Here is a 922,746-nt window from a genome sequence, read left to right on the forward strand (position 1 = left end):
CTAAAATTAAGCGTGCAGGCAAAGTCTGATCAGAAATATCGAGATTCCAAACCGCTGCGGAAGGGGTTGGTTCTGGTAAAACCGCTGCACAAAGAGCCGGACTAAAAAATTTACCGCGTTTTCAGATTTAACAAATCTTTCAGAACGGAAAAAGCGGTCGGTCTGCCTCCGGCGCCGAGTCCTTTGAAGGTGAGGGTGCCCGCATTGCTGCAATGGATGATAACCGCATTTTCTCCGTTTACCAGACTTCCGAGCACGGTGCCGGCGGGAACGGGCACCGGTTTTACCGATGCCCGAATGTCTTCCGGCGTTTTATGCGCTTCGGCGATAAGTTTGAGTTTAAGCCCTTCCGCTTTACGCGTGAGGACTTCTTCGCTGCCGACAGCTCGGATGCCCTCTACCGCAATATCTTGTTCGCGCACCGGAATACCGAAAGCAAGGCTTGCAAGGATTCGCAGTTTTCGCATAGTATCGAGTCCGTCAATGTCGGCTGAAGGGTCGGCTTCGGCAAAGCCTTGCGCCTGCGCTTTTTCTAAAGCCTCGGCAAAGCTTAACTTGTTTTCCATTGCGGTGAGAATATAGTTGCAGGTTCCGTTCAGCACTGCTTGAATGCCGGTGATTTCGTTTAAGCATTTGATGTCGGCTATTTTCTCGATAACGGGAATTGCCCCGCCGACGCTTGCCTCGTATTTGAGCTCTACGCGGTGTTCGTCTGCAAGCCGATGCAGCTCTTCCATATGCGCGGAAACAAGCGCCTTGTTTGCGGTGATAATGTCTTTTCCGTTTATCATTGCTTGCTTAATTGCGGGGAAAATTGCACCGCCGGTAACTTCGATAACCGTGTTAATTTCAGGGTCTTCGATAACTTCGTTTATATCCTGTGTAAAAAGATTGAGCTGCGAATTTTCCCTTCGGTGTTTTTCGATATCGCGTACCAGTATTTTTTTTACTGCCGCCGGAGAGCCGAGTGCTTTTTCAACACTTGTTTTTTGCTCATTAAAAATATCATACACGCTTTTCCCAACGGTTCCAAATCCAAGTATGCCGATTGTTCTCATAGCCCTGCCTTATTCAGATACTCGCCGATTTGTACAGCGTTTAAGGCGGCTCCCTTTCGGATATTATCCGCGACTGTCCAAAGGTTTAAGCCGAACTCAAGACTTTCGTCCCGCCTGATTCTGCCGACATATATGGCATCGTTTCCTTCTGCCATGGAAGAAACCGGATACCTGTTTTGCATCGGGTTATCAACCAAAATCATACCGAGTTTATTATCCATCAAAGATTTTACTTCCGCAATATCAAAGTCCTTGGTTGTTTCGACGTTGACGGACACACTGTGAGAAAACCGAATCGGCACGCGCACGGTTGTTGCCGTTATTTTCAACGAATCTTGATGAAGTATTTTTTTTGTTTCCATAATCATTTTGATTTCTTCTTTGGTGTAGCCGTTTTCCAAAAATGAGTCTATGTGCGGAATGATGTTTTTTGTAATAGGGTAGGGGTAGAACTCTTGAATATTTTCATCAAGGTCACGCAGTCCCTTCATGCCCGAGCCGGAAACGGATTGATAGGTTGAGTATACAATTCGTTTTAATCCGTAGTGCTGTTGAATTTGAAAAAGCGGCGCCATACATTGTATGGTTGAGCAATTAGGATTGGCAATAATGTAATTGTCTTTGGTAATTGCTTGCGGATTAACTTCGGGGACAACCAGCGGCACGTTCTTATCCATTCTGAAACAGCTGCTATTATCAATAACGCGTAAGCCCTTGTTTGCGGCAATCGGCACAAACCGGCGGCTTAAATCGGATGAGACGGCAAAGAACGCAATATCAAATCCGTCAAAAGCGTTTTCGTCCAAAACTTCGATGCGGTGTTTTTTACCTCGAAAGGTAATTTCTTTGCCGGCTGATTTTTCCGACGCTAAGAAACGTATGTCCGCAATCGGGAAGTTCCGCTCTTCCAAAATGCTACAAATGGTTGAGCCAACCAATCCGGTGGCTCCCGCAATAATTATTTTTTTCATTTTTCCTTCCTTTCCTGTGTATCACAAGTATTACTTGTATAGTGTTTTTTTTAATAACTCGAACCGTTTTTTTAATACATCTTACAAAAACCATAAAAAGTTTTATAAAAAGATTTCGACACGGCGCAACGGTGAGCAATTTACCATAGTAATGCGTAAATCCGCAGTCCCTTATTGTTGATACCCCGATTTGTATAACAGGAAGTTAATTACAAAACGCTCCACTAGTTATCCCGAATTTCCGTACCTTCGGAATCGGGTGCATTTGTGTTAAGTATTTTCAGCGTAATGTTTTTTTCTTTTACCGGCTCAATTGCTTCCCGTTGGTAAATCTGTGCACCGCCTTCAATAATCTGCGTGAGCTCGGTGTAGTTAAGGTGCGGTATTTTTTCCACATTGGGATTTTTCATCGGGTCGCCGGTCATCACACCGTCTACATCGGTCCAGTTTTCATATACGGCGGAGTTTAATGCGCGCGCTAAAATTGAGCCGGTATAATCGGAGCCGCCCCGTTCAAAAATTCTGATAGCCCCCGATTCATCGCTGCCGTAAAAACCGGGTATAACAACTTTTTGCCCCTTCTCGATTTTTTGCCGTATGTTACGATAACTTTTTTCAAGGTCTACCGTTCCCTTTCGGTCAAAGCTGATAAGGTCTTTTGCATCAATAAATTGATAATCCAAATAAGCTGCCATTATTTTTGCATTTAAGTATTCACCGCGGCTTAACACAAAGTCTTTTGATGTTGATTTTTCAATTTCAGAGAATACGGAATCTATTTCCTGCTCAAAATGAGAATCCAAATCTAAATCGTTGACAATTTCCAAAAAGCGATTTTTGCTCATGGTGAGTTTAATTTGCAACTCATCTTTTTTTGTGCTTAAATCCTCTTGCAGCCTTTGTATAACATCGGCAAGCGTGCGTACTTCTTCTTTTAACCGATGTATTTCTATTAAACGATCGGTTATCTTTGTGTCGGAGGGATGCCGTTTCCCCGGAGCTGAAACCACCACAATATCGCGGTCTTCTTTTGCAAGGATAATTTCTTTTACCTTGGCAAACTGTTTTGCATCACTAAGCGATGAGCCGCCGAATTTTGACACACTCTTTTTTTGAATTTCGTTTAAGTCGTAGGGCGTTTCCTGATACACGCAGTAGTTAAGCCAGTTTGAAAAAAAGAGATTACCTGCGGTGCGCCAACGGACTCTGATTGAATTGCCGGGATCGTCTTTATGATAATAGTTTTTCGGAATATCAATCGGGGCTTTTTTATACAGGTCACGAAGATATTCTTTGTGCAAGGTTTCCGCATCATATTCCCAGTGCCCGAATGAGAAGATAAACCGCTGGTCGGTGGTAGCCGCCAAACTGACACCGGTATCCGTTCTATGTGCTAAAACCTGCACATCGGGATGGGCGGCAAAACTTTCCGGATTGACATAACTGTATCGAGACTGCGGCATAAAAAATTCATCGTCAAAGCCTCGTAATAAATTATGCTCTTGCAGTTTTTCGTACCTGAATACTCCGAATATTTTTTTTTCGATGACGGTGCTCGGTATATTGTAGTAATAGTACAAAGCGGCTTGCGCAGACCAACAAATAAACATGGTGGAAAATACATTTGCTTTTGCAAAATCAAAAATCCGCTTTAACTCCTCCCAGTATTTAATGCTATCGTATTCCAATCGTTCAACCGGCGCACCGGTAATAATCATCGCATCGTATTTGTTGTTTTTTATCTCATCATATGTTTTATAAAATTTTTGCAAATGCTCCGCGTCCGCATTTTTTGAGCGGTAACTGTCCATCCGTACTAAATCAATTTTAATCTGTAAGGCGGAGTTGGATAACATTCTCAAAAGTTGAATTTCGGTTTCTTCCTTTTTGGGCATGAGGTTTACAATCGCAATTTGAATTGGACGAATATCCTGCCGCTCAGCCTCTTTTTCACTTTTAAGAAATATTTTTTCTCTTTCTAAAACACTCTTTTCAATGAGATTTTTTGGAATAATTAGCGGCATGTATCAGCTCCTACCCACTACGGAAAAAGCTTGGTCTAAGTCTTTGATAATATCGTCTGCGGATTCAATGCCGACTGAAAGTCTGACCATGTTCGGCAAAATGCCCGCTGCTTTTTGTGCTTCATCGCTTAATTGACGATGCGTCATGCTTGCCGGATGCAAAACATGCGTGCGAAGGTCGCCGACGTGGACAACAAGGGATGCAAGCTCCAACCGGTTAATCCATTTTTTTGTTTCTTCAAGCCCGCCTCGAACGCCGAAAGAAATAACACCGCTTGCGCCATTCGGAAGATATTTTTGCGCAAGCTGATACTCAGGATTGCTTTTTAACAGCGGATAATGCACCCATTCTACCTTCGGATGCGCTTCTAAAAACTCTGCAATTTTTAATGCGTTAGATGAATGCTTTTCCATTCGTAATGCCAATGTTTCCGTCCCGAGATTGGTTAAAAATGCGTTAAACGGGCTCATCGTTGCGCCGAGATCGCGCAAAAACACCACGCGTGCTTTTACAATAAAAGCGGAATTGCCGAACTGCTCCGTATAGCTTAGCCCGTGGTAATTCGGATCGGGATCGGTTAAGCATGAAAATTTCCCATTATTCCACGGGAACTTTCCGCTGTCTACTATTATACCGCCAACGCTTGTCGCGTGTCCGTCCAAATACTTTGTTGACGAATGAGTAATAATGTCCGCACCGAATTCTATCGGCTTGCATAAACAAGGCGTTGCAAAAGTATTGTCTATAAATAAAGGAATATCATGCTCGTGTGCGATTTTTGCAAGCTTTTCAATATCGGCAACTTCCACGCCGGGGTTCCCGATTGTTTCGGCAAACACCAGTTTTGTATTCGGTTTGATAGCCTTTTTTACGGCGTCAAAATCATTTAAAGGAACAAAACTTGCTTCAATACCGAATTTTTTTATCGTAGAGCTGAGGAGCGTATATGTACCGCCGTATAAATTATTCATTGCCACCACGTGCTCCCCGCAGTTACATATGGTTAAAATAGACAAAAGCGTAGCAGCCTGTCCAGAGGAAGTTGTCAAAGCTGCAACGCCGCCTTCAAGCAGCGCAATTTTTTCCTCCAAAGCAGTAAGTGTTGGATTTGATATTCGCGAATACATGTGCCCGTCTTTGGACAAATCAAAAAGAGCCGCCACCTCATCAGCGGTATCATACTTGAACGTTGTGGATTGAAAAATCGGCACAATTCTCGGTTCCCCGTTTTTCGGCGCATAACCGCCCTGCACGCACAAAGTCTCGGTTTTTAATTTTTGTGTTATTGACATATTTCCTCCCGCTTTTACAAAAATAAAATCTTAGAGTATTCATGCCTTGACCATATAGATGCTCGTACTATTTTGCAAATACTTTTGAAATTATTTTTATAAATTATACTATAAGCTCGCATTATACGCTATGAAATTTTAAAATACAAGTAAGCCTGAGGCGCTTTCCGGGAAAACATTCTTTTGATAACTCAATGAGTGCGACACAACGCAACGGTGAGCAATTTACCATACTAATGTGTATTGTACAGGCTTGGGGCAGCCCTTAGACCTGGCGGTTTATGCTTCGCCGAGATTCAGATGACCGGGTGGGTAGTTTGTTTTTTCTATTTTCCATAAAGAATGAATTCTTTTGTTGCGAAAATCTTCAGGGATTGAGGCGGCGCTTTTGTCGGTGATTTTTAAGGGGTACGGGCTTGCGTTGCTTAGGCTTTGTGCGGAAAATGCAAGTCTGCGTGAATTTGAGGAAAAATAAAGGACGCCATTTTTGTGCAGCACTTGCAAACAGCTCAAACAAAGATTTAGCCAATCTCTATTTATATCAAAAAAATCGCTGCTCCGTTTTGAATTTGAAAAGGTTGGCGGATCGCAAATGATAATATCCCATTTTTTTCTGTCTTCCGCCGCTTTTTGTAAAAACTGTATCACATCCGCATGAATAAAAGAATATCGTTTTGTATCGGTAAATCCGTTTAGCTGCATGTTTTTTTGCGCACGGCTTAAATATGTTTTTGATAAATCTACCGAATCAATTGCGGCAGCTCCACCCGAGGCTGCATGTACGGTAAAAGCACCGGTATAACAGAATAAATTTAATATTTTTTTGTTGGCGGCAATTTGTGAAAGATGCAAGCGCAAGGGGCGATGATCTAAAAAAAGTCCGGTATCAAGATAGTCAGAAAGATTAATAATAAATTTGCAGGCGCCCTCAGGAACAATGATCTCTGTATGTAATTCTTTTATCTTTTCGTATTGAGCGAGTCCGGATTGTCGTTTTCGCAGTTTTATAAAAATATTATGCACAGGAGTTTCAAGAATATCGGCAGCTGTTTTTGCCATTATATCAAGCCAACGTTCTTCTTCTTTTGGGTTCTTTACATAAGGGCGTTCATACAAAGCCAACACTGCAAAACGCGCTTCCGGCTCTTGCTGTATATATACATCAACGGCAAGAGGGATTTCGGGGATATCTTTATCATATAAACGATAGGCAAATATCTTATTTTTCTCTGCCCATTTTCGCAGTATTTTATACCGCTTAATGAGGCGGTTTGAAAAAAATATTATTTGTTGTTGCTCTTTTTCCGTACCATGCTCCGAAACGTTTATTGTGCATCGCGCGTGTTCATCATTACACCGAGCATTGCATATCCTGAAGTTAGATCTTCTTTTTCGACGAGGACATGCGGCGGTACTTTAATTTTTACGTTGGTAAAATTCCAAAAGACATCGATACCGGCTTTGACAATATTGTCGGCAACCGCTTGAGCTTCGGAGGAGGGAAGGGTTAATAGTGCAATAACTGGGTTAAGTTCTTTTATTTTTTCGGCAATGAAGTCTATTGAAAAAACCGGCACATCGTGAATGGTTTTGCCTATTTTTCCGGGATCGGAATCAAAGGCGGCAACAATTGAAAGTCCGTGGCTTTTAAATTCCTGATATCCTGCAAGAGCTGTTCCCAAACTGCCTGCACCGACTATAATTGCTTTTCTGACGGTATTCCAGCCGAGGAAATTTTCTATGGCATCAATAAGAGCCTTAATGGGATAACCTTTTTTCGGTTTACCGATAATGCCGGTAATAGCTAAATCTTTTCGTACTTGAATTGCTTCAAGATGAAGCTCTTCGGCAATAACGGTTCCGGAGATAAATTCCTGGCCTTCGGCTTCCGCCTGACGAATAATATACATGTATGACGGTAACCGTCGAATAGACGGAACCGCAGGGATTTTCAGCTTATTCATTGTTTTACCTCTATATTTAGGAAACATCGAATGTAAGCGTACCATAAAAAGCCCTCATGGTCAAGGAGAGTCAGTATATAAAAAAAGGGCGAAATAATAAAAAAAAGCACACGTAGTTTAAAAATAGCGATAAAAGAGCGCTTACGGTATATTTTATGTACATAAACTAACGTAATAATAGCAAACATAAAAAAAACATAAAAAACACTTGACATTTTAATTCCACGATGTATACTGATGCTATCTTAACTATAACAAAGCATACGAATGCTTAGAAGGAGTGTGTCTATGAAGAAGACAAATTTTTTGGTATCGGCAGCATTGCTGATGGTAATTGGTTTAACCTTTGTTGGTTGCGGAAGCAACATTGACGCAGGCTTAAGAAAGCATGAAATGTGGCAGGCGCAGCATAATCATAATTTAGAAGCTGAGCAAACGCTGAACGGCATCATTGATGGGATCTTAGCTAAGTTAGAGGCTGGTGAGAATGTAGTTTCCAAAGCGGCTATTGATGCAAAAGTTCAAAAGGCGAATGAGGCGCTTAAACGTAAGGAAGGTGGCTTCTATACTAAAGTTAAAGCAGCTGTAATTAGCTATAAAGGCGACGAGATTAAAAAAAGTGATTATTGGCATGCTGTAAAGGGTGAAGTAATAATGGATGAAGATGCGCATGCAAGAATTGCGAAATTATTCAGCTTGAAAATAGGCAAATAAGCTGCTGGTTGCAGTCTAAAAATCAAATAAATTTATTTGGAAAAACACAGCGGGTTTGTAAAAACCGCTGTGTTTTTTTATATCCGTGGCAAAATTGTTTTTTACGTTGGAAGGTTTACCTTCTTTGTTTTGCCCGCAAGTTAAAAAACACCGCGTAAGGTGCGGCAGTTTTAAAATCGTTTAAAATCAGTACGGGCGAAGTTTTCCTTCGCCTAAAAGCGGGGTTCAAGGGGTAGCTACCCCTTGTTCATGCGTGCCCTGACAAACGCAACCGCTTACTTGACAAAAGAGTCGATTTGCCGCATAATTACCACATTCTTTATCCTGTGAAGCTTTTTGGAAAGCGCGGCTTGTTTTTTAAAAGGCTTTTAACAGTTTTTGCATAAGCGTTCCCGTAAATTGTGCAAAAACGGGGTAGGGGTATCAAGCTTATTTTAAGCAAATAAAACTACATGTATATGAGGTATACGATGGCAGTAAAACAGCCTAAGGGTAAAATTGTACGAAGACTTGGCGTGAATATTTTCGGGAATCCGAAATACAGTAAGCTTTTAGACAAGAAGCCGAACGGTCCCGGAAAGGTGCGCGGGGCAAAATCACGCGGTAAGATGTCCGTTTACGGGGAACAGTTAAAAGAAAAGCAGAAATTCCGCTTTGCCTATGGAATGTCGGAGCGGCAATTCAGAAATTTGTTTGCCAAGGCGCAGCAAATGAAGGGCGTAACCGGCGACAACATGCTTTCTCTTATGGAGCAGCGGCTTGATAATACTATCTACAGAATGGGTTTTGCAATAAGCCGTGCACAAGCTCGCCAGATGGTTTCTCATGCGTATTTCTTAATTAACGGAAAACCTGCAAATATTCCTTCAATGCGAATAAAAGCAAATGATGTAATAACATCAAAGGACAAAAAGGGAATCCAAAATCTTATTCGCCATAACTTAAGTCTTTCTCACGGATCACGGGGAAGCTGGCTTGCGGTTGACGAAGAAAATCTTTCGGCTACCGTTTCAATTCTTCCCTCGGCAACGGATATTCAGCCGGTAGGCAATATCCAGTACGTTGTTGAATACTATTCGCGATAATTCGTACTGTATAAAAAAAGACCGATGCAACGCATCGGTCTTTTTTTATCTCTCCGTAAAAAATAATTTAACTTTGTAATTCCTTTGCACGAATGCAGGCGTGATAATGCCCGTTGCCTATGTCGACAAATTCCGGTTCGGGACCCGCCTTACACGCATCAATTGCATAGGGGCAGCGGGTGTGAAAGCGGCAGCCGGGCGGGATATCCGCTGGCGAAGGAATTTCTCCGGAAATAGGGAGCGTCTTAATCTGACTTAACCGATCGGGGTCAGGTTCGGGAACCGCCGCAATTAAGGCCTTTGTGTACGGGTGCTGCGGATTTTCAATAACATCGTTTGCCTCGCCCAGTTCAATAATTTTGCCTAAATACATGACGGCAATTCTGTCGGTAAAATAACAGGCGGTTGAAAGGTCGTGCGTTATATACAAATAGGTCAGTCCCAAAGAACGCTGTACATCTTTCATCATATGCAGAATTTCCGCGCGGGTGGAAAGGTCAATCATGGAAACAGGCTCATCGGCAACAATGAGTTCGGGGTTAAGGATCAGCGTTCTTGCCGTTGCAATACGCTGACGCTGCCCTCCTGAAAGCATGTGCGGATACCGATACATAAATTCTTCCGGAGGATTCAGTTTTACCTCTTTTAAAGCCTGAATGATTTTTTCTTCCGTTTCTTGATGGTTCCCGCGAAGTTTATGAATAATAAGCGGCTCTTCCAAAACATCTTTTACCTTAAATCGGGGGTTCATTGACGCATAGGGATCCTGAAAAATCATTTGAACCTGCCTGCGATACAGTTCTGTTCTGTTTTTATCGGTGTTTGTAACATTTTCACCGTTAAAGAAAATATCCCCCTCAGTTACCGAATGGAGCTTCATAACAATTTTTCCGATTGTTGTTTTGCCTGAGCCGGACTCTCCGATAAGTCCGAATATTTCCCCGCGCCGCAACTGTAAGCTTATATTGTCAACCGCTTTGACCGGATTACTTGCTTTTCCTCTGAGGGCTTGGGTAAACCCCTGATGAGGCGCAAAGTATTTTTTAACATTTTTCAGCTCAAGGATGATATCATTCGGATCAATTTTTTTCTCAGCACTCATTTTATACACCTCCAACATGCAACGTGATGACTGGGCTCAATTTCAATGAGCGGCGGTTCTTCTTCTTTACACTTGTCCATCACGCAATGACAGCGCGGATGGAATCTGCAGCCGGTAGGCGGACTGATAAGATCCGGCGGCGTTCCGGGAATATATGAAAGTTCATCTGTTTTTTTATGCAGCAAGGGGGTTGCCTGCAAAAGTTTTTGCGTATACGGATGCATCGGGCCTTGCGCACCGTAAATTTGCGCATTGGTGCCGAGCTCCGCTATTTTACCCGCATACATAACGCAGATTCTGTCGGATATTTCAGCTTCAAGCGCAAGGTCGTGCGTTATAAAAATAAAGGATAAGTTAAACTGTTGTTTTAATGTTTTTAAAAGATTCATAATTTGAGCCTGCATAATAACATCCAAGGCGGTGGTAGGCTCATCAAGTATAACAACCTTTGGCTGCAAAAAGAGTCCCGATGCAATAACAACACGCTGCTTCATCCCGCCCGATAATTCATGCGGGTATCGGTTTAAAACTTCAGGCGATAAGCCGACATGCGTCAAATACTGTTCCATGAGTTCTAAGGCTTGTTTTTCGTCCATCGGTTTGTGTTCTCGCAGGGTCTCAAGCATTTGCTTTTTGATGGTGTACACCGGTGTCAGACTATTCATCGCTCCTTGGAATACCATGGCAATTTGTTCCCAGCGTACATTCTTTCGTGTTTCTTTGTCGGAAAGTTCTACAATATTTCTGCCGCCGATAATAATTTCAGAACCCGGCTCTATTCTTCCGGGAGGTGTGGGCATGTTTAACAGGGCAGTGCCGGTAGTGGTTTTTCCACAGCCTGATTCTCCTACCAGCCCAAGCGTTTCGCCCTCGTGTAAATCAAAGGAAATATTATCAAGAGCTTTTACCACACCCTTTGAAGTGTAGTAATACAAGCGTAAATTCTTAACTTTGAGTATAGGTTCCCGTTCGGTTTTTTCCATAAGATAACTCCCTTAGCGTGTTCGTAATTTTGGATGCAAGATTTTATCCATTGCGAAGCCTAAGAACGCAAAGGTCATTCCCATAAGCGCAATGAATAGTCCCGGAGGAATAATCCACCACCAAAGGCCGTTTAAGGTTGCGCCCGAAACTTGTGCATCGTGTAATATCTGTCCCCAGGTAACAATTGTCGGGTCTCCTAATCCAAGCAAGGAAAGAGAGGCTTCAAAAACAATTGTGCCCGGTACATTCAACGCCATACTCGCAAAGGAGTAGGGTAACAAAAGCGGCATCATGTGTTTAAAAATAATTCTCCATTTACCGCTGCCGAGCGCTTTAGCCGCCTCAATATAGGTTTCTTCTTTTATTTGTAATGCCATTGAGCGCACTGTTTTTACCGGCCCGACCCAACTGAAAATAATCAAGGCAAGCACAATAACCCAGATGCTCGGTTTAAATGCGGCGGAAACAACAATTAACACCGGCAATATCGGAATCGAAACAAAGATTTCAAAAATAAAGGAGAGCATTGTGTCGACAAACCCTCCGAAATACGCACTAACAATGCCGTACAGTACTCCGATAAGTACCGATATCATGCTGGTAATAATTCCGATAAAAAGTGCCCATTTAAGACCTGCAATAATCCCTGAAAAAACATCCCGTTTTTGAATATCCGTACCGAGCACACCCGATACTTTTCCGGCAATAATGATTTTCGGATTCGTAAAACCGTTGTCCGCATTTGCGGCAATGCTTTCCGGTATTGATACTTTAAAGGTATAAACACCTTTTAAGGCTTCTTTTTTGCGCAGCATATCCCGTTCCGCTTTTGAAAACAGTATTTCTGTGGGACGGGCGTTTCCCGAGGCAGAGCTTGCACCGTGACTTTGGGCAAACTGGCGGGTTGCAGATCGTCCGTCAGCCTGTGTGGAAAAACGGATTGATTCATGTACCGCATTTTGTTTTTGAAACTGTCCGAGGTGCAGCTCCTCTCCGTCCGGTCTTATAACCTCTATATTGAAAAAGACCTTCTTGTTGCCCTGCACTCGGAATATAATATCAGCCGGTGCAAGGTCTGCGGTATAATTATATTCAAAATTATAAGTTTTAACCGCTCCGTAATGCGGATTGATTTCGTCTTTTTCAGAAAAATCGGTAATTTCCATTGTTTTTGCTGATTTTTTTGAAGAAAACCAATTTGTCCATGCGGGAGCCGCACCGGCGGGGTTGTCCTGCCAATAATCAATACTGCGCCATTTGGTATTTGCCTCTCGATAGGGAAGGAAAAAAGGCTCAAAGATAACTACCAGCAGCGAAAACAAAAGTATTCCAAGTCCGATAAGACCTGTTTTTTCTTTTTTAAAATCATTCCAGAATTCTTTTAATTTCCATGTAAAATCATTTAGCGTCATGCTTTTCCGCCTACCTTAATACGAGGATCCAAAAAACCGTAAATTAAATCAAGAATAACCAAACCTGCCTGATACACGCCCGTTGTGATTGCAAGGTTTCCCATCAAAACGGGAATATCGTTTTGTTGCACGGCAATCCAATAAAGGTTTCCAAGTCCCGGCCATGAGAAAATACCTTCAAAAATAATAGCCCCCGAAATAGAGGCGAGCAGGGAAAGCAACACCATGGTAACAAGTGGCGGGGCCGCAGAGCGCAAGGTATGTCCGTACAAAACTTTTTTCTCGGGGATTCCGCGCGCACGGGCGCTCATAATAAAGTCTTCCTGTAAGGTACCGAGCACAAGGTTTCTAATCATAAATGAAGTACCCCAAAATCCGAGCAGAACAAGGGTCATAATCGGAAGAATCATATGCCAGATTCTGTCTAAAACAAAGAAAATTCCCGTGGGAGTCGGTACGGAATTGACTCCGCCTGAAGGAAATAAGCGTAAGATATAGACAAAAAACAGTATTAAAATCATGCCGAACCACCATGAGGGCATGCCGTAAATAATCATGGTCATTAAACTGGTAGTTTTATCCAGTTTGCCGCCCGGTTTTTGCGCTTTTTTTAAACCGAGCCAAAATCCTAAAAAGATTTGCAAAATAATCGCAGTGGTAAACAGAAGCATAGTGCGTGGCAATGCTTCCATTACGATAGTAAAAACATCCTGACTTCCTTTTGCCGATCGAATAATAGTTGATTTGCCGAATCTGAATGTTAAAATATTGATTGCATTAAAAACAACTCGTTCCGCAAGCGGTTTGTCAAGCTTATACAATTGGATTAAGTCTTTCTCTCGTAACTTGCGCCAATGAAACATTTGTTCAGCAGTCATGTTTCGTAGTGACTGACTTTCCATTTTGATTTGTTCGCTGATTAATGCGCGCTGGGTACGTTCGGTTATTTGGTTAAATAAGAAAGAAAAAACAAAAATGAGCAGGGCATACATGAGCAAGCCGCGCAGTATACGTTTAATCGCATACTTTTTATACATACTGAACCAGCCTCCAAGAAATGCGTAAACAGAAGTTGCCGGATAAACACCTTATATTTACGAAAAAAATACAAGATAGAGCTGCAAACGCAGCTCTATCTATTTTTGTTTTAACTATTTAAAAATAAAAGCAGTGACCATTTATAAAAATTATAAAAGGTTTAATTTTACCGATGTAACCGATGGAGCATCTTTATCTTTCTCGATGAAAGAGATAACTACCACGGTATAATCTATTCCTTTTTGAAGTTTTGCCATGTCGGCTGCGGGAATAGCCGCAACAAACTTGCCGTCACTTTTCTTGGAAGCAGGATAAACATTTTCTGTGCCGTCTGTTTGCTGCAAGTGAATTTCCACTGTGCCGCCTGAAAGCGGTTTGTAATCAATTTCAGGATATACGAATTCCGAAACGTTAATTTCAAATTCCGCGTCTTTATCAGCACTCGGGGCAGATGGCAGTTTTACATGCTCGATTGCCGTTGCTTTTTGCGAAAACTGTGCCGGCCAGTAGCGGCTGTCATAAGGATAGTCCCTAAACGCATCGGCAATAACCGAGTTTGTGGTTGTGTCAATTTTGGTAAGCATTATCGGACCGTTTGAAATATAGGCATGACCGTATTTTTCGATAAAGGCGATGCTTGCCTTATATCGCTCAAGGGCTTCTTCTTCAGTTATTAAACCTTTAAGAGAAACGGGGATATGTTTTTGCTCTACAAATTCGGCAAGCTTTGCTTTAATGTCGGCAACATGTGCGGGAGTTAATATATCAACCTCTGTTCCGGTGTCTTTTGCAAAAGAGTAGGCGGTACCGCTTGCCGATCCGTGCACCACCATTTCCGCAAGTGCTTCATAAATTTCCCAAGGGCAAACAATTCTCCTTCCGGGAGCTCCCGCTTGTACCCCTACAGCGCCAACGTTTGAAACAGTTCTGTTCATATCGGGGGCAAAAAAGTAATTAACATACGAAACGATAGAACCGTCATCACTAAAGACCACTCCCTTGATGTTTTTCAAGGCGTCCAGGGTACTTTCCGAAAGAGCGGAGTCATAGTATTTATCATCATCGCCGTCTTTTATTGCCCATTCACGCGAAAACGCATGTGCATAGCGGGCATCGATATTGGTAACCGGCAGTCCGGTATGCCAGCGATATCCGTCATAAAGTTTTCCCGATGCTGCTACCGAAACGGTAAAGCCGCTGCCTACTTTTTTCCATTCTTTTGTTTTTGTATCGTATAATACCGCATCGGCAGGAACCTCAACATCACCACCCATAGAACCGTCGGGTAAGAGTTTCGGCGCTACTTTTGCCGAGTCAACATCATAGGTTGAAAGAAGGGGAATATCGATAGCACTGTTCGGTGCTTCATCGGTTTTGGTGTCTGAGCAGGGATTTGCAACCATAGTGGAGAATACATCGGCAAAGCCGCCTTTCCCTACCGGATCCCAAGGAGACATAAACAAACCGCCTCGTGATGAATAGCTTACCACGCGTAAAACTTTTTGCCCTTTAAAAGCACCGTCGGTGTCGGGTTTTACATCAGCCGAATTGATAGACCAGTTGTTTAATCCGTCGCCAAGTCCGTAGAGCATACGCTTGTTAAAGCGAGCCTTGTTTGCAACAAAGCTGTCAAGGTTTGAGCAAACGTAGATTCGAACAGCTTCTTCAAGTCCGATTTTTTGAGCCTCAAGGTTGTCGCGCCAATATTCTTCGGTGGTAAGGAATTGACCGTTCAAGCCTTTTTTACCAAGCTCATCAAGTTTTTTATGAGTGTAATTCCAGTTGCCTTCTTCAGCACCTCCGGGCATGTATCCGTAGTACGGTGCATACATCTGCGAAAGCGAAATATCCCACCAACGGCGGGTTGCGCCTGCGCCCCAGCCTTCGGTATACAGGGTCCACGCATAATCGGCGGGATTTCCCTGATATACGGTACCATTAGCCTTTACGCGGTCCCACTCAAGCTGTTCAACGGCAAAGCCCGCTTTTTCAAGCTGAGCTGCAATATATCTTCCTTCAAGCAGACGTCCGTTCGGGTCATCTACGCGGATAACAAATTTAACTGTAACATCTTTTCCATTGTACTGCCAAAATTTCGGCCCCTTTACCAGTTTTCCCTTGTTTTGGGGAAGAGCTGCAGCTGCCTGCATTGCCGCATCAATATCGGCAATAGCCTTTGTTTCATCGCCTGTTTCGGTCATACCGAGTTTTGCGGGGATAAGATTATACTGATATGTCCCCGGCTGGCCGACTGTCATGGAAGTCATCTGCGGCATGCCTTCGCCTAAAAGGATTTCATCAACAATTTTTTTGCGGTCAATAAGCCAGTTCAGCGCATAGCGTACTTCCCGTACCGCAAGAGGATTGAACACTGTCTCTCCGCTTGGAATTTTTACGGTATACGGAGCCTTATTCGGAATAGGATTGGTAATCAATGACCATGCTCCTGAAGGTACCCTGTATACATCAAGTTTGTCGCGGTCGGTATCGCTTAAAGCACTCATAATCGATGGCGGAACCGCCTGGAAAAACACATCAGAGCGTCCCTCCACTACATCTTTAACCGCAAGCGATTCGTCCATGCTGACAGTAAAAATAACCTTATCGACAATGGAACCGTTCCCGCTCTCTTTACCTTCTGTTGCTCCTTCTGATTTTGCACAGGCGGCAAAGCCTATCGCAAATACCGAAAGGGCAAGCAGCGAAAACCGAATTACCCTAGATTTCTTCATAAATCCTCCTCGCGTGCATAACGCACATTTGTATTGATTTTTGCATAAATAGATTATACAGAATACCATGAAAACATAATTTTTTCTTTCTGTCAAGAAAAGGAGTAAAAATATGCATAAATCTTGTATATATTTGTAATATTTATGCAAAAATAAGAAAATTTTAAAAAGTTTGAGTTTTTTTGAGCAAAAGCATTTTTTGCCTTAGGCAGCAATTGTTTTTCTCATGATTTTAACGAAAATCTATTTGTTTTGTAAAAAGAATTCTAACTTGCATATAAAAATCTTATTCGGTATACTTGCAGAATATTGCTAAATGTATGCAAGTTTTATTTTTCCTTATTCAAAAAATAAAGAAAAATGAATTGTGGAATATTTTGCTGTGCATAGCGGCTTTTTTATAGGATGCGCTGCTCATCTTGACCACAAAGAGGCAGCATTGTTTGCAGCGGACAAGTTTTAACGCACTCAAAAAAAAGCGCAGTGCTTTCAGATATTGCTGATTGTATGTAGGTTGTACGGCTTGGTTTTGAGCTTACCGTACAACCTACGGGCTAAAAACTTTTTTCGGAATTTTATAATTCCTCAAAAACTTTTTATAGGAGTAAAGACTCCCCAAGCCGTCTGAAATAGCGCCGGCTCGGGGAGTCGACGAGTTTCGGCTTTGCCGTATGGTGTCGAAACGTCGCGGATTGTATGTAAATTGTAAGACTTGGTATAAAAGCTGTGTCTTACAATTTACGGGCTAAAAACTTTTTTCGGAATTTTATAATTCCTCAAAAACTTTTTATAGGAGTAAAGACTCCCCAAGCCGTCTGAAATAGCGCCGGCTTGGGAGTCGACGAGTTTCGGCTTTGCCGTATGGTGCCGAAACGTCGCGGATTGTATGTAAATTGTAAGACTTGGTATAAAAGCTGTGTCTTACAATTTACGGGCTAAAAACTTTTTTCGGAATTTTATAATTCCTCAAAAACTTTTTATAGGAGTATATATGATACAAGATTCTACCATATTGGAACGGCGGGCTTTGTTTAATGAGCACGGGGATGTTGAGCTTCATAAGCGAAGGATGATCGGGGGAAATACTACGAACCTGAATGATTTTAATAATTTAAAATATCCATGGGTGAGTGAGTGGTACCGGCAGGCGATGAATAATTTCTGGATACCCGAAGAAATCAATATGAATACCGATGTACAGGATTATCGCAAACTGTCAAAGGCGGAAAAAACCGCATACGATAAAATCCTTTCGTTTTTAATTTTTTTAGATAGCATTCAAACGGCGAATCTTCCCAATGTCGGACAGTATATTACCGCAAATGAGGTAAACTTGTGCTTAACCATACAAGCGTTTCAAGAGGCGGTACACTCGCAAAGTTACAGCTACATGCTCGACACTATCTGTTCCCCCGAAGAGCGCAACGATATTCTTTATCAATGGAAAGATGATGAACACCTGCTTGCCCGCAATAAATTTATCGGGAATCTTTACAATGAGTTTGTTAATGACAAAAGTGCGCTTGCGCTGGTGAAAGTTGCGGTTGCAAATTACATCCTTGAAGGAGTGTATTTTTATTCGGGCTTTATGTTTTTTTACAACCTTGGGCGAAATAACAAAATGCCCGGTTCTGTACAGGAAATCCGCTATATCAACCGCGATGAAAACACGCATCTTTGGCTTTTCCGCTCAATTATTCAAGAGCTTCAAAAAGAAGAGCCGCAGCTTTTTACCCCCGAAAACATCGAAATGTTCCGCGCAATGATAAAAGAAGGCTGCGAGCAAGAAATAAAATGGGGGCATTATGTTATCGGTGATGATATTCCCGGCTTAAATAAACAAATGATAACCGATTATATTCAATATTTGGGAAATCTCCGCTGCGAAAACCTTGGCTTTGAGCCCTTGTATGAAGGTCATCGCGAAGAGCCCGCCTCGATGAGTTGGGTAAGCCAATACAGCAATGCGAACCTCATCAAAACCGACTTTTTTGAGGCAAAATCAACGGCATACGCAAAATCTTCCGCAATGGTTGATGACCTGTAAACTTGAGCAATTATAGGGCTTTTTTACAAACTCGTGTAATGTTCTATGATTAACGTACGGGTACGCTGATAGAAGCATTAACAGACGGCTTACGGTTCAGCATTCCTCTGGTAAGTTTGCCCACCCGTGCGAATTCCAAACGATGTTTAAAAGCATCAACACTGTTTTGTAAAATTGAAGCTTTTAAACTCGTAGGCGAAGCGAAGGCAAATTATTAACGCTTTGCCCTATGGTAAGTTTGCCCACCGTTGTTAAAATCAGAACGGGCACGGGCGCCCGTGGTTCCAAACAGAAATGAGTTTTGTCCGTACAAAAATGTAAAAGGGCAAAACTCATTGTGAAGCATTGTACACGGACGTCAAAATCAGAACTGCCACGGATGGCAAAATGAAACCGTTGTGTCAAGCTCCTTTTTATAATAGGGAGTTAATAGAAGTTTTCAAGCTCATGGGTTTGGTTGACATGGGCGGCAAAAACTAAACTGTTGTGATACGGCAACTCGCTTAAATTACGCCGGCGGAATTAAGGAGATGGAAATGCAAAAAGTATTTGATTCGCTTAGAAAAGCTGATATCGAATCGGCGGAACGGCACGATATGCGGGACGGCTTTTTAATGGAAAATGCGGCGCGCGGCACTGCCGAAAAAATAAAAGCCCTTATCGAAAGCGGTTTTTGCCGGACGCATAAGCCGCTTATACAAATTGTCTGCGGTTCGGGCGATAACGGCGGGGACGGTTTGGCTCTTGCGCGTATGCTTGCGGATTACGCAAAGCTTATCGTTGTGCAGGTTAAAGAGCCGAAATCTCCGTTATGCAAGCTGCAAGCAAAGAGGCTGTGCTCAGTCGGGATTGAGGTTGCGGATACTATTGCGCCGGTGTCGGATATCCTCATTGATGCGCTTATCGGTACGGGCTTGGAAACTCAGCTGAATGAAGAGACAATCCAAATTATCGAAAAAATGAATGCGGTAAAAACCGCTGCGGGCACCGATGCGTATGGAATTGCCATTGATATGCCGAGCGGGCTCAACATGCAGGGCATTCCGTCTCCGGTATGTTTTCAGGCGGAGTGTACCTATTCGATGGGCGCATTGAAAACGGCGTTTTACTCCGATTATGCAAAAGATTTTGTTAAACGGATTGAGTGTATTGACCTCGGTATTCCGCGCAGTGTTTATGAAAGCGCTGCGGAGCAAAGCGATACAACTGCGGTGCTTGAACCGCAGGATCTGTGTTTGCCCGTGCGAAAAAAGCAGAATACGTATAAAACATCTTATGGGCACGCACTCTTTTTTTGCGGAGAAAAAGAAGGTGCCTGCTGTTTAGCTGCTTCCGCCGCCCTGCATTTCGGCTCGGGGCTTGTGAGCCTTTGCGGCAATAAGCCGGTGCCGCTTCCCTTTGATTTTATGTTTAACGAATACGCTTTGACTCAACCTTTGCAAGCTTATTCCGCTATTGCACTCGGTTCCGGCTTGGGGGAACAATATACGGAAAACGCCTTGGCTTTTTTGCAGCGGGAAGAACTGCAAAACATGCCGCTTGTCCTTGATGCGGATATTCTTCATCAGCCTGAGTTGGTGCGGCTTTTGCCGAATTTCCGAAAAACCGTGCTGACGCCGCATCCGAAAGAGTTTGCAAGTTTATTACGCAGCGCCGGTGCAGCTGATGCCGATGTTCAAACTGTGCAGGAAAACAGGTTTGCGCTTTTGCGGAATTTGAGCAAAGAATTCCCGCAGACGGTGATTATCCTTAAAGGAGCAAATCCGCTTATTGCGCAAAACGGTACGATCATGATAAATCCGCTCGGCACAAACGCCCTTTCAAAGGCGGGTACCGGGGACGTGCTTGCCGGTTTGGTAACCGCCCTCCTTGCGCAAGGCTTAGCCCCGTTTGAGGCGGCAGTACAGGCAAGTCTTGCCCACGCAACAGCTTCCCGTTTTGCGGTCAGCTCCTATGCGCTTACCGCAACCAAACTTATCGAGCTTTGCGCACAGCTGCCCGAGCTTATAATAAAAGAAGCTGATTGAACCACTGTTATAAAACATGAGGTTGAAAACTTGGAAGTTCTAATTTAAACAGGAACATCAAAAATTGCGGTACAGCAGTGGTTCCATACCTAAGCTGTTTTTTATTATCTTATCCTAACACTTTTTTGCTTATTTCCATTCTCATCGTATGTTGCGGATTAACCGCTTGGCAGGCAATTAAGTTTCCTTGAAGGGACAAAAACATTGTTGCTTCATTTAGTGTAAATCCGTTTTTATCCATAACAAGTTCCGCCAGATTTTTAATTGCCTTATCCGCTGCGGCGGGCATATCATCTGCCGAAGCTACTGCGATCCATTTGTCTTCGGTTTCGATCATGGGTAAGCTGTATTGAAAATTTTTGATAACTTCTATTTTGACTTTTACCCTTCCGCTGATTTCAAGCCCGGCTCCGCTGATTTCTCCGTCACCCATTGCCGCATGTAAATCGCCCATCGCAAGCAAGGCTCCGTCAACGTTGACGGGAAGATAAATGTTTGCTCCTTCTTTTACTTGTGTGCAGTCCATGTTTCCGCCATGTGTTCCCGGTGTGCCTGTGTTTATTTCTTCTTCTGCCGGAGCTGTGCCGATAACCCCGATCATTTTATTGAGGGGGAATCTCTTTCCTTTGAATATTCCTTCATCACCATCAATTTTAACAACAGCGACTTCACCGGTTTTTATCTCTTTTCCCAGTCTTCCGAAACCGGGTTCCACAACTGCCGTGCCTTGCTCTTCCACTTCAATTGATAAAATCGTAACTTTCAGCGTATCGCCGACTTTTGCATCTTCCACATAAAGAGGTCCCGTGGCGGGATTTACTTTATCAAAATTGATTCCGGCTAATTTATCATTTTCCGACTTTATTTCACAGGAAAAACAATCCATAGTTTCAAAGACAATAGTATCCTGCGATTTTGCTTTTAAAACAGGCTTGTTGTGTTTTGACATTTTATAAATCACTTGGTCTTTTTTGATTATCATTTTTTTCTGCTCCTTATCGTTTTTATTAAGTTATTGTACCATAAAGAAGCATAATGAGTCAAAAGAGATTAAAGACACAAAAGAGATGAAGGACTTGACAGAATTTTTAGATTTTATATGGTTTATCGCAATTTATTGGGCAATTAGTACAGCGTTTTATAATTAACTACTGTTATGCAGAGCGAAGCATCGGTAGGAGATTTGTGGATTAACATCACCATGCTAACCTCCACGGATGGCTGCTGATACGAAAATATGATATAGCGCAAGCCGTTTATTGTAATAAAAAAAATACTTTTGTACTTATCAGAGAGCTTACCGTTGAAGAAATGCTCAAAGGTATAACTTCTAAAAGTCAATCTCAACTTGCCTGCGAAAAATTGGGCATTGAAGGTATACTGGCTCACCAAAAACATGTTTGGAATACTTGTTTTTCAATTAAGAAAATAATATAGTAAAATGCTGAACTTCTTGCCGGTTGTTTTAAAACGCACAGGAATTTTGAGTTTACAGCGAATGTCGAAAAATATAAGAACACCCCTATTTTCGGGGTGGAGCTGCTCTTATTTCGACTTTTTAAAAATTTTGTATCCGCAAAGAAAAATCTTTCGGAGAAGGAGAACTAAAATGAGAAAAAATAAAGTATGTTTAGCGTTTGGAATACTTGCGTTAATAATGAGTATGGCGGTATTTACCGGGTGTACTACTACCCAACCGATTGAAAACCATGCACAGTTTCCTGCTGACGGATCAAAATATGTGATTTTAGGTAGGGTAACAGTACAAGTTGATCTTGCAAAAGCCGGTGGCGGTTATATGAAATTGCTTGATGCGGCAAAAGAAATGTATCCGAATGCGGATGATGTTGTAAATGTTGTAATGGATGCAAAAGCAAAACGTAAAGATAAAATATTTCGATATGTAACACTGTCAGGTATTGCAATAGATTATGTGGAAGTGAAAAACTAATTTATATTTTTAGTCTGCATACTCGTCGGCTCCGCAAGAAGTATGCAGACTCTTTTAATTTGATTTGTGGCAACAGATATAAAATTGCCGCGTATTACAACCGCCAAGTGTTTAAACCAATGAGACGGAAAAGGATTCCTAAAAAACTAAAGCTCGACACGGCGCAAGGGCAAACCCTTGGAATTTCTACCTTCGCTTCGCCTACGAGTTTTAAAGCTTCAATTTTACAGTTTTGTGTTGATGCTTTAAAACATCGTTCGGAATTGAGCAACGGTGAGCAAACTTACCATAGGAATGCTGAACCGCAGGACTGTTACTGCCCCATTAGCACCACAGCAGGTTAATTACAAAACGCTAGCAGCCCGATGCATATCAAGCGCAAGCCCCGAACCTACTCCCTAAACAATATTTTAAGCGAATCCTTTTGCAAGTTTTTTCCGATGACGATAGCCTTTGCTTCGTCCATTGCGTGGCAGGTTTCAATTTTGTATTGCTTGTCCACAACGTCAAAGCGCGCCCACTGTCCGTTTATCGGGGCGTAGCCTTTTACACGGTAGACGGTGCCGAATCGGTTTTGCATAAGTGCGGAAAGGCGCGCAACAAGCCCTTCGATGGATTCAATGCGGATGTCGGTAATGCCGACGTTTTCTAAATCGGGGATTTGATTTCCTTCATCAAAGATAAGTTTTTTTGCTCTGTCATCGGAAGATGCAAGCAGCGCATCCCACCACTCAATCGGCTGACTTTTATACGAATCGATAATCGGTGCCTGAGGGTTTAAATTGTGCAAAACCGCCCGCAGCCCGATAAGCTCTTCTGGGGCAGCCTCTTCGGTTTTTGACAAAATAATTTGAGAAGCATTCCGTATTTGGTCTTTGTAAAAGTCTCCGAAGGTTTTAAGATATTCTTCCATACAATGGATGTCAACAATGGTAACGGGAGCTAAAACTTGGATGTGTTCGTATTCGATTTTGCGGATATTATTGATTACCGCACTGAGCATTCCGACGCCGGTAGGCTCCACGATCAAATATTCCGGATTGAGAGAATTTGCAATCGTTAAAATCGAAGAAGCAAAATCTGATTTTAGCGAACAACAAATGCATCCCTCTGTCAGCTCCCAAACTTTGAGCCTGTCCTTTTCTAAAAGACTGCCGTCTATTCCGGTTTCTCCGTATTCATTTTCCATAATAACAAATTGCTTTTTTGTTTTTTCGGAGAGGGCTTGAATAAAAGTTGTTTTGCCGGCACCGAGAAAGCCGGAGACAATAAATATTTTCATGTGTACAAACTTAACGATGCAAAGATATCCCCGAGAATTATCCTTCCCGGGGATACTGTTAGAATAGAAAAAATTAGATAACAACCACAGGTTTAATTAAATCAGCGGGTTTATCCTTCATGAGATACAACGCATCTTCAACTTTTTCAAAGCCCTTAAACGTATGGGTTATTAACTTGGAAAGATCGAGTTTTCCAATCGCAACCAAGCTGCCGAGTTTTTCCATTCTGAGCCGTCCGCCGGGCATAAGTCCGCCGTTAATTTGCTTGTGTCCCATTCCTACACCCCATTCAACACGCGGTATTTTAACGTATGTTCCCGAGCCGAGGTAGTTTACGTTTCCGATTTTTCCGCCGGCTTTTAAAGCTTTAATCGCTTCTTCAAATGTATCAACGTCGCCGCCTGCGATGATAACCTTATCAACGCCCTTTCCGTGGGTTAAATCAAGCACTTGCTTATCAATCGGCCCGTTTTTGTAGCTGATAATATCTGTTGCGCCGTAAAACTTTGCAGCTTCAATACACTTCGGTCTTGTGCCGACTGCATAAATTCGGGATGCTCCGCGCAAGTTTGCACCGGCAACCGACATAAGTCCTACAGGCCCGATACCGATAACCAATACCGTATCTCCGTATTGAACATCGGCAAGCTCCGCCCCGTGGAATCCCGTGGGAACCATATCCGAAAGCATCGGAGCGTGCTCAACTTTAATTCCATCGGGAATAAGGGCGAGGTTTCCGTCCGCATCGTTTACATGGAAAAATTCGCTGAAAACTCCGTCTTTAAAGTTGGAAAACTTCCAGCCGGCAAGCATTCCGCCTGAGTGCATTGAATACCCTGCCTGCGCTTCAAGCGAGTTCCAGTCCGGGGTAATTGCCGGTATCAAAACTTTGTCACCGGGCTTAAAATCTTTTACGAGAGAGCCGACTTCTACAACCTCTCCGCAGGATTCATGTCCTAAAATCATATTGTGGCGCTCACCAATTGCGCCTTCCCATACGGTATGAATGTCAGATGTACACGGAGCAAGAGCAAGCGGTTTACAGATTGCATCAAGCGGCCCGCACTTTGGCGTCTCTTTTTCAATCCAGCCGGTCTCTCCGATTTTTATCATCGCAAAACCTTTCATAGTATCCTCCAAAAATATAGAATCTCAATAGAGAGCACTCTATTGACGCTTTATAATACCTAATATTTGCGAAAAAGGCAAGCAGATAAAAAACAATAGATAGATAATTATTTTATTAAAGAAAAGAGCAGATAAAAGAGAAATGTTCCACATAATAAAAATACGGAAGGGGGAAATTCCCCCTGTACTACTCCTGCCTTCTAATAAAAGAGTGCAAATTCCCAAATGCAAAGTTGTGTTACAGCAACACTCAAAATTCGGCGGTTTCGTCTTTTGTCTTTCGTGTTATGTCAACATAGTTTTGTTTAAGTGTTTTGAGCAGGGCTCCGGTAGGAGGTTTGTCCGTAATAAGCCGGTCAATGTCGGCGAACTCCGCATACGTAACCATAGAAACCTGATTGAATTTGCTGCTGTCAACCAACAAGAATACCTGTTGCGAGCGGGAAATAACCAGTTGTTTTATTGCCGATTCCGCGGGTACGGTATTTGTGACGCCCGCCTTTGCACTAATGCCGGTTGCTGCCATAAAAGCCTTTGCTATATTATACTCTTTTAAAATATTCAGCGTATGAATGCCGGTAAAAGAAAGCGTATTTCTATTTAATTCTCCCGATAAACTGAACACCCGTATTTTTGGATACGACACGGATTGTACAAGAAATTCAAGATTATTGGTAATTACCGTAATTTCTTTATCTTGCAGCCATTCAATCATGTGACAGGTTGTGGTTCCGGAATCTATAAAAATAATATCCTTATCCTTTACATAGTCGCAAGCAACCTGAGCAATTTGTTTTTTAACCGCAAGGTTTTTTACGTTTCTGTCGGTAAAGGGGAGCAGCGGAATGTTTTCTTTGATTAACCGTACTCCGCCATAAATCTTTTCTATTTTTCCTGACTTTACGATTTCGTCAATGTCTCTGCGAATAGTATTTTTTGAAACTGAAAACTCTTCGCAGAGACGATCAAGACTAACCGTTCGATTGGCATAAATAAAATTCTCAATATCTTCTAACCGTGTTGTCCGCATAGGAGTCTCCTTAGTGTAACCGAAAAAAATGAGCAATCTTTTATCCGATGATTTAAAATACCCAATCACATAAAAGATAACAAGTACCTCATCTAATATGAATCGTAAAAAATTTTATAAAAAAAGAGCTCGGGCGAAGTTTTGAAAATTTACTGCAACTTCGCCTACGAGTTTTAAAGCTTCAATTTTACAGTTTTGTGTTGATGCTTTAAAACATCGGTTGGATTTTTGCAACGGTGGGTAATTTACCATAGGAATGCTTACATCCGCAAGGCTCCTGTCGATGCTCTGACACATACAGGCAGTTAATTACAAAACTTCAGTAACCGATGCTGCCGAATTCGTCTACAATCCATTGATGCTCGGGCGCGTCCACCCTGCTTGTCCAAGGGTTCCCGTCAAAATGGCGAATCATCCAAACATAGGTCATTTTATACGCAGGAGCGGCTACTTGCGGGTGCGTCAGTCCGCCCGGAATAGCAGCAAAGCTTTCGTGTTTAATTTTGAAAACATCATCGCCGATAAAACATGCGCCGAATCCTTGCGGTTTATCAAAGCGGTAGTAATATACTTCGGGCTGTTCATGGCTGTGCGGAATATAGCTTGACCATAATCCCGCATGGTTAAATATTTCTCCAAGCACCATATTGGAATAAGGCGCAGTATGGTAATCAAAAATAGTGGTTACTTCACGCACCGCAGTGTTTCCCGGAATATTTGTACCGAATGTGTTTATGGCGATTGTTTCGGGAGTATAAAAAACCGATTTAAATGTTCCGCTGTTTTCGGTTTGCTGCACCAATACCAGCGATTCTTTTTCTGCGATAATTTCCGCCCGAATGCCTTTGCAAATATGCAAACAAAAGCCGGTATTTGACCATGTTGTTTCCCGTACCGCCTTTTCGGAATTGCCTTCCCATTTAAAACAGACCGCTCCCTCCAAGAGTAAAAACGCCGTCTCTTGTTTTTCATCAAAGACTGAAAGCGTTTTTCCCGGTGCAAGCCGATGTACGGCAATATTCATCATCGTGTCTTTATAGCGGCCTGTTGTATCTGTCAGCCGTTGCACACCGTTTTCGTCAAATTGCGGATAACCGAACATAGAATCTCTTGATTTCATTTTTTACTCCTCATATTTTTTTTGTGCGATAACCAAAGGCATAGGTTTTACAAAACACTTACACTCGGTACTGTTTTGCAAGAGCGCAACGCAAAACTTAAACGGATAAAACAAGTTGTTTCAAACCGGCAGTTTTTACTTACCCTTTTGCAACCATTTCGCCGTATTGCGTTTTGCACTCTTTGATAAACTCTTTGATCTTTTGTTCGGTCGGCATGTCGGCGGAACAACCGTGACTTGCAACAAGTAATGAAGCGGAAGCACTGCCAAACTCAAGGCAATCGATAATATTCCAGCCGTTAAAAATTCCGAACAAAAAGGCGGATGCGTACCCGTCTCCGCCTCCAAAGGATTTCAGTGCTTTAATCGGAAATGGTTTTATCGAAAAATCTTTACCGTCATCGGTGTATGCGGTGGAACCTTTTTTGCCGTGTTTGATAACCACGATTTTTGCTTTTTGCCCATGCCAATACTGTGCGGTTTGGATATCCGTTCTTTTCGGCTCAATGAGACGCTCGGTAAGATTATACTCTTCCCGTGAACCGAGAATAATACTGCTTTCCCGCGCAACAGCCGAATAATAAATGGCAATTTCATCTTCGTTTTTCCAATTATACGCGCGGTAATCAATATCGAAGATAATCGGGGTGTTAGTTTTTTTTGCAAGTGCAACCGCTTTTAACACCGCCTCGCGGGAAGGGCTTTGCGCCAGTGCGGTACCTGAAATAAGAATAGCCTTTGCCTGTTTGATATACTCTTCATGAATATCTTCCACACTCAAAGACAGATCCGCCGCCATATTCCGATACATGAGAATGCTGCTTTCGTTCTCGTTTAATATTTCGGTAAAGGTGAGTCCGAGGTTTTCACCGTTTTTTGTGCGGATAATATTTTCGGTATCGACTCCTTCTTTGGTAAAGGTATCGATTATGTAGGTGCCGAATTGATCATCCGATACCCGCCCGACAAAGCCAACCTTTTTGCCGAGCCGCGCAAGCCCCACCGCAATATTTGCAGGAGATCCTCCCAAGTACTTTTTAAAAGTAACACAATCCTGCAAAGGATGAAAATAATCTATCGGGTTTAAATCAATAGCAGCTCTGCCGAAAAGAATTAAATCAAAATCTCTTGTTGTATCAAAGTTAATATACATATACACCCCCTGCGATTTTTACGATTTATTATTAAACACATTTATATGATGCAACACCGTCTCGTATACGCCGGCAACCATTGCCTCATTTAATTCAAAATAATTCGGCGTATTGCTGTCTTTTAAATACTCTTTTGCGTTTTTTGTCAAAGAGTCAAAGCTCGCCGTTGCGATGTTTATTTTTCGGATTCCGCCTCGTATACATGCCTGAAAATCCTCATCGCTAATTCCTGAACCGCCATGGAGCACAAGCGGCACGGAACTCAACGCTTGTATCTCTTTTAAAATCGGAAAGGAAAGCCGAGGTTTTCCCTTATAATGCCCGTGTGCATTTCCTATTGCAACCGCCAAAGCATCGGCATGGCTGTGCTCAATAAACCTCGGCACTATTTTCGGATCCGTTGTAATAATTTCCTGTTGAGTGCTTTCGCCCTCACTGCCGCCGATAGTCCCAAGCTCGGCTTCAAGCCCGGCGCCGTATGTTTTTGCAAGCCGAACAAACTGCGCTGTTTTTTCCATATTTTCCTCAAGCGGCAAAGACGAACCGTCAAACATAACGGAGGTAAATCCATAATCCAATGCCGCCCGTATTGCCGTTTCGGTTCGTCCGTGATCAAAATGAACCGCAATATTTACGGAAGAATGTTTTGCTGCGCTTACCATCATCGGCGCTATGAGGTGAAAGGGAGAATGTTTCAACCGCATTTCCGCTATCTGAATAATGATCGGGGTGTTTGAACTTTCCGCCGCTTTTACCGCCCCGATGAGCATTTCCATATTGGCAACATTGAATGCGCCGACCGCCTTTTCTTTTTTTTCAGCCTCTTCTAATAAATCTTTCATATACGCAAGTGGCATTGAGAACCTCTATTCTTTACGGCTAAAAACCGGTTTATTGTATTTCGGATAATAAAACGGGTCTTCGTTCTTGTAACGATTTTAATGCCGCCGTTGCAATCAAAACAGGTTGTAAACCGTCATTAATATCAACCGGAACGGCGGAGTTTTCTTCTATTGCTTTTACAAAGAGACTCACCTCTTTTGTAAAGGAAGCCATGTATCGTTCAAGGAAAAAGTATAAGGGTTTTTCGCCTGTAACGCCGTTTTCAGTACTGAGAACCAATGTTGATTCGCTGTCATTTGTAACCGCAGCCTGTCCTTTTGATCCGAACACTTCGGCGCGCTGATCATAACCGTAGGCGGCTTTCCGCGAGTTGTCAATAACCGCCAAAGCGCCGTTTGACATTTTTAGCGTTATGATAGCCGTGTCAATGTCTCCTGCCTTCCCGATTGCGGGGTCTACCAAAACAGCACCGTTTGCAAAAACCTCAACGACGTCCGCACCGGTTAGGTAGCGCACCATATCAAAATCATGAATGGTCATATCAAGGAACATGCCGCCGGAAACTTTTACATACTCTGCGGGCGGCGGAGCGGGATCCCGCGAAGTGATTTTTACAATATGCACATCGCCGATTAAGCCGTCCCGCACCGATTTTCGAACCGCTTCAAAATTATGATCAAATCTTCTATTAAACCCTACCTGATATTTCAGTCCGCTTCCTTCAAGCGCTTTCATAACCTCTTTTATTTTTGCAATATCTTGCGATATGGGCTTTTCGCAGAATACGTGTTTTTTTGCCTTAATTGCCTCAATGGAAATATCGGCGTGCGTATCCGTCGATGAACAAATCATTACCGCATCAATTTCAGGGTTTGCAAGAATGTCTTTATAGTCCTTATAACAATGCTCAATTCCCAAATCGTGCGCCCAGCGCTCCGTTTCGGCATTCATAAAAGGATCCGCAACCGCAAGTACTTTTGCGTTTGTGATACCGCGGGTAATGCTTTGCGCATGCACCTTCCCAATTCTTCCGACACCGATAATTCCGATTTTAATCATATAAATCTCCCATAAAAAGTTTTTACCCCTGCGTTAGCAAGGCATAGCCGTAAAAAAGCACAATAATAAGCGAGTTTTGGCAAACGCATTTGCAAAAGACAAAACTCATCGATAAAAAAAGCCGGCGGTATTGCAGACTGCTTTTTATCACATCTCCTTATCCCAAGAGATACACATAGGAGCGGGTGTATATATAATTCTATCCAAATTCACTCTTTTGATATCTCTTTATGTATTCTAGCATGAGTTTTGGGTATTTTCAAGTTAAAACTTTGATATATTTTGAGTATATTTTCAAAATTTTTTGTTGACTTATGGGAATTTCAATGATGTACCTGATACTGAATAATTTATTGTAAGCCGCATATAAAGAATCTTGGCAGTCTGTTATCATAAGAGTAGATTATCCCACTTTAACAATTTAATTTCTTTATGCGGGCGCAGATTTATCGTGTGCTCCTGTTACGGCGACGATCATAATACTGCAAATCCTTCGTATAAAGCTGAAAATACCTATCGAAGATTTCATACACGGTAACAGGTTTTGCATTAAAGGCTAAAACATTTTTGCTTGTATTGCTTGCAAATATTACTATAACGTTTTTTTGATAACTCGATTATTTTTCTTAATGCATCTTATACAGTTCGTATAAAATATATCAAAAATCAAAAACGGATAGAGCTATCAAAAAACGCTGTATTATTTTTATACAAGTTGCCGATCTTTTACCGCAAGAGAACCTTTTATGTATACCTCTTTTGCAAGGTTGGTGGCAAAAAAGTACAAAACATAATCCAGTGTCTTTGCATCAAAAACGGTGATATTGGCATCTTTTCCTGTATGGAAAGATCCCATGGTTTTTGCCCGGTCAACCGAGTAGGCGGCATTTATGGTAACCGCATTGAAAACCTCAATCGGGGTAAGGCGCATCATCAGACAGCCGAGTTGCATAATAAACTGTAAATTTGCCGTTGGGCACGAGCCGGGGTTGGAGTCAGTGCAAAGGGTGATTGCCATGCCCGCATCAAGCATTTTCCGCGCGGGCGCATAGGTATCTTTCATAAGTGAAAAGGTGGTGCCGGGTAAAAGATTCCCGATTACATTTGCTTCCGCAAGCAGACGGATTTCCTCGTCATCGACAACCATCAGATGTTCGGCGGAAACCGCTTGTAAATCGTGGGCAACCTGTACGCCGCCGATGTTTTTTATTTCATCCGAGTGAATCCTTAGTTTAAATCCGTGTTTTTTTGCTTCGGTTAAAATCCTGAACGATTGCTCCGCAGTAAATACTCCCGACTCGCAAAACACATCGCAGAATTCCGCAAGTTTTTTTTGTGCAATGGTCGGCATCATTTCGATAACCTCATCTACGTATGTATCGGGATTGTTCTCATAGCCTTTGGGGATTACATGCGCTGCCATAAATGTTTTTATTAATTCAACCGGCATATCTTTGCCGAGTTTATCTAAAACTTCAAGTTCTTTTACTTCTGTTTCGAGGTCAGTGCCGTAACCCGATTTTGCTTCAACGGCGGTAACTCCGTGCACTACCATGTGTTCAAGAAGCCCGCGAGTTTTTGCATACAGTTCATCAAAGCTCGCTTTTTTGGTGGCTTTCAGGGTAGAAAGAATACCGCCGCCGGCTGCAAGTATTTCAAGATACTCCATGCCGTTCAGCTTCATCGAGAATTCATTTTCGCGGGAACCGCCGTACACCAAATGAGTGTGTGCGTCAATCAGCCCAGGCGTCGCCACAAAGCCTTTTAAGTCAACCAACTCGGTTGCAGCATTCGTCAGCCGTTTATATGCATCTCCTTCTCCAACCTCAAGGATTTTTCCGTCTTTAATTGCAATATAAGCATTTTTTAAAATCTTTGCCTTGCTCATCTCGGCACCGCGCAAAGCTCTGCCTAAGTCTTCGGGGCAAAAAACTTCTTCCAAATGTGCCAGTATCTTATCTGCTGTCATACAAGCCTCCAAAAATAATTATATACCGATTTCCATCATATCCGATTATCTGTAAAAATCAATAAGTATTTTAAAATGTTTTGATGTAATAGTATAGCGTTTTGTAATTAACTACTGTTATGCAGCGCGAACCAAAGGTAACACTTCCAAGGTTTCGCCCTTGTTCAATTCCAAACGATGTTTTAAAGCATCAACACAAAACTGTAACATTGAAGCTTTAAAACTCGCATCCACTATAAACAAGAATGCCAAAACTACATTCAGAACGGGCACGGACGCCCGTGGTTCTACGCAGCAGCGATGGTTTTCCCGTCTTATCAAAATGGGAGATAAAATTGGAGAGTTGCATTACGCCTATGGTAAATTACTCACCGTTGTCAAAAACTCAGAACCGCCACGGACGGCGGTGGTTCTAAACAGAATTGAGTTTGAAAACTACCACAGCGTACTCGGAGTTTTCAAACTCATAGGTTTGGTTTTGACATGGACGTCAAAACCAAACCGTTGTGTCGGACTCTTTTTTATAAAATTGTTTATGATTTGTATAAAATACATTAAAAACGGATTGAATTATAAAAAACGCTATATTTGTTCCGAATTGTTGAGGTTTGTCTGCTGCCCCGTGTTATCGGAATTCTTTGTTTTTCGTTTTTTCCATTTGGCTTTTACAATAACAAAAAGGATAATCGCTATTAGAATAAAAACCCACGCCTGAAGCATTCCCAGAACAAATTGGAAAAACCCGCTCAAACCATCGGAGAGGGCGGTTTTAATTCTGAAAAATATTGAAGAACCTTCACCTGCCAAATCAGTTAGCTGATACATTGAGATAGTAACGGTGCTGAAGTTAACTGATTTTTCTAAATATTTTAAACGCCCCTCAAGCGATTCTATTTCAGAACGTAAGGCTTGAATCTGATCTTGAATATCAAGAATGTCCTTTACCGATGCTGCCTTATTAAGCAATTTCAAATACGTATTTTCGGTTTCTTTTTTTACGCGCAGCCGAGCACTTATATCGATAAAATCTTCGGTAACATCTTGCACGTCAATATTTTTAGAGTCAAATCTTTCTACGCCGGCAGCGAGCTCGGTTATAAAAAGATCAAAGTTTTCTTTTGGAATTCGTATAATCAGCGTTTGCATAATGCGATAGCGGGAAGAATGCCCGTTTTCTTGTGAAACATAGGCTTTGTATTTTTGTATCAGCTTTTCAATATTCGCCTGTGTTTTCTCGATATCTTCGGTTTTAAATTCAATGTTCGCAGTTTTGATAAGCTTCCGCTCAAAATCCGCCGTTTCTAAATTCTCATTCTGAGCCATAGCCGATTGATTAGGCTTTCCTTCCATCTTTGCCTCAGACTTTCTTCCAAAAGCCCGGTTTTCAGAAAACTCGGAATCACTCACGGCTTCCGCCGCCATGACGACGTTTTTCCTCATATTTGCCGAACACGCAGAAAAAAAGATGCTCATTCCGCATAAAAACAAAAAAAGAATTTTTTTCATGCTTCACCTCCACCTGCATGAAGTATACCGCTATTTTTCTTCATCAGCAAGCGTCATCCGATGGGCATAGGACAAGAGCATGAAAGTTTTCCCATCCGCAGCGGATAATCAGTCGATACCGGCTTCTCATTCTTTAATTGACAGGATGTCAAACGGTGTTAAAAGCTTTAACAGTGAATTGCAAGATTGAAGTTTTTAAACCTCATAGGTTAAGTTTTTGACATAGACCGCAAAATAACAACAGTGCAAAACGATGTTTAAAAGCATCAACAGTAAATTATAAAATTGAAGCTTTTAAACTCGTTGGCGAAGTTACAGTGAATTTTCAAAACTTCGCCCTATGGTAAGTTTACTCACCGTTGCGCCGTGTCGAACTCCTTTTATAAAATTTTATTGTAAAATGCATAAGAATTCTCTAACTTTAGCATTTCTTGACATTTTGCTTTGTTTTTTTACTGACTTTTTTTTCTTTTTCGTTTACAATCTTCGTATGAATGTAAGAGAATCAATTAAAAGTACGGCAATATCGGTTCTTCCGATATGTGTAATTGTGTTGCTTTTGCACGTAACAGTTACCCCCTTGCCCGCATCCGAAGCTATCGCTTTTACGGTTGGATCGGCTTTGGTTATTTTAGGGCTCGGGCTTTTTTTGCTCGGAATGAATTTAGCTATTATGCCTGTCGGCTCATTTTTGGGAGCAGCGCTAACCCGCACAAGAAAGATTTTTTTCATTCTTGGTGCGGGAGCTGTTGTAGGTTTTATTATTACGGTAGCGGAACCTAATCTTTTAATCCTTGCCAGACAAGCAGAATCGGTTACGGGAGCAATCACTACTCCAGTGATGATTCTTGTGGTTGCAATCGGCGTAGCTCTTTCAGTAGTAATCGGACTTGCAAGAAGCATTTTCCAAATTTCCTACCGCCTAATTATGCTTATAATGTACGGGCTTGCTTTTTTGCTTGCAATAAAAGTGCACCCCACATTTGTAGCAATGGCCTTTGACTCAGGCGGAGCTACCACAGGGCCGCTTACGGTTCCTTTTATAATTGCTTTGGGAATAGGAGCTGCAAGTGTCCGCGGAGATAAAGAAGCTCATGACGACAGCTTCGGCTACACAGGTTTGACTGTTGCAGGCCCCGTTCTAGTTGTTATTGCATACGCCTTTATTTTAGCCCTGCAAGGACGCGGCGGATTGCCGGAGCAATTGCCGGAAACAATTATACCGCCTGAAATGAATTTATCAATAATGGGAACCTATGTACCGGTTTTATTGCAGAGCTTTAAAAATGTTGCGTTTTCAGTTTCACCGTTTGTGTTGATTCTTCTTTTTTTTAACGTAACACTTTTAAAATTACCGCCGAAGCAAATGCGCAGAATTATTATCGGTATTATTTATTCTTATTTCGGTTTGGTTATTTTCTTTACAGGCACCGATACGGGATTTATTCCTGCAGCGTTTAGACTCGGAACACTTTTAGGGCAACTTTCCTACCATTGGATTTTAGTCCCTATTGGTTGTGTTGCGGGAGCTGTAGTTGTTTGCGCAGAGCCTTCAACATGGGCGCTTGTAGAACAAGTTGAAGATTTATCGGGCGGAAACATCCGAAAGAGCGTTATGCTTGTTTCATTGGCAATCGGTGTATCCCTTTTTATAGGGCTTGCAATGTTACGCATTATACTAGGCTTTAGTGTATGGGTCTTTTTAATTCCCAGTTTTATAATAACATTTATTCTAACTCTCTTTGCGCCGCCGCTGTTTATTGCAATTGCATTTGACTCAGGAAGCGTCGCATCGGGACCTATGTCTAGCACCTTTGTTCTTTCTCTTGCACTGGGGGCTTCCACAGGTTTACAGGGGAACCCCGCAATTGATGCCTTCGGTCTTATTGCAATGACTTCTCTATCCCCATTAATAAGTATTCAAATACTTGGAATTCTTTTTAAAAAGAAGCAAGAGAAACTTGAAAAAAAAGGAGAAAAATAATGAAAGAATTTACAAAAATGATTCTTCTATTTACACCGCACAATAAAGCGGAAAAAATATTTGCCTCGGCGTACGAAGCAGGAGCAAGGGGCGGAACAATTTTAGTCGGGAGCACTCCAAGTTTTTCAAAACTCGGATCCTTTTTTGCCGTTGGTGATACGCTCACCGACATTTTACAAATTCTTACGACGGAAAAAGAGCATGATGCTATTATCAACTCAATTACCGCAAGCCCGGTGTGGTCAAAAAAAACACACGGGAAATTATGCATATTATCTGCTGGAGGAGAAAAAAATATGGCAGGCGAAAGTCAATTAATTACTGTTATTGTTAATAGAGGTTTTGCAAATGATGTTATGGACGCAGCTCGAAAAGCGGGAGCTACGGGCGGTACTATTTTACATGCACGTGGAACAGGAAAACCGGAAGACGAAAAGTTTTTCGGCATAACAATTGTTCCCGAAAAAGAGCAACTTCTTATCATAGCCGATAACGCAACCGCTGAAAAAATAAAAACGGCAATTTCAAACTTAGATATTTTAAAAGAACCCGGAATCGGAATTATTTTTTCATTACCCATTATTGAAATGAAAACCCTCGGAGAGTAAAAACTTTAACTTTCGATCAGTTTGGGGTTTCGGAAAATACAGGCAGCCCAAAAGCAAATGAAAAACCTGAACGGTTCTTGGTTAATAAGATCAAGATCAACTGCGACGCCTATAAGCAAGGCTGCCCGAACCCCAAGCCTTTTATCTCCATATTCAATAAGCCAATTTACAAATTCGGTATCATACTGATAATCTTGGATAAACTGCAATACAATATTTTTCAGCTTCTCATCATGTTTCTTTCGTAATGAAAAACTTTCATCCAAGGCATCAATTAATAGAATATTCGGTGCCTTTTGTTTGTTTTTATATCGCTCAAAGGCATAATAGAACGCATTTTGAATACCCATTAAAGAAGAAAGCGCAAGCAGTGCTTCATCTTCTACGTGAAGAGGCAAATTCTCTTGTCTGAGCAGATCAAGAATAAGCGGCAGAGAACTGATTGACCCGAATGTTTCCAGCGCTTGTATTCCGCGCAATAATAAAAAAGGATTGTCGGTATTAGCAATCATATTTCCGATTTTAATTTGACTATAGGTATCATTAAGATTTGCAAGCGCTAACATTGCTTCTCCTGCTAATGCATAATCTTCACTGTCCAGCGCAGTCCGTAAAGCGGGAATTGCCTGTTGCACTTTAAATTTTCCCAAAATTCGAGCGGCGCTTGAGGCTGTAGTAAAAGCTCCGCTTTTTAACTCAAGTAAAAGATCCTCACGGTTTTTGCTGCTCAAAGCCTCAATAGAATATAATGCCTGCAATGCCCCATAGCGAATGCTAAAACGAGGAGATTCCAAATACGAACCGAGTTGGTCGGCAGATACCGAAGAAGCAATCTCTCCGAGCTCTTTTAAAATATTTTGCTCCGCTTCAAGATTCTGATTGGAATCAAGCTTATGCAAAAGATTTAATGCTTTCATGTCGCGCGGTGAAAAAAGCACCGCAAGGGTTTCAAACACCCGATAACTGCCAAGATTAAGCAACTTCGCTTGGAACAGTAAACCGATTGCAATAATCACAATAATACCGATAAAAAAAATTCGGTACGATTCAAGATTTGAAAACCCCAGTGATTTAAAAAAGTCTAATATCGTTCCGCCTAAGATAGCACCGCCGCCGCCTGTAATACCTAAGACAAAATAATACAGCATGCTGAGATCCATAATGGCTTCTTCCGGCACCATAGCAAAAAAATATGCTTGCGCGGCATTATCCTGTCCTACAAACCCCATATTCGTAATCATGGAAATAAGACATAAAACAACAATTGCAAGCGAAACCGTGCCTAATCCCGGTGCAATAATTGCGGGGATCAGCGTAACAAGCGCTAAACTTGAAAAAATAATATACATCGGTTTTGCTCCGATTCTGTCAATAACCAGTCGCATTATCAAACCGACAATTAATGCTCCAAATGAAGAGCAAACAGTGAAAATTGTTGCAAGGCTATCACTTGTTCCATATACTTCTTTTGCAAAAACGATAATAAAAGGACGAGCCATTCCAATTCCAAAACCAACAATAAAAAAGGCGGTAATAAAAAGGCGGAAATTTGCATCTTTGAAAGCATTTCGTGCATGAGTAAAAAACGAATGTTGTTCTGCCGGTTCTTGTAAAGGAGTTTGAGCTTCTCCCCCCTTTTCAGCTTCCTTTTCAGGATCGGGAAGTTTTAAAAGCAAAGCCGAAGCTATGAACCCGGAAATCATACCGATAATAGTTGCAATATTATAAGTTGTTACAGAAATATTTATCCAAAGCATACCGGCAAGCAACAGGGTCGCAATAAGCGTCGCTGCATTATTAGTCAAAGAAATTCGCACAATATAAGAACTTCTATCCTTGCCGGGAGCCAAGATTTTTATAACCGGATTATTTGCAATCATGCCCGCACCGCGAAAAATATTAAAACATGCAACAGAAAGTACTAAAAGATTTAAAGCTACAAAATTATTTCCGGCAAAAAAGAACAGCGGAATAACAAGCATTGGCAGCAAACTGAGGTTTCGCATAAACCATGCATACGCAAAGGTTCTTATAAGCGTATATTTTCGCACCATCAATTTACCAAGCGGGATCGCAAAATAGCAAAAATACATAAAAGCATTTAATAAACCGACAATCGTACTATTTGCACCCAAAGAAAGGGCATACAGCGTAATAGTATTGCCGGTAACAAGTGCAAACGACAGAGAATTTATAATATTGTAAATATCATATACTCGCCTTCCTTGCTTGATCCTAAAGGCAGATAGTTCTTCGCTCATTATTTCGTATTCTATACTGATTAAGAGAAAAAAACAATATAACAAAGTGGTTTTCTTCCATCTATGATCCCGCTTTATTTCGACTCCCAATGAAAAACAGCAACACGCGCACCGGCATCAAAAACCGGAGATAGCGTTTTTAAGAATTCGATCTGTTCTTAATACATTTTATTTGCATCATAAAAAATTTTTAAAAAGAGTTCGACACAACGGTTTGGTTTTGACGTCCTTGTCAAAACCAAACCTGCGAGTTTTAAAGCTTTGTAAATAATTTTGCTTTAAAACTCGCTGCTGCGTGGAACCACTGCCATCCGTGGCAGTTCTGATTTTGACACGGCGCAACGGTGGGCAATTTACCATAGTGATGCTGAATCTATAAGCTGCTATGATTAACACTCCAATTACTAGCAGCAACCTAATTAACAAAACGCTATACGATCATCAGTAATAGCGGGGACATTTTTATAGTGGCGTGACAAGATAAAAATTTATCCTTGACGGGCAGTGTTATTGGTGCTATACTGCAATTATCTAAAAGATCTTTTTTTCGTAAGTACTAAAAGTTTTATTCTTATCAAACGAGGATCCAATAGATTCAATTCTGTATGGAATTGAATATTGAAATGCCGTACACGGCAAAGGTTCTTATATGTCACAAAAAATTTATGTAGGCAACTTAAATTATGCTACCACAGGAGAAGGTCTTAAAGACCTTTTCGGCAATTATGGAGAAGTTGTTTCCGCTATTGTCATTAAAGACAGACTCACACATCGCTCAAAGGGGTTCGGTTTTGTCGAGATGGAAGATGAAGCTGCCGTAAAAAAAGCTATTGAAGAATTAAACGAAACCGATTTTGAGGGTAGAAAAATTCGCGTTAACTATGCGGAAGAGCGGCAGCAACCGCCTCAGCATTAATGACATATACATTCTCTGTCAGTACTAAGGCGGAGGAGCTTGTCGATATCACCGGTTTTGTACAGTCGGCAATTCGAGAAACCGGAGTAAAAAGCGGCACCGCTCTTATCTTTTGTCCACACACCACTGCTGCGATTACTATCAACGAAAATGCAGATCCCGATGTAAAAGCTGATTTATTAAAAGGCTTAGCATACATATCTCCCGATAGACCGGTATATATGCATGCGGAAGGAAATAGCCCTGCGCATATAAAAGCAAGTCTTGTAGGTAGTTCTGTTTCGGTTATTATCGAAAACGGAGCCCTGTTGCTTGGCACATGGCAGGGAATTTATTTTTGTGAATTTGACGGCCCCCGCAAACGATATTTTCATGTAAAAATACAAAAAGATTAAAAGAACCTGTTTTCTTTTAGTATTGTATTTTTAAAAATGTTTTATTCTATTATGAAAAAACGGTAGAAAAGCTCTTATCTCTTTTTGTATAAAAAGAGATAAGAATGACTTGACTGTTATACTTTAAAATTAAATCCGATACTCAATCCGAAATCCAGTGAATTCATATAAAATGATTTTATCTGATCTCTTTCAAAGTTAACATCAATTTTAGGGGTGGCGTTCTGACCATTTTCTATTGCTGCCTCCATTATCTTTTTAGGCATGGTAACATATTTTGGTCTATACACGGTGTACGAAAGGAAGGTTCCGAGTACCAGCTCCATTGTGGGAATAACCGGTTGGTTATATTCTATTGTTCCTTTAAAAACTACGCCTAAGGGGTTTATTTTTTTCATTTGTTCGGGAGAAACCACCAGCGTTCCTGTTTCGGGATGAAAATCTATCTTTCCCTTGGTTTCTTTAAATATGTTAGCTGTGTCTTCTTCGGTCAGGTTGGTATACATTTCATAAACCGGCTGCGGGTCAACCGGCATTCTGCCGTTCACATAAAAGTTAATACTCATCCTGTTGCGAAACAAATAGGTACGTAAACCGGTACCGAAGGTGATGACGGGCGTCATATATACTCGGGCATACACCCGTATATCTTTTTTTAATCTTTCATTATATTGTCCGGATATTTGCCCGGAAAATCCTTGCCCGACTCCAAGATCAAAACTCAAGCCAAGTCCGCCGAAATACTTATTGTCTTGCAGCTTAAAATACTTTACCGCATCAAAAATATAGGTAATGTCCACTTCACCGTTCATTATAAAACCTACCATACCTTCCATAAAAGCTGCTCCGAGATATTTTTTATCTGCCTCGTTGATATGCGGATCGGTGTATGAACCCAGAAAATTTGCCCGAAGTCCAAGCACAAAGCCTTTTTCAAAAGCAAAAGATGTGCTCATGGTTGCACACATAATTCCGATGCATAGAAGTTTTTTTCCAATAATCATATAGCCTCCAAATAAACATGCGTATCAAATTCCTGTTTTTAACGAGCAAAAGAATAACAGAGTTTCATATTATCGTCAACAGGTTCGAAAAGTCTAATAATTAAGAAATCGGTAATTTAATTAGATCCGATACACATGAAAACCAAAAAACCATAGCATAATTTGGAATTCAAAACAATATCTTGATTATGTGGTATCTTAACTTGGCGATGTTTTAAAAGCACAACCGCTTTCAAGTGCTTTTAAAACTCGCAAGGTATTATTTTGACACGGACAGCAAAATCAGAACGGGTATGGACACCCGTGTTTCCACGTAAAAAACAGGGGGTCAGTACAAGTCGCCCTGCTCTGCGCGCAGAGGCTGTCGGGGGATGGTTTTTGGCGTGCGGAACTTTGGGGTTTTTCTTGGCGTTAGCGAGGGGTAGGCATTCCGATGGTAAACTTACCCACCGTTGCGTTGTGTCGGGCTCTTTTTATAAAATTGTTTATGATTCGGATGTCAAAACTCAGAACGGGCACTGACGCCCGTGGGTTCATTCAGAAATGAGTTTGAAAACTACCGAGCCATATTCGGAGTTTTCAAACTCGCAAGGTTTAATTTTTATAAAATTCGACTCTCATTAAACAAATTAAAAATCTAATTAAAAAAGAACGTTACACAAGAGAAAAGCTCTCAGCGTTTTTTATAGGCGGATGCTTTTGCGGTTGAGGGGCTGCGTTTTTTCTTTGCTGTTTTTTCCTTGACAAATGTTTCCATGCGGCGCTCTTCCCGTTGCTTCCTTCCCGATTTTTTTCTTGCAGGAAAACTTTCCCGTTCTTCGCTTTCTTTTTTGTCAAGGCGCAGGGGAAGGTCTTTTCTTTTTTTTGCAAGGCTGAGTGCTGTTGCGGCAGCTTGTCGCGGTAAACTTACCAATGAAAACTTTTCCATCACTTCGATTCGATCAACCTTATGTTCGGGGATGGAAAGCAAAGAAGAAAAAAGCTGAGATATCTTTCGTTTTGTCATGCCTTCTTTTCTGCCTAAGGCAAGATATAAGCGGCATTGGTCTGAATCTTTTTGTTTTTTTCCGCCGTCAAAACGCACCGGCTTTATATTTTTATACCGAGATGGTGAAAGCTGCGCGCCGAATTGTAGTTGCAGCAAACCGGCAAGAATTTGGATAATCTGTTTTTCAGTTTTGTCATTATAACGTTTTTCAAAATCATGTTCAGAATTTTGCATATCGGTTATTTCTTCACTGATATTTTCATCGGCAAGGGAAACATCGTTTTCTGATTTTTCAGCGGTGCCGGCTAAAAGTTTTTCTGAAAACCGTATGAACGATTCGTTGAAGTCATCGGTTTCAAGTTTTGCAAGCTTTTCGCCCAATTCGGAAAGGATACGCGTTTCTTTGTATGCAAGAACTTTTTCTATTGAAGGAATTTTTCCTTCTTTGAATTCGCCGCGGGCATGACGGGCAAGATAGTCGATTTTTCTGCTTTCATTCGGACGAATAAAACTTACCGCTGTTCCTGTCGAGCCTGCGCGTCCGGTTCTGCCTATTCTGTGTGTATAGGTCGGGCCGTCATAGGGAATTGCATAATTGACCACGTGGGTAATTCCTTCGATGTCAATTCCGCGTGCGGCAACATCGGTTGCAACAAGCGTGCGTATTTTTTTTGATCTGAATCGGGAAAGAATTTTTTCCCGCTGATTTTGCGGAATGTCGCCGTGCAAGGCAGCCGCTTCATATCCGCGCTCTTCCAATTCTTTTGCAACCGAATCCGCATCAAGTTTTGTTTGGCAAAATACCAAGCCGTAAAAATCCGGTGTAATATCGATGAGCCGTATAAGTGCTTCGATTTTATCTTCTTCGCGCACAAACCAATAAAACTGCTCGGTGAGCGAAACAGGCTCTTCGGATAATTCTTCCGCAACAATTTCATAATCTCCCATAAAATCCGAGGCTATCGAAAGAATAGGTTTGGGCATGGTGGCGGAAAACATTAAAATGCGCGCATTGGAATTTGCTTTTGAAAATATAGTTTCTATATCGCTGATAAATCCCATATTAAGCATTTCATCCGCTTCGTCCAAAATAAAATATTCAATTTGCGTAAGATCAAGCGAGCCGCGCTCAATGTGGTCAATAATTCGTCCCGGTGTTCCTACGATAATTTCAGCCCCTTTTTTCAAAGCACGTAATTGTTCGCTCATTGAAGAACCGCCATAGACAACAGCGATTCGGGGATAGGTTTCAATTCTAAAGGATTCTATTTCTGCCGCAACCTGCATGGCAAGTTCACGAGTCGGCACAAGTACGAGAGCGCGCGGATGTCCTAAATCTGCACGCAATTCCTGAATAAGTGGTAAGCCAAAAGCGCCTGTTTTTCCGGTACCGGTGCGCGCCTTTGCAATAATATTTGTCTCTCCCGAAAGCAATCGGGGAATTGCCAAAATCTGAATGGGAGTTGGGGTTTCAAAACCCTTTGCTTCAATTGCTTGGAGAACGATGTCCTCTAAGCCGATGTCTTTAAAAGATAATTCCATAAGAAATGGAGTATACCAAAAATAACTGATTTGTGATAGGGCAATGTTGAAACTTATACAACAAGAGCGTGCGGGCATTACCGTTTGAGATTTCCAAAAAAACATTCGCGTCCTCAGTAGCGGTTCTGATTACTGTTCCGTATTATGTTTTAAGCAAAACAGCTTGACCTTTATGAAAAATTTTTTACGCAATACAAACTAAGCAATGGTACGCCTTAAAAAATATGGAAAAGCTTTTCTATAATTTTTCCGTTGACCAAAACTTAAACACGCTTATAATAGATAAGAGATGGCAGTTTTTTATTCGGCAAGATTTTTATCAAGGAAGGAAATTTGAAACAAGCTTTTTTTTGGGCAGAGGAAGAAAAGCGATGTCTGCTTTGTCCGCATCGCTGCATTGTTCCTGAAGGAAAAATTTCTCGGTGCGGTGTGCGCAAAAATATTGGCGGCGTTTTATATTCGCTTAATTACGGAAAGGTGCTTGCGGCGGCGCTTGACCCGATTGAGAAAAAACCTTTGTATCGATTTTATCCTGGAAGTAAAATTTTTTCAGTCGGAACCTTCGGTTGCAATTTTGATTGCGCCTTTTGTCAAAATCATTCTTTGGTACATGCCATGCAAGAAAACGCGGCACTTTTGTTTCCCAAAACCTCTCCTGAGCAGCTTGTGTCGCAGGCGCTGCAAACCAATTCAATCGGAATTGCTTTTACTTATAATGAACCGACTGTCTGGTATGAGTACATTGCCGATACGGCGCCGCTTGCAAAGCAGGCAGGATTAAAGACTGTGCTGGTAACCAACGGCTTTATCGAAGAAGTGCCGCTCACAAAAATTCTTCCTGTTATTGATGCGATGAACATAGACCTCAAAGCTTTTTCGCAAGACTATTACGCAAAGCTTTGCAAGGGAAGTGTTGAACCTGTCCTGCGCAGTATTCGCCTTGCCGCAAAACACTGTCATGTCGAAGTTACCTGTCTTGTTATCGAAGGAAAAAACAGCGAAGCAAATCAGATGGAGCAGCTCGCATCCGAACTTGCAAATATTTCCACTGATATTCCTTTGCACATTTCCGCCTTTTATCCTGCATATAAAATGCAAGATACGCCGCCGACCGCTCCCGCGCGTATTCTGCAACTTTGCAAAATCGCAAAGAAGCAGCTTACTTTTGTTTTTCCGGGAAATATTTAATTGTTAAAATCACAACTGCTTTCGTTTATACAGGATGTTTCTTATGTGTAACACTTTATATAGGATTTTTACCTTTGGGCAAATTCTATTTTGCCTTGAGCTCGGTTAATTTTTGAAAAGTACATCCCGATTGTAAAATACAAGATGAGGAATAAAAAAAGCATTCCGATGTTAGCCCAATCAACTTTTAACAAGTTTTGAGTAAACTCGTTTGCCTGTACAAAATAATACAGGGGAAAGAATTTCGCAATGGTTAAAATCGCATTAGGAAGAAATTCCTGTGGCATAAAGACGCCTGAAATAAATGCTAAAGCCATCGGTAAAATTGAACCTAAAACGTTGATAATTTTTTCTTTTGTTGACATTGCGTTTAGCATAAAAGTCATGCTTAAAACTACAGCACCGTAAACAAAAGCGGTAAAAACATAAGCGGCAATCGGTACGCCTGCGAGCTTGTTGCTGTAAACTACAACAGGAAAGCCGATAATAATTGCCATCAGTAAAAAAAGCACCGTCAATTGTGCGGCAAAATTTTCAAGAGCAAAGCGAAGGGTTGATACAGGAGAAACGTTGTTCCGCATTTTTAATGCAGGGTCATTCAAAATAGCTGTTGTCCGCCCGACAGAGTGCAGCACCAACGAAAAAAGTATCCATGCAAAAAAAATAAAAAAGTGTTTAAACCAAATATTGAGTGAAAAGTTTTTACCGACTTGAATTTTATGCACAGGAGTGCTTTCTTTTAAGGCGGTTTGTATTTTTGCAAAATTAAATTCGCCTTCCGCTTTTTTTACAGAATCCGTAAACAGCAAAAATTTTTGTATTTGCATATCAATGTAAAAGGAGCTTGTTTTTCGCTCATCCTTAAAACTTAAAACACAAGACTTTGCATCTTTTAAATTTTTTTCAAGATTAGGATTGATTATAATTCCCGCATTGATAAGGCTAAGCGAAATATCTTTTTTTATTTCCTTTACAATTTCCTCTTCCGATTTATTTTGCAAATCTTCCGGTTTTATAACAGTAACATTGTTTTTTGTTTTTAAATACTCAATTAAATTTTGAGAAAGTATTGAGTTGTCGTTGTCAATAACTTTTAAATCAAACGAAGATTCTGAAAAATCCGAATGACCACCTGATGAATTTACTCTTGCCATAGCAAACGACATAAGAAGAAAAATTACCGTCGAAATAATTATCGGGATTTTTTTTGTGTATACAAGCCGTAAAAAATTTTTATAAACTGTCATATTGCCCCTTCCTTGAATTAAAGAATGTTACTGTTAGAAACAACAGTATAAAACTACAGTAGACAATACAAAAAGGTAAAACAAGATTGTACTCTTGTAAAATATTTACGTTATAAAAATTATCTGTTAAAAGCCCCAGAGGATTTATTCTATTTAAGATTGGAATTTTTTCATCGAGAATGAGTTTTATCTCAGGGCTCATTAAGCCTGTTAAAAAGCCGAGAAAGAGCATAGTAAAAACGCCTGCAAGCGTTTTTGAATTTTCCGTTCCAAATGGAATTGAGCCGATGCAAAGCCCCAAACTTACGCCGAAAATATTTGCAAGGCCAAGAAGAGCAAGCGTTGTTTTAATGTCTCCGATAAAAGGCACTTTTAATACGAAGACAACAAAGACTATGTATAAAAAGTTTGCAGCAAAATTGAATAAAGCAAAAAAGATAAGCCCTGCAAGGTAGGCGTTAAATCTTTTAAGAGGCGTTGCGGAAATTCTTGCACCGAGTTTTGAAATGTTTGCCTGCATTTCAGCCGGTATGGAAAGAGCACCGAAAAGTCCGTAGGTTGCTACCATTGCCAATAGCGAATAAAATAAAATCATTATTGAGTTTTGTTTTTCATTTATGCTTTTTACATATTCTTTGCCATAATCAAAGGGGCTAATCGGAACATTTAAAGCCTTTGTTTGTTTTAGCTGATCCAGCACACCCTTTGTAATTGTTTGAGCAATTCCGTCGGAAGAAACTTTTAAGCTGCCGTCATTTTCGATAAACCCTTCTATTGTTTTATTCCGCAGAGCTTGCTGCGCTTTCTCTGAATCCATGGTGATAATATTAAACATTCCGGTAAAGCGAATTTCATTTATAATCGGATTTTTTTCTTCAATGCCGACGTTTATTTTATTAACTGAAAGGTTAATAATGTTTGAAACGGCCGCAAAAAAAAGTGATGACAAAAGTATCGGATATAGGATTGTCCAAAACAGGCCCTCGTTTGAGCGTATCATTGAAATTGCGGTGTATTTAAATTGCCTTAAAAAACTCATTTGTCTCGCAGCTCCTTTCCGGTCAGTTCAAGGAAGATGTCGTTTAAACTCGGCTGCTCCGAGTAAAGTTTTGTGTACGAAAGTTTTTCCGCATTAATAAACGAAATTAATTCATTTAAGTTATTAAGCGAATTTTCAAACACAATTGTAAAATCACTTCCTTTTTTTGTAATGTCCAACACATGTTTAATATTGCGCAAGCGGCTTTCCAAATTATCAGGCTCGCTTACAAACTCAACAATAATTTTTTCGCGTGTTTTAATTAAATTTTTTAATTCATCCAAAGTGCCGTTTGCAATATCTTTTCCGTTATCCATAATAACAACCCTATCGCAAAGCGTTTCTGCCTCTTCAAGATAATGTGTTGTGTACACAATTGTGCTTCCGTTCTTTGCCAAGTCTTTTATTCCTGAAAGAATAAAGTTACGGCTTTGCGCATCAACCGCAACTGTCGGCTCGTCCATAAAAATAAGGCGCGGCTTATGCGCAATTCCGCACGCAATGTTTAACCTGCGCAGTAAGCCTCCTGAAAGTTTTTTTGCTTTGTAGTTTTTATAATTTGATAAGCCGACAAAATCAATTGCTTCATCGACAAGAGCTTTTCGTTTTGCAGCATCGTTTACATAAAGCCCGCAAAAATAGTCAACATTTTCTTTTACGGTAAACACATTAAAAAGCGAAACCTCTTGCGGCACTAAGCCGATGTCTTGCTTAATATCCGGTGCATTCGGCGTCATCGGTTTCCCGAAAATTTCAATCTCACCCTTGCTGTATGTTAAAAGCGAAAGAATGCAGTTAATTGCGGTTGTTTTACCGCAACCGTTCGGTCCCAAAAGCCCGAGCACTTCCCCTTCCCTTACTTCCAAATTAAAGTGATCCAAAGCGGTTTTTTCCTTATACCGCTTTACTAAATTTTTTACTGTTAAAATCATGCTTTTCTCCCTATTTTCCATATATCTAATTTAAAAACTCAAACATTATCCTGCGGCTTTCAATTGCGGCTTTTGTGTTTTCTTCCTGAGTTCCGCCTAATTTTACTCCTCCCGCTATGGGCGGAGCTCCGAAGGCGTGTCCCGCTTTTGGAAAAATATGCAGGTCTACGTTGTCGGGGTTTTGATTTTTAAAAGCTTGTGCAGCAAAATCTCCCGGCCACAAACAATCATCACCGCCTGCAAATATTAAAACTTTTCCTTTAAATTGCGATAAATCGATCTCAGCTTTTTTTCTTAGTTCTTCCGCAGCCTCGTTTACAGCCGCCTCGTATAAGGGGCGCAACACAATAGCATTTTCTTCATAGCTGATTTTTTCGATCACCTCTTGGGTAAAAGTAATAAATGGAAGAGCCTCTTTTTTTCTAGTCCAAGATGATTTGGAGCTTGTATAATCAAGTCCTTGAAAAACACAACTCGCAGGTGCGAACAAAATAAGATTATCAATTTGCGGATAATACCTTGTAAGAAGTGCCGTCAGTTCCGCACCCTTCGATGCACCCAAAAGAGTTATAGGTTTTTTGTTGCTACCTCTTTTTTTAATATAGTCCAAAACGTTTTCAAAAAATTCAATTGGTACTTCCGAAAGAATCTGCGGAAGATTTTCTTTCCCAAAATAATAAACAGCTAAAACCTCATAGCCCTCATTTGCGATATCCGCAGCATACCATTCGCCCGCACTTCCCTCCGAACCGCCGAAACAAACTACAAGCCCCTTATGCTTAATTTCTTTCGGTATATAATGAAATCCGTTTATACTTCCCTTAATTGAAAAAACCTGCACATCGCTGTTAGTATTTTTATCTTCGATTTTTTCCACCGTAAATTTTGAGCAAGAGATAAAAAGCAAACCCAAACCCAAAACCGCTAAAAATCTTTTTATATAATAAGTTGTCATAAGCCCTCCTAAAAAAGTTTAATTGTAGTATATAAATTTTAAAAAAGAATGGTAGTTTAAAATGTCATAATTTTTGGGATTTTGAGATGACAAATGTCATATAAAAAGTTGTGAAATTCAGTATCTGAAAATGTTGATTTTAATCACTTTCTATTGTATTGTTTTGTAATTAAGTTCCTGTTATAAAAATCGGAGTATCAAGAAAAAGGGAGTGCGGATTTAAGCATTCCTATGGTAAGTTTACTCACCGTTGTTAAAATCAGAACGGGCACGGACGCCCGTGGTTCCAAACAGAAGCGACGTTTTAAAGCAAAACTATTTGCAAAGCTTTAAAACTCGCAGGTTTCATTTTGCCACGGACGGCAAAACTCAGAACGGGCACGGACGCCCGTGGTTCCAAGCAGAAACGATGTTTTAAAGCAGAGTAGTTTGTAAAGCTTTAAAACTCGTGGTTTAGTTTTTGCCATGGACGGCAAAAACTAAACCGAGGCTCTTTTTTATAAATTTTTTTACGATTTGTATAAAATGCATTAAGAAAAATAATCGAGTTATAAAAAAACGGTATACTATACGTAAAAACTTTCTTGTATTTTTTTAAAGCTTATGATATTATCGAGCGTATTTTTGAATTACAAAAGGGTATTGATGAAAAAACAAACTAAGCTATTTATACTGCTTACACTTTGCTTTGAATCAGCTGCATTACATATCCATGCACGTCCTTTCGAAGAATACGTGCTTGCCCCGAAACTTGGCGGTTCGTGGGTAATGGCTTATGAGGCTAATCCCCGTTATAGAGAATCTGATGATAAACATGTTTTGCATATGGGTGGAATAACCATTGATTTTGATGCTTTGTTTAATCATAAATCGGGATTTTCTTTTTTAATTACCAATAACATTTATCTACTGATTAATCCGATGGCGATCAACAACCCGCCCGCAATACCGCTAATCCCCCTGTATTCGCTTAACTTCTTATTTGGATATACACACGGGCTTGGAACAAATTTTGAATTTACCGCAGCAGCCGGAATTGGGATAAGTACATTCGTTCTGTCGGCTTTTGCAATTTCCATTCCGATACAATTAAACTTTGTACCCTATTTTACGGAAAAATACGGTCTTTATATCTCCGTTGCGGAAAATCTTGCTTACATAATAGAAAGCGAAGGGATTTTTATTAATACGCTTAATTTTTCAATCGGGCCGAGCTTTCGGTTATAGGACGGTATTTATTAAATTACTGTGTGGACAAATCAACTTCCCTAAAAACTATAGAAAATAAAAACACATAACAGGTACAACCTATCATGTGTTTTTATTTTTGTAATTCATTTCATAGAGATGTTTTTTGCTTATGCAACATATGCATCTAATTTATATTTATAACTTGTAGCTTTAAGTTGCTCAAGTGATTTTTTTTCAATTTGCCGAATTCTTTCTTTTGTTAAGTTAAATATTTTTCCTACATCCTTAAGCGAAAGTTGTTTATATCCGTTTAATCCAAATCGATATCGTAATATTTCCGCCTCACGCTTAGGAAGTGTATTAATTACTTTATCAATACTTTCTTTTAAGCTGACATCAAGCATATACGCTTCCGGTTGTTCATATTGGGCATCTTCAATAAAGTCTCCCATTTTTCCATTAGCCGCATCATCAAAAAGAGGCGCATCAAGTGAAACCGGCTCCCTGCCGATATTTACAATCATTTTTACGGTATCATGATCAAGAGCAAGAATATCGGCAACCTCTTTCAACTCTTCTTCTTCCGACGCTGTAGAGCGAATTTCTTTTCTGGTTTTTTCTATTTGAATAAGTTCACCAACCCGATTAAGCGGTAATCGAATCATTCTGGATTTTTCACAAATAGCTTTAAGTATTGACTGACGAATCCACCATACCGCATAGGAGATAAACTTATATCCCTTGGTTACATCAAAACGGTCAGCTGCATTCATTAAGCCGATATTTCCTTCACTGATAAGATCCATTAAGGGCAAGCCCTGATTTTGATACTTTTTTGCAACATTCACTACAAAGCGTAAATTAGCTTGTATCAGCTTATCTTTTGCAGCCTTATCTCCTTCAGCGGCGCGGGTTGCAAGCTCAACTTCTTCCTCAAGCGTCAAAAGAGGAATCTTATTTATATCTCGAAGATATCCGGCTAAAACATTATCAGTTGCTATATTCTTTTTTTTCATTTTAAACTCCTTCAATAAAAAATATCTATTTATAATAACGTTACATTAATGTTTACTTGCTATATAATTAAAAGCAAATTACATGCCAAAAATGATAAAAACAATGTTTATATTTTTTTGATAAAAAATATTCTCTAAGTCGCTAGTTGTCAATGATTTAAACGGATTAGAATACAAAATAATAATATTACTTGCCTTTTGTAATCTTTCTTTGTATATTATATCCATAAGCTTTATGTATAGTATTGACACAACAGCTTAAATAGCTTGAATAACTGTATCATTTTTACACAGTTGTAAGCATCACAATTATTCATAGGAGGGTCTTAGCGATGAAGGTAACGCCATTAGCAGACCGCGTATTAGTTAAAGAAGATAAGGTTGAAACAAAAACCGCTTCGGGAATCATTATTCCCGATTCTGCCCAAGAAAAAACACAGACCGCAGTAGTTGTTGCCATTGGTGATGACAAAGAAAAAATCAAGGTCTCTGTCGGACAAAAGGTGTTACATGATAAGTATGCCGGCACACAAATAAAAATTGACGGAGAGGATCACTTAATCCTCAAGGCGGCAGATATTCTTGCGGTAATCGGTTAAATAAAAAAGGCAGGGCTTCCTGCCTTTTTTATTTAAGTTACCTTAATTAATTTAAAAACGGTTTTTTAACCATACATGAAAGCCGCCAACAACAAAGCCCCCCCCCATTCCATCATTACTTATATCCTTTAATATAATAAAACGGAGTATACCATGGCTGATAACATAGTTTTAATCATCACAGTCTCTATTATTGTACTTCTAATTCTGCCTCGATTTTTTAAATACTATTGGATTCGCTTTCTGCTTAAAAAAGGCGGAGACACAAAAGGCAGGATGCAAAACATTTCCGGCAGCGATGCAAAAGAGCTTATTAAAAACAGCTCGGCGGTAATTATCGATGTGCGAACTGCCGGAGAATTCTCAGCCGGACATATTCCAAATGCAATACATATTCCTGTCTCTCTTCTTTCTTCAAAAGCAGAGGACTCGCTCCCCGATAAAAGTCAAAAAATTATTCTATACTGCCAAACCGGCATGCGCTCAATGCAGGCACTTTATACCTTACACTCAAAAGGTTATACCGACTTATATAATCTTGGAAGTATACACTCATGGGCAGGAGATTTTGAAAAGTAAAAACCGGTAAAACTATTATAACGGTTTTTTAATAAGTCGATTCATTTTTAATACATCTTACCTAAAACATAAACAATTTTATAAAAGGAGTTTGACACAACGGTATAATTTTGCCGTCCGTGGCAAAATTATACCTATGAGTTTGAAAACTCCGAGTACGCTGTGGTAGTTTTCAAACTCAATTCTGCTTGGAACCACGGGCGTCCGTGCCCGTTCTGAATGTAATGTTTGCTATTCCTGTTTACAGTGCCTGCGAGTTTAAAACTCCTATTTATATAGCTGTGGTAGTTTTTAAACATCGTTTGGAATTTAGTGCAGAGTAACTTTGTTTGCAGTGTGCAATTAAAGCGCTTTTGGGAAGCACAATCCGCAAACGCGGGGATGCATGGGTTTTGGCAAGGGGAATATCATTTTTATCTTATAGTCAGCGAAAATTTTTTCTTTCTTTTTCAAAATTTCTGCGTTATAATTAAGCTTATCGAATACTGGAAGTCTTATGACAAGCAGGATATACGCATGAAATTTTTTGCATCTTTAGGGCAAAGCTTTGCAAATTGTCTTGCTTTAAAACATCGATTCTGGTAGGCCGTCGTTCATGGCGGTTTCAATTTACGCAGTGTTGTATATCGGCTGGCTTCAGGGCAAGGGTGGAAGGGATGTTAAGGGATTAAAGGGGTGCAAACCACTTTACTGCAAAGCATAAGCGAATAAATTCTACAAGACCTTGAACTTTGTGGTGCGCCGCACGGACGAAGTTTTAGTAATATACTTTTACTTCGCCTACGAGTTTAAAAACTTCAAGTAAGCCCTGTTATGATAAGGAGGTACGTATTGCATGCTGATACGGATTTAGTTGAGATGAGCGGCATTTATAAGTCATTCCCCGGAGTGCTTGCCCTCGATGATGTGTCATTTCATCTTAAAAAGGGTGAAGTTATGGCATTATTGGGCGAGAACGGTGCGGGGAAGTCGACTCTTGTAAAAATAATCTCAGGCGTGCATACGCGCGATCAGGGCTCATTCAAGTTATTCGGAAAAAATATCGAACAACGGTTTACACCGAAGAAAGCTTCGGAGCTTGGAGTCAGTATTATTCACCAAGAATTAAACATGTGTGCGCATCTTACGGTTGCGCAAAATATTTTTTTGGGAAAAGAGCTTTGCAAGGCAGGCATTCTCGATAACAAAGAAATGAATTTACAAACGCAAAAAGTTCTTGATGCTCTTAAAATTACCGATATTCATCCGCACACAATAGTAGGAAACTTGCCGATTTCAAAACAACAAATGGTTGAAATTGCAAAGGCTATTCATTCTCAGGCAAAAGTGCTGATTATGGACGAGCCGACTTCCGCCCTTACCAATAAAGAAATTGACGAATTATTTGAGATCATCTTACAACTGCGAGCAGAGGGAGTGGGCATTATTTATATTTCCCATCGACTTGATGAGTTACATCATATTGTAGATCGAGTAACTATTATGCGGGACGGAAAGCTTATTACCGAAGCAAATTTTTCAGAACTTAGTATGGATAAAATTATTACGCATATGGTAGGAAGAGAAATAAAAGAGCAGTTTCCGCGTGTGCAGGTGCAAAAAGGAAAGAAGATTTTTTCAGCTAAAGGATTAAATTCGGGGAAGATGGTGCAAAATGTTTCCTTTGAAGCATACGAAGGAGAGATTTTAGGTATTGCGGGTTTGATGGGCGCAGGACGCACCGAGCTAACTCGGGCAATTTTTGGAGCGGATCCGCTTGACAGCGGAAGTCTTGAGCTTGACGGTAAACCTGTTACCATACATCGACCGCAGGATGCAATAGGGCTGGGGATTGTACTTGCTCCCGAAGACAGAAAAAAAGACGGACTTTGCATAAAACTTTCAATTAAAGAGAATCTTTCTTTACCGAATTTAGATTTTTTATCAAATAAATTCGGTGTAATAAATCGTAAAAAAGAAAAAAAACTGCTTGCAAACTCGGTGCAAAAACTCTCGATAAAAATGGTAAGCGGCAATAAAGATGCTGCATCTCTTTCCGGAGGGAATCAGCAAAAGCTGGTAGTAGCAAAATGGCTTGCCCGTGAAAGCAGAGTGGTTATTTTTGATGAGCCGACACGCGGTATTGATATTGCCGCAAAAGTGGAAATTTATAATTTAATGAATCAATTAAAAGAAAGCGGCAAGGCGGTTATTTTTGTTTCAAGTGAATTACCGGAAATCTTAGGTATTGCAGACAGAATTTTGGTTATGAGCGAAGGAAGAATTACAGCTGAATTTCAGGCGGAAGAAGCAACGCAAGAAAAAATACTTGCAGCGGCTATGCTAAGCCACGAATATATATAAAAGGCGGAAAGAGAAGGTGAATAATACTCCTGGTTTAAAAAAGATTATGGAAATACGCGGTATGAGACAAGTACTTACCGTAACGGCAGGACTTATTGTCCTGTGTATTGTATTCGGCATTATGAATCCGGTGTTTTTTAGTGCACGGAATATAGCAAATCTTTTGCGGCAAATCGCGCCGATTTTACTGGTTGGAATAGGGCAGTCGTTTGTACTTTTGACCGGCAATATTGACCTTTCCATTGGTTCGGTAGTAGGGATGAGTTGTATGATTAGCGCAACGCTGATGAGTAAGGGGGTAAATCCGCTGACCGCTATTCTTATTACCGTTTTTTGCTGTCTTTTAATCGGCGCCTTGAACGGCTTACTGGTTTCTTTTTGTAAACTTCCTCCCTTTATTGCCACACTCGGTACCATGACAATCGCACGGGGAATTGCTCAAATTGTAAACGGCAATTATAACACCGACTCAATAGGAGAACATGCGGAAAATTTCCGTGATTTCTTTTATTACGGCAAAACTCTCGGCCTGTATAATCCCATCTGGATTGCCTTTATTCTCTGGTTTATTCTCAACTTTTATCTTATGCGGACAAAAAACGGCAGACATATTTACGCAATAGGTTCAAACTATGAGGCGGCGAGACTTTCAGGTGTTAATGTAATTGCAACAACCTTAAAAGCATATCTCATATCCGCCTTTGTTTCCTGCGTTGTCGGTTTAATTACCTGTGCAACAAGCGGTATGGGAACCATGGATAGCGGCAATATGTATGAGTTGTATGCGGTTGCCGCCTCGGTTATCGGCGGAATATCAACGCTTGGTGGACAGGGCTTGTTACTTGGAACCATTGTCGGGGCATCCATTTGGGCAGTGTTACAAAACGGGCTGCAGTTCGCCGGTGCTCCGGTTGCAATCAGAAATATCGTTATCGGAATCATTGTTATTGTCTCCGTGTTGCTGGATATTATTGTAAGAAAGGGGAGTTTGGGAGGAAAACACAAAAAAAACCTCAGCGTAAAAAGGATGAGGTAACCACTGTGCTTAGGTTTGTGTTATACAAAACGAAAGCTGCCGTTCATAGTATAATGCTTAATTCGGTAAGGCGGCAGTTTTTGACATTATGAAATGATAAAAAAGGGGATTATGCGTAGGTGTTATTTACAACTCGGTTTCACTTTTACCCTACATAAAATTAGTTCGTCCCTTATTTTTACAAGCGATTATCGTTTTGCATTTCGCGACGAAGTATCGCTTATGAGTTTGTGCTTTTGTATGATCTTGTTTTAGCGCTTTATCCTACAAAACACAAATAACTTTTTTGGGAATCTTATGATTCCTTAAAAACTTTTTAAGGAGGAAGGTATGAAAAAATGTGTAGCCTTCATTATCGGATTGTGTTTGGTGTTGCCTGTTTTTGCTCAAAAAACAAAAAAGGCGCCTTACAGAATTTATCTTATCACAATGGATCAAATGGATCAGCATTGGGTAAACGTGAACAAGGGTTGTGAAAAAGCAGTCAAAGAGCTTGGTAAAATTACTTATCAGTGGCTTGCCCCCGATATTAAAGATGACAACAAGCAGATTGAGTGTGTAAACAATGCGATCGCCGGAGGTGCGGATGCCATTCTGATTGCAGCAAACGGTCCGACTGCTATTACCTCTGCGCTGAAAGAAGCAAGTGCTGCCGGCATTAAAATCATTTATGTAGACAGTGCGGCAAATTTCCCCGCAGCTCAAACGCTTGCAACGGATAATGTCGCTGCCGGTAAAACCGCTGGAGAGCAAATGCTCAAAGCCCTAAAAGCGCAAGGAAAAAAGAACGGAAAAATCGGTGTTATTTCAGTAAACAGCGCAACCAGTTCAACTGTCAGCAGGGAAGAAGGATTCCGCTCCGCATTTAAAGGGACAAAATTCACCATTCTTCAAACACAGTATTGCGACGGAGACGCAGCCCGTGCAAAAGACATGGCGGCAAACTTTATCACCCAAGGAAGCATCGGCATATTCGGAGCAAACGAGGGCTCAACAGTCGGTATCGGTAATGCGATTGCCGAAGCGGGCGGCGGCGTGATCGGCGTCGGTTTTGACAAATCAAACATGATTTTGAACCTTATCAAAAAAGGAAACCTCCTTGCAACCATGGCGCAAAACCCCGATGTCATGGGCTATGAAGGAATCAAAAGCGCTGTAAAAGCGATTGAAAACAAAAAAATCTCTCCGGCTTACTTTGATACCGGTGTATCGGTTTTAACAAAAGATAAACTTTAAAAAAAACTTCGTGCATGTTTTTTTAAACATGCACGATAGCTTCCATCCTTCGCCATGCAGACTGGAGAGAGAAGTTGCCCGTGGTGATATAATTTTACTCCACTAATATAAGGTTTTGTAATTAGCTTCCAGTGTACTTAATCCGATGTATTAATCGAAGCATCGGCAATGATAAGTGCGGATTTTAGTATTTCCTATGGTAAACAGCCACGGATGGCGCCGGTTCCATGTAGAATGATGTTTTAAAAGCACAATACTTTTCACGTGCTTTTAAAACGTGTGTAGTGTTCCGTAATTAACCTGACCGATATAGTAATTGGAGCATTACCCAGCAGCTTGCAGATTCAGCATTACTATGGTAAATTACTCACCGTTGCTCAATTCCAACCGATGTTTTAAAGCATCAACACAAAATTGTAGAATTGAAGCTTTAAAACTCGTAGGCGAACCAACGGTAGCAATTCCAAGGGTTCGCCCTTGCGCCGTGTCGAACTTTTTTTTATAAAATTTTTTACAATCCGTATTAAATGAATTAAAAACAGAACGAGTTATCACAAAAACGCTATATATAGTAGTTTATTTTAAAACAGAAAATTCGACTTCCCTGCTGTTATCCCTACTCTTCCGATTTATTTGATAAAGCTTTTTTCTTGGCGGTTGGTGAGCTTTTTGCATGGACTCCTCTTAGCTGAGAAGTTTTTCCGACTTGGCCTTTTTGAGTTCTTGTTCTAAGACGTTTTACCGGTGTTGTTTTAGGCTGCAAAGGTCGTGGAGGGCGTATTTTTAAGCCTCCTTTATATAGACAATAGCGGACTGCATATTCAAGCTCTATTCGTTGAGGATTCATCGGTAAAACAAAATGTCTGCATTCTTGATAAACAAATGCGTATACTTCTCCCGGAGATCCTTCCCAATCGGTAATGAGATTGATAAAATCTCGTAACAAAAACACTAAGGCTTGTCCTTGGCGCTGAATTTTTCCTTCGTTTGTAAGAGAATCAAGTTCTTCAAAACCGGACAAAAAGCATTCGGCGAATTTTGCATTATCTTGAATAAAACTGTATGCGGATGGTTGTAAATATAAAAACAGCTCATAATGCAAAAGCCGCTCAATAATCGGTTTGGAATATCCGGAATGAAAAATTTTATTAAGCTCCTCCGTTAATCGAGAAGGTGAACAATATTCGAGTAAAGAGGTGTCGCGATGCAGGCGGCAACTAAGTAGAAAAGGGATTTTTGCCTTAGCAAGAATGGAATATTTTATGGCTCGCAACATTCGCACCGGATCTTCAGAAAAAATATTTTTTAACGGAATAATAGCCCGAAGTCTGTTTTTACGCAGATCGTGCAATCCTCCCACATAATCAATAATCAGATTTTTAATCGGATCATAGTAGAGGGCGTTAATCGTAAAATCTCTGCGTTGTACATCTTCTTCAATGGTTCCGAATTTATTTCCTACAGCTCCGTCTTCTATAGAACGAAAGGTTGATATTTCGTAAATTTTCGGACCGTAAAAAATATGCACTAAACGAAATCGCTTACCGATAATTCTTGAATTTCTAAAAAGTTTTTTAATCTTTGAAGGCTCGGCAGAAGTAGCAATATCAAAATCTTTTGGAATTCTTCCAAGAAGTAAATCTCGAACTGCACCGCCTACAATAAAACCTTCATAACCGGCACTGTGCAAGGTTTGAATTATTTTTAAAGCTTCCGCATCGATATTTTTCGGTGAAATAGTATGTTCCGATGCAGTGTAAACCAAAGCCCGTTTTATTTTATTTCCTTGCGCATCTTGACTGTAACGAACTCTCATAACAACTGAAATCTATTTTGTACATAAAAGCGCTTTCTGTCAAGCACGCGGCAGTGTTGTTAATAAGGCATACGCACGAAGAATAAAAACTGTATATGCATATGGCGTTGCGGTTTGAAGCCTCCCGAAAACCGGCTTTGGCTTACGCCTTGCCGGAACAAAACACTTGCAAACCGCCGGCGTACTACGGGCTCCGCTGTCGCTGCGGCTGTTTTTGCGCTATTTTGAGCGCGCAAAAACGATCCGGCTTCGCATTTTTGAAAAAATGCTTCGCCGCCCTCCGTCCGCCTAACGCAATTTTCTGTATATTTGAATAATTTTTACTCTCTCCATGTGGTTATTTTTTTCATGCGTATGCCCTGGCGTTGCTAATAAGGCGTACGCACGAACCAGGGGCTGCTATTCCTTGAATTTACTTTGATGTGCTGATTATAAACGGTGTTTAAAAACTGCCGTTTTTTTAGGGGCATTCTTCTATCCTGTTTAAAAATTGATTTTTTGCCTGACATAATTTACAAACACTCCGCAATTACTTGCTGTTATACCGACTCAAAGCAACACTAATAGCGGAGCGCCCGTAATTCCATATAGAAGCAATGTTTTAACGCAAGCGCCCCGATTCGTATATTCACATCAAACGAATTAAAAACGCATCGCCGTATCAAAAGTCCTACACTGATTTTAAAACAAGTATAAAAAAGCTTTTATTTTTTTGTTTCGGAATTAGAAAACATAAATCCGCCGACAGGGTATTGAAAAACTCTTAATTCAAACTCATGCACGGCTGCAAACAAGTGATCAAAAATATCTGCTTGAATGTTTTCGTATTCCGCCCATTTTGTTGTTGCCGTAAAAACATAGATTTCAAGCGGAATACCGGTTGGACCGGGCTCCAATTGCCGCACTAAAAATGTAAGATCTTTTCTAAGCATATCTAAACTTTGTAAATAGCGGGTTACATAAACTCTGAATGTACCGAGATTGGTCAGGCGGTTATCATTAAGTAAATGATCCGTATTGTCTTTATAGCAAGCATCAATTTTACTTTCGATTTCTTCAAAATATGATTTTAATAATGCAATTTTTCCTGTTTTTTCGCGGAGCTGCTCATCCATGAATTTAACTGACGCAACGTCTAAATAAATTGAACGTTTAATTCTTCGCCCGCCTGTTTCCTGCATACCGCGCCAGTTTTTAAAGCCGCTTTGCATTAAATCATTGGTGGGAACAACCGAAATTGTTTTATCCCAGTTTTGAATTTTAATTGTATGTAAGGCTACTTCTTTTACATCGCCGTCCGCATCGTATTTGGGAACAGAGATCCAATCGCCGCGCCGCACTAAATCATACGATGAAATTTGCAGACTTGCCACAAATGACAAAATTGTCTCGCGAAAAACTAACAACAGCACCGCAGTCATTGCGCCAATTCCGCTGAGGAGTGCCCACGGAGATTTGCCGCTGACAGTTCCGGCGGCAATTATAAAAGCGGCGATGTACATGATCAATATAAAAACTTGGATATACCCGCGATACGGTTTACCTTGAAACCTCGGCTCATTTTCCGTATAACTTGCAAGTCCATCCAAAGTACCGTGCAATAACTTTGCTATGATCCAAATTATAATCAGGTTTGAAATTTTTTCCAGGATAGATGCTCCGTTATGCAGTCTGGTGGATAAGTATGTAAAACCGATGACATAGATAATTAAAGAAACTTTTTCAAAATGGATAAATTTAAAAATATACGCAGCAAGTTTATTTTTTGATATAAACGGTGATATAACTTTGACCATCATGCTTAGTAATAGTTTTTTTATAACTTTATGCAAGATAAATAAAACACATACGATAATTACAAACCAAAAAATATCTTCTCGTAAGGGATCAACACGAAGCCAGGGTTGAATGATATCTGTCCAAATTCTCATAATACAATCCTCATCAGGTAAAAATCAACGGTTTTATTCAATCGGCATAATTAAAACAGGCGCCGGCAGAAAAACCGCTCTTTGCATAAAGATACCATAACCTTCAGATTATTACCACTTATTGTAAAGATATCTTAGTAAAAAAATATTGTTTTTTTACCGATAAAAACTTTATTTTCAGCGTTTAGAAACTTTGCGGCTATAATTAAGAATTAAGGTACCGCTTTTTAAACTTTTTTAAACCGAGTCTGTGGAGCAATGTTTAAAACTAAAAAATACTTTCAGATGTATGGTTTATGCTTGCAGGCTTAATTTTGACGTCCTTGTCAAAATTACACCTGCGAGTTTTAAAGCTTTGTAAATAATTTTGCTTTAAAACTCGCTGCTGCGTGGAACCACTGCCATCCGTGGCAGTTCTGAATGTAATGTTTGCTATTCCTGTTTACAGTAGCTGCGAGTTTAAAAGCTTCAATTTTACAAAACAGTGTTGATGCTTTTAAACATCGTTTGGAATGGAGCAAGGGTGGGCAATGTACCATAGGAATGCTTAAATCCGCAAACCGTTATTATTAATACCGCGATTACTAACAACAACTTAATTACAAAACGCTGTACTACAGCTCGTGTCCAACTTTTTTTTGGGGGGTACACATTATAGGGGTGAAATTATCACAGATTAAAGACAAATGTTTTCCGAAATATTGACAAAAAGAAAAAATAATGATATTGTTTCTTCTCTTTCCCCGGTTGTGTAACGGTAGCACCGCAGATTCTGGTTCTGCTTGTGGGGGTTCGAATCCTCCCTGGGGAATTTTTTTTAAATACCGATAGGTCCCTTCGTCTATCGGTTAGGACGTGAGATTCTCAATCTCAAAAGACGGGTTCGATTCCCGTAGGGACCGTTTCAAAATTCAAAACTAAATAAAGTCTAGTTTTTTTTTGCAATTCAGTACATAATAGTAACTATGAAACAGCACCTTTCAACCTTTGATAAACTGGTAGAAACTCTTTCCGGCGAAGAAGCGCAGCAAATGCTTGCAAAAATTAAACAAGCAATAAATACCAATGAAGAGCTGCAAATAGCGCCGTCGAGTACAAAATCGGAAATACTGAAGTCTGATTTTACGGAAAGTCGTTTGGAAAATGAGCCTTTTCTGTTTAGACTCTGGCTGACCCTTAAAGCTTTTTTTAAGTCTCTTCCTGTCGAATCCTTATATGAAACATCTCTTTTAAATAGACTGGGAAGAGCCCTACATGCAAAATATAAAGATTATATTAACATACGCGAAAACAGTTTTAAAAAAGGTTTTTACGACGGGTTAAAATCTTTGCGAAAAACTCAAGTTTTTTTTGATTCTTTGCTGACAGCCTATGATAACGACAAAGGAGATTTTTACTTATTATTAAGTTCTTTTATAGCGCCCGAAGCGCATAAAAAACTGATGGAAGAGAGTGATCCTTTTACCGTGCAAATAGGAACCGAATCCTCTGCCAATTTACGGTCTGATTTTTTAAGACGTATTGATAATGCTTTTTCCGTTTTAACAGATGATAACAAAAGCCAATTATATCGGGCTGCGCAGGCAATTGAGTGGATGAAATCATTTTGCGATATTCCGATAGAAAAAATGCTTTTGCACTTTACTATTAGCTCCGATACGGAAGCGGTGTGTCCTGTTACACTTGTACAATCAGAGTTGGAAAAATTAGCTTGTGTTTTATGTTATTTAAAACAGATACCGGAGCCTGTCTTGCAAGGATTGTTCTTCTTAAAAGCTCAAAATAAATTTGAAAACGGTACATCCGATAACAGCAATGCAGCAGTTGAATTTCTTGAACAAGCGGCAATCGCCTTATCCGCAGTAAAAAAATTTGCAGAAGCAATTCCGATCGTAGATTTTACGCGTTTTTGTTTAAAAGATCTCCACTGGCATCCTTATTCAGTTGCCGGCGCGGAAGAGTGGTTTATACTTTTTAAAAATGCGTGGAAAAAACGCTTTAATGAAAAATGGTCATTATGGACTGCTGAGCAAAAACGATTTGCTTTGAAAGGGCAAATGCTTGCCCTCTTAAAAAAAGACCATTTTGAAGAAATGCAATATAAACCTTGGGAAGATATCTGGTATCCCTTAGTGTTTAAACGAGAGTTATCTTTTGTATTTTTAAAAAATTTTTTCAATAGTTTATATCCCTCTTCAATTCAGCCTCCACTAAAAATCATTTTAGTAGAAGGAAGTTTTTATCGCAGAGAAAATCTTGCCGAATTTTCCGAAGCTTTTAACGCGTTGGGGCAAATGAAACTTAAGATTGCAGGATTTGAGGAAAAACTTGCGCCGGCGGGAGAGATCGGCGGAGGTTTTAATGCGCAAAAAAAAGAGCCGGTTGCAACAATAAAAAATAAAGAGACGCTGGAAACGCTTATCCGAACGGTTGACTCGGAAGCATCAATATTAATAGAATCGGCGTTAAATGCGTTTAAATCAATTGATACGATTTTAACGGGAATTGTCGGAGGGAGTAAAGCAAGCATTTATGCTACTCTTGTAAACTGGGGGGCTATTCAAGGAAATAGCAATTCCGCATTCAGAAAAAACGTTGAAGAAGCAAAACGGAGATTACAAACAGCTGCGGGACTATTAATCGAAACTGAAAATATGGAATTGCATAATGGATGATCCTTTTATTCTCTTCCATTTTCCCAATCTGCCAAATAATACGTTGGCTCCCGTTTGCGGAATATCTTTGTTAAGTGAAGGAAGCATGCGGGCAAGCGTTAATGAAGAAAATCGACAGATTTTTTATCAAAAAGCCGGCTTGGATCCCTTAATGATTTTAGCGGTACGGCAAAAACATACAAAAACCGTATATGCGGTGCACACGACGGCGGAGCTTAAAGACATCCCGACCGGAGACGGAATTATTACAATCGAAAAAAACTTAATACCGACCGTTACTGTTGCGGATTGTATGCCTATTTTTTTATTTGATCCGGAAACTTCCTGTTTTGGCGTAGTCCACTCGGGCTGGGAAGGAACAGGAATCGTCGGAAAAGCGATAAAAAAAGCAGAAATTCTTTATCAAGCAAAAGCGGAAAATTTCAAAGTGATTCTTGGACCGCATATTCATTCTTGCTGTTATACGGTAACAGCGGAACGTGCCCGTTTTTTTAGCGATTATTTTACAGCCGACTGTGTTGCGCTTGATAAAGATAAAGTACAAACGCACTGGCCGTATAGACTTTCTCTATTAAAAGCAAATACCCACGTTCTCACACAGCTTGGCGTAAAAAAAGAAAATATTCTGGACAGCGGATTCTGCACACAATGCGCGGTTTCGCAGGGCAAGCATTTATTTGGCTCCAGCCGCAGGCAAGGTGATAACAATTATGATAACATGCTTGCCTTTATTTATTTTCCGAAAAATGACCAGCTAGCGTAGCGTTCATGTAATACCTCAATGAGTTTTTAATTCATTCATATAAAGGAGCTCGACACGGCGCAACGGTGGGCAGTTTACCATAGGGCGAAGTTTTGAAAATTTACTGTAACTTCGCCAACGAGTTTTAAAGCTTCAATTTTACAGTTTTGTGTTGATGCTTTAAAACATCGTTTGGAATTTAGCAACGGTGAGTAAACTTACCATAGGAATGCTTGCACCACGCTGACGCCAAGCAAATTCCCAAAGCCTCGCACGCCAAAAACCCTCCCTCCGACAGTCTGCGCCCAGAGCAGGATGATTATCATTATAATGCTGGACTGTTCCCCCTTTTTTTTCTGTGGAACCACGGGAGTCCGTACCCGTTCTGATTTTGACATATGCGGCAATTTACCATGGGAATGCCGAATCCATACGCCATTATTATTGATGCTCAGATTAATATAGTGCAAGCTTGTTCTTCTTCTTGTCAATCCGGAGAAAATGAGCGGGCTTTTGACAAGTATTTTTCTCCCTTGCTTTTTTAAAAGCTTAAGGGTAAAATATGACCATGGAGTTTTTTATGTTTTATAATAATTACCCGATAAATACAAGCACTTATACATCGCCGAAGTTTTTTAAAGGCAGTGATGAGGCGGTACTTTTAATTCACGGATATACCGGAAGTCCGCGGGAAATGACTTGGCTTGGCGAGCAGATTCATAAGGCGGGTTATACGGTATATATTCCGCGTTTGCCGGGACACGGCACTTGCAAAGAGGATTTTTTAAGTTCTTCATGGAAGGATTGGCTGCGCTGCGTTTGTGATGCATATATTAATCTTGCTGCCGAATATAAAAAAGTTTTTGTCGGCGGGCTTTCGATGGGGGGCGTTTTAACCGCCCTAATTGCCGCAAAGTTTAATCCTGAAAAAATCTTTTTATGCGCACCCGCCTTTATTGCCGCCGATGCAAGATTAAAGCTGACTCCTTTTTTAAAATTTTTTATAAAAGAAGTAAAAACGGAAGTAGGTTTTTTTTATCCCGAGCCTGATTATCAAGAAGCAGTGAAAGATTATACCGGAGCGGAATATGTACCAACGGCAGCAGACCTGTACAAGCTGCAAAAACTGGCAATTAAACAACTTCCGTCAATACGATCAAAAACTCTTACGGTTATTTCTCACGGAGACGTAACTGTCCCTTTTTCCGTAAAAGAAGTAATTGATGCGCATTTGCAAGCACCCAATGAGTATCTTATTTTAGAAAAAAGCTGTCATATTGTTGTCGATGATGTGGAAAGAGAGCAAGTTGCTGAGGGGATTATTCGTTTTTTGAATTCATAGAGCGATAAAGCTAATCGAATACCGGTACAAAATTTTCAGCTCTGAAAAACATTCGTAGCATAAAAAAAGACTCTTCTTGAAAGAGTCTTTTTTTATGTATAAAAGTATTATTTAAAAGGAGGTTTTATTGTTTTTCTCTCAAATGCTTTCTCAATTCTCTATCAAACTTTAGAAGCATTGTTTTTCCGTTAATATTCGGTACATTCACGTCTTCAATACAAAAGAGGAACAGCGTTGCATCAAGGATTTTCTCAATAGGTAAAAAATACGAAACGAATTCCCGCTCAATCTTTCCTCCTTCTATATAGCGTTTAAAGACATGCTCAAGATACGGAGGAATAGCTACTGCCGTTGTTTTTCTAAAGGCGGGAAAACCTTCTATTCCGTAATAATATATATTTTGCATTTCCTGACCGGATAAAATGTTTAAAGCTTTTTTAATTGAAAGAGGCGCAATGGTTTTTTTATTTACAAAAAGCGCCCTTGTTTTGCCGTCGCCCGTGATAAAGTTTCCTTTACCGTCCACAGAAACACTAAACATACCGATGTTTGCAGCAGTATTTGCCTGTAATATTTGTCTCACCGTTGTGTTTTTTCCAAAATACATGGCGGCTCGTCCTTCCGCCATTGCTTTTATTGCCTCTTCTTTTGTTGCCGTTCCAAAATTTCTGTTTACAAAACCTCGTTTAAAGATTTGTAAGTAAAGATCGATTCCTTCTTCAAGGCTTTTGTTTTCAGCCCAAGAGATTTTGCCACTCAGTGTTTGATCGGCAAAAAAATTCAAATCCTGTCCTTCAAGTTTTTTGGTGAAAATATCGGAAACCAGTGCTTTCGGAGAGTCGGTATCTTTTCCGATAAAAATCGGTATTATTGACGGATTGCGCTTTATCAATGCATCACAGGCAGTTAAAAGTTCTGCCCAACTTGTTGGAACCGAGATTTTATATTTATTAAAAATGTCTTTATTATATATAAATCCGTATACGCAATCGGTTGAAGCAAAAGGAAACCCATAGATTTTTTCATTTGTGTATTGAACCGCCTTCGGTGTTATTAAATTTTGCACCCACTCTTCTTGTGACAAGTCAAAAAAATGAGCGGTAGGATTAAATGTTCGATATATGTCATAAACGTTCGCTTCAATCAAATCAGGCGCATTTCCGGCGGCAAAGCGTAAGTTTAATATATTTATAAGTTGAGAATCGGGAACGGGTTCAACACTGATAATAATATTGTCATTTTTGAGTTTTTCAACCATTTGTTGCACGCCAATCGTATAACTGCTTTCTCTGATAAGAGCACTTAGATATACAATTTCCCCTTCATTTTCCGATACGCCCGCGGCAAAACTCAAGGGAAGGCAAAAGATTGAAAAGATAAAAAAGATAAGTAATTTTTTTTTCAGTGTCATAACGTCCTCTCAATTTTGAATGATAACGATAGATGAAACGACTATCCTTATTTATGCAAAAACCCATACGGCAATTTTTTTATGCCGTATAATTTCAAAAACAGTTCGACTGATGTGCGAACTGTTTTTGAAGAATGAATGTGTTTGTTTGCGCTTACCAAGCTTCCTGCCGAATAATGTAATCGTAAATTCTGCCTGCACGCAAGGCGGTTTTTACCGTATTCAAGTCGGAAGGTCGAATACCGGGAAGCACTACTCTGACGCTTTCGTCGGTTTTTTCATATGCAGGTTCAAAGCCGAGTTTTCGCAGCTCAACAACCAAGCGTAGTGCATTTTCTTCACGGGAAAAAGCACCTAACTGAATTCTCCACAATATTCCGGGTGTTTCCCTACTGTTGGTAGGAGTGTATACTTTCGGAACAGAATACTTCGGTATTGTTTGAGATACCGGCTCATACGAATATGTAGGCTCTCCGTAATACACAGGAGAATTCCCGCTTTGAACAGCCGGGGCGCTTTGCTCCGGCGCACTATACGGATACACCGGTGTCGGTTCGCTTTGATACTGAGGAGCCGGCTGCTGCACTTGCGGCTGATGGGATTGAGCCGGATCTTGATGTTGTTCATAGGATTGCGGAGCAGACGGAGCAGACTCAGTTGTATACGAGGGAGTCGGCACATTCTGATATGTCGGCGCAGGCTGCGGCTGTGTTTGCTGATATGCAAGCGCGGGGCCTTGATTGCCGTTCGGAGTATAGGTAAATGTTTTTACCGGTCGATCTTCAGATATGGTGCCTCCTTCAGAGGGAACAAATTGGTACATCGGTGCATTTGATGAGGATCCCGAATCGGTTTGTGAAGGAACAAATTTATAAATGGGCGCAGAAGGTTGTACAGGTTTGCTTTCTCCCGCAGCCATTAAAGCGGCTTTGTCCGAAGGATCGATTTTTTTAAGCGAAACACGCGCAATGCCTCTGTCAGTCATACCGATTGCAATTGCGGCGGCTTTGGATAAATCAATTTCTCTATCACCTACAAAGGGACCGCGATCATTTACCCGAACTAAAACCTTTTTTCCGTTATCAAGATTCGTTACTTCAACAAGTGTGCCGAAAGGAAGCGTTTTATGAGCTGCAGTATATGCATTCATGTTAAAAAGCTCGCCGCTTGCAGTCGGTTTTCCGTTAAAAGCCTCTCCATAATACGATGCAAAACACTCTGCCGAAATAAGTTGCGGTTCGGCAAAGACGGGAAGAACCAAAGATATAATCCCGATTATCAGAAAAATATGTTTTTTCATATTCAAAACTCCTTTAAAACTTTAGGCATAAACATACACTTCAATTTTTCTTTGTAAGTAGTAATCAGAGTATCGGAATATAAAAAAAAAGATTAAGAAAATTTAAAAGAGAGGGTAATTTTTATTTCTGCCGGAGACGAGACTTGAACTCGTACGACCGTTTCCAGTCAAGGGATTTTAAGTCCCTGGTGTCTACCGATTCCACCACTCCGGCAAATGTGTTATAATGGGGTTATCATACCAAAAAAGAAAAAGGTGGTCAAGATTGTATAGTGATTCTCATTGCCATTTATTCTATATTTTACAAAAAAACATAGATCTTTCGATGCTCATTGCCGAAATGAAAAAAGAAAATTTCCGTTTTGTAATGGATATCGGTATCGCTGCAGGTGATTATACAAAACGATTTGCAGCGGTTGCAGATGCTTGCGGAGGAAAACAAAACATTCCCGATTTTATCTTTTTTTCTGCGGGGCTTTGGCCTGCTCCTGAACCAATACAAAATCCTCAAGCAAATCTTGCCCTTTTGGAAAAGGACTTGCAATCCATACTTGCTGGAAATCAAAAATATACTGCTTTGGGCGAGTGCGGCATTGACCGCTATTGGAACGGAGAAGCGGCTAAAAAACGGAACAATTCCGGCACCGAAGACACCGAAGCGGAAGAGCAGCTTTTTATCGAACAGCTCATTATGGCAAAAAAATACAAGCTTCCGGTGATAATCCATTCGCGCGATGGATTTGAACCGACAATTCGCTGTATTGACCAAGTCGGCTGGCATAAGGGCGTTATTCATTGTTATTCATACGGCATACAGGAAGCGCAGCAATTCATTGAGCGGGGATGGTATATCTCATTTCCCGGGAACATTACTTTTGCTAAAAAGGAAGAAGACCGGCGCTTTATCGCAAGCCTTGTTCAAAGTATTCCGCGGCATCGGCTCCTTTTGGAAACCGATTCTCCGTATCTTTCCCCTGCTCCTTTACGCGGTAAAACAAACACCCCTTTGCACATTCGCCATACCTATGCCAAAGCTGCGGAAATCTTGCAAATAAGTGAACCTGAACTTGCTAATCTCATATTTGAAAATTGCCAAACACTTTTTAAAAGAGCGTGAAAAAAGCATAGCGAGTGCGGCTATTTTATACGAGGTAATCTGCGAGAATAGAGTATAATAAATATATAGAGAAAATTATAAAAAAGAGCCCGACACAACGCAAGGGCGAACCCTTGGAATTTCTACCTTTGGTTCGCCTACGAGTTTTGCTTGGCTTACGCAGGAGTATCAGGCAAAACATCGTTTGGAATTGAGCAACGGCGAGCAATTTACCATAGTGATGCTGAATTTGCAGATTTATTATTGCTAATACTCCGACTTAGTATAGCAGCAACATAATTATAAAACGCTACACCAGGCAGACGGACGGTAAAATTTTGCAAACTTTTATAAGAATTTTTTAGACTCGGCAAAGTTATACTCCTTATTGAAAAGCAAAACTTAGAAATCTTTCTTAAAAAAAGCGCCTTCTATTCTTGCGGATATTTTACCGTATTAGCAATAAAAAAAACAGTTTGACTTTTTTTGAAATATGGAAGATACTGAGGCATGAGACTTTCCAATTTTTTTACGGTTTTGCGGCTGATATTGGCTCCGCTTTTTTTTATACTTTATTTTTTGCCGGTACAGTTCGGGCTTGACAGGCGGTTTTTTCTGGTAGTTATTATTCCGCTTTTTGTTTTTATGGAATTAACCGACTTTTTTGACGGCTATTATGCCCGAAAGAGGAATCAGGTTTCTAATTTCGGTAAACTGTTTGACCCCTTTGCCGATGTGCTTGCAAATTTAACGGTTATGTTTTGTTTTACACTTGACGGCTTTTTGCCAAGTCTTCTTTTTTTGATTATTTTGTACCGCGAGCTTTCTATTATGTTTTTACGCATGCTTGCAAGAGGGGAGGGGATTACCATTGCCGCTAAAATGGGCGGTAAGTTGAAAACGGTTTCGTATATCGTTGCGTCCGGTTTTTCACTTTTTATTCTTATTTTAATTGCATTCTTTTCTCTTCCGGAGTCTATTGTCCGGTATTTTATTATTGTAAATTATTGCCTTTATGGACTTGCATCGGTGCTTTCAGTACTTTCCTTCCTTTCATACTATAACGGATACAAGGAAGCCCTCAAACATCAGGCAGAATTGTAAAATAGATTTTTTATTGCTTTTATTGAAAAAATAGCGGTGGGATTTTAGAAAGCGTTGTAAAACCATAAAGATGCATCCGCATCTTTATGGTTTTACAGGATTTTATGCGTGTTTTTCAATTAAACTGACAATTTTTGATTTATCGATAAAACCTACCGAGCGGTCAACTTCTTTTCCGTTTTTAAACACGACAATAGTCGGGATGCTTGCAACTCCGTATTGTGCAGCCAAATCCTGCTGCTTATCAACATCTATTTTTGCAATAACACCCTTATTGCCGATTTCTTTTCCTACTTCTTCAATTACGGGTCCGAGCATTTTACAGGGACCGCACCATTGCGCAAAGAAATCTACTAAAACAGGAACATCCGTATTTAATGTTTCGTTGAAATTGTCTTTCGTTAAATGTAATACTGCCATAATATCACTCCTTATCTAATAATAGTTATCGCTACTATAATATACACAAAAAAAAGCGGATCGCATAGTGTTTGCCAATAAAAATACCAACTTAATGGAAATCAAGCACTTTTTAAGCTAAAAATGCGGAAAAAACTGGCTATTAAACAAGAAAACCGATGTTCTTAAAAAAGATCAAGTTTAAAATTTAATGAATTTCTCCCTTTTTTAAGTAATATACAGGCTGTGCTCTTTAGAGCGGCGTGTATTTACATAGCGGGTTAAATCTGTCATGTTTTTTACAATTATTTTATCAGTATAGAGTTCCAGCCTACCTTGGTCGGAAAACTTTCTCAGTGCATCTTCGGTTTCTTCATTTGCAAGTCCTGCCCAACGCGAAACCTCTTCTATAGTTATTTCAAAGGTTCTCATTTCCGTTGAACGGTCAATATCGGGCTGCGTTTCATCAAGCATCAAAAAAACATCGCCGATTCGCGCCGATTTATCCTGTATTGTAAGAATCATGAATCTCCGCTTTTGAGTATAAATTCTGCGCACAAAGGTTTTTAAAAGGCGCATAGCTATTGCTGGGTTTCCAGTCATTAAAACTTCAAAGTTTTCTTTGTTAAATTCAAGCACTACAGTGTCGTCATAGGCGATTGCCGAAGCGGAGCGGGGAGAGTTATCAAGAATTGCCATCTCTCCGAAAATTTCACCCGGCTGTAAAATATCAAGATTTTTTTCGAATCCGTTAATTATTTTTATTAACTGCACTCTGCCGCTTTGAATAAGATAAAAACAATTTCCCGGTTCAAATTCCGCAAAGATAACTGAGCCTCGCGGGAATTTTTTTGCAAAGCGCGAAAACGAAGCAAATAGATCAGTCATTTACAACTCCTTCACATGCTGCCTGTAATTCTTTTATTTTGGGGACAAGAAGCGGCCCCGCCATCAGCAAGGCTTTATCAAAAAATTGTAAAGCCTTGTCAGGACGTTTCATATCCCGATAACAAAGTCCGATATACATAAGAGCTTCCGCAAGTTTAAGAGACTTCGGATGCTGCGTAATGAAATTTGTAAGCAGTTGTAAACAACGAACATATTCTCTTTGTTCATACAAACAATGTCCTGCACCTATATATGAGGCTTCTATATTTTCGTCAGTCCCTGTTTCAATAACGGAGTGATATTGGATATACGCATCTTTCCAGTTTTTTTGTGCGGCAAGATCTTCTGCAAGTTTAAAGGTGAGACTGGCAGTACTGTCACTTGATGCAGGTCGATTTTGAAAGTTTTGAGGCAGGACATCGGATTTTGCTTCGGCTTCTGCGCCACCGAAGGATCTGCCTACCATTTCACGGGAACTTTTCAGTATTTGTGCAATATCCTGAGAATGTTTTCCGTGTGGATATAATTCCTGATATCTTTTTGCAACTTGCCCTGCAGCCTGATAATGATGTGAATTATAAAAAGCGCTTGCAACGGTAAAAAGCCCTTCTATACTATCTGTTTCTTCTTCACTGTCCAGCAAGGTTTCAAGCTGGCGGTGAATAGTTCGCAATTGCCGAGAAAAAACTTTAATCATCTTCATAATGATTCGGGTATTTGTTTGTGCAAAGGCTTCAAATTCTTGTCCGGTAAAGGTATATACGATGGAATCTGTTAAAACCATGGCGCTTTCTTCTCGAGGATAATTTCCCAATGCGGATTTTACGCCAAAAAATTCTCCGGTTTTAATATATTCGGTAACTTGGGCTCCAGTTTCTATATTAATAGAAGTTAAGGCAATATGTCCCTTATTCAATAAAAAAACCCTGTCATCAAAATCTCCTGAGAAATAAATAACCGAATTTGCCTTGTATTGAACAGCTTTTGGCATACTGCCCTCCGAATTTTTGAGTTTTGATTAAACATCGTTTCAGAGTATATCACAAATTCAATTAAAAACCTAGTACTAAACCGGCTTTTTTGATAATATAAATTTATGGTAGACTTACATACTCATTCAACCGCCTCGGACGGAACTTTTACGCCGACAGAGCTTGCTTTCCTTGCAAAGGAGGCCGGGCTTACCGCGTGGGCGTTAACCGATCATGATACGATGTCCGGTATTGAAGAGGCAAAAAAGGCAGCTGATTTACTTGGTATTGAGTTTATCAACGGCGTTGAGTTAAGCATTAGATGGAGTCCCGGAGAATTTCATCTTTTGGGCTTAGGAGTTTCTCCGGACTCTTCTGGTTTAAGAAATTTATTACATAAAATGAAAAAAGGCAGAATAAACAGAAGCAGACAAATGGCGGAAAAACTTAATAAGGCGGGAATTTCTATTGATTTTGACAGATTGATGGCTGTAACAAAACATTCTTCTATCGGAAGACCTCATTTTGCCCGTTATTTAGTACAGGAAAAACAGGTAAAAACAATTCAGGAAGCTTTCGATAAGTATTTTGCAAAAGGGCGTCCCTTCTTTATTGAAAAAGAATGTATCGATTTTGATGAAGCAATACATGCAATTAAAGATGCAAAAGGTGTTCCTGTTTTAGCGCATCCTATGTCTTTATATCTTTCATGGGCAAAACTGCCCACTGTAATACAAGACTTAAAGGAGCGGGGGTTAATGGGGCTTGAAGCGTGGCATCCGTCTGCTCGCTATGCCGAGTGCGCCCGCTTGGACAAACTTGCAAAAAAGTTTGGGTTAATTATTACGGCTGGCAGTGATTTTCACGGAACAAATAGAAGTGATCGATTTTTAGGGAAAACCGTGAAGGATATGCCGATTGCAGAGTCTTTTTATACGGAAAATTTACTGCCTGCCATACGGCAAGCACATAATCAATGATATTTTTTAAGAAAGGAATTGATAGATTTGAGAACAATATTAATTTTAGGCGCAGGCTTTATGCAGACTCCTGCTTTGAAAATCGCAAAAAATTTAGGTTTAAGAGTGTGCGCCGTGGACGGAAATCCTGAAGCTTGCGGAAAGGATTTAGCGGATGAGTTTTTACCGATAGATTTAAAAGATACCGATTCTCTTATTAAGTACGCACTTGGGCTTAAAGCCGATTCAAGGCTTGATGCGGTGTTTACGGCTGCAACGGACTTTTCCGCATCTGTGGCAGCAATTGCGGAAGCCTGCCATTTGCCGGGGCATTCGCTCGAGGCAGCGCTAAATGCAACAGATAAGGGGCGGATGCGCAGCTGTTTTAAAGCAGCCGGCATAGCCTCTCCTCTTTTTGCGGAAATCCATGAATCTGAAAAAGAGTCTGCCTTGGCTATTTACACCGGAAACGGTGCATCCTTTCCCGCGGTGGTAAAGCCAGTGGATAACATGGGTGCGCGCGGGTGTAAATTAGTAACCTGTGCGGAAGAGCTGGCATTTGCTCTTGATGATGCGCTTCGGTATTCGCGCACGCGGCGGGCAGTTGTTGAAGAATTTATTCAAGGACCGGAATTTTCACTGGAAGGGCTGGTATTTAACGGAAAAACTTGCATTACGGCGGTAGCTGACAGGCATATTTTTTTCCCTCCGTATTTTATTGAACTCGGGCATACTATCCCTTCTCAGTATGAAAAAAAAGATACTGATGAGCTTATTGCGGTGTTTACGGAAGGGGCGAGGGCTTTAGGACTTAGGCACGGCGCAATAAAAGGAGATATCTTTTTAAAAGAGGGTAAAGCGGTTGTCGGAGAGATCGCCGCAAGGCTTTCAGGCGGTTATATGTCGGGGTGGACGGTGCCGTACTCTTCGGGGCTAAATATTACTAAAGCCGCAATACAGCTTGCGCTTGGAGAAGAGCCCGAAGACTTTGCAAGCGCTTCACCGTTTTTACGCACGCCGACAAAGCATTATTGTTCGCATGTGAGTGCCGAGCGGGCATGGATTTCTATTCCGGGTACTGTTAAATCTATCAGCGGTTTGGAAGACGCATTTGCAGTTCCCTTTGTGCAAAATGTTTTTCCGAGAGCCGGAGTAGGGGATGAGGTGGTATTTCCCCAGAATAATGTAGAAAAATGCGGCAATGTTATAAGTCGGGCGGAGAGCAGAGCGGCGGCGGTGCAAGCAAGTGAAAATGCCTGCAAACTCATTGTACTGCGGTTGACTCCTCACAATACACAAACTGATATATTTATAAAAACAATACATAACTCAACCGAAACGCAGCAAGAATATCCGCCGAATTTTTTGCAGATACAGGGAGTTCATATAGGCAGTATTGCAGAGCAATTAAAAAACTGTCGGTTTGTATGTTCCAAAGGTTTTTATATTCCCGATTTCCTTGTGGAAGCAAAAAGCGTCCGTGATCTGCAAGGAAGAGAGCTCATCGAAATTTGCGAACAGGTTCTTGCGGCGGAAAAAGGCTTAAAAGAAATACTCTGCAGTTTTTCCGATAAGGCTGCGCAAGGGAAAAAACGGGAATGCTTATGGGTATCTTGTATTCGGGCGGGGATACAAGGCATCCTCTATATGTATGATTGCGGTTTGCTATGAATACCCTGAATATTTTTTTAAGTGCGCTAAAGTTTTTCAATATTCCGTCCGATAATAAAAAAGGAAGATTGCAAGCTACAGTGATGAACGGAGATAAAAGAATAAAGACAGTATTATATGCTATCATATTTTTTGTTTTTACCTCCGCAATCTTTGCCGAAGGAGATTATGTTTCCGCATTGGATACGGCAGAAAAGCTGAATACCTTTTTAAGCTGGGATCCGCTTTCAGAAGATTTTTATTTTTCTAAAAGCGGGCATCGTGCACAGTGCAGGGTTGGATTGCCAATGATGCTTTTGAGCGGAAAAGAGCTGGTTTTTATTGCTCCGCCTAAAATCATCAACTCGGTTTTAAGTATTAGCAAAGAAACCGCTATTCGCCTGGAAAGCTTTTTCGGGTATTCTCTTGAGCAGCCGATTTATCGAATTGGAGCTATTTTAATTGATCCCGGGCACGGAGGAAAGGATCCGGGAACACACGGCTCGTATACGGAAAATGGCAAAACGATTGTTGTAAAGGAAAAAGATATAACGCTTAAAACATCAAAAGAGCTGTATGAACTTTTGAAAGTGCGGTACCCCGATAAAAAAATTTTGATGACGAGGTATGATGACTCTTTTCCTACATTGGATGAGCGGGTAGAAATGGCAAACAGCGTGAAGCTTAATAAGTATGAGGCAATACTGTATATTTCTGTCCATGCAAACTATTCATGGAATAGCAAGGCGTCCGGGTTTGAAGTTTGGTATCTGCCGCCTGAGTATCGGAGAGAAGTGATAAGCAAAGACGCTGTTTCAAAAGAGATTTTCCCCATTGTGAACTCTATGCTTGAAGAGGAATTTACGATGGAAAGCATTATGATTGCCCAAAGCATACTTGACGGGTTAGATGCAAGTATTGGCAAGCAAAGTAAAAAAAGAGGCATAATGGAGCAAGCATGGTTCGTTGTGCGGAATGCAAAAATGCCAAGTGTTTTAATAGAGCTTGGGTTTGTCAGCAATCCTACAGAGGTGCGTTTGTTAAATACTCCCTCGTACTTGAAAAAATGCGCGGAAGGTATATATAATGGCTTAGTGTCATTTATAACCCATTTTGAAGGTTCGGGAGGTTTTACCGGTGAAGGCCGGAAAAAATTATGATTTTTTTTAATAAAACGCGGATAATTTGCTGGAGCATTCTCGGAATACTGATAATTGTGCTGAGTCTCGGATATGTTACGGGAACGAAGAGGGTGCGGTACCTTCTTTTTTTCCAAAATTTAAGAAACGGAAACATTTCTTGTGAACAAAGATATGTGCCTGTACAGAAATTTGAAGATCCGGTAACCGCACTGGTTTCCGAATTATTACTTGGACCGCAAAATCATGATTTTTTGAGATTTGCGGATCCTGAAACACAAGCGAACAGCTGCTTTGTACGAGGATCGGATTTGTACCTTGATTTACCTGCATCAATTCTTGCACCGAAGATCAAAACACCCGATTTTCATACCGTGTACGAATTGCTGAAAAAAAACATTTTTCTTAATTGCAAAAATGTCAAACAGCTTTACCTTTATATTGACGGTAGGGCTGCGTATGAAACTGCCTATAATACGGAAGAGTAAAAATATAAAAAAGTATGTTGACAAAATGGTATTCTTCCGTATACTGTATATAGGGCTAACTTAAGTGCGAAAAGGAGCATTTAGAATGAAAAGAACATTTATACTTGGTGCAATCGCATTATTATTTTCAGGTGCAATTGCTGTCGCAGAACAGGCAACTCTTATTGACTTCGGGAAACTGAATGCCGATATTGTTCCGGACAAAAATGGTAACATGACTCAGAACCGCCGAACTATTATGGACTACGGTGCTGTTGCAGGAGCTTCGTATACCGATGAGCAGAAAGCAGCGATGAGATCATCGTTAGCAATCGGTCAGTGGGAAGTTATATTAAACTCTTCCTCGAAGAATCCTGTTTCCGTAGCGGTATCGCATGCGGTAGAGGCTCCGGTAAGTGAAGAAGCTAAAAGCTTTGCCGGAGAAAGGTTGCTTGGTGTGCGCGTTGAATTTCCGACTTGGAATAATAATGCAAATGCTGTGATTAAACCTGCCTTCCTGATTCCTGCCTATGAAACGATGACACAGGTTGATGATGAAGGAAATCTTCAGGAACCCAGTGAAGAAGATAAAGCTTCCGGAAAGGGTCGGTTTGAAGACGGCTACGGGGCTGTAAATAACGTTGGTGTAATTAAATCCATTGCCGTTAATACTTATGGATTGAATTTCCCGCACGGTTTATTTGTTTTGCTCAGAGATCAAAACAACGAAGTTCACCGCCATTTTATGGGATATCTTCTCTTTGACGGTTGGAAAGAACTTGTGTGGAACAACCCGCAATACATTACCGATGTAAAGAGCAGAGAAGTTCGTTTATATCCTGTATATCCGCTGGCTATGCCGCGAGTAACCTTTGACGGTTTCTTAATCACCAGAGATGCAGCGCATGATGGAGGTCCGTATATCGGTTATTTTAAAGACGTCAAAGTTATTTATGACAAAGCAGTATTAAATACCGCTCGCGACTTTGCAGATGAGGATATCTGGGGAATTCAGACTGCTCGCGAAATGGAGCGTAAAAAGATTGAAGTTGCTCGTTTTGGACAAAAACAAGTGCTTAACTATCTTGAGCAGCAAAAAATGGCTACCGAAACAGGTTTTGCTCCTTCCGAGGGATCAGAAGCAGCTCGTGAACAGGGTGGACAAGCAGAAGCTGCAGCAGCAGAGTAACTGAGTTGCACATATCGTAATTTATTATTATGACAATGTTTAAAACCGAGCCGTACAAACCAGTATAGCTCGGTTTTAATTTTTATTTAGGAAGTGCTATTATAAATTATGAGCAATACAAATCCACCTGATCTTCCTCCAAAGAAAGAGCTTAAAAAGTTATATACCGGTTATATACCACATTTCAGTATTTTATTGGACCGTTTGGAAGAACATCTAAAAGTATTGGTGAAAATCTCTACTACACCCTCATATAAAACAAGAATTAAGACCTTTGAAAGCTATTATCGTAAACTTCTGAAATTTCCTCAGTATGCAGAAAATACAAATTTTCCCGTATTGACAGATTTACTTGGAATACGGATTATTTGCTCATTTTTGCAAAATTTAACAGAAGTTGAAGAAATCTTACGGCAGTATTTCAGTATTATTGAAGTTGAGCGAAAGGGTGCGGACAGAACGTTTAGAGAATTCGGATATGAATCAACCCATATTCTTATAGAAATACCTGCAGAGTTTCGAGTCGGTTTAACTTTGCCAAAACGACTTATCCTTGAGGTACAAATAAGAACTATTTTGCAAGATGCATGGGCTGAAGTTGAACACGAACTTGTTTATAAATCGGAATTTTCACCTTTTGATTTACCCTTAAAGCGAAAGCTTGCTTCAATAAATGCGAGTCTAAGCCTTGCGGATATCATTTTTCAGGAAATTCGAGACTATCAGAATAAACTGAACGCCGAACTTGACAAACGAAGAGAGGACTTTTATCACAAGGCGGATGTTTTCACACAGAGTATTGTTTTGCCTACTGTAAAAACGGATTCTTTAAGCCAAATAACAGATACGGATATTAACAATGGGGATCTTAATCGTCTGGAAACTATTGATGACTTGATTTTATCCGCAATTGAAGCACATAATAAAATGAATTTTGAAAAAGCTACCGCTATTTATACAAAAATCTTAGAGAAAACTCCAAACGACATAGTTATGGCGGTTGTATATAAGCATCGAGGAATGGCTTTCTTTGCTCAAGGAGATTATCAAAGAGCATATAGTGATTTTATGGAAAGCATTGCACATAATCCTGATAATTTCCGGATTTATTATTATACGGGGATTGTTTTAAGTATTATGGGGGAGGATGCAAAAGCCATTGATTTTTTTGATCAATCAATATCTTTAAATCAATATCAGTCTCATGTGTATTTTCGAAGAGCTTTAGCGAAATATCGATTAAATCGATACGAAGCAGCTTTAAAAGATCTTGATATTTCGGTTTCGCGCGGATTTAGTGCCGATGAAGAAAAAAAATTACGTGCGGCTATTGCAAAAAAGCTTGATATGGAGTAATGTATACAACAACTTATAATTTCAAGTTACATAAATCATCGTATGGATAACTAAAGATTATCCATTCAATTAAATTTAACAAAGCGATACAAACAGTTTTATTTTTAAGTAAATTTGGAGGTTAGTGTGAGTAACAGTGCATCTGCAACAAAGCGACATAAGCAAAGCGAAGTTCGGCGCATTAAAAATAGGGCGGTAAAATCTGCCGCACGAACGTGCGCAAAAAAATATCTTGTGGCTGTCGGAGAAAAAGACGCGGAAAAAGCTCAAGGGCTATTACGAGATTTAACAAAGCAGCTTGATACCGCAGCACGAAAAGGCATCATTAGCAAAAATGCTGCTGCAAGAAAAAAATCCCGCATGCAAAAATTTTATAACATTTCTTTTGCATAATAATTAAGAGATTTTAAGAAACCGTTTTTGACTAAAAACGGTTTCAGATCCTGCCTCTTGTATGAAAAAACAAAAACAAACCCGAGCATCATTAACGGATTTAATATATAGAAAATTCGGCTATGATTACCGTATTACCGCAACAATTGTTGATAGTTTGATTGAAGAAATGGCTTCCGCCTTAAAACGGGGAGAAACCATTGAATTAAGGAATTTCGGTGTGTTTGAGCTGCAGCATAGAAAATCTTCTATAGGAAGAAATATTTCCGCAGGTACAGCTGTAAAAATTCCTGAAAGATATGTTGTTGCGTTTCGTCCCGGAAAAAATTTGCGTGAAGCGGTTAAAGACTATCAACCGGATTCAGATAAATGAAAACTAGTATAGCGTTTTCTAATTAAGTTACTGTTAGTAATCGGAGCGATAGTAGTTTGCAGATTCAGCATTACTATGGTAAGTTGCTCACTGTTGCTCAATTCCAAACGATGTTTTGCCCGATACTCCTGCGTAAGCAGGCAAAACTCGTAGGCGAACCAAAGATAGAACTTCCAAGGGTTCGCCCTTGCGCCGTGTCGAGCTCTTTTTATGGAACTTTTTATGGTTTTTGTAAGGTGTATTAAAAAAATATGATCGAGTTATTAAAAAAACGCTGTGCGAGGAAAGACGCACTTTCAGTTTTTGCAATAAATTTTCTTTTTTTAATTATAGCTGCTCTTTTGTTTGCAGTTGCACATCCGAATCCGCTTTTTTCGCACGGCTTCCCGCCGGCTGCATACATTGCTTTTTTACCTGTTTTTTTGCTTATTCAACGAACAACCCTTATCTTTTCGTTTTTTTGGGGCGCGTTGTACGGCATTGCAAGTTATAGTTTATTTGCCTATTGGCTGGCGGTTTTTCATCCGGTTGCCTTATATGTTGTTATCATAATTTATGCGTTTTTTTTGAGTATTGTTTTTTTTCTTTTAAAACTTGCGGATCGCTATTTTCCGAAATATGGGTTTATCCTCCAATGGCTTATTTGGCTTGGATATGAGTACTGTAAAACAGTTGGATTTTTAGGTTTTCCTTATGGCATCATCGGGTATTCTCAATGGCGCGTTGTTTTTTTATTGCAGATTGCCGCAATTTTCGGTGTTTGGGCAGTTTCAGCTATTGTGGTATTTCCGTCAGCCTGGCTTGCTGCAAGCTTGAAAGGTTCTCATGGGCTCAAAGGTGCCGGAAAAAACGTATCGGCATTGTTTATTGAACATAAACTTTCTGCCTGCATATGGGTTGTTGCTTTTTTTCTGGTAAGTATTTTCGGCTTTTTTTCTCAAAAAGATTATTCAGCCGAAAAAAAAATGAGGTTGGCACTTATTCAACCGAACTCGGATCCATGGCAGGGAAATATTGAGACTTATAAACAAGATTTTCAGATTCTCGCCAAGCTTTCGGATGAAGCCCTTTTACATGAACCGGAAACCGAGCTTGTTGTGTGGCCTGAAACAGCTTTTATACCGAGGATTGATTGGCACTATCGGTACCGTGAAGATAGGGCTGCTTTTAATCTTGTGTCCGATTTGCTTACTTATATCGATTCAAAAAATACAGCCTTTTTGATTGGAAATGATGATGCGATAAAAGCAAATGTGAATGGATTTCCGGAAAGGCTTGATTATAATGCGGCTCTTTTATTTATTCCCCAAAAAAATACAATACCGCCGCAACCTGCAAAATACTGGAAAAAGCATCTGGTGCCTTTTACTGAACATTTTCCGTATAAAAGTATTTTTCCGAATATCCATCAATTGCTGATAGAACATGATACTCATTTTTGGGAAAAGGGGGCTGAATTTTCCGTTTTTAATGTAAATGCTGTTAAATTTTCCGTTCCGATCTGTTTTGAGGATAGTTTCGGGTATATCTCGCGGGAGTTTATAAAACGCGGTGCTCAGGTATTAATAAATATTTCAAATGATGCTTGGGCAAAAAGCTTGCCGTGCCAAAATCAACATTTAAGCATGGCGGTATTTCGAGCAGTGGAAAACCGCGTTTCAATGGTGCGTGCAACCGCTTCAGGGCAGACGGTTGCTATTGATCCGAACGGTAGAATTATTGCAGAGGCAGAGCCCTTTGTGCAAACTTTTTTATCCGCTGAAATTCCCGTAATAGCGAAGCCTTCTTCTTTGTATCTTTTTTTTGGGGATGGTTTGGGAGTATTTTTTTTGATTGCTGGCTTGGGACTCTTGATTAATGGTTTGATACAAAATATAGTTAGTAAAAAGGATGAATAATTTAAGAAGAGATAAAGTGTTGCCGGTAAAATCCGTAATAACGGAAGTCTCTTATATATTTTACTTTGTTGTTGAGGAAAAAATGAAAAGCTTTGAGAAAGGAAAAGATAAAAACATTACAATTTTGGGACGAGAAACCATTTTTGACGGTATTATGAAATTTACCGAAAATCTTTCAATCCGAGGAAAATTTACGGGAATTATTGATGCTCAAGGAGCATTAATAGTGGAAAAAGATGCGGCGTGTAAAGTACAATATGCTCGAGTTGTTTCTGCTGCAATAGACGGAAAATTTGAAGGTAATATAACTGCGGTCGATAGGGTAGAAATGCGTACAGGCTCCGTTGTTTCAGGCAATGTTACCTCCTCAAGAATTAGAATAGCCGATGATGTTGATTTTGAAGGTTCTGTACAAATGTTGCAAGATACGATAAACCAAAATCCGGATATTTTTTCGATTCAGTCGGAACAATTAAAAGAAAAATTTAGGCGATAGTCTTGTGATGACTAATGCGGAAAAAGTTTTTAAAGCGCTGAAACGACAGAATAAAATGCTGATTACTGCGGAATCTCTTACCGGAGGTTTGATAGCGGAGAAAATAACTGAAATTTCAGGTGCATCCGATGTGCTTTGGGGGGCCTTTGTGGTATATAATCCTGAGGCGAAACAAAAGCTTTTGGGAATTTCTAGCTCATTTTTAAAAACTTATGGTATTGTGAGCGAAGAAACCGCAAAGAAAATGGCGGAAAACGCTTTGAAAAAAATTGGAGACTGTAACAAAAAACTGGCTTATGCAATCGGCATTACGGGAATCGCAGGCCCTACCGGGGGTACTCCCGATACTCCTGTCGGAACGGTATGTATCGGTATTGCAGAAAAAGCAGGTGATACTATAATTGTAAAAACAAAAATTGAGGTTTTTTCAGGGTCGCGAAATGAAATTCGGGAGAAAGCAGCTGAAACCGCTTTGAGCTTACTTTCTAAGTACTTGACAGAAAAAAAATAAAAGAGTTATAATAGAGAAGCTTCCCTATTATAAAAGAAAATCAGGCATTATTATATATTCTGCAAACTAGTGATTTATATATACATTTACTATACATTTTAACAATGGAGAATTCCAATGACAGTAATTAAAGTCCGTCGTTCATCTGAGGCTGCTGAAAATTCCGGTGATATTACCGGTGGACAAGGAGAATTGAATTTAGAGGCTGAAACTTTGCAAGAACAAACGGAAATGAAGGTTGACGAACAAGAAGCGCAGGAAGAGACTGAAAAAAAACCTGCACAAAAACCGCGTATTCGTAAACGCGCCGCGCAAGGTGCGTCTGCCAGAAGCTCTGCGGCGGGTAGATCGCGAAAAACAGCCGCTGCAAAAGCGCTAACAGAAAGTGCCGCAGATTCTTCAGAGAGTGCTGAAAATATCGAAAATAAACCGAAACTTGTTATCAATGATTTAACCATGATGGGATTACACGCATTGCGCGATATTGCATCGCAATACGGTATTCCGCACGAAGACATGGTTGCAATGAAAAAACAGGAAATTATTTTTTATATTCTTAAGAATCACACTGCTGCCGGCGGCATTATTTTTGCCTCCGGCTCTCTTGAAACTTTGCCGGACGGGTACGGGTTTTTGCGGTCTCCTCAAAACAATTATTTGCCCGGTTCGGATGATATTTATATCTCTCCCAGTCAAATCCGGCTATTCAATCTTAAAACCGGGGATACGGTATATGGGCAAATACGTTCTCCAAAAGAGGGTGAGCGATTTTTTGCGCTTTTACGGGTAGAGTCGGTAAACTTTGAAGATGTTTCAAAATCACAAACAAGGATCCCTTTTGATAACTTAACGCCGCTTTATCCGAAAGAGAAGTTGAATCTCGAAACGACCACGGAAGAGATTTCGACAAGGATTATGAACCTGTTTTGTCCTATTGGAAAAGGTCAGCGAGCGTTAATTGTTGCACCTCCCAGAACCGGTAAAACAATCCTTATGCAGAAAATTGCGAATGCAATCACTGAAAATCATCCCGAAGTGTATCTGATCGTCTTGCTTATCGACGAGCGTCCTGAAGAAGTTACCGATATGGAGCGAACGGTAAAAGCGGAGGTTATTTCTTCAACTTTTGATGAGCAGGCAACACTTCATGTGCAGGTTGCAGAGATGGTGTTAGAAAAAGCAAAGCGGCTTGTGGAGCATAAAAAAGATGTGGTTATTCTTCTTGACTCAATTACTCGTCTTGCCCGCGCCTATAACCAAACAGTACCCACGTCGGGTAAAGTGCTTTCTGGCGGTGTTGACTCTAATGCCTTGCACAGACCTAAACGATTTTTCGGTGCGGCACGTAATATTCAGGAAGGGGGAAGCTTAACTATTATTGCAACCGCTTTGATAGAAACCGGAAGTCGTATGGATGAGGTTATTTTTGAGGAATTCAAGGGAACCGGAAATATGGAAATAAGTCTTGATCGAAGATTATCCGATCGCAGACTTTTTCCTGCAATTAATATTAAAAAATCGGGCACAAGAAAAGAAGAGCTTTTGCTTACCGAGGAAGAGTTGCAGCGTATTTGGGTTTTGCGCAAGGTTATCAATCCAATGGATGATGCGGAAATCATAGAATTGCTTATTGATAAAATGAAAAAAACAAAAGATAATAAAGCTTTCCTCAACTCAATGAATACAGGAGCCCTTGTCTAAAATTATAAAAAGAAGTATATTAGTGTCAAAACCAAACAATGTTTTTAGCTATTGAAAACCATCAGTCAAAATGAATCGCAAAAAATTTTGATAAACAGGCAAGTTTACGTTAATGCTTGCGCTTATCCGATGTGTTTTTGTTTTATAGTAAAACATCACGTATAAAACTGTGTTTTTTAGGTTTGATCTTGAAAAACATATAAAAATTTTTATGGGAGCGGATTATGCAAAAGGATATTCATCCTCGTTATGAAGAAACAAAGATTACCTGCGCATGCGGGAACGTTATTGAAACAAAATCTACGGTAAAAGATCTGAAGGTGGAAATTTGTTCAGCCTGCCATCCCTTTTTTACCGGAAAACAAAAGCTTGTTGATACGGCAGGACGTATCGATCGGTTCAAAAAGCGATATAGCATTAAAGATTAAAAATATAATGCAAAGTAGTTATGCTACTTTGCATTATATTTTTTGACTTTGGACAGGTACTTATGGAATGGTATATTTGGCTTATCATCGGAATCGCCTGTATAGGACTTGAATTAGTAATACCCGGCTTGGTAATAATCTTTTTCGGGTTCGGTGCCGTAGGGGTAGGGTTGTTAACCTTTATTCCGTTTGTTGATCATTATCTATGGGTACAAATCTTTCTTTTTATTATATTTTCTTTTTCATCTCTCTTTTTTCTTCGGAAACGATTTACCGGGGTTTTTACCGGCACAGTTTTCGGTGAGGATATCAAAAAAGATGCAGCGAATGAATTTGCGGAAGTGATTGAAGAAATAACTCCGCATAAAGAGGGTCGTATAAAATATGCCGGAACAACGTGGAATGCCCGCTCGTTATCGGAAGAACTTATTCCGCCAGGGACTTCGGTTCGGGTTTTACGTCGCGAGGGCATGGCCTATGTGGTAGATGTATAGACGATCAGTGCCTTCGCCAACGACAATTATTATAAAACAAAACTTTAGTTAATTTTTAATAGCATAATTTACATGTTATATTCATAAATTCGGTATGTAATATACTGTTTTGCGCCGAATTTTTCTATGTCTTTTGCCATAAATTGATTATATTCCCATACTTGTGAGCCTTCCAAATGAATAAAACCTTTTGCAATCGCATTTTGATGGGACTGTAAATAAATTGCAGGAGCGACCCCTTTGCTTCGATATGCAGGGTCAACAAACAATACCAGCATCCTCACTGATGTGAGTCGCTTTTTATACCACAGAAATTTTAAAAACCCAAAGGGGAAAATTCTGCCCTTCATTTTGCGCAAAATCTCATTATAATTGGGAATAGTAATATTAAATCCGATCGGCTCGTCTTTATCGTTTCTTGCAATAAAAATTAAATCAGGATCAGCAAAAGGCGCTAGCTGCTTTACAATCATGTCAACATCGCCTTTAGTTATCGGCATAAAATCTTCCCACTCATCCGGTAAGGAATTTTGTAAAACTTTTAGAATATCTGCTGAATCCCGCTCTAAACCTTCTTTTAAATTTATTTTATCAAGGCGAAAGTGAAAGCGTTCCATGAGCTTTGGGATAAGAGCCTGATAGCGGCTTACATCAATTTTTCTTAAATCCGCATAATATGCGTAACAATCGCAGTATTTTTGAAAGCCATATTGGGTAAAAAGGTCGTTATAATATTGATGATTATAAATATTCATAATAAAAGCCGGCGTATCAAAATTATCGATAATCATTCCTCGTGTATCATCCCCTGCCGGCAAAGACATCGGCCCCTTGATTCTGTTCATTCCTCGTTCTTTAAGCCAATCCTTTGCATAATCGAACATGGCTTTTGCAACCTCAAAATCATTGATACATTCAAACTGAGACAGATAACCGGTATGCATATTTCGATATGCATTAAGGTGTTCGTCGATTCCTATTAAAAGTCTGCCAACTGTTTCACCGTTTTTTTGAGCTATTATTTTTACGTGTGGACCTACATCTAAAAGCATATTATTAACACCGCAAACATATTTTTTATATTCGCTTATTAAAGGCGGGCACCAGTTTGGATTATTTTTATAAATTTTAAATGGAAGCATCGTAAATTCATGCAACCTTTTACCTTTTTCTATGTTTAAAATAGTAACGTTACTCATATTGAATCCTTAAATAGTAAATCCGTCGTTTCAAAAGGCATTTTGAATCGACAGTGATAGTTTTCTTGTTACAGCTATATGCGCAACAAAACACAATAACCATACGCAAGTGGTTAAATATCGACTAGATAATGTTTGCGGTAGGCTATTAAGGTCACTGCTTGAATTTTACAGGTATCAATTTTCAAGGTATAACTCGATAAATACAATTAAATTCAGAAGCCGCTTATTCTAACTTTCACCACATTAAATGTCAATAGTTTTGTGTTCAGTCTTTTTATTAGGGGTTTTGCTCACTTTACTTTATTCAAATGAATAGAATTTTTTTTTTATATACACTATACTATAGTTCTTATATAAATAAAGATTCAAATACGTAAATAGGAGACTTTTATGAAAAAAACAAAGGTTGTTTGTACAATCGGTCCCGCATCGGAATCCGAAGAGACGCTTAGAAAAATGTTTAAAGCGGGTTGTAATGTGTGCCGTCTTAACTTTTCACACGGTTCGCATGAAGAGCATCAAATAAAGATTGACAGAATTAAAAAGCTCCGCACGGAAATGAATTTGCCTATTGCAATTATGCTTGATACAAAAGGTCCTGAAATTCGATTAAAAACATTTGCAAATGGACCTGTGGACTTAAAACAGAATCAACTGTTTACGCTCACAACGCGCGATATAATTGGAGATGAGACAATATGCAGTATTACTTACGCAAATCTTCCGGCAGAATTGACTGCAGGAGATAGAATTTTAATTGATGACGGTTTAGTAGAGATGAACGTGCTTAAAATAAAAGACGGCACCGACATTATCTGCACGGTTATCAACGATGGAGAAATCAGTAATCATAAAGGTTTGAATATGCCCGGAGTAAAAGTGCGATTGCCTTTTTTATCTGAAAAAGACATTTCCGACATTCGTTTTGGCGTCAAAAATCGAGTTGACTTCATTGCCGCCTCTTTTACTCGGACAGCGGATGATGTACTGGAAATACGGCGCGTGCTGGAAGAAGAAAACGGTAACGGAATTAATATCATTGCAAAAATAGAAAACCAGGAAGGGCTTGATAATATTGATAAAATATTGGAAGTTGCAGACGGCATTATGGTTGCACGCGGAGATCTTGGAATTGAAATTCCGCCGGAACAAATTCCTTTAGCACAAAAACGTCTTATTCAAAAAGCCAATATTGCGGGAAAACCGGTTATCACCGCTACGCAAATGCTTGAATCTATGACAAGAAATTTACGTCCCACGCGAGCGGAAGTTACCGATATTGCCAATGCAATTTTGGACGGCACTTCGGCAATCATGCTTTCAGGAGAAACCGCTGCAGGGCAGTATCCGGTGCAAGCGGTAAAAATGATGTATTCAATTGCGGAAACTACCGAAGCTTCATTAGACTACGAAAAGCTCCTTTTGAACAGTTTTTCAAAACACGCGCTTACCACCACCAATGCTATTGCGCGGGCTACCTGTTCGACCGCCTTGGACTTGGAAGCGCATGCAATTATTGCCGCAACCTCATCGGGCGACACCGCACGGGCAATTTCTAAATTCAAGCCCAAAGCACCGATCATTGCGGTTACCTATTCGGAAGAGGTAATGCAGCGCCTTTCGCTCAACTGGGGGGTATATCCGCTTCTTACAGAAAAATTTACTTCTACTGATGAACTTTTTGAAAGTTGTATAAAAAAAGCGAAAGATGCGGGCTTCTTAACAGACGGAGATCTTGCCATCCTTACCGCCGGAATTCCGATCGGTTTGGCGGGCTCTACCAATATTCTTAAAATTGAAACCGTAGGAAAAATTCTTTTGAAAGGGAAGGGTGCAGGATTAAAAAAAATTATAACCGGCAGAGTCTGTATTGCCAAAGATTCTAAACAACTGCTGGCAGACTTTAAAGACGGAGATATTATTGTTGCAAAAGAAACAACTGATGAGATAAATCTTGTCATTGATCGGGCTTCCGCGATTATTACCGAAAACGGAAATCTTGCAGGTCATGCGGCAATTATGGGGATGCTGCTTGCAAAACCGACCGTCATTGATGCAAAGAATGCTTGCGATATTCTTACAAACGGAGAAATTATCACTCTCAACGGGAGCACCGGAGTTGTGTTAAAAGGTATTGCGAAAATGTACTAATATCAGCAATACCCGCTTGCGAGTTCAGCATTTTTATGGTGAACCGCCGCAGCTGGTGCCGAGTTCATGCAGAAACGACGATTTAAACGCATAAACTTTTTCACCGGTTTTTAAAACTCACGGAGTTATTTTGATAATGTAGCCTATGTATGTAGGAGCAAATTGCGTTAGCGAACGAAGATGGTTTTGCACTTTTTCAAGTGCGAAACCGTTTTTTTTGAATGCCAAGAGAGCACTAAACGAGTGTAGCGTTTTTTTAATAACTCGATCCGCTTTTAATGCATCTTACAAGAATCAAGACAATTTTATAAACAAGAGTCAGACACAACGGTTTAGTTTTTGCCGTCCGTGGCAAAAACTAAACTGCGAGTTTTAAAGCTTTGCAAACAGTCTTGCTTTAAAACATCGCTTCTGTTTGGAACCACCGCCGTCCATGGCGGTTCTGATTTTGACTTCCGTGTCAAAATGAAACCTTGTGAGTTTGAAAACTTCGATTTAAAATTTGTTGTAGGAGTTTTCAAACATCGCTTCTGCATGGAACTACGGGCGTCCGTGCCCGTTCTGAGTTTTGACGTCCTTGTCAAAATTAGGTCTGCAAGTTTTAAAGCTTTACAAATAGTCTTGCTTTAAAACATCGTTTAGAATTTAGCAACGGTGAGTAATTTACCATAGTAATGTTTAATTCGGTAAGCTTTATTGTCGATACATTCTCGAATATGACTTAATTACAAAGCATTATACAGAGGACATTTTTATAGTGGCTTGATAATTGGAGATTACTCTCTTGAAGTAATTTTTTATTCGTGTTATATTAGCGGAAATTATTACGGCAGAACTGCCACCGGGTAGAAGTGCAAGATTTCGTTAGGTCATTGAAGAAATCTTTGCACTTTTTTTTTGCTGTAAAAAAATTTGATAAAGATAAAGCAGTTTTTGGAAGATGATCCTTCCGGTTTATCAATGAGGCTCGGTTTTAAAATCAATTGCGGAAATACTATTGATTTAAAGAGTTTGGCAGAGGGGGATATGTTAAAAACATTTTTTAAGTACACAATTTTGAGTATTTTGAGGATGGTGGGCATAAGTGCGTTTGTGTTTGCGGATACCTATTTTGTATCAAAAGCATTCGGTGCGATAGGACTTGCAGCACTTAATATTTCAATTCCGATTGTAAATATTGTCAACGGAGTTGCTTTGATGATTAGTATTGGCGGAGGAAGTGCGTTTTCTATTTTGCGGGCTCAACAGGATATTGAAGGTGCCAATAAAATATTTTCACTCACTGTCAATACAGCCTTGGTAATCGGAATTGTATTTATGAGTATTGGGATTTTATTTTCTGAAAACCTTGCAAAAATTTTTGGTGCTGATACTGATACGCTCGCGATGAGCCTTACGTATATCCGGACAATTTTACTTTGCGCTCCGGTAAATATGATAAACAGTATTCTAATTTCTTTTTCAAGAAACGACCATAAACCTGCTCTTGCCATGGTTGGAGTTATGGCAGGCGGGCTTACCAATATTTTATTTGACTATCTTTTAATGTTTCCGCTGCAAATGGGAATGTTCGGCGCAGCTATTGCAACCGGCCTTTCTCCTCTTGTCGGAATAGCTATTATACTGTTAAATAGATTTAAAGATACCAGCAATTATCGCTATATAAAAACCGCGGAGGTTAAACCGCTTGGAAGAATTATAAAACTCGGTACACCCTCATTTATTACGGAGCTGAGCGGTGCTTTTGTTTTGATACTCTTTAATCTTATAATTCTCAGCATAAGCGGGAATATCGGTGTTGCAAGTTACGGTATTATTGCCAACATCTCATTTATTGTAATTGCAATTTTTACAGGACTCGGGCAAGGCCTTCAGCCGATTGCTTCAGCAGCGTATGGCGTAAAAGATATGTTTCGTTTACAGCAATATTTGAAATTCGGCATCATAGCTGCCCTTTTTATCTCTGCGATTATGTACGCCGTTCTTTTTATGTTCACAAAAGATGTTGTCACAATTTTTAATGCAGAAAAACTAATCGAGCTTGAACAAATTGCATCCAGGGGAATCAGAATATATTTTTTAGGTTTCTTTTTTGCCGGAATGAATATTGTTGTCTTATTATATCAAGCGGCAATTGAGCGGGTGCACTCATCGTTTTTAATTTCTACGTTACGCGGCTTTGTAGTAATCTTTTTCGTTGTCCTTCTGACCAGTAAGCTATGGCAGCTTGATGGTGTGTGGATAAGTTTTGTTATTACCGAAGGAATTGTTTTTATTACCTCATTGATTATATTGCAAGTTGAAAAAAGAAACATAGAAAGAGCATAAAGAAAAATTGGTTAAAAATTTTTAAACCTATTGTAAAAATGATCTTTATGAATAAGTTTATCATTGAACTTGACAATGTTTACAAAGCAAGGATGAACGGTCGGGATAATAACTTCTGAAGAGTAAAATAAAAAGCTGTGATTATACGGTGGAGTATTGTTCCGCAATCAATTTAAATTTATATCCGATCTGAGTATCAATAATGCCGATGTGCCGGATGGCAGATTTTGCAATCATTAAATAACACAAAATTATAAAATTGAAGCTTTTAAACTCGCAGCTGTGATTTAATAAAAATACTAAAAATCACAGCGAGGCGGTGGTTCCAAGCAGACAGGTTAGTTTTTGCCACAGACGGCAAAAACTGAACTTACCCCAAAAATTGGAGAGGTGGCGGGTAAGTTTTTTAAAACTTGCCCGCCGGTACCGTGCTCATAATTTCTGCGGCATAATACCGTCAGACTCGGAAAACCCGGCGGTTTGTAGGTGCTGAGTTCCGGCTACCGAAGAGTAAAACCGGACTTTGCGTATACGCTTCAAACCGCAACGCCCTAAAAATAAATTTTTCAGTATTCGTACACCAGATAGGCGGAGACAAGCCAGTGGTTATATTTGTCTTCGTAAAGGGGCTGAGCTCCCGGAATGGAAACCGAGAGCTTGTGCTGCCCAGAGTCTATGTTCAGCGGAATAATAACGGGCGGGACATCGCTTCCCGGACACCAGTTTGAGCGGGAAAGATCGGAAGAGGCAAGCGGTTCTTCAATTTCTTTTTCTATGCGCTGCCCCGACTCGCTGAACACCTTTGCGGTGCGCTTTTGCATCCACACTCCCGATGAGGGATTAAAGCGGCGATAGGCGGCACAGTAATTTTTCCATGGTGTAAACCGGTGCACTTCTTTCTCATCGATTGAGATACTATTTTCCCGCTTAACAAATTCATCTCCGCCCGAATGTCCGCCATGTCCTGTTGTAATGTAATGAAGACGAACGTTCTTCGCTCCTCTCGGAATGGTAAAGGGTACGCTCACCGTTTTTCTGCAAAAGATGTCGGGGATTTTTTGTCCCAAATAATACACCGTATTCATAAGCGGCAGCACTTTTTCATTTCGGATAGTATCGCCGGCTGCGGTGCTTTCCGTGATGTTTATATCAGCGGAAACCTTATAGCCTTCCTTTGTCCAAGTATCAACCCAAATGCCGATGTAGGTTTCGCCTTTTAGCAAAGAATATAATTGCGTAATGTCTTCAGACCATTCAACCTGTTCTTCCCAGCTGTCTACATACACCGGTTTGTTTGTTGTATCATTACTGAAAAAGCCGACACCGAAGGGCGTCATAAACCGCATTGCTTCCACAACGGGCAGATAGTCTTTTCCGGGAACAATGCCGACAAAGTTTTCATATTTTTCAGAATCAATTTCGGGAAAGCTATGCTGCTCTTTTGCAATCGTCAAAAAGTTAATAAGCGAATCTTTTGGAATAATAAAACAGGAACCGCTTTTATCCCAAGGGTCTCCCGCCGATTTTAATTTAATCGTAAGCGTAACCGAAACATTCCGCTCATATTCGGGTACATTTATTTTTTTTAAAATGATTCTGCCGTTTCCGAGCTTAATCAAAGAATCTTTTTCATAACAGCCGTTCGGCACAATATCGGGATTAAAAAAAACAGGTTCCCAATCAAAAATTGTCATAACAGTACTTCCTTTTGAAACGGCAAAAGCCGATTGTTTGTTTTTTGGGGTGCAATTTACTAAAAGAAAAAACACCGCAATCAAAGTAAAAATTTTTTTCATCATACTCCTAACCTACCAACCCGGAGCGTTCAACTCCTTGTACAAATTTCTTTTGTATAATTAAAAAGAAAATAATCAACGGTAAAAATACCAGCAGCGCAGCCACCCGTGAGATTGCATCTTCATACACGGGATTTTTTAATAAGAATGCAAAATTCGGCGGGATTTGCGTACTGATCGCTGCAATTGCTTCATCAATCGAGGCGGCAGCTTTGGTAAAGGCTAACATTAAATGATTGGTATTCCGTTGGTCAAACAGCTTGATAAAATATGCATCATTCCAATTCCATGCAAAGGACAGTACGCAGACTGTCAGGATTGCCGTTACCGAAGAAGGAATAACAATCTTGGTAAATGTTTGTATAAAACCTGCTCCGTCAATATACGCAGCTTCTTCCAGAGCTTTTGGTAAGCCGCGAAACGATTGCCTGAAAATATATACGAATAAGCCGCCTTTTAATCCCATGCCGAACGCCGCCATAATATAAATGGAAGTAGAAGAGTTTAAAAGGTTCAAAGGTGCTCCGGTAATAAGCCGAAATATTCCGAGAATATCAAACTCTTTAAAATACAGATACTGCGGAAGCATAAATATTTTTACCGGTACAATGATTGTCAGCAGCACACAGACAAAGAAAAAGTCTCTAAACCGAAAATGTAATCGTGCAAAAGAATACCCCGCCATTGCAGCGCAGACTGTTTGCAGTACGGTAATAATTGCGGTGTGTAAAATTGTATACGGCAATGAGGTTTTATAATGCAGCACCAAATAGGCAACATACCAGTTTTCGACAGACAATCGTGTCGGCACCCATACCGCGGTTGATAACCCTAAGTCTAAAGGATACGTAAAGGCTACTACTATATTTTTTAACAGCGGCGCTAAGATTAAATAGCAGAGACAAATAATTAAGACAGTTCTGATGAGTGTAACAAAAAAATTATTTATTCTTTTTTTAAGTACAAACGGATTGATTTTTTTTGTAAAAATATTTTTGTCATTCATAATAGAACACCCTTTTGCGTAATAAAAAAATAGTGAGGCTTACAATAACAACCACCGTTATCAAATACACGGCGCTCATCGCCGCACTTAAACCGTATTTTGATTGCCCGAATGCAAGTGTGTAAAATCGATCCATCAGTTCGGAGCGCATAAACAGGTCTGCAAGCGTATACACTGTGCAGGTAAGAATCATCGGAGAAACCATCGCAATTGTTATTTTCCAAAATGTTTCATAGCCGGTAGCACCTTCTATTTCCGCAACCTCATAGAGTGCGGGCGGGATGCTTTGCAAAGCGGAAAGAAAAATCAGTATTTGTATTCCGCTTAATGAAACAATCTCAAAAATATCTCCAACCGCTTTTAAGATGTACCGCAAAAACGGAGCACCCGCTTCAAAACTTGAAAATATATTGACAAGAATTTGCAGATTATATATTTGTTCTCCTTGATCAAGATTCCCAAGCTGCAATGCGGAAGTGTCGGCAATGCGCTGTGAGAAAAGCCCCGCAGCTAATACAATCGGAATTAAAAATATTGCACGCACAATTGAGCGTCCGAAAAAATGTTTGTTTAATAAGACCGCACAGAGTAACGAAAACAAAATAACTAATGGAGTCATTGCTAAAACCTGTAAAAGGGTTGCAGCCAATTCCTTATTAAAAGTAGGGTCAACACCGAAGGCATAAAAATAATTTTTTAATCCCAGAAAAGTCATATCAAGACCGCCGAGGGGTTTTATGCTCACTTCATGGAAACTATAGATAAACACTTGTACAAGAGGAACTACAAAAAATAAGAAAAATCCGAGAAGCCACGGCAATAAAAACATAAATCCCCAAAACGCGGTTTTTTTCTTAAATGAGAGTTTATCATACCATGAACGTTTTTTTATTTTTTCCGTCATACGGGCGCCCCTCCTTTTATAATTGTATAATTTTGAGCCTGTACTTCAACAGATCCGTTTGTCCAGTTTTTATTTCCGTAATTTACATACACGGTTACGCCGTTGCTGTAATCAATTTTTTTAACGTCCTTTGTAATCACCGTATGTAAAATAATATTCGCATTTTTTACCTCTTGATAAAATACATTGTAAGAATGATACAACCGGATTGCATCCTGTATCATATCCCGATAGTACACGGAAAATTCTTTTGTAAGCTCGGAGTCTTGAATATTATGGAATACGGTTTCTTTTTTGTATGAAAAACAAAACCGCGGAGCAGAGCGGGTTTCAATCGCATACAAAAAAGAATTTTGAATACCGAGACTTGCATTGCTATTCCATGAATCCGAAGAATACGGAATACATCCGTCCAATACCAACTGCACAAAAGGAACCGCAGTATCCGTTACCTCAAGCTTATTGCTGTTTGAAGGAAGGCGGTTAATATACCGCGCGGCAAACAGTGCGTAACTATTCGGATTATCCAAAACCAAGTCATAAGAATTTTTTAAAATTGATAATGCGTTTTGATATTCAGGCCGCGCATGTATGCGAGAGATGTTTTTTTTGCGATTATAATCGGGAATAAGATTGGTCGCCAAATCTTTGATATGCAGCATCGAAGGTTTAAAACTATTCATTGCCGTGACAGTTGTTTCGGCATACGAGCTGATAACATGCGGAGAAATATAATAGGTTGAATATGGCAGAGTTTTTTTAAACATAGTATTTTTTTCAAAATATACAATATCGGCATAATCTCCGTCATGTTTTCTTGCCGCCATTTTAATCGGTTTAAATTTTTTTGACGTATACACTCTTCCCATGTTGATCGAAGGAGCAAAAAGATTTGAATCGGCTGCTATTGTATTTTGTAAATCAAGATAATTTTTTTTACTGCCGATTCCCGATACAAAACTGATCTTTGAAAGAGCGGAGTGATTAACACCGCTGTTAAACAACCCGTCAAATAAAACCGTGATGTTTTTTATTCCGGCATTTTTAAGCGCTTCATAAATTTCTTTTCCCTGCGATAAGGTTGTCGCTGTTACTGTTGACGTATAGGGAATTCCCAAAAAGAATTTTGTTTTACGCAAGGCGCCAATCAGTTCAAGAAAGAACGGCGAATCGTTTTCTTTTGGATATACGGAGATTGCATTTTGCTCAATAAGATATTTTTGATATTCTTTTGCCATCGCCGTATAGTTTGCATCCTTTCCGGATAAAAATCGATAACGCACAACAATGTCTCCCTTGTATACATCGCTTGGGATACGAGGTGTTGTAACGGTTTGATTCCCGAATAAGGCAACATTTTCAACATCAAGGAGAGTGAAGCGGCTGCTAATCCTGTTAAACTCATTACTCCTGCCGCTGATATCAGCAACGATCTCCGCAATTTCCGCACCCTTTTCAATAATAGCAAAAACTGCAAAATCATTTTTTTTCATTCCGTACACCGGCAAGGTAACCGGATAATTATTTTGGCGGAACCGCTCGGCATATTTTAACGGGTCTCGTCCGAACACGGTATCCTGATAGGATAAGGCATTTGTTTTTCCGTTATTAAAATAAATTAAAGCACCTGAACCGTCGGGCACCAAAAAATAACCGCTGTCTTTTTCTTCCGCCGATAAAAGATAGGGCGTGAACTCAATCATTTGCACCGGGTTATCCGTGGTTGTTTTGATTTTCTCTACCGGTACGCGCACAAGAATATCTTTTCCATCTAAAACGTACTCCACCGTTATCTTAACGGAAGGATTTACATACTGTGTTTTATATCCGTACTCCGCATTATCTTCCGCCATGTCATCTTTAGTGTACTCGCTTTTTTCAAAGATAAGAGAATGCAGGCGATTGATCGCAAGAGTTCCCATAGTATCCGTTGCGCGAACCCAATATTTGTTTTGTACCACGCGGTAATTATCTCTGAATAATTTATCATCACGGCTGGAAAGTTTTGGAAGTAAAAGCTTTGTGTATTTTTCAACCGGTATCATTTTCGGTAAATCATCAACCGTCAGAGAATCATCTCCCAATGTCATTTGTAAAGAAACACCGTTACTAATCGGAGTAATTTCAAAGCGATTAAAACTTGTGCTATAAGAAAAGCTGTCCATTGAATTAACGGTTCCCTGTCTGAGGTTCGACATATAGGTAACAATGATATTTGATTTTTGCACATTTTTTGTAGCGGCACTTCCTTCTATGCCGTCAAACCTGATAGATTGCAAAACCTGATTTGTTTGTTTATGCATAAAAGAAACTTGCATATTTGTTTTATCAATGGATATTTTCCAGTACTCATTTTCCGCAAGCGGTTGTATTGTTTCATCGGAAAAAAGAGCGGTAATTTGCGCAAAGAAAAAAAGCAGAAAAAAACCAAGGCGAAGTGTAAAAAATTGATATCGTATATTTTTCATTCTCATGCTTTCCTCTTTAAAAATATTTTAATAAAATTTCTTTTACCAGCGTGGTGATAAAAAACACCACATCTCCCGCAAGCGACATCATAATCATTAGAATAAATGTAATCACCATCATAGAAACAATGGTCAATAAAACAGCGGCAAGCGATTTTGAAAAAGAATAGTCATGGATGACCACTAAGCCGATGAATAAATAAAACACAAACATCACCGCTCCGATTACGCTTATGGTTGTTGCAATGCTGATTTCATCCATGATAAGAACATTGCTTAAACCTAAGGAAATAAGCCGCAAAACTGAGAACGGAAAGAGCGCATACATAGTTACCAAAAAGATTTCTTTAAAATGCCCTTTGCCGTCAAGTAAGGTTGTAACGCTCCAGTTTGCAACAATAAAAAGTGCAACAGGGAATATAGTTATTGCCGCCAGAAAAAGACTGTTTACTTTATACGGATCATTATTGTTAATTAAAAATCCCGTATACACATATTCCATAATATTGAGTAAGGCGGAAAAGCATAATACAAAAAATGCAAAGCCGTAACTGCCTGCCCCCTCATGTTTAATTTCTCCGAATGTTTTAAAGGGGCTTCCCAAAATACGCATTGGAAATTTCCACGCCGTGTATATAAACCTTTTAACTCTTTGATTAGTGATTTGTATAATCGGCGGATGTTTTTTTCTGTATATCGCATAAACCGCTTTGACTAATGCAATGGCAATAAGCGCTTTAAAAAAAACAGGAAACCATATTTGCAATTTTTGATTTCTCACCTTTGCAAACGATTTACTGTAGGGCACCTCTAAAAACCCCCTTTAAAAAAGATTAAAAAGATGATAAAATGAGGTATGAAACAAAAAGGATTATTTGATGAAGAAGATCGTTTAAGAGTATTAAGTAAGCTAGGAGATAGTCTTGAAAAATTAAACGAAAAAATAAATTGGGAAATATTCAAGCCCCTATTAAAAAAAGCATTAACTAAAGAGCCAAAAGGTTTAGGCGGAAGACCTGCATACGATTATGTAATGATGTTTAAAATAATAATTTTACAAAAATTATACAACATAAGTGATGACCAAACGGAATATCAAATAAACGATCGGCTATCCTTTATGAGATTTTTAGGATTGGAATTAAAAGATAAAGTACCCGATGCAAAAACAATATGGCTTTTTAAAGAAAAACTCATTGAAGCGAGAGTATCAAAAAAATTATTTGAAAAGTTTGGAAAAGAATTAGCTAAAAATAACTTAATAGGAAAAGAGGGAACGATAATAGATGCGACAATAGTAGAAGCACCGATACAGCATAACAGCAAAGATGAAAATGAACAAATCAAAAACGGAAAAATTCCTGAACAATGGCAAGAAAAACAAAATAAGGCAAAATTATCGCAAAAAGACTGTGATGCGAGGTGGACAAAGAAGCATAAACGTAATTATTACGGTTATAAAGATCATATAAAAATAGATAAAAAAAGTAAGCTTATATTGAAAGCAACGGTAACAGCAGCCAATGTTCATGATAGTAGAGAGTTAAAAAATTTAGTTGAAAGGAAAGATGAAAGATTATACGCAGATAGTGCCTATATAGGAGAAGAAATAGAGGGGATTTTAAAAGCGAAAGGGATAGAAGGACAAATTTGTGAAAGAGGAGCAAGAGGGAAACCTCTTACTAAAAAACAAAAAATCGGTAACAGAAAAAAATCAAAAATACGGGCAAGAGTTGAACATGTATTTGGCTTTATGACAAACTCAATGAAAGGTATCTATGTAAGAACGATAGGACTAGCTCGTGCAACATTTTCGATAATAATGATGAACTTAACATACAACTTATGCCGATATTGCTATCTAAAGAAGTAAAATGAGAGAGCATATAGGTAATAAAATGGAAAAGTAAGAGAACTAAGATAAAGAATCCAAGTTTTACACTAGACAATTTATAAAAAAGCTACTAAAATAATAAATAGGTACACTAAAAAATAGGTTTTTAGAGGTGCCCTGTAATACACTCTGTCTCCGCCAAGCTGCAAATATTCAAGGGATTGCGCATAGGCTCCTTGCCGTAAATACGCTCTGCCCATTCCCGAATAGGCAAGCGGAAAGTTATGATTATAATGCAGCACTTCCTGCCATTTTTTCATTGACTCGGTGTGATTAAAATTGTATTGATGAAACACCGCCTCGTTTAAAACCTTGCCGTACTCGGTTGGTTCAAATACTTCGATTGATTGCGAAAGAGCATCAAGCACAATAATTTTATCTCCGTCAAAACTGAGGTCAACCGGATTTTGAAAATAACCTGCTTGATCTCCAAGTCCTCCGAAAATAAATAAAAGAGTTCCGTCTTCGTTATATGCAAACACACGCGAGCGAATAGAATCTAATAGAATAAAAACTCCGCTTTCGTTTGAATCGACTGCAATGAATTCAGTTTTGCCGGTGGGGATTCCGTATGCCTGCCGATTAACTCGTATATCAAGGTCGCCTTCGGGATATTGCTTACTTGTTATGCGTAAAATATTTTCACCCTTTGCATTCAGTTTTTTAACTCTCTGCTTTTCATCTTTTCCTTGAATGGTTGCAAATATAAATCCTTCATGGCTGATGCAAAGGTTTGAAAAATCAGTCGGCAGCCACAGCGATTGCCGCCTGCGCTGTTCGGCTGTTGCCAGTCTCCGCCAAATCAACTCAACCGGAGAAAACGAAACCTTATTCACACCGAAAAATTTAGAAAAGCTTCCGTCTGAATTCAGCTCGACAATACCTTCGTACATGCCCTTTGCAACAACATAGATTCTTCCCGAGTTATCAACAACAAGTTTTGAAGGGCGGTACAGCACATTTTCAAATCCGTAAATTTTCGGGCGCGCAAGAATTCTTTTTAAAGAACCGTCGGCGTTAAAATGCAGTATTCTGCCTTCTTCCGCTTGCGCAATATAATAGTCTTCCGCTTTTGTTACAAACATTCCGGAGCAGTGCCGTAGCGGCTGTACTGCTCCGTCAACATCCGTATACTCGATTATTCGTTTTTGAAACTCAAAATTTTTATTAAAAATAATTAACTGTTCTGCGCAAAGCACATAGATTGCGGAATCCGAAACACAGACATTGCATAAGTGAGCAAGGTTCTCAGTTTGCGGGATATCTTTTGCGGTGATGGAATTGCGATGCACATAAGCGGGAGGAGCGGGAAGCACTTGCCGAAACTCTGAATAAATATAATTTGAGGAGCCTTCCCGTATCGGATCTGCAAAACAAAAACCGCTCAATAATAAAATCGGAATACATAAAAAACGGAATCTTTTCACAAGCTTAATCCTTTATCCCCGATGTTACCATTGTCTGCAATACGTTTGACTGCGAAATAATAAAAACAGTAACCGGTATAATAAACATTAAAAGAGAAGCCGCCGCAAGTGCACCCGCTCTGGCTATTGCACTTCCGCTTGCCGCAATTTGAGATAGCATTGCCGCAATCGGTTTTATACTCTCTTTGTAAATATAATTGGTGCCCGTTGTTCCCCAAAGCCCTTGAAATGAAATAATAAACAAGGTAATCCATGCGGGCTTTACGGCGGGCATTACAATTGTCCAAAGCATTTTCATATAGCCTGCTCCGTCAACCTTTGCCGCATCAATAAGTGCGTTTGGAACCTGACTCATAAAGTTACTCATTAAAAAGAGTCCGAGCGGAAGCGCAAAGGCAGGAAAAATAATCGACCAATAGGTATCGATGAAGCCGAGCTTTGCCATAATAACATAACTCGGTACCGCCGTTACCGAAGGAGAAAACATTAATGCCATCACAATGATTTTTGAAATAAGTGCGTTGCCGGGGAACTGAAATTTTGCAAGCGGGAATGCTGCCATTGAGGCAAGAAAAATATACCCAAAGGAGCCGACAAGCACAATAAAAAGCGTGTTAAAAAAATACCGTAAAAGAGGCACCAGCGAATTGGCAAATATTTCAAAAAGGTCGGCAAAGTTTCCAAGCGTGGGCTGCATGACAAAAAGTTTCGGCGGAAAAATAAAAAGCTCATTGATGGGCTTAAAGGCATTGTTAATCATAAACAAAACAGGAAATAAAGAGAGTAATGCAAAGAGTACTAAAAAAAGCAAAAGCAGCACACTGCCTGCAACACTGCGATTGCTATGCTTGTTTGTAAAAAAATTAACTATCGATGCTTTCAGCATTCGCCGCCGTGCGGTTGCGGAAAGCACCGGTTTTTCTTTTGACTGTCTCATGTTCCAACCTTCCTCAGCATTTTCTGTACTAAATTATTTAAGCCGAGCATTAAGAAAAATAACAACACCGCTATCGCCGATGCGTAGCCCATCTCAAGGCGGATAATTCCGTAATCATTAAGATGGTTGATAATTGTATGCGTTGCATAATTCGGCGACGGAAAGCCCGTAAGCGCAACAGTTACATCGGCAACCGCAAGCGATCCGGTAACGGACATAACAGCTCCGAACAAAAGCTGCGGCTTCATATTCGGCAGCGTAATAAACCAAAGTTCTTGCCAGCGGTTGCGCACACCGTCAATTTCGGCAGCCTCGTATTGCGATCTATCAACCCCTTGCAGCCCCGCTATAAACGAAAGAAAGCCGACTCCCAAACTCATCCACAGAGAAACCAGAATCACAATGCTCATCATGTATTTTTCATTTTGCAACCAAAGCATCGGCTCTTTAAGAATGCCCCAGCTAAGCAGCTTCGCATTTAAATATCCATACGCATCGCCTGAAAAGATAAGCAAAAAAATCATATACGCATTGCCCGATATTGAGGGTGCATAAAAAATTACCGTGAACACTGTCCTGAGCCCACGCGGTAATTCATTGATTAGCCATGCCATTAAAAACGAAAAAATATATCCGAAGGGGCCGATGATAAGCGCCATAATAAACGTGTTCTTTACCGCTTTTAAAAATATCGGGTCAGAGAGAAAAAGTTTGGTATAATTATCAACGCCGATAAATTTAGGCGGCTGCAATACATTGAATTGCGTAAAACTGAAATATACCGAAATTACAATCGGGATAATTGTAAAAAGCAAAAAGAAAAACAAAAAGGGAAACATCATTGCATACAAGGTCTTATGTTCTTGCACTGCTTTTTTTAATCGTTGCAATCTACTCATGTTCGGTTCCTTTCTGCGGAGAATCCAAACCGAACTCTTCCCGTTTTATTTGAATCTCCTCATTGATTAACTGTATGTTTTCAAAAAGCACATCGGCAGGATTTTCATAATTGGTAACCACCGTTAAAAACGCATTCCGCACATATCTGCCGGTAATGTATCCGCCGGGAACCTGCGGTATGCCGCGCAAATCTTTCAGCATTGCATTAAGCGCCTTTGTAACTTCAATCGGCCAAGGAATTGCGTGAAATGCTTTTAAGCTTGCAACAGGATACCTTCCCGCCGGCCCTAAAATAGATTCCATTGAACGCGCAAACTTTTGCTGCGTGTCTCCGTTTGTCCACCAACGCAAAAACTGCCAAGCTTCCTGCACTGTATCTTTTGCAAGCACCGTACGCTTTAAAATCATGCCGGCGCCGGTTACGCAGGGTGTGTCCCGTCTAATGCTGCCGTCTTTTTGCCGCGTGCCGGGTACCGGTGCAATTGACCAATCGCCGCGAATCTCCGGAGCGGATACACTGAGCCGTGTATATGTCGAAAGGTCTACCATACCGATCGGCACTTCGCCAAGCCGGAAGCGGGTAACAAAATCAGCTTCCACCGGAAAGTTATGCCACGTATAAAACTGCGTCCACCACTTAAAAGCTTCGTATGCCGTCTTTGTGTCAAAACTGCATGCGGTACTGTCAGGCGTATAAATATCGCCGCCGGTTTGGTACAACCGCGATAAAAAAATACTATTGATTGCCGCACCTGTTCCCATACTCACCGCAGCGCCCAAGGATAAGGGAGAGGCGGTATCCAAATAAACCTCCATATAGTTTCTTTGTAAATCGGGAATCAGGGCAAGCAAGTCTTCCCATGTTTCGGGCACTGAAAGATTCAATGAATTGAAAATATCCTTGCGATAATACATGACGGGAAAACTCATCTGGTCGGGCAAGGCATAACAGCCTCCGTTAAAATAAAATGAGTCCAGTGCTGCGGGCAAAAAGTCTTGTATTGTTTCGGCAAAATCGGGAAAGTTTGTTAAATCATATGCGGCATCGCGGAAAGCAAAATTGACCGGCGCCGTATTTGAAATCTGAATGGCAACATCGGGCCCGTTTCCGGTAAAGGTTGAGGGCAAAAGCATATCCGGATTGATAAGCTTTAAATTTACCTTTACGCCGTACACCGGCTCAAAACTTTCATTGATAAGCCTTCTGATAATTTCCAGTTGATCCCTGCCGGTACTGAGCCAAACATCAATGCTCTTTCCTTTAATGCCGGTATTTCCGCTTGCCACCGTATAATCATTGGTAAAAGAGCCAAAAAAGGCTCGAACCTTATGCACCAAAAACTGGAAAAAATTACCTTCCGCTTGAATGGGCGGCGCATTTTTTCCGGACACAATAATATAATCAAGCACAAGCGGCTGCTTGGTTAAATCCATTACCGCCTTTCCCATTGCGGTAATGCTTTCCTTAAACGAAACCAAAAACTGCACCACCTGCGATTCATTTTCGTCAAAATTTTTAAGCACGGAGAGCATGCGCACAATCCCCGCGGTGCGCTCATTCTCTTGTCCCATCTCCGCAATAAAGTCAGCCAAAATCGACTGTAAATTACCGGTCGAAGTTTGCACCGTTTCCCGCAAGTCGCTCACTCTTGTGTACAACTGATAATCGCGGTACACATCGGGGGAAGAGCCGGTAATAGAAATTATCTTTCGATACAGCTCATTTAAAACCGCTGTTTCCCGCTCCAAACGCTGCAAAATAGAGCCCAGCTTTCCAAGCGAAACTTCTAAGGTCAGAGTATTATCGCCTTCTTGCAGCAAAAGCCAGTATTCGTGCGGCTCGGCACCGCCGCTGCCCAAATACGCAAACTGAAACGAGGTATCATAATAAAAACGCAAATCGTCCGCTTCGGTAAACGGAATATGTCCGTTCACTCGCAGCCGCCGGGTTGCATACAAACCGCGCAAAAAGGACTGCTTAAAACGGAAGCCCACCCGATACAAACCCGTCTTCGGCACTTGCAGTTTCCAACTGATAAAGTCCCCGACCTCGCTCCACGATTCTCCGCCTACAGTATTTAAAATAATATACGAGGGATCATACGGTTCGGAAAGAGGCGACGTTCTGTCGTTAATCGGATATATGCCCTGACTTGACTTTGCCGCCGTATCCTCCGCCTGTATTTTTATCGGCTCAATATCCGCCGGCTGAAATCCCGCCTTTACCGCTTCATCGTAATACGCCGCGTATAATGGAAGCTTTTCCGCCGCCTCTATGCGCAATTCTTCCAGCAACATCCCTTCGCGCAGCGCATTCAGTCTGATCGTATTTTCGCCTTTCTGAAAATAAAACATAAAAGGCTCAAGCGTATAGCCAAGCGGATCGCAGCAAACCACTGTTTGGCGTTGGAACAGTTCCTTCTGTGAGGGAAACGGCTGATTACCCTTTACCTGCTTATAATCCCTGCTCACATCATTCCAAAGACGCGGAAAGCGCAACGTTCCCGCCTCCTTAAACGGAACAGCCCCGTTAATCAAAACGGATCGCTGCAAAGCTCCGCCCGTACCTGCGCCCGCAACATAGGTAAGCGCAATAGTATACCCGCCTTCTTTGGGCAAATACACCCGATACTCCGCCCAACTGTCCTCGTCCATCTGCAAAACGCCGCCCGCCTTTTGCGCGGTACCGCTTTCCGACACCTGCGCATACTGAGCCGCACTAATTGTAATACTTTGTCCGCTTTTTTCATTACCGGGAGAAGAAAAACTTTCTCCCGATGCAAAATTCTGTATGTAGTAGGTACTATAAGGAATAGACTCTTGCGCCAATGCGCCCAAACTCGCATAAAAAAGAAAAAAGGCGAACAGCATCCGTCTGCTCTGCTTCACACCGTCACCTGCATAAATTAAAAATATTCTATATTATTTAAACACGGAAATCATCAAAATGCAAGGAAAAATTTTTGCTAATCGGAAAAGCGATACAATACCCCTGTTTACCAAAACAAAATTTTTACATTTGCTCTATTTATAACTTTACCGGCAGCCTACTGTTTCTTTAATTCATCTAATTATGAAACATAAAAAATTTATATAAAAAGAGCCCGACACGGCGCAAGGGCGAAGTTTTAGAAATTCGCTTTACTTCGCCTACGAGTTTAAAAGCTTCAATTTTACAGTTTTGTGTTGATGCTTTTAAACATCGTGTGGAATTTTGCAAGGGCGAAGTTTTAGAAATTCGCTTTACTTCGCCTACGAGTTTAAAAGCTTCAATTTTATAGTTTTGTGTTGATGCTTTTAAACATCGTGTGGAATTTTGCAAGGGCGAAGTTTTAGAAATTCGCTTTAACTTCACCAATGAGTTTTGCAACGGTGGGTAAGTTTACCATAGGCAAAATGCCCCGCCGCCATAAAAATCGATTATAAAACTCTGTACTGACCCCCGACACTCCACATACGGGCAGGTCGGGGAAGAAAAATTGTTTTGCAATCTTTACGCTTCAATTTCGCGAATGAGGTTGACCATTTCAATTGCACCTAAAGCGCAGTCGTATCCTTTGTTGCCCGCTTTGGTGCCGGCGCGTTCGATTGCTTGCTCAATGTTTTCCGTGGTGAGGACTCCGAACATGACAGGTGTTCCGGTTGCCAAAGAGATTGAAGCAATCCCTTTTGACACTTCATTGCATACGTAATCATAATGCGTGGTGCTGCCGCGGATAACCGCCCCGAGGCAAATGATCGCATCATACTTTCCGCTTTTTGCCATCTTTGATGCAATGATCGGGATTTCAAAAGCGCCGGGCACCCAAGCTACCGAAATGTCATCTTCCCGTACTTCGTGGCGGATAAGTCCGTCCATCGCTCCGCTTAATAATTTTGCGGTAATAAATTCGTTAAAGCGTGCGGCGACGATTCCCACCCTGATTTTTTTTGATACTAATTTTCCTTCAAATGTTTTCATCGTAAAATCTCCTCGTAATTAAAAACTTAAAATATGTCCCATGCGCTCCTGCTTTGTTTTAAGATAGCGCAAAGAATATTGAGTTGTCCCAACCTGAATCGGTACGCGTTCCGCAATCTCCATACCGAACTCGGAAAGTTGATACACTTTATCCGGATTGTTTGTCAGCAATCGTATACTTTTTACACCTAAATCTCTTAAGATTTGCGCGCCGATATAATATTCTCGTTGGTCTCCCGCGAAGCCGAGTGCGAGGTTTGCTTCCAAGGTATCCATGCCTTGCTCTTGCAGTTCGTAGGCTTTTAATTTATTGATGAGTCCGATACCGCGCCCTTCCTGCCGCATGTAAAGTAAAATACCGCGCCCCTCTTCTTCAATTTGAGACATGGCGGAGGCAAGCTGTTCTCCGCAATCACAGCGAAGGGAACCGAAGGTGTCGCCGGTTAAGCATTCGGAATGGACTCGGGTAAGGACATTTTTGCCGTCTCCGAGTGTTCCCTTTACCAATGCGACGTGATGTTCTCCGTTCAGCAAATTAACATAGCCGTATGCAACAAAGTTTCCGTAACGCGTCGGCATTTTTGTTACGGTTACCCGGTTTACCAGTTTCTCATGGCATTTGCGATAATTCTGTAAATCTTTTATTGTGATACATTTGATATTCCATTTTTTTGCGAGCTCCATAAGTTCAGGCTGGCGCATCATTGTGCCGTCTTCGCGCATAATTTCGCAGCAAAGGCCGCATTCTTTTAATCCTGCCAAACGACACAGGTCAACAGTTGCTTCGGTATGTCCGTTGCGCTCAAGCACGCCGTTCTTTTTTGCAAGCAGGGGAAACATATGACCTGGTCTGCGAAAGTCTTCCGGCTTTGCATTATCCGCAACACAGTGCAGTGCCGTTACGGATCGCTCTGCGGCGGAAATTCCCGTTCTGGTAGATACGTGATCAATCGAAACGGTAAAAGCTGTTTCGTGATTGTCAGTATTATGCCGTACCATTTGCGGAATCTGTAATTTATGCACCAGCGCTTCAGACATGGGCATACAGATAAGTCCTTTGCCGTGAGTTGCCATAAAATTAATATTTTCGGTTGTGGCAAATTCAGCTGCACAAATAAAGTCGCCTTCGTTTTCGCGATCAGGATCATCGGTTACCAAAATGATTTTACCCTTTCGCAACTCATCAAGCGATTCTTCCACCGTGTTAAATTCAAACATCATTCACTCCTATATAAAAATTTTTGAGGAATCATCAGAGGCATTCGCCTCTGTTCTGCAAGGAAATTGATCGTGCTATCCGCTACCGCGGAATGCGGATCAGATTCCGAAAAAAGTTTTTAGCCCGTAGTTTGTAAGACAAAGAAAACTTTCAAGTCTTACAAACTACATACAATCAGCGATGTTTTAAAACACAAGTTTTTCCAAGTGTTTTAAAACTCGTCAAATACATAGGCCGGCGCTATTTTAGACGGCCTGTGTATTTTTTTTCTCCTGTAGCGTTTTGTAATTAACTTACTGGTATGCTGTTCATAACGGCTTGCGGATTCAGAACCACTATGGTAAATTGCCCACCCTTGTGCCGTGTTGAACTCTTTTTTATAAAATTTTTTACAATTTATATAAAACGCATTAAAAACAGATCGAGTTATCAAAAAATGTTTCCCTCCTATATAAAAATTTTTTCATACTAAAAATCCGTACCGAGACAAAAAATCTTTTGTCAGTTTGGTTTCCGTTTTTTCCGCTGCGGCAGGAAAAAGCAGTTTTTCAACATATTTTCCGATGATATCAGTTTCCAAATTCACCGAATCTCCTATGTGCCGCTCCGATAGGGTGGTTACTGCTATCGTGTGCGGAATTGCGGAAATGGAAAAGGAATCGGCTGAGGTGCTCGCAACCGTTAAACTGATTCCGTCAATGGTGATAGAGCCTTTTTCCACAATATACCGCAGGATGGATGGAGCGGTTTGGATGCTATACCAAGCTGCCGTATCATCGCGTGTGATTTGCAGAATTTTTCCCACACCGTCAACATGTCCCGAAACAATATGCCCGCCGAATCGTCCGTTTGCCGGCATCGCCCGCTCCAAATTAATGCGTGAACCCTGCCGTAATCCCGCTAAGGCAGACCGATTGAGCGTTTCGTGCATTACATCGGCGGTAAAACCCTGTGGGCTGCAAGCAGTTGCCGTTAAACAAATTCCGTTTACCGCCACACTATCGCCGATTTTTAAATCATCTAAAACAAGTTTTGCTTCTATGGTCAGCACCGCAGAATGCGTCCCGCGTGTAATTTGTTTTATTGTTCCAACCTCTTCAACAATTCCTGTAAACATGTTTGTCAACCTCACTTTCAATTAAAAAATCTTCTCCTAATTGAGTTATGCTGCTGTTTATTAAACGTACCGAAGAGTCCGGAGAATGGAATCCGATTCCTTCAACCGGTGTTTTAGCAGATTGTCCGCCAAGTAATTTTGGGGCTATGTATGCGTGGACTTTTTGCACAATGCCGCTTTCCAATGCTGCCCAGTTTAAGGTGCCGCCGCCTTCCAGCAGCAAACTGTCAATTTTTTCTTCTCCCAGCATGGGCATCAGGTTTTGCAAATCAACCCGCCCGTTTTTTTCTGGTACAGTTAAAATCCTGCACCCTGCATGCAGATAGGCAAGCTGTTTTTCTTTTTCGGTGCAACAGGTTGCAATAATGGTCGGCACTTTTTTTGCGGTTCTAATTATTTGAGCGGATAAAGGTGTGCGGAGGTTCGTATCGCAGATGATGCGGATAGGATTTTTTCCGTCTTTTATTCGGCAGGTTAGTAAAGGGTCATCGGCAAGCACCGTTCCTACGCCGACCATAATCGCCGTGTAGCGATGCCTTTGCAGGTGTACGTGCTCCCTTGCTTTTTCTTCTGTGATCCACTTGGAGTTTCCGGTAACCGCTGCGATTTTTCCGTCCATTGTCATTGCGTATTTCATAACCACAAAGGGACGTTTGGTTTGAATATAATGGAAAAACACCTCGTTTAAACGGTCGCACTCTTCTTTCAGAATGTTTTCCGAAACTTCTATGCCGCTTTCTTTTAAACGGCGAACACCCTTCCCGCCGACAAGCGGATTAGGATCGGCAGACCCGATTACCACTCGCGTGATGCCTGATTCCAAAACCGCATCAACACAGGGCGGCTGTTTTCCGTGATGGCAGCAGGGTTCAAGTGTTACATACAGTGTTGCGCCGGCGGGAGTTTCTGTACAAGATCGTAGTGCATTCCGTTCGGCATGAGGCTCCCCGTATCTTTCATGGAATCCGGAGCCGATGATTTTGCCGTTTTTAACAATGACTGCGCCTACCATCGGATTTGGACTTGTCCAACCTGCGCCCTTTTTTGCAAACTGCAAAGCGGTGCGCATATATTCACAATCATTCAATTTTTTTACCTCCAAAAAAAAGCCCCGAACAAAATGTTCAGGGCAAAAAAGGAGTATGAAAAAACATCAGCATAATAAAAAAACTCTGAAATGCAAACACATTCCAGAGCATCTTTATACAAAACAAGTCTATTTTGTATCATACGATCTTCTTTCATCCAGACTATACTGTCGGCTTCGGAGTTTCACCGAATCATACCTTGCGGCTCGTGGGCTTTACCACCGGTAGGGACTTACACCCTGCCCTGAAGATTTTATTCAACTAACTGAAAGTAGTATACATCATGAGCTTAGATTTTGTCAATGAAAAAAATGAGAATTTGTCTTTAATCTGTGATAATTTCACCCCTATAAGTTTTCAATGAATATTTCGCCCCTATATTTTACCGAGGTGAAATTATTGACTTGTTACACTAAACTGGAGGAATGAAATTATTTATGAGCATTGATCAAATTACACGAGGACATGTTATTGCCAACTGCCTAGAGGGGAGATGTACGGTACAACAGGCTGCGCTTCGATTAAACCTTTCACGAAGACGCGTACAGCAATTAAAAAAGGCGTTCAAAGAAAAGGGTGCAGTCGCAATGCTGCATGGCAACAGTCAGCGTCCCTCTGCAAAGAAGACCTCGAAAGAAATTGAGCAGCGATTACTTGCGCTGCGAAGCGATCCCGCATTGTCAAAAAGCAATTTTTTGCATTTTCATGAAATAGTAACTGAAGAATATCAATTGCAGCTGTCATATTCGACTCTGCGCCGTATTCTGTTATCACATGGAATTTGTTCACCAAAGAAAAGACGAACACGAAAGAAGGTGCATAAAACGCGCGAGAGAAGAGCTTGCTTCGGAGAGCTGTTGCAAGTGGACGCAACCCCGTTTCCTTGGTTCGGCGGGAAAGAAAAATCCGCATTACATGCTTTTATTGATGATGCACGCGGAATGATTACCGGTCTTTATTTATGCAAAAACGAGTGCCTGCTCGGATATTTAGAAGTTCTGCGGCAGACACTCGAAAATTACGGACTCCCTGCCGCTCTTTATCCGGATAAGTGTAGCGTTTTTTTTTGTTAATGCAAAAAAACAGTTATCCATTGAGGAGCAATTACAAGGAACCAAGGAACAAGTAACACAATTCGGCAAAATTATCAAGTACTTAGGAATCGATATGTTCCCGGCTCATTCATCACAAGCAAAAGGACGTGTTGAGCGATTATGGCAAACTTTACAAAGCCGACTCCCTGTTGAATTTGCACGACGCGGAATTACAACCATAGAGCAAGCAAATCAATTCTTAAAAGAGTATATCGGTATTTTCAACAAACAGTTTGGTGTTCCTGCCTGCGATTCATATTCAATGTTTGTACCGACGCCAAAAACACTCGATCTTGATAAACTGTTGTCATCGGTTATTACGCGCAAACTTTCAAGCGGCTCTACCATCTCAATCAAAAACCATTTGTTTAAAATTGAGCAGAATAAATTCGGCGCAGGCACAATGGTAAATGTATTGATTTCCCAAAAGCATGGTATACGCGCTTTAATACATGATGAATTCTATCCGATTGTACCGCTCGATGATATATACCGAACCGATACGGTTGGACGAACCGGAGACCTGCCTCAAGTAGTTATTGACTTGATTTATGAATTCTTACTTAAAGATGCAAAAGCAGGATAACTCGATGTGTTAAGGGGTGCAATTTTCATTGCAAAATTAACCCCCTTTAGGGGTGAAATATTCACTGGTTATTGACATGAAAAAAATGAGAATAACTACGACAAAAGCTGAGAAAACGTTTTTCAGCTTTTGAACCGGCATGCACGTGCTGCAAAAGGAGCTGCTCAGGCTGTAAACAAATTATCAACACCGAAAAAAGATGAAGAGTAATTAATAAACTGTGTAATGCCTCATGGTTCCTGTTCACAGATTACATATGAATGAGGCTTTACAGCTTTTTTATAACAGGAGTTTTCAAATTTGAAGCCCTCGTGTAGCGTTTTGTAATTAAGGTTCTGTTATAAAAATCGGAGTATCAACAATAAGGGACTGTGGATTTAAGCATTCCTATGGTAAACTTACTCACCGTTGCAAAACTCATTGGCGAAGTTAAAGCGAATTTCTAAAACTTCGCCCTTGCAAAATTCCACACGATGTTTAAAAGCATCAACACAAAACTGTAAAATTGAAGCTTTTAAACTCGTAGGCGAAGTAAAGCGAATTTCTAAAACTTCGCCCTTGCGCCGTGTCGGGCTCTTTTATAATAGGAAGTTTTCAAACTCAATAGGTTTCATTTTGCCACGGACGGCAAAACTCAGAACAATGTAAAACGATGTTTAAAAACTACTACACCGACATAAATAGGAGTTTTTAAACTCGTAGCACTGATTTAATCAAGAATACTAAAAATCAGGGCGTGGACGCCCGTGGTTCCACACAGAAGCGACGTTTTAAAGCAAAATAGTTTGCAAAGCTTTAAAACTCGCAGGTTTGGTTTTGACATGGACGTCAAAACCAAACCGTCGGGTCAAACTCTTTTTTATAAAATTGTCTTGATTCGTAGTAGAATGAATTAAATGTTCAAAATAATATCAGCTCGTAAGTTTCAATGCGCGTAGTATATTATTCTTGAGTTTCAAGTTTGCGGGCGGCTTCTTCCCATTGGGTTAAAAGATCGGCAACCGTATTTTGCAGCTCTGTAATTTTTTCCTGCACTTTGCGGCTTTGCTCATGGTCTGAATATACGGAAGGGTTTTCAAGAAGTTTTTCTTGTGCAGCAATTTCCTTTTCGGTTTCTTCGATTTTAGATAAGAGTTTTTGTTCCTCCCGTTCTGATTTGCGCCGTTCAGCTCGCTGCTTTTTTTGCTCTTCATAGGAAAGGATGGCTTCACTTTTTGCCGCAGAAATGTTTGGAGTAGCGTTTTCTTTTTCATCAGCATCTTCTTTATCTTTGCGGTAAAGATAATAATCATAGCTGCCGGGGAAATTCCGTATACGGGATGCTTGCAGGGCATGTTCTTTATCGGGCGCTTGCAATTCTAGCACTCTCGTTGCAAGGTTTTGAATAAAATCTTTATCATGCGATACAAAAAGAATTGTCGCATCAAAGTGCTGCAAAGCATTCAGCAACACATCTTTTGAATGCAAGTCCAAATGGTTGGTTGGTTCATCCAAGATAAGCAGATTGAGCGGCTTTAATAAAAGACGCAAAAGGGCTAGTCTGCTTTTTTCTCCGCCCGATAAAACGGAAATGCTTTTATAAATATCATCTCCGCGAAATAAAAAGGCGGCAAGCATGTCGCGCAGTTTTGGTATAAAGTCTGTCGGCGCTTCTTTTTCAAGTAAGTCGATAATGCTTTCGGTTCCGGTCATTTTTTCGGATTCATCTTGAGAGAAAAAACCAACCCGCACACCAGAGCCGTACAGAACTTCTCCGCTAAACTCAGGATCTTCGCCCGCCAGTATTTTAAGCAGGGTGGTTTTTCCTGCACCGTTTTTTCCCGCAAAGACTACACGCTCTCCCTTTTCGATTATCAGGTCTAAGTTTTGAATAACCTGATGTTCTCCGTAGGCTTTTGAAACCTGTTGTGCTTGAATGATAAGCTTTCCCGAATGCGGTGCCGGGGGAAAACGAAACTGTATTTTTTTTAACTGCTCAGGGATTTCTATGCGTTCTGTTTTTTCAAGCCGCTTTATTCTGTCCTGCACCAAAGCGGCCTTGCTTGCGTTGTATCTGAACTTTCTGATAAAGTCTTCGGTCTTTGCAATTTCTTCCTGCTGCTGCTCGTATGCTTTTATCAGCGTTTCAAGTTCTACAGCGCGAATCTTTTCGTATTGAGAATACGTGCCGACATAGCGTTTAAGCGTGCCGTTGAAAAGCTCATATATTTCATTTACTGTTGAGTCCAAAAAAAATCGGTCGTGGCTGACCAATAAAAAGCCGCCCTTATAATTTTTCAGCCAAGACTCAAGCCATGTGCGCGCTTCAATATCTAAATAGTTGGTAGGCTCGTCTAAAATAATAATATCGGCGCCGCTTAAAAGAATTTTTGCAAGCGCAATACGCATTTGCCAACCGCCTGAAAATTCTTTGCAGGGACGATTAAAATCGTAATCGGTAAAACTTAACCCGCGGAGAACCTCATCGATTAAACCTTTGCGCCGATACCAACCGCTTTCTTCCAATTCAATTTGCAAGTTATGGTACTCATCGGCAAGGTGCAAACTTTTTTCTTCGGATTCGTTTTCTGCAAGTTCGCTTCCCTTTACCTCAAGAAGCCTTAAAAGTTCCTTACTGTGCGCAAATGCTTTTTCCGCTTCCTCAACCAGGGTGTCTTCCTTATGGACAATCCCGGACTGCGGCAAATACGCAATTCGCGTTGATTTTTCTGAAGAAACAGTCCCCGAATCAGGTTGCTGCAATCCCGCAATAATTTTCATTAACGTTGATTTTCCGCAGCCATTTGCGCCGGTTAAAGCAGCCTTTGTGCCTTTGGTTAAAACAAGGGTTATGTCTTTCAGTAAATCCCTTGCACCGAATGCAAGGGATATTTGGGAAAGCTGTACAAAAGACATTAGTGCTTTTCGCCTTCGGATTGAAAAAAGAGAATCACCGGATTTAAATTTCTTCTTACGACAACTCCGTCTTGTATATTTGCGGAATCGATGTATTCAAGTTTTAAGCTGTCTCCGGAAAGCACATATAAAAAGTTGACCCACTCGGAGGCGCCGTCAAAGTCAAAGGAAAGCACTCCCTTATATTCAGATTTTACCGAAGAGTCAATGAAAAATCGTACTGCAATATAACCTGAGTATCCGGAATTCTTGGGAATAATTGCCGGAGATAAAGCCTTTGCACCGTTCCAAATAAATTTATTGTTATCCTGAAATTCCAATTTACCATAATTTTTTGAGCGGAACACAGGTCCCGCAAGATAGAGATTTTTTAAAATTGCTGCTCGCCGCTCTTGTTCTTCGGTAATAATTTCTTCAGGAGTTTTTTCTAAAGTGATAAAAGTTTCGGTTCTGGGTTTTCCGTTGTTATCAATAAACTGCAAGACTACCGTATTTTCATCTCTGATTTGCATAGAAAGAGAAGAGCCTTCAAATAAATAAGTGTTGGTATTTGTTTTGGTAAGTTTTGAGTATGGAAAAGAAAAACGATCATTTTTTATCTCTACTTTTGCAACACCTTTTTTTTCTCCGGGAGCAAATCCCCAATCAGTTGCCATCTCTTCAATATTTATTTGTTTTTTTAAAATCATTTTTCGGTAACTTTCAGGGTACCAATTTTTTGTAAAAACAGCTTGCAAAGCAGGATCGTTAGCTGAATCGTCATGAGTTTCCTGTCCGACAGCAGACTCTCTTTCATCAAATATTTGTAAATTATACGAGAAACACCAGCCGGTTGTACCGTCATTGGTCATTACTTCGAACCACTCGCCTTCCAACTGTTTATCGCGTGCAATAACAGGCTCTCCGGCGCCTTTCCATAGAATTTTAACCGTTTGCCCCTGTCGCAATCGATATACCTGCTTGGCGGTGTTTTCGGCCTTTGCGCGCAAAGGGAGACCGTCAATTTTTGCATTTGCATACGTATAACGATATTCATTTGTTTTATCAACATAGGCTTGAGCTTCTTTCATGGAAGTAAAAAAACTGAGTTGCCATAAAGGAACTTCTAGTTTTTGTTTTTCTATGCCGATAATATATACTTTTGAAATATTCGAGCGCACATACACAGGCACTATATCGCCGGCCGTTAACGGAGGTTCCAGGGAAGACCAGTTTACAACACCATAACCAATTCTATCCGAGCAGGAAGTAAGACCAAAAAGAAAAAATCCGATTATACAAATAAAAGATAGTTTATAAAAGAATTTATTAGCTTGCATATATCGCCAGTATATCCAAAAAAAATAGAAAACGCAAGAACACGACATGCTTGTAGATTTGCGCATGAGTCAGTATAAAAATAAGAAGTAGTATAAATTGAAGTTTTTTGCGGAGCGTTTTATTTTAAATGCTCGGAATTGAATGCTTACAAATCGCAGGTTTGGTTTTGCCGCGTATGTTAAAATCAGAATAATGCAAAGCACATTTAAAAGCATCAACACAGAATTATGAAATTGATTATTTTTTTTAATGCATTTTATAAAAAGAGTCCGACACGGCGCAACGGTGGGCAATTTACCATAGGAATGCTTAAATCCGCAGCCCCTTATTGTTGATACTCCGATTTTTATAACAGGAAGTTAATTACAAAACGCTATACTAACGGTGAACCGGGTGTTTCAGGATACAGACAAAACTGTTGTAGAAAGATCCTGTGCTCTTGTACAGGGGACGGCTGTTTACTTGGATAAAATATATCAACTCGCGGAATACAGACAACGCTATCTCCACACAAATAAAGATGAGTAAAACTACAGTGTGCCTGTGGTGCCCACACAGAAAAGATGTTTTACGGCGGGGCTATTTATAAAGCTTTAAAACTCGCAGGGTGCTTTTCCAACACGTAAAAAATAACTTGTATAAGAGAAAAATTTCAAACTGCAATGCGCGTTAATATAATTTTTATTTTTATGCTCCAACCTTATTTCTGTGCGCATGGGATATTGCATAAAAATACAAAAACATTGTATAATCTTACAAGAGGTTATTATGGATTTTATACATCAGAAAAACAGGATTTATGCAACCGATAGCGAAGGGAAAACAATCGCAGAGGTTACTTTTCCCGATATTTCCGAAAGGGAAGTTATGATCGACCATACCTTTGTAGATTCTTCACTGCGAGGACAAGGTATTGCCGATAAGTTAATACGCGAAGTTATCGCAGTCGCAACAAAGCAAAATAAAAAAATTGAGCCTGTGTGCTCATATGCAAAAACGTGGTTTGAAAATAATCCTGATTATAAAAACATTTGTACCGAGTAAACCGGCACCGCCGATACAAACATTCCGTATGTAGTATCAAAGCTGAAAATTTCGGCAATTGTACAATGAGTAATTCCAAAAAGAATTACTCATTGTTTTTTATAGCAAACTGCTTTTTAAGGATATGGCTTATATTCGTTTACCATACTGATGCTTGAGCGAACCGGTTTCCCTTTTGCCATATCGTTTGCAACAACAAGTGCTTGTTCAATAAGTGATGCAGAATCAGCCACTCCGTGTAAGACAATTTCAGTCTCCGAAACCTCTGCATCCAAAAAATAAATGGGAAGCTTTAGGTCAAAAGCAATATGATTGATAATTTTTTGCCCGTGCAAAAGATCTGCAATATGCTCCCCCCCCTTCTCTTCTTCCTTCGCAGAAACGGTTTGTGAGCAGGCATACTTAATAATGTTCGCGGCTGTTTTATGATCAACAAAGTCGGTATTGATTACAATATGATGAACGGCGGGATCATCATGTACTACATTAAAAAAGCATTTATGAAACCCTTCTCTATTGGTATCACTTTCGATCATGAGTTCTTTTGCTTTTTTTTCAGGCCAATTAAATTCATTCATCAATCGCTCTACTCGCGTATGCTCGGAGGCTACCAGACGAACCGAATAACAACCGGGAATACCTCGAAGAAGGGCAAAGCCGCCCCTGCCGATGAAAATTGTATTTCCCTTTTGTGCATGCTCATAAACTGCCTCGCGCAAATAATCAAAATATTCATCGCGGTCGCGCAAAAGCGAAGCCCAAAACGTCGGCTTTTTCTCATCGTATTTTTGTAAGCTTGATTCCGGGACACCGAGCTTTATCAAATCCGCTTCAAGGGATTTTCTATCTACAAATTCATAACCCAATAATTTTGCAAGTTCTGCTGCGGTTTCGTCCCCGTACGATGCTATTTGTCGAGAGATTGTAATAATTGCCATAAACGCCTCCTTAGTATAGAATAAGCGGTAAATTCAATTCTGTCAAAGGAAGGTTTTAAAAAAATGAAAAATATTCATGACTTGTGTTGGGCTCCCCAAGGAAGTAAAGAAATCTGTGAAACAAGGGTTTTTACCGTGAAAGAAATTGAAAGTCTTTCTCCCAAAAATGAGAAAAAGACATTTGTATCAATTTTTGCACCCGAATGGGTAATTGTTATCCCGAGGATTGTAGATTCAACAGGGACTGCATATTTTTTGATGGTAACTCAATGGAGACACGGCTCTGCCGCTTTAAGTACGGAATTTCCCGGCGGTGTGGTGGATAAGGGGGAAACGCCTGAGCAGGCAGGACTGCGGGAGCTTTTAGAAGAAACCGGGAAAGAAGCTGTTCATATTGAACCGCTGGGAATTCTGTATCCTAATCCCGCAATTATGCAAAATCGCTCCCATGTTTTTTTAGCCGATTGCGGAGAAAAAACCGTTGCCAAGCATTTGGATCCGGATGAGTTTTTAGAAAGCGAAGCGTTCCCTGTGCATGAAATTCTAAAAAAACTCGGACAACCGCCTTTTGATCATGCGCTTATGTGTTCCGCAATGTTTTTATATTTGCAAAAATACGGAAAACTAAGCTGACGGTATAACGTTCTTTTGATAATTCAATCCATTTTTATGCATTTTATACAAATCGTAAAAAATTTTATAAGAAAGAGCCCGACACAACGGTTTAGTTTTTGACGTCCTTGTCAAAAACTAAACCACGAGTTTTAAAGCTTTGCAAATAGTTTTGCTTTAAAACATCGTTTGGAATTTCGCAAGGGTGAGTAAACTTACCATAGGAATGCTGAAATCCGGTATGCCGGTATTGACGGGAACTCCACACGCAGCAAGGAGTTGTGTCCATACAAAAAAGTAACCGGACAAAACTCATTGTTCAGCATTGTACACGGACAGCAAAAACCAATTGTCAACGATGTTTTAAAAGCATAAACTTTTTTAAAGTGCTTTTAAAACTCGAAGGTCAAGATGTTTTTGCAACATTTGCCAAGCAAAAACATCTTGACCCGTGTTAGGCGGACGGAGGGCGGCGAGCACTTTTTCAAAAGTGCGAAGCCGGATCCTTTTTGCGCGCCCAAAATAGCGCAAAAAGAGCCGGAGCGATAGCGGAGCCCGCAGTACGCCGGCGGTTTGCAACTGCTCCGCTCCGGCACGCTTAATGGAAAGCCGGCTTTCTGCAAAGTTCAAACCGCAACACCCGTATGCCAATAATAAAAACATGCGGTCTTTTATTTTTTTTAGCGTTTAGCCTTGCCTTGTTCAAGCTGTAATGTTTTTGAAGCGGCATCGCAAACTTCCGTCGGGCCGTAATACTGAATGGCTCCGGGATACAGGTAGCTTGTGGTAATTGCCCACTTGTCCCGATTTTTTGCAAACTCTTGAAAGGGTTTGCCGTCAAGTTCGACCAGTGCCTTTTTGATAACGGGTTTTTTGCTGCCGTGCCGCTGCTCCATGTTCATCATCATGGTGAGCGGAACGCCGCCTGCCTGCCACTCGTCTGCGGGAGCGGTCAGGTTGCGAACCGAAGAAAGATAGCCGGTCAATCCTTGCGCAATCAGCAGGAAGGCAGTAAAGCCAAGCGAGTAGCAGTAGTCCGCATCAAAGTTTGACGGAAAGGCGCAGCGTCCTTCATAGCCGAAAAAGTGTGTGTAGCCCGAAAAGGAGCCTTTATAGGTACCTGCATTTTTTCTTGCCGCAAGTTCTTTTTGCACAAGCCCAAGCAAAAGTTTTTCCGTTTCTATACGAGAAACTTGTACGTTTCCGTGCGGGTCTCTGTCCATTAATAACTGCTTTGAAATTTCTTCAGGTAAGGATGCAAAAACCTGCACTGAAGTTTTGGAGAGAGTTTTTTCAACCCATGCGTATTCTTCGGCAAAAGTTTTTAAACGCGTAAATTCATCCGCATGTTTTGCCATTGCATCATTCAGTTCCGAAATGAGGGTTTTCATTTCCGGAATAAATTCAATTAACCCTTCAGGAATCAAGACAATTCCGAAGTTTTCTTCGTTTTCGGCACGCTTTGCAATGATGTCACAAAGGTACTGCGTAATTTGACCGAGAGTTTTCTTTTCGTTTTCAATCTCTTCCGATATGAGACAGACATTCGGCTGCGTGCTGAGTGCGCATTCAAGTGCAATATGGCTTGCAGATCTTCCCATCAGTTTAATAAAATGCCAGTATTTTTTTGCGGAGTTAGCATCGCGTGCAATATTTCCGATAAGCTCCGAGTAGGTTTTTGTTGCGGTATCAAACCCGAATGAGGTTTCTATCATGTCATTTTTTAAGTCGCCGTCAATGGTTTTCGGCACACCGATAACCTGTGTTTTTAAGTCCGCCTTTATAAAATGTTCGGCAAGCAGGGCTGCATTGGTATTTGAATCATCTCCGCCGATAATCACAACCGCATCAAGTTTCATTTTTTTTGCAACTTCCAAAGATGATGCGACTTGTGCATCGGTTTCAATTTTTGTTCTGCCTGATCCGATAATGTCAAAGCCTCCCGTATTTCGATATTCATCGATAAATGCGGCATCAATTTCTTTGTATTTTCCATCAATTAAACCTGCCGGACCGTTTAAGAAGCCAAAGAGTTTTGAATCGGCATTCCCTTTTTTGAGTCCGTCAAATAAGCCGGCAATAACATTATGACCGCCGGGAGCTTGTCCGCCTGAAAGAATTACGCCGACGCGTAAAGGATTCCTGTTTGGGGAACTTGCTCCTGAACGGAAGGTAACAAGCGGCCTCCCATATGTTGCAGGAAAAAGCGCCTTTACCTCTTCCTGATCCGCAACGGACTTAGTTGCTTCGCCTATTTTCATTGAGATTAAATCCAATGCTTGTTTTAAAGCAGCCGGAAGTTTTGGCTGATACTCATACCGAGCTTTTTGTAATACTGATAATTTCATTTGTTTCTCCTTAATAAAATTATTTCTACAATTTTCGCAATGTAAAAATCTTAAGGGCGGCTCTAAAAACTGATATTTTTAAAAGCTTCCTAAGTCTTTTCTCAAGTATACCAAAAAAATAAAAAATAAGAAAGCTTCTATTTATAAAAAGAGCTCGACACGGCACAACGGTGAGCAAACTTACCACGGTAATGGTTTAGGGAGGGATTTGTCGACGCCCTTGGTCGTGGGTTTATCGTCCCTATTTTTTGGAAAGATTCGAACAATGTTGTAGTACGCCGGCGCTTTGTAAGCATTCAGCTCTGAGTAAGTCGGATAAGAGAAAAATTTCAAACTGTAATGCCCATGAATGTATGATGTTTATTCTTCATGCGTACTCCCCAGATATGCGTGAATTTTTATTGACTATTTTTCTTAAATCTATGGCATTTTGATTTTTTGTTTCAATAATAGTATTTAAGAATAAAAGAAGTTCGGTACCGCCTTTTATTTTTAGATTTTATTTTTGGAGGATATATGAGTTCACTTAATTCGCTTATTATTGAAGGAAATGTTGTACGGGATCCTGTAGTAAAAACAAGTCCGAAAGGAACCGCTATTTGCAATTTTTCGATTGCCGCAAATCGTTATTATCGAACTAATGATAAAACTTCACAGGAAACATCATATTTCGATATTGAAACATGGGCAAAACTTGCCGAGCTTTGCGGAGAAAATTGTGTAAAAGGTTGCGGCGTGCGTGTGGTTGGAAGACTCAAGCAAGATCGATGGGTTGGCACGGACGGCAAAAATTACAGCAAGATAAAAGTAATTGCCGAACATGTTGAGTTTAAACCTCGGTTTAAAAATGCTGAGGTACCGCGACACGCGCAGGAAGAACTTTCGCCTGCAGAGGAGGTTACATTTTAACAGCCGGTTTCGGGCAAAACTACTTTTGCCCGAAACCGGCATGTATGATATTGAAAGCAGACTTACTGTTTTCCTATCGGCGTAAACAAAACCGTCATTCCGATAATTCAATTTATGCAGTGTAACTCTTGCGGGAGCGGATTTTTCAGGGTATACTTGCGATGAAAAATTTTATAACTGTTTTAACTCGGGAGGTTACATGAGAGAGGATTTATACCGGCTTTTGGCTGCGGCACACAAGGCTGCACCGCAAGCGGAGTGGATTGGCTTGCGCAGGCATAAAACATATATGGATTATTATGCAGCGGTTGACGGAAAGTTTTCCAATATGGCTTGCGATTCCGATGAAGGAATTATGGTTGAAGTTTTGTATAAGGGGCATTTCAGTTATGCCGCCACGCAGAATATGACCACGGAAGGAATTGCTGCGGCTGCGGCGCAAGCCTTTGCAAACGTAGAGCGGGCGGCGCCTTTTGGAATTTTTTCCTTTACCGATTCTGTGCGTCCGCCGACAAAAGCACGATACGCAAGTACAAGAAAGCAGTTAAGCGGCAAACCCGGAAATGAAGTTTTCGATACATTAATTAGTGCATGCGATGCATTACATATAAGCGATGAGATTATTCAAACCGCCGCCACGTTTGAAAAAGGTTTGTCTGAAATAGAAATTCTATCAACAAATGGGGCGGAAATTGCGCAAGCGTTATACTTTGGCGGGCTTAGTCTTGGAGCTGTCGGCCGCAGAGGGGACATTGTTCAGCAGCGCACGGCGAACGGGCCCCGCGGCAGAACATTTCAAGGCGGCTGGGAGTTATTTAATCCAGAACAAATATTGACGCAGGCAAAACAGGTGGGCGCTGAAGTTATTGAACTTTTGTCGGCGGAGCCTTGTCCGAATGATACGCGCACGCTGGTGCTTATGCCCGACCAGCTTATGCTGCAAATCCACGAAAGTATCGGGCATGCTTTGGAAATCGACCGCATTCTCGGAGACGAGCGGAATTTTGCCGGCGGAAGTTTTATCAAAATAGAAGATGTGGGCAATTTTCAGTACGGCTCAAAACTGATGAATGTGAGTTTTAATCCCGGCATTGCGCACGAGCTTGCAAGTTACGCCGCTGATGAAATCGGCAATATTGCGCAAAAAGAATACCTCATTAAGGACGGCATCTTAGTGCGGGCGCTCGGCAGTTTGGAAAGCCAACAGCGCTCAAAGCTGAAAGGCGTTGCAAATCAACGGGCAACTTCATGGAACAGACCGCCGATAGACCGAATGGCAAACATCAACCTTGAGCCGGGCACAAGCAGTTTTGAAGATATTATCTCTTCAATAGAAAAAGGAATTCTCATGCGTGCAAACCGATCATGGACAATCGATGATTACCGCAATAAATTTCAGTTCGGCTGCGAATACGGGCAGCTGATCGAAAACGGGAAGCTTACCAAAACTGTACGCGATCCGAATTACCGCGGCATTTCCCGCTATTTTTGGAACAACCTTTGTGCGGTTGGCGATGAAAGCACTTTTGACGTATTCGGCACGCCGAACTGCGGGAAGGGTGAACCGAATCAGGTTATTTTTGTCGGGCATGCAAGCCCCGTATGCGCATTTTCAAATGTTGAGGTTTTCGGAGGCGGTAAATGAAACATAATTTTAAACAACACTTTGAATCGATATCTTCCTTTATACTGAAAGAGTTGCAAAATGATGAAAAGGCATCAATCAGTTACCGTGCGGAACAAAGTTATTTTTTACGTTTTAATCAGGCGAAGGTGCGCCAAAACGGTTCGGTAGAACAAATACATGCCGGCGTAACCCTATGGAAAAATACAAAAACAATTTCTTTCGGTTTAGGGTTAAGCGGAGAGCTTTCTCAAGACTTTATTCTTATTGCGAAAGAGCTCGAAAAAGCAAGAATAACTGCAAGCCTTTTGCCCGATGACCCGTACCAATCTATTCCGACGGCAAACGAAAAATCAAACACAGTGTATGCGGGAAAGCTTTTGCCGACAGCTACAATAGAAAAAACCCTGCTTGATCCCGTGCGGGACCTAGATTTTGCGGGTTTGTTTTCTCAAGGAATAATTTGCCGCGGCTCGATGAACTGGGCAGGTGCCCATCATTGGTTTGAAACCGAAAACTTTTTGCTTGACTATTCGGTTTGGCTTCCGAACGGGCGGGCGGTAAAATCCGTATATTCCGGGCGCGAGTGGAGCGATGATGAATACAAAAAAAAGATTGCACAAGCGCGGGAAGGGCTTTCCGTCCTTTCATGCGAACCTAAAAAAATAGAGCCGGGACGATACCGCATGTTTATTACCGCTGATGCCCTCGTTGAAGTTGTTGATTTCTTTTCTTGGAACGGTTTTGGCGAGCGGTGCATGCAGCAAGGCGAAAGCGCGTATCTTGCGTTAAAAGAAAAACGGGAAAGCTTTGCCGACAGTTTTTCTCTGACGCAGGATTTTTCGCTCGGGCTTGAGCCTGCCTTTAACGAAGACGGAGAGCTTGCCCCCGAGCAATTGCCGATTGTGCAAAACGGTACATTGGTCAACACGCTTGTCAGCTCCCGCTCCGAAAAACAGTACGGGGTAAAATCAAACGGCGCTCCAAGCGGAGAATGGATGCGCTCAGTTGTGATCGGCGCAGGCGATTTATGCGAAGAGGACGCGCTAAAAGAATTAGGAACCGGTATTTATGTTTCCAACTTCCATTACCTCAACTGGAGCGACCCCGCCTTTGCCCGCGTTACCGGTATGACTCGATTTGCCTGCCTTTGGGTTGAAGACGGCAAGGTTGTTGCGCCCATCGCCGATATGCGCTGGGACGAATCACTGTATAATATGTTCGGTGCAAACCTTTTGGCAATTACAAAAGAGCGGCACATGTTTACGAACACCGCAACCTACGAAGAGCGAGCAGTGGGTGGCTGCCTTTTGCCGGGAATATTGGTAAAAGATTTTAACTGCACATTGTAATATAAGATGAAACAACGGCAGCGTTTAGTTCAGCAGCAGCGCCTTGTATTAAATCAGCAGCTGGTTCAAGGCTTTTCTCTAATTAAATTATCCGCAAACGATTTACGGGAGGAGGTACTTAAACAGGTAGAAAGCAACCCCGCCCTGACAATCGTTTCCGACCCTTTACGAAAAGAAGGCGAAACAGCCGCTGCCGAATCAATCAGAAAACTGCAAAACCAACCTTCCGTTTTGCGGTATACAAGCGAAGCGGAAGGAAAACTTGCAAGCGATAATTTTCAAAACTTTTTGGAAAACCGTGCGGAAGAACAACGGGAAACTATTCGAGACGTGCTTAACGAACAGCTTTTGTATCAAAAAAAAGATCCCGATATCCTTACAACCGCACGCATTCTTGTACAGGATTTAGACTTGCAAGGGTTTTTTATCCTCCCGCCCGAAAGATTTATTCAATCCGCTCCGGAAGAATTGAAAAGTGTTTTACAAAAAAACCTGACTGCCGCAATATCTTTGCTGCAAAAACTGGAACCGCAGGGCTGCGCGGTTTTCAATTTTAAAGAATCCCTTGCGGTGCAGGCGGAGCTGCGCTTTTCAGGCTTTTCCGATCCGCTCTATGACTACACCATTAGGCTTTTAAAAAATCACAGCGAGCTGCTTTTCTCTTCAGAAAAAGATTTACAACGCAAGCTTACTCCGAGCGTACTTTCAAAACGAATAAATGAAGCAAAGATTTTTCCCCGTCCGATAGACGCAGAAGATGCGGAAGATATTTTATCGCTTATTCAAGAACTTCACCCGTACCCTGGACGCAGTGTGCTGGAAGAACAGCCGCCCGAGTCCGACAGTTTTTTTGCACCCGATGTCATTGTCAAAAAAACGGACACCGGCTTCACGGCGGAAATTAACAACCAAACAATTCCCGTTATTGCAATACGGGAAGACTACGCAAAAAATCTTAGCGGTGCGCAAAACAAAAATAAGTCCGCCGCAAAAGAACAACTGCGGGACGCACAAACGCTGATCGATTTACTTGCATACCGGGATCAAACCTTATTAAAAATTACCGAAGCACTACTGAACTTCCAACAGGATTTTTTCCGATACGGCCCCGCAAAACACAGCCCTTTGCGAATGCTCGATGTTGCCGAAGCAGTCGGCATACATGTCTCCACCGTATCGCGGGCGGTAAATAACAAGTATCTGCAATATGAACATAAAAACTATCCGCTGCGATACTTTTTTTCAAGCAGACTCATGTCGGTAGCGGAAGCAAAATCGGGCATAAAAAAAACATACACTTCATCTCAATATTCAAAAGAGTCGGTAAAACATCGCATTAAAAAAATTGTGGAGCAATGGCGAAAAAACAACCCAAATAAAAAAATATCCGACCAAACTGTTTCGGACATACTTAAGCAAGAAGGCATCCAATGCGCCCGCCGCACCGTCAACAAATATCGAACAGAGCTGCGCACCGAACCCGCTTTCTAAAACCTCTTCGATTCAACATCAATTATAAAAATTTAAAAAGATTCCGACACGGCGCAAGGGCGAGACCTTGGAATTGCTATCTTTGGTTCGCCTACGAGTTTAAAAGCTTCAACTTTACAAAACAGTGTTGATGTTTTTAAACATCGTTTAGAATTGAGCAGCGGTGAGCAAACTTACCATAGTTTTAATTACCTGCCGTACCAAAACGAACTCTTTAAAAACTAATCGGTTTTTAGAGAGTCCTCTTATAATGTTTAAAATCGCAGAAGCACCCCGACAGGATTTTTCCCGTATTAAGTTGCTCTGTGATTTGTATCGATAATTACGCTTATGAAGGACTCTCACTTTAGATGCAGGACAGGCCATCATGTCTAAAAAATAAAAAAAATATAATATTTAGAAAAAAGATTATATTTACTTTTTTTAAATATAGTGTATAATTTATTGAAAGCCAATATAGGAGGAGCTTTTATATGACATCTACAATAGAATACACCCCATCAAGAAAATATATAGGAAATAAAAAACGATTTTCTATTCGCCGAAAACTTCTGATCGTTTTCGGAGTTCTTTCTGCCGGTTCTCTTTTTATGCTTAGTTTTTTAGCATTAAAGTTTGCACAAAAAGCCGTATCCGAAAAAATTGAAGACCATCTTATCGATAAAGCAAATGACACTGCCGAAATTATTGATAGCAGAATAAATGCTTTTTTCCAATTGCTTAATAGCATTGCCCGAGAGAAGGAATTAACCTCTGCATCATCAAGCGATGCGGAAAAACTGGAATATTTAGATTCCGAACTTGCATTGCATAATGAGTTAGTGCAATTAAATTTTTATAATACATACGGATTCCGATATACACGCGAGGGTAAGAAAATAACAGTCAGTGATCGTGATTGGTTTCAATCCGCTTTAAAAGGAAAGCCCTTTGCTTCCGAGCCGCTTATTTCCCGTTCACTCAATAAGCTTCTCATTATATTTGCAGTACCCGTATACAGCAACGGAAATATTGTCGGCGTGCTTAATTCAACTGTTGACGGGCTCTGGCTTTGCGATCAGATTGCTGACATCGTTGTAGGTAAAACAGGTGCCTGCTATATTGTAGGACTTAGTGGTACAACAATTGCCGCTGAGGAAACTGAAATTGTAAAAAAACAAGAAAACAGCAGAGAAAATGCAAAAACCGATCCGGAATTTGAATCAATAGCAATGCTTGAAAAAAAAGCGATGGAATCAAAAGAAAGTTCTGTTGATTATTTTCATTGGAAAGGAGAATGGGAAATTGCTTCCTTTGCTAAACTGAAAAGTACAGGTTGGACGGTTATTATATCTGCTCCTATTTACGAATTTATGGGAACAGTACAAAGACTCAGAATATCCCTCTATCTTACCGGTTTCATTATCTTAATTACAGCTCTTGTTGTCGTTTTTATTACCGCACACAGAATAGTAAAACCACTAACGGTTACTGTTAATGCGCTGCAAAACATTGCACAAGGAGATGGTGATTTAACGGTTAAACTTCCCGTTACAGGTAATGATGAAATAACAGATCTTTGTGACTACTTTAATAAAACAATTGAAAAGATAGGAACATCTGTTAAACAAGTCGCAGAAAATACAAATATTATGCAAGATATCGGCACTGAACTTTCCAGTAATATGACCGAAACAGCAAGTGCAGTACATCAAATCAGTGCTAACATCGATGGCGTAAAACAGCAAGCCCTCACGCAGGCTGCAAGTGTTACGGAAACAGCCGCAGCTATGGAAGAAATTATCCGCACAATAAAGCAACTTGATACAAATATTGAAACTCAAGCAACAAATGTTGCAGAATCTTCCTCGGCAATAGAACAAATGGTTGCAAATATAGACTCTATCACCCAAATGCTTGAAAAAGCAAACGCAACAATTCAAGAGCTGGCCTCTTCGACAGCAGACGGAAAAGACAAAGTTGCCGTTGCTATTAACATCATGCAAAAAATATCGGAAGAGTCAGGCGGGCTTATGGAAGCAAGCTCCGTTATTCAGCACATTGCAAGTCAAACAAACCTTTTAGCAATGAATGCGGCCATCGAAGCTGCTCACGCCGGCGAAGCGGGAAAAGGCTTTGCAGTTGTTGCAGACGAAATCCGAAAGCTTGCAGAAGATTCAAGCACACAAGGAAGAGCTATAACGACAACATTAAAAACACTTTCAGTAGAAATTGATGATCTTTCCTCGTCGGCACAAGCGGTAGGAGAAAAATTCAATGTAATTTTCGATTTATCCGGAGAAGTAAAAAATACGAGTAACCGTCTAATGGAGGCAATGCAAGAACAAGAACGCGGAAGCCGCGAAGTACTCATCGCAATAAAAGATATTAACAATATTACCGCAGAAGTTAATAGCGGCTCAACAGAAATGCGCAAAGGCGGAGAAGGTGTTGCAAAGGAAATGCAAAAACTGGATAGCCTGACACGGATTATCACGGACAGCATGAACGAAATGGCTTCGGGAGCAGTGCAAATCAGCAATGCGGTACAGGAAGTAAACGAAATTACACAAAAGAATAAGGAAAGCATTGAAAAATTAGCTAACGAGGTGCAAAAATTTAAGGTGTAGTAAAACTCATTGCTATGGTCTTTAACGTTGCAATTAATCACCGCATAGGTTTTGCGGAACAAAATCTATGCGGTTTTATGAACCCTGAATTGTCACGTTACACTAGTATAACATTTTTTTGATAACTCGATTATTTTTCTTAATGCATTTTATACAAATCCTAAAAAAATTTATAAAAAAGAGTTCGACACAACGGTTTAGTTTTTGACGTCCATATCAAAAACTAAACCACGAGTTTTAAAGCTTTGTAAACAATCTTGCTTTAAAACATCGTTTCTGTTTGGAACCATCGCCACGCCCTGATTTTTAGTATTCTTGATTAAATCAGTGCTGCGAGTTTAAAAACTCCTATTTATGTCGGTGTGGTAGTTTTTAAACATCGTTTTACATTGTTCTGAGTTCGACACGGCGCAACGGTGAGCAAACTTACCACAGTTTTAATTACCCGCCGTACCAAAAGTGAATACAAAGCAAAAGCAGCTGTAGCCACCACGCAAACTCGCTTTTGGCGCAGATTTCGCGCGCTGGATGTAAACCGTAGAGCCCGTCTCTTTCGTTATGCAAACGTAATTTGATTAAGTTTTTGCGTTGAGCGGTTTTTATTTGCAGTATTTTTGGCGGTATAAACCTTCCGCAATTTTAAGTAGGCTGTCTTTGGTGTTTTGCGCAGGGTCGTCAAGCACGGTTTGAAAGAGTTCTTGTAAAATAGCGCCGAGCATCGGACCTGCGGGAATGCCGAGTGCGATAAGTTCTTTGCCGTTGACTGCAAGATTTTTAATGCTTAAAGCGGAATCTTCTTTAAGGATCTTATCGATATGCGCAGTAAATTCCGCAAGATGAAAAGGTTGCACCTTTTGCCCGGCAAGCCCGAAGGTGTCCGCCTGCCGCAAATCAAAAAGGTCATCAATATGTTCTTTTCCTACCCGCACAATAAAACGGCGCACCGCCGCATCTGTCCAGTTCTCCTCATAATGAAACATATGATTGCCGATAAGGTGGTAAACCTGTTCAATAATTTTATTCGGATACCGCAATCGGCGCAAAATTTTTTCGGTAAGCTCAACTGAAACCGCTTCGTGCCGATAAAAAGTATAATCTCCGTGCGCTGTCTTTTTTCTCATTGCGGGTTTTCCGATATCATGAAAAAGTCCCGCAAGGCGAACTTGTAATTTTTCTTTCGGGCAAGCATCGCACACTAAAAGAGAATGTGTAAAAACGTCAAAACGGTGAAAACCTTTTTGCTCAACGCCGGCACATGCGCTCAACTCAGGAATAAATTCTTGTAATATTCCGCTTTCGTGCATAAGTCGAATAGCGACACTCGGCTTGTCGGTTTGAAGTATTTTACTGAATTCATCTTGAAAACGTTCAACGGAAATAATTTTAATTTTTGCAATGCTGAGCGGGATTGCTTTCAGTGTTTCGGGCTCTATCGAAAAATCAAGTTGTGCCGCAAAACGGATTGCCCGTATCGGGCGCAAACCGTCCTCGGAAAAACGCTCAAGCGGATTACCGACCGTTCGGATAATTTTTTTCCGCAGGTCTCGCATACCGTTAAAGAGGTCGGTTATGCGTCCTTCGGGGAGTTTAACTGCGAAGGCATTAATAGTAAAATCCCTGCGGGACAAATCTTCTTCAATGCTGCGCGCATAATGTACCGCATCGGGGTGCCGAGAATCCGTATAATCCGCTTCGGTGCGAAAGGTTGTACATTCGATGGACTTGCCCTTATATAGAATCGTTATCGTGCCGTGTTTAATGCCGGTGGGAATGGTATGCTTAAATAATTTTCGCACCTTTTCAGGCGATGCATCGGTTGCGAGATCCCAATCATGGGCTGCTTTTTTTAAAAGATAGTCCCGCACGGAGCCGCCAACCAAATACACTTGAAAGCCGGCGTTTGTGAACACTGCGGCTATTTCCGCTAAAAGAGGCGGTACCGGATACTGCATTTTATTCATAATTCTCTAAACGTTCCTCACTTTTGTGAATACATTTTTTAAAAATTTGCTTTTCGCTGACATGCTTTTTCGCCTCTTTCGGTAAAACAGGCGGTGTGTTTATTTTTTGAGCAGGGCTGTTACCAAAGCGGCAACCGCTTCGCTTGCACCAATCGCGCCGAGTCCTTCCGCAGTTTTTGCTTTCACAAATACGCAATCGGATTGTATTGTAAGTATATCCGCAATTGATTCTATGATTTTTTTTCTAAAGGGAAGAATTTTCGGTTTTTCAATCACAATAACGCAGTCGATGTTTTCAATCACCCAGCCTTCAGCAAGAATTTTTTGCCATGCAATTTGCAAAAGTTTTTTAGAGTCCGCATCTTTCCATTTATTGTCGGAGGGCGGAAAAAGCTCTCCGATGTCTCCGAGTGCAGCTGCTCCGAGCAAAGCGTCGGTTATGGCGTGCAATAAAACATCTCCGTCTGAATGCGCCTTTTCTCCTTTTTCAAAAGGAATATGAACTCCGCCAAGTAAGAGCTTTTTGCCTGCTTCCAATACATGCAAATCATAGCCAAGCCCGATTCGTATCATCAGTATCCTAAGTCCTCAGGGAAGGTAACTTTTTTATTTTCGCGCTCACCCTCACAGATATACACATCGCCTGCAAACAATGCATAAATCTCGCTGTCATCAGTATAAGCTTTATCATCTCCGGCGGCAGAGGCATGCGCTGCAAGTAATTTTAAAAAGGGAAACCCCTGCGGGGTTTGTACTGCTTTTATTGTTTTGCGCTCAAGGTGTTTAATAATTTTTCCTGTTTCATCAATTTCTTTTTGCGTGTCTATAACGGGAATTGCGGGAACGACTGCTCCAAGTTCGTGGGTTTTTTCTACGATTGTTTTGAGTAGCGCTTGAGAAATCCAAGGACGCGCGCCGTCATGCACAAAAACAAAGTCGGGGTTTTCGGCAGTTAATGCCTGTAATCCTTTGAATACGGATTCTTTTCGTGTGGCGCCGCCTTCGGCAAAGATAATTTTTAAAGCCTTGTTTTCAAAAAACGGCACTACCCGCAAATCTTTTTTTACCATTTGCTCCGCTTTTTCTTCGTCGCCTGAAGGAACGGTTATAAGAATAACTGAAAAAAGTTTTGATTGTGCAAACCGGAACACAACTTCCGACAGTACGGACTGTTCAGAATCGGATGAACTAAAAGGAAGATATTCTTTTTTCCCTATTTGCATGCGTTGAGATGTTCCCGCCGCAGTAATCAAAACCGCATCACTCATTCGTCGTCAAAATCCTCTTCATCATCGGCATCGAGACTATCAAAAGGGTCTTCGTCATCAAGATCATCATCAAAATCATCTTGAAGATTTTCTTCCGACAGTTCCGATTTTTCTTCCGAGAATTTCTCAAGATAGGTATGAATAAGGCTTTTTATTTCATTTTGCGGCAATCCCAATGCGGCGGAAATTTCATCTTCAAAAATTCTATATGCGGAATCATAAAGCTTTCGTTCTTGAATGGGAAGTTCTTTTATCTTGCTTCGATGATACAAAGATCGAACAATTGTCGCATTATCTAAAACTCCTCCGCTTTTAAATAAGTCAAGATTCATTTGATAGCGCATCTTCCAATCCAGTGGTCCCTGTTCTACTTCTTTTGAAAGAAAATCAAGGGCGCTTTCGGCATCTTTTTTGGATACAATGGTTCTGATGCCCAACTCTTCAGCTCGCATAACCGGCACCATCATGGTCATATCGGAATCTTCAAGATAAATTACGTAGTATTGCAGCATTTCTTCTTTAAACTCTTTTTTGCAAATTTCAGTAATTTCTCCTACACCCTGTCCGGGATACACAACCTTTTGATTTACGGCAAATGTAAATTTCTTACTCATATAGCTGCTATTATAACAGGATTTCTATTTTTAGTCAAAAGGATGGCAGTTTGTAGAAAAATTACACAAGGAATTTTCCATCGGAGCAAGGTGCTTTTGTTCATAAATTTTGCGTACAAAATCGTTGAGTTTCCCGCATCTTCATTGATAAACCCTTACGCATGATAAAAACAATCCGCCGGAAGAGTCCGCCTAGACAGCGCAAAACCGAACGTCCTCATCTCCGAAGTTGGCAACATCGGTTTAAAAGAAAAAAGCGAATTCATCAGCGAAAGACCGGGAGAACCAGTGTAAGCTTCAGATTCAAAGGACGGTAGCCCCCAGTATAACGTTTTGTAATTAACTTCCTGTTATACAAATCAGAGTAACAACAATAAGGGACTGCGGATTTAAGCATTCCTATGGTAAATTGCTCACCGTTGCGCCGTGTCGAACTCAGAACCGCCATGGACGACGGTGGTTCCAAACAGAAACGATGTTTTAAAGCATCAACACAAAACTGTAAAATTGAAGCTTTAAAACTCGTGGTTTAGTTTTTGACACGGACGTCAAAAACTAAACCGTGGCTCCTTTTTATAAAATTGTCTTGATTTGTATAAATGTATTAAAAACGGATCGACTTATCAAAAAAATGCTATACTTGTCCATTCGTATGCACTGATCAAAAGAAAAAACGGCTTGTACAATATTTAATATACGGATATTCTAAAGCGTTATGATTGATGCAAATACTTTAAAAAAAGAAACTGAAAAAAGACTTACCTTTGCAATTATTTCACACCCCGATGCGGGTAAAACAACAATTACCGAAAAGCTTTTATTATTCGGCGGGGCGATTCATACGGCGGGGGCGGTAAAAAGCAGTAAAAACACCAAGGCGACTACGTCTGATTTTATGAAAATGGAACAAGAGCGCGGAATTTCCATCAGTACTTCGGTTATGGGTTTTGATTACGGCGGCAGGCGGTTTAACTTGCTGGATACTCCGGGGCACGCCGATTTTTCGGAAGATACGTATCGCGGGCTTTCCGCGGTTGACAGCTCTTTGATGGTAATTGATTCGGTAAAGGGAGTTGAGGAGCGCACACGGCAGCTCTGTGCGGTGTGTAAGATGCGTAAAACGCCCATTGTTACTTTTGTGAACAAACTTGACCGAGAAGGCAAGGAGCCTATTGAGCTTTTAGATGAGATTGAAAAAGAGCTTGCAATTACGGTTACGCCGTTGACATGGCCGATAGGGCAGGGGAAAGATTTTAAAGGCGTGTACCATGTAGCGGATAAAACCTTACATCTTTTTAAAGGCGGGCAGACAAAATTACCGGTTGAAGTAATTGACATTCCTTCGATTATGTCCGATGAGCTTGACTCTTATGTGGGGTCGACTTTTGCCGCAAAACTGCGGGAAGAAGTGGAAATGATTTCTGCGGTATATCCGCCCTTTGAACTTGATTCGTATCTTGCGGGGACGGTAAGTCCGGTTTGTTTCGGCTCCGCATTAAACAACTTCGGCGTGGGAGAACTTTTAGACACGCTTATCAAAATAGCCCCTTCACCGTTGATAAAAGAAGCTGACACACGTGTAGTACATCCGGATGAAGAACAGTTTAGCGGGTTTGTGTTTAAGATTCATGCAAACATGAATCCGCGGCATCATGACCGCATTGCGTTTTTGCGCGTTTGCTCGGGAGTATTTGAGCGCAATAAATTATACAAACATGTGCGCAGCGGTAAAACATTCAGGTCATCAAATCCGACGGCGTTTATGTCTCAGGATAGGGAAATTATCGATCAGGCTTGGCCGGGGGATATTATCGGTTTGCACGATACCGGCAATCTTAAAATCGGCGATACCTTAACGGAGGGCGAAGATATTCAGTTTAAAGGTATTCCAAATTTCGCGCCGCAAATATTCAGAACTATTTTGAACGCAGACCCTTTAAAAGAAAAACAATTTCACAAAGGATTAAATCAGCTTGCGGAAGAGGGGGTTATTCAAATATTTACCAAACTGCACCAACCGAATGTGCGAATACTCGGTGTGGTAGGGCAATTGCAGCTTGAAGTGCTCCAATCCCGATTGGAAACCGAATACAATGCGGAGTGCCGCTACGAGCCGATTGATGTAAGCCTTGCCCGCTGGATAAACTGCGAAGACAAAAAAAAGCTCAAAGCATTTGTAACCGCAAACGAGCGTAAAATACTGCAAGACGTTGCGGGAAACTATGTGTTTATCACCGATTCCGCATGGGCTTTAAATCGCATCCAAGAGCTAAATAAAGAGATATCATTTTATATCACTTCCGAGATGAGAAATTGAATTTAATCATGCCTAACTATTTTTTACGTTTTGATTTTACAAAAAATATACTCGGTGTTAAATCCGTGTTTTTTATTTTCTGTCTCTTTTTTTTGTGTTGTGCGGAAATGTCGGTGTTCAGTAAAACAATGGGTAAAGATATTGCGTTGTTTAAACTGGGAGGTGAACAAAATGATCTGCCGCCGAAGATATCCGAGCAAATTGACAATGCGATACTGCAAACTTTTCAGAAGGTACCGGGCTTTCACGTTATTCCAATGCATCAGAAATTTTCCGCAATCAATCCCGAAACGTTTAACAGAGAAATCCTTAAAATAAAAGAGGAAAAATCTTCTCCGCTGGATGAGATACGCATGGGCGGGCAAACGTTTAAAAAAAGAGATTGGGAAGACCTGATAAAATCTTATATGGCTGTGGTGCCTTTTATTGCCGAGTGCAAACTGCTCAGCGAACAAACTGAAGATAAAGCAGCCTCTTTTACTGTTGTACTGAAAATACAGTTTTATCTTATTGGCGTGCAAAAAAATAAAACCATTGCATCATTTCAAATTGCGACAGAGGGCAGCGGCAGCAGCAGCGAAACTGCATTTTTTGATGCAGTTGAAATAATTCCTTTTTACCTTGAGAACATGGTGCGAGCACGGCTTGACCTTCGCTCAAAAACCGTTGCTGCAAAAATTGACGGAAGAACTGCTGTTCTGGAAACAAGCACAAATCTCAATATAAAAAAAGGAGATGAATATGCCGTTATTGAACGGGAACTAAAAAATGGAAGTTTAAGATCAAAAGAAACAGGATTATTATTAATTAAAGAGGTGCGGGAAGAAAACAGTCTTGCCGAAATTCTATATGCCTCGCCTTCGCTTGCTGAAGGCAGTGAGCTGAAAGCAATCTCCCGTTTGCCCATTGTTTTTAAACCGTTTTTTGAGTTAGCTATTCCAATTCCGTATAAAAAAGAGAAGGGCGCCGATTATTCAATCGGTTTGCAAATTATTCACTCACGCGGCTTTTATCGTGTTCGTCCAATGTACGGGGTTGCCTTTATTTTTCCCAAACGCAGCAAAGATGAAATTCCTGAAAAAACGGATAATGGTGAGACCGGCGTTATTGTTCCGATACAATTTTTTGCCGGTGCCGAGTTATACAACAGTTATTTCGGCAGAACAAAAATAACTCCGCAAGCTGCGGCATTTATTACTTTTAATCAGCAAGGAAAAGGCTTTCGGCATATTCGTACCGGTGAGCTCTGGCTCAAACTTGATGTGGATACAAGCTGGTTAGTAAGCAGAGATATGCTTTTCGGTTTTTCCGTAGGAGGGCGGGGGGCTTACCGTTTTGGAAATGAAAAACCGTTCAGCTTTTCGATTACTTTCCAATTAGGGCTTACATTTAAAATCTGAATCCGGTGATTTATAAACAGGACAAGAGTACGAAAAACTTATTTTGAAATTTATCTTGATTTACTGAAATTTAAAACAATGTACATCAAATTCTGATAGCGTTACGCTGTAATGTTCCGCAGCCTATACAATTGAAACAATACTTTCCGCCGGTATACCATTCTGTAATTAACTTGCAGTGATACTAATCGAAGTATCAACAGGTTGCTTTGCTGCTTCGGCATTCCGATGGTAAATTGCCACGGATGGCAAAACTCAGAACCGCCACGGACGGCGGTGGTTCTAAACAGAATCGATGTTTTAAAGCAAAGTAGTTTGCAAAGCTTTAAAACTCGCAGGTTTGGTTTTGACATGGACGTCAAAATGAAACCGTCGTGTCGGACTTTTTTCTATAAAATTTTCTACAATTCATATTAAATGAATTAAAGGATATATTCGAGTTATCAAAAAAAACGTTATATCAGCCGCTTATCTCAAAAATTCTTACATTTGACAAGGTTTTTTAAAATTTACAGCGTAGTGTTTACAATCAAAATTATGTGATTTATAATTGTTCATAGTGGAGGCATTAAACGTGATTAATAATAAAACGATTAAAAGCGCGATGAAGATACGCTTGGACTATCTTCCCGAAAAAAAGGAATTCCAGCCGGGAATTAGAAGGGCTCCCGATAGGGGTTTTCGGCTCACAAAGGAGCAAACAAAAATAGCGCTGCGAAATGCGCTGCGGTATATTCCGGAAGAATACCATGAACAGCTAATCCCCGAATTCTTGGAGGAGCTTACAACCCGAGGTAGAATTTACGGCTATCGATTTAGACCGGAAGGGCGAATCTACGGAAAGCCCATTGACGAATACAAGGGAAATTGCATTGAAGGAAAAGCTTTTCAGGTTATGATCGACAACAACCTTGATTTTGATGTAGCTCTTTATCCGTATGAATTGGTTACCTACGGCGAAACGGGATCGGTTTGCCATGACTGGATGCAGTATTGTCTTATTATGAAATACTTGGAAGTCTTGCACGACGATGAAACCCTTGTTGTTGAATCAGGGCATCCTTTAGGAATTTTTAAATCGAGGAAAAATGCGCCGCGCGTTATTATTACAAACGGCTTAATGGTCGGCTTATATGATAATCTTGAAGACTGGGAAATTGCCGAAGAAATGGGTGTTGCCAATTACGGGCAAATGACTGCAGGCGGCTGGATGTATATCGGTCCGCAGGGAATTGTGCACGGCACCTATAACACCATTTTAAATGCCGGCAGACTTAAGCTCGGCTTAAAAGAAAAAGATAACCTTGCCGGTAAGCTCTTTATTTCGTCAGGTTTAGGCGGAATGAGCGGTGCTCAAGGAAAGGCCGGCGACATTGCAGGAGCGGTTTCAATTATTGCCGAAGTTGATATTTCCAGAATCGAGACAAGGCTTGAGCAGGGCTGGATTAAAAAACTTTCCAAAACTCCGGAGGAAGCGGTAACACTTGCTCAAGATGCTCTTAAAAAGAAAGAAGCTTTGAGTATTGCTTTCCACGGAAACATTGTAGATCTTCTTGAGTATATAGAAGAAAACAATATTCATATTGATTTATTGTCGGATCAAACCTCTTGCCATAACGTATACAACGGCGGATATTGTCCTGTCGGAATAAGCTTTGAAGAGCGCACCCGTTTGCTTGCCGAAGATAAAAAAACTTTTGAAGCTCTGGTTGATAAAACTTTAAAGCGGCATTTTACGGTTATTAAAAAGTTAACCGAAAAGGGAACTTACTTTTTTGATTACGGCAATTCGTTTTTAAAAGCAATTTACGATTCGGGAGTTAAGGAAGTTTCCAAAAACGGCATCGACGATAAAGACGGTTTTATTTGGCCGAGTTATGTTGAAGATATTATGGGACCTCTTTTATTTGATTACGGATACGGTCCCTTTAGATGGGTTTGCTTAAGCGGTAAGGAAAGTGATCTTATTGCAACCGACCATGCAGCAATGGAATGTATCGATCCGAATAGAAGATACCAAGACCTTGATAATTACAACTGGATTAAAGAAGCAGAAAACAATAAACTCGTTGTAGGAACCCAGGCGCGAATTCTTTATCAAGATGCAAAGGGCAGAGTTAAAATCGCTCTTAAATTTAACGAGCTTGTCCGCGAGGGAAAAATCGGTCCTGTAATGATGGGACGAGACCATCACGATGTTTCCGGTACTGACTCTCCGTTTAGAGAAACCTCAAACATTAAAGACGGCTCAAATGTTATGGCGGATATGGCGGTGCAATGTTTTGCCGGCAATGCCGCTCGCGGAATGAGTCTTATCGCTTTGCATAACGGCGGCGGTGTTGGAATCGGGAAGTCAATCAACGGCGGCTTCGGGCTTGTCCTTGACGGCTCCGAGCGGGTTGATGAAATTATCAACCTCTCGCTTACTTGGGACGTAATGGGCGGAGTTGCCCGCCGCAACTGGGCTCGTAACGAACACGCTATAGAAGTTTCAATGGAGTTCAATGGCGATAATGAGTTTGGACATATCACCCTCCCGTACCTTGTCGATGATGCCTTAATTGAAAACGCTGTTAAAAATATAAAGTAATTTCGTTAAAAAGAAAGGCACCGCCCCTGAAGCGGTGCCTTTCTTTGGATCACTACTGTCCAAAATAATTTTATACGAACCTCCATTCTGCTTGTAAACTATGAGGTGGAGGCTTCGGGATTGGCACACTCAGTTTATAAAACTTTAAAATATTTTAGTAAAACATAGTTCGAATCGCGGTTTATTTTACCAGATTTGCAAACAAGGCGGGTACCGCGATAAAATTTCCGATGGCACCGCCTAAGCTTGATAAAAAGAAGATAAGCAGCACATGCGCAATTTTATTTTTATACCACCCCCGTATATGGGCAACATTATCGGTAAGTGTTTCCATATCAACAACTTGCGGCTTTCGAAGCCAAGCTTGTGTAAGGCCGGTAAATAATCCGACACCGAGAACCGGGCTGAGCGTTGCAATTGGAGCGGTAATAAATCCGATGATGATGCTGAGCGGATGTCCTAAAGCGATAAGTGTCCCGAGTGCCGTAAGGCTGCCGTTCCATAAAAACCAGCGGGTAAGCATTGCGGCTGAAGCTCCTATTCCTCCGCGCCAAAAGCCAAGCAGTAGTAAAACAATAATAAGAGCCGGAATAATCCAACCTGCAATTTTTCTGGATAGTGTTTTAGGCGGTATTACAGAAATGTCCGAAACATCGGCAGTCATTTCTCCGGAATCCAGTCGATGTAAATAGGTTTCGGTACCGGGAAGGTGTCCCGCGCCAAGCACGGCGATTATTTTTTTACTTTTGGTCTCCCAAATTTTTGAAGCGAGGTAGCGGTCGCGCTCATCAATCAACACCTCTTTGATTGTAGGCATATATTCCGCAACCTCATTCATCATACTGTCCATCGCGCTTTTTTCTTTTAATGCTTCTATTTCTTCTTCTGTCAGTTTTTCATCAGAGAATGCACTTGCAAGCAATGTTGCTAAAAGTTTTGCTTTTCCGAAAAAGCCGTTTTTTCCCCAAGCTCTTTTTAAGGTAAGATGAATGGGTCTGTCCACCAATTCTACCGAAGCATTTATTTCTTCTGCAGTTTTTATTGCCGCTTTCATTTCATCGCCCGGCTTTACCCCGAGTTCTGCGCCCATCTTTTTTTGGAAAGAAGCAAGGATAAGATTGGTTAACAGTAAAAAGCCCTTTCCTTCTTTTAGCACTTTTGTAATATCAAGCTCCTGCCATTTTTTTTCATCGGTAAGAGATTTATATCGATCTTGATCAAGCTCAACACATACACAATCGGGCTTCTCTTCTTTAAGAAGATTTTGTACTTCTGTAATACTTTCTTTTGAAATATGTGCGGTTCCGAGTAAGATTATTTCTTTATCCTTTAATTGAATTCGTTTGATTGTTTGACTCATAGGTTGTTGTTACTCCGGTAAAAATTCTTTTTTATTGCAGCTTTAAGGTTCTCAGTTTTTGAGTTTAAAACTTGTCTGCAAAGTGTTAATCAAAATATTCCATCGGGAATCGTGCAAGTCTGCAAGTCCGAACTCTGCAAGCACATCCCCGCGCTCTCTAAAAAACCAGTGGTACAGATTTCGCCGTATTTCCGATGCATCTTCTTCGGCATGCACAATGCGCACCATATCCAAAATTTCATCGTCATTAAATACTTTGTACTTTCCTCCGGATATAATATGGTAAACTTGCCTGTCCTTGCCTGCCTCTATCCTAAAAGGAGAGCCGCCGGTTTTTTCCGCCGCCTCAAGTTTTTGACGCGAAAGCTTTTGCTCCGCCGCGGTAAGTTCTGTTTGAATACTGATTACTTCCATATTATAAAGATGTACCCGCGCCTGTTCTATTAAAAATCGCAAACCTACTTCGTCCATTTCTGAAAGAAGTTCTGTCAGTTCTTTTACCAGTTTTTTTTCTGCGGCTGTTTGCTTACGAACTGTACTCTTTTTAGTTTCGTTTTTTTTCACCGCAGGCTTTTTTTCAGACTCCGTTTTTTTTGCGGCAGCCTTTTTCGGTGCTGTTTTTTTTACCGTGTCCTTTTTTGCAGAAGTCTTTTCCGCCTTTGTTTTGCTTTGTACTTTTGTGTCGTTTTTTTTTGCCATAGTCTCCCCTAAAAAAGTTTTTTGTATTTTGCAAGACCAGTATAATTTATGTCTGACAAAATACACTACTACTATAACGTTTTTATAACTAACTTCCATAAATGTGCTAATCAAACCATCAACAGGCGGCTTGAGAATTCAGCATCACTATGGTAAATTGCTCACCGTTGTCAAATCCCAAACGATGTTTCGCAAAGCAACATGCAAAGCAAAACGTGCCGGCTAAACAGGCAAGCATTGTTTTAGACTCGTTGTTTAACACACTCTTATAAATTAGTCGTTAGTATTCCACTGTAATTTTACCGGTGTATATACGTAAACGCCCCGTTTAGAACGCAAAGAAAGCAGCTCATATAAAATCCTAAAGTCATTTGAAGAAATATTCATTTCCGCCTTAGCTTCCATCAAGGATTTTAGCAATTCTTCTTTATACGAAAGAGGGCGTTTAATAACCTTAGTTGAATAACCGTCGCAATCAGCTAGTTTTGCGGCATACGCAATAGCATCGGATAAATTTCCAAGCTCGTCAACCAAACCGAGGTTTTTTGCCGTAGCTCCTGAATACACTTTACCTCCCGCAATATCGGAAACTTTATCAAACGAAAGTTTTCTTCCGGTAGAAACCTTGGTAATAAAATTTTTATAGATACTCATTATCTCAAATTGCAACAGACTCTTATCAGTCTCACTCATATTCTTCACTCCGGTGTAAGGACGAAACTTGTGCAAATATACTCCGTCAACGGTAATACCCAAATATTTTTGCAGCGCAGCTTCAAAAGTCGGCATCACCGCAAGCACACCGATTGAGCCGGTAATCGTATACGGAGAGGCGAAAATATAATCCGCAGATGAAGCAATCCAGTATGCGCCGGAAGCGGCAACTGCTCCCATCGAAACAACCACCGGTTTTTTTGCCCTTACAATGCAGCGTTCTACTGCACGGCGTATTTCCTCAGAGGCAAAAACTTCTCCGCCGCCTGAATCAATGCGTAACACAATAGCTTTAACGTCAGGATCATTGACTGCAAGATCAAAAAGATCAAGCATGTAACCGCTTGTTACCGCATCATTCTGCCGTGTTCCATACGAAGAAATAGCTCCTTTCAAATAAATAATTCCTATCTTATTTGTAGACTCCGAGTGTGAATAATAAAAATTATAATCATCGAGACTGATAAAATTTTTATTCTCAAAGAATGTATCCTTATCAACAAGTCCCAAATCAACTTCAGCGTCCTCATAAGAGGCTATCTTTGTAACAAGTTTTGCGGACAAGGCTGTTTCGGCAGGATCTCCGTTATGGTTTTTTAGCAAATCGAGATAATTATCAACATAATGGAGTATGACATCTGTAGGTAAATTTCTATTTGTCGCTACCTCCTTAATATAATTTTCCCAAATATTTGTAAACAATGCACGATGATTTTCTTTTACTCCCTCAGACATTTCTTTTTGTGAATAGGTTTCCGCCATGCTTTTATACGCACCTGCCTGTACAACATTCCAGTGAATATCAAACTTTTCTTCCATGCCACCAAAAAAAAGACTTTCGTTGTAAAAACCCGATAAGTCAACACTTCCAAGCGGATCCAAAATAATCTCATCAGCAAAAGATGCAAGATAATACTTTGCAAGGCTATAAGAATTTGAAAACACATAAAGTTTTTTACCTGATTTTTTGTACTCCTGAAGAGCCGCCGCAAAATCAGAAAAATATCCCGAGCTCCACCCGCTCAAACCGGAAAGATCAAAAAAAACACAATCTATTCTTCTATCGTATGCAGCCTGCTTTAAAGCCCGTATAATACTTGAAACAGAAACAATCTGTTTTTCATCACGAAAAACCAATTTTGCAAAATCAAAATCGCGTTCTTCTTCCGAAAGAAACCCCGAAGGATTTATCAATAAAACCGAATTTTGTTCAAGTTTTTTAACCGGCTGTTTTTTGTTTCCGCCCTCCTGCAGCGCCGCTAAAAACAGAAAGAAAAAGAAGAAAAAAACAATATTGATGATAACAAGGCGCAGCACATTAATGCTTCTGAATAAACTGCGAAAAAAACCTTTTTTTTGACTCATAAGGACCTCTACTATCTAAACATATCAAAAAAAGAATACTAAATCAACAGAGCGGACACCACGACTTAATTTTGACGTCCTTGTCAAAATTAAGTCTGCGAGTTTTAAAGCTTTGTAAACTATTTTGCTTTAAAACATCGCTGCTGCGTGGAACCACGGGCGTCCGTGCCCGTTCTGAGTTTTGCCGTCCGAGGCAAAAACTAAACCACGAGTTTTAAAGCTTTACGAATAGTCTTGCTTTAAAAAACATCGTTTTGCATTGTTCTGATTTTGCCATCCGTGGCGGTTCTCAGTTTGACAACGGTGCGCAATTTACCATAGTAATCCTGAATCTGCAAGCCATTATGGTTAATACTCCAATTACTCACAGGAGTGGGTGCGGACAAGTTTTTAAAAACTTGTCCCCATACTTTTTTGCGCACTATGAATAACAAAATAAAAAATCAAAGTCGAGTTTCAAACCGCAGAAGAAACTTCACTCATACTTCTTTTATTCAAATAGCCGATGTTTTCACTTGATTATTTATACGGAAGAAACTATGATATTCATTATGTTAGACTATAGATTTATTAAAGAAAATTTAGCTGCGGTAAAAAAGAATATCACCGATAGAAATATGCACGCCGATGCCGATGCGGTGGTAACCCTTTTTGATGCCCGTACGGAACTTGTAACTGAATTGCAAGGTTTACAAGCAAAGCGAAATGAAAACGCACAAAAGATGAAGCAAAAGCTTGAGCCGGAAGAACGAAATCAGCTGGTGGAAGCAGGAAAGGTATTAAAAACCGAAATCGCCGAGGTTGAAGCAAAACTCGGCGAAACCGAAAAAAAACTTGAAGAAGCTGCCCGCTTGATTCCGAACATGGCGCATCCCGATGCACCGGTAGGCAAAGAAGACAAAGACAACACCGAAGTAAAACGGGTAGGGGTGGTGCCTTCATTTGACTTTGAGCCGAAAGATCATGTGCAGCTCGGCGAAGCTTTGGACATTGTCGACTTTGATGCAGGAACCAAAGTTTCGGGCGTAAAGTTTTATTATTTGAAAAATGAAGGAGTATTCCTTGAACAGGCGCTTATCTTGTATGGGCTTAATGTTTTAAGAAAACACGGATTTACGCCGTTTATCACTCCAGACATTGCAAAAGAAGAAATCTTGCAAGGAATCGGCTTTATTCCTCGCGGCGAAGAATCAAACGTGTATACGCTTGAAGGGGAGGGCACCTGCCTAGTTGCAACTGCTGAAATTACACTCGGCGGCTATCATGCCGATGAAATTCTTTCGCAAACAAAATTGCCGCTTCTATATTGCGGACTCTCTCATTGTTTCAGAAGAGAGGCGGGCGCCGCGGGGCAATTTTCAAAAGGGTTATATCGGGTACATCAGTTTACCAAGCTTGAAATGTTTGTGTACTGCCTGCCCGAAGAATCCGACAGCTGGCATGAAAAACTGCGCGCGATCGAAGAAGAACTCTTTATCGGGCTTGACATTCCTTTCCGCGTTGTTGATACCTGCACCGGAGACTTGGGAGCGCCCGCATACCGCAAGTGGGACCTTGAAGCGTGGATGCCGGGCAGAAACGGCGGCGAATGGGGAGAAATTACTTCCACCTCTAACTGCACCGATTATCAGGCACGCCGGCTAAATGTCCGCTACAAAGACACCGACGGAAAAAACAAATTCGTACACATGCTAAACGGAACCGCCATCGCCGTCTCCCGCGCCCTTGTCGCAATCATAGAAAATTACCAGCAAAAAGACGGCAGCATCAAAGTTCCCGCAGCCCTTATCCCTTACTGCGGCTTCGATACCATTAAAGCAAAAAAATAAAAAGTACGGATTCCTTAAACCGAGCCCGACACGGCGCAACGGCGAGTAAACTTGCCATAGTAGTATAAGTTTTGCTCGCTTATGCTTCGCATTAAGGGCTTGGGCAGCCCTTAGACCTGCCTGTTTTCAGCGGCTGCTGGCGCAGAGCCTTTTTCGCTTATGCTTCGCCGCGATCTGTACTGTCCCCTTAGACCCCTGGAAAATTCCAAGCGATGTTTTGCCTGAGGCTGCGCTTTAGTTTGAATTTCTTGATTGCTATGATGGTATTAAGAGGTTATCAACACAAGGTTTTTTTTAAACCTTGTGTTGATGTTGTTTTTTATCGCGGCACACCGATTCTGCTCAGGGGCCAGAAGCGGAAGTTTGTGGTGCCGAGTATTTTTTCAGCGGGGATTACTTTAGGCTCAACATTTGAGCTGAATAAAATGGACGAAGGATCGTGTGTATCAGCCGGTTCTAAATGATTTACGTATGAATGGCGCATATCGGTTGAGTTAAGGCGGTTATCCCCCATCATAAAATAACAGTTTTCGGGAATATAATTTCCTTCACCTGTGGGAAATTCATCCATGTTACGCGCACGGGCGATATCCAAGAATGCGGCATACAAGGCGGCTTCGTTTAAAAGCTCGTTTCTTTGACTATCCGATTCAAAGGTTTCTTCCGTTGCGGCGCTGTTGATAAGCTCAATATTGCGTAAAATAAGCTTTCCGAAGCAAAGCTTGACCAGCGCGTTCATTTGTGCAAATCGCTGTCGATACAAGGTTTCTTCCGTTGCGTGCTCTTTCCAATACGGCGCCCAATCCAGCATGAATTTTTTAAACCATGCAAGCCCTCCGTTTGTCGTTAAAATCTTTCTGCTGATATCGCTTGAAGTTCCGAAGAGCGTGTTTATTTCATGCTGATTTCTGGTGATAAATTCAGATGCGTCTGCCACATCTCTGCCTTCTTTTAAATAGGCAAGCCGTGCTACAATAGAATTTGCTTCTTTTTCAGCTTCTGCAAAATTAAGTTTTGCGCGTTTTGATTCTATAGAATTGACAAGCTCCATTTCTTGCGGAGAAAGCACAATTCTATGTACCAACCGTAACTCCGATTGAGAGAGCGTATTTAAGTCCCACGTAGCATAGGTTTTATCTGCCTCTACCGGCATAAAATCTTTACTGTCCTTTGTTTTTGAGTACAGTACCCCGTCAACAAGCATGAGCTTTTCTCCGGGAATTCCGGTAATGCGTTTTACCAGCGGATCTGCTTTCGGCTGCTTGGTAACCGGATCAACATTGATGTTTTTTTGTGTAAAGGTGAGCATGTATACAAGCTGCGATAAAAAGGTTTTTAGACGAGTTTCCGGAGTATCGGGATAATTCGGATTGGAAAAAACAACAATATCGCCTCGCGCATACTGTTTCCACTGCGGCAGTCGAAAAGATGAAAGCGGAAAATATGGACCCGCTGAAGTTTTGAAAACCAACAATCGGTCTCCGATCATAAATCCGGGTACCATCGATTCCGAAGGAATTGCATACAGTTGAAAAACAAAAATATTTATCAGCAATACTAAACAGGCAGCTTGTACAAAGGCATCAATCCATTCAAGGGTTCCCAGCAAAAGAGATTTTTTTGTTTTTTCAATCTCCGGCAATTGAGGAAAAATTTTATAAACTCTTTTTTTTCCGATTAAAAATAATGAAACGATTGATAAAGCAGTAGCAATAAACCAGATACTCCCTAAAATAACATCAAACGTATGAGGCGTATTTTCCCTTCCAATTCTGGAAAGAATAAAACAGGTCATTAAAACAAAAGGAAAGTATTCAAGCAGTTTTCGTGTAATGATAAAATCTTTTAAAAGTTGTTTTTTTATTAGGCGAAATAAAAAAAATATAAAGCAAGCGGTAAAAATAAGACTTGCCACTGTTGCAAAAAAAGCAAGTCCGTGCATGTTTTGCACGGGATATAAAAAAGAAAAAATCAACGCGCAAATTGCTGTAAGCATTAAAACAGGCATTAAAGGCCCTCCACATATAAACAAATCTGAATTAAGGTGGAAGTATAGCAGTTTTTTTTTATTTAGGCTATAGTAAATAAATCGGAGTTAGATGTCTATGGATAAAAGTACAGTTTTAAATGCTTCTTTGGCGCTTGAACGTTTAGGCGGAGATACGGAAATATACGATTCATTACGAAAAACTTTTTTGGAAGTATATGCGAACGATATCGAAAAAAGTTTAAAACCGGTTTTCTCTTTACCAGTGTCGGAGCTTTTTTCCGATGCCGAAGCTGCACATGTTACGCACCAACTAAAAGGAGCTGCTCTCTCGATCGGTGCGGAAAAGCTCGGGAACTTGGCATCGGAGATAAATAATCTCTTACGGGAACAGCATACATCAACGGAACAACTGATAGAGCAGCTAACCGCTATGTTGAATGATTTGCGCAAATATTATGCGCAAACTCGCGCAGCATTACAAGCATAAATTAACAATACTTTTAGTGTATTATTTTGTAAATTAAGTTACCGGTGTACTAATCGGAGTATCAACAATAACAGCTTGTAGATTCAGCATCACTATGGAAAATTGCTCACCGTTGCTAAATTCCAAACGATGTTTTAAAGCATCACCACAAAATTATAAAATTGAAGCTTTAAAACTCGTTGGCAAAGCGGAGGCAAATTATTAACGCTTTGCCCTATGGTAAGTTTGCTCACCGTTGCGCCGTGTCGAACTCAGAACAAATTCAAACGATGTTTAAAAGCATCAGTACAAAATTGTAAAATTGAAGCTTTAAAACTCGCAAGGCATAATTTTGACAAGGACGTCAAAACTCAGAACGGGCACGGATTCCCGTGGTTCCAAACAGCAGCGATGTTTTAAAGCAAAATAGTTTATAAAAGCTTTAAAACTCGCAAGGTATAATTTTGCCATGGACGGCAAAATTATACCGAGGTATCAAAAAACGTTATATTAAATATCAGTCTCTTTTAATCTTATTGTTTTTATAAACCGCTTGCCGTTTTGTGAGTACCATGACAGAGAGCCGTCGGTATTTAGGCTAATGAGAAAGGATTTGATTATACAAGATTTTTTCGGTAAAGCATAATCGCGGGGAAGCCGGTATGTTTCTCGTATTCGCTTATTTTGTGCAACAAGAGAATTCTTGCCAAGATTGGTAAGTATTACATATTTTCGAAGATATAAGGATGGGTCAATGTCTTCATCTTTATATGAAAGAAGTACGGTAAAGGTGCTCTCTGAAATCTTGTTTTGATTTATGCGCATTCCTATCAGATCGGTTTTGACGTTTTCTGGCTTTTGCTGTAACAAAAAGAATGCAAGGTAATTCGGTTGGTCGGCATCAATAGAAAGTCCGAAAGCAAAATCTCCTTGAATTGTAAAAGGAAATATTTCTTCTGTTTGTATATTGATTAAAAAGAGGGGAGAGCTTAGCCCGTCGGATGCACTTTTAGAGACTAAAACAGAATCGTCGTTAATTTGTAAAGCTTCTTGTATCCCCACTGCTTTGTAAAAGAAAGTTCTTTTTGCGGTAATAATATTAATGAGAGAAACCCCGCTGAAAGGTTCGGCGAAGGCAATGGTATCTTTATAAACCGAAAGCGTAGTTATTGCAGACCGAGGACGGAAGATAATTTTTTCAGTTTGCAAATCCTGTGAATAATAATAGATTGGTGCGGTTTTTTTGCTTGACCAAATAATAAAGCCGTTTTCATATAGTAGGAAGCGATCTCCTTTTGCCTTTGCATAAATAAGGGCAGGTTCCGCCTCCGGCTCGGTAAGAGAATAAATTTTTCCCTCAGATAAAAAATAAAGCAGAGAACCTGCAGATTGCACGTCGCTTACTGGAGAATAATATTCAGGAGTTAATTCTGTAAGGGTAACAGAGCCGTCAGGCTTTTGCTGCATTTTATATAACACGCCTTTGTCTGTTCCCAGAATGATGCTCGATTGAATATGGCGTGCGGAAGTAATAACCGCCTTATTCGGTAAGGCAAAGTCGCCTGAGGTTTTATTTCCCTGTCTTAAATGCCAGTAGTTTCTTTTTGATGAGCGTTCAATCCATATCGGCAGGGAGTCAGTTATTTTCGAGGCAAAAATCGCATTTTTTGCCGGATATTCAGCAAGAACTTCTCCTCCATCCGCTTTTACAACATATACTTTATTATTTTTATATCCAATAATCTGCGTGTAATTTTTGATTAAAGCCGGCGTTTCCAGTTTGCTTTCGGTAATAAATTGAGTAAGAATTTTTTTCTTTTTAACATTTGTATACACCAAGCGTCCGGTTTCTCCGTATGTTACAATGTTTTTTTCGTTTAATCCCGTTGCAGCAAGCAAGACAATACCGGGCGGCGCGTCGAAAAGTTTTTGCGGATTACCGTGCAAATCAAAAACCGTGATGCCTTCAAGAGAGGCGGTGCCAACGAACAGAAAACTTCCCTGTGCAGACCATGAAAGAGAGACAACGGCGCCGGTGAACCGCTTTACAAAAACCTGTTTTTTTTCTTCCCAGTCCCAAAGGCTAACCCGATGCAGTCCAAAACCGTCGCTTTCATATGCGGCAATATATTTGCCCTTCGGATGAATCGCAAGGTATTTTATGGGGAATCGGGAAATCTGCCATGTGTCAGGCTCAAGGTTTGGATAAGAATATTTAGTGAGAAAGCCGTCTTTTCCCCCCGCAAAAAATGAGGTGCTAAAATGAGCGGCGATTGCGGTAACTCCGCCCTCAAAAAGATGCGGTATTTTTGTGCGTTCTTTTAGAAGTTTTTTTGCATCGGCAATTGATTGTTCCTGTTTTTTCTTTTCCGCTTCTAATCGCTCAATTTCTTCCTGCTCAGGCGTTTTTGATTCCTCGTTTTTATTTGGAAGTGTTTTGTCTTTTTGACTACTCTCTGTATCTTCCGGTGAAGCATCTTTTTGTTCATCGGGTTCTTCTTTTTTTTCATCAGCAGGATGCGCGGTTTTTTCCGCCTCAGGGGTTTCAGTTGCTTGATCGGTGCTGTCGGTAGGCTGTTCATCAGCAGAGGTTTTTCCTGTCTCAGATTCGGTTGCCGTCTCCGTTTGAGATTCGTTTTTTTCAGTTGTTTTGTTTATTTTTTGCTCCGGCTGCGCATTACTGTTTTCTGTCGGCTTATCTGCATCAATTTTTGTCTCGGTATCGTGCTTTTGTGAATCGGGATGTTGTGGAATGCTTTCTGTTGGTTCCGGATTCTCTGCGGGTTTTGTTTCTTGCTCTTCTACGGAAGTTTCAGGCTCCTGTCCGAGAATATCGGTATACGGTTGTTGAGCTTCTTGAGGAAATATATTCAACGAAAGAAAAAGAAAAAATACAATTGAGGTTTTTATTTTCATATTATTTTTCTCCGATAAAAATATTTTTATACGATAGATATGAGCCAAGATATAGGGCGGCAAAAATTTCTGTATGCTTTTTTTTATCTTTTTCAATTTGTGTGTAGAGTGTTTTGGGGATAGGCATAATTGCCGTTTCATCTTTTTTTATGCCGTGTACATGAAATTCAAGTTTTTCATCAGGCAGTATTTTTTCAAAGTAAATGCTTGCTTTTTTTACATCAAGATTTTTTGCACCTTCAAGAATGAAAAATTTCACCGCTTCGATTGTTTCAGGATTGAGATTATTGCGTAAAGCGCTGAGCCGATCGACAAGTTCGGGATAGCCGATAACCGGCGTTTGATCTTTTTTTACATAGGTGTTTTCTATTTCTTTATCGGTTTTACTGTCAATCATTTTTTCTCCCGCACAAGAGGAAAGGCATTCAATTCTATCCTGTTCGGGGGCAAATAAGAGTTTTGTTTTTTTTGCCTTCCAGATAAATTCTGTTTTTAATTCCATATTGATTTTTGAACGGCAGGAAGGACAAATAAAAGATAAGAATTTACCGTTTATAATATCATCGATGAGCTGAGGATTATCATCAAGGGAAAGAGTTTTTTTATACTCAATTTCAAAACTATAATCACATTTACATTTAATTTTCATATCTACCTCATTTTTTTAAGAAAAAACTCATATCGCTCCAGAGTGCAAAAATAAAAACAGTTGCAATAAAGGCAAAGCCGATAAATTGCACATAGTATAGTATGCGTGGATGAATTTGTCTTCGCGCAATGAGCTCAATTATTGCAAAAAATATCAAGCCTCCGTCTAAAACGGGAATAGGCAAGAGATTCATTAAAAATAAGGATACGCAAATTATGGCAATAAATTCGGAAAGGCTTGAAAGGCCGGTGAGAAAGCTTTCTTTAAATCCGTATTCTGCAATATCTCCTATCATATGGGTTATTCGTAAAGGTCCTGAAACCGCTTCGCGCAATTCCACTCCTTTAAAAAGTAATGAAAGACTTTGCAAAGTTAAAAAAAACATTTCTCCGGTTGACTTTGCTCCATCGATGATACTTGAGGGAAAACTTTTACCGGGAACCGTAACTGTTTGCGATTCCCAGAAGATTCCTAAATCAATAGAGCCGTTTTCGGTACGAATTATCGAAAGCGTTTTTTCTTCTTTTTTGTTATCTCTTACAATAGTGAAAACCGCTGTTTTATTTTTAACATCTTGGAGGAGGTAGGAAAGTTGTATAAGATGTGCAACTTCTTGTCCGTTAAGTGCAACTATTCTGTCTCCGGCTTGTAATCCTGCCCGATCCGCAGCTCCGTCTTCTCGGATTTTAGCTATTTTTAAGGGCACATAATAAAAAATTCCCAACTGACCTGCACCGGTTTTTGTGTTTAATTCCGGAGTAATCTTTTTGTGTATAATTTCTCCGTCGCGGCGTATGGTAAAGTCCAATTGTTTTTGAGGATTTATCATAATCTCTTTTTGTATGTCAGTGAAAGTATCTGTTTTTTTATCGCCTATTTGAATAATTTCATCACCGTCTTTAAGTTCGGCAGTTTTTGCGGGGGAGGTATTTGTCTGTCGGTAAAGATACACCGGGGCAATTTTATTACTGAATGTTTGATAATTTGTTCCTATGGAAGAAACAATAGCGAGGGCTAGAACTGCCATAAGAAGATTTGCAAAAGGGCCCGCGAAAGCAATGATAATCCGTTTTAAAGGGCCAACCGAATACAGTGAGCCTTCTTCCGCCGGAATTGTAGAAAGCTTTTGATCAAGGGCTTGCTGAAATGCTTTTTCTCCCTTCATGCCGCAATATCCGCCCAACGGAATGGCGGAAATTCTATACTCGGTTATACCTTTTTTTTTGCGAAACAGTACCGGTCCCATGCCGATGGAAAAAGTTTCCACCACCACACCGCAAAGTCGGGCTGCAATAAAATGCCCCAGCTCATGAAAAAAAACTACAACACTGAGAACCACTAAACCGATTAGAATCTTTATCATCTTGTATATTACCTTTGTATGTTTTGCAGTATTTTTTGTGCACGACTGCGTGCTTTCGCATCTGCCTGCATTACTGTTTGAAAATCAGCCGGTATGGCAGACCAATCATCAGATAAAACTTTTTCAGTTATATATGATATGTCAATAAAAGAAATTGCTCCTTTTATAAAAGCGGCTACAGCTTCTTCGTTTGCTGCATTAAAGGCAATAGGGTAGGCTGCCATTTTTTTTGCCGCTTCAAAACCGAGTTCAAGCATCGGAAAATCTTTAAGCCGAGGCGGTTCAAAATGAAGCGCAAAAGTTTTTGTAAAATCAAGCGGCTGCAAATACTGCGGAGCCGCTTGGGGATCGCTCAGTGCGTTAAAAATAGGATTTCTCATATTCGGCGGAGAAAGTTGCGCATATATTTCGCCGCTTATTGTTTGTATAAGAGAATGTACAATGCTTTCAGGATGTACGGTTACGGTAATGCGATCCGCCGGCATTGAAAAAAGATTTACCGCTTCAATTACTTCCAATGCCTTATTTGCCAATGAGGCGGAATCAATTGTAATCTTGGTTCCCATATTCCATGTCGGATGTTTTAAAGCATCTTCCAAAGTGATGTTTTTCAGCTCCTCTTTTGTGCGGGTTCTAAAAGGTCCCCCCGATGCGGTAATAATAAGACGGTCAACGATTTGTTTTCCATGTGCTTGTATAAGCTGATAGAGGGCAGAATGCTCAGAGTCAACGGGAATGATTTTTGTTTTTTCTTTTTCGGCAAGTTTTTGCAATAGCGCACCGGCCATTACAATACTTTCTTTATTTGCAAGAGCCAGTTTTCGGTGTGTTTTAATTGCTTCTACCGAGGCAAAAAGCCCCGCCGCCCCCGAAATGCCGTTTACAACAATATCAGCTTCGGTGGACTCAAGCATTTTACGCAGCTGTTCTCTGCCTTCTTCTTCGGTATCTTTGAATGTTATTGCCCAGCTTTTTAAATCAAATTCTTTTTTCAGTAATTCAAGATATTGTATATTACGGTGAACCGACACTCCTGCAAGTTCAAAAAGATCCGGAAAGTGTCGAATAATGTCAATTGTTGAAGTTCCGATAGAGCCGGCGCAACCAAGTACAATAACTTTTTTTCTCATATACTATCTCATAAACAATAAAAACGAAAAATAAAACACGGGCACTCCGAGCGTGATAGAATCAATACTATCCATAATGCCGCCTCTTCCTAAAATTGCCTTTCCCGAATCTTTTACGTTTGCCGAGCGCTTTATAATGGATTCAATAAGATCTCCGATAATTGCGGCTATGGCGGTTAAAAATGAGGTGGTGATAATACCGATAAACGATATCTGTAATTTATGCTTAAAAACAGTGTAGGCAAGGATCCCGACTAAAACAGAGCTGAGAATACCGCCGACAAAGCCGGCAATACTCTTTTTAGGACTCGCGGGAATAAACCCTCTGTTGTTTTTTCCTAAGGCCATGCCGAACACCCATGCAAGAGAATCGCAGGCAAAGATTAAAAGTAAAAATAAGCATAAAACGATTTTTGCATTATTCCAACGCGCAATAAGAGAAAAGAAAATGCTGAACGAGCTCGGATAAAGTGCGAGAAAAAAAGCGGTAGATATTCTTTCTATTGAAAAACTAAAATCACCGGAGAACGAGATAAAAAATTCAATGAGCAGAATAGTGATAAAAACAGAAAAAACAATAAAAAGTAATAGCGGGCCGGGTACTAATTTCCATGTAAAAAGATAACTCAAAATCGGAATAATGAGTCCTAAAATGATGGAAATAAGAGGCGGATACGTTTTTAATTTTTGAGATACAATCTTTTGCATTTCCGATACCGCAATAATAAGCACAATGAAAAGTTCAACATGAAAAACTAAAAAATGGTTGTGCGGGAAAAGATAAATTGAACCGACTATGAGCGGTACGCCGATAAGAAAAACAGTAAGGCGTTCAAGAATCTTTTTCATGTAATACCTCCAAATCTGCGGTCTCTATGTTTATAGCTTTGTAATGCTTGGTGTAGATCATCTTCTGTAAAATCAGGCCAAAGCGTATCGGTAAAATATAACTCCGCATAGGCGGTCTGCCAAAGCAAAAAATTACTGATCCGTTTTTCTCCGCCGGTGCGTATTAAAAGGTCAACATCCGGAAGCGGGTAATCAAGATATTCTGAAAAGGAACTCTCGGTTATTGAATTAATTTTATCGGCAGGAATTTTTTGCAACGCTCTAATGATCTCATCTTTTCCACCGTAGTTGATTGCAAAAACCACTGCAGTTCCCGCATGATGTTTTGTTTTTTCGGTAACATCGCTTATTTCTTTTTGGATATCTTTTGGCAAAGCTGAGAGGTTCCCAATGTGAATCATGCGAATATTGTTTTCCACATAAAATTGAAATTCCGCTCTAAGATGTTTTTTGATTAGTCTCATCAAAAAACCGACTTCTTCGGTGGTACGTTTCCAGTTTTCGGTAGAAAATGCATATAGGGTTATATAAGGAATCTTAAGAGCGGAAACCGCTTTTACAATTTTTTTTGCGGTTTCATAACCTTCCTGGTGTCCCCGAGATCTGTATAGTCCCCGCTGTTGTGCCCACCTGCCGTTTCCGTCCATAATAATTGCTATATGCTCAATTGTTTTCAATCGTCCAGAATTTCCTTTTCTTTTTCCGCTAAGATCGTATTGATTTCCGATATGTGCGCATCGGTTGCTTTTTGAAACTTTTCTTCCGCAGTTTTTAAATCATCTTCACTTAAAGAACCTTCTTTTTGCAATTTTTTTGCTTCTTCAATGCCGTCCCGTCGGATGTTTCTAATAGCGATTCTGCTTTGTTCTGCAATATTTTTCGCTTGTTTTGCAAGTTCCTTTCTTCGATCTTCGGTAAGCGGCGGAATTGCAATTCTGATAATTTTTCCGTCATTTGAAGGATTAAGCGAAAGTTCTGATTTTAAGATTGCTTTCTCAATATTCGGAAGCAAAGATTTATCCCATGGCTGGATAACAACCAGTCGTGCTTCCGGAATAGAAATACTTGCCACCTGATTTAAGGGGCTTAATTCTCCATAGCATTCAACTCTGATTTTTTCAAAAAGAGAGGCGGATGCACGTCCTGTCCGCAACGTGTTAAAATCATCCTTTAAAGCGGCAATAGATTTTTTCATTTTTTCTTCATAACTTGTATGAATATCGTTCATGGTTTTTCCTCCACTGCTTGTATATGATTATAGCAATTCAATCGGTTTAGGGTAAAAAAGTTTGAACCTTGTCCCTGTTTATGTAAGCTTTATTTTAAACGTTGAATAATAGCTAAATATAAATAGAAGGATTTCCCAAGCAATGCTTAGAAAATCCTTTTTACGCAAGTTATTTTACACCTAAATGATAAATGATAAGTTTTGACAGGGAGAGCTTTGCTCCTGCCTGCTTTCCTATTTCTTCCATCTTTTTTGCTACAGAAACCTTATCATCCTTTACAAAAGGTTGCTCTAAAAAACAAATCTCAGCCAAGTGTTTTTTAAGTTTTCCCTGCACAATCCCCGTTTTCACTTTTTCGGGCTTGTCCAACTCCGCAACCTGTCCGTTGAATATTTCAAGTTGTTCATCAATATATGTTTGATCAACATCTTCGGGTTTAATATAAAGTGAAGGAAAGGCTACCGCATGAAGACAACAATCATGCGCAAAGGTTTGCACATCCTCATTTGAAAAAATTTCAGGTTTATCCGCTTTTAGAACAGCAATAACGCCGCTTTTTTTGTCAAAGTGCACATAGGTTGAAATATATTCATCCGCGGCCGCTTTTACTAATGTTACGCGGGAAAGAGTCATGTTTTCTCGAACTCTTGTAGCAAGATCGAGAATTTTATCATTTAATTCGGGGGTTACTTCGGTAAGCTCATTTGTAAAAGCGGTATTTGCGATATCTTCACCGACAGCGATAAAGTCGGCATTTTTTGCAACAAAGTCGGTTTCGCAGGTAAGTTCAACCATCGCCGCTTTTTTAGCATCGTGTTTAATAACGATGATCCCTTCCGAAGTTGCCCGGTCGGCGCGTTTTTCTACCGCAGCCAAACCTTTTTCTTTTAGGTATTTTTCCGCTTCATGCGCATCTCCGTTGCAGGCTTGCAATGCTTTTTTGCATTCCATCATTCCTGCCCCCGTTTTTTCACGGAGCGCTTTTACATCCGCTGCTTTAATATCCATTAGTATACTCCTATAAAAAATTTTGAGGAATTATTACATTCCGAAAAAAGTTTTGTATTTGCTTGTGTAAGACAAAAACTTTTAGCCCTAAAAGTCTTACAAAACGACGATCATTCGCATGTAAAAACAAATGCGAATCCGCCCGATGCACAAGCGAATTATATAACGCAATTGCCTGTACATCTTCTTAATTTAATTATTAAGCTTAAGAAAACTTGCGGAAGCGTGTAAAAAGTATTTACACCTGTCCGCAACAACAAAAAGTGTAAAAACCTTATTTATCCTCGTATAATTCGTCTTCGTCAAAAGGATCCGCATCTTCGGACTCTTCTTCGGAAGCTTTTGTTTCTTCCGTCGGGGTATAATTGGAATAGTCTGTTATTTCCTCTTCTCTATCCTGATAGGGATTAATTTCTGAATCGGAAAATCCTTCTTCATCATCTTGGAGATTTTCAATTATTTTGAGTCCCGTTTCGTTGTCCGCTTCGATAACCGCATTTGCGATAATTTGAGTAAAAAGGGAAATAGCTCTGATGGCATCATCGTTGCCGGGGATAGGGTAGTCAATACCTTCGGGATTGCAGTTTGTGTCTACTACCGCAATAATCGGTATATTCATTTTACGTGCTTCGTTGATGGCAATTGTTTCTTTTCGGGTATCAATAATAAAAATGATTCCGGGTAAATCCTTCATCTCTTTGATGCCGCCGAGGTTTTTTTCAAGTTTTGCCTTTTCTTTTTGCAGCGATGCGATCTCTTTTTTTGTGAGACTGTCAAAAGTTCCGTCAACTTCCATCTTTTCAATTCTTTTTAAGCGGCCGAGGCTCTTTTTAATAGTGCTGAAGTTTGTCAGCATACCGCCGAGCCAGCGATTGTTTACATAAAACATGCCGCAGCGCTCCGCTTCTTTTGCGATTGTTTGCTGTGCCTGTTTTTTTGTGCCTACAAAAAGAACCGATTTACCGTCAGCCATTGTTTTGCGCACTGCATCGTAGGCTTCGCGAATTGCGGTGATGGTTTTTTGTAAATCAATAATATGGATCCCGTTGCGTTCCGCAAAAATATACTTTTTCATACGGGGATCCCACCGTCTTACCTGATGTCCGAAATGAACGCCGGATTCAAGCAGGTTTTTCATGGTTACTACTGCCATGTATTACTCCTTCACGAGTTTATACTAAACTCATCCTTCTCTATTTCACCAAAGTGCAATGCACCCGGGAGATTTGCTCAAGAGTATACATAATTTTCGCTTAAGTGTATAGAGCTAAGAAAAAAAATCAGAGTACATGTTGTGAAAAATAAAAATCGTATATTCACGAGCGTTGCGGTTTGAAGCTCACGGAAAATCGGCTTTTCCATCGCCGGCAGGAACTACGAACACTGTACAGCGTTTTGTAATTAACTTCCTGTTATACAAATCAGAGTAACAACAATAAGGGACTGCGGATTTAAGCATTCCTATGGTAAATTGCCCACCGTTGCGCCGTGTCGGGCTCTTTTTTATAATTTATAATAGGGAGTTTTTAAACTCGTAGCACTGATTTAATCAAGAATACTAAAAATCAAGGCGTGGCGGTGGTTCCACGCAAAAACTAACCTGGAATTTTTTTACGATTTAACTGTGTTAAAAAACGAATCGACTTATTAAAAAAACGTATACTCGCTGAAGTATCCGTACTGAAATGCGTGTGCGAAACTATACATAAAAACTAACTCTATATCCTTATTTTTTTTCTATAGTTTTATAGCTGAATAAGGTACTAATTACTTGACATGTTATAAAACATACGGTATTATCAGTCTATATGACAGAGACGATAAGGAGAATCGCTGTGATAAGGAGAATCGCTGTATGAAGAAACCATTTCTTTTCCTTTGTCTGTTTGGAATAGCTTTTGCTTTCGCAGCGGAAGAAAATTTATATGATGCGCTGTTGCAGTATCGGCTGGAAAATGGCGCCGTATATAAAGAAATACAAATGCAGTCGGATATTGCATCAAATGAATATCAAAAAACAAAGCTTAATTCGCTGATTGTTACTGAAATCGGCTCGGGGAACACTTCCATCAACTTAGGCAGAAAAGATGGGGCATCGTACACGACTGAACCGAATGCGCGTATTTTGCTTCCTTCATATAATAATACCGGCGTAAGTGTTTCGGTTCCGCTTTCAAAAACAGAAGCGACTTCTTCCGTCGGCGCAAATGTGAAAGTAAGTACAGACATTTATTCTAAAAACAGAAAGGCGCAACAGCTGAAAAGAACGGCGGCAAAGCAGCAGGCTGACGAGGCGCTGCAAAAAAAACTTGACGGTAAAAGGATTGCGGAACAAAGTTTTTTAAAAGAGATAAAAGACTTGTACGGCTCGTATCTGAACTACCTTTCAAAAAAGCTTGCCAAAGTAGATGCCGACATTAAGTTTGAGCAGATAAAGGTGCAAAAATATGGTGCGAATTCTACAATCTACCGAACGGCGCAGTTGCGTCAAATGGATGCCCAGCGGGATTTGCAGGCAGCAGAATTTTCTTTTCAAACAGCGTTTGCGTATTTCGCTGAAAGTTGTGGACGAAGCAATGCTGATGTCGATAAATTTTTGACAGAGCTTGCACTTACTATTCCGCAAGAAAAAATTGCCGATGTTAAAAATCTTTCAATAGAGAATTCAAGAGATTTTTTACGTGCGCAAAACGAGTATCGGCAAAAGCTTTTGCAGCGCGAGGTTGAACATTCGCCGTTTACACTTTCGGCAGAGGCAGGCTATGCTTGGAAAAAAACAGAAGGTTCCGCCGGAGGCAGTACTATTTCTGAAACAACCAATGCAATACTCGGGGGGCTTTCGATGAAATTTCCCGGCGGCTCTCTTTATACGGGCGTGTCGGTTCCGATCAACGAGCCGAATAAGCCGGCGATAAATCTTTCCTTTGCATGGAATCCTTTTTTTATTACATATCGGCAATTAGATAAGCAAACGGTACAGCTTCAAAATGCGATTGATTTACTGAAAGTGCAGGAACAGCAAAAAAATGCAGAGCAAAAAATTAAAAACACTCAAAATCTTTCAAGCACACTCGCATGGAATCAGCAATCAGCTATTGATGAGCTTGGCATTTACAATCAGAACGCAAAGGACCATGCGCAATGGTTTGAAAGAGGCTTAATAAGCAAGTTTGAAAATCTTCAAGCTCAGCTTGAGTATACAAAGGCTGTTGCCCGAACGGCACAGGCAAAGGCGGATGTTATTATTTTTAACATTGCCGCAACTCAGGATTTTAACACTCAATCGGTACAAGGAGACAAATAAAATGGTAGACATGAAAACCAGAAACGCAGCAAAACGAAAAAAACGCATAAAGAGAAGTATCATTTTTATTATCGTGATTCTCATTATTTTTGTTCCCATTTTTGTTTTTAAGAAGGAAAAAACAGGGAAACAGGATTTGCCGCCGTTAGCGGTAAAAAAGGAAAAATCACATAATAGAATAGAAATTTCCGGCTATATTGAGGCGGCGCAGCAGCAAATCCTTGAATCTCCCGGAGAGGGCATTATTCAAAAGGTTTCGGTAAAAGAGGGTGATACGGTAAAAGCCGGACAGCTTATTTTTACCCTTGACAGCACAAAAGAGCAGTACAATCTTGCAAATCAGGAATTTGCCATGAATCAGGAAAAGATCAACGGCGCATCGCAAAAGTTAAAACTTATGCAGCAGCAATACGAAATGCTGAAAAAACAACTTGATGACCGCTCCGTTGTTGCCCAGTTTAGCGGCATTGTTGTTAGATTAAAAATTTCACAAGGGCAATACGCAAAACCGAAAGATAATTTCGGCACGCTTATTGACCGCACGTATTTAAAGGCAACCGTGCAAATATCAGAAAGCGATGCGTCCCGGTTGCAAGTAGGACAGAAGGTTCGGCTCACCTTTCCCGCAGAGCCCGACCTTGAGGTTGAAGGAAAAGTAACTTCCTACCCCGCAATTGCCCGTGTTACCGATAGGGGAAGAACAATCGTAGACACAAATATCCGCGTTGATAATCCGCCTGAAAAAATTCTTCCCGGCTATTCGTTTAACGGTACCATTGTTGCCGGTGAAGACACGGAATCTTTGGTGCTTAGTCAAGACGGAATCCGCTACGAAAAAGGGGAACCCTTTGCCGATAAAATCCTTGAAGGCGGAAAAACGGAAGCAGTTGCGGTTACGGTTGCGCCCTATACGCACGGCTTTGTTAAAATACTCTCAGGTTTACAAGAGGGTGACCAAGTAGCAAATCAGGGTGCGCAAAATAAAAACAAACAGTTTTAAAGGCTAAACCTATGAGTGTTATATCTTTACAAGATGTTGTAAAAACTTTTACCTTGGGCGAGATTGAGGTACATGCGTTACGCGGCGTTTCATTTGAAGTTCCCGAAGCGGGCTTTGTTTCGATACTTGGCCCCTCTGGTTCGGGGAAAACAACCTGCATGAATATGATCGGCTGCCTTGACCGCCCGACTTCAGGAGCGATTTTTGTTGACGGTGAAAACACGGCGGAAATGAAGGACAGCGATTTGGCATACTTGCGCAATAAAACCATCGGCTTTGTTTTTCAGCAGTATTTTCTATTGCCCGGGCTCACCATTTTAGAAAATGTAATGCTTCCCTTACGGTATCAGGGAGTACCCTATGCCGAGCGCAAGCGTTTGGCAGCGGAAGAGCTTGATCGAGTGGGTTTGAGCGACAGATTGCAGCACCGTCCGAATGAACTTTCGGGTGGGCAAAAACAGCGTGTTGCCATTGCCCGTGCTCTTGTTACACGCCCTAAAATTATTTTAGCCGATGAGCCTACCGGCGCCCTTGATACCGAAACGGGCTTATCTGTACTTGATCTCTTTGTTGATATTAATAAAAAAGGAACCGCCATTGTTATTGTTACGCATAACCTTGAAATCGGCGCAATGGCTCCCCGTTCAATTCATTTAAAAGACGGACTTATTACCGAAGATGTACTAAATCCGCACGAGGGACAGATACAAGGTGTTTGAAGATTTTATTACCGCACTGCAAAATTTCAAATTGAATAAGGACAGAACCTTTCTTTCTCTTCTAGGCATTATCATCGGCGTTGCATCGGTTATTATTACCACAAGCTTAGGTTCTTCTTGGCAAGGTAGCATGGAAAAATTTTTTAGTGCCTTTACCCCGAATGTTATTAATGTGATAGCGGGAAGAGGAGGCGGAAGGCAGCATCTTATTGAATTTACAGAGTCATTCAGAGCGGATGTAAAGCGGCAGATTCCAAATGTAAAGCGGGTTTTTTATACAAACACGTTCAATTCAGAGGTTACGCGGAAGAATTTAACTGCCGGCAATAAGGAGATTTTCAGTATTGAGTACGGCTGGCTAGATGCTCAGAAAATGGAATTGGTGTACGGCTCTGATTTTTCAATCGGAGACTATGCGGAAGGTACGCGCAAAGCTATTATCGGCGAAACCATTGCTAAGGGGCTTTTTCCTGAAGGACATGTGGTCGGTAAAATAATAACCCTTTATGCCTCTAACGACAAAAATAAAAAAATTCCGATAAGCTTTGAAGTAACGGGCGTTCTAAAAGATAAGGCGACCGTTTTTGGACGAGCTAAAAACTATGTGCTTATTCCGAGGGCGGTAGCGATATGGGAATTTGGTGTTCGTAACGGAGGAATTATGGAAATAGAAGCTTACTTCGCCGATACGGTTCCCGATATAGAAAAGGATCTTGAAGCCTTTGCTCGCGAGCGCGCCGGAACACCTGACAGTCTGTACATCTTTTCAATGAAAACAATACTTGAAGAACAGAGCAAAATCCTCGGCATGGTAAACCTTGTGCTTTCAGGGATTGCCGCTATCTCATTGTTGGTGGGAGGCATCGGCATAATGAATATTATGCTGGTTACGGTTGCAGAGCGCAGGCAGGAAATCGGTATACGAAAAGCGATCGGCGCATCAAACCGCAATATTTTAAGCCAGTTCCTGCTTGAATCGGCGGCACTTACCATATCGGGAGCGGCATTCGGTATTTGTTTCGGATTGCTTATCTGTTTTTTACTTGTAACAAAGGTTTTCCCTGCCGATGCCGAAATGATTTTTGTTCCGAGCAGGTCGGGAGCAATTATTTCCGTTAGCGTTTCAATCTTTATCGGAATTTTTTTCGGGCTTTATCCGGCAGTGCAGGCGGCTCGCCTTGACCCGGTAAAGGCTTTGGAAGAAACATAACAGCTATGAAAAGGAACTATATAAAATGATTGAGGATTTTATCAATGCCTTACAAAGTTTAAAACACAATAAACTGCGCACTGTGCTTTCTCTGCTCGGTATTGCAATAGGCGTAACGGCGGTTGTTGTTATTACCACTATGGGAAGTTCCCTTTACGGCTCAATGCAAAAACTCTTCGGGCCGGGAAAAATGGATATAATGCATTTATATCCAGGATGGGATTATAACACACGCAAGCAGACGATTGAGCTTACCGAAAAATATCGGAGTGAGTTAAAAAAATCAGTGCACGGAATTAAAACCGTGTATTATACGGATGGAAACAGCTCAAAAGTTTTTTCTCAGTTTTCCGATGGTGCGGCACGCGATATTACCGGCGTAGAATACGGAAACATGGAAGCAAATAATATTAAGCTTGCCTATGGCAGCTATTTTTCTATCTCGGATTTTGCAAACCACAGAAATAAGGTAATTATCGGAGAAAAACTTGCTCAAGAACTTTTCCCGCAGGGGCATCCGATCGGGCAAACCCTCAAGACAGTGATCGACCATTGGGGCTATACCGAGTCTGGACGCTCAGGCATAACATACCGAGAGCTTTTTGCCTTTGAGGTTATCGGCGTGTTGGAGCCTACAAACAACCCCTTTGTGCGGCAGACAGACTATGCAATTTACATGCCTCGCTCTTCCTTACTACAAATGGGCGGCAGCGGAGACAGAGCGGACTCTGCTGAAGTGCAAGTATATTTTGAAGAGAAAATGGATAAGGTTATGGAGGACATACGCGCGTTTTCAAATGAGTGGGCAAAAAACGAGAACTCGGTGGAGCTGTATTCCAAAAAACAGGAGTATGAACGAATCGCAAAAATTCTCAGCATGGTTAGCCTCATTCTTTCCGCGGTTGCGGCAATTTCCCTGCTTGTCGGCGGAATCAATATTATGAACATTATGTTTGTAACCGTTACCGAGCGAAAAAAAGAAATCGGCATTCGAAAGGCGCTCGGTGGGGGGCGCAGCAATATTATCATGCAGTTTTTAATCGAAACCGCAACGCTCACCTTGTCGGGCGGTATTTTCGGCGTGGTTTTCGGCATGGCGTTAAGCTTTGCTATTCTGCAATTTATTCCGATGAAATTTGAATTAGTTTTTATTCCGAGCCTTTCGGGCACAATTATTGCCTTTACGGTTTCGGTGGCAATCGGTATTTTTTTCGGCTTAAAGCCGGCAATCAATGCCGCAAAGCTTGATCCGGTTATTGCCCTTGCGGGGTAATTTGCGAATACTTGGACAGAAAGGGCTTGGGCAGCCCTTAGACCTGCCGTTTTTATGCTTCGCAGCCAATGGGCGATGGCGCGGCTTTATTATTTTCCAAAAAGGGATCTGAAAAAGCTTTTTAACTTGCCGCCTTGCTGTTTCCCTTCTTCAATAATTTTTTCTTCTAAAGCATAGAGATTCGCTGTTTTTTTCGGCACATCGGCTTGAGTTTTTTGCTTTGCCCGCTGCTTTTTCGGCGGCGTTTCAAGCGTCTGCTTTTTCTTTGAGGCGGATTTTCTCTTTTGTGTTTTTTGATTTTCTTTATTCCGCGTATTTTCCGCCCCTTCGTTTTTTGCATACTTTGACTGATAATACTTCATGCGGTCTTCAAAAGCCATCTGCTCTAAAAGCTCCTGCTCATTCTTGTTTTTACCCTTTGGCTGCTTTGTCGGCCGCTCTTTTTTGCCTTCGGAAAAAGGCTTTTTCTTTTTATCTTTTCTTCCTTTTCGTGGGCGCAATTCCGCAACGTTATTTTTGCGGGGACGATGAGGTTTTTCTGTTCCTAAACGAATATACATACTGCTGCTTTTATCCTCTATAAAAAGACTTGCTTCAGGAACCTCTGCCGGTATTTGAGCCTCTATAAATTTTTCAATTTCCGGAAGATTATACGCGTCTTTTTCGCTGCAAAGACTGTATGCCTTGCCTGATTTCCCCGCTCGTGCTGTTCTTCCGATTCGGTGCACATAGTTTTCACTTTCATTTGGAAGATCATAGTTGATCACCATTTCAAGATTATTTATATCAATACCGCGAGCAGCCACATCGGTTGCCACCACACAGTTAATTTTACCGGTTTTGAATTTGTTGATAATCGCCTGCCGCGTATGCTGCGGTAGATCTCCGTTGAGGAATTCACATATATGATTATTAACTCCAAGCCGTTTAGCAACAATCTCCACCGACTTTTTGGTGTTACAAAAAATAATAAGATTCTCGGGCTTCTCCCGTGCTAAAATTCCAAGTAAAAGCTGCATTTTTGCATCGCTTGAAACATGGAACACTTTTTGGTCAATCTCTTCAACCGTAATCACATCGCTGTCGATACTGATTTCTTGCGCATTCTCGGTGTACTCCCAAGCAAGATTTTTAACCCAGGTATTCAGCGTTGCGCTGAAAAGCATTGTTTGCCGCTCCTCCGCCTTTGGCAAAACCTGCAACAAAGTTCGCAAATCCGGATAAAACCCCATATCAAACATTCTATCGGCTTCGTCAACAACCAAAAAACCTACCGTATCAAGCTTCATAGTACCGGATTTTTGCAAATCAATTACTCTGCCGGGGGTGCCGATCAGAATCTGCGCTCCCTCTTTTAAACTCTTTGTTTGCTTTTCATACCCGACCCCGCCGTAAAAACTTGCTGCCGTGATGCCGGTATGCTTCGCGAGTTTTGCGCACTCTTCTTCTATTTGCACGGCAAGCTCCCGAGTAGGAACCATAATCAACGCTGTTTTCTTTTGCGCCGCCGGCTCACTGAGCATTCGTTGTAAAATAGGAATCAGGTATGCGGCCGTTTTTCCCGTTCCTGTCTGAGATTGGACATAAAGATCGGCATTGCTAAAAGCTTTTTCTAATACTTCCTTCTGTACCGGTGTACACTCTTCATATCCCGCATCATTTATCCCTTGCTGCAAGGAATGATCAAGATTTAATTCTGTAAATTTCATTGGTATGCAGTATACCAGAAAACTTCTTTTCACTCAAGCTTGAGAAAAAAATCGGGCAGCACTGTTTGAAATTTGAACCGACGTTGACTTTACTCGGAACCTTGCGGAGTTGTGCACTTTCATAACTCAATTAGTTTTTCAATACAAATCAAGATAATTTTATAAAAAAGAGTCCGACACGGCGCAAGGGCGAACCCTTGGAATTGCTACCTTTGGTTCGCCTACGAGTTTAAAAGCTTCAATTTTACAGTTTTGTGTTGATGCTTTTAAACATCGTTTGGAATTGAGCACGGGCGAACCTTGGAACTTCTACCTCTGGTTCGCCTACGAGTTTAAAAGCTTCAATTTTACAAAACAGTGTTGATGCTTTTAAACATCGTTTAGAATTGAGCACGGGCGAGACCTTGGAACTTCTACCTTTGGTTCGCTTATGAGTTTAAAAGCTTCAATTTTACAAAACAGTGTTGATGCTTTTAAACATCGTTTGGAATTTGGCAAGGGCGATAATAAAGCATTTTCAGTAGCAGACAACATTACTATTTTCCCTCCAAAAAATGACTTTCGGCACTGGAAATATGTTATAGAACTCTTAAAATAGTGCACAGTACGGAGGACTACAGTATATGAAAATTTTAGAAGTAAACGGAATTTCAAAAAAATACGATAAAAAGCAAGTGCTTTTTGATGTCAGTTTTGATATTGAAGAGGGCGATGTTTTCGGACTTATAGGTCCGAACGGAGCGGGGAAGTCTACTTTAATAAATATTATCACAGGTCTTTTGCAGCCACTTTCCGGAGAGGTTTCTATTGTCGGGAATAATATTAAAACAAAACCCATTGAAGCTAAAAAAAATATTGGGCTTGTACCGCAGGAGTTGGCTCTGAGCAATGAGATTTCCGTAATCGATAATCTTATTTTTTTCGGAGGTCTTTACGGTCTTTCCGGAAGTAAATTAAAAAATGCTGTTGCCGAAGCCTTGGATCTTGCAGGCTTAACTGACAAGAAAAAAGAAAAGGTTAGTAAGTTTTCAGGCGGAATGAAGCGGCGGCTTAATCTTGCCGCTGCTGTTATGCACAAACCGAAGCTGTTAATTTTGGATGAGCCTACGGTCGGTGTCGATCCTCAATCGAGAAATAATATTTTTGAATATTTGCGAAAAATTAATCGCGAAGATAAAACGACTATTTTATATACGTCTCACTATATGGAAGAAGTTGAAGAGCTTTGCAAAAATATTTTTATAATCGATGAGGGTCGAGAAATTGCATACGGTTCTTTAAATTCTATAAAAGAAAAAACAAGCGGAACCGTAACGCTGGAAATTAAAATTGCCGGATCGTCTTCGGAAGTTTTAAATAAGCTGAGTTTGCTTGACGGGGCGTTAAACATCAAAGAGGAAAACGGTTTTATAAAAATATTATACGAACGCAATAAAATGAATTTAGATGAAGTTATAAAAACGCTTCAATCTTGTAATGCTTCGATTAAATCATTGAATATAACCGAACTTAACCTCGGAGAAGTTTTTTTACAGCTTACAGGTAAAAATTTAAGAGAATAAGGGGGGATAAAAAAGCCGTCTAAAATGGCGCCGGCTTTTTTATCTGTCGAGTTTCGGCTTTGAATTTAAGGTGCCGAAACATCTCGTGTTGTATGTGTTTTTGCACTGCAAAAACACTTGAAAAAAGTTTTTTCGAAATCTGAAGATTCCTGCAAAACTTTTTATAGAGGAGAAAAATAAATGAAGGCTTTTTTGCGATATACGTTTATTACCATTAAAAATAATGTAATAAGTTTTTTGTTTTTAAATTTAGGGCTGACCCTACTCATGGTTGGAATTTTCGGGTTTATGAATGCTGATGAGAATAAGCCTAAAAGTGAAGCAAACTCAAGCATTATAAAAATTACCGATGAAGATAAAAGTCTTTTGTCTCAACGGCTCGTTGCTGTCTTGTCATCCGACAATTTAAAAGAACTGATTAAAATAAATGAAAAGGAAAAAGCGGATTTTACAATTATAATTCCAAAAGGCTATCAAACATCTGCTGAAACAAATAAGGATTTGCATATTGACATAGTCGGTTCAAAAAATTCAAGCAGTTTTAAATCTGAAATTATTGCATCAGTAGTAAAAAATATTGCTAATTCTATTATAACAAATTATACTATTAATCAAACCGTAGAGGATGTGCTAAAGTCAAACACTGATGACGGTTCTGAACTTAAGTTAAAACAGGCAAGGCTTGAAGCGGAATTGGGGAAACCGCTTGCGGATTTTAAATTTGAAAGTATTGAAAATAATCTTTCGTCGTATGCTTTTTTTTCAATTACATTTATTATCTTTATATTTTTTACATTTATAATGGCGCCGATTCATCAATCCTATAAGAAAGAAAATTTAGGAATGGAAATACGTCTTAACTCAATGCCTTTAAAGCCTGAAAAACTTTTTACAGCGAGTGTTCTTTCAATATCAGTTCAAGTTTTTATTATCATAACGGCATATTTTTTAATTTTTAGAATTGCGCATATTTCGTTTACACAAAACCCTATATTACTTTTGCTGTATGCAATAAGTTTTTCATTTCTTTGCGGAAGCGTCGCAAATTTTTTAGTTTTATTTTCAAATAAAGAATTTATATATGGGATAACAATGATTGTATTTATGGTGTTCGGTGTTTTAAGTAATGTTTTTGATGCATCTTTAACTGAAAAATATAAAATATTATCTTTGCTTTTTAAAGATTTTAATATCACAAATATTTTATCTCGCCCGCTGATGGACATCGCTTTGCAAAATTCTTTTTTAGGAATGGCAAAAAACTTTTTTATATTGAGCGGCTTTGCTCTTGCAATTTATTTGGCAGGCATCTGCATTGCAAAATATAAAAAAGATAAAATCTAAATAATATTGGAGGCATGTTGTATGAAGAATTTTTTAATTTTACTATTTGCGCAAGTTAGAAGAATTTTTAAAAACAAAAATATACTGGGGTTTTTTGTGCTGATGCCCGCTTTTATGTTTGGCTTTATCCTGCTGGCAGGATACCTTTCAAGTAAGGGTGAGGATAGCGAAGATTCTTCCGGTAAATATTCAGGAAAATATGCTGTTAATATAAACGAGGTAAGCTATTTTGTAAAAGACAGCGGCGACTTATGGAAGTTGTTTATTAAAAACGGAGAAAAAGAAAAAACTATAACCGAGGCTAAAGATAAACTAAAAAAATCAAAGACTTCCGGAATAATCATAATCCCCGAGGATTTTTCAAAAAAATAAGTAAAGGTCTTAAACCGCAACTGGAAATTTTAACAGGAGAAAATAATCAGGCTTTATCAAATCTAATACACCTCATCGATATAAACATAAATAAATATCTCATCGATGAATTTATTGAATATACTAATTCGTTGAGCACTGCAAAAAAAATAAGGGATGCAGATGTTAAAATAAATTTATTGCGTGAAGATAATAATTCTAAATTAGATAATAATTCAAAATTAAAAGAAGCAAAATCATTACCACTCAATATGATTACTTTGTTTATTTTATATGTGATTGTTTTCGGTTCCAGTGCTATTGCTACCGATTTAATAAAATTCAGAGAATCAAAAATGCTTACTCGTGCAATTGCAAGTCCGAATAGCGAATTTGCAATTATGGCAGCTCTTCTTTTATCCTATGTGTTTTTGCAGGTACTTATAAATACCGGTCTCTTTTTTATAGCGGTAAAAGTAATAAATCTTATTGTTATAGATTTTTGGCGTGTCTTCTTAGTTATCCTATCGGGAAGTTTTTTTGCCTTGTCTTTTGCTATTGTGGTAGTAAGAATATTTAAAAAAACAAGTCAGCTTAATATCGTAACATCGATAACTGCAATATTAACGATAATACTTTTCTTTTTCGCTTTTATTGCGGTAATGGATGGGATTATAGAAGTTCCGCTTATAATAAAAAAACTTGCCGTCATTTCGCCTCTGTATTGGCTTATTCAAACGCTCGATACCGGAAAAGTATTCCCGAATTTATTAATAGTTTGGCTTACAATAGCGGTACTGTTTACATCCGGAAGCTGGAGGCTAAAAGAATTTAACGCCGGTGCATATTAAGTGTTGATATATATGAAAAACAACAGGTGTTGAAAATGATTAACCGTTTCGTTATAATCAGCAGTGTGGAAATATCCCGCGATGATTATAACGATGGAATGTAGCTATGAAGCCTAAATTTTTTATTTTAATGCATTATCTTTTGATTGCTTATATTATTTTTATTAGTATAATAAAAGTAAATTCTAATCATGTTGTGTATCTAAGTATATATTTAGGCTTCACGCTTTTATTTAATATAAGATTTTTTGCCGTTAAAATAAACGAATTCGTTTTTTTTATTTTATGCTTGTGCGATTGGGCTTTATGCTTTTTGTTTTATATATTTACAGGCTCTGTATCGATTTTAATTTTTACAATTCCTATTGTAGATAGTTTTTACTATAATGACGGAATAAAAAAATATATTCTTGTCGGTACCGGGCTTTTTGTATATGTATACAGCCTTAAAGATTTTCCTTTGGAGAGTATAGCAAATAATTTAATAATATTTATTTTAATTTGCGGATTTTTGCAGTATTTAAAATATACACAAAACGAAATTCTTCGGCTTGAAGAACAAGCCGAAGAAGAAAAGCACAAAGCCTCTGCACTTCTTGAATCGGTGCGCAACTTGGAAATGTATAATGAGTCTATTGAAGATTTAATTATGCTAAAAGAGCGCAATCGGATTTCGAGGGAAATACATGATAGTGTTGGGCACGGGCTTTCTACAATTATAATTCAGCTGAATGCACTTTTTGCACTTGCTAAAGCTAAAAGTGATTTGCTTCCGGAAAAAATCACCGACTTAAATAATTTTGCAAAAAAAAATTTAGAGGAAGTACGCTTTGCTTTGCGGGAATTAAAACCGGCGGACTATAATAAATACGAGTCGGTACTCTTAATTCACAATCTTATAAACGAATTTAAAAAAATGACAAACATAAACGTGCAGCTTACCTTTTCAAAAACTATTTGGTCCTTAAGCGATGCTCAAAACCATGTTCTTTATAAATCCGTTCAAGAATTTTTATCAAACTCAGCTAAGCACGGGTCTCCTACAAAAATTACAATTCATCTTTCTTTTGCAGAGACTGTTCTCATTCTTACAATGAGCGATAACGGAGCGGGTTGCATGGAAATAAAAAAAGGTATAGGCTTAAAAGCAATTGAAGAAAGAATAGCTGAAGTAGGCGGAGCTATTCAGTATAAAAGTTTGCCGTCAGTAGAAGGTTTTTTTATGCGCTTAAGTTTTCCGCGTGTAGAAAAAAATATTTTATAAAAACTATTTTGAGGATTAAACATGTCGAGTTTTCGTTATAAACTAATGTCGTTTGGCTTTAAACTATTGGGAATAAAAAAAATTTGCACTTTCGGAAGAAAAGCTTTTAAAAACAGTAAAAAAAATAAACAAGCATCGAGATTTTTTTTTACCCAATAAAAAAGATGCAATTTACGGAGATCGAATAATATTAGATAAATATCACTGCCTAACTATTCAAAAACGGGAGCAGCTGGCAAAAAAAGCAATTCTTTTTATTTATGGCGGAGGAATGATAATCGGTCCTGACCGCGGAGATCTTCGCTTTGCAGTTGAGCTTGCACAAGCATGCGATTCCGATGTTTGGTTTCCGTATTATCCGCTTTGCATTGAACATACAATCGATGAAAGTTATAAGATGGTTTTCCAATGCTATCGTGAAATGACGGAGCTATATAATGCAAACGAAATATCTTTATTCGGGTTTTCTTCAGGTGCGGCTCTTGCTCTCGGTATTGGCTTTCATAACAATGCCTTAGGAAGAATTCTTCCGATGCCTCGCCAAATTATTGCAGTTTCTCCCGGCTCTGTGCCTGCTTCCGATGAAGAAATAAAAAAGATGGAAGCTCTTAATGAGAGGGATTTTATGGCTGATGCAAAATTTATGAGTACTGTAAAATCAATTATGAGCAAAGGAAAAAATATTCCTGAATATATGCTGAGCGGAACTCGTGGAGATTTTTCCGGCCTGCCGCCAATTCACTTTTATTACGGCGGAGACGAAGTGCTTTCCGCCTGTGCCAAATCTTTTGCATCCGCTTGTGATAAGAAAAATGTTCCGTACACTATGACCATCGCAGCCGGTATGTGCCATTGCTATGCTATTGTAAACTTTTTCCTGGAAGGAAAAGCTGCAAGAGCGGAAATTACCGAGAGGCTGAAATAAGAAAATCCAATTATAGCATAGCATGTAATTAAGCCACAGGTTGGTTTTTGATAAGGACGTCAAAATCAGAACAAAGTTAAACGATGTTTTAAAGCATCAAATGATTCGCCCTCGCGAAATTCCAAACGATGTTTTGACTGACACGCCAGCGTAAACAGGCAAAACTCGTAGGCGAACCAAAGGTAGAAAATCAAAGGGTTCGCCTGCTTCGTCTGAAACGGATTAAAAACTCATTTTAGATATCAAAAGGAACTATAGGAAAAAAACACGTATTCGCACTTGCGGCTGTTTTGGTGTAAGAATAACCGACGACAAGAGCTAAGAAGATTTTTATTCTTTCCTTTGCAGTAAAAATAATCTTTTTTATAAGTTTTTCGTGAAGAATTAGATTGATAATGCTTGTGCTAAACTGCCGAACGGGTCTAAACTCATTACGTAGCGCTTAGCTTTCACCTGAATATTTTTGCACTGGATATGTTCTACCCGTTTAAGAATTGCAAGTCCCCATTTACGAATAATGGTTTGGTTCATTGCGGCATTCTTGTCTATTGTGGTGTTCGCATCTTCTTTGAACGTAACATCCAAATGCCAATGCATACTTTCTATCGCCCAATGTCCGCGCACCGCTTTCATAAATAAGTCGATATCAGGCAGCAAAGAGCTGATCTAATACCGCCGTTCGATGGTAGTTTTATCTCCCTTTATGATAATGGTTTCTACCATGCCGATAGTTTTTATGCCTTCCCACTTACCATTAATTGCAAGCCATGCAATGTCATCAGTTATATAAAACTTTCTTGTTTCAAATTGCCCGTGTGCTTTTCAGATTCGCTTCGGTAATTTTCGCACGCTTTAAGGTTTTCTCTTATCTCGGCAATTCAGGCCGATAGAACCCGTTACCACTAAAAGCCTCAATACAAATTTTCGATCATGCCAGCGGTTTTAATTTCTTTTATAGCCGACAGGTATAAAACTAAAACCGTGCATGCCAAACATAATACATAGAAGAAAAAAAACAGCCAATTAAAATGAGCGATAAAATTACCGACAAAAATAATGTCAAAGCGAAGAATAACCAACGCTGCAATAATTACACAAACCGGAAGAGCTTTTAGTAAGGGGCTGATTATAAAGTATTTTGCTTCATCAAAAAATATTCCCTCAATTGTTTTTCCATCCGCACCTACCGAGCGCAAAATTGCAAATTCTCTGCGCCGCATATTTAAATTTGTTTTTATTGTCGAGTAACTGTTTATGCAGCCGGCAAAAAGAACGAGTAGCATAAAAGACAGAAAAACAGTATTTAAAAAATGGGCACCTATTTCGGCAAACACTTTTTCCTGAATGATATCCGTAGTCCAATATTCATTGCGCCCGCGTAATTGCGGTTTTATAATTTCGTCAATCTCGTTTCGTAATTGCAAAACGTTTTTTTCGTCAGTGCGCAAACAAAATCTATACACTTCTCCGTCTTGGAAAAATTCATTATTTTCTTTATCGTATTTAATTTGTGCTTTTCGCAAAGCTTGTGCTTTTTCAATCGGCATCAACAATAAAACCGAATAAACAGGAATCTTTGTTTCAATTTTATCGGTGTCAAAAATTAACTTTCCGATTTTAATTTCAGTTTTATCGCCTGTAAGTTTATTTGAAAGATAACAATCAATTTTAGTTATATCCGAATTCAAAAACGGAATAAACTCCGAATTTCGATATGGTATACGCAAATCCTTTTGTATTTTATTTACAAGAATTGCTTTATACGAATTTTTTTGATAATACGAATTTACATCTTCGCCTTCCGCCTCTAAGAGTTTTTTAAAATTTACATCGTCAATTCCGTAAATTTCAAGTGTTAAACGCCTTTCTTCCGGATTTAAATTTAAAAAATATCTGCCGTTATGTTTTAACTCAAACCAAGATTCTTTTTTAAAAGTATCTGAGAGCATTTTATCGGAACATTTAAACCATGCCTCAAAATTCAAATAATAATAGAAGGAAGAAATTTCTCGTAACTCCGTGAGCGGCTTAAACACAGCTTTTGCCGAGCAGTCAAATTGGTCATCATTATCTACAAGGCAATAAGTTACTTTTATTTCATCCGAACTTCTATAATAATTAAAATCTCCTTCCACAACGTATATCGTTATCATTGTAAGTAAGGCAAAAAGAAGAATATAGCTTATAAAAATTGCATTGCTTGTTCCGCGAAATGTTCTAAAATTATTTTTGCGCATCTCCCCCTTCCAATCATTGTTTTTTAAAATCCTCTTTTTAAAAGATTTTGTTTTTTCAATATTGCCTTTTAATGAATCTATGATATTCATCTTTGAAAGACGGCGAGCCGGAATTAAGGATGCAATTAAAACAGTTATAAACGAAAAAACAATAACAGCAATAAAAGGAATTACACCAAAATGATATTGCGGAAAATACACCCCGTCCCTAGTGGAATACTTATTAATTGATGCAAAAAGCATTTTATTAAAAATTAAACCTATAAGCGAACCGCATAAAATCGGAAGAGCTCCGATATAAATTGACTCAAGCATAATGCTTTCAAATACTTGCAATTTGCTTACTCCAATGCTTTTTAACATCCCGATTTGTTTTATTCTTTTGTTAGACCACACCTCAAAAACATTGTATATTAAATAAATAAAAAACGAAGCCAATATAATTAAGCCGCACAAACTCTTTAAAATGCTTTTTTGTAAATAAGACAAACCCTTTGATTGCGGATTTTTTATACCGTAGAAACTCAATAACGATTCATTAATAAAAATTTTATATGTGCCGTCTTTATTTTTTTGAAAGCCTAAGTTTTCAGAAATATCAAATAATTTTTTATACGCATTTATTTTGCTGTTTAAATATATGTTTATACAAACAGTCTCATCAGGATTTAATTTTTCAGGGTTAAAACAATACATACCGCAAACAGCGCTTGCGGGTACGCCCGGCATTTCCGAAAATATTCCCGTTATTTTAAACACGCGCTTCGATTTTTGAACAAAGGTTTCGCCTGATATAAAATTATCCGATGCAAGAATTTCTTCTCCGTTATAAAATCTTTCTCCGAGCTTAAACTCTATCTCATCTCCTATTTTATATTGAGGGTTTTGTTTAAAAAACATCTTGTTGAAAATAATTTCGTTATCTCTTTCGGGAAATCTGCCGCTTAAAAGCATTTGCTTATTTTCAATAGTTTGCCAAAACCTTACATCGCCGCTTTCCATTAAAACGAAACCCGCAACGCTGTCCCCCTTACCGGTGAGTGAAAGCTGTTGAAGTGCTACCGATTTCACATGCTGATTTTGTTCCACAATCGGCACTTTTGATATTGGCACTGCATAGCTTTGCCCGTCCCAACTCATAAATTTTTTGATCCTAATAAGCTCATCAATAAAAACACTGTAAATAAAAAACACATAAGCGTTTATCAATACAACCGATATCATAATTGAAAGAAAAAGCGGTAAGCGATTTTTCTTATTTGCTTTAATATAATTTGCCGTATATTCTCGTATAATGCTCATACAATTTCTCCGTCTTCAATTTTTACAATGCGGTCTGCTTCCAACGCAATTCTTTCATCATGCGTTATCATTATAATTGTTTGGTTATAATTTTTATTTGAAATTTTTAACAGAGCAATTATTTCATCGCTGTTTTTTTTATCCAAGTTTCCGGTAGGTTCATCTGCCAAAAGAATTGCAGGCCTGTAAATAAGGCTGCGCGCAATTGCCGCTCTTTGCTGCTGTCCGCCTGAAAGCTCGCTCGGAAAAGATTTAAGTTTATCTTCTATTCCAAGAGTTGTAACTATTTCTTTAAAATAGTTTTTATCAGCTTCTTTTTTATCAAGCAATATCGGAAGTAAAATATTTTTTTCAATCGAAAGATTAGGAATTAAATTAAAGAATTGGTATACAAGCCCTATTTTCCGCCGCCGAAACAGTGCGAGCTCTTTTTCGTTTAAAGCAGAGACAAGCTCTTCTTCAATATACACATTTCCCGATGTCGGCTTATCAACTCCGCCAAGAATATGCAAGAGGGTTGATTTACCTGATCCGCTTGACCCCATTATCGCAATAAATTCGCCTTGTTGCACAGAAAGGCTAAGCCCGTTCAATGCGGTAACGGTATTTTCTCCTGTGCCGTAAACCTTTGTTAAATTTTCCGCACGTACAATAACCATGTAAAACCTCCATCTAAAAAGAAACTAAGTTTAAATCTTTTTAGCATTTACATTCTACGATAAATTTGTGATAAAATTGTGACAATTTAAAAAAAATTTTAGGAATAGAATTTAATTATAAAAGCGACTCCGTCGCTTTTATTTTCCGCACGGATTTCCGCATTATTTTTTTCCAAAATTATTTTTGTAATCGAAAGACCGATCCCGAACCCTGCGGTGTTATTTTTTGTTTTATAAAATCTTTTAAAAATATTTTTTAAGTCCGCATCGCTTATTTGCGGCCCCTTGTTTTCAAACCGAATTTCGGTGTACACCGAATTTTCAACTGCGGAAACGGAAATTGAATTTACTGCAGGATAAAGATCCGAAAAGTTTTTTAAAATATTTAAAAAGGCTTCCGCAATCCAATAAAAGTCGCCTTGTATTCTTATCCCGTCTGCTTTAATTGAAGGCATAAGTTTTTTTTCAAGTAAATCTTCTTCGATTATTTCTACAGCACTCATAAGGCATTCTTCCAATAAAAATTCTTCCTGCGTCATTTTTATTGCGCCGGAATCTAATTTAGAAAGCGTAAGAAGAATTTCCGTTAAGCGTTCAAGCCGCTCAAGCTGCACTTGCATTTTTTGTATAAATTCATTTTTGGCAATTTTTTTGTATAATTCCGGATTGGAATCTTCAAAAAGCTCAAACATAATATTTATAGAAGTGATTGGAATTTTTAATTGGTGAGAAATGTTTTCCAAGTTTTTTTTATAATTTTCTTTTTCCTGTTGTGCATAAACCTTTGTTTCACGCAGCAAAACCAAAGTTTTATAAATTTCATCATCCAAAATTGAAAATGGATCTTCTTTTATTGCAAGCTTATAATTTCCTGTTTCAAGGGTTTTTATAAATTTTATAGTTTGCTCAATTCGCTTTTTTTGTTTGTTTTTAATATAAAAATTTGCAATACAAAAAAATAAAATCGTAATTGCGGAAACAAAAAAACAGCAGAGCACAATATACAAACTTTGATTTTTAAAAATAATTATCTCATCTACATAACCGTATTGTTTTAAAATCTTTGAACCGTCTTTTTCTAAGTTTTTATTTTCCGATTTTAATGCGCCAATAAATTTTTCGGTATTGTTTGCTTCCAATGATGAAGCAATGCGGCAAAGTTTTGCATAAATTTTTCTTTCGTTTATTTTATAAATACCAAATACAAAGATATTTACAAAAAATAAAACTGCAATTAAAAAAAGCAATGATGTTTTATTTAGCGCTTTCATATTTCCAGCCTATACCCAATTCCGTGAATAGTTTTTAAAAGAGGCTCATCAAGCTTTTGACGCAGCCTGCGAACCGTAGCGGTAAGCGTGTTATCATTTACAAAATTATTTTTTGAATCCCAAACTAAGTCAAGCAATTTTAAACGCGTTAAAGTTTGATTATGATTTTCCATAAAAATCTTCATCAAATTATATTCTTGCGCAGTTAATTCAATTTCGGCTTTATTTTTAAAAAGCCTTTTTTGCTCCGTATCAAGCTCGTATTCATTGAGAATTATTACGCTGTTTATTTTTGCATTTAATTCAGCCTTACTTGTTCGGCGAAGTACAGCATTAATTCGAGAATGTAAAACAGCTAATCTAAAAGGCTTTGTGATATAATCTTCCGCACCGAGGTCCAAACCTTCGACAATACTTTTTTCATCGTTTTTTACTGTCAAAAAAATTATCGGGATGTCTTTTAAAGATTTTGCATAGCGAAAAAAATCTTGCCCGTTTCCGTCGGGCAAGTTTATATCGAGTATAATTAAATCAAATTTCGTATTAAAATTTTTTTTAGCTTCGTTTATTGCGCAGGCACAAAACACCGAAAAATCCCGCTTTTCCAAATAGTGTTTTATGCCTAAAGAAATATCATCACTGTCTTCCAGTAAAAAAATTCGCGCCTTAGTCCTGCTTTTCATCCTGATTTAAAGAATCTAAATTGTGCTCGGCTGCAATTATCGCTTCAAATTCTTCGCTTTCAATTGTTTCTTTTTCTAAAAGCCTTTTTGAAATAAACTCCAAAAGCGGCTTTTTTTCAGAAAGCAACTTAACAACCGCCTGATATCGCTCATCGATGATTTTTGCAATTTCTTCGTCAATATACTGCTGCGTTGTTTCCGCATATTCGCGAACCAGCTGAGGCTCATTATGTCCGAGATATCCGGCACCGCGTTTACTCAACGCTACGTTTTTAAACTTATCGCTCATTCCGTAATCGCTTATAATACTTCGAGCAATGTCCGTAACGCGGGCTAAATCATTAGCAGCACCTGTGGAAACCATATTAAAGGCAACTTGCTCCGCAGCGCGTCCTCCAAGAAGAACATCAATTTCCGCAAGCAATTGTTTTTTATGTATGAACTGAGCTTTCATCAAAATAAATTCCGCTCCGCCTTATCTAATTAAAAATAGAGTATCTTACGCTCTTATTTTTCATAAGTATAGCAAATAGTATTCAATTTGTTAAGCTCCGGTTTTTTAAGCAAAACAGGATTTAAGCATTCCTATGGTAAATTGCTCGCCATTGCGAAATTCTAAACGATGTTTTAAAGCAGAATAGTTTGCAAAGCTTTAAAACTCGTTGGCGAAGTTACAGTAAATTTTCAAAACTTCGCCCTATGGTAAGTTTGCTCACCGTTGCACCGTGTCGAGCTCTTTCTATAATAGAATAGGGAGTTTTTAAACTCGCGGTTTAGTTTTTGACACGGATGTCAAAAATCAGAACGGGCATGGACGCCCGTGGTTCCATGCAGAAACGATGTTTTAAACCAAGCGTATTCGCACTTGCGGCTGTCTTGGTGTAAAAATAACCGACGGGCGATTGATTTTCTTTTTAATTAGGTTTATATTTAATTAATCAAATAAATTTTTTAGATAAATCAAATTTCTATTCAAGGGGAGATGAAAATGGCGAACAATATCAGTTTAAGTACATTGCATGCCGGAGAAAAAGGAACGGTTGTCTCTATTTCGCAAGACAGCAGATTGCGCCGCAGGTTTTTTGATTTAGGGATTATTCCCGGAACTGTTATTGAATGTATACAACAAAGTGCCCTAGGCGACCCGACCGCATATTTGATTCGCGAGGCTGTTATTGCAATTCGTTCAGAAGATGCCGATTGCATCCAAGTCGATCTCGTTTAATTTTTAAAAAGAACAGTTTGTTTTACGGGTGTATCATAACCGATGTAATAAACTGTTTTTAATTTTTATCAAAATAAAAATTAGGGGGAACAGGTGTTACAACTTTTAACGATTAACAAAAAAAATGAAAGTGATTTAGTGGTCGGACTTGCCGGTAATCCAAATGTCGGCAAGAGTACGGTGTTTAACGCATTAACCGGACTTAATCAGCATACGGGGAACTGGCCCGGAAAAACCGTAGTCAGTGCTACCGGTTATTTTGAACAAGCGGGGCAAGGCTATACTATGGTTGATTTACCGGGTTGCTATTCGCTGATGGTGAACTCGACAGAAGAAGAAGCCGCGCGTGATTTTATTTGTTTTCAGCACCCCGATGCGGTTGTGGTTATTTGCGATGCAACCTGCCTTGAGCGAAATTTAAATTTAGCCTTGCAAGTTCAGGAGCTAACTCCTCATGTTGTGGTTTGTGTTAATTTAATGGACGAAGCTGCCAAAAAGAAAATCGAGATTGATTTGCAAGGCATTGAAGCAAAATTCGGTATTCCGATAATCGGCGTAACCGCGCGCAGCAATAAAGGGCTTGAACAAATACATACCGCAGTAGATCGTGCGATAAAATCGGAAACCAAACCTGTCGTCAGATACCCCTCATTTATTGAGCAAGGCATTGATGTATTGAGCGAAAAACTACAGTCATTATCTACACAAAATCTTAATACGCGATGGCTTGCGGCAAGACTTCTGGATGCCAATACTAATTTCTATCATTCATTAACCGCCTTTTTAGGCTATGATTTACGGGAGCAGACAGAGGTTAAGCAGGTATTACATGAATTATTTGCCCAATGGCAAAGCTTGGGGCATAGCAAGACGGATATAGCCGATATGATGGCTGCCTGTTTTGTAGTAAAAGCCGAAGAGCTTTGTAAAAATCATGTAAAATACCGAAACGAAAATTATTCTTCGCATGACAGAAAACTTGATAAATTATTTACCAGCAAGATAACCGGCTTTCCGATTATGATTGCGGTTTTGCTGATTGCGTTATGGCTGACCATCAGTGGTGCCAACGTACCCTCTGAAATGTTAGCAAATTTACTTTTCGGTTTGGAAGAAAAATTGGCAAATCTTTTACTGCGTATCGGCGCACCGACACTGATTGTTGATGTGCTTGTTCATAACGTTTACAACGTTTTAGCATGGGTAGTATCGGTTATGCTTCCGCCGATGGCGATTTTCTTTCCGCTTTTTACCTTGCTGGAAGATTTCGGGTATCTGCCGCGTGTAGCCTTTAATTTAGACCGATTCTTTAAACGCTGCGATGCCTGCGGCAAACAAGCGCTGACCATGTGTATGGGCTTCGGCTGTAACGCTGCCGGAGTTGTCGGCTGCCGCATTATTGATTCGCCGCGTGAACGGCTCATTGCCATCATAACTAATAACTTTGTTATTTGTAACGGCAGGTTCCCAACGATTTTATCAATTATTGCGATTTTCATGGTGGGCTCCGCGGCGGGCTTAGCGGGCTCTATGATTTCGGCGGGCATTTTAACCTTGGTTGTTATTCTTGGCGTAATAATGACCGTTATATCCTCTAAAATGCTCAGCCGCACCGTGCTGCAAGGCATCCCTTCCTCGTTTACGTTGGAGCTGCCCTCCTATCGAAGACCGCAGGTAGGCAGGGTAATTGTGCGCTCGCTGTTTGACAGAACGCTTAAAGTTTTAGGAAGAGCCATTATTTGCGCTGCTCCGGCGGGATTGATTATTTGGATTTTGAATACAATCACGGTTAATAACCTTTCTCTGCTGATGCACTTTGTAAACTTTTTGCAGCCGATGGGAGCTTTGATGGGACTTGACGGAGTAATTTTAGCCGCATTTATTTTGGGCATTCCGGCAAACGAAATTGTGGTGCCGATTATGATCATGATTTACATGGCAACGGGCAATTTACTTGAGCTTGATAGCATGGAAGAATTCCGCGCTCTATTGCTCTCTCACGGCTGGACTATAAAAACCGCTATCAGCATGATTCTTTTTTCGGCATTGCACTGGCCTTGCGCAACAACCTTATTTACTATTCAAAAAGAATCGCAAAGCACTAAGTGGACGGTGCTCTCCTTTTTATTACCAACGGCTTGCGGAATACTCTTTTGCATTCTGTTTAACCTGATAATGAAACTATTCGGAATGTGATTCTTTTTATTTTGAGCGTGCCCATAGTACAGCATTTTTTGATAACCCTAACAAGGGTTGATATTTTTATATGAACTTTAAAAGATTTTTATAAAAAGAGTCCAAACCTGCGAGTTTTAAAACCCCCTGTTATAAAAAGGAGTCCGACACTACGGTATAATTTTGCCGTCCGTGGCAAAATTATACCTATGAGTTTGAAAACTCCGAGTACGCTGTGGTAGTTTTCAAACTCAATTCTGCTTGGAACCACGGGCATCCGTGCCCGTTCTGATTTTGCCGTCCGTGGCAAAATGAAACCTGCGAGTTTTGCCTGTTTGCAATAAAGTGTAGGTAAAACATCGGTTGAATTTTTCCTTCTCCTAATGCGTGGGTTGAGGGAAGGCAAGCTACTCTAATGCGAAGCATAAGCGAATAAATTTTACAAAACTTTGAACTTGGTGATGCGCAGCACGGGCGAAGCTTTGTCATTTTTCTTTACTTCGCCTAAAAGCGGGGTTCAAGAGGCGGCAGCCCCTTGTTCATGCGTAAGTTCTGTACTGACATCCAATGCCATACTTAAAGCTTTATTTTTGGTAAAATTCGTGTAAAAAATTCTGGTCTTTTAAATCTCATTCCATAAGCGTATCAATAAGCATTCTTGCCTGTTTTCGCACATCGCTGTTCGGAGTTTCTTCCGCAATTCTAAAAAGCTCTCCGCCGGCTTTTTGCACAATATCCTTCGGCGCTGTTTTTATGATAGAAAACAGCGCTTGACAGGCAGCTGCCATAACAGCGGTATTGCTGCCCTTAAACCTGTTTATTATCATTTGGATTGTTTCAAATGTTTTACCGTCAAAATCATATTCAATGGTTGCAAGCGCACGTAAAATTCCTTCAGCGAGACGGCTATCGGAAGTCTTTTGCAATTCAAAAATTAAGATATCACGGTATTCATACGAACCGAGCTTTCCAAGCAATAATGCAGCTTGTGCCCGTTCATCAACAGTAAAGGTTTTTGGATAATATTCCGCCACAGAAGCATTTTTTAAAATCGTACACAACTGTTTTGCATACTGCGCTTCTTTAACACCGACCGTTCCCGACTGTAAAGCTTTTTCTATCTCTTCAAAAAATTCTTTTGTAGAAAAATACTGTGCGGAAAAAGGAATAAGAGAATTATATTTTGTAAGAATAGAAAAATTTCCAAGCGGCATAAACTTTTGCGCTTTTTGAGAAATAATCTTTGCTTCCGCACGATACGCATTTATGATCCAGCCTCCGGCAGAAACAACTAATCCGTTTTCTGTAATCACCGGTGTAAAAGCGGTATCATACATATGCTGCATCCATTTTATTTTTCCGTCTTTAGTGATTGTAAACGCTATCCCCGTATCAGAGACCAAAAGTTCATCTCCCTGCACCTTACAAAAAACAGATTGTGTAAATTGAGTTGCGGCAACAAAACTGTAAATTTGTTTATATCCTTCCGCAGACCTACAGGTAATTCTGCCATCTTTAGAAAGATAATAAATAAAATTACCGACAGCAAGAATTGCGGTACAAGGAGTTTCCGTGATTTTCCAAACAGGAGCGGACTCATTATATTTATAGCGGGCAAGCACACCATCTTTTGTAGAAATAATAAAACCGTCTGCAATGCTTGCAAGAGCCGATACCCTTCCTTTTATCTTTTGCTTGTGTAGGATTTCTCCAAAAATACTTATTCGATATGCGTATCCGTTTTTTGTAATGAGAAGAAAATCATCGCCGCCCATGATTGCCGGCACAAAAATCGGCGGTGAAGACAGTGAAAGAGTCCAAAGAGTATTTCCCTGTGCGGTAACACAAAATAATTTATTTTTTGCAATGAAAAGCACCCGTCCATCTTTAGTGCACACCGGCGGAAAAAAAATATCGCTCCGTAAAACATAGCTGTGTAAAGGCAGCCCCTGAGCGGAAAAACTATGTACGGTTCCGCCTTTTTTTTCGATAAGATAGACAATGCCTGCAGGAGATACGTGTAAAAATACCTTCGATGAGATTTTTACATTTCGTCTCCAAAGAAAAGAACCGTTTGTACTAAAACAGTTAAGTGCTTTGTCTGCGCTGAATGTATATATTTGCTGCCCATGTAAAACCGGATTGGTAAGATTTTCACCGGCAAGCACCAATGTCCAAAAAGCGGTGTTTTCTTGCGCATGAGAAAAGCAAGAAAAGAGAAAAAATATGAGAAAAAATATCTGTTTTAATCCTTGTTTTTTCTTCATACGGTAATGTCCTCTATGTTCAATATGATTTAATTGCGCATAAAAATCAAAGTTAACCGCTTGAAAAAGCACGCTTCCTGTATCAGCTTTACCACATCTCGTACCATTATTTTTAGAGGCTGCATTCGCTATAAATTTCAAAAAAACGCATTTGAACGCTACTCAATATTTTGACAGCTCAAAGATTCTTTCAATCGTTACTTCGGTACGGCGTATTTTTTTGTAATAGGCATATTCAGCTTTTCCTACGGAAGCAGATAAAAAGAATCGTTTTTCCGTTTAGATGAGTAATGCACTTGCCGCCAGACACGTTTTTCTGTTATAACCGACATTGCGAGAGTATAACAAAAAAAACTTGAAGAGAAAAGATAAAAAAAGTCAAACGATGTTTAAAAGCATCAACAGTAAATTATAAAATTGAAGCTTTTAAACTCGCAGCACTGATTTAATCAAGAATACTAAAAATCAGTGCGTGGCGGTGGTCTCACTATGGTAAACTATCCACCGTTGCGCCGTGTCGGGCTCCTTTTTATAACAGGAGTTTTCAAACTCGCAGGTTTCATTTTGCCACGGACGGCAAAACTCAGAACGGGCACGGACGCCCGTGGTTCAAAACAGAAACGATGTTTTAAAGCAAAATAAATTGCAAAGCTTTAAAACTCGCAGGTTTCATTTTGCCACGGACGGCAAAACCAAACCTGTGCTCTTTTTTATAAAACTTTTTACGATTTGTATAAAATGCATTAAGAAAAATAATCGGGTTATCAAAAAACCGTTATACGAGTTCCTTCCGGCAGTTTGTAAGTATTTGACTCCGAGAAGTAAAAAACAAGTCGGATAAGAAAAAAATTCAAATCCGCAACGCCCATGAATGTATGATTTTTATTCTTCATGCGCACGCTCTGTAGAACTTCCAATGCATTCTTGTCTTTGCTTGTTATTTTAAGTATACTTTATACATGATAAATAATTTTCATACTCATACCTTTTTATGTAAGCATGCCGATGGTAAAGCTATCGATTATGCTTTACAAGCTGCCGAGGACGGTTGTTCGGCTCTCGGGTTTTCCGATCACTGTCCTTATCCTGATGGCGTTTGGCCGGATAGCAGAATGGAAGTGGACGAGATTCCGTTTTATAAAGAAATGGTAGAAGAAGCCCGCCGCGCAGTTGATTTTCCGGTATATTTCGGTTTTGAATGCGAATGGGATCCTCGATACTATTCTTGGTACAAAGACTATTTAATTGATGAAGTCGGTGCCGAATATCTTGTTTTCGGTTCTCATTGGTATCCTATGGACGGGAAATTTCTCTATATTAACAATATCAGGGATAAAAAAATTATCGGGAAATATATTGATTTTACAATTCAAGGAATGCAAAGCGGTTTGTATAAGTTTCTTGCGCATCCCGATCTGTTTTTAGCTTCTGTGGAGGACGTAGATAAAGATTATCAAGCTTGCGCCGAAGCGCTTATTGATGCTGCGATTGATTTGCATATGCCTCTCGAAATAAACGGATATGGCTTATTAAAAAATACGGTTCAAAGAACGTATGGAGAAGATTACGGTTATCCGGTGAAGCCTTTTTGGGAGATGGCGCGTGATAAAGGAGCAATCATTATTTGTAACTCGGATGCTCACTTTCCGTCACATACAATAAGTTCATGCAAAAAAGCTTTTGACTACGCGGAGCATTTGCACATACAACCGCATGATGCCGCTCAAGTGCTTAATTTCAGTTATGCCTGAAAAAACTTTTAAAGCAGTTCATGCTTTTGTATACGGGAGGGTACAGGGTGTAGGATTTCGCTATACAACGCTTAATCTTGCGCGAAAAATGGGAGTTACCGGCTGGGTGCGCAATAAAGCCGATTATTCAGTAGAAATATTTGCTGAAGCTCCTCAACCAATTCTTGCGGATTTTTTTATGGCTCTTCAAAGCGAACATCCTTATGCCCGTGTAGAAAATATTGATATTCATGTCGTTCCTCCGCAAGGATTTAAGAGCTTTACAGTACGTTGATTTTTTCGCAAAGGCAAGTGATTAAATTTACGTGAAATCTCGGAGTTTTTATCGAATAATCCTTTCCAAGCGTTTGGTTTTGCAATCGCCATGCGGGAAGAGTTTTTACAAGATTGCGGAACGGGAGGTACTATAACGTTTTGTTATTAGCTGCCGGCATGCCTATGGGAACAATCAACAGGAGCCTTGCAGTTGTTGTGAGAAAAAATACCAAAATTACATTCAGTACTGCCACGGGCGGCAAAATTATGCTGTGCGGTGGTTCCAAGCAGATAAGTTTGGTTTTGCATGGACGACAAAATCAGAAGCGACCACGTGCGCCCGTGGTTCAACATAAAAAAATGGGGGTCAGTACAGACACCTTATCCTCCTGCTCTGTGCGCAGACTGTCAGCGGGAGAGTTTTTGGCGTGCGGGGCTTCGGGAGTTTTCTTGGCGTCAGCGCGGTGTAGGCATTCCTATGGTAAACTTACCCACCGTTGTGTTGTTCCCGGCTCTTTTTTATAAAATTGTGTACAGTTCGGATAAATGTATAAAAAACGGAGTGAGTTACCAAAAAAGCGCTGCACTACTCTGTGCTTTGGGTAGAGCTTTTCTTTTCTGCTTTCACAAGTATTAGCAGCTATAAAAATCTAATTAAAACTCATTCGTATAAGCAGGACAAAATTGTATATTTTTTTATATGCATCGGTGAGCCATTCCTTTACCGGTCGATCCGAATGCTGCTCAATTTCTTTCCAGTTCTGAATAAGGGTTCTGTGCGGTTTATCATAATCGGCAATAATATCCTTAAAATTATTTCCAATCACGATGAGATGCTTTACACTGATTTTAAGCAGTTTATAGGCGGTATCATTGACCTTTTCTGAAAGATTCATAGCTTGCTTTGCAGCGCCGGGCTCTCGCTCACTTCTGGATAAAAGCGTTCGAAATTTTACACCGAGATCGGAGCCTTCCGAGAGGTTTTCATCAAATTCCAATACTTTATCACATATCTGCATGAGTGTATGATAACTTTCGGAATAATTTTTAGAAAGCTCTTGTTGCCCCCAATTACCGCGCACTAAAAATAAATCGGATAAGGCTCTAATATCAGCTTTGAAAAAATCAAGTAAAAATATTTTTAAGTAATCCATCTCCGTTGTATGGGTAAAACCTTTTAAGCCTCTTCGTTTAAAAGCATTGTTTGCAGCACTCGTGTAGTTTTTCATACCGGAAGCCGACATATCCGAGAAAATATTTTTCGCCGCGTATTCCATTTTTGCTTTCTTTTGTTCTTGTTGTAATTTTCGTATTGTAGCTTCGGATGTTTGTTTTAACCGCGTAAAATATGCTTCCGCAATTTTTTCATTGAAAGGAACGGATTCTATTTTATACGTCGGATCTTTTGATATATGCTGAATAATTTTTTCAAAAATATTTGATCTTCGAATATCAGATAAAAGTTTTATAAGTCGAGCCCACTGAGTTTCATTAACAGGTCTGATATTTTTATACACTGTAATGATTTCAAATAATTTTGACCAGTTTATTTCTAGCGGCAATGAGTATAGAATTACGGCAAAGTCTTTTAAGTCTTCAAGTAAAAAAAGTGCATTAGTTGGCTCGAATTGTGGAACATAGGAAAAATCCCCTTCAGGTAAGGTAGGGTCAAGTTTTTTCAATAAAAAATAGTAGTCATATAAAACAAAATGAATAAAGGAGTCCATATGTTCATACACTAAATCAATTTCCTGTATTTTATCTGCGGTAAATTCCGCAGAAATGATCGCAAGCTTTTTTTTTGCCTCTGCTTCTATAGCGGCAACTGAAAGCGTTTTTGACTGTTCTAAAAGGAATTCTTGGTCAAGTTGATCTTTTAACTTATGAGCTTTATCGGAAAGAAAATATTCAACGGTTATCGTTTTAAAAACTTGAGAGGAAAGTGTAGTCATTAAGAATGAGCGTGCTGGACCGACAATTTTATAAATTTCATACATTACTTTTCCGAATGCGGGAAGCAAATCGCTTGTATTCTGTTTATACCAGCGACTGTATCTATTTTTTGATATTTCTTTTGCAATATTTTTTAGCATCCTTCGCTTAAATGCTTCATCATCATCTTGAGGAAAAAATTTATCAATAAGCCACTGAAAAAAGTTTAGTTTTTTTTGCCGCATATTCTATATAATGATAAAAAACATTAAGACTGTCAATGTGAATTGAACAAAAAATATTAGCCAACGGGTTTGTTTTGACGTCCTTGTCAAAACAAACCCTGCGAGTTTAAAAGCTTTGCAAACAGTCTTGCTTTAAAACATCGTTTCTGCATGGAACCACCGCCGTCCGTGGCGGTTCTGATTTTGCCATCCGTGGCAAAACAAACCCTGCGAGTTTAAAAGCTTTGCAAACAGTCTTGCTTTAAAACATCGTTTCTGCATGGAACCACCGCCGTCCGTGGCGGTTCTGATTTTGCCATCCGTGGCAAAACAAACCCTGCGAGTTTTAAAGCTTTGCAAATAGTCTTGCTTTAAAACATCGCTGCTGCGTGGAACCACGGGCGTCCGTGCCCGTTCTGAGTTTTGACGTCCTTGTCAAAACAAAACCCTATCTGCGTGGAACCACCGCCACGCACTGATTTTTAGTATTCTTGATTAAATCAGTGCTGCGAGTTTTAAAGCTTCCTGTTATAAAAAGAGCCCGACACGGCGCAAGGGTGAGTAAACTTACCATAGGGCGAAGTTTTGAAAATTTACTGTAACTTCGCCTACGAGTTTTGCAACGGTGGGCAATTTACCATAGACAAAATGCAACTCCCGAGTTTTGTCTAGTTACGCTGGAATATCAGGCAAAACATCGTTTGAAATCAGCACTCACAAGCAGGGTTCAAGGGGCGGCTGCCCCTTTTTCATGCGTACACCTTGATCTAAAAGAGGCATCCTCTTGACTTTCTTTTTGTTTCGCTCATACTTATAAAAATATGAGAAGAAACATAGTTTTTGTCTTCGGCCTGCTATTATCTGTTTTTGTTTTTTCGTGCAAAAATGCTGAAGATTCCATCGCAGTCATCTGGACAAATAATATTGATTTTGTGCTTTATTGTGAGCTTTTTAACCAAAGTCAAAAAAACTATAAGATTGTTGTACAGTATAAAACTAATCCCGCCCAAGCAGTTATAGAAAAGACTGAAACTTTTCCGGATGTCGTCATCGGTCCTTGGCTAAAAGGAGGTGCTGCACGAACGGAATTTACTAAAATAGCAAGTGTGCTCGGTGAGGACAAAATACCTGAAGATTCATTTTACCCCGAATTATTGCAGCTTGGAAATATTAACGGGAATCAATATCTTTTACCGGTCAGTTTTAATCTTCCTACCATTATCTTTAGCCAAAAACAGGCAAATCGCATTGACAGTGATTTTTCCCTTTCTCTTGACGAAATTAGAGCTTTATCAAAGGAATATAATAAAATACAAAACGGAATCTACACACGAATGGGGTTTTCTCCGCGTTGGGAAGATTCATTTTTATATTTAACGGCTGAAGGGTTCAAAGCTTCTTTTGAAGAAAAAGAAAATTTTTTTACATGGAATACGCAGGCCTTAAGCGAGACAGTTACGTATATTCGAAACTGGTCTGCAGAGGTGAATACGAGTGCCGCATCGGAAGATGATTTTAAATTTAGATATTTATATGATCCTCCATACATGCTTATCACGGGCGGAAGGTGCCTTTTTTGGTATCTACCGAGCGATAATTTGTTTGCAATGTCTCAGGACAAACTCAATAATATTGATTTTCGATGGATCACATACAAAGGAAAAACCCCTTTGCAGGAGGATATTGTGTATGCGGGGATTCATAAAAAAGCGCGCAACACTGCGGCGGCAAAAGCTTTTCTTATATGGTTTTTTTCAGTAGATACACAAAAGGAGTTGATGGAAAAAATACAAGAAGAACATTTAATTGCACAGTCGTTCGGAATTGCCGGAGGTTTTTCCGCTCTTAAAAACGTAACTGAAAATGTTTTTCCGAATTATTATCCGCTTTTGCTGAAGCATTTGCCGCAAACAAATACATTTGAGACTCCGAAGATTCTGCCAAGCAATTGGACTCAATTGAAAAAAGCAATTGTACTTCCTTACTTGAAAGAAGCAGGAGCTTTGCCGCTCGGTAAATCCGAAGAAAATATCCAATCGCTTAATAAACGCAGCTCGGAATGGTATAAAAATCAACAGCAATAATTCTCGGTTTAAGCAAAAATACTTTTCTAAAAAACCTGTTTTTATTTTAGCCGATAGTAAAATTAAGCTCGTATAACGTTTTTTTAATAAATCGATTCGTTTTTTAATGCATCGTACCCAAAACATAAAAAATTGTATAAAAAAGAGTTCGACACAACGGTTTCATTTTGCCGTCCGTGTCAAAACTAAACCTGCGAGTTTTAAAGCTTTGCAAACTATTTTGCTTTAAAACATCGCTGCTGCTTGGAACCACGGGCGTCCGTGCCCGTTCTGATTTTGTCGTCCGTGGCAAAATGAAACCTGCTAATTTTGCCTGTTTGCAATAAAGTGTAGGTAAAACATCGTTTGAAATTGAGCCAGATGAGCTGTTTACCATAGGAATGCTTAAATCCGCTGCGGCAAGCCGGTAGTGTTACTATCTCTGACAACATGTGTTTACGTTAATTACGGAGTGCTGTATAGGTACAATTTTTACATGAGTGGCAAAACTATACTTGCGTTAGCGGCTTGGAGGGAGCGGGCTCATTGTTTCAACAATGAGCTCGCTGCTCATTTTGCGGCGGTAATGTTCCGACGCAAAATAGCCGCAGCGTAAGCGGAGCCCGGAATGACGCGGCGGTTTGTACGTGCTTTTTTCCGGCAGTGCCCATGGTAAAGCCGCTTGTGTTACGCTCAAACCGCAACGCCCATGAATGTATGGTGTATTCCTTCATGTGTAAGCCCTGACGGAAGCCGTCTTTTTCCTTTACTTTTTTCCGTATAAAGGGTATAATGGCACCTCTACTGAAATCTGATTACTATTTATTTTTAAGGAAAAACAATGACAAATTCAACATATTCGGCAAGTAATATTACTGTTTTGGAAGGTTTGGAGGCGGTTCGTAAGCGTCCGGGCATGTATATCGGTTCAACGGGGCCGAACGGGTTACATCATTTAGTGTATGAGGTTGTGGATAACTGTATTGATGAGGCGATGGCCGGCTTTTGCGATAGGATTACCGTTGTGCTGGAAAAAAATGATATTGTCCGTGTTGAAGATAACGGGCGCGGTATTCCGGTGGATATTCATCCGCAAGAGGGAATCAGCGCGTTGGAAATTGTTTTAACCAAACTGCACGCGGGCGGAAAGTTTGATAAGGGCTCGTATAAGGTTTCAGGCGGTTTGCACGGCGTCGGCGTTTCTGTAGTGAATGCCCTGTCCACTTGGATGGAAGCTACCGTGTATAAAGACGGCGCGGAGCATTATCAAAAATTTGAGATTGGAGTACCGCTTGATTCGGTAAAAAAAATCGGCACTACCGACAAGCACGGCACTACTATTCGTTGGGCGGCAGATCCGGCAATTTTCAAGGAAACTACCACCTATGATTTTGATGTGCTTGCAACAAGATTACGGGAACTTGCATTTTTAAACAGCAATATAACGATTGTGATGCGAGATGAGCGGCTTTCCACACCAAAAGAAGCAACTTTTGCATTTGAAGGCGGGATAAGCCACTTTGTGCAATATTTACATGGAACTAAGCAGGTTCTTCCTGCAGAACCTATTTATATTGAGGCTGAAAAAAATGATATCATTATGGAAATTGCATTACAATATAATGACGGTTATAACGAAAATCTTTTATCATTTGTAAATGATATTAATACCCGAGAGGGCGGAACGCATCTTGAAGGCTTTAAGTCAGCCCTCACTCGTGTAATGAATGAATTCTTAAAAAAGAATTCTAAGCTTATAAAAAAACTGGACAAAGAAGAAAAGCTTACCGGAGAAGATGTGCGCGCGGGACTTACCGCCGTTATTTCGATAAAAGTTCCCGAACCTCAATTTGAAGGGCAGACAAAAACAAAACTTGGTAATAGTGATGTGCGTGGCATTGTAGATTCTTTTGTAAATGAAAAACTCACCCTCTTTTTTGAGCAAAATCCCGCTATCATCGATAAAATACTGGAAAAAACAGTATCTGAGGCAACCGCAAGAATTGCCGCACGCCGCGCAAAAGAGGCAACACGGAGAAAAAGTGGTTTGGATAGTTTTGGATTGCCGGGAAAACTTGCCGATTGTTCATTAAAGGATCCGAAGCTTTGCGAAGTATATATAGTAGAAGGTGATTCGGCAGGCGGATCGGCAAAAAAGGGGAGAGACAGCAAAACTCAGGCAATTCTTCCGCTTTGGGGCAAAATGCTGAATGTGGAAAAAACACGGATTGATAAAGTAATGAATAACGAGAAATTGCAGCCTATTATCGCAAGTCTCGGAACCGGAATCGGTAAAGATTTTAATATAGATAAAATTCGTTATCATAAAATCATTATTATGGCGGATGCCGATGTCGACGGTTCGCATATCAGAACGCTTCTTTTAACATTTTTCTTCCGTTATATGCCTCAAATTATCGAGGAAGGATATGTATATCTTGCAATGCCTCCGTTGTATAAAATTTCCTATAATAAAAAAGAGTGGTACGTATACAATGATGAGGAGCGGGATCAGGTTTTAAAAGAAATAGGCAAGGAAAATAATGTTGCCGTGCAGCGCTATAAAGGTTTGGGCGAAATGGATGGGACACAGCTTTGGGAAACTACCATGGATCCTGCACGCAGAAAAATGATGCGCGTTACCTTGCCCGATGCAATAGAAGCGGATCGAATATTCAGCACGCTTATGGGAGAGGAAGTAGAGCCCCGTCGTCAATTTATTGAGGAAAATGCCGTATACGCTAATCTTGATGTATAAAACCCGTCTATATTTTTAACACTCAATTTCTATTCTTTTTAACATACCGGATTATAAAAAATGAAAGGCTCTCATAAAGAGAGCCTTTCAAGTTTCATAAGGAGAAAAGAAGAGCTGCCCGAAAGGAGGAGAACGGTCAGCTCCATAAAACAGTATCTTCTGTGTAAGTCTAATATAGTAAAACGCTTAACTTTTGTCAATAGTTTTTATGAAACTTTTACGTTTTTTTGATGTTTTTTGTAATTTTATGTAAAACAAACTCCTTTTCTGTCATTGAATCTATTTTGTTGTAGAAAATCACAGTATTTTCTATTTAGCTGAAATATGTTGTATAACAAAATTAATTTTTTTGTATTTTACTTGCCGTTTTCTGTTTGTATGCTTATATTAACATTACGGCTTGTCTCTGGATTTAATGTATTATTAAAAAATCTAAATTATGGAAAGTCGAAAAGGATTATTTTTATGAAAAAAACAGGTATTTTTTATGCAACTAAAGGTGGTACCGCCGAGGCTTTTGCAAAACAAATTGCAGAAAAATTGGACGCCGATATTTTTAACATGAAAGACACAAAGATTGAGGAAATCGCAAATTATAAAAATGTTGTTCTTATGTCTTCTAATTATGCATTCGGGGCTTTGGCGGACGATTGGGGTGGAAAGGTGAAAAACCTACATACGATAGATTTTTGCTGCAAGAATGTTGCAATTGTCGGTGTAGGCAGCCAAGAGCGACATCCAGACAGCTTTTGCTCCGGAGCAGCGGACTTCTACGATAAACTCCGCTTTAGCGGTGCTCGTTTTGTCGGAGCGGTTAATGCCTGCAATTACAAGTTTGATTTTTCACGCTTGCAGCGCGGCAATAAAATGCTCGGTCTTTGCCTTGATAAAGGTGATGATAAATCCGCTTCTCACATTGATTCCTGGGTTCAGCAAGTAAAACCAATTTTTGACAAAGCATAAAAATAAATTAAAAAACGCTCAGGGTTTTCGCCCGAGCGTTTTTTTTGCTATAACACTCATGCTTCTTGTCTAAAGTAAACCTCTTGATAGGCGCAATTGATAAATTGCATTTTGATACATAATTGCTAACTCAAACCTTGGTAGGTGAGCCTTTCGAATTTATGCGAGCGGGTGGTACAGTCAAACGATGTTTAAAAACTGCCACAGCATACTTGGAGTTTTAAAACTTGCAGCCACTGTAAACAAGAATGCCAAAACTACATTCAGAACGGGCACGGACGCCCGTGGTTCCAAGCAGAAGCGATGTTTTAAAACAGAGTAGTTTACAAAGCTTTAAAACTCGCAGACTTAATTTTGACAAGGATGTCAAAATTAAGTCGTGGTGGTTCCAAACAGTAGCGATGTTTGAAAACTCCTACAATAAATTTTAAATCGAAGTTTTCAAACTCGTAAGGTATAATTTTGCCACGGACGGCAAAATTATACCGTGTTGATTGCAAAACATTATACCGATATCACAAATGCACCGATTTAAAAACTTTCAAAAAACATTGTTCGTTTTTTTACAATCTACTTGACATATCGTAGTAGTTGCCTTATTCTATAACTACTACGATGGATGGAATAGTATGGCAATAGTTTCAACCGATATAATGCGCGGGGTGCATGATATTTTAATTTTATCACTTCTCGTTAAAGCAGACAGTTACGGATACGAAATTTCTCAAAACATAACTAATTATTCGGCAGGTGCCTATACTATTAAAGAAACGACTCTATATTCGGCGTTGGGGCGGCTGGAAAAAAGCGGCTATATTGTCTCCTATGACGGAGATAAAACGCTGGGGCCGCCTCGTACGTACTTCAAACTTACCAATTTTGGCAAGCAATACCTCATGGATAAAATTGCGGAATGGAAATCAATAACAAAATTACTTGATACCTTTATCAAGCTTGCAGAATAAGGAGGAAAGACTTTTATGGAAAAGATTGTTCGGTATATTGATAATGTCTTCAGCTCTTGTCCAAGAACCGAAGAAGCGGCTCGGCTAAAAATGCAGCTTATTGATAATCTAATTGAAAAGTACAATGCCTTGCTCGCCGTGGGTAAAAATGAAGATGAAGCCTTCGGTATAGTCATCACCGGTTTCGGCGATATCGAAGAAATCAAAAAAACGCTCAAACAAGATGAACCGGAAATTCCGGAGCAAGCAGAAGAACGCGATAGTTTCGCTATGAACTCGGAAGAGATTATCGCAATATACAGAGAAGTGCAAAATTCATTAAAAAAGACTACACGGTGGGAATTTTTCTACTGCGTGGCAGGGTTGGTAATAGTGATGAGTACATTCATTGTCAGCAGAAGATACGGCTGGCGTATGCTTGATGTTACCGTTCCCATAGCATTGCTCATGTTTTTTGTTTGTATCGGTTTGGCAAGTGCCCGTTTTATATTGTACGCAGTCAGAATATTAAATATAGAACGAAATCTCTTTGACTTAGCAAAAAGAAAAGATTTAGGTACGGAAAATACAAAAATGAAATTTACAGATATCATTGATGATTTAAAAGCTGAAGGAAAACTGCCGGTAAAAAAATTGCAAGCTACCATAATTTTAATTACCGCTGCATTTTTTTTACTGTACCTTAATACCGGCGGGCGTTTTGGAATTTTGTTTTTTATTATTCTGCTTGGCTTTGTGTCTTTGTTCTTAGTTCATATATGGTTAAAATAAAAAGGGGGAAATACGATGAAAAATAATTGTAAACACAGGGTAATAGTTTTTATCTTGGGTATTTTTGCAGTGAGTCTTTGTTTAGGTGCTTGTTTTCATAAATGCAACGCAAAACTCACAATTGATTGGGGTAATCATTCCAGAGTAATGATAAACGAAGAATGGGAACATTACCGCATAACAAAAGAAATGATACCGAAGCAATTTCTTCGCTTGAGTTCACTCATGAACGTTCTCCTGCAATAATTTTAAAAACCGGTACTGCAAAAAAAATCATTATACATACCGTAGGACTTCCTGATGAAGTAATGAGTTTTGATCTCGTAAATAAAAAATTAATAATAATTGAAAAAGATATCTGGAGCCGGAAAGCACGCGAAATGGTTAGCATCAAAAATAATGACTGGTATACAAAATCAAAAATAGAAATAGAAATTCCTGAAGGCTTTCGATTTAATGATATGAGAATCATTTCAAATGCTCCTTTAAAATTGCAGAAAATTGAATCCGACAATCTGTATATTGATGCGCAAAGCGGAGATATTGAGCTTGTAAAATGCAATTTTACCAACCCGCTTTTACAAGCTTCAAACGGAAATATTGCTATTGACAGTTGTGCTATTAAGCGGAACCTTACCTTAAGCACAAAAAACGGCAATATAACAATAGATAACACGGAGACAGAAAACGATATTTTACTGAATAGTAAAAACGGAAATACCGACATGAATAATTTCAAAGCAGCAAATTTAAAGATAGAAACAAAAAACGGTTTCTTTAACGGTGAAGCCTCATCCTTTGATACAATTACCTGTAATACCCATAACGGAAATTTTAATTTTGAAGGCACTGTAAAAAAAGAAATTGCCGTAACCTCTCGTGCAGGAAATATTTCTGTTGAGCTATTAGGCAAGGATACGCTAAACAAAGTGCAATTCAAATCAACAAACGGTAACTTAACGCTGAAAAATATTTCCGCCATTGAAGCAAAAACGGAAAGCGATACGGGCTTTGTTACGGCTTAAGATGTTTCCTTTGATTCATTTTTATGTAAAACAGAAGCAGGTTATGTTGACTTTGAAGGTGCTATAAAAAAAGAAATCACCGTAACCACTGACGTTGGAAATATTTCTATTCAATTATTAGGCGGGAATACACTAAGCAAAGCGCAATTCAAATCAACAAACGGTAATTTAACGATGAAAAATATCTCCGCCATTGAAGCAAAAGCGGAAAGCGATACGGGTTTTATCATAGCGGAAAAGGTTTCTTTTAATTCACTTGCCTGTGAAACCGACACCGGATTTGTTGACTTTAAAGGCAGCATTAAAAAAGAAGCAGATATTCAGACCAAATTTGGAAATATTAATTTAGAACTTGAAAAACCTCTTGATGATTATGCCATCTTCACGGATAGTGATAATCCGTTAATAAAAATCAATCATAATTCGCAAAAAAATCAAAAGGGTAAGAACAAACAAATAATTTCCGGCTCTCCCGATGCTGCAAGAAAAATTTTTCTTTCGACCAAAAGCGGAATGATAACAATAAACGAAAAGTAAGCAAACTAAAAAAGGCTTCCCTCAAATGAGGAAAGCCTTTTGCCAATAAAATCTTTTATGGTTATTCTAAGACAGGCACTTCATCTTCTGCCGGAACAACATCAGTTTCCTCCTCTTCAGGAGTAACTTCAACAGCTTCTTCTGCAGGAGCTGTTTCAATGTCGCTTTCTACAGGAGTAACTTCCGCAGAACCTTCCGCAGGAATAGTTCCATCGGGAGTTATTGTGTCAAGCTTGTTTCCGGATCTATCTATCATTTCAACCGAAGATGCAGGGTTAATCTTGTCAACATAGAATGTATACGTAACAGGCTCTGATACATTGCCTACATTATCAATTGCCTTTACTTCAATAGTATATACATCTTCCGTATTAAACTTAATAGGTTCAACATATTTGGTATATTCAGCGTCGTTAATTTTGATGTAAATAGCATCAAGTCCTGACAGTTCATCTTTTGCACCGAACGCAATTGCTTCACTTGTTGAAATAATAATCCGCCCCTCTGCATCAACAACCGAATCGCTTGGGAATACCGTGTACACGGCTTCTTTATTGATAAGGCGATCACTATTTTCGAGATAAATCACGGGGGGAGTCATATCAACAATAACGGAAGTTAATGCTATCGGTGTAAGGTTTCCGACATTATCAAGCGCTGTATAATAAAGTTTTGCCGGACCTTCTGATTCAAATGAAAAATACGCATCTTCCGCTTCCTTACCCTTACCGCGCAATTCAAGTGCCTGCAAGTTGGTACCGATGTAGGTACCCGCAACACCTGCTCCGGTTAAGTTATCCGATGCCGAAACATACCATTTTGTATTTGCAGAGCAATAAGTTGTAAGTCCTTTACGATATACCGGTTCGGTGGTTTCAATCTCGGCCTTAGGCGGTGTGTTGTCTACAACAACAGAAAGTGTTTTCGGAACCTCGAGGTTGCGACTATTATCAAGTCCGCGATACGAAATATCAAATGCACCCTCTTCAAGAATTTGGAAGGGATTCTTATATCTCATAAATTTTGTACCGTCCAAAGAAAACTCAACAAAATCAAGTCCTGTTTCTTTATCCGATGCGTTTAATTTAAAAAACACATCACTGTTTACAAACTCTTTTTTGCCATCTGAGTAATGAGTTGCGACCCTTTGGTAATCGGTACCGATAGTTTGCGGAGCCTGTGCCCACGCGGAAAAAAAGAAGACTGCACAAGCAGTTCCCAACAATGTTTTTTTTATCATTCTTTACCTCCAAAATGATTATGCAGTTATACTGCGTTTGCCTGCAAATTATACCAATCTCATAATTCCTAATTGGCTACAGGCGCTCATAAAAACTCTTGTGTATTTAACCGTACAAGAGTTTCATTTAATTTCTACTCTACGATTATAGTGGCGCTTAGTAATCTCGGCATGTGAACCTGCCGGTTCATTTGCACCAAGACCTTCCAGCTCCATACTATCTGCATCGAAGAGACCAATTGAGCGAAAATACTCTGCAACAGCTACAGCGCGCTGTAACGAGAGTTTGTTTTCAGCTTTTGCGGTGTCCAGTTTTGCGCTGTGTCCGGTAATTTTCACATGCGTAATATTTTGCGCTTTTAACTGCTCTGCAATTACATCCAGCTTATGAGCAGTAAAACTGTCAATAACGTATGTATCGGGCGCAAAATAAACTGTAAAACCGTCTGTTTCCGGCTCTTTTTCTTCTACCGGAGCCTCTTGCGGTTCAGCAATAGGCTGCTCTTGCACTACCGGCTGCGGCTTTTTCTTCACAGGTTCCGGCTTTGGTTCCGGTTGTGATTTACACGCAAAAAAAACTGGTAAAACAAGCAGTAGAAGCAATATTCTCAGTTGATTCAAATTTACCTCCTCATTAAGAACTGAAACTAATTCTATCTGTTTTTAGTCCGGTAGTCAACATTGTGTATCTATATTTTTTCACAATGGATTTTGAATTTTACGGGGAATCGGTTAGATAAAGAGATTGAGTTATTGAAAAACTTTTCCGAAAGGGTATTTTATATATACCATTTCTTTTGATTTTTTAGAAAAAAGAGAGAAAATGCAATTGCTGTATCAGAACTTAGGATTCTTACTCGGATGACAAAGAAGGTCGATTTAGCTACAATAGTGAATTGCCCGATTTGCGGCAAAATCAAAAATAGAGTTACGAGCGGTTGTATGCAAAGAAATTTAACACAGGGGCCGATTGCCCGCTACATTGTTTTATTCAGTCTTCCGATGATTGCCGGAAATATTTTTCAGCAGCTTTATAATGTTTGCGATACACTGATCGTGGGCAGACTTATCGGAGCGACGGCGTTATCGGCAGTGGGCTCAAGTTACGCCGTTATGGTTTTGCTAACTTCAATTATTTTGGGTTTTGCAATGGGAAGCGGTGTGGTATTTTCTCATGCATACGGCGCCGGCGATTTTGAAAAAATGAAAATTGCAATTGCAAATGCGTTTGTATTTATACTCGGCGTTACACTCATTCTAAATATTTGCGCATTTATTTTTTAAAAAAAACTAATTGTGTGGATTCAAATTCCGCCCGAAGCAGTCGAGATGACAGAAGAATATTTGTTTGTTATTTTTACCGGAATTATTTTTGTGTTCATCTATAATTTTTTTGCAGCGGTTTTGCGAAGTGTCGGAAATACTTTAATGCCGCTTATATTTTTAATTGTTGCTTGTGCGGTAAACATTGCGCTCGATATTTTTTTTATTGCTTCGCTCAATATGGGAGTGATGGGGGCGGCACTTGCAACAGTAATTGCGCAAGCAATCAGTGCGATTTTAATTGTTCTGTATTACTATAAACGCGAACGAAATTTGAGTCCCGCAAAAAAACACTTTGTGTATCACAAAAAAATAATAAGCGCGATTATACATAATTCAACACTAACCGCCGTGCAGCAATCAATTATGAATTTGGGAATACTTGCAGTACAAGGTTTAGTAAATTCGTTTGGACTTGTTGTAAGTGCGGCCTTTGCTGCTGTTGTAAAAATAGACGCATTCGCGTACATGCCGGCACAAGACTTTGGAAATGTTTTTTCAATATATACTGCACAAAATTACGGCGCAAAAAATGCCGAAAGAATCCGAAAGGGGCTTACAATATCTTTAATGATTACAAGCGCGTTTTGTCTTGCCGCATCCGCTGTCGTGTATATTTTTGCGGAGCCGCTTATGCAGTTTTTTGTAAAAGCAACCGAAACCGAAGTTATACGAATAAGCATTCAGTATTTGCGAATTGAAGGGGCATTTTATGTCGGCATCGGAATTCTTTTTATTTGGTACGGTTACTTCCGCGGTATTAGCAAAGCGGGACACTCAATTATACTCACAATTACCTCATTGGGTATTCGCGTAGTTTTAGCGTTTATACTTGCGCGCACGCCGCTCGGTTTAATCGGAATATGGATAAGCGTTCCGATTGGTTGGTTTATTGCGGACATTCTCGGTGCGCTATTGTATTGGCAAGGGACAAAAAAACGGAGCCTGATTTTCGCTGAGTAAAAACATATGACTTTTATGTTCAAAATTAGTGTGGAGCGGAAGATAAGGATAAAGGGCACCGTATTTGCTCCTATACTTTTATACATTTTATACAATAGAAACTTTTAAACCAACATGTTTGATATCTTCAATTAGTTTTTACTCCACACTCAATATAAATCTTAAAAAATTTTATAAATAGAGCTCGACACGGCGCAACGGCGAGCAATTTACCATAGGGCGAAGCATTAGTATTTACCCTCTGCTTCGCCAACGAGTTTTGCCTGTGTACAACAAAGTATCAGGCAAAACGTCGTTTGAAATTTAGTAAGAGCTTTGCAGCAGCCCTTACCTCTGACTAGGGTTTATGCCTCGCATACGATCACCCGGAAAGATCCAAACGATGTTTAAAAGCATCAAAAAGACGCTAGCGTAGAAAAAACTCTGTTATAAAATATATATTATATTTAAAAGTCTTGTGTTTTTCCTTTTTTTGCATTATCCTATAAAAATAGTAAAGCTAAAATTTATAAAAAGGAAAAAAATGTGTGTAAAATAGCAGCTCATGAAATTCACGTTTTTATTTCATTTTTAAAAATGACGGTATCAAAAAATCGATTCTTTAAAAGAAATTCTCTTTTTTGTCTTTTTATCGGTTCTTTCAGCAAGTGAAAATTTTTCGGTAAAAAACGGAGTTCTTGATCTGAGGAGAAAGAATTTATCAGATCCTGTGCCGCTGCAAATTCCCGGAGAATATGGTTTTTTTTGGAACAAACTTCTTGATACGTACGAGGAGCCGACAGAATTTATCTCAATGCCTTCAGGAATGTGGACAAATAAAAAAGAGACGGGAGGAAAGGAGTATCCTCACTACGGCTATGCAACTTATACGTTAAAAATTCTTCTTCCTGAAAATTATCACGATATTTCTCTTTGCCTTGAGCAGCCTCAAACTTCTATGAAAGTTATTGTGAACGGTGAAGAAGTCTGCGAAATCGGAAAGGTAGGGAAAACAAAGGAAACATATGCAAATGCGACTAAAATAAAAAATATTCCCTTACCGAATAATCAAAGTGAACTTAAAATTATGTTTCAGGTTGCTAATTTTTCCAGTCTAAGACCTTGTCTTGCGTATAATAATTTGAATATCGAGAAACGGGAAGTGCTTGACTTGTACATGTATCGTCAAGCAATTTTAGATGCCTTGGTAATCGGAATTGCGTTTGCAATAGGTATTTATCATTTCTTGCTTTTTTTATTTGATAGAAAAGAAAAAGCCTTTTTAGCGCTTACTGCTTTTGTAATGCTTGTTACAATTCGAATTTTTGTGGGTGGCGGCTGTGTCGGAGCAAGCGCGTTCGGCCTTTCTTGGGCAGCTTGTACCAGGATGGACTATTTAACCTTTGCAGTAGGCCCCTGTTTAATCTCTTTATACTTAAGAGCCGTATATCCGACTTCGATGCCTAAGTTAGTAGTAATGGCTTGTGTTGGCGAAGGATTGCTTTACGGACTGATAGTACTTATAACGCCCGCAACTATTTTTATGCGCTTTCTCGGGTTTCACCAAGCCGTGCTTGCATTACAATCGTTATATATTATATGGACTGTTATTAATTTATTGAGAAAAAAAGAAAGAGGAGCCATATTTATTGCATTTGGACTTATAGTACTTGTTATTACCGGTATTGTTGATATTCTGCGATCAATGTCGCTTTTGTATATAAATACAATGGTTCCTGTCGGTATTACGCTCTTTCTTTTTATGCAATCAATAGTGCTTGCGTTACGGGCAAATCTTGAAAAACTCAGAACCAATAAAACAAATCAAAAACTGGAAGTTTTTTCCGAGAAATTGAAGGTTATGTTTTCTGAAATTCAAAATGCTGCAGTTGCTTTATCAAAGGATGAGGAAATCTTAACGGGAAGTATGCAAAATGCAAATAAATCCGTACAAAAAATTTCGGATTCTATTGATCTTGTTCTAAAAGAAATTAAAAATCAGGAAACAGAGCTTGGAGAATCTGAAAAAAATACAAAAGAGCTCGATGTATTTTTAGGAAATTTGGATGAACAAATTATTAGGCAAAGTGATAAATCAAAAGCCGCGGTCAACAATTTATCTAATCTCGTTGAAAACACAAAGAATCTTACAAAAGAATTCCGCAGTATTGACGAAAGTTTTAACCATATCTCATCTGCGAGCGAGACCGGAAAGATTAATCTCAATATGATGACGGAGGCAATAACCGGCATTACAACCCGCTCCGAAGTTTTGCTTGAAACAAGTGAGCTTATCAGTCAAATTGCGGAACAAACAAATTTGCTTGCAATGAATGCAGCCATAGAAGCAGCACATGCGGGCGATGCGGGAAAAGGATTCGCTGTTGTAGCTGAAGAAATACGAACTCTTGCGGAAAAAGTTTCGGCAGAATCGTATTCTACCGGTAAAATTATAAAAGAAATAAGCATTGCGATTTCTGATTCTGAGACAGCTTCTTCCGCTTTATCTCAAAGTTTTGAAAATATAAGTGAAAAGGTGCATAATTTCCAAAAAGTATTAGTGCGTATTTCTGAATTCATTGATCAAAATCATGCGCAAAGTGCGGATATGGAAGAGGCAATGCAAATGGTTTTATCAGAGATGGATCAGTTGCAGGAGGAAAACAGTACCTTGGTAAAAACCAGATACAATGTATTATCCAGCTATGAGCTTTTAAAAAAGGCAACTGAACAGGTAAATGAAGAAATCGATCTTATGATAAGTTCAATTACGGATCTGATTTATGCGTTAAACCAAACAACGAAGGCTCAAGACGATACAAGAAAAACAGTTATACTTTTAAATAATCTTACGCAAGATGCGGTCGGCATTGAATAAGATTATTCCATTGTATAAAAGACAGCGCTTACGCGTAAACAAGGGGCTGCCGCCCCTTAAACCCCCGCCGTCCGTGGCGGTTCTGAATGTAATGTTTGCTATTCCTGCTTACAGTAGCTGCGAGTTTAAAAGCTTCAATTTTACAAAACAGTGTTAATGCTTTTAAACATCGTTTGGAATTGAGCAACGGTGGGCAATGTACCATAGGAATACTTAAATCCGCACGCCGTTATTGTTAATGCCACGATTACTAACAACTTAATTACAAAACGCTGTACTATTGGAGCCTTTTTTCGCTTATTGAAAATAATTTACACGCTTCTGATTACTGCTTGTTAAGTGCCTGCCCATGCGGACAAAAAATAAGCAGGGCAATTTCTTGCCCTGCTTATGGGGTTAGGTTATAAGACTGTTAGTTTGTTTTTACAACTTCAACAGTACATGAACTGGAATACCATTCCGTCACAGGCGGTGTAGAGGTGTTTTCGTATTCATACACAACGGTAACGATGTATTTCTTGGTGAAATCTGTAATGCCGTCTTTATCAAAAAGAAGCTTAAGTTCAGATTTGCCTACAGGGTGGGTATTACTAGGAGCGGTGTAGATACCTCGAGCTGGGTCGTCAACCTTAGTGCCTCCGACGAACCATGTTGCAGATAGAAGTTTTCCTTCGGTGGGCTTCAGTTCTATTGCGTCTTGGTCGACTATTTCGTATGTGGGGGGAGTAGTAGAAGGTTGTTTCTCTTTGATCCTAAGTTTCTTAATATTTTTATAATCGGTAATCTGCGGACCTTCAGTGTATATTGGGAATGTAAAATTGAATGAATTCATAACGACATTCCACCGAGCTGAATATACCATATTCTCTGTTTTCTGAGCTAGAATTTCCAGTACCTTGGTCTTATTCGGAACTGTCACAACTGGCGGATTTCCGTTTAATGTGGACAACTCAGGTTCTCCATCATACCAGCCCCAAAGTTTATAGGAATATCCTGCATCGGTTTGAGCCTTTCTTCCAGCCCATGCTTCCGGTCGTAAGGGGGTTGGTGCCAGTTCGGCAGTTGCTAACGGAATTGCTTTTGTGGAATAATGGTAAAAGTCTACCACTTGGTTATCCATACCGGGATTTTCGGGATCAACAGGTGTTGCTGTTCCTTTTTTTGTACCGTATTGTTCTGCCATAGTACCTGACTGCACGTCTTGCTTTCTGTTCTTCATATAGCCGCCTACCAGGTTATAGGTAATAGCAGCCATGTGTATTTTGTTATCGCTGTCTTTATTTTCATACTTGCAGGGGGCAGACTCACCAAAGTCATTGAAGGCAACAATTTCTACCGTATATAATTCGTTCATGCTTAGCTCTATTTCCTCGGATTTATTTACCTCCGCGTCAAAGTTTTTTTCTGCTTGAGGAGTTCCCTTTATTGTAAGTTTAAAACCATCTTCATTGTAGGATGAATCTGTCCAAGTAAATTTTACCTTGTATTTGAGGGGTGAGGGAGTGGGGGGAGTGGGGGGAGGTATAAGCGCATTTGCTGTTATATCTTTAGGATATACATACTCCACTTTGAGGTTTCGTGGTGCACGCGGTGCCACGCCGAAGATATTACCCATGTCAAGGGTTTCCGTTGTTTTATTACCCGGATCAATTACCAGCACAGCTGTTGTGGTATTAAGTGGTATCGCAGTCGTAGGCGGATTAAGTTCTTTATAAAACTCCATTGTAAGATTATACCTTCCTGCGGGAATATTCTCTTTTGTGTAGGTAAACTTCATGCGGCGATCACTCCAGTTGTTTGCATCGTTTTGTACTGGGTCAAAAGTCTTTACCTATTCATCATCAATTTCAGGTGGGGGTGTGGGTACAACTGCGGGTGTGACAGGCGAAGCCTTAACTTTCACGAATTTTATTACACCATTTGCAGGAGCACCAGCGGCAGCAGCGGGATCAAGGGGATTTACAAAAACCACCGTTATCGCTGCTTCTCCTAGTCCCTTAGACGGGATTACAGGCTTCATAATAAAATTATTACCTTTTACCATTGTACTGGTAACTACAATAGTTGTCTCTCCTTTCAAAGCTTCTATTTTCCTATCTTCATCAGTATACGCGGTCATAGTAAACGCATGTGAACCTTCTTCCAGTTCAACGGTCGCCCTGCTTTCTCGCAATTCTTTATAGCTATAGTTGATTCCGCCGGCTGGAAGAACAGTACTGGTCAACGTAAAATAAAGCTTGTCCTTAAGGTCCTCTGTCCATGGGTCGGGCAAAAGGGTTCTTGCGGTGGTTTTAAAGTTTTTGCCGCTGATGGTTATTGGGACGAGGATTTTTCCGCTTGCCAATACAATCGGTTTTTTGTCCAAAACACCGGATCCGCCTTTACAGCCTGCAATAAGGGCTATCAGCCCTATTAGCAAGGCAGCCATTGTCATTTTTCTTGATGCTTTCATATAGCACCTCCTTGTAAATTTTTACTGCCAATGGCAGTTTTATTGCACAATTATTGTGCATGTATCGCTAAAAAAACTTCCGTTTTTTTTAACAACTAGTTTTAATTCATATTCACCTTTCTCTACGCCTTCATTTATGCCAAAGTTCGGGTCTTTATGAATAGGCAGCTCTAAACACATCTCTCTTCCTACGATTACTTCGATAGAAGAGGGCATGTTTTTGTCGCTCAGCGTCCATGTATAGATTTCGCAATTAAGTGGGGCACCGATAATAAAAAGCCCGCAATCCTTTGATACCGTATATGTTTTGCTGCGAAAGATTTTACCGTTTTCGGGCTCTTTTGCATTTTCGTTTGCTTTTTTCCAAATATATTCTTCAGGGGTGGTAAATCTATTATTGTAGTCTTGAATTAAGGTATCCGTATTGTGTTTGCAGGCAAAGGAGAAAGCACAGAATATACTTATAACTAGTATAACGTTTTCTAATTAAGTTCATATTTGAGAGCGTCGGTTATAACCGCTTCAGAAACATCGAGATCATCAAGATTGTATTTCCAATGGAATACGACTGGCTCTTCATTAATCTCGTCAAAGTATTTATACAGTCGATTAACTAACTCTGTTTTTGATTTTACTCTCATGCCCCGCAACAGTTGTCTTGTTAGTTTGCTGAAAAATCCTTCAATCATATTTAACCAAGAACCATGCTTTGGCGTAAACACAAACTCAAATCTTCCCGGTACCGTTGAAAGATATCGAATGGTTTCTTTGGAGGTATGTACTTTTAAGTTATCCAAAATGATTCTAATTTTATCTTCTTGCGGGTATCGTTCATCAAGTATTTTAAGAAATTGCACATAATCTTTACTGGTGTGACTGTCGCTTACAAGAGGAATGGCATCCCCCGTCTGTAAATCAATGCCTGCTAAAAGTGAGAGCGTGCCAAGCCGTTTGTATTCATAATCACGGCGAATGCATTGATGGGTTTCATCAGCAGGTAAATCATCGCTTGTCGTCGCGATAGCTTGTATGCCGGGCTTCTCATCATACGAAACAACATGGATATTCTTCCCTTCTTCTGTCTGTAATGGCTTATTTTCCTCAAAATAAAGTTCAAGTTGCTTATAAACGAGCAAAACATTGTGCATTTTTCTATCAAAGTCAGGGTCTCTGTTTTCACAGTAATATTCTATTTTGTAAGGTTTAATGTCTGCTTCAGTTAGTATTTTAAATACCGTTGTTTTATGGATAGTAGCGAGCCGTAGGTATCCTGCACTTTCAGCGGTGGTGTTAATATGCTTTGTTAACAGTGCGTAAGTCCATGTTTCTGCAGCATACCCAAAAGTAGTCGGTTTTTGACAAGCGAGATTTATAATCCACGATTTCTCTTCATCGGTAATTTCCGGATTGTTTCCGCGTCCGGGTGCATCGGTGAGAGCATGCTCTACGCCGCCCTGCTTATATTTCTTAAGGCAGAGCGCAACGCTTCTATACGTATAGCCTACCTTGTCGGCTGTTTCCTTAATGGACAGCCCCTTGCTTTTAAGCAAAAGTATTCGTGCACGCGTGCGCGTTTGTGCTTGGATTGTTCGTAAACGAACAAGTGATTCAAGGTACGTGAGCTCTTCAGGATTTAGTTCAAGTTTACTCGGCGGTTTGGGCATGCAATACTCCTTAGTGATAAAAAGCTGTTGAGATAGTATCACAAACCAAAGAAAAATACAATATACTTTTCAGAAAAACGCTACACTAGCATACTTTTTATTTTCATTTTGTCCTCGCTTTTTTATATGTAATATCAATGCGATAACAAAGAGAAAATGAAAACGAAAATTTTGTTATCGAATCATACAAAAAACCGGCATGCCCGTTTATGCCCTTCCAGCCAACGCCCGCAACAAGGTTCAGAACAAACGAATAATACGACTTGGTTGCAATGTTCTGTTTAAAGCTGCCGTTCCACAATGATTGTATTGCAAAACTGGGGGCTGCTTCAATATAGATCCTGAAATTATTTTGAAAAGGTTTTACGGTAAAGCCGAGCGGCGCATATAATACAAATGTAGGAATATAGGGGCCGCGCATTTTTTTGCCGGTTTCTTCATAGTAATAATTATGCGGAAAGTTTTTGCGCGGAAAGCCGACATCAAAACCAACCACGCCGCCGAAATAAAAGGGCGCAATAAAGGCTGTTGCAAAGATACGCAACTTCCGTGTTAAAGCTCAGCAAAAAGGGCTTCGGCAGGGTGTTCAGCCCCAGCCGTATTTCAAGTCCGTCCGTTGTATGGAAAAAAGCTTTTTTGTTGTAAGCCGTTCCGACCGCAGAATACGGGGCTGTTTGTTCCGGCTCTTTTTCGGTAACCGCAGCTGTTTCCGTAGATGGCTGTGCTGCCGGCTCTTCTTTGGTAATCGCAGCTATTTCCGCAGGCGGCTGCGCTGCCGGCTCTTCTTCGCTAAGAATCTGACGTATTGTTTTTTCTATCGCCTGCTGAATCAATACCTCTATTTTTTCTGATGCGGCCTGCACCGCTTTTTCGGCAATCCCGTCAATGCTCATATGTGAGCCAGTCTCTTTTGCCGAAGCTTGCGCCGCTTCAAGCGCTGCTTGCTGCGCAGCCTTTTCCGCTGCGGCCTTAGCCTCTTCTGTCTGTTGCTTGGTAATACCGGCAAGCGCTTCTCTCTCTGCTTGCGCCTTTTTCGCCGCTTGCGCTGCCGCTTTTTGCACTGAATCCCAAATAGCTTGTTCAGCCGCATCTTCCGCCGCTTTTTGGGCGGTTTCAATTGCAGTTTGCTGGGCTGTTGCTAACGCGGCAGCTTTATCGCCTGTAAAATGCTCAACACTTATTCGGTATATTTTTCCGTTTTTGCAAATCGCTAAAAGCTTTTTTCCGTCATTACTTATTCGGAAAGCTTTTACAGGAGATTTCCCGAAGCTGTCTATTGTATCCGTTAATACGCCGCTTTGTACAGAACAAAACTGTAAAGCGCCCTTTTTATCCGCAATTATTAAAAATCGTCCGTCAGAACTGAAGTCAAAGGTTTCTATTCCTTTTTCTTCTATTATGTCCTTTTGAACCACGCCTTTAAAATCTCGTATTGAAATCCGGTTTGCATCAGTGCAACTTGCAAAACTTTTACCCGACGGCGAGAATACTACCGGAAGTTTTGCTTTTCCGTAATGGTCAAACTCTTTTTCAACAGCAAAATTATTTGTATTCCACAATTTGATCACATCACCAGAGACGGAAAACAAATGCTGTCCATCCTTACTAAACGCAAGGCTTTGAACTGAATTTGTATGCCCCGCAAAAAATATTTTTACCTCGTGTGAGGAAAGTTTTAAGGTATTGCTAATAAAAATTTTTCCGTCATTGAGCCCTCCCGCAATTAAATTACCTTCAGAGCTATATGCAAGCGAGGTCAATTGTACATACGAAGGGACAGTATATTTTGAAAGCGGTTTATTTTGGGTAATTGCTCGTTTTATAATTGTATTGTCTTTTCCTGCGGAAACAAAATTTGCGGTTTGAGAAGAAAAACCTAAAAAAATAAGTTCATTATTGTGATCTTTTAATGTGCGAATACGTTCTAAGCTCGTATCATCGACAAGAAAAACCGAGTTTTTGGACGCATAGGCAAAAACCGAACCGTCCGCAGACCAAGAAGGATAGCGGTACGCATCGCTTTCTTTTCCGTTTACAACAAGCTCGGCATAGATCGATAAATTTATGCAAAAAAAGAACAAAAATATGAAAAAAGGCTTTATTTTCTGTTGAGCAACACCCTTGCGCAAGCCCATTGTTTTGTATACTCCTTTTATACCATTATAACGTTTTTTTTAATAGCTCAATCTATTCTTCACTTACAAAGTTAATTACAAAATGCTGCACCGGAACTAAGTATATCACTGAAATTAAAAAAATCCACTATTAACCTTTATTAATGTATTTTTTTTGCAATTATTGCAAAAGAAGAGAAATATTTCTTTTTTAAACGCAGAATTTTGAATTTGATACATATTAAAGATACAACGTCAAAAACTGAAAAAACAGGTTTTAGGTGTTGACAGAATATCAATCTCTTTACTATTATACAACCACTAATTTCTATAATAAGCAGAGGAAGGCAGTATGAGTTATAGCGTTGATTTTAGCGAAAACAAGTTAGATGATATGTATTTTTTCGAAGATGATTTTGATGATACATATGATGATGACGATTTCGACGATGATGATTTCGATGATGATGACTTTGACGATGATGATTTCGATGACGATGACTTTGATGACGATGATTTCGACGACGATGATTTCGACGACGATGACGACTATGACGACTATGACTATGATCACGAAGATGATCCCGATTTTGATATCTAATCCTGCTTTGATTACACCTGTTTTTGTAACTTGTCGGGAATAGATACAACCTTTACACTGATTGCGGAGTGCCCGTTTCCGCAATCAGTTTTTTCATAAATGAATAACATAGGCTTTCGTATCCGTCCATTCCCCTTTTTTCAATTCTTTTCCAATTATCTACAATGTATCCTGCTGATTTCTGGCATAACGTTTTCTTTGATAACGCTATTCGTGCTTGTTCTGATTTTACCGTCCGTGACAAAAACTTAACCTATCTGTTTGGAACTGATGCGAGAATGTCTTCTATATTATGGACTCTTTTTCAAAAGTCGCAAGCTATGCGAATCTTTTTATAAGTTCTAATCGGAGTTGAAAAAGCCCGTAGCCGTGATTCGGTTTTTGTTTTCGTTTAAAACCAAGTTGGACATTTTTCGCTTTATGCTAATTTACGGCATCCGATTTTTCGCTTAAATTGTAATATTCAAAAGATAAAGGCCGGTGTTTATCCATGTATGGAAATAATATCTGTATTTTTTCGTAAAGATTCAATAAAAGGCGAAATTTTTATATTTTGAGGAATTTTGCACAGGAGCTTCAGCGTATATACTGCGCTGTCATCACAATGAACCTTAAATCTTAATAAGGAGATATTATGCTCGGCGCAAGTGGTAAGTATAAATTGAATAATTTCCGCTTCCGCATTTACTTTTAATGAGATTGAGCGAATAGTATTAAATCTTCCATGATAAAAACGAGAATGAGAAATAATTTGTGCAATAAATACAACTATGGTGGTAAAAAAGCCTTCAATATACATTCCGGTAGCCATTGCCATTCCGATTCCGGCTGTTGCCCAAACGCCTGCTGCCGTGGTAAGTCCGGTTATAGATTTTTTTCGCATAAAAATAGTTCCCGCACCTAAAAAGCCCACTCCGGATACAATTGCCGCTGCAACTCGAGAAGGGTCAAGGTCTATTCCCTTTGTTTGCAGTACATCATAAAAGCCATATTTTGAAATCGTCATCATAAGGCAGGATGCTGCCGCCACAATAATATGGGTACGTAAGCCTGCCGCTTTTAAACTATGTTCGCGTTCGTATCCGATAAGTGTTCCACAAAGCACAGCAAACATAATTCTCATAAGGAGGACATAAGGCGGTAAATAATCAGGATATTGAAGCATAGAAACTCCGGGATTTTGTTAAAAACTCTTACAGTCTTGACATAAGACAATATATTATACATGATGTTTTTGATGGTGTAAAGAATGAAATTAACAAAATCTTATTTGGAATCAATATCTACGGAAGAATTATTTCAGTTGGCAAATGAAATGGATCTTTACCTGCCTTATGAGCTGAACCGACAATTAATTATCGGAGAAATCCTTGAATTTTCTATGGATCAGAAAGATGAGCCTTCTTTTCTTTTTGAAGGAGAAATTACTGAAACGCCGTCTATGCCACAATTGTATAATATAACGGAAATTCATGCTCTTTTCCGCGATCCTATTTGGCTCTTTGTTTTTTGGGATATTTATGGGCAGCTTTTTAAAACAATTAAAGAAAGCAGCGATTTTATCAGTTTTTTCTTGCGTGTCCATTCTTTTGACAAAGAAGATTTACTAAAACCCGTTGATTTCTTTGATATTGATGTTCCGCCAAATGACAGAAAGCGGTATATACATCTTCCTTTAACGGAGGCGGCAAACAGAATAGATCTTTGCTGTAGAATGATAAATCAAGAGCAAATTCTTGCACAATCCGAAGTAATTGCGGTACCGCGCTTTCTTATTGAGCAAAGACTCTGCGTATCCGAAAACACAAGCGAAAAGATAATCAGTTTATCCGGACTGAAAACATTAAAAAAATCTCATTTTAATACGTATCGGCAGGCTTTCCGATGAATAAAAAAAACACCCGTTCAATTATTTTTGTTTTTGACCTTAGACTTCCTTATTGCCGAGATAGTACTGAAAGCGGCAGTATCGCCGAAACCTGGCTTTTTCAAGAAGTTTTTTACAACTATCTGCCGCTTTTACGCATGTGCCGTAACTTGGAAAAAGAGGCAATACCGTTTCATTTTGCAATGGCAATTAGCCCGGTCATCTGTGAAATGCTTGCCGACAGTAAAATTGCAACCCGCTGCATGCAAAAACTTGAATTACTGATTGACTTAGGTAAAAGAGAGTTAGTGCGGCTTGAGAATTTTCCGCTTGAGCGTGCACAGGCCGAAGCTGTTTTACATTGCCTTTTACAAAATAAGGAAGATATTGAAAACGGGTATACAATATTAAAAAGCATTGATTACTTTGCTTCCAGGGGGAACATAGAGTTGCTTGCAACAACTGCAACGAATTGTTTTTTACCCTTTTATCAAACCATGCCGGAAGCAATTGCCGCTCAAATAGAGATGGGGCTTATTAATTATCGCAAGCATTTTTCCACTATTCCTACCGGCTTCTGGCTGCCCGAATTGGGGTATAACAGCGGCTTGGAAAAAATGATAAAAGCCTACGGGTTTACCTATACTGTCTTGGAAACGCATAGTTTTTTATTTAGCGATCGCTTACCGCGTCGAGGTGTTTTTGAACCCTCAATGGCGGAAAACGGTTTAATTTTTCTTGGAAGGGACAGGATAGCCTCTGAAGAAATATGCGGTACAAGGACTTCTTATGCCAACTCTGCGGATTTTGCCGATAAAGAACAGGATATCGGATTTATTCTCTCCGAAGAGTATTTACAACCGCTGCTTTGTTTAAATAAAGAGAGAAGGGTAACCGGTTTTTTTTATCGAACCAAGTCGGGGCAAACCTATGATCGGGAAAAAGCTTTGCGTTTGGCAGAAAACCAAGCGGCAGCCTTTGTTGCTGCTCGAAAAAAAATTTTTGATGAGGTAGAAGATATTGCGCAAATTCCGCATATTGCATCGGTTTGCACGTTTCCGATTTCGATTTCCGGTTTTACATGGGCGGAGGGACTACATTGGTTGCAAACTGTTTTTATGCTGGCTGCAAAGGATGAAGAAGTACAGACCGCTCTGCCTGATGCATTTGCCGGAGCAACAAGGCGGCTTTCCGTTATTTATCCGTTTTACGGCTCTTTACTTGATGACGGATACGCGGGCTCACTGATATCTAATGAAAATGACTGGATGTACCCGTATATTCGCAAAGCGACTGAACGAATGATTGATATAACCGAACGCTTTCCCGATGACGGCGGCTTTAAGGAGCGTTTGTTGAACATGGCTGCACGGGATGTTTTGCTCTCTCAATCGTTATTTTGGCCATTGCTATCCGGTACGGGAATTTACCCCGAGTATGCAACGCAAGAATGTAAAGATCATATACAGGCTTTCACCGTAGTCTATGAATCGCTTGGCTCCGGCATCGTAAGCTCTGAATGGCTTACAAAAAGAGAAAAAGAGCTTCCTCTTTTTGCGGAAATAAATTATCGTTTTTTCAGTAAGAAAAAATAAAAATATTTTAAATTCTATACTTTTTTTCTAAATTATTTTATACTGTCAAAAATATTCTAAATGTAGAATTTTTACCAGTGTATCAATATGAACGAATATTTTATATATATAATGGAGTAGTTTTAAAAACTCAGTTATTAAAATTGCCGAGGAGCTGTTATTTGCAGTTTTGCGGTAATAATTTACAGAAAAGCATCGCAAAAAAGCTTAAAGAAAAACTCTAAAAATATTAATTTTAGAGTTTTCCCTACAGTTTTTTTAATCAATGTGGGTGAGAAACAGTAAATGAGTGGTAATAAAAATATAAAACAATTTGTTTAAGGGAAAACTATAGGACGCAATGAAACACATACTGACCCCGAATTTTTTCTTTATAGTGATGAGTGTTCTTTTTATTTTTGTACTGATCATTTTTTCATTACTTGGTAGTTTGCATTTTATAAAAGAAACTATCACCGCAAAAAAACAGGCCGCCGCCGTATTAAATAATGAACTCATGCCTTCAAAAAGCAAACAAAAAAAAGCGGATGCAAGGCTGGTAGGGCACGGACTAAGAACAAAATTTATTTTATTTGCACTTATTTTGGCGATCTCTATTATTCTGATTATCGGAATCCCTTTACAAATTAAATTTTCACAAGCACAAAAAAAGCTACTGGCGGATAATTTATTATCTCGTCTTAACATTTTATTGGAAAACACTGCTTTTTTAGGGCAACAGTATATTCCCGAAAAAAAAATACTCGAACTTGATCTTTTACTCAATCAAATTATTCTTATGAAAGAAGCTGAATACGTAATTATTACCGGAGAAAATCCTTCTGCAAACGAAAATGAAAAAGGTTTGGATTTTATCCTTGCAACAAATACCGAAGAAATTAAAAACGAAATAAATACCCCATATTACATACAGGGGAAGTCCCGTTTTATTCATAAGGGAGTTCCTGAAATCATAAAAAAAATAACAAAGGTTAATATCAAAGCACAAAATGCGGCAGAATATATTGATACCGGACTAAAATATTTAGCGGAAGAGCAAGAGGTTTCAAAATTCCCTACAAATTCTGAAGAGTTAAAACGATATTCCGAAGTTTATGATATGTTCATACAAATAGAAGCGCAGCTGTATAGAAAATTTTCCGAAATAGCCGATGAGGCAGTTGGTTCATATCCTGCGTATGATGCGACCGATATTTCCCCAAAAAATACCGAATACCTATTTTATAAACCGATTTTATATCGACAAGGTCAGGAAACAAAAAACTTTGTGCACGGGATTGTGTTTATTAAAGTTTCAACTAAGACATTGTTAGAAAAAATTATTTCAGAGAAAAACAAACTTATCAAAATTATATTTTTTATTTCTTTTATAGCCTTCGCGGTGGGGATTATCGGAGCGTATATTCTTGCCTCAATTATCATAACTCCGATACGACAGCTTGTATCGCATGTTGCAATGATTCGCGATACGGAAAAAAAGGAAACCCTTGCAGAGAAATTGATACAAATAAAGGGTAAGAACGAAATTGCTATGCTTGGAAGTACCATCAATGATTTAACAGAAGCTTTGGCACAGGCGGCAATAGTATCAAAAGATTTGATCGTAGGAAAAGAAATCCAAAAAATGTTTATTCCCTTGGAAAAAAATTCTGATGGAAGAAAACTTACTTCCGGCTATACGTCCGATACCCATGTTGAGTTTTTCGGATATTATGAGGGGGCGGTTGGAGTTTCCGGAGATTATTTTGATTATATCAAACTTGATGAAAAATATTATGCAATTATCAAATGCGATGTTGCCGGGAAGGGCGTGCCTGCCGCTCTTATAATGGTAGAAATCGCAACGCTTTTTCAAAACTTTTTTAAAGACTGGAGCTTTGAAAAACACGGTATTAATTTAGATTCGATTGTCTTTCGCATAAACGATCTTATCGAAGCTCGGGGTTTTAAAGGTCGCTTTGCCGCATTTACGCTTTGTGTTTTTAACGCCGAGTCGGGCGAAGCTTTTTTTTGCAATGCGGGAGATAATATTATTCATATATATGATGCGCAGGCAAAAAAAATGAAGCAAATTACCTTGCATCAAAGTGCTGCCGCAGGAGTCTTTGAATCCGAAGAATTAAAAAAGAGAGGCGGTTTTAAAATTGAAAAAATTACTATGGGAAAAGGCGATGTACTGTTTTTATTTACCGACGGCATTGAAGAGGCAAAGCGTTTTTTCAGAAATGAGCAGTTCAAGCGTACCGATTATGATAATGCTGAATTTGCTTCCGATAATAAACGGATAATGCATCAGGTGGGAGTGGACAGTGAAGAGCTTGGGACGGATCGAGTACATAAAATTATAGAATCGGTTTTTAATAATAAAAAATTCAGTTTGAAAAAATTGCATGATCCTATTCCGTGTGAGCGATTTGATTTTGACTTTAGCGCTTGCAGAGGCACGGTTACGGAAGTCGTCCTCGCGCTTATTTCTGTTGAACAAGTTTTCCGTATGTATAAACCGGATACTGCAACAGCCTTTGATAAAATACGGGTGGATAAAAAGGTGGATATGTTTTTATCCAAATATTTTTTACAATATCCTCAATACTGTAGCTACAAACAAAAAAATACTGAGTTCGAAGAATACCTGTATTATTCTTATGTAAAAGAGGATGAGCAATATGATGACTTAACTATTTTGGGCATTATGAAAAAATAATAGTTTGAAAACTCCGAGTACGCTGTGGTAGTTTTCAAACTCAATTCTGTGTGGAACCACGGGCATCCGTGCCCGTTCTGAGTTTGACAACGGTGGGCAATTTACCATAGGAATGCTTAAATCCGCAGGCCATTATTGTTGATACTCCGATTTTTATAACTGGAAGTTAATTACAAAACGCTACACTACATATAAAATAGACTATTTTATATAAAGTCCTTGACCAGTCCGCCATTGTTGCATACACTACAGACAAACGTGTTTATATCCGTTAAATTGAAAGAGATAACATGTCGATATTTTGTTTAGCAGTTTGAAGTTTCCGCATGCAAAACCGGAAACTTAAAAACAAATAAAAGAAAATAAAAACAATGCGTAAACTGCAGGACATAAATCGGACGTATCAGTTTATTGCTTGTTTAAGCGACTGTAGAATAAGGGCAAAATCCGGTCTATAAATGGACAACGTGAATGAATGAAGGGAGTAAAAAATGCAGATAATACCCATTGCCAGCGGAAAAGGCGGTGTAGGAAAAAGCTTACTTGCCGCTAACTTGGCAATAACACTCGGACAAGCAGGAAAAAAAGTGGTTATTGCCGATTTAGATTTGGGGGCATCAAATTTACATTTAGTAATCGGAGAGCAAGCACATAAACGAGGAATAGGCACTTTTTTAAGCGGCAGTTCAAGCTTTAAAGATATACTGATTCAGACAAATTATGCGAATGTTACGTTTATTCCCGGAGATTCAGAAATCCCGGGCTTTGCCGCTTTACGAGCGTCTCAAAAAAATATGCTTACGCGTAACCTTCTTAAACTTGAAGCTGATTATCTTATTCTTGACCTTGGGGCCGGCACGCATCTTGGCATACTTGATTTCTTTTTACTGTCGTCGCAGGGAATTGTGGTAACGGAGCCGGCAGTTACCGCAACGCTTAATGCGTATCTTTTTTTAAAAAATATTGTATTTAGAATGCTGTATACCTCATTTAAAAAAGGTTCAAAGGGAGCTGCCTTTCTGGAAAACTTAAAAAACAATACCGACACCATGCAGCGTATGTATATTCCGAAAATAATTGAGGAATTAAAAACAGTTGATCCTGTAAATGTCGAAGTTTTTTTGAAGCGGATAAATCACTTTAAGCCTCGTTTAATAATGAATTTAATTGATGATCCAAAAGATGCGGATAAAGCATTAAAAATACGCCGTTCGTGTAAAGAATACTTAAACATTGATCTTGAACACCTGGGTGTTATTTACCGTGATTCTCAGCAGGATATTGCGCTTGCATCCCGATTACCGATAGTACTTTATAAACCACAATCAATTATTTCTCAGGCAATTTATCGCATTGCGGATAAAATTCTGCAATCGGAAGGCGAAAATTTTGCTGCTATACAAAACTATGAAGAATTCGTTGATGAAAGTTTTTCTTCTGCCGAACTTGAGGCTGAAATAGACTATCGTTCCAGAATGACCTACCTTGAAGAACTTTTGGGAACCGATGCACTTACTCCTGCGGATTTAATCGAGATGATAAAATCTCAGCAATATGAAATTTCAGTGCTAAAAAAACAAAATACGCTTTTTCAACATAAAATAAAAAAAGCACTTGACCAAGGCTGCATACTATAGGATTCTGCCGATATGAGTGAAAAAATATGGCATATACAAAAAAATCAGAAAAGCAATCGTTGGTATCTTTCATTTGATAGCATACCCGATGGCGATTTTCCTCATCCAAAAGATATTTTGCAGGAAGCCGAAAAAACAGGTTTATCTCCGTTGCAGCTTATCAGAGAAGAAAGCATTCAAAAGTATTTTGATAAAATTCAGGAAACAGGAAATTTAGAACCGCTTGAAATAGAACTTAATCCTAAATTTGATGCAAGAATTATTGTTTCGCAAGATAAATTGCAGGCGGAGCTCTATGTACGCAAGGCAAGAGAAAATCCGAACTCTCTGAACACAGCACTTATTATGAATATACTCAACTCTTCAGGTATTAAATCGATTAATACAGCCGCTATTCAAAAAGAGTTAGAGAGTTTTGTCGCCTCTGAAAAAATGGAATTTTTTTATGTGATTGCCGAAGGAGAACCGCCGACACGGGGAAAAAATCGCGAATTAATTTCTCATCTTCCTGCCGAGCCGCATAAAAATCTTCAGGCGGTTATAGCGCGTTTAAAAAATCCGGACGCTTATACCGACCAAAAAGATAATCCCGTAACGGATTCCGAATTTCCTTTAAGTGAAGCGGATGCATTGTATCTTGTATCCTCTGAAGAGGTGCTCTATGATTTTTCAGAGCCAACCGAAGGAACAAGCGGCCTCGATATTTACGGAGAAGTTATAGAAAGCCTTCCGGGGAATGATCCATTTGTATCGGATCTAAGAAATATTATTCAAAATTCTGATTCCCTTATTGCGGAGAAAACCGGTGTTCTTTTACACGCAAATACGGAAGGTGGCGTTAAGCTGCGGATTATTCCCTATAAAAATGCTTCCGCCCGCGCTGCCGTAAGTAGAGATCAAACCGAGGTAAGTCTTTTTTTGGAAGAAGGCAAAGGTGCAGGCATAAAACTTTCAAAAGAAATAATTATGAATGCTTTGCAAAAAATCAACATCACAGAAAATATTCCTGATGAAAGTATTCACGAGGCGATAACACACGCCCAAAAGGCGGAAAAAGAAACCGAGTATATTATTCTTACCGGAGAACATGCGGTTCTGCCGAACTCTTACGAATTTTCATGGATTGCCGATTTAAGTGCCTCTCACGCGGTTACGGTAGAAAAAGATTCGGTAATTTTAAAAGCTCGATTTATGCCTGAGGGGAAGGCAGGAAAAACAGTTTTCGGGGAGAACATTCTTCCGGAAAAAGGTGTTTCTGAAAAACTTCCCGATTGCGATCAATCAATCAGCGTCCAAACGGAAGGAACTGATAAAATCTACACCGCAAATATTTCCGGTGAATTGACCAGAGTAAATAACTGTCTTTCTATCTCGGTTCTTAAAACAATAAATACCGCTATTGACGAGATTGCAAATGAAATTTATTTTCCGGGGAATTTATTAATTACCGGAAATATTCCGAATGAAAAAACAATTAAGGTTGCAGGCTCTATTCAGGTAAAGGGCAATGTCGGTATTGATTTTTTATCGGCACAAAATGCGCTTGTTATCGAAGGCGGAATACAAGGAAAAAAAAGAGGCATTCTTTGGGCGAAGAATACCATAGAAATAAAATTTGCGGAATCCGCGCGCCTGTATGCGGGTAAAAGAATACATATACAAGATCACTGCTTTGGATGTATTGTAAAAACAAACGATATGCTCATACTGACAGGGAATCCCGGAGTGTTAATCGGCGGAAACATTCATGCAGCGCGAGGAATAGAAGCAAAAGAAATAGGCGCAAAAAAACGAATACAAACGCTTATTTCTTTTGGGCAGGATTATTTAATTAAAGATGAAATTGAAGTGCATGAAAAAGAAATGAGAGAAAATAATGCGCGTCTTGCAATTCTGGAATCCTCAATCGAAGCAAAAAAAGAAGCGGAAACATTACAGCAGGCATTGACTGATGAAAAAGTAAAACTTTTAAAACGTAATAAAGAGTTAGGGCTGAGGATCTTTAAATTAAAAGAAAATTTTGAAACGCATATAGAATCTGAAATTAGGGTTCTTGGAACCGTGTATCCGGGAACCGTATTTGAAAGTCATGGCAGATTTTTTGAAGTAACGGAAGAACTTATGCATGTAATTTTTTATTTTGATAAAGAATGCGGCTTGATTCAATATAAAGATATTATTGATGAAGTATAATTAATATTCATAAAATATAAACTTACTACTGGGAGCATGTATGTTATTAGCAATTCAGTACCCATCATGGATACACCCCGAAATTATTCCAGGATTTCCGGTGCGGTGGTACGGACTTATGTATATAGTGGCCTTTGCGATCGCTTATTTTTTATTCAGTTATCAGGTAAAGCACGGAGAGCTTAATAAAGCAATACAATCCGAAGTGAAAATTACCGACGATGATGTTGTCAGTTTTTTTACATGGGGAATTATCGGGCTTTTGCTCGGCGCTCGGATTTTTTCAACTATCATTTATGAGCCGGGGAGTAGGTATCTTTTTAAGCCGTGGCTTATTTTTTGGCCATTTTCCGAGGACTGGGAGTGGGTAGGCTTGCAAGGCATGTCTTATCACGGCGGTTTTATCGGCGGCTTTCTTGGGGCGCTTTTTTGGACAATAAAACATAAACAGCCTTTCTTGGCATGGGCTGATTCTTTGGCTATATCAATTCCGCTCGGGTATACATTCGGGCGGTTGGGGAATTTTTTTAACGGAGAATTGTACGGGCGAATTACCGACAGCCCTATCGGCATGATTTTTCCGCATGTGCCCTTAAACGACTGCTTCCCCGCATCGGAAGCTTGGGTACAAGAGTTTGCCGCGCGTGTCGGAATCCCCGTGGTTGAAGGAGCGCAGTTTGTCAATTTACCGCGTCATCCGAGCCAATTATACGAAGCTTTTTTTGAAGGCATTGTCCTTTGGCTCTTCCTTTGGCTACTACGAAAAAAGAAACCCTTCAACGGATTTCTTACCTGTTTGTATACAATCGGATACGGAACCGTCAGATTCTTTATTGAGTATTTCAGACAACCCGATGCGGATCTCGGATACCGTTTTTCGCCGACAAACTCTGGTAATATTTATCTCTATGAATCATGGAAAAATATTTCTACCGGACAGGTACTCTGTTTTATCATGATTGCCGGCGGCTTAGCTGCAATGGCGGTTTTATGGTTTTTCCAAAAGAAGAAAAACGCCGGTGTTCAAAAGCAGCCCCTTAAAGATTCTTCGAACCGACAATGAGCTTGTACGTTTTTACCAAACAACGCTCTTTAGAATAAATACTCTTTTTTAGGATGCTTTTATCATGGATTATATTGAATCGCTTTTTAATAAAAACTTTTTAGAGTACGCAAGTTATGTTATCCGCGACCGCGCCATTCCCGATTTGGAAGACGGATTAAAACCGGTGCAGCGCCGTATTCTTCATTCACTGTTTGAGATGGATGACGGGAAGTTTCACAAGGTTGCAAATGTTGTCGGCCATTGCATGAAATATCACCCGCACGGGGATGCGTCAATCGGGAATGCTTTGGTAGTGCTTGCGAACAAAGAATTGTTTATCAGCAAGCAGGGAAACTTCGGTAATATTTACACCGGCGATGAAGCGTCCGCCGCTCGATACATTGAATGCCGCATAACCGAATTCGGAAAAAGTCTTTTGTATAATCCTAATATTACACAGTACGTGCCGTCATACGACGGACGGAATAAAGAGCCGCTTGTTTTCAGAGCAAAGATTCCGGTGGTGCTGGTAATCGGTGCGGAAGGAATTGCGGTCGGAATGTCTACCAAAATTCTTCCGCACAATATCAAAGAAATACTCGAAGCGGAAATACAGTGCATTGAAGGCAAACCTTTTGCGCTTTATCCCGACTTTCCTACCGGCGGACTCATTGATGTTTCAGAATATGGGGACGGACTCGGCAAGGTATTGGTGCGGGCAAAGCTTGATACAAGCGACGAAAAACGCATTGTGATTAAAGAGCTTCCGTTCGGCAGCACCACCGAAAGCATGATTACCTCAATCGAAAACGCAAGTAAATCGGGAAAGGTAAAAGTTTCTGAAATAAACGACTACACCGCCGAAACAGTTGAGATAGAATTAAAACTTCCGCGCGGTGTGTACAGTCAGGACGTGGTTGATTCTCTGTATGCCTTCACCGAATGCGAGCAATCCATATCCTGTAATTTACTGGTTATTAAAAACAACCTTCCGCAGCAAATGACGGTAACCGATGTAATTAAAAACCATGTGAAGCAGCTTCTTCAGATTTTAAAAGATGAGCTTGAGTATGAGCGGGCTATGCTGCAAGAGCGGCTGCACATGCGCACCCTTGAGCGTATTTTTATTGAAGAGCGGATTTATAAAAAAATAGAGACCATGAAAACGGCAAGCGGTGTTATTACGGCGGTACTCAAAGGGTTTGAGCCCTTCCGTGCCGAGCTTATCCGCGATATTACCGAAGACGATGTTGACAAGCTGCTGAAAATACCTATCCGAAGAATTTCACTTTATGATATCAATAAGAATAGGCAGGAAACCGAAGAAATACAAAAGCGTTTAAAAGAGATTGCCAAACTTTTAAAAAACTTAAAAGGATATGCGCGCTCCGTGCTTGAAGGCATTCTTGCCAAACTTGATTCGGAAACGGTAAAACGAAAAACGGAAATTACCGGCTTTACCAAAATCGATGTAAAAGAAGCGGTGAGCCGTGACATCTCCCTGCGCTATGATGAGGAGACCGGCTATCTCGGCACATCGGTTACAACCGGAAAAGAAATTTTAAAAGTAACGCCCTATGACCGCATTTTTATTTTGCGCAAAAGCGGCGTATACACGGTAACCGATGTACCCGATCGGCTCTTTGTTGACACCGGCATGTGGTACTGCGGCTTTGCGGAAAAGGAAGAACTTTCGCAAGTGCTTTTTACGCTCATCTACAAAGATGCCAAAACAGGCTGTCCTTACATCAAACGCTGCCGAGTTGAAGGATATATTTTAAACAGAGACTATCTGATTGTCCCCGACGATGCGACGCTGCTTTTTGTGCACACCGCCGAAAAGTTTGACTTCACCGTACAGTACGAACCGAAACCCCGAGTCAAAAAACTTGAAGAAAACTTTAAGGCGCAAGACTATCAGGAAAAAGGCTTACGCACCCTCGGCATAAAACTTTCAAACCGAATCGCAACTTCCGCAAACCTCGCCGTAAAAAAACAAGCAACAAAAAAATCTTCTCAATAAAAATTGAAATGTCGAGGGAGGAGCTTACTAAAAAGGCTCCGCCTGAAATACAAGGGCGGGTATTACGTATAGGGTTTTTAGTTGTCAGAAAACCGGAAACGGATTTTTAGTCTCATGTTGTGTAATTAATTTCCTGTTACTAATTGAAACACCACAATACTCTTGCAGATTTCAGCATACTATGGAAGATACTCGCCCTTGCTCAATTCCAAACGATGTTTTAAAGCATCACCACAAAACTGTAAAATTGAAGCGTTAAAACTCGCAAAGTTTCATTTTGCCACGGATGCCAAAATGAAACCGTTGTATAAAATGAATTGAAAACTAATTGAACCATCAAAAAACCGCTGTAGTAGTTCAATTTAAATGGCGTATACGCGTATTAACAAACAATATTGTAAAAATTTTTACTTAAAAATACTTGTCTTTTTTATATGGTAAGTGTATTGGCGAACAGATTAGAGTTTATAAAGGTATTTTATTCAAAATGCAGGATGTGCAGGAGCGTTTGCAAGGGCGGTATGTTGCGGCTTTTTTGTACCCAAATGCTCCGCGCTGATACTCCGTTCTCACTTGTGCTTTGAATTGCTCATTGTGCTGTTTTCTTTCCATTTGTTTTTCTCCTACTGTTCGTGTCAAACTTTTGGAGGGGAGGTACACGTTACCATAAGAGTGCGAATTATTGTCCCGCATCAAACCACGCATGGCGGAATCGCTTGAGGCGTAAATCAAATTATGTCAGGCGTAAATCAAATTATGCCAGGCGTAAATCAAATTATGCCAGGCGTAAATCAAATTATGCCTGGCGTAAATCAAATTATGCCTGGCGTAAATCAAATTATGCCAGGCGTAAATCAAATTATGCCAGGCGTAAATCAAATTATGCCAGGCGTAAATCAAATTATGCCAGGCGTAAATCAAATTATGCCTGGCATAAATCAAATTATGTCAGGCATAAATCAAATTATGTCAGGCATAAATCAAATTATGTCAGGCATAAATCAAATTATGTCAGGCATAAATCAAATTATGTCAGGCATAAATCAAATTATGTCAGGCATAAATCAAATTATGTCAGGCATAAATCCTTAGAATGCAAGGCACGGGCGATGGTTTAGTAATATACTTTTACTTCGCCCAAAAGCGGGGAGATTTTTATAGTAGTTTGACACAGTTATTATAGTTTTGTCGAAAATAGGCTGGTACTAACCGAGAAAATCTTAGAAAAGAAAAAAAGCGTATTAAAGAAAAAAACTGTTTGTATTGATAAAAGCGTTTTCCGCCTCTTCAGTGCTTTGTAACAGCTCGCTTAAGAACATATCGATTAAGCAAAGTCTCTTTTTTGTTTTTATTTGAGCCTTCAAAAAGAATTGAATCGGGACTGAGAGCTCTATATAATTCAATGCGATTGTTATTAAATTGCGCCCGTATATATCCGGCGGAATTTATAGACCATATCCCCGTGTCTATAACAGGAAAATTTTCTCTGTCTACATAAAGGCTTGTTTTTTCGACCGTTTTATCTGTTCTGAAAATAATGCTTATTTCAACACCGGCTCCTTCAAGGTCGGGGTACTTCGCCTTAAAGATGCCGTCAAGTATTTTTTCCGGTGCAGTCGGGGTAATCGGCACTTGTGTAGGTTTTTTGTTTTTTGATGCGCAGTTAAATATCAAGAGGGCGCCTGTTAAAAACAAACAAAAAATAAAAAGTCTCTTTATCATAAGAAAACCCCGCAACGATTATTCGGACTCTTTTTTATAATTAAGATATGAGGATTAAATATAGCAAACCGTACATGAGAAACGTAAACGCCGGTTACGTTATGCGGTTTTTTCGGATAATAGCCGGATTTTCGGCTTTTCCGATTCTGTTATCATTTCCTCGGTAATTCTCAGCTCTTTTTTCCCTTTGATGGAAGGCGCTTCAAACATTGCATCAAGCATGAGTTTTTCTACAATTGAGCGAAGTCCGCGCGCACCGGTATTTTGATCAATAGCAAGTTGTGCAATTGCATTTAAAGCGGAATTTTCAAAGATGAGTTTCACATCGTCTTGTTTGAATGATGCTTCAAACTGTTTGATAATTGCGTTTTTCGGTTCAGTAAGGATTTTTCGTAAATCATCTTTTGTAAGTTCATTCAAAGCAACCGTTATGGGAAGACGACCGATTATTTCAGGGATTAAACCGAATTTTACCAGATCATCGGGAGAAAGATTATCGTATAACTCATCTAAGCGCTTATCTTTTATTGTTTTTATATCTGCTCCGAATCCAATCGGATGTTGGGAAATTCGAGCTTCAACAATCTTGTCCAAGCCGACAAAAGCCCCGCCGCAAATAAAGAGGATATTTGATGTGTCAATTTTAAGCATGTCCTGGTTAGGATGCTTTCTTCCGCCTTGGGGAGGAACAGATGCAACCGTCCCCTCAATTATTTTGAGCAGCGCTTGCTGAACTCCTTCACCTGAAACATCTCGTGTGATGGATACGTTTTCGCTTTTGCGGGATATTTTGTCGATTTCATCAATAAAAATAATACCGCGTTCTGCGGCATTTATATCTCCGCCCGCATTCTGAATAAGCTTTAAGAGTATGTTTTCTACATCTTCTCCGACATAGCCTGCTTCAGTAAGTGTGGTAGCATCGGCAATGGCAAAAGGTACTTTCATTTTTTGAGCGAGTGTTTTTGCCAGTAAGGTTTTTCCCGATCCTGTTGGACCGACCAAAAGAACATTTGATTTTTCAATAACAACATCATCTTTTTCTTTTGGTTTATTGATGATTCTTTTATAATGATTATACACGGCAACGGAAAGTACTCTTTTTGCCTTATCCTGCCCGATAATATACTGATCCAAGTATTCTTTAAATTCAGCCGGCGTAGGTATTTCACTTTTAAGTGCAAGCGGATACACTGATTTAAAATCTTTTAGATATTCAATACAGAGTTCAACACAATGATCACAGATTGAAACGCCCGGGCCGGGGATAATTCTACGCGTAGAGTCTTCACGTTTTCCGCAAAAAGAACAGGTCAACGATGAATCTCCCTTAAACTTCGCCATTTTTTCTCCTATTCATTACGGTATCAACAATACCGTAGGCTTTTGCTTCTTCGGCAGACATAAAGAAATCTCTTTCCATATCATCTGCTACTTCTTTTTCCGACTTACCGGTATGTTCGGCAAAATACTTTATGGTGAGTTTTTTGAGTCTGATGATTTCTTTTGCTTGAATACTGATATCGCTTGCCTGTCCCTGCACGCCGCCCCACGGCTGATGGATCATTACACGGGAAGAGGGAAGGGCAAAGCGTTTTCCTGCACTGCCTCCTGCTAAAAGTACGGCTGCCATACTTGCTGCCTGACCGAGACAGATGGTTTGTATTTTCGGGCGGATATGCTGCATGGTATCGTAAATTGCAAGACCTGCAGTAACGGAGCCGCCGGGGCTGTTTATATACAAACTGATATCTTTATCGGGGTTTTGAGATTCCAAAAAAAGCAACTGTGCAACAATAAGATCGGCAACGGTATCGTTTATCTCTCCATCGACGAATATAATTCTGTCTTTCAGAAGACGGGAAAAAATATCATAGCTACGCTCTCCGTTCCCGGTTTGTTCAATAACATAAGGAACGAGGGTGTGCATTTTTTCATTCATGCGTATGTCCTTTTTCAAAGAATTCTTTTGCTGAAAGCTTTTTGCTTGTAGTAAAGGTGCATTTTTCAAAGAGCTGATCATATAGTTTGGTTTCTTTCAGATCTTCAATTAAAAGTTCTTTTTCACGAAGATCGCTTTCATAATGTGCCTTTACCTCTTCTTCTTTTATGCTCGCGTTCTCAGCAATTTTTTTATATTCTGCTTCAATCTCTTCAGGCGTAATACTGATATTGCGATCTTTTAGTAATGTTTCGACAATGATGCGTGCTTTCAATCGCTCTTCAGCTTCCGGGCGCCAGGCAGACATGGTAGATGCTTTTGTGTTTTCGGTAGCGCCCATAAGTTTTTCAAGTTGGGCAGGATCCATTCCGAATTGGCGCGCGGTCATTATCCAACGGGATTCAAGTTCCGTCAGCACCATGGATTCCGGTAAATCAAAGCTATTTTCTTTTACCGCTTCTTTTAGAAAAGCTTCTATTTTTGTCTGGTTAAGTTTGTTCTCAACACTCTTTTCCAAATTCTTTTTGATGTCATCTTTCATATCTTGGAGTGTGCTGAATTTTTCATTTACATCTTGTGCTAAATCATCGTCGATTGCAGGGAGATCTCGTCGTTTGAGAGCTGCCAGTTTTACCCGTATTTTTTTTGTTTTGCCGGCAAGCTCTTTATTCGGATCATCTTCGGGATAGGTTTTAGTAACATCTTTTGATTCGCCTTTTTTCATACCGATAACATCATCATCAAGCTTAAATAAATTCTGTTCGGTTCCGATTGTGAACGTAAAACTTTGCCGCTCGCTGCCTTCAATGACAGTATCTTCTTCATCAAGTTCTGAATAATCAATTGTAGCAATATTATCTTTTTCTGCGAGATCGGTATCTGCACGGTCAATGACAAGTGCATTCCGTTGTTGGATATCTTTTAACTCTTCTTGAATATCTTCTTCTGATATTGTTACCTCAGGGATTGTAAAGCTAAATCCATCTATTTTTTTGATTTCAATTTTAGGAAGAACATCATAGGTAACGGCAAACTGAAAATCTTTTTCGGTATTGAATTCGGGAACTTCCTTCATGTCAGGATAGGAGTAGGGGAGTGGACGTTCGTACTCATTTGCATCACGAAATATTTCTTCAAGAACTTTTTCGATTAAATCGGAAGAGGCTTCTGCTCGCAAGGCTTCTCCATATTTTTGTTCCAATACCTGTACCGGAACTTTGCCTTTTCTAAATCCCGGAATTTGCAGTTCTTTTACATATTTAGTAATAATGCCGTCATAATGGGTACGGACATCGTCTTTATTCACTGTAACTTCCAACTCAACTTGAGATTTCGGAAGCGATTTAAAAGTCTTTTGAAATTCCATTTGAATACATCCTTCCATGCACTGATTTTCCGTGCCGTTTTTTAAGTTTATATGTATATTTTTAAATATACTATTTTTTCCTTTATAAGGAAAGCATAAAAAAAAGCGATTCGGATTTTACCGAATCGCTTTTCTAAGAGCGGGAAACGGGGATCGAACCCGCGACATCCACCTTGGCAAGGTGGCGCTCTACCACTGAGCTATTCCCGCAAAATCTTTCTGGCACTCGTGAAGCGATTGGATCTGTGCGAGAGGAGGGACTTGAACCCTCACGCCGAAGCACTAGATCCTAAGTCTAGCGTGTCTGCCAATTCCACCACTCTCGCTTATACAAGTGAGTTCGACAGAAGCATATAAGAAAATTCAAAAAAAGTCAATACACGAGAATTTTCTTATTGAGCCATGCAGGCTTCGAACCTGCGACCCACAGATTAAGAGTCTGTTGCTCTACCAACTGAGCTAATGGCCCGTTCTCATTATGTTATAAAATAACGGTGCTCAGTATGATGAAAAACAGTAAAAAAGTCAAGCGATATTTATAATGTTTTTTTGATATTTTCTTTATTTGTATCAAGCATATCATCTAAGTTTGGATGGAACAAACTCATCATCATCGCAAGGTCTTCTGAAGAAAATATAAGATTTTTTTCCTCCACCAGCTCTTCGTTTGTTTCTCTCAGTTTTTGTAACAACCCGAATACGATGTAAGTCATTATGACAAGTCCCGCTTTAGGATAATTATTAATGTACTGAATAAATTGTTCACGGGAAATAATTAATACAATAGATGTTTCTGCTGCACGGACGGTTGCTGTACTCAGTTCGTTTGTCAATAAAGCGGACTCACCGACGGTTGCATGATCCTTTAATACTGCGAGCTGGACTTCTTCATTCCATTTTCCTTTTTTTATGATGTCAAGTTTTCCAGTCATTAACACAAAAAAGTCCGTACTTGCACTGCCTTCGGGAATTAGAATCTCATCTTTTTCAAATGAGCAAATTTTGGAAAACAGCGTAAGAGGTTTTAAATCTTCCTTTGGAATGCAAGAAAAGATCGGAATTGTGGAAAGCTCGCTGTATAAAAGCTCTGAAGACATGTCTACAATATTCATAGTAATACTCCAAGTTTAAATATGTTAAAATCCTTTTAATTAAGTATAGCACAAAAAAAAGAAAACAACGAAAAAAAAAGATATTTTTTGCTTCCGTTATTTTTTTGAACTCTTATAACAGCAAATTTTAAAGCCTTCCCTTAGATGTTTTTGTGAACGCTCGGTTACGTTCATTGAAAATTAAAAAATCGTATATGGAATGATTTCTTTTATATAAATATTTACTCTGATTTCTGCGGTAAATTTACCGGAATCTACAAAGAGGCGCGGATTTTCTCTGATAATCATTTCACCGATAATTTCTTTCGGTTTGTTTTTTTCTCTTTTTCGAACATAGTTACGTACTGCCTGTAATGCGGCGTTTTTATATGCATCATACACGCCGGAAAGTTCTTTTTTTCGCTCTCCGTTGCCGCTTCCCTGCACCGTTGCAAAGCTGATACTCATCCAATGTTCTCTGCGTCTTGCCTCGTCTTCAAAGAGCGTATATTCTGACCAACAATATAAATACGGATATCGCACCTGCGGCTCCATGAGTCTAAGTCTTTTTGTTTTAGGCGAAACAGCCGATATCGGAACTAATTCGAAATTTTCTGTAACATTCCTTTTTTTGTCATAGGGGGTATATGAAAATTGCCAGCCATAGCTCATTCCGCTCATAATAAAAGCGGCAAGCTCTCTGAGCGCCTGAACGGGGGGAAGGAATTTTTCTCCTTCACCTTCTTTCATTGTTCCGGGCTGTGCTTCCAAAAAAACCCAAACGGGAGCACGCAAAACAAGGAACTCTGTTTTAGAAGCGCCAGAGTAGGAATCGGCATATACAAGAGATGAGAAAAGTATACAAGTAAAAAGGAACAGTCCTTTCTTCATACTTTTCTTATCGGACAATATTCCATACTTTCAAGGGTTTTATGCCAAAACGGATGCGCATATATAGCCATGCAAAAAAGAATCCAAGCAGGTGAACCAGATGTGCAACATTATCGCTTGAGAAAAGCAAATCAAAAATTTCAAAGAGTTCGAAGCCGATAATCAAAATTGGCGCAGGTATAGGAATAATTCCCCAAAGAAAAATTTGAGCATTCGGAAACATGACGGCAAATAAGAATAAAACGGCAAAAATTGCTCCCGATGCACCTACTAATGCAATCATCTGAAAACCGACAAATGAGTAGATAAAATATGAAGAAAGCCCGCAAAGAGTTCCGGTTAAAAGATAAAATAGTAAAAACTCTTTTGAGCCCATTTGTTTTTCGACGGTAACGCCGAAAAACAAAATGCCCAACATATTAAAAAGCAAATGCCAAAAACCGCCATGTACAAACTGATACGTAAAAATTTGCCAATACATATGTCCATGCGTTACATATAATGGGATAAGAGCAAGATACGGCGTAAGTGTTTTAAAAAGAGAGGTTAGGGCAAACACTATTGTGTTAATAAGGATAAGCGTAAATCCTGCATTCCAGTACACATATTTAAAAGGCTTTCTTAAAAACTTCATATAAATAAATATCGGAAAATTTCAAGGCTAAGGCAAGTTTTCAGCTGAAATGCTTACTCTGTTTCTGCCGTTTTCTTTCGATTGATATAAGGCAATGTCGGCTCGCTCCAATAAATTTTTTAAGCTTTCCATTTTTTGCAAAAATGTTGCTACGCCGATCGAAATAGTAACTCGTACCTCAAATTCATTGTATTGAATGGAAAGGTCTTGTATGAGCGTCCTAATCCGTTCCGCAATTTTTTGAGCTTCTTTTGAGTTTGTATTATAAAGCATGACAATGAATTCTTCTCCGCCGTATCGAGCTGCCATATCACCGGTTCTTGTGCACGATTGAATAATTTTTGCAACTTGCTGCAACACAAGATCGCCGCAGGCATGTCCGTACGTGTCATTTATTTTTTTGAAAAAATCAATATCAAGCATCAAAATGGAAAGCGGTGTGTCGTCGGGGAGCGTATCCGCTTTTTCATTAAGAACAGTATAAAAATAATGCTTAAGTTTAAGGTGTGTCATCATATCAGTTGTAGAGCGTTCAAGCAACAGCGCATTGTTTATTGCAATAGCGGCAAGGGATGCAATACTCATAATAAATTCTTTTTCATACGGGGTGTAATCTTCTCCGGCATTGATTTGTTCTCCGAGAAGTAAAAAACCAACTAAACGATTTTTTGCTTTAAAAGGAATAAAAAGCGATGGATGCAGCGCAAGAAGCGTTTCCAAAATCTCATCGTGGGGGACAAGCTGTTTCAGCTGAGCCGGTGTAAGACAATAGTTTTCTTCGTCTAGGAGTTCTAAAATAGCGTGATTTTTTTCAATTGAATATGTTCTGTCGGGATCTGTTTCAAACCCGTAATAATTTCTATTTAAAATAAAACCGTCGGAATCAAAAGTTTTTTTTGTAAAAAGAGCTGCTCCAAGCGTTTTCATTTGTGCCATTGAAGTATATAAAATTGCTTCAACCAGACGATCAAATTCCATCATGGAATTTAAACTTTTGGAAATTTCCAACAGCTGTTTTAAATCATAAATCTGCTTTTCTTGCGGAACCTTTTCAAAACTTAAATCCTCTGGTTCAAATTTTTCGTTATACTGCATGAGTTTGTTTTGCTCGTTCATTTTTTCGTCCATGTTTTCACTTTTCCTTCTATCAATTTAACTTGCAGAAGGTTCTATACTTCCAAGTATAGCGTAATTTTTCATAATTTCAAGGAAATTTCTACAACATTCAATCTCTTCTTCAAAAGATTTATAAGAGTCTTTATTTTTTTGAGAAGTTACCAATGCTTTTATATTGCTGATATACTCAGGTAAGATTTTTTTTGTGTCATCTAAAATCATTATTGATGCATTAAATAACTCCGTATACTGTGTAACAATTTTTTGCATAAGGTATTTTGCTTGTGCATTTGCCGTATTAATAATTTTTTGTAAGGCTTTTTCAAAGTCTCCGCCGTTTTCAAGCTCGCTAATATACCCTTGTATAATTCGTACACTACAGCTGCCGTTTTCTTTAAAAAGAGATTCAAATGCGGAAAGTTTTTCGTTAATACTTTCGCAAAAATAATACGAAGAAGAAAGTCTCATTTGAAATTGTTTATCAAGAAAAAATCCTTCTATTAATAATTCACGCAGAAAAGGCTTGCAATAAATCTCAAAATGATTCTGAGTAAAGGTGTGAATAATTTCCAAAGGACGCACCCAATCAAGTGAAAGAGTGGTTGTCGCTTGCAGAGCCTCATTGATGCTGTCGGTATACCCTTCAAGGGGTATAAGAGATGCGGTTCCGAATGTTTTTATGACAAGATCCGTGATTTTATTTTCCTGTTGAATACGCAAAAGTTTTTTAGAATCCGCATTAAACTGCGATATTTGCCGCTGCACATATTCTTCTAAATAATTTACGCTGATATCGGGAGTTTTATCGGTAAAGTCCGGATCGTTTTTAATGTGTTTAAGAATGTTTGCTATTGTATGCACGCCAAGTTTTTTTTCAAAAAAATTCTTTATCGTCGTTAAATTTTTAGAAATAGACGATTGTATATTTTCAATTGATTCCTTTGTATTTTTCTTTGCTAAAAGAGCGAGCGAGTAAACGAGGGCATCATCAAAAATGAGATTTTTAAAAAGATAATTAAAATCTAAAAGCTGTTGTACTATTGTATCAGCTTTAACTTCTCTAAATCTTGGCGTTATCGGAAGTTTTTTTTCATTGATGTTTAGAAATTGAGGATCGAAGGCTGCAAAAAGAGTAATAAAGTCAAAGTTGCAAAAATCGGAAAAAACACTGAGGTTTTTAACTTGCATATTTTTTTGCTTATATTTTTCATTCTCGAAAAGCTGCATAAATTGCTTAAAAGTTTTTGACTGATCCTGCAGTTTTTTTTCAAAACTTTCTCCGGTAAGTCCTTCAAATTCGAGCGCTCTATTTTTAATTGCAAAAGATTGCTGTAGTTCATTTTCAGTCGGGCTTAGCAGTTCGTCAAATAAGAGATCATAGCTTTTTGTTGCTATCCTAATATCTTTTGAATGTATTGTTTTTTCAAGAATTTCTTTTAACGGCTGTATGAAACCGAAAAGTTGAAATAAGCCGGATGCAAAACCGGGCAGTAAAGTTTTATCCGCTCGATACACTTGCGGTTGAATTTGCCGTATCTCATGCATAATAAGTCTGAGATTTCTTATTACCTGGTATTCAGGCGATGAGGAAAAAAAGATCGCTTCTATAAAATCGCGAATGCTTTCAATTATTGTTGAAATCAGTTTCATACAAGTATATTTTCACCTTATTAAAATAACAAAACATAAAGGTACTACCTTTAAAGGTTTTTACAGAGCCATAGATAAAATGCTTTTATATTCTTCTATAGTAGAAGCTTTAACAAAATCTTTTCTCAATTCGGCGCCTCCTTCTAAACCTTTTGTATACGCGGCAAATCGTTTGCGCATTTCTTTGCACGCCCGCTCTTCGCCGAGTTCTTGTGTTAAAATGAGTAATTCATCCCATCCTGTTTTGAGTTTTCTTTCAAAAGAAATATCGGCATATGAGCCGTGTAACAAAAGTTCCTTTGTTCGCTTAAAGATAAAAGGGTTTCCCATTGCTCCGCGGGCGAACATGACCGCATCACAATCTGTTTGTTCAAGCATCGCTTTTGCATCCTCGGGAGTAAACAAATCCCCCGAACCGAAAACTGAAATGCCTTGAGGATGCAGCATTTGCGCTAATTGTGCAAGAATAGTCCAATCCGCTTTTCCTCCATAACATTGTGATGCCGTTCGAGGGTGAATGGTAATGGCTGCAGCTCCTGCATCAACGGCGGCTTGAGCAGCATCTTTCCATGTAAGGTGTTCAGTGTTCCAGCCTGATCTGATTTTTACTGTTACGGGAACTGAGATGTTAACTGTATCAATAGCATCACGAACCGCTTTTGTAACGGTATATAGATTTTGCGGATTACGCATTAACGCCGAGCCTGCGCCTGTTTTGGTAATTTTCGGCATCGGACAACCGGCATTAATATCAATACAGGAAGGACTTGCTTTTTCCAGTATTTTTTTTGCGGTTTCCGCCATGTGGTTCGGGTTTGATCCGAAAATTTGTACTGCATACGCTTGCTCATTCGGCGCTCGCTTAAAAAGATTTTCCGTTTTTTGAGAATCTCTTACCATTGCTTCGGATGAAACCATTTCGGTATAAGTGAAATCCGCTCCCCACTCAACCGCAACGGATCTAAATGTTACATCTGAATATCCTGCTGCAGGGGCAAGAAAGAGATTTCCCTTTAGTTGCAGTTTTCCGATTCTGACCGGACGGTACAATGTCTTTGTATACATACAATTATTCCGGTATATTGAATATTGTGCAGCTGTTTTTCCATAACTGAGCTGCAAGTTCTTCCATATCCATGTCTAAAAGCTCCGCCATGAATTCCACTGTTTTTACCGTGTTTGCCGGTTTATTTCGTTTATTTCGATAAACTGCGGGCGGCATAAAAGGACTTTCGGATTCTACCAAGATTCTATCCAAGGGAAGGGTAAGAACGGTTTCATGTAAATTTCTTGCACTCCGATAGGTTAAATTTCCCGCAAACGAAAAATATACGGGCAAGTCAAGCGCAAGACGGGCATATTCGGCATCTTCAGAATAACAATGCATAATTCCTCCCTGATCGGGAATTCGTTCAGCAAGAATATCTAAAACATCCTTTCCCGCTTCTCTATTATGAATGACAACCGGCACCTTTGCCTTTGAAGCAATGTCAAGCTGTGTAATAAAAAGCTCAATTTGAGATCGCTTATCGCCGTATTTTTTACAATAATCCAAGCCTGTTTCCCCTACCGCAACGACATTGGGTAATGAAAGCCCTTTTTCAATGGTTTGAATCCAATCTTTCCCGGGAGCGGTTACCTCTGAAGGGGAAACTCCTATCGCATGATATACCGATGAAGATACTTGAAGAGTCTCATACACAATAGCAAAATCGTGGAGACTATTACAAATACTTAAAATTCTGGTTACAGAAGCACGTCTGGCTTCCTGAACAACTCGAAGTTGTTCTATCGGATCTGAATGGATTAAGCCGATATGCGCGTGAGTATCAAAAATTTGCATAGCATCTCCTTACTTTTATTAAAATTCGGCAATAACAAGCCGTTAAATCTGAAAGCTGCATGAGCTTAATTCCGCAGCTTATATGGTAAAAGAGTAATTTTCAATTACCAAAATACTTGAAGGATATCCCGTCATTAAACTAAAAAACTAACAGGGAATCCGTTAAATTTATAAGCGTTAAAAATCCTAAAATTTTTGTGGAATTATTAATGCTTTTATCTAAGCGTTAATTCTTTTTCAAAAGTCTCTAGTATTTATAAAATAAGAATAGCACAGGAATGTGCAAAGGTCTATATTATTTTTTTCTTTTTTCAGATTATATACGCTCAGTATACAAAAAATAAGATGTTTTTGCAAGTTTATACTGTTTTTATTTTTCTGAATTGTCAAGTTACACTAGAATAACGTTTTTTTAATAAGTCGATTCGTTTTTTAATACATCTTACCCAAAACGTAAAAAATTTTATAAAAAAGAGTCCGACACTACGGTTTCATTTTGCCATCCGTGGCAAAATGAAACCTGCGAGTTTTAAAGCTTTACAAACTGCCTTGCTTTAAAACGTCGCTTCTGTGTGGAACCACGGGCATCCGTGCCCGTTCTGAGTTTTGCCGTCCGTGGCAAAAACTAAACCACGAGTTTTAAAAGCACTTGGGAAAAGTTTGTGCTTTTAAAACGTCGCTTCTGTTTGGAACCACCGCCACGCCCTGATTTTTAGTATTCTTGATTAAATCAGTGCTGCGAGTTTAAAAACTCCGAGTACGCTGTGGTAGTTTTTAAACATCGTTTTACATTGTTCTGAGTTTTGACGTCCTTGTCAAAACCAAACCTGCTAATCTTGACCCTAAAACAGGAAAACACTCTAAGTTGTTGTAAATCAATAACTTACCACTTCTTTTACAAAAAATCAAAATGAAAATCTATACTGTAGTAATTTTTGTAACAAAAATGAACTGCAGAACATGCAGATAAGTCGTTTGAACTCTGTTTCGGCGAGGCAATTCGGTTATCTGTTCAATAAGTCAAGGCATCGTAAAAGATAGTTTAGCATAAACTCATCTTTTAGGTTGCTTTGTGCAATCTAAGCACAACGAAATATCGGCTAGGGATGAGTCGTTGTGCTGCTATTTGAGGAAAGACGAAATAATTTTTCGGGTCAATTATTTCGTCTTTTCATAGACGAATCCTTTTAAGCACGTGAGACGACCCGATTTTAGTCTTGCGTGCTTTTTTTTATCGGTTTTGGAAAAATTGAAGTCGGAAGATGAGCTAATGCATTTTAAAGATTGCATTGAGGCAAGTTTAATGTAGGAGAAGTATGAAAAATGAATATTGAGGAAATTAAAAAATTATCTTTAAACAGAAGGAAGACAATAGCGAAAAGTGAAAAGACGCCGCAAAACATTTTATTATCTCTTGCCGCAAGCGATCCTCATCGTTATGTACGGGGTGCGGTTGCAGAAAACATAAACGTAACAGCAGATATTTTAGAAATCTTATTAGAGGATGATGACCTATATGTACGGAATAAAGCACGTGAGCGGCTGGGACTTTTTAAGCTCCGTTTATCAGAAGAGCGAGAAAAAACGATTGAGGAAAAAGCGGAAGATATAGAAGATGAATGCGACTGCTTGGCTGATTTTGAAGCAAGAAAAAAAGAACAAGAAAGATGGGCAAAGGGAGCGGAAATATGTATTCCTTTCAAGTAACGAAAGATGGATTTGAATTAACAGACAGAAGTACAGGGCTAATTGTTAAAACGGGAACTTTCAAAGAATGTTGCAGATACATCATCGAAAGTGAAAATAAAAAATCTATAAACCACAAGAAGGAGTAAAAAGATGAGCGAACCTATTACCAAAGTATCCGAAACAATCAGCTTTGAAGATGATTGCACTTTTGGGAATGTTGAAACAAAGCTTTCTAATGGCTGGACTGTTACGCAAAAATTTAGCTGGAGCTTTGATAGTTATTATGAACCTGAAATTGACTATCAATGCGAAGACGTCGGGGATTTATCCATTTTTGACAAAAACATGGAGCCTTATTCTAACGAGCTGACCAGCGAGGAAGAAAAAGCGCTTGCGCGGTTATGTATAAAAGACGCTGATGAATTGACAGACGCCGTATATCAACAAACGGACTGGAAATCACTAGCGGAAGAAGTGCGGGAATACAACAAAAACCCTTATTCATACTATGGAGTAACTCCACTTGATTTTATTTAAAAGGTAAAACGGATGACAAAAGAGCAAGTAATTAAAAGTATGACATTTTTTAGGCACGATAAGTACATGTATATCTTTTGGCGGAATGTATATAACCGTCAATATAGCAACGTATCCGGAAGCAATAAATGCTCCGGCGCATGTGAAAATTGCAAATGCAAAAACAAGAAACAAGGAGTAACAAATGGAAAACTTAGTTAAACAACTTTTAGGGAAAGACACAAACTATGTGTTTACGAAGAGCATGGCAAAGGATGAGTGGCGCAACGCACGCCGCTCAAGTATCGGCGGCAGTGATGCCGGTGCAATCATGGGACTTAACAAATGGGCAAGTCCATTGACGGTATACCTTGATAAAAAAGGCTTACACTCATTTGAAGGGAACATGTTCACCGAACGCGGATCATGGCTTGAAGACCCGATCCGCCAGCGATGTAGAGAAGAGTTCGGCGTACTCATCGAAGAAGTGCCGTACATGTTTTACAGCGGCGAACAAAAATTCATGAGTGCAAATATTGACGGACTCATCTATGTTCAAGAGCCGAAAACAATTTCCGGCATTGAAGTATCAGGTCTTGGCGGCCATGAGATTAAAACATCTCAGCGTGGAGACGGCTTTGGAGAAAATGAAATCCCCGATAGCTACTTTGCGCAAGTGCAGCACTACATGTCCGTGCTCAATCTTGATTGGTTTGTTTTGTCGGCGTACATCATTGATAAAAATGAATTAAGACATTATGCCATTAATAGAGATGAAGCGTTTATTACTCGCCTTGTGAAAGCAGAGAAAACTTTTTGGGAAGACTTTATTGAAGAAAACATAATGCCTGCTCCTTCCGGAGTGGATGCCGAAGATGAAGCTATCGCAAAAATGTTTGAGGGTGCAGAAAACACAATCATCCTTGATGGTGAAGCTGAAAGCATGTCGGCAGAATATCTTTTAATTAATGCACAGATAAAAGAGCTTGAAGAAAAAAAATCAAAGCTTTCATCATCTCTCAAATTAAAGATCATCGAACAACAAACCAACAGCGAAGAGAAAAAAGCAAAAGCTGTTGCCGGTAAGTACAACCTCTCATTTTCAAAATCAATACGAAGAACAGTTGACTCGGAAAAATTAAAAAAAGACGGATTGTATGAGCAGTATTTGAAAGAGAGCGAAGTTGCAATGCTGCGCATTACGGAACCAAAAGCAAAATAAAGTAAGGAGCATTTTATGTTATTGAAAAATATTGAAATTAGAAACGTGCGAAAAATCAAACAAGCCGAGATTGAATTTCACGGTGCCGGTGTACAGGTAATTCAAGGACTTAACAAGTCAGGCAAAACAACAATTGCGCAATCAATTGCATTAACGCTTGGCGGCAGTAAAGATTTTGTGCCGGGAATGATAAGTGTAGGAGAAGAACAAGCGGAAATTATCGCGTATACAGACGATGAATTAAAAATCCGCACACTCATCGGCGAGAAGGTAACGCAAGATGTTTCGCGGCTTGATGAGCTAACAGGTCGCTATGCAAAAGTTTCAGGCGGCGTGCGCGCTTTTCTTGATTCAATTCGCTCAGGTCTTGAAATGCCGTTTGCAATTAAAGATTGGACAGACGAATCAATTATCGAGCTTTTAAAAGAGAGAACAGGGACAAGCGAAAAAATTGCATTGATTGATGAAGAATTAAAAAGACTTGAAGAGGCACGAACACAAACAGGACGGGATAAAAAACGGCTTGGCACGCCTACTCCTGTTCCGAAAGTAGAACATGCAAAACCGATTGATGAACTGCAGGCGGAAAAAGAAAAAGCGCAAAACTTTTTATCAACTCTTAAAAATGCCTTTTCTAACATCAATCAGGAAATGCACACGCTAAATATTGAATCGGAAAGCGATATTGATGCTGCAATTCAGCGGCTTGAACTTGCAAAAGAGAATTTGCATAAATGGCTTTCAAAAAATCATAAGCAATATTCAAAAGAGGATATCGCCGAAATTGACGCTGCAATTCTTGAGTGGAATAAAAATGAAACAGCTGCAAACGCATACGATGCCTACATTGCCGCTTGCGATGAAATTAAAAAGCTTGAAGATGAATATAACGGACTGACAAAAAAAATCGAAGCAAAGCGGCAAGAGCGAAAAGACACACTTGCAAGTATGGACTTAGGTGTGTCCGGATTGGAAATAAACGAAGACAATCAGCTTGTTCATAATGGTGCAATTCGCGGAATTACAAAAACGAACACAATCGGCAACTGGTCGACAGCGCAAAGCATACAAGTATTTTTTTCTCTTGGTGTACGGTTTTCCGGCGAAATGAAAGTGATGGTTGTTGATAACGCTGAAAGTCTTGACGAGGCGCACACTGCAATTATCTCAGAGTGGGCTGAAAAATCGGGCTTCCTTGTAATCATGCTCAAAGTTGGCGATGTTCCGGAAGAATTAGAAGAGGGAATCATCTATTTGAAAAACGGAGAGGTTGTAGCAAATGAGTACAGAATTTAACAATGAAATAAAAATGCGAACAACCGCAATCTGGGTTGGGTTCAGGGTTACAACAAAAGATGGCAGCCCGTGTGAAGTATGGAACGGTGGTAAGAAAATAGCGGAGCTGCAAAGCGACAACTGGGAAAACATTGCTGTCCCGAATAACGCAGAAGAGATAATCATTAAGGGGTATGACATACAAGAGTTGTACTGTTGTGGTAGTAAACTCACCGCATTAGATATAAGCGGCTTAACAAGTTTGAAAGAGCTGTACTGCAACAACAATCAGCTAACCACATTGAACGTAAGCGGCTTAACAAGTTTGCAATGGCTGGACTGCTCCGACAATCAGCTAACCGAGTTAGACGTAAACGGTTGTACAAGCCTGCGACTGCTGGACTGCTACGACAATCAGCTAACCGAGTTAGACGTAAGCGGTTTAGTGAATTTAGAAGATATTGACTGTTCCGAGAATGACCTAACCGAATTAAATGTAAGGAATTGTAGGGCTTTACAAAGACTGAACTGCTCTTTCAACCGACTAACTGAATTAGATGTAAGCGGCTTAACAAGCTTGCAGTATCTGAAATGCTACGGCAATCAACTTACCACATTAAATTTAAGTGGTTGTGCGAGTTTGGAGGAGCTGGAATGCTACCGCAATCGACTGACCGAATTAGATATAAGCGGATGTACGAGTTTGCAATGGCTGTACTGCTACAACAACAAACTAAGTGCCGAAGCATTCAAAAAACTTTTTGAAGATTTTCCTGAAAATAAAGGTGTGTATTGCGAAGCGGTTTTATACGCAGATTTAGAAGAAGAGAACAACTACCATTATTTTACGCACCCGACTGAATTAGCAGCTGCTTTTAAAGCAGCAGAAGGTAAAGGCTGGCGGTTCTATAAAGATTTTGCAACATCTGAAAACAGATTATAAAAAAGGAGTAACAATATGAACACGATTTGGTGCGATACGGAAACAACCGGATTAGAGCCTGAGAATTCGGGAGCCTTTGAAATTGCATTTATTTTTGCGGGCAAGGGAAAGGTACCTTGCGAGCGTCTATTTAAATTGAATCCGTTAAATGAAACTATTCTTTATCACGAAGAAGCTGCAAAAACACACGGTGTAAGTGAAGAAGAAATCAGGTCTTTCCCGCCTGCCGAAGAAATAGTGCCGAATATTGCGAATTTTTTTCAACAAGCAATTCACGTATTCGGAGACGGAGAGAAGCTCACCTTTGCTGGGTATAACTGTAATTTTGACTATCGGCATTTAGAAGCATTGTTTAATCGCTGCGGGCTTACACTTGCCGATTATTTTTCCAAACAGTTTGACGCATTGAAGTTTGTAAAAAAAGCAACAAGACAAAAAGCTATTCCGCGTCTTGAGAATTTAAAACTCGGAACGGTTTGTAAATCTCTTGGGGTTAATCTTGAAAATGCTCACACGGCGTTGGCAGACATTCAAGCGACACAGGCTCTTTGTATCGAGCTTTTTAAGCGCGGTGTAAAAGTAGAATAAGAAAAGCACATTTGTGCTTTAACAAAAACAGAACTGAAGGAGTAATGTATGAACGTAAACAACACAAACAAAAATCAAGTTACCGCTAAAACAAAAGGCGGCGACTTGCGGTCGATGATTATGGCAAACATGGATATGTTTAAGATGGCATTGCCGAAGGCGATAACGCCTGAACGAATGACTCGTATTGCAATGACAGCGGTTACACGGAACCCGAAGCTTGCTCTTTGTAATCAAAATTCTTTTTTTGGAGCTCTTTTAACGGCAGCTCAATTAGGATTAGAAGTAAACACGCCGCTCGGGCAAGCGTATCTTTTGCCTTATGATAGTAAAAATGGATTGCAATGTCAGTTTCAACTCGGTTATCAGGGCATGCTTGAACTTGCCTACCGCAGCGGACAATTCAAACGCATTAAAGCGGTAGTAGTCCACGAAGGAGATGAGTTCACCTACTCATATGGCTTAAATGCAATTCTTGAGCACACGCCAAGCGGCAACGGAAATCCTACCCACGTATATGCTTTATACGAACTTACTAACGGCGGTGTTGATTTTGAGGTTTGGACTTGGGAAAAAGTTATGCAGCATGGAATGACTTTTTCAAAAAGTTTTGGAAACGGACCGTGGCAAACTGCCCCTGAAGAGATGGCAAAGAAAACCGTTTTAAAAGCTCTTTTAAAATATGCACCAAAGGCGGTAGAACTTGCGGAAGCGGCAAATCTTGATGAAGGCATCATCGATAAAAAACTTGTGCGTAATGACGGAATAGCAGAAATTGTAACAAATATTGAATATACGGAACCGGTGCAACAACAAACAGCGGTACAATATGCAGAACAGGATCCGGTAAACGCGAATGGAAAAACGCGCAGTTCCGAAAGACAAAAATCCGGAGCTGCTGCACAGATGAGCAAAGAACAACAAATGGCAAACGAAGATGAGCAAGCAATTGAAAAGTTTGAGCTGCAGCAAAATGCGATGTTTGACATTGCTCCTGAATTCCCCATGTGATGAGGTAAAAGTCAGATGAAGGTTACAGGGCAGTACTTAGCGCGTAAAGTTTATTCAAACAATGTTCATTTTGTCATGCTCAAAATCGATGATAAAAAACAAGCTGACTTACTGGACACGCTATTCAAACGAAAAGCGGAACGAGACGCAAGAGCTGGACACGAATCCCTCTTGAATGTTTCGTTTAATTTGCAATATCGAGAAAAGTCTTATAAACAATTGCGCACGGTTTTTGCCCTTGTAACTGCAATCTTTATTTCGATGGATGGGCGGCTTCCGACTGAGGAAGAAAAATACGCATTGTATTTGGATTTGCTTGATGTGTATGCACTTAAAACGCCGAGCAAAATAAAACCTGATACTCTGCGAACAATTCATCTATCTGAATCAAACACCTTTGAAGCCGCTCATTTTATTAACGGACTTATGCTGCACCTTGCAACCGAATGCGATTTAGATTTGGATTTGCAATCCGATGTAAAAAATCTTTTATGGGAATGGGAACTGCACAGAGGCGGTGAAGAAAAAGACCCGCTTGATTATTACGATACGGAATGCACGCAACTTATTTCTGAGGCGGACTGGCGGGAACTTCATCAGTACAGTGAAGCAAGCGGACTGCATGAGGCAATTCATCTTCATCATATCGTAACGCGTGGAGCGAATGCGGCGGCAATCGATAAAGCGTGGAATTGGTGCGCCTTAACTTCTGACGAACATGAGCAGCTGCATCATTACGGCGAAAAAGCATTTTTAAAAAAATACCCGCACCTTGAAGGCAAGTTTAAACGAGCCCACAGAATGGCGGGAAAACTATAACCGATGAGGAGGTTTATATGGATAAGGTAACATTAGAAACCTTAAACAGCGGAGCAGCTATCGACCTTTTCAATGTTGAGCTTGAAAAAGTTTTAAAAAACATGGAATTATAAAAAAAACCTGACAGGGAGAAAAACAAATGGATAAAATACGAATGAGAACAAATGCGGGTAGCATTAAGCTGCGTGTTACAACAAAAGATGGCAGCCCGTGTGAACTGTGGAACGGTGGTAAGAAAATAGCGGAGCTGCAAAGCGACAACTGGGAAAACATTGCTGTCCCGAATAACGCAGAAGAGATAATCATTAAGGGGTATGACATACAAGAGCTGGGCTGCGACAACAATCAGCTAACCGCATTAAACGCAAGCGGTTGTACAAGATTGCAAGTGCTGTACTGCTCCTACAATCAGCTAACCACATTAAACGTAAACGGTTGTACAAGCCTGCAATGGCTGGACTGCTCCAACAATCAGCTAACCACATTAAACGCAAGCGGTTGTACAAGCCTGCAATGGCTGTACTGCGACAACAACAAACTAATCTCATTAGACGTAAGTGGTTGTACAAGCCTGCAAGAGTTGTACTGCAACAACAATCAGCTAACCACATTAAACGTAAACGGTTGTACAAGCCTGCAATGGCTGGACTGCTCCAACAATCAGCTAACCACATTAAACGCAAGCGGTTGTACAAGCCTGCAAAAGCTGTACTGCAACAACAATAAACTAAGTGCCGAAGTTTTCAAAAAGATTTTTGAAGATTTGCCTGAACGCAAAGAGAAATGCGGAAGGGTATTGTTATATAAAGACGGCGATAGCAACTACAAGGATTTTACGCAGCCTCCCGAACTTGCAGCCGCCTTTAAAGCTGCAAAAGCGAAGGGTTGGAGATTATATAAAATTAATAATGATGATTTGATGGAATTATAGAAAAAACCTGACAGGGAGGAAAACAAATGGATGGAATAAAAAGAGAACAACCGCAAAAAAGGGGTAACATATGAAATCAAATTTTAAAAGCTGTATTTTTTCAGAAACAACCAAAAAACAAATTGATGCAATGACGGATATCAACATGAAATTACGCTTTTATGAAGCAGTTACTAATTACGGAATTTACGGTATAGATCCGGATTTTGAAGGGATTGATTTACTTATTTGGATTCCAATGAAGGATATCATCGATAACGCAACAAACAAACGAGGAGCTCCTGTAGGAAATGCTAATGCCAAAAAAGCTAATAATAAAACTAGCGATAGCGATACAGAACAAGAAAAACAAATAAAATATAATGAAACAAAAAAACTGCCTAAAAATATAGAAAGCAATTCAGAGCAGAAAAAACAAATGGATTTAATTGAAAACAAAGAAAACAATTCAAAACAAGAAAAACAAATAAAACAATTGAATTCAATAAAAACAAATAAAACAATTCGCCCTAATGATAATGATAATGTTAATGTTAATGTTAATGATAATGTTAATGATAATGTGAATCATCCTCCTCCTGAAGATACAGCAGGACAAGATATATATACATGTTCTGACAAACAGGAGGATGAGGAGGTTTTCTCTGACTTTTCAGAAAACGAAAATTTAATCCAGCTTGCAAAAGACATATACGGGGTTTTTGTTGAGGCGGGAATAAACAAACCAAATACCTTTTTGCTCTTCTTGCAGCGAGACTTTCAGCTTGGACTTGATAAATTACGGGAGCAGGCAATTCCTGTTACCCCTGACATTCTTGCGGCATGCAAAAACTACGCAAAGGTTTTGGCGTTAAAAAAACAACAAGCAACCTGGTGGAACTTTACCGGCGGGTTTGACGGTTTTTGCGGGAAAAACATAATCCTTAAGTTTTTGCCAGAGCGATTTACTCTCACGCAGTTTGAAAAAAATAACCGCTCCCCGCAGGCGGAGAAGGATTATTCAAAACAGGATTTTTCGCAAAGCAGCATTGATGAGTTTTTCGGTAAGCCACAACCGCCGCCACAGGTGGTGAGTGCTGACGTCGGCGATGAACTAGAGGGCGTTATGTTTTAGGGGGTAAAAGACTATGAGAGTTTTAAAACAAGGGAAATGGCAACAGGTAAATATTACGCAATCTTTTTTGCCGGACTATTTGCGGCAATCAAAAGCTTTATGTAAAACACACGGTGAATACAAATGCCTCATTGACACAAGAACAAACGAAACATCCCCTTGCCCTCTTTGTGAACAAGAGCGGAAGCGGGCGGAACTCGAAACGCAAAAAGAGCTTGAGCAGTTTGAAGCACGCTTAAAAAAAATAGACGGGCTGCCCAAGCGGTACCGCAATGCCGGCTTTAAAAATTTTGTCGTTGACGAAAAAAACAAAACCGCACGGGATAGCGTTTTGTCGTTTGCGAAAAATCCGAATAACAAATGGCTTTTGCTGCTCGGCAAAAACGGCACCGGTAAAACTCATCTCGCGCATGCTGTGCTAAAACTAACGGGCGGCATCTTCCGAGATTTTGACGACGTCTCAACCGACTTACTGGACGCACAAGCGGGATACGGCGAAGGCTTAAACAAAACGCTTGATAAATACGCTAATGCGCCCATGTTGGTGATTGACGAAATTGACAAGGTGAAAAACACCGAAGGGCGCATAACTTGGCTTAATACAATCTTGCGCCGCCGTTACAACGAAATGCTGCCGGTTGTGCTTGTTGGAAACATTGACCTTGAACGTCTATGTCAAATTATAGACTTGCACGGAGGAGAGGCAATGCGGGACAGAATTAAGGAGTTGGGTATAGTTGTCAATTTTAATTTTGAAAGTTATAGACCCGTTTTAAGAAATGAGAAGGAGTAAAAAAATGAAACAGATTTATTTAAGTGGGGCAATAAGCAATAATCCAAACTACAAACAGGATTTTGAAACAGCCTATAACAAACTTCACAAAGCGGGATATTCGGCAATACTTAATCCTGTTAAGTTTTGCGAAGGGTTAAAAACTTGGGACGACTGTATGCGGAAGTGTCTATTTATTTTAAGCCGACATAAAAACTTAGGTATTGCAAAAATAGAAACGCCGTATGCTTCAAATGGCGCAGAATTAGAATTACAAATTGCGGAAGCGTTAGGCTATGAAATTTATGAAAGAAAGGAGAATTAAAAAATGATTTTTGGGGAATCTTATAACTTAATTCAACAGGCAATAGCATCACATTCTGAAAACAAATTAAACAAATGTGTGTTGTGTGATTGCTATCAAGCATACGCACTTATGAAGACGCATATTGATGAGGCGAATAAACATGTCAACAGAGCCAACATGGAGTTTGATTATTATTGGGAAAAGGTGAAGGAGATGAAAACAAATGAGCAAAAACGCTTCTTAAAAGATGTAAAAGATAATGCTGAAATAATAATCAACGAACTTGTATGTGTTATTGCTTTAATCGAAAAATCAGAAAAGCAAATATACGGGGGCGAAAATGAGTAAAAACAAAATTATAGATATTTTGTCGTTTTTTGAAACAAAAAAGAAAGTTTTTGCTTATGAAGACTTCATTATCATTCCAAGTTTAGCTTGTAAGGGAGAGAGTATATAAAATGTCAATGAGTTTTGTTTTTTATGAAACATTTACAAAACAATTAAAATGCCTTGACGCTCAAGTCGGTTTTGGTGAAGGCGCAAAACGCCGTACTTAACAAGTATTCTTTTTGCCCAATGCTTGTAGTAGACGAAGTTGACAAAGCGAAAAAAACAGAAGGCCGTATTGGTTGGCTTAATATAATTTTACGCCGCAGATACAACGAGAGGCTGCCTGTTATTCTTTGCGGTAATATCGACCTAGAAACATTATGCAGGCATATAGACCTTAACGAAGGCAAGGCTATGCGGGATAGAATTGAAGAAGCCGGAGAAGTAGTACTTTTTAACTGGGAAAGCTCCCGTCCCGAAAAGCGGAGCGTGTGAACCGGCAATTAAAGGTTGATGGTTTTAAAAGTGGCTATCAACTAAAAGTTTACAGCCATAAGGGAGAACTTGAAGCAGTTGATTGCGGCGACTAAAAAACACGGGGAAACTGTGAAATCGATAGCAGGACAAAAAGAAAGTACTATTGTTGGCATGACACTTAATAATCGTGTTATTATTGATAAATCTTTTTCACAATCTTTTGGACAACCTTATGGGGATAAAGTATCTTGTACTACAGAAGAGCTTTTAGATAATTTTGTATTTTTATCTGATAATAGCCCCTGCGGGGAATTGGTGGAGTCGTAATGACCTACTTATCTGTATGCAGCGGTATTGAAGCTGCAACAGTCGCATGGGAACCGCTAGGATTTAAACCTGTTGCATTTGCGGAAGTTGAAGAATTCCCGTGCGAAGTTTTAAAACAACGTTTTCCGCAAGTGCCTAACTGGGGAGATATCACTAAATATGAGGGGTGGGAAAATGAAGCAGTTGACATTGTGGTCGGGGGAACTCCTTGCCAATCTTTCTCAATCGCAGGAAAACGAGGAGGCACAAACGATCTTCGAGGACAGCTCATGTATTGCTATTTGGAAATTGTGGGAAAATATAAACCGAAATGGGTCGTTTGGGAGAATGTGCCCGGAGTATTATCATCGGGTAACGGACTTGATTTTGCAAGCTTCCTCGCTGGTTTGGAAAAACTCGGGTATGGGTGGGCGTACAGGGTGCTTGACGCTCAATATTTCGGAGCGCCCCAAAGACGCCGTAGAGTCTTCGTTATCGGACATTCTGATAATAGGACAGACCTTGCCGCAAAAGTATTATTTGAGCCAGAAAAACCTAGAACTTCTTTTGAAGCGAGCGAAGATAAGAAAAAAGAAATTACCGGAACGCTTACGACAGGCTTTGGAGCAAGAGTCTTTGACTGCGATACAATCTTAAACAATCAATTCGCCGTTGAAAGCTATACACTATCTTCTTTTGCTCAATATAAAGAGGGCGTGGGGACATTGAAAGCAAGCGGCGGAGACTTCGGCGGTGGGAGTGAAACGATAATTAAAGAAGGGAACAGTATACGCCGTCTTACCCCGCTTGAATGTGAACGATTACAGGGCTTTCCTGATAATTACACTCAAATTGAATGGAACGGCAAGCCTAAAGACCAATGCCCCGATAGTCATCGTTATAAAGCAATCGGCAACAGTATGGCTGTGCCGGTAATGCGGTGGATTGGAGAAAGGATTAAAAGGATAGAGGGAGCATAAAGCCAATGTCTAATCCAAAAGACCAACGCCGCTGTGCACTTGCAACAAGCGGCGGAGTTTGCGAAGTATGCGGGCGGCCTTTGAACGAAGGACAGCCGCAAGGGGCACACCGAATAGGCAACACTAAAGCTAATCGGGCTAAGTACGGAGATTTTGTAATCGACCACCGCCTGAATATGGGAATGACCTGCTCGCTAAAATGCAATGGCTTATTAGATATAAGCAAAGACACGGGCGAGGTTGTGAAACTTTGTAAAAAAATATATGAAATAGAATTACAAAAATACGAGGGGCAAAAATGAGAGAATCGTTTGTTTTTCACAGTGAATACATCGCAGATTTACCGGAAGAATACAAGGCGAATTTTGCAATGTATACAATAAGCTATGCTTTAAGTGGAGAAAAACCGCCAATCAGGGAAGGCTCGCTTGAATGGGCTTTATGGGTAAAAATCGCACGCAGGATAGACCAAGAAAGCGAGAAGTACGAATCGATAAAAGCAAAGCGAGCGGCGGCTTTGGCAAAAGCAAAATTGCTTATGGAAACATATAACTTAACAACAGCAGATTGTGAATTTGTTTTTGCGGATGTAGTTCGTCCATCAACCCCTCCACATTGGCTAGTTGCAATAACTAATATTATTGAAAAAATAAATAGTTGTATTGTTGTCTATATAAGCTATGGGAAAGCGGACAAGAATTTACAGATAATTTGGAGGTAATCAATGAAGAATGAATTTGACATTAAAACTTTTATCGATTTAGTAAAAGACATGCGGCGGTTACAAAAACAGCATACTCTTCAAAAGATGTAATGGTCTTATTTCAGGCAAAAGAGATTGAAAAAAAAGTAGACGCCATGTTGACAGGGGCTGATAAATTCTATAAAAATTATGAAGCCCCTAAAAATGAATTATAAAAGGAGTAATAGATGAGTGCTTTTAATAATGAAATAAGGATGAGAACAGAAGCGGAGAGCATTAGGCTTTTAATTAAAACAAAAGACGAAAGCCCATTTGTGCACAGCAAACAAAAATTGAATGGACAGACACAACATGGAATCCCGTTTTTTTAAACAACGTGGCGGCGTGAATAAAAAGAAAAACGGGCGGGAACTAAACGGGCAGACGTATTCCGAAATGCCGCAATATGTGCTATAATCTGCTGTAAAACAAACGGTAAAAAGAGGAAATAGAAAAAAAATCTTCCTTTATAAAATATATGACCACTACTTCTAGTATTTTTTCAAAACTAGTATAACGTTTTTTTAATAAGTCGATTAAATTTTTTTAATACATCTTATCAAAAACGTAAAAAGTTTTATAAAAAAGAGCTCGACACGGCGCAACGGTGAGCAATTTACCATAGTAATGCTTAAATCCGCAGCCTCTTATTGTTGATACTCCAATTTTTATAACAGGAAGTTAATTACAAAACGCTATACTAGTATATAATATGTTTTGGGACGTAATAGATATGGCAAACAACAAAGCATTGCACGCTGCCAATAGAGCAAAAAATGATGAGTTTTATACGCAGCTTTCTGATATTGAAAATGAACTGCGGCACTACGTAGAACACTTTAAAGGCAAAATAATTTATTGCAATTGTGATGATCCGCGTATCAGCAACTTCTTCAAGTATTTTTATTTGAACTTTGAACATTTCGGGTTGAAAAGTCTTATAACCACTTGTTATAAAAACCAAGACATTGACCTGTTTTCGCAGAATGCGGCAGAAAAAGCTGTATGGATAGAATACAAAGGTGGTGGTAATATCAACAACTTTGACAATATAGAAGTAAAAAAACTGCAAGGAGACGGCGATTTTAGAAGTTCTGAATGTGTAGAGCTTTTAAAAAAAGCCGATATTGTAATTACCAACCCCCCATTTAGCCTGTTCAGGGAATATGTTGCCCAACTCGTGGAATACAAAAAAAAATTTGTCATCATCGGAAATAAAAATGCTATTACCTACAAGGAGATTTTTCCGCTTATCGCGGGAAATAAGTTGTGGATGGGTGTAATGCCTATGGGCTTTGATATACTTTTTGATGTTCCTCAAGAGAAACAAGCAGAACTTCTTGAAGGGAAACCAGGCAGTAAATATAAAATTGTTAATGGGGTGGTTAAAGCTAGATCTACCGGATGTTGGTTTACTAACCTTGACCACAAAAAACGGCACGAGGAACTTGTTTTGTACAGAAACTATAGCCCAGAAGTCTACCCGACATACGATAACTACGATGCAATCAACGTAGATAAAGTAGCCGACATCCCCTGCGACTACTACGGCGTTATGGGGGTACCGATCACGTTTTTAGATAAATATAATCCTGAACAATTTGAGATAGTTGCTTTTAGAAAAGGAAATGATGGCAAAGACCTTATCTATTCTTTAACCAGAAATGAAGGAGAGGTAAGAGAAGAGAAGAGAAGAGAAGAGAAGAGAAGAGAAGAGAAGAGAAGAGAAGAGAAGAGAAGAGAAGACAGCCTTACTTCAGGATACTCGTACAACGAATTACGAAACCAATTCTCGGGAAATGACCGAGCGACCGTTAGTGGAAAACTTGTATATGCAAGAATATTTATCAGGCGAGTCTGCTACAGCAATTCAGGGAATGATTAAAAATGCGGAGGGAAAAATAAACGGCAAAATAACGTATGCAAGAATTACTATCCGTAAAATAAAAAAGAATGAAAAATAGACTTATAAACAACCATAAAAATATAAGGAGTTTTATTTATGACAGACTTAAACAAAGTAATGTTAGTTGGGCGGCTTGTCCGAGACATTGAGCTACGCTATACGGCTTCAGGAGCAGCCGTAGGGAATATCAGTCTTGCGGTTAATCAAAGCCGCAAGGTTGGCAATGAGTGGCAAAACGAAGTAAGCTTTTTTGATTGCCGGTTATGGGGTAAAACGGCAGAAAGCCTTCAGCAGTATTTAACGAAGGGCAAACAGATTGCAATTGAAGGCTCACTGAAACAAGAGCGATGGGAAAAGGACGGGAAGACACAAAGCCGCGTAATCATTGATGTTCAGTTTGTGCAGCTATTGGGAGGCAATGAGAGAGCAAGCGGAAACTCGGGCGGGGTGTTAGGTAATTACAATGCGGCTGATGAAGAGGCTATACCATTTTAGTTTTTAGGAGGAATGAAAATGGATTTAACAAAAAAGATTGACGATTTAATCGCGGCAAATGATGAGTCGGGATTGGATGCGATTATCAAAGAACATGGCGGATATATTTTTAAAACGGAGTACCTTGGTTTTACGAGTAATCACGGACTTATGGGAGAGTATTTTTACAGCAATTCTTTTGAAGAAGCCGTGGGAAAAACAAAGGAATATTTAAGTATTCCCTTACAAAAAAAAGAAGATGGACTTTCAATATCTCTTGAATTAATAACTAAGTTTTTAAATGGCGGATTAGAATACGGCGCAAATATCTTTTCTAAAAAACAAACAGGGAAGGGAATCACCTCAACTTGCAACTTAAGCGATTGCAGTAATTTTGAAGAAATTAAACGAGGAGCTGAAATGCTATCAGAAAATGATTTGCTGCGTTTTAAAAACCGCATTGAGGAAGTTTTAATGTAGGAGAAGGAGGCAAGATGTTACATCAAAGACCGGAATATACGAGTACTTAATTGACGGCAAAGAAAAGCACCTAAGTATTCGCATCTTTAGCGACAATATGAAACGAGAAGCCTATGAGCGACAGCAAGGGACTTGCTCTGCCTGTAACCAACATTTTGAACTGCACGAAATGGAAGCTGACCACATTACGCCATGGAGCAGTGGTGGTAAAACCATTTCAGAAAATTGCCAAATGCTTTGCAAACATTGCAACAGAGTAAAAAGCGGAAAGTAGCAAGGTTTTAATGCCCAGTGATAAATTTTGTCAATATAATTATAACTAATGCTATTTACATTTCATCCGCTTGCAATTATTTTTAATTTGTCTATACTATAAAAAGTATTATTTAAATTCTTGAGAGTAACCTAGCCGTGCCCTCAATGAACATTCTTAAGCGTCTTGTCTTTTTTTAATAAGGACAAGGTTTGTTCATTTTTTGGGAAGTATGCTGGGGGAGAAACAAGAACACTGTTCAAATTTACAACACGCCAAAAACGCCAAATGCGAATCTGAAATCCACGACTTTATTGACTCCCTTTGTAAAGAGAGCTTTTACGGGGAACTCATCTTTTATTTTCAAAAAGGAAATATTGAATATTGCCGCACGGTTTCACGTATTCCAAAAAATGAAATAATAAAAAAAGTACAATCTCAACAAAAGAAAAAGACCTCCACTTGCAAGGAGGTGAATAAATGATTGTCTGCCCTTCATGCAAGAAGCCTGTCAAATATATTGCCTCAAAAGATAACACTATTCTCATCGTAAACGCCGAATTAAAAACGCTAGTCAATGAGCGCGGGCGATTTATTCAAGGATATGAACTGCATGAATGTCCTTGTGAAGTTGCAGCAAAAACAATACCGACAGCGGAGGCGCAAGCATGAAAAAAGAAAAAGAAACTCCACCTGAAAAAAAGCCGAAAGAAAAACTAAAAAAGACAACCGCTGCAAAAACAAGCGCCGCAAAAAAGAGCGTAAAAAAAGAAGCATCGCTTTCGAAAAACGACGTGCTTATCAGTATGGAAACGTTTGATGTCGGCGATGCAAAAATAACCGAAAAAGAAAAGCGGTTTGTGTTCTGGTATACCTATCCCGGAAGCGATGCCTTTATGGTGCAAGCCCGCGCTGCAGAGCTGGCGGGTTATAAAAGCCCAACGAGTGAAGGCTATCGCTTGCGCAAAAAAGATACTGTTGCAAAGGCAATCCGGTATGTATTAGACACCAACATAAAAAAAGACCTCGATGAAGAATATTATAAAATACTCGAACTAAAAAAAAGGCGTATTCATTATGACTTAGCTGATTATGTAAAGAAAGAACAAAAGACAATTATAACCAAAGAGGGTATCGAAAAAATAATTGAAATTGAAGAGCTGAAAGATTTACAAGACCTTACCCCGCAGCAGCGGCAGGTAATTGACGGACTGGACCTTAAGGGCGGCAACAATACATGGGTGTATATTTTCGCCGATCGGGATAAAGCAATGGCGGATATTATTCGCATCCGTGAAAAGCTTTTTGAGCGAGAGCAAGGCGATGAAGGGGATAATATTGAGTTTGTTGCGGAGATTATCAAAGAGGGCTTGGCGTTAAAAGTTTCCGCACGTAATAAAAAGCGCGCAATAAGCGAATCGGCCGACTTTCTCGAGCTGAGCAATGAGGGCAGCGAGGAGTTTTAAAATGATGAAAAGAGCCTATTTACGCCTATATTCGCCTATATTTTTGCCGTTTTTTACCCTCTTTTTTCTGTTTTGTGCCGCACAATTGCAGGCGGCGGAGGTATAAAAATGGGGGCATTGTTTACACCGGATGAGCGGCTTAACTATACAGACGCCTTTATAAAAGTAGATGAAAAACCGATTGACCTGGACTTTTGGCAAGAGCGGTTTTTAATGGATGCACAGCGGCATAGTATTGTTTTAAAAAGCCGCCGTACTGGGTTTTCATTTATCACCGCCCTTAAAGGCTTGGTAAAAGCGATGGATGGTAACCGCACAAAATACGTAAGGCAGTTTGTAAGTTATAACGAAGAAGACGCAAAAGAAAAAATACAATACGCACAAGAGTTTTATGCATCCATTCATCCGAAGGCAAAAAAGAAACTGCGCTCCTGTACAAAAACTGCAATGGAGTTTTACGACAAAAGCGGTAAAACAGTAAGCCGCCTTATTTCAATAGCGTGCCGTCCGCCGAGAGGGCGCGGAGGCGATATAGTCTTTGATGAGATGGCTATATACCCTGAGAACAAGGCGGAAGTTATTTACACGGCAGGCATCCCTGTAACAGCGCGCGGCGGGTGCGTGGAAATAGGCTCCACTCCTCTTGGTAAAATCGGGCGGTTCTACGATGTGTTTGTCGACAAGAAAAAATACAGAACCTATAACCGCTACACTATTCCCTGGTGGTTTTCTGCAGCACTCTGTACAAACGTTGAAGAGGCGGTGCGCAACGCTCCCGCAATGGATACAGAAGAGCGGGTGTATCGCTATGGAACGCCTCCTGTTATTGAAGCCTTCGAGGCAATGCTTTTAGAAGACTTCCAACAAGAATTTGAATGCACCTTTATTGATTCAGCGTTGAGTTTTATTACCCTTGATTTAATCTATGCAAACACGCCGGGTATGAGAGCGGAAGACCGCACTGAAGAAATTAGAGGCGGCAATATTGAAGACGCAGACATTGAGGATGAAAAAGACCTTGAAATAAAAATCTTTCGTACAAGCGATGAGCTTTGTGCAGGTTATTCTCGCGAAGAACATGGAGCCCTTTATTTAGGCTATGACGTAGCCCGTTATCGGGACGCCGCCGTTATTTATGTTTTGGGCGTGGTTGACGGGAAAAAAAAATGCGTTGCGGAAATAGAAATGAAAAATAAAAAATTTGAATATCAGCGCGATGAAATCAGAAAGATAATGAGGCAGTTACCTGTTGTACGCGGCTGCATTGACCGCACAGGGCAAGGCTTAGACACAACAGAAACATTGCAAAAAGAATTTGGAGAATCAAAACTTGAAGGTATTGATTTTACGACACCGGCAAAAGAAGTGCTTGCGATGGGTGTCCGTACCGGTTTGGAAAAAAGGGAATTTTTATTGCCCAACGACCAAAAATTTCGCAAGCAAATTCACTCAATTAAAAGAATACCGAGTGCAGGCGGGAGCTTCCGCTATGATTCAACGCGGGATAAAGACGGACACGCCGACAGCTTTTGGGCGTTTGCCCTTGCCAATCATGCGATTATTGGGAATACGGCGCAGGCGACAACAGGCTTTTATCAACAGGTAAAACAACGGAATGAAGCCGGAAAAAAAGAAACAAAAAAAAGCTCAAGCAGGCGGACTAGAGGAAAGACCCTTGCGCAAATTGATAAAAAGATAAAATAACCATGATGAGATGAGGGGGAGGAAAATACGTCATGAGAAAACAGAATAAAAAGAACAAACGGAAAGACAAGATTAAAAAAGCAGTAAACACCGGGCTTGCTTCAAATGAAGTGCAGGTTGTAGAAAAGGCTGTTGCGCCAAATCAAATAAGAACTGAAGAAATCGACGTTGATAAAATGGTGCGAAAACAAGTTGCTCGCCGTACGGCATTTTCACAGCAGAGTGCCCTCTTCGGCACAGTAGACAAACAAAAAGGCTTGCAGTCGCTTTTTTACGACCCGTTACAAATGAATACGAACGCATGGGGAAGAGTGCGGACTCTATCCCCGTATTACGGCAGGCAAATATCCTACCGCATTTTGCGCCGAGTATCAGAGAAGGCATGGGTTCTTAATCTTTGTATTAGTAACCTCATTAGAAAAGTGCGCCCCTTCTTAAAAGTGTCTACCGATGAAAACACGCGCGGGTTTAGAATTATTGCAAAAAGCGCGAAAGACAAAAAAGAAGGTATGAATGAAAGAGAGCGGAAAACCGCCGAAGTGCTTGCCGATTTTATGCTTAAGACAGGAGATATTCAAGACAATAACCGCGAAGATGATTTGGATGCGTACGCCTCCAAAATAATCCGGGACATCTGCCAGCTTGACCAAATATCAACCGAATTACAGCGGACACGCTCGGGAGAACTCGGAGCCTTTTGGGCAGTAGACCCCGCAACGATTGAAATGTCATTACCGCAAAGCGAAGAAGAAACCGGCATAAAATACGTGCAGGTTATTAACAATATTCCGTATGCGTTTTACAGCCGAAGCGATTTTATATTCACTTGCATGAACCCGAGAACCGATGTTGAGCGTTCCGGATACGGATATTCAATTGTGGAACAAGCAATCGATTTAATCACCTCCTCGATAAATACTTTCATGTTTAACGCAGGTTTCTTTGTCGAAAACAAATTGCCGAGAGGAATGCTCTTGCTTAACGGCGATGCCGATCTCGATGAGGTTGAAGAGATTGAAGACTACATTGTCAATCTTATGTCGGGCGCACCGTCCAGCCAGTGGCGGGTGCCGATTATCCCGAGCGGTAAAAGCGCAGGCGGCGAAAGCAATCGACGCTTTGAGTGGATAAACTTACAAGGCAGCAATAAGGATATGGAGTTTCAATCATGGTTTGACTTGCAGCTTTCCGGCATTGTCGGGCTTTTCGGCTTCAGTATGGAAGACCTAGGGCTTCACTCCCAAAAGTCAGCACCGCTTATCGGAGCCGATGTAAGCCCTAAACTCGAGGCAAGTAAAAGTCTTGTGCTTGGAGACATGCTCAGCTTCTTACAAAAGCACCTTAATAAAATCTTGCAGGAAAAGAACCCCGATTATGAATTTGAGTTTGTCGGTTACGAAAAAAGCGATTCCCGCCTTGTCTTAGAAATTGATAGAAGCGAGGTAGAAACGTTTAAAACAATCGATGAAAAGCGCATTGAAAAAGGCTTAGAACCATTTAATGAGTCATGGTCTACCGTACCGCTTAATCCGCAAGTTGTACAGATTCTTCAATCAGAAAAGCAGCAAGATGCAGGCGGTATGTTCGGCGGCATGGGCGGTATAATCGATGATGAAGAACATAACGAAGGTGATGATGAACAAAATGAAGGCGATAACGATGGGCAGCAAGCCAATTCGGAAATCGAACAAGCGGAACAGGATGCGCCGCATGGAGGAGATAAAAACAACAATGAAAATAAACAATGGAATAATCTATCAAAATCTTTCGGCATTAAAAGAGAAGCAATACGCATAGCAATATAAAGGAGTTAAAATTATGGATGGGAGGAACAATATGAAAATTACACGAATTTTTATTTTAATTGTAGGCCTTGTTTTGGCAGGCGTATTATTTATGAATTACGGACAAACCGTTCCGATTGATTGTGTCGGGGCAGCTATTGTTTTAACAGGAGGAGGATTAGCTGTTTATGACAGCGTGAAGGCAAAACGAAAAGCTGCATTAATTCCCCTTGCAGTAGGACTCATAACTTTGATTATAACGGGCTTTATTCAGTTTAATGGCGTTATTGTTGTTGCCGCATTTGGGTTTATTGCTCTCGGCATATATTTATATTTACGGTTTCATAATCAAAAAAAAAACTGATACTCATTGCCTTTCAGAAAGCACGTGCGTTTTTTTTACTCCTTTTACGCAAGATGTTTTTCTGAAAGGCGTTTTTTAACGGGAGAAAAAAAAGATGAACGAGATAACAAAAAATAAAACGACGACGACATCTGTACCGCCTAACCTTACATTTCAAAGTAAGGTTGAAAACGCCGGAACAGAGTTTGAGCAAAATGAAATATTGAAAATTGATACCGTAGAAAACCGGCAATATGTAAATGCGCGGGAGCTGCATATGCAATTACAAGTTGGGAAAATTTTTGCGGCATGGATAAAAGAGCGTATTGAGAAATACAGCTTGATTGAGGGAAAAGACTATAAAACTTGCTTTCCAAATCAGGAAAGCGAGATTCACGGCGGGCAAAACAAAAAAGATTATTTACTAACCGTCCAAGCCGCCAAAGAATTGGCGATGGTAGAAAACAATGAGCAGGGGCGGAAAATAAGGCAATATCTTATTAAGGTTGAGGAAGCGTGGAACACTCCCGAGATGATAATGGCAAGAGCCTTGCAGGTTTCCCAAAACACAATCAATTCATTAAATGAAAGATTAACCATAGCGGAAAAAACAATCGAAGCGCAAAAACCAAGAGTAGAGCTTGCCGATGCCCTCACCTCAAGCAAAGGGGCTATCAGTATGGCGGAAGCGGTAAAGGTCTTACACCTACCGTTCGGGCGCAATACCGCTTTTAAAATGCTGCGGAATGCAAAAGTCCTCAATGCAGATAATATCCCATACCAAGAATATATCAATCGGGGCTATTTTAGAGTGCGGGAAAGTAGCTGGAGGAATGCAAAGGGCGAAACAAAAATATCACTTGTAACAGAAGTTTTCCAAAAGGGCATGGATTATTTACGCTCATTTTTTATTAAGAAAGAGGTACTATCGGCATGAGACCACCATTAAGCTATTACGGCGGCAAACAGCAGCTTGCAAAAAAGATTGTATCACTTATTCCTGAACATAAAATCTACTGCGAACCCTTCTGCGGAGGTGCTGCTGTTCTGTTCGCGAAAGAACCCTCACAAGCTGAAGTCATCAACGATACAAATGCGGAAATCATCAACTTTTACCACGTTGTACAAGAAGACTTCCCTGCACTCCAAAAAGAAATTATGAAAACGCTGCATAGCCGTGAAATGCACCGACATGCCAAAATAATTTACGAAAACCCTGACATGTTTGATACGGTAAAAAGAGCATGGGCTGTATGGGTGCAAGCTAATATGTCATTTGGAAATTGTCTTAATAGTGGTTTCGCATATGCAAAAAAGAATGAGAGTATAACAAAGACGATTGTAAATAAAATAGATGAGTTTACGGATAAAATATCAAATAGAATTAGAATGCTGCAAATTGAAAATTGCGATGCCTTAAAGGTTATTGCTTCCCGCGATACAGCCGATACATTCCACTATATTGACCCGCCCTATGTAGGTACAGATCAAGGACATTATGACGGTTATACGCAACAAGATTTTGATAACCTTTTAGGAATGCTGCAAAATATACAGGGGAAATTCTTGCTTAGTTCTTTTAGAAATAAGAAGCTATCCGAATACACAAAAAATAATAAATGGTATCAAATCGAATTTAAAATGGTAAACACAATGACACAAAACGGAAACAAAAAAAATCAAAAAATAGAGGTTTTAACCGCAAACTATCCTATTAGCCTTGATAAGGGGCAAGAGGCAAAAAAAGAAGATAGCAGCATAGGGCAATCAGAATTAATCTTCGAAAAAGAATTAAGCGAGGAGCGTGCATGAAACTCTATATTTCGGGCGGAATAACGAATGTTCCGGATTATAAAACACAGTTTAAAGCAGCAGAAAGGAAGCTAACGGAAAGCGGCTATACGGTTATCAATCCCGCCGATTTTGAATTTACCGAAGGGGCAACTTACGATGAAAAGATGCGCTTTGATTTAATGCAATTGTTAGGATGTGATGGAGTAGCTCTTTTAGGCGGCTGGGAAAAATCAAAGGGAGCGAACATTGAGGCTTCGACCGCATTGAAAGTCGGCATCCCTGTTTACGATGTTGATTATTGGTTGGTAAATGGTAAAAAAGAACGAGACGAGGTAGGTGCATGAAAGACTCTATGAGAAAAACACGCCTATACGTATTTAATCGAGACGGTTTTAAATGTACCGTTTGCGGTAAAAAAATAGATTGGACAACAGGACAGATGGCGCACAGAATACCAAAAACAAAACTAAACATAAAAAAGTACGGGATAGGCATTATAGACCATGCTTTTAATTTGCGAACAACATGCTCATTAAAATGTAATTCAGCCGTTTTAATTGACAACAATCCGGCAGAAAAAGAACAGCTCATTGAGGCGATACGGAGGCAGGGGAAGAGGTGAGCTATAGTCATTGGCATAAATATAAAACAGCCCCTAAAGAGCAGCGCACGGCAGACGGCATAGTTTTTGCAAGCAAGGCGGAAATGTTACGATACAAGGAGTTAAGACTTTTAGAAAAATCAGGCGTGATAAAAAACCTTGAATTACAACCTAAATTCTTAATTATCCCTGCAACGGAAAAAGGCGGAAGGGCAGTCCATTATGTCGCCGATTTTCGCTACACAACAAAAGGCGGGGGAGAAATAGTCGAGGATGTGAAGGGTGTTAAGACGGAAGTGTATAAGCTAAAGAAAAAGCTTTTATTATGGCAATATCCGGAAATCAATTTTTACGAGAACAAAGTATAAAAAAGTATACATGATGAGAATAAAACGAGGAGAAAAATGAAAATAAAAAATATAGAAATTGCAATTAGCGGCATAACCGAAGAAAACAAAAAAGAAAAACTAAAAAACCTTGTGCGGGTGCTTTCCGCCTTCCTTAATGTGCCCTGTGAGTTAAACGGAGAACTGTTGGAAAAGGCAAAAACCCATAAGTACATTAAAAAAGAGTTTAAAAACGGGCAATGGGTGTATACATACGAAACCGACCGCAAAACCGCACGGGCAAAGGTTGAGGTTTGCACAGCCAAGCCGCTTGCGGTTATACCTGAAAATGCAAAAAAAATAGGAAATAAATTTATCAAAGAGTGGCAGAAAGATTGGCAGCGTAACCCTGAAAAAAGAAAATGTCCCGCATTGAATTATACTAAGATAAGCTTTGGTAATATCAGCTTTAAGCATATAAGTCTTAAAGGTGGAAATAAGCCGAGAGGAAAAGATAAGACTGCGGAACGTGTAAGCTTGCTCCCTTTTGCCAAAGAAATATTGGAAGGCGAAAATAAGGGGGTTTGCCATTCAGTACGGGTTGAAAAAGACCTTGTCTATTATGAAATTATCGGAAGGGCAAACATAAACGGAAAAGAAGAAGCAATCAGTGTTATTGTTTCAAAATTCAAATCAGATGCTAAAAAATATATTTCAGTAATAAAAAAAGCCGTCTCCAAAATACTTCACAGAGACGGTTCAAATAATAATCATGCCATGGACGGCGGCACGTGCCACATCAACCCTTTGCAGGGGCAGGCCTTACATAGAGATAGTGAAGCGTATCTCCGTAAGTTCGAGTCGTCATTATCCAACACGGCAAGCGTGAATACATCACGTCCTACAACTGAAAGTAGTATATCACATTCAGATAAAAAAATCAATTCAGTAATAAAAAAAGCTATCTCTATATTGCTTCACAGAGATAGCCCCTCGAGTGTTACGGGCGGCGGAGTGGCTGCCAGAGACTTTCGTCCTGAAACTATCTTTCAAAGAAAGACTACCCACAATGGCGGTGAAGCTATCAACCAAAGCTTATTCCTGCCGCCTTACCCCAACGTATCACGTCCTACAACCGAGGATATTGTACCACAGACAGCGGAAAAAAACAAGTCATATCCTGATATTATTTTAGAAATAAAAAATCCCACACCGGCAAACAGTCAAGAAAAGTTTTTAAAAGCAATTAGAGCCGTATCAAAACAGCTTGATATACCGATAGGTATTGATAAAGAGCCAAGCGAAAGCGGGGAAAAGCATATTTTTCCGATTAAGCAGGAGCTTGCCGAGTATTGGTATAATTTATACCCGCTCATTCTTCAATCACTCTATGAAGATATTGCCTCTGTTTTAGGTTTGCCGATTATGAATATTGAAATCGTGCGTAAGGCTCTTTTTTCAAGTACAATTGAAAACTTGAGAAGCTTTTTAATAAGGTTTTTTAATCTTAAAAATACAAAATTACGTTATAACGGAAAAATCATATTTAACCCTGAAACGGGGGAGCCGCTTAAAAAAAAGGATTTTGACGCACTCATTAAGGCAATTGAAAACGTGCTCAATATGAACACAAAAGAGGCAGCCAAAAAAATAACGCTTGATGCGGTTACCACAGAAAAACTCTTAAAAAGAATAGCAAAGCTTTCATCCGTTAAAGATATGGAGAAGCTGTCAATCGGTGAATTAAAATACAAAGGAAAAACATTTGAGTGGATACGCGAAGATTATCGCAACCTCGAAAGCGTTTTAGGAGAGCCATTATCACGAGCGGAAAAAGCCCGCTATCAAGTATGCGAAGACTATGCTACTCATTTAATCACGAGGGCAAATGATGAGATAAAAAATGGGATTAAAGAAACATTGCTTGACGGAATTAGAGGGCGAAAATCAAAGTCGGAGATATCGCAGGAGCTGTATAATAAATTTGCACAAGAAAATCGCAGCTGGAAAAGAATAGTTGATACCGAAACGGTAAACACGGCAAACCTCGCGCGGGTTCTTAATGAGGTGCAGGAGGCGAAGCAAAGCGGCAATGCTGAAGGCGGAAAAATATATTTTAAGCGTTTCGAAATGGCGAACTGTTGCGAAACCTGTAAAAAGTTTAACGGCGTAATAGCCCTGTGGTCAGATGTTCCGCTTGCAAGTGATAAAATAAAAGACCCGTATGCGAGTGTTGCAATTTGGGAGGGGAAAGAACCTGATGCAAAAAACAAAACCTTAGTGGTCGGTGCTATTCATCCGCATTGCAGGGGCGGTTGGACGCGGTGGGGAACTGATGAAATGAACGCAATAATCGCAAAACAAAACGGCAAAGAAAAAGAATGGGATGCTGCTGTTGCAGCGGTAGAAAAAGAATACAAAGCAAGCGGAAAAAAGAAGGTGCCGATAATTTACGAAATGCAGCTTGCCGAAAAATACAAGCAAATGTACGGAGAAAAAAAATAAGCACTAATATTTTTATACTTGCAAAAAATAAAAAAAACAGTTATACTGCCGGCGGTTGATACAAGAGTATCAATAACTGATATTTTACAATTTTAGCTGTCTGCCGTTGTATGGTTCGTGCTTTAAGAACGCAGCGGGTAAAACGGATAGGTGAAAGCGGCACTTTTAAAAGAAGGCTGTGAATTTATTTACAAAATCTAATTTTAAGGGATACAGAGCACCCTTTTTAGATTGACGGGGATAGTATGCCCTTGTAAGTAAGTTCACAGCCTTTTTTTATTTTTTTTTGATTTTAGGAGGTGTTACATGGAAAAAGCAGCGGGGATACCGCCTATCGGGTGGGGCGTTATTTTAGTTATAGCCTTCCTTATTTTTATCGTGATTATGATGAAGGGCATCCGCTTTGGGATGGGCGATAAAAGCCTTTCTATCGGGAAGATGGACGAGAAAATAGAGGACATAAAACAAGATATTGAGTTAAAAGAAAAAGAGGCGGAGCGGAAAACGGCAATGGTGATGCACGACGAAGAATTGCGGAAAAGTCTTTTTAAAAAAAGCATGGATATTGATGCACACTTAACCGCCGATTTGCGGCGATCGGTGCGGCGTATGGATGAAAAGATAACGACAATATTTGAACCGTTTATCCATTGCCCTTTCCCGTCAATATCTACAATCAACATTATTAAAGATGAATTGAACGAGCGGCTTGACTACAACAACATGCGGGAGAAGTTAAGCGGCGATGAGCGCAGGGCGTATCTAAACGATATCCTCAAAGATATTAGAGATGCCTACTCAACATTTTTATTGCGTATATCAAAAGTTTCGTGTGGGGAAAAATACCCTGAATGGGCGGAGATAAAAAAGCCCCTAGAGCAGCTTATATCAGAATGGGAGGACGAAGTTATTGGCCTTTTCATAAAACACATTGAAGAAAAAATCCGCATGTATGAAATGTCAAAGCGATATTTTAAAACAGATGAATACATAGAAAACAGTATCTCATATCCAATCGAAAAAAATAAAAAATACTTATCAAAATTGAAAAATGTCAGTGTCAAAGGAAGTGAAGGGGGAGTAAATGAGCTTAGATGAGTTTGTAAAAAAATATCTCGGGAAAAAAGTAGACTATGACGGGCATTACGGCGCACAGTGCGTTGACCTTTTCCGGCAGTACTGTAAGGACGTGCTTAAAATCCCACACACAGGCGGAGTAATCGGCGCAAGCGAGTTATATACAAAATATGAAAAGCTGCCGCTAGAGATGAAGTATTTCGAGCGAATATCGCGTACAAAAGGAAAGCCGCAAGCAGGGGACGTTGCAGTTTTTATGCCGACAAAAGGGAATAAATACGGGCACGTGGCAATTGTTATTTCGGCAGACAATAAAAGTATGCGCGTATTTGAACAGGATGGCTTTGCACAAACGGGGACGTATATTGTTATCCGATCGTATACCTATATTTTAGGTTTTTTGCGAAAAAAGGAAGGGATTGGATGATTGTCGGTAGATGTTTTGTATTATTTCTTTTATTCGGTTTTGCATTTGCTGCGATATTTTTAAACCTGTTTTCAGGAGAGGAACATGAAAAATGAAAAGATTATTTTTTTGCTTGCTTGTCTGTTTTTGTTTTCCGGCTGCTGCACACGAGGCGGAATACACAATCTCGGAGACGGAGTTAATAAGGTTAGAGACAATCTGTCAAAACTTGGAGACGAGCAAACAAGCGCAGCAATTACTAATACAGAGCTTGAGGGAAAAATTGAACAAAGCGGCGAGCTTGCAAGCGAGCTTGAAAAATCAATTACAGACGGAGCGGGAGACATTACAGAGTTTAAAAAAATCCTACAGCGCATACGAGAGCGAGGCACAGAAGCGAGTAAATGAGTTGACTATAGACAATCACAGCAAGGCATTGAAAATTGAAAAACAGCGAAAAACAATTACCGAGTTATTCTCGGTAGTTGCGATAATGGCAGGCGCTATTGCGGTGATGGTGTTTTTGAAGGTAAAAAAACTATTTTAGCAGGAGGTACGAGAAACCTTGAATATTGATAACAGAGTTCTTGCAGTTTTGCGAGTATGCAAAAACGAAGCGGAAATAGAGGATAGTTTTAAGCGCTTTCACATTAAAAATTTAAAAGACAAGCAAATCTATCTTTTAACTGCAATGCTTAATAATGATTATAGCATGACGGATGGAAAAACAACACAAAAAGAATTGTATAAAATGACAACTGCCTTGTTTTTCAATGTAAGACGGTTGTCAAATGTTCTTAATAAGCTAGATATGCTGGGGCTTGTGTTAAAAACAGAAGAGGAGACGCCGCCTCTTTTCAAACAATTAAAAGCATGTAAAAGCAAAGAAGACATTGACTCCGTTTTTTCTCATGCGGGTATTTATGAGGCGAGCGAGCGCATAGAGAGCATCCGCAACTGAGCGTACAAGAGGAATACGAATTTGAATGCGAAGTATTACTTCATAACGGGCAATTACACTAATTATAGTAAGGAGAAATAAATAAATGATATTGACAATTAGACAAGATGAGCATTTTCGCATAATGAAAACACTGAGCGGTTTTATAGAACTTGATACTGGAAGCGAGCGGATTGAAAGAGTGTTGGAAAAAGCGGTAGGACATAAATATATCCGAAAGGTGCCGAAAAAAAGCGGTAAGGGATTTTATTATATGTATGCTGAAACGTTTAAAAAGCCTTTTACTTTCTTAAAAACAATGTTTAATATTCACTCAAAAAAAATAGATGATGAGTTTGAAAAAGAAAGCATTGCGAAAAATTACGGTGTGGATAAACAAACATACGCAGCGCATGTTCTTGAGTACCTAACCAATAGGCTTAAATGGGATGGGATTTTCAGTAAAAAAGAATCACGAGAAAAATATAAGACAGCTGTTAAAAAGCCTGTAAGCGGCACAGCCGAGGCTGCAGGTAAAAAGCAACCGACAAGCAGCACCAAGCAAAGCGGCGGTGAAAAAACAGATAATAAAAAAGAAGCAACCGAGCAAACCGAAAAGAAGGCGCAACCGGTACTGAAAATAAACCGCAGCCTTATGTATAAGGTGTGGAGCCTGTATAATAAGCAAGAAAAAACAGCGGACAGCAAAGATGACGACGGAAACAAAATAGGCGGAGCAACAGTAAAAGAAGATTTAAAAAAACTTACCGCAGTGCTTGAGACGGGCAAGTCTTCAAGTGTTCGGCATAAGGACTTAGGGGAAATAATCGTTGATGTGGGAAATACCGGAAAGTCCGGCTATGGGCTAAAACATATTATTGAACAGCGATATAGCAAGGACGGAAAAAATGAAGATGAAATTACGGCGTTGTTGCAATTAGTTATTGATGCAACAAAGAATGGAACAGTAACACGAACCAATGAAAGAACTATTGAAGTGTCAAAAAATGGTATTGTGGCGATTTTGCGAAGAGAAAATGAGGAGCGTAATACAAAATGGATTTTAACAGGTTTTGCCGATTGGAATAAAGATAAAGAGGCAACAGATGCTATACAGACGGTTATCGCCCAATATAGCTACACTCCTGAATTCTCTTCCTTCCGAAAACAGGTGGGAGCTGTTACCGCCTCTCTACAGACCAGTATACCACAATCCGGCACAAATAGCAATCGCTCTGAAGCAATGAAAGGAAATCAAAACGCAAAAAAAGATTTTGCGGCGCAAGAAAAAGAGCGGGCAAAAAAGAATGAAGCACGCAAAAAAGAAGGCTTACCGCAAACAGAGCTTTTCGAACGGGAGAGCGCACTCAAAGACGCAACATGGGACCCGAACAGTGAGCAATACCGTTATCGCGACACCGGCTATATTGCAGGCAGCCGCAAAGAGCTTGCTCAAAACTATATTAAGCAAATGGCAAAAGCCGAAGAGCAAATACTTGAACATGAAATCGACTGGGAAGGGTTAGAGGAAAACCCTCGAATGGCAAAAGAGCTTATAAAAAAATCAAACGTGTTCGGCAAGGTTAATTTTAATACGCTGATAAAAAACGGCATGGCAAGAGGAGCGGCTTTTTTAATCGACAGAGTCTATGCTTCTGTTGCAACAGAAGCTTTCGACAATCCCGAAGGAAGGCATAATTATGTTATCGCAATAAACGGTTTACGTGGGCGGTTGGAAGATTGTAAAACAGTACAAGATGTAATAGATACTATTAATGAAATAAACGATGAAAGACAGGGAGTGTTTTTATCAGTTCGACAACAACAAAAATACTTAGATTTAAAAAAAGAATACGATGAAGTGCATAAAAAAAAGCATGATATTGAAATGAAAGAAACTGCTTTAATGGATAAGTTACGACGGGAGAAATACGGAGCTAAAATAAGTTTTACTGAGCTTGAAAAAACTCCCGAAATACAGGCGTTTCAAAAAGCAAATGGATGGGATTCAAATGTTGATGTAGGGGATGGAAAAACTCGATCCGGATATTTTGAAAAAGAAAGGGTGGCAGCACGGGAAAGGCTTCAAGCTTTTGAAAAAGAAGCAAATGAAAAAGCCATTGCCTCAAATTCACTTTATGCGGCGTGGAACTCGTTAGGAAATAAATTTATCGCCACGATAAACTACAGCGGTTTTGGCGGGTCTGCAACTTTTGAAAAGCACATACAACAAGCAAAACACGGAAATTATGATAATTGGGAATGGAAAGAAACAGGAACACTAAAAGGGAAACGTTCTGCAAAGGGAAAAGGACGGGCAATTTTTCAATTGATTGTTGCTTCAAAATTCAGTAGAAAAGGCGGGCGAAATGTAAAAGCACATTCTACCGAAGAGCTTAAGAAAATGTTTAACTTGCGAGACATTCAGTCCGGGAATTGGGTATTGAAAGACCCGATGAGCGCAAAGTTTCATGTTGATCATGCGTGCGAGGCTTTTGCAGATTTGGCGGATATTACCGGCATTCCAGATAGTCTTATTTCACTAAACGGACGGCTCGCTCTTGCAATTGGAGCGAGAGGAGAGTCAAAGGCTGAGGCACATTATGAACATGTGGAGCGTGTTATCAACCTCACAAAAATGAAAGGAGGCGGAAACCTCGCACATGAATGGTTTCACGCTTTCGACAACCTCATTTCAGAGGCTATGGTAGGTGGAAAAATCGATGTTTTCTTAACAAACCCTATGAATCATTTAAGCAAAAAACAGCAAGACCTACTTACTGAGTATATGAGGATAAAAAACAATACTTCATATTCACAAAAGTATAAGGATTTCCTACTTGACACCCAAAGAGATAAACTGAAAAAAGCAGGAATTACTCCTCCCGTAGAAAACAGTCAAGAAGAACACGTACTGCAAGTGCGGACAGCTTTTGACAATCTTGTAAAAGCTATGACAGAAGGGAATACACCGATTAAACAAGAAGTTGAATATTCAAGTGCAGACTATAAGCTTGCAAAGTTCAATTTTGATAAATCAACAGGCGGACTCGCAGAGAAAATACGGTATGCAGGCAGCCTAGAAAAAGCAATTGAGCTTGCACACAAGTTCTGGGGAATACCAATTACAAAGAATGAGGTAAAACAGAAAAACGAATGGATTAGAATGATTTGCGCATACTACGGAAACGCTGAAGGCGGACGGGCAACAATTGATAGCGGCAAAAAGGGGTCTGCTTTTCATGAAGATGCAAAAGCTCTTGACAGGGGGAAAGCAAAACCGTATTGGTCAGCTCCACATGAAATGGCAGCACGGGCGTTTTCTGCATATATTGACGATATGCTAAAAGCAAGCGGAAGAAAAAATGATTATCTTGCATATGCTACCGAAAATGATGATTATGACAGTGGGGATGACGAAAATGTAGCGAAGCCTTACCCCGAAGGCGAAGAGCGAAAAAAAATCAATGCCGCCTTTAAGCAGCTTTTTGACGTTGTAAAACAAACAGGCGCGATCCGGAAAGCGATAGCGGTTGAACAAAAGAACACAGTTAAAAAAAACATAAAGGAAAAGATACGATATATTTTAACGGTAAAAGTTCCTGTCAGCAAAATGAAAAAATCATTTGAAGAAGGCGAACACCCTCGAGGCGAGAACGGAAAGTTCACGGATAAGGGGGATAAACAATCTATTAGCAAAATAAAAAAAGAATGTCAAGCAACACTAATGTCTTGGGCTACCGCTAAAATTTTTAATGAGGCAAAAGGTCTACCACGTGAAGAAATCTTTAAAAAATATGGCACTACGCCTGAGCCGGTGGGAATTCTTCCGGAAGAAACGCTAGAGGTTTTCGCTCCAATAAAAGACAACACTGTCTATTGCAGTAAAGGATATTTTATCGATCACATGGTAAACCATCATACGGAGTTGGAACTTGAGGATTATAAGCACGTTCAAGAAATATTAGATAATCCTGAAAACATGTATTTAGACACTCAAACTGAGTCTATTGTGTTTGAAAAAGGATACAGAAATCGAAAGGAATTTGTAGTGTTAAAAAAAGATGAAAACGATAAAATAGTTTTATATAAGACTTTTTATTACGGTAAAAAAACGCCTAAGAAATTCCAAAAAATAAGCCCTGTAACGAAATTATCTCCATTACAGGGCGAAAAATCATCTGTGGACGGGCTCCCCACAATCAGCCGTTTGGATAAGTCCAAACCCGGCAGCCCCCGACTTTCTGCTCGTGATGATACCTTATTATCGTCTAATACTGCTGAAAAGTCAAGCATGCAAAAAGCGATGGAAAAAGCCTTTATAAAAGTATTTGCAAAAAAGGTAGCGGAAAATATCTATAAATCGCTTACGTATTCAGGATACCCGTTACAGGGCAGAACAAAAATACACGGCATGGATATTTCAATCGAAAATAAAAAAGGCAGCGTGCGAAGCGGCGTTGATAAAGACGGGCACGAATGGGCTATTAAGATGGCGTATGATTATGGTTACATTCGCGGCACTGTCGGCAAAGATAAAGACCATGTAGACGCTTACATCGGGAACAATCCCGAAAGCGAACAAGTATTTATTGTGCACCAAAACGACCCGACAACCGGTACGTATGATGAAGACAAGGTTATGCTTGGGTTCAATTCCGCAGCGGAAGCAAAAGCCGCCTACTTGCGCCAATACGATAGACCTGGTTTTTTCGGCAGCATGGATGAAATGAGTATTGAGGAGTTTAAGGAAAAAGCATTTGATAAGAAAAACAAGGGAAAGATGATTGCGTAATGTGGCGATGATTTGTCAAAGATAAGGTGTCATCAGCTAATGTAGTATTCTCATTTTTTTGAGGCAATTTTTTTTGTGATATACTGCAAAAAAGGAGGTGAGAAAATTGAAGGAGGCAATATTAAGAGTAGCGGAATGTGGGAGTGGCTATAAATTTCAAGGCTCAAGATTTATTCACTTAAGCCCCGATTCCGGAGAAGAATTCAGAGATGAATTTTTAATACCGTTTCTTAAAAAAAATAAAACCGCGTGCCGGTTGTGTGTTGACTTTGCCGGCACTGTTGTGTTTACTCCGGGATTTTTGGAAGAAAGTTTTGGCGGAGCAATTCGGCGCGGGTTTCAAAAAGAGGTACAGAAAATTCAATTTAAAAATATTCCGCCTGAAATAAAAAAAGAACTTTTACGGTGGATAAGAAAAACAAGGGAAAGATGATTGCGTAGAGGCAAACTCATTACTTGACGTACAAGGAAAAATAGTATATATTGATAAAAGCTGCTTTTATTGGCAGCATTTTAATAAACCTGTATAGTACGGCCTCCCACTTATCCGGGATAGGTCGGAGTTACGGGTTTTTTTTTACCTATGGAAAAAAACAGCTATTTTAGTTGATGGTGGCTTTTATCGAAAGCAAGCCTTACATCATTTTGGAAAAAAATCGGCACATGAGCGTGTAGATGAGCTTATAAAATATTGCCGTATGCACCTTAAAGAGCGTTCTCAATTTGATATTATAAGTGATAGCGATGGAAAACAAAAACGGATATATGAATGGAATAGTTTATATCGAATATTTTATTATGATTGCCCTCCAATCAGTAAAGCATTATATCACCCAGTTTTAGAAAAGAGTATTGATTTTTCAAAGACTGAAACCTATACATGGATGAAGGAATTTATCGAAAACTTAATACATCAACGAAAAGTTGCCTTACGAATGGGCGTATTAGCTGATAATACCGCCTATTATGGCTTAAAAAATGAAATAGCAAAGAAACTTTTCTCCGGTCGTTTGCAAGTTACCGATATAACCGAAACCGATTTTGATTTAGTTTTACGGCAAAAAGGCGTTGATATGAAGATAGGGATAGATATAGCCACACTTGCCTATAAAAAACTGGCTGATCAAATTGTTCTTATAACAGGTGATAGTGATTTTGTCTCTGCTGCAAAACTTGCACGGCGGGAAGGTATCGATTTTATAGTTGATCCAATGGGGCATAAAATTTTACCTGATTTAATGGAACATATTGACGGCTTACGATCATATTATAGGCATAAGCAGCTCAAAGGCTCATTTGGACAGAAAGAACAAGATGTTACATTATTTCCTTATTAACTTAACTGACTGTTGAAGAAATGTTTTCAATAATGAAAGAAATTGCGGAAACTGCGCTTCGATATTACATTTATTGAATTCCCCTCTTGATTATTTTTAAAAAAAATATATAATAGGTATAACAGATTAAACATAAAAATCTGTAATTGATATTTTACATTTTTAGCTGCTTGCCGTTGTATGGCTCTTTTACGGGCGCGGCGGAATAACGGGCAGGAGAAAGCGGCACTTTTAAAAGAAGGCTGTGAATTTATTTACAAGGTCTGAAAATGAGCAAGGACTCTCATTTTTTACGACTGACGGGCGAGGTACGCTCTTGTAAGTGAGTTCACAGCCTTTTTTTTTGCTTTTTTTTTAAAAAAGCTAAGGGCAGTTTTTGGAAGTTTTAAACTCCTTGCACTCTGTTTCGGCGAGGCGAGGGTTTAAGCTTCCGTTATCAAAGCATGAGGAGGGGAACAAGAGAAAACGATGGACGAAAAAGAGAAGCGTATTTATCTACAGATGGAATTAAAAAAAGGCTCTTTTTCAAAAGATGAATCGGGGGATTTTATTTTTGATGTTGAGGCAAGTAATGAAAACTTAGACCTTGAACAGCAAAAAGTTTTACAACAAGCCCTTCTTGATTCAAAAGACTACTTTTTAAAAAACGGGGTTATCAGCAAAGACCATTTGCACCAGTCAAGAATTCTTGAGGGCGGAAATGCAAAAATGGTTTTTGATGAAGACTACGTTATCGGAGAGCCATTGAGCGTGTACACAGACGGCAGCTCTACTCGTGTTCGCGGCAAGCTCTACAAAAACAATAAATACGCAAAGAAGTTTATCGAGCTATTGGAAAACGGCTCAACACGAGTTAAGGCAAGTGTCGGCGGCATTTCTCCAATTGTAGAAAGAATCCAAGAAGGCGGGACGGATTTAGGGCGCATTGTTTCGGTGTTATGGAATGACTTGGCTCTGACGATTGCTCCGGTTAATCCGACTGTCGCTCCTGCATATGTAGTTAAGTCTTTAAGCAGCTTAGAATTTGTGAAGGCACTGTCAGCGGGCTACGGCACCGATTCGGAAGCCTTTACCGGCGGGAGGACTTTAATTCCCGAAGATATCGAAGGAAATAAGAGAGGGAAAAACGAAGATGGAAAAAACATTTTAACTGCATTAGTTGAAAAAGTGGTTGATGGGACTATTACGGATGAAAGGGAGGCAAGAGCCTATTTATCCGGATTAGGCATTGAAGAGGATACAGCTGAAAAATATATCCAAGCTGTACTGCAAAATCAAGAAAATATTTTGGAGGATTTTTTAATGAGTAAAGGAAATTACTGGGATGATGTTATGACCAAAATGCAAAAAGCATTTGGTAAGTCAAAAGGGAAAGAGGATGACGAAAAAAAAGAAGACGAAAAGCCTGAATTAGATGATAAGGACCTTATCGATGATGATGAGGAACTTGAGGGTGTTAGCGATGACGATGACGATGACAAAGATAGCGAAGAGTTTGTTACAAAAAGCCTTGATGCAACAGTAGCCTTAGGCGAAATAACAAAGAATATTGCAGAACTTAAAGAACAACTCGCTACGCTTACTAAGTCTTTTCAGCATAGCCGCGAAAAACAAGAAGTCATGGGAGAAGGTTTAACCGCTGCAATGAAGCGGGTTGAACAACTTTCAAATGAGCCCTTGCCGCGCAGTGCTGTTATTTCAACACGCGGACAACAGCCGATGGCAAAAGGCGGTGCTGCTGCAATGGTGCGGCATGGGCAATTTACACAAGCCGACAAGGAGACCGCAATGGAGGTGCTTTCAAAAGCAATCGAAAACGGCGAGATAACTTTACACGAATTCGGAAAAATTGAAGCACAAATCAATAAGTCCCTGCAGAATCCCGCATTCCAGCTTGACCAAAAGTATGTGCGGTTTTTGCAGGAAAAGTTAACAAAATAAGGATGAGGAGGAAAAAAGATTATGGGTTTTTTTACAACAGTAGAAACAGCTTCTGTGAGTGAGGCAGAACTTTTAAAATCATTGCAAGCCGGTTACCAAACCGACTCTGCACAGATGGTAGGCGGACGAACTTTAATACCTGAGGATATTGAAGGAACAATGGTTAATGCTATGCGCGAGCAAAAGGAAGATTGTAAGTTTGTAAATAGTGTTAAGAAAAAATCAGTGAACTCGACTATTCATGAGTATAATCGCCGCACCGGTGTAGGTAATTATAAGTACCTGACAACGGAAGAAGGCGGAGGCTCTGAAACAAGTGATCAAGAGCTTGAGCGAAAAACTGTAAAGATTAAATATCTGCAAGACCGCAGAGCTGTTACCGACCAAATGGCATTAGTTGACGGTTTTGAAGATGCGTACACAAGTGAAAAGATAGCAGGTACTCTTAATGTTTTAAAAGCTGCTGAATACTTTTGTTTTCATGGTGATGAAACTGTCGTGCCTACACAGTTTGACGGTGTTTTGCGTCAGATTGAAAAGTCGAAAAATGCAAACATTTACGATGTCCGCGGCAAGAGCATTGCAACGGTGGGCGAAAGAATAATTACCGATCCTGTAGGAATGATTTTTGAAGCGGGCGGAGATGCCAATAAACTTTTCTTTCCGCCAATTTTGGCGCAAGATATTCAAGACCTTATAAGGGACCGAATCCGCTTTGGTACTTCAGGAAGCGGTGCAATGAACCTTGTCGTTGACCAGTACCCGACGCCGTACGGTTCCACTATATATTTTGGGCAGGAAGCCGGTGCAGATAAGTTTTTCCATGTAAAAGGCTTAGTTACTGCTGACGGTTCGCCTCTGAAACGCCCGAAAGCTCCTACTGAAGTAACGACAACAAGTGCAGCCGATGGAAAATCAAAGTTTGCGGCAGCCGATGCCGGAAATTATAAATACACCGTTCACTCAGTCAATAAATACGGAATATCGGACGGCAAGGAAATAGACGCTTCTGTTGCGGTAAGTGCAGGACATAAGGTTACTCTTAAAATAAAAGCAAGTGCCGAAAACACAGAATCAGGCTATGTTATTTGCCGCTCTGCAAAAGACGGGGATGTAGTAATGGAGATGGTGAGAATAGGAAAAGATGAAAGCGGAACAACCGAGTTCAATGACTTCAACATCGAATTGCCGGGTACTGCTCAAATGGTTTTCTTAACTGAGAAAAAAATTCAGGAAGTAATTAACTGGGATCAGTTCTGTCCATTGCGTTCACGTCCATTGTACGAAAGTAACAGAGCCGAGATACCTTTCCTCATTCAGCTTTTTGCAGCTTTGGATGTTAAGGCTCCCGAGTGGTGCGCTATTGCAAAAAATATCGCATACAGAGGCGGCTTATATTACTAGGTAAAAGCAAAAAGAGCTAGGAGTGCTTAAGTCGTGAAATCTTAAGCACTTTGAAGCTCTTTTAAAAAAAACAGGGGTTTATTATGTCAAAAAAAGAAACTGAAAATAAAAAACTTGATGCAGCACAAAACAATCAAGAAACCGAAGGAGGAAATAAATTAACCGAAAACACTTCCGGTGAAAATCAAAATCCTTCAAACGAAAATACGAGTGTTCAAAATGAGGAGGCTCTGAAAACCGAAACGCAAAATAACAAAGATGCTGCGGGCGGAGAAACTCAGAAAGAGAACACAGACGTAAAAGAGGAAAATAAAAAACCTCAAAAGTCAACCGGCAGTAAAAGACGTATTAAAAATGAACAACTCAAAAAGAAAAAAATCATTGTCTTTGACGGTTCTACAGTTTCGTTCGATGAAAAAGGAATAGCGGAGCTTGAAGAGAAATACGCTGAATATCTTTTGACTATTCCTACTTACTCTGAAGTATAAGCTAAGGAGTGTATAAATGCTTGAAGTGGTTAGTGCTAAAAATTATTGCATTATCAAAATGCCAAACTCTACACAGGAATACAGGCTTGAAAGGAAAGCAGGTATTGACGGCGAGTGGGAAACGCTGACCGCTTCAGGCTTTATAAAAACAACAACGGAGCCTCCCGTTCCGGTTAAAGATGTTTACTTAGATAAAAATGTCAAGGACGGCGTCTACGGGTATCGGGTGCAGGATGTAACAAACGCCGCAGCGGATTGGGAGTATTCAGTTTGGGTAAAGTGCGGCGCGGGAAAACCTGTCGGCTATACATTCGGCAATTATAAAGCACCTGAAGGACAGTGGGGCGAAATTGTTACGCCGGATGATTTACATTACACCTATCTTTGGGGTGTTGATTTTAGGGCAAGTAACGGAATGCCTTATACTGATGAACAGGTGCGCTTTCATATCAACTCTTCGCTGCGTGAAATGGAGCGAAGGCTCAATATTACAATTGAAAAAAAACGCATCGCTTGTGAGCCGCAACGGCGGGGATTAAAAAAAGGCGTTGACTATGACGAAGAAGAATCGTTTTATAGTTTTCATCAATCCCGCATTCAGCGGCAGGGATTTATTCCTACGCGGAAAAGACCTGTTATAAAAGTTTCAAAGCTTGATTTATTGAGCCGCACCGAAAAGGTGCGAAGTCTTATGGATTGTTACACGCTTGATAAAACAAAGGGCTTAATCAAATTTTTTAATCGTCCTTTTAGAATGAGCGACACACGAAAAGCAATACACACTTCTATTTCTCCTTATGGAGCTGCGACATGGGAGAGCAATCTTTTTTACAGTATTGATTATGTTGCAGGTTATGAAAGCTCTGACGATGTGCCGGCGGATTTGCGGGCAGTAATCGCAAAGCTCTGCGCTGTTGAGTTATTGAATATCATTGGAGACGGACTTATCTCGGGCTTTTCATCTTCAAGCCTTTCTATGGATGGAGTAAGTGAAAGCTTTAGCTCCACTCAATCTGCAACCAGTGCGTACTATGGCGCACGCATTAAGGTGTATGAAGATGAATTAAAAAATTATATCGAAGAAAACAAAATGAAGTTCGGGCATGTGGTGATGGGAGCGTTATGAGAACAGTTTTACTATTGAGAAAATCAGCTGAAAGTGAAAAGTTTATTTTTAACGCAATAAAGAAAAAAATACTTGACTATTTAGCAAGCTTAGAAAAAAAAGAAAAAGCGGCAATTGAAAAAGCTTTTTCAAAAATGCTTATGCTTGCAAAAGGTGGCAAGGGTTTGCCTGTCGGCACGGTACGAGATTGGAAGGGAAAAAAGTTTATTAAAACTGCACCCGGAAAATGGAAGCCGAAATATGAAAGCCATTCACGCGGTGCAAAATTAGCGATTAGTGCGTTAAAGAAAAAGATTGCCGCTTGCGATAACGCAAAAGACATGATGAATATTATTCTTGAAAATAGAGATAGGTTCAGTGATAAAAACGGAAACCCGCTGCCTTTTGTTCAAGAGTTAAGCAAGTTTATTGATGAAACGCAGGAAAACCATGTACGATTTACAGACAATGGAGCTGAAAAGAAATGGTATGAAAAGCCTCCAGCAACAGAAAAAGAGTTACTCGATTTTGCAAAAAGGGCAATAGAGGAAAACGCAAACGAAAGGCTTTTTGTAGGATATGTAAGCAGTGAAGCACAAAAAAGAATAAAAGAGGTAACAGGCTTAGATGCAAAAAGTATTATTCTTGATAGCAATTCTGTTCGACATGTGATGAACAAAGAAGCTCATAATTTGGAACTTGAGGATTTGAAATATATGCAAGAAGTTATAAATGATCCATCGAGTATAAAATTATCAGAGCAAAAATATTACCATAATGCTGTAATTGAGTTTCGAAAAGATATTAGCGGAGAAATAACATTTGTTGAAGAGTTTAGAGCTAAAAGGGGGCAGCTTGAATTAGTTACGTGTTATCGAAAAAAAAGAAAATCTGCCGCCAACGCCTCAATGCTACGTAAAAGTACGTCCCCTGAGACTAACGTCCTAAGCCGTAATGACGGTCAGATTAATACAAGTATACCACAATCAGACGAAAAGTCAAGTATCAGAAAGGCAGGATAATTTATATGCTGTATTTTTTAAATAGACCGCTCATTTTAGAGCACGTAATAGTAAAAGCTTTTGATGATTATTTTAAGGCATTGCGCACACAGGAGTATTACCGGAACTGGAGTATTCACGTTACGAATGAACACCCCTTTTCTTTGATGATACCTGATTTTACTTATAACGCAAGTATATTCCCTTGTGTTGTGGTGTCAACCGAAAGCGATGAAAAACCTTCGGAGTTGATGAACCTTGTAGAAAGCAGTTTTTTTATTCTTGAAAAAACGGATATCCCGTTACTTGAAGAAGAAGGCTATGCACTTTGCGATGAGTTAAAAAAAGATTTAGAAAATGAGTTTGCAAAAAAAGAAAAGCTCTGCGGAGTATCACGGGTAATACGGCGGCAAGAGCGGATAAGTATAGAAATATGGAGCGAGAATATTCAGCTGAAAAATGAACTGTATGAAATGTGCCGCTTGTTTCTTGCGGGCGGCATAAAGGATGCGCTTGCCGAATATCGCAAGAAAAATAATGTAGTCATTTTTGACAACACCATACAGGGGGATCGAAGCGGGAATTTTAATTATGACTTCGGGGTAAAACTTGCAGGCAGCCGCTTAAGTTTTAACGCTGATTATTTTATTGAGCAATCAATAATCGATACAAAAATCGATGGAAATAAAAACATTATTTGGGAGGTGATTGATAATGTCAAAGGAAGTAAGTGAAAAACAAATAGGTATTACTACATTTTTTCAAAACCGCAAGGGTGAGTATGATGATGAGGTAATTTTTGTTTTGCAGAAAATGTATGCGGATGTGGCATTCACAGAAGCGCAGTGGGTTTTAAAAGTGAAAGAGTTTTTAGAACAAAAAATTGTGTAAGGATTTGGGAGGAATAACAATGGGAGTAAGACCAAGAATTTTCGAAAGTGCGGGACGGAGGACAAGTCATCTTCAGCCGGGAGTGTTTTCTCGATCCGCGTCAATTAAAGGGAAAGGCGGCGGGGTTTCCGCAAGTAATCTTGTAGTTTTAGGTTATGCAATTGCGGGAAAGCCGAATACATTATATGAGTTTGGCTCTCTTGAAGAGGCGCAAGCGGTATTAAAGGGAGGCGAATTGCTGGAGGGAATAGCACACGCCTTTAGTCCGGCAAAGGGCTATACACCGCAGAGCGTTTTTGCAATGCGTGTCGGAAATGCGGAGCAAGCAACCCGAACACTTAAAGCGGGCGGAACGGATGTATTAAAACTTTTTTCTAAAGAATACGGAGTTGGAGCAAACAGCTTACAATTAAAGCTTACCAATGATTCAGGTGCGCACACAGTAACTCTTGTGTTGAAAAACGGCACAAAGACTGAAACTATCGGACCGATTAAAAATGAGCTATTAAAAATAAAATATACCGGCACGGGGGCAGCCTGCAAAGTTTCGGTACACACCGATGCGTTAAAAATTGAAGTGCCCGATAAAACGGTAGACGGCATAGAAATTCTTTTTGAGGAATATCCGACTATTGAAGCTGTGGCAAATAGGCTTATTGCAAAGGGCTGTTATGTTGCGTCAATAAATACAAATGCGGAGCCTACCACTTCATCGAGGGAATTAGATTTTATTGCAAAAGAAACAGCAAAAAAAGATGAAGACTTTTTTATGTTCGGCAATCTTTATGCAATGATTAAAAAACTTACCGAAAGCGATTTTATCGACAAGGTAGAATTACTTTCGCATGATAATAATCTTCCTGAAACCGATTCAGATTTTGTCAATTTTGCGGGAGGTGTCGGCGCGAGTGAAATAGCTCTTGAGTGGGTTGCAGCATTGCAAGCTTTAAAAGCGGAACAAATCAATATCATTACAACACCTTGTCAAGATGAGATGATACACAATCTCATTGTCGGACATTGTGAACTGATGAGCAGTGTTGATAACCGCAAGGAGCGAACTTGTATTTTAGGCGGCGGCGTAAACGAGACAAATGAAAAATCAATTGAAAAAGCGAAAATGTTTAATAGCCGTTTATGTTCTTACACAGGTGATTCAATTAAAGCAGTCAACCCGATGACGGGGCGCATTGAAACCTTCCCCGCTTCATATTTTGCCTGTAAGCTTGCAGGCTTGGAAAGTTGTCTTGCAATTAACGAGCCGCTTACAAATAAGGTTGTTGATGTTGTTGAGTTTACTAAAAAACATTCGCCTACCGATTTTAAAAAACTTATTCAAGCAGGCGTATTGGCAGGCGGTAAAAATGATGACGGAGCACTTGTTACAATTAGAGCTATGACAACCTATCAGGGAGACACCTTACAAGATGTTGAGCGCAGTATGGTACGGGAATCAATATACATGAGCATGGATTTACGCCAACGGCTTGGAGCTGCAATCGGCACACCGGGAATATCCGGAAGTTTAGAAGATGATTTAGCAACTCTTTTGCAGGCGGCTAATGATTGGTTTAGCGCAGGCTTAATTTTAAAAAGTGATGACGGGGAGCTTATTTGGGGCATATCAACTCGAGAAGAGGGGGATACAACATTTATCACGTTTAGTAGATATTTGGTAGCTCCAAGAAACTTTATTTTTATTACGGAAAACAATCATGTGTATTCCGGATCGGCTGTTACGGTCGCTATATAATTTTTTTAGGAGGATAGGAAATGCCATTACCGAGAGTAAGTGAAAAAATATTAACCGAAGGATACCGCTGTTATGTTAGATCCGGGAAAAATGCGAGTACCGCAAAAGTTATAGGCTTTGTAGAAAGCTTTCGCGCTTCTTTATCGTACATGACACAAGAGGCACGAGTACTGGGAGAATTAGTTCCTGTGTCGATTGATGCTCAAGGAGTTTCATGCTCAATAAGCATGTCAGGGTTTTTACCATCGAAGGATGTAATAAAAAACGGTATATCGATAAGTAAAACAAATGATGTAAAGATATCGCTTTACACCTTTTTCCCCAGTCCGAAATCAATCCGCGATGATAAGGTTGTTACGAAAATTCCATACATGGACTTCAAGGATGAAGACAATGGAAATATAGTAGCAACGTTTGAAGGTATTATCGTTGATTCAGGAACTATAAGCGGACAAGGTTCAAGTTATGTAAAAGGCGATGTAAGCATGAAAGCTCTTGATTGGAGCGTACAAGAACACAACAATTCATTTTTGAAATAACATAAAAAGGAGCAATAAAAAAAATGGAAATAAAGGTAGTTGAAAATGCGGTGCCTGTAACGGGCACGGATATTGAAAATAAATCTTTAAGCGATTCAAAGCGCGAAGATTTATTTATACAGCTTTTGCTTGGGCAGGATGCAACAGGCGAAATAGAAACTTCGCGCGGAAGTTTTACGGTAAAGTTTCCGAAAGAAAAAGACCGCCTGCAAATTGGGCGTCTTATGGGTATAAACAGATGCGGTATTCCTGCCACAAGTTTTGATATTGATACGGAAACCAGGAATCTTGTTTGTTCAACGTTGAACGTGGTTATCGTTAAAGGACCTGAATGGCTTGAGGCGGTAAAGAAAAAGCAAAACGGTTTTAGATTTGAGGAGGTGCCTTGCGATGAGTTTTTAATCGAACTCTACCAAAAGGCATGTGAGTTTCGTGATCAGGTGCAAGAACGCCTTAAGGCGGGGACAGAAGAGCTTACAGGAGTATCTACCGGAGAAAGTGCTGCTCCTATTGTGGACAATGGTATTTTTGACGGGCTTGAAGGAAGTGCCGACTGATGAATGGACGTTAAAAATACTGTATGAGTTTTCGCTTGAGTATGATAGAGATGAATTTAGAATGCTTAGGCAAATGGAAAAAATGGAAGAGCAAAAAGTTGCGGCTCCTAAAAAAGCCGTAATGAAAAATCTTGGGTATTCTGAAATGGATTTGTTAAAAGAATAGGAGGAATATAGTGGCAATGACAATGCCCGCGCTTGGCAAGGCGCTTGAAGATTTAACAAAAGCTTATAATGATTTAAAAAAAGAGCTTAAAGATAACGGCGGTATGCATAATGCGTCATTTCTTGCTGTAGAAAAATCATTAAAAGCTGTACAAGCGGCAGTAAGTGTAGATGATTTTATAACAAGACAAAAAGAAAAGGTTCTTACCGACAGTACTCCTGTAAGTTTACAAGGATTTGTGCAAACGGTAAAAGATGAAGACGGTTTTATTCTTGTTGCAAATGGGCTTGATGTTTTTAAAACCGGAACGAGGTATGGTATCTCCTCTGATTTTAGAGCAACGACTTATGTTATACCCAATTATGCGCAAATTGTTTGCATGAGCAATAAACGCGGCGTATTATCTGAATCTGATAAGATACAAGCTATGGCAAACGGGAGCATAAGCCTTGAGTTTTTATATGAGCCTGATGCTCCCGATGAAGAAATATCTTTAAATTTTGTCGTAGGAAATAATGAGGGCGAGTATAAGGGCGAAGTTGAGTGGAGCAATATAAAAATTGAGACTATCAGTTTTGAGTTTTCACAAAACCAAAAAGAGATGGCACAAAAAGCTTTAGATGCGCACGTTGAAAAAACGGAACACTACCATAATGTAATTCGGAATAAGAACGGCTCAATTGCGGTGCCCAATCCTCAAGGCGATAATGAAGCTGCAAACATGAAGTTTGTAAAAGAGGAAATAAAGGCGCATCTTGCGGAGCTTGTCGACAATGCGCCTGAAGAGCTCGATACACTCAAAGAATTGGCGGACGCTTTAAAAGCAAATGAAGATGGAATGGCGGCAATAAACGCAGCCTTAACAAATAGGTATACAAAGACAGAGGCTGACGAAGCCTTTATAAAGAAGGCTGCGTTTGCGTTAAGCGGTACGACACTGGAAATCACCTTATAAACAGAAGGAAATTGATATGGCGTACGGTTTAGGCAAAAATTCACCTGTTACTCTTGCACTTGGGAAAGAAAGTTATGAGGCGATGATTGAAAGGCACGGGCAGTATGTACGCTGGAGAGTTGCTAAAAAATGCCCCTGTGTTTCTACGGGAAACCAACCGGATATTCATTGTAAAAAATGCGGGGGCTCTGGCGAGCTGTATTCGTATCAAAAAAAGTATACGGATAACGTGAGGCTTTCTGTTTTTGACGGGCTTATCGAATTACCGGAAGACATAGCGGATTGTGTTATAAAAAGTATTTACAACTATGCAGGCGTTTTGTTCGAGTTTAAAAAAGAAGATCGTTTTATTCAGCTTCAAGACAAGGAGCATACGCTTACGCAAGGAGAGACGGTAGATATAATTTTTGAGCAAGAATTAGTTTGCATTTTAAAAGAAACAAAGGCAGAGCGTATATGTAAAGGCTTTTATCGTATCCCTGATTTACGCATGCCAAAATCGACTATCGAGGGAGTATATTACAGCCCCTGTTGCGACATTCTAAAAATAGAAAACTTAAAAAGCGAAGATGGTGCCGATGTTGAAATTCTAAACTATTATAAAGATTGCATTGAAGTTCTTAGCGAAGAAGATTATCCGTATTTGATTGCAAAAAATATTGAATACATAAAACCTGTAAAGTTTATTGTCTTATCGCAAAACTTACACAAAGAAAATCTAGCCTTAATTCAAAAACACAATGGGGATGCGGTTTGCACCTTCCCGTATAAGTTTGATGTTTCCGAAGGAGATATTATTACAATTATTTCAGGAACAATGACTAACAAGGTTATTGTAAAACGAGGGAGAGAAACTGCAGATGATATTATCCCTGAATTTTTTGTTGACTCAATTGATTTAATTGAAACTAAAACAAGTGTTTTTAAAGAAGGAGAAGATTTTATTTTGATTGGGACAAACCGTATTCATTGGCTTGGAGCTGCAAAGCCTGAAGCAAATGAGAGCATGTCAATAACGTATCGGTATAATCCGACATATCGGGTTTGTCAAAATATTCCTTCCTTGCGAACAAGTGAGGATCAGCGCATACCGCGCAAAGTGGTGCTCAAACTATTTGCAAGTTATCAAAATGCTCGGAGGGTACACACGAATGGTTAAGATTAAAATAACAGCGGATAATCCTGCATTACAAGAACTTGCGGCTGCGGTAAAAAAAATAGGACGATCCGATATTCTTCCTGCAACCGATGCAACGTTTCAAGGTTGTGCAAAAATGGTAGCGGACTCTTGGAGAGCCTACGGTCAGGGACAAAAAGATATTCCGGGAGTGCCGCCGATGAAAAAGCCTTCAAGCAATTATTCAGGCGGTGTAAAGGTAAAAAAAAGCGCACCGCTTGAATACACAATATCGAATGAATCTAAGGCAGCCCCCTTACTTGAATACGGCACCGATGGTTATGATATGAAAACAACGCATCCATACGGGAAAAAAAGCAGGGTAAGTAAACAAAAAAATCCTAAAACAAAAATGATAGAACTCATTCCGTATTTGATTGTGCCCTTTAGTTGGGGAACGCCGGGAACCGTAACGTTTCAAAACACAATGACAGAAGACATTTATGCAATTGCAGAGCGCATGAAAAAAAGTGTTGTAATGGAAGAAACGCATTTTGAGGAAAACTGGGCAGGAGAAGCTATTGAGCGGCATGAATATACGTGGGCAGATAGATTAAACGAAAATGACTTAGGCAATGCAGACGGTATGGTAAGAATGTCTGACACTCCGACAGGTAAGTCAACCTATTGGACGTTTAGAATTATTTCCGCTAAGTCTCCGAAGAACAGCTGGATAAATAAGGGCATTCCCGCCCGCAATGTAACGGAAGGTTTAAAGGCTTTGCATGAAAAAGAAATAGCCGATGCAATCCAAAATGCCCTTGCAACCGATTTAGGGTAGCAATAGAGGAATAGACGCGTATGGGAATGAAAGAAGTTGCGATTAAGCTTAATTTAGAAACAGGTAGTTTCTCATCATCTGCACAAACGATATCCGATGCTTTTGATAAAATGCTTGGCAAGATGAAAGAAGCACAAGAAGTCGGCAATTTTGATTTAGCAGCACAGTATGCAAAATCGGCACAACAAATGCAGCAAGTGTATAACGGCATGGCAAACGGGAATCAAGCCGGAGGCGGAGGAATTGCAGGGTTTAATAATACAGTAGGGGGCATTTCTAATACTGCACAATCGGTTATCGGACAAATTGGTGCGGGCGATGCTGCGGGCGGTGGATTAACACTTTTAGGGAAAGGAGCCGGTTTACTTGGTAAATTAGGAACAGGCGGAGCAATTGCAGGAGCAGGACTTCTTGCGGCAGTTGGCGCCGGTTGGGGGGTAAAAAAACTTTCAGACCTTTATACATCGCATGATGATGCGGCAGAAGCATTAAATGCAAGCCTTAATAACACCATGCGCACTCGCTTTGATTTAAGTACTAAGGAAGGACGTGGAGAGTGGCGGCAATTTGCAAAAGATTATCCCGAACGAAAAAATGATTTTGAGATAAGTAAAGACGGTAAAACCATGATTGAAACATTGGAAAGCCGTTATAAGGTGAACACAAAAAATATAGAAGATGCGTTTACAAAAGCAAGTGCTGCCGCAAACAGTTTCAGCTACTCAATGGAAGACGGGTTGAGTATGGTTAAACACCTTACGCAATACGGACTTTCTTCGGGCAGTTATGATGTTGCCCGTAATGTTTTCGGCTGGTCAAGAATGATGGGAATCCAAAAAGAGGAGGCAGCAGATTTTAAAGGTACTTTTTCCCGTTACGGAAATAAGGACGCGGACAGTTTAGCGCAAGCATATCGAGCGAGCTCTTTTATGGGAATGAAGGAAGGCCAGTACAGTGAAACACTTGGTTTATTACAAAATATTTTTACTGATGGTATATCAAAAGGGTTTACAAAGTCGATTGCTGAAATAGGCAGCACAATGACTTTTTTAAAAAATGCAAGCGGCAATAATCCGTTATGGATGGGAGAACAAGGCGCAAGTCGATATCAGCAATTAAATGAAAGCGGGCGCAGTGCAACATCTCTTTCTTCGGTTTCGGATATCTTAACGTACCGAGCTATTGCAAGTTTATCGGATGCAGAAAAGGCACGCATATTAAAAGAGCACGGATTAGAATCGCAAGGCGGATATCTTGATAATATGCAAATTGCGGAACTTGGATTTTTACCGGAAATATACAAGAAAAAAATGGGTCTTTTTGAACAAATGTCGGGAAAAGGTAATAAAGCAGGGATGATCGAAATGATTAGAAAAGATACCGGCTTTGACTATATACAGGCGGCGCAGTTTTATGAGTTGATGAACAACGGGGAAATAAATAAAGACGCATATGAATCAATAACAAATGCAAGTATACGCCCTGAATATACCTCACGTGTCGGAGCATCTACCGGTTCTGCCGAATTGTGGAGGACTTGGACAGCTGAATTGGGAAAAGGTCCGGCGGAACTGACAAAATTTCTCTCGGTATTTTTATCCGGCACTCGCCAAGAAGAGTTTAATACGGGTAAGCTACCGGGCATGGGCGAAGGAAGTGTAAATAATGTTACACTAATAAAAGAATTACAACAAAGAAAACAAGATTTAGCATTTGAACTCCAGACTCTGTATAATACCTTTTTCCCCGACCAAGAAAAAATTAAGGAAAATACGGAAGAGTTAAAAAAGATAAACGCGCAACTTGAGTTATTATTGAACGGGGAAATAAAGGTTGAAAGTCGATGATGATCACCATTCACAAAAGCCCGCAGCCAAAAATAGAAATCTTTGATTATAATGCGCCAACAGTGCCTGCTTTTACATTATCGGCACAAACCCATGAGTATACGCAACTTTTAAGCTATTCGTTTACCGAAAGCACAATGGATTTAAAGGGGCGTTTTCAGTTTAGCATTGCAGGCGGAGACAATAATCTTTTTAATGAAATACAGCCGCTTCAAATTGTAAAGATTTACGAGGGGGCAAATACTCCTGTGTTTATTGGTGTAATTGCAAATAAAGATTTAAGTTGCACAATGAGTCAAGGTGGCGTGCAACGACAAATCAATTTTTCCGGGATGAGTATTACGGGGTTAATTGCAAACTTTCAGCTCATTCTTGATATTAAGTTTTTATCATTAACACAAATAATGAGTGCGGAAACGATAAACAAGGATATGGTGTTACGCATAAATGAACTGCAAACTAAGGAACCTTTAAAAATAAAAAAGTTTTTAGAGCTTACATGGGATACATATTTAGGCTATGTAGGTGTTAGATATTTAAAACCTACCGCAGATAAAGCTCCGGTAAAAGGAAAGGCGGGAGAATCAAATAAAATAGTCTATGACATAATTAAAAACTTTATGGGGAATGATTTTTTTGAAGTAGGAGAAGCAGAAAGTATTCCTGTGCCGATTGCTAATACCTTTTTTAATCAAGGAATAAATACGGTACAACAAATATGGCAAACGATTTTAGCGCCTCCTGTGTATGAAATGTTTTCTCGGGTGAATGAAAAAGGAAAAACAAAAATAGTTGTTCGTGAACTTCCATTTAGTTTTAGGGAAAACGGAATAGTGCATAACCGTTGGGGCAAACTACCAATAAGAAAAATAAAATCACCGCACCTCGTCGATTATTCATTGCGTTTAAGTATTGATGAAGTGTACACAACTTTTTTTGCCTATATCGAGGGTTCTTCTCTTTCGGCTGATCAGTACATTGTAATTGAGCAAACTGACGGCGACAAAATAGAAAAAAAGATTTTACAAGTTGATGAAAAAAAACTTAAAACATACGGCATGAAAATGTTACAGGTTGCTTTCAGAGGCTATAAAAAACAAACGGAAAAAACGGAAACAATTACCAATGCAATGCACAAACTTTCTTTGCGCCTTCGCTCTTGGTTCGGGCGACTTGACGAAATGTACACAGGAAGCATTCGCATTATCAACGATTTTTCTGAAAAACAAATACGCTGCGGAGAGCGAGTAAGCTTTTTAGGCGGGGAGTTTTATGTTAGAAGTTGCGACCATTCATGGTCCTACGGAGGGACTCCCACAATCAGCCTACAAGTAATACGAGGCGGAAAGTATAACAAGGGAGGAGAGTTTGTAAAAGTAATGCCTGAAATGGGAACAAGCAATATCGAACTTAAATTTGACGGGGAAGAAACGAATAGTTTAGTAGATATAAGTTGGGCGAGGTAAAAAGCTATGAGAATTGTAATACGAGAGCGAAGCGGACAGGTTACCGGGCAAGTGCCGCTACAAAATACAGTGCCGAGAATAGGCATGTGGGGAACAGTAACCGATGTTGACTCTACAAGAAATGCGGTGAATGTTCGACTTACCGGCGGTGTGTTATTGGAAGATGTGCCGGTTGCCAGCTTGGATGAATGGATTTGTGAATTTAAAGACGGGGGCTATATGTCGGGAAGCAGGAACTTGCCGCCTGAAAATGCACGGGTTTTTGTGCTGATGCCTACAGGCACCTTTGAAGGCGCTTTTGTTTTATGCTCAAGCCTTTCGATGTTTGAAAAAGAACACCAAAAAAAATTTATGAGCACAAAGGAACAACGAGCTGAAAAAAATGTTGAGCGGCTTCGGGTGCGACCGGGAAAATGGATTGAAAAATACAATTATAAAACGGGACAGCTTGAGCTTACCTCTTCGAATGAAAATGTAAAGATTGCAATTGCTGATGATAACAATAAAAAGGAAGTGAGTGTAAACGCTTTCGGTGCAAACATTACAATTGACAAAGACGGCAATATTGCCGTGAAGGCTGCAACGGATAAAAAAATAAGCCTTAACGGCGAAAACTTAAGCGGTATAGTAAAAGCCGATGAACTAAAAACGCAGCTTGATAAGATGAGCGATCGTATTGATAAAATGGTAAATACTTTTAACGGGTGGGTTGTTCTTCCTAATGATGGAGGTGCTGCTTTAGCTACCGCAATGAAAACCGTAATAGGCACTATGGTAAAAGAAGATTTTTCAAATATAAAAAATGACAAGGTAGTGCACGGAGGTTAAGCAGTGAGACAAGGATATTTACGAGAGGGATTATGGCAGAATGTATACCTCATTGAATTTTATGTTGACAATAATACTTCCCCGTCCGAGTCTTTTGCCTTCGGGGTACCGCCTGAAAGTGAAGAGTTTGTTTTAACGCAACGGAAAACCGAAACTAAAACTTTCGGTGGACTTGTCATTGATGACTATGGACATGATGCGCTTAAAATAACGCTTTCAGGCAGTACGGTAAATAATGAGCTTAGGCGAATGTACCATACAACCGGATCGAGTGAGTATGTTACCGGCGAAGAAGAAATATTTAGGCTCAAAACATTGCTTGAAAAATACAAAGGTAATATAAACACGCTTGGAAAAAAAATCCTTTTATATGATTTATCAAAACATACAAATAGGAGCAGACGAAAAAAAACGATTGACAGTTTTTGCTGGCAAGTGTATCCGGGCGAATTTAAAATAAAGCGAACAAAAGAAAAGCCTAATGTATATACGTATTCAATTGAGTTTACCGCCATTCCGGCCAAAGATACCTTTGTGTTTTATAATACAATCTTCGGAGTTGATTTTAATAAGGCCTTTGATGCAATTGAACAGTATTTACAAAAGTTAGAAAAAAGTTTGAGTTTTTTTAAATCCGTCTTAGAAAAAATCAACGAGGCGAGGCGTTTTGCCGCCGCCTGTAAAGAAGTTGCCCTGTATGCGATAAGCGGTACTATTAACGCCTTTAGGATACTGCTTGACGACACTTTTCAACTTGGCCATTCAGCTATTGCCTTATACCGAGAAACAGTCGGAGCAGAAGGAATACCTGCACTTATTTTTGAAACGGGTGATTTTGTTGCGGCAATGCTTATTGATTTTATGACCAACATAAACGTATTGGCAAACAACATACATGCAATGAGTAAAAAAGAATTTTATATTCCTGCTGGCGTTTTTGAAGATTGGGAAGTTACTATAGAAGAACTTGACGCCTTAAGTCAGCTGCAGTGTAGCGGCATTTACAATGAACTATGTGCCTTATCTGTCTCTGCTCAAATGGAACGACCGAAAGAATACACATTACCGGTTGCACGTGGCGCTGCAATAACCACGTATGGAATGCAAATAGGTTTAATTACCGATGGCATGAGTTTTGAAAGCATCGCCCAAAATCATTACGGAGACAGTAGCAAAGCGTATATTATTGCTTCTGCAAACAGCGCTGGCAGTATTGATGATTTAAGCGCACGCGGACAAAAGAATGTGCTAATCCCAGTGCTGGAGCGAAGCGCTTCTAATTATCAAAATAGGATAATCGGTTTAAGCGGACAGCGCGATAATTACGGGGTCGATATTGCGTTAGACGAAAACGGGAATATTTTACTCAACGAGCTGCAAACAGATTTTAAATTTGTTACCGGCAGAAGAAACATATCGCAAGCGGTACTTATGCGCTTGCGTGAAAATATTAATAAACGAGTGATGCTGCAGCTTTATGGAATTAAAACAACAATTCCCGACAGTGAAAGTGCAGGCTCGGCTTATATTTTATCAAGCATAATTCAAACACTCAAACAAGAATCGCGTATTAAAGAATTGTTGAGCGTTTCTTTTAAAGGAGATGGGGACGCTTTGCGAATTGATATAGAATACACCGATATTGGCGGACAGCGGCGCTCTTTAAGCGAGCTTATATAACGGAAGATGAACAGGAGATAAAAAAGAATGGATTTTGATTATAAAATAAAAACCTTTGATGAGATTTACACCGAAATGCAGCTAAAGGTATTCGGTAAAATACTTACCGCAACGGACGCTAACTCAGGCAGTGTGCTTTGCTCTTTATTAGAGGCAACTGCACGGCTAATTGCTGAAGCGTATTTGCATTGCCAAATAGGGTATGCAAAATACTTACAAGATTTAGTGGAAGGGGCTTTTGGCGTAAAAAGGCTTTTAGGAACTAAGGCAAAGGGGAAGGTTGTTTTTTTTACCGAAAAAGGAAAACCTGCAGCCAGTCATCTTTATATAGCGGTAGGAACCGAAATTGCCTGCGGTGATACTGTTTTTGTTACCACAGAATCGGGAATGATAGATAAGGGGACGGAACAGTCAAAGCCTATTTTTGCTGAAGCAAAAGAAATAGGAGAAAAAGGAAATGTGCCATCTGAAAGCGTTGACACTATTTTAAGCGGCTTACATTCAAGTATTGCGGGAGTAAAAAATATACGGCCGTTTGAAAACGGTACTTCCGCCGAAACCGATCCGGAGCTGCGAAAGCGATTTGTAAATTATTTACGAGGCTTACAACGGACAAACTTTTACGGGGTAAAAGAAGCGGCTCTTAGCACAAAAGCATATCACGTGAACGTGGTATTATGTGCGCCGCCAAAAGATATTCCCACCCGAGATTTTGACGGAAACCCCATAACAGAGCATAATGTAAATTGTGCGGTGTATGTTTGCGACAAAGAAGGAGAGTGTTCAGGGGCATTACTTGATGAGGTGCGCAAAACATTACGCGGAGACGGCACGTATAACAATCCCGGATACACACCTGCGGGTGTTCATCTTGCTGTCGCTCCCATTGTTGCAGACAGACGGTTTCAAGGGGAAGGCAATAAATTAAATCTTGAAATATTTTCTGTTCTTCCTGATAAAGAAGAGGCAAAGGAACGAGTACGAAAAAAGGTTATAGAGTTTTTTCAAGGCTTTGAAGTAGGTCAATCTCTTATTATCACTGATTTAATTCTTGCCGTCAGACAGTTTGATTGGGTTACCGATGTAATCATTAAAGATATGAACCTTCCGCAAGGCAGCGCAAACCCTTCCGCAACTGAGTCGCATAAACTCTTGGTTGTAAAAGAAGAAGATGTGCTTATCACAATAAAACAACAGGGGTAGTAAATGACAATACAAGATTTTTTTTCAACTGTTAAAACAAATCCGTTTGAAATTGTAAAAGCAAGCGATATGGACGTAGGGTTCCAATCGATTGTCGATAATGCAAGCTTTCTTGTACGCTTAGCGGTACAGGCAGAACATGATTTTATCATAGGCGGACAGGTTACACCGATAAAAGATAGCTTAAGCGTACGGGTTTCCCCCTTTATTGCGTTTAACAAAAAAACACAACGGCTTTTGTGTAAGGGCACGGAAACGATTGTAGAACTTAAAGCCGCCCACGCAACGAAAAATAGAAGAGACGTACTTTTTATTACCGAAAAAGGTTGGGTTGATTTTAAAAAAGAAAACAGAGCCCGTTGGTTTGTTGCAAGAGGAAATGCGGGACAGACAGGGCAAGAAAACTCAGGGTTTGCAAAGGTAGAACCGCTTAATAAGCGGCAAGCGTTTAAGGTTGCACTTGCCGTTATAAGCGGAGAAAACAATTCAGGGACTGCAAAGTACTGCGATGAAGAATGTGTAAAACTAGGTGAAATATCGGTAAAAGCATCTCAGACAAAGTTCGGCAAAGAAGATATTTTTGCGGTAAGTGCCTTAGCTGAGAATGAAGAAAATGCAGGCTGGACAAATGAAACAATGAGAACCTTCTCACTTGCACCGATGAGCAAAGCGGCAATGCGCTTTTTTAAAATCCATAAACCGGACGGAACACTAAAAGATGGTGTTGTCGGAAAATCAAACCTTGCGCTTTCAGGCGGCGACATGTTAACCGGTGATGATATTGTGATTGGAAAAAAGATTGCAGTAAAAGCGGGCAGCATAAATCCCGCAACAGGAGCATTTGAGTATACTATTCCATTTGTCGGTACCGAGCGCCTAGAGTTTACTATTTTCGAGTCTGCAAAAATAAAAGAAGTTTTTGATGTTGTTTTTAATGCCTTTGCGTATGTGTGGAAAACATTTATCGCAAATGATGCCGCCGTGTATCGATATGCGCAAGGATATACCGATTTGGGGATTGCTGATTTAAATAAAGTTTTTTTTGAGGCTTTGCAAAAAGAAATACAGGAACGCATTGCCGCAATTGATAAGGAAGCAAAGGAGCGTAAAGAAGCGGATGCGGCAATTAAGACATTTGCAGAAGAAGCAATTGCACAGGAAGCACAAGAGCGCAAAGAAGCTGATGAGAAGGAAACAAAAGAGCGCAAAGAGGCGGATGCAGAAATTAAGACGTTTACAGAAGAAGCAATTGCACAGGAAGCACAAGAGCGCAAAGAAGCTGATGAGAAGGAAGCAAAAGAGCGCAAAGAGGCGGATGCAGAAATTAAGACGTTTGCAGAAAAGGCAATCGCACAGGAAGCGAAGGAGCGTAAAGAAGCAGATGAAATAGAAGCTACAGCGCGCATTGAAGGCGATAAACAAATTAAAGAGTTGGCAGAAGAAGCTATCAGCTTATCGGTTCCGGAAGGTTCAACACTCGGTATATATGATGATGAGGAGCACAAAACATTTTTAAAGCTTGACGGTAAAAGTTTTGAGCCCGCCGAATATCCGCGCTTTTACGAATACTGGAAAGAGCATTTAGCTTTTTTAGGTGAAGACAATGAAAAAAAGCCTTTTTTGCCTTATGTAGAAACAGCAGACTATAGCCGCTTAGGCGAGGTTGTCAGCTTTATCGGAACGGATTACCACCATGAATTTTTGTTGTGCGATGGGGGACCTTTTAGCCCTGATGTATACGCCGAGTTTTACGAGCAGTACTGGAAAAAACATTTAAGCCACTTAGGCAAAGATAGTATCGGGTGGCCATTGCGCCCTAAACTGAAAGGCAGCATTGCAGGCAGCAATGTATACATTAAAGCCTTGCCGCATGTTGAACATGAGTTTATTACGCCTGTTATTAAAACAGGAAAATAAGAGGTACAGGGAGGAAGGTGAATAATGATAACGATAAACGGAACGGAAATAACAGAACTAACATATAATGGTGTAGAGATAGAAAAGGCTCTCTGTAACGGCGTGGTTGTATTCGAAAAAACGAGAGAAAACATTATAAGAATGAAAACGTCTGCGGATAGTATTAAGCTGCGTGTTACAACAAAAGACGGCAGCCCGTGTGAAGTATGGAACGACGGTAAGAAAATTGCAGAGCTGCAAAGCGACAACAAGGAAAATATTGCTGTCCAGAATAACGCAGAAGAGATAATCATTAAGGGGTATGACATACAAGAGCTGGACTGCGACAACAATCGACTGACCACATTAAACGCAAGCGGTTGTACAAGCCTGCAATGGCTGTACTGCTCCTACAATCAACTGACCACATTAAACGCAAGCGGTTGTACAAGCCTGCAATGGCTGTACTGCTCCAACAATCAGCTAACCACATTAAACGTAAGCGGCTTAACGAGCTTGGAAGTGCTGTCCTGCTACTACAATCAACTAACCGCATTAGATGTAAGCGGTTGTACAAGCCTGCAACATCTGGACTGCGACAACAATCGACTGACCACATTAAACGCAAGCGGTTGTACAAGATTGCAAGGGCTGTACTGCTACAACAATCACCTAACTGAATTAGATGTAAGCGGCTTAACAAGTTTGCAAACGCTGGACTGCTACAACAATCAACTAACCGCCGAAGCTTTAAAAAAGATTTTCGAAGGCTTGCCGGAGCGGGCAAATAAAGATGGAAAGGCTGCCCTCTATAAAGACGGCGATAGCAACTACAAGGATTTTACGCAGCCTCCCGAACTTGCAGCCGCCTTTAAAGCCGCGAAAGAGAAAGGTTGGAAGTTCTATAAAAATAACTGGAGTACAGAAATATAAGGCAGCGGTATGAGAATAGTAATAGACGCTGATGTTTCAAAACAGATTATACATACTCTCAAAAGCTTATCAGAGCAGCAGCAGTTTCATGAAGTGTTAAAGCTTATGCAGAAGACTTTTGTAGAAGGCAAACACCCGCGCGATGAAGAGGGAAGGTTTGCTTCAAAGGGCGGTTATGTGCGGGCAAAGCGGCTTAAATTAAAAGAGAAGTTAAAAGACTATGTTGGAAAGGATATTAAAAATGAAAAAACAGGAATACCGGCGTATATATCAAATGAAAGTATAAATAAAATTTCAAGTGAAAAAGCAATAGAAAAAACAAAAGCAAACGGCTTTACTGTTGATGACCATTTTTATGCGGCAAGTAACATAGTTCCATTATTTAAAAAAGCTGATTTAAGGGGAGTGTATAAAGATAAAAATAACAGCAAGGATATTGTTTCAATAAAGCGGTTTAATTGCAGGTTTAGATTGCCGAGTGGTGTGGCAGCAAATGCTTATATTACTGTAAAGGAAGCTAGGATAAGTGGACATAAAATATATTCACTTGAAGTAATGGAATTAGAAAAAGCCCTCAAAAACGAGGGCTTGGGTATGGCGGTTAGAAAATCTAACGCAACATGTATCCCTGAGAATACACCACCACGCACTTTTAGTATACCAGATTCACAAAAAAAAGCAAGAGAGCGAGAGACCCATCAAACAGATGAGCAGCAGCAGTTTCATGAAATATTAGAGCGAATGCAGAAGACTTTTAATGAGGCGGAACACCCGCGAGACGAGGCGGGACGGTTTACGGATAAGGGACCCGTAAGCAAGGAAGTGCATAAAACACGGCAGCGTTTACGAGCGGTATTTACGGATAAAGCGGTTCCAATGCCGGATATTCCGTTTACCCGAGAAAATTATAATAAACTGTTTCCGAGAAATAGAATTGATACGCCTTTAGGATCAGTAAAACTTGGAGAACATCAATTTGAAAAACTGCAAGCACTTGGGCGTAATTATTTATTGGGTGCGGTTGCCACAACGTTAAAAAATCCTGTAGCGATTATTCGAGAAGAGCGGGACGGGAGAAAATCAAACCTATATGTAAAATCGTTTATAAAGGACAAAAAAAATAAAATAGTGCAGTCGGTTGTAATTGATATTGACGGACAGCATATTTCAATATCAACACATGAAAAGGATGTAAGTAACGTTTTAAACAAAATAGAAACGGTCGGTCAGCTTATCTATATAGACAGCCAACCCGACCGAATGGCTGAGCAGCATCATCTAAGCGATGAGTCGGTGGTCAACCCAACCAGGAAGCAAGAGAAAGCTCTCAAGTCCTGCACTACAAGTATACCACATTCGAAAAAAAAAGCAAGGGCGCAAAATGCAGCCTTGCCGAAGGATTTTGTATCGAGGTGTAACATGGTAAGCATTCAGCTTATGCTTTTGAAGTGGGATATAGCCGCAATACAGGAAGAAATAGACCGCCGTAATAATATGTATGACTTGGTTTTAAAGTCTTTTAACGGAATTGTGCAGGAATTAAAAAAAACACAAGGTAGTAAACAAAGGAGGTTATGAAATGAAAAAAAACCCGATAGGGAAACGATTAAAAGAGTATACCGCAAGCGCCATCAACACCGGAGGCGAAGTGTATGAAAAGATTATGGCAAGTGGAAAAGAGCACGCGGAAGAGCAAGGGGCAATTGAAAATGCGCTTTGTCAGCTATTTGATTTTATCGATTATTATCGGCAACCTGAAATCTTTAACCATCAGGGAACGCATTTATTAAAAGGGCTGAATTTTTTTTCAGGGCTTAAAAAAAGCCGGCAAGAACCATACTCATCAACAAAACATAAATACAAAGCGATGATGATACGGGTTGATGACGATGCGCCGCTTGATACGGTATGGGGCACCAAATGGAATGCGGAGCATGCGCTGCGGTATTACTTTAACAATGATGATTGCTTTGTGATGGAGTTTACCAACGAACAAGAAAAAAACCTTTTAAAAAATCAATTTATTTCTGACGGGTGGCAGGTTGACGGATTGCCGGTAGAAAAAAGCCCGCATTTAAATGATCAGGCAAGCTTGGTAAACGTGAACGGCATTCGCATGATAAACAACACCGTATTACAAACCGCTCAGGCGGTACGCATAGCGAAAGGCATTTACTCACTGCATTTTTTTATTCGAGGAGCAATGCGAAACAGCAAAGGCGTATGGCAGGGAAAACTCAATCTAAAAATTGTGCGGAAAGACGGTGCGGCAATTTTTACGAAAACCTACCGTTGCGGCATGCATTGGGAAAACATACAGGAACACCTGTATTTTGAGCAAGACGGGGAATACGATTGTATCTTTACGTGCGAAAAAAACGTTGACATTGATTTTATCAACTTATTTCCGGAAGTACCGTATCCATCACTTTCAATACTGATTGGGCACGGCGGCATGCGGGATTTATTTTCAATCTTTTTTGCGCCGCACGTAGCGGACCCGAGAGATAAAGACGATGAAAAAAACTTTAAGGACAATGAGTTTATTGTCTTTGATTTACTGGACAAATACAAATTTTGGTTTCCGTTTGCAGATGACTCGGAAAGCAAAAGAGAACGGCTGCGGCTTAAAATTGATTTTAACGACAAACACTGGGGCTACTGGACGGAGGACATCCGCTGGCTTGATTTATTATACGTGTCGGCACTGCTTGACTCCTTACTACCGGTTGGTGTTAAAGTATTTACGATTATTTCCTCACGGAGGGGAAGTTAAAAGATGCAAAACAAATCGTAAAAAAAAATTATAAAAAAGAGAGCGACACGGCGCACGGGCGAACCCTTAGAATTTTTACCTATGGTTCGCCAACGAGTTTAAAAGCTTCAATTTTATAAAACAGTGTTGATGCTTTTAAACATCATTTAGAATTGAGCACGGGCGAACCCTTAGAATTTTTACCTATGGTTCGCCAACGAGTTTAAAAGCTTCAATTTTATAAAACAGTGTTGATGCTTTTAAACATCGTTTAGAATTGAGCACGGGCGAACCCTTAGAATTTTTACCTATGGTTCGCCTACGAGTTTTAAGGCTTTAATTTTACAGTTTTGTAAGGAATTCAGTACAAAACAGTATACGAAAAATACAAAGAACAAAACAAACGGGAGGTTGTTATGGCGTTCAAAGGCAGAAAGGTACCAACAACGGTAAAGGTTAATCCATATGAGATTGCAAAAGCAAGCGATATGGAATTCGGATTTAGGAGTATTCTCGACAATTTCAGCATGCTGCTTAATGCTATCGGGGCAACACACACGCCGCTTGTCGATGAGGCGGGATTTAATAATAGTAACGAGCTTAAGTATGTCGGGAAAAAAGAAAAAGATTTTATTATCGGCGGCGGCTTAGTTGATGCGGGCAATAAACAGCTGCGCCTTTTGCCGATCTTGGCATTTAATAATAAAATCGGGCTTTTAATCAGTGATGGACTTGATAAAGATAATAAGCCCATCGAGATAGAAATAGGCAGCGGCTCAGGCAGTTTTATTCTCACGCATAAAGAAGATTATTTGTACCGAATTGAAAGTGTGTATATCGGCAATGCCAATACGGGAGAAGAGACAAGCGGCACAACGGCGAATATAAAAAAGAGCGATCCGATATGGGATGAGTTTCAAACGGAATGGCGGGGAAGTTACCGTGTCGGCGAAAACGATACTATGCAGGTAAGTACCTTTAACAAGCGGCAAAGCCAAGCGGTACGCTTATTTGTTGATTTTGGTGCACTGGTACCCCGCGCAGCTGATGCCAGCGCGAATATACCCGACGAGCGCAGCATTTGGAGCGAACGGGTAAAAATTGCCGAAGTGCTGGTATGTTTTAAACGGAACGAAACAAATTGGATTTATGAAATGCAGCCCATAACAAAAGACGATGTGCGCTTTGTAACCGCCCGCTGCTATTTTGACTGGAGAGTGCAAGAAGAAGTCATAGAAAAAGCAAAGGCGGCGGATTCGGTTTGGGTACAACATGCAAAGGTGGCAAAACCAAACCAGAATGCACAAAACCAGAAAGCCGAAGAAAAACGGATTGCAGGCATAAACCTTGACAACAAAGCATGGCGGGCGGAGCATTATAACTACCGCTGGACGGCGGAACACACCCGCACCTACCGGCTTGGCAGCATTGCCGAAATCAATGAGCAGCTCTACAAAATGCACAAGTCTGACGGCGACATAAAAGAACGAGTAATACGGCTTGACCATATCAACCTACGCCCGGAAGATCCAAACGCATTGCGCGCCGAAAAAATCCCGATTGACCTTGTCGGCAATGCGGATATTCCGCTGCCGTATAACAAGGAAATAAAATCCTACGATGATGTCAAAAAAGGCTTACGTGCCATTGCCGAAACATTGCGGGGAGATTTGATACCGGTCGGACCTGATGACGGAAGCGGAAACAGTGATATCTCCTTGCCGCATAATAAAAAAATAGAATCAAAAGAGAATATAAAAAAAGGCTTACGTGTCATTGCCGAAACACTTATTGCGGCGGATGAAAAAACTAATACGGTTAACACAACACTCAACAAAAAAATTGATACAGTTAACACAACGCTCAACAGCAAGATTAACGGAGTCGGCGAAGTTTTAACCAAACACATAAAAGCTACCGACGTCCACAGCGCAACCAGCGACCCAACCGCCTACCGCATTGCCATGCGCGACGGTAATGGCAGAATGCAGGTTGCAAGCACCGACAAAAACTCAGGCGAAAGCATTGTAAACGTCAACTTCCTTACCCGCGAATGGAGCCCCGATTTTATCATGAAAGTACTGCGTACCAAACTCATCACCAACCAACAGGAATTCGACCTCTGGGTAGGACAAGAAAACCCGAACGAAATGTATACTTTTGTCTACTTAAAAGGAGAATTTAGATCAAAACAAACGATCAACCTGGTAAAAATAGGAACAATGGAAGTAACAGGATATCCGGCGGCAAAGATATCAGCATATCCTGAACGTTATGGGCACAGTTTTTATACAGGAATGAAAGGAGATGGCAGTAATCGGAAAGTAATGAATATTAATCTATTATCGAATGACAGTCAGAATCTCTACTACAACTGTAATCTCGGCATTGAGAAATGCACCTGTATTAACTGTATGGTTGATATATACAGTAGCGGAGGGGCTTCTGATAAAGTTACCGGATTTTCTGAAAGCACTTGTATAAATTGTACGGCTGATGTGAGCGGAGCAAGTGGCTATGATGGAGATGAGAAATACCGTAACGGACTTGATGGTACTGGTGCTATCGGTTTTTACAAATGCGACAGTGAAAACTGCACCGCAACCGTACAAGGTGGATACGGCGGCAAGGGTTTTGGAGGCAATGAAACATGGAGTGACGGCGGCAATGGTGGAAACGGTGGCCATGCAATCGGGTTTAGCTATGGTTCTGTTAGCAACTGTTCTGTAGAAGCAAGAGGCGGATCGGGTGGAGACGGTGGAAGGGGTAGCCGTTTTTCAGAAATAAATCCTATTCATTACAGTGGATGGGATGGTGGGCATGGTGGCTCTGGAGGAGATGCGAAAAGTTATTATGAATGCACAGTAAAATCAATATTGAAAAAAGAACAGGTCTACGGGGGAAATGGAGGAAACGGAGGCTTCGGAGGTGAGTTAAAAACTCTGGGAAGTGGTGCTGGTTCCAACTATTGCAAGGATGGAGATGGCGGCAATGGCGGCAATGGCGGCAGTGTATGGGGCACAGTAAGAGGGGATTTAAAAGCGGGCTCTTATGGAAAATACGGAAACACTAACGGTCGCTACGCAACAGAACATGGGCGTCCCCCAAGCTCTGGAGAATATGGTGCATCTGGCTCTATATATTATTTAAATTAATGTTGTAAAATAAAGTAATTTATATTACTATTGATACAAGGAGTAAACGTATGAAAAGAAAAATTTTATCGGTAATGGTTGCAGGCTTATTTTTAAGCATGCTGATTATGAATTGCGATTCTAACGGGAAGAAAAAAATGGAAGGGCAACAAAACAAAGAGAAGCAGAGAATAGAGGAGGAACAATTGAAAAAAGAAGAAGAACGAAAAAAAGAGCAACAACTTAATAAAGAAGTGTATGCTATTTTGGATTTTAAAGGACAAAAAAACGCAAATTCTGAACTTAAAGGGAGCTCTTGGGAAGGTTTAATTAATGGGCGACCTCGGTTAATAGAGTTTGCAACTGATTCTAATAAGGCTACTTTTTTAGGTGATGATGCCGAATATACGCTAGAATCCGGTACTTTAACAATGGATTTTTCTCAAATAATAGCAATATATGAACATTGGACGCTGGATCATTCAGTGAGAAAAATGCATATTTTAATGCAAAGAGAAATTGCCGATGCAAAAAAAGAACTACAATCTTCTTTAATAACTCCTAAGAGAAAAGAAGAATTGGAAAAATTAATCAAAGAGGATGAAAAAGCTCTGCCTTTCTATACTTCTGCTGAAGCCCTTGTAAATTCTCAGTTTGAATGGTTGAAGAAAGAGCAGCCGGCGGGATCAAGCGTGACAGACGAGGAGCTCAAAAAACAAGCGTATGAAGGGGTAGAAAGGGAGCTTGGTTCATCAGACATAATAAGAAAAGAAGCCGCCGCCCTAAAAACCGTCAACCCTGTAACAGGCACTCTCTCGGCGGACAAGCAAACTATTACGATTAAGAAGATGGTAACAGATGTAAAAGAAGACGGTACACCGGTGTATGCTGAAAATGCAGTGTTTACGAAAAAGTAGCAAAAACTAAGGGGCAGGCTGATGAGGTCTGCCTTTTTTATTTATTGTCATGTTTTTTTTCGATTATTTCCAAGTTCAATGATCCTGCCATCTTTTGAATATTGACAAGAGGGAGGATAGCACTTCCGAAACCGGCTGATGCGAGTATGTTAGTAACAGCGGCACGTAAATACGGGAATAAAATAGCCGGTATTTGTTCTTTGACAAGTCTTTGTTCAATATCTTGTGAAAATTCTCCTGTTGTTTTAAACAAGCCTGATATCGAGAATGTGCCATTTGCCATAACTTCTTCATTGACTAAGACTTTTAGAAGCATCTGTATACCGTTTACGTAATATGTTTCTTCGTTATCTATAAATTTTTGAGGGTCTCTAAACATAAATTCAATATCGAATAGCTTATTTCCGTGATCCTCTGCAAGAAATTGAGTTTCCGGCGTGAGAGAAAAATTTATTTGATCAATTTTATAGTCTATAAGTTGAAAACTTGATTTTATGCTGCTAGACTGATCCATTCGTTTTCTCCTTTTTTATAAGTATCTTGCTTTATGGGTATATTCGTTTTGTATTCATGCGTTTTATATTTATGCTGGATACATGTATCTAAATTTTCTTGCACTATTAGTTTCTGAGGTATTGATTTTTGTGGTATTGATAATGTGAAATAAACGCCATAAATATTATTATCCCATAATTTTTTCTTTAGTTCGAATACGAAAGATGCAAATTCCTTTGAATGGTAGCGGTTTTTATCAAAAATTGTTATTTCATACTCATTATATTTATTAAGACGGCGCAACTCAACCATGATATTGAATTCTTTTGCTAGTTGCTCCCTGATATCATAAATAATTTTTTTATTATTACTCATAAAACTTCTTCCTTACTTAAAATATCGCTAATACAAACTGTAAATCGCTAAGAATTTTATCAAAGTTATCTTCCGTAATTAACTGTTCATCATAATCAGCAACTATACGTTGTTTGTATAGATTATCCCAACAAAGAAATAACGTAGACCAATCGATTTTATTATTCTTTGTGCTTTTTACAGTGTATAAGACCTTTTGAATAGACCCATGCGAATACGCCCGCTCTTTTTTATTTTTCACCATTTGTTTATATTTTTGTTTCGATATGCCATTAGCTATAAGATAGTCTTTTGCCTTTAAGAAGGCACAATAATATGCACGAGAAGCTCCAACATTAAAAGCCTTGAGCTTTTTACATTCCTGTGCTATTCGTTCATTTTCATTTATTTTTTGTTGAAATGACATGACAATCCTTTTAAAACGATATATCCCAAAAGCTGTTAGAGTACTGACACTGATAATATGATACGCAATTTACCGCTTATTGTCAATTATAAAAGTATACGACTTTATCGGCAGTTGTCAACGAATAGAAAATAATTTTCCTATAATGGATTCTGTTTATCCGTTAAGGATAAAAATACTTGAAAAAACCGTTTTTATGCCGTATTAATTATAAGATAGATGTAAAACAAAGCGTTACACTACTCTTGTGCGGTTGTTATTATTGTGTTAATATTTGGTACATTAAAAGGCTACAGTGATGGGATTGAAGAAGCACGACACTGGGCTTTATATGTCAAAAAAGAAAAGGAAATTTCAGTACTTTCCGCAGAAATTGAAAGCAATGATTTTTTAGATTTATGTAACTGTGTAGAACATCGAAAGTTATATGATAAGGTACTAAAAATCGCACGTGCGTTGCATTCCGCATCAAAATATAAAGATGAGGATTTTAATGATTGGCACGTATTTATACGAATAAAGGAAAATAATTCAATTGATTTTATACGGGCGTTCGTAAATGCTGCTAAGGATACTGGGCATATAGTACGAAGACCGCAAATTCAGATTTGTGTTATAAACAAGAGTTGTATTAAAAACATGCAGCTTGTTTGTGAGGAAAGGAGCTGATTATGGATGCAGGAACAAAATATTTAAAGCAATTGATACAGACATTTAGTGATATGACTGTTGAAGAGTATGAAAAGCTTTATAAAGAAACTATGGTGCAAACTGATAGCTTTCCTAAGATTCTCACTGAGGGGGTACCTCTGATTGATGAATATTTAAAGGAAAAAGAACATAAAGCTCTTGGTATTGTCTATATGTATATGTATCAGGACATTAAAAAAGAACGTATAAACATGAGTGAAACAACTTTAAAAATAAACGAGATTCTATCAAGTATTAAGGAAAACACCGGGAGAAAAAAAACAAAACCATCTATTTTTCAAAAGCCGGTTGCGCTTGTTAAAAAATCTATGACAAGTCTCCCTAATGATTTTTACAAAACAATGAAGGATGTATACAATGAAAATACTGAATATCTTTTTAATACAAGCAGGATTTAGTAGCTATGGATTACCTAAAAAAGATTTAAGCATTACAAAAGAAGTTGCGACTGAAATGAAAGATAAAGAACACGATAAAGCTCTTGCTGTTCAGTCAATAGTATTTACAATAACCGAAGATGAAGAAACGCTGGCGGAAATGGCTTTAAAATATATGGTTATATTTTGTGATTTTGAAAATGAAAGTAACAAAGAACTGGAAGACAGCATTTTTAAGGAAATGCAGCAGGTATATATAGATAAGGCAAATGAATTCCTTGTTCCGGCACATTTACCAGCCTTATACCGTCCTCATTTGCAAGATATGATCAACTCTGAAGATTAAGCTTTTCGGAATATATTGAAAATGCAGTATTTACACGTCAATAAATGGTGGTATAATTTATAGCGGGGCGGAGTCTAGTAGCTTGTATGTAAATACTGTAGAGCTTTGTATATTTCTTTTATTTCTTGGATTGGTATGTATTTTTTCATGTAGTCGTAATCAGGTTTTCCTTCGATAGTTACAGGGAGCATTATTTTTAAATTTTCCACTTTATCTGTCGCATTAAATCCATAAGAAAATCTAACTTTCTGTTTATTTATCATTTGGCTGATAAACATTAAAACATCTTTATTAAGATTATCTGCGGTATATTCTAGGGCTTTCACTCTTGTTCCAATATAAAAATTATGCGGTTGTACAAATGAATGAAAATTACCCCTATCTGCCAATGATATTGTATTATCATGCTTGAACAGTCTTCTGTTTTCTAAATTTTTAGTAAAGAAATTTATTCCATTATTTTCTATTGTGTGAGATACAACAGGATATATACCTTTTTCTAATTTTGAAATTATTATATCTCTTCCCGTGTAAACATTAAATAATTGGCTTATAGAAAATTCCGACCAAGTTTTTTGCTCGAGCGGTATCATTTTTTCTTTATATTGCATTGCTAACCTATATATATATATATATATATGGAAGGAAATTGCTTATTTTTTCCACTTCCAGCTTCTGCATAAACTTACTCATATACTCCCAATGAGGATTGCCGTTTTTATCTGCTGGAAGTGTTAAAATTTCATTTTCTAAACGAGATTGATTTCTCTTATACCCAAAATTATACTTACCTCTGACTCTATCAGCAACGGTAGTAATAAACATGCCATTATATTGATTTAAATTCTCATTATATCCTACTGAGATATCCTGAGTTGCCATAAAGTTTTCTTTCTTGTATACAGAATATCCCATTGAACCTTCTCCATTTCGAATGAAGGCAATACAATTACCTCTATATACTAAGTTAGAAATTGGATCTACAAATTCTAAAACTCCATTATTTTTATTTGTTGCTCCTAAATAACTAATGCCTCTATTTTTGTCTGTATCCAAGTGATTTAATCCTTTAGACGGTTTTCTTTCAAACGTAAATAATGACCCAAGTTTAAAATTCTTCCACTCAACGTCTTCTAGACCTACAAAATCAAAAGCAGTCTCAAGCATTTTTTGTTCATAGTAATCGATGACTTTATGAGCTATTATCTTTTGCTCCTGCTTGATGTAATCTTCCATAAATTGCCAGTTAGGTTTTAGATTTTCATCAGAAGGTAATAATAACGAGTTTCGTATAACTCTTTTAAGTCCTACTGGATATCCATATCCGTATCCCTTTTTTATCAGATACTGATCAATTATGGAGCATAAAAATGTTGCATTATATCTATTTAAACTTTCATCATTTTGCAATATCAGAATATTTTGGCTACAGGTAAAATCATAGTGCTGATAAAAAGCTTTTGGCTCTCCAACCATTGAAACTGTTATTGAATTTCCTTTTACTACTTTTTCTTTTTCTACATCATAATCCCCTTGGTAACCATTATTTATAGAACTTCTTCCTATAAAGGGGACTTTTCCTTTTTGCAGTTTGTTTGAATCTGAGGATTTTGCAATAAAAATATCACTAAAAATCTCAGTAAAGTTAAACTCTCCCCACTCCACATCATTTAAAGACAACCTTTTATTCACTATAATCACCATCCTCTTTGGCAACTTTAAGGCTTAAGTGATTTTTATATTTTGGATACTCCTCTTTTACTTCTTTTTCATCAAAACCAAATAGATAACCTCTGCCATGAGTAATCATATTTACTTCAAAGGTAATATAGTCGGCGATTGTATTTCTAAAATCTTCTTCGGAAGGAATTTCATCATTAAAATAGTAAAAGGAATGTAGCCATTCATCATCTGGCTCAATCGTTGTTTTTACGCAGAACTTTGTCGGTGCGTCTGTTCTGTCGAACCAGACATCAAGTAAATGTTGTTTTTTATCTTTTGCACTTCCATTATCAACTAAACCGATATGTTTTGCAACCTCATATCCGTCATCTTCAAAGTTGATAAATTTACATACTTTATTTTCTGAATGCGGAATGTGTGCTGTAAATATTGCAATGCACGGATTTGTGCCGACACCGTAAAAAGTATTTTTGTTTAAGGTAATTACGCCTTCCAGTGTGTGTTTTTTTAGGATATTTGTTTTTATGTTTTTTTCTTCTGTCGTTTTGCCTGTCATTGAGCTTTGCGGAACAATAACAATTACTTTTCCTCCTTCGGTAACGGAATTGAGTAGGTGTTCCGTAAAAGCTATTTCATATAAATCAGGATTTTGTTTTGAGCCTTGAGAATACGGCGGGTTCATCATACCGACAGTATAGCCTTCTTTTTGCAGATCAAAAGGATTTTCGTTTAAAAAATCTTTGTTGTATAGATTGCTTTTTCCGTCTCCTCGTAAAATCATATTCGTAGTAGCTATGGTAAACATATAGCTCTGTATTTCTATACCAAATAGCTGCTTTTTTTTGATGTCATTTTTTTCATCAAGTGTTTTTGCCTTTAAAAGCATATTGTGCATAGCTGCAATTAAAAAACTTGCGGTTCCGCAACAGGGGTCAAAAACTTTATCATTAGGTTTTAAGTCGGCTAAATTGCAAAATAATTCTGTTATATGACGGGGAGTTAAAATAATTCCGAGTGCTTGTCCGTCTCCGCCAGAATAGGACGTGAACTCCCCGTAAAATCTTCCTAAAAAATCTTCAGCAGATGTGTTATATCTAATGTTTTGATAAATGCTCTTGTATAAAAACTCGGTATAATGTTTTAATGGTGTTTTCCCAAGTCCCACATTCACTTCGTTTATTTTAGCGGTATCTTTAATAACCGCAAATTGAGTAAGCAGTTTGTCTTTTTTTACTTCAGGCGAAACATTAGCCCTTGCTAAGTTGTCCTTTATTGCGTTATAGATTTTTTGCCCGTCTGTTTTCTTTTTATCACCGATAAGATTGTTTATATCAAAATTGCGATACTCAATTTCACGCAAAGCAAGTAAAATACCGGAGACAACTAGTGGCTTGTCTTTATCTTGAATGCTGCCGTAATTTCGCAAGTCTTCATGCAGGCTTTGAGCTTCCCTTAATATCTCTGCGGTTGTTTTTTCAAAATCTGTTCTTTCTTTTAATATTTCTTTAATATAATATTCGTCAATATTTTGTTCGTTAAATGATATAAGAGTTTCAATTTCAGGCAGTTTTGTATGATATCCTCTTTCATCAATAAAAAAGGGAGATATTTTATGTCGTTTTTCATCTCCGGAAATTCCGATTGATAGTATTTTTTTATAATTTGTATGAGCGGCAAGGTGTTTACCGTAGAAGATTGCTCCGTTTACCGCATAATTGACTACTGCATCTTTGTCATCGGCAAGTGTGTTGTTTTTTGTTTTTTTTTCGTGCTTTGCAATATCCGCTTTGTCCTCAATGACAAGTAAAAAATCTTTTATTACTGCCGTATATTCAGGAAAGCCTGATTTGCCGGTGCCGCTTTTAGATGCTGTTTTTAAAGCGGTTGCTATTTCTTTTATATTGCTACCCTGCGGATAAAATGGTATGCGCGCTTCTTCTAATAATTTGCTTACCCATAAATCAGTTACTGCCTCTTTTCTTGCCATTTTGTCTCCAAAAAAAATAATGCTACAATTATGTTATCGAAAATTGTTTTTATTTGCTTAAAGTTTATTGATATTCTATATAAAGTCAATTACTCAAGATATTTACAAAAAATTTCCTTTAATAATCTTATGTAAAAGGTTATTATATATGCAAATGGGAAGCTTTGTTTACATGGTGTTGACAAAATTGATAAAAGGTTGATATGCTGTCAATATTAAATAGGAGGCTGTAGATGAAAGATTTATCTATTAATTATAAGGAAAAGGCGTGAAAATTTTTAATCCGGCGCGGCTAACGCAGGCTAGAAATTGGAATAATTATACGCTTGATTATTTAGCCGGAATGCTTGGCGTTACAAAGGCTTCTGTCAGTTTGTATGAAAAAGGAGCGCGCAATCCTGATGCCTTTGTTCAAATACGGCTTGCCGAAGCTTTAGGTTTTCCAATTGAATTTTTTTATAAACCATCATTTGATACCTCTAATGCCCGCATTTCATATCGAAAAAATAGCTCAACTAAAAAAAAGGAGAAGCAGAGGGCGGAACTTTTAAAGCAGTTTTCAATTGAGTTTATTGCTATGCTTTCAGGTTATGTTTCCTTTAAAGAAAGTACTATCAAGCCGATTGATATTTCTTGTGAAGAATTATCAAGCGAAGATATTGAAGATGTCGCAGTAACATTACGAAAAACGTTTAATGCCGGCTTAGGGCCTATACAAAATTTGATGATTTTTCTTGAAAATAGAGGTGCTATTATTTTTTTGTACGATAATTCAATTATCGAAATAGATGGTTTTTCCTGTATGTATGCATCGCAACCGTTTATATATATTAATACTGACTACCCATGGGACAGAATGCGCTTCACGCTTGCCCATGAATTAGGACACATCATATTACATTCGGGTATTGATGAGACAAAAACTCAAAGCTTTGACTTTTATAAAATGATAGAAAGGCAAGCAAATGTATTTGCAGGGGCTTTTTTATTTCCTAAAGAATCTTTTAGAAGAGAATTCAGGGGAATTGATAACAGATTTTTACTTGAAACAAAAAAAAAGTGGGGCCTTTCCAAAGCCGCCATTGTTAAGAGAGCTCATTCATTAAAACTCATTGGAGATACTCAAAAGATATCCTTTTTTACCGGGCAAAGCCGGCGAAAAGAGCGTAAAGAGGAAGAAGGTTCAAAAATCCGAGAAAAGGAAGCCCCTTTTTTAGTTAAGACGGTAGTCAATACCTTACTCGAGCAGCACATTGACAGTTATTCATTAATAAGCCGCTGTGGGTTTCCCGATGAACTTTTACAAATAATTTCCGCAAATACACTTGTTGCAAAGGATGAAGAAAAACAAACTTTACCGTTTAAACTCAATTTCTAAAACAAAACATGAGAGCAATTTTATCTGTTTAAAAGCCAATGAGTTGATTTTTGCTGAAATCGCTAAAGACTCAAGTTTCTGAATAGTCATGACGATATACAGATTAGGGTGGGTATACTTTTTTCACGGAGGAAAAAATGAGGAAGGAATGGTATACGTATCTACGCAATGGATTTATCTATGTACAATTCATTAATAAAATAACCGGTAAAAAGATGACGGCAAAAAGTACCCGAACGCGAGACCCTGCTAAAGCTGAGAAGATAATACATCAATGGTACTACAATCAAGACAGTTTTTTTAATATCAAGCAAAAAGACGATAAAATCGGTATAATAGAACTTGCCGTTGAAAATGCAACGCATCGAGCATTGCAAAAAGCGGTGCCTATCGGTATTCAACATGATGAAAAACTTATTGCTTCTCTTTCGCAAACAATTGATCAAACAGTGAGCGAAACATTGAGCAAGTTTTTTGTTGATGCTGCAATAAAGGGAGAAGATAAAAAATCGATACAAAACCAAATACGCGCAATAGAAAGCATTGAAGAAAAAAGCGCAGAAATGAGAGAGCCCGGTGAGAAGTTTGATGGGGTTACTTTTAAGGACTATCTGTTTAATTTTTTTGATTACGACAAAAGTCCGTATATTACGCAATTACAACAACGTGGCAAGTCTCTGCCGATGCGGCCGCGATTTAGAAATATGTTTTTGACATTCAGGCTCTATGAGCGTTTTTTTAGTAACACACTGCTTGCAGATATTGAAGCGGATGAGATTAATAGTATTTTAGGAGCGATAAAAAATACCGGAAATCTTGCGGATTCTTCAATGTGCGCTTTGGTTAGCAGTATTTGTCAAGCACTCAAGTTTGCGTACGAAAATGATGTCATTTCGCATTTGATAACCAGCAAAATTACGCGGTTCTCAAAGAAAAATAAGAAAAAAGAAATTTTTACTAATTCTGAACTTAAAAGAATTTTTGATGAGCGTGAGAATGTTTTTAATAATGAGCGGTATGCGCTTATTAATGAGCTTTTGTTTAAAACCGGCTGCCGCATTGGCGAAATTCTTGCATTACAAATAAAAGATTTCCGCCAAACCTTAAACGGATATGAGCTTTTTATCGGCAGCAATTATGACTTTAGAGAGCATGCGTTAGGGCCGACAAAAACAAAGCGGGAAGATGTTGTGCCGATAACAAAGAAACTTGGTGAAAAGCTTATACACTGTATTGAACAAAGTCCGTTCAAGGATGACCCCGAAGCGTTTATTTTTTATTCGCCGAAATTCGGTAAAAGCAAACCGCTGTCTTATGCAATCGTCAATCGTGATTTTCAAATTGCTATGAAAAAACTTGGAATTACGCGTAAGAATCTTACACTTCACAGTTACAGGCATACGTATGCGTCCATGTTGCGCGATGCCGGTTATTCCGATTCTGAATTGCAGTATCTAACTCGGCACGATAGCATTGACTTAGTATACCATTATGCCAATCATGTAACGCCGGCAATGCAACGAAAAAAAATAGCGGCTGCCGAGTTGATAGACGAGCTTGCGTAAAGCCCAGTAAAAAATTAAATACTATTCTCTTTCTTATTTCTTCCAAAAAAGGACAGAAAAGGGAACTTATGTTCTTTGCAGTAAAAAAAGATGCAAAAAACCGTATAAAATCTGTTTTTTCCAAAGTTTTTTTATTTTTTCGCTTGACAAAAACACATTAAGTGGTATTATGAGTATAGATTTTCATTGAAACAGTAGCGATTATTTTTATAATCAAACTGTAGTAAAAATTGTAGTAAAAGAACACAAAAACAAGTGCTAAAAAACGCTTGTTCTCTAAAATCTCTTCCTTTTTAGTAGTCAAAACTAAACCTGCGAGTTTTAAAACTTTGCAAATACCCTGTTTTAAAACATCGTTTCTGTTTGAACCACGGGCGTCCGTGCCCGTTCTGAGTTTGACACGGCGCACGGGCGAAGCGTTAATAATTTGTCTCCGCTTCGCCAACGAGTTTAAAAGCTTCAATTTTACAAAACAGTGTTGATGCTTTTAAACATCGTTTGGAATTTGGCAACGGCGAGCAATTTACCATAGGAATGCTTAAATCCGCACTCCCTCATTGTTAGTGCTCCAATTTGTATAACCGGAAGTTAATTACAAAACGTTACATTAGACGAGGATACACAAAAACCGTTATGCCGGAAGCGAACATAGTTTCCACCGTAAAGGGGTGCGTCCTTTTGCCAATCGAAGATGAAAGAGCTTTGTTTTATGAGAAAAGCCGTTCTTTTTAACGAGATAAAAACAGCGGTTTTTGCAAGAGTCCAAGATTTTTTTGTAATCACTTTTAATTTTTGCGTTGATTGTGTATACTTGAAACTCAAGACAGTGAGGGGCAATGAAACGTATGCAAAAAGAACAAGATGAATTAGACAAAGAATTAGAAGTTTCCTATGATTACCGTATTCGGTATGAAAACACGCCGCTCATCGTTATTGTCGGAAGACCGAATGTGGGAAAGTCAACCCTGTTTAACCGGTTTTTGCGCAAGCGCAGAGCGATCACCGATTCCGTGCCGGGCGTTACGCGCGATCCGATTGAGGAGCAGGCAATTGTCAACGGTTTGCCGGTGCGGCTGATGGACACGGGCGGTTTTAAGCTTACCCGAAGCGGTTTGCAGGACGAGGATGTAATGGACAGCCTTGTGGTGGAAAAAACGATTGAGGCGCTTGAGCGTGCGGACAGGATTCTTTTGCTGCTTGATGCGGGACATGTCTTGCCTGAAGATGAGGAGTTTATTCAGTTTTTGCGTCCCTATTGGTCAAAGCTTATTGCGGCGGTGAATAAAACCGAAGGCGGCAGACTTGAGGCGGAAGCGTATAATTATTTTAAATACGGCTTTGAGCATCTTGTGTTTATCAGTGCGGAGCACGGAGATAATATCAGCGAACTCGGGGAGCTTATGACCGAAGGGCTCGATTTTTCCGACGTGCGGGAAGCCGCCGCAAAGGAGAACACCATTCGGCTTGCCCTGCTCGGAAAACCGAATACGGGGAAATCCACGTTGGCAAATTATTTAACGAAATCCTCCGCATCGATTGTCTCGGATATTGCCGGCACAACACGAGATGTGGTGCACGGGAATTTTTCTTACAAGGGAATGCACTTTGTACTTGCCGACACGGCGGGAATCAGAAAAAAGAATAAAGTAACGGCGGATATTGAGTATTATTCCGTATTGCGGGCAATCAAAAGCCTTGACTCTACCGATATTGTGTTTTATTTAATTGATGCACAGGAAGGTTTAAGCGAGCAGGATAAAAAAATAATTGTGCAAGCTTCAAAACGGGGGCTCGGTATTATTTTTCTTTTGAACAAATGGGATATGATGGCGCAAGATCCAAAAACCTTCCAAGAGGCGGAGCGGCAGATAAAGATTATGTTTGCAAAAATGGAGTATGTGCCCGTGTTGCCCATCTGCGCGCAAACGGGAAAGGGTGTAAAAAAAGCACTCGATACCGCATTAAAAATTTTTTCGCAGCTAAACACTAAAATCGAAACATCTGCCCTCAATCTTGCCCTTAAAGATTGGACAACCGTCTACCCGCCGCCCGCGGGAAAAACCGATTCTTTTTCGCTTAAATATCTGGTGCAAACCTCTACCTGTCCGGTTGAGTTTTTGGTATTTGCAAACAAGCCCGATGCGGTAACCGAAGGCTATATCCGCTATTTGCAAAACCGAATTCGGCTTGACCTCGGGTTTGATTTTATTCCCGTTACCGTAAAGGTAAAGGGCAGCAGAAAACGTTGGGAGGATAGAATCAGATAACATGGCCTTACTTTTTATCGGAGAAGTTGAAAAACTTACAGGCATAAAAGCGCATGTACTTCGGTATTGGGAAACAGTGCTCCCCTTTATGAAACCGCAAAAAGACCTTCAGGGCAGAAGGACGTACACCCAGCGTGACATAGACCTCATTTTCCGTATCAAGTATTTAACCGAAGAAAAAAACATGCCGCTTGAGGCTGCCGGCGAGCAGCTTTTAAATGAACTTTCCTCAAAAGGCGGCAGCAGCGAATCGGTTCGAGTGTCTCAAATGAGAGATGAACTGGTAAAAATTTACAAAACCGTGCAAGACACGCAGGATAAAATAAAATGAACACAGCTTTTTACGAACGCTTTATCAAAAAAGAAAAACCGAAAAAGAAAACGGAACAAAAAGAGAAAAGCAAAAAAAGCCGGGCACATACTGAGCCGCGGCTAAAACAAAGAGAAACAAAAAAAACGCCGCAGCTTTCCAAAGCGCCGACTGCCGGCTTTCGGCAGCTGCGGGACAACTCGATTTTTTCAGCCCTTCGTTCGGATACTAAAAAACTTTTGGTGGATATTCCGCAGATTATCGAATCGGTTATTCCCTTAGAGCAAAAACACCGCCGAAAACTTCCGCAGGAAATACATCAGCTTTTTTATGAACTGACTTCCGAACGCTCTTCGCGCAAAATAGACTATATGAATAATCCGGTAAAACTTTCCGCCTATATTCATTATTATTTTTGGTGGAATCTGGTGCGCTTAACCAAACTTTTATATGCCTTGCCCCTTTCACTTGCCGACAATGCCGTTGCCGCGGATTTCGGCTCGGGGCCTTTAACCTTAGTTTGCGCCCTGTGGATTGCCCGCCCCGAACTTCGGCACAAAAAAATCATCTGGTATTGCGCGGACATTTCCGCAAAAGCACTGAGCATCGGCGAAGAGATATTCCTTTCTCTTTGCGCCCACACCGAGCGCGGCAAAACACCGGCGGCGGAACCTTGGAAAATTATCAAAGTAAATGACCGGTTCGGCTGCTCATTAAAAACCAAACTCGATTTATTTTGCGCAGCGAACATGTTTAACGAAATATTTTGGAACACACAAGACATGGAAGCGGAAGCGCAAAAAACAGCCCGTACAATTTCCGCCCTGCTTAAAAAAGAAGCGGACATCCTGATTATTGAGCCCGGCATTCCCCTTGCCGGAGAATTTATTTCATGCCTGCGAGGCGAATTACTCGAAAAAAACTTCCTCCCCGTATCGCCTTGCCCACACAACTCGGACTGCGTATTGCCGGGGCAGCCTGCACTGCGAGAGCGAAGCGCAAAACCAATAGCCTTTGACAAATGGTGCCACTTTACCTTTACCACCGAAGACTCACCGGCAAACCTTCTGTTTCTTTCGGAACAAGCAAACCTCGGCAAAGAGCGGGCAAGCCTCTCCTTCCTTTTTTGCACAAACAAAAAACAGCCCGCCGCAGCGCACACCATTACCGCCCGCATTTGCTCCGAGCAAATCAAACTTCCCAACAACCGATACGGCAGATACGCCTGCAGCGAAAAAGGCTTCCTGCTCATTCTCTACGAAAAAAAAGAACCGCCGGCACACAAAATCCCCTCAGGCTCGCTCATACAAATCCCCGCGGAAGCCTTTACCAAACCCCCTCGAGACAAAAAAACCGGCGCCTTCATAATCCGCGAATAAACCTCCCGCAGACAATTAACTCAAAGAGTTTTAACGCTTTGCAAATTACTTTGCTTTAAAACGTCGCTGCTGCGTGGAACCACGGGCGTCCACGCCCTGATTTTTAGTATTCTTGATTAAATTAGTGCTGCGAGTTTAAAAACTCCTATTTATGTCAGTGTGGTAGTTTTTAAACATCGTTTGAAATTGTTCTGATTTTTGTCGTCCGTCACATAGCAGCATTTGAATTCAATTGAACCCGCACTATTTCATTGTGTACCGGGTAAGCGCAAAAACAAAAACCTTGACTTTTCGCCGAAAAAGGGTGATACTATATCCGGGAAATGACCCAAGGGAATGCAAAACGTTCTCAGTTCAGGTTACCCTGCGAAGCGTTTATTTTGTAAACGTTTACCTTGTAAACCTGGACCTCCGTTAAAAGCCGAGTTTACTGCTCGGCTTTTTTTATTATTTGCGGTGCCAAGTCAATCTGTACAATTATCTTTAATCTATAATTGTACACCCTTTACTATGTAACATGGCAAAATATGCTTTACAGAATCCCGCAACTCTTTAGTTATGAATCAAAACTTAATTGCGAACCCAAAGCACCGGTTCTTCAATGTATGAGATATCCGTGATGCTGTCGTTTGCGTAGGTAATGATTGGTTTTATTTTTATACCGGATAGTTTTTTGTTGTCGGTGTTGATTAAAAAGTTCCATTCAAGCGGTTTTGCTTTTTCTACTGCAAGCTTTGCAATTGAATCGGGAATATCTAAAAACTGACGAGGGAAAAGATTGCCTTTTTGGATAACTTTAATACCGGTTGAATCTGAAAAGCTCAGTGTAAGAGGAATGGATACTCCGCTTGAAAGAATTGCAATACCGCGACCTCCGCGCATGATTACAATTTTATTTATTTCTTTTTCTCCGCTCCAAGAACCGGCAAGCGTATCTAATGAAAACTTTGTTTGAACGCTTTGTTTTTCAGGCGGAGGTTTTGATTCGGCAATAGGCAGGCTTGCAGATTGATCAAAAAGATTGCGGACAATCATGCGGGAATCTAAGAGAATTTTATTAGCCGTTTCATATGTCCTGGTAAGAAATCTGCTTATATCTCCTTCTTTGCTTTTAAGAACCATATCCAGTTTCAGCTCTCCTCCGGCTGAAGAAATATATCCGTAAAAAATATAGTCTAATCCGGCGGATTGAGGAAAGTCGCGAGGAATCGGTTGGTCTCTGCAATCAACAATTTCATAATCTTTCAGTTCCTTCACAAAGGAGAACACTAAATCATTTATTCCGCTCTCTATTTGCGGATCGATATCTTTTATTTCTATTTTATAAATACCCACACGAGGGATTGCAAAGCCTTGCTTTACACTGATAAGAAAAATGAGGAAAAATAAAATTGTTATTTGTTTATTTTTTCCGTGCATCTTATCTGTTTCGCTCCCGAAGCTCTCGCTGAGTTTCTCGATGGATATCACGTTCTTTTATATCCGCTCGTTTATCAAACAATTTTTTACCTTTACAGATACCAAGTTGTACTTTAATAATGCCGTTTTTTAAATAAAATTCAAGAGGAATAAGGGTATAGCCTTTTTCCTCAGTTTTTCTTTGCAGCCGTTTTATTTCATCTTTGTGTAAAAGCAACTTTTTCGGTCTGTTAGGATCATGATTAAAAATCGATGAAAACGGATACTCGGCAATAGAAAAATTTTTAAGCCATACTTCAAGGTTAATAATTTCGGCAAAGGAATCGGGAAAAGAGATTCTTCCTTCACGCACGGATTTTACTTCTGTTCCTTCTAAAACAAGCCCGCACTCAATAGAATCTTCTACGGTATAATTAAAGAATGCTTTTTTATTTTTTGCAATTATTTTTCTTCCTTGCCCCTTCATGGTTTGATTATATTCAGCAAAAAAATACTTGTCAACGGTCAGTTAAAATGTTAAAGTACGGTTTTAGCAGATAGATTTCTTAAAGATATAAAAACATAGAAGTTTTTTGCTTTGTTTTGTAAAAAACAATTTTCATCTCTTAAAAAACAAGGTGTTTGTTTTGTATCAAGATATGAAAATTCCTAAAAACCTAAGGATCGTATGATGGCAACAAACTGGAAAAAATATTCATATACGGCACGAAAAGAAGCACGTCATAATATTTTAATTATTTCGTTCATTATTATAGCCGTTTTTGTTCTCTATATTCTTATTACCTCTTATCTTATTACCGCATACAAAGTTCAGGCGGATACCATGCAACCGACTTTTCAATCAGGTGATTTTATTCTTTCATCTCCGCTTTCAAAACTTGGCACTATAAAACGAGGTGAACTTGTGTTGGTTGTTCCTCAATCGGATTTTGAGCAAAGTGCTTTTAAAAAGATTTTGAATGAGATAATCGGGTTTGTAACCTTCCAGTATTACCGCCCTATGGACCCTGCACGCACTCTTGCTAATCGCACTGAAATACGGCGAATCATAGGAATGCCGGGAGACAGTATCTATATGGAAGATTTTATTTTACATATTAAACCGAATGGGCAAGAGCATTTTTTAACCGAATTTGAAGTTACCGAATCAAATTATAACGTAAAAATAGAAAATTTACCTGAAGGGTGGACAAAAGATCTGCCTTTCTCCGGCTCTATGCAAGAAATAAAATTAGCTCAAAATGAATATTTTGTCCTTTGTGATAACCGAATAGCATCAACCGATTCTCGATTTTGGGGCGCAATAGACGGGAAAAAAGCAATAAAAGGAAAGATATTGCTGCGCTATTGGCCTTTTAATCGATTCGGCAGACCTTAATGCCCGCTCTTTATATCCATATTCCTTTTTGTATTCAGCGCTGCACATACTGCGATTTTTTTTCTCTCGCACATTTTAATGCGTTTATCCCGTATAAGCCTTTTCCGGCATTTATTGCGCGGCTTTTAGAAGATGCGGAGTTGGAAAAAAAGCGTTTTTCCGCAACGGGCTGGGATACCGTATATATCGGAGGAGGGACACCTTCCCTACTTGCTCCGCAAGATATTGCCGCATTAGGAAAACACATAAGCGAATCCCAGCAATTTCCGATAAAAGAGTTCACAATTGAGGCAAATCCAGAAGATATTACCGATGCCTTTCTTGCCGCCTGCGCTGAAGGCGGTATAAATAGAATTTCCGTTGGAATACAAAGTTTGGAGCAGCAGGTGCTTTCAGCGGAACGCCGGCGCGGCAGCCCCGAAAAAACACAAGAAGCTCTCAGAAAAATTAATAATTCTTTTAGTATTTTCCCAAAAGGTTTAAGCCTTTCTTGCGACTTTATTGCAGGTTTACAAGCACAAACGCAAGCGATGCTTCTCCGAGATTTACAAGCAGTCTTGGCGTTTAATCCAAAGCATATTTCTCTTTACGGACTTTGCACCGCTCGCCCTCTATCTGAAGAAAGGGAAGAAAAAATAGCGTCCATGCTTTATGCAGGGAAAGCCTTCTTAGAAAAAAACGGGTTTTTTCACTATGAAATATCAAATTTTGCAAAAAATGCCGCAAGTGAAAGTCTTCACAATAAGACTTATTGGAAAATGGAAAATTATGCGGGTATCGGTCCGGGAGCATCGGGAACTTTAATTAATAGCGACAAACCTTCAGGGATCAGAAGTTGCGCAAAAAAAAACATTAAACTTTGGCTTTCAGAAAATAACCGCAGCAATGTATACGATTATGAAATACTGGGAGAAAAAGAATTAATTGAAGAAGTGCTCTTAATGGGATTGCGCCTTACCGAAGGAATTGAGCGGCAAGGCTTCATCAAAAAATTCGACAACGACATTACAAGATATATTCCGGAAACGCTGTGTATTTGGGAAAAACGCGGAGACTGTATTATCGATAAAAAACATATTCGACTTACCGAAACCGGCATAAATTTTTTGGATATATTTCTTAGACAAGCTTTCACAGAGCTTGATAAGTTTTTTAGATGAAAAAACGAGCTCTTATCAAACCCTGGTTTAACGTTTTTTAATAATTCAATCTGTTCTTACCCGTATTTAAATTGCAAAAAATTTTATAAAAAAGAGCACAGGTTGGTTTTTGACATCCGTGTTAAAAACTTAACCCGTCAGGCGGATTCTTAAAAAAATGGTGAGTTTTTAACCACAGGGGCAGGGTAGGGCATTGTTTGTATAGGATTACCTTTCACTCAACAATGATGTGCCTTTGAAATATTTTTGTAAAAATTGTTTTTGCCACTAAAAATCGAGCAGTTCGCTTAATTCATTTTGAGATACAATTTGATATGAATCTGAGGAGGTGTTGGTTTCCTGTATATGGGTGGCAATTTGATTTTGAACATCGCTATTTCTTTTGTGTATTGTTTTCAGCTTTTGAATAATTTCATTGTTTTTTTTATTGCTGATGTTCACCTTTTGCATGTAAAAATTTAATAAATTGGTGTAACGGGTGATGCATGAGAATAAACAGTGCATGGTTGTAAGATAGTCTGGTAAATGCGATTGATGTTCAATTTGCGTTACCAGTTTTTGAATGGCAAAATCAAAAAAGGTAATATCATTAATAATTTTATTAAAAAACAGTTCATCTGCAAGGTCTAATTGTAAGCCTTCATACACAACATCAATTGAACGAACAAGTTGGTAAATATTATCCTGAAACACAAAATTTTGCATATATAACCCCTTAAAATTTTACGTTAAAACTCTTTAGTTCTTGTACTGTAAGCTTCGGAATAAAAAAGAAAAGTCTTGACTATTCTTTTTTTTTAAACTAAAATCCCCTATTGCTCTTAAGTTTAGGAAGGGCGAAAACTCCGCCTCATAGAGAATATGAGGCCATATGTGTCCATAGGAGGGAACATGAGAAAATATGAGTTAATGACTGTTTTTCCCGTTGAGGAAGAGCAGTTCAAGCAGGGAATCGAGGCTTTGCGCTCGGTTCTTGGAAGTTTTGATGTGCAAATTGAATCCGAAGAGCCCTTTGGCGATCGGGATCTTGCGTATGAAATTAAAAAGAAAAAAAAGGCAAAATATGTGCTTTTTACCATTCAGGCGGGCCCTGAAAAAATTTTAGCAATTGACAAGCAATTCAAATTAAATCAAAATCTTTTAACATATCTTTTTATTCGTATTGACGAGTAAAAAAGGAGTATTCTATGGCAGATATAAACCGTGTAATTTTAGTCGGACGGCTTACCCGTGATGCGGAGCTTAAGTATACGCAAGGAGGGGCAGCTGTTTGTAAGTTTGCCGTAGCAATAAATCGCCGAAGAAAAAACGGTGAAGAATGGGTTGATGAAGTCAGTTTTTTTGATATTGTTCTTTGGGGCCGTCAAGGTGAAGCTCTTAATCAGTATTTGGTAAAAGGAAAGCAAGTCGGTATAGAAGGCGAATTGCGGCAAAACAGATGGGAGCAGGACGGACAACAACGCAGCAAGGTTGAAATTATCGCAACAAATATTCAATTACTGGGCAGCAACCCGGGCACACAATCAGGCGGAGCGCAACCGCAAGGGGGAGGGGCTCAACAAGCTCCCGCACAGTCGGCATATCAGCAGCGGCAACAGCCTCCCGCACAGGATTACGGCGTGCCCGATTTTGACAATTCGGATTTTGATAACTTACCGTTTTAGGGTAAGACGGTCCGATAAACAATCAGCCTAAATGCCGGTTGTTTATTAGGTGAGTTTGCCTTGTGTTTTCACAATGGAAACTCGGTTTATATGATGTTTTATACAACGCATTAAAAAACTTTGTTGTATAACGCATTAAGAAACTTTTTCGGAAAAACAAAATAATTTCCGTAAAAACTTTTAATTAGGAGATAATATATGTCAGACGAAATAATGAATGATGTAGATGTGGAAGCAAATATTCAGGAAAATATGCGCGAAGAAGAGCAGGGCGCCGGCGGAAGAAAAAACAAGCTTTTTTATCGAAAAAAAGTTTGCCGATTTTGCTCTCAAAAAATAAAAATCGACTATAAAGATCCAGATGCTTTACGCCGATTCATTACTGAGCGTGGAAAAATTCTTCCGCGTCGAATAACCGGAACTTGTGCAAAGCACCAGCGCAAGCTTGCAACCGAAATTAAGCGCGCACGAGCTTTGGCGCTGCTTCCCTTTGTTGTAAACGAATAGTTTTAGCAATTTTCCCGTCGTATTCTTACTCCATGAATAGACGGTGTCTCGTAAAGACTTTAAGGTCTTTACTTATTTTACTCAAGGAGCTTGAAATGAAAGTAATTTTAAATCAGGATGTAAAACATCTCGGAGAAGAAGGTGATATAAAAGATGTGGCAACAGGGTACTTCCGTAATTATCTCTTTCCCAGAAATTTAGCGGTTCCCTGTAATGCGGTAACGCTTGCGCATTTTGAAAGCCGCAAGGAAGAAATCGAAGCTAAAAAGGCTTTAAAACGAACCGATGCGGCAAGCTTAAAAGAAAGACTGGAGGCGCTTTCCATTACCATTGTAATGCCCGCAGGTGCTAACGGAAAACTATACGGAGCGGTTACAAACCAAACTCTTTCCGATGAACTTGCAAAGCAGGGCTTTGACATTGAGCGAAAGCGTATTGAAATTCCGGGTTTAACGTTTAAGAGTGTTGGAAATTATCATGCAACGGTTAAATTGTATGAAAATACGCAGGCAAATCTTTCGGTAACGGTTGAAGCACACGTAGAAGCTGAAAGCAAAACCGCGCAAAAGACTGAGCGTAATGCACGAAAACCGAGAGCGGAAAAAAAGGCTGAAGAACAACAAGAGACTGTATCGCAGGATGTTGTTTCAGATCCTGTAGCTGAAGAAAACGCGGAAAACTAAGCGCTAGTTTTATTATTACGCAATGGTAAACGGAGCTGAACGGCTCCGTTTATTTTTATTTGTATCAGATTTTTTACCAAATCATATCTTTAACATACAGAGAAAGGGGTGGCATATGTCGGATTCTTTGTATCGATTTTCATCAAACTTAAAAGATAAAATCCCTCCGCATAATATTGAAGCGGAACAAGCGGTCTTAGGGGCTCTTTTACTTGACAGCAATGTGCTTGGCACGGTTATTGAACTTCTTACCACAGAATCCTTTTACTCAATTCATCATCAAAAAATATTTCAGGCAATTATTGACTTATCCAACCAGGGGCAGCAAATCGATATTCTAGTTCTGACGGATTATTTACGAACTCAAAATATCCTCGATTCTGTCGGAGGTGGAGCATATATCGCTTCGTTAACGGACTTGGTACCGACTACCGCCAACGTCGAGTATTATTCCAAAATTGTAGCAGATGCAGCAATACGGCGGGCTTTACTGCGAGTTTCTCACACTATTTCCGCAAAAGCATATGATGAAACATCCGGCAGCGGCTCGATTATTGAATCGGCGCAAAAAGAAATCTATGACCTTACCAATGTGAGTAAAACCGCCTCGTTCAAACTCTTAAAAGAGCTTATTCCGGAACTTATCGCTGTAATTGAATCGCGGTACCACCAGCAGAATGAATACACCGGCATTGCAACCGGCTTAACTGCCCTTGACGATTTAACAGGCGGCTTTCAAGATTCCGAGTTGATTATTATCGGCGCCCGTCCGTCAATGGGTAAAACCGCCCTTGCAATGACAATGGCTTCAAATATTGCGATAAAACAAAAGATACCTACCGCGTTCTTTTCATTGGAAATGTCGGATATGCTTTTAATGCAGCGCTTACTTGCCGCAGAGTCGGGGATATCGGCGACAAGTCTCAGAAAGGGATTATTACAATTATCGGATTTCGGGCGTATTCAAAATGCGGCGGGAGAAATGTACGATGCTCCGTTATATATTTCGGATATTCCGAACATGAAAATGCTTGATCTTCGAGCAGCCGCTCGCCGGCTCTGTGCACAGGAAGGAGTAAAAATCATCTTTGTGGATTACCTCGGACTGATAGTTTCGGACAATCCCTTAATTCCCCGCTATGAGCAATTTGCTGAAATCTCGCAATCTTTAAAAGGACTTGCGCGAGAGTTGAATATTCCGATTGTTGCACTTTCACAGGTCGGACGCCCTGCGGAAGGCTCTCCGCCCAGCCTTGCCGACATACGCGGCTCGGGAGCGATTGAGCAAGATGCTGACGTAGTCATGTTCCTGCACCGCGAGCGCGGGGAAGCCGACACCCAGCTCATCCTTGCAAAACAGCGAAACGGCCCAATCGGAACAATCACCCTTGAGTTCCAGGCAAGCTACACCCGATTTATCTGTAAAGAGCAAACCGCATAAAATAATCCATAAATTGCCTTGCTTTAAACCATTGTTGCTGCATGGAACCTCTGTAGCGTTTTTTTGATAACTCGTTCCGATTTTAATACATTTATACGAATCGCAAAAAATTATAAAAAAGAGTCCGACACGGCGCAACGGCGAAGTTTTGAAAATTTACTGTAACTTCGCCAACGAGTTTTGCAACGGTGAGCAATTTACCATAGGAATGCTTAAATCCGCAGTCCCTCATTGTTGGTGCTCCGATTTTTATAACAGGAGGTTAATTACAAAACGTTGCTAGGGAGTATAATATTCAATCCTCCCAGTCTTCCAAGTCGGATATGAAGCATCATGTAACTTTCTTTCTATCGCTGTAGCTCCTTTTGGAATAAAAATCTTGAAGCACAACGTCCTATCATCAGTTGTATATCCGAAAGCCCCGTCACCTATAGTTTCGATGCCTGCAGGCAGCTTAAACATTGCCATCACGCAGCGGGAAAAAGCAAACTCGCCGATGGTTTTAAGTTGTTTTGGCAGGACAAGCGGTTCCGGTATGTCCTTGCCTATCTTAATGCAACCCGAAAAAGCGCTCATCTCAATGATTGTTAAATTTTGGCAGCTAGTAAAATCAATATTCGTTATATTTTGGCAATCGTAAAAAGCCTTTTTACCGATGGTTTTAAGCTGTTGTGGCAGAACAAGCTCTTCCATTATTCTAATACAACCCTTAAAAGCGTTTTCACCGATCTCTTTTAAATTCTGACAGTTAGTAAAATCAATCTTCTTTATATTTTCGCGACCGGAAAAAGCATCTTTGCCGATTTTCGTAACCAGTTTTCCGTCTATTTCTTTGGGAAATACAAGCGAAACAGGCGGTTCTCCCCTATAGCCTGTAATGGTACCATTCCCGTCTGTTGTAAACTTACTTTGCGCAACCGCATATACAATTGTATCGGCAATAAAAGGTTCGGTATACTCTTCAAGCTTTTTACCGTTTGCATCGGTCAGGTGCCATGCCTTAAGCTCGTAGTAGTCGGCAAATTGTACATCCTTTATTTCCGTTTTTTCTTTTAGTTCCGACCATGTACTGCCCTTATCAACCATAACAGTTTTATTTGCCGGCAGGTTCACGTTCGCATTACCGGCAATAGTTACTGTAACTTGACTGCGCTTTGCTACGGCAAAAATAGTTTCGCCGCCGTTAAACGCATAGGAATCTGCAATAGCGTCACTTGAACCTGAAAGCACCCACTTATCAAGCTCGTAGTTATCTTTAAAGGTCAGTGTAGGCAGTTTAGTTTTTACTGTTGCCCACTTCTCGCCCTTGTCCGCCTCAATACTCGTCTTTGTCAATGCCGTTACATTGGGGTCTCCTTTTACCGCGATCGTAATTTTATCCGGTGCAGGCGGCGGGGGTGTTCCTTTTGCCTTTGAAACCGCATACAGAATTTCTTCGCCGTTAAACGCATAGGAATCTACAATAGCGTCACTTGAACCTGAAAGCACCCATTTGTCAAGCTCGTAATTTTCTTGAAAGCCAAGAGTAGGTAGCTTAGTTTTTACTGTTGCCCACTTTTCGCCCTTATCCGCCTCAATACTCGTCTTTGTCAATGCCGTTACATTGGGGTCTCCTTTTACCGCGATCGTAATTTTACCCGGTGCAGGCGGCGGTGTTCCTTTTGCCTTTGAAACCGCATACAGAATTTCTTCGCCGTTAAACGCATAGGAATCTGCAATAGCGTCATTTGAACCTGAAAGCACCCACTTATCAAGCTCGTAGTTATCTTTAAAGGTCAGTGTAGGCAGTTTAGTTTTTACTGTTGCCCACTTCTCGCCCTTGTCCGCCTCAATACTCGTCTTTGTCAATGCCGTTACATTCCCAGTCTCCGGATTTGTCGGCATAATGGATAACCGTTTGTTCTCCACTGTATATGCCAAAGTGTTTGTATATACCGCGGTCAATCATTAAGATGTCGCCCTTTTCGGGCATGGTGTTTTTCCGTGCGAGTTCGTTCATCGTTATTCCTTTTAATGCATTGCTATTTCAATTGTTTTGCGGCTACCGCATTTCGGGCATTTGGGTGTTCCGCCAAGAGGGGAGAAAATTCCCGTGGCTTTTGCGGTTGCAATAAAGCCATGCCCGCAGGCAGTGCAATGAAACACGGATTGCCGGTCGCCGGAAAGTCCCTGTCCCATAATATTGTTTGTAAGCTTGTGCATATAATTCTCCTTATTGTAAAACTATCATAACGTTCCGTAATTAACACCGATTATATTAATCTGATTGTCAACAATAACAGATTACAGATTCAGCATTCCGATAGTATACCGCCACGGATGGCGGTGGTTCCACTCAGAAACGATGTTTTAAAAGCACAGCCCTTTTTAAATGCTTTTAAAACTCGTAGGTGTTATTTTAATACGGATGTTAAAATAACACCGTTGCCCCGTGTCGGGCTCTTTTGTATAAGATGTATTAAAAATCAATCAAGTTATCAAAAGAGCGCTACACTACACATCAAAATTGATAGAGTTATTCTTTTTATAAGAAGTCCAGTCGACATTGGTGCCGGCAGTATCGGCTTTTGGTTTTGTATCATCGGCAGTGCGATACGTGATTTCTTCCGTGCCTTGAGCGGTTTTGATGGTCACAGAGTTTTTTTGCTTTTTGTAAAAATCGTGCTCGTTGATAAAATCCTTGAGCTTTGTATTTTCCGCAACTATCGCATCGTACTCTTTTTGCATTTCAGTCGATACAAATTCGTTTAATGCCAAACCGAAAATCTCACCGAGAGTATCAAAAATATCATCTTTCATTGTTCCCTCCTCATAAAGGCTTTTGCAAAGAATTATGCAATTCCGAAAAGTTTTCAGCTGTGTATGTTTTTATTGCAACACGTGCTTACCCGTCGGCGAAGCAGAACAGCGTTCCCCGAAAGATGTTGTAAGCCGAGAGCCGACAGTTTTTGTTTCTCTTCCGCAATACACACACCGAATTCCGTCCGTCAAAAGAACATGCTTTTTGGTAGGACTGGGATCGCAGCGTTGTCCAAAAGAACTTGATAAAATACTACCGACGGTTTTTACGTCTTTTCCGCAATAACGGCATTTCATTGGAATACCCTCCTTATAAAACAGTTGATTTGAGTGTGCGAATTGCCGCAGATTTTTGTTACTCAATCCAAAATGGTTAGCATACAAATAACCGCCTTGAAAAATACAGACGGTATTTGAGGCTAAATCTTACTCATCATTATTATCGTCCGCTTCTTCTTCTTCTTCTTCTTCTTCGCAGGCTTCACTGATAGCTTCATCAAGATCATTTAAAGCCTCTTCGATTTCTTCATTCAACTCATCGATAGCATCATTAATTTCATCAATGATTTTGTCAACAACCGCCTCGTCATCATCGATTAAATCATCATTGTTGTTGAAACACTCATCCTCTTGCGAACTCTGCGAAAATTGTAATTTCTCATCGTTTTCCATACTCTTCACTCCTTCATCTTGTGCAAGCTTTTCACCTGCAAAATAAAAAATACATAAGCGACACAACTGCGTTGATTATCGCCCGGAACTATAGTAATAATATAACACACCGACTACGACAAAGAGCGTCGCAGGTAATAAAAAAGTGAAAAGATTTTTTAGAATTTTAACCATTGAAAAACTCTCGTGATTTACTGCCTATTAGTTTCATTTCTTCAGCAGCCGTTTTTGCACTTACAACCGAACCCTTAGCAAAAAATGTAGTAGTAAAAGAACTGCTAATTTCTTGTACCATATCAAAAAAACTAAACCGGAGATCTTCCTCATAAAACAATGCTATTTTTTCATCTGCGGATTCTCTACTCAGTTTTTGTCCGCTTAACACTGCTATAAACATTACTAACAGAACTCGCAGTGATGAAAGAATATCAGCCGCAGACATAGGTGATAAAGCGAGATGGCTAGACACGTCTGCAAAAATTTCAGTAATTTTTTCTGCTAAACTTTCTCTTACACGCAGAAACATAGAAAAGCTAATTTTAGAGGATTCGCTTTGTAAAGAATCCATAATCATTTCGCGCAGTAAATCAATATTATAACGATAATCTATTTTAAGATATTGCATTTGTTCCTTTTTTGATAAACCAATGAGTTTCTCCGATTTCAACGACCATTCAACTAATGCAGAGGTAGAAAGTATCGTTTTTACATTTAATGAATGTTCCCTAAAGAGTTTTTCTAATTGATTCTCCCTTTCTTTTATATTTGCCATTTTCCGTTTATTCTTTGTATATATTTTTGGATCACAAATAGAGGATGGTGTAAGTTTATCACATTGACTGCTAACTACAATAATGCTCGGTAATACTTTTTTAGTTTCGTACATTTTTTCAGTAATGTTTTTTAAAAATGCTAACTTGCTATCAATATTGGTTCTATCATCTGCCTTTCTCACATAAACTATTGCATCGGGAGACATAGTATTAATGTCGTTGATTAGCTGATCTTCGGCTTTTGTTACAGGGGTTTTACTTTGCTCGGAAACTCCTCGCGTATCAAGAAATTCCCACAAAGTTTTTCCATCCTCATCTTTTATGTGGATATGCTCAGCATTTTTCGTACCGGCATGCACATCCGATTCTTGTACCGCATAATATCCCGCTATAGCATTTATTAAAGTACTTTTTCCTGCTCCGGAATCACCAATCAATACAAACCTTGGCGCTCTTTTATTTTTTACTTTTTGTATTAGCGTTTTTAACTCGGGAATATTAAATACTTTTCTTTTTATTTCTTCTAAGATTTCCTGAGGTAAAAAGTCAACACTATAGAAAAGATTTGTCATATTCTTATAGATGTCTTCAAAACTGCAGCTATTACCCACCACTATTCCTTTTTGCGAGTATATCCAATTGAAAAGAAATCCCTGTATGTTGGTTCTATACATAAATTAATTTTCTTTACAAGTTTATGGATTAGGCAAGATCTTGCCTAATCCACATAATTATTGGTTACTCAGTTCTTTGATTTTAATTCCTTCAATGTAATACCGTCGAGCTGCTTCACCTATCATTTCAGTTCCGGCAGTGGCTATCGCAGCACTTACTCCTGAGCCGGCACCGGGGAATACCAAGTTTAAAAATTTACTTGCCTGTTGCGCTGCAGTTCGTAACCCAAAGCCTATAGCACCTACTCCGCCAAGTGAAGTTACTACTTCAGCAGCAGATTGCATACTCAGTTTTCTGCCACTCAATGCCGCAATTATCATTACTAATACAGCTTGCAACGTACAAAGGATAACAATATCGCTCACAGGAATAGGCGTTAGGGCAACTGTAGCAGAAACAGCTGCAAAAGAATGTGTAAATTTCTTCGCTAATCCGTTTAAAACAGATTTCACATTACGAGCTACCGCAAGCCCAATTTTTGCATTTTCATCTTCCAAAGAATCCATAATCACATCCATTAACTGATCAATATTATACCTGTAATCAGTAATACAGTGCTGCATATGTTCTTCTATTGGCAACTGTTTTAATTCTTCATAGGGTAAATCCCATTCCATCGATGAAGAAACGGACAGAATTGCTTTGAATTTGAGTTGATGCTTTTCAAATAGCTCTTTTAACTGAATTTCTCTCTCACGAATATTTGCCATTTTCCGTTCATTTTTTGTATATGCTTTAGGATCTACTTGAGATGATGGAGCAAGTTTATCACATTGACTGCTCACCACAAAAATGCTTGGCGGTACTTTTCTGTTTTTTTTCATTTCTTCAGTAGTCTTTTTTAAAAACTCCAATTTACTATCAATTTCAGTTCTGTCATCTGCTTTTCTTACATAAATTACTGCATCAGGAGACATGGAATTAATTTCATCAATGAGCTGATCCTCTGCACTTTTTTCACTGCATTCGCTCTGTTCCGAAACACCGCGGGTATCAAGAAATTCCCAGATTATATTTCCGGTTTCGTCTTTTATCGGAATATACTCAGCACTCTTTGTTCCCCTATAAACATCTGATTCATCTACGGCATAGTGTCCCACAATTGCATTTATCAAAGTACTTTTTCCTGCGCCGGAATCTCCGATCAATACAAAACGCGGCGGCCTCCGGTCCCTTACTCCCTCCATCAATTTTTTTAACTCTTGATCATTTAGTATTGCATCTTTTAATTTTTTTGTTATCGGCTCAGGTAATACATTAATAGAATCAAAAATGCTTGATATATTTTCGTAAATTTTAAATATATCATCTAGATTGTTGTTAATCCTTTTTATTGGTAGATTATCCATCTTTCATCTCCTATAAAAACTTTTAAGGAATTATGAAATTCCGAAAAAGTTTGATCCATGCTTTTACAAACAACCGCCTGAAAATGTAGACGGTTGTTTGAAATTTACTGACCGTCATTAATTGTTTTAATTATAACGCATGCGCTACCTACAGCACCGCCAATGCCGGCACCTATTACAGAACCGATACCGGGAGCAATTGCGCTCCCTATAAACGCACCGGCTGCAGCACTGCCTCCAATTACTCCGACAGCCTTTGCCCCTTCACTATCAATTGGCGGAAGGTTGCTACCTCCACCATTATCCGGCAAATTTTCAGACATAATTTTACCTCCTGGTAATTTTTTTGCAGCAAATATGTATTAAAGAACTTCTAAAAGAATTTTTAGAGGTTCCCCTAAAATATATTTCTGTAAACCGCCGCTGCTTACCGACTTACAGAAATATTTGGCATAAATCTTTTAAAAACTAATCGGGTTTATATAATTATTTGAATGGTATTGCTATTCTTTACTTTTTTTAGCAAAATCATTTGCAATAACCCAACCGATTGTTTCCGTAACACCTGCCGCAGTTGAAGCATTTATCACATTACCTATACCGGGTATCCAACCCACTAAAACCTGTGATATTCCGCGCCCTATAGTAGCTGCAGTTGCAGTACCCAAAGTAGATTTTGCTGCACTTTCTGACAGTTCAATTCCAAAAACGCCCCCCAACGATATAATCATTCCAACTTGAATCAGAATTATTGCCAGATGATCTGCAACGGGTAGTTGGGCAAGTCCCGCTCCTACCCCGGCAGCCGCAGCTGCTGCAGCATGAATAATTGCGTGGCACTTTACAGCTTCTTCATCGGTCATGCCTTTTGCTCCTTTTTCTTCTGCCATCTTCCTCATCTCCTTCTCGCAAGCTTTCCACGCTTGCAAAATAAAATATATTTAATCGCCGCATGCGCGTTGATTACAAAATTGTTGTGATACCCCATTTATAGTTTATTAGTATCGTTATCACATTCTTGTCCGATCTTCTTCCCGCTAAAATCTTTAGCAATCTCCCATCCAATCATCTCCGTAATGCCGGCAGCGGTTACGGCATTCATTATATTCCCAATGCCCGGAAGCCAGCCTACCAAAACCTGAGATATTCCGCGCCCTACGAAGGTTGCGATTGCAGCTGCTAAAAGAGCCATTGCGGCAGATTTTGTCAGCTCAATATCAAAAGCTTTGCCTAAAGCCATAATCATCCCCAGCTGAATCGGAACTATTACCGCATTATCCGAACTGGAAGGATATAATAAAAGTACAGTCAAAAAAGCCCCTAAGGTATATAATAGGGAATAGTAGGAGGATACTATGCGACGTTATAGTCAAGAATTTAAACAGCAGGCATTACAAATGTCTGATGAAATCGGCACAAGAGAAGCAGCGAAGAATCTCGGTATTTCATACGGGACGCTGACCGATTGGCGAAAAACGAAAAATCGCTATAAAGCAAGCGACGGAGCTGCAACGGCAAAAGCTATCGTTTTGGATGAGCGAGAGAGACAGCTCCAACGCGAAATCAAAGAGCTCAAAGAAGCCAACGAAATCTTGCAAGGCGCACTCGCTTTTTTCGTGAAGGGCTGGAAGAAGTGAAAAAAAGCACTATCTTTGCATATATTTTTTACACGTATGAAAATGCCGACGGCAAAAAAAGCCATCCGGTTTTGTCGATATGCAAAGCGTTAGGCGTCAGCGAAAGAGGCTATTACAAATGGAAACAAAATCGTAATAAACCGAAACGCTGGCAGCTTCTTCTGGCCGAAATACATAAGATTATCGAGGAAGATTATTACAATGATAATTATGGCGTTGTGCGAATGGTGAGCGCTCTTAAGCAGCGAGGCAATCCCAAGTCGTATGCGACGGTACGAAATGCCATGAAAAAGGGAAATCTCCTGCATGAAAGCCGCAGAAGTCCTGACGGACTTACCAAAGCGGATAAAAAAGCGCAACGACCTGAAAATTTAGTAAAGCGAAACTTTTATGCATCAGAACCGGATACACTCTACTTCACGGACATAACAGAAGTTCCCTGCGCTGACGGAAAATTATACATCTGTCCGATGTTCGATGCCTGCGGCGGAGAGATTGTCTCGCTTGCGATGGATAGTAATATGAAAAAAGAGTTGTGCATACGAGCACTAACCGAAGCGTTTGAAATGAGGCAGCCTGGAGCCGGAGTCATAGTTCACAGTGATGCCGGAAGCCAATTTACAAGCATAGCGTATAAACAAACGCTTGGAAAATTCAAAGCTATCCAAAGCATGAGTGATGTTGGAAAATGTTATGACAATGCGCGCATGGAAAGTTTTTTTGCAACACTAAAGAAAGAACTTTTATATAGAATAGATACAACAAAGATGATGCGGGAACAAGTGAAAACGCTTGTATGGCAATACACCATGGTCTATTACAACCGGAAAAGAATCAGTACGGTTAATGAGGATGGCTTACCGCCGACATTGTATCGGCTGAAAGTCACAAAGAAAAAGAATGTAGTGGCTTGAACATACATTTAGGGGATAAAAATACTGAACTGATATTGACATTTCCATATAATGTCCTCATCTTCTCAAGCTCCGCCCGCACCTCGTCAATCAGCTCCTGCGGCTCCAGTACTTGCACGGTTGCACCTTGCCCTAAGACAAAGCGTTTTATTTCTTCAAGCTGGGTAGTTTTAAAACTTACTTCAACTGTTTTATCATCGTGCACGGTTACTGTTTGCTCCTTGCTCCACATGCGCTCTTCGGCAAAAACGCCTACCTCATTCGAAAATAAAAGCCGCACGGTAAAGGGTTCGCGCTTGGTAAGCCACACGCCGATATTTTTGTCAATGTATTTTTCGGGATTAAAATCAGCAGGCATTTCAAATTGCTCTGTTTCAAAAAGATGTAAATCTTTTATTCGACTAAAAGAAAAAATGCGCAGGTCGTTTTTATTGCGGCAAAAGCCCATAACATACCACGCTCCTCTTTGGCAAATAATGTGATAGGGATTTATCTTGCGCTTTTCATACGAGTCCGTTTTTAAGCTGCGATATGAAAAGCCTATCGGCATACGCAGCTTGACCGCAGTGAACACGGAAGAAAAGGTTTGATGATTAATATCCGGAGCGGGGTCTGCAATAAAGGTAACGGAATTATCAAGCCAACAAGAATCAATCAGAACAGACTTCTCTGGCAATGTTGCAAATATCTTTTCAAACACGCCTTGCAATCGGAGCCTTATACATATACCGCATAAATTCAATATCGCGTTGTATTGTCCGCGTGCTTACATCAAGCTCTTCAGCCAGCGTTGTAATTTCAGGATATGTCTTTGTACGGAGTGCTTCATCGATTTGCAAAAGCCGCCAAAAACGCATTCTTCCTTCTTTCCTATCCATACTCATACTATACCACACCCGCAACGACAACCTGATTCGTTGCAACAAAAAAGATACGGAAAATTCGAATTTTTACAGCTTTTTTTATTTGAGAGATACTTATTTTTGCTTCGTTGAGTTTTTTCGAGAGTAAAGCTATTTTTAAATAACGAGATACTGTGTGTGTTTGTGTGTTTGTGTAGCAACAACTGTGCCAAACCTAAAACACCGTCGACAATAACGCGGTAAAAAGAAAATTTGATTAGGTCCGTTCGATTAGTTCTCATTCACCATTTCCTCATCGATATACACTATCTAGTATAATTATTTCTTTAAAAAGTGCAAGATGTATATTCCGAAATTCAAACACTTTTTATCGTATTATGATACAAATCTTGAGCACTTTTTTCACACAAATATTTTATAATAAAAAGAGCTCAGGTTTGATTTTGCCGTCCGTGGTAAAATCAAACCCACGCGTTTTAAAGCTTCTATTATAAAAAGACATAAAAAGAGCCCGACACGGCACAACGGCAGGCAAACTTACCATAGGCAAAATGTAGCGCTCGAATTTTGCCTGCCAAATTTTGATACGGCAGGCAAAACATCATTTCCGTGCGAGTTTTAAAGCCTTGTAAATAGTCTTACTTTAAAACATCGCTGCGCGTGGAACCACGGGCGTCAAGCCTTCATTTCTGCCATAAAAGCTGCCTTTGACCAATAAAATCTGTCTTTTTTATTGTATATATCGTTTTTTCTGATGTTTTATGAGCATTAACGATATAAAAATTTCTGCGTAAGTTCTGTAAAAAACCGGTTGCAAAAAAACAAATTCATTACCGGAATTGATTTACAGTATCACGGAAACACAAGATTTTAGAAAAAAAAACTTGACATTTCTATAAAAGCACCGTAAACTAGAGTCATGAACTTGAAAACTGTATTAACACCCGAAACTGTAAATCTTCATTTAAAGGGTACTTCTAAAGAAGAAATTATTGATGAATTGCTTGAAATGCTCGTTCAAGCAAACTTAGTAACGGATAAGGCTGCCGCTCGAGCGTGCGTTCTTGACAGAGAACGAAAAATGTCTACAGGTATGAAGCACGGAATTGCGATTCCGCATGGAAAAACTGATTCTGTAAAAGATTTAGTTGCCTGTATCGGTATTTCTGATAATCCGGTAGATTTTGATTCGCTGGATCAAGAACCTTGCCGTATTTTTATCATGACGTTGTCTCCTATTGATAAAACCGGACCACACCTGCAATTTTTAGCGGAAGTCAGCCTCTTATTTAAGAGTGCGGAAAAACGCGAGGAAATACTTAAAGCAACAGATAAGGCTGAAGTAATTAGAATTTTAACGGAGTAATTAAACTATGCAGTTTTTAGATAAGCAGAATGTATAACTTTTCGTTAAAAATCTCACTGCGGTATCTTAATTGTATTTAAACCATTGCCTGTGTTTTAAATACAAACTTGATTTTTAAAAAGTAAAAAATATTTTATACTAGATATAAGGAGCTGAAAATGATTGTTAAGGCGGTAATTGGTTCAGACGCATTAAGCGGTCAAATAAAAGACTATTGTAGCGGACTTCCCGATGTAGAAAAAGTAATAGCTGATGCAGACTCTGCGGACGGAAAAAAAATAAAAGATGATTTTAAAGTAAGTTCCGTTCCAATGGTTATAGTTCTTGATGAGGACTCAAAAGTATTATTTCAAACAGCAGATATGAAAGAACTTGAAAAATTCTTTGCTTAAGAATTCTTTTATCTTAATTGAGAGAGAAAATCTCGCTCCAATCCGGCACTGTAATCAAGCACTTTTGATATATAGGTAAGTGTGATATACGGTGTCCGGTTGTTTCTTACCTTTCCTGTTCCCGCATTATACATCGCAAGAGCGGAAACTTTATTTCCCGATAAGTCAAGACAATATCTTAAATATGTTAAGCCATAATATGCATTAGTTTCAGGGTCAAAAAAATCTTTTTCACCTAGTTTTGGGAAAGTCAAATTATTAAGCTGAAAAAGCCCGCGGTCAATACTGCCTCCGGCATTAATATTAACAGCTCTTGGTTTAAATTTACTTTCTTCCCGAGCAACAGCAAAGGCTAAAGCTGGCGGAATATCATTTTTATCGGCGTTTCTCAATATAATCTGCGCAACAGAGGAACTTCCGGTTACTTTGGAAAAGAAAGCAATCACCTCTTCTCTTTTTGCAGAATTACGGTACAGATTAAGCAAAACATCCTCTCCGGTTTTTCCCAAATTGTCCGTGCTCATCGGCATCGGAGCAACCCCTGCAAGCTCAATTTCCTCAGAAGCATTTTTGATTGTATCTGAAACCGTTAAAAAATCGGAAAAAATTATTTTTGCACAAAGTAAAACAAAGCCAAAAATAAAAAGGCTTAAAAATATCTTTTTTGGATAAAATTTAAAATTTGTCATTATATGCGAATAACCTCACTATTTTCTTGATTATGTAAAACTATACATATATTTATTATTTTTTGCAATAGCTTCAAAATAGCAAATTCAATATCTTTTTTCTCATATTTTTATACCTAAATATTGTAACCATCTGTCCGGTGTCGTTATTTAATACATACATTTATTCAGTATGATTTCTTCTTACATTAAAGCCGACCTGCAAATTTATTACTCCTTTCCTTGCAAGGTTGGCTTTTTCATACAGCAAAATGCTATAGTATACGCGGTTTCAAATAGCCCTTTTGCATACACCCGGCATTTTACGTATTGAAGTATCTGCTTGAATATTTTGTAAGATTTATTTTTAAGAACAGTGGTGTAAAAATATAAAGCAACCGGTTTTTCAGAATTTTATTTATAGTTTGAATACTAGCCAATAATTTCCGAATTTTTTATGAGGAGCAAAAAAGAGGAGGCAAAAAAAATGAAAGATTTATTTATCACAAAAAAACATATCGGATTATCGATTCTATTTGTAAGTTTATTTATTTTTTCATCTTGCACAAAGCCTGAGTCCGTACCACGGACAATCTCTGTTTCGGGGTCTGCGACCGTGTATGCGGAGCCTGATGAGGCAACCATTTCTTTCAGCTTATATACGAAGGAGCAGAACCTTGCAGCGGCAAAAGAAAAAAACGATGCGTTATTAGCAAATGCACATAAGGTTTTTAGCACATATGCGATTGTCCCCAAAGATATCAGGCTTGATCACGTGAATATCCGTCCTGACTACCGCTATGACCGAGACGGGGTTCGTATTTTTTTAGGCTATGCGGTAGAACAAAATATTTCCGTTACCTTAAAAGCACTTAAAAACTATGAAGCTCTTCTAACTGATATTTTAAAGGTTGGCGTTGACAGAATTAATAATGTCAGCTTTTCAGTTCAGGACAGCCGCAAATATAAGGATGAGGCACGAATAAACGCAATACAAACTGCGGAAGAAAAAGCAGAACTTTTTTGCAGCGCCCCGAAAAACAACGGCGTAAAGCTGTCGCTCGGCAAAGTGCTTTCCATTAACGAAACAGCATCCAATATGTATTCGTCCGGAATTTCCAATGTGTATTCCCAACGGCAGGTATTATATAAAACGGAAGAAGGCGCCGACGCCTCAGCCGGCGGAATAACTCCGATGGGACAAATTCCGATACGAGCGGAAGTATTTGTAACTTTTGAATTAAAGTAACAGCTTATAAAACTGTTTTTAATTCTTCGATAATACTGATATCCGCGGGAAGCCATTGTACTGAATTGATTTCGGTTGTATCAAGCCAGCGTGCATCTTGGTGCACGCAAAGCTCATAGGCAGGCGTTTTAAGGCTGCATAAAAAACAATCCATGCTCAAAATAAATTCGGGATATTCCCAACGCACTCTTTTAAAAAAGGATTGGATACTGATTTCGGCATTTAGCTCTTCTCTTACCTCGCGGATAAGAGCCTGTTCCGCCGTTTCCCCTGATTCAATTTTTCCTCCGGGAAACTCCCAGAATCCATCGTATGTACCGCCTTTGCGCCGAGCGGCAAAAACCTTTCCGTCTTTGCAGATAATGGCAGCTGCAACTCTAATCTTCTTCATGGTTCTAATATAGCATTTTTTTTGATAACTTGATTCATTTTTAATACATTTTATGCAAAACGTAAAAAATTTTATAAAAAAGAGCTCCGGTTTAGTTTTTGCCGTCCATGGCAAAAACTAAACCATGAGTTTAAAAACTCCTATTATAGAAGTGTGGTAGTTTTTAAACTCATTTTTGCGTGGAACCACCGCCGTCCATGGTAAAAACCAAACCTGCGAGTTTTAAAGCTTCTATTATAGAAAGAGTCCGACACGGCGCAACGGTGAGCAATTTACCATAGGAATGCTTAAATCCGGTTTTAACGTCCGTGCCCGTTCTGAATGTAATGTTTGCTATTTTTGTTTACAGTGGCTGCGAGTTTTAAAGCTTCAATTTTATAGTTTTGTGTTGATGCTTTAAAACATCGTTTGGAATTTTGCAAGGGCGAGCAATTTACATAGTGATACTGAATCCACAAATCATTATTGTTGATGTGCCGATTAAGAATAACAGCAGCTTAATTGCAAAACACGGGCACGAGTCTTTTGGACTTTGGTGCAAAAACAAAAACTGAGCAGCCGTTTCATTGAAAAGTCGCTGTTATGTTTTATTAGAGCTATAACCGCCGCTCATAAACTCGAAAGTGAAATAAGATCGGGTGATTCATTCTCACCTTCAATTTTAGCAACTTCTTCAAGCAATGCTTTTGCCCTGGACGAGAGTCTGGACGGAATCCGAATCAGTATTTTGATATAGAGGTCTCCTGCTCTACGTTGGGCAGGAACACCCTGTCCTTTTTCCCGTATAAGGGCTCCGTGTTGTGTTCCGGCAGGAATCTTTACTTTGATTTTTTTCTTATCGAGCGTGGTAACCGTAATATCCGCACCGAGCGCCGCCTGTGTCATGGAAATCGGTACCGCACAGTACAAATCATTACCCTCGCGCTCAAAATACGCATGTTTTCGTATAAAAATAAACACATACAGGTCGCCGTACTCGCCGCCGGCTCTGCCGGCATTTCCCTGCTTGGGAATGGTAATACGTTTTCCTTCTTCAACGCCGGCAGGAATAGTAATAATAATTTTTTGCTTTTTACGCTCTACGCCGCTTCCGTGACAGCGTGTGCAAGGGTTTTCAATAACAGTGCCTTCGCCGCCGCAGCGGGGACAAGCTTGCGCTATCGAAAAAAAGCCGGTATTTCTACGTATTTGTCCGGTACCTTTACAGTCGGGGCACATTTTACGTCCGCCGCTTTTGCTGCCGGATCCTTTACATTCAGAACAAGTTTCATCGCGCGAATAGTTCAACTCGGCCTTTTTACCGTATACCGCTTCTTCAAATGAAATTTCCAAATCATACCGTAAATTAGCGCCGCGTCCGGAGCGTGTTCCGGATTGGCGGGAAGAGCTCCCAAAACCGCCAAAAGCACCGCCGAAAAGATTTTCAAAGATGTCTGAAAAACCTCCGCCGAAAATATCTTCAAAGCCTTGAAATGCCGAAGGATCAAAACCTCCCGCGCCGCCCATGCCGTTTAAGCCTTCCGCTCCGTATTGGTCATAGATACTGCGCTTTTTTTCATCAATAAGCACTTCGTATGCCTTGGTTGCTTCTTTAAATTTTTCTTCCGCTTCTTTATTTCCCGGATTTTTATCGGGATGGTATTGAATTGCCAGTTTTCGGTATGCTTTTTTTATTTCGTCATTTGTTGCCGTTTTTGAAACGCCGAGAACTTCATAATAATCTCTTTCCGCCACAATTACTCCGCCTTATAAGACCGTCTAATTTTTCTTTTTTATTCTCTGATTTTTGCAGTATCGGAAAGCCTCGCCTTAACGGCGGCACCGATACTTACATGGCCGTACTCAAAACGAGCCGTGCTGAATTACTATATATCTTTTTGCGTATTTATAAAAGGTATGTCAAGAATCAATCGGTACAAAATTTTTGCAGCGGAAAAGTTTCCGCTGCAAAAATAGTTTCTTTTTATTTGTCGTCGTTGTCTTTTACTACTTCGTAGTCAACATCGTCTGCGGTGCCGTGCGTTGGGCCTGCATCGGTATGGCCGCCGTCTTGAGTCTGTCCCGCTCCGGCTGCTCCTTGTTGTTTGTACATTTCTTCCGCAATCTTATATGCAGCTTGCTGCAAAGCTTCGGTTTTTGCCTTTATCGCATCGGTGTTATCGTCTTCAAGCTCTTTTTTCAAATCCGCAATTGCTTCTTCGATATGTTGTTTATCCGCACCGTTTATTTTATCTCCCATTTCTTTGAGGGTTTTTTCGGTTTGATAAATCATTGAATCCGCATTATTACGTGTTTCAACCTTTTCGCGCTCTTTTTTGTCGCTTTCGGCATTTGCTTCGGCTTCTTTTACCATGCGGTCAATTTCACTTTCGCTTAAACCGCTTGAGCTTTCAATTCTGATATGCTGCTCTTTTCCGGTGCCGAGATCTTTTGCGGAAACGTGGACAATGCCGTTTGCATCAATATCGAAGGTAACCTCAATTTGCGGTACACCGCGCGGCGCAGGCGGAATTCCCACAAGGTCAAAATTCCCGAGCGTTCTGTTTTGGCTTGCCATTCCGCGCTCTCCTTGCAGAACGTGAATGGAAACTGCCGTTTGTCCGTCCGCTGCGGTAGAGAACACCTGACTCTTCCTTGTCGGAATAGTGGTGTTTCGATTGATAAGCGGCGTAAACACGCCTCCCATAGTTTCGATACCGAGCGAAAGCGGTGTTACGTCAAGCAAGAGTACGTCTTTTACATCTCCGCCTAAAATACCGCCTTGTATTGCGGCACCGATTGCAACCGCTTCATCGGGGTTGACCCCTTTTGAACCTTCTTTTCCAAAAATCTCTTTGATAATTTGCAGAACTTTCGGCATTCTGGTTGAACCGCCTACCAGCAAAATTTCGTCTATTTTATCGGGGCTTATGCCTGCGTCATTCAATGCTTTGCGGCAAGGCTCCTTGGTTCGTTCAAAAAGGTCATCGGTCATTTTTTCAAATTCCGCCCGTGTTAACGTTCGCTCCAAATGGCGGGGACCGTTTGCATCCGCGGTAATAAACGGCAAGTTGATTTCGGTTGAAGCTGAAGAAGAAAGCGCTATTTTTGCCTTTTCAGCCGCCTCTCTTAAGCGCTGCAATGCCATACGGTCTTTACCCAAATCGATTCCGGTTTCATTCTTAAAACCTTCCTCAAGCCAGTTTACAATGCGCGCGTCAAAATCATCGCCGCCGAGGTGCGTATCTCCGTTTGTGGATTTTACTTCAAATACGCCGTCGCCCAATTCCAAGATTGAAATATCGAATGTACCGCCGCCAAGGTCATACACAGCGATGGTTTTTTCTTTTTTTGAATCTTTATTAAACCCGAACGCAAGAGAAGCTGCGGTAGGTTCGTTAATAATACGCTTTACTTCCAAACCGGCAATTTTTCCCGCATCCTTTGTTGCCTGGCGCTGTGCGTCGTTAAAATAAGCGGGAACCGTAATAACTGCTTCGGTAACCGTTTCGCCGAGATAGTCTTCGGCGGTTTTTTTCATTTTTTGCAAAACAAATGCGGAAATTTCCTGTGTGGAATACAATTTGCCGTCAATATCAATGCGGACATCTTCCCCTTGCGGAACAATTTTATACGGCACCCGTTTTAACTCATCGGTGAGTTCATTATACCTGTGCCCGATAAAACGCTTTACCGAGTATACCGTGCGTGCGGGGTTTGTTACCATCTGGTTTTTTGCAGGCTGACCGACAATGCGCTCATCCTTCGAAGTAAAACCGACAATAGAGGGTGTTGTTCTGCCGCCCTCCGCATTTTGAATAACAACCGGCTCTCCGCCTTCCATTACCGCAACACATGAGTTTGTTGTTCCTAAATCGATTCCAATAATCTTTCCCATAATAAAACTCCTATTTTGTATCTTTCTCTGTTGTTTCAGCGGGTTTTTCCGCCTCTGCCCCTTCTTTTTCCTCCGGCATAAAAACCATAACCTTTGCATGCCTGAGTATTCTATCTTTTAATTTATAGCCTTTTTGAAGTTCGGCTCCGACTTTCTGCTCCTGCACATCCTTGGACGGTGTCATTGCAACCGCTTCATGCAGGTTCGGGTCAAAGGGACAATCAAGCGAGGGATAATAGCTCAGCCCGTACTTTGATTCCAACATAGAGCTGAACTCGTTGCGAATCATTGTAACGCCTTCCGCAAAAGCTGCGACCGATCCACCTTCCGATTGCTTTGTTCCCGCTTCGATAGCGCGGTCAAAATTATCCAGTATTGGCAGAATATCGTTCAGCAGATTGGCATTTGCGTAGTCAATCGCTTCCTGTTTTTCCTTGATCATTCGCTTGCGATAATTGTCAAAATCGGCAGCTTTGCGCAAATACTGATTCTGCAATTCCTTGTTTTGAGCTTCAAGTTCCGCAACCTTCGCCTCTAAAGGATTTGCCTCAGTCTTCGGCACCTCCGCAGAAGTTTCCGCTGCCTTTTCCGCCTCCGCTGAGGCGGCAGTCTCCGGTTGCCGAGCTTCCGCAGGTTTTGTGGTGTGCTCATTCTTTTTTTCTTTTTTGCTCATGAAATCCTCAATCTCTAAATGTTTTTTAGTTAATAATCAGAATCGCTGTATAATGTGCAGATCCACCATTAATAAGTGTATCTGCATCTCTTTAAAGATACTAAGAGAAAACCACAGGGTCAAGAAAAAAAAGAGAAAAATCTATAAACAAAAAGGATTTAAACGTTGCGCTTTAAAGTTTCTTCAAACCTGATTTTGCTTTTGCCGTGCCGAAGTTTTTCTTATTAAACTCTTGTGGTTATCTAAAAATAGGAAGAGGTGGCGAAACCTTTCTTTGCTCTTTCGAGCATTTATTCGATCATTTGTTTTAATCCATGGAATACAAATTATAAAAAAGAGTCCGACACAACAGGTTAGTTTTTAACATCTGTGCCAAAAACTAACCTGTCTGCTTGGAACCACTGTCATCCGTGGTAGTTCTGAATGTAGTTTTAGTTTTTTTGTTTACAGTGGCTGCGAGTTTAAAAGCTTCAATTTTATAATTCAGTATTGATGCTTTTAAACATCGATTGATTTTATGCTGATGTTGATATCTATAGCATTTTAGCATAGAGGTGATCACGCATATGCCCTGTAACATATTTGATTTTGATTAAGAATTTTTAAGGATTTTCCTGCATGGCGTCGATTAAAGCTTCAATTTCATGCCGTAGGGCAGCGCTTACGTTCTCTTTTGCCTGTTCCATATATTTTTCTTTAAGTTGCGGGCTTAATCGATATAATTCATTTTGAGGAAGCACTGAAAGAAGCGCCCATGCAATGTCAAGCGTTTGCTCAATACTGCGGTTTTCATATTCATCTTGCCCTAAAAAGTACCGCTCAAATAATTCCCCGAAATGCAAGTATTGCTTATCCTCTTTAGAAAGCTCTTCTTCACCGATAATTGCTGCAAGGTTTCTGACCGTATGCACTTTTGAGTAGGCTGCAAAAGCCTGGCTGGAAACTGCCTGATGATCATCTCTTGTCATCCCTTCACCAATACCGTCTTTCATGAGACGGGAAAGACTTGGTAGAACAGAAATAGGCGGATATATTCCTTTTTGAAATAATTCCCGATCAAGAACGATTTGTCCTTCGGTAATATATCCGGTAAGGTCGGGAATCGGATGGCTTATATCATCGCTCGGCATGCTTAGAATGGGAATCTGCGTAATAGAACCCTCCGAGCCTTTAATTCTTCCGGCTCGCTCATATAACTCTGCCAAGTCAGAGTATAAATATCCGGGATAGCCTTTTCTGCCCGGTACTTCGCTTAAGGTTGCCGAAATCTCTCTTAATGCTTCACAGTAGTTTGTCATATCGGTGAGGACTACCAAAACATGCTTGCCTTTTTCAAACGCAAGATATTCCGCAGCAGTTAAGGCACAGCGAGGGGTAATAATACGCTCAATGGAAGGGGCATCCGCAAGAGACAAAAACATTACTACACGAGAAAGTACTCCTGTTTTTTCAAAGTTTTCGATAAAGAAACGAGCAACATCATACTTGATTCCCATGCCGGCAAACACCATCACAAATTCTTCATCGCCTGAAAGTATTTTTGCCTGACGGATTATTTGTGCGGTAAGTTTATTATGCGATAATCCGTTCCCTGAAAAAATGGGTAGTTTTTGTCCGCGAATAAGGGTATTCATACCGTCGATTGATGAGATTCCTGTTTGAATAAAATCTCTTGGGTAAATTCGAGCATAGGGATTAATAGGATATCCGTTCACATTTCGTAGCTCTGAAGAAAAAACTTCCGGATAACCGTCAATCGGTTTCCCGAGTCCGTCAAAAACTCTTCCCATAAGTCCTTCAGAAACACGAAGTTCCATCGGAGCTTCCAAAAATTCAATTGAAGTATGATCAAGACTTAATCCTGAAGTTGAACCGAAAATTTGTACAACGCAGTATTCAGAAGAAAGATCTATAATTCTTCCCGTTCGCACTCCTCTGGATCTATCCCGCACTGCAGTAATTTCTCCGAAAAAAGCATTTTCGCGCCGTTTTGTAATGACAATCGGTCCGTCTACCGAAGACAACCCTCTATATTCCACACCTCTCATAATAGTAATCCCCCGATTTAGTATGATGTTGCCTTATATACTGAATCAAGCTCCTCAAATTCTTTACGCATTTGTTCACCTACTGCTTGAATACCGGCAATATCTTCATTCTCATAGGTTGTTTTTATTCGAATAATTTTTTCTACGCAATTTAATGCGGTAATTTGTATTAGCGGCGCCCCGCGTTTTATTGATACCATTGCCCGCTCATAAAATTCCATGATAATCACAAGAATTAATACCTGTTTTTCAGGAACCGAAAAAACGTCAATTGAATCAAAAGCATTTTGTTGTAAAAAGCCGTTTTTGATCATATCGGAAACAACCAGAATAATTCTTTCCGTATCGGGCAAGGCATCAGGGCCAATCAGCCGCACGATTTGCTGAAGCCGCTGTTCCCGTTTCAATAAGTCCAATGCAGCAGCACGGACTGTTCCCCAGCGCGGATCAAACTTATCCCACCATTCGTGGATTTCATCAACATATTCAGAATAAGATTCAATCCATCCGATTGCAGGGTAGTGGCGTGCATTTGCAAGCTCGCGATCAAGCGCCCAAAAACAGCGAATAAAACGTTTTGTATGCTGGGTTACCGGTTCCGAAAAATCACCTCCAGGAGGAGATACTGCGCCGATAATGCTGATTGAGCCTTCGGAGTTTGAAAGCGTTTTTATTCTTCCCGCTCGTTCATAAAATTCAGCCAACCGAGTTGGAAGATAGGCAGGAAAACCTTCTTCCGCAGGCATTTCTTCCATTCTGCCTGAAAGCTCTCGCAGGGCTTCAGCCCAGCGACTTGTTGAGTCCGCCATAATTGCAACGTGCATGCCCATATCCCGATAGTATTCGGCAAGAGTTATACCGGAATACAGTGAAACTTCCCGTGCCGCAACCGGCATGTTTGACGTATTGGCAATCAGAATCGTACGTTCCATCAATGATCTATTTGTTCGCGGGTCTATGAGTTGAGGAAATTCAGTCAAGACATCGGTCATTTCGTTTCCTCGCTCCCCGCACCCGATATACACAATGATATCCGCATCACACCATTTCGCAATAGCGTGCTGAGTCATGGTTTTTCCGGTACCGAAACCGCCGGGTATTGCTGCAGTTCCTCCTTTTGATAAAGGAAAAAACACATCAATAACTCGCTGTCCCGTTACCAAGGGCTCGGAGACTGTCAGCTTCTGTGTAAATGGACGGGGATTCCGCACCGGCCAGTAATGCGCCAAGTATATGTTTTCATCAAACTCTGTTTTTGCAATAATTTCATCAATAGTGTAATCACCTTCGCCGGAAAAAGAAACAAAGGTTCTTCCGCGGATATTCGGTGGAACCATAATTTTATGCGCAACGGAATCCGTTTCCTGCACGGTACCAATTATCATCCCCGGGGCGATAGGACTTCCTACGCTAAACGGTTTTCCTTCACAGTCAAGAGCAGGCTGAAAGTGCCATTTTTTTTGCGTATCCAGCGGATCTATTCGCGCACCGGGATGTAAAAAGCTTCCCGTTTCGTCAAAAAGCTTTTCAAGCGGGCGCTGTATACCATCATAGATAGTTCCGATCAGCCCCGGCCCTAACCGTACGGATAGCGGACGCCTATGAGAGACAACCTTTTCACCGATTTTCATTCCGGTAACATCTTCATATATCTGAATAGTTGTACTTTCTTTATCCAATCGGATAATTTCCCCGATAAGATTTTCTTCTCCCACACTTACCACGTCATATAATCCGCAGGAGGATAATCCTTCAGCATATAAAATAGGTCCTGATATTCGTGTTATTTTTCCTGTAATTACCTCACTCATGTTATTACCCCGCTTCCGAAGAGAACTTCTGCAAGCTCCTGCCTCTTTTTGTGTAATAGGTCATTCATTATTTCTTGAATGCTTGCACGACACATAAGAGATTTATCAACTGTCTCAATATATACTCTATCGTCAAAATGTAGGGCACTTGCTTCGGCATCTGAGAGTTTTTTTAAAGCTTGAATATGAGTTTTCGGCAAGGCACCCGTAATCAGTTTTTTTATTTGTGCGTCAGAGTATCCTTTGTAATAAACTTCTATTTTTTTCTCTTTCAAAACAGTACTATAGGTTTTCAGAAGTTTAAAAATAATTTGCAAACGTTTTTCTTCTCCGATTTGATCAAAATACAATTGTAAGGCATTTGCAATTTCTTTGTCTACAAAGGAAATATATCTCCGTTGTCTTTCAAGAGGGATTGCAGCCTCGGCATCTTGCGTATAGTTTTTTATTAGACGAGCATAATACTCTTCTTTTTGTTTTTTTGTTTTATCACGATACTCAGTGATTTCCTCTTGAATTTTCTCAATTTCCGCCTCAGCGTTTTTTAATACACGTTCAGCTTTTTTCCGTGCATCCGCTTTAATCTCTTTATCGAGAATAACTGTTGAACGAAGTTCTTCCATAATGCTTATACCTTAATTCCTATCGCCTCTCTGATAGCTTCCGTTAAAGATTTTCGCCCCTCGATATGCCCTTGCAAAGGAGGAATTTCCACAATGAGCGGGTAGGTTCCTTTCATTTGCCATTCCTGAATTTCTTCCTGCAAATAGTCTGCAACGAGTTCGGTTATAATTAAAACCTTAGGACGAGAAGTTTGAAGGTGAGCTCTGGGGGCAGTTATTTGCCTAAAGGCATCTAATGCCTGTTCTCTGGAGTTTGCAACACAGCCGTCAACCCCGACAAGAGAAAAGCCCACAACAAGTTCACGCTCTCCGATAATATAGTATGTCACTAACAGAGCCTTATAACAAGATGATTAACAAGGCAACAAGGAATCCCCACAGACAAATACCTTCAGCAAGGCCGATAAAAGGAAGGGCCTTTCCTGAAAGCTCTGAATCTTCACTTATTGCCCCCATTGCTGCGGCACCAATTCTGCCGACCGCAATTCCGCCGCCAAGGCAAGCGAGTCCTACTGCAAGCGCTGCGGAGATATACTTAATTCCCTCGCCCATGGACATTCCTGTTTGCGAATCCGCAAAAATTGCTGCTGTTGTGAGTAAAAAAAACAGTCCGAAAAATAATACCTTACGATTCATTTAAATCTCCTATAAAAAGTTTTTGAGGAATTGTAAAATTCCGAAAAATTTTTTAGTGTTTTTATAAGGGAAAACCCTCTAAAACACAGTCGTACAAAATAATTGCTCGGCGATGTTTCGTTCCTGCAAAACACAAAAGCGAAACGTGTCAAATAAACAAATAGGTCTGTCTTTAGACCGTTTGTTTATTCCCGCACCTCTGCTACCCTTCCTTATATTTAAACCTGAAGGGCGTAAACACTCTGCCGTTTTCCGTAAAAAACTTTGAAAAGAATTCATAGTATTGCAAACGAACAACCTGAATTCCTACAATTAAACCTTCAAGACAGATAATAATTAAATTGCCGATAACGGTAATTAAAATTCCTTGTACCGTCAGGTATCCGCCGACAAAATCGGTCATGGTAAATACTACAAAACTTAAGACCGCATGTGCAAGCGCAAAAGCTCCTACCCGCAGAAAACTCATTGAGTTTGAAAAAAAGCCCGAGACTACATCCATGATTTCAATGACTCCCTGCATAATATACATTCCGATACCTTCGGGAAAAATCGGTTTTTTATGTTCGCTTATTCGCACAAACATTTCCTTAAAAAATATACCAACCAGAGGAATAACCATACCGAGAATATCAAACCATTGAAAAGGAATGTGGAAAAAAGCAATTCGCAGCGCCATGGCAACAACATACCAAAAGAAAAGAAGTCCACAAAGTCCTGTTTGAGAAAAAACAGCTTCTGCGGAATGTTTCCTTCTAAACTGGTTAATGATATTGATAATTATTCCAAGAGAGTTGATAATAAAACCAAGTCCCAGGGTAAAGCCAAAAAACATAAGAAGTTTTTCAATTGAGCCTTTTGAGGGCATTAAATGCAAAACCCTGTCTGCGGGAGTGCCAAATAAACCGGTAAGCCAACGGCCGAAAGGAACAAGCAACTGATCATTTGCAAAAAACTCTCCGGTAAGCAATCCCATAATCATACTGGATAATCCAATAGAGATAAAAACAAAATCAAAATGTTGCCATTTATGTAAAGCGCGTATTTTTTTGCTGTACATAAAGAGTCCCAGTAAAAAAAAGACTAAGCCCTGCCCCAGATCTCCAAACATAATTCCAAACAAAATTGTATAAGAAATCGCTACAATCGGAGTAGGATCAATGGTTCCGTAAAGCGGCGCTCCGTAACTGAAAACCATACGTTCATAACTGCGTACAAAAGCTCCGTGCTTGTATCGCACCGGTACTTTTTCTTTACCGCTTTTTATTGTTGGCACTTCTTCGGGAGAAAACAGGCGAATAGCTATTCTGCCTGCCGTCAAGTTATCAAGCTCCGAAACAAAACCTGCCGATTCATCTTCAGGCAACCAGCCAACCACTCGGTATACCAGTTGTGTTGCTTCAAGGCTTTGCCGCACTTGTTGTATCTGAGCTCCCAGTGAAAAATTCTGCAATAAATTCATTAACATCTCCTGATAATGAATGCCGAATTGCTTTTTTTCTGAAAGAATGTTTTTCACTTTTTCTTCTGCTCGCTCTTTTTCTTCCTTAAGATGTGCAAGGATTTCTTTAGGAATACCCTGATAATCAAGCGGCAAGTTCATAGGAACAAAATTATATTTTTTTAATTCACTATCGAGTCCGAATCTTCCTTTTTTTGATGAAGCGGCAAGAATTCGTGTTTGCTCATTGTTTAACGGCACAACCACCGCTCTTTCCCCGAGATTTAATTTTAGTGTTTCAAAAGTATCGGGATCAATAGCGCCTATTCTGATAGTAAGGAACGAGAGATTATCAAATTCAGAATACGCAATATTCAGGTTTGCAAAAGAGGAGGTTTCTTCGTATGCATTTAAACATTGTTTATACGCTTCTGTTAAGCTTTGCTCTCTTTCTTTAATATCATCAGTCAAGCTGAGAAGTTTTTCAGCATTTGCTACATCATCGGGTGAGGGCAAGCTCACGTGGTCAACAAAACTCAGTCTGTCAATAATTCCTAAATAGGAACGACATGCATCCAATTTATCATAATACTCTTTATATTGATTGTTCGGCGGCACATCATTAAAAGAAGATCTTTGCTGAAATTGAAAATTTGCTTTTTTACCGAGATATTCCAAAACCTTATCGATATCTTGCGCTAAAATCATCAATTCCGCAAGTTTCATTTTTTGAGATCTAAACATACATTTCCTCTCCTACGAATTCATTCTTTAGAGAATCGGAAGCTCCGAGTCGTAAACTTTCAACAGCAACACGGATCATATATTCTTCAAGCTGTTTAATCTTAAAAAAGGCTACTAAAAGCCCCGGTGTAAAAAACTGCTTATGAAATTCTCTTTCTGCGGTTCGATATAGGAATTTATCTCCGGCCAACTGCGCCCAGCGAGGATCCAATTCCCAAGGAACGCCTTCCTCATGAGGATTTAAAATCCAAGAATATTTCCATCCTTCCCATGCATTCCATGAATCAAGCGGTTTATCTAAAGCAAAAAAAGCATCTTTGCAAAGCATATTTTCGCCTTTTCCCCCATCCGAACCCACAAGCATCGGGATAATATCTTTTCCGTCAAAGTCATAATATACCCGTAATCGCATCACCCATACAATGTTTTGCAAAATAATTTCTTCTTTAATAAGCCGCTCACAAGATGCGCGTTCGTTTTCCGGCAACCTCAAAAGCGTATCCCAAAGCTGCGCATAATAGGTTTTATCAAGTTTAATTTCCCAATCAAGTCTGTTTGAATCATCGGGGATGCGATTATACCAACCGACAGGACTTTTAGCAGTGATCGCGTTTATATCCGGCCATTTTTTCCATCGAAAAATTGAGAATTGCCCCAGATCAATAATCGGCGGCTCTTTTATATCATGCAAAGACGGCAGTGAAGAAACTGCCCGCAAATTCGCATAATCAAATTGAGAGATTAAGGTAAAAAAAATAGGATTCGGTTTTTTATATACGGATACCAGTTCAAGAAAATCATCGATAAGACGTCTTGAAATTTTCTGTTCTAAAAGTGCAATTAGTTGACCTTCAGTAAGAGCCGGCAAATCATCGGTAAACAATAGTGTCCATAATTCTTGAAGACGCTGTACTTCAAAAAGTCTTTTTGCCCTTTCACCTATATATAATTTTGAATACAGTCCCGAAACTTTTGCACATAAATATGAATCGGCAGTGATTTTATCCATACTACACACTCTTATCCTAAAAAATAGGAATCAAGAAAGGCGGTAAAAGCTGCCGTATCTCGCTTTAATGAAGTAAGATCGCTGTGTATCTTATCATATGCATGTTGTTTTTTTTCATCAATTATTTTTTTTTGTGCTTCAAATTGCGCTTCCTGCTCAGCTACTATTTCATTGTAAATCTTTTTTTTCTCTTCTTCGGCGGCAAATTTTGCCGTAGCGAGTTTTTTTTCAGCTTCAGTCTCAGAATCAGAAAGCAAAGAAGCCGCTTGCTTCTCAATATCAATTAAATGAGAGAGAATTTCATTATCCATAATACTGCCTCCTGAAAATTATAGGTGTAATAAACAAACTTTTATAATTATAACATACCTACAAGCGTTTTTTCGAATCTGCATAATGTTTGATACACATCTTCATTGCTTGTTTGTATAAATAACTCATTTAAAAATGAGGGATCGTTTAGTAAAAGGGAAAGCCGCTTGAGAATTCTCAAATGAATATCATAATCCGTCTCTGTAGAAAGAAGCATAAAAACGATATGCACCGGTGATCCGTCAAGGGATTCGTATTCAATTCCCTCTTTAGACAAACCAATTACCCCTGCAGGATGCTGTAAACCTTGAATTTTTGCATGCGGCAGGCCTAAACCTTTTTTTATGCCGGTAGAAAGCTTGTTTTCACGTTCATGCAAAGCTTCCAGTATAGCGGTGCGCGGAGGGGATCCCGGAGTGTTTGAAACAAAAAGATCGACCATTTCTTCAAAGAGCTCATCTTTATCCTCACTTTCGAGACCTACTTTAATATTAAGAGGGGAAAATATATTTGAAAGAAGCATATAGCATACCTCCTATTTTCCGGCACCTGCTTCGCTTTCAGCTTTCGGGGTAGTTTGTTCCGCTGGTTTTGCCGCATCGGGTTGGTTGGTATCATTATCTTTCCACCATTCTGTGGCAGTTTCCGTTTGCTGCTGTTGCGCAGCTTTTTGCAAGTCGTCTATAGCAGGGCTTTTATTCAACCAGGCAAGAAAGAATGTTGTAACAAAAAACAATGCTAATAAAACATAAGTGGTCTTTGTCAAAATATTCCCCGACCGAGAGCCGAAGGCGGAATTTGAACCACCGGCAAAAAGACCGCCTAGTGAATCCCCTTCCTCATTTTGCAAAAGGACTAATCCAACCAGTAAAAAACAAATGATAACAAAAAAAACTAGTAATACAATGCTTATTGCACTCATAAAAACTCCAGCTTAAAAAACATGAGATATCTATTTTATAAAAAATAGATTTGGTATAAGACCCTCTACTATTAAAATTCTTACCTCAAATAGGTTTATTAATTGAAGTATATACTACTCTAATTCAAAATGTTTTGCAAGTAGCAAAAAGCATGAAACAAGGGCTTACGCACGAACAAGGGGCGGGTAGCCCCTTGAACTCCGCTTTTGGGTGGTACGCACCACAAAGTTCAAAGTCTTGTAAAATTTATTCGCTTATGCTTTGCATTAAAGGGGTTTTGCACCCCTTTAATGGCCGCATTAGGCGAAGCAAAAGAATAATATCAAAACTCCGCCCTTGCGTCGTGTCGGACTCTTTTTTATAAAACTTTTTACAGTTCGTATAAAAAATATCAAATATTTTGATAGAGTTATCAAAAAAACGTTATATTAGTTTGAATTTTAACGCTTGTTTACATTTCTGAAAACCACTCTCTTTTCCATAGAAGTAAGTTTTTCGCCAAAGGAGCTTCCCTTTAGGTCTTCCACTTCTATCGTTGAATACCCGTGCTCTCTTTTGTAATTTGCAAAGTATTCATAAAGAAATTTTTCAGTTTCCGCTTCATCATAGGTGTTTTTATCTTCTTCATACTTGAAGTAGTACTCAGCCCAATTATTTGTTTTATAGATTTCAGTCATATACAGATAGGCATTTTTTCGCCCTTCAACTTTAATTTTTGTTGTTTTTGGCTGAACAACCTGTGCAGTAAGAATGCAGGTGAATCCTAATAAAACGGATAAAACAATAAGCTTCTTTTTCATAACAACCTCCAAAGTTTTGTTTCTTTACTATGATACATAATAAAGAAAAAAGCAAGAGGACAGAAAACTATTTTTTTTAATTTATCGACCTGCCATCGGACGCGCCCAAACTTCTTTGGAGAAGTTGCCGATATGCTCAGCACCCGACTCATCGTATGCCGCAATGGTGAAAAAATATAATCGTCCGTTTTTAAGGCCTTGGATGGTATACGTCAATGCATTCCCGACATCGACCGGCGAACCGTCTGAAAAATACTCGCCTTTACAATCGCCAAAATAGATATAGTAACCTTTTACATCAAAGTCGACTGATGGAGACCAGTAAAGCGTTACCGTTCCGTCCTTTCCCTCCGCCCAAATTTTTGACGGCGGCAACGGAAGCCCGTCTTTTTCATACTCAACTTTGATTGAATGTATTAAAGGGGTTTTTTGCCCGGAAGAGTCCGGGTATAAATTTGCAGCAATTTGGAAGTATTTTCCACTAGTGTTTTTTATTTCTTCCCCCGGAAAAACGGCCCGCCATTCAGGATAGGTTTCTGTCCAGTTATACCGATTGTTTGCCGATCGAATAAAAAAAGCCGCATCGGTTTGCTCCGGCAAAGTCAAATCCGCCCCCAATTTTTTAATTTGCGAAGATTCTCCCCCTGTATCAATGATTGTTGACTCAAACCTTCCGCCGTTTTTATCAAACTTATCAAAAAGATCTGCGATTTCACATATTTTTGCAGGAGGCGAAAAATCATTTGTCACGCACAGTTCATCAATTAATCCTGCATATTTTTCACCGATATGCAAATCCGCCGCTTCTCCCAACATTGAATAAAAAACCTCTCCACCCTCTCTACCTGTGTCGGTTACATATAACAAAGCTTCTATCCTTTCATTTATGCGGTACTCAAGCAACCCTATTGACTCATCATACGAAAGCGTGTGCTTGCTCCACTGTCCGGGAATAAGATTAGCCCTTGAAGCAGTTTTCACTGTTAAGCGTTTTCCGCTTTGATCGCGCCAAATTCCGTCAAGCTTCCACTCAAGTTTGTTTTGAAAAATAGCTGCAGTAATGTTTTGATAAAAACTTTGGCGGTTCTCAGTAATTGAAGACAACCATCGCAAAATAACGCTGCCGCTTTCACTTACCTTCGGGCAAAGCCAAAATTCTATAGAAAAAGAGCCGACAGGTTTTCCTCCGTAGAAAAACGATTTCGGATTAGGTCGTAATATCAGCCCTTGAGAAGAATTTAAAGTATTAAAAAGCCCGGCCCCATTTCCCCGTTTTGCCTGTTTAGCGCCCGAAGGCAACACGGATGAATCTACTGTAGTATAATTACCTCGTTCATCCATAAAAACAGTGTCATCAAAACTCAAATACAAGTCCGTAGATTTATGTATTTTCCTTTCCGAAGAATGCAGACCGATCGCCGGATTCCCGTATTTTCCGGGCACTTCTTTTATGTTTTCTTTATAAAAAAGGGCATCCCATCCCTGCTTACCGCCTAAGTGTACAACGGCTTTTTCAGCCTCGAGCATACTGAAAAAGAGAAAAAGCGCATATATGGAAACAAGCTTTTTTTTCATTATTTAAATTCTTCCTTAAATTTTTATTCTACTTAGTATATTCAGATATCGGCTTTTAGGAATAAAAATCAACTGTTTCTTTATAAGATTCCTAATAGATTTATCATACCCTGAATAGTCAAGTAAGCTGGGGCGGATGTACATAATCCAAAAAACTTCTTTTAAAACATTGTTGCTGCATGTATTCGGGCTGTTTTTTTTGCCTTTGTTTTAGCACTTCACATACTCGCAGGCAATTTGTGCTGCAAGTTTTGCATTGTTGAGCACAAGTTGAATGTTTGCCTCAAGACTTTTGCCGCCGGTGATTTCTTTTATTTCGTTTAAAAGATAGGGCGTGGTGTCTTTGCCGTGGATGCCCGCTTCTTTTGCCTTTTTTACGGCATTATTGATGGCATCGTTTATCAGGCGGCTGTCGATTGCGTGAGCTTCCGGAATAGGATTTGCGACAACCATGCCGGAGCCGAAGTCAAGTTTTTGCTGGACATAAAAGCTTTCTGCAATTTCTTTCGGAGTGTTGAGCGTGGTGTTCAGCATAAAGCCGCTTTGACGGGTAAAGAAGGCGGGCAGCTCTTTTGTTTGGTAGCCGATAACCGGTACTCCCTTTGTTTCAAGATATTCGAGGGTAAGCCCGAGGTCAAGAATTGATTTTGCGCCCGCACAAATAACCATCACGGGAGTTTTTGCAAGCTCTTCAAGGTCGGCGGAAATATCCATGGTAACCTCTGCGCCGCGGTGAACTCCGCCGATGCCGCCGGTGGCAAATATGCCGATTCCGGCAAGGTGGGCGATAATCATAGTGGTGGCAACGGTTGCCGCCCCGTCCTGCTTTGTTGCGACAATGGTCGGTATGTCCCGGCGGCTTGCCTTGGTAATTGCAAGTCCCTTTTTGCCGAAATAATCGATTTCTTCCGCAGAGATTCCCGCTTTTAATCTGCCTTTGATAATCGCAATAGTTGCGGGAATTGCGCCGTTTTCCCGCACACAGGACTCAACCTTGAGGGCGGTATCAACATTTTGCGGATACGGCATGCCGTGAGAAATAATAGTTGATTCCAATGCCACAACCGGTTTTCCCTTTGCTAAGGCTTCTTGAACCTCATCCGAAATATCGAGGTATTCATTGTAATTTTTCATAACTCTACTCCTTCAATGTTTTTCCGTATTTTATAACGTATCTATGTTTGCACGCCGGCGGAGTAACGAAAGACTCATCGCTTCGCTGACCGTTTTTTCGCTTTCAACACAAATGCTTGCACATGCCGTTGCCGCTTCTCCGGACTCTTTTAAACCGAGTCCGTGTAAAAACGCCCATGCAAGTCCTGCCATCGCACTGTCTCCCGCTCCAGTGGTGCTGACTGCCTGCACCTGTTTCGGCGGGATTAAAACCTTTTCCGTTTTGTCGGCACAAAAAAGCCCCCGCATGCCGAGCGAAATAAAAACCTGCCGGACTCCTTTTTGCAACAGATTGTCCGCCACTCGATGTAAATCCTCATCGTCGGCGATTGGTATGCCGGTTAAAAATTCCGCCTCAAGCTTATTCGGCTTTATGGTGTGAATAGAGCGCAAGCCGGCTTTTATTTTTTCCGCCTTGGTAACCGAAACCGCATCAACAAAAAGTGGCACCGTGCAATGCCGAAAAAGAAAGTGCAGGCTTTCCTCCGGAATATTGGTGTCGGCAACACAGAGCGCCGACTGATTGATATGCGGAAGTTTTGATTGTAGGAACTCCGGACTAATCGTATCAAAAATGCCCATGTCGGCAATTGCAAGCTGCATTTCTCCCCGTTCATCGGTAATAAAAAGATAGGTTGAGCCCGACCTGCCTGCCGGCATATTTGAATCGGAAATATCAATGCCCGTCTGTATGCAGAAGTTTTTCATGCTTTCCGCTTGCAGATCATCACCGAAGGCGGTGATTAGTTTTACCTGCGTGCCAAGGCGGACAAGGTTTTCCGCGATATTTCTGCCGACGCCGCCAAAACTTACCCGCACGCGGCCGGGGTTTGAATCGGCGGCTATCAACTTCCGCTGCGGAGTTCCCGCAATATCAATGTTCGCACCGCCGACAACGGTTATATACGAAGGTTTCATACGCTTATTTACTATTATACTTATATTTCTCTTTTCTGGGAAGACACTTGTACTAAGTAAACTGGGCAAGAGCAGAAAAAGCGTATTTTTGGAATTTATCTTAGATTTGCCGGATACAATAAATTCTAAGGACGTTATGCTAAAATTTACCGCACCTATAGAATTTACCTCATACATTCCTCGGTATAGCGCTCTATAAGTAATTTGCTGTGATACTCATTGGAGCCATTAATGCAGCATTATAAAATTGTCTTGATTTGCATTGTTAAAAAGTGTTGCTCGTGTCGTTACTGAGTAAATGAGGCATGCGGGGAAAATGTTTTCGTAACACAATGTGCTCAATAGCCAAATTATAAAATATGTTTCAAAGGTTTGCCGTAAAACGCAAAAATTAAGACTATTAATTAAGACTATTATTATAGAAGAAAAACTTAAATTTTTTATTAAAAATTATAGATTTCAGAAGGGAAGACCTCAATCGGTGGCGTTATTTTATAGATTATTGTATCAAATTTTTGTACCGATAAAAGGTTATTGTTGAGAAAATTGTGAACTAATCCGATTTCAATCATTTTTGTCCGAAAAAATAATTTTATTATTTTTTATTTTTGTTAGCGGCAAGCATTGACATTTCATTTTTTTGTGATAGAATGTCTCAAAGTGGGTAAAAGTGGGAGAAGGTAGAATAAAGTGGAAAATGATGTGATAACGGGGGAATATAAAAACTCGCTTGATGAAAAAGGGCGGCTCATGTTTCCTGTTAAACTGCGTTCCGAATTATCTGAAATGAGGCTTGTAATCACTCGGGGGATAGACCGCTGTTTATGGGTGTTTCCTCTTGCGGAATGGAAAGCGTTATCGGATAAAGTTATGGAATCCGCATCATTATTTCAATCAGGCTCAAGATCCGTGTTGCGCAGGCTTATTGCCCCCGCTCAGGAGATTGAGATCGATAAATCAGGCCGTATATCTATTCCCCAAAGTCTGCGCGAATATGCGGGTCTTGAAAAAGACTGTATTATTCTCGGTATTAACCGATATTTTGAGCTCTGGGATGCCGGAGCATATGAAACTTATTTGGAGGAAAGTGAGGCAGAATTTCAACAAGCAACCGAAGGGCTTGGAAATATTTGTCTTTAACGGCTTATGGATGTTGTACACAAATCTGTATTACTGCAAGAATGTCTTTCACTTTTAAAACCTGCGTCCGAAGATACGCTTTTTGTTGACGGAACACTCGGAGAAGGCGGACATACGGAGGCGTTTTTAAAAACCTATCCACAGCTTTCAGCGATAGGTATTGATGCGGATCCGACTATTCAGGCAAAGGCAAAACTGCGTTTGCAGCCTTTTGCATCTCGTGTGCAATATTTTTCAGGTTGGTCTGACGATTTTTTCAAAAACTACTCGACAGAATATCCTAAACCGAACATTATTCTTTTTGATTTAGGCATTTCAATGTTTCATTATATAGAGTCGGGGAGGGGGTTTTCCTTTCAGGCGGAAGAACCGCTTGATATGCGTATAAATCCCGCCACATCTCTTTCCGCTGCGGAAATTATAAACACATACAAAGAAGAAGAGCTTGCCTCAATTTTTTATACGTACGGCGAAGAGCGGTTTTCGCGTAAAATTGCGGGGGCTATTTGTCTGCGCAGAAAAGAACAAGAGTTTAAAACGGCGGGAGACCTCGCAGAGGTGATTTTTAAAGCGGTTCCGCCTGCGTACCGACACGGAAGAATTCACCCCGCAACGCGAAGTTTTCAAGCATTACGGATAAAGGTTAACGGCGAGTTGGATAGGCTTCCCGATTTATTGAAATTAGCTTTTCAAAGGCTTGCGTTAAACGGCAAGCTCGGTGTTATTAGCTTTCATTCTCTTGAAGACAGGATTGTTAAGCGATATTTCCGCGATCTTGCAAAAAACTGTAGGTGTCCGCCGGAAATGCCGATATGTAAGTGCGGAGGGCGGCCGCTTGCGCAGCTATTAACCGGAAAGCCGGTTATACCAACTGATGAAGAAATACGGGTAAACCCCGCTTCTCGGAGTGCTAAGTTGCGAGCGGTAAAGAAAATCCTCACGGAAGAAGGTGCGGCATGAGGCGATTTTTAATATTTTTTTTCACAGTGAGTATTCCTTTACTACTTTTTTTAGGTGTTTGGCAGGCATCCAGATACAATGCAATTGAAAGAGAAATTAACGATTACAAAAAAGAGCAAGAAAGGCTCATAACTGAAAACAAACAGAGAATTTCCGCCATCTCCATTTTGTCGCGCCCTGAACGAATTGAAAAAATAGCGATAGAAAATTTAGATATGCGTAAAGCAAAGCCGTCCGAAATTATGCGGATAGAGTTGAAAACTGCAAAGGAGAAAAAAGAAAGTTGAAAAATCTCTTAAGCTTTGATGAAACTTCTATCGCCGTTCAAGGCATGCTTCTCAAAAACCATACAAAAGCGCGTGGGTTTTCATCCGTGTCGATTGACAGTAGAACAGTCAAAGACGGATCTCTTTTTGTTCCCCTTCGCGGAGAAAAACAAGACGGGCATCGGTATATACGGAGTGCTCTTGAAAAAGGAGCGGTATTGTTTTTTGCCGATGAAAAATTTCTTTCCGTTGACTCAAATAAAATAAAAACTGAAAAACTTTGCGATGAGTTTTCCGCTTCCTGTATTCAAGTTAAAAATACTCTAGCTGCATTACAGGCAGCTGCCCGTTTTTATTTGAAAAAATTTCCGAATCTTATAAAAGTTGGCATTACCGGATCAAGCGGAAAAACAACGACAAAAGAAATTGCCGGTGCGGTTTTAAGTCAAAAATTTTCTGTGGTAATGAATAAAGGAAATCTTAATTCCGAAACAGGTTTGCCGCTTTCCGTTTTTGAGGTGCGAGACGAACATGAGGTGGGAATCTTTGAGCTGGGGATGAACAGAAAAGGGGAAATGAAAGAAATTACTTCGGTGCTTTGTCCTCAGTTTGGAATTATCACAAATATCGGCTCTGCCCATATCGGTATTCTCGGCTCACAGCAGGCAATAGCTGAAGAAAAAAAACAGATTTTTTCTTTTTTTGATAAAGATTGTATGGGCTTTGTTCCCGATTGTCCTTTCACTGATTTTTTGCAGGCTGTTCCTTTGGGTAAGGTAGTGTGTTATGAAAATACGACACTGAAAAACATTAAAAAAATAGAGAGTAAGGGAATGTACGGCTCTACGATTTTTTATAAAGATGAGGAAATTTGCTTTCCGCTGGCAGGAAACCATAATATAAAAAATGCTCAGGCGGTTATTGCGCTTGCCGAAGAACTCGGTCTGAGCGTAAAAGAAATCAAGCGCGGATTGGAATCTGTGCAGCCGATTTTCGGCAGATCACAGTTTATGCAAGGCGATGTTGACTGCCTTTTTGATTGCTATAATGCAAATCCCGACTCAATGTCTGCCGCCTTAGCGGTATTTTCAGAAACAAAAGTGCAAGGGAAAAAAGCGGCGGTTTTAGGCTCCATGCTTGAACTCGGAAAAGAATCGGCTGCGGCACATAAAAAAATATGTGCACAGGCTGCAGCAAGCGATATAGATTTTATATACTTATTCGGAAAAGAGATTGGCGATTCCGGAAAAAACATAAACTGGAATGGTAAAACAGTTTTTTATTTTGATGAATCGGAAATGGATGCATTAGGAAAAGCACTTGATGAGAATCTTCATCGAGGGGATTTTGTTCTTTTAAAAGCTTCTCGCGGTTTGGCGCTTGAACGCTTGGAGCCGGTGTTAAGGAGGGCACGATGAATACAGCTATCAGTATTGAAAGAAATATTTATTATGAAAAGTATAGCTTTGTTTTTGTTATGCTTACTATTTTATTAACCGGACTCGGACTTGCAACGCTTTATTCCGGATCGGTACATTATGCACAACGGTTTTTTGATAACCCGCTCTATTTTTTAACCAAACAGACTATAAGTCTCGGTATAGCATTTTTATGTTTTTTGTTTTTTATGCTTATTGATTTAGCTGCTTTACGAAAACTTATTCCGTTTATGCTTATTGCCTCATTTCTGCTTTGCGTTTTAGTTTTTATTCCGGGGTTGGGTATATCAAAGAACGGAGCAACACGATGGTTAAATCTTTTTTACCTGAAATTTCAGCCATCGGAATTTGTAAAATTGGTGTTGGTTATTTTTTTGGCGAATTTTTTTGATAAAAATAAAGAGCATTTTGATATGCCGATGAAATCAATACTTCCTCCTTTTTTCGTAAGTGCGATATTTGTTTTATTGGTTTATTTTCAAAATGATTTTTCAACTTCCATGTTTTTATTATTTATTGTGCTCGTAATGTTTTTTATTGCGGGTGCATCTATTTTATGGTTTATAAAAGGTTCGCTTGTATTATTGCCAATGGCTGTTCTTATGGTGATAACTTCAACACATCGAATGCGGAGGGTGCTTTCATTCTTGTACCCCGACCATGATCCGCTGGGAGCGGGATATCAGGTAAATGCGGCATCGGAAGCACTCACCGGCGGAGGCTTATGGGGAATGGGAATAGGTAACGGAATTAGAAAGATTGCCAGCGTTCCCGAAGTGTATTCCGATTTTATCTTTGTGGTGCTTGGAGAAGAAATGGGATTTATCGGAGTTTGTGCGTATCTTTTGCTTTTGCTTGCAACATCCATTACAGGTATTATTATTGCACTGAGGTCTTCCAGCAGGTTCGGGACATTTCTTGCGTTTGGAGCAACTGCTGCAATTGTTTTTCAATCTATTTTGAATTTAGCTGTCGTGGTGCGTCTTGTGCCTGCCACCGGCATGCCGCTTCCTTTTTTCTCTTTCGGCGGCTCATCGTTGATTATCACACTCTCTTTTTGCGGGATAATAATAAATGTTTCAGGATTAAAAAAAGGTGGTGCCTATGTCTGATACTCCTTTATACGGTTTTGACAAAAGAGTTTCATATGTTGAAAATAATAAAAAAAAGGCAATAAAAAAAGATACGTTTAAATCGTTACTTTTAAAAATTATTATTATTATACTATTGCTTTGTCTTTTAGCGGAAGCTGTTTTTTATTTGTTTATTGTTCCTGCAGTTTCGGTTGCACAAGTAAATTTTTCAGGAAACAGAGAATTGACTGCTATTCATTTGGAAAAAATTGCAGGCTTGAGCGGAAAAGAAAAATGGAGTCAAATAAATACGTTGGAAATATCAAAACGCTTGGCAGCCTTTCCGCTTATTGAAGAGGCGCGTGTTTCAAAACGTTTCCCCGACAAGGTTTTTATTGAAGTAAAAGAAAGGTCGCCGGTTGCGATTAGTTTTGCGCAAGTGAAAGGGCGAACAATCGTAATGGAAATCGATAAAACAGGAACTATCTTTAGAATAGGAAGCAGTATGACGGCAGGAAAACTGCCGGTTATTGGCGGATTGGAATTTGAAAATCCGCGTGCGGGAATGAAAGTACATAGACAACTGATACCGCTATTTAATAAACTCAGTATTTTAAAAGAAAAAAATCCGGCTCTTTTGAGTGAAATATCCGAATTGGTAATTAAACAAAAGAAATACGGAGGCTATGATTTATTAATATATCCGATGAGCGTTTCCATTAAAGTTTGTACCGATAATATTTTGAATGAAGATAAGTTACGGTATATGATGCTCTTGCTTGATGTTATGCGTAAAACGTATGATGAGAATCGGATACTTGAATTAGATATTCGAGGTGATACAGCCGTTTGCAGAATGAGAGAGGAAGAACATGAGTGAGATATTTGTAGGATTGGATATTGGGACGAGTACTATACGTGTGGTTGTTGCCGAACGTGTTGAAACCGGTGTGCTTCAAGTTATCGGTGTCGGGGTAGGGGAATCAAATGGCTTACGTAAAGGTGCTGTTGTAAATATTGAAAATACTGTTTCAGGAATTCATCAGGCAATAGAAGCTGCAGAGATGATGTCCGGTGTTGAAATTACTCACTGCGTGGTAGGCATAGGCGGCACACATATTGAAGGAATAAATTCGAAAGGCATTGTAGCGGTAACCGACAAAGGAAAGGGTAACAGAGAAATCGATGAAAAAGATATTGAGCGTGTTGTAGATGCGGCCCGAGCGGTTGCCATTCCTATTGACAGAAGGGTATTGCATGTTATCCCTAAAAGCTACAAAGTAGATGATCAGCCGGGAATAAAAGATCCGCGCAATATGATCGGTGTAAGAATTGAAGGAGAGGTTCATATTGTTACCGGATCGGTTACCTGCATGAAAAATATTGTTGATTGCGTCAAGCGATCTAATATTCAAGTTGATGACTTGATGTATCATGGACTTGCGGCGGTAAAGTCTGTTTTAAATGAAGAAGAGCGAAACTTAGGTTCTGTTTTAATTGATATCGGCGGAGGGACTACAGACTTTGTGGTTATGCATGAGGGGGCGCCGGTGTTTGTCGGTTCAATTCCTGTCGGCGGAATACAGGTAAGCTCCGACCTCGCCCAGATAAAAAATCTTTCATTTGAAACAGCTGAAAACATAAAAATAAAAGACGGTTGTTGCTGGGTACCGTTAATTGAGGATGACGGAAAGATTTTAATTTCCGGACAGGCAAGCCGAGCTCCTATAGAAATTGAAAAACGGGAAATTGCCGAAATAATGGAAGCGCGTATGTCGGAGGTTTTTACCATTGTGTATGATAAAATAAAAAGAGGGAGCTCGGGCTTGCGCACCGCCGACAGTATTATTCTTTGCGGAGGTGGTTCCCTGTTGCCAGGAGTTGTGGAGCTTGCATCGGCAATTTTCGGTACACCTGCGGTACATCTTGGGATGCCCGGAACCCTTGGCGGTTTAACCGGTGAGTATAGGAGTCCCGAATTTGCAGTAGTGCTGGGGCTGCTTTTAGAGCAAGTTCAAAAAAGAGGAGCAAGCGCAGCTCAAGGAAAAACTCAACCGAATCAAAACGGATTGTTTACAAAAGCAAAAGATTTATGGAAAAGTCTTTTTTAATGCTGTAACAATATATAAAACTATCATTTTTTGTGGGAGGAAAATGTATGGATATTCAAGTTATACCAAATAACGCAGCCTTACCTGTTAGCCCGACAGTTATTAAAGTGGTCGGGGCGGGCGGCGGAGGATCAAATGCGGTGAACCGAATGATGAGCGATGGACTGCGTTCGGTTGATTTTATTGTCGCAAACACCGACGTACAAGCACTCAATTATTCCGAGGCACCGTTAAAACTTGCGATCGGATCAAAACTTACCGGCGGACTCGGTGCGGGGGGAAACCCCGAAGTGGGAGAGAAGGCTGCTATTGAAGATTCCGAAGCAATTGCAAATGCGGTAAAAGGCGCCGACATGGTTTTTATCACCGCGGGGATGGGCGGAGGAACGGGAACGGGATCTGCTCCTATTATTGCAAAAATTGCAAAAGAGCAAGGGGCTCTCACTGTTGCGGTGGTAACAAAGCCTTTTTCATTTGAAGGCAGAGCAAAGATGCAGCTTGCGGAGCAAGGAATTGAAAAACTCCGCGCATATGCAGATACAGTAATTGTAATCCCAAACCAACATCTTTTAAAGCAGGTTCAAAAAGACACTCCTATTCGTGCAGCATTTTCTCTTGCAGATAATGTATTAAAAAAATCGGTGCAGGGGATTTCCGATCTTATTACTATTCCCGGAGAAGTGAATGCGGACTTCTCCGATGTAAAAAACACGATGGAAGGACAAGGTTATGCCGTTATCGGTGTTGGTGTAGGGAAGGGAGAGAATAGGGCGGTTGATGCAGCAACAAACGCGATTAACAATCCTTTGCTTGAAGACACTTGTATTGAAGGTGCTACAAGAGTACTGGTTGGAATTAGCGGATCGGAAAACTTAAGCTTAATGGAAGTAGATGAAATTATGTCAATTGTAACCGCAAATGTTGATCCCGATGCAAAAATAAAGCACGGTACCGCAATTGATCCGAGAATGGATGACAGCATTAGTGTAACGGTTATTGCAACCGGAGTCCCTATGGACGATTTTTCTAAAATGAAAAGCGGCAGTCTGTATACGCAAGGAAGTGTGCAAAAAAAATATGATGCACGTAATGACGGAGAGTATGTTTCTTCTGAAGAATGGAATAAGACGGTAACGGCAAAGCAACCTTCGTTGCCCGGATTGGCAACTCGTAATAGTCCGCACATGTCCGAGCCTGAAAAACCGCAGCCTGCGCCTCATTCATATCGAGTTCCGCTTCCTTCAGAAAATACAAACCTGGATACTCCGACATTTCTAAGAAATAAATTAAAAGAAATGAGCTGAGTGTTTTAATACAACCGGAGTTACATTAGGTATGCTACTTACATTATACCCTAATAGGAGGTAGTTCTGACACGGATACAGTTACGGGCATTTTACGGATATCTTATTTCCGCAGAAGCTCACGCATCATTAACGGCAAAAACATATATAGGCACCCTAAAACTTTTTCAGGATTGGCTTGGTAACGCTAAGCTTATTGAAAATGCAAGTGAAGAAGATTGTATGCATTTTATTATCAGCCGAAGCGAAGCCGGCATTATGGGAAAAACTACTGCAAAAGATATTGCCGCATTGAATTCTTTTTATCGGTTTTTAATATTGGAAAATGTACGACAGGATAATCCTGCAGAAAACATTGAAGCACCGAGACGAGAAAAAAACTTGCCGCGTGTTCTTTCTCCCGAAGAAGTAGATCTGCTGCTTGATTCAATTCCTCTGAATTCTCCGAACGGCATACGAGACCGAGCATTGTTTGAACTTATTTATTCGGCAGGATTGCGCGTAAGTGAGGTTGTCGGGCTTTCATTGGAAGATATTTTTTTTGATGAACAGCTTCTAAAAGTTACCGGAAAAGGCAGCAAAGAACGAATTGTTCCGTTTGGGAAACAGGCAAAACAGCAGTTGCAAAATTATATTGACGGGGCTCGTAAAGCATTTATAAAACCGCAATACACGGAAAACACGGAGACACGAGGGGCGGTGTTTTTAAATAAGAACGGGAAGCGGCTGAGCAGAAAAGGTATTTGGAAACGCTTACAGGAAATTGAAGTAATTTCTGGTATTAACACAAAAGTTCACACACTGCGTCATTCGTATGCAACGCATCTGCTTGCAGGAGGTGCGGATTTACGCTCCGTGCAATGTTTATTGGGACATGCGGATATTTCAACGACTCAAATTTATACCCATATAGAAACCGATGAGCTTGAAATGTATCATAAAGAATTTTTTACGGAAAAAGAAAAAACAAATGAGGTATTACATGATTAAAAAAATTCGTTATATTTTTTTAGCAGCACTCGTAATTATTTTTTGTAATTCGTGCGGGAATCGTGAAGTAATAAAACGTATGCAGGAATTTGAAGAGGGTGTCCATAATCCTACAAGTGTTGAAGAACTGGAAACCGCAATTAAAAAATATCAAAGACGAGTCAATGATATAATGATTGCACAAGAACGTATCGGAATTTGGTATAAGATGCTTGCTTCACGATACATGGATAGAAAAATGTATGCAAAGGCATTGGAAGTACTTGAGCAGGCTGTAACCTATTATCCTGAAAACCAAACTCTTTTTTTCTCCATCGGCGTTTGTGCGGCAAATATGGCAAAAAGATCTTTAAACTTTTCAGCCGGCTCTATTAACACTCAAAAGAATCATTATAATGACTTAGCGGTTTCTGCGTATAAGCGTGCGATAGAAATAGATCCGAAATACATCAATGCACTGTACGGGCTTTCAGTACTATATGTATTTGAGTTGGATCAAAATGAAAAAGCCATTCCCTTATTAGAGCGAATTCTTGAAGTGGAAAAAAAGCCTTTTGATGTACTGTTTGTTTTGGGCAGAGCATATTATGCGACAGGAAAAAACGATCAGGCAATACAATGTTATGATAAAATAATATCTTTGAGTGCAAGTGAAGAGCAAAGGATGGAGGCTGAAAAAAATAAAAGACTTATTGAAGGAACCATGCAATAAAAATGTTGACAAAAGTGTTTACGGAAAAAGAAAAAATAAACATTGCGCTTTCTCATTGTTATTTTTTAAAAGGAAAAGAACGCTTGTTTTTAAATTCCGTACTTGACACTTTACAAGAGCTTGCAGTACTTTCTATTGATGACTTGGCACAACTAATTAAGCGGCCATTGCGTATCCAGAACTTTCAACTTTCAGATTTGCCGATGTTGGTTGCAAAAGATATGAAGCTTATGCAAGCGTATAATATTTCGTTACTCTCAATTGAGGATGAAGCATTTCCGGTATCGCTTAAGGAAATTTTTGATGCACCGCCGGTTATTTTTTATCGAGGAACTTTTCCGAAAGATGCGGCTCAGTCTGTGGGAATGGTGGGAACTCGCTCTCCTACCGGAGCGGGGATTAAAACCGCTTTGGATTTTGCAAAAGAATTTGGCGAAGCAAGGGTTCCCGTTATCTCGGGGCTTGCACGCGGTATTGATGCTTTTTCGCATAAAGGAGCAATTGAAGGCGGCGGGTGTACGGTTGCAGTGCTGGCGTGTGGTGTTGACCGAATTTATCCGCGCTCCAATGCGCGGCTTGCGGCAAAAATTATTGAGACGGGCGGTTGTATTTTAAGCGAATATCCTCCGGGAGAAGATGTTATGAAATACCGTTTTCCGCAACGAAATAGGATTATTTCAGGTATATCCCGTGCAGTGGTTATTGTCGAAGCTCCTGAAAAATCCGGTGCGCTAATTACGGCAGACTTTGCACTTGAGCAAGGAAAGGATGTGTTCGTTTGCGCTTCCGTACTCGAAAGTGTACAAAATGCAGGTGGAGAAAAATTATATAAAGACGGGGCATTTGCAGTAAATTCCGCGAAGGAAGTTTTGAATGATTGGCAGCGTGCGACAAAAAAAAGATACATCAAGGATTATCAGCCATCGTTATTTAATACGTATAAAAATAATGGTTGAGGCTATAAGGGGTTTTTAATGGCAAAAAAAATGACAACAAAAAAAGAGAAACAACCAAAATGGAATTTAGTGATTGTAGAATCTCCTGCAAAAGCAAAAACAATTGAAAAATATCTAGGGAAAAACTATGTGGTAAAAGCTTCAATGGGGCATTTAATAGATTTGCCAAAATCTCGGATTGCAATTGATGTTGAAAATAATTTTGAACCTGAATATATAACCGTGCGCGGGCGCGCAAAAATATTAAAAGAATTACAAAAGGATGCAAAAAAAGCTAAGCAGGTTTTACTTGCAAGTGATAATGACCGCGAAGGAGAAGCTATTGCCTATCATCTTGCAAATTCTATCCACAACTTTTGTGATACTCCGGTGAGTAGGATTGTCTTTAACGAAATTACTCCGCAAGCAATTAAAGATGCCGTGCAAGAGCCGATGGATATTGACGAAGCAAAAGTAGAAGCACAAAGGGCTCGGCGAGTGCTTGATCGTCTTGTAGGATATAATCTTTCGCCTTTATTATGGAAGAAAGTTAAAAACGGGTTATCTGCCGGACGTGTACAATCTGTTGCGTTGCGGCTTATTTGCGATCGGGAAGTTGAAGTTGAAAATTTTCTTCCCGAAGAATATTGGAGCCTTGAGGGCAGTTTTAAAAAAGGAAAAAGTTCTTTCAGTGCACAATTAGTGCGGTTTCAGGATAGTAAGCCTGAATTAAAAAATGAAAAACAGGTTCTCAATATTATCGAGACTCTAAAAAATTCAGAATCTAAGATTACCGATATTAAAATAACTGAAAAAGCCATTCGTCCAAAACCGCCGTTTACCACGTCGACCCTTCAGCAAGTTGCGGCAAACAGACTTGGCTTTACTTCTCGGAAAACAATGCAGCTGGCGCAGCAGTTGTATGAAGGTATTGCTGTCGGCTCAAGCAGAGTCGGTTTAATTACCTACATGCGTACTGACTCGGTGCGTATTTCTCAAGTTGCATTGGATGAAGCGCGAAAATGGCTTTCAGAAAATTCGCCGAATGAATTGCCTGAAAAACCTAATCATTATGCGGTGGGACAAAAAGCACAAGATGCACACGAAGGCATTAGACCTACCTATATTCAATACACACCGGATTATTTAAAAGAGTATCTTAATAGAGATCAACATAAATTATATTCATTAATTTGGGAGCGTTTTATTGCAAGTCAAATGACCAATGCAAAAACGCAAAGTACTTCGATTGAAATTACCGTCGGCGATGCGGTATTTCGGGCAACGGCAACTAAACTTGCCGAAAAAGGTTTTTATAAATTTTTAAAGCTGCTTATTTCTAAAGAAGAAAAAGGTTCATCCTTACCAACGGTAAAAATCGGGGATATCGTTATTGCTGAAAATTTTAAACCCGAGCAGCATTTTACTCAAGGTCCTGCCCGATACACGGATGCAAGTATTGTTAAAATGCTTGAAGAAAAAGGCATTGGCAGACCTTCAACCTATGCGCCGATTATTTCTGTTTTGTTAGACAGATACTATATAATCAGAAACAACAAGCAACTTGTTCCAACCGAGCTTGGAAGAATTATCAATGATATTCTTGTTGCGAATTTTAATGACATTATTGATGTTAATTTTACCGCAGATATGGAAACTAAACTGGATGAGGTTGAAGAGAAAAAAATAGAGTGGCAAAAACTCATGGAAAATTTTTACTCACCGTTCATTGAAAAAGTTGATACAGTGATGGAAAATCTTGACAGTATGAAAGGTCGTCTCGATGAAAAAACTGATTTTGTATGTGAAAAATGTGGAAAAAAGATGGTAAAAAAATTGGGACGATTCGGATTTTTTCTTGCATGCGAGGGCTTTCCCGAATGCAGGAACACAAAGTCAATTCCGCTTGCAAAATGTCCGCGCGAAGGCTGCGGCGGCGATATCATAGCCCGAAAGGCAAAGAAACGAGGTCGAGAATTTTACGGATGTACAAACTATCCGAAATGCGATTTTATTTCTTACTTTAAACCGATCAATGCAACATGCCCGAAATGCGGATGGTTTTTAGTTGAAAAATATGACAAAAAAAACGGGAATTACAATGCTTGCATCAATCCCGATTGTGAGTATTTGCACAGCGTTGTAGAGGGCGTAGAAGATACTGTAATAGAGCGTGATGAAAATGAATGAGACTTTTGAAAAATACCTTGACTATATTGCTGGAATAAAACACTTTTCCAAACAAACCGTTATCTCATATAGAAATGATTTACTTTTGTTTGATTCATGGCTTACTGATTCTGAGCTTAAATTTACAGAACTCGGTGTTTCCGATATTCGGATTTTTGTTGCCGACTTGAGAGAAAAAAAATTCGCACCCGCAAGTATTAACCGAATGCTCGCAACGGTGCGCGGACTGTATCGTTATGCGGTCAGGCTCAATCTTTGTCAAACTAATCCTGCGCTTGCGGTGAAAAATTTAAAACTTCCGAAAAAATTACCGCGGTTTTTGTTTCCTGAACAAGCAAAAGAGTTTTATAATCTGCCGGTAAATAAAGGTCTTTTATGGGAAGCGCGCGATGCCGCCTTATTTTCGGTTTTATATTCTACCGGTTGCCGTGTTTCCGAAATTGCGAGTTTAGACATGAAAAACATTGATTCAAAACTAAACTCTGCAATTGTGCTGGGAAAGGGAAGTAAAGAACGAAAAGTATTCTTTGCGGATTTTGCAAAAGAGTATTTGCAAATTTATTTGGCAGAGCGAAACGAATTACTTAAAAAACATACAGGCGAAATTCAACGGGATAAAACAGGCAGAAAACGCGATGCACTTTTTATCAATCAGCGCGGCATGCCTCTTTCGGTGCAGGGAATACAGTATATTATCGATCGATATGCGGCTGTTTCACCGGATTTGAAAAAAATCTCGCCGCATGTGTTCAGACATAGTTTTGCCTCAACACTGATAAGCAGAGGTGCGGATATTCGCGTTGTGCAGGAAATGCTTGGACACGAAAATATTTCCACAACGCAAAAATATACGCATGTAACACCGGAGCTTTTGCAAATGCTCTATCACAGGGCACATCCGCATGGATAATTTTAAGGATACGAGGAAGGAGTTTGCTACAATGAAAACAAAAAATAAAGTCAGAAGTACAACAGTTATTGCCGTGCGCAAAAACGGAAAAATTGCGATGGCGGGGGATGGACAGGTTACAATGGGTAACACGGTAATGAAAGGCAATGCGCGAAAGGTACGAAAAATTTACGATGGTAAAATCATTACCGGATTTGCCGGAGCTACTGCGGATGCTTTTACCCTGCTTGAAAAATTTGATGGAAAACTTAAAACATATAACGGAGATCTTACCAGAGCTGCCGTTGAGCTTGCAAAAGAATGGCGTACCGATAAAATGCTTAAAAATTTGGAAGCGCTTTTACTGGTTGCCGACAAAGATACGATTTTACTTATTTCAGGAAACGGGGATATTATTGAGCCTCAGGAAGATACAATTGCAATAGGATCCGGCGGAAACTATGCGTATGCGGCTGCTTTAGCTCTTTTAAGAAACACGGAACTTACGGCAAAAGAGATTGCGGAAAAAAGTTTGGAAATTGCAGGGCAAATATGTATTTATACAAATCACACTATCCAGCTGGAGGAACTATAATGATTGAAGAATTGGAAGCCTTAACACCGAAGCAAATTGTTTCAGAGCTTGATAAATATATTATCGGACAGAACAAAGCAAAACGGGCGGTGGCAATCGCATTGCGGAACAGAACACGGCGGCTTAAACTGCCCGAAGAAATACGGGAAGAGATTGCGCCGAAAAACATTCTTATGATCGGACCTACCGGCGTGGGAAAAACCGAAATTGCCCGCCGCCTTGCAAAGCTTTCCAAAGCTCCCTTTTTAAAAGTGGAGGCGACAAAATATACCGAAGTAGGCTATGTAGGCCGAGACGTTGAATCTATGATCAGAGATTTAATGATGGTAGGCTATGCAATGGTAAAAACCGAAATGCAGGAAAGCCTAAAAGAAAAAGCCGAAAAAAATGTTGAAGACCGATTGCTTGATGTTTTGCTGCCGGGCTCACAAAAGCCAAAAGAAAAAAAGTCCGCAGAAAAGCCTGCGCCGATTATGATTCCGTCAATGGTAAAAGAAACAACTCTTAATGAAAGTGAAACATACACCATGCCTGATACGCGTGAAAAATTTTGCCAAATGCTGCGCGATGGAAAATTGGAAGAAAAAACCGTCGAAGTTACCGTGCAGCCACAAGGAAGTGCGGGATTCGAAATTTTTGCAGGCTCATCAAACATGGAAGATATTGAAATGACTATGAACAATATCACCAGTATGATCATGGGCGGAAATCGGGCAAAGCGAAAAAAAGTAACGGTAAAAGAAGCGCGCGACATCTTACTTGCGGAAGAACTTGACAAACTGGTTGACCACGATAAGATCACCGATGAGGCAAAACGCAGAGTGCAGCAAATGGGAATTATTTTTATTGATGAAATCGACAAGGTTGCTTCCAAATCGGAGCGCGGAAGTGCCGATGTTTCGCGTGAAGGCGTGCAGCGCGATATTTTACCGATTGTTGAAGGCTCAAATGTGAATACCAAATTCGGCGTCATTGATACGCGGCATATTTTGTTTATTGCAGCGGGGGCATTCAATATATCAAAGCCGAGCGATTTAATTCCGGAATTTCAGGGACGGTTCCCCTTGCGTGTAGAATTGGAATCGCTGCATCAGGAAAATTTTAAACGGATTCTCTTGGAGCCTAAAAATGCGCTGACAAAACAGTATAGCGAATTATTAAAAACCGAGAACGTAACAATTGAGTTTACCGACGAGGCAATCGATCGAATGAGCTTTTTAGCTGCCGATGTAAATGCCCGTATGGAAAACATCGGAGCAAGAAGACTTCATACTATTATGGAAATGCTCCTTGAAGATATATCGTTTAATGCCAGCGATATGTCGGGACAAACTGTTACTATCGATGTTGCCTATGTTGATGAAAGACTGAAAGATATTGTGCAGGATCAAGACCTTTCGCGCTATATTTTATAAAAAGAGCTCGACACAACGGTTTGGTTTTGACGTCCGTGTCAAAACCAAACCTGTCTGTATGGAACCACTGCCATCCGTGGCAGTACTGATTTTGACATCTGTGGCAATTTACCACAGGAATGCTAAAACCGCTCATGCGGGGCAGTCTTTACGCGTGAGGGATTGGAGCAATAGCCGCCCGTGTTTGTCAAAACCGGCGGCTAAACAAAATTGCGGCGCTCAAAATAGCCGCAATTTTGGTCGGAGCGTAAGCGGAGTTGCGGAAAGCCCGACCCGCAGCGCAGTGGTTTGAAGGAGTATAGGAAAAAAACACTGCGCGGAGGGGCACGCCCTGACGGAAAAAATTAGTATGCGGAAAACGTTCTGTGAAAGGCGGAACCGTACACAAAGGAAAAAAGATATAAAGGTCTTTTTTTATCTGCCGAAAATAAAAGTATCATACTGGAAGCGAAAAACTTGCGGGTATGGTTCAGTTTTAAACGTTTTGTGTTTGTAGAAAGGAGAATGTATGAATAGTTTTATTAAAACAACGGATTTGCTGCACCGGGCGCTGGATGTAAATGCCTTACGGTATACGGTTACCGCAAATAACCTTGCAAATGCAGAGGTGCCTGAATTTAAAAGAACCGAGGTAAGTTTTGAATCCGAATTAAAGCGTGCCCTTGATTCGGAGAAAAATAAAGACGGTTTTTTTGAACAAGCAACAAAGGGAAGTAATCTCCTTTCCGATGAAGTTATCGATTACCGCAGTGTGGAGCCGAGGAGGGTGCTTGATTATATCTCAACGGTGAAGGCAAACGGTAATAATGTTGATGCGGAAGAAGAAGCGATGAACATATTGAAGATTCAGATGCAATATCAGCTTTTAAGCCAAATGGCGGGATTTCAATATAGCCAAGTGCAATCGGTATTGCGCTAGCACATACAAGGAGCAGTGAAAGATGGGAATGTTTAGCAGTATAAATATAGCGGCAACGGGCATGAGTGCGGAGCGGCTTCGCACCGATGTTATTTCAGACAATATCGCCAATGCTTCTTCTACGAGGACTCAGGAAGGGGAGGGGCCTTTTAAAAGAAGCAGAGTTATTCTTTCGGAGAAAAATCCGGAAGTAACATGGCGCACGCCCTTTGTGCCCGATACTATTGATAAGGGGGTTGGCACCGGCGTTCGGGTTGTCAGCATCGAAAAAGATAATGCGCCGTCCCGATTGGTGTATGACCCGAATCATCCTGATGCGATTAAGTCGGGGCCGAATGCGGGATATGTGGAATATCCGAATGTTAATATTGTAACCGAGATGGTTGATCTTATTTCCGCTTCACGAGCCTATGAAGCAAATGCCTCGGTTATTTTGGGATCGAAAGAAATGTTTCAGCGGGCGCTTGAAATCGGCCGTTAAAATTTTAATACAGGGTAGGGAGTAAAAGATGATTGGAACAATAACAAATGTAGCAAATGTGTATAAGGTGCCTTCATTGGAAAAAGTGCCTGAAATTGAAGATGTGAGTATGGACAATTTCAGAAGTAAAATGAAAAGTACCACCGATTCCGTTGATTTGGCGGTTAATAAAAAAGCAATGAGCTTTGAGCAAACGCTTCTTAAAGCCTTTGATAGCGTTAATGCAAAACAGCAAAAAACAACGGAGTTAACCGAACAAATGATTGTCAATCCCGATTCTGTTGATGTGCATGATGTTACTATTGCAATGGCCGAAGCGGGGATGTCATTAAAGATTGCACAAACAGTTATAGACAAAGTTATAAAAAGTTGGAATGATATTACCACAACTCGGTAATGGAATAAAAAGAGTTTGTAAAACTGTCTGCAAACTCTTATAAATCAAAGAATCGTTATAAGTATTTGTAACGGATTCGTTCTGTTAATGGAGGGGACCATGAACGAATGGATTAAAAAAACAGGAACAAAACTCAAAGAACTTTGGGGCAAGTGGTCGGTTGTACAAAAGCTTGTACTTGCAGGTGTTATTCTTGCAGCGATTATCGGTATGGCGGTGCTATTTACTTGGTCATCTGCACCAACAACGGTGCCGCTTATTGATGTGCCGATTTCCGATGAGGCTGCGCGCGAAAAAATTATCTTACGGTTAAATGAAGAAAATATTTCCGCAAGCGTTTCCGCAACCGGTCTTATTTCGGTGCCGGATGAGAAAACCGCACGCAGAATGCGCAGTATTCTTATTCGCGAAGATTTAATTCCTAAAAATGTAGATCCTTGGGCAATCTTTGATGTTGAACGCTGGACTCGTACCGATTTTGAGCGAAAGGTTGATGTGCGCCGTGCTATTAATAAAATGGTAACCGATCACATTAAAGCGCTTGATGATGTTGATGATGCAAATGTTATTATCAATGTTCCGGAAGATACCTTATTCAAAGCGGATCAAAAGCCGATTACCGCAAGTGTTGTCTTGTTCACAAAACCGGGAAGCGACATAGAAACCGACAGAAAGAAAATTCAGGGAATTCAAAAACTCTTAAAACTTGCCGTGCCCGGCTTATTGGATGAAAACATTACGATTGCCGACAGCAATGCAAAAATTCTCAATGATTTTGAAGGAATGAAAGATATGGATCGTCTAACGCTGATTGAAAAACAGCAAAAGATGATCGCAAAGCTTGAAACTCAATATGAAATTAAAATCTTAACCTTGTTGCAAAAAACGTACGGTAAAGACAGGGTTCGCGATTTAAACATAAAAATCGATATGGATATGTCGGAAAAAACGGCACAAACGACGAAGTATCTGCCTACGGAAATACGCCCCGATAATCCCGAAACTCCTTGGGATGATTCCGAAATAGTTCCTTCAATAACCGCTATTTCAGAAACCGCAACTACAACATGGCAGGGTACCGGCTTAACTCCCGAAGGTCCTGCAGGCGTTGAAGGACAAACTCCTCCCGCATATAAAGATATGACAAATCAATTGGGCATGTCCAATCAGTCAATCGTAAAGCGTCAGGAAGCAATTAGTAAGAGTGAGATCAGCGAAGTAATAAGCCCGGTGCTTGGCCGCAGAACCGTATCGGTAAACATAGATGGAGAGTGGAGAAAAAAGCGGGATGATAAAGGCAATCTGGTAATTAGCGAAGGACGTATTGAACGAGAATATATTCCGATTTCTCCGGAAGAATTACAAGAAGCAACCCGTGCAGTACAGAATGCAATCGGATATGATGCAAACAGAAAAGATTCCATCAGTGTGTTGAATATCCGTTTTGATCGAGTAGCGGAATTTGAGGCGGAAGATGCCGCATACTTCAGAGCGCAGCAGAGAAATATGATCATACTGATTTCGCTCGGCGGATTTGCAATCCTCTTGTTAATCTTTATTCTTTATAGGATTATCAGCAGAGAGCTTGAACGCCGCCGCCGCTTGCGTGAAGAAGATGAGTTGCGCAAAGCACAGATGGCGCGGGAAGCCGCTTTACGCGCAGCTGAAATGAATAATATTGATGTTGCCATGTCCGTTGAAGAGCGGAAACGTCTTGAGCTGCAAGAGAATGTTATCAATATGGCGCGTGAACATCCTGAAGACGTTGCATTACTTATCAGAACATGGTTAATGGAGGAATAAAATGGCTGTATCTCCGGTTAAAGAAAAGTCATCCGTTGTGGGCGGAAAAAAACATAAAGATATAAAATCTCTGAATGGACGACAGAAGGCTGCAATATTTCTTGTTTCGGTTGGGGAAGAAATTTCTTCAAAAATTATGGAACAGCTGCGTGAAGATGAAATAGAAAAACTTGTTTTTGAAATTGCAAGAACCGAAACAATTGACTCCGAATTAAAGGATGCCGTGTTGCAGGAATTTCAAGACTTGATGGTTGCGCAAAACTTTATTACAACCGGCGGTATTGATTATGCACGCGGATTGCTGGAAAAATCTTTGGGTAGTCAAAAAGCGATTGAAATTATCAACCGCTTAACAAGCTCTTTGCAGGTTCGCCCCTTTGACTTTATCAGACGGACAGATCCTTCTCACTTATTGAACTTTATCCAGCAAGAGCATCCGCAAACTATTGCGCTTATTTTGGCGTATCTGGAAGCAAATAAGGCATCGATAATATTGCAAAATCTCCCCGATGAGATTCAAAGCGATGTTGCTCGCCGTATTGCAACTATGGATAGAACATCTCCGGATGTTTTGCGTGAAGTTGAGCGGGTGCTTGAGAAAAAACTTTCGACTCTTTCAAGTGAAGATTACACAGCTGCAGGCGGTGTTGAAAGTATTGTTGATATTCTTAACCTCGTTGATCGCTCTTCCGAAAAATCAATTATCGAAGCGCTTGAAGATGAAGATCCGGATCTTGCAGAAGAAATTAAAAAGAGAATGTTTGTATTCGAAGATATTGTTATGCTTGATGACCGTGCTATTCAGAAAGTTTTGCGCGAAGTTAATATGGAAGAGCTTGCAAAAGCACTCAAGATTGTTGATACCGAAGTACAGGATAAGATATTCAGGAACATGTCTAAGCGTGCGGCAAGTATGTTAAAAGAAGAAATGGAATACATGGGGCCGACTCGATTAAAGGATGTGGAAGAGGCTCAGCAAAAAATTGTTTCAATTATCAGACATCTCGAAGACAACGGTGATATTGTTATTGCCCGCTCTGAAGAAGATGAAATGATTGTATAAAAGTCTGTCAAGCGGCTTGAATCGACTTTTGTAATTTGAGGAGAATGTTATGGCTAAAATGATCTTTCGCGGTTATGAAGTTAAAAATCTTGATAACTCATATGTGCTTGAATTAACAAAATCTTTTGAGCAAAAAGAAGAGGAAAAAGAGGTTGAGGTTGAGCCGATTGATGAAGGACCTTCAAAAGAAGATTTAGAATACGAAATTGAACAGTATCGTAGTGATTGGGAAAAAGAAAAGGCACAGCTTCAGGCAAGAGCTCAAGCAGAGGCTGATCAGATAATTAAGAATGCGGAAAAAGCTGCCTTTAATGAAGTAAAACGTCAGAACGATCAAGCGCAGGAAGCTTTGCATGAAGCCGAAATAAAAGCAAAAGCAATTTTAGATGAGGCAAAAGAAAAAGCTGAAAAAATACTGGAAGAAGCGGAGCAAAATAAAGAAAACGTTACAAAGCAAGGTTATGATGAAGGTTTTGAATCAGGACGGGAAGAAGGTTTTGAAAAAGGACAACTTGAAGTAAATCGACTTATTGAACGACTGCATAAAATAATTGAAACATCTATGAATCGCCGTCAAGAGATTCTTGCGGAAACAGAGCAACAGATTATCGATCTTGTTATTCTTATGACAAGAAAAATCGTTAAGGTTATTTCTGAAAATCAGCGCAATGTTATCAGTAATAATATTGTGCACGCATTGCGACGAGTAAAGGGCAGGGCGGATGTCGTTATCCGAGTAAATCTTGCGGACTTTGATATGACAACAAAACATAAAGAGCAGTTTATTGCTGCGGCAGAGAATATCAAAGGCATTACTATATTGGAAGACACTTCGGTTGATCCGGGCGGATGTATTGTTGAAACCGATTTCGGATCGGTTGATGCGCGCATTGCAAGTCAACTCCATGAATTGGAGCAGCGCATATTGGAAATATCGCCGATAAGAACTAATCCGAAAAAACCCGGCACAAAAGAATAAGAGCGGTAAAGCGTATGATAGATATGTTGGAAAAATACGAAGCCGTAATTCAAAATACTGAGCCGATAAAATTTACCGGAACGGTAACAGCGGTACGGGGCATGCTGGTTGAAAGCCGCGGGCCGCAAGCGGTTGTTGGAGAGCTTTGTAAAATAAAAGCAAACAACTCCTCGGATCCGATCATGGCTGAAGTTGTCGGTTTAGATGAAGGCACCGTTAAGCTTATGAGTTATTCCGACTTACAAGGAATTGAACTTGGCAGTGAAGTTATTGCGGAAGGGGAAATCCTTTCAGTGCCGGTTGGCGATGCGCTTCTTGGCAGGGTTATAAATGCACTTGGTAAAGCAATTGACGGTAAGCAGGAAGTATATTCTTCAAAACGGTATCCGGTACTGCAAACACCTCCAAATCCGATGGACAGAAAACCGATACGACAGCGCATTGTTACCGGTGTTCGGGCAATTGATTCTTTACTTGCGGTAGGGTGCGGGCAACGTCTCGGTATTTTTTCAGGTTCAGGAGTAGGCAAGTCAACCTTGATGGGGATGATTGCGCGCAATACCAATGCGGATGTCAATGTTATTGCATTGATAGGCGAGCGCGGACGCGAAGTAATGGATTTTATCGAACATGATTTAGGGCCTGAAGGATTAAAAAAATCGGTTGTAGTAACCGCGACCTCTGACGAAAGTCCATTGGCAAGAATACGTGGCGCATATACGGCAACGGCAATTGCGGAATACTTTCGAGATCAGGGAAAAGATGTTATGCTCCTCTTTGATTCGGTAACACGGTTTGCAAAAGCTCAACGCGAAATCGGACTTGCCGCCGGCGAGCCTGCCGCGACACGGGGATACACGCCGAGTGTTTTTGAAACGCTTCCAAAATTGCTGGAGCGAAGTGGTACTTCGTCAAAAGGAAGCATCACCGGTTTTTATACAGTGCTTGTAGACGGCGATGATCTTGATGAGCCGATATCCGATGCGGTTCGCGGAATTATAGACGGACACATTGTATTAAGCAGAAAGCTTGCACAACGCAGCCATTATCCTGCGATTGATATTCTTAACAGCATTTCCCGTCTTGCGCACCGCGTATCCGGCCGCTTTACCAACCAGGCGGTGCTTGCGATGCGTAAATCAATTGCTATATATGAAGAATCCGCCGACATGATCCAAGTTGGTGCTTATCAAAAAGGAAGTAGTGAAGAGGTTGATAAAGCAATCGCCTTGCATCAACCGATTAAAGAATTCCTTATGCAGGAAGTAACCGATCCCGCTCCGCTTGAAAGCACCATTGCATCATTGTCAAAAATAACCGGCATTGAAATTCCGGTAGAAGAAATACACGCTATTGGTGCAGGAGCGCCTAAAAAATATATCCCAACGGTTCCCGCTTCTGAAACTGCAGAGCTTTATGCAGAAAATAATCCCGATAGTAAAAAAGAGTAAAAGCTTATGAAGCGTTTTGTTTTTTCGCTTGAAAAACTTTTACATTTTCGCATCTTTAAAGAAAAACAAGCGGAAATTCTTCTTGGGAAAAAAACAGCGGAATGCGAACGCATTGATATTGCATTAAAAGCTTTGGCGGAGAAATATAAAAACAGCTTATATGATTTACAACCTGAAAAGGTGAATCTTCATTCAGCGTCATATTTTATTGATGCACAAAATTATTTAACCGCACTCAATACGAAAAAAGAACAACTCCTTACCGAACGTGTACACGCTGAAATGGAACGAGAGGAAGCTCGGCAGGTGTATATTGCCGCGCATCGGGAGAAAGAAATTATTTCAAAACTAAAAGAAAAAAAGCACCGGGAATGGAAAAAACTGCAACAGCGCGAAGAAGATAACAATCTTGATGACTTTGTAAATACCAAATATAACGTTGAGGAATAGGCTATAACTCTTTTACGTTTCGAAATTGTCAAACAATAAAACCAGCCAGACACGTTGCTGATACCTTTCTAACATTAAAACCCGAGGCGATGTTTTGCCCGATACTTCAGCACAAGCAGGCAAAACTCGTGTAGCGTTTTGTAATTAAGTTTCTGTTATACAAATCGGAGTATCAACAATAAGGGACTGCGGATTTAAGCATTCCTATGGTAAATTGTCCACCGTTGCGCCGTGTCGGACTCAGAATGGGCATGGACGCCAGTGGTTCCATACAGAATTGAGTTTGAAAACTACCACATTTGTATAATAGGAGTTTTCAAACTCATAGGTATAATTTTGCCACGGACGTCAAAACTCAGAACGGGCACGGACGGCGGTGGTTCCAAGCAGAAACGATGTTTTAAAGCAGGGTAGTTTGTAAGGCTTTAAAACTCGCAGGTTTAGTTTTTGCCACGGACGGCAAAAACTAAACCGTTGTGTCGAACTCTTTTTAAATAATGTGTAAAATAAATAGACGTTTTTTTGAGTACCTATTGACATATAAAATCAATATGATTATGGTACTTTCATTTTAGAAGTCCTTTATCGAAAGAATGTGTGGCACGTTTCAATAGAGAGCGGTGTGATATTATTAGTCGGAGAAGTCTATGCATATAACGGATTACATGAGTGAAAAAAATTGGAAAAAAGTACTGGATTTTTCCGAAAAACTGCAAACGCCCTGTGTTATTATTAATCTTGAAAAAATTAAGAAAAATTATCTTGAGTTGAAACAGTTGTTTCCCGATGCGGATATTTACTATGCAATGAAAGCGAATCCGCATGAAGAAATTCTTAAGCTGCTTATTGGACTTGGCGCTAATTTTGATATTGCTTCACGCTATGAGTTGGATAAAATACTTTCGCTCGGTGTTCCCCCCGAATGTTTAAGTTATGGGAATACTATTAAAAAGGCAAAAGATATTGCGTACTTTTATGAAAAGGGTGTGCGGCTTTTTGCAACTGACAGTAAAGAGGATTTAAAAAATTTGGCAAAATACGCGCCTCAATCTCGTGTTTTTGTCAGAATTTTGGTTGAAAATACTAACAGTGCGGATTGGCCGCTTTCACGTAAATTCGGCTGTCATCCCGATATGGCGTATGACCTTTGCGTTTTAGCGAAGGAAATGGGACTTATTCCCTACGGTATTTCTTTTCATGTCGGAAGTCAGCAGCGGGATATCGGGCAATGGGATGATGCAATCGCAAAAACAAAATATCTTATGCGTTCTCTTGAGGAAGAGGAAGATATTAAGCTTGAAATGATAAATATGGGTGGAGGTTTTCCCGCTCCGTATATAACGCCGACTAATAAGCTTTCCGAGTATGCACGCGAGATTACTCGGTATCTTGATGATGATTTCGGAAATGAAAAACCTCATATTATTTTGGAGCCCGGGCGTTCGCTTGTGGGAGATTCAGGAGTGCTTGTTACCGAGATAATCACGATATCCCGAAAAAATAATACCGCTTTGCATCGCTGGGTGTATGTTGATGCGGGAGTTTTTAACGGATTAACCGAAACGTTAAATGAAAATATTAAATACCCGATTTTTACCTCAAAAGACGAAAGTGCGGGAAAGTGGGGAGAGGTTGTGTTGGCGGGACCTACTTGTGACAGTATGGATATTATGTATGAAGATTATAAATACACAATGCCTATCAGTCTAAAATCCGGTGATCGCCTTTATTTTCTGAGTGCCGGAGCCTATACGGCAAGTTATGCTTCGGTAGAGTTTAACGGATTTCCTCCTATACAAACATATATTATGGAATAAACAGGCGGATATTGTTGGCAGACTGTCCGTCCGGTTTGTAATAGACAGAGCGCAATAAAGCTTATACCGGAGGAAAAATGAAAAAAAACTTTTTATAGGATGTATCCTGTGAAGAATACAAAAAAATAATGCCGGTTTGCTTGTTATTACGTATATGTGTTGCTTTCATTTTTATAGGCTGCTTTTCGCAAGAAATACGAAATGCTGCCGAACAAGAGTGACTTCAATATAATTGAAGAATCTGAAATTATTTCGGTAGCTAATTACAGAAACAACATTCCACGGAAATCCCTGGGATACAAAACACTGATAGAAGTTTTTATAGATTTTGTGTATCCACATCTAGTGTAACATTTTTTTAATAAGTCAATTATATTTTTTTAATACATCTTACCCAAAACGTAAAAAATTTTATAAAAAAGAGAGTTCGACACGACGGTTTGGTTTTGCCATCCATGGCAAAACCAAACCTATGAGTTTGAAAACTCCTATTATACAAATGAGGTAGTTTTCAAACTCAATTCTGTTTGGAACCACCGCCACGCACTGATTTTTAGTATTCTTGATTAAATCAGTGCTGCGAGTTTAAAAGCTTCAATTTTATAATTTTGTATTGATGCTTTTAAACATCGTTTGAATTTGTTCTGAGTTCGACACGGCGCAACGGCGAGACCTTGGAATTGCTACCTTTGGTTCGCCTACGAGTTTAAAAGCTTCAATTTTACAAAACAGTGTTGATGCTTTTAAACATCGTTTAGAATTGAGCAACGGTGAGCAATTTACCATAGTAATGCTTAAATCCGCACTCCCGCATTGTTAGTGCTCCAATTTGTATAACTGGAAGTTAATTACAAAACGCTACACTACTGTAACGTGACAATTCAGGTAATGTTGATTAAGTGATACAAAATCCTCTATCCGGCACGTCGGTATTGTTGATGCCTCTGCTTCGGACATAACTTCAAGTCCTTAGGGTCTAAGGTTCTGTTTAAATTTCAAGTTTTTGAGCTTCTTTTTCCTTTTTTTGCTTTGCGGCTTTCTAAATAAACCCGTAAGGCTAGTGCACTTATCACACCGATGCTGTCCGCAGCCAAGTCCGCTAATGAACACTCTCTGCCGGGAACAAAATATTGATGCACTTCGTCAACTACTCCCCAGAAGATGGAGAGCAAAAAACTGATAAACACTGTTTTTCGGAAAGGCGGAAAAATCCAGTTTTTGGCCGGGAACCAATAGCTGAGCGTGAATGCAAGACAGGTAAATGCTATTGCATGGTGTAACTTGTCCCAACCAAGGATGATGTTTTTCGGAGTCGGTAATGTTGAAAATGAAGATAAGATCCATATACTGATAAAACCGATAATGGATAAAATCCTCATTACGTGAGTAATTGTTTTATCTTTCAATTTTTTTCCCTTATTTGTACACTTTTTCAATATACGCGAGGGTTTGCTCGGCGGTTGTTTTCCAGCTATATTGCTTTACCCATTCTATGCTGCCGGCAATAAGCGTGTTGCGCAACTCATCATTTTCTCCGTCAGGTTTTTTAACGAGTTTTTCTATGATTGCAGCAATTTCTTCAGGATCTTCTTGATTAAAATAACAGGTATGTTCTCCGGCAATTTCAGGTAAGGCTCCCGCTCGTGCACAGGCTGTCGGGATGCCGCACGCCATTGCTTCTATAACCGACAAACCGACACCTTCCACCGATGACGGAAAAACACAGAGATCCGCCGCAGAATATAGTGCAGGCAGATTTTCATGCGGAAAGTATCCGGTAAGTAAAATATCGGAAGATACCGGAGAGCGTATCACTTCCTGATGCACAAGTTCTGAATTCACCCCTTCTGCCCCCGCAATCACCAGCCGATGAGGCGCTTGTGTTTTTTGCTTAAAAAGCGAAAATGCTTTTACTAATTCAACATGACGCTTCGCAGGATATTCAATTCTTGATGCATAAATAATATAGGGGCGGCGAATGGCAAACGGCTGCATAAGCACAGACTCATTATCATCAATTTTTCTGGGATAAAAAAGGTCGGTATCTATACCGTTATGGATAACCTGAATTTTAGAAGGAGTAATACCAAGTCGAATCAAATCATTTTTAATATAATTACTTGGGCTGATAATGCCTGCTGATTGGTTAAGCATTCTTTTACTATTTATATTACCGAAAAAAGATAAAAAATTATTTGATTTTATTCCGATAATATCCTGAATTACTAAAATGCTCGGCACTGTAAAGTTTGTCGGCAACATTTTAATTCCCGAAGGATACACTACCAAATCATATTTTTGCTTTTGTATAAATTTATTGCATGAAAAAGAATGCCATAATTTTTCCGCTCTTTCATTGTCTGCAATCGCTATACCTGTATAGGTCGCCGTATCTATACCCGAAGTATACGTGTACTTATCCAGTTCCGGCCCGAAAAGATCAATACTATATGGTGATTTAGGCAGGTTTTTTACTAATGAGAGAATGTATGAACCCACACCTGAGCGGCTGTGATCACAGCCAAAGGTGTTTATACCGATATTCAAAAAAGCCTCCTTAAATTAGAAAATCTGCATCAGTTGCAAGCGTAACGCAAATTATAGCAATTCTTTTCGTTTTATGCTATCCTAAAACGATGATAGATTTTTCTAAACTAAACATTGAAGATGCCTTCATTGAAAAATTGCAAAATATTCATATTACAATTCCCAGTAAAGTACAGCAGGAAGTTATTCCGCTTCTTATGCAGGGAAAATCGCTTTTTTTTGAATCGGAAACCGGTACTGGAAAAACATTTGCTTTTCTATTACCGCTCTTACATCGTTATATTTTGCATAATAAAGAAGACAAACAACAGCCAAAAATCATTATCCTTACGCCTACTGTGGAGCTTGCCGCTCAAATAAAGGAAGAGATTCAAAAACTGCAATTATCTCAGCAAAAAATACGCAGTTTGCTCTGTATCGGCGGAGCGTCAATGAAGTACCAAATTGAGGCACTGAAAGCAAAGCCGCATATTATTATCGGCACTCCCGCAAGAATTGCCGATCTTATCAATTTAAAAAAACTCAAAACAAATTTTGTACACGCTGTGGTTATCGATGAAGCGGACAGACTGTTATCAAAAGAGTTAGGCAAAGATTTACAGCGCGTTATTACGGAGCTGAGTGAAGCAAGTCAGTGGATTGCCTGCTCCGCAACATTAAAAAAGAAAGAGCGGGAAGAGTTATTGGCTTTAATAAATCCGAATGCTTCGGCAAAAATTGAATTTATACAAATGGAAGAGGAAGGAGTGCTGAAAGAAAACATTGAACATTGGGCTCTGTTTTCCGAGCGTAGGAACAAAATCGATACGCTTCGCAGTTTTATAAAAGCAAGAGAACCGGCAAAGTTTTTGGTATTTACATCTCCCGCTGCACAAGTTGAAAATATTGTTTCGAAGCTTAATTTTAAAAAACTGCATGCCACCCCTCTTTATTCCAACCTTGACGGCAAAGAGCGGAAAAAAATGCTTGCGGATTTTAAGGCGGATAGAATACGCATTTTGGTAACAAGCGATCTTGCCGCTCGTGGTTTAGATATTCCCGACATTGAGTATGTTATTCAAATGACTCTCCCTGCCGATAAGGATTTTTTTATTCATCGTGCGGGGAGAACAGGCAGAGCGGGAAAAAAAGGCATCAACCTTGTTATCGGTGATGCCTATGAATTAAAGCGATTAAAACATTTTGAGCAAGAGCTCGGACTTATTATCTATCCGAAGGTATTACGGTTCGGAAAAGTAGAAAACCCCGAAACTTAGTATGCAAACTCCGCACTCAGTCTAATATGCTGAGTAACATCCTTTCCTTTGGCATTCTTCCTCCATTCCGCAAGCTGCTGATCCGCGGCAGCTTGTATTTCTTCAGATTTAATGTGTGGCATTTTTTTGTAAATGTTTTGCCTTACCCTCGGATTGATATTTACCTCAACTAAATAATTGAATTTAAATGCCGCATATCCGCCCGATCTCTTAATCGGGAAGCGATATCCAAGCTCAAGCCCTGTTTGATTAACATACTGAATTGTTTTTTGCTTCATAAAGGGGGTTTCCTCTAAGAATGCATGTGCGCTTGGAACAGTTGCATGATTAAAGGTTGACCCGTCGGTTGTATAATTCTGTGAAAGATACTGAGTTAAAATTGACATATCGGTAATGCTTTCGGTAATGTTTGCATGTCGGATAAAGTTATTAACAAAGGTAATGTCAAAATCTTGCAAAGGGCGGAATTGCAATTTCAGTTGCAGCCTATCGGAGTTCGGATCAAGGTTTGTGCCAAGCGGTACGCCATTATGGGTATAATTCTGATAGTTTGCGGCGTTACTGTCAAATCCTGCATAATGAGTATAGGTATACGGCATGATAAAGGTATAATTGAGATCGGCAAGCCTAAACCAATGAGAATGCGGCATGGTGTAAGAAACACCGAATTCTCCCGACATTCGCCATTTTGCATCTTTTTTGAATTTAACAATTTCATTAAACCCTATATCATCGGCATAGACAGCGCCATCTATTCGTAAACCTTTAATTGGTTTTACCGTAAAAAAGAGTCCGATCAAACTATTATCGGGAAAAGCATAGAGTCCTTGGCTCATAAAAAATGCGGAAAAAGGTAACAGGTAAATAGGTTCAAATCTTCCGCCGTATACAACAGAATCGACAATACCGAATGAAAGCCACGGAAGAGGACGCCCCATTAACGCATGCAAAGACAGGAATTTACCGGGATTTCGGGTGCCCCCAAAATCATTTGTTGCGGTGAGCATCAATACGGAATGGGTAAAAGCCCAGTGTTTTTTGTTAATAGTAAAATTGAATGTTCCTTGATGCGGAGCTTGCTCGGTTAGAAAAATTCCCGTATCAAAAAAAGGGGCGAAACTGTTGCGCTGAATACCTGCGGTAAAATAGTATTCAGTATTACCCACTGAAATATTAGAATTAAAAACAGGCAAAATCGATAACTTTCCCGCTTTTACATTATCAGGCATTAAATCTCTTTTGGAATATTGGAAAAGGGGAAGCGGTTCTTCTTGCGCCTCCTTATTGGTTAGATGTACTAAAAATTTTCCGGAAATACTTAGAATATTATTGAGTCCGTAGTTGATATCAAGTGTCGGAATAATATCTATGAATGTTTCCCGTTTTTGTTTTTTATGCGGAATCTTAGCACCGAATTCCGTCTTTGCCCCCACATGTACCGGACGATTAAAAAAACGTTTATAATAGTCCATTGCAAGCTTTTGTTGCGTTGCATCCCCTTTTTCAATAACCGTTTGCAAAATATCCTTAATTGTTTGCAAAGGATAGGGGCGCATCAGGGGGGTATCGGAGATCAACCCCGTATTTTCCCAGATACTGGCATCATCATAAAACGGATCAAAAATATCAGTCGCAACTTGAGCGGAAAGACAGACCATGGTACAAAAAAACAGTAGGAATCCTAATTTTTTTTTCATTGCAGCCTCTTATCGTATACTATAATTTATCGATGCGGAAATATCAACGCTGTTTCCGTAGGTACTTCCGTGCATAATTGTCCAAGAAATTTCAGATACAAGACTCAGTCCCTTTAAAATAGCATAATTAGTGCCGAGAGAAACCGTATGAAAATAGCGAGGTTTCATTGACGGAGTTTTAATACTCGCCTCTTCTTCAATCGACGGATAATACTGCTCCTTATCAAAAAACAATATTCCATTATGCCCTTGCGCAACAAAACGGTATTTTAAAAAGGCTGAGTATGAATCAATATTACTCAGTGCAAAGTTAATAAATGCAGTAGCGGTATCGGGCCCGTAAGGATTTCCGAGCCAAAAGAAAAGCTCTTTATCGGTGTTCAAAGAAACGAGGTCTTTTCTGCTGTAATAAAAACTTATTGCTTTATTATCCATTACATAAGCCCATGGATTAGTATATGAACATTCCGCCGTAACGGTAAAATAGCCGATCGGAAATACATGGTGATACTCAATTCCCGCAAGGCCGCCAAGAGAGTTCGGGATTTTCCGCGCTTCAGGGTAATGCTTTTTTTCAAAACTTGTCTGAAATTGATTCATTACAAATTGCCCGTAAAGCCGCATTCCCTTATACGGAATTGCATCAACCGACAGCCCAAGTTGTGTACCAATCCGGTGCCCGTTTTCCGCCGATTCTCCGGGTTTTGGATAGAGATCTTTCCATGCGGCATAGTTATGCAGTATCATCATAGGGTTTAAAAACCGGGGGTCAAACGAAGAGTTGACCGACATGGCTTCCTGAAAACCAATTGCAAGCTGTTTTACAGGTTTAAAAGTTATTTCGTGGTAAAAAACAAAACGGGTAGGTTTTAATTCTATGACTCTTACTACGGTACGAACGCTTTTTGCAAAAAAAGAAAGTTCCGCATAATCCAAGCGGTCTACCGTATCGGATAAAAGCATACTGCCTGCAAGCGTTTTTCCTTTTTTGATTGCTCCTCTGCCGATATGAAAGTTTATAAATTTATATCCGATACTGAGTCCCGCACGGTGCGGAAACTGAGAATCAAAAGCGGTGTCTTTTAACACCATATTGGTATAGGGATATGAATCTAAAAAAGCAAGATAATTTTTCTTCAGATCTATGTCCGCATACAAATGTACATATTTTGAAAAAGCCATTTGTATCGGTATTTTAATAAGCTCAGGCTGCTTATTATACCACAGTGCATTATCGCCTGACGGAAGATTTTGATATTTATACCGATACTGCGCTTGCAAGGCAAAAACAGCGTTTATATCAAAGCCGAACCAATCTTTTTGCACAAGAAAATTATTTGTGTTTAAAAAGGTTTCAGCTTTTCTATAAAGTTTTTGTCCGTACTCCGATAAATTTTCAAAATTGATAGTGGAAAAATACGCCGATAATGCCGCAACAGACTGAGGTCTTTCAATAGCAAGACTTGTTTGCCAATCCTCCAATGCAAGTGCGTACAAGGCATCATATATCCAGTGGTCATGCGGGATTATTTTTGCCATATTTTCTTGCGCCGGAAGTATTTGAAACATAAATATAAAAACACAAAGAAGTATTTTTTTCATACCGAACTCACTCATAATGATAAATAAATTCGCAAATTTCCGTTAACCCATTGCGTATTTCAAGATTTTTTATTCTATCTTGCAAGTCTTTTCGCAAGCTTGCGTTGGAAAGTATTTCGGTTGTTTTATTGACAATGTCTTTCGGTTTTGTTAAATACCAGCCGACATTATGTTTGCATACATAGAGCATATTCCCCAATTCCTGTCCTCTGACATAAGAAGAAATAATAAGCGGTTTCCTAACGCTTAAAACCTCCATAATAGTAGCAGGACCGCTTTTTCCGATAACGCAGTCTGAGATATTGATAAGATCCGGCATAAAAGAAATAAAGCCGAATATTTTTATATTAGTATTTTTTGTTTTACTTACAAGGCGCTCAAGATTTGCTTTTAAAATCTTATTTTTACCGCAAACAATCAAAAGATGGTGCTGAAAATTGTTTTTGATAAAGGCTTTTACAATCGGAATTGCTTTTTTTAAGCCTTCTCCTCCGCCTGCGATTAAGACGACTTTTGCATTTTTCGGAATTTGCAATCGTTCCCTGACCTCGTTTTTTTGCTGTTCCGTATACGGCTTATCGAATTTTTCCGATAAAATCAAAGGAAAGCGATAAACCCTATCGGGAGAAAAACCGCGCCGTATTGCTTCTTGTCTGATTTTTTCCGAGAACACAATAAGTTCCGTTTGTTTTTCATAAAACCAAATAGGATGAGCGGTAAACGGATCCATTACAATGGAGATCAATGGAATGCGCGGATTTACAACATCAATGGCTTTTCGTAACAGCGGGATCAGTATTTCATGTAAACATACAACTTTTGTTATTTTTTCTTTACGCAAAAAAGAACGCAAATAAGGGGAAATAAAAGACTTAATAATTGCTTCTGAGAGCCTTAAAACAAAAGGGTTTGAGGTTAACTGATAGAAAAACACAAAACCAAGTTCAAAATAATTGGAAGAAAGTGAGTATCCCTTTTCAAAAAAGAATCTAATCGGCGGAATCACGTCATCAAAGCCATCCTGTTTTATACAAACGCAGTCGTCCGGATAGGTTTGCTCTATTTTTTGCAGTAAGGCAGTCGCTCCTGAAACATGCCCTCCACCGGTTCGTAAGTAAAAAAATGCAATTCGCTGTTCCATAATGGCAACTATAACAGATTTTATCCCTCATCACAAGTGTACTTTTTTATCTTTCCCTACAGAAAAAAAGGCGGTCACCTCCAGCGGAGCTTACGCATGAACAGGGTGCGGCCGACCCTCCAACCGACTTTTGAGTACTGATTCCAACCTATGTTTAAAAACTTCCTGTTATAAAAAGGAGCTTGACACGGCGCAACGGTGAACAAACTTACCATAGGGATGCTGAATCGCATGCCGCTTGTTGATGCTTCGATAGAAAAAACTACAAACGGTTTTTTATTTTTCTTTACAAACCGTAACTTCCGTAGTATGCTGATTCTGGTGGTAATACCACAGACATTGTGGAGAAAATATGCAAAAAAAACAAGAAGAATTTAAAAAGGATACTCTTGCGTCCATGATTCAAGATATGATTTTAAGCGGAGCTATTTTGCCGGGTGAACGGCTTGCACCCGAGAGGGAGTTGGCTGAAACCTTCGGAGTTTCCCGTCCCGCTATTCACGAAGCTTTGCTGCAATTGCAGGCAAAGGGCTTTATTGTAATTCGCCCGCGGCACGGCTGTGTTGTAAATGATTTTTCCACACCTGCCTCAATCAGTCTTATGACAGAGTTGTATCTTAACAATAGAATGGAGTCGCCTGAAAAAATAGAAGCGGGTCTTGTGGAATTTCGGCAAATTATTTTAACCGAGGTTATAAAAAAGATTATTGCAAAAACCGCAAAACTTTCTGTAAAAGCACGCGATAAATTTTTCCTTCCTTTAGAAAATTTAATTGAGTTTTCCGAAACTGAAAACAGCGAAAAAATATCTCATGAAGATTTTGAATTTTATAAAGTACTGATTGGTTTATCTGCCCAGCCGATTTTTTTGCTTGTTATTGAAGCTGCACGGGAAATTTACATCTATCAATTTAGGCAGTTTTTGTATAAAAATGCAGAAAGCATTTACCGTATACCGGAATACAAAGCTAATTTTATCGAAGCCTTAAAATCGAGAAATGAAGAAAAGGCTGTTGAAATAATGCGGAAGCTCACAGAGCCGAAAACCTATCGCTCTAAAAAAACTTCCGCAAAAAAAAGAAGGAATTGAGTATGAACGAAACAGCTGCTCTCGAAACAAAACTAAAAAAATTAAAAAAAGCACTGCGCAAGCTCGGACTTGAGGAAAAAGTAAACGTTACTTTGGATGTCCGCTCCGTCGTGGTTACAGGAGATGTTTCTTCAATGGAAGAAAGAATGAGTGCAGGTTACACCGCTGCCCGCTTCGGATTTAAGGGCGTTGTAAACGATGTAACAATTAACGGAAAAGGCGAAGCTCCGATGCGCGTGCCGACAATACGGGATTCACTTTTAGAAGGGCGTGAGTTTGATGTGGTTATTATCGGTGGCGGCGTTATCGGCTGTGCTATTGCGAGGGAACTTTCGCGGTACGATTTGCGCATTGCCTTATTTGAAAAAGAAAGCGATGTTGCAATGCAGGCCTCCGGCCGAAACGACGGCATGATTCATCTGGGCTTTGCCGATAATCCTAAAAAGAAAAAGGGCAAATTTAACACGCGCGGGAACAGAATGTATACGGAGGTGGCGCAGCAACTGGACTTTGCAATAAACCGCTTTCAACACCGCTTTTAAAATTACTTGTTCCGTATTTTAAGCACCGCTGCAAACTAAACGGAGTTGACGGCGAGTACGGCTACCTATCGCCGAAGCAGGTAAAAGAACTTGAGCCGAATATAAATAAAAAAAATTACGGCGGCTTTTGGCAGCCCTCAGCCGGTGTCGCTTCTCCAATGCAGGTAACAATAGCCTATGCGGAAAATGCGGCGCAAAACGGTGTAGAGTTTTTTCTGAATACCGCCGCAACCGGCATGATTAAAAACGGGAATGCAATTTCTCAGATTATAACAAACCGCGGCACTTGCAATGCAAGCTTGGTAATTAATGCGGCGGGAGTTTGGGCTGATGTGGTTGCGGGTTTTGCGGGCGATCGTTTTTTTTCAATTCACGGAAGAAAGGGCACCGACGCTATTTTGGATAAGCGTTTAAACGGAGCGCAAAAAACAAGTGCGGCAATGCCCGATCTTTTAAAGCTGAGAAAAGGGCATTCAAAGGGCGGCTGTTCTCAGATTGTGCAGCCGATAACCGAGAGCGACGTTTTTTCGGGAGGTGCAAAATGAAAAAATCTACAACAGAGCATTATGATGTTGCGGTTATCGGCGGCTGTCCCGCAGGAATGGCTGCAGCCCTTGCCACCTCGGAAAAAAATCCGAATAGCCGCATCGCCTTAATTGAACGCGAACAGCAAATTGGCGGCATATTAAAGCAATGCATTCACGACGGCTTCGGGCTCATTCGTTTTAAGGAGCGGCTTACCGGCCCCGAGTACGCATGGCGGTATAAAGAGATGGTAGAACAATCGAAAAATATTGATATTTTTTGCTTTACCTTTTTAACAAAACTGGAAAAAGTTTTTGACGAGGAGGTCGATTCTGCCGGCAATGCCGCAGTCAATGCTGCCGGAAATACAGCGGGCAACGCAACTTTTAAAATGGAATTTACAAACCCCGACTACGGTATTTTTACACTGACCGCAAAAGCTTTGGTTGCAGCTATGGGCTGCCGCGAACGCACCGACCGGCAAGTAAATATCCATGGGGACAGACCCGCAGGCATTTTTACCGCAGGACAAGCACAAGCCTTTATCAATATGTTCGGATACCTTCACGGAAAAAAATGTGTTATACTCGGCTCTGGCGATATCGGCCTCATCATGGCGCGCAGGCTTACGCTTGAAGGGGCGGCAGTCGAGGACGTGTACGAAATTAAACCGACCCCCTCAGGACTCACCCGCAACATTGTGCAGTGTTTAGACGATTATCAAATCTCCTTGCATTTATCTGCAACGGTAACTTCTATTGAAGGGAGAGAGCGGGTTGAAGCTGTAAAGGTTGCGCGCGTAGATAAAAACATGAATCCTATTGCAGGCACTGAAAAACGAATCCCCTGCGATTGCTTAATTGTCAGTGTCGGGCTCATTCCCGAAAATGATATTCTTTCGGGGCTCAATGTTCCGATGGATAAAAGAACAAAGGACCGATTGTAGATCAGTTTATGCAAACAAAAATTGAAGGCTTGTTTTCGTGCGGCAATGCACTGCATGTAAACGACTTAGTTGACTATGTTTCGGAATCGGGAAAGATTGCAGGCGAAGCCACAGCGGATTTTGCCGCAGGAAAACCGCAAAGCCGAGCCGCTCAAAACCTACCAGCGCAAAGTCGAACCACTCAAAACCTAGCAGCGCAAACCGGAGCCGAGCAAAACCCATCCGCAAGCGGGCTTAAAAAAACCATACAGATCACGGGAAAAATTCTGTATGCGGTTCCGCAAGAAATCACCGAAACTGAAAGCGGGGAAGTTATTTTTTATTTCCGCTCCTCGGAAGAGCTTGAACAGGCGCGCCTCACCTTGCGAGACGGAGACACCATCCTTTTTGATAAAAAATACGCAATCTTAAAGCCGCCCGAAATGGAACGCTTTAAACTGCCTGCGGAAAAAATGCTCGAAGCAAAAAAATTAGAGCTCGTGTTAACAACAGAAACGGAGGAAAAATAAAAATGGCGGAAACAAAAAATATTATTTGCACAGCATGCCCGCGCGGCTGCCGCTTAGTCGTTGAAATTGAAAACTTAGATGCGCAGGGAATTTCAGTTTCCGGAAACAAGTGCCCGAAGGGAGAAGCTTACGGAAAACAGGAAGCTGTATGTCCTATGCGCATGCTGACAACAACCGTTGCTTCGTCAGTGAAAGATAAGCCGCGACTTTCGGTAAAAACAAGCGATGTGGTTCCGCTAAAAAATTTTGCGGAATACATGCGGCGTATTCGAAGTGTAAACGTTTCAAAAGCGTGTAAACCCGGCGACATTATCGTAAAAGATTTTGCCGGAGCGGGAATAGATTTACTTGCAACGGGAGGTACAGTATGAAAACAATTTTAACGGTTGACTGCGGAACCCAGAGTTTGCGCGCAATGATATTTGATACAGCGGGCAATGTTCTCGCCGGAGAACGAATTGCATACAAGCCCCACACAACACCGCAGCCCGGCTGGGCAGAGCAAGACGTTTCAGTTTATTGGGAAGCACTAAAAACCGGCATTGCCCGCATAAAGAATGCAAACCCTGAAGCCTTTGCGCAGCTTGCGGGTATCGGTGTTACCACCATACGCGCCTCAACAGTTTTAGTTGACAAAAACGGTAAGGTGCTGCGCCCCGCTATTATTTGGCTTGATAACAGAACAGCTCGCGGCTCGTATCATCCGAACCGCTTGGTGCGCGCAGCCTTTCATGCGGCGGGCGTATACGATTCGATTGTTTCAGTTCAATCTCGATGCACAATAAACTGGCTGAGAGAAAATGAGCCTGAAACATGGAACAAAACATGGAAGATGTTTTTTCTTTCGGGCTGGTTTATTTATCAGCTTACAGGCGAAGTCTGCGACACTGTTTCTTCTATGGTCGGATATATTCCCTTTGTTAATAAAAAACGCAATTGGGCAAAACCGAATTCCATCGAATCAAAACTCATGCCTTTGGAGGAAGAAAAACGCCACGCCCTTGTAGAAAGCGGGAGCATCATAGGGAGCATAACAAAAAAAGCTGCGGAGGAACTCGGCATTCCTGAGGGCTTACCGCTCGTAGGCTGCGGCAGCGACAAGGCTTGCGAAACAGTCGGAGCCGGTGTTGTAGATTCTTCCCTTGCATCATTGAGTTTCGGCACAACCGCAACAATCGAGGTTTTATCGTCAAAATACTTTGAATATAAAAAACTTTTTCCGGCATACTGCGGAATTATTCCGAACACATGGTTATCGGAATTGGAAATTTACCGCGGCTATTGGATGATAAGCTGGTTTAAAGAAGAACTCTGCCAGCTTGAATGCAAGCAAGCGGAAGAACTCGGAGTAATCCCCGAAAAAATTTTGGATAAGTTTTTACATGCAAGTCCCGCAGGCGGACGCGGACTCATGCTGCAACCCTATTGGGGTGCAAGCATTTTTGACCGCTATGCAAAGGGAAGCATTATCGGCTTCGGCGATGTACACGAGCGTGATGATTTATACCGCGCTATTATTGAAGGCTTAGCCTATTCATTGCGCGAAGGCTTGGAGTTAATTGAAGCGAAAGGAAAACTGCAATGCGAAAAAGTTGCAGCTTCGGGCGGAGCTTCGCAAAGTGATGCGATTTGTCAAATTACCGCAGATATTTTAAATAGAAATTTAGTGCGCGGTAAAACGCTCGAAGCTTCTTCGCTGGGGGCTGCAATTATCACTGCTGCGGGAATCGGAGAATATCCTTCAATTCAGGCGGCGGTAAAACAAATGGTAACTCAGGAAAAAGAATTTATTCCAAATCCTGAAAACCGCGCAATTTATGACGGACTGTTTGAAGTTTATAAAAAAATTTATCCGTCATTAAAAAACATTTACAACGGTTTGCAGAGGGTAACCAATTATCCGGAAGCAAAAAAATTAAATAGCTAACAAGAGATATTATCCTATACATTGATAAAACATACGGAGGTTTATTATGGGAAAGCGATATGAATACAAAGGTTTTAAACCTGTTTGGGAACAGGTACCGCCACCTGCCGGCAGTTTTCGTTCAGTATTAAAATGGGGCAGCCCGCAAGAATTTAAGGAACCGAATGAGAGGCTGTATCGATACATGAAAAATGTTTTTGGAATCGGCGATGAAGTTTTTAAAGAAAAAAAACACGAGGGCTTGGAGCCCATGCCCGAAGAATTGCCGGTTAATCTTGCGAGCGAACACATTGAAAAGCTAAAAGAAATTTTCGGAGAAGCTGAGGTGAGCACTCGCGCAGCTGACAGAATTGCCGTTGCCTACGGAAAAACAATGTATGATGCGTACCGCCTGCGAGAGGGCATACTGGAAAACATTCCCGATGTTGTTGTCTTCCCTTCGGATCATAAGCAAATTGTTGCCCTCGTGGAATACTGCAACACGCATAAAATCCCCGTATATGTATACGGCGGCGGCTCATCAGTTACGCGCGGCGTTGAGGCGGTCAAGGGCGGCATCACGCTGGACATGCGAAAAAATTTTAACAAGGTTTTAAACTTTAACGAAACAAATCAAACCATCACCGTTCAAGCAGGAATGTCAGGTCCGCAACTTGAAGCTCACTTAAACAATGCGCAAAAAGAATTCAATGCAAAGCGTGCATACACATGCAGACATTTTCCTCAATCATTTGAATATTCGTCCGTAGGCGGCTGGATAGTAACCAGAGGCGCAGGACAAAATTCAACCTATTACGGAAACATAAAAGACATTGTTTTTCAGCAAACCTATGTTACGCCTGCAGGCATTGTAAAAAGCTACGGGCTTCCCGCCCATGCAGTCGGTCCCGACATCGATGAGATTATGATGGGCAGCGAAGGAGCTTTCGGAATTCTTACCGATGTTACCTTGCGCTTTTTCCGCTACATGCCTGAGAACCGAAAAAAATTCAGCTTTATTTTTAAGAGCTGGCAAGACGGAATGAATGCATGCCGAGAAATTATGCAAAACGAATCGGGTTTTCCTTCTGTGTTTAGACTTTCCGATGCGGAAGAAACCGACATGGCTTTAAAGCTCTACGGGGTTGAAGGCACTATTGCGGAAAAGCTTATGAACTTTTTTGGCTACGAGCCGATGCAGCGTTGCCTTTTTTTAGGCTGGACAGAAGGAGAAAAAGCATTTTCCAAGCAGCTGTATAAAAAAGTAAAACGCATTTGCAAAAAACACGGTGGCTTTTTTTTAACGGGAAAACCCGTTGACGGCTGGGAACACGGCCGCTTTACCGACCATTACTTGCGCGAATCCTTGCAGGACTACGGCATTATAATCGATACGATGGAATGCAGTGTAACATGGGAGATGATGCCGCACGTCCACGAAGAAGTCCGCAAATTTACAAAATCGCGGCCGCACACTGTCTGCATGACGCATTTATCGCACGCCTATCCTCAGGGCGCAAACCTCTACTTTATTTTTATCGGACTTTTTAAAGACAAGGAAGAATATGTAGAATATCAGTACGGCATCTTCGACAACATACAGAAAGCAGGTGCCGCCATGAGTCACCACCACGGCGTCGGAAAAATGACCGCCGCATGGGTTGAACAATCGATAGGCCAAACTAATTTTGAAATCTTTAAAGCACTCAAAGCACACTTTGATCCGAATAATATTATGAACCCCGGCGGCACCCTCGGCCTCGACATGACCGAAGCGCAAAAACGCAAACCGAAATTTGCAGGGAAAACCTGGGATAGTCCTGAGTATTAGCATGACATTTTATTGTGCTTACGGATTTAAGCATTCCTATGGAAAATTGCTCGCTCTTGCCAAATTCCAAACGATGTTTTACCTGACACTCCGGCGTAAGCAGGCAAAACTCGTTGGCGAAGCGGAGGCAAATTGTTAACGCTTCGCCCTATGGTAAATTACCCACCGTTGTCAAAACTCAGAACCGCCACGGATGGTAGTGGTTCCAAACAGAAGCGACGTTTTAAAGCAAGACTATTTGTAGAGCTTTAAAATTCGCAGGTTTGGTTTTGACAAGGATGTCAAAACTCAGAACAAATTCAAACGATGTTTAAAAGCATCAATACAAAATTATAAAATTGAAGCTTTTAAACTCGCAGCACTGATTTAATCAAGAATACTAAAAATCAGTGCGTGGCGGTGGTTCTAAACAGAATTGAGTTTGAAAACTACCACAGCATACTCGGAGTTTTCAAACTCATAGGTTTGGTTTTGCCACGGAAGTCAAAACTCAGAACGGGCACGGACGCCCGTGGTTTCAAACAGAAGCGAGTTTTAAAGCAGGACAGATTGCAAAGCTTTAAAACTCGCAGGTTTGGTTTTGACAAGGACGTCAAAACCAAACCGTTGGACTCTTTTTTTATAAAATGCCGAAATTATTTTCGTGCAGGTTCAAAGCGGTAATGAGGGTGCTTCGGAAAATAATGGGGGATTTTGTCTTGAAATTATCGACATAAAGAATTTTTCTTTATATAATACATCTAAAAATTTTACATAAAAGAGGCGAAATATGCGAGCAGTTATTCAGCGAGTTACAAGCGGTGCAATTGCCATCGATAAAAAAGAGCGCGGGAGAATAGGGCAGGGGTTTGTGATTTTGCTTGGTATTGCACCGAGCGATACCGATGCGGATATTGACTGGTTGGTAAAGAAAATTTCTGCTTTGCGGGTTTTTGATGATGCTGAGGGAAAAATGAATCTTTCAATACAGGATATAACCGGTGAGATTTTACTTGTCAGCCAGTTTACTCTCTTTGCAAGCTCTAAAAAAGGGAATCGCCCTTCGTTTAATTTTGCCGCTGACCCTTCAATCGCGATTCCTCTGTATGAAAAAATGATTTCCGCATTGGAAAAAGCTTTAGGAAAACCGATACAAACAGGAGTATTCGGCGCAAACATGCAGATTGAGATTCATAATGACGGGCCGGTAACAATTTTGTTAGACAGTAAGGTGCGGGAATGATTAAGCTTATCGCCTTTTTAGGTAATCATGGCAGAGAGTATGCAAGAACTCGGCATAATGCCGCATGGATTATCAGCGAGAAAATTGCCGTCTCAAAAAATGTCTCGTGGCAGCATAAGTTTTCAGGCAATTATGCCCAGGCTCCTTTTTCTTGCACCGGCGGAGAAGTTGTGCACTTACTAAAGCCTGAAACGTATATGAATCTTTCGGGAGTGAGTGTGAAAGCTTTGGTGAGCTTTTATAAATTAAAACCGGAAGAAATTTTAGTTGTTCATGATGAACTTGAGCTTGCGCCTGCGGCAATTAGTTTTAAGTGGGCGGGCGGTTTAGGCGGCCATAACGGGTTGCGCTCGATAAAAGCACAACTCGGTACTGCGGATTTTTGGCGTCTTCGTATCGGTATCGGCAGGCCTGATTTTTCCGCACAAGGCGGGAATGCACATCCTGATATTGCAGGCTATGTGCTTTCTCTTTTTTCGCAACACGAACTTGAAGACATCGAAAAAATTATTCCGTCATTGGATGAGCTTTTTGCCGCTCTTTTACCGCCTACCGAAAATTTATCGGCATTACTGAAAACATGGGGGAAAAAGCCGCTGACAACATAAATACTGCTTTTTGAATAAAACCCTTTGTTATTTTACACAAACTGTAAAAAATTTTATAAAAAAGAGTTTGACACGGCGCAACGGCGAACCCTTGGAATTGCTACCTTTGCTTCGCCTACGAGTTTTAAAGCTTCAATTTTACGGTTTTGTGTTGATGCTTTAAAACATCGTTTGGAATTTCGCAACGGTAGGCAATTTACCATAGTGATGCTTAAATCCGCAGTCCCTTATTGTTAGTGCTCCAATTTGTATAACCGGAAGTTAATTACAAAACGCTACACTAGCAACGGTAAGTAATTTACCATAGCAATGTTAAATCTGCAAACCGTTATGGTTAATGCTCAAAATAATATACCAGCACAATTACAAAACGGTATACCGGCGTTAAAATACTGCATAATGCCGACCTTTATATTGCTGATTCTTTAAAATCGGCAATTTTGTAGTAAGATTATTATCCGGTAAAAAATAATTGGTTAGCTTTGGCTTTCGTAAATTTTCTTTTCGAAGGTAAACTGAATATAATAATCTTCAAGCGTGCGTTTCGGTCCTTCTATTGTAAGTCGAAGGCGGGCATCGGCATTTGTTTTTCTTTTTATAAAAGACGCATAAAAAGATTTCGGATCATCTGCCTCCATGTATGCGCTTTTACCGATCAGTCGATAAACTTCATCTCTTCCAATTGCGGATACACCGTTTTTTTTAAGTTCTTTACGAATAAAATTTATTTCTTCATATGAGATGCCGAATAAGAATTCTTCCAATGCTTGTCCAACCTCCGGATCGGGAAGTTTTTGGATCATAAACTCTTCCCATAACTCATCAAGCTCCATAGAAAGCAAAAATAATTCACTTGCACCGAGCATTGAACCAAAATTCGGGGCAATTTTGTTTCTTGCAAGCCAAACTTTGTTTAAAACCGGCGTAAAATCTGCCGCGCGATCATCTAAACGGTGCTCCCAAAGCTCGGTCAGCGATTCCGCTACTTCTTTTTTAATTGCGGTATCAAGTTTTTGATTGTCAAGCAGGGCGGTGTATACATCTTCCGCCATCAAAACAAAGACAATATGTAAAATTGCCTGTCGTAATTCAATTATGTCTTTTTCTTCAAGATAGGCATTCATTGCCATTTTTGTGATAGCAGAAAACGTGTGTAACTTTGCCACAAGAAAACCTTTGCCAAGCACCGCTTTTGTTGGCATGGATAAAAGCCGTTCATCGGGAGAAAGCGTGCAAAGCGTATCTATCAGCGTTTGTGCCGATCGCGCCTCACCTGCCAGAACACTTCGCTCGTCAATAGGCGGATAGCGGGATATTGAGACGGCAAGCCTTTCAAGATCCATAATCCTTGTTGCGATTCCCATGACACTTTCCGACGAATATGCGCGTAAATCTGTAAAGATTTTATCTATTAAACGATGTTCTTTCGGATTTAAAACAACAATGTCGGATGACGCCTTTTTCATATTTTGCTCGAGATTGTTTTTAAGACTAAACGATGATGAAGCAGTATCCATAGATTATCATTATACATTTGAATCCTATAATTTACCAGCTTTTTTCATAATTTCTTTACACAGGTAAAACCACTTTTTTACTTATGTACACAAAAAATACCATGACACGCAGGCGAGCCCGCCTCGCAGCGGCGCTGCGTAGATTTTGCGGGTCTATTAATTGTATGGAAGTTAATTACAAAGCGTTACAACGATATAGAAGAAAATAAACTAGTATAACGTTTTTTTAATACATCTTACCAAAAACGTAAAAAATTTTATAAAAAAGAGTTCGACACGGCACAAGGGCGAACCCTTAGAATTCCTACCGTTGGTTCGCCTACGAGTTTTAAAGCTTCAATGTTACAAAACAGTGTTGATGCTTTAAAACATCGTTTGAAATTTAGTAACGGTGAGCAATTTACCATAGGAATACTTAAATTCGCAGTCCTCATTGTTAATACTCCGATTTTTATAACAGGAACTTAATTACAAAACGCTACACTAGCCGATAATAAATTGAATTTTTTTGATAATAAATCTCTTTTATTTTTTGTTATTGTTATATATACTGAGAAATCAGGAGTACGGAATGATTGGAATTTTTATTATTATCATGATTATAGTTTCTCTTTCTGGCTATATGTTTGCAAATTCTTTTTGTTATGCGTTTTATCGTACAGGTTGTACAACAATAAATAAATTAATTACCACAAAAGCTATACGTCATATTTTTTCGATTTTATCGGTATATGCCGGCTTTAAATTTAAAGGAGATTATCAGTTTGTGCCGGAACTTCCGCCTCAGTACATGATTTTATCGAATCATCAAAGTATTATCGATATCCCTTTATTTATGCGATATCTCGATGGTTCACGCTTGCGTTTTATGTCAAAAAAAGAACTTGGGAACAATGTTCCGCTTGTTTCAGTTATGCTAAAAAGCGGAAAGCATTGTTTGGTTGATCGAAACGGACAATCCATATCTGTGATACGAACTATAGATAAATTTGCAGAGAATATAAAAAAAGAAAACCTGATACCGGTTGTTTTTCCGGAAGGGACTCGGTCCCGTGACGGAAAATTGCGTACATTTCATGCAGCCGGTTTTAGACGGCTTATTTCGCAAGCACCCATGCCGGTTGCAGTGTGTGCGCTTGATGGGGGGTGGAATATTGCCTCCATAAAAACAATCGCTCAGAATCTTAAAGGAGGTGCATATAAGGTTAAAGTACTTAAAATTTATCCTGCGCCTCAAACAAAAGACGAACAGGTTCATATTCTTGAAGAAGGAAAAAAACTTATTCAAAAACAGCTTGATGAATGGCGTGAAAAAAATTGAGATTCAGGCGATGTCCGGTATAAAAACAAAAGGCTTTCTAAAGATGAAAATCTTTGAAAGCCTTCTTTAAGACAACAGGCATAATAAAATTCATATGCCGGTTTTTTACATGGATAAAATTATTTAAAATCCTTCGGTCTGCGCTCTACACGCTTACACTTCGGGCATTCCGCTATGTTTTTAATTTTTCCATTGTCTACAATTGTTTTTAACACAACCTCTCCGCCGCAGGGGCAGCTAAAATGCTGTGTAGCCGTTGCGGTACGGGAGTTTTTACTTGCTCCAGCCATATTAAACCTCCTCAACCAAAAATAATACACTATAATGTAGTAAAAAGGCTTTTTTCTGTCAAGGGGCGAATAAAATTACTCACGACAAGAGCAGGACTTTCTGATAATACGCCCGTAAAAAATTTTATAAAAAAGAGTTCGACATGGCACAAGGGCGAAGCCTTGGAGTTTCTACCTTTGGTTCGCCCAGTTACCCTGGAATATCAGGCAAAACATCGCTTGAAAATTGGTTTTGACGTCCGTGTGAAACCTTCATTCACGAGTTTACAAACAAAACTTTACTATTTGAGGTTTTGTTTGTAAACATCGATTCTGCGCAGAACCATCGCCGTCCATGGCGGTTACATGTTCGCTTATTGCGTAAAATATTTTAACGGGTTATAGTGCTAGCGGAGATGCGGTAAACAAACAAGCTTGTTTTTAATATGCCGGCGTATAAAAACAGAGAAGTTTTTTGCAGGGAGGTAAGGATGGATTTTTTAAAAAGAGCAAAAGAAATTGAAGATGAAATTATTCACAACAGGCGGGAGCTGCATAAGATACCGGAGTTGGAACTTAACTTGCCTAAAACAGTTCAATATGTGTGCGCTCAATTACATGAGATGGATATTAAGCATCGGCTTTTAGTAAACGGAAATGCGATTGTTGCGGAGGTCGGCGGAAAAAATTCGGGGAAGTGTATTGCAATACGAGCCGACATGGACGCTCTGCCTATTTTGGAAGAAACGGGTTTGCCGTTTGCATCAACCCATTCGGGAAAAATGCACGCTTGCGGACATGACGGGCATACCGCAATGGCGCTCGGAGCCGCAAAGCTGCTAAAAGAAAAAGAAAATGAACTAAAAGGCTACGTTAAATTTTTCTTTCAGCCCGGTGAGGAAATTCCGGGCGGAGCTAAACCGATGATAGATGAAGGCTGTATGGAAAATCCAAAAGTTGATGCCGTTGTTGGATTGCACGAAGGTGCCGTTTTCGGAAACTTTCCAACGGGTACTATCGCATATAAAAAAGGGGCGATGATGGCATCAATGGACAGGTTTAAAATCACAGTTAAGGGTAGGGGAGGGCACGGTGCGCGCCCTACGGATTTTATCGACCCCATTGCAACTATTTCAGAAATCAATATGGGTATTCAAAAGATTATCAGCCGCGAGATTGATCCGACAACTGCGGCTCTTATTTCCGTTTGTCAAATCCACGGAGGCACAAGTCAAAATATTATTCCCGAAACAGTTTGGGAAGAAGGGACGGTAAGAACGCTTGATGAAAAAACAAGAGACTTTGTTGAAAAACGGCTTACAGAAATTTCTCAGAATATTGCCCGTGCGTATAATGCTGAAGCTGAAGTTTTGTATGAACGATTTTATCCTGTTGTTGTAAATGATTTTGCATTTACCGAATTTGCAAAAAACATTGCAATAGATTTATTCGGTGAAGAAAAAGTACTGGAGCTTCCTGTTCCGACAATGGGAGGAGAAGACATTGCTTTCTTTTTACAAAAAGCTCCGGGTACCTATTTCGGTTTAAATAATTTAAAAAAAGATAAAACAGGAGTAGCGCATCCTCATCACAGCTCAAAGTTTGATGTTGAAGAAAACACCTTTTATCTTGGAACCGCTTTGCTTGCAGCGGTTGCATATAGATTTCTTAGCGAGGAGGAAGTATGAAAAATATTAAACTGCATTTAATCGCTTTTGGCATTGTTATTATTGCGGAACTGATCGGAAAACATAGTTTCAATATTGGAATAGGAACGATTGTTTTATTGCCTATGCTCTTTTCTCTTGTAATCGGAGTTTTGACCACCCCGAAATTTTTAAATATTGCAAAACAAAAAGAGATGGACGATGCCGGAAAATTAATTACTGTAACACTTATGTTGTTGATGGCAAAATACGGTACAACAATCGGGCCTACAATAAGCACAATTATTAAATCATCGCCTGCGCTTATTTTGCAAGAATTCGGAAATCTTGGAACCGTGCTCTTAGGAGTTCCGCTCGGTATATTGTTAGGGCTCAAGCGCGAGGTTATAGGGGGCGCCCACTCAATTTCAAGAGAGCCGAATGTCGCTCTTATTGCCGAAAGATACGGGCTTGATTCTAAAGAAGGAGAAGGTGTTTTAGGTGTGTACATAATCGGCACCGTATTTGGAACAATCTTTATGGGAGTAATTGCATCTCTGATGGCATCAGCAAAATTATTTCACCCATACTCGCTTGCAATGGCATCGGGCGTCGGATCGGCATCAATGATGACCGCATCGGTTGGAGCTTTGGTGGCACTGTTCCCCGAAATGACAAATGAAATTACCGCCTTTGGTGCAGCTTCAAATCTTCTTTCCGGACTCGACGGCATCTATATGTCAATATTTCTTGCGCTGCCTTTATCGGAAAAATTGTATAAGATTTTTTATAAGCTGAAATACAAAACAGCTCCTGAAGAGGCAGCGACAGAAAAATCAAAGGAGGAAAACAATGAAGTTTAAAGATCAGATTATAGTACTTTTGATTACCTCTGTGATTTCGGTTATTGCAAATTGGATCGGTCCGAAGATAAGTCCCTTGCTGGGAATCCCCGGTGTTGTAATTCTTGCGCTTCTTTGTGTTGCAGGAATCCTTCTTGCTAAAGTAATACCGGGAAAAATTCCCGCAGTTGCGTATATCGTAACAATTGCAACAATAATGACCATCCCCGGCGTGCCCTTTTCTGAACACATAAGTTATTACACTTCAAAAGTAAACTTCACAACGCTGTGCACACCGATACTCGCTTATGCAGGCATATACACCGGAGCTAACCTTGAGGGGCTCAAAAAAACAGGCCCTCGAATTGTGCTCCTTGCAGTATTGGTAATATTAGGAACATATGTCGGTTCAGCCCTCATTGCGGAAGTAATACTTAAAATGCTTGGGCAAATTTGAGGGAGCAGATGACAGAGAACAGTAAATCACTGTTCTCTGTCTGAAGTGTTTATAGTGTAAAATTCTTTTGATACGTCAATTAGCTTTTAATCTATTGAATACGAATCAGAAAAAATTTTTTATAAAAAAGAGCCCCGGTTTGGTTTTGACATCCTTGTCAAAAACTAAACCACGAGTTTAAAAACTCCTATTATAGAAGTGTGGTAGTTTTTAAACTCAATTCTATGTGGAACCACGGGCGTCCATGCCCGTTCTGAGTTTTGACGTCCATGTCAAAAACTAAACCGTCTGCTTGGAACCACCGCCACGCACTGATTTTTAGTATTCTTGATTAAATCAGTGCTGCGAGTTTAAAAGCTTCAATTTTATAATTTGCTGTTGATGCTTTTAAACATCGTTTTGCATTGTTCTGATTTTGCCATCCGTGGCAAAAACTAACCTGCGAGTTTTAAAGCCTCTATTTATAAAAGGAGCTTGACACGGCGCAACGGTGGGCAATTTACCATAGTGATGCTTAAATCCGGTAAGCTTTACAAATACTTTTGCTTTAAAACGTCGCTTCTGCTTGGAACCATACGACCTAATTTTGACGTCCTTGTCAAAATTAGGTCTTGCGAGTTTTAAAGCTTTGTGAATAGTTTTGCTTTAAAACATCGCTTCTGATTGGAACCACGGGCGTCCGTGCCTGTTCTGATTGTTGTTTTAGTGTTCTTGTTTACAGTGGCTGCGAGTTTTAAAGCTTCAATTTTACAGTTTTGTGTTGATGCTTTAAAACATCGTTCGGAATTTTGCAGGGGAGAGTAAACTTATCATAGGAATGCTAAATCCGCTAAGCCGGTATCGTTAATACTTCGATTCGCCTATAAAAGGAATTTAAAAAAAATTGCTGTTGTAAGGTTTCAAAAATTTCCTTTAGAAAGCATTTTATAACTTCATTTCTTTTGGAAATGCTTCCTTTCGTAAAAGCCCCCACATTTTATCGATGTAAGCGAATGTGTAAAAGTTTTCATAGTAATGATAATAGAACGCACCTTTTAAAGTCATAGAATAAATGCCGTTTTCTTCTTTAAAAAATCCCAACAGTTTTGCAATACCAAATTCAAGTCCGTACATTTTTTTTAATGATACACCGAAGAATTTTTTAAAATCGTTTGATGAAACTTTTGTACTGTATGCAGTCCAAAATAAATAATAAATCATTCTTTGACGTAGAGAAAATTTAAGCGTTAAGGAAGTTGGGATTTCTCCCGCATTAATTTTTTTACAATATTCTTCTACAGAAAAAGTATTGATTTTAAATTGATCTTTTAAAAGCGTTGTGGCGGAGCAGCCGAAACCAAGAAAATTATCCCGCGTCATGGAAGAATAGCATGCATGCTTTTCGCTTGCAAATGTCCAAATAGAAGTGCGTAGTAATTCTTTTCCTAAACAATAAACAGTGATTTCATCTAAGAGTTTTTGTTTTTCATTTTTGCGCATTGCCGGAACCTTAGTCTCGGTAAAAGAAAAATCAATAAACGGATATATTGCAACATGATTTGCTCCGTTTGCAAAGGCTGTATCAATATCATTTTTTAAATCGTCGTATGTTTGCAAGGGCAGCGCAAATATAAAATCCATAGACACAGTTTCAAAAGGCACCGCAGCTAAGGCTTGCGCCATTGCAACTGCATTAATAGCTTCGCGTCCTAACATCGACTGATATTTTGTTTGAAATGATTGAATGCCGATGCTGATTTTTGTTATTCCCGAATCCTTTAGTGTTTGCAAAGTAGAAATCGTTACATTTTCAGGATGTAATTCTATACCCATACCGTCGGTGATAATAAAATATTTTTCAAGTGCCTTAATAATATCTTTAATTCGATTCGCTGCGAGTGCCGGTGTACCGCCGCCGAAGTACAAACTCGTAACTTCTTTTTTTTCAGTGCTTTGTTTTCCAACATAGTGTATTTCCTGCAAAAGCGATTCAATATAGCTTTCGCATTTTTCTTCGTTATACACGGTTTTGCAATACGGACAAAAATTACAAATGTTTTTACAAAAGGGGATATGCACATACAAACCTAAATTCTCACAGTCCGTGTATAAAAGTTTTTCGCTTGTATTTTTAAACTGAAATGGTTTTATGGAACGGGTAAGCCACATTCGTGTTAAATTTGTAATTACGCTCATAATTTTCCTTTCTCATATATTTGGGCATCTCTAAAAACTCTGTTAGTTTTTAGAGGTTCCCATTTAAATATATTTTAAATACGTTCTCAGCATTTCAAAGATGATTTTAATATTTCCTTGAAAGATGAGTGTATATTCAGCAACAAAAAAATATCCGCAAGTTTTGCATAAACCGGGAATATGAATACAGCGGCCGCAAGTACTTAACTCGCCGTTTTCAATAACCACGCATTGATGACAGGGTGTCGGAAAAGTATTATTGATTAAATACGGAAATGCGCCTTTAAGATTAAACACAGGCGCACCCTTATTCATCATTTGCAAAATTTCATTACAGCAATTTGCTTTTTCTTCTTTTGACAATGCTAAGTCTTTTGTGTCGGGATATGGCGTATGAAAATTAAAAGACACAGCCCGAACATTTTTTATATTGCGCGCGGCAATGCAAACATCTTTGATTGTATTCTTATTGATTTTATTAATTGCCATATAAAAGCAAATATTATCCGCACTTGCATTTTTAATATTTTCCATAATCATATCGTAGGTGTCGCCGCGTATAGCATTGTGCCTCTCCTTATCTCCGTCAAGGCTGAGAAGAATAAGATTCGCTTCCGGCAAGTCAATTGGAAAAGTTCCGTTTGTTACAACATTAACAATTAAAAAGCCTATACGCTTTGCTTGAATTACAAGATCGCGCAAAGTCATCTCTCCGTCTCTCCACAAAAAAGTTTCACCGCCGCAAAAGAAAAGAATCCGAATCCCCATCGCATAAAGCTTTTCCATCTCGTTTTTAATTTGCGCGTACGGATGAATTACCGCAGTAATATTATTAACCGAACAATGTTTACATTGCAAATTGCATTTATCGGTTACGATGACAGTCCCGAGAATAGGATCTTTCTTTTTTAATAAAACAGTTTTTATACCGAATTTTAAAAAATATAAAAACGATGAAACCTTCATGTTTTAATCAACCTCGTGTTGTTGCAATTTATTTTACTTCCCAATATCCGGATTTATTAGATCCGACTCTTTTGATATAGCCGTTCTCCCAATCCCGATAATAACCATTAACTGATCAAGAGTAACATTTGGATTTTTTCCATCTCCTGCAAAATACTTTGCCGTGTTTTATTCAAAGGAACTTTATACCCCACGCGCATTATACTACATTAAAGCGATAAAATGCGAGTAATGCATTCTTAGAACAATCGTATCTGTAAAATACACACACACACACACACTAATCCAATCTGCATTACTTGAATTACCCTGTTGAGACGAAGATGAAATATTCATTGAAAACTTATAGGGGTGAAATTATCACAGATTAAAGACAAAGGCAGTCTCATGACTTGACTTTTTCCTTTCATCCCTGTATCTTGTACCGTCTTAACTTTGGTATAGATAGTATGCTAAACAAGTTTTTTAATAATAAGAGCTTGTTTAATATGAGTTTCGCTTAGTGTTTTACTGACTGGAAATCGCATATTATCGCGTTTTGTAAGAATTGTTTTGAACGATTTGCTTTACAAAACATAAGAAAAAGTTGAAATTTTATAACTCATCAAAAATTTTATAGGAGTATTTTGTTATGAAAAAACATTTTTTGCATTTTTTTGCCGTCTTAACGGTATTGCTTCTGGCTTTTTCGGTCAGCGGTTGTAAGAAAAACGAAAAAAAAACGGAATCAGATAATAAGACTTTGACAGCCGACAAACTTGATCCTGCGAAGCAGGAAGAGCTGCCTCCTCCGACAAAAAAAGAAATCGGGTATGCTTTCGGCGTATTAATGGGTGATACCCTTAAAAATCTTCAATTGGAAATTGATACAAACCAACTTATGAAGGGATTTAAGGCAGGAACCGCAACCGGCAATACCAAAGAGAAACTTGCGGATGCTCAAAAGGTTTTAGAGCGCGCCATGCAGGAAATGCACAAGAAGCTTGCAAAAGAAAACGAGGAAGCTGAGAAAAAGTTTTTGGAAGAAAATGCAAAAAAAACTGATATTCACACTACCGAATCCGGATTACAGTATCAGATAATAAAAGAAGGAACGGGGAAAAAACCTGTTGCTACGGATATGGTAAAAGTACATTATACCGGGAAACTTCTTAACGGCGATGTTTTTGACTCTTCATATGATAGAGGACAGCCGATTGAAATTCCTTTAAGCGCGGTTGTTAAAGGTTGGACCGAAGGGCTTGCATTAATGCCTGTAGGTTCAATTTACAAGCTTTTTATTCCTGCAAAGCTCGGATACGGTGAGCAGGGGGTTCCTCAGTTAATCCCGCCCAATTCTCTCATTATTTTTGAAGTAGAATTGCTTGAAATCCTTCCCAAACAGGATGAGGCAAAGCCAGATAATAAATAAGGTATTCGGATTAAAAAAGCCGTCTTTTATGACATATAAAAGACGGCTTTTTTTATTTCTCATTCTCCGATAATTTTTACCAATACACGCTTTTTCCGGCAGCCGTCAAACTCTCCGTAAAAGATTTGCTCCCAAGGGCCAAAATGCAGAGCGCCGTTCGTGATAGCGACAACAACTTCTCTGCCCATAATCTGCCTTTTCATATGCGCATCCGCATTGTCTTCTCCGACATTATGATGATAAGATGATACCGGCTCATGCGGTGCAAGTTTTTCAAGCCATGTTTCAAAGTCTTGATGTAAGCCATTTTCATCATCATTAATAAATATGCTTGAAGTTATATGCATAGCATTTACCAAACATAGTCCCTCTTTAACGCCCGATTTTTTAACAAGCGATTCAACTTCGGGAGTAATATTAATAAACTGATGTTTCTTTTTTGTATTAAACCAAAGCTCTTGTGTTAGTGTTTTCATAGTAATTCCTCCTTAGGTACGATTTATGTATAGTAGTTCTTTCAGTGATAGATACAAAAACTATTCACTCATCCAATCGTATCCAACTCCGTTTACTTCAATATAGTCGCGTATTTGACTTGCAAGTTGGCTTTTCTCCGACTCTGTTTTGCATACCGCTTCTTTCAATGAGGGCAGTGCCAAGTTTGCGCTTGCAACTCGATACCGGGCGGAAGATGCTCTTGCATCGACGGTTTGCGCAGCTAAAGAAGCGGGAGCAAGAGATGCATTTTTTGCAAAATCGGTTTGCGTTTCATTTGCTGCAAAAAATGCTAAAAGTTTTTCTGTTTGCGGTAAAGACTGTTGCATTTCTGCGATGACAAATAATTCAGTCGGATAATTTCGTTTAATGAGTTCAAATGATAAAGGCACTGAGCTTGTTTCAAAATCAGCTAAGGTATTTGAATCTAATTCTTCAAGATTCGCAAGATCCATACAAACCGTTGCCGTATGTTTTGTTTGCATAAAGATAGAAATATCCATGTCTTGCAAACGGAACCACTCGGGATGCAGATAGCCTTTTTTTCGCCAATTAACGAGGGTTTTCAAAGCACGCTGTAAAGGCGGCGGGCAATAGGCATGTAAATCAAAAGGAGCGGTAAACTCTGTTGTAAATTCCTTAAGCGTATCTCCTTGTGCCGCCATAACGGAATCTATCATATAAAAAAGATTGGTATCGTTTGTTCCGGCGACAATCAGCGGATAATCCACTTTGGCTTTCAGTTCACCGAGCATATTTTCCCACGCCTGTACATTTTCCGGATGCTTTGTTGTAAGCTGATTAAACATCGGCTGATAACATAAAAGCGCGAGAGGGTTTAACGCAAGCGGTAAAAAAAGAGGTTCGGTTTCATTTTCTTGCGGAAAATATATATTCTGAAAAGTTGAAGGGAAAGCATTAAACAATTCTTTATCTAAAGATTTTAGCTGCGTATATGAATCAGCCAAAGCTTTTGAATTTTGTGTAATTATGATGCTGATTTTTTTATTCTTTGTAAGCTGTTCTTGCAGTTCCCTCGATTTATCAAGTTGTACGTATTTTACTGTAAGACGGTCATCTTGAAAACATGCTTGCACCGAAGCTTGTACTGCGGACTGTACCTTTTCGGGCACATTGTAATAAGCGATAACAAAAGGTTTATCAGTGATTTTTTTGATAACCATAAAAAAGGTAATAACTGTTATTGCTAATAAAATTGAGGTAATAACTATAATCTTTTTCCTGTTCATACAAACAAGTATATCACGTTCTTTTTTTTTAATCCAGCAGGAAAAAAAATAACGAGTACTGAAACGTATGAAACAAATCCAAAACATTCGGATGTCCCCTTTGCACTGTCCTGTTTTAAACTCGTAGGTATTGTTTTTGCCACGGACGTCAAAATCAGAATGGGCATGGACGCCCGTGGTTCCACGCAGTAAAGCAGAGTAGTATAGCGTTTTGTAATTAACTTCCTGTTATAAAAATCGGAGTATCAACAATAAGGGACTGCGGATTTAAGCATCACTATGGTAAATTGCTCACCGTTGGCGAAGCGGAGACAAATTATTAACGCTTCGCCCGTGCGCCGTGTCGAGCTCTTTTTTATAAAACTTTTTATGATTTACAAGTACAGCTGCACCAATTTTAAAATATACAATTCAATATAATTGCGTAATGCGGCTTTGTTTTTTATGGAGCGCAAGCTTGGAGTATCCGCTAATGTTTGCGCAAGATTTCGTATTCGTTCTGCATTAAAAGTTGAATTGGTTAAGGTTTTTTGTATTCCCCGAATATAATCTCGGATAAAGGCATTTACATCCTGTGTAATTGTGTTTCTTGTTTCTTCATTGATGTTATGATTCCATAAATCCAATTGTTTTATCAAGGCCTCATCAATGGAAAGCCCTGCAGGAATAAATTCCGGCCCTAATGAAACGGCAATATCTTTTATGGTTGCCTTTACTTCAGTAGTTTTTTCTTCGGGTTTTTGAGTTTGTGGTGTTTTTTTCGGTTTTCGTATCCGTTTAAAAAATGCGACAATTGCGGAAAAAAAGGGGAGTGTGTACCAGAAAGGCAAAAGGATTCTGGTATCGGTAAGAAGTTTTGCACGTTTAAGCGCAAAAAGATCCTGGTATAAAGCAAGTTTTCCTTCGGGGAAAATTCTGTTTAGTTCTACACTTTGCGTGTCTACAAGCTTTGGCTCAATAACAAGCGGTGGGATAAAAGAAGAATTTAAAAGTGCATATAGATGTGGCACCTGTTCTTTGCAAATCTCTTTCAAAAAGATTTCAAATGCTTCATCACTTTTCATTGACTCTGTTTGGATAAATTTAAGCATTTGATCATACCAGTATTGCATACATTGCTCTTTTATTATTTTTCTGTTTTCAGTTGTTAATGAAATAATTAACGGAATTACTTTTTCTAATAATACATAATAACGATCTTTATCAAAGGTTTGAAAACTGAGAAGATGAGGGAGTGATCCTGAAGTTATTTCAGTTGTTTGATTTTCCATATACGTTTTTAAATCATCCTCAGAGTATTGTCCTAAAAGTGGTACCCCTCTGGTGTCTTTAAAATTTGTTATCATATTCATGTTAAAATAATAAGGTTGCTTTTGAAGATTTAACTCAAGATTTTTGAGTGCTGTCTCTCGCTGCAAATTTTGTTGAGCCTTATTCCGATAATAATTATTTAAATATTCGGTGATAAAAACTCCCTGAATAAGCGCAACCTCATCCGGCAATTTTTCAGTTTTTTTTGCAAACTCCTGACGAATAAAAGAGCAGAGGTAACTCCACAATAAATAAATATCGCCGGATTGTTTTAATGTATCGACAATAGCGGCAGGGCGTGCTCGCATCTTTGATAAAAAGCTTCGTACTGATATTTCTTTGCCGGGATTTGCCATTAAAAGTTTCTTTTGTATAAAATCATGAGATTCGTCCTCATGCAAAAACATGCGTATTTTATCAACCGCAAATAAAAGCATGTTTTCCGCTGTAAAATTCGCAGGAAAGATTAACGATGGGGTGTCATCTGAAAAACCAAGCTCATATAAAAAAAAGCTTCCTGTAGGATTTTCCGAAAGTTCAGCAAACTCTTTTTCCAGTGATATTTTTTTTAAAAATCGAGTAGAAAAGTTTCTTGGCGTATCGCGTGTCAAAGGAAAGGGAATTTCCGGTTTTTCCTGAATCTCTTTATACCGCCTGGTAACCTTATTGATAAAATAGTGAGGGATAAAAATAACTTGTTTTTTTGCTTTATCTTCGGTAATTTCTATTTTTCCTTCGGTTTGTAAAGCCTTTAATTCTTCAAGAAGTGTATCTTCGGTTATCTCTAAATATACAATGAGTTCAGGCTTTTCCTGTAAAAATCTGCGTGAATACTTATGTAAATAACCGCAAAATTCAGAAAGACTGACATAAGAACTGTCCGCTCTTAACGCAAAGGATTTTAATAGATTTAAGAGTTCGCTACCGTTTTCCATAGTGTCAGTATAGATGAAAATATCTTTTCTTTCAAGGAGAAAAACATTTTCATCTATATCTTTTTATCTCTTTTGAGCTTGAAAAGAGCTTTTTGTTGTACAAAAGCTTTAATTTTCGCTACAAGTTTTACAGCGCTTCATATCCCGCATCGGTGATTGCCTTTTTCAGGGAATCAATGCCGATACTTTCGGGGTATTGCACTGTTGCTTCTTTTTTTTCAAGGTTTACCGTTGCCGTAACTCCTTCTAAGGCATTTAAGGCTTTTTCAACTCTTGCGCTGCAATGACCGCAGCTCATTCCTTCAATTTTGATAGTTGTAGATTCCATTTTTTCCTCCATGGATTTGTGTTCCGGCTTTTGTGTATTGTCTGCCGGTTTGTCAAACATAGTGTTATTAACATGAGCGCTTAAACGTTTCGGCTTAAACGCGTTCAACCTGATTGCATTTGCCACCACCGATACCGAGCTGAAACTCATTGCGGCTGCGGCAAACATCGGACTGAGTGTGAGCCCGAATATCGGATATAAGGCCCCTGCCGCCAGCGGAATGCCGAGCGTGTTATAAAAAAGCGCCCAAAAAAGATTTTCTTTTATATTGCGCAGCACCGCTTTGCTGAGCTTAATCGCATTGACCGCCCCGAAAAGGCTTTCCTGTATTAAGACAATATCCGCGCTTTCAATTGCGATTTCGGTACCGGATCCGATTGCGATGCCGATATCGGCGGCGGTAATGGCCGGCGCATCATTGATTCCGTCTCCAACCATCGCCGTAATTTTTCCGCCTGCCTTAATCTCATCAATTGCGGTTTTCTTATCTTGCGGCAAAAGTTCGGCAACATAGGAATCCACGCCCGATGTTTTTTTGATTGCCTGTGCGGTTTGTGCATTATCACCTGTCAGCATGACGGTTCGTATGCCCATTTGCCGTAACTCCGCAATCGCTTCGGCGCTGTCCGCTTTTATTGGATCCGAAACCGCAAGCACGCCGATAAGCGTTTTGTCAAGCGCAATATAAAGAGGCGTGCCGCCTTTCATGCCGATGGCCTCAATCTCCGTCTGAAATGAGTCATGGGCAATTTGCCGGTCGGCGAGCAATTTTAGATTCCCCGCAAAAACTTTTTTTTCGTGAAAGGGGAGGGAAGGCGCATCAATTACGCCTGAAATTCCCTTCCCGTGCTCCGCAAGAAAATTCGTAATTCGGAAAGCTTGTAAGTTTTCCGCCTCCGCAGCTTTAATAATTGCCGTTGCCAGCGGATGCTCGGAAAGCAACTCCAAACTATAGGCAAGCTGCAAAACATCTTTTTTAGAATAAGAGTCTTGCATGCACAGTATTTCGGTGAGCTGCGGGTTTCCCTGCGTGATGGTGCCGGTTTTATCAAGCACCACAACCTCGGTTTTTTGCGCAGCTTCAAAAGCTTCCGCCGATTTAATTAAAATACCTAATCGCGCTCCTCTGCCGACTCCGGCCATAATAGCTGTCGGCGTTGCAAGTCCCAATGCGCAGGGGCAGGAAATAACCAACACGGAAATTGAGCGGGCGAGGGCAAACTCAAAACCTGCACCGGCTGCCATCCATACAATAAAAGAGAGAACGGAAATGCCGATTACGGCGGGAACAAAGTAATTACTTATCTTATCCGCCAATTGGGAAACTTGCGCCTTTGACGAAGAGGCTTCTTCCACCAATGCAATAATCTGCGCCAAAGCGGTATCGTTTCCAACCCGCTCCGCCCTGAACCGTATCGTACCGGAGATATTTGCCGAAGCACTTATCACCGTATCGCCCACTGTTTTTTCAACCGGAATGCTTTCTCCGGTAATTGCAGACTCATCGATGGAAGTGTCGCCTTCTATTATGATGCCGTCAACGGGAATAGTGCTTCCCGGCTTAATCAAAATAATATCGCCCTTTACAATTTCTTCCACCGGTATTTCGTGCTCGGTTTCTTCTCTGATAACCGTTGCCGTTTTAGGACTAAGCTGTATCAGTTTGGTTATGGCGGCGGAGGTTTTGCCCTTTGCTTTTGTTTCGAGCATTTTTCCGAGCGTAATGAGCGTTAAAATCATCGCTGCCGATTCAAAATACACATCCATCATATAGCGATGTACCAGTTCAGGATCATTATGCCCGAGTCCATAGGCAATGCGATACAGTGCAAACACGCCGTATACAAGTGCCGCCGCCGAGCCTATTGCAATAAGAGAATCCATTGTCGGCGCTTTTCTGACAAGCGCTTTAAACCCCGAAACAAAAAACTGCCGGTTAATAACGATAATCGGAATTGTAAAAAGAAATTGTGTAAACACATTGATGAGTGCGTTTTCGGCGCCTTTTAAAAATGCGGGAGTCGGCAGTCCGATCATCGATCCCATGCTTACGTACATTAACGGCAGCAAAAAACACAAGGATGCTATAAACCGATGCTGCATTTCTTGTATTTCTTTTTGCACGATATCGACCGCTGTTTTTTCCGGTTGATTTTTTTCTTTATGACTGACGGAAGCTGAGTATCCTGCTTGCTCCACCGCAGCAATAATTTCTTTTTCTGAAACCGCATTTTGGTCAAACTCAACCTTCATGCTGTTTGTTAAAAGATTTACGCTTACGGATTGCACGCCGGCTTGTTCTTCCACCGCTTTTTGCACATGCGCGGAACAGGCGGAACAGGTCATGCCTCCGACTAAAAATTTTTCTTGTATCATCATCACCTCTTGTATATGAAATTATGTAAGTGCCGGTTAAAATATACTAATGAAAGGACATGCACGGCAAGGGAATTATCGGTCAGACATGCAGCAGAAAAAACAAAGCCTTTGACGGACTGAACGTTTTTATATTCATAGACGGTATAATAACGAGGTATCAACAGGCAGCTTGCCGGATTTAGCATTCCTATGGTAAAACTCAGAACGGGCACGGACGCCCGTGGTTCCAAGCAGATGGGTCAGTTTTTGACGATGGTAAATTGCCCACCCTTGCGAAATTCCAAACGATGTTTTAAAGCATCAACACAAAACTGTAAAATTGAAGCTTTAAAACTCGTAGGCGAAGTTACAGTGACTTTTCAAAACTTCGCCCTATGGTAAATTACTCGCCCTTGCGAAATTCCAAACGATGTTTTAAAGCATCAACACAAAACTGTAAAATTGAAGCTTTAAAACTCGTAGGCGAAGTTACAGTGACTTTTCAAAACTTCGCCCTATGGTAAATTACTCGCCCTTGCGAAATTCCAAACGATGTTTTAAAGCATCAACACAAAACTGTAAAATTGAAGCTTTAAAACTCGTAGGCGAAGTTATAGTAAATTTTCAAAACTTCGCCCTTGCGCCGTGTCGAGCTCTTTTTTATAAAATTTTTATGTTCTGGGTCTCAGAATCAGAACGGGCACGGACGCCCGTGGTTCCAAACAGAAACGATGTTTTAAAGCAAGACAATTTGCAAAGCTTTAAAACTCGTTGTTTAGTTTTTGACACGGACGTCAAAAATCAGAACGGGCACGGACGCCCGTGGTTCCAAGCAGAAACGATGTTTTAAAGCAAGACAATTTGCAAAGCTTTAAAACTCGTTGTTTAGTTTTTGACACGGATGTCAAAAACTAAACCGGGGCTCTTTTTTATAAAGCATCGAACACACAAGCGGATCTGCGGAATAAGTCAAAATAACTTGCACCGGCAGCAATCAATATCAAAGGAATTAAAAAGGCGACAACCTCTTGTTCACTTCCGTTTTTTCTTTCTCTTGATATACATAATGCTTTCATGATACACCTTTGCACAAGGATTTAAAATTAATAGGTTTTTTAAAACCTTAAAAACTCATTGAGACGGAGAAAAACATGCAAAAAAACATTTTACTGATTGGAAGTATGAATATGGATTTGGTTGTGCAGTGTAATACGGTTCCTGTGCGTGGAGAAACCCTTTTAGGGCAGCAATTCCATACCACGCCGGGCGGGAAGGGAGCTAATCAGGCATACGCGCTTGCCTGCCAAGGAAGCGAAGTGTATTTTTGCGGAGCCATCGGGAAGGATGAGTTCGGCACGCGCCTTGTAAAAAATCTGCAATCGGTTGGCGTACACTGCGAGCAGATAAAAACGCTTGACGGCATTTCATCGGGGATTGCGATTATTCTGCTGGAAACCTCGTGCGGGGATAATCGCATTATTGTGATTGCCGGCGCAAACGAAAAGGTAACGGCGGATGATGCAAAAGCGGCTCTTAGCTCCCGCAAGTATGATGCGCTGGTGCTGCAACTGGAAACGCCGATGCCGACAGTGGAAGCTGCCGTTATTGAAGCGCAGAAAAAAAACATTCCGGTATTTCTCAATCTTGCGCCCGCACAGGCGATCAAACCGGAGCTGCTTCCGCTGATTGATTTTTTAATTGTAAACGAAACCGAGCTTTCTCTGCTTGCAGGCAAAACGGTAACGGACTTGCAAAGCGGCGCCGAGTCGGCAGCCCTCTTGCGTAAAAAGGAAGCGAAAACCGTTATCCTCACACTGGGCGCAAAGGGCGCCGCCGCATTTACCGCCGATGCGGAAATTTTTGTGCCCGCATTCAAAGTGGAGCCGGTTGATACCACCGCTGCAGGCGATTCTTTTATCGGTGCCTTTGTCACCGCATGGCTTGAAACAAACGATATGAAAACAGCCCTCACGCGGGGAAATGCTTGCGGAGCGCTCGCCACTTTAACGGTGGGAGCACAGGCATCGATTCCGCAGCGGAAGGCTGTCGATGATTTTATTGCGGCAAACGTTTCCGCAAAGTCTTAAGCAATAATAGCTTCTAAAGCGGTTTCCATCATTTGTTTAAAAGTGAGTTGCCGTTCTTCTGCGCTGGTAGCTTCTCCGGTAACAACACTGTCCGATATGGTTAAAATACTGAGTGCCTCGCGGTTATATTTTGCGGCAAGCGTGTACAATTCAGCCGTTTCCATTTCTACCGCCAATACGCCGTATTCAGCCCAAAGCTTCCACGTCTCCTTTTCGTCATAAAAAACATCGGATGACGCAACGCCGCCGACAAAAGTTTCCGCCCCGATTTTTTGCGCCGCCTCATAGGCATGTTTCAAAAGATTCCAGTTTGCGGACGGGGCATAATGCCGCCCCTCAAAGCGATGCGTATTCATCCCCGAATCGGTGGAAGCAGCCATTGCAAGCACTAAAGCCCGCAGCGGAATATCCTTCCGCAACGAACCCGCCGTGCCAATCCTGATTGCTTTTTGCACATCATAATCTTTGAATAACTCGGTAACGTAAATAGAATGCGAAGGGAGCCCCATTCCCGTTCCCTGCACGGAAACCTTCACGCCCTTATACGTGCCGGTAAATCCGAGCATGCCGCGCACCTCATTATAACAAACCGCATTTTCAAAAAAATTCTCCGCCACAAACTTTGCCCGCAGCGGGTCGCCCGGCAGCAAAATCCGATCCGCAATTTCGCCTTTTTTTGCACCTATGTGAATACTCATATCACACTCCTTCATAATTACATTGCATTTTGATTGTATAATACTGTATTTTTACTTTAAATGAAAAATCGAAATTTCGCAAGTAGAAGAATTTTCTCTCCGCGGACTATGCACGAAGAATAACAATCATACGTTCATGGGCGTTAAAGTTTGAAGCTTTTTCTTATCCGACTTATTTTTACTTGTCGGAGTTAAATACTTATAAAACGCCAACTATTGCAGACTGATGTTTAAAACCGAAAATTCTCATTTTTAGATTTCGGTTTTAAACTCGTCAATTTTGCAGTTTTTTGTGCGGACAAAACTTAATTTCTGCAGAGTAAAAATTGTGTGTTGATGGGTTTGCAGTTGTTTTCTTATGCTTTTTTTGGGCGGCGGCCTTTTTTGCTAAAGCCTTGAACGCGCGGGGAGGCGCCGACCGTGTAAGGGCTGGTTATTCCGCGTGAAAGATACTGATAGCCGAGACCCGCAATCATTGCAGCGTTATCGGTACAAAATTTTAAGGGCGGAAAAATGCAGGTGAGGTCTTTTTGCTCGGCGAGTTTTTGCCGCAGTAATGAGTTTGCCGCAACGCCGCCGCCTGCAACAATCGTGGTTAAGCCGGTATCCCGTGCTGCTTGTAATAGAGGGCGCAAAAGGATTTTTACCGCTCGATCCTGAAACGCCGCCGCAATATTTTCAGGCGTTTTTTCATACTCCGGATTCCAAAAAAGCTCTGTTTGATTGATAACCGCTGTTTTTAATCCCGAATATGAAACATCATAGGTGTGTCCCTCGTTGTGAATAATCGGCATCGGAAAATTTGCCGCATGCGGGTCGCCGTTTTTGGCAAGCTTATCGATAATGACGCCGCCCGGATAGCCGAACTGATAAAATTTTGCAACCTTATCAAAGGCTTCGCCCGGTGCATCATCAATGGTGGTGCCGAGCACTTCGATGTCGTCAAAATTATGTACTTTGCAAATAATAGAATGCCCGCCCGAAACTAGCAATCCTAAATACGGATACTGAATGTCTTCGGTTAAATGGGCTGCATATAAATGCCCGAGCATGTGGTTGACGGCGATAAAAGGTTTTTGCAAAGACCATGCAAGCGTTTTTGCAAAGGTGAGTCCTACCAATAATGAACCCATTAGGCCCGGGCAGGCGGTTGCGGCTATTCCGTCAACATCCTGTATGGTAAGGTTTGCATCTTTTAGCGCTTCTTTTACTACCGGCAAAATCCATTCAATATGTTTGCGGCTTGCAATTTCGGGTACCACTCCCTGATATATTTCATGGAACGGTATTTGCGTGGCAACTTTGTTGCTCAAAATTGTTTTGCCGTCTTCAACTATTGAAGCCGCCGTTTCGTCGCAAGAACTTTCTATTCCCAATACTTTCATATGCGTTTCCTCTTTCTCACTCTTCTTTTTATAGCCTGTATAACCGCTCTGCAATTAGGTTTGTTGTCATACTAATCGAAGCTGTAACAGGTGCTCGCGGATTTAAGCACTCCTGTGGTAAATTGCCCACCGTTGCGCCGTGTCGGATTCTTTTTATACAATTTTTTTGATTTGTATACGGCACATTAAAACCCGATCGAGCGAAATGCTATACTCGTAGTTATTCGTCAATTTTGTTTGCGGCAAATTGCGCAATGGTTGATAATGAGTATCCTTCTTCAACCAGCGTGGGATACATTTCGGTTAATAATTCCGCAAGTTCAACCGTGAATACGTGTCCGATCATAATTGAACAGCCGCGCTGCTCCGCAATTTTTAATCCTTTTTTGATTTCGTTTTCCATTGCTTTTCGATTTTTATCGTTATCAATAAAAACAGATCGTTCCCAAATTACCATATTGCGCTCCTTCGCTATTCGCGGTACAACCGTATGTACATTTGTCCGCGAGTCCAAAAAGTATATATGTTTTTCCGCAACCGTATCAAGTACCGCCTGCATTGCATTTTCATCCGCGGTGATGAGCGAACCTTCGTGATTGTTCATGCCTGCTATCGGCCAAAGCTCTTCGATATTTTTATTAAGTGTTTCCCGTATTTGCGCGGCGGTCATCCCGGGCTTGATTGCTCCCTGTCCGGGGTTGACGTTCGGGTTTATTGCCTGCATGGGCTGATGCAAAATACATTCTTTCCCCGCTGCGCGAATTCTGCGTGCAGCTTCAGCCGAGTGTGCAAGCCGCGGCAAAACCGCAATGGTGCAGGGAAAGGGGAGCCGTAAAAAATATTGTAGCTGCGCAAGATTGTGTCCCGCATCATCAAATACAAAAATAAGCGTTCCCTTGTGCGGCTTCGGAACCGGCGGTTTTTCAGGCCGTGCCGCAACGGCAACAGGCTCTTTTTTTGCCGGCTGCACGGGTTTCGGCTTTTCCAATTTTTTCTCTTGTACCGGTTTTTGCTGTTCCTGTTTTTTCACTTGTGCGGGTTGTACCGGTTTTTTTTCGTTTTGAGCCGCTGTCCGCTCTTTTATCACCTTTACGGCAGGTTCTGAGTTTTTAATTTTCTTTTCTTTCGCATGAGGAGCGGGTTTTACTTCACTCTGCGCAGTTTTTTGTTTTTGTGCGTGAGCGATTGTCTCCGTTTTTTGTGCGGGAGGTTTATTTTTTTCCAAGCAGGGTGTTTTTTCAGGCTTGACCTTCGGGGCGAAAGAGCTTTCCGCTTCTTCTTGCGCCGCTATTTTCTGCGAGGTTTTTGTTTCCGCCGATTGGTTTGTATTTTGAGCCGTTGGTTCAGCCCTTTGCGGGGCGGATGCATTCTTTTTTTGTCCCCGAGGCAGCAAAAAGAAGTTAACGGTTAATAGTAAAATGCATACGGCACCTATGACTGCCGCAATAATCCCGTATGTTCGTTTTTCCGCCGGCGTTAACGGCTTTGTTTTTTTTGCAGGCTTTTTCTTTGCCTTTGTTGATTTCTTTTTAGGTTTCTTTAAAAGCACTGCCTCAGAATATACCGAAACGGCTCTAAGGTCAAGCAAGAATTTTCTCGGAATCTACAAAGATGAGAAAATCTCATTTGCTGAAATTTTCTTATAATTGAAACCGTCTAATCTCATTTGTTAGAGTGTTTATGCTTTTTTTATTTGCTTCGGAAACCGCTTCAACATCTTTTGCCGCATCGTTAATACTGTTTACTTGGCGCGTTATTTCTTCCATACTGGAAGTTAAATTTTTTGCAATATCATCAAGCTGCCGCATTTCATTAACGATATGATCGCTACCGTTCAGCATTTTTAAAGAACTGTCCTTTACTCCTTTGGTAATACTATTCATTTCTTCTGTTACTTTTAGTATTTCCGCACTATGTTTGCTCTGTTCGTGTATTTCCTGCATAATAAGATTTTCCCGGTTTGAAACCTGTTCGGTTAAATTAAAAACCGAGCCGAAAACCTGTTCCGCCATTTTTCCCGAATCTTTTAAAGCGTTAATAATCTCGGAGGTTTCTTTTAGGATCTTTGCTATTTCCATTCCGTGAATAGTTGTTTCATTTGCTAGCTTTCTAATTTCTCCGGCAACAACCGCAAAACCTTTTCCTGAATCGCCGGCATGAGCAGCTTCAATAGACGCATTCATCGCAAGCAAATTGGTTTGCGAGGCAATATTTTGGATAATGCTGCTCGCTTGTAAAAGCCCTTCCGATTTTTCGACAATTTGTAAGACAATGGTGTTTACGCTGGCGGCAGCTTGTTTTCCATTTATTGCGACTTCATACAAAGATTGAATTACCTGTCTACTTTCCTCAAAATGTTTGCCGGTCATATCCATTTTTGCAATCATTTCGGAGAGAAAAGCAAATGTTCTTTGTAAACTTTCCGCTTGAGTTGTAATATCGGTATCAAGATTTTTAATTCGTTGAATAATTGATTCAAGTTCCGTTTTAGTTTCTCCTACGGTTACCCCATGCGTTTGCAATTTTTCTTCAAAATTTTTAATGCCGATATTAATGTGATGAATGGACTGACCGGTAACTTCCATTTGTTCGTATAAAACATCGCCATGCTCTGACAACGCGTCAAGACCCGCATTCACATCTTTCAACACACCGCTATTGATAGTTGCCCGTTCTCGCAGAAAACGTTCGTTCTCTTGTATTCCCCGAATATTTGTTTGTTGTCTAAGGTCATGAGTTAATGTGAGCGTTGTAAATACAAATATAAAATTGGAAAGAGCCATAGGTAATAGAAGCACACTGTATCCTATGGCAAATGCTTCTTGGGAGGGCTTTGCCCCTAAGTAGGAAGCAAAACCAAAAGATGGATTACTTCCCAGAACACTGCTATCAGCGAAAGAATGGAAATGATGATAAACGTAAATTCCGCATTTTTCTTTTTAAAAAAATAGATAAAAATTGCCGGCGCTATAGGTGCGGCGATCGCTGCGACACAGCAGGGAAGTGCGCTCCAGTCGCCCAAAGAATATCGAAAAAGACCGCCGCTTATGCTGATCGCAAATCCGGGAATAATGCCGAATAACACGGTTCCGACAAGTGTGATACCTGTTCTGATATTTACCAGCGCCCCGTTTGCTTCGAAACTGAATTTAGAAACCAGCATATTTGCAATACTGAAAACTATTATTACACCGATACGGGCAGCCCATTCAGGTGCTGATTGACAGGAAGTCATAACAGTATCTTTTATAGGTTTAATTTTAAATAAGAGATACACAGTTAAAAACATAAACGAAACATAAATAAGCGTATTATAGAAAACGGCAATTACAAGCATATGAGCCCTCCGGTTAAAATTATTTATAAAATAATTCCTTTAAAAATGTCGATTTTTAAAGGAAACTTTCTTACGCCTTTGCGATGTTTTTCTGTAAGCACTGGCTATTTAAAATTTTAGCTAACCGTTTGCCGAATATTTTTACTTTTAGGTAACGCGCACTATTGTAATCGCTAACAATAATATCCTACAGTTATTATAGCGTAGATTTTATAAAATATCAAAGAAAAATAATTTATTTTATAAAAAATGATTGTTTATAAATTGATATAAGATGATAAAAAGTCAATAGAAGAAAAAACATCTAAAATTTTAAAACTTTAAAGTTTTTATGTTTTCTTTGGTACTGTATTGAGTTGTAAAATATGTTCTTGTCTTTTCGTTTTAAATCGGACGTAAAAATAAGGCGAATTCTTTCGTGTAAATAACGTAAAAGGATAGCCCGTATTCAACACCTCAAGACACAAAATGATCTTTTAAGTGACCGGTATTAGAACAGCAGAGCCGTAAGGTGAAGTACTTATTGTATAAGTTATTGATATACAGTTATTTATAATAATCGGGCAACCCGGATTTGAACCGGGGACCCCAAGTCCCCCAGACTTGTACGCTAACCAACTGCGCTATTGCCCGCTACAAAACTGCACATACAATGCAGTTTTGACATGATAATACTGTTTTATACACTTTCTGTCAAGAAGGGAGATTTCAACATTCACGACAAGAGCATGAATGTGGTTATTCTCATTCTGATGCATAGTAAATGACAAAAATCACATAAAATATAAAGAGAATGGTTTGCTTTGATCCTCATAAATTGAGATAAATTTTAACGGAAATTATACCGCAGGCAATTGAAGTCCTACAAAATTACCATTATGAGGCTTTCCCTTTGTTTATAAATCACTTTTAAAAAAAGCAAAAAAGCCTTCTGCATTTTGCAAAAGGCTTTTGGAGATGGGGGGAATTGAACCCCCGTCCTGAAAAGGGAATCAGGAGCGTCTACAGGTTTATCGGTGCGAGGTAATTGTCGGGAACCGGTGTCAGCACCGCAAGCGTCGATTCCGTATCACGGCTAAAGTCCCTTTTATCGTTCGTGCCCGACAAAAGGCTGAGCTCCTATTCGCGTCGGAACACCGCACCGCTCGGAGCAACGCAATGCGGGTTCCGCGATTATGCAGCTAAGGCGTAATCGAAACTGTCGTTATTTTCGGCAGTTATAAGTTTTACCGAATCAGGAGGTCGGTACTCCACCTGCAACTCAAGTTTCATCTTCCCAGTCGAAACCGGAACACCCCCGTGTTAAAAGATGAGCGCATGTTTAATATACCCAATATCATACACTTTGTCAAACAAAACTATTTCAAAATGTCTTTAATCTGTGATAATTTCACCCCTATATTTTACCGATGTCTTTAATCTGTGATAATTTCACCCCTATAAGTTTTCAATGAATATTTCGCCCCTATATTTTACCGAGGTGAAATTATTGACTTGTTACACTAAACTGGAGGAATGAAATTATTTATGAGCATTGATCAAATTACACGAGGACATGTTATTGCCAACTGCCTAGAGGGGAGATGTACGGTACAACAAGCTGCGCTTCGATTAAACCTTTCACGAAGACGCGTACAGCAATTAAAAAAGGCGTTCAAAGAAAAGGGTTTAGCAGCAATGCTGCATGGCAACAGTCAGCGTCCCTCTGCAAAGAAGACCTCGAAAGAAATTGAGCAGCGATTACTTGCGCTGCGAAGCGATCCCGCATTGTCAAAAAGCAATTTTTTGCATTTTCATGAAATAGTAACTGAAGAATATCAATTGCAGCTGTCATATTCGACTCTGCGCCGTATTCTGTTATCACATGGAATTTGTTCACCAAAGAAAAGACGAACACGAAAGAAGGTGCATAAAACGCGCAATAGAAGAGCTTGCTTCGGAGAGCTGTTGCAAGTGGACGCAACCCCGTTTCCTTGGTTCGGCGGGAAAGAAAAATCCGCATTACATGCTTTTATTGATGATGCGCGCGGAATGATTACCGGTCTTTATTTATGCAAAAACGAGTGCCTGCTCGGATATTTAGAAGTTCTGCGGCAGACACTCGAAAATTACGGACTCCCTGCCGCTCTTTATCCGGATAAGTGTAGCGTTTTTTTTGTTAATGCAAAAAAACAGTTATCCATTGAGGAGCAATTACAAGGAACCAAGGAACAAGTAACACAATTCGGCAAAATTATCAAGTACTTAGGAATCGATATGTTCCCGGCTCATTCATCACAAGCAAAAGGACGTGTTGAGCGATTATGGCAAACATTACAAAGCCGACTCCCTGTTGAATTTGCACGACGCCACATCACAACCATAGAGCAAGCAAATCAATTCTTAAAAGAGTATATCGGTATTTTCAACAAACAGTTTGGTGTTCCGGCCTGCGATTCATATTCAATGTTTGTACCGACACCAAAAACACTCGATCTTGATAAACTGTTGTCATCGGTTATTACGCGCAAACTTTCAAGCGGATCTACCATCTCAATCAAAAACCATTTGTTTAAAATTGAGCAGAATAAATTCGGCGCAGGCACAATGGTAAATGTATTGATTTCCCAAAAGCATGGTATACGCGCTTTAATACATGATGAATTCTATCCGATTGTACCGCTCGATGATATATACCGAACCGATACGGTTGGACGAACCGGAGACCTGCCTCAAGTAGTTATTGACTTGATTTATGAATTCTTACTTAAAGATGCAAAAGCAGGATAACTCGATGTGTTAAGGGGTGCAATTTTCATTGCAAAATTAACCCCATTTAGGGGTGAAATATTCACTGGTTATTGACAACAAAACTATTTTAAAATCACGACAAGAGCACAAAACTTATTTTTGGAATTTAGATAAAGTCCCTAATCTTGTATAAAAGCCCTATATAATGTTTAACCACGCCATCTAACTAAACACGAAATATGTTCTATTCTAAGTATAACGTTTTTTTAATAACTCGATCTGTTTTTTAATACATCTTACTCAAAATGTAAAAAATTTTATAAAAAAGAGTCCGACACTACGGTTTGGTTTTGACGTCCTTGTCAAAACCAAACCTATGAGTTTGAAAACTCCGAGTACGCTGTGATAGTTTTCAAACTCAATTCTATGTGGAACCACCGCCATCCGTGGCGGTTCTGATTTTGCCGTCCATGGCAAAATGAAACCTGCGAGTTTTAAAGCTTCCTGTTATAAAAAGGAGCTTGACACGGCGCAAGGGCGAAGTTTTGAAAATTTACTTTAACTTCGCCAACGAGTTTAAAAGCTTCAATTTTACAAAACAGTGTTGATGCTTTTAAACATCGTTTGGAATTGAGCAACGGTGGGCAATTTACCATAGTGATGCTTAAATCCGCAGTCCCTATTGTTGATACTCCGATTTGTATAACAGGGAAGTTAATTACAAAACGCTGTACTACGTTTGGAAATATTCTTACGACTTTTTCCCTGTGGTGTATTTTTTCATTTAAACGCTCAAGACAAATTAGAGAAAACATCAAACCGCAACGCCCATGAATGTACGATTTTTACTCTACGTTTGTGTACTGCAACGCGGAGTTCAAGGGGTGGCTGTCTCTGTTTGTGTGTAAACTTTGTGGGGTTTGTTAAAAACTTTGTCGTAAAATTTCAGTTGTTTCATCATGCATCATATTGGATATTGGCAAAATGAAAATAAAAATCGATTATAGCAGGTATGGGAGCAAAGAAAAAACCTGATTTGCGGGAACGCTTGTTGGAAAAAGGAGCGGACAGTCTTTCCGATTCTGAGTTGCTTGCAATTTTACTCAGGACGGGCATAAAGGGAAAATCGGTAATGCAATTAGCCGAAGAAATATCCATGCATGCGGATAGGCACCAAGCTGAAAACATTGACAGAATTCTCTATTCAATCAAGGGGATGGGAGAGGGTAAAATAACGACAATTCTGGCGGCTTTTGAGCTTGGAAGAAGATATTACGGAGTTGGTAATCAAAAAATAAAACATCCGTCCGATATTGTTCTTTTTTTGCGTCATTATGCTACGCGAAAGCAGGAGCAATTTATTGTTGCTTCTCTTAACGGTGCCCATGAGATTATTGCCATTCGAGTTGTAAGCGTAGGCATTCTCAATAGAACGATTGTCCACCCTCGCGAAGTATTTGCGGATCCGCTTAGCGATAGAGCGGCTTCGATTATTATTGCACATAATCACCCGTCCGGCAGTCTTCAGCCTTCTGAAGAAGATATTGCAATTACCGAACGTTTATATGAATCGGGTTCTTTATTAGGCATTCAAGTGCTTGACCATATAATTTTAGTTCCGAACGGTGATTACTATAGTTTTGTTGAAAATAAAATGTTTGTAGCTGAAAAACTTTTAGGAGAAAAAAAAGTGCTATAATTTTACCTGCGATAAATGTTGTTACACGCAATTATTGCAAATTCAGCTGATATTTTTAGTTTGGCAATTTTTCTATGCTCTCAATAATTCTTTCGGGAGTTGCCGGATAATCACAGATGTTAGTGCCAAGCGCATGATTGATTGCATTTAATACGGCGGGAGCCGGAGCTACTGCTGCAATTTCTCCTACGCTTTTTAGCCCATAGGGAGCTGTTTCGTCTTCAGTTTCGATGAGCATCACTTTTACGGCAGGCATATCTTGTGCATTAAGAACATGATATTTTGACAAAGTCTTATTTTTAATAGAACCGTTAGGCTCTCGAATAATTTCTTCCGAAAGCGCCATACCAAGAATAAATTGGCAGCCGCCGTGAATCTGTCCTTCTACTAACAAGGGGTTAATAGCCTTTCCGATATCGTGCACAGCCAATAAATCAGTGATTTCAACAAGCCCTGTTTTTTTATCTACTTTTACTTCTGCAAAACATGCGGCAAAGGCTGCGGGATTTGATTTTGGAACATGATGAATATATACCGAAGTAGGATTTGATAAACTCTTTTCTGCCATTGTTGCAATTTCTGCATAGGTATATGTTTTGTCTGAATTTTTTATTTTTACAGTACCGCAATCACTATACATATCTTCTAAGGGGATATGCTCGATGGTATGCAGTGTATTAAAAATTTTTTGTTTTAGTAGTGTGCCTGCTTCAATCAGCGCTCCGCCTGCTACAAATGTTACGCGGCTTGCCTGTGTTCCCGCAGAGTCGTACGGGCTTATTGCCGTATCAGCTTCCGTGATGGTAATGTTTGCGGGATTCATATCTATTGCTTCAGCTGCAATTAAGCAAAGAGAATCAATGGTTCCGCAGCCTTGTTCATGGACAGCAATTTTTACGAACAATGTTCCGTCCGGATTCAATATCATTTCAACATTGGTAAAATCCGGAAAGACTCCAAGATAACCGTTCCCGTGTGTTGCGCAGGCAACGCCGACTCCGTATGCGTACCGGTCGGTGTTTTTTTTATGAATGTGTTCATATTTTTCTTTCCAGTTAAAGACTTTCATGCCGGCCTTAATGCAATCTTTGATTCCGGCCTTTCCTAAATTAGGCCCTCCGACAGGATCATCATCATAGGGATCAACAAGGTTCTTAAGTCTGAACTCACAAGGATCCATCCCTATTTTTTTTGCGGCATTGGTGATATTGATTTCGGAAACTGCGTGCGATTGAGGCCCGCCATAAGCCCTGCATGCTCCGCCGGGAATTCCATTGGTATAAAATGCCTTCCCGTGAAATTCCTGATTGTAAATTTTATATAATCTAAAAAGTTTTTTTGCATATGCATTTATGATGCTGGTATTATTGGTATCATATGCACCGCCATCCACTAAGGTTTCTACTTTTCTGCCTAATATGGTTCCGTCTTTTTTTATTGCTGTGGTAATTTTTACCTTGGTCGGGTTTCTTGTAAAAGTGCCGATAATGCTTTGTTCCCGATCCATGTATACTAACACCGGTCTTTTTATAATCCATGCGACGGCTCCTGCGATAAGTTCTAACAGTGGTTGTTGTTTCCCTCCAAAGGAGCCTCCCATATTCGTTTTAATAACTCTAATCTTTGAATAGGGAATTTGTAAAATACGAGCCATGTGCATCTGAATAGCAAAAACAATTTGACCCGGACTATGTATTACGAGATTACCGAAAGTATCAAATTCCGCCAAGGCTGCGTGGGGTTCAATCGCCAAGTGATGTGTCCTTGGTGTAGACCCTGAATCTTCAATGATATAATCAGCTTCATCAAGTGCTTTTTTAAAATCACCGCAGCCAATTTTTTTTTCATAGGCTAAATTAGAATCCCGTTTAATAATTACTGTATCTTTTTGCGCATCATCAAGGTTGGTTATTACCGGCAGTTCTTTATAATGCACAATTATTTTTTTTATTGCCTCTTCTACCGCATGTTTATTTTCCCCTAAAACTAATGCAATTCTATCTCCTACAAAACGAGCTCTATCATGTAATATATATTCATCGTGATAGGCGGAAATGCCGGTAAACCATTCCATGCAATTATACGGAATGTGGGGAATATCTTTATAGGTTAAAATTGTGTAGATACCGGGAACAAGTAACGCTTCATCAAAATCAAAACTGATATCTGCATGAGCTTTTTCGCTTAATACCAATTTTCCATATAGCAGCATATGTCTTTTTATGTCCGCAGTAAATTTTGTAACACCCGTTACTCGATCAAAACTATCTTGCCGTATAAATTTTTTTCCAACATATTTATAGTTATTCATTGTAAATCCTTTAGTAAATCTTCAATTAAACCTTGCACTGCAATTTTTTTATAGAATTTTGAAGAGCGATTCGGAATTGCATTTTCTATTTCATTGGAAGCGATTGTTTGTAAATCGTGAAGGCGAATATCATTAATATTTTTATTTTCAAGATATGATTCAATAAGATGAGCTTTAATAGGTTTAATTCCGACTGCTCCCAAATACACGTTTACATGAGTTAAAGTTGTATTTTTCGGGATATATTCCAGGGCACAACTTATTTTGGAAATAGTAACTGCTTTTCTTGCTCCTATTTTTTTAAATGCGCTTACCCGCTTTTTCTTAGGAATCAATATTTCAGTTACGATTTCTTTTTTAGATAAAATCGTTTTTTCTTTGCCCAGAATGAATTCATGTATTGGAACTGTTTTTTCAAGTCCTTCAAAGTTCAGAATTTTGATGCGTGCATCATAGGAAAACAAAACTAAACTGCAATCAGCAGATTGAGAGGCGTTGCAAATATTACCTCCAATCGTAGCCCGATTTCTTATTAGTGTAGAGCCTAGCTCATATGCAGCTTGGTATAAGGCTTTGTAATCAGTTTTTACAAGAGGACTTTCGCAGAGTTCACGCATTGTTACTAACGCTCCTATTTGTAAATACTCGCTTGTTTCATTGATATGAGCAAATTCGTTTATTTTTGTAATGTCGATAATATCATATACTGTGTGCTTACTGTTTTTTAGCTGAATTACTAAATCAGTTCCTCCCGCAATAATAAACGTTGTATCATTACTTTTTTCTAATAAACCAAGAAGTGTGTTTTTATCTTTAGCGGCATAAAACATTATGTTCTCTCCTCTATGGCGGCTTGAATGGCTTCAATGATTTTGATGTATCCGGTACATCTACATAAATTGCCTTCAATAGCTCGTTTAATATCTTCAAGCGTTGGATTCTTATTATGCAGCATGAGGGCTTTTGCGCTGATTAAAAACCCGGGAGAACAAAATCCGCATTGAACCGCGCCATACTCAATAAATTTTTTTTGAAGAATGTCCAATTCGCCATTTTGAGCAAGCCCTTCTATTGTTAGAATTTCGCATTCGTTTATTTGTCCTGCTAAAACGGTACATGAGGGAACAGCCTCGTTATTCAGTAATATCGTACACGCTCCGCATTCACCTTCGGAACAACCTTCTTTGGTTCCTGTCAAATCCAAGTTTTCACGCAAAAAATCAATAAGTCTTAGTTTTTCATCAACTTCGCCTTCAACGGGGGAACCGTTTACTATAGCATTAATTTTCATACCGGCCACCTAATCTTGTTTCACTGGATATCATGGTTATTAGTTATGTTATGATAATCGTTGATATCATCTATATCACAGCTTTCCATTGTATTATCAATCACTATATATTTTGCATTTTTATCGGTAATTAATGAAGCTCCCCTTCGTCATTTTTAAGCTGTAATAATTTTTCTTTATACTTTGAAGGAATAATTACCGATGATACTTTTTCTTTTTCGTATTTAGGATAGATAATGTACTACTGATTATTATAATACATATTCAACAAAAGTTTATAGTATTTACAGTTAAAAATGCTTGGTGTGCAATAAAAACCAGATATTCACTTGTATTTTCTGCTGCCACTACGCTTTTTTAATCGATTTCGATTTTCCTATTACAGCGTTCTGTAATTAACTCCCTGTGTAATGATCAGAGCATTAACAGGTTGCTTGCGGAATTCAGCATTCCTGTGGTAAATTGCCCACCGTTGTCAAAATCAGAACTGCCACGGGGGCGGTTGTTCTACGTAGAACTGAATTTGAAAACTCTCTAAGGAGTTATAAAATAAAGAGTGAGGGTACGGTAAAATTAACGGTAAAAGAAGTTTTTTTGCCGGGAACTTCCATTTGGTATAAGCCGCGTGCCAGACGTTTGGTAAAGCGGGATGAAAGGAAGTCGATTTTTTTTATGCAATAGAGTTTATCATAGAAAAGTTCTCCTCCGCCCGATTCTTTTTTAATTACGAGGGAGCTTTTATGTGGGCGGCGATTGATTGTTTCTATTTGAAAGACCGCAACTGAGGCAATTCGTTTTCGCTCTTCAAAAATAACAATATCGGTTAAAAAATTTTCTGCGCGTCGATTCGATAAGGTTTTTTCATCTTTTGCTTTTTTTTCGAGAAAATCAAAGGCTCTGCGGCGGAGACCTCGCAAGGAATTCTGCGAGCGGATATGTTTGAAGGCTTCGTCCATTTCGGCTGTCAATGCGCGATATTCAATTAAAAGAGAAAGCAGGCACTCTTTGGAAGAATGTAACTCGTTCAGTGGAAATATATAAGGAATTTTTTTATTCTTAAGTGCCTCTACCGAAATATTTTGTAGACAGTGCAAGGCTGTTTTTTCGTCCATTTCTTCAATGAGCGCTTTCGGTGTATACCGGCGGATAATAGCGGAAAAATTGGACGAATCAAGTTTTGATGAACACAGAACAAAAAGGTAGCTGAGTTTTTCTTCGGTTTGAATGTAGGCATCGATTACAATGGCACTCGCTTCAATACAGGCAAGCAATACCCGCATCTTTAAAAGCGCTGCTTTTTGCGTTGTGAATTGCCCGTTTAGCATAAAACACTTGAGACTGTAGATATATTCGTTTCGATAGAGAGCTTCTCGTAAAAATATTTCGTTGCCGCTCGGATATTGACAAACAGTATGCGTCATTATGCGGAGTATCGGCAGGAAAATACCGAAGAGTTAGGAAAAGAAATTGCGGACGAAAACTTCAGCTAAAATATTTTTACTCGACTAAGAAAAAAATAAGTAAACCTATTGACAAAAAAAGTAAAATACTTTATCTTACTCAACATTGTTACGGGCTATTAGCTCAGTAGGTAGAGCAACGCCCTTTTAAGGCGTGGGTCGATGGTTCGAATCCATCATAGCTCAGCGACAGGGAACACCAAGCAAAAGCTTGGTGTTTTTTTCTTTATGCAATTGCCATGCTGCTCTTTTATTATTATAATAAAAGAGCAGCATGCGTAACGAGCTTTGAATATTTTCAGATCAAATTATAACTCGCAATTCTCGCCTTTCGTAAAGCATGCTTAAACTTACCATAAGGATATAGGTATGAAACTTTATAGCAGAATACAGGTAGTTTTTATTGTCGCTGTTGCCGCCATTGTCGTAGGAGGCGGTGCTCTTTTTTTCGGATATCATTTATCACAAAAGCAAAATGCACATTCAATGCCGGCAGCGGAAACATCCGATATTCCGATTATTGCTGTAGCCCCCGCAGGTGAAAGTCTTCAGCCATATCCGGTTGCCGATAAGACAAAGTATACAGTTAATGAACAGGAAAATATTTCTGTATATGAGCAAACCAATGAGGCGGTTGTAAATATTACCACCGAAATAATGGGGATTAACTGGATTCTCGAGCCGGTGCCGCTTGAGGGCGGGTCGGGCTCAGGCTCTATTATTGATCCGCGCGGTTACGTATTAACCAACACGCACGTTATTGAGGATGCATCAAAAATTTATATTTCGCTACATGACGGCAGCCAATATAAGGCTTCAATTATCGGGATTGATAAAGAAAATGACCTTGCAGTATTAAAATTTACCCCGCCAAAAAACGTTCCCCTTACCGTTATTCAGTTCGGAGAATCGGATGGCTTAAAGGTTGGGCAAAAAGTGCTTGCAATCGGCAATCCCTTCGGATTAACGCGGACGCTCACTGTCGGTATTGTCTCTGCACTCGGGCGCCCGATTCAAAACGAAAAAAATATTGTCATCAAAAATATGATTCAAACGGATACCGCCATCAATCCGGGAAACTCTGGCGGGCCGCTTTTGGATACACAAGGCAGAATGATCGGGATAAACACAATGATTTATTCCACTTCGGGAAGTTCAGCAGGGGTAGGCTTTGCGGTACCCGTAAACACCGCTAAGCGCGTTGTTGCGGATATTATAAAATACGGAAAGGTACGGCGCGGCAGCATTGACGCTGAACTTGTGCAGCTGAATGCTTCAATTGCAAATTATGCGAGCCTTCCGACTGATAAAGGGTTACTTGTCTCTAAGGTAAAAAGCGGCAGTTATGCCGACCGTGCAGGCTTACGGGCAGGAACATCACCTGTTCGCTACGGGCTCGGAAGAAGGGCCGCTATTATTTACCTTGGAGGAGACATTATTGTTTCGATTGCGGGGCAGCCAATAAACGGGCTCAGCGATTATTATTCGGTTCTTGAAGACAAAAAACCTCACGAAGAAATAACCGTAACGGTACTTCGCGGAAATAAAAAAGTAAATTTAACAATGACGCTTTCAGAACGGACAGAATAACAATAAAACAAATTGAGGAAAAATCTAGTGTAGCGTTTTGTAATTAACTTCAGGTTATACAAATTGGAGCACTAACAATGAGGGAGTGCGGATTTAAGCATTCCTATGGTAAATTGCTCACCGTTGCGCCGTGTCGGACTCAGAACGGGCACCGACGCCCGTGGTTCCATACAGAAGCGACGTTTTAAAGCAGGACTATTTGCAAAGCTTTAAAACTCGCAGGTTTCATTTTGCCACGGACGGCAAAATGAAACCGTAGTGTCGGACTCTTTTTTATAAAATTTTTTACGTTTTGGGTAAGATGTATTAAAAAACGGATCGAGTTATTAAAAAAACGTTATACTAGTCAAGTTGTTAGCCGACCTTTTTATACCTGAGGTCGGCTCTCTTTTCTGTATCTTTATTGCTTGTGTGGTATCAGTGAAAAGAGTTTACACAACAGCCGATAAAAATTTTTATGGAAGATATTCCGTTTTTATGAAAATTATTGTCTGAACGTATAAAATATGGTATCTTGAAGATGTAAAAAAACCTAACAAGCGGTCTAAAACGGAATGCGTTTGCGTGGAATCATGTTTTGCTTTTAATTTTATCAGTAAAACAACTGTATTTTGCAAGATTTTGTTTTGCTAAATACAAAAAAAATTTGAGGATTATATACTTCTTCAAAAATTTTTATAGGAGGACGGAAATATGAGTTTGCCTATTTGTTTTCACAATGGCACAATAGTAAGCGGGTTTTCAAAAATGGAAAACAGCTGTGTCCTTTTGCAAGATGGCAAAATAGAAGATGTTTTTAGTGAGAGAAGATTTCAAACAAGACATTTTAATGCCGATGTCCGCATTATTGATGTGCAAGGGGCATTTATTGCCCCAGGATTTATCGATACTCATATTCACGGGTTTGCAGGTTACGGCACTGAAGACAATTCAACCGAAGCTATGTTGCAAATGTCAATTGAGCTTGCAAGATACGGTGTTACCTCTTTTAATCCTACCCTCTATCCGAGTGAACGGGACAATATGCTGAAATGTATACGTGCAATAGTCAAGGCAATGGGGAAAGAGAAGGGCGCAAAAATCATGGGCTTGCATTTGGAAGGCCCTTTTATCTCTTCGGAAAAACTTGGCGTGCAGCGCCCAGAAACGGTAAGTCCTGTTGATATGACTTTTATGGAAGAGCTTTGGGCTGCCTCTAAGGGGCATATTGTTAATATGACCGTTGCGCCTGAATTAAAAGGAATGCGTAAACTTGCCTTATATTGTGCGAAAAAGAATATCGTTTTACAGGCGGGGCATACCAATGCCTTATATGAACACATGATTGAAGGTATGCAGGCAGGAATATTTCATTCAACGCACCTTTTTAATGCAATGAGTCAGATGCATCATCGGAACCCCGGCGCGGTCGGAGCGGTTTTAATTCATCCGGAAATGTCTTGCGAAATTATTGCGGACGGAATTCATGTGCATCCTGATCTCATCCGGCTTTTAGTGCGGGATAAACCGCTTGATAAAATAGTACTGGTAACCGATGGGCTGAAGCCTACAGAGCAATACGAGGGGCAACTCATTGCGAACGGCGAAGAAGTTGTACATCGCGATGGCTGTTTTCATCGAAAAACCGATGATGTTATTGCGGGATCGAGTCTTTCAATGATACGCGGAGTTAAAAAACTTACAAGCTTCGGTTTGCCGGTGGAAACGGCGGTAAAGTTTGCAACAATAAATCCCGCTGAAATTATGCGCTATAGCAAACTCGGTGCGATTACTCCCGGCTATGAAGCGGATATCACTGTCTTTGATAAACAGTTTAATGTGCTTGCAACAGTTATAAAAGGATCATTAAAGAAAAATCTCTTTTAAGGTTGTCAGGACTTTTGCAGAAACTCGGCTGGTTTTGGTAATGCCTGATACGTTCTTCTATAACAGTCTTCCCGCATGGTAATGACTTACTGAAAAACACCGCGAAAAAAATTAAGGAAAACATTTAAAGATTGATATTTTTAAAGGTCCCTTTTATTTGCGGTATAGGTAATATCGTATTGAAGATTTTTAGTATAAAATTTTTACCGGAAGGGATTTATGTTGCTTTTTTGTTTTTATGTAAGAATTGAAAATCCAATAAGTACTTTCTGCGGGACATTACAAGGCGTAAAAGCTCGTCGTACATCCTATAATTTACTTCAAGCGCAATGGGAAATACATAAATTTCCGTTTCATCACTATACCGCTCAATAAATTCCGGATCATTTACAAAGCCGAGACTAATCATATTGCTGATTCTGTCCGCGCATTTTAAAACTTTTGCATTATGCGAGCCTTTTTTAATGATGTTTTTTAAATAATCAGGTTTGCTTTGTCTGGGGCGACGAGACACTTCCAAAACCAGCTCATAAACTTTCCCCGCTTCGGAGTCGATATTCAATAATTCATTTACATTAAAATCAGGAACATCTTCAATAAGATCGTGCACAAGAGACGCTTTCAGTAATACGCTGTCTATATAACCATAGTCGATAAGAATGCCCATCGTATCGATTTGATGGCGAAACATGTTACCGCCCGAATGCCGCTCTTTTCCAATAAGTAACGTTGCTAATTGCATATAGGGAGCAAGATAAATTCCATTTAATAAAAGCATTTCTTGTGTGTTCAAAATGATTCCTTTCTCATATCACTTAAAAATAAGGATTACTCGTATACTAGTCAATTTTATAAAAAAATTAAAGTAGGGTAGAGCTTTTTTACTCAACTTATACGCACAATTTTGTGAAATACAAAATTCGCAAAAAAATACCGTCCTATAAATCTACTTAAAAAAGCTGAAATTTTCCAGCTTAGACTATAAATACAGAGCCTTCTGCCATTTTTCAGACAGCGAAGACTATGGGCAACAACTTTATCCGCCGGTTTTGCGTGCTTCATTCGCGCATCTTTTTTTTGAATAGCAACCGCACCGAATTCGGTTTTTGCCGGACCGGGGCAAACCGCAAGCACACTGATTCCTTTTTCTCGCAATTCAGCAGAAAGTGAGATACTGAAGCTGAGTACATACGCTTTTGTTGCGGCATACACGGCAAAATTAGGTACAGGCATGAATGAAGCCATGCTTGCAAGATTAATAATTGCCCCTCCCGTGCTCATATACGGAATTACCGCCGCCGTAAACCCGGTAAGCGCATAAACATTCACCTCAATACTGGCAAGTTGGCGTTTTATCTCGGTTTCGGTAAATTCACCGTAGGTACCAAAGCCTGCATTATTGATTAAAAGCTCAATAGTAAAAGGGGCGACCTTTGATTCTTCCTGCAATAAACGTGAAAAGCCCTGTACTCCTTTCTCTCCAGCAATGTCCACAGCAACACAGCGCACATTCGGAATATTTCCTCCGTTTTGCAAGAAAATTGCTTGTTTTGTTTCTTCAAGTTTTTCTTTTCTGCGAGCAAAGAGCCAAAGTTCATCGCATTCGCCCATAGCTGAATATTGCAATGCGTATTCTCTTCCAAACCCTGAACTCGCACCGGTAATAATAGCTATTCGTTTCATAAAAAAAGAATAGCACGGTTTTCAAAAAAAATAAAGACTTTATTCTGATACCCTTTACCACTATCGGCAAACGCACAATAGATTTTAACTTTTCTCGTATATTTTTCTATAAATAAAATACTGTAGTGTTTTTTGATAACGCTATCCGTTTTTGATATATTTTGTATGAACTGTAAAAATTTTATAAAAAAGAGCTCTGGTTTAGTTTTTGCCATCCGTGGCAAAAACTAAACCATCTGTTTGGAACCACCGCCATCCGTGCCCGTTCTGATTTTGCCGTCCATGGCAAAACCAAACCTGCGAGTTTTAAAGCTTTGCAAATACTTTTGCTTTAAAACATCGCTGCTGTATGGAACCACCGCCACGCCCTGATTTTTAGTATTCTTGATTAAATCAGTGCTGCGAGTTTAAAAACTCCTATTTATGTCGGTGTGGTAGTTTTTAAACATCGTTTTACATTGTTCTGCGTTTTTGCCGTCCGTGGCAAAAACTAAACCTGCGAGTTTGAAAACTCCTTTTTATAACAGGAAGTTTTCAAACTCACAGGTAGTTCTTAGCAAAACAAGAAAAACCTTATAAGTACTTTCCATTTATTGGTCGGCAGCAGGTAGTGCCGGTTCCCATGGGCGTATTTTTATGTCTCCGAACATTCTGTTTTGCCAAATGCTGGCAATACGGAATTTTACCGCCTCTAAAATTGCCATAAAAGCACAGACAACGTCTAAAAGGCTTCCTTTTTTCCCGATGAGGTCGGTAAACATACATTCCCCTCGGTCTTCTAAAAATTCATTTATCAGGGTAATCTTTTCATTGATTGAAACTTCTTCGTATAAGTCAACAATTTTTTCGGATCTATTTGACATCAGCTGCGAAAATACTTGCAAAAGTTCCCAAGTATCCATGCGCTCCCAAAGGTCTTCCTGATTAAAGGGAAGCGAATGCTGAATTTTTTTTCTTTCAAAAAGCCATTCAGCCTCACTTTCTTTTTGTTCCATAAGCTCGGAAAGCTTTTTGTATTTTTGATACTCGATAAGTTTGTCTACCAAATCACGGCGCGGATCATCGATATCTTCATCGCTTAAATCAATTTCAACCGGCAAAAGCATCCTGCTTTTAATGTACAAAAGCGTTGCCGCCATAGAATAAAATTCGGTCAGGTTATCCAAATCGGTAGAAATAACATAATCCAAATAATTAAGATATTGCTCGGTAATATCTCCGATTGGAATATCGTAAATGTTTACTTCATTTTTTTTAATCAAAAAAAGAAGTAAATCAAGCGGGCCTTCAAATTGATTTACCTTGAATTCGGTTGCGGGATTTTTTACTTCAAGTGTTTCCATAGTTCTGTCCTTAGTGCAATGAGCCGATATTTTCAACTCCCTGATCCGGAAGCAGGGCAAGAATATGTGCATACAACTTACCGCTTATAGGATCGGAATATTTTGGACAGAGCTCAAGCAAAGGAATTAAAACAAAGGCTCTTTTTGCAATAGCGGGATGCGGCACCGTAAGATCATCCGTGTTGATTATTTTCCTGCCGAAAAAAAGAATGTCAATATCAAGCGTCCTCGGCCCCTTTATGATAGGAGCGGGGCGTATTCTTCCGTGCTTATTTTCTATTGTATGCAAAAGATCGAGTAAATCATGCGGTTCGCCTGAAAAAAAGCCGCATACCGCAAGATTATAAAAATCATTTTGCTCAAGATAATCCTGCGGTTTTGTTCTGTAAAGGGAAGAAACTTCAAGATCATCTAAAAAAGTCCTCAATTCTTTTACCGCTGCCTGTAATATTGCCCGCGAATCTCCTTGGTTTGAGCCAAGCCCAAGCAGAACCTGTTCTTTCACTTAAAACAAACCGTCCTTATCGTCAAAAATCTGTTGCGCAGCGGGTTTTGCGTTTTTTGCGGCAGGCTCTTCCTGTTTTTTCTCTGCCGGTTCATTTTCTTCTTTTTTACCGGTTTTATCAGTTTTATCAGTGTCTTTTACGGGTTTTTCTGCTACTGCTGCGGTTTTCTTCTCTTCCGTCGCCGGAGCGGTTTGGGGCTTTGCGGCAAAGCTTGAAACAAACTTTTGACCGGGGAAGAGTTTTTCCCGTATTTGTTTTTCAATCTGCATGGTTAAATCAAGGTTTTCCTGTAAGAATTTTGTGGCATTTTCTTTACCCTGCCCGATTTTTTCTTCGCCATATGAATACCATGCGCCTTTTTTATCGATAATTTCCTGTTTTACCGCAGCATCCAGTATGCTGCCAAAAATTGAAAAGCCTTTGCCGAACAGAATTTCAGTTTCCAGTTTTCTGAAAGGCGGCGCAAGTTTGTTTTTTACCACACGGATACGCACCATATTTCCCCAGGCCTCTTCTTCGCCTTTACCGAGCGTATCGGTTTTGCGTACCTCAATACGAATAGAAGCATAAAACTTAAGGGCGTTTCCGCCGGTGGTGGTTTCGGGGTTGCCGAACATAACGCCGATTTTCATGCGCAGCTGATTGATAAATATGATCATACACTTGGATTTATTGATAATTGCGGTAAGTTTACGCAACGCCTGACTCATTAACCGCGCTTGAAGCCCCATATGCGAATCGCCCATTTCGCCTTCAATTTCCGCTTGCGGCGTAAGGGCGGCAACAGAGTCAACCACAATAATATCAACTGCACCGGAGCGGACAAGACTTTCCGCTATTTCAAGCGCCTGTTCGCCGGTGTCCGGCTGAGAAACCCAGAGCTCATCAATATTTACCCCGAGAGCTTGCGCATACTGCGGATCAAGCGCATGTTCGGCATCAATAAAAGCCGCAATGCCGCCGCGTTTTTGCGCCTCCGCAACAGCGTGCAGCGCAAGCGTTGTCTTCCCCGAAGATTCAGGGCCGTATATTTCGATAATTCTGCCGCGCGGATAGCCGCCGATTCCCAGTGCCTCATCTAAAAGAATATTACCGGAAGGAATTACATCAACTCCTGTTGCCACATTATCTTTTCCGAGTTTCATCAAAGAGCCTTGTCCGAATTGTTTTTCGATTTGAAGGCGCGCCGCCTCCAAGGCTTTCAGTTTTTCTTCCGGATTTGCATTTACCGGAATTTCCATTTTTACCGCTTTTGCCAAGCTCTCCCTCCAAAAATAACGTATATATTTTTACACGTAATTATTACATTTTATGCTCAATTTGCCAAAGAAATTACACAAGATTATAAAATACTTTGCCAATTATTGAGTTATCGTGTTGCATCAAAAGAAAATTTAAGGCTTTCTCATTATTTTGCTGAATTATAGCAGAAAAGAAAAAAAAATAAAAGTATAAAATAGGTATGACAAGAGCGGAAAAACAAAGCCGTAGTTTGATAGAAATTCCGATTTGATTTTTTTCTTTAATCCGACTTGTGTTAAAATAGCCGGTTTGATTTGTCAAGCGATGTTAAAACCGAAAAATATTTTCAGGTTTTGGTTTTATATAAATGCAAAATATTCGGGTGTTCCCCTTCGCTCGGCGTTTTTACTTTTTTGCTAACGCCGCGCTTCGGGTCGGCGTACTGCGGGCTCCGCTTACGCTGCGGCTCTTTTTGCGCTATTTTAGGCGCGCAAAAAGGATCCGGCTTCGCGCTTTTGAAAAAGCGCTCGCCGCCCTCCGTCTGCCTAACACGGGTAAACACTTTGCCTGACACCTTCTTGTAGTTGCCCCGCGAATTTAAATGCTTTATAAATTGTCTTTTTAGAACTTTGACTTTGTTCTGATTTTGCCACGGATGGCAGTGGTTCCACGCAGAAGCGACGTTTTAAAGCAAAACAATTTGTAAAGCTTTAAAACTCGCAGGGTTGGTTTTGACATGGACGTCAAAACCAACCCGTAGTGTCGAACTCAGAACTGCCACGGATGGCAGTGGTTCCAAGCAGAAACGAAGTTTTAAAAGCACAAATTTTTTCTAAGTGCTTTTAAAACTCGTGGTTTAGTTTTTGACACGGACGTCAAAAACTAAACCGTTGTGTCGGACTCTTTTTTATACAATTTTTTACGTTTTGGGTAAGATGTATTAAAAAATATAATCGACTTATTAAAAAAACGATGCACTAGTGTAGCGTTTTGTAATTAACTTCCTGTTATAAAAATCGGGGTATCAACAATAAAGGACTGCGGATTTAAGCATTCCTATGGTAAATTACTCACCGTTGCGCCGTGTCGAGCTCTTTTTTATAAAACTTTTACGTTTTTGGTAAGATGCATTAAAAAACGAATCGATTTATTAAAAAAACGTTATACTAGTTGATTGCGAAGCGCTATACAATTATGGAGCATAATTTTAAAGTATTTCAATTTCCTGGCGTTCGTAGCAAAAACCGATAATCCGTTAATAGAGTGCTTGAATAAATAACCTCTTTTTTATACAATACAGTTATTATTTAATAATAAAAGATTTTTATACGGGCAAAACGTTTTTATGCCGGTTGTTCCGGTGTAAAAATACAGTATGGAGGTTAACGTATGACTATTGCAGAAATGATTGCGCAAAGCGGTATGCTGACAGTGATCGGGATGGGGATTGTTTTTGTATTCCTTGCGATTCTGGTATTTGCGGTAATCGGAGTAAACAAGTTAGTTTCTGCCTTTGGGTGGGATAAGGAAGAGCCTGCACCTGCTGCGCCTGCGGTATCTGCGGCTCCCACAAACACTACGATTCCTGCGGCAAGTACAAATGATTCGGTAATTGCCGCGATTGCGGTCGCTATTCACGAACAACAAAATAATTAAGGAGTATGCAAAATGAATAAGGTTCACATTACTGATTTAGTATTACGGGATGCACATCAGTCGCTTCATGCAACGCGCATGACTACTGCGGATATGCTTCCGATTTGTGACAAGCTTGATGCAATCGGCTATTGGAGTTTGGAGGGCTGGGGAGGCGCAACATACGATTCCTGTATTCGCTTCCTGAATGAAGACCCGTGGGAAAGACTACGCGCGTTGCACAAAGCTTTGCCGAAAACACCGATTATGATGCTTTTGCGCGGACAAAACCTTTTGGGGTATCGCCATTATGCGGATGATGTGGTTGACGCCTTTGTCGAAACCGCCGCAAAAAACGGTGTCGGTGTGTTCCGCATTTTTGATGCTTTGAACGATCCGCGCAATTTACAGCAGGCAGCCAACGCGGCAAAGAAAACCGGAAAGCATGTACAGATGGCTATCTCATATGCGACAACTCCGTATCACACAACCGAAAAATATGCGGAACTTGCAAAAGAATATGCAAAGTTCGGTGCGGACTCAATTTGTATTAAAGATATGGCGGGGCTTTTAAAACCCTATGAGGCATATGAGCTTGTAAAAGCAATCAAAGCAAAGGTTGACCTGCCGATCGAGGTGCACACTCATGCGACAACCGGCATGTCGGTAGCAACTTTGATAAAAGCTGCCGAAGCGGGCGCTGATATTCTTGATACCGCAATCTCTTCCATGTCGATGGGAACATCGCACAGTCCGACCGAAACAATCGTTGAGATTTTGCGCGGCACCAAAATGGACACCAATCTTGATATTGAGCTGTTACTGGAGATTGCCGCGTATTTCCGTGAAGTGCGCAAGCATTATGCGCAATTTGAATCGAGCTTCCTCGGTGCCGATACCCGAATTCTGGTATCGCAGGTGCCGGGCGGCATGCTTTCAAATCTTGAAAACCAATTACGGGATCAGGGCGCTTCGGATAAGATTGACCAAGTGTTAAAAGAAATCCCGCTTGTGCAAAAGGATTGCGGCTATATTCCGTTAGTAACTCCCACAAGTCAAATTGTAGGTACACAATCGGTGTTTAACGTACTTTTCGGCAGATATAAGCGGCTGACACAGGAAACGCGCGGACTTTTAACCGGCAAATACGGAAAAACACCTGCTCCCTGCAATGCGGATTTAGTTCAACGCGCACTGCAAGAAGAAAAAATGGATGCGCTGATTACAGAGCGCCCTGCAGACCTTTTGCCGAAAGAGCTTGATAAAATTAAAAAGGAAGCAAAAGCTGCCGGTGCCGGAGATTGCATTGAGGATGTACTTACCTATGCAATGTTCCCGAAAGTCGCAGCTAAATTCTTCAGCGAGCGCTCAAAAGGACCGGTCAAGTTTGAAGCTCCGGCAGCAAAACCTGCAAAACCCGCCGCAAAGGGCGGCTCATACGTTGTCTCCGTAAACAACACTGATTACAACGTAACGTCTTCGGGCTCAAGTATTACCGTAAACGGAGCAGCTTATACTATTAACGTGCGGGAAGGCGGGGCTGCGTCCGTACAAGCGGCAGCTCCCGCATCGGTGCCGGTACAAGCGGCTGCTCCTGCACAAACCGCCGCTCCGAGCGGAACCGGCACGCCGGTACCGGCTCCCGTAGCAGGCACTGTAATAAAACACGCGGTAGCTGAAGGCAGCAGCGTTGTTTCTGGAGAAACGGTTGTTATTATCGAGTCCATGAAAATGGAGCTTGAAATCAAAGCCCCTGTGGCAGGCTCAATCCATTTCACCGCTGCGGCGGGAACTCAGATTGATGCGGAGCAAGTTCTTGCGGAAATCAGATAGGACGGTATAAAATATGTTAGAAAAACAGGCTGTTGTAAAAAAACAGAAAAAATTTATCACAATCGTAATACTTTTTGCCGTTGCGTTTTCAGCGCTTTTCTCGATAAGCGGCAAGGTATTTGCCGATTCGGGCAATGACGAAAGCGTTGTTGCGAACGAAAACATTATTGCCGGCTCTGAAAATGTACCGAAAATTGCTATCGGCAAATTTTTAGAAAATACATGGAAAAATACCGGCATACAATCCTTTATTACGGGACAGGAAGAGATGCCCGACATCGCCGACCCGCAAAAAATGAATACAATCTTCGGGTATCAGCAGCTTATCATGCTGCTTGTCGGTTTGCTGATTATCTACCTCGGTGCCGCAAAAGACTTTGAGCCCTTGCTTCTTATTCCGATCGGATTCGGCACCGTGCTGGTTAACATTCCGGGTGCGGGTATGTACAGTGAGCACGGAATGCTCAAGCTTATCTATGATGCCGGTGTCGGCAATGAGTTTTTCCCGATGCTCATATTTATGGGAATAGGCGCACTTACGGATTTTGGGCCGCTGATTGCAAATCCTAAAACCGCAATCTTGGGCGGAGCGGCGCAGCTCGGCGTATTTATTACCCTTTTCGGTGTTTCCGTTATGAATTATATTCCGGGGATTGATTACACCATGCTCGATGCCTGCGCAATTGCCATTATCGGCGGTGCCGACGGGCCGACCTCAATTTATGTTGCGGGAAAACTTGCCAAGGATTTAATGGCGGTTATCGCCGTTGCGGCATACTCGTATATGGCATTGGTGCCGATTATCCAGCCGCCGATTATGAGGCTGCTTACCACACAGCATGAACGAAAAATAAAGATGAAGCAGCTGCGCAAGGTTTCAAAAACCGAAAAAATACTTTTTCCGATTACCATGTTGCTGCTTTCGATTTTGCTTATTCCTCCCGCAGCCCCGCTTATCGGCATGATCGCCTTCGGCAATTTTGTGCGTGAATGCGGCGTTGTAGAGCGGCTTTCAAAGACAATGGCAAATGAACTGCTCAACATTGTTTCCATTTTGCTTTCGCTCGGCGTCGGCTCACAAATGACGCCGGATAAAATTATGAACCCGAATGCGCTCGGCATTATCGTGCTTGGGCTTTTTGCCTTTGCCGTTGCAACCGCAGGCGGTGTTCTGATGGCAAAACTGATGAACCTCTTCTTAAAAGAAAAAATCAATCCGCTTATCGGTTCCGCCGGAGTTTCCGCCGTTCCGATGGCAGCCCGCGTGTCTAACAAAGTAGGTTTGGAAGAAGACCCGACAAACTTCCTGTTGATGCACGCAATGGGGCCGAACGTTGCCGGTGTTATCGGCACCGCGATTACCGCAGGCGTATTTATTTCAGCGTACGGCGGTTAAGCATCCCCGCATTTTCTTAACATAATGCAAAAGGCACCTTCTTTGGAGGGTGCTTTTTTTGTGCAGAAATGTATTGTATGTTTTTCAGGGTTTAGAATTCCGGTTCTCTCGGCATGTTTAAGATCACGGCACCGTCTGTTTACATATGGCAGCAGAAGCACGATACTGCAAGTCCATGAGTGTAGCATTTTGTCATTAACTTCCTGTTATACAAATCAGAGCGCCAACAATAAGGGCTTGCGGATTTAAGCATTCCTATGGTAAACTGCTCGCCGTTGCGCCGTGTCGGACTCTTTTTTATAAAATTTTTTACGATTTGTATAAAAAATGCATTAAGAAAAATAATCGAATTATCAAAAAAACGTTATATTAGTGTGTGTTGCTCTGATATATCACGTCCTTTGTAGAATATGCTACTAATTGATTTTGATTATTGATATATCATTCCCGAACCATTTAGTTGAAATTTCTTTCACCGTTCCTTCAAATTGTATCTGCTCTAATGCTTTTTGTACCATATCGCGTAATTTAATATCTTTATGTCTGAAACCGAAGGCATAATAATCGGTTGCGAGCGGTTCATCAAAAATTCGATACGGACGATGTTCTCTGAGAATCATGGAATAAATCGTGAGCAAATTGACTACAATTGCATCCGTCTTTTTGTTTTCAAGAGCTACCAGCAAATCCATAAATTCATCAAGTTCCAAAATACTGTATTTACCTGCTTTTTCCTCGAGATGTTCTTTTAAAAGACCGGCAGCGGTTGAACCTTTTTGAATGCCGATGCATTTATCCACCAAATCATCGAAAGTAAAAATTGCGGCGGAATCCAAAGTTACAATAACTTGTGCATCCTTCAAATAAGGCTGAGTAAATGCATAGATTTTTTCTCGATCCGGTGTTATGGATAAACCGCTTGCAATACAATCAACCTCTCCGGAATCAAGAATCGCTTCTTTTTCATCCCAAGAAATAGCTTTTACCTTTATTTTTAAGTGAAGCTTTTTTGCTGCAGCCTCCAGAAGATCAATATCATATCCGACCATGTATCCCGAAAGAGAAGAGCTTATGAGCGGGGGCAGAGGATCCCCGACCCCGACTGTTATAAAACCGTTTACTCGTACCTTATCAAAAGAAACATCAGTATAGGCATTTTTTTCTTCATCGGATTTTAAGTTTTTTTGACAAGAAGAAATTAAAAAAATTAAAAAAAAGATTGTAAATATTTTTTTCATTCCAAGTCCCCCGCTGTATTCTCTTTATATATTATTTACTCGATTCCGATAATAGAAAGATTTATTCCAAGCCATTTTTGAGATATATTATAGGCTTCGCCTCTTTCTTCCAGTTTTTCCAAAGCTCCTTGAACCGCCTCCATTAATGCAATATTTCCTTTCTTAAAACCGACGGCATACACTTCGGAATTTAACGGCATATCCAATATTTTAAGCGGCATCCCCAACCGCCGAATAGCATCGTGGGCGGTAACCAAGTCAACAATCCCCGAATCCACCGAGCCGTTTATAACAGCTTCAAAAACATCGGTGGTGGTTTCCATAGGGATAACATCTTTTAAAGATAAAAGAAAATCGGGATTTGCCGCAAGTGCACTTTCCGCAGATGAGGAGGCTTGAAAAGCCATTCGTTTCTTTTTTAATTCATTGAGCTTGCGATAGGTACTCTTATTGGAAACAATAATAACCTGCGCTGTACGCGCATAAGCTCCGGAAAAACAAAACACGTCCTCTCGTTCGGGGGTAACACTCAGTGCAGACCAAATACAGTCAACCTCTCCGATATCAAGTAGGGTGTTTTTTAACGACCAGGGAATAGGTCGTATTTCAAGGGTAATCCCCAGAATTCTGCAAACAGCACGGGCAAGATCAACATCATAGCCGACAATTTGAGATTCTCCGTATTTAAAGCACATCGGGGGAGAATCATCATCAACACCCATAATTAATTTTCCCGACGCTAAAACTTTGGATAAGGAAATATCATCGGAGACTAATTCTTCGCTTTCTTTTTCGCAAGAAAAAAACAAAAATAAGAGTTGAAAAGCTATGATGCACAAGAGAATTTTACTTTTCACGGATTCCTCCTATCATTTATGAATATTGAATAATTTACCGTTTTACCTCAAAAGAATATATTTCTTTATTTGAAACAGATAAAACAAGCAGAGTACCCGAAGGCACGCCGTAAGGAATAAGACATTTGCCTCCCGTATGCTTAAATGATACCAGTTGTATTCTGTTTCCATTAGTATATGATGCATCAAGAGAGACGGTAAACGGATAGGGATATTTCGGTAAGTTTACCGAAAGAATCCCGTAAACCTCATCGGTTCCAGAATCTGCAGGGAATGAAACTGTTGCATTCACAAAAGAATTTGCGGGAACTTGCATTCCTGCTGCGGGATTTTGCGAAACAATTTCCGCATAGGTTTTCGTACTTGCCTCTCCTTGCACAAAATTAAAACAAACCGAAGATTTTACCATCATTTTATAAAGTTCAGGCAAGGTTTTACCGGTAATTTGCGGAACCTTCACCGTCTCTTTCTCCATACCTTTACTAACTACAAATTCAAGCTGCACATTACTGCTTATCGGCGTATCAGGTGCCGGATTTTGCTCAAGAATAGTTCCTGCTGGCTGCCGACTGTACTTATATAAATACGGCTGTTTAATACTGATATATTGCTTATTTCCTGAAGTGAAAAGAAGCTGTAATTTTTGCTGAACGTCTTCAATGGACTCTCCGATGTAATTATCGATTTTGTCAATAACGGTTCCCTGACTTACGACAAGATCAATATATTTTCCGCCCTTGACAATTGCGCCTGGCGAAGGATCCTGCTCCAAAACTCTTCCTGCCTTTGATACATCCTCGGTATACCGCAACTGCACTTTCGGATAAAGCTCTTTTGCCTGCATTTCGATTGTTGCCGCAATAAAATCCTTTCCGACAACATTCGGCACCATTACCTTATCGGCACTTTTAAGGGAAATAAAAAAAACAAGCATAGAAACTGCAATAACAATGAGCAACATCACAAAAGAGGTCAAAACAATTATTTTTCCGTTTCCGCTAATCTCGTCAGATAAATCACCTAAACCCATATTTTCCTACCATTATCAAGAGTATATATTGAAAATAAGTTTAGCAAAAAATAAAGAAAAGTTAAAGAGCTCATAAAAAAGAATATTCAAAGGCTCATATACAAACACAAATTGAGCGTTTTTATACGTTCTGATCTAAAATCTGATAAGACAGGCAGCTATAAAAATTGATTTTTCTGTAAATCGTTTTAATATTATGGAGTTTTTGCATGCGTTGCAAAATTAGTACAGTACTTTTGATAACGCAAGATATTTCATTTTAAAAATTTGTAAAAAAAATTTTATAAAAGAGAGTCGAACTCGGCACAAGGGCGAAGTTTTAAAAAAATTTACTCTAACTTCGCCAACGAGTTTTAAAGCTTTCAGTTTTACAGTTTTGTATTGATGCTTTAAAAACATCGTTTGGAATTTAGCAAGGGCGAACCCTTGGAATTTAGCAACGGTGGGCAATTTACCACAGGAATACTGAATTCACAATCCATCATTGTTGAATGCCTCGATCAGCATAACAGTAAGCTAATTACAAAACGCTCCATTAATTTATCCTGCGATTATTTTAGTAAAATAAGTCTTATACGAATAATTGAGCATAAAAAAATCCCGTCGGGAGTATGCAGACCGACGGGATTAAAATAGAGTATAAATCATTCACACTTATCAATACTTTTTTACGAGCGTTTTACTTATGGAAACCTCCTAATCACGATTTATATCTTGATGATTTAAGTTACCATAAGATTACAAGCTTGTCAAGAAGTTTTTGAATTTTTTTTTCTTTTTTTTTAATTTAATTTTTTATGTAATTCCTCAAAGCATTCGCCTAAATCCGATATGGTTAAAACCGCTTTTGAATCAAAATACGTAGGTTGATTATTAATGATAACAACCTTTCCCCCGTTTTGATGTACAATACCCGGCAATGCTGCCGCAGGATAGACGGTCAAACTTGTTCCAAGTACCAAAAGTAAATCAGCTTTTGAGCATTCGCGTTCAGCACGTAAAAGAGCTGTTTGCGGAAGAGCTTCTCCAAAAAAGGTTATTGCAGGCTTCATAACGCCGCCGCATTTCGGACAACGCGGGACATTTCCTGTTTTTGCAGTTTCCACAACCGCGGCAAAGTCAACGGTATGCCGGCAATCAATACAATAGTGTTGAGCCGGCGTTCCGTGTACTTCAATTACATCGGTACTCCCCGCTTTTTGATGCAATAAATCGATGTTTTGTGTAATTAATGCTTTTAATAAGCCTTTTTTTTCAAGTTCTGCAAGTACAATATGTACGATAGCAGGATGCTTTTCTTCAAGACCGTAAATAAACTCTTTTGCAAGTCCATAATATATAGAAGGATCTCGGTAAAAAACATCGATATCAAACATTTTTTCCGTATTCGGTTGCTTATATAAACCATCTTTTCCGCGAAAATCCTTTATGCCTGAAAGCGTACTGACTCCTGCACCGGTAAAAGCAACACAATGCTTTGCATTTTTGATCAGATCGTATAATTCATCGTATTTTTCTTGTAAATTTTCCACTACATCCTCCTCATATCTGATTATTTTTCTTACGAAACGATGCCACTATAATTATATAGGCTTACAGAGGAAAAAACAATACGATAGTTTAATCGCTTCCGGACTGAAACAAAAAAGAAACGCTCCTGTTAAACCTCGCCAATTTCACTTGCTGCAAGAACAATCCGGTTCTGAACATTCCGTAACTTCTCATACCTTAGGATTTTCATTAATTAAGAGAGTAAAAACGGTATAATTTTGCCATGGACGGCAAAATTATACCTTGCGAGTTTAAAAGCTTTGCAAACAGTTTTGCTTTAAAACGTCGCTGTTGTTTGGAACCACGGGCATCCGTGCCCGTTCTGAGTTTTGACGTCCATGTCAAAACCAAACCTATGAGTTTGAAAGCTCCCATACTGTTTATGCGTAAGCTCGGTTCTTGACATGCCATAAAATTCGTGTTAGATAATGGAGCAAGAACGGAAACGATAATAAAAATTGCATTCTTAAAACCGCATGAGTAGCACTCAATATAAAAAAATTGAAATATACGTAGCGGGAATTATTTTGCAATGAAAGAAATGCAAGGAGCAGAACCGTATGCTAAAAGGAAAAAATATTGTCTTGGGAATTACCGGCGGAATTGCCGCATATAAATCTCCCGCGATTGTCAGCAAATTAAGAAAGCAGGGCGCAAACGTAAAAGTTATTATGACTCCGTCTGCAACCGAATTTATTACCCCGCTTACCATGCAAACCGTTTCCAATAATGTGGTTCATATCACTCTGTTTGACCAACTGAAAAACATGGATGTGGAGCACGTTTCCCTCGCAAAATGGGCAGACCTTATTTTGGTAGCACCCGCAAGTGCAAACACTATTGCGAAGTTCGCAAACGGTATCTGTGATAATCTTCTGACAACCGTTTTGCTTGCCGGCAGATCAAAAATAGTTTTTGCCCCCGCAATGAATACCTTTATGCTCAATCATCCTGCAACAAAAAAAAATATTGAAACCCTAAAAGGTTTCGGCGTGGTGGTTCTGAAAACAAAAACTGATATTCTTGCCTGCAATGAATACGGCGACGGTAAAATGCTTGAGCCTGAGGAAATTGTGGAGCTGGTAGATTTGGAACTCACCGAAAAAGATTTATGCGGCAAAAGGTTTGTGATCACAAGCGGCCCCACAATTGAAGCAATAGATCCGGTCAGATACATTACCAACCATTCAAGCGGCAAAATGGGATATGCGCTTGCACGCGAAGCAAAGGCGCGGGGCGCGGAAGTGGTGCTCATTTCAGGTCCTACCGCAATCACGCCGCCCGCCGTCGATACTTTCATTCGGGTACAAAGTACGGCGCAAATGTTTAAGGCGGTTGAAGAACATTTTGCCAATTGTGATGTATTGATTAAGGCTGCCGCTCCTGCGGACTATGCGCCGCTTAATTATTCTGAAAACAAGATCAAAAAAACGGATACCGAAGGCACGGATTCCGGCTTTCATGAAATAAAACTGAAAAAAAATCCCGATATTGCAAAACACTTTGGCGCCATAAAAGGAACGCGTATTTTGGTTGGCTTTGCCGCCGAATCAACCGATGAAATTACCTACGGACTTCGTAAACTCCGGGAAAAGAACATGGACTTTATTGTGGTAAACAATATCACAAAAGAGGGGGCGGGGTTTAAATCCGACACAAACATTGTCAGCATAATCGACAAGAACAAAAACATAGAGCATTTTGATACCATGCATAAGGTTGAGCTTGCAAAAATTATCATAAGCAAAGTAAAAGAGTTGTTATAGAATTCAATCGCTGTTAGATAAGCAAATTGCAACTCTTTTTAGAAGAAGTTCAAAAATTATAAGAATGAAGAACGACGGTTTTAATCTGTTTGTTTTGATTTGGGTAATTTTTGCTGTTCAAAAATAAGAGGCGGCGCTCCCGTCGGAGTAATAGAGTTTGCGGAAACGGTTACCTCTATCAGGCTTAGAGTATATTTTTTTTCTTCTTTTGCCTGCAAATCTATATGATAAAATACATCGTTTTTTTCAGGATTTTCATGTTTACATTGAAGAATTGCTTTATCCTTTATTTCTAAAACCGCATACCATCCGGAATCTTCGCAATGAGCGGTTTTTAATGTAAATTTTTCATTAACGGTTTGAAAGCTTTCACCGGCGGAATTTGTCCATGGCTCTGTAAAGTCTTTTAAAACCTGCATAAAACGAGTGTGTAATGGAGAGTCTGTGCTTTTTAGAATGCTTGTATTCGGTTTCTTTTTATATACGCCGTCCCAAGTTGACGCAGTTCCTATTTTCAGTCGTGCAACGTCCTCAATAACTCGCACTTGAATTTCATCAACCCCGTTTAACTTTACATCAAGTCTGCGATGAATACTTGAAATAGATGCATTTTTTGTAGAAAAATAAATCCCATATCGGCGGGAAGCAGCTGCATCAATCATGTATATTTCTTCAATATTATCGATCGAAAAAATAACCTCGTTTTCCTCAGTGCTAAAAAATAAGGTTCTGCCGTTTTTTCCTGATGAAGGCTGATACCATAAACCTGAAAGAAAATCTTCAAAAAGATTTACGTTCCCCGTTGATAATTTTTGCAGTAGCTGCGCTTCAATTTTTTTACCCGGAATTTTTGTTTCACTTATTTGTGCAAAAACCTTGTTTTTTTGATCCCAACGATAAATTTGCTCTATTTGATCAAGCGTATTCGGTTTATCAGGATCTGAATTATAGCTGTAAATAGTATAGTTTGAAATAACATCTTCTTCGTTACGGGCACTGTCTTTAATGCTTATCTCGCCATCGCATCGAAGATCTGCAGCCAAGTGAAAAGAAATTTTATTTTTTTTATCAAGCTCTGTAAGGTAAATAGTCAGCAATTGCTGATTATTTGAAGTCATTCCCATATAAATCAATGCAGGTAAATTTGAGTCTTTAATTTTAGACGCATAAAGAGAAAAGGTTTTTGACTGTATTACGCCTGTTCTGATTTCGTCAGTTCGCTCAAATTTTTGTGTCATCGGATCTTGTAAAGAGATAATAAGATAGATAAAAGGATCTGCAAGTTTTTTTACCGCAATGATTTGATCCTCAATGCCGTCTCCGTTCATATCAATCAAAAGAGATTGTACAAAACTTTCGTTATTACGCAAGGTTATGAGGCTGTCTTTTCCTTGATTGGTACTGTCTTCAATTTCCGCTGTTTCTTTGCCAGAAGATTCCGCGGCAACGGGAATAATCGTTTGCGCATTTTGTTTTTCGATTGTTGTACTTTCAATTTTTATTCGATTTAAAAAAAGCAAAACTCCGATTCCGACAACGAAGATGGCTAAAAGCAGGTAAAAAACTTTCTTCATGTATTGAATCCTTTTTATTTAGTTTAGAACAAGTCTCTGCCAAGGTCTGCCACCGGAGGAGGAGCTTCGCGCAGGATTTCTTCAATGTTTGTATTCGCCTTAATTTGTTTAACCAGTTTTTCGTTGTTTTTAAAAAAATGTTCAACGGCAATAGTGAAAAATTCCATACACACTCGAGAATCATCTTCCGCGCGGTGAGCTTCCAATGCGGTAATCCCGAATTGAAGCGCAAGATTTTGTAGGCGATATTGGTGCTTGCCGAGTCCCGGAAAAACTTCTTGGGCAAGTACAAGCGTATCAATTACCTTATTGGTAAGAGGAGGTTTTTTACATCGTTTCAACTCATTGTTAATAAAACCGATATCAAAAGGCGCATTGTGCGCCACTAACACTGTTTTTTTTATAAAGCGTAAAAAATCAGGAATTACCGCATTAAAAGGCGGTTTATCCGCAAGCATAGCATCGGTGATGTTATTTACCGCAGTAACATCTTCCGGCATCGGCTTGCCCGGATTGATAAGTATATTAAACCGCGCAATAACTCCCCGATGATCAAATTTAATGCCGCCAATTTCTACAACGCTGTCTTCTTCTTGTTTTAACCCTGTTGTTTCCGTATCAAAGGCGGTAAATACCGCCTTATCATACACTGCTGCAATCCAATCGTAAGTCATCTACGCAAGTTCATCCAATTCTTTTTCCAGCAAGTCAATAAACTTCTCGCCTTCAGCTAATGTTGCTTCAACGCTTCCGGATACAGGCAGGGCATGAATTATATAAAATTTGATTTTCGGTTCGGTTCCGCTCGGGCGCACGCTGACTACAGTGTTATTTTCAAAAAAGTATTGTAAAACATTGCTTTTCGGCAAATCAATCGGCTGTGTCTTTGAAGGATTTTCAGGATCAAATTCTATACCTTCTTTTACATCTCTTATTTTTATTATTTTCTTTTGTCCAAGCTCTTTAAGATTTTCTTTTCTAAGCTTATTCATCATATTATTCATAATAACCACACCTTCTGCACCCGGAAAAGTCTTATTGATGGTTCTTGAACAAAATGCGCCGTGCTGTTTGAAAAGTTGATACAAGCGATCAAAAAGGCTCATATTTTGTTTACGCCAGTATAAACACATTTCCGCACAAATTGCGGCAGCGGTAATTCCGTCTTTATCACGTACCTCAGCACCAAAGTTATATCCATAACTTTCTTCAAACCCGTAGATATAACTATGACTTCCTGTCTGCTGCATTTTTTGAACAAGACTGCAAATCCATTTAAATCCGGTCAGGCATTCAAAAGATTCAACCCCGTAATGTTTTGCAATTGAATCACAAAGATGCGAGGTTACGATAGAACGTACAATAGCGGGATTTTTCGGCATTTTCCCGTATTCTTTTAAGGTTAAAAGAATATAATCGGTAAAAAGCTCTCCCATTTGATTTCCGTTAATAAGCTGCATTTTTCCGTCAGTGCCTCTTACCGCACAGGCAAAACGATCGGAATCGGGATCCGTTGCCATAAGCATATCGGCGCCTTCTTTTTCCGCAAGTGCAATTGCAAGCTTTAATGCGGCAGGATCTTCTGGATTCGGATAACTTACCGTTGGGAAATTGCCGTCCGGTTCACGTTGTTCCGGTACGGTGAGAATATTAAACCCCATATCTCCTAAGACCTTTTCTACATGCAAGGCTCCGGTGCCGTGCAAAGGTGTGTACACAATTTTTACCGATTTTGACATTTCTTTAATCAACTCGGATCGATGGAGTTTTGTTTTTACCATTGCCCAATACTTTTCGTCTATTTCAGAGTCAATAATCTTCAGCTTTCCGCTTTTTAATGCTTCCTCTTTACTGATAAATTTCACTGAGGTAACAGCATTTACTTCATCAATAATCCCGCTGTCATGAGGGGGAATTACCTGCGCTCCGTCATTCCAGTACGCTTTATACCCGTTATACGCAGGCGGATTATGGGATGCGGTTACCACTACACCGGTATCGCACCCGAACTCGCGAATTGCAAATGAAAGCTCAGGCGTAGGGCGCAGCTCTGAAAAAAGATACACGGTAAAACCGTTTGCGGCAAAAATAAGCGCCGTAACTTCCGCAAAAACACTTGAATATCGACGGCAATCACATGCAATAGCCGCTTTTAACTCACCATTCTTTGCCTTTTCGGGGAATGTTTTAATAATATAACTTGCAAGCCCCTGTGTAGCTTTTTTGATAACCGTAGGATTCATGCGATTAGTACCGCCGCCGATAATACCTCGCAAACCGCCGGTACCGAATGCAAGATTTTGGTAAAAACGATCTTCAAGCTCTTTTAAATCGTTTTTTGCAATAAGCTCCTCTACTTCTTTTACAAAAGAAAGATCTTCTTCTTCACGAAGATAAGCACGTGCCCGCTCTAAAATAGTCTGAGTGTCCATAAAAGCCTCCTGTTTTATCAATGAATCCCATCATGGTAATGCACAAATGACGTGCAACTTGTCGGTATTATACAATAAAAGTATACCTCGATTTTATAGTTTATACAAGTCCTTTTAGAGGTTTTCTTTTACCGCTTCTGCCATGGTTTCTATAAATTATTGCTATACAAAGGCGTATAAAAAAGAGTCCGACACAACGGTTTGGTTTTGACGTCCATGTCAAAACCACCCCTGCGAGTTTTAAAGCTTCCTGTTATAAAAAGGAGCCCGACACGGCGCAAGGGAGAGCAAACTTACCATAGGAATATGGAATCACCCCAACGTACTGATTTTTAGTATTCTTGATTAAATCAGTGCTGCTTTTGCCGTCCGTGTCAAAAACTAAACCGTCTGCTTGGAACCACGGGCGTCCGTGCCCGCTCTGATTTTTGCCGTCCGTGGCAAAATGAAACCTATGAGTTTGAAAACTCCTGTTTATATAGCTGTGGTAATTTTCAAACTCAATTCTGTTTGGAACCACCGCCACGCCCTGATTTTTAGTATTCTTGATTAAATCAGTGCTGCGAGTTTAAAAACTCCTATTTATGTCGGTGTGGTAGTTTTTAAACATCGTTTTACATTGTTCTGAGTTTTGACGTCCATGTCAAAACCACCCCTGCGAGTTTTAAAGCTTCCTGTTATAAAAAGGAGCCCGACACGGCGCAAGGGTGAGCAAACTTACCATAGGAATATGGAATCACCCCAACGTACTGATTTTTAGTATTCTTGATTAAATCAGTGCTGCTTTTGCCGTCCGTGTCAAAAACTAAACCGTCTGCTTGGAACCACGGGCGTCCGTGCCCGCTCTGATTTTTGCCGTCCGTGGCAAAATGAAACCTATGAGTTTGAAACCACCGCCGTCCGTGGCGGTTCTGAGCTTGACAACGGTGGGCAAACTTACCATAGGGCGAAGTTTTGAAAATTTACTGTACCTTCGCCAGTGATGCCGAATCTGCACGCCGTTATTGTTAATGCCGCTATTAGTACAATAACAAGTTAAAACGCTGTACGAGTTTTAACGATCTCCTCAGCTCCGACTAATCGGATAAAACTCCTTTTCAGTTAACAGCCCCTGCATGCGAAAGTCATGGGATTCCGCAGGCAAAAAATCAAATACCTGAACTTCGTAACAGGTACATAACACAAAATACTGAGACAGCGAGAGCCGCTCCCGTATTAAAGGAAGAAACCTGTCGTAATAGCCGCCGCCTTTTCCTAATCGCGTACCGGTTTTTGTTGCGGCAAGAGCGGGCACTAAAATTAAAAGCGGCGTTTGGATTGCGTTAATATCTGCAGAGAAAAGAGAAGGACAGCTTTCATCGGGCTCATAAATACCGAGGCATCCCTTTTTTAACTGCGGAGGCATAGATGTATCAAACTGTATACGTTCTACCTGCTTAAAAATAAGCTCCTTCCCGGATACAACCGGCAAACCCAGAATCTTTTTTTCTTTAAGCACTCGTGATAAACATGCACGTATATCACACTCTTTTTGAAGCGGAAAATAAGCAAACACGGTTTTTGCATTTTGAAACTCTTTTCTTCCGCATAAAATTTCAGCCATCTGCTCTGAAATGTGCTGTTTATTCTGTATGAATTCGTTTTGAGCAATAAAGTTCTTTAGCCGTTCTGAGGCGATTTTTCTCATACTTTGTTTTGTATGTACTATCATAATAAAAGTATTATACGATTTTGGTTCTTTTTACAATGATTTAAAGCGGTTTAAAACAAAACGAATTTAGAAAATCCAAAGAACTTGTAACTGAATAGTAGCAAAACTTGTTTAAAAAGCATATAATTACGTTGTAAAACTATTTCGCGTTAAATATCGTGTTTTTATCGTAGGAGTTTTGTATGTATCGTCTTTTTTGTTTATTAGCATGTTGTATTTTTTTTTTCCTGCCTGTGCATCCGAAGGAAAACCTGCGCCGAGTCAAAGTGCTCAGGACGTAAAGATTCAAATACCTAAAGAGAATACCAAAAAAGAAGAAAAAATTGCAGATACTGCCGAGTTTGTTTTTGGGAATGCTGAAATACAAAAAGAACTACACAAAGTAATTAAAAACAATGACCTGAATAAAGCTTTTGCGATTATTGCAAAAGTAGCTGCGGAAGAAAAAGACCAAAACCTTGCAGACAAAAAAATGAGAGACGGCTTACAAAGCATTTATTCCTTTTTAGAAAAAATCAGAATGGAAGCGGTTGTTGATAAAAACGATGGAGCAAAGCCTTTTTGTTTGCAGGTTTCAGTAGGAGCCGATGATAAAAAACTTCCGCTTGCAAATGTTGAGGTTGTTGTTGAGTATCCTTTTTATACGGCTGAGACTCTTGTCGGCGAGATATCTTTTATTTTAACTACTGATGCAGAAGGTAAAATATTTTTTACTCTCCCGCCGAATAAAAATGAATCAAAGGCTCTTGTTTATATAAAAACACCTATCATTACTAATGAAGAAAATATTATACCTAAAAATCTTTTTTATTCATTAGCGTATGCCGATGCAGCCGCTCCTCAACATGGAAACGCAACGACAAAAAAGCGCATTTCTTCAATAATTTGTATTCTTGATTATAATAAAAATGGAACCGCTATTACTTATGATAACTTAACTTCTACCCGATTACTGGGCGGTTTAATGAAACGCAGATTCACCGGTGTAGGAATTGACACACAAGGAAATATCGGAAAAGTTCCTGATTCCGAAGTTATCGCCGCTGCCCGCAAAAAATTCGGCGGCGGAGTACGTCGTTTTATGTTCGGCTTGACACGGGTTGAAAAACTTGAAAAAGGCGAAGATGGACTTTGGTTATGCACTTTGTCGGGAAAACTTTCCGTCTGGGATTTTTCGACGGAAAAGTTCACCCATCATTTTACCGCCACCTACACAACTAAAGGCAAAACAGAAGCGCAGGCATATTCGCTCGCACGCACCAACATGGGGGATGTTGTTTTAGCTGAAGTTTTAAACTATGGATTATAACATATTTTAAAAACTTTTACGGAATCATACAGTAGGTTTATAAAAAGAGCCCGACACGGCGCAACGGCGAGCAAACTTACCATAGGCAAAATATAAACAGTCTTGCCTTCAAACTCATTTCTGCTTGGAGCCACGGGCGTCCGTGCCTGTTCTGAATGTGTCATCGGTGGGCGGTTACCATAGGAATGCTGAAGCCGCAATGTCCCACGTGATTTACAAAAAGTCTTTTATTACAGTCCACTCGGATATCAGCTTTTCAAAATTATAGCTTGCATTCGCGGGGCTTGTTGACGGCAGGGTAAAAACATTCGGTTCAATTTCTTCTATATTGTGAAATATCATAGAGTTAAAAAAGTGGTGAAAGAGTTTGCTTGCTGTTTTTCCGTTTAAAAAAATAGCTTGTATCTTTGTGTGTGATATAATTGAGCTGATATCGTTCGGCTTTGCATCTTTAATGCTTGCATCGGCAGCACCGGATATGCGACAGCTTTGAATGACATCGAATAAGGCGATATGGTATGCATGTAAAAATTTAATTTTGTCCGCCCTTGTTTGCGGCTCTTTTTTATCGATGAGGTTTGCAAGCAGCTTCCAAAATCTGTTCCGCTTATTGCCGTAATAAAATCCGGCGTCTCGTGATGCGGGCGAGGGAAAGCTTCCTAAAATCAATATTTTGGATTCGGAGTTGTATACGGGCGGAATCGGATGTGTTATAGCGGCGTTGTTCATAAAATTAAAAATGATGTTGTTGATAATTGTTTCATATCATTTTAGAAATAAGATGTCAATGCTGGTGGAACCCTTGCATAAACAAAGTTCGATTTTTCCAAAGATTGAAAATTCCTTCCATGTATGCTATACTGAAAGCATGACTGATATCCGAAAGATGCCGGTTGGTGTTCAAAGTTTTAAAGTTTTGCGAGAAAATAATTTCCTCTATGTTGATAAAACAGAATTTTTGAGGAAGCTTGTTAACTCGAGCAAGACTTATGTTTTACATCGTCCGCGTAGATTTGGAAAGAGTTTGTTTCTTTCGATGCTTGAGGCTTATTTTTGCGGGCAAAAAGAATTGTTTGCCGGTTTAAAAATTGAGGGGTATGAGGCTCAGCAAAATGAGCCATGGCAAAAGTATCCTGTATTACATTTGGATTTTAATCCCAACATGTATGATACTAAAGAAGATTTAGAAGATCTTTTGGACAATTATTTGCGTAAATGGGAAGATGTTTACGGAAGACCCGATACAGATTATAATATTTCTCAACGGTTTTCAAATGTTATTGAAAATGCTTACAACAAAACCGGTAAGCAGGTTGTTATTCTTGTTGACGAATACGATAAACCTCTTTTGCAAACTATGAATGTAAATGAGGAACTGAACGAAACATACCGCAGTATTTTAAAAGGTTTTTACGGTGTTATAAAATCTTCCGATGAATATATTCGACTTGCTTTTTTAACGGGTGTAACAAAATTCAGTAAGGTAAGTATTTTTAGCGATTTAAATAATTTAAAAGATATCAGCCTTCTTAACGGGTATTCAGAAATTTGCGGGATTACGCAAGAAGAGCTTGAACATAATTTTCAGCCCGAAATAAAAGCTATTTCCGAAAAGTATAATTATACGCGCGAAGAAGTTTTGGAAAGACTTAGAAAAAATTATGACGGCTATTTATTTCATCAAAACGGAAAACACGTTTATAATCCTTTTAGTCTTTTAAATGCACTTGATTCAAAGGAGTTTACCAAGTATTGGTTTGCAACAGGCACTCCGACTTTTTTGGTAAACTTATTAAAACAGGCTGAGTACGATTTGCGCGATGTTACGGAAAGAGCCGAGCTTGATAAAAATGCATTATTTGATTATCGCCCCAGTATGCAAAATCCTATTCCGATATTTTTTCAATCAGGATATTTGACAATAAAAAGTTATAATGAAGAGTTTGAGTTGTACAAGCTTGGATTTCCGAATATGGAAGTAAAGCAGGTTTTTTTTGATAATATGCTTCCGTCGTTTACTTCGATTGTAAAAGATGAGACAGGTCTTTATATAAAAAACTTTGTTTGCGATATGCGGGAAGGAAATGTGCAAGCTTTTATGGAGAGGCTTTACACTGCCTGCGCAAGTTTGCCTTACAGCACTGCATCAAAAAAAGATAAGTCGCTTCGCGAAAGAGATTATCAAATTGCCTTTTATATTATTTTTACGCTTATGGGTTATTATGCTGAAATTGAAACGCATAGCTCAAAGGGACGAGCGGATTTAGTTTTGCGCACAGATAAGGCGATTTATATTTTTGAATTTAAACTTGCGGTAAAAGCAAGTGCCGATGATGCGCTCAATCAAATAAAAGAAAAAGGCTATGCGGATAAATACAAAAAATGTGGAAAGGAAATTTTTCTTATCGGAGCAGTTTTCGGTGATGACATTACTGCGGAAACTCCCGGCATGTGGAAGATGGAAGAACTGAATTAAGAATCGGTTTTACTTAGCTTTTGCAGGCGGTGCAAACCAAAGCTTTAATCGGCCTCCGCTTACAAGCTGAATACATAGCCGTTGTTGCGAATGTTTTTAATTGCATCGCCCAGATGTTTATCCGCGCGGTTAAGTTTTTTTCGCAAGTGCGCAATATGAACGGAGATTGTCCGCTCTACTCCTTTATAAAACTGTCCGCCGCACGAGGAAACAAAAAGGCTTTCCGCGCTGATAGGTTTGTTGGAATGTTCAAGCAAGTTTAACAAAATCAAAAACTTGACAGGTGTTAAATCGAGACTGTTTTCCCTGAATGACCCCGTGTAGGATTTTTTGTTAAAAATAAATTCGTGAAGGAACACCTCATTATCCACTTAGACCGGTTTTAAATTCCGCCGTATCGGAATTGGTTATCTTAGGACTTGCCGGGTTATATATTGTAATATTTTTATAACTTTAAATTTTTATATGCAATAAAATTTGCGGGGATATAGCTGAGCGTCTTAAAAAAATCTTCATCTTCCGTAATATCTTTGCCATCAATAAAAACGCCGCCTGTATCACCTTTTATATTTCCCGCTAAATTTTTATAAGTGTTGTTTTACCCGAGGCTCCACTTCCCATTAAAACATGTAAACCTTTTTGAAAGTTAAGATCAATATTATCGAGAGCCTTTTTATCATTAATTTTTTTTGTTAAATTTTTAATCTCTATTGTCATGCCAATGAAGCTCCGTTTTATGCTAAAATCCGGTTTTGATTTGATATCAAGAATACTATCATATTTTTAAAATAAGCTATTGCGAGTATAACGGTTTGTAGGGCTTACACATGAACAAGGGTAGCCACCCTTTGAACCCGCTTTTGAGTGCTTTTAAGACTCGTGGGTTTGGTTTTGACACAGAGGGTAAAACCAGAACAGATACGAACATTAAAACCGGATTCGGCATTCCTACAGTAAGTTTGCTCACCCGTGCTCAATTCCAAATGATGTTTAAAAGCATCAACACAAAACTATAAAATTGAAGCTTTAAAACTCGCAGGTTTAGTTTTTGACACGGACGTCAAAACTCAGAACGGGCATGGACGCCCGTGGTTCCACACAGAATTGAGTTTGAAAACTACCACAGCTATATAAACAGGAGTTTTCAAACTCATAGGTATAATTTTGCCACGGACTGCAAAACTCAGAACCGCCACGGATGGCGGTGGTTCTAAGCAGAAACGATGTTTTAAAGCAAAAGTATTTGTAAAGCTTTAAAACTCGTGGTTTAGTTTTTGCCATGGACGTCAAAAACTAAACCGTTGTGTCGAGCTCTTTTTTATAAAATTTTTACGTGTTGGATAAGATGTATTAAAAAACGAATCGACTTATTAAAAAAATGTTATACTAGTTTAACTTGACAATAATTCAGGGTATAATTTATAATACGGTAAATTTTAGGAGGTTACTATGAGTATTATTGAATCTTTAAAACAACGAAGAAGTTATTATGAAATTAACAAAGACATTCCGATTTCACAGGAAGAGATTGAAAGAAAAATAAAAGAACTCACCGAGCTTGTACCGGATGCATTTAATATGAAAAGTGCAAGACTTGTATTGATATTCGGAGATAAGCATGATTTATTGTGGAATGAAATTTATAATGTGTTTGAAGGAAAGGTTCCTCAGGAAAAAATCGATTCGTTTAAAGCAGGTGCCGGAACGATCCTGTTTTTGTATGACGAAGAAACCGTTAAGTCTTTACAAGAACAATTTAAACAATATGCTGATAACTTTCCCGTTTGGGCAAATCAAGCAAACGGAATGCTACAGCTTTCTGTGTGGGCTGCACTCAGGGAGCTTGGGGTAGGTGCATCATTACAACATTATAATCCGGTAATTGATGATAAAGTAAAACAATTATTTGATATTCCAAAAAGTTATAAATTAATAGCCCAAATGCCTTTTGGCGGAATAATTAAAGAGCCGGAGAAAAAAGAAAAAGAGGATATAGACAAACGAGTAACAGTGATAAAGTAAGTAGCGTAGAATTTTTATTATCGAGATTTATGGAGCATACAGGCGGACAGGTATAAGCTGGAGGAGAATATTTGCCGCCATCGGCGGGGATGACAGCTTTAGGCTCATTCCGTATCTGATGGAGGATGGCGAATTTGTTTCGGCTGTAAAAAAATTTCCTAAAGTGTTCAGCGGTTTTTCAGATACCACTGTGATACATCTTATGCTGTACATACTCGGGCTTGCGACTTACTACGGTCTGGCATGTTTGACGGATATGGGCGAGCTGGATAAAGATATGCTTCCCTATACCAAAGCCGCCTTTGATCACTATATGGGTAAAGAATTTGAAACAATTGAGAGCAGTCCATATTGGTATGAAGAGAGAAAAGACTTCGGCTCCTCTCAATATGGCGTGCCCAGAGTAAGGCACAAAGAAGGTTACGGGCACCGCTTTATAATAGAGAAAGATGGAAAGTTTACGGGCGAGCTCTTGGGAGGCTGCTTGGAGACATTGTACGATATGTGCGTTGGTGAGCGGCACCCGGAAGAACAGAAAATTATTCAACAGCACGGCATCTTCCCTGCTGCTCGAGAGTGGGAAGGTAAAGTGCTTTTTTTAGAAACCAGCGAATCAAAGTCAGCTCCAAAAAAACTAGAACACATGCTTACGATTTTAGAAAAGAATGGCGTATTTAAAAATTTACAAGGCGTCATTCTCGGAAAGCCTCAAGACGAAGCGTATTTTTTTGAATACGAAGAAATCTATACCCGAACCTTCTGTGGCTACAAATACCCAGTAGTATACAATGTGAATTTCGGTCACGCCCTGCCGAGAACTGTGCTGCCTTATGGCAGAAAACTCAGCATCGACTGCAAAAGAAAAGAGCTTCGGTTTGTGTAGGCGGGGAGTCCGCAGCACTCATTGCCATTCACGAATCTTTTTTACTTGGAATTTCCTTATGTGTAAAATTTTTGTTACTTGCACTTGGATTTTTTTTGTTTTGTTTGCTGCTTTTCAATTTCTTCTTCAAGTCTTTTAGCATACTCCATCCAGTAGGCACAGGCGTGTTTGTAGTAATCAACTCTTCATCGCCGCTTGGCTTAAAGACTGCTAATTCTTTTTCTAAATCTATTTTCATATCAATTTTGATCCGTGCTGAGAGTATTATACTGCGAACAGCATCTTTTGTCAGCATTTGAATAAGTATTTGCAATTTCTCCGAATTTAGTGTAATATAGTTTTTGGTCATATGAAGTCTTCTTGGTAGTGTTTTACTTTTACATTATACAAAAAAAGGGCTTCTACGCCCTTTCGCATTTACACGATTATATGGACTTTATCATGGGTGCTAATATAAACACAAAAAACTTTTAAATAAGTTAGGAGTGCGTTAGATAAATATGAGTAATTTTAATGTTGACACCATATTTAAAAGACACATTGAACAGGTCAATGATCATTTAGATATTAGCGTATTTGAAGTAGAAAAATTAAGCGCGGAAATTCAACAATGCTTAGACGAAAATTTAATATCTATATGCGAAGGAAAGAAATCTAGCACTGAACTGGAACTTGTGAAAGCACGTATTGTTAAGCTATTTGAAGGGAAAAACGATAAATGGAAAATGGGAGCTATAGCTGAATTCTTTATACACCTATACATGAAGCTAACCGGTTATACACAGGAATGTATGTTCCTAAACTTAGAAGAAGGCTCTATTAAAAAAGGATTTGATGGGCTGTATAGTTTTAGGAAAAATCACTGGGTTATGGAAAGTAAGTCCGGTAGTATTTCTTCTAAAAATATTTGTCATAAAAATAAATTGCAAGAAGCTATTTTAGATTTAAAAAATAAATTTGAAGGAAAGACACCGAATAATCCCTGGCAGAATGCATATAATCATGCATCCCATTGTGACGTTGGAACGCCAAAAAATATAAAAAAAAGTATTAAAAAATTATCAGATGAATACACAGAAAAAAAATTTTACACCTTGTCTGATTTTAATATTATACCGTGTGCAACAATATTTTTAGATACTATCTGGAAGCCGGAAAATAACGCAACTATTATAGCAAGTGCAAAAACCGCTATTGAAAACACTGAATATAAATGCGCCCATTTAATTTGTGTTACACAAGGCAGTATTGATATTTTTATCCAATATATAACTACATAATTTAAGGTCGGAATTTATGGAAGGTTACAACGAGATAGCAAGTTTAAGTAGTTTAAAAAAATTTAACGAGGTTGTACAAAAAATTACACTTTGGTCTAAAGATAATCCTATAATTTTGAATGACGAGGAGAAGTCATTTTTATTAAGTTGTGCTCTTATTTTACTTAAAAATTATGATTCGGACAAAAGATATAAATCGTATGCAGAGTTTGCATATTATATTATTTTAAAATATTCACTAATTACAGACGATTATACACCATTATATGACTTTTCCATTAACTTCGGATTTTATCCGATTGCTAAGTCACTGGTAGAAAAACAAAAACTCAAGCTTAATAGTATTATTAATTATAATGTACATGCACAAATGGAAGATGAATACTCATATCACGGAATAATAGAAACCTACGATCAAAAAAAGATTAGAGAATCTATTTTAGAAAGTAAAAATAATGAAGTATCTTATATTGCACCTACTTCTTATGGTAAAAGTAGTTTAATCATTGATGATATTCGAAAATATTTGGAATCTAGAAAATTTATAGCGATAATTGTTCCTACCAAGTCATTGCTACTACAAACATTTAGAACTGTAAAAAAGGAAAACTTTGGGCGAAAAATAATTCTTCATGACGAGATGTATGAAAAGGAAGATAAATTTATTTCTGTTCTTACTCAAGAAAGAGCTTTACGGCTTCTGCTTAAAAATCCAAGCCTATATTTTGATGCTTTATACATTGATGAGGCTCATAATTTATTTACTAAGGATAGTAGGACAATTCTTTTATCCAGATTAATTAGAGTCAATAAAAAGCGAAACGCCAAACAGAATGTTATGTACCTTTCTCCTTTAATTTCTGACAGTGGTAATCTTAAATTTGATAGTGAACAAGATATTTTTGAACATAAAATTGATTTCAATATCAAAGAACCTGAAATATACGAGTTTTCCATTGATACTAGAATAGAAAAATACAATAGATTTATAAATAAATTTTATACACTAGGAAAAGAAGAGAACTATTTAAATTATATACAGAAAACTTTGAAAAATAAAAATTTCTTTTTTTTAATGGCTCCGAGAAAAATTGAGATGTTTGCAAGTGATTTATATCAAAATATAAGCAATGACATAAAAAATGACAATTTAATCGCAGAGGTTATAAAAAGTCTAAAAAAATATGTCCATAAAGATTTTTATGGAATACAGTATTTAGAAAAAGGAATAGTATATTTACATGGAAAAGTACCGGATAATATCAAAGAATATTTAGAATTTAAATTTCAGACAGTTCCAAATATCCGTTTTTTGGTTGCGAACAATGTAATCTTAGAAGGAATAAATCTTCCAATAGATAATCTATACATCCTTAGTACTCATAGGTTGTCTTCAGCAAAAATAACTAACCTTATAGGCAGAGTGAATAGGCTAAACATGATATTTGATTCATCGAATAATGATTTTTCTTTACTTTTGCCGACTGTACATTTTGTAAATACTACTAAATATGCTCGTAAAAACAGCAATATGAAAGGTAAAATTATGCAACTCCGAACAGGAAGATTTTCAGATATAATAGAGAACCCATTGTTGGATAAATTTGATGCGACTAAACTTGAAAGAGAAGACGAACCAGACTCTAAGCAAAAAAAGACGTTTGAAAAAATAATTGAGGAAGAAAAGTTTGTTTTAGATGATAATCATACTTCTGATATCCATGTGTTAAAGCGAAAAATGATTGAATTAGGAATGAATACCATATATGATCTTAGCGACCAAATCTGTGAATTGTTATTATCAAGAATAAAGAGCATAAATAGCACGATTGAAAAAGATTTTATGTCAGTAATTCACAAAATTTTTGTCGAAGGATTGGGAAATTCAATAATTGATGATGAATTTGCTCGATTGAAAAATGAGTTCATTATCTCGCATTATGAGCATTTTATAACGTCTTCTAAAAAGAAATCACTTAAAGAAAATATAAACTATATTTTATCGTACTTTGAAAAAAAAAAGAAAATTAGGTAATACTCTAATGTATATCGGTAATAGTTTTGGTGACACTTCATATCGCGGAGAATCTTATGAAGGTAACCCAGTTTATGTCGACTTAAAAGGTAAGAAGCATAAAGAATTAGTGAATCTAGCGATCATCAAATTAAAACTGGAAAATGATTTTGTAAATTATACTTTGATAAAATTTTTTCAACTTATGTTAGATTATGAGATTATCTCCCACGAAAAATATAATACTATTATTTATGGAACTAACGATAAAAATAAATTATCTTTATTAAAGCAAGGATTGACAATAAATATTATCAACAAACTTGAAACTGATAATCAAATAAAAAACATTCATATTGATGAAAATAATATTGTACATGGAACTCAGGAATTTCAAAAATATACAAAAACACTTGATGATTTTTTTAAGTTTGAAATTGATAAACATTTTAGCTAATAATGCTAACCTAATAAAAAGGTAATCTCTTTTAAAAAGCTATAAAATTCCATATACCACAAAACAAAAGCACCAAACAACACCACACCATTCTGTAAAATAAATTACAACATCGTCTATTTAATATTTTATACTGAAGTTAGTGTCCATTCTTTCCCAATTATTGAAACTTATCCGATTTCAATATATAATAGCCATATCATAGTTGCAAATATAAAAAATATTTTCCTAAGTTTTTTATTGAAAACATAAAAGGAGTAATACTAATAAACATGGATATACAAATAAAAGACAAAAAAATTTTTGCACCATTAAAAAATAAATGGCTCATGCTGCAACCTGAAGAAGAGGTCAGACAAAAATATATTTGTCGGTTGGTGAATAATTACGGATTTTCACTTGAACAGATGGAACAAGAGGTGCAAGTAACAAACTCGCAGCGCGGACAAGGGAGGGCACGTGCGGATATTGTAGTATGGAGAAATACTGACGATAAGGTCAATTCAAGATCTCCAATCATTATTGTAGAGTGCAAGGCTGAATCAATAACCATTCACGAAGAAGATTATTTTCAAGGCTATAATTATGCATCTTGGGCGGGTGCAGAGTTTTTTGTTACTACCAATCTAAAAGAAACACGTATTTTTAAAGTTATCAAAGGAGAAATTCCTCAACGACTTGAGGAAATTATTGATATCCCCAACGCCAAACAAGCTAACAACCAAAAGGAAATAGACAAATTACTAAACCAAACTAAGGCTTTTACGCGTGACGAATTTTCCAAATTGCTTTTCAAATGTCACAATATTATTAGAAACAATGATAAGCTTTCTCCTGAAGCCGCTTTCGATGAAATCAGTAAAGTGCTATTTATAAAAATACGCTATGAACGTCAAAATAATGAAGGACAAATTTTCTCATATGATAGATTTGTAGACAATCGCAAAAACTATGACATACTTAATAGAGAAATGGGCGTAACAAATGCAACCCCTTTCTACCAAAACCTATTTGAAAAAACAAAACAAGAATTCGCTAATGACAAGCTTTTTGATGATAATGCAAAAATAGAAATTCGCGAAAATAGTTTTGAACAAATTGTAAAAGAGTTGCAAATTTACAATCTTTCTACGACTTCGGATGATGTAAAAGGAATTGCATTTGAACAATTCCTTGGAAAAACATTCCGCGGTGAATTGGGTCAATTTTTTACACCTCGAACAATTGTAAATTTTATGGTCTCGGTACTTGACCCGCAAGAGGGAGAGTATATCTGCGATCCATGTTGCGGGAGCGGAGGCTTTTTAATCAAAGCCTTTGAGTATGTTCGCGAAAAAATCGAAAAAGATATCGTAGCCCAAAAAGAAAAGATAAAAGCCGACTTATATGATGAAAAATATGAAAAAATGTCGGATGATGAGAAAAAACAAATTGATCATAAAATGAGCGAGGTTGCAAATAAGCTAAATGAAGAACTAAACATATTGAATGATAACGGACGGCTTCGATCACTTTCGTACGACTGTATATATGGAACGGACGCTAACCCGCGCATGGCTCGTACTTCAAAAATGAATATGATTATGCACGGCGACGGACACGGAGGCGTACATCATCACGATGGATTACTTAATGTAAACGGAATCTTTGAGAATCGCTTTGATGTTATTTTAACCAATCCGCCTTTCGGAGCACGAGTAGAAAAAGATTTAAAAATTTCTTATGCTGATATGTTTACCGATGAAGAAAAAATTGAAGAATACACAGCACGATACGGTGAAGCATACAAAGAAGCTTTAAAGCAAGTCAATGACAATATAAACAAATCTCTATTAAGTTTATACAAAATAGGTAGTGGGCTTACAGAAGTACTTTTCATTGAGCGATGCTTAAATTTATTGGTACCGGGCGGTCGAATGGGAATTGTATTGCCCGAAGGAGTTTTAAATAATACCAATTTACAAAAAGTTCGCGACTTTGTAGAAAGCAAAGCAAAAATCCTGCTCATAGTTTCTATTCCGCAAGATGTATTTATCGCATCCGGCGCAACAGTAAAACCGAGCCTTTTATTCTTTAAGAAATTCAACGAAGAGGAAGCCAAGCAATATGCCGATATAGAGGAAGATGCAACAAACGAAGTAAACAAAAAATATGCAGATGAGCTTTCTCAAATTGATGCGCAACTTGCAAAACGAGGAAAAGAGGCTCTACCACAAGAAAAGAAAAAAGAATTGAGAACACAACGAAAAAAAATCGAAGGGCAAAAAGCATCCGAGATAAAAGCCATCATCAAAGAACGCTTTGATTATCAAATACCTATTGCGGAAGTTCAAAAAGCAGGTATCAGCACAACAGGAACTGAAATAGAAAACGAACTTATTCCTTTAGCGGAAGAATTTATGAACTATCGGAAAGGAAAAAACTTGTGGAGCGTCCCTATAAAAACAGTCAATTATAATTTAGGAGACGACGGAGCTGTTTACCGTATTCGCATTGCAGACAATGAAACATCAGAGCCTGAAATATTTTACGGAGTAAAAAAGTAAACGTCTATGTCAACTACTGAATTAAAATATTTGCAATTTGTACGATTTAAAGATATAACACAATGGGATTTGAAGCGTTATCTCAATCAATTAATAAAATCAAGATTTCCAATTGTTACCTTAAATGAACATATCAAAGAAGAGAGCACAAAATACAATATAAGTGATCCGCAAACTAATTACGGCATGTTAGGCGTAAATAATCAAACAGGTATCTTTGATGCATACATTGAGAGCGGTTCTAAAATAAAGCAAAAATATAAACGGATGGAAAATGGTTGGATTGCATATAATCCATATCGAGTAAATATTGGTTCAATTGGTATCAAAAAAAAAGAGCACAAATATGAATTTATTAGTCCAGCTTATGTTGTATTTAGTTGTCAAAACTCGCTATTACCCGAATATCTATTTTTGACAATGAAAACACTAAAGTTTAATAGTATAATCCGCGACAATACGACCGGTTCTGTGCGGCAAAATTTATCATATGAAAATTTGAAAACATTGCAAATCCCTCTTCCTACATTATCTGAACAACAAGCTTTAATTGATACATACAACGCAAAGTTGCAGCAAGCAGAAGACTTGGAAAAACTGGCAGAGCAAAAGAAAAAAGAAATTGAAGAATACTTATTGCAAGAATTGGGAATAGAAGAGCACGAAAATCAAAGTGTAAAAAAAGATTCTTATTTGGAATTTGTGAGATTTAAAGATATAGAGAGATGGGATTGCTATAACAATAAAAATAAAGGTCATAGTAGTTTTTACAATGAAGTACCTCTATCCAAAATTCTTATTGAGAAGCCTCAATACGGAGCAGCTTACAAAGCTAAAGATAAGGCATCAGATATACGATATATAAGGATTACTGACATTACAGAAGACGGATCTTTAACAGATACTTTTGCTTCTGCAGATCAATTTAAAGAGCAATATTTGTTGAACCAATATGATTTTTTAATAGCACGCTCCGGGGCAACTGTCGGAAAAACCTTCTTGTATGAAGAAAAGTACGGTAAAGCGATTTTTGCTGGATATTTGATAAGATTTGTTCTTAATAAATCTATGGTTGATCCATACTATATACTAGTGTAGCGTTTTTCTGAAAAGTATATTGTATTTTTCTTTGGTTTGTGATACTATCTCAACAGCTTTTTATCACTAAGGAGTATTGCATGCCCAAACCGCCGAGTAAACTTGAACTAAATCCTGAAGAGCTCACGTACCTTGAATCACTTGTTCGTTTACGAACAATCCAAGCACAAACGCTTACGCGTGCACGAATACTTTTGCTTAAAAGCAATGGCCTGTCCATTAAGGAAACAGCCGACAAGGTAGGCTATACGTATAGAAGCGTTGCGCTCTGCCTTAAGAAATATAAGCAGGGCGGCGTAGAGCATGCTCTCACCGATGCACCCGGACGCGGAAACAATCCGGAAATTACCGATGAAGAGAAATCGTGGATTATAAATCTCGCTTGTCAAAAACCGACTACTTTTGGGTATGCTGCAGAAACATGGACTTACGCACTGTTAACAAAGCATATTAACACCACCGCTGAAAGTGCAGGATACCTACGGCTCGCTACTATCCATAAAACAACGGTATTTAAAATACTAACTGAAGCAGACATTAAACCTTACAAAATAGAATATTACTGTGAAAACAGAGACCCTGACTGTGATAGAAAAATGCACAATGTTTTGCTCGTTTATAAGCAACTTGAACTTTATTTTGAGGAAAATAAGCCATTACAGACAGAAGAAGGGAAGAATATCCATGTTGTTTCGTATGATGAGAAGCCCGGCATACAAGCTATCGCGACGACAAGCGATGATTTACCTGCTGATGAAACCCATCAATGCATTCGCCGTGATTATGAATACAAACGGCTTGGCACGCTCTCACTTTTAGCAGGCATTGATTTACAGACGGGGGATGCCATTCCTCTTGTAAGCGACAGTCACACCAGTAAAGATTATGTGCAATTTCTTAAAATACTTGATGAACGATACCCGCAAGAAGATAAAATTAGAATCATTTTGGATAACTTAAAAGTACATACCTCCAAAGAAACCATTCGATATCTTTCAACGGTACCGGGAAGATTTGAGTTTGTGTTTACGCCAAAACATGGTTCTTGGTTAAATATGATTGAAGGATTTTTCAGCAAACTAACAAGACAACTGTTGCGGGGCATGAGAGTAAAATCAAAAACAGAGTTGGTTAATCGACTGTATAAATACTTTGACGAGATTAATGAAGAACCGGTCGTATTCCATTGGAAATACAATCTTGATGATCTCGATGTTTCTGAAGCGGTTATAACCGACGCTCTCAAATATGAACTTAATTACAAAACGTTACACTAGTCTATACAAAGTCTTCCATATACAAAAAGTGGATCCAAAATAATATGAGAGTATCTGGTCAACCTAATATTAATAGTCAACAATATATGGACTCTCCAATTATATTACCACCTCTCGATATTCAAAACAGAATAGTTGCTCATATCAGTGAACAAAAAGAACGGATAAAAGAGCTCAAGCAACAAGCAGAATACTTAAGAAAATCAGCACCTGAAGAATTTGAAAAGGAGATATTTGAAGAAAAATAGCATCATACAAATCACCACGAGGTTTAAGTTGCAATGAAGCCATTAATAATTTGCAATTGGTTCCTCTGGGATTGTAGCCCCCCCCCCTTGACAAAAAACCTCACGTTAAATATACTCCCCTCTCAAGATGAGAGAGCAGATAAAACTTGAAAAAAATAATATTCACGCAAGACTTTTGGTCTTTAATGAATTTACATCTTTTTTGAAAACGTTTTTCTTTATGAAAAACGTTTTTTTTTGCCCTTTTGTTTTCTCTGATTTTCTTATCACCTGTGAGGAGGTTTTTTGAAAATGTCGTTGTATACAGAAATTACTGATGTGCGGAAAAAGCCAAAACCGGTGCAATGGTTTTTTCTCAGTTTTCAGCATGTATTTGCTATGTTCGGTGCAACTATTCTTGTACCGCTATTAACGGGCTTAAGCCCTTCAACTGCGCTTTTTGCAGCGGGGTCGGGAACTTTGATTTACATTTTATTAACAAAGGCAAGAGTGCCCGCATTCCTCGGTTCAAGCTTTGCATTTATCCCGCCGCTTATCACCGTAACCGCAGCCTACGGTTTACCCTATGCATTGGGCGGCGCCTTTTGTGCGGGTCTTTTTTATGCAGTTGTTGCAGGCATTATAAAAGTTTCAGGAACGAATTGGCTAACACGTGCGCTGCCTCCGGTTGTTATCGGCTCGGTGATTATTGTAATCGGATTAAACTTAGCACCCACTGCAATGGGCATGGTAATGAATGACGGCCAGGGAAATTACAGCCTCGTCTATCTTTCAATAGCGATGGTAACCCTTGCAGTAACTGTTATCTGTAATATATTTTTAAAAGGCTTCTTCGAAATTATTCCGATCTTAATTGGACTTGTTTGCGGTTATCTTTTTACATTGATTATGGGAAACTTCTTTCCGGCATATCATATAATTTCTTTTGATAAAGTGCGGGAAGCTGCATGGTTCGGGCTGCCATCTTTTACCATTCCGAAATTTTCGTTTGTACCGATTATAACTTTTTTAATTGTTTCTCTTGCAACCATTTGCGAACACCTCGGCGATATTCTCGTGTTGAGCAAAGTTGTCGGTGTAGATTTTTACAAAGATCCTGGCTTGCACAGAACGCTGCTTGGAGACGGACTTGCAACAAGCTGGGCAGCCTTATGGGGCGGACCGCCTAACACCACGTACGGAGAAAACATCGGCGTTATGGCAATCACAAAAGTTTACAGCATTTGGGTTATCGGCGGCGCCGCAGTTATCGCAATACTGCTTAGCTTTTTCCAAAAATTCGGAGCACTGATTCAAACAATTCCGACTCCGGTTATGGGCGGCATTTCAATGCTCCTATTCGGAATAATCGCAAGCAGCGGATTGCGCACCGTTGTCGAAAGCGGCGTCGATTACAAAGATAAAAGAAACCTTACCATAAGCTCTGTTATTATGGTAATCGGAATCGGCGGCGGACGGCTTGCATTTAATATAACCGGTGATCTTAAATTTGAACTTGCAGGCGTTGCACTCGCAACCCTCATCGGAATCATATTAAACATGGTCTTCCCGCAAACAAAAGAAAAATAATCACTGCCTTTGCCCGCACTTTAAGCATTTAAAACTATGTGATATAATGCGGGCAAAATCTATTTCCCATTCACGGAGACAAACTCATGTACTTATTAAGATTTATTGAAGAGGACGGCAGCATTACAAACTTTGCATTATTTGACAGCATTGAAAGCGGGCAAAAATTTGTAGAGCAAATTCCGACCTATCGCTATTATTCGGAAACCTCAAAAAATTTTTCATTTGTTGAAGAAAGTTTTACCACACCGGAATTACCGGACTACATGCAGTTGGAATATAAAGGAAACTATATCCCCTTAACAAAATTCATGTTTAGAAACCCCGGGAAGATTATCATTGATTGGCAGGAGCTATATAATTTGGATAAGCCAAACCAAGGAGCAATTTCCGGCACCACCTTAGTTGATGCTTATACTATTGAAAACAGTGAAGTTGAAGAGTATATAAAAAAGCGAGAAAATAAATTTGAGCTTGCAAAAAAAGTTTTAGAAAAAAAATCTTTTGAGGTGCGCCGTGCTCACTTCGGATCAGAAGACGGTGAAGCAATTATATATCGCAAAAAAGACGGCGAGTGGCATTACTTAGAACACATGGATCCGTCCTTTACGGAGCAATCACCCGATGATGAAAAAGAATTTAAAAAATGGGTTGAAGAGTTGATTAAGTCATAGATAGTAAGTATTATAGTAGATAGGGGCTCTACTATGTACAAACTTGGAATACTTGGAATCGGAAACATGGGTTCCGCAATTTTAGGCGGAATATTAAAATCAAAAATTTTAAACGCTGACGAAATTATTATCTATAATAGAACGTACAGCAAAATCGAAAAATACAAACAACAGGGTGTTCATATCGGAGATTGCGAACGTACTGTGATAGAACATTCTGAAAATGTATTTGTGGCAGTAACACCTCAAGTTTTAGACAGCCTAACAGATGTTATAAAAAATTCTATGAACGGAGAAAAATTAATTATATCCGTTGTAGCGGGGAAAAATTTACTCACACTAAAAAATATCTTCGGTGCAAAAAATCGATACATACGTGTAATGTCAAACACGCCCGCAACAATCGGTGAAGGAATGAGCGCGATCATTATCGATGAATCAGCAAATGAAAAAGATAAAACTTTTGTAAATCAAATACTTCATTCAATTGGAAAAGTTGTGGAACTCTCGGAAGATAAGCTTGACATATTCGGTTCCTTTGCAGGCACCATCCCCGCTTATCTTTACATGTTTGCAGAAGCCATCGCCGACGGGGCAGTCGCTTGCGGATTCCCGCGCGAAGGAATATACGAAATTATTTCGCAATCAATATTGGGCTCAGCAAAATTACAACTTGAAACTAAAAAACATCCCGGCGAACTAAAAGACCAAGTAACAACTCCGGGAGGAATGACAATTGCGGGTGTCGCAGCTTTAGAAGAAGCAGGACTTCGAAATGCTTTAATAAAAGCTGTCAAAGACGCAATGGCAAAAAAACTCGGTGCGGATATGGTCGCTTTCGGACACAGCCATGTAAAAATGCTGGAAACAATAGACGGCATAATTGTTTTAAACCCCGGCTCCACCACAATCCCAAAGGACGGCTCAAAATCCGCAGCGATAATAGAAGACGGAAAAGCTCGCCTTCTTGAATTTTAATATAAGGAAAACCTAAGGCGATGAATAAAATTCAAACTCACTTATTTTCATTACAAGACAAAACCTATGCAGAGTTTTCGCGCAAGCTCATGCCGACTGTAAATCCTGAAACGGTTATCGGTGTAAGAACTCCCGACTTGCGCAAGTTTGCAAAAGAGCTTGTAAAACAAAATGCCGCAACAGAATTTCTTTTAAGTTTGCCGCACACTTATTTTGAAGAAAACCAATTACATGCTCTTATTCTTGCACAGTGCAAAGACTTCACCGCCCTCATGCCGCAAGTAGAATCTTTTTTGCCGCATATTGACAACTGGGCAACCTGCGATATTTTCTCGCCGAAAATTTTTAAAAAACATTTGCAGGCACTTCTTCCCTATATTCGAAAATGGCTTACAGCAAAACATACATACACTGTCCGCTTTGCAGTCGGCATGCTGATGGAATATTACCTTGATGATGCTTTTGAAACACAATACTCCGACATGGTTGCCGCCATTCGTTCCGAAGAATACTATGTAAACATGATGATTGCATGGTACTTTGCTACCGCCCTTGTAAAGCAATGGGAACATGCCCTACCGTATTTACAAGAAAAAAAATTGCAAACATGGACGCACAACAAAACAATACAAAAGGCAGTTGAAAGTTACCGCATTACCCCGGAGCAAAAAATTTATCTCAAAACATTAAAGCGGTGATTACAAATGAAAGTAAGCTTCATATATTCAATTTTTTACTATTTATCAGCATACGGGCAATGGCACTGAACAGGATATAATTTCAAAACGGAAATTATCAAATATAATTCTTGTCATCAGCCTGATATTTTCGTGCACCGTGCTTTAGTTTAATTATGATATTTTTATGAACACGTCGTTTTTATTGTAAATTTTCTGATAGAGTTTTACTGTAAATTCTAAAAACAATATCTCTGGTATTTTCGTACGATTTATGGTATATTAATTCACACAAAAAAAGATATGAAGGATAACCGCCATGATAATCTACGCAACAAAACAAACCTTTGAAAGGTATAAATTAAAACTGCCGCATGAATTAACTCCGCCAATAAACAAGATAGCCGAAATGATTATCGAAATGGAAAGCGGAAATGAGTTGTTAGAATGGGGTGCCAAGTTATTTTATTTTGACGGAAAAAAATGTATACAGGTGGTAAACTTTGCAAGCAAATTTACCTTGTGTTTAGTTGATATAAAAATAAAAGACCTTGAACTCATCGGTCATATCATAATTCACTATCTGCTTACGCTTTATGAAAAAGAACCGCCGATGCTGCGCGCCATTGAAAAAATGGCACAAGACAGCCCTGCCTTTTGTTTTGCAAAACTTACGAATAGAAGTGCGATTTCAACACTTAATTTAATCCAGCGAGAACTTCTGGATGACGGAAGACTTTTTAGCACGCACCTCAAAGACGGCATTTTACATACAATAGAAATCAATCGCTTTATTAATTTTAAGTGGATTTTCGGCGTACGTTTAATGGAAAAAGACGGGCATGTGTATGCAGGAGATCGATTTAGAGAATTACTGCTGGAACGATACGGAAATTAGCCTAACCTTCTTTTGATATCAAAACTTTTTTAATTCATTCTACTACTACAGCGTTTTTTTAATAAGTCGATTAAATTTTTTTAATACATCTTACCAAAACGTAAAAAGTTTTATAAAAAAGAGCTCGACACAACGGTTTAGTTTTTGCCGTCCGTGGCAAAAACTAAACCACGAGTTTTAAAGCTTCAATTTTATAGTTTTGTGTTGATGCTTTAAAACATCGTTTGGAATTTTGCAACGGTGGGCAATTTACCATAGGAATGCTTAAATCCGCAGTCCCTTATTGTTGATACTCCGATTTTTATAATAGGAAGTTAATTACAAAACGCTACACTACGAATCAAGACAATTTTATAAAAAAGAGCTCGACACGACGGTATAATTTTGCCGTCCATGGCAAAATTATACCTTGCGAGTTTTAAAAGCACTTGAAAGCGGTTGTGCTTTTAAAACGTCGCTGCTGCGTGGAACCACTGGCGTCCGTGCCCGTTCTGATTGCCATTTTGCTTGACAAACTTCTTGCAGCTGACCTTCGAGCTTAAAAGCTTCAATTTTACAATTAAAATAAGAAGAACTTTCTCAGGTCTTGTCGTGTCTCTTTTTTTGCCTTGCTTGAATAAAAGAGAAAAAAGCGATATAATACGAGAAATTATCTTTATCGCAGTTATATGCAATATTCAATTTTATAAATTAGAACAATGAATGGAATGCAAGTTTTGTATAACTGCAAACTAAATTTTTAGAGAGGTATAATATGATTAGAGGCGGAGAAATCGCAAAAGGTACTGTTTTATTAAATAAAGGAAGTCCATATCTTGTTGTTGAAAGAGAATTTGTAAATCCGGGAAAGGGCGCTGCGTTTGCGCGGGTTAAAATGAAGAATTTGCGTGATGGCTCAGTACTGACACAGACAATTAAAACCGCGGATACGGTTGAGGATGCTGTCGTCGATACGCATAAGGGGCAATATCAATATGATGACGGCGAAAGCTTTGTCTTCATGGATACCGAAAGTTTTGAGCAGATTCATGTTTTAAAAGAAACGATGAAAGGCAAAGAAAATTATTTGCGCGAAGGGGATGAATACGAAATACTTATTTGGGAAGGCGAACCGATTGATGTAAAAATCCCGACTAAGATGGTTTTTGTGGTTGAGCAAAGTGAAAATTACATTAAGGGAGATACCGTTTCCGGAGCGACAAAACCGATTGTTACCGAAACGGGGCTGGTTGTCCGTGTGCCGCTTTTTATTAAACAAGGGGAAAAAATAATGGTAAATACGGAAACAAATGAGTATCAGGAGCGCGTAAACAACTGACATTTCTTATCAGCTTACAAAGCTTTGCATACAAAGAAAACACCGTATTTGCAAGGCTCTGTAAGCGAAAATCTTTTTAAAATAATTTTTATTTTAAATTCTTAGAGGCGGTAATTGCTTTTGCCTCGCTTGAATAAAGTTGTACGCAGGAGCGCGGTACCCAGCCTTCGCCGAGATCCACCCAAAGAATCTGATTATTATCTTTGGTAATAATATCGAGTCCCTTCACCGGGAAAACATCCTTTCGTCTTGCATGGGCAATCGTAATTCCAAAATCTCCCGGCTTATCGCGGAAGGACACATAGGTTTCGACAATAACGGCAAAATTATTAGCGTCATTCATTGCAGTATCTGCGGGGAGGCGAATATCTTTGAACTCACTTTCTTTTTTGCAAGAGACGGATAAAAGGCAAAGGCAAAGGCAAAATATAACCGTTTGTTTCATTTAAGATTGTAGAATTCCCGCAGTTGGCTTAAAAAGAGTTTGTCCGAAGGGACAAGGTGGAGCGTTTGCAAATCGGAAAAAGAAAACCAACTAAAACGCTGATGCTCATTGCATTCAAGTTTTGCATTTTCCGGTAAAAAAACCTCATAGGCGAAAAGTTCAAAGAGATATCTTCCGTTATCAAAAGTATTTTTTCCGATGAATTTTCCAACTTCAATAGCTATTTCCAATTCTTCCAGATACTCTCTTTGCAAAGCTTGCGTATGTGTTTCATTTCCTTCACATTTGCCACCCGGAAATTCCCAAAATCCTCCTATTTTACCTTCATTTTTACGCAATCCTAAGAGGAACTTATTATCAAGGAAGACTATTCCTACTACTGATTGTTTCATACATTATAACAGAGGTGCTTGAGCAAAGAGCATATGAAGAATTCCAACGGTGAGACACGCAATGCCGATAATTGAGGATACTGCGGGCGTATCAAGAAATTCAATGGCAGAAGGAAGAGATTGTTGCTGCGGTAAACTTTTAAAATATCTGTTTAAAAAAACAAGAGCCCCCGCAATTCCTGTGAGTGCCGGAAAAAAATCACCAAGAATAGGCAGCCCGCCTGCTATCGGATCTAAAAGTTTAAATACGCCTGAAATACTTGCAAGTATTGTCGAGATAAGCAAAAATGTAGAATCATTGAAAAAGCTTTTATAGCTGTTTTCTTTTTGTTTATCTATCACCACTAAGATAAAGCCCATTACAAGGTTTGTTACTACTGACAAAAAATAAAACGGTAGCATTGTAGGTCTCCTTTTAAAATAAAGTTAATTTCTAGGTATTCACGTATAGCCGATGCTATACTTTGTGATTTTTATTTGTCCAAAGTATAGCATTTTTGCTATTTTTGTGCAAAAGGTTTTAGCTTTTTTTTGTAAACTTTAAGCCGTCATCGCCTTTTGTAACCAGAATAGTTGAACCTTCTTCAAATTTTCCGGCAAGAACTTCCCGCGCAAGTTTGTTTTCAAGCTCGGTTTGGATAGCACGTTTAAGCGGTCGCGCCCCGAACATGGGATCATAGCCAATCTCGGCAAGAAAATCCTTTGCTTCATCGCTGACCGAAAGTTTGAGCCTTCTTTCTTCAAGGCGGCGCGCTACCGCATTCAGCTGGATTTCGGTAATCATCCTGATATTTGACTTATCAAGCCGATTAAAGGTGAGCACCTCATCAATTCGGTTAAGGAATTCAGGGCGGAAACTTTGATGCAGGATTTCTTTAATCTGCGGTTGAATATCCTGCATATTGTTGGCAGTCAAAATATATTCGGAGCCGATATTGCTGGTCATAATAATGATGGTGTTTTTAAAATCTATCAGCCGTCCCTGTCCGTCTGTTAAACGCCCGTCATCCAGTATTTGCAAAAAGATATTAAACACATCCTGATTTGCTTTTTCTATTTCATCAAAGAGAATAACGCTGTAAGGCCGTCTGCGCACCGCTTCGGTAAGCTGTCCACCCTCATCATAGCCTACATAGCCGGGCGGTGCTCCGATCAGGCGGCTCACCGAATGCTTTTCCATGTATTCGCTCATATCGATTCGTGTAAGCGCCTTTTCATCATTAAAAAGGAATTCAGCAAGCGTCCGTGCAAGCTCTGTTTTTCCCACACCGGTCGGTCCAAGGAAGAGGAATGAACCGAGGGGTTTATTGGCATCTGAAAGCCCTGCCTTGTTTCGCCGGATAGCATCCGCAATAACGGTTACCGCCTCATCTTGCCCGACAACCCGTTTTTTTAAGGCATTTTCAAGGTCGAGGTATTTTTGCTGTTCGCTTGCCATCATTTTTGCAACGGGGATTCCCGTCCACACGGAAATAATTTTCGCAATATCTTCTTCGCTAACCTCTTCGCGCAAAAGCTGTCCTTCGCTTCCCGCTTTTTTCTCAAGCTCGGCGGTAACCGCCGCAATCTTTTTTTCAAGCTCGGGGATTTTGCCGTAGCGTAATTCTGCCGCTTTATTTAGATTCCCTTCGCGGGTGTATTTTGTTTCTTCAAATCGTAATTGCTCCAATTCTTCTTTATACGCCCGAGATTCTTCTATTTTGCTTTTTTCATTCTGCCACTGTGCCTGCATTGCCGAACGGACTTCGGAAAGCTCAGCTAATTCTTTTTCGAGCTTTGTAAGCCGCTCCTTTGATGCGGGGTCGGTCTCTTTTGATAAAGAAACTTTTTCAATATTGAGCTGCAATATTTTTCGCTCTACCTTGTCAAGCTCAACCGGCTGGCTTTCTATTTCCATTTTTAAACGGCTTGCTGCTTCGTCAACCAAGTCTATTGCCTTATCGGGCAAAAAACGGTTGGTGATATACCGGTTTGAAAGCACCGCTGCAGCAACCAACGCTTCGTCCTTGATTCGAACGCCGTGATGTACCTCGTATTTTTCTTGTAACCCGCGCAAAATAGCGATTGTGTCCTCAACGCTCGGTTCAGGACAGTATACTTGCTGGAATCTTCGCTCAAGGGCTGCATCTTTTTCAATATATTTTCGGTATTCATTTAAGGTGGTTGCCCCGATTGCCCGCAGCTCTCCACGCGCAAGGGCAGGTTTTAACAAGTTTGAAGCATCCATTGAACCTTCGCTTGCACCGGCCCCGACAAGGGTATGCAGCTCATCAATAAAGAGAATGATTTTGCCTTCGCTTTTTTGTACTTCAGAGATAACCGCTTTGAGCCGCTCTTCAAACTCGCCGCGGAATTTCGCACCCGCAACCAAGGCGCCGAGATCAAGGGAAAGTAACCGCTTGCCACGCAAACTTTCCGGCACATCGCCCGAAACAATACGCCGCGCCAAGCCTTCCACAATAGCGGTTTTTCCGACCCCGGGCTCTCCAATCAATACCGGATTATTTTTGGTGCGGCGGGAAAGCACCTGCATAACCCGCCTGATTTCTTCGTCTCTGCCGATTACCGGGTCAATTTTTTCCTGTCGTGCCAAAGCGGTAAGGTCGCGGCAGTATTTTTCCAAACTTTGAAAAGTTGATTCAGGATCTTCGCTGGTAACGCGCTGATTTCCTCGGATATCTTTTAAGGCGGCAAGAATTGCGCTGCGGGAAATTCCGTTTGACCGCAATAGGTTTCCGGTGCCGTCATCGGCATCGGACATTGCAAGCAGCAAATGCTCGCAGGAAACATACTCGTCTTTTAATTTATCTGCAATTTTTTCCGCATTTGCAAAGATTTTGCCTAAAATGGGCGCATAATAGGTTTGTGCGGATTGTCCCGTTACGCGCGGTTTTTTGCGCAAGCGCTCATCAACCTCATCAATAAGGCGCTCTACCGGAACCCCGATTTTTTCAATTACGGGCGGAATAATGCCGCCTTCCTGGGTTAAAAGAGTGTATAAAAGATGTTCGGTTTCGATTTGACTGTGGTCTTCTTGCTGGGCAAGCGAAACCGCTTCGTTAATAGCTTCAGTAGCTTTAACGGTGTATTTATCAATATTCATACCTATAATATACGAAAAGAGTGAGTGAAAGTAAAGAAAAAGGACGAGCCGAGCAAAGAGGCTTCTATGGTAAGGTTACTCACCCTTGTCAATTCAAAACGATGTTTTAAAGCATCAACACAAAACTGTAAAATTGAAGCTTTAAAACTCGTTGGCGAAGCGGCGGCAAATTATTAACGCTTTGCCCTATGGTAAGTTTGCTCACCGTTATCAATTCCAAACGATGTTTTGCCTGATAGTTTATTGTAAACAGGCAAAACTCGTAGGCGAAGTTACAGTAAATTTTCAAAACTTCGCCCTTGCGCCGTGTCGGGCTCCTTTTTGTAACAGGAAGTTTTTAAAACTCGTAGGTTTAGTTTTTGACAAGGACGGCAAAATCAGAACCGCCACGGATGGCGGTGGTTCCAAACAGAATTGAGTTTGGAAACTACCACATTTGTATAATAGGAGTTTTCAAACTCATAGGTTTGGTTTTGACATGGACGTCAAAACCAAACCGTTGCTCTTTTTTATAAAATTATCTTGATTTGTATAAAAAAATAATCGAGTTATCAAAAAAAACGTCATATTACATTGTAACCCGTTAAAACGAATCGAGGTTATCGCACCTGCACTGTCCCATACAAGACTTTTCCCGTATTTTTGGTGGAAACGGTTATTTCTTCCGGTTGATGCGCTGAATCGGTTTTAAAAATAAGCAGGGTCATAGGATCGAGTTGTATTGTTTGCCGATTATTCTCCGGTGCGGAAACGGTAATGCGGAGTTCGCCGGCGGTGTCGAATGAAAAAAGCCAGCCGATTTCTTTTTGGGTAATACGCATGGTTATATCGGCGGAAGAGGTGAGGGGAGTGCTTTGTACATTGGCGGCGATGTCGTTTTGTACCATTACATTAAAATCCCGCACTTTGCCGATACTTACCGTTTTAATGCCGCCGTCAAACTCATACAGTTCGTATGGCTTCAGGGTAATAAATTGCTTGCCGTCGTGTCCTATCTGCAAGTCTCCTGTGAGAGGCGCAATAAAACGCCGTATGCCGGGCAAGAGGGTAAACTCCGATTGCTCTAAATCAACCGTTGCGGAACTTAGCCGCAGCAAAAAATTTCGCTTTGCATACTCGGACTCTGGCGGGTAAATAAAAAGCTCGGTTGTAGTACCTCCGCTCCAAGTTGTTGTCTTAAAATCGGACGCTCCGTATTTTTGTATGCGCATGAGTTCGTATCTCCTTATAAAAATGTACGGTCAATTTTTGTTTTTGTAATAATAGGATATCTGCAAAAGCTGGTGGTTAGTTTTTACAGAATAAGCATTCCTATGGTAAACAGCTCGCCAGAGGCAAATTATTAACGCTTTGCCCTATGGTAAGTTTACTCGCCGTTATCAATTCCAAACGATGTTTTGCCTGATAGTTTATTGTAAACAGGCAAAACTCGTAGGCGAAGTTACAGTAAATTTTCAAAACTTCGCCCTTGCGCCGTGTCGGGCTCTTATTTATAAAAAGCTCGGGAGTCCAGAGTTCCAGGGACGCCCAAGCCGCTCATTTAACTAACCGGCAAGAAAAGGTTTACCAGCTGCGGTAAGAATACCATCATCACTGTTGCGGTCGGCTGCGTTGCCGCATAAAAGGCTGAAACCTTGTTATCTTCCGTTACAGTCAAAAGCGCACCGAGCGAAGGAGCCGAAGTCATTGAGCCGGTTGTCGAGCCGAGCGCAGCAAAAAGCGGCAGCTTAAAAAATTTGTATGAGGTAAAAAAACAGATAAGCGTCGGAACCATGGTCATTAAAACGCCGATAAAAAATAATTTCACACCGTGCGTTGAAATAACCTCAACAAAGCCGCTTCCGGCTTTCAAACCTGATTGCAATAAAAAGAATGCAAGCCCGAGGTCTCTGATGAGGGAAAGGCTGGTGTCTGAAACTTTCAGATTTATTCTGCCGAAATTGCCGTAATGCCCAAGGAAAAGCCCCGCAATCAGTGATCCGCCGCCCGCACCAAGCGATAACTTAACACTTTCACCGATAGGAATTTTTATACTGCCGAGCAAAATACCTAAAAGCGCTGCAAGTGCCAAAGAAAACAAACCGTTTCGTTCTATAGTGATTAAATTCTCGGGAATGATTTTCACTTTAGCGCTTTTGCCGGTAGGAATAACCAGCTTTGCGTTTTCGGCATCTCTGTCCGCCTTAAGAAGCCTCGGAATAATTTGCACAGTCATGACCACGCCGATAACCCCAAACGTGTAAGCAATCCCGTACCCAATGCCGGGCAAGGCCGAGTCGGTAAGCGAGTTTACCGTGCCGAGCATTGCAGTGGAAGTCATTGCTCCTGTTGCGAGCCCCAACGAAAGCGCAATCGGAATCTGAAATATTTTTACGGCAAGAATAATGATAATGCCGCCTGCCAAACAGGTGATAAAAGAAAGCGTTAAAAAGCCACGCCGTTTTTCTTAATATTTGCGATAAAGGTCGGCCCCGCCATTAAACCGATGGGCGCCAAGAATAATACAATGCCGATTTTTGATAAAAAAGCCGGTACGGTAAAGCCGAAGTGTCCAAACACCAGTGCGGTAATAAGTACAGCGGAGGCTCCGAACTTAATGCCGAAAAAGTTGATACTTCCAAGCACATAACCGATGGACATAATCAAAAATAATACGAGTAATTCATTCATGTTACTTCTCCTAATGTCTATATATTTCATTATACAATAAAAATATCTATAATGAAAATAGCTTTTATTAATAAATAAGCATAAAATCAACCATTTTTGAGATAATTTTGCTTAAGAAATAGGAAACAGTGCCAATTTTTAAATAGCAAGATCGAACTATCTTACCGTTTTTTGGGCGTTGTGGTTTGAAGCTCGCGGAAAATCGGCTTTACCACCACAGACGGAACCACGAACACTGTTATACTAATTAAAGCATTAACAATAGCAGCGTGAGGATTCGCCATTCCTATGGTAAGTTTACCCACCCTTGCAAAATTCTAAACGATGTTTTGCCTGACACCTTATTGCAAACAGGCAAAACTCGTAGGCGAAGTTATAGTAAATTTTCAAAACTTCGCCCTATGGTAAACTGCTCGCCGTTGTGCCGTGTCGGACTCTTTTTATATAAAATTTTTTTTAACAGGAAGTTTTCAAACTCGTAGATTTGTTTTTGCAGCGGACGGCAAAATCCCGCATTTTTAGCAACAAACAAAATTTCTTGTGCGAAAATTGCTGTAGGATTTTTGTTTTTATGGTATAGTGGCGCAATGAGTACGGTAGAATGTTTACAGTCGATGGAATTGGTGGCGCCTGCGGGAAATCTTGAAAAGCTTACCTATGCGTGGGAATATGGCGGCGATGCGGCATATATCGGGTTGAAGAATTTTTCGCTGCGGGTGAAGGCGGATAATTTTTTTGATGAGGAGTATAAGGCGATACGGGCGCTGAAGGAGGCATACGCGCGGCAGGGAAAGCCAAAAAAGCTTTTGTGCGCACTGAATATTTCGTTTCATAATAAGGAGATTGAGCATTTTTTAGCCGAGTCGGATTATTTTGCCCTGTATCCGATTGATGCGTTTATTGTGCAGGACATCGGTTTGGTGCCGATTTTGCAAAAGCGGTTTCCTCATGCGGCGCTGCATTTAAGCACGCAGGCAAATTGTATCAATTATTCGGCGGTAAAAATGTATCATCGCATGGGCTTTTCGCGTGTTGTTGTCGGACGGGAAGCTTCGCTGCAGGATATTGCCGAAATTAAGGAGCGGGTGCCCGATATGGAGCTTGAATGTTTTGTGCACGGTGCAATGTGTATTGCCTATTCGGGGCGGTGCCTTATTTCAGCCTATCTTACCGGCAGAAGTGCAAATGCCGGCTCGTGCACGCATTCGTGCCGGTGGGAGTATCAGCTTTTGTCTTCCCGGCACAAAGAACCGGCCGCGGAATTTGCGGTGCAGGAAAAGGAGCGGCAGGGCGAGTTTTTCCCGATTGAAGAAGGCGAAAATTACACGGCAATGTTTTCTTCAAAAGATCTTTGTATGATCGATTATTTGCATGAGCTGCAAAAGGCGGGCGCCGATGCCTTAAAAATAGAGGGGAGGATGAAAAGCCTCTATTATACGGCGTTGGTAACGCGGGCATATCGAAAAAAGATTGACAGTTTAAGCGGAAAAATCACTGCGGAAGAGGCGGCACCTTTTATTGCAGAGCTGTATAATACCGCACACCGGGAATTTGCAACCGGTTTTTATTTTTCCAAAGATGATGCGAATAAAACAACGCGCGGAGAAACCAAGGCGGATTATATGATGGCAGGCGTCATCGGCAAAAAGCTCAACACAAACGGAGCGCTGCACGAATATGAGTTTGTCTCGATGAATAAGATTAGTGCGGGGCAGCCGCTTGAATACATCGGCCCCGACATTTGTTCCATCCCCGATACTGAATACACCTTGCTCAACCCCGAAACCGGCGAAAAAAGAGACTGGGTATCTCACGGGCATCCCTGCATTTTGCGCACTGACAAAGTTTTGCACGAACGGTTTATTGTGCGGACAAAAAAAACCTAAACCGGCTGGAAAGTACGGCCGTAATTTACGGACACACGCCCTAACCGATAATACAGGTTATACGCTTTCAAAGTATCGCCACTATCGGTTTGCCACATTCCTCATTACCACAAAACAACGGTTAAAAACTACGCGAACGCTTTTTGATAACCCGATTATTTTTTTAATGCAAGTTTTATAAAAAAGAGCAACGGTTTGGTTTTGACGTCCATGTCAAAACCAAACCTATGAGTTTGAAAACTCCTATTATACAAATGTGGTAGTTTCCAAACTCAATTCTGTTTGGAACCACCGCCATCCGTGGCGGTTCTGATTTTGCCGTCCTTGTCAAAAACTAAACCGTCTGCGTGGAACCACGGGCGTCCGTGCCCGTTCTGAAATTTACATTCCTCCGGTGCAGAGTACAGGATCGCGGCGGAGCATAAGCGAAAAAAGCCTTGCGCCAGCAGCAAGGGCGAAGTGTTGAAATTCTGGCTTTCACTTCGCCTCCGAGTTTAAAAGCTTCAATTCTACAAAATAGTGTTGATGCTTTTAAACATCGTGTGGACGGCAGGTCTAAGGGCTGCCCAAGCCCTTAATGCGAAGCATAAACAAAAAAATCTTACAAAACCTCCAACCGCTGGTGCGCAGCACACCAAAGCGGGGTACAGGGGCAGCCGCCCCTTGTTCATTCGTAAGTCCTGTTAAACTATATTCTTCCCTTGACATATTTTTAAATTCATTGTATATATATAGATATAATTTTATTATGTAGGAGTGTAAATTATGAGTATTATGAATTTTTCAGTGCCGAGAGAAATTATTTACGGCGAAAATGCTTTGGATCACTTAGCAAAGCTTAAAGGTAAAAAAGCTGCAATTGTAACCGGCGGAAGCTCAATGAAACGATTCGGATTTCTTGATAAAAGCGCTGCCTTGCTTAAAAAGGCGGGAATTGAATCAATTATTATTGACGGGGTAGAGCCGAATCCATCTGTTAAAACCGTTATTGAAGGCGGTAAGAAGATGGCTGAATTTGAACCTGATTGGATTGTGGCTATAGGAGGAGGTTCCGCCTTGGATGCCGCAAAAGTAATGTGGTGTTTCTACGAGCATCCTGCAATTGATTTTACCGATATTATCACTCCCGGTTCAATGCCGAGCCTTCGAAATAAGGCAAAGCTTATCTGTATTCCTTCGACAAGCGGTACGGCAAGTGAAATTACGGCATTTTCCGTTATTACCGATACGGAAAATCATATTAAATACCCGATTGTGGCAGCCGATATGGTACCCGATATTGCAATCTTGGATCCTGCACTGCCTGCCTGCATGCCGCCCCATATAACGGCAAACACCGGCATGGACGTTTTTGCACATGCGATTGAAGCCTTTGCATCAACAGCGGCAACCTCTTTTACCGATCCCTATGCGATTGAAGCATTACGGCTGGTAATTAAATATTTACCGCGTGCCTATGCTGATGGTAAAGATATGGAAGCACGTACGCATATGCACAATGCTTCAACATTGGCAGGCATGGCTTTTACAAATGCTTCACTCGGTTTAGTGCATTCGCTTGCACACAAAATTGGCGGAGAGTTCGGGGTTACGCACGGACTTGCAAATGCAATCTTGATGCCCTATATCATTGATTTTAATCGAAAGTATTCTTCAAAGTACGAGTTAGCGGAAAAAAGACTGGGAGTAGCGGATATTGCCGAACAGGTACGCGAACTTAATAAAAAACTTGATATCCCGCTTACCTTTAAAGATTGTACCGAAGTTGATTTTAACGAGGCAAAATTCAAAAAAGTTTTGGATCGAATGAGTGAAAACGCGCATGGAGATCCTTGTACGCTCACAAATCCGGGAAACCCGACGGTAGCCGATGTAAAAATGATTTACGAAGCAGCCTATTACGGTAAAAAAATTAGCTAAAGATTAAAAAACAGCCTCGACCGTTATACGTCGAGGCTGTTTTTATTTTGAAATCGATTAAACCACTATAACGTTTTTTTAATAAGTCGATTCGTTTTTTAATACATCTTATCCAACACGTAAAAAATTTTATAAAAAAGAGTTCGACACGGCGCAACGGCGAGCAATTTACCATTAGAATGCTTAAATCCACAGTCCCTTATTGTTGATACTCCAATTTTTATAACAGGAAGTTAATTACAAAACGCCACACTACGGCATGGCAGTTTCTTTTTAAACTTTAAACTTATCAACGGCAATATTTAATTTTTCAATACTCTGCTTGTTTTTTTCAGACATGGTGTTTACATCTTCCGCAAGCGTTTGGATTCTCAGCGTTCTATCCATCATATGATTGGCGTTATTGTGCACATTTTGTGATGATGCTGCTAAATCATTCATTTGTTGTAAAATCTCGGAATTTCCGGCTAAAATCTGTTCTGTTTGATTGCTCACCGCTTCCGCAGATTCGTTAATATTTTTTATCAGATCAAGCACATACTCTCCATGAGCGGTTTGATTATTCAGTAATGCCAACGCCGAAGATGTTTTTGTTTTTATTCCGTCAATGGTTTTTACAATTTCGATTATCCATTTTCCAAGTTCTTCGGAAGCAACATCAACATCGGTAATTGAATTTTTTAAATCCATAAGCACATGCGTAATACTTTTTGCCTGCTCTGAAGAGTTTTCCGCAAGTTTTCGTATCTCTTCCGCAACAACGGCAAATCCTTTGCCGGAATCTCCTGCATGAGCAGCCTCAATTGCCGCATTCATTGCAAGCAGGTTTGTTTGTTCCGCAATTCCTTCAATAACATTGCTTGCTTCCAACAAGCCCTCAGACTGATTGATGATCGTTTTTATAAACTGTGCGGTGATAGCATTTTTTTCTCTAACTTCAACCGAAACAGAGTTTAACCCGGCAACAAGACCGGCATTCTCTTGAAAAATTTGCTCCAATTCTTTTACACTTACAACCATGTTTTCTACCGACCTTGATGAAGCAAAAATATTTTCCGATTGATTTTTCGTATTGTCTCCTAAACGTTCCAAGCTTTTTGATGCATGCAAAATAGTTGCCTGAGCTTCTTCTATGCCGGCAGTTTGATTGACAATTTGATTTTTTACATCGCTGATACTTCCACCGATTTGATTTAGCGCGAGACTGGTTTCTTCAATGTTTTTAATAAAGAATCTCCGATGCTCTGTAATTCTATTGTCTCACCTTTTACCGACTTAAATGAATCCCTAACCGCATCAAGTGTTTTATTAAAAAAGTTTGCCATTATTCCGACTTCGTCATTGTCTGACTGTATTCGTTTTGTAAAATTACCGTTCGAAAGGTCTTCTAAAAGACTGTATATTATGTTAAATTTTTTAAACAGGGCGCCTATCAAAAAATTTCCGGAAATCAGGATAATAATAAAAAATACTGCAATAAGAATCACTGGAGTTTTTAACAGCTCCCAAGCAGTAGGCACAAAATCATCGAGCCGCGATATAAGTACTATTCGATAGGGAAGCCGGTCAAGTTTTTGCATACTTAAAATCATTTTATGCCCATCGGTATCGGTATAGGATTCAATGTGATTAAATCCCTCGACCGTAGATCGATGTGCGCCTAAAACAATGTCGGATAGTTTTTTCTCAACATCATCTCTGTTTGAAGAAGAGATGATTTTATCATTGGCATCAATTAAATACAGAGAAGAATGGGGGCTTGGGTTTGCTTTTTTCAAACCTTCAACCGCATTTGTTAAACTTATTCCTACTCCGGCAATCCCTATAACCTTACCGTTATTAAGAACCTTTATATCAAAATAAAAATTTGTAGTATCCAAGGTTTTTTCATAATTTAAATTAAGCTGCTCCCGGTTAGGATCGGCTAAATTTTCAAGCACCCAATCATCATTCGGGTCAACTCAGGGATTTAACGTTTCAAATATAACTTCTCCGTTTGAAATCGTATAATAATGGTTGGTCAGCATATTTGCAGCAAAGCTTGTGAAAAAGCCTTCTCTGGATGCGAGTTGTTTCATTGTTGTTTTAATTTCATCCCCTAAAACACCATCTTGTTCATGGGTCAAAAACCAAGCGGCTAAATCGGGATCGTCTGCAAAATAGTATGATAATTCCAATCCACGCATGATATCTGTTTTTAAATCGGAGACAGAAGATGCCAAAATAAATGGAAGCAGAAAATCAAAAAAAGGCTTGATGTATAAGACATTTTTTAAAAACACCGTATGAAACTTATTATAAAGTCTTTTTATAAACTTGTCCACTTAAAAATAAAAATGTCGGTCAGTATCTTGAAAAGGAATTTTTGAGAAGTAGAGTTATTTACCATTTAAGCTGTGCAATTGCTTCTCGCGCGGCTTTTTTTATTGAATCGGGATAATTCAAATAACTGACATACAGTAAATAATCAAAAGAATCTTTATTCCCAAGCTCCCCGAGTGCTTGAATCAGGGTGAGTATGAGATTTTCATCATAGGTTTTTGTTTTTTCCGTTTCGGAATTTAACATGCCTAAAAAGATTGAAAGGGCTTGTACCGATTCCGTTGTTCCCATTGCTCCCATACACCGTATTACCGGAATAAGTTCCGAACCGGAAAGGGCACCTGCTTTATACTCTGCTTGAGCGGTATAAAAATAATGCACGACAGCGGGGCTTGCACCGCTCCAGCGTAAATCTTGTAATACAGTTAAGCTTTCATTGATGAGTTTTTTGCTCAGCGCGGGAGCGATGTTTTTTTGCTTTAAACCGGTTGCAAGTGCTTTTTCAGCAATTTTTCCGATTTTTTTAGCATCGGTTGAAGGGGTCTCTTTTACCAAGGAGAAGGCATTGTAAACTTTTTGCAGATTTTTATCTTCCATTTCGGCGAGAATGTCGGTGAAAAACAAAGAAAGATTATCTGACACAGCTTTTTTTGCAGCCGTAATGATGGATGGATCAATCGGGCTGCAAACTGTTTCAAATAGCGGTTTAAACGTTTTTTTGTCTTTTAAGTTACCGAGTGTTGCAGCGGCAGCCTCCAAAAGTTTTGGGTCAATTTTTTTTCCGGTAAGAGATTCCGTTAGTTTTTTCTCATACCATGAAATTAGAAAAGCAGTAAATTCCGGATTCGATTTTTTTGCAGAAGAAAGCGCGGTAATACATGCAATGCCCAGAGCACCGTCATCGGCAAGCAAAAGCAACCGTTGAATTGAATCAAGGGATTCGGCATCTTGTAATTCACCGAGTTTTGTTACTGTAAGAACAGCCATTTCCAAAAACTGTCTGTCATCTAAGAGTATCGAATAAGCGGATTCGGTAAAATCCAGGGCGGTTCTAAAAAGCGGCAACATGGTTTTTTCCGAATTTTTTACGGCATCGCTAAGTATGTCGATCTTTGTACTGATATTTGCACGCAGAAAATTTCGCTGATATGAGAGTACGAGCGGATCTGTTTGTGAAAAAAGCAAAAGCTGAGTTTGCAAAAATACATACATAAGTAGTGTTAATCTTTTTTTCATAATTCTCTTCTCTATTTTCATCTCTTTTTCAAATAAGCACAATATAACAGGTTTTAAAGCATTTGCTGCTTACCTGAAAAAAAGCATATCATTAAGCAACCGAAATTACAAGTATGAAAGAAATCTCTCATGATTGAATTAAACTCTTTTATGGTTAAAAGAGTTTTGTAAGAAAGAGAGTCTATGCTTTTTATTTTTAAGGAAATCTATTTTGCAAAATGCTGAATGATGCTAACGGAAAAAGAAACAAGCTTTTACAAGCCGTTTGTACGGGTAAAAAACAGCTCGCGAATTACATGGTCTTTTTTCAGCCCCTTTAACTCAAATTTTGTTTTTGGGCGCCAGCTTTGAGAAGGGGCAAAGCCTTCATATTTTGATGTAAGTCCGGCTGTGGCGGAAAGTTCTGCGTAGGCATCATGTGCATAATGCTCCCAATCGGTAACAGCATAAATATAGCCTCCATCCCGCAATCGGGAAACAAATAAGTCTGTGTTTGGGCGGTGTAATAATCTGCGTTTATGGTGTTTTTTCTTTTGCCACGGATCGGGAAAAAATATATGAAATCCCGCAAGAGATTTTTCGTCAATCATTGTTTGCAATACTTGTATTGCGTCATACTCAATAATGCGTATGTTGGAGAGATTTCGTTTCTCAATTTCTCCTAAAAGTTTACCGACGCCTGGTTTGTACACCTCAACTCCGAGATAATTAGTGCCGGGATTTTTTTCAGCGATTTCCGCAGTTGCAAGTCCCATTCCGAATCCTATCTCCATTATAACCGGTTGGGAATTTCCAAAAATATGTTCAAATTGTATGGGCTCATTTTGATAAGGAATGCACCATCTCTTTGAGAAAACAGCATAATCACGCTTTTGGCCGTCAGTCATTCTGCCGGCTCGCAATACGAAAGTTAAAATAGGGCGATTTTTTAATTCTACGATATCCATGTAGCAATAACACTCAAAGTATCGTTATGGATACAACGTTTGCGGAGGGGAAATAAACGCTATAGTTCTATTCTCGTTTTCTATCAAACATTGCACATATCGTGAGTCCGAATAGAGTTTTTTTGCCTCTTGGATGTCTCCTGTATTATCACCTTTTTGTATAAGAGACAGAGATTGGACTGCAAGCGGTTGTCGGTCGGCGCCAAGGAAAATAAGCGAGGCGGTAAGAAAATTACTGCCTTCGTCTTTTAATGTAAGTTTCCAAAGATTATCTTGTAGAGAAAATGAAAACGGCGCAGTAAGTATATCGGGCGCTTTTACCAGAGAGCAGTCAATTTTTGCCGTTTCTCCGGCAAGGTCTTCAATCGTTATTGTATACATGCCTTCGGGAAATCTTTGCCCGGGATATACGAATTTATTTGAACCGGTCCAGAGTTCCGTGTCATTATTTGCGGAAGATAGAAAAAAAGATGAATTTTCTCTGTCTGCCGTCCATATAAAATCACTGGTATTTTCTTTTATTTTCATGGAGGCATAATCATTTCTGCCATTTTTATCAGTGTATAAAACAAATACCGAAAGTCGCTCCCGCAAGTTTTCGTTTGAATCAATAATATACAGGCGTTTAACCTCAGTAGTAATAATACGGGGGGCATCAAAAGAGCAGGCAGAGAAGAGGAATATTGAAATAACAAGCAAAAATATTTGAAAAAAGCGCTTTTTTTTCATGGTTAAAACATAAAAGATAGATTTATAACGGTAAGATCCGAATTTTCGAATCTATTGGCACTTGATTCAAAACGGACATTAACCTTTTCGCATGCTTCGCTCAAATAAGAGATATAATACATACCAAGATTGCTGTCCTGCTGTCCTTCGGGCAAATCACGGTAAAAATCAATTAAAGAATTTTTATTCACATCCGTATTTTTTATATCATTTAAATTATTTTTAACCGCTTCCGATTGCTCATTTTTACTGTAAAGCGTTACCTGCAACTTGCCTTGTGTCCCGATTGATGTTGTACTGCCGCCGCCAAGTTTCCAAGAAACAAAGACCAATTCCTGATTTCTTTCAAGTTCGGCAACTAATCTCCGTCTGATATTCGGATCAAAAAGCGCTTCCTGTCCATCCGTCAGGTCAGGATATAGTTTTTTTGCTTCTTTACGAAGATTCATGTTTTCGGCGCTGAGGATTAACTCCATAAGCATTAAGGATATATATTCCGCAATACGGGTTTTGTCCATATATTCCGCTAAACTGCTTCGTATTGTTTTAAGGAGGGTTTCAAAATCTGCTGAAGATTTGAATTTTGTAATAATGAACCAGGTAAAGGGGCGCAGATTATTAAGGAATTTTTCCCCTAAGAAAAATTGAATGTTTTTTTCTTCAGGGCGTAATTGATCGTTTTTATTGATAAAGGAATACATCGGCGTAAGAATTTCCTGTTTTGAGTCATAAATAAGCTGTTCGTTTTTTTTCAGTATATTCGCTAGGAATCTTTCGTTAATATGGGTTTTTTCATCAATAATACTTGCAGGATTTACCCGATTCCAGCGCTTTATAACCGGAGAATTAAGAATTTGTTTAAAAATAAAATCATCATACTGACGATACAATACGGAAAAAACAATGAGCTTGGAAAGATCCATAATTTCTTGCCGGGATGAAACAAATTCGGATTTAGAAATTTCTATTTTTGAAATATAGTCTGCCAAAAGCAATCGTTGGATAGTTTCAGGCATAAATTTTTCTAAAGAAATTCCGTATTCTTCGACATTGCCTGCAAGCTTAAATCGCAAGAGTTTTTTGTTTCTTTTAATAAAAAAAGTTGTCCCCTCATCAGTTAAGATAAGCTTAAGGGGGAGTTCAAGCATTTGTTTTCTTTCTCCTGCTATCATTTTTTGTTCCTTCTTTGAATATAGTAGTCTTGGTTTATCGAACCCTTAAAGCTTTAATTTTTACACTCTTTTTAAAGACGCTAAGGGTCTTGACAGCACTAAAGTCTATTACACGGTTTTCAGCTGCACAATATACTTGCGTTGATCCTGTAAAAGTCCATTTTTTTCAGTTTAAACTTTATGCTCATATAATTATGAATGAGTTTTGAAAATTTAACAAGTATTAAAGAGAATTTAATATTCGTTTTATTTCTCCGGACTTATTGTATCTGGGATTCTTTTGCAATAACTCTTCTAAAACCCTTCGTCCTTCAGACTTTTCATCGGAACTGATATATAGTTTTCCCAATTCATAATAAGAATCCCAGAGTTTTTCATTTAATGCAATGGATTGTTTATAAGCATCTTTTGCCTTTTCTTGCAGTCCGGCACCGACAAAAGCCCCCGCAAGATTCTGTCTTGCCAGTCCGTGTTTCGGTGCAATAGAAACCGCTTTTGCATAATGCTCTACCGATTTATCCCATCGGTTTTGAAGTCCGTAGAGCTTTCCTAAATTAGTATTTATTTCAAAATTATTCGGTTCAAGTCGATATGCAACGCTTAACTCTTGTTCCGCATCGGATAACTTGCCGGAATCCATATAAAGCTTACCGAGATTATTCCTCGGTTTAGCGTAATTTTTATCCAATCGGATAGCTTTTTCATAATTGATTAATGCAAGGTCTGTTTTCCCTGTTTTTTCTGCGGCAAGTGCATATGTATAGACAAAGAGGGCATCGGAATTATTAAGTCCGGCAGCTCTTTCTGCATATGTAATTGCTTCTTCCGCTTTATCCATTTCGAGTAATACTGTTGCAAGATTATAATACGTAATAGAATCTCGTGCACCGAGAGAAATAGCTTCACTAAAATGTTTTGCCGCTTGGGTGTTATTTCCCAGTTTTGCATATACTTGCGCCATTTCTTTTATCGCGGTTATATTCGCTGATTCTATTGAGAGGGCTTTTTGATAGTTTGAAATTGATGCTTGATAATTTCGCTTGTTATCTTGTATCCGTGCCAGTTCTATCCATGCACGAACATAATCGGGTTTAATCTTTGTTGCTTCTTGAAAAGCAGCAATAGCGGCGTCATTTGCATTTAAAATCTTGTTTACCAAACCGAGATTAAAAAATGCCTGTTCAAATCGAGGATTCCCTTTACATGCCTTTTCAAAAGAGTTTCGCGCTTTTTGATAGCTTTTCGCTTCAAAATACCGTTTTCCAAGTTCATAATTATAAAGATAATTATCTGGATCTAATTGATGTGCGCTTTCCAACTCGGTTAAGGCCAAAATAGGATTTTTTTGTCCGTCCGCAATCTGTGAGTGCAGATAATGAGCGGAAGCTGATGAGTCTTTTGCGGCAAGAGATTGCTTGACATATACGGATGCGGAATCTAAGGCATTGCTCTTTAGTTGCGGGCTATTGGTTTTTTCCCAAAACTTATACATAGCTTCAGCCATTTCTTTATATTTTGAGGCGGTAAAATTTTTTTCAGAAGAAGGCATTGCCCGTATTGCCTTATTAAAAGAGGAAAGAGCTCCTTGATAATCTCCGTCCGCAGCCGCTTGTTTTCCTTGCCGCACATATTCGGTTACTTCCGCAATTTGTTTTTGAGATGTTTCGTTTTCTTGAGCAAGCTCTTGTGCTTTTCGCTCGGCTTCACGCTTTTGTGCCAACTCTTGCTGCGCTTTTCGCTCGGCTTCACGTTTTTGAGCGAGCTCTTGCTGCGCTTTTCGCTCTGCTTCACGCTTTTGTGCAAGCTCTTGCTGCGCTTTGCGCTCTGCTTCACGCTTTTGTGCAAGCTCTTGCTGCGCTTTTCGTTCGGCTTCACGCTTTTGAGCGAGTTCTTGTGCTTTGCGCTCTGCTTCACGCTTTTGTGCCAACTCTTGCTGCGCTTTTCGCTCTGCTTCACGCTTTTGTGCAAGCTCTTGTGCTTTTCGTTCGGCTTCACGTTTTTGTGCGAGCTCTTGTTGCGCTTTTCGCTCCGCTTCACGCTTTTGAGCGAGCTCTTGGGCTTTACGCTCGGCTTCACGTTTTTGAGCGAGCTCTTGCTGCGCTTTTCGCTCTGCTTCACGCTTTTGTGCAAGCTCTTGCTGCGCTTTGCGCTCTGCTTCACGCTTTTGAGCGAGTTCTTGTGCTTTGCGCTCTGCTTCACGCTTTTGTGCTAACTCTTGTGCTTTTCGCTCCGCTTCACGCTTTTGTGCTAACTCTTGTGCTTTGCGCTCCGCTTCACGCTTTTGTGCTAACTCTTGTGCTTTGCGCTCCGCTTCACGCTTTTGAGCGAGCTCTTGCTGCGCTTTGCGCTCGGCTTTACGCTTTTGTGCCAACTCTTGCTGCGCTTTGCGCTCTGCTTCACGCTTTTGTGCAAGCTCTTGTGCTTTTCGCTCGGCTTCACGTTTTTGAGCGAGCTCTTGCTGCGCTTTGCGCTCTGCTTCACGCTTTTGTGCAAGCTCTTGTGCTTTTCGTTCGGCTTCACGTTTTTGAGCGAGCTCTTGGGCTTTACGCTCCGCTTCACGTTTTTGTGCTAATCCCGTTTGACTTGATGTTTCTATTGCGGCTATCGTATTAGTTGAGCCTTTTTGCAAATCGGTTTCTTTATAAGAAGTATTGCCAGAAGACGGGACGTTTTGTTTTTCGGATGATAATGCGTTTTGAGAATCTGTATTTTGAGCGCCGTCAAGCTGTATACCGCCTGAAGTTTTTCCGCTTGCTCCCGCATTTTTTGCAAGCGCCAGGTTTGCTTCCTGAGCCTGCCTGAAAAGCTCATCTTCACCCATATCTATCTCAGATTGAGTTTTTTCACCGAGTATACTTTTTCCCTCTTGTTCCGCAAGCCATGCCAATTCTTCGGCAATTTTCTTTTCATCATCAGTAGTGTCTTTCCCCGAAGGATTTACTGACGCAATCGGTAGTTCCTGATTTTTTGATTTTGAAAAAAATAAAAAATATCCGCCGATAAGTAATAAACAAAGCAGTATACCTGCTCCCACTGCAATTAAAAATTTTTGTAAATTATTCAAGTTTATAATCCTCCGAGTAGTTAATAGTATCTTCAGATCCGGCTGAAATTGAATCCGCATCTTTTCCGTCTTGTAAGGATGTTTCTAATGAATCCCGCAAGTTTTTATATCGTTCTTCGGCAAGCCTTTTTTCTTCCGCTTCGGCAGCTTTACGAGCCTCTTCACGAATTTTTACAATTTCAATTTCGTGTTGACGCGCTTCAAGCAAAGATATCATTCGCTGGATAGAAGGTCTTTGAGAAGAATCAAAATCCAAATTTAAGTATGTTTTATAATCCTGTAAAGCTTTATCATACTCTTCTTGTTTCATATAGGTATTAGCCCGGTTTAAAACAGCGGGCGCAAAGGAGCTTTTTTTTGTCAAAGTTTCAGTAAAAGATTTTTCTGCATCGGTATATCGGTTTTGCATAAAAAATGCGTTTCCGAGGTTGTAATCATACAGGTATGAATCTCCCCCTGCACCTTCTTTGCCTTTTTGTAGCCAGTAAATGGCATCCACATATTTTCCTGTTTGCAAATAGGCAACCCCAAGATAGAGATGTACGTGCATATTTGAAGGATCTTCTTGAGAAGCTTTAAATAAAAGCGAGACCGCTTTATCCGGCTCATGCTGCATTAAAAGCTTTTTTCCTTCATTAAAGTAGTCAAAGGCAACCAGCGGTTTAGAAAAAAAACACAGTGTACAAAAAATTGCTATTTTTATAACAAGTATATACTTGCGCGTCTTATACATTTGACATTCCTCCGTAAAAACTATACCATAAAGAATATGCCAACGATGTATTTAATAAGTTTAATCGCCGTACTCTCTTTAAGCATTGTTTTTTTGCTGGTGTTTCTTTTAAAAACTTTTTTAGCGCCTCATAAGATAACCCGAATTGAAAAAAATATCAATGCGGGAAGATATACAAATGCAATTAAACAGGCAAAGTCCGCACTTGCAAAAAATCCACAAAATTTTGCTGCGCGATATCTTTTGGGAAAAGCATATTTAGCTGATGATAAGCCTGAGCTTGCATTAGCTGAATTTAAAATAATAGGAAAAACAAAAGTTTTTACTAATATAAAAGAAGAGATTGAGTTTCGATCTACTATAGCCCGTTTGTATCTTAAATTTGATCAGCCTGAAGAAGCATTAAAAGAGTATGCATTATTAGTAAAGCTGGATCCGCATTGTGCGGATTTTCATTACTGTATCGGACAGCTTTTTGAACAAAAAAACATGAGTGATATGGCTATAAATTATTATAAAAGAGCTATTGATTTGAATCCGAAACATGCGCCGGCATATGCGGCTTTGGGGCTTTTATATTTTAGGAGCGGTCTTTTATCGGATGCAAAAGAGGCAATTGATACCGTGTTAAAATTCGGTCCGGATAACACGGATGCCTTATACTATCAGGGACGTCTTTTGCGGGAAACAAAAGACTATGCACATGCACTTACCGCGCTGGAAAAAGCGGCGCGAGATCCCGCATTGCGAAAAAAATGCTTTATTGAAAAGGGCAGATGCTATTTAGAAGCTCAAAGCACTGAAAAGGCGCTCTTTGAATTTGAACGGGCTTTAAAACTGACAAAACAGGATGATAGTCCCGCCACTTTGCAGCTCCGTTATTTTTTAGCCGCATGTTATGAAAAACAAAGAGAATTTGATAAGGCAATTGAACAATGGCAGCTTATCCGCGCGGTTTCTCCTCATTTTAAAGACATTGCCGAAAAACTTTCTCAATATCAGGGACTTCAATCAAATGATCATATGAAGGAATATTTGACACTTTCATCCGTTGACTTTATACGACTTTGCACAGTTATTGCGGAGCAGGCATTTAAATTGCATGTAAAATCTCAAAAAGAGATGAAGCAAGGCTGTATTATTGTCGGGACGCCTGCTGAAGCGGAGAAGTGGAGTAATGTCCGGGCTCAGCCTAAAATTATTGTTTTTTTTCGCGATTCTGAAATAATTACTGACAGTTTTTTACGGTCTTTACTGGAACAAATGAAAACAAAAGCTTTCACTCGCGGTATTGTTGTTTCGCCTTCGGGCTTTTCCCGATCGGCAATAAGTTTTGCTGAAACAAGGCCGATAGATCTCATAGATGAGGATAGTTTTAAGCAGCTTTTGGAAAATGCGGAAATAGCATTTAAACATTGACAGGGATGTGTATGAAAATTCTTTGCGTTTCCGATGAAATTGATGCCCTTGTTTACAACCACAATATAAGGGGGCGATATGCGGATATTGATTTGATTATTTCCGCAGGAGATCTTCCGATGGAATATTTGGAATTTATTGTTTCATCTTTGAATAAACCGCTTCTTTTTGTATTCGGGAATCATAATTTAAATGAATTTCCGTATTACCATGGGACATCTTCTCATCAATTAATGTATATTAATAAGAGAGAAAATCTTGATTTCGGATTTGGATCAACGTATATCGGATTTAAAATAAAACGAGAATCGGAGCTCATTATCATGGGAGTTTCAGGTTCAATGCGTTATAATAATGGGCTTTGTCAATATACGGAAGCCCAGATGTTCAGAAAAATTCTACGCCTCATTCCGCGCCTTTTTATCAATAAAATACGATACGGCAGATATTTGGATATTTTAGTAACTCATGCGCCGCCTTTGGGTATTCATGATAAAGAAGACCTTTGCCATAAAGGATTTAAATGTTTTTTATGGTTTATGAGAAAATTTAAACCGCGTTTTTTACTTCATGGGCATATACATCTTTACGATTTACAGGAAAAACGGGTAACAAAATATCATGAAACAACGGTTATCAATGTATATAGCCAATATATTTTAGATACGGAAGAAGAGTCATGAATTTCGAAATTGTACGGCAAACAGCATCTGAAGATTTTAATAAAGCAAGAAACAAAGCCTTATTGAATGAAATACAAAATTTCATGAATCCCGATAAAAGAAGGCTTATCTCTTTTAATGATTTAAAAAAAATACTTAAACCGAAAAACGAAGTATATGTGGGAATGAAAACTGTTCCAATCAAAAAAATTGTAGGTAGTGAAGGGCGATATCATGATTTTGATAACCATTTCTTGCCTCGCTCTAATATGCTGCGTCGGCGTTGGGAGCGGGTTGACCAAGCGCATTTATCAGATATTATTCTTCCTCCTATTCAGCTGTATGAATTGGCAGGGCTTTACTTTGTCAGAGACGGCAATCATCGGGTGTCGGTTGCAAAGGCTCAAGGAATAGAATTTATTGATGCCGAGATTATTTCTTTGCAAAGTGAAATTGTATTACCGACCGATGTTCGTCCCGATACGCTGGTGCCTGTTGTCATTCATTATGAAAAGCGAATTTTTTATGCACAAACAAATTTCGGAGATATTACCGATTATTGGGATTTAAATTTTACGGAAACAGGACGATATGATGTTATCTATAATCATATTCTTGTACATAAATATTTTCTCAATGAGCAAAGAAATAAGCAAAATCAATCCGAAGAGCTGCCTTTTAATGATGTAATTCTTTCATGGTTTCAAACAGTGTATACTCCCACAGTTGAAGTGATCAGAAAATATGGGATTTTATCGGAATTTAAAAGAAGAACAGAAAGCGATATTTATGTATGGCTGGTAAAGCACTGGGATGAGTTAAAACAAAAATACGGAGCCAACTTCAGTCTTGATGATGCGGGAAAAGATTTTGTGCAAGCGGTAAAAAAGCAGCAAGAAGGTTTTTTTAAACGACTGAAAAATTTTGCGGCAAATAGATTTCTTTTCAGAAAAAACAACTAAAATATCACCGATAAGTTTTGCATTTTATTATTTTAACCGTTTTAAAAACATCGAAAAACCGGTATTATCTCAGGACAAAAAAACGAAAACTTATTTTTGGAATTTATTTTGATTTACTGAAATTAAAAACAATTTACGGTAAATTCCGAGAACGGGATGCTAAAATTTGCCGCAAGCCTATACATTTAAACAATACTTTCCGCCGCCTACCGTTCTATAAATTAACTTGCGGTGATAGTAAATCGAAGTATTAATTCAGCATTCCTATGGTAAATTGCTCACTGTTGTCAAACCCACAGGTTTGGTTTTGCCATGGAAGTCAAAACTCCAATAGAAGTTTTTATGGATTTTGTGTATCCGTGTCTAGTTTAACTTGACAATTCAGGAAATTTTTTACGATTTGTATTATTAAAATTCGTGCTCTTGCGTGTATATACCTTGACGCTAATACTTATAGATGATAATATGCTGAATTATGGATAATTTTATCAGGTTTTTGCTTATATGCATTCCTATGATATATCTTCTTTTTACATTTTATATAGTTTCTATTCTTTTTAATAAAAAAATACGAAAAACCGTATCGGTTTTGCCGGTAGGAATACTTGTCTGCAGCGTCTTAAATATTTTTGCAGCGCTCATTGCTTTTTTTTCCCATAATATTCTTTTTTTAGTGTTGGGAGTGGCGGCAAGCGTTTTTATTCTTTTTATTTTTACCTTTCGTTTTAAGCAAATCCAAGTGCGGGAATTTGAACGGGAAGAACAAGCTACCCGAGAAGCGCAGGAAATGTTGGAAGGTAATAATGCTGCCGATGAGACATACCTAAGAGCAAAGGCTCTTTTTCCTGTCGGAAATAAATTTATTGCTCATGCAGCGGAAATGTTACGAGACAGAAAAGATGTTTCCGCTACTTTAGCCTTCATTAATCAAGTAATGATTGAGCAGATGTATGCGGACGGCGGAGTTATTCTTATTGCCGATGACTTTGAGGATTTTTTGGCGGTTAAAGCATTAGAAGGTAATTTTCCTCCCCCGTATAAGTTGCCCGATGATGTTCCGCATAAGATAGAGCGAGTCAGAACAAATTTTAAATACGCTGAATTTAAGCTTGAAAATTCAATTTTCGGAGAAGCTGCAACAAGCGGTGTTCCTATTTTAATACAAGACGGAACCCAAGATGAGCGAGTTTATAATAATGGTCCTGAGTCTTTTTTATTGCCGGGCAGTTATCTTATCCTTCCGATGATTTCAAAAGGAAACGTAACCGGTATTATCGGTTTGTCGCGCGATTCCGGAAATGTTCCTTTTACCGAAACCGATGTGGAAATTGCGGAAATGCTTGCTAATTATGTAACGGAAGCCTTAAACCTTATTGATGCTTTGCAGGAAGAAGCGGAGCTCACCGCCATTGAAAACGAAATGGCTATGGCAAGTAAAATTCAAAATATTTTACTGCCGAAAAAGCTTGTCGATACACCGAGCCTTTCATTCGGGCTTTATGCAAAGCAGGCAAAAGGCGTTTGTTCTGATTATTATGACGTGATTAGATCGCAGGAAGATCGCAGTTTTATTATTGTTTTCGATGTTGCGGGAAAGAGCATTCAAGCTGTTATTGTTATGATTATGATTCGTGCAATTATTTATCTTTTAACAAGCACCAAACAATCTACATTAACCCTTTTGGACGCGCTTAACAAGGGAATTACCGGAAAAATATCTATTGACCACTATGCCGGTGTGTCTTTTTTAACATATTTGCATAATGAAAAAGCAATTGAGTATGCAAGTGCCGGAAATCAAGCCTTACTTATTTGGCGAAATAAAACAAATAAACTTGAAATGATAACACAGGCAACCGATCCCATCGGAGTCAGCGTTAAATCTATTTATACAGTAAAAAAATTACCTTTTACGGAAAATGATATTGCAATATTATATACAGATGGTATAATAGAAGCATTGAATTCTGAAGGTTCGCAGTTCTCACTACAGTCAGTATCCAATGTTATTGCAAAAAATAAAGATCTCCGCGCTAAGGAGATTGCAAAAAAATTGAATGAGCAAATTACACAGTTCATGGGAAAAGCTTTACCGCGTGATGATCAAACATTCGTGGTGGTAAAGGCTAAAAACTAGATATATAATGATAAAGGAGTATCTACAGCATGGAACTTAAAATCCGAAAAAATCGAGAGGTTTACATAGTAGATGTAAGCGGAGAGATGGATCTGTACAACTCTTACAAGCTCAAAGAGCTTGTTATGAAAATGCTTGAGCGCCAGGTGCAATGTGTTATTATTAATCTTGAAGAAGTTGATTATATCGACTCCTCAGGTATTGGGGCTTTAATTTATATCTGCTCAACAATGAAGAAGATGAGTTTAAAGCTTTTTATAACTAATATCCACGGATCGGTTAAAAAGGTTATAGAGCTTACTAAATTAATGGGATATTTTCCTATTACTAATAGTTTGGAAGAAGCTCTTCAAAAAATGGAAGATTAATTTTTAAGGAGGATTAATTATGAGTCCAATAAAAGAATTGCGTGTGGATGAAAACAGTCCGCTTTTTGATAAGACCGGCATGTTGTATAAGGAATTTCCTTCAGATTTTCGACAAATACGTTATTTTACGCTTCTTATTGTGCAGTCTGCCCCGCTTGAAATAAAGGGGGTTAACCTTCTTGAACAGCAAATCAGTGAAATTATCAAAAACGCTGTAAAACATGGAAATAAATGTGATATTTCAAAAAAAGTGAAGGTTTGGTATGACTTTACCCCTGCAAATGCTCATCTGATAGTTGAAGATGAAGGCGATGGCTTTAAAGATATGGAAAAATGGAACGAATTTAACCGCAAACGTTTGGAGTGTTTGCATAAGCAGGATTTCGGAAATCTTGCCTCCTACGTTTCCTTCCGCACCGCCCGCAGTGATGATAATGACGGCGGAAACGCTTTATTTGCAGCGCTTGAATACTGGAACGGCGGCTTTGTATTTAATAAAAAACGCAATGCGGTTGCCATGCTCAAGCAATACCCGCAAAAACGACACGGCATCTCTATTGATTAATACGTAAATAAATTATTCATACCTGAAAAATTAAATAAAAAGAAAGCGGAGCTTTGTAAGCTTCCGCTTTTTTGAGTTATAAGCTAAAAAGTATTTAAGAAACTCTTGGAAAGGTTTTCGTAATGCGTAATGGATAGTTGTCTGAAACATTACCGGTATAGCATTTTTTTGATGACTCTATCCGTGTTTAATATATTTTATACGAACTGTAAAAAATTTTATAAAAAAGAGTGCGACACTACGGGTTGATTTTGACGTCCATGTCAAAACCAACCCTGCGAGTTTTAAAGCTTTGTGAATAGTTCTGCTTTAAAACATCGCTTCTGTTTGGAACCACGGGCGTCCATGCTCGTTCTGAATGTAGTTTTAGCATTCTTGTTTACAGTAGCTGCGAGTTTAAAAGCTTCAATTTTTTATAATTTTGTATTGATGCTTTTAAACATCGTTTGACGCCTAGCGCTTTACCATAGGAATACGAATTATTGTCCCGCATTCAACCCCGCATGACGGAAGCGCTTGAGGCATAAATCAAATTATGCCAGGCGTAAATCCTTAGAATGCAAAGCACGGACGAAGTTTTAGTAATATACGGTTACTTCGCCCAAAAGCGGGGACATTTTTATGGTGGCGTAACAGCTCCTTTTTTGCGCCTTGACTTTTTTATGCAATCCGTGTTATTATCCGCTTTGTTTGTTTATTATTTTCAGAATATCCCCGTTAATGTTTTGAAAAATAACAATGTATCGCTTAAAACGATTAGTTTTTAATAATCCAAATGAAATGAAAATCTGAAAGATTCGGAGGTTTTTATGTACGCGCTTGTTGAGTACAAAGGCAAACAGTATAAAGTTGAAAAAGGCAGCAAGATTAGGGTTGATAAAATTGCTGAAGAACAGGGTTCCACAATTAGTATTGATACGGTTTTAATGCTCAGTAACGGAGATACTGTTTCTATCGGAACTCCTTATGTTGCAAATGCAAAGGTTTCCGCAACTGTCGGAGAGAGTTTTAGAGATAGAAAGGTTATAGTCTATAAGTATAAAAGCAAAAAAGATTATCACCGAACAATCGGCCATCGCCAGCATTATACGTATTTGACGATTGACACTATTGAGGGTATTTAATAGATGATTTCTGTTCTGCTTGAACTGGGTACACGGAATGAGTTTTTTTCCGTTACTGCATCAGGTCATGCGGAAACAGCGCCGCGGGGCTTTGACATTGTATGCGCTGCGGTATGTGTTTTATTGCGTACTGCGGTTATCGGGCTTTCCGAGGTAAATCCGCAGGTTAACACGGCGGAGCGAGGTTTTTTAACCTGTACGGTTCCTTCTTACGCAGAGGATTCATTAGCTCGATTACAATTTACCGCCGAATTTTTGGCAAACGGGATGAAAACTCTTGTAAAGGAGTACCCCGAGGCGGTTGATTTTCGCGTTAAAAAACTATGACGGCATAAGCCGATATTTATCAGGAGGCTAATATGGCACGTAAACGAGGCGGCAGCGGCTCAAAAAACGGAAGAGATTCAAATCCTAAGTATTTAGGAGTAAAAGTATATGGCGGAGAGGTTGTTTCCGCCGGTTCTATTCTTGTACGCCAAAGAGGAACAAGTATTCATCCCGGAAATAATGTAGGAAAGGGAAAAGATAATACCTTGTTCGCAAAGGCGGATGGAGTTGTTACGTATCATCAACGAAAGGGCAGGCGACTTGCCTCGATAAATCCCATTACGGCGGAATAAGCATATAAAATTTATTGTATTCTGCACTATATTTATGGTTTTACATTGATTTCATGCTCAGGGAGGGAATATGATTCGGTTTGCCGATGAATCCGTCATACGCGTATCATCAGGAAAAGGCGGCAACGGCTGTATTGCTTTTAGACGAGAAAAGTATGTGCCGAAAGGCGGCCCTTCAGGCGGAGACGGCGGCAGGGGCGGCGATGTTATTTTTGAAATAAAGCAAAACATGCGTACCCTTGTCCATTTACGCTATAAGCGCGTATTTAAAGCAAAAAACGGCAGAGACGGCGAAGGTAATCAGCGATTCGGCGCAAACGGCGAGGATTGTATTATTCCCTTGCCGCCCGGCTGCATTATAAAAGATGCGGAAACGGGCGAGCTTATTTATGATTTTGGTGATAAAACCGAGGGTAGTTTTACCTTTTTAAAAGGCGGAAACGGCGGTTGGGGGAATTGCCACTTTAAGGGGCCGACCAATCAAGCACCGAGAACCGCTCTTCCGGGGCAAGAAGGCGAAACTCGTTCAATCAAAGTTGAATTAAATATTATTGCGGACATCGGTTTGGTAGGCTTTCCCAATGCGGGGAAGTCTTCCTTGTTGGATTTTTTTACCAATGCCCGCCCTAAAATTGCCCCCTATCCTTTTACTACAAAAATTCCTAATCTTGGTGTGCTTCATATTGATGATGAACGCGATATTATCCTTGCCGATATACCCGGTATTATTGAAGGTGCTTCGGACGGCGTCGGACTCGGTTTTCGGTTTTTAAAACATATTTCCCGCACCGCAGGTCTTGCCTTTCTTATTGACTTATCAGATGATAATTATCTTGATGCGTATACGGTGCTTTCAAAAGAGCTTGCCGCCTTTTCAGAAGAATTAGCTGCAAAAAAAAGAGTTATTATTGCGACAAAACTTGATTTACCGGACACAAAAGAGCGGCTTGCGGAATTGCGAAAAAAACTTCCGGATTTTACTATACTGGGCATTTCGGTGTTCAATCGCTGGGGATTGGACGAAGTGAAAAATGCTTTTATTGAGCTCTGCGATTCGCTTACAAAAAAAGAGTCCGACACAACTCTTGAGGACGAGGATCACTTTATGCTCGCCGATATTGAAATGCCGGGGTATGAGCAGCGCGATGATTTCGGAGCAACCGTAAGTTTAAGCAGAAAAAGGAAGCCTAAAAAATGAGGCTTGCTATTTTAGGCGGCTCTTTTAATCCCTTACACATCGGACATTTGGCGCTTGCAGATGCGGTGTATGCCACAGAAAACTACGATAAAATCGCCTTTATTCCCGCTTTTCTCTCTCCATTCAAAAAAGAACACAGCGGCTGCACGGCGAAAGACCGATTACAAATGCTGAAAACTGCTATTCAGGACGTTCCCTATTTTTCTTATGAAGATTGCGAAATAAAAAAAGAAGGAATCTCTTACACTATTGACACTATACTCTATTTAAAAGAAAAGTATAAAAGCAGTCTTGAGGGTAAAATCGGCTTAATTATCGGTGAAGACATGATAAAGGATTTTCCTTTGTGGCATCGATATAAGGAATTAAAAGAGTCGGTAGATATTTTGGTCGGTTTCAGACCTCTTTCCGAAAAAAAAACAGCTGCCGAATTTTCGTATACACAAATCGAAAATGCCGTTTTACCGATCTCTTCTTCATATATAAGAGAAGCAATCAAAAAGAAAAAAAGCTGGCGCTATCTTGTACCTGCTACGGTATATGAGTATATTATAGCAAAGAATTTATATGACTAAGAAAAAAATAAAAGAATACATTGAGCAAGTTGACGCGTATGCAAAAAAAGAGCTAAGCGAACATCGATATAATCATTCGGTCAGAGTAGCAAATTTTGCGGGGAAACTTGCAAAAAACTATCATTGCGGAAAAAAGACAATCCTTTGGGCAAAACTTGCCGGCTTTGCACATGATATTTGCCGAGAAAAACCTGCCGATTTTTTATTGAAGTATGCAAAAAAAGACGGAAAACCTATTGATGAGTTTGAAGAAAAGAATCCGCTTTTATTACACGGAAGAGCGGCAGCGATACTCTTACAAGCACAATTCGGCATAAAGAAAAAAAAACTCTTGCGGGCAATACGCCACCATACATTCGGCTCAAAAAAACTGGATACGCTTGGAAAGATTCTTTTTGTTGCGGATAAAATAGAACCGGGCAGGGAAAATGCTGAAAATTTGCGCAAACTTATTCCGGTGTTAAGTTTAAACCGCCTTACCGCAAAGGTTGTTGCCGAAAGCATTGCGTACAATACGGCAAAAAATAAAAAAACACATCCTCGGACAAAAAAAATGTATACTCAATTAAGAAAATTCCTTGAGGATGAAAAATGAAAAACTATTTAATAATGCAGATAAGGGAAATAAAACCATGAAACTGATGACTGCGGGAAAAAATATTATTTTTTTAATTATTATTTTGTTCATCCTGATAGGGACAAGCATTGCGGTAATTTTCAGTATGAAAACAGACCCTATTGATACCTCACTTTCTAAAGATAATATCTTAAAAGTGCTTTTTATTATTGAGGATAAAAACATACCTGTTTCAGCAAATATTATTGCCTATTATCCGCAAACAAAACGGGCTGCAATGTTTGATATCCCGCACAACATCGGGCTTATTTTGCAAAGTCTTGGACGTACAGACGGAATTTCCGCCCTTTATACTGAAAAAGGTATAGAAGTATATAAGCAGGAAGTTGAAAAACTTACCGGCATACAAGTACCTTTTTATTTTATTTGCTCATTGCAGGATTTTTCCGAACTTACCGACCTTTTATCCGGTTTATCTGTTTTTATTCCCACTCCGATTGACATTGATTCCGAAGAGCACGGAAAGATTCTTTTACCGTCCGGCTCAATTGTGCTTGATGGCGATAAAATGCATGATTATCTGATATATACAAATGAAGATGATGCGGAAGGAGAATCGGATGTGCGTAAACAAAAGGCGGTCCTTGCATTTTTGCGCAGCATAAATGATCATGGGGATGAAATTTTTAACACGGACAGATACAATATTTTTAATTCTCTTATCAAGTCAAACATAAAAGGAAAAGATTTCAAAAAACTGATACAATCAATTTGCAAGCTTGATTCCGAGCGGTTGGTTCCGCAGCGGTTTTCAGGGGCTCGAAGAACGGTTGATGGAAAAAATTTGCTTTTCCCGTTTAGAGACGGTCAGCAAATAAAAGAGATAGTTCGTCAAACGCTTGCAGTGCTTGCCTCAGAAGACGGTGCGGCATTTGAGCGTGTATATGCGCTTGAGATTTTAAACGGAACCGATACGCACAGACTTGCAAAAACTACGGCAGATATTTACCAAAGTTTTGGCTACGATGTGGTTCGAGTTGACAACGCTGCCGAGCAAAATATCGAAAAAACTTTGCTTATCGACAGAATAGGTAACCCCGCTGTGGCAAAAATAGTCGGTCAGGTTATTAAATGTCAAAACATAACTACGGCAGAAATAACCGATGACGGGCACGGGGTGGAAACAGGTATTGATTTCACTCTTATATTGGGAAGTGATTTTAACGGTTACTTTGTAACCTCAGGAAAATAAATAAAAGGAAGGATTATGGATTTTTATAATTCGGCTCTGGCACTCGGGAAACTTTTAGAGGAAAGAAAAGCTGAAGATGTAGTTGTTATTGATTTGCGGGAATACCATACGTGGACCGATTTTTTTGTTATCGGTACCGTTTCCAGTGCCATACAGGCAGCGGGAATTGAAAAATATTTACATGAAGAGATTGCAAAACTCTCTTTGGAAGAGTATCCTGTTAAACGAAAAGTGGCGAACGGGGAAGAATGGAGCCTTATTGATCTAGGCGGCATTGTTGTCCATTTGATGAGTCCAATGGCAAGAAAATTTTATGATTTGGAAAAACTTTGGTTTGAAGGAAAAAATATTTTAACAAATGTAAAGAAAACAAGTGATGATGCGGAGAAAATGTAAAAAAATCTTGCATTTATAAGCGGATCATGTTTTACTATGTCTAAGGGATAATCGAAAGCTTTCCGCCGCAGGCGTGCGGAAGATTGAAAAATATCGGTTCCTAATACGAAAAACAAAATAAGGAGTTTTGTTATGAAAAAAATTATGACAATTGCAGTATCGATGATGTTAGTATTTTTTCTTTTCAGCTGCTCAAAACCAGAAGAAAAAACAGTCGGAGGAGGCGGAAAATACGATCTTAAAGGCAATACGGTAAAGGTTCGCCTTTGGGACTCTCCGAATCCCTATGCCGACGACGTAAAAGATGTTGATAAAGAAAAATGGTTGCCGATTTTTGAAAAAGCGGCAAAAGATTATAACTGCAAATTTGAATTTTATACCACTACGGTGGATTGGGCGGAAATGCCTTCAGAATTTATTAAATCCGTTACCGCCGGTCAACCTGCATGGCATATTACCAATAACTTCTCGGCAATGTGGTACGGGCAATTGTACGCAAACGGTGCAATGGAAGATATTTCAAAAGCGTTAAAAACTATCAAAATACCGGAAAATTATACTTCGGCGGCAAAATATGGAAATCAGGTTTTCGGTTTTGTAACAGGAGTAGGAACCGAAGGGTTGATTTTTAATAATAAAATGATAAAAGAAGCGGGAATGGCAAAAACTCCTTCTGAAATGTTTAGAGACGGAAAATGGAGTTACAACGATTTTTACGCTTATTTAACGGAACTGCAGTCAAAGCTTCCGAAAGGCACGTTCGCTTTCTTTATTGATCCCATGTACTGGGATATATTTGCTCCTTCGGGCAACGGGGCGGCAGCTCTTTCTCAAGACTTTAAATATACCGCAGATTCAAAAGAGTTTATCGAAAGTATTGAGTTTTTACAAAAAGTAAAAAAAGCCGGAGTTATTCGACCGGTAAATACTTCTAAAGAAGGTGATCCTGACTACTGGGGAACACCGGCGGCAACCTTTGACAAGGGGGTAGAAGTTGCTATGACTCACCGCGCATCATGGCAGTGGTCAGGATTAAAAGGCGCCGGTATCGATTGGGGATTTGTTCCTTATCCCTGGGGTTCTGCAGTAACCTGCTCAGGCGATTATAAAACCTTAAGTGAAAATTATACTTCTGCATATTATGATACGGGAGCGAGGGGCACTATTTTGGCAGGCGTGGAAAAAGACTTCCCCGGAATTCCGAAAGATACTGTAATTGAGGCACTGGTACATCTTTGCTTTGATCTTTTTGTTCCTCAAGAAACACAGGAAGAACTTGCCTTACTAACAGCGGGCTCACAGACTGATGAAATTGACATAGGATCTTTCAATGATGAACTTTCCGCCGAGTTGTATGACTGGTATGCGAAACGCGCGCGATTTAATCCCATCCAAGCCTTTAACGGACTGGGAATCGGGAGAGTTGACAACGGAAAGGGAGACGGCAAAACAATGTCATTCCACGGTCTTATCTATAAGATCGTAAACGATAATGCTTCCGCCCGTGCAACACTTGAGGCTGCACGCCCTGAAATTGATGCACAAATTAAAGATTTTTTAGCAAAATAGCTATAAAAAATTTCGACTAAAAGAGCAGGCAAAAAATTGCCTGCTCTTCCTCTTTTTTATACAAACTAGTGTGGTGAACCAATGAGTTTTATTCGATCTGCAGGAATACTGCTTCATCCAACCTCTTTGCCCGGACAAGAGCCGATCGGCACGTTAGGGAAATACGCATTTAAATTTATTGACTGGTTAGATACGGCAGGCATGCGCCTGTGGCAGATTCTTCCGCTCGGTCCGACCGGTTACGGCGATTCTCCGTATGCATCTTTTTCAAGTTTTGCAGGGAACCCTTTGCTCATTGATTTATCGGAATTAAAAGAGCTTGGGCTGCTTTCCGCGCAGAATATACTCATCCCCGCCCATCTTTCTGCAGCGGGTCATATTGACTTTGGCTCCCTTGTTCGCTGGAAAATTCCGCTATTAAAAAAAGCCGCCGTGCAATTTTTAGAACACAAAAGCACCGCTGAATCTAAGGCGTTATACAAGGAATTTGAGGATTTCAAAAAAGACAAGCGACACCTCCACGATTATGCGGTATTTATGTCTATTAAGGAAGTCTATGACAAAAAAGCTGAAGAAGAAAAACTTTTTGGAAAACTATGGAATAATTATTGGCCCAAAGACCTTGCCCGCCATAATCTTCAAGCAGTAAAAAACTGGGAAACCGCACATGCGACAGAGATTGAAGTATATAAAATCATTCAATTTTTCTTTTTTAGACAATGGGCAGCCCTGCGCGCCTATGCGGCAAAGAAAAACATTGCCATTATCGGTGATATACCTATCTTTGTTGCGCCGGACTCTTCAGATGTATGGGCAAATCAAGAGTTTTTTCAATTGGATGAGAACGGGCAGCCTCTTTTTGTTGCGGGTGTTCCGCCTGATTATTTTAGCAAAACCGGACAGCTTTGGGGCAATCCTGTATATAACTGGCAAGCACTTAAAAAAACAAACTATGCATGGTGGATTGAACGGGTTAATGCGGCCTTGGAGCTTGTCGACTATATTCGTATTGACCATTTCCGAGGTTTTGAATCATATTGGGCTGTGCCTTTTGGTGCAAAAACAGCAGAAACGGGAAGCTGGGAACCTTGCCCCGGAAAAGATTTTTTTCTGCACTTAAAACAAGCCCTTGCGCAAAAAAATCCGCAGTATGCAAATTCTCTGCCGATTATTGCGGAAGACCTTGGGGTAATTACGGAAGAAGTACGAGAGTTACGCGATAGCTTCGGGTTACCGGGAATGAAAATTTTACAATTCGCATTCAATGCGGATGAAGTAGCACAAAGCGGATATACAAATACATTCCTGCCGCATAATTATACGAGAAATTCTATTGTGTATACCGGAACCCATGATAATACCACGCTCAGATCCTGGGTGGATGAGCTTTCAAAAGAAGATTTTCAGGTAGTGCACGAATACCTTACCGGTGAAAAAATGCCCTCCTTTGTGTTAGAATCCTTGTTTTCCGAACAAAAACTCTTAGAAACAGAGAGCGACACCATGCGGGATGAGCTTGCGTTTGATATGATAAAACTTGCCTTTATGTCTGTTTCGGTATTCGCAATCATTCCGCTGCAAGATGTTTTTCTTCTTGGAAAAGATGCTCGCATGAATAGTCCCTCCACTCTTGGCGGCAACTGGACATGGCGATGCCCCGAGTTTTTTCTTGATAAAGAATTTACCTCCTGGCTTTCAGATTTAGTGCGAATTTCCGGAAGAGAATCCAAACCCGCGGGTTTAAAAGCTTTGTAAACGATTTTTCTTTAAAACATCGCTTCTGTTTGGAGCCACGGGCGTCCGTGCCCATTCTGAGTTTTGCCGTCCGTGTCAAAAACTTTCTGTTATAAAAAAGAGCCCGACACGGCGCAACGGCGAAGTTTTGAAAATTTACTGTAACTTCGCCTACGAGTTTTGCAAGGGCGGGCAATTTACCATACTAAAATATTCAGTTTGTTTTGCAAACAAAGGCACAGGTATATTTTTTACCAACACTGTTCCGTGTTTTTGCTTATCAGCTTACACAAGAAAATATTATTTTATTAAAAAAATCAAAAACAAGAAATAAAAGTGCTTGACAAAAATGAAAAAAATAGTAATATATAACTGAGTATCCTGTTGCTTTTTCTTCTTCTGTGTTTTGCAAATCGCCAGGGTATAAGGTTCTAAAATAAAAAGCAAGACAGTGTTACCTGTTGCAAAATTTTTTTGTTTTAGGAATATCTTTATTTAAGGAGTGTGTAATATGAAAAAACACGCAAAAATCATCGGCATGGGCATGATGCTTGTCCTTGCCGCAGTTTTGGTTACCGGATGCCCTACACCCAATACGAGCAAATCCGGTACTTCCGGTTCAGGGAGCAGTAGTAGTGGAGGAAGTGGCGGCAGCGGGGGAAATCCAAGTCCAAAACCTACTGAAGCAGTGCAAAAGATGTATGACGAGGCGTTGGAAGAGTTTGCGACAGGGTTAAAAAATGCTCCTATGCCGGCTGATGTAGTTGCGGATGGAATTGAAAAAGTAAATGCACATCTGGCGTCTCTTGGCTTCCATGTTGTGGATAAGAAGTCCGGAACCGGCCTCGCGCAAGGCACCACTGTAGAGCAATTAAAAGAGCGCTTTACATTGCAAGAGGGTGCTGTTGGACCTGGACCTGGACCTAACCCAAATCCTGGACCTGGACCTAACCCAAATCCTGGACCTGGACCTAACCCAAATCCTGGACCTGGACCTAACCCAAATCCTGGACCTGGACCTAACCCAAATCCTGGACCTGGACCTAACCCAAATCCTGGACCTGGACCTAACCCAAATCCTGGACCTGGACCTAACCCAAATCCTGGACCTGGACCTAACCCAAATCCTGGACCTGGACCTAACCCAAATCCTGGACCTGGACCTAACCCAAATCCTGGACCTGGACCTAACCCAAATCCTGGACCTGGACCTAACCCAAATCCCGGACCTGGATCGCAACCTCCTGAAGTAGTGCAAATGCAGTATGATGACGCAATGCAATGGCTTGCGGACGAATTAAAAAGGTCGGATCTCCCAGCGGATAAGCTTGTAGCAGAAGTTAGGAATCTGAATATGGACCTGTCGCGGTTCGGCTGGAAAGTTGTGGATAAGAAGTCCGGAACCGGCCTCGCGCAAGGCACCACTGTAGAGCAATTAAAAGAGCGCTTTACATTGCAAGAGGATGCTGTTGGACCTGGATCGCAACCTCCTGAAGTAGTGCAAAAGCGTTATGATGACGTAATGCAAAGGCTTGCGGACGAATTAAAAAGGTCGGATTTACCAGCGGATGAGGTTGTAGCAGGATTTAGGTATGTGAATATGGACCTGTCGCAGTTCGGCTGGAAAGTTGTGGATAATAACCCCGGAACCGACCTCGCGCAAGGCACCACTGTAGAGCAATTAAAAGAGCGCTTTACATTGCAAAAGATAACAGAATAGTGTAATCATTAGAAGAAGAGTGTGGGGTTTTCTGCACTCTTCTTTTGACAAACCCGCCAACTTCATACTTTTCAAAAAATACTTGGTTTATCAATTCCGAAATATAAATCTCGCAACGGATAATTTTTAAAATCAGGATAATCTTGCCGTAAAAATAAAAAAAAACGATATTGACAAGATCCGCGCTCTTGTATATTGTATAGCAAAGTTAACATACAGGAGTTTTATTCTTATGAACAAACAATATATTTTCGGGGTTCTGTGTATGCTATCGGGAGCCCTTCTTTTTTTTACGCCGTTCGGTATTGCGCCGGTATGCGGCCCGCTGGAAAACGGCATGTTTATGAAGTGCCATTGGATGGGCGAGGCTGTTCGCACAAGCGGCGGTTTATGCGCTTTGCTCGGTGTGTTGTTTTGTTTTGTAAAAGGCGCACAAAAAGGCATTGCGATTGCCAATATCGGCATCGGAATATATGCTATTCTTTTGGCGGCGGTTTTTATCGGCGGCTGCAAAATGCCCGCGATGGCGTGCAATGCGCACACAAAGCCTGTTATTTATCTTATTGCAGGTATTTTTATTGTGCTCAATCTTCTCTATCTTTTTTTAAGTAAAAAAGACCAATAGTATTTTGTATCGGGACGCGATAATCAGATGCTTTTAAAGACAGAAGGGCTTTCAAAATCTTTTATGCGGGGAAATAATGCGTTCCCTGCGCTTAACAATGTTAATTTTTCAATAAACGAAGGGGATTATATCAATATTATCGGACGGTCGGGAAGCGGAAAAACAACTTTTCTTAATCTTATTGCCGGTATTTTAAAACCTTCTGCGGGAAATGTTTTGTTTAACGGTAAAGATTTAGCCTCTTTTGATGACAGGGAAATGAGCGTGTATCGCAATGAGCAAATCGGCTTTGTTCCGCAAAACCTCGGAGCATTGCCGAATCTTACCGTGTCGGAAAATGTACGGGTGCCTCATTTTCTTTTTAAAAGGGACGGAGACGGTTCCGATCGGGCGATGGTTTTGCTTGAAATGCTCGGTATTGCTCATTTAAAAGATGAACTTCCGCGCAATCTTTCCGGCGGGGAAACAAAGCGAATGCTCATTGCCCGCGCCTTAATGAATTCGCCGAAGCTTTTTATTGCCGATGAGCCTACAGCCGATCTTGATCGGGCGGTAACAAAAGAAGTCATGGATATTATCACAAAAATAAACCAACAGGGGGCCGCCGTACTTATTGTAACCCATGATATGGATATTCTCACCGATGATTCGGATGTTTATACAATGTCGGACGGAGCACTTACAAAAGGAAGGACTCCGTAAAGGTTCGTGTAACGTTTTGCAAAATTGTAAAACTAAAGCTTTTAAACTTGCAGGGTTGGTTTTGCCTATGGTAAGTTTACCCACCCTTGCGTTGTGTCGGACTCTTTCTATAATAATAAAAATTTTAAAACTCGCACGTTTGATTTTTATAATTTTTTTTTGCGATTTGTATAAATGTATCAAAAAACGTTACCTGAGCGTAAATTTTTCAATTTAAATTGTTAGACTCTGTTGACTGTTTTGTAAGAGTTCGTTATAATTCTTTTGAAATTTTGGGAGGCTTAATTGCTATGAAGTCGGCTAAACAAAGAGTTTTTGTGTTATGTGCCGTTTTCGGTCTGCTTATTACACTGCCGATTTATGCTGCAGGCAAGGATAAAAAAGGTAATGAGCAGGTTCAGTATAGTTCTTGGACACAGATTGTTGAACAAATGGAAGTTCACTTAAATAATGCGTACGATTTATATGTTCAAGGGAAAAATAAAGAAGCATACAACGAGGTAAATACTGCATACTTTAGATTCTATGAATCCAAAGGGATGGAAAAAATTACGATGGGGTATCTTTCGGGAAAGAGAAAGACCGCCGTTGAAAATGCGTTTTATCAATATAGACGAAATGTAAAAAACGATAAGGATGCCAAAGAGGTAAAAGAGCATAAGGACATGCTTATTGCAATGCTGTATCAGGATGCCGCTGAGCTTGATGGGGTAAACTCTTCGGATAAAAGCAGCGGTTCATCGGGAAATGCCATTTCAACATTTATCGCTTCTTTTGTACTTGTGCTGCGCGAGGGGCTTGAAGCAATCTTGGTTATCGCGGCAATTATTGCGTACTTAGTTAAGACGGGTAAACAAAAGTATACCAAAACCGTTTATTTAGGCGCTGCAGCCGGTGTTTTGGTCAGTATTCTTTTAGCGATTGTTTTCAGTTTGATTGCGGGTGCTCAAAGCGGAATTGCTCAAGAGATTTTTGAAGGAGTTGGAATGCTCCTTGCAGTTGTTGTGCTTTTCTATGTGAGTAACTGGATGATCTCAAAGTCTGAAGTTGAGGCTTGGGATAAATATATACGGGCAAAGGTTGAAGCTTCTGTTTCAACCGGAAATAAATGGGTGCTTGTTCTTACTGCATTTCTTGCGGTAGCGCGTGAAGGTGCAGAGTTGATTTTATTTTTCCAAGGGGTTCCCGTTAATGATACAAGCGGAAGGATTGCGATGTGGGCGGCAATTATTCTTGCGGCGATTGTGCTTGCGATTATTTTCTTTGCTTTCAGATTCTTATCGGTAAAACTTCCGTTAAAACCTTTCTTTATTGTTACCAGTGTGTTGATGTATATTCTCTGTGTTTCGTTTACCGGAAAAGGTGTCAGCGAATTGCAAGCCGCCGGAGTTGTTGAAAAAACGGCAATAGAGTGGATGAATGGATTTAATATTGATCTCTTAGGTATTTATCCTACCTATGAAACTTTGATTCCTCAAATTGTTATTCTCTTATTGACAATTGCCTCCGCCGTTTGGTATATCCAAAAGAACAAAAAAACGCGGGCAAGGTTAGAAGCCGAAGCTCAGAAAAAATAGTTAGTATCGTGTTAACGATGGTTGGTTTGATTATAATTGTATAATTATAAATTATAATGTAAGGAGTTTTTTATGAAGAAATCATTATCAATGATTTTTGCTCTGGCTGCGTTTGCATTTATCTTTGCATCCTGCCAGAAACAAGAAGCTGCCGCAGATAAACCTGCGGCTTCGGATGAGCCGGCTGCAGCTGCAGCTCCCGCTCCGCATGAAGAAGAATCGGCGGGTTTTGATGAGTTCCCCATTGGGGATGAACAGGATGTTGGTCCCCTCCATGTAGGCGGCGTTTATTTTCAGGCTGTCGATATGGAGCCGGCAGGAAACAGTTTGGCTAAAAACGAGGCTGACTGCCACGTTGAAGCTGATATTTCAGCCAACGATGACGGATCTGCTCTCGGTTACGGTGTAGGCGACTTTGTTCCTTACTTGCATGTAAAGGCTTATATCCAAAAGCATGGTTCAAGCAAGGTGCAAGAAGTGGCATTTATGCCGATGAATGCCAGTGACGGACCGCACTATGGAGCAAACATGAAGTTTGAAGAAGGCCTTGGCAAGTATTCCGTTAAATTCGAAATTAAGGCGCCGGGCAATGACTATCTGCTTCATGTTGACAAAGAAACCGGTGTAACCGGTAAATTCTGGACAGAACCGCTTATCGTGGAGTGGCCTGATTTTGAATGGGCAGGACCTCAGTGGTAAGCTGTAAGGCTTATTAAAAAGGAAGCCTCGGTTTCTTAAATAAAAGGGAAGTAGAAACAAGACTTTCTACTTCCCTTTTTTATAGTTGATTGAGATGCGACAGTGTTGTATCTTCCGGAATTTATTTTATTAATACCTTTTCTCTTTTCGAGATAAAAGATGCTAAAATCGGAGGTGTCTTATTTTCAAATTTTTTGTACGTGTTATGGATTCGGGCATTGCCTTTTCTCTTATTTTAGCAGTGATTTTTGCGGCATACCGAACTAAGAATCTTTTAAAAAAGCGTATTGTTATATCTACAAGTATTGTTGTCGGTATTATAGGCAGTATTATTTCCGCAATACTGCGTTCTATTCCGAATTATATTAACAGAACTCGATTTGCTTTTTGGAGCATGATTCCTGTTGTTATCGGACTTGTGCTTTTATTGATTTTAATGATCGCCGACAAAGGTTTGAAAAAACATTTTGAACGCTTACAGGAAAATTTTTTTTCCGCCGCAGTGTTTGTTTATACCTTCGGTTGTTTTTTTTATTACTTGCCGCCTATTTTAACTCTGCCTCTTACATTTGTATACTACGGGGAAAGTGCGGTAAGCACCTTAGTTCTTTTTAGAGTAATCGGTTTTACGCTCGGAATTGTAGTAATGCTGTTGTCGGCACTTGCGGTATACAAAACATTGGAAAAACTTTCCGCCCTTGAACTGAAGATCACTGTTATCGGTTCGCTATGTATACTCGGACTTACACAGGCGATTGTAATTGTGCAGCGGCTTTATTTTTTAAGAATAATACCGCGCAGTAATTTTGTATTTTGGCTTATTGCTTTTGTAGTTAATTACGATCGTTATTTTGTTTTAGGCGTAACGGTTTTTATCGCAATTGCTTCTCTTATTCTTTGGAAAAAAAATCTTCATGTTACCGAATCTTATGCTCATCGTGCGGAGTTGCGGAAGCTTAAGGCAACTAAAAGAAATGCCCGCCGGTGGGCAAAGTTTTTACTCGCTTTATTGCTGCTTGATATTCTCTCATTAACGCTTGTTCGATATTTTTCGGAGCGAGAGGTTCCGCTCTCCGATCCTGAAAACTATGTTATCGAAAACGGAATGGCTATTATACCGCTTGCGGAATTGGAAGATGATAAACTGCACCGGTATGAGTATATTGCAAAAGAGGGTTCCAGCAAGGGAATTGCGATGCGTTTCATCGCAATTAAGAAAAGCGAAGGCGCATACGGTGTGGGACTTGATGCCTGCGATATTTGCGGGCCTACCGGTTATTTTGAACGAAAGGGCGAAGTTATCTGTAAGCTCTGCGATGTTGTAATGAATAAAGGAACTATCGGTTTTCCGGGCGGTTGTAATCCTGTTCCGATTCCCTATATTGTTCATGATGAGAAGATTATGATTCAAATAAAAGATTTGGAAGCGGAAGCTCATCGATTCAGGTAGAGGAAGGAGTTAAACTGATATGTTTTGGAGAATGGTAGGCGGCGCATTGTTCCGCCAAAAGGGCAAGATGCTGATGATAGCCTTTACCATTGCTTTGGGCTCGGGACTTTCAACCGCGATGCTTAATACAATGCTTGGGGTAGGGGATAAGGTTAATCAGGAACTTAAAACTTATGGTGCAAATATTACCGTTGTGCATAAAGAGGCTTCTTTGCTGGGCGATATTTATGGGCTGCAAGAAGAAAAAAGCGAAACAGCAAAATTTTTAAAAGAGGATGAGCTGCCGAAAATCAAAACAATCTTTTGGGCATATAATATTGTAGATTATGCGCCGTTTTTCAGCGTGTTTGTAAATATTGATACACAATCACGACCGATAAAAGTTATCGGCACATGGTTTAATTATGAGATGAAACTTCCGACGGGGCAGACAGTGTCTACCGGCATCCGAAGAATGCGCACCTGGTGGGATGTAAACGGCTCATGGCTGGAAGATTCCGATGACTCATCATGTATGATCGGAAGCCGTCTTGCCGGCAGAAATAATTTGAAAGTAGGGGATACGCTTTCGCTTAAAACCGCCGAAACGGAAATGCAGTATAGAATTGCCGCAATTTTTAATGCGGGAAGTGAAGAAGATGATAATGTTTATGTAAGTTTACATGCGGCGCAAAAACTTGCGGGCAAAAAAAATATTGTGGAGCATATTGAGGTCAGCGCTCTTACGACGCCTGATAATGATCTTGCCCGAAAAGCTGCGCGGAATCCTTTGAGCCTCACTATCAAAGAAAAAGAGATATGGTACTGCACTGCGTATGTCAGCAGTATCTGTTATCAGATTCAGGAAGTTATGACCGATGCGGTGGCAAAGCCTTTGCGGCAGGTTGCGGAATCCGAAGGCGCAATTTTAAATAAAACAACGCTGTTAATGCTGCTTATCACTATTTTAAGCTTAATAGCTTCAGCCTTGGGAATTTCAAATTTGGTTACGGCAAGTGTTATGGAGCGCCGTGCCGAAATCGGTTTGCAAAAAGCAATCGGCGCAAGCAATGCGGCGGTTTCAATTCTTATATTGACCGAAGTTATGATTATCGGCATTTTCGGCGGAATAATAGGATACTTTGGCGGATTAGGTTTAACGCAGATTATCGGGCATACGGTTTTCGGCTCAGCCATTGCGCTTGCACCGATGGTTATTCCTATTGTGGTTATTATCATATTTTTGATAACCTTGATCGGAAGTTTTCCGGCGGTGCGCTATTTATTGAAATTGAATCCGACAGAAGTTCTGCACGGAAGGTGATTGGGAAAATAGACAAACAGTCAGTCTGAAATGGCGCCTGCCTGTTTGTCAGCGAGTTTCGCTTTTGTGCTTTGCAATGCGAAACATCGTGTATTGAAAGTGCTTTTTCAGGCTCCGCCTTACAAAAGCACAAAAAAATTTTTTCGGAATTTAATAATTCCTCAAAAATTTTTTGTAGGAGAATAGACAAACAGTCAGTCTGAAATGGCGCCTGCCTGTTTGTCAGCGAGTTTCGCTTTTGTGCTTTGCAATGCGAAACATCGTGTATTGAAAGTGCTTTTTCAGGCTCCGCCTTACAAAAGCACAAAAAAATTTTTTCGGAATTTAATAATTCCTCAAAAATTTTTTGTAGGAGAATAGACAAACAGTCAGTCTGAAATGGCGCCTGCCTGTTTGTCAGCGAGTTTCGCTTTTGTGCTTTGCAATGCGAAACATCGTGTATTGAAAGTGCTTTTTCAGGCTCCGCCTTACAAAAGCACAAAAAAATTTTTTCGGAATTTAATAATTCCTCAAAAATTTTTTGTAGGAGAATAGACAAACAGTCAGTCTGAAATGGCGCCTGCCTGTTTGTCAGCGAGTTTCGCTTTTGTGCTTTGCAATGCGAAACATCGCGTATTGACTTGTATTTTGTAAGACTTTGTTTTTATACCTCTGTCTGACAAAATACGGAAAAAATTTTTTCGGAATTTAATAATTCCTCAAAAATTTTTTTATAGGAGAAGATGATGACTCGAAGACGAATGTATATGCGGATGGTGATAAGTTCTTTGGTGCGGCGGCGGTCGCGAATGCTTGTTGCCCTGCTTGCAATAGCGATTGGCTCAACAGTTCTTTCGGGACTTTTAACAATCTACTATGACATTCCGCGTCAAATGGGAACTGTGTTCAGAACATACGGCGCTAATATGATTTTTATCCCGAGCAATGCGGATGAAAAAATACAAGAAAAGCAAATTGCCGAGATTCGATCCGCTATTCCTCAAGATAAACTTGTCGGATTTGCTCCCTATATGTATCAAATGGCAAAGGTGCATGAGCAGCCGTATATGATTGCTGCCACCGATTTAGAAGGCGCAAAAAACAATAGCCCCTATTGGCTTATTCGCGGTAATTGGCCCGAAACTCAAAAACAGGTACTGATAGGAAATGAAATTTCAAAAGCAATTGAACTTTCTGTCGGCGATACCTTTATTGTAAATACGCCGAAAGAGGACGGCGACCTCACTGTTACCGAATGCACAGTTTCGGGAATAGTTACCACAGGCGGAGTTGAAGAAGAATTTATCTTTATGAGTCTTGAAGACCTAAAAAAAATTATTGGAGAAAAAGCGGGCTTTGATGTCATTGAATGCAGCATTGACGGGAATCAAGGCTATTTACAAAATATTGCAAATAAGGTTTCGCAAATTGATTCAACGGTTACGCCGCAGCTGGTAAAACGAGTAACGGAATCTCAAGATACGGTGTTAAATAAATTACAAGCATTAGTTTGGATTGTTACAATTATCGTGTTGTTTTTAACAATGATTTGTGTTACCACTACGATGATGGCGGTGGTTGCAGAGCGCAGAAAAGAAATCGGCTTAAAAAAAGCACTCGGCGCATCAAATAAAAGTGTGGTAACCGACTTTTTAGGCGAGGCGGTAATGCTCGGTATTTTCGGCGGTATCCTCGGTGTTTTGCTCGGCTATTTATTCGCCGATCAGGTAAGCATCAGCGTATTTGCGCGCGAAGTTTCATTCCAACTTCCACTGGTGCCGGTAACGCTTATTGCCTCGGTAATTATTACGATCATCGCCTGTCTGATTCCGGTACACAGCACGGTAGACATTGACCCTGCGATTGTGCTGCGCGGAGAGTAGGAGGAAAAATGAAATAAAATTTATAAAATGCTAGTATAACGTTTTTTGATAACTCGATTATTTTTCTTAATGCATTTTATACAATATAAAAAACAGCTCGACACGGCGCAACGGTGGGCAGTTTACCATAGGAATGCTTTAAATCCGCAAGCCCTTACATTGTTGGTGCTCCGATTTGTATAACAGGAAGTTAATTACAAAACGCTATACTAGTGTTTTTTTTAGTTTCTTGGTATGATACATGCGTTCAGAATAGCTTCTAATATTATGGAGGAATTTAGCATGGATACAATAAAACATAAAGCAATAGAACAAATCATAGATAGTTCAATAAAAACCTTTGCGGAGGGTTTTAGAGTTAAGCATACATTGCAGATTGACGATCCTAATGGAATCATCAACGCAAAAAAGAACAATTGTTTCATTGCGGAATTAGGACAAGAATTTATGTTTTATAGTGCATTTGTCAGAAGTTTTGATAGTTCTTTTGGCAAAGTTCTTGAAAGTATAGGAAATGCTATTGCAAAGCTTTCTTATGAGGTACGAGGGAAGTTAAGTGCTTATCTATTGCCGCAACAAAGTCAGCACATGGACTATATGATTTCAGAATATGAAAAAAATATTAAGCCATCTGTAGATGATTATAATAATTTTACTTGTATGATGCCGAAGGATATTCGTTCCTTTAATAAAACTCATGTGACAGATCATTATTTTTATAATAAAGAAAAAAATGAGCATTATTTAATTGAATTAAAAGCTGGTGGAGATTTAGACAATAAAAAAGCTAAAAGTGAGAAGTTGGCACTACTGCAAGAATACTTTATTCTTAAAAATTATCTAAATGAAGAAGGCAAAAAAGACGGAAAAATTTATATTTTTCTTGGAACTGCGTATAATATGTTCGGGGAAGGTAATTATTGGAAGCAAGATAGAGTGAGGCAATTTTTTGCGAATGAAGAGTTACTTATTGGAAAAGATTATTGGAATTTTGTTTGTGATGACTCTACCGGTTTCGAAATAATCATGAACCAATACAAGAAGAGTGCACAGTACATTAAGACGGCTTTAGATGAAATAAAAACTTTGTATTTTGGAAATAGGGGGTAACAATATGTATACTGTTACCGACATCAACAAAGCCTTACTCATTCACGGAGATTGCTTTCAAAAAATGAAAGAGATACCGGATACATCAATTGATCTTATCCTTTGTGATCCCCCGTATAATCTTGCCGAATATTCTACCGGCAATATGAAATTTGATTGGCGGGCGGAAATAAATAATGATGTTGCTGAATGGGACTTAATTCCTTTTGATCCGCAAAAACTTGTGGAAGACTTTACGCGAATTTTAAAACCGAAAGGAAATATTTTTATTTTTACAAGTTATAACCTGATTGGAAAATATCATGAAATTTTTAATCCGATATTTGATACCTTTCAATTTATGGTATGGCACAAAACCAATCCTATTCCCAATGTCCGCAAATCATCATTTTTAAACAGCTGTGAACTTATTGTTTGTTTGTGGAATAAGGGACACACGTGGAATTTTTTTACGCAAAATCAAATGCATAATTTTATTGAAACGCCTATTTGCATGGGCAAAGAACGCATAAAGAATCCGAAACATCCGACGCAAAAACCGCTTGCTGTTTTAGAACACATTATCAAAATTGCTTCAAATGAAAATGATATTGTTTTTGATCCCTTCATGGGTGTTGGTTCCACAGGACATGCTGCCCTGAATCTAAACAGGCGGTTTTTGGGAATTGAAATTGATAAAAAATATTTTGCAGCCGCTTGCGATCGGCTTACAATTTTTCAACAGGAGTTAAGAAAGCTCAATGAGGGATGTGTTAATTTTTAGAATCGCAGACAAATTAAAATGCAAAGATGATTGTGATTGTGCATAGACAAACTAGTAGAGAGGTGTAAGATGGATATTTTAACGTTAACTGATGTGTCAAAAATTTACGGAGAATTAAAAGCCTTAAATCAAATAAACTTGACAGTGGAAGAAGGTGAATGGCTTTCGATTATGGGGCCTTCGGGTTCAGGCAAAACAACCATGATGAATATTATCGGGTGCATGGACAGACCTTCATTCGGAAAGGTTGAGCTTGCAGGACAAGATATTTCCAAACTTTCACCGAAAGAATTTACCGTTGTGCGCCGCGATACAATCGGTTTGGTTTTTCAACAATTTCACTTGGTAAATTATTTAACCGCATTGGAAAATGTCATGATGGCGCAATACTATCACAGCATGCCGGATGAAGAAGAGGCAATGGAAGCGCTTGAAAGTGTGGGATTAAAAGAGCGGGCAAAACATTTACCGAGTCAGCTTTCCGGCGGTGAGCAGCAGCGAGTATGCATTGCGCGGGCTCTTATCAATCATCCGAAGCTCTTACTGGCAGATGAGCCGACCGGTAACCTTGATGAAAAAAATGAACTTTTGGTTATGGAAATTTTCGGAAAACTGCATGCGGCGGGAAGCACTATCATTGTGGTAACACACGATCCGGAAGTTGCCGATCAGGCAGAGCGAATGGTAGTACTTGAACACGGAAGGATTGCGCGAATAGAAAAGATGAGCAGAAAACGCCCGACCATTTCGCAATGAAAACGGGGCGCTGGAACTTTTAGCTAAAAACTAATGGCGTGTTTTTGCTATTTTTTAATTAGTTTTTTAATTCGTCTAATACGAATCAAGTCAATTTTATAAAAAGAGCTCGACACGGTGCAAGGGCGAAGTTCTGAATTTTTTTTAACTTCGCCTACGAGTTTTAAAGCTTCAGTTTTATAGTTTTGTGTTGATGCTTTAAAACATTGTTTGGAATTTGCAAGGGCGACTAGTTTACCATAGGAATGCTGCATCCCAAAGCCATTGCTCCGTTTGCCTAACGCGTATAGGTTGATTTTAAAACTTATGAGTGAACCGATTTGTGACTCACTCTGTAATTGAAAAGTTTTTCAGAACGTAAGTTCTGAAAAATGCCAAACACTATTGAATAAAATTGAAGCATGAGCTTGTATTTTATACATTGATAGTATTGTAACATGAAGAGAGGTGCATTATGAAATTTTCTAAAATCATTTTTTGTCTAATGATTGCAGGTGCTGTGGTACTATCCTGTAATGAAAAAAATGAAAAAGAAGAGCCCGCACAAAAACAGGTTCTTTATCGTGACGGAGAATATTCCGCGCGTTCAAGCATTCAGGATGACTGGGGCGGAACCGCTGAAGTTACGATGACCATCAAAGACGGAAAGATCGTTGCCTGCGAATTTATTTCATACGATAAAGATGGAAAACTAAAAGATCAAGACTACGGCAAGATTGACGGTAAAATTAAAAATCAGGGCTTATATAAAATAGCACAGGATTCAATCACGCTTAGCGCAGAGTATGGCAAAAGGCTGGTAGAAACACAAGATGTGGAAAAGGTCGATGCAAATTCAGGTGCAACGATTTCGTATGAATTATTTAAAGATGCGGCGGTAAGCATTTTAGAAAAAGCAAAGCTTGAAACCAAATAATAAAAATCTGTACGTAAGCTAATAGCTTGGAGAAATAAGAATGGCAGCTGAATCTAACCGGATAAAAAATTTAACAGTAATTGAATTGGCAAAGATGAATATCAAAAGAAAGCCGGTGCGCACGATTAGTTTAATGGTGCTCACCGGTGTTTTATCTTTTACGCTTTTTTGCGGAACCTATTTGGTAAAAAGTTTAAACGGCGGTATGCATTCTCTTTCCGATAGGTTAGGGGCGGATATTATTGTGGTGCCGGAGGGGTACGACAGTAAAATCGAAAGCGCCTTGCTGCGAGGAGAGCCGAACAGTTTTTATTTTGATAACAGCATTGTGGATATTATCAGAAAAACAAAGGGCGTTGCAGAAGCGTCTCCGCAGCTTTTTATCGCAACCCTTTCCGCAGGCTGCTGCTCCTTTCCGTTACAAGTTATCGGTTTGGATTTTGATTCCGACTTTACGATTAAACCATGGCTACAAAAGCAGGTGTCGCTTCCGCTTTCTGATAACCAAATTGTGGTAGGGCATAACATCATCGGGGATTATCACTCCGAAGTGCGTTTTTTTAATCAACCCTTTCAAATTGCGGGAAGACTTGCGAAAACAGGAATGGGTTTTGACAATTCTGTTTTTATGACTATTGAAAATGCGCAGCGGCTTGCAAAAGAATATGAACGCATTATGCAGCACCCTGTTGCGGAAAATAAAAACCTTATTTCAAGCGTAATGGTACGCATAAAAAACACCGAGAATGCCAGAACCGTTGCACAGCGAATTAAAAAACAATTTGAAGGGCAGCAAATATATCCGCTTGTTTCAAAACAGATGATGTCAAATGTTTCTTCAGGAATATCTCAGCTCAGTATTTACATTTATATTCTCATCGGCATTTTGTGGCTGCTTTCCTTTGTGGTTCTATTCACTGTTTTTTCCTCAATGCTTAATGAGCGGAAACGCGAATTCGGTATGCTGCGAATTTTGGGCGCAACAAAAAAATTACTGGGCAAGCTTTGTCTTGCTGAATCTTTTATGATTAGCGCCTTCGGAGCGGGGCTTGGGGTATCGCTTGGCTTTGTACTTGTACTTTTGTTTAATCAGGCCCTTATCGAGTCCCTCAAGCTCCCGTTTTTAAGTCCCGGAATATTTTGGACACTGGGAATGTTTTTTCTGGTAATCCTCGCCGCCGCAGCTTCGGGGCCGCTTGCATCGCTTAAAACAATTTATCACATAAACAAAAAAGACCCTGCAATAGCGGTACGCGAAAACGAATAAGTAAAGACTTAACTTTTAAGCCTGCGTTACACAAAACAAAAACTGCTGTAACACCTGTAATTAATTTAAAGCCGGAAGAGCAACAGGCGGCTTGGGAATATCGAATTCTGGATTCACTAAGCAGCTTGATAAAAAGGGATGTTTTTCCAACTGCTTTAAAACTCGCAGCCACTGTAAACAATAACAGCAAAAATTACATGCAGAACAAGCACGGACGCCCGTGGTTCCAAACAGAAACGATGTTTTAAAGCAAAACTGTTTGCAAAGCTTTAAAACTCGTAGGTTTCATTTTGCCACGGACGGCAAAACTCAGAACGGGCACGGACGCCCGTGGTTCCACGCAGAAACGATGTTTTAAAAGCACAACCGCTTTCAAGTGCTTTTAAAACTCGTGGTTTAGTTTTTGACAAGGACGGCAAAAACTAAACCGTTGTGTCGAACTCTTTTTTATAAAAATTTTATTATGATTAGTAATTTTTGGACGGATTGAAAAACTCATTTAAGATCTTAAAAAAAAGCTTGCAGAAGTAATGGAGCTTAGCTAAAGACTAAGCTCCATTCCCATGTTATTTAATAGCACGGAGTAATTTTTACTTTTTTGAAAGTCAGGTTTATTTTGTATAGGCAAAGCTTGCGGACTGTTTTATGCGGGAAGGGGTGTTTTTATCAATTATCGCTTTTCGGATTCTCAGAATGCAGTATAAAAGATAAATTCCGCTATACAATATGATACTGAAAAAATGTTTATCGAGTTTTGGTGCAAGTACAAGCATGGTGTGTACATAAATTAAGATAAAGAAAGGGTAGGCAAGTTTTTGCAGTGATTTCCATTTTTTTTGATCCATCTTTTTTCGTATTGTTTTGAACGAGGTGATAAAAAGCGGAATAAGCATAAGAATTATCGCAAGAGAAACATAGGTTGCGGTAAGACGGTGCCACTCAAAGCTTGACGGGTTTACAATGGCGTTAATAAAATATGCTTTCTTTCCGACAAAGCCGTATATGATATTATGTCCCAGCGTAAATATCGATGCAATAATCGACATCTCTCCGCGAAGCGAATAAAAATGATTGATTACTGCGTTTCGTTTTGTGAATACTCCGGCATACATAACGAGTATAAAAACAACGGTTGAAAAGGCTCCGCGTTTAAACAGATTTACAACATACATGGTAAACCATTTCGGCATAACCTTATACCATCCGAACGAATAATAGAGTATTTGTAAAACAACTAAGACAATTGCCGCCGCATAAAACGGAACGGGATGTTTTTTGATTGTTTTTCCCAAAAGCCCAAATAAAACAAGTGAAACAACTAATGAAATCCAAATATACATGGAGAACTCCTGAAATTAAGTTTGCTTAAGTTTACAAAATTAAAAATTTTTGTCAATATTTTTCATAAAGATTTTTAATTTTTATTACAGAGAATTGAAAAATGTCTGCAACGGTTTACAAAACGTTGAAATCTATATACAGTTATTTCAGTTTATTTTATGAGAATTTTATGAGAGAGGTTTAAAATGAAAACAAAACTGACTGTTAATTTCGGAATTCAATATCCGATTGTGCAGGGCGCTATGGTATATATTGCGGATTCAAAATTGGCTGCCGCCGTTTCAAATGCGGGCGGGCTTGGAACAATCGCTACCGGCGGACAAAATGTGCAATGGATTGAAGCCGAGATCACAAAGGCAAAAGCATTAACCGATAAACCGTTTTCGGTTAATGTGGTGCTTATGGAAGATGACAAGGAAGAAAAAATCGATGCGGTTATCAGGCAAAAGCCTTTTGCGGTAACACTCGGTGCGGGAAATCCGCGGCCTTATATCGAAAAAATTAAAAACGCGGGGATCAAAGTAATAACAGTTGTGCCCTCGCTTAGACTGGCAAAACGGATGGAAGAAAGCGGTGCGGATGCCGTTGTCATCGAGGGAATGGAGGCAGGCGGACATATCGGCACCCAAACAACAATGGTTTTGATGGCGCAGGTTATTCCGCATATAAGTATTCCGGTTATTGTTGCCGGCGGTTTTGCAAGCGGGAACAGCGTGGCTGCCGCCCTTTTAATGGGAGCCGCAGGCGTGCAGATGGGAACACGGTTTTTTGCTTCAACCGAGTGCATAGCGCACCAGAATGCAAAACAGGCACTGGTTGACGCAGGCGATGATGCAACCCAAATTACCGGATATCTTGCACGGCATATGGTACGCGGAATTAAAAATGAGTTTACCGAAGAATACCTGAAAAAGGAAAGCGAGGGAGCTTCCGCTGAAGAGCTTGAAAAATTTGTAATCGGCACAAGCAGAAAAGGCGCCATTGACGGAGATAGGCACTGGGGCATGGTACACGCAGGGCAAATTGCTTCAATTATTGATAAAGTAGAGCCGGCTGATACAATAATGCAAAAAATTATGGCGGAAACCGTCAAGACGCTGCAACATGCGCAAGCCTTGTTAAACAGCTAAGCATCGCCCTATTCCGTTGAAGATTTTAATCTTGCCGTTTTGTGACACACAAGGCGGCAAGATAGCTACTCACAAATAAATCAATGTATAAAAAATCCTATAGATAAAAAATGCATGCTTAAATTATTTGTCAATAGGTAAAACTTTTTAGTTCGTCGCTCAGGTTGTTTAAATATTTTCAGGATTATCTTCGGATTCTTGCAAAAGTTGTAATTTTCGCTCCTTTGCATAATGGATAAAAGTAAAAAAGAGGATGACTGTAGAAAATGCAAGAAGAAGCAGAACAAAGGCAATAATACCTCTTAAAACAGAGGCAACAGTAACTAAAATCGTAAGAAATAATTGGATACAAATAAGAATTACCAGCGTTTCTCGGGAGGAAAATCCCAAAAGCATGAGTTTATGATGAATATGCAATTTATCCGGTGTTCCAAGCGGCTTGTGCTCTCTTGCTCTTCTCCAAATAGCGGCAAAAGTATCTAAAATCGGAATTGATAATAGAACAAATGTATACGGGAACGTTATCGCTTCAATGCTTGACGTTGTTTTCATAAGAGGCAGCACTCCAAATGTGAAGCCTAAAAATTGACTTCCTCCATCACCCAAAAAAATTTTTGCTCTTGGAAACGGCAAATTAAATACTAAAAAACCTGCAATAGAACACATTAAAATAAGACAGAAAAAAGAAGTTATTTTGTTATCATAAAAATAAAATAAAACCGTATACATAAGCAAGGAAAGAAAGGTAATACTTCCGCTTAAGCCGTCTATTCCGTCAATTAAATTTATCGCATTAATTATTCCAATAATCCAGATGAAGGTAAAAGGATACGCAAACCATCCAAGTTTTAAATATGAAGAAAAAGGTGAAAAAGAAATGAAGGTGAATTTAAAATTACCTGCAAGGACAATGATTGCCGCAGTGCATTGAACGGCAAGTTTATATTTTGCTTTCCAAGGTTTGATATCATCCCAAACCCCCATCCAAAAAATAAGAATTCCTGCTCCGACTAAAAACCAAATATTACTGATATAAGGGACTTTATAATATTTTATACATATTGATAAAACAATTGTTACAGTAAAACCTATTATAACCCCCAATCCCCCTAACCGAGGAACATTTCCTGAGTGTACTTTTCTTTCATCGATGGTATCATAAAGACCATAACGCTGAGAAAATTTTATCACAAGCAATATAGAAATATATGATAAAATAAAGGCAAACAGTAATATAAAAGCATTTAACATCAGGGCTATCTCTTTAATAATTATTAAAAAATTTAATATGTTCTACGATCAGTTTAGCATAAAATTTTCCGTAAAACATACCTTACCATAAATTTTTAATTATATCAAGTTTTCTTTACTGTAATTCCACGGCGTACACACGAAGAAAAAACGTACCTGTATGGGCGTTGCGGTTTGAAGCTTACAGAAAACCGGCTTAACCATTCGTCTTGCCGGAGTTGAATACATACAAACCGCCGGCGTACTACGGGCTCCGGCTATCGCCTGCGGCTGTTTTTGCGCTATTTTGAGCGCGCAAAAACGATCCGGCTAAGCATTTTTGAAAAAATGCTTAGCCGCCCTCCGTCCGCCTAACGCCGGTCAAGATATTTTTGCTTAGAAACTGTTGCAAAAACATCTTGACCGCGAGTTTTGCCTGTTTACAAATAGATTATCAGGCAAAACATCGTTAGCAATTCTGATTTTTTTGTCCATGTACAATGCTGAACAATGACGGTTCTGATTATTGTTTTTGCTCCCCTGTGCGGTTATTTTTTTCATGCGTAAGCTCCGCTTTGTCCTCATGGTTATAAAACAGCAGCTAATCTTATATAGAACGTTTTCAGCTAAAATTTTTGTGGATATTCTTAATATAACGTTTTCTAAATAAGTTGCTGTTAGTAATCGGAACATTGGCAATAATAGCTTGCAGATTCAGCATTCCTACGGTAAGTCTACTCACCGTTGTCAAAATCAGAACGGGCACGGACGCCCGTGGTTCCACGCAGCAGCGACGTTTTAAAAGCACAGCCGCTTTCAAGTGCTTTTAAAACTCGCAGGCATAATTTTGCCACGGACGGCAAAATTATGCCGTGCGGTGGTTCCAAACAGAAACGATGTTTTAAAAGCATAAAATTTCCCCAAGTCTTTTAAAATTCGTGGTTTAGTTTTTGCCATGGACGTCAAAAACTAAACCGTTGTGTCGAACTCTCTTTTATAAAATTGTCTTGATTTTTGTAAGATGTATTAAAAAACGGATCGAGTTATTAAAAAAAACGCTATATTAGTGATTTTATCGAAAAAAAAGAGTTTTTATTCTGAAAGGCAATTAAAAATAAACAGTCTTCTTGATTTTTAATCTCAAATTTTGTATTATATAAACATCACACTTATGTAAGGAGACCTTTTATGGCGTACAAAATTTCAGAAGAATGCATTAACTGCGGCGCATGCAAAAGCGAGTGCCCGGTAAATGCAATCAGCGAGCAGACAGACATGCATGTTATTGATGCAGGGCTTTGCATTAGTTGCGGAGCGTGTGCAGAAGTTTGTCCTGCGCAAGCAATTTCGGAAGAGTAATCTTCTCTAAAGAGTCTGCGGTGGATTATGAAACAGATACTGAATATTTTAGCCGGCTATAAGACAATTCTCTTGGGAGTATGCAAATTCCTTTTAATAGCGGGAGGATGTTTGGTAATCGGTTTTGTCATTGTGTATCCGTTATGGTGGTTGGCAACAACAATGCCGAAAACATATACGGTAATAACACTTGGCATATTCGGTATTATACTTTTATACACGATAAGCAAAAAACTTATTCGATCGTATAAAAAAAATCCTCGCAGACTTTTACTTATTCTCTTAAAAAATTTTGTCCTTATCGTTGGGCTCTTTTTTACTTCGTATCTTGTGTTGTTGCAACAACGCTTATTTGCACTTCTTTTTTTTCTTTTACTTATCGGTATTTACGGCTTTCTAGCATTCGGTATTTCTGAAAAAGAGCCGATACAGTCTATATGAGACTGCCTGCGCGATACGTTTTTTTTCTGTTTTTTTTAAATATTTCCTTTTCTTTTGCTCAATCTCCGTATCCTAAAATAAATTCATTGGAAATGAAAGATATCGGTTTTCAGCAATACAGCGATGATGTTCGCAAAGCACGCATGGCGCTTGCCGAAGGCAAAAAAGGAAGAGAGCTTCCAATCAGTTTTTATGCCTATGTTGCTAAAAAAAATGATACAATTATCCGTATTGCGGCTCGGTGTAGCATTCCGTATGATTCTATCGTGAGTTTAAATAGGATTGAATCGGTATCAATGGATATCGAAGGAAAAACATTGATTTTGCCCTCTGTTCCGGGTTTGTATGTTGCCGAAAAGCCGGGTACGCCGATAGAAAACCTCCTTGCGGCATTGAGTAAAAAAATTAACGCTCCCTCGTTCTTATTGCCCTTACCGAACCCTGATAATTTTAAAGAAAAAATCAAATTTCTTTGTATCCCGAATGCTATTTTTGACGGAACGGTGCGCATCTTTTTTCTAAAACCGTTTTATCGTTTTCCGCTTGATAAAGGTATTTTAACTTCCGGTTTTGGCAATAGACCGAGTCCGTTTACCGGAAAACCGAGTTATCATGCGGGAATTGATCTTGCAGCTCCCATGGGCTCCCCGGTATATGCTTGTGCCGCCGGAGAAATAAAAAAGATCGCAACAAATAATATTTACGGCAAACATATCATACTAAAGCATATTGATGGCAGGGAAAGTCTGTACGGACATTTAAGCGCGGTTGAGGTGCAGTTGCATCAAAAGGTCAAATCTGGTAAAATAATCGGTAAGGTTGGTATGACGGGGATGTCGACGGGGCCTCATCTTCATTTTGAAGTGCATGAGCACGGAGTTCCAAAAAATCCTGCAACTTTTATTCAAAAACGTTAGTCAAACAATGGAATAGTTTTGAGGGAAGATGAATAAAAAGAAATTTCTTTGTACAATTACTCTTTTTTTCTTTTATATATCTTTATTTGCAACGGAGAAGATAAAGACTGAATCGCTGCGAATTGTAAGCTTTCCTGCCGGTGATTTTCAAATAAAAACCTTGAATTTCCATTGTAATGAAGCTCTGGCAATTAAAACAGAGGGAGAAAATCGCTTTTTACGCGGCTTTGAAATAGAAATAAAATATAATACGGCAGCAAAATATGTAAATGATATTATTTACGAAATATATACGGATTTAAAGCCCCCACTCTCTGAAAAAGAGACAAATTATCACGCAACGCGCCTTTTTTCCGATTCTTTGCGTGAAGGTGTTTCTACCGTGTTTTATATTCCGCTCATTGAAGAAAAAAACAAAAAGAATGCTCCTTCTGTAAAGCAAGTGCCTTTTTTCCCTTCAGAACAGCAAGTATTTTTGCTTAAATGTACAGCAAAAACTCCTCTTAAAAATATTGAAAAAATAAACGTTTCTATAAAAATAAAGCCGATGTATAAAAATGAGGGGGGCTTAAAACTTCAATTTGAATATCCGGACAAAATAGAAAAACCGCTCAGTGTTCAAATAAATGATGAATATCTTTATAATTTTAAAGAGCTTACGATTCTTCCTCCGGGTGAATATAAACTGGTAGTAAGTTCAAATGATTATCGATCGGAAATTCTTACTTGTACGGTTGAAAAAGCAAAAATTGCCGAAGTCTGTATTGCGTTAAAATCAATTATTCCTCTTGTAACTATCCATGCATCCGAAGAGGTGCAGGTTTTTATAGATAAGACGGAGGTAACGGACTTTACAACTCCGCATAAAATCACTACAGGAAAACATACCGTCACGTTTAAAGCTGCAGGTTATACTATTATGCGTGAAATAGTGGCGGAGGAAGGAAAAACGTATACTATTTCCGTATTACTTGATGCAGTGATTATTGAAGAATAAAACCTTCTTAAAAATCTCCTTAAGTTTTTCTTGACCTCGCCGATACCTTAGTATCGGTAATTCGGTTCCCCTCCCACCCACCGAATTACCGACAGCCTGATTGGCGGGCCGGTTCCGAGACCGGCTCTTTTTTTTATTAGCCCCTTGAAAAAATACTGTTTTTGTGTTTGTATAGAACGATGCGCGGTAAGGTAATTTTTATTTATCTTTTTTTTCTTTTTGCAATTTTAATCAGCGGTTCCGCTTTGCTCGGGTATTTACTTGCATCTACGGTGAATATAAAACAAAGCGAACGGTTTACGGATTTTAATCCTGTTTTACCGACACGAATTCTTGATATTCGCGGGGATCTGATAACCGAATTTTCCTCCGACGAAAAAAGGGAAATAATTAAATTTGAACAGATTTCTCCTTATCTTATTGCCGCCTTACTTACCAGAGAAGACAGAACGTTTTATTCGCATAAAGGATATAATCTTAAAGCTATTTTTAGGGCTGCAATAGGTATCTTGACTGATCGCTCTCTCGGCGGCGGCAGTACGCTTACCCAACAAATTGCCGGTCTTTTATACTGCGATCGAACCGATCAAAGTATTAAACGAAAAGTAAAAGAACTTTGGTGGGCTTTGCAGATGGAGCGAAGATACTCCAAAGATGAGATCATGGAGTTGTATTTAAACAAGGTTTATTTCGGCGGTGGCACTTACGGAGTAAATGCGGCTTCGCGATTTTATTTTGGACATCCCGTCCAAGAGATAACACCTGCTGAGGCGGCAATTTTGGTAATTTTGCTTTCCAATCCTGCATATTATAATCCTTTTGAATACCCTAATCGCGCTCGAGAGCGTCAGGCCTATATTTTAAGTGAAATGACAAAGCTCGGATATATTTCGCGCGAAGAACAGGAAGAGTCATATAATGAGTACTGGGCAAATTTTGATTATACGAGGACAACATCTTCCGCTTATTTTAATCGGGAAGATAAGGCTCCGTGGTTTTCAGAATATGTTCGTAGGCAACTTGATAACATGATGTACGGTACTATGAATCTGTATGAAGACGGATATACGGTTTATACAACCTGTGATCTTCGGCATCAGACAGTGGCGGAAAAACAAGTTACCGATTATATCGACATAGCCAATCAAAGGGTGCGAAGTTCTTCTTCAACAAGTTTTGCACAAGGGCAAACGTATAGTAATATTACCGCACTTCTTTCTTTAACTTTTAACTTACCGCAATTACGAGTAGGTGCTAAGCAAGTACAAATAAAAAGCACCGCGTACTATCGCAATAAACTTAATCCTCTTGTGGATATGATGGCTTTAATTTGCGGGATGGATTCTTTAAAGATAGCCTCAAATAAGGGAAGCCTTAAAATGCAGGAAAATCTTGCAAAACGAACGGTTGAAGGTACGCTAATTTCTCTTGAAAATGAAACAGGCTATATCACCGCCCTGGTAGGAGGAAGCAAATACAGCGCGTCAAATCAGATGATTCGAGCGATTCAAGGTTATCTGCAGCCCGGTAGTGCATATAAGCCATTATTATACTCTGCGGCAATTGATACAAAGCGAATAACCCCCGCAACTCAACTTGAAGACGTACCGCAGGTTTTCGGTACTACGGATATTCCGTATATTCCCAATAACTATGGAGGCAGGTGGCGAGGTACTGTATTGACATGGCGTGCGTTAGCGCAATCGCTTAATATCCCCGCAATAAAAATACTTGACACAATCGGCTTTGATGCGGTGATTAACCGCTCTGCCGCACTTTTAGGTATCACGGATAGAGCGGAGATTGAGCGGGTTTTTCCAAAAGTATATCCGCTGGCGCTGGGCGTTATAGCTATTCGTCCTGTTCAGCTTGCCAGAGCTTTTGCAATTTTCGGAAATCAGGGGCAAGAGGTTACTCCGATTGCGATACGCACGATTGAGGATCGGTCGGGCAATATTGTTTTAGATCCCGAAAAAGAGCTGCGTATCCAACAACGAAAAAAGGGAAATGCGACTCAGATTATAAGTCCGCAAAATGCGTATATCATGACTTCAATGCTAAAAAAAACGCTTACCATCGGAACTTTGACCGCTTCAACTCAAAGCACGCGAAAATTTATGTACAAGGATGCAAATACGGGAAGATATTTTACCATGCCGGTTGCGGGAAAAACGGGCACCACGCAGAACTGGACGGATGCCTGGTCGGTCGGTTACTCTCCGTATTATACCGCACTTGTTTGGTTCGGCTTTGATCGGGGCGGTTTATCGCTTGGATTAAATAATACGGGAGCCGCTTTGGCAGGTCCCCCTTGGGCAAATTTTATGCAGGCAATACATGAGGGAAAGCCGTATAAAGATTTTATCAGACCGGAAACAGGCATTGTATCCGTATCGGTTTGCTCAAAATCGGGAAAGCTCCCTTCGGAGTATTGTACGGATGCGATTGATACGCTTTATTTTTTGTCCGGCACACAACCGACAAGCTATTGTACTTATCATGAGAGCAGCAAACGGTTGGAAGATCTTGCAAAAGAGCGTTTAAGGAAAAGCAGCTATACAACAGGTACCATACCGACAGATATTAATGAGGGCGGTGTTTTCCTTGATCCGAGAATTTTTGAGGATCCTACGCCGAGTACCAAAAGAAAGCCTAAAAACTATTTTAATGAATTTGATGAAGAAATAGAAGATGAAGACAGTCTTCCTATATTTGAAGATATGGAAGAGCCTGAAATAGAGAACACTCCTTCGGAAATAGAATCCAATATCAATAATATACCTCCTATCGGCGTGGAACAAACTCTTATGAACGATAAAGAAAAAGAACCTCCTGCGGCAGATACACAGGATGATAAAAAGAAAAAAAGTACTGAAACTTCTGGTGATAATCAGAATCCCTGGTTGTAAAAATCTGCATAATGAAATCTCTGCGCACTGTTTTCTGTAAGTTATTACTAAAACTTCAGAAAACAGTGCGCACGATATCGCCGGCACGCATAAAAAACGCAGTTACTGTGCACAAGAATACTAAAGCCCGTAATCAGCTCGGGCACGAATGCTCGTGGTTCCACGCAGCAGCGATGTTTTAAAGCAAAACTGTTTGCAAAGCTTTAAAACTAACCCGTGTTAGGTATACGAAAGGCGGAATCACATTTTTTAAAATGCGAACCAGAAGCATTTTTGCTCGCCAAAAATAGTGTAAAAATAGCTGCAGCGTAGGCGGAGTCCATGACTTAGTTTTTTGTATTTGTAATAAAACTAAGTCTAGTATAGCGTTTTGCAATTAACTTCCTGTTATAAAAATCGGAGTATCAACAATAAGGGACTGCGGATTTAAGCATTCCTATGGTAAATTGCTCACCGTTGCGCCGTGTCGAACTCAGAACCGCCACGGATGGCGGTGGTTCCATGCAGAAGCGATGTTTAAAAGCATCAACACTGGTTTTGTAAAATTGAAGCTTTTAAACTCGCAGGTTTGGTTTTGCCATGGACGGCAAAACCAAACCGTTGTGTCGAACTCTTTTTTATAAAATTGTTTACGTTTTGGGTAAGATGTATTAAAAAACGAATCGACTTATTAAAAAAACGCTGTACTCGTTCCGCCGATGGTTCACAAGTGTTTTTGTCCGGCAAAGTGTCGGGGAAAACCGGCTTTGGGAGACTTCAAACCGCAACACCTAAGTTAATATAATTTTTATTCTTTATGCGGTTGAATGGTTAATATTTAATAAAAATTATCAAACATAATAAAACAGATAAATATATACTTCTTGCTTTTTTTCCAATAAAGATATATTATCAAAAATATGAGGGTTGCTATTTTTTTTGATAAGCCAAAAGAAGAGACCGCTTCGGCAATTAAAAAAATTATTTCCGATAAAAACTGTGATGTAGTTGAATATTGTGTAGAAGATGTGTGGGATGAAAATAAATGCAAAAATCCCATTAGTCTTTTGCATGAAGTTACTCATATTCTTTTTATTTATTCGATTGATCCGGTAACAGATGCGGCTTTTATTTTCTTTTCAGGATTTGCCTCGGGGAAGGGAATTCAGATCTTTCTTTTACAATCGGGAGGCACTGTTTCCATACCGAAAAATTGTAGTCATCTTGTAGCAATTTTGACTGTTAATACATTTGAGCAATATTTTATAGCCGAGCAAAAACGTTTTACCGAACTTGAAAAAAAGCAAAGAGCGCGTTTTGCCCTTTTGGAGAAAGGCTATCCCTGTTTTGATGCTAATTTTATTGCTGCAGTGATAGACGGGGATGCGGAAATTATCTCTCTTTTTTTGGAAGCGGGATTTAATGCTTCATTGCGGGATGCATGCGGTACTCCCGTACTTTCGCTTGCGGTAAGGAATTCCCAACAGGATGCCGTAGCGCTTTTGATTACTCAAGGCGCAAATGTGGATCTTACCGCAGATGACAGACAGTATTCAGCTTTGATGGATGCTGCTCAACTCGGTAATACCGCTATTGCGAAAATTCTTCTGGAGGCCGGAGCAAATCCCGATGTTAAAAGTAAGGACGGGCAAACAGCCCTCGTGCTTGCGGTGGGAAAAGGGGATCTTCCAATGATAAAAATTCTTGCGAAATATAAAGCGAACCCTTCAATTTCCGATAACCTCGGTTTATCAGCACTCGGTTATGCAAAGCTTTTTCAAAATAAAGAAATAATCAGCTTGCTTGAAAGCATACAACAATAATTTTTATTGTACGTATGTCTTTTCTGTTCACTCAGGGGCTTACGCATGAACAAGGGGTTGCCGCCTCTTAAGCCCCGCTTTTGAGTGCTGATTCCAAACGATATTTTGTCTGGTACTCCAGCGTAACCAGGCAAAACTCATAGGCGAAGTGAAGGGAAAATGGCAAAACTTCGCCCGTGCTCAATTCCAAACGATGTTTTAAAGCATCAACACAAAACTGGAAAATTGAAGCTTTAAAACTCGTAGGCGAAGTGAAGGGAAAATGGCAAAACTTCGCCCGTGCTCAATTCCAAACGATGTTTTAAAGCATCAACACAAAACTGGAAAATTGAAGCTTTAAAACTCATAGGCGAAGTGAAGGGAAAATGGCAAAACTTCGCCCGTGCTCAATTCCAAACGATGTTTTAAAGCATCAACACAAAACTGGAAAATTGAAGCTTTAAAACTCGTAGGCGAAGTGAAGAGAAAATGGCAAAACTTTGCCCGTGCTCAATTCCAAACGATGTTTTAAAGCATCAACACAAAACTGGAAAATTGAAGCTTTAAAACTCGTAGGCGAAGTGAAGAGAAAATGGCAAAACTTCGCCCGTGCTACGCATCGCAAAGTTCAAGGTCTTGTAGAATTTATTCGCCATGGTTCGCATTAAAGGGTTTTGTCCCCTTTACCTCCTGTACTCTTTGTATCTCCCTCTTTAAGATTTTTTCTGAATGGTGTATAGTAGATGATAGAAATGAAAAACAACCATAGTGAAGATGCAGCTTTTATTGCTGCGCTTGAATACATTTTAAATAAGGCAAGCATCAAGGAGATTGATGCGTTTGAGGAGGCTGTTCAGCGAAGAAAACGGAGTTTTGAGAGCTTTCCTGGGCTCCGTTCGTTGAATCCTGAGGAAATGGCAAAAAAAATGTCAAGCTCAATTCAAAAATCTATTGATGCCAGCATGCTCGGAGTGCGTAATACGGTAAGGAATTTTGCCGCCGATATGCTTGCAAAAGAAGCACCCGAACTGTCTCAGGAGCAGTTGGAAAATTTGCTTGATTCATGGATTCCTGAAGCTCCTTCATATACTGCGGAAGGCGGAACTGTTCGCCACTCTATCGCAAAAGCGGGAAAAGTAAACGGTATTCCTGCTGATGCACTTTACGGCATGATTTTGCAGTTTGTTTCCTATAGTATCGGTGAAATGTCAAAAGAAGAACTGAAAGAATTGCAGGAAAGTATGGGAGATTGGACAGGAGTTTATTGGAAGAGGTTTCCTGCGGATATTCAACGAGAAATAAAATCTTTTTTGCAGGGTGAAATTAATTCCGGTCAATTCCGCAAATCGATACAGGCTTTGCTCGGTTTAGCATGATTTTATAAAACGGGAGTAATGGAATACAATTATGGAAAACAAAAAAAATATACATAAAACGCCTCTTTTTACGGAAAGTCGGGGAGCTGAGCAAAGCGCGGAAAATGATGTCAATACAGTGTTTTGCACATTAGAGAAAGTGCAAAAAGAGTTTACAAATAAACAAATTGATATTCTTGACGCAAAACTTAAACAAATTGAAGATGAATTAACTGCTTTTATAGATTCCTGCCGATAATCTTTTTAAGGTACAAATTACGGTATAAAAATCGACAGTGACGGAGGCTCCATGAAACATGCCATGCGATATTTTTCTTTACTGACAGTATTTTTTTCTTGTTGTTTTTTTGTTTCCGCACTGACATCATTTGAAGCTGTTGATATAAACAGCGAAAACAATCTTTTGTTTTCAGTTAAAACTGATGTTTTGGGGCAGTACTCATACTCAACCTTGGTACAAAAAAATATTGAGAGCGGAAAAACCGAGCTGCTTACTTTTTTTCCCGAAAGAGTTGATTCGCTTGCAGACGGAGCCATAATTCAAATACGGAATCGATACGGCATTGTACGGATACGTACTGCCGACGGAACAATTATTCCATTTGAATCGTTTTTATCTATGCACGGGCAGGCTTTGATTAAACAAGGAATGCTTGACAGCTGTCAAACTTCGCCCGACGGGCGATGGATTTCTTTTATTGAGCCGATTTCTCCCGCATACGGCAGGCTTGTGCTGTATGATGTGCAGAAGGGCGCCCGATATATTCTTGCAGAAAAAATAAAACGGGCGGTGCAAGCGCTTTCATGGGCGCCGGACTCTTCGGCTTTTATTTTAGAAAAAGATTTAAATTTATATTTTTTGCGCCCTCAATGGTTTGAGACAACCAGCAGTATCGAAACTATTCAGAGAAAAATAGGATCCGGAACTATTGAAACTATTCAATGGATTTCCTCTGCAAATCTTTTAGCTGTGCAAGGAAATGCGGTATATAAAATCGGCGTTTCGGAAATATTTGCCCGCTCTTTTTATACGCCGATTGTTCAAATAGGTACGTTAGTCGGAAGTTTGCCCTTTGCCTTTGATCCTTCCCGCGATGTGCTATCTCTTTCGCCCGATGCGGCGACCGCGGTATTTGTAAAAGATAAACGGCATGTATATCACTGCTCGTTATACGGAGATGATTATCTTGTCTCTGAATCCTTTCAATCGGTGCCGTATCTGCTGCTTTCGGGAAATAATGCGGATATTAAAATATACTGGCTAAAAGGCAGAAATCCGATTATATATTCCGCCGCAATCAGGGAGGGGAATCTTTCGATTGAGGTGCGGAAACTTGTGTATAAAAACGGAAGCGGATTTTTCAAAACCATTGCAATTCCCAACAATGCTCAGCTGCTTGCAGTTTCTCCCGCAGGAGAAAAACTTGCCTTTGCCCATACCAACGGTTTTTTCATTTATGATGTGCAGACTGAGCGGATTATTTTGCAGAGAGACGGAGAAAGGGCGGTATCTGCAGCATGGCAAAATGAGGACAGGGTATGTATTGGTGGTATGCAAAGTCTTCAATCTTTTTCGGTAAGCGGCGGCGATTCTTTATTTTTACTGTATTCGCAAGTTTCCGCTTTTAGCTGGAGCAGGTCAGAAAAATCCGTTCTTGCCGAGGTGCGGACGGCAGCGCATGAAAAACCGCAGATAATCCGCTATCTTGATAATTTAAAATGGGAGCGGGAGTTGTATGAAGCACTTGCCGCACATAAAACCTTTAATGCGGCATATCGGGTGTATATTGATTATCAGGGAGGCTTTTTTTCAAACATGATTTATCTGCGGTCTTTGTATTCGAATACTACCGCTGCCTTGTATGCAGGTTTACCCGCATACATAAAAAGACGCCCTTCCAAACCTGTTTCCGCACCGAAAAATACTCCGGGCTTTTTTACTCACGGAATGAGAAACGGCGGCAAGGAAGTTGCCTTGGTTTTTGACCTTGTTGATAATATTGAAGGATTGCCCGAAATTCTTTATGTATTAAAAACGCATAGTATTACCGGCACTTTTTTTATTAACGGAGAGGCAATACGGCGCCATCCTGTTGCGGTAAAAGAAATTGCACTTTGCGGGCATCAATGCGGCTCTCTTTTTTTTACTTCGTGGAATATTGCAACCCCGGAATACCGCATAGATGAAGCTTTTATCAGTCAGGGGCTTGCGCGCAATGAAGATGATTTTTATGCTGCAACGGGCAAGGAGCTTTCCCTTGTCTGGCACACTCCTTTTTATGTGAGCTCCCCCATGGTTCTTAAAGCGGGAAGAAAATCCGGCTACACCTTTATTTCTCCCGATGTAAGCGTTCCCGACTGGATAAACAGTCAAAGCAGCGTTGCCGTGCCGAAATTATACCGCCCCGCAGCCGACCTCGTTGAACTTTGCATAAGTCAAACTCAGCCCGGCTCAATTATTCCCATACGTATCGGCAGACAAGATTCAGGCGATCGCTGCGATTATTTGTATGAACATGTGGAGTTGCTTATCAATGCGCTTTCAGAAGAGGGCTACACAATCGTACCGCTCCAAAAACTTATGCAGACAAGATGACATCTTTTTCACGCTCTTTTACTTTTACTCGTTACCGTACTGCTATATTTTTTGCAGCATAACGTTTTTTTGATACCGCAATTAGTTTTTAATACCTCTTATACAAATCATACAAAATTTTATAAAAAAGAGTCCAAGTTTAGTTTTTGCCGTCCGTGGCAAAAACTAACCTGCGAGTTTGAAAACTCCCTGTTATAAAAAAGAGTCCGACACGGCGCAAGGGCGAACCCTTGGAATTGCTACCTTTGGTTCGCCTACGAGTTTTGCCTGTTTGCAATAAGGTGTCAGGCAAAACATCGTTTGGAATTTTGCAACGGTGGGTAGTTTACCATAGTGATGCTTGAATACTCAAGGTAATATTGGTAATACGCCAATTAGGATAATCGCACGTAAAATTGAGGAACGTTATACAAAGTCTAAGATTTTAAATATATTGTTCTAAAGTTTTTTTGCCGCTTCCCGATAGTATAAGCAGAACGAATTTTTCGTTATAACGCTTATTTTGACGAGGAGGTTAAAAATGATTACATCAAGTGCACCCTTAGACAGCATTCCGTATGCCGCAATGCCTCAAATTTCTTCGGGAGAAAAGACATACCTCCCCGTAGCAAATAATCAACTGGTATACGCACATTTTGAACACGTTGCCGGCGTTCCCGCCGAAAGTAATCAAAAAGGCGTTTCAGTTAGCGAATTGCAGATCCTTAATTCTTTGATTAGACGCTTGGTAAGTCTTCAGGAAGAAAAAGATTTTTTACCTTTAAAAAAAGAAGATTTAAGTACTGCACAAATGGATAAAATGTTGGAATTCTTCCACACTCAAATTACTCAAATTGAAGCAAAAAATAAAAATATCCCGTACGCTCACCACAGTTCAATTGAATCCGCGCTATTCAGTATTAATATATAAAAGGCAGCATTTTAAAAACTCGGTTCAGATGTAAGCAGCAATTTTCTATAAATAAAATAAGATCTTATTTTAGAGTAAAAGCATTTGGTTTTCGAAAGCTTTTACAAACTTAGGAATTAGATTGTTAATTTGCCCTTTAATATAGAGCCCTGAAGCTTGCTTATGTCCGCCGCCGCCGAAAGAAGCCGCAATAACACTCACATCAATTTTGTCAAAGGAGCGAAAACCTACCGAACAATGCGTTTCGGATTCTTGACGAATAATAACAATTGCTTCAACTCCGGCGATGCTTTGGATAAGTTGATATAGGGCATCGGAATCCCTGCCTTCAAGCCCAAATTCCTGTGTGTCCTCATAAGTTTCGAAAGAAAGCATAAGTTTTCCGTCATAGTAAGGGGTAAGGCGAGAAAGAATTTTGCTAATCAGCATTCTTGATTTAAAAGAGCGGCCGCCGTTAATCTGTGCAAAAATTCGTTTTGGACTTGCTTTCGCTCGTACTAAACGGGAAGCGGCGGCAAATACCTCTGCACTGTTATAATCCAAGTGGCGAAAAAATCCTGTATCAGTAGAAAGACCGAAAAAAAGGAGCTTCGCCTCTTCTTCGGTAACTTCACCGGTCATTTTTTCAATAATATGCTGAATAAGATAGGTAGTTGACGGCGATGTCTTCATTATCAAAGATGCCGGAGAAGCTTCGGTATTTGTTGCATGATGATCAATAAAAACCGGTTTAAACGGTTTTAACTCTTCAGCTAAATCCCCCGTTCTTTCCACATTAGAGCAGTCAACAACAAAAAGTGCGGTTTCATTATTCGGCACAATATTTTCAGGTACATGCTCAAAGAAAAGCTCCTCATAGCATTTTATCTCTATACGTTTAAAAGGACCCGCTGAAAGTAAAACAGTTTTTTTCCCAAGCCGTTGTAAAAAAAGCGAAAGAGCCAAACTACTTCCAATGCAGTCGCCGTCCGGCTCTTTATGTCCTGCTATGAGAAATACGGAATGAGAATTAATAAAAGTAACTAATTCATCCGAGATCTCGGGAACCTGAATAGTATCCATAGGTATAATTTCAAATCAGAAAAGTAATACTTTAATCTTAAAATTCAAGCGGAAGAGTTTCCACATTAAATTTATCATTATATAGAGCGGGCGCTTTTAAATTCCCCCAAAATGTGCTTTTCAGGTTTTGCGGAGCTGCAATTTTAACACTGTAAAAGGCTCCTTCTTTAATAAAAAAGGTTAAATATGGATTAACTCTGGTATTTACCAAAACCAATCGAGCTTTATTCACTTCCGGTTTAAACCAGTTATGCGGAATAAATACTTCGCCGGTTTTAAACCCTTCTCTTCGGTAAATAACATAATATCCGAGTTTGTGCGGAAAAACCTTTAGAATTGGTGCACTGATATAGTATAAATCAGGAATTGTTTCCTGACTCTGCTCATTTCCGCCGGCTCGCTCCGCCTCTTGTGCCGTAACGGCGCTCGATGAAAAAAATCCTAAAAACAGGATTGAACAGATGAAAAATAAGGATTTATTCATAAAATTCCTCCAATGCATAATAACTGTATAATAAGAGTATATCAAAAGTCAATAAATTCTGCAAGTATTTTTCATACAATGTCGTTAATCAATGATATTTTTAGACAATAATTTTATTCCAATAATATTTTGTAATACCTTTTGCATTCAACGGAAAATCTTGAAAGAGATTTACGCTTTAAAACATCGTTTTGCATTGTTCTGATTTTGACGTCCGGTATGATTTACCATAGGAATGCTTAAATCCGCAAGCCATTATCGTCGATGCCACTATGTATTATGGAAGTTAATTACAAAGCGCCACACTACACTATGTAAAAATAAAGAGTTTATAATAACGGGATATTATGTTCGCTGCATTTGCGAATCATATCATCAGGCCAAACGGAAACTTGCGTTTCACCGATATGTGCTTTTCGTAAAAAGAACATACACAGCCTTGACTGTCCGATTCCTCCGCCGATTGTTTGCGGCAATTTATTATTGAGTAAAAGCGTGTGAAAATATAACGAGCTTCTTTCCAGCGCATTTCTGAAACTCAACTGTGCTTTCATTGTTTCGGGGCTGACTCGAATTCCCATTGAAGAAAGCTCTAAGGATTCTTGCAATACGGGATTCCATACTAAAAGGTCTCCGTTTAAACCGCGCTTTCCCGCTCCTGTTTCCGTAATCCAGTCATCATAGTCCGGCGCCCGTCCGTCATGCGGCTCGCCGTTTGCCAAAGGCGCTCCAATACCGATAATAAAAACCGCTCCATATTCTTCGGCAATTTTATGTTCCCGCTCTTTCGCCGTCAGCTTCGGATAAAGACTGTATAAATCTTCAGCATGAATAAATGTGATTTTTTCAGGAAGTCGCGGCTCAAGGTTTGGATAATTATCATATAAAAAAAACTCAGTGCGCTTCAGACAATAATAAATTTTTTTTACCTCTGTTTTTAGAAATTCAAGCGTTCTATTTTCTTCGGGCATTGAGCATTCCCAATCCCACTGGTCAACATACAAAGAATGAATATTATCAAGCTCTTCATCGGCGCGGATTGCATTCATATCGGTGTAAATACCGAAGCCGGTTTTTAATTTCATCTCGGCAATTTTTACCCGCTTCCATTTTGCAAGCGAATGCACAATTTCAAGCCGCTCATCATTCATATCCTTTACCGGAAAGGAGACCGGCCGCTCGATTCCCGTTAAATCATCATTTAAGCCCTTGCCTTGCGGAATAAAAAGCGGCGCTGTTACCCGCGTTAAATTCAATTCAGTTGAAAGACTTATCTGAAAAAAGTTTTTAATCTTAATAATTGCCTGCTCGGTTTCCTTAATCGACAAAATAGGCTGATAATTTTTCGGAAGTTTCAGTTTGCTCATATAAAACCTTTGTTGTTAGTTTGATTTCGGCAGTATAAAGTAAAAATTGAATAAAGTAAACAGCGGAAAGCAGGCTTTATTCGGATTCGGTCTCAATCATAATTTGATTGTTGTATGTAAACTTCACATCGGCGGCTTAGTATCATCACAAATACGAGAAACCCGAATCGTAAAAAATTTTATAAAAAAGAGTTCGACACGGCGCAACGGTGAGCAATTTACCATAGTGGTGCTGAAATCCGGTTTTAACGTCCGTGTCAGTTCTGATTTTGCCGTCCGTGTCAAAACCAAACCTTGCGAGTTTTAAAGCTTTGCAAATTGTCTTGCTTTAAAACATCGCTGCTGTTTAGAACCACCGCCATCCGTGGCGGTTCTGAGTTTTGCCGTCCATGTCAAAACCAAACCTGTGAGTTTGAAAACTCCTATTTATACAAATGCGGTAGTTTTCAAACTCAATTCTGCTTGGAAACACGGGCACCCGTGGCGGTTCTGATTTTGCCATCCCTGGCAAAACCAAACCTGCGAGTTTTAAAGCTTTACAAATAGTCTTGCTTTAAAACGTCGCTGCTGCGTGGAACCACCGCCGTCCGTGGCGGTGCTGATTTTGACGTCCATGTCAAAACCAAACCTGCGAGTTTTAAAGCTTTACAAACAGTTCTGCTTTAAAACGTCGCTTCTGCTTGGAACCACGGGCGTCCGTGCCCGTTCTGATTTTGCCGTCCGTGGCAAAACCAAACCTGTCTGTATGGAACCACCGCCACGTCCTGATTTTTAGTATTCTTGATTAAATCAGTGCTGCGAGTTTAAAAACTCCTATATTATGTCGGTGTGGTAGTTTTTAAACATCGTTTGAATTTGTTCTGATTTTGCCGTCCGTGGCAAAACCAAACCGTCTGCGTTGAACCACCGCCGTCCATGGCGGTTCTGAGTTTTAACGTCCATGGCAAAAACTAAACCACGAGTTTTAAAAGCACTTGGAAAAAGTTTGTGCTTTTAAAACATCGTTTCTGTTTGGAACCACCGCCACGCACTGATTTTTAGTATTCTTGATTAAATCAGTGCTGCGAGTTTAAAAACTTCAATTTTATAATTTACTGCTGATGCTTTTAAACATCGTTTGCACTTGAGTAAGGGCGAACCTTGGAATTGCTACCTTTGGTTCGCCTACGAGGTTAAAAACTCCAAGTATATGGTGTAGTAGTTTTTAAACATCGTTTGGAATCGGACAGGGGCGAAGTTTTGAAATTTTACTTTAACTTCGCCAACGAGTTTTAAAGCTTCAAGTTTACAATTTTATGTTGATGCTTTTGATTATTGTACAGCAAGTTAATTGCAGACCGTATCCTTGATTGTACTTTGAACACTGCACCACATTTTATTTTTAAACACAAAATTCCGATAGATTTTTTTTAAGCTTGTTTTTTCAATCTAAAAGCACTATATTGTGATAAAACACAATCTACACTATTAAGGAGTTTTTTAATGACTAAAGGATTAAAAACAACACTGATTGTTGTCGGTGTAATAGTTGTTATAGGTTTTATGCTTTATAACTTTTTTGTCGGCAATTATAACAGCATGGTTACACAGGAAGAAGGCGTTAAGTCTGCATGGAGCCAGGTTGAAAATGTGTACCAAAGACGCTTGGATCTTATTCCCAATTTGGTTTCAACAGTAAAAGGTTATGCAAAGCACGAACAGGACACGTTTACCAAACTTGCCGAAGCTCGCTCGCAAGCAGGCGGTGTTATCAAAATTGACGAAGACATGCTTGATGACCCCGAAAAATTTGCAAAGTTCCAAAAAGCGCAAAATCAGTTGGGCAGCTCCTTGCAACGGCTGTTAGCGGTAGCGGAAAACTATCCCGAATTAAAGGCAAATCAGAACTTTCTGGATTTACAAAGCCAGCTGGAAGGAACTGAAAACCGTATTGCGGTAGAACGAAAACGCTATAACGAGGTAGTACAGCAGTACAATGGTTTTATCAGGGTTTTTCCCAAATCCTTCATTGCAAATATGTTCGGCTTTAGACCAAAAGCGTACTTTCAAGCGGATGAAGAGGCTTCAAAAGCTCCGAAAGTTGAGTTTTAATTGTTTATAAAACCATAGGTTCGTTTTGCAGGCAAAAAGTCCCGCAAACCTTTTGCCTGCAAAAACAAAAAGCAAATTCGGAGAAGAAAATATGAAAAAGAGGATCAGCGTTATTTTCCTTTCTTTTCTCTGCCTTGTTGCAATAGCCCTGGAGGTTCCGCCGCTTAAAGAACCGGTAACCGACCTTGCAGGCATATTGAGCGAAACCGAGCACAAAGAAATTTCCGATTTTTTACTAAAAACAGACTCAAGCTCAGCTTTGCAAATTGCCGTGTTAATTATTCCGTCATTAAAAGGTGAAGTACTTGAAGACTATTCAATACGGGTTGCAAAAGAATGGAAAATCGGACAAAAAGGAAAAGATTCAGGAGTTATCCTGCTTGTTTCAAAAAATGACCGTAAAATCCGTATCGAAGTTGGCTACGGACTTGAAGGCTCCATAACCGATGCAAAAGCCGCCTCAATTATCCGCAATGTCATCGCTCCGCAATTTAAAAAAGAAAAATACGGCGAAGGCATTTATCAGGCGGTGCAAAATATTGCGGGGCTTGCCTTGGAAGATGAAAGCCTTATTTCAGATACGCTGAAGACAGAAGATGACTACGATACACTGGGTATTGTTTCAATTATTTTATATATCATAGCCTTTTTTATGGCATTACCGATACTGGCAGTTCCTTTTGTTATCGTTATAATGATGCTTCGGATTATATGGTGGACAACCTGTCTCATACTCGGCATTGAATACAAACCCTTATTCCCCAAGTTTATGAATAGTTCATCGGGAGGCAGTTATAGCGGCAGCAGTTATAGTAGTAGCAGCTATAGCAGTAGCAGTAGCAGCTCGTATAGCGGCGGCGGTGGAAGCTTTGGCGGCGGGGGAGCTTCAGGCGGTTGGTAGTTCGGCTCCAAAAATTAAAAATTACCTGAATTACGGAAAAGGAATTTATCAGGCAGTAGACATTCTCGCGGGACTTGCCTTAGCAAAATGAAAGTCTGTTTTTAAATGAGAGATACGTAACTGCCGGTAACGGCGAGCAACTTGCATATAGGATGTTTTTTCGGTACTATCTTTATAACACTCATTTTACGTCAGAAAGAAAGTGAAAGATTCTTACACAAAGGAAGAATACGACAAAAGTTTACAGTAAAGTGCTTTTTACCATAGAATTGAGGAAACAAAAATTACAAGGAAGGAAAAACACTGTGAAAAAAAGAATTGCATTTTTTATTTTTTTTGTTCTCTGTTTTATTGCGACAGCATTGGAAGTTCCGCCGCTTAAAGAACCGGTAACAGACCTTGCGGGAGTATTGGATACAGCCGAGCATACAAAAATTTCCGATTTTTTAACAAAACTCGATACATCCAGTCAGGTTCAAATTGCGGTTTTAATCATTCCTTCGTTGGAAGGAGAATCCTTAGAAGATTATTCGATGCAGGTCGCTGAAAAATGGAAAATCGGGCAAAAGGGAAAAGATTCGGGGGTTATCCTGCTTATTGCAAACGATGAGCATAAAATTCGTATTGAGGTAGGCTATGGGCTTGAAGGCTTTATCACCGATGCAAAAGCCTCATCAATTATTCGCAATGTGATTGCGCCGGAATTTAAGAAAAACAACTATGGTGAAGGAATATACCAAGCGGTACAAAACCTTGCCGGTCTTGCCCTAGAAGATGAAAGCCTTATTTCAGATAAACTGAATACAGAAGAAGATTCCGACGGCACCCCATGGCTCCTCATTATAATCATAGTGGCTGTTTTTTTATTAGTTGGCGGTTTACAGGGCAAACGGCGAAGCGGTTCCCCAAGTTTCGGCCGAGGCTTTTCAAGCGGTATAGGCGGAGGCTTTTCCGGCGACAGCGGTAATTTTGGCGGAGGCGGAGGCTTCTCGAGCGGCGGCGGCAGTTCTTTCAGCGGCGGCAGTTCTTTCAGCGGCGGTGGTGGAAGCTTTGGCGGCGGCGGGGCTTCAGGCGGCTGGTAAATCTTTTCCATATAGAGGTTGTTTTTTTGAGCCTTTTTTTTAGAATTGGTACTCCAAAGGCAGGGAAAACAGTTTTCTAAACTCCGTACTATTCCGATAAAAACCTCTTAAAGGAAAAATGAGTTGAGGTTAAAGAAGAAGTATTCCGCATGTGCGAATTCGGCATTCCTATGGTAAGTTTACTCGCCCTTGCCAAATTCCAAACGATGTTTAAAAGTATCAACACTGTTTTGTAAAATTGAAGCTTTTAAACTCGTAGGCGAACCAAAGGTGGAAATTCCAAGGGTTCGCCCTTGTGCCGTGTCGGACTCTTTTTATAATAGGCGTTTTTAAACTCGTGGATTAGTTTTTGCCATGGACGGCAAAAACTAATATTTGCTTATTGGATTATGCTTTTTATCGGAGAAGGTTATGAAAAAAAAGATTGCCGTTTTTGTTTTTTTTCTTCTTTGTTTTATTGCGGCGGCGTTGGAGGTTCCGCCGTTGAAATGGCCGGTAACCGATACGGCGGGTATACTGACCAAAGACGAGCATGAGAAAATTTACGCTTTTTTGCGAAAGACAGAGGCAAACTCAAGTCTGCAAATTGCCGTGTTAATCATTCCGGCATTACAGGGAGAAGTACTTGAAAACTATTCCATGCGGGTTGCAGAAAAATGGAAAATAGGCAAAAAGGGAAAAGACTCGGGTGTTATTTTGCTTGTTTCAAAAAATGACCGTAAAATTCGTATTGAGGTCGGTTACGGACTTGAAGGCTTTATCACCGACGCAAAGGCTTCTTCGATTATCCGCAATGTCATCGCTCCGCAATTTAGAAAAGAAAAATACGGTGAAGGCATTTACCAAGCGGTAGAAAATATTGCGGGACTTGCCTTGCAAGATGAAGCCTTGTTTCAAGCATAGTGAATGTAGAACCCGCAGGCAAATCTTCGCTTACCGAAATTATCTTTGCGATAATTTTCGGAGTATGTGCGCCTATTGCCGTATTTATTTTGATACTAAGGAAGATACTGCTGGGAATTGACAAGTACCTTGCCAAGAAATATCCCAGCACTGCAGGCTTATCTACCGAAGGACGCCATTATAGCAGCAGCTCGTACAGCAGCAGTTCATATAGCAGCAGTTCATCCAGCAGAAGCTCGTACAGCAGTTCATCCAGCAGCAGCTCGTATAGCGGCGGTGGTGGAAGCTTTGGCGGCGGCGGAGCTTCAGGCGGCTGGTAGTTTGCGGATGTAAAACCGCTGTGAAATAAAAATTATTCATATCCGGACTCTTGCTATAACGAAAAGAAATTGCTATGCTAAAACAATGAAAGGAAAAACAAAGTTTTTTATTACGCTTATTATTTTAGTCGGAGTTTCTTCAGCGGTTTTTATCGCCGGCTGGCTGCAGTTTTCGGTTCCCGCAGGTAAATACGGAATTCTTCTTTCACGTTCAAGCGGCTACTATCAAAAAGTGATTATGCCCGGTCAATTCTTGTGGCGTTGGGAGCGGCTCATCCCAACAAATGCAAAAGTCCTTATTTTTGATCTCCAAAGACAAAATATTCTTACGACAGTTACCGACACACTGCCTTCTGCCGCACAATATCAAGCAATACTTGAAAAAAAAGCCGATTTTTCATGGAAAATTACTGTTTCTTCCGATGTTCGCCTTAAGCCTGAAAAACTTTTAAATGTAATTGAGCATGAAAATATTACTGATCAAGCCGGACTCGATTCTTATATAAGAACAAAAATTGAAGCCCTTCAGCGTCAGGCAGCATACAGCCTCATCTCTTCATATCTTGAAAACAATGAAATGTATGAAGCCATGAAAACCCAATACGGTAAAATCTCTCATCAGATTAAAAAAGAAATCACATCCGATATTCTTGAAATTGAATCTGTCTGGGTACAAGACATAACCATCCCCGACATGGCTTTATATAAATCGGTTGTAAATACCTACAACATATACGAGCAAAAACGAAGCGAACTTTTAGCAGAGCTTGCCGCTGAAAATGCAAAACATGCCGCAAATGAAGAACTTCAACTGCAGCGCATGACTAAATGGGGAGAATTCCTGAAAAGATACCCTTCCATCATTGAATTTTTAGCTGTAGCTCGAGATGACGCACAATCAACGCTAAACACTTTGAAAAGCGTACAAAACACTGACCAAAAAAATAATCAGGACAGTAAAAACACCCCGTAAAAACTAAAAATGAGAGTAAGAAACTTACAAAAGTTTCCGGATACAGCCTCTTTACGCTTAGAAACATGTATAAAAATTCACCTTTTGTATTGTGTATCATAAAGCAGTAAAATCAAGGGTGAGTCCTAAAACCTGCAAAGATTAAACAAAAGCAAAATCTTACCCTTTATTGCAGTTTATTATGTAGATATAAATTGATTGTTTTTAGTAATAAGAGTATAGTAACGGTTATACTTATCCGGAGGAAAAAATGATTTATTTTAATTGTGATTACAACGAGGGAGGCCATCCGAAAATCCTTGAACGTTTATGCGAAACAAATCTTGAACAAACCGCAGGATACGGCAAAGATGACTACTGCGAAAAAGCGCGCAAGCTGATACAAAAGGCTATGGGCAGGGAAGATGCCGATGTCCATTTTTTAGTGTCGGGCACGCCGACTAATGTGGCTTGTCTTTCGCATATGCTGCGCCGCTATCAGGCGGTTATTGCCGCAGACAGCTCCCATATCAATGTACACGAAACGGGAATGCCTGAATCCCGCGGACATAAAATTCTGGAATTTGAAAATCGAAACGGAAAAATAGAGCTCGCACAAGTTGAAGAATTTATGCAGGCGCGTGAATTTGAAGGAAAATTTGAACATGCGGTTATGCCGAAAGTTGTATTCATCACGTTTCCGACAGAGACAGGTACAATTTATTCAAAAAAAGAGTTGGAAGAATTATATCAGTATTGCAAAGCGCATGAGCTTTACCTGTACATTGACGGTGCACGGCTCGGATATGGCTTAACTGCGGAAGGAAACGACCTCAGCTTTCAAGATGTTGCCAATAACTGCGATATGTTTTGTATCGGCGGTACAAAATGCGGTGCCCTGCTCGGAGAAGCGGTGGTTATTCTGAATGATGAGCTAAAAAAAGATTTTCGATACACCTTAAAACAGGGCGGGCAAATGCTTGCAAAGGGAAGAATCCTCGGTATAAATTTTGAAGTGCTTTTTACCGATGGGCTTTACTTCGACATCTGCAAACACGCAAATGAGCAAGCAATACGCATACGCGATACGCTCAAAGAAAAAGGAATAGAATTTTTAGTTGATTCTCCTACCAACCAACAATTTCCGATTATACCGAATTCCTTTTTTAAAGCAACAAAAAACGAATTCGCCTTTGAGATTATCAAAAATGTTGCCGGAGACAAAACCGCTGTCAGAATATGTACCAGCTGGGCAACAAAAGACGAAAATGTTGACGCATTGATTAAGAGAATCGAGGAGCTTTTATAAAATTCAGGTTGTTTTCCATCTAAAAACAACAAGATAAAACAATGTTTAAACCTGACTAAGGATATTGTATGAAACAAAGCATCGCTGCCTTTTTTTTGGCGTTTTGCTTCTTTTCCTTGTTTGCAAAAGAAGCGGAGCAGTTTACGGCAAAAGAATATTTTGAAGACTTAGAAAAAAATACTTTTTCTTTGGATTTTACCGACAAAAAAATAATTGACAAGGTATTTGCACTTGACAATCTCAAAAAACATAAGGCAATACTCATCGGCGAAATACACGGGGTTGCCGCAAATTATACGTTAAAATCGGAATTCTTAGAGTATTTTACAAAAGCCGGATATTGTAATACGCTCCTTGAAGAAGCGCCTGTAAGCCACAATCTTTTTTTGAATAAATACTTGGAAACAGGAGATGAGAAGATCCTTAAAACGCTTTTTACAATAATGCGGGGGACAGCCTATTGCACGCAAGAGCATTATGATTTTTTTAAGAAGCTTTACCAATACAACCAAACCGCCCCCAAGAAGCAGCGCATTCGGATTCTTGCGGTTGATGTGGAACACCAACCGATTTTAGCGTATGCGGCACAGCATGCGCTGTTAAAAGAAAAAAAGAATCTGCGGTTATTTTCGGATCTGCAAAGCAAACTGGCGGCTGCCGCAAAAAAAGCGCAGTTCCCGAATAATGATCCGTATGCGATCGCCGAAGAATGCGAAAAACTCTTGCAGGAAAATCAAAAGGAAGCAAAGAACGTGCTCGGTAAGGATTATACCCTGTTTGCCTTAATTAACCGCAATATCCTATCTCGGAAAAAGCTGGATAGTTGCCCGCCTGAGCAATTCAATACAATACGCGATAAACAGCTGTACGAAAACTTTTGCGCCCTTGACCTGCCCAAAAATACGTATTTCGGCGTATGGGGAAATCTTCATGTTTTTCAGGTACCGATTGATCAGGTTACCTACTTTGCGGGACATCTTACCCAAAACAAAAACTACTCGGGTAAAATTACTTCGATAGCAATTCAGTACATCAAAAGCGAGTTTTCAAATAAGGATGATAACTATCTGCCGTATCCGTGCGAAAATCGTATGCTCTATTTTGATGATGCCTATCAGCAGCAGTTGGAAACCGACAAGGGCGATATCTATATTTTCAGACTGAACACAAAGGACTCCCTTTTCAGGCGCACCGATTTGAACTTTCAAAAAGCGGACAAAGGCGATCCGGTTATCAGCGATGTATATCAATACCTGATAACAGTCAAAAACTCCCCCGCGTGTAAAAAATATAGCGGAGATTAAAACCCCTTAGGCAAAATAGGGGGTCAGTACATTTTGATAACTCGACTCGTTTTTAATGTATTTTTGTACAAACTATAAAAAATTTTATAAAAAGAGTTCGACACGGCGCAAGGGTGAGCAAACTTACCATAGGAATAGTTAATTCGGTAAGCTTTATTGCTGATACACCCTCGAAAAAAACTGAATATACGTTTGGAATAGCTGCAAATTACTATTGTTAGCCTTGCCTTTTTATAAAATAGATATCACAATTTTTCTAGGAGAGTGAAAATGATTGAAACTCAGCTTATTGTATCGGCAGTTTTATTTTGCGGCACATATGTTTTGATGATAGTTTTGACAAATTATCGGCCTGTCATAGCCTGCGTTTCAGCCGCTATTTTTGTGGTACTGGGCATCTTACCCTATACTCAAGTATTTGCCGCTATCGACTGGAACGTTATTTTGATGATTGCGGGAACAATGGGGCTTGTCTCCCTTTTTACGGAATCGCAAATGCCGCAGCGCATTGCGGATAATATCATAAACAGACTGCCGAATGTAAAATGGATAATTGTTTGTTTATCATTATTTGCCGGTTTTATTTCCGCCTTTGTCGACAATGTCGCAACGGTTTTAATGCTTGCCCCGATCGGCATCGTATTGTCAAAAAAGCTGAACATGTCGCCGGTTAAACCGATTATCGCCATTTCGATTTCCGCCAACTTACAGGGAGCTGCAACCCTTGTCGGAGACACCACCTCTATTCTTTTGGGAAGTCATTTGAACATGAATTTTTTTGATTTCTTCTGGTATTTAGGGCGCCCGTCTCTTTTCTTCATCGTGGAATTTACCGCAATTGCGGCTACCGGCATCATCTATTTTATTTTCCGTACATCAAAAGAAACCCCTGAAAAGGTTGCGCTTACCGAAGTGAAGGACTTTTTCCCTTCTGTACTCCTTGTTATGATGATCATTCTTATGATAGGAGCATCCTTCTTACCGGAAGATAAAAAACCGCAAACAATAAACGGATTGATTTGTGTCGGTCTCTTTCTTATCGGTATACTCTATACTATTTTGCGAAAAAGAAATTATTCGATCCTAACCGTAATAAAAAAAGAATTCAGTTTTGAAACAATCTTTTTATTGATAGGACTTTTTATTGTTATTGCGGCAATAACCGAGGCGGGGCTTATTCGCGCAATTGCAAACGTTTTTCTGAAGCTTGGAACAAATGTGTTTTTGATTTACTCGGTTATTGTATGGGGCTCTGTTGTGATTTCAGCCTTTGTTGATAATATTCCCTATGTTGCAACCATGCTTCCCATTGTACAAATCCTTTCGGAAAGCTTGGGAGTGTCCTCTCCCATTTTATTTTTCGGATTACTTTCAGGAGCCACATTGGGAGGAAATATTACGCCGATAGGCTCATCGGCTAATATCGCTTCTTTGGGCATTCTTCGCAACGAAGGCTATCAGGTAAAAAATACCGAGTTTATGGGGATGGCAGTTCCCTATACGCTGACCGCCGTAGCTATTGGCTATGGCTTAATTTGGATGACGTACGGAGTATAACTGCCGGCATAGCGACCTCCCGCAACGTTAAGCGCCGGAAGAAGGCTTTACTTGCGGGAAGCTTATTTTTTTTTGCCGTATCCGATAATTTTTTTTGTTTCACAGCTTTCAAAGGCTTCGTCCAAAAAGGGCTCTATTCCCATGCGATTATAAATTTCAAAAGCGTCTTCCAACCGGGTGTGCAGCACCGGGTGCTTTGGCGAAAAGAGCACGCAGCAATCTTCATACGGCAAGATAGAGGTTTCATACGTGCCGATTTTAATTGCAAGAGCGGTGATCTCTTCCTTATCCATACCGATAAGCGGCCTGAATACTGGAAAGTCAATACAACTATTGGTTACGCTTAAGTTTTCCACTGTTTGACTTGCCACCTGTGCAAGACTTTCTCCGGTAATTAAACATTGTGCATTAACTTTTTTCGCAATGCGCTCTGCGGTTTTCATCATACACATACGCATCATCAAAGTAAGATAGGCTTCAGGCGCTGTTTTTTTAATCTGCTGCTGCACCTTGGTAAAAGACACAATATTCAAATACGCACCGAGTCCGTATTCCGCCAATTTTTCCGCAAGGGTTTCCACCTTTTGCTGAGCCTCGGGTGAAGTATAGGGATGAGAATGAAAATACAAAAAATCAAGCTTCATGCCGCGGAAAAGCATTCGATAACCCGCAACAGGAGAATCAATACCGCCCGAAAGCAGCAGCAACCCGCGCCCGGAAACGCCGCAGGGCAACCCGCGCCTGCCCGTATGTTCCACCCCGTAAACAAATACGGATTTTTCGCGCACCTCAACAGAAAGCACAATATCGGGATTATGCACATCAACCGTTAAAATACCCGCCATATGGATCTGCGCACCGGTTTCCCGCCCAATCTCGTATGAGGTAAACGGAAAGCTTTTATCGGAACGCCGCGCTTCTATTTTAAACGTTTTACAGCCAAGCCGTACAGCTTCTTTAGCTTCTTTAATCAAAACCGCAGCGATTGAATCAATATTCTTTTCCGCAACCTTTGCTTCCGCCCATCCGGTAATACCGATAAGCATATCAAGCGACTTTTCAGCAAGAGTTCTGAATTCGGAAGGAATCTCTAAAAACAACCTCCCCGCACGCACCCGAACGCTCGCACCGGTGTTTTCAAGATATAAAGACAAATTCTGCGCAAGCCGCCTTTCAAAATTTTTCAGATTTCCCTTTTTAAGGTTTATTTCTCCGATTTTTGCAAGATACAATAAGTTTTCATTCATCAGAACCTCAATATAGCATAAAGCCCCAAGAAAGTCTATTTATTTGCTTACGCACAAGCCTGCTCAATTCGTATCTAGTATAACGTGTTGTAATTAACTTCCTGTTATAAAAATCGGAGTATCAACAATAAGGGACTGCGGATTTCAGCATTTCTATGGTAAATTGCTCACCGTTGCGCCGTGTCGAACTCAGAACCGCCACGGATGGCGGTGGTTCCTTGCAGAAGCGATGTTTAAAAGCATCAACACTGTTTTGTAAAATTGAAGCTTTTAAACTCGCAGGTTTGGTTTTGCCATGGACGGCAAAACCAAACCGTTGTGTCGAACTCTTTTTTATAAAATTGTCTTGATTTTTGTAAGATGCATTAAAAAACGGATCGAGTTATTAAAAAACCGTTATATTAGGAGAACACAACGTAGTTTTGCATTTTTGATAAAATGTAATCGATGAACGTAAGAGCCTCTGTTTAAAAAGAAGCGACAGCTGTTATTAAACGTCGCTCTACAATACCTGTAAATTTCCATGAGGTTACGTGAAATATAATATTTTTATGAGAAGAGGTTGTTTTTATTTTTCCGATGCAAGTAAAATATTTCATAAAAAAACCGATATATCCCGTATGAACAAAAAAATTATTTTTTCCGTATATGCAGTTTTTTTACTTTGTATCTTTTTTTGCTTTTCCTGTAAATCAGTTCCGCCCGCCGTACCTCAGTATATTATGGGAGAAGGAAAATTACGCGAAAAGCATTTTATTGCTTTTTTTAAATCGCAAAATATTCCGTTTGATGCACAGGATTTACAGGCTCTTGCTGAATTTTATATTTCTGAATCAAGGATTGAAGGAATTAATGCGGATGTTGCTTTTGCGCAAATGTGTTTGGAAACAGGCTTCCTGCAATTCGGCGGTTTGGTTACCCGTGAGATGAATAATTTTTGCGGGCTCGGCTCTATCGGTGCCGACCAACCCGGAGAAGTTTTTGACAGTGTGCAGCTCGGTGTGCGCGCACACATTCAGCACTTAAAAGCCTATGCAAGTCCTGCGCCGCTTGTGATGGAAGTTATTGACCCGCGATACAAGTATGTGAATCCCAAAGGGAAGGCTCCGACTATTTACGGTTTAACAAAAACCTGGGCGCAAGACCCCGACTACGGAAAAAAGCTGGAAAACCTTTTGCATAGAATGTATAAGCATCTTTGATTGGCGGCTTTAGTGTAGTACGCTGTAATTAACTTACTGATATGTTGATCGAGACATCAAAAATAATGGCTTAGAGGATGTAGCATTCCTATGGTAAATTGCTCACCCTTGCCAAATTCAAAACGATGTTTAAAAGCATCAACACTGTTTTGTAAAATTGAAGCTTTTAAACTCGTAGGCGAACCAAAGGTGGAAATTCCAAGGGTTCGCCCTTGCTCCGTGTCAAGCTCCTTTTTATAACAGGAAGTTTTAAAACTCGCAAGGTATAATTTTGCCACGGACGGCAAAACTCAGAACGGGCACGGACGCCCGAGCTCGCTTTGTAAAAATCTCACTATCACCTTGTTCCCGTAAAATAAAAAACCCGCTCTTTATAAACTATTTTGCTGTTTACAAAGAGCGGGTTTTTATGGTGGTAACTTATGGTATTGTTAAGGCAGTTCCGCTGCGTTTATTTTACCCGTACAACCTCATTCCAAAGTTTTGCCATCATCGTATCTTCCGATTGGATTGTTTTTTGGTTTGCCTCATAGGCGCGGTTTACTTCGATCATGCGCACCATTTCGTTTACAACATTCACGTTTGAGGCTTCGATAAAGCCCTGCACGGTTACCGGGCGGTCAGGGCCTTCAGCCGCGATGGCGGGGCCGGAAACCGGCGTGTCTAAATAAAAACTTGAGCCTTTTTTTTGCAAATACCGGTCGTTTTCAAAGGTAACAATTTTCAGACGGTCTAAAAACACCGCATCGGTATCGGGCTCGGTTATTGGACGGGCATAAATCTCGCCGTTTTGGTTGATTTTATACTCCATATCTTGTAAAAAAATACGCCCGTTTTCGCCCAAAACAGGATACCCTTCCTTTGTCATCAAATAGCCTTCAACGCCCACCAAAAAATTCCCGTTTCGCGTATACTCTTCGCGCTGCGGGGTTTGTACGGCGAAAAAGCCCTTGCCCTCCAACGCAATGTCGGACGGAGAATGGGTTTGCTTCAAAGACCCTTGCTCAAACTCGGTGAAAACCTCGTTTACTTCAACGCCAAGCCCGAGCTTTCCGATAATCGGCGCCGCATCGGAAGAGCCGAAGGGATTTTTAATCACACCGTCATCATTTGTGCGCCGCAGCAAAAGCTCCGGAAAATTTTTATTTATCGTTACATCCCGCTTATAACTTGTGGTATCGACATTTGCCAAATTATTTGAAATTACGTCTAATTGCTGTTGCTGTGCGTTCATGCCGCTTGCGGCAGTATACCAACCTCGGATCATACTATTTCCTCATTTATTGAAAATATGGGCAAAGAGCCTATAATACGTATCGGAAAAATCGGCATAACATTGAGAAAAAAGAAACAGTTTTACGCCTTGCATCGGCGAAAATCACTGCGGCTTTACAAACACCGGCACACAAACGCTTCCTTATAATCTTGGTTTTTTTACTAAAGAAAGAGAGCAACACGGCACAATGGTGAAGTTTTGAAAATTTACTGTAACTTCGCCAACGAGTTTTGCCTGTTTACGCTGGAGTATCAGGCAAAACATCGTTTTGAATTTAGCAACGGTGACTAAACTTACCATAGGCAACAGGTGGTTTTCGAATTTTGGTAATATGGCAGGCAAAACAGCGTTAATGTATGCAGCCGGTGCAGGTTCTACTGTGTGCTTTCCCCAAAACTTGGACACGTGCCGTAGGAGAAAAACCAAACGGAAACGGCACGATAATCAATTTCAAAACTCGCATAAGTGCTGTTGGGGTTATAAAAAATGTGATAGAAGGTTTACAGAAAGTCAAAAAAGTATCTTTGTACCGGCCTCTATTTTCCTTTCTCTATCATTTTAATCTCTACCGGTTCCCTGTATAAAAAATTTAGTGTTCTTATGATTGTATATTATTTTTGAAAGATCAAAAGCTTCGCCGGAAGATAAATAGTAGACCTCTTCTATTATAAGGGCAGGGTCATTTTCTTTTATCTTTAAAAGCTTTGCTTCTTCTTTAGAAAGTTTACTTACCGTCATATATTTATCGGAAAATCCAAACTGTAATTTAAGTCCTTCTTGGAGATATTGAAATATGCTTTGTTTTAAAATATCTTCATTTAAATAGCCGACAACGGATTTTTTATATAAAGAAGTCTCTATGCAAAAAGGCTCACCGCTTTTGTATCTCAATCTTTTAGCTAAAAAGAGTGTTTCTCCAATCGGGCATTTTAAATACTTGGCGGCTCTTTCATCAGCGGGAATTTCCTTAAAATCTAAAATATCACTTTTTATGGTGTTTTTTTTCAAGGTATTATAAAAGCCTTGGTTTGTAAGTAAGTTTATATAACCGTCCCTATGTTTTCTTCTTACAAAAATACCGCTTCCTTGCACCTGATAAATTATACCCTGTTGCTCCAATATTTCCAGAGCTTTGATTACGGTATTTTTGCTGGCATTATATTTTTTTACTAATTCATCTATCTTAGGCAATTGGGAACTCTGTTCCAAATTATTATCCAGTATAAATTGTCTAATATCATTTGCGATAAACTCATATTTCAGCACAAAGCAACCTCTCGTAATGTATTTCGTGACATCGTATAAAAATTCGGTTAGTTTTTCCAAATGTCCGACGAACTGCTTTCTGAAGTTTTATAACTATTGACTTACAGAAAAACATCGAAAAATCAAGAAAACCTCTAACAATTTTTTAGAGGTTTTCTATAAAGCAAGTTTAACTCATTTCTAAAAAAAAATCTATAATTGGGATAGAATAATGTAAAGGAATCGGCTTAATTCCTTAGTATAGGTATTGACATATTGTATGGGTACACTTATACTATTTCTATACAGTATTCAAGGTGGAGGTAATTATGGAGCAGTATAAAAAACTGGCTGAGCAAATTTTGCTTAAAGTCGGCGGAAAAGAAAACGTATCAAAAGTTAATCACTGTGCAACGCGATTGAGGTTTTTCTTAAAAGATGAAAGCAAGGCTTCAAAAATAGATGTCGAAAATTTAGACGGTATCGTAACAGTGGTTTTGAGTGCCGGTCAATTTCAAATTGTAATAGGTCAGCATGTTGCAAAAGTGTACAACGAAATTATGGAACTTATGGGAGAAAATCCTGTTGCTGATCAAAACGAAGGAAAGAAAAGCGTTCTAAATAAAATAATATCAACAATGTCCGCTGTCTTTGCCCCTTTTATATACATATTGGCAGCTTCAGGAATTTTACAGGGCGTTTTGATTCTTATCAATTTGGCATATCCGGCATTTGCCGATACCGGAACCTATGAAATTTTGAGCATGACCTCGTGGGCTCCTTTTGTGTTCTTGCCCATATTTATTGCAGTAACCGCATCAAAACATTTTAAGGCTAATACGTATATAGCCATAGCGGTATGTGCCGCACTCGTCAGTCCGACTCTTTCATCGATGGTTGCAAGAATACAGGCGGGAGAAAGCATAACATTATTTTTTATGAATCTGAGCCCAACCGTCTACACGGCAACCGTATTACCCGCATTATTTTTGGTGTGGTGGTTATCGTATTTAGAAAAATTTTTGGATAGAATTTTTCATGCAGTTGTAAGAGGACTATTTACTCCGTTTTTTTCGATAGTAATAACCGTGCCGCTCACCTTGTTGATAATAGGCCCGATAACGGCGACAGGGGCGAACATGGTTGCAAACGGATATAATTTCCTTGTTGCGGCGGCAAGACCTGTGGCGGCAATTGTTATAGGCGGATTTTGGCAAGTCTTTGTATTATTTGGAGTACACTGGGGTATAACACCTGTAGTACTTGCTAACTTTGATCTATACGGGAGGGACAGCTTTCAAGCCTATCAAACAATAGCGGTTATAGCGCAAGTCGGAGCAGCTTTAGGGGTAGCACTTAAAACAAGAGATAAAAAATTAAAGGGCGTCGGAATATCGGCCTTTGTTACCGGCCTTTTCGGTATAACCGAACCGGCAATATACGGAACAAACCTCAGGTTTAAAAAGCCCTTTATCGTTGCCTGTGTGTCGGGAGCCATAGGAGCCTTAGTTGCAAGCTTTTTTTCTCCGTATTATTTTATCTATGCGGGACTGCCGGGGCCGCTTACTTTGGTAAATGCTTTCAACAAAGAATTTCCCTTGTCTTTAATAGGTGAACTTATAGGTGCCGCCATAGCATTTTCCTTGCCTATAGCGGTAGTTTTTCTAAGCGGTTACGGAAAAGATAGCACCACTGATGCGGATAACAAAGATTTTATAAACAAAGATATACAAAATAAAATAAATTCAAAAATAGAAAAACTTGCAAAAGAAGAAAAAATTGTCAGCATTGCAAAACCGATAAAAGGAAAAACCATAAAAATGACAGAAGTGAATGACGAAGCTTTTTCTTCTGAAACGATGGGGAAGGGCGCTGCTATTGTTCCCGAAGAAGGAAAGGTTTATGCTCCTTTTAACGGAGAGGTTGTTTTTCTTGCAGACACCTTACACGCTATCAGCATGCTTTTAGATAACGGTGTGGACGTACTGATACATTTTGGTCTTGATACCGTAACATTAAACGGTAAAGGTTTTAAAGCCTTTGTCAAAGAGGGGGATAAAATAAAACAAGGCGACTTATTGTTGGAAGCAGACCTTGACTATATCAGATCTCAAAATTTAGATATAACAACTCCGATACTCATCAACAATTCAGATGATTATAAAGAAGTTGAGATTACCGAAGATATACATAGGTTTTTGGTTCTGAAAAAATGATAAAAATAATTTTTACCGACATGGACGGCACCTTCTTAGACAGCACGGGCACATATAACAAAGCCTACTTTAAAGAAGTCTATCGCAAAATGAAAGAGCAAAATATAATCTTTGTTCCCTGTTCAGGGAAGCAATGCGAGCGAATAGAAGAACTGTTTGACGATTGTGGGGAAGAACTCCATATAATAGGAGACAGTGCTGCAAGGATTAAGTATAGGGGAAAGTATATTTATGAAGCTTTGCTTGATAACAACACAGCCAAGGAAATAATAAAAGATTTTTCTGCGCAATACGATGTTGCCATCGTAGCCTGCACTTCTGAGGGGGCTTATGTAAAAGATACAATAAGTGAAGAAGATTTTAAGGTGATACGGCATTCGTATGCGATTGTAAAAAAAATTAAAGACTATGCCGAACTTACTGATAATTTTATAAAGGTCAGCATATATGATAAAAAAAAGCGCTGTTTTACCATACTAAAAGATTTAAAAAAATATGCGGACAGAGCATATATAGTCGCTTCAGAAGATGCATGGATAGATATTACTCATAAAAAAGTGCATAAAGGGGCAGCCATTAAATGGCTCATAGAACATTTGCATTTAAACAGAGCAGAAGCTATGGGCTTTGGCGACGGACCCAATGACATAGAACTTATCAATGAGGTTGAGTATAGCTTTAGCGTTTCCAATGCGGTTGACGAGCTGAAAGAAAAATCTTTTTTTATAACAAAATCCAATGATGAAGACGGTGTGTTAAAAACAATCGATATGATTTTAAAATTACAGGAGGTAATACATGAATAAAGATTTTTTATGGGGAGGCGCTGTTGCGGCGCATCAATTGGAAGGAGCTTGGAATGAAGGAAATAAGGGACCAAGCGTAGTAGATGTTATGACTGCCGGAGGACAGGGCAAACCGCGCATCATAACCGACGAAATCGAAGACGGCGTTTTTTATCCCAATCATGAAGCTATCGATTTTTATCATCGATACAAAGATGATATTAAACTGTTTGCCGAAATGGGACTTAAATGCTTTAGAACTTCCATCGCATGGTCAAGAATTTATCCTAAGGGCATAGAAGAAGAACCTAATGAAGAAGGCTTGCAATTCTATGATGATTTGTTTGATGAGTTGCGCAAGTATAACATAGAGCCGGTAATAACAATTACACACTTTGAAATGCCCTTGTATCTTGCAAAAGAATATGGCGGCTTCAGGGACAGAAAAGTCATAGACTATTTTGTGAAATTTGCCGAAACCGTTTTTAAAAGATACAAAAATAAAGTTACATATTGGATGACCTTCAATGAAATAAATAACATGATGGATTATAGCAATCCGATCTTCTTATGGACAAATGTCGGGGTTCGAGTTAAAGACGGAGAAAACCCTAAAGAGATTATGTACAAATCCGCTCATCATGTTTTGTTGGCAAGTGCCTTAGCGGTTGCCAAAGGCAAAGAAATAAATAAAAACTTTAAGATAGGGGCTATGTTATCCTTTGTTCCCATATATCCTCTAACCGCTAATCCGGCTGATATAATGCTGGCAGAAGAATTAATCAGAAAAAGATATTTCTTTGGCGATGTACAAATTAGAGGCTGTTATCCGAACTATGCGCTAAAAGAATTTGAAAGGGAAAACATCACCATAGGTATTATGCCCGGCGATGAAGAAATTTTACAAAACGGAAAAGTTGATTATTTAGGGTTCAGTTACTATATGTCTAACACCGTAAGCGCAGAAGCTAAAGCACCTGACGCCGATACAGTCAACATACACGGGCAACTTCCCTTCCAAGTTAAAAATCCGTATATCAAAGAAAGCGATTGGGGCTGGGCAATAGACCCCATCGGACTGCGGTATGCGCTGAATGTACTATATGATAGATACCAAATTCCCTTGTTTATTGTAGAGAACGGCTTCGGCGCTGTGGATACTCTTACAGAAGACGGACAAATACTTGATGATGACAGAATAGCGTATTTAGAAGCCCACATAAAAGAAATGAAAAAAGCCGTAGAATATGACGGTGTAAATCTTATCGGCTATACCCCTTGGGGCATAATTGATCTGGTCTCTTTCACAACCGGAGAAATGAAAAAACGATACGGCATGATCTATGTTGACAGAGACAACGAAGGAAAGGGAACAATGGAAAGAAAACTGAAAAAATCATTCCATTGGTATAAGCAAATTATCGCAACCAACGCGGAAGCATTATAACGAACGGAAGGTACGAAAATTTCTACCCCCGATCCGGTGCAGCGTTTTTTGATAACTCGATTAATTTTTTAATTCATTCACTACGAGTTATAAAAAAGAGTTTGACACTACGGGTTGGTTTTGACGTCCATGTCAAAACCAACCCTGCGAGTTTTAAAGCTTTGCAATCTGTCCTGCTTTAAAACATCGCTTCTGCTTGGAACCACGGGCGTCCGTGCCCGTTCTGATTTTTCCGTCCATGGCAAAAACTAAACCGTCTGCTTGGAACCACCGCCATCCGTGCCCGTTCTGAGTTTTTGCCGTCCGTGGCAAAACCAACCCTGCGAGTTTTAAAATCTTTGCAATCTGTCTTGCTTTAAAACATCGCTTCTGCGTGGAACCACGGGCGTCCGTGCCCGTTCTGATTTTTCCGTCCATGGCAAAACCAAACCTGCGAGTTTTAAAGCTTTGTAAATTACTTTGCTTTAAAACATCGTTTGGAATTTTGCAACGGTGAGCAATTTACCATAGGAATACTTAAATCCGCAGTCCCTTATTGTTGATACCCCGATTTTTATAACAGGAAGTTAATTACAAAACGCTGTACTAGCTCCTCAAGGAGTTTTCGCTGTAATGTAAGGGAAATAATATCTACTGAAAAAACGGCGCGCATGCACAAAAGCTCCATCTGCTTTATTTTTCTGTCTTTAATCTGTGATAATTTCACCCCTATAAGTTTTCAATGAATATTTCGCCCCTATATTTTACCGAGGTGAAATTATTGACTTGTTACACTAAACTGGAGGAATGAAATTATTTATGAGCATTGATCAAATTACACGAGGACATGTTATCGCCAACTGCTTAGAAGGGAGATGTACGGTACAACAGGCTGCGCTTCGATTAAACCTTTCACGAAGACGCGTACAGCAATTAAAAAAGGCGTTCAAAGAAAAGGGTTTAGCAGCAATGCTGCATGGCAACAGTCAGCGTCCCTCTGCAAAGAAGACCTCGAAAGAAATTGAGCAGCGATTACTTGCACTGCGAAGCGATCCCGCATTGTCAAAAAGCAATTTTTTGCATTTTCATGAAATAGTAACTGAAGAATATCAATTGCAGCTGTCATATTCGACTCTGCGCCGTATTCTGTTATCACATGGAATTTGTTCACCAAAGAAAAGACGAACACGAAAGAAGGTGCATAAAACGCGCAATAGAAGAGCTTGCTTCGGAGAGCTGTTGCAAGTGGACGCAACCCCGTTTCCTTGGTTCGGCGGGAAAGAAAAATCCGCATTACATGCTTTTATTGATGATGCACGCGGAATGATTACCGGTCTTTATTTATGCAAAAACGAGTGCCTGCTCGGATATTTAGAAGTTCTGCGGCAGACACTCGAAAATTACGGACTCCCTGCCGCTCTTTATCCGGATAAGTGTAGCGTTTTTTTTGTTAATGCAAAAAAACAGTTATCCATTGAGGAGCAATTACAAGGAACCAAGGAACAAGTAACACAATTCGGCAAAATTATCAAGTACTTAGGAATCGATATGTTCCCGGCTCATTCATCACAAGCAAAAGGACGTGTTGAGCGATTATGGCAAACTTTACAAAGCCGACTCCCTGTTGAATTTGCACGACGCGGAATTACAACCATAGAGCAAGCAAATCAATTCTTAAAAGAGTATATCGGTATTTTCAACAAACAGTTTGGTGTTCCTGCCTGCGATTCATATTCAATGTTTGTACCGACGCCAAAAACACTCGATCTTGATAAACTGTTGTCATCGGTTATTACGCGCAAACTTTCAAGCGGTTCCACCATCTCAATTAAAAACATGTTGTTTAAAATTGAGCAGAATAAATTCTGCGCAGGCACAACGGTAAATATTTTGATTTCACAAAAACATGGTATACGCGCTTTAATACATGATGAATTCTATCCGATTGTACCGCTCGATGATATATACCGAACCGATACGGTTGGACGAACCGGAGACCTGCCTCAAGTAGTTATTGACTTGATTTATGAATTCTTACTTAAAGATGCAAAAGCAGGATAACTCGATGTGTTAAGGGGTGCAATTTTCATTGCAAAATTAACCCACTTTAGGGGTGAAATATTCACTGGGTATTGACAAAATATTCACTGGTTATTGACACATAATTTTTATACATGCTATAATAGCTACAGAGAAGTCTTATAAGTTTAAAATTTTTATCTTTACTGATAATTATTTTATTATGCAATTTTAGAAAATTAGGAGAATTTATAATAAATATGTCAGAAAAAGAAATCATATCTTCTCAAAACAAGAAAATATTTTCCATCAGAAAAAAGCTTATATTTATTTTTAGTTTAATTATAATGACGTTGGGCTTATTACAGACAGCGCTTGAAAGTTATATTATACGAACCGCTATTGAAAAAGAAGCAATAGTATATTTGCAAGACAGAGCTGTTGACCTTGCGGAATTAATCAGTATAAGAATACACACCCTTTCAAGATTTTTAGAATATGTTGCCATGTCTCCGGAGATGAAGGACCCGAAAACTTCGCCCGAAGCAAAAACAACCTTTTTGCAACAAGAAATGAAATACCAACCCTTACTGATGACGCTTGATTTTGTTGACGTAAACGGTATCCGGTATCTTCCCTCAGGTGGAACTATCAATATCAGTGATCGTTCATGGATTCAAACCGCATTAAAAGGGAAGCTTTCTATTTCAGAGCCGGTTAAATCCCGTACTGGCAAAGGAATCGCTATCACCATTTCAGTGCCCGTATACGACAATGCAGCAAATAGTATCGGAGTTATTCTTGCGGCAATACCGGCAAAAACACTCAGTAAAATTATCGATGATATTCTTATCGGCGAAACAGGAGATTGTTATATACTGGGTAAAACAGGAACAACAATTGCCGAAAAGGATTTTTCATTGGTTGAAAATTTTGAAAACTCTATTGAACAAGCAAAAACCGACCCTTCAGTACGAGACATGGCTGATTTTGAAAAGCGTGCAATAGAATCTGACGATCCGATCATTGGTTATTATACTTGGGATGGAGATGAATATATTTCGGCATCGGCAAAAATTGCAAATACCGGGTGGACAATCTTTCCAAACCTGACGACATATGAACTTTTTTCCGCAATAAGCTCATTGCGCCGCAACCTTTTTGTGATCGGTCTTATCGGATTTTTAATCGGGGCAGTCATTACTGCTATCACCGCACAGAGTATCACTAAACCTCTAAATCAGACGGTACGTATTTTACAAGATATTTCCGAAGGCGCCGGAGATTTAACAACAACGCTTCCCGCAATAGGAGGCGAAGAAATAGCAAACCTTTCACGGTATTTTAATTTGACAATCGCTAAAATACGAAGTTCAATTATCATTGTAAGCGACACTGCCTCAACACTGCAAAAGGTAGCGGAAGATCTTTCAAGCAATATGAACCATACTTCCGATACGGTAAATAAAATAGGCATAGATGTTGACGGCATAAAAACACAGGTAATATCACAAGCGTCAAGCGTTACACAAACAGCCTCCTCATTGGAACAAATGAGACGGGCTATTGAAAGTTTGCATATCAACATCGAAACCCAGTCTGCTAACGTAAGCGAAAGTTCTTCGGCTATTGAAGAAATGGTAGCAAACGTTCATTCGGTAAACTCAATATTGGTAGAAAATGCAAAACGAATCGCCAAATTGCAAGAAAAATCAGTGCAGGTAAAAGACAATGCGTCAAAGTCAGCCATCCTTATGCAAGAAATATCAGTACAATCCGACGGACTTTTAGATGCGACAAATGTTATTCAGCACATTGCAAGTCAAACAAATTTACTTGCAATGAATGCGGCAATTGAAGCGGCACATGCGGGAGATGCGGGAAAAGGTTTTGCGGTAGTTGCCGATGAAATCCGAAAACTCGCAGAAGAATCAAGTGCCCAAGGTAAGCAGATCAGTACGGTTTTAAAAAACCTTAAAGCAAACATTGATGAAGTAGCCAATGATGAAGATAAAGCACAAAAGCTTTGCGAAGAAACGTATAATCTTACCACCGAAGTTAAACAGCAGGAAGATATAATAATGAACGCAATGCAGGAACAAACCGCAGGCTCGGGGGCAGTATTGCAATCAATGACCGATATCAACGAAATTACCGTGGAAGTAAAAGCCGGTGCATCTGAAATGATGACGGGAAGTACAGAGGTTACCAAAGAAATGCAAAAACTTACCGAAATTTCCGCTCTGATGACGGACAGCATGGACGAAATGACTGCGGGAGCAATTCAAATCGGCAAGGCGATTGATGAGGTTAATGAAATAACACAACAAACAAAAAATAATATTGAAATACTTGTAACCGAAGTAGATAAGTTTAAGATAATGTAAGGAGAGCTAAACGCAGATGGAAATACATGACAGCAAACCTATAAACCGAAAAAAATCCCTTTCTATTAGAAAAAAACTGCTCTTTAGTTTTAATGCCATCTTGGTTCTGTTAGGGATATTTCAAGCATATTCATCAGTCAAAGTGGCAAAAAATACTCTTGAGAAAAAAGTTGAATCTCGGTTGCACGATAAAGCTGAGGACATTGCCGCTTTAATTAGTGCGCGAATAGATTCTCAAATTGTAATTATCGAAGCTATTGCCCGCTATCCTGAATTAATCGATAAAAACACCTCATACATTCAGAAAAATGCATTTTTAAAAAAAGAGTTAACGTATAACCCGCTCTTTATCTCACTTGAAATTATCGATGCCAATGCAAAAAGATATTTACCTAACGGAAGCACAATAGCACTAACGGATCGAGAGTGGATATTGGAAGCGTTCAAAGGCAAGACCGCTATTTCGGAACCGTTTGTATCCCGCGGTGAAGAAGGGCTTATAATAGCAATAGCGGTTCCGGTGTATGATACTAATCAACAAATTACCGGAGCTCTGGTGGCGGTCATGAACGCTTCGTACTTAAGTGATATGATTAAAGATATCGTTGTCGGAAAAACCGGCAGCTGTTACATACTCGGTAAAACAGGAACAACGATTGCCGAAAAAGATTATAAAGTAGTGATGAATTTTGAAAACATCATAGAAAAATCAAAAATCGATCCCTCATTAAAAACAGTTGCGGATTTTGAAAAACGATCAATTGAAACCGATGAAAGCTTGATAGGATACTATATGCGGAAGGGAAAGCGGACTATTTCGGCATCAAAAACCATACCCAATACGGGATGGACTGTTTTTCCATATGCTCCGTTACATGAATTTTTATCTCATATTACCACTTTAGTGATCATGTTGGTCGGGCTTGGACTAACTATTTTAATTATCGCTATCATCATTATATTTATTGTAGCAAAAAAAATTGTGGAGCCGATCACCAGGACAGTAAACATTTTACAAGATATTGCCGAAGGGGCGGGAGATTTAACGGTAGCATTGCCGGTAACGGGAAATGACGAGGTAACACAGCTTGCAATATATTTTAATCGGACTATTGAAAAGATACGCAATTCGGTAACTGCGGTTGGCTCTACCACTGGTGACTTGCAAAAAGTGGGGGAAAGTCTTTCAACCAATATGACGGAAATCGCAAATACGGTACAACAAATCAGCACAAATATTGAAAGTATAAAAAAGCAGGCGGTTTTACAAGCTTCAAGCGTTACGCAAACAGCGGGTTCAATGGAGCAAATGCAAAGAGCAATTGAAAATTTAAACATAAATATTGAAACCCAAGCAACAAACGTTACTGAAAGCTCATCCGCTATCGAAGAAATGGTGGCAAATATCAATTCGGTGAATAATATTCTGGCTGAAAATGCAAAACGAATTGCAATTTTGCAGGAAAAATCAGCAGAAGTAAAAGAGAATGCGGCTAATTCCACACAGTTGATAAAGACAATCTCCGATGAATCGGAAGGGCTTTTGGATGCGACCAATGTTATTCAACATATTGCAAGTCAAACAAACTTGCTTGCAATGAATGCCGCCATTGAAGCGGCTCACGCAGGAGATGCGGGAAAAGGATTTGCCGTTGTTGCCGATGAAATCAGAAAGCTTGCCGAAGAATCGGGCACGCAAGGAAAACAAATCAGCTCCGTGTTAAAAGCCCTTAAGGTGCGCATTGACGGAGTAGCCGCCGAGGCAATAAAAGCAGAGCAGCTTTTTGATGAAACCCATGCGCTTGCTCAAGATGTAAAGCAGCAAGAAGACACGATAATGAATGCAATGAATGAACAAAGCACGGGCTCAGGGCAAGTATTGAAAGCCATGATCGATATCAGTGAAATCACACACGAGGTCAAAGCGGGCTCTATTGAAATGATGTCTGGAAGCAAGCAGGTTTCGGATGAAATGCAAAGACTGACAGAACTTACCGGACGGCTCACCGTAAGCATGGACGACATGTCGTCAGGAGCTATGCAGATAAATCATGCCGTTCAAGAAGTAGCCGAAATAACACAAAAAACCAAGGAAAGCATTGAAAATCTTGCGGATGAGGTATACAAGTTCAAAGTATAAAATAGTATATTTTTTCTTATACACTTTGTTGCCGACATTCCACCAACATACTTCTTCCAAACAAGATTGGCAATTTTCATATTTCTTTAAAGACTTTCACTATTCAACCGATACTGAAAGAAGTCAACGGGAGGCGCCATGAGATATAATGATCTATCAGCATATAAAGAAATCGATATTAGAACTGCCGGACAGGGAACTTTAATATTAATGCTCTATGATGAAGGAATTAAACAGATATCTTTTGCAATTACTTTAATGGATTGCCCAAAAATTCATGCAACCGATATTGAAAAAATCAATAATCATATTTTAAAAGCCCAGGAAATTATCACGGAATTATCCGCTTCTCTTAATTTAGAAGAAGGTGGTGAAATAGCGGCAAACCTTCTTTCGATTTACACGTATTTTAATCAACAACTTTTACAAGCAAATATTCAAAAGAAAATACAACCCTTGATCACCGTAAAAGAGATGATGAATGAACTTCGCGGCGCATGGGAGCAAATTGTCAATACTTCTGTCGCCGCACCCGCTGCTGATACAAAAGTTTCTTCCGGTATAAATATTGCGGGGTAAATATGCAAATGCAAACAATGTCTTTAACAAATGAAGAAATTGCCCACCGTGTGGCAATTTTAAAACGCTTAAGAGGGCTTCTGGAAGAACAGCGAGATAAATTTAAAGAATATCTTCAGGTGCTTGAAGCGCAGGAAAATTCTATTCTTAAAGAAGACTCTGAAGCTATTTTACACCACGTTGAGCTTGAAGAATCAATACTTACAGAAATAAACACAATTCAAAAAGTTATCGATCCGATGGAACATCTTTATAAAACGGTACACACAAATACGGATGAAACAACTATTCCGCATTTAAAAACAGATTTGGCAAAACTGCAAAATCAGGTTCTGGCAAGGAATAAGAAAAACAGAGACTTACTCAAAGAACATCTTGTAGATCTACGGACTAAAATTGCTTCAATGCAACGGCCACGTTATAACACCGGTGTGTATACTGATTCCGCAAATATCGGAAACGTAATCAATATTGTCTCGTAAAATAAAAAAATACCGTTGTTTTATTTACCATTCAGAAGCTTTATGCCGATATTTAAACTGTAATGGATTTTTTACGTACCACAAAAAAAATAACAATAGGCGGAAAAGGCTCCACAAAAAAGATTGAGATTGGAGGGGATGCCCCCGTTTCAATTCAAACTATGTGGAAAGAATCTCTTTTAGGAGCGGATTTACAAAAAATCGCAGAGCGTATAACCGGATTGGAAGCGCTTGGCTGCGATATTTTGCGTTTTGCCGTTCCCGACAAAGAATCTGCCGATGCCTTTGTAAAACTTTGCACACTCACAAGCATGCCCCTCGTAGCGGACATTCATTTTGACTATACACTTGCGCTGCGGTGTATGGACGGACCGGTGGCAAAAATACGAATTAATCCGGGGAATATAGGATCAAAAGAGAGAATTAAGGCGGTAACCGATAAAGCAAAAGATACGGGAACAGCCATCCGAATAGGTGTAAATTCTGGCTCTTTGCCTACCTCCATTACGCAAGAAATCGCAGCCTCGGGAAAAACACTTTCCACACACGCTCGAGCCGAAGCTTTGGTAAAAACAGCTTTAAGAGAGGCGGAGTATTTTGATGCGTTAAATTTTGACGCTGTTATTATTTCGATGAAAGCTTCCACTGTGGAGGAAACGGTCGAAGCAAATACGCTTTTTGCGCAGCAATCAGATATTCCCCTGCACATCGGCGTAACCGAAGCCGGTCCAATAATTTCAGGAATCGTAAAAAGCACTCTTGCATTTTCTCGGCTTTTAGATAAAAATATCGGTGCAACAGTACGAGTAAGCCTTTCCGATTCAATGGAAAACGAAGTGATAGCCGCAAGAGAAATTCTTACCGAATGCGGGAAACGCCGGGAAGGAATTCGGCTTATATCCTGCCCTCGTTGCGGCAGACTCGGGTTTGATGTACACGCTTTTGTAAAACGATGGCAAACGGAACTTTTCAGCTTAAAAAATACAATCACAATTGCGGTTATGGGCTGTGTGGTAAACGGGCCAGGCGAAGGGAAACATGCGGATTTAGGCATTACCGGATCTGAAAATTCGGTAGTTATTTTTAAACACGGAAAAGTAGTACGAAGACTTGATGTAAAGAATCTTTCAGAGCAGGAAAAAATCGCTGCAATTGATGCAGCTTTTAGAGAGGAATTAGCAAGCTTATGAAAAAAAAATACTCATTTTTTATTTTCGCTGTTTTTATCTCCGCTTCTCTTTATCCGGTAGCAACCCGCGGTATTGAAGATTATGACCATACAGACGACAAAGAGCCGTGGCATTTGTTGGAGTGGGCAAAAATAGCCTATGAAAAGGAAGAGTTTGGTAAAGCACTTTTGTACACCGGCAGTGCAGCGGACATTCAAAAAGAAACCGTGCAAAATAAATACGCATTATTGGAAAAGGCGCTTCGTTCCCGCCAAGTACAAAAAGTCGGAGATTCAATACTTGATATTTACGCAATCTTAAAAAAACGAGAAGAGATTGACGCATGCACAATTTTAGATGAAATTTTTTTAACTCACTCTCCACAATTTTTTCATAACTCAATGGAAAAATTACTTGTATGGCTCAAAGGTACGGAAACATTTCCCGAATGTGATTATATGTCCGGAAAAATCTATCAAATTGAGGGTGAATACAGTCAAGCACTCTCTTATTATAAAAAAGCGTGGAAAAACAGGGCGTTTTTAACCGTTCCCGACACCCGTTTCGATATTATTTATTCAATGGCGGACGTTTCGGGTTTGATGAAAAACAATAATGAGAAAGAAAAATATCTTTTATTAGTATTAACAGAAGATCCTGTGTATGGCACCACCGATTTTGAAAGCAGTACTTTGCAAGCAATGATTAGAACAATCAGTACCTCAAATACGGTGGAAAAATTTTTTCGCTTATACCGGCATCATAACCCAATTGCAATGAAAGCATATACGGAACTTGCCGCTATTTATCTGCAAGCGGGAAATCTTGATCGGGCGCTTGCGGTGTCCGCGCTTGCGGCTAATATTGCGGTAAGCAGTTTGGATAGTTTTTTGCATGAGGCGGATTTTACATATCGGTATCAAGACTTAGCGGATTTATTTATTCGTACCGGTAGCAAACCTGCTATTTTGCAATGGGCAAACGGCAATAATGTTTGGGCAATTTTTATCCAGTTCGCCGATCTTTTATTTAAGAAAGGCTATGATGAGCAAGTTAAGGATATCTATTATAAGCTTGCTGAAAAATGCCCCTCTTTTGAGCACGCCCGCCTTGCAGCTTATCGGCTTTCAGGCACGTTATAAAAAACCGCCCTACTCTTTGGTAATACCGCGAAAGGTCTGCCGGCATTTTGAGCGTGAAATCTGTTTGCGTAATGGATTATGCGTTAGACGCACGGCCGGCCGGCGGCGAACCGCGTTTTCAGAACTGCTAAGCAAAAGTCCATAGTTTTTGTATTTGTGATAAACCTTACAGTCGATGAGTGTACACCATCTCTTTACAATGGTTATAGTACGCCCACCCGAATACCATCCATGATTTTTATTCTTCAGGTGCACCCATTAAGTGTAAGGCTAACGCTTGCATAAGCGAAATCTATCGGCTACAATAGCGCATGACTTCCGCTCAAATCGCTCGACAAAATCAGGAATCAGAAAACCAAAGAATCATTTATAAAGATGCATCCCTTGCGGTGATTATAAAAAAGAACGGTGAAGATGCGCAAAAATTTTATCAAAAATATTTTTTACAACACGCATATGCACAAGCTGTCAATCGCTTGGATAAACCGGTAAGCGGCTTAATGCTTATTGCATGTAATTCTAAAATACACACCGCTCTTTCACATGCTTTTTCAGACGGTAAAATCGTAAAAACATATTTTGCAATCTGTGAAAAACCGAAAAAACCGACGACGGACATTCCCATTCTTGTGCCCCAAACATGCAACGATACGCTTATTTTTTCTTCTAAAAAACAAAAAGCTTTTATTTCAGATAAAAAAGGAGCAAAAGAAGCCTGCCTTTCTTGGACTCTTTGTGCAAGAGGAGAAAACTATGATTTTTTGCAAGTTATCCCAATCAGCGGAAGAACACACCAAATCAGGGCACAGCTTGCCCATATCGGTAGACCAATTAAAGGTGATTTAAAATACGGTGCAAAACGAAGCGAAAAAACCGGTGGAATCAGATTGCACGCCTATAGTTTGGAATTTCTTCATCCCGTGTTGCATAAACCCTTGCATATATCTACTTACCCGGAAAACATGGATGCCTTATGGGCTGCTTGCATAAAAAGCATGGGGCTCACAGTTTAAAAAATCAACGGAAAGCGTGAATAGAAAATGAAAAAAAAAGAAACAGGCGCGGAAGCTTTTGAAGCATATTATAGAGATCTTTTCGGCGCACGATGGGAGCCTTTGCGAAAAGCCTTGCTGGAAGAAAGCAAGCAAATAGCTTTTTCTGACGGCTTGCGTAAGCCGTATTACCTTGATTTTGCCTCCGTGCAGGCGGCAAGGGCACTTCCCTACTCTGCCAGAGGACATTGCCTCGATATGTGTGCGGCTCCCGGAGGCAAAACTTTGGTTCTGCTTCGGGATGTACTGGGAAAAGATGCCTTGCTCCATGCAAATGAACTCTCCCTTGCCCGCCGTCGTCGTTTACAGGAAGTGATCAAAACACACCTCCCGCCTGAAGAAAATGCTCGAGTGCAAATAAGCGGTTTTGATGCGGCGCGAATGCCACGCTTTAAAAGAAATGCATACGAAAGAATTCTTCTTGACGCGCCCTGCTCTTCGGAGCGCCACCTGCTGCGTGATCAAAAATATTTAACCCAATGGACTGAATCAAGAGTCAAAAGCCTTTCCCGACGACAGTGGGCGCTTATTTCCGCCGCCTTTCTGCTGTTAAAGCCGGACGGTTTTTTGGTTTACTCTACCTGTGCGCTTGCGCCGCAAGAAAATGATATGATAATTGATAAGCTGATAAAAAAATATGGTTCAGAAGTAATCGTAGAAAAAATCTCTCAAGATAAATTATGCGAGCCCACGCAATTCGGTATACAATATCTGCCCGATACGGCTGAGGGCGCGGGGCCTATCTATATTGCGCGGATAAAAAAATCAGCTAAACCTGCACTCAATTCTTAGGATAGCGGTTTTTTCATACCGTTAAATTATATAAAAAGAGCCAGACACAACGGTTAAGTTTTTGCCGTCCGTGGCAAAAACTTAACCACGAGTTTTAAAAGCACTTGGAAAAAGCTTGTGCTTTTAAAACATCGTTTCTGTTTGGAACCACGGGCGTCCGTGCCCGTTCTGAGTTTTACCGTCCTTGTCAAAAACTAAACCTGCGAGTTTTAAAGCTTTGTAAATAGCCTTGCTTTAAAACGTCGTTTCTGTTTGGAACCACGGGCGTCCGTGCCCGTTCTGAGTTTTGCCGTCCGTGGCAAAATGAAACCTACGAGTTTTAAAGCTTTGCAAAAACTTTTGCTTTAAAACGTCGTTTCTGTTTGGAACCACGAGCGTCCGTGCCCGTTCTGAGCTTGACAACGGTGAGTAAACTTACCATAGGAATGCCTACACCGCGCTTGACGCCAAGCAAACACCCAAAGCCCCGCACGCCAAAAAACCTCCCCGAAAGTCTGCGCGCAAGAGCAGGGCGACTATCATTATAAAGATAAACTGTTCCCCTTTTTTTATGTGGAAGCACGGGCATCCATATTCTGATTTTGACATCCGTAGAAATTTACCATAAGAATGCTAAAATCCTACCCCCCCTGTTGATGCTTCGACTAAGATACCGGCAACTTAATTCCAGAATACTATACTACTGACGCAAAAATAAATATCTTTCTCACAAAAAAAGCAAAAAAACTTTGACCCATTTTGATAAGACAATTTAACCGTGAGCTCATTTTTACATGAGCGACACCGGTCTGGCAAGGAGAAATCCTTGTCCGAAATCAATTTTTATATCTTTTAGTATTTCAAGCACTTCAGGATCCTCAATATACTCGGCAATAGTATATAGCCCGAGTCTGTGACACATTTCCCGCATTGCTTTTACCATTGAAAAATCAATATAATCGAATTTAATATTGCGAACAAAGTCGCCTGCAATTTTTACATAATCAATAGGCAAGGTTTTCAGGTATGGAAATGAGGAAAAACCGGTTCCAAAGTCATCAAGAGAAAATGCAAAGCCGTATTTTCTAAGCGCGGAGACAAAAGCCGAGGTTACATCAAGATTCCTGATTGCACTTCTTTCCGTTATTTCAAAACAAAAGTTGTCCGGACTTAAATCATATTTTTTAATATTTTTCAACACATAGTCGATTATATCGTTCGAAAAAATTGAAGCTCCTGAAAGATTAATACTGAAAAACACTGTTTTTATCGGGATGGTCAATCTCTTTCATTTTTGCCACTGATGCAAAAACATGCTTGATAACCCAGCGAGCAATTAAATAAATCATATTATATTTTTCAGCCGCTGGAATAAAACTGTCCGGCGGAATAATTGAACCGTCCGTATCTTTCATCCGTAATAAAATTTCATATTTTTTATTTGGCAACTCTTTATTGAGCGGTGCAATTTCCTGTTTGTATAAAACAAAACCATCATTATCAACTGCATTTTGAATTTTTTGCAGCCATAACCCGACATTTTTAGTACTGTAAGTTTTCATTTCCAATGGAGAAAATAGCTTAAACGCATTTCCACCGGTTTGGTAGGCTTCCAGCGTAGCTTGCTGAGCAGCATTAATAACATCCTGTTCTCTGGCAGTACTGCAGGTAATCGGAACAATCCCGATGCTCACACAAATATTAAAAGTATTTTCATTCCAAATAAAATTAGTATTGCTGACCTTTTCTAAAATCGTATCGGCAAGCGCAAGAGCGGATTCTTTTGAACCGCCATGAAAAACCGAAAATTCATCGCCTCCTATATGAAAAGCGGAATCTTCATAATTAAGACAAGAAGAAATAATATCGGCAACATCTTCGATAAGATGATCCCCCGCAAAATGTCCCCATACCTCATTAATTGTCTTAAAGCTGTCAATGTCGATATACAAAAAATAAACAACCTTATCTGAATCTTTTAGTGTTTGAAAAACAAGAGGAAGTTGTTGTGTAATGTCATGATTAATCCGAATAGGAATTTTTTTATCGGCATGTATACTTTTTGTTTTGCGCAACGATTACTCCTTAGGCCAGAACTTATGATGTTATGCATGTCTTTTATTTTCGAATCAGTATAACCCGATCTCGAAACTATTACGCGTGTGCTATAGTATATCTTCTTTAGAGCTTTTTGTAAAGTTAAAAGATTTTCTTATTTTATTTTTAAGATCTATCTTTAAACCGTAAAAAATTATAAACAATTTTTTGCTTTTTACTCTCCCCTCCTCCAATAAAATTTTGTCTTTTTTATAAATCTTTTGTAAGAATTTGTTTATAAAAAAATGCCAGTACCTTAAAAGATGTGTAAAAGCATCAGAAATTTTACTGAAGTATTTTAATTTTTACTCTTTACATTTTTAAAATGATCGTTTTTTATTCAATTTCATCCTCCGTTAAAATTGAATATTCATATCCCTGTTCGGCAAGAAATTTTTGCCTATGTTCCGCAAATTCTTCTTCAACCGATTGTCTGGTAACCAGTGTATAAAAGTATGAGCTTTCTTCTTTAGGCCGCAAGATTCTTCCAAGCCGCTGTGCCTCTTCTTGTCTGCTGCCGAAAGAACCTGAAATTTGAATAGCAACCGATGCGTCGGGCAAGTCAATGGCAAAATTTGCAACTTTTGAAACAACCAGCACTTTTATTTTTCCCATTCTAAAATCATTGTATAGTATTTCCCGTTCGGCATTCGGCATTTTACCGGTAATTACCGGCGCCTGTATTTCCGTTGCAATTTCGGTAAGTTGCGCAATATATTGTCCAATAATGAGAATCTGGGCGTCTGCGTGTTTTTCTAAAAGCTTGATGATAATCGGCAACTTCCTCGGGTTTTCACTTGCGATCCGGTACTTTTCTCTTTGAGAGGCTATTGCATAATCAATCTCTTTTTTGCTGTCCAGCGCAATACGAACTTCTATGCAATAGGCGTGCGCAATCCAGCCCGCTTCCTCAAGTTCTTTCCACGGAACGTCATAGCGTTTCGGACCGACCAAACTAAAAACATCCCCTTCACAACCGTCTTCACGAATAAGAGTTGCGGTAAGTCCGAGCCGTCTGATAATTTGTAATTCAGCAGTAATACGAAATACCGGCGCGGGTAAAAGATGCACTTCATCATAAATGATGAGTCCCCAATCTCTTTTTCTAAAAAGCTCGAAATGTTCAAATGGAGAATCCGTTGTTTTTCTCCATGTAAGAATTTGGTAGGTTGCAAGAGTAACCGGGCGGATTTCTTTTGTCTCCCCCGAATAAAGTCCGATGGTATTTTCAGAAATATCGGTTTTATCTAAAAGTTCCCGCTTCCACTGATATAAGGCGGCAACATTGGTGGTAAGAATAAGCGTGTCGGTTTGCAACATTGACATAACCAACATGCCAACCACGGTTTTCCCCGCCCCACAAGGCAATACAATTGTGCCAAAGCCTGTACCTGCGGATTTATCTCCGACAAATGATGATGCAGCTTCTTTTTGGTAGTCTCGCAGTATGAGCGCTTCATTTTTGGAAGTTTTTTCCTTTAATGCGATTGCAAGCGGAGCTCCATCTCGTAAAGGCACCTCATCTTGCACCGGCCAACCCTGTTTTAATAATGCTTGCTTTACGCTTCCTCTGTGTAAAACGGGTAAAATAAAGGAGCGTTTTTTTGACGGATCCGGCGTTAAAAATTTTGCAATCGACTTGGAGGCGGCGATTTCTTTATAAATCATTTCGGTTTCCGCTTCCAGTCTCAGATATTCCGTAGTATCAGAAGTTTCGGTCGGAAGCAATCTGATTTTTCCGTACCTGCTGATAGTCTCTTTCATCCAGGCAAGAATTGATTCCGGAACGGTAAAGCGGGAAAAGCGTATAAGCGTTTGCATTATTTGCTCTGCGGAAAAGCCTGCGCTTGCCGCATTCCATAATGAAAGCGGCGTAAGCCGGTAAGTATGTAAATGTTCGGGAGATTTTTCTAATTCCGCAAAAGGAATTAGGGAGAAGCGGGCTTCTTGTGCTTCAGGAGTATGAACATCCAAAAGGATAGAGCGATCCCCTTGAATTATCAAAGGTTTTAAGGCATCGGACATAACAAAGTATTATATCGTACAAGAAAAGAAAAGTCAAAGAAAAATAAAGCAGATGTCAATAACCAGTGAATATTTCACCCCTAAAGGGGGGTAATTTTGCAATGAAAATTGCACCCCTTAACACATCGAGTTATCCTGCTTTTGCATCTTTAAGTAAGAATTCATAAATCAAATCAATAACTACTTGAGGCAGGTCTCCGGTTCGTCCAACCGTATCGGTTCGGTATATATCATCGAGCGGTACAATCGGATAGAATTCATCATGTATTAAAGCGCGTATACCATGTTTTTGTGAAATCAATACATTTACCGTTGCGCCTGCGCCGAATTTATTCTGCTCAATTTTAAACAAATTGTTTTTTATTGAGATGGTAGATCCGCTTGAAAGTTTGCGCGTAATAACCGATGACAACAGTTTATCAAGATCGAGTGTTTTTGGCGTCGGTACAAACATTGAATATGAATCGCAGGCAGGAACACCAAACTGTTTGTTGAAAATACCGATATACTCTTTTAAGAATTGATTTGCTTGCTCTATGGTTGTAATTCCGCGTCGTGCAAATTCAACAGGGAGTCGGCTTTGTAAAGTTTGCCATAATCGCTCAACACGTCCTTTTGCTTGTGATGAATGAGCCGGGAACATATCGATTCCTAAGTACTTGATAATTTTGCCGAATTGTGTTACTTGTTCCTCGGTTCCTTGTAATTGCTCCTCAATGGATAACTGTTTTTTTGCATTAACAAAAAAAACGCTACACTTATCCGGATAAAGAGCGGCAGGGAGTCCGTAATTTTCGAGTGTCTGCCGCAGAACTTCTAAATATCCGAGCAGGCACTCGTTTTTGCATAAATAAAGACCGGTAATCATTCCGCGTGCATCATCAATAAAAGCATGTAATGCGGATTTTTCTTTCCCGCCGAACCAAGGAAACGGGGTTGCGTCCACTTGCAACAGCTCTCCGAAGCAAGCTCTTCTATTGCGCGTTTTATGCACCTTCTTTCGTGTTCGTCTTTTCTTTGGTGAACAAATTCCATTTGATAACAGAATACGGCGCAGAGTCGAATATGACAGCTGCAATTGATATTCTTCAGTTACTATTTCATGAAAATGCAAAAAATTGCTTTTTGACAATGCGGGATCGCTTCGCAGCGCAAGTAATCGCTGCTCAATTTCTTTCGAGGTCTTCTTTGCAGAAGGTCGCTGACTGTTGCCATGCAGCATTGCTGCTAAACCCTTTTCTTTGAACGCCTTTTTTAATTGCTGTACGCGTCTTCGTGAAAGGTTTAATCGAAGCGCAGCTTGTTGTACCGTACATCGCCCCTCTAAGCAGTTGGCGATAACATGTCCTCGTGTAATTTGATCAATGCTCATAAATAATTTCATTCCTCCAGTTTAGTGTAACAAGTAAATAATTTCACCTCGGTAAAATATAGGGGCGAAATATTCATTGAAAACTTATAGGGGTGAAATTATCACAGATTAAAGACAGAAGTTCTTATTATCTATAAAATATTAAATTTGATGGCGGTGATACAATGTGCAGAATTCTAGCTGTGGCGGGAAGTCAACCATTAATATTTTTCTAAGATTCTTTATTTTTCCTCCTTTTGTATATAAAATTTGGACAAAAGCAGCTCTCTATAGTTGCAAAAATTATTTTTGAATACCGTAATCATACTTCTCAAATTAAATGCGCGTTTGAGTAAAATTGATAATCGGGAATCTTTATTTGATGTATAAACTCAATGTTTGCTTACTCATACGATGTAACGTATCCTTATATTCATATATATCGGATTTTTATTTACTAAACTCAACGTTAACAATTTTCATCTTCATCACGTTATCCGCAATTTTTGCCATAATGCGAAACAAGGATTGTATGTTTTCCCAATGTGCGATAGCCCGATATGTATTTTTTGTGAGTTACCATTAGCTTGCCGCGCTATACGCCGATTTCTTTTGTCGGGTCTTTTTTAATGCAAAAGCTCACACGCACATGGTCGATGCCGGATTTTTTAACCGTTGCGGTTTGAACTGTGCAGAAAGCGAGTGTGCTTTACCGGAATGAAGCAGTTATAAAGCACCGGCTTGGAAAGTGTGGTAAAAACCATTTGCAGACATAAAAAAAGCTTAGCGAAAACCGCTAAGCTTTTTTTATGTAGTTATAATATTTTAGAATACATCCGCGCGGATTCCGCAGGAAAGGTGCGGAATGATTGATTTAATTGCGGATTTGTCTTTGCTATCCACATCGGTGGGGATAAACCAGAGGGAACCCTCAATAAAGAACGCAAAACTGCTAAAGTTTTTTGTCTTTCGTTTGTCAAGTCGTACTCTCGGTAATTCCAACTGGGTGAGTAAGGCTGCGAGTACTTGAGGCCTTCCGCTTTGTGTTTGACTAAACACGGAGAAGTTTGCGCCAAGTGCACCGGTCATGTAGAACCAGTTCCAGTCAGGTCCGAAATAGTATCCAAAAGGAAGTTCAAAGACGTTTGCAAGAAGTTTAAGACTGAAAATATGCCCGCCATAGCGCTTCTTTTCATTGGCGTTTTTAAAGAAGAACTTGTACTGGCTATCCAAGAACTGCCCGTAATGGAACTGCACCTTAACGTTATTATCAAAGAAACTTAATCCTACACCCATATTCCATAAGCTTGCGCCCCAAAATCCCAATTCAAAGTGTAAACCTTGAATAAATTTTGGTACTCCGTATAAGGATTTGTCTCCTTTTCGCAGCTTGAAGTTCAAGGTATTAAGTGCAACATCATCGGTTGCCAAGCCTACAAAGCCAAGATTTTCATTATACCTGCCTCCTTCATGGGGAGCAATCAGTATAACTTGCGGCGGATTTTTATCAACATGGAAAATAGTTCTTGAAGTTGCAACCTCATTATTGCGCATTGTTGCGCGTACTAAAAGGAAGTGATCGCCTTCGGGTATATCGCCTGTTTCTACTCGATACTTCCAGTTTTCTTTTCCTCGTATTCTCTGGAAGCTTTTACCGTTATCAAAACTGATGTCAATATAGTCAACTGCTTTTTCAGCTACGGTTCGCTTTTCTTCGCTAAGGGCTTGTTTTGATTTCATAACCGCCTTATCTGTTTCTGAAAGAGCATACCCCGCCTTTCCTCGAATATAGGGGCGTTCAATCGCAAAGTCTCCCATGGCAAAATTATCAATGGTTACCCATGGTCCGGAAACGTTATAGGTAATCGTGTGCGTATTTGAGGAAAATACTTTGTTTCCGGGGAATACCGCCCGTACCGCAAATGAATGCTCTCCGTTTTCCAAAACACCCTCTTTTATTTTGAAAGCGAAGAACTCTGTTCTTGAAACATCTACGGTTTCAAATTCTTTTCCGTCTATAAAGAGCGAGGCTTTTTCTATCGGCGTTTCATTATTAATTTTTCCGTATATATTGAACTCGCCCGTCATTGCTTCTCCGTCAAGCGGATACAGAAGTTTGACTCTATCAATATCCGATCGGGAAATAGTAAAGTTTCGTGCAAGCTCTGTTATATTTTTTGCCTTATCAATGGCAATAATGTCAAGATTATAATGACCTTCAACCAACGAAGAAATATCAATCTCTTGTTTTATTAAGCGAGCTTCCGTAACCTTTATTTCGGCAAGGCGTGCAGGTACTATTTGTCCGTCCAAGCCGCGCAAACGAATTGTGATCCCTTCCATCGCAACATTATCCATTGCTTGTCCGGCGACAAAAAGCGTTTTATCGTATTTTCCGCCGGCAACGGGGTATTCAAACCGTACAACGGGAGGGGTATTATCAATTGAGATTAAATGTGAGCCGATGCCGGTTTGTCCATACCTATCGGTTGCTTTGACAAAAACCATATTTGTGCCATCCGGAATAACATGCGTATCTACCGTGTAGCTCCAATTCTCTTTGCCTTGAATTCTATTATATGTGCTACCGTTATCCATTGACAGTTCTACATAGGCAATACCGTTTTTATCACTTGCGGATCCGGATATGGTTATGGTTCTCCGTAAGGTTTCGCCAAGAACCGGTTTTGCAAAGCTTATCTGCGGCACCGCAGTGGATACTCGTAAGTTTCGTACCACGGGAGCGCTTTTAACGCCATAGATGTCTTCAGCATATAAAGTAACCCGATGCGCATTATCGCCTAACTCATCAACAGTAAGAGGAATTGCAAAGCTGTCCTGAATATCAATGGATTTAAAAGGACCGTCATCTATCTTATAAAAGATTTTTGCGGCACCGTCATCATCGTATACCATTCCTGAAAGTACAAAATCATCAAAGACAACCGCATTTTCTTCGGGAAGATGGATTTCCACACGGGGTTTATCCGCTTCAGGATCAATACCAAAATCAAATCTATTTACTATTGTAGAGTTCCCCGCGGAATCTGAAAATCTGAACTGCATTTGTTTGCTTATCGGGTCTGCAGCGGTTCCCGCAACAATATGTGGTAAAGAGCCGAGCTCCATCGGCTGCCAGGAGGCAGAAGATCCTACCGGTTTATATTCAGCGGATGTTATCGGAAAGCTGCTTGAAACTTTAAAAGCGGTTAATATTGAGCCGTTTACCGTATCTTCCGAGGGAGGAAGAATCATTTCCGCAAAAACGCCTTCCGTTGTTTTATACACCGCTCTTTGCACGGATATTTCAGAGCCATCACTTGCGGTAGCTTTAATGGTTATCGGAATAATCCCGTCGGGATGGTTCGCAATGCTAACCGATTGATCAAAGTTTGACGAAAGTCGTATAGGAGCGGCTTCGCCGATAGTACAGGTAATGTTTTGGGCACTTCCCGAGATTTGTCCTTTTATACGAACCGATGCCTGTACCAGACCCCCTTCCAAAGTCGGTGATTCAATGTTTATTTCAACATCTTCAGGATTAGCGGCGGTTGAGACAACTTCAAAAGAAGAAGTTACCGCACTGCCTTGTATGCCGAAAATATTTATCGGATATGCACTTACGAGGTGCGAACCGGGCGCCAAAGGAGGCAGCTCTACTGAAAAAGTTCCGTTTGGCGCTTCAACTCTTTGCTCAACCCCTTTGTCGAGTCTATAGGCAATTTCTTTAATTCCGTGTGCGTCTTTTGCCATTCCGGTCAGGAATATATTCCCTTCAACAGAACCTTCAGGAGCAATAACCTCTATTGAAGGAATACTTTTGTTCCTGTCGATTTCTATTGTTTTTTCCGCAACGGTAATATTTCCTACCTTATCTTTTGCAATAATCTCAACTACAGCGGTTTTAGTACTTGATTTGCTTAAATCAAACTCTTTTACCCAATAAGGATTTCCTTTAATAATTTCAAAATCACCGGTTTCCCGTCCGATTTTCCATGAAAGAGATTCTAAGCCTACCGCATCCTGAGCCTTACCCGCAATGGAAAAAATAGCTCCTTGCGGACCGTCAAGCTCTCTCGGATATATAAAAGAAACTTCAGGGGCGGTATTATCCACAAAAAAGAGAAAGGTGTAAATTCCTACGGATCCCTGTTTGTCAAACGCTTTGAACCAGCAGATATTCGGCCCTTCCGCCATATTTTTTGTATCAATAGGCAGTTTGAATGTATAGGTCTGCTGTTTTTTGTTATATGATATCCTTAAATCTCGATACGTTTGCCCTGAGTCAAAAGAATACATCAACCCGTCTATACCGTTTTTATCAGTTACACTTCCATGCAGGATAAACTTACCGGAAACAAGCTGCCCTACGTTCATATTGGTAATTTCAACTTCGGGTGCGGTATTATTTAAATGAAATGTAACCGAAACCGGTTTACCCTTTACGCCGTTAATATCTATACCCCAAGCAGAGATAGTGTGTTCTCCTTCTTCCAGTGCTGAAGTATCCAAATAATATGACCAAAATTCTTTGCCTTGAGCTCGATAAATAGTCTCTTCTTTGTCTATTTGCAGCTCTACATAATCAACGGCATCATCATCAGCACAGGTACCGATAATATTAACATTTCCGGTAATACGGGCACCCTGCGATGGATTGTTGATATGTGTTATCGGCAAATCGGACTTAGGATCAATAAACATATTAAAAGGTCCGACAATTCCCTCATTGCCCGCGGTGTCCGTTGCGGTAACAATAACATTATATTTTCCCGGTTTTTTTCCTGAGATATCAATATTTTTGTCCCAGGTTTTTGGATCCTCCGCATCAAAAGAATCAACCGATCCTTTTGCAAATACGGGGAATGAAAACAATACTAAAAACAGTATTTTGAACATTGTTTTAAATTTTCTGGTCATGACTCATCCTTTTGTATATGCTGTGAATATAAAGAATTAGGCGGGAACAACTTCCGTAAGTTCAGGAAAAATTTCCTTAAGATACGCTTCTATACCCATTTTTAATGTCATAATCGACATTGGGCATGAGCCGCATGCACCGGTCAGTTTTACTTTAACCCTGCCGTCATCTTCGATAGATATAAGTTCAATATCTCCGCCGTCTGCACGAAGTTTAGGTCTAATCATATCTAAAGCTTTTTCCATATCTTCCATGTGTATCATGATATAACTCCTTACGTATTAGAAAATTTTAAAAGTGAAAATTTTACTATTGATTTATTTAAGTTTATAGACATTTGTATTGATTGTCAAGAGAAGCAAGCTGCCTGTATATAAAAATGAGAAAAGAGTTTTTTTAATGTCCAAAACATTAAAATAAAAATGTCTAAAACTTTTATTGTATGTAATTTTACGTAAAGTTTATAAAAAAACAAAGAATCGGATTTTTTAAAATATGCCTCTTGCGTCTTTATTATCTTCATGTTATAATTCAATTGGAATAGAGTTTATAAACATATTCCTATTAGTTTTTTTAGTTTTTTATTTTATACGCCGAAAATATATGCAAAGGGGTCTGCTATGAAATCCCACTTAAAACTTAAATGGAAACTTTTATTATTAATCACTTTATTATCACCGGTGTTTTTTACCTGTAAGGGGAATGTCGGTCTTGGTTCTACCATAGACATAACCCCGCCGACGGTTCGCATTGATTCTCCGGAAGCGGCGGGAGCCCCTGCGCGCGGTTCTTTTGTAATTAAAGGAAAAGCCGAGGATGATACGCAAATAAAAAGCGTACACGTTATGTTACTTGATAGCAACGGTGGCCTTAAATCCTCGGGGCATGCAGAACTGAGCGATAAATCCGGTGCATCCCGCTCAACGGCGAAGGATGTGCGGGAGTGGTGGATACTTTTTGAAAACAAAATGGAGGGCGGAAAACATGTGTTGCCCGACGGAGAATATACAATAAAAGTTGATGTTGTGGACGAAAGCGGGAAAACGGCAACAACGACCACAAAGTTTACGATAGACAATACGCCTCCTGTGTTGGTACTGCATCGTCCGAGCACGGTAATGAGTTCGGAGACACCTGACCGGTACGGCAAAGACCTGTGGTTGGAAGGCATGTCAGCCGATGATTCGGGGGTTTCAAAAATAGTTATGCGCGCGTATGCAGACAAAGAGGGTACAACCTTGTTGGCGGAAAAGACCCTGGAAAATGTTCCGCCGACGGTAGAAATTAAAGTAGGCTCACGTAACGGCAGTAACAATGGCAATAAAAAGGATGATTTTTATAACACGATTTATAACAAACGTGGAAAAAATCCGGTGTACTGCACGATAGAAATATTTGATAATGCAAAGCAGTATACAAAAGAAGGAGCAAGTGGCGAAGGGAACAGCACCACAAGCTATTACTTATATGCACCGTTGTATGATGAAGTATTCTCGTTAGTAAACACAAACGATATATATAGGGCATTTGCGGGGTTCAATATTGCTGAGGATAAGGGGCTTGATAAAGGCAAGATTATTTCCCTGCTTTCAAAAGACAACGCCGCCGTCAGCGAAGCGTTCAAAGCGAATGGAAAAGAAAAAGGCTCTTTTACACTTGATCCGGATGCGAGTCCTGAATATGAACTGCTCGGATTTCAGGCGGTTGCAGAAGACGCGGGTGTTGATTCGTATAATACAATAGGAAAGGGCAGCACGATAACCGTGCAACTTTCAGCGGGACTTGATAAGGCTCCGCTTGATAAGAACAGTTTTGTCTTTTGCTACATGACAAAAGAGACGTATGAAAAGTACAGAAAAGATCCGGCGCTACAGAGTTTTGGTCAGACTCCTGAATCATTATTTAAAGACAATTCTAAAAAAGAGATACGAGACGGGATAATACAACTTGATGCAAAACTGACCCCGCAAGGCACCTCCTATATAGCGACCTATACCTTTAAAGACAAGGAGTTAAAAGTTAATCACCCGTATGTATTTATAGCGGCAGGGCGTGAGAAAAAGGGGAGAAATAAGCTTGGGAATCAGCTAAGAATGAAAACCGAGACTGCCGGTGATTTTATCTACGGATTTAAGGTTGCAGGTTTGGTAGACATCGAACCGCCGCGCATTCTGCCGGAATATCCGCAAGAAGGAGTTCTCTTTGATCCTGCAAAAAAAATTAGCGCCATTATTTTTGATGCATCCGGAATACAAGAAGCAAGAGTTCATTATCGATATAAGAATGAGGAAGAAAAAGAAGTCCTTCTTTCACCTGAAAGCGGAAAAGCAAATATGTATACCGCGGCACTGCCTGCTGCTGACCTAAAAGAGGGTCAGTATGAAGTATGGTTTACAGCAATAGATAAAGCGGAACCCCCGAATACAAATACAGGAGCAAACAGCAAAATAACGGTAACGTATGATAAAGAGGATCCGGACATTAAAAACGTACAAGTGAATGGAACAGCTATAAGTAATGGTGGCAAACTCAATGTTAAGTCGAATGATATACACATAACCGGAGAAGTTATAGAATCGCATGGACTTGAGTATTTGAAAATAAAAGGCGACGGGGTACCCTTTTCTTCTAGTGGTGACACCTACAGCTTTGACCGAACACTGTTACTTGAAGATGAAAACCATACTATCAAAATTGAAGCAAGAGACAAGGCGGGGAAGGTTAGCAGTATAGAATTTACTCTTTGTGTGGATACGACAGCGCCTACGTTACACAATATAAAGCTTGCACATCAAGAAAATGCCGCTTCCGGCGGATCTCTTACAACAGATTCAAGTGTTGTGCCTATTGTGGGTATAGCGGACGATGGGGCGAACGGCAGCGGCATAGCAGAGGTACAGTGTCAGGTTGAAGGCGGCGATTGGAAGCTGTTGGCGGGAAGAGTTGATAACGGCAAATATGCTTTTACCGATTCTGTGGTCATAGCCACCGGTGAACAAAAAACTATCACGCTGCAGGCAATAGACAGGGTAGGAAACAAAAGCGACAAATGGCAATATACCGTTAGCGTAGCTTCCAACATACCTATCATAACAGTAGAAGTACTGGCACCTACTCCGAGTGAGAATCTTATTTCGAAAGATAATGGTACGTTATGTTATTTAAAAGGCATAACCGATATTAGACTATACGCAGAATTACCGAACGCAAACGGTGGTGAAAAGCTGGTTGTAGAAGTAGTAAGACTTAACGAGAATGGACAGTCTAAAGTTGCATTAGAGGATTTTTTTGCTGATCCCAACGCTGTTAAAGCACTTACCATCAAGCCGGATTCTTCGGGAAAGGATGCTTCAAAATTTACGATAAAGGATGGGGTGGCTGACGGTGAATACCAGATAACCGCAAAACAAAATAAGCACTCAAAGACGGTTAAACTTATTATAGACAACACGCCTCCCAAGGTTGAGTCAAGAGTGCCGTTTTATGATTCGGCTTCGTCCACCGAAGTTTATAAATTTACTTCTCTGCAAAATTTCTACGGTACCATTACCGATGGCAGCAGTGGCTCGGGCGTTAAAAGCATAACCGCTAAGATTGACGGGGCTAATCACGAACTCATACGTACAGGCGGCGCATGGAAATCAAAAGAAGCTCCTTCTCTTAACGAAGGAATGCATACGTTGGTACTTAACTATGAGGATAATCTGGGAAATAAAGGCAGCTCGAGTGAAATTTCGTTTGTATATGATGATGCCGACCCGGTGCTTTCCGAAATAACGGTAAACAGCGAGACGAGCGCACAGGTATTGGTTGGTGTTGATACAACCGGAAAAATCTTAAAAAACATTGAAATTAAAGGAAATGTGCAAGATAACGTTGACATGAAGTTTGTGCGCGTTTCCATAGGAAAACCAGATGGTACGTATAAGAAAGACTTTCCTGTTATTTCTATACCCGGAAGCACCGAAACGTCCTGGACTCAAACTATTACCAAAGATGATTTGAAAAACAGCAGCGTCTATGTAGGCGGGCCATATATCATTACGATAACAGCGGAAGATGCTGCGGGCAGAAGAACAATACAAACACGATCGGTCGAAATCGATTCGGAGAAGCCAAAAGTTACGGTTGAATATCCTCAGGTAATCAATAAAACAATTACCATCAAGGGTACGTCATCGGACAATGTGGCATTGCAGTTTGTTAAGATTGTCAAGAAAGATGGTAGTGAACTTATCGGCGTGAGCGAAAGCAGCGGCGATGACCCGAATAAAGCGGAATTTAGCGGTACAAAAGCCTACAACTGGAGCTTCAAACTGGATACAACCAAGTATACCGATAACCAAGATCTTACACTAAAAGCCATTGCTAAAGATAAGGCAGGGCTTGACGTAGAAAAAGAATTTACGCTTAAGATAAATCAGGATAGCGACAGACCGCGCATTGTGATAACCAATGCCAATAAGGATCCTGACAAAGCCGATACGTACACGCTCACAAACGGGCGTACCCTTTACGGATCTATCCAAGATGATGACGGTGTGGTAAAAGAGCTCAAGATTTCAAAAGATGGCGGAAGGACATATGAATCGGTAACGAATATAGGCGGCGGCTGGCAGTATGCATTTGATAAGGATGGCACCTATACGATTACTTTCAAAGCAACCGATAGTATCGGCACCGTATTCCCCTCACCATCGGGAACACCGCCGGCTGAAAAAGCCCCCTATGTGTACTATGAACAGGAAGCGCCCACCAATGGTATAAACACCTTTAACTTGGTTGTGGATAACACCGAGCCTGAGTGTAAAAGCATTCAGTTTACACGGAAGGACGATTATTCCGGCTTGGAAGCTCTTAAACAAAACGCAAAGTTTAAGGCGGAAAAAATCTATGTACAAATAAAGGCCTTTGACGCAAACGGAATTAAGGCAGTAAAACTTGCGATGAAGGACAAAACCGTACAGGCAACAAAGAAGTCTGCATCCGGTACCGAGGAAATCTGGCAGGCGGCCTTTGATTTCTCGGCAGCTGGGCTTGAAGGCACCAACGCCTTGAACATAACGCTCATCGATAATGCCGGTAAAAAAGCTGAACGTTCAACGTCACTTATTATCGATCATACTCCGCCTACCGCGAGCATAGACTACCCGAAAGAAGATTCCCCTCAGTCGGGAAAGATAACTATTTCCGGTATGGTAAAAGATGTGAAGGATAGTAACGGGGAAGAACATATGGGCAGCGGCGTAAATCCGCAAGGCACTAAGTGGCTTATTGTGCCCACAGCTAACGATGTGCCGACAGCAACCACTACCGGCTGGCACGATATGAAAACATCCACCGTTGCAAACTGGAACTTTGAATATAATTTTACAACAGCAATAGGCACTACTGAAGCCGAATGTGAAAATTACGGAACAAAAACCGGTGATTATTATACGATACCGGTGTATGTCCTGACGGAAGATACGGTAGGAAATAAAGCAGTAACCACATTTAGTGTTCTGTATAACCCTGACGGTACAAAACCGATAGTCCATGTCCTTTCTCCCACTAAGGACGCAATAGTAGGTGGAACAATACAAATATTCGGTTCAAGTACTGTTGCCGTAGGCACGCCGGATCATATCGGCGAAGTACATATCCAGTTTTCAAAAACAGGTAATTTTAACAATACAGACTGTATCTTTAATGGAAAGGATTGGTGGAACAATGAGGAAGGTGTGCTTGTCCCCGATACAGACAGTCCAACGGGCGGCGGTGCTTCATGGCGCATGACCGTTAACGAAGACGGCAAGCTTAATCCTCCTACCGGTGATAAATGGCCCTTGTGGTTTAGACTGCGTGCAAAGAATAAAATAGCTGGAACAATAGGAGCATGGTCAGAGCCGATAGAAATCGCTGTGGATAAGTCCGCTCCGACAATAGGCAGCCCTACTGAGATACAGCTTGAAAGTATGGCGGGCGGTAACAACAAAGTCTATGTGCCCAATATGTGGATCAGCAAAGATCTTAAGCTTACCGGTTCCCTTCATGATGAATCCGGTATAAAAGAGCTTATGATAACAGGCGATCTTGAAGGCGGAATACCAATCGGCCTCGCCGAAGCACTCAACACGGGTTGGATTTGTGAAGATACTCATAACAAGCCTACGGGAGCCGGCGTCACCGCTAAAAACTATCTATTAAACTTGCCGCTTGACCTTGATAAGCTAACGCAGGATGCGAAAAATAATAAGGCTTTCAAGGTTAAGATACGGATTGTTGAAGATACAAATAAAAACCTTTCCGCAGATAGGGAATTTACTTTTAGGTACGACATTGAAAATCCGGTAGGCGATTTTGGTACGCTTTTGTATACCTCGAATGCAGAGTTCGGTGTGAACTCCATCACCGACTCAAACCTTGTTGAAAATCTTGGCGGCAGCCATACGGGTAAAAAGATGCTGGTAGGCAATACGGTTGTAACCCCAACCGGTATAAACGGTCATACCGTAAGCTTTATCCCCGCCATTACCGCAGGCAGGCATAATTACATAGTGTTTGCTCCTGATACCATTGTTAAAGATAACACATGGACAATCAGAGGCGTTGCAAATGACGATGGCTCCGGTATAAACGAGGTTGTCGCATGGCTGAATGTAAGCAATACTGCTACACAAAAGATAACCTGTAAAGCGGGCGATCCGACGAATAAGATTTTGCGCCAGCTCGGCGGTCAATGTACGTGGGAAGCACAACTCACACTTCCTGCTGATTTCCCTGACGGTAAGGGTACCGTGCATTACGAAATAAAAGATGCAAGCGGTAACACCACAGGTGAGAAAACGGCGGAAATTCTGGTACGCAGAAAGCCGATACAGGTAAGCAAGATAACCCTTAAAACAAAATACGGTACTGACGGGGTAACGTATGACGGGGCACCGAAAATGAAACAGGATTCAGAGTTAAATGCTACCGGCACCGTTGAAACCAAGGACTTTGCCTTCAAGAGCATAACAGACTCAAAAATCAAGGTTGAATTTAGCGGCGGCGAAGGAACAGTGCAGTATCGGCTCAAATATGGTGGCACTGTGTTGGCAGGACATGATCTTAGGCAGATTGGAAATACCGGAACTATTACTTTGTCAAAAGCTAACCTTGAGAAAATAAAAAATTCTGTTGGTGAAGTGCCGAAAGAACTTGTGCTTGAGCTTTGGGATGCGGCAAAAGGTTATACGCAAGGAACGGATTCCTGTAATGCAATTGTTACGATTAAAACCCTGTTTAATGCGCTTGATGATAAGTCTCCGGTGGTTGTTATACACGACTTCCATTGGAACAGCGAAGACGATAACTCATTGTTTGAGAACAGCAAGGAAAAGGGACACGTGGAAATAGTAGACACTCCTTCCGTATCCGGAAAGGTGAGCATTCGCGGTATTGCCTACGATAATATTAATATTACTACGCTTACCGCTACGTTGCCGAACGGTACGGTAACCGCAACACAGGGTACTGACGGTACTTGGTCATCGGATAAAAAAATGAATAATGACGGCTGTAAGTTCGTTATAGAAAAACACGATGTTGACTTCCGCGGGTATTATCTGAAATGGCGTCTTGACTGGGATACCGAAAAAACGACCGTTGGAAACGGAAAAGAAATAACCGTAATTGCAAACGACGGAACTAACGAGTCAGCGTCTTCGAATGCCGCTATTACAGGAGAAATTAAAGAGATTACACGTACCGACAAGCGCTACGCAACGCATGACAGTTTTGTAAACGCAAAGCCCAATCAGTTTATTGCCTTCAAAGACGGGGAAAAACTATATGCTACCCATATCAGAAGTGTAAACGGCAATACTATTGAACTGAATGAGGATGTTCCAAAAGAGCTCACAACAGCACTGCTGTATTCGTATACGGCAAACAAAACTAAAATAATGGTCAACGTTGTGCCGTATATAACAAAACTTGGAACCTTCCTTTCCGATGCAGCAGGGACAGAATTTGCCCGCTCCGCACTGGGGTATTACTCGGTATATACAGGCGAAATGATAAAGCTTTACGGATTTAACTTAACGAAAAAACCCGTAGTTACGTTTGCAGGGAATTCTTTGACAGTCGGGAATAAGGTTACTAACGATGGTGAGCCATATTATCCCATTACGGTACCGAATGCTGCACAAAGCGGCCAGTTGACGGTAACGGTTGGCGGCATTGAGGCAACGAATAATCTCAATAAGAACCCTGCGTTTAAAGAAGAACCGAAAAAGGGGATAGAAATAACCAAGTATGCATATAATTCCTGTGCAAATGCGGCTAATAAAAAACTGAACGATGACTTACAGCTCTACGTATGGAAAGTAGATGCGTTCCATTCTTCGATTGCAAAGGATATTACCAGTCCACGGCTTAAAATAGCTGCCGACGGCAGATGGTACATGAGCTACGGCGAAGGAATTCCGAGCATGGTGGTAAATAAAAACGGAACAAAAACATCAATCGACTACAGCTATAATAAATTTCATAATACGGCGGTTGCCTATGACGAAGCCGGAAACATTTATGCACTTGCTACCAACACCGACCGAATAAGTGATACTTCTGCAAAGTTCTCATTTTATTCGCGAGAAGTTTCTAAAAAGGATGGCAACACTAGCTATACCTCAAACTGGACAGGAAAATCGCGTTTGGAGCCGGTGTATAATACGGTTAATGGTACCGGAATATACAACATCAACAGGGTAAAGCGCCCTAAAATGGTAGCTGCTGGGAACACTAATGAGGCAAAGATATACATGGCATACTTTGATTCAAACCATTCCGATAATCCGGTCAAATTCCGCTATGGTACCGTTATGAGTGATAATACGTTTACAGGCGGCCTTAAAGATGGCGGGAATAATAGTACTGCTTCCGATTGCCATATTATTGCAAATAAAAATACCGAGTATAAAGGCGGCGACTATGCAGCGGTCGGTGTAACAAAGAGGGGTGTTGCGGTTGTTGCCTGGTACGATGCTGCCGCACGGCGGTTGGTTTATTCATGGAACAGTAATCCGGAAACGCCGCAGACAAGCACAACAACAACCGATAACACATGGCAAAAAAATGCACAGGTTATTGATAATCAATATGCAGGCTGGTATGTTGACCTTGTTGTTGATGAAAATGACGGTATCCATATTGCCTACTATAATAATGCGAAAGGCGATCTAAAATACGCCTATCTTTCTCAATACAATAAGGCCGCGAAAGTAGTAACCGTTGATTCGTACCTTTCGGTTGGTACCCAAATAACGATTAACACCAGAAAAGAGGGCGACAATATTGTACCATATATCTCGTACTATGCGCCGGCGTTTACTCAAACAGCATCTTCGGTGAAGGTTGCATGGCGTACCGATTTTACCAACTTAAAACCCGGTGCCGGTAAAGATGATAAAGACATAGGTACAGATGATTCGTTTACCGGCAAATGGGAGGTAATGACTGTTTCTATGGCTGGTCATATCCCGAACGATGATATTATTGCAAATGGTGTACCGACCGGCACTATCAACGGATGGAATGGCGCTATTGTGCTTGGATTTATGACCGATGACGGTTATAAGAAGGCTGTGCTGACAAAATAAGCTTTCGGGCTTGGTTAACACGGTAATCTAAGGCATTCCCCGCGCGGGGAATGCCTTTTTTTTCAAAGAAAATTTGTTTTATACCGGTTTTAAGCCTATTACGCCTGGCATAAATCCGAACCTGTTTTTACTTGGTATTTTTATTCAGAAAAGGCTATGCCGGCAGCAAATAAAACTGCCAGCATCGGAGTTTGCTCACGCCCTTACCTATGCCCATTAGTATGGTACGTCTTCCCACCGTTGCGCCGTGTTGAATTCTTTTTATATAAAATAAATTTGATTAAGATAAAGGTTCTTTGCAAAGCTTTAAAACTCGCAGGTTCGGTTTTGACAAGAACGTCAAAACTCAGAACCGCCACGGATGGCGGTGGTTCCACGCAGAAATGATGTTTTAAAGCAAGACTGTTTGCAAAGCTTTAAAACTCGTGGTTTAGTTTTTGACAAGGACGTCAAAAACTAAACCGTTGTGTCGGACTCTTTTTTAATAAAAACGATGGTATGAGAGTTTGGGATATAAGAGAAGTAAATATTTTTCTTGCTTTTTCAGTACAAACTCCGTGATACCTTTTTGAGTTAAAAATCACGCGTAGTCTTTCTGTTGATGACAATACCGTCATCAGCAGGGGACTGCCATCCTTGCACTATGGTTTGCATTTTCCCCTCCTTGTTAAACAAAACGGATATTGTTATACTCCATTGACAAATTTTTTTGGAGGAGTTATGAAATCGATCAAACTTGATGAGTTTAAAAAGTATGTTTTTTTAAGCGGTTTGCAAATATCCGATGACGGAAACTTTGCCGCCTATGTTGCGGCGCATATGGATATGGAAGAGAACGGATATAAAAAAGCTTTGTATCTGCTTGATTTGCAAACAAAAAAAACAAAACAGCTTACCGGCGAAGATGTTGAATCGTTTTTCGGTTTTGACGGCGAGCGTCTTTTATTTTCCGCACGAAGAAGCACGCATGAAAAAGATGAAAGCGAAAAAACTTTTGTGTATGCTTTGCCGCTTTGCGGAGGAGAGGCGCTGCCTGCATACTGCTTTCCGTATCCGGTTCTAAAATTAAAAATGGTTGACAAAAAAACAGCCCTTGTTTTGCATTCGTGGAAGAGCGATCCCTTTGCCACGTTATCGAAAGAAAAAGCGGAGGCGGCAAAAAAGGAAGAAAAAGACTATGAAGTTTTTGAAGAGATTCCTTTTTGGAAAAATGGCGGCGGTTTTACATCTCGGAAACGGGACAGGCTGTATGTATACAATCTTTCAACGATGAAAAGCGTTGCCTTAACCGATGAGTTTACGCAAGTAAACAGTTTTGACTTTGATAAAAAATCAGGAGACATTCTTTTTACTAAAGTAACGTATACAGATAAAATGCCGATTTATGATGAGCTTATGCTGATGAATATCAAAACAAAAAAAGCGAAGCGCTTACATGCAGCAGTTGATTTTATGTACAGCGATGCTCGGTTTTTAAATGATGCAATAATTTACACCGGCGCTGACGGAAAAAAATACGGCATTAATCAGGATGCTGATATCTATTGTATGTCAAAAACAGGGAACGATTCAAAAAGAATTTCGCCTGCAAATTATGATAAGAGTCTTTGGAATTCGGTCGGCTCTGATTGCAGATTGGGTAGCGGAATAAATACTTTTTGTGAAAACGGTATGTATTATTTTATTACAACCGAAGATGATTCTTCGTATCTGAATGTAATTGATTCAGACGGCGGCATTAGAAAACTGACAAACAAAAAAGGTTCGGTAGATTGTTTTGCAATTAAAAATGATACAATCCTTTTTATCGGATTGCGTGAACAGGAATTGCAGGAAGTATATCTTTTAAACAAAGACGGGATGGAAGAATGCCTTACGAACCATAATGCGTACGCGCAAAAATTAACAAAAATAAAACCTGAAGAATTTACGTTTGAAAATGACGGAGTGCAATTACACGGCTTTGTATTAAAACCGATTGATTATAAAAGCGGAAAAAAATATCCCGGTATTCTTGCAATTCACGGTGGACCGAAAACAGTTTACGGCTCTGTTTTTTATCACGAGATGCAGTTTTTAGCGCAGCAAGGATATTTTGTATTTTATACCAACCCGCGCGGTTCCGACGGAATGGGAAGAGCCTTTGCCGATATTCGCGGGAAATACGGTACGGTTGATTATGATGACCTAATGAAAATGTGTGATGAGACCCTAAAGCGCTACAAGAGTATTGACAAAACAAGACTCGGCGTAATGGGCGGCTCTTACGGCGGATTTATGACAAACTGGATAATCGGGCACACCGATCGTTTTGCAGCAGCCTGTTCACAGCGATCAATTTCCAACTGGGTTTCAAAATTCGGCATAACGGATATCGGCTATTATTTTAATTCCGATCAACAAGGCGGCGCAACTCCGTGGAAAAATCAGGAAAAACTTTGGGAACACAGTCCGCTCAAATATGCCGACAAGTGTAAAACACCCACGCTCTTTATCCAAGGCGATGAGGATTATCGCTGTTTTGAAGCATGCGCTTTTCAAATGTTTACCGGTTTAAAATATCACGGCTGCGAAGCAAAGCTTGTCCTGTTTCATGGCGAAAACCACGAACTTTCACGAAGCGGCAAACCTAAACACAGAGTTCGCCGTCTTACCGAAATTTTTAACTGGTTTGAAAAGTATCTGAAAAAATAAGATAGTTTTAAAACTCCCTGTTATAAAAAAAAGCTTGGGGCGAACCTTGGAATTGCTGCCTTCGGTTCGCCTACGAGTTTTACCTGTTTACGTTAGAGTATCAGGCAAAACACGTTTGGAATTTCGCAACGGTGAGTAAACTTACCATAGGAATGTTTAAATCCGATTTTAACGTCCGTGACAATTTCGCATGGGGAATACCGAATACAGACGCCATGATTAAAAACTACATGCACAAGTTAAGTCGATATGCCTCAATAATGTTGGGCGCAAACGGAGTAAATTATTCTAATAACATAAGAACTATTATCAAATTTTGCATAAATATTTGATTTTTCTTCTGTGCAATTTTATCTAAAATAAAAAAAATAGTATATTTCTTCCGCATGTACAATTATTATAATAAAAATTATCGATAATTAAATTTTTATGTAGACAGAGTTTTATTTTTTGTATAAAATATAGAAAGTGTTTTTTTTTCAAAAAAAACATATTAAATTTTTAAGGAGGATAAAATTATGTTTAATGAAAAAAAGCAATTCGGATTGCAATTAAAACTAATTATTAGTTTTATAGCACTTGCAGTTTTCTCTCTGTTATTTTTTGCGGTAATCGTCTATTCAAAAAATTTGGGATTTTTTAAAGAACAGTTACAATATTCCGCAAATGTGTATTTAAAAAACATTGATAAGCTTTTAACAAAATATTTTTCAGGAATTGAATATACGATAAATACTTTCACCTCCTTAGATACTATCCGCTCTCATTCTGCTGATATTACTTCATACAAGGATTTAAAAACCGCTGCGGGAATTTCAAAGATGCAGCCCAAAAAGGGAAGTTATGAAGATTCGGTATTTAGAATCTGTGAACAATTCAAAATAACAAATCCGTTTTTTATCGGGGTTGCTTTTGCAACGGAACATAATGGCGGTTTTATACAGTATCCGCCGGTTGACAGAAAAGACGGGTACGATTCCAGAACCAGAAGCTGGTATAAAATGGGAAAAACAAATATTGGAAAAGTTTCATCGCTTGACGCGTATCAAACCTCTGCAGGCAAAAAAGTTATCACAATCGTAAAGAGCGTACAAAATAGCAGTGGACAATTTAAAGGAGTTGCAACCTTTGACATTGATTTAAATGATTTGTCTCTTCTATTTAAAAACGAAGGGGAAGAAGATATCAAAATTATTTTGGCAGATAAAAAAGGAACCGTAGTAATTAACAATATTGATTCCGAAGCAATATTTAAATCAGTATCTGAACTTGGAATTGATGAGTTAAAAAACTATACTTATACTGATGCGATCAGTTTTGATAAAGTAATAAACGGCATATCCTATTCTGTCATTACTAAACCGATACATGCGGGACTTGTTGACATGGGGAGTATTATCTTAATTCCTAAAACTAATTTTATAGCAAATATTAAAAACTTGCAAAGAGTCTTTTTATTTGCACTTGGGGTATCGTTTGTAATTACAGCAGTAATTTCCAGTTTTACCAGCAAGCATATAACAAAACCGCTGCGCGAGGTTGCCGAGCTTTTAAAAAATATTTCCGAAGGAGAGGGTAACTTAACTGTTTCGCTCAATATGCGCGGCAGTGATGAGATTGCCGTGCTTGCACAATCCTTTGATAAGACAATGGCAAAGATTAGAGCGGTAATTACTTCTGTTTCAGATGAATGTAAGAATTTACGTTCGGTTGGAGAAAACCTTTCTGCCAATGTAATTGAAACAGCAAATGCTGTTGAACAGATAAGCTCAAATATCAATGAGGTTAAAAATAAAACGGAAGGGCAAACCGACAGCGCGGCGAACACATCCTTATCGGTAACTGAAATTATTAAAACTATGCAAGAGCTGGATAACAGTATTGAAAATCAATCATCCGGTGTAAGCGAATCTTTTTCGGCAATAGAAGAGATGATTGCAAATATTCGTTCAATAGGAACCATCCTTGAAGAAAATAATATTGTCATCGAGGAACTTTACAAAAATGTAACAACAGGAACTGAAGATGCCGGCAAAGCAAATACGATTGCTCTTCAAATTGCGGAAAAGTCTGATGCGCTTATGCAGGCGAATGCGGTAATTCAGAATATCTCTGCCCAAACAAACCTTCTTGCAATGAATGCGGCAATTGAAGCGGCGCATGCCGGCGCTGCGGGAAAAGGCTTTGCCGTTGTTGCAAGTGAAATACGAAAACTTGCCGAGGATGCGAATACGCAGGGAAAGCAGATCGGTGCATTATTAAAAGAATCTACCGAGATTATTGGCGATCTTACCGGTGCGGTAAAGACAGCGGAATTAATATTTACGCAAGTGTATAATCTTACGGGTAAAATTTTAGATCGTGAATCTGCAGTCCTTAGTGCAATGCATGAGCAAGAAGTTGGAAGCCGCGAAGTGCTTAGTGCTATTAGGGACATCAATAAGGTAACAGCCGATGTAAAGTTATATGTTAAAAAGGTGTTAAGCGAGGGTGATCAAATATCAAATGAAATGCACAAGTTAAATGATTTGACTCAGGTTATCGCAAGCAGCATACATGAGATGGCTGCCGGCACCGGTCAAATAACCGAATCAGTAAATGATGTAAGAACAATTACTCAGAGCAATCAAAACTGTATTCAAATTCTTACCGCTGAAGTAAACAAGTTTAAAATTTAACGATTGCGTTTTTCTGTAATCCTTTTAAAAGCGGTCTTTGTATTTACATATACGGAGGCTGCTTTTTATTATGTTACGTACGATTAAAAAAGATTTTACTCAAATGAGTTAAACTCATTTTCATCGGTGCATAAGGAAATGTCCAAATGAAAACAGGTGTTTCCGTTTTCACTTATACAGCTGCATCGACCGCCGTGTATTAAAGCAATGTGTTTTACAATTGCAAGCCCGAGTCCTGTGCCGCCTAACTCCCGACTGCGTGCCTTATCCGCTCGGTAAAAGCGTTCAAATATCCGCGGTAAATCTTTTTCCGAAATGGTTGAGCCGGAATTCTGAACGGTAAAGCGCACTGCTTTTTTTTTGCTTTCGGTTTTAATGCTGACAACGGCGCCGGCAGGTGAATACTTTATGGCATTATCAACTAAATTTGAAAGGGCCATTTCAATAAGTCCGGTGGAAGCAAATGCGTATAAACCCTCTTGCGTATTTGTTTGAATTATAATTTCTTTTTTAGCTGCCTGTAGTTTAAATTTATCGGCAATGCTCTGTACTAAAAAAGCGGTATCGGTTGGAATAAAATCTTCCCGTACCGAAGCACTTGCATTTTCAATTTTTGCCAGCATTAATAAATCGGTGATAATACTTTCCATTCTGTCGGCATTTTTATTGATAATCTCGAGCATGTTCCGCATTTCTTTGATATCGGTGTTTTGCTTTTCTGCTGGTTCTTTTTTAGAATCCGGCAGCGCTGCCTCTTTTGATTCTTTATTACTCACAGGTGGTGCAGGCAATTTAAAATATCTATCGTCTAAAAGATTTTCTGAAAATCCTTTGATAAGGGTTATCGGTGTGCGCAGTTCGTGTGAAACGTTTGCAACAAAATCACGGCGCATTGCTTCAAGTTTAATTAAACTGGTAAGCGTTTCTCCCATTTTTTCCGCCATTTGATTCATCGTAATGCTGAGCATATTAAAATCCGGTTCAAAGAATTCCGGAATTCTTTCATCAAAATTTCCTTGCGCCCATTTTTTTGCAGTATGAATAAGCGAGTAAATCGGCTTTGAAACTTTTGATGCAATATATTTTGAAAAGAGGATTGAAAAACAAACTAAGACAATACCTATACTTGCAAGCAATACAACCAAATAGCGTACTTGTTTTTTTATTTCAGGTATCGGTAAAGATAATCGTAAAACAGTTTTCGGCGACCTTCCGTCATTGATGGGGATTGCAAGATATGCCGCATACTCTTTTAGCGTATTTGAGTATCTGATTTCTCTGCCGATGGTTCCGTGCAAGGCGGTAATAACTTCGGGACGATTTGCGTGATTTTCTCTTTCGGAATTGTATTGCTCCGACTCCAGTAAAACATGCCCTTCGGAGTCTATCTGTGTAAGCCGTAAAATCTTTTGGGCTGCAATGGATTCGGTAATCTTTTTTGCGGTTAGCGAATCATTTTCCGCAAATACTTTTTCAAACGAGCGGGCTGTTTGTTCAAGTGAAAAAAAAGTGGCATCAATGCGCAGCTTATGGATTACTGCGAATGAAGCCGCCGCATAGACGGCAAGCATTGCGGTAAGTGAGGTAAGTATAATAATGCGTATCTTGGCTGAAAAGTATAACTTCTTCATTGTTTCTTCTATTTAAAAATAGTTTTATCGCTCCTCTGAATCGGCATATCGATACCCGACACCTCGAACGGTTTCTATTTTTTGATTTTTAGATCCGAGCTTTTTTCGTATTGACAATATTTGCACATCAATAGACCTATCCGTTATGGGGCTGTCTTCTCCGTGTATGCTTGCAATAATTTGAGCGCGAGTAAAAACACGTCCGGGAGACGATGCAAGATATTTTAAAATAGAAAACTCGGTAATGGTTAAATCAATTATGCTGTCATCAAGCCAAACCTCATGCCGTAATAAATTAAAACTGAGGTTGTCAACGGTGAAAGAATCGGGTTCTGTTTTTTTTGTATTAGTTGCCGTCCTTCGAAGCACCGCAAGGATTCGTGCGGTTAAAACGCGCAGGCTGAAAGGTTTTGAAACATAATCTTCGGCGCCTAATTCCAATCCTTTCACAATATCGGTTTCATCTCCGCGCGCACTGACAATAATGACCGGAATGTTTTTATACTCTGCGCTGTTTTTTATTCGTTTTAAAAATCCGTATCCGTCCATTACGGGAAGCATTAAGTCTAAAAGCACAAGGTGAATACTTTCTTTTCTTAAAATTGTAAATCCGTCTTCTGCGGTTCCCGCAGCATGAGTTTGATATCCGTCTTTTGATAATGAATATGCTAAAAGTTCCCGTATATCCGGATCATCTTCTATGATCAATATCCTTTCGTTCATTTGTCCGTCTTTAGTTTAAGTCAACATAAATTCCCTCACAGATATATACGATTGCTTCACAAATATCAACAATATGATCACACAAACGTTCTACGGAATTTGATGTGGAAAGAAGTCTGCTGTACATATCCGATCGTGCAGAGTCGGTGGTCATGAGCAGTATAATGTTTTTTAAAAAAAGTTTATAGCGCCTGTCAATCTCATCATCTCTTTTTGCAATTTTGTAAGCTGCTTCAACATCATCTTTTAAAAACGCATTTAAAGCGTCTTTAAGCATTTGAATGCCGTCAAGGATAATAGCTTCCAGTTCAACCAAGGAATGCGGACAGTTGTTTTCCGCAAGTCTTTTTGCTTCTTTTGCAATATGAACAGTGTAATCACCGATGCGCTCTAAACTTGTGCATATTTTAAATATGGAAACAAGCTCCCGTAGATTTTGTGCAACAGGTTGCCGTGTTGCCATAAACTTTATGGTAGTATCATTTATTTCAATTTGCAGTTTGTCTATTTCATCGTCTTTTGCAATAACAGAGTCTGCCAGCTTTGTGTCCAATGTTTGAAAAGCCTGCAATGCGTTTTCAAGGTTTTCAATTACCGTTATGCCCATTCGCTCTATCTCGTGTAAAATTGCCGTATATTCCTGTTTATAAATATTTGCCGTCATATCTTCTCCCGTATTTTTACTGTATTTTTTAAAGCAGCATTTTACATAAACAAACCTGAGTTCGGTTGCTTATATTTTGATGCCTGTAAATTATCTTATCCGAATTGTCCCGAAATATATTTTTCGGTTTTTTTATTTTTCGGTTGTATAAAAAGTTCTTTTGTCGGACTGTATTCTATCAATTCTCCAAGCAGAAAAAATCCGGTCATATCCGATGCCCGTCCCGCCTGTGCCATGTTATGCGTAACGATAACAATAGTCAATCGTTTTTTTAATTCCTGAATTAGCTCTTCAATTTTTGCAGTTGAAAGCGGATCAAGGGCGCTGGTAGGCTCATCCATTAAAATAACATCGGGATTAACCGCCAGTACGCGCGCAATGCAAAGCCGCTGCTGCTGTCCGCCGGAAAGCGCGGTTGCCGGACTTTTTAAGCGATCTTTCACCTCATCAAAAAGAGCTGCTTTTTTCAAGCTTTCTTCAACTAATACATCAAGGTCTTTTTTCTTTTTAATGCCGTGTATTCTCGGGCCGTATGCAATATTATCGTATATGCTCATCGGAAAAGGATTCGGTTTTTGAAATACCATCCCGACATTTTTTCTTAAGGTAATTGTTTCTATATTTCCCGAATAAATATCTTCTCCGTTGTAAAAGATATTCCCTTCGATTTTAACCCCGTCAACAAGATCGTTCATTCGGTTTAATGTCCGCAAAAAACTTGACTTGCCACAACCCGATGGCCCGATAAGTGCCGTAATGGTATTCGGTTTTATTTCGATTGTGATATTTTTTAAGGCATGGGTGTCCCCATACCAAAGATTTAAATTCTGCGAATAAATTTTACTAGTTTGTATGTTCATAGTATCCACTCCTAAAAACTTATCCATAAACGGCCGGTCTCATTTTAGCAATAAGTTTTTTTGAAACAAAGTTAAAAATTAAAATAAACAGTATCAACACCGTTGCCGAGGCAAATGATTTATTAATGTCTATTCCTTCGGCAAATAATAAGTAAATATGCGTTGAAAGACTTCGTGCCGATGAAAATAAACTTGTTACCAGTTTATAATCCGAGCCCATGGTAAAAAGCAGGGCGGCTGTTTCGCCCATTGCGCGTCCCATTCCTAAAACCATACCGGTGATAATTCCGGGAACCGCTGCGGGTAAAATAATAAATCGTATTGTTTCGATTCTTGTTGCCCCCAGTCCAACAGAGGATTCAATTAAACTATGCGGTACCGCAAGAATAGCTTCTTCCGAAGTTCTGATAATGGTCGGCAGTATCATCAAGCTTAAGGTCAACGCTCCCGATAAGAGTCCGAAGCCTAAACCTAAAAAATTGACAAATAAAACCGAACCGAACAAACCGAAAATGATTGAAGGGATTCCCGCAAGGGTTTCTATTCCAAATCGGATAACTGAAATCAACTTTTTTTTGCGGGCAAACTGTGTTAAATAAACAGCTGCTCCGACTCCAAGCGGTAAAGAAATAAAAAGCGTTAACGCTAATACAAAAAATGTATTTACAATAATACCTGAAATACCGCCGCTTTTTCCGGATGAGCGGGTAGGTTGTATAAGGTACTCAAAAGTTAAATTTAATCCGCTTTTTATCTGTGTAAAATAAATAAGCGTTTTTCCGTTTTTGATTGCTTTTACTGTTTGCATAACTTCAAAGCGGGAATCGCTTAGCAAATCTTTTTCTTTTTCAACTTCATACTCGGTTACAAGAGATTGGTTTTTCGAGTACCCGGAATCTTTTACAGTAAGCGAGTATCGGCGTAAATTAAGCGTTTTAATTTTTTCGCTGAGTTCCGGAAAGCGGATGCGAAAATCATCAAAGCTTTGTTTTCTGATAACGGATACGGCGCCGACGGTATCGGCAGTACGTTTAAAGGCTGCCTCTTCATTTTCCGCAATCTGTGTAAGCACGCCGATTGCCTCATCATTCTTCTGATCAAAAAGAAACAGGTATAGTTTTTGCAAATCGGTTTTATCCAAAAGAGGCAGGACAGGAATCACGTCATGAATAGATCCGTCAAGCTTTTCCCAGTCAATATAAAAGTCTTCGTATAATCCGTTTAACTGTTCCCAATTCAATTCGTTTATGCGCTGCGCTTTATTTACGATAATTACAAAACCGTCTGGAGCGGCTTCGCTTTTGCGTAAATATTTTGAGCGTTCAATATCGGAATACCGAAAACCTTTTAACAAAATAAAAAAGAGGATCAAGCCTAAAATAAAAATAGTTAAATAGGCAAAAAAATGAATAGCCCCAAAGGCAAGTTTTTCATGCTGCAAATTTCGTTGTGCTATTTTTTTCTCATCGGGGATTCTTTCAGGTATGCTCATAGGGTTTCCTTATTTCATTTCCATCGATTTTTTTAAAATAATTTGGACGGTTAAATTTAACAGTACAATAAAAATAAAGAGCACAATGCCAGTGGTGAAAAGAGAAGTTAAATGATCGCCGGTTGCGTAACTCATATCGGTGATAATATTCATTGTAAGCGTGCGCACCATTCCGTTTAACTGTGTGGGCATAATCGGCGCATTTCCGCCTACCATTAAAACCGCCATAGTTTCGCCCATCGCTCGTCCCATCGCCAGCACTACTCCCGCAATAATGCCTTTATTCGCAGCAGGCATTAAAACGGATTTTAGTGTTTGCCATCGTGTTGCTCCGAGCGCAAGGGAATTTTCTTTCAGCAAAGGATTTACCGAGCGCAAAGATATTTCCGTTACATTGATAATAGTGGGCAAAATCATAATAGCCAAAACAGCGGATGCGCTTGCAATATTGAATCCCGATCCTCCGAATAAAAATCTGCTCACCCTTGTAATAAGCGCGATTCCGAAAAGTCCGTAAACAACCGAAGGCACTCCGGCTAAAAGCTCTACGGCGGAGCGGACAATGCGGCCGTTTTTTTCTCCGCTCAGTTCTGCAAGGTAGGCGCCTGCTGCAAGCCCAATCGGCACGGCAATCAAAAGCGATAAGCCTGTTACATAAAAAGAGCCGATAATAAACGAGAGTATTCCGTACGATGGATTTTCCGCAGTCGGTTCCCACGTGCTTGAAAACAAAAAGTCGGCGACCCGAACCGTTTTAAACAGCGGCAGTCCTCGGTAAAATAAAAATAAACTGATAAACAAAACTGCCGCTATCGATAGTAAGGCGGAGGCAAATAATGCCCCCCTTACTATTTTTTCAAAAATAGTTTTTCTATTCATTGAGTTTTCAGCTTATTTTGCAAGCGGAATATAGCCGGTAGACTTAACCACCGCCTGTCCCTTCGGTGAAAGCACATAGTCAATAAACTTTTGCTCAAAAGAATCCGCCTTTGTGTCGGGCTTTTTAATTAAGTACAGATATCGGGAAAGAGGATATTTTTTTGCAATGACATTTTTTACGGTGGGCTCAACTCCGTCAATCGAAAGTTCTTTTCCGCCCGCCTTTTGCAGTTCTTCCGCATAAGACATTCCTGCATAGCCGATAGCGCCGGGTGTTGCAAGTACTTTTGCGACAACCTCACCGTTTTCTTTTGCAACAATAGCCTCTTTTAAATATGCCGGAGCTTTACCGAAAAATGGCTGACAAACCAATTCCCAAAAAGCCGCATAGGTTCCCGAAGACTCATCGCGGTTTACAACAAGGATAGGGAGGTCTTCTCCGCCAACCTCTTTCCAGTTTTTTATATCGCCGTGATAAATCTTTGCAAGGTTTTCCAAGCTGATGTTTGTAACGCCTGAACCTTTTGCATTTACTACAACCGATAAGCCGTCAATGGCTATCGGAACGCTGATCATGCCCTTCAATTTTTCTGCGGAAAACTCGGAAGAAGAACCCGCCAAACTGATTTCTCCGCTTATTAAAGACTTTAAGCCGGCACTTGAACCGATTGCCTCATAGGAAACGGTAATATTCGGCTGTTCTTTTTGCACAACTTCGATGAGCTTGTACATGATCGGTGAAACAGTGGTAGATCCGCCGAAGGTGTAAACCTTCTTTTCCTGCCCGCCGAACCCGAAACAAACCGACACGGCAATAAAGCTGAAAGCCAAAAGAGCTAAAATTTTTTTCATACAAACCTCCATTCGTTGTATTATTTCTGGATGAAATGTACAAAACAAATATTAGGGCTCTATAAATAAAATGTTAAAATTCGGTTAATTTTTAAGATTGCTTTGCAGCGGGTGATAGGTTTTATTTGCGGTAATACTATTGAAGAAAAAGGAAAGGGGTTGCCGTGAGAAAATCGGATGCACGGTAATCCCCTTTGAGTTAACAAAAAATAATCTTCGATATCCTAAATTTTATATATTAAAAAGTCAAGATTATTATGTTTTGTTAGTATGGTTCTACAACGTTTCCGTATGCATCAAGATAGTATATTGGAATTGTACATATACTGTTCTTATGATCTCTTTTTTCCGTACGGATAGTTTGTTCTACCGGACTATAGTAATAGGCTTTGTCCAGCATTTCTCCGTCGGACAACCAGAATTTTTTATCGGTAAACTCTGCCATTTTATTTGCTTCATCTCTTGAAGGAAGCCAGCCCCCCTTGGATTCAGCGTATTTTGCTGCAGTATTCATGTTTGTGTAGACGTGAGAAGAGAACTCCGATAGCAGGTATAAAGTATTTTCTTTTCCCATACCCATATTAGTTGACATTTTGCTTGCACTTAACACTTTGCTTCTATCGTTTGTCCACGGCATAGGGTCAGACGCTCTTCCCATAGCTAAGAATTTCCATGAATCACCGCTCTTGTTTTCCCAAACAATGGTTTTTCCTTTTACCGTGTCTCCAACATGCAACTCTTTGCTGGGAACAGGTTTGTCATTATCGGGAGCAGACGAGGTAAACAAAAAACAACTTTGTACACTCAACATCACCAAGGTCAGTAAAGGTAAAAAAAACAATTTCTTTTTCATATTCATCTCCAGTTTTACGAAATTAAAATATTTAGGATACTAATCTAAATTTGAATATATACCATGCATTTCTGAAAAACAATTTATTTCCGTGATTTATGCAATAAAACTCTTAAAAAGAACCGTTTTTTCAAAATTAACAAAAAAGTAGTTACAGCTTCTAAAAACTAATAATTTTTTTAGAAAACTTGTTTTTTCGCCAAAAGCGTAGTACGCTGTTTTTATATTTTCTAACCTTGAGGAGGGAACATGAAAAAAAATATTTTAATTCTATTTTTTTGCCGCATTTTTAACACTTTCGTTAACTGCTGCAGAGATTTATGTCAGTAAGGGAACCGGCAAGAACGGAAATGCCGGAACAAAAACAGAACCGCTAAAAAATCTGCAAAAAGCTTTGGATAAGGCGCGAGCCGGAGATAAAATCTATGTAGCCGAAGGTAATTATTGCGGAATGCGCGATGTAGGGTTTCTTGAAATGAAGGAACCGGTCGAAATTTACGGCGGATATTCAAAGGATTTTTCCACACGAAACGTTTTAAAATACCACTCAACGGTTATTCCGCCGAATGCAGCAACTCCCACATCATCCAGCAAACCCCTTTTGGGAATATTGTTGGACGGGAAAAAAGGAACAGCGATTATTGACGGTATAATTTTTGACAAGGGCGAATCCAATGCCTATCATCCGCGAGACGGAAAACCTAAGGGGGTTGATACCGGCTATTTAACGTTGCCGCCGCAAGAAGGAGATAAACCGAATAAAACTTCCAGCAACCAAATTTTGTATGGTATTGTCGGCGATAAACTTGTTGTGCAAAACTGTGTGTTTAACAATAGTGCCTGGTATGCGATACAGCTTGGAATTGCCCCCGGCGGTGCCGTAAAAGTACTTAATAATGTATTTACCTCAAGTGCGCTTGCCGCAACCGAAATTTACGGCAGAGGGCGTGGAAATGACAGTACGCTTGAGGTGGCATACAATACGATCCTGTTTAACTGGACGCGTACAAAAAGTTACGAAGATATGGGATATGGTGTACGATGTATGACCAAATGCAATACAAACATTCATCATAATATTATCGGCTGTTCCTATTTGGGCGGAATTGACCGAACCAGAATTGATTCCTCGGCAACAGCGGAAAAGATGAGAGAAATTAAAGTAGATCATAACCGCTTTTTCTTAAACAAACAGGGAGACATGACTCTTCCTTCGGGCGGCGGAAAATTTGAACGTGTAAAAGCGGCAGATTTTGAAGATTTGGATTTGGCTTCGGCTACCGATAATGAAGAGTTACAGAATGTGCAGGGATTAAAAAATGCAATCAATAAGGCATACCTTGAGGGCTTTATCTCTCTTGCATTCAGTGAAAAAACAGACTATGATCCGGATTCATCGGTAAACCAATTCCGGTCGGCGATGGGTATGAACACAGTAGGAAAAATTTCTACAAAGGTTTCAATGTTTGCAAACAGGTATCCGCTTGAAGATTCGATAAAACTCTTCGGCGCTGTATCAGGATTTGGCGCTCAATCTATAAAATAAACACTGCTTTCATACACTCTTTCAAAACAAAATAGTTTTGGAAGAGTGTATTTTCTTTAAGCATGCAAAAACGCCGGATATCTGCACAACGCTCTCCGGAGATTTTTGGTAGATGCCCTAAAGAACGAAAATAGAGATGGATTGCAAGTAATCGAATGCTATCCCTTTCTTTTAGACATAATTTATAAAATTGCTACTTGCATTTTTTTATACAATTACTTAAAATATATCTATGATAAGGCGAAAATAGATGTTTTATATCTAAATATGTCTTGAGAGGGGAGATTTCTATTGTATGGATAGACCGATTTATCTAAGTGATTTCTCAACATGTTTTTTTAGGCTTATAAATAGCAGACTCAGTCTGTTATGTTTGGCACAGTTGTTGCCACACACACACACAGTACCTCGTCATTTAAAAATAGCTTTACGCTCGAAAAAACTCAACGGACAAAAATAAGTATTTCTCAAATAAAAAAAGCTGTAAAAAGCCGGTTTTCTTTCATCTTTTTTTTTATAACGCAGCTATTTGGCGCACCTGGCATGGTAGAGTATAAGTATGGATAAAAAAGAAGGAAGACTGCGGTTTTGGCGAATATTGCAGCTGGACGAAGTAATACGCACAAAAAAATATCCTACACTCAAAACATTGGTTCAAGTGCTTGGCGTGAGTGCGCGAACAGTACAACGCGATATAGAATTTCTGCGGGACATGTATAATGCCCCGATCGAATACGACCACACGAGGCGCGGATATTTTTACACGGAAAATACCTTTTTTTTAAAAAGCGTTTTTTTAAATGAGGAAGAATTTTTTTCTGTTGCAATTTTTGAAAAACTTTTGCGTCAATACCGCAATACGCCGATTGAAAAACTTTTACAAGATGTATTTGAAAAAATACTTTCGATAATGCCGGATAAAGCTGTCTGTCTTGACACTTGTTGGCTTGATAATTCCGTTACCTTTATTGCAGATCCCGCTCCGAATATTAACAATCAAACTTTTTCTTCAGTATTTAAAGCGGTTAAGGTGGGTATGCCTATAGGTTTTTTATACCGCAGCTTAAAAACCGATTCTTACGAAAAGCGAAAAATAAATCCATATCATATTATTTGCCAAAGAGGAGTTTGGTACGTTATAGGCTTTTGTCATACCAAAAATGATTTGCGCATTTTTTCCTTTAGCCGAATAAAAGATTTGCACCTTTTTGAAAACGAAAAGTTTGAAGTGCCTGCTGATTTTAATCCCGAAAAATACATTGACAAAAACATCGGCGTGTGGCTGACCAAGCGCGAACCCTTTACCGTGCGGCTTTTATTTTCGAGCGAGGTTGGCGTATTTGCCGAAGAGCGGATGTGGAGCAAGGATCAAAAACTGAAAGTACACGATGATAAAACAGTTGAAGTAAGTTTTAAAACTACCCAACTTGAAGAAATAAAACGCTTTGTCTTAGGGCAGGGGGCAAACCGTGCAAGTACTGGAGCCGCAGGAATTACTCGATGAAGTAAGGTCTGAGCTTGAGAAAATGAGGCGGGTGTATGGAGACGCCGGCTGTTAAATAGTAATCAAGGCGTACGCGGAGATAAACTTTAATTTTTGCAAGTGTAAGAAAGCTTGCATGTGTAGAGAAAAATGAATTGTGGAAGTATATAGATTGAGGCGGTAACCTTGCAGAAACAAAGATGCGTTTTTGCAAGATAATCGATAAAAGATTTAAAGGTAACTAGTAACTGAGGTTACCAAATATTGTTATAAGGAGTTTTATATGAACAATGATTTTGAAAACGAACGCTTACCCTTTGATGAGGAACGGCTTACTCGCTATGCCGAGTATTTGGACAATGTGGAAAAGTATTTTTTTCCAGAAGTACAAAAATCAAGTGGAATGATGGGTATCGGAAAAATAACAAGACACTTGTATGACTTTTCGGAAAGCAATTTAGTTAGTGATTTTTTGAAGAATATTAACCCATATTTGGCATTTTTAAATTTTGATGCTGATGTCTCAGAAGAGGAAGTGAAAATACTTTTAGAAAAAAATGTCTATTTTAAACGCAATAAAAATATAAATGAAGTTGAAGAAGGATGTGTCCCTGCATCGTCTTTGGACGATGCAGATGATCGATATGATCTATTAGCAGAAATATGTGAGTCAGTGATAACTTTTGCAATATGGTGTGATTATAGTGCAAGCCCAATAGGTTTATGTATTTCAGAACTACTTGCGTACTCCATACTTGCATGCTGCGACGGCGTATACAGTAAAAATGAAAAGCGATTTATTAAAAAGATTTTTCGAAAAACAGGTTTTGACTTAGAGTTTAAAGAAAAACTTGAAAAAATTATTGCAGAAGTCTGTCAATATGAGCAAGAAATTGAAAGTGTAAAAAAAGGTTTCGGTGAGGAAGAAGAAAAAGCTGTACAACTCAAAAAATTAAAAATACTGCAAAAGGCAAGCATTGATGAGTTGGTAACGCTTATGAGAAAAATAAAGAGAAAAAATGAAGTGATAAAGTATTATAAAAGATACTGATAGTTACCAAATATTTTTATAAGGAGTTTTATATGAACAATGATTTCGAAAACGAACGATTGCCCTTTGATGAGGAGCGGCTTACTCGCTATGCCGAGTATTTGGATAAGGCGGAAGAAATTGCAGATGTTGGAGGTACTTCCTCATTGGCATATCATTGTGTTGGTCCTTTTTTAGCATTTTTAAACTTTGATTCGGATGTTTCGCTTGAAGAAGTGGAAAAACTTTTAAAGGGAAACATATTTTTTTATGACGATGACGATGACGATGACGATACACCATATACGTTCCCTGAAGATCCTGATGATCGGTATGATGAAATATCGGAAATATGCGAAGCCAGAATTACTAAAAAGACCAATATTTATGTGCCCGGTTTTGAAGAGAACTTATTGCCTATTTCAGAATTGTTTGCTTACTCTGTGCTTTCATGCTGCGACGGTGTATACAGTAAAAGCGAAAAACGATTTATTAAAAAGATTTTTAGAAAAGCAGGTTTTAATTTAAAATTTAAAGAAAAACTTGAAAAAATTATTGATGAAGTTTGTCAATATGAGCATGAAATTGAAACCGTAAAAAATTCTTCCGATGCCGAAACACAAAAATCTTTACAACTTAAAAAATTAAAAATACTACAGAAGGCAAGCATAGATGAACTGGTAGAATTGATGAAGAACATCATGGAAAACAAAGAAAAAAATACAAGAAAAAAAGGTTTTTGGTGGTGGTAGTTTTATATAATTGAAGAAATAGGTATAGCCGGTAGCGCAAAAACCGCTACCGGTATGCGTTTACTTGGTGCGAATGTTTTATGAATATATTAAATTTGCAAGACTTGGAAATCTTGTATATACGGAGGAAAAAAAATGATAGGTATACAAAAAGAATTTAGTGGATTACTTTCTGAAGTAATATCAATTACAAAAGAATGTAAAATTGAAAATGGTAAAGCGGAAGCTTTAAAAGATGCGGTTGACAACATGCATCTGCCTGTGGCTATTGTAGGAGAATTCAGTGCAGGTAAATCCACTATGCTGAATAACTTCATTGGAAAAAAACTATTGGCGACAAACATCAAACCGGAAACAGCCATTGCATCGGAATTATATTATTCCGAAATTGAATATGCTGAAGGAGTTAAAGGTGACGGTACTGTTGTCCGCTTAAGCGATACGGATACTGTCGGCGCAGACTTTAAATGTATTCGCCGTTATATTAACAGTGAAAACTTAAAGGCTATTCAGCCGCTTGTGTTAGTTGACATGCCCGGTTTTGATTCTCCGCTTGACAGTCACTCAAAAGCTATTCTCAGCTACTTGAGTGAAGCAGTTCACTACATCGTTTTAACGCCAGCTGACAGCGGCACAATTACCTCAAGTATGAAAAGACAGCTGGAAAATATTGTAGAGTTTAAAAAAGACTTGACCTTTTTTGTCAGTAAAACCGATTTACGGAGCGATGAAGAAGCTAATGCCGTTGTTCAGCATATGGAATCGGAAATAGAAAATATTTTGGGCGTACAAAAAAAGGTTGGAAAAATAAATCAGGAAGAGACAAAAGTTTTTTCCGATATGGTAAAAACACTTGATCCTGCAGCTCTCTTTAAAAATGCTTTTATGGATTCAATGAAAGATGTGTTTTACGAAACTCGAATGTCAATTAATACACGACTTGCCGCACTTAAAAATGACGAGAAAAAAAATAAAATCGCAATACAAGAACTTGAAGCAGCTCGCGATCGCTTAAAAGAGAGAAAAGAAAAATTGATAGCCGAAAAAAAACAGTATGCATATTCAAATGAAGCCGATGTTATTTCTTCGGCGGTAGGAAATACTATTAACTCCAACATGGATTCCCTTGTTGCGATTGCAATGGGTGGCGGAGCTGATGCGCTAACCGAAGAAATAAACAGTATTATACAAAACACTGTAATTGAAAAAGTAAACAAGGTTATAGAAAACGTAAGTATGAACTTTTCTACAAGTTTTGGTAATGAATGTAAAGAATTGAATAACTTGCTGGATTCTTTTAACTCTTCAGGTTTTATCAACAATCTTCAAAATAAAGCACAAAACTGGTACAACTCAAGCAGAGAAAAAATAAATTTATATATTCAAAAACGGGAGGAAAAAGGTGGAAATGTTGCATACACGTCTATTACAGGTGTTCTCGCTGCTACAACTGACATTGTCCATCCTATTGCTGAGGTAATAATTATATTGCTTCCGGAAATTATCAATTTGATTTTTGCAGAAATAGACAAACAAAATAAACAAGAGGAAATTCGCCAAAAGATTATCGGGCAAATGCCTACTATCAAGCGCAATATCCGTACAAAGGTTGTAGAAATTTTGCAGCAAAACTCAGAAGCTCTTATTCAAAAAATTTCTGAGCAGTTTGATGAAGCACTTAAAACAAAAACAAAAGAAATTCAAGCTGCGCAGGCTGAGTTGGAAAAAAACACTAATATCCCCGAACAAATTGCCCAGCTGGAAAGTAATTATAAAAAACTTGAAGCTCTTGAAAAAAAACTTTTAAGTTATTAGAAGAATAAGATGAGTACTGAAATACTAAATAGGATATGTGACTTAAGAAGTCAATTTGATGATTTATGCAACCGCCATTCCGATGACGAAAGTTTTATGGATGCAGTACATGATGCCTGCAAAGATTTTAGCGAAGTAGAAAAAATAAAAGAATCATACCAAAAAGATACCGATACTGATAGGCTTTTGCGAATAGGTATTGTTGGACGCGTAAAAGTGGGAAAATCTTCTTTGCTTAACTCTCTTATTTTTGATGGGAAGGATATTTTGCCGAAGGCCGCAACGCCTATGACCGCAGCTCTAACATATCTTGAATACGGTGAAAAAGTTGCGGTAACCGTAGAATTTTTTACAGAAGGCGATATTAAAAAATTAAAAGAAAATGCTGAAGACTATGAGAAACGTTTAAAGAATAAACAAGAAGAATGTTTTAAAAAACTTAAAGAACGTCGCAGCAGAAATCCGCAAACAACTCCGTCTGATTCGCAAATTAAGGAAGATGCTATAAAACAAGCTGAAAAAGAAATAAGAGGAGAGAATCTTTCTCTTTCGGCTGCATACGACCAATATCAGCGTATAGAAAGAGCAGGCAGTAATATTCGCGTAGAAATAGAAAGGGGCGAAAAAATAATACCGGTAAATTCAATTGATGACATAGCATCCGTTTTGACAGACTATGTTGGTGAAAGCGGTCCCTATATGCCGTTTACGCGTAACGTAAACATAAGGCTTCCGCTTGATGTACTAAAAGAAGTAACCATAGTTGATACTCCCGGTTTTAACGACCCTGTTCCTTCTCGAGATGATAAGGCGCGTGAGCTTTTAAGCAATTGCGATGTTGTTTTAATTTTGAGTCCGGCGAACCAAATGCTTTCAAAAAGCGATACGGATGTGTTATCAAAGATTACCACCAAAGACGGAATCCAAGAAATATTTATTGTGGCAAGCCAATTTGACAACACGCTTTTTGGCGGAGAAGTAAAAGCGGAAGCCAATGGAAAATTAGAGGACGCAGTTGAATCAAATAAAATAAAATTATCTAAACAAATAAAAGATGTTTTATCGGGTGAGATAAACAGTGACGGAGTTTTTAATACAATTCTCAAAGAAGGAGAAAAACGTATATTCCATTCATCGGGGCTTTGTCAGGCAATGTTGCAAACATGGGAGAGTAAAGCAAGTTGGGATGAAGGTAGAAAAAAAGTTTGGTCAAATTTGTCCCGAGACTATGCCGATTATTTTTCCGATAATAATGCCGAAACCTCAAAACATTTTTTAGAATATTTAGGAAATATAGCCGCCATAAATGGCAGTATTGAAAGTGTAAAAATACAAAAGAAAAAGATATTCAAAGATAAGCTCGAAAAATTTGAACAAAGGCATATAACTATTGCGCAAGACAGTAAAAAACAAATTTTAGAATATGTTGAACAAAGAAAGAATGACATTAAAACAAGGGACCTTGAAAAATTAACAAAAGAGATTGAAAGTATTGAAGAGTTTGCCGGAAAAATACGACCTGCTTTAAAAGATATTTTTGCAGATACTATTGACGGCTGGTATTTTGAAACGCGAAATGATTGTAAAATCCTTTTAAAAAATTTTTTTTCCGAGGCAAAAGGCGGAATTGACAGTGCCGAAGGAAGTGATAGCAAATCATGGACAACAGGGCATTTGTTCTGGAAAAAACACCATTCAGAAACTTTTACCACAGTAAAAACCGCAACTGTTAAAGATGCTATTAGACGTTTTATCCAAAGTTTTAATGCGGATGTCAGTCTTTTTGTACAAGAACAAAATCTAAATTTAATACGAAAATTAAGCTCTGCCGTTGCTCAGTTTTGGGGTGCTGAAGCATCTGAAGAATCGATGAGCATTCATGAAATTAGAAATGCTGTCCGCTCTCTTGTAGCATCGGTAATTGATGACGAGATTAAATACGCCGGTGAAACTTCTTTTTCTTCCGAAACAGGGATTTTAACAGACTCTTATGCAGAAGATTTTTTAGATGAAGCAAATGAATTTATTGGTAAATTGGAATCTGAATTTACCGAACTTGCCAATGATAAGATTAAAGAAACAAAGGCTCGCTTAAGCAAGGTCGATTTTGCAAAAAGCATACTGGAAAAATATGAAAAAATACTCGAAACAAAAAAGAAAGAAGCCGAAGCACCGAAACTTGCTTTAGAAAACTTACAAAGAATTCAAAAAGAAGTGGAGGCTATCGAATGCTAAGCGGTATTGTAGGGTATGCGGTACTACCGGCTGTTTTATTTATTGCATTTCTCATAGTAGTTTTTTTAAGTGTAAAAAAACAAAAACAAATAACTGCCGAACTTGCTCAGCGTACCAAAATATATGATGAGCAAAGCGAGGTGCTTAAAAACACACAATTAGCAAAGGATGAGGTTGATGCCGAGCTTGTTCAGCGTATCAAAATGTATGATGAGCAAAGCGAGGTGCTTAAAGAGACGCAGTCGGCAAAAGAAAAAGTAGACGCCGAGCTTGCTCAGCGTACTCAGATGTATGATGAACAAAGTGAAAAGCTTAAAGAAGCTCAATCGGTAAAGGACGAACTGGGCACCAATCTTTCTTTTATAGCATCGGTATTCAATGCGCCCCCTGTGGAAAATGAGAGTCTAGAAGAATTTTCACGATTACTTAATCATGATTATATAGAATATGCGAATAAAAATGATTCTCTCGCCGAAGAAGCAACCGCTTTTTTACAACTTCAAAATGTAGAACGGGAACTGCAACTTGTGGTGAACTGCCCAATTCTTTATAAGAAAAACATCGTTGCATTGGCAGGGAGCTTTAGCAGCGGTAAGTCATCATTTATCAATAGCTTATTTCAAAATAATGACATAAGACTTCCGACAGGAATTCAACCCGTTACTGCGCTCCCTGCTTATATTATTGCGGGAGAAAAACCGTCAATTACGGGGTACTCTTGGGTTGGTGGCATTGTTAATATAACAAAAGAAATGTTCAAAAAATTCTCGCACGATAAATTAAAAAGTTTTTCATTTAGTATTAAAACTATTTTGCCCTATGTAACGATCAATGCTAAATTATCGAATGCCTTTGAACATATTTGTTTTATTGATACTCCGGGATATAACCCGGGAACTAAAACGGAGAGTGATATGCAAACATCTCTTGAATATGTTGAACAGGCTTCAGCCTTAATTTGGGTAATAAGTGTTGAATCCGGAACATTAACAAATGATGATCGTGAGATGTTGGAAAAGATTTTTGATCAAGATCCGAATAAACAATTATTTGTTGTTTGCAATAAAGCGGATTTACGTACAGAAGATGAGGTAGAAGATGTTTGTGAAGAAATAAGAGAACAATTAGATATGTTCGGCATACCCTATGTAGATCTAATGCCGTATTCATCCTTGGGATTAGACGATGCTTTAGATAGTGATAAAAGCTCGCCGCTGCAGTCTTTTTTTAAAAGTTTAAATCATAAAAATACGCACAAAGCTAATCACCTTAAAAGTATTGTCAAAGATATATTCAACCGATATATTACTGCCGATGAAGATAGGATTGAGCATCTTACAAAATATAAAGCTATGTTAAATAAAATAAATTTAAATATTTTTGCAGCAGTTGAAAAAATGCAGTCCGACATATCATATTATAAAATCAGAATGGATAAAAAGTTTAAGAAGGAAAGTAAGAAAAAAGCAGAGGGGACAGAAGAGAATGATCCTCTTTCTGCTCTTGGATTGTTTTTTGGTTCAAATCGTAAAAAAGCTGTGAAACAAGAAAAAGAAACTGAAAAGCAAAGAGGAAAGAAAATGCAAGAAACTGTAAATCAAGCAGACAAAGAAATTAATGAACAGATTTTCGATGAAGAAGATGACGGATATAGCGAAACATTAATGGAAATGATGAAGGACTATGCTTCGAAAATAGAGGCATACGAAGATGATATTAGAACCGCAAAAAAACTTCGCGATAAAATGCTTGCATGTATATCGGATATATTTTCCAATGAATAAGGTATACTGCGTAATACAATAAGGAGGTTTAACCCCATGCACAACTTTACCAACAACCTCATTCCGCCGGGACTTTCCGGCGACCGGCAATCCGTGTTTCATTGCACAGCCTGCGGGCATGGCTTTATTGCAACCGCAAAAGCCGCGGGAATATTTTCTCCCTTTGGGAAAAACCCCAAATGCCCGAAATGCGGCAGCCGCAAAACAATTGAAAATAGCAATGCATTAAAAGGAATAACGATGAACGAACTCGCACGGAAAAACACCATGCCCGAAAAGGGCGACATCTTAATGATTGACCGCGGTATATACAAACACTTTGGCATATACAGTGGAGAACAAACGGTTATCCATTATGCCGACAAATCCGGAGACTGGGGCGGAAATATTTGCATACAGAAAATTCCTCTTTCAGAGTTTGTAAAAGGAGCAACCGTTACCGTATGCAAAATACCGCAGTCATACCGCAGAAATCACACCGTATATTCGCCGGAAGAAACGGTGCGCAGGGCGCGCTCTCGGCTTTGAGAGCGTGAATATAATTTGGTTACCAACAATTGCGAGCACTTTGCTCTTTGGTGCAAAACGGGTGTTTCAACCTCCGAGCAGGTAACCACTGTGTTAAGCGTGCTTGCCGGCGGGGCATTGGCAATCGCCGGAATCAAAAAAATAGCCGACGCCCTTGATTCCGAAGAGCCCGCCGATGTAATTCTCGGCACACTCAGCCTTGCCGGAGCTGCGGGCATTGCGATTGTAAACGCTTTGAGTGATTCTCCAACAACCGAAACAAAAGGGACTATCAAATCAGGGTATAAATCTTTTTAACGATTTTGAAATAGCAAATAAAAAGGACGACAAGCTCAAGGTCTTACATTGGGCAAAGCTCCAAGAGGAGCAAAAACTATGGAAAGGACAAAGTGGCTGTTTTGCACGGAGCAACCGCACTTACCTTTTTAATTAAACCCCCAGTGCACAGCACGGAACAGTGCACAAAGGAGATTGATATGAAAAAAATATTTGGAATGCAAACTTTGATCCTCATTGCGGCGGCAAGTGTGTTGTTTTTTTGCGGGTGTAAAAAAGTACACGACAAAACAACCGTTAGCATAATGGTAAAAGGAGATGCCAATGTAACATCGCAAGAAACAACAATTACCGCAGTAAAAAATGACAAATGGGTAATAGTAAAAACTAAACTGCCTACACTGACCTTTGAAGAAAACTATGAGCTTGACTCGTGGCACCTCACTGATGCGAACGGTGCCGTACTGAAAGACAACGATACTTTTGCAACCGATACGGTTATTTTTGCCGTATCAAAGCGCAGTCAAATTACGGTAACTATTGCCGGTGATGCGAACGTAATCCTTCCGGCAAATAAAACTGTTACGATAGACAAGGGCGAGAAGTGGGCAACAGTAAAAACTAAGCTGCCTACTCTTGGCTTTCAAGAAAATTACGAGCTTGACAAATGGGTGCTTTCAGGTTCAAGTACCGCTGTTGAAGATTTCTATGTATTTAAAGGCGGAGAAATTCTGAATGCGATTTCAAAGCGCAGTCAAGTTACAGTAACGATTGCCGGTGATTCGAATGTAATCCTTCCGGCAAGTAAAATTGTTACGGTGGATAAGGGCGAGAGCTGGGCAACAGTAAAAACTAAGCTGCCTACCCTTGGCTTTGAAGAAAACTATGTGTTTGACAAATGGGTGCTTTTAGGCTCAAGTGACGCTATTGCAGCTTCCTATGCGTTTAACGGCGGCGAAACTATTTTTGCCGTAGCAAAGCATAGTCAAGTTACAGTGACGATTACCGGTGATTCCAATGTAATCGTTCCAGCAAATAAAACTGTTACAATAGACAAGGGCGAAAACTGGGCAACAGTAAAAACTAAGCTACCTACTCTTGGCTTTAAAGAAAACTACGAGCTTGATAAATGGGTGCTTTCAGGTTTAAGCGACGCTATTGCAGATTCCTATGAGTTTAACGGCGAAGAAACTATTTTTGCCGTGTCAAAGCGCAGTCAAGTTACGATAACTATTGCAGGCGATGAAGATACGGTACACCTTCCTACAAATAAAACTTTTATGGTAGATAAAGGCAGCACTTTAACAGAGATAAAAAATAATATCGAAATACAAAATGCAATGGCAATGGTAAAACCGCAAGAATACTACGGGGACCCAATTGTTTGGTACCTTAGCGATGAAAACGGTGAAAAACTTGAAGAGTATACCGGAACGTTTAATGCCGATACAACTTTGTATGCGGTAGCAAAATTAAAACCGACGCCTGCTACGCAGTTTGACATAACCAGTGATGGAATAATTTTGGAGATAAAAGGTGATGATCAAGTGCTTGTAATTCCTGAAGAAATAAATGGAACGCCGGTTACTGCAATCTCTATAAATCTGAATTTGCGCCCTAGATTCGTTAGGGAACTGAGGTTGCCTAAGACGCTGCAACATATTGCTCGCGGAGCTTTTGACTCTTGGAATATAACAAAGCTTACGATTCAAACGGAAAATATCTCGTTTACGATGAAAGGTGTAAAGATACAAGAGCTTGTTTTAGCAGATACGGTTAAGACTATCGGAATGGCAACTTTTTCAAATTGCAGCGGCATAAAAAAACTCACACTGCCTGCCGGACTACAACGTATCGGGAGTATGGCTTTTGAAGGTTGCAGCGGAATCTCGGCACTTACACTGCCTGACGAGCTGCAACATATTGAAAGGGAAGCTTTTAAAGACTGCCACGGCATTAAGGGAGAGCTCAATTTGCCTGCCGAACTGGTAACTCTTGGATATGAAGCTTTTTTGAACTGCACTGGTATAACGGGAGAGTTGAGGTTGCCTTCTAAGTTAAAACGCATTGAAAGCAGTACTTTTTCTGGTTGCAAGGGAATTACGGCCGTTAGGTTTCCTTCCGGGCTGGAAAAAATCGATTATGCAGCTTTTAAAAACTGTAGTGGCATTGAGGAAGAACTTGAATTACCTACTGAATTGCAGACTATCGGATAAGAAGCTTTTAAGGGCTGCGCCAATATTACGGGAGAACTGAAGCTGCCTGCTAGGTTGCAGACTATCGAAAGAGAAGCTTTTTGCGACTGCAACATAACAAAACTTGTAATAGAAATGGAAAATATTACGTTTAGAAGCAACGAGGTATTCAACCATAAAAATATAAAAGAGCTTGTTTTATTGGATACGGTTAAAACCATCGGTCAGGAGGCTTTTTCCGGCTGTAGCGGTATTGCGGGAGAATTGAAGTTGCCTGCCGGGCTGGAAAACATTTATTCGAATGCTTTTTCCGAATGCAGCAGCATCACGACACTTACACTGCCTGAGGGGCTGCAAAGCATCGGTGGCAGCGCTTTTTCCGGCTGTGGCATAACAAAGCTTACGATAGGAATGGAAAATATTACGTTTAAAAGCAACGAGATATTTGCTGCTAACTGCACAACCATACAAGAGCTTGTTTTATTGGATACAGTTAAAACTATCGGTCAGGATGCTTTTTCCGGCTGTGGCATAACAAAGCTTATAATAGGAATGGAAAACATCAAGTTTAAAAGCAATGAGATGTTCAAAGATAGCTATACAAATATAAAAGAGCTTGTTTTATTGGATACGGTTAAAACCATCGGTCAGGAGGCTTTTTCCGGTTGCGAGAACATCACAGGAGAACTAAGACTGCTAGGAGGGCTGCAAAGTATCGGAGCCGCCGCTTTTTCCGGTTGCAAGAACATCACAGGAGAACTAAGACTGCTAGGAGGGCTGCAAAGTATCGGAGCCGCCGCTTTTTCCGGTTGCAAGAACATCACAGGAGAACTAAGACTGCCAGGAGGACTGCAAACTATTAGCCAGAGCGCTTTTTCCTACTGCAGCAGCATCACGACACTTACACTGCCTGAGGGGCTGCAAAGCATCGGTGGCAGCGCTTTTTCCGGCTGCAGCGGTATCACGGAACTTACACTGCCTGAGGGGCTGCAAACTATCGAACTTAAATGCTTTTAAAGGCTGCGTGAACGCAAGCATAAAACTGCCTAGAAGCATTACGAATATAGAGTTAGGTGCTTTTGGTACCGGTGCCATGGGAAGTAAAGCATGTAAAGCAGTGCTGATACCTTATCCGGAAGGAACTGAGGATTACACTCGACTATTTTACATGATATATTCACCTAGAAGTGGATATGGATATCCCGGTCCGATACGCTCATACACCCCCTAAGTAAGTTGTTTTTCTTTGCCATTCCGTCCCTATGGGGCGGGGGCTTTTTGTCATAAAACTCTTGAGACTTTGCTTACGGCAAACCTCTTTGTCAGGTTCTGCCGAATAAATTGAGAATATAACCCCCGGTGCACAACACGGAACAGTGCACAAAGGAGATGCCAATGTAACATCGCAAGAAACAACCATTACTGCGATAAAAAATGACAAGTGGGTAATAGTGTAGCGTTTTGTAATTAACTTCCTGTTATACAAATAGGGGTATCAACAATAAGGGGTTGCGGATTTAAGCATCACTATGGTAAATTGCCCACCGTTGTCAAAATCAGAACAAAATCAAACGATGTTTTAAAGCATCAATACAAAATTGTAAAATTGAAGCTTTAAAACTCGTTGGCGAAGCGAAGGCAAATTATTAACGCTTTGCCCTATGGTAAGTTTGCCCACCGTTGCTAAATTACAAACGATGTTTTAAAGCATCAACACAAAACTGTAAAATTGAAGCTTTAAAACTCGTGGGTTAGTTTTTGACACGAATGTCAAAAATCAGAACTGCCACAGATGGCAGTGGTTCCACGCAGAAACGATGTTTTAAAGCAAGACGGTTTTGCAAAGCTTTAAAACTCGAGGGTTTGGTTTTGCCACGGACGGCAAAACCAAACCTTGGTTCCTTTTTATAAATTTGTCTTGATTGGCATTATTAAAATGTCTTGCTCTTGTCGTGAATAAAAATCTTGACAAATTTAGACATTTGAAAGATACTAATACTAAGCAAATGTTTATCTAACGGGTTTCGCTTTTGGCGGCGAAAAATCATGTGTGTATTTTTTAGCCTGTTTTGTAAATGCGTTAAAAATTACGGGAGGGGTATTATGCAGCTAAAAACAACTGGGGTTGCCGGAACACTGGAATCGAGCGATGTGATGATTACGGTTGAACCTGCGAAAAACGGCATTTCAATAGAGCTTACCAGCTCTGTTGAAAAACAGTTCGGACGGCAAATTAAAGAGCTTATTTTAAAAGTTACAAAAGAGCTTGGTGTAACCGCCGCGTTTATTAAGGTTGCGGATAAGGGGGCGATTGATTATGTCCTCACCGCACGGTTAAAAGCCGCATGTTATCGGGCGGCTGAAAGAACCGATTATCAATGGGAGGGGTAGGCAATGTCGCAAAGAGAACGATTACGCAGAACAATGATGTTTTTGCCGGGAAATAATCCCGCAATGATAACCGATGCGCATATTTACGGTGCCGATTCTATTATGATCGATTTAGAGGACGCGGTAAGCGTTAATCAAAAGGATGCAGCCCGCCTTTTAGTGTACCATGCGCTCAAACGGATTGATTACGGCACCACGGAAGTAGTAGTCCGCATTAACGGATTAAATACTCCGTTCGGAAAAGATGATGTTATCGCAATGGTAAAAGCAGGTGTTGATGTTATCCGTCTGCCGAAAACCGATACTCCGGAAGAAATACATGAGGTTGATGCGCTGATCACTGCCGTTGAAAAAGAGATTGGAGCGGAAGGGCGTACCATGATGATGGCGGCAATAGAAAGCGCTACCGGTATTATCAATGCGGTGCAGATAGCACAGGCAAGTCCCCGGCTGATGGGAATTGCACTGGGAGCGGAAGATTATGTTACAAACCTGAAAACAACCCGTTCATCCCATGCAATGGAGATTTTCTATGCGCGGGAACAGATTTTACATGCGGCACGGAATGCCGGCTTATACGCATTGGATACCGCCTTTGCCGACATCAATAATATAGAAGCATTTAGAAACGAGGTGCAGTTTATCAAAGACTTGGGCTTTGACGGAAAATCAGTGGTGCACCCAAAACAAATTCGAGTTGTCCATGATATTTATACTCCTTCGGAAAAAGAAATAACAAAGGCATTGCGTGTTATCGCAGGAGCGGCGGAAGCAGAGCGAAAAGGTTCCGGAGTAATTGCGGTAGACGGAAAAATGGTAGACGGGCCGATTATTACCCGTGCACATCGGGTGATTGAACTTGCAAAGGCAAGCGGTGTGTATAAGGAGGTGTAAACAATATGGAAATGATAAAAAATGCGGTAGGAAGAAATATTCCTTCATATGTTGACGGCTTTGGAAAAACAGACCCCTTTATGGGAGTAAATAAAATTGAACCGAGTGGAAGGAAGGCAGGCGCAAAACTCAGAATGAAAAAAGGCCGGGACACCAAGCTTGTTTCCAGTTTGAAAGAAGCGATTAAACTTTCCGGCTTGAAAAACGGAATGACCATTTCTTTCCATCATCATATGCGAAACGGCGATTACACGGTAAACATGGTTTTAGATGTCATTGCCGACTTGGGCATTAAAGATTTAACCCTTGCGCCGAGCTCTTTAGGAACCTGCCACGGGCCGGTAATCAACCATATCGAAACAGGGCTTATCACCGGTATTCAGTCAAGCGGCTTGCGCGACCCGTTGGGAACGGCAATTTCACAAGGCATATTGCCGAAGCCCGTAATTATTCGCTCACACGGCGGAAGGGCGCGCGCAATAGAAGATGGAGAGCTGCATATTGACGTTGCCTTTATTGCGGCGCCGAGCTGCGACCCGATGGGAAACATTAACGGAAGAAGCGGTAAGTCCGCATGCGGCTCAATGGGCTATGCGATGGTTGATGCGCAATATGCCGATTGTGTTATTGCTATTACCGATAATCTTGTACCCTTTCCTAATCTTCCCGCAAGTGTAGACCAAACAATGGTTGATTATGTGGTAGAAGTAGATTGTATCGGAGACCCCAAAGGAATTGTTTCAGGGCCGATTCGTTTTTCTGATAACCCGCGCGATTTATTAATTGCAACCAATGCGGTTAAAGCCATTGTGAATTCAGGCTTTTTTGCTGACGGCTTTGTGTACCAAACGGGAGCGGCGGGTGCCTCTTTAGCAGTAACTTCCTTGCTTCGCGAAGAAATGCTCAAGCGCAATATTAAAGGTGCGCTCGGGCTCGGCGGTATTACTTCGCAGCTGGTAACCTTACTTGAAGAAGGCTTGATGAGCGGTTTATACGACACCCAATCTTTTGACTTGGATGCGGTTCGCTCAATCGGAGAAAATCCCCGCCATTATGAAATCAGTGCTTCATTTTATGCAAACCCAAACTTGCCGGCACCCGCCGTTAACAACTTGGATTTTGTCATGCTCGGCGCACTTGAAATTGACACTGATTTTAATGTGAACGTAATGACCCGTTCCGACGGCGTAATCAATCAGGCAATCGGCGGGCATCAGGATACGGCGGTAGGGGCACGCATGAGCGTCATCCTCGCTCCGCTTATCCGATCCCGTATTCCGATTATCGTTGATAAGGTTACCACCGTATGCACTCCGGGAGAGGCAGTCGATGTTATTTGCACCGACTACGGCATTGCGGTTAATCCCAATCGGCAGGATATTATCAAAAACTTTCAAGCCGCCGGTTTACCCATACGCAGTATCGAAGAATTGCAAGCGCTTGCGGAAAACTTAACGGGAAAACCCGATGCAGTCCCCTTTACCGACCGCATCGTAGGCCTTGTTGAATACCGCGATGGGAGCATCATCGATATTATTTATCAATCGGCGGAATAACCTATAAAAAATTTTATAAAAAAAGCTTGGGCGAAGTTTTGAAAATTTACTGTAACTTCGCCAACGAGTTTTGCCTGTTTACGCCGGGTGTCAGGCAAAACATCGTTCGGAATTGGCAACGGTGAGCAATTTACCATAGTAATGTTGAATCCCCAAGCCTTCTGTTGATGTTTCGATTAACATACACGGAAGATAATTATAAAACGTTATAGTAATTTGTACGGTTTTGAATTGTTCCTTTGCCGCACAAATTACAGAAAAAATTTTTTTTAGGAGAATGGATACCCAAGCCGTCTCAAATGGCGCCGGCTTGGGTATCTGTCGAGTTTCGCTTCTGCATGTCGGTTTGCGAAACATCGCTGATTGTATGTAATTTGTACGGCTTTGAATTTTTTCTTGGCCGCACAAATTACAGAAAAAACTTTTTTCGGAATCTGATTTGCCATCCGCGTTAGCGGATAATACAATCAGTTTCCTTGCAGAACAGAGCCGTAGGCTCTGATGATTCCTCAAAAACTTTTTTTAGGAGAATGGAATGAAAAAAAAGAGTTTTAAAGATCTTTTTGATCTGAAAAAATTTGAATGGAGCGGACTGAGTTTACCCATGTTCGCGGTGATGGTTGCCATTGTGCTTATTATTGTGTATGCACCGTATAAGGGTGTTCCGGGAGGTTTTATTACGTCCATAAAAGATGGCAACGTAAAAACAAGTATTTCTTTTTTCGGCATGCTTACCTTTCTAGGCGTTTTCGGTATTCTATTCGGCAACATAGGGGACCGCATTCCGTACTGGAATGATTATGTCGGAGGCGGCACCGTTCTTGTATTCTTTGCAGCCGCTATTTTCGGCACCTATCAGTTTGTTCCCGAGACATTACTAAAGGCAGCTACTATTTTTTATAACAAGAATCCGATAAATTTTCTTGACCTATTTATTCCCGCTCTTATTGTCGGCTCTGTTTTAACCGTGAACAGGCATGTACTGATTAAAGCCATTGGCGGCTACATTCCGCTCATAATTATCGGCGTCATTGGTTCTGCCATCGGCGGCGTTGCAGTTGGTTTGCTTTTCGGCAAAGCGCCACTTGATGTAGTGATGAATTATGTGCTTCCCATTATGGGCGGCGGCACCGGAGCAGGCGCCATCCCGCTTTCTGAAATGTGGGCAACAAAAACCGGCAGGCCAGCATCTGAGTGGTTTGCCTTTGCCATCTCAATTTTAACCATCGCAAACATTCTTGCGATTATTACTGGCGCCTTGTTAAACATGCTTGGAGAAAAAAAGCCCTCGTTAACGGGAAACGGCGCCCTCATGATGGATTCCGAAGCCGAAGGCGTAAAAGATAAAGAAGATGTTGTTGAATCGGGACAAACGGAATTTACCGCCGCCTTATTTTTTACCGGCGGACTCACCCTTCTTTCGCTTATTCTTGGAAAACTTTGGGAGTTACTGAATGCTCCGTTTGAAATCCACCGGCTTGCCTTCCTTATTATCATTACCGCCTTGCTGAACATCTTCAATGTTGTACCGGTATCACTAAAATCGGGTGCAAAAAAAATGCAGGTGTTCTTTGCAAAACATATGATTTGGGTGTTGATGGCGGCGGTAGGATTTGAAACCGACGTAAAAGAAATTATCAACGCCTTATCGCCAAGCAATTTCTTTATTGCGCTTGCAATTGTATACGGCGCGATAGGATTGATTATGCTTGTGGCAAAATATATGAAATTCTATCCGGTTGAAGCGGCAATTACCGCAGGGCTTTGCATGGCAAACAGGGGAGGCTCGGGCGACGTTGCTGTTTTAGGCGCCGCACATAGAATGCAACTTATGCCTTTTGCGCAAATAAGCTCCCGCATCGGAGGCGCCATGATCTTGATACTCGGATCGGTCATATTCGGCATATTTGCGTAACACCGAACGTTACCACGATACGGCGCGGGCATTGCGGTTTAAACTTTGCATAAAGCAAAAGCAGCAATGCCCGGCGCTTTTCTGATAACTCATTGCGTTTTAATATATTTATACGAATCGAAAAACGTGTTCAGGTTAGTTTTTGCCGTTCGTGGTAAAAACTGTCCCACGAGTTTTAAAAGCACTTGGAAAAAAACTTGTGCTTTTAAAACATTGCTGCTGTTTTAAAGCACGGGCATCCCTGGCGGTTCTGATTATTGTTTTTGCTTTTCCTTTTTGAAGATGATCATAGTTACGATTCCATAGATTAAAAGTGCTGCAATTATGGGTATAAAATACTTTGGTTACTTTTTTTATTTACCCTTGTTTGTTTTTGAGTTTTTGTTGTGATTGTAAGTCTTATTTTAAATTTTGTAAACACTATCATTCCGTAAACTGCATGTATGGAAAACTGATTTGCCTGATATATGAATGAATAATTGCATATGTATTTAAAAATGCTGAGTTAAAATTTTAGTTCCTTATAAAAGCGAGTTAATATTTCAGCTAACTCGACAGGCTTTTCTTCATTGACGGCGTGTCCGGTTTGTTCCATCAAAGTTAAACTCGAGTTCTTAATTAATTTATTAAGCTCTTTAGCGGCTTTTAAATTAGCTTTATCTTTTAACCCGCATATTATTTTTATCGGGCAATTAATGCTTTTTAATTCCTTTGCAAAATCAATTTTATACATGGATTTAGTGATGTTCATAATTTGTTTTTTATCAAAACCCTGTTTCAAAAAAACTTTCTTGGGAATTAAGTGAAAAAATAAATTTTGTATTTTCATTAAGAGCTCAGGCATTTTATATTGAGTCCCTATTAAAACCAGTGAATTAACTTTTTCCGGATTCTCGATAGTATACTTAATAGCGATAAGCCCGCCTAAAGATAAACCGCATAAATTAATAGAATCGGGAAGGCCATTAAATTCTTCAGCAAAATTATTATATGTTTCCGCAAAAGTCCCATTCTCCGAATTAAAGGATAACGATGGGCATATAATCTCATCTTTAAAATCCAAACGTTCAATAACAATATCCCAAGCATTTGCTTTTTGCATTAAACCATGTACAAATACATATTTCATATTCTCCACCGTGCCACAACATCATCAATCGGAATATTTAAATTTTTATTATTCAAAACAGCCTTCTTTTAATTTTCTACTGATTTACAGTATACTATTTATAACAACTTTTTTATAGCCCGCATTATGTTCAAAATTAAAGGAGATAAGTTATTATATCTTATACAATTAACTCTTCTGTTTTTGACTTTTCACTTAGGCTTGTGAATGCTTTATATAAAGATTATAGACGACTCGCTTATTAAAACTATTACGGTGTTTAACAAGCTGAACACAATTCAACTTTCGCCTGACAACAAAACAATAATTCTTTCTGATTTTTTAGATCATAGGATTAGAGTGTTTAAGGTTAGGCGGTAGAACGCACTAATCAAGCAAACAAGGATGTTAGAAAAATTCATTTTTGTTTTTTAAACAACCTCATGTTATTTGCAAGCGAAAAAAATCTTCTAATCGCTTCGCTTCAGTTACTTCATCATGCGGAATTAAAAGGTAAAGCCACGGTTTGCCGTTGTGTTGCTGTGTATAACCAGAGGCATGGCGGCACCATGTTACGGCTGCCTCGGCTTTTGCTGTAACTTCAGGACTGCTGATATCCGTGCGGGCTTTGGTTTCTGCCATTAAGATGACATCATCAGTTTCTACCACAAAATCAGGTATGTATTCGTTAACATTAACGCCGAATTTATAGTAAATCATGAATTGCCCTTTAACAGGTTTAAACCATTTTTGGGCATCGCGCTCCAGAATAATAGCAAAACGGCGTTCGGTATCGGAATCAAATTTTTGTACCGGATAGAGGCATTTTTTAAAATAGCCGAATAGCAGTTGCTTCATGCGGCTAAGGTCTTGCGGTGTTTCTCTTATTGAATAAATTTTTCCATCCGATACAGTCGTATAATGACAGGGTTTTAGCGCAGTAAAACCGCGGCTGATTTTGGTTTCATACGATGCGGCTTTTTCCCAAAAGTGCTCCATCATTTGTGCGTGAATCACTTGAGCAAGTTGTGCACCGTACGTATCGAATATTTCATGCAATTCATCCTCTGAATATTTTTGTGTTTGATAATAACGCACTGCCTGAGCGGATAAGTCATAGAGGAAATCCGCTTGAGTAAAATAATCTATGTCATCAAAATCCATGAGTTTTTTGACAATATAATCTTCAAGACGTTTTTCACGAATACCGGTTTGGCGGCTTAAGGTAAATTGACGGTTATCCTCTGTAAGCTGTTGGCCAAGAATTTCGCGGTGTCCGGGTTGGAAATGAGGCAGTTCGTCAATGGTAAAATGATTAAAACCTGTTGTTACTTCACCGACCGGTTGAACAATAATTCTTGGAATATCAATCGTTTGATCCACGATAAGCTGTGTTGCTTTGGCTACCACCTCGGCAATGTCCGATGCGGAATCAAGTGCTAATGCACTTTGAGGGGGATGTTGCTTTTGTATTTTCTCAATGATTTGTGCTTGGATTTCAGGCTGCAATAAAGCACGAGATGTGGGAGTTTTATCGGGGTTTGCTTCGTATTTAACTGCTTCCTCCATAACGGCTTGGGCAATGTGTTTTTCTGTTTCGGTATGAAAGACGGGTTGATAGGTAATAGACTGTGAAATGCCGGCTTGTTCTTTTTCATTCAGCCTGTTTACGAAGCTCAAACTATTTTCTATGTTACTGGATATTTCTACGCTGATTGTAGAATCATCATCACTCGGCGCATCTAAAATGATTTGTTTTAAACGTAATACCGAATCGCCTCTATTCGCTTCGTCAATAATTTCCTGAAAGCGATCGTGTGCAATAATATTCAGTCTATCAACTACTTCTACGCCGGTGCGTTTGCCGTAGGGAAGACGCAAGCCGCGCCCGATAGATTGTTCAATTAAAGTCCGCGCATTCGCTGCACGCAACGGCACAATCGTATAAAGATTGGTAACATCCCAGCCTTCTTTTAGCATATTCACATGGATAACAATCTCAGTCGGCTCATCAACGCTTTCTACTGCCAACAATCGACTAATCATTTCTTCTTCATCTTTGCCCGTTCTAGAAGAATCAACCTGAATCACTTTGCCGCGGTAGCGTCCGCTATAAAATGCGTCGGATTCCAATAATGCCAATAATTGCGCCGCGTGAGTGGTGTCGCGTGCAATGACCAACATAAACGGTTTAACGGCAGGAAGAGCATTTGAGTGAGCATAGGTCATCAATTCCGCTTTTGTGTGTTCGTGTACCCGTATGCCGTCTTCCAATTTAATTTTTTCAATTTCTGTAGGCTCGTAATTTTTGGCGTCAAAATTGCGTTGTGTTACAACCGCAGGAATTTTCACAAAGCCGTCTTCGATCGCGCGAGCGAGCGGGTAATTTACCACCACATTTTTAAAAGGGATAGGTTCTTTAGACGATTCGACAAAAGGTGTTGCGGTTAATTCCAAACCTAAGAGCGGGTTTAATTCGTTAATGGCGCGCATGCCGGCTTGTGCCCGATAGCGATGCGATTCATCCATCAATAAAACTAAATCATGTAAATGAGCAAGATAATTAAAATAGCTATCACCTAACACTTCTTGCATTCGTTTAATACGCGGCTCCTTACTGCCTCGGATTTCAGAATTGATTTTAGAAATATTGAAAATATTGATCTGTACTGGACTGAATAAATTACCGGAATAAATATCTTGCCGTAGATAATTATCACCGGTAATCACTCTCGGCGGATTGATCGAAAATTCCCCAATCCCTTTAAAAACATATTTAGGCGTGTTGGATGAAAAATCAGTAATCAATTTATCGTAAATGGTGAGGTTCGGTGCCAGTACAAAGAAATTATGAATGCCGTGGGCTAAATGTAAATAGGTAATAAATGCGCCCATTAACCGGGTTTTTCCTACGCCTGTTGCCAGCGCAAAACACAATGAAGGGAATTCACGTTCAAAATGTTGCAAGGCCGGAAATGCGGCTTTCAATTTTTCTAAAATCGTAGTGATATCCCGTTGCTGTTCCAATATTTCAGGGGCGGTGTCTAAGGCTTGTTTTAATGTAGCTAAACTTTCTACTTGCGGTGCGCGTAGGGACAAGCGACCGTTAATATAATGCTGTATTTTTTTAGACATATAATTATCCTTTAGTGGGTTTTAATAAGCGTGTAACATTGTTTGCAAAGAAAATAATAACATGCATTTTTCTGCTCCTATTCATCAAATAAACCAATTTGCTTTTCAGGCAGCTTATCTTTTGATTGATTTTGATTTTCAGATTCAATTACTGCTTGCGCCAAAGGTAAATTCGCCACATTCAAACTGTAATCATCATGCCCCCATTCGCAGCGGTTTAGCACCATTTTCGGGATTTTTTTTAAGGAAAGATTAGGCCAGCGTTCCGCCGCCTGCTCCGCTGAAATGCCGCGCCACGCTGAACAACAAATTAATAAACTGTTTTTGCCCACTTCATCGGATAAAACATGCAGCTGCTCAGGCGATAGGTTTTGCGTGGTAACGTAAATAAAATCCCGTTCGCTGGAAAAACCATGCTGCCACCAGAGCGTTTCAGAGGGCTGATACGTAAAACCTTCCAACTTTGCCAAAGCCGCAGCCAGCATTTCAGGATTGTATTCGGGGTTAATAACCGGATTACCCCAGTGATCATTGACAATCAAGGTCGGCGCCAAGCGATAATAACGAAACCCGCCGCCGCCCTGCCAATTCACCGCCTTGGAAATGCCGCCCTGATCCGTGCCGTCAATCACTTTTTGTAAACGCGGGATAATGTGCGTATGACAATGCTCGCCCAGTTCTACCATAATCCAACGCCGCCCCATTTTATGCGCGACTGCACCGGTGGTGCCGGAGCCTGCGAAAGAGTCGAGGACGAGATCGCCGGGGTTGGTGGCTATTTGTAAAACACGTTCAATTAATTGTTCTGGTTTTGGAGTATCAAAAGAAATGTCTTCAATTATCGAGGCTAAATGATTACTCGCATCACGAGTAGTTCCAGCCTCTTTGCCAAACCAAATACTTTCTGGCACTCGTCCAACTTGATCGACAAGATAAATTTTTCTTAAAACTCTTGTTTCATCATCTAAGAAAGATATTTCTCCTGTCTTTACTTTTTCTTTAAACGTTTCTTCACTCCAGCGCCATCCATTCGGTGGTGGTTGAATTTCTTTACCACTTGGCGTTTTTACAACGTATCTAAGATTTTCCCTATAGTTAGGGCTTCTTACATCTCCTGATCGCCAAGCACCTCGTGGATCATTATCAGGATTTTTATAATTAGTGTTATGTTCTTCAGTTCGTGGCAAAAGTTTGCGAACAAATAAATCAGAGTTTCTATAAACTAAAATGTAATTATGATGCAACGAAAGTAATTTGGCATCATTTTTCCCTTGTATACTGTGCTGCCATACAATAGTTCCAACAAAATTCCCCCGCCCAAAAATTTCATCGCAAAGTACTTTTAAATAATGGGCTTCATTATCGTCAATGGTGATCCACAATGAACCGTCATCGGAAAGTAATTGTTTGATAATTTCCAAGCGATCACGCATTAAGCTTAGCCAAATGGAATGTTCCAATCCATCGTCATAATGGGTAAAGGCGCTGCCGGTATTATACGGCGGATCAATAAACACACATTTCACCTTGCCTGAAAATTCTTGCTCCAAGGCTTTCAATGCCAAGAGGTTGTCGCCAAAAATCAGCCGATTATCAAACTGTGCATTTTCAGACCGCACTTTAGCGTGATACGATTTTTCCGCATCTTCCAATAATATCCGAGCCTCTAGCTTCGGACGTTTTTCTTTACCTATCCAGGTTAGTTCCAGTTTTTGGTTGGGCATAAATTTACTACCTTAATTAACTTTTGATTTTACAACAGCATCAAATATTTCATCATTAATCAGAGAACGCAACCGATCATTATTGAGTAATTTTAATAATAAATCTATAGTTTCTTTTTCAACAATAATTTTCCCATTTTCTACTTTTAATTGCCAATTTTCCTTCTTGTTTATCGCAATCAATTTATTGATATAATTAGGTTGTTTATAATATCCGGATTTCAAAATAGAAGCCATTTTTCGCAAGTAGTGAAGATTATCTCCTATATGTTCATCAATTAATTCAATGTTCTGAAATATTTCAAGTTCTTTTAATTCCTTCAATAATTGATTAGACTTAGCTTTGATTCCTTCTCTAAAATTCATAGAACTTTCAAACTGACCTTTACTGGAAATAAATATAGTTCCTTTATAAACAAAAAAATCATAATTTGGATAAACAGCAAATACATCTTTGTCATCCAAATCAACTAATATTTGGTTATAGAAAAATACACTATTTTTAGCCTTTGCTTTTTTAGGTTGTGTATCCGCACTGATCTTCTTCCATGCATATAATTTTTTATTACCGCTTTCAAACAAAATTACATAAGCCCATGAATTGAGTAAATCAGAGTAAGAACTTACCCTATCATTATCAAGCCCTTTGCTAATTTCACTTTCAACTTTAGTAAAATCGGTATCATCTGAATCCATGGTTAACAATACACCATCACCATCCGCATTACTGTAATCATAATTTTCTAGATGATATTTTCGATTTTGATTTTGTAGTTGTGTTTTCAAATATCCCTTAAATCTTTTTGGTAGCTTATCATCCATATCAACACGTAATGTTAAGTATATACTTTCTTTTTTAGATTTAGATACAGAAATTTTTCTTTTTATCAACCAAAAAGAAACCGACCAGTTATTAAAATTCGCATCTTTAATTTCATTTATTAGTTTATTAACTGTTTTGTTCATGTTGTTTCCTTGTAATTTTTATAGTCTGAATGAGAACGAATATATAAATAGTGTGAAAGCCTATCTAAACAAATTTCCTCTCCTGCACTAATTGGTTTTCTTGTTATTACCATAGCTTGAATTTCTTTTCCTTGCCTCTTAAATGTACAATCAATTAGCATATAGCCTGCAATTGCTAAAATCGGGTTAATAAAAAGCGTTTGGGTCCGATAAGACATTATGAATAATACTGATAAAAATAAAACTATTGCTACCATAGTTTGCCAGTCACTCAAATCAATATCCATAAAAGAGAGCACATAAGGTATTGTATAACCGAACGTATCCCCAGATTTACTTGAAGCTTTGCTGATTGTAACCACCAAACCAGAGTTTATATTTTTTACCGTTAAAAGCATTACCAAACTACTTAATAGAGCTACTACTAATAATATCAAACTGGTTATTGGTGAATTCAAGTAATATGGCATATTAAAATCTATTTGTTTAATTAACATAATAAGCATTAGTGGAGAATAAGCACTAATAAAAAGTATTAATGCTACAAAAGGTCTTAATCTTAAATATGAATTAGACATATTTATTTACCGGCTCCCATCTTTTCTTTATAATAGCTTTTTTATGACTAACAACCAAGCTTCAGTCTTCATATTCCCTGTTTCTAATTTTTCTTTATACCTTTCCATATCATCTGATAAAAATAATCCCTTTTTAATTAATATTGGAATAATTAAATTGATCAATTCTTCATTTTGTGATTTCATTTTTACCATTTCCTCTCATAATTATTTTTTACCACAGATGTAATATAAGAATTTAGACTTATGCCTTGTATTGCCAAATTTTTCATATGTTCTACCGCATATCTACCAGGTCTTCTATAAGTATATAAATAGTTTCTATATCTACCACTTTTAAATACAACATGAATAGCATCTTCAAATATTTGATAAGAAATAATATTTGAACTGCCTGAACAATTACGATATGGTCTCATTCATCTCACCTCCCATTCAATAAAAAATAATTCTCTTTCACTTATTTCCTGCTGTTTTTTTTGGCAGTACAATTTTTCTTCCGGCATTGCAGCCATGGCGACGGTGCTGCGTATTTCTTTGATTTCCGGATCGGTTTTTTAATTTCCTTTTATAGATTAAGCCCGCTGTTTCGAAATAATCTTTTCAGTCACTCTCTATCAGTCCTAAAGCCATTTTAAGAGCGTATAAAATAGAATGCAAACATTGGTATACTTTTTTCCGTTATTCTCTATGCTCGTTCTGATTTAGTTAAAGAGTTTGACAAAGCTCTATCGTTTAAAACCCTTTGCACGTTTTATTTACGGTTTTTTCTCTCTCTCCTTAAAATAGTTGTCATATGTGCTTTTCTGTTACTATATCACAAATCTCTTTTAATTACAATGTTTTTTTTAACGACCAAATTTCTGTGTTTATCGTTTAATCATTACAAACATTCTTAACACAACCGATCTTCTTTTCTTCCCGTATATCTAATTTTCCCCATCCCTAAAAAAATTTTCTACCTTAGATAAAATCTCTTTTGTTCTGCCTCCATACCACTTTACTTTTCCCTTGTCTAAAAAAATAAAATAATTGCAACTTAGATTGATAAGTTCAGGATCATGGGTAATGACGAAAATTGTTTTTCCGATTTTGCTCAGCCTCTTTAACTCATTGGATACTTCCATCATATGCCGATAATCAAGACCGCTGGTTGGCTCATCTAAAATTAAAATATCCCGATCGGCGGCAATTGCACTTGCAATGGCAACCCTTTGTTTTTCGCCTCCTGATAAAGACATAGGATGCAGCTCCATAAATGCTTCTAAATGCAGCCTTTTTCCAATTTCACAAATGCGGCTTTCTGCGCCTTCTTCATCATCGTTTATGCTTATCGCGATTTCTTCCTTTACGGAATCCGTAAAGAGCTGATGATTTACATCTTGCATCACCATAAAGCATTTTTTTATTCGTTCTTTTGCTCCAAAAATTTGATTTCCATACAGCAATGTTCCCTTCGCTTTTTTTACAAGCCCACACATGCAGTTGGAAAAAGTTGACTTACCCGATCCATTAAAACCTATAACGCCGATAATCCCATGTTGCGGCAGCTCTAACGAAGGAATATCTAAAAATTCTTTTTGATTGTAACTAAACTTTAGATTTTCGATTATAAAATTCTCAGAATTAAGTTTTTCTTCTATCATAATATTATCAAATTCAACCGGGCTTAAATTGCGCAGTCCCATTTGGTTTAATTCTCGGTTTGATAATGATTGAAAATCTTCTTTTAAAAACTCTTTTTCGATTTTTCCGTTTTTCATGTAAATAAATCTATCGGTGAGCTCTTGTAAATACTCCAATCTATGCTCGGCAATCACGATGGTTGCCCCTTGAGCTTTCCACTTTCCAATTGTCTTTTTTAATGTTCCGATTGTTCTTAAATCCAAATTTGATGAGGGCTCGTCAAGAACAAATATTTTGGGCTCCATCGCTGCCGCAGAAGCGCAGGCGATTTTTTGTTTTTCTCCGCCTGACATGGAGAACAGGTTGCGGTCAAGCAAGTCCCGGATTTCCAAATCCGCAGACACTCTTCCGATTCGCCTGTATATCTCTTCCTGTTCTATTCCGAAATTTTCACAGGCAAAGGCAATTTCGCCGGTAGAATCTATATTGAAAAATTGTGTTTTGGGGTTTTGAAATACTGAACCCACATGCTCGCTCAATTCGTTCATAGCATTTTCTGATAGCTTAATTCCGTTCACTGTCACTTCGCCGCTGAGCTTACCTTTATAGTATCCCGGAACAAGCCCGTTGATTAGTCTTGTAATTGTAGTTTTTCCGCATCCCGATTCTCCGCAAAGTACAAGCACTTCGCCTTTTGCTATATTAAGGCTTACATTGTAAACTCCTGCCGCCCTTTCATCGCTGTCATAAACAAAGGATACATTCTCAAGTTTAATCACGGGACTACCTCCTATAAATTGCTAATACGACAAGAAAAATCGAAATAAGGAGAAAGAGAAAATCATGTTTTCCGAATTTTATATTGACAATAGTCGTGCGCTTTTCAAGTCTGCCAAGTCCTCGGGTGAGGGCAGCGGCAGACAATTCGTCACTGATTTTAACCACAGATACCATAAGCGGTATTGTTACGTATTCTAAAAGCAATCCCTGATTTTTCCAAAAACGTTTTGTGCCGAAACCTATCTCCCTCATTTTCATAGCATTCCTGATTGCTCTATGCTCTTCAGCTAAGGTCGGTATAAACCGAAAGGCTACCGCCATTGGGATTATAAAATTATTTGAAACATGCCATTTTACCATTGAGGCTATAAATTCGTTGGTCTTGGTAGATTTTATAACGTAGTAACCCAGCATAAAAATCGGAAACAATCTTATAATAACAGCATTTAAAAGCACCGAAATCATATTGAGTAGGGTAGGTAATACGTAAATATCCTTCGTAAAATTCGCGATAACAGCCAACCCGAACAAGCCGCCGTAGATGAGGGCTGTTCGGAATTGTCTGTTTGATAGTAGTAACATTATCGAAATCAGTGTTATTACAATATTTATAAATAAGTCTTTATGTACAAAGGTCATGAATGTAGTAATAAAGACCATAAATAGAATTTTTGTACGAGGATCCGGATTAAATCCGTGTTTTTCCGGTGGTTGATACACCTCGTACTTTTCCATTAAACAATACCTGCTCTCGTGAAGTGTTTTTTAAGCATCTTCCTTCCTAAATTTGCTCCAATTATTGCACCAACCAGCAATATTGCTATTCCTACAAGACCCATCCACCATGGCATATATTTTGCCAGAGCACTTGCGTATTGGCTTCCCATTTGTTGCTCGACTCCTGCCATATAAGTGTCTGCCATAATCCACATCGGCATTTGACAGCCAATCAATCCGCATGAGAATATCCAAAATCCTATGACATCCATTTTAAAGCTTTTGTAATCGCCGGATTTTAATATTAAGTCTGCGGCGATCCCGCAAATAATATATCCGACAGGTGCCAACCAAGTGTAGCCCATAAAATACCAGAAGATTCCCAAAATTGCCGCCATGATACTAACCATGCCGAATTTTTCAACTTTCGTTAGAAATAACATAAACGGAATCCCTGTTACAACGGGTAATACAACATACATTGCAGGATATAGAATCGGAATTGCATTCATCATTCCTACAACGAAAAAAACGACTAGGTATATCGCAGTGTATACACCTACATTGATTAAATCTTTTGCATTAAAGCTTTGTTTTTGCATACGATGCCTCCATAAAATTATATATTTTCCAAGAGCTTGCTCTTTCTCTTGCCTGTGTAAATTTGTGATAAATGCCTTTTTTTAATATCGTAATAACATAGTTAGCTAACTTAGTTATCATACGGGTTAAAAAAAAGAGAATCTATCTTTTTTAAAATCCTCTGAGCTTTTTCCAACCTTCATTAAAAAACTCAGTTACTATTTTTGTATTTTCCCGTACGTATTCCTCGCTTTTTCCATGGACGATAATATCCTTTAATGCGCTGACATATGCATGATTGAGTAAATGCATAGCCTCATCGGGAATGTCAACTTCCTTTTGTTTGCTCTCTGCGATGATAGCATTTGATTTTTTACGATTAATATCTTCCATCTTTACTATTGTGTCAATAAAATTTTCATATTTTGTTCCATATGATTTACAGGTTAAAAGTTCAAAAAGCTTTTTTTTCTTATACATAAGAACAGTTGCTTCAATGGCTCCATTTAAATTAAGTTTTGCTAAATCCTCGGGATGATTTTTTTTCAAGCTGTCAAAAGATTCCTTTTTAATTTTTGAATACATCTGATGAATTAATTGAACAACCGGTTTTACCAATTCGGAAAATACAGCTTCTTTATTTTTAAAATGCCTATAAAAAGCTCCCGTTGTAACTCCCGCATTGGCACAAATCTCCCGTAAGTTGGTTTTTTCATAACCCTTCTTAAGAAAAATTTTTTTCGCACTATCTAATATTTTTTTATGTGTTAAATCGTATCCCGTTGGCTCTGCCATTATTTCACCTTTTAATTTTATGATAACTAAGTTATCTTAGGCTAACTCGGATAATATCGTAATCTCGGAAGTTTGTCAATAGTTTTAGCTTTTTTTTGTCTAGCCGCAATTGCTTTTCATCCAAATCAGCGCATTTGGGACGAAAATATTTACTGTCCGTGCGAGCATAAAATATGCTTCTGCCAGCCGCTGTTTACCTAAAACTTAAATCTTAATATATTTTGTCGATCGCCCACTTCCTACTTGTCCTATTTTACCGGTCTCTTGTAGCTCTTTTAATGCTCTTTCTATAGTTCTTTGAGATATATCAGGACCGATGGCGAGATTGCTTGCTATTTGTCTGCAGAATACAGGCGCCATTGATATGGGATTCTTTCCATTTTAAAACCTAATTTATTTTATTTTTTTCCACAAAGGATAGCCGAGTGCTTTAAAGCGTATTTTACAGCTTCTTTTTTCGTCATAAATATGCCATTCGTCGTATTTATAAGTTGAACGTTTTCATAGCCCATATCTTTTAATTTTTTAATAAAAGACTGCATATCGCCATATTTCCCTGTAGAGAAAATATCATGAACCGCAAATGTACCCCCTTTTTTTAAAAGACGAAGTGTTTTTAAAAGAAGTTCTTGCCTATTCATCTTAGTAATATTGTGATATACGTAATTGCTTGTTACGGCATCAAAACTTTCATCAGGATAATCTAATTTGGTTGCATCTCCCTTTGCAAATTCCACATTGCAGACACCTTCCGCCTTTGCGTTGCCTTCACAAAGTTTTTTGCTGAAAGAGCTGTATTCTTTACCCCAGCGGTCAACACCGATGATTTTAGCTGTCGGGTTCTTTTTTGCTACGGCAATAGTCAAAGCACCGCTTCCACAACCTACATCTAATGCTAATCCATTTTCAGGTACTTCAACATATTTGGCAAGTCCTTCAATAATATCTTTAGATAATTTCCGCTTTCCCTTATAGGAAAAAGCTCGATACATTCTCATCATCCATGCAAAAACGGCACTTAGTATAATAGCTATAATCAAAAATAATAGGCACAGTATATTTTTTATTGTACCTGTTTGCAGTCGCTGCTGTAGAAAAAATGTTGTTACATAAGAAAGAGTAGCTAAAAAAGCCAATAAGTACAACATGTTTTTCGGCACCCAATTTTTATAATCCGGTTTCATCTAAAACCTCCTAACACTTCTAAACTGTTCTAATGCTTAAAATAATTTGTTTTAACGCTAGAGCATAAGCTTTTTCCACTTTCTTATCTTGGTTCTGAACGTTCCGAACGGTGCCACTGTATTGACGTGAATAAATTTATATACTTCCCACACACTCGGTAATTGAATTTGCTGTTGCCGACAACGTATGAAATATCCACATTTTGCGTTTCGAACCGTTTCTGATTTTGTCATTGAAGAATTTCATCCTTCTTAAACTGGAAGTTATCTTTTTTTATACTCTTCTATTATAAATCTATATTCGTTTAGAAGTTCCCTTGAATAATTTTTTTCGTTTTGCGAGTCTCTGACTTCTTTCCAAATGATAGCTGCAACTTTTAACTTGTCAAAAAAATAATCGCTAAATTCATCTAAGCAAAAGTCTTTTAGGAATTGATTCCATTGACAAACTGAATTGTCATACTTAGCGTAGTCCGACTCTCCATAATATACTTTCAACATATCTTGAATTGTAAAATTTAAATCATTTTCTACTTTTACTTTTCTCCAAGCTGTTGCCATATCAGCATTAAACTTAAATGGACTAACACCTGTTACAGCTGAAAAATAATCTCGAAATTTTTGATTAAAGGAAAAACCGCATTCAAGTAATGCTGTATTTAAGGTTATAGTTTCAGTTTTATTTTTGTTTCCTTTCCTCAAAGACTTTTCTATTCTATTTCCCTTAAAATATTGTTTTATAATATGATTCAGTTCTTGTTTTGTACTTCTATACTCTAATCCAAGAGACTTGCAAATTTGTGAAAGCTCTTCTCGATACCAATAGTATCTATTAAATTCTTCAAATGATTTTATATCTCTGAAATCGGGTCTACTCTCTTTCAAATGCTCACCTCTACAACTTCAAATTTGTTTGTTCTATTATATCCAATAAACAAACATCTCAAAAAAGCCGATTTTAAAAACCGACCTTTTGTCTTAAACAATCAGAAGCGCCGCTCCAAAATATACTATTAGCATTAAATTTCCCAGTCCCACCGTAAAAATCACTTTAAAAGGTTTAGGCAATTTATTGAATAGAAAATAGGATAACTGTGTTACAAGAGGTGTAAATAATATGAACCATCTTGGATATACAGTTTTTCCAAGTACTATCATGGCCGCAATTAAAATAACATCTATAATCATAATGGACACAGAAATTTTTGACCAAAACTTTATATTTTTAACCATCTGGTCAATTGCCTCTTCATTTTCTGTTTTCCCTACAAGACCTAAATATGTGAAGTGAGAATGCCAGGCTCCTCCAAGTATAGTTGCAAGACAAGATATTAGACTTATTGCAAATCCAAATGTTTTATATTCATCTAAAGCACCGAACCAATTATTGAAAAAACCTATACATATAAAAAATGCAGAAACAGGCCCTAAAAGTCCTCCCAGACGCAGCCTCCACTGTGGAAATTTTTTTATTATATTTATGGCCTTTTTTTGATCCTTAAAGTCAAACTCCTCAGTAGTAAAGCATAATAGCATATCTCCGCAAAACATTAAAATCCCACCAAATAATCCCATGGCTAAGGTTAAATTTAAATACATGTTTCCTCCCCAACTAACCCATCATTGCTTCAATAAGCGAGTTAGGCATATATTAATTATAGCACTCTTAATCTACAATTATCAAACAAGTTCCAATCTCATCAATATCAATTCTTGATAGCCTGTATATCGAGATATAAAACCTCTCGGATTTCGCCCGTATTCAATAAAACCAATGCTTTCATACAAATTTACAGCATTTTGGTTTTCAGCAACAACCTCCAGTTCAATTTGTTTATAACTTGCCTTTTTTGCGCAATCAATGCACGATAATGTCAATGCTCGTCCAACACCCAAGCCCCAATATCTTTTTTCGATACTTATACCAAATTCAACTCGATGTCTGAGTTTTTCTTGTACTCCAATTTTACTAAGTCCAGCCATACCTACTAGCCTATTATCAATAACTGCACAAATTTGTACTTCGTCGGGACTGTTCTCCTTGTTTTCAAGAAACACCTTCTCATCATCTATACTAAATCCTTTCTCATCCAAATAAGAAAGAAGATAATCAGTTTCTTCACGAACAATATCAAAATTAGCAAGTACACTCTCGGCATCATTAAGCGTTGCATTACGGAGCAGACAAGTTTTCCCATTTTTTAACGTCACTGTTTTATGTATTTCATATGCGTTTATCCTCCCTGTGTTATTTTTTCCCACCCCATTGCTTTTGTGGTATCTCAACGGCAGGTGCCTTGTTGGGAAGTAATCAATTGTCCCCACTTTTTTTGTTCACTAACTATCTCTGCCTTTCAATCATCCCTTACTTCTTAAATCTGTATTTCCCTTTTCCATGTCCGGAAACCGGCTCGATGACTTCGTTCTCTACTATTTCTTTTAGAAGCTCAGATGCTCTGGATTCCTTAATACCAATAACTTCCATCACATCCGAACGCCCAAAAATTGTTTGTCCCGGAAATGCTTCACGCAGTCTAAGAATATAACTCGCAGTTTTCGTTTGGAACTTCTTCTCAATGTCCGGTTTTTCAGCTCCAATGTCCGGTTTTTCAGCTCCAATGTCCGGTTTTTCAGCTCCAATGTCCGGTTTTTCAGGCTCCTTGAATTTTCCGCTGATGTGCATTGTCCGGTTATGAAGCGGATGCTTCTCATTCATCAGAAGATTTCGCAAAAACAATTCCAGAAACTCCGTAGTTTCATGAATGCCGTTTTTCAAGTCGTTGTAATTTGCTCTGACCAGTGAATTCCTGAAATACCATGCATGCGCAGCAAAAATATCATTTACCACATTAAAGCCAAGCGTACGAAGATATTTGATGAAAAACACTGCTGTTGTTCTGGTGTTACCCTCGCCGAATACATGGATCTGCCAAAGTCCGGATACGAATACTGCAAGGTGATGGATAATCTCATCCATTGTGAGATTTCGATAGGAGAACTTTTTTTCTTTAGACAAATCATAGTCCAACGTCGCGCGCAACTCCGTAGCACTGCCATAAAGCACCGTCGCCCCATTAAGTACCCATTCCTTTTTTGTGATGTTATAATTGCGGATTTTGCCTGCATGGGGATAGATACCGGTAAACAATTTTCTGTGAATGGAAAGATATTCATTCGGTGTAAAGCTGAAGGCTTGCTCTGACAAAAGTGCGGCGATTCTGGCAGAGACCTTGTCTGCTTCTTCGGTTCGGTCTTCCGTATCGAGGGCAGGATTCTTCTCATAGTAAGTCTGAAGGAGTTCATTCGCCTCTTCAAAGGAGATTTCGCCCTCAATATTGCGGATAGCAGTATACACCAAATAATCTGATATCTTAAGTCCGTCGACAGCCTGTAGTCCAATGGCTGTATGCCACGCATACCCTTTATCCCTTTTTTTCGGCTCGGACTCTTTTATATATTCTTTAAACGGATCTTTGTTCATTTTATATTACCTCGCCGCTAAATTTTTATCATTGAAGGACCGGCTTGAAGCCAAACAACAATTGTTTTCTATTAATCTCTGCTACTTCGGCATCAATCGACAAGCCTTCAGCCATTTTATATTTTTGCGGGTATACGCATTTTTATAAAATACCATAAAATAACAGCCAAGCGCAAGCCGCTTTTTATATTTTTGGCAGATGCCGCTATGGTTGATTATTACATACCGTTTAACATGTTTTAATTTTTTTCCAAATAATGATAGGTTATATATATTCGGGAGGAAATAACATGTGGTTTATATTTGCGGTATTGTCTGCAATATTTGCGGCGGCAACATCTATACTTGCAAAGATCGGCATTGAGGGAGTTAATTCAAACCTAGCGACAGCAATCCGCACAGCGGTAGTTTTGGTTATGGCGTGGGGCATGGTGTTTATTACAAATGCGCAAGGCGGACTTTCAAATATTGATAAAAAGAGTTGGCTTTTTTTAATTCTTTCAGGACTTGCAACCGACGCATCGTGGCTATGCTATTATCGCGCAATCCAAATCGGAGAGGTTTCAAAAGTTGTTCCTATTGATAAACTCAGCGTTGTCATTACCTTAATTTTAGCTTTTGTTTTTTTGCATGAAAGCTTTACCGCAAAATCTCTTATCGGTTCTGTGCTTATTGCTGCGGGAACTTTGGTAATGGTGTTGTAATTTTTGAGCGGATATTTAATTACAAGCTGTGGTGCAATAAACTTACTTGTCATTTTGTAATGTCGCCTTGTTATTTTAATATCCGTAAATAATAATCCAGCCTTTCGTTGATGTATCCCGCAAACAAACCTTCCATCGCAGTCAGGTTATGCTTTACATGATACTCATCAAATGCATTGTAATAGGCTATTCGATCTGTAAATTTAATATTGATAGGGGGATAGCCTGCTTTCATCAGTTCCAGATTAACAAGCAGTCTTCCCGTTCTGCCGTTTCCGTCAATAAACGGATGAATCCCTTCAAACTCGATATGGAAACGAGCAAGCTTTGTAACGATGTGCTCGGTACTTTCCGCATAGTCCTGTAAAAGCTGCTGCATTTTAGGTTCAATCAGGTATGGCTGCACCGGTTCATGATGCGCTCCCATAATGCGCACAGGTATTCTTCGATAAATGCCGCGGTCTTCTTTTTTATCTGCAAGAACAAGATAGTGAATTTGTTTTATGAGACGCTCTCTGATAGGGGCTTTATCTTTTACCAACTTGCTCACATACTCAAATGCCTCCTTATGCCCCACGGCCTCCATATGATCTTTCAGAGGTTTCCGCTCCACTGTTAGCCCTCTGAGAACCAAATCCGTTTCACGCAGAGTAAGTGAATTCCCTTCAATCGCATTGGAATTATAAGTAAACTCGACAATAAATTCTTCATTCAGCCTTGCCGCTTCGCCCGCCGTCAATGGCCTTTTTGCGTCAAGCTCTGTCTTTTTTCGGTCAATCAAACGAAGAATGTTTTCTCTTGATTTGAATCTTCCGTCTGTAGGTTTTTCAGCATCAATGGGAATTTTCCAGCCCCGACCCTCCTGATACGCTCCTGAAATTCTACCCTCCGCACATAAAGCTCTTATTCGTCTATCTGATATACCCCATCTTTCAGAGGCTTGTTTTACCGTGATGAACATATTAGATACCTTCAATCTGCATTATAGCCTCATATCGGAATGATATCAAGATTATCGGAATAACATTTTGGCAGTTATCGGAATAATAAAAAATCACATTCATCTTATAACCTCCTCAGCAGCGTGCAGAGCTTTTTAATATTTGTGGCACGGTACTTATCTTGCAGTTCAGCAATCGTTTTCTTATTCAGATTCCGAAGTTCAGATTCTTCGATCCTCAGATCGTCAAAAAGCAAGCCTGAAAGCTCCTTTGTGTTTTTGACCGACCGCATGGTATACAGCTCATCGCACAATGCCTTTTCAGGGGATGCGATTCGATACCAGTAATCTCCCTCTTGCCGCAACTCAATGAATAAGGGAAACGTCGCAGATGGGACATCCCGATACGTAAAGGTTCCAAAAGGTGTATTATACTTTTTCTTTTTCTTCTTTTCAAAGGTAGCGCATGTGACGGTATAGACGGCCTCCGGAATAAGCCCGTAATAGGAGAGCGCAAATTCAAAGGAAATATAGGACGGACCATATATGCTCCCGGCCAGAAGATGTGCAGAAACGTTTCTATCTGTTTCATAAAGCCCCTTTGTAATCTGAAAGCACTCGCCCTTTTGAACCATCCGTGACAGCTTCGTCTTAGGCGAAGCATAGTCACTTAATTCTTCTAAAAGCATCGCCGTTGTTTTAATCATAATTTCGCCTCATAGTACAATTATACGCAACTATGAGGTGAAAATCAAGCATATTAATGCGCACAAGGATTTTAACCTTCCACCCAAAGAAAATTTGCAATCAATCTTTGAAAATCTTATCCGTAAAAATGCAGATAACAATAATGCAGATTTAGAGAAATATATAGAGAGTTATCAATTACTCAAAGAAAAAAATATCACTTCATTATCTGAGCTTAAAGAAAATATAGTTACCCTAAGAGATAAGAATTATAAGACCACAAGAGCCTTAAAAGATACGGAGAAAAAGATTGATGAAAAAACACAACTCATCGACCAGTCAGAAAAATATTTGAAGTACAAGGACATCTACAAAGCCTATGCAAAGTTAAAGAAAATAAAACAGGAAGATTTTTATAATGAGCATTCGGCGGAGCTTATTCTATTTGAAAGTGCAAGGAAACATCTCAAAGAGCATTTAGGGGAAAGTAAGACCTTAAATATATCCAAATGGAAATCGGAACTTACCACTTTGAAGAAAGATAAAAAGAGCCTATATAGTCAAATATTAGAAATACGAGAAGAAGTAGAACAGGCTGAAAAAGTTAAGACCTGCATAGAGCAGTTACAGGAACAAGAAAAGCGACCATCACAGGTAAAGAGCAATGAGTTAGGTCTGTAAAACTAATTGAAAATATTGATATAATGATATAAACATAGAGTGAAATAAAATTTCAATTAACTCAAGGAGGTGTGTTGAAATGCAAAAAGTAAAGATAGAAAAGAATACCGTTCAAGAAACATTGCTTGTGCCACTTTATGGTAGAAAAATGTGTTCTGAAAAATTTCCTGAACTTTATACAGACATTTTCGCAAAGAATTTATGCGATAGTTTGGATTATGATTTTTCAGAATTAGAGAGAAAAAATAATTCGTTTTTATATGAATTCGGATCACTTGAAGCGGCAATGCGTCAGTTGGATATTATGTGGGAAATCAAAGAATATCTAAAGACTTATCCAAAGGCAACTGTTGTAAATCTCGGTTGCGGATTGGACGAAACAGGAAAAGCTTGTGATAATGGAAGTTGTAAAATGGTCAATGTAGATTTTCCTGATGTTATAGAGGTTCGTAATCAGCTTATTTCAAATTATGAAAGAGAAAAAAATGTTGCCTGTGATTTAAAAGATTATTCATGGATGAACGAAGTAGACGGTTCAAATGGAGTTATTTTCTTTGCGGCAGGGGTATTTCATTATTTTAAGAGAAACGAAGTAAAGGATTTGGTTTTAGAGCTTTCTAAAAGATATGTAGGAGGCTGCTTGATTTTTGATAGTGTAGGCAAGCTTGGTTTAAAGCTAATGATGTCAAAGATACTAAAGAATATGGGCATCAGCGATGTAGAAGGATTATTCTATACAAATAATCCAATGCAAGAGCTTAACTGGTCGGACAAAATAAAAATTACATCAAAAGGCTATATGTTAGGCTACTATGACATGAAAAGCCCCAATATTCGTTTCTCTCATCGCTTACTTGCAAAGATAGGCGATGATATGATGAAGATGGCTATAAATAAAATTGAGTTTGTTTAACTCAAGCAACTAAATACAATCTATAACATATCAACTTACGAAACAGTAAATCATAAAAGGTTTACTGTTTTTTCTTTGTCTAAAAATGGAAAGGAGGACACATGGAAGAAGAAAAAAGAGATATAAAAAAACTACAACATAAACAGCTAATAATGGATATTGGAAAGACAAAATATACTGTAAATCTACATTTTAAGCAAGGTACAGGGGAAACATACAAGGATAAAATACTAAAGCTAATCAAGAGAGAAACAGAGAAGATATAAATTTGTCAAAGAAATTTTGTTTATGTCCTTGACAAATCTTTCCAAAAGGCACACTTGTGTTAGAGTGTGGAAAAATGCTTTATGAAAATGGATATGACATAAAGATTTTAAATACAATAAACTTTAAAAAATCTATGAAATACAATCCCTTTGCATACTTGAGAAGTGAAAAAGATATTTTAAAGCTTGTTCAAACTATAATTGCAAATACCAAGGGAGATGGAGAAAAGGCAGGAGAAGATTTTTGGGTAAAGGCTGAAAAGTTATATTACACTGCCCTCATCGGTTATATTTATTATGAAGCACCAGAAGAAGAAAAGAACTTTGCAACACTACTTGATATGATAGACGCTTCAGAAGTAAGAGAAGATGATGAAACCTACATGAATCCGATTGATAGACTCTTTGAAGCACTTGAGAAAAGAGAACCGACACACTTTGCGGTGAAGCAATATAAAAAGTACAAATTGGCTGCTGGAAAAACTGCTAAGTCAATTCTAATATCTTGTGGAGCAAGACTTGCCCCTTTTGACATAAGAGAGCTTAGAGAACTAATGAGTGAAGATGAACTTGAGCTTGATACACTGGGAGATAGAAAGACAGCACTCTTTGTTATCATCTCCGATACAGATGATACTTTTAACTTTGTGGTATCTATTATGTATTCTCAGCTATTTAACTTGTTATGTGATAAGGCTGATGATGTGTACGGAGGAAGATTACCTGTTCATGTAAGATGCCTACTTGACGAGTTTGCAAACATCGGCTTAATTCCAAAGTTTGAAAAACTGATAGCGACAATCCGTTCCAGAGAAATATCAGCGAGTATAATTCTTCAAGCACAATCTCAGCTAAAGGCAATCTATAAAGATAATGCTGACACAATTGTGGGCAACTGTGATAGTACCTTGTTTCTTGGTGGAAAGGAGAAAACAACACTTAAAGAGCTTTCTATGAACGGTTTTACATTATCGACAGACAAAATTGGTGATGAAATAACCGCAGAGCAGCTAATCAATTTAATAGACGATAATATTGAAATAACTGATGTCATTCAAAAAGAAAAGATTACAAAGCCGGATTTACCCTTTGACCTGACAACACTTCAAAGAGAGTGTAATAAATATTTTGGATATTCAGCAAAGCAGACGCTTGATTATGCTCAAAGCCTATATGAAAAGAAACTTATTACCTATCCGAGAACAGACAGCAGATGCTTAACGGAAGATATGATTGTAAGTACGGTCAATAACATTTTAGGAAAAAATGATTTTGATACAGAGCGTATCAAGACGGTATTTAACTCAAAAAATGTTACGGATCATCACGCTATTATTCCGACAGTAAGCTCGTTGAGTGAAGATTTATCGAGTATCCCTGATAGTGAATCGAAGGTATATAGGCTTATTTCTAATAAGCTTCACGCAAGTGTAGGCTATCCATTAGTGGAAAACACAACAAAGATTGTAGCTGAATTTGACGGATTTGAATTTACAAGTTCAGGCAAGGTAATTAAGGATGAAGGCTTTAGCCAACACCTTAAAGAATACAAATCAAAAAAGAGTGAAGATGCTGTATTGTCTGATGTAAGTATTGGTGATGTTTTAAGCATTGAAAATAAAGAGATTAAAGAGAAATTTACTAAGCCGCCCAAGCACTTTACTGAAGATACGCTTTTAAAGTCTATGGAGATTGCAGGAAATGATGCCTTAGAAAAAGGTGTAGAAGTGGAAAGAAAAGGTCTTGGCACTCCGGCAACAAGGGCAGGAATTATTGAAAATCTAATCTTTAAGGGATTTGTCGAAAGAGATAAGAAAAATCTAATTGCTACACATAAAGGAATCAGTCTTGTAACGATTGTAGCAGATACCTTCAAGTCAGCGGAAACAACTGCAAAGTGGGAAATGGAATTAGCGGATATTGCCCAAGGGAAATCGTTTAAGAAAGAATTTTTAGATGCGATTGAAAATGAGATAAAAGAGGCTGTTTTGACATATCGCAAGTAAGACAGCTCTAATTTCAGATTAGAAAAACCCTCTAAAAATGCTATAATTTCTTGTAGGAAAAGTAGGGCGAAAGGAATTAGTCATGAAAGATATATTTATGGATACTGCTAAAGTTATGTCCAAGGGGCAGGTTACCATTCCAAAGAGGATACGAGATCTTTTGAATTTAGAAAATGGGGACTATGTAACTTTTATTGTAGATGAGGGGAGAATACAAATTGTTACTTCAAAGACTTTCATTGAGGATAATATACAAAGTAGGAAATAAATTATAAATGTCAGATACCTATAGGAGGAACTTATGGATAAAGAAAAGACTTCTTTACAAAATATAAACGCAGAAAAAAACAGCAATCCGTTTGAAGAGATTGTTACGATTGTAGAAAATGCAAAAGGTCGTGCATATAGAAAAGTTAATGAAGAGCTGATCTTAATGTATCGAGAGGTAGGGAAATACATTAGTAAAAAAACTGAGGAAGCATCTTACGGCTCCGGATTTGTTGATAATGTGGCAGAATTTTTTTTTCGACAAACTATCCTGAGCTGAATGGATTTAATCGTAGAGGACTTTACAGAATGAAGCAATTCTACGAGTTATATAAAGATTATGAAAAAGTGTCACCACTGGTGACACAATTGAGTTGGACTAATCACTTGAAAATAATGTCAGCTTCTAAAAGCCAAGAAGAGAGAAGGTTTTATATTGAATTGGCAGTAAAAGAAAGATATTCAAAGCGTGAGTTGGAAAGGCAGATAGATGGCGGTTACTATGAACGCTTTATGCTTTCAAATGGCAATATGTTGCCGGCAATTCAAAAAGCAAAACAAGAAACACATAATTTGTTTTTAGACAAATATGTTTTAGAGTTCCTTGATGCACCAAAGGGTGGTAACGAAAGAGGCTTTCAAAAATCAATACTTGAGAACTTGAAGAACTTTGTTTTAGAAATTGGAAAAGATTTTTCCTTTATAGGGAATGAGTATAGGGTACAGGTTGGAAACCATGACTATTACATCGACCTGTTATTTTATCATAGAGGATTGTCATGCTTAGTTGCATTTGAACTCAAGCTTGGAGAATTCAAGCCTGAATATATAGGAAAGATGAATCTCTATTTGGAAGCATTGGATAGAGAAGTTAAAAAACAAACGGAAAATCCAAGTGTTGGAGTTATTCTTTGTGCATCAAAAGATGATGAGGTTGTAGAATTTGCACTTAGCAGAAGTCTTTCACCAACAATGGTATCGGAATACACCTTAAAACTGATAGATAAAAATTTATTGCAGAAAAAGCTGAAAGAGTGTATACTGAAATTGCAGAGGAAAAAGTAGAAGCAAATGAGGAATGAAAAAGGAATATTATAGGAGAGGCTTTAATTTGCAGCCAATTAAGATGTCGAAAGGAGTAAAAGGATGAGTGTTGAAAGCATACTAAATGGTGTAGAAGATACCCTGTATATCCCGCTTGTAGGAAGAATATATGCAACAAAAAAGTTCCCTGAATTTTTCTATGATGAAAAGGCTTTATCCTTAGAGTCACATATACCGACAGACAGCATAGACAAAAACAGCAACGAATATTTTTATATGGCGAGTGTTTGTAGACAACAGAAAATAGATGAAAAGATAATAAGTTTTCTTAAAGATAATCCTGATGGAAATGTAGTGTTTTTAGGTGCAGGCTTAGAAACTGCTTATCATCGTATAAGAAATAAAACTGCCAACTTTTATCAAGTAGATTTGCCGAGTGTTATCGAAATTAGAAAAAGAGTGCTTGGAAATGGCAATAACGAAAATCTTATTTCAGGGGATATGTTCAAACTTGATTGGATTAAAGAAATAGATACAACACTTCCAACACTGATTTCTGTTTCGGGTGTTTATCAGTATTTTGATGAGTCTAAAATTATAGAGATGATTAAAAGTATGAAAGCTCAAATTTCTAATGGAGAATTAGTCTTTGATGCTACAAATTCTAAAGGGTTAAAACTTGCCAACAAATATGTGAAGAAAACGGGAAATACAAATGCACAAATGTATTTTAGTGTAGATAGCCCAAAGGAATTTGCAAAGTATACGAACACTAAGCTTGTAGAAGTAGATGGATTTTTCCAAAAGGCATTAAAGTATTGTCATGGATTAAAGTTAAGTACAAAAATATATATGTATTTTGCAGATAGATGGAACAGGACATTGGTTGTACATTTAAGATTTAACTGATAGAATTTTCTATATATTTAACAGGAACATATTAAACTAATTTAAATAGCAGTAAGTTGCAATACACAGAATTTAGAGGTGATTAGAGTAAAATCTAATCGCCTTTTTTGTTTGGAAAAACGAAGGAGGTAAAAATGCGAATCAATGATTTTCATAACATTTTGGAGCTTATAAAACAAGATGTGCTTCATAGTGAAGCAGAGTATCTGAAGCTATTAAAGGTTGTCGGAAACAATCAAAGATATGACTTTAGAAGTCAATTAAGTATCTATGATAAAAATCCTGAAGCAATAGCTTGTGCCAAGTTTGACTACTGGAGGGAACGCTTTAATCGAACAGTAATGCGAGGACAGAAAGGTATCCCCATTTTAGAGGACTATGGCACATTCAAAAAAGTGGACTATATTTTTGATATAGGTCAGACAGTTTCAAGAAACAGAGATGTCAACGAAGTAAATCTTTGGAAGTTTGACAAAGAAAATCATCAAGATGTGTTAAAGGAAATGATTAAAAGCGAGGGCTATGAGGAAAGTAAAAGCACACTCGAAAACATTTTTTCGTTAAGCAGACTCTACGGTGATGAAAAAATAGATACCTTAATGAATGAACTTAGAGTAGCGGCTGAGGATAGAATATCCTTTACAAAGTTTGTAAGGGACTCGGTAAGCTATGCGGTAGCGTCAAGATTTAAGTTAGATTATTCGATAGATTATGAGCTTTTAAGAGAGAATTTTCAAAGACTTGACAGCATATCTCTAATGAGTCTTGGTGAAAGCGTATCGGATATTAGCGGAAAGATTATTGATGCGACCATTCAAAAAAGCAAAGAACTTGAGCTTCAAAAAGAAGTTTTAAGAGGAAAAGAAGCGGGATATAATAAGATTAAAGAAGAATTAGAGGAAAATATGTACTTCGACGAGATGATCAGGGGAGAAATGAAAACGAGCGAGTTCTCCGAAATGGAGAGTACAGACGAGATAATAGAGAAAATCAGGGAGAATACGCTAAACAGCTTGGAGGAAGAGACGGACTTCATAAGGAAGTATCCAAATCCGACCTACGCAGTGATGAGGTTGGAGTTTCTTTCACAGAGCGAGGAGCAGAGCCACTTCGAGATGTTAGTAGATCTATACAAGGAGAAGAAGTTGACAGGACACCTGATGGACATTCAGAAACAGGCGATAGAATTTATGAGAACAGAGAAACCGAAACTGATGGCAGCTTGGAAGATAGAGGACGAAAACAACCCGCAGTATGGGGCGATGATTTCAGCCCTAAAGGAAGTGACCATCAAGGAAGTAGTGGAAATTTAAAAGAAAATACTGAGGCAGAGATAAGAGAAGCTGAAAAGGCTTCTTTTTCTTTACCCGAAAATTCCTATGGACAGATACGCCTTACGATTCCGCTAACTGAGAATGATATAGATACCGTCCTTATTAACGGAGGAAATCACGATGGCGGCAGACTTCCTGTTATTGCTGAGTTTTCCAAAGAAAAAACAGTAGAAGAATTGGGAGAATACCTCAAAGATACCTTTAAAGGCGGAAACGGGTTTTACATTGATGAAAGAGAAGTATCTTCCTGGTATTCGAATAAAGGAATTCATTTAGCTTACGGAACATCGGCAAGAGAAGATGATACGCAGGTTTTAAGTTGGAGTGATGCTGCAAAGAGGATAAACGAACTTCTTAATAACGGAGGGTTTGCCACAAATGTAGAGATTTCTGAAGCTCTTGATTATGAAAGAGATCGGATTTCAGAATCTCTATGGTATTTATCTCATGATTTAAGTGAAGAAGGAAAAGAGCAAGGATATTTTGAACTTTTTGAAAGAGGCGGGGGCTTTCCGGAAGAAACGAAAAGACTCTCTGAGGCATTAAAAAATCCTGAGTATCTGAAAGAAACAATCAGAGAATATGACAGATTTTTAGAAGGATACAAAGAAAATAGGAATGTATTAAGGTTTCACTATCACAAGGTAGATAGCCTTTATCAGAAATTACAAGAACTTGAGCTACCACGAAAGGAATATAGCACCAATTTGGCAGAACTTCCTAAGGTAAAGTCCTTTATTACAGAAGATGAAGTCCTTGAAAGCCTTTCAAGAGGAAGTGGCGTTGATAGAGGAAAAGAACGAATCACCAAGTTTTTTAAAGAAAATCATACGCTTCAGGAAAAAGCGAATTTCTTAAAAGACGAATATGGAATCGGAGGACATTCCCATGCTGTTTCAGGAGCAATGGGAAGTAACGAATGGCACGATGCAAAGGGACTTAAGTTACAGAAAAATGATTGTAAATATGTGTTTCTTACTTGGACAAGTGTTGCAAAGCATATCGACGAGCTGTTTTCTAAAAATCTTTATCTTGAAGACAAGGGAACAGAAAACAAGTCAGAGATTGAAGAACCACAATATTATTCCAAAGATGATCCTGAAAACCTAATGACAGATGAAATGCTTGAAAGAGTGCCGGAGCTTTACGCACAGGAGGATGTAGCTTTAGCGGATAAAGAGGTTCATGCTGCATATATCATTCCTTTCCGTTCAAATTGGACTTGGTATATGACGGAGTATGACAGGGAAAGCGGCGATGCCTTTGGACTTGTGCTTGGGATTGAGCCTGAATGGGGATATTTTAATCTTGAGGAGCTGAAAGAACTAAACGCACAAAGGCTTATTTTAGCGGATTTCCCAAAGACCTTTAGAGAACTTAAAGACGGTGAACTTAAAAAACAGATGGATGAGCAGGAGCTTCAGTCTGTCTTTAATGGAGAACTTAGCTTTGAAGATAAAGCAGAGCTTGAAGCACCTGAAGAAACAGAAGAAATTAGAAGGGCTAACACAGTTCAAGCTACCTTATTTGATTACCTCAAAGAAAGAGAAGAAGTAGAACTGAATGAAAAAGAGGAAAGCCCTTTAGAGGATCTTGCAGTTAAAGCAGGTGATACAGTCTATTTTCATCATGAAGAATACAAAGTCAGAGAAATTTCTAAAAATGAAATCACAGGAAGAAATGACTTGTGGCTTGATCCTGTAAGACAAGGCAATCATCAAATTCCGATTGTAGCCTTTACAGATAATGAGGATCTTCTGAAGCATATAAGCCTTAAAAGACCGAACTTTATTGTCGGTGATGAAGTTAAATACAAGGATAAAGACTATACCATCACACGCTTTGATGATATGGGAAACAACCTAAAGACGGTAACAGTTAAAGATAATACAGAATATCTTGGCGGGATGATAACAGGCTCCGATGTCATTCCTTATCGTCTTGAAAGCGACCTTGAGAGGGTATTTCAAAATCAAACATATAAACACCCAGAGCAGACTACTGAAAAAGTAGAAATAAAGAAAGCAGAAGCTCATAACTTCAAAATTAAAGAAGAAACGCTACCTGACAAGTTATCTCCAAGTGAAAGGTTAAATAATAACCTTGAAGCAATCTCTATGATGAGTCGCATTGAAAGCGGACAAAGAGAGCTTGACAGTACAGCTCAGGAAGTTTTAGCAAGGTATGTAGGCTGGGGAGGACTTGCTGATGTATTCGATGAAGAAAAAGGCGGACAGTGGAAAGAAGCGAGGAGCTTTCTAAAAGAGAACTTATCTCAGGCAGAATATGAAGCTGCAAGAGAATCTACTTTAACGAGCTTTTACACACCGAAAACAGTGATTGACGGAGTGTATAAGACGCTTTCGGATATGGGATTTAAACAGGGAAACATTTTAGAGCCATCAATGGGAATAGGAAACTTTATAGGCAATATCCCTGATGAAATGAATAAGTCTAAGTTTTATGGTGTAGAGCTTGACTCTGTAAGCGGTCGAATTGGAAAGCTGTTATACCCTGAAAGTGATATACAGATTAAGGGGCTTGAAGAAACTTCCTTCTCAAATAACTTCTTTGATGCGATTATCGGCAATGTACCCTTTGGAGAATATAAGGTAAATGACAGGGAGTATAACAAAAATAACTTCCTTATCCATGATTATTTCTTTGCCAAGTCCATTGATAAAGTAAGAAACGGCGGTATTATCGCGCCTTTATTACATCAAGCGGGACGATGGATAAAAAAGACGAAAGTGTAAGACGCTACCTTGCAGCAAAAGCAGAGTTTTTAGGAGCGATAAGACTTCCGAACGATACCTTTAAGGGCGTAGCAGGAACAGAAGTAACCTCAGATATTATCTTCCTAAAGAAAAGGGACAGTATCAGAGAAAGGGATGAGGACTGGATTCACCTTGCTGAAGATGAAAACGGGCTTTTATATAACAAATACTTTGTTGATCATCCTGAACAGGTGCTTGGTTCTATGGAAAAAATATCCGGAAGATTTGGGAATACAATAGCTTGCCTGCCAAAAGAAAACACAGACTTAAAGGAGCTACTGACAAAAGCAAGCGAAGAAATCGCTAAAAATGCTAATTATGAAGAAATAGAGCTACTTGATGATGAAATCAGCACAATACCCGCAACGGACGATGTCAAGAATTTCTCCTACACCATTATTGATGATGAAGTTTATTACAGAGAAAACTCCCTATTTGTAAAGAAAGAAGTAACGGATAAAAACAAGGAAAAGATTAAGGACTATCTTGAGTTAAATGTTGCCTTAAAGGATGTTATTTACAAACAGAAAGAAGATTTTTCAGATGATGAAGTAAAGAAAGCTCAGGAAAAACTAAATGAAATTTATGACAGCTTTTCTAAGCAGCATGGATATGTCAATAACCTTTCTAATACCAGAGCCTTAAAAGAGGATAGCAACTTCCCGCTTGTTTCTTCCATTGAAATCCTTGATGAAGAAGAAAACTTCAAAGCAAAGGGAGATATTTTCTCCAAGCGAACAATCACAAAGGCGAAGGTTATCGACCATGTAGACACTTCCCTTGAAGCTCTTGTTTTATCGGTATCAGAAAAAGGATATGTGGATTTTGAGTATATGGGTGTCAATAACCAGTGAATATTTCACCCCTAAAGGGGGTTAATTTTGCAATGAAAATTGCACCCCTTAACACATCGAGTTATCCTGCTTTTGCATCTTTAAGTAAGAATTCATAAATCAAGTCAATAACTACTTGAGGCAGGTCTCCGGTTCGTCCAACCGTATCGGTTCGGTATATATCATCGAGCGGTACAATCGGATAGAATTCATCATGTATTAAAGCGCGTATACCATGTTTTTGTGAAATCAATACATTTACCGTTGTGCCTGCTGCGAATTTATTCTGCTCAATTTTAAACAAATGGTTTTTGATTGAGATGGTGGAACCGCTTGAAAGTTTGCGCGTAATAACCGATGACAACAGTTTATCAAGATCGAGTGTTTTTGGCGTCGGTACAAACATTGAATATGAATCGCAGGCAGGAACACCAAACTGTTTGTTGAAAATACCGATATACTCTTTTAAGAATTGATTTGCTTGCTCTATGGTTGTAATTCCGCGTCGTGCAAATTCAACAGGGAGTCGGCTTTGTAAAGTTTGCCATAATCGCTCAACACGTCCTTTTGCTTGTGATGAATGAGCCGGGAACATATCGATTCCTAAGTACTTGATAATTTTGCCGAATTGTGTTACTTGTTCCTTGGTTCCTTGTAATTGCTCCTCAATGGATAACTGTTTTTTTGCATTAACAAAAAAAACGCTACACTTATCCGGATAAAGAGCGGCAGGGAGTCCGTAATTTTCGAGTGTCTGCCGCAGAACTTCTAAATATCCGAGCAGGCACTCGTTTTTGCATAAATAAAGACCGGTAATCATTCCGCGTGCATCATCAATAAAAGCATGTAATGCGGATTTTTCTTTCCCGCCGAACCAAGGAAACGGGGTTGCGTCCACTTGCAACAGCTCTCCGAAGCAAGCTCTTCTATTGCGCGTTTTATGCACCTTCTTTCGTGTTCGTCTTTTCTTTGGTGAATAAATTCCATGTGATAACAGAATACGGCGCAGAGTCGAATATGACAGCTGCAATTGATATTCTTCAGTTACTATTTCATGAAAATGCAAAAAATTGCTTTTTGACAATGCGGGATCGCTTCGCAGCGCAAGTAATCGCTGCTCAATTTCTTTCGAGGTCTTCTTTGCAGAGGGACGCTGACTGTTGCCATGCAGCATTGCGACTGCACCCTTTTCTTTGAACGCCTTTTTTAATTGCTGTACGCGTCTTCGTGAAAGGTTTAATCGAAGCGCAGCTTGTTGTACCGTACATCTCCCCTCTAGGCAGTTGGCAATAACATGTCCTCGTGTAATTTGATCAATGCTCATAAATAATTTCATTCCTCCAGTTTAGTGTAACAAGTCAATAATTTCACCTCGGTAAAATATAGGGGCGAAATATTCATTGAAAACTTATAGGGGTGAAATTATCACAGATTAAAGACATTTTGAGTATATGGGAAGCCTTACAGATAAAGACAGACCGACTTTGATAGAAGAACTTAGAGGGGAAATCTATCTAAACATCAGAGAAGAACAAAACTTTTATAGACCATTATCTTTTAACCTTGAAGATGGAGATCTACCTTTTGCCTGTGCAAACGGCAGTAATTCATATAAGTACGGCTATGTAACAAAGGATGAGTATCTAAGTGGAAATATCAGGGACAAAATTGCCATAGTAGACAGTTACCTTGCAAAGTTAAGACAAACCGAAAGAAAGTTACCTCATCTTGGCTATGCGGAAGATGGCAAAGAAAAAGAGCTGATAAGCTATGAGATGAACCGTTTGGAATATCAAAAGGCAGAGCTTACAAAAGTTCTTCCAAAGGAGCTTGAAGCAAGTGAAATCAATGTAAGACTTGGAGCTACTTGGATACCGAATAAGGATATTGAAAAATTCATCTTTGAAACGCTGAAAACTCCGGGATATGCCAAATGGGATATTAAGGTTAAATTTTCAAATCTGACAAGTGAATGGAATGTAGAAGGAAAGAGCAGGGACAGAGGAAATGACCTTGCAGAGATGACCTACGGCACCTCAAGGGTAAATGCCTATAAGCTGATTGAAGATGCACTGAACTTAAAAGAAACAAAGGTATTTGACCAGATTGTAAATCCGGACGGCTCGAAAACTTCTGTATTAAATAAAAAGGAAACGCTTCTTGCAGGGCAGAAACAGGAGCTTATAAAGGAAGAATTTAAGAACTGGATATTTAGCGATCAAGAACGAAGAAACAGGATTGTAAAGTTATATAACGAGCGTTTTAACTCTATCCGTAACAGAGAATATGACGGCAGCAACCTTTCTTTTGAGGGAATGACCACAGAAATTGATTTAAGACCTCATCAAAGAAATGCCATAGCAAGAAGTCTTTATGGAGGAAATACCTTGCTTGCCCATGTGGTAGGTAGTGGTAAGACCTTTGAAATGGTGGCGTCTGCGATGGAAAGTAAAAGGCTTGGAATGTGCAGTAAGTCCTTGTTTGTTGTCCCCAATCACTTAACAGGTCAAATCGGTCGTGAGTTTATGCAGCTATATCCGTCAGCCAATATTATGGTGGCTAATAAGAAAGACTTTGAGCCGAAAAACAGAAAAAGATTTATCGGCAAAATTGCCACAGGAGAATATGATGCCGTTGTAATCGGGCATACGCAGTTTGAAAAAATCCCGATGAGTAAGGAATATCAGGAGAAGCATATTCAGGATCAGATTGATGAAATCATAAACTATGTTGAGGAATATAAGCATGACAGAAATCAGAACTTTACGGTAAAGCAGCTTGAAAAGACAAAGAAGAAGCTGGAAACAAGGCTTGAAAAATTAAACGATGATTTTAAAAAAGATGATGTCATCACCTTTGAAGAATTAGGTGTAGATAAGCTCTTTATTGACGAGGCACATAATTACAAAAATCTCTACCTTTATACAAAAATGAGGAATGTAGCAGGTATTGGGCAGTCTGAAGCCTTTAAGTCCTCCGATATGTTTATGAAGTGCAGATACATGGATGAAATGACAGGTGGAAAAGGAATTGTCTTTGCCACAGGAACACCTGTCAGTAACTCGATGACAGAGCTTTATACTATGCAGCGTTATCTTCAGTATGAGAGCTTAAAGAAAAATAATTTGGAGCATTTTGATAGTTGGGCTTCTACCTTTGGAGAAACACAGTCAGCTTTTGAATTATCTCCTGAGGGTTCAGGGTATAGAGTAAAGACAAGATTTTCCAAGTTCTATAACTTGCCTGAGTTAATGTCGATGTTTAAAGAAGTTGCGGATATTCAGACAGCAGATATGCTAAATCTTCCGACACCTAAAGCACACTATGAGGTTATTAAAACTTTGCCAAGTGATGAGCAAAAGGAAATCCTAAAGAGCCTTTCTGAAAGAGCTGATGATGTGAGAAACAGGGTAGTAGAGCCTGACGAAGATAATATGCTTAAAATTACCAATGACGGTAAGAAACTCGCCTTAGATCAGCGTTTAATCAATCCTTTACTTCCTGACAATCCTGACAGCAAGGTCAATGTGTGCGTGAAAAATGTCTTTTCCATTTGGGATAAGACAAGAGAAAATAAGTCCACACAGCTTCTTTTCTCCGATATGTCAACTCCAAAAAAAGATGGAGAGTTTAATATTTATGATGATATTAGAGAAAAACTTGTGGCAATGGGAATACCGAAAGAAGAAATAGCCTTTATCCATGAAGCAAATTCTGATAAGCAAAAGGATGAACTCTTTGCAAAGGTAAGAAAAGGTGAGATTCGTATTTTAATGGGTTCTACACAGAAAATGGGAGCCGGAACGAATGTGCAAAACAAGCTGATTGCACTTCATGATTTAGATGTTCCATGGCGTCCTGCCGATTTGGAGCAGTTCCAAGTGGGACAAGTAAAAAAACAAGGACTATCTCAATAAATACTAACGCAAGCACAAGTATAAAATAGGCTAAAGTGACTTATCAGTCTATTTATGATATAATATATCTTAACAATAAAACGTATAAGGGGTAATAATATGGCAATTTCTTATAAACCATTATGGCACTTATTGGTAGAAAGAGAAATGAACAAAGAAGACTTAAAAAGAGCTGCAAACATTACAAGTAACATAGTTTCAAGAATGAGCAAAAACTCTTATGTGAACTTAGAGTCATTAGAAAAGATTTGCTTGGCATTGGATTGCAGAATTGAAGATGTTATAGAGATTCATAGAAATGAGGTGGAATAAAATTGGGAAATCTATCACAAATCAGAAGAGCTGAAATGCTTGAATACCTAAATCATCTAAAAGAAATTCATACAGATGATGAGAGTAGGATTGCACTTGGCAAGATTGAAACAGCACTAACTGAGAAAAAATATGGATTAGTTTGGGAAGAACACGAAGAAGAAGTAGATAAAAAGCTCGTTCACAACATACCAGTGTTTAGAGAAATAGAAGATAAAAAAATAATTGGAGATAATACCTCTGATTTTAATTTTATTTTAGAGGGGGATAATCTACATTCCCTTAAATTATTAAAAAAGACTCACATGGGCAAAATTGATGTTATCTATATTGATCCACCTTATAATACAAAAAATAAAGAATTTATTTATAACGATACAAGGATTGGAGAAGATGACACATATAGGCACTCTAAATGGATCTCATTTATGAGCGAAAGACTTGTTATTGCAAAAGAGTTGTTATCTGATGAGGGAGTTATTTTTATTTCCATTGATGATAATGAGCAAGGACAACTCAAGCTATTGTGTGACCAAATTTTTGGAGAGAAAAACTTTATAGCTAATATAGTTAGGAATACAAACTCATCAAAAAATCAAAGCCTTTATGTTTCTGTAAGTCATGAATACTGTTTAATATATTCAAAAGATTATGAAAAGCTTCAAGTTAGACACAAAGATAATAAATGGGAAACAGAAAAAAATAATATAGATGAATATGAGAAAAAGGTAAAACAATTACAAAAACTAGGATTATCACATGATGAAATTACTGAAGAGCTAAAAGAATTGACTAAATACCCAAGATTTATAGATTTTACAAATTATTGGTATTTTGATGATAGAGGACTCTATCAAAAGGCAGATTTAGGAGGGGTAAAAAATGGCAATAAGACTCCTATTATAAATCCTTTAACAAATGAGGAAGACCCAGTTCCACCAGGAGGGTTCAGATGTAGTAATGAGAAATTAAACGAGCTAATTTCAGAAAATAGAATTCATTTTCATACAGATGGCAGTTTACCAAGATTAAAAAGATATTTATTAGAAAATAGGAAACAAAGACCAAAGTCTATAATGAGTGATGACCAAAGACCAGACTACACTTTATTAAAAAATATGGATATAGAATTTGACAACCCTAAACAAATGGCTTTTATGAAAAGAATATTAAGTATATTTGATAATAATAGCTTATATCTTGATTTTTTTGCCGGGTCTCGTGTCATAATAATGACAGAGGCAAATAGTTCAGTAAAATCAAAGGTTTTGAAGCTTCTACCAAAGTTAAAAACTGAAGAAACTGATAGCTTATGTGTTGCTTAGAGCTATTATCCATTAAAATAATGGTTGTAAGCAGCACATAAGCCGAAGAGAAAAAGAGGTAGTGTATGCGATGGATATTAAAAATTATATTATTCCCGATTAGTCTTGTCTTATCAATTCTGACTGCTTTTCTGACATTCTTACTTGGTATAGGAACAGCATTACTGTATATCGTTATGGTGTTCTGTATATTTGGGGCGATAGCTTCTTTCGTTCAAGGAGAAATTGGAATAGGTATATCGGGCTTGGTTATCGGCTTTCTATTTAGTCCTTATGGGCTTCCTATGATAGGAGCAACTGTGATAGCGTTTATTGAATTGATAAATGAGAAGATTAAAGCGGTGTAGACAAATTAGAATTTGAGGAGGCAATCAATGATACTATCAGAAATAAAGAACCTGCTGAAAGATTTTGTAGAGCATTCAAAAAAAATATTAAAAGATAATTTAGTTGGAGTATATTTACATGGCTCTCTTGTTATGGAATGCTTTAACCCTGAAAAGAGTGATATCGATCTGATTGTGGTGATTAATCAGCCACTGCTAAATTCTGTCAAGAGAGAATACATGGATATGGTAGTGAAATGTAATGATTTAGCACCTGCGAAAGGGATAGAAATGAGTATTGTTCTTAGGGGTGTATGTAATCCATTTGCTTATCCAACACCATTTGAATTGCATTTTTCCTCTATGCATTTGAAATGGTACAAAGACAATCCGGAAGAGTATATTCGTAAGATGAACGGGGAGGACATAGACCTCGCTGCTCATTTTACTATATTAAACAAAAGAGGTAGTTGCCTATATGGTGCACCTATCAAGTCGGTATTTGCAGAAGTTCCAAACAGTAATTATATGGATTCTATATGTAACGATATCTCAGATGCTAAGGAGAATATAGAGAAAGATACAATGTATCTGGTTTTAAATTTGGCTAGAGTTTTAGCATATAAAGAAGATGGGCTAATTCTTTCAAAAAAGGAATGTGTCGAATGGGCAATAAAAAAGTTGCCGAAAGAATACCATAAATTAATAGAGGATGCTATGCGTGAGTATACTGAAAACATAAAAATTATGTATGATATAGTTCTTGCTAAACGCTATGCAAAGTATGCCATAATGCGAATTCAACAAGGTATCAACTCAACAAATCCCAGTTTGTAGAAATTTATAAATTAGAACTTATGGAGAGACAGTATGATTAAAACAAGTGTGAAATCGGAACTGAAAGATTATTAGACAGTGAAGTTGCACAAGGTATTGTTGCACCTCAAGATTTTTGTAATGCTAAAGGTGCTAAAACTTTAGGAAATGAAAACCTTAAAGGCAGAGGCATCTTTAACTTAACCATAGAAGAATATAACGCTTTAAACTTAAGCGATGAGGAAAAGAAACTCGTAAAGCCTTTTTATACCAGTAAGGAGTTGTTTCAATATTGGGGAAACAGTGAAAATAAATTATTTGTCATTTACACAGACTCTAAATTCAAAGAAAAAAAAGAAATGAAGCCGTATCCAAATTTAAAAAAGCATTTGGATGTTTTTGAAAAAATAATTACTTCATATAATAAGCCTTATGGCTTACATAGAGCCCGTGATGAAAAGTTTTTTACAAGTGAAACAATTCTTTCTCTTAGAAAAACTGAAAGACCGAAATTTACTTATACGGATTTTCCGTGTTATGTTTCACAAAGTTATATGCTTATCAAAACTGATCGTTGGGATTTAAAGTTTTTAACGGCTGTTTTAAACTCAAAGCTCATTGCTTTTTGGTTACGGCACAAAGGTAAAATGCAAGGAGACAATTTTCAAATTGATAAAGCCCCGCTTTTGGCAATTCCGCTTCCAGCTCTAAGCCCTGACCGCTCGTCCCTTATCTCTAAACTTATCAGCCTCGCCGAACACATGATTGTTTCGCAAGAGGAACTTTTCAAAGCCCGCTTCGAAAGCGACAAAAAATTTTTGCAGCAGCGGGTTGATATTTTAGACGAACAGATAAACCGCGCGGTGTATGAGCTATACGGCTTGAGCGATGAAGAGATTGAGATTGTGGAGGGGGAGGGAGTAGCTTTAATGTAATAGATGTGATATAATTTATTGTTCTACGGAGTAAAATTATGGAACTTGATATAAGTAAAATTGATGCACTCAGCAATGAGCTTCAAAATGCAATAGCACAAATAAACAATGGTTTAAAATACATACAAACAATACCAAAAACTAATGAAGTTTATTTTTCTATGTTTCAAAGCCTTTCCACAGGATTTGAGCGCTTACTTAAATATAGTATATGTTACGGTGAGTTTTCTAAAAATAGTCAGATACCAAAAACGGAAGATATAAAGAGGCATAATATTTCGTTTCTATTAGAAAAATATTTAAAAGAGTATTTTTCTATTTTGCACCCGCTACTTAAATCTGATTATGAATTTTTAACAACAGATGGTGAATTAAAAACGCTCATTAAAATTTTATCTGAATTTGGTGAAACTGCACGGTATTATAATCTTAATGTGGCTACCGATTATAAACATAAGAATGATGTTCAGCCTCTTTGGGATAAACTTGTTACGAATTTTATAATGAATAATGACAAAGTAAAAAAAGCCTATATCGATGAACCGGATTATAAATATGTTGATGACGAAGTAAACAAACATTTTGTATCAGTAGTTGAAAAATTGGTCAGAGCAATTGTTAGACAGTTTACATTAGGAAATATAAAAGAGGCCGAAAGAGATATTGGCACATACAGTTCTTTCTTAATGTTACAGGATCGTCAACTGGGAACAACAAAATATTGTGATAACATTGAAAATAAAAAAATGCAACAAAAATATAAACCAATGTTAGGTAATAAACAAAAAGTTATTACTAAAACTGAATATGTAGAAAAAATTAAAAAATTATGGCCATATAAACATACTGATGTAATTACTGTTGAAAAAGCTCCTGACGGATGTGTTTTTATTGTAATAAATGAGCATATTTATGCTCTAAATGGACGAACTCAAATAAAATATAATTTGCCCTTTGCTATTGACTACGACGAAACATATTTAGGAAGAGATATTAGCTATTTTTTAGATATGGCTTTTCAACTTTAGCTAAACATTTGGTTTTTAGAAATTAAATTTACTATCGCCATAAAATCGAAAGCGACAAAAAGTTTTTGCAGTAGCGGGTGGATATTTTAGACGGACAGATAAACCGTGCCGTGTATGAGCTATACGGCTTGAGCGATGAAAAGATTGAGATTGTGGAGGAGGAGGAGGATTAATGAGAGATAAAAACAAGCTTGGACTTATTTATGCTGCCTTGTTTATAATCGGCAAATATGCTAAACTATAATGACTTAGATCATAATCAGTAAAAAATACTTGAAACCGCTTGTATGAATTGGAACGCTATAAGTCGTAATATTAGGATTTACGGCATTATAGAATAAGAGAGTGCGGCAAAGTTTAGAATAATATAAAAACATGGGAAAGGGAAATATAAAATACAAAGCTATTGATTTTTTTTGCGGAGGCGGCGGAATGACTTGCGGACTTCGTCAGGCAGGAATTGATGTTATTGCCGGCGTGGATTTGGATGCAACCGCAAAAGAAACTTATGAATACAACAATCCTCAAAGTGTTTTTATTGAGGCGGATATAAAGAAATTGGAAACAGGGTATTTTGAACATACTTTTAAAATTAAAAAAAATGATGACAGCTTAATTTTTGTCGGTTGCAGTCCTTGCCAATTTTACAGCATTATAAATACCGATAAAAAGAAATCATTGCAATCAAAGGATTTATTGTTGGATTTTGCCCGCTTTGTTGAGTATTACAAACCCGGATATGTCCTTGTTGAAAATGTTCCGGGAATTCGCACAAACAAAGAAAGCATATTGCCCGAGTTCCTTTTAAAATTGAAAAATATTGGTTACGAAAAAATCGTGTACAAAGTTATTGATATGGCTTATTACGGCGTGCCACAGCACAGAAAGCGATTTTCGTTGATTGCCACTCGTCTTAAGAATGTTACCGTTGATTTACCGGTACCGGAAAAAAAGATAATTAATCTTTCAAGCGTCATCGGTGTTAAAAACGGATTTCCGCCGGTAAAGGCGGGGAACAAGGATAGAAGCGATTTTAATCATACCGTTTCGGGATTAAGCGCTAAATGCTTGGCACGGTTAAAAAAGACAAAACATAACGGAGGCAGTCGATCGGACTGGGCGGATGATCCGGAACTCCAGTTAAAGTGTTTTGTCGGCAAAGACAGCGCTTTTCAAGACACATACGGACGCATGCGATGGGATAGACCGGCTCCGACAATCACAACAAAATTTTTCAGTATCTCAAACGGGCGTTTTGGACATCCCGAAGAAAACAGAGCTCTTTCCATACGAGAAGGTGCAACATTACAAACTTTTCCTAAAAACTATGTATTTAAAACAAATAATATTTCTACGGCGGCAAGGTTAATTGGAAATGCTGTTCCGCCCGAATATGCACGGAGATTAGGGGAAGTGATAAATAAAAGCGGAGATACAATATGAAACGGCATTTTTCAATTACACCGAGAATTATAGCTCACTTCGGGGAAGATTTGATAAAAAATGAAAGTATTGCAATTCTTGAATTGGTAAAGAATTCTTATGATGCATGTGCTTCAAAATGCAAAGTTGAATTTACTTCCGAAAATAAAATGATAAAAAAAATTGTTATTTCCGATGACGGAACGGGTATGAATGCGGACACCATACAAAATGTTTGGTTAGTGATAGGTACGGATCATAAAAAAACGACAAAAAAAAACGAATGCGGGCGCTACCCGTTAGGTGAAAAAGGCATAGGTAGATTAGGCGTACATAAACTTGGCAAAAAAATAAAACTTTTTTCAAAAACAGCTAAAAATAAAGAAGTTGAATTGTTCATTGATTGGACGGAATTGGAGCATGCCAAACAAATTGAAGACTTCGGTATCGAGGTAACTGAAAATGAAATTCCGAAATATTATCCAAACGGGAAAACCGGGACAAAAATTATTATTGAAGACTTAAAATCACAATGGGATAGAAGACAAATACGGGAAGTGTACCGAAATTTATTATCCTTGAATAGCCCTTTCGCTAATAATAGCGATTCTTTTGATGTCGATATTTATAGTAATGAAAATATTTTTGAAGGTTTGCCAAAATTTGAAGATATTATAGAAAACGGTGGATTATATTTTGGCAGCTGTACACTCAAAGGCAAAAAAGTTCGAGAATTTAAATACGAGTTTCGTCCTTGGAGTACATTGGATAAACTTGAAGGAAGAAAAGTGCTTATATCCGATTTGTCGGAAGAAGACTTATGTATTAAAGGGTTGAAAGAACTTGAAGACAAAAAAAGACCGGTTGAATATAATATTGATTTGGATGAACTTCAAATCGGAGAGATTAAATTTGACATAATTATTTTTGAAAAAGATGCGGCTATTTTTAATTTTGTAAATACGGAAAAGAAAAGTATAAATGATTATTTAAGTGAAAATGGAGGAATACGAGTATATCGAGATAATGTTCGAGTCTATGATTACGGAGAGCGAGATAACGATTGGCTCGGCATTGACTTAAAAAGAGTGCATCGAGTCGGCGGAAATATCAGTAATAATATCGTTCTTGGTTCGGTAAGATTAAATAGACGCGACAGTATCGGATTAAGAGAAAAAACAAATAGGGAAGGATTTATTGAAGATGAATGTTATAACGCATTTGTAGATGCAATAAACTATGTTTTGAATATATTTGTAAGAGAGCGAAATGTTGATAAAACGCATTTAACGACATTATATAAAACACATAAAGTTATTGAACCCGTACTTTCCGATTTAGGTGAAGTTATTAATCTGGTTGAAGAGAAAGTTGCCAATGAATTAGACAAAAAAGAAATTTTAAAATATTTATATAGAATAAATGATCAGTATAAAGATGTAAAAGAAACTCTTATAAAAAGTGCCAATGCGGGACTAAATTTAAGTGTTGTTATCCATGAAATCGACAAACTGACAGCTGCGCTCCTCGGCTGTGCCAAACGCGGAGATAATAATAAAATAATCGAACTTTCTTTACGATTGGAAAAAATAGTGCGCGGCTATACTGCAATGATTAGAAAATCTGCAATAAAAGAGACTGAATTAGCAGATATTGTAAATATTGCACTTGAAAATTATGAGTTCCGGTTTTCAGATCATTTAATAAGCGTGCATCATAATTCCGACAATTGTAAACTGATGGCATTTTTAGCAAAAGCCGAAGCTATATCGGTTCTTACTAATTTGTTGGATAATTCCATTTATTGGCTAAGCTATGCAAGAAAAGAAGATAGAAAAATATCCGTTTATATAACAGGGCAAATTGCTAATTATAATTCCATCATTGTGAGCGATAACGGTCCCGGATTTAATATACCTGCCGATGTCGCCGTACAACCGTTTATAACCGGTAAACCTTATAATATTGGTATGGGGCTCGGTTTGCATATTGTCAATGAAATGATGAATGCAATGAAAGGCAAATTATTGTTTTTGGATGAAAATGATATTGAATTACCAAAATATATCAAAGATAATCAAATTGATAAAGCAATTATTGCTTTATGTTTTCCGAGAGTCTAAATTTGGATGTTCCCGATGAGATTATGCAGCGAATCGAAAGCGATATTGAGCAAAGCGAAAAAAAACCTAAAATCAGTATGGGTGGTTTAAATAAAGCACTTATGAGTGTAGCGCCTGAGTATAAGAGTAGGATGAGAATTTCTGTTATTTTTGCCTGCATTGGGGAGCTTTTTAGTTTTTCTACTTATTTCTTTAGTGCTTATGCAGCAGGATGGCTTATAAAAAATGCCGGGGGTAATCCGGTCAGCTTTCATGCACTATTGAAATATGCTTTTTTTGCAATAGGATCACTGCTCCTTTACTTTATATTTACAGGATTTAGCACAACCATTTCACATAAAACCTCATTTTCCATACTTGCAAAACTTAGACGGACTTTGTTTGAAAAATTAAAGGTAATTCCAATGGGGTACTTGGTGGATAATTCTGTAGGTAAAATTAAGGTAATTATCATGGATCGAGTAGCAGATATGGAAGACTGGGTAGCCCATTTGATGCCTGAACTACCTAGCAGGCTTTTGCATCCGATACTTTGCACAGTTATTTTGTTTTATTTAGATTGGCGCATAGGATTATCAATATTTGTGCCGCTACCAATTGTTTTTGTCGGGATGATTACAATGATGTATAAATACCGTAGTAGAATGGCGGTGTGGTTATCAAGTTATGCAAATGTTGCCGACAGAAGTGCTGAGTATGTTCGTGGAATCCCTGTAATCAAAGCATTTGCACAAGACAAAGTTTCGTATGGTAAATTTGCAGATGCGGTAAAATTCTACCATTTTTCAACGATGAAATGGTGGAAGCAAAGTTGGTTTGGCAAAGCACTGATGACGGCAGCAATGATGACACCACAGATAGTGAGCTTGCCTTTAGCTTTCTATTTATATGGGAATGGGCAAATAGGCATTGAAACATTGCTTTTATCACTTATTCTGCCAATTGCTATTCTTCCGCAGGCTTTTGCAATCATGATGAGTTTTGAACTTTTTCAGATGGCTTCTAATACTTGGGTATCCATACAAGAATTGCTTGATATGCCTGCCCAAAAACGTCCTGATGCAGAAAATAAAGTTACTATAGATAGGGGCAAGGGAATAAAATTTGATAATGTAAGTTTTTCTTATCATGACGGAACTGAGGTATTGCATAATATTTCTTTTGAAACAAGCCCCGGAGAAGTGACTGCACTTGTCGGACCTTCAGGTGGCGGAAAATCTACAATTGCAAAGCTTTTGGCAGGCTTTTGGGATCAGTCATCGGGTAAAATTTCCATTGGTAATGTGGATACAAAGAATATTTCATTTAAGCAGCTTGCTGAAGAGATTTCTTTTGTTTCACAAGATAACTTTCTTTTTGATGTAAGCCTTAGAGATAATATTCGTCTTGGAAAGCCTAATGCATCCGAAGATGAAATTATTGCGGCAGCAAAAGCTGCTCATTGTCATGATTTTATTACGGCACTTCCTAATGGGTATGATACCAAAGCAGGAGAAGCAGGAGGAGCAATGTCAGGCGGTGAAAGACAACGGATAACCCTTGCAAGAGCAATTTTGAAACCTGCATCAACCATTATTTTGGATGAGGCGACAGCTTATGCCGATCCTGAAAATGAAGCTCTCATCCAAGAAGCAATATCGAATCTAGTAAAGGGGAAAAATCTTGTGATGGTTGCTCATAGGTTAAATACAATCAAGCAGGCACACCAAATAATTCTAATCGATAAAGGTCAAATTATAGCCAAGGGTAAACATGAAGAACTGATGGAAGAGCCACTTTATGCAAGCCTGTGGAAACAATATTTAGGGGAGGAATAAGACATGGAGTTTATAAGATTATCATTCAAACTGGCAGGACAGTATAAAAATCGTCTTAAGGCAGGAATGTTTCTTATTTTTCTGCAAAATGCTTCAATGCTGTTTGGATTTTTCGCTCTCTTTCTTGCATTCGGTTGGATGAATGAAACTACATGGGAGCATATTTGGACAATTTTCGGAGTGCTTTTTGCTTCCTTTCTTTTTAATTTTTTGACAGGCTGGGCGAAAAGCGGTCTTAGTGATGGTGTTTTCTTTGGCATTTTCAAGGACTACAGACTTGCAGTTGGCGAAAAACTTAAAAAGGCGCCTATGGGATATTTTGCAGAACAAAGTCTATCAAGAATTATGGCGGCATTTACCAATGTTATGAAGAGTCTTGAAAATTACTCTGCAATGAGTATCGACTTTGCTGTTTCAGGCATTTCAATATCCTTTTTCCTGTTGGTTGGGATGTTCGGTGTAAATACTAAAATTGGATTTTTAACTTTAAGTTGTTTAATACTTATTTGGCTATGCGTGTCTCTTATGATTAATCAAGCAAAAAAAGAGATTGCACGTGAACATGCAGCTATTACAAAGGTCGGTGATGCGTTAGTTGACAGCATTAGCGGGATTCCTGTGCTTCGGAGTTTTCCCTTTGCAGATGAAGGTGTTGTTGAAGAAATTCATTCTAAATTGAATAATGCTTCTGAGGAGCTTAGACTTTCTCAAGTGCATTTTGAAATTGTCTTTGTTATTTATGCGAGAATTTTTTCTACTATCATTAATCTTTCGAGTCTGCTTGTTACATTATTTTCTTGTTATCTTTATACGAAAGGGGAAGTTTTATTACCACAAGCGCTCACTGTTTCGGCTGCCGGCTTTATGATTTTCGGCGGTTTAAAACAACTTGAAAATGCAGCCATCCTCATGGTTAAGAATCCCGCCAATATGCAATATTTGGATGAGGTTTTAGATATTCCTGAAATAAGTGACGGGACTTTGGAAGTTATGGAAAATCAGGATATCGTCTTTGATAAGGTGAGCTTTAGTTACGACAAAGGGAATCCTGTTTTAAAAGAGCTTTCATTTACTATTCCACAAGGGTCAAAGACAGCTATCGTAGGACCGTCAGGATCCGGAAAAACGACAATAATCAATTTGATCTCTCGTTTTTATGATGTTGACAGTGGTGAAATAAGATTAGGAAATAAGGATATACGAGATTATAAAGTAGAAAGTTTACTGAAAAATCTTTCACTTGTTTTCCAAAATGTTTATCTTTTTCAAGATACTATAGAGAATAATATTCGCTTTGCAAATCCTAAGGCAAGTCATGAAGAAGTAGTGGAAGCTGCTAAAAAAGCTCGTTGCCATAATTTTATTATGGAACTTCCTGATGGCTATAACACCATGGTAGGTGAGGGTGGCAGCTCTCTTTCCGGTGGTGAAAAACAACGAATTTCTATTGCTAGAGCATTACTTAAAAATGCACCTATTATTCTTTTGGATGAAGCGACCAGCTCCGTTGATCCTGAAAATGAATATGAGATTTTGGCAGCGATTGAGGAATTGTCCAAAGGACACACTGTAGTTTCGATAGCTCACAGACTTTCAACTGTGAAAAAAGCCGATCAGATACTAGTGATTGATGACGGTAAATTGGTTCAAGAAGGCAAACATAACGATTTGATAAATAGAGAAGGAATTTATTCAGCATTTATCAAGGCAAGAGAGCGAGCTGCAAGCTGGAGATTGTAAAAAAAGCAAACGATTCAAAGCAACCGACATTTAAGAATTAAAAAGCTTTGTAAAGCACATATAGACAAATTTTGAAGCGACTAAGAATAAAATAACTTAGTCGCTTTTTTATCGTGATTTTTAAATTATAAAAAACAAAATTAATGGAAAACCGAAAAATTTTATCAAATAAATTAAAAAATTCGGTAACCAAGGGGGGGGCAATCTGTCCTTATGTAAAGTGAAGGGAAGTTTGACTTCCTGTATTTTATTGATGATAGTGAAGATTGCCTATTTCAAATGAAAAGAATACAAAGAAAAGTCCCTTTCACATAATTGTTCCTTGACAACTGAATAGACCAAAGGTAGGACTTTATCTACTTGTGGAGGATTATGACTTACGCCATGACCTTTCTGCTGAAAGAAATTTTGGTTTTATGAATACTGAGTAAATCAAGGAAACAAGAAAGCGAGCGATAAATAAGAATACATAAAAACAGATGTGGCAACCTGTTCGATGAAACAAGTAGTGATAATGATACTTCAATAGTTTAAGCCGGCTCGTCTGGAATAAGAGGCGGAGGTGAGATTCCTATGTTGCTGCCAAGCACCTACCAAAGTCGTTAAATTTAAAATATAGAAGAAAACATATTTTGATTATAGAAAGTTTCTAAAGGAAGGAGGGGTGTCTGTGGATAGTGACTGGAATGGACTGGCTGATTTAATTGCAAATCTGATTACAAAATATGCTGGTGTTTTAGATTTAGATAATCTGCCCGATCCAACGCCAGTAAAAAACCAAGAGATGAAAAATAGTTTTGACATGGCAAAAACACAAATTGAGGCGGACTAATAAAAGTGTTATAATATACTTGAAATGATAGTCCAAACTTAAATTCAAAAATCCTAAACTATATATGATATAGAAAAGTTATATTGAGGTTAATGCTATGTCAAAAGAAAAAATAAAAGTATACCTCTATACACGAGTATCTACGTCAATACAGATAGAGGGGTATTCGTTAGAGGCACAAAAATCACAAATGAAGGCCTTTGCTATTTACAACGATTACGAAATTGTCGGAGAGTATGAAGATGCCGGAAAGTCTGGCAAATCTATTGAAGGTAGAATACAGTTCAATCGAATGATGGAAAATATAAAATCTGGAAAAGATGGAGTGTCTTTTGTTCTTGTGTTTAAGTTATCAAGATTTGCAAGAAATGCCGCTGATGTTCTTTCTACACTTCAGATAATGCAGGATTATGGAGTGAATCTTATCTGCGTTGAAGATGGCATTGATTCATCTAAAGATGCCGGGAAACTAATGATTTCTGTTTTATCAGCTGTGGCTGAAATAGAAAGAGAAAACATCCGTATTCAAACAATGGAAGGTCGCATTCAAAAAGCAAGGGAAGGAAAATGGAATGGTGGCTTTGCTCCGTATGGATATAAACTTGAAGATGGCAAGCTGTTTATAAATGAGGAAGAGGCAGTTGCCATAAGAACGATTTTCGACCAGTATGTAAATACTACGATAGGAGCCAATGGGATATCTAAATACTTAGAGAATCATGGAATTAGAAAAATCCCAAGACAGAATGGTAAGAATCCTTTGTTTGATGCAGGTCTTATAAGAAAGATATTAAAGAATCCTGTATATAATGGGAAAATAGCATTTGGAAGAAGAACTTTAGAAAAAGTTCACGGTACAAGAAATGAATATAAGCAGGTTGAACAAGATGAGTATCTCATATCTGAAGGGATACATGAAGCTATAGTTTCCGATGAAGTTTGGCAAGCTGCTCAGGTTAAGCTAAAATCTCAAGCAAAGAAATATGAGCATGTGAATAAAGGAAAAGATACACGCACACACTTGCTTTCTGGAATTGTAAAATGCCCGATATGTGGAGTGGGAATGTTTGGAAACAAGTGTATCAAGAAAAAGAAAGATGGCACAAAGTATAAAGATTTTTATTACTATGGTTGTAAACATAGGCAGATGATAAGAGGTCATAAGTGTACTTTCAGTAAGCAAATTAGAGAAGAATTGTTAGATGAAGCTGTTGCAGAGGTGATTGCCAAGATTGTAAGTAATCCGAAATTTGCTTCTATGATGCAAGAAAAAATCAACATGAAGGTGGACACCTCTGAAATAGAAAATGAAATAGATAATTACCAAAAGGAATTGAGAAAGAGTCATTCTACAAAGTTTAAGCTAATTGAGGAAATAGATAATTTAGATGTTGAAGATAAGCATTATAAGAGAAGAAAGCAGGATTTAGATGATAGACTTTATCGTATGTATGACAAAATAGATGAATTAGAATCATCACTAATTGATGCGAAAGCAAAGAAACAAACCATTGAAGCTGAAAAGCTTACAGGAGATAACATATATAAGGTTCTTATTTATTTTGATAAACTCTACAAGGTAATGAATGATGTAGAGCGTAGGCAGTTAATTTCAGCTTTGATTTCTGAAATTCAAGTTTATGAAGAAAAACAACCTAATGGACAATGGCTAAAATCAATTACTTTCAAGCTTCCAATTATAGACGATGACTTGAATATAAGTTTGGACAATGATGAACAAGTTGAATGGCTGCCTTTACCTGATTTTTCTTTTGAAATCTTTTATAGGCATTTGCTCTTTTATATTCATTCGTCTTTTTCAGTTCCTCTTTGGCATCACGAAATTCAAGCTTCGATTTTCGCTTCCTGATTTTATAATCCTTATTTGTAAGATCGTATCCTTTCTTCGCCTTTTTCTTATCAGAATATTTCTTTATGCCATGAATGAGTTTAGAGCTTGCGTCCGCCATCTTTTCTCCTGCTTCCACCCCTTTATTTTCATCACTTCCATGAGAAAGATAATCCCTTACGGTTTCACTTCCTTTGGCAAGTCCTGAAAGGGCAGATACCTTTACCATATCTTTCTTTAGCTTTTTCCTCTGCTCTTTAGAAAGGCTACTATGAACTTTTTCGCTTGCAGCATCTTTTCCAGTCTTTTTACCTTCAGATTTATTTTCCTTTGACACATCTTCTTTTTTTCTTGTATAAAGGCTTTCGGTGTAGTTTTTCCTCTTATACTTTCTCTTTTTAGCCTCATAACTTTTAGAGGAACTTCCAAAAAACTCATCTTTTTTATGGAGATTATCATCCACATCATAGGTCGATTCAAAGTAGTCGCTGTCCCTAAAGTCATTATCGTATCTGTCTATAATCCCGTCATTATCAAGGTCTTTTCCTAAGGGATCATAGATTTTTCCATCCTTTACCTCCGTAATATAATCAGATCTTCCTGTTTCACTTACAGCAGCTACACTATCCTTATCAGAAGCTCTATATCTTGCGTTTCTCTTGGATGTTCCATAAGCCTTTTCATTATCAGCACTTACCTTGTTTATTTTCTTATGAACCTTGTCCTGAAATCTGTCTTTGTCATGGACGATTTTTCCTCTGTAATCATCGTTATGCTTTAGCTTACTTTCTTCAGATGTAGTGAATGTTTCACTATGGATCATTTCTCTTTCAAGACTTGCCTTATGCCTTTCCCTAAAATCTTTTTTCAGCTTTTTCCCCATAGGCTACCTCACTTCTTCAGGCTTGGTAGTCATCTTCTGATAGAGAATTGTATCCTTCGGGAACTTATCAAGGAAAGGAACAATGGTATTTCCAAAGAACAGTAGTCCCTCGCCCTCATTGGAGTTGGTAACATATCTAAGCTGAGGAAGTGAGATTTTAAGTTTTCTTGCTAAAATTTCTCTATCTCCTGACGCTTGATTTAGCATTAAGACAAAGTCCGTATTATCAAAGATATTTTCAATTTCCTTACTCATAAGTAGGTCTTTGACATTTTGCGTAATACCTGTTGGAATACCTCCCCATTTTCTAAAACGCTTCCATATTTCCACAGAATAAGATGCTGTCTGCTCATCTTTTAATAGCAAGTGAAACTCATCTATATAGTACCTTGTAGCCTTGCTTCCTCTATTTTGAGATACTTTATTCCACACCTGATCCTGTATAACAAGCATACCGATTTTCTTTAGCTGACTTCCAAGCTCTTTAATATCAAAGCACAGGAGTTTCTTATTTAAGTCCACATTTGACCTGTGATTAAAAACATTAAGGGAACCTGATACATAGATTTCCATCTCCGTTGCCAGCTTTTTACCGACCTTTTCTTCCTGTCCTTTTAACATATCGTATAGGTCTTGAAGTATAGGCATATTACAAGGTTCTGGATTTTCAAAATACCTTTCGTAAATCTTAGGTAAGCACCTGTCTATAACGGACTTTTCTTCTGCCGTAAGACCACTACCGCCTACTACAAGCTCCAGCATACTCATAATGAAGTTTGCTTTGTCTTTCAGTGGCGCATCCCCATCGCCATAGTTCATATTAATATCAAGGGGATTCAGGTAATCTTTGGACTTACTGCTGACTTTAATGACTTCTCCATTAAATTGTCTTACAAGGTTTCCATACTCTCCTTCCGGATCGCAGATAATCACATCATCGTCCGTTACTAAAATTGCATTTGCCATTTCTCTTTTAGCACTAAAGGATTTACCACTTCCAGGAGTTCCGAGGATTAGACCGTTTGGATTTTTGAGTTTTTTCCTATCTGCCATAATCAGGTTATGGCTTAAGGCATTTAGTCCGTAATAAAGACTGTTACTTGAATTGATAAAAAGCTCCTCTGTGGTAAAGGGCATAAAAACTGCCGTAGATGATGAGGTTAGTCCTCTATCTATCTCAATCTTGTTTACGCCAAGAGGTAGCACGCTGATAAGTCCTTGTTCTTGCGTATGGTCAAGTCTTTTCAGCTTGCAGTTATGCTTATTTGAAATGGAACTTATCTGAGAGATTGTGTTATCAAGCTTTTGCACCGTTTTTGCAAAGTTCATAAAGACGATACTTACCACAAACATTCGCTCATCTCTTGTCTGTAAGTCCTTTAGGAGGCTTTTTACATCTTCTCCATAGGTGATTAAGTCCGATGGAAGAATGTCCATATCATAACCGCTTCTTACCGCTTTCTTATTTTCCTCAATTTTCATCTTGTCAATATCGGTATTTTTTCTCTTTACCATTTTAATAGCCTCCGATTGGTCGATTGCTTTAATATGAAAGGAAATATTGATGTTATCATCAATATCCAAAAACTCGGCAAGCATACGGTCTGAAAGCTCACTTGCAAGAATTTGAAAATGACTTACTGCACCGATAAATTTTCCAAACTTAAAGTACCTTGAAGGCGTGAAGTTAAATTCATCAGGTACAATGTATGTTTTAGTGCTTTCCCTTTTCCTCAGATTTTTGTATGAAAACTCAAAGGTCTTATTGGGATTTAATATATCGTGAAGAATCTTGAGTCTTTCTTCCCCACTTAAACTTTCCGCACGAACTCCCATACTCTTTAGATTAGATAATATATCTATCTCCAGTCTTTCAAGTTTTGATGTTGCCTGCTCTAAATTATCCGCTTCTACTGTAAAGGTTACATACTTTGATTTTTTCAGTCCATTATTTCCCTTTACAATCTGGCTTTTAAGCATCTCTCTAAACTCAAGACGTATATCGTCAAAACCGTCCTTTTTATCCGGTATCTGAATTGCCGACTTCATTTCTTCGTTTCGTCCAAGTTGATTGATGTAGGAAAACTCAATACTGATGCTCGGATCAAAGGAATTTAGAAAGTTTGCAAACTGATTAAAAATCAAGTCTCGATCTTCATCTAAGGCAAGTTGGTAGTTAATATCCTGAAAGGCTATGCTTTTACTGAAGTGCTTTTCATCAAGCTGACATATACCGCTTTTTAAGAGTCTAAGATAGGGAATGGTATCTTCGACAGTATATCTTTTTGGTTCTTTTCTAAAAATAAGGTCAAGTAGCCCGCCTTTATCTTTTTTAGATTTTCCCTTATTTTGCTTTAAGTCCTGTTTTTGACTTCTTAACTTCTTTTTGTTTTGTTCTAACTTTACCTGCTGAATCTTTCTTTTGTCTTTCAAGGTAAACCTCCTTTCTCACTCTTTTTTGTGGCTGATAAAACTTATGAAGGTAAATATATTTAAAATATTTCTCAAATGTCAGTCCGTCCTTTTCAAAAAGAGTGATGAAAAAGATAGGGAGTGTGGACACAATGAGAAATATGACGGCTATATCATTTGGAACGACCTTTCGCATAAATAAATAGACTGGTAGTCCTACCAGTCCTGCGAGTGTGAAACCTATCATCTGCCTTTTGGTTAAGTTAAAAGCTACCTTTGTTTTTACCTTCTTTAGGTCTTTTGGGATTGGTACATACGCCATAACTTACCTCCCATCTTCTTTTTCCTTTGAAAGCTCTGCTATGTGTTCATAAACAGAGCCGATTTCTTCCTGAATGCTTTCTATCTGTTTATCTGTATTTTTGTTATATCTTTCCTGCAAAATACAAAAGTCATTATGGCAGCGACCGATGTCTTTTGTTCTTTCTTCCAAGTCATTAATCTTGCTAAAAAGTTTGATTCTATCAATCACCGCTATAACACCTGCTCCGATTACTACTGCTGTAAATACTGTTTTTCTTTTGATCATCCTATCCTTCCTTTCTGTTAGTGTGCATTTAATACGCTTTTGGCCAGAGTTCCGCTCTTTAGCATCATTAACCCCAGTAAAACCGCATATCCAAGTATCGTCATGGTACTTGTGTGTATATCTGTTATCTTTATTGTCTTAACTAATACTGCGTATATTCCAAGACAAACCATTAAAAAGAGTCCTTGTAGTCCTATGGCAAACAACCCTTTGATGTAATTTGTACCGATTTGTCCCCATTCTTTATTTCCCATTGTGGCAAATGGAATGGCTGAAACCGATGAGTAAACATATATCTCAAACATTCTTCCGTAAACCACAAGCATGATTACAATGGAAATTACCTCTATGGCAACCTTTATGAGTGAGGTTTCAAAGAGAATCATAACCAGCTCCCCCAGTCCCTTATCTTTTAAGGAATCAACCATCGCAACAATCTGATCTCCGGAGATAACGGCAGAGGTATTGATTACCCCTGTCACTTTGTTTACCATGTGCTGTGCCACATCAAAGACCGCCATTGAAAAGGTAAAGGCATGAGATACTAACCATACGGCAATCCACATCTTGATGATGTATTTGAAAAATTCAAAGGTATCTATATCGTGCATATTGTTTTTCTGCATTACCATATTGATAAGTTCGATACAAAGGACTGCCGTAATAATTAGCCCAGCTATAGGTATGATAACGGAATCGTTAATGCTTTTTATGAAGCTGAAAACCTGTCCGTTCCACCCCATAGGTGTTTTCCCTACATCTGCTGCCACTGCACCAACTTTATCGTTGATGTCAAGAAACATGGACTCTAAGTTTGCTTGGATACCGCCCAGTAGAAGCTCCTTAAAGAATTCTTCTATCTTGTCGAATATCCCAAACATTTAAACTCTCCTTTTCTTCTTACTTGAGTACATTTGCAAGTAGCGGAATCAGCTTAAGTCCGATAAGGACAATACCTCCTCCTGCCATCAGCTGCTTTATGCCTAATTAGAGATTGTAAAATACTTGTAGTGTGTCTGTATTTCCTATGAAATTGTAGTAAATATCAATTGTTTGGGTGATTTCTCCATTCACTACTTCTTTTTCGTGAACATAGATTTTTGAGATGAGTTCGTTTAAGGTTTCTTTGTCCAGCTTCTTTATATCCCTATGTTTTTTTATGAGTTCAAACCATTTTTTGACATTAATATCTTCAAGATCTTCTTTAACAATCAATTTTTGATTATCTTCTATTCTTTGATTTAGATAATCTTGTTCTTTCTGTGATTTTTCAAGAATTTTTTGGAAGTTACTTTCACTTATCTTATTATCTAGCCAGTCATCATATAGTTTTTCAATCTTTTTAGTTAAGTCTTCTACTCTTATCTGATCTTCGTAAATCTTATCCATAATAAATTTTTGTTCTTCTTCATTATCAACTTCTCGTGATTTTTCAAGTGCTTTTATGATTTCTTTTTCATCTTTTAATGCTATTTCTGCATTTTTTCTAATATCTTTAAGCACTATCTCATAAAGAGTATCGTAATAAATTCTATGTTGACTACATAATGACTTTCCGTATCTTCTATAAGTGTTACAAGTGAGTAACTTTTCTCTTTTTTTCGATTTGTTTCTTCCAAGATTTAAAGATTTTCCACAATCGGGACATTTCACAATGCCTGCAAATATACTTTCTTCTCCATTTTTAAATGGTCTTCTCCTGCTCTTTAATTTTTCATTTGCTATATTATAAATATCTTCAGAAATAATTGGTTCATGTGTATTTTCTACTATTATCCATTCCTCTTTAGGTTTATCGGATAACCAACCTACTTTGTATTTCTGATAAACTTAAACCTAGTATAGCGTTTTTCTGAAAAGTATATTGTATTTTTCTTTGGTTTGTGATACTATCTCAACAGCTTTTTATCACTAAGGAGTATTGCATGCCCAAACCGCCGAGTAAACTTGAACTAAATCCTGAAGAGCTCACGTACCTTGAATCACTTGTTCGTTTACGAACAATCCAAGCACAAACGCTTACGCGTGCACGAATACTTTTGCTTAAAAGCAAGGGGCTGTCCATTAAGGAAACAGCCGACAAGGTAGGCTATACGTATAGAAGCGTTGCGCTCTGCCTTAAGAAATATAAGCAGGGCGGCGTAGAGCATGCTCTCACCGATGCACCCGGACGCGGAAACAATCCGGAAATTACCGATGAAGAGAAATCGTGGATTATAAATCTCGCTTGTCAAAAACCGACTACTTTTGGGTATGCTGCAGAAACATGGACTTACGCACTGTTAACAAAGCATATTAACACCACCGCTGAAAGTGCAGGATACCTACGGCTCGCTACTATCCATAAAACAACGGTATTTAAAATACTAACTGAAGCAGACATTAAACCTTACAAAATAGAATATTACTGTGAAAACAGAGACCCTGACTTTGATAGAAAAATGCACAATGTTTTGCTCGTTTATAAGCAACTTGAACTTTATTTTGAGGAAAATAAGCCATTACAGACAGAAGAAGGGAAGAATATCCATGTTGTTTCGTATGATGAGAAGCCCGGCATACAAGCTATCGCGACGACAAGCGATGATTTACCTGCTGATGAAACCCATCAATGCATTCGCCGTGATTATGAATACAAACGGCTTGGCACGCTCTCACTTTTAGCAGGCATTGATTTACAGACGGGGGATGCCATTCCTCTTGTAAGCGACAGTCACACCAGTAAAGATTATGTGCAATTTCTTAAAATACTTGATGAACGATACCCGCAAGAAGATAAAATTAGAATCATTTTGGATAACTTAAAAGTACATACCTCCAAAGAAACCATTCGATATCTTTCAACGGTACCGGGAAGATTTGAGTTTGTGTTTACGCCAAAACATGGTTCGTGGTTAAATATGATTGAAGGATTTTTCAGCAAACTAACAAGACAACTGTTGCGGGGCATGAGAGTAAAATCAAAAACAGAGTTAGTTAATCGACTGTATAAATACTTTGACGAGATTAATGAAGAGCCGGTCGTATTCCATTGGAAATACAATCTTGATGATCTCGATGTTTCTGAAGCGGTTATAACCGACGCTCTCAAATATGAACTTAATTAGAAAACGTTATACTAGTTCTACTTTTCTTGTCTTTGGTTTTCCATTTTTGTTTAAAATCTTTTCTCCTTTTTCATCTAGGATATATTCTTTTTTTGACTTAGCTAAGAACTCTCCTTTTTCGTTTATGGGTCGCATTATGGTCATTATATGACAATGAATATTTCCATTTTTATCTTGACTCTCATCATGAATTGCATAATCTACTATCATTCCTTGTGATGTTAGATTTTCTTTTATAAATCTTTCGACTAGGTTTTTATTTTCACTTAAAGATAATTCTTTTGGTAGTCCTATTATGAATTGTCTTGCTAGTTGTGCATTAGAATTTTTTTCTGCCATTTCTACTTTATTCCATAATATAGATCTATCCTTAAATTCTTTTGGTATATGATCAGGCAATATTATATTTTTTACTAATACTTTTTCTTTTCTTGTATAATCATGGGTTACTCCGTCCCATTCATTTTTTATTTTTTCTCCACTTATATATGCTGCACTTGCTACTGCACTTTTGCCTTTTCCTCTTGATATTATGTTTACTGAAAAATGAAAACTGTCTGCCATTTTTTATCACTTCCTTTCTTTTTTTGTTGTTTTAGGTGGAGGCTTAACAGATTTTTATATCCACTTTGTGAATGAGCGTTTTGAAATGATAGAATTAAAAAAAGCCGACTACTGAATTAATTTTGTTGTTTTAGTATGTCGGCTTAATTGTTTTGTTCATTTCAAATTTTAAAAGTCAAGGGCGAGCGTTAGCGAGTTTATTTACCCTTGACTTTTAAAAAGCGAATGATTGTTGCTCCCTGCAAGGGTTTGGCTCCGCAGTACGCAAGCACCCTTTAGGGTGTATAATTGCGCCCTTAGAAAATCTAAGGGCGATTTAAGTATTTTATTTTTCCTAATTTTCTCTTATTATTCTTAGTGTTTCTTTAAATTCTTTTGTCTTTTTGCTTCTTCTAGTAGGATTTTTATTTCTTCATCTGTTAGTTCTTCCGCATTTTCTATAAGGCTTTCTAAGATTGCTCCTCTTGTTATGAGCCTATGAGTTCTTTCTTTTCTTCTTTTTACTATGTCTTGTTTTAATATCTTTTTTTCTTGATTTTTTAGTTGCCTTAATCTTTCTTCTGTATCGTCTATTTTATCTTTTATTTCTTTTGACTCTTGTCTTAGTTGTTCTAATTTTTTCATAAAAGCCACCTATCTAATCTTTATTTTTAATCTTCACTTTCTAAAAAATCATCTTCCATATCTTCATCTGAGTTTTCTACTTTCTGATTGTCTAACTTGTCATTTTCATCATCAGGATTTTTAGTTTCTTCTACATCAATTTCTTTATCTTTAATATGAATTTCCGTAAATTCCTTTAACTTTTCTCTGTTCCTGTTATCTGATAGTACATAGTCTAAAAAGGCATAAACTAAATCATTATTTGTGTCTTCTTGCCTACCTGTAATTTCTCTTTCAAAGGCTTCAAACACTCCGCCCTTTTGAATTTTTCTTTGTGTCTCAGCTTTTCTTTTTAATTGATTTTTCTTTTGATTAAGTAGCTTTTTTCTGTTTTGTGCCTTTTCAATTTTGCATGCTTCTTTCTCAATTTCTTGCATTATTTTTTCTAATTCTTTCATCACAATTTCCTCCTTATATATTTTTTCAAACAAAAAATACTAAGCACTCATCTAAATACTTAGCATTTCTTTCAATAATATATATTTTCTTGTTTCTTCCCAATTTTACTAAATAACACGCCTATTATTATAAAAATCCCAGATAATGACATAACAAATCTTATTCCCATATACTCCGATAGCATTCCCAGTATTATTATGCCAAATGGTGTCGCAACACTAATTATTGTTTGAATTACGGAAAATACCCTCCCAATATATCTTTCAGAAGTTATGCTTTGAATTATAATATTATTAAGAGTAGAATATAGTGTCATCGCAACCCCCGAAACAAACAGAATTATTAAATATAGTATAAAATTAGACACCACACCCAAAAGAAATATTGAGAGTCCAAACACAATTACAGCTTCTTTTATAGTAACAGCATATTTCTTTATGGTATTGTTTTTTGCAAAAAAAAGCAGCACCCCTCCAACAAGAGTACCTACCGACCACATTGTCTCATTTAAAGTTAATTTCATTATAGAGCCAACATATACTTGGCTAACCAAAATTGGTGTAAAAAATGCAGGTATTGACACGAAAAAATTGAATAAAACACAAAACACTATAAGTCGATTTAATATTGTACTTTTCTTAATATGCTTCCAAACATCATAAATATCTCTTGCGTTAAATATTTTATCTCCAGTATTATTTTCTTGTAATATTTTATACTTTATCTTACTTAAAATTAAAATAGATATAATAGCAGTCAAAACATCAATGAGCAGACTGCCCTTAAATCCAAATGTAGCTAATATAACTCCTCCTATCCCTGGAGAAACTAACTGTATCAAAGAATTCACTGTTGAATTTAAGCTATTCACTTTTTTTAACTCACTATTATCACAGATGTTTGGTAAAAACGAATTAACCATCGGTAACTGTATGCCCGCTCCAAAAGAACGTAAAACACATGTGATATAAATATATTTGAGCGAATCATATCCTTTGCTAATCATTATATACAATAATAACGTCACAAAAGCGGTAATAATATCACCGATAATTATTAAAACCTTTTTATTATATCTATCCCCTATATGACTCAGCCCCAATGCTATCAAAGCTTGCGGAATATATGTGCAAAGTATAGTTATTGTCAGAATATATGACGATGAAGTTTTTAATACCAAGTACCATATTATACTAAAATTTACGACTGAAGAACCTAACACTGAAATGCCTTGGCTCAAAATGAACTTTACAGCATCCCTATTTATTTGATAGTTAATCTTATTTTTCATTTTTTAAAATCCTTCAAGAGTTAATTGACCATTTATAATTTTTCTATTAACCCTTTCTTTTATAACATCATCATTATATATTTTATCGCACAAAATCGGACTATTTAAATCGTACTTACTCATAACATTCACCCCTCTATCTGCATAACAATAAGTGCAACCATTGCCACAAGTATTATATGCTCCTATATCAACACTTTCCAAACATAGACACTCCTTTCTCTGTCCTTTATCTTTTTGGTAGTGTGCGTCAAGCCCCGTAACACTTTTTATTAGCTCGCAACTTATACATGCTGTTTTTCTCAAATATTGGGCTTCTGTTTGTTGTTCACAACATGAGTGTATCGGGATACCTTTTGGTTTAGCTATGTCAAGAAAATTTTTCAGTATATCAAGTTTCCTCTCCTCACTTACCTCTTTGAAATAATCTTTATTCCTTGTATAAATATCAATAAAACTTATCACCACATGGTCGCAATACTCTCCAATTTGTTCGCATAATTCTTTAAATGATTCTTTATGAAAATTCAAGTCGTATCTATCATTAAGTAAAATTGGATCGTATCTCCAAATCATTTTTTCCTTTCCAATCCTTTTACTTAATAATATAAAATTATCTACAATTTCTTTCTTATTAAACAGATATCTCTCAATGTCGTTCGAATAGTTAGTTATGGTATACAAAAAACAATATTTGTCGTATCCTATTTTTTCAATTTCATCTAAATATTGAACTAATGGGATTGCGTTTTTAGTCCAAAAAACTATAGCTTCCACCAAATCTGGACTTAAAATGATTTTACTTACCATCTTATGATTAACTGGATTTCTTGAGTATACAAATCCCTCTTTTAATCTTTTCACAAACCACTCAGAATAAAAAGCAGGTATATCTGTTCGCCTTGAAACAGATAATATCATATCGAAGACTCCTGACTACATTCTATACTTTTAAAAATATATTCAATATCTGAAGTGAATTTAATTTCAACATTCTTCCTATAATCAATATATTTACCATCAATCAAAAACTCTTTAAATCTTTTTATCATTTCACTACTATCTTCTATTATGAATATAGGTATATTATTCAAATATGCAAGCGTTATTTCCTTCAAAGTTCCATTGCAGCCACCAACAACAATCAATGAATCAGACGATTTAATCGCTAAAACACTCCTACCATCCCCCCCCCATATCTGTATATACATTGTATTTAGCATTTGTACTTAGTTCCTTTTTTTCTGTAGCTTTATCTCTATAAAGAAATGCAATAGAATCTCCATTAAAATTCTCTGAACCCTCATTGGCAGCAAATGGAATTCCACTCCCGCCACCTGACACTAATGTCCAGCCTTTCTCCGCTACTTTCTCACCAATTCTTTTTGCTAAATCTAGAATTTCTATATTATTTTCGTCCCATGCTCCCACAATCATAACATTCATAATCTACCTCTTATTTTCTTTTGTTATAATTCTCTTATATCCATTTTTTTTCGAAGGCTTCATTTTTAAAAGTCTATCTAACTTTTCATTAGTAAGCTTTAATATGTCTATATCATATGCAACACAATTTCCAAGCAACAAAATCAACAAATCTGCATGTTCCTCTTCAAAATTATCTTGATCTTTTGTTATAGCCTCAGAAATCTCTCCTACTTCTTCCATAATCAAAGCCATTCTAAAAAGTTTATCTTCTCCGCCATTTGCCTTAAAATCATTTTGTTTATGCAATTGTTTTACTTTATCTAATAACTCTATCATACTTTTCTCCTATAAAACTATTTTTGCAAAACGTATGCAATATGATTAAAATCCTTATTGATACCAAATCTTTTTATCTCAATAATATCAAAATCACTTTCGTTTAAAAGTTTAATCATTGACTTATTATCATGATAATTAGAGGGAGCTCCATGTTCATACTTCCTGCTATGAGATTCAAAGTCATATGCGTTTCCTAATAATGCTAAATCAGGAACCAAATCAATAATTATAACCCTAGAATTTTTACAAACAATTTGATACAGTGATTTCAACAGATTCTCTTGGTCTAAAACGCTATGAAGCATAAACGCTGAGTAAATATAATCAAATTCACCTATACTACCAATCAGTTCAGAATTTATGCACTCCAAAGAACCATAGATTCCCTTTTTCTTTGCATGTTCCAACATATTTTGGGATATATCTATACCTGTCAACATCAACTTGCACTTACTATTTTTTACTACATTAAGTCCAAGAAGTCCTGTTCCTGTTCCCAACTCCAAAACTTTTATAGACTCACTATTTATTGGCATAAATTTATCAGCTATATATTTACCAAGTTCATCATAAGAATATCCTCTAAGTTTTAATTTTTCTTCCGCTTCTTGCTCATACGTATTAGCCCAATCATCAAAAGCACCAACTATATTTTCATAATAATTATTCATAATGTCCTCCTAACCTTTTTTCCCTAAAATATAGTAACTATAATCAAAATCTACCTGAATTTCGTTAGTTTGGCTCAGTGTCATACCAAACAATTCAATAAAATCACCTATAACACTATACTTTTCACTTTCATAGGCAAATATTTTTTGTATTGACCCAATTGAATACAAGAAACTAAAATAATCCTTTAGGTTCTTATATTTCACAACACAATGAGTATCTATAATGTCTAAAATTTCCATGTCTAAATTACTAACACATTTCTCCATACTAACTCTATTTATTCTTCCTAATAAGTCATTCTCCTCTTTAAATGGTAGTATAGTAGATTGATACTTCTCATTAGGAAACATCATGATTATTTTCCCATCAGATTTTAGTAACTCTTTCATGTGTTTCAGATTATTTCTTTTATCTCTCATGTGATGGAATACCTGCTTTAGGATAATTACATCAAACTTCTTATCACAAAAGTACTCCTCAAAATTCTTTTCCAGTATTTCAATATTGGGATACTCCAAAAGATTATAAGCTTTACTTATCATATCTTTGCTCATTTCTATACCAGTGATGTTAATATCAGTTTTGTAATGCTCATATAATTTTTTAATAAGCTTTGCTGTCCCACATCCAATTTCTAAAAGCTCTATATCATCAGATAACTGACTATCTATCTCATTGGATATAAGTTCCATCATAAGATTATCCGATCCTTTTATGTCAAGAATGTAATTAGATTTTGTTTCCCATCCCTCTGCTACAACTCCAGAAAAAGTATCTTTAACTCTATCGACATAATCCATTCAAAAAACCTCCTTATTATTTCATTTTCAACCCACGTTACATCTATATCATATTTCATCACACAACTTTCCAATTCTTATTTAACTTTAGATACATCAAAAATACTATGATAATTATTCGTCACAAGCATCACATGAATAAGTTTCGTTACCGTCCAATTCAAAAAATTTTTTTAACATTTTCATCTCCTATTGATAACTATTATCAGTGTAATTTTATCATAAATTTTATGTTTATTCAATTTTATATCCTATCCACCTTGATATTTTCCAGATTTTCGATAATCGAAATTCTTGATTTCCGATTTTCGGAAGTCTTGTTATTATGGTTATTTAAGGGTGTAACTTTCTGGAAGGATATAATAAACGTACAGTCAAAAAAGCCCCTAAGGTATATAATAGGGAATAGTAGGAGGATACTATGCGACGTTATAGTCAAGAATTTAAACAGCAGGCATTACAACTGTCAGATGAAATCGGCACAAAAGAAGCGGTGAAGAATCTCGGTATTTCATACGGGACGCTGACCGATTGGCGAAAAACGAAAAATCGCTATAAAGCAAGCGACGGAGCTGCAACGGCAAAAGCTATCGTTTTGGATGAGCGAGAGAGACAGCTCCAGCGCGAAATCAAAGAGCTCAAAGAAGCCAACGAAATCTTGCAAGGCGCACTCGCTTTTTTCGTGAAGGGCTGGAAGAAGTGAAAAAAAGCACTATCTTTGCATATATTTTTTACACGTGTGAAAATGCCGACGGCAAAAAAAGCCATCCGGTTTTGTCGATATGCAAAGCGTTAGGCGTCAGCGAAAGAGGCTATTACAAATGGAAACAAAATCGTAATAAACCGAAACGCTGGCAGCTTCTTCCGGCCGAAATACATAAGATTATCGAGGAAGATTATTACAATGATAATTATGGCGTTGTGCGAATGGTGAGCGCTCTTAAACAGCGAGGCAATCCCAAGTCGTATGCGACGGTACGAAATGCCATGAAAAAGGGAAATCTCCTGCATGAAAGCCGCAGAAGTCCTGACGGACTTACCAAAGCGGATAAAAAAGCGCAACGACCTGAAAATTTAGTAAAGCGAAACTTTTATGCATCAGAACCGGATACACTCTACTTCACGGACATAACAGAAGTTCCCTGCGCTGACGGAAAATTATACATCTGTCCGATGTTCGATGCCTGCGGCGGAGAGATTGTCTCGCTTGCGATGGATAGTAATATGAAAAAAGAGTTGTGCATACGAGCACTAACCGAAGCGTTTGAAATGAGGCAGCCTGGAGCCGGAGTCATAGTTCACAGTGATGCCGGAAGCCAATTTACAAGCATAGCGTATAAACAAACGCTTGGAAAATTCAAAGCTATCCAAAGCATGAGTGATGTTGGAAAATGTTATGACAATGTGCGCATGGAAAGTTTTTTTGCAACATTAAAGAAAGAGCTTTTATATAGAATAGATACAACGAAGATGACACGGGAACAAGTGAAACCGCTTGTATGGCAATACACCATGGTCTATTACAACCGGAAAAGAATCAGTACGGTTAATGAGGATGGCTTACCGCCGACATTGTATCGGCTGAAAGTCACAAAGAAAAAGAATGGAGCGGCTTGAACATACATTTAGGGGATAAAAATACTGAACTGATATTGACATTTCCAAACTGTCTGCCATTTTTATCACTTCCTTTCTTTTTTTGTTGTTTTAGGTGGAGGCTTAATAGATTTTTTATATCCACTTTGTGAATGAGCGTTTTGAAATGATAGAATTAAAAAAAGCCGACTACTGAATTAATTTTGTTGTTTCAGTATGTCGGCTTAATTGTTTTGTTCATTTCAAATTTTAAAAGTCAAGGGCGAGCGTTAGCGAGTTTATTTACCCTTGACTTTTAAAAAGCGAATGATTGTTGCTCCCTGCAAGGGTTTGGCTCCGCAGGACGCAAGCACCCTTTAGGGTGTATAATTGCGCCCTTAGAAAATCTAAGGGAGATTTGATTATTTACAAACCCCTTTATTTTTCTTAATTTCCTCTGATTATTTTTAGTGTTTCTTTGAATTCTTTTGTTTTCGTTGCTTCTTCTAATAGGATTTTTATTTCTTCATCTGTCAGTTCTTCTGCATTTTCTATAAGGCTTTCTAATATTGCTCCTCTTGTTATTAGCCTATGAGTTCTTTCTTTTCTTCTTTTTATTATGTCTTGTTTTAATATCTTCTTTTCTTGATTTTTTAGTTGCCTTAATCTTTCTTCTGTATCGTCAATTTTATCTTTTATTTCTTTTGACTCTTGTCTTATTTGTTCTAATTTTTTCATATAAAACTCCTTTCTTGTAATAAAAAAACGACTAGAACTTTTCTAATCGTCTTTGTTATAAATATTATAATTTGCTATATTCCGTTTTAATTTTATGTTTTCTATATATCTTTCCATGTAATCCAATCTGGAGTAGGTTGATATTTGTCAACAAATTTTTTTATATTCCCACATCTGCCCATAGAAATAATTATGAAAATTATTATTGGAAGGAAGTAGAGATGTGAAGTTAATTTGCACTTCTATAACATTATTTAACACACATAAACTAAAAGAACTATAAATCTAACATTAATAATATTTAAAAGCTAAAGGCATTGCAATGTTCTCTAAAGAAAATGAGATATATTTTAATGCCTTTAAATTATCTATTTATATTTTTTTAATTAGCTGACGCTTTTATCTTTTGATATATATAAAATAAGTGGGTAGGTGATCAGTACAGCTAAGCTTGCAATAAATATACACATATATGCTGGCATAATATTTGCCAAAAATCCATAAAACATATTTCCTAATGGTATTGATGATAATGCAAGCATGCTAAAAACTGACATAATTCTACTTCTAAATTCATTTTTAATATTTTTTTGAAAAAATACTTGTGTAGCTATATTTAATGGCATAACTGAACTAATTACCAAGCAATCTAAAAACGTTATTAGACCTACTACTAAAACAATATTGTCTTTTCCGGCTCCCATTCCATAATAAACACACAAGCCAATTAAGAATAGAAATCCAGATATAGATATTGCACTGTACTTTAATAATTTTTCGGGTTTAATCTTTTTGATAATTGGAAGTATCAAAAATGGCAATAGGATACTTATACCCGCAGTTGCCATCCTATATATACCATAGATATACTCACTGGTTTTAAATACTTCCAAAAATACATAAGTTATAACAACACTAAATATAGCTGAAAATGAAAAGTTAATTAAGGGAGCTACGATTACAAAAATTTTTGAGAACCTATCCTTTCTTAATTCATTAATACCTTCAATGAATTCAGTAAAGAAAGATTTGATACCCTTTGAGTTTTTCTCCTTTAATTCATCAGCATAGGGTGTTTCAATGAAGAAGTTTAATATTAGGGATAAGACTAATAAAGTGTTTATCAAAACAAAGGAGCCAAAAATCCCAAAGCTTTTATATATAAATGCTGCCAGCATTGGTGTTGTAATATATACAATGCCATCATCGACTCTTGATAAAGTAACAGCTTCTTCCATCAATCCCTTATCTATAATCTCGGATAGTATAGAGCTTTCGGCTGAATTATAAAATACCTCAACCATCTCTAAAATTATAACAAGAATATATACTGAGATAAGTGAAATATCGCCATACATACCTGAGTAAACCGCGTATATGCTCATGACTAAAATTTGAACCATATTTAAAGTTTTCATAATGCTAATTCGTTTTAGTCTATCACCTACAACTCCACCCACAGGAGTGAGTAAAATTCTTGGAATAACTATAATGGATAGAATTGAAGCATATACAAGTGGCGATCCTGTTTTTTCCAAAATATATAAGGCTAGGGTAAATTGAAGAATATTGCTAGAACCCATAGAAAATGCTGTCGCAAAAAAATAGCTAAGATAGCTTTTATTTTTTAATAAACTTTTAATAGGTTTCTTCAATATTTAAACCCCTTTCTATTTTCCTAATCCCTCAACTATCATTTCAAAAGCATCTACTGTGTATATTCCTGAGAACATATATCTTAATGGAACTACAATAAACTTTTCATTTTTTATTGCATTGACATTTGCAAGTTCTTTATTGTTTTTTAATATGCTTATTAAATTCTCTGCTCCCTTGTCTCCTGGAGTTTCGTGCAAGATTATATAATCAGGATTCTTAGCAATAACATCTTCCCATCCAACAGTCGCAAATTGCTTGTCAATATCACTAAAAATATTTTCTCCGCCTGCTTCAGCAATCAATAAATTTTCCAAACTCTTTCCTGCTGCTACCATTGGCTTATTATCATCTCCATTATCAAATCCCATAACTTTATACTTCTTTGATGTGTCAACCTTGTTCTTTATTTCTTTAAATCTAGCTTCAATTTCATCACAAAGTTCCTTTGCCTTATCTTCAACATTGAATATTTTGCCAAGATTCATGATATCAACATACATATCATTAATTTCAGGTTGTTTATCTAAAGAGCCTTCAGTAACCAATATATTTATTCCATTTTCTGTATAATCCTTATATTCACCAAAAATATCAGGAACATTGAAGTAAAAACTATCCATTAAAATAAAATCTGGCTTAAGAGATAAGTTTACTTCAAGACTTGGAAATGGACTCTTTAAATATCCCTCAGGTATTGGAATATTTTTTACATCTTCCCTGTATTTTTCTGCTACATCATCAATTGATAATAACCCCGCTTCTCTTGAAGCAATAATTTTATCTTTTTGTCCTAAGGCTACTAAAGTTGAAGCTGCGTTGTAATCCATAGCAATTATTCTTTCTGGTGCTTTTTCATACACTGTCTTATGATCAAAGTTGTCAATCTCAACTGGATAATGGTCTTTTTTTGCTTCATCTGTTTTTTCTTCAGCTTTACTTTCTACTTTTTCTTCAACTTTGTTTTCAACTACTTCTTTTTTTGTATCACTTTCTACATTGTCTTTTTTTGCACATCCTGCAAAACCTACTACTAGCAATAATGCTAATGCTAAGCTTAAAATTTTCTTTGAGTTCATATTTTAATCTCCTATTCTAAAGGGCACCTCTAAAAACCTATTTTTTAGTGTACCTATTTATTATTTTAGTAGCTTTTTTATAAATTGTCTAGTGTAAAACTTGGATTCTTTATCTTAGTTCTCTTACTTTTCCATTTTATTACCTATATGCTCTCTCATTTTACTTCTTTAGATAGCAATATCGGCATAAGTTGTATGTTAAGTTCATCATTATTATCGAAAATGTTGCACGAGCTAGTCCTATCGTTCTTACATAGATACCTTTCATTGAGTTTGTCATAAAGCCAAATACATGTTCAACTCTTGCCCGTATTTTTGATTTTTTTCTGTTACCGATTTTTTGTTTTTTAGTAAGAGGTTTCCCTCTTGCTCCTCTTTCACAAATTTGTCCTTCTATCCCTTTCGCTTTTAAAATCCCCTCTATTTCTTCTCCTATATAGGCACTATCTGCGTATAATCTTTCATCTTTCCTTTCAACTAAATTTTTTAACTCTCTACTATCATGAACATTGGCTGCTGTTACCGTTGCTTTCAATATAAGCTTACTTTTTTTATCTATTTTTATATGATCTTTATAACCGTAATAATTACGTTTATGCTTCTTTGTCCACCTCGCATCACAGTCTTTTTGCGATAATTTTGCCTTATTTTGTTTTTCTTGCCATTGTTCAGGAATTTTTCCGTTTTTGATTTGTTCATTTTCATCTTTGCTGTTATGCTGTATCGGTGCTTCTACTATTGTCGCATCTATTATCGTTCCCTCTTTTCCTATTAAGTTATTTTTAGCTAATTCTTTTCCAAACTTTTCAAATAATTTTTTTGATACTCTCGCTTCAATGAGTTTTTCTTTAAAAAGCCATATTGTTTTTGCATCGGGTACTTTATCTTTTAATTCCAATCCTAAAAATCTCATAAAGGATAGCCGATCGTTTATTTGATATTCCGTTTGGTCATCACTTATGTTGTATAATTTTTGTAAAATTATTATTTTAAACATCATTACATAATCGTATGCAGGTCTTCCGCCTAAACCTTTTGGCTCTTTAGTTAATGCTTTTTTTAATAGGGGCTTGAATATTTCCCAATTTATTTTTTCGTTTAATTTTTCAAGACTATCTCCTAGCTTACTTAATACTCTTAAACGATCTTCTTCATCAAATAATCCTTTTTGTTTCATACCTCATTTTATCATCTTTTTAATCTTTTTTAAAGGGGGTTTTTAGAGGTGCCCTAAAATATTATTATAGACAACAATTCTTTCCTTACCATCATTTATGATTTTAGAGTCCATATTAAAAGCTTCTTTTATAACATGAGGGTTTATAACCTCTTCTGGCCTTCCATTGACCAATACCTTTCCAGACTTTAATACATATATCTCATCACAAAATTTTGATGCAAAATTCAAATCATGAAAAACAGATATTACTGTCATTGAGATTTGTTTTAATATTTGCATCAAAAACATTTGATAATAAATGTCTAAATGATTCGTTGGTTCATCCAAAATCATAATTTCTGTATCTTGTGTTAGAGCCCTTGCAATTAGCACTCTTTGTTTTTCACCTCCTGATAAGCTATTATATTTTCTTTGTGCAAAGTCTCTCATGCCTAACTTATTCAAGTTTCTCATAGCTTTTTCATGATCTTCCCTAGAATAATCTTCAAGCGATTTCTTATAAGGTAGTCTTCCCATTAAAACGATATCTATAACCCTATAATCAAAATCACTATTATTCTCTTGCTTCATAACACTTAAATTTTTTGCAATATCATTTTGGCTATAATCTTCTAATGGGATGCCCTTTATATAAACTGTTTTTTTATGGGGTACAATCGCGTTATACAAATGTTTAAGCATTGTAGTTTTGCCAGAACCATTAGCTCCTATTATTCCTATAAACTTATTTTTACAAGCATTAAATGAAATGTTTTCCAAAATCTTTTTTTCCTTTATATCATAAGAAAGGTTTTCTATATTAATCATAATGTTATCCATTATAGTTCCTCCTTTATCAATAAATAAAGAAAAACTGGAGCTCCAAAAAATGCTGTAATTATTCCAATAGGCAGTTCTTGAGGGGATAAAATTGTTCTTGCTAATATATCAGAAAGACATAAAAATCCTCCGCCATAAATAAATGAAAGTGGTAATAAATATAGGTGTTTGGGACTTATGATTTTTCTTAGGATATGAGGCACAATAAACCCGACAAAACCTATTAACCCACAAGAAGCTACTGCAACGCCAGACATTATAGAAACTATAATAATTGATTGTTTTTTTAAAGATTGAACATTTACACCTAAACTTAATGCCGTCTCGTCACCCAAAGATATTACGTCATATTTTTTCGCTTGAAAGAGAATATATATGGTGCAAACTATAATTACAATTGAGGGAAAGAAAATATTATCCCATCTTGCACTTCCAACAGAACCCATTGTCCATGAAAGGATTCCCTTTATTATATTCGTATTAGGGGTTGCTATTATAAAAAAGTTTGATAGGGCAGCTAGCATTGTTGAGACTGCCATTCCTGTTAAAATTAACCTGCTACTCGCAACTTTTCTGCCAGCATGTGAAAGCTTGTACACAAGAGTAAGAGCCAATATTGAGCCTAAAAAAGCCATTCCAGCCCTACCCAGCCAAGAATTTATAAAGGGCAAACCTATAAAATAACCAAATGTTACAAAGGCTAATGCTCCACTTGATACGCCTACCATGTAGGGTTCAGCCAAAATGTTTTGTGTTATTGACTGCATTACCACTCCCGATATGGCGAGTCCCCCTCCAATAAATATCGCTAATAATCCCCTGGGTATTCTTAAATTCCATATTATGGGAATATGAGATTCAACTTCACTAATATCTCCGATTCCAAAAACCTTATATTTAATGACATCAAGAACTGACTTCACGCTTATATCTGCTGATCCCATAAATCCAGAGAATAAAAAACTGGTCAATATAATTACAATGCCTAAAACTAGCATAATTTCATAATTTCTTTTTACATTAATTTTCATTTTCTCTTCTCCATTCACTGCCCATTAATAATTCATTAAAAGATTTATTGTTAACAATCAGCTCATCATACTTGCCAGTGCCTTCAACCCTTCCATCTTTTATAAATATTATCCTATCTGCGTTTTGTATTGTTGATAATTTATGGGCAGATATAATAATTACTTTATCTTTTTTTATTTCATCTAAAAGCTCATTTAAAAACTCTTCATTTTTCTCATCAAGTGCAGATGAAACCTCGTCCATTAATAAAACTGGCGAATCTTTTATAAGACCTCTAATTATAGCTAATCTTTGTAACTCGCCTCCCGAGTAATTTTGACCTGCCTCCTTGACTAAATTATCTAAGCCTTTTTCTTTAGCCATAATCATCTCATATGAGTTTAATTTTTTAGCTAAGGCTTCAATCTCATCAATGCTCACATCTTCCTTTGCATATTTAAAATTATTTAACAGGCTATCATTAAAGAAAAATATGTTTTGACTAAAGGTTGTTATGTTTTTTCTCAGCGTGTTCTCTGTATAAGACTTTATATCCCTACCAAATATTTTTATATGTCCACCATTTAATTCATAATACCTATTTATGAGTTTAAAAATGGTGCTTTTGCCACCGCCAGATGCAGACACAATAACTGTCTTTTCACCCCTATTAGCCTTAAAGCTAAAATCTTTTAATATTGCTTTATCAGGATTTTTCTCATAATTGAAATAGCAATTTAAAAACTCAATCCCTTGATCAATTTTACTCCTATCTATTTCATTAGATCCATACTCCTTTATTAGAGGTTTTATATCATATAAATTTTTCAATCTATTCAATGCCCCAAAAATAAAACCAAAATTTCCAGTTTGATGCATGCAAGTTCTAAGAAAATAATAATATGCCACTACTAAGGCTAAATAAACTATTTTTTCAAAGGTCGCAGCAGGAAAAATAATCAATATAATTAAAAACAAAGCCAATCCCAGCAAATCTAAGACTAAATTGTCTTTTAATTCTTTGTTTGAATACTTCCCTGAAACCTTATTATATTCTTTAGACTTTTTTTCAATTTTATCAAAAAAATCTGTTTCCCTATCGAAAAATAATAATTCTTTAAAGCCCAATATACCGTCAGTCGCATTAGCAATAAGGTCTCCACCCATATTTTTAATTTCTATCCCCTGCTTTTCTTTTTCATCCAGACTGCCTATAAACAGCTTAATTGCAAAAAGTAAAAACAAGAATATAATAATTCCGCTTGCTATGGATTTTAAGCTTATAAGGGTAATAACAACAATTGATATCAGCAAAAAGGCTATCCACTCAGTAAGTATGTGAGCTATAAACCATTCAAATACATTAATATCATTTATTATCATCTGTACAAAGTCACCGACTTTAATATTTTCTACTGCTCCTGGAGAAATTTTATAGTAATGAGAAAAAACATCTCCTCTAAGTTTTTCTATAACATCATAAGAAATATAATGAGAATAATATACATCTATAAACCTTAGTCCTAAATATAAAATAAAAAGACCTGCTAAATAAATTATGGCCTTTTTATCAAGGATATTACTTTCATAAAAATCATACATTAAAAAAATTAATAAGATTAAATTTACCGTCTGTAAAATATAAACAAGTGCCTTTATAATAGATGATAAGAAGATTTTAAGCTTTAAAAATTTGCATTTGTTTATAAAAAACATAGCTTTGTCAAATCTATTCTTCATAAGCCATATCATCTCCTAATCTATTAAAATATTCTCTATATTCACTTGAAATACTTATTAGCTCTTCATGATTACCCGAATGGATAATTTGTCCGCATTCCATATAAGATATTTCATCAAAGTCTTTTATGGTTTCTAACCTATGTGCTGTTTGAATTACAGTTCTTCCCTTGAACAGTTCTTTTAAATTAGAGATTATTCTAAACTCATTTTCTCTATCAAGTGAGCTTGTAGGTTCATCTAGCAAAATTATAGAGGCATTTCTTAAAAAAGCTCTTGCTATTGCAATTCTGCTTTTCTGTCCACCTGATAGTTCAAAGCCCCCTTCTCCAATTTTTGTATAAATCCCATCGCTTAATGAGGATATAAAATCGTAAATGTTAGCCTTTTTCAAAGCATCTATAACTTCATCCTCAGTAGTGTTTTTCTTGGATATTCTTATATTCTCAAATACTGAGTTGCTAAATATATGATTTTTTTGCAAAATAATACACATTTTGCTTTTTATTTTCTTTAAATTCTCTGTCTCAGCTATATTCAATCCAAATACAAAAGCTTCACCTTGAAAGTTATTTAAAAATCCACTAAGGCATTTTATTATTGTGCTTTTACCAGATCCACTGCTCCCAATTAGAGCTAACTTATGCCCCTCTTTTATTCTTAGATTAATATTTTTAAGAACTCTACCTTTGCTTTGAGGATATTTGTAAGATAAATCCTCGGTAAAAACAATATAATCTGAATCAGAAATAATTTTATCTGATTTATCTAAACTTCTATAATTTTCAGAACACTTAATATAAGTCGAAATTTTTTCCTTATATACCTTTGCCTTTGCCATTTTTAAAAATGACCCATGAAGTGTGCTTATTGAATTGTAAATGATAAACAATATGAATGCATTTGTAATAACTATATTCATATCTAATTTCTTAATTATCATATATCTAAATAAAATTATTAATGATAATAATTTTATTATATTTAGAACTACATCCTTAAATAATTGTGATAATGTCGTTAGATAAACAAAGCCCATAGATGCTTGTTTAAGCAATTTAGATTTGTTTTTAAGTTTAGATTTGTAAAAATCCACACCATTTAAAGACTTTAAGGTTTCCGATCCATTCAATGCATCCATCGACATCATAGAATATTCTTCATTGATTTGCCCTTCACTTTGGCTGCTTTTGGAAATTAATGGATCAAATATCTTCTCAAGTAAAAAGATAATTGCTAGCGTGGCAACAAATAAAAAAGCAAGTTTGTAATTTACATAGAGCATATACAAAGTCCCACATATTAAAAGAGTGAGCTTAAATATTAGATCTGGCAAGGCTTCAAAATAATAAACCCCCATCCATTCTATTCCTATCCATAAATCAGTGGTTAGTTCTCCAGTATGCTTTGAATCATCAATGTTCTTAGTAAGAAAAATAGCCTCAATAAATTCTCTTCTAATTTTATTTTTGAATTTTCCATGCAAATTTTCATTTTTTCTCTTAAGATAGAATAAGATTACATATAAAAATGCTTTTACTATCAAAATATACATTAACATCTTAGTATTGGCAGAATTATTAGTCCAAACTAGATCGTATGAGATATTAATAACAGCTATGTTTGAAATACAGTCCAAAATCAAAAACAATAAATATAAAATCATTGATATATTTCTGCTACTTTTTTTAAAAAGCTTCATATTACACCTAATGAGGGTAATCACCTAAAAACAAATCTGTATATTTAACTCCCTCATCTGAATATCCCATAATTTTTTTAAATTTTAACATTCTATTGCTTGGGCATAATAGAGGTTCAGACACTATTTGTATATCACCAGTTACTACTACTTTTACTGAAGGAATTCCTCCTAGATTTTGATTTGTTAAATCAACAAAAAGAACATCTCCATTGGTCGCTTTATTTACTTTTGAAACAACAAAATTTAAGGTTTCTTCTAATGTTTCAAATTTACTTTGTTTGAACTCATCCATGCTTTTCATTTTTTCTGAATTAAGATCCATATCTTTGAATTTAAAATACCCTAAATTAAAGATACTATCTCTGCTATTAATCAAGCCTGTAAGGTTTTTCCTCCCATACTCTGTAATTCTAGATTGAATAGGTGGTAATTTACCTTGGACAGCTTCAGTAATAGATCTCTCTAACGCAATCTCCGGATCTATGGATGATCCAAATCCATTTGTTGCATACTCTATATAATTATTTTCATCAATAATCCATGTTCGTATTGTAGGTATATCTATATCATTGGTATAGTCTCTACTTATAATTCTAAATCCTTCATTCTGTATTTTGCTGATAAGATCTTTTGTAGTTTCTTTTTTTACAGTAGAATAATCTATTATTGGTAATTTTATAATATTTGATTGTCCAATACACCAAGCATCATGTTCTATAACTTCAAAAAGTCCTTGTAATATTGCATCTTCAATAGTGACTCCAGAGGATAATCCTGATGAACCGACTGGAACAAAGTCTCCTTTGAACTTAACTCCAGTTAAGAAGACTCTTGAAGCAGGTATAAGTTTAGGCTGATTGCTTATTAATGACTGCCCCCATACCCAATCTACTTCCATATTTTCATCATAGTCTTCATATCTATCATATATTTGCTTAATTTGATTTGTTGTAGATGAAATATCTATAATATGATTTTTAATATCACTTGGTTTTGCTCGTAGTAAAGGTATATCACCATAATAATGAGAGCTTAATCTTTCCATAAGCTCAAACGTGCACGAAAACAAGGCTTGCTGCTCTGTTATTCCCTTGCCAAATGAACGCTGATATTGAATAAAATAAGGAGTGTTATTCTTATGTGTTACATCCACATTTGCTCTATATACTGGAAGTATATTTTTTAATTTGTTATTAACTCGTGTAAGGTTAATATTAATATTTATTTTATTTAATGCTTTTTCTATAGTATTTTGTGTTTCTTCAGGACTTACGCTTCTAAGACCACCTTTAAAATATTTTATCTCTTTACTGCTATCATTAAATAATTTAATTGATCTAGGAACTACTACGTTTTTACTTTTATCAATCTCTATTAATTCTCTTGTCATTCCATTACAAGCACTACAATTAGTCGTTGGATAGTATACGCATGTTTTAAGCTCTTTACTTTTCAGATCCCAGATTTCTTCTTTTTGGAAATAATAAAAGTTAACTTTATTCTTTCTTAAATTAAGAATATCGCTTTCAATTTTATCTAAACATAAATTAAATAAAGTTTTGTTGCTATAAAAATCTAGATTTTTAGACACATAAAGATTTTTAATGTTTTCTATGCTTATTTTATTTTCAGAATTTTCATTTAACCTATCTATATGATGTTGTATAATGCACTCATAACAGGCACTTTTCATTGGGAATATAAATGGCCCACTAATTAAATTAACTCCATCATTTCTTAAAATTACAAAAGGAATATTTGCATTAGTCAATAATTTATTTAACCATATTACATCTTGATATTTAATATTTGATTTTATTAAAAAAATACAATCAAAATCAGATGATTTTATTGCTTTTTCTACTTCGTATACATCATTTATAACATCAACATCGATTTTGGAAACAAAAAAATCTTTGATTTCTTTATCTATCTCTGTATCAGAAATAAGTAGAATATGAGATTTATCATAATCGTGTGTCGAATTAAGTTCTTTGGAATTCAATAGAATGCCCTCATTAATCAGCACGTTAATAAATTGATCTATTTCCTCAATCGAATAATATTTGCCAAATTCCTTGTATATTTCTTCTCTATTGCCAAATTCTTTTACTAAATGTAGTATCTCATTCAGTATTTCGTAATCGCATTCAAGAGTTTTGAAACAATTATCTTGATAAATGGCGATTTGATTATTGTTAATTTTAGATACCGAAATTGTGTCATTTATTTTAAGATTCACATCTTACCTCCAATATGAATAGTTAATTTGTGGCATTTAAGATTTAATTTTTATTAATTAGATCTCAGTGTGTGAGAACAAGAATCAACGCTTGATTGATTATAGTTAACATTTTTTTCGCTGTTCACTTTTATTTTCATTCCCGCATACCTCCTTTATTAAATTACAAGTATTATTTTAAATAATAGTATCTACATTTGTTTTTATTAATCTTAAATGCCACATTTATATTTGGTTAAATGAAAGATACTATCATTTAATTATAGATTATAGCACATTTTGCTCCTGATAGCAATAATTATTATCATTTACTAAGTTTTATTAATTAATCTCTCTTCACGAATATTAGTTATAATCCTGATTTTTATCTGCAATTTGCTATTTATCCCAATAATATCTATTCTTCTCTAATTTGAAAACTATCAACTGATAGAAAAGCACACTCATCTAAGGGTTATGAAGTCTGGGCAATAAAACACAATATCAAAACAATGGCTAATTCAATAATAAAACTTAGAGAGCAAGGCATTGATTCAATTACCCAACTAGATGATCTAATCAAAAAATCTTCCGATGATAGACAAGACTTGTTAGATAATATAAAGGCAGTCCGAAGACTGCCGACATTTATCTCTCTGTACCTTTGCTATGGTCTTTCTTATTAGACTTAGTTTTGTCATCTATACTTAAAGCTTTTTATTTTACCAGTCCCTTGATCAACATTTTCTTCAGCTTCATCAAATCCTAATACTAATTTCGCATAATCCCTAACTTGGTCTTCTGTACTTAAAGTCATTTACTATTCCTCGTCACTAAAATTATCTTCAAAACTAATGATATCATTAGGAGTGCAATCTAATGCATTACATATTTTTTCTAAATTCTTAAATGTAACTAGTTTATCTTTGCCCATTTGTGCCATGACATTTGTTGTAAGTCCTGCCATGGCTATTACATCTGTTTTTTTTTATCCTTTTTTTGCTAGTTGTATCCATAGTGGTTTATAGTTAAGTGCCATAATATCCCTCTTTTTCTCTTTATTAGATTTATTTAATTATAGCATAAATATTGATTTCATTCAATCTTACATTGATTTAGTGTTTTGTTTTAGAGAATTTGTTGTGTTATTCCGTCCTTATTTTGCCATAAATTGCTTGATTCCCTGCGATTTTGCACACGGATTGTCATGGCCATATCCTTCCATTAAGTTAATAACACCCCATGCTCCAAGTCCTGCTCCTACTGCCATTACCAAAATCTTTAATACATTAACTGCCTGTGTAAAAAATTCCATAATTTATTCCTCCTCGTTTTCTTCTTTTTTTTCAATCTTGTTATATGACTTCACTACAAAGTTTTTGTAAGTCTTTCCCTCTTTTTCACGCTTCTTAAAGTAGCCAAAGATATGAATCAAATCGCCTTTTTCAAAGTCCTTTGCCTTCTCTGATTTTTCTCCATAGGCTGCACAGTTGATATACTCCAGGACACCCTTTAGGGTGTATAAATGCGCCCTTATAAACAAGGGACTATTCCTCTATGTCCATTTCTTCCTCTTGGTTTCTGTATTTTTATATGCTCTTTTTTCTCGCTTTTCTATGATTTTTAGGATTTTTTGATTGATTGCTTCTTTGATATTTGGAAATGTGATGAGCTGATAAAATTCATCTTTGGTAAAGTCTTTGCTTTCGGTAAAGATACTTTCAAAGACTGCTCCTTTTTGATAAAGGCGTCTATCTCTCTTTTTTCGTTCTTCCTGTTTCTGCTGAATAATGAGCTTTTTTCTTTTGTTTTGTAACTGCTTGATTTCTTCTTCTGCCATTAAAATTTTTTCATCTATATTTTTCATTTTCTTTGTCCTTTCTTTTTAATTATGAGCAACAAAAAAGAGATAACATTTCTGCTATCTCAACAATAAACTTCTGTCTGTACTACATAAAAATATGCTTTTAGGTTTTATATGTTTTGTAAATTAAATATCCATTTAAGCCATGAATAAACTGAACTGGAACGTCTAACTATCTGCCCCTCATTACACACATTATTTTCTCTCATAATATTTTGAATTTCTTCTTTTGTAGGTAACTCTCCACTATTATAAACTTTTATAAATAGCTTATTAAATATTTCATGTTCTAAAATCAAACTGACCAACTTTAATTGGCGTTCTTTATATCTAAGTTTTACTGTATCTTTTCCTAATTTGGATAATGAAACTTTTTTTACTATCTTTTCTTCGTCTTCAACATCTTTCTTTTCAAACAATCCAAGATACTTACCAGCATTGTAATAATAATCTGACTGTCTTAAATCAAATTCCATAGTTTCAGCAATTTCTTCTGTGGTTTTATTTTCTTCAAATAAAATCTCCATTAGTGATATAATTCTTTCAAAAGAATTAGCCTGTATAAAAGGAATATTAGTATTATTTTGATTATCATCATAAATAACTTTTACATCCGAATACACATCATAAAGTTCATTTAAAGCAATGTCTGTATCTTGTAAAGAATAATTTTTAGATTTAACCAATCTTATTGATGAATAGTTGTCTTTATCTTCAAACACATATTCAAATAGTCTATATATCTGATTTGAATAAATAGAAAAAACGAGTCTAATAGGCTTGACAACTTTACTTGCCCACAATCTATACGGATAATAAAGCTGTCTGATGTGAAAATCCGGATGAACAACATTTTTTGCTTCTAAAATAACAACGGAATTATTATTTTCCATTCCTCCATCAATTTCACATTGTGCATTTTTTACGTCAACTTTAAAAGAACTCCCTCTATGTCTATCTACACGAAAACTGAAAATTCCTGTTCCCATTCTTCCATTAAATGTGGCAACATTATCATCTTCATCTAAAAAATCATCTAATATTTTTGAAAGCATTAAAACATTAATCGCATTCGCCTCCGATGATATATTACCAATATCAATAGTTTCATATTCTGGAATTTCAACTTTTTGCATTTCTGTTATATGTTCCCCTAATTCAGGAATTGGTTCATACAACTTAAAATCACTTAAAACATATCCGTTTCTACTAATTGACAAAATATTAATATTGTGCTTTTTGAAAATACTGGGCAAATTTTCAGAACTGTCCCACTTCGCCATTAATCGTGGTTCCTTAAATTTTTTTATTTGATTGGCAGTAATGAAAAACGCACCCTCGCTCTGAATTTTATTGAGAATATCATATTTTTCAAAAAGTTTACTCCAAGCTTCATTCACATTCATTTTAATCATAGTTCCTTACTAATACTTCATTTATTTCTCCACGTTTATTACCATTACTATTTATTGAACGCTTTGCTTTTACAGTAATAATTTCATAATCTTTATACAATTCTCTAATGAAAGGGTGATCTGAATTTGATAATAAAAATTTTACTCCTTTAGAGTTTAATTTATCGCACTCTTCTTTAAGTTCAATTTGTTGTTTCGTATCAAATCCATTTTCTGTATAACCTGTAAAAGAAGATGAGGATGAAATCGGCATGTATGGTGGATCAAAATATACAAATGCACCTTTCCTTAAATTTTTTAAGGAGTTTTTATAATCTCCATTCATTATCTTTATATTGTTTTCATTAAAATACTTCGACATAGCTAATACAACGGGCATATTAACTATATTAGGATTTTTGTATTTACCATAAGGAGAATTAAATTGCCCTGCTTGATTTACTCTAAATAAACCATTGTAACACGTTTTGTTCAAATAAATAATTCTTGCAGCTTTCTCAATGTCATTTATTTCCCCATATTTTTCATTTCTGTCTAATGCCCTAACTTCATAAAAATATTCCTCTGAATTAAGTCGCTCATGATTTTCTAAAGCTAAAATTAATTCATTAGGTTTCTCTTTAATTACTTTATAAATATTTATAAGCTCACTATTAAAATCATTTATAATTGCCTTTTTAGGCTGAATATCAAATATGACCGCTCCTCCACCTACAAAAGGCTCAACATAAGTAGAAAATGTCTTTGGAATAAGCGGAACTATATCACTTAATAATTGTCTTTTGCCACCAACCCACTTTACTACAGGAGCAAGAACAATATTCTTTTTTCTTGAATTTTTAGTCATAGTCCTATCCACCTTATCTTTTATCACTTGCACAGAACTGAAATACATCATTGGGGGTACATTCTAAAGCTTCGCATATACGGCTAATATTCGCCATTGAAACATATTTATTGTTGCCCATATTAGCAACACAATTCTCTGAAATGTTTGCTATCTCAATCAAGTCTTTTTTCTTCATTTTTTTATCTTCTAAAATCTTCCAAAGCGGTTGATAAGATACATTCATTTTATACCTCCAAATATGACTTATTATAACAAAAAACTTGCAAAATCGCAAGTTTTAAGTATATCTCAAATGATTACTTCCATAAAAATTATATACATTATTCTTCACTCTGTGGTAATAGGCAAATTCTACATCCTCTATCATTATTTTTTCCAATTCTCTTTTCATAAATATTCTCCTTTGTTATATTCTTCCCAAGTCGGGACATTTGATGTTTTCGCCTGCTTGCTTTTGCCCTGATCTTTATAAAACCAAGAAAGGATCGTCGCTTTATGGTCTTTATAGCTCTTTCCGCTACTCTTGATATATGCAGATAAGCGTTCAATGTAATTATCAAGCTGTGCATTTAGTTTGATTTGTAAATCAGAAATATCTTCATCAGTTAAAAATACATTTTGAAATGTTCCAAGTCCGTTTTTACAAAAACTATATTCTCTCTTACTATACTTACTCTTATTATTCTCTATATAGTTAGAGTCAACATTTTTAACTTCCTGAAGTTCATTTTCTTTACTTCTGAGGTCAACATCTTTTACTTCTGAAGTAAAGTTTTTTGACTTCTGAAAGCCATTTCCTTTTGCTTGAAATACACTCATAAAGTCTTTTACATAAATGATATTAGGTTTTCCAAGTCCAAGCCTTACTCTTTCAATCAGTCCGATTCCTTTTTTATTGTCTAACTCATCCAATGTTTTTATGGCTGTCGGCTTTGAGATATTTCTTCTTCTCATAATTTCTTCAACGGTAAAATAGATAAATACTCTATTTTCTTTGTCTATCCAGTTATTCTTAAAAGATATTTCCGTTCGTTTTAGAAGCATGGAATAAAGGATAATTGCCTCTGCTGACAACCCCTTAAATTCTTCTCCATCAACTAATATCTCCGGTACTTTAAGAAAATTAAATCTCTCTGCTTCTCTGTTATAGAAATAGTCAAAGTCCATCGCTTCACCTCCTCTCTTAAAATTTGCAAAGAAAAAGACGATAGTTTTTCTATCGCCTTTGGTTACCATTTTGATGAAATTTTTTAAATCATAAGAATAGAATCTGTTAAGCCACTTTTTGAGCAATCATCACACCAATCGGTGCAAGACCTCCATGTGCCAATTTCATTTCAACTACTGAAAATCCATATTCTTTAATAAAATCTTCAAATTGATTTTTATTCCATTCTTGATACATCTTAAATCCTAAAATAGACATCAAACTTTTTATCATTTTTCTTTGTTTTCCCTCTTTCCATAGAAAAGTGGGGGCGCACAAAGTCCCATTAGGTTTTAACACCCTATATATTTCTTTCATCGCCTCATCCGGTTTAGGCATAATATGAAGTGCATTAGCAATTAACACACAATCAAATTTTTCATGCGAATAGGATAATGCTACTGCATCGGCTGTTTCAAATGTAAGATTTTCGTATTCTCCATGCTTTCTTGCTTCCAAAATCATTCGTTTCAATATAATTTTTTAGAACTTTTTTTCGTCCTCCATCGCCATCTTCATTAAAGACATAATGCTTGTAAAACTGCTTAAAATGCAGGATTTTTATGATTTCACTCTTTGTATCAACGCTATGCACTCCACATGGCTTGATTGCTCCAGATTGATGTCAGATTTTTGCGGTCGTTCGCGGGAATTTATCAAAGCGTGTTTTTCCCGTAAAATACACCGATTTTTACCCTTGTGCGTTCTCGGAAACAGGTCAAAGGCCTTACTCCTACCTATAATATGCAAATCCACAGATTTGCCGACCGCTTCAAGACTTCGCTCCGAGGGAACAAGTCTGAAATCCCATCGCCTCAACTCTAATCTTCCGTTCCCGAATGTTCAGAATGGAAGTGCTGCTCGCTTTAAAAAAGTATCATCATCTGATACAGATACAGTTTGCAAGTCAAAGAAAGGATTCGCATGATAAAATTTTCCAGTTCCGTCCTGCATAGACTTAATCATTGCTATCTGAGGATCGGCTGTAGAAGTATCCTTGATATATTTCCTATACTTTACTATGTTATCTTTTCCTACCGTATCTTCGGCTGTTGCAACATATCTACCTACAGCAGTTTTATAATCATCCGCTGAAGTGATAAGTATCGATGTAAAAGGACAATCCGCTGCTTTTATTTCACCTTCATTATTTCTTAGGAGAAGTACATAAATCTCATTGGGCATTGCATCGAAATGTTGTTGTGAAACAATATATGGTAATGAGAAGGATGATAGCTCGCTATCCTTCATATACTGCTGATAAACTTTGATGCCATCATGATAACGTCCCGAAACATGGAGGTCATTCTTAAACTCCGCAGAAAAAAACGTAAGAAATTCTATATAGCTATCCTCCGTGAATTTTATCGCTTGCTGCATCTTATCTTTAAGATCGGCCTTTTCATGCTGCTCACCGTTTCTGAGAAAAGCTCCCATGTTCATCTTGTTCTCGCAGCCAAACAATCCTATCGAAATCTGATTATTTATAAAGGCTGTATGCTTCACACGATTACATACAGCATCAATATACTTGAATTCATCATCGCTATCAGTCTTTGAAAACCATGCTGATGTAAGCGGAAATTCTCCAGAGTACGTTTGCTGTTGAAATCTATCCTTCATTGCCGGGAAGTCTGTTTTGTCTACTTTCTTCCCTTTATTAGCCAACAATCCAGCGTTTGCAATTTGTCCGATACTATCAAAACTATTTCTAAGATACTGATAAAAATCCCGTATTAGTTTCTGTATCAAGAAAAAACCATCGACATCATTGCCTGCGATATCTATTAAAAAGTCTGGTAGATCCGCATCAGTTATAGCAACGCTCTTGTGGTTTATTATTCTCTCTGATATTTCCTCGTTGTTCTTATGTGCATCTTCAGTCATTTTTGCAGAAATCGCTGTGATGGTGTCCAGACAATACTGTGCTACCCTTATATTTGCATTCGTATTTTCAATAAATTGCCAAGCCGTATAAACTTTGTGCTCAGCAAGTTCTTTTTTTAACACATCAAAATCCATTGTCAGACATCCTCTCACTCAATCCGCTTCAACAGTTCCTTTGGCGACAGTTTCCAGAGCCCTCTCTCTTGCCGGAGTAAGTCTACCGTGCCATGATTGATGATATAATCCTGAGCCTCCTGCTGCGATAATCCTTCCGTGCTCATAAGATAAGACTCCAGTTCGCGGCATGGGTAATTAATCGTTCTCTCAATTCTGATCTGTTCCTGAGCTTCATTTTCTCTAAGGCCATAGTACTTCTGGAGAAGACGAACTATTTCAGCGTCTTTTGTTTTAGATTCATAAAGTGCCGCCGTTAAAATCGATATCCCAGCTTCTCGCTCCTGCTGCGCTGTCTCATCGTCATGCCTCAAAACCGCTTCTCGCGTAGTGTCGAGCAAAAAGTATCCAGCACCTGCCAGAAAATCCGTAAAATTTCGTCCCATATATGCTCACCCGCTTTCTTTATTCATCAGCTTGTTTACTGTATGACTGCTCGATCAGTTCCATCACATCGTCAATCTCTGACGTATGTTCAAAAAACACCTCAACATCACCATTGCCCCATCTGCCAAGACCGGTGACGTCTTTGCACAGTCCCTTTGGATCGTGAATCTCTGAAAACTTCATATTCAAAGAAATTCGAAGGCGCTGTTTCTGAACAACGATATCAACGAAATTGGTATCCAACTTGTAGGCGATATACAGCTTCTTAAACTCACGCTTCACATCCGGTGACAGATTACAAATTCGTCTGTCGAGCATATCAAAAAGCGTCCGTGTAAATGCATTGATATCGTAAGAGTCAATCGTGTATTTCTGGGCAGGCTTTTCCTCTACCTGATATGGCGCAAGTTCAGCAGCAGTAATCTCAGGATAAGTCCATATCTGTTCTGCCTTTTCGGCCAGCAACTTTGCACGTTCTTTTATGTGCTGTTCATTCCACTCTGTCAGCTTTACCAGATAGGCATTAAGACGCAGAGCGCTTTCTTTGAATCCACCCTCCATATCCATTTTTACCATAAATGGATTATCGCTCATTTCCGAGTTATAAGCTGTTAGTGTCAGGTTTCCTATTGTATGCAGATAGGTCTTCTGAACCTCTTTCCAATTTGCGCCAAGCATAGTCTTCCACTCGTCACGTGGATTGCTGTTCTGTGGCATAATGTGTTCAATCGTATAATTCTCGATAATGATTGGAGCTTTGTTCCCGAAGTTTTCAAGGTGGCTGAGAATGAAGTTTCTGGAACGCATATTGTAAATGTCACGGGACACAAATGCCTTCTCGAATTTCTCATCATCCGGGAACTCTTTATAGTCATCGCGCAGTACGAAGAAGGCCTTAATAGAATTCATATAATCATCGGTCTTGATTTCATTACGCAGCGTCGCAAACGTCTTATTAAGCGAATTCGTCGGAATGTCGCAGATGCTTCTACGAAATACATAACTGATGCACATCTTGATAATCTCAATAAGATCATCTTCCGTGATAACGCCCTCTGTGCAATCGTTATGCACTTTGAGCAAGAACGGGAATGCTACTTCCATGCGAAGATCGCCAATATCTGAGTACAAAGATTTTAAGACCGGCTTGTCACTCCTGCGGAATACCATGTTTGTATAGTATGTAGCATAGGTCAGCAGGTCGGCGCAAAGTTCCCGAATCGTGCTGAATTCACAATTCAAGTGATAGGCTTTGAATCCCTCATAAACCCGGTCGATCTTCGGGATGCGCGTAGTCTTCATTGTCAGATAATCACGGAAAAATCTATCCATGACAGAGTCCTGCTTCTCATAATCAAAGAGCAGCTCCATCGGTCTCCACATGTGCTCATAGACATACCGCTGTTCTGACGGTTCAAGCCCCATCAGCACATAGTTTCGGATTAAGTCAGATTCAGACAACTCTTTACCTGTAGAGTTCAAGCTCTCGAAAATTGCCTGCGCATCATCCACATTTCGATCAAGTGTAATATTGACAATCTGTAGTTTACCTATAGCCTCGTAGACATCTTTCGGCTGCAATTCCATATCGGCTATTTTACCGGCAAAAAAGTTGTAGTTCGACAGGATGCGAGACAGACAGGGATCGCTGATTGGCTTCTTCTCAACAAGACTAATCAGCAGGTCGCGGTCTGTTTCTGTAAGAAGCAATTTGTACCTCTCGTCACCATCCTCATATTCGTTCTTCAGAAGCATATTATCGATGCGACGAGCATTGATAGTGCCATCTTCCGGATGTTCTTCCGCATAGTCGCGGAGGGCAATCAGCAGCAAGCTCAGCGTGGTTAAACGCTGCTGCCCATCAATTATCATATATTTCTGAACACCAGTCGGCATTGCCTGCTCCGCAATATTTACGATAGAGCCAACAAAGTGACCGACCTTATCCTTTTTCTGCATGTCAACGATATCATTCCAAAGGCGACTGCATTGTTCCGTCTCCCAACTGTAGTATCTCTGATATACAGGAATGAGAAACTGCTTATTTCCATTTAAGATGGCGTAGATATTACCTTTTGTCGCGTCCATTAGGTTAGTCCTCCTTCTTTGTTCCGTATGGCGCAGGTTCTTCCGCTACCATCTGTAAATCCTGTGCTTTTTTACTGAAAGCCTCAGCATAGTTAACTACCCGATGTTCATATCGTTCTCCTATAATTTTTTTAAGAAAAGAGTCCATAATTTTCTTAACTCCGAGGGATTAAAATATACCATGAAATATTTTTATGCAGAAGACAAAACTCATTATAAATTTCAAGCTTGGAGACTTCTTTATAAAAATAATAGCAGGTTTTAAAAACATTTCCAAGCATAGTTTTTTTGCACTTGCAGGGCGTATACGTGTGACAGAGTAAAAATACTGTAAGTGGTGATTTAGAAAAATTAAACCGGAATTTATCTATTGATTTTAGGATACAGGCTGCTTAAAAAAAATAACTTTCGTGTCAAAAAAACGGAGGTCAGTACACAACGCGCATAAAACGGCAGGTCTAAGGGCTGCCCAAGCCCTTAATGCGAAGCATAAGCGGGGTCTAAGGGGCAGCCGCCCCTTACTCAAAACCCCTTGAGAATTGACAGAAATCTCTTTTTTCCGTACCATAGCCGCATGACCACAAACGATATTAAACCGAAACTTTTAGAGCGGTTGGTTCGCTATACCGCCATCGGCACACAAAGCAAGGCGGAAAAGGCTGACCAAGGTATTATCCCTTCAAGCGAAGTACAATGGGAGCTTGCAAAGCTTTTAGTAAAAGAATTAGAGGATCTTGGACTGAAGGCAGAGCTTGATGAGCATTGTTATGTCTTTGCCCGTCTGCCCGCAACCGAAGGCTGCCGGCAGAAAAAAGGATTCGGACTTTGCGCACATATGGATACGGCAAGCGATGCGCCCGCCGATACTGTAAAACCGCAGGTGCATACCGATTACGACGGTAAGCCTATTGTATTAAAAGACGGCTTTGTAATAGACCCGGCACATGATGCCGATTTAGCCGCTTGCATCGGTGACACGATTATCACCTCCGACGGCACCACCCTCTTGGGCGCCGACGATAAGGCGGGAATTGCAGGCATTATGACCGCCGTTGAATTCCTTTTGGCAAATCCGAACATTGCCCACGGCCCAATCGAAATTCTTTTTACTCCCGATGAGGAAACCGGACACGGAATGGATTTTGTTCCGCTTGAGAAGATTCAGTCAAAAGCGTTTTACACGATAGATGGGGGACAGGAAGGCGAGGTTGAAGACGAATGTTTTAACGCATACCGAAGCGACATTGTTTTTACCGGAATTGCCGCACACCTTGGCGCCGCCCGCGGCAAAATGGTAAATGCGGTAACGATGGCAGCCTCTTTTATTGAGTCTTTGCCCCCGCAAGAAAGCCCCGAGGCTACCGACGGATATTACGGCTTTTTTTGCCCCTTGGAGCTTGAGGCAACCGCCGAAAAGGCAACCTTACGGGTTTATATCCGTGATTTCGGCGCTATTCAGGAGCGCTTAAAGCGTATCGATACGCTTGCCGCCGCCATCGAAGCCTGCTATCCGAACGGAAAGGTTTCGGTAACGCATACGGAGCAATACCGAAACATGAAAACAAAACTCGATACAAGCCCCGAAATTCTTGCGCGTTTAAAAGAAGCGGTTCGCCGCGCCGGCGTTGAACCCAAGCTGAAACCCATTCGCGGCGGCACTGACGGCTCACGTCTTACCGAGCTTGGAATCCCTACGCCGAATCTTTTTACCGGCGGACATAACTATCACTCAAGGACGGAGTGGGCATCGCTTAATCAAATGGAAAAAATGTGCTTGAGCATTATTGAGCTTGCAAAAATTTGGGCTGAGGAATGAAATGACTGTTTTTCATTCCGATTGCAAAATTCCCACCCTTGAAATCAGGGCTGCATGCCTTTGTAAAGCAGCCCATCCACCTTCTTCCATATAATAAAGAAGCAGGTAAAATTCGCCGATGAAAGTAATAGGAGCCGGTGTTTTTATGTTTGCGGCAGGGTAAGGAGTGTAATGTGTACGAATATCATATTGAAGGCGGTTTTCCGGTTAAGGGGACTGTTAAGGCAAGCGGAAATAAGAATGCGGCGCTGCCCTGTATTGCGGCGGCGGTTTTGACTGATGAGCCGGTGCGGCTTAAAAATCTTCCCGAAATAGAAGATGTGGGGGTTATGCTGGATGTGTTTAAGGCATTCGGCGGCAGCGTGGAAAAAAAGGCTCCGAATGAGTATGAGCTTCGGCTGGAAACGGTGCGTTCTTCCGAAATACCGGCAAATGAGGCAAGGAAAATCCGTGCCTCGATTTTGTTTGCGGGGCCGCTGCTTGCGCGGACACGAAAGGCAATTTTGCCGCCGCCCGGCGGAGATGTTATCGGTAGGCGGCGTTTGGATACGCATTTTTTAGCCCTTACCGAGTTGGGCGCGCAGGTGCATATCAACGGGCGGTTTGTGTTTTCGGCGAATAAGCTTATCGGGAAGGATATTTTCCTTGATGAGGCCTCGGTTACCGCAACGGAGAATGCGGTTATGGCGGCAAGCATGGCGGAGGGCACAACGATTATCAATAATGCGGCAAGCGAACCGCATGTGCAAGACCTTTGCCGGCTGCTCACCGCGATGGGCGCAAAAATTTCCGGTATCGGCTCCAATATTCTGACAATTGAGGGGGTGCCGAAGCTGCACGGTGCGGAGTTTACCATCGGCCCCGACTTTATGGAAATCGGCTCGTTTATCGGACTTGCGGCGGTTACGCGCGGCTCGCTTACGATCACCGATGTTAAGCCTTCCGATATGCGCCCGATAAAACTGGCGTTTAATAAACTCGGCATTACTTGGAGCATTGAGGGCTCAACGCTCACCGTTCCTGCGCAGCAAAGTTTGCAGGTAAACTGCGACCTCGGCGGTATGATTCCGAAAATCGATGATTCGCCGTGGCCGGGGTTTCCGCCCGATCTTACCAGCATTATGACGGTTATCGCCACACAGGTGGAAGGCACGGTGCTTATTCACGAAAAGATGTTTGAATCGAGGATGTTTTTTGTGGACAAACTCATCGGTATGGGGGCACGAATTATCCTTTGTGATCCGCATCGGGCGGTTGTTTCGGGGCCGAGCACCTTACACGGTTCCGAGCTTGTGTCTCCCGATGTGCGGGCAGGCATGGCGCTGGTGATTGCCGCCTGCTGTGCGCGGGGCGAAAGCATTATCAGCAATATCTATCAGATTGAGCGTGGCTATGAGCATTTGGTTGAAAAGCTCAAATCAATCGGCGTACAAATATCGCGGCGGGAAGTGGACTCGTAAATACTACAGACGGGATCTAAACCGGTACAGTGTTTTTTTGGGTGTCGTTAATTGGTTTTTAATTCATTCAATATGAATCAAGATAATTTTATAAAAAGAAATCGACACAACGGTTTGGTTTTGCCGTCCGTGCCCGTTCTGATTTTGACAACGGTGAGTAAACTTACCATAGGGATGCTTAAAACTGTAAGCCATCAGCTCCGATTAGTAAGCGGCAGCTTGAATTACAGAAGGTTAAACTGAGGAATAGTCCATCGGCTTCGCATATTCGCATAATAGATACGTTAGGAAACGCAATGATTTGGAATAAAAAAGACATAGGGAAAGAGCTTGTAAAAGAGCTTACACAAAATTACGGCTGCGATGCCTTAACCGCCTCTATTCTTGTCAGAAGAGGCATTATTAACGGTGAGGACATCCTCTTTTATTTGGAAAACGATCCGAGGTTTTTTCATAATCCTTTTTTGTTTAAAAACATGGAAGATGCGGTTGACCGTATTCTAAACGCAAAGGATGAGGGCGAAAAAGTGCTTATCTTCGGAGATCGGGATGTTGACGGCATTACCGCAACAACCGTTTTGTACGAAGCCCTCATTGATATGGGGCTTGACGCGCAATGGCGAGTTCCCTCCGGCGATGAAACATACGGGCTTTCAAATGAGGTTATCGATCAATTTGCGGAAGACTACGGCACGCTGATCATTACGGTTGACTGCGGTATTTCCAACATGGCGGAAATCGCCTATGCCGCCGAAAAAGGAATCGACACCATTGTGGTTGATCACCACACCCCGCAGGAAACACTGCCGCCCGCCGCCGTTATCATCAATCACAAAATAGCCGACTGCGGGTACCCGCAGACCGATTTATCGGGCTGCGCAACCGCATGGAAACTTGCCGTCGCCCTGCGCTTTAGCCGCAGCGAATTGTATAAACAGGAAATTTGCCTATTAACCATTGTGCCCGAAAACGAGGCATATACGGTGCATGTATTAAAGCTCCTCAATATGGTAGAGATTGACAGAATTGCCGAAACAATTATTCCGGGCATGGTGCGTTTTGACCAAACTCGGCTTTTGGCATTTTTAAAAGGGCAGCAAATTTTTGTTTGGGACGGGCCCTTGCAAAAACGCTTGTTCGAAAAAGCATTCGGAAAGAATTTTGAGCTGCAATATTATGATTTGCAGCCCGACATAAGCAAAAAGTTTCCGCAAGTTTCGGGTATGAGCCTTTTGCGTTTAAAAGACCTTTCACGAATCGGACGCTATCATAAAAATAAAAATGATGAACTTGACGGGTTTATGAATCTCTTTATTACCTATGTGCAGCAAACGGAAAACTTGTTTACGGAAAGGGAAAAACGGGAATTGCAGTTGGTAGCTCTTTCCACCATTGCAGACCTTATGGAATTGCAAGGGGAAAACAGAATTATCGTAAAGCAAGGCTTGGCCGCCATGAGTACCAACCCCCGTGAAGGGCTGAAGGAGCTTTTGGCAAAGCAAAAACTGCTTGGCAAAAAGCTGAGTACCGATGACATCGGCTGGCAGGTAAGTCCGCTTATCAATGCAACCGGCAGAATGGGAAAACCTGAAACAGCAATAGAACTTTTCCTTGCAGACACCGCAGAAAAACGGAACGAAAAAGCGAATGCAATTATTACGATGAATGAGGAGCGGAAGCAGCTCGGGGCGGAAGGTTGGGATATTGCGGAACCGCTTGCGCGGGAAAGCCTTCCCCGATTTAGCGGAAATCTTGCGATAGCGGTCAGCGATAAAATCCATCGGGGAATAACGGGCATACTTTCCAACAGACTCGCCAATACCTTACAGGTGCCGGTTATCGTTATCTGTATTCTTCCTGACGGAACGGCAATCGGCTCGTGCCGCTCAGCCCGCGGCTATCATCTGCTTGCGCTTTTGGAGCCCTCCGCCGACTTGTTTTATGATTACGGCGGACACAATTTTGCCGCAGGGTTCAGCTTGGCAAAAGAACAGCTGCCCGAGCTTTTGCACGCTTTTGAACTGTATGCCGCCGCAATGGAATTTTCTGAAGACGGCGAAACAGAAGAGCTTATCATTGACGCCGAGCTGCCGCACGAATATTTAACCCCGAAACTTTTAGAGCTGGCTGACCTTTTTGAGCCTTACGGAGAAAAGAGCCCGAAGCTTTTATTCACCGCTTCAAATATAAAGATACTCAATGTCTCGGCGTTGGGAAAAACCGAGAAGGTACATTTAAAACTCACCTTGGATTGCGGCACATACAAATGGCCTGCGCTGTATTGGAATGCGGTTGAAAAATTGAACGTTGATTTTGCGGTCGGCGATTCCGTTGATGCGGTTTTTACCATTAACCGAAACAGCTTTAACGGTACCGTAACTCCGCAAATGATTATTCAGGATATGAAAAGAAGTGCCCATGCGTAAAATAGTTTTTTCGATTATCTTTTTGTTCTTTTCTCTTTCTTTTGCAATAAGCGATAAGGCGGCAAAATTGCCGGAAAGCGGCTGGCACATCACAATGCCGGAAAAAACCGCTCAAGGGGATTTTATTGCAATTTCCTTTGAGTCCTCCGCCTCGCTTGGAAATGCGGCGGTAACACTGTACACCCCCGCAGGAAAAAAAGCAAAAACAGTGCAAGCCTTCCCGCTGGATAAAACTAAGAAAAAATTTTTAGCACTTTTCGGTATCTCTATTTTTTGGGAAGAGGGAATGTGGCAGCTGGAGGCAAAGGCGCTGCGGCAAGGAAAGCCAATTCAAAAAAAGGCGGAACTTTTTATTGCAAAAGTGAATTTTCCAAAAGAAGAGATTTTTTTAAACGCAAAAAATACCGGTATTGCCCAAAACAAAAGCCCGAAAAAAAAAGCGCAAACGGAGAAGCTTACCGAAGTGCTTTCCGCAGTGAATAAGGATGCGCCCGTATTTTTAGGCCCCTTTATTATGCCGATAAGTTTACGGCGCAGAACATCCGAGTTCGCGGAAGCGCGGGTTTTTAAGTATTCAAACGGCAAACAATCCGCAAGCTATCATTGGGGAATTGATTTCGGCGTACCGATCGGAACACCGGTCAACGCTCCCGGCAATGGCAGGGTTGTACTTGCCGAAAACAGAATCACCACCGGCTGGACGGTCGTACTTGAACACTTTCCGGGAATGTACACCCAATATTATCACTTAAGCAAGCTGCACGTAAAACAAGGGGACATCGTAAAACAGGGCACCCTCATCGCGGCAACCGGAAACACCGGCTTATCAACCGGTCCGCACCTGCACTGGGAAGCACGAATCAACACAACCCCCGTCTCGCCCGACGCACTAATGAAAAAACCGTTCTACCCTGTTGGGGAATGAAGCAAAACCTACGCATAAACAAGGGCAAGATCGCGGCGAAACATAGCCTTGAAAAACACAGACTAAAAACCCTTCGATAAAATACTCGGCAACACCATACGCATACGGGCGAATTTTTTCATTTTTTACATCAAGCATTAAATGAAAAAACCGGGCTGTCCATTCCAATTGTACCGCCTCTTCTGCGAAAACCCAGCAACGTTATTCCCTAACGTCCATAAGTTGCTTCTTGTGCACCCCCAATCGGCGCCACAATTTCCACTACCATCCCTTTCGCACAAACCACTGCTGCGTCCGTATTTACTGTCGTATAAATTGTTTTTCAGTTGTGGTAGTCAGGCGATAGTATGCTTTTCAGTCTCGTGTTTGGTTTTAAGGTTATCAAAAAAGGCAGGCAAAACTTGAGAACTTCATTTTGCCTATGGTAAATTACTCACCGTTGCTAAATTCCAAACGATGTTTTGTCTGATACTTTATTGTAAACAGGCAAAACTCGTAGACGAAATAAAGCTGGTGTAGCGTTTTGTAATTAACTTCCTGTTATAAAATTTAGAGTATCAACAATAAGGGGCTGCGGATTTAAGCATTCCTATGGTAAGCTACTCACCCTTGCGTCGTGTCGAGCTCATTTTTGTAACAGGAAGCTTTAAAACTCGCAAGGTTAAGTTTTGCCACGGACGGCAAAACTCAGAACGGGCACGGACGCCCGTGGTTCCATGCAGAAGCGACGTTTTAAAGCAAAGTAATTTACCAAGCTTTAAAACTCGTAGGTTAAGTTTTGCCACGGACGGCAAAACTCAGAACGGGCACGGACGCCCGTGGTTCCATGCAGAAGCGACGTTTTAAAGCAAAGTAATTTACCAAGCTTTAAAACTCGCAGGTTAAGTTTTTGACAAGGACGGTAAAACTCAGAACGGGCACGGACGCCCGTGGTTCCAAACAGAAACGATGTTTTAAAAGCACAAGCTTTTTCCAAGTGCTTTTAAAACTCGTGGTTAAGTTTTTGCCACGGACGGCAAAAACTTAACCGTTGTGTCGGAATCTTTTTTAAACATCATTGAATATAAATAGAGGCAGAGTGTTAGTAATCAAATGTGCTCTTTATCTTGCGATTTTTTTTGTGCTTGTCATTTGTTTTAATCGGAATTATAATAAAGTTATAATAGAGGCTTTACTACTTTATCATAATTTTGATTGCTTTTTACGAACGAGGTTTGATAATTGAAAAATTTAGGATTGCTTTTCCGTTATGCGAAGGGCTTTTTTCTTTGGTATGTTTTTGCTTTTGCCTGCACGCTGCTTTCTCGAATCTGCATGGCATCTCAGCCGCTTTTGATAAGGCTCTGCATTGATTCGGTTATCGGCGATGAGCCGGTACCGCAGAATTTGCTTGCATCTGTTCTTTCATCAATTGCGCCTTTGGGGAAGAACATCAAATCGCTTTTTGTTATCGGCGGGGCAGTTCTTGCGTTTGTAAGTTTTGCAGCGATACTTGATTATCTTAAAATTATTTTTGGAAATACGGCAACCGAAGGTGTTGTGAAAAAGTTGCGCAATACCTTGTACAATCATATCCAGCTTTTACCGTTTTCCGCACATGTGCAAGGAAGCACCGGCAATTTAATGCAGCGCTGCACCTCCGATATCGATACTGTCCGCATGGCGCTTTCTTCGCAAATTGTTGACGCATTCAGCTCGTTTTTTTTTATTTGTTATATTGTGTATCTGATGTTCGGTTTAAGCAAAAAACTTATGTTGCTTTCGCTTTGCATTATTCCGATTATACTTTTGTTTGCGCTCTTTTTCTTTAAGAAGATTCAAAAAACTTTTAAAGCGGCTGCGGATGCGGAAGCGGTTATGACAACCGTTATTCAAGAAAATCTTACCGGTGTTCGAGTGGTAAAATCATGCACCGCACAAAAATTTGAAATTGATAAGTTTGATGCTAAAAGTTCCGCATACCGTGATTGTAATTTTCAGGTAAACAATGCCTTTGCATTATTTTGGAGTATTTCGGATTTTCTTTCGTATGCACAAGTTTCTTTTGTTGTTTTGTACGGATCGGTGCTTGCCTTTCATGCCGAAATAAGTCTCGGTACTTTAATTGCTTTTATCTCGTACATGATGCTGATTATCTATCCGGTGAGAGGTTTGGGAAGACTTATTTCCAATATCGGGAAAGCGGCTGTCTCCGCAAAAAGAATTGCAGAGGTTTTGGATATGCCGATTGAATCGCTTTTTCCTACCGGAGAAAAACCGGAAATCAAAGGCAACATCAACTTTGATTCGGTGAGTTTTTCGTATCCGCAAAACAAGGCGCTTGATTCTGTTTCATTTGAAATACACGCGGGAGAAACAATCGGTATTATGGGACCGACCGGCTCGGGGAAAAGCAGTTTGGTGCATATTCTTACCGGCTTATACGATATTGATTCCGGCAGTATTCTTATTGACGGAATTCCGATACAAAAAATTGATAAGGGTTTTTTACGTTCGCAAATCGGGATTGTGTTGCAGGAGCCTTTTTTATACGCAAAGACAATTATGGAAAATATTAAGTTTGCACTTCCCGAAGCTCCCGATGAACTTGCCATTCGCTATGCAAAGCTTGCAAGCCTCCATGACGAGGTTATGCAATTTGATGATAGTTATAAAACTCTAGTCGGAGAGCGCGGGGTTTCATTATCGGGTGGACAAAAACAGCGCCTTGCGATTGCACGCACACTCATTAAAAATTCTCCGGTGATTATTTTTGATGATTCGCTTTCCGCAGTTGATACTGAAACCGAGCACAGTATTCAGCAAGCATTGTCGGAGTTTCAAGGAAAAAAAACGATTATTATTATTTCGCATCGTATTTCAACAGTCAGCAGCGCAGATAAAATTATTGTATTGCAAAAAGGAAAAATTGTTGAGCAAGGCAGTCATCAGCAGCTGCTTGCCGAAAACGGTTTGTACAAACGCATGTATGATATACAAGTTAAAATCGAAACTGATGAGGCGGAAAACAAAACCGAATAAAATCCGCATCGGATAATGCCGCGCACTCATGTATGATATAAGGAAGATAAAAACATTATGGAAGAATTTGATACCGATGAACAACGAGGGTTAAAAAAAGAACTCTGGGCAGGGGCGCTCGCCGAACTTAAATTTTACAAAAAAAATTTTATTGCTGTTCTTGCATCGGGAGCAGCGCTTGGAGTTTTAAATATTATCTCCCCCCTTATTACCCGCTATGTGATTGACTCAATGGTAAAAGAAAAAAACATGGCGCTTTTTTATCCGCTTGTTTTTTCTACCTTTGCCTATGTGACAATTACCGCCGTCATTGTTTTTGTGTACATTCGTTTGGCGGGCAATCTTGAAATTAAGCTTTGTTATAATTTACGCAAAAAACTTTTTCGTAAACTCCAAACGCTTTCTCTCTCTTTTTATGATAAAAATGCGGTTGGCTGGCTTATGGCGCGGATGACATCCGACATCAATAAACTTGCGGGAATACTTGCCTGGGGACTTACTGATTTGGTTTGGGGAATTTTTATGATGATTTCGGTTGTGGTTGTTATGTTTTCGCTGCATGCAAAACTTGCCCTGCTTTCGCTGATGAGCATTCCCGTTGTTGCGGTCATTTCGTTTTATCTTAGAAATAAAATATTGCGTTCGGAGCGAAAGGTGCGCAGTATTAACTCGCAATTAACCGCAGCCTATAACGAAGATATTCAGGGAGCGATGACAACTAAAGTTTTGGTGCGCGAAGAATACAACGCAAAAGAATTCTTAGAGAAAACCGAAACAATGCGCACAGCGTCAATGCGCGCAATTCGTTTGTCGGGATTATTGATGCCGATTGTGCAAATAATTGAATGTGTCGGCATGGTTATCGTTATTGTATACGGAGGCTCATCGGTTATTACCTCCGCTCTTTCGTTCGGAACCTTGGTTGCCTTCCTCAGTTTTGTAACCATGTTTAACGAGCCCTTTGTCGGGCTTGCCTACTTGTATGGTGCGCTTATTTCCGCCCAAGCCGCAGCGGAACGCGTGTTCGGTTTGCTTGCGGAACAGTCGGATATTAAGGACAACCCTGCAATAATCGAAAAGTACGGCACCGTGCTTGAGCCGACCAATGCGCCCCTGCCGAAGATTATCGGTAATGTAAAATTTGAGGCAGTTTCATTTTGGTATAAAAAAGAAGAAAGTATTTTAGAAAACTTTAATCTTACCGTACAGGCAGGGCAAACTATTGCGCTTGTCGGTGCAACCGGTGCAGGCAAATCTACCATCGTTAATTTGCTTTGCAGATTTTATGAGCCGACGGCAGGGCGCATTCTTATTGATGGAATCGATTATACACAAATGCCCGAAACATGGGTGCATCAAAACCTCGGGTATGTTTTGCAGTCGCCGCAGCTTTTCAGCGGCAGCATAAAAGAAAACATCCGTTATGGGAATCCGAATGCAAGCGATGAGCAAATTATTGAAGCGGCAAAAATAGTTAATGCACATTCTTTTATTACGGAAATGGAAAAAGGTTACGACACCGAAACGGGCGAAGGCGGCGCAATGCTTTCCACCGGACAAAAGCAGCTTATCTCTTTTGCGCGAACCCTTGTGCGTGATCCGAAACTTTTTGTGCTTGATGAGGCAACCGCTTCCATCGACACGGAAACAGAGCAAAAAATTCAACATGCAATTTCAGCAGTGCTTAAAAACAGAACTTCGTTTATTATTGCGCACCGCCTTTCCACTATCAGAAATGCGGATATAATCCTTGTGATAGAAAACGGAACCATGAAAGAATGTGGCAGTCATTCGGAGTTGATGAAACGGAAAGGACATTATTACCGGCTGTACACGCGTCAATTTCTTCGGGATGCTATTTCGTAAAATTAGGCTAACTTACAAACTATGCGAAAAACCGATCAGGTTTTTAAAAAATAACTTGAAGGAGTGTATGCGGTAACCGTAATGCTTTTTCAGCAGGTGACAGTTCGCCGGTGCAGCGTTTTGTAATTAACTTCCGGTTATACAAATCGGGGTATCAACAATAAAGGACTTGCGGATTTAAGCATTCCTATGGTAAATTGCCCACCGTTGTCAAACTCAGAACAAATTCAAACGATGTTTAAAAGCATCAATACAAAATTATAAAATTGAAGCTTTTAAACTCGCAGCACTGATTTAATCAAGAATACTAAAAATCAGTGCGTGGCGGTGGTTCCACGCAGACAGGTTTAGGTTTTGCCACGGACGGCAAAACCTAACCTGGGCTCTTTTTTATAAAATTTTTTACGATTTGGTAAGATGTATTAAAAAACGCTGTAATAGTACAAGGGGACCTTTCCCATATTCCGCCAAGGTCGCGATTATTTTTCAATGCAGAAAAATAATGCCGTTTGAGTATTTTTTATTCTTGTTGACTTTTTTAGCGAATATGCGGATATTTATAGTATGGGAAAAAATATTGATGTTGTCGAGAAGGACGAAAAAATGCTTGATGATACTGTAGATCAGGAAATAAATGAGACAAGCATGGGAAAAGATAAAACACAAGAAGAAAAGGTAGTAAACGAGAAAGATACACCTAAAAAAGGTAAAAAAAAGGATAAAAAAGATCTTGTCTCCATTGATGAGTTGCTTCCGCCGAAGGTGCATGTTATTTCGCTGACCGGAAGACCTATTTATCCGGGGATTTTTACCCCTATTTTGGTAAACGAAACAGATGATATAAAATCAGTTGAAGAAGCATATAATGGAAGCGGTTTTATCGGTTTAAATCTTATTAAAGAAGAAACTCAAAATCCTTCTATTTCCGATTTGTATGAGGTTGGCTGTGTTGCCAGAATTATTAAAAAAATAAATTTGCCTGACGGCGGATTAAACATTTTTATCTCTACGTTAAAACGCTATCGAATTCGAAAAACGGTTAATGAATCAAAACCGATGGTTGCAGCGGTGCAATATCTTGATGATGAAGAAGAAAACACCATAGAAGTAAAAGCTTTGGTGCGGGGCCTTATCGGTGAAATGAAAGAGCTTTCAGAAAACAATCCTCTTTTTTCAGAAGAGATGCGCCTTAATATGATAAATATTGACCACCCCGGCAAGATAGCGGATTTTATCGCAAGTATTTTGAACATCTCTAAAGAAGATCAACAAAAAATTTTGGAAATTCTCAATGTTCGCAAACGAATGGAAGAAGTTTTGATTTACATCAAAAAAGAAAAAGATTTGCTTGAAGTGCAGCGGAAAATTCAAAATGATCTTGATAAACGAATAGAAAAAAATCAGCGCGAATATTTTTTACGGGAAGAGTTGAAATCTATTAAATCAGAGCTTGGCTTGGTAACCGATCCTAAACAGCGAGATGAGGATAAGTTTAGAAAACTCATAGACTCCTTTCATTTTGAGGGGGAGGTAAAAGAAACGGTGGAAAGCGAGTATGAGCGGCTTTGTATGACCGATCCGAATTCCCCGGAATATACGGTAAGTAAAAATTATTTGGAAACTATCCTTGCGCTTCCTTGGAATGAACCTGAAAAAGAAGAATATGATTTAAAAACCGCACAAAAAATTCTTGATGAGGATCATTACGGACTTGAAGATGTAAAAAAGCGCATGATTGAATATCTTGCAGTACGGAAACTTCGCGGGGATACCAAGGGGTCGATAATTCTTTTTGTCGGACCTCCGGGAGTTGGAAAAACTTCAGTAGGAAAATCAATTGCCAGAAGTATGAATAAACCCTTTTTCCGTTTTTCAGTTGGCGGCATGAACGATGAGGCTGAAATAAAAGGACATCGCAGAACCTATATCGGCGCTTTGCCGGGAAAAATTTTGCAGGGTTTAAAAGTGGTAAAAACAAAGGCTCCTGTTTTTATGATTGATGAGGTTGATAAAATCGGTAACTCGGTACGAGGCGATCCCGCAAGTGCTTTGCTTGAAGTGCTTGACCCTGAACAAAATATTGCATTTAGGGATCACTACTTGGATCTGCCCTTTGATTTGTCGAATATTATGTTTATTCTGACGGCAAATACGACCGACACTATTCCCCGTCCGCTTTTGGATCGTGCCGAAGTTATTAAACTTTCAGGGTATATTGATACCGAAAAAGCGGAGATTGCAAAGCGGCATTTAATTCCCAAAACTTTAAAGAAGAACGGATTACAGAAGTCCCAGGTACGGTATAATAAATCAGGATTGTTATATCTTATCAATTCATATGCACGGGAAGCGGGAGTGCGTAACCTTGAAAAGAATCTTGATAAAATTCATCGCAAGCTTGCAACTCAGTTGGTGCTCGGTGAGCGAGAAACCAAGGATGTTTTTGTACCGACAAAAGAGAATCTGGAAAGTTTTCTTGGCAAACCGGTGTTCCGTGATGATGATATAAAAAAGGCAAGCACGCCGGGAACAGCGGTTGGTCTTGCTTGGACAAGCTTAGGTGGCGACACTCTTTTAATTGAAGCAATTTCTACACAAGGAAAAGCAAGCTTTAAACTTACCGGACAGATGGGAAATGTTATGAAAGAATCTGCGGTGATTGCATGGTCATGGGTACGAAGCTATACAACGGAAAAACAACTTGTCGATCCTGATTGGTTTGAAAAGCATCAAGTGCATTTACATATTCCGGAAGGAGCAACTCCGAAAGACGGTCCGTCTGCGGGAATTACCATGACAGTAACGCTTTTATCCCTTTTAACTCAGCAAACGATAAAACAAAATCTTGCAATGACAGGAGAGCTTTCATTGACCGGACAAGTGCTTGCAATCGGCGGCTTAAAAGAAAAAACCATAGCTGCCCGGCGAAACGGTATAAAAGAGATTATTATTCCGCATGCAAACTTGCGCGACCTTGAAGAAATCCCCGATCATATTAAAAAAGGAATCTCCTTCCATCCGGTAGAAACGATGGATGAAGTTGTCGCCCTTACCTTTGCAAAACAATTTGTACCGATGAAATAACTCAAGGTTTGCAGAACAATACAAAAATCGGCTCAATAATTATACGAATCATAAAAAATTTTATAAAAAGAGTCCCTGTTTAGTTTTTGCCGTCCATGGCAAAAACTAAACCACGAGTTTTAAAGCTTTGTAAATTATCTTGCTTTAAAACGTCGCTTCTGTTTGGAACCACGGGCGTCCGTGCCCGTTCTGCTTTTGCTATCCGTGTCAAAAACTAACCCACGAGTTTTAAAAGCACTTGGAAAAATTTGTGCTTTTAAAACATCGTTTCTGCGTGGAACCACGGGAGTCCGTGCCCGTTCTGATTTTGACATCCGTGTCAAAAACTAACCCACGAGTTTTAAAACTCCCTGTTATAAAAAAGAGTCCGACACGGCGCAACGGCGAATCCTTGGATTTTCTATCTTTGATTCGCCTACGGTGAGCAATTTATCATAGGGGTGCTGAAGCTGCATGCCTCCTGTTGCTGTTCCGATAGGTATAAAAGTGGAAGGATATAATAAACGTACAGTCAAAAAAGCCCCTAAGGTATATAATAGGGAATAGTAGGAGGATACTATGCGACGTTATAGTCAAGAATTTAAACAGCAGGCATTACAACTGTCTGATGAAATCGGCACAAAAGAAGCGGCGAAGAATCTCGGTATTTCATACGGGACGCTGACTGATTGGCGAAAAACGAAAAATCGCTATAAAGCAAGCGACGGAGCTGCAACGGCAAAAGCTATCGTTTTGGATGAGCGAGAGAGACAGCTCCAACGCGAAATCAAAGAGCTCAAAGAAGCCAACGAAATCTTGCAAGGCGCACTCGCTTTTTTCGTGAAGGGCTGGAAGAAGTGAAAAAAAGCACTATCTTTGCATATATTTTTTACACGTATGAAAATGCCGACGGCAAAAAAAGCCATCCGGTTTTGTCGATATGCAAAGCGTTAGGCGTCAGCGAAAGAGGCTATTACAAATGGAAACAAAATCGTAATAAACCGAAACGCTGGCAGCTTCTTCTGGCCGAAATACATAAGATTATCGAGGAAGATTATTACAATGATAATTATGGCGTTGTGCGAATGGTGAGCGCTCTTAAGCAGCGAGGCAATCCCAAGTCGTATGCGACGGTACGAAATGCCATGAAAAAGGGAAATCTCCTGCATGAAAGCCGCAGAAGTCCTGACGGACTTACCAAAGCGGATAAAAAAGCGCAACGACCTGAAAATTTAGTAAAGCGAAACTTTTATGCATCAGAACCGGATACACTCTACTTCACGGACATAACAGAAGTTCCCTGCGCTGACGGAAAATTATACATCTGTCCGATGTTCGATGCCTGTGGCGGAGAGATTGTCTCGCTTGCGATGGATAGTAATATGAAAAAAGAGTTGTGCATACGAGCACTAACCGAAGCGTTTGAAATGAGGCAGCCTGGAGCCGGAGTCATAGTTCACAGTGATGCCGGAGGCCAATTTACAAGCATAGCGTATAAACAAACGCTTAGAAAATTCAGAGCTATCCAAAGCATGAGTGATGTTGGAAAATGTTATGACAATGCGCGCATGGAAAGTTTTTTTGCAACACTAAAGAAAGAACTTTTATATAGAATCGATACAACAAAGATGATGCGGGAACAAGTGAAAACGCTTGTATGGCAATACACCATGGTCTATTACAACCGGAAAAGAATCAGTACGGTCAATGAGGATGGTTTACCGCCGACACTGTATCGGCTGAAAGTCACAAAGAAAAAGAATGGAGTGGCTTGAACATACATTTAGGGGATAAAAATACTGAACTGATATTGACATTTCCAAAGCGACTTAATTACAAAACACCACACGATGTATATCGGTCGGAGGTTATTTTTCAGTTTGTTGTAGTAGGGCAGAGTAGGGGCGGGGTTCTATGTCTTTTTCAGACAGCCCGAGTTGCGTGAAAAAATGTTTAATAAATTGTTTTGCTTTTTCTATAAGTGATGGACTACATTCTGTCTGTGGAATGAGTATTTCTATTTCGATGAAATCCCCAAGAGGGGGAATGTTTGACAGTTCGACATGAAGGGGATAGGTTTTTCCTTCAAGTACACAGGGGATTTTAGAGGTAAAAGATTGTGTGTGTTTTTCTTTTGTCAATTTGCGGGTAAAGCCGATGTTTTGCAATAGCAGGGTGAAGGCGGCAAGACTTTGCGGGAAAAGTTCAAACTCAAGTTCGGTATTAACCTCAATATTGTCTTCGATTTTTTTTTCTTTTTGGGTAATGAATACATGCTGCGGCGTACCGGTTGATTCCTGTACGCGTATTCTAATGCACTGCGTTTTTAAACACCAATACGAATCTTTTTTTATATATGCGGTGTTGAATTTCGCATTGTGCAGAATTTTTAAGCGCATATCTTCGCGATCATGCACTCGTGCTTTTAATTCAATTTCCTGCATTTTAGATTGACGTTGCTTCACTGTTTTAAATCCGGTGTTAGTTTTTGTTTACTCTTATGCGCCGCAGCATTTCGATAGAGTAGGGTAATCTCTTCCGAGGTAAGTTCTCTGCAATTTCCGGCTGCAAGGGACGGGTCAAGTTCCAGCCCCGCCATGCTCACCCGTTTAAGATACGTGAGTTTAACACCAAACGCAGTGCACATTTTTTTTATCTGGTGATATTTACCTTCGGTGATATGTATTAAAAAAGCTTGTGCATTTTTGGTGTGTATGTTTTCGGTTAGTTCAAGGGCTGCCGGCAAGCAGGTGTATCCTGTGTGTAGCAGAATTCCTTGTGCAAGTTTTTCGGTAAAATTATGTATCTCGGTTTCGGTAAGCGGGCGTTCAAGCTCAAGGTAATAGGTTTTTACACAGTTTGACTTCGGTGCGGTTATTGAATGGGTTAAGTTTCCATCATTGGTAATTATCAGTAAGCCTTCGGTGTCAATATCCAGCCTGCCGATAGGGAATAAATCCATCGCATTAAATGGAGCGGGCAAGAAGTCCATTACCGTTTTATGGATCGGGTCTTTAGTTGAGCTAACACAGCCGGCAGGTTTATGCAGCATTATGTAAACGGAAGTGCGTAATTGTACCGAAATCCCGTTTACGGTAAAGGTATCCTTTGTAGGGTCTATGTGCTGCGCAGGATTGATGCAGCGTACGCCGTTAATACAGCAATTGTTTTTTTTCAAAAAAACTCGCACATCCTTTCTTGAACCGTATCCGTTACTTGCTAATATCTTATCAACTCTCATCGTTATTTAAAAAAAAGTTTCTCAGTGATTTTTATTTTCCCCGTACTGCATGGCTACATAGCTTATTGAAAATTAGAAAGGTACGCATGGAGTCTTTTGTCCATACCGACTGTAATTAACTCCTTAATACCATCACCATCGATATCGATGAGTCCCGCATTTCCTGTTCCCTCAACAGGGAAACCTTGCACCGGCGCCAAATCGCCAAAGTACGCATAAAGCGCATTGCCGCCGCCTGAAACCAGTACTTCTTCTTTGCCGTCCTGATTAAGATCTAAAAGCGTCATACAGTAATCATCTGCGATGCCGCCTTTGAGTGGAATAGAATCTTGAATTGAACCGCTTTCATCTATTTTCCATAAAAAACCTTCATTGGAAATAAGATAAAAGCAGCGATGTGTTTTAGAATATACCGGTGGAATTTTACAAACCGCATTGACTGTGAGCTCAAAGCCGGCAGTATCAGTTTGGTCAAGCGGGGTTAGGCGTACCTGACCATCTTCGGTAACAATAAACAACATCGCTTTGTTTTTGTTATTTCTGATTACAAGAGGTTGTACGGCGGTTATTGCGGCTGCCGGAATTGGCCAGCCGTCTATGATGTTGCCTTGCTTGTCAAATAAATAAATAGAACTTTCAAAAGAGCGCGGAATTGCCGCAATATAATTTTCAAAGCAGACGGGGCTTGCTTTCATTTTGCTGTGCATTGGCTGAGAGCGCAGTATTTCTCCTGTTTCATGGATGAATAATAATTCAGCCTCTTTTTGCAAAGGAACAATGAGCATGTCGTCAAATGCGGCAGGGGCAGCGGCAAACTTTTCTCCGGTCATCAAAGGAAACGGAGCTGCGGGATGCAGGTTTTGATTAAACTTATATACGCTTCCCGCAGCAGAGCTGGCCCAAAGAGAGGTTATTTTTTCTCCTTTCATTACCGCTGAAATTCCTGCGGTGCCGTCAAGCGGTAAGGTATCTAGCAAGGCATTTGACAGATTCATATTGCAAATATTTTTTCCGGATGCCCATAGAGCGCGCGGCGTGTTTTGCGCATCTCTTCCTATAATTAGAGGAGAATCGGGAGATGTGGGTAAGGTAATCGGGAAGCCCACTATTTCTGTTAATGACTTTGCATCGCTTTGGCGAGCTGAAAGTTCAAGTGTAATAGTATTGTCTGCAGAAAATGTAAGGGAAGCGATACCCCGTCCATACATTTTTAATACCGATTGCAGAGAATCACTTCCTTTTAAAAAGAAAGGAATGCTTCTTTCGAGGGTATAATAAATCAATGTAGATGTTTCCGGTGTTGTGTTAAGGATTTCTTTCCATTTTTGTGTTTTTACTAAGAGCTTGCCTTCATCACTTTCCCTTTGTGTAAGTCGTAACGCTTCCGCACTGGTGGATAAATAAATAAACCCATCCTTAATAAGATAAAAGGGCTGAACCAACTCTATTTTAAACAAACGCAACAGTCCGCTAAGCCATGCGGGAAAAACAATCCGAGGAATACGCACCCCGTCAACTACCGCGGATATATCCTGATTAACTAATATTGATTTATAAATGCGTTCAAGCGATTGTTTGCACGCCTTTTCATCCTTGACAGCAATAAAAAATACCGGTGCGCGCACATTTTCGCAGGCAAAAACTCCTAATTCGTCTCCCATCCATGAGAATAAAAGTTGCTCAATATTCTGCCCAAAAGCAAATCGTGCCGCCTTGTCCGCTTTTTTATATGCGGCTATGATATCTTTCTCTAAGAAAGGCTCAAAATTATTCCATAAGAATTGAGGCTCGCCAAGATTGAGCAGGGAATAATAAGCAACGGATGATGGAAGCTTGGCAAGAATCGCAGGAATATGGGATTTTCTTTGTAATAACGCCTGAACATTTTGGTTATCACTTTTCCATGATGTATGGACAGACACGTTTATTGACTCATCCTCAATTGATAAATCGGCAACAGATACGGCGGGAAAAGTCATTTCCTTTTTGAGTCCGGCAATATAGGTATTTTGCTCACCGAGTTTTTCGATAAGGTGATTTGCATCGGTTAAAAAACGCAGGGTTGTATCGGAGCCTGTATGGAGGGTTTTTGCAAGCCGCCTTATTTCCTTATTTTGCACCTGGACAAAAGCGCTGTCAAAAAGCTCATAGGAGTTTGCCGCTATGATAAGATTTTTATGCAAACCGATATAGAGTTTTTCTTTTTGTGAAAGTGTATACTCCCAATAGCTATGCTTACCGTCATTTTGCCATTGCATTTCTTCAATCGGGTTTTCCAAATCCGGATAAAGTTTGCGTATAAGCGGAAGAAAGGGCGTGAGTACGGAGCGTATTCCGATGTCCGCAATACCAAGCATTGATCCGTCGGCATAACGCGCTACATCAAGGCGGATATTGGCAAGTCGTAAAAAACTCTTTGAACGAAAAAAAGGATTTGAGCGTAAAGAACGCACTGTGCCGCGCAGAGAAGCATTGTTTTTATCTTGTAAGAATACATCAATTGCTTTTAGATGCAATACCTTTTGGGTAAAAGATCCGATTGAAGGGATGCTGACATAAGAAGTAAATTTCTCCGGAAAATGCGCTACCGGATCTGTTCTGTTGATTAAAGAAAAAATCACCAAGCCTGTAAGTAGAATAAAAAGAGCTGCAAAAATAATCCCCAGCGTTTTAAAGAGTGTAAAGAAAAAACCTCTCTTTTTCTTATTTTTAGTTTTTCCGCCGTGGTACTCGGTTTGAATATTGTTTTTTTCCTCACCGAGCTCCTCTGCGTTTTTATGAGTATTTGTTTGTACATGAGAGTTCGCAGTTGTATTTTCATGTGCAAGCATTGCCTCATCGTGGCAAGTGTTCATAGATTCGTTTTCAGCGGATTCTAAATGTTCTGTTTGATTATTTTTTTCTGTGGTCATAGTATACTCCCTCTAAGTTCCTTCGGGAAGAAATATTTTTGCATTTTATTTATAAAACATAAAAAGAATAAAATATTTTCTTTTTCTATGCAATAGAGGAGATAAAATATTTTATCGTTAAACCGAATTTCACACTTCATCGAAACAAGTATTTAAAAGTTTTATTCCAACCAAAATATCTTATCAGGAGCTTTTTCTTGTAAGAAAATCTTTTTATACCGACCGGACGGTTCAACACGAATATCATCGGGAAAATAACCGGTATGCAAAAACCAGACAACATCAAGGAGGTCATCAAAAGAGTCCGAATAAGCATATCGATAATACAGCTGCGCATCTTCAAGAAGTTTTTTCCTTTCAGGATCTGTCCCTACATCGGGATCAATCGCCGCGCGAATATTACTGCGCAAGCCTCCGTACCATGCATGAGTAACAGAAAGCAAATTCAGTTTTTTAGACTCATCCATTCGATAAAGCTCGTATAAGCCGGCAATCGATGGAACAGCGGTAGATATTTTATATTTATCCGCTTTTACAAGCGGCGACCAGGTGAGGATATAATATGCGTTTCCCTTATGCTCTTGTTTTATTATAGAAGGGTTCATTTCAAACATGGAAACAAGTATACCGTATTTATAAAAAAATGCCTATTGTTTTATATGACGCTGATCGTAAAATTAAGTTGTAAATTTTAGATTCTCCATCTTGACTTTTTTCCTTATTTTGATATAATACCTCCTGTTTTCTACCTGCGGCGATGGTGGAATTGGTAGACACGCTAGCTTGAGGTGCTAGTGCCGCGAGGCATGCTGGTTCAAGTCCAGTTCGCCGCAAAAAGCTCCGAAAAATTCGGAGCTTTTTTTTATTTCCGCTTATATTGTACGCCGTATCATAATTTCTAATATTCTTGCTAAAATTACTACTGTAGCGTTTTGTAATTAGGTTCCTGTTATAAAAATCGGCGTATCAACAAAAAAGACTTGCGAATTTCAGCATTCCTATGGTAAGTCTACTCACCGTTGCTCAATTCCGAACGATGTTTTGCCTGACACGTTATTGTAAACAGGCAAAACTCGTAGGCGAACCAAAGGTAGCAATTCCAAGGGGTTCGCCCTTGCTCAATTCCGAACGATGTTTTAAAGCATCAACACAAAACTGCAAAATTGAAGCTTTAAAACTCGTTGGCGAAGCGGAGGCAAATTATTAACGCTTCGCCCTATGGTAAGTTTACTCACCGTTGCGCCGTGTCGGGCTCTTTTTTATAAAATTTTTTACGATTTGTATAAAATGTATTAAGAAAAATAATTGAATTATCAAAAAAAACGCTGTACTACTGCAAGCCTAAAAGCTTTAATTTTATAATTTACTATTGATGATTCTCCCCATCGTTATAAGGTTTTGCCGATTTTGCTTTTTACAGTATAATGATAGTTGTTTTTTTCATGTATGTGTTGTATGCAGAAAAAGAGTACGCACAAAGTGCTGCCGTCTTTTGAATCCCGTTTTAGAGTAGCGAAGTTAGAGTGAATCTCCAAAACTTCGCTTTTATCCTGCAAATCGGATTCGGAAGCAGTACAAGCATGGTTTTCTCTGTGCAAATTGTTTTTAGTAATGGTTAAAAAAGCAATCGTATAAAGCAAGTAAGGGAGCCTTAAAAAAGATTTAGATACTACCGAAAAATAAGGTTTTCCTTGATAGATAATAGAATCTTTTATGTATACGCTTTTTCTAAAAACTCGGGGAGTTTTTAGAGATTTTCTACAATAGCTCGAAAAGCTTGTTTTGCCATTTAAGGTTTAATAAAATAATACGAAAACCGAGTTTTGTAGGAACACGTATGGATTCATCACTGAATGACTATTCAATTTATCGGAACGCTTATGGCATAATTTGACCACTTTCCTGTTTTATCCCCTGTCATCATTGTAAGAATCCGACATGCAAAGCGATTGGGTAGCCTTTTGGTGTTATGTTGTTTCCCGCACTACCAGTTCCGGTACGATTGTTATATTCTCATTTTGTATGCCTACTAAAGCTTCAAGTGCAAGAATGAGTGCAGCCGCTCCAGCAACTTGTGAGCGCTGTCTTATAGTGGAAAGAGCGGGCTCCATGAATTCCGCTACGGCAAAATCGCCATAACCGAGAATTGCAATATCATCGGGGGTTTTTAATCCGCTTTTTTTGATTGCATTGACAAGACCTATTGTCGTTGTGTTTCCTGCCAGGCAAAAAACCGCATCGGGACGTTCCGATAAGCGGGAAAAATATTCAAGCGACTTATATCCGCCTAAACCGTCAAAGAATGAGGTTTCGTATACAAGATTTTTGTCATATTTAATACCCTCTCTTTCCAAAATTCTTCTATAGATTAAAAATCGCTGAGAAAGCACATCATCAAACTGATTCAGATCTCCGTGCAGGGTAATCAAGCCAATTCTTTTATATCCGGTACGCAACAAGTATTCTACACCGAGACTTATCCCCTTATCATGTGCCAAAGATACTGAAAGGGCATCGCTTGTTGCGGTTCCCACCGAAACACAAACCTTTCCCCTGCGCCGGAATAATTCCCGTATTTTAGGATCCAATCGGATATTGACACAAATAACCGCTTGTACGGAATTTTCTTGTAAAAGCTTTCTCAAGATATTATTTGTCCGCTTTCCCAAAAATCGGGTTACAACAATAGTCGGCACAATTCTGACGCCAAGTACGGAAAGCATTTTTTCAATACCGGTAAATAATTGTAAAAAGGCATAGCTTGTTGCATCGGGCACAATAATCATCAGCGGAATTGACTCCATGTTTTTAAATAGTTTGCGGTACTGCATTGTTTGCAATGTTTCCAGCACAAGTTTGACAACTTTTACCGGTAACGCAGATGGCGTAATCATTGCTTCTAAAATGGTTTCTCGCGAAAGCTTGGTTTTTTGTTTTATATCGAGTAAGGTACTCATCATACTTGATAGTATACACAGTTACGGGTATTATGAGAATAGCTATCGGATTATAAAATTCTATAACATTTATTTGGAGTATGTATGCCGAGTGACTTAATAAAAGGGGTTAATGAAGAATATTTTAATACGGAAAAACCTGTTAAAACCTTTTTACACCTTTTCAAAAACCAAAAAATAAATATTATATTTTCCGCTCTTTTTTTTATTGTAAAAAACAGTCCTGCATGGGCACTGCCCATTGTAACAGCAAATATTATCAACTACCTTTCAAATGCTTTGCAGCAACCGCAAAACAGGGCGGCTGAAATAAAAATGATTATTATTAACTTGGCGGTATTCGGCGTGCTTGCCCTGCAAAATATTTTAACGCATACACTGTTCATTTATTTTTTAGCAAAGGCGGTGCGTAATATCGAAGCAAATTTGCGGCTTTCTATTATCAGGCGGCTGCAGCAGCTTTCCGTCGCTTTCCACGATAAAACAAGCTCAGGCGCAATTCAGGCAAAAGTTTTACGCGATGTTGAATCGATTCGAAGTGTGATAATGGTACTGATGAACATGTATCTGCCGGCGTTTGCCTCTTTTATCCTTGCTTTTTCGGTAACCATGTACAAGGCGCCGATTATCTCACTCGTGTATGCGGCGGCAATTCCCATCGTCCTCCTTTTGATGAAACTATTCAGAGGCAGAATGAAGCGCACCAATGCGGTGTTGCGGCATGATATGGAGGAGATGACATCGGAAGTGTCCGAAATGATTGCGATGCTGCCGGTTACCAAGGCGCACGGCTTGGAAGATGCCGAGATTGCCAAAATGGAAAAAAAATTTAAATTCGTATTTCAAAACGGCATGAAGCTTGACATTGTAAGCGCCGTGTTCGGCTCCGCAAACTGGGTTGCCTTTCAATTTCTGCAAATTGCCTGTCTGGTGATCACCGTCAGCTTTGCGCTTGCTGGAAAAATCGGCACCGGCGATGTAATCCTGTATCATGGTTTTTTTAACCTTGTGCTCGGCTCAGTTGCAACAATTATCAATGCCTATCCCGACATAACGCGGGGTATGGAAGCTATCCGCTCCATCGGCGATATTCTGGAATCGGACGAGATTGAATTTAACGAAACAAAGCCTACGGTGCAAAAGGTTTCCGGCTTGGTGCGTTTTGAAAACGTGTCGTTCCGCTATCCCGATTTGCAAATGCACGCCCTTGATAACATAAACTTTACCGTGCAAGCGGGCGAAACCGTTGCCTTTGTCGGAGAGTCTGGATCGGGTAAATCAACCATCATGCAGCTTATCATGGGCTTGCGCCATCCGCAGGAAGGAAGGGTTGTCATTGATGACTTTGACCTTGCGGAAGTAAACCTGCAAAGCTTCCGCAAACACATTGCCGTCGTGCCGCAATCGGTGGTGCTTTTTTCAGGCTCAATCCAAGACAATATTACCTACGGGCTTCCAAACGTCGGCGATGAAGCAATTCTCCGCGCAGCGAAACTTGCCAACGCCCTTGAGTTTATCGAAAAACTTCCCGAAGGCTTTCAAACCAAAGTAGGGGAGCACGGCGCAAAACTTTCCGGCGGGCAGCGCCAACGTATTGCCATCGCCCGTGCCCTTATCAGAAATCCCGACATTCTCATTTTTGATGAAGCAACGTCAGCCCTCGATGTTATTTCCGAAAAACTGGTGCAGGATGCCATTGATACCATGGTCAAAGGCAAAACCTGTTTTATTGTTGCGCACCGGCTTTCCACCATCCGCAGCGCGGACAAACTCTTTGTGCTGCGTAAGGGCGAAATTGTTGAAAGCGGTACCTACCAAGAACTTATTAACGCAAACGGCGAATTTGCCCGCTTGCAAAGTTTACAAACTCGTTAATGCCTCATTCTGTAATTAACTTCCTGTTATAAAAAGGAGCCCGACACGGCGCAACGGCGAACCCTTGGAATTTTATCTTTGGTTCGCCTACGAGTTTTGCCTGTTTACAATAACGTGTCAGGCAAAACATCGCTTGGAATTGAGCAACGGTGAGCAAACTTACCATAGGGCAAAGCGTTAATAATTTGCCTCCGCTTTGCCAACGAGTTTAAAAGCTTCAATTTTATAATTTACTGTTGATGCTTTTAAACATCGTTTTGCATTCCTATTTTGCCGTCCGTGGTAAAATAATACCTTGCGAGTCCTGGTTGCGCTGGGAGATCAGGTAAAACATCGGTTGGTTTTTGCAGGATGTTTCATACTTACTACAAGAACTCCTTTTTTATACTGGAATAAAATTAGAAAAAATGGTATTCTTGCTCTATTATTTTTTAGATTATTGAGATGGGAGTAAGTGATGTATAAACCGGTAGATCCGAAGGTCAATTTTGCAAAACAGGAAGAAGATGTTCTGAAGTTTTGGAAAGAGCATGGTACTTTTCAAAAATCGATAGATCAACGGAAAGGGGCAAAAGAGTATGTTTTTTTTGATGGGCCCCCTTTTGCAACCGGATTGCCGCATTTCGGACATTTTGTGCCGAGTACGATTAAAGATATTATTCCTCGATATAAGACCATGCAGGGTCATAAGGTGGAACGCCGTTTCGGTTGGGATTGTCACGGTTTGCCGGTGGAAAATCTTATTGAACAAGAGCTGGGACTGAATTCTAAAACGGATATTGAAACTTACGGCATTGATAAATTTAATGAAGCATGCCGCGAAAGTGTGTTACGGTATGTAAAAGAATGGCGTGAGACAATTACCCGGCTCGGCCGCTGGGTTGATTTTGACAATGATTATAAAACCATGGAGCCGGCGTATATGGAATCCATTTGGTGGATTATGAAGCAGCTTTGGGAAAAAGGCTTACTATATGAAGGCCATTATATTCTTCCCTACTGCCCGCGCTGTTCGACGGTTTTGTCCAATCATGAGCTGAACTTAGGCGGTTATCAGGATGTACATGACCCGGCAATTACCGTGCGTTTTAAGTGTTTGTTTGCGGTGCGGGGCAGCGCTGCGCAAAAAGCGTTTGCAAAAAATCCTTTGCCGAAAAACAGCTATTTGATTGCGTGGACAACTACCCCGTGGACCCTTCCGAGCAATCTCGGCTTAGCCTTAGGGGCGGATATTGACTATGTGTTGGTAAAAGACGGAGATGAGCATTATATTCTCGCGGAACACAGGCTTCCCGCGTATTACAAAGAGCCTGAAAAATGCACAATACTGTGGAAGAAAAAGGGAGCCGAGCTTGAAGGCTTGCGCTACGAGCCGCTTTTCCCCTATTTTGCCCATTTGGGAGTAAAAGAGGACGGCTCTTCCGATGGTGCGGGGCGGGGCGCCTTTCAAACATTGCTTGGAGACTTTGTTTCTACCGAAGACGGTACCGGCATTGTGCACACCGCCCCCGGATTCGGTGAAGAAGATAATCTTGTCTTTAAGGATTCCGGCGTGCCGGTTATTTGCCCGATTGATGCGGAGTGTAAATTCACGCAGGAAGTCAGTGATTATCAAGGTATGTTTGTAAAAGATGCGGATAAGTTAATCATGGAGCGGTTAAAAAGCGAAGGAAAGCTGGTAAAGCGCGAGCAAATACTCCACGCGTATCCGCATTGCTGGCGCTGTTCAAGTCCGCTTATTTATCGGGCAATCGGCAGTTGGTTTGTTTCGGTAGAAAAAATTAAAGAAAATCTTCTAAAGGCAAACGAACAAATTACGTGGCAGCCTGCGCATATTAAAAACGGGCGCTTCGGGAAATGGCTTGAAGGAGCGCGCGACTGGGCAATAAGCAGAAACCGCTACTGGGGAAATCCTTTACCCATCTGGAAATGCCCCGACTGTGGCAAAACAATCTGTGTGGGCAGTAGAGAAGAACTTGAAAAACTTTCCGGTACTTATCCGGAAGATTTACATAAGCATTTTGTTGATCGCATTACTATTCCTTGTGCATGCGGCGGCACCATGCAAAGAATCCCCGAAGTGCTTGACTGCTGGTTTGAGTCAGGCTCAATGCCGTATGCGCAGGAGCATTATCCGTTTGAGCGCAAAGAGTATTTTGAGGCGCATTTCCCCGCGGATTTTATTTCGGAGGGGCTTGATCAAACGCGCGGCTGGTTTTACACGCTCACCGTATTGGCGGCAGCTCTTTTTGATAAACCCGCTTTTCAAAATTGCGTGGTTACCGGCTTGGTGCTTGCGGCGGACGGAAAGAAGATGTCTAAATCGCTGCGCAACTATACCGATCCGAACACGGTGGTAAACGAATTCGGTGCGGATGCCCTGCGTTTATTCCTCATGCACTCTTCGGTGGTAAAAGCAGATGACTTAAAGTATTCCGATGAGGGCGTGCGCGATGTGCTCAAAAGTATTCTTATTCCGCTTTGGAACAGTTATAGTTTTTATGTTACGTATGCAAATATCGATAAGGTTACGCCTCCCGCGCACGCAAAGCTTGACGGAAAGGACAAGGGCATTAAAGAATTCCTCAGCCATGTTACCAATCCTTTAGACCGCTGGATTCTTTCCATTACCGAAAAGCTGGTGTTTGATGTAACCGCCGCAATGGATGCCTATGACCTTTCAAAGGCGATTGATCCGATTGTTTCGTATATTGACCAATTAAACAACTGGTACATTCGCCGCTCCCGCCGCCGCTTTTGGAAGAGCGAGAATGACGGCGATAAGGCGCAAGCTTACGAAACCTTGTACCGGGCAATTAAGAAATTCACCCTTGTGGCGGCTCCGGTTGTTCCGTTTATTACCGAAACCATCTGGCAAAATCTGCGCACCGATGAAGACCCGGAATCCGTGCATCTTGCCGATTATCCGGTGTATGAACCCGCGGCACGGGATGCTGCGCTTGAGTTTAAAATGGAAACGGTGCAAAAGGCGGTTTCGATGGGGCGATCGCTTCGCTATCAGTTTAATCTGAAAATCAGACAGCCGCTTAAGGCGGTGGAAATTGTTACCCGCAATACTGAGGAAAAGCGCGTGCTCTTGGAAATGGAAGACAGCATTATCGACGAGCTGAATGTCAAAGAAGTGAAATTCCATGAAAAAGAGGATGAGCTGGTAGAGTATACGGCAAAGGCTAATTTTAAAGTATTGGGCAAAGAACTTGGAGCAAAGATGAAGGAAGCCGCCGGCGTTATCGAAAAGCTGAATTCGCAGGAAATACAGAGCTTGCTTGAAGGGGCTTCGCTCAGTCTTGACATAAGCGGGCATACGCTTGAACTTACCGCGGATAAAATCATCATCAACAGAATCGAGAAGGATTCGCTTAAGGTTATTAACGAAGGCACCTTAACGGTTGGACTCGATACCGAAATCAGCGAAGAGCTGTTACTTGAAGGCTATGTCAGAGATTTAGTGCGGGGTATCCAAAACTTGCGGAAAGAGCGCGGACTTGCGGTAACCGATCGGATACAGCTTGTTGCCGGATCAAAAAGTACGGACTCAGCGCAATTGCAAAAAGCCTTTGATGTATTCAAAGACTATATTATGAACGAGACGCTTGCAACAAAGGCTGCTTGGCTTGTAGCTTCCGAGCTTCCTGCAGACTGTATTACTATAGAAGTCGGTGATGTGTCATGGGAGGTAAATCTTGAAAAAGCATAATTTTCCACGTCTCTTTTTTCTCCTTTTTTCTGTACTCTTTTTTTCTTCTTGTGCCACAAAAGCGTGGAAAGGAACTTTTAACCCTCTCGGACTTATAGGGCCTGACGCGGATATGTATATGTATATTCCGGTAGCGCCAAATAAAGCGCTTTTATACGAGATACTTGAGGGAAATAATAATGCAAAAGATATAAAAAAAGTTTTAAACAGAACAAAGGCTGTATATGCGGGCTTTTTTATTGAAAGTAATGAGTTTAGAATTTGCAGCAGCGGCGGATATCCGTTTTCATTAACCAATATGCTGTTTCCTAAATCAAAGGGATGGAAGCCGGGTAAAACCGCAAAAGGAATACGGTATTATCAGAGCGGATACATGGACATTTCGATTCCTTCCGGAAACACCGCCTGTGTAGTACTCGGTTCCACCGCTCGGCAGGATATGAATGATTTTTTAGCAAAACTGGATAATCCTCAGCCGGTAAGCTTGAGTTCACGGTTTGAGGCGCTTATGAATGCGAGTGATGCTGCACCGAAAAAAAATATCGGCGTTTTTATTACCAATAGTCAGTATTTTTTAGCAAAGGTTACCGGTATTGCAAACCTTGATTTACCGCTCGGTGCTATTGAAATGCATGTAATAAAGAAAGAAAAAACAAACGACTATACGTATTCGCTTTCCGTTGAGGCGGATAATAATCGAGCAGCTTTTGCAGTGAGATTTTTACTTGCAAAAGTACTAAACGGAAAAATAGGCGGCACAGGAAATTCTATCACCGTTGAAGACGGAACAATTCCAAGCGAAAAACTTGCCGCTCTTATCAAAACTTTGTATCTTCATTGATATAAAAATAAACCGAATACTTCTTCCTATTTTGAGATGGGGAGAAGTATTCGTTAATTTTAACATCAGTTTAATGGAGAATAGTATGCCAACCTATGAGTATATCTGCGATTCTTGCGGAAATGATTTTGAAGTAGTTAAAAAATTTTCAGATGCGCCTGAAAAAAGCTGCCCTAAATGCGGTATGCCGGTTCGCCAAGTGTTTTCAGCAAATTTTGGAATAAACTTTACCGGAAGCGGATTTTATACAACTGACACTGCAAAACAAAAATCAAATGATACTGTACAAGCGACTTCGTCTTGTTTACAACAAGGACATAAGAGTTGTTGCGCCTGTCATGCACATAACGAATGAAAAAAGTTCCGGTTTTTTTTTGTGAAAATTGCGGCGGTACGGTGCGGCGCGATACAAAGGTGTGCCCGCATTGCGGCAGGTTTTTTGCTTCCGTGCGTTGTCCGCGATGCAATTATACGGGAAATGCCGATGAATTTAGGGAAGGGTGCCCTTCTTGTGGCTATGCCTTCCCGCAAGAAAAAAAATTTCAAAAGCCTAAATATCGTGCGCGCAAGAGAGGGAAAGAAAGTCAGGATTCTCTTCCTTTTTGGATTTATTTTTTAGTTATCGCGCTTTGTTGCGGACTTGCGCTAGCGTTTATTTTTTATTTATAAAAAAATTAATTGTTGCCCGATCCTTTTCATTACGAGGAGAGAATGCGAGCCTCAATCCGTTTTTTGCGCAAAGCACCTTACACGTAAGCTTGAGAATGCGCTGATCCATTTTTAATGAGCAATTTTCGAGAATCTGATTTTCTTCAATATTTCCGACGCTGGAAGGAATATCTGGATTAAAATCAAAATAGTGTTCGGTCAGTTTTTCTATTCTGCCAGTGATAATTGCATCATTTAAAGGGTTTGTAAACATAAAATTAAGAGCTTTTTCTTCCGGAAGCAATGGAACATCCGTTTTTGGAATTTGTTTATACCTCAAAAAAATATTTCGTAGTGCCTCATTGCTTTGTGCAGCCGGATTTTCATAGTTAATAATCGCTTGTACGCCTATTTTTGTTGCTTTATCCGCATCAAGCGAAGTGAAGTCGGAATTTACCAGCAACAAAATAAGCATATCATTCTTTGAAGTATCCCAGCGGATATGCTGGGTTATCACCTTCCAATGGCGCGGAAAATCTACCGCATTAATAAATATCGCATCGGGAGCAATTTCTTCAATATTGTCCAAAGCTTTTACCGCCGATCGATAATGAATAAAATCAAAACCGTATGTGTTGGCAAAGCGGATAATGCCGGAAAAAATATTTTCTTCTTCGGCTATTAGAATCGCCTTCATTCACTCGGTTCCTAAGTTTTCGACGCTGTAATTATTTACATACCAAATACCGTCCCTTGATGAAAGGTAATAGGTAAAGCGTTTTTTCTCTTTAAAATTTCGATATGAGAACCATTCAAGAACGCGCACTTCAGCATCGGTTGCGGTGTACGTTGTTTGCTCGATATGAAAATCAACCGGAATCATTGCAATATCTTTATCAATCCGCTCCTGAGTTAATTCATGTTTGTAGGTATCAATCATGTTATACCTGCCCGATTCTGATTCCGCCTTGAAACGGCGGCTTCGTGCAGGATCACGAGAAAGCATTTTATGAAGGTCGAGGTAAAGAAAAAACTGTTCCCAGCGGGATTTTTGCCGAGCAGTGAGAATATACGCAATTACCTGATCAGGAGGAATGGGTAATGGTTGTAAAACCTCTCCCGTCACCGGAGAAACAGGCAATGCTCCAAGTGCTGCCGGTCCCGGGGCCGGTTGTACTTCAAGTGTTAATCTGTTTGAGGGAATAACAGGATGTACATCTTGAAAACCTCTTTTTAACTCAGGATAAAAATTAAGACTTACCAAGTACATAGCGGGAGAATCTATTTGAATATAATCTTTTAGATTTTCTATAAAGGAATAAGTTTCTCCCGGTTCAATGCTGATTTCTCTAAAATATACTTGAACATTTGTGTTTCGTTTTTGCATCCACACATCGGTATGTGGGAGGATTCGATTTTGTACGGTTAAAACCGAAAAATCAATACTGAAAGAGCGATCTTCGGCAAGTTTAAATCGAAGCGTATCCGTTCCCGTATTTGTAATGGAAACTCTGATAAAAATCGGTTCCGAGTCGCTATCTCCCGGAAAATATATCCTGCGGTCATAAAATTTGATAGCAACGGAGGCTTTTCCGTCTATCTGCGGCTCAGACTCTTCTGCACCAACTGCACAAATATAAAAACAGCTTAACAATATAAAAATAATCTTTTTCACGATTACATTCCTTCTTACATTTTAATATCGGCAAAAAATCTTTTTTCATTAGAAATTATACCCGCTTCGGTAAAACAAGAAAAGCCCTTGTCCCAGGTCGTACGCATGAACAAGGGGCTGCCGCTCTTTGAATCCCGCTTTGGAATACTGATTCCAAACGATGTTTTAAAGCATCAACACAAAACTGTAAAATTGAAGCTTTAAAACTCGTTGGCGAACCAAAGGTACAAGAAAAATAATTGAATTATCAAAAAAACGCTGTAATAGTTTTGGTCATGCAACGTTTTTTTAAAATCGTCAATATTCAAAAAAGAAGAGAATGTTCAACATGTTTTTTCATGTATGAGTTCTGAAGTTTTTTACAAGAAAAAGCATAAAATAAGTATTTTTTTAAAATCAGAAAAAATAATTAGTTTTTGAATTGACATAAAGCGGCCTTTTAGGATATTATGCCGCTTTGTACAGGGAAGATTAGCTCATTTGGATAGAGCGTTGGCCTCCGGAGCCAAAGGCGGCGGGTTCGAATCCCGCATCTTCCATAAAAAAAGGCGGACGTAAGCCCGCCTTTTTTTATTCTGTTTTATTTTTCAGAATTTGTACTTTATTTTCCTTCATTGCTGATGGTTTTCAGCACTTCCAAAGCACGATTTCTGACCGGTGTAACGTAATTATAATTTCCCGCAATACCCATAATGGCTTCAATCATTTCCTTTTTATTTTTGACGTTCGGTGCAAGTTTTTCATAGGTATTTAAAACCTCAAAAGCCAAAGAACTGGTCGGATTGATGATAGAAAATTTACGATTAATCCAGTTAATCATCTCGATTGTTTCATCGTTATTATTAATCCCGATTTCTCCGAGAGACCTTATCGCCGTAGTTATAACCAAAGGCTCATTATCCGCATACATTACTTTCATTAATGTATCTTTTGATTTTTCTGTCGGAATTTTTGCTAAAAGAGCACATGCTTTTACCCGTATATCAGGATAATTGTTGATAACTCTTCCTCCTTCTCTTACAACGGTAGAAAGTCCGATTGTTGCAAGAGAATCAAGGGCTGCTTGGATTTCTTCAGAATCGCCTCTTCCGCCTTCTACAGCATTTTCAATGTACTGAAGCGCCACAAGTTTGGCATCTCTTCCTTCGCTTTGCACCATTTCTTTAATGATAACACCCTCAATTGAATGCAAGTACGCTTCTTCTACGGTAATGATGTCGTTAGATTTCTGCTTGCTTTCGGAGTTTTTCGCTCCGCCGTCTTGCGCAAAAAGAGCGGTCATTGAAAAGATCGTAAAAACAGCCAAAGTTAAAAATAGTTTGATTCGCATAGTTTGCGTTCTCCTTTTATTTCTAAATTTATTTACGGTGTTTAAATATTTTTTACACCTGTTATTTATTTTCGAGTATTTTCCCGCTAAAGTCAAGAGGAATCTTTATTTAGGGAACCAACTTCCATAAATTTTTTATTTTTTCTATTTTGTATACAAGCAGTTGTCTATCCGATTTCCCGTCATTCATAATAACATTTACTTTAGAAGGACTTAGAAATTCAATAGAATCTACCCGTATTTTTTGTCGAGAGGGGACAAAAACATAGGTAAAATAATCTTGTAAGTTATTCAACCGGATTCCTTTGATCGGAAGAGACTCCGAGCTACTTTGCAAAACAGAAGGTTGTGAGTATACTTTTTTATACTCATCTGAAAGAACTTCCAACCATTCCTTATAATTTTGCTCAGAGGTTATTCTATTTAAGTTTGCAACAACCTTTTCTATTTCGCACTTTGTTTCATCGTATTTCTTTCGGGTTATGGTTACTGCACCGAAAGAGGCTACAACATCTTCAGAAGAATCCTGTGCTTTAACCGCCGGTTCAGGTTTAGGCTCCGGTTCAGGTTCCGGAGTAGGGGCGGGCTGGATAATTTCAGGCTCAGGCTGTACCGCAATTTCTTTATCTGTAGCACAGCTTACAAAAAGAAAAATAGATACTATTGCTATCATCGAAAATCTATAGTGTTTCATAATTTGTATTTTACACCTCTTTTACACGAAGGTCAAATGCTTTACGCATTGTTTTTAATCAGTGCTCGTAGAAAAATTCCTTATCAATTAAAGAAGCGTCGATAGTAAAAACCGAGGAGTAAAAACGCCCTTTGCAAAAAAAAAATTCTTTTGCAAAGGGCTATATACAATCAAGAGGCTTTAACTCGATACCAATATCAGATTGTGCCGTCCCAGGTACTTACCGCATCGGAGTGAATTTCATGTTCGTCAAACCAATGGGTGGTAACAACCTTTGTTTCGGTAAAAAAGCGGTAGCCGTCTTTTCCGAGCGTATGAAGATCTCCGAAAAAAGACTCCTTATGCCCTGAAAAAGGAAACATGCCGACCGGCACCGGAATGCCGACATTGATGCCGACCATACCTCCATCGGTATGCCGTGCAAATTCCCGCGCATAATAACCGTTTTGCGTATAAATCACTGAGCCGTTTGCAAAAGGATTTCTGTTCATAAGTGCTAACCCTTCTTCAAAGGTTTTTACCCGCTTAATACACAGAACAGGACCGAAAATCTCCTGCGTGCCAACCGTCATTTCTTCGGTTACGTAATCAAGAATAGTGGGGCCAAGGTAAAAGCCTTTTTCAAAGCCCGGAACAACATAATTTCGCCCGTCAAGCACTAATTTTGCGCCTTCCGCAATACCTTTTTCAATCCACTGCACAATTGATTCTTTATGCGGGGCATTCACAACCGGCCCAAGCTTGGAACTCTTATCGTATGCACAGCCGACCTTCAGCTTTTCGGCAAGCTCCTTTATCGCCTGCACAAGTTTATCCGCAATCCCTTCCTGAGCAACTACCACCGGAAGCGCCATACAGCGCTCGCCCGCACAACCGTACGAAGCATTAATAATGCCTGCGGCCGTCCGCTTAATAGGCGCATCATTTAACACAAGTGCGTGATTTTTTGCCTCGCAAAGTGCCTGCACCCGTTTTCCGGTCGCCGCCGCCGTTGTGTAAATATGCTTGCCGACAGACGTTGAGCCGACAAAGGTAATCGCTTTTACATCCTTATGCGTAAGCAGTATTTCCGCCTCATTGCGGCTGCAGGTAATAATGTTAATAACGCCGTCGGGTAACCCCGCCTCCTTATACAACTCGGCAATGCGCAGCGCGGACTGCGGCGTAAAAGTCGCTGCCTTTAAGACAATCGTATTTCCGCAGGCAATACAAATCGGCGTCATCCACCCCATCGGAATCATCGCGGGAAAATTAAACGGAATAATGCCCGCACAAACACCGATAGGCTCACGGTACAACACTGAATCGTAGCCGACTGCGGCGTCCATCAAACTTTCGCCCATCAGCAAAGAAGGCGCCGCAATTGCCTGCTCGGTTCCCTCCTTTGCCTTCAGCACATCACCTTGCGCCTCATCCCACGCCTTTCCGTTTTCCAGCGCAACAAGATGCGTTAACTCATCCATATGCTCAATCAAAAGATCGCGCAGCTTATACAAAATCTGCACCCGCTTTAAAACAGGAGTCGCCGACCATTCGGGAAAAGCTTTTTTTGCCGCCGCAATCGCCTGCTTCACCTCATCCGCTGTGCAGCAGGGCACCTTTGCAATCACCGCCCCGGTACTGGGGTCATACGCATCGCTGAATTTCCCGGTCTTTGAATCCACAAAAGAACCGCCGATAAAAGGCTTTAAAACCTTGACATCTGCCATTTGTTTATCACACCTCCATAAAAAAGTTTTTCGATATAAAGTTTTATACAAATTTTTTACTCATTTTCTATTAAACATTCCCAAACAAAACATACGGGCGTGCCCCGAAACTCCGCTTATAATTCTCCTACGCTCCGTTTCGGGTCGCGTGCTCCGCTTGTATCTTGGCTGCCTTTCTGCTTTTGAGGTGCAATGCTTCTCGTTACCTCGAAGATTGCCTTTGCATAAACCGAAGGCAGCTCAAGGATACCGCTGCGCCCGCTCACGCATTTGCAGGCTGCCTAAATTAAAACGTTACCAGCTTTCCCGTCTTAAAAGATTCGGTGCATTTTCCTGCAATAATCGAGATAGCCGTTCCGTCATACACACTCACATTCGGTTTTCTGTTTTCAATAATGCAGCGTACAAATTCCTGCACTTCATTCACATAGGCTGAGGAAAAACGCTCTTGAAAATTTTCAGAGCATTCTTTGCGCACGCCGTGTGTGTCAAGAATCTCTACCAGATTTTTTTGCGGTACCGAAGCAATCCGCAGGGTTGCTTTAGTACCGATAATTTCGGTTTCGACATTATAGCCGTGCGGAGCAGTTCTGCCAGCAAACAAAAACGCCATTGCCTCATTTTTGAATTTCATTAAACAGGAAACATTATCGCCGTCCTCGTATTTTGCAAACTCCGGATACGCATAGCAGCCGCCAATCGCATACACCGACTCGGGCTCGCTTTCAAGCATCCAGCGCGCAAGGTCAATATCATGAGAGGACATGTCATAAAACTCGCCTCCGCTATGGGGCGCAAAGGCAATAGCTCCGTCAATACATTTAATCGGATCCTGACTGTATGAACGGAATAAAACAGGGCGTCCGATTTCTCCGGCAGCGATTTTTTGTTTTGCATACATATAGGATTCATCAAAGCGGCGCATAAACCCGAGCATAAACACTTTGTCGGGATGCGCTTCAACCGCTTTTTCGGCAAGCGTACATTCTTCCAAACTGGTGCCGAGCGGTTTTTCACAAAACACATGTTTGCCCGCGTGTAATGCTTCCGAAATATGTTTGCAGTGCAGCGCAGAAGGCGAAACGATTACAATTGCATCAAGCTCTTTTATGGCGATAAGCTCTTCAAATGAGGTACAGGTTTTTTCTACCCGAAGCTCTTGTGCTGCCTTGTGAAGTTTTTGCTCGTCCATGTCGCAGAGTGCGTATAACTCTGCATCGGCAATTTTGCCGGCAATGTTTTTTGCGTGTTCCAATCCGAGTCTGCCCAAACCGATAGAACCGATTTTAATTTGTTTCATTTTTGTCTCCTTAAGCCGAAACAATACCGTATGCGTGCAAACCGCTTATTTTTTTCCTCGGTTTTTGCGCATATCTACAATTACCGCAGCGACGATGATAACGCCCTCTGCTATTTGCTGCCAGTATGAGCTTACCGAAAGCAGGGTCAAACCGTTACGCAATACGGAAATTAACAGCGCTCCAATAACCGCTCCCCAAATGGTGCCTATGCCGCCGGTATGGCTGGTGCCGCCGACAGTTGTTGCGGCAACTGCGGTTAACTCATATCCGGTTGCCGCAGAGGGGTGCATACTTCCCGCTCTTCCCGCGTATACGATCGCTGCAACGCTGGCGAGTAAACCGCAGTATGCGTAAATAATAATGAGCGTCCTACTCACGTTTACCCCGGAAATTTCGGCGGCGCGCTTATTTCCGCCGAGTGCGTAAACCGCTTTTCCGAACTTTGTATTATGTAATAGCACCCACGAAATCAGTATCATAAAAATATATACCAGAACGGCTACCGGAATATAGCCAAAAATTTTTCCCTGGCCAATGCTGTCAAAGGCGGGAAGCAGATTGCTGATCGGAATTCCGCCGGTGTATACCAAGACAAGTCCGCGTGCAACCGTGTGCATACCGAGTGTTGCAATGAACGGCGGAATTTTTGTTGCCGCAATCAGCCAGCCGTTTAATGCCCCCGAAAGGCTGCCCACAAGCAAGCAAAGCAAAATGGGCACAATCAAAGGCATTTGTCCCATGTTCGGAAAATATTTTTGACTTGCTCCCGACACTTGGGCGAAGCTTGCGGCAACACAGCCTGCTAATGCTAAAACCGAACCTACCGATAAATCTATTCCCTGAGAGGTAATTACAAAGGTCATCCCCAAGGCTAATATTCCGTAAATTGCAGTTTGACTGAGCACATTAAAAAGATTGGTTACGCCGAGGAATCGCGGGTTCAAAATTGATATTACGATTATCATAATAATCAATACCAATACAATTCCGTAGGTTTGAATCAAAGACGCAAGTTTTTTTGTGTCAATCGTATTTGCTGTTTTGCCGTTCATTCGTTAGTCTCCTTTATTATGCACGTAATTTATACAAGCAGATCCGCTTTATCGGATGCGTATGCCATAATGATATCTTGTGTCAGATTTTTATTTTCAAGAATACCGGTTACATGTCCTTCGCTGACAACCATGACCTTATCGCTCATGCCCAGTATTTCGGGGATTTCAGAAGAAATCATAATAACCGCCTTTCCTTGTCCTGCAAGCAAACTGATAAATTTATGAATTTCCGATTTAGCTCCTACATCAATTCCCCGTGTCGGTTCATCTAAGATGAGAATATCAGGTTCGGTTAAAAGCCATCGTGCAATTAAAACCTTTTGCTGATTTCCGCCAGACAAAAATTGAATTTGTTGAGCCATATTCGGTGTTTTTATGTTAAGAGACTGAATATAGTCAATACAATCTTTCAGTATGTTTTTTTTATTTAAAATCCCGAGTTTATTAATATAACTGTCAATATGAGACATGATGATATTATCACTTACCGAAAGAACGGGGAAAATTCCCGACAAGCGTCTGTCTTCCGTTAATAATGCGATTTTATGTTTTATTGCATCTCTCGGATTTTTTATCCGTATTTCTTCCCCTGCAATTTTTATTGTTCCGCTTGTTGCCGGTCTTATGCCGAAAATTGTTTCGATAATTTCTGTTCTGCCCGAACCGACCAATCCGGCAATTCCGAGAATTTCGCCTTTTCTCAACGAGAACGAAACATCCGAAAAATGTTTTCCGTCGCTGAGATTTTCAACCGATAAAATCTCTTCGCCCTGTTCGCAGGGAATTTTTGGAAACATATTGTTGACGGAGCGGCCGACCATTTCGGTTATCATTTGTTCCATTGATAATTTTTTTGTGTCATGAGTTGCAATAAATTTTCCGTCTCTGAATATGCTCACCGAATCGGTTATCCGACTAATTTCATCAAGCTTATGTGTGATATAAATAATACTCTTTCCTTCGGATTTTAATTTGGTGATTACTTCAAAAAGTTTTTCTATTTCTCTGTCGGTTAGGGCGGATGTCGGTTCATCCATTATAATGAGTTTTGCATCATATGAGATAGCTTTTGCAATTTCAACCATTTGTATTTTTGCAACGGTCAGGGCTCCTACCTTTGTTTTAGGATTTTCGGATAAGTCTACCTGTTGCAAAATTGCTTCTGTCATCTCGTACATTTTTTTATGATTTACCAAACCGAATTTATTCAGCGGTTCGCGTCCGAGCCAGATGTTTTCCATGATCGGCCGTTCCGCTACCGGTGAAAGCTCTTGGTGAATCATTGAAATTCCCCATGACAAGGCTTCCGCCGGACTATACTGCAGAGGTAAGGTTTTTCCGTCAAATATGATTTCTCCCGAAGTTACCGGCTGAATACCGATCAGGCATTTCATCAACGTTGATTTTCCCGCTCCGTTTTCTCCCATCAACGCATGCACTTCTCCTCGTTTTACATGTAAGTGTACATCATCAAGTGCCCGCACTCCCGGGAAAAATTTTGAAATGTTATTCATTTGCAGTATGTATTCATTTTCACTCATCTTTTACCTCTTGCATTTTAACAGGTGCCAACCTTTGCGTTGCGTGCAGCTTATTGTGTTTTGTACAATGTATGGATAGCGGCACAATAAGCTGCTGCTGCACAGGGTTACGTTTTTTTAATACACTTTGTAACATTCGTATAATGCTTTGTAATTAACTCCTCTGTACTCATCGAGGCATTAACAGGGCTTATAGGGTTAGCATTCCTATGGTAAATTGCTCACCGTAGGCGAAACGAAGGTAGAAATTCCAAGGTCTCGCCCTTGTGCCGTGTCAAGCTCTTTTTATAAAATTTTTTACAATTCGTATGAGGTAATTAAAAAACTGATTAAGGTATCAAAAAAACGCTCTACTACTCATTCAGCAACGGTGAATCCTTATCTACCAGTTTAAAGGGAACCCATGTGATTTTTTCGGGGGTGTTTCCTTTAATTGCGGAAGTGATAACCGAAGCCGCTCCGCCGCCCTGACCTTTTGAGTCTTGGAATACGGTTGCTGCCATGCTGCCGTCACGAACTGCCGCTTTACCGTCTGCGGTTGCATCTACACCTAAAACAAAAACATCGTTTCTGCCTGCCGCCTGCAGTGCTTTAATAGCGCCTAAAGCCATTTCATCATTGTTGGATAAAATAGCGTTGAGCTTTGTGCCATAGGTGGTAATCCAGTTTTCGGTAACGGTAACTGCTTGGTCACGCTGCCAGTTTGCGGTTTGTTCCACAAGAATTTTAATGTCAGGATATTTTGCCGTAAGAACTTCTTTGTTTCCTTCGGTTCTTTTTAATGCACCTTCGTTGCCTAAAATACCGACAAGTATTGCAACGCCGCCTTTACCGCCAAGCAACTCTCCGACTCGGTCACCTTGTAATTGTCCTGCCACAATTTCTTGGGAACCTACGTAGTACACTCCGTCCGGCATGGATTGCTCTTTTCCGGCAAACGGATTGCGGTTGACATAGCAAAGCGGTATTTTTGCGTTGCGCGCTGCATTGGTAATTGCATCCATGGAGCTTGTGTCTACCGGAACAACAATTAAGCCGTCAACACCTTTTGCAATAAAACTATTGACTTGGTCTTGTTGCTTAATGGCGTCTTCTGTTGCATCGGTAACCTCGATTTGTCCGCCGGCGGAAGAAATCGTTTGTTTTGCCGCATCAAGGATGTAGGTTTGGAATGTATCATTCAAATTGTTGATACAGTATCCTACGACAAAGCTTCCACTTTTTTTTGTGTCGGTTTGTGCAGTTTCTTCTTTTTCTGAACAACCTACAAACAGCAGTGATAGTGCAACTAAAATTAATCCTGCTTTTTTTACCGTTTTCATAAAACAGCCCTCCTTGTATCTTTTGATACAAAATAAATAAAATAATGGTTTAACTTTGAGCGTTCAGAATTTTTCGCTTAAAGTTAATTACCTCTGTTGCCACTTTTGATTATATCTTGAGCGGCAGAATTCGGCTGTTCGTATGCTGAAGCACATACGGAAGCCGAATTTTTTCCAAAACAAAAAGTGCCAAGCTTATATGCCTGCATGCCCTTTAATAAAGGATCGAGCCTTTACCGCATATTCAAAAGGATTTGCCAATGCGGGATCCTGTTCGGCTTCGACAAGCAGCCATCCTTCATAGCCGTGCTCGGCAAGTATTTTAAATACCGTGTCAAAATCAATGCAGCCGTCGCCGGGTACCGTGAAGGCACCGAGTCTGACTCCCTGCAAAAAACTGAGATGCTCATCTTTTATTTTTTTTACAATTTCCGGGCGGATATCTTTGAGGTGTACGTGCTTAATGCGATTTACATATTTTTTTAAAAAGGCAATATGATCTTCGCCCGAGTATACAAGATGACCGGTATCATAGAGTAAGTACACCAGTTCCGGATTGGTTTCGCTCATCATGCGGTCAACTTCTTCGGTTGTTTGTACCACGGTTCCCATATGATGATGGTATACAATTTTCATTCCTTTTTCTTTTGCTAGTTCCCCTAATTTATTTAATCCCTCACAAAGCAGTTTCCATTCAGAATCATTCATGATGTGTTTTTTTTCAAACACGGGTGTGTCCATTTGCCCTTGAATACTGTTCCCCTGTTCCGACACGACAATAACCTTTGCCCCCATTGCGTGCAGAAAATCCCGGTGTTGAATAAAATTCTTTTTTGTTTCTTCAAAGGGTTTGGTGGTTAAAAATGCACTGAACCATGCGCTTGCCACACGCAAGCCTCTGATGTCCAGATACTTTTTTAAAACAGCCGGATCGCGCGGGTATTTATTCCCGATCTCCGTTCCTTTGAATCCGGCAAGAGCCATTTCGCTGATGCACTGCTCAAATGAATTTTCTTTTCCTAAATCGGGCATGTCATCATTTGTCCATGCAATCGGCGCAATTCCTAAGTGAACCTTCTGTGAATCAAACATACTCTACTCCTATAAAAATTGTTGAGGAATCGTTATATTCCGAAAAAACTTTTTCCTTATTTTTTAAGGTAAAGCCAACTTAATACTTCCTTGCGGAATCTAAATGCGTTATTCTGTTTTTATAAGCATTTTGAACGGATTTTGAATTTGATGTTTCCGCAATTCCTACGTGCCACCATGCTTCATATCCGTCGGTCATGGTCTTTGGCAAAACTTTTATATCGATTAAAACGGACTGCGTATCTTTTTTTGCTTTTTTTAAAGCATCTTCCAACTCTTCGTATGTTTTTGCAGTGTATGAACTAAGACCATATCCTTTTGCAATCATCGCATAATCGATCGGAATCAGAGCCCCGTCTTGCTTCCCGCTGGCTTCATTCCTAAACCGGAATTCGGTTGCAAGGCTTGCCATTCCCTGACTCATTTGCAGATTATTGATGCAACCGAAGCCGCAGTTATCAAAAAGAAGAATGATTATTTTTGCACCTTCTTGCCGTGCGGTAACCAACTCGGAATGCAGCATTATAAAAGCACCGTCTCCGACCATGCTGTACACAGGCAGGTCGGGCTTTGCAAGTTTTGTACCGAAGGCGGCGGCAATTTCATATCCCATACATGAATAGCCGTATTCAACGTTGTATGAATCAACAGAGTCGGTTGTCCACATTCGCTGTAAGTCGCCCGGCAAACTGCCCGAGGCTCCCACAATAACCGCATTCGGTTCTATTGTTTTTCTGATAAGCGCAATAGCCGATGTTTGGGTAATGGTGCCGCCCGTTGCTTTTACAAAATCTTTTAAGCTTGATTTTGTTCTTGCTTTTACCAAGGGCTCCATAGTGTTGCTGTAGCGAATAGCGGCAAGGCGCTGCATTTCGGCATCCCACAAATGTTTTGCCTCCGTTATTTCTTTTTTATATGCGCTTTTGTATCCGATCTTTTTTAAAAGCTTTTGAAGTTTTTTTATGCAGACAAGCGCATCTCCAATAATTCCGGTACCGTCCATTTTGAGTGCGTGGTACGCACTTACGTTTATCGAAAGAAATTGTACCGCCTTGTTTTGAAAGAGGAATTTTGAAGCGGTGGTAAAATCGGTGAATCGAGTTCCAACACCAATTACAAGATCCGCATCTTTTGCAATTATATTTGCGGCAAGGTTTCCGGTTACGCCCAAACCTCCAAGATTGAGCGCAGTACTTGAAGGAATGACTCCTTTGCCCGCCTGTGTTTCCGCAAAAGGAATGGTGTATTGTTCACAGAATTTACGCAGTTCATTTCCCGCATTTGAATAGCGCACGCCGCCGCCGCAGATTACAAGCGGCTTTTTTGATTTTGCAATAAGCTCCGCCGCTTTTTCTAAGAGTTCGGAATCCGGTTCCTGTCGGCGAATACTATGAACGCGCTCGGCAAAAAAATAATCGGGGAAATCGTAGGATTCGCCTTGCACATCCTGCGGAAGCGAAATACAGACGCCGCCTGTTTCCGCAGGATCGGTTAACACCCGCATGGCGGAAAGCAGAGCGGTCATCAACTGCTCGGGACGGTAAACTCTGTCCCAGTATCTGGTTACCGGTTTAAACGCATCGCTTGTTGTAATAGAAAGATTGCTCGGCTGCTCAATTTGCTGCAAAACAGGATCGGGCTGACGGGTGGCAAACGTATCTCCGGTGAAAACAAGAAGAGGAAGGTTATTTGCGGTTGCAAGTGCTGCTGCCGTTACCATATTTGCGGCACCGGGACCTATGGATGAAGTACAGGCAATAATTTTTTTTCTATTGTGTTGTTTTGCAAAACCGATTGCGGCATGGCACATCCCTTGTTCATTTCTGCCCTGATATACTCGTAAGGCACCCGGGTTTTCGTCAAGTGCTTCTCCTAAGCCGCAGACATTTCCGTGCCCAAAAAGAGTAAAGATTCCTTCAACAAATTTTATTTTTTTACCGTCTTGAGAAATCCATTGGTTATCGAGAAATTTCACAATAGCTTGTCCCACAGTCATGCGTGCCATGATTTCCTCCCAAAAGATACTGAAAAGCTCTATAGCTTTATTCTTTTCATAAAGCTTATCATTGAAATTCCCATAAGTCAACAAAAAAATTTGAAAATATACTCAAAATATATCAAAGTTTTAACTTGAAAATACCCAAAACTGTGTTAAGATACCGGGAGCGAGATAATCGACAGCTTAAATTCAAAATGAATATATCTTGCGGTACTAAGTATAAATTACGGGGAGGGCTTTAAAACCGGTATAATGTTTTGTAATTACGTTGCTATTAGTAATTTATTAACCATAACGGCTCGCAGAGTCAGCATTACTATGGTAAATTGCTCACCGTTGCGCCGTGTCGAGCTCTTTTTTATAAAATTTTTTACGATTTGTATAAAATGCATTAAGAAAAATCATCGAGTTATCAAAAACGTTATACTACTATTTTAGACAATAAACGAATTCAAATGCGTGTAAAAACGGTTCTCTTTTTAAGAAAAAATTTATAAAGAACCATCTTGCATATTTTTAAAAATAAGATATAATAAAAAAAAATTACTTAAGGGAGATTTACTGCTTTATATGTGCCCCGATTTGTTTAAAAAATTCTCACTATATTTTGTATTTTGGCATGAAATTCTCTCTCTCTCTCTCTCTCTCTCTTCATTAATAAAAAAAACGGATTCATTACCGGAAAAATTGAGTCCGGTTTTCAATATAGTTTATTTTTAAAAATACGAGTTTTACAGCTTCAAAAATTCAAAAATATTTCACTTTTTTCCTTTACCGACATTATTTGTCGGGGGAGGTGTGATAGAATATGAACATGAATAAGAAAGAAGGCAAAGTCCAGTTTTGGCGTTTATTAAAAATTGATGAGCTTATCCGCGGAAAAAAATATCCGACGGCAAAGTCCTTGGCAAAGGAATTTGAAGTGAGCACTCGAACAATTGAGCGGGATATAGAATTTTTGCGGGATATGTACAATGCGCCTATATCCTATGATTATAGCAAGCGCGGATATAAATACACAAGTGATTCGTTCTTTTAAAAAAGTATTTTCCTCACTGAAGAGGAATTCTTTTCCGTTGCAATCTTTGAAAAACTTTTGCGGCAATACCGCAACACTCCCATTCAAGATACATTAAAGGGCTTATTTAAAAAACTTTTAGCAACAGTTCCGGAGGATACCGTTTCGGTGGATACTTTTTTGGATGGACGAATCGGTGAGCCTTATTTCGGAGCCGGCACCGGATATTAAGCGGGAGGTTTTTTCTTCTGTTTTTGAGGCGGTTAAAATGCGGCATCCGATTAACTTTTTGTATCGGGGTTTAAAAGACGATGCGCACGAAGAAAGAAAGATTTATCCGTATCATATTGTTTGCCAACGCGGCATGTGGTATGTAATCGGGTTTTGCTGCGCCGCAAAGGAGATGCGTATTTTTGCCCTGCCGCGAATGCTGGATATTAATATTGTATCGAATACGCAATTTGAAAAGCCCGCCGATTTTAATGCAGAAGACTACATCGATAAAAATATGGGTGTATGGATAACAGAGCGCGAGCCCTTTACTGTGCGGCTTTTGTTTGCGCCTGCGGTTGCCCTTTTTGCGGAAGAGCGGATTTGGAGCGATAAGCAAACCACAAGGGTAAACAGCGACCAATCCGTTGAAGTGAGTTTTACCACCACGCAGCTTTCCGAAATAAAACGTTTTGTTTTGGGACAGGGAGCCATGGTGCAAGTCCTTGAGCCGCAGGAATTAATTGACGCGGTAAAGGCGGAAGCGCAAAAAGTAAAAGAGCTGTATGGGTGATAGCTCGGAGTTAAGCGGTAATCAACGCATATGCGGGGATTAAATATATTCATTTTGCAAGAGAGGAAACTTGCGGGAGGAGGAATTACTACCCATGTCAAATGATGAAAAACTTATTTTTTCACGGTACTTACCGACTGTTGAACGTGGAGATTTCGGTGTGCAATGTAACCCTGAGCTTATCTGTTACGATGGTGCAATAGCTGCTCCCGATATGAAGCAAACCTTTTATTGGATGATAAAGTGTGCCGAACAAGGCGACGTAAAAGCTCAATACAACCTCGCCCTCATGTACTCCTACGGCGGCGGCGCCCCGCTCGACAAAAAACAAGCCGCTTACTGGTTCCGCAAAGCCTACGAAAATGGATATACGGAAGCAGAAGATGTGCGGGGAAAAAAGGTGCGGAAGGGTAAAAACTGAACCCGCACCATACAAAGGTAATCACTGCTTTGCGGCGATTAAATATATTTTTAATTTTGCAAGGGTTAAGGAGGTGTTCCATGCGAAATATAAAAAAAAACAATACTTGCTTGCTTATTATTAAGTGTGTGTATCGTGGTACCGGTTTTCGGCGGTGGTTCGAAAGAAACAGAGGGGCTATCACTTAGAAGCCCTTTTCAGGTGATGGCATTCGTTGAAGAGACGTTGTCTTCGAAAAAGACTCCGTCCGACAAAGAAGTTCCGTCTTTTGAAGAAACACAACAAAAAGCCGAGCAAGGTGATGGGGAGGCTCAATACCTTTTGGCATCCATGTATTGGGAGGGGAATGGGACTCTCGTTGATAAAAAAAATCCATTTATTGGCTAACACAGTCTGCCGAACAGGGGTACGCCCCGGCTCAGCGTTTACTCGGACTTTTTCCTGTGTACCTTAATACACCGCAGCACGAATTAATGTTAAATCATAAACAAGTTATTTATTGGATGACAAAAGCAGCCGAGCAAGAGGATGCTTTTGCTCAATTGATGTTAGGAGATATGTATTTGCGTGGCGAAGTAACATTGGTTGATAAAAAAAAGGCTGCCTATTGGATACGCAAATCTTATGAGAATGGGTGCGACGAGGCAAAAAAGGTTTGGGAAAAAAATAAGCTGTGGCAGTATGCGGATTAAATATAAGTCATACTCAGGGTAATCACTGCTCTGCGGCGATTAAATATATTTTTGGTTTTTGCAAGTTGTGGAAGGCTTGCAAAGAAGAGGAGAGATTTTATGAGAAAAAACACTAGAAAAGAAAAGCATTCTGTACAAAATTAATCTCAAAAAAAAGAACTTTCAAATTGAAATGACAGTAATAGGAATAAATAATCATAGAGGAGAAAAAAATATGAAAAAAATTTTTTACATTTTTGTGCTATGTGCCCTTATCGCTTCTTGCACTTCAACAAATAAAGCCGCCAAAACAGCCGATACCAAATCTCAGTATTTGTATTTATCCAAAAAAGCTAAAAAGGGCGATGCTGAATCCCAGTTTATGCTTGCGAAGATGTATGACAATGGCGAAGGGACAGCCGTTGATAAAAACCAAGCCTTTTACTGGTACACAAAGGCTGCAGAGCAAGGATTTGCATGGGCGCAAAATAATCTTGGCTCGATGTATGACAATGGCGAAGGGACAGCCGTTGATAAAAACCAAGCCTTTTACTGGTACACAAAGGCTGCAGAGCAAGGAGTTGCAGAGGCACAATATAATCTTGGCCGGATGTATTCCAATGGCGAAGGGACAGCCGTTGATAAAAACCAAGCCTTTTACTGGTACACAAAGGCTGCAGAGCAAGGATTTGCATGGGCGCAAAATAATCTTGGCTCGATGTATGACAATGGCGAAGGGACAGCCGTTGATAAAAACCAAGCCTTTTACTGGTTCTCAAAGGCTGCAGAGCAAGGATTTGCATGGGCGCAAAATAATCTTGGCCGGATGTATTCCAATGGCGAAGGGACAGCCGTTGATAAAAACCAAGCCTTTTACTGGTTCTCAAAGGCTGCAGAGCAAGGATTTGCAGAGGCGCAATGTAATCTTGGCTCGATGTATTACAATGGCGAAGGGACAGACGTTGACAAAAACCAAGCTTTTTACTGGTTCTCAAAGGCTGCAGAGCAAGGACATGCAAAGGCCCAATATAATCTTGGCTTGATGTATGACAATGGCGAAGGGACAGCCGTTAACAAAAAACAGGCTTTTTACTGGTACACAAAGGCTGCAGAGCAAGGAGTTGCAGAGGCCCAATATAATCTTGGTTGGATGTATGACAACGGTAAAGGCACTGCCGTTAATAAAAAACAGGCTCTTTATTGGTATACAAAATCAGCAAAACAGGGAGATTCATTTGGACAAAATAATCTTGGAATAATGTATCTTAACGGCAACGGAATAGCTGTCGATACCGATAAAGCTCATCATTGGCTATCAATGTCAGCAAAACAGGGAAATGCTATGGCACAATACAATCTCGGTACCATATACTTTGAAGAGGCAAATAAAAGAAGAAATGACAGATGGTGGGCGAAATTTAAAAAATACACGCTAATAATCATTAATTTTATTTGCCAGATTATTACAAATCAAACTGATACAAACAGCAATTGGAACAAAGCGGCAGCAATATCTAAACAGGGTATTGATGCGATTAGCCCTTTTATTGAAACTGAAGAAAACGACAGTAACGATCCTACGGTTTATGACGAAAAAGCTTTTTATTGGTTCACTAAATCAGCAAAACAAGGACACGCAGGGGCTCAATATTATCTTGGGCTTATATATTATAACGGATACGGAACAAAATCGGATAAAAAGACAGCCGCTTATTGGTTAAGAAAATCTTATGCAAATGGTTTAGAAGAAGCAAAGAAAACTTTGAATGATCTTTGGTTATCTAATTATTAATTTTACAGCAACTATAAGTGCTGAGCTGTCTAATAATACAAAAATCATAAGCTATCATATGAAGCGAATATATTATAACAAATACTAATTGGCACTAAGGAGAAAAAAATGAGTGGATTAAAAATATTTTTTATGAAGATTAAAGAGCCGTTTATACATACCAAAGAGGCATGGGTAAACCTAACCGATTGGCTAAGCATGGCATCTTCCATTACATTAATGATGATCGGTATTGCGGGTATTATATTTGTTTTAATCTTTTCATTAAGAATATTAAACAAAAAAAATAAATCTAAAACCGTAGCGAGTTTGGTCTTGGTTTCTTGCACTGTTCTCAGTTGCCTTTGTATGATTCCGACTATTGCGGGTTTTAATTCTTATGTAACTAAAAGTTTTAAGCAAGGAGAAATTGCCAAGCTTACTGAAGAAATCGAAAATAGAAGACTTAAAAAAGAAAATGCGGAAAAAGAGCTGGAACTAATGAAAAAAGAAAAAGAACTTATAAAAAAACAAGTAGATATTGATAAAAAATCAATAGAAATTGAAGGGCTGCAAGATAGCTTAAGACTTTTGAATAATACTATGTTAAACGTACAAAGTTTTAGAGAAATATTAGAGGCAGCATTACTGGAGACTGATTTTCAACAAACGAAAATGGATAGAGAGCGATTCTCCATTGAAAAAGGTTGGGGATTAAAGGCGGACTACTATTACGATGAAGCTCTTGTGGTTCAAACCTATAACTTTAAGGGAGTTTTCGGTATTGACTTAAAGGATGTTAAAATAAAAACATCTAAAGATGCAAATAATATATTATGGGTATCAGGAATAAAACAAAAACTGATCGGTATACGGGAGTATGAGGCTTCTACGAAAGTTTGTGAAATGAGGCGGGTGGATGTAAAAAAGGACGGTAAAGAATATAGAATTTTAAATGACTCTAAATCGCAAGACCGTGCAAAAGAATATGGAGAAAACTGTAGAAATACTTATCAAGACCGGCTTAATAAAGGTCTTGAAACAAATTTTTTGGATGATCCCATAAAAAAGTTGGCAAAAAATTTTATAACATTAATATTAGCTCCTTTACAAAAAGAAATAAGGTTTAAAGATGATACGGAACCGGGTGCGGTATCATTGGAAGAATACTTAAATAACGGTTTACAAGAAAAAAAGGAACGCATAGCTTCTTTAGAGCAAAACAATAAAGATATTGAAAAACAGCTGGAGATTGATAAAAAACAATTTGAAGAAGCAAGTAAGCAATTCAAAGAATCTCAGAAAGAATTAGAGGGTGCTCAGAAGGATTTAGACGAACTACAAACCAAACCGAACTCCGCCTCTCTTCCTGCGTCTGATAGAAATGTAAAAACCGAATCGGAAAACGAAGCGGTTCAAAAACCTGATGAACCGGTAAATACTAAACCGCAGGAGGAGTCGCATTCTAAGCTTGACGAAGAACTAGAAAATTCGGTAAACCGCGAATAAGTGATAAGCATCCGTATCACTCGTGGAAAACTACGAAAAAAGAATTTACCACAAGCCTTTATGGAGGGGGCATTCCCCCTTCATAACACAACAAAAAAACATTTTACAAATTCCCGTTTTCGCGGTATGCTTAAGGTATAAACACTGTGCGCGCTTCACTTGGCTTATAAGGACGAGCGGTATTAGTGCGCCGGTGAAGGATGTATGGTATGTCGTCTGTTTTTATGTTTTCGCTGATTGCGGGGTCGGTGCTGGTGATGATTATTGCGATTTCCGTTTTTAAGCAGCATCCGTTTTTGGTTCTTTTGCTGGTGGCAATCGCAACCGGTTTATTGAGCGGTATGCCGGCGGAAGAGGTTATTGCAACGATCAAAACAGGTTTCGGAAATATTCTTGCCGGAATCGGGATTGTAATTATTGCGGGCACTATTATCGGTACCATTCTTGAAAAAACCGGTGCGGCACTTTCGATGGCAACCGCAATATTAAAACTTGTCGGCGAGAAGCGCAGCGTTGCAACAATGGGTATCACCGGCTATATTACCGGCATCCCGGTTTTCTGTGATTCAGGGTTTGTTATTCTTTCGCCTATTGCAAAAGCTTTAAGTAAGCAGACACATGTTTCTCTTGCGGTGATGGCAACAGTGCTTTCAGGCGGATTATACGCTACGCATTGTTTGGTACCGCCAACGCCGGGACCGATTGCGATGGCGGGAACCTTGCATGCGGATTTGGGGCTGACTATTCTGATCGGTTTATGTGTATCGGTGCCGGCAACCCTTGCTGCCCTTGTGTATGCAAAAAAAATTGCCTCAAAGATTACGCTTCACGCCGATTCTTCGGAGAGTGTGCAAGTAGATGATTTGATTGCAAAATACGGCAAACTCCCCGGAGTTTTTCATAGCTTTATTCCGATTATCCTGCCGATTATCCTGATTACCCTAAAATCAATTGCGGACTTTCCAAGCTACCCGTTCGGCTCGGGGGTAGTTAAAGCAATAGTCTCCTTTTTCGGAAATCCTGTTACCGCACTCATACTCGGCGTATTTATCGCACTCACCCTTATTCCAACGGCGGAAAAAGGCAGCGCACTTGCTTGGATAAACGACGGCATTACCAATTCCGCAAATATTCTTGCCATCACTGCGGCAGGCGGCTCTTTCGGCGCAATCCTTGCAAAAATGCCGATAGCGGAAGCTTTAAGCGGCTCCCTGCTCTTTTCGGGACTCGGCGTATTTTTACCGTTTTTGCTTGCCGCCATTCTAAAAACCGCACTCGGCTCTTCAACTGTTTCGATGATTACTACATCCGCCTTACTCGCCCCGATGATGGAAAGCTTGGGCTTTGTCTCTCCGCTCGGCAAAGTGCTGGTACTTATGGCAATCGGTGCGGGCTCCATGACTGTATCGCATGCAAACGATTCTTACTTCTGGGTTGTCTCTCAGTTTTCCGGAATGGACACCAAAACCGCGTATAAATGCCAAACCGGCGTAACCGGCGTTATGGGCATTACCTCGGTACTTGTGGTATTTTTGCTTTCGCTGTTTATTCATTAGGACAGAAATCGATGAAAACGTTTATTCTTGCCCCCGATTCTTTTAAAGGCACCATGTCCGCAATACGAGTTTGCGAGATTCTGAAAGAAAGAATCCTTGCCTATTTTCCCAATGCGAACATCATTGAGATTCCCATTGCGGACGGAGGAGAAGGGAGCGCCGATGCATTTTTGCGGGCGCTTAGCGGAAAGAAAATAAGGCGGACGGCAACCGGCCCCTTGTTTGAAAAAACCGAGGCACGTTATGCCGTTTTGCCCGACAACACGGCGGTAATCGAGATGGCGGCCGCATCGGGGCTTCCGCTTGTCGGGGAAGCAAAAGACCCGAAGCGGACAACCACCTACGGCACCGGAGAGCTTTTAGCCGATGCGGTGCAACGCGGCTGTAAAAATATTATCCTCGCGCTTGGCGGAAGCGCAACAAACGATGGAGGCTGCGGGCTTGCCGCCGCAATGGGCGTTCGCTTTTACGATAAATCCGGCAAAAGCTTTGTACCGGTCGGCGGCACACTTTCGGCCATCAAAAAAATTGACACCGCCGAACTTGATACGCTTTTGCCGAATATCCGCATTACGGCAATCTGCGACGTTGACAACCCGCTTTTCGGCGCACGAGGAGCCGCCGCAGTCTTTGCCCCGCAAAAAGGCGCAAGCGAGGCTGACGTACGCTTCCTCGATGAGCAACTGCAAGCCTTGTATGCAATCGTCAAAACAGAATGGCAGCGCGCCGGCAAAACCTTGCTTCCTGCCGAAACAGCGGGCTTCGGAGCAGCCGGCGGCTTAGGCTTCGGTATGTCCGCCTTCTTCTCCTGCGAGCTTAAATCCGGCATACAAACCGTCCTCGATGCGGTGCATTTTGACGCGCTGCTTTCAAATGCCGACCTCATTTTTACCGGCGAAGGCTGCCTTGACAGCCAAAGCTTACACGGAAAAGTTGTATACGGCGTTACCGCCCGCGCAGCCCGGCACCGCGTACCCGTCATCGCCATTGCAGGCGACATCCTTGAAGGAATCGCCCCCTTATACGAACAAGGCCTTACCGCCGCCTTCAGCACAAACCGCCGCGCCGTCCCCTACGAAAAAGCACGCCTCACCGCCGAACAAGACCTGCGCGCAACGGCAGACAACATCTTACGCCTCTTAGTTAAAAAATAATGTGCCCGAATTGCAAATCAAGACAATTTTATAAAAGAATTCGACACGGCACAAGGGCGAACCCTTTGATTTTCTACCTGTGGTTCGCCTACGAGTTTTAAAGCTTTGTAAACTACTCTGCTTTAAAACATCGTTTGGAATTGAGCAACGGTGGGCAATTTACCATCGGAATGCTTAAATCCGGTTTTAACATCCGTAGCAGTTCTGGCTTTGCGTCCGTGGCAGTTCTGATTTTGACAACGGTGAGCAATTTACCATAGGGCGAAGTTTTGAAAATTTACTGTAACTTCGCCTACGAGTTTTAAAGCTTCAATTTTATAATTTTGTGTTGATGCTTTAAAACATCGTTTGGAATTGAGCAAGGGAGAAGTTTTGAAGATTTACCTTTAACTTCGCCTACGAGTTTTGCCAAATCTCATGTAAAATGACACACGTAAAGCTAAAACCGCACCTTGCAAAAAACTGCAAATCGCAATATCCGAAAACGATAAATGTTTTGGCATAAAAACTTTTTGCTTATTGTCAGTAAAACAGGCAGCGGCTATAATGGGGCGGGAGGTCAGGCTATGAAACAATGGTTTGAAAATGAGTCATTTTGGGCTGAGTATGCACCGGTGATGTTTGATGCGCAACGTTGGGCAGAGGCGCCGGTTGTTGCCGATGCTTTGTTAAAAATTATCGGTGTTGCCGGAGAGAAGGCGAAGGAGACTTGTATTTTAGATGCGGGTTGCGGAACAGGCAGGATTTCACTTGAACTTGCCTTGCGCGGGGCAAAAGTTACCGGCGTAGACCTTATTCTTCCGTTTTTAAATGCAGCGCGGGACTCTGCTCAGGATGAAGAAGTTGATATTGAGCTTATTCAAGCGGATTTACGAAAATTTCTGCGTCCCGAGGGGTTTCATGCGGCGATTTCTCTGTATACGAGTTTCGGATATTGTGAAACGGTGGAAGAAGATATGAAGATTTTGAAAAATATTGCGGATTCTTTAAAGCCCCAGGGTTGGTTTATTTTGGAAATGATCGGCAGAGAGATTGCCGTGCGGGATTTTACCGAAGGAGAGTGGTTTGAGCGCGGCGGTTTTACGGTGCTGACTCAATTTTCAGTTGTGGGTGCATGGGAAGGACTTTCTTCTCGCTGGATTTTATATGATGAGCAGGGGAGGAAAGCGGATCATACGTTTGTGCAACGACTGTATTCTGCTATTGAGTTAAAGCGGCTGATGCTTGCCTGCGGTTTTTCTTCAGTGGAAATTTACGGTGATTTTGCTTTTTCTCCTTATAATGAGAAGGCGCGGACAATGGTGCTTGTCGGAAGAAAATAGTCTTGCGCCGGCGGCAAGGCAATTTTCTGGGTATTGAAGAGGCGAAAACGGATGAATAATATACGGATAATTAAGCGAGCTGAGGTGCTGGGCTATTGTATGGGGGTGCGGAAGGCTGTTGATGCGGTTTTTTCCGTAATAAAGCAGGGGCATGGCAATGTTTTAACATATGGGCCGCTTATTCATAATCCTGCAACAATGCGGGCTTTACAAAAAGAGGGGGTAAAAATTCTTGACCCCGAGTCTTTTGAACCTGATTCTAAGCTCGCGGGTAATACGGTGATTATCCGCGCACACGGTATTTCCCCCGAAAAGCGTGTGGCGCTTGAAAACAGCGGCGCGCGACTTGTTGATGCAACTTGTCCGCGCGTGGTATCAAGTCAGATGCGGGCAAAAAAACACGCGGAAAAAGGCCTGCCGGTTATTCTTGCAGGCGATAAAAACCATGGAGAGCTTATCGGTATTGCCGGTTATGTGCGTTCGGTGAAAGGTGCGCAATGTTTTGGCGTGCAAAATGCGGAAGAAGCTGCACGTCTTAGTTTTGATGCGGACGAGGCGGTTCTCATTGCGCAAACTACCATTAAACAGAGTGAGTATAATGCAATTGCGGATGTGTTGAGGCGGAAGGTGAAAAACCTTCTGGTGCTTAATACAATTTGTTCCGCAACGGAGGAACGCCAAATTGCGCTAAAAAAACTTTCGTTGGAAGTTGACGCGGTGCTCATAATCGGAGGAAAAAACTCCGCAAACACGCAGCGGCTTTTGCAAACCGCAAAGGATATCCCTTTGCCCGCGTGGCTGGTAGAAACAGCGAAAGATATTCCTAAAGAAATTTATCAATTCAGATCGGTCGGAATATCAGCCGGAGCTTCTACACCGGATTTTATTATTGATCAGGTAGAAAAAGCCTTACGCGAAACTCATTAGGTGTAAATTAAAAAAAAGTGTAATTTTTTGTAACCCCTAAAAGGCGGTTGAAATAGATTATGTTCCCTTGTGGATATAGCAAAGACATCCAATAACACATCGAAGACTGAGTGTAAATTTAAGAAAAAACCGATTTTGAGACCTAAAAGACTTGCCGAGGAAAAAGCTTGTCGCAGTTTTTATGCAGCGTTGCAGAGGGGGTAGCCAGAATAACAAATTCGTTGCTCGTGTAAGGCAGAAGCCAAGCTTTGAGTGGACGAACGAAAAGCCTTGCTCGTGTTAATCAAAGGCAACGGATTTTTATGGAGGCGAGGGGGAGACTTCCCCCTCTTTAAAATTTAAAAAGATACGGCAAAAATACCGCTTGAAGTCTTTTTGATTCTGTGTGTGCTCCGATATTTTGTAGCGGTTTTACAAATTTTTTTTCCACCTCTTGCTTTTTTTCTTTTTTTTCATTATAGTGCCTAGCTTAGATAACTTTTGCAATTCATTGCGTTTTTCGCATACACTTGCGGCTTTGCAGATAGTACGCAAAATCTACAAAAATGAGGTATAAAAATTATGAGTAGTGATATTTCTAAAATGAGGAATATCGGTATCAGCGCACACATTGACTCGGGGAAAACGACTCTTTCCGAGCGTATTCTTTTTTACTGTGACAGGATTCATGCGGTTCATGAAGTTCGCGGAAAAGACGGTGTCGGCGCTACAATGGATAATATGGAGTTGGAACGGGAGCGCGGAATTACTATTCAGTCCGCTTCGACACAGGTAAAATGGAAGGATCACACCATTAACGTTATCGACACACCCGGGCACGTTGACTTTACAATTGAGGTTGAGCGTTCGTTGCGGGTTTTGGACGGGGCAATTTTAGTGCTTTGTTCCGTTGCCGGTGTGCAGTCTCAGTCAATTACGGTTGACCGCCAGTTGAAGCGGTATCATGTTCCGCGTATTGCTTTTGTGAATAAATGCGACAGAACGGGGGCAAATCCGCTGAAGGTGCGCATGCAGTTGCGGGAAAAACTCGGGCTGAATGCGTATATGATGCAGCTTCCGATCGGGCTTGAGGATAAGCTTGAGGGTGTGGTTGATCTTGTTACGATGAAGGCAATTTATTTTGAAGGCGATAGCGGAACGGAGTTGCGGCTTGCAGAAATCCCCGCACATATGGTGGATGATGCAAAAAAATATCGCGAAGAAATGCTTGATGCCGCTTCTATGTTCTCCGATGAGCTTGCGGAAGCCTTCCTTGAAGGAACCGAAACCGAGGATATGATTCGTGCGGCGGTGCGAAAGGGTACGCTTGCCGAGCAGTTTGTGCCGGTATTCTGCGGTTCCGCCTATAAGAACAAGGGGATACAGCCGCTTTTGGATGCGGTTACCTATTATCTGCCGGATCCGACCGAGATTAAAAATATTGCACTCAATCTTGATAAGAATGAAGAGCCGGTTACGCTTTCAAATGATCCGGATGCACCGGTTGTTGCGCTCGGTTTTAAGCTTGAGGACGGAAAATACGGGCAGCTTACCTACGTTCGGGTGTATCAGGGAACGCTTAAAAAAGGCGGCGAGTTGTATAATGTGCGAGCCCGCAAGAAGTTTAAGGTTGGACGTTTGGTTCGAATGAATTCCGCCGAGATGGAAGATATTAACGAGGGAGCGCCGGGCGATATTGTTGCGCTTTTCGGTATTGATTGCGCTTCAGGCGACACGTTCTGCGGTGAGGATTTGAATTACGCAATGACTTCAATGTTTGTGCCCGATCCGGTTATTTCTCTTTCAATTACGCCGAAGGATAAAAAGGCTGCCGATCAGATGGCAAAGGCGCTGAATCGTTTTACCAAAGAAGACCCGACATTCAGAACGCACGTTGACCCTGAATCTAATCAAACAATTATTCAGGGTATGGGCGAGCTGCACCTTGATGTGTACATTGAGCGTATGCGCCGTGAATATAAATGCGATGTGGAAACCGGTATGCCGCAGGTCGCCTATCGAGAGGCAATCAGTCAGCATGCGGACTTTAATTATACGCATAAAAAGCAAACCGGCGGTGCCGGACAATTCGGTAGGGTTGCAGGCTTTATTGAGCCGATTACCGAGCAGGATTACGAGTTTGTCGATAACATCAAAGGCGGTGTTATTCCGAATGAGTATATTCCTTCTTGTGATAAAGGTTTTAGAGCCGCTATTAAGAAAGGTACGTTGATAGGATTCCCGATTGTAGGAATTCGGGCTACTATTAATGACGGACAATACCACCCGGTTGACTCTTCGGATATGGCTTTCCAAGCGGCGGCAATCGGTGCTTTCCGTGAAGCGTATAAAAAAGCAAATCCTATTGTGCTTGAACCGATTATGAAAGTGTCGGTTGAAGGTCCTCAAGAATTTCAAGGGAATATCTTCGGGTTGATTAACCAGCGCAGAGGAATTATTATATCTTCTACTGAAGATGAGCAATTTACTCGTGTTGATGCGGAAGTTCCTTTAAGTGAAATGTTCGGATTTTCAACGGTTCTCCGTTCTTCTACGCAAGGAAAAGCGGAATATTCAATGGAGTTTGCAAAATACGGTAAAGCTCCTCAAAGTATTATGGAAAAATTGGTCAAAGAATACGAAGAAAAGCGAAAAGCGGAACAAAAATAGGAGGGCGGCATGATTAAAAAAGACTTAGTTGAGCGCAGTTCTGTGCGTAACTTTGAAAAAGCATTGGATGGAGGCTTACGGGCAGGTGAAATCGGTGTTATTACTTCCGGAAAAGGAAGCGGTAAAACATCGTTGCTTGTGCAACTCGGGCTTGATCAACTTCTGCAAGATAAATTTGTTGTGCATATTTCTTTTAGTCAGCATGTTGATTATGCAATGACGTGGTACAAAGATATGTTCAAAGATCTTGCAGAAAAAAAACATCTTGATAAAAAAGATGAAGTGCGGGATCAAATGGTTGCAAACAGAATCATTCTTAACTTTAACCAAGAGACGGTGCGTACTTCTCAAATTGTTAAGACGATTCGCGCCTTAACCGAAGGCGGTTCAAAACCTTCCGTGTTAATGATCGATGACTTTAATTTTGTGAAAGCCCTGCCTGAAGCAATGGAGCAGATGAAATCATTTGCAAAAGAGATGGGGCTTACGATTTGGTATACGGCAGCGGAAGATGTGCGCAGTTGCAAGATTGCGGATACCTTGGCAAAATATGTTGATGACATTGATATTATTCTTTATCTTGAACCGCAAAATGACAGCATAAAAATCCAAGCGCTGAAAGTACATGATAAAACGGCATTTGATACCGGCATTAAGCTTGATACAAAAACAATGCTGATAACCGATAAATAAGACTTTTTTGCTCAGTTTTGCAATATACTTTTTATTTTTCGCAAGTCCTGCTTTTTCGGGCAGGGCTTGCGGAATACGAAGTATAGAGTTTGTTCCCATCCTCTTCCTCAAAAACAACACATTTTTATGCTGAAAACTCTTCCGCTTCATTTTTCGTACGCGCCTATTTACATCGTTTTGCGCATCTGGAAAGACCGCCTTCGTTTACGAGCGTGCCGTTCTTTTGATACCTCGATCGGTTTTCGTAATCCTGCTCAATACAAATCAAGACAATTTTATACAAAAGAGTGCGACACAACGGTTAGTTTTTGACGTCCATGTCAAAAACTAACCTATGAGTTTAAAAACTCCTATCATAAAAAAGAGGTAGTTTTAAAACTCATTTCTGCGTGGAACCACCGCCGTCCGTGGCGGTTCTGAGTTTTGACGTCCATGTCAAAACCAAACCTTGAGAGTTTTAAAGCTTTGCAAAGAGTTTTTATCTTAATGCCTGTATCTTAATCAAATTTATTTTATATAAAAAGAGCCCGACACGGCGCAACGGCGAACCTTGGAATTTCTACCTTTGGTTCGCCTATGAGTTTTAAAGCTTTAATTTTACAATTTTGTGCTGATGCTTTAAAACATCGTTTGGAATTGAGCAACGGTGTGTAAACTTACCACAGGCTTTCTGTAATTAAAACTGCACGGCGAAATATTTTTTAAAATGAAAATCCGTATTTTTTTGCGTGCACGGAATGAGGTAAAAAAAACAGCAGCCATTCAGTGGAGCCCCGGTGTTAGTTTTTTGCATTTATGACAAAACTATGTCAATAAGTTTAAACCTGAAATTTGAAAATAAGTCTTTTCTGTTTTAAACACCATTTTTATGAGTCGCGTTTATAAGTATTCAGCTCCGATAAATAAAAAGTAAATCCAAATACGAGAAAAACTTCACACGGCAACACGCATGAATATACGATTTTTATTCTTCATGCGTATAATTTGCTCGGGCTCTTACGCTCTTCTTGCAAAAAAGCCTTTTTTTCCGTATACTTGCCTGCATGCTTCGCTATACTCAAAATATTTTTAAGATAAAAAGCACAACGCTTTTACTGATACTTTCAATTTTTTCTCTGAGTCTTTCAGCTCTGCGCTATTTTTTTGCAAAAGATATTTTTCTTCTTTTTTTAATTTGGAATTTATTTTTGGCTTTTATCCCGTGGTTTTTTGCTTCAATCATATATGCGGGTAGGCCTAAACATAAGATAGTTATTGTAGTATTAATTTTGTTGTGGCTTTTATTTTTTCCGAATGCACCGTACATTCTCACCGATTTTATTCATTTAGGAAAAGGAAAACCGAAATTCTTTTGGTATGATTTTATTTTAATTCTTTCATACGGCTTTACAGGGCTCTTATATACCTTTGTCAGTTTGGATTTTATTAAAAAAATTATGTTGAGAGAATTTTCAGTTGAAGTTCCTTTTTTTGTCTCCGCGCTCTTACTGTATATTTCGGCATTCGGTATTTATCTTGGAAGATTTCTGCGGTGGAATTCTTGGGATGTATTTACAAAGCCGAATGATGTGCTTGCGGATGTTGCCTCAAGGGTTGTCAATCCTTTTTTTTATCCGGAAACGTGGTGGTTTACGCTTTTATTCGGGACACTCCTTTCTCTCATGTATTGGTCGTATCCGATTTTTTCTTATGACGAGTTCGGTAAAAAATAATTCATCATGTTATACCATTAAAAACAGGAAAAATAATGAACATCATTCTTTTTGAAAACAATGAGCTGAAAAATTTTTTACTGGTACTCAAAAAAAATGACCCGCGTTTTATACATATTAAAAAAATTTTAAAACTCGGTGTACATGATAGTTTTAAAGCGGGAATCATTGACGGGGAAAAGGGATTCGCGGAGATTATTCGCTTTGATGAAAAAGAGTTAATAGCAAGATTTAAACCGAATGAGAAAGGGCTTGCGCTTGCGCCGATAACATTAATTTTAGGATTTCCGCGGCCTATTCAGCTGCGGCGTATTTTACGCGATATCAGTGGCTTGGGCATTGCGGAACTTTGGCTTACGGGTACCGTACTCGGAGAAAAATCTTATATGCAGTCCGAGCTTGCACAAGAATCTGAAATACGCCGGCTTTTAATTGACGGTTGTTCACAAGCAGGACAAACAATTATCCCGAAAGTTTCCGGCTTTGATTCTCTTCGCTCTCTTTTTAAAACGAAAAGGGCGGAAGTTTCCGCAAAGAATAAAAAACTTTTATTTGATGTACTGAAAACATCAACCGCTCTTTCAGATATTAGTGTTTTTGATACAAGTGATTTTTTACTTGCGATAGGAAGTGAGCGAGGTTGGACGGAAGAAGAGCGGGAACTTTTTTATGAACAAAACTTTACCGCAGTTGGCATGGGCGCAAGAATCTTGCGTACGGAAACAGCCGTTTGTGCAGCATGCGCGGCAATTTTATCTAAAACAACGGTATGGAGTAAGAGATGAATCAAGATAGGGTAAAAGAAATTTTATTAGAGATAGAAGATACCGACCTTGACTTCTTCGTTATTTTTAGCGGGAAAAAAAGCATGAAAGTAAACGGTTTGTATAAAAGTGATACGCATGAAATTATTTTGCACAATAAAAATTTTAAAACGGACAATGAACTTTTGTATACCGCAATTCATGAATATACGCATCATAAACTTTGTGAGCTTGACAACGGCGCTCCGCAGGGAAAGGCTCACACCCAAAGGTTTTGGGCATGCTTTCATCGTCTTTTAGAGAAAGCTGAAGAAAAGCAACTGTATGCATTGATGCCTGAAGAACTTCCCGAACTCAACGAAATTACCGAAGAGATTCGCTCGGTAATTATGCTTGAAGACGGAAAACTGATGAAAGAGCTTGGCAGGCTTTTACAAAAGGCGCGCAGTTTATGTTCGCGTGCCGGTATCCGATTTGAGGACTATATTGACCGCGTGCTCTGTCTTCCGCGCCCTGCAGCAGTTGCAATAGAAAAAATTCACGCCTATGATTTAAATCCCGCACTCGGATATGAGGGAATGAAAATGGTTGCGGGTATTGCAAACCCGAGTAAGCGCGAAGCTGCAGAACGCATGTTGCTCGCAAAGCAAAGTCCTGCGATGACAAAAGAGAATTTAAAACCAAAGCAACAAGAAGAAGACCCGCGCAGAAAACTTGAAAAAGAAAAAAGACGCTTGGAAAAAACAATTAAAAGTTTAGCTGAACGGCTTGCAATCGTAAACGAAATCCTTGAGAAAATCGGTATTTCCTCTTTTATTATCTGCGTTTTGTTTTTCTCTTTTTATAAATAAGTTTCTCTGTATCGGAAAATCTTGTATCATATTTGTGGACGAGCGCCGTGGTTTTTTGTTATACTTTTGATCATGTATATGGAGTAGAACAATCTTTTGTAACTAACTTCCTGTTATACAAATCGGAGTGCCAACAATAATAGCCTTGCGGATTTTAGCACTCCTATGGTAAATTGCTCACCGTTGCGTTGTGTCGGGCTCTTTTTATAACAGGAAGCTTTAAAACTCGCAGGTTCGGTTTTGACAAGAACGTCAAAACTCAGAACCGCCACGGATGGCGGTGGTTCCACGCAGAAATGAGTTTTAAAACTACCTCTTTTTTATGATAGGAGTTTTTAAACTCATAGGTTAGTTTTTGACACGGACGTCAAAAACTAAACCGTTGTGTCTGGCTCTCTTTTTTATAAAATTTTTTTACGGTTCGTAAAAATATATTAAAAAACGCTACCGTAGTTTTGCGGTTGGAGTGTTTAATGTGTTTATTAGTGAGTTTAGGAAAATGATTAATTTTTGCATAACGCTAAGTTATAAAAAACGCAACTATTGCCAAAACAATCTTATTGCAATCGATTCTTTTGTTTTCGCATTATGTTTTTATCTTTTTTTAAGCATAGCCCCCTGCGCTGCTGAAAATACAACGCCGTCATTTCCGGATATGCCTGCGATTCCCGAAATCAGAATACGGCAGGGGGTTCCGATGCCGCCTTCACCGCCTGTTCCTCCAAAGCCCGCGCCGATTCAACAACCTGCTGAACAAAAGGGATCTAAGCCAAAAGCGGCAGCGTCTCAAGGACTTTCGGCAAAAACGCTTTCTTCACTTTTGCAAGGAAGCGGTAACATGCATTTACTTCAGAACTTACTCGACAGAGGAAAACAGCAGGAACGTGGAGAAGCGTCATTAGAAAAAATTCTTGCAGCTTTGGAAAACCTGAATGAAAATAAATCATCTAAGTCTTCCGGCGTAAATCAAAACAAGGAAAATACGGAATCGAAAAAAGAATTTGCGGTACAAAGTTTAAGCGAAACGGTTGCACAGATACAAAAAGGTCCTGCTGCTGATCTGATACGTTTTAAACTGAACGGAAAAGATATCACAAAAGAATTTGTCTTTACACTTTGCTCAAAAAAAGGTAATGACGAAAGTTTTTTATTTTCCGCTGATAGAAAATTTATTGCCGGCAATGTTGAACTACAGGAAACACTTTATCTTCTTTTCAAAAAAAAATCAGAGGCAAGTTATGTAGCGGAAGCTGAGCTCATCCAAAGCCAAAATAATCCCAATTCATTTTTAGCTCGTTTTAAGAAACTCAGTCCGTTGCAATTTAAAAAATCAGGTAACATGCTTTTCTGGAGCGATAAAGATTCCTCCGTTACCGGCGAGCTCTTATTTAATGTACGGTAAGCAATTGTTTAAAAAGTATAGGATCAAAAAATTTTAAGTGCCGCCAGCTTCGCTTAAGGATGCGCATGCACCGCGTGTAGCGACATCCGATACTCGTTTTTGCTTTGAAGAACGCCGCGTTGTGAGCAATGAGTATATTATTCGATATGAAAATAGATTTTTCCAAATAACAAAAGCAAATAAAAAACTTCCGAGACCGAAAACAGCAATTACAGTACGGAAACTTTTGGATGGAACAATACGATTGATATGGGATAACATTAAACTTAATTTTATCGAACTTACTAATAAACCACGCAAGGAGGTCGCCAAAGCTCATTTCCGCATAATGAAAAGGGGACATTTTTATAGTGCCTTGACAGTCTTCTTTAAAAGCTCTTGTCTTAATCCATAAAATATAGTATTTTATAGCGTGAAGTGCTCGAGCAATTGGGACCCTTCGGATTTTTAATTTATGAACAATGAGATAAAAATATTTTTTAATAAGAATGATAACTATTTTATTAAAACTTCCGAACAGCCGATAAAAACACTTTCTTCACAGCAAAAAGCATTGCTTAATCGGCAGGGAAATAAACTTTTTAATGAAGGTAAGTTAAAAGAAGCTGAGAGAATATATCTTACAACAGGGTATTCAGACGGTTTAAGCAGAATTGGAGATACATATCTCAAAGCAAATCAAAAACTTACTGCTTTAAAATTTTACTATCTTGCGGGAAATTTTTCAAAAGCAGAGCCTCTCATTGATGATATCACAAAGCTAATTAAACTACTCGTTAAGGATTAAAAGAGGTGTATATGACAGACATATCGGAACAAAACAATATTGATCAAACGCTTGAATTTTCCTCTGAACCAGGTTTAAATTTGGATGATGATTCCAAAGAAGATTCTAAAGCGGAGCAAATTGCGCAGCTTTCAAAAGAGGGTTATGCATTATTAAAAATAGAGGACACGGACAAGGCTATTGAAGAATTTAAAAAAATTCTTGAGCTGGAAGAGCATAATAATTATGCATTGGTTGGTCTTGGCGATGCCGCTCGAAAAAAAGAAAATTGCAAAGAAGCAATAGAGTATTATACTGAATGCCTTACGTATCATCCCGGAAATAATTATGCATTGTTCGGGCTTGCGGACTGCTATAAGAGTCTCAATCAATATGCAAAGGCTATTCAAATTTGGGAGCAGTATCTTTTACACGATGATACCAATATAACAGTGCTGACTCGTATTGCGGATGCCTACAGAAAAACACATGATTTTCAAAACTCAAAACGTTTATATACAAAGGTATTGGCTATTGAAAAAAATAATCCGTATGCGCTGATCGGCTTAGGGCATCTTCACTATGATTTTAAAAAATATAAAGAAGCGCTTTTTTACTGGCAAAAAGTAGTGGATACAAATCCTGAGAATATTGATATTCGCGTACTCACCTCTATCGGAAATTGTTATCGTAAAATGAAACTCTTTGACAAGGGCGCCATGTATTTTGAAAAAACGCTGGAAAAAGATCCTAAGAATTTTTACGGACTTTTTGGATTGGCGGACTGTTATCGCGGACTTGGGCAGCAGGAAAAATCAATTAAATACTGGGCGGCTATTCTTGAAAAAGATCCTAAAAACAAAGTTATTCTTACCAGAGTTGGCGACGCATATCGGCATATCGGTATGTATGATAAAGCGGAAGAAACATATCAAAAAGCATTAGATATTGATTATGATTCGTATGCAACACTCGGACTTGCAATTTTACGCAAGATTCAAGGAAAGTATGCTGAGGCAATTACCGCGCTTGATCGCTTGCTGCAAAATGATAAAAAAAATTATCGTATTTATTTAGAGCTTGCCGATTGCTACAAGCAGATAGGGCAACGGCATAAAGCGGTTGAAATTTTAAAAAGCTTCCAACAATACGGTATTAAAAATCAATCGATTACCGACACTTTGAATGAACTTGCAGAAGGATAGTCTGTCAATTCGGCATTCACCGGATAATTTTTTGACAGGACTTTTACCGGAAGAGATTTATCGCGTATGTGCGCTGCCGCAAAAATTTCAAGGCGAGCAGATTTTCCGCTGGATAGCTTCAGGGGTTGAAAGTTTTGCCGAAATGACAAACCTTTCCCTCTCTGAGCGGGAACGACTTGCGAACTCGGCGGTAATACGCGGCAGCAAGCTTGCAGTCATCTTAAAGGATCCCGACGGCACGATAAAACTCGGCATAGATTTATACGATTCCCAGCGGGTGGAAACAGTTCTACTTATTGACAGAGCGGGTAGAAAAACAGCATGTGTTTCCTGCCAGGTTGGGTGTCCGATGTCCTGTTCTTTTTGTCAAACAGGGCAATTAGGGTTTACACGCAATTTAACGGCGGCAGAAATTGTCGAGCAATTTTTACATCTTGAAAAAATTGCCGGTAAACTTGATAACATCGTCTTCATGGGAATGGGAGAGCCGATGCTTAATTTACCTGCAATCCGAAAAGCTATTGCCGTGCTTACCCACAAAAAGGGCAGAGCGCTTTCACCAAGAAGAATTACCCTTTCAACATCCGGCATTTGTAAAGGCATTTACGAACTCGGTTCTTTAGGACCAGATATTCGGCTTGCCGTTTCTTTAACAACGGCAAATACCGCCTTACGCACAAAACTGATGCCGATAACCAAGCAAAACAGCCTTGAGGACTTAAAAAAAGCAATCGCATTTTTTAATGAAAAAACAAAAAAACGGGTTACCCTTGAACTTGCCTTAATGCGGGGAATAAACACCGCACCGTCCTTTGCGCGGGAAGTAATAGAATTCTCAAAAGGACTCAATGTGCACATCAACTTGATCCCATGGAATCCGGTAGAATCCTTAGACTATGCCTCACCAACCGAAAAAGAACTCATAGGTTTTGAAAGCCTTTTACGCAAAGCCGGTATTCCCGTTACATTAAGACATCGAAGAGGCAAAACTATCTGCGGCGCTTGCGGGCAATTGGGTAAAAAAAATAATGCAAAAAACTCCCCATCGTAAAAACGAGTCCGACATGGCACAACGGCGAGCAATGTACCATAGGCATAAAAATGTTCCGGCGGGATATTGTGTGTGCCTTATAGCTGACGTGCAGCACACTGGGCAAATCTAAGAACTGCAAAACCCTTAAAAAAATTATCAAGTTTTTTCTTTGCATGCCGATGATAGTACAGAGGAGTGGCATTACTATGGAACCGAATGCAATGATCGAAAATTTAACAAGTATTTTGAATTGTCAAATCGAAACAATCACAAAGCTTACCGATGTACAGCAAAAAATGTATGCGCAGGTGCGCAGCCGTTCATGGGAGGGAATTGAAGGCTTTGTTGCACGTGCGGAAAACCTTGCAAGAGAGTTTTCAACCCTCGATAAACAGTGTTTTCTTGCGCTACAAAAAATAAATCCGTATAGCGATGAGCCGGTTGATTTTGAAACTTTCATTGCGCAGTGTACGAAAGAGGATGCCGCCGAATTGCGGAAGCTTTATGCGGATTTAAAACGAAAAGTGTTCCGATCCAAAATAGAAAATGATGTCTTCAATACGTATGTTGGTCATGCACGATCCTTAATGGAAGGTATGGTTGACGCGGTTATTACGGAAAATAAAACCGCCTTTTACACAAACACCGGAGCTCCCACTTCCGCTCCGGCAGGCAGCTTTTTGATTGATAAGAGTTTTTAAGTCGGTAAAAAGTTTTTAGCACTATCAAGGAGGATAGTATGTCAACGTTTGCTTCAATAGAGTTAGGAAAACGCAGTTTATTTGCACACAAACAGTCGGTTCAAACCGCAGGCCATAATGTGGCGAACTCATCAACGCCCGGATATACTCGACAGCGGGTAAATCTTGATGCTTTTGAGCCTTTGTACCGCCCCGATTTGTCCCGTGCCGAAACTCCCGGTCAGATAGGGCAGGGCGTAACCATCGGTTCCATTGTGCGTTTGCGCGATGAACTTTTGGATCAGCGCATTGTCGGGCAAAGTTATGATTACGGGTATTGGAATACCCGCGATCCGTATGTCCAATTATTAGAGCAGGTGTATAATGAGCCCGACAGCACTTCGGTTCGCACTCGAATGGATCAGTTTTGGGATTCATGGCAAGAACTTTCGGTGTATCCCGAATCTGCTGCGGCACGGCAGGCGGTTATTACCCGCGGACAAACACTCACCGATGCAATTCACCATCAATATCGCGGCTTAAAGGGCATTCAGGACATGGTAAACGGCGATATTGAAGCAACGGTTAAGCAGATCAATGATCTAACCGCAAAAATTGCCGCCTTAAATGAAGAAATCGTAAAATCAAAGGCAATGGGAGATAATCCCAATGATTTAATGGATAAACGAGATGTGTATGTGGAAAAGCTTGCCAATCTTATTGATATTTCGGTTGACAAACGGGATATTGATGAAACCTATGTAATTCATACCGCAGGATTGGAGCTTGTACAAGGCAAAACGCATAAGACGTTCGGCTTGGTAAGCGGAACCGAAAATGACGGCTACGCAAATGTTATCTGGGATGATTCAAAAGAGCGTGCCCATTTCGCAAGCGGAAAACTTGCTTCGTTAATTGAATTGCGTGACGGCGATATTCGGGATGAAATCCGCAAACTCGATACAATGACCATGAACTTTGTCGATCTGGTAAACGATGTACATAAAAATGCGATGGGGTTAAACGGAAAAACCGGAATAGATTTTTTTAAAGAGCAGTATTTTATCAATAATATTGACGGCAATTTTGACAGAAACGGAGACGGCGAATACGATTCATCATATATTTTCAGAATTACCGGCGCTCATCCCCTTGATCCGCGCCAGCAAATAGGATTGGAAGGCAGTATCACGCTTTCCGCCGCAGACGGTACGGTTGAAGTACCCTATTATTTAACAGATATGGTAAGCGATCTGGTGGCAAGAATTAACCAGGCAAATGCGGAAGTTGTTGCCTATCTTGATCAGAACAATCAATTAGTCTTAAAAGGCACAACCTCGGCAAATCCCGATAATCCGGATTTTGTTATTCGGTATGTAGAAGATTCCGGCAGATTCCTTGCAGGGTATGCGGGAGTGCTGGCTCAAAGCGGGGCGGCCGGCGCGTATAACTGGGAGCAGGCAAATGCGATTGCCGCACTTGCCCCCGAAGGTGCACAGCATGCGGTTTCGCCGATTGCGCATCCTTCCGGCTGGATGGAAATAAACCCCGAGGTTAAAACCGACATTCAAAACATTGCGGCAGGCTATCCGGGGCCGGAAGGCGTTCCCTATGCAGGAGATAACCGGGCTGCATTGGCGGTGGCAAAGCTGCGCAACTCACCGGTGATGGTGGGCGACAAACGCACCTTTGACGACTTTTTTGCGGAAGCGGTAACCGCAATCGGGCTTAAGGGAGAGCAATCGCAGCTTGCCCTTGAAACGCAAACGGCAATTTTAAAAGAACTCACCGATATGCGCGATGCCGTTTCAGGCGTGAATATTGACGAAGAACTTTCGGATATTATCAAATTCCAGCACGGATATAATGCATCTGCCCGCTTTATTGCTACGGTAAATGAAATGCTTGATACTATCATCAATCGAATGGGCGTGTAAACGTGTATAAAATAAAATCCACAAGGAGGCGGATATGAAACGAATTAGCTCAAATATGCAGCACACCGACGGAAATTACGCACTGCGAAATCAGGAAAGCCGATTGCATCGGGTGAATAATCAAATAGCAAGCCAGCGAAAAATTCAGCAATTGCGGGATGACCCGCTTGCCGCAGGACATTCGGTGCGCTATAAATCCTATTTGGCGCGCCTTGACCGGTTTGAAAAAAACACTCAAACCTTACACGATCAGTATAAAATCAGCGAAGGCTATATGCAAAGCTCCCTGAATGCAATGCAGCGGCTGCGCGAACTTGCCGTTGCCAGCGCAAACGGAACGCTCACCCCCGATGACATGAAAAAAATGGCTCCGGAGGTTGATGAGCTTTTAAAAGAGTTAGTACAAAACGGCAATGCGGTTGGCCCCGACGGTGTACGCGTATTCAGCGGTACCAAAAGCTTTACCGAACCCTTTGAGGTAGTAATGGGCGATATTGAAGGGGCAGGATCTGCAATGATTATGCAGGTACGCTATAACGGCTCCATAGACCCGAAAGAAGTAGAAACCGATGAGCTTTCCTACCTTGACGCAAACATGGCGGGAAACAAAGTATTCTGGGCGGAAAAACAATCTCTTTTGTCCGAAACCGATGCGCGTAATTTTGTCGTACAAAACGACACCTCAATCGAAGTTGATGGGCTTAGCATCCCGCTTATTGCAGGTGATAACGTATACTCAATCATTTCCAAAATAAATGATTCGGGGGCTGCGGTAAAAGCATACCTTGATCCGGTAACAAACGGATTAAATATCGAAACAACCGATGCCCGGCAAATCTGGCTGCGCGACGGCGAAAACGGTAACGTACTTTCGACTCTCGGTTTAATAAAAGAAAGACAACGCCCGCCCTATAACCTTGCAAACTCGGTGCGTGTTTCAGGCGGCTCCCTTTTTGATGCGGCAATCGCAATGCGGAACGCACTTTTAACCGGCGATCAGGAATCTTTAGGCGGCAAAATTCTCGGCAGCATAGACAGCGGCATTGACAACCTTTCCGCCCGCATGGCGGAAACAGGCTCCCGCTACGAGCGCTCGGAGGCAATTCTTGCCCGTTTAAACACGCAGATTCCGAATGTTACTGCTGCGGAAGCCCGCGAAGCGGATTTAGACTTAACCAAAGCAATTACCGATCTGAAAATGTTTGAATACACTCATCAGGCCACCCTCAGCACCATCGGTAATTTATACAAAGATACTCTTTTGAACTATCTGCGTTAAGGAGCGATAAAACTTACATATGGAACTGAAAACAAAAACACTCGGCACGGTACATATAGAAGAAGATCAGATTATCACGCTTGATCAGGGCTTTTACGGTTTTGAAAATTATCACCGGTTTGCCCTGATTGATGCGGAGCAGCCGCCCTTTATCAGAGTGCAGTCTATCGACAATCCCGATCTTTCGTTTATTGCTATTGACCCCTTTCTTTTCCGCGCTGATTATGAGGTAGACATTGATGACAGCTTATTGGCCCCATTGGGAATTGAATCCCCCACCGATGTACTGATCTTTGCCTTAGTTACTATTCCCCGTGACGGCTCGGCTGTTACCGCTAATTTACAGGGGCCGCTTATTATCAACAAAAAAAACAAAAAAGCAATGCAGGCAGTGGTAAGCGGCGATAAATGGACAACAAAACATGATATTGTAGCGGAACTGTCAAAAAAGAGAGGTTCGTCATGCTAATCCTTTCTCGTAAACCAAACCAAAAAATACTTATCGGTGAAAACATAGAACTTACCATTATCGAAATACGCGGAGATCAGGTAAAAATTGGCGTAGAAGCACCGCGCAATGTCAAAGTATTCCGCCAAGAAGTGTACGAGGAAATACAGCGCGAAAACAGGGCAGCATCAAATACCGGCAGTCTGGTTACCCTCCCAAAACTGGAAATTTGATCAGTAGTGTAATGTTTTGTAACTGAGTTACTGTTGTGCAGAAAGAAGCATTGGCAGAAGGTTGGTGGATTTAAGCATTACTATGGTAAATTGCCCACCGTTGCGTTGTGTCGGGCTCTTTTTATAACAGGAAGCTTTTAAACTCGCAAGGCATAATTTTACCATGGACGGCAAAATCAGATTGAATTATTAAAAAACACTATAGCAGTGTAGGTTCAAAAAAACTTTTACAAAAATGCCTTGGCGCTTGAAATATCTGCGTTCAAGGCATTTTTATATTGTAGATGGTAAAAACGTCTTACGGAACGGGCTCTAAAAAAGAAGTGTTAGAAAAAATACCCGTTTTTATCAAAGTCGGTAAGGGAATCCGTTTCGGTAATGGGGCGAATCACACGGCAAGGGTTTCCGGCAGCAAGGACATTAGCGGGAATACTTTTTACCACTACGCTGCCGCCGCCGATTATCGTGTTATTGCCGATTGTAACGCCGGGCATAACGCGCACGCCGCCTCCTATCCATACATTGTCGCCGACAATAATCGGATATGCGTATTCCAAACCTTGATTTCTGCGTGCAACATCCATCGGATGCCCTGCCGTGTAGAAACCGCAATCGGGGGCAATAAATACATTGTCTCCGAAAATAACCTTTCCCGCATCAAGAATTGTGCAATTAAAGTTTGAGTAAAAATTTTCACCCACTTCGATATTATAGCCGTAATCACACCAAAAAGGACTCATTATGGTAAAGTTGCGGCAGGTTTTTCCGAACAGCTTTTGTATTAACGCCTTCCGCTCTTCTTTTTGAGTAGGTAAAAGCAGATTATACGCATGGCAGAGTTCATTACTCCGCAAACGGTCGGCAATTAATGCAGCATCGCCTGCGGGATCATATAAGATATTGCGCAGCATTTTTTCTTTTTCAGTCATCGTATGTGCTCCGAGTGTTTTTATTTGAGAATACACTAATCTATAGCCGGTGTTTTTTGCTTAGCTAAGAAAAAAATCATGGCGGTTTATGTTTTGAATTCGGTGCATAGCATCCCGATACTCGGATACGCCTTGCTCCCTAAAGAGAATACGGATAAAATTTTCTTTTAAAGCTTCCGCATCAATCACAAGCGGCACATAGGCATTTTTATCGCACAAGTCAGCATCAAAATCAACAATGGTTTGCCCTCGTGCTATTTCGCTGTCGCATACGCACTGCAGATTTACATGCGGAATATTTTTGCAAAGTTCAGGGGTATGCGCAAAAAGCACAGTAATAAGATCGTGAATAATAACACCGAGGGTTTTGCCGATTTCCCAGTTATATTTTATATAGGTGGGAAGAATGGCCGAAATAAATTCCGCCTCTTTTGTTTTTTGGTTTGTAATAAAACTGAGATAATTCATATCCATAAAACATGCGGCGGTGAGTTCAAGCCCTATCATAAAGATATCGGTAAAGGCGCCCAATTTTTGGCAAACTGTTTGGACAGCAAGCGGGTCATGCCAATAATTAAACTCCGCAACCGGCGTTACATTACCGCGATACACGCTGCCGCCCATGCTGTAAATAGCTTTTATCTTTTTCATTGTTTCAATGTCCTGCTCTATACAAAGGGCAAGGTTGGTAAGCGGCCCCAAGGCGATAATCTCAAGCTCATCAGGATATTTTTTTGCGGATTCAAGAATAAAATCAACCGCAGGCGTTTTTTGTAAAAGGGTCGAATCTATCGGCGGATTATACTCCCCCAATCCGTTGGAGCCGTGTATGAGGCCTTCGGGAACTTTCCGTACATAATCGGGACTGATCGGCTGCAAAGAAGCGGCTGCCCCTTTAAAAACAGGCGTATTTTTTCCGATAAAGGCGGAAAGCCGCAGCGCATTATCGGTTGTGCATTCAATGCCCTTATTTCCGCCCACCGAACAAATACCGAGCAATTCAAATTCGGGAATCATGGCTGCGGCAATAATTGCAACCGCATCATCAATGCCGGGGTCGGTGTCAATAATAATTTTACGCGTTTTCATAGCTCTGCCTCTTCTTAATAGAATGTTTCCAGCATAAAAGGAAAACACTGCTTTGTCAATAAATTGATATATCTGGTTTTAATCCGAGAAAATTTTATACTCGATAAGGTTTGCTCACTTGTTCCTTTCCTACCGTACGTGACTGACTTTTGCAGACAGAACAGAGAGCGGTTTACCCTTATAGGGGTGAGGTGTTCATACTTAATGAGTGTGAGTGCCGGATATTCGGGAACGGTGTATTCATCCGGAAATAAGTTTTAGTAGGACAATTTGCAAAGCTTTAAAACTCGTGGTTTTGTTAATAAAACAAGATTCGATAGGGCAGGGGTGGCAGCCCTTTATTTTTGCGGAAACTAGAATTATTCTTTTAACGCATCTCTTGCAAGCGATTTTAAAACAAAACTATTTGTAAGGCTTTAAAACACGTAGGTTAGTTTTTAATTTTAATATCGCTGGAATTTTGTTAGTCCTGCGGTGGAAAGGTAACAGCGAGGTGTTTAAAGCCTATAGACTTTTTTCCTGCTCTTAGTTACCATAAGGTATAAACTATATACTAATTTTTTAGAGGTACGGTATGACTATTACAGATACAATGTTGAAGACTTTTCAGGATCAATTTGATTCAAATCCGGTCAACGAAGCGATTGCCTGTGCAGTCGGCAGGGTAGGACTGGAAGATGCCTGTTTTAATAATGAGGTGCGGGCGCTGCATAATCATTATTTTTCTGATGAAACTGCGCGCGGCGAAATTACTAATCAAAAAATGAGCGGAAGATGTTGGATGTTTGCATCGCTGAATGCGGCACGAGTTTTAACGATGAAAAAGCTCAATATTGAAACAATTGAATTTTCGCAAAACTATACGCTCTTTTGGGATAAGCTTGAAAAAGCAAATTATTTTTTGGAAAGTATTTTGGAGACATTGGATGAGCCCTTGAACGGAAGGCTTGTGGCGCATCTTTTGCAAAATCCGATGCAGGACGGCGGGCAGTGGGATATGTTTTCAGGTTTGCTTGCAAAGTACGGGGTTGTGCCGAAAGATGTGATGCCCGAAACGTTTCATTCGTCAAATACGCGGACGCTTGTGCCTTTTTTAACACGATGCTTGCGCAAGTATGCGCAGGTTTTGCGCAGTGCGCATCAGGAAGGAAAGGGCTTAGATGCGTTACGCGGGATCAAAGAGGAATGTTTATCAAATATTTATGCAATATTGGTAAAGGCGCTCGGCAAACCGCCGCAGAGCTTTGATTTTATGTATCGGGATAAAGATAAGGTTTTTCATAAAATTGAGAATATCACGCCGCAGCAGTTTTTTAAGGAGTATATCGGTTGGAATCTTGATGAAAAAATAAGTTTGATTAATGCTCCTACAAAGGATAAGCCCTACGGGCATGCTTATACGGTGCGATTCCTCGGAACCGTAAAAGAAGCTAAACCTATTCATTATATCAATGTGCCGATTGAGGTGCTGAAGTCCGCCGCTCAAAAGTCCATACAGGAAGGTATTCCGGTTTGGTTCGGCTGTGATATGGGACAGATGGTTGCGCGGAAAGACGGCATTATGGATTTAGAGGTGTTTAACTATAATGCGGTTCGCGGTTTTTTACCCGAGTTTGATAAGGCTCAGCGGCTTGACTACGGAGAAAGCCTTTTAACGCATGCAATGGTATTAACCGGTTTTGACAAAGGCTCCGATGATACGGTGCTCAAATGGCAGGTTGAAAACTCTTGGGGAGATGAAAGCGGAAAAAAAGGTATGTTCTCGATGAGCAATGCGTGGTTTGACGAATACGTGTACCAGATTATGATCGACAAAAAATTTGTAGCCCAAGAATGGCTTGCCGCCTTGGATAAACCGCTTATTGAATTAGAGCCATGGGATCCGATGGGTGCCCTTGCCATGATGCAGTAAAATTTGCTTTGCAGTTTTTGAAGAAAAGATGGCAAAAATTTGTTTTGACATCCGTGTCAAAAACTAATCCCTGAGGTTTGAAAACTCCTATCATAGAAAGAGTCAGACACAACAGTTTAGTTTTTAACGTCCATGTCAAAAACTAAACCACGAGTTTTAAAAGCACTTGGAAAAGGTTTGTGCTTTTAAAACATCATTTCTGTTTGGAACCACTGCCATCCGTGGCGGTTCTGAGTTTTTGACATCCTTGTCAAAACCAAACCTTGCGAGTTTTAAAGCTTTGTAATCTGTCCTGCTTTAAAACGTCGCTGCTGCGTGGAACCACCGCCGTCCGTGGCGGTTCTGAGTTTTGCGTCCATGTCAAAACCAAACCTGCGATGTTTTAAAGCTTTGCAATCTGTCTTGCTTTAAAACATCGCTGCTGTTTGGAACCACGGGCGTCCATGCCCGTTCTGACTCTGCCGTCCGTCGCAGTACTGAATGTAATTTTGGTGTTCTTGCTTACAGTGGCTGCGAGTTTAAAAGCTTCAATTTTATAATTTACTGTTGATGCTTTAAAACATCGTTTGGAATTTGGCAACGGTGGGTAATTTACCATAGAAATGCTTAAATCCGCAGTCTCTTATTGTTGATACTCCGATTTTTATAACAGGAAGTTAATTACAAAACGTTATACTAGACTGGACCGCACTCGAGTATGAAAACAGAAAACCGGCTCAACGGAATAAATGATTTTCCAGATGAGCCGGTTAGTATGTATCATAGCGCTCTGCTAAACCGATTTTCGTTTTTTAAGCGCGAGGGTAGCTTAGAATTTTACCGATAAGCCTAACTTTGCATTAAAGCTGTTGGTAAACACATCGCTTACTTTCACTTTTTCGTTTTTGTCGGGCTTTATTTCTATCTCTCCCCATGAAATTTTTTTGCTATTTGCAAGGGTTAGGAAATATATAGTATCTGCAAGCCCCGCATAAATACCGACATTTTTTGTGAAATAGTAATGTGCAAGAATATTCGCACCGAGTCCCATCATGGCATTGGTATTGGTATACTTAACTTGTCCGAAGTCCAGTTTACCAATTTTACCAAAATTAAGAGCTCGTTCAGTTCTTACAACATTCACACCCAGTCCGCCGCCTACATAAAGGTTAAAAGGTGAGGTATTAAAAAAATTATAACCGGCACCTATTTGACCGTCCATAATAAAGGCACCTTTTTCTAATATTCGCTTTTTGTTTTCTTCTTCAAATGCACTTTCCCAAGTTTTTGTAGGAAATGCAAACTGCACAAACCCATAGACAATGTTTCCGTGAATATCAACAGCAAAAGCGGGCGCGTTCATTTTAACGCTGCTGCCGGCATTTATTTTTTCTTTTAAGGCTTTACCTGCTTCTGAGAGAGTCTCGCCAGCTGCTTCCCAATTGGTTTCACCCTTTTCTTTGGCACGCGAATACACATTGGTAAAAGCCGGTCCAACAGAAATTGAAACTTCCGCAGCAAGCAAACTTGCGCAAAAAAGCGCACTTGTAATTAATAAAATCTTTTTCATCGAAGAACCTCCTTAGTATTACATACTAGCTTCTGCAAGGGAAACAGTGGATATCGGACGATGTTACAGTTTTTATTAAAACAAAATATTTGATTTAATACGAAAGAGAACTTGAGGTTTTTTCATTAAAAGGGTAACATAGGGGACTATGAACCTTTTACCTAAATATCCTGTTTTTGAGCCGATTTCGTTAGAAATGATGGAAGAAATAACGCCTCATTTAGTGGTACTTCCCGATGGTATTTCCGAATTCACTTTTGTAGGTTTGTACTTATTCAGAAATACCTATGCATACAAGGTTTCTCAAAAAGATGATCTTATTATTATTTCAGGTTCACAAGATGGTAAAACTTTTTTCATTACTCCATGTTGTTCCGGCAGCTCTGAATTAATTTCAGAGCTTTTTCAAACACATGATTATTGGAAGCTTATTTCCGAGAGTTTTATACAAAACAATCCGCAAATTTTTACACATTTAAATTTTGAATTGCGTGAAGACAGAGATAACTTTGATTACATATATTTACGTACCGACTTGGCAACTCTTTCCGGTAAGAAATTTCACAAAAAAAAGAATCATGTTAATGCGTTTCAGCTTGCATATCCCGAGTTTGAATTGAGAGCGCTTACCTCCGACACAAAAAAAGATGCTATTGAGGTTCTTGATTATTGGGCATCCAAACAAGAAAACCCTGAAAAAACGGATTATTATGCGGCAAAAGAGGCTTTAGAACTTCTGGAACATTTTAAGATGAAAGGTAGTGTTTTATATGTAAAAAATACACCTATTGCCTGGTGCTTAGCAGAGCCGATTGCTTCAGGTAAAATGGTTGCTGTTCATTTTGAAAAAGCTCGCACGGATTTTCGAGGTGCGTATCAATATATTAACTATGCTTTTGCGCAGTCTTTATCTGAAAATTTTGAGTTTATTAATCGAGAGCAGGATCTTGGGGATGAGGGAATGCGCCAAGCAAAAATGTCATATCGTCCTTGCGGGTTTGTAAAAAAATATAAGATTGAAAAAAGGTAGAAGATGAAACTGGTTAGTACAAGAAATACGAATAACAAGGTTTCTTTTCTTCAGGCACTGTTGTCCTGTATGCCTGAAGACGGCGGCTTGTATGTTCCTTATGAAGAGCAGGATTTACGCTCTTGGATATTGCATTTGGATGAAAACTCTTCTTTCAGCAATGTAGCCGGCAGTTTAACCGCGGCGCTGCTAAAAGAAGAACTGAGCCCTGCGGTATCTGAAAGAATTGCGGATTCCGCTTTTAAGGATTACGCTCCTCGATTACGCCAGCTTGATGACGGGTTGTTCCAACTTGAGCTTTTTCACGGGCCTACCGGTTCTCATCGAGATTTTGGGCTTTTATGGCTGGCATCCACACTTGAACATGTTTTAACCATGCAGGGAAAAACAGCTACCGTTTTGACTCCCAGCATGGGAAAGGGAGGAAGAAGCGTTGCCGCCGCCTTCGGAAATAAAAAAAGGCTGAAAGCTATTGTCATTTATCCGCGCGGTTATGCAAAAGGATATGATGAAAAATTTACAATGCAGAAAGGAGGTTCAATCTATCCGGTAGAAATGGATGGCAGTTATGCGGAAATAGAAAGACTGGTTCGGGAAGTATATCAGGATAGGGAGTTAGTTTCAAAGTATAATTTAACACTTGCAAACACAATAAATATCGGCAGGATTATTCCGCAAACGTTTTTTTATCCTTTTGCTTTTACGCGGATAAAAAAACGTTCATCCGGTAATATATATTACGCAATCCCGTCAGGTAATTACGGAAATATTACAGCCGGATTGTATGCATGGAAATTTCGGCTGCCGGTAAGCGGATTTATTACCGATGCAACGGCCTCACTTACATCTGATGTACACGGTTTTTGTGTATGTTTGGATTCTATGATACCGCTTGCTGAAAGAGGCCCTGCAGATCCCGCAACTCCCTCAAATATTGAAAGACTTGAACAAGTTTTTTCTATAAGTCCCGCTTTAATGCGCAGCTTTTTGTTTCCTGTTCATGTAAATCATGAACGAATAAACGAAATTATTGGCACAGTTTATCATAAATATGGTATAATGTTTGATAGCCAAACAGCAACGGTGTATGAGGCGGCTTTAAAAAGCAATAGAATTTCACAAAAAGGAGCGGAAACGTTAGTGCTTATTTCTAAAGATCATCCCGCTTTTGAAAGTGAACGATTGCGGGCTGCTTGCGGAGAAGCGCCCATCATACCCGAACGACTTAAAAATATGGATGTCCCGATAAAAGACGTGCATTTAATTAACGGTAAGAAAGAAGAAATTCTTCAAATACTACAAACTATTACGGAATGAGGTGAATCATGGCTTATAAATTGAATGGAGCAAAATTTCCCACGCTTGAAGAGCTTGTTGAGGCTCTCTATCCGTTATATGCGGATAAAATGAGTGAAGAAGAGTTTAAAAAATATGCGGAAGAAAACGCCGAACAAAGCTGAATTTTGCTTGCTAAACTAAACAGAAAAACTGCCAATATGATATTCGGCAGTTTTCCTGTTTTTCCCTATGTGTTTTTTATTTGTTTTTTTACCGATTCTTGCTTTGCAGGCTCCGTTTTTTTGGTGCAGGAAATAATTCAAGAAAGTCTTCAGTCTTATACTTTGATTTAGCTAAAGCCTCTTCAATCTTTTTACCTGCTGAATAAATACGGTTTATTTCTTGTTCTGTAACTTTTTTATCCGATTCGGATAAAGACAATATTCTTTTAATTCCCAGTATACTGAAAAACTTTTCCGCTCGTTCTTTATGGAACCAACTTATGCCGTCCCAGTTGTGTAAGCCGAGTAAGCTTTGCGTTTCTTTATCGGAAAAAGCCGAGTGTATCAGCTCCCCGAGTAAATCATCGGTATCGCTTATTCTTGCATTGAGCGGCAATAAACTTGCTTTCATCAGCTCTAAGGTTTCTAACGATATATCCGTGCTAAAACCGTATTCACTAAGTATTTCTTGAATCTTGTCATCAAGGCGCCAAAGATTTATTAATTCTTTACCTTTGGCTTCTTTTTGCATAACTTGCATGATATCGGCAATAGTATAAAATACAAGCCCGCCGGCAAATGCTAAAAGAGAGTTTTCCGTTTCAATGATGCTGGACATTTTTTCACTGAAAAATTCTTTTTGCACTTTTGTAAATCGTATTTTTGTCGGGAATCGTTTTTCTGCCAATAAAAGAAAATAATGCAAGCGCTGCTTAAATATATCCCATACAAGTGCAACATCAAAACCTTTTTCTACACTGATTTCCGGATCTATAGTTTGTACATATTCGTTAATAAACGGGATTGCCGCGGCAAGGAATGCTTCCATAGGAATTTGCAAACTTTCAATAAAATCCTGCAAAGCGGTATTTCGCTTGGCAACCGTCATTTTTGATGAAATCAAGGATTTTATTGCGTGAAAGAAGTCTTTTGTAATAAGTTTTTTAAGCGCTGCATACAAATCTTTGTAATGGATATTATTTATTCCCATAGAAACATCGGCAATTCCCTTGCCTTCAAGCGAATCATAGAGCATGCGGTAATGCCCGTAAGCGTTATCTTGTACTTGGTGAATATCCAAAAATACTTGACATTGAAAACCGTCAAGCTGCGCAAAAAAACCTTGATCAATTAACTCACGGTTTGTTCTGATATACCATAAACCTGAGCGCTGTTCTTTTAAGAGTGTGAAATAATCATTTTGATTTGTCAGACATAAACCTTCTGCAAGCTCTTTTTGTACAAGATACTTATTTCCGTTTGAATCTTTTGCCGCAAATGCAGCGGAAGTTTTTATCCACCCGGATGCTCGATCATATTTATTATTATATAAGATAAGAGAAACATCTTTTCCCGCATAATTTGACCACGCAAATACGTTTTCATTTACCCGACCGTCACTCCAAAAATCGTATAATAAGAAATGTTCAACGCCGGAAAACTGAGCACGCCGCTTCATCAGAGGGAAAATTTCTCTTCGGTGCCGTTCTACAAGTCCTTCATTGACCTTTTCATCGTAATACGCGCGCTGATACTCCATGCCGTATTTTTCTTCAAAACCCTCAATCTGTCCGTGTCCGAACATGGGAAGTCCCGGCATTGCAACCATCATAGTACAAACCCCGAAGTATTTATCTCCATTGCCAAATTGCGCAACTGCGGTTTCTTCATCAGGATTATTCATAAAATTAACATACCGTTTTAATACTTCAGGATCAAACTCCATGGTATTCTTAATGGTTAACCGGTATTTTGCGTTATCTTCTTTTTTGAGCATGTTCATAAATGCAGAGTTATATACGCGATGCATACCGAGCGTTCTGACAAAATATCCTTCCATCATCCAAAAGGCTTCCGCCAGTAAAAGAGTATCAGGAATTTCATGGGCAATTCTATCCACTACTTCTCGCCAAAATTCTTCGGGGATTCGCTTTTCAAATTCTTCAATAGACATGGCATATTGAGACCTGCTTGCAATATCGCCGCCATGTCCCGGTTGAGGATACCAGAGCCTTCGAATATGCTTTTTTGCCAATACCATCGCAGCATCAAAACGGATAATTGGAAAATTGCGCGCTACATGCAGTATTTTTTGCATTACCTCTTCTCGTGCTTGAGGATTTAAAAAATCTATTTGAGCGGTATCGTTCCAAGGTAGTCCGGTTCCGTCATTTCCGTGATAGATATAACGAACATCTCCGGTATAATGATCAACCCGCTTAAACACCACGGCACAGTCAGTTTTTGAATAATAGTGATTTTCAAGATAAATACCGACCCTTCCGTCATGAGAGAGGTTTTCGCCATCATAATTATATCCCGGAAAAGGATTGTCTCGTCGCTGAATGAATAAATCAGGTTTTTCTACCACCCACCGAGAATCAAGCCCTGTGTGATTAGGTACCATATCGGCTGCAAGCTTAACTCCGCGTTGCCAAGCTCTGTCCCGTAAATTCTCCAGCGCTTGCCAACCGCCCAGACTTTCTGCAATTTCATAATCGTCAAGGCTGTATGCACTGGAAGCCGCTTCAGGATTTCCGCATATCTGCTTAATGCGAGCGCTTGCAGGAGAACGCTCCCAGATTCCGATAAGCCAGAGTGCATTAAAGCCCGCTTTCGCTAAAAATTCAATTTCCTCATTTGGGATTTGGTCAAGCCGACTGATATCTCTTTGATATTTTTTGCTTAGCTGATCAAGCCATACCAAAGTACTTTTTGCAATCATAATGACATTCGGCATCCATTCTTGATCGGGACTAAAGCGCTCATATTCTTTACTAAGATTTTCAAATCTGTATGCTTCCATGTCGGGACTTCCGCCACCGATGCCGCCTTGCCAGCCTGCTTTTTCTTCTTCAGCAATAAGATCTATTCCCTGTAAAAGCAGTTTAAGCCAATCGCCGAGTAGTTCCGCCCAATGGTTTTTGATATACTCAAGCTGACCGCGCAGACTATACGGGGCATATTCTACCGGAGTTTTTAATAATGAGATAAGATCCTTTTGCTCGGGACCAAAAGGCGGGTTTGCAGCTGACCATTGTTTAAATGCTTTCCAGAATATCTTATAACCTTTATGCTTTGCCAATTTTTTATCGTTAAAAAGAGGAAAGAAAGGGGCGCATGCAGGATTTTCATTTGCAAGTTTAAGCAAAAGGAGCTCTTCCAATGCGAGATATTTATTATCGATGCCGGATGCCGGATCTTTTTGCGCCAACCATTCTTGAACGGTGGTCTGTTCATGGTAGACTGCTTGCGGAGGAAACTCCGTGCAAAAAGATTCCAATAAACTATCCAGGCTCGGCTTTTTATCTTTTTCCAGGGCTTGTTGAATAAAGACATAGGCATCGATAAAGAAAGTTTCTTTTTTATCATGCCGATAAAGCCTACAAACATAATGGAAAATCTCGTCAATTAGCCCCATTGCATTGAGTAAACCGGACTTCAAGTACCGGCTGTCATCCACCGGCAAACCGAAACCTCCGTTTTTTAGCGTCTCATTATATATATGCACAAAATTATGCAGATCGGAGATTTTTCGTAAAAATACATTACCAGTAGATGCGAAGATACTTTTATCAAAATTACATTTTTTACGTACTTCTTTTGCAATATGAAATTCCATAAATTGATAAAAACTATTCATCTTCGCCTCCTATAGCTCATTAATGTAATTATATCGTACAATCGGTAAAAAAGAAAGGCAAAGAATGGAAATATTTTATAGTGAGAAAAATGTCTATTCTTCCGAATTGTATTTTTTTAATCGTACACCGATCGGCAAATGATCTGAATATCCTTTACCGCTAAATACGGAATATGCGTTCGGTTTTCTGGCGGATGTAATTAACGGAGGAATTGCAATTACAGCAAAATGTTCAATATCAAGCCCTTTGTTATCCGAAAGATTTTCTGAATAGAAAATATGATCAATTGCTTGCCAGTTTCCTTTATAGCAAAAACTTCCTCCCGGTTGCGCATTAACGCTTAACGCACGTAAATATTCACAACGATTCCAGCTATTCGGTAGTTCTGTCAATAAATCGAATTCTTCCAAAGGCTGATTAAAATCTCCGCAGATAACATAGTGAATATCGGGATTTGTTTTTTTGAGTTCTTGTATTTTCTGAAACACTTGCTTTTCTTGCATGCGGCGTATTTCTGCAGTATTTTTCCCGAGTTTTGATTTCCAGTGGGTACTAAAAACAACAAGCGGTTCAGGGTATTCTTCTGATCCGATATTTATCCATACCTCACAAAGAGGGCGAACTGATTCTTTTTCTGTGTGTAATCGATGGATGAAAACATCCAATATTGGCAACTTTGAAAGCAGCGCTGTGGTAAAAGCCGCATTTTTTTCAATAGGCGTAATAACGGCATAATTATAGTTTTCTTTTCGGGATAGCTGACGGCAAAAATCATTTATAACGCGCTCTCCCTCGATTTCTTGTAATATAAGAATATCGGGCAAGCTGTTTATGTCTCCCGTTAAAGCTTCGGTAGCAATCATTAGAGCCTCGCGCAAGCGATTCAGTCTTACCTTATATCGCTCGGGGCTCCATCTGCTTTTACTTCCTTTGAATCCGTTAAATTCCTGTCCGTCTTCAATTGCATCAAAAAAGGTTTGGGTATTATAGCTGACCAGAGACAGAGTTTTCGGGCTTTCCCAGGAAGAAAACCCAAAGACTGTCGAACAACCGATACAAGAAATAGGAATGAAAAAAAGAAAGACAGCTAATGCCGCTATGGAAACTAAGGCTCTTATCCGTTTGATCCTCATCATAGCCCTCCTTTTTATCATTATTGAAGATAAAAATCGTTTTGCCAGTATTTTAAAAAATTTATTAATGTTTATTGTTATTGATTATCACCAAACTTTTTCCATATGTGGTCAAACTCAATATGTATTTTTTCAAATGCGGCTGTCAAAGCGGGATCAAAATGTTTGTCTTTTTCGGCAAGAATATAATTAACGGTAAAATCATGAGAATAGGATTCTTTATACGGTCGTTTCATTCTCAATGCGTCATATACGTCTGCAATAGCCACAATTCTTGCGCAGAGAGGTATCATTTCTCTTTCAAGTTTATACGGATACCCGTTGCCGTCCCACCGTTCATGATGGCTGAGCGCTATTTCTTTTGCCATTGGTGAAGGATATGATGAAAGAACCAAGGCGCCGTTGATTGTATGTTCTTGCATAATTTTTCGTTCGATTGTATCAAGTTTTCCGTTTTTTCGCAGAATATAATCAGGTGTGCCGATTTTTCCAACATCATGCATCGAAGCTAAGCATGCAATATTTTCGATAAAATCTTTGTCTATTTGCGGATATATATTTAGTTGATATAAATACTCCGCCATTATTTTACAATAATAATTAAGCCGTTCATTATGTAAGCCTGTCTCATTATCTTTCAATTTAGAGGCTTCAAGCAGGGCAGTAAGCATGTTTTTTGATAACTGCAAGTAAATGTTTGAAATATCTCTAAATAGCACAAGAAATCCGGTAGGGGAGGATCCTTGATTGAATAGCGGAATGAAATTTGTTTCGGTGTATAATGTTTTTTTTGTAAGGGCTTTATGCGTAATTGTTCCTCGCCACGTATAGCCCTTTGTCGGCGATGTTAATGAGGTAAAAAAAGAGTGCAATTCTTCTTGTGTAAAAATTGTTCCGAAAATATTAAAAAAAGGCTTTGTTTCAAGTACATAATAGCCCTCAAATAACCGTTTTGCTTCATCAGTAATATGCGTAACAACCATATCTTTATCAAGGAATAACATCGGTAAATGGTTATTACTCAATAAGTCAATTGAATTTCCAAGAAGAATTTCACGGTGGTTTATCTGAGTATCTATTTTATCGCTAAAATTAACCGAAGGAGTTTCAAAAAGCTCTAAGTCTTCAAGTTCGGCAGGTGTATCGAATTCCAATATGTTCATCCCTTTACCCAAAAATTACCCGCCTTCGGCATCAGATTTTCTGATATATACCGGAGCAGCCGTATCCGATTCTGCTTGTTGATTGTTGCATGCTTTCGCCATTTGCAATAGACTTTCCGTAAGCTCGGTTTTTCCTGTTTCAATCGGAATGATATTTTCTGTGTTTGCGATCGTTTTTGCTTGTTGCATAAAAAGATTCACACCGTAGCCAGTAACAATGCAAGGCTCTGAATTTTTTATTTTAGCTAATAGTTCCGCTGCGGAACTGTCAGAATCTTCAAAAAGAGGTTTTCCATTTTTATATATATTACCGTAGAATCTATTTCTTTTTGCGTCCATTATAGCGAGCACTTGCCCCTGCCATAAACGAAACTTATAGGCTAACGCTTCCAGCGTAGGAAAGGTAAGAAATTTCGCATCGGTACTGAGCTGTAGAGCCTTTGCAGCGGCATAACCTATACGCAAACCGGTAAAAGAGCCCGGCCCTTGCGGACAAATGAGAGTACTGACTTCTTGTACTGAAAACCCCGCTTTTTCTGATACAATTTCGATAAGCGGTAAAAGATGTTCTGCATGATGCAAGCCACAAGCAAGATTTATCGACGCAAAGCCGTTTTCGCTTTCCGCCGCAACTGTCATAGTTTGAGAGATTGTATCGATAACCAAGATATTCATTTTTCTACCATTAAATCCTTTGCTTCGGGTAAGGGAAAAGGGCAGTTTGAAACAGTAATTGTCCGCGATCCGTCATTATTTACTTCAAACAAAATACTGATAGTATAATCGGGAAGTTCTTCCATAATTTTTTCGCTCCATTCTATAGCACAAACGCCCTGTCCGTAAAGAAGATCTTCAGCACCGATTCCGATAAAATCTTCAGTGGAGTCAAGGCGATAGATATCCATATGATATAAGGGGAGTCTGCCATAATACTCTGAAATTAAGGTAAACGTAGGACTCGTTACATCTTCATCTATACCGAGTCCTAATGCAAGTCCTTTTGTAAAACATGTTTTGCCTGCGGCAAGATTTCCTTGCAAGGCAATAACCGAACCGGGCTTAAGTTTTTCGCCGATTAGTGTTCCGATTTGTATTGTATCTTCTTTTGAATTACTGATAAACTTCATCTATATCTACTGTATCCTTTTTGTAAAGCTTTTTCAAGTGTAAAAATAAAGGAATTAAATTTATTTGTAATTAATCCGTATAAATAAAGAGTCCGCCAGCTCTTTGGCTTATGACAACTCTTTTGTTATTTTTTCCAATACCTCTGAGGCCTGTTGCAAAGAAATTTTTGCAGCTGCAGCAATTGTTTCGGCCGAATTTTTTCCGACCGCCTCAATTGAACCGAATTGCTTTAACAGCATAGCTGCCCGTTTTTTTCCAATATGCGGGAGATTTTCAAAACGTAATTTTAATTCTTCTTTAGAGCGCAGATGCCGATTCCTAGTGGTGGCAAACCTATGTGTTTCATCGCGAACACGCTGTAGCATGCGTAACGCGACACTGCGTTTTGGAAGCACAATAGGTTTTGAGGTGTGCGGTAAAAAAAGTTCTTCATCTTTTTCCGCAAGTCCTACAATGGGGATATCAGCCTCAAGCGCATCGAGAATACCTTTTGCCGCATTTACCTGCCCAATTCCTCCGTCAATCAGTATGAGATCGGGTAAATCCGCTTTTTCATTGATTAAGCGCGTGTATCTGCGTGCAACTGCCTCTCGCATAGATTCAAAATCATCTATAACCCCATCGGTATTTTTTAATCGGAAAATACGGTAATTTTTTTTATCGGGGTTCCCATCTTTAAATGAAATAAGACTTGCAACCGTGTATTTTCCGTACAGATGCGCTATATCGAACCCCTCAATTCTATGCGGAATATTGGGAAGAGAAAGTATTTTCTGTAATTCTTCAAGGGCGGGATAATCACCGGCTTCGCGCAAGCGGCGCGCGGCATCTTCTCCAGCATTAAATTTCGCCATTGCAAGTGCCGCACGGTGATGCGCAAGCACGGAATTCGGCAAACCGAAAGAATTGCCTGCATACATATTTTCCGGTTCGGCAACTTCGCTATTTGCACATGTATTTGCAAGAGAAACGGATAAAAACGACTTCTCTTTTGGTTCGGGTATTGCAGCCGCCCTTGATGATTCCTCAAAGCTTTTTTCCTCCGATTTCGCCAAAGGAATCATCGTGATTTTTGTTTCCACATTGAATTCTTCTTTAAACCACTTTTCAGCCAACTCATGTCCTGATTCGGAGGGCACAAAAATATGAGGTGGAATAAGTTCCGCTTTTGTATAATAGGCTATTAAAAATTCGGATAGAATTTCCTCTTCGTCTTTTAAAGATTGTGTTCGATATAAATCTCTTCCGACAAGTCTGCCGCCTCTCATACGTAAAACGGCAAAGGTTACCATCGCGGCTTCCGATGCCCACGCGATATAATCTCTTCCTTCAGGATCCATATCCTCAACGATATTTTGCCCACGGATAGCATATACTGCTTGAATACCGTCTCTGATTCTTGCAGCTCTTTCAAACTCTTTTTGAGCCGCTGCTTCTTTCATTTTTTCAGTTAATTTTTTTACCGCAGTATCGGCATCACCGTCAAGTAAGAGTGCTATTTCTTCAACTTCTTTATGATATTCTTCGCGGGAACCGAGCCCGCAGCAAGGGGCATCGCACCGACCGATATGATAATACAGGCATGGTTGAGCTCTTTTTTTGAGCGTTTTACATTGCCGCAGTTTATAATTGCGCTTAACCAAATCTAAGAATTGATCAACGGCGGCAACATTTGGGAAAGGACCGAAATATTGTGCTCCGTCATTGTGGATATTTCGAGTGCGGTATAACCGTGGAAACTGTTCATTGGTGAGTTTAAGCACCGGATAGGTTTTTCCGTCTTTCAGATTGATATTATATCGGGGCTTATGTTTTTTAATAAGGGTATTTTCAAGGAGCAGGGCTTCATACTCATTTTTAGTTTGAATATACTCAAGTCCTGCTGCACGCGATACCAGTATACGTGTTTTAATATCTTTTTTTGAGGTAAAGTAAGAGCTTAATCGATTTTTAAGTGATTTTGCTTTTCCTACATAGATGATAACACCGCCAGCATCCGCCCATAAGTACACACCGCTTGACTTTGGTGCTTTAAGTGCAATCTCATGTAGCTTTTTTCTGGTTTCTTCACTCTGACTTTTCATCATATACTTACTATACACAGAGAACAGCGGATAGACAAGAGAATTATCTCGGAATTCTTTTAGCGGGCTTTTGATCGGGCAACGGACAACTACTACAGCGTTTTTTTAATAAGTCGATTCGTTTTTAATACATCGTACCAAAACGTAAAAGTTTTATAAAAAACTAACCCTGCGAGTTTTAAAGCTTCTATTATAGAAAGAGTCCGACACGGCGCAAGGGCGAAGTTTTAGAAATTCGCTTTAACTTCGCCTACGAGTTTTGCCTGTTTAGAATAAATGCATCAGGCAAAACATCGTTTGGAATTGAGCAACGGTGAGCAATTTACCATAGGAATGCTTAAATCCGAAGTCACTTATTGTTGATACTCCGATTTTTATAACAGGAAGTTAATTACAAAACGCTATACTACAAAAAACCCGGTCAGTTTTTAGGGATGTCTGATCTGATTTTTGTAAGTCTTTTGTTGTGCAAAGACTTACAAAAAATGCAAAAGAAACTGTGGGAAATCTCAAAAAACTGCTGTTATGAGGTTTCCCAAAAGAAATTTGATATGTTTTATTTGGAAACTTTTGCGCTTAGAATTCCCATCCGACGGAAACTGAGGGCTGCACGATGTATATTGGGAATCCTTTTCTAAACGGGAATATATGATCGACATTTATTTCAAAATAAAGCCTTTTATACATATAAAACTGAAAAGCGGTTCCAAAATCCGCACTTACCCCCCAATACCAAAACTTAGGGCTTGAAACTTCAGGGTATTGAAATTTTGTATGAAGTAGAAAAAGTGCTCCTATTCCCCCGTGGATATCAAAATTTACTTTTCGCCTTTTTATCGGGTATATGTACGTAAAATTGAGATGTGGTATTAGAAAATATCCAGAAAGCGTATAATCTGCCCCTTCGCCTTTTATATACAGTCCCGAGCTTGTCAGATTAAACCCATAGGAGCCATACGTTCTTTTTATAGGCATACAGGTTAAACGAAGCAGCAAACCGAACGGAGTAAACGTGCGGTTAAAAAACTCTTTAAAAACACTGTTTCCAATAAAAACCGTAAACGGATATCCTAAAGAAAGATAGGTGTCGACCGGCTTTTGGAATTTAAGTGTTAATGTTTTTGATTGATCAGTTAATCCGCTCGCATCTCTTGCAATAAGAACATACTCTCCCGGTGCCAACCGGTCAATTTTAAACCCAATTTTTGCTTGCGTTTTATCGGCACTGATGTCGGCAATAGTTCCCTTTATCAGTCGTGTACCCCATGCCGTATTGACGAGCAGATAGTCGGTTGTCTCGTAAAATTCTTTTCCGGTTATTTCCAGATAGTCAGTATGTTCTTCATCAAAGTAAATCGTTCGTGGTGAAAGCGAATGAACTTCCGGTTGATGGGCGATGAGAATATTGAAGTTACGGTATTCGCTTATCGACTCTTCCTGACCTAACAGGTTTACCGCTATTATTTTATATCGATATTTTCCGGGAGACAAGGAAACTTCAATAAAGTTTGTTGTTATTGTTTTTTTATCAATTTGTGCCCATGCTCCTTGTGCATTGTGGTGCTCAAGGATAAATATAAAGTATAGAATATTATCCAAAGATTCCCATGAAAGTCTTTGATAAAAAACAGAATTTGCTCCTTCCTGCTTAACAAAATAATTTTTTTGGGTTTCCTGTTCATCCTCAAGTATCGGCGGTATTGTTTCGTTGAGAGAATTTTGCTGCTCGATTGTTTGTGTAATACCGTAGGGAATACAGAAAAAAATAAATAAAGCAGCAAGCAGTTGTATGCGTTTTGTTTTAATTTCCATAAAGCTCTCCCGCATCATCAGTTTTTATTTTTTTCAGTTTAGGTAAATCAATATTAAATGTAAGCCGTGATGTTTTTCCGTTTCTGAATAATGTGCCGTCTTTAAGCAAATTTTGTGCTTTTACTTCAACACGGAATTTTCCTCGTGATAGAAGGTGTATATCTTTAAAATTAACTTCGATCCTTTTTTTTGCTTTATCAGGAATTATTTTTGTCGCAACAACTTTGTTTTTATTATTGTAAATTGTGATAATATACTGAGTTGCGCCTCTTACCCGTTCCCATGAAAAACGAATGGTACGATTTTTTTTGAAATAATCAACATCCATCACGGCATCATGCTGCGGATTAAAAAACCGCGGAGCAGGCAACGGCGGAATTGGTAAGACGGTAAAGGTTTCTTCTTTGAGAGAGGAGATATCAAAACCGTCAACGGTTAGAGCCGTGACTTTCCATGTATAGGTTCCTTCTTTTAAGACCGGAAGGCGCGTTTTAAAAGCGGGGTCTTTTGCAAGAAAAACAGGGCTTTTCCTTCCTTTTTTATAAAGACTAAGCTCCGCATTGATCGGTTTTTCCATTGACTCCCATGTTGCAAGAATAGGTTTTTCAAGAGCATCTAAGCCGTTAATTTTTGCATTTTGCACGGGATATACAAGTTCAATCGGCTTTAAATGTCTAAACGTGCAGTAATGATCATTTGTCAGACTATACCGACGGGATGACATAAGAGTAGGGGAGGCAAAGCCTTGTATGTTAAGTACATAATTTCCTTCAACAAGAGATTCCAAGTCAAGTTCCAGTTCTGTTGAAGTTACAAAACCGTTTTCATAAAAAGGTCGACTCCCTGCTGCTACGCTTGTTATTTTTACCTGATAGTAATCCGCGCCGTCAATCGCTTGCCATTGAAATTTATTTTTTTTGTTTGGAGCGATGACGACTGTTTGTCTTGCATTTATCAATTCCGGTTTGTCTAAGGGCTCGGCAATCGTTAGTTTTTTTATTTCTGAATAAGCGGGAACATCATCCGTATTTCCCGTAATTCGCCAATACCAGTCTCCTTGCTTTAATTTAATTCCGTCGATGCCTAAACCGACAACTTTTCTCTCTAAACTGATTGTATCAAAGTTTTGAGTTTGTGAAACTTGAAAGAGAAGGTCGGTATCTAAATTGGTTTTCCATGTAAATCTGATATCTTCACAAAACGTGTCGGCAAGCACATATCCGTCGGGCGGATATAGCGAGCGCAAAATAATTTCACCGCTTTTAGACATAAATTTTCTCGGCTCTATCACGCTCAATATTTTGTCGTTTTGAGTAATGCTTGCAATAGTCCAATAATATTCTCTATTAGGCGCAAGAACAGACGAATCTTCAAGTTCAAAATAATTTCTTGTTACAGTTGTATTAACAAGAAGGTGTTGCATTTGCTTGTCATCAGCAATTTGAATGCGATATTTTTTTGCTTCGGGGATATTTTTCCACGCAAATTTTACCGTTTGTCCGGCTGCAAATTCCGTAAAAGCGCCGGGAGAAATAATTTCGGGAAATATCGTTTCCGTGTTTTTTTTCACGGTAAAAGCAGCTGTTTCGGTGGCTTTGGAAGAAGCTGCGGAAATAAATGCATAGTATGGGGTAACTCTCCAATACCATGCTCCTTCATTTGGTATAGGAAGATCGATAGAAGTTGTCTTAATCACTCTGTTTATTTGAGGATTTTGCATTTCAGGGTTGTCTGCAACTTCCAGCCGGTATGAATTTATTGAGTCATCTTGCGTCCATGCAAAGCGAATTAAAGGGAGCTCTTCAAAATAGGTAATCAAAGCATTTTGCTCGGGTAAAAGTAATTGCGGCGGAAGAGCATCTACAACCGTGAATTTTCCTTGTATTGCGGAATCTGCCGAAAGTCCTTCTTTTTCCGAATATAGCCTCCAATAAACAGTACCGGCTTTTTCAATCAAGACAATTTCGTGTAAACCGGTTACCGAATATTTTTTTACATCGCTGCTGAAATTACTTGCACGGGATGTTTCTAAAATAAGCTCTTCATCATCGGAAAAGGCACTATACCATTTTAAGAGGCATTCAGCCCCCTGTCCCTGCAAACTTTGATTAAGTATCTTTGCATTATTTGCTATATTTGTTACAGCAAGTTTTATGGGTTCGCCCGTATAAAAAACAGAACCTTCAGTGAGCATCTGTTTTTCAGCTTCTTTTTCATCTTCCCCTTCTGTTATTATCGATGCCTCTCCTTTTTGCATGACGAGTTGTAAGCCTTGTTCTTCTTTTGCACCTGCAAGTAACGATGAATTTTTTGCAAGGGAAATTACCTTGTCTTGTGAATGGAGGCGTATATCAGCGCCGGCTGTTTCTACCGATATGGAGCCTTCTTGCAGGTTAAGAGATGCCTGTTTTGCATCAAAAAACACTTGAATCATTGTCTCTGAATCCATATCAATCGCGGAACCGTCAATAAAATGAATGGTTGCGGCAGCTTGCGGGGCTGTTCTGATTACGTCTCCGTTATAAATGGGAGAGTTTTGAAGAGGTCTGTCCCAAACTGCCCTATCAATAAATTTACGTTGCACGGTTTTATACTTATAATTAACCGTTGCAATCATTGTTTTATCGGCTCGGGTAAACGTTCTATTTAAATCTCGTATCAATAAACCGATTGACAGACAGAGCAAAAGGAGAGAAAAGATAATAACCGGTATATCCAGGGATGATTTTCCTACTGTTTTAGGATTGTATTTTGTATTTCTTTTCGTCTTCATTTACATCAACCTTTTCAAAATCGGGTGTGGGAATACCCAGTAATGTCCGTACCTCGCTTAAGGTTTTCGGTCCCATGGATCCTGCGCCGGGGATGGTATCTTCTTTTGGCATATTTACAACAGCAAACATTCTGACAGGTTTTTCTTTTCCTTTTACGGTTACCGGCGGCATTTCTTCAACAAGTACCGCGCCCTGCACTAATCGATACGTGTTTTCCGTTATGAGGATATCGGTGCCGAGCGGCTTATTCAAAGCTTCGGTTCGAGAAGCAAGGTTTACCGCATCTCCGATAACCGTGTACTCCATTCGTTTTTGTGATCCGATTTGCCCTGCAACAACGGGTCCTGAATTGATTCCGCAACCGATGCGTATAATCGGTTTTTTATCACCGCCGCGATTGGCGTTAAAAGTAATCAATGCTGCCCGCATGCGTAAGGCTGCCCGTATACAGTTAAGCGCATCTTTTTGAGGGCTTCCGGTAGAAGTGGGCGCTCCCCAGACTGCCATAATAGCATCTCCGATAAACTTATCCACCACGCCGTGCGTAAGGTTTACACATTCTACCATAAGGGTCATATACTCGTTCAAGAATTCAACTACTTCCGCAGGAGTGAGTTTTTCAGAAATTGCGGTAAATGAGCGAATATCGGAAAAGAAGATTGTTGTTTCTTTTGTTTCTCCGCCAAGGACAAGCTCGCCGCGCATGGCAAGCTCTGCAATCTCTTTATTGATAAATCTGCCGAATGAATCTTTTAAGCGATCCCGTTCGGTTAATCCCTTTCCCATTTGCACAAAGCTGGCGGTTAAAAGTCCGATTTCATCATTACCTTTCGGCTTTAAGTCAATATCGTATTCTCCTTGCTCAATTTGGTGAGCCGCTGCCGCTAAAAGTTTTACTGGCGTACTGACGGATTTTGAGAAAAACCATACAAAAAGAATGGAAAGCGAAAGCACCGCCAAGGTCAAGTAAATATTGCGCTTGGTTGTTTCAATAACGGGCTCCAAAAGCTTTTCCGCTTCCGCGACCGTGAGTACCGCGAGGTCTCCGGTAATACGTGAATATGAACCGAAGTATTTTTTTTCGCTTTCTTCAAAAAGGATTTGTCTGCTTTTATCTCCCGCTTTTCTCATTTGTTTAAAAATTTCAAATTCGCTTGCATTTACTCCATGTTTAAGCAATTCAAAATCGGGATGAATAAGAATGTCTCCATCGCTGTTTACTAAAAAGGTTGTTTGTAAAACTCCTGAGCCAAAGCTGTTTGCAAGCTTTTCAGCGGAAAAAAAGACAACCAAGGCTTGATTTAAGCCTTTTTCTTTATACGGATATAGCAGGGTAAGTACCGGCTGATTAAAAAGCGGAGAGCCGTTTAATACTTGTAGAAGACCTCGTTCGGTTTGTTCAACGGCTGTTTTATTTTGCTCCATAAAAGTGTCTACAACCGAAGGATCTATTTCATTTGCTAAAAAGAAGGCGGGATTAAGTAACTTTCTGTCTGTTCTGTCTCCGCGCTTAGGGTCGGTAAGCACAAGCGCTGCCACCGAAGTGTTTCGTTCAAAATAAAAATTTGCGGTTTGCTTTGTTTCCGCAGATGATGTTTCAAAACTGTTTAGAATGTCTAAGAGCAGAAAGGTATTTGCTCTGATGGTGAGCAATTCCTTTTCACTTGCGGTAGCAGCCTGTACATTTACCGTCCTGTTGTTCTCCTCGGCGCTTATCTGTACATCCTGACTTCCAAACCAAGTTACAAGTGCGGTTATAACACCGAGTGATGTTACTACAAGCACCGAAATAATAAGTACCAATTTTACGCCTATGGGAAAGCGAACCTTTGTACGAAAAGCATCTTTTTCTTTTTTACTCATCAGATACCCCTTTTAGTATCGTTTTTCTTTTTTATTACGTTTTTTATTTTTTTGCTTAACTTTAATAAGCATTTTAGTCAGTCCGGCTCCAAGCTCTTTCTTAATTATCGTCTATATGTTTTTGAATTGCAAGGTTTAAATTTAGTTTTCATCCTGCTCCTTATCAAAAAGTTGTTTACAAAGAAGAAAATACCATCGTTTTCTTCTGATATCTCGGTTTTTAGGAAAGGAAATGATTCTTGTAAAAGCCGATGCCTTATTATACTTTGATATTCCTTTTTATCTATTTTTTAATCTTCGCAGTAAAACAAATTCAATTTTATCTTTAATAATTATACCGTAATAGGATATATTTGCAATAATAGAAATCAAAAGAAGACAAATTATTTTATTCAAAACTTTATATTTTTGCAAAATGCGAAAAGCTTTTTTTTACCGATATTACCGGTAATTGACCTATTTTTTAACTTTGAGGGGAAAGCCCCCCTCAAAACTTTATTCAGATCTTCGTTGTACCAGTATGAGACTTCCAAGCACCATAAGGTCAAAGGAAACCTGCTTTAAATACTGAAGAACGGAGCCCACGTTTCTGAAAACATTTCCCGCACCGAATGCACCGATGATATCCACCAATACCAGATTAATAATCCATAATACAATAAAGATGATAAGGATTATTCTTACCACGGCGAGACTGGGGCTAAACAAGTCCACTAAAAGAAATATTGCTGCGATAAGCTCGCAGATTGCAATAGCCATAACAATTATGGTAGAAACGGTTCTACTTTGGAATAAAGTACTAAGAAAATCAACTACTTTGCCGAATTCTCCGGCGGTTGAATACATCAACCCGGTAATTCCACTGACTAACAAAAAAAACGCCAATGCTATCTGGAGAATAGTTACTCCAATACTTCTACGCATAAAAACTCCTTTGCGAGATATAATTCGCATATATTAAAAGTATGCTGACAGAACTATGCCACATTTATATAAAAACTTCAAGATAAAAGAGAATTTTTGCAAGAGTTTAAGGAAATCTGAAAAACGATATGTACTTAAATGCCAAAATAAGTTTTTCGAGCCTTGCCGTCCGTGGCAAAATTATGCCTTGCGAGTTTTAAAGCTTCCTGTAATAAAAAAAAGCTCGACACGGCGCAAGGGCGAACCCTTGGAATTGCTACCTTTGGTTCGCCTACGAGTTTTGCCTGTTTGCAATAAGGTGTCAGGCAAAACATCGTTTGGAATTTTGCAACGGTGGGCAATTTACCATAGTGATGCTTAAATCCGCAGTCCCTTATTGTTGATACTCCGATTTTTATAACAGGAAGTTAATGACAAAATACTACACTAGACCGGAGCCTTTCGATAGAGACAGTAGAAAAAGGTATAAAAAACACTATGTTTTTCTTCTACTTGAAGTAGGTGTATAAGTTTGATTTATATTGATCAAAACATGCGCAAGAGTGTGTTGGTAAAGGATAGTATGAACGTAAAAAACAAGGGCTTTTCGATGTGCAAAACACATCAAAAAGCCCTTTTCAAGGGGACTACTTAATTAAGATAAATTCAACCCGCCGATTTTTCCACCAATTATTTCTGTCGGTGAAATCCGCTACCGGCTCGGTGCCGCCCTTGCCTTCTGCAGTCAGGCGGGAAGCGCGAACGCCATTTTCTATAAGATATTGGCGAATTGCTTCTGCACGTTTTTCAGATAAGGGAAGTAAGTACTCTCTTTCTTCCCTCAATGTACCGGTTGTGGTATTTGCATGTCCTTCTACCCGGATTTTGTAATCAGGGAACTTATTCAGTATTTGTGCAATACGTTTAAGAACCTGCAAATTCTTATTTACCGTTACTTGCGGCAAATCCTGGAAGTCAGGCTCATTTTTACGGAAAATAATTGAAGGAACCGCAATTTTGAGCCGATTTCCGTCTCTGATAATGAGAACATCAACCGGAATGAAGCCTTTATAGATTCCGACAAGTCCGGTAGTATCGGTTACCGTAAAGGTAAACGGATAGTCGGTTGCCGATTGCACTGTTTCACCGGTTACTGAAGACCTTCCGTCCCAGATTATTTTATCGGAGATTTTTTCTGAACCGCTTGTTTTCCAGAAAAGCTTATAACCGGCATCTTCAGGCTCATGAATTTCAAACACCCATTTTGCAATACCTGCCGGAGCTGATACGCGTAAGCCGATATACAATTCATCATCGATGCCGTCATTGTCCGGGCTGAAATATTTCGGCGATAAGCTTACGTCGATTTGTGGAGGCGTAAGAACCGACACAAAGGTACTGGTATTTGCTTCCGCATTGTCATTTGCAACGGTTGTTATCTTTGCTTTTGCAAAAAACTTACCGGCTAGCGGCTTTTTGTTGTTATCCAGTCCGTTCCATACCAGTGTGGAGGGAAGTTCCCCCGTCTCTTTTTTATTCCACGTGCGGATAATTTCTCCACTTGCTGCCACTATTGAAACCGACCAATCGCTGACATTTTTACCCATATTATGGTGCAGCGAAAAAGTTTGTACATCTTTTATCCCGTCTTCGTTTGGAGAAAAGGCGGGTAGTGCGTAGGTAATATAGAGCTTAGGCTCTGTGGAATTTACCGTAATACCTTTGAGAGTTCTGCTTGTGGCATTTCCCGCTGCATCTGTTGCGAAAACAGTGTAAGAGTACGTGCCGTTCGGAACTCTGTTCCCCGCATCATCGCTGCCGTCCCAAGTAAAGTTTTCGGTTTTACCCGCCCATGTTAATTTTTTCACGGGATTATTTTTTGCATCGGAAATTATTCCCGTCCACAAATCTTCGTGAGAAGAATGCTGCTTTATCGGCAATGTCGGGCGGTTTGACTCCTCTTTTGCACTAAAACTTAAATAGGGCACGGAAATTTCCAGCTGCGGATATTCGGTATCTATTGTAATTGCATCTATTTTTGAAGTAGCTTCTTGTCCGTTTTCCATTTGCACACTGAGTTTTGCGGAATAGAGTCCATCGGTACATTTTTCCGCAGAGCTATTTTTTCCGTCCCAAACATATTCCTGCTTGGGATTTCCGTTGCCGTCAAATACGCGTACATTTTTTCCACTTGAATCTTTTATTGTTAAAGAGAACGACACAATCTTTGTTTTCGATTTTATCGTTGGTATGAGGCGCACCGTATCTTTTATACCGTCTCCGTTCGGAGAAAATGCGGTGATATCCGAAGATAAAATAACCTCCGCTTTTTCGGTATTTAACTCAACAATAGCGGTATTTGAGTAGCCTTTATTTCCCGCTATGTCAATTCCCGATAAGCGATACGCATACAAGCCGTCCGGAGCTGCGGTTCCCGAATCGGTTCTGCCGTTCCAAACATACTCATTTAAAGAGTTTCTGATGATAATCGTTTTTACAGGCTCTCCGGTAAGTTTTCCCGCTTTATTTGTCGCATAAATTTCTCCGATCCATGAATCTTCTTTTGAGAAATTTTGTGCAAAGGTTACCGTATCCAAATTACCGTCTCCGTCGGGAGAGAATATTGAACTTGTTGCCTGTACAGAAGCGGTAGGCGGAACTGTGTCTAAAACAAAGGTTGGAGATTGTGCCTGTGCCACATATCCGTTTTTATATTTTGCCGTAATTATAGCCCGATAATTGCCGTCAGGTAAAATCTTTCCCGAATCATCTTTGCCGTCAAAATAAAAGGATTCTTTAGTGGTTCTTGCAAAGTTTCGTACTGTTTTCCCTAATTTATTTTTAATTTCGATATTCAAAGAATGTAAATTAGCGGTATTTGAAAGATCGGGATATAATTTTACGGTATCTTTTACTCCGTCTCCGTTCGGTGAGAATGCTTTTGTATCAATACCGATATTCACCCGTTGATGTTCGGTGTTAACAATGATATTGGAAAGTGTTGCCGAATTGCTGTTACCGGCCCTATCTGTTGCGGCTATTGTATAGGTGTATACGCCGTCAGGGACAAGCTTTCCTTCGGTATCTTTTCCATTCCATTCGAAGTTCGACGGAACCTTGTTTTCAAGCGTCTTGGTAAATACCGTATTGTTTGCCGTATTTTTTATTGTGATATGCCATTTTTCTTCCAATGATCCTGCTTGTTGAATCAGAAAAGTGTCCTTGTTTCCGTCGCCGTCAGGACTGAATATCATGTCTTCTTTTTCTTTCGGCGGTTGAATAACAATAGAAGGTTTTTCCGTGTCAAGCGTTACCGCATAGCGAGGAGATGTTGCCGTGTTATTATTATCATCCGAAGCCGTTACCGAAAAATAATATTTACCGTCCGGTGCTACCTCTCCGGTATCGGTTCTGCCGTCCCAGCGTAAGAATTCCGGAACATACACACCTTTTTTTGCAGCAGTCAGATTACGCCAAAAGCTTTTAAAATTTTGTAATTCACGTATCGGTTGCTTGTTTTCGATAACACGTACAGTGATTCCTCGGCTGTCTTCTATTTTGCATTGCCAGGCAGTAACATAGCGTCTGTCTCGGATAGTCATAGGCACTTCAAGGGAGTCCTGAATACCATCATCATTAGGAGAAAAGGCCTGTTCGGTAGGATAATCAAGGACAATGACCGGAGGCTCATTGTCCTTCATGCCTACGTGTACATTCACACCGGCGCCCATTGCCCAAATATTTTTGCTGTAAGGTTTAAAGGCAAGTTCGGGGCGCAGTTCGCTGTTTTTCCAGCTTTCCGGCTTTTGCTTGCGCTTAGGCTCTAAATTAACATGAAATGCAATACCAACAGAAGGAATATATGTTTGTTTTTTTTGAATTGTTTCTACAAGATTGAATGTCCACCCTGTTTTTAATGCTACGGCATCGTCAAATTTCATCTGAAGACTTGTGGAAAAGACAAGGTTTTGAAAAGTTGGTAAGGAAAGATCAAAAGAAGTGCCGAGTTTAAAATGCTTTACGGAAACTAGCAAGGCGGAAAATCCTATGTGCGGCGTAAACATTCCCGCATATCCGTCGGATCCTTCTCCTTTTACGCCTTCGGTATTCGGGTTATACGGTTTTCCCATTCCCGTAAGAGAAATACCGAGCCGAGCGTCTTTTAAAATTCCGAGTGTTCCGAATTTATATAAGCCGCCGATATCAAGACCGAGCCCCCAAGTACTGCCAGCCCCTACAGTTGCATAGGCTCCGGTACCGAGATATAGCTTATCGGTTATATCTTTAGCATAAGAAAACCTGAAAGAACCCGCAGTGCCGAGCGGAATGCCAGGAAACGGGGAGGTAAGAAAATGAATCCCTCCGGCAATTGCACCCCAGCGAGCAGGATATAAACCGCTTAAATTGATAACATGTCCCCAGTTTTTATCCTCTTTAAAACCGATAAGCGCTAAATAAGAGGCATCAATAATAGGACGCTGCTCTCCCGCAATAAGTGCGGGGTTAACAGCTGCTCCTGCCGGTACTCCATCATCAAAGGGATCGCCGGCAGCACTTATCTGTCTTGCCGCTAAGTCGGTTGAAAGTAAGTTGTGTACAGATTCTCCGCCTGCGGGAGGATTATACGCAGCCACCAACGCTACCGTATAAATCAAGAACAGAAATAAAACAAGAATTCTTTTATTTACCATAGCATATATATCCTTTAATGATTATAACAAAAAAAAAGGTTTTATGTTACGCCAAAATTATTTTTTAAGATTTTTATTCCGCCTGCTATCTAAAATTTAATCAGGGTTGCAGTTTAGTAATTTTTCGATTTTATAAAAAATCCGGTAAAATTGGACTCCATTTGCGGAGAGTATACGCTTCTTCAATATGAACGGAAGCTATTTTTTCCTCTCCTTCAAGATCGGCAATAGTACGCGCTATTTTTAATAACGCATGGCTTCCTCTGCCTGATAATGATTCTTTTTCGGCTGCCGCATCTAGGGCTCTTTTTGCTTCTGCGGATAGTATACAAACCTTGGTTATTTCTTCCGGTAAAAGATAGGCATTTTTGTATTTTGCCGCTATGCGCTTGTTTCGGTGTCGCTGCCACTGTCTTTCAATAGCTGCTGCAACTTTCAAGCGCAAGTCTTTCGTAGAATGGGTGCTTTTTGAGATGAGTTTTTTAGTATCGGGCGACTGCACCTCAATACGTAAATCAATACGGTCGAGTAGGGGAGCGGTAAGCTTTTTCCAATATTTTTCAACAGCACTTAACATGCACGTGCAAACTTTAGTTTCAGTACCGAAATTACCGCAAGGGCAAGGATTGATTGCAAGTAAAAGCTGAAAATCAGCAGGATAGGTGCTGCTTCTTCCCGCCCTGCTTACTGTTACCATCCCCGTTTCCAGCGGAGCGCGCAGTGTTTCCAGCACAGACTGCTTGAATTGACTTGCCTCATCTAAAAAAAGAACGCCGCCGTGCGCAAAGGAAATTTCTCCGGGCATACAGTTCCCCGCACCGCCGATAATACCTTCAAGACTCGCATTCGGATGTGGCATTCTGAATGGAGGACGCGTAATAAGTATGTCTTTATCCGCAGACAGAGGCAGTAATCCGGCTACACTGTAAATTCTGGTAACCTCCAATGCGGTTTCTATGTCAATATCGGGTAAAAGCAGGGGGAATCGCCGTAGTGAAAGAGTTTTTCCGCAGCCTGGCGGTCCGTATGCAATAAGATTATGCCCGCCGGCGGCTGCAATTTCAAGGGCTTTAATTAAGGTATCCTGCCCGATAATATCTTCAAAACCGCCTGGAAAGGATTCTTCCGGCATTTCAGCGGAGCCGTTCCATTTTATTTCAAGTGTTTTTTCTTCGGAAAAATTACTGCTGCGTATAGGAGCCTGTATTGATGATTTTTGTAAGATAAGCTCAAGAGCTGTTACCGCTTCCTGTAAATTCTCTGCTGCAAATACCTCGATATTTTTAGTGATTAAGGCTTCCGCTTCGTTTTCTTTGGGTACAATGTAGTAGAAGATATTCTCTGTTACACCGGCTGAAACCGCTGCTAATACGCCGCGAATCGGTCGTATTTTTCCCGAAAGCTCAAGCTCTCCGATGGCCATCACCTTTCCGCCGCCGCTTATCCCCGCGTTTAAAACCGAAAGTGCAATAGGTAAATCAAAACCGCTGCCTTCTTTTTTTAAGTTTGCGGGGCTTAAGTTGATAAGCACCCTTTCTTGTGGAAAAATAAGGTTTGAATTTCGTATTGCCGCTCGCATTCTCTCCCGAGCCTCTTTTACGGCTGAACCGGGAAGTCCTACAATATCAATAATCGGCAGTCCTCTTCTTAAATCAGCCTCTACTTTTACAATTTCTCCCTCATATCCAAAAGAAGAAAAACTCATAATTTCCATAATGATTCCTCAAGTAGTGATCACTAATTTTTATAGCAAAAACTCATCTTGGTTTGGTTTTTTAGTTTGAAACAAGATAATCAATAAGTTTGCCAAAATCTCTTATCTCTCTTTATTATTGAAAAACAAATTTAATTTGCCATAAAAATCCGAAAGTTTTATAGTTTGAATCTTAATGTTTATGTTTAAAGAGGTTTCTGTATTTTTTTAAGATGATGTGAAAAAAGGTGGAAATTTCTAGTGTAGTGTTTTGTAATTAACTTCCTGTTATAAAAATCGGGGTATCAACAATAAGGGACTGCAGATTTAAGTATTCCTATGGTACATTGCTCACCCTTGCAAAATTCCAAACGATGTTTTAAAGCATCAACACAAAAGCCTAACATTGAAGCTTTAAAACTCGTAGGAGAAGCGGAGGTAGAAATTCCAAGGGTTCGCCCTTGCGCCGTGTCGAACTCTTTTTTATAAAACTTTTTATGTTTTGGTAAGATGTATTAAAAAAAGTATTAAAGTTTTTATATAAAACCTCCGATAATGATAATGGAGTTCGTCTGAATTCCTGGGAAACAAGGATGTTTTCTGAAAACACATTATTCCATGGAGGAATATCATGATTATTAATCACAACATGAGCGCAATGTTTGCACAGCGAACATTGGGGGTTACCAACAATGCGATCGGCAAAGACATTGAAAAACTGTCTTCCGGCTATCGTATTAACCGTGCAGGCGATGATGCTTCCGGTCTTGCAGTTTCCGAAAAGATGCGCAGCCAAATTCGCGGCTTGAATCAAGCATCGACAAACGCATCAAACGGCGTTAACTTTATTCAAGTTACCGAAGCGTATCTGCAAGAGACTACCGACATTATGCAGAGAATCCGTGAGCTTGCTGTTCAAGCGGCAAACGGTATTTACTCCGCAGAAGATCGGATGTACATTCAAGTTGAAGTTTCTCAGCTTGTTGCAGAAGTTGACCGCATTGCAAGTTCAGCACAATTTAACGGTATGAATTTGCTGACCGGACGTTTTGCCCGCGAAACAGGGGAAAATGTTATTGCGGGATCAATGTGGTTCCATATCGGAGCAAACATGGATCAAAGAATGCGCGTATACATTGGAACGATGACTGCTGCAGCGCTTGGAGTTCGCGATGCTACCGATGAAAGCATTATGACCCTTGATACAGCGGATTCCGCAAACAGAAGTATTGGTACAATTGATGCCGCATTAAAAAAGATTAACAAACAGCGAGCCGACCTCGGCGGATATCAAAACCGCATGAACTATACCGTTATCGGTCTTGATATTGCAGCTGAAAATCTTCAAGCGGCGGAATCACGAATTCGCGATGCAGACATGGCAAAGCAAATGGTTGAGTACACAAAAAATCAAGTGCTTGCTCAGTCCGGTACCGCAATGCTTGCTCAGGCAAACAATAATACCCAGTTGGTATTATCACTGTTGCGATAAGAGACTTTAAACGCTCGGTTTAAAGTTTGGCTATTTTTTGCTCTTAAAGAGCTTTTAACTGATAGGAAGCCTTTAAGCGGCAAAAAATTGTTTGGATCTCTCTTGTTTTTTTGTCAACGAGGGAGTATAATGGTCGTAAATAAGGAGAAAATTCTCTTTATTTAACTTGATCTTTGAAAAATTTCCCTTAAGAAGCCCTGTATCACAGTGTTGGTGATTTTAAATAGAATCACCAACACTGTGTGTTTTATTGAAATGATAAGAGGCGCAATAATCTTAATTCATGCAATAACATACAGTATCAGTATCCCGGCAAGGAAGCCGGAATAAAACTTCATGGAGGGGTATATGATTATTAATCATAACATGAGTGCAATGTTTGCACAGCGACAAGGCGGTATTAACGGTGCCTTGATTGTAAAAGATATTGAAAAACTTTCAAGCGGCATGCGTATTAATCGCGCAGGTGATGATGCTTCCGGTTTAGCAGTATCGGAAAAGATGCGCAGCCAAATTCGCGGCTTAAATCAAGCCGGACAGAATATCCAAAACGGGGTTTCGTTTATTCAGGCTACCGAAGGATATTTAGCAGAAACAACTGATATCGTACAACGCTTGAGAGAGTTGGCAATACAAGCTGCAAATGGAATCTATTCCGCTGAAGATAGGATGCAGATACAGGTTGAAGTTTCTCAGCTTGTTGATGAGGTTGATAGAATTGCAAGTCAAGCTCAGTTTAACGGCATGAATCTTTTGACCGGACGATTCGGCAGAAATTCAGAATTAGGTCCGATGCAGCTACATGTCGGTGCAAACATGGATCAAAATGAGAAAATTTTTATCGGCACAATGACCGCTGTTGCTCTCGGTATTGTCGGAGAAGCGCAGGGCGGTGAAGATGAAATGATTTCCATGTCAACAGTGGACGGAGCAAATAAAGCTATCGGAAGCCTTGACAATGCACTAAAAACAATTAATAAGCAGCGAGCCGATCTCGGTGCATATCAGAACCGTTTTGAAATGGCTTATAATGGCATAGCCATTGCAGCGGAAAACTTGCAGGCGGCAGAGTCACGTATTCGTGATACGGATATGGCAAAGGAGATTGTTGATTATACAAAGAATAATATTCTGCAGCAATCTACAATGGCAATGCTCGCACAGGCAAACACACAGCCGCAAGCGATATTGCGCCTGATGCAATGAATCGGTACGGGGGATAACCTGGAACGCAAAGAGGATGAATTTTTCCAAAAAAGCGAGGAACAGGTATAAGAGACTTCCGGATGTCATCTCTTACCCCCTTTAAACGGAAAAAGGAGTTGCGCCTCCTTTTTCCGTTTGAATACAATAAGCAGTTTTTCTGCTTTTATATTATAGAAAACTCAATGTCAAGGATGACAAAAAGAACCAAGGAGGTTGCTATGAGTATTGCTATAAAAGGAGTAACATCAACGGCTCAGATATTGCCGGAAAATTCGGCAGCTGCAGTCGCGAAGACAAGAGTTAATTCCGTCAGCTTGACGCAAGACCAAAAAGCGGCATTTCCTCCCGCTTTGACAAATGAAGAGCTGGCAAAAGCAATAGAGCGTATTCGCAAAATTTCCGATATGTTTGGTAGAAAATTACAATTTCGAGTGAATAAGGCTATTGACCAAGTTGTGGTAAAGGTTATTGACAGTAATACCGACAAGGTTATTAGGGAAGTCCCCTCAGCAGAAATCCAAAAACTCCAGGAACGTATTAAGGAAACAATCGGTCTTCTTTTTGACGAAACAATCTAGTTTTTGTTTTAACTGCCGGAGAGATGAGGAATAATATATGTCTGATATAAGTATCCCCGGCGTTGGAACCGGAAAATATGATAAGCTTGTAGAAACGTTGATGAAAAAAGAGCGTGTTCCGCGTGATAGGGCTGCGGAACAGCTTAAAACGTATCAGATACAAAGCGGATCTTTAGCCGCAGTAAATAAATTCTCACTTGATTTGCGTGATGTTGCACGCAGTTTATATTCTTTTAACAATCCTTTTGCCGAAAAACTTGTATCTTCTTCAAACGAAGCCGCCATATCCGCGACAGCGGGGCGCGATGCAAAAGAGCGAAATTTCCAAATTTCCGTGGTGCAAACAGCGGAAGCCGATGCCTTCCTTTCCGCTGAAATTGATAAAAATTATAAGATTCCGAAAGGTACGTATACCTTTGGTATCGGAGATAAAACACTGAGTGTGAATTGGAAGGGCGGAAATTATAAAGATTTTATTGAGCGCGTTAATAGTAAAGGTAAGGGGCTTTTGCAAGTAACCGAAATAAAAACCACCCCCGAAACACGCTCGCTTCTTTTTAAATCCTTGATACCGGGAAAAGATAACAGGCTGCAGTTTTCGGATGATGCCTTGTCTTTTGCTTTACAGGCAGGAATAATAAAAAAGAATGATTCCGCTACGGTACAAGTGGATAAGGTTAATCTTCAGGTACAGCCGCAAAGTACCGCAAAAGCCGTTTTTTCCCAGCCGGTGCGGGCAAAAGACGGTTCTGTGCTTGAATGTACTGTTCAGCTGAATTCTTCTCAGCAAGCTTCCTCCGCCCAACAAGAACATTCCCTCGACGAAAGCGGTAATCCTATCTATGAAACTCCGGGGGAGGTTTCGTTTAAAGGAGTAACGGTAAAAAACGAATTATCCCAAGCAGGACTCCCGCCCAGTATTCCTGATGAAAATACGCCGCAATCCGGGGCTGCTCAGCAGCGTCGCTATGACCTTTTATTTTTGGAATCGGTACGCGGCGTTGCACTTCCTATGCCGCCCCTCGCGGACACAACCGAGCCGCAGAAAATTACAATTCCGCTCAGCGAATACGGGGATGTCACTGCTCTTTCCGTTCAAAACACAAATGCCGATGTACATCTCTCTATTCAAAATATAAAAATTATTGACCCGAAGGTTTCCGGTGATTATGTGCCGGTATCCGCCGTTTCTCAGGCTCAGGATGCAATTATCAATTTTGAAGGTATTCAAATTACTCGCTCTACAAATGAAATTAATGATTTGATTCCGTCGGTAACGCTTAGTTTACACGACAAAACCGACAAAAAAGAAACTATTTCGATAAAACCGGATATTGAGGCGATAAAAACTTCGGTTATTGAATTTGTTGCAAAATACAACCGGCTGCTTGCCGAAATAAATATTGTTACCGCAAGAAAACCCGCTCAGGGGACGCAGTCCAAAATACTGGAAGAACTGACCTATCTTTCCGAAGATGAAAGAAAGGTTGAAGAAGAGCGGCTTGGAAGTCTTTCAAACGATATGACGCTCCTTACGCTTAAAAATAATTTGCGGCAACATATGAGTAATATATACATTACCGATCCCGAAAGCCCGATAAAAAGTCTTGCTCAAATCGGAATTTCTACCAATTCAGAGATGCGGGGCGGAATTCAAGCATCTCGGCTACGCGGCTATCTTGAAATTGATGAAAAAAAGCTTGATGATGCTCTCAAAAACAACATGGAGTTGGTAAAGCGTTTATTCGGCTCCGATACGGACGGTGATTTGCTTGTTGACGAAGGCGTTGCATATCAATTATACACTCAATTAAATCCGTATTTGGAACGAGGCGGTATTTTTTCGACAAAAGCAAACGGCATAAGTACCAGAATAGGAGCAACCGAAAAACGCATAGAAGGGTATGATAAACAACTTGATAAAAAGGAAAAAGACTTAAAATATAAATATGAGGCGATGGACGGAACCTTACGATCATTGCAAAAACAGTCCGAATCTATAACTAATTTTAATAAATCTTTGCAAAATCAAAATAAAGGAAACTAAGCGCGTATGGAAATAACGATAAACGGAGAAATACTGCAGTATACTATCGAACATGAAAAAACAATCGGTGAGGTACTCGGGTTTATTGAATTGCAATGCAAGGAAGCAAAGGCAACCGTTGCGCAGGTACTGGTTGACGGAAAAGAACTTTTACCCGAGGAATTGGATGATCTTTTTAATAAACCGGTTGATACGGATATAAAAATAGAATTAAGTACTTTATCAGGACAGGATGTAAAAATATTGATAAAATCAATTTGCACACAACTTATTGATACTGCAGAAAAGTTAAAAGAAATTCCGTTGCACATGCAATCGGGAGAAATAAACAACTCTCTTAACTTGTTAAGTGAATTTTCCGAATTATTAAATAAACTATATTACTGCTTTACACTGTTTGACATTGCGGGGATAGATCCGCAGTTAAAAATACATGAAAAATCCATTGAAGAATACCAAACGGAAATTTCGCCCTTACTGCCCGATCTTGTACAAGCGGTAGAAGAAAATGACATTGTAACGGCGGGAGATATCGCTGAATATGAGCTCGGTCCTCTGGTAAAAGATTTTGCATCAGGACTATCTTCCATACATCATATATAAAACGGAGTTATTCAAGTGCTGGTAAAAACTATTGATAACATCAAGAAAAAATCATCCTTTATTTACTACAGAAAAGAATTCTCGGCAACAGCCCATTATCAGTTTCTCGGATCAGTTAAAAAAGGAAAAATTGAATTTGTTGTTGAAGTAACACCGACCGGGTCCAACGAAATACAAATCAAGTTAATTGATCCTGTTGATTATCCCATACTCTCCGTTTTAAGAGACTTAAAAAAATCAGTGAATCGACTTGTGGAAGAAGATAAATTACCCGAATAATAGCACTCGCTTATGAAGACTCTCAAAAAACTAAAAGCAGCAGTGCGGATTTAACAAGTTTCGCTTATTAAACCTGCATTATTGTATTTTGACAATACTAAGGAGGAGTATTTGATGTATCATTGTGTATCAAAATCTTTCTTTATATTTCCTTGCAATAATCTTTTTTTAGTGTTAGTATACGGCAATCCGCAAGAAATAGTGCGAGTGAGAAATCGGCGCGTATGCGTTGACGCGGATAGACAATAATTTTTAAGTCCGGGAGTTTTTATGCGAATGCGGTTTTCATTTTTAAGACTTTGGATGTGCATGGTTTGTTTTTTGTTTGCTTTTAATTTTGCGTTTGGGCAAACTCAGCCGGATGCGCTTAAGTATTACCGAAACGGACGCAGTATGGATTCTGCGGGGCGAAGGGATGATGCGCAAAAAGCCTATAGTCAGGCGATTGCGATTTGCAGACAGGAACTTCAAGCTAATCCGAAGAATATGGATTCTTATACGGTGTATACGTGGTCATTGTTCAGGCAAGGCAGGTATGCGGATACGGTGATTATCTGTAATCAGGCGTTGAAGATTGCAAATGACGTACGGATTATAGAAACGCTCGGCGAAGCTCAGTTTTTTTTGGGCGATTATAAAGAGTCTCTTCGGCAAATGGAAAAGTATATTGACATGGCTCCCGGCGGCGAGAGAATCAGTATTGCCTATTTTTATGTGGGAGAAATTTACCGGCTTACCAAACGGTTTCAGAAATCGGATATTGCATACTCTGCGGCGGTGCATCACGAGCCTTCAAATCCGTTGTGGTGGTACCGGCTGGGCATTACGCGGGAAAATGCCGGCGAGAAAAAGGCGGCACTGGAAGCCTATCAGCGTGCGGTCAGGCTGAAAGGCGACTATAAAGAGGCGGCGGAAGGTATCAGGCGTTTAAGTTAGTGTAAGGATTAAGTTGCCGTTATACTAATTGAATCATTAACAGTTATGGCTTGCGGTTTTACCATTCCTATGGTAAGTTTACCCACCGTAGCAATATTCCAGACGATGTTTTAAAGCATCAACAGTAAATTGTAAAATTGAAGCTTTAAAACTCGTAGGCGAAGTTACAGTAAATTTTCAAAACTTCGCCCTATGGTAAGTTTACCCACCGTAGCTCTACTGTAAATAAGAAATCCAAAAATTACAATAAGAACCGCCACGGATGGCGGTGGTTCCAAGCAGACGGTTTAGTTTTTGCCACGGACGGCAAAATCAGAACGGGCACGGACGCCCGTGGTTCCAAACAGAAACGATGTTTTAAAGCATCAACACAAAACTGTAAAATTGAAGCTTTAAAACTCGTGGTTTAGTTTTTGACACGGATGTCAAAAACTAAACCGGGACTCTTTTTTATAAAATTTTTTTATGATTCATAGTATTAAAAGCTAAAGCTCTCAGAAAAACGATACTAAGCGGCAGTAACGTTCTGAAAACAGTTCCGTTTTACTCTGCGTTTGGTTGCGGTGTGTGAAAATCAACCCCGAACCAGAGGGCGGGGTCGGCAAGGTCTGCCGCAATTTTTCCGATTTCAACTGAAGCGGTTGTTTCCGCAATCAAATACTGTTTTTTGTTATATTGAAAGCGCGCCCCTTTGCCTTTGCAGTCAACGGCAGCGAGGGCATGGCTTTTTTGCGGCGAAACCATAAGAATTGTATCAATTCCCATCTGTTGTAACACAACCGCCATCAATACGCCGCGTACATCGCAGTCTCCTTTTTTTTCGATAGCCGCATCGGGTATATTGATAAAATCGCTGCCCGCTGGGTTTCGTTTGTATTGAAAACCCTGCAGCCAAGTCAGTATGCGTGCGGCGGTTTTTCGCGCATCTTTTTTGGCTTCTTTCGGAAGTGCGGTGCCTATTGCAAAACTGAACTGAGCAAGTCTGTCCCACGCGTCCCGATATATCATGCGGTAATAGCGCTGCCAAGCAGCCTGTACTTTTTCCGGATTTTGGCGGTACAGCGTTAAAATAGAAAATTCCCTGTCAACAACCGCCTGATTTGCCTGCCCGTCATTTTTATCAAAAAGAACGGATATTTTTGATTCGTGAAAAGAAACCGTCTTTTTTTCCAAACCTTTTTTCGGATAGGCTGCGGTTGTTATCGGCCCGGGCGTAAAAAATGAGGCTCCGTCGGTAAAAACCGCATCCAAGGCGGAAAGCATCAGCGGCTCGCAGCGTTTTTCCGCTTCTTTTTCGCAGTAACTTAACAGTACCAACCAGCCTTTTTCGTCGGCAAGCTGCAGTGTCAACAGTCTGCCCGTCATTTGCTTATTATCTGCGGTAAAAGACAGGGTTGCGTTGAGGGCGGGTTTATCCCGCCATATAAAAGAAGTGATCTGCTTTTTCGCAGACAGTTGTGTGAAAATATGCTGCGCAGCCTCATCAATTGTTTTAAATTGAGTTTGGGGATACAGGGCAATTTGCACGTCTACCGGCAGTATTTCGGACTGAAATAAATAGCGTGAATTGCCTTCTTTTTGCACCAGTCGAAAACCTTCGGGTAAATCAAGCGCATAGCCCCACGTCGGGGATGTCATAAAATCCGCAAAAAGCGAAACGGTTGCGGTTATAAAAAAAACTGCGGCAACGCTGATTATCTTAAGATTTTTTTTTAATTTCATTGTATACTCCGAGTTATGAATTCAAATCCCAAAAAAGAGATTCCCGTTCTTTTTGAAAATGATTCTCTTTTTATAATAAACAAACCGGCGGGAATTTCGGTACAGGGCGGGGCAGGTATTTCAAACTGCATTATCGATATTTTGGAGCGGCAATGTGCGGCAAAACTTTTTCCGGTGCACCGCCTTGATAAAGAAACTTCCGGAGTTCTGCTTATTGCAAAAACTTCGCAGGCGGCGGCGGAGTATTCAAAAATCCTGCAAGCAAAAACCATTGTGAAAGAATATCGGGCGGTTTGCTTTTATGCGCCGCCGAAACAACGGGGCAGTATTCGCACGCCGCTGCGGGAAAACGGCACGGAAAAAACGGCGGTTACCGACTACCGTGTTTTAAAAAAAACGGAAAACCACTCTTATCTTTCGCTGGCGCTGCATACCGGCAGAAAGCACCAAATCAGAATTCACCTTGCCTCGCTCGGCTGCCCGATTATCCTCGACGATAAATACGGAGACTTTAAACAAAACAAAGCGCTGCAAAAAGCATTCGGCATTAAAAAAATGCAGCTGAGTGCCTACTCGCTTACCCTCCCGCTTGACGGAAAATCACGGCAAATTATCGCCCCGCTTCCCGCTCACATGACGGAAGCGCTTGAAAAGCTGGAGCTTGGCGGAGGAACATGCAACCCTGTGCGCGATGCGCTATAGCAGGGTAATATTCTTCTAATCAAAAAGAGTCCGACACAACGCAACGGTGGGCAGTTTACCATAGGAATGCTTAAATCTGCATCCCGTCTGCCATTATGTAGGCAGAGTGTTCACACGTACGGGTGTGAGGTGTTCATACGTTGTAACCACCGCAGGCATAATTTTGCCGTCCATAGCAAAATTATGCCTGCGAGTTTTAAAAGCACTTGAAAGCGGCGGTGCTTTTAAAACATCGCTTCTGCGTGGAACCACGGGCGTCCGTGCCCGTTCTGATTGTTGTTTTAGTATTCTTGATTAAATCAGTGCTGCGAGTTTAAAAGCTTCAATTTTATAATTTACTGTTGATGCTTTTAAACATCGTTTGAATTTGTTCTGAGTTTTTGACGTCCATGTCAAAACCAAACCTTGCGAGTTTTAAAGCTTTGCAATCTGTTTTGCTTTAAAACATCGCTGCTGTTTGGAACCACGGGCGGCCGTGCCCATTCTGATTTTGACGTCCGTGGCAAAATGCAACGCTCAAGTTTTACCTAGTTACGCTGTGGAGTATCAGGTAAAAATATCGAATGTTTTATTCGGTAAGCTTTATTATCGATACATTCTCGAATGTGAAGTTAATTACAAACCGTCAATATCGGAATGCGGTAGATTTTTAAACGCTGCCCTGAAAGTGTGAAGGCATTTAGCCGAAGCCCTTTGCTAAATTTTTCTTTGATGTTTTTCTGCAAATCAGTGCTGCCGGAACTTCAAAATAAAAATTCTTCGGATATCTTTAAAAACGCCCTGATGCTTTATTAAGATTTTAAACCTGAGAACATTTTTATAGCGTTTGATACAAAATTCTTAAAAGGGGGAATTGCAAAAAAAAAATAAAAGTGTTATGATACTTTCCGTTACTTTCACGGTAATAAGCGGACGATTAACTCAGTGGTAGAGTGCTACCTTCACACGGTAGAAGTCATCGGTTCAAACCCGGTATCGTCCATTTTCTAATTTAACATAATGAGGAATCCAATGATCGATTACTACAACGAAATTTACACTCGTTTCGGTACAATACGGCGAGCGCGAGGATTCTATCTTTATACTTCCAAAAACATTCGGCTTATCGATATGTATCTTGACGGCGGTCAGTCTATTCTCGGGCGAAGAACCGGGCAAAAACACTTAGTGTTTAAGCAATTTCTTGACAGAGGACTTACCTGCCGCCTGCCTACACAAGCCGAGATTAATTTAAAAAAAGCAGTGAATAATTTTTTTCCGCTGATGCAGGTACGATGGTATGAGACGCAAAAAAAAGCAATCAGTATTTGTGAATCAATTACCGCTAAGCCTGCAGTAATTTGGAAACCTTTTCTGCCCGACAAAAAAATAGAAGAAAACGCCTTTGTACTTTCACTTCCTTTTCCGGCAGATTACGGTGTTGTGGTTTTTTCTTCGGAGCTCACAGATATTCCTGAATCCGATGCATTATTTCCGCCGATGCTGCAAACGCTTGCTCGCGCGTTTTTTGATCTTGCGGCAGAGACAAAAAAATATATTGAAGAAAAACAACGGGCAAATTTAAAGACAATCTCCTTTAAAAAAAAAGATACCGATAAAAAAACGCTTGACAACCTTATTCCATATTTTTGGGAACAAAAAGAAGTGTATCTTTTTCCTAAAATGCCCGAAAGTGCCTATACCGATTTTTTCCAATCTGCCCTGGATGCTCATATCCTTATTGCACCCGAGTATCATAGGCCTTCAATACTGCCTCGTTTGAACATATACACAGAGTTAATCAATTTTTTAAAAACGCAAAGGGGAAAAGTCTAGTGCTTATATTTTTAAAAACCGGACTGCTTATTATTGTAATAAAATTATTATTTAGCGCAATCTCGGTGTTCTTAGCAATTATTGCATGGAAAAAAATACGTACCTTTGCCTCACTCTTTTTTTTATTGGGAATCTTATTTTTATATCTTTTATATTTATATTTGTTTGTATCTATGCTTGGATTTATTCCTACCTATCCGCCATTTACCGGTGATATCTCAATTGTAAATATATTTTTTCATATTATGCCTTTAGTTTTTTTTATTCTTGCATTAGTGAATATTATAAAAGACGGAAAAATGTAATCCGTTTTATATTTTGTTTTGAAGTACATACGGTATTTCTTTTGTGATTATTACACAATCTACGCATAATTTTTATGCGTAAAATAAATCTATAAATATATAAGGAGGATTTCCTGCCATGAATAGGTCAACCGTAATCAGAAGATAATTAATTATTGTAACTCGAGGAGACCTATGATTAAAATTGAAAATGTTGAAAAGCAGTTCGCAGACCGCAAATTATTTTTTATAGAATTATTACAAATATTTTCCGATGAAAAAATTGCCCTTATCGGAGACAATGGGGTAGGTAAGACAACACTTATGAAAATGATTTCCGGACAGGATTCTGATTTTAGCGGAAACATTGATATAACAATGAACATACAATTTGTTGAAAAAACCTTATCCGACAAATTGACTGCGACTGCTGTAATCTCTGATCATAATAGCACAGATAGTTTAAGTCCCGGTGAAGCATATCAGATACGTTTATTTTCCGCTTTTGAAAATAATACTTTTTTATTAATGGATGAACCAACCGCAAATTTAGATTTTGCCGCAAAGGAGCGTTTAATACATAAACTGAATACAAGAAAACAAGGTTTTTTACTTATTTCGCATGATCGAGATTTTATCGAAAAAACCTGTTCAAAAATATTTGAGTTGCGGGAAGAAAAAATCTTTGTGTACAAGGGTTCATATCATTCTTATCTTGAAGAGCGGGCAAATCAGAAAAAATTCGCACAGGGCGAGTATGAAAAATATACTAAAGAGACAGAGCGGCTTTCTAAAATGGTTGATGAGCTTACGGTGCGCAGAGATAAAATACGGACAACACCGAAGCGGTTCGGCAATTCGGAAGCGCGGCTTCATAAAATGGGCGGACAGAGCAACAAAAAGAAAGTGGACAATCGAATTAAATCGGTACGCTCACGCATTGAACAACTTGCAGTAAAAAAGAAACCAATAGAAGAAAAAAAGATTGTACTGTCCATACCAGATCATGAAAAAATTCACTCAAAGATTTTAATTGAAGGCAAAAAGATCAGAAAATCATTTGGCGAAAAACTGATTTTTGACCAAGCCGATTTTTACATTGATAATACGAGCAAGGTTGCACTCATCGGAAAAAACGGAAGTGGGAAAACAACTTTGCTTCAAATGATCATTAATGGAGAGCAGATAAAAAAACATCCGCGACTAAAAATCGGTTATTTTGGGCAGCTCAATCAAAACCTACATTTTGAAAAAAGTATTGTTGAAAACATTCGGCTTACAAGTATCTATGATGAAACGCTTATCCGTGTTTTACTTGCTCGACTCGGTTTCCGCGGAGACAGGGTGGGGGAGCGTGTAAAAAATTTAAGCGATGGAGAAAGAGCAAAAGTACAGCTCGCAAAAATGGTGTCGGGAGATTTTAACTTTTTAATTTTCGACGAACCGACTAACTATCTTGAAATAAGTGCTATTGAAGTGCTGGAAGAAATCTTACAAAATTATGACCGGCCGTTTATTTTTGTATCACATGACAAGGCTTTTATTAACAATGTTGCAAATCGATTGCTTATCATAAAAAATCACAAGATAAAAACAATTACAGGAAATCTTAAAGAATACGAAAAGAGTGATCCTCCAAATATCAATAAAATGGTTTTGCAGTTTCGAATGACAGAAATTTTTTCAAAACTTTCTATGGAAATTCCAAAAGAAGAGCGAGTTCGATTAGAAGCAGCGTATGAAGAATTGTTAAAAAAGTTAAAAAACAATTAACCCTTATTTATCTTTGTTAAGGGCTACTGATAACGTGTATAGTTTTTTATAACAGCATAACTGTAGTTAGCTTTATGATCTAAAGATGTATCTTTATTCACTAAATAGTTTATATGAGTGTACATTAAAGTATTCATTTTTGTAAAAAATCAAACGAAAACTGGTAAGGCTGTAAAATATGTTATGAAAAAGTATACATCTTAAAAGTCTCTAATTCTCTTATGTACTTGTCATAAAAATAGGTGTTAAAATTGTATACACGGTAAAATTCTTCAACAGTGTGTAAGAGCGGTGCTGCAAGCTTTAATCAGCGGAAAAGCATTTTTTTACTCTGTGATAACCTTGATTTCGGATTAGTTTCGGGCGGGGACGATTTCAAGACTATGGTAAGTTTACTCACCGTTGCTAAATTCCAAGCGATGTTTTGCTTGACGTGTTATTGTAAACAGGCAAAACTCGTAGGCGAACCAATGGTAGAATTCCTAAGGGTTCGCCCTTGCGAAATTCTGAACGATGTTTTGCCTGACGCGTTATTGTAAACAGGCAAAACTCGTAGGCGAACCAAAGGTAGAATTCCTAAAGGTTCGCCCTTGCGAAATTCTGAACGATGTTTTGCCTGACGCGTTATTGTAAACAGGCAAAACTCGTAGGCGAACCAAAGGTAGAATTCCTAAAGGTTCGCCCTTGCACCGTGTCGAGCTCTTATCTTGAAATTACGGTATATTTGCGGTAGTATTGCCTTATGACGGCAACGGAAAAATTAATACTGTACCGATTTTTTAAAACATCGGCCGATTATTTGCGCGGGTATGCGCTTTCGGAGGAAGAGCCTGTTTTTGTTGATACCGAAATTGCGCCTGCGGAAGCGGCTCAACAGGATGCCGCCCCTGCACAAAACCCGAGCACGGAACCGCACGTGCTTTTTCAGCAAGCAGGGCAAGACTCTCGCTTTTCGACTATGGCGGATATTGCGCAGGCGGTACATGCTTGTAGGGGCTGCGGACTTGCGGCAACGCGCATTCATGCGGTTCCGGGGGAAGGCCCCGAAGAACTTTCCCGCTTACAGAATTCGGTGGAAGTAATGGTTATCGGCGAGGGGCCGGGCGCGGATGAGGATAAAACCGGTAGGCCTTTTGTCGGCAAGGCAGGGCAGCTTTTGGATAAAATGCTTGAGGCTATTCAGTTGTCCAGAAAGACTAACTGTTACATCACCAATATTGTAAAATGCCGACCGCCTCAAAACAGGGATCCTGCGCCCGCTGAATGTGCAGCCTGTGCGCAGTTTCTTGAAGCTCAAATCCGTTTGCAAAAACCTTTGGCAATTCTTGTATTCGGACGATGTGCCGCACAACTCTTACTGAATACCACGGAAGGAATCGGAAAACTTCGCGGACGTTTTTTTGATTATAATGGAATACCTTTGTTGGCAACCTATCACCCGAGTGCTTTGCTTCGAGACGAAAGTTTAAAGCGCCCCGCATGGGAAGACTTAAAGAAATTCCGCACGCAGCTTTTGCAGCTGAGGGCTGAACGGGTATAAGATTTTTCGTATATGGCACAGTGGCTTGAACTTATTTTTAATATTCCGGTGTATCAGTCTTTTACGTATAAAAATCTTGACGAATATAAATTCGAGAGTTTGAAAGGAAGGCGCGCGGCGGTTAAATTCGGCTCAAGGAATTTGATCGGGTTTATCATTGATGAATTTGATTCGCTGCCTGCCCATTTTCCGGTTGAAGAAAAAGATATAAAAACGGTTAGCAGAATTGTGGATAAGGAAGCGCTTTTCGGACAAGAGCAAATAGCGCTTGCGCAATGGATTGCCGGGTTTTATCTTTGCTCAGTCGGCGAAACGCTTTCTGCCATGTTGCCGTCGGGCAGACGCGAAGCCTCATTCGAGAATATGAGTCTTGATGTGCAGGATTTCAGCGCTTCTTCGTTGCGGCTTTCGGAGGAGCAGCAGCGGGCAATTACCGAGATTACCGCATGCAAGGGCAGCGGTTTTTTTTATCTTTATGGGGTAACCGGTTCGGGCAAAACCGAGGTATTTTTGCAAGCCGCTGAGGCGGTTATCCGCGAAGGAAAATCGGTTATTTATTTGGTGCCGGAAATTGCTTTAACGCATCAGGTAATCGATTCGGTTATGGAGCGGTTCGGAAATATTGCGGCGGTGTTGCATTCGGGCTTAACGGTAACCAAACGTTTCAGCGAATGGATGCGGATTAAGCGCGGGGATGCAAAAATTGTGGTGGGCGCACGAAGTGCTATCTTTGCACCGGTGCAAAAACTCGGGCTCATAATTATTGATGAGGAGCATGACGGCTCATATAAATCAGGTTCGGTACCGCGGTATCATGCACGGCAGGTTGCCATGCATCTTTGTGTAAAAGAGTCCTGTGCGCTGGTAATGGGTTCTGCAACGCCTTCAGTAGAAGCATGGCACGCAATGCAAGAAGGAAAAATCCGAAAACTCACGCTGACCAAGCGGCTTTCAGGCGGAGCCATGCCCGAAATTGAGGTGGTTCCGCTCTACGGGGAAAAGACATTGCTTTCCGAGCGGCTTATCGAAGCGGTTCGCAAAGTAAAAGAGGAGGGGAAACAAAGCATTCTCTTTTTAAATCGGCGCGGCTTTTCCCGCTTTTTTTATTGCAGAACCTGCGGTTTTCAGCTTTTGTGTAAGCATTGTTCCGTTCCGCTCACCTGGCATAAAAAACAGGGCGTGATGAAATGTCATTATTGCGGTATGCAGACGGAGCCGCCTCAGGTTTGTCCTGAATGCGGTTCGCTGGATGTCGGGTATGCCGGAATCGGTACCGAGTATGTTGAAGAAGAGGTTGCAAGAAATTTTCCGCAATGCAGTATCAGGCGGGTAGACACCGATTCGGTTAAGCCGCAGGAACTAAAAAAAATTATCACCGAATTTAAAAATGCCGAAATTGATATCCTGCTCGGCACACAGATGGTGGCAAAGGGGTTAAACTTTCCTTCGGTTAAGCTGGTGGGAATTGCCCTTGCAGATACCGGACTTCAAATGCCGGATTTTCGGGCTGCCGAGCGCAGCTTTGCCCTCATTACGCAGGTTGCGGGAAGGGCGGGGCGCTATATTCCCGACGGCAAGGTGATTGTGCAAACCTTTGCCCCCGGTCATCCGGCAATTGTTTGCGCCGTCCGTGCCGACAGTGAGGGCTTTTACGCCCAAGAACTTGCACAGCGGGAGGCTCTTCACTTTCCGCCCTTTGCACGGCTTGCGCGGTTGGTATTCCGCAGTAAGGATGAACAAAAAGCCGCTGCCGCCGCCGAAGGTGCCGCAAAAATCCTTGGCACCTTGTTGTCGCCCGAAGCGGAACTGCTCGGTCCCGCTGAATGTATGCTTTCTCTTATTGCGGGCAATTACCGCCGCCAGCTCATCCTGCGCGCAAAACAAATTCAACCTTTGCAAAAAGCCCTCCGGCAATTTGTACAAGGCTACAAAGTAATGTCGGGCGTGTATATCGAAATAGATATTGATCCGATGAATCTTATGTGAATACAGGTAGTTGTTCTCTATTTTCTAAAATCTATTTTTAAAAAAGCATTTTAATTTGCATTTTTTTCTTTTTTGCTCCAATACATATTGCCGACTAAGACAATCCTTTATCACTCAAATTACTTGCTTCATGTCGGTTATTTTTTGCGGTGTTTTTACTATTGAATAAGCCTTGCAGAGTCGGTACTATATAAATATGAAAAAGACAGTTTTAATTACCGGAGCATCAGGTTCAATGGGGTCTGCCGCTCTAAAGCAAATTGCGGAAACAAATAAGTATAATATAACGATTCTCTTACGAGAAAAAAAAACTAATATAAAACTTGCAAAAGTTTTAAAAAAAAGATACAGGGAAGTCTTAAACGTAATTTTCGGAGACTTGTCCGATTTTAATACTTGCGAAAAATGCGTACGGAATGCGGACTACATAATTCACTGTGCGGCAATTATTCCTCCGGCGGCGGATCATAATCCGAGTCAAACATATAAGTCAAATTTTTTGGCAACGGTAAATTTAATCAATGCCGCAAAAGCATCTCCAAAAAGTGCGGAAGTAAAATTTATTAATATAGGAACGGTAGCCCAATACGGCAACAGAACATTTAAGCATCCGTGGATTCGCACAGGAGATCCGCTACTGCCTTCACCGCTTGATTTTTACGGGGCGACAAAGACAATGGCTGAACGAGAAGTTATTGAATCCGGATTAAAATTTTGGGTATCGCTTCGTCAATCCGGCGTTTTATACGAAAAAATTATGCTGAATAATATGAGTGACGGGATTGTGTTTCATACACCATGGAATACGGCAATTGAATGGGCAACTGCGGAGATGAGTGGGCTTTTATTAAAAAATATTTTAGAAAAATCCGACACTGAAACTCTTTCATCGGAATTCTGGAAAAAAGTTTATAATATCGGTAACGGAAAATTTGCGAGGGTTACAGGTTTTGAAACTCTTAACCGAGGTTTTACCATGATGGGGTGTAGTGTAAAAGATATTTTTAAACCGAATTGGAATCCGCCACGCAATTTTCATTGCGGGTGGTTTTATGATTCAAAAGTTTTAAATGAATATCTTGATTTTCAACATGAAGGCTTTGAAGATTTTTTTTTAAAATTAGAAAAAAAATTTTGGTATTTTAAACTGGGAAAACCCTTTCGCTTTTTGATTCGCAAACTGATGATAGAACCGCTTTTAAAAACCACCAATGCCCCGATGTACTGGATTCAAAGCAAGGATGAAAAAAAGATACGGGCTTTTTTCGGTTCCGTTGAAGCGTTTAAAAAAATACCCGAAACTTGGGATGAATATAATCTTTTATGCGAAAACAAAAATCCGCAAACCGGTGAATACTTGGACTACGAAAAAATTAAAGATGAAAGCCTTGCAGGTAATTTACTTTTAGACCATGGATATGACGAAACAAAGCCAGAAAGCAGTCTCGATATAAAAGATATAAAAAAAGCAGCAGTATTCCGCGGTGGTAAATGTTTAAGCTCATCGATGTCCGTGGGCGACTTATATACACCGCTTAAATGGGAGTGCTCTTGCGGACACACGTTTACCGCGACGCCGTATCTTGTACTGAAAGCGGGACATTGGTGTCCGGATTGCGCCGCTCCCCCATGGAATTTCGATAAACTTGCAAAACACAGTAAGTTTTATGCACAAGTTTGGTACGACGATCACGACTTGGACGAAAATAATTTTTACGAAAAAATTGTTTTCTAGTATAACGTTTTTTTAATGCATCTTATCAAAAACGTAAAAAGTTTTATAAAAAAGAGCTCGACACGGCGCAACGGCGAACCATTTGAATTGCTACCTTTGGTTCGCCAGCGAGTTTTAAAGCTTCAATTTTACAAAATAGTGTTGATGCTTTAAAACATCGTTTGAAATTTAGCAACGGTGAGCAATTTACCATAGTAATGCTTAAATCCGCAGCCCCTTATTGTTGATACTCCAATTTTTATAACAGGAAGTTAATTAGAAAACGTTATACTAGCATAGAGGTGTTTCAAAGTCAAATCCTGTATTAATAATTCAACTCTGCGCGTTGAAATATTTTTTTTACAAAGATTGCCCGCATGCGTTGCACGCGTATTTCGTCAAACGGGATATCTTCGTCAATGGATAGGGCGCCGCTTAATAATAAGAAGGCAAGGTGGGCGGTTTGCACTCGATATAAAAGAGCATTGCAATCTTGGATCGAAGAATAACGAATAAGGTTTAACGAAATTCCTAATTTTATTTTTAAGGTAATATCAATGGCTTCTTTTATATCAAGCAGAACGGCATTTTTTGCAAGAGCCAATGCTTTTGCAATAATATCTTTTATTTGATAAATTTTTTGTTCGGTTATATAATTACGTGCGGTTCTTTCCTTTTCAATAAGCGATTGCATATAAGAGTGGAAAAAACTAATTTGTGCTTTTACCGTTCTGCCGGCAGAGCTGCCGTAAGAAATCAAGTAAAGCCAACCTAAAAGCAGCTTTGAGTCGGCTGCATAATAGGCATGTATTTCAAAACCTAATTCCGCAAGCTTATTGATTTCTTCTTGTAGAATACCGGTTAATGAAAGACCGGGCAAGGAACAAAGAATGGAATTTTTCATTCCGCTTCCTATTCGGTAAATATTTGAACTTAAATAGCCATAATGTTTTACCGCCGCAAAACGTAAGTGTTTTGAAAGAATGTTTTCTACATGCAATATAGTTTTTGCAGTTTGCTCAGGTGCAAAACCTGCGGAAAAAGAGAGTAAATGTAAATGGTCTCTGATATTAGAAGTTGCGGCGATAGCTCCGTCATTATGAATAATAACCGCTCGTGATAAAACAGGCTCTGTATCGGAAGCTAATATTCCTCTTTCTTCTAAAATTTTTTTTCCGATTGTATCCATTGCCACAAGGCGTAATGAATTATATTTTTCCGCATCGGGTAATTGATTAAATGCATCTAAAATAAGAATGGTAACTCTTTCGGCATCTTCTTTATTTAAAGCCGATGGAAAAACAAAATCTAAAAGATTACGTGAGATACCAACCTTTGTTGAAAGCACAATATCAATATCAGGCCCTGTTTCCATATACCATGCAGAGCTGTCAGTGATCATATTTTATTTGTTCCTTCAACTCATTTAATTTATCTCGATAATAAGCGGCAAGTTCATATTTTTCCATTTCTATGGCACGCGCTAAATTATTTTTTAATTCGGAGATATCGGCTGCTTGCGGAATAGGGGCGGAAAGCTCCCGAGGTACGTCATCAGTATATATGATTGAAACCGATTTTTCCCGCATAATACGGGTAACATCATTTTGAAAATAAAAAAAACAGCTTGGACAGCCGATCATCTTTTTTGATTGAATATCATTTAAGGAAGAGCCGCAAACGGGACAAGAAGGCGCGGATGAGTTTTCATCATGAGCGGAATTTTCTTTATTGAGAATTTCTTCATGAGAAAAAATATGAGAAATTGCCTTATCAATATTGGAATTATCTTTTGCGTAAAGCCCGTATTTTTCTGCACAATCCCTACAAATATACATTTCTTTTATTTTATTCTGTACTATTTGCTGTACAAAAACTTCTGCTCCTTCTGTGCCGCATAATTTACATTTCATCATAACTTCCTCATAATATCAATCGGTTTTTCTTTACCTGCCCGTATTGATGGTATCATACAAACAGTAACCGATAAAATCAATGTTCCGGAAACGATAAGATACAATTCGTTTAAGTTTAATACAATAGGAATATACTCAAGATAATAGGCAGGATCAAGTAGATGAATTTCGCCGGTTGCTGTCGACTGTCCCATACTCAGTGCTAAAAGCATATTAAGTGCATTGATGGTTTTTTCGATATATTTAAAAACCTCGTTGATATGTATTGAAAGAGTAATACCAATCGGCATGCCGATCGCAAGTCCGCCTAAGCCGGTTGCCAAACCTGCAAGTAAAAATGAAAAAATAATGGTTTCAGGTTTTGTGCCGGTTGCTTTCAATATTGCAATCTCTTTTCGTCTTTCCATAATAAGCATAACGAGAGCGGATGAGATATTTGCAGAGGCAACAAGTACGATTAAAAACATGATAAAAAGTAGAATATTTTTTGAAGTTTGAAAAGAATGAAATTGAGATCGATTCATATCTTGCCAGCTGAATGGAGAATATCCTCTCGGAAGGTTACTCATACCTGTTTGTATTATCTCTTGCATAGCAGCCTGATCAAAGGGATCTTTTGTTTGCACCAGAATAGAGGCAAGGGCTGCATCAGGAGAAAGAATTTTCATTCCCGTTTCTAATGGCATAAAAACCCAAAGCGCATCAAGTTCCTGATATCCTGAAGAAATAACTCCCGAAACTTTTCCGACAAAAAGTTTCGGGATACTTTTGCCTGTAGGAGAGGGGAAAAGCGTAAGGATTCTGCATGAATCACCTGCCGTAATGCCGAGGTCTTCCGCAATTTTTTTACCCAGTAAAATTGAGTTTTTTTCCGTAAATTCTAAAGAGCCAGCAACAACTGTCAGTAATTGAGAGGCTGCCTGATTCTCGGTAAAAAAATTATCCGATACGGCACGGATATTACCTCCCTTTCTGCCGTTTTTACCGATGACAATTCCGTTGCCGTTCACTTGCATCCACGCGCCGGTTATATATTCATTTGAGCAGTTTTCTTTAAAGGTTGCATAATTATTCTGTAATTGATTATAGCTTTCTTGCGGATTTTTATAGTTTGTTGAAGGGCGTAAATCAACAAACTGTAAATGTCCTGAACCAAGCTCAATCATTCGTGAAGTAATGCCGGAAATCATTCCGTCGGAAACAACAAGAACGATAACAAGCGGGATAATACTGACACCGATTCCCAATACTGCACCGAAAAGACTTTTGCGTGCATTTGATTCGGAGCGCCCTGAACCGATTCCTAAAAATCTTAGCGCAAATAAAAAGGGAACTTTTATCATACTGCCACCAACTTTCCGTGCTCTAATCGATAGCAGCTATCCGCCATTGAAGCAATTCCCGGATCATGCGTTACAATTAACAGTGTTTTGCCATGTTTGTCGGTAAGTGAAAAGAGCAGGTCTTGAACCGATGCGGCGTTTTGCGGATCAAGGTTACCAGTCGGTTCATCCGCCAAAACAAGCATCGGATCATTAATCAGTGCTCGAGCAACCGCAATCCTTTGCCGTTCACCACCAGAAAGTTGAGCGGGAAAATGATCTTTTCTGTTTTCAAGCCGTACATCGGCAATCAGAGAAAGCGCCCGCTCTTTTATTTCTTTTTTATTTTTTCCCGCAATGAGTGCGGGCAGCATAATGTTTTCAAGAGCGGTAAAGTCTTTTAGTAAATAATGAAACTGAAAAATCAAACCTAAAAAATGCCGACGGTATTCGGTTAATTCAGCTTCAGTAAGAGAAAGCAGATTATACGAACCGGCCAGTATTTTCCCTGAATCGGCTGCTTCCATTCCTCCGATAATATTGAGTAAGGTGCTTTTTCCGCAGCCTGATTCTCCGGTGATAGCAATTTTTGCGGCGGAAGGAATTTCCAAATGTAAGTCGGTGAGTATGTGTAAATCTTCGGATGCCGATGTAAAACTTTTATATAAATTGTTTACCGAAAGAACCGGATTATTCATAGCGCAATACCTCCGCGGGTTTTAATGTAAGGATTTTTCTTGCGGCAAACCATGCTGCCGATGAAGCGGAAAACACTCCAAATAAAAAAATAAAAACTGTTTCTTTAAAAAAGATTCGTACCGGAATAGTTTCCACATTATAAAAATATTCAGGACTGAAAATAGCAAAAGGCATTTCAGTGATGTTCGAAACAAGGGATCCGATAAAATGAATGATTATATTGATACTGACTTCTATTAAAAAAAACACTTCATTTATTTGTGCGGAAAGCAGTAGCCCTAATAATAATCCGATAATGCCGCCTATTAAGCCAATTGTAAATCCGTTACACATAAACAAAAAACGAATATCTTGTATTCTTGCACCGAGTGAGGCTAATACGGCAATTTCTTCTCTTCGTTCATAAATAGAGCGCCGCATACCGTTATAAATATTTACGGTAACTACCAAGAAAATCAAAATAACCAAGAGCATCATCATGTTTTTTTCTATTCGTAAGGCACCAAAAAAAGCCCTGTTATAGGTTCTCCAAGATTCCGCATGCAGCGAAGGAATCGTTTTTTGTAAACTATGTAGATACTTTGAATCATGTTCAGGATTTTCAAGTTTTACTGCTGCATTGTATGTCTCGGACTCACCGCATATTATTGTGCCTGTTTCGAGAGATACAAAGGCAAAGCTTGCATCAATTTCATAATAACCGGTTTTAAAAGTGCCGGTAACCAGCAGCTGATTATTTTCGGGAAATATATTTGTATCCGAAGAGCCTGAAACGGCAAGTACTGTTATAATGTCTCCTGTTTTGATAGAAAGCTGCCGTGCAAGTTCATAGCCAAGCACCACAGTGTTTTTTTTCTCAAGATCAAATGTTCCCGACATTATTTTTACAATCTCATTAAAGCCTGAATCTTTTGCACGCAGATCGGTCGGTACCGCACGCAACAGCGCTCCCTGTTGTCGGGAAAAGTTTCCTTCCATGAGTGTTTGCGCTTCTGAAAAACGGTAAAAGGAAACATACCCTCCGAATTTTTCCGCGTGCTCAATATCCGTCTTTGCCCCTGAAAGACGCAGGTGGGCGGAACTTACTTGTAATATCGCATCAATAAAGCCCATCTGAAAGCCGTTCATCACTGATAAAATAACAATTAAGGCGGTTACTCCGAGAGATATCCCCGCAATAGAAAAAATACCGGTGATTGCCGATCGACCACGGGTGTCAGCGGCATTAAATCGTTTTAGTATAAAATAAATCCATTGGAACGATTTTAGTTTCATAGTTTTCCTTATTATCGATCTTCCTTTAACGCTTCTTTTAATTTTAGAATCTCTTTATCATTTTCATATACATGAACCATTTTATAAGAGTCAAAAAAATAAATACGGGCTTGTAACACCGTATTGCGGTAAACTATTTCCGATTTTTTTTTGCCTTTTTCATAGGTCCATTCTCGTCGATATAAAACGTCTCCCTTTGTTTCTTCTCTGCTGACAAGCTCATTTTTTGCGTTATACGTATTTTCAATTTTTTGCTCTAAACCGTTGTCGGCATTGTACACTTCTTTTAAAATTAAGAATCCTGCCGCCGAATATTTTGTCATGACATGCTGCTTGTCTTTTGTAACAGTTTGAGAATAAGGATACAAGGACTCGCTTTCATATTTCCATTCTGTTTTCTCTGCAAGATTTGCTCCGCTATACAGGACGGCAAGGGAAGGGCGTCCTAAGGAATCAAACTCTTCATAATACCACGTGTCGTTATCCGCAAGCGTTAAACCGGTATCTTCTATTGAAGAAAAACCGGAAAGTTTATTTGTTTTTAATGCTTCTTTTTTTTCAGAAGTATTTTTATCGGACTCTGTTGGCAACTCGTTTTTTTTGCTTGTTTGATCTGCTTCGGTATCGGATTCTTTTTTTGCAGTATCTAAAGTTTCAGCCTCATTTTTCTGCTGATTATCGCTTTCTTTTGCCGTTGTATTGTTTTCACTTTGCGAAGAACGAGAGTTTGCATTTGACTGCTTTTCATCCGCGGATAAAAAAATACTGCTTATTATAAAAAGGAAGCAAAAAATAGCGATACGTATCTGCATTTATTTTAATCTCTTCCAATAAATTCCTTGATAAACTCTTTTGTGTCGAATGGGGCAATATCGGAATACTGTTCTCCCGTTCCGATAAAGAGCATGGGAATATTGAGTTCTTTACTAATGGTAATGGCATTACCGCCTTTTGCCGTCGAATCATATTTTGTCAGCATGATTGCATCAATAGAGATAGCTTCATGAAACGCTTCCGCTTGCCGGAATGCGTTTTGTCCGGTTGTTGCGTCAAGTACAAGAATTTTTTTATAGCAGCCTGTATCCGCTTTTGATTCTGCAATTTTATCAATCTTGCCTAATTCTCGTATAAGGTTTTCTTTTGTATGAAGTCTGCCGGCGGTATCGGCAAGTACCAGCCCGCCGCCTTGAGCTTTTATTGCTTCTGCCGCATCAAATACAACTGCTCCCGGATCTCCGCCGTGTTGATGCGCTACTACGCGCAAACCAAGCGCCTTCCCGTGATATTGTAATTGCTCAATTGCCGCTGCTCGAAAGGTGTCCGCAGCAGCGAGAACAATCGGCATAGTCAAAATTTTATTATAATAATTCGCTATTTTTGCAATACTGGTTGTTTTTCCTACACCGTTTACACCCAGTATTAAATACACGGAGGTTTTCTTTTCTTCAGGCATAAAGGTTACGGTTTTGATCAAAGGAGTTAAAATACCGGTAAGTATACGAATGATATCATCTTTGGTTTCCGCTTTTTGTTTTTTACACTCTTGTCGCAATAATGTTTCAATATCAAATGCTGTTTTTGCTCCGACATCTCCTTCAACAAGAGAGTCTGTAAGATTTTCAAAAAATGAATCATCAAGGTTGATATGCATTCCGAATAAGCGCTTTAAGCCTTCAGAAAAACGTCTTTTTGTCATTGTGTTTTTCCTCCTGAGGGTTGCTGCGAAAGGTCTTGTTTTGCATCGGTTTGTAAATCCGATTTTTCAACGAGCGCTGAGGATGTTTTTTTGCGTTGCACCGGTACATTTTCCGTCGGTATTGCTTCTTTCGGTAAGCTTTGGTCAGCTGCAACTAAATAGCGAATAAGCTGGATGAAGTAGTTTACTCCAAGGCAAATGGTTACTCCCTGCATAACATTGGAGCTAATTGATAAAGCTTTTATTGACGAAGCATTTTTATCTGTTTGTGGTAATCTTCCGGATTCATAGGCATTTCTTTTATCCGCCAAAACTCCGCGCAGAATCATATCAATCGGCAGTGCAATATAAAATGCGCCAAGCGACCAATACAGCACCTTTCTTTGTTTTTCTATTTTATCCTTTGTAGTTATTTTATTCAAGGATGCGGTTATCGGCACGCTTCCTCGTATATCTTTTATTTTTTTTGAATTAACCAGAACAAAGGTTCGCACGCCGTTATGAGAAATATCTAAAAGATTTTTATCGCCGTACAATTGAACATCAAAAGGAGTAAGACCGAAATATTTTGTATCAAAAAAAATATCAGCCTGTCCTTTTGGAATATAAAAAGTTACCGTTTTTGCGGTCATTTTTTTTAGTGCTATTTTCAACGAATATAGCGTATCATCTTTTATTTGAACATCTTGAGTAGCGGAAATAAATCCGGTTGCCGAAGCGCTGACCGTATATGAGCCTTTGTAGAGTATAATCGGTTTTGAGAAATCTTCTATTTTTTTATCCTGAATATAAACACTGGCAGTTTTCGGCTCAATATCAAAATACACGGTTACCGGCTTTGCGTTTTGAATAACCATCTGCATTTGTTCAGATAGGTTTTTTACTATTTCTTGAATATCCTCATATTTTCCTGCATCTGAAAAATGATATTGAGGCATATTTGCTAAACCAGTTGTAATGCTCACCGATACGGAAAGATAGCCTGCAATATCTTTAAGCGTGCCTGATACAAGAGCTGAAATTTTTTGTTCTTGTAGTTTTTCTGCAAGATTTGTATGTTTCTCCGTATTAAATAAGTCGCTACCAGTTTTCCATAAGCTTACGGTTTTTATATCTTCTTTTGAAAACTGCCGCGCATCGGCAATTTTTATATTTTCTTTTGCTCGCTCAATCTCTTGCTCTTTTTTCTTAATATCTTTTTCTAGTTTTTTTAATTGCTTTTTTTTAGCCGCCTTGCTTTCCACCGAGAGAAAAAGGGTATCTTTTTCTTTTATTAAGGCAGCTCGTTCTTTAATAAGTTTTAGTTTTTTTTGTCCGGTTTCCAAAAGGCTGCGTGCTTTTTTCTCATCCATAGGAACAGTACGCCTCATGTCGGTATCCAAATAAAGTAAAACCATTTTCGGTACGGTAATTGCGTATTCTTTGTACAGCTCCGGCAGATCTTGTATTGAAAATTCGGTTGCGGCAAGAACCCAGTTATCGTCTTTTTTTTCTTGTCCGAAAAAGGGTAGGGTGCTAAAAAGAAAAAGGATGAGTACGAGGGTTCGCCATTTATTTTGTTCTTTCATATACTTCATCAAAATCATCGGTGGAAAATGGCTGCATCAGAAAATCTTTTGCTCCGCAACAAAGGGCCATGTTAATACGGGCTTCTTCAAAAAGAGAAGAAAGGGCGATAAATTTTGTATGCGGGCTTATTTTTCGAAATGTCGCGGAGTCCGTAAAATATGCACAATCAAAATAAACCCTCGAAACCTCTTCTGTTTGCAGCATCTGCATAAGCCAATCGCATGAGAATGCCCGAGTCATATTTTGTAACAGTCCCGACTTTTTTCTAATATTTTCAGTGTATGTGCAGACTTGTTCTCCCCGTCGGCGTAGGGCATCAGCCATTCTGTTTCCGAGATAGGCTGATGTACACACAATGCAAATCATATAAAATCATCCTCATCGGCTGAAGCTTCCAATACGTTTTTCTGTAAATACTCTTCCATAAAACCGTCAATATCGCCGTCCATAACCGCCTGAATATTTCCCGTCTCATATTTTGTACGGTGGTCTTTTACCATTGTATAGGGCTGAAATACATATGAGCGGATTTGATTGCCCCAGGAAATGTCTTTTTTTTCCGCTGCAAATTTTTGATTATCCTTTTCTTTTTCTTCTCGATAGTATTCGTACAACCGTGCTTTTAAAATTGCCATTGCAGTTGCGCGGTTACTTATTTGACTGCGCTCATTTTGACAGGCAACCACAATCCCTGTCGGAAGATGCGTTAAACGAACCGCTGAATCTGTTTTATTAACATGCTGTCCACCGGCGCCGCCCGCTCGATATGTATCAACCCGTAAATCTTCTGGACGGATTTCAACCTCAATGGTGTCATCTAAAACAGGGAATACATAAACTGAAGTAAATGAGGTATGTCGTCTGGCATTTGAATCAAAGGGACTAATTCTGACCAACCGATGAATGCCGTTTTCTCCTTTTAAAAAACCGAAGGCATATTCACCGCTCACTTTTAAGGTGATTGATTTAATACCGCCGTCAGCTTCAAGCATATCAAGTGTTTCTGTTTTATAATCGTTACGCTCTGCCCACCGCAAATACATTCTGGTAAGCATTTGCGCCCAGTCACAAGCCTCTGTGCCGCCTGCACCTGCATGGATGGTAAGAAAGGCATCATTTGCATCAACCTCTCCGGAAAGAAGGTGCAATACATTCAATTTTTCAAAACGTTCGGAAAGTTTTTGATATACCGAATCAATTTCATCCGTCATCTGCTCATCTTCGGCTTCTTCCGCTAAATCATATAAAGCTTGCAGATCCTCAATATCGGTTTGAAGTTCACGCCATGGTTCTACACGAGAGCGCAAAACTTTCAATTCACTCATGACTTTTTCCGCTTTTGCGGTATCATTCCAGAATCCCTCTGATGCGGAAAAATCTTCTTTCTCTTTTATTTTTTCATAGATAGTATCGGAGTCAAAGATGCCTCCAAATTTCAGCTACCTGTGCCCTTAATTCACTTATTTTTGATTTATATTCTTCTAAAAGCATAAAAAACCTTCCTTATAGTATTATTTCTAAATGTAAAAACAGAGCGTGTGCCTTAGCGCATCTACTCGAAAAAAGCTCAATGAGAATACGATAAGAAAGGAATATTGTCAATCTTATCGACAGGGTTGGCACGACAAGAGCACGAAGAATATCCTAAAGTGCGGATGTATTTATTCCGATACTAATGCCTCATAAAATGCAATAAACTATATCAAATCTAAATTTGGTAAAAATCTTACTTAGATTTTTATACATTGAGATAAATTTTAAAGACTCTTATGTTGAAATCAGGTGCAAGCTATTCGAAATTGAGTCAAATTCCTGCTTAAATGACAAAAATAAGTTTTTTGTGGATTTTGTCGTGTAGTAAAATAAGTTAATATTGCTAATTTAAAAAAACTATAATAAAATATGGTCAAACAGTAACGGAGGAAAAATTTATGAAAAAAATATCCGGTTTTTTAATAGTACCATTGTTTATCTGTTTATTGTTTTCATGTAATCAGTCATACGGAAAAAAGAAAAACCTTCTCTTAGGATCGTGGGACAGGTATACTGTTATAAATGGAAAGCCATTATACGTAAAAGCTTCTTTCAAAGAGAATACATTCACTTTATATCATTCGCATATGCTTGACGAGGAAACAGGAGGAACCATATTTTATACTTATACCAGATAGAAAGATGTAATAAAAGCAAATGCAACGGGAATACGATACGATAACGATGATGAAATTCTTCCTGCTTATGAGGTTGGGTTTAAGTATAACCCTTTTGATATTTCATACTCAATTAAAGATGATGAGTTAACTTTACAATATTCCTCAATAACCTTTGTTTTATATAAAAGATAAATAATGTCCTTTATAAAAATAGCTTTTAATCCGGATCCGTCTTTTTTGATCCATGTATCAAAATACTTTCTTCTTTTTCTAACATAGTATTCCTTTACAGTAAACTGTTCATTGGTGTTGTGCCACCTGATAATTCGGTACGCATGTGATGTATACGTTGCTCCTTGATCGCTATGTAGGAGGACTTCTTTAAGACTATATTTTTCGGCTAGGTGCGTAACGCTGTCAACGGCAAGTTTCGCATCCACATGCCGTGAACACACATAGGCAACTATCTCTCGATTGTATAAATCCAATATTGCGCTTAAATATAACCAGCCGTCTTTTACTCTAAAATATGATATGTCCGTAACCAGCTTGCTTAAAAATGCCGTTGCGACAAACTCTCGGTTAAGAATATTTGCCGGAAGATTTTTTCGTTCTTCCTTTTTCTGCTTATAATACTCTTTTGGATGCTTTCGTCGGCGTATTTTTGCCTATGGTAAGTTTTCTCACCGTTGCTAAATTCCAAACGATGTTTTGCCTGAGATTTTATTGTAAGCAGGCAAAACTCAGAACTGCCACGGACGGCAGTGGTTCCAAACAGAAACGATGTTTTAAAGCAAGACAATTGTAAAGCTTTAAAACTCGAGGGTTAGTTTTTGCCACGACGGCAAAAACTAACCTGGGCTCCTTTTTATAACAGAGAGTTTTTAAACTCGTGGGTTTGGTTTTGCCACGGACGTCAAAACTCAGAACGGGCACGGACGCCCGTGGTTCCAAACAGAAACGATGTTTTATAAAGCAAAGTAATTTGCAAAGCTTTAAAACTCGTGGTTTAGTTTTTGCCACGGACGGCAAAATCAGAACGGGCACGGACGCCCGTGGTTCCACGCAGAAACGATGTTTTAAAGCAAAGTAATTTGCAAAGCTTTAAAACTCGTGGTTTAGTTTTTGCCACGGACGGCAAAATCAGAACGGGCACGGACGCCCGTGGTTCCACGCAGAAACGATGTTTTAAAGCAAAGTAATTTGCAAAGCTTTAAAACTCGTGGTTTAGTTTTTGCCACGGACGGCAAAATCAGAACGGGCACGGACGCCCGTGGTTCCACGCAGAAACGATGTTTTAAAGCAAAGTAATTTGCAAAGCTTTAAAACTCGTGGTTTAGTTTTTGCCACGGACGGCAAAATCAGAACGGGCACGGACGCCCGTGGTTCCACGCAGAAACGATGTTTTAAAGCAAAGTAATTTGCAAAGCTTTAAAACTCGTGGTTTAGTTTTTGCCACGGACGGCAAAAACTAAACCGGAGCTCTTTTTATAAATTCAAGTGTTTAAAAGCTGCATAAAAGATATCCCGTTCTCTGGTACCTCCACTTTGAAATATTCACAAATGCTTGCGCCCACGTCTGATAAAGTATTCCTTGTTCCAAGCTTCTTTCCGTGTACTTCCTTTTTATATACAAGCAGCGGAACGCACTCACGGGTGTGTTTGCTATGTCCTATGTTCGGGTCATTACCGTGATCCGCCATAACTAGCAAAATATCATCTTCTTTAAAAAACTTTAACAGTTCTCCAATGCTTCTATCAGATATTTCAAGTATTTCTTTATATGTTTTAGAGGACATGGAATGCCCTGCCAAATCGGTTTCCTGTATGTTTGTACAAATAAAACCTGTATCCATGTTTTTGAATTCACTGATAGTATGCCGCATGCAATCCTCCGTGGGTACACAGGAAATGCTTCTACCTTGATCATTTGCGACAATATCAGCAACTTTCCCGATAAGTGTAACAGGTATTCCGGCTCTTCCTAAGATTGTCGGAGTCTGTACATTTTTATCAACGCCGTACCCAAGATGGAGGCACCTGTATCCTTGTTCGTAAGACTTAGACTTAGCCGAAGCAATACCGATGAACTTACCGTTTTTTATTTCCTGCGCATTCCATAAATCCTGCATAGTATTTCCGGTACCGCCGAAAACTATAACTCTTCCGACAGTTACAACATCTCTTACAAGTTTTCCTATTTCGTACTCATTATCAAAAGAAATATAGTCAAGCGGAGCCGTCACATTATAGCACATACCGAGGTCAGCCTCTAAATTATCAGCTATTGTAACGTAAGAATCACACAAAAGAAACCTTAGTCCCTCCTGTTCAATAACATTTATCGTATGCCCCTTGGACACAAGATAAGCCGCTACCTCATCTACTTTCTCCTGAAACGGGTGAATATCAGGTTTTTTCGGCAAGCTTCCCATTATTTCCTGATGTCCCATAAAGGTGTCCGCTCCATAGTGCATCAAATTAATTTTCCCATAATTCGCCGTAGGATAAAACTTCATTGAATTGCTCTCTCTGCCGTAAGCATTCATCAGCCCCAAGGCTTCAAGATTCGGGAGCTTCAAGTCAGGATTGTCATTTATAATGCTTCGCAGCGTATTGGCTCGCTCATCACCCGGGCGCACCATAGGAGCGTCATCCATTGCTCCAACGCCGAATCCATCCAACACAATAACCACAAATCGTTTCACAATTCTTCCTTCTTTCTTCCGTGACTGTCATAAATACCGACAATCTCGTATTTGCCATGCTGTATTCCTTTTACCAATACCACATCACTTCTTGTCGAAAAAATCTGAAAGCGGAATGCCATAAGTGCTGTATCGCCGATTTTACATTCATCGGATATGCCCAAATGGTAATCTATGCTTTCATGAGTCGGGGGTATCACCAGAAGTCTGCGGCGCTCTTCATAGGAGATTCCGACCAAAACATTCTTTACATGTGATCGCCTATAATACCCGCCGCCATAACAATAAGCATTGCCTCCAAAATTATGAGAAATTTCACTGACATATACCACAGCCGGTCTTTCTTCAAGTTCAAAGTCGGCATGCATTATTGTAGTTCCGCTCAGTCCATGCCCCGGCTCACCACAGTTTCCGCCGTATTTGAGCATCTGATTAAGTGTCCTGCAACATGTCGAAGCGGGGGTATTAATAATCTGAGCTGTAACACCACAGGTTTTTAAAATCTCATTTGCAAATTGTACAGTTCCCAAATTAGCAGTCGGCAGAATATCCTTATCTTTTTCACTATATAGATAACATGGAAATGACGTAATACCTTTTATTTCCACATGTAAACAGTTGCTCTTAATCCAAAGCACTGTTTCCTTTAGTTCATGCAGATGAATACCTGCCATCTGCCCTGAATAAAGCGTATCATTATCCCCATATACTCTTAGCATAATCCCTTGCTTAATGCGGAGTTCTTTTGCCGCATCTTCTATCGCTTGTATTTTTTCTTTTGAATAAACGGTAATTACCTCCGGCTTATAAGCAACGATTTCTTTTATCATTGCCTGTGGCACCTGTACTAAGTGTCCAACGTTCCCTATAGGAATCTTATGCCGCATCATAACAAGGGCTTCTCTAAAATCAACAGTTACTGCACCGCTATATCCAAGCTTCATTAATTCCGATGCCAGATACGGATTTCTGCCAACCTGTTTCAGCATAAAATATAATTTTATGTTTTTTTCATTAGCTGATTTTAAAATCAGTTCCGCATTTTCAAGGAACACATCAACATCAACAATATATGAATCCGGAAGAATTTCCTGGTTTTGATGCAATAAAAATGCGGTTTTAACTAATTGTCTATTTCTTTTTTCAATTTGATTCAGAAACATTTATCTCGCTCTTTCCACTGATTCTCTAAGAATATTTAAAATTGTGTCGGCACCCGCACGCATGGGATTAATTCTTATCATACGGTCTTTCAGTGTGGGATCGACCTTTAGAAATGTGCCGGATACTCTGTAAAACATTGGTGTTATTTCATACTTCGATTCAGCACCTACAGGATTCGGCGCCGCTCCCAACTTTTCCGCTTCTATAAGCACCCGCTCCGCTATAGTATCAGAAAATTCCACCAATATAACCTTTGACTGTGCATTCGCAATAAATGCATCTTTAACCAGAGGAATCTTCCCTGACTTAAGTCTTCCGACACACTCCTCATTCACCTGCGCTTGAATTGCAAGAGATACCGGCGCATACGTAAGCCCTCTCAGCACATCTATAGACTCATGTCCTTGGACTTGCATACCTCCGGAGTAACTTTCAGAAATCAGACGGTCAATATATAATTTTTCCCCTACAATAACGCCGACTCCCTCGGGCCCAAGCAGCTTAAACGATGAAAAACATGATACATCCGCACCACACTGCACCCCGATATCTTTTACTTTCATTACCGCATAGTTATCATCCGTCAAAATCGGTATATCCCTCATTGTTTTAATTGTTTCAATCACCGTATGCATATCATACCTGTCATCCGGTTTTTGCCTTGTATGTTGAATCAATACACCTTTCACATCAGAATTATTTTTAAGTGCCTTTTTAATCTCATCGATTTCGTTAAAGTCCGCTTCAATTGGTATAAGCCCGAGCATATCAAACGAAGTCTTACTCGTGCTATAAATCGGTGCGGCATGAACTAATACCTTGTCTCCGCAATTAAACATGGAATGTAAACCGAATCGAATTGCCCCTGTTCCGGCACCCCTAAGCAAAATACAAGCTTCCGCATCAAAAATGCTCGCAATTACCTTTTCCGCCTTAGCGGTAGTCACAGGTTTGTTAAACCCCTCTACTACTCCGAGATCGCCTCTATTCAAAAAAGTATGCCCTTCAAATTCTCTTGTAATACAGTCAACCACCTTAAACTGAAGCCTAATAGCTTCGTTTAACGATAAACTGCGTAACGGATATGTCCGCATAATCACACCTTCCTTCTAATGATTTTTTTGTCACAAGCACTCATAACACTTGGTTTCGGTGTGCAACATTTTTTGATATCTTCAATTAATTTTTTAATTCATCTAATCAGAACCATAAATAATTTTATAAAAGAGAGCTCGACACGGCGCAACGGCGGGCAATTTACCATAGGAATGCTAAATCTGCAAGTCATAATTGGTAATACTCTGATTATAATACAGGGAGTTAATTACAGAATATCATACTCGTCACGCATAATCTAAATACCGCATTGTGATACTATACGCTTGGGATTACTCAATAACAATTCATCGATATCATTTTTCGTGAAGCCGCTTTTTTTAAGCATTGGCAAAAACTCCTCAAAAATATACGTATACCCGATTCCTCCCCTGTATTTGAGGCTTGATTTTCTTGTAATATCCATGGAAAGCACAACTTGAGAAAGCATCCCCTCATCCTTAATACGCTTCAGAGCATCGACTCTAAAAGTATCCGGGCAATAATTAAGCTTGCCTATTGTATCAACCCCTATCGTAACGCCCTTTTTCAAAACCGAAATCATGTATTCCATATCTTGAGACAAATCCATATGCCCTATGATAATCTTTTTAGGGTCTACTCCATGAGCAATCAGATAATCCGCCTGCTTATCGCCGATACTTCCAAGGGTGGTATGTGTTGTAACTAGCGCTTTTGTTTTAACTGCCGCAATAGCCATTGCATCGAACACCTTTTGCTCCATCAATGTCATTTCGTCCTTGCTCGTTCCGAATTCACCTATTACATCTGCTCTTATGCCTGTATCTTCGATCCCTATTGTAAGCTCCTTAATTACAATATCCGCTAATTCTTTAACCGAGTTGCTGCGCACACAATCCGGCAAAAAAGGCTCCTTATAAAACCCTGTTGAAACTATAATGTTAATTCCTGTCGCATCTGCAACCCTACGAATATAATTCACATCTCTGCCCATACCTATATTTGTCACTTCAAGTATGTTGCGTACTCCATACTCGTACAGAGTCTTAAATTCTTTAACTGTTTCATCAAAGCAATCCAGCCTGCAATCATAATCTTTTTTTACCCCTGATAAATCTATTGTCACATGTTCATGCATCAGGGTATATCCGTTCAGTAATTTCATTTCACCTCTGGAGCTACAATCAAACCGATTATGGTTAAAACATTTAACAGAATACCGAAGATAATACAGGCAACCGGTCCGATAGCCATATCTACAATAGGCTTCTTGGATTTTTTGTTAAGTAAAAACGCCCCTATTACAAATAATGCTCCGATTCCTGAATATCCCGATGCTGCACCCGCCATCTTTTCTGCCGAAACTATACCGCCAGCCAGTAGTGATACTTCGAGTACCTTATTCATGGAAGTACGCACATATTCTCCCATATCCTTTACACCAGGGAATCTGTCCATACCCTTGGCAAATAGATTGATTAGCGCAATTTCAGCCAGCATAATAACTACTCCGACCAAAAAAGCCGCAATCGGATTACCATGCAGCAACAGCCCTGCCACAAACACAAAAGTACAGCCTGCCGCACCGTAGACTCCGGTCACAATTGCAGTTGTAAATACCAACGGAACAAAGCCGATTGCTCTTGCAAGCGCAGTTAAAGCCGCATTGGTATACTCCCCCTTTCCAAGTAAGGCTAAAGATACAGGGTCACCTGCAATCATTGACATACTTGTTCCTACGGCAATTAATCCTCCCATAACCATAAGAAAAGGCCAGTTCTTACGAATACGGGCAACATTTCCCTCAAAGCCAATGGTAAGTGCTTCATTATTAGCATCGGTTCCCTTTTTTTGAGCAGCATAAAATATCATAAGAAGCATTCCAATCAACATAGCCATGCCTTCCGCATTTAACCTAACCGGTTTTCCCGAAATGGAGAATACGCCGAACTTTTTAATTAAGTAGTACACCAATACCGAGACAGCTGCCGTAATAGCACCCTTTTTAAATCCGTGCTGCTCAGCAACACTGATAGCAGGAAAAACAGCAAATGCCACCGTTACGTATGCTGAAACACTGCCAAGTTCTTTTGTAAAATTGTAGGGCATCTGTGCAAACAGATTCACGACAAACTCAAGCCCTAACAAGATTCCAAGTCCATAGCCTGCACCAATTACTGCTGATAAAATCATTCCAAGCTTTGTATCAGGACAAAACGAGCCTATAATATCAGTTGTTAATAACAGGCAATGAATCAAAATAATACTGGCAGCAATAGAAGTCGGTATACCAAAACCTATAACCAAACCGAAGCTTATGGCAAAGCTCATGGCAGCTAATTCTTTTCTTGAAATCTCCTTATTGAAATATTGACCTACAATCGGGCGAAATCCGTCATTAAATACGGCTATACCCTGATTTGATAGAACGGATGCAAAAGCTCCGATCAAAGCAATTACTAAATAACTCATACTCTTTCCTCCTCTTTTGTAACAAATGCGTTAAGCAATATAGGCAAAACAGCTTCTTTATGCTGAGCCGTAAATCCGAATGCGACTTTTCCAGCCTGTACTTCTTGTTCAATCTCTGCGTCACTTTTTATCTGCCCGGGCATGGAGATAGTGGCGCATTTTGATCTGCCAAGAATTGCAAGCGCCATTGCAAGTGCTCCGCCACCTCCCGTGTTACACGCCCCGATGTAGTAGTCATATTTTCCGGCTTTCATCGCCATTACCGCATTTAAGTCTCCTTCTATTGTCACCTCAGCCCGATCTTTGAGCTGCGCTTTGACAATTGAAGCGATCCCATCCTTGTCAATTTGTCCCCCAATAACAATTCTCATCAAAAGCTACCTCCTGTTCTTCCGATTCATCTTAAAATATTACAACGCTTCTTTTGTTAATTTTTCCACAAATACATCTGCCACTTCTGCTGCCAAATCAAACGTGCTGTGATACTTTCCTGCTTTAGTCAATCCAAGATTCTGCTTGTTCGTTAAAACTATTATTTGCATATTATTTTCTTTGTCAAAGGTCACGTGCGTTCCTGTAAATCCATTATGCCCGAACATTTTATCCGTTGCCGTTTTTCCCATATATTTTTTTTTCATCTCAAATCCGTAACCTCTATTGTTTTCGCCTAAGTGGTTTGCAGAAAACAAATCAATAGTCTTTTGATCATAAAGAGTTATACTGTTGTAAGTTCCTCCGTTTAACATGAGCTGTCCTAGGATTGCAAGATCCTCCGCAGTTGAAAAAACGCCTGCATGTCCTGCAACTCCATCGTTTGCCATAGCAGTGTTACCGTCATTAGTCTGCCCTGTTAATACTTCTGTTCTCCATCCTTTAAACTTCTTAAACGCTTCTTTATCTTCGGTGCAATCATAACCAAAGTCCGGAAATCGTTCCTCATCCACCATCCTGTACTCAAACGGATTTCCCCACGAAGTTGCCGCTATACGATTCTTTGGGATCCCTTTGTCGAGCGGCTTATACATCGTATTCGTCATACCGAGCGGTTTATAAATCTCAGTTTCCACATATGCATCCATTCCCATTCCTGTAATTTTTTCTACAATAAATCCCAGCGTCATAAAACCAAAGTCACTGTATTTCACTTCTCCCGGTTTAAAAATCAGCGGAAGCTGCTCAATCAATTGAAGTTCCGCATTCCTGTCTTTATTCACATATAAAAAAGTCGGTTTCCACTGAGGTAATCCTGAGGTATGAGTTAAAAGCTGTTCAATAGTAACATTCTCTTTTCCGTTCTGTGCAAATTCAGGCAAATACTTAGCAACTTTATCCGTTACAGTAAGTTTTCCCTCGAAGTATAACTTCATAATAGACTGAGTGGTCGCCATTACCTTAGTACACGATGCCAAATCATATAATGTATTCAATTCCGTTGTTTGTGGAGTTTTGAGTCTTTTAGCCTTTGGATTTGCGAGATCACGCACATCCGTAAGTTCGTACAAATGAGCATACCCATAAGCTTTTTCAAATACAATCTTTCCATCCTTGGAAGCCAATATAACTCCTCCCGTGATGGTGCCGTTTTCAATGTATTTTTGTACAATACCGTCTATTTTTGTATCAAGCGAAGCATCTAATTCTTTAGGGAGATGCATATCTTCCTGAATTTTCTTATCCTGAGTCGTAACAGTCTTTTCAAGAGTCTTTCCACAACTTACCAGAAACGCGGAAATTACTATAATAACACTAAGCACCAATACTGCTTTTAGTTTTTTCATTAATTTCATTCTATACACCTCTTTCTTTTTCAGAAATTATTCTTAGTCTTTATTATAAAAAATTACATATATGCGCAGACAGAAAATCTTTCTCCGATTGTGAGAATTCGATATCTGTTTTCGACAGCATTTCGTTTCTTAATGCAAGAGCTTCATTATACAAAGGATGCTCTTTTACAGTTAAAAGTACTTCATCGTCTAATGGATTTTCTATAAGTCCGTCTATGGCTCGTTGACTTGCCATCGCAAGATGTGTAAAAAATATTTCGGCTTTGTCCTCCTCAATATTTGGCTTAGTTGCAAGCACTAAATCTATCATGTTCATCGTATAGTCGGCACTCTTATCATCAATCACATTATTATCTTTTAGTACTTGTGTTCTCATATATAAGAGTTCTTTTAAGTCCATATAGTTCCTCCTTAAAATACATTTTTTTGTACTATTATACATAAACCATTTTTCTACACGCTTTATTTCTCAGCTCAGTTCCCTGTATCCGAATCACTATGTAATTTATCCTGTCAATTTAGAAAGACTTGTCCTTTATTCCTGTTTTTACCTCATTCATTATCCGTATCGTATCTTCCACATTGATTTTCTTTTTTAGAAGCTCCTTTAAATATTTATCTTTCTTCTTGGTTATAAGTACTGCTGTGGAAAACTGAGCATTATATTTATCATCTTCTATGAAAATAGGCTTCAAATCATAGGCATGGTCATTTTTCATAATATCATCATAATTCCACACACCAGCGTCAATTGTGCCGTCCAATAAGGCTGAAATTGTCTGCTGTGTTCGAATGCTAACCAATTGAACTTTTTTATTTCTAATTAGATTGCATGTAATCCCGCTTTGATCAAGTGATTCTTCGTCGTATGCGACTTTCATACCGTCTTCTATGCCTGTTGCCCGCTTATCTCTTAAGAGCAGTATATGTTTTGATAAAAAACTCCCCGCTCCGAAATTCAGGATACATTCAATATCTCTGCCATCGGCTATAGCATATTCCGCTGCATACCGAGAAACTATTGCAAACTGATAAATTCCTGATTCTACCAGTTGGAGTCTTACAACAGCTCCTCTCGTATACGCCATATTAAATTTTAGATCTTTAAGCTGCTCATAAATTGCAGTTGCAAACCCTTCATATGTCCTTGAATATGGCAAGGGCATTATTCCTAAAATCTCTTGTTTTAAACAACTTTCTTGAAGTTTTTTATAATCGATTTTTTCAATATATGTTCCCTGATACCCTTGGTTTCTAAGTGAGATAGCACCAATTTCTTTTAAGTAACTGAAAGCGTTTTGCATAGTTCCTCGTGATACCTGAAACTCTTTTTGGTAATTTGAAATTGAAGCAATGCGATTTCCGACATCCTTAGAGAGCAAATCCATAGCAAGATTGCTGATAGTTACTCCCTTTTTTTGGTATAATATATTGTTAATGTTCAGATTCATAAACACATGCCCTTTCGTAAAAATAACCGATTGTGATGTTCATATGAGGCAAGCTTTTAAGTAAGGCTGATAGTAAAATTAAGACCTAAATTAACTGTACCTTTAACCCCATAAAAACAATGTTCATTTTTTTGTATCTTTGTTGTTTAATGATATCCTGGTTTTTATATTATGTCAAATATAATTTTAAATTTTTTTTACTCTTCCACACAGCACGATGTGAAACGCGGGACACGCTCAAGTTTGTTGGTAACTATTTTAACGTTCTGTAATTAAGTTGCTGGTATACTAATCGGAGAATCAGCGATGATGGCGTGGTAGGGATTTAAGCTTTCCTATGGTAAGTTTTCTCACCGTTGCTAAATTCCAAACGATGTTTTGCCTGAGATTTTATTGTAAGCAGGCAAAACTCAGAACTGCCACGGACGGCAGTGGTTCCAAACAGAAACGATGTTTTAAAGCAAGACAATTGTAAAGCTTTAAAACTAACCTGGGCTCCTTTTTATAACAGGGAGTTTTTAAACTCTCGGGTTTAGTTTTTGCCTATGGTAAGTTTACTCGCCGTTGTGTTGTGTCAAGCTCTTTTTATAACAGGAAGTTTTAAAACTCGTGGGTTTGGTTTTGCCACGGACGGCAAAATCAGAACCGCCACGGATGGCGGTGGTTCCAAACAAAAATGAGTTTAAAAAATAACTGAGTTATCAAAAAACGCTGCACTATACTTTTCCGCTTTTTCATATTATGATGAACGCATGATTGATTCTTTGGACAAGATAAAGGGGTTGCGTGTTACCGTGATGGGGCTTGGGCTGAATGGAGGCGGGCTTGCAAGTGCGCGGTTTTTTGCAAAGCACGGGGCGGTTGTAACCGTTACCGATATGAAAAGCGAAAAAGATTTGGAAGAATCCGTTTTGCAGCTGAAGGAGTATCCGTCAATTCGGTTTGTGCTGGGCAGGCATGATGTCAAGGATTTTGAGTCGGCGGATTTGGTGATAAAAAATCCGGCGGTAAAGCGTGCAGGGAATGTGTATCTGGATGCGGCTAAGCATATCGAGAGCGATGTTTCCGTGTTTTTGCGTTTAACCGACGCACCGATTTTGGCGGTAACCGGAAGTAAGGGAAAGTCATCTACGGTGAGTGCCTTGCAGTACGGTTTGCAGGGCATGGGCTTTCGCTCTTTTTTGGGTGGGAATATTACTATCAGCCCGCTTGATTTTTTAAGCGAAACAGGCAAAGACACGCCCGTTGTGCTTGAACTTTCGAGTTGGCAGCTTGCAGACCTTCGCGGGAAAAAACTTTTGAAGCCGGAAGTCGCCGTAATTACGCCGGTTATGCCCGACCATCAAAATTGGTACGGCAGTATGGAAGCGTATGTTGCCGATAAAAAACTTTTGTATGCAGACCAAACTCCGGAAGAGTTTTGCTTTTGCAATTATGATGATCAATGGGGAAAAATTTTTGCCTCTGAAACCGCGGCGCAAGTGTTTTGGTATTCAATCAAGCCGCTGCCGGAAAATCTTTGCGGCGCGTGGCTTGATAAAAGCGGCGAAGTTTTTTTTAGGCTGCACGCGCAAGCCGAGCCTTTACGCCTTTTGCCAAATGAAATTATGGTGCCGGGCTCTATTTTAAAAGAGAATGTGATGAATGCCGCCGCCGCGATTTTTCTTTTTGTCAGAAAGCAGCGCGGTTCGTTTGCCGATACGGCATTAAGCGATTTAGAGCTGGCAGCAAAACTTTCCGCAGTTATGAAAACCTATCCAGGACTTGAGCATCGGCTTGAATTTTTTTATGAGCAAGGCGGTGTGCGCTTTTACAATGACACTACTGCCACCGTTCCCGAAGCAACGGCTGCGGCACTTGATGCCTTTACCGAAAAGCCGGTGTTAATTTGTGGCGGCACAGATAAAAAGTTGGACTTTACACCGATAGCCAAAGCGGCGGGAAAGGCAAAAGAAATTTTTTTATTAGCGGGCACGGGAACCGATTTACTCGCGCCTCTTTTGGAAAAGAAAAATATCGCGTATCGGGGGCCGTTTGCCAATCTTGATGATTTACTTATCTGTGTAAAGGATTGTGTGCAAGCAGGTGACCGAGTAGTGTTTTCTCCGGGGGCAACCAGTTTCGGGATGTTCCAAAATGAGTTTGACCGCGGCAGGCAATTTAAAATAAAGGTGCAGCAGATTTTTACCACATGAAAGAAAAACCGAAAGGAAAGCTTCAGTCAGTATTACTCTGGTATTCGGATACCATGGAAAAGCAAAAAAAAGGCTTTTATGATTTTGTGCAAAAAATGTATATTACCTTTATGGCTTTTATTACCAATGATTTGGCAACAATCACTTCTGCGGGTGCATATAATTTTTTATTATCCGCCGTGCCTATTTTTATTTTAGTGCTGATAATACTGTTGCAGGTTTTACACGCAAATCCGAAAACAATTCTTGCCTTTTTACAACGCAGTCAAATTATTTCTATTCCTCTTGGCATCAGTGATTTGGTTGCCTATATCGGCAATGTAAAGAATTTTGCATTTTTTGAATCAGCCCTCATTGTGTTTATTTTTTGGATGTCTCGCCGTTTTTTTGCTTCAATTCAGCACAGCATTCGAATGATTTATAAAAAGCAAATAAAGATAGAGCCGTTTAAGGTGAGTATCATTGTAATTATCGGAGAAATTGCATTGGTTATTTTTATTGTGTTTTCGATTATTATTTTGACAGCGGGGAATGCGGTTTTTAAAACAGAGTTGCCCAAAAGAATATTTTCTCCGTCAAATATTTTAGTAGTAAAAAACGCAATCCGATATGCGCCGATATTCTTTTTACTTATCTTTCTTTTTACTATCTATTATTTTATGCCGCCCGTGCGACCGACAAAAAAAAATGCGTTTTTTTGTGCGGCTACTTGCTCGCTCTCATTTCTGGTGCTAAAAATATCTTTGAACTTTTTGCATGATAGGGCAAAGTTTGATTTTGTGTATGGATTTTTCAGCAATTTTATTTTACTGCTTGCGCAAGTGTGGTTCTTTTTTTTCTTCTTTGTTTTCTTTGCGCAATTCATGTATGTAACTCAATATTTTAACAGTTTTATTACCTCATACTTATACTGCCTACCCAAACATAACGATCCGAAATTTTTAAACCAAATTATTCGCTCCTTATTTATAGAGCCGCCACAAGAATATAAACACAACATGGCCTTTTTTAAAAAAGACACAACTGTTTTTTCCGCCGGAGAGGCAACCACCGATATTTATTATATCATAAGCGGCACTGTCAGCATTATCGGAGAAAAGGGAGCTGTTGAATTGCAAAAAGGAGATACATTCGGCGAGTTTGCCTGCATGGTGGAAGGCAAACGCCTGACAACGGCAAAGGCGCTCACCGATGTGCTGACCGTCCGAATCCCCGAAGAAGATTTTCTATCCGCACTCTCTATCGACGGTAATGTTTCCCGTCAAGCTCTGCAAGCCTTATCTGAGTTTGTCTTAAAAGAGAAAAACTAAAAGGGTGCTGCAAAAACAAGCGCAGCAACGATGATTTTGCCATTAGCGCGTGGTATACATCTTTTATTTTAAGATAAATATCAAATATATCGGTTAAGGCACTTGCATAAATCTTTGTATTTTGCTATGATAGCAAAAGTTATTGGCGCCGTGCCCAAGTGGTAAGGGAGAGGTCTGCAAAACCTTTATTCATCAGTTCGATTCTGATCGGCGCCTAAAAAGACCGAACATTGTTCGGTCTTTTTTTTCGATATATCGATCTACTCTTCGTTCATGCATAAGCTGGTATAGCGCCATGGATACCCATAGTTCTACGCAGCAGCAATGTTTTAAAATTGACTTATCAAAAAAATGCTGCATTAGCCGTTAAAAACATAAACAATCAGAAAAGTATTTTTATATAAATATCGATCTAATTAAGACTATTAAACATGTTTAATTTTATTGATAAAATATATATAATGAATGAAAAACATATTGCTAAAACACTTATCAGGTGGTATAACAAATGAGAGATGTAAATATGTTAAAAATCATAAAAAAAGTACCGGGAGGGATACTCTTGGTACCGATGTTGATCAGTGCACTGTTCAACACATTTTTACCGGGATTCTTTGGAAAATACGGCGGTATTTCCGATGCGCTGTTTACAACAAAAGGAATAAACTACATTGTAGGACTTATCACACTTTGTTCTTCAACAGCTCTTAATTTTAGGTCACTGATAAAAGTGTTTAAAAAGCAGGGCGTTTTAATATTGGCAAAGATCATACTCTGTCTAATATTCAGTATCGTATTTATGCGGTTATTCGGCATTAACGGAATTCTTGGAATATCGGCGATTGCATTTACTGCGTCTATCTGCTCGACAAATCCTTCCCCTTTATTTAGCGCTTGTAAACGATTACGGCGAAGAAAATGATCAGGGAGCATTCGGGCTTTTGGGACTTCTCTGTGTGCCGGCGGTTCCCGCTCCTTGTTTTCAGTGTATCAATGGCAACAACAATAGACTGGAATCCGATTATTTCAACATTAATTCCTATGGGAATCGGTATTTTAATCGGTAATGTCGATAAAGAATTTGCAAAATTCTTAGGCTCAATCGTAGGAGTGCTGATGGTATTTATGGGATGGTCATTCGGGGCAGGAATCAATTTAATAGATGCATTCAAGGCAGGGTTTCAAGGTATAATCCTTACCGTTGTTTTCTACATATTGGTTTTACCGCTGATATACCTGGTAGAAACTAAATTATTAAAAGAAAGCGGAATTTCATCAATAGCGATGACCTCAATAGCGGGTTTGTCGGTAGCTGTGCCGTCTATAATTGCATTATCATATCCGGAGCTTGCCCCGATGGCGGAAACTGCAGTAGCACAAATTGCACTCGGAGTAGTAATCTCAAGTGCAATCACTCCGTTTATTGCAAAATATATAGCGGATAAAAAAGAAATAATTAAACAAGGAGTATAATTATGTTTTTAACTAAGGCAAATGAATTAAAAGAAAAGACAATCGGCATAAGAAGAGCGTTACATCAAATTCCGGAAGTAGGTCTTAACCTTCCGAAGACAAAGGCGTATGTAAAAGCAAAACTTGAAGGACTTGGCTTAAAAGTAAAAGAGCTCGGAGAGTCAGGACTGAGTACTATCATTGAAGGTAACGGAGACGGGAAAACCTTGCTTTTGCGGGCAGATATGGATGCGCTTCCTATGTGTGAGAATTCTCATCTTCCATTTTCCGCACAAGGGGCGGAAGCTCATACATGCGGGCACGATTTACACACCGCAATGCTTCTTACCGCAGCGGAAATTCTTATTGAGCATAAGAATGAATTCCCGGGAAAAGTAAAACTGATGTTCCAACCCGCAGAGGAGATCTTTAAGGGTTCAAAAATGATGATTAAAGAGGGAATTTTAGAAAATCCAAAAGTAGATGCCGCCCTTGCAATGCACACAAATCTTGACGAAAGTCCCGGATCATTCGGCTATAACCTCGGATATATGACGACCTCCTGCGACAACTTCAAAATTGATATTACCGGAAAGGGCGCTCACGGAGCCTACCCTCACACTGGTATTGATCCGATTAATGCGGCGGTAAACATCTATCAAAATTTTGCGGAATTACTTTCGCGAGAAAATCCTCCGCAAGCGACAACAACACTGACATTCGGTGAGTTGAGTGCGGGATCAAGTTCCAATATTATTCCCGAAACCGCCAGAATGCAGGGTACAATGAGAACATACGATCCGGATGTTCGAGAGAAAATGAAAAAACGAATGGGCGAGATACTTGAAGGAATTGCAAAGACAACCGGCTGCAAAATTGAAATAGATTATTTTTCAGGAGTGCCGTCGCTATACTCAAATCCCGAGCTTACAAGAGAAATTGTGGAAATAGTAACCGAAAAATGTCCGGAAATCAAAATGCTCCCCAATGCAAAAATTATGGCATCCGAAGACATGGCTGATATTTCGGTTAAAGTCCCTACAACCTACTTAATGATGAATTGTAAGGTTGACGGAATTAATGTTTCGCACCACAATCCCGGAGTGCTTTTTAATGAAGATGCGATGCCGTACGGGGTGGATGTATTTACAACCGTTGCAATAGAATGGCTAAAAAGGCATAAGTAACGCATGTTTTTAACTTATAAAACGCGTTATACGCCGGCGTTGATAACCATAAAGCACAGCAATCAAGCAAAAATTAACTGAAATTACTTGGATGCGGTGTTGATATGAAGACGGATATTCTTTGATGCGGAGTATCCGCCTTCGTTTGTGCAGCGTTTTATAATTAACGTACTTGCTATGCAAAGCGAAACATCGGCAATAATGGTTTGTGGATTCAGCATCACTATGCTAAGTTATAGTAAATTTTCAAAAACAAAAGTTGCCGGAGAAAACTTATTGTTTAGCGTAAAAGTTTTTTTATGAGAATTACACACACCAGCACTATCACCGATACAAGGGCTGTAAAACCGCCTGGCGCAACATTCAAATAATACGAAAAAATAAGCCCCGCCATAATATCAATAATACTGAATACAAATGAAAATATAATCGTTCGTTTAAAACCTTGTTTGAGCTGCAGTGCTGTGGCAACGGGAAGCGCAATCATTGAGCTTAAAACAAGCATGCCGACAATTTTAATGGAAACGGCAATACTTGCCGCAACAAGAATTGAAAACACATAGTTGATAAGCTTCACCCGAATTCCTATTACCCGTGCAATATCCTCATCAAGCGTAATATACAGCATTTCATGGTAGAGGATAAAAACGGCAATCAGCGAAAGAATGCTTAACACAATCACCGTAAGAACATCCGCTTCTGAAACGGTTAGCACACTGCCAAAAAGATAGCTTTCCGCATTTGCTCGAATAAGCCCTGAACTCATAATTGTAATAGCGATTCCCACACTTAAAGAAAGTACAATTGATAAAATCAAATCGGTGTATTGCTTAAAAAAACTACGCAAAGCTTCGATTAGTGCCCCCGCAAGTGAGGTAAACACAAAGGCGCCCAAAATCGGATTGAGCCCCGAGGCGAGGGCGAGAGTAACTCCCGCCAAAGAGCCGTGCGCAAGGGTGTCTCCTATCATTGAATACCGGCGCAGTACAAGATAAATGCCGATTAGGGGGCAAAGAATTGCGATAAAAAACGATACGATAAACGCATTTTGCATAAAGGTATATTGCAGCATATTCCATCCATAAAGATTAAAAAAAATTAAAACGTTTGTATGTTTTTATACGAGGGATAAAAACATACAAGCGACACTCTGTATCATCATTCTTCTCTACACACTGGGCAAGACTCTGCCTGCTTCGGATTCAAAAACTCCGCCACATATCGATCCGGCGTGCAAAGATGCCCGTGGCTTCCTTCGATATGAAAGATTTTAGTAGAGTTAAGCAAAGCGGCATCAAGATTATGCTCAACGGAGATAATTGTTACGCCCTTCTGTGTATTTAAGTTTTTAATAAAAGCGTAAATATCTCGCTGTCCTTGAAAGTCAACTCCGGTAGAAGGCTCATCAAGGATTATAAGCTCAGGTTCTCCGATAAGACACCGCGCAATATACACCTTTTGTACCTGCCCGCCGGATAAGGTTCCCACCAAAGCATTTTTAAAATCAGACATGCCGACTTCTGAAAGCACTGAATCTACCAGCGCCTTATTTTTTTCTTTTAAGAGAGCTCGGTAAGAATGCAGCATTTCAGCCACTGTTATCGGAAAATTTGTAAGATTTTCCTTTCGTTGCGGAACATACCCGATTCTTTTTGCGGAATTTATAACAACTCCATTGGTTGGCGTTAAAAGCTTAAGCATAAGTTTTATTAAGGTGCTTTTACCTGTTCCGTTTTCACCTAATACTGAAATATATTCGCCCCGCTGCACATGCAAATTGATCCCATGCAAAATAAATCTTTCATGTGATTCATAGCGGAAGCTAAGATCATCAATACGTAATATCATTTGTTCATCCATTTTTTATTCTTACCATCTCAAAAACAGCATTATCTAAGCAAAGATATCTAGTATAACGTTTTTTTAATAAGTCGATTCATTTTTTAATACATCTTACCAAAAACGTAAAAAATTTTATAAAAAAGAGTTCGACACGGCGCAAGGGCGAACCCTTGGAATTTCTACCTTTGGTTCGCCTACGAGTTTTAAAGCTTTAATTTTACAATTTTGTGTTGATGCTTTAAAACGTCGTTTGGAATTGAGCAACGGTGAGCAATTTACCATAGGAATGCTTAAATCCGCAGTCCCTCATTGTTGATACTCCAATTTTTATAACAGGAAGTTAATTACAAAACGCTACACTAGCCACTATACAAAATTTCCTTTTTTTTTTCTATAAGTACTTGCAATAAATTTGCAAATACTATACACTTGCAAATCATTTGCAGAAATAGGAGCATATATGAAACAAAGAAAACTTATTAGTTTTTTGATTTTAGTTTTTATTGCCGTATCGGCATTTGGCGCAGGCGGAAAAGAAGTTATCCCCGAAGGGAAACTTTCCGTAGCAGTCAGTTTTAACGCAATGAAAGAACTCACTGAAGCGATTGGAAAGGACAAAGTTTATATTTCCACTATCATTCCCGATTCCATTGAGCCGCATGATTTTGAGCCAAAAGCAAAAGATTTGGGCTTTTTAAGCAGTGCAAAACTTGTTGTGTATAACGGGCTTGGCATGGAGCCGTGGATGGAAAAAGCAATAAAATCGGTAAAAAATCCTCAATTAGTAGAAGTTGTTGCTTCTCGAGGCATCGAATCCATTGCGTTATCCGGTGAAGATGAGCACCATCATCATCCGGGGGTTTGTCATCATCACCATGGAGAATTTGACCCGCACGCATGGCTTAGCTTGAGCTCGGCGCAAATAATGGTAAAAAATATTGCTGCAGGACTTGCAATGGCGGATCCGGCTAATGCAGACTTTTATACTGCCAATGCTTCAGAATATGCAGGAAAACTTCAAGCCTTGTATGATGAATACAAGATAAAATTCGAAAATGTAAGCAAAAAGCATTTTGTGGTAGGTCATGCCGCATTTGGCTATCTTTGCAGAGATTTCGGGCTTGAGCAAAACAGCGTAGAAGATGTTTTTGCATCGGGAGAACCGACCGCAAAAAAACTTGCTGAATTGGCGGACTTCTGTAAAGAACATAAGGTTACCACTATCTTTATGGAAGAAATGGTGAGCCCGAAAGTAAGTCAAACACTTGCAAAAGAAGTAGGTGCCTCTGTAGAAACTATTTACACAATTGAAAGTGCTGAAGATGATCTCTCCTACTATAATAGAATGAAAAATAATATAGAAAAAATTTATAAATCGCTTGCAAAGTAATTTTTTTTATAGTATCATCCAAGTAGTTTTGGCAACAGTCTGTTTGCAGTCTTTACATTCTCTCCTTTAACTGCAAATTAAGGCTGTTGCCTTTTTTATTTCTTCAGGCGTTTTTTGTTTTAACCCCAGTATAGTGTTTATAATGCCGCAAACCGGTTTTCCCAATAACCGGTTCAGACGGTGTCTCTAATTCTAATAAAGGAATAAATTGCAATACAGAGATACCAAAACAGTCAAAAGCAACTTGGTTTTGGCATTACCGTGCACCTTAATACTGTCACACTAAAGATAAAACATAAATTTATAAAAAATGTCCAAAATTTTCCTTGCAAATTAGCCGAGATTAACATATAATTTAAACAAAAGACGATTAGATTTCAAATAAGGAGTGTGTTAAATGTCCGTAATCTCATTACAAAATAAGTATAGTGATGCCAAAATTGAAGAAATGCGTAAATCAGTTACACTAAAAATAGTTTCATGCTTTATGTTATTTCAGATTTTATTGGCTATAAACGGCGGCGTTTTTATTAACCTCTACAATAAAACAAATAAACTGGAGTATCAGGCAAAACTCAATGTCAAGATGTTTTTATTCTTCGCGCGTGTGCGCCCTTGAATATTTTGCCCCTAAAAAAAGAAAATTATCACAGATTAAAGACAACAAAAATCACGGTAATTGACATTGCATGTTTTTAATGGTATCTTATTTACCATTAAAATACAGCACTATTCATATTTTGAAGGAATGAGAACGATGAAATTCGGAAAACAAATCATATTAACAGTCGGCGGCATTATCATTTTTTTGTTTGCGGTAATTGCCTTTGTATTTATTCCCGGAGCGGGCGGCTTCGGAAGAAACAGCGGGCTTATCTCGCTGGGGACGTGGGACGGAATTCGGATAGAAAATACGCCCGACGGGTTGTTTGCAAAACAATATGCCATGATAAGCAGGGCTGCAGAACAATACGGTTTATATCCGAATGATCCCGCGCAACGCGAAATGATAGATTATCAAATAATGCATATTGCCTTTCAGGCGGCAGTAATAGAGCTTGCAAGCATGCAAACAACACAAAAAAGCGGTTTTGTGCTTACCTCTGATATGCTTAACAAACATCTTATTCCTTTCTATTCGGATTCCAATGGTATATATTCTCCGCAAATTTATCAAAACACTTCCGAGCAGGTAAAGCTTGCCCGCCGTAAGGAAGTATCCGATGCAATTTATTCATCTCAATATTTTCAAAATTTATTCAGTAACGGAAATGATTTTTCCGGTTTAAAAATGAGCGAAAATGAGGTGAAATTCATTAAAGACATGACAAAGGATGAGAGAAGTTTTCAGTATATTGTTATTACCGATAAAGTTTTTCCTGCAGAAAATATTGTTAAATATGGAAAAGAACATAAAGATTTATTTGCCGTACATCATTTATCCATGTTGACCTATGCAACACAGGAAGAAGCAAAAAAGGTCTTGGATTTGCTTAATAAAAAAGAGACAAGTTTTGAAGATGCCGTTGCAACCGGATCGACTAAAACAGGCACAGATTCCGCCGGCAAAATGACTCAATCATATCGCAGCGATGTAAATGCTATGTTTCCTGAAACAACGGATCTTAATGCAGTTCTTAACTTGCAGCCGCAGGAACTGAGTGCTGTGGTAAAAACGGGAAGCGGTTTTGCCATTGTACGCTGCGATGCATTGCCGACAGAACCTGATTTTGCTTCCGAAGAAATGCGAACGCATGTTTTTAATTATCTTTTAAATAATGAGCGCGGAATTGTTGAAGATTATATAGCTGATGAAGCAAAACGTTTTGTTGACGAAGCAAAAAAAGAGTCTGGTTTTGGTGCAGCGGCAAAAAAAGCAAATCTTGATGTTTTAACCAGTAAGTCATTTTCGATTAATTACGGTAATGTTTCAGTATTACCGCAGCTGCCTCGACAATCGGATCCCGCTTTTTCAGGAATTGAACGAAATGAAAACTTTTTTAAAACAGCCTTTTCTTTAAAAGAAGGGCAAATATCGGATCCTATTTTATTAGGAAATCAGGTAGTAGTATTAAAATTGCATGAAAAAAAGATTTCAGATGAATCAGTGCTTAATACCACTGCTGATAGCTACAAACAAGCAGTAAATGCATGGTATGATCAATTCCCGATTTTTATACTCGGATTTATGCAGCTTCCATGGGGGCAGCAAACCTGCATCGACTATATTTTAAACAGTCCGAAATTTAAGGATACTTTTTCAAATATGTATCGTCGCTAAACATGGAGCATAAATCAGTATCGGAAGCCCCTCAACTGGTAAAAACAGCGGGGGGCTTTTCTGTTTTTTATCGAAACACGTATCTTTATTCAAAATATAATGCAGCCAGAACACATGAGAAGCGCGCTGAAGCGTTATCTCCTGCGGAAAATACTTTAATACTCTGTTTTTCACCTGTACTTGGATACGGATTAAAAACAATTCTGCAAAAACTCCCGAGCTCCTCATTTTTACTCTGTCTTGAATATGATGAAGCTCTTTTTCAGCTTTTTACCGGTTATACACAGCAAACGCTGCAAACTGCCGACAATTACACAGTACTTTATACTAAAAGTATATCCGATCTTATACGGAAAATTGAAAATCTGCCTTTATTTCCGTTTAAGCAGGTTCTGTGTATAGAAGGATCGGCGGGAACCTTTTTTTATCGGGATTTTTATGAGAACGCCGAAACCTTTGCTCGTGAAGCGGTCAAAAGATATTGGGTAAATAAAGCAACGCTCATTCATCTGGGAAAAAAATATGCACGGAATTTTTTTGCAAACTATAAAGAGGCTGCAAAAAATCTTACACGTTTTAAAAAATTTCCGAAAAAATGTCTTTCCGTACCGATTCTTGTTGCGGCTGCGGGGCCGGGGCTTGATAAAGCGCTGCCTTTTATAAAAAAAAACAGAGATAGTTTTTTTTTGCTTGCCGTTGATGCGGCTCTTCCTGCCTTAGCACCGGAAATTATCCCCGATGCGGTTGTACTCCTTGAATCACAAGTTTGGATTACGCCTTGTTTTATCGGCTTTACAAATAGCAAAATTCCGCTTTTTGCCGACTTAACCGCTTTTCCGCAGGCAGTAAACGCTTTAAGCGAGACAGTGTATTTCTTTTTTACCCAATACACAAAGGCTCGTTGGTTAGATCGTTTACAAAGGGTAGGGGAGACTCCCGCCGTTTTTCCGCCATTAGGCTCTGTAGGTTTAACAGCCTTGCAGATAGCATTAGCGCTTTCAGAAAATGACATGCCCATTTTTTATACCGGATTAAATTTTTCATGGGGGAAAGCCGCTACACATGCGAAAAAAGCACCCCAGACTCGCACTCTCTATAATACTACCGATCGTTTTTATTCACTCTATCCTGAAAATACGGTATTTCCTTTAGGGTACCAACATATGCAGGGAATACAGAATACGGTAACGACAACGCCCAATTTACTCAGTTATGCAAAAATTTGCGATACGGTTTTCGGGCAGTATAAAAATCTCTATAACCTTGATACCGAAGGGATTCTGTTTAAAAACAAGAGAATTGATTTCAATACAGCAGAAAAAATTTTAGCTTCGGCAAAAAAAAAGGGGAACAAGCTTTTGTCTGAAACGGAAGAAAGCGTATTTAACGAGAAAATAAAAAACTTTTTTTCATCAGAGAAAAAGCGTCTCATTGAGTTAAAAGCAATTTTTACCGGAGTTGCAAAAGATGATCCTGAAAAAGTAAAGCACATAATAAAGGAATCCGACTATTTATATTTGCACTTTCCTGATGTTACCAAAATTTCCGATAAGGTATTTACCGATGTAAGTTTTTTAAAAAGAGTCAGAATTGAAATTGATTCTTTTATTAAAACGTGTTATTAATTGATGTCCATTTTATAAAACAGCAAATAATTATTTGTACATTGTTTAAAAATATCTAAAAAACTCATTTTACGCTATAACAATAAAAAAGATTGACTTTTATTTTTAATTATTATATATTAGTAATAGATACTAATATGGAGCAGGTATTAGCATGAAAATTTATAAACATTCAAAACAAAGACAGGCACTTCTTTCATTATTACGGTTTTCAAAAAATCATCCAACCGCTGCTTGGCTTTATGATGAACTTCGTCGAAAAATTCCTGACATTAGTCAAGGAACTGTTTATAGAAACTTAAATGTATTGGTGGAGCAAAAGCTTGTGCGCGTCATAAATTCCGGTTCAAAGGCTGCTCGTTTTGATGCCGATATGTCTCCACATTATCATGTAATATGCACTTGCTGCGGTAAAGTGCAAGACATTACGTTGCCGCCGGATATGCAAAAAAATGCTCAAGCGGAAGCGATAAGCGGCTATAAAATTGAAAATCATAATCTTGATTTTTTCGGGATTTGTCCTGATTGTCAAGAATCGCAGGAAAAAATTCAATCATCCGGTATATAATTACCGTTTCTATAATCACAACGATAATTATATATCTCTTTGCTAAATATGCGAAGAGGTTTTCTTATTTTGCTCCCTCTCGTTTTATATTGAGTATGCAAACAGGTGTAAAACGAAATAACAAGGGGGCAAAAACAAAATTTTTTTTATAGGAGTAGAGTATGAAATCACTCAAAGGTTCTCAAACAGAGAAAAACATTATCGCTGCTTTTATCGGCGAATCTCAGGCACGTAATAAGTATACTTTTTGGGCAAGTCAAGCCAAAAAAGAAGGCTTTATGCAAATTGCGGCAATCTTTACGGAAACTGCCGATCAGGAAAAAGAGCATGCAAAGCGATTATTTTCCTTCCTTGAAGGTGGTGAAGTAGAATTAACGGTTTCCGCCGGAGCAGGAACAATCACTTCCACCTTGGAAAATTTAAAACTTGCTGCCGAAGGGGAAAACTATGAATGGCAGGAAATGTATCCTTCATTTGCAAAAGTTGCCCGTGAAGAAGGTTTTACCGAAGCAGCAGTTGTTATGGAAAATATTGCTATTGCAGAAAAACATCATGCAAAACGCTATGAAGCCTTTATTAAACATCTTGAAGATAACGATATGTGGGTTCAGGAAGGTCCGACTACTTGGCGCTGCATGAACTGTGGTTTTATCTACGTAGGAAAAGAAGCGCCTAAAAAATGTCCCGCATGTGCACACCCGCAAGGCTACTTTGAGCGTCTTGTAGAAAACTGGTAAAAAACACAGCCTCTTGCAAAAAAGCAAGGGGCTTTTTCTTTTAATACAATAGCTAAAAAATAAACTTCAGAAAGTAAATAAATATCACACAATCAATAATCTTTTATTTTAAAATCAAATCAATTTACATATTTACCGCGTTTGCGAGTTATACGTCAGTTTTTACTGTCCCATTTTCATCTAAAGCACCCTCTAAAAACTCTTTTTTAATTAGCATAATTCAAATTTATGTATAAAAATACTAAAATATTTGTAATTTTGTATATATATACGGTTGTGATTATTAAAAAGATGTAATATAATCCGCTGCTAACAAGATGTTCAAAAGGTATTGAGCTTGAATGTCTTGTAATTTTCTTTATAGAGGAGGTTACTGAAAATGAGTGCAATTTTAGCATTAGTTTTGGTATTGGTAACCATGACAATCGGAGACATAGTTTCTACAAAGACAAAAGCCTTTGTGCCGTCGGTTTTTGTTGCGGGAGTTATTTTCCTACTGGGATTTTGGGCTGTGTTTCCTACGGACATGATTTCAATAGCAACACTCGGTCAACCTGTTGCGGGAGTAGCTATTTACATACTCATCACGCATATGGGTACAATGATGAATGTAAAAGAGCTGATGTCTCAGTGGAAAACAGTGGTTATATCAATTGCAGGAATTGCCGGCATTATCCTTTTTTTGATGACAATAGGCGTTCTTATCCTTGGCAGAGAAACCGCAATTGTAGGAACTCCGCCGCTTACCGGAGGTATTGTTGCAGCGCTTTTAATGCAGCAGGCTGCAAAAGCCACAGGCAATGAAAACCTTGCGATAGTTGCAATTCTTATTTATGTTGTACAAGGCTTTGTCGGCTATCCGATAACATCGGTACTTTTAAAAAAAGTGGGTAAGAGATTATTGGAAGGTTTTAGAAAGGGTGAAAAAGTTTCCGTCCAAACAACCAGAACTTCGGAAAGCGATGCCAAAAAACTGCTGCCTTAACTGCCTAAAAAATATGATACCACGTATATGGTACTTTTAAGGCTTGCCTTTGTGGCATGGCTTTCAGATATATGTACCAAAGCACTCAACACCTACGTTTTTCACAACCCGAAAGCACTCTCGCCGTTTGTAGCCTGTCTGATATTCGGTGTAATAGCTGCCGAAATCGGTTTGGTTGACAGAAACCCGCTGAACAAGGGAAATTCATTCGGCTGGCTCATATTGGTTCTCATGGCATTTGTCCTTGAAGGGCTGTCTCTTGCTACGCCGGACATGCTTTTACAAGCTGTTCTCCCATTGGCCGGTATCATTATTATCGGAGTAATAGGATTGATCATTGTAACAATTATCGTCGGTAATTTTCTTGGCGAATCAAAATTCATGTCTTTACCTATAGCATTAAATGCCCTATACGGCTTTCCGCCAAACTATGTGTTAACAAAAGAAACAATACAATCTCTTACCGAAGATGAAGAAGAAATACAGTATTTGACCGATATTATGATGCCAAAAATGTTAATCGGCGGATTTACCTCGGTAACCATTGCGTCGGTAATTATCGGCGGAGTATTTGCGGGAATGCTCTGAAAGAGTGTTTTTAGATATAAAAATTTTATGCAGATAAAATAGTAAAATAATTTAAATGAAGGAGTTTATACTATGAATATTAACGATAGAGCAAAAAAATATGAAGACTATGTTGTTAAGCAGCGAAGATATTTTCACATGCATCCGGAAGCAAGCACCAAAGAATTTGAAACCTCAAAGTATGTTCAAAACGAATTGCGTAAATTGAATATTCCGTTTGAGGTATTTGCGACAACAGGCATTATCGGCAGAATTACGGGAACAAAACCCGAAAACGAGTCCTTTTGCGGGCGGATATGGATGCGCTCGAAGTATATGAAAAAAACGAGGTGGAATATAAATCTCAAAATGAGGGATTGATGCATGCCTGCGGACACGACGGGCATATGGCAATGCTGCTCGGCGCGGCACATATTCTTAACGAAGTAAAAGATCAGATATCCGGAGAAGTTGTGCTGTTTTTCCAGCCGGCTGAAGAAGTTGCATCCGGTGCAAAAACAATGATTGCAGAAAGTAAAATTCTCGATACCGTCGATGCCTGTTTTGCGATCCATTTATAGCAAGGGGTGGAAGTCGGGAAAGTTTCTCTGGAAGCGGGAGCAAGAATGGCGGCTGCAGACCTTTTTAAAATCAAAATTATAGGTAAATCGGGGCATGGTTCAATGCCGCAGGATACAATTGATGCGGCACTTACCGCTTCGGCTGTAGTAATGAATTTGCAGCATTTGGTAAGCAGAAATACTAATCCCATGGATACTTTGGTAATTACAGTAGGAAAAATGGTTGCAGGAACAAGAATGAATGTGATTGCGGGAGAAGCGTTTCTTGAAGGTACCGCCCGATCGTTCTCTAAAGAGGTTTGGGAAAAAATCCCCGACATGATGAAAAGGGTAGTGGATAATACTTGTGCCGCCTACGGAGCAAGCGCAGAAATAGACTTTACAAGGGTTACGCCCATGCTCATTAATGATCAAAAAATTTCAGCAATTTTAGCAAAATCAGCTGAAAAAATCGGCGGAAAAGATTGCATTGTTGAGTATGAAAAAACACCTGGTGCGGAAGATTTTGCCTATCTCACACAGAAAGTTCCCGGTGCTTTGACCTTTATCGGCATTCGAAATGACGCAAAAGGAATAAATGCTCCGCACCACAATGATTGTTTCAATATGGATGAGGACGGACTAAAATTAGGCACAAAATTATACGCTCAGTTTGCCCTCGACTATTTAGAAGATACCTTAAAGGTCTGATATTCTGTTATAAAAAAATACTCGGTTTTGCGATACGCAATGCCTTAAATTACGGCATTTGCGTATCGGCTATTTTTTTTATTGTGTAATAAAATCTCCTCTAAAATTGTTTTTATATCGAGCGGCTTGCTTGTTTTTTTTAATCGGCAAATATGCGTGCATAAGTTCATACCGTTTCAAAAAATACTCTTTTTCTTTTTGGGGTAGGGTTTCAATCCATTCTTTTGTAAAAAGTTTTACTATAGGACCGCTCGCATGATTGTATTGTGTAATTAAAAAAGGCTTTAGCTCAATGTTTTTTTTGATTTTACCGTTTGCTTTTGTAAAAGTTGCCTGAATAACAACCGCATCTCCAGTATATTCCCGATAGTAATCAGGATTAGTATACTGTACTTTTACACGTTGCCCCGAAATAAAATTCCCCATTGAATACATAAAAAGGCAGTTTTTCGGTTCAACCGGTATCTCGGTTTTTCCCTGTTCCGTTGGTAAAGGAGTTCGCTCAATTTCTGCGATCGTCCATTCTTGCATAACGTGCGGATGATGTGCCCACACAATATCAATGCCGTTTTCCGCTAATTGCCGAAACCATTTTTTTTTGCTTTCTAAAACAGTTCTTTTATATTCTTCTTCATAGAGGTGAAGGCTTAAAACAAAGAGATCACAGGGATTTTCTTTACGCATTTTTTTTATATTTTCCAGTAATTGCGCTCTTCCTTTTTTTGTCGGCGGACTATAATTCAATCTTTTCATTGATGCATCGTATGAATTAAGAATTTCCGTTACCGAAAGAAAAAGAATTTTCCAACCGTTATGATTTATCATAACAGGACAAAGTTGCTCATCAACGGTGTTTTTTAAGCCTGTATAATAAAGTAGACGGGTAGGGGAGGCTGCCGAAAATTCTTTTTGTAAGGCTTGTATTGATTGTATACTTCCCTCGATTCCTTTTACCTTTTGATCATTTGTATGATTATTTGCAAAACTGAACGCATCAAAACCGGCAGATATTGCTGCGCGAAGATAAGAGCGGTGAACATTGAAACAAGGATAGGTTGACATCGGTAACGAATCGCAAACCGGCGTTTCTACATTTATAAAGCTTAAATCATCCGAAAGAAGCAGCTGCCGCAAATCATCGTAAATAAGGTCATAGTTTTTCATTTTGTAATTTATATCATGAGCCATTAAGTCCCCCGCAAAGGTGAGGGAGAGTGTTTCGATTTTCGGTTTTTGCTCGGAAACTTCGGTATCTTGCTCAGATGCGGTCTCATTGCTTTTGCAGGAAAAAATAAGCAAAAGAACCGTCAAAACACAAATAGTATTTATTTTCTTCATAAATTTTATATTATATTGACATGAAGTTTTATACAAGATAAAATAGTCTGATATATTTCAATTAAGAAACGATATTTTGATATTCAATAAAAATACGATATTAACTTTACACTTAAGGAGAAAAATCATGGCAAAAGAAAAGTACGTGTATTTTTTCGGAAATGGTTCCGCTGAAGGCGATGGCAGTATGAAGCAACTGCTCGGCGGAAAAGGCGCAGGTCTTGCAGAAATGGCAAAAGTAGAACTTCCGGTACCCGCAGGATTTACACTTACAACAGAAGTGTGTGACTTGTATTACAAAAACAAGAAATCCTACCCCGATGGATTAAAAAAAGAGGTGCAGGACAATCTTAATAGGCTTGAAAAGATTACCGGAAAAAGGCTCGGCGATCCTAAAGACCCCTTACTTGTTTCCGTTCGATCAGGCGCGCCGGTTTCCATGCCCGGTATGATGGAAACAATTTTAAATCTCGGCTTAACCGATGAATCTGTAAACGGGTTGGCAGAAAAAACAGGAAATAAACGTTTTGCACTTGATGCTTATCGCCGATTTATTATGATGTACGGCTCAACTGCTATGGGAATTGACCGTGAAAAATTTGACGAAATCTTTAATTCGGTTAAAGAAAAGAAAACGCGGGTGCGGCTTAATATTCAAGCTGACCAAAAAGTTCTTGATACCGAAATAAATGAGTCTGAACTTGAAATAATTATTGAAAAGTTTAAAGCCCTATATAAAAAAGTAATAAAAGAAGATTTCCCCCAAGATCCTCAAGAGCAACTTTGGGGTGCTATCGGTGCGGTCTTTAATTCATGGATGGCTGAAAAAGCGGTTACCTACAGAAAAGTTGAAAACCTTGTCGGTATTAAAGGTACCGCGGTGAATGTTATGCAAATGGTTTTCGGTAACAAGGGAGACACTTCCGGTACCGGTGTTTGCTTTACCCGCGACCCGAACACCGGTGAAAATGCTTTTTACGGTGATTATCTTATTAATGCGCAAGGTGAAGATGTTGTTGCCGGTATTCGAACTCCAATGCATTTATCTGAATTTGAAAAAAAAGATCCTGAAAGCTACAAACAACTCTGCGATGTGCGCGATTTACTTGAAAATCATTTCCGTGACATGCAGGATATGGAATTTACCGTAGAGGAAGGAAAGCTTTACATGCTGCAATGCCGCACGGGGAAACGTTCTCCGGCAGCAGCATTTAAAATGGCTGTTGATATGGTAAAAGAAAAGCTTATTACCAAAGAAGAAGCAATTATGCGCATTAAAGCAAGCGATATTGAAGGTGTTTTTTATCCGGCAATTGACCCTAAACAAAAAAACTTAAAAGAATCATACATTATGAGCGGAATAGGTGCAGTTCCCGGAGCTGCTACCGGTAAAATCTGTTTTTCTGCATCGAAAGCGGAACAATTATGGAAAGAATCAAAAGAAAAACTTATTCTTGTCCGTAAAGAAACAAGCCCCGAAGATGTCGGCGGTATGTATGCCGCTCAAGGTATTTTAACCGGTACCGGCGGAAAAACAAGCCATGCGGCGGTTGTTGCACGTGGCTGGGGAAAATGCTGTATTGTCGGATGCGAAAAGCTCACTATTAACTATGAAGCAGGCGAGTGCTCTTATAACGGCATAGTCTTAAAAGAAGGGGACTACATCACCCTTGACGGAGCTCGCGGAGATATCTACAAGGGAGAATTACAGCTGATTCCCCCGAAACTCCCCGAATCATATAAAACCCTTATGAGCTGGGTTGACGATATTCGCAAAATAAAGGTTCGTACAAATGCTGACAGTCCTGCTGATGCAAAAACGGCAATTGAGCACGGAGCTGAAGGTATCGGTCTTTGCAGAACCGAGCATATGTTCTTCAGTGATGAAAAGCGTATATCCGCAATTCGTGAAATGATCATTGCGGAAACCTCTGAAGGAAGAAAAAAAGCTCTTTCTAAATTATTACCGATACAAACAAAAGATTTTGAAGGAATATTCAAAGCAATGGACGGAAAACCGGTTACAATCCGTTTGATTGACCCGCCGCTACACGAATTTGTTCCGCACGATAAAGAAGGACAGCAAAAACTTGCAGATGACCTTAAAATTGCCTTTGCCGATGTAAAGCGAAGAGTAACCCAATTACATGAAGCAAACCCGATGCTTGGACACAGAGGCTGCCGTCTTGCAATAACATTCCCTGAAATCCTTGATATGCAGGTAACCGCAATCATCACAGCCGCATGCAATATGCAAAAGAAGGGCATTACCGTTCTTCCGGAAATTATGATTCCGCTTACGATTGACGCAAAAGAATTTCATATTCTTGAAACAAGGGTTCGTTCTGTTGCCGATGCCGTTATTGCAAAAAAAGAAAGTACGGTAAAATATCTTGTCGGAACCATGGTTGAAACACCTCGAGCGGCGATTCTTGCAGATACAATCGCCGAATACGCAGAATTCTTCTCATTCGGTACCAACGATTTAACTCAGATGACTTTGGGTATAAGCCGAGACGATGCGGCAAAATTCTTGCCTGATTATGTAGATGAGCAAAAAACAGGTATTTTCCCGGCAGATCCGTTCCAGTCCTTGGATCAGGAAGGAGTCGGGCTCTTAGTAAAAACAGGCATCGAAAAAGGACGCTCTGTTCGCCCGACATTAAAAGTTGGTATTTGCGGCGAACACGGCGGCGATATGGAATCGGTAAAATTCTTCTGCAGAAGCGGCATGGACTATGTTTCCGCATCACCGCTTAGAGTTCCGATTGCACGATTGGCTGCAGCACAAGCACAAGTTGCCGCTACCAAAAAATAAACACCAAACAAAATAAAGAAAGAGGGCTGAGGTTTATAAACAAGAGAAATTCTTTTAAACCTCAGCTTTTTTCTTATTTTTTGCACACTTTTAACTATGTATAATGTATGTTCTGTCTACTTGATTGTATCTTTTACCGGCGCAAACACCAAAATTATGGTAAAATAAAACTTAACCGCCAACGTTATCTACAACACCTACGGACGTTATTAATAAACAGCGATTTTTAAAAAAGAAACCGACACGGCGCAACGGTGAGCAAAGTTTACCATAGTCATTTGGCGATACACACCTTAAGGAGCTTTTTCACTTCTTCAAATTAATCACAAATCACAACACTCAAGCGTTTGGCTTTTTAAAATTTTAAAAAGCAAAACTATTTAATTAACGCTCCGGTTTACCCCTTAATGGTCGTGTATTATTTTTTATACAGTCTAACACCTCTTGGTGGCTTATATGATTTTTTTGTTGTAATTTTTTACACATGTTAAAATTCTTGAAATTTGAAAAAAAGATAATCGAATATTTTGCTTGTGATTTTCCTACTCTTATGGTATTATCTATCTATAACTAAACTATAGTAGTAGCTAAAACAAGATGATTTTGAAGTCAAAAATTTAAATTTTTTAAAGAAGGATTTAAGTTAAAGCGCAATGAATGTGTTTGATATTATAGGTCCTATAATGATAGGTCCTTCCAGTTCTCACACTGCTGGAGCGGTACGTATAGGTTATATGGCAAGGCTTTTATTGGGTGAAGAAGCCGTGCATGCGCATATTCTTTTACACGGATCCTTTGCTCATACTTATAAAGGGCACGGAACGGATAGAGCTCTTGTGGCCGGCATCATGGGAATGAAAACAGATGATGAACGTATCCGAAAAAGCCTAAAAATTGCAGAGGAAAAAGGTTTACACGTAGAATTTGAACCGGGAGAAATTTCAGACGCTCACCCGAATACCGCATTAATAACTCTAACATCGGCAACAAATAAAAAAATATCTTTACAAGGGTCTTCTGTTGGCGGCGGTAATATCATTGTTACAAAAATTGACGGTATGGCGGTCAAAATAACGGGTCAATCCCCTACCCTTGTTGTCGTACATAAAGATACCCCGGGAATGATAGCTGCAGTAACCAAAATTATGGCAGAGCAAGGATTAAATGTATATAAATTCGATCTTGCACGTGATAAAAGAGGCGGAACCGCTATTATGTCTTTACAGGTAGATGGTATAAACTTAAATCACACACTACAATCAACGATTGAACAAATTGAAAATGTTCAAAAAGTTATTCTTATTCAACCTTATTAGGAGTCTTCATGATTAGCTATGAAACGATTTCGGAATTGGTAGAGATTGCAATACAAAAAAATGAAAAAATTTCTGAAATAGTACTGCAGGATCAAATAGTACAAATGGAAAAACCTCGAGATGAGCTTTTGAAGCGGATGGAAGAAAACCTCGATGTGATGCTTGATTCTATTGAAAAAGGCAGTCAGAAAGGGGTAAAATCAAAAAGCGGACTTACAGGCGGGGATGCGTATCTATTAAAACAAAAAATTGAAGCTGACTCGTTTTTGACGGGACCGTTAATGGCTAATGCCATTCAAATGGCAATTGCCGTCTCTGAAATCAACGCTGCAATGGGAAAAATAGTTGCTTCGCCTACGGCAGGATCCTGCGGCATTTTACCTGCAGCGCTCGGTTCAATGATTAAAATACAGAAAACAGCAAAAGCCGATGCTGTTTTATCCTTATTTACCGCCGGTGCCATTGGAATGGTTATTGCAAATAAAGCAAGCATTGCAGGAGCTTCGGGAGGATGTCAGGCAGAATGCGGCTCCGCATCCGCTATGGCAGCAGCCTGTATTGTAGAACTATCAGGCGGTACTGCGCAAATGGTTCAAGAATCCGTTGCAATTGCCTTAAAATGTATTCTTGGTCTTGTCTGTGATCCCGTGGCGGGGCTGGTTGAAATTCCCTGTATAAAGCGAAATGCTTCGGGGGTTACCCTTGCGTTCACCGCTGCGGAAATGGCCTTAGCAGGCATAAAAAGCATTATTCCTGTCGATGAAGTTATTCTTACAATGAAACGCATAGGAGACAGTATGCCGAGCAGCTTAAAGGAAACAGCGGAGGGAGGGCTTGCTGTAACTCAAACAGGAATAGAACTTCAAAAAAAAGTATTCGGCTCAGCTGATGTCAACATCGGTTTTTCTTGTGCAAGTTGCGGCGCATGCGGTTAAAAAGTATCAGCTATTTATCGGTTATATTCAAATATATTCAAAAAACTACAGTTTTTAAAATACTGAAATGAAAGGGCGCTGTACTCAAAACTCAAACTAAACCTTGATTTTGTTTCATTTTCTCAATTTCAGCTTTTGATACCGGTCGTACAATTTGTACATCTTTTGCCGAAGTTCCGCGTATGATTGGACCGCCGGATTTTGTTGTTTCTCCGTAAATTTGCACAATCGGATATCGGGGATCCTTGGGGTTTGTATCAATAACCTGTGCCATTTTTCCGTTTGATAAATGCACATAAATACCGATAGGATAAAATGAAAGAGACAAAAGCAGTGCACGTAAAATAGATTCATCATATTGCTTGTTTTCATTGCGTATCAGGTTCACTATTCCCGAGGCAGCATTTTGAGCTTCTTTATACGGACGGTGAGCAGTTGCCGCTTCATATGAACATGCCACAGCAATAATTTTTCCGTAATTTGAAATTTTAAATCCATCTAACTTTCTCGGGTAACCTTTACCATTTTCTCTTTCATGATGCTCAAGAGCACCGAGACAAATCGGTAATGCAAATGATTGTTCTTTTAAAATATTATACGAAAGAATGGGATGGGCAAGTATTGCACGCTGCGCTGTAGGATTCAATGTTTCATTTGCCATATATACCTGCTCAGGTATCCGCATCATTCCTATTTCATGCAATAAGGTAGCGACCGCAAGTTCAATAAGTTTATGTGGCTGCATTTTTAGCTGTAATCCTATAATAATTGCAAAAATAGCCGATCTGAGAGAATGAGCCGCCAAATAATCTTCAACTTTATACTCCATAAAGGCGGGAAGCCTTAAAACAAGCTGCTTATCTTCTTTTATGAATTCGCAGAGTTCTTTTGCAGTATCAAAAATAAGTCTTGAATTTAAACTTTGTTTTGTTTTATAGCCTTCATAGGTTTCTTTAACGAATGATTGGAAGCTATTATATTTTTCCCCGATTTGTTGAATTTTTTCTTGCTGCTCTTTTTTTACTGCTAAAGCTTTTTCATCGGTTTGAGAGCTAGGAGAATTGCTACTTTCAGCAACAACGGCGACTGTTTTTTGCTGAGGAGCAACAGAAAAGTTTCCGTCAGTATAAATAGCGGTAAAATCCCATTTTAGGAGTTTTTGTTGTAAATCTTCGGTAAAAGGTTGTTCGGGAATTAAAATTAAAAACTTCTTATCAATATAAACATCGTCAGAAAAATATATAGGATTTTTTAATTCTGAAACGGTATATGTATTCACTTTAATTTACTCCTGTAGTAAAATAGTTTTGTTTTTATTTTTAAGGTTGAAGAAAAATACAACACGCACAACTTTTAGTATTATTATCTGCACCTTGTAAAAGTATCGACATATATCTGCGCTTTCTGTAGTATAGGAGATTTTTGATGAAATTAAAAGTACTTGTAATTATTTTTAATACTGTTTTAATTCTTATGTTTTCCGTTATTTTTCTATTTCCGGTTTTTTTCTTAAATGGTGATTTTATGCACGAGTTTTGGATAAAAAACTGGTTTTTTTTACCGATTTTTTTCATTCTCTTAGGAATAGTTAATATTATTTTTTTAAAGAATTGGAAACTTGTTTCCTATATTGAAGAAGAAGATTGGACAGCGCTGACTATGTATCTTGAACAAGAGATATTTGATAAAAAAAAATTGAGTTATAAAAAAGTTCGTCTTCTCAGCGAAACCTTATTGCTTTTAAGTGATTTTTCCGGTTTGTCTAAACTGGAAACCGTACTGCGAGCAAATAAGCCCGGCTATATAATAAAACTTGCCCCGAAATTCGCAGCAGCAAAAATGCTTTCAGGAAATTATCAAGAACTTTGTGCCTTTTCCAATAAACTTGCCGCCCGTCCTGACAATACTCATCCGTGGATAAATTTTTATGCAGCTTTTTCTCATCAAATGTTGAAAGAGTATACTGTTGCGGCGGAAAAATTTTTAACACTTGCAAAAACAAGTACCGATCTTATTATAAAGGCTTTAAGTGCGTATTTTATTAAAGAAGTACTTTCACCGTATTTGGAAGGAAAAAAAGAAAAGGTTAATCAACTCGCCTTATCAATAAAAGATGAAATCAAAAAAAAATATAACCGTAATCAATGGGATGAATATATCGAAAAAGAGAAAAAAGAAATCGATGTGATGGTTTTGACAAAAATTATAAAAGAAACAAATGATTGGATTTTCACATAAAAATAGTACCTCTGACAAAAAGATATTTTTGTCAGAGGTACTCAAAGCAAAATTACTGTTTTTGCTAAACGGAATCCGGATGTCAGTCTGTATGCCGTTCTTTTATGTTATCGGCACCAAAAACAAATACTTAAATTCTTTTTATAAAAACAAGTAAAAAAAGTACTGCTTCCCCTACCCTTTTTATTCAGCATTTCTGTTACATGTTTTTTAAAATATCGGACACATTTATAGAAATCGTAAAGCGGACATCCGTGGCGGTTAACCACAGAAATGCTAAATCCCGCAAACCGCCTGCTGACATTCCCGAGCAATATAACAGCAAGTGTAGCATTTTGTAATTAACTTCCTGTTATAAAAATCGGGGTATCAACAATAAGGGGCTGCAGATTTCAGCATTCCTATGGTAAATTGCCCACCGTTGCAAAATTCCAAACGATGTTTTAAAGCACCAACACAAAATTATAAAATTGAAGCTTTAAAACTCGTTGGCAAAGCGGAGGCAAATTATTAACGCTTTGCCCTATGGTAAGTTTACCCACCGTTGCGCCGTGTCGAACTCTTTTTATATAAAATAAATTTGATTAAGATAAAGGCTCTTTGCAAAGCTTTAAAACTCGCAGGTTTGGTTTTGACAAGGACGGCAAAACTCAGAACGGGCACGGACGCCCGTGGTTCCATGCAGAAGCGACGTTTTAAAGCAAAGTAATTTACCAAGCTTTAAAACTCGCAGGTTTGGTTTTGACAAGGACGTCAAAACTCAGAACCGCCACGGATGGCGGTGGTTCTAAACAGAATTGAGTTTGAAAACTACTACATTTGTATAATAGGAGTTTTCAAACTCGCAGGTTTGGTTTTGCCATGGACGGCAAAACCAAACCGTTGTGTCTGACTCTCTTTTTTATAAAACTTTTACGTTTGGGTACGATGTATTAAAAAACGAATCGACTTATTAAAAAAACGTTATACAAGTTAATCACCGGACGTTACATTTTTTATTAAAACTCCGTATAGTAAGTGTTATCGGGAGGCTAAAAAGCTAAGCTTGAGTTTAAAAAGAGAACTTATAGTTTATCAATAAGCATAGAGCATTTTCCTGAAGGAATGGGCAGTGTCTTTTTTTTCTGACCGAGGATATCAATGGTAAAGTAATATAGTTTTTCACTTTCCATATGAATTTCCCATCCACGCTGACTTTTTGAAGAAAGTATTGTGATTAAATTTCGCTTTAAGCTTAGATTTTCAATGCCCATAATTTCCAAATTCGGAATAACCCAATCAACTGTTTTTCTTGGTAAGCTAATAGACAAACCTACAACATTTTCTATCATCAATGTTATGGTAGAAAGGGCGGCAAAGGGAAGATATTGTTTACGCGGAAAACCTTCTTTATTTGTCCATTGTGCAGGCCCTTCTTTGGTAGGCAGATATGCTTCCCATAGTGCACCTTTTTTATGATTACCGTTAGGGGCAAGCGCATCCAGCATATAATATAAATGCCGAATCGCACATTCACGAGCCAGTTCCCAGCGATTGTATTTTTCAAGCCCCTTGATCACAATAAAATTAAGCGGAGGGAAAACACTGCCTCGATAGCCCATTCCTCTTTCATCAAATTCTTCATCATCAGCGGAAAGACTTGGAATAGGATGATCAAGACCGAATGTTTTAGGATTAGTCAAATGCTGTGAAAGCAGTTCAGCTTTATCTTCATTCGGAATTTCCGCCAGTAATGGCCAAAATCCTGCAATGGTTTTAGCAGGCAATCGTTTTTCATCGGCATCCAAATCATGATAAAAATTTGTTTCATTATCCCACATCAAATTATTGATTCTCGTTTTTAAGGTAAAATAAATGCGCTTATACTGAAAACTTAACTCTTTATCATTTAAAATATCTCCGAGTGCAGAAAGATAGAGCGCATTTATTGCCAATGCGGCATTAAAATCTACCAGATACGCTGCTTTTTTACGCGGAGAATTTTGCATTTCCGTTGCGAGCAGCGGGACCTTATATAGTCCGTTCGGTTTTTTAAAGGTTTCTTCAATCCAACGCATGTATTTTACTAATATCGGCATAACTTCTTTTATACGTTTTTTATTAGCTGTTTTATGAAATATATTAAACTCAGCCCACGCAAAAAGCGGCATTCCGATACCTTCGGGATTTCCTTTAATTATTACCGGCTCTTTTGTATCAAGATTATACTTCCAACGAATTGCTCCTGACTCTTCCTGCATTCGATAAAAAAAATCTAATGATTTATGGATATTATAATTTCTATTTGAATATACCAGAAAAAAAGAAGAAAAAATTGTTTCATATTGATTGATAATCGAGCCTTCTTTATCGGGATATATAAAATATCCTTCAGAATTATTTTTATCACCATCTTTCGATATGCAAAAATCCTGTATCCACGCCCATGTTCTGTCATAAATATCAACAAAATCCTGATCGTAAAAATGAACCCGCGGAAAATCTCGTTTATTCACCGTAACCTCTCAAGTAAAAGTGCAAAATATTGTAGCGGGTAGTATATCATATTTTTTGGAAAAATTATATAATAAAATGATTTTTTTTATAAAATAAAAAGGGGAAAATCGGTGTATCAATCCTTTGTTTTTCTTGAAACCAGAGTGCTTATGCCTTCCGATAAAAAGGCGTTTTGTGATTGTAAAACAGGAAACAGTCCGGAAACCTGTTCTGTTTGTCGAAAAGAAATCAGCTCGGCTCTCCCCATACCTAAGGATTCGGCTCTTTGTCATGCATATCAACTTGCAAAAATGTTGCACTGTACCCTTTTATTTGAAGTTCCTTATGAACGGCTCATCGGTACTCCCGAAACTCCGAAAAAATACAGTTTATTCGGTGCTTCATTAAAAATTGCCGAAAACGGATATGTTAATATTGAATTTCATCGACATAAAAAACGTATTGCTATTACTGAAATCCGTTTTGAAGAAGATGCGGGAAAACTTATTCATGGCGCAGAGAAAACTTTTATGGATTATACCTGTGCGGGAATGCCAAGCATTCGAATCAGAACAGGGGAAAATATTGAGCTTGGAGAGGAAGCTGAAGTTTTTCTGACAGATTTAAAACAAAAACTTGAATACATCGGAATCGGTTCTGAGGGTTCTGTTAATAGAATTCGCTGTAATGCCTATGCGGCAGTAACCGAATATCGTAACAAACCAAAGCATTATGTAAAACTACGTAACCTCAACTCTTTTAACTTTGTGCGGAATGCAATCAATGAAGATCTCAGACGTCAAGAAGCCTTGCTCAAAAACGGAAAAGAAGTTTCTTCTGAAAGCAGACTGTGGAATGAACGGCTTGGCTACACTGAATCCTATAAAACAAGAGAATTTATCGATTCAGTACAAGCTGTAGTCTTAAAAAATATTCCCCCGTATCTTACCTCGGATAAATGTAAACAAAAACTGCTCACCATGCAAATTGAAGACCCGAATGAAAGAGAGTTAAGGTTTGTTCGGCAGTATCGACTTCCGCTTAAAACTGCAAAAACACTTTGTACCGATAAAAACTGGGCTGATTTTTTTGAAGAAACGGTTAATCGTATGATAAAACCCTATGTTGCGGCACAATGGTTTTTAACGGAAATCCCAGGTTCTTTAAAAAAAATGAGTTTATCGTTAGAAAAATCTTCTCTTACCGCCGAGAAATTTGCTCAGGTACTGCATTTATTTGAAAAAAAACATATTAATCGAAATATTGCCAAAAAATTATTGCAAGAGCTGCTTATCTCGGATGCGGAACCTGAAATTGTTTTAACTCAAAAACAATGGCAACAGGTTACTGATGTGAAGATATTAAAAGAACTTATCAGAACGGCTATTATTGCTAACCCATCCGAAGCGGAACGCTTAAAAGAAGGCGATATGCGTCCGCTGGAATTTCTTACCGGGATTCTAATGAAAGAAACACGCGGGCTCGCGGATCCGCAAACAATTAAACAACTTATTAAAGAAGAATTAAATATCAACATTGTTTATGTGCTTTCGATGGGGGGCACTATATCTGCACTGATAAAAAAAGGAGAGATCGAGGCAGGACATGCGGAAATTTTAAGCACACTGGTAAAAAATCAACAAAATGAAAAATATATTCGATTTGAAACCGTCTCTTCAGAGGCGCTGCTAAGTGAAGAAATTGAGCCTGCGGATTGGGCAAAATTGATTACCGCAATCTGCGAAAAAATTGCAAGCGGAACGGCAAACGGTATAGTCCTCGCACACGGCACGGATACGCTTGTTTACACCGCTCCCCTCATATACTGGCTTTTTGCAGACTCTCCCGTGCCGATTGTGTTGACCGCCTCAAACACGCCGCCGAATCACCACGCGGAAAACATTGCCGAAAATGAAGCTGGCAAGAATTTGAATGCGGCGATTAATCTTGCCCATGAAAAAACCGAGGGAGTTTACGTTGTTTTTAATGGAGAAATATTATCTCCGCTCAATCTGAAATTCTTAAAATCGTCGGGAAATTCCTTTGTAAACCGGAATATGAACACCCCCATTTTTACCGGAGAAGGTTTACTCACCGACTATTCGGAAATGGAATCGGCAGTTTTTGAAAGCCTTCTTTCAGCGGCTGCGGAAAACATGCTTTTAATCAAAATGTATCCGGGAATACGAAAAGATTTTCTTCTTAAATGCTTGAATGAAGGTATTTCTCATTTCTTTCTTGAGCTTTATGGCAGAGGAACCGCAAATATGAGAAACAGTCTTTACTCGCTGAACGAATTTTTCAGAAGAGGCGGGAAGCAACAGTGCAGATTTTATTGTACTTCTCAGCAAGAAGAGCCGGTGGACTTTTCCCGCTATGTAAGTTCACATAGTGTATGGAAAGAAGGAGCTGTGCCAATGGGAAATTTGACAACGGAAACCGCCATCGCCTTATACTATGCGGCAAGTATTGTCTGCGACACCGAAGCGGAACTTGATGAAATCATGGAAACATATAGCAAAATCGACACCAATTGATTTTTTAAGCAATCTCCTCCTCAATATCAAAACCGTATCCTTTTTTCTATCTCGCTTTTCAATAGTATAGCGTTTTTTTAATAACTCGAGCCGTTTTTAATGCAATTTTATGCAAATCAAGACAATTTTATAAAAAGAGAGTCCGACACGACGCAACGGTGGGTAATTTACCATAGTGATGCTGAATCCGGTAAGCTTTACAAATACTTTTGCTTTAAGACGTCGCTTCTGCTTGGAACTACGGGCGTCCGTGCCCGTTCTGAGTTTGCCGTCCATGGCAAAAACTAAACCTTGCGAGTTTTAAAGTTTTGCAAACAAGTCTTACTTTAAAACACCGTTTGGCATTGTGCTGATTTTGCCGAGGCATAAAGCCGATGCGCTTGCAATGTTTGAACGGCAAGACAAAACCAATAAAAAAGAGGCGTTAATAGTTTTTTTTAAGTTCATATAAAAGTTGCTCGGCGGCTTTTCGGATGCAGGTGTAGGTATCCAAAACTTTTTCAAGGTAGGGAAGTTTTGTATTTGAGGCGGTAATAAAAAAGAGCGAGGATAGGATGTTTTTTGCAAAACTTTGTTCAAGCACACGTTCTTTTTTTGTAAGAAGCGGCAAGCCGGTTTGCGAATCTTGCTTTTGCCGCGCCTGTTCCGCAAATAAAATAATTTCTTTTGCGATGTTGATGATATGCAACAGTTCTTTATTCAGATTTTTTTTTGCGGCAAGGAGAAGCTCTGTGTTGTGCAGCTTTTCTGCGGCACCATAGGAGTTTGCGGCAATGCACGCTTCAATTATTGTATCCATGTGTTGGCGTAGAGTATCTACGCTGAGCATTGCTTCAAATTCTTTAAACTTGAGGGGATGAATGCCGGTAATTTTCATGCCCTGCGGTTCAAGGTTATAGGTTTTAATGCCGGAATCTTGCAAACTGCGGTTTTCAAACCACCACGAGTAGAGTTTGTATGCTTTTCCGCTTAGCACTTTTTCTCCGGTATAACTTTCGGTATATTCAGGAATACTTGCATACAGTGCTTTATACGCCTCCGTTTCCGCAGGGCAAGTACGAAAAGAGTGCAGATGCGTCCGCTCTTCAAAGGTGCTGCCCTTAAAGTGCGTTTGTTTTTTGGGAAAGGCAAGGTCAAGTCCGGCAAAAACAATGTTGCGTGCTCCAAGATACGCGGCAAAATCCCATGCGCTTGTTGCAACGGATCCGCCTTCCGCAAGAGCATCGCAAATGCCAAGTTGTTTTTCAAAGTATTGCCCGAGCGGCACCGAGGAGGCTGAAAGAAAAATACCCTTACAGGAAAGGCGCAAAACAGCGGGAAAAACGTTGGTGTTGGTAACTAATACGGTGTTCGGCAGCGCAGTGCCCGCAATATGCAGAAAGTTCCAGTATTGTGGGTCAAAAACCAGAAGAAAATGCGGTTCAATACCTACCCGTACGCAAGCTTTTAAAGCAGTGTCTACCGCAATCACGAGGCAGTTTTTTTGAATGCCGGCAAGCTTAGGCAAAAGCTCATCTAAACTCGGACCGCCGGCAATTATCAGACAGGGTTGTTCTTTAAAGCGATTTTTGAATGCCGCAATCGAGGGCAGATCCGGCAGACGCGGAATATTTTTTACCGTATTTTTTAACCAAAGTAATCCAAAGCGTTTGAGCGTTGCGGCATTGATTTTCTCTTTTGAAAGAATACGTTTTTTTACCTCTGCAAAATCTTTGAACCAGCCGGCGCTTACTTCCTGAGCAGGAATACCATTAAACATCGGCATTGCAAGACTCACCGATTCCATTCCGCTGTCATGACTCTCACTGACCTCGGCATCGGTTTCAAAATCATTGATAAAAAATGCAGCATCTTCCGCAGGTGTTCCCGGCAGAATGCTCAAACGTTCGTGCCGCAACAGGGCTTGCAAAGGGCGGCTTGCTAAAAAAAGAATGAAAATAAAAATATCCGGCTCTATAATGAGGATTGAGGAGGACGGATGTTTTTTTGCAAAAAGTTCAACAGTGTAGCCAAGGCCGAGTCCTAAAAAACAACAGGATTTTTCCGTCTCTTCCGTAGAGAAAAACGGTGTTTGCAAAGTTTGTTCGGCTTCTCGTAAGGGATTGTATTTTGAGTGCAGATATTTACCATTTACACGCAGCGTCGGTGCAGGCGGATTAAGTTGGCGAGTATTCTCAAGCCGATAGTTTTCGGGGATTTGCTTTAGTAAAACAGCGCAATTTTCTTTTTCGCTAAGCCCCATCGTTTTTGCCAAATCGGGAAACCGCTGCGTAAAAACTTGAGCGTTTGCGGTTAAAATTTCGATTGTATTATCTAAGGTCAAGCTCAATCGTCATTCCTTTGGTAACGGGCATACCTGCATCAGGCTTTTGTGCAACCACATAGCCCTCTCCCCTTATTATCACAGTAATATCTTTTCTATTGGTAAGCTCGGCAAGCAGGCGTTTCGGTTTTCCGATAAGATTGGGCATTGTGACTCCGATTTCGACCGACTGCACCGAGGAAACAGGGATAAGCCCCGAATGACTTACCACCGGCGCATTGGTACGCAGCATGCCGCGGTAATCGATAATTTCATTTGCTGCTTTTGAAATTGCGGGAGCCGCAATCAGCTCACCGTATGTTTGCCCTACCGGTTTAATTACCACCATGTATAAAATAATTTCAGGGTTATTTGCAGGAAAAATCCCCATGCAGCTTGCAACATAATCCGTTTTGCTGTAGCCGCGACCGTTTGTATTTGCCATCTGTGCGGTACCTGTTTTTACCGCAATAGGAACACCGCCTACCAACGCTCGGTGTCCGGTTCCCTCCTCCGCGGCGGTTTGCATATAACTTAAAACGGTTTTTGCAACTTGCGCGGAAATAACCTGTTCTCGCGGCTTGTTTTTATGCGTATACACACAAGCGCCCTCAGAAGTATAAATCTTATGTAAAAGAGAAAGCTTTAAAGGAATACCGCCGTTCGTCAACGCGGTTGCCGCTTCCACCATTTGTAAGGCGGAAACTCCGATCTCCTGCCCCATCGCAATTGTATGCTTGGTTCGATACGACCAACGATCCAAGGGCGCAAAAAGTCCTGCTGTTTCTCCGGGAAGCTCTATTTCCGTTTTTGTTCCGAACCCAAACCCGCGCAGTTTTTCATTAAACAAAGCGGCATCTGTTTTATCGCTGATTTGCGCAGTGCCGTCATTACAGGATAGGCGGATAATGTCTCGCGGGGTTACTTTTCCATGCACCCGCAAACAAGTAATGGCATTCGGTTTTTGTCCTTCTCGAAGAGCATACGGAGTAAACAAAAATTTCCCGTCACAAGTATAGCTCTCTCCATCATAGGTTGAGCCGAGTTCAAGGAAGCTCGCCATAGAAAAAACTTTAAACACCGAGCCGGGCTCATAAATAAAATAGGCAGGGCGATCAAACCGTTGTTCTTCGGTACTGTTTGTAAAGTCTGAAAGATTTGCACAAGGCAGATTAACGTATGAAAGCATCTGCCCGGTTTTTGCATCTACCGCTAAAAACATAAGCCCTTCAGCCTTTGTCTCTTTCATTGTCTGCTCGCCAATTTTTTCCATTATATATTGAATATTACTATCAATGGAAAGCATGATGTTATAACCTGAACCGGTATACCCTTGTATAGTCGGCGGCGGAGAAAGAAGATTTTGCAAAGAATATTCAACCCCGCTTAAACCTTTCCCGTCATCTCCGAGATAGCCTACAACTGTTGAAGCAAGACTGTTTTCCGGATAAGTACGGTTATGTATTGCTTCCAACCGAAAACCGCTTAATTTATTATCTTTCAAAGCTTTCGCTATCATTTCCATTTCGGTTTCACTCATTTTCTTTTTTAAATACATAAAGTTTGAGCGAGAAGTCTTTAATTTTTCCGTAAGCTCCGAGACATCTACATCTAAAATCGGCGCAAGTACTGTTGCCGCAGCCGAATTATCTGTAATAAGATTCTTATTTGCAATAAGATTATACAAGGTAGTTTCGACCGCTAAAATTTTTCCGTTTCGATCAAGAATAGAACCGCGCGCAGTTACAATCATCGGCTCTTTAATTTCAGGCTCTCTGAAAAGCATGTATTTTGCATACTGAAATACCAATAATGCAAAACAAAGAAAAAGAAAAAGAATAAAAGCTGCCAACCTCTTTTTATTAATAACCGTATTCACCGCGCAAATGCCTTCCCATAAATACTGTCAATTGAAACAAAACCATAATCGCGAGAATCCTCCGATTCGGAAGCATTATCTCCTAAAGCCAAGAGGCTCCCCTTAGGAACAAAAGAGCGAAATTCTCTGTTTCCACAAAGATTTTTAAATTGTAAAGAGGTAAGAGGAACTGATTTTTCTTCAATTATAAGCTTATACATTCTGTCTGTACTATAATCGGAATGCGGTAAAAATTCCAGAGGCTGATTTGCCGTTGCAGCACATCGTTTAATAACAAAACGATTGTGCATTACATAAACGATAATGTCATTTTTTTTCGGATATGCCCAACGAATAAGATACCGATTTGAAAAAGGCATTTTTATTCCGTATGCAAGTTTAAAAAGAATGATTCTCTTTCCGCTATAAAGCGTAGGTTTCATGGAATTCCCCACAACTTTTTTTACATCAAGGCAACAAGACTTCAATAAAACAAAAAAAGAGAAAAAGCCGACCAGTATATAGATAATTTTTTTTCTTTGCATAAACAATCCGAAGAAAAACTATATCAAAGAATAAAAGGAAAATCTATATAAATTCATTTTCTTTCACGATAAGAACATGAAAACTCTTCTCAATAACACAGCGAATAATCAGCCGATAAAAGGTCAGTAAAACATTTTTATAAAAAAGAGTTCGACACTACGGTTTCATTTTGCCGTCCGTGGCAAAATGAAGCCTATGAGTTTGAAAACTTCTGTTTATATAGCTGTGGTAGTTTTCAAACTCAATTCTGTTTAGAACCACCGCCGTCCGTGCCCGTTCTGAGTTTTTGACGTCCTTGTCAAAAACTAAGCCACGAGTTTTAAAGCTTTGCAAATTACTTTGCTTTAAAACATCGTTTCTGCATGGAACCACCGCCACGCCCTGATTTTTAGTATTCTTGATTAAATCAATGCTGCGAGTTTAAAAACTCCTATATTATGTCGGTGTGGTAGTTTTTAAACATCGTTTTACATTGTTCTGAGTTTTGTCATCCGTGGCAAAACTCAGAACCTTGCGAGTTTTAAAGCTTTGTAAACTATTTTGCTTTAAAACGTCGCTGCTGCGTGGAACCACGGGCGTCCGTGCCCGTTCTGATTTTGAAAACGGTGAGCAATTTACCATAGGAATACTTAAATCCGCAGTCCCTTATTGTTGATACTCCGATTTTTATAACAGGAAGTTAATTACAAAACGCTGCACGCAGCATCCGCAAAAATGAGTTTTTTTAATACCTGCGTTTTAACAAAAGAATTGCAAACTTCATGAAAATAGGATATACTATCAATATGAGAGCACAACCAACAGAAAAAAAAATTTATGTTATTGGTCATAGAAATCCAGATACGGATTCGGTCGTTGCCGCTGCAGCTTATGCAAATTTTAAACAATTACAAGGAGTAAAAAATTGTTTTGCCGCGCGAGCAGGAAAGCCCACTCCTCAAACAGAATATATTTTTAATAGATTCAAGGTTCCGATGCCTGAGCTTATTCCTGATCTCATTCCGAAGGTGCAGTATTATTACAAGCAGCCCGTAATCAGTGTCAAAGAAAGCGCTTCTCTTTGGGAAGCATTAAAAAAGATAGAAGCGGAGAGAATTAGAGTGTTGCCGGTTATTACCGAAGACGGCACTTTTCATTCAATTTTACATTATAGTGCTTTTGCACAGAAAATATTACAAATGGTAAATCCGCAGCAAAAAACTGTGGTGCAAACCAGTTTAAATCTTCTTTCTTCGGTAATAGATGCGCAGGTTATTTTATCCTATAAGCCTGATGAGCTTAAAAAAAGTCCAATTCTTATTGCAGGATCCGAATTTTCTACTTTTTGCGAGCATCTGAAAATGAATATTCCGGAAAATACTATTGTCCTTTCCGGAGATCGCAGAGATATACAGGAATATGCGATAAAAAGCAATGTGCGGATTTTAATCTGTACGGGTGGGATTGTATTATCCAAAGAATTGCGCAGCTTGGCTGAAAAGCATAAAGTATCGGTTATTATCAGTCCTTATGACACGCTTTCTACAGCCCTTTTGCTGATTTATTCAATGCCGGTTACCGGTGCATCTTCTCAGGAAATTACTCCCTTACGCAGTGAAACTACCGTGAAAAAAGCGGCAACAATGCTTGCCGATGCGCCGGCAAAAACACTTCCTGTCGTTGACAACGACAATAAAGTGATAGGAATTGTAACCGAAGGAGACATTTATCGAGAAGCGAATATTGAAATTATTTTGGTTGATCATAATGAGCAGACGCAGGCAGTTGAAGGTGTAGAAAATTTTAAAATAATAGAAATTATCGATCATCATAGAGTCGGAAATATGCCCACAAAGCATCCGATAACGTTCATCAATAAGCCGGTCGGTGCAACCTGCACGATAATTGCAAATCTTTATCGGGAACAACGTATTCCTCTTGACTATAATATTGCCGGTATTTTACTTTGCGGAATTCTTGCGGATACACTTATGCTTCAATCGGCAACAACTACCGATATCGACCGGAATACCGCAGAATATCTTGCAAATATTACCAATATTGATCTGGAAACCCTCGGGAAGGAACTGCTTAATGTGGCAAGTAATATTGCGGGCAGAAGTGCAGATCAGTTGATTCACCAAGACATGAAAGAGTACCACGAAGGTTCAATAAGCTTTACAGTCAGCCAGATTGAGGTAGAAGATCAATCGCAGGTGCTTGAAAGAAAGCAGGAATTTATCGATGTGCTTGAAGCGGAACGGCAAAAAGGTGATAAGCTTTTTGCCGCTCTGATGATAACAAACATTACCTATCTTACAAGTTTCTTACTTATTGCTGCAAAGCCTGATTTTTTATCGCAAATAACGGTACCGAAGCAAGAAGAATCGGTGTATGTATTAAAAAGCATTGTTTCGCGTAAAAAGCAGCTGATGCCGCTCCTATCCGAAATACTGGCAGCTTACGGAGTGTAAAAAATACAGTCAAAGGGCTCGACAGCCCTTTGACGTACCTCATGCAATACATTATGAACTGTATCGCCGCTTTTACAGGAACATCCGACTCATCGGGTATTATTTCGGCGGTAAATTGTAGAAGTATCTCGCATAAGGTTTTGTAATTAGCTTCCATGTATGTATTAATCTATATATAGTCAAAGTACCAACAGGAGACTTGAGGATTCGCCATCCCTATGGTAAATTACACACCGTTGCGCCGTGTCGGACTCTTTTTATAATAGGAGTTTTAAAACTCGCAGGTTTTGTTTTGCTACGGACGATAAAACCAAACCGCCTACACACTCTTTTGATAAAAATCTACAATTGATCTGCCGTATATACGCTGATCGACTCTTTGCAGGGAGCCGATGCGATCGGGTAATTCTTTTTCTTTTGGGCGATGCATCAGGACTAAGCCTTTATCACATAAGACTGAAGATTCTCCGATACTGTACAGCAAGTCTTGATGGAATCGATACGGAAAGGGCGGGTCAATGTAAATAATATCAAACTGTTCTTGCGTCCGCTTCAGATAAAGTTCAACAGAGAGGTTTTTGCAGTTGATTCGTTTTTCCGCCATACTTGCGTTTTTTAACAACACGGGGAATTTTGCGGTATCTTTTTCCACAAGAACAACCGGATAGGCTCCGCGAGAATATGCCTCCAGTCCGCAAATCCCTGAACCGCTAAAAAGGTCTAAAAACGAAAGCCCGTGCAAATCTCCAAGAATGGCAAAAAGCGATTCCCGCATTCTGTCCATTGCAGGGCGAATAATGCCTTTCGGGCAGATAATCTGCCTGTTTTTCAGTGTGCCGCCGGTAATTCTCATGCCATTCCTTTTTGCAATATGCCGTCCGCCGCACGAATACCTGATGCCCATGCGCCGGTTATGCCTCGTGAAGTGCCTGCCCCATCTCCGATTAAGTAAATATCCTCATCCGCCATAAAATAGTTATTTTTAAAAAGCGGTTTATTTGCATAAAGCTTTATTTCCGGATAATATAATACGGTACTCGGATGCAAAATGCCCGGCACAATATTATCAAGTTTTTTTAGTGCCTTCCATATTGAATGCAAAAACTTTGCCGGCATTGCAAGCGTAATATCGCCCGGCGTGCAGGAAGCAAGTGAAGGCGTAAAATGAAATAAATCTCCGTTTAAGCCTTCCTTAGTGCTCCGTTTTCCCAACCTAAAATCTCCGATTCGCTGCATAATCGGATGCCCGCCGCCGGTTAGCATAACCAGCGAAGCTAAAAACTCGGCATAATCTTGTCCTGAAGCAAGCGGCTGGGTAAAATTTACCGTACGAAGCATTGCAAAGTTGACAAGCCCGTTAGATTCTCGCTTATTAGAATAAGCATGTCCGTTCACACTATAATACGTTTGCCCGTTTGCAGCGGTATATTTTTCTTGCACCACAGAGGCAGCCCCCGAATTAGTGCAAAAAGTCCTTGTTTTTTCAGGAAACAAAAACTTTGGATCATAATAATCTTCTACAATAGGATAATGTTCAATTTTTGTCTCGACTCTGACGCCAACATCAATACTGTTATCGGTATAGGGTATTTCGTTTGCTTTCATAAAATTACGCAAAAAATCAAACCCCTTTCTTCCCGGCGCAACAATAAGACTGTCATACGTAGTTGTCCGCTTACTAGTGTTTGCAATCTTTTTTTGCTTATCTATAGAAACAAGCGCTTCCTCTAATGATACTTCCACTTTTGCGTTTGCCAAACGGTCAAGTAGCTCTTTTATCAGCTTAACGCCTCCGTCAGTACCCAAATGAGATTGACGAATGGACAACAGCTTAACGCCTATTCGCTCCGCTCTCTTTTGATAAACCTCGATATTAGTACGCGGGAGAATATCAGGTTCTAAAAATTTTTCAGTTTGCTCCAAATATCGATTGGCTGTTTCTTCATTCCAATATTCAATAGGAAACCCGATAGGATAGGTAAAATTCATTTTACAATCATTTCGTAACCCGCCTGAAGAAATCTTTGCTTTATCGATAAGCAAAATAGAAATTGCAGGCTTTTTTTCAAGCAAAGCAAATGCGGCGGCGAGCCCTGCCGGACCGGTGCCGACAATTATACAATTATAATGTTTCATTAAAAAAGAACCTCAATAGTTAAAGCAGTATATGCAACCATACCTGTGCAACATTAGTATACTTTAAAAATCGTTTTACGCAAGCCCTTTTCTCCCCCACGGCAGGGCTTACGCATGCACAAGGAATGGCTGCCCCTTGAGCCCCGCTTTTAGGCGAAGTAAACTGTAAAATTAAAGCTTTAAAACTCGCAGGTTAAGTTTTGACATGGACGTCAAAAACGCAGAACGGGCACGGACGCCCGTGGTTCTACGCAACAGCGACGTTTTAAAGCAAGAGTGTTTACAAAGCTTTAAAACTCACAGGTTTGGTTTTGCCATGGACGGCAAACTCAGAACAATGTAAAACGATGTTTAAAAACTACCACACCGACATAATATAGGAGTTTTTAAACTCGCAGCACTGATTTAATCAAGAATACTAAAAATCAGGGCGTAGCGGTGGTTCCACGCAGACGGTTTAGTTTTTGACATGGACGTCAAAACTCAGAACCGCCACGGACGGCGGTGGTTCCAAACAGAAGCGACGTTTTAAAGCAAAGCAATTTGCAAAGCTTCAAAACTCGTAGGTTTGGTTTTGCCATGGACGTCAAAACCAAACCGTTGTGTCGAACTCTTTTTTAATAAACACCGACTTGTATTTCATTTCCGCGATGTTTTTTTCGGCGGATTTGAGGAGAAGGTTTTTGTGTTTTTCTTTTTTTAAAGAAAGCATACAAACTAAAAAAGTACAGAATAAAAGCAGCGGAAGCCAATCTTTGTAGCGGGCATAAAAGGTCATGGTATGAGGATACACCGGCATGGATAAAAAGAAGCCGTCCTGCACAAAAAGCGGAAGGCTTGCAATTGTTTTTCCGTAAGGATTTATTGCAACCGTGTAGCCTGAATTGGTAGAGCGAATCATAGAGGTGCGTAACTCAATCGTGCGGTACATTGCCACCGCATAGTGCTGATATTCCGCACTTGCGGTTTTTGACCATGAGTCATTGGTAAGATTTATTAAAAGCTCACTCCCCTGTTGATGAAGATGCGCGCAAACGGAGGGAAAAGCATCTTCATAGCAGATAGGAGTGGCAAAACGTACAGACTCTCCGTTTTTCGTTTGTAAGGAAAAAAGTTTGCATTCAGTGCCGGGTACCCATCCTGATGAAAAACCGACAATTGCGCTGAAAAGTTTTTTTACTAAAGGATTATTGATTCCGGGAATGTATTCGGCAAAGGGAACCATTTGCATTTTTGCATAACTTTCCGCTACGGAAGCATCAGGAAGGATCAGAGAAACGGCATTTGAATAACCGTCATTTTCAGGATCGGTAAGCAAAGGGGAGCCGCTAAACAGCGGAGTGTCAACCTCTTTCAAAAAGTCGGTAACAGGCAATTCTGCCGGTGCGATTTCGTAATAATACTTATTTTCCTGATAGGGATAGCTTAAACTGGACTCACTCCAAATAATGAGATCGGTGGGTTCTGAAGCTTCACTGATAATTCGTTTGCTCAGCAATTCACTGCTTAGCAGTATTTGCTCAAAATTGCTCATATCCCATGGATCGGCATTTTGCTGGATCACCGCAATATTGAGTTTTTTTTCAGGTTCCTGTGTATGTGTCAGTTTATACTGTCCGTAACAAATGCTGCTTAGGACAAGAAAAGCGACAAAGATAAGTGTTCGCACAAGTGGGCGCCGCGATTCTTTGGCAAAACCGTTGGAAAGTTTTACGGCAGCAAGGATTGTTTCCGCCAAGCATGCGGAAATAAGCGGTATCAAAAAAGAGATTCCCCATACGCCGGTGATATCAACAATTTGTATAAAGCGAGTTAATTTTGTTGCGCTCATTGCAACGGTTCCCCACGGGTAGCCTAAAAAACCGGTAGATTTAAAATATTCCCAAAGGCTCCATGTGAGCGCAAAGCCGAATATTCGATAGGGGATTTTTAAGCGTGAAAAATAATAAAAGGCAATTCCGAAAGGAAGCGCCAAGAAAAAATATGCAAGCGTAGAAGCGCCGAGCGTAAAAATTGCAAAATCTCCAAAATACGCAAGCCAAAAGCTTGATAAAAGATGCAAAAGCGGCACAAAAAAACCGTACATTAGCATAATCGCTTTTTTTGATTTTCCCGCAATAAAGGCAGTATAGAGAGGAATAAGCGATACAATGCCGAGTATGGAAGAACCCGAAAGCAGAAATTCATTAGGGATAGCGAGGGCTAAAAGCCCTGCAGAGCTTAAAACTGCAAAAAAATACAAAATAACGAACATAATTTTGACTCAATTTAAGCATTTTTATTGAATTGTTTCAATATAACGAGTATGATATACTTATGCAAAAAATAGTACCTTTTCATATTGATGAATATGGAGATGAGCCGGAAGCGGTAGCCATTGTTCCCGGGCGCTTTCATTTACTGGGAGAGCATACATGGTTTGCACAAGGAAATACTTTGTCAATGGCTATAAATCATTATTTATATCTTTGTGTTTCAAAAAGGACGGACAGCAACTTTAGGCTTTTTTCTCTTTCACTAAAGGAACGTAAAAAGATCTCCGCATCAAATTTACGGTACCGAAAAGAAGATCGATGGGCAAATTCCGTAAAGGCGGTTATTCTTTCGTTTATCGATAGCGGTTATCCGGTAACCGGTTTAAATTTCACGATTCTCTCCGAAATCCCCGCAGATGCCGGGTTAGGTACTCCAAATGCATTAAAGGTGGCAACCGCCTTAGCTTTACGAAAACTTTTTGCATCCAAGCTTTCCAAGGAAGCGCTTTTAGATATTCTTGAACATGCGAATGTACAGCATTTAAAAACATATCCTCACCGAGCGGACATCCTTTGTGCACTTTTTGCAAAAAGAGGTCATTGCGTTCGCACCGATCACCGAAAAAAAACAGCGGATCTATACCCGTTTCCGCTTGAAGGAAAAACTATTATTCTTACCGATTCAAGGATTCCGCGTCTGCTCGCTCGCGAAGAACTCGGCAATAGGCTGCAGCAATGTATTGAAGCATACGAACTTGTTAAAAAAAATCCTGATATACCGAAAAATATGACAAAGCTTACCGAAACAATGCTTGATGAAGTTGAAATCCCTGAATCCGTACGCCGCAGAGTGATTTATATTATTCGAGAATCGCTCAGTGTTGATGATGCCGTTGATGCCTTACAAAAAGGAGATGATTTAGTGTTTTCCCGCATTGTTAATCGATCACATGAAGGGCTACGTGACAGGTTTGAAATTTCTTGCCCTGAGCTTGACTGGCTAGTAAAGCGAGCGCTTGAATTTGTCGAACAAGAATCAAGCGATATGATTTGTTCCCGACTGACAGGGCGCGGCTTTGGCGGTTGTACATATTCAATCTTAAAAACGGAGGATGTGGAAACTTACATCGAAAAACTTAACGATTATGAAAGAATTTTCGGGTTTAAGCCCCTATATTATCGGGTAAAACCCTCAGGAGGTGCACGGATTATATGAAAATATTACTTACAAATGATGACGGATACGGCTCGGCGGGAATCCAAACACTTTTTGAACTTTTAGAAGGAAAACATGAGGTGGTGATGATTGCTCCCCACATTGATCGGTCGGCAATTTCTCATGCGATCACCATGAATGACCCTATAGAATTTATCAAAAAAGAAAAAAACATGTATACTTGTTCAGGTACCCCGGTTGACTGTGTTGCAGCCGGAATTATGAGTATTTTTAACGGAGAAAAACCTGATTTGGTGCTTTCGGGAATTAACTGCGGAGGAAATCTCGGCACGGATATTGTATTTTCCGGCACGGTGGCTGCCGCCCGTCAGGCGGTTATGCATGCGATTCCCGGAATTGCGGTGAGTTTAATGCAATCCGACAATGGAGACTACAACTTTGACGCTCTTGCAAACTTTGTACTGCAAAATCTTGACACATTAGCAAAAATGTCTTATTTCGATGTATTAGTAAATATCAACGCGAAGTCCGCTCCTTCATATTCTCACGCCTCTTTTGCCTCAATATCGCGCAGAATATTTAAATCAAAGGGTGAAATTATTACGCATGCAGAGGGAAAAAAGCAATTCTTGTATGGCGGAGGAACAATAGAAACCGAAAATGACGGAACAAGCGATTGGGATATTGTAATGAACGGCGGTATTTCTGTTTCGCAGGTATATGCACAACCTGTTTTGGACAAAAAAACTTCCGAGTCGCCTATATTTAAGTTTTAAGGGGGAAAAAATGAATGCCTTAGCGGAGGGAATAGCACTGTATAAAAAAGGCCGTTATACGGATGCTTTAACGGAATTATTACAAATTACTTCAACCTCGTCCGAAACAAATATTGATTTAGCGTATTATATCGGGCTTTGCTATGCGCGTTTGGATCGTTTTGACGACGCCCTTATATATCTTGAACAAATTGTAACGGGAAATGCGGATATTGCCCGTGTATATCAGTGCCGCCTGATTCTTTCATATATCTACACAAAAACAGATCGAACAAGACTTGCCGAATTTGAATTGTCAAAACTAATACAGGCGGGGTATGAATCCGTACAAGTCTATGCGTCATTAGGATTTTTAGCCTATGAACACGGAGAAACGGATAAAGCCGTTCAATATTATCAAAAGGCATTGGATATGCAAGAGGAAAATGCTACCGCCTTAAACGGTTTAGGGTATATTCTTGCCGATAGCGGCAGGGAGCTTACCCGTTCTTTATCCTTATGCAAAGAAGCGGTAGAACAAAAACCGGATAACGGTGCATATCTTGACTCTTTGGCATGGGTATATCACAAACTTGGATTTTCCTTGGAAGCACGTACCTATATTAAACGCGCGGCAGAAAAACTTCCGAATAATAAACTAGTACAAAAACATAAAACAATAATTATGACAGAGCATAAAGAGGATTGGCAAAAATGAAGCACGGCATTCTTAAAAATATTTTTCTTTTTTTTCTATTTTTCTGTTTTACAGGCGTGAATTTGCGCGCACAGACAAATTCTTTGCAGCCGAAAATCACTACTGCGGATACTGCACTCGGATCCGAAGAATTTAGGCGTGGAGTCCAAGCTTACTACCGCGGAGCTTTTAACGATGCAATTCGACTTTTGGAAAAAGCGCTTTCATACATCCCTGAAAATCCCCTGATTCTTGAATGGCTTGGCAATGCCTATTACCGAAGCGGCGTTGAAGGCTCCGCTTTGCAGCATTGGGAACATGCGGAGGAAACAGAGTTTGGCAGCATTCTTTTAAAAAATAAAATAGAGATTGTAAAAGAGCGCCGCAACATGTTGCCGGATTTCCCCGACATGTTGACCTTTTCCGAAAGTATTTCTTTTTCAGCCTTGAATGACGGCAACTATCTTTTTCGCCGTCCCGCATCTATTGTCTCGATGCCTGACGGAAGTTTTTGGCTTACCGCTTATGGCTCCAATGAGCTTATTCGATTTGACGTAAACGGTGTTATCCTTACCAGAACAAAGGGGCCGATACAGGGTTTTGATCGTCCCTTTGATGTAATTCGTATGCATAATGGAGATTTGCTGGTTTCGGAATTCGCCGCCGATAGAATTTCCCGCCTCACAAAGGACGGAAAATTTATCTCTTCATTCGGCACAAAAGGAAGAGGAAACGGAGAGTTTATTGGCCCTCAATTTTTAGCAGTAGATAATTATGATAATATTTATGTAACTGATTTCGGAAATGCGCGAATTGTAGTTTTTTCTCCCGACGGAAAAGCGTTATTTACATTTGGAAACAAGGATGGCATTTTTCCCGGGTTTATTGCTCCCGCAGGTATTGCGATTATAAACGGGCTTTTGTATGCTGCCGATGCAGTAAAGGGCTGCATATACACCTTTGATACCGCAGGCAATTATATCGGAACCTTATTGCCCGATGATTCATTAAAATATATTGAGTCCATGCGCGTATGGAAAAATAATTTACTTGTCTCTTCCTTAAGCACCGTATCTTTGATTGATATTTCGCTTGCATCAATTTATCGCATTGCAAGTCTCGGAGCCGCTCCAAGCAGAATTATCGGAGTAGCACCAGATGCAAACGGCAACATCGTGCTTGCGGATTATAAAAACGAGAAAATCGAAATCGTTTCTCATATTACCGAACTTGCGGGCGGGCTGTTTGTAACAATTGAGCGTGTATATTCGGATCGCTTTCCGAAGGTAACGGTGAATTTACGAGTACAAAACAGAAATGGAACGCCGGTGGTCGGATTAAATGATTCAAACTTTTTGATAACCGAAGAAAATCATCCGGTAAATGATTTAAAGCTTGAAGGATCCGCATACTTAAATGACAATTGCGATATCTGCATTCTGGTTGATCAGGCGCCTTCTTCGGATGAAGAAAAAAAACTTATTCAATCGGCAATTAAAGAGATTGCAAAGGCGATGGGGGAAAAAGGACAGATACATATTGTTTCCGCCTCGAATATTCCCGTACTTGAAGGAAAATTCTCTCCTTCGCAGTTGGTGTCTGAAGACTTTCATTTTAAAGCGGGACAGTCTGCTCATCGAAAATTTGATCTCGGCTTACGACTTGCCGCAACCGAGCTTATCAATGCGGAACAAAAAAGAGCGGTTATATTTTTGTCGTCGGATAACACTTTTGCACATAGTTTTGATCGATACGGTATAAACGATTTAACCGCATATTTGAATAATAATATGATTAAGTTTTATGCGGTGAGTTTAAAAAAGCAGGCTTCGTCAACCGAATTAAACTATCTTGCTGCTAAAACCGGCGGAAAAACTGCTTATATTTATGCGGAGCGAGGTATTGCACCGCTTATTCAGGATTTACTGGAAGCCCCAATCGGTACCTATATGCTTTCGTACACCTCAATTTTACCCACCGATTTCGGCAGGGCGTATCTTCCGATAGAAGCCGAGGTACATATTTTAAGCAGATCGGGAAAGGATAAAACCGGTTATTTTGCGCCGTTGGAATAACAAAGCAACCGATCCCCGCGTTTTTCCGTAATCGTAGGTACGGGAAAGTAAACCGTTTTTAAGAAGTTCCACATGCGGGTGCGGTTCTCCGCTGTAAAAAATTTGGCAAAGCGATAAAAATAAGGAGAAGTATGAAAAAAAGGTTCTGTGTGCTTTTGTTCTTGTTCATTCCGCTTTTCTTTTACTCCGAAAACTTGAGCGGAATCTGGGAAAACGGCAGTAAAATTATTGAATTTGCGGCGCAGGAGAATGCCGATTCGGCACAACCCCTCAACGACGAAAACCGCAGTTTCAATATGCGCATGGTGTTAAAACCGTATTATGCGTTTGTTTTTGAGCCGCTTAAAACAGTTTCCGCTACGGTGAAAAACAGATTCGATATTTCAGAATTATATTATCTGGGCATTGAATATCCGCGCGAAAGACACCGTGTTCAAATTCCGGTATGTATTTTCCAAGATGCCTTGTTTACCTCTTTTTTTCAACGCATGCCATACTATACACATCGGGAGGAAATCCCCGAAGAAGCAATTCCTGTTGGTATTACCGCCGAGCAGGAAGCAGAAATTCGTGGGGAACACAAAAGTCTTTTATTCGGTTTTTGGGTTGAAGAAGGAACTCCTGACGGTATTTTACTGTATCCGAATGAGATTCCGCAGCATATTACCGCGTACTTTTTTACCGAAAAAGGATATATCGCCTTTCGGTACTGGAAAGATGATTTAGAGTATCGTCAAAGCAGCAGCTCTTTTACCGCCGATGACGAACAGGTTTATGAGATTCCGCAGTATTTGCAGCGTGGTGAAGCGGTATACACCTGCACCACCGGAAGAGGCAGACAGTTGAGAAATTACCAACAGGGAACATATACAATCACGGGTGATAAAACTCAAGGCTTAACCTTAAGCCTCAAACCGGAAAAGGCTGGTCCTGGCACGCATGCGGTATGGAATCTATATCCCAATTCAAAATATCCCGAAATAACCGATTTACCGCTTTATATTACGGAAACAGGGCAGATATTTTCATACGGAGCACCTTTTTTAATGCGATCAAAAATAACCGACCTTGATTCCGAGGTTACAAAACACAATGCGCTCCGCCGCCCGTCGCGTGAACCGCTCTTGCTTCCCGACAAAGTAGATTTTTTTGATTCAGAACACAACTAACAGCTGTCTAATTGTACAAATCGGAGCATTTACAATAACAGCCTGCGAATTCAGCATCACTATGGTAAATTGTCACGGATGACAATGAGGTAATTTGAGCAAAAAACCAAAATTACATTCAGAACGGGCACGGACGCCCGTGGTTCCAAACAGAAATGAGTTTGAAAACTACCGCACTTCTATTGTAGGCTGTCTGAATTTCTTTGTAAAGAAATATTCAGACAGCTTAAAGCGGTAATTATTTAGCAGCCTCCATTGCACTTGCAGCAGTAGATAGATTTTCTTCGACACTGTCGCCGTCCCAAATATTGGCAAAGGTTGTAGCCATAGTCGACCAGTAAATTCCCATTTCAGGGATGGTAGGCATAGGAGATGCATATTGAGCCTGTTCCAAAATTCCTGCACTTAAAGGATCTTTAATCTTGATATCAGCGCGAGGAGGAAGTTGTTTAGTCATTTCAAATCGTTTTATCAGCGCTTCTTTTGACATGAGAAAAGTTGCAAAATCTTTTGCTTGCTCGGCATGGTTACTGTATGCACTGACAAAGGCAAGGCGCACCCCTGAAAATGAGGCAGGATTTTTTGACTCGTTAGGAAAAATAGGGATAGGAGCTATACCGAAGTTGATATTTGCTTTTGTAAAATCCGCAATCTTCCAGGGACCGGTAATAATCATCGAAGCTTTCCCCTCCGTAAAAGATGAATTACAAAAATCTCCGCTTACATCGGCTGCGGGAACATCGAGTATTTTTTCCGTAAGCTTTGAAAATATTTTAAACCAGTAATTGCATTTGCGCTATTAATATTGTGCTGCGTGCGGTCATTGCCCTTCGGTCCGAAAAGCGGAGCATTAAAGCCGCTCATAAAGATATAATCAAAATAGGCATTTCCTACTTCCCACACTAAAGCGTACTTATTTTGTGCTTTATCATTCCATGTTTTTGCAAAAGCTTCTATTTCCTCCCATGTCTCTGGCGGTGTAGGCAGAATATCTTTGTTATAAAAGAGCGCATAAGTCTCAATAGCTAACGGATAGCCGTACGCTTTCCCACCATAGCCGGAAGACATAACTGCGGCAAAAATGAAGTTTTTAAGGAACTCCATACTATCCAAAGGCAAAACATGTCCTCCGGCAACCAAGGCTCCGATCTGATCATGCGGTGCAACAAAAATATCGGCACCTACACCTGCAGGCCCATCAAGCTCTATTTTTGAGCGGGAATCGGGAGCCGGCACGGGTTCATATACAATCTCAATATCAGGATGACTTGCTTTATAGTCTTCGGCAATGGCGAGCATAAAATCTTTTTCAACCCCTTCGGATTCCCAGATTTTAAGGGTGATTTTCTCTTCTTTTTTTTCGCCTTGATCACCGCCGCCACAGCTTAACAGGCTTGCAAAGCACAATATACACAGGCATACCAGTATACTTACAATCTTTTTTTTCATATGACGCCTCCATCTCATCATGAAAAATATTATTTTTTGCTGCGGAACATAATCGCAGCATAAGTTTTAGTATAGCATGTTTGTTAGTATAAACCATCCCTTTTTTTATTTTTTGGTAAAAGAGATTCGCAGTATAGAGCTGCTTCTGTCTGTGGCGGTTTGCCGCTTCTACCTTTGGTAATATCCCTACACTTTTTCTCTGCGTATAACTCTTGTTCTACTTGAGCACCGTAAACGGATTGAGAACCCTGCCGTTCTTAAATACGGAGAAATGTAAATGCGGTCCGGTACTTCTGCCAGTATTTCCAACCTGTCCGATTTTTGTTCCCTGCGTTACATAAGTACCACGCCGTACCAAAACCGCACTTAAATGTCCATACATGGTTTGGTATCCGCCGCTATGTGTTAAAATAATGTAATTTCCATATACTCTGCTGAACCCGATTTCCGCCACTCTTCCGTCAAGAGAAGATTTTACCGCGCTTCCCTGCGGAGCCGCAAGATCAATTCCATTATGAAAGCTTTTTGCCCCGGTAAACGGATCTGTTCTGTATCCGAATCCTGAAGTGAAACGTCCGAATATCGGATAGACAAACAGTTCTCCAAGCGCCTTCCGTAAATCAAACATTGAAAGGGCTGCCCCCGGAATAAACAGCTGCTGGCCGATATTTAGTATTTGCGAGCTTAAATCATTCGCATCAAGCAGCGCGGTAACCGGAATATTAAAATTTCCGGCAATGGATTGCAAAGATTCTCCGGTTTTCACCGTATGCATAATTCCGTCCATTGACGGCACTTTTATAGTCTCTCCAACTAAAAGCCGTCGTGCATTGGAAATATTATTTACCGAAAGTATCGAGCTCATGTTTTTTAATCCGTAACGCACGGTAATACCGCTGATTGTATCGCCTCGTTTTACGGTATAAGTATTATACGAAACAATCGGCAGAGCATCGGCAAGCGCTTGTGAGGTATTTTTTGCTTCTTCTTCCGGAAATGCGTTGGTATGCAAAATTTTAGAAATAGCAGGATCATCGGCAAACCGTATATTTGCCAATCGATACATGCCAAGCAGAAAATCAAATGTTGGTAAGGAAAAAATAATTATCGTACAAACCAAAGCAAGAATAAAAGATACCATAAGATACTGTGAACGTATTTTTGGAGAAAAAAATATAGGCTCTTGTGTTGCCAAAATAGCGGCTCGAGTCTCACGTCTTTTGGTATGTAAATGAAAAGAATGCTTTTTTTGTTCTAAATCAGGGTTAAAAGAAAAAAAATCTGAATTGGAATCATAATTTAAAGAGTCAAAATCAAAAGTTTTTGTTTTTTTTCTTGTATGTTCCTCTGTCTTATCGGAGAAAAAATAATCTGTAGATGTATCAACATAAGGTTCTAAATCAATATCGGTTTGCGGATAGGTAATAATGTCCATGTATATACTATCGGCAAAACTTTTTTTGTGTTAATACACGTATGAAAATAAATGAGTAAAAACGGTTAATATAAATTTTTAAAAAGAGCCTAGTATAACGTTTTTTTAATAAGTCTATTATATTTTTAAAACATCTTTTACCAAAACGTAAAAAGTTTTATAAAAAAGAGTTCGACACAACGGTTTGGTTTTGCCGTCCATGGCAAAACCAAACCTGCGAGTTTGAAAACTCCTATTATACAAATGTAGTAGTTTTCAAACTCAATTCTGTTTAGAACCACCGCCATCCGTGGCGGTTCTGAGTTTTGACGTCCATGTCAAAACCAAACCTGCTAATCTTGACCCTAAAACAGGAAAACACTCTAAGTTGTTGTAAATCAATAACTTACCACTTCTTTTACAAAAAATCAAAATGAAAATCTATACTGTAGTAATTTTTGTAACAAAAATGAACTGCAGAACATGCAGATAAGTCGTTTGAACTCTGTTTCGGCGAGGCAATTCGGTTATCTGTTCAATAAGTCAAGGCATCGTAAAAGATAGTTTAGCATAAACTCATCTTTTAGGTTGCTTTGTGCAATCTAAGCACAACGAAATATCGGCTAGGGATGAGTCGTTGTGCTGCTATTTGAGGAAAGACGAAATAATTTTTCGGGTCAATTATTTCGTCTTTTCATAGACGAATCCTTTTAAGCACGTGAGACGACCCGATTTTAGTCTTGCGTGCTTTTTTTTATCGGTTTTGGAAAAATTGAAGTCGGAAGATGAGCTAATGCATTTTAAAGATTGCATTGAGGCAAGTTTAATGTAGGAGAAGTATGAAAAATGAATATTGAGGAAATTAAAAAATTATCTTTAAACAGAAGGAAGACAATAGCGAAAAGTGAAAAGACGCCGCAAAACATTTTATTATCTCTTGCCGCAAGCGATCCTCATCGTTATGTACGGGGTGCGGTTGCAGAAAACATAAACGTAACAGCAGATATTTTAGAAATCTTATTAGAGGATGATGACCTATATGTACGGAATAAAGCACGTGAGCGGCTGGGACTTTTTAAGCTCCGTTTATCAGAAGAGCGAGAAAAAACGATTGAGGAAAAAGCGGAAGATATAGAAGATGAATGCGACTGCTTGGCTGATTTTGAAGCAAGAAAAAAAGAACAAGAAAGATGGGCAAAGGGAGCGGAAATATGTATTCCTTTCAAGTAACGAAAGATGGATTTGAATTAACAGACAGAAGTACAGGGCTAATTGTTAAAACGGGAACTTTCAAAGAATGTTGCAGATACATCATCGAAAGTGAAAATAAAAAATCTATAAACCACAAGAAGGAGTAAAAAGATGAGCGAACCTATTACCAAAGTATCCGAAACAATCAGCTTTGAAGATGATTGCACTTTTGGGAATGTTGAAACAAAGCTTTCTAATGGCTGGACTGTTACGCAAAAATTTAGCTGGAGCTTTGATAGTTATTATGAACCTGAAATTGACTATCAATGCGAAGACGTCGGGGATTTATCCATTTTTGACAAAAACATGGAGCCTTATTCTAACGAGCTGACCAGCGAGGAAGAAAAAGCGCTTGCGCGGTTATGTATAAAAGACGCTGATGAATTGACAGACGCCGTATATCAACAAACGGACTGGAAATCACTAGCGGAAGAAGTGCGGGAATACAACAAAAACCCTTATTCATACTATGGAGTAACTCCACTTGATTTTATTTAAAAGGTAAAACGGATGACAAAAGAGCAAGTAATTAAAAGTATGACATTTTTTAGGCACGATAAGTACATGTATATCTTTTGGCGGAATGTATATAACCGTCAATATAGCAACGTATCCGGAAGCAATAAATGCTCCGGCGCATGTGAAAATTGCAAATGCAAAAACAAGAAACAAGGAGTAACAAATGGAAAACTTAGTTAAACAACTTTTAGGGAAAGACACAAACTATGTGTTTACGAAGAGCATGGCAAAGGATGAGTGGCGCAACGCACGCCGCTCAAGTATCGGCGGCAGTGATGCCGGTGCAATCATGGGACTTAACAAATGGGCAAGTCCATTGACGGTATACCTTGATAAAAAAGGCTTACACTCATTTGAAGGGAACATGTTCACCGAACGCGGATCATGGCTTGAAGACCCGATCCGCCAGCGATGTAGAGAAGAGTTCGGCGTACTCATCGAAGAAGTGCCGTACATGTTTTACAGCGGCGAACAAAAATTCATGAGTGCAAATATTGACGGACTCATCTATGTTCAAGAGCCGAAAACAATTTCCGGCATTGAAGTATCAGGTCTTGGCGGCCATGAGATTAAAACATCTCAGCGTGGAGACGGCTTTGGAGAAAATGAAATCCCCGATAGCTACTTTGCGCAAGTGCAGCACTACATGTCCGTGCTCAATCTTGATTGGTTTGTTTTGTCGGCGTACATCATTGATAAAAATGAATTAAGACATTATGCCATTAATAGAGATGAAGCGTTTATTACTCGCCTTGTGAAAGCAGAGAAAACTTTTTGGGAAGACTTTATTGAAGAAAACATAATGCCTGCTCCTTCCGGAGTGGATGCCGAAGATGAAGCTATCGCAAAAATGTTTGAGGGTGCAGAAAACACAATCATCCTTGATGGTGAAGCTGAAAGCATGTCGGCAGAATATCTTTTAATTAATGCACAGATAAAAGAGCTTGAAGAAAAAAAATCAAAGCTTTCATCATCTCTCAAATTAAAGATCATCGAACAACAAACCAACAGCGAAGAGAAAAAAGCAAAAGCTGTTGCCGGTAAGTACAACCTCTCATTTTCAAAATCAATACGAAGAACAGTTGACTCGGAAAAATTAAAAAAAGACGGATTGTATGAGCAGTATTTGAAAGAGAGCGAAGTTGCAATGCTGCGCATTACGGAACCAAAAGCAAAATAAAGTAAGGAGCATTTTATGTTATTGAAAAATATTGAAATTAGAAACGTGCGAAAAATCAAACAAGCCGAGATTGAATTTCACGGTGCCGGTGTACAGGTAATTCAAGGACTTAACAAGTCAGGCAAAACAACAATTGCGCAATCAATTGCATTAACGCTTGGCGGCAGTAAAGATTTTGTGCCGGGAATGATAAGTGTAGGAGAAGAACAAGCGGAAATTATCGCGTATACAGACGATGAATTAAAAATCCGCACACTCATCGGCGAGAAGGTAACGCAAGATGTTTCGCGGCTTGATGAGCTAACAGGTCGCTATGCAAAAGTTTCAGGCGGCGTGCGCGCTTTTCTTGATTCAATTCGCTCAGGTCTTGAAATGCCGTTTGCAATTAAAGATTGGACAGACGAATCAATTATCGAGCTTTTAAAAGAGAGAACAGGGACAAGCGAAAAAATTGCATTGATTGATGAAGAATTAAAAAGACTTGAAGAGGCACGAACACAAACAGGACGGGATAAAAAACGGCTTGGCACGCCTACTCCTGTTCCGAAAGTAGAACATGCAAAACCGATTGATGAACTGCAGGCGGAAAAAGAAAAAGCGCAAAACTTTTTATCAACTCTTAAAAATGCCTTTTCTAACATCAATCAGGAAATGCACACGCTAAATATTGAATCGGAAAGCGATATTGATGCTGCAATTCAGCGGCTTGAACTTGCAAAAGAGAATTTGCATAAATGGCTTTCAAAAAATCATAAGCAATATTCAAAAGAGGATATCGCCGAAATTGACGCTGCAATTCTTGAGTGGAATAAAAATGAAACAGCTGCAAACGCATACGATGCCTACATTGCCGCTTGCGATGAAATTAAAAAGCTTGAAGATGAATATAACGGACTGACAAAAAAAATAGAAGCAAAGCGGCAAGAGCGAAAAGACACACTTGCAAGTATGGACTTAGGTGTGTCCGGATTGGAAATAAACGAAGACAATCAGCTTGTTCATAATGGTGCAATTCGCGGAATTACAAAAACGAACACAATCGGCAACTGGTCGACAGCGCAAAGCATACAAGTATTTTTTTCTCTTGGTGTACGGTTTTCCGGCGAAATGAAAGTGATGGTTGTTGATAACGCTGAAAGTCTTGACGAAGCGCACACTGCAATTATCTCAGAGTGGGCTGAAAAATCGGGCTTCCTTGTAATCATGCTCAAAGTTGGCGATGTTCCGGAAGAATTAGAAGAGGGAATCATCTATTTGAAAAACGGAGAGGTTGTAGCAAATGAGTACAGAATTTAACAATGAAATAAAAATGCGAACAACCGCAATCTGGGTTGGGTTCAGGGTTACAACAAAAGATGGCAGCCCGTGTGAAGTATGGAACGGTGGTAAGAAAATAGCGGAGCTGCAAAGCGACAACTGGGAAAACATTGCTGTCCCGAATAACGCAGAAGAGATAATCATTAAGGGGTATGACATACAAGAGTTGTACTGTTGTGGTAGTAAACTCACCGCATTAGATATAAGCGGCTTAACAAGTTTGAAAGAGCTGTACTGCAACAACAATCAGCTAACCACATTGAACGTAAGCGGCTTAACAAGTTTGCAATGGCTGGACTGCTCCGACAATCAGCTAACCGAGTTAGACGTAAACGGTTGTACAAGCCTGCGACTGCTGGACTGCTACGACAATCAGCTAACCGAGTTAGACGTAAGCGGTTTAGTGAATTTAGAAGATATTGACTGTTCCGAGAATGACCTAACCGAATTAAATGTAAGGAATTGTAGGGCTTTACAAAGACTGAACTGCTCTTTCAACCGACTAACTGAATTAGATGTAAGCGGCTTAACAAGCTTGCAGTATCTGAAATGCTACGGCAATCAACTTACCACATTAAATTTAAGTGGTTGTGCGAGTTTGGAGGAGCTGGAATGCTACCGCAATCGACTGACCGAATTAGATATAAGCGGATGTACGAGTTTGCAATGGCTGTACTGCTACAACAACAAACTAAGTGCCGAAGCATTCAAAAAACTTTTTGAAGATTTTCCTGAAAATAAAGGTGTGTATTGCGAAGCGGTTTTATACGCAGATTTAGAAGAAGAGAACAACTACCATTATTTTACGCACCCGACTGAATTAGCAGCTGCTTTTAAAGCAGCAGAAGGTAAAGGCTGGCGGTTCTATAAAGATTTTGCAACATCTGAAAACAGATTATAAAAAAGGAGTAACAATATGAACACGATTTGGTGCGATACGGAAACAACCGGATTAGAGCCTGAGAATTCGGGAGCCTTTGAAATTGCATTTATTTTTGCGGGCAAGGGAAAGGTACCTTGCGAGCGTCTATTTAAATTGAATCCGTTAAATGAAACTATTCTTTATCACGAAGAAGCTGCAAAAACACACGGTGTAAGTGAAGAAGAAATCAGGTCTTTCCCGCCTGCCGAAGAAATAGTGCCGAATATTGCGAATTTTTTTCAACAAGCAATTCACGTATTCGGAGACGGAGAGAAGCTCACCTTTGCTGGGTATAACTGTAATTTTGACTATCGGCATTTAGAAGCATTGTTTAATCGCTGCGGGCTTACACTTGCCGATTATTTTTCCAAACAGTTTGACGCATTGAAGTTTGTAAAAAAAGCAACAAGACAAAAAGCTATTCCGCGTCTTGAGAATTTAAAACTCGGAACGGTTTGTAAATCTCTTGGGGTTAATCTTGAAAATGCTCACACGGCGTTGGCAGACATTCAAGCGACACAGGCTCTTTGTATCGAGCTTTTTAAGCGCGGTGTAAAAGTAGAATAAGAAAAGCACATTTGTGCTTTAACAAAAACAGAACTGAAGGAGTAATGTATGAACGTAAACAACACAAACAAAAATCAAGTTACCGCTAAAACAAAAGGCGGCGACTTGCGGTCGATGATTATGGCAAACATGGATATGTTTAAGATGGCATTGCCGAAGGCGATAACGCCTGAACGAATGACTCGTATTGCAATGACAGCGGTTACACGGAACCCGAAGCTTGCTCTTTGTAATCAAAATTCTTTTTTTGGAGCTCTTTTAACGGCAGCTCAATTAGGATTAGAAGTAAACACGCCGCTCGGGCAAGCGTATCTTTTGCCTTATGATAGTAAAAATGGATTGCAATGTCAGTTTCAACTCGGTTATCAGGGCATGCTTGAACTTGCCTACCGCAGCGGACAATTCAAACGCATTAAAGCGGTAGTAGTCCACGAAGGAGATGAGTTCACCTACTCATATGGCTTAAATGCAATTCTTGAGCACACGCCAAGCGGCAACGGAAATCCTACCCACGTATATGCTTTATACGAACTTACTAACGGCGGTGTTGATTTTGAGGTTTGGACTTGGGAAAAAGTTATGCAGCATGGAATGACTTTTTCAAAAAGTTTTGGAAACGGACCGTGGCAAACTGCCCCTGAAGAGATGGCAAAGAAAACCGTTTTAAAAGCTCTTTTAAAATATGCACCAAAGGCGGTAGAACTTGCGGAAGCGGCAAATCTTGATGAAGGCATCATCGATAAAAAACTTGTGCGTAATGACGGAATAGCAGAAATTGTAACAAATATTGAATATACGGAACCGGTGCAACAACAAACAGCGGTACAATATGCAGAACAGGATCCGGTAAACGCGAATGGAAAAACGCGCAGTTCCGAAAGACAAAAATCCGGAGCTGCTGCACAGATGAGCAAAGAACAACAAATGGCAAACGAAGATGAGCAAGCAATTGAAAAGTTTGAGCTGCAGCAAAATGCGATGTTTGACATTGCTCCTGAATTCCCCATGTGATGAGGTAAAAGTCAGATGAAGGTTACAGGGCAGTACTTAGCGCGTAAAGTTTATTCAAACAATGTTCATTTTGTCATGCTCAAAATCGATGATAAAAAACAAGCTGACTTACTGGACACGCTATTCAAACGAAAAGCGGAACGAGACGCAAGAGCTGGACACGAATCCCTCTTGAATGTTTCGTTTAATTTGCAATATCGAGAAAAGTCTTATAAACAATTGCGCACGGTTTTTGCCCTTGTAACTGCAATCTTTATTTCGATGGATGGGCGGCTTCCGACTGAGGAAGAAAAATACGCATTGTATTTGGATTTGCTTGATGTGTATGCACTTAAAACGCCGAGCAAAATAAAACCTGATACTCTGCGAACAATTCATCTATCTGAATCAAACACCTTTGAAGCCGCTCATTTTATTAACGGACTTATGCTGCACCTTGCAACCGAATGCGATTTAGATTTGGATTTGCAATCCGATGTAAAAAATCTTTTATGGGAATGGGAACTGCACAGAGGCGGTGAAGAAAAAGACCCGCTTGATTATTACGATACGGAATGCACGCAACTTATTTCTGAGGCGGACTGGCGGGAACTTCATCAGTACAGTGAAGCAAGCGGACTGCATGAGGCAATTCATCTTCATCATATCGTAACGCGTGGAGCGAATGCGGCGGCAATCGATAAAGCGTGGAATTGGTGCGCCTTAACTTCTGACGAACATGAGCAGCTGCATCATTACGGCGAAAAAGCATTTTTAAAAAAATACCCGCACCTTGAAGGCAAGTTTAAACGAGCCCACAGAATGGCGGGAAAACTATAACCGATGAGGAGGTTTATATGGATAAGGTAACATTAGAAACCTTAAACAGCGGAGCAGCTATCGACCTTTTCAATGTTGAGCTTGAAAAAGTTTTAAAAAACATGGAATTATAAAAAAAACCTGACAGGGAGAAAAACAAATGGATAAAATACGAATGAGAACAAATGCGGGTAGCATTAAGCTGCGTGTTACAACAAAAGATGGCAGCCCGTGTGAACTGTGGAACGGTGGTAAGAAAATAGCGGAGCTGCAAAGCGACAACTGGGAAAACATTGCTGTCCCGAATAACGCAGAAGAGATAATCATTAAGGGGTATGACATACAAGAGCTGGGCTGCGACAACAATCAGCTAACCGCATTAAACGCAAGCGGTTGTACAAGATTGCAAGTGCTGTACTGCTCCTACAATCAGCTAACCACATTAAACGTAAACGGTTGTACAAGCCTGCAATGGCTGGACTGCTCCAACAATCAGCTAACCACATTAAACGCAAGCGGTTGTACAAGCCTGCAATGGCTGTACTGCGACAACAACAAACTAATCTCATTAGACGTAAGTGGTTGTACAAGCCTGCAAGAGTTGTACTGCAACAACAATCAGCTAACCACATTAAACGTAAACGGTTGTACAAGCCTGCAATGGCTGGACTGCTCCAACAATCAGCTAACCACATTAAACGCAAGCGGTTGTACAAGCCTGCAAAAGCTGTACTGCAACAACAATAAACTAAGTGCCGAAGTTTTCAAAAAGATTTTTGAAGATTTGCCTGAACGCAAAGAGAAATGCGGAAGGGTATTGTTATATAAAGACGGCGATAGCAAGTACAAGGATTTTACGCAGCCACCCGAACTTGCAGCCGCCTTTAAAGCTGCAAAAGCGAAGGGTTGGAGATTATATAAAATTAATAATGATGATTTGATGGAATTATAGAAAAAACCTGACAGGGAGAAAAACAAATGGATGGAATAAAAAGAGAACAACCGCAAAAAAGGGGTAACATATGAAATCAAATTTTAAAAGCTGTATTTTTTCAGAAACAACCAAAAAACAAATTGATGCAATGACGGATATCAACATGAAATTACGCTTTTATGAAGCAGTTACTAATTACGGAATTTACGGTATAGATCCGGATTTTGAAGGGATTGATTTACTTATTTGGATTCCAATGAAGGATATCATCGATAACGCAACAAACAAACGAGGAGCTCCTGTAGGAAATGCTAATGCCAAAAAAGCTAATAATAAAACTAGCGATAGCGATACAGAACAAGAAAAACAAATAAAATATAATGAAACAAAAAAACTGCCTGAAAATATAGAAAGCAATTCAGAGCAGAAAAAACAAATGGATTTAATTGAAAACAAAGAAAACAATTCAAAACAAGAAAAACAAATAAAACAATTGAATTCAATAAAAACAAATAAAACAATTCGCCCTAATGATAATGATAATGATAATGTTAATGATAATGTTAATGATAATGTTAATGATAATGTGAATCATCCTCCTCCTGAAGATACAGCAGGACAAGATATATATACATGTTCTGACAAACAGGAGGATGAGGAGGTTTTCTCTGACTTTTCAGAAAACGAAAATTTAACCCAGCTTGCAAAAGACATATACGGGGTTTTTGTTGAGGCGGGAATAAACAAACCAAATACCTTTTTGCTCTTCTTGCAGCGAGACTTTCAGCTTGGACTTGATAAATTACGGGAGCAGGCAATTCCTGTTACCCCTGACATTCTTGCGGCATGCAAAAACTACGCAAAGGTTTTGGCGTTAAAAAAACAACAAGCAACCTGGTGGAACTTTACCGGCGGGTTTGACGGTTTTTGCGGGAAAAACATAATCCTTAAG

775 protein-coding genes, 12 tRNA genes, 1 other RNA gene, 15 pseudogenes and 1 riboswitch (1 of these 804 cut by a window edge) are annotated in these 922,746 nt (G+C 39.5%); of the genes and pseudogenes, 451 read left to right on the plus strand and 352 right to left on the minus strand.

Annotated elements, in window-relative coordinates; genetic code table 11:
- Positions 1–110 precede the first annotated feature (110 nt).
- The 6 genes from FUT79_RS04015 to FUT79_RS04040 all read right to left on the minus strand — a co-directional run bounded on the left by FUT79_RS04015 (position 111) and on the right by FUT79_RS04040 (position 7,310).
- Entirely contained in the window at positions 111–1,058 is a 948-nt protein-coding gene (locus tag FUT79_RS04015) for a homoserine dehydrogenase (RefSeq protein WP_024752266.1), read from the minus strand.
- Entirely contained in the window at positions 1,055–2,029 is a 975-nt protein-coding gene (locus FUT79_RS04020; protein ID WP_024752267.1) for an aspartate-semialdehyde dehydrogenase, read from the minus strand. The genes FUT79_RS04015 and FUT79_RS04020 overlap by 4 nt, the downstream gene beginning before the upstream one ends.
- 224 nt (positions 2,030–2,253) lie before the next feature.
- Positions 2,254–4,053, minus strand: coding sequence for a homoserine O-acetyltransferase/O-succinyltransferase family protein (locus tag FUT79_RS04025; RefSeq protein ID WP_024752268.1), 1,800 nt, complete (start codon positions 4,051–4,053; stop codon positions 2,254–2,256).
- Positions 4,054–4,056: 3 nt separating this feature from the next.
- Complete coding sequence (locus FUT79_RS04030; protein ID WP_148879877.1) at positions 4,057–5,346, minus strand: O-acetylhomoserine aminocarboxypropyltransferase/cysteine synthase family protein; 1,290 nt, start codon at positions 5,344–5,346, stop codon at positions 4,057–4,059.
- A gap of 279 nt (positions 5,347–5,625) precedes the next feature.
- A complete protein-coding gene (locus tag FUT79_RS04035) occupies positions 5,626–6,675 on the minus strand; it encodes a class I SAM-dependent methyltransferase (RefSeq protein WP_483409846.1) in 1,050 nt (349 codons plus the stop codon).
- The gene (locus tag FUT79_RS04040; RefSeq protein ID WP_044635019.1) at positions 6,672–7,310 is read right to left on the minus strand and encodes a redox-sensing transcriptional repressor Rex; all 639 of its coding nucleotides are present in this window, start codon (positions 7,308–7,310) and stop codon (positions 6,672–6,674) included. The genes FUT79_RS04035 and FUT79_RS04040 overlap by 4 nt, the downstream gene beginning before the upstream one ends.
- 288 nt (positions 7,311–7,598) lie before the next feature.
- Here FUT79_RS04040 and FUT79_RS04045 point away from each other — a divergent pair, with 288 nt between their 5' ends.
- Both FUT79_RS04045 and rpsD read left to right on the plus strand, forming a co-directional pair.
- Positions 7,599–8,024: a hypothetical protein gene (locus tag FUT79_RS04045; protein WP_148889289.1), complete on the plus strand. Its 426-nt coding sequence runs from the start codon at positions 7,599–7,601 to the stop codon at positions 8,022–8,024.
- Between the two features lie 470 nt (positions 8,025–8,494).
- Positions 8,495–9,109 carry a 30S ribosomal protein S4 gene (rpsD, locus tag FUT79_RS04050; protein WP_024752274.1) on the plus strand — a complete coding sequence of 205 codons (615 nt, stop codon included), beginning with the start codon at positions 8,495–8,497 and terminating at the stop codon, positions 9,107–9,109.
- 67 nt (positions 9,110–9,176) lie between these two features.
- On the opposite strand, the gene FUT79_RS04055 is transcribed toward rpsD, so the two are convergent.
- The 5 genes from FUT79_RS04055 to FUT79_RS04075 all read right to left on the minus strand — a co-directional run bounded on the left by FUT79_RS04055 (position 9,177) and on the right by FUT79_RS04075 (position 16,377).
- Positions 9,177–10,211 (minus strand): ABC transporter ATP-binding protein, encoded by a 1,035-nt coding sequence (locus FUT79_RS04055; RefSeq protein ID WP_244951132.1) that lies wholly within the window; start codon positions 10,209–10,211, stop codon positions 9,177–9,179.
- On the minus strand, positions 10,208–11,194 hold the full coding sequence (locus tag FUT79_RS04060) for an ABC transporter ATP-binding protein (RefSeq protein ID WP_002699863.1): 987 nt from the start codon (positions 11,192–11,194) through the stop codon (positions 10,208–10,210). The genes FUT79_RS04055 and FUT79_RS04060 overlap by 4 nt, the downstream gene beginning before the upstream one ends.
- 12 nt (positions 11,195–11,206) lie before the next feature.
- On the minus strand, positions 11,207–12,607 hold the full coding sequence (locus tag FUT79_RS04065) for an ABC transporter permease (RefSeq protein ID WP_148889291.1): 1,401 nt from the start codon (positions 12,605–12,607) through the stop codon (positions 11,207–11,209).
- On the minus strand, positions 12,604–13,644 hold the full coding sequence (locus tag FUT79_RS04070; protein WP_024752277.1) for an ABC transporter permease: 1,041 nt from the start codon (positions 13,642–13,644) through the stop codon (positions 12,604–12,606). Before FUT79_RS04070 ends, FUT79_RS04065 begins: the two co-directional genes overlap by 4 nt.
- A gap of 150 nt (positions 13,645–13,794) precedes the next feature.
- Positions 13,795–16,377 carry an ABC transporter substrate-binding protein gene (locus FUT79_RS04075; RefSeq protein WP_024752278.1) on the minus strand — a complete coding sequence of 861 codons (2,583 nt, stop codon included), beginning with the start codon at positions 16,375–16,377 and terminating at the stop codon, positions 13,795–13,797.
- A 991-nt stretch (positions 16,378–17,368) separates the two neighbouring features.
- On the opposite strand from FUT79_RS04075, the gene FUT79_RS04080 reads away from it, so the two are divergent.
- Both FUT79_RS04080 and FUT79_RS04085 read left to right on the plus strand, forming a co-directional pair.
- Positions 17,369–18,424 carry a ribonucleotide-diphosphate reductase subunit beta gene (locus FUT79_RS04080; RefSeq protein WP_024752279.1) on the plus strand — a complete coding sequence of 352 codons (1,056 nt, stop codon included), beginning with the start codon at positions 17,369–17,371 and terminating at the stop codon, positions 18,422–18,424.
- 536 nt (positions 18,425–18,960) lie between these two features.
- Complete coding sequence (locus tag FUT79_RS04085; RefSeq protein ID WP_148889293.1) at positions 18,961–20,451, plus strand: NAD(P)H-hydrate dehydratase; 1,491 nt, start codon at positions 18,961–18,963, stop codon at positions 20,449–20,451.
- Positions 20,452–20,560: 109 nt separating this feature from the next.
- Here the strand turns inward: FUT79_RS04085 and FUT79_RS04090 are convergent, their stop codons facing one another.
- Positions 20,561–21,433 (minus strand): acetamidase/formamidase family protein, encoded by an 873-nt coding sequence (locus tag FUT79_RS04090; protein WP_148889295.1) that lies wholly within the window; start codon positions 21,431–21,433, stop codon positions 20,561–20,563.
- Positions 21,434–22,060: 627 nt separating this feature from the next.
- Between FUT79_RS04090 and FUT79_RS04095 the strand changes: the two genes are divergently transcribed.
- Positions 22,061–22,402, plus strand: coding sequence for a hypothetical protein (locus tag FUT79_RS04095; RefSeq protein WP_044635024.1), 342 nt, complete (start codon positions 22,061–22,063; stop codon positions 22,400–22,402).
- Positions 22,403–22,793: 391 nt separating this feature from the next.
- On the opposite strand, the gene FUT79_RS04100 is transcribed toward FUT79_RS04095, so the two are convergent.
- From FUT79_RS04100 to FUT79_RS04140, 9 genes are all read right to left on the minus strand, one after another.
- Positions 22,794–23,684 carry a GTP-binding protein gene (locus FUT79_RS04100; RefSeq protein WP_024752283.1) on the minus strand — a complete coding sequence of 297 codons (891 nt, stop codon included), beginning with the start codon at positions 23,682–23,684 and terminating at the stop codon, positions 22,794–22,796.
- Between the two features lie 73 nt (positions 23,685–23,757).
- Complete coding sequence (locus FUT79_RS04105; protein WP_024752284.1) at positions 23,758–24,813, minus strand: NAD(P)-dependent alcohol dehydrogenase; 1,056 nt, start codon at positions 24,811–24,813, stop codon at positions 23,758–23,760.
- A 250-nt stretch (positions 24,814–25,063) separates the two neighbouring features.
- Positions 25,064–25,843 (minus strand): DeoR/GlpR family DNA-binding transcription regulator, encoded by a 780-nt coding sequence (locus FUT79_RS04110; protein ID WP_024752285.1) that lies wholly within the window; start codon positions 25,841–25,843, stop codon positions 25,064–25,066.
- A 319-nt stretch (positions 25,844–26,162) separates the two neighbouring features.
- Positions 26,163–26,963, minus strand: a complete 801-nt coding sequence (locus FUT79_RS04115) for a 5-deoxy-glucuronate isomerase (protein WP_052812653.1) — start codon at positions 26,961–26,963, stop codon at positions 26,163–26,165.
- Positions 26,964–27,102: 139 nt separating this feature from the next.
- A complete protein-coding gene (iolC, locus tag FUT79_RS04120; RefSeq protein WP_044635025.1) occupies positions 27,103–28,116 on the minus strand; it encodes a 5-dehydro-2-deoxygluconokinase in 1,014 nt (337 codons plus the stop codon).
- Positions 28,117–28,134: 18 nt separating this feature from the next.
- Positions 28,135–28,974, minus strand: coding sequence for a ketose-bisphosphate aldolase (locus FUT79_RS04125; protein ID WP_002697508.1), 840 nt, complete (start codon positions 28,972–28,974; stop codon positions 28,135–28,137).
- Between the two features lie 34 nt (positions 28,975–29,008).
- Complete coding sequence (gene iolG / locus FUT79_RS04130; RefSeq protein WP_024752289.1) at positions 29,009–30,019, minus strand: inositol 2-dehydrogenase; 1,011 nt, start codon at positions 30,017–30,019, stop codon at positions 29,009–29,011.
- A 706-nt stretch (positions 30,020–30,725) separates the two neighbouring features.
- Entirely contained in the window at positions 30,726–31,988 is a 1,263-nt protein-coding gene (hutI, locus tag FUT79_RS04135; protein ID WP_044635026.1) for an imidazolonepropionase, read from the minus strand.
- Positions 31,989–32,570: 582 nt separating this feature from the next.
- Positions 32,571–33,494, minus strand: a complete 924-nt coding sequence (locus FUT79_RS04140; RefSeq protein ID WP_024752291.1) for a DUF4349 domain-containing protein — start codon at positions 33,492–33,494, stop codon at positions 32,571–32,573.
- A gap of 490 nt (positions 33,495–33,984) precedes the next feature.
- On the opposite strand from FUT79_RS04140, the gene FUT79_RS04145 reads away from it, so the two are divergent.
- Positions 33,985–35,478, plus strand: coding sequence for a DUF1538 domain-containing protein (locus FUT79_RS04145; RefSeq protein ID WP_024752292.1), 1,494 nt, complete (start codon positions 33,985–33,987; stop codon positions 35,476–35,478).
- Complete coding sequence (locus FUT79_RS15480; protein WP_002697527.1) at positions 35,478–36,086, plus strand: P-II family nitrogen regulator; 609 nt, start codon at positions 35,478–35,480, stop codon at positions 36,084–36,086. The genes FUT79_RS04145 and FUT79_RS15480 overlap by 1 nt, the downstream gene beginning before the upstream one ends.
- 5 nt (positions 36,087–36,091) lie before the next feature.
- Here FUT79_RS15480 and FUT79_RS04155 read toward each other — a convergent pair whose 3' ends face one another.
- On the minus strand, positions 36,092–38,347 hold the full coding sequence (locus FUT79_RS04155; RefSeq protein ID WP_024752293.1) for an MFS transporter: 2,256 nt from the start codon (positions 38,345–38,347) through the stop codon (positions 36,092–36,094).
- A gap of 649 nt (positions 38,348–38,996) precedes the next feature.
- Between FUT79_RS04155 and FUT79_RS04165 the strand changes: the two genes are divergently transcribed.
- Both FUT79_RS04165 and FUT79_RS04170 read left to right on the plus strand, forming a co-directional pair.
- Entirely contained in the window at positions 38,997–39,263 is a 267-nt protein-coding gene (locus tag FUT79_RS04165) for an RNA-binding regulator (RefSeq protein WP_002697533.1), read from the plus strand.
- Positions 39,263–39,658, plus strand: a complete 396-nt coding sequence (locus tag FUT79_RS04170; RefSeq protein ID WP_024752294.1) for a secondary thiamine-phosphate synthase enzyme YjbQ — start codon at positions 39,263–39,265, stop codon at positions 39,656–39,658. Before FUT79_RS04165 ends, FUT79_RS04170 begins: the two co-directional genes overlap by 1 nt.
- A 116-nt stretch (positions 39,659–39,774) precedes the next feature.
- On the opposite strand, the gene FUT79_RS04175 is transcribed toward FUT79_RS04170, so the two are convergent.
- Entirely contained in the window at positions 39,775–40,662 is an 888-nt protein-coding gene (locus FUT79_RS04175) for a hypothetical protein (RefSeq protein ID WP_148889300.1), read from the minus strand.
- Positions 40,663–41,335: 673 nt separating this feature from the next.
- The gene (locus tag FUT79_RS04180; protein ID WP_148889302.1) at positions 41,336–43,192 is read right to left on the minus strand and encodes a DEAD/DEAH box helicase; all 1,857 of its coding nucleotides are present in this window, start codon (positions 43,190–43,192) and stop codon (positions 41,336–41,338) included.
- A 333-nt stretch (positions 43,193–43,525) separates the two neighbouring features.
- On the opposite strand from FUT79_RS04180, the gene amrS reads away from it, so the two are divergent.
- Positions 43,526–44,380 carry an AmmeMemoRadiSam system radical SAM enzyme gene (gene amrS / locus FUT79_RS04185; RefSeq protein ID WP_024752297.1) on the plus strand — a complete coding sequence of 285 codons (855 nt, stop codon included), beginning with the start codon at positions 43,526–43,528 and terminating at the stop codon, positions 44,378–44,380.
- Positions 44,381–44,448: 68 nt separating this feature from the next.
- Here the strand turns inward: amrS and FUT79_RS04190 are convergent, their stop codons facing one another.
- Genes FUT79_RS04190 through FUT79_RS04205 form a run of 4 tightly spaced genes read right to left on the minus strand, consistent with a single transcriptional unit; the run spans position 44,449 to position 48,553 of the window.
- A complete protein-coding gene (locus FUT79_RS04190) occupies positions 44,449–45,627 on the minus strand; it encodes an ABC transporter permease (RefSeq protein WP_148889303.1) in 1,179 nt (392 codons plus the stop codon).
- Positions 45,614–46,666, minus strand: coding sequence for an ABC transporter permease (locus FUT79_RS04195; protein WP_148889304.1), 1,053 nt, complete (start codon positions 46,664–46,666; stop codon positions 45,614–45,616). The genes FUT79_RS04190 and FUT79_RS04195 overlap by 14 nt, the downstream gene beginning before the upstream one ends.
- Positions 46,663–47,598, minus strand: coding sequence for an ABC transporter ATP-binding protein (locus FUT79_RS04200; protein WP_148889307.1), 936 nt, complete (start codon positions 47,596–47,598; stop codon positions 46,663–46,665). Before FUT79_RS04200 ends, FUT79_RS04195 begins: the two co-directional genes overlap by 4 nt.
- Positions 47,599–47,623: 25 nt before the next feature.
- On the minus strand, positions 47,624–48,553 hold the full coding sequence (locus FUT79_RS04205) for an acyl-CoA thioester hydrolase/BAAT C-terminal domain-containing protein (RefSeq protein ID WP_148889309.1): 930 nt from the start codon (positions 48,551–48,553) through the stop codon (positions 47,624–47,626).
- A 645-nt stretch (positions 48,554–49,198) separates the two neighbouring features.
- Here FUT79_RS04205 and FUT79_RS04210 point away from each other — a divergent pair.
- On the plus strand, positions 49,199–49,780 hold the full coding sequence (locus FUT79_RS04210) for a DUF2715 domain-containing protein (RefSeq protein WP_024752301.1): 582 nt from the start codon (positions 49,199–49,201) through the stop codon (positions 49,778–49,780).
- A gap of 131 nt (positions 49,781–49,911) precedes the next feature.
- Here FUT79_RS04210 and FUT79_RS04215 read toward each other — a convergent pair whose 3' ends face one another.
- Positions 49,912–50,760, minus strand: a complete 849-nt coding sequence (locus FUT79_RS04215) for a sigma-70 family RNA polymerase sigma factor (protein ID WP_002697552.1) — start codon at positions 50,758–50,760, stop codon at positions 49,912–49,914.
- A gap of 332 nt (positions 50,761–51,092) precedes the next feature.
- On the opposite strand from FUT79_RS04215, the gene FUT79_RS04220 reads away from it, so the two are divergent.
- From FUT79_RS04220 to FUT79_RS04240, 5 genes are all read left to right on the plus strand, one after another.
- Positions 51,093–51,359, plus strand: a complete 267-nt coding sequence (locus FUT79_RS04220; protein ID WP_002697554.1) for a co-chaperone GroES — start codon at positions 51,093–51,095, stop codon at positions 51,357–51,359.
- A 153-nt stretch (positions 51,360–51,512) separates the two neighbouring features.
- Positions 51,513–51,938: a rhodanese-like domain-containing protein gene (locus tag FUT79_RS04225; protein WP_002697556.1), complete on the plus strand. Its 426-nt coding sequence runs from the start codon at positions 51,513–51,515 to the stop codon at positions 51,936–51,938.
- Between the two features lie 813 nt (positions 51,939–52,751).
- Entirely contained in the window at positions 52,752–54,281 is a 1,530-nt protein-coding gene (locus FUT79_RS04230) for a sugar ABC transporter ATP-binding protein (protein WP_002697563.1), read from the plus strand.
- A gap of 46 nt (positions 54,282–54,327) precedes the next feature.
- Entirely contained in the window at positions 54,328–55,317 is a 990-nt protein-coding gene (locus FUT79_RS04235) for an ABC transporter permease (protein WP_044635042.1), read from the plus strand.
- 330 nt (positions 55,318–55,647) lie between these two features.
- Positions 55,648–56,553: an ABC transporter substrate-binding protein gene (locus FUT79_RS04240; RefSeq protein ID WP_044635032.1), complete on the plus strand. Its 906-nt coding sequence runs from the start codon at positions 55,648–55,650 to the stop codon at positions 56,551–56,553.
- Between the two features lie 616 nt (positions 56,554–57,169).
- Here FUT79_RS04240 and pcnB read toward each other — a convergent pair.
- Entirely contained in the window at positions 57,170–58,369 is a 1,200-nt protein-coding gene (gene pcnB, locus FUT79_RS04245) for a polynucleotide adenylyltransferase PcnB (protein WP_044635033.1), read from the minus strand.
- A 704-nt stretch (positions 58,370–59,073) separates the two neighbouring features.
- On the minus strand, positions 59,074–60,300 hold the full coding sequence (locus tag FUT79_RS04250) for a mechanosensitive ion channel family protein (RefSeq protein WP_024752306.1): 1,227 nt from the start codon (positions 60,298–60,300) through the stop codon (positions 59,074–59,076).
- Between the two features lie 740 nt (positions 60,301–61,040).
- Here FUT79_RS04250 and FUT79_RS04255 point away from each other — a divergent pair.
- The 6 genes from FUT79_RS04255 to FUT79_RS04275 all read left to right on the plus strand — a co-directional run bounded on the left by FUT79_RS04255 (position 61,041) and on the right by FUT79_RS04275 (position 65,059).
- Positions 61,041–61,111 (plus strand) — tRNA-Gln (locus FUT79_RS04255).
- A gap of 19 nt (positions 61,112–61,130) precedes the next feature.
- Positions 61,131–61,202, plus strand: a tRNA-Glu gene (locus tag FUT79_RS04260).
- A gap of 63 nt (positions 61,203–61,265) precedes the next feature.
- Entirely contained in the window at positions 61,266–62,975 is a 1,710-nt protein-coding gene (locus FUT79_RS04265; RefSeq protein WP_002699518.1) for a DUF5312 domain-containing protein, read from the plus strand.
- Positions 62,968–63,738: a purine nucleoside phosphorylase YfiH/LACC1 family protein gene (locus FUT79_RS04270; RefSeq protein WP_002699516.1), complete on the plus strand. Its 771-nt coding sequence runs from the start codon at positions 62,968–62,970 to the stop codon at positions 63,736–63,738. Before FUT79_RS04265 ends, FUT79_RS04270 begins: the two co-directional genes overlap by 8 nt.
- Before the next feature lie 392 nt (positions 63,739–64,130).
- On the plus strand, positions 64,131–64,262 hold the full coding sequence (locus tag FUT79_RS15690; RefSeq protein WP_002699510.1) for a hypothetical protein: 132 nt from the start codon (positions 64,131–64,133) through the stop codon (positions 64,260–64,262).
- A gap of 35 nt (positions 64,263–64,297) precedes the next feature.
- Positions 64,298–65,059, plus strand: a complete 762-nt coding sequence (locus tag FUT79_RS04275) for an alpha/beta hydrolase (RefSeq protein WP_024752308.1) — start codon at positions 64,298–64,300, stop codon at positions 65,057–65,059.
- A gap of 124 nt (positions 65,060–65,183) precedes the next feature.
- Here FUT79_RS04275 and FUT79_RS04280 read toward each other — a convergent pair whose 3' ends face one another.
- The 3 genes from FUT79_RS04280 to FUT79_RS04290 form a co-directional block, all read right to left on the minus strand.
- A complete protein-coding gene (locus FUT79_RS04280) occupies positions 65,184–66,470 on the minus strand; it encodes an ABC transporter substrate-binding protein (RefSeq protein WP_024752309.1) in 1,287 nt (428 codons plus the stop codon).
- 154 nt (positions 66,471–66,624) lie between these two features.
- Complete coding sequence (locus FUT79_RS04285; protein ID WP_002699503.1) at positions 66,625–67,770, minus strand: septal ring lytic transglycosylase RlpA family protein; 1,146 nt, start codon at positions 67,768–67,770, stop codon at positions 66,625–66,627.
- A 128-nt stretch (positions 67,771–67,898) separates the two neighbouring features.
- Positions 67,899–67,984 (minus strand) — tRNA-Leu (locus FUT79_RS04290).
- Between the two features lie 51 nt (positions 67,985–68,035).
- Here FUT79_RS04290 and FUT79_RS04295 point away from each other — a divergent pair.
- Both FUT79_RS04295 and pgsA read left to right on the plus strand, forming a co-directional pair.
- Complete coding sequence (locus FUT79_RS04295; RefSeq protein WP_024752310.1) at positions 68,036–68,887, plus strand: TatD family hydrolase; 852 nt, start codon at positions 68,036–68,038, stop codon at positions 68,885–68,887.
- A 489-nt stretch (positions 68,888–69,376) separates the two neighbouring features.
- Complete coding sequence (pgsA, locus tag FUT79_RS04300) at positions 69,377–69,970, plus strand: CDP-diacylglycerol--glycerol-3-phosphate 3-phosphatidyltransferase (protein WP_024752311.1); 594 nt, start codon at positions 69,377–69,379, stop codon at positions 69,968–69,970.
- Between the two features lie 102 nt (positions 69,971–70,072).
- Here the strand turns inward: pgsA and trxA are convergent, their stop codons facing one another.
- The 3 genes from trxA to FUT79_RS04315 form a co-directional block, all read right to left on the minus strand.
- Positions 70,073–70,390, minus strand: coding sequence for a thioredoxin (trxA, locus tag FUT79_RS04305; RefSeq protein ID WP_002699495.1), 318 nt, complete (start codon positions 70,388–70,390; stop codon positions 70,073–70,075).
- Between the two features lie 207 nt (positions 70,391–70,597).
- Positions 70,598–71,257, minus strand: coding sequence for a Crp/Fnr family transcriptional regulator (locus FUT79_RS04310; protein WP_002699490.1), 660 nt, complete (start codon positions 71,255–71,257; stop codon positions 70,598–70,600).
- Entirely contained in the window at positions 71,250–72,248 is a 999-nt protein-coding gene (locus FUT79_RS04315; RefSeq protein ID WP_002699488.1) for a cyclic nucleotide-binding domain-containing protein, read from the minus strand. Before FUT79_RS04315 ends, FUT79_RS04310 begins: the two co-directional genes overlap by 8 nt.
- A 105-nt stretch (positions 72,249–72,353) precedes the next feature.
- On the opposite strand from FUT79_RS04315, the gene FUT79_RS04320 reads away from it, so the two are divergent.
- The 14 genes and pseudogenes from FUT79_RS04320 to FUT79_RS04390 all read left to right on the plus strand — a co-directional run bounded on the left by FUT79_RS04320 (position 72,354) and on the right by FUT79_RS04390 (position 85,282).
- On the plus strand, positions 72,354–73,208 hold the full coding sequence (locus tag FUT79_RS04320; protein ID WP_002699485.1) for a PHP domain-containing protein: 855 nt from the start codon (positions 72,354–72,356) through the stop codon (positions 73,206–73,208).
- 60 nt (positions 73,209–73,268) lie between these two features.
- Entirely contained in the window at positions 73,269–74,858 is a 1,590-nt protein-coding gene (locus FUT79_RS04325; RefSeq protein WP_024752312.1) for an ATP-grasp domain-containing protein, read from the plus strand.
- An 83-nt stretch (positions 74,859–74,941) separates the two neighbouring features.
- A complete protein-coding gene (locus FUT79_RS04330; protein WP_024752313.1) occupies positions 74,942–75,997 on the plus strand; it encodes an N-acetylmuramoyl-L-alanine amidase in 1,056 nt (351 codons plus the stop codon).
- Positions 75,994–76,464, plus strand: coding sequence for a GerMN domain-containing protein (locus FUT79_RS04335; RefSeq protein ID WP_002699480.1), 471 nt, complete (start codon positions 75,994–75,996; stop codon positions 76,462–76,464). The genes FUT79_RS04330 and FUT79_RS04335 overlap by 4 nt, the downstream gene beginning before the upstream one ends.
- Positions 76,465–76,549: 85 nt before the next feature.
- Positions 76,550–77,632, plus strand: a complete 1,083-nt coding sequence (locus tag FUT79_RS04340; RefSeq protein ID WP_044635035.1) for a flagellar filament outer layer protein FlaA — start codon at positions 76,550–76,552, stop codon at positions 77,630–77,632.
- Positions 77,633–77,740: 108 nt separating this feature from the next.
- Positions 77,741–78,988 (plus strand): (p)ppGpp synthetase, encoded by a 1,248-nt coding sequence (locus tag FUT79_RS04345; RefSeq protein WP_002699476.1) that lies wholly within the window; start codon positions 77,741–77,743, stop codon positions 78,986–78,988.
- Positions 78,989–79,114: 126 nt separating this feature from the next.
- On the plus strand, positions 79,115–79,381 hold the full coding sequence (gene rpsT, locus FUT79_RS04350) for a 30S ribosomal protein S20 (RefSeq protein WP_002699473.1): 267 nt from the start codon (positions 79,115–79,117) through the stop codon (positions 79,379–79,381).
- Between the two features lie 61 nt (positions 79,382–79,442).
- Positions 79,443–79,754 carry an HU family DNA-binding protein gene (locus FUT79_RS04355; protein WP_002699471.1) on the plus strand — a complete coding sequence of 104 codons (312 nt, stop codon included), beginning with the start codon at positions 79,443–79,445 and terminating at the stop codon, positions 79,752–79,754.
- A gap of 251 nt (positions 79,755–80,005) precedes the next feature.
- Positions 80,006–81,652, plus strand: a complete 1,647-nt coding sequence (lnt, locus tag FUT79_RS04365; protein ID WP_024752315.1) for an apolipoprotein N-acyltransferase — start codon at positions 80,006–80,008, stop codon at positions 81,650–81,652.
- 82 nt (positions 81,653–81,734) lie between these two features.
- Positions 81,735–82,148 (plus strand): bactofilin family protein, encoded by a 414-nt coding sequence (locus FUT79_RS04370; RefSeq protein WP_024752316.1) that lies wholly within the window; start codon positions 81,735–81,737, stop codon positions 82,146–82,148.
- Positions 82,149–82,155: 7 nt separating this feature from the next.
- Positions 82,156–82,659 (plus strand): CinA family protein, encoded by a 504-nt coding sequence (locus tag FUT79_RS04375; protein WP_002699462.1) that lies wholly within the window; start codon positions 82,156–82,158, stop codon positions 82,657–82,659.
- A 435-nt stretch (positions 82,660–83,094) separates the two neighbouring features.
- Positions 83,095–84,360 (plus strand): annotated as a pseudogene (rho, locus tag FUT79_RS04380) (transcription termination factor Rho); the annotation flags it as partial.
- Between the two features lie 224 nt (positions 84,361–84,584).
- Entirely contained in the window at positions 84,585–84,788 is a 204-nt protein-coding gene (rpmE, locus tag FUT79_RS04385) for a 50S ribosomal protein L31 (protein ID WP_002699458.1), read from the plus strand.
- Between the two features lie 62 nt (positions 84,789–84,850).
- Positions 84,851–85,282 carry an NfeD family protein gene (locus tag FUT79_RS04390; RefSeq protein WP_244951133.1) on the plus strand — a complete coding sequence of 144 codons (432 nt, stop codon included), beginning with the start codon at positions 84,851–84,853 and terminating at the stop codon, positions 85,280–85,282.
- A 68-nt stretch (positions 85,283–85,350) separates the two neighbouring features.
- Here the strand turns inward: FUT79_RS04390 and FUT79_RS04395 are convergent, their stop codons facing one another.
- Entirely contained in the window at positions 85,351–86,481 is a 1,131-nt protein-coding gene (locus FUT79_RS04395; RefSeq protein ID WP_024752318.1) for a hypothetical protein, read from the minus strand.
- 393 nt (positions 86,482–86,874) lie between these two features.
- Between FUT79_RS04395 and pyk the strand changes: the two genes are divergently transcribed.
- A complete protein-coding gene (gene pyk / locus FUT79_RS04400; RefSeq protein ID WP_148879135.1) occupies positions 86,875–88,635 on the plus strand; it encodes a pyruvate kinase in 1,761 nt (586 codons plus the stop codon).
- A 912-nt stretch (positions 88,636–89,547) separates the two neighbouring features.
- A complete protein-coding gene (locus FUT79_RS04405; RefSeq protein WP_148879134.1) occupies positions 89,548–90,963 on the plus strand; it encodes an MATE family efflux transporter in 1,416 nt (471 codons plus the stop codon).
- Positions 90,964–91,529: 566 nt separating this feature from the next.
- Here FUT79_RS04405 and FUT79_RS04410 read toward each other — a convergent pair.
- Genes FUT79_RS04410 through FUT79_RS04430 form a run of 5 tightly spaced genes read right to left on the minus strand, consistent with a single transcriptional unit; the run spans position 91,530 to position 97,945 of the window.
- Complete coding sequence (locus FUT79_RS04410; protein ID WP_148879133.1) at positions 91,530–92,762, minus strand: PNGase F N-terminal domain-containing protein; 1,233 nt, start codon at positions 92,760–92,762, stop codon at positions 91,530–91,532.
- A gap of 4 nt (positions 92,763–92,766) precedes the next feature.
- Positions 92,767–93,765, minus strand: coding sequence for a carbohydrate ABC transporter permease (locus FUT79_RS04415; RefSeq protein WP_002701048.1), 999 nt, complete (start codon positions 93,763–93,765; stop codon positions 92,767–92,769).
- Complete coding sequence (locus FUT79_RS04420) at positions 93,758–94,669, minus strand: carbohydrate ABC transporter permease (RefSeq protein WP_002701049.1); 912 nt, start codon at positions 94,667–94,669, stop codon at positions 93,758–93,760. The genes FUT79_RS04415 and FUT79_RS04420 overlap by 8 nt, the downstream gene beginning before the upstream one ends.
- Positions 94,666–97,143, minus strand: coding sequence for a DUF5696 domain-containing protein (locus FUT79_RS04425; protein ID WP_148889313.1), 2,478 nt, complete (start codon positions 97,141–97,143; stop codon positions 94,666–94,668). Before FUT79_RS04425 ends, FUT79_RS04420 begins: the two co-directional genes overlap by 4 nt.
- A gap of 10 nt (positions 97,144–97,153) precedes the next feature.
- Entirely contained in the window at positions 97,154–97,945 is a 792-nt protein-coding gene (locus FUT79_RS04430) for a Yip1 family protein (RefSeq protein WP_148889316.1), read from the minus strand.
- Positions 97,946–97,993: 48 nt separating this feature from the next.
- On the opposite strand from FUT79_RS04430, the gene FUT79_RS04435 reads away from it, so the two are divergent.
- Positions 97,994–99,010, plus strand: coding sequence for an IS5 family transposase (locus FUT79_RS04435; RefSeq protein WP_024751992.1), 1,017 nt, complete (start codon positions 97,994–97,996; stop codon positions 99,008–99,010).
- Positions 99,011–99,087: 77 nt separating this feature from the next.
- On the opposite strand, the gene FUT79_RS04440 is transcribed toward FUT79_RS04435, so the two are convergent.
- From FUT79_RS04440 to ribD, 8 genes are all read right to left on the minus strand, one after another.
- The gene (locus FUT79_RS04440) at positions 99,088–100,458 is read right to left on the minus strand and encodes an NHL repeat-containing protein (RefSeq protein WP_148889318.1); all 1,371 of its coding nucleotides are present in this window, start codon (positions 100,456–100,458) and stop codon (positions 99,088–99,090) included.
- Between the two features lie 4 nt (positions 100,459–100,462).
- Positions 100,463–101,395: a carbohydrate ABC transporter permease gene (locus FUT79_RS04445; protein WP_002701053.1), complete on the minus strand. Its 933-nt coding sequence runs from the start codon at positions 101,393–101,395 to the stop codon at positions 100,463–100,465.
- On the minus strand, positions 101,392–102,294 hold the full coding sequence (locus FUT79_RS04450; RefSeq protein ID WP_002701055.1) for a carbohydrate ABC transporter permease: 903 nt from the start codon (positions 102,292–102,294) through the stop codon (positions 101,392–101,394). Before FUT79_RS04450 ends, FUT79_RS04445 begins: the two co-directional genes overlap by 4 nt.
- On the minus strand, positions 102,287–105,184 hold the full coding sequence (locus tag FUT79_RS04455; RefSeq protein WP_148879860.1) for an extracellular solute-binding protein: 2,898 nt from the start codon (positions 105,182–105,184) through the stop codon (positions 102,287–102,289). The genes FUT79_RS04450 and FUT79_RS04455 overlap by 8 nt, the downstream gene beginning before the upstream one ends.
- 604 nt (positions 105,185–105,788) lie before the next feature.
- Positions 105,789–106,256: a 6,7-dimethyl-8-ribityllumazine synthase gene (gene ribH, locus FUT79_RS04460; protein ID WP_044635038.1), complete on the minus strand. Its 468-nt coding sequence runs from the start codon at positions 106,254–106,256 to the stop codon at positions 105,789–105,791.
- 18 nt (positions 106,257–106,274) lie between these two features.
- Positions 106,275–107,477, minus strand: coding sequence for a bifunctional 3,4-dihydroxy-2-butanone-4-phosphate synthase/GTP cyclohydrolase II (locus tag FUT79_RS04465; RefSeq protein WP_197071904.1), 1,203 nt, complete (start codon positions 107,475–107,477; stop codon positions 106,275–106,277).
- A 461-nt stretch (positions 107,478–107,938) separates the two neighbouring features.
- The gene (locus tag FUT79_RS04475; RefSeq protein WP_002701061.1) at positions 107,939–108,592 is read right to left on the minus strand and encodes a riboflavin synthase; all 654 of its coding nucleotides are present in this window, start codon (positions 108,590–108,592) and stop codon (positions 107,939–107,941) included.
- Positions 108,573–109,679 (minus strand): bifunctional diaminohydroxyphosphoribosylaminopyrimidine deaminase/5-amino-6-(5-phosphoribosylamino)uracil reductase RibD, encoded by a 1,107-nt coding sequence (gene ribD, locus FUT79_RS04480; RefSeq protein WP_024752331.1) that lies wholly within the window; start codon positions 109,677–109,679, stop codon positions 108,573–108,575. Before ribD ends, FUT79_RS04475 begins: the two co-directional genes overlap by 20 nt.
- A gap of 142 nt (positions 109,680–109,821) precedes the next feature.
- A riboswitch (FMN riboswitch) is annotated at positions 109,822–109,936 on the minus strand.
- 169 nt (positions 109,937–110,105) lie between these two features.
- Here ribD and FUT79_RS04485 point away from each other — a divergent pair.
- Positions 110,106–110,753 carry a helix-turn-helix domain-containing protein gene (locus tag FUT79_RS04485; RefSeq protein WP_148889320.1) on the plus strand — a complete coding sequence of 216 codons (648 nt, stop codon included), beginning with the start codon at positions 110,106–110,108 and terminating at the stop codon, positions 110,751–110,753.
- Positions 110,754–110,847: 94 nt separating this feature from the next.
- Complete coding sequence (locus FUT79_RS04490) at positions 110,848–111,360, plus strand: hypothetical protein (protein WP_148884194.1); 513 nt, start codon at positions 110,848–110,850, stop codon at positions 111,358–111,360.
- A gap of 942 nt (positions 111,361–112,302) precedes the next feature.
- On the opposite strand, the gene FUT79_RS04495 is transcribed toward FUT79_RS04490, so the two are convergent.
- Together FUT79_RS04495 and FUT79_RS04500 are read right to left on the minus strand one after the other, a co-directional pair.
- Positions 112,303–114,255, minus strand: a complete 1,953-nt coding sequence (locus tag FUT79_RS04495) for an ABC-F family ATP-binding cassette domain-containing protein (protein WP_024752333.1) — start codon at positions 114,253–114,255, stop codon at positions 112,303–112,305.
- Positions 114,255–115,574: an SH3 domain-containing protein gene (locus FUT79_RS04500; protein WP_148879127.1), complete on the minus strand. Its 1,320-nt coding sequence runs from the start codon at positions 115,572–115,574 to the stop codon at positions 114,255–114,257. The genes FUT79_RS04495 and FUT79_RS04500 overlap by 1 nt, the downstream gene beginning before the upstream one ends.
- 769 nt (positions 115,575–116,343) lie before the next feature.
- Here FUT79_RS04500 and FUT79_RS04505 point away from each other — a divergent pair.
- On the plus strand, positions 116,344–116,619 hold the full coding sequence (locus tag FUT79_RS04505) for a GNAT family N-acetyltransferase (RefSeq protein WP_024752335.1): 276 nt from the start codon (positions 116,344–116,346) through the stop codon (positions 116,617–116,619).
- Between the two features lie 116 nt (positions 116,620–116,735).
- On the opposite strand, the gene FUT79_RS04510 is transcribed toward FUT79_RS04505, so the two are convergent.
- Positions 116,736–117,557: a cytidylate kinase family protein gene (locus FUT79_RS04510; protein WP_024752336.1), complete on the minus strand. Its 822-nt coding sequence runs from the start codon at positions 117,555–117,557 to the stop codon at positions 116,736–116,738.
- A 63-nt stretch (positions 117,558–117,620) separates the two neighbouring features.
- Between FUT79_RS04510 and FUT79_RS04515 the strand changes: the two genes are divergently transcribed.
- The gene (locus FUT79_RS04515) at positions 117,621–118,190 is read left to right on the plus strand and encodes an NUDIX hydrolase (RefSeq protein WP_002701082.1); all 570 of its coding nucleotides are present in this window, start codon (positions 117,621–117,623) and stop codon (positions 118,188–118,190) included.
- 659 nt (positions 118,191–118,849) lie between these two features.
- On the opposite strand, the gene FUT79_RS04525 is transcribed toward FUT79_RS04515, so the two are convergent.
- On the minus strand, positions 118,850–120,517 hold the full coding sequence (locus FUT79_RS04525) for a diphosphate--fructose-6-phosphate 1-phosphotransferase (RefSeq protein ID WP_148879857.1): 1,668 nt from the start codon (positions 120,515–120,517) through the stop codon (positions 118,850–118,852).
- A 516-nt stretch (positions 120,518–121,033) separates the two neighbouring features.
- On the opposite strand from FUT79_RS04525, the gene FUT79_RS04530 reads away from it, so the two are divergent.
- The 5 genes from FUT79_RS04530 (at position 121,034) to FUT79_RS04550 (ending at position 128,502) form a co-directional block, all read left to right on the plus strand.
- Positions 121,034–121,426, plus strand: a complete 393-nt coding sequence (locus FUT79_RS04530) for a single-stranded DNA-binding protein (protein WP_002701075.1) — start codon at positions 121,034–121,036, stop codon at positions 121,424–121,426.
- Positions 121,427–121,625: 199 nt separating this feature from the next.
- On the plus strand, positions 121,626–123,071 hold the full coding sequence (locus tag FUT79_RS04535) for a TldD/PmbA family protein (RefSeq protein WP_024752339.1): 1,446 nt from the start codon (positions 121,626–121,628) through the stop codon (positions 123,069–123,071).
- Positions 123,068–124,402: a TldD/PmbA family protein gene (locus tag FUT79_RS04540; RefSeq protein WP_024752340.1), complete on the plus strand. Its 1,335-nt coding sequence runs from the start codon at positions 123,068–123,070 to the stop codon at positions 124,400–124,402. Before FUT79_RS04535 ends, FUT79_RS04540 begins: the two co-directional genes overlap by 4 nt.
- Positions 124,403–124,408: 6 nt before the next feature.
- On the plus strand, positions 124,409–125,893 hold the full coding sequence (gene rpoN, locus FUT79_RS04545) for an RNA polymerase factor sigma-54 (RefSeq protein ID WP_024752341.1): 1,485 nt from the start codon (positions 124,409–124,411) through the stop codon (positions 125,891–125,893).
- Positions 125,894–126,366: 473 nt separating this feature from the next.
- The gene (locus FUT79_RS04550; protein ID WP_148889322.1) at positions 126,367–128,502 is read left to right on the plus strand and encodes a methyl-accepting chemotaxis protein; all 2,136 of its coding nucleotides are present in this window, start codon (positions 126,367–126,369) and stop codon (positions 128,500–128,502) included.
- Between the two features lie 599 nt (positions 128,503–129,101).
- Here FUT79_RS04550 and FUT79_RS04555 read toward each other — a convergent pair.
- From FUT79_RS04555 to FUT79_RS04570, 4 genes are all read right to left on the minus strand, one after another.
- Positions 129,102–130,454, minus strand: coding sequence for a CCA tRNA nucleotidyltransferase (locus tag FUT79_RS04555; protein WP_024752344.1), 1,353 nt, complete (start codon positions 130,452–130,454; stop codon positions 129,102–129,104).
- 108 nt (positions 130,455–130,562) lie between these two features.
- A complete protein-coding gene (gene ispF / locus FUT79_RS04560) occupies positions 130,563–131,036 on the minus strand; it encodes a 2-C-methyl-D-erythritol 2,4-cyclodiphosphate synthase (RefSeq protein WP_039943465.1) in 474 nt (157 codons plus the stop codon).
- Positions 131,036–131,731 (minus strand): IspD/TarI family cytidylyltransferase, encoded by a 696-nt coding sequence (locus FUT79_RS04565; protein ID WP_002701103.1) that lies wholly within the window; start codon positions 131,729–131,731, stop codon positions 131,036–131,038. Before FUT79_RS04565 ends, ispF begins: the two co-directional genes overlap by 1 nt.
- Positions 131,728–132,345, minus strand: coding sequence for a CarD family transcriptional regulator (locus FUT79_RS04570; RefSeq protein WP_024752346.1), 618 nt, complete (start codon positions 132,343–132,345; stop codon positions 131,728–131,730). The genes FUT79_RS04565 and FUT79_RS04570 overlap by 4 nt, the downstream gene beginning before the upstream one ends.
- Before the next feature lie 715 nt (positions 132,346–133,060).
- Here FUT79_RS04570 and FUT79_RS04580 point away from each other — a divergent pair.
- The 3 genes from FUT79_RS04580 to FUT79_RS04595 all read left to right on the plus strand — a co-directional run bounded on the left by FUT79_RS04580 (position 133,061) and on the right by FUT79_RS04595 (position 138,652).
- Positions 133,061–134,662 carry a peptide chain release factor 3 gene (locus FUT79_RS04580; protein WP_002701106.1) on the plus strand — a complete coding sequence of 534 codons (1,602 nt, stop codon included), beginning with the start codon at positions 133,061–133,063 and terminating at the stop codon, positions 134,660–134,662.
- 128 nt (positions 134,663–134,790) lie between these two features.
- On the plus strand, positions 134,791–136,062 hold the full coding sequence (locus FUT79_RS04585; protein ID WP_148889324.1) for a hypothetical protein: 1,272 nt from the start codon (positions 134,791–134,793) through the stop codon (positions 136,060–136,062).
- 574 nt (positions 136,063–136,636) lie between these two features.
- A complete protein-coding gene (locus FUT79_RS04595; protein ID WP_215905272.1) occupies positions 136,637–138,652 on the plus strand; it encodes a urocanate hydratase in 2,016 nt (671 codons plus the stop codon).
- Positions 138,653–138,833: 181 nt separating this feature from the next.
- Here FUT79_RS04595 and FUT79_RS04600 read toward each other — a convergent pair whose 3' ends face one another.
- The 3 genes from FUT79_RS04600 to sppA all read right to left on the minus strand — a co-directional run bounded on the left by FUT79_RS04600 (position 138,834) and on the right by sppA (position 142,790).
- Complete coding sequence (locus tag FUT79_RS04600; RefSeq protein ID WP_024752349.1) at positions 138,834–140,012, minus strand: TraB/GumN family protein; 1,179 nt, start codon at positions 140,010–140,012, stop codon at positions 138,834–138,836.
- Between the two features lie 51 nt (positions 140,013–140,063).
- Positions 140,064–140,711, minus strand: coding sequence for a hypothetical protein (locus FUT79_RS04605; protein ID WP_024752350.1), 648 nt, complete (start codon positions 140,709–140,711; stop codon positions 140,064–140,066).
- A 273-nt stretch (positions 140,712–140,984) separates the two neighbouring features.
- Positions 140,985–142,790, minus strand: a complete 1,806-nt coding sequence (gene sppA, locus FUT79_RS04610) for a signal peptide peptidase SppA (RefSeq protein ID WP_024752351.1) — start codon at positions 142,788–142,790, stop codon at positions 140,985–140,987.
- Between the two features lie 551 nt (positions 142,791–143,341).
- On the opposite strand from sppA, the gene serS reads away from it, so the two are divergent.
- Positions 143,342–144,619 carry a serine--tRNA ligase gene (gene serS / locus FUT79_RS04615; protein ID WP_024752352.1) on the plus strand — a complete coding sequence of 426 codons (1,278 nt, stop codon included), beginning with the start codon at positions 143,342–143,344 and terminating at the stop codon, positions 144,617–144,619.
- 319 nt (positions 144,620–144,938) lie between these two features.
- On the opposite strand, the gene lepB (FUT79_RS04620) is transcribed toward serS, so the two are convergent.
- Positions 144,939–146,627, minus strand: a complete 1,689-nt coding sequence (lepB, locus tag FUT79_RS04620; RefSeq protein WP_024752353.1) for a signal peptidase I — start codon at positions 146,625–146,627, stop codon at positions 144,939–144,941.
- 97 nt (positions 146,628–146,724) lie between these two features.
- On the opposite strand from lepB (FUT79_RS04620), the gene FUT79_RS04625 reads away from it, so the two are divergent.
- The gene (locus FUT79_RS04625; protein ID WP_024752354.1) at positions 146,725–147,096 is read left to right on the plus strand and encodes an Hpt domain-containing protein; all 372 of its coding nucleotides are present in this window, start codon (positions 146,725–146,727) and stop codon (positions 147,094–147,096) included.
- 489 nt (positions 147,097–147,585) lie between these two features.
- On the opposite strand, the gene FUT79_RS04630 is transcribed toward FUT79_RS04625, so the two are convergent.
- The 9 genes from FUT79_RS04630 to rpsB form a co-directional block, all read right to left on the minus strand.
- Positions 147,586–149,991: a WD40 repeat domain-containing protein gene (locus tag FUT79_RS04630; protein ID WP_024752356.1), complete on the minus strand. Its 2,406-nt coding sequence runs from the start codon at positions 149,989–149,991 to the stop codon at positions 147,586–147,588.
- A gap of 1 nt (position 149,992) precedes the next feature.
- Positions 149,993–150,640 carry a CpXC domain-containing protein gene (locus tag FUT79_RS04635; RefSeq protein ID WP_002695326.1) on the minus strand — a complete coding sequence of 216 codons (648 nt, stop codon included), beginning with the start codon at positions 150,638–150,640 and terminating at the stop codon, positions 149,993–149,995.
- A 7-nt stretch (positions 150,641–150,647) separates the two neighbouring features.
- Positions 150,648–152,003, minus strand: coding sequence for a site-2 protease family protein (locus FUT79_RS04640; RefSeq protein ID WP_024752357.1), 1,356 nt, complete (start codon positions 152,001–152,003; stop codon positions 150,648–150,650).
- Positions 152,004–152,011: 8 nt separating this feature from the next.
- On the minus strand, positions 152,012–153,133 hold the full coding sequence (dxr, locus tag FUT79_RS04645; protein ID WP_024752358.1) for a 1-deoxy-D-xylulose-5-phosphate reductoisomerase: 1,122 nt from the start codon (positions 153,131–153,133) through the stop codon (positions 152,012–152,014).
- A gap of 3 nt (positions 153,134–153,136) precedes the next feature.
- Positions 153,137–153,982 (minus strand): CDP-archaeol synthase, encoded by an 846-nt coding sequence (locus FUT79_RS04650; protein ID WP_024752359.1) that lies wholly within the window; start codon positions 153,980–153,982, stop codon positions 153,137–153,139.
- On the minus strand, positions 153,979–154,650 hold the full coding sequence (gene uppS, locus FUT79_RS04655; RefSeq protein ID WP_039943510.1) for a polyprenyl diphosphate synthase: 672 nt from the start codon (positions 154,648–154,650) through the stop codon (positions 153,979–153,981). The genes FUT79_RS04650 and uppS overlap by 4 nt, the downstream gene beginning before the upstream one ends.
- A gap of 5 nt (positions 154,651–154,655) precedes the next feature.
- Positions 154,656–155,210: a ribosome recycling factor gene (gene frr, locus FUT79_RS04660; RefSeq protein ID WP_002695309.1), complete on the minus strand. Its 555-nt coding sequence runs from the start codon at positions 155,208–155,210 to the stop codon at positions 154,656–154,658.
- A 169-nt stretch (positions 155,211–155,379) separates the two neighbouring features.
- Entirely contained in the window at positions 155,380–156,219 is an 840-nt protein-coding gene (gene tsf, locus FUT79_RS04665) for a translation elongation factor Ts (RefSeq protein WP_002695307.1), read from the minus strand.
- A gap of 274 nt (positions 156,220–156,493) precedes the next feature.
- Complete coding sequence (rpsB, locus tag FUT79_RS04670; protein WP_148879084.1) at positions 156,494–157,372, minus strand: 30S ribosomal protein S2; 879 nt, start codon at positions 157,370–157,372, stop codon at positions 156,494–156,496.
- 702 nt (positions 157,373–158,074) lie between these two features.
- Between rpsB and FUT79_RS04675 the strand changes: the two genes are divergently transcribed.
- From FUT79_RS04675 to FUT79_RS04695, 5 genes are read left to right on the plus strand one after another with little or no spacing between them, the layout of a single operon-like run.
- Positions 158,075–159,523, plus strand: a complete 1,449-nt coding sequence (locus FUT79_RS04675; protein ID WP_148889326.1) for a S46 family peptidase — start codon at positions 158,075–158,077, stop codon at positions 159,521–159,523.
- Between the two features lies 1 nt (position 159,524).
- A complete protein-coding gene (locus tag FUT79_RS04680; RefSeq protein WP_024752362.1) occupies positions 159,525–160,523 on the plus strand; it encodes an efflux RND transporter periplasmic adaptor subunit in 999 nt (332 codons plus the stop codon).
- Between the two features lie 11 nt (positions 160,524–160,534).
- Positions 160,535–161,242, plus strand: coding sequence for an ABC transporter ATP-binding protein (locus FUT79_RS04685; protein WP_024752363.1), 708 nt, complete (start codon positions 160,535–160,537; stop codon positions 161,240–161,242).
- Positions 161,235–162,452 carry an ABC transporter permease gene (locus tag FUT79_RS04690; protein ID WP_024752364.1) on the plus strand — a complete coding sequence of 406 codons (1,218 nt, stop codon included), beginning with the start codon at positions 161,235–161,237 and terminating at the stop codon, positions 162,450–162,452. Before FUT79_RS04685 ends, FUT79_RS04690 begins: the two co-directional genes overlap by 8 nt.
- 25 nt (positions 162,453–162,477) lie before the next feature.
- On the plus strand, positions 162,478–163,725 hold the full coding sequence (locus tag FUT79_RS04695; protein WP_024752365.1) for an ABC transporter permease: 1,248 nt from the start codon (positions 162,478–162,480) through the stop codon (positions 163,723–163,725).
- Positions 163,726–163,814: 89 nt separating this feature from the next.
- Here the strand turns inward: FUT79_RS04695 and FUT79_RS04700 are convergent, their stop codons facing one another.
- Positions 163,815–165,434, minus strand: coding sequence for a DEAD/DEAH box helicase (locus tag FUT79_RS04700; protein ID WP_024752366.1), 1,620 nt, complete (start codon positions 165,432–165,434; stop codon positions 163,815–163,817).
- Between the two features lie 623 nt (positions 165,435–166,057).
- On the opposite strand from FUT79_RS04700, the gene FUT79_RS04705 reads away from it, so the two are divergent.
- The 6 genes from FUT79_RS04705 (at position 166,058) to FUT79_RS04730 (ending at position 171,731) form a co-directional block, all read left to right on the plus strand.
- A complete protein-coding gene (locus tag FUT79_RS04705) occupies positions 166,058–166,996 on the plus strand; it encodes an ABC transporter ATP-binding protein (RefSeq protein WP_024752367.1) in 939 nt (312 codons plus the stop codon).
- Positions 166,997–167,176: 180 nt separating this feature from the next.
- A complete protein-coding gene (locus FUT79_RS04710) occupies positions 167,177–168,340 on the plus strand; it encodes an ABC transporter permease (protein ID WP_024752368.1) in 1,164 nt (387 codons plus the stop codon).
- Positions 168,341–168,361: 21 nt separating this feature from the next.
- On the plus strand, positions 168,362–168,712 hold the full coding sequence (locus FUT79_RS04715) for an ABC transporter permease family protein (RefSeq protein ID WP_052335680.1): 351 nt from the start codon (positions 168,362–168,364) through the stop codon (positions 168,710–168,712).
- Between the two features lie 26 nt (positions 168,713–168,738).
- Positions 168,739–169,542, plus strand: coding sequence for an ABC transporter permease (locus tag FUT79_RS04720; RefSeq protein WP_231577558.1), 804 nt, complete (start codon positions 168,739–168,741; stop codon positions 169,540–169,542).
- Positions 169,543–169,855: 313 nt separating this feature from the next.
- The gene (locus tag FUT79_RS04725) at positions 169,856–170,806 is read left to right on the plus strand and encodes a sensor histidine kinase (RefSeq protein WP_231577557.1); all 951 of its coding nucleotides are present in this window, start codon (positions 169,856–169,858) and stop codon (positions 170,804–170,806) included.
- Positions 170,807–171,077: 271 nt separating this feature from the next.
- Positions 171,078–171,731, plus strand: coding sequence for an alpha/beta hydrolase (locus FUT79_RS04730; protein ID WP_052335684.1), 654 nt, complete (start codon positions 171,078–171,080; stop codon positions 171,729–171,731).
- A gap of 384 nt (positions 171,732–172,115) precedes the next feature.
- Here FUT79_RS04730 and FUT79_RS04735 read toward each other — a convergent pair whose 3' ends face one another.
- The 6 genes and pseudogenes from FUT79_RS04735 to FUT79_RS04760 all read right to left on the minus strand — a co-directional run.
- Entirely contained in the window at positions 172,116–172,364 is a 249-nt protein-coding gene (locus FUT79_RS04735; RefSeq protein ID WP_002695267.1) for a hypothetical protein, read from the minus strand.
- 278 nt (positions 172,365–172,642) lie between these two features.
- Entirely contained in the window at positions 172,643–175,270 is a 2,628-nt protein-coding gene (locus FUT79_RS04740; protein WP_024752371.1) for an ABC transporter permease, read from the minus strand.
- Positions 175,267–175,929, minus strand: coding sequence for an ABC transporter ATP-binding protein (locus tag FUT79_RS04745; protein WP_024752372.1), 663 nt, complete (start codon positions 175,927–175,929; stop codon positions 175,267–175,269). The genes FUT79_RS04740 and FUT79_RS04745 overlap by 4 nt, the downstream gene beginning before the upstream one ends.
- Before the next feature lie 98 nt (positions 175,930–176,027).
- The gene (locus FUT79_RS04750; protein ID WP_024752373.1) at positions 176,028–177,200 is read right to left on the minus strand and encodes a sensor histidine kinase; all 1,173 of its coding nucleotides are present in this window, start codon (positions 177,198–177,200) and stop codon (positions 176,028–176,030) included.
- Positions 177,197–177,883 carry a response regulator transcription factor gene (locus tag FUT79_RS04755; RefSeq protein ID WP_148889327.1) on the minus strand — a complete coding sequence of 229 codons (687 nt, stop codon included), beginning with the start codon at positions 177,881–177,883 and terminating at the stop codon, positions 177,197–177,199. Before FUT79_RS04755 ends, FUT79_RS04750 begins: the two co-directional genes overlap by 4 nt.
- A pseudogene (locus tag FUT79_RS04760) lies at positions 177,867–178,322 on the minus strand (ATP-dependent zinc metalloprotease FtsH); the annotation flags it as partial. The gene FUT79_RS04755 and the pseudogene FUT79_RS04760, both read right to left, overlap by 17 nt.
- A 549-nt stretch (positions 178,323–178,871) precedes the next feature.
- On the opposite strand from FUT79_RS04760, the gene FUT79_RS04765 reads away from it, so the two are divergent.
- Positions 178,872–179,108 carry a FeoA family protein gene (locus FUT79_RS04765; protein ID WP_231577556.1) on the plus strand — a complete coding sequence of 79 codons (237 nt, stop codon included), beginning with the start codon at positions 178,872–178,874 and terminating at the stop codon, positions 179,106–179,108.
- 93 nt (positions 179,109–179,201) lie between these two features.
- On the plus strand, positions 179,202–181,304 hold the full coding sequence (feoB, locus tag FUT79_RS04770; RefSeq protein WP_024752377.1) for a ferrous iron transport protein B: 2,103 nt from the start codon (positions 179,202–179,204) through the stop codon (positions 181,302–181,304).
- 608 nt (positions 181,305–181,912) lie between these two features.
- On the opposite strand, the gene FUT79_RS04775 is transcribed toward feoB, so the two are convergent.
- The gene (locus FUT79_RS04775; RefSeq protein WP_148879849.1) at positions 181,913–183,550 is read right to left on the minus strand and encodes an outer membrane protein assembly factor BamB family protein; all 1,638 of its coding nucleotides are present in this window, start codon (positions 183,548–183,550) and stop codon (positions 181,913–181,915) included.
- A 959-nt stretch (positions 183,551–184,509) separates the two neighbouring features.
- Here FUT79_RS04775 and FUT79_RS04780 point away from each other — a divergent pair.
- Both FUT79_RS04780 and FUT79_RS04785 read left to right on the plus strand, forming a co-directional pair.
- Positions 184,510–185,301: a PHP domain-containing protein gene (locus FUT79_RS04780; RefSeq protein ID WP_044634469.1), complete on the plus strand. Its 792-nt coding sequence runs from the start codon at positions 184,510–184,512 to the stop codon at positions 185,299–185,301.
- On the plus strand, positions 185,294–185,575 hold the full coding sequence (locus FUT79_RS04785; protein WP_002695105.1) for an acylphosphatase: 282 nt from the start codon (positions 185,294–185,296) through the stop codon (positions 185,573–185,575). Before FUT79_RS04780 ends, FUT79_RS04785 begins: the two co-directional genes overlap by 8 nt.
- Positions 185,576–186,206: 631 nt before the next feature.
- Here FUT79_RS04785 and FUT79_RS04790 read toward each other — a convergent pair.
- Positions 186,207–187,733 (minus strand): DUF5312 family protein, encoded by a 1,527-nt coding sequence (locus tag FUT79_RS04790; RefSeq protein ID WP_024752382.1) that lies wholly within the window; start codon positions 187,731–187,733, stop codon positions 186,207–186,209.
- Between the two features lie 800 nt (positions 187,734–188,533).
- Here FUT79_RS04790 and FUT79_RS04800 point away from each other — a divergent pair.
- The 7 genes and pseudogenes from FUT79_RS04800 to FUT79_RS04835 all read left to right on the plus strand — a co-directional run.
- Positions 188,534–189,796, plus strand: coding sequence for a hypothetical protein (locus FUT79_RS04800; protein ID WP_044634936.1), 1,263 nt, complete (start codon positions 188,534–188,536; stop codon positions 189,794–189,796).
- A gap of 820 nt (positions 189,797–190,616) precedes the next feature.
- A complete protein-coding gene (gene gyrB, locus FUT79_RS04805; RefSeq protein ID WP_024753300.1) occupies positions 190,617–192,533 on the plus strand; it encodes a DNA topoisomerase (ATP-hydrolyzing) subunit B in 1,917 nt (638 codons plus the stop codon).
- Positions 192,534–192,998: 465 nt separating this feature from the next.
- The gene (locus FUT79_RS04810) at positions 192,999–193,496 is read left to right on the plus strand and encodes a flavodoxin domain-containing protein (RefSeq protein WP_024753301.1); all 498 of its coding nucleotides are present in this window, start codon (positions 192,999–193,001) and stop codon (positions 193,494–193,496) included.
- A 629-nt stretch (positions 193,497–194,125) separates the two neighbouring features.
- Positions 194,126–194,461, plus strand: coding sequence for a PadR family transcriptional regulator (locus FUT79_RS04820; RefSeq protein ID WP_002698778.1), 336 nt, complete (start codon positions 194,126–194,128; stop codon positions 194,459–194,461).
- A gap of 15 nt (positions 194,462–194,476) precedes the next feature.
- The gene (locus FUT79_RS04825) at positions 194,477–195,232 is read left to right on the plus strand and encodes a permease prefix domain 1-containing protein (RefSeq protein WP_024753303.1); all 756 of its coding nucleotides are present in this window, start codon (positions 194,477–194,479) and stop codon (positions 195,230–195,232) included.
- A 161-nt stretch (positions 195,233–195,393) separates the two neighbouring features.
- Positions 195,394–196,257, plus strand: a complete 864-nt coding sequence (locus FUT79_RS04830; protein WP_024753304.1) for a DUF4097 family beta strand repeat-containing protein — start codon at positions 195,394–195,396, stop codon at positions 196,255–196,257.
- A gap of 24 nt (positions 196,258–196,281) precedes the next feature.
- Positions 196,282–196,794, plus strand: a pseudogene (locus FUT79_RS04835) (DUF4097 family beta strand repeat-containing protein); the annotation flags it as partial.
- 61 nt (positions 196,795–196,855) lie between these two features.
- On the opposite strand, the gene FUT79_RS04840 reads toward FUT79_RS04835, so the two are convergent.
- Both FUT79_RS04840 and FUT79_RS04845 read right to left on the minus strand, forming a co-directional pair.
- Positions 196,856–198,034, minus strand: coding sequence for an OmpL47-type beta-barrel domain-containing protein (locus tag FUT79_RS04840; protein ID WP_024753306.1), 1,179 nt, complete (start codon positions 198,032–198,034; stop codon positions 196,856–196,858).
- 123 nt (positions 198,035–198,157) lie between these two features.
- Positions 198,158–198,568 carry an OmpA family protein gene (locus FUT79_RS04845; protein ID WP_231577544.1) on the minus strand — a complete coding sequence of 137 codons (411 nt, stop codon included), beginning with the start codon at positions 198,566–198,568 and terminating at the stop codon, positions 198,158–198,160.
- Positions 198,569–198,976: 408 nt separating this feature from the next.
- On the opposite strand from FUT79_RS04845, the pseudogene FUT79_RS15695 reads away from it, so the two are divergent.
- Together FUT79_RS15695 and FUT79_RS04855 are read left to right on the plus strand one after the other, a co-directional pair.
- Positions 198,977–200,320 (plus strand): annotated as a pseudogene (locus tag FUT79_RS15695) (MATE family efflux transporter).
- Positions 200,321–201,029: 709 nt separating this feature from the next.
- Entirely contained in the window at positions 201,030–203,177 is a 2,148-nt protein-coding gene (locus FUT79_RS04855) for a methyl-accepting chemotaxis protein (RefSeq protein ID WP_024753307.1), read from the plus strand.
- Positions 203,178–203,589: 412 nt separating this feature from the next.
- Here the strand turns inward: FUT79_RS04855 and FUT79_RS04860 are convergent, their stop codons facing one another.
- The 6 genes from FUT79_RS04860 to FUT79_RS04880 all read right to left on the minus strand — a co-directional run bounded on the left by FUT79_RS04860 (position 203,590) and on the right by FUT79_RS04880 (position 209,428).
- Positions 203,590–204,954 carry a hypothetical protein gene (locus FUT79_RS04860; protein WP_024753308.1) on the minus strand — a complete coding sequence of 455 codons (1,365 nt, stop codon included), beginning with the start codon at positions 204,952–204,954 and terminating at the stop codon, positions 203,590–203,592.
- 54 nt (positions 204,955–205,008) lie between these two features.
- The gene (locus tag FUT79_RS04865) at positions 205,009–205,629 is read right to left on the minus strand and encodes a hypothetical protein (protein WP_024753309.1); all 621 of its coding nucleotides are present in this window, start codon (positions 205,627–205,629) and stop codon (positions 205,009–205,011) included.
- 39 nt (positions 205,630–205,668) lie between these two features.
- On the minus strand, positions 205,669–205,845 hold the full coding sequence (locus tag FUT79_RS15020; protein ID WP_187426461.1) for a hypothetical protein: 177 nt from the start codon (positions 205,843–205,845) through the stop codon (positions 205,669–205,671).
- A 266-nt stretch (positions 205,846–206,111) separates the two neighbouring features.
- Entirely contained in the window at positions 206,112–207,293 is a 1,182-nt protein-coding gene (locus FUT79_RS04870; RefSeq protein ID WP_148889330.1) for an IS630 family transposase, read from the minus strand.
- Positions 207,294–207,396: 103 nt separating this feature from the next.
- Complete coding sequence (locus FUT79_RS04875; protein ID WP_002698820.1) at positions 207,397–207,789, minus strand: hypothetical protein; 393 nt, start codon at positions 207,787–207,789, stop codon at positions 207,397–207,399.
- Complete coding sequence (locus tag FUT79_RS04880) at positions 207,776–209,428, minus strand: WD40 repeat domain-containing protein (protein ID WP_148878794.1); 1,653 nt, start codon at positions 209,426–209,428, stop codon at positions 207,776–207,778. The genes FUT79_RS04875 and FUT79_RS04880 overlap by 14 nt, the downstream gene beginning before the upstream one ends.
- Before the next feature lie 331 nt (positions 209,429–209,759).
- Here FUT79_RS04880 and FUT79_RS04885 point away from each other — a divergent pair, with 331 nt between their 5' ends.
- Positions 209,760–210,008: a hypothetical protein gene (locus tag FUT79_RS04885; RefSeq protein ID WP_148889332.1), complete on the plus strand. Its 249-nt coding sequence runs from the start codon at positions 209,760–209,762 to the stop codon at positions 210,006–210,008.
- A 484-nt stretch (positions 210,009–210,492) separates the two neighbouring features.
- Here the strand turns inward: FUT79_RS04885 and FUT79_RS04890 are convergent, their stop codons facing one another.
- Positions 210,493–211,173, minus strand: coding sequence for an MgtC/SapB family protein (locus tag FUT79_RS04890; RefSeq protein WP_024753311.1), 681 nt, complete (start codon positions 211,171–211,173; stop codon positions 210,493–210,495).
- A gap of 84 nt (positions 211,174–211,257) precedes the next feature.
- Between FUT79_RS04890 and FUT79_RS04895 the strand changes: the two genes are divergently transcribed.
- The 7 genes from FUT79_RS04895 (at position 211,258) to FUT79_RS04925 (ending at position 223,072) form a co-directional block, all read left to right on the plus strand.
- Complete coding sequence (locus FUT79_RS04895) at positions 211,258–211,896, plus strand: DUF4912 domain-containing protein (RefSeq protein WP_148889334.1); 639 nt, start codon at positions 211,258–211,260, stop codon at positions 211,894–211,896.
- Positions 211,893–213,470 (plus strand): 1,4-alpha-glucan branching protein domain-containing protein, encoded by a 1,578-nt coding sequence (locus FUT79_RS04900; RefSeq protein WP_002698838.1) that lies wholly within the window; start codon positions 211,893–211,895, stop codon positions 213,468–213,470. The genes FUT79_RS04895 and FUT79_RS04900 overlap by 4 nt, the downstream gene beginning before the upstream one ends.
- A 340-nt stretch (positions 213,471–213,810) precedes the next feature.
- Positions 213,811–216,174, plus strand: a complete 2,364-nt coding sequence (locus FUT79_RS04905; RefSeq protein WP_024753312.1) for a SpoIIE family protein phosphatase — start codon at positions 213,811–213,813, stop codon at positions 216,172–216,174.
- Positions 216,175–216,665: 491 nt separating this feature from the next.
- Entirely contained in the window at positions 216,666–217,811 is a 1,146-nt protein-coding gene (locus FUT79_RS04910; protein ID WP_148889336.1) for a nucleotide-binding protein, read from the plus strand.
- 12 nt (positions 217,812–217,823) lie between these two features.
- Complete coding sequence (locus tag FUT79_RS04915; protein WP_148889338.1) at positions 217,824–220,004, plus strand: FapA family protein; 2,181 nt, start codon at positions 217,824–217,826, stop codon at positions 220,002–220,004.
- Between the two features lie 40 nt (positions 220,005–220,044).
- The gene (lgt, locus tag FUT79_RS04920) at positions 220,045–221,067 is read left to right on the plus strand and encodes a prolipoprotein diacylglyceryl transferase (RefSeq protein ID WP_002698854.1); all 1,023 of its coding nucleotides are present in this window, start codon (positions 220,045–220,047) and stop codon (positions 221,065–221,067) included.
- A gap of 64 nt (positions 221,068–221,131) precedes the next feature.
- A complete protein-coding gene (locus FUT79_RS04925; protein ID WP_148878796.1) occupies positions 221,132–223,072 on the plus strand; it encodes a DNA topoisomerase IV subunit A in 1,941 nt (646 codons plus the stop codon).
- Positions 223,073–223,537: 465 nt separating this feature from the next.
- On the opposite strand, the gene FUT79_RS15025 is transcribed toward FUT79_RS04925, so the two are convergent.
- Positions 223,538–223,684, minus strand: a complete 147-nt coding sequence (locus FUT79_RS15025) for a hypothetical protein (protein WP_156009302.1) — start codon at positions 223,682–223,684, stop codon at positions 223,538–223,540.
- Positions 223,685–223,807: 123 nt separating this feature from the next.
- Between FUT79_RS15025 and FUT79_RS04930 the strand changes: the two genes are divergently transcribed.
- The gene (locus FUT79_RS04930) at positions 223,808–224,164 is read left to right on the plus strand and encodes a YhgE/Pip domain-containing protein (protein ID WP_148889341.1); all 357 of its coding nucleotides are present in this window, start codon (positions 223,808–223,810) and stop codon (positions 224,162–224,164) included.
- A 195-nt stretch (positions 224,165–224,359) separates the two neighbouring features.
- Here the strand turns inward: FUT79_RS04930 and FUT79_RS04935 are convergent, their stop codons facing one another.
- The 14 genes from FUT79_RS04935 to FUT79_RS05000 form a co-directional block, all read right to left on the minus strand.
- On the minus strand, positions 224,360–224,794 hold the full coding sequence (locus FUT79_RS04935) for a hypothetical protein (RefSeq protein ID WP_024753316.1): 435 nt from the start codon (positions 224,792–224,794) through the stop codon (positions 224,360–224,362).
- Between the two features lie 99 nt (positions 224,795–224,893).
- On the minus strand, positions 224,894–226,138 hold the full coding sequence (clpX, locus tag FUT79_RS04940; protein WP_024753317.1) for an ATP-dependent Clp protease ATP-binding subunit ClpX: 1,245 nt from the start codon (positions 226,136–226,138) through the stop codon (positions 224,894–224,896).
- Positions 226,125–226,736: an ATP-dependent Clp endopeptidase proteolytic subunit ClpP gene (clpP, locus tag FUT79_RS04945; RefSeq protein ID WP_002695059.1), complete on the minus strand. Its 612-nt coding sequence runs from the start codon at positions 226,734–226,736 to the stop codon at positions 226,125–226,127. The genes clpX and clpP overlap by 14 nt, the downstream gene beginning before the upstream one ends.
- The gene (tig, locus tag FUT79_RS04950) at positions 226,729–228,102 is read right to left on the minus strand and encodes a trigger factor (protein ID WP_024753318.1); all 1,374 of its coding nucleotides are present in this window, start codon (positions 228,100–228,102) and stop codon (positions 226,729–226,731) included. Before tig ends, clpP begins: the two co-directional genes overlap by 8 nt.
- Positions 228,103–228,240: 138 nt before the next feature.
- Positions 228,241–228,312: transfer RNA gene (locus FUT79_RS04955), tRNA-Gly, on the minus strand.
- A 36-nt stretch (positions 228,313–228,348) separates the two neighbouring features.
- Positions 228,349–228,428: transfer RNA gene (locus FUT79_RS04960), tRNA-Leu, on the minus strand.
- Positions 228,429–228,498: 70 nt separating this feature from the next.
- A tRNA-Lys gene (locus FUT79_RS04965) sits at positions 228,499–228,571 on the minus strand.
- Between the two features lie 67 nt (positions 228,572–228,638).
- On the minus strand, positions 228,639–229,214 hold the full coding sequence (locus FUT79_RS04970) for a cyclic nucleotide-binding domain-containing protein (protein ID WP_002695063.1): 576 nt from the start codon (positions 229,212–229,214) through the stop codon (positions 228,639–228,641).
- Positions 229,215–229,394: 180 nt separating this feature from the next.
- A complete protein-coding gene (locus FUT79_RS04975; RefSeq protein ID WP_002695065.1) occupies positions 229,395–230,084 on the minus strand; it encodes a hypothetical protein in 690 nt (229 codons plus the stop codon).
- Positions 230,085–230,091: 7 nt separating this feature from the next.
- On the minus strand, positions 230,092–230,718 hold the full coding sequence (locus FUT79_RS04980; protein WP_148884013.1) for a rhomboid family intramembrane serine protease: 627 nt from the start codon (positions 230,716–230,718) through the stop codon (positions 230,092–230,094).
- A gap of 27 nt (positions 230,719–230,745) precedes the next feature.
- Positions 230,746–231,846 carry a diguanylate cyclase DgcA gene (gene dgcA / locus FUT79_RS04985; protein ID WP_039943848.1) on the minus strand — a complete coding sequence of 367 codons (1,101 nt, stop codon included), beginning with the start codon at positions 231,844–231,846 and terminating at the stop codon, positions 230,746–230,748.
- Between the two features lie 24 nt (positions 231,847–231,870).
- Complete coding sequence (locus tag FUT79_RS04990; protein WP_148878799.1) at positions 231,871–233,484, minus strand: DUF5312 family protein; 1,614 nt, start codon at positions 233,482–233,484, stop codon at positions 231,871–231,873.
- Between the two features lie 60 nt (positions 233,485–233,544).
- Complete coding sequence (gene dusB, locus FUT79_RS04995) at positions 233,545–234,549, minus strand: tRNA dihydrouridine synthase DusB (RefSeq protein WP_024753321.1); 1,005 nt, start codon at positions 234,547–234,549, stop codon at positions 233,545–233,547.
- A gap of 4 nt (positions 234,550–234,553) precedes the next feature.
- Complete coding sequence (locus FUT79_RS05000; RefSeq protein ID WP_002695076.1) at positions 234,554–235,327, minus strand: TatD family hydrolase; 774 nt, start codon at positions 235,325–235,327, stop codon at positions 234,554–234,556.
- A gap of 1,323 nt (positions 235,328–236,650) precedes the next feature.
- Between FUT79_RS05000 and FUT79_RS05005 the strand changes: the two genes are divergently transcribed.
- The 67 genes from FUT79_RS05005 to FUT79_RS05325 all read left to right on the plus strand — a co-directional run bounded on the left by FUT79_RS05005 (position 236,651) and on the right by FUT79_RS05325 (position 300,957).
- Positions 236,651–237,034 carry a hypothetical protein gene (locus FUT79_RS05005; RefSeq protein ID WP_044634969.1) on the plus strand — a complete coding sequence of 128 codons (384 nt, stop codon included), beginning with the start codon at positions 236,651–236,653 and terminating at the stop codon, positions 237,032–237,034.
- A 132-nt stretch (positions 237,035–237,166) separates the two neighbouring features.
- Positions 237,167–237,553 carry a hypothetical protein gene (locus FUT79_RS05010; RefSeq protein ID WP_044634970.1) on the plus strand — a complete coding sequence of 129 codons (387 nt, stop codon included), beginning with the start codon at positions 237,167–237,169 and terminating at the stop codon, positions 237,551–237,553.
- Positions 237,554–237,737: 184 nt separating this feature from the next.
- Complete coding sequence (locus tag FUT79_RS05015) at positions 237,738–238,754, plus strand: YqaJ viral recombinase family nuclease (RefSeq protein WP_002696987.1); 1,017 nt, start codon at positions 237,738–237,740, stop codon at positions 238,752–238,754.
- A gap of 15 nt (positions 238,755–238,769) precedes the next feature.
- A complete protein-coding gene (locus tag FUT79_RS05020; RefSeq protein ID WP_044634971.1) occupies positions 238,770–240,050 on the plus strand; it encodes an AAA family ATPase in 1,281 nt (426 codons plus the stop codon).
- On the plus strand, positions 240,034–240,972 hold the full coding sequence (locus tag FUT79_RS05025) for a leucine-rich repeat domain-containing protein (RefSeq protein ID WP_148889342.1): 939 nt from the start codon (positions 240,034–240,036) through the stop codon (positions 240,970–240,972). Before FUT79_RS05020 ends, FUT79_RS05025 begins: the two co-directional genes overlap by 17 nt.
- Before the next feature lie 15 nt (positions 240,973–240,987).
- Positions 240,988–241,560 (plus strand): 3'-5' exonuclease, encoded by a 573-nt coding sequence (locus FUT79_RS05030; RefSeq protein ID WP_148883932.1) that lies wholly within the window; start codon positions 240,988–240,990, stop codon positions 241,558–241,560.
- 48 nt (positions 241,561–241,608) lie between these two features.
- Entirely contained in the window at positions 241,609–242,571 is a 963-nt protein-coding gene (locus tag FUT79_RS05035) for a recombinase RecT (protein WP_024751741.1), read from the plus strand.
- Between the two features lie 15 nt (positions 242,572–242,586).
- Positions 242,587–243,390 carry a hypothetical protein gene (locus tag FUT79_RS05040; RefSeq protein WP_002696692.1) on the plus strand — a complete coding sequence of 268 codons (804 nt, stop codon included), beginning with the start codon at positions 242,587–242,589 and terminating at the stop codon, positions 243,388–243,390.
- 139 nt (positions 243,391–243,529) lie between these two features.
- Positions 243,530–244,321, plus strand: coding sequence for a leucine-rich repeat domain-containing protein (locus tag FUT79_RS05045; RefSeq protein WP_244951134.1), 792 nt, complete (start codon positions 243,530–243,532; stop codon positions 244,319–244,321).
- Between the two features lie 70 nt (positions 244,322–244,391).
- On the plus strand, positions 244,392–245,435 hold the full coding sequence (locus FUT79_RS05050) for a hypothetical protein (RefSeq protein WP_148889344.1): 1,044 nt from the start codon (positions 244,392–244,394) through the stop codon (positions 245,433–245,435).
- Between the two features lie 13 nt (positions 245,436–245,448).
- Entirely contained in the window at positions 245,449–246,228 is a 780-nt protein-coding gene (locus FUT79_RS05055; protein WP_148889346.1) for an ATP-binding protein, read from the plus strand.
- Between the two features lie 4 nt (positions 246,229–246,232).
- Positions 246,233–246,532: a DUF4406 domain-containing protein gene (locus FUT79_RS05060; protein WP_148879529.1), complete on the plus strand. Its 300-nt coding sequence runs from the start codon at positions 246,233–246,235 to the stop codon at positions 246,530–246,532.
- Positions 246,533–246,535: 3 nt separating this feature from the next.
- Positions 246,536–246,862 (plus strand): hypothetical protein, encoded by a 327-nt coding sequence (locus tag FUT79_RS05065; protein WP_148879530.1) that lies wholly within the window; start codon positions 246,536–246,538, stop codon positions 246,860–246,862.
- Between the two features lie 183 nt (positions 246,863–247,045).
- A complete protein-coding gene (locus tag FUT79_RS05070) occupies positions 247,046–247,339 on the plus strand; it encodes a P-loop NTPase family protein (RefSeq protein WP_187426836.1) in 294 nt (97 codons plus the stop codon).
- A gap of 69 nt (positions 247,340–247,408) precedes the next feature.
- Positions 247,409–247,648 (plus strand): hypothetical protein, encoded by a 240-nt coding sequence (locus FUT79_RS05075; RefSeq protein ID WP_024751671.1) that lies wholly within the window; start codon positions 247,409–247,411, stop codon positions 247,646–247,648.
- Positions 247,648–248,607 (plus strand): DNA cytosine methyltransferase, encoded by a 960-nt coding sequence (locus tag FUT79_RS05080; protein ID WP_148889348.1) that lies wholly within the window; start codon positions 247,648–247,650, stop codon positions 248,605–248,607. The genes FUT79_RS05075 and FUT79_RS05080 overlap by 1 nt, the downstream gene beginning before the upstream one ends.
- Before the next feature lie 5 nt (positions 248,608–248,612).
- A complete protein-coding gene (locus FUT79_RS05085) occupies positions 248,613–248,909 on the plus strand; it encodes a hypothetical protein (protein WP_024751669.1) in 297 nt (98 codons plus the stop codon).
- Positions 248,906–249,328 carry a hypothetical protein gene (locus FUT79_RS15495; protein WP_024751668.1) on the plus strand — a complete coding sequence of 141 codons (423 nt, stop codon included), beginning with the start codon at positions 248,906–248,908 and terminating at the stop codon, positions 249,326–249,328. Before FUT79_RS05085 ends, FUT79_RS15495 begins: the two co-directional genes overlap by 4 nt.
- Positions 249,329–249,537: 209 nt before the next feature.
- Positions 249,538–249,681 (plus strand): hypothetical protein, encoded by a 144-nt coding sequence (locus tag FUT79_RS15030; protein WP_156009208.1) that lies wholly within the window; start codon positions 249,538–249,540, stop codon positions 249,679–249,681.
- A gap of 401 nt (positions 249,682–250,082) precedes the next feature.
- Positions 250,083–251,234 (plus strand): adenine-specific methyltransferase EcoRI family protein, encoded by a 1,152-nt coding sequence (locus FUT79_RS05095; RefSeq protein ID WP_148889350.1) that lies wholly within the window; start codon positions 250,083–250,085, stop codon positions 251,232–251,234.
- 117 nt (positions 251,235–251,351) lie between these two features.
- Positions 251,352–251,750 carry a single-stranded DNA-binding protein gene (locus FUT79_RS05100; RefSeq protein ID WP_148884120.1) on the plus strand — a complete coding sequence of 133 codons (399 nt, stop codon included), beginning with the start codon at positions 251,352–251,354 and terminating at the stop codon, positions 251,748–251,750.
- A 12-nt stretch (positions 251,751–251,762) separates the two neighbouring features.
- On the plus strand, positions 251,763–252,209 hold the full coding sequence (locus FUT79_RS05105; RefSeq protein WP_148883997.1) for a hypothetical protein: 447 nt from the start codon (positions 251,763–251,765) through the stop codon (positions 252,207–252,209).
- Positions 252,210–252,378: 169 nt separating this feature from the next.
- Positions 252,379–252,483: an HNH endonuclease gene (locus FUT79_RS15880; RefSeq protein ID WP_425329147.1), complete on the plus strand. Its 105-nt coding sequence runs from the start codon at positions 252,379–252,381 to the stop codon at positions 252,481–252,483.
- Positions 252,484–252,942: 459 nt separating this feature from the next.
- Positions 252,943–253,134: a hypothetical protein gene (locus tag FUT79_RS05115; protein WP_148889351.1), complete on the plus strand. Its 192-nt coding sequence runs from the start codon at positions 252,943–252,945 to the stop codon at positions 253,132–253,134.
- Positions 253,131–253,928 (plus strand): hypothetical protein, encoded by a 798-nt coding sequence (locus tag FUT79_RS05120; RefSeq protein ID WP_148884482.1) that lies wholly within the window; start codon positions 253,131–253,133, stop codon positions 253,926–253,928. The genes FUT79_RS05115 and FUT79_RS05120 overlap by 4 nt, the downstream gene beginning before the upstream one ends.
- Before the next feature lie 108 nt (positions 253,929–254,036).
- A complete protein-coding gene (locus FUT79_RS05125; protein ID WP_148884117.1) occupies positions 254,037–255,632 on the plus strand; it encodes a phage terminase large subunit family protein in 1,596 nt (531 codons plus the stop codon).
- Between the two features lie 32 nt (positions 255,633–255,664).
- A complete protein-coding gene (locus FUT79_RS05130) occupies positions 255,665–257,437 on the plus strand; it encodes a phage portal family protein (RefSeq protein WP_148884116.1) in 1,773 nt (590 codons plus the stop codon).
- Positions 257,438–257,468: 31 nt separating this feature from the next.
- Positions 257,469–257,780, plus strand: coding sequence for a hypothetical protein (locus FUT79_RS05135; protein ID WP_024751710.1), 312 nt, complete (start codon positions 257,469–257,471; stop codon positions 257,778–257,780).
- A 94-nt stretch (positions 257,781–257,874) separates the two neighbouring features.
- Positions 257,875–258,696 (plus strand): antA/AntB antirepressor family protein, encoded by an 822-nt coding sequence (locus FUT79_RS05140; protein ID WP_148889353.1) that lies wholly within the window; start codon positions 257,875–257,877, stop codon positions 258,694–258,696.
- On the plus strand, positions 258,693–259,571 hold the full coding sequence (locus FUT79_RS05145; protein ID WP_148889355.1) for a DNA adenine methylase: 879 nt from the start codon (positions 258,693–258,695) through the stop codon (positions 259,569–259,571). Before FUT79_RS05140 ends, FUT79_RS05145 begins: the two co-directional genes overlap by 4 nt.
- On the plus strand, positions 259,568–259,897 hold the full coding sequence (locus tag FUT79_RS05150; protein WP_024751735.1) for a DUF4406 domain-containing protein: 330 nt from the start codon (positions 259,568–259,570) through the stop codon (positions 259,895–259,897). Before FUT79_RS05145 ends, FUT79_RS05150 begins: the two co-directional genes overlap by 4 nt.
- Positions 259,894–260,175 (plus strand): HNH endonuclease, encoded by a 282-nt coding sequence (locus FUT79_RS05155; RefSeq protein ID WP_024751714.1) that lies wholly within the window; start codon positions 259,894–259,896, stop codon positions 260,173–260,175. The genes FUT79_RS05150 and FUT79_RS05155 overlap by 4 nt, the downstream gene beginning before the upstream one ends.
- Positions 260,172–260,522, plus strand: coding sequence for a DUF1064 domain-containing protein (locus FUT79_RS05160; protein WP_215905093.1), 351 nt, complete (start codon positions 260,172–260,174; stop codon positions 260,520–260,522). Before FUT79_RS05155 ends, FUT79_RS05160 begins: the two co-directional genes overlap by 4 nt.
- A 36-nt stretch (positions 260,523–260,558) precedes the next feature.
- Complete coding sequence (locus tag FUT79_RS05165) at positions 260,559–262,985, plus strand: hypothetical protein (protein WP_148889357.1); 2,427 nt, start codon at positions 260,559–260,561, stop codon at positions 262,983–262,985.
- 306 nt (positions 262,986–263,291) lie between these two features.
- Positions 263,292–264,083 (plus strand): hypothetical protein, encoded by a 792-nt coding sequence (locus FUT79_RS05170; RefSeq protein ID WP_148889358.1) that lies wholly within the window; start codon positions 263,292–263,294, stop codon positions 264,081–264,083.
- Positions 264,070–264,489 carry a CHAP domain-containing protein gene (locus tag FUT79_RS05175; RefSeq protein ID WP_148889360.1) on the plus strand — a complete coding sequence of 140 codons (420 nt, stop codon included), beginning with the start codon at positions 264,070–264,072 and terminating at the stop codon, positions 264,487–264,489. The genes FUT79_RS05170 and FUT79_RS05175 overlap by 14 nt, the downstream gene beginning before the upstream one ends.
- Positions 264,490–264,573: 84 nt before the next feature.
- Positions 264,574–264,876 carry a hypothetical protein gene (locus FUT79_RS05180; protein ID WP_148889363.1) on the plus strand — a complete coding sequence of 101 codons (303 nt, stop codon included), beginning with the start codon at positions 264,574–264,576 and terminating at the stop codon, positions 264,874–264,876.
- A gap of 1 nt (position 264,877) precedes the next feature.
- Positions 264,878–265,015, plus strand: coding sequence for a hypothetical protein (locus FUT79_RS15035; RefSeq protein ID WP_156009206.1), 138 nt, complete (start codon positions 264,878–264,880; stop codon positions 265,013–265,015).
- Positions 265,016–265,033: 18 nt separating this feature from the next.
- Positions 265,034–265,429: a hypothetical protein gene (locus tag FUT79_RS05185; RefSeq protein ID WP_024751643.1), complete on the plus strand. Its 396-nt coding sequence runs from the start codon at positions 265,034–265,036 to the stop codon at positions 265,427–265,429.
- A gap of 85 nt (positions 265,430–265,514) precedes the next feature.
- Positions 265,515–270,203 (plus strand): LPD1 domain-containing protein, encoded by a 4,689-nt coding sequence (locus tag FUT79_RS05190; protein ID WP_148889365.1) that lies wholly within the window; start codon positions 265,515–265,517, stop codon positions 270,201–270,203.
- 97 nt (positions 270,204–270,300) lie between these two features.
- Positions 270,301–270,636 carry an STAS-like domain-containing protein gene (locus FUT79_RS05195; protein ID WP_081718570.1) on the plus strand — a complete coding sequence of 112 codons (336 nt, stop codon included), beginning with the start codon at positions 270,301–270,303 and terminating at the stop codon, positions 270,634–270,636.
- A gap of 265 nt (positions 270,637–270,901) precedes the next feature.
- Positions 270,902–271,540 carry an NYN domain-containing protein gene (locus FUT79_RS05200; protein ID WP_024751699.1) on the plus strand — a complete coding sequence of 213 codons (639 nt, stop codon included), beginning with the start codon at positions 270,902–270,904 and terminating at the stop codon, positions 271,538–271,540.
- A gap of 468 nt (positions 271,541–272,008) precedes the next feature.
- Entirely contained in the window at positions 272,009–273,481 is a 1,473-nt protein-coding gene (locus FUT79_RS05210; protein WP_148889367.1) for a hypothetical protein, read from the plus strand.
- A gap of 21 nt (positions 273,482–273,502) precedes the next feature.
- Positions 273,503–274,885 carry an SU10 major capsid protein gene (locus FUT79_RS05215; RefSeq protein ID WP_148879066.1) on the plus strand — a complete coding sequence of 461 codons (1,383 nt, stop codon included), beginning with the start codon at positions 273,503–273,505 and terminating at the stop codon, positions 274,883–274,885.
- Between the two features lie 83 nt (positions 274,886–274,968).
- The gene (locus FUT79_RS05220; protein WP_024751696.1) at positions 274,969–275,373 is read left to right on the plus strand and encodes a hypothetical protein; all 405 of its coding nucleotides are present in this window, start codon (positions 274,969–274,971) and stop codon (positions 275,371–275,373) included.
- A 16-nt stretch (positions 275,374–275,389) separates the two neighbouring features.
- Positions 275,390–276,499, plus strand: a complete 1,110-nt coding sequence (locus FUT79_RS05225) for a hypothetical protein (protein WP_024751751.1) — start codon at positions 275,390–275,392, stop codon at positions 276,497–276,499.
- On the plus strand, positions 276,496–277,500 hold the full coding sequence (locus tag FUT79_RS05230; protein WP_148889369.1) for a PBECR3 domain-containing polyvalent protein: 1,005 nt from the start codon (positions 276,496–276,498) through the stop codon (positions 277,498–277,500). The genes FUT79_RS05225 and FUT79_RS05230 overlap by 4 nt, the downstream gene beginning before the upstream one ends.
- A 5-nt stretch (positions 277,501–277,505) precedes the next feature.
- A complete protein-coding gene (locus tag FUT79_RS05235; RefSeq protein WP_148879541.1) occupies positions 277,506–278,213 on the plus strand; it encodes a hypothetical protein in 708 nt (235 codons plus the stop codon).
- Positions 278,194–278,370 carry a hypothetical protein gene (locus tag FUT79_RS15040; RefSeq protein ID WP_002695490.1) on the plus strand — a complete coding sequence of 59 codons (177 nt, stop codon included), beginning with the start codon at positions 278,194–278,196 and terminating at the stop codon, positions 278,368–278,370. The genes FUT79_RS05235 and FUT79_RS15040 overlap by 20 nt, the downstream gene beginning before the upstream one ends.
- A 19-nt stretch (positions 278,371–278,389) precedes the next feature.
- Positions 278,390–280,123 carry a hypothetical protein gene (locus FUT79_RS05240; protein ID WP_148878920.1) on the plus strand — a complete coding sequence of 578 codons (1,734 nt, stop codon included), beginning with the start codon at positions 278,390–278,392 and terminating at the stop codon, positions 280,121–280,123.
- A 20-nt stretch (positions 280,124–280,143) separates the two neighbouring features.
- Positions 280,144–280,662 carry a hypothetical protein gene (locus FUT79_RS05245; protein WP_024751728.1) on the plus strand — a complete coding sequence of 173 codons (519 nt, stop codon included), beginning with the start codon at positions 280,144–280,146 and terminating at the stop codon, positions 280,660–280,662.
- 23 nt (positions 280,663–280,685) lie between these two features.
- A complete protein-coding gene (locus tag FUT79_RS05250) occupies positions 280,686–281,219 on the plus strand; it encodes a hypothetical protein (RefSeq protein ID WP_024751748.1) in 534 nt (177 codons plus the stop codon).
- Positions 281,191–281,385 (plus strand): hypothetical protein, encoded by a 195-nt coding sequence (locus tag FUT79_RS05255; RefSeq protein WP_148879542.1) that lies wholly within the window; start codon positions 281,191–281,193, stop codon positions 281,383–281,385. Before FUT79_RS05250 ends, FUT79_RS05255 begins: the two co-directional genes overlap by 29 nt.
- A 16-nt stretch (positions 281,386–281,401) precedes the next feature.
- Positions 281,402–282,340 (plus strand): hypothetical protein, encoded by a 939-nt coding sequence (locus FUT79_RS05260; RefSeq protein WP_244951140.1) that lies wholly within the window; start codon positions 281,402–281,404, stop codon positions 282,338–282,340.
- Between the two features lie 16 nt (positions 282,341–282,356).
- On the plus strand, positions 282,357–283,499 hold the full coding sequence (locus FUT79_RS05265; RefSeq protein ID WP_024751746.1) for a hypothetical protein: 1,143 nt from the start codon (positions 282,357–282,359) through the stop codon (positions 283,497–283,499).
- On the plus strand, positions 283,492–284,298 hold the full coding sequence (locus FUT79_RS05270) for a hypothetical protein (RefSeq protein ID WP_024751723.1): 807 nt from the start codon (positions 283,492–283,494) through the stop codon (positions 284,296–284,298). Before FUT79_RS05265 ends, FUT79_RS05270 begins: the two co-directional genes overlap by 8 nt.
- A gap of 20 nt (positions 284,299–284,318) precedes the next feature.
- Positions 284,319–286,145 carry a hypothetical protein gene (locus FUT79_RS05275; RefSeq protein WP_148883936.1) on the plus strand — a complete coding sequence of 609 codons (1,827 nt, stop codon included), beginning with the start codon at positions 284,319–284,321 and terminating at the stop codon, positions 286,143–286,145.
- Complete coding sequence (locus FUT79_RS05280) at positions 286,142–287,611, plus strand: hypothetical protein (protein ID WP_002695630.1); 1,470 nt, start codon at positions 286,142–286,144, stop codon at positions 287,609–287,611. The genes FUT79_RS05275 and FUT79_RS05280 overlap by 4 nt, the downstream gene beginning before the upstream one ends.
- Before the next feature lie 6 nt (positions 287,612–287,617).
- Positions 287,618–288,439, plus strand: coding sequence for a hypothetical protein (locus tag FUT79_RS05285; RefSeq protein WP_148884472.1), 822 nt, complete (start codon positions 287,618–287,620; stop codon positions 288,437–288,439).
- A gap of 3 nt (positions 288,440–288,442) precedes the next feature.
- The gene (locus FUT79_RS05290; protein WP_148889373.1) at positions 288,443–290,119 is read left to right on the plus strand and encodes a hypothetical protein; all 1,677 of its coding nucleotides are present in this window, start codon (positions 288,443–288,445) and stop codon (positions 290,117–290,119) included.
- Positions 290,120–290,146: 27 nt separating this feature from the next.
- Entirely contained in the window at positions 290,147–291,322 is a 1,176-nt protein-coding gene (locus FUT79_RS05295) for a baseplate J/gp47 family protein (RefSeq protein ID WP_148883985.1), read from the plus strand.
- A gap of 3 nt (positions 291,323–291,325) precedes the next feature.
- Positions 291,326–293,239, plus strand: coding sequence for a cell envelope integrity protein TolA (locus tag FUT79_RS05300; protein WP_148889375.1), 1,914 nt, complete (start codon positions 291,326–291,328; stop codon positions 293,237–293,239).
- A gap of 24 nt (positions 293,240–293,263) precedes the next feature.
- On the plus strand, positions 293,264–294,151 hold the full coding sequence (locus FUT79_RS05305; protein WP_148889377.1) for a leucine-rich repeat domain-containing protein: 888 nt from the start codon (positions 293,264–293,266) through the stop codon (positions 294,149–294,151).
- 9 nt (positions 294,152–294,160) lie between these two features.
- The gene (locus tag FUT79_RS05310; protein WP_148889379.1) at positions 294,161–295,729 is read left to right on the plus strand and encodes an LPD3 domain-containing protein; all 1,569 of its coding nucleotides are present in this window, start codon (positions 294,161–294,163) and stop codon (positions 295,727–295,729) included.
- A gap of 1 nt (position 295,730) precedes the next feature.
- Positions 295,731–296,927, plus strand: coding sequence for a hypothetical protein (locus FUT79_RS05315; protein ID WP_148889381.1), 1,197 nt, complete (start codon positions 295,731–295,733; stop codon positions 296,925–296,927).
- 395 nt (positions 296,928–297,322) lie between these two features.
- Positions 297,323–300,061, plus strand: coding sequence for a hypothetical protein (locus FUT79_RS05320; protein ID WP_148889384.1), 2,739 nt, complete (start codon positions 297,323–297,325; stop codon positions 300,059–300,061).
- Between the two features lie 50 nt (positions 300,062–300,111).
- Positions 300,112–300,957, plus strand: a complete 846-nt coding sequence (locus tag FUT79_RS05325) for a hypothetical protein (protein ID WP_148889385.1) — start codon at positions 300,112–300,114, stop codon at positions 300,955–300,957.
- A 37-nt stretch (positions 300,958–300,994) separates the two neighbouring features.
- Here the strand turns inward: FUT79_RS05325 and FUT79_RS05330 are convergent, their stop codons facing one another.
- Genes FUT79_RS05330 through FUT79_RS05340 form a run of 3 tightly spaced genes read right to left on the minus strand, consistent with a single transcriptional unit; the run spans position 300,995 to position 302,233 of the window.
- Positions 300,995–301,471: a protein-export chaperone SecB gene (locus FUT79_RS05330; RefSeq protein WP_024751702.1), complete on the minus strand. Its 477-nt coding sequence runs from the start codon at positions 301,469–301,471 to the stop codon at positions 300,995–300,997.
- Complete coding sequence (locus FUT79_RS05335; RefSeq protein ID WP_024751703.1) at positions 301,450–301,827, minus strand: hypothetical protein; 378 nt, start codon at positions 301,825–301,827, stop codon at positions 301,450–301,452. Before FUT79_RS05335 ends, FUT79_RS05330 begins: the two co-directional genes overlap by 22 nt.
- Positions 301,828–301,843: 16 nt before the next feature.
- The gene (locus FUT79_RS05340; RefSeq protein ID WP_024751704.1) at positions 301,844–302,233 is read right to left on the minus strand and encodes a hypothetical protein; all 390 of its coding nucleotides are present in this window, start codon (positions 302,231–302,233) and stop codon (positions 301,844–301,846) included.
- Between the two features lie 264 nt (positions 302,234–302,497).
- On the opposite strand from FUT79_RS05340, the gene FUT79_RS05345 reads away from it, so the two are divergent.
- The 3 genes from FUT79_RS05345 to FUT79_RS05355 are packed head-to-tail and all read left to right on the plus strand — an operon-like array spanning position 302,498 to position 303,667.
- Positions 302,498–302,902 carry a hypothetical protein gene (locus FUT79_RS05345; protein ID WP_148879054.1) on the plus strand — a complete coding sequence of 135 codons (405 nt, stop codon included), beginning with the start codon at positions 302,498–302,500 and terminating at the stop codon, positions 302,900–302,902.
- A gap of 2 nt (positions 302,903–302,904) precedes the next feature.
- On the plus strand, positions 302,905–303,342 hold the full coding sequence (locus FUT79_RS05350; RefSeq protein WP_148889387.1) for a hypothetical protein: 438 nt from the start codon (positions 302,905–302,907) through the stop codon (positions 303,340–303,342).
- Positions 303,302–303,667 carry a hypothetical protein gene (locus FUT79_RS05355; protein WP_024751707.1) on the plus strand — a complete coding sequence of 122 codons (366 nt, stop codon included), beginning with the start codon at positions 303,302–303,304 and terminating at the stop codon, positions 303,665–303,667. The genes FUT79_RS05350 and FUT79_RS05355 overlap by 41 nt, the downstream gene beginning before the upstream one ends.
- 74 nt (positions 303,668–303,741) lie before the next feature.
- Here FUT79_RS05355 and FUT79_RS05360 read toward each other — a convergent pair whose 3' ends face one another.
- From FUT79_RS05360 to FUT79_RS05370, 3 genes are read right to left on the minus strand one after another with little or no spacing between them, the layout of a single operon-like run.
- Positions 303,742–304,278, minus strand: a complete 537-nt coding sequence (locus tag FUT79_RS05360) for a restriction endonuclease subunit S (protein ID WP_148879052.1) — start codon at positions 304,276–304,278, stop codon at positions 303,742–303,744.
- 7 nt (positions 304,279–304,285) lie between these two features.
- Entirely contained in the window at positions 304,286–305,359 is a 1,074-nt protein-coding gene (locus FUT79_RS05365; RefSeq protein WP_215905273.1) for a restriction endonuclease subunit S, read from the minus strand.
- Positions 305,352–307,337, minus strand: a complete 1,986-nt coding sequence (locus FUT79_RS05370; RefSeq protein WP_148889392.1) for an HsdM family class I SAM-dependent methyltransferase — start codon at positions 307,335–307,337, stop codon at positions 305,352–305,354. The genes FUT79_RS05365 and FUT79_RS05370 overlap by 8 nt, the downstream gene beginning before the upstream one ends.
- Positions 307,338–307,605: 268 nt before the next feature.
- On the opposite strand from FUT79_RS05370, the gene FUT79_RS05375 reads away from it, so the two are divergent.
- The 5 genes from FUT79_RS05375 to FUT79_RS05395 all read left to right on the plus strand — a co-directional run bounded on the left by FUT79_RS05375 (position 307,606) and on the right by FUT79_RS05395 (position 314,236).
- A complete protein-coding gene (locus tag FUT79_RS05375) occupies positions 307,606–308,715 on the plus strand; it encodes a helix-turn-helix domain-containing protein (RefSeq protein ID WP_044634565.1) in 1,110 nt (369 codons plus the stop codon).
- Between the two features lie 137 nt (positions 308,716–308,852).
- Complete coding sequence (locus FUT79_RS05380; protein ID WP_044634564.1) at positions 308,853–310,280, plus strand: tyrosine-type recombinase/integrase; 1,428 nt, start codon at positions 308,853–308,855, stop codon at positions 310,278–310,280.
- Between the two features lie 845 nt (positions 310,281–311,125).
- Entirely contained in the window at positions 311,126–312,547 is a 1,422-nt protein-coding gene (der, locus tag FUT79_RS05385) for a ribosome biogenesis GTPase Der (protein ID WP_024753322.1), read from the plus strand.
- A 1-nt stretch (position 312,548) separates the two neighbouring features.
- Positions 312,549–312,878 (plus strand): MerR family transcriptional regulator, encoded by a 330-nt coding sequence (locus tag FUT79_RS05390; RefSeq protein WP_002698238.1) that lies wholly within the window; start codon positions 312,549–312,551, stop codon positions 312,876–312,878.
- Positions 312,875–314,236, plus strand: a complete 1,362-nt coding sequence (locus FUT79_RS05395) for a small ribosomal subunit Rsm22 family protein (RefSeq protein ID WP_148878800.1) — start codon at positions 312,875–312,877, stop codon at positions 314,234–314,236. The genes FUT79_RS05390 and FUT79_RS05395 overlap by 4 nt, the downstream gene beginning before the upstream one ends.
- 570 nt (positions 314,237–314,806) lie before the next feature.
- Here FUT79_RS05395 and FUT79_RS05400 read toward each other — a convergent pair.
- On the minus strand, positions 314,807–315,655 hold the full coding sequence (locus FUT79_RS05400) for a TP0183 family DNA metabolism protein (RefSeq protein ID WP_002697664.1): 849 nt from the start codon (positions 315,653–315,655) through the stop codon (positions 314,807–314,809).
- A gap of 1 nt (position 315,656) precedes the next feature.
- A complete protein-coding gene (gene smpB / locus FUT79_RS05405; protein ID WP_002697665.1) occupies positions 315,657–316,121 on the minus strand; it encodes an SsrA-binding protein SmpB in 465 nt (154 codons plus the stop codon).
- Between the two features lie 201 nt (positions 316,122–316,322).
- Between smpB and lepB (FUT79_RS05410) the strand changes: the two genes are divergently transcribed.
- Both lepB (FUT79_RS05410) and FUT79_RS05415 read left to right on the plus strand, forming a co-directional pair.
- Positions 316,323–317,033: a signal peptidase I gene (gene lepB / locus FUT79_RS05410; RefSeq protein WP_002697666.1), complete on the plus strand. Its 711-nt coding sequence runs from the start codon at positions 316,323–316,325 to the stop codon at positions 317,031–317,033.
- The gene (locus tag FUT79_RS05415; protein WP_002697667.1) at positions 317,033–318,193 is read left to right on the plus strand and encodes a coproporphyrinogen-III oxidase family protein; all 1,161 of its coding nucleotides are present in this window, start codon (positions 317,033–317,035) and stop codon (positions 318,191–318,193) included. The genes lepB (FUT79_RS05410) and FUT79_RS05415 overlap by 1 nt, the downstream gene beginning before the upstream one ends.
- Before the next feature lie 267 nt (positions 318,194–318,460).
- On the opposite strand, the gene FUT79_RS05420 is transcribed toward FUT79_RS05415, so the two are convergent.
- Positions 318,461–318,898 carry a hypothetical protein gene (locus FUT79_RS05420; RefSeq protein ID WP_002697668.1) on the minus strand — a complete coding sequence of 146 codons (438 nt, stop codon included), beginning with the start codon at positions 318,896–318,898 and terminating at the stop codon, positions 318,461–318,463.
- Between the two features lie 186 nt (positions 318,899–319,084).
- On the opposite strand from FUT79_RS05420, the gene rpsF reads away from it, so the two are divergent.
- The 5 genes from rpsF to dnaB all read left to right on the plus strand — a co-directional run bounded on the left by rpsF (position 319,085) and on the right by dnaB (position 322,488).
- A complete protein-coding gene (rpsF, locus tag FUT79_RS05425) occupies positions 319,085–319,366 on the plus strand; it encodes a 30S ribosomal protein S6 (protein ID WP_024753325.1) in 282 nt (93 codons plus the stop codon).
- Between the two features lie 14 nt (positions 319,367–319,380).
- The gene (locus FUT79_RS05430; protein WP_002699963.1) at positions 319,381–319,857 is read left to right on the plus strand and encodes a single-stranded DNA-binding protein; all 477 of its coding nucleotides are present in this window, start codon (positions 319,381–319,383) and stop codon (positions 319,855–319,857) included.
- Between the two features lie 198 nt (positions 319,858–320,055).
- Positions 320,056–320,364 carry a 30S ribosomal protein S18 gene (gene rpsR, locus FUT79_RS05435; RefSeq protein WP_002699961.1) on the plus strand — a complete coding sequence of 103 codons (309 nt, stop codon included), beginning with the start codon at positions 320,056–320,058 and terminating at the stop codon, positions 320,362–320,364.
- Positions 320,365–320,459: 95 nt separating this feature from the next.
- On the plus strand, positions 320,460–321,047 hold the full coding sequence (gene rplI, locus FUT79_RS05440; protein ID WP_002699959.1) for a 50S ribosomal protein L9: 588 nt from the start codon (positions 320,460–320,462) through the stop codon (positions 321,045–321,047).
- A 115-nt stretch (positions 321,048–321,162) separates the two neighbouring features.
- Positions 321,163–322,488 (plus strand): replicative DNA helicase, encoded by a 1,326-nt coding sequence (dnaB, locus tag FUT79_RS05445; RefSeq protein ID WP_024753326.1) that lies wholly within the window; start codon positions 321,163–321,165, stop codon positions 322,486–322,488.
- Between the two features lie 279 nt (positions 322,489–322,767).
- Here the strand turns inward: dnaB and FUT79_RS05450 are convergent, their stop codons facing one another.
- From FUT79_RS05450 to FUT79_RS05500, 11 genes are all read right to left on the minus strand, one after another.
- Positions 322,768–324,336, minus strand: a complete 1,569-nt coding sequence (locus tag FUT79_RS05450; protein WP_024753327.1) for a leucine-rich repeat domain-containing protein — start codon at positions 324,334–324,336, stop codon at positions 322,768–322,770.
- Positions 324,317–324,487, minus strand: a complete 171-nt coding sequence (locus FUT79_RS05455) for a lecithin retinol acyltransferase family protein (protein ID WP_002699954.1) — start codon at positions 324,485–324,487, stop codon at positions 324,317–324,319. Before FUT79_RS05455 ends, FUT79_RS05450 begins: the two co-directional genes overlap by 20 nt.
- An 11-nt stretch (positions 324,488–324,498) precedes the next feature.
- Positions 324,499–324,690, minus strand: a complete 192-nt coding sequence (locus FUT79_RS05460; protein ID WP_024753328.1) for a zinc ribbon domain-containing protein — start codon at positions 324,688–324,690, stop codon at positions 324,499–324,501.
- A gap of 291 nt (positions 324,691–324,981) precedes the next feature.
- A complete protein-coding gene (locus FUT79_RS05465; protein ID WP_002699942.1) occupies positions 324,982–325,287 on the minus strand; it encodes a hypothetical protein in 306 nt (101 codons plus the stop codon).
- 69 nt (positions 325,288–325,356) lie between these two features.
- Positions 325,357–325,584 carry a hypothetical protein gene (locus FUT79_RS05470; RefSeq protein WP_002699940.1) on the minus strand — a complete coding sequence of 76 codons (228 nt, stop codon included), beginning with the start codon at positions 325,582–325,584 and terminating at the stop codon, positions 325,357–325,359.
- Positions 325,585–325,713: 129 nt separating this feature from the next.
- Positions 325,714–325,959, minus strand: coding sequence for a hypothetical protein (locus FUT79_RS05475; protein ID WP_024753329.1), 246 nt, complete (start codon positions 325,957–325,959; stop codon positions 325,714–325,716).
- Between the two features lie 166 nt (positions 325,960–326,125).
- The gene (locus tag FUT79_RS05480; protein WP_244951135.1) at positions 326,126–327,304 is read right to left on the minus strand and encodes a GTPase family protein; all 1,179 of its coding nucleotides are present in this window, start codon (positions 327,302–327,304) and stop codon (positions 326,126–326,128) included.
- Positions 327,305–327,463: 159 nt separating this feature from the next.
- Complete coding sequence (locus FUT79_RS05485) at positions 327,464–328,756, minus strand: GTPase family protein (protein ID WP_148889393.1); 1,293 nt, start codon at positions 328,754–328,756, stop codon at positions 327,464–327,466.
- 104 nt (positions 328,757–328,860) lie between these two features.
- Positions 328,861–329,079 (minus strand): hypothetical protein, encoded by a 219-nt coding sequence (locus FUT79_RS05490; protein ID WP_002699924.1) that lies wholly within the window; start codon positions 329,077–329,079, stop codon positions 328,861–328,863.
- Positions 329,080–329,259: 180 nt separating this feature from the next.
- Complete coding sequence (locus tag FUT79_RS05495; RefSeq protein WP_231577658.1) at positions 329,260–329,646, minus strand: hypothetical protein; 387 nt, start codon at positions 329,644–329,646, stop codon at positions 329,260–329,262.
- 98 nt (positions 329,647–329,744) lie between these two features.
- Complete coding sequence (locus FUT79_RS05500; protein WP_148884506.1) at positions 329,745–330,068, minus strand: hypothetical protein; 324 nt, start codon at positions 330,066–330,068, stop codon at positions 329,745–329,747.
- A gap of 43 nt (positions 330,069–330,111) precedes the next feature.
- On the opposite strand from FUT79_RS05500, the gene FUT79_RS05505 reads away from it, so the two are divergent.
- Both FUT79_RS05505 and FUT79_RS05510 read left to right on the plus strand, forming a co-directional pair.
- Positions 330,112–330,393, plus strand: a complete 282-nt coding sequence (locus FUT79_RS05505) for a transposase (RefSeq protein ID WP_024752896.1) — start codon at positions 330,112–330,114, stop codon at positions 330,391–330,393.
- Positions 330,375–331,307 (plus strand): annotated as a pseudogene (locus FUT79_RS05510) (IS3 family transposase); the annotation flags it as partial. The gene FUT79_RS05505 and the pseudogene FUT79_RS05510, both read left to right, overlap by 19 nt.
- Here FUT79_RS05510 and FUT79_RS05515 read toward each other — a convergent pair.
- On the minus strand, positions 331,279–332,007 hold the full coding sequence (locus FUT79_RS05515; protein ID WP_244951136.1) for a helix-turn-helix transcriptional regulator: 729 nt from the start codon (positions 332,005–332,007) through the stop codon (positions 331,279–331,281). The pseudogene FUT79_RS05510 and the gene FUT79_RS05515 overlap by 29 nt on opposite strands.
- A complete protein-coding gene (locus FUT79_RS15500; RefSeq protein ID WP_244951137.1) occupies positions 332,000–332,191 on the minus strand; it encodes an HTH domain-containing protein in 192 nt (63 codons plus the stop codon). Before FUT79_RS15500 ends, FUT79_RS05515 begins: the two co-directional genes overlap by 8 nt.
- An 898-nt stretch (positions 332,192–333,089) precedes the next feature.
- Between FUT79_RS15500 and FUT79_RS05520 the strand changes: the two genes are divergently transcribed.
- Both FUT79_RS05520 and FUT79_RS05525 read left to right on the plus strand, forming a co-directional pair.
- A complete protein-coding gene (locus FUT79_RS05520; protein ID WP_002696937.1) occupies positions 333,090–333,536 on the plus strand; it encodes a PTS sugar transporter subunit IIA in 447 nt (148 codons plus the stop codon).
- 158 nt (positions 333,537–333,694) lie between these two features.
- Positions 333,695–333,928 (plus strand): hypothetical protein, encoded by a 234-nt coding sequence (locus FUT79_RS05525; RefSeq protein WP_002696938.1) that lies wholly within the window; start codon positions 333,695–333,697, stop codon positions 333,926–333,928.
- 8 nt (positions 333,929–333,936) lie between these two features.
- Here FUT79_RS05525 and FUT79_RS05530 read toward each other — a convergent pair whose 3' ends face one another.
- On the minus strand, positions 333,937–334,617 hold the full coding sequence (locus tag FUT79_RS05530; RefSeq protein ID WP_024753335.1) for a transglycosylase SLT domain-containing protein: 681 nt from the start codon (positions 334,615–334,617) through the stop codon (positions 333,937–333,939).
- A gap of 466 nt (positions 334,618–335,083) precedes the next feature.
- Here FUT79_RS05530 and FUT79_RS05535 point away from each other — a divergent pair, with 466 nt between their 5' ends.
- A complete protein-coding gene (locus tag FUT79_RS05535) occupies positions 335,084–335,845 on the plus strand; it encodes an SIMPL domain-containing protein (RefSeq protein ID WP_024753336.1) in 762 nt (253 codons plus the stop codon).
- A gap of 4 nt (positions 335,846–335,849) precedes the next feature.
- On the opposite strand, the gene FUT79_RS05540 is transcribed toward FUT79_RS05535, so the two are convergent.
- The 18 genes from FUT79_RS05540 to FUT79_RS05625 all read right to left on the minus strand — a co-directional run bounded on the left by FUT79_RS05540 (position 335,850) and on the right by FUT79_RS05625 (position 354,799).
- Entirely contained in the window at positions 335,850–336,236 is a 387-nt protein-coding gene (locus tag FUT79_RS05540; protein WP_002696941.1) for a (deoxy)nucleoside triphosphate pyrophosphohydrolase, read from the minus strand.
- 609 nt (positions 336,237–336,845) lie between these two features.
- The gene (dnaJ, locus tag FUT79_RS05545; protein WP_002696942.1) at positions 336,846–337,970 is read right to left on the minus strand and encodes a molecular chaperone DnaJ; all 1,125 of its coding nucleotides are present in this window, start codon (positions 337,968–337,970) and stop codon (positions 336,846–336,848) included.
- Positions 337,971–338,199: 229 nt separating this feature from the next.
- Complete coding sequence (dnaK, locus tag FUT79_RS05550; protein WP_148879667.1) at positions 338,200–340,113, minus strand: molecular chaperone DnaK; 1,914 nt, start codon at positions 340,111–340,113, stop codon at positions 338,200–338,202.
- Positions 340,114–340,123: 10 nt separating this feature from the next.
- The gene (grpE, locus tag FUT79_RS05555; protein ID WP_024753338.1) at positions 340,124–340,786 is read right to left on the minus strand and encodes a nucleotide exchange factor GrpE; all 663 of its coding nucleotides are present in this window, start codon (positions 340,784–340,786) and stop codon (positions 340,124–340,126) included.
- A gap of 602 nt (positions 340,787–341,388) precedes the next feature.
- Positions 341,389–342,834 carry a V-type ATP synthase subunit B gene (locus FUT79_RS05560; protein WP_024753339.1) on the minus strand — a complete coding sequence of 482 codons (1,446 nt, stop codon included), beginning with the start codon at positions 342,832–342,834 and terminating at the stop codon, positions 341,389–341,391.
- 17 nt (positions 342,835–342,851) lie between these two features.
- Positions 342,852–344,645: a V-type ATP synthase subunit A gene (locus FUT79_RS05565; RefSeq protein ID WP_024753340.1), complete on the minus strand. Its 1,794-nt coding sequence runs from the start codon at positions 344,643–344,645 to the stop codon at positions 342,852–342,854.
- Positions 344,642–345,268: a hypothetical protein gene (locus FUT79_RS05570; RefSeq protein ID WP_024753341.1), complete on the minus strand. Its 627-nt coding sequence runs from the start codon at positions 345,266–345,268 to the stop codon at positions 344,642–344,644. Before FUT79_RS05570 ends, FUT79_RS05565 begins: the two co-directional genes overlap by 4 nt.
- A 5-nt stretch (positions 345,269–345,273) precedes the next feature.
- Positions 345,274–345,597: a V-type ATP synthase subunit F gene (locus FUT79_RS05575; protein ID WP_002696949.1), complete on the minus strand. Its 324-nt coding sequence runs from the start codon at positions 345,595–345,597 to the stop codon at positions 345,274–345,276.
- Positions 345,598–345,607: 10 nt separating this feature from the next.
- Positions 345,608–345,904, minus strand: a complete 297-nt coding sequence (locus FUT79_RS05580; protein ID WP_024753342.1) for an ATP synthase subunit C — start codon at positions 345,902–345,904, stop codon at positions 345,608–345,610.
- A 202-nt stretch (positions 345,905–346,106) separates the two neighbouring features.
- Positions 346,107–348,089 carry a V-type ATP synthase subunit I gene (locus FUT79_RS05585; protein WP_024753343.1) on the minus strand — a complete coding sequence of 661 codons (1,983 nt, stop codon included), beginning with the start codon at positions 348,087–348,089 and terminating at the stop codon, positions 346,107–346,109.
- Complete coding sequence (locus tag FUT79_RS05590; protein ID WP_024753344.1) at positions 348,082–349,098, minus strand: V0D/AC39 family V-type ATPase subunit; 1,017 nt, start codon at positions 349,096–349,098, stop codon at positions 348,082–348,084. The genes FUT79_RS05585 and FUT79_RS05590 overlap by 8 nt, the downstream gene beginning before the upstream one ends.
- A gap of 11 nt (positions 349,099–349,109) precedes the next feature.
- Positions 349,110–349,409, minus strand: a complete 300-nt coding sequence (locus FUT79_RS05595; protein ID WP_002696958.1) for a hypothetical protein — start codon at positions 349,407–349,409, stop codon at positions 349,110–349,112.
- 47 nt (positions 349,410–349,456) lie between these two features.
- Complete coding sequence (locus tag FUT79_RS05600; RefSeq protein ID WP_024753345.1) at positions 349,457–349,933, minus strand: PTS sugar transporter subunit IIA; 477 nt, start codon at positions 349,931–349,933, stop codon at positions 349,457–349,459.
- Positions 349,934–349,945: 12 nt separating this feature from the next.
- Positions 349,946–350,332 (minus strand): preprotein translocase subunit SecG, encoded by a 387-nt coding sequence (gene secG, locus FUT79_RS05605; RefSeq protein ID WP_024753346.1) that lies wholly within the window; start codon positions 350,330–350,332, stop codon positions 349,946–349,948.
- Between the two features lie 441 nt (positions 350,333–350,773).
- Entirely contained in the window at positions 350,774–351,133 is a 360-nt protein-coding gene (locus FUT79_RS05610) for a hypothetical protein (RefSeq protein WP_002696965.1), read from the minus strand.
- A gap of 81 nt (positions 351,134–351,214) precedes the next feature.
- Positions 351,215–352,708 carry a fibronectin type III domain-containing protein gene (locus tag FUT79_RS05615; protein WP_002696967.1) on the minus strand — a complete coding sequence of 498 codons (1,494 nt, stop codon included), beginning with the start codon at positions 352,706–352,708 and terminating at the stop codon, positions 351,215–351,217.
- Positions 352,709–352,918: 210 nt separating this feature from the next.
- Positions 352,919–353,842: a pseudouridine-5'-phosphate glycosidase gene (locus FUT79_RS05620; RefSeq protein ID WP_024753347.1), complete on the minus strand. Its 924-nt coding sequence runs from the start codon at positions 353,840–353,842 to the stop codon at positions 352,919–352,921.
- A 30-nt stretch (positions 353,843–353,872) separates the two neighbouring features.
- Positions 353,873–354,799, minus strand: a complete 927-nt coding sequence (locus FUT79_RS05625; protein WP_231577541.1) for a carbohydrate kinase family protein — start codon at positions 354,797–354,799, stop codon at positions 353,873–353,875.
- Between the two features lie 705 nt (positions 354,800–355,504).
- On the opposite strand from FUT79_RS05625, the gene mraZ reads away from it, so the two are divergent.
- The 24 genes from mraZ (at position 355,505) to FUT79_RS05755 (ending at position 380,178) form a co-directional block, all read left to right on the plus strand.
- Entirely contained in the window at positions 355,505–355,939 is a 435-nt protein-coding gene (gene mraZ / locus FUT79_RS05630) for a division/cell wall cluster transcriptional repressor MraZ (RefSeq protein ID WP_024753349.1), read from the plus strand.
- Between the two features lie 6 nt (positions 355,940–355,945).
- Complete coding sequence (rsmH, locus tag FUT79_RS05635) at positions 355,946–356,899, plus strand: 16S rRNA (cytosine(1402)-N(4))-methyltransferase RsmH (protein ID WP_024753350.1); 954 nt, start codon at positions 355,946–355,948, stop codon at positions 356,897–356,899.
- Entirely contained in the window at positions 356,896–357,186 is a 291-nt protein-coding gene (locus FUT79_RS05640; RefSeq protein WP_002695164.1) for a septum formation initiator family protein, read from the plus strand. Before rsmH ends, FUT79_RS05640 begins: the two co-directional genes overlap by 4 nt.
- A 44-nt stretch (positions 357,187–357,230) precedes the next feature.
- A complete protein-coding gene (locus FUT79_RS05645) occupies positions 357,231–358,583 on the plus strand; it encodes a UDP-N-acetylmuramoyl-tripeptide--D-alanyl-D-alanine ligase (RefSeq protein ID WP_044634352.1) in 1,353 nt (450 codons plus the stop codon).
- Positions 358,580–359,716, plus strand: coding sequence for a putative lipid II flippase FtsW (ftsW, locus tag FUT79_RS05650; RefSeq protein ID WP_002695169.1), 1,137 nt, complete (start codon positions 358,580–358,582; stop codon positions 359,714–359,716). Before FUT79_RS05645 ends, ftsW begins: the two co-directional genes overlap by 4 nt.
- Positions 359,709–360,557, plus strand: coding sequence for a cell division protein FtsQ/DivIB (locus FUT79_RS05655; RefSeq protein WP_024753352.1), 849 nt, complete (start codon positions 359,709–359,711; stop codon positions 360,555–360,557). The genes ftsW and FUT79_RS05655 overlap by 8 nt, the downstream gene beginning before the upstream one ends.
- Positions 360,550–361,788 carry a cell division protein FtsA gene (ftsA, locus tag FUT79_RS05660; protein ID WP_002695173.1) on the plus strand — a complete coding sequence of 413 codons (1,239 nt, stop codon included), beginning with the start codon at positions 360,550–360,552 and terminating at the stop codon, positions 361,786–361,788. The genes FUT79_RS05655 and ftsA overlap by 8 nt, the downstream gene beginning before the upstream one ends.
- 47 nt (positions 361,789–361,835) lie before the next feature.
- On the plus strand, positions 361,836–363,092 hold the full coding sequence (gene ftsZ / locus FUT79_RS05665; protein WP_044634341.1) for a cell division protein FtsZ: 1,257 nt from the start codon (positions 361,836–361,838) through the stop codon (positions 363,090–363,092).
- 66 nt (positions 363,093–363,158) lie between these two features.
- Positions 363,159–364,082 carry a site-specific tyrosine recombinase gene (locus FUT79_RS05670; RefSeq protein ID WP_024753354.1) on the plus strand — a complete coding sequence of 308 codons (924 nt, stop codon included), beginning with the start codon at positions 363,159–363,161 and terminating at the stop codon, positions 364,080–364,082.
- Positions 364,075–364,794, plus strand: a complete 720-nt coding sequence (locus FUT79_RS05675) for a tetratricopeptide repeat protein (RefSeq protein WP_024753355.1) — start codon at positions 364,075–364,077, stop codon at positions 364,792–364,794. The genes FUT79_RS05670 and FUT79_RS05675 overlap by 8 nt, the downstream gene beginning before the upstream one ends.
- Before the next feature lie 2 nt (positions 364,795–364,796).
- Complete coding sequence (gene dprA, locus FUT79_RS05680) at positions 364,797–365,750, plus strand: DNA-processing protein DprA (RefSeq protein WP_024753356.1); 954 nt, start codon at positions 364,797–364,799, stop codon at positions 365,748–365,750.
- An 18-nt stretch (positions 365,751–365,768) separates the two neighbouring features.
- A complete protein-coding gene (topA, locus tag FUT79_RS05685) occupies positions 365,769–367,919 on the plus strand; it encodes a type I DNA topoisomerase (protein ID WP_148879670.1) in 2,151 nt (716 codons plus the stop codon).
- On the plus strand, positions 367,912–368,829 hold the full coding sequence (locus tag FUT79_RS05690; RefSeq protein ID WP_044634353.1) for a tyrosine-type recombinase/integrase: 918 nt from the start codon (positions 367,912–367,914) through the stop codon (positions 368,827–368,829). Before topA ends, FUT79_RS05690 begins: the two co-directional genes overlap by 8 nt.
- 31 nt (positions 368,830–368,860) lie before the next feature.
- On the plus strand, positions 368,861–369,403 hold the full coding sequence (gene hslV / locus FUT79_RS05695) for an ATP-dependent protease subunit HslV (protein WP_024753359.1): 543 nt from the start codon (positions 368,861–368,863) through the stop codon (positions 369,401–369,403).
- Positions 369,403–370,818 carry an ATP-dependent protease ATPase subunit HslU gene (hslU, locus tag FUT79_RS05700; protein ID WP_044634343.1) on the plus strand — a complete coding sequence of 472 codons (1,416 nt, stop codon included), beginning with the start codon at positions 369,403–369,405 and terminating at the stop codon, positions 370,816–370,818. Before hslV ends, hslU begins: the two co-directional genes overlap by 1 nt.
- 508 nt (positions 370,819–371,326) lie before the next feature.
- Positions 371,327–371,737: a flagellar basal body rod protein FlgB gene (gene flgB / locus FUT79_RS05710; protein WP_002695188.1), complete on the plus strand. Its 411-nt coding sequence runs from the start codon at positions 371,327–371,329 to the stop codon at positions 371,735–371,737.
- A gap of 22 nt (positions 371,738–371,759) precedes the next feature.
- The gene (flgC, locus tag FUT79_RS05715; RefSeq protein ID WP_002695190.1) at positions 371,760–372,218 is read left to right on the plus strand and encodes a flagellar basal body rod protein FlgC; all 459 of its coding nucleotides are present in this window, start codon (positions 371,760–371,762) and stop codon (positions 372,216–372,218) included.
- A gap of 28 nt (positions 372,219–372,246) precedes the next feature.
- Entirely contained in the window at positions 372,247–372,615 is a 369-nt protein-coding gene (gene fliE / locus FUT79_RS05720) for a flagellar hook-basal body complex protein FliE (protein WP_002695192.1), read from the plus strand.
- 99 nt (positions 372,616–372,714) lie between these two features.
- Positions 372,715–374,418, plus strand: coding sequence for a flagellar basal-body MS-ring/collar protein FliF (gene fliF / locus FUT79_RS05725; protein WP_024753362.1), 1,704 nt, complete (start codon positions 372,715–372,717; stop codon positions 374,416–374,418).
- Between the two features lies 1 nt (position 374,419).
- The gene (gene fliG / locus FUT79_RS05730) at positions 374,420–375,481 is read left to right on the plus strand and encodes a flagellar motor switch protein FliG (RefSeq protein ID WP_024753363.1); all 1,062 of its coding nucleotides are present in this window, start codon (positions 374,420–374,422) and stop codon (positions 375,479–375,481) included.
- A 49-nt stretch (positions 375,482–375,530) separates the two neighbouring features.
- The gene (fliH, locus tag FUT79_RS05735; protein WP_002695197.1) at positions 375,531–376,460 is read left to right on the plus strand and encodes a flagellar assembly protein FliH; all 930 of its coding nucleotides are present in this window, start codon (positions 375,531–375,533) and stop codon (positions 376,458–376,460) included.
- A 14-nt stretch (positions 376,461–376,474) separates the two neighbouring features.
- A complete protein-coding gene (gene fliI / locus FUT79_RS05740; protein ID WP_024753364.1) occupies positions 376,475–377,911 on the plus strand; it encodes a flagellar protein export ATPase FliI in 1,437 nt (478 codons plus the stop codon).
- A 6-nt stretch (positions 377,912–377,917) separates the two neighbouring features.
- Positions 377,918–378,361: a flagellar export protein FliJ gene (gene fliJ / locus FUT79_RS05745; RefSeq protein ID WP_024753365.1), complete on the plus strand. Its 444-nt coding sequence runs from the start codon at positions 377,918–377,920 to the stop codon at positions 378,359–378,361.
- Between the two features lie 647 nt (positions 378,362–379,008).
- Positions 379,009–380,178 (plus strand): type III PLP-dependent enzyme, encoded by a 1,170-nt coding sequence (locus FUT79_RS05755; RefSeq protein WP_024753366.1) that lies wholly within the window; start codon positions 379,009–379,011, stop codon positions 380,176–380,178.
- 995 nt (positions 380,179–381,173) lie between these two features.
- On the opposite strand, the gene FUT79_RS05765 is transcribed toward FUT79_RS05755, so the two are convergent.
- A complete protein-coding gene (locus FUT79_RS05765) occupies positions 381,174–381,584 on the minus strand; it encodes a VanZ family protein (RefSeq protein WP_024753367.1) in 411 nt (136 codons plus the stop codon).
- A 10-nt stretch (positions 381,585–381,594) separates the two neighbouring features.
- Entirely contained in the window at positions 381,595–382,725 is a 1,131-nt protein-coding gene (locus FUT79_RS05770) for a glycosyltransferase family 4 protein (RefSeq protein ID WP_024753368.1), read from the minus strand.
- 89 nt (positions 382,726–382,814) lie between these two features.
- Here FUT79_RS05770 and FUT79_RS05775 point away from each other — a divergent pair, with 89 nt between their 5' ends.
- Positions 382,815–383,981: a DEAD/DEAH box helicase gene (locus tag FUT79_RS05775; protein ID WP_002695719.1), complete on the plus strand. Its 1,167-nt coding sequence runs from the start codon at positions 382,815–382,817 to the stop codon at positions 383,979–383,981.
- Here FUT79_RS05775 and FUT79_RS05780 read toward each other — a convergent pair.
- The 3 genes from FUT79_RS05780 to FUT79_RS05790 are packed head-to-tail and all read right to left on the minus strand — an operon-like array spanning position 383,978 to position 388,421.
- Complete coding sequence (locus tag FUT79_RS05780) at positions 383,978–385,678, minus strand: hypothetical protein (RefSeq protein WP_024753369.1); 1,701 nt, start codon at positions 385,676–385,678, stop codon at positions 383,978–383,980. The two genes, FUT79_RS05775 and FUT79_RS05780, sit on opposite strands and share 4 nt — an antisense overlap.
- Before the next feature lie 9 nt (positions 385,679–385,687).
- Positions 385,688–387,280, minus strand: coding sequence for a hypothetical protein (locus FUT79_RS05785; RefSeq protein ID WP_052335785.1), 1,593 nt, complete (start codon positions 387,278–387,280; stop codon positions 385,688–385,690).
- A 7-nt stretch (positions 387,281–387,287) separates the two neighbouring features.
- Entirely contained in the window at positions 387,288–388,421 is a 1,134-nt protein-coding gene (locus FUT79_RS05790; protein ID WP_024753371.1) for a glycosyltransferase, read from the minus strand.
- A gap of 352 nt (positions 388,422–388,773) precedes the next feature.
- Here FUT79_RS05790 and FUT79_RS05795 point away from each other — a divergent pair, with 352 nt between their 5' ends.
- The 9 genes and pseudogenes from FUT79_RS05795 to pth all read left to right on the plus strand — a co-directional run bounded on the left by FUT79_RS05795 (position 388,774) and on the right by pth (position 397,600).
- The gene (locus FUT79_RS05795; RefSeq protein ID WP_024753373.1) at positions 388,774–389,511 is read left to right on the plus strand and encodes a FadR/GntR family transcriptional regulator; all 738 of its coding nucleotides are present in this window, start codon (positions 388,774–388,776) and stop codon (positions 389,509–389,511) included.
- Positions 389,512–389,513: 2 nt separating this feature from the next.
- The gene (locus FUT79_RS15700; RefSeq protein ID WP_024753374.1) at positions 389,514–390,053 is read left to right on the plus strand and encodes an FAD-dependent oxidoreductase; all 540 of its coding nucleotides are present in this window, start codon (positions 389,514–389,516) and stop codon (positions 390,051–390,053) included.
- 95 nt (positions 390,054–390,148) lie between these two features.
- A pseudogene (locus FUT79_RS15705) lies at positions 390,149–390,598 on the plus strand (FAD-dependent oxidoreductase); the annotation flags it as partial.
- Positions 390,595–392,033 (plus strand): annotated as a pseudogene (locus tag FUT79_RS05805) (NAD(P)/FAD-dependent oxidoreductase). The pseudogenes FUT79_RS15705 and FUT79_RS05805, both read left to right, overlap by 4 nt.
- A gap of 2 nt (positions 392,034–392,035) precedes the next feature.
- Positions 392,036–392,404: a DUF1667 domain-containing protein gene (locus tag FUT79_RS05810; protein WP_002695738.1), complete on the plus strand. Its 369-nt coding sequence runs from the start codon at positions 392,036–392,038 to the stop codon at positions 392,402–392,404.
- The gene (locus FUT79_RS05815; protein WP_024753376.1) at positions 392,401–393,960 is read left to right on the plus strand and encodes an FGGY-family carbohydrate kinase; all 1,560 of its coding nucleotides are present in this window, start codon (positions 392,401–392,403) and stop codon (positions 393,958–393,960) included. Before FUT79_RS05810 ends, FUT79_RS05815 begins: the two co-directional genes overlap by 4 nt.
- Positions 393,961–394,006: 46 nt before the next feature.
- Positions 394,007–395,770 (plus strand): FAD-binding oxidoreductase, encoded by a 1,764-nt coding sequence (locus FUT79_RS05820; protein WP_024753377.1) that lies wholly within the window; start codon positions 394,007–394,009, stop codon positions 395,768–395,770.
- A gap of 769 nt (positions 395,771–396,539) precedes the next feature.
- Entirely contained in the window at positions 396,540–396,992 is a 453-nt protein-coding gene (gene dtd / locus FUT79_RS05830) for a D-aminoacyl-tRNA deacylase (protein WP_024753378.1), read from the plus strand.
- Positions 396,989–397,600 (plus strand): aminoacyl-tRNA hydrolase, encoded by a 612-nt coding sequence (gene pth, locus FUT79_RS05835; RefSeq protein ID WP_002697877.1) that lies wholly within the window; start codon positions 396,989–396,991, stop codon positions 397,598–397,600. The genes dtd and pth overlap by 4 nt, the downstream gene beginning before the upstream one ends.
- 476 nt (positions 397,601–398,076) lie before the next feature.
- Here the strand turns inward: pth and FUT79_RS05840 are convergent, their stop codons facing one another.
- On the minus strand, positions 398,077–399,066 hold the full coding sequence (locus FUT79_RS05840; RefSeq protein WP_039914751.1) for a hypothetical protein: 990 nt from the start codon (positions 399,064–399,066) through the stop codon (positions 398,077–398,079).
- 622 nt (positions 399,067–399,688) lie between these two features.
- Here FUT79_RS05840 and FUT79_RS05845 point away from each other — a divergent pair.
- Entirely contained in the window at positions 399,689–400,438 is a 750-nt protein-coding gene (locus FUT79_RS05845; protein ID WP_024753379.1) for a lysophospholipid acyltransferase family protein, read from the plus strand.
- Between the two features lie 119 nt (positions 400,439–400,557).
- Here FUT79_RS05845 and FUT79_RS05850 read toward each other — a convergent pair whose 3' ends face one another.
- Entirely contained in the window at positions 400,558–400,728 is a 171-nt protein-coding gene (locus FUT79_RS05850; RefSeq protein ID WP_002697862.1) for a hypothetical protein, read from the minus strand.
- A 470-nt stretch (positions 400,729–401,198) separates the two neighbouring features.
- Between FUT79_RS05850 and FUT79_RS05855 the strand changes: the two genes are divergently transcribed.
- The 3 genes from FUT79_RS05855 to FUT79_RS05865 are packed head-to-tail and all read left to right on the plus strand — an operon-like array spanning position 401,199 to position 403,652.
- Positions 401,199–402,395 (plus strand): M20 metallopeptidase family protein, encoded by a 1,197-nt coding sequence (locus tag FUT79_RS05855; RefSeq protein ID WP_024753380.1) that lies wholly within the window; start codon positions 401,199–401,201, stop codon positions 402,393–402,395.
- Complete coding sequence (locus FUT79_RS05860; protein ID WP_002697855.1) at positions 402,392–403,216, plus strand: DUF3100 domain-containing protein; 825 nt, start codon at positions 402,392–402,394, stop codon at positions 403,214–403,216. Before FUT79_RS05855 ends, FUT79_RS05860 begins: the two co-directional genes overlap by 4 nt.
- Positions 403,206–403,652, plus strand: a complete 447-nt coding sequence (locus tag FUT79_RS05865; RefSeq protein WP_002697854.1) for a hypothetical protein — start codon at positions 403,206–403,208, stop codon at positions 403,650–403,652. The genes FUT79_RS05860 and FUT79_RS05865 overlap by 11 nt, the downstream gene beginning before the upstream one ends.
- 924 nt (positions 403,653–404,576) lie before the next feature.
- Here the strand turns inward: FUT79_RS05865 and FUT79_RS05870 are convergent.
- Together FUT79_RS05870 and FUT79_RS05875 are read right to left on the minus strand one after the other, a co-directional pair.
- Complete coding sequence (locus FUT79_RS05870; protein WP_024753381.1) at positions 404,577–405,827, minus strand: radical SAM protein; 1,251 nt, start codon at positions 405,825–405,827, stop codon at positions 404,577–404,579.
- Positions 405,828–405,890: 63 nt separating this feature from the next.
- On the minus strand, positions 405,891–406,793 hold the full coding sequence (locus FUT79_RS05875) for a radical SAM protein (protein WP_002697846.1): 903 nt from the start codon (positions 406,791–406,793) through the stop codon (positions 405,891–405,893).
- A 631-nt stretch (positions 406,794–407,424) separates the two neighbouring features.
- Between FUT79_RS05875 and bamJ the strand changes: the two genes are divergently transcribed.
- On the plus strand, positions 407,425–408,204 hold the full coding sequence (gene bamJ, locus FUT79_RS05880; protein WP_148878811.1) for a BamJ family beta-barrel-assembly machinery protein: 780 nt from the start codon (positions 407,425–407,427) through the stop codon (positions 408,202–408,204).
- A 59-nt stretch (positions 408,205–408,263) separates the two neighbouring features.
- Here bamJ and FUT79_RS05885 read toward each other — a convergent pair whose 3' ends face one another.
- The 4 genes from FUT79_RS05885 to FUT79_RS05900 all read right to left on the minus strand — a co-directional run bounded on the left by FUT79_RS05885 (position 408,264) and on the right by FUT79_RS05900 (position 414,902).
- The gene (locus FUT79_RS05885) at positions 408,264–408,680 is read right to left on the minus strand and encodes a secondary thiamine-phosphate synthase enzyme YjbQ (protein ID WP_024753383.1); all 417 of its coding nucleotides are present in this window, start codon (positions 408,678–408,680) and stop codon (positions 408,264–408,266) included.
- 60 nt (positions 408,681–408,740) lie between these two features.
- Entirely contained in the window at positions 408,741–409,949 is a 1,209-nt protein-coding gene (locus FUT79_RS05890; RefSeq protein ID WP_148889397.1) for a hypothetical protein, read from the minus strand.
- Positions 409,950–410,323: 374 nt separating this feature from the next.
- Positions 410,324–412,195 carry a hypothetical protein gene (locus tag FUT79_RS05895; RefSeq protein ID WP_002697839.1) on the minus strand — a complete coding sequence of 624 codons (1,872 nt, stop codon included), beginning with the start codon at positions 412,193–412,195 and terminating at the stop codon, positions 410,324–410,326.
- 127 nt (positions 412,196–412,322) lie between these two features.
- Positions 412,323–414,902, minus strand: a complete 2,580-nt coding sequence (locus FUT79_RS05900; protein ID WP_082048175.1) for a heavy metal translocating P-type ATPase — start codon at positions 414,900–414,902, stop codon at positions 412,323–412,325.
- Between the two features lie 1,130 nt (positions 414,903–416,032).
- On the opposite strand from FUT79_RS05900, the gene rbsK reads away from it, so the two are divergent.
- On the plus strand, positions 416,033–416,968 hold the full coding sequence (gene rbsK / locus FUT79_RS05915; RefSeq protein ID WP_002695817.1) for a ribokinase: 936 nt from the start codon (positions 416,033–416,035) through the stop codon (positions 416,966–416,968).
- On the opposite strand, the gene deoD is transcribed toward rbsK, so the two are convergent.
- The 7 genes from deoD to ssrA all read right to left on the minus strand — a co-directional run bounded on the left by deoD (position 416,965) and on the right by ssrA (position 423,687).
- Positions 416,965–417,666, minus strand: a complete 702-nt coding sequence (gene deoD / locus FUT79_RS05920; protein WP_024753387.1) for a purine-nucleoside phosphorylase — start codon at positions 417,664–417,666, stop codon at positions 416,965–416,967. The genes rbsK and deoD overlap by 4 nt on opposite strands.
- Positions 417,667–418,022: 356 nt before the next feature.
- Entirely contained in the window at positions 418,023–419,051 is a 1,029-nt protein-coding gene (gene tsaD, locus FUT79_RS05925) for a tRNA (adenosine(37)-N6)-threonylcarbamoyltransferase complex transferase subunit TsaD (protein WP_024753388.1), read from the minus strand.
- Between the two features lie 220 nt (positions 419,052–419,271).
- On the minus strand, positions 419,272–420,600 hold the full coding sequence (locus FUT79_RS05930) for a divergent polysaccharide deacetylase family protein (protein WP_044634354.1): 1,329 nt from the start codon (positions 420,598–420,600) through the stop codon (positions 419,272–419,274).
- 91 nt (positions 420,601–420,691) lie between these two features.
- On the minus strand, positions 420,692–421,849 hold the full coding sequence (locus FUT79_RS05935) for a methyl-accepting chemotaxis protein (protein WP_148878815.1): 1,158 nt from the start codon (positions 421,847–421,849) through the stop codon (positions 420,692–420,694).
- Positions 421,850–421,890: 41 nt separating this feature from the next.
- Complete coding sequence (locus tag FUT79_RS05940; protein ID WP_024753391.1) at positions 421,891–422,388, minus strand: LytS/YhcK type 5TM receptor domain-containing protein; 498 nt, start codon at positions 422,386–422,388, stop codon at positions 421,891–421,893.
- 559 nt (positions 422,389–422,947) lie between these two features.
- A tRNA-Pro gene (locus FUT79_RS05945) sits at positions 422,948–423,021 on the minus strand.
- Positions 423,022–423,337: 316 nt separating this feature from the next.
- Positions 423,338–423,687: a transfer-messenger RNA gene (gene ssrA / locus FUT79_RS05950) on the minus strand.
- A gap of 216 nt (positions 423,688–423,903) precedes the next feature.
- On the opposite strand from ssrA, the gene FUT79_RS05955 reads away from it, so the two are divergent.
- Positions 423,904–425,157, plus strand: coding sequence for an ISNCY family transposase (locus tag FUT79_RS05955; protein WP_148878728.1), 1,254 nt, complete (start codon positions 423,904–423,906; stop codon positions 425,155–425,157).
- A 973-nt stretch (positions 425,158–426,130) separates the two neighbouring features.
- Positions 426,131–426,817, plus strand: a complete 687-nt coding sequence (gene radC / locus FUT79_RS05965; protein WP_002699885.1) for a RadC family protein — start codon at positions 426,131–426,133, stop codon at positions 426,815–426,817.
- Between the two features lie 55 nt (positions 426,818–426,872).
- Here radC and FUT79_RS05970 read toward each other — a convergent pair whose 3' ends face one another.
- The 4 genes from FUT79_RS05970 to FUT79_RS05985 form a co-directional block, all read right to left on the minus strand.
- Positions 426,873–429,128 carry a xanthine dehydrogenase family protein molybdopterin-binding subunit gene (locus tag FUT79_RS05970; RefSeq protein ID WP_002699887.1) on the minus strand — a complete coding sequence of 752 codons (2,256 nt, stop codon included), beginning with the start codon at positions 429,126–429,128 and terminating at the stop codon, positions 426,873–426,875.
- Positions 429,125–429,958, minus strand: coding sequence for an FAD binding domain-containing protein (locus FUT79_RS05975; RefSeq protein WP_002699889.1), 834 nt, complete (start codon positions 429,956–429,958; stop codon positions 429,125–429,127). Before FUT79_RS05975 ends, FUT79_RS05970 begins: the two co-directional genes overlap by 4 nt.
- Positions 429,958–430,419, minus strand: coding sequence for a (2Fe-2S)-binding protein (locus tag FUT79_RS05980; RefSeq protein ID WP_024753392.1), 462 nt, complete (start codon positions 430,417–430,419; stop codon positions 429,958–429,960). The genes FUT79_RS05975 and FUT79_RS05980 overlap by 1 nt, the downstream gene beginning before the upstream one ends.
- Positions 430,420–430,961: 542 nt before the next feature.
- Positions 430,962–431,840 carry a hypothetical protein gene (locus tag FUT79_RS05985; RefSeq protein ID WP_024753393.1) on the minus strand — a complete coding sequence of 293 codons (879 nt, stop codon included), beginning with the start codon at positions 431,838–431,840 and terminating at the stop codon, positions 430,962–430,964.
- A gap of 152 nt (positions 431,841–431,992) precedes the next feature.
- Between FUT79_RS05985 and FUT79_RS05990 the strand changes: the two genes are divergently transcribed.
- From FUT79_RS05990 to nagA, 3 genes are all read left to right on the plus strand, one after another.
- Positions 431,993–432,065, plus strand: a tRNA-Lys gene (locus tag FUT79_RS05990).
- Between the two features lie 183 nt (positions 432,066–432,248).
- Entirely contained in the window at positions 432,249–433,469 is a 1,221-nt protein-coding gene (locus FUT79_RS05995) for a S1C family serine protease (RefSeq protein WP_002699896.1), read from the plus strand.
- 693 nt (positions 433,470–434,162) lie between these two features.
- Positions 434,163–435,335 (plus strand): N-acetylglucosamine-6-phosphate deacetylase, encoded by a 1,173-nt coding sequence (nagA, locus tag FUT79_RS06000; protein ID WP_024753394.1) that lies wholly within the window; start codon positions 434,163–434,165, stop codon positions 435,333–435,335.
- 217 nt (positions 435,336–435,552) lie between these two features.
- On the opposite strand, the gene FUT79_RS06005 is transcribed toward nagA, so the two are convergent.
- The 5 genes from FUT79_RS06005 to recA all read right to left on the minus strand — a co-directional run bounded on the left by FUT79_RS06005 (position 435,553) and on the right by recA (position 440,126).
- Positions 435,553–436,113 (minus strand): hypothetical protein, encoded by a 561-nt coding sequence (locus FUT79_RS06005; RefSeq protein WP_148889793.1) that lies wholly within the window; start codon positions 436,111–436,113, stop codon positions 435,553–435,555.
- A 107-nt stretch (positions 436,114–436,220) separates the two neighbouring features.
- Positions 436,221–437,018 carry an SDR family NAD(P)-dependent oxidoreductase gene (locus tag FUT79_RS06010; RefSeq protein WP_002699906.1) on the minus strand — a complete coding sequence of 266 codons (798 nt, stop codon included), beginning with the start codon at positions 437,016–437,018 and terminating at the stop codon, positions 436,221–436,223.
- Between the two features lie 590 nt (positions 437,019–437,608).
- Entirely contained in the window at positions 437,609–438,361 is a 753-nt protein-coding gene (locus tag FUT79_RS06015; protein ID WP_002696292.1) for a segregation and condensation protein A, read from the minus strand.
- A 10-nt stretch (positions 438,362–438,371) separates the two neighbouring features.
- Entirely contained in the window at positions 438,372–438,866 is a 495-nt protein-coding gene (folK, locus tag FUT79_RS06020) for a 2-amino-4-hydroxy-6-hydroxymethyldihydropteridine diphosphokinase (protein ID WP_002696290.1), read from the minus strand.
- A complete protein-coding gene (recA, locus tag FUT79_RS06025; RefSeq protein WP_280525100.1) occupies positions 438,867–440,126 on the minus strand; it encodes a recombinase RecA in 1,260 nt (419 codons plus the stop codon).
- Between the two features lie 1,372 nt (positions 440,127–441,498).
- Here recA and FUT79_RS06035 point away from each other — a divergent pair.
- The 3 genes from FUT79_RS06035 to FUT79_RS06045 are packed head-to-tail and all read left to right on the plus strand — an operon-like array spanning position 441,499 to position 444,973.
- The gene (locus FUT79_RS06035; RefSeq protein ID WP_004266368.1) at positions 441,499–441,765 is read left to right on the plus strand and encodes an OadG family protein; all 267 of its coding nucleotides are present in this window, start codon (positions 441,499–441,501) and stop codon (positions 441,763–441,765) included.
- Between the two features lie 12 nt (positions 441,766–441,777).
- Positions 441,778–443,577: a sodium-extruding oxaloacetate decarboxylase subunit alpha gene (gene oadA, locus FUT79_RS06040; protein ID WP_024753398.1), complete on the plus strand. Its 1,800-nt coding sequence runs from the start codon at positions 441,778–441,780 to the stop codon at positions 443,575–443,577.
- Between the two features lie 13 nt (positions 443,578–443,590).
- On the plus strand, positions 443,591–444,973 hold the full coding sequence (locus FUT79_RS06045) for a sodium ion-translocating decarboxylase subunit beta (protein ID WP_024753399.1): 1,383 nt from the start codon (positions 443,591–443,593) through the stop codon (positions 444,971–444,973).
- Positions 444,974–445,389: 416 nt separating this feature from the next.
- Here FUT79_RS06045 and FUT79_RS06050 read toward each other — a convergent pair whose 3' ends face one another.
- From FUT79_RS06050 to FUT79_RS06060, 3 genes are read right to left on the minus strand one after another with little or no spacing between them, the layout of a single operon-like run.
- Positions 445,390–446,211: a transporter substrate-binding domain-containing protein gene (locus FUT79_RS06050; protein ID WP_024753401.1), complete on the minus strand. Its 822-nt coding sequence runs from the start codon at positions 446,209–446,211 to the stop codon at positions 445,390–445,392.
- Positions 446,212–446,246: 35 nt separating this feature from the next.
- Entirely contained in the window at positions 446,247–447,068 is an 822-nt protein-coding gene (locus FUT79_RS06055; protein ID WP_024753402.1) for a transporter substrate-binding domain-containing protein, read from the minus strand.
- 34 nt (positions 447,069–447,102) lie between these two features.
- A complete protein-coding gene (locus FUT79_RS06060; RefSeq protein WP_024753403.1) occupies positions 447,103–448,098 on the minus strand; it encodes a PASTA domain-containing protein in 996 nt (331 codons plus the stop codon).
- 426 nt (positions 448,099–448,524) lie between these two features.
- Between FUT79_RS06060 and FUT79_RS06065 the strand changes: the two genes are divergently transcribed.
- Entirely contained in the window at positions 448,525–448,734 is a 210-nt protein-coding gene (locus tag FUT79_RS06065) for a hypothetical protein (RefSeq protein ID WP_004266359.1), read from the plus strand.
- Positions 448,735–448,880: 146 nt separating this feature from the next.
- Here the strand turns inward: FUT79_RS06065 and FUT79_RS06070 are convergent, their stop codons facing one another.
- A complete protein-coding gene (locus tag FUT79_RS06070; protein ID WP_004266357.1) occupies positions 448,881–449,630 on the minus strand; it encodes an NAD-dependent protein deacylase in 750 nt (249 codons plus the stop codon).
- Between the two features lie 579 nt (positions 449,631–450,209).
- Here FUT79_RS06070 and coaBC point away from each other — a divergent pair.
- Positions 450,210–451,415: a bifunctional phosphopantothenoylcysteine decarboxylase/phosphopantothenate--cysteine ligase CoaBC gene (gene coaBC, locus FUT79_RS06075; RefSeq protein WP_024753405.1), complete on the plus strand. Its 1,206-nt coding sequence runs from the start codon at positions 450,210–450,212 to the stop codon at positions 451,413–451,415.
- A gap of 80 nt (positions 451,416–451,495) precedes the next feature.
- Here the strand turns inward: coaBC and FUT79_RS06080 are convergent, their stop codons facing one another.
- From FUT79_RS06080 to FUT79_RS06100, 4 genes are all read right to left on the minus strand, one after another.
- Positions 451,496–452,989: a pallilysin-related adhesin gene (locus FUT79_RS06080; RefSeq protein WP_024753406.1), complete on the minus strand. Its 1,494-nt coding sequence runs from the start codon at positions 452,987–452,989 to the stop codon at positions 451,496–451,498.
- A gap of 23 nt (positions 452,990–453,012) precedes the next feature.
- Positions 453,013–453,663 (minus strand): 3'-5' exonuclease, encoded by a 651-nt coding sequence (locus FUT79_RS06085; RefSeq protein ID WP_002695044.1) that lies wholly within the window; start codon positions 453,661–453,663, stop codon positions 453,013–453,015.
- Positions 453,664–455,421: a phospho-sugar mutase gene (locus tag FUT79_RS06090; RefSeq protein ID WP_002695043.1), complete on the minus strand. Its 1,758-nt coding sequence runs from the start codon at positions 455,419–455,421 to the stop codon at positions 453,664–453,666.
- Between the two features lie 1,066 nt (positions 455,422–456,487).
- Positions 456,488–457,132: a 5-formyltetrahydrofolate cyclo-ligase gene (locus FUT79_RS06100; protein ID WP_044634881.1), complete on the minus strand. Its 645-nt coding sequence runs from the start codon at positions 457,130–457,132 to the stop codon at positions 456,488–456,490.
- Positions 457,133–457,310: 178 nt separating this feature from the next.
- Between FUT79_RS06100 and FUT79_RS06105 the strand changes: the two genes are divergently transcribed.
- On the plus strand, positions 457,311–458,441 hold the full coding sequence (locus FUT79_RS06105; RefSeq protein ID WP_148878878.1) for a hypothetical protein: 1,131 nt from the start codon (positions 457,311–457,313) through the stop codon (positions 458,439–458,441).
- 213 nt (positions 458,442–458,654) lie between these two features.
- Here the strand turns inward: FUT79_RS06105 and FUT79_RS06110 are convergent, their stop codons facing one another.
- Complete coding sequence (locus FUT79_RS06110; protein ID WP_024753408.1) at positions 458,655–459,170, minus strand: DNA-deoxyinosine glycosylase; 516 nt, start codon at positions 459,168–459,170, stop codon at positions 458,655–458,657.
- A 139-nt stretch (positions 459,171–459,309) separates the two neighbouring features.
- Here FUT79_RS06110 and FUT79_RS06115 point away from each other — a divergent pair, with 139 nt between their 5' ends.
- Entirely contained in the window at positions 459,310–460,917 is a 1,608-nt protein-coding gene (locus tag FUT79_RS06115) for an ATP-binding protein (RefSeq protein ID WP_024753409.1), read from the plus strand.
- A gap of 59 nt (positions 460,918–460,976) precedes the next feature.
- On the opposite strand, the gene FUT79_RS06120 is transcribed toward FUT79_RS06115, so the two are convergent.
- The gene (locus FUT79_RS06120; protein ID WP_024753410.1) at positions 460,977–461,288 is read right to left on the minus strand and encodes a winged helix-turn-helix domain-containing protein; all 312 of its coding nucleotides are present in this window, start codon (positions 461,286–461,288) and stop codon (positions 460,977–460,979) included.
- A gap of 205 nt (positions 461,289–461,493) precedes the next feature.
- Positions 461,494–461,634 carry a P-loop NTPase family protein gene (locus tag FUT79_RS15045; RefSeq protein WP_002697689.1) on the minus strand — a complete coding sequence of 47 codons (141 nt, stop codon included), beginning with the start codon at positions 461,632–461,634 and terminating at the stop codon, positions 461,494–461,496.
- 732 nt (positions 461,635–462,366) lie between these two features.
- Between FUT79_RS15045 and FUT79_RS06130 the strand changes: the two genes are divergently transcribed.
- Both FUT79_RS06130 and FUT79_RS06135 read left to right on the plus strand, forming a co-directional pair.
- A complete protein-coding gene (locus tag FUT79_RS06130; protein WP_002697718.1) occupies positions 462,367–462,939 on the plus strand; it encodes a nitroreductase family protein in 573 nt (190 codons plus the stop codon).
- Between the two features lie 67 nt (positions 462,940–463,006).
- Complete coding sequence (locus FUT79_RS06135; RefSeq protein ID WP_269410059.1) at positions 463,007–463,822, plus strand: LD-carboxypeptidase; 816 nt, start codon at positions 463,007–463,009, stop codon at positions 463,820–463,822.
- 28 nt (positions 463,823–463,850) lie between these two features.
- Here the strand turns inward: FUT79_RS06135 and FUT79_RS06140 are convergent, their stop codons facing one another.
- On the minus strand, positions 463,851–464,171 hold the full coding sequence (locus FUT79_RS06140) for a hypothetical protein (protein ID WP_024753412.1): 321 nt from the start codon (positions 464,169–464,171) through the stop codon (positions 463,851–463,853).
- Positions 464,172–464,322: 151 nt separating this feature from the next.
- Here FUT79_RS06140 and FUT79_RS06145 point away from each other — a divergent pair, with 151 nt between their 5' ends.
- From FUT79_RS06145 to efp, 13 genes are all read left to right on the plus strand, one after another.
- Positions 464,323–465,102, plus strand: coding sequence for a hypothetical protein (locus FUT79_RS06145; protein WP_044634880.1), 780 nt, complete (start codon positions 464,323–464,325; stop codon positions 465,100–465,102).
- A gap of 16 nt (positions 465,103–465,118) precedes the next feature.
- The gene (locus FUT79_RS06150; RefSeq protein WP_052335786.1) at positions 465,119–467,137 is read left to right on the plus strand and encodes a DEAD/DEAH box helicase; all 2,019 of its coding nucleotides are present in this window, start codon (positions 465,119–465,121) and stop codon (positions 467,135–467,137) included.
- A 7-nt stretch (positions 467,138–467,144) separates the two neighbouring features.
- The gene (locus FUT79_RS06155) at positions 467,145–467,573 is read left to right on the plus strand and encodes a hypothetical protein (protein WP_148878879.1); all 429 of its coding nucleotides are present in this window, start codon (positions 467,145–467,147) and stop codon (positions 467,571–467,573) included.
- Between the two features lie 272 nt (positions 467,574–467,845).
- Complete coding sequence (locus FUT79_RS06160; RefSeq protein WP_024753414.1) at positions 467,846–470,119, plus strand: type I restriction-modification system subunit M; 2,274 nt, start codon at positions 467,846–467,848, stop codon at positions 470,117–470,119.
- Positions 470,120–470,125: 6 nt separating this feature from the next.
- Positions 470,126–471,217: a restriction endonuclease subunit S gene (locus FUT79_RS06165; RefSeq protein WP_024753415.1), complete on the plus strand. Its 1,092-nt coding sequence runs from the start codon at positions 470,126–470,128 to the stop codon at positions 471,215–471,217.
- 80 nt (positions 471,218–471,297) lie between these two features.
- Positions 471,298–472,494: an IS630 family transposase gene (locus tag FUT79_RS06170; RefSeq protein WP_148889401.1), complete on the plus strand. Its 1,197-nt coding sequence runs from the start codon at positions 471,298–471,300 to the stop codon at positions 472,492–472,494.
- A gap of 44 nt (positions 472,495–472,538) precedes the next feature.
- On the plus strand, positions 472,539–472,742 hold the full coding sequence (locus FUT79_RS06175; protein WP_024753417.1) for a restriction endonuclease subunit S domain-containing protein: 204 nt from the start codon (positions 472,539–472,541) through the stop codon (positions 472,740–472,742).
- Positions 472,743–473,033: 291 nt separating this feature from the next.
- Positions 473,034–474,311 carry a uracil-xanthine permease family protein gene (locus FUT79_RS06180; protein ID WP_024753418.1) on the plus strand — a complete coding sequence of 426 codons (1,278 nt, stop codon included), beginning with the start codon at positions 473,034–473,036 and terminating at the stop codon, positions 474,309–474,311.
- Between the two features lie 86 nt (positions 474,312–474,397).
- Positions 474,398–474,985: a hypothetical protein gene (locus FUT79_RS06185; RefSeq protein ID WP_044634878.1), complete on the plus strand. Its 588-nt coding sequence runs from the start codon at positions 474,398–474,400 to the stop codon at positions 474,983–474,985.
- Positions 474,986–475,018: 33 nt separating this feature from the next.
- Positions 475,019–475,963, plus strand: a complete 945-nt coding sequence (gene proC / locus FUT79_RS06190; protein WP_024753420.1) for a pyrroline-5-carboxylate reductase — start codon at positions 475,019–475,021, stop codon at positions 475,961–475,963.
- A 20-nt stretch (positions 475,964–475,983) separates the two neighbouring features.
- On the plus strand, positions 475,984–476,661 hold the full coding sequence (locus tag FUT79_RS06195; RefSeq protein ID WP_044634877.1) for a DNA alkylation repair protein: 678 nt from the start codon (positions 475,984–475,986) through the stop codon (positions 476,659–476,661).
- A 298-nt stretch (positions 476,662–476,959) separates the two neighbouring features.
- Positions 476,960–477,538, plus strand: a complete 579-nt coding sequence (locus tag FUT79_RS06200; protein ID WP_024753422.1) for a DUF6933 domain-containing protein — start codon at positions 476,960–476,962, stop codon at positions 477,536–477,538.
- A gap of 754 nt (positions 477,539–478,292) precedes the next feature.
- Entirely contained in the window at positions 478,293–478,856 is a 564-nt protein-coding gene (gene efp, locus FUT79_RS06205; protein WP_002695606.1) for an elongation factor P, read from the plus strand.
- A gap of 88 nt (positions 478,857–478,944) precedes the next feature.
- Here the strand turns inward: efp and FUT79_RS06210 are convergent, their stop codons facing one another.
- From FUT79_RS06210 to FUT79_RS15710, 7 genes are all read right to left on the minus strand, one after another.
- On the minus strand, positions 478,945–479,301 hold the full coding sequence (locus tag FUT79_RS06210; protein WP_002695603.1) for a hypothetical protein: 357 nt from the start codon (positions 479,299–479,301) through the stop codon (positions 478,945–478,947).
- Complete coding sequence (locus FUT79_RS06215; protein ID WP_002695601.1) at positions 479,298–479,693, minus strand: (deoxy)nucleoside triphosphate pyrophosphohydrolase; 396 nt, start codon at positions 479,691–479,693, stop codon at positions 479,298–479,300. The genes FUT79_RS06210 and FUT79_RS06215 overlap by 4 nt, the downstream gene beginning before the upstream one ends.
- A 3-nt stretch (positions 479,694–479,696) precedes the next feature.
- The gene (locus FUT79_RS06220; RefSeq protein ID WP_024753425.1) at positions 479,697–480,095 is read right to left on the minus strand and encodes a hypothetical protein; all 399 of its coding nucleotides are present in this window, start codon (positions 480,093–480,095) and stop codon (positions 479,697–479,699) included.
- Positions 480,096–480,213: 118 nt separating this feature from the next.
- The gene (gene clpB / locus FUT79_RS06225) at positions 480,214–482,796 is read right to left on the minus strand and encodes an ATP-dependent chaperone ClpB (RefSeq protein WP_044634876.1); all 2,583 of its coding nucleotides are present in this window, start codon (positions 482,794–482,796) and stop codon (positions 480,214–480,216) included.
- Positions 482,797–483,395: 599 nt separating this feature from the next.
- On the minus strand, positions 483,396–484,007 hold the full coding sequence (locus FUT79_RS06230) for a HutD family protein (RefSeq protein ID WP_024753428.1): 612 nt from the start codon (positions 484,005–484,007) through the stop codon (positions 483,396–483,398).
- Positions 484,008–484,336: 329 nt separating this feature from the next.
- The gene (locus FUT79_RS06240; protein ID WP_206172370.1) at positions 484,337–485,200 is read right to left on the minus strand and encodes an aspartate-alanine antiporter-like transporter; all 864 of its coding nucleotides are present in this window, start codon (positions 485,198–485,200) and stop codon (positions 484,337–484,339) included.
- Between the two features lie 20 nt (positions 485,201–485,220).
- Complete coding sequence (locus FUT79_RS15710; protein ID WP_206172369.1) at positions 485,221–485,466, minus strand: aspartate-alanine antiporter-like transporter; 246 nt, start codon at positions 485,464–485,466, stop codon at positions 485,221–485,223.
- 614 nt (positions 485,467–486,080) lie between these two features.
- On the opposite strand from FUT79_RS15710, the gene FUT79_RS06245 reads away from it, so the two are divergent.
- Complete coding sequence (locus FUT79_RS06245) at positions 486,081–487,352, plus strand: peptidase U32 family protein (protein WP_002700031.1); 1,272 nt, start codon at positions 486,081–486,083, stop codon at positions 487,350–487,352.
- 765 nt (positions 487,353–488,117) lie between these two features.
- Entirely contained in the window at positions 488,118–489,272 is a 1,155-nt protein-coding gene (locus FUT79_RS06250; protein ID WP_148878849.1) for an iron-containing alcohol dehydrogenase, read from the plus strand.
- Positions 489,273–489,545: 273 nt separating this feature from the next.
- Here FUT79_RS06250 and FUT79_RS06260 read toward each other — a convergent pair whose 3' ends face one another.
- The 9 genes from FUT79_RS06260 to FUT79_RS06300 form a co-directional block, all read right to left on the minus strand.
- Positions 489,546–490,382, minus strand: coding sequence for a methyl-accepting chemotaxis protein (locus FUT79_RS06260; RefSeq protein WP_148889404.1), 837 nt, complete (start codon positions 490,380–490,382; stop codon positions 489,546–489,548).
- Positions 490,383–490,465: 83 nt separating this feature from the next.
- The gene (locus tag FUT79_RS06265) at positions 490,466–491,212 is read right to left on the minus strand and encodes a methyl-accepting chemotaxis protein (RefSeq protein ID WP_148889406.1); all 747 of its coding nucleotides are present in this window, start codon (positions 491,210–491,212) and stop codon (positions 490,466–490,468) included.
- 21 nt (positions 491,213–491,233) lie between these two features.
- Complete coding sequence (locus FUT79_RS06270; RefSeq protein ID WP_148889408.1) at positions 491,234–491,554, minus strand: hypothetical protein; 321 nt, start codon at positions 491,552–491,554, stop codon at positions 491,234–491,236.
- A 100-nt stretch (positions 491,555–491,654) separates the two neighbouring features.
- Complete coding sequence (locus FUT79_RS06275; RefSeq protein ID WP_024753433.1) at positions 491,655–492,830, minus strand: hypothetical protein; 1,176 nt, start codon at positions 492,828–492,830, stop codon at positions 491,655–491,657.
- Between the two features lie 254 nt (positions 492,831–493,084).
- Positions 493,085–493,717, minus strand: coding sequence for a tRNA (guanosine(46)-N7)-methyltransferase TrmB (gene trmB, locus FUT79_RS06280; protein WP_024753434.1), 633 nt, complete (start codon positions 493,715–493,717; stop codon positions 493,085–493,087).
- Positions 493,718–493,801: 84 nt separating this feature from the next.
- Positions 493,802–494,506 (minus strand): hypothetical protein, encoded by a 705-nt coding sequence (locus FUT79_RS06285; protein WP_024753435.1) that lies wholly within the window; start codon positions 494,504–494,506, stop codon positions 493,802–493,804.
- Positions 494,507–494,508: 2 nt separating this feature from the next.
- Positions 494,509–495,678 carry a DUF8084 family protein gene (locus tag FUT79_RS06290; RefSeq protein WP_002694787.1) on the minus strand — a complete coding sequence of 390 codons (1,170 nt, stop codon included), beginning with the start codon at positions 495,676–495,678 and terminating at the stop codon, positions 494,509–494,511.
- Positions 495,679–495,901: 223 nt separating this feature from the next.
- Positions 495,902–498,742 (minus strand): tetratricopeptide repeat protein, encoded by a 2,841-nt coding sequence (locus FUT79_RS06295; protein WP_187426856.1) that lies wholly within the window; start codon positions 498,740–498,742, stop codon positions 495,902–495,904.
- The gene (locus FUT79_RS06300) at positions 498,735–499,475 is read right to left on the minus strand and encodes a tetratricopeptide repeat protein (RefSeq protein WP_002696512.1); all 741 of its coding nucleotides are present in this window, start codon (positions 499,473–499,475) and stop codon (positions 498,735–498,737) included. The genes FUT79_RS06295 and FUT79_RS06300 overlap by 8 nt, the downstream gene beginning before the upstream one ends.
- Positions 499,476–499,520: 45 nt before the next feature.
- On the opposite strand from FUT79_RS06300, the gene FUT79_RS06305 reads away from it, so the two are divergent.
- The 29 genes from FUT79_RS06305 to FUT79_RS06455 all read left to right on the plus strand — a co-directional run bounded on the left by FUT79_RS06305 (position 499,521) and on the right by FUT79_RS06455 (position 529,383).
- Positions 499,521–500,894, plus strand: coding sequence for a tetratricopeptide repeat protein (locus FUT79_RS06305; RefSeq protein WP_231577630.1), 1,374 nt, complete (start codon positions 499,521–499,523; stop codon positions 500,892–500,894).
- Positions 500,895–500,905: 11 nt separating this feature from the next.
- Positions 500,906–501,577 carry a metallophosphoesterase gene (locus FUT79_RS06310; protein ID WP_024753438.1) on the plus strand — a complete coding sequence of 224 codons (672 nt, stop codon included), beginning with the start codon at positions 500,906–500,908 and terminating at the stop codon, positions 501,575–501,577.
- Complete coding sequence (locus tag FUT79_RS06315; RefSeq protein ID WP_002696518.1) at positions 501,574–502,518, plus strand: hypothetical protein; 945 nt, start codon at positions 501,574–501,576, stop codon at positions 502,516–502,518. Before FUT79_RS06310 ends, FUT79_RS06315 begins: the two co-directional genes overlap by 4 nt.
- A 475-nt stretch (positions 502,519–502,993) precedes the next feature.
- Positions 502,994–504,655 carry a PP2C family protein-serine/threonine phosphatase gene (locus FUT79_RS06320; RefSeq protein ID WP_002696522.1) on the plus strand — a complete coding sequence of 554 codons (1,662 nt, stop codon included), beginning with the start codon at positions 502,994–502,996 and terminating at the stop codon, positions 504,653–504,655.
- Positions 504,656–504,684: 29 nt separating this feature from the next.
- Complete coding sequence (locus FUT79_RS06325; RefSeq protein ID WP_002696525.1) at positions 504,685–505,023, plus strand: STAS domain-containing protein; 339 nt, start codon at positions 504,685–504,687, stop codon at positions 505,021–505,023.
- A gap of 19 nt (positions 505,024–505,042) precedes the next feature.
- On the plus strand, positions 505,043–505,588 hold the full coding sequence (locus FUT79_RS06330; RefSeq protein WP_002696527.1) for an ATP-binding protein: 546 nt from the start codon (positions 505,043–505,045) through the stop codon (positions 505,586–505,588).
- 809 nt (positions 505,589–506,397) lie between these two features.
- Entirely contained in the window at positions 506,398–506,712 is a 315-nt protein-coding gene (rplU, locus tag FUT79_RS06335; protein ID WP_002696537.1) for a 50S ribosomal protein L21, read from the plus strand.
- Positions 506,713–506,715: 3 nt separating this feature from the next.
- On the plus strand, positions 506,716–507,039 hold the full coding sequence (locus tag FUT79_RS06340; protein ID WP_024753439.1) for a ribosomal-processing cysteine protease Prp: 324 nt from the start codon (positions 506,716–506,718) through the stop codon (positions 507,037–507,039).
- Positions 507,040–507,071: 32 nt separating this feature from the next.
- On the plus strand, positions 507,072–507,332 hold the full coding sequence (gene rpmA, locus FUT79_RS06345; protein ID WP_024753440.1) for a 50S ribosomal protein L27: 261 nt from the start codon (positions 507,072–507,074) through the stop codon (positions 507,330–507,332).
- A 70-nt stretch (positions 507,333–507,402) separates the two neighbouring features.
- Positions 507,403–508,530: a GTPase ObgE gene (gene obgE / locus FUT79_RS06350; protein ID WP_002696542.1), complete on the plus strand. Its 1,128-nt coding sequence runs from the start codon at positions 507,403–507,405 to the stop codon at positions 508,528–508,530.
- Positions 508,527–509,105 (plus strand): nicotinate (nicotinamide) nucleotide adenylyltransferase, encoded by a 579-nt coding sequence (gene nadD / locus FUT79_RS06355; RefSeq protein WP_024753441.1) that lies wholly within the window; start codon positions 508,527–508,529, stop codon positions 509,103–509,105. Before obgE ends, nadD begins: the two co-directional genes overlap by 4 nt.
- Positions 509,098–509,700: a bis(5'-nucleosyl)-tetraphosphatase (symmetrical) YqeK gene (gene yqeK, locus FUT79_RS06360; protein ID WP_002696546.1), complete on the plus strand. Its 603-nt coding sequence runs from the start codon at positions 509,098–509,100 to the stop codon at positions 509,698–509,700. Before nadD ends, yqeK begins: the two co-directional genes overlap by 8 nt.
- A gap of 37 nt (positions 509,701–509,737) precedes the next feature.
- On the plus strand, positions 509,738–510,934 hold the full coding sequence (locus FUT79_RS06365) for an LCP family protein (protein WP_024753442.1): 1,197 nt from the start codon (positions 509,738–509,740) through the stop codon (positions 510,932–510,934).
- 15 nt (positions 510,935–510,949) lie between these two features.
- Positions 510,950–511,330 (plus strand): ribosome silencing factor, encoded by a 381-nt coding sequence (rsfS, locus tag FUT79_RS06370; protein WP_002696550.1) that lies wholly within the window; start codon positions 510,950–510,952, stop codon positions 511,328–511,330.
- A gap of 132 nt (positions 511,331–511,462) precedes the next feature.
- Complete coding sequence (locus FUT79_RS06375) at positions 511,463–512,899, plus strand: ABC transporter substrate-binding protein (protein ID WP_044634874.1); 1,437 nt, start codon at positions 511,463–511,465, stop codon at positions 512,897–512,899.
- 81 nt (positions 512,900–512,980) lie between these two features.
- Positions 512,981–514,654 carry a 4-alpha-glucanotransferase gene (gene malQ / locus FUT79_RS06380; protein ID WP_024753444.1) on the plus strand — a complete coding sequence of 558 codons (1,674 nt, stop codon included), beginning with the start codon at positions 512,981–512,983 and terminating at the stop codon, positions 514,652–514,654.
- Positions 514,655–515,144: 490 nt separating this feature from the next.
- A complete protein-coding gene (locus FUT79_RS15050) occupies positions 515,145–516,353 on the plus strand; it encodes a hypothetical protein (protein WP_187426857.1) in 1,209 nt (402 codons plus the stop codon).
- Positions 516,354–516,585: 232 nt separating this feature from the next.
- Positions 516,586–516,978 (plus strand): DUF4418 family protein, encoded by a 393-nt coding sequence (locus FUT79_RS06395; RefSeq protein WP_024753446.1) that lies wholly within the window; start codon positions 516,586–516,588, stop codon positions 516,976–516,978.
- 27 nt (positions 516,979–517,005) lie between these two features.
- Entirely contained in the window at positions 517,006–517,680 is a 675-nt protein-coding gene (locus FUT79_RS06400) for an ABC transporter ATP-binding protein (RefSeq protein ID WP_024753447.1), read from the plus strand.
- Positions 517,681–517,970: 290 nt separating this feature from the next.
- Positions 517,971–519,257 (plus strand): FTR1 family iron permease, encoded by a 1,287-nt coding sequence (locus FUT79_RS06405; RefSeq protein ID WP_044634870.1) that lies wholly within the window; start codon positions 517,971–517,973, stop codon positions 519,255–519,257.
- A 72-nt stretch (positions 519,258–519,329) separates the two neighbouring features.
- The gene (locus FUT79_RS06410; RefSeq protein ID WP_044634869.1) at positions 519,330–519,956 is read left to right on the plus strand and encodes an iron transporter; all 627 of its coding nucleotides are present in this window, start codon (positions 519,330–519,332) and stop codon (positions 519,954–519,956) included.
- A 205-nt stretch (positions 519,957–520,161) separates the two neighbouring features.
- On the plus strand, positions 520,162–521,406 hold the full coding sequence (locus FUT79_RS06415) for a Fe-S-containing protein (protein WP_148879693.1): 1,245 nt from the start codon (positions 520,162–520,164) through the stop codon (positions 521,404–521,406).
- A 19-nt stretch (positions 521,407–521,425) separates the two neighbouring features.
- Complete coding sequence (locus tag FUT79_RS06420) at positions 521,426–522,709, plus strand: ABC transporter permease (RefSeq protein ID WP_148889412.1); 1,284 nt, start codon at positions 521,426–521,428, stop codon at positions 522,707–522,709.
- 725 nt (positions 522,710–523,434) lie between these two features.
- On the plus strand, positions 523,435–524,571 hold the full coding sequence (locus tag FUT79_RS06425; RefSeq protein ID WP_024753452.1) for an ABC transporter permease: 1,137 nt from the start codon (positions 523,435–523,437) through the stop codon (positions 524,569–524,571).
- A gap of 282 nt (positions 524,572–524,853) precedes the next feature.
- On the plus strand, positions 524,854–525,681 hold the full coding sequence (locus tag FUT79_RS06430; protein WP_024753453.1) for a TdeIII family type II restriction endonuclease: 828 nt from the start codon (positions 524,854–524,856) through the stop codon (positions 525,679–525,681).
- A gap of 4 nt (positions 525,682–525,685) precedes the next feature.
- On the plus strand, positions 525,686–526,444 hold the full coding sequence (locus FUT79_RS06435) for a DNA-methyltransferase (protein WP_024753454.1): 759 nt from the start codon (positions 525,686–525,688) through the stop codon (positions 526,442–526,444).
- 69 nt (positions 526,445–526,513) lie between these two features.
- Positions 526,514–527,200, plus strand: a complete 687-nt coding sequence (locus FUT79_RS06440; RefSeq protein ID WP_002696021.1) for an ABC transporter ATP-binding protein — start codon at positions 526,514–526,516, stop codon at positions 527,198–527,200.
- 454 nt (positions 527,201–527,654) lie between these two features.
- Positions 527,655–528,116: an FMN-binding protein gene (locus FUT79_RS06450; protein WP_002696025.1), complete on the plus strand. Its 462-nt coding sequence runs from the start codon at positions 527,655–527,657 to the stop codon at positions 528,114–528,116.
- 40 nt (positions 528,117–528,156) lie between these two features.
- Entirely contained in the window at positions 528,157–529,383 is a 1,227-nt protein-coding gene (locus FUT79_RS06455) for an ABC transporter permease (RefSeq protein WP_002696027.1), read from the plus strand.
- Between the two features lie 611 nt (positions 529,384–529,994).
- Here FUT79_RS06455 and FUT79_RS06460 read toward each other — a convergent pair.
- Positions 529,995–530,723: a hypothetical protein gene (locus FUT79_RS06460; protein WP_148889414.1), complete on the minus strand. Its 729-nt coding sequence runs from the start codon at positions 530,721–530,723 to the stop codon at positions 529,995–529,997.
- A gap of 186 nt (positions 530,724–530,909) precedes the next feature.
- Here FUT79_RS06460 and FUT79_RS06465 point away from each other — a divergent pair, with 186 nt between their 5' ends.
- The gene (locus tag FUT79_RS06465; protein WP_148878859.1) at positions 530,910–531,854 is read left to right on the plus strand and encodes a nitronate monooxygenase; all 945 of its coding nucleotides are present in this window, start codon (positions 530,910–530,912) and stop codon (positions 531,852–531,854) included.
- 168 nt (positions 531,855–532,022) lie between these two features.
- Here FUT79_RS06465 and FUT79_RS06470 read toward each other — a convergent pair whose 3' ends face one another.
- Positions 532,023–532,958: an MraY family glycosyltransferase gene (locus FUT79_RS06470; RefSeq protein WP_174897056.1), complete on the minus strand. Its 936-nt coding sequence runs from the start codon at positions 532,956–532,958 to the stop codon at positions 532,023–532,025.
- Between the two features lie 1,314 nt (positions 532,959–534,272).
- Here FUT79_RS06470 and FUT79_RS06480 point away from each other — a divergent pair.
- The 10 genes from FUT79_RS06480 to FUT79_RS06530 all read left to right on the plus strand — a co-directional run bounded on the left by FUT79_RS06480 (position 534,273) and on the right by FUT79_RS06530 (position 546,370).
- Positions 534,273–534,443, plus strand: a complete 171-nt coding sequence (locus FUT79_RS06480; RefSeq protein ID WP_002696038.1) for a DUF362 domain-containing protein — start codon at positions 534,273–534,275, stop codon at positions 534,441–534,443.
- Between the two features lie 27 nt (positions 534,444–534,470).
- Positions 534,471–534,884, plus strand: coding sequence for a hypothetical protein (locus tag FUT79_RS06485; protein ID WP_002696040.1), 414 nt, complete (start codon positions 534,471–534,473; stop codon positions 534,882–534,884).
- A complete protein-coding gene (locus FUT79_RS06490) occupies positions 534,881–535,801 on the plus strand; it encodes a LysM peptidoglycan-binding domain-containing M23 family metallopeptidase (RefSeq protein ID WP_024753459.1) in 921 nt (306 codons plus the stop codon). The genes FUT79_RS06485 and FUT79_RS06490 overlap by 4 nt, the downstream gene beginning before the upstream one ends.
- 28 nt (positions 535,802–535,829) lie before the next feature.
- Positions 535,830–536,798 (plus strand): DUF4397 domain-containing protein, encoded by a 969-nt coding sequence (locus FUT79_RS06495; RefSeq protein WP_024753460.1) that lies wholly within the window; start codon positions 535,830–535,832, stop codon positions 536,796–536,798.
- A gap of 179 nt (positions 536,799–536,977) precedes the next feature.
- Positions 536,978–539,707 (plus strand): penicillin-binding protein 1A, encoded by a 2,730-nt coding sequence (locus FUT79_RS06500; RefSeq protein WP_024753461.1) that lies wholly within the window; start codon positions 536,978–536,980, stop codon positions 539,705–539,707.
- 899 nt (positions 539,708–540,606) lie between these two features.
- Entirely contained in the window at positions 540,607–541,509 is a 903-nt protein-coding gene (locus FUT79_RS06510; protein WP_148878860.1) for an ankyrin repeat domain-containing protein, read from the plus strand.
- A 722-nt stretch (positions 541,510–542,231) separates the two neighbouring features.
- Positions 542,232–542,864: a hypothetical protein gene (locus FUT79_RS06515; RefSeq protein ID WP_148878861.1), complete on the plus strand. Its 633-nt coding sequence runs from the start codon at positions 542,232–542,234 to the stop codon at positions 542,862–542,864.
- 31 nt (positions 542,865–542,895) lie between these two features.
- Complete coding sequence (locus FUT79_RS06520) at positions 542,896–543,102, plus strand: hypothetical protein (protein ID WP_024753465.1); 207 nt, start codon at positions 542,896–542,898, stop codon at positions 543,100–543,102.
- Between the two features lie 51 nt (positions 543,103–543,153).
- On the plus strand, positions 543,154–545,460 hold the full coding sequence (locus FUT79_RS06525; RefSeq protein ID WP_024753466.1) for a polysaccharide deacetylase family protein: 2,307 nt from the start codon (positions 543,154–543,156) through the stop codon (positions 545,458–545,460).
- Between the two features lie 520 nt (positions 545,461–545,980).
- On the plus strand, positions 545,981–546,370 hold the full coding sequence (locus tag FUT79_RS06530; protein WP_024753467.1) for a hypothetical protein: 390 nt from the start codon (positions 545,981–545,983) through the stop codon (positions 546,368–546,370).
- Between the two features lie 69 nt (positions 546,371–546,439).
- On the opposite strand, the gene FUT79_RS06535 is transcribed toward FUT79_RS06530, so the two are convergent.
- The 3 genes from FUT79_RS06535 to asnA form a co-directional block, all read right to left on the minus strand.
- Positions 546,440–547,432, minus strand: coding sequence for a DHH family phosphoesterase (locus tag FUT79_RS06535; RefSeq protein WP_002698541.1), 993 nt, complete (start codon positions 547,430–547,432; stop codon positions 546,440–546,442).
- A gap of 37 nt (positions 547,433–547,469) precedes the next feature.
- Positions 547,470–547,916, minus strand: coding sequence for a hypothetical protein (locus FUT79_RS06540; protein WP_024753468.1), 447 nt, complete (start codon positions 547,914–547,916; stop codon positions 547,470–547,472).
- A gap of 329 nt (positions 547,917–548,245) precedes the next feature.
- Positions 548,246–549,283, minus strand: a complete 1,038-nt coding sequence (asnA, locus tag FUT79_RS06545; RefSeq protein WP_044634860.1) for an aspartate--ammonia ligase — start codon at positions 549,281–549,283, stop codon at positions 548,246–548,248.
- 1,482 nt (positions 549,284–550,765) lie between these two features.
- Here asnA and FUT79_RS06555 point away from each other — a divergent pair.
- The 9 genes from FUT79_RS06555 (at position 550,766) to FUT79_RS06595 (ending at position 559,702) form a co-directional block, all read left to right on the plus strand.
- Positions 550,766–551,374: a LemA family protein gene (locus FUT79_RS06555; protein ID WP_002698549.1), complete on the plus strand. Its 609-nt coding sequence runs from the start codon at positions 550,766–550,768 to the stop codon at positions 551,372–551,374.
- 91 nt (positions 551,375–551,465) lie between these two features.
- Positions 551,466–552,275, plus strand: a complete 810-nt coding sequence (locus tag FUT79_RS06560; protein WP_044634889.1) for a TPM domain-containing protein — start codon at positions 551,466–551,468, stop codon at positions 552,273–552,275.
- A 305-nt stretch (positions 552,276–552,580) separates the two neighbouring features.
- The gene (locus FUT79_RS06565; RefSeq protein WP_174897058.1) at positions 552,581–553,357 is read left to right on the plus strand and encodes a TPM domain-containing protein; all 777 of its coding nucleotides are present in this window, start codon (positions 552,581–552,583) and stop codon (positions 553,355–553,357) included.
- Between the two features lie 411 nt (positions 553,358–553,768).
- Complete coding sequence (locus tag FUT79_RS06570; protein ID WP_052335789.1) at positions 553,769–554,260, plus strand: TPM domain-containing protein; 492 nt, start codon at positions 553,769–553,771, stop codon at positions 554,258–554,260.
- Positions 554,260–554,580: a hypothetical protein gene (locus FUT79_RS15055; RefSeq protein WP_052335790.1), complete on the plus strand. Its 321-nt coding sequence runs from the start codon at positions 554,260–554,262 to the stop codon at positions 554,578–554,580. Before FUT79_RS06570 ends, FUT79_RS15055 begins: the two co-directional genes overlap by 1 nt.
- A gap of 85 nt (positions 554,581–554,665) precedes the next feature.
- Entirely contained in the window at positions 554,666–555,553 is an 888-nt protein-coding gene (locus FUT79_RS06580; RefSeq protein ID WP_024753472.1) for an SPFH domain-containing protein, read from the plus strand.
- 250 nt (positions 555,554–555,803) lie between these two features.
- Positions 555,804–556,841, plus strand: a complete 1,038-nt coding sequence (locus FUT79_RS06585; protein WP_024753473.1) for a threonine aldolase family protein — start codon at positions 555,804–555,806, stop codon at positions 556,839–556,841.
- Positions 556,842–556,909: 68 nt separating this feature from the next.
- On the plus strand, positions 556,910–558,145 hold the full coding sequence (locus tag FUT79_RS06590) for a TraB/GumN family protein (protein ID WP_024753474.1): 1,236 nt from the start codon (positions 556,910–556,912) through the stop codon (positions 558,143–558,145).
- A 270-nt stretch (positions 558,146–558,415) separates the two neighbouring features.
- Positions 558,416–559,702 carry an ArsB/NhaD family transporter gene (locus FUT79_RS06595; protein ID WP_024753475.1) on the plus strand — a complete coding sequence of 429 codons (1,287 nt, stop codon included), beginning with the start codon at positions 558,416–558,418 and terminating at the stop codon, positions 559,700–559,702.
- Between the two features lie 62 nt (positions 559,703–559,764).
- Here the strand turns inward: FUT79_RS06595 and thiI are convergent, their stop codons facing one another.
- A complete protein-coding gene (gene thiI / locus FUT79_RS06600) occupies positions 559,765–560,952 on the minus strand; it encodes a tRNA uracil 4-sulfurtransferase ThiI (protein ID WP_174897301.1) in 1,188 nt (395 codons plus the stop codon).
- A gap of 617 nt (positions 560,953–561,569) precedes the next feature.
- Here thiI and FUT79_RS06610 point away from each other — a divergent pair.
- Positions 561,570–562,151 (plus strand): glucosaminidase domain-containing protein, encoded by a 582-nt coding sequence (locus FUT79_RS06610; protein WP_024753477.1) that lies wholly within the window; start codon positions 561,570–561,572, stop codon positions 562,149–562,151.
- 56 nt (positions 562,152–562,207) lie between these two features.
- On the opposite strand, the gene FUT79_RS15060 is transcribed toward FUT79_RS06610, so the two are convergent.
- The 3 genes from FUT79_RS15060 to FUT79_RS06625 form a co-directional block, all read right to left on the minus strand.
- Entirely contained in the window at positions 562,208–562,429 is a 222-nt protein-coding gene (locus FUT79_RS15060) for a hypothetical protein (RefSeq protein ID WP_024753478.1), read from the minus strand.
- A 173-nt stretch (positions 562,430–562,602) separates the two neighbouring features.
- Positions 562,603–563,418, minus strand: a complete 816-nt coding sequence (flgF, locus tag FUT79_RS06615) for a flagellar basal-body rod protein FlgF (RefSeq protein ID WP_002696581.1) — start codon at positions 563,416–563,418, stop codon at positions 562,603–562,605.
- Between the two features lie 567 nt (positions 563,419–563,985).
- The gene (locus FUT79_RS06625) at positions 563,986–564,753 is read right to left on the minus strand and encodes a GntR family transcriptional regulator (protein WP_082048236.1); all 768 of its coding nucleotides are present in this window, start codon (positions 564,751–564,753) and stop codon (positions 563,986–563,988) included.
- Positions 564,754–565,001: 248 nt separating this feature from the next.
- Between FUT79_RS06625 and FUT79_RS06630 the strand changes: the two genes are divergently transcribed.
- The 3 genes from FUT79_RS06630 to FUT79_RS06640 are packed head-to-tail and all read left to right on the plus strand — an operon-like array spanning position 565,002 to position 569,120.
- Complete coding sequence (locus FUT79_RS06630; protein WP_148884029.1) at positions 565,002–566,888, plus strand: beta-glucoside-specific PTS transporter subunit IIABC; 1,887 nt, start codon at positions 565,002–565,004, stop codon at positions 566,886–566,888.
- A complete protein-coding gene (locus FUT79_RS06635; RefSeq protein WP_024753481.1) occupies positions 566,885–567,694 on the plus strand; it encodes a Cof-type HAD-IIB family hydrolase in 810 nt (269 codons plus the stop codon). Before FUT79_RS06630 ends, FUT79_RS06635 begins: the two co-directional genes overlap by 4 nt.
- The gene (locus tag FUT79_RS06640) at positions 567,687–569,120 is read left to right on the plus strand and encodes a 6-phospho-beta-glucosidase (protein ID WP_024753482.1); all 1,434 of its coding nucleotides are present in this window, start codon (positions 567,687–567,689) and stop codon (positions 569,118–569,120) included. Before FUT79_RS06635 ends, FUT79_RS06640 begins: the two co-directional genes overlap by 8 nt.
- 153 nt (positions 569,121–569,273) lie before the next feature.
- On the opposite strand, the gene FUT79_RS15065 is transcribed toward FUT79_RS06640, so the two are convergent.
- Positions 569,274–569,537 (minus strand): hypothetical protein, encoded by a 264-nt coding sequence (locus FUT79_RS15065; protein WP_187426858.1) that lies wholly within the window; start codon positions 569,535–569,537, stop codon positions 569,274–569,276.
- A gap of 369 nt (positions 569,538–569,906) precedes the next feature.
- On the opposite strand from FUT79_RS15065, the gene FUT79_RS06645 reads away from it, so the two are divergent.
- The 9 genes from FUT79_RS06645 (at position 569,907) to FUT79_RS06685 (ending at position 580,861) form a co-directional block, all read left to right on the plus strand.
- Positions 569,907–571,160: an ISNCY family transposase gene (locus tag FUT79_RS06645; RefSeq protein WP_148889420.1), complete on the plus strand. Its 1,254-nt coding sequence runs from the start codon at positions 569,907–569,909 to the stop codon at positions 571,158–571,160.
- A 218-nt stretch (positions 571,161–571,378) separates the two neighbouring features.
- A complete protein-coding gene (locus FUT79_RS06650) occupies positions 571,379–573,505 on the plus strand; it encodes a methyl-accepting chemotaxis protein (RefSeq protein ID WP_148889422.1) in 2,127 nt (708 codons plus the stop codon).
- A gap of 16 nt (positions 573,506–573,521) precedes the next feature.
- Positions 573,522–575,645 carry a methyl-accepting chemotaxis protein gene (locus tag FUT79_RS06655; RefSeq protein ID WP_148889424.1) on the plus strand — a complete coding sequence of 708 codons (2,124 nt, stop codon included), beginning with the start codon at positions 573,522–573,524 and terminating at the stop codon, positions 575,643–575,645.
- A gap of 138 nt (positions 575,646–575,783) precedes the next feature.
- Entirely contained in the window at positions 575,784–576,224 is a 441-nt protein-coding gene (gene fliS / locus FUT79_RS06660) for a flagellar export chaperone FliS (RefSeq protein WP_002696573.1), read from the plus strand.
- A gap of 2 nt (positions 576,225–576,226) precedes the next feature.
- On the plus strand, positions 576,227–576,706 hold the full coding sequence (locus FUT79_RS06665) for a flagellar protein FlgN (RefSeq protein ID WP_148878986.1): 480 nt from the start codon (positions 576,227–576,229) through the stop codon (positions 576,704–576,706).
- A gap of 62 nt (positions 576,707–576,768) precedes the next feature.
- Positions 576,769–577,896 (plus strand): (E)-4-hydroxy-3-methylbut-2-enyl-diphosphate synthase, encoded by a 1,128-nt coding sequence (ispG, locus tag FUT79_RS06670; RefSeq protein WP_024753487.1) that lies wholly within the window; start codon positions 576,769–576,771, stop codon positions 577,894–577,896.
- Positions 577,893–579,017 carry a tetratricopeptide repeat protein gene (locus FUT79_RS06675; protein ID WP_002696568.1) on the plus strand — a complete coding sequence of 375 codons (1,125 nt, stop codon included), beginning with the start codon at positions 577,893–577,895 and terminating at the stop codon, positions 579,015–579,017. Before ispG ends, FUT79_RS06675 begins: the two co-directional genes overlap by 4 nt.
- Before the next feature lie 311 nt (positions 579,018–579,328).
- A complete protein-coding gene (locus tag FUT79_RS06680; protein WP_002696567.1) occupies positions 579,329–580,030 on the plus strand; it encodes an RluA family pseudouridine synthase in 702 nt (233 codons plus the stop codon).
- 27 nt (positions 580,031–580,057) lie between these two features.
- Positions 580,058–580,861: an RsmB/NOP family class I SAM-dependent RNA methyltransferase gene (locus FUT79_RS06685; protein ID WP_148878987.1), complete on the plus strand. Its 804-nt coding sequence runs from the start codon at positions 580,058–580,060 to the stop codon at positions 580,859–580,861.
- A 769-nt stretch (positions 580,862–581,630) separates the two neighbouring features.
- Here the strand turns inward: FUT79_RS06685 and FUT79_RS15715 are convergent.
- The 6 genes from FUT79_RS15715 to FUT79_RS06715 all read right to left on the minus strand — a co-directional run bounded on the left by FUT79_RS15715 (position 581,631) and on the right by FUT79_RS06715 (position 591,497).
- Positions 581,631–582,101: an EAL domain-containing protein gene (locus FUT79_RS15715; protein WP_024753490.1), complete on the minus strand. Its 471-nt coding sequence runs from the start codon at positions 582,099–582,101 to the stop codon at positions 581,631–581,633.
- The gene (locus tag FUT79_RS15720; RefSeq protein WP_024753491.1) at positions 582,085–582,915 is read right to left on the minus strand and encodes a diguanylate cyclase domain-containing protein; all 831 of its coding nucleotides are present in this window, start codon (positions 582,913–582,915) and stop codon (positions 582,085–582,087) included. The genes FUT79_RS15715 and FUT79_RS15720 overlap by 17 nt, the downstream gene beginning before the upstream one ends.
- 358 nt (positions 582,916–583,273) lie before the next feature.
- Positions 583,274–584,962 carry a DNA repair helicase XPB gene (locus tag FUT79_RS06700; protein ID WP_024753492.1) on the minus strand — a complete coding sequence of 563 codons (1,689 nt, stop codon included), beginning with the start codon at positions 584,960–584,962 and terminating at the stop codon, positions 583,274–583,276.
- A 130-nt stretch (positions 584,963–585,092) separates the two neighbouring features.
- A complete protein-coding gene (locus FUT79_RS06705) occupies positions 585,093–586,346 on the minus strand; it encodes an ISNCY family transposase (protein WP_148889426.1) in 1,254 nt (417 codons plus the stop codon).
- A gap of 792 nt (positions 586,347–587,138) precedes the next feature.
- On the minus strand, positions 587,139–591,233 hold the full coding sequence (locus FUT79_RS06710; RefSeq protein WP_052335794.1) for an Ig-like domain-containing protein: 4,095 nt from the start codon (positions 591,231–591,233) through the stop codon (positions 587,139–587,141).
- A gap of 36 nt (positions 591,234–591,269) precedes the next feature.
- Positions 591,270–591,497 carry a NifU family protein gene (locus FUT79_RS06715; RefSeq protein WP_024753495.1) on the minus strand — a complete coding sequence of 76 codons (228 nt, stop codon included), beginning with the start codon at positions 591,495–591,497 and terminating at the stop codon, positions 591,270–591,272.
- A gap of 357 nt (positions 591,498–591,854) precedes the next feature.
- On the opposite strand from FUT79_RS06715, the gene FUT79_RS06720 reads away from it, so the two are divergent.
- The 3 genes from FUT79_RS06720 (at position 591,855) to FUT79_RS06730 (ending at position 606,229) form a co-directional block, all read left to right on the plus strand.
- A complete protein-coding gene (locus FUT79_RS06720) occupies positions 591,855–600,857 on the plus strand; it encodes an Ig-like domain repeat protein (protein ID WP_148889428.1) in 9,003 nt (3,000 codons plus the stop codon).
- A gap of 720 nt (positions 600,858–601,577) precedes the next feature.
- The gene (locus FUT79_RS06725; RefSeq protein ID WP_024753498.1) at positions 601,578–603,551 is read left to right on the plus strand and encodes a S9 family peptidase; all 1,974 of its coding nucleotides are present in this window, start codon (positions 601,578–601,580) and stop codon (positions 603,549–603,551) included.
- Positions 603,552–604,069: 518 nt separating this feature from the next.
- Positions 604,070–606,229 (plus strand): methyl-accepting chemotaxis protein, encoded by a 2,160-nt coding sequence (locus FUT79_RS06730; protein WP_148884031.1) that lies wholly within the window; start codon positions 604,070–604,072, stop codon positions 606,227–606,229.
- Positions 606,230–606,324: 95 nt separating this feature from the next.
- On the opposite strand, the gene FUT79_RS06735 is transcribed toward FUT79_RS06730, so the two are convergent.
- From FUT79_RS06735 to FUT79_RS06770, 8 genes are all read right to left on the minus strand, one after another.
- Entirely contained in the window at positions 606,325–607,860 is a 1,536-nt protein-coding gene (locus FUT79_RS06735; RefSeq protein ID WP_024753500.1) for a sensor histidine kinase, read from the minus strand.
- A gap of 24 nt (positions 607,861–607,884) precedes the next feature.
- A complete protein-coding gene (locus tag FUT79_RS06740; RefSeq protein WP_148889430.1) occupies positions 607,885–608,583 on the minus strand; it encodes a response regulator transcription factor in 699 nt (232 codons plus the stop codon).
- A 10-nt stretch (positions 608,584–608,593) separates the two neighbouring features.
- The gene (phoU, locus tag FUT79_RS06745) at positions 608,594–609,247 is read right to left on the minus strand and encodes a phosphate signaling complex protein PhoU (RefSeq protein WP_024753502.1); all 654 of its coding nucleotides are present in this window, start codon (positions 609,245–609,247) and stop codon (positions 608,594–608,596) included.
- Between the two features lie 95 nt (positions 609,248–609,342).
- Positions 609,343–610,107, minus strand: coding sequence for a phosphate ABC transporter ATP-binding protein PstB (gene pstB / locus FUT79_RS06750; protein ID WP_044634357.1), 765 nt, complete (start codon positions 610,105–610,107; stop codon positions 609,343–609,345).
- Between the two features lie 19 nt (positions 610,108–610,126).
- Positions 610,127–611,599, minus strand: coding sequence for a phosphate ABC transporter permease PstA (gene pstA / locus FUT79_RS06755; RefSeq protein ID WP_024753504.1), 1,473 nt, complete (start codon positions 611,597–611,599; stop codon positions 610,127–610,129).
- 9 nt (positions 611,600–611,608) lie between these two features.
- Positions 611,609–612,478 (minus strand): phosphate ABC transporter permease subunit PstC, encoded by an 870-nt coding sequence (pstC, locus tag FUT79_RS06760; protein ID WP_148879706.1) that lies wholly within the window; start codon positions 612,476–612,478, stop codon positions 611,609–611,611.
- 12 nt (positions 612,479–612,490) lie between these two features.
- Positions 612,491–613,330, minus strand: coding sequence for a phosphate ABC transporter substrate-binding protein (locus FUT79_RS06765; RefSeq protein WP_024753506.1), 840 nt, complete (start codon positions 613,328–613,330; stop codon positions 612,491–612,493).
- Between the two features lie 265 nt (positions 613,331–613,595).
- Positions 613,596–614,183, minus strand: a complete 588-nt coding sequence (locus tag FUT79_RS06770) for a hypothetical protein (RefSeq protein ID WP_024753507.1) — start codon at positions 614,181–614,183, stop codon at positions 613,596–613,598.
- A gap of 316 nt (positions 614,184–614,499) precedes the next feature.
- Here FUT79_RS06770 and FUT79_RS06775 point away from each other — a divergent pair, with 316 nt between their 5' ends.
- The 16 genes and pseudogenes from FUT79_RS06775 (at position 614,500) to FUT79_RS06845 (ending at position 634,583) form a co-directional block, all read left to right on the plus strand.
- On the plus strand, positions 614,500–615,729 hold the full coding sequence (locus FUT79_RS06775) for a right-handed parallel beta-helix repeat-containing protein (protein ID WP_148878979.1): 1,230 nt from the start codon (positions 614,500–614,502) through the stop codon (positions 615,727–615,729).
- Positions 615,730–616,288: 559 nt separating this feature from the next.
- Positions 616,289–617,233: a helix-turn-helix transcriptional regulator gene (locus FUT79_RS06780; RefSeq protein ID WP_244951139.1), complete on the plus strand. Its 945-nt coding sequence runs from the start codon at positions 616,289–616,291 to the stop codon at positions 617,231–617,233.
- Between the two features lie 262 nt (positions 617,234–617,495).
- Complete coding sequence (locus FUT79_RS06785; RefSeq protein ID WP_024753510.1) at positions 617,496–618,263, plus strand: hypothetical protein; 768 nt, start codon at positions 617,496–617,498, stop codon at positions 618,261–618,263.
- 32 nt (positions 618,264–618,295) lie between these two features.
- Entirely contained in the window at positions 618,296–618,994 is a 699-nt protein-coding gene (locus FUT79_RS06790) for a hypothetical protein (protein ID WP_024753511.1), read from the plus strand.
- Positions 618,995–619,129: 135 nt separating this feature from the next.
- Positions 619,130–620,809, plus strand: coding sequence for a dynamin family protein (locus FUT79_RS06795; RefSeq protein ID WP_024753512.1), 1,680 nt, complete (start codon positions 619,130–619,132; stop codon positions 620,807–620,809).
- Positions 620,810–620,818: 9 nt separating this feature from the next.
- Complete coding sequence (locus FUT79_RS06800; protein ID WP_081718839.1) at positions 620,819–623,044, plus strand: dynamin family protein; 2,226 nt, start codon at positions 620,819–620,821, stop codon at positions 623,042–623,044.
- On the plus strand, positions 623,038–624,828 hold the full coding sequence (locus FUT79_RS06805; RefSeq protein ID WP_024753514.1) for a dynamin family protein: 1,791 nt from the start codon (positions 623,038–623,040) through the stop codon (positions 624,826–624,828). Before FUT79_RS06800 ends, FUT79_RS06805 begins: the two co-directional genes overlap by 7 nt.
- A 36-nt stretch (positions 624,829–624,864) precedes the next feature.
- Positions 624,865–625,413, plus strand: a pseudogene (locus FUT79_RS15805) (lecithin retinol acyltransferase family protein); the annotation flags it as partial.
- A gap of 33 nt (positions 625,414–625,446) precedes the next feature.
- A complete protein-coding gene (locus tag FUT79_RS06815) occupies positions 625,447–625,653 on the plus strand; it encodes a hypothetical protein (protein ID WP_238570030.1) in 207 nt (68 codons plus the stop codon).
- A 179-nt stretch (positions 625,654–625,832) separates the two neighbouring features.
- Positions 625,833–627,848, plus strand: coding sequence for a leucine-rich repeat domain-containing protein (locus FUT79_RS06820; RefSeq protein WP_148889433.1), 2,016 nt, complete (start codon positions 625,833–625,835; stop codon positions 627,846–627,848).
- Between the two features lie 15 nt (positions 627,849–627,863).
- A pseudogene (locus FUT79_RS15810) lies at positions 627,864–628,064 on the plus strand (leucine-rich repeat protein); the annotation flags it as partial.
- Complete coding sequence (locus tag FUT79_RS15815) at positions 628,047–628,844, plus strand: leucine-rich repeat domain-containing protein (RefSeq protein ID WP_342353788.1); 798 nt, start codon at positions 628,047–628,049, stop codon at positions 628,842–628,844. The pseudogene FUT79_RS15810 and the gene FUT79_RS15815, both read left to right, overlap by 18 nt.
- A gap of 1,086 nt (positions 628,845–629,930) precedes the next feature.
- Positions 629,931–630,218 (plus strand): citrate lyase acyl carrier protein, encoded by a 288-nt coding sequence (citD, locus tag FUT79_RS06830; RefSeq protein ID WP_024753518.1) that lies wholly within the window; start codon positions 629,931–629,933, stop codon positions 630,216–630,218.
- Positions 630,219–630,221: 3 nt separating this feature from the next.
- The gene (gene citE, locus FUT79_RS06835; RefSeq protein ID WP_024753519.1) at positions 630,222–631,112 is read left to right on the plus strand and encodes a citrate (pro-3S)-lyase subunit beta; all 891 of its coding nucleotides are present in this window, start codon (positions 630,222–630,224) and stop codon (positions 631,110–631,112) included.
- A 5-nt stretch (positions 631,113–631,117) separates the two neighbouring features.
- A complete protein-coding gene (citF, locus tag FUT79_RS06840; protein WP_148878974.1) occupies positions 631,118–632,668 on the plus strand; it encodes a citrate lyase subunit alpha in 1,551 nt (516 codons plus the stop codon).
- A 535-nt stretch (positions 632,669–633,203) separates the two neighbouring features.
- Positions 633,204–634,583, plus strand: coding sequence for a 2-hydroxycarboxylate transporter family protein (locus FUT79_RS06845; protein WP_024753521.1), 1,380 nt, complete (start codon positions 633,204–633,206; stop codon positions 634,581–634,583).
- A gap of 505 nt (positions 634,584–635,088) precedes the next feature.
- On the opposite strand, the gene FUT79_RS06850 is transcribed toward FUT79_RS06845, so the two are convergent.
- The 16 genes from FUT79_RS06850 to FUT79_RS06930 form a co-directional block, all read right to left on the minus strand.
- Positions 635,089–635,712 (minus strand): alpha/beta fold hydrolase, encoded by a 624-nt coding sequence (locus FUT79_RS06850; RefSeq protein ID WP_024753522.1) that lies wholly within the window; start codon positions 635,710–635,712, stop codon positions 635,089–635,091.
- A 420-nt stretch (positions 635,713–636,132) separates the two neighbouring features.
- Positions 636,133–638,826: a DEAD/DEAH box helicase family protein gene (locus tag FUT79_RS06855; RefSeq protein ID WP_024753523.1), complete on the minus strand. Its 2,694-nt coding sequence runs from the start codon at positions 638,824–638,826 to the stop codon at positions 636,133–636,135.
- Between the two features lie 77 nt (positions 638,827–638,903).
- The gene (locus tag FUT79_RS06860; RefSeq protein ID WP_024753524.1) at positions 638,904–640,550 is read right to left on the minus strand and encodes a site-specific DNA-methyltransferase; all 1,647 of its coding nucleotides are present in this window, start codon (positions 640,548–640,550) and stop codon (positions 638,904–638,906) included.
- A gap of 12 nt (positions 640,551–640,562) precedes the next feature.
- Positions 640,563–641,516: a Kiwa anti-phage protein KwaB-like domain-containing protein gene (locus tag FUT79_RS06865; RefSeq protein WP_024753525.1), complete on the minus strand. Its 954-nt coding sequence runs from the start codon at positions 641,514–641,516 to the stop codon at positions 640,563–640,565.
- A complete protein-coding gene (locus tag FUT79_RS06870; protein ID WP_024753526.1) occupies positions 641,513–642,094 on the minus strand; it encodes a hypothetical protein in 582 nt (193 codons plus the stop codon). The genes FUT79_RS06865 and FUT79_RS06870 overlap by 4 nt, the downstream gene beginning before the upstream one ends.
- A 27-nt stretch (positions 642,095–642,121) precedes the next feature.
- Positions 642,122–642,280 carry a hypothetical protein gene (locus FUT79_RS15070; RefSeq protein WP_174897070.1) on the minus strand — a complete coding sequence of 53 codons (159 nt, stop codon included), beginning with the start codon at positions 642,278–642,280 and terminating at the stop codon, positions 642,122–642,124.
- 743 nt (positions 642,281–643,023) lie between these two features.
- A complete protein-coding gene (locus FUT79_RS06880; protein ID WP_024753528.1) occupies positions 643,024–644,499 on the minus strand; it encodes an ABC transporter ATP-binding protein in 1,476 nt (491 codons plus the stop codon).
- A 4-nt stretch (positions 644,500–644,503) separates the two neighbouring features.
- On the minus strand, positions 644,504–645,235 hold the full coding sequence (locus FUT79_RS06885; RefSeq protein ID WP_024753529.1) for an energy-coupling factor transporter transmembrane component T: 732 nt from the start codon (positions 645,233–645,235) through the stop codon (positions 644,504–644,506).
- On the minus strand, positions 645,235–645,819 hold the full coding sequence (locus tag FUT79_RS06890; protein WP_024753530.1) for an MptD family putative ECF transporter S component: 585 nt from the start codon (positions 645,817–645,819) through the stop codon (positions 645,235–645,237). Before FUT79_RS06890 ends, FUT79_RS06885 begins: the two co-directional genes overlap by 1 nt.
- 151 nt (positions 645,820–645,970) lie before the next feature.
- A complete protein-coding gene (locus FUT79_RS06895) occupies positions 645,971–646,594 on the minus strand; it encodes a TetR/AcrR family transcriptional regulator (RefSeq protein ID WP_044635078.1) in 624 nt (207 codons plus the stop codon).
- A 398-nt stretch (positions 646,595–646,992) separates the two neighbouring features.
- The gene (locus FUT79_RS06905) at positions 646,993–647,778 is read right to left on the minus strand and encodes a class I SAM-dependent methyltransferase (protein ID WP_024753533.1); all 786 of its coding nucleotides are present in this window, start codon (positions 647,776–647,778) and stop codon (positions 646,993–646,995) included.
- 57 nt (positions 647,779–647,835) lie between these two features.
- Entirely contained in the window at positions 647,836–648,012 is a 177-nt protein-coding gene (locus FUT79_RS15885; RefSeq protein WP_425329145.1) for a ClbS/DfsB family four-helix bundle protein, read from the minus strand.
- A gap of 30 nt (positions 648,013–648,042) precedes the next feature.
- The gene (locus tag FUT79_RS06915; protein WP_024753534.1) at positions 648,043–648,663 is read right to left on the minus strand and encodes an SAP domain-containing protein; all 621 of its coding nucleotides are present in this window, start codon (positions 648,661–648,663) and stop codon (positions 648,043–648,045) included.
- A gap of 93 nt (positions 648,664–648,756) precedes the next feature.
- On the minus strand, positions 648,757–649,377 hold the full coding sequence (locus tag FUT79_RS06920) for a DUF6796 family protein (protein ID WP_148889435.1): 621 nt from the start codon (positions 649,375–649,377) through the stop codon (positions 648,757–648,759).
- An 81-nt stretch (positions 649,378–649,458) separates the two neighbouring features.
- Positions 649,459–650,103, minus strand: a complete 645-nt coding sequence (locus tag FUT79_RS06925; RefSeq protein WP_197071906.1) for a GNAT family N-acetyltransferase — start codon at positions 650,101–650,103, stop codon at positions 649,459–649,461.
- Between the two features lie 40 nt (positions 650,104–650,143).
- Positions 650,144–651,259 (minus strand): Fic family protein, encoded by a 1,116-nt coding sequence (locus FUT79_RS06930; RefSeq protein ID WP_024753537.1) that lies wholly within the window; start codon positions 651,257–651,259, stop codon positions 650,144–650,146.
- 290 nt (positions 651,260–651,549) lie between these two features.
- Here FUT79_RS06930 and FUT79_RS06935 point away from each other — a divergent pair, with 290 nt between their 5' ends.
- Positions 651,550–651,963, plus strand: coding sequence for an EamA family transporter (locus FUT79_RS06935; RefSeq protein ID WP_044635080.1), 414 nt, complete (start codon positions 651,550–651,552; stop codon positions 651,961–651,963).
- Positions 651,964–652,033: 70 nt separating this feature from the next.
- Here FUT79_RS06935 and FUT79_RS15735 read toward each other — a convergent pair whose 3' ends face one another.
- Together FUT79_RS15735 and FUT79_RS06945 are read right to left on the minus strand one after the other, a co-directional pair.
- Positions 652,034–652,939, minus strand: a complete 906-nt coding sequence (locus tag FUT79_RS15735) for a Fic family protein (RefSeq protein WP_197071907.1) — start codon at positions 652,937–652,939, stop codon at positions 652,034–652,036.
- Between the two features lie 89 nt (positions 652,940–653,028).
- Positions 653,029–653,610 (minus strand): type IV toxin-antitoxin system AbiEi family antitoxin domain-containing protein, encoded by a 582-nt coding sequence (locus FUT79_RS06945; RefSeq protein ID WP_024753540.1) that lies wholly within the window; start codon positions 653,608–653,610, stop codon positions 653,029–653,031.
- Positions 653,611–653,647: 37 nt separating this feature from the next.
- On the opposite strand from FUT79_RS06945, the gene FUT79_RS06950 reads away from it, so the two are divergent.
- From FUT79_RS06950 to FUT79_RS15295, 11 genes are all read left to right on the plus strand, one after another.
- Positions 653,648–654,271 carry a hypothetical protein gene (locus FUT79_RS06950; protein ID WP_231577660.1) on the plus strand — a complete coding sequence of 208 codons (624 nt, stop codon included), beginning with the start codon at positions 653,648–653,650 and terminating at the stop codon, positions 654,269–654,271.
- A 79-nt stretch (positions 654,272–654,350) separates the two neighbouring features.
- A complete protein-coding gene (locus FUT79_RS06955) occupies positions 654,351–655,184 on the plus strand; it encodes a class I SAM-dependent methyltransferase (protein WP_044635082.1) in 834 nt (277 codons plus the stop codon).
- Between the two features lie 101 nt (positions 655,185–655,285).
- Complete coding sequence (locus tag FUT79_RS06965; RefSeq protein WP_018659278.1) at positions 655,286–655,450, plus strand: transposon-encoded TnpW family protein; 165 nt, start codon at positions 655,286–655,288, stop codon at positions 655,448–655,450.
- 35 nt (positions 655,451–655,485) lie between these two features.
- Complete coding sequence (locus FUT79_RS15275) at positions 655,486–657,456, plus strand: VirD4-like conjugal transfer protein, CD1115 family (protein ID WP_280525101.1); 1,971 nt, start codon at positions 655,486–655,488, stop codon at positions 657,454–657,456.
- Positions 657,457–657,538: 82 nt separating this feature from the next.
- Positions 657,539–657,724 carry an AbrB/MazE/SpoVT family DNA-binding domain-containing protein gene (locus tag FUT79_RS06975; protein ID WP_024753544.1) on the plus strand — a complete coding sequence of 62 codons (186 nt, stop codon included), beginning with the start codon at positions 657,539–657,541 and terminating at the stop codon, positions 657,722–657,724.
- A 33-nt stretch (positions 657,725–657,757) separates the two neighbouring features.
- The gene (locus FUT79_RS15740) at positions 657,758–658,003 is read left to right on the plus strand and encodes a DUF1016 N-terminal domain-containing protein (protein WP_197071908.1); all 246 of its coding nucleotides are present in this window, start codon (positions 657,758–657,760) and stop codon (positions 658,001–658,003) included.
- Positions 658,004–658,032: 29 nt separating this feature from the next.
- The gene (locus tag FUT79_RS06980; protein ID WP_252714540.1) at positions 658,033–658,788 is read left to right on the plus strand and encodes a PDDEXK nuclease domain-containing protein; all 756 of its coding nucleotides are present in this window, start codon (positions 658,033–658,035) and stop codon (positions 658,786–658,788) included.
- A gap of 81 nt (positions 658,789–658,869) precedes the next feature.
- On the plus strand, positions 658,870–659,676 hold the full coding sequence (locus tag FUT79_RS06985; RefSeq protein WP_024753545.1) for a class I SAM-dependent methyltransferase: 807 nt from the start codon (positions 658,870–658,872) through the stop codon (positions 659,674–659,676).
- Positions 659,677–659,810: 134 nt separating this feature from the next.
- Positions 659,811–660,989, plus strand: a complete 1,179-nt coding sequence (locus FUT79_RS15285; protein ID WP_202951661.1) for a hypothetical protein — start codon at positions 659,811–659,813, stop codon at positions 660,987–660,989.
- Positions 660,899–663,766: a hypothetical protein gene (locus FUT79_RS15290; RefSeq protein ID WP_202951662.1), complete on the plus strand. Its 2,868-nt coding sequence runs from the start codon at positions 660,899–660,901 to the stop codon at positions 663,764–663,766. The genes FUT79_RS15285 and FUT79_RS15290 overlap by 91 nt, the downstream gene beginning before the upstream one ends.
- On the plus strand, positions 663,742–664,641 hold the full coding sequence (locus tag FUT79_RS15295; protein WP_215905145.1) for a hypothetical protein: 900 nt from the start codon (positions 663,742–663,744) through the stop codon (positions 664,639–664,641). Before FUT79_RS15290 ends, FUT79_RS15295 begins: the two co-directional genes overlap by 25 nt.
- Before the next feature lie 61 nt (positions 664,642–664,702).
- Here the strand turns inward: FUT79_RS15295 and FUT79_RS06995 are convergent, their stop codons facing one another.
- The gene (locus FUT79_RS06995; protein ID WP_148878613.1) at positions 664,703–665,956 is read right to left on the minus strand and encodes an ISNCY family transposase; all 1,254 of its coding nucleotides are present in this window, start codon (positions 665,954–665,956) and stop codon (positions 664,703–664,705) included.
- A gap of 115 nt (positions 665,957–666,071) precedes the next feature.
- On the opposite strand from FUT79_RS06995, the gene FUT79_RS07000 reads away from it, so the two are divergent.
- The 13 genes from FUT79_RS07000 (at position 666,072) to FUT79_RS07065 (ending at position 683,083) form a co-directional block, all read left to right on the plus strand.
- Positions 666,072–668,537 (plus strand): DEAD/DEAH box helicase family protein, encoded by a 2,466-nt coding sequence (locus FUT79_RS07000; RefSeq protein WP_215905146.1) that lies wholly within the window; start codon positions 666,072–666,074, stop codon positions 668,535–668,537.
- 99 nt (positions 668,538–668,636) lie between these two features.
- Positions 668,637–668,849 (plus strand): helix-turn-helix domain-containing protein, encoded by a 213-nt coding sequence (locus FUT79_RS07005; RefSeq protein WP_008902116.1) that lies wholly within the window; start codon positions 668,637–668,639, stop codon positions 668,847–668,849.
- Between the two features lie 2 nt (positions 668,850–668,851).
- Entirely contained in the window at positions 668,852–670,174 is a 1,323-nt protein-coding gene (locus FUT79_RS07010; RefSeq protein ID WP_024753546.1) for a site-specific DNA-methyltransferase, read from the plus strand.
- Between the two features lie 65 nt (positions 670,175–670,239).
- A complete protein-coding gene (locus FUT79_RS07015) occupies positions 670,240–670,521 on the plus strand; it encodes a CD1845 family protein (RefSeq protein ID WP_024753547.1) in 282 nt (93 codons plus the stop codon).
- Between the two features lie 27 nt (positions 670,522–670,548).
- Positions 670,549–671,337, plus strand: a complete 789-nt coding sequence (locus tag FUT79_RS07020) for an aminoglycoside adenylyltransferase domain-containing protein (RefSeq protein ID WP_024753548.1) — start codon at positions 670,549–670,551, stop codon at positions 671,335–671,337.
- 338 nt (positions 671,338–671,675) lie between these two features.
- Positions 671,676–672,251 (plus strand): TaqI-like C-terminal specificity domain-containing protein, encoded by a 576-nt coding sequence (locus FUT79_RS07025; protein WP_231577661.1) that lies wholly within the window; start codon positions 671,676–671,678, stop codon positions 672,249–672,251.
- Positions 672,252–672,289: 38 nt separating this feature from the next.
- Positions 672,290–673,279, plus strand: a complete 990-nt coding sequence (locus tag FUT79_RS07030) for a hypothetical protein (protein WP_024753550.1) — start codon at positions 672,290–672,292, stop codon at positions 673,277–673,279.
- Positions 673,280–673,654: 375 nt separating this feature from the next.
- The gene (locus tag FUT79_RS07035; protein ID WP_148889437.1) at positions 673,655–674,722 is read left to right on the plus strand and encodes a DNA cytosine methyltransferase; all 1,068 of its coding nucleotides are present in this window, start codon (positions 673,655–673,657) and stop codon (positions 674,720–674,722) included.
- Positions 674,719–676,824 (plus strand): ATP-binding protein, encoded by a 2,106-nt coding sequence (locus FUT79_RS15300; RefSeq protein ID WP_215905274.1) that lies wholly within the window; start codon positions 674,719–674,721, stop codon positions 676,822–676,824. The genes FUT79_RS07035 and FUT79_RS15300 overlap by 4 nt, the downstream gene beginning before the upstream one ends.
- A gap of 2 nt (positions 676,825–676,826) precedes the next feature.
- Positions 676,827–678,641 carry an ABC transporter ATP-binding protein gene (locus FUT79_RS07050; protein WP_215905275.1) on the plus strand — a complete coding sequence of 605 codons (1,815 nt, stop codon included), beginning with the start codon at positions 676,827–676,829 and terminating at the stop codon, positions 678,639–678,641.
- Positions 678,642–678,644: 3 nt separating this feature from the next.
- The gene (locus FUT79_RS07055; RefSeq protein ID WP_148879739.1) at positions 678,645–680,381 is read left to right on the plus strand and encodes an ABC transporter ATP-binding protein; all 1,737 of its coding nucleotides are present in this window, start codon (positions 678,645–678,647) and stop codon (positions 680,379–680,381) included.
- A gap of 670 nt (positions 680,382–681,051) precedes the next feature.
- Complete coding sequence (locus tag FUT79_RS07060) at positions 681,052–681,213, plus strand: hypothetical protein (protein WP_024753555.1); 162 nt, start codon at positions 681,052–681,054, stop codon at positions 681,211–681,213.
- Between the two features lie 97 nt (positions 681,214–681,310).
- Positions 681,311–683,083 (plus strand): recombinase family protein, encoded by a 1,773-nt coding sequence (locus tag FUT79_RS07065; RefSeq protein ID WP_024753556.1) that lies wholly within the window; start codon positions 681,311–681,313, stop codon positions 683,081–683,083.
- Positions 683,084–683,948: 865 nt separating this feature from the next.
- Here the strand turns inward: FUT79_RS07065 and FUT79_RS07075 are convergent.
- The 7 genes and pseudogenes from FUT79_RS07075 to FUT79_RS15825 all read right to left on the minus strand — a co-directional run.
- On the minus strand, positions 683,949–686,378 hold the full coding sequence (locus FUT79_RS07075) for a VirB4-like conjugal transfer ATPase, CD1110 family (RefSeq protein WP_044635084.1): 2,430 nt from the start codon (positions 686,376–686,378) through the stop codon (positions 683,949–683,951).
- Positions 686,290–686,679, minus strand: coding sequence for a PrgI family protein (locus tag FUT79_RS07080; protein ID WP_000332204.1), 390 nt, complete (start codon positions 686,677–686,679; stop codon positions 686,290–686,292). Before FUT79_RS07080 ends, FUT79_RS07075 begins: the two co-directional genes overlap by 89 nt.
- Before the next feature lie 3 nt (positions 686,680–686,682).
- Positions 686,683–686,946 (minus strand): hypothetical protein, encoded by a 264-nt coding sequence (locus tag FUT79_RS07085; RefSeq protein WP_002416376.1) that lies wholly within the window; start codon positions 686,944–686,946, stop codon positions 686,683–686,685.
- 17 nt (positions 686,947–686,963) lie between these two features.
- Entirely contained in the window at positions 686,964–687,827 is an 864-nt protein-coding gene (locus FUT79_RS07090; protein WP_024753559.1) for a VirB6/TrbL-like conjugal transfer protein, CD1112 family, read from the minus strand.
- Positions 687,828–687,846: 19 nt separating this feature from the next.
- Entirely contained in the window at positions 687,847–687,927 is an 81-nt protein-coding gene (locus tag FUT79_RS07095) for a Maff2 family mobile element protein (protein WP_202947905.1), read from the minus strand.
- A gap of 6 nt (positions 687,928–687,933) precedes the next feature.
- Entirely contained in the window at positions 687,934–688,335 is a 402-nt protein-coding gene (locus FUT79_RS15820; RefSeq protein ID WP_331437104.1) for a DUF4368 domain-containing protein, read from the minus strand.
- A gap of 108 nt (positions 688,336–688,443) precedes the next feature.
- Positions 688,444–688,737, minus strand: a pseudogene (locus tag FUT79_RS15825) (recombinase zinc ribbon domain-containing protein); the annotation flags it as partial.
- A gap of 134 nt (positions 688,738–688,871) precedes the next feature.
- On the opposite strand from FUT79_RS15825, the gene FUT79_RS07105 reads away from it, so the two are divergent.
- Positions 688,872–690,053 (plus strand): IS630 family transposase, encoded by a 1,182-nt coding sequence (locus FUT79_RS07105; protein WP_024751818.1) that lies wholly within the window; start codon positions 688,872–688,874, stop codon positions 690,051–690,053.
- 6 nt (positions 690,054–690,059) lie between these two features.
- Here FUT79_RS07105 and mobQ read toward each other — a convergent pair whose 3' ends face one another.
- The 10 genes from mobQ to FUT79_RS07150 form a co-directional block, all read right to left on the minus strand.
- Positions 690,060–690,617 carry a MobQ family relaxase gene (gene mobQ, locus FUT79_RS07110; protein WP_202951664.1) on the minus strand — a complete coding sequence of 186 codons (558 nt, stop codon included), beginning with the start codon at positions 690,615–690,617 and terminating at the stop codon, positions 690,060–690,062.
- A gap of 354 nt (positions 690,618–690,971) precedes the next feature.
- A complete protein-coding gene (locus tag FUT79_RS07115; RefSeq protein ID WP_425329146.1) occupies positions 690,972–691,241 on the minus strand; it encodes a DUF3847 domain-containing protein in 270 nt (89 codons plus the stop codon).
- Positions 691,242–691,267: 26 nt separating this feature from the next.
- On the minus strand, positions 691,268–691,678 hold the full coding sequence (locus FUT79_RS07120) for a DUF3847 domain-containing protein (RefSeq protein ID WP_024753561.1): 411 nt from the start codon (positions 691,676–691,678) through the stop codon (positions 691,268–691,270).
- Between the two features lie 71 nt (positions 691,679–691,749).
- On the minus strand, positions 691,750–692,970 hold the full coding sequence (locus FUT79_RS07125; protein ID WP_024753562.1) for an MFS transporter: 1,221 nt from the start codon (positions 692,968–692,970) through the stop codon (positions 691,750–691,752).
- A 3-nt stretch (positions 692,971–692,973) separates the two neighbouring features.
- The gene (locus tag FUT79_RS07130; protein WP_024753563.1) at positions 692,974–693,891 is read right to left on the minus strand and encodes a DUF1848 domain-containing protein; all 918 of its coding nucleotides are present in this window, start codon (positions 693,889–693,891) and stop codon (positions 692,974–692,976) included.
- Positions 693,888–694,193 carry an SLOG cluster 4 domain-containing protein gene (locus tag FUT79_RS15305; RefSeq protein ID WP_215905276.1) on the minus strand — a complete coding sequence of 102 codons (306 nt, stop codon included), beginning with the start codon at positions 694,191–694,193 and terminating at the stop codon, positions 693,888–693,890. The genes FUT79_RS07130 and FUT79_RS15305 overlap by 4 nt, the downstream gene beginning before the upstream one ends.
- A complete protein-coding gene (locus FUT79_RS15310) occupies positions 694,150–694,416 on the minus strand; it encodes an SLOG cluster 4 domain-containing protein (protein ID WP_215905277.1) in 267 nt (88 codons plus the stop codon). The genes FUT79_RS15305 and FUT79_RS15310 overlap by 44 nt, the downstream gene beginning before the upstream one ends.
- Before the next feature lie 3 nt (positions 694,417–694,419).
- Positions 694,420–694,734, minus strand: coding sequence for a pyrophosphohydrolase domain-containing protein (locus FUT79_RS07140; RefSeq protein WP_024753564.1), 315 nt, complete (start codon positions 694,732–694,734; stop codon positions 694,420–694,422).
- 17 nt (positions 694,735–694,751) lie between these two features.
- Entirely contained in the window at positions 694,752–695,408 is a 657-nt protein-coding gene (locus FUT79_RS07145) for a methyltransferase domain-containing protein (protein WP_024753565.1), read from the minus strand.
- Between the two features lie 9 nt (positions 695,409–695,417).
- Positions 695,418–696,212, minus strand: a complete 795-nt coding sequence (locus FUT79_RS07150; RefSeq protein ID WP_024753566.1) for a class I SAM-dependent methyltransferase — start codon at positions 696,210–696,212, stop codon at positions 695,418–695,420.
- 421 nt (positions 696,213–696,633) lie between these two features.
- On the opposite strand from FUT79_RS07150, the gene FUT79_RS07155 reads away from it, so the two are divergent.
- The gene (locus FUT79_RS07155) at positions 696,634–696,915 is read left to right on the plus strand and encodes a transposase (protein ID WP_044634501.1); all 282 of its coding nucleotides are present in this window, start codon (positions 696,634–696,636) and stop codon (positions 696,913–696,915) included.
- Positions 696,894–697,829: pseudogene (locus tag FUT79_RS07160) on the plus strand (IS3 family transposase); the annotation flags it as partial. The gene FUT79_RS07155 and the pseudogene FUT79_RS07160, both read left to right, overlap by 22 nt.
- A gap of 405 nt (positions 697,830–698,234) precedes the next feature.
- Here FUT79_RS07160 and FUT79_RS07165 read toward each other — a convergent pair.
- The 22 genes and pseudogenes from FUT79_RS07165 to FUT79_RS15080 all read right to left on the minus strand — a co-directional run bounded on the left by FUT79_RS07165 (position 698,235) and on the right by FUT79_RS15080 (position 719,956).
- Complete coding sequence (locus FUT79_RS07165) at positions 698,235–698,525, minus strand: DUF3847 domain-containing protein (protein WP_148878972.1); 291 nt, start codon at positions 698,523–698,525, stop codon at positions 698,235–698,237.
- Positions 698,526–698,911: 386 nt separating this feature from the next.
- A complete protein-coding gene (locus FUT79_RS07170) occupies positions 698,912–700,180 on the minus strand; it encodes an MFS transporter (RefSeq protein ID WP_044634810.1) in 1,269 nt (422 codons plus the stop codon).
- A gap of 15 nt (positions 700,181–700,195) precedes the next feature.
- Positions 700,196–701,260 carry an ABC transporter substrate-binding protein gene (locus FUT79_RS07175; protein WP_187426421.1) on the minus strand — a complete coding sequence of 355 codons (1,065 nt, stop codon included), beginning with the start codon at positions 701,258–701,260 and terminating at the stop codon, positions 700,196–700,198.
- 160 nt (positions 701,261–701,420) lie between these two features.
- The gene (locus tag FUT79_RS07180; protein WP_024751992.1) at positions 701,421–702,437 is read right to left on the minus strand and encodes an IS5 family transposase; all 1,017 of its coding nucleotides are present in this window, start codon (positions 702,435–702,437) and stop codon (positions 701,421–701,423) included.
- Between the two features lie 42 nt (positions 702,438–702,479).
- A complete protein-coding gene (locus FUT79_RS07185) occupies positions 702,480–703,259 on the minus strand; it encodes an ABC transporter ATP-binding protein (RefSeq protein ID WP_148889439.1) in 780 nt (259 codons plus the stop codon).
- Entirely contained in the window at positions 703,259–704,290 is a 1,032-nt protein-coding gene (locus FUT79_RS07190) for a FecCD family ABC transporter permease (RefSeq protein WP_148878969.1), read from the minus strand. Before FUT79_RS07190 ends, FUT79_RS07185 begins: the two co-directional genes overlap by 1 nt.
- Positions 704,280–706,010: an ABC transporter ATP-binding protein gene (locus tag FUT79_RS07195; protein ID WP_187426859.1), complete on the minus strand. Its 1,731-nt coding sequence runs from the start codon at positions 706,008–706,010 to the stop codon at positions 704,280–704,282. The genes FUT79_RS07190 and FUT79_RS07195 overlap by 11 nt, the downstream gene beginning before the upstream one ends.
- Complete coding sequence (locus FUT79_RS07200) at positions 706,000–707,712, minus strand: ABC transporter ATP-binding protein (RefSeq protein WP_148889443.1); 1,713 nt, start codon at positions 707,710–707,712, stop codon at positions 706,000–706,002. The genes FUT79_RS07195 and FUT79_RS07200 overlap by 11 nt, the downstream gene beginning before the upstream one ends.
- Before the next feature lie 7 nt (positions 707,713–707,719).
- Entirely contained in the window at positions 707,720–709,957 is a 2,238-nt protein-coding gene (locus tag FUT79_RS07205) for a YcaO-like family protein (protein ID WP_148878966.1), read from the minus strand.
- A 799-nt stretch (positions 709,958–710,756) separates the two neighbouring features.
- A pseudogene (locus tag FUT79_RS07215) lies at positions 710,757–710,912 on the minus strand (helix-turn-helix domain-containing protein); the annotation flags it as partial.
- Between the two features lie 180 nt (positions 710,913–711,092).
- Positions 711,093–711,251: a Maff2 family mobile element protein gene (locus tag FUT79_RS07220; protein ID WP_024753570.1), complete on the minus strand. Its 159-nt coding sequence runs from the start codon at positions 711,249–711,251 to the stop codon at positions 711,093–711,095.
- A gap of 3 nt (positions 711,252–711,254) precedes the next feature.
- On the minus strand, positions 711,255–711,479 hold the full coding sequence (locus tag FUT79_RS07225; RefSeq protein WP_002694916.1) for a hypothetical protein: 225 nt from the start codon (positions 711,477–711,479) through the stop codon (positions 711,255–711,257).
- 12 nt (positions 711,480–711,491) lie between these two features.
- Positions 711,492–711,803, minus strand: coding sequence for a DUF3847 domain-containing protein (locus FUT79_RS07230; RefSeq protein WP_024753571.1), 312 nt, complete (start codon positions 711,801–711,803; stop codon positions 711,492–711,494).
- A 107-nt stretch (positions 711,804–711,910) separates the two neighbouring features.
- Positions 711,911–713,215 carry a type II restriction enzyme gene (locus FUT79_RS07235; RefSeq protein WP_148878965.1) on the minus strand — a complete coding sequence of 435 codons (1,305 nt, stop codon included), beginning with the start codon at positions 713,213–713,215 and terminating at the stop codon, positions 711,911–711,913.
- The gene (locus FUT79_RS07240) at positions 713,208–714,062 is read right to left on the minus strand and encodes a DNA adenine methylase (protein ID WP_024753573.1); all 855 of its coding nucleotides are present in this window, start codon (positions 714,060–714,062) and stop codon (positions 713,208–713,210) included. Before FUT79_RS07240 ends, FUT79_RS07235 begins: the two co-directional genes overlap by 8 nt.
- A 13-nt stretch (positions 714,063–714,075) precedes the next feature.
- Positions 714,076–714,288 (minus strand): helix-turn-helix domain-containing protein, encoded by a 213-nt coding sequence (locus tag FUT79_RS07245; protein WP_002694906.1) that lies wholly within the window; start codon positions 714,286–714,288, stop codon positions 714,076–714,078.
- Positions 714,289–714,452: 164 nt separating this feature from the next.
- Positions 714,453–715,232 (minus strand): replication initiator protein A, encoded by a 780-nt coding sequence (locus FUT79_RS07250; protein WP_024753574.1) that lies wholly within the window; start codon positions 715,230–715,232, stop codon positions 714,453–714,455.
- Between the two features lie 106 nt (positions 715,233–715,338).
- Positions 715,339–715,743 (minus strand): annotated as a pseudogene (locus FUT79_RS07255) (class I SAM-dependent methyltransferase); the annotation flags it as partial.
- A 372-nt stretch (positions 715,744–716,115) separates the two neighbouring features.
- A complete protein-coding gene (locus tag FUT79_RS07265) occupies positions 716,116–717,294 on the minus strand; it encodes a hypothetical protein (RefSeq protein WP_024753575.1) in 1,179 nt (392 codons plus the stop codon).
- Positions 717,295–717,308: 14 nt separating this feature from the next.
- Positions 717,309–717,719 carry a hypothetical protein gene (locus tag FUT79_RS07270; protein ID WP_009242836.1) on the minus strand — a complete coding sequence of 137 codons (411 nt, stop codon included), beginning with the start codon at positions 717,717–717,719 and terminating at the stop codon, positions 717,309–717,311.
- A 19-nt stretch (positions 717,720–717,738) separates the two neighbouring features.
- Positions 717,739–719,808, minus strand: coding sequence for a DUF262 and DUF1524 domain-containing protein (locus FUT79_RS07275; RefSeq protein ID WP_148889445.1), 2,070 nt, complete (start codon positions 719,806–719,808; stop codon positions 717,739–717,741).
- A 4-nt stretch (positions 719,809–719,812) separates the two neighbouring features.
- The gene (locus FUT79_RS15080) at positions 719,813–719,956 is read right to left on the minus strand and encodes a hypothetical protein (protein WP_156009310.1); all 144 of its coding nucleotides are present in this window, start codon (positions 719,954–719,956) and stop codon (positions 719,813–719,815) included.
- Positions 719,957–720,340: 384 nt separating this feature from the next.
- Here FUT79_RS15080 and pepT point away from each other — a divergent pair, with 384 nt between their 5' ends.
- The 9 genes and pseudogenes from pepT to FUT79_RS07325 all read left to right on the plus strand — a co-directional run.
- Positions 720,341–721,624: a peptidase T gene (pepT, locus tag FUT79_RS07280; protein ID WP_238570023.1), complete on the plus strand. Its 1,284-nt coding sequence runs from the start codon at positions 720,341–720,343 to the stop codon at positions 721,622–721,624.
- Between the two features lie 173 nt (positions 721,625–721,797).
- Positions 721,798–723,084, plus strand: a complete 1,287-nt coding sequence (gene murA, locus FUT79_RS07285) for a UDP-N-acetylglucosamine 1-carboxyvinyltransferase (protein WP_002694883.1) — start codon at positions 721,798–721,800, stop codon at positions 723,082–723,084.
- Between the two features lie 296 nt (positions 723,085–723,380).
- Positions 723,381–725,510: a single-stranded-DNA-specific exonuclease RecJ gene (gene recJ / locus FUT79_RS07290; RefSeq protein ID WP_002694879.1), complete on the plus strand. Its 2,130-nt coding sequence runs from the start codon at positions 723,381–723,383 to the stop codon at positions 725,508–725,510.
- Positions 725,503–726,435 carry a M23 family metallopeptidase gene (locus tag FUT79_RS07295; protein WP_024753580.1) on the plus strand — a complete coding sequence of 311 codons (933 nt, stop codon included), beginning with the start codon at positions 725,503–725,505 and terminating at the stop codon, positions 726,433–726,435. Before recJ ends, FUT79_RS07295 begins: the two co-directional genes overlap by 8 nt.
- 1,221 nt (positions 726,436–727,656) lie before the next feature.
- Positions 727,657–729,456, plus strand: coding sequence for an ABC transporter ATP-binding protein (locus FUT79_RS07305; RefSeq protein WP_148889450.1), 1,800 nt, complete (start codon positions 727,657–727,659; stop codon positions 729,454–729,456).
- Between the two features lie 57 nt (positions 729,457–729,513).
- A complete protein-coding gene (locus FUT79_RS07310) occupies positions 729,514–731,322 on the plus strand; it encodes an ABC transporter ATP-binding protein (RefSeq protein WP_148878902.1) in 1,809 nt (602 codons plus the stop codon).
- Positions 731,323–731,886: 564 nt separating this feature from the next.
- Positions 731,887–734,406, plus strand: a complete 2,520-nt coding sequence (gene lon, locus FUT79_RS07315; RefSeq protein WP_024753582.1) for an endopeptidase La — start codon at positions 731,887–731,889, stop codon at positions 734,404–734,406.
- 558 nt (positions 734,407–734,964) lie between these two features.
- Entirely contained in the window at positions 734,965–735,246 is a 282-nt protein-coding gene (locus FUT79_RS07320) for a transposase (protein ID WP_024752184.1), read from the plus strand.
- A pseudogene (locus FUT79_RS07325) lies at positions 735,228–736,160 on the plus strand (IS3 family transposase); the annotation flags it as partial. The gene FUT79_RS07320 and the pseudogene FUT79_RS07325, both read left to right, overlap by 19 nt.
- Positions 736,161–736,253: 93 nt before the next feature.
- Here FUT79_RS07325 and cyaB read toward each other — a convergent pair.
- From cyaB to FUT79_RS07345, 4 genes are all read right to left on the minus strand, one after another.
- Complete coding sequence (gene cyaB / locus FUT79_RS07330; RefSeq protein WP_024753584.1) at positions 736,254–736,850, minus strand: class IV adenylate cyclase; 597 nt, start codon at positions 736,848–736,850, stop codon at positions 736,254–736,256.
- Positions 736,847–737,632, minus strand: coding sequence for a pseudouridine synthase (locus FUT79_RS07335; RefSeq protein ID WP_024753585.1), 786 nt, complete (start codon positions 737,630–737,632; stop codon positions 736,847–736,849). The genes cyaB and FUT79_RS07335 overlap by 4 nt, the downstream gene beginning before the upstream one ends.
- A 56-nt stretch (positions 737,633–737,688) precedes the next feature.
- On the minus strand, positions 737,689–740,538 hold the full coding sequence (locus FUT79_RS07340) for an FG-GAP repeat domain-containing protein (protein WP_002694856.1): 2,850 nt from the start codon (positions 740,536–740,538) through the stop codon (positions 737,689–737,691).
- Positions 740,539–740,699: 161 nt separating this feature from the next.
- The gene (locus tag FUT79_RS07345; protein WP_002694852.1) at positions 740,700–741,152 is read right to left on the minus strand and encodes a hypothetical protein; all 453 of its coding nucleotides are present in this window, start codon (positions 741,150–741,152) and stop codon (positions 740,700–740,702) included.
- A gap of 137 nt (positions 741,153–741,289) precedes the next feature.
- Between FUT79_RS07345 and FUT79_RS07350 the strand changes: the two genes are divergently transcribed.
- Positions 741,290–741,371 (plus strand) — tRNA-Leu (locus FUT79_RS07350).
- A gap of 1,134 nt (positions 741,372–742,505) precedes the next feature.
- Here the strand turns inward: FUT79_RS07350 and FUT79_RS07355 are convergent.
- Entirely contained in the window at positions 742,506–743,498 is a 993-nt protein-coding gene (locus FUT79_RS07355) for a substrate-binding domain-containing protein (RefSeq protein ID WP_148889452.1), read from the minus strand.
- Positions 743,499–743,579: 81 nt separating this feature from the next.
- Between FUT79_RS07355 and FUT79_RS07360 the strand changes: the two genes are divergently transcribed.
- From FUT79_RS07360 to FUT79_RS15530, 5 genes are all read left to right on the plus strand, one after another.
- Positions 743,580–745,370, plus strand: coding sequence for an ABC transporter ATP-binding protein (locus tag FUT79_RS07360; RefSeq protein WP_148889454.1), 1,791 nt, complete (start codon positions 743,580–743,582; stop codon positions 745,368–745,370).
- Positions 745,371–745,827: 457 nt separating this feature from the next.
- On the plus strand, positions 745,828–749,088 hold the full coding sequence (gene ileS, locus FUT79_RS07365) for an isoleucine--tRNA ligase (protein ID WP_148889456.1): 3,261 nt from the start codon (positions 745,828–745,830) through the stop codon (positions 749,086–749,088).
- Positions 749,075–749,929, plus strand: coding sequence for a hypothetical protein (locus FUT79_RS07370; protein ID WP_002694836.1), 855 nt, complete (start codon positions 749,075–749,077; stop codon positions 749,927–749,929). The genes ileS and FUT79_RS07370 overlap by 14 nt, the downstream gene beginning before the upstream one ends.
- 85 nt (positions 749,930–750,014) lie before the next feature.
- Positions 750,015–750,284, plus strand: a complete 270-nt coding sequence (locus tag FUT79_RS07375) for an FmdB family zinc ribbon protein (protein WP_024753592.1) — start codon at positions 750,015–750,017, stop codon at positions 750,282–750,284.
- A complete protein-coding gene (locus FUT79_RS15530) occupies positions 750,281–750,598 on the plus strand; it encodes a double zinc ribbon domain-containing protein (protein ID WP_024753593.1) in 318 nt (105 codons plus the stop codon). Before FUT79_RS07375 ends, FUT79_RS15530 begins: the two co-directional genes overlap by 4 nt.
- Here FUT79_RS15530 and FUT79_RS07385 read toward each other — a convergent pair.
- Positions 750,582–751,274, minus strand: coding sequence for a hypothetical protein (locus FUT79_RS07385; RefSeq protein WP_024753594.1), 693 nt, complete (start codon positions 751,272–751,274; stop codon positions 750,582–750,584). The two genes, FUT79_RS15530 and FUT79_RS07385, sit on opposite strands and share 17 nt — an antisense overlap.
- Positions 751,275–752,252, minus strand: coding sequence for a hypothetical protein (locus FUT79_RS07390; protein ID WP_024753595.1), 978 nt, complete (start codon positions 752,250–752,252; stop codon positions 751,275–751,277).
- 465 nt (positions 752,253–752,717) lie between these two features.
- Here FUT79_RS07390 and FUT79_RS07395 point away from each other — a divergent pair.
- A tRNA-Arg gene (locus tag FUT79_RS07395) sits at positions 752,718–752,791 on the plus strand.
- A gap of 62 nt (positions 752,792–752,853) precedes the next feature.
- On the opposite strand, the gene FUT79_RS07400 is transcribed toward FUT79_RS07395, so the two are convergent.
- From FUT79_RS07400 to iolD, 10 genes are all read right to left on the minus strand, one after another.
- Positions 752,854–753,582, minus strand: a complete 729-nt coding sequence (locus FUT79_RS07400; protein ID WP_024753596.1) for a HEAT repeat domain-containing protein — start codon at positions 753,580–753,582, stop codon at positions 752,854–752,856.
- Positions 753,583–753,691: 109 nt separating this feature from the next.
- The gene (locus FUT79_RS07405) at positions 753,692–754,276 is read right to left on the minus strand and encodes a hypothetical protein (RefSeq protein ID WP_148878910.1); all 585 of its coding nucleotides are present in this window, start codon (positions 754,274–754,276) and stop codon (positions 753,692–753,694) included.
- A 197-nt stretch (positions 754,277–754,473) separates the two neighbouring features.
- Entirely contained in the window at positions 754,474–755,985 is a 1,512-nt protein-coding gene (locus FUT79_RS07410; protein WP_024753598.1) for a CoA-acylating methylmalonate-semialdehyde dehydrogenase, read from the minus strand.
- Between the two features lie 116 nt (positions 755,986–756,101).
- Positions 756,102–756,251, minus strand: coding sequence for a hypothetical protein (locus FUT79_RS15085; protein ID WP_002699125.1), 150 nt, complete (start codon positions 756,249–756,251; stop codon positions 756,102–756,104).
- Positions 756,252–756,271: 20 nt separating this feature from the next.
- Positions 756,272–757,285, minus strand: coding sequence for an inositol 2-dehydrogenase (gene iolG, locus FUT79_RS07415; protein WP_024753599.1), 1,014 nt, complete (start codon positions 757,283–757,285; stop codon positions 756,272–756,274).
- Between the two features lie 45 nt (positions 757,286–757,330).
- Positions 757,331–758,338 carry an ABC transporter permease gene (locus FUT79_RS07420; RefSeq protein WP_024753600.1) on the minus strand — a complete coding sequence of 336 codons (1,008 nt, stop codon included), beginning with the start codon at positions 758,336–758,338 and terminating at the stop codon, positions 757,331–757,333.
- Positions 758,339–758,367: 29 nt separating this feature from the next.
- Positions 758,368–759,882, minus strand: a complete 1,515-nt coding sequence (locus FUT79_RS07425) for a sugar ABC transporter ATP-binding protein (RefSeq protein ID WP_044634540.1) — start codon at positions 759,880–759,882, stop codon at positions 758,368–758,370.
- A gap of 353 nt (positions 759,883–760,235) precedes the next feature.
- Positions 760,236–761,204, minus strand: a complete 969-nt coding sequence (locus FUT79_RS07430) for a substrate-binding domain-containing protein (RefSeq protein WP_024753602.1) — start codon at positions 761,202–761,204, stop codon at positions 760,236–760,238.
- A 195-nt stretch (positions 761,205–761,399) separates the two neighbouring features.
- Positions 761,400–762,296 carry a myo-inosose-2 dehydratase gene (gene iolE, locus FUT79_RS07435; protein ID WP_024753603.1) on the minus strand — a complete coding sequence of 299 codons (897 nt, stop codon included), beginning with the start codon at positions 762,294–762,296 and terminating at the stop codon, positions 761,400–761,402.
- A gap of 79 nt (positions 762,297–762,375) precedes the next feature.
- Positions 762,376–764,301, minus strand: coding sequence for a 3D-(3,5/4)-trihydroxycyclohexane-1,2-dione acylhydrolase (decyclizing) (iolD, locus tag FUT79_RS07440; RefSeq protein WP_024753604.1), 1,926 nt, complete (start codon positions 764,299–764,301; stop codon positions 762,376–762,378).
- Positions 764,302–765,103: 802 nt separating this feature from the next.
- Here iolD and FUT79_RS15535 point away from each other — a divergent pair.
- The 25 genes from FUT79_RS15535 to csrA all read left to right on the plus strand — a co-directional run bounded on the left by FUT79_RS15535 (position 765,104) and on the right by csrA (position 791,080).
- Entirely contained in the window at positions 765,104–765,334 is a 231-nt protein-coding gene (locus tag FUT79_RS15535; protein ID WP_238570024.1) for a helix-turn-helix transcriptional regulator, read from the plus strand.
- 163 nt (positions 765,335–765,497) lie between these two features.
- A complete protein-coding gene (locus FUT79_RS15540) occupies positions 765,498–766,097 on the plus strand; it encodes a helix-turn-helix transcriptional regulator (protein WP_238570025.1) in 600 nt (199 codons plus the stop codon).
- 94 nt (positions 766,098–766,191) lie between these two features.
- Positions 766,192–766,518, plus strand: a complete 327-nt coding sequence (locus FUT79_RS07450; protein ID WP_024753605.1) for a tetratricopeptide repeat protein — start codon at positions 766,192–766,194, stop codon at positions 766,516–766,518.
- A gap of 204 nt (positions 766,519–766,722) precedes the next feature.
- Positions 766,723–766,905 (plus strand): hypothetical protein, encoded by a 183-nt coding sequence (locus FUT79_RS07455; protein ID WP_024753606.1) that lies wholly within the window; start codon positions 766,723–766,725, stop codon positions 766,903–766,905.
- Between the two features lie 86 nt (positions 766,906–766,991).
- Positions 766,992–767,210 carry an SEL1-like repeat protein gene (locus FUT79_RS07465; RefSeq protein WP_024753607.1) on the plus strand — a complete coding sequence of 73 codons (219 nt, stop codon included), beginning with the start codon at positions 766,992–766,994 and terminating at the stop codon, positions 767,208–767,210.
- A gap of 214 nt (positions 767,211–767,424) precedes the next feature.
- Positions 767,425–768,981 carry a tetratricopeptide repeat protein gene (locus tag FUT79_RS07470; RefSeq protein ID WP_187426834.1) on the plus strand — a complete coding sequence of 519 codons (1,557 nt, stop codon included), beginning with the start codon at positions 767,425–767,427 and terminating at the stop codon, positions 768,979–768,981.
- A gap of 108 nt (positions 768,982–769,089) precedes the next feature.
- Positions 769,090–770,469, plus strand: coding sequence for a hypothetical protein (locus FUT79_RS07475; protein ID WP_024753609.1), 1,380 nt, complete (start codon positions 769,090–769,092; stop codon positions 770,467–770,469).
- 209 nt (positions 770,470–770,678) lie between these two features.
- A complete protein-coding gene (locus tag FUT79_RS07480; protein WP_024752565.1) occupies positions 770,679–772,025 on the plus strand; it encodes a GntP family permease in 1,347 nt (448 codons plus the stop codon).
- 11 nt (positions 772,026–772,036) lie between these two features.
- Positions 772,037–773,179, plus strand: a complete 1,143-nt coding sequence (locus FUT79_RS07485) for a glycerate kinase family protein (RefSeq protein ID WP_148878958.1) — start codon at positions 772,037–772,039, stop codon at positions 773,177–773,179.
- Positions 773,180–773,745: 566 nt separating this feature from the next.
- Positions 773,746–774,501 carry a class I SAM-dependent methyltransferase gene (locus FUT79_RS07490; protein WP_024752567.1) on the plus strand — a complete coding sequence of 252 codons (756 nt, stop codon included), beginning with the start codon at positions 773,746–773,748 and terminating at the stop codon, positions 774,499–774,501.
- Between the two features lie 51 nt (positions 774,502–774,552).
- Entirely contained in the window at positions 774,553–775,428 is an 876-nt protein-coding gene (ispH, locus tag FUT79_RS07495; RefSeq protein WP_039943543.1) for a 4-hydroxy-3-methylbut-2-enyl diphosphate reductase, read from the plus strand.
- A gap of 561 nt (positions 775,429–775,989) precedes the next feature.
- On the plus strand, positions 775,990–778,077 hold the full coding sequence (gene fusA / locus FUT79_RS07500) for an elongation factor G (RefSeq protein WP_148889458.1): 2,088 nt from the start codon (positions 775,990–775,992) through the stop codon (positions 778,075–778,077).
- Positions 778,078–778,086: 9 nt separating this feature from the next.
- Positions 778,087–778,770, plus strand: a complete 684-nt coding sequence (locus FUT79_RS07505) for a hypothetical protein (RefSeq protein ID WP_024752570.1) — start codon at positions 778,087–778,089, stop codon at positions 778,768–778,770.
- A gap of 1,043 nt (positions 778,771–779,813) precedes the next feature.
- A complete protein-coding gene (locus FUT79_RS07510; protein ID WP_024752571.1) occupies positions 779,814–780,482 on the plus strand; it encodes a DUF1361 domain-containing protein in 669 nt (222 codons plus the stop codon).
- A gap of 35 nt (positions 780,483–780,517) precedes the next feature.
- Positions 780,518–781,267, plus strand: coding sequence for a 16S rRNA (uracil(1498)-N(3))-methyltransferase (locus tag FUT79_RS07515; RefSeq protein ID WP_024752572.1), 750 nt, complete (start codon positions 780,518–780,520; stop codon positions 781,265–781,267).
- Positions 781,264–782,097, plus strand: coding sequence for a hypothetical protein (locus FUT79_RS07520; protein WP_039943546.1), 834 nt, complete (start codon positions 781,264–781,266; stop codon positions 782,095–782,097). Before FUT79_RS07515 ends, FUT79_RS07520 begins: the two co-directional genes overlap by 4 nt.
- 499 nt (positions 782,098–782,596) lie before the next feature.
- A complete protein-coding gene (locus FUT79_RS07525; protein ID WP_039943549.1) occupies positions 782,597–783,499 on the plus strand; it encodes a hypothetical protein in 903 nt (300 codons plus the stop codon).
- A 454-nt stretch (positions 783,500–783,953) separates the two neighbouring features.
- A complete protein-coding gene (locus FUT79_RS07530) occupies positions 783,954–784,286 on the plus strand; it encodes a hypothetical protein (RefSeq protein ID WP_004266491.1) in 333 nt (110 codons plus the stop codon).
- An 11-nt stretch (positions 784,287–784,297) separates the two neighbouring features.
- Entirely contained in the window at positions 784,298–785,470 is a 1,173-nt protein-coding gene (locus FUT79_RS07535; RefSeq protein ID WP_004266492.1) for a tetratricopeptide repeat protein, read from the plus strand.
- The gene (gene rlmN / locus FUT79_RS07540; RefSeq protein WP_044634542.1) at positions 785,451–786,521 is read left to right on the plus strand and encodes a dual-specificity RNA methyltransferase RlmN; all 1,071 of its coding nucleotides are present in this window, start codon (positions 785,451–785,453) and stop codon (positions 786,519–786,521) included. Before FUT79_RS07535 ends, rlmN begins: the two co-directional genes overlap by 20 nt.
- A gap of 188 nt (positions 786,522–786,709) precedes the next feature.
- On the plus strand, positions 786,710–787,204 hold the full coding sequence (gene flgN / locus FUT79_RS07545; RefSeq protein ID WP_024752575.1) for a flagellar export chaperone FlgN: 495 nt from the start codon (positions 786,710–786,712) through the stop codon (positions 787,202–787,204).
- Positions 787,205–787,242: 38 nt separating this feature from the next.
- Positions 787,243–789,120 carry a flagellar hook-associated protein FlgK gene (flgK, locus tag FUT79_RS07550; RefSeq protein WP_024752576.1) on the plus strand — a complete coding sequence of 626 codons (1,878 nt, stop codon included), beginning with the start codon at positions 787,243–787,245 and terminating at the stop codon, positions 789,118–789,120.
- Between the two features lie 34 nt (positions 789,121–789,154).
- Complete coding sequence (locus FUT79_RS07555; RefSeq protein WP_024752577.1) at positions 789,155–790,399, plus strand: flagellar hook-associated protein 3; 1,245 nt, start codon at positions 789,155–789,157, stop codon at positions 790,397–790,399.
- Between the two features lie 19 nt (positions 790,400–790,418).
- Positions 790,419–790,868 (plus strand): flagellar assembly protein FliW, encoded by a 450-nt coding sequence (locus tag FUT79_RS07560; RefSeq protein ID WP_004266498.1) that lies wholly within the window; start codon positions 790,419–790,421, stop codon positions 790,866–790,868.
- The gene (gene csrA / locus FUT79_RS07565) at positions 790,862–791,080 is read left to right on the plus strand and encodes a carbon storage regulator CsrA (RefSeq protein WP_004266499.1); all 219 of its coding nucleotides are present in this window, start codon (positions 790,862–790,864) and stop codon (positions 791,078–791,080) included. Before FUT79_RS07560 ends, csrA begins: the two co-directional genes overlap by 7 nt.
- 326 nt (positions 791,081–791,406) lie before the next feature.
- Here csrA and FUT79_RS07570 read toward each other — a convergent pair whose 3' ends face one another.
- Both FUT79_RS07570 and FUT79_RS07575 read right to left on the minus strand, forming a co-directional pair.
- Entirely contained in the window at positions 791,407–792,009 is a 603-nt protein-coding gene (locus FUT79_RS07570) for a sugar O-acetyltransferase (RefSeq protein ID WP_004266502.1), read from the minus strand.
- 60 nt (positions 792,010–792,069) lie between these two features.
- Positions 792,070–793,098: a nucleoside hydrolase gene (locus FUT79_RS07575; RefSeq protein ID WP_024752578.1), complete on the minus strand. Its 1,029-nt coding sequence runs from the start codon at positions 793,096–793,098 to the stop codon at positions 792,070–792,072.
- 574 nt (positions 793,099–793,672) lie between these two features.
- On the opposite strand from FUT79_RS07575, the gene FUT79_RS07580 reads away from it, so the two are divergent.
- The gene (locus FUT79_RS07580) at positions 793,673–795,010 is read left to right on the plus strand and encodes a C1 family peptidase (protein ID WP_148884046.1); all 1,338 of its coding nucleotides are present in this window, start codon (positions 793,673–793,675) and stop codon (positions 795,008–795,010) included.
- A gap of 808 nt (positions 795,011–795,818) precedes the next feature.
- On the opposite strand, the gene FUT79_RS07590 is transcribed toward FUT79_RS07580, so the two are convergent.
- Positions 795,819–796,559: a DUF2715 domain-containing protein gene (locus FUT79_RS07590; RefSeq protein ID WP_148889461.1), complete on the minus strand. Its 741-nt coding sequence runs from the start codon at positions 796,557–796,559 to the stop codon at positions 795,819–795,821.
- 148 nt (positions 796,560–796,707) lie between these two features.
- On the opposite strand from FUT79_RS07590, the gene FUT79_RS07595 reads away from it, so the two are divergent.
- From FUT79_RS07595 to FUT79_RS15750, 3 genes are read left to right on the plus strand one after another with little or no spacing between them, the layout of a single operon-like run.
- Complete coding sequence (locus FUT79_RS07595; protein WP_004266510.1) at positions 796,708–797,589, plus strand: DUF2156 domain-containing protein; 882 nt, start codon at positions 796,708–796,710, stop codon at positions 797,587–797,589.
- Positions 797,590–797,592: 3 nt separating this feature from the next.
- Positions 797,593–798,906 (plus strand): pyridoxal-phosphate dependent enzyme, encoded by a 1,314-nt coding sequence (locus FUT79_RS07600; RefSeq protein ID WP_024752581.1) that lies wholly within the window; start codon positions 797,593–797,595, stop codon positions 798,904–798,906.
- Positions 798,907–798,914: 8 nt separating this feature from the next.
- Positions 798,915–799,049: a hypothetical protein gene (locus FUT79_RS15750; RefSeq protein WP_004266512.1), complete on the plus strand. Its 135-nt coding sequence runs from the start codon at positions 798,915–798,917 to the stop codon at positions 799,047–799,049.
- Positions 799,050–799,137: 88 nt separating this feature from the next.
- Here FUT79_RS15750 and FUT79_RS07610 read toward each other — a convergent pair whose 3' ends face one another.
- The 12 genes from FUT79_RS07610 to FUT79_RS07670 all read right to left on the minus strand — a co-directional run bounded on the left by FUT79_RS07610 (position 799,138) and on the right by FUT79_RS07670 (position 821,997).
- On the minus strand, positions 799,138–802,731 hold the full coding sequence (locus FUT79_RS07610) for an alpha-amylase family glycosyl hydrolase (RefSeq protein WP_148878956.1): 3,594 nt from the start codon (positions 802,729–802,731) through the stop codon (positions 799,138–799,140).
- Positions 802,732–802,824: 93 nt separating this feature from the next.
- The gene (locus FUT79_RS07615; protein ID WP_187426835.1) at positions 802,825–803,868 is read right to left on the minus strand and encodes an endonuclease/exonuclease/phosphatase family protein; all 1,044 of its coding nucleotides are present in this window, start codon (positions 803,866–803,868) and stop codon (positions 802,825–802,827) included.
- A 74-nt stretch (positions 803,869–803,942) separates the two neighbouring features.
- Positions 803,943–805,040 (minus strand): HD-GYP domain-containing protein, encoded by a 1,098-nt coding sequence (locus FUT79_RS07620; protein WP_044634548.1) that lies wholly within the window; start codon positions 805,038–805,040, stop codon positions 803,943–803,945.
- 3 nt (positions 805,041–805,043) lie between these two features.
- Positions 805,044–805,703 (minus strand): tRNA (adenosine(37)-N6)-threonylcarbamoyltransferase complex dimerization subunit type 1 TsaB, encoded by a 660-nt coding sequence (gene tsaB, locus FUT79_RS07625; RefSeq protein ID WP_024752585.1) that lies wholly within the window; start codon positions 805,701–805,703, stop codon positions 805,044–805,046.
- Complete coding sequence (tsaE, locus tag FUT79_RS07630; protein ID WP_004266519.1) at positions 805,700–806,155, minus strand: tRNA (adenosine(37)-N6)-threonylcarbamoyltransferase complex ATPase subunit type 1 TsaE; 456 nt, start codon at positions 806,153–806,155, stop codon at positions 805,700–805,702. The genes tsaB and tsaE overlap by 4 nt, the downstream gene beginning before the upstream one ends.
- A gap of 108 nt (positions 806,156–806,263) precedes the next feature.
- Positions 806,264–808,243 carry an excinuclease ABC subunit UvrC gene (gene uvrC / locus FUT79_RS07635; protein WP_148878954.1) on the minus strand — a complete coding sequence of 660 codons (1,980 nt, stop codon included), beginning with the start codon at positions 808,241–808,243 and terminating at the stop codon, positions 806,264–806,266.
- A 573-nt stretch (positions 808,244–808,816) separates the two neighbouring features.
- Positions 808,817–810,052: a hypothetical protein gene (locus FUT79_RS07640; RefSeq protein ID WP_148879755.1), complete on the minus strand. Its 1,236-nt coding sequence runs from the start codon at positions 810,050–810,052 to the stop codon at positions 808,817–808,819.
- Complete coding sequence (locus FUT79_RS07645; RefSeq protein ID WP_024752589.1) at positions 810,042–812,825, minus strand: FecR domain-containing protein; 2,784 nt, start codon at positions 812,823–812,825, stop codon at positions 810,042–810,044. Before FUT79_RS07645 ends, FUT79_RS07640 begins: the two co-directional genes overlap by 11 nt.
- Positions 812,791–814,689: an adenylate/guanylate cyclase domain-containing protein gene (locus FUT79_RS07650; RefSeq protein WP_044634550.1), complete on the minus strand. Its 1,899-nt coding sequence runs from the start codon at positions 814,687–814,689 to the stop codon at positions 812,791–812,793. Before FUT79_RS07650 ends, FUT79_RS07645 begins: the two co-directional genes overlap by 35 nt.
- 495 nt (positions 814,690–815,184) lie before the next feature.
- On the minus strand, positions 815,185–815,613 hold the full coding sequence (locus tag FUT79_RS07655) for a hypothetical protein (protein ID WP_024752591.1): 429 nt from the start codon (positions 815,611–815,613) through the stop codon (positions 815,185–815,187).
- Positions 815,614–816,239: 626 nt separating this feature from the next.
- Complete coding sequence (locus FUT79_RS07665; protein WP_148889465.1) at positions 816,240–820,283, minus strand: FlgD immunoglobulin-like domain containing protein; 4,044 nt, start codon at positions 820,281–820,283, stop codon at positions 816,240–816,242.
- A 130-nt stretch (positions 820,284–820,413) separates the two neighbouring features.
- On the minus strand, positions 820,414–821,997 hold the full coding sequence (locus FUT79_RS07670; RefSeq protein ID WP_148889468.1) for a YifB family Mg chelatase-like AAA ATPase: 1,584 nt from the start codon (positions 821,995–821,997) through the stop codon (positions 820,414–820,416).
- 610 nt (positions 821,998–822,607) lie between these two features.
- On the opposite strand from FUT79_RS07670, the gene FUT79_RS07680 reads away from it, so the two are divergent.
- From FUT79_RS07680 to FUT79_RS07710, 7 genes are all read left to right on the plus strand, one after another.
- Positions 822,608–823,468, plus strand: a complete 861-nt coding sequence (locus tag FUT79_RS07680; protein WP_004266532.1) for a flagellin N-terminal helical domain-containing protein — start codon at positions 822,608–822,610, stop codon at positions 823,466–823,468.
- Positions 823,469–823,816: 348 nt separating this feature from the next.
- Positions 823,817–824,674, plus strand: a complete 858-nt coding sequence (locus FUT79_RS07685) for a flagellin N-terminal helical domain-containing protein (protein WP_024752593.1) — start codon at positions 823,817–823,819, stop codon at positions 824,672–824,674.
- 218 nt (positions 824,675–824,892) lie between these two features.
- Entirely contained in the window at positions 824,893–825,252 is a 360-nt protein-coding gene (locus tag FUT79_RS07690; protein ID WP_081718745.1) for a flagellar protein FlaG, read from the plus strand.
- 37 nt (positions 825,253–825,289) lie between these two features.
- Positions 825,290–827,299, plus strand: a complete 2,010-nt coding sequence (fliD, locus tag FUT79_RS07695; protein WP_024752594.1) for a flagellar filament capping protein FliD — start codon at positions 825,290–825,292, stop codon at positions 827,297–827,299.
- Between the two features lie 6 nt (positions 827,300–827,305).
- Positions 827,306–827,902 carry a hypothetical protein gene (locus FUT79_RS07700; RefSeq protein ID WP_044634553.1) on the plus strand — a complete coding sequence of 199 codons (597 nt, stop codon included), beginning with the start codon at positions 827,306–827,308 and terminating at the stop codon, positions 827,900–827,902.
- Between the two features lie 15 nt (positions 827,903–827,917).
- Positions 827,918–828,181: a hypothetical protein gene (locus FUT79_RS07705; protein WP_004266538.1), complete on the plus strand. Its 264-nt coding sequence runs from the start codon at positions 827,918–827,920 to the stop codon at positions 828,179–828,181.
- Positions 828,182–828,490: 309 nt separating this feature from the next.
- A complete protein-coding gene (locus FUT79_RS07710) occupies positions 828,491–829,117 on the plus strand; it encodes a tetratricopeptide repeat protein (RefSeq protein ID WP_081718746.1) in 627 nt (208 codons plus the stop codon).
- Between the two features lie 543 nt (positions 829,118–829,660).
- Here FUT79_RS07710 and FUT79_RS07715 read toward each other — a convergent pair.
- Positions 829,661–830,839 (minus strand): hypothetical protein, encoded by a 1,179-nt coding sequence (locus FUT79_RS07715; protein WP_024752597.1) that lies wholly within the window; start codon positions 830,837–830,839, stop codon positions 829,661–829,663.
- 15 nt (positions 830,840–830,854) lie between these two features.
- Between FUT79_RS07715 and FUT79_RS07720 the strand changes: the two genes are divergently transcribed.
- From FUT79_RS07720 to FUT79_RS07765, 8 genes are all read left to right on the plus strand, one after another.
- The gene (locus FUT79_RS07720; protein WP_004266548.1) at positions 830,855–831,541 is read left to right on the plus strand and encodes an RluA family pseudouridine synthase; all 687 of its coding nucleotides are present in this window, start codon (positions 830,855–830,857) and stop codon (positions 831,539–831,541) included.
- Positions 831,542–832,451: 910 nt separating this feature from the next.
- Positions 832,452–832,523 (plus strand) — tRNA-Val (locus FUT79_RS07730).
- Positions 832,524–832,552: 29 nt separating this feature from the next.
- Positions 832,553–833,356, plus strand: coding sequence for a hypothetical protein (locus FUT79_RS07735; RefSeq protein ID WP_024752598.1), 804 nt, complete (start codon positions 832,553–832,555; stop codon positions 833,354–833,356).
- Positions 833,356–833,661: a hypothetical protein gene (locus tag FUT79_RS07740; RefSeq protein WP_148878950.1), complete on the plus strand. Its 306-nt coding sequence runs from the start codon at positions 833,356–833,358 to the stop codon at positions 833,659–833,661. Before FUT79_RS07735 ends, FUT79_RS07740 begins: the two co-directional genes overlap by 1 nt.
- Before the next feature lie 174 nt (positions 833,662–833,835).
- Positions 833,836–835,413: a ribosomal protection-like ABC-F family protein gene (gene abc-f, locus FUT79_RS07745; RefSeq protein ID WP_148878949.1), complete on the plus strand. Its 1,578-nt coding sequence runs from the start codon at positions 833,836–833,838 to the stop codon at positions 835,411–835,413.
- Positions 835,414–836,155: 742 nt separating this feature from the next.
- A complete protein-coding gene (locus FUT79_RS07755; protein ID WP_002695987.1) occupies positions 836,156–836,953 on the plus strand; it encodes a uracil-DNA glycosylase in 798 nt (265 codons plus the stop codon).
- 12 nt (positions 836,954–836,965) lie between these two features.
- Positions 836,966–838,939, plus strand: coding sequence for a replication restart helicase PriA (gene priA / locus FUT79_RS07760; protein ID WP_002695989.1), 1,974 nt, complete (start codon positions 836,966–836,968; stop codon positions 838,937–838,939).
- 196 nt (positions 838,940–839,135) lie between these two features.
- On the plus strand, positions 839,136–840,674 hold the full coding sequence (locus tag FUT79_RS07765; RefSeq protein WP_148879757.1) for an NAD-dependent epimerase/dehydratase family protein: 1,539 nt from the start codon (positions 839,136–839,138) through the stop codon (positions 840,672–840,674).
- 304 nt (positions 840,675–840,978) lie between these two features.
- On the opposite strand, the gene FUT79_RS07775 is transcribed toward FUT79_RS07765, so the two are convergent.
- From FUT79_RS07775 to prfB, 10 genes are all read right to left on the minus strand, one after another.
- A complete protein-coding gene (locus FUT79_RS07775; RefSeq protein ID WP_024752605.1) occupies positions 840,979–842,055 on the minus strand; it encodes a hypothetical protein in 1,077 nt (358 codons plus the stop codon).
- Positions 842,045–842,569: a UvrB/UvrC motif-containing protein gene (locus tag FUT79_RS07780; RefSeq protein WP_002694950.1), complete on the minus strand. Its 525-nt coding sequence runs from the start codon at positions 842,567–842,569 to the stop codon at positions 842,045–842,047. Before FUT79_RS07780 ends, FUT79_RS07775 begins: the two co-directional genes overlap by 11 nt.
- Entirely contained in the window at positions 842,566–843,912 is a 1,347-nt protein-coding gene (locus FUT79_RS07785) for an ABC transporter permease (protein ID WP_024752607.1), read from the minus strand. The genes FUT79_RS07780 and FUT79_RS07785 overlap by 4 nt, the downstream gene beginning before the upstream one ends.
- Positions 843,909–844,589 (minus strand): ABC transporter ATP-binding protein, encoded by a 681-nt coding sequence (locus FUT79_RS07790; protein ID WP_002694945.1) that lies wholly within the window; start codon positions 844,587–844,589, stop codon positions 843,909–843,911. The genes FUT79_RS07785 and FUT79_RS07790 overlap by 4 nt, the downstream gene beginning before the upstream one ends.
- Complete coding sequence (locus FUT79_RS07795) at positions 844,582–845,865, minus strand: FtsX-like permease family protein (RefSeq protein WP_024752608.1); 1,284 nt, start codon at positions 845,863–845,865, stop codon at positions 844,582–844,584. Before FUT79_RS07795 ends, FUT79_RS07790 begins: the two co-directional genes overlap by 8 nt.
- An 11-nt stretch (positions 845,866–845,876) precedes the next feature.
- Positions 845,877–846,677, minus strand: coding sequence for a hypothetical protein (locus FUT79_RS07800; RefSeq protein WP_024752609.1), 801 nt, complete (start codon positions 846,675–846,677; stop codon positions 845,877–845,879).
- A gap of 5 nt (positions 846,678–846,682) precedes the next feature.
- The gene (ftsY, locus tag FUT79_RS07805; RefSeq protein WP_002694939.1) at positions 846,683–847,561 is read right to left on the minus strand and encodes a signal recognition particle-docking protein FtsY; all 879 of its coding nucleotides are present in this window, start codon (positions 847,559–847,561) and stop codon (positions 846,683–846,685) included.
- Positions 847,558–849,129 carry a hypothetical protein gene (locus tag FUT79_RS07810; protein ID WP_024752610.1) on the minus strand — a complete coding sequence of 524 codons (1,572 nt, stop codon included), beginning with the start codon at positions 849,127–849,129 and terminating at the stop codon, positions 847,558–847,560. The genes ftsY and FUT79_RS07810 overlap by 4 nt, the downstream gene beginning before the upstream one ends.
- Positions 849,113–849,496, minus strand: coding sequence for a response regulator (locus FUT79_RS07815; RefSeq protein WP_002694935.1), 384 nt, complete (start codon positions 849,494–849,496; stop codon positions 849,113–849,115). Before FUT79_RS07815 ends, FUT79_RS07810 begins: the two co-directional genes overlap by 17 nt.
- Positions 849,493–850,621, minus strand: a protein-coding gene (prfB, locus tag FUT79_RS07820; RefSeq protein WP_148878944.1) for a peptide chain release factor 2 whose coding sequence is annotated in 2 segments (ribosomal slippage) — positions 849,493–850,548 and positions 850,550–850,621 — 1,128 coding nt in all. Because the reading frame shifts where the segments join, the coding sequence is not laid out codon by codon here. The genes FUT79_RS07815 and prfB overlap by 4 nt, the downstream gene beginning before the upstream one ends.
- A 440-nt stretch (positions 850,622–851,061) precedes the next feature.
- On the opposite strand from prfB, the gene FUT79_RS07825 reads away from it, so the two are divergent.
- Positions 851,062–851,301 carry a hypothetical protein gene (locus FUT79_RS07825; RefSeq protein ID WP_024752611.1) on the plus strand — a complete coding sequence of 80 codons (240 nt, stop codon included), beginning with the start codon at positions 851,062–851,064 and terminating at the stop codon, positions 851,299–851,301.
- A gap of 65 nt (positions 851,302–851,366) precedes the next feature.
- Here FUT79_RS07825 and FUT79_RS07830 read toward each other — a convergent pair whose 3' ends face one another.
- The 10 genes from FUT79_RS07830 to yhfZ form a co-directional block, all read right to left on the minus strand.
- A complete protein-coding gene (locus FUT79_RS07830) occupies positions 851,367–851,945 on the minus strand; it encodes a DDE-type integrase/transposase/recombinase (protein WP_148889470.1) in 579 nt (192 codons plus the stop codon).
- Positions 851,946–852,779: 834 nt separating this feature from the next.
- Entirely contained in the window at positions 852,780–853,991 is a 1,212-nt protein-coding gene (locus tag FUT79_RS07840) for a phosphopentomutase (protein WP_039943559.1), read from the minus strand.
- Positions 853,988–855,154, minus strand: coding sequence for an alanine racemase (locus FUT79_RS07845; RefSeq protein WP_044634558.1), 1,167 nt, complete (start codon positions 855,152–855,154; stop codon positions 853,988–853,990). The genes FUT79_RS07840 and FUT79_RS07845 overlap by 4 nt, the downstream gene beginning before the upstream one ends.
- Positions 855,155–856,249, minus strand: coding sequence for an aminotransferase class V-fold PLP-dependent enzyme (locus tag FUT79_RS07850; RefSeq protein ID WP_148884049.1), 1,095 nt, complete (start codon positions 856,247–856,249; stop codon positions 855,155–855,157).
- A 260-nt stretch (positions 856,250–856,509) separates the two neighbouring features.
- Entirely contained in the window at positions 856,510–857,397 is an 888-nt protein-coding gene (locus tag FUT79_RS07860; protein WP_024752616.1) for a phosphotriesterase family protein, read from the minus strand.
- Positions 857,394–858,704 carry a YhfT family protein gene (locus tag FUT79_RS07865; RefSeq protein ID WP_024752617.1) on the minus strand — a complete coding sequence of 437 codons (1,311 nt, stop codon included), beginning with the start codon at positions 858,702–858,704 and terminating at the stop codon, positions 857,394–857,396. The genes FUT79_RS07860 and FUT79_RS07865 overlap by 4 nt, the downstream gene beginning before the upstream one ends.
- Positions 858,701–859,075, minus strand: coding sequence for a DUF2620 domain-containing protein (locus FUT79_RS07870; RefSeq protein WP_231577576.1), 375 nt, complete (start codon positions 859,073–859,075; stop codon positions 858,701–858,703). The genes FUT79_RS07865 and FUT79_RS07870 overlap by 4 nt, the downstream gene beginning before the upstream one ends.
- A gap of 39 nt (positions 859,076–859,114) precedes the next feature.
- Complete coding sequence (locus tag FUT79_RS07875; RefSeq protein ID WP_215905132.1) at positions 859,115–860,491, minus strand: serine hydrolase; 1,377 nt, start codon at positions 860,489–860,491, stop codon at positions 859,115–859,117.
- A 43-nt stretch (positions 860,492–860,534) separates the two neighbouring features.
- Positions 860,535–860,891, minus strand: coding sequence for a PRD domain-containing protein (locus FUT79_RS07880; protein WP_024752620.1), 357 nt, complete (start codon positions 860,889–860,891; stop codon positions 860,535–860,537).
- A 118-nt stretch (positions 860,892–861,009) separates the two neighbouring features.
- Complete coding sequence (yhfZ, locus tag FUT79_RS07885) at positions 861,010–861,942, minus strand: GntR family transcriptional regulator YhfZ (RefSeq protein WP_024752621.1); 933 nt, start codon at positions 861,940–861,942, stop codon at positions 861,010–861,012.
- A gap of 752 nt (positions 861,943–862,694) precedes the next feature.
- On the opposite strand from yhfZ, the gene murD reads away from it, so the two are divergent.
- The 6 genes from murD to FUT79_RS07910 all read left to right on the plus strand — a co-directional run bounded on the left by murD (position 862,695) and on the right by FUT79_RS07910 (position 868,086).
- Positions 862,695–864,137 (plus strand): UDP-N-acetylmuramoyl-L-alanine--D-glutamate ligase, encoded by a 1,443-nt coding sequence (gene murD / locus FUT79_RS07890; protein WP_024752622.1) that lies wholly within the window; start codon positions 862,695–862,697, stop codon positions 864,135–864,137.
- A complete protein-coding gene (locus FUT79_RS07895) occupies positions 864,134–865,447 on the plus strand; it encodes a YhjD/YihY/BrkB family envelope integrity protein (RefSeq protein WP_148878939.1) in 1,314 nt (437 codons plus the stop codon). The genes murD and FUT79_RS07895 overlap by 4 nt, the downstream gene beginning before the upstream one ends.
- 144 nt (positions 865,448–865,591) lie before the next feature.
- A tRNA-Cys gene (locus FUT79_RS07900) sits at positions 865,592–865,663 on the plus strand.
- Between the two features lie 292 nt (positions 865,664–865,955).
- The gene (locus tag FUT79_RS15755; RefSeq protein ID WP_197071856.1) at positions 865,956–866,369 is read left to right on the plus strand and encodes a 2-keto-3-deoxygluconate permease; all 414 of its coding nucleotides are present in this window, start codon (positions 865,956–865,958) and stop codon (positions 866,367–866,369) included.
- On the plus strand, positions 866,366–866,920 hold the full coding sequence (locus FUT79_RS15760; protein WP_197071857.1) for a 2-keto-3-deoxygluconate permease: 555 nt from the start codon (positions 866,366–866,368) through the stop codon (positions 866,918–866,920). Before FUT79_RS15755 ends, FUT79_RS15760 begins: the two co-directional genes overlap by 4 nt.
- A gap of 2 nt (positions 866,921–866,922) precedes the next feature.
- Entirely contained in the window at positions 866,923–868,086 is a 1,164-nt protein-coding gene (locus tag FUT79_RS07910) for a M20 metallopeptidase family protein (protein WP_148878938.1), read from the plus strand.
- Positions 868,087–868,169: 83 nt separating this feature from the next.
- Here FUT79_RS07910 and FUT79_RS15090 read toward each other — a convergent pair whose 3' ends face one another.
- The 3 genes from FUT79_RS15090 to FUT79_RS07920 form a co-directional block, all read right to left on the minus strand.
- The gene (locus FUT79_RS15090) at positions 868,170–868,307 is read right to left on the minus strand and encodes a hypothetical protein (protein WP_002700525.1); all 138 of its coding nucleotides are present in this window, start codon (positions 868,305–868,307) and stop codon (positions 868,170–868,172) included.
- A 59-nt stretch (positions 868,308–868,366) separates the two neighbouring features.
- Positions 868,367–869,158: a metal ABC transporter permease gene (locus FUT79_RS07915; RefSeq protein ID WP_002700523.1), complete on the minus strand. Its 792-nt coding sequence runs from the start codon at positions 869,156–869,158 to the stop codon at positions 868,367–868,369.
- A gap of 86 nt (positions 869,159–869,244) precedes the next feature.
- On the minus strand, positions 869,245–869,934 hold the full coding sequence (locus FUT79_RS07920) for a metal ABC transporter ATP-binding protein (protein ID WP_218137364.1): 690 nt from the start codon (positions 869,932–869,934) through the stop codon (positions 869,245–869,247).
- 454 nt (positions 869,935–870,388) lie between these two features.
- Between FUT79_RS07920 and FUT79_RS07925 the strand changes: the two genes are divergently transcribed.
- The 10 genes from FUT79_RS07925 (at position 870,389) to FUT79_RS15345 (ending at position 879,352) form a co-directional block, all read left to right on the plus strand.
- Complete coding sequence (locus FUT79_RS07925; protein WP_024752625.1) at positions 870,389–871,318, plus strand: metal ABC transporter solute-binding protein, Zn/Mn family; 930 nt, start codon at positions 870,389–870,391, stop codon at positions 871,316–871,318.
- A 757-nt stretch (positions 871,319–872,075) separates the two neighbouring features.
- Positions 872,076–873,599: a peptidylprolyl isomerase gene (locus FUT79_RS15550; RefSeq protein ID WP_024752627.1), complete on the plus strand. Its 1,524-nt coding sequence runs from the start codon at positions 872,076–872,078 to the stop codon at positions 873,597–873,599.
- Between the two features lie 2 nt (positions 873,600–873,601).
- On the plus strand, positions 873,602–875,224 hold the full coding sequence (locus FUT79_RS07935) for a 6-hydroxymethylpterin diphosphokinase MptE-like protein (protein WP_024752628.1): 1,623 nt from the start codon (positions 873,602–873,604) through the stop codon (positions 875,222–875,224).
- Positions 875,225–875,378: 154 nt separating this feature from the next.
- Complete coding sequence (locus tag FUT79_RS07940) at positions 875,379–875,792, plus strand: Fur family transcriptional regulator (RefSeq protein ID WP_002700512.1); 414 nt, start codon at positions 875,379–875,381, stop codon at positions 875,790–875,792.
- Positions 875,793–875,953: 161 nt separating this feature from the next.
- The gene (gene rbr / locus FUT79_RS07945) at positions 875,954–876,529 is read left to right on the plus strand and encodes a rubrerythrin (RefSeq protein WP_002700510.1); all 576 of its coding nucleotides are present in this window, start codon (positions 875,954–875,956) and stop codon (positions 876,527–876,529) included.
- Between the two features lie 379 nt (positions 876,530–876,908).
- Positions 876,909–877,514 (plus strand): hypothetical protein, encoded by a 606-nt coding sequence (locus tag FUT79_RS15325; RefSeq protein WP_148889474.1) that lies wholly within the window; start codon positions 876,909–876,911, stop codon positions 877,512–877,514.
- A gap of 27 nt (positions 877,515–877,541) precedes the next feature.
- Positions 877,542–878,102: a hypothetical protein gene (locus tag FUT79_RS15330; protein WP_148878936.1), complete on the plus strand. Its 561-nt coding sequence runs from the start codon at positions 877,542–877,544 to the stop codon at positions 878,100–878,102.
- Between the two features lie 72 nt (positions 878,103–878,174).
- Entirely contained in the window at positions 878,175–878,462 is a 288-nt protein-coding gene (locus tag FUT79_RS15335) for a hypothetical protein (protein ID WP_197071858.1), read from the plus strand.
- Complete coding sequence (locus FUT79_RS15340; RefSeq protein ID WP_202951654.1) at positions 878,399–878,662, plus strand: M20/M25/M40 family metallo-hydrolase; 264 nt, start codon at positions 878,399–878,401, stop codon at positions 878,660–878,662. The genes FUT79_RS15335 and FUT79_RS15340 overlap by 64 nt, the downstream gene beginning before the upstream one ends.
- 6 nt (positions 878,663–878,668) lie before the next feature.
- On the plus strand, positions 878,669–879,352 hold the full coding sequence (locus FUT79_RS15345) for an amidohydrolase (protein WP_206172955.1): 684 nt from the start codon (positions 878,669–878,671) through the stop codon (positions 879,350–879,352).
- Positions 879,353–879,430: 78 nt separating this feature from the next.
- Here FUT79_RS15345 and FUT79_RS07965 read toward each other — a convergent pair whose 3' ends face one another.
- Complete coding sequence (locus FUT79_RS07965; RefSeq protein ID WP_024752629.1) at positions 879,431–880,690, minus strand: CapA family protein; 1,260 nt, start codon at positions 880,688–880,690, stop codon at positions 879,431–879,433.
- 127 nt (positions 880,691–880,817) lie between these two features.
- On the opposite strand from FUT79_RS07965, the gene ppdK reads away from it, so the two are divergent.
- The 3 genes from ppdK to sdaAA all read left to right on the plus strand — a co-directional run bounded on the left by ppdK (position 880,818) and on the right by sdaAA (position 885,759).
- On the plus strand, positions 880,818–883,508 hold the full coding sequence (ppdK, locus tag FUT79_RS07970; RefSeq protein ID WP_044634562.1) for a pyruvate, phosphate dikinase: 2,691 nt from the start codon (positions 880,818–880,820) through the stop codon (positions 883,506–883,508).
- Between the two features lie 653 nt (positions 883,509–884,161).
- Positions 884,162–884,824 carry an L-serine ammonia-lyase, iron-sulfur-dependent subunit beta gene (gene sdaAB / locus FUT79_RS07975; protein ID WP_024752631.1) on the plus strand — a complete coding sequence of 221 codons (663 nt, stop codon included), beginning with the start codon at positions 884,162–884,164 and terminating at the stop codon, positions 884,822–884,824.
- Positions 884,825–884,832: 8 nt separating this feature from the next.
- The gene (sdaAA, locus tag FUT79_RS07980; RefSeq protein WP_024752632.1) at positions 884,833–885,759 is read left to right on the plus strand and encodes an L-serine ammonia-lyase, iron-sulfur-dependent, subunit alpha; all 927 of its coding nucleotides are present in this window, start codon (positions 884,833–884,835) and stop codon (positions 885,757–885,759) included.
- 91 nt (positions 885,760–885,850) lie between these two features.
- Here sdaAA and FUT79_RS07985 read toward each other — a convergent pair whose 3' ends face one another.
- Positions 885,851–887,038: an HD-GYP domain-containing protein gene (locus FUT79_RS07985; protein ID WP_024752633.1), complete on the minus strand. Its 1,188-nt coding sequence runs from the start codon at positions 887,036–887,038 to the stop codon at positions 885,851–885,853.
- Between the two features lie 146 nt (positions 887,039–887,184).
- Here FUT79_RS07985 and FUT79_RS07990 point away from each other — a divergent pair, with 146 nt between their 5' ends.
- The gene (locus FUT79_RS07990) at positions 887,185–887,997 is read left to right on the plus strand and encodes a hypothetical protein (protein ID WP_024752634.1); all 813 of its coding nucleotides are present in this window, start codon (positions 887,185–887,187) and stop codon (positions 887,995–887,997) included.
- A gap of 1,064 nt (positions 887,998–889,061) precedes the next feature.
- Here the strand turns inward: FUT79_RS07990 and FUT79_RS07995 are convergent.
- Positions 889,062–890,492: an MGH1-like glycoside hydrolase domain-containing protein gene (locus FUT79_RS07995; RefSeq protein ID WP_024752635.1), complete on the minus strand. Its 1,431-nt coding sequence runs from the start codon at positions 890,490–890,492 to the stop codon at positions 889,062–889,064.
- Positions 890,493–890,603: 111 nt separating this feature from the next.
- On the opposite strand from FUT79_RS07995, the gene FUT79_RS08000 reads away from it, so the two are divergent.
- A complete protein-coding gene (locus FUT79_RS08000) occupies positions 890,604–893,009 on the plus strand; it encodes an asparaginase domain-containing protein (protein WP_024752636.1) in 2,406 nt (801 codons plus the stop codon).
- Between the two features lie 424 nt (positions 893,010–893,433).
- On the opposite strand, the gene FUT79_RS08010 is transcribed toward FUT79_RS08000, so the two are convergent.
- Genes FUT79_RS08010 through lepB (FUT79_RS08020) form a run of 3 tightly spaced genes read right to left on the minus strand, consistent with a single transcriptional unit; the run spans position 893,434 to position 897,714 of the window.
- Positions 893,434–895,338 carry a motility associated factor glycosyltransferase family protein gene (locus FUT79_RS08010; protein ID WP_148889476.1) on the minus strand — a complete coding sequence of 635 codons (1,905 nt, stop codon included), beginning with the start codon at positions 895,336–895,338 and terminating at the stop codon, positions 893,434–893,436.
- Positions 895,319–897,190, minus strand: a complete 1,872-nt coding sequence (locus FUT79_RS08015; RefSeq protein ID WP_024752638.1) for a penicillin-binding protein — start codon at positions 897,188–897,190, stop codon at positions 895,319–895,321. The genes FUT79_RS08010 and FUT79_RS08015 overlap by 20 nt, the downstream gene beginning before the upstream one ends.
- The gene (gene lepB / locus FUT79_RS08020) at positions 897,187–897,714 is read right to left on the minus strand and encodes a signal peptidase I (protein ID WP_052335711.1); all 528 of its coding nucleotides are present in this window, start codon (positions 897,712–897,714) and stop codon (positions 897,187–897,189) included. The genes FUT79_RS08015 and lepB (FUT79_RS08020) overlap by 4 nt, the downstream gene beginning before the upstream one ends.
- Positions 897,715–898,500: 786 nt before the next feature.
- Here lepB (FUT79_RS08020) and FUT79_RS08025 point away from each other — a divergent pair.
- On the plus strand, positions 898,501–900,168 hold the full coding sequence (locus tag FUT79_RS08025; RefSeq protein WP_024752641.1) for a putative manganese-dependent inorganic diphosphatase: 1,668 nt from the start codon (positions 898,501–898,503) through the stop codon (positions 900,166–900,168).
- A 319-nt stretch (positions 900,169–900,487) separates the two neighbouring features.
- Here the strand turns inward: FUT79_RS08025 and rsmD are convergent, their stop codons facing one another.
- The 3 genes from rsmD to lnt (FUT79_RS08040) form a co-directional block, all read right to left on the minus strand.
- Positions 900,488–901,021: a 16S rRNA (guanine(966)-N(2))-methyltransferase RsmD gene (gene rsmD, locus FUT79_RS08030; protein ID WP_002698512.1), complete on the minus strand. Its 534-nt coding sequence runs from the start codon at positions 901,019–901,021 to the stop codon at positions 900,488–900,490.
- Entirely contained in the window at positions 901,018–902,304 is a 1,287-nt protein-coding gene (locus FUT79_RS08035) for an FAD-dependent oxidoreductase (RefSeq protein ID WP_002698513.1), read from the minus strand. The genes rsmD and FUT79_RS08035 overlap by 4 nt, the downstream gene beginning before the upstream one ends.
- A 586-nt stretch (positions 902,305–902,890) precedes the next feature.
- Complete coding sequence (gene lnt / locus FUT79_RS08040; RefSeq protein WP_044634967.1) at positions 902,891–904,558, minus strand: apolipoprotein N-acyltransferase; 1,668 nt, start codon at positions 904,556–904,558, stop codon at positions 902,891–902,893.
- A gap of 62 nt (positions 904,559–904,620) precedes the next feature.
- Here lnt (FUT79_RS08040) and FUT79_RS08045 point away from each other — a divergent pair, with 62 nt between their 5' ends.
- From FUT79_RS08045 to FUT79_RS08065, 5 genes are all read left to right on the plus strand, one after another.
- Entirely contained in the window at positions 904,621–905,775 is a 1,155-nt protein-coding gene (locus FUT79_RS08045; RefSeq protein WP_024752413.1) for a galactokinase, read from the plus strand.
- Positions 905,772–906,512, plus strand: coding sequence for a 5'/3'-nucleotidase SurE (gene surE / locus FUT79_RS08050; RefSeq protein ID WP_002700450.1), 741 nt, complete (start codon positions 905,772–905,774; stop codon positions 906,510–906,512). The genes FUT79_RS08045 and surE overlap by 4 nt, the downstream gene beginning before the upstream one ends.
- Before the next feature lie 10 nt (positions 906,513–906,522).
- Positions 906,523–907,209 (plus strand): tetratricopeptide repeat protein, encoded by a 687-nt coding sequence (locus FUT79_RS08055; RefSeq protein ID WP_002700452.1) that lies wholly within the window; start codon positions 906,523–906,525, stop codon positions 907,207–907,209.
- Positions 907,206–909,263, plus strand: coding sequence for a 6-bladed beta-propeller (locus FUT79_RS08060; protein WP_024752415.1), 2,058 nt, complete (start codon positions 907,206–907,208; stop codon positions 909,261–909,263). Before FUT79_RS08055 ends, FUT79_RS08060 begins: the two co-directional genes overlap by 4 nt.
- A 131-nt stretch (positions 909,264–909,394) precedes the next feature.
- Complete coding sequence (locus tag FUT79_RS08065) at positions 909,395–910,432, plus strand: hypothetical protein (RefSeq protein WP_148889479.1); 1,038 nt, start codon at positions 909,395–909,397, stop codon at positions 910,430–910,432.
- Between the two features lie 238 nt (positions 910,433–910,670).
- On the opposite strand, the pseudogene FUT79_RS15830 reads toward FUT79_RS08065, so the two are convergent.
- Both FUT79_RS15830 and FUT79_RS08075 read right to left on the minus strand, forming a co-directional pair.
- Positions 910,671–911,902, minus strand: a pseudogene (locus FUT79_RS15830) (sugar ABC transporter substrate-binding protein).
- A 196-nt stretch (positions 911,903–912,098) separates the two neighbouring features.
- Positions 912,099–913,316: a peptidoglycan DD-metalloendopeptidase family protein gene (locus tag FUT79_RS08075; protein ID WP_044634968.1), complete on the minus strand. Its 1,218-nt coding sequence runs from the start codon at positions 913,314–913,316 to the stop codon at positions 912,099–912,101.
- A gap of 825 nt (positions 913,317–914,141) precedes the next feature.
- On the opposite strand from FUT79_RS08075, the gene FUT79_RS08080 reads away from it, so the two are divergent.
- From FUT79_RS08080 to FUT79_RS08125, 10 genes are all read left to right on the plus strand, one after another.
- A complete protein-coding gene (locus FUT79_RS08080) occupies positions 914,142–914,525 on the plus strand; it encodes a hypothetical protein (protein WP_044634969.1) in 384 nt (127 codons plus the stop codon).
- A gap of 132 nt (positions 914,526–914,657) precedes the next feature.
- Positions 914,658–915,044: a hypothetical protein gene (locus FUT79_RS08085; RefSeq protein WP_044634970.1), complete on the plus strand. Its 387-nt coding sequence runs from the start codon at positions 914,658–914,660 to the stop codon at positions 915,042–915,044.
- 184 nt (positions 915,045–915,228) lie between these two features.
- The gene (locus tag FUT79_RS08090) at positions 915,229–916,245 is read left to right on the plus strand and encodes a YqaJ viral recombinase family nuclease (RefSeq protein WP_002696987.1); all 1,017 of its coding nucleotides are present in this window, start codon (positions 915,229–915,231) and stop codon (positions 916,243–916,245) included.
- 15 nt (positions 916,246–916,260) lie between these two features.
- Positions 916,261–917,541 (plus strand): AAA family ATPase, encoded by a 1,281-nt coding sequence (locus tag FUT79_RS08095; protein ID WP_044634971.1) that lies wholly within the window; start codon positions 916,261–916,263, stop codon positions 917,539–917,541.
- Positions 917,525–918,463, plus strand: coding sequence for a leucine-rich repeat domain-containing protein (locus tag FUT79_RS08100; protein ID WP_148889342.1), 939 nt, complete (start codon positions 917,525–917,527; stop codon positions 918,461–918,463). The genes FUT79_RS08095 and FUT79_RS08100 overlap by 17 nt, the downstream gene beginning before the upstream one ends.
- A 15-nt stretch (positions 918,464–918,478) precedes the next feature.
- A complete protein-coding gene (locus FUT79_RS08105) occupies positions 918,479–919,051 on the plus strand; it encodes a 3'-5' exonuclease (protein ID WP_148883932.1) in 573 nt (190 codons plus the stop codon).
- 48 nt (positions 919,052–919,099) lie between these two features.
- Entirely contained in the window at positions 919,100–920,062 is a 963-nt protein-coding gene (locus FUT79_RS08110) for a recombinase RecT (protein WP_024751741.1), read from the plus strand.
- 15 nt (positions 920,063–920,077) lie between these two features.
- Positions 920,078–920,881 (plus strand): hypothetical protein, encoded by an 804-nt coding sequence (locus FUT79_RS08115; protein WP_002696692.1) that lies wholly within the window; start codon positions 920,078–920,080, stop codon positions 920,879–920,881.
- Between the two features lie 139 nt (positions 920,882–921,020).
- The gene (locus FUT79_RS08120) at positions 921,021–921,812 is read left to right on the plus strand and encodes a leucine-rich repeat domain-containing protein (protein ID WP_244951079.1); all 792 of its coding nucleotides are present in this window, start codon (positions 921,021–921,023) and stop codon (positions 921,810–921,812) included.
- Between the two features lie 70 nt (positions 921,813–921,882).
- Positions 921,883–922,746, plus strand: partial view of a hypothetical protein gene (locus FUT79_RS08125; RefSeq protein WP_148889481.1) — the 5' portion only. Its footprint extends 186 nt past the window's final position; only the first 864 of its 1,050 coding nucleotides appear in the window; its start codon is at positions 921,883–921,885; its stop codon lies off the right edge, out of view.

The organism is Treponema phagedenis (assembly GCF_008153345.1).
GTDB lineage: Bacteria > Spirochaetota > Spirochaetia > Treponematales > Treponemataceae > Treponema > Treponema phagedenis.

Coding starts and splice junctions, on each gene's coding strand:
- FUT79_RS04015 (WP_024752266.1), bottom strand. CDS start 1,058: ATGAGAACAATCGGCATACTTGGATTTGGAACCGTTGGGAAAAGCGTG.
- FUT79_RS04020 (WP_024752267.1), bottom strand. CDS start 2,029: ATGAAAAAAATAATTATTGCGGGAGCCACCGGATTGGTTGGCTCAACC.
- FUT79_RS04025 (WP_024752268.1), bottom strand. CDS start 4,053: ATGCCGCTAATTATTCCAAAAAATCTCATTGAAAAGAGTGTTTTAGAA.
- FUT79_RS04030 (WP_148879877.1), bottom strand. CDS start 5,346: ATGTCAATAACACAAAAATTAAAAACCGAGACTTTGTGCGTGCAGGGC.
- FUT79_RS04040 (WP_044635019.1), bottom strand. CDS start 7,310: ATGAATAAGCTGAAAATCCCTGCGGTTCCGTCTATTCGACGGTTACCG.
- FUT79_RS04045 (WP_148889289.1), top strand. CDS start 7,599: ATGAAGAAGACAAATTTTTTGGTATCGGCAGCATTGCTGATGGTAATT.
- rpsD (WP_024752274.1), top strand. CDS start 8,495: ATGGCAGTAAAACAGCCTAAGGGTAAAATTGTACGAAGACTTGGCGTG.
- FUT79_RS04055 (WP_244951132.1), bottom strand. CDS start 10,211: ATGAGTGCTGAGAAAAAAATTGATCCGAATGATATCATCCTTGAGCTG.
- FUT79_RS04060 (WP_002699863.1), bottom strand. CDS start 11,194: ATGGAAAAAACCGAACGGGAACCTATACTCAAAGTTAAGAATTTACGC.
- FUT79_RS04065 (WP_148889291.1), bottom strand. CDS start 12,607: ATGACGCTAAATGATTTTACATGGAAATTAAAAGAATTCTGGAATGAT.
- FUT79_RS04070 (WP_024752277.1), bottom strand. CDS start 13,644: ATGTATAAAAAGTATGCGATTAAACGTATACTGCGCGGCTTGCTCATG.
- FUT79_RS04075 (WP_024752278.1), bottom strand. CDS start 16,377: ATGAAGAAATCTAGGGTAATTCGGTTTTCGCTGCTTGCCCTTTCGGTA.
- FUT79_RS04080 (WP_024752279.1), top strand. CDS start 17,369: ATGATACAAGATTCTACCATATTGGAACGGCGGGCTTTGTTTAATGAG.
- FUT79_RS04085 (WP_148889293.1), top strand. CDS start 18,961: ATGCAAAAAGTATTTGATTCGCTTAGAAAAGCTGATATCGAATCGGCG.
- FUT79_RS04090 (WP_148889295.1), bottom strand. CDS start 21,433: ATGATAATCAAAAAAGACCAAGTGATTTATAAAATGTCAAAACACAAC.
- FUT79_RS04095 (WP_044635024.1), top strand. CDS start 22,061: ATGAGAAAAAATAAAGTATGTTTAGCGTTTGGAATACTTGCGTTAATA.
- FUT79_RS04100 (WP_024752283.1), bottom strand. CDS start 23,684: ATGAAAATATTTATTGTCTCCGGCTTTCTCGGTGCCGGCAAAACAACT.
- FUT79_RS04105 (WP_024752284.1), bottom strand. CDS start 24,813: ATGAAAGGTTTTGCGATGATAAAAATCGGAGAGACCGGCTGGATTGAA.
- FUT79_RS04110 (WP_024752285.1), bottom strand. CDS start 25,843: ATGCGGACAACACGGTTAGAAGATATTGAGAATTTTATTTATGCCAAT.
- FUT79_RS04115 (WP_052812653.1), bottom strand. CDS start 26,963: ATGAAATCAAGAGATTCTATGTTCGGTTATCCGCAATTTGACGAAAAC.
- iolC (WP_044635025.1), bottom strand. CDS start 28,116: ATGTATATTAACTTTGATACAACAAGAGATTTTGATTTAATTCTTTTC.
- FUT79_RS04125 (WP_002697508.1), bottom strand. CDS start 28,974: ATGCCACTTGCGTATATGAAAGATTTATTAGAAGAGGCTGAAAAAAAA.
- iolG (WP_024752289.1), bottom strand. CDS start 30,019: ATGATTAAAATCGGAATTATCGGTGTCGGAAGAATTGGGAAGGTGCAT.
- hutI (WP_044635026.1), bottom strand. CDS start 31,988: ATGACAGCAGATAAGATACTGGCACATTTGGAAGAAGTTTTTTGCCCC.
- FUT79_RS04140 (WP_024752291.1), bottom strand. CDS start 33,494: ATGAAAAAAATTCTTTTTTTGTTTTTATGCGGAATGAGCATCTTTTTT.
- FUT79_RS04145 (WP_024752292.1), top strand. CDS start 33,985: ATGAATGTAAGAGAATCAATTAAAAGTACGGCAATATCGGTTCTTCCG.
- FUT79_RS15480 (WP_002697527.1), top strand. CDS start 35,478: ATGAAAGAATTTACAAAAATGATTCTTCTATTTACACCGCACAATAAA.
- FUT79_RS04155 (WP_024752293.1), bottom strand. CDS start 38,347: ATGAGCGAAGAACTATCTGCCTTTAGGATCAAGCAAGGAAGGCGAGTA.
- FUT79_RS04165 (WP_002697533.1), top strand. CDS start 38,997: ATGTCACAAAAAATTTATGTAGGCAACTTAAATTATGCTACCACAGGA.
- FUT79_RS04170 (WP_024752294.1), top strand. CDS start 39,263: ATGACATATACATTCTCTGTCAGTACTAAGGCGGAGGAGCTTGTCGAT.
- FUT79_RS04175 (WP_148889300.1), bottom strand. CDS start 40,662: ATGATTATTGGAAAAAAACTTCTATGCATCGGAATTATGTGTGCAACC.
- FUT79_RS04180 (WP_148889302.1), bottom strand. CDS start 43,192: ATGGAATTATCTTTTAAAGACATCGGCTTAGAGGACATCGTTCTCCAA.
- FUT79_RS04190 (WP_148889303.1), bottom strand. CDS start 45,627: ATGACAGTTTATAAAAATTTTTTACGGCTTGTATACACAAAAAAAATC.
- FUT79_RS04195 (WP_148889304.1), bottom strand. CDS start 46,666: ATGAGTTTTTTAAGGCAATTTAAATACACCGCAATTTCAATGATACGC.
- FUT79_RS04200 (WP_148889307.1), bottom strand. CDS start 47,598: ATGATTTTAACAGTAAAAAATTTAGTAAAGCGGTATAAGGAAAAAACC.
- FUT79_RS04205 (WP_148889309.1), bottom strand. CDS start 48,553: ATGACAACTTATTATATAAAAAGATTTTTAGCGGTTTTGGGTTTGGGT.
- FUT79_RS04210 (WP_024752301.1), top strand. CDS start 49,199: ATGAAAAAACAAACTAAGCTATTTATACTGCTTACACTTTGCTTTGAA.
- FUT79_RS04215 (WP_002697552.1), bottom strand. CDS start 50,760: ATGAAAAAAAAGAATATAGCAACTGATAATGTTTTAGCCGGATATCTT.
- FUT79_RS04220 (WP_002697554.1), top strand. CDS start 51,093: ATGAAGGTAACGCCATTAGCAGACCGCGTATTAGTTAAAGAAGATAAG.
- FUT79_RS04225 (WP_002697556.1), top strand. CDS start 51,513: ATGGCTGATAACATAGTTTTAATCATCACAGTCTCTATTATTGTACTT.
- FUT79_RS04230 (WP_002697563.1), top strand. CDS start 52,752: ATGATAAGGAGGTACGTATTGCATGCTGATACGGATTTAGTTGAGATG.
- FUT79_RS04235 (WP_044635042.1), top strand. CDS start 54,328: ATGGAAATACGCGGTATGAGACAAGTACTTACCGTAACGGCAGGACTT.
- FUT79_RS04240 (WP_044635032.1), top strand. CDS start 55,648: ATGAAAAAATGTGTAGCCTTCATTATCGGATTGTGTTTGGTGTTGCCT.
- pcnB (WP_044635033.1), bottom strand. CDS start 58,369: ATGAGAGTTCGTTACAGTCAAGATGCGCAAGGAAATAAAATAAAACGG.
- FUT79_RS04250 (WP_024752306.1), bottom strand. CDS start 60,300: ATGAGAATTTGGACAGATATCATTCAACCCTGGCTTCGTGTTGATCCC.
- FUT79_RS04265 (WP_002699518.1), top strand. CDS start 61,266: ATGAAACAGCACCTTTCAACCTTTGATAAACTGGTAGAAACTCTTTCC.
- FUT79_RS04270 (WP_002699516.1), top strand. CDS start 62,968: ATGGATGATCCTTTTATTCTCTTCCATTTTCCCAATCTGCCAAATAAT.
- FUT79_RS15690 (WP_002699510.1), top strand. CDS start 64,131: ATGGGAATGCCGAATCCATACGCCATTATTATTGATGCTCAGATTAAT.
- FUT79_RS04275 (WP_024752308.1), top strand. CDS start 64,298: ATGTTTTATAATAATTACCCGATAAATACAAGCACTTATACATCGCCG.
- FUT79_RS04280 (WP_024752309.1), bottom strand. CDS start 66,470: ATGACACTGAAAAAAAAATTACTTATCTTTTTTATCTTTTCAATCTTT.
- FUT79_RS04285 (WP_002699503.1), bottom strand. CDS start 67,770: ATGAAAAAACATATTTTTCTGATAATCGGGATTATATCTTTGGTTCTT.
- pgsA (WP_024752311.1), top strand. CDS start 69,377: ATGAGACTTTCCAATTTTTTTACGGTTTTGCGGCTGATATTGGCTCCG.
- trxA (WP_002699495.1), bottom strand. CDS start 70,390: ATGGCAGTATTACATTTAACGAAAGACAATTTCAACGAAACATTAAAT.
- FUT79_RS04310 (WP_002699490.1), bottom strand. CDS start 71,257: ATGACTGATCTATTTGCTTCGTTTTCGCGCTTTGCAAAAAAATTCCCG.
- FUT79_RS04315 (WP_002699488.1), bottom strand. CDS start 72,248: ATGCCAAAAGCTGTTCAATACAAGGCAAATTCGGTTATTTATTTCTCA.
- FUT79_RS04320 (WP_002699485.1), top strand. CDS start 72,354: ATGGTAGACTTACATACTCATTCAACCGCCTCGGACGGAACTTTTACG.
- FUT79_RS04325 (WP_024752312.1), top strand. CDS start 73,269: ATGCAGACTCCTGCTTTGAAAATCGCAAAAAATTTAGGTTTAAGAGTG.
- FUT79_RS04330 (WP_024752313.1), top strand. CDS start 74,942: ATGAACGGAGATAAAAGAATAAAGACAGTATTATATGCTATCATATTT.
- FUT79_RS04335 (WP_002699480.1), top strand. CDS start 75,994: ATGATTTTTTTTAATAAAACGCGGATAATTTGCTGGAGCATTCTCGGA.
- FUT79_RS04340 (WP_044635035.1), top strand. CDS start 76,550: ATGAAAAGAACATTTATACTTGGTGCAATCGCATTATTATTTTCAGGT.
- FUT79_RS04345 (WP_002699476.1), top strand. CDS start 77,741: ATGAGCAATACAAATCCACCTGATCTTCCTCCAAAGAAAGAGCTTAAA.
- FUT79_RS04355 (WP_002699471.1), top strand. CDS start 79,443: ATGAAAAAACAAAAACAAACCCGAGCATCATTAACGGATTTAATATAT.
- lnt (WP_024752315.1), top strand. CDS start 80,006: ATGATCGAGTTATTAAAAAAACGCTGTGCGAGGAAAGACGCACTTTCA.
- FUT79_RS04370 (WP_024752316.1), top strand. CDS start 81,735: ATGAAAAGCTTTGAGAAAGGAAAAGATAAAAACATTACAATTTTGGGA.
- FUT79_RS04375 (WP_002699462.1), top strand. CDS start 82,156: ATGACTAATGCGGAAAAAGTTTTTAAAGCGCTGAAACGACAGAATAAA.
- rpmE (WP_002699458.1), top strand. CDS start 84,585: ATGCAAAAGGATATTCATCCTCGTTATGAAGAAACAAAGATTACCTGC.
- FUT79_RS04390 (WP_244951133.1), top strand. CDS start 84,851: ATGGAATGGTATATTTGGCTTATCATCGGAATCGCCTGTATAGGACTT.
- FUT79_RS04395 (WP_024752318.1), bottom strand. CDS start 86,481: ATGAGTAACGTTACTATTTTAAACATAGAAAAAGGTAAAAGGTTGCAT.
- pyk (WP_148879135.1), top strand. CDS start 86,875: ATGAAAAAAACAAAGGTTGTTTGTACAATCGGTCCCGCATCGGAATCC.
- FUT79_RS04410 (WP_148879133.1), bottom strand. CDS start 92,762: ATGATGAAAAAAATTTTTACTTTGATTGCGGTGTTTTTTCTTTTAGTA.
- FUT79_RS04415 (WP_002701048.1), bottom strand. CDS start 93,765: ATGAATGACAAAAATATTTTTACAAAAAAAATCAATCCGTTTGTACTT.
- FUT79_RS04420 (WP_002701049.1), bottom strand. CDS start 94,669: ATGACGGAAAAAATAAAAAAACGTTCATGGTATGATAAACTCTCATTT.
- FUT79_RS04425 (WP_148889313.1), bottom strand. CDS start 97,143: ATGAGAATGAAAAATATACGATATCAATTTTTTACACTTCGCCTTGGT.
- FUT79_RS04435 (WP_024751992.1), top strand. CDS start 97,994: ATGAAACAAAAAGGATTATTTGATGAAGAAGATCGTTTAAGAGTATTA.
- FUT79_RS04445 (WP_002701053.1), bottom strand. CDS start 101,395: ATGAGACAGTCAAAAGAAAAACCGGTGCTTTCCGCAACCGCACGGCGG.
- FUT79_RS04450 (WP_002701055.1), bottom strand. CDS start 102,294: ATGAGTAGATTGCAACGATTAAAAAAAGCAGTGCAAGAACATAAGACC.
- ribH (WP_044635038.1), bottom strand. CDS start 106,256: ATGAAAACATTTGAAGGAAAATTAGTATCAAAAAAAATCAGGGTGGGA.
- FUT79_RS04465 (WP_197071904.1), bottom strand. CDS start 107,477: ATGATGTTTGAATTTAACACGGTGGAAGAATCGCTTGATGAGTTGCGA.
- FUT79_RS04475 (WP_002701061.1), bottom strand. CDS start 108,592: ATGTTTACAGGAATTGTTGAAGAGGTTGGAACAATAAAACAAATTACA.
- FUT79_RS04485 (WP_148889320.1), top strand. CDS start 110,106: ATGAAATTATTTATGAGCATTGATCAAATTACACGAGGACATGTTATT.
- FUT79_RS04490 (WP_148884194.1), top strand. CDS start 110,848: ATGTTCCCGGCTCATTCATCACAAGCAAAAGGACGTGTTGAGCGATTA.
- FUT79_RS04495 (WP_024752333.1), bottom strand. CDS start 114,255: ATGTCTTTTGTACAGCTTTCCCAAATATCCCTTGCATTCGGTGCAAGG.
- FUT79_RS04500 (WP_148879127.1), bottom strand. CDS start 115,574: ATGCAAGCTAATAAATTCTTTTATAAACTATCTTTTATTTGTATAATC.
- FUT79_RS04505 (WP_024752335.1), top strand. CDS start 116,344: ATGGATTTTATACATCAGAAAAACAGGATTTATGCAACCGATAGCGAA.
- FUT79_RS04510 (WP_024752336.1), bottom strand. CDS start 117,557: ATGGCAATTATTACAATCTCTCGACAAATAGCATCGTACGGGGACGAA.
- FUT79_RS04515 (WP_002701082.1), top strand. CDS start 117,621: ATGAAAAATATTCATGACTTGTGTTGGGCTCCCCAAGGAAGTAAAGAA.
- FUT79_RS04525 (WP_148879857.1), bottom strand. CDS start 120,517: ATGAAATTATCAGTATTACAAAAAGCTCGGTATGAGTATCAGCCAAAA.
- FUT79_RS04530 (WP_002701075.1), top strand. CDS start 121,034: ATGAGTTCACTTAATTCGCTTATTATTGAAGGAAATGTTGTACGGGAT.
- FUT79_RS04535 (WP_024752339.1), top strand. CDS start 121,626: ATGAGAGAGGATTTATACCGGCTTTTGGCTGCGGCACACAAGGCTGCA.
- FUT79_RS04540 (WP_024752340.1), top strand. CDS start 123,068: ATGAAACATAATTTTAAACAACACTTTGAATCGATATCTTCCTTTATA.
- rpoN (WP_024752341.1), top strand. CDS start 124,409: ATGAAACAACGGCAGCGTTTAGTTCAGCAGCAGCGCCTTGTATTAAAT.
- FUT79_RS04550 (WP_148889322.1), top strand. CDS start 126,367: ATGACATCTACAATAGAATACACCCCATCAAGAAAATATATAGGAAAT.
- FUT79_RS04555 (WP_024752344.1), bottom strand. CDS start 130,454: ATGCAGTATCCGGTACCGCCTCTTTTAGCGGAAATAGCCGCAGTGTTC.
- ispF (WP_039943465.1), bottom strand. CDS start 131,036: ATGATACGAATCGGGCTTGGCTATGATTTGCATGTATTGGAAGCAGGC.
- FUT79_RS04565 (WP_002701103.1), bottom strand. CDS start 131,731: ATGAGTGATGCGGTTTTGATTACTGCGGCGGGAACATCTCAACGCATG.
- FUT79_RS04570 (WP_024752346.1), bottom strand. CDS start 132,345: ATGAGTAAGAAATTTACATTTGCCGTAAATCAAAAGGTTGTGTATCCC.
- FUT79_RS04580 (WP_002701106.1), top strand. CDS start 133,061: ATGATTGATGCAAATACTTTAAAAAAAGAAACTGAAAAAAGACTTACC.
- FUT79_RS04585 (WP_148889324.1), top strand. CDS start 134,791: ATGGGTAAAGATATTGCGTTGTTTAAACTGGGAGGTGAACAAAATGAT.
- FUT79_RS04600 (WP_024752349.1), bottom strand. CDS start 140,012: ATGAGTCAAACAATCAAACGAATTCAATTAAAGGATAAAGAAATAATC.
- FUT79_RS04605 (WP_024752350.1), bottom strand. CDS start 140,711: ATGGCAAAAAAAAACGACACAAAAGTACAAAGCAAAACAAAGGCGGAA.
- sppA (WP_024752351.1), bottom strand. CDS start 142,790: ATGAGTCAAAAAAAAGGTTTTTTTCGCAGTTTATTCAGAAGCATTAAT.
- serS (WP_024752352.1), top strand. CDS start 143,342: ATGTTAGACTATAGATTTATTAAAGAAAATTTAGCTGCGGTAAAAAAG.
- lepB (WP_024752353.1), bottom strand. CDS start 146,627: ATGCCTGTTTTAATGCTTACAGCAATTTGCGCGTTGATTTTTTCTTTT.
- FUT79_RS04625 (WP_024752354.1), top strand. CDS start 146,725: ATGGATAAAAGTACAGTTTTAAATGCTTCTTTGGCGCTTGAACGTTTA.
- FUT79_RS04630 (WP_024752356.1), bottom strand. CDS start 149,991: ATGAAAATAAAAACCTCAATTGTATTTTTTCTTTTTCTTTCGTTGAAT.
- FUT79_RS04635 (WP_002695326.1), bottom strand. CDS start 150,640: ATGAAAATTAAATGTAAATGTGATTATAGTTTTGAAATTGAGTATAAA.
- FUT79_RS04640 (WP_024752357.1), bottom strand. CDS start 152,003: ATGATAAAGATTCTAATCGGTTTAGTGGTTCTCAGTGTTGTAGTTTTT.
- dxr (WP_024752358.1), bottom strand. CDS start 153,133: ATGAGAAAAAAAGTTATTGTACTTGGTTGCGCCGGCTCTATCGGAACT.
- FUT79_RS04650 (WP_024752359.1), bottom strand. CDS start 153,982: ATGAAAAAGATTCTTGAACGCCTTACTGTTTTTCTTATCGGCGTACCG.
- frr (WP_002695309.1), bottom strand. CDS start 155,210: ATGAACGATATTCATACAAGTTATGAAGAAAAAATGAAAAAATCTATT.
- tsf (WP_002695307.1), bottom strand. CDS start 156,219: ATGGATATTAAAGCAGCGGATGTAAAAGCGCTCCGTGAAAAAACGGGG.
- rpsB (WP_148879084.1), bottom strand. CDS start 157,372: ATGGCAGTAGTAACCATGAAAAACCTGCTTGAATCCGGCGTTCATTTC.
- FUT79_RS04675 (WP_148889326.1), top strand. CDS start 158,075: ATGAAGAAACCATTTCTTTTCCTTTGTCTGTTTGGAATAGCTTTTGCT.
- FUT79_RS04680 (WP_024752362.1), top strand. CDS start 159,525: ATGGTAGACATGAAAACCAGAAACGCAGCAAAACGAAAAAAACGCATA.
- FUT79_RS04685 (WP_024752363.1), top strand. CDS start 160,535: ATGAGTGTTATATCTTTACAAGATGTTGTAAAAACTTTTACCTTGGGC.
- FUT79_RS04695 (WP_024752365.1), top strand. CDS start 162,478: ATGATTGAGGATTTTATCAATGCCTTACAAAGTTTAAAACACAATAAA.
- FUT79_RS04700 (WP_024752366.1), bottom strand. CDS start 165,434: ATGAAATTTACAGAATTAAATCTTGATCATTCCTTGCAGCAAGGGATA.
- FUT79_RS04705 (WP_024752367.1), top strand. CDS start 166,058: ATGAAAATTTTAGAAGTAAACGGAATTTCAAAAAAATACGATAAAAAG.
- FUT79_RS04710 (WP_024752368.1), top strand. CDS start 167,177: ATGAAGGCTTTTTTGCGATATACGTTTATTACCATTAAAAATAATGTA.
- FUT79_RS04715 (WP_052335680.1), top strand. CDS start 168,362: ATGAAGAATTTTTTAATTTTACTATTTGCGCAAGTTAGAAGAATTTTT.
- FUT79_RS04730 (WP_052335684.1), top strand. CDS start 171,078: ATGATAATCGGTCCTGACCGCGGAGATCTTCGCTTTGCAGTTGAGCTT.
- FUT79_RS04735 (WP_002695267.1), bottom strand. CDS start 172,364: ATGAAAGCGGTGCGCGGACATTGGGCGATAGAAAGTATGCATTGGCAT.
- FUT79_RS04740 (WP_024752371.1), bottom strand. CDS start 175,270: ATGAGCATTATACGAGAATATACGGCAAATTATATTAAAGCAAATAAG.
- FUT79_RS04745 (WP_024752372.1), bottom strand. CDS start 175,929: ATGGTTATTGTACGTGCGGAAAATTTAACAAAGGTTTACGGCACAGGA.
- FUT79_RS04750 (WP_024752373.1), bottom strand. CDS start 177,200: ATGAAAGCGCTAAATAAAACATCATTGCTTTTTTTAATTGCAGTTTTA.
- FUT79_RS04755 (WP_148889327.1), bottom strand. CDS start 177,883: ATGAAAAGCAGGACTAAGGCGCGAATTTTTTTACTGGAAGACAGTGAT.
- FUT79_RS04765 (WP_231577556.1), top strand. CDS start 178,872: ATGGCGAACAATATCAGTTTAAGTACATTGCATGCCGGAGAAAAAGGA.
- FUT79_RS04775 (WP_148879849.1), bottom strand. CDS start 183,550: ATGAAGAAAAAACAAGGATTAAAACAGATATTTTTTCTCATATTTTTT.
- FUT79_RS04780 (WP_044634469.1), top strand. CDS start 184,510: ATGATAAATAATTTTCATACTCATACCTTTTTATGTAAGCATGCCGAT.
- FUT79_RS04785 (WP_002695105.1), top strand. CDS start 185,294: ATGCCTGAAAAAACTTTTAAAGCAGTTCATGCTTTTGTATACGGGAGG.
- FUT79_RS04790 (WP_024752382.1), bottom strand. CDS start 187,733: ATGCGGCAAAAAAAACTAAACTTTTTTCAGTGGCTTATTGATAAATTT.
- FUT79_RS04800 (WP_044634936.1), top strand. CDS start 188,534: ATGAGAAGAAACATAGTTTTTGTCTTCGGCCTGCTATTATCTGTTTTT.
- gyrB (WP_024753300.1), top strand. CDS start 190,617: ATGACAAATTCAACATATTCGGCAAGTAATATTACTGTTTTGGAAGGT.
- FUT79_RS04810 (WP_024753301.1), top strand. CDS start 192,999: ATGAAAAAAACAGGTATTTTTTATGCAACTAAAGGTGGTACCGCCGAG.
- FUT79_RS04820 (WP_002698778.1), top strand. CDS start 194,126: ATGGCAATAGTTTCAACCGATATAATGCGCGGGGTGCATGATATTTTA.
- FUT79_RS04825 (WP_024753303.1), top strand. CDS start 194,477: ATGGAAAAGATTGTTCGGTATATTGATAATGTCTTCAGCTCTTGTCCA.
- FUT79_RS04830 (WP_024753304.1), top strand. CDS start 195,394: ATGGGAACATTACCGCATAACAAAAGAAATGATACCGAAGCAATTTCT.
- FUT79_RS04840 (WP_024753306.1), bottom strand. CDS start 198,034: ATGATAAAAAAAACATTGTTGGGAACTGCTTGTGCAGTCTTCTTTTTT.
- FUT79_RS04860 (WP_024753308.1), bottom strand. CDS start 204,954: ATGAAGTTTACCTACACAAAAGAGAATATTCCCGCAGGAAGGTATAAT.
- FUT79_RS04865 (WP_024753309.1), bottom strand. CDS start 205,629: ATGAAAGCATCAAGAAAAATGACAATGGCTGCCTTGCTAATAGGGCTG.
- FUT79_RS15020 (WP_187426461.1), bottom strand. CDS start 205,845: ATGCCCTCTTCTATCGAAGTAATCGTAGGAAGAGAGATGTGTTTAGAG.
- FUT79_RS04870 (WP_148889330.1), bottom strand. CDS start 207,293: ATGCCCAAACCGCCGAGTAAACTTGAACTAAATCCTGAAGAGCTCACG.
- FUT79_RS04880 (WP_148878794.1), bottom strand. CDS start 209,428: ATGGGCTTGCGCAAGGGTGTTGCTCAACAGAAAATAAAGCCTTTTTTC.
- FUT79_RS04885 (WP_148889332.1), top strand. CDS start 209,760: ATGAGTTATAGCGTTGATTTTAGCGAAAACAAGTTAGATGATATGTAT.
- FUT79_RS04890 (WP_024753311.1), bottom strand. CDS start 211,173: ATGCTTCAATATCCTGATTATTTACCGCCTTATGTCCTCCTTATGAGA.
- FUT79_RS04895 (WP_148889334.1), top strand. CDS start 211,258: ATGAAATTAACAAAATCTTATTTGGAATCAATATCTACGGAAGAATTA.
- FUT79_RS04900 (WP_002698838.1), top strand. CDS start 211,893: ATGAATAAAAAAAACACCCGTTCAATTATTTTTGTTTTTGACCTTAGA.
- FUT79_RS04905 (WP_024753312.1), top strand. CDS start 213,811: ATGAAACACATACTGACCCCGAATTTTTTCTTTATAGTGATGAGTGTT.
- FUT79_RS04910 (WP_148889336.1), top strand. CDS start 216,666: ATGCAGATAATACCCATTGCCAGCGGAAAAGGCGGTGTAGGAAAAAGC.
- FUT79_RS04915 (WP_148889338.1), top strand. CDS start 217,824: ATGAGTGAAAAAATATGGCATATACAAAAAAATCAGAAAAGCAATCGT.
- lgt (WP_002698854.1), top strand. CDS start 220,045: ATGTTATTAGCAATTCAGTACCCATCATGGATACACCCCGAAATTATT.
- FUT79_RS04925 (WP_148878796.1), top strand. CDS start 221,132: ATGGATTATATTGAATCGCTTTTTAATAAAAACTTTTTAGAGTACGCA.
- FUT79_RS15025 (WP_156009302.1), bottom strand. CDS start 223,684: ATGGAAAGAAAACAGCACAATGAGCAATTCAAAGCACAAGTGAGAACG.
- FUT79_RS04930 (WP_148889341.1), top strand. CDS start 223,808: ATGTCAGGCGTAAATCAAATTATGCCAGGCGTAAATCAAATTATGCCA.
- FUT79_RS04935 (WP_024753316.1), bottom strand. CDS start 224,794: ATGATAAAGAGACTTTTTATTTTTTGTTTGTTTTTAACAGGCGCCCTC.
- clpX (WP_024753317.1), bottom strand. CDS start 226,138: ATGGCGAAGTTTAAGGGAGATTCATCGTTGACCTGTTCTTTTTGCGGA.
- clpP (WP_002695059.1), bottom strand. CDS start 226,736: ATGAATGAAAAAATGCACACCCTCGTTCCTTATGTTATTGAACAAACC.
- tig (WP_024753318.1), bottom strand. CDS start 228,102: ATGGAATTTCAAAAGACTTTTAAATCGCTTCCGAAATCTCAAGTTGAG.
- FUT79_RS04970 (WP_002695063.1), bottom strand. CDS start 229,214: ATGAATATTGTAGACATGTCTTCAGAGCTTTTATACAGCGAGCTTTCC.
- FUT79_RS04975 (WP_002695065.1), bottom strand. CDS start 230,084: ATGAAGAAAGGACTGTTCCTTTTTACTTGTATACTTTTCTCATCTCTT.
- FUT79_RS04980 (WP_148884013.1), bottom strand. CDS start 230,718: ATGAAGTTTTTAAGAAAGCCTTTTAAATATGTGTACTGGAATGCAGGA.
- dgcA (WP_039943848.1), bottom strand. CDS start 231,846: ATGGACGAAAAAATGAACGAGCAAAACAAACTCATGCAGTATAACGAA.
- FUT79_RS04990 (WP_148878799.1), bottom strand. CDS start 233,484: ATGAAACTGATTTCAACAATAATTGAAAGCATTCGCGATTTTATAGAA.
- dusB (WP_024753321.1), bottom strand. CDS start 234,549: ATGTATACAAAGACATTGTACCGTCCGGTCAGAATCGGAAAACTGCAA.
- FUT79_RS05000 (WP_002695076.1), bottom strand. CDS start 235,327: ATGCAAATTTTTGATACTCACGCGCATATCGGCTTAATCCATTCAGAT.
- FUT79_RS05005 (WP_044634969.1), top strand. CDS start 236,651: ATGAATATTGAGGAAATTAAAAAATTATCTTTAAACAGAAGGAAGACA.
- FUT79_RS05010 (WP_044634970.1), top strand. CDS start 237,167: ATGAGCGAACCTATTACCAAAGTATCCGAAACAATCAGCTTTGAAGAT.
- FUT79_RS05015 (WP_002696987.1), top strand. CDS start 237,738: ATGGAAAACTTAGTTAAACAACTTTTAGGGAAAGACACAAACTATGTG.
- FUT79_RS05020 (WP_044634971.1), top strand. CDS start 238,770: ATGTTATTGAAAAATATTGAAATTAGAAACGTGCGAAAAATCAAACAA.
- FUT79_RS05025 (WP_148889342.1), top strand. CDS start 240,034: ATGAGTACAGAATTTAACAATGAAATAAAAATGCGAACAACCGCAATC.
- FUT79_RS05030 (WP_148883932.1), top strand. CDS start 240,988: ATGAACACGATTTGGTGCGATACGGAAACAACCGGATTAGAGCCTGAG.
- FUT79_RS05035 (WP_024751741.1), top strand. CDS start 241,609: ATGAACGTAAACAACACAAACAAAAATCAAGTTACCGCTAAAACAAAA.
- FUT79_RS05040 (WP_002696692.1), top strand. CDS start 242,587: ATGAAGGTTACAGGGCAGTACTTAGCGCGTAAAGTTTATTCAAACAAT.
- FUT79_RS05045 (WP_244951134.1), top strand. CDS start 243,530: ATGGATAAAATACGAATGAGAACAAATGCGGGTAGCATTAAGCTGCGT.
- FUT79_RS05050 (WP_148889344.1), top strand. CDS start 244,392: ATGAAATCAAATTTTAAAAGCTGTATTTTTTCAGAAACAACCAAAAAA.
- FUT79_RS05055 (WP_148889346.1), top strand. CDS start 245,449: ATGAGAGTTTTAAAACAAGGGAAATGGCAACAGGTAAATATTACGCAA.
- FUT79_RS05060 (WP_148879529.1), top strand. CDS start 246,233: ATGAAACAGATTTATTTAAGTGGGGCAATAAGCAATAATCCAAACTAC.
- FUT79_RS05065 (WP_148879530.1), top strand. CDS start 246,536: ATGATTTTTGGGGAATCTTATAACTTAATTCAACAGGCAATAGCATCA.
- FUT79_RS05080 (WP_148889348.1), top strand. CDS start 247,648: ATGACCTACTTATCTGTATGCAGCGGTATTGAAGCTGCAACAGTCGCA.
- FUT79_RS05085 (WP_024751669.1), top strand. CDS start 248,613: ATGTCTAATCCAAAAGACCAACGCCGCTGTGCACTTGCAACAAGCGGC.
- FUT79_RS15495 (WP_024751668.1), top strand. CDS start 248,906: ATGAGAGAATCGTTTGTTTTTCACAGTGAATACATCGCAGATTTACCG.
- FUT79_RS15030 (WP_156009208.1), top strand. CDS start 249,538: ATGAGTGCTTTTAATAATGAAATAAGGATGAGAACAGAAGCGGAGAGC.
- FUT79_RS05095 (WP_148889350.1), top strand. CDS start 250,083: ATGGCAAACAACAAAGCATTGCACGCTGCCAATAGAGCAAAAAATGAT.
- FUT79_RS05100 (WP_148884120.1), top strand. CDS start 251,352: ATGACAGACTTAAACAAAGTAATGTTAGTTGGGCGGCTTGTCCGAGAC.
- FUT79_RS05105 (WP_148883997.1), top strand. CDS start 251,763: ATGAAAATGGATTTAACAAAAAAGATTGACGATTTAATCGCGGCAAAT.
- FUT79_RS15880 (WP_425329147.1), top strand. CDS start 252,379: ATGGAAGCTGACCACATTACGCCATGGAGCAGTGGTGGTAAAACCATT.
- FUT79_RS05115 (WP_148889351.1), top strand. CDS start 252,943: ATGATTGTCTGCCCTTCATGCAAGAAGCCTGTCAAATATATTGCCTCA.
- FUT79_RS05120 (WP_148884482.1), top strand. CDS start 253,131: ATGAAAAAAGAAAAAGAAACTCCACCTGAAAAAAAGCCGAAAGAAAAA.
- FUT79_RS05125 (WP_148884117.1), top strand. CDS start 254,037: ATGGGGGCATTGTTTACACCGGATGAGCGGCTTAACTATACAGACGCC.
- FUT79_RS05130 (WP_148884116.1), top strand. CDS start 255,665: ATGAGAAAACAGAATAAAAAGAACAAACGGAAAGACAAGATTAAAAAA.
- FUT79_RS05135 (WP_024751710.1), top strand. CDS start 257,469: ATGAAAATTACACGAATTTTTATTTTAATTGTAGGCCTTGTTTTGGCA.
- FUT79_RS05140 (WP_148889353.1), top strand. CDS start 257,875: ATGAACGAGATAACAAAAAATAAAACGACGACGACATCTGTACCGCCT.
- FUT79_RS05145 (WP_148889355.1), top strand. CDS start 258,693: ATGAGACCACCATTAAGCTATTACGGCGGCAAACAGCAGCTTGCAAAA.
- FUT79_RS05150 (WP_024751735.1), top strand. CDS start 259,568: ATGAAACTCTATATTTCGGGCGGAATAACGAATGTTCCGGATTATAAA.
- FUT79_RS05155 (WP_024751714.1), top strand. CDS start 259,894: ATGAAAGACTCTATGAGAAAAACACGCCTATACGTATTTAATCGAGAC.
- FUT79_RS05165 (WP_148889357.1), top strand. CDS start 260,559: ATGAAAATAAAAAATATAGAAATTGCAATTAGCGGCATAACCGAAGAA.
- FUT79_RS05170 (WP_148889358.1), top strand. CDS start 263,292: ATGGAAAAAGCAGCGGGGATACCGCCTATCGGGTGGGGCGTTATTTTA.
- FUT79_RS05175 (WP_148889360.1), top strand. CDS start 264,070: ATGAGCTTAGATGAGTTTGTAAAAAAATATCTCGGGAAAAAAGTAGAC.
- FUT79_RS05180 (WP_148889363.1), top strand. CDS start 264,574: ATGAAAAATGAAAAGATTATTTTTTTGCTTGCTTGTCTGTTTTTGTTT.
- FUT79_RS05190 (WP_148889365.1), top strand. CDS start 265,515: ATGATATTGACAATTAGACAAGATGAGCATTTTCGCATAATGAAAACA.
- FUT79_RS05200 (WP_024751699.1), top strand. CDS start 270,902: ATGCACCTTAAAGAGCGTTCTCAATTTGATATTATAAGTGATAGCGAT.
- FUT79_RS05210 (WP_148889367.1), top strand. CDS start 272,009: ATGGACGAAAAAGAGAAGCGTATTTATCTACAGATGGAATTAAAAAAA.
- FUT79_RS05215 (WP_148879066.1), top strand. CDS start 273,503: ATGGGTTTTTTTACAACAGTAGAAACAGCTTCTGTGAGTGAGGCAGAA.
- FUT79_RS05220 (WP_024751696.1), top strand. CDS start 274,969: ATGTCAAAAAAAGAAACTGAAAATAAAAAACTTGATGCAGCACAAAAC.
- FUT79_RS05225 (WP_024751751.1), top strand. CDS start 275,390: ATGCTTGAAGTGGTTAGTGCTAAAAATTATTGCATTATCAAAATGCCA.
- FUT79_RS05230 (WP_148889369.1), top strand. CDS start 276,496: ATGAGAACAGTTTTACTATTGAGAAAATCAGCTGAAAGTGAAAAGTTT.
- FUT79_RS05235 (WP_148879541.1), top strand. CDS start 277,506: ATGCTGTATTTTTTAAATAGACCGCTCATTTTAGAGCACGTAATAGTA.
- FUT79_RS15040 (WP_002695490.1), top strand. CDS start 278,194: ATGTCAAAGGAAGTAAGTGAAAAACAAATAGGTATTACTACATTTTTT.
- FUT79_RS05240 (WP_148878920.1), top strand. CDS start 278,390: ATGGGAGTAAGACCAAGAATTTTCGAAAGTGCGGGACGGAGGACAAGT.
- FUT79_RS05245 (WP_024751728.1), top strand. CDS start 280,144: ATGCCATTACCGAGAGTAAGTGAAAAAATATTAACCGAAGGATACCGC.
- FUT79_RS05250 (WP_024751748.1), top strand. CDS start 280,686: ATGGAAATAAAGGTAGTTGAAAATGCGGTGCCTGTAACGGGCACGGAT.
- FUT79_RS05260 (WP_244951140.1), top strand. CDS start 281,402: ATGACAATGCCCGCGCTTGGCAAGGCGCTTGAAGATTTAACAAAAGCT.
- FUT79_RS05265 (WP_024751746.1), top strand. CDS start 282,357: ATGGCGTACGGTTTAGGCAAAAATTCACCTGTTACTCTTGCACTTGGG.
- FUT79_RS05270 (WP_024751723.1), top strand. CDS start 283,492: ATGGTTAAGATTAAAATAACAGCGGATAATCCTGCATTACAAGAACTT.
- FUT79_RS05275 (WP_148883936.1), top strand. CDS start 284,319: ATGGGAATGAAAGAAGTTGCGATTAAGCTTAATTTAGAAACAGGTAGT.
- FUT79_RS05280 (WP_002695630.1), top strand. CDS start 286,142: ATGATGATCACCATTCACAAAAGCCCGCAGCCAAAAATAGAAATCTTT.
- FUT79_RS05285 (WP_148884472.1), top strand. CDS start 287,618: ATGAGAATTGTAATACGAGAGCGAAGCGGACAGGTTACCGGGCAAGTG.
- FUT79_RS05295 (WP_148883985.1), top strand. CDS start 290,147: ATGGATTTTGATTATAAAATAAAAACCTTTGATGAGATTTACACCGAA.
- FUT79_RS05300 (WP_148889375.1), top strand. CDS start 291,326: ATGACAATACAAGATTTTTTTTCAACTGTTAAAACAAATCCGTTTGAA.
- FUT79_RS05305 (WP_148889377.1), top strand. CDS start 293,264: ATGATAACGATAAACGGAACGGAAATAACAGAACTAACATATAATGGT.
- FUT79_RS05310 (WP_148889379.1), top strand. CDS start 294,161: ATGAGAATAGTAATAGACGCTGATGTTTCAAAACAGATTATACATACT.
- FUT79_RS05315 (WP_148889381.1), top strand. CDS start 295,731: ATGAAAAAAAACCCGATAGGGAAACGATTAAAAGAGTATACCGCAAGC.
- FUT79_RS05320 (WP_148889384.1), top strand. CDS start 297,323: ATGGCGTTCAAAGGCAGAAAGGTACCAACAACGGTAAAGGTTAATCCA.
- FUT79_RS05325 (WP_148889385.1), top strand. CDS start 300,112: ATGAAAAGAAAAATTTTATCGGTAATGGTTGCAGGCTTATTTTTAAGC.
- FUT79_RS05330 (WP_024751702.1), bottom strand. CDS start 301,471: ATGGATCAGTCTAGCAGCATAAAATCAAGTTTTCAACTTATAGACTAT.
- FUT79_RS05335 (WP_024751703.1), bottom strand. CDS start 301,827: ATGAGTAATAATAAAAAAATTATTTATGATATCAGGGAGCAACTAGCA.
- FUT79_RS05340 (WP_024751704.1), bottom strand. CDS start 302,233: ATGTCATTTCAACAAAAAATAAATGAAAATGAACGAATAGCACAGGAA.
- FUT79_RS05350 (WP_148889387.1), top strand. CDS start 302,905: ATGGATGCAGGAACAAAATATTTAAAGCAATTGATACAGACATTTAGT.
- FUT79_RS05355 (WP_024751707.1), top strand. CDS start 303,302: ATGAAAATACTGAATATCTTTTTAATACAAGCAGGATTTAGTAGCTAT.
- FUT79_RS05360 (WP_148879052.1), bottom strand. CDS start 304,278: ATGCAATATAAAGAAAAAATGATACCGCTCGAGCAAAAAACTTGGTCG.
- FUT79_RS05370 (WP_148889392.1), bottom strand. CDS start 307,337: ATGGCAAGAAAAGAGGCAGTAACTGATTTATGGGTAAGCAAATTATTA.
- FUT79_RS05380 (WP_044634564.1), top strand. CDS start 308,853: ATGAGGAAGGAATGGTATACGTATCTACGCAATGGATTTATCTATGTA.
- der (WP_024753322.1), top strand. CDS start 311,126: ATGCAAAAAGAACAAGATGAATTAGACAAAGAATTAGAAGTTTCCTAT.
- FUT79_RS05390 (WP_002698238.1), top strand. CDS start 312,549: ATGGCCTTACTTTTTATCGGAGAAGTTGAAAAACTTACAGGCATAAAA.
- FUT79_RS05395 (WP_148878800.1), top strand. CDS start 312,875: ATGAACACAGCTTTTTACGAACGCTTTATCAAAAAAGAAAAACCGAAA.
- FUT79_RS05400 (WP_002697664.1), bottom strand. CDS start 315,655: ATGCACGGAAAAAATAAACAAATAACAATTTTATTTTTCCTCATTTTT.
- smpB (WP_002697665.1), bottom strand. CDS start 316,121: ATGAAGGGGCAAGGAAGAAAAATAATTGCAAAAAATAAAAAAGCATTC.
- lepB (WP_002697666.1), top strand. CDS start 316,323: ATGATGGCAACAAACTGGAAAAAATATTCATATACGGCACGAAAAGAA.
- FUT79_RS05415 (WP_002697667.1), top strand. CDS start 317,033: ATGCCCGCTCTTTATATCCATATTCCTTTTTGTATTCAGCGCTGCACA.
- FUT79_RS05420 (WP_002697668.1), bottom strand. CDS start 318,898: ATGCAAAATTTTGTGTTTCAGGATAATATTTACCAACTTGTTCGTTCA.
- rpsF (WP_024753325.1), top strand. CDS start 319,085: ATGAGAAAATATGAGTTAATGACTGTTTTTCCCGTTGAGGAAGAGCAG.
- FUT79_RS05430 (WP_002699963.1), top strand. CDS start 319,381: ATGGCAGATATAAACCGTGTAATTTTAGTCGGACGGCTTACCCGTGAT.
- rpsR (WP_002699961.1), top strand. CDS start 320,056: ATGTCAGACGAAATAATGAATGATGTAGATGTGGAAGCAAATATTCAG.
- rplI (WP_002699959.1), top strand. CDS start 320,460: ATGAAAGTAATTTTAAATCAGGATGTAAAACATCTCGGAGAAGAAGGT.
- dnaB (WP_024753326.1), top strand. CDS start 321,163: ATGTCGGATTCTTTGTATCGATTTTCATCAAACTTAAAAGATAAAATC.
- FUT79_RS05455 (WP_002699954.1), bottom strand. CDS start 324,487: ATGAACGAACTCGCACGGAAAAACACCATGCCCGAAAAGGGCGACATC.
- FUT79_RS05460 (WP_024753328.1), bottom strand. CDS start 324,690: ATGCACAAGCTTACAAACAATATTATGGGACAGGGACTTTCCGGCGAC.
- FUT79_RS05465 (WP_002699942.1), bottom strand. CDS start 325,287: ATGAAAGATGATATTTTTGATACTCTCGGTGAGATTTTCGGTTTGGCA.
- FUT79_RS05470 (WP_002699940.1), bottom strand. CDS start 325,584: ATGAAATGCCGTTATTGCGGAAAAGACGTAAAAACCGTCGGTAGTATT.
- FUT79_RS05475 (WP_024753329.1), bottom strand. CDS start 325,959: ATGGAAAACGATGAGAAATTACAATTTTCGCAGAGTTCGCAAGAGGAT.
- FUT79_RS05480 (WP_244951135.1), bottom strand. CDS start 327,304: ATGACAAATCTTTTCTATAGTGTTGACTTTTTACCTCAGGAAATCTTA.
- FUT79_RS05485 (WP_148889393.1), bottom strand. CDS start 328,756: ATGGATAATCTACCAATAAAAAGGATTAACAACAATCTAGATGATATA.
- FUT79_RS05490 (WP_002699924.1), bottom strand. CDS start 329,079: ATGTCTGAAAATTTGCCGGATAATGGTGGAGGTAGCAACCTTCCGCCA.
- FUT79_RS05495 (WP_231577658.1), bottom strand. CDS start 329,646: ATGGCAGAAGAAAAAGGAGCAAAAGGCATGACCGATGAAGAAGCTGTA.
- FUT79_RS05505 (WP_024752896.1), top strand. CDS start 330,112: ATGCGACGTTATAGTCAAGAATTTAAACAGCAGGCATTACAAATGTCT.
- FUT79_RS15500 (WP_244951137.1), bottom strand. CDS start 332,191: ATGAGTATGGATAGGAAAGAAGGAAGAATGCGTTTTTGGCGGCTTTTG.
- FUT79_RS05520 (WP_002696937.1), top strand. CDS start 333,090: ATGAACTTGAAAACTGTATTAACACCCGAAACTGTAAATCTTCATTTA.
- FUT79_RS05525 (WP_002696938.1), top strand. CDS start 333,695: ATGATTGTTAAGGCGGTAATTGGTTCAGACGCATTAAGCGGTCAAATA.
- FUT79_RS05530 (WP_024753335.1), bottom strand. CDS start 334,617: ATGACAAATTTTAAATTTTATCCAAAAAAGATATTTTTAAGCCTTTTT.
- FUT79_RS05535 (WP_024753336.1), top strand. CDS start 335,084: ATGAAAGATTTATTTATCACAAAAAAACATATCGGATTATCGATTCTA.
- FUT79_RS05540 (WP_002696941.1), bottom strand. CDS start 336,236: ATGAAGAAGATTAGAGTTGCAGCTGCCATTATCTGCAAAGACGGAAAG.
- dnaK (WP_148879667.1), bottom strand. CDS start 340,113: ATGGGAAAGATTATTGGAATCGATTTAGGAACAACAAACTCATGTGTT.
- grpE (WP_024753338.1), bottom strand. CDS start 340,786: ATGAGCAAAAAAGAAAAAAAGAATGAGCACACCACAAAACCTGCGGAA.
- FUT79_RS05560 (WP_024753339.1), bottom strand. CDS start 342,834: ATGAGAGGTGTGGAATATAGAGGGTTGTCTTCGGTAGACGGACCGATT.
- FUT79_RS05565 (WP_024753340.1), bottom strand. CDS start 344,645: ATGAGTGAGGTAATTACAGGAAAAATAACACGAATATCAGGACCTATT.
- FUT79_RS05570 (WP_024753341.1), bottom strand. CDS start 345,268: ATGGAAGAACTTCGTTCAACAGTTATTCTCGATAAAGAGATTAAAGCG.
- FUT79_RS05580 (WP_024753342.1), bottom strand. CDS start 345,904: ATGAATCGTAAGGTATTATTTTTCGGACTGTTTTTTTTACTCACAACA.
- FUT79_RS05585 (WP_024753343.1), bottom strand. CDS start 348,089: ATGTTTAGATCTCAAAAAATGAAACTTGCGGAATTGATGATTTTAGCG.
- FUT79_RS05590 (WP_024753344.1), bottom strand. CDS start 349,098: ATGGATAAAATCACTGCCGATTCATATTTATGTGCAAAAGTTTCGGGA.
- FUT79_RS05595 (WP_002696958.1), bottom strand. CDS start 349,409: ATGGATAATGAAATTCTCTCTCATTTAATTGATATTGAGAAGCAAGCG.
- FUT79_RS05600 (WP_024753345.1), bottom strand. CDS start 349,933: ATGCTTCTTTCAAATATATTTTCCCCTCTTAATATTAAAGTAGGTCTC.
- secG (WP_024753346.1), bottom strand. CDS start 350,332: ATGAGTGCAATAAGCATTGTATTACTAGTTTTTTTTGTTATCATTTGT.
- FUT79_RS05610 (WP_002696965.1), bottom strand. CDS start 351,133: ATGAAAAAGAAGCTTATTGTTTTATCCGTTTTATTAGGATTCACCTGC.
- FUT79_RS05615 (WP_002696967.1), bottom strand. CDS start 352,708: ATGAAAAAAAAGCTTGTTTCCATATATGCGCTTTTTCTCTTTTTCAGT.
- FUT79_RS05620 (WP_024753347.1), bottom strand. CDS start 353,842: ATGAAAAATTACAATGAATACCTCGATATTTCGGATGAGGTTCAAGAA.
- FUT79_RS05625 (WP_231577541.1), bottom strand. CDS start 354,799: ATGAAACCTTCGTATATAACCGTTGTCGGCGGTGCGAACATTGATATT.
- rsmH (WP_024753350.1), top strand. CDS start 355,946: ATGGATGTTGTACACAAATCTGTATTACTGCAAGAATGTCTTTCACTT.
- FUT79_RS05640 (WP_002695164.1), top strand. CDS start 356,896: ATGAGGCGATTTTTAATATTTTTTTTCACAGTGAGTATTCCTTTACTA.
- FUT79_RS05645 (WP_044634352.1), top strand. CDS start 357,231: ATGCTTCTCAAAAACCATACAAAAGCGCGTGGGTTTTCATCCGTGTCG.
- ftsW (WP_002695169.1), top strand. CDS start 358,580: ATGAATACAGCTATCAGTATTGAAAGAAATATTTATTATGAAAAGTAT.
- FUT79_RS05655 (WP_024753352.1), top strand. CDS start 359,709: ATGTCTGATACTCCTTTATACGGTTTTGACAAAAGAGTTTCATATGTT.
- ftsA (WP_002695173.1), top strand. CDS start 360,550: ATGAGTGAGATATTTGTAGGATTGGATATTGGGACGAGTACTATACGT.
- ftsZ (WP_044634341.1), top strand. CDS start 361,836: ATGGATATTCAAGTTATACCAAATAACGCAGCCTTACCTGTTAGCCCG.
- FUT79_RS05675 (WP_024753355.1), top strand. CDS start 364,075: ATGATTAAAAAAATTCGTTATATTTTTTTAGCAGCACTCGTAATTATT.
- dprA (WP_024753356.1), top strand. CDS start 364,797: ATGTTGACAAAAGTGTTTACGGAAAAAGAAAAAATAAACATTGCGCTT.
- topA (WP_148879670.1), top strand. CDS start 365,769: ATGGCAAAAAAAATGACAACAAAAAAAGAGAAACAACCAAAATGGAAT.
- FUT79_RS05690 (WP_044634353.1), top strand. CDS start 367,912: ATGAATGAGACTTTTGAAAAATACCTTGACTATATTGCTGGAATAAAA.
- hslV (WP_024753359.1), top strand. CDS start 368,861: ATGAAAACAAAAAATAAAGTCAGAAGTACAACAGTTATTGCCGTGCGC.
- hslU (WP_044634343.1), top strand. CDS start 369,403: ATGATTGAAGAATTGGAAGCCTTAACACCGAAGCAAATTGTTTCAGAG.
- flgB (WP_002695188.1), top strand. CDS start 371,327: ATGAATAGTTTTATTAAAACAACGGATTTGCTGCACCGGGCGCTGGAT.
- flgC (WP_002695190.1), top strand. CDS start 371,760: ATGGGAATGTTTAGCAGTATAAATATAGCGGCAACGGGCATGAGTGCG.
- fliE (WP_002695192.1), top strand. CDS start 372,247: ATGATTGGAACAATAACAAATGTAGCAAATGTGTATAAGGTGCCTTCA.
- fliF (WP_024753362.1), top strand. CDS start 372,715: ATGAACGAATGGATTAAAAAAACAGGAACAAAACTCAAAGAACTTTGG.
- fliG (WP_024753363.1), top strand. CDS start 374,420: ATGGCTGTATCTCCGGTTAAAGAAAAGTCATCCGTTGTGGGCGGAAAA.
- fliH (WP_002695197.1), top strand. CDS start 375,531: ATGGCTAAAATGATCTTTCGCGGTTATGAAGTTAAAAATCTTGATAAC.
- fliI (WP_024753364.1), top strand. CDS start 376,475: ATGATAGATATGTTGGAAAAATACGAAGCCGTAATTCAAAATACTGAG.
- fliJ (WP_024753365.1), top strand. CDS start 377,918: ATGAAGCGTTTTGTTTTTTCGCTTGAAAAACTTTTACATTTTCGCATC.
- FUT79_RS05755 (WP_024753366.1), top strand. CDS start 379,009: ATGCATATAACGGATTACATGAGTGAAAAAAATTGGAAAAAAGTACTG.
- FUT79_RS05775 (WP_002695719.1), top strand. CDS start 382,815: ATGATAGATTTTTCTAAACTAAACATTGAAGATGCCTTCATTGAAAAA.
- FUT79_RS05780 (WP_024753369.1), bottom strand. CDS start 385,678: ATGAAAAAAAAATTAGGATTCCTACTGTTTTTTTGTACCATGGTCTGT.
- FUT79_RS05785 (WP_052335785.1), bottom strand. CDS start 387,280: ATGAAAAAAATACTTCTTTGTGTTTTTATATTTATGTTTCAAATACTT.
- FUT79_RS05790 (WP_024753371.1), bottom strand. CDS start 388,421: ATGGAACAGCGAATTGCATTTTTTTACTTACGAACCGGTGGAGGGCAT.
- FUT79_RS05795 (WP_024753373.1), top strand. CDS start 388,774: ATGCAAAAAAAACAAGAAGAATTTAAAAAGGATACTCTTGCGTCCATG.
- FUT79_RS15700 (WP_024753374.1), top strand. CDS start 389,514: ATGAACGAAACAGCTGCTCTCGAAACAAAACTAAAAAAATTAAAAAAA.
- FUT79_RS05810 (WP_002695738.1), top strand. CDS start 392,036: ATGGCGGAAACAAAAAATATTATTTGCACAGCATGCCCGCGCGGCTGC.
- FUT79_RS05815 (WP_024753376.1), top strand. CDS start 392,401: ATGAAAACAATTTTAACGGTTGACTGCGGAACCCAGAGTTTGCGCGCA.
- FUT79_RS05820 (WP_024753377.1), top strand. CDS start 394,007: ATGGGAAAGCGATATGAATACAAAGGTTTTAAACCTGTTTGGGAACAG.
- dtd (WP_024753378.1), top strand. CDS start 396,540: ATGCGAGCAGTTATTCAGCGAGTTACAAGCGGTGCAATTGCCATCGAT.
- pth (WP_002697877.1), top strand. CDS start 396,989: ATGATTAAGCTTATCGCCTTTTTAGGTAATCATGGCAGAGAGTATGCA.
- FUT79_RS05840 (WP_039914751.1), bottom strand. CDS start 399,066: ATGAAAAAGGCGTCATCCGACATTGTTGTTTTAAATCCGAAAGAACAT.
- FUT79_RS05845 (WP_024753379.1), top strand. CDS start 399,689: ATGATTGGAATTTTTATTATTATCATGATTATAGTTTCTCTTTCTGGC.
- FUT79_RS05850 (WP_002697862.1), bottom strand. CDS start 400,728: ATGGCTGGAGCAAGTAAAAACTCCCGTACCGCAACGGCTACACAGCAT.
- FUT79_RS05855 (WP_024753380.1), top strand. CDS start 401,199: ATGGATTTTTTAAAAAGAGCAAAAGAAATTGAAGATGAAATTATTCAC.
- FUT79_RS05860 (WP_002697855.1), top strand. CDS start 402,392: ATGAAAAATATTAAACTGCATTTAATCGCTTTTGGCATTGTTATTATT.
- FUT79_RS05865 (WP_002697854.1), top strand. CDS start 403,206: ATGAAGTTTAAAGATCAGATTATAGTACTTTTGATTACCTCTGTGATT.
- FUT79_RS05870 (WP_024753381.1), bottom strand. CDS start 405,827: ATGAGCGTAATTACAAATTTAACACGAATGTGGCTTACCCGTTCCATA.
- FUT79_RS05875 (WP_002697846.1), bottom strand. CDS start 406,793: ATGAAGGTTTCATCGTTTTTATATTTTTTAAAATTCGGTATAAAAACT.
- bamJ (WP_148878811.1), top strand. CDS start 407,425: ATGAAAAAACATTTTTTGCATTTTTTTGCCGTCTTAACGGTATTGCTT.
- FUT79_RS05885 (WP_024753383.1), bottom strand. CDS start 408,680: ATGAAAACACTAACACAAGAGCTTTGGTTTAATACAAAAAAGAAACAT.
- FUT79_RS05890 (WP_148889397.1), bottom strand. CDS start 409,949: ATGAACAGGAAAAAGATTATAGTTATTACCTCAATTTTATTAGCAATA.
- FUT79_RS05895 (WP_002697839.1), bottom strand. CDS start 412,195: ATGGAAAACGGTAGCGAACTCTTAAATCTATTAAAATCCTTTGCGTTA.
- FUT79_RS05900 (WP_082048175.1), bottom strand. CDS start 414,902: ATGATGATACAAGAAAAATTTTTAGTCGGAGGCATGACCTGTTCCGCC.
- rbsK (WP_002695817.1), top strand. CDS start 416,033: ATGCAAAAAAACATTTTACTGATTGGAAGTATGAATATGGATTTGGTT.
- deoD (WP_024753387.1), bottom strand. CDS start 417,666: ATGAGTATTCACATAGGTGCAAAAAAAGGCGAAATTGCGGATCGGATT.
- tsaD (WP_024753388.1), bottom strand. CDS start 419,051: ATGAAAGTATTGGGAATAGAAAGTTCTTGCGACGAAACGGCGGCTTCA.
- FUT79_RS05940 (WP_024753391.1), bottom strand. CDS start 422,388: ATGCTTGTAATTGCCGTTTTCTATAATACGCTTATTTATGTTTCGTTT.
- FUT79_RS05955 (WP_148878728.1), top strand. CDS start 423,904: ATGAAATTATTTATGAGCATTGATCAAATTACACGAGGACATGTTATT.
- radC (WP_002699885.1), top strand. CDS start 426,131: ATGGGAGCAAAGAAAAAACCTGATTTGCGGGAACGCTTGTTGGAAAAA.
- FUT79_RS05970 (WP_002699887.1), bottom strand. CDS start 429,128: ATGAATAACTATAAATATGTTGGAAAAAAATTTATACGGCAAGATAGT.
- FUT79_RS05975 (WP_002699889.1), bottom strand. CDS start 429,958: ATGTTTTATGCCGCTAAAGATAAAAACACACTTCTTGGTTTATTAGAA.
- FUT79_RS05980 (WP_024753392.1), bottom strand. CDS start 430,419: ATGAAAATTAATGCTATAGTAAACGGTTCCCCCGTTGAAGGCGAAGTT.
- FUT79_RS05985 (WP_024753393.1), bottom strand. CDS start 431,840: ATGACGCATACTGTTTGTCAATATCCGAGCGGCAACGAAATATTTTTA.
- FUT79_RS05995 (WP_002699896.1), top strand. CDS start 432,249: ATGAAACTTTATAGCAGAATACAGGTAGTTTTTATTGTCGCTGTTGCC.
- nagA (WP_024753394.1), top strand. CDS start 434,163: ATGAGTTTGCCTATTTGTTTTCACAATGGCACAATAGTAAGCGGGTTT.
- FUT79_RS06005 (WP_148889793.1), bottom strand. CDS start 436,113: ATGCTTTTATTAAATGGAATTTATCTTGCTCCCTATATGCAATTAGCA.
- FUT79_RS06010 (WP_002699906.1), bottom strand. CDS start 437,018: ATGAAACGAATAGCTATTATTACCGGTGCGAGTTCAGGGTTTGGAAGA.
- FUT79_RS06015 (WP_002696292.1), bottom strand. CDS start 438,361: ATGGAAACACTTGAAGTAAAAAATCCCGCAACCGAATTCAAGGTAAAT.
- FUT79_RS06035 (WP_004266368.1), top strand. CDS start 441,499: ATGACTATTGCAGAAATGATTGCGCAAAGCGGTATGCTGACAGTGATC.
- oadA (WP_024753398.1), top strand. CDS start 441,778: ATGAATAAGGTTCACATTACTGATTTAGTATTACGGGATGCACATCAG.
- FUT79_RS06045 (WP_024753399.1), top strand. CDS start 443,591: ATGTTAGAAAAACAGGCTGTTGTAAAAAAACAGAAAAAATTTATCACA.
- FUT79_RS06050 (WP_024753401.1), bottom strand. CDS start 446,211: ATGAAAAAAATATTTACAATCTTTTTTTTAATTTTTTTAATTTCTTCT.
- FUT79_RS06060 (WP_024753403.1), bottom strand. CDS start 448,098: ATGGGTTTAGGTGATTTATCTGACGAGATTAGCGGAAACGGAAAAATA.
- coaBC (WP_024753405.1), top strand. CDS start 450,210: ATGCTAAAAGGAAAAAATATTGTCTTGGGAATTACCGGCGGAATTGCC.
- FUT79_RS06080 (WP_024753406.1), bottom strand. CDS start 452,989: ATGAAGAAAGTTTTTTACCTGCTTTTAGCCATCTTCGTTGTCGGAATC.
- FUT79_RS06085 (WP_002695044.1), bottom strand. CDS start 453,663: ATGACTTACGATTGGATTGCAGCAGTGTATGATAAGGCGGTATTTACC.
- FUT79_RS06090 (WP_002695043.1), bottom strand. CDS start 455,421: ATGGACACTCAGACTATTTTAGAGCGGGCACGTGCTTATCTTCGTGAA.
- FUT79_RS06100 (WP_044634881.1), bottom strand. CDS start 457,132: ATGATAGTACATACAAAACAAAGTATGAGAAAAATCGCCTCAGAACGG.
- FUT79_RS06110 (WP_024753408.1), bottom strand. CDS start 459,170: ATGAACAACGCCGCTATAACACATCCGATTCCGCCCGTATACAACTCC.
- FUT79_RS06115 (WP_024753409.1), top strand. CDS start 459,310: ATGACTGATATCCGAAAGATGCCGGTTGGTGTTCAAAGTTTTAAAGTT.
- FUT79_RS15045 (WP_002697689.1), bottom strand. CDS start 461,634: ATGACAATAGAGATTAAAAATTTAACAAAAAAAATTAATGATAAAAAG.
- FUT79_RS06130 (WP_002697718.1), top strand. CDS start 462,367: ATGAGTATTATTGAATCTTTAAAACAACGAAGAAGTTATTATGAAATT.
- FUT79_RS06140 (WP_024753412.1), bottom strand. CDS start 464,171: ATGACCAAAAACTATATTACACTAAATTCGGAGAAATTGCAAATACTT.
- FUT79_RS06145 (WP_044634880.1), top strand. CDS start 464,323: ATGAGTAATTTTAATGTTGACACCATATTTAAAAGACACATTGAACAG.
- FUT79_RS06150 (WP_052335786.1), top strand. CDS start 465,119: ATGGAAGGTTACAACGAGATAGCAAGTTTAAGTAGTTTAAAAAAATTT.
- FUT79_RS06155 (WP_148878879.1), top strand. CDS start 467,145: ATGTATATCGGTAATAGTTTTGGTGACACTTCATATCGCGGAGAATCT.
- FUT79_RS06160 (WP_024753414.1), top strand. CDS start 467,846: ATGGATATACAAATAAAAGACAAAAAAATTTTTGCACCATTAAAAAAT.
- FUT79_RS06165 (WP_024753415.1), top strand. CDS start 470,126: ATGTCAACTACTGAATTAAAATATTTGCAATTTGTACGATTTAAAGAT.
- FUT79_RS06170 (WP_148889401.1), top strand. CDS start 471,298: ATGCCCAAACCGCCGAGTAAACTTGAACTAAATCCTGAAGAGCTCACG.
- FUT79_RS06175 (WP_024753417.1), top strand. CDS start 472,539: ATGAGAGTATCTGGTCAACCTAATATTAATAGTCAACAATATATGGAC.
- FUT79_RS06180 (WP_024753418.1), top strand. CDS start 473,034: ATGTCGTTGTATACAGAAATTACTGATGTGCGGAAAAAGCCAAAACCG.
- FUT79_RS06185 (WP_044634878.1), top strand. CDS start 474,398: ATGTACTTATTAAGATTTATTGAAGAGGACGGCAGCATTACAAACTTT.
- proC (WP_024753420.1), top strand. CDS start 475,019: ATGTACAAACTTGGAATACTTGGAATCGGAAACATGGGTTCCGCAATT.
- FUT79_RS06195 (WP_044634877.1), top strand. CDS start 475,984: ATGAATAAAATTCAAACTCACTTATTTTCATTACAAGACAAAACCTAT.
- FUT79_RS06200 (WP_024753422.1), top strand. CDS start 476,960: ATGATAATCTACGCAACAAAACAAACCTTTGAAAGGTATAAATTAAAA.
- efp (WP_002695606.1), top strand. CDS start 478,293: ATGATTAGAGGCGGAGAAATCGCAAAAGGTACTGTTTTATTAAATAAA.
- FUT79_RS06210 (WP_002695603.1), bottom strand. CDS start 479,301: ATGAAACAAACGGTTATATTTTGCCTTTGCCTTTGCCTTTTATCCGTC.
- FUT79_RS06215 (WP_002695601.1), bottom strand. CDS start 479,693: ATGAAACAATCAGTAGTAGGAATAGTCTTCCTTGATAATAAGTTCCTC.
- FUT79_RS06220 (WP_024753425.1), bottom strand. CDS start 480,095: ATGCTACCGTTTTATTTTTTGTCAGTAGTAACAAACCTTGTAATGGGC.
- clpB (WP_044634876.1), bottom strand. CDS start 482,796: ATGAATATTGATAAATACACCGTTAAAGCTACTGAAGCTATTAACGAA.
- FUT79_RS06230 (WP_024753428.1), bottom strand. CDS start 484,007: ATGCGCATACAAAAATACGGAGCGTCCGATTTTAAGACAACAACTTGG.
- FUT79_RS15710 (WP_206172369.1), bottom strand. CDS start 485,466: ATGAATGAATTACTCGTATTATTTTTGATTATGTCCATCGGTTATGTG.
- FUT79_RS06245 (WP_002700031.1), top strand. CDS start 486,081: ATGGAATTGGTGGCGCCTGCGGGAAATCTTGAAAAGCTTACCTATGCG.
- FUT79_RS06250 (WP_148878849.1), top strand. CDS start 488,118: ATGAGTATTATGAATTTTTCAGTGCCGAGAGAAATTATTTACGGCGAA.
- FUT79_RS06275 (WP_024753433.1), bottom strand. CDS start 492,830: ATGAAAAAAAGATTAACACTACTTATGTATGTATTTTTGCAAACTCAG.
- trmB (WP_024753434.1), bottom strand. CDS start 493,717: ATGACTGACGGCCAAAAGCGTGATTATGCTGTTTTCTCAAAGAGATGG.
- FUT79_RS06285 (WP_024753435.1), bottom strand. CDS start 494,506: ATGAAAAAAAAGCGCTTTTTTCAAATATTTTTGCTTGTTATTTCAATA.
- FUT79_RS06290 (WP_002694787.1), bottom strand. CDS start 495,678: ATGATAGCAGGAGAAAGAAAACAAATGCTTGAACTCCCCCTTAAGCTT.
- FUT79_RS06300 (WP_002696512.1), bottom strand. CDS start 499,475: ATGTATAAGACGCGCAAGTATATACTTGTTATAAAAATAGCAATTTTT.
- FUT79_RS06305 (WP_231577630.1), top strand. CDS start 499,521: ATGTATTTAATAAGTTTAATCGCCGTACTCTCTTTAAGCATTGTTTTT.
- FUT79_RS06310 (WP_024753438.1), top strand. CDS start 500,906: ATGAAAATTCTTTGCGTTTCCGATGAAATTGATGCCCTTGTTTACAAC.
- FUT79_RS06315 (WP_002696518.1), top strand. CDS start 501,574: ATGAATTTCGAAATTGTACGGCAAACAGCATCTGAAGATTTTAATAAA.
- FUT79_RS06320 (WP_002696522.1), top strand. CDS start 502,994: ATGGATAATTTTATCAGGTTTTTGCTTATATGCATTCCTATGATATAT.
- FUT79_RS06325 (WP_002696525.1), top strand. CDS start 504,685: ATGGAACTTAAAATCCGAAAAAATCGAGAGGTTTACATAGTAGATGTA.
- FUT79_RS06330 (WP_002696527.1), top strand. CDS start 505,043: ATGAGTCCAATAAAAGAATTGCGTGTGGATGAAAACAGTCCGCTTTTT.
- rplU (WP_002696537.1), top strand. CDS start 506,398: ATGTACGCGCTTGTTGAGTACAAAGGCAAACAGTATAAAGTTGAAAAA.
- FUT79_RS06340 (WP_024753439.1), top strand. CDS start 506,716: ATGATTTCTGTTCTGCTTGAACTGGGTACACGGAATGAGTTTTTTTCC.
- rpmA (WP_024753440.1), top strand. CDS start 507,072: ATGGCACGTAAACGAGGCGGCAGCGGCTCAAAAAACGGAAGAGATTCA.
- obgE (WP_002696542.1), top strand. CDS start 507,403: ATGATTCGGTTTGCCGATGAATCCGTCATACGCGTATCATCAGGAAAA.
- nadD (WP_024753441.1), top strand. CDS start 508,527: ATGAGGCTTGCTATTTTAGGCGGCTCTTTTAATCCCTTACACATCGGA.
- yqeK (WP_002696546.1), top strand. CDS start 509,098: ATGACTAAGAAAAAAATAAAAGAATACATTGAGCAAGTTGACGCGTAT.
- FUT79_RS06365 (WP_024753442.1), top strand. CDS start 509,738: ATGAAACTGATGACTGCGGGAAAAAATATTATTTTTTTAATTATTATT.
- rsfS (WP_002696550.1), top strand. CDS start 510,950: ATGGATTTTTATAATTCGGCTCTGGCACTCGGGAAACTTTTAGAGGAA.
- FUT79_RS06375 (WP_044634874.1), top strand. CDS start 511,463: ATGAAAAAAATTATGACAATTGCAGTATCGATGATGTTAGTATTTTTT.
- malQ (WP_024753444.1), top strand. CDS start 512,981: ATGAGTTTTATTCGATCTGCAGGAATACTGCTTCATCCAACCTCTTTG.
- FUT79_RS15050 (WP_187426857.1), top strand. CDS start 515,145: ATGAAAAAACACGCAAAAATCATCGGCATGGGCATGATGCTTGTCCTT.
- FUT79_RS06395 (WP_024753446.1), top strand. CDS start 516,586: ATGAACAAACAATATATTTTCGGGGTTCTGTGTATGCTATCGGGAGCC.
- FUT79_RS06400 (WP_024753447.1), top strand. CDS start 517,006: ATGCTTTTAAAGACAGAAGGGCTTTCAAAATCTTTTATGCGGGGAAAT.
- FUT79_RS06405 (WP_044634870.1), top strand. CDS start 517,971: ATGAAGTCGGCTAAACAAAGAGTTTTTGTGTTATGTGCCGTTTTCGGT.
- FUT79_RS06410 (WP_044634869.1), top strand. CDS start 519,330: ATGAAGAAATCATTATCAATGATTTTTGCTCTGGCTGCGTTTGCATTT.
- FUT79_RS06415 (WP_148879693.1), top strand. CDS start 520,162: ATGGATTCGGGCATTGCCTTTTCTCTTATTTTAGCAGTGATTTTTGCG.
- FUT79_RS06420 (WP_148889412.1), top strand. CDS start 521,426: ATGTTTTGGAGAATGGTAGGCGGCGCATTGTTCCGCCAAAAGGGCAAG.
- FUT79_RS06425 (WP_024753452.1), top strand. CDS start 523,435: ATGACTCGAAGACGAATGTATATGCGGATGGTGATAAGTTCTTTGGTG.
- FUT79_RS06430 (WP_024753453.1), top strand. CDS start 524,854: ATGGATACAATAAAACATAAAGCAATAGAACAAATCATAGATAGTTCA.
- FUT79_RS06435 (WP_024753454.1), top strand. CDS start 525,686: ATGTATACTGTTACCGACATCAACAAAGCCTTACTCATTCACGGAGAT.
- FUT79_RS06440 (WP_002696021.1), top strand. CDS start 526,514: ATGGATATTTTAACGTTAACTGATGTGTCAAAAATTTACGGAGAATTA.
- FUT79_RS06450 (WP_002696025.1), top strand. CDS start 527,655: ATGAAATTTTCTAAAATCATTTTTTGTCTAATGATTGCAGGTGCTGTG.
- FUT79_RS06455 (WP_002696027.1), top strand. CDS start 528,157: ATGGCAGCTGAATCTAACCGGATAAAAAATTTAACAGTAATTGAATTG.
- FUT79_RS06460 (WP_148889414.1), bottom strand. CDS start 530,723: ATGTATATTTGGATTTCATTAGTTGTTTCACTTGTTTTATTTGGGCTT.
- FUT79_RS06465 (WP_148878859.1), top strand. CDS start 530,910: ATGAAAACAAAACTGACTGTTAATTTCGGAATTCAATATCCGATTGTG.
- FUT79_RS06480 (WP_002696038.1), top strand. CDS start 534,273: ATGGCGTACAAAATTTCAGAAGAATGCATTAACTGCGGCGCATGCAAA.
- FUT79_RS06485 (WP_002696040.1), top strand. CDS start 534,471: ATGAAACAGATACTGAATATTTTAGCCGGCTATAAGACAATTCTCTTG.
- FUT79_RS06490 (WP_024753459.1), top strand. CDS start 534,881: ATGAGACTGCCTGCGCGATACGTTTTTTTTCTGTTTTTTTTAAATATT.
- FUT79_RS06495 (WP_024753460.1), top strand. CDS start 535,830: ATGAATAAAAAGAAATTTCTTTGTACAATTACTCTTTTTTTCTTTTAT.
- FUT79_RS06500 (WP_024753461.1), top strand. CDS start 536,978: ATGCGCGGTAAGGTAATTTTTATTTATCTTTTTTTTCTTTTTGCAATT.
- FUT79_RS06510 (WP_148878860.1), top strand. CDS start 540,607: ATGAGGGTTGCTATTTTTTTTGATAAGCCAAAAGAAGAGACCGCTTCG.
- FUT79_RS06515 (WP_148878861.1), top strand. CDS start 542,232: ATGATAGAAATGAAAAACAACCATAGTGAAGATGCAGCTTTTATTGCT.
- FUT79_RS06520 (WP_024753465.1), top strand. CDS start 542,896: ATGGAAAACAAAAAAAATATACATAAAACGCCTCTTTTTACGGAAAGT.
- FUT79_RS06525 (WP_024753466.1), top strand. CDS start 543,154: ATGAAACATGCCATGCGATATTTTTCTTTACTGACAGTATTTTTTTCT.
- FUT79_RS06530 (WP_024753467.1), top strand. CDS start 545,981: ATGATTACATCAAGTGCACCCTTAGACAGCATTCCGTATGCCGCAATG.
- FUT79_RS06535 (WP_002698541.1), bottom strand. CDS start 547,432: ATGGATACTATTCAGGTTCCCGAGATCTCGGATGAATTAGTTACTTTT.
- FUT79_RS06540 (WP_024753468.1), bottom strand. CDS start 547,916: ATGAATAAATCCTTATTTTTCATCTGTTCAATCCTGTTTTTAGGATTT.
- asnA (WP_044634860.1), bottom strand. CDS start 549,283: ATGAGCAAACTGAAACTTCCGAAAAATTATCAGCCTATTTTGTCGATT.
- FUT79_RS06555 (WP_002698549.1), top strand. CDS start 550,766: ATGACTAAAGGATTAAAAACAACACTGATTGTTGTCGGTGTAATAGTT.
- FUT79_RS06560 (WP_044634889.1), top strand. CDS start 551,466: ATGAAAAAGAGGATCAGCGTTATTTTCCTTTCTTTTCTCTGCCTTGTT.
- FUT79_RS06570 (WP_052335789.1), top strand. CDS start 553,769: ATGAAAAAAAAGATTGCCGTTTTTGTTTTTTTTCTTCTTTGTTTTATT.
- FUT79_RS06580 (WP_024753472.1), top strand. CDS start 554,666: ATGAAAGGAAAAACAAAGTTTTTTATTACGCTTATTATTTTAGTCGGA.
- FUT79_RS06585 (WP_024753473.1), top strand. CDS start 555,804: ATGATTTATTTTAATTGTGATTACAACGAGGGAGGCCATCCGAAAATC.
- FUT79_RS06590 (WP_024753474.1), top strand. CDS start 556,910: ATGAAACAAAGCATCGCTGCCTTTTTTTTGGCGTTTTGCTTCTTTTCC.
- FUT79_RS06595 (WP_024753475.1), top strand. CDS start 558,416: ATGATTGAAACTCAGCTTATTGTATCGGCAGTTTTATTTTGCGGCACA.
- FUT79_RS06610 (WP_024753477.1), top strand. CDS start 561,570: ATGAACAAAAAAATTATTTTTTCCGTATATGCAGTTTTTTTACTTTGT.
- flgF (WP_002696581.1), bottom strand. CDS start 563,418: ATGATCCGAGGTTGGTATACTGCCGCAAGCGGCATGAACGCACAGCAA.
- FUT79_RS06630 (WP_148884029.1), top strand. CDS start 565,002: ATGGAGCAGTATAAAAAACTGGCTGAGCAAATTTTGCTTAAAGTCGGC.
- FUT79_RS06635 (WP_024753481.1), top strand. CDS start 566,885: ATGATAAAAATAATTTTTACCGACATGGACGGCACCTTCTTAGACAGC.
- FUT79_RS06640 (WP_024753482.1), top strand. CDS start 567,687: ATGAATAAAGATTTTTTATGGGGAGGCGCTGTTGCGGCGCATCAATTG.
- FUT79_RS15065 (WP_187426858.1), bottom strand. CDS start 569,537: ATGGACGGAAAAATCAGAACGGGCACGGACGCCCGTGGTTCCACGCAG.
- FUT79_RS06645 (WP_148889420.1), top strand. CDS start 569,907: ATGAAATTATTTATGAGCATTGATCAAATTACACGAGGACATGTTATC.
- FUT79_RS06650 (WP_148889422.1), top strand. CDS start 571,379: ATGTCAGAAAAAGAAATCATATCTTCTCAAAACAAGAAAATATTTTCC.
- FUT79_RS06655 (WP_148889424.1), top strand. CDS start 573,522: ATGGAAATACATGACAGCAAACCTATAAACCGAAAAAAATCCCTTTCT.
- fliS (WP_002696573.1), top strand. CDS start 575,784: ATGAGATATAATGATCTATCAGCATATAAAGAAATCGATATTAGAACT.
- FUT79_RS06665 (WP_148878986.1), top strand. CDS start 576,227: ATGCAAATGCAAACAATGTCTTTAACAAATGAAGAAATTGCCCACCGT.
- ispG (WP_024753487.1), top strand. CDS start 576,769: ATGGATTTTTTACGTACCACAAAAAAAATAACAATAGGCGGAAAAGGC.
- FUT79_RS06675 (WP_002696568.1), top strand. CDS start 577,893: ATGAAAAAAAAATACTCATTTTTTATTTTCGCTGTTTTTATCTCCGCT.
- FUT79_RS06680 (WP_002696567.1), top strand. CDS start 579,329: ATGACTTCCGCTCAAATCGCTCGACAAAATCAGGAATCAGAAAACCAA.
- FUT79_RS06685 (WP_148878987.1), top strand. CDS start 580,058: ATGAAAAAAAAAGAAACAGGCGCGGAAGCTTTTGAAGCATATTATAGA.
- FUT79_RS06700 (WP_024753492.1), bottom strand. CDS start 584,962: ATGTCCGATGCCTTAAAACCTTTGATAATTCAAGGGGATCGCTCTATC.
- FUT79_RS06705 (WP_148889426.1), bottom strand. CDS start 586,346: ATGAAATTATTTATGAGCATTGATCAAATTACACGAGGACATGTTATC.
- FUT79_RS06710 (WP_052335794.1), bottom strand. CDS start 591,233: ATGACCAGAAAATTTAAAACAATGTTCAAAATACTGTTTTTAGTATTG.
- FUT79_RS06715 (WP_024753495.1), bottom strand. CDS start 591,497: ATGATACACATGGAAGATATGGAAAAAGCTTTAGATATGATTAGACCT.
- FUT79_RS06720 (WP_148889428.1), top strand. CDS start 591,855: ATGAAATCCCACTTAAAACTTAAATGGAAACTTTTATTATTAATCACT.
- FUT79_RS06725 (WP_024753498.1), top strand. CDS start 601,578: ATGAAATCGATCAAACTTGATGAGTTTAAAAAGTATGTTTTTTTAAGC.
- FUT79_RS06730 (WP_148884031.1), top strand. CDS start 604,070: ATGTTTAATGAAAAAAAGCAATTCGGATTGCAATTAAAACTAATTATT.
- FUT79_RS06735 (WP_024753500.1), bottom strand. CDS start 607,860: ATGAAGAAGTTATACTTTTCAGCCAAGATACGCATTATTATACTTACC.
- FUT79_RS06740 (WP_148889430.1), bottom strand. CDS start 608,583: ATGAACGAAAGGATATTGATCATAGAAGATGATCCGGATATACGGGAA.
- phoU (WP_024753502.1), bottom strand. CDS start 609,247: ATGACGGCAAATATTTATAAACAGGAATATACGGCAATTTTACACGAG.
- pstB (WP_044634357.1), bottom strand. CDS start 610,107: ATGAACATACAAACTAGTAAAATTTATTCGCAGAATTTAAATCTTTGG.
- pstA (WP_024753504.1), bottom strand. CDS start 611,599: ATGAGCATACCTGAAAGAATCCCCGATGAGAAAAAAATAGCACAACGA.
- pstC (WP_148879706.1), bottom strand. CDS start 612,478: ATGAATAGAAAAACTATTTTTGAAAAAATAGTAAGGGGGGCATTATTT.
- FUT79_RS06765 (WP_024753506.1), bottom strand. CDS start 613,330: ATGAAAAAAATTTTAGCTCTTTTGGCTTTCAGCTTTATTGCCGTGTCG.
- FUT79_RS06770 (WP_024753507.1), bottom strand. CDS start 614,183: ATGAAAAAGAAATTGTTTTTTTTACCTTTACTGACCTTGGTGATGTTG.
- FUT79_RS06780 (WP_244951139.1), top strand. CDS start 616,289: ATGGATAAAAAAGAAGGAAGACTGCGGTTTTGGCGAATATTGCAGCTG.
- FUT79_RS06785 (WP_024753510.1), top strand. CDS start 617,496: ATGAACAATGATTTTGAAAACGAACGCTTACCCTTTGATGAGGAACGG.
- FUT79_RS06790 (WP_024753511.1), top strand. CDS start 618,296: ATGAACAATGATTTCGAAAACGAACGATTGCCCTTTGATGAGGAGCGG.
- FUT79_RS06795 (WP_024753512.1), top strand. CDS start 619,130: ATGATAGGTATACAAAAAGAATTTAGTGGATTACTTTCTGAAGTAATA.
- FUT79_RS06800 (WP_081718839.1), top strand. CDS start 620,819: ATGAGTACTGAAATACTAAATAGGATATGTGACTTAAGAAGTCAATTT.
- FUT79_RS06805 (WP_024753514.1), top strand. CDS start 623,038: ATGCTAAGCGGTATTGTAGGGTATGCGGTACTACCGGCTGTTTTATTT.
- FUT79_RS06820 (WP_148889433.1), top strand. CDS start 625,833: ATGAAAAAAATATTTGGAATGCAAACTTTGATCCTCATTGCGGCGGCA.
- citD (WP_024753518.1), top strand. CDS start 629,931: ATGCAGCTAAAAACAACTGGGGTTGCCGGAACACTGGAATCGAGCGAT.
- citE (WP_024753519.1), top strand. CDS start 630,222: ATGTCGCAAAGAGAACGATTACGCAGAACAATGATGTTTTTGCCGGGA.
- citF (WP_148878974.1), top strand. CDS start 631,118: ATGGAAATGATAAAAAATGCGGTAGGAAGAAATATTCCTTCATATGTT.
- FUT79_RS06845 (WP_024753521.1), top strand. CDS start 633,204: ATGAAAAAAAAGAGTTTTAAAGATCTTTTTGATCTGAAAAAATTTGAA.
- FUT79_RS06850 (WP_024753522.1), bottom strand. CDS start 635,712: ATGAAATATGTATTTGTACATGGTTTAATGCAAAAAGCAAATGCTTGG.
- FUT79_RS06855 (WP_024753523.1), bottom strand. CDS start 638,826: ATGTCTAAAAAAATACAGCATTATATTAACGGTCGCTTGTCCCTACGC.
- FUT79_RS06860 (WP_024753524.1), bottom strand. CDS start 640,550: ATGCCCAACCAAAAACTGGAACTAACCTGGATAGGTAAAGAAAAACGT.
- FUT79_RS06865 (WP_024753525.1), bottom strand. CDS start 641,516: ATGAACAAAACAGTTAATAAACTAATAAATGAAATTAAAGATGCGAAT.
- FUT79_RS06870 (WP_024753526.1), bottom strand. CDS start 642,094: ATGTCTAATTCATATTTAAGATTAAGACCTTTTGTAGCATTAATACTT.
- FUT79_RS15070 (WP_174897070.1), bottom strand. CDS start 642,280: ATGAAATCACAAAATGAAGAATTGATCAATTTAATTATTCCAATATTA.
- FUT79_RS06885 (WP_024753529.1), bottom strand. CDS start 645,235: ATGGAAAAGTACGAGGTGTATCAACCACCGGAAAAACACGGATTTAAT.
- FUT79_RS06890 (WP_024753530.1), bottom strand. CDS start 645,819: ATGCAAAAACAAAGCTTTAATGCAAAAGATTTAATCAATGTAGGTGTA.
- FUT79_RS06895 (WP_044635078.1), bottom strand. CDS start 646,594: ATGGCAGAGCCAACGGGATACGATTTAACACATAAAAAAATATTAGAT.
- FUT79_RS06905 (WP_024753533.1), bottom strand. CDS start 647,778: ATGAAACCGGATTATAAAAATTGGGTGCCGAAAAACATGTTGTACTTA.
- FUT79_RS15885 (WP_425329145.1), bottom strand. CDS start 648,012: ATGACAAAATCAGAAACGGTTCGAAACGCAAAATGTGGATATTTCATA.
- FUT79_RS06920 (WP_148889435.1), bottom strand. CDS start 649,377: ATGTATTTAAATTTAACCTTAGCCATGGGATTATTTGGTGGGATTTTA.
- FUT79_RS06930 (WP_024753537.1), bottom strand. CDS start 651,259: ATGAACAAAGATCCGTTTAAAGAATATATAAAAGAGTCCGAGCCGAAA.
- FUT79_RS06935 (WP_044635080.1), top strand. CDS start 651,550: ATGTGGTTTATATTTGCGGTATTGTCTGCAATATTTGCGGCGGCAACA.
- FUT79_RS06945 (WP_024753540.1), bottom strand. CDS start 653,610: ATGATTAAAACAACGGCGATGCTTTTAGAAGAATTAAGTGACTATGCT.
- FUT79_RS06955 (WP_044635082.1), top strand. CDS start 654,351: ATGCAAAAAGTAAAGATAGAAAAGAATACCGTTCAAGAAACATTGCTT.
- FUT79_RS06965 (WP_018659278.1), top strand. CDS start 655,286: ATGGAAGAAGAAAAAAGAGATATAAAAAAACTACAACATAAACAGCTA.
- FUT79_RS06975 (WP_024753544.1), top strand. CDS start 657,539: ATGAAAGATATATTTATGGATACTGCTAAAGTTATGTCCAAGGGGCAG.
- FUT79_RS15740 (WP_197071908.1), top strand. CDS start 657,758: ATGGATAAAGAAAAGACTTCTTTACAAAATATAAACGCAGAAAAAAAC.
- FUT79_RS06980 (WP_252714540.1), top strand. CDS start 658,033: ATGAAGCAATTCTACGAGTTATATAAAGATTATGAAAAAGTGTCACCA.
- FUT79_RS06985 (WP_024753545.1), top strand. CDS start 658,870: ATGAGTGTTGAAAGCATACTAAATGGTGTAGAAGATACCCTGTATATC.
- FUT79_RS15285 (WP_202951661.1), top strand. CDS start 659,811: ATGCGAATCAATGATTTTCATAACATTTTGGAGCTTATAAAACAAGAT.
- FUT79_RS15295 (WP_215905145.1), top strand. CDS start 663,742: ATGGATAAAAAAGACGAAAGTGTAAGACGCTACCTTGCAGCAAAAGCA.
- FUT79_RS06995 (WP_148878613.1), bottom strand. CDS start 665,956: ATGAAATTATTTATGAGCATTGATCAAATTACACGAGGACATGTTATT.
- FUT79_RS07000 (WP_215905146.1), top strand. CDS start 666,072: ATGGGAAGCCTTACAGATAAAGACAGACCGACTTTGATAGAAGAACTT.
- FUT79_RS07005 (WP_008902116.1), top strand. CDS start 668,637: ATGGCAATTTCTTATAAACCATTATGGCACTTATTGGTAGAAAGAGAA.
- FUT79_RS07015 (WP_024753547.1), top strand. CDS start 670,240: ATGCGATGGATATTAAAAATTATATTATTCCCGATTAGTCTTGTCTTA.
- FUT79_RS07020 (WP_024753548.1), top strand. CDS start 670,549: ATGATACTATCAGAAATAAAGAACCTGCTGAAAGATTTTGTAGAGCAT.
- FUT79_RS07025 (WP_231577661.1), top strand. CDS start 671,676: ATGAAGCCGTATCCAAATTTAAAAAAGCATTTGGATGTTTTTGAAAAA.
- FUT79_RS07030 (WP_024753550.1), top strand. CDS start 672,290: ATGGAACTTGATATAAGTAAAATTGATGCACTCAGCAATGAGCTTCAA.
- FUT79_RS07035 (WP_148889437.1), top strand. CDS start 673,655: ATGGGAAAGGGAAATATAAAATACAAAGCTATTGATTTTTTTTGCGGA.
- FUT79_RS15300 (WP_215905274.1), top strand. CDS start 674,719: ATGAAACGGCATTTTTCAATTACACCGAGAATTATAGCTCACTTCGGG.
- FUT79_RS07055 (WP_148879739.1), top strand. CDS start 678,645: ATGGAGTTTATAAGATTATCATTCAAACTGGCAGGACAGTATAAAAAT.
- FUT79_RS07065 (WP_024753556.1), top strand. CDS start 681,311: ATGTCAAAAGAAAAAATAAAAGTATACCTCTATACACGAGTATCTACG.
- FUT79_RS07080 (WP_000332204.1), bottom strand. CDS start 686,679: ATGGCGTATGTACCAATCCCAAAAGACCTAAAGAAGGTAAAAACAAAG.
- FUT79_RS07085 (WP_002416376.1), bottom strand. CDS start 686,946: ATGATCAAAAGAAAAACAGTATTTACAGCAGTAGTAATCGGAGCAGGT.
- FUT79_RS07090 (WP_024753559.1), bottom strand. CDS start 687,827: ATGTTTGGGATATTCGACAAGATAGAAGAATTCTTTAAGGAGCTTCTA.
- FUT79_RS15820 (WP_331437104.1), bottom strand. CDS start 688,335: ATGGATAAGATTTACGAAGATCAGATAAGAGTAGAAGACTTAACTAAA.
- FUT79_RS07105 (WP_024751818.1), top strand. CDS start 688,872: ATGCCCAAACCGCCGAGTAAACTTGAACTAAATCCTGAAGAGCTCACG.
- mobQ (WP_202951664.1), bottom strand. CDS start 690,617: ATGGCAGACAGTTTTCATTTTTCAGTAAACATAATATCAAGAGGAAAA.
- FUT79_RS07115 (WP_425329146.1), bottom strand. CDS start 691,241: ATGAAAAAATTAGAACAACTAAGACAAGAGTCAAAAGAAATAAAAGAT.
- FUT79_RS07120 (WP_024753561.1), bottom strand. CDS start 691,678: ATGAAAGAATTAGAAAAAATAATGCAAGAAATTGAGAAAGAAGCATGC.
- FUT79_RS07125 (WP_024753562.1), bottom strand. CDS start 692,970: ATGAAAAATAAGATTAACTATCAAATAAATAGGGATGCTGTAAAGTTC.
- FUT79_RS07130 (WP_024753563.1), bottom strand. CDS start 693,891: ATGATATTATCTGTTTCAAGGCGAACAGATATACCTGCTTTTTATTCT.
- FUT79_RS15305 (WP_215905276.1), bottom strand. CDS start 694,193: ATGCTAAATACAATGTATATACAGATATGGGGGGGGGATGGTAGGAGT.
- FUT79_RS15310 (WP_215905277.1), bottom strand. CDS start 694,416: ATGAATGTTATGATTGTGGGAGCATGGGACGAAAATAATATAGAAATT.
- FUT79_RS07140 (WP_024753564.1), bottom strand. CDS start 694,734: ATGATAGAGTTATTAGATAAAGTAAAACAATTGCATAAACAAAATGAT.
- FUT79_RS07145 (WP_024753565.1), bottom strand. CDS start 695,408: ATGAATAATTATTATGAAAATATAGTTGGTGCTTTTGATGATTGGGCT.
- FUT79_RS07150 (WP_024753566.1), bottom strand. CDS start 696,212: ATGGATTATGTCGATAGAGTTAAAGATACTTTTTCTGGAGTTGTAGCA.
- FUT79_RS07155 (WP_044634501.1), top strand. CDS start 696,634: ATGCGACGTTATAGTCAAGAATTTAAACAGCAGGCATTACAACTGTCA.
- FUT79_RS07165 (WP_148878972.1), bottom strand. CDS start 698,525: ATGAAAAAATTAGAACAAATAAGACAAGAGTCAAAAGAAATAAAAGAT.
- FUT79_RS07175 (WP_187426421.1), bottom strand. CDS start 701,260: ATGAACTCAAAGAAAATTTTAAGCTTAGCATTAGCATTATTGCTAGTA.
- FUT79_RS07180 (WP_024751992.1), bottom strand. CDS start 702,437: ATGAAACAAAAAGGATTATTTGATGAAGAAGATCGTTTAAGAGTATTA.
- FUT79_RS07185 (WP_148889439.1), bottom strand. CDS start 703,259: ATGGATAACATTATGATTAATATAGAAAACCTTTCTTATGATATAAAG.
- FUT79_RS07190 (WP_148878969.1), bottom strand. CDS start 704,290: ATGAAAATTAATGTAAAAAGAAATTATGAAATTATGCTAGTTTTAGGC.
- FUT79_RS07195 (WP_187426859.1), bottom strand. CDS start 706,010: ATGAAGAATAGATTTGACAAAGCTATGTTTTTTATAAACAAATGCAAA.
- FUT79_RS07200 (WP_148889443.1), bottom strand. CDS start 707,712: ATGAAGCTTTTTAAAAAAAGTAGCAGAAATATATCAATGATTTTATAT.
- FUT79_RS07220 (WP_024753570.1), bottom strand. CDS start 711,251: ATGGAATTTTTTACACAGGCAGTTAATGTATTAAAGATTTTGGTAATG.
- FUT79_RS07230 (WP_024753571.1), bottom strand. CDS start 711,803: ATGAAAAATATAGATGAAAAAATTTTAATGGCAGAAGAAGAAATCAAG.
- FUT79_RS07235 (WP_148878965.1), bottom strand. CDS start 713,215: ATGATTAAAATGAATGTGAATGAAGCTTGGAGTAAACTTTTTGAAAAA.
- FUT79_RS07240 (WP_024753573.1), bottom strand. CDS start 714,062: ATGACTAAAAATTCAAGAAAAAAGAATATTGTTCTTGCTCCTGTAGTA.
- FUT79_RS07245 (WP_002694906.1), bottom strand. CDS start 714,288: ATGAATGTATCTTATCAACCGCTTTGGAAGATTTTAGAAGATAAAAAA.
- FUT79_RS07250 (WP_024753574.1), bottom strand. CDS start 715,232: ATGGACTTTGACTATTTCTATAACAGAGAAGCAGAGAGATTTAATTTT.
- FUT79_RS07265 (WP_024753575.1), bottom strand. CDS start 717,294: ATGGATTTTGATGTGTTAAAAAAAGAACTTGCTGAGCACAAAGTTTAT.
- FUT79_RS07270 (WP_009242836.1), bottom strand. CDS start 717,719: ATGGGACGAAATTTTACGGATTTTCTGGCAGGTGCTGGATACTTTTTG.
- FUT79_RS07275 (WP_148889445.1), bottom strand. CDS start 719,808: ATGGACGCGACAAAAGGTAATATCTACGCCATCTTAAATGGAAATAAG.
- FUT79_RS15080 (WP_156009310.1), bottom strand. CDS start 719,956: ATGGACTCTTTTCTTAAAAAAATTATAGGAGAACGATATGAACATCGG.
- recJ (WP_002694879.1), top strand. CDS start 723,381: ATGATTTGGAATAAAAAAGACATAGGGAAAGAGCTTGTAAAAGAGCTT.
- FUT79_RS07295 (WP_024753580.1), top strand. CDS start 725,503: ATGCGTAAAATAGTTTTTTCGATTATCTTTTTGTTCTTTTCTCTTTCT.
- FUT79_RS07310 (WP_148878902.1), top strand. CDS start 729,514: ATGGAAGAATTTGATACCGATGAACAACGAGGGTTAAAAAAAGAACTC.
- lon (WP_024753582.1), top strand. CDS start 731,887: ATGGGAAAAAATATTGATGTTGTCGAGAAGGACGAAAAAATGCTTGAT.
- FUT79_RS07320 (WP_024752184.1), top strand. CDS start 734,965: ATGCGACGTTATAGTCAAGAATTTAAACAGCAGGCATTACAACTGTCT.
- FUT79_RS07340 (WP_002694856.1), bottom strand. CDS start 740,538: ATGACCACAGAAAAAAATAATCAAACAGAACATTTAGAATCCGCTGAA.
- FUT79_RS07345 (WP_002694852.1), bottom strand. CDS start 741,152: ATGTTTGAAATGAACCCTTCTATAATAAAACAAGAGCATAAGGGAAAC.
- FUT79_RS07355 (WP_148889452.1), bottom strand. CDS start 743,498: ATGATGAGTACCTTACTCGATATAAAACAAAAAACCAAGCTTTCGCGA.
- FUT79_RS07360 (WP_148889454.1), top strand. CDS start 743,580: ATGCCGAGTGACTTAATAAAAGGGGTTAATGAAGAATATTTTAATACG.
- ileS (WP_148889456.1), top strand. CDS start 745,828: ATGTATAAACCGGTAGATCCGAAGGTCAATTTTGCAAAACAGGAAGAA.
- FUT79_RS07375 (WP_024753592.1), top strand. CDS start 750,015: ATGCCAACCTATGAGTATATCTGCGATTCTTGCGGAAATGATTTTGAA.
- FUT79_RS15530 (WP_024753593.1), top strand. CDS start 750,281: ATGAAAAAAGTTCCGGTTTTTTTTTGTGAAAATTGCGGCGGTACGGTG.
- FUT79_RS07385 (WP_024753594.1), bottom strand. CDS start 751,274: ATGAAGGCGATTCTAATAGCCGAAGAAGAAAATATTTTTTCCGGCATT.
- FUT79_RS07400 (WP_024753596.1), bottom strand. CDS start 753,582: ATGCGAATCAAACTATTTTTAACTTTGGCTGTTTTTACGATCTTTTCA.
- FUT79_RS07405 (WP_148878910.1), bottom strand. CDS start 754,276: ATGAAACACTATAGATTTTCGATGATAGCAATAGTATCTATTTTTCTT.
- FUT79_RS07410 (WP_024753598.1), bottom strand. CDS start 755,985: ATGGCAGATGTCAAGGTTTTAAAGCCTTTTATCGGCGGTTCTTTTGTG.
- iolG (WP_024753599.1), bottom strand. CDS start 757,285: ATGAAACAAATTAAAATCGGTTCTATCGGTTTGGGCAGACTCGGATTG.
- FUT79_RS07420 (WP_024753600.1), bottom strand. CDS start 758,338: ATGAACGGCAAAACAGCAAATACGATTGACACAAAAAAACTTGCGTCT.
- FUT79_RS07425 (WP_044634540.1), bottom strand. CDS start 759,882: ATGAGTGAAAATGAATACATACTGCAAATGAATAACATTTCAAAATTT.
- FUT79_RS07430 (WP_024753602.1), bottom strand. CDS start 761,204: ATGAAAACGGTAAAAAAAGCAGGATTAATTTTAGTTGCACTATCACTG.
- iolE (WP_024753603.1), bottom strand. CDS start 762,296: ATGTTTGATTCACAGAAGGTTCACTTAGGAATTGCGCCGATTGCATGG.
- iolD (WP_024753604.1), bottom strand. CDS start 764,301: ATGGCACGCATGACTGTGGGACAAGCTATTGTGAAATTTCTCGATAAC.
- FUT79_RS15535 (WP_238570024.1), top strand. CDS start 765,104: ATGAACATGAATAAGAAAGAAGGCAAAGTCCAGTTTTGGCGTTTATTA.
- FUT79_RS15540 (WP_238570025.1), top strand. CDS start 765,498: ATGGACGAATCGGTGAGCCTTATTTCGGAGCCGGCACCGGATATTAAG.
- FUT79_RS07450 (WP_024753605.1), top strand. CDS start 766,192: ATGTCAAATGATGAAAAACTTATTTTTTCACGGTACTTACCGACTGTT.
- FUT79_RS07455 (WP_024753606.1), top strand. CDS start 766,723: ATGGCATTCGTTGAAGAGACGTTGTCTTCGAAAAAGACTCCGTCCGAC.
- FUT79_RS07465 (WP_024753607.1), top strand. CDS start 766,992: ATGTTAAATCATAAACAAGTTATTTATTGGATGACAAAAGCAGCCGAG.
- FUT79_RS07470 (WP_187426834.1), top strand. CDS start 767,425: ATGAAAAAAATTTTTTACATTTTTGTGCTATGTGCCCTTATCGCTTCT.
- FUT79_RS07475 (WP_024753609.1), top strand. CDS start 769,090: ATGAGTGGATTAAAAATATTTTTTATGAAGATTAAAGAGCCGTTTATA.
- FUT79_RS07480 (WP_024752565.1), top strand. CDS start 770,679: ATGTCGTCTGTTTTTATGTTTTCGCTGATTGCGGGGTCGGTGCTGGTG.
- FUT79_RS07485 (WP_148878958.1), top strand. CDS start 772,037: ATGAAAACGTTTATTCTTGCCCCCGATTCTTTTAAAGGCACCATGTCC.
- FUT79_RS07490 (WP_024752567.1), top strand. CDS start 773,746: ATGAAACAATGGTTTGAAAATGAGTCATTTTGGGCTGAGTATGCACCG.
- ispH (WP_039943543.1), top strand. CDS start 774,553: ATGAATAATATACGGATAATTAAGCGAGCTGAGGTGCTGGGCTATTGT.
- fusA (WP_148889458.1), top strand. CDS start 775,990: ATGAGTAGTGATATTTCTAAAATGAGGAATATCGGTATCAGCGCACAC.
- FUT79_RS07505 (WP_024752570.1), top strand. CDS start 778,087: ATGATTAAAAAAGACTTAGTTGAGCGCAGTTCTGTGCGTAACTTTGAA.
- FUT79_RS07510 (WP_024752571.1), top strand. CDS start 779,814: ATGCTTCGCTATACTCAAAATATTTTTAAGATAAAAAGCACAACGCTT.
- FUT79_RS07515 (WP_024752572.1), top strand. CDS start 780,518: ATGAACATCATTCTTTTTGAAAACAATGAGCTGAAAAATTTTTTACTG.
- FUT79_RS07520 (WP_039943546.1), top strand. CDS start 781,264: ATGAATCAAGATAGGGTAAAAGAAATTTTATTAGAGATAGAAGATACC.
- FUT79_RS07525 (WP_039943549.1), top strand. CDS start 782,597: ATGATTAATTTTTGCATAACGCTAAGTTATAAAAAACGCAACTATTGC.
- FUT79_RS07530 (WP_004266491.1), top strand. CDS start 783,954: ATGAACAATGAGATAAAAATATTTTTTAATAAGAATGATAACTATTTT.
- FUT79_RS07535 (WP_004266492.1), top strand. CDS start 784,298: ATGACAGACATATCGGAACAAAACAATATTGATCAAACGCTTGAATTT.
- rlmN (WP_044634542.1), top strand. CDS start 785,451: ATGAACTTGCAGAAGGATAGTCTGTCAATTCGGCATTCACCGGATAAT.
- flgN (WP_024752575.1), top strand. CDS start 786,710: ATGGAACCGAATGCAATGATCGAAAATTTAACAAGTATTTTGAATTGT.
- flgK (WP_024752576.1), top strand. CDS start 787,243: ATGTCAACGTTTGCTTCAATAGAGTTAGGAAAACGCAGTTTATTTGCA.
- FUT79_RS07555 (WP_024752577.1), top strand. CDS start 789,155: ATGAAACGAATTAGCTCAAATATGCAGCACACCGACGGAAATTACGCA.
- FUT79_RS07560 (WP_004266498.1), top strand. CDS start 790,419: ATGGAACTGAAAACAAAAACACTCGGCACGGTACATATAGAAGAAGAT.
- csrA (WP_004266499.1), top strand. CDS start 790,862: ATGCTAATCCTTTCTCGTAAACCAAACCAAAAAATACTTATCGGTGAA.
- FUT79_RS07570 (WP_004266502.1), bottom strand. CDS start 792,009: ATGACTGAAAAAGAAAAAATGCTGCGCAATATCTTATATGATCCCGCA.
- FUT79_RS07575 (WP_024752578.1), bottom strand. CDS start 793,098: ATGAAAACGCGTAAAATTATTATTGACACCGACCCCGGCATTGATGAT.
- FUT79_RS07580 (WP_148884046.1), top strand. CDS start 793,673: ATGACTATTACAGATACAATGTTGAAGACTTTTCAGGATCAATTTGAT.
- FUT79_RS07590 (WP_148889461.1), bottom strand. CDS start 796,559: ATGAAAAAGATTTTATTAATTACAAGTGCGCTTTTTTGCGCAAGTTTG.
- FUT79_RS07595 (WP_004266510.1), top strand. CDS start 796,708: ATGAACCTTTTACCTAAATATCCTGTTTTTGAGCCGATTTCGTTAGAA.
- FUT79_RS07600 (WP_024752581.1), top strand. CDS start 797,593: ATGAAACTGGTTAGTACAAGAAATACGAATAACAAGGTTTCTTTTCTT.
- FUT79_RS15750 (WP_004266512.1), top strand. CDS start 798,915: ATGGCTTATAAATTGAATGGAGCAAAATTTCCCACGCTTGAAGAGCTT.
- FUT79_RS07610 (WP_148878956.1), bottom strand. CDS start 802,731: ATGAATAGTTTTTATCAATTTATGGAATTTCATATTGCAAAAGAAGTA.
- FUT79_RS07615 (WP_187426835.1), bottom strand. CDS start 803,868: ATGATGAGGATCAAACGGATAAGAGCCTTAGTTTCCATAGCGGCATTA.
- tsaB (WP_024752585.1), bottom strand. CDS start 805,703: ATGAATATCTTGGTTATCGATACAATCTCTCAAACTATGACAGTTGCG.
- tsaE (WP_004266519.1), bottom strand. CDS start 806,155: ATGAAGTTTATCAGTAATTCAAAAGAAGATACAATACAAATCGGAACA.
- uvrC (WP_148878954.1), bottom strand. CDS start 808,243: ATGATGAAAAGTCAGAGTGAAGAAACCAGAAAAAAGCTACATGAGATT.
- FUT79_RS07640 (WP_148879755.1), bottom strand. CDS start 810,052: ATGGAAATTAAAACAAAACGCATACAACTGCTTGCTGCTTTATTTATT.
- FUT79_RS07645 (WP_024752589.1), bottom strand. CDS start 812,825: ATGAAGACGAAAAGAAATACAAAATACAATCCTAAAACAGTAGGAAAA.
- FUT79_RS07650 (WP_044634550.1), bottom strand. CDS start 814,689: ATGAGTAAAAAAGAAAAAGATGCTTTTCGTACAAAGGTTCGCTTTCCC.
- FUT79_RS07655 (WP_024752591.1), bottom strand. CDS start 815,613: ATGCGTAGAAGTATTGGAGTAACTATTCTCCAGATAGCATTGGCGTTT.
- FUT79_RS07665 (WP_148889465.1), bottom strand. CDS start 820,283: ATGGTAAATAAAAGAATTCTTGTTTTATTTCTGTTCTTGATTTATACG.
- FUT79_RS07670 (WP_148889468.1), bottom strand. CDS start 821,997: ATGGAAATTATGAGTTTTTCTTCTTTTGGATATGAGGGAGAAATTGTA.
- FUT79_RS07680 (WP_004266532.1), top strand. CDS start 822,608: ATGATTATTAATCACAACATGAGCGCAATGTTTGCACAGCGAACATTG.
- FUT79_RS07685 (WP_024752593.1), top strand. CDS start 823,817: ATGATTATTAATCATAACATGAGTGCAATGTTTGCACAGCGACAAGGC.
- FUT79_RS07690 (WP_081718745.1), top strand. CDS start 824,893: ATGAGTATTGCTATAAAAGGAGTAACATCAACGGCTCAGATATTGCCG.
- fliD (WP_024752594.1), top strand. CDS start 825,290: ATGTCTGATATAAGTATCCCCGGCGTTGGAACCGGAAAATATGATAAG.
- FUT79_RS07700 (WP_044634553.1), top strand. CDS start 827,306: ATGGAAATAACGATAAACGGAGAAATACTGCAGTATACTATCGAACAT.
- FUT79_RS07710 (WP_081718746.1), top strand. CDS start 828,491: ATGGTTTGTTTTTTGTTTGCTTTTAATTTTGCGTTTGGGCAAACTCAG.
- FUT79_RS07715 (WP_024752597.1), bottom strand. CDS start 830,839: ATGAAATTAAAAAAAAATCTTAAGATAATCAGCGTTGCCGCAGTTTTT.
- FUT79_RS07720 (WP_004266548.1), top strand. CDS start 830,855: ATGAATTCAAATCCCAAAAAAGAGATTCCCGTTCTTTTTGAAAATGAT.
- FUT79_RS07735 (WP_024752598.1), top strand. CDS start 832,553: ATGATCGATTACTACAACGAAATTTACACTCGTTTCGGTACAATACGG.
- abc-f (WP_148878949.1), top strand. CDS start 833,836: ATGATTAAAATTGAAAATGTTGAAAAGCAGTTCGCAGACCGCAAATTA.
- FUT79_RS07755 (WP_002695987.1), top strand. CDS start 836,156: ATGACGGCAACGGAAAAATTAATACTGTACCGATTTTTTAAAACATCG.
- priA (WP_002695989.1), top strand. CDS start 836,966: ATGGCACAGTGGCTTGAACTTATTTTTAATATTCCGGTGTATCAGTCT.
- FUT79_RS07765 (WP_148879757.1), top strand. CDS start 839,136: ATGAAAAAGACAGTTTTAATTACCGGAGCATCAGGTTCAATGGGGTCT.
- FUT79_RS07775 (WP_024752605.1), bottom strand. CDS start 842,055: ATGATCACTGACAGCTCTGCATGGTATATGGAAACAGGGCCTGATATT.
- FUT79_RS07780 (WP_002694950.1), bottom strand. CDS start 842,569: ATGATGAAATGTAAATTATGCGGCACAGAAGGAGCAGAAGTTTTTGTA.
- FUT79_RS07785 (WP_024752607.1), bottom strand. CDS start 843,912: ATGATAAAAGTTCCCTTTTTATTTGCGCTAAGATTTTTAGGAATCGGT.
- FUT79_RS07790 (WP_002694945.1), bottom strand. CDS start 844,589: ATGAATAATCCGGTTCTTTCGGTAAACAATTTATATAAAAGTTTTACA.
- FUT79_RS07795 (WP_024752608.1), bottom strand. CDS start 845,865: ATGAAACTAAAATCGTTCCAATGGATTTATTTTATACTAAAACGATTT.
- FUT79_RS07800 (WP_024752609.1), bottom strand. CDS start 846,677: ATGCAGATACGTATCGCTATTTTTTGCTTCCTTTTTATAATAAGCAGT.
- ftsY (WP_002694939.1), bottom strand. CDS start 847,561: ATGACAAAAAGACGTTTTTCTGAAGGCTTAAAGCGCTTATTCGGAATG.
- FUT79_RS07810 (WP_024752610.1), bottom strand. CDS start 849,129: ATGAAAGAACAAAATAAATGGCGAACCCTCGTACTCATCCTTTTTCTT.
- FUT79_RS07815 (WP_002694935.1), bottom strand. CDS start 849,496: ATGATTTGCATTGTGTGTACATCAGCCTATCTCGGAAACAGAATGGCT.
- FUT79_RS07825 (WP_024752611.1), top strand. CDS start 851,062: ATGAAAAAAATATCCGGTTTTTTAATAGTACCATTGTTTATCTGTTTA.
- FUT79_RS07845 (WP_044634558.1), bottom strand. CDS start 855,154: ATGTTTCTGAATCAAATTGAAAAAAGAAATAGACAATTAGTTAAAACC.
- FUT79_RS07850 (WP_148884049.1), bottom strand. CDS start 856,249: ATGCGGACATATCCGTTACGCAGTTTATCGTTAAACGAAGCTATTAGG.
- FUT79_RS07860 (WP_024752616.1), bottom strand. CDS start 857,397: ATGAAATTACTGAACGGATATACCCTGATGCATGAACATGTGACAATA.
- FUT79_RS07865 (WP_024752617.1), bottom strand. CDS start 858,704: ATGAGTTATTTAGTAATTGCTTTGATCGGAGCTTTTGCATCCGTTCTA.
- FUT79_RS07870 (WP_231577576.1), bottom strand. CDS start 859,075: ATGAGAATTGTTATTGGGGGACAAATTGACAAGGATGGGATCGCTTCA.
- FUT79_RS07875 (WP_215905132.1), bottom strand. CDS start 860,491: ATGAAATTAATGAAAAAACTAAAAGCAGTATTGGTGCTTAGTGTTATT.
- FUT79_RS07880 (WP_024752620.1), bottom strand. CDS start 860,891: ATGGACTTAAAAGAACTCTTATATATGAGAACACAAGTACTAAAAGAT.
- yhfZ (WP_024752621.1), bottom strand. CDS start 861,942: ATGAATCTGAACATTAACAATATATTATACCAAAAAAAGGGAGTAACT.
- murD (WP_024752622.1), top strand. CDS start 862,695: ATGATTGATTCTTTGGACAAGATAAAGGGGTTGCGTGTTACCGTGATG.
- FUT79_RS07895 (WP_148878939.1), top strand. CDS start 864,134: ATGAAAGAAAAACCGAAAGGAAAGCTTCAGTCAGTATTACTCTGGTAT.
- FUT79_RS15755 (WP_197071856.1), top strand. CDS start 865,956: ATGAGAGATGTAAATATGTTAAAAATCATAAAAAAAGTACCGGGAGGG.
- FUT79_RS15760 (WP_197071857.1), top strand. CDS start 866,366: ATGATCAGGGAGCATTCGGGCTTTTGGGACTTCTCTGTGTGCCGGCGG.
- FUT79_RS07910 (WP_148878938.1), top strand. CDS start 866,923: ATGTTTTTAACTAAGGCAAATGAATTAAAAGAAAAGACAATCGGCATA.
- FUT79_RS15090 (WP_002700525.1), bottom strand. CDS start 868,307: ATGCTGAATCCACAAACCATTATTGCCGATGTTTCGCTTTGCATAGCA.
- FUT79_RS07915 (WP_002700523.1), bottom strand. CDS start 869,158: ATGCTGCAATATACCTTTATGCAAAATGCGTTTATCGTATCGTTTTTT.
- FUT79_RS07920 (WP_218137364.1), bottom strand. CDS start 869,934: ATGATATTACGTATTGATGATCTTAGCTTCCGCTATGAATCACATGAA.
- FUT79_RS07925 (WP_024752625.1), top strand. CDS start 870,389: ATGAAACAAAGAAAACTTATTAGTTTTTTGATTTTAGTTTTTATTGCC.
- FUT79_RS15550 (WP_024752627.1), top strand. CDS start 872,076: ATGAAATTCGGAAAACAAATCATATTAACAGTCGGCGGCATTATCATT.
- FUT79_RS07935 (WP_024752628.1), top strand. CDS start 873,602: ATGGAGCATAAATCAGTATCGGAAGCCCCTCAACTGGTAAAAACAGCG.
- FUT79_RS07940 (WP_002700512.1), top strand. CDS start 875,379: ATGAAAATTTATAAACATTCAAAACAAAGACAGGCACTTCTTTCATTA.
- rbr (WP_002700510.1), top strand. CDS start 875,954: ATGAAATCACTCAAAGGTTCTCAAACAGAGAAAAACATTATCGCTGCT.
- FUT79_RS15325 (WP_148889474.1), top strand. CDS start 876,909: ATGAGTGCAATTTTAGCATTAGTTTTGGTATTGGTAACCATGACAATC.
- FUT79_RS15330 (WP_148878936.1), top strand. CDS start 877,542: ATGGTACTTTTAAGGCTTGCCTTTGTGGCATGGCTTTCAGATATATGT.
- FUT79_RS15335 (WP_197071858.1), top strand. CDS start 878,175: ATGAATATTAACGATAGAGCAAAAAAATATGAAGACTATGTTGTTAAG.
- FUT79_RS15340 (WP_202951654.1), top strand. CDS start 878,399: ATGGATGCGCTCGAAGTATATGAAAAAAACGAGGTGGAATATAAATCT.
- FUT79_RS07965 (WP_024752629.1), bottom strand. CDS start 880,690: ATGAAGAAAATAAATACTATTTGTGTTTTGACGGTTCTTTTGCTTATT.
- ppdK (WP_044634562.1), top strand. CDS start 880,818: ATGGCAAAAGAAAAGTACGTGTATTTTTTCGGAAATGGTTCCGCTGAA.
- sdaAB (WP_024752631.1), top strand. CDS start 884,162: ATGAATGTGTTTGATATTATAGGTCCTATAATGATAGGTCCTTCCAGT.
- sdaAA (WP_024752632.1), top strand. CDS start 884,833: ATGATTAGCTATGAAACGATTTCGGAATTGGTAGAGATTGCAATACAA.
- FUT79_RS07990 (WP_024752634.1), top strand. CDS start 887,185: ATGAAATTAAAAGTACTTGTAATTATTTTTAATACTGTTTTAATTCTT.
- lepB (WP_052335711.1), bottom strand. CDS start 897,714: ATGCAAAGAAAAAAAATTATCTATATACTGGTCGGCTTTTTCTCTTTT.
- FUT79_RS08025 (WP_024752641.1), top strand. CDS start 898,501: ATGAGAGCACAACCAACAGAAAAAAAAATTTATGTTATTGGTCATAGA.
- rsmD (WP_002698512.1), bottom strand. CDS start 901,021: ATGAGAATTACCGGCGGCACACTGAAAAACAGGCAGATTATCTGCCCG.
- FUT79_RS08035 (WP_002698513.1), bottom strand. CDS start 902,304: ATGAAACATTATAATTGTATAATTGTCGGCACCGGTCCGGCAGGGCTC.
- lnt (WP_044634967.1), bottom strand. CDS start 904,558: ATGTTCGTTATTTTGTATTTTTTTGCAGTTTTAAGCTCTGCAGGGCTT.
- FUT79_RS08045 (WP_024752413.1), top strand. CDS start 904,621: ATGCAAAAAATAGTACCTTTTCATATTGATGAATATGGAGATGAGCCG.
- surE (WP_002700450.1), top strand. CDS start 905,772: ATGAAAATATTACTTACAAATGATGACGGATACGGCTCGGCGGGAATC.
- FUT79_RS08055 (WP_002700452.1), top strand. CDS start 906,523: ATGAATGCCTTAGCGGAGGGAATAGCACTGTATAAAAAAGGCCGTTAT.
- FUT79_RS08060 (WP_024752415.1), top strand. CDS start 907,206: ATGAAGCACGGCATTCTTAAAAATATTTTTCTTTTTTTTCTATTTTTC.
- FUT79_RS08065 (WP_148889479.1), top strand. CDS start 909,395: ATGAAAAAAAGGTTCTGTGTGCTTTTGTTCTTGTTCATTCCGCTTTTC.
- FUT79_RS08075 (WP_044634968.1), bottom strand. CDS start 913,316: ATGGACATTATTACCTATCCGCAAACCGATATTGATTTAGAACCTTAT.
- FUT79_RS08080 (WP_044634969.1), top strand. CDS start 914,142: ATGAATATTGAGGAAATTAAAAAATTATCTTTAAACAGAAGGAAGACA.
- FUT79_RS08085 (WP_044634970.1), top strand. CDS start 914,658: ATGAGCGAACCTATTACCAAAGTATCCGAAACAATCAGCTTTGAAGAT.
- FUT79_RS08090 (WP_002696987.1), top strand. CDS start 915,229: ATGGAAAACTTAGTTAAACAACTTTTAGGGAAAGACACAAACTATGTG.
- FUT79_RS08095 (WP_044634971.1), top strand. CDS start 916,261: ATGTTATTGAAAAATATTGAAATTAGAAACGTGCGAAAAATCAAACAA.
- FUT79_RS08100 (WP_148889342.1), top strand. CDS start 917,525: ATGAGTACAGAATTTAACAATGAAATAAAAATGCGAACAACCGCAATC.
- FUT79_RS08105 (WP_148883932.1), top strand. CDS start 918,479: ATGAACACGATTTGGTGCGATACGGAAACAACCGGATTAGAGCCTGAG.
- FUT79_RS08110 (WP_024751741.1), top strand. CDS start 919,100: ATGAACGTAAACAACACAAACAAAAATCAAGTTACCGCTAAAACAAAA.
- FUT79_RS08115 (WP_002696692.1), top strand. CDS start 920,078: ATGAAGGTTACAGGGCAGTACTTAGCGCGTAAAGTTTATTCAAACAAT.
- FUT79_RS08120 (WP_244951079.1), top strand. CDS start 921,021: ATGGATAAAATACGAATGAGAACAAATGCGGGTAGCATTAAGCTGCGT.